The sequence below is a fragment of the Sphingosinicella ginsenosidimutans genome, from assembly GCF_007995055.1.
In the GTDB taxonomy this organism is placed as follows: Bacteria; Pseudomonadota; Alphaproteobacteria; order Sphingomonadales; family Sphingomonadaceae; genus Allosphingosinicella; species Allosphingosinicella ginsenosidimutans.
In genome coordinates this window covers 1595001-2490213 of sequence record NZ_VOQQ01000001.1, presented here as the reverse complement: position 1 = coordinate 2490213, position 895213 = coordinate 1595001, and the positions used below count along the sequence as shown (strand labels likewise).

Annotated in this window: 893 protein-coding genes, 11 tRNA genes, 2 other RNA genes, 5 pseudogenes and 1 riboswitch (2 of these 912 only partly in view); of the genes and pseudogenes, 453 read left to right on the top strand and 458 right to left on the bottom strand. The window is 68.4% G+C overall.

The genetic code is table 11. The features are described from left to right. The 4 genes in view from rapZ to FRZ32_RS12380 are tightly spaced (each overlapping or abutting the next) and all read left to right on the top strand, a layout consistent with a single transcriptional unit that may run on beyond the window. On the top strand, positions 1–295 hold the final stretch of the coding sequence (gene rapZ / locus FRZ32_RS12395; protein WP_147043805.1) for an RNase adapter RapZ. The gene continues 668 nt to the left of window position 1, outside the view; only the last 295 of its 963 coding nucleotides appear in the window; its start codon lies off the left edge, out of view; it ends in the stop codon at positions 293–295. After that, positions 296–703 carry a PTS sugar transporter subunit IIA gene (locus FRZ32_RS12390; protein WP_147043804.1) on the top strand — a complete coding sequence of 136 codons (408 nt, stop codon included), beginning with the start codon at positions 296–298 and terminating at the stop codon, positions 701–703. It begins immediately after the preceding gene. Further along, a complete protein-coding gene (locus FRZ32_RS12385) occupies positions 700–972 on the top strand; it encodes an HPr family phosphocarrier protein (RefSeq protein ID WP_147043803.1) in 273 nt (90 codons plus the stop codon). Before FRZ32_RS12390 ends, FRZ32_RS12385 begins: the two co-directional genes overlap by 4 nt. Further along, positions 973–1770 (top strand): TrmH family RNA methyltransferase, encoded by a 798-nt coding sequence (locus FRZ32_RS12380; protein WP_147043802.1) that lies wholly within the window; start codon positions 973–975, stop codon positions 1768–1770. Here FRZ32_RS12380 and rplS read toward each other — a convergent pair. Then, a complete protein-coding gene (gene rplS, locus FRZ32_RS12375; protein WP_147043801.1) occupies positions 1748–2182 on the bottom strand; it encodes a 50S ribosomal protein L19 in 435 nt (144 codons plus the stop codon). The two genes, FRZ32_RS12380 and rplS, sit on opposite strands and share 23 nt — an antisense overlap. Continuing rightward, positions 2179–2916 carry a tRNA (guanosine(37)-N1)-methyltransferase TrmD gene (gene trmD, locus FRZ32_RS12370; RefSeq protein WP_147043800.1) on the bottom strand — a complete coding sequence of 246 codons (738 nt, stop codon included), beginning with the start codon at positions 2914–2916 and terminating at the stop codon, positions 2179–2181. Before trmD ends, rplS begins: the two co-directional genes overlap by 4 nt. 73 nt (positions 2917–2989) lie before the next feature. On the opposite strand from trmD, the gene FRZ32_RS12365 reads away from it, so the two are divergent. Then, positions 2990–3910 carry an NAD(P)/FAD-dependent oxidoreductase gene (locus FRZ32_RS12365; protein ID WP_147043799.1) on the top strand — a complete coding sequence of 307 codons (921 nt, stop codon included), beginning with the start codon at positions 2990–2992 and terminating at the stop codon, positions 3908–3910. Positions 3911–3919: 9 nt separating this feature from the next. On the opposite strand, the gene FRZ32_RS12360 is transcribed toward FRZ32_RS12365, so the two are convergent. From FRZ32_RS12360 to FRZ32_RS12345, 4 genes are read right to left on the bottom strand one after another with little or no spacing between them, the layout of a single operon-like run. Beyond that, the gene (locus FRZ32_RS12360) at positions 3920–8122 is read right to left on the bottom strand and encodes an LVIVD repeat-containing protein (RefSeq protein ID WP_147043798.1); all 4203 of its coding nucleotides are present in this window, start codon (positions 8120–8122) and stop codon (positions 3920–3922) included. 7 nt (positions 8123–8129) lie between these two features. Beyond that, positions 8130–10463: a hypothetical protein gene (locus FRZ32_RS12355; RefSeq protein WP_147043797.1), complete on the bottom strand. Its 2334-nt coding sequence runs from the start codon at positions 10461–10463 to the stop codon at positions 8130–8132. Next, the gene (locus FRZ32_RS12350; RefSeq protein WP_147043796.1) at positions 10460–12430 is read right to left on the bottom strand and encodes a heme-degrading domain-containing protein; all 1971 of its coding nucleotides are present in this window, start codon (positions 12428–12430) and stop codon (positions 10460–10462) included. Before FRZ32_RS12350 ends, FRZ32_RS12355 begins: the two co-directional genes overlap by 4 nt. Further along, positions 12427–13806, bottom strand: a complete 1380-nt coding sequence (locus FRZ32_RS12345; protein ID WP_147043795.1) for a multiheme c-type cytochrome — start codon at positions 13804–13806, stop codon at positions 12427–12429. Before FRZ32_RS12345 ends, FRZ32_RS12350 begins: the two co-directional genes overlap by 4 nt. 222 nt (positions 13807–14028) lie before the next feature. On the opposite strand from FRZ32_RS12345, the gene FRZ32_RS12340 reads away from it, so the two are divergent. Together FRZ32_RS12340 and FRZ32_RS12335 are read left to right on the top strand one after the other, a co-directional pair. Then, positions 14029–15675 (top strand): acetolactate synthase large subunit, encoded by a 1647-nt coding sequence (locus FRZ32_RS12340; protein WP_147043794.1) that lies wholly within the window; start codon positions 14029–14031, stop codon positions 15673–15675. 114 nt (positions 15676–15789) lie between these two features. Next, positions 15790–17223, top strand: coding sequence for an aldehyde dehydrogenase family protein (locus FRZ32_RS12335; protein WP_147043793.1), 1434 nt, complete (start codon positions 15790–15792; stop codon positions 17221–17223). A gap of 19 nt (positions 17224–17242) precedes the next feature. Here FRZ32_RS12335 and FRZ32_RS12330 read toward each other — a convergent pair whose 3' ends face one another. The 4 genes from FRZ32_RS12330 to FRZ32_RS12315 form a co-directional block, all read right to left on the bottom strand. Continuing rightward, the gene (locus tag FRZ32_RS12330; protein WP_147043792.1) at positions 17243–17923 is read right to left on the bottom strand and encodes a cyclic nucleotide-binding domain-containing protein; all 681 of its coding nucleotides are present in this window, start codon (positions 17921–17923) and stop codon (positions 17243–17245) included. 99 nt (positions 17924–18022) lie between these two features. Beyond that, positions 18023–18706, bottom strand: a complete 684-nt coding sequence (locus FRZ32_RS12325) for a hypothetical protein (RefSeq protein ID WP_147043791.1) — start codon at positions 18704–18706, stop codon at positions 18023–18025. 7 nt (positions 18707–18713) lie between these two features. Further along, positions 18714–20717, bottom strand: a complete 2004-nt coding sequence (locus FRZ32_RS12320) for an adenylate/guanylate cyclase domain-containing protein (protein WP_147043790.1) — start codon at positions 20715–20717, stop codon at positions 18714–18716. A gap of 57 nt (positions 20718–20774) precedes the next feature. Then, positions 20775–21845, bottom strand: a complete 1071-nt coding sequence (locus FRZ32_RS12315; RefSeq protein WP_147043789.1) for a phosphotransferase family protein — start codon at positions 21843–21845, stop codon at positions 20775–20777. 322 nt (positions 21846–22167) lie between these two features. On the opposite strand from FRZ32_RS12315, the gene FRZ32_RS15685 reads away from it, so the two are divergent. The 4 genes from FRZ32_RS15685 to FRZ32_RS12300 all read left to right on the top strand — a co-directional run bounded on the left by FRZ32_RS15685 (position 22168) and on the right by FRZ32_RS12300 (position 25083). After that, complete coding sequence (locus FRZ32_RS15685; RefSeq protein WP_279379230.1) at positions 22168–22299, top strand: hypothetical protein; 132 nt, start codon at positions 22168–22170, stop codon at positions 22297–22299. Positions 22300–22498: 199 nt separating this feature from the next. Beyond that, positions 22499–23392, top strand: a complete 894-nt coding sequence (locus tag FRZ32_RS12310; protein WP_147043788.1) for a HEAT repeat domain-containing protein — start codon at positions 22499–22501, stop codon at positions 23390–23392. Then, complete coding sequence (locus FRZ32_RS12305) at positions 23380–24306, top strand: transposase (protein WP_147043787.1); 927 nt, start codon at positions 23380–23382, stop codon at positions 24304–24306. The genes FRZ32_RS12310 and FRZ32_RS12305 overlap by 13 nt, the downstream gene beginning before the upstream one ends. 150 nt (positions 24307–24456) lie before the next feature. Further along, the gene (locus FRZ32_RS12300; RefSeq protein WP_147043786.1) at positions 24457–25083 is read left to right on the top strand and encodes a superoxide dismutase; all 627 of its coding nucleotides are present in this window, start codon (positions 24457–24459) and stop codon (positions 25081–25083) included. Between the two features lie 51 nt (positions 25084–25134). Here the strand turns inward: FRZ32_RS12300 and FRZ32_RS12295 are convergent, their stop codons facing one another. The 7 genes from FRZ32_RS12295 to FRZ32_RS12265 all read right to left on the bottom strand — a co-directional run bounded on the left by FRZ32_RS12295 (position 25135) and on the right by FRZ32_RS12265 (position 31017). After that, positions 25135–25896, bottom strand: coding sequence for an ABC transporter permease (locus FRZ32_RS12295; protein ID WP_147043785.1), 762 nt, complete (start codon positions 25894–25896; stop codon positions 25135–25137). Continuing rightward, positions 25893–26828 carry an ABC transporter ATP-binding protein gene (locus tag FRZ32_RS12290; protein WP_147043784.1) on the bottom strand — a complete coding sequence of 312 codons (936 nt, stop codon included), beginning with the start codon at positions 26826–26828 and terminating at the stop codon, positions 25893–25895. The genes FRZ32_RS12295 and FRZ32_RS12290 overlap by 4 nt, the downstream gene beginning before the upstream one ends. Positions 26829–26836: 8 nt before the next feature. Beyond that, a complete protein-coding gene (locus FRZ32_RS12285; RefSeq protein WP_147043783.1) occupies positions 26837–27478 on the bottom strand; it encodes an inner membrane-spanning protein YciB in 642 nt (213 codons plus the stop codon). Next, positions 27475–28398, bottom strand: coding sequence for a signal recognition particle-docking protein FtsY (gene ftsY, locus FRZ32_RS12280; protein WP_147043782.1), 924 nt, complete (start codon positions 28396–28398; stop codon positions 27475–27477). Before ftsY ends, FRZ32_RS12285 begins: the two co-directional genes overlap by 4 nt. Then, positions 28395–29624 carry a tRNA (N(6)-L-threonylcarbamoyladenosine(37)-C(2))-methylthiotransferase MtaB gene (mtaB, locus tag FRZ32_RS12275; RefSeq protein ID WP_147043781.1) on the bottom strand — a complete coding sequence of 410 codons (1230 nt, stop codon included), beginning with the start codon at positions 29622–29624 and terminating at the stop codon, positions 28395–28397. The genes ftsY and mtaB overlap by 4 nt, the downstream gene beginning before the upstream one ends. After that, a complete protein-coding gene (gene dapF / locus FRZ32_RS12270) occupies positions 29621–30412 on the bottom strand; it encodes a diaminopimelate epimerase (protein ID WP_147043780.1) in 792 nt (263 codons plus the stop codon). The genes mtaB and dapF overlap by 4 nt, the downstream gene beginning before the upstream one ends. A 152-nt stretch (positions 30413–30564) precedes the next feature. Further along, positions 30565–31017 carry a cupin domain-containing protein gene (locus tag FRZ32_RS12265; RefSeq protein WP_147043778.1) on the bottom strand — a complete coding sequence of 151 codons (453 nt, stop codon included), beginning with the start codon at positions 31015–31017 and terminating at the stop codon, positions 30565–30567. A 33-nt stretch (positions 31018–31050) separates the two neighbouring features. On the opposite strand from FRZ32_RS12265, the gene dapE reads away from it, so the two are divergent. Beyond that, complete coding sequence (dapE, locus tag FRZ32_RS12260) at positions 31051–32187, top strand: succinyl-diaminopimelate desuccinylase (RefSeq protein ID WP_147043775.1); 1137 nt, start codon at positions 31051–31053, stop codon at positions 32185–32187. Here the strand turns inward: dapE and FRZ32_RS12255 are convergent. Genes FRZ32_RS12255 through FRZ32_RS12245 form a run of 3 tightly spaced genes read right to left on the bottom strand, consistent with a single transcriptional unit; the run spans position 32159 to position 34561 of the window. Then, on the bottom strand, positions 32159–32701 hold the full coding sequence (locus FRZ32_RS12255; RefSeq protein WP_147043773.1) for a Smr/MutS family protein: 543 nt from the start codon (positions 32699–32701) through the stop codon (positions 32159–32161). The two genes, dapE and FRZ32_RS12255, sit on opposite strands and share 29 nt — an antisense overlap. Next, positions 32679–33881, bottom strand: coding sequence for a murein transglycosylase A (mltA, locus tag FRZ32_RS12250; RefSeq protein WP_147043771.1), 1203 nt, complete (start codon positions 33879–33881; stop codon positions 32679–32681). Before mltA ends, FRZ32_RS12255 begins: the two co-directional genes overlap by 23 nt. Positions 33882–33937: 56 nt before the next feature. Continuing rightward, positions 33938–34561, bottom strand: coding sequence for a Tim44/TimA family putative adaptor protein (locus tag FRZ32_RS12245; RefSeq protein WP_243445358.1), 624 nt, complete (start codon positions 34559–34561; stop codon positions 33938–33940). Between the two features lie 235 nt (positions 34562–34796). On the opposite strand from FRZ32_RS12245, the gene secB reads away from it, so the two are divergent. The 4 genes from secB to FRZ32_RS12225 all read left to right on the top strand — a co-directional run bounded on the left by secB (position 34797) and on the right by FRZ32_RS12225 (position 38816). Beyond that, positions 34797–35297 carry a protein-export chaperone SecB gene (gene secB / locus FRZ32_RS12240; protein ID WP_147043767.1) on the top strand — a complete coding sequence of 167 codons (501 nt, stop codon included), beginning with the start codon at positions 34797–34799 and terminating at the stop codon, positions 35295–35297. 145 nt (positions 35298–35442) lie between these two features. After that, positions 35443–37047: a murein biosynthesis integral membrane protein MurJ gene (gene murJ, locus FRZ32_RS12235; protein WP_147043765.1), complete on the top strand. Its 1605-nt coding sequence runs from the start codon at positions 35443–35445 to the stop codon at positions 37045–37047. Between the two features lie 2 nt (positions 37048–37049). Next, positions 37050–38057: a tryptophan--tRNA ligase gene (gene trpS / locus FRZ32_RS12230; RefSeq protein WP_147043763.1), complete on the top strand. Its 1008-nt coding sequence runs from the start codon at positions 37050–37052 to the stop codon at positions 38055–38057. 93 nt (positions 38058–38150) lie between these two features. Then, complete coding sequence (locus tag FRZ32_RS12225) at positions 38151–38816, top strand: DUF4136 domain-containing protein (protein WP_147043761.1); 666 nt, start codon at positions 38151–38153, stop codon at positions 38814–38816. An 88-nt stretch (positions 38817–38904) separates the two neighbouring features. Here FRZ32_RS12225 and dnaA read toward each other — a convergent pair whose 3' ends face one another. From dnaA to mutM, 3 genes are all read right to left on the bottom strand, one after another. After that, on the bottom strand, positions 38905–40275 hold the full coding sequence (dnaA, locus tag FRZ32_RS12220; protein WP_147043760.1) for a chromosomal replication initiator protein DnaA: 1371 nt from the start codon (positions 40273–40275) through the stop codon (positions 38905–38907). 440 nt (positions 40276–40715) lie between these two features. Further along, positions 40716–40979 carry a 30S ribosomal protein S20 gene (gene rpsT / locus FRZ32_RS12215; RefSeq protein ID WP_147043759.1) on the bottom strand — a complete coding sequence of 88 codons (264 nt, stop codon included), beginning with the start codon at positions 40977–40979 and terminating at the stop codon, positions 40716–40718. Between the two features lie 98 nt (positions 40980–41077). Beyond that, complete coding sequence (gene mutM / locus FRZ32_RS12210) at positions 41078–41893, bottom strand: bifunctional DNA-formamidopyrimidine glycosylase/DNA-(apurinic or apyrimidinic site) lyase (RefSeq protein ID WP_147043756.1); 816 nt, start codon at positions 41891–41893, stop codon at positions 41078–41080. Positions 41894–41931: 38 nt separating this feature from the next. On the opposite strand from mutM, the gene ubiE reads away from it, so the two are divergent. The 7 genes from ubiE to FRZ32_RS12175 are packed head-to-tail and all read left to right on the top strand — an operon-like array spanning position 41932 to position 47201. After that, positions 41932–42660, top strand: a complete 729-nt coding sequence (ubiE, locus tag FRZ32_RS12205) for a bifunctional demethylmenaquinone methyltransferase/2-methoxy-6-polyprenyl-1,4-benzoquinol methylase UbiE (RefSeq protein WP_147043754.1) — start codon at positions 41932–41934, stop codon at positions 42658–42660. Beyond that, the gene (gene ubiB, locus FRZ32_RS12200) at positions 42657–44189 is read left to right on the top strand and encodes a 2-polyprenylphenol 6-hydroxylase (protein ID WP_147044467.1); all 1533 of its coding nucleotides are present in this window, start codon (positions 42657–42659) and stop codon (positions 44187–44189) included. The genes ubiE and ubiB overlap by 4 nt, the downstream gene beginning before the upstream one ends. A 31-nt stretch (positions 44190–44220) precedes the next feature. After that, positions 44221–44469 carry a type II toxin-antitoxin system CcdA family antitoxin gene (locus FRZ32_RS12195; RefSeq protein WP_147043752.1) on the top strand — a complete coding sequence of 83 codons (249 nt, stop codon included), beginning with the start codon at positions 44221–44223 and terminating at the stop codon, positions 44467–44469. Continuing rightward, positions 44469–44768 (top strand): CcdB family protein, encoded by a 300-nt coding sequence (locus FRZ32_RS12190; protein ID WP_147043750.1) that lies wholly within the window; start codon positions 44469–44471, stop codon positions 44766–44768. The genes FRZ32_RS12195 and FRZ32_RS12190 overlap by 1 nt, the downstream gene beginning before the upstream one ends. A 5-nt stretch (positions 44769–44773) precedes the next feature. Beyond that, positions 44774–46000 (top strand): bifunctional phosphopantothenoylcysteine decarboxylase/phosphopantothenate--cysteine ligase CoaBC, encoded by a 1227-nt coding sequence (gene coaBC, locus FRZ32_RS12185; protein WP_147043749.1) that lies wholly within the window; start codon positions 44774–44776, stop codon positions 45998–46000. Further along, positions 45997–46443, top strand: coding sequence for a dUTP diphosphatase (gene dut, locus FRZ32_RS12180; protein ID WP_147043748.1), 447 nt, complete (start codon positions 45997–45999; stop codon positions 46441–46443). The genes coaBC and dut overlap by 4 nt, the downstream gene beginning before the upstream one ends. Continuing rightward, on the top strand, positions 46440–47201 hold the full coding sequence (locus FRZ32_RS12175; RefSeq protein ID WP_147043747.1) for a HesA/MoeB/ThiF family protein: 762 nt from the start codon (positions 46440–46442) through the stop codon (positions 47199–47201). Before dut ends, FRZ32_RS12175 begins: the two co-directional genes overlap by 4 nt. A 16-nt stretch (positions 47202–47217) precedes the next feature. Here FRZ32_RS12175 and FRZ32_RS12170 read toward each other — a convergent pair whose 3' ends face one another. The 8 genes from FRZ32_RS12170 to plsY all read right to left on the bottom strand — a co-directional run bounded on the left by FRZ32_RS12170 (position 47218) and on the right by plsY (position 53411). Continuing rightward, a complete protein-coding gene (locus tag FRZ32_RS12170) occupies positions 47218–47598 on the bottom strand; it encodes a type II toxin-antitoxin system death-on-curing family toxin (protein WP_147043746.1) in 381 nt (126 codons plus the stop codon). A 2-nt stretch (positions 47599–47600) separates the two neighbouring features. Continuing rightward, positions 47601–47828, bottom strand: a complete 228-nt coding sequence (locus tag FRZ32_RS12165) for an AbrB/MazE/SpoVT family DNA-binding domain-containing protein (RefSeq protein ID WP_147043745.1) — start codon at positions 47826–47828, stop codon at positions 47601–47603. A 59-nt stretch (positions 47829–47887) separates the two neighbouring features. Further along, a complete protein-coding gene (locus tag FRZ32_RS12160; protein WP_147043744.1) occupies positions 47888–48370 on the bottom strand; it encodes an FKBP-type peptidyl-prolyl cis-trans isomerase in 483 nt (160 codons plus the stop codon). Next, positions 48367–50886, bottom strand: a complete 2520-nt coding sequence (gene topA / locus FRZ32_RS12155) for a type I DNA topoisomerase (protein ID WP_147043743.1) — start codon at positions 50884–50886, stop codon at positions 48367–48369. The genes FRZ32_RS12160 and topA overlap by 4 nt, the downstream gene beginning before the upstream one ends. Before the next feature lie 121 nt (positions 50887–51007). Further along, positions 51008–51181 (bottom strand): HP1242/YdcH family protein, encoded by a 174-nt coding sequence (locus FRZ32_RS12150; protein WP_147043742.1) that lies wholly within the window; start codon positions 51179–51181, stop codon positions 51008–51010. Positions 51182–51257: 76 nt separating this feature from the next. Beyond that, positions 51258–51617, bottom strand: a complete 360-nt coding sequence (locus FRZ32_RS12145; protein WP_147043741.1) for a hypothetical protein — start codon at positions 51615–51617, stop codon at positions 51258–51260. A gap of 93 nt (positions 51618–51710) precedes the next feature. After that, on the bottom strand, positions 51711–52799 hold the full coding sequence (gene dprA, locus FRZ32_RS12140; protein ID WP_147043739.1) for a DNA-processing protein DprA: 1089 nt from the start codon (positions 52797–52799) through the stop codon (positions 51711–51713). Next, positions 52800–53411 carry a glycerol-3-phosphate 1-O-acyltransferase PlsY gene (gene plsY / locus FRZ32_RS12135; protein ID WP_243445285.1) on the bottom strand — a complete coding sequence of 204 codons (612 nt, stop codon included), beginning with the start codon at positions 53409–53411 and terminating at the stop codon, positions 52800–52802. It abuts the gene before it with no gap. Between the two features lie 104 nt (positions 53412–53515). Here plsY and murI point away from each other — a divergent pair, with 104 nt between their 5' ends. The 4 genes from murI to FRZ32_RS12115 all read left to right on the top strand — a co-directional run bounded on the left by murI (position 53516) and on the right by FRZ32_RS12115 (position 58309). Beyond that, complete coding sequence (gene murI / locus FRZ32_RS12130; RefSeq protein WP_147043737.1) at positions 53516–54313, top strand: glutamate racemase; 798 nt, start codon at positions 53516–53518, stop codon at positions 54311–54313. A gap of 86 nt (positions 54314–54399) precedes the next feature. Then, the gene (locus tag FRZ32_RS12125; RefSeq protein ID WP_147043735.1) at positions 54400–56253 is read left to right on the top strand and encodes an SH3 domain-containing protein; all 1854 of its coding nucleotides are present in this window, start codon (positions 54400–54402) and stop codon (positions 56251–56253) included. An 86-nt stretch (positions 56254–56339) separates the two neighbouring features. Further along, on the top strand, positions 56340–57554 hold the full coding sequence (hemA, locus tag FRZ32_RS12120; RefSeq protein WP_147043734.1) for a 5-aminolevulinate synthase: 1215 nt from the start codon (positions 56340–56342) through the stop codon (positions 57552–57554). After that, a complete protein-coding gene (locus tag FRZ32_RS12115; RefSeq protein ID WP_147043733.1) occupies positions 57551–58309 on the top strand; it encodes a sulfite exporter TauE/SafE family protein in 759 nt (252 codons plus the stop codon). Before hemA ends, FRZ32_RS12115 begins: the two co-directional genes overlap by 4 nt. Here the strand turns inward: FRZ32_RS12115 and FRZ32_RS12110 are convergent, their stop codons facing one another. After that, the gene (locus FRZ32_RS12110) at positions 58310–58876 is read right to left on the bottom strand and encodes a DUF1579 domain-containing protein (protein ID WP_147043732.1); all 567 of its coding nucleotides are present in this window, start codon (positions 58874–58876) and stop codon (positions 58310–58312) included. Positions 58877–58892: 16 nt separating this feature from the next. On the opposite strand from FRZ32_RS12110, the gene FRZ32_RS12105 reads away from it, so the two are divergent. The 6 genes from FRZ32_RS12105 (at position 58893) to FRZ32_RS12080 (ending at position 63076) form a co-directional block, all read left to right on the top strand. After that, positions 58893–59747, top strand: a complete 855-nt coding sequence (locus FRZ32_RS12105) for a LytTR family DNA-binding domain-containing protein (RefSeq protein WP_158635914.1) — start codon at positions 58893–58895, stop codon at positions 59745–59747. A 61-nt stretch (positions 59748–59808) separates the two neighbouring features. Next, entirely contained in the window at positions 59809–60267 is a 459-nt protein-coding gene (gene rpiB, locus FRZ32_RS12100) for a ribose 5-phosphate isomerase B (RefSeq protein ID WP_147043730.1), read from the top strand. Further along, complete coding sequence (gene glyA / locus FRZ32_RS12095; RefSeq protein WP_147043729.1) at positions 60264–61571, top strand: serine hydroxymethyltransferase; 1308 nt, start codon at positions 60264–60266, stop codon at positions 61569–61571. The genes rpiB and glyA overlap by 4 nt, the downstream gene beginning before the upstream one ends. Beyond that, positions 61572–62033, top strand: coding sequence for a transcriptional regulator NrdR (nrdR, locus tag FRZ32_RS12090; protein WP_147043728.1), 462 nt, complete (start codon positions 61572–61574; stop codon positions 62031–62033). Beyond that, positions 62030–62755 (top strand): RNA methyltransferase, encoded by a 726-nt coding sequence (locus tag FRZ32_RS12085; protein WP_147043727.1) that lies wholly within the window; start codon positions 62030–62032, stop codon positions 62753–62755. The genes nrdR and FRZ32_RS12085 overlap by 4 nt, the downstream gene beginning before the upstream one ends. Positions 62756–62818: 63 nt before the next feature. Continuing rightward, positions 62819–63076: a hypothetical protein gene (locus FRZ32_RS12080; RefSeq protein ID WP_147043726.1), complete on the top strand. Its 258-nt coding sequence runs from the start codon at positions 62819–62821 to the stop codon at positions 63074–63076. Here FRZ32_RS12080 and FRZ32_RS12075 read toward each other — a convergent pair. After that, positions 63019–63249: a hypothetical protein gene (locus FRZ32_RS12075; RefSeq protein WP_147043725.1), complete on the bottom strand. Its 231-nt coding sequence runs from the start codon at positions 63247–63249 to the stop codon at positions 63019–63021. The two genes, FRZ32_RS12080 and FRZ32_RS12075, sit on opposite strands and share 58 nt — an antisense overlap. A gap of 114 nt (positions 63250–63363) precedes the next feature. Here FRZ32_RS12075 and rpsD point away from each other — a divergent pair, with 114 nt between their 5' ends. Next, positions 63364–63978, top strand: coding sequence for a 30S ribosomal protein S4 (rpsD, locus tag FRZ32_RS12070; RefSeq protein ID WP_147043724.1), 615 nt, complete (start codon positions 63364–63366; stop codon positions 63976–63978). Between the two features lie 54 nt (positions 63979–64032). On the opposite strand, the gene FRZ32_RS12065 is transcribed toward rpsD, so the two are convergent. Further along, positions 64033–66036, bottom strand: coding sequence for an alpha/beta hydrolase family protein (locus tag FRZ32_RS12065; protein ID WP_158635913.1), 2004 nt, complete (start codon positions 66034–66036; stop codon positions 64033–64035). Positions 66037–66210: 174 nt separating this feature from the next. Here FRZ32_RS12065 and FRZ32_RS12060 point away from each other — a divergent pair, with 174 nt between their 5' ends. The 3 genes from FRZ32_RS12060 (at position 66211) to aguB (ending at position 69778) form a co-directional block, all read left to right on the top strand. Beyond that, positions 66211–67854, top strand: a complete 1644-nt coding sequence (locus tag FRZ32_RS12060; RefSeq protein WP_147043722.1) for a M28 family metallopeptidase — start codon at positions 66211–66213, stop codon at positions 67852–67854. Positions 67855–67856: 2 nt separating this feature from the next. Continuing rightward, positions 67857–68831 carry an agmatine deiminase family protein gene (locus tag FRZ32_RS12055; RefSeq protein WP_147043721.1) on the top strand — a complete coding sequence of 325 codons (975 nt, stop codon included), beginning with the start codon at positions 67857–67859 and terminating at the stop codon, positions 68829–68831. 98 nt (positions 68832–68929) lie between these two features. Further along, positions 68930–69778, top strand: coding sequence for an N-carbamoylputrescine amidase (gene aguB, locus FRZ32_RS12050; protein ID WP_147043720.1), 849 nt, complete (start codon positions 68930–68932; stop codon positions 69776–69778). On the opposite strand, the gene FRZ32_RS12045 is transcribed toward aguB, so the two are convergent. Beyond that, positions 69762–70421 carry a uracil-DNA glycosylase gene (locus tag FRZ32_RS12045; protein WP_147043719.1) on the bottom strand — a complete coding sequence of 220 codons (660 nt, stop codon included), beginning with the start codon at positions 70419–70421 and terminating at the stop codon, positions 69762–69764. The genes aguB and FRZ32_RS12045 overlap by 17 nt on opposite strands. Positions 70422–70444: 23 nt before the next feature. Here FRZ32_RS12045 and folK point away from each other — a divergent pair, with 23 nt between their 5' ends. Then, complete coding sequence (gene folK, locus FRZ32_RS12040) at positions 70445–70927, top strand: 2-amino-4-hydroxy-6-hydroxymethyldihydropteridine diphosphokinase (protein ID WP_147043718.1); 483 nt, start codon at positions 70445–70447, stop codon at positions 70925–70927. A 13-nt stretch (positions 70928–70940) separates the two neighbouring features. After that, positions 70941–71016: transfer RNA gene (locus FRZ32_RS12035), tRNA-Lys, on the top strand. A 43-nt stretch (positions 71017–71059) separates the two neighbouring features. Here the strand turns inward: FRZ32_RS12035 and FRZ32_RS12030 are convergent. The 9 genes from FRZ32_RS12030 to FRZ32_RS11990 all read right to left on the bottom strand — a co-directional run bounded on the left by FRZ32_RS12030 (position 71060) and on the right by FRZ32_RS11990 (position 82685). Next, positions 71060–71821 (bottom strand): nucleotidyltransferase family protein, encoded by a 762-nt coding sequence (locus tag FRZ32_RS12030; protein ID WP_147043717.1) that lies wholly within the window; start codon positions 71819–71821, stop codon positions 71060–71062. Continuing rightward, entirely contained in the window at positions 71818–72822 is a 1005-nt protein-coding gene (locus FRZ32_RS12025; RefSeq protein WP_243445284.1) for an aminoglycoside phosphotransferase family protein, read from the bottom strand. The genes FRZ32_RS12030 and FRZ32_RS12025 overlap by 4 nt, the downstream gene beginning before the upstream one ends. Next, entirely contained in the window at positions 72807–73244 is a 438-nt protein-coding gene (tsaE, locus tag FRZ32_RS12020; protein WP_147044464.1) for a tRNA (adenosine(37)-N6)-threonylcarbamoyltransferase complex ATPase subunit type 1 TsaE, read from the bottom strand. The genes FRZ32_RS12025 and tsaE overlap by 16 nt, the downstream gene beginning before the upstream one ends. Beyond that, positions 73244–75589 (bottom strand): sensor histidine kinase, encoded by a 2346-nt coding sequence (locus FRZ32_RS12015; RefSeq protein ID WP_147044463.1) that lies wholly within the window; start codon positions 75587–75589, stop codon positions 73244–73246. Before FRZ32_RS12015 ends, tsaE begins: the two co-directional genes overlap by 1 nt. Positions 75590–75804: 215 nt before the next feature. Beyond that, on the bottom strand, positions 75805–78873 hold the full coding sequence (locus tag FRZ32_RS12010; protein ID WP_147043716.1) for a TonB-dependent receptor domain-containing protein: 3069 nt from the start codon (positions 78871–78873) through the stop codon (positions 75805–75807). Between the two features lie 248 nt (positions 78874–79121). Further along, positions 79122–80534 (bottom strand): adenosylhomocysteinase, encoded by a 1413-nt coding sequence (gene ahcY, locus FRZ32_RS12005; protein WP_147043715.1) that lies wholly within the window; start codon positions 80532–80534, stop codon positions 79122–79124. A 111-nt stretch (positions 80535–80645) separates the two neighbouring features. After that, positions 80646–81566, bottom strand: coding sequence for a sigma-70 family RNA polymerase sigma factor (locus FRZ32_RS12000; protein ID WP_205008270.1), 921 nt, complete (start codon positions 81564–81566; stop codon positions 80646–80648). After that, a complete protein-coding gene (locus FRZ32_RS11995; protein ID WP_147043713.1) occupies positions 81563–82045 on the bottom strand; it encodes a carboxymuconolactone decarboxylase family protein in 483 nt (160 codons plus the stop codon). Before FRZ32_RS11995 ends, FRZ32_RS12000 begins: the two co-directional genes overlap by 4 nt. A 79-nt stretch (positions 82046–82124) precedes the next feature. Beyond that, the gene (locus FRZ32_RS11990) at positions 82125–82685 is read right to left on the bottom strand and encodes a YqgE/AlgH family protein (protein ID WP_147043712.1); all 561 of its coding nucleotides are present in this window, start codon (positions 82683–82685) and stop codon (positions 82125–82127) included. Between the two features lie 109 nt (positions 82686–82794). Between FRZ32_RS11990 and FRZ32_RS11985 the strand changes: the two genes are divergently transcribed. Both FRZ32_RS11985 and FRZ32_RS11980 read left to right on the top strand, forming a co-directional pair. Next, on the top strand, positions 82795–83277 hold the full coding sequence (locus FRZ32_RS11985) for a peroxiredoxin (RefSeq protein WP_147043711.1): 483 nt from the start codon (positions 82795–82797) through the stop codon (positions 83275–83277). Positions 83278–83342: 65 nt separating this feature from the next. Next, entirely contained in the window at positions 83343–83534 is a 192-nt protein-coding gene (locus tag FRZ32_RS11980) for a hypothetical protein (protein ID WP_147043710.1), read from the top strand. Here FRZ32_RS11980 and FRZ32_RS11975 read toward each other — a convergent pair. From FRZ32_RS11975 to FRZ32_RS11935, 9 genes are all read right to left on the bottom strand, one after another. Continuing rightward, positions 83531–84088 carry a YbjN domain-containing protein gene (locus FRZ32_RS11975; RefSeq protein ID WP_147043709.1) on the bottom strand — a complete coding sequence of 186 codons (558 nt, stop codon included), beginning with the start codon at positions 84086–84088 and terminating at the stop codon, positions 83531–83533. The two genes, FRZ32_RS11980 and FRZ32_RS11975, sit on opposite strands and share 4 nt — an antisense overlap. A gap of 107 nt (positions 84089–84195) precedes the next feature. Continuing rightward, positions 84196–86055 carry a M2 family metallopeptidase gene (locus tag FRZ32_RS11970; RefSeq protein WP_147043708.1) on the bottom strand — a complete coding sequence of 620 codons (1860 nt, stop codon included), beginning with the start codon at positions 86053–86055 and terminating at the stop codon, positions 84196–84198. Positions 86056–86108: 53 nt separating this feature from the next. After that, positions 86109–86861 carry an alpha/beta fold hydrolase gene (locus FRZ32_RS11965; RefSeq protein WP_147043707.1) on the bottom strand — a complete coding sequence of 251 codons (753 nt, stop codon included), beginning with the start codon at positions 86859–86861 and terminating at the stop codon, positions 86109–86111. Next, on the bottom strand, positions 86858–88105 hold the full coding sequence (locus tag FRZ32_RS11960; protein WP_243445283.1) for an MFS transporter: 1248 nt from the start codon (positions 88103–88105) through the stop codon (positions 86858–86860). The genes FRZ32_RS11965 and FRZ32_RS11960 overlap by 4 nt, the downstream gene beginning before the upstream one ends. Next, entirely contained in the window at positions 88102–88545 is a 444-nt protein-coding gene (locus FRZ32_RS11955) for a GFA family protein (protein ID WP_147043706.1), read from the bottom strand. Before FRZ32_RS11955 ends, FRZ32_RS11960 begins: the two co-directional genes overlap by 4 nt. Continuing rightward, positions 88538–88987, bottom strand: coding sequence for an acyl-CoA thioesterase (locus tag FRZ32_RS11950; protein ID WP_243445282.1), 450 nt, complete (start codon positions 88985–88987; stop codon positions 88538–88540). Before FRZ32_RS11950 ends, FRZ32_RS11955 begins: the two co-directional genes overlap by 8 nt. Continuing rightward, positions 88984–90123 carry an iron-containing alcohol dehydrogenase gene (locus tag FRZ32_RS11945; RefSeq protein ID WP_147043705.1) on the bottom strand — a complete coding sequence of 380 codons (1140 nt, stop codon included), beginning with the start codon at positions 90121–90123 and terminating at the stop codon, positions 88984–88986. The genes FRZ32_RS11950 and FRZ32_RS11945 overlap by 4 nt, the downstream gene beginning before the upstream one ends. Before the next feature lie 48 nt (positions 90124–90171). After that, the gene (locus FRZ32_RS11940) at positions 90172–90633 is read right to left on the bottom strand and encodes a DUF1465 family protein (RefSeq protein WP_147043704.1); all 462 of its coding nucleotides are present in this window, start codon (positions 90631–90633) and stop codon (positions 90172–90174) included. A 106-nt stretch (positions 90634–90739) separates the two neighbouring features. Continuing rightward, positions 90740–90952 (bottom strand): YdcH family protein, encoded by a 213-nt coding sequence (locus tag FRZ32_RS11935; protein ID WP_424141292.1) that lies wholly within the window; start codon positions 90950–90952, stop codon positions 90740–90742. Positions 90953–91112: 160 nt separating this feature from the next. Here FRZ32_RS11935 and FRZ32_RS11930 point away from each other — a divergent pair, with 160 nt between their 5' ends. After that, a complete protein-coding gene (locus tag FRZ32_RS11930; RefSeq protein WP_147043703.1) occupies positions 91113–91271 on the top strand; it encodes a YdcH family protein in 159 nt (52 codons plus the stop codon). Between the two features lie 62 nt (positions 91272–91333). Here FRZ32_RS11930 and dksA read toward each other — a convergent pair whose 3' ends face one another. From dksA to FRZ32_RS15310, 4 genes are all read right to left on the bottom strand, one after another. After that, positions 91334–91771, bottom strand: coding sequence for an RNA polymerase-binding protein DksA (dksA, locus tag FRZ32_RS11925; RefSeq protein WP_147043702.1), 438 nt, complete (start codon positions 91769–91771; stop codon positions 91334–91336). Between the two features lie 282 nt (positions 91772–92053). Beyond that, positions 92054–92371, bottom strand: coding sequence for a hypothetical protein (locus FRZ32_RS15320; RefSeq protein ID WP_158635912.1), 318 nt, complete (start codon positions 92369–92371; stop codon positions 92054–92056). 11 nt (positions 92372–92382) lie between these two features. Continuing rightward, positions 92383–93006 carry a hypothetical protein gene (locus FRZ32_RS15315; RefSeq protein WP_158635911.1) on the bottom strand — a complete coding sequence of 208 codons (624 nt, stop codon included), beginning with the start codon at positions 93004–93006 and terminating at the stop codon, positions 92383–92385. Positions 93007–93012: 6 nt separating this feature from the next. Continuing rightward, entirely contained in the window at positions 93013–93366 is a 354-nt protein-coding gene (locus FRZ32_RS15310; protein WP_158635910.1) for a hypothetical protein, read from the bottom strand. A 161-nt stretch (positions 93367–93527) separates the two neighbouring features. On the opposite strand from FRZ32_RS15310, the gene surE reads away from it, so the two are divergent. Continuing rightward, the gene (surE, locus tag FRZ32_RS11915; protein WP_147043700.1) at positions 93528–94292 is read left to right on the top strand and encodes a 5'/3'-nucleotidase SurE; all 765 of its coding nucleotides are present in this window, start codon (positions 93528–93530) and stop codon (positions 94290–94292) included. Positions 94293–94328: 36 nt separating this feature from the next. On the opposite strand, the gene FRZ32_RS11910 is transcribed toward surE, so the two are convergent. Beyond that, positions 94329–96722, bottom strand: coding sequence for a TonB-dependent receptor plug domain-containing protein (locus tag FRZ32_RS11910; protein ID WP_147043699.1), 2394 nt, complete (start codon positions 96720–96722; stop codon positions 94329–94331). Between the two features lie 228 nt (positions 96723–96950). On the opposite strand from FRZ32_RS11910, the gene rimO reads away from it, so the two are divergent. From rimO to FRZ32_RS11885, 5 genes are all read left to right on the top strand, one after another. Next, complete coding sequence (gene rimO, locus FRZ32_RS11905) at positions 96951–98294, top strand: 30S ribosomal protein S12 methylthiotransferase RimO (protein WP_147043698.1); 1344 nt, start codon at positions 96951–96953, stop codon at positions 98292–98294. 77 nt (positions 98295–98371) lie between these two features. Next, positions 98372–99760 (top strand): leucyl aminopeptidase family protein, encoded by a 1389-nt coding sequence (locus FRZ32_RS11900; protein ID WP_147043697.1) that lies wholly within the window; start codon positions 98372–98374, stop codon positions 99758–99760. Between the two features lie 134 nt (positions 99761–99894). Beyond that, complete coding sequence (locus FRZ32_RS11895; RefSeq protein ID WP_147044459.1) at positions 99895–100236, top strand: MarR family winged helix-turn-helix transcriptional regulator; 342 nt, start codon at positions 99895–99897, stop codon at positions 100234–100236. Further along, on the top strand, positions 100151–101068 hold the full coding sequence (locus FRZ32_RS11890) for a C40 family peptidase (RefSeq protein WP_279379229.1): 918 nt from the start codon (positions 100151–100153) through the stop codon (positions 101066–101068). The genes FRZ32_RS11895 and FRZ32_RS11890 overlap by 86 nt, the downstream gene beginning before the upstream one ends. A 73-nt stretch (positions 101069–101141) precedes the next feature. Beyond that, positions 101142–101546 carry a hypothetical protein gene (locus tag FRZ32_RS11885; protein WP_147043695.1) on the top strand — a complete coding sequence of 135 codons (405 nt, stop codon included), beginning with the start codon at positions 101142–101144 and terminating at the stop codon, positions 101544–101546. 48 nt (positions 101547–101594) lie between these two features. Here the strand turns inward: FRZ32_RS11885 and mltG are convergent, their stop codons facing one another. From mltG to FRZ32_RS11870, 3 genes are all read right to left on the bottom strand, one after another. Continuing rightward, a complete protein-coding gene (gene mltG, locus FRZ32_RS11880; protein WP_147043694.1) occupies positions 101595–102563 on the bottom strand; it encodes an endolytic transglycosylase MltG in 969 nt (322 codons plus the stop codon). 10 nt (positions 102564–102573) lie between these two features. Then, positions 102574–103833 (bottom strand): beta-ketoacyl-ACP synthase II, encoded by a 1260-nt coding sequence (fabF, locus tag FRZ32_RS11875; protein ID WP_147043693.1) that lies wholly within the window; start codon positions 103831–103833, stop codon positions 102574–102576. Between the two features lie 103 nt (positions 103834–103936). Then, entirely contained in the window at positions 103937–104173 is a 237-nt protein-coding gene (locus FRZ32_RS11870) for an acyl carrier protein (protein ID WP_147043692.1), read from the bottom strand. 135 nt (positions 104174–104308) lie between these two features. Here FRZ32_RS11870 and FRZ32_RS11865 point away from each other — a divergent pair, with 135 nt between their 5' ends. Continuing rightward, the gene (locus tag FRZ32_RS11865; protein WP_243445281.1) at positions 104309–105556 is read left to right on the top strand and encodes a glycosyltransferase family 87 protein; all 1248 of its coding nucleotides are present in this window, start codon (positions 104309–104311) and stop codon (positions 105554–105556) included. Here FRZ32_RS11865 and fabG read toward each other — a convergent pair. Both fabG and fabD read right to left on the bottom strand, forming a co-directional pair. Next, positions 105510–106247 carry a 3-oxoacyl-[acyl-carrier-protein] reductase gene (gene fabG, locus FRZ32_RS11860; protein WP_147043690.1) on the bottom strand — a complete coding sequence of 246 codons (738 nt, stop codon included), beginning with the start codon at positions 106245–106247 and terminating at the stop codon, positions 105510–105512. The genes FRZ32_RS11865 and fabG overlap by 47 nt on opposite strands. Positions 106248–106327: 80 nt before the next feature. Further along, positions 106328–107251, bottom strand: coding sequence for an ACP S-malonyltransferase (gene fabD, locus FRZ32_RS11855; RefSeq protein WP_147043689.1), 924 nt, complete (start codon positions 107249–107251; stop codon positions 106328–106330). Positions 107252–107362: 111 nt separating this feature from the next. Here fabD and FRZ32_RS11850 point away from each other — a divergent pair, with 111 nt between their 5' ends. The 6 genes from FRZ32_RS11850 (at position 107363) to yczE (ending at position 111967) form a co-directional block, all read left to right on the top strand. Then, the gene (locus FRZ32_RS11850; protein ID WP_147043688.1) at positions 107363–108373 is read left to right on the top strand and encodes a TPM domain-containing protein; all 1011 of its coding nucleotides are present in this window, start codon (positions 107363–107365) and stop codon (positions 108371–108373) included. A gap of 181 nt (positions 108374–108554) precedes the next feature. Then, the gene (gene rpsF / locus FRZ32_RS11845; protein WP_147044458.1) at positions 108555–108968 is read left to right on the top strand and encodes a 30S ribosomal protein S6; all 414 of its coding nucleotides are present in this window, start codon (positions 108555–108557) and stop codon (positions 108966–108968) included. 16 nt (positions 108969–108984) lie between these two features. Further along, a complete protein-coding gene (gene rpsR, locus FRZ32_RS11840; protein ID WP_147043687.1) occupies positions 108985–109209 on the top strand; it encodes a 30S ribosomal protein S18 in 225 nt (74 codons plus the stop codon). A 13-nt stretch (positions 109210–109222) separates the two neighbouring features. Next, positions 109223–109843: a 50S ribosomal protein L9 gene (gene rplI, locus FRZ32_RS11835; RefSeq protein WP_147043686.1), complete on the top strand. Its 621-nt coding sequence runs from the start codon at positions 109223–109225 to the stop codon at positions 109841–109843. A gap of 112 nt (positions 109844–109955) precedes the next feature. Then, on the top strand, positions 109956–111350 hold the full coding sequence (locus tag FRZ32_RS11830; protein ID WP_147043685.1) for a serine hydrolase domain-containing protein: 1395 nt from the start codon (positions 109956–109958) through the stop codon (positions 111348–111350). A gap of 8 nt (positions 111351–111358) precedes the next feature. Continuing rightward, complete coding sequence (gene yczE, locus FRZ32_RS11825) at positions 111359–111967, top strand: membrane protein YczE (RefSeq protein ID WP_147043684.1); 609 nt, start codon at positions 111359–111361, stop codon at positions 111965–111967. Here the strand turns inward: yczE and FRZ32_RS11820 are convergent. The 5 genes from FRZ32_RS11820 to FRZ32_RS11800 all read right to left on the bottom strand — a co-directional run bounded on the left by FRZ32_RS11820 (position 111964) and on the right by FRZ32_RS11800 (position 116209). Then, a complete protein-coding gene (locus FRZ32_RS11820; RefSeq protein WP_147043683.1) occupies positions 111964–113250 on the bottom strand; it encodes an MFS transporter in 1287 nt (428 codons plus the stop codon). The two genes, yczE and FRZ32_RS11820, sit on opposite strands and share 4 nt — an antisense overlap. 58 nt (positions 113251–113308) lie before the next feature. Continuing rightward, complete coding sequence (folE, locus tag FRZ32_RS11815) at positions 113309–113929, bottom strand: GTP cyclohydrolase I FolE (protein WP_147043682.1); 621 nt, start codon at positions 113927–113929, stop codon at positions 113309–113311. 51 nt (positions 113930–113980) lie between these two features. After that, a complete protein-coding gene (locus FRZ32_RS11810) occupies positions 113981–114307 on the bottom strand; it encodes a hypothetical protein (RefSeq protein ID WP_147043681.1) in 327 nt (108 codons plus the stop codon). 74 nt (positions 114308–114381) lie between these two features. After that, positions 114382–114458, bottom strand: a tRNA-Arg gene (locus FRZ32_RS11805). A gap of 89 nt (positions 114459–114547) precedes the next feature. Then, positions 114548–116209, bottom strand: a complete 1662-nt coding sequence (locus FRZ32_RS11800; protein WP_147043680.1) for a pre-peptidase C-terminal domain-containing protein — start codon at positions 116207–116209, stop codon at positions 114548–114550. 170 nt (positions 116210–116379) lie between these two features. Here FRZ32_RS11800 and FRZ32_RS11795 point away from each other — a divergent pair, with 170 nt between their 5' ends. Next, the gene (locus FRZ32_RS11795) at positions 116380–117675 is read left to right on the top strand and encodes an alpha/beta hydrolase family protein (protein ID WP_205008269.1); all 1296 of its coding nucleotides are present in this window, start codon (positions 116380–116382) and stop codon (positions 117673–117675) included. 19 nt (positions 117676–117694) lie between these two features. On the opposite strand, the gene FRZ32_RS11790 is transcribed toward FRZ32_RS11795, so the two are convergent. Beyond that, a tRNA-Arg gene (locus FRZ32_RS11790) sits at positions 117695–117771 on the bottom strand. 94 nt (positions 117772–117865) lie between these two features. On the opposite strand from FRZ32_RS11790, the gene FRZ32_RS11785 reads away from it, so the two are divergent. After that, positions 117866–118375 (top strand): hypothetical protein, encoded by a 510-nt coding sequence (locus tag FRZ32_RS11785; RefSeq protein ID WP_147043678.1) that lies wholly within the window; start codon positions 117866–117868, stop codon positions 118373–118375. Here the strand turns inward: FRZ32_RS11785 and FRZ32_RS11780 are convergent. The 10 genes from FRZ32_RS11780 to FRZ32_RS11735 all read right to left on the bottom strand — a co-directional run bounded on the left by FRZ32_RS11780 (position 118344) and on the right by FRZ32_RS11735 (position 131787). Continuing rightward, positions 118344–118913 (bottom strand): gamma carbonic anhydrase family protein, encoded by a 570-nt coding sequence (locus tag FRZ32_RS11780; protein WP_147043677.1) that lies wholly within the window; start codon positions 118911–118913, stop codon positions 118344–118346. The genes FRZ32_RS11785 and FRZ32_RS11780 overlap by 32 nt on opposite strands. Further along, the gene (locus FRZ32_RS11775) at positions 118892–119464 is read right to left on the bottom strand and encodes a GNAT family N-acetyltransferase (protein ID WP_243445280.1); all 573 of its coding nucleotides are present in this window, start codon (positions 119462–119464) and stop codon (positions 118892–118894) included. The genes FRZ32_RS11780 and FRZ32_RS11775 overlap by 22 nt, the downstream gene beginning before the upstream one ends. Next, positions 119446–121695 carry a fused MFS/spermidine synthase gene (locus FRZ32_RS11770; RefSeq protein WP_341536584.1) on the bottom strand — a complete coding sequence of 750 codons (2250 nt, stop codon included), beginning with the start codon at positions 121693–121695 and terminating at the stop codon, positions 119446–119448. The genes FRZ32_RS11775 and FRZ32_RS11770 overlap by 19 nt, the downstream gene beginning before the upstream one ends. Then, complete coding sequence (gene hemB, locus FRZ32_RS11765; protein ID WP_147043676.1) at positions 121692–122687, bottom strand: porphobilinogen synthase; 996 nt, start codon at positions 122685–122687, stop codon at positions 121692–121694. Before hemB ends, FRZ32_RS11770 begins: the two co-directional genes overlap by 4 nt. 46 nt (positions 122688–122733) lie before the next feature. Further along, complete coding sequence (locus FRZ32_RS11760) at positions 122734–124209, bottom strand: MATE family efflux transporter (protein ID WP_147043675.1); 1476 nt, start codon at positions 124207–124209, stop codon at positions 122734–122736. Positions 124210–124311: 102 nt separating this feature from the next. Then, positions 124312–126966 (bottom strand): valine--tRNA ligase, encoded by a 2655-nt coding sequence (locus tag FRZ32_RS11755; RefSeq protein ID WP_147043674.1) that lies wholly within the window; start codon positions 126964–126966, stop codon positions 124312–124314. Positions 126967–127018: 52 nt separating this feature from the next. Continuing rightward, positions 127019–129115, bottom strand: coding sequence for an alpha/beta hydrolase family protein (locus tag FRZ32_RS11750; protein ID WP_147043673.1), 2097 nt, complete (start codon positions 129113–129115; stop codon positions 127019–127021). A 40-nt stretch (positions 129116–129155) separates the two neighbouring features. Continuing rightward, positions 129156–129542, bottom strand: a complete 387-nt coding sequence (locus tag FRZ32_RS11745) for a DUF2497 domain-containing protein (RefSeq protein ID WP_243445279.1) — start codon at positions 129540–129542, stop codon at positions 129156–129158. Between the two features lie 44 nt (positions 129543–129586). Next, the gene (locus FRZ32_RS11740; protein WP_243445278.1) at positions 129587–131143 is read right to left on the bottom strand and encodes a TolC family outer membrane protein; all 1557 of its coding nucleotides are present in this window, start codon (positions 131141–131143) and stop codon (positions 129587–129589) included. Continuing rightward, entirely contained in the window at positions 131140–131787 is a 648-nt protein-coding gene (locus FRZ32_RS11735) for a protein-L-isoaspartate O-methyltransferase family protein (protein ID WP_147043671.1), read from the bottom strand. Before FRZ32_RS11735 ends, FRZ32_RS11740 begins: the two co-directional genes overlap by 4 nt. Positions 131788–132058: 271 nt before the next feature. Here FRZ32_RS11735 and FRZ32_RS11730 point away from each other — a divergent pair, with 271 nt between their 5' ends. Then, complete coding sequence (locus FRZ32_RS11730; protein ID WP_147043670.1) at positions 132059–132931, top strand: class I SAM-dependent methyltransferase; 873 nt, start codon at positions 132059–132061, stop codon at positions 132929–132931. On the opposite strand, the gene FRZ32_RS11725 is transcribed toward FRZ32_RS11730, so the two are convergent. Next, on the bottom strand, positions 132903–133292 hold the full coding sequence (locus tag FRZ32_RS11725) for a (deoxy)nucleoside triphosphate pyrophosphohydrolase (RefSeq protein WP_147043669.1): 390 nt from the start codon (positions 133290–133292) through the stop codon (positions 132903–132905). The genes FRZ32_RS11730 and FRZ32_RS11725 overlap by 29 nt on opposite strands. A 104-nt stretch (positions 133293–133396) precedes the next feature. Here FRZ32_RS11725 and FRZ32_RS11720 point away from each other — a divergent pair, with 104 nt between their 5' ends. Beyond that, positions 133397–133567, top strand: coding sequence for a Flp family type IVb pilin (locus FRZ32_RS11720; protein WP_147043668.1), 171 nt, complete (start codon positions 133397–133399; stop codon positions 133565–133567). 125 nt (positions 133568–133692) lie between these two features. Next, positions 133693–133866, top strand: coding sequence for a Flp family type IVb pilin (locus FRZ32_RS11715; RefSeq protein ID WP_147043667.1), 174 nt, complete (start codon positions 133693–133695; stop codon positions 133864–133866). 76 nt (positions 133867–133942) lie between these two features. Here the strand turns inward: FRZ32_RS11715 and FRZ32_RS11710 are convergent, their stop codons facing one another. From FRZ32_RS11710 to FRZ32_RS15305, 4 genes are all read right to left on the bottom strand, one after another. Beyond that, the gene (locus tag FRZ32_RS11710) at positions 133943–134884 is read right to left on the bottom strand and encodes an acetyl-CoA carboxylase carboxyltransferase subunit alpha (RefSeq protein ID WP_147043666.1); all 942 of its coding nucleotides are present in this window, start codon (positions 134882–134884) and stop codon (positions 133943–133945) included. A gap of 37 nt (positions 134885–134921) precedes the next feature. Then, entirely contained in the window at positions 134922–135770 is an 849-nt protein-coding gene (locus FRZ32_RS11705) for a tyrosine-type recombinase/integrase (protein WP_147044454.1), read from the bottom strand. Positions 135771–135835: 65 nt separating this feature from the next. After that, entirely contained in the window at positions 135836–137656 is a 1821-nt protein-coding gene (locus FRZ32_RS11700) for a hypothetical protein (RefSeq protein ID WP_243445277.1), read from the bottom strand. Beyond that, positions 137637–137810, bottom strand: a complete 174-nt coding sequence (locus FRZ32_RS15305) for a hypothetical protein (protein WP_158635909.1) — start codon at positions 137808–137810, stop codon at positions 137637–137639. Before FRZ32_RS15305 ends, FRZ32_RS11700 begins: the two co-directional genes overlap by 20 nt. A 45-nt stretch (positions 137811–137855) precedes the next feature. Here FRZ32_RS15305 and FRZ32_RS11695 point away from each other — a divergent pair, with 45 nt between their 5' ends. Then, positions 137856–138425: a shikimate kinase gene (locus FRZ32_RS11695; RefSeq protein ID WP_147043665.1), complete on the top strand. Its 570-nt coding sequence runs from the start codon at positions 137856–137858 to the stop codon at positions 138423–138425. Here FRZ32_RS11695 and FRZ32_RS11690 read toward each other — a convergent pair. From FRZ32_RS11690 to FRZ32_RS11660, 7 genes and pseudogenes are all read right to left on the bottom strand, one after another. Beyond that, positions 138422–140197, bottom strand: a complete 1776-nt coding sequence (locus FRZ32_RS11690; RefSeq protein ID WP_243445276.1) for a cation:proton antiporter domain-containing protein — start codon at positions 140195–140197, stop codon at positions 138422–138424. The two genes, FRZ32_RS11695 and FRZ32_RS11690, sit on opposite strands and share 4 nt — an antisense overlap. Continuing rightward, positions 140194–140616: an iron-sulfur cluster assembly scaffold protein gene (locus tag FRZ32_RS11685; protein ID WP_147043664.1), complete on the bottom strand. Its 423-nt coding sequence runs from the start codon at positions 140614–140616 to the stop codon at positions 140194–140196. The genes FRZ32_RS11690 and FRZ32_RS11685 overlap by 4 nt, the downstream gene beginning before the upstream one ends. 68 nt (positions 140617–140684) lie before the next feature. Beyond that, positions 140685–142001 carry a cysteine--tRNA ligase gene (cysS, locus tag FRZ32_RS11680; protein WP_147043663.1) on the bottom strand — a complete coding sequence of 439 codons (1317 nt, stop codon included), beginning with the start codon at positions 141999–142001 and terminating at the stop codon, positions 140685–140687. Continuing rightward, positions 141998–142537, bottom strand: a complete 540-nt coding sequence (locus FRZ32_RS11675) for a CvpA family protein (RefSeq protein WP_147043662.1) — start codon at positions 142535–142537, stop codon at positions 141998–142000. Before FRZ32_RS11675 ends, cysS begins: the two co-directional genes overlap by 4 nt. Before the next feature lie 85 nt (positions 142538–142622). Then, a complete protein-coding gene (locus tag FRZ32_RS11670; RefSeq protein ID WP_147043661.1) occupies positions 142623–143354 on the bottom strand; it encodes an alpha/beta hydrolase in 732 nt (243 codons plus the stop codon). Between the two features lie 9 nt (positions 143355–143363). Next, positions 143364–144733, bottom strand: a pseudogene (gene radA / locus FRZ32_RS11665) (DNA repair protein RadA). Then, the gene (locus FRZ32_RS11660; protein ID WP_147043660.1) at positions 144733–145464 is read right to left on the bottom strand and encodes a DUF4019 domain-containing protein; all 732 of its coding nucleotides are present in this window, start codon (positions 145462–145464) and stop codon (positions 144733–144735) included. Before FRZ32_RS11660 ends, radA begins: the two are co-directional and overlap by 1 nt. A 113-nt stretch (positions 145465–145577) precedes the next feature. Between FRZ32_RS11660 and FRZ32_RS11655 the strand changes: the two genes are divergently transcribed. Then, positions 145578–146366 carry an endonuclease/exonuclease/phosphatase family protein gene (locus FRZ32_RS11655; RefSeq protein ID WP_147043659.1) on the top strand — a complete coding sequence of 263 codons (789 nt, stop codon included), beginning with the start codon at positions 145578–145580 and terminating at the stop codon, positions 146364–146366. A gap of 15 nt (positions 146367–146381) precedes the next feature. Here the strand turns inward: FRZ32_RS11655 and FRZ32_RS11650 are convergent, their stop codons facing one another. The 5 genes from FRZ32_RS11650 to FRZ32_RS11630 all read right to left on the bottom strand — a co-directional run bounded on the left by FRZ32_RS11650 (position 146382) and on the right by FRZ32_RS11630 (position 150147). Then, positions 146382–146705 carry a YbaB/EbfC family nucleoid-associated protein gene (locus FRZ32_RS11650; RefSeq protein ID WP_147043658.1) on the bottom strand — a complete coding sequence of 108 codons (324 nt, stop codon included), beginning with the start codon at positions 146703–146705 and terminating at the stop codon, positions 146382–146384. Continuing rightward, positions 146706–148325, bottom strand: a complete 1620-nt coding sequence (locus tag FRZ32_RS11645; protein ID WP_147043657.1) for a DNA polymerase III subunit gamma/tau — start codon at positions 148323–148325, stop codon at positions 146706–146708. It lies immediately after the preceding gene. A gap of 122 nt (positions 148326–148447) precedes the next feature. Continuing rightward, an RNA gene (gene ffs / locus FRZ32_RS11640) (signal recognition particle sRNA small type) lies at positions 148448–148543 on the bottom strand. 177 nt (positions 148544–148720) lie between these two features. Further along, entirely contained in the window at positions 148721–149056 is a 336-nt protein-coding gene (locus FRZ32_RS11635) for a 2Fe-2S iron-sulfur cluster-binding protein (protein ID WP_147043656.1), read from the bottom strand. Continuing rightward, a complete protein-coding gene (locus FRZ32_RS11630; protein WP_147043655.1) occupies positions 149053–150147 on the bottom strand; it encodes a cysteine desulfurase family protein in 1095 nt (364 codons plus the stop codon). Before FRZ32_RS11630 ends, FRZ32_RS11635 begins: the two co-directional genes overlap by 4 nt. A gap of 125 nt (positions 150148–150272) precedes the next feature. On the opposite strand from FRZ32_RS11630, the gene FRZ32_RS11625 reads away from it, so the two are divergent. After that, positions 150273–150929 carry an alpha/beta hydrolase gene (locus tag FRZ32_RS11625; RefSeq protein WP_147043654.1) on the top strand — a complete coding sequence of 219 codons (657 nt, stop codon included), beginning with the start codon at positions 150273–150275 and terminating at the stop codon, positions 150927–150929. A 36-nt stretch (positions 150930–150965) separates the two neighbouring features. Here the strand turns inward: FRZ32_RS11625 and FRZ32_RS11620 are convergent, their stop codons facing one another. Then, positions 150966–151133: an LPXTG cell wall anchor domain-containing protein gene (locus tag FRZ32_RS11620; RefSeq protein WP_147043653.1), complete on the bottom strand. Its 168-nt coding sequence runs from the start codon at positions 151131–151133 to the stop codon at positions 150966–150968. 66 nt (positions 151134–151199) lie between these two features. Between FRZ32_RS11620 and FRZ32_RS11615 the strand changes: the two genes are divergently transcribed. Both FRZ32_RS11615 and FRZ32_RS11610 read left to right on the top strand, forming a co-directional pair. Continuing rightward, positions 151200–151430: a hypothetical protein gene (locus FRZ32_RS11615; RefSeq protein ID WP_147043652.1), complete on the top strand. Its 231-nt coding sequence runs from the start codon at positions 151200–151202 to the stop codon at positions 151428–151430. A 111-nt stretch (positions 151431–151541) separates the two neighbouring features. Then, positions 151542–152546 carry a hypothetical protein gene (locus tag FRZ32_RS11610; protein ID WP_147043651.1) on the top strand — a complete coding sequence of 335 codons (1005 nt, stop codon included), beginning with the start codon at positions 151542–151544 and terminating at the stop codon, positions 152544–152546. Between the two features lie 46 nt (positions 152547–152592). Here the strand turns inward: FRZ32_RS11610 and FRZ32_RS11605 are convergent, their stop codons facing one another. Further along, positions 152593–153549, bottom strand: coding sequence for a threonine ammonia-lyase (locus FRZ32_RS11605; RefSeq protein WP_147043650.1), 957 nt, complete (start codon positions 153547–153549; stop codon positions 152593–152595). 138 nt (positions 153550–153687) lie between these two features. Between FRZ32_RS11605 and FRZ32_RS11600 the strand changes: the two genes are divergently transcribed. From FRZ32_RS11600 to FRZ32_RS11585, 4 genes are all read left to right on the top strand, one after another. Beyond that, the gene (locus FRZ32_RS11600; RefSeq protein ID WP_147043649.1) at positions 153688–154878 is read left to right on the top strand and encodes a type III PLP-dependent enzyme; all 1191 of its coding nucleotides are present in this window, start codon (positions 153688–153690) and stop codon (positions 154876–154878) included. Between the two features lie 116 nt (positions 154879–154994). Beyond that, positions 154995–156047 carry a 1,9-bis(guanidino)-5-aza-nonane synthase gene (locus FRZ32_RS11595; protein WP_147043648.1) on the top strand — a complete coding sequence of 351 codons (1053 nt, stop codon included), beginning with the start codon at positions 154995–154997 and terminating at the stop codon, positions 156045–156047. Between the two features lie 79 nt (positions 156048–156126). Beyond that, on the top strand, positions 156127–156564 hold the full coding sequence (locus FRZ32_RS11590; protein WP_147043647.1) for an MAPEG family protein: 438 nt from the start codon (positions 156127–156129) through the stop codon (positions 156562–156564). A gap of 325 nt (positions 156565–156889) precedes the next feature. Then, positions 156890–157627, top strand: coding sequence for a L,D-transpeptidase family protein (locus FRZ32_RS11585; protein ID WP_341536583.1), 738 nt, complete (start codon positions 156890–156892; stop codon positions 157625–157627). Here FRZ32_RS11585 and FRZ32_RS11580 read toward each other — a convergent pair. From FRZ32_RS11580 to FRZ32_RS11550, 7 genes are all read right to left on the bottom strand, one after another. Beyond that, complete coding sequence (locus FRZ32_RS11580) at positions 157624–158787, bottom strand: class I SAM-dependent RNA methyltransferase (protein WP_147043646.1); 1164 nt, start codon at positions 158785–158787, stop codon at positions 157624–157626. The genes FRZ32_RS11585 and FRZ32_RS11580 overlap by 4 nt on opposite strands. Beyond that, the gene (locus FRZ32_RS11575; RefSeq protein WP_147043645.1) at positions 158778–160160 is read right to left on the bottom strand and encodes an NAD(P)H-hydrate dehydratase; all 1383 of its coding nucleotides are present in this window, start codon (positions 160158–160160) and stop codon (positions 158778–158780) included. The genes FRZ32_RS11580 and FRZ32_RS11575 overlap by 10 nt, the downstream gene beginning before the upstream one ends. Continuing rightward, a complete protein-coding gene (locus tag FRZ32_RS11570; protein WP_147043644.1) occupies positions 160157–160510 on the bottom strand; it encodes a hypothetical protein in 354 nt (117 codons plus the stop codon). The genes FRZ32_RS11575 and FRZ32_RS11570 overlap by 4 nt, the downstream gene beginning before the upstream one ends. Then, positions 160507–161235, bottom strand: coding sequence for an enoyl-CoA hydratase/isomerase family protein (locus FRZ32_RS11565; RefSeq protein ID WP_147043643.1), 729 nt, complete (start codon positions 161233–161235; stop codon positions 160507–160509). Before FRZ32_RS11565 ends, FRZ32_RS11570 begins: the two co-directional genes overlap by 4 nt. Before the next feature lie 251 nt (positions 161236–161486). Next, positions 161487–162293: a 4-(cytidine 5'-diphospho)-2-C-methyl-D-erythritol kinase gene (locus tag FRZ32_RS11560; RefSeq protein ID WP_192901894.1), complete on the bottom strand. Its 807-nt coding sequence runs from the start codon at positions 162291–162293 to the stop codon at positions 161487–161489. After that, positions 162293–163909: a tetratricopeptide repeat protein gene (locus FRZ32_RS11555; protein ID WP_147043641.1), complete on the bottom strand. Its 1617-nt coding sequence runs from the start codon at positions 163907–163909 to the stop codon at positions 162293–162295. Before FRZ32_RS11555 ends, FRZ32_RS11560 begins: the two co-directional genes overlap by 1 nt. Before the next feature lie 31 nt (positions 163910–163940). Beyond that, entirely contained in the window at positions 163941–165587 is a 1647-nt protein-coding gene (locus FRZ32_RS11550; protein WP_147043640.1) for an electron transfer flavoprotein-ubiquinone oxidoreductase, read from the bottom strand. Positions 165588–165719: 132 nt separating this feature from the next. Here FRZ32_RS11550 and FRZ32_RS11545 point away from each other — a divergent pair, with 132 nt between their 5' ends. The 3 genes from FRZ32_RS11545 to FRZ32_RS11535 all read left to right on the top strand — a co-directional run bounded on the left by FRZ32_RS11545 (position 165720) and on the right by FRZ32_RS11535 (position 169346). After that, complete coding sequence (locus FRZ32_RS11545) at positions 165720–166415, top strand: uracil-DNA glycosylase family protein (RefSeq protein ID WP_147043639.1); 696 nt, start codon at positions 165720–165722, stop codon at positions 166413–166415. Continuing rightward, positions 166412–168208: a lytic transglycosylase domain-containing protein gene (locus tag FRZ32_RS11540; protein ID WP_147043638.1), complete on the top strand. Its 1797-nt coding sequence runs from the start codon at positions 166412–166414 to the stop codon at positions 168206–168208. Before FRZ32_RS11545 ends, FRZ32_RS11540 begins: the two co-directional genes overlap by 4 nt. Positions 168209–168272: 64 nt before the next feature. Beyond that, positions 168273–169346 (top strand): PA0069 family radical SAM protein, encoded by a 1074-nt coding sequence (locus FRZ32_RS11535; RefSeq protein WP_147043637.1) that lies wholly within the window; start codon positions 168273–168275, stop codon positions 169344–169346. A 54-nt stretch (positions 169347–169400) separates the two neighbouring features. Here FRZ32_RS11535 and FRZ32_RS11530 read toward each other — a convergent pair whose 3' ends face one another. From FRZ32_RS11530 to FRZ32_RS11510, 5 genes are all read right to left on the bottom strand, one after another. Next, complete coding sequence (locus tag FRZ32_RS11530) at positions 169401–169817, bottom strand: globin family protein (protein ID WP_147043636.1); 417 nt, start codon at positions 169815–169817, stop codon at positions 169401–169403. Between the two features lie 211 nt (positions 169818–170028). Continuing rightward, positions 170029–171693, bottom strand: coding sequence for a glycoside hydrolase family 43 protein (locus tag FRZ32_RS11525; RefSeq protein ID WP_147043635.1), 1665 nt, complete (start codon positions 171691–171693; stop codon positions 170029–170031). Beyond that, complete coding sequence (locus FRZ32_RS11520) at positions 171690–172940, bottom strand: MFS transporter (protein ID WP_147043634.1); 1251 nt, start codon at positions 172938–172940, stop codon at positions 171690–171692. Before FRZ32_RS11520 ends, FRZ32_RS11525 begins: the two co-directional genes overlap by 4 nt. A gap of 63 nt (positions 172941–173003) precedes the next feature. After that, positions 173004–174083, bottom strand: coding sequence for an SGNH/GDSL hydrolase family protein (locus FRZ32_RS11515; protein ID WP_147043633.1), 1080 nt, complete (start codon positions 174081–174083; stop codon positions 173004–173006). 57 nt (positions 174084–174140) lie between these two features. Beyond that, positions 174141–174836, bottom strand: a complete 696-nt coding sequence (locus tag FRZ32_RS11510) for an RNA polymerase sigma factor (protein WP_147043632.1) — start codon at positions 174834–174836, stop codon at positions 174141–174143. Positions 174837–175107: 271 nt separating this feature from the next. On the opposite strand from FRZ32_RS11510, the gene FRZ32_RS11505 reads away from it, so the two are divergent. Both FRZ32_RS11505 and FRZ32_RS11500 read left to right on the top strand, forming a co-directional pair. Next, positions 175108–175623 carry a DUF4142 domain-containing protein gene (locus tag FRZ32_RS11505; protein WP_147043631.1) on the top strand — a complete coding sequence of 172 codons (516 nt, stop codon included), beginning with the start codon at positions 175108–175110 and terminating at the stop codon, positions 175621–175623. Further along, entirely contained in the window at positions 175620–175934 is a 315-nt protein-coding gene (locus tag FRZ32_RS11500) for a cupredoxin domain-containing protein (RefSeq protein WP_147043630.1), read from the top strand. The genes FRZ32_RS11505 and FRZ32_RS11500 overlap by 4 nt, the downstream gene beginning before the upstream one ends. 81 nt (positions 175935–176015) lie before the next feature. Here the strand turns inward: FRZ32_RS11500 and gatB are convergent, their stop codons facing one another. The 5 genes from gatB to FRZ32_RS11475 form a co-directional block, all read right to left on the bottom strand. Beyond that, positions 176016–177479: an Asp-tRNA(Asn)/Glu-tRNA(Gln) amidotransferase subunit GatB gene (gatB, locus tag FRZ32_RS11495; RefSeq protein WP_147043629.1), complete on the bottom strand. Its 1464-nt coding sequence runs from the start codon at positions 177477–177479 to the stop codon at positions 176016–176018. Next, positions 177472–177867 carry a hypothetical protein gene (locus FRZ32_RS11490; RefSeq protein ID WP_147043628.1) on the bottom strand — a complete coding sequence of 132 codons (396 nt, stop codon included), beginning with the start codon at positions 177865–177867 and terminating at the stop codon, positions 177472–177474. The genes gatB and FRZ32_RS11490 overlap by 8 nt, the downstream gene beginning before the upstream one ends. Beyond that, the gene (gene gatA, locus FRZ32_RS11485) at positions 177864–179345 is read right to left on the bottom strand and encodes an Asp-tRNA(Asn)/Glu-tRNA(Gln) amidotransferase subunit GatA (RefSeq protein ID WP_147043627.1); all 1482 of its coding nucleotides are present in this window, start codon (positions 179343–179345) and stop codon (positions 177864–177866) included. Before gatA ends, FRZ32_RS11490 begins: the two co-directional genes overlap by 4 nt. After that, positions 179342–179629 (bottom strand): Asp-tRNA(Asn)/Glu-tRNA(Gln) amidotransferase subunit GatC, encoded by a 288-nt coding sequence (gene gatC, locus FRZ32_RS11480; RefSeq protein WP_147043626.1) that lies wholly within the window; start codon positions 179627–179629, stop codon positions 179342–179344. The genes gatA and gatC overlap by 4 nt, the downstream gene beginning before the upstream one ends. A gap of 84 nt (positions 179630–179713) precedes the next feature. Next, positions 179714–180202, bottom strand: a complete 489-nt coding sequence (locus tag FRZ32_RS11475; RefSeq protein WP_147043625.1) for a hypothetical protein — start codon at positions 180200–180202, stop codon at positions 179714–179716. A 98-nt stretch (positions 180203–180300) separates the two neighbouring features. On the opposite strand from FRZ32_RS11475, the gene FRZ32_RS11470 reads away from it, so the two are divergent. From FRZ32_RS11470 to FRZ32_RS11445, 6 genes are all read left to right on the top strand, one after another. After that, the gene (locus tag FRZ32_RS11470) at positions 180301–180630 is read left to right on the top strand and encodes an ArsR/SmtB family transcription factor (RefSeq protein ID WP_147043624.1); all 330 of its coding nucleotides are present in this window, start codon (positions 180301–180303) and stop codon (positions 180628–180630) included. Then, on the top strand, positions 180627–181091 hold the full coding sequence (locus FRZ32_RS11465) for an SRPBCC family protein (protein WP_205008268.1): 465 nt from the start codon (positions 180627–180629) through the stop codon (positions 181089–181091). The genes FRZ32_RS11470 and FRZ32_RS11465 overlap by 4 nt, the downstream gene beginning before the upstream one ends. Next, positions 181088–181744, top strand: coding sequence for a glutathione S-transferase family protein (locus tag FRZ32_RS11460; protein ID WP_147043623.1), 657 nt, complete (start codon positions 181088–181090; stop codon positions 181742–181744). Before FRZ32_RS11465 ends, FRZ32_RS11460 begins: the two co-directional genes overlap by 4 nt. 108 nt (positions 181745–181852) lie before the next feature. After that, positions 181853–182917, top strand: coding sequence for a DUF3089 domain-containing protein (locus FRZ32_RS11455; protein WP_147044449.1), 1065 nt, complete (start codon positions 181853–181855; stop codon positions 182915–182917). Beyond that, positions 182914–183387, top strand: a complete 474-nt coding sequence (gene ruvX, locus FRZ32_RS11450; RefSeq protein ID WP_147043622.1) for a Holliday junction resolvase RuvX — start codon at positions 182914–182916, stop codon at positions 183385–183387. Before FRZ32_RS11455 ends, ruvX begins: the two co-directional genes overlap by 4 nt. A 12-nt stretch (positions 183388–183399) precedes the next feature. Further along, on the top strand, positions 183400–184332 hold the full coding sequence (locus tag FRZ32_RS11445; RefSeq protein WP_147043621.1) for an aspartate carbamoyltransferase catalytic subunit: 933 nt from the start codon (positions 183400–183402) through the stop codon (positions 184330–184332). 204 nt (positions 184333–184536) lie between these two features. Here FRZ32_RS11445 and FRZ32_RS15680 read toward each other — a convergent pair whose 3' ends face one another. From FRZ32_RS15680 to FRZ32_RS11430, 3 genes are read right to left on the bottom strand one after another with little or no spacing between them, the layout of a single operon-like run. After that, positions 184537–185973, bottom strand: a complete 1437-nt coding sequence (locus tag FRZ32_RS15680; RefSeq protein WP_147043620.1) for an SPOR domain-containing protein — start codon at positions 185971–185973, stop codon at positions 184537–184539. A gap of 23 nt (positions 185974–185996) precedes the next feature. Further along, a complete protein-coding gene (locus FRZ32_RS11435; protein WP_424141291.1) occupies positions 185997–186578 on the bottom strand; it encodes a hypothetical protein in 582 nt (193 codons plus the stop codon). 13 nt (positions 186579–186591) lie between these two features. Further along, positions 186592–187314, bottom strand: coding sequence for a ParA family protein (locus FRZ32_RS11430; RefSeq protein WP_147043619.1), 723 nt, complete (start codon positions 187312–187314; stop codon positions 186592–186594). A 192-nt stretch (positions 187315–187506) separates the two neighbouring features. Between FRZ32_RS11430 and FRZ32_RS11425 the strand changes: the two genes are divergently transcribed. Both FRZ32_RS11425 and FRZ32_RS11420 read left to right on the top strand, forming a co-directional pair. Beyond that, positions 187507–188478 carry an SPOR domain-containing protein gene (locus FRZ32_RS11425; RefSeq protein WP_243445275.1) on the top strand — a complete coding sequence of 324 codons (972 nt, stop codon included), beginning with the start codon at positions 187507–187509 and terminating at the stop codon, positions 188476–188478. Positions 188479–188589: 111 nt separating this feature from the next. Then, positions 188590–188871, top strand: a complete 282-nt coding sequence (locus FRZ32_RS11420) for a hypothetical protein (protein WP_147043618.1) — start codon at positions 188590–188592, stop codon at positions 188869–188871. Here FRZ32_RS11420 and serB read toward each other — a convergent pair. Continuing rightward, the gene (gene serB, locus FRZ32_RS11415; RefSeq protein WP_147043617.1) at positions 188868–189734 is read right to left on the bottom strand and encodes a phosphoserine phosphatase SerB; all 867 of its coding nucleotides are present in this window, start codon (positions 189732–189734) and stop codon (positions 188868–188870) included. The two genes, FRZ32_RS11420 and serB, sit on opposite strands and share 4 nt — an antisense overlap. On the opposite strand from serB, the gene miaA reads away from it, so the two are divergent. The 3 genes from miaA to FRZ32_RS11400 are packed head-to-tail and all read left to right on the top strand — an operon-like array spanning position 189733 to position 192350. Then, positions 189733–190665, top strand: coding sequence for a tRNA (adenosine(37)-N6)-dimethylallyltransferase MiaA (miaA, locus tag FRZ32_RS11410; protein ID WP_424141304.1), 933 nt, complete (start codon positions 189733–189735; stop codon positions 190663–190665). The genes serB and miaA overlap by 2 nt on opposite strands. 9 nt (positions 190666–190674) lie before the next feature. Next, on the top strand, positions 190675–191658 hold the full coding sequence (gene ilvC / locus FRZ32_RS11405) for a ketol-acid reductoisomerase (RefSeq protein WP_147043615.1): 984 nt from the start codon (positions 190675–190677) through the stop codon (positions 191656–191658). Continuing rightward, a complete protein-coding gene (locus tag FRZ32_RS11400; RefSeq protein WP_147043614.1) occupies positions 191655–192350 on the top strand; it encodes a hypothetical protein in 696 nt (231 codons plus the stop codon). The genes ilvC (FRZ32_RS11405) and FRZ32_RS11400 overlap by 4 nt, the downstream gene beginning before the upstream one ends. 95 nt (positions 192351–192445) lie before the next feature. Here the strand turns inward: FRZ32_RS11400 and mutL are convergent, their stop codons facing one another. Next, positions 192446–194266, bottom strand: coding sequence for a DNA mismatch repair endonuclease MutL (mutL, locus tag FRZ32_RS11395; protein ID WP_147043613.1), 1821 nt, complete (start codon positions 194264–194266; stop codon positions 192446–192448). Positions 194267–194407: 141 nt separating this feature from the next. On the opposite strand from mutL, the gene FRZ32_RS11390 reads away from it, so the two are divergent. The 6 genes from FRZ32_RS11390 (at position 194408) to FRZ32_RS11365 (ending at position 200213) form a co-directional block, all read left to right on the top strand. Next, on the top strand, positions 194408–195451 hold the full coding sequence (locus tag FRZ32_RS11390) for a rod shape-determining protein (protein WP_147043612.1): 1044 nt from the start codon (positions 194408–194410) through the stop codon (positions 195449–195451). Positions 195452–195463: 12 nt separating this feature from the next. Beyond that, the gene (mreC, locus tag FRZ32_RS11385; protein WP_147043611.1) at positions 195464–196450 is read left to right on the top strand and encodes a rod shape-determining protein MreC; all 987 of its coding nucleotides are present in this window, start codon (positions 195464–195466) and stop codon (positions 196448–196450) included. Further along, the gene (gene mreD / locus FRZ32_RS11380; protein ID WP_147043610.1) at positions 196447–196965 is read left to right on the top strand and encodes a rod shape-determining protein MreD; all 519 of its coding nucleotides are present in this window, start codon (positions 196447–196449) and stop codon (positions 196963–196965) included. Before mreC ends, mreD begins: the two co-directional genes overlap by 4 nt. Further along, entirely contained in the window at positions 196962–198926 is a 1965-nt protein-coding gene (gene mrdA, locus FRZ32_RS11375; RefSeq protein WP_147043609.1) for a penicillin-binding protein 2, read from the top strand. The genes mreD and mrdA overlap by 4 nt, the downstream gene beginning before the upstream one ends. A 13-nt stretch (positions 198927–198939) precedes the next feature. Beyond that, positions 198940–200049 (top strand): rod shape-determining protein RodA, encoded by a 1110-nt coding sequence (gene rodA / locus FRZ32_RS11370; RefSeq protein ID WP_147043608.1) that lies wholly within the window; start codon positions 198940–198942, stop codon positions 200047–200049. A gap of 88 nt (positions 200050–200137) precedes the next feature. After that, positions 200138–200213 (top strand) — tRNA-Lys (locus FRZ32_RS11365). Between the two features lie 120 nt (positions 200214–200333). Here FRZ32_RS11365 and FRZ32_RS11360 read toward each other — a convergent pair. Next, positions 200334–201134, bottom strand: a complete 801-nt coding sequence (locus FRZ32_RS11360; RefSeq protein ID WP_158635908.1) for a hypothetical protein — start codon at positions 201132–201134, stop codon at positions 200334–200336. A 98-nt stretch (positions 201135–201232) separates the two neighbouring features. Between FRZ32_RS11360 and FRZ32_RS11355 the strand changes: the two genes are divergently transcribed. Continuing rightward, on the top strand, positions 201233–203389 hold the full coding sequence (locus FRZ32_RS11355) for a sugar nucleotide-binding protein (protein ID WP_147043606.1): 2157 nt from the start codon (positions 201233–201235) through the stop codon (positions 203387–203389). Here the strand turns inward: FRZ32_RS11355 and glf are convergent, their stop codons facing one another. Continuing rightward, on the bottom strand, positions 203390–205597 hold the full coding sequence (glf, locus tag FRZ32_RS11350; RefSeq protein ID WP_147044446.1) for a UDP-galactopyranose mutase: 2208 nt from the start codon (positions 205595–205597) through the stop codon (positions 203390–203392). Positions 205598–205870: 273 nt separating this feature from the next. On the opposite strand from glf, the gene FRZ32_RS11345 reads away from it, so the two are divergent. After that, on the top strand, positions 205871–206908 hold the full coding sequence (locus FRZ32_RS11345; RefSeq protein WP_147043605.1) for a glycoside hydrolase family 43 protein: 1038 nt from the start codon (positions 205871–205873) through the stop codon (positions 206906–206908). On the opposite strand, the gene FRZ32_RS11340 is transcribed toward FRZ32_RS11345, so the two are convergent. After that, on the bottom strand, positions 206905–208302 hold the full coding sequence (locus FRZ32_RS11340) for a family 43 glycosylhydrolase (protein WP_147043604.1): 1398 nt from the start codon (positions 208300–208302) through the stop codon (positions 206905–206907). The two genes, FRZ32_RS11345 and FRZ32_RS11340, sit on opposite strands and share 4 nt — an antisense overlap. Positions 208303–208367: 65 nt before the next feature. Here FRZ32_RS11340 and FRZ32_RS11335 point away from each other — a divergent pair, with 65 nt between their 5' ends. The 6 genes from FRZ32_RS11335 to FRZ32_RS11310 all read left to right on the top strand — a co-directional run bounded on the left by FRZ32_RS11335 (position 208368) and on the right by FRZ32_RS11310 (position 213735). Further along, a complete protein-coding gene (locus FRZ32_RS11335; RefSeq protein ID WP_147043603.1) occupies positions 208368–209210 on the top strand; it encodes a phytanoyl-CoA dioxygenase family protein in 843 nt (280 codons plus the stop codon). Positions 209211–209272: 62 nt separating this feature from the next. Beyond that, positions 209273–210367 (top strand): ABC transporter ATP-binding protein, encoded by a 1095-nt coding sequence (locus tag FRZ32_RS11330; RefSeq protein ID WP_147043602.1) that lies wholly within the window; start codon positions 209273–209275, stop codon positions 210365–210367. Then, the gene (locus tag FRZ32_RS11325; protein ID WP_147043601.1) at positions 210364–211239 is read left to right on the top strand and encodes a carbohydrate ABC transporter permease; all 876 of its coding nucleotides are present in this window, start codon (positions 210364–210366) and stop codon (positions 211237–211239) included. The genes FRZ32_RS11330 and FRZ32_RS11325 overlap by 4 nt, the downstream gene beginning before the upstream one ends. Further along, entirely contained in the window at positions 211236–212072 is an 837-nt protein-coding gene (locus FRZ32_RS11320; protein WP_243445273.1) for a carbohydrate ABC transporter permease, read from the top strand. The genes FRZ32_RS11325 and FRZ32_RS11320 overlap by 4 nt, the downstream gene beginning before the upstream one ends. Next, positions 212069–213376 carry an ABC transporter substrate-binding protein gene (locus FRZ32_RS11315; RefSeq protein ID WP_147043600.1) on the top strand — a complete coding sequence of 436 codons (1308 nt, stop codon included), beginning with the start codon at positions 212069–212071 and terminating at the stop codon, positions 213374–213376. The genes FRZ32_RS11320 and FRZ32_RS11315 overlap by 4 nt, the downstream gene beginning before the upstream one ends. A 110-nt stretch (positions 213377–213486) precedes the next feature. Beyond that, positions 213487–213735, top strand: a complete 249-nt coding sequence (locus FRZ32_RS11310) for a hypothetical protein (protein ID WP_147043599.1) — start codon at positions 213487–213489, stop codon at positions 213733–213735. 10 nt (positions 213736–213745) lie between these two features. On the opposite strand, the gene FRZ32_RS11305 is transcribed toward FRZ32_RS11310, so the two are convergent. The 6 genes from FRZ32_RS11305 to FRZ32_RS11280 are packed head-to-tail and all read right to left on the bottom strand — an operon-like array spanning position 213746 to position 219096. Further along, on the bottom strand, positions 213746–215044 hold the full coding sequence (locus FRZ32_RS11305; protein ID WP_147043598.1) for a family 1 glycosylhydrolase: 1299 nt from the start codon (positions 215042–215044) through the stop codon (positions 213746–213748). Positions 215045–215074: 30 nt separating this feature from the next. After that, positions 215075–215923, bottom strand: a complete 849-nt coding sequence (locus tag FRZ32_RS11300; protein ID WP_243445272.1) for an SMP-30/gluconolactonase/LRE family protein — start codon at positions 215921–215923, stop codon at positions 215075–215077. A 2-nt stretch (positions 215924–215925) separates the two neighbouring features. Next, on the bottom strand, positions 215926–216618 hold the full coding sequence (locus FRZ32_RS11295) for a FadR/GntR family transcriptional regulator (protein ID WP_147043596.1): 693 nt from the start codon (positions 216616–216618) through the stop codon (positions 215926–215928). A gap of 44 nt (positions 216619–216662) precedes the next feature. After that, positions 216663–217580 (bottom strand): Gfo/Idh/MocA family protein, encoded by a 918-nt coding sequence (locus FRZ32_RS11290; protein WP_147043595.1) that lies wholly within the window; start codon positions 217578–217580, stop codon positions 216663–216665. Next, on the bottom strand, positions 217577–218215 hold the full coding sequence (locus tag FRZ32_RS11285; RefSeq protein ID WP_147043594.1) for a 2-dehydro-3-deoxy-6-phosphogalactonate aldolase: 639 nt from the start codon (positions 218213–218215) through the stop codon (positions 217577–217579). Before FRZ32_RS11285 ends, FRZ32_RS11290 begins: the two co-directional genes overlap by 4 nt. Next, entirely contained in the window at positions 218215–219096 is an 882-nt protein-coding gene (locus tag FRZ32_RS11280) for a 2-dehydro-3-deoxygalactonokinase (protein ID WP_147043593.1), read from the bottom strand. The genes FRZ32_RS11285 and FRZ32_RS11280 overlap by 1 nt, the downstream gene beginning before the upstream one ends. Positions 219097–219212: 116 nt before the next feature. On the opposite strand from FRZ32_RS11280, the gene dgoD reads away from it, so the two are divergent. Next, entirely contained in the window at positions 219213–220352 is a 1140-nt protein-coding gene (dgoD, locus tag FRZ32_RS11275; RefSeq protein ID WP_147043592.1) for a galactonate dehydratase, read from the top strand. 1 nt (position 220353) lies between these two features. Here the strand turns inward: dgoD and FRZ32_RS11270 are convergent, their stop codons facing one another. Next, a complete protein-coding gene (locus FRZ32_RS11270; protein ID WP_147043591.1) occupies positions 220354–220743 on the bottom strand; it encodes a methylglyoxal synthase in 390 nt (129 codons plus the stop codon). A gap of 186 nt (positions 220744–220929) precedes the next feature. Between FRZ32_RS11270 and FRZ32_RS11265 the strand changes: the two genes are divergently transcribed. Beyond that, on the top strand, positions 220930–223587 hold the full coding sequence (locus FRZ32_RS11265; protein WP_158635907.1) for a TonB-dependent receptor: 2658 nt from the start codon (positions 220930–220932) through the stop codon (positions 223585–223587). A gap of 19 nt (positions 223588–223606) precedes the next feature. Here FRZ32_RS11265 and FRZ32_RS11260 read toward each other — a convergent pair whose 3' ends face one another. After that, complete coding sequence (locus tag FRZ32_RS11260) at positions 223607–224629, bottom strand: glycoside hydrolase family 43 protein (protein ID WP_243445271.1); 1023 nt, start codon at positions 224627–224629, stop codon at positions 223607–223609. Positions 224630–224744: 115 nt separating this feature from the next. On the opposite strand from FRZ32_RS11260, the gene FRZ32_RS11255 reads away from it, so the two are divergent. Further along, positions 224745–225818, top strand: a complete 1074-nt coding sequence (locus FRZ32_RS11255) for an aldose epimerase family protein (RefSeq protein WP_147043588.1) — start codon at positions 224745–224747, stop codon at positions 225816–225818. A 24-nt stretch (positions 225819–225842) separates the two neighbouring features. Here the strand turns inward: FRZ32_RS11255 and FRZ32_RS11250 are convergent, their stop codons facing one another. The 11 genes from FRZ32_RS11250 to FRZ32_RS11205 are packed head-to-tail and all read right to left on the bottom strand — an operon-like array spanning position 225843 to position 235700. Continuing rightward, positions 225843–226469, bottom strand: coding sequence for a cysteine hydrolase family protein (locus tag FRZ32_RS11250; RefSeq protein WP_147043587.1), 627 nt, complete (start codon positions 226467–226469; stop codon positions 225843–225845). 57 nt (positions 226470–226526) lie between these two features. Then, positions 226527–227339 (bottom strand): quinoprotein dehydrogenase-associated putative ABC transporter substrate-binding protein, encoded by an 813-nt coding sequence (locus FRZ32_RS11245; RefSeq protein ID WP_205008267.1) that lies wholly within the window; start codon positions 227337–227339, stop codon positions 226527–226529. Beyond that, complete coding sequence (locus tag FRZ32_RS11240) at positions 227312–228289, bottom strand: PQQ-dependent catabolism-associated beta-propeller protein (RefSeq protein ID WP_158635906.1); 978 nt, start codon at positions 228287–228289, stop codon at positions 227312–227314. The genes FRZ32_RS11245 and FRZ32_RS11240 overlap by 28 nt, the downstream gene beginning before the upstream one ends. Continuing rightward, positions 228286–228840 (bottom strand): c-type cytochrome, encoded by a 555-nt coding sequence (locus FRZ32_RS11235; protein ID WP_147043585.1) that lies wholly within the window; start codon positions 228838–228840, stop codon positions 228286–228288. Before FRZ32_RS11235 ends, FRZ32_RS11240 begins: the two co-directional genes overlap by 4 nt. Beyond that, the gene (locus tag FRZ32_RS11230; protein ID WP_205008266.1) at positions 228818–230734 is read right to left on the bottom strand and encodes a methanol/ethanol family PQQ-dependent dehydrogenase; all 1917 of its coding nucleotides are present in this window, start codon (positions 230732–230734) and stop codon (positions 228818–228820) included. Before FRZ32_RS11230 ends, FRZ32_RS11235 begins: the two co-directional genes overlap by 23 nt. Position 230735: 1 nt before the next feature. Continuing rightward, positions 230736–231071 carry a c-type cytochrome gene (locus FRZ32_RS15300; RefSeq protein ID WP_158635905.1) on the bottom strand — a complete coding sequence of 112 codons (336 nt, stop codon included), beginning with the start codon at positions 231069–231071 and terminating at the stop codon, positions 230736–230738. Beyond that, positions 231059–231475, bottom strand: a complete 417-nt coding sequence (locus FRZ32_RS15295; protein WP_158635904.1) for a hypothetical protein — start codon at positions 231473–231475, stop codon at positions 231059–231061. The genes FRZ32_RS15300 and FRZ32_RS15295 overlap by 13 nt, the downstream gene beginning before the upstream one ends. Then, positions 231472–232083: a cytochrome c oxidase subunit 3 gene (locus FRZ32_RS11220; protein ID WP_147043583.1), complete on the bottom strand. Its 612-nt coding sequence runs from the start codon at positions 232081–232083 to the stop codon at positions 231472–231474. The genes FRZ32_RS15295 and FRZ32_RS11220 overlap by 4 nt, the downstream gene beginning before the upstream one ends. Continuing rightward, positions 232076–234028 carry a cytochrome c oxidase subunit I gene (locus FRZ32_RS11215; RefSeq protein ID WP_147043582.1) on the bottom strand — a complete coding sequence of 651 codons (1953 nt, stop codon included), beginning with the start codon at positions 234026–234028 and terminating at the stop codon, positions 232076–232078. The genes FRZ32_RS11220 and FRZ32_RS11215 overlap by 8 nt, the downstream gene beginning before the upstream one ends. Next, positions 234025–235014 carry a cytochrome c oxidase subunit II gene (coxB, locus tag FRZ32_RS11210; RefSeq protein WP_205008265.1) on the bottom strand — a complete coding sequence of 330 codons (990 nt, stop codon included), beginning with the start codon at positions 235012–235014 and terminating at the stop codon, positions 234025–234027. Before coxB ends, FRZ32_RS11215 begins: the two co-directional genes overlap by 4 nt. Next, a complete protein-coding gene (locus FRZ32_RS11205) occupies positions 234981–235700 on the bottom strand; it encodes a cytochrome c oxidase assembly protein (protein WP_147043581.1) in 720 nt (239 codons plus the stop codon). Before FRZ32_RS11205 ends, coxB begins: the two co-directional genes overlap by 34 nt. 170 nt (positions 235701–235870) lie before the next feature. Between FRZ32_RS11205 and FRZ32_RS11200 the strand changes: the two genes are divergently transcribed. Then, positions 235871–236212 carry a c-type cytochrome gene (locus FRZ32_RS11200; RefSeq protein WP_147043580.1) on the top strand — a complete coding sequence of 114 codons (342 nt, stop codon included), beginning with the start codon at positions 235871–235873 and terminating at the stop codon, positions 236210–236212. Positions 236213–236223: 11 nt separating this feature from the next. After that, positions 236224–236769: a c-type cytochrome gene (locus FRZ32_RS11195; RefSeq protein ID WP_147043579.1), complete on the top strand. Its 546-nt coding sequence runs from the start codon at positions 236224–236226 to the stop codon at positions 236767–236769. Here FRZ32_RS11195 and FRZ32_RS11190 read toward each other — a convergent pair. After that, positions 236759–237613 (bottom strand): SDR family oxidoreductase, encoded by an 855-nt coding sequence (locus FRZ32_RS11190; protein WP_147043578.1) that lies wholly within the window; start codon positions 237611–237613, stop codon positions 236759–236761. The genes FRZ32_RS11195 and FRZ32_RS11190 overlap by 11 nt on opposite strands. A gap of 154 nt (positions 237614–237767) precedes the next feature. Here FRZ32_RS11190 and FRZ32_RS11185 point away from each other — a divergent pair, with 154 nt between their 5' ends. Beyond that, positions 237768–238280: a hemerythrin domain-containing protein gene (locus FRZ32_RS11185; protein ID WP_147043577.1), complete on the top strand. Its 513-nt coding sequence runs from the start codon at positions 237768–237770 to the stop codon at positions 238278–238280. 57 nt (positions 238281–238337) lie between these two features. After that, on the top strand, positions 238338–239357 hold the full coding sequence (locus tag FRZ32_RS11180; RefSeq protein WP_243445270.1) for an ATP-dependent DNA ligase: 1020 nt from the start codon (positions 238338–238340) through the stop codon (positions 239355–239357). Between the two features lie 3 nt (positions 239358–239360). On the opposite strand, the gene FRZ32_RS11175 is transcribed toward FRZ32_RS11180, so the two are convergent. From FRZ32_RS11175 to FRZ32_RS11160, 4 genes are all read right to left on the bottom strand, one after another. Further along, on the bottom strand, positions 239361–240140 hold the full coding sequence (locus tag FRZ32_RS11175) for an SDR family NAD(P)-dependent oxidoreductase (RefSeq protein WP_147043576.1): 780 nt from the start codon (positions 240138–240140) through the stop codon (positions 239361–239363). Next, a complete protein-coding gene (locus FRZ32_RS11170) occupies positions 240127–241323 on the bottom strand; it encodes a zinc-dependent alcohol dehydrogenase (RefSeq protein ID WP_147043575.1) in 1197 nt (398 codons plus the stop codon). Before FRZ32_RS11170 ends, FRZ32_RS11175 begins: the two co-directional genes overlap by 14 nt. A gap of 13 nt (positions 241324–241336) precedes the next feature. Then, positions 241337–241915, bottom strand: a complete 579-nt coding sequence (locus FRZ32_RS11165) for an SRPBCC family protein (RefSeq protein WP_147043574.1) — start codon at positions 241913–241915, stop codon at positions 241337–241339. Positions 241916–242048: 133 nt separating this feature from the next. Next, on the bottom strand, positions 242049–242435 hold the full coding sequence (locus FRZ32_RS11160; protein WP_147043573.1) for a hypothetical protein: 387 nt from the start codon (positions 242433–242435) through the stop codon (positions 242049–242051). 138 nt (positions 242436–242573) lie between these two features. Between FRZ32_RS11160 and FRZ32_RS11155 the strand changes: the two genes are divergently transcribed. Further along, a complete protein-coding gene (locus tag FRZ32_RS11155) occupies positions 242574–245291 on the top strand; it encodes a protein kinase domain-containing protein (RefSeq protein WP_158635903.1) in 2718 nt (905 codons plus the stop codon). 19 nt (positions 245292–245310) lie between these two features. Here FRZ32_RS11155 and FRZ32_RS11150 read toward each other — a convergent pair whose 3' ends face one another. The 21 genes from FRZ32_RS11150 to FRZ32_RS11050 all read right to left on the bottom strand — a co-directional run bounded on the left by FRZ32_RS11150 (position 245311) and on the right by FRZ32_RS11050 (position 270059). Further along, positions 245311–247728, bottom strand: a complete 2418-nt coding sequence (locus tag FRZ32_RS11150; protein ID WP_243445269.1) for a TonB-dependent receptor — start codon at positions 247726–247728, stop codon at positions 245311–245313. Between the two features lie 64 nt (positions 247729–247792). Further along, positions 247793–248524 (bottom strand): sulfite exporter TauE/SafE family protein, encoded by a 732-nt coding sequence (locus FRZ32_RS11145; RefSeq protein ID WP_147044440.1) that lies wholly within the window; start codon positions 248522–248524, stop codon positions 247793–247795. A gap of 95 nt (positions 248525–248619) precedes the next feature. Then, positions 248620–248793: a YezD family protein gene (locus tag FRZ32_RS11140; RefSeq protein ID WP_147043570.1), complete on the bottom strand. Its 174-nt coding sequence runs from the start codon at positions 248791–248793 to the stop codon at positions 248620–248622. A gap of 151 nt (positions 248794–248944) precedes the next feature. After that, complete coding sequence (cysN, locus tag FRZ32_RS11135; RefSeq protein WP_147043569.1) at positions 248945–250588, bottom strand: sulfate adenylyltransferase subunit CysN; 1644 nt, start codon at positions 250586–250588, stop codon at positions 248945–248947. Next, on the bottom strand, positions 250588–251508 hold the full coding sequence (cysD, locus tag FRZ32_RS11130) for a sulfate adenylyltransferase subunit CysD (RefSeq protein WP_192901893.1): 921 nt from the start codon (positions 251506–251508) through the stop codon (positions 250588–250590). The genes cysN and cysD overlap by 1 nt, the downstream gene beginning before the upstream one ends. Beyond that, a complete protein-coding gene (gene cysG / locus FRZ32_RS11125) occupies positions 251508–252926 on the bottom strand; it encodes a siroheme synthase CysG (protein ID WP_147043568.1) in 1419 nt (472 codons plus the stop codon). The genes cysD and cysG overlap by 1 nt, the downstream gene beginning before the upstream one ends. Further along, positions 252923–253645 (bottom strand): phosphoadenylyl-sulfate reductase, encoded by a 723-nt coding sequence (locus FRZ32_RS11120; protein WP_147043567.1) that lies wholly within the window; start codon positions 253643–253645, stop codon positions 252923–252925. Before FRZ32_RS11120 ends, cysG begins: the two co-directional genes overlap by 4 nt. Further along, positions 253642–254109, bottom strand: coding sequence for a DUF934 domain-containing protein (locus FRZ32_RS11115; RefSeq protein WP_147043566.1), 468 nt, complete (start codon positions 254107–254109; stop codon positions 253642–253644). The genes FRZ32_RS11120 and FRZ32_RS11115 overlap by 4 nt, the downstream gene beginning before the upstream one ends. Continuing rightward, positions 254096–255781, bottom strand: coding sequence for a nitrite/sulfite reductase (locus FRZ32_RS11110; protein ID WP_147043565.1), 1686 nt, complete (start codon positions 255779–255781; stop codon positions 254096–254098). The genes FRZ32_RS11115 and FRZ32_RS11110 overlap by 14 nt, the downstream gene beginning before the upstream one ends. Continuing rightward, positions 255768–256103, bottom strand: a complete 336-nt coding sequence (locus FRZ32_RS11105; RefSeq protein WP_147043564.1) for a DUF2849 domain-containing protein — start codon at positions 256101–256103, stop codon at positions 255768–255770. Before FRZ32_RS11105 ends, FRZ32_RS11110 begins: the two co-directional genes overlap by 14 nt. Positions 256104–256298: 195 nt before the next feature. Beyond that, positions 256299–256913 (bottom strand): 3-isopropylmalate dehydratase small subunit, encoded by a 615-nt coding sequence (leuD, locus tag FRZ32_RS11100; protein ID WP_147043563.1) that lies wholly within the window; start codon positions 256911–256913, stop codon positions 256299–256301. Then, the gene (leuC, locus tag FRZ32_RS11095) at positions 256910–258337 is read right to left on the bottom strand and encodes a 3-isopropylmalate dehydratase large subunit (protein ID WP_147043562.1); all 1428 of its coding nucleotides are present in this window, start codon (positions 258335–258337) and stop codon (positions 256910–256912) included. The genes leuD and leuC overlap by 4 nt, the downstream gene beginning before the upstream one ends. Continuing rightward, positions 258337–259434, bottom strand: a complete 1098-nt coding sequence (leuB, locus tag FRZ32_RS11090) for a 3-isopropylmalate dehydrogenase (protein ID WP_147043561.1) — start codon at positions 259432–259434, stop codon at positions 258337–258339. Before leuB ends, leuC begins: the two co-directional genes overlap by 1 nt. 11 nt (positions 259435–259445) lie before the next feature. Next, positions 259446–261026: a 2-isopropylmalate synthase gene (locus tag FRZ32_RS11085; protein ID WP_147043560.1), complete on the bottom strand. Its 1581-nt coding sequence runs from the start codon at positions 261024–261026 to the stop codon at positions 259446–259448. Next, positions 261023–261301 (bottom strand): ACT domain-containing protein, encoded by a 279-nt coding sequence (locus FRZ32_RS11080; protein ID WP_147043559.1) that lies wholly within the window; start codon positions 261299–261301, stop codon positions 261023–261025. The genes FRZ32_RS11085 and FRZ32_RS11080 overlap by 4 nt, the downstream gene beginning before the upstream one ends. Next, positions 261298–263007, bottom strand: a complete 1710-nt coding sequence (ilvG, locus tag FRZ32_RS11075; RefSeq protein ID WP_147043558.1) for an acetolactate synthase 2 catalytic subunit — start codon at positions 263005–263007, stop codon at positions 261298–261300. Before ilvG ends, FRZ32_RS11080 begins: the two co-directional genes overlap by 4 nt. A gap of 3 nt (positions 263008–263010) precedes the next feature. Continuing rightward, positions 263011–264024, bottom strand: a complete 1014-nt coding sequence (gene ilvC, locus FRZ32_RS11070; RefSeq protein WP_147043557.1) for a ketol-acid reductoisomerase — start codon at positions 264022–264024, stop codon at positions 263011–263013. Between the two features lie 347 nt (positions 264025–264371). Continuing rightward, positions 264372–266042 (bottom strand): dihydroxy-acid dehydratase, encoded by a 1671-nt coding sequence (gene ilvD, locus FRZ32_RS11065; RefSeq protein ID WP_147043556.1) that lies wholly within the window; start codon positions 266040–266042, stop codon positions 264372–264374. An 8-nt stretch (positions 266043–266050) separates the two neighbouring features. Further along, complete coding sequence (gene thrC / locus FRZ32_RS11060) at positions 266051–267352, bottom strand: threonine synthase (RefSeq protein WP_147043555.1); 1302 nt, start codon at positions 267350–267352, stop codon at positions 266051–266053. Beyond that, positions 267349–268302, bottom strand: a complete 954-nt coding sequence (locus FRZ32_RS11055) for a homoserine kinase (RefSeq protein ID WP_147043554.1) — start codon at positions 268300–268302, stop codon at positions 267349–267351. The genes thrC and FRZ32_RS11055 overlap by 4 nt, the downstream gene beginning before the upstream one ends. Before the next feature lie 11 nt (positions 268303–268313). Continuing rightward, complete coding sequence (locus tag FRZ32_RS11050; protein WP_147043553.1) at positions 268314–270059, bottom strand: homoserine dehydrogenase; 1746 nt, start codon at positions 270057–270059, stop codon at positions 268314–268316. Between the two features lie 81 nt (positions 270060–270140). Between FRZ32_RS11050 and FRZ32_RS15290 the strand changes: the two genes are divergently transcribed. Beyond that, positions 270141–270350: a hypothetical protein gene (locus FRZ32_RS15290; RefSeq protein ID WP_158635902.1), complete on the top strand. Its 210-nt coding sequence runs from the start codon at positions 270141–270143 to the stop codon at positions 270348–270350. Positions 270351–270602: 252 nt separating this feature from the next. On the opposite strand, the gene FRZ32_RS11045 is transcribed toward FRZ32_RS15290, so the two are convergent. Both FRZ32_RS11045 and proB read right to left on the bottom strand, forming a co-directional pair. Continuing rightward, a complete protein-coding gene (locus tag FRZ32_RS11045) occupies positions 270603–271844 on the bottom strand; it encodes a glutamate-5-semialdehyde dehydrogenase (RefSeq protein WP_147043552.1) in 1242 nt (413 codons plus the stop codon). Beyond that, on the bottom strand, positions 271841–272983 hold the full coding sequence (gene proB / locus FRZ32_RS11040) for a glutamate 5-kinase (protein ID WP_147043551.1): 1143 nt from the start codon (positions 272981–272983) through the stop codon (positions 271841–271843). Before proB ends, FRZ32_RS11045 begins: the two co-directional genes overlap by 4 nt. A gap of 68 nt (positions 272984–273051) precedes the next feature. Here proB and lysA point away from each other — a divergent pair, with 68 nt between their 5' ends. The 9 genes from lysA (at position 273052) to hisIE (ending at position 281228) form a co-directional block, all read left to right on the top strand. After that, positions 273052–274320: a diaminopimelate decarboxylase gene (lysA, locus tag FRZ32_RS11035; protein WP_147044438.1), complete on the top strand. Its 1269-nt coding sequence runs from the start codon at positions 273052–273054 to the stop codon at positions 274318–274320. Positions 274321–274409: 89 nt separating this feature from the next. Then, the gene (locus FRZ32_RS11030; RefSeq protein WP_147043550.1) at positions 274410–274736 is read left to right on the top strand and encodes a YerC/YecD family TrpR-related protein; all 327 of its coding nucleotides are present in this window, start codon (positions 274410–274412) and stop codon (positions 274734–274736) included. After that, positions 274726–275616, top strand: a complete 891-nt coding sequence (hisG, locus tag FRZ32_RS11025) for an ATP phosphoribosyltransferase (protein WP_147043549.1) — start codon at positions 274726–274728, stop codon at positions 275614–275616. The genes FRZ32_RS11030 and hisG overlap by 11 nt, the downstream gene beginning before the upstream one ends. Continuing rightward, on the top strand, positions 275616–276911 hold the full coding sequence (gene hisD / locus FRZ32_RS11020; RefSeq protein WP_147043548.1) for a histidinol dehydrogenase: 1296 nt from the start codon (positions 275616–275618) through the stop codon (positions 276909–276911). The genes hisG and hisD overlap by 1 nt, the downstream gene beginning before the upstream one ends. After that, positions 276908–278566 (top strand): histidinol-phosphate transaminase, encoded by a 1659-nt coding sequence (gene hisC, locus FRZ32_RS11015; protein WP_147043547.1) that lies wholly within the window; start codon positions 276908–276910, stop codon positions 278564–278566. Before hisD ends, hisC begins: the two co-directional genes overlap by 4 nt. After that, complete coding sequence (hisH, locus tag FRZ32_RS11010) at positions 278563–279144, top strand: imidazole glycerol phosphate synthase subunit HisH (protein WP_147043546.1); 582 nt, start codon at positions 278563–278565, stop codon at positions 279142–279144. The genes hisC and hisH overlap by 4 nt, the downstream gene beginning before the upstream one ends. Further along, entirely contained in the window at positions 279141–279869 is a 729-nt protein-coding gene (locus tag FRZ32_RS11005; RefSeq protein WP_147043545.1) for a 1-(5-phosphoribosyl)-5-[(5-phosphoribosylamino)methylideneamino]imidazole-4-carboxamide isomerase, read from the top strand. Before hisH ends, FRZ32_RS11005 begins: the two co-directional genes overlap by 4 nt. Continuing rightward, positions 279856–280620 (top strand): imidazole glycerol phosphate synthase subunit HisF, encoded by a 765-nt coding sequence (gene hisF / locus FRZ32_RS11000; RefSeq protein WP_147043544.1) that lies wholly within the window; start codon positions 279856–279858, stop codon positions 280618–280620. The genes FRZ32_RS11005 and hisF overlap by 14 nt, the downstream gene beginning before the upstream one ends. Continuing rightward, entirely contained in the window at positions 280596–281228 is a 633-nt protein-coding gene (hisIE, locus tag FRZ32_RS10995; protein WP_147043543.1) for a bifunctional phosphoribosyl-AMP cyclohydrolase/phosphoribosyl-ATP diphosphatase HisIE, read from the top strand. The genes hisF and hisIE overlap by 25 nt, the downstream gene beginning before the upstream one ends. On the opposite strand, the gene FRZ32_RS10990 is transcribed toward hisIE, so the two are convergent. Continuing rightward, positions 281225–282019 (bottom strand): inositol monophosphatase family protein, encoded by a 795-nt coding sequence (locus tag FRZ32_RS10990; protein ID WP_205008264.1) that lies wholly within the window; start codon positions 282017–282019, stop codon positions 281225–281227. The genes hisIE and FRZ32_RS10990 overlap by 4 nt on opposite strands. Before the next feature lie 302 nt (positions 282020–282321). On the opposite strand from FRZ32_RS10990, the gene FRZ32_RS10985 reads away from it, so the two are divergent. The 3 genes from FRZ32_RS10985 (at position 282322) to FRZ32_RS10975 (ending at position 284892) form a co-directional block, all read left to right on the top strand. Next, the gene (locus FRZ32_RS10985) at positions 282322–282660 is read left to right on the top strand and encodes a P-II family nitrogen regulator (RefSeq protein WP_147043541.1); all 339 of its coding nucleotides are present in this window, start codon (positions 282322–282324) and stop codon (positions 282658–282660) included. A gap of 13 nt (positions 282661–282673) precedes the next feature. Next, complete coding sequence (locus FRZ32_RS10980) at positions 282674–283990, top strand: ammonium transporter (RefSeq protein WP_147043540.1); 1317 nt, start codon at positions 282674–282676, stop codon at positions 283988–283990. 149 nt (positions 283991–284139) lie between these two features. Beyond that, positions 284140–284892, top strand: a complete 753-nt coding sequence (locus FRZ32_RS10975) for a TorF family putative porin (protein ID WP_147043539.1) — start codon at positions 284140–284142, stop codon at positions 284890–284892. A gap of 3 nt (positions 284893–284895) precedes the next feature. Here the strand turns inward: FRZ32_RS10975 and FRZ32_RS10970 are convergent, their stop codons facing one another. From FRZ32_RS10970 to FRZ32_RS10950, 5 genes are all read right to left on the bottom strand, one after another. After that, positions 284896–286947 (bottom strand): TonB-dependent receptor, encoded by a 2052-nt coding sequence (locus FRZ32_RS10970; RefSeq protein ID WP_147043538.1) that lies wholly within the window; start codon positions 286945–286947, stop codon positions 284896–284898. Positions 286948–286954: 7 nt separating this feature from the next. Next, positions 286955–287899 (bottom strand): aldo/keto reductase family protein, encoded by a 945-nt coding sequence (locus FRZ32_RS10965; RefSeq protein ID WP_147043537.1) that lies wholly within the window; start codon positions 287897–287899, stop codon positions 286955–286957. A gap of 96 nt (positions 287900–287995) precedes the next feature. After that, positions 287996–289234, bottom strand: coding sequence for a glycerate kinase type-2 family protein (locus tag FRZ32_RS10960; RefSeq protein WP_243445268.1), 1239 nt, complete (start codon positions 289232–289234; stop codon positions 287996–287998). Next, positions 289231–290202, bottom strand: coding sequence for a 2-hydroxyacid dehydrogenase (locus tag FRZ32_RS10955; RefSeq protein WP_147043536.1), 972 nt, complete (start codon positions 290200–290202; stop codon positions 289231–289233). The genes FRZ32_RS10960 and FRZ32_RS10955 overlap by 4 nt, the downstream gene beginning before the upstream one ends. Before the next feature lie 54 nt (positions 290203–290256). After that, positions 290257–290793, bottom strand: coding sequence for a MarR family winged helix-turn-helix transcriptional regulator (locus tag FRZ32_RS10950; RefSeq protein ID WP_147043535.1), 537 nt, complete (start codon positions 290791–290793; stop codon positions 290257–290259). Positions 290794–290964: 171 nt separating this feature from the next. Between FRZ32_RS10950 and FRZ32_RS10945 the strand changes: the two genes are divergently transcribed. The 6 genes from FRZ32_RS10945 to FRZ32_RS10920 are packed head-to-tail and all read left to right on the top strand — an operon-like array spanning position 290965 to position 296972. After that, the gene (locus FRZ32_RS10945; RefSeq protein ID WP_147043534.1) at positions 290965–291594 is read left to right on the top strand and encodes a hypothetical protein; all 630 of its coding nucleotides are present in this window, start codon (positions 290965–290967) and stop codon (positions 291592–291594) included. Further along, positions 291591–292805 carry a DUF4350 domain-containing protein gene (locus FRZ32_RS10940; RefSeq protein ID WP_147043533.1) on the top strand — a complete coding sequence of 405 codons (1215 nt, stop codon included), beginning with the start codon at positions 291591–291593 and terminating at the stop codon, positions 292803–292805. The genes FRZ32_RS10945 and FRZ32_RS10940 overlap by 4 nt, the downstream gene beginning before the upstream one ends. Before the next feature lie 2 nt (positions 292806–292807). Beyond that, positions 292808–293764, top strand: a complete 957-nt coding sequence (locus tag FRZ32_RS10935; protein ID WP_147044436.1) for an AAA family ATPase — start codon at positions 292808–292810, stop codon at positions 293762–293764. Further along, a complete protein-coding gene (locus FRZ32_RS10930) occupies positions 293761–295074 on the top strand; it encodes a DUF58 domain-containing protein (protein ID WP_147043532.1) in 1314 nt (437 codons plus the stop codon). The genes FRZ32_RS10935 and FRZ32_RS10930 overlap by 4 nt, the downstream gene beginning before the upstream one ends. Before the next feature lie 16 nt (positions 295075–295090). After that, the gene (locus tag FRZ32_RS10925) at positions 295091–296092 is read left to right on the top strand and encodes a stage II sporulation protein M (RefSeq protein ID WP_205008263.1); all 1002 of its coding nucleotides are present in this window, start codon (positions 295091–295093) and stop codon (positions 296090–296092) included. After that, positions 296085–296972, top strand: coding sequence for an RDD family protein (locus FRZ32_RS10920; RefSeq protein WP_147043530.1), 888 nt, complete (start codon positions 296085–296087; stop codon positions 296970–296972). The genes FRZ32_RS10925 and FRZ32_RS10920 overlap by 8 nt, the downstream gene beginning before the upstream one ends. A 12-nt stretch (positions 296973–296984) precedes the next feature. Here FRZ32_RS10920 and FRZ32_RS10915 read toward each other — a convergent pair whose 3' ends face one another. Next, complete coding sequence (locus tag FRZ32_RS10915; protein WP_243445267.1) at positions 296985–298214, bottom strand: cell wall hydrolase; 1230 nt, start codon at positions 298212–298214, stop codon at positions 296985–296987. A 254-nt stretch (positions 298215–298468) separates the two neighbouring features. Between FRZ32_RS10915 and FRZ32_RS10910 the strand changes: the two genes are divergently transcribed. The 3 genes from FRZ32_RS10910 to FRZ32_RS10900 all read left to right on the top strand — a co-directional run bounded on the left by FRZ32_RS10910 (position 298469) and on the right by FRZ32_RS10900 (position 302715). Continuing rightward, on the top strand, positions 298469–299710 hold the full coding sequence (locus FRZ32_RS10910) for a hypothetical protein (protein WP_147043529.1): 1242 nt from the start codon (positions 298469–298471) through the stop codon (positions 299708–299710). 32 nt (positions 299711–299742) lie between these two features. Continuing rightward, positions 299743–301665, top strand: a complete 1923-nt coding sequence (gene acs, locus FRZ32_RS10905) for an acetate--CoA ligase (RefSeq protein WP_147043528.1) — start codon at positions 299743–299745, stop codon at positions 301663–301665. Between the two features lie 93 nt (positions 301666–301758). Beyond that, positions 301759–302715, top strand: coding sequence for a glucokinase (locus FRZ32_RS10900; RefSeq protein ID WP_147043527.1), 957 nt, complete (start codon positions 301759–301761; stop codon positions 302713–302715). A gap of 12 nt (positions 302716–302727) precedes the next feature. On the opposite strand, the gene FRZ32_RS10895 is transcribed toward FRZ32_RS10900, so the two are convergent. Continuing rightward, positions 302728–303510 (bottom strand): SDR family oxidoreductase, encoded by a 783-nt coding sequence (locus FRZ32_RS10895; RefSeq protein ID WP_147043526.1) that lies wholly within the window; start codon positions 303508–303510, stop codon positions 302728–302730. Between the two features lie 152 nt (positions 303511–303662). Between FRZ32_RS10895 and FRZ32_RS10890 the strand changes: the two genes are divergently transcribed. The 4 genes from FRZ32_RS10890 to FRZ32_RS10875 all read left to right on the top strand — a co-directional run bounded on the left by FRZ32_RS10890 (position 303663) and on the right by FRZ32_RS10875 (position 306608). Beyond that, positions 303663–304088, top strand: coding sequence for a PilZ domain-containing protein (locus FRZ32_RS10890; RefSeq protein ID WP_147043525.1), 426 nt, complete (start codon positions 303663–303665; stop codon positions 304086–304088). Between the two features lie 33 nt (positions 304089–304121). Then, positions 304122–304823 (top strand): NAD-dependent deacylase, encoded by a 702-nt coding sequence (locus tag FRZ32_RS10885; RefSeq protein WP_147043524.1) that lies wholly within the window; start codon positions 304122–304124, stop codon positions 304821–304823. After that, positions 304820–305161, top strand: coding sequence for a GFA family protein (locus FRZ32_RS10880; RefSeq protein ID WP_147043523.1), 342 nt, complete (start codon positions 304820–304822; stop codon positions 305159–305161). Before FRZ32_RS10885 ends, FRZ32_RS10880 begins: the two co-directional genes overlap by 4 nt. A 223-nt stretch (positions 305162–305384) precedes the next feature. Beyond that, complete coding sequence (locus FRZ32_RS10875) at positions 305385–306608, top strand: RtcB family protein (RefSeq protein ID WP_147043522.1); 1224 nt, start codon at positions 305385–305387, stop codon at positions 306606–306608. A 33-nt stretch (positions 306609–306641) separates the two neighbouring features. On the opposite strand, the gene era is transcribed toward FRZ32_RS10875, so the two are convergent. From era to lepB, 3 genes are read right to left on the bottom strand one after another with little or no spacing between them, the layout of a single operon-like run. Continuing rightward, entirely contained in the window at positions 306642–307535 is an 894-nt protein-coding gene (gene era / locus FRZ32_RS10870) for a GTPase Era (RefSeq protein WP_147043521.1), read from the bottom strand. Beyond that, complete coding sequence (gene rnc, locus FRZ32_RS10865; protein WP_147043520.1) at positions 307532–308194, bottom strand: ribonuclease III; 663 nt, start codon at positions 308192–308194, stop codon at positions 307532–307534. The genes era and rnc overlap by 4 nt, the downstream gene beginning before the upstream one ends. Then, positions 308191–309048, bottom strand: coding sequence for a signal peptidase I (gene lepB, locus FRZ32_RS10860; RefSeq protein WP_147043519.1), 858 nt, complete (start codon positions 309046–309048; stop codon positions 308191–308193). Before lepB ends, rnc begins: the two co-directional genes overlap by 4 nt. A 102-nt stretch (positions 309049–309150) precedes the next feature. On the opposite strand from lepB, the gene pgi reads away from it, so the two are divergent. From pgi to gorA, 3 genes are read left to right on the top strand one after another with little or no spacing between them, the layout of a single operon-like run. Next, entirely contained in the window at positions 309151–310656 is a 1506-nt protein-coding gene (gene pgi / locus FRZ32_RS10855; protein WP_147043518.1) for a glucose-6-phosphate isomerase, read from the top strand. Further along, positions 310653–311486, top strand: coding sequence for a pepsin/retropepsin-like aspartic protease family protein (locus FRZ32_RS10850; protein ID WP_147043517.1), 834 nt, complete (start codon positions 310653–310655; stop codon positions 311484–311486). The genes pgi and FRZ32_RS10850 overlap by 4 nt, the downstream gene beginning before the upstream one ends. Beyond that, positions 311483–312835 (top strand): glutathione-disulfide reductase, encoded by a 1353-nt coding sequence (gene gorA / locus FRZ32_RS10845; protein ID WP_147043516.1) that lies wholly within the window; start codon positions 311483–311485, stop codon positions 312833–312835. Before FRZ32_RS10850 ends, gorA begins: the two co-directional genes overlap by 4 nt. A gap of 36 nt (positions 312836–312871) precedes the next feature. Here gorA and FRZ32_RS10840 read toward each other — a convergent pair whose 3' ends face one another. Beyond that, a complete protein-coding gene (locus FRZ32_RS10840) occupies positions 312872–313747 on the bottom strand; it encodes a DUF4253 domain-containing protein (RefSeq protein WP_147043515.1) in 876 nt (291 codons plus the stop codon). A 46-nt stretch (positions 313748–313793) separates the two neighbouring features. On the opposite strand from FRZ32_RS10840, the gene FRZ32_RS10835 reads away from it, so the two are divergent. Together FRZ32_RS10835 and FRZ32_RS10830 are read left to right on the top strand one after the other, a co-directional pair. Continuing rightward, positions 313794–315383: a phytoene desaturase family protein gene (locus FRZ32_RS10835; protein WP_147043514.1), complete on the top strand. Its 1590-nt coding sequence runs from the start codon at positions 313794–313796 to the stop codon at positions 315381–315383. Between the two features lie 88 nt (positions 315384–315471). Continuing rightward, the gene (locus FRZ32_RS10830) at positions 315472–315810 is read left to right on the top strand and encodes a hypothetical protein (RefSeq protein WP_147043513.1); all 339 of its coding nucleotides are present in this window, start codon (positions 315472–315474) and stop codon (positions 315808–315810) included. 10 nt (positions 315811–315820) lie between these two features. Here the strand turns inward: FRZ32_RS10830 and FRZ32_RS10825 are convergent, their stop codons facing one another. After that, complete coding sequence (locus tag FRZ32_RS10825) at positions 315821–316057, bottom strand: DUF6356 family protein (RefSeq protein WP_147043512.1); 237 nt, start codon at positions 316055–316057, stop codon at positions 315821–315823. Positions 316058–316153: 96 nt separating this feature from the next. Between FRZ32_RS10825 and dapB the strand changes: the two genes are divergently transcribed. From dapB to nth, 4 genes are read left to right on the top strand one after another with little or no spacing between them, the layout of a single operon-like run. Then, positions 316154–316912: a 4-hydroxy-tetrahydrodipicolinate reductase gene (dapB, locus tag FRZ32_RS10820; protein WP_147044434.1), complete on the top strand. Its 759-nt coding sequence runs from the start codon at positions 316154–316156 to the stop codon at positions 316910–316912. Continuing rightward, positions 316905–318224: an APC family permease gene (locus FRZ32_RS10815; protein WP_205008262.1), complete on the top strand. Its 1320-nt coding sequence runs from the start codon at positions 316905–316907 to the stop codon at positions 318222–318224. The genes dapB and FRZ32_RS10815 overlap by 8 nt, the downstream gene beginning before the upstream one ends. Then, on the top strand, positions 318221–319297 hold the full coding sequence (locus tag FRZ32_RS10810; protein WP_147043511.1) for a pyridoxal phosphate-dependent aminotransferase: 1077 nt from the start codon (positions 318221–318223) through the stop codon (positions 319295–319297). The genes FRZ32_RS10815 and FRZ32_RS10810 overlap by 4 nt, the downstream gene beginning before the upstream one ends. Beyond that, positions 319294–319941 (top strand): endonuclease III, encoded by a 648-nt coding sequence (gene nth / locus FRZ32_RS10805; protein ID WP_147043510.1) that lies wholly within the window; start codon positions 319294–319296, stop codon positions 319939–319941. The genes FRZ32_RS10810 and nth overlap by 4 nt, the downstream gene beginning before the upstream one ends. A 10-nt stretch (positions 319942–319951) precedes the next feature. Here the strand turns inward: nth and FRZ32_RS10800 are convergent. The 5 genes from FRZ32_RS10800 to glmU form a co-directional block, all read right to left on the bottom strand. Beyond that, a tRNA-Arg gene (locus tag FRZ32_RS10800) sits at positions 319952–320028 on the bottom strand. Between the two features lie 81 nt (positions 320029–320109). Beyond that, positions 320110–320556, bottom strand: a complete 447-nt coding sequence (locus FRZ32_RS10795) for a hypothetical protein (RefSeq protein ID WP_147043509.1) — start codon at positions 320554–320556, stop codon at positions 320110–320112. Positions 320557–320808: 252 nt separating this feature from the next. Then, complete coding sequence (locus tag FRZ32_RS10790; protein WP_147043508.1) at positions 320809–321726, bottom strand: NADP-dependent oxidoreductase; 918 nt, start codon at positions 321724–321726, stop codon at positions 320809–320811. A 26-nt stretch (positions 321727–321752) separates the two neighbouring features. Then, positions 321753–323594, bottom strand: coding sequence for a glutamine--fructose-6-phosphate transaminase (isomerizing) (gene glmS, locus FRZ32_RS10785; protein ID WP_147043507.1), 1842 nt, complete (start codon positions 323592–323594; stop codon positions 321753–321755). A gap of 105 nt (positions 323595–323699) precedes the next feature. After that, the gene (glmU, locus tag FRZ32_RS10780; RefSeq protein WP_147043506.1) at positions 323700–325058 is read right to left on the bottom strand and encodes a bifunctional UDP-N-acetylglucosamine diphosphorylase/glucosamine-1-phosphate N-acetyltransferase GlmU; all 1359 of its coding nucleotides are present in this window, start codon (positions 325056–325058) and stop codon (positions 323700–323702) included. Positions 325059–325118: 60 nt separating this feature from the next. Between glmU and gph the strand changes: the two genes are divergently transcribed. Next, positions 325119–325781: a phosphoglycolate phosphatase gene (gene gph, locus FRZ32_RS10775; protein ID WP_147043505.1), complete on the top strand. Its 663-nt coding sequence runs from the start codon at positions 325119–325121 to the stop codon at positions 325779–325781. 3 nt (positions 325782–325784) lie between these two features. Here gph and FRZ32_RS10770 read toward each other — a convergent pair whose 3' ends face one another. The 5 genes from FRZ32_RS10770 to FRZ32_RS10750 all read right to left on the bottom strand — a co-directional run bounded on the left by FRZ32_RS10770 (position 325785) and on the right by FRZ32_RS10750 (position 329274). Continuing rightward, positions 325785–326618: a hypothetical protein gene (locus FRZ32_RS10770; RefSeq protein ID WP_147043504.1), complete on the bottom strand. Its 834-nt coding sequence runs from the start codon at positions 326616–326618 to the stop codon at positions 325785–325787. Positions 326619–326718: 100 nt separating this feature from the next. Further along, positions 326719–327720 carry a nucleotidyltransferase domain-containing protein gene (locus FRZ32_RS10765; RefSeq protein WP_147043503.1) on the bottom strand — a complete coding sequence of 334 codons (1002 nt, stop codon included), beginning with the start codon at positions 327718–327720 and terminating at the stop codon, positions 326719–326721. Further along, the gene (locus tag FRZ32_RS10760; protein ID WP_147043502.1) at positions 327717–328577 is read right to left on the bottom strand and encodes an HprK-related kinase A; all 861 of its coding nucleotides are present in this window, start codon (positions 328575–328577) and stop codon (positions 327717–327719) included. Before FRZ32_RS10760 ends, FRZ32_RS10765 begins: the two co-directional genes overlap by 4 nt. Beyond that, positions 328574–328852: an HPr-rel-A system PqqD family peptide chaperone gene (locus FRZ32_RS10755; RefSeq protein ID WP_147043501.1), complete on the bottom strand. Its 279-nt coding sequence runs from the start codon at positions 328850–328852 to the stop codon at positions 328574–328576. The genes FRZ32_RS10760 and FRZ32_RS10755 overlap by 4 nt, the downstream gene beginning before the upstream one ends. 17 nt (positions 328853–328869) lie before the next feature. Further along, a complete protein-coding gene (locus tag FRZ32_RS10750; RefSeq protein ID WP_147043500.1) occupies positions 328870–329274 on the bottom strand; it encodes a hypothetical protein in 405 nt (134 codons plus the stop codon). Between the two features lie 109 nt (positions 329275–329383). On the opposite strand from FRZ32_RS10750, the gene FRZ32_RS10745 reads away from it, so the two are divergent. From FRZ32_RS10745 to FRZ32_RS10700, 10 genes are all read left to right on the top strand, one after another. Continuing rightward, positions 329384–330655 carry an ATP-binding protein gene (locus tag FRZ32_RS10745; protein WP_243445266.1) on the top strand — a complete coding sequence of 424 codons (1272 nt, stop codon included), beginning with the start codon at positions 329384–329386 and terminating at the stop codon, positions 330653–330655. A 33-nt stretch (positions 330656–330688) separates the two neighbouring features. Then, positions 330689–331729 (top strand): phosphate ABC transporter substrate-binding protein PstS, encoded by a 1041-nt coding sequence (gene pstS / locus FRZ32_RS10740; RefSeq protein ID WP_147043499.1) that lies wholly within the window; start codon positions 330689–330691, stop codon positions 331727–331729. After that, positions 331726–332697, top strand: coding sequence for a phosphate ABC transporter permease subunit PstC (gene pstC / locus FRZ32_RS10735; protein WP_147043498.1), 972 nt, complete (start codon positions 331726–331728; stop codon positions 332695–332697). The genes pstS and pstC overlap by 4 nt, the downstream gene beginning before the upstream one ends. After that, positions 332697–333536 carry a phosphate ABC transporter permease PstA gene (pstA, locus tag FRZ32_RS10730; protein WP_147043497.1) on the top strand — a complete coding sequence of 280 codons (840 nt, stop codon included), beginning with the start codon at positions 332697–332699 and terminating at the stop codon, positions 333534–333536. Before pstC ends, pstA begins: the two co-directional genes overlap by 1 nt. Positions 333537–333553: 17 nt before the next feature. Further along, positions 333554–334351, top strand: coding sequence for a phosphate ABC transporter ATP-binding protein PstB (pstB, locus tag FRZ32_RS10725; protein WP_424141303.1), 798 nt, complete (start codon positions 333554–333556; stop codon positions 334349–334351). Positions 334352–334361: 10 nt separating this feature from the next. After that, entirely contained in the window at positions 334362–335072 is a 711-nt protein-coding gene (gene phoU / locus FRZ32_RS10720) for a phosphate signaling complex protein PhoU (protein WP_147043495.1), read from the top strand. Continuing rightward, positions 335065–335763, top strand: coding sequence for a phosphate regulon transcriptional regulator PhoB (gene phoB, locus FRZ32_RS10715; RefSeq protein ID WP_147043494.1), 699 nt, complete (start codon positions 335065–335067; stop codon positions 335761–335763). Before phoU ends, phoB begins: the two co-directional genes overlap by 8 nt. 129 nt (positions 335764–335892) lie before the next feature. Then, positions 335893–336204, top strand: a complete 312-nt coding sequence (locus FRZ32_RS10710; protein WP_147043493.1) for a hypothetical protein — start codon at positions 335893–335895, stop codon at positions 336202–336204. Positions 336205–336280: 76 nt separating this feature from the next. Continuing rightward, the gene (locus FRZ32_RS10705) at positions 336281–337174 is read left to right on the top strand and encodes an SDR family NAD(P)-dependent oxidoreductase (RefSeq protein WP_147043492.1); all 894 of its coding nucleotides are present in this window, start codon (positions 336281–336283) and stop codon (positions 337172–337174) included. Between the two features lie 213 nt (positions 337175–337387). Beyond that, positions 337388–338512 (top strand): hypothetical protein, encoded by a 1125-nt coding sequence (locus FRZ32_RS10700; RefSeq protein WP_147043491.1) that lies wholly within the window; start codon positions 337388–337390, stop codon positions 338510–338512. Between the two features lie 58 nt (positions 338513–338570). On the opposite strand, the gene FRZ32_RS10695 is transcribed toward FRZ32_RS10700, so the two are convergent. The 3 genes from FRZ32_RS10695 to FRZ32_RS10685 all read right to left on the bottom strand — a co-directional run bounded on the left by FRZ32_RS10695 (position 338571) and on the right by FRZ32_RS10685 (position 341273). Beyond that, positions 338571–338912, bottom strand: coding sequence for a DUF2794 domain-containing protein (locus tag FRZ32_RS10695; RefSeq protein ID WP_147043490.1), 342 nt, complete (start codon positions 338910–338912; stop codon positions 338571–338573). Next, the gene (gene epsC, locus FRZ32_RS10690; protein WP_147043489.1) at positions 338912–339634 is read right to left on the bottom strand and encodes a serine O-acetyltransferase EpsC; all 723 of its coding nucleotides are present in this window, start codon (positions 339632–339634) and stop codon (positions 338912–338914) included. Before epsC ends, FRZ32_RS10695 begins: the two co-directional genes overlap by 1 nt. 100 nt (positions 339635–339734) lie before the next feature. Next, entirely contained in the window at positions 339735–341273 is a 1539-nt protein-coding gene (locus tag FRZ32_RS10685; protein ID WP_147043488.1) for a S10 family peptidase, read from the bottom strand. Positions 341274–341511: 238 nt separating this feature from the next. Here FRZ32_RS10685 and FRZ32_RS10680 point away from each other — a divergent pair, with 238 nt between their 5' ends. The 6 genes from FRZ32_RS10680 (at position 341512) to FRZ32_RS10665 (ending at position 344923) form a co-directional block, all read left to right on the top strand. Continuing rightward, entirely contained in the window at positions 341512–342024 is a 513-nt protein-coding gene (locus FRZ32_RS10680; protein WP_147043487.1) for an RNA polymerase sigma factor, read from the top strand. Beyond that, positions 342021–342632, top strand: coding sequence for a hypothetical protein (locus FRZ32_RS10675; protein ID WP_147043486.1), 612 nt, complete (start codon positions 342021–342023; stop codon positions 342630–342632). Before FRZ32_RS10680 ends, FRZ32_RS10675 begins: the two co-directional genes overlap by 4 nt. An 82-nt stretch (positions 342633–342714) precedes the next feature. Beyond that, on the top strand, positions 342715–342870 hold the full coding sequence (locus tag FRZ32_RS15285; RefSeq protein WP_158635901.1) for a hypothetical protein: 156 nt from the start codon (positions 342715–342717) through the stop codon (positions 342868–342870). A gap of 135 nt (positions 342871–343005) precedes the next feature. Beyond that, a complete protein-coding gene (locus FRZ32_RS15675) occupies positions 343006–343134 on the top strand; it encodes a hypothetical protein (protein ID WP_279379226.1) in 129 nt (42 codons plus the stop codon). After that, positions 343134–343997 (top strand): HEAT repeat domain-containing protein, encoded by an 864-nt coding sequence (locus FRZ32_RS10670; protein WP_147043485.1) that lies wholly within the window; start codon positions 343134–343136, stop codon positions 343995–343997. Before FRZ32_RS15675 ends, FRZ32_RS10670 begins: the two co-directional genes overlap by 1 nt. Beyond that, positions 343997–344923, top strand: coding sequence for a transposase (locus tag FRZ32_RS10665; protein WP_147043484.1), 927 nt, complete (start codon positions 343997–343999; stop codon positions 344921–344923). The genes FRZ32_RS10670 and FRZ32_RS10665 overlap by 1 nt, the downstream gene beginning before the upstream one ends. On the opposite strand, the gene FRZ32_RS10660 is transcribed toward FRZ32_RS10665, so the two are convergent. Continuing rightward, complete coding sequence (locus FRZ32_RS10660; protein ID WP_147043483.1) at positions 344920–348261, bottom strand: trifunctional glycoside hydrolase family 18/polysaccharide deacetylase/glycosyltransferase family 2 protein; 3342 nt, start codon at positions 348259–348261, stop codon at positions 344920–344922. The genes FRZ32_RS10665 and FRZ32_RS10660 overlap by 4 nt on opposite strands. 246 nt (positions 348262–348507) lie before the next feature. On the opposite strand from FRZ32_RS10660, the gene ffh reads away from it, so the two are divergent. The 4 genes and pseudogenes from ffh (at position 348508) to FRZ32_RS10640 (ending at position 351685) form a co-directional block, all read left to right on the top strand. Next, a complete protein-coding gene (gene ffh / locus FRZ32_RS10655) occupies positions 348508–350025 on the top strand; it encodes a signal recognition particle protein (RefSeq protein WP_147043482.1) in 1518 nt (505 codons plus the stop codon). A 27-nt stretch (positions 350026–350052) separates the two neighbouring features. Then, positions 350053–350538 (top strand): annotated as a pseudogene (gene rpsP / locus FRZ32_RS10650) (30S ribosomal protein S16); the annotation flags it as partial. Positions 350539–350714: 176 nt separating this feature from the next. Next, positions 350715–351197, top strand: a complete 483-nt coding sequence (gene rimM, locus FRZ32_RS10645; RefSeq protein WP_147043481.1) for a ribosome maturation factor RimM — start codon at positions 350715–350717, stop codon at positions 351195–351197. 95 nt (positions 351198–351292) lie between these two features. After that, the gene (locus FRZ32_RS10640; protein ID WP_147043480.1) at positions 351293–351685 is read left to right on the top strand and encodes a glycine zipper 2TM domain-containing protein; all 393 of its coding nucleotides are present in this window, start codon (positions 351293–351295) and stop codon (positions 351683–351685) included. 15 nt (positions 351686–351700) lie between these two features. Here FRZ32_RS10640 and FRZ32_RS10635 read toward each other — a convergent pair whose 3' ends face one another. Genes FRZ32_RS10635 through FRZ32_RS10620 form a run of 4 tightly spaced genes read right to left on the bottom strand, consistent with a single transcriptional unit; the run spans position 351701 to position 357768 of the window. Then, positions 351701–352561 (bottom strand): phosphodiesterase, encoded by an 861-nt coding sequence (locus FRZ32_RS10635; protein ID WP_147043479.1) that lies wholly within the window; start codon positions 352559–352561, stop codon positions 351701–351703. A gap of 4 nt (positions 352562–352565) precedes the next feature. After that, complete coding sequence (locus tag FRZ32_RS10630; protein ID WP_147043478.1) at positions 352566–354428, bottom strand: cytochrome c3 family protein; 1863 nt, start codon at positions 354426–354428, stop codon at positions 352566–352568. A gap of 13 nt (positions 354429–354441) precedes the next feature. Next, entirely contained in the window at positions 354442–355317 is an 876-nt protein-coding gene (locus FRZ32_RS10625; protein ID WP_147043477.1) for a hypothetical protein, read from the bottom strand. A gap of 3 nt (positions 355318–355320) precedes the next feature. After that, on the bottom strand, positions 355321–357768 hold the full coding sequence (locus FRZ32_RS10620; RefSeq protein WP_147043476.1) for a cyclic nucleotide-binding domain-containing protein: 2448 nt from the start codon (positions 357766–357768) through the stop codon (positions 355321–355323). Between the two features lie 151 nt (positions 357769–357919). Between FRZ32_RS10620 and FRZ32_RS10615 the strand changes: the two genes are divergently transcribed. Then, positions 357920–358879 (top strand): tetratricopeptide repeat protein, encoded by a 960-nt coding sequence (locus tag FRZ32_RS10615; protein WP_147043475.1) that lies wholly within the window; start codon positions 357920–357922, stop codon positions 358877–358879. 101 nt (positions 358880–358980) lie between these two features. On the opposite strand, the gene FRZ32_RS10610 is transcribed toward FRZ32_RS10615, so the two are convergent. Beyond that, positions 358981–359646 (bottom strand): OmpA family protein, encoded by a 666-nt coding sequence (locus tag FRZ32_RS10610; protein WP_147043474.1) that lies wholly within the window; start codon positions 359644–359646, stop codon positions 358981–358983. Between the two features lie 233 nt (positions 359647–359879). Here FRZ32_RS10610 and tagH point away from each other — a divergent pair, with 233 nt between their 5' ends. Beyond that, a complete protein-coding gene (gene tagH / locus FRZ32_RS10605) occupies positions 359880–361058 on the top strand; it encodes a type VI secretion system-associated FHA domain protein TagH (RefSeq protein ID WP_147043473.1) in 1179 nt (392 codons plus the stop codon). A gap of 38 nt (positions 361059–361096) precedes the next feature. On the opposite strand, the gene FRZ32_RS10600 is transcribed toward tagH, so the two are convergent. Together FRZ32_RS10600 and FRZ32_RS10595 are read right to left on the bottom strand one after the other, a co-directional pair. Next, positions 361097–363202, bottom strand: coding sequence for a serine/threonine-protein kinase (locus FRZ32_RS10600; protein ID WP_147043472.1), 2106 nt, complete (start codon positions 363200–363202; stop codon positions 361097–361099). Between the two features lie 90 nt (positions 363203–363292). Further along, the gene (locus FRZ32_RS10595) at positions 363293–363964 is read right to left on the bottom strand and encodes a PP2C family protein-serine/threonine phosphatase (RefSeq protein WP_243445265.1); all 672 of its coding nucleotides are present in this window, start codon (positions 363962–363964) and stop codon (positions 363293–363295) included. Between the two features lie 200 nt (positions 363965–364164). On the opposite strand from FRZ32_RS10595, the gene FRZ32_RS10590 reads away from it, so the two are divergent. From FRZ32_RS10590 to FRZ32_RS10550, 10 genes are all read left to right on the top strand, one after another. Beyond that, entirely contained in the window at positions 364165–364467 is a 303-nt protein-coding gene (locus FRZ32_RS10590; protein WP_147043471.1) for a hypothetical protein, read from the top strand. A gap of 119 nt (positions 364468–364586) precedes the next feature. Further along, a tRNA-Glu gene (locus tag FRZ32_RS10585) sits at positions 364587–364662 on the top strand. A gap of 163 nt (positions 364663–364825) precedes the next feature. Then, a complete protein-coding gene (locus tag FRZ32_RS10580; RefSeq protein ID WP_147043470.1) occupies positions 364826–365701 on the top strand; it encodes a tyrosine-type recombinase/integrase in 876 nt (291 codons plus the stop codon). 506 nt (positions 365702–366207) lie between these two features. Next, positions 366208–368985 carry a Ti-type conjugative transfer relaxase TraA gene (traA, locus tag FRZ32_RS10575; RefSeq protein ID WP_279379225.1) on the top strand — a complete coding sequence of 926 codons (2778 nt, stop codon included), beginning with the start codon at positions 366208–366210 and terminating at the stop codon, positions 368983–368985. Positions 368986–369171: 186 nt separating this feature from the next. Further along, complete coding sequence (locus FRZ32_RS10570; RefSeq protein WP_147043468.1) at positions 369172–369384, top strand: hypothetical protein; 213 nt, start codon at positions 369172–369174, stop codon at positions 369382–369384. 75 nt (positions 369385–369459) lie between these two features. Continuing rightward, a complete protein-coding gene (locus FRZ32_RS10565; RefSeq protein ID WP_243445264.1) occupies positions 369460–373632 on the top strand; it encodes an RHS repeat domain-containing protein in 4173 nt (1390 codons plus the stop codon). A gap of 41 nt (positions 373633–373673) precedes the next feature. Next, positions 373674–373988 carry a hypothetical protein gene (locus tag FRZ32_RS15280; protein WP_158635900.1) on the top strand — a complete coding sequence of 105 codons (315 nt, stop codon included), beginning with the start codon at positions 373674–373676 and terminating at the stop codon, positions 373986–373988. Positions 373989–374110: 122 nt separating this feature from the next. After that, positions 374111–375715 (top strand): RHS repeat-associated core domain-containing protein, encoded by a 1605-nt coding sequence (locus FRZ32_RS10560; RefSeq protein WP_147043467.1) that lies wholly within the window; start codon positions 374111–374113, stop codon positions 375713–375715. Between the two features lie 484 nt (positions 375716–376199). After that, entirely contained in the window at positions 376200–376844 is a 645-nt protein-coding gene (locus FRZ32_RS10555; protein WP_205008261.1) for a transposase, read from the top strand. 582 nt (positions 376845–377426) lie between these two features. Continuing rightward, positions 377427–378128 (top strand): lipase family protein, encoded by a 702-nt coding sequence (locus FRZ32_RS10550; RefSeq protein ID WP_147043465.1) that lies wholly within the window; start codon positions 377427–377429, stop codon positions 378126–378128. Here the strand turns inward: FRZ32_RS10550 and FRZ32_RS10545 are convergent. From FRZ32_RS10545 to FRZ32_RS10530, 4 genes are all read right to left on the bottom strand, one after another. Further along, a protein-coding gene (locus FRZ32_RS10545; protein WP_147043464.1) for an IS5 family transposase occupies positions 378087–378853 on the bottom strand; the annotation gives its coding sequence in 2 pieces (ribosomal slippage) (positions 378087–378529 and positions 378529–378853; 768 coding nt in all). The genes FRZ32_RS10550 and FRZ32_RS10545 overlap by 42 nt on opposite strands. A gap of 117 nt (positions 378854–378970) precedes the next feature. Continuing rightward, positions 378971–379354, bottom strand: a complete 384-nt coding sequence (locus FRZ32_RS10540; RefSeq protein ID WP_147043463.1) for a TrbC/VirB2 family protein — start codon at positions 379352–379354, stop codon at positions 378971–378973. Positions 379355–379790: 436 nt separating this feature from the next. After that, positions 379791–380354: an HpcH/HpaI aldolase family protein gene (locus FRZ32_RS10535; RefSeq protein ID WP_158635899.1), complete on the bottom strand. Its 564-nt coding sequence runs from the start codon at positions 380352–380354 to the stop codon at positions 379791–379793. Further along, positions 380351–381031: an amidohydrolase family protein gene (locus FRZ32_RS10530; RefSeq protein ID WP_158635898.1), complete on the bottom strand. Its 681-nt coding sequence runs from the start codon at positions 381029–381031 to the stop codon at positions 380351–380353. The genes FRZ32_RS10535 and FRZ32_RS10530 overlap by 4 nt, the downstream gene beginning before the upstream one ends. Positions 381032–381059: 28 nt before the next feature. On the opposite strand from FRZ32_RS10530, the gene FRZ32_RS15585 reads away from it, so the two are divergent. Continuing rightward, positions 381060–381374 (top strand): GMC oxidoreductase, encoded by a 315-nt coding sequence (locus FRZ32_RS15585; RefSeq protein WP_243445263.1) that lies wholly within the window; start codon positions 381060–381062, stop codon positions 381372–381374. Between the two features lie 12 nt (positions 381375–381386). On the opposite strand, the gene FRZ32_RS10520 is transcribed toward FRZ32_RS15585, so the two are convergent. After that, a complete protein-coding gene (locus tag FRZ32_RS10520) occupies positions 381387–381968 on the bottom strand; it encodes a 3-keto-disaccharide hydrolase (RefSeq protein ID WP_147043460.1) in 582 nt (193 codons plus the stop codon). A 302-nt stretch (positions 381969–382270) separates the two neighbouring features. Here FRZ32_RS10520 and FRZ32_RS10515 point away from each other — a divergent pair, with 302 nt between their 5' ends. Together FRZ32_RS10515 and FRZ32_RS10510 are read left to right on the top strand one after the other, a co-directional pair. After that, on the top strand, positions 382271–382708 hold the full coding sequence (locus tag FRZ32_RS10515) for a carboxymuconolactone decarboxylase family protein (protein ID WP_158635897.1): 438 nt from the start codon (positions 382271–382273) through the stop codon (positions 382706–382708). Further along, entirely contained in the window at positions 382705–383493 is a 789-nt protein-coding gene (locus FRZ32_RS10510; protein ID WP_147043458.1) for an SDR family oxidoreductase, read from the top strand. The genes FRZ32_RS10515 and FRZ32_RS10510 overlap by 4 nt, the downstream gene beginning before the upstream one ends. Here the strand turns inward: FRZ32_RS10510 and FRZ32_RS10505 are convergent. From FRZ32_RS10505 to FRZ32_RS10495, 3 genes are read right to left on the bottom strand one after another with little or no spacing between them, the layout of a single operon-like run. Continuing rightward, the gene (locus FRZ32_RS10505; protein WP_147043457.1) at positions 383490–384302 is read right to left on the bottom strand and encodes an SDR family NAD(P)-dependent oxidoreductase; all 813 of its coding nucleotides are present in this window, start codon (positions 384300–384302) and stop codon (positions 383490–383492) included. The genes FRZ32_RS10510 and FRZ32_RS10505 overlap by 4 nt on opposite strands. Then, positions 384299–385249, bottom strand: a complete 951-nt coding sequence (locus tag FRZ32_RS10500; protein ID WP_243445352.1) for an NAD(P)-dependent oxidoreductase — start codon at positions 385247–385249, stop codon at positions 384299–384301. Before FRZ32_RS10500 ends, FRZ32_RS10505 begins: the two co-directional genes overlap by 4 nt. 16 nt (positions 385250–385265) lie before the next feature. Then, complete coding sequence (locus FRZ32_RS10495; protein ID WP_147044429.1) at positions 385266–386126, bottom strand: enoyl-CoA hydratase; 861 nt, start codon at positions 386124–386126, stop codon at positions 385266–385268. 199 nt (positions 386127–386325) lie between these two features. On the opposite strand from FRZ32_RS10495, the gene FRZ32_RS10490 reads away from it, so the two are divergent. Next, positions 386326–387603 carry an MFS transporter gene (locus FRZ32_RS10490; protein WP_158635895.1) on the top strand — a complete coding sequence of 426 codons (1278 nt, stop codon included), beginning with the start codon at positions 386326–386328 and terminating at the stop codon, positions 387601–387603. Here FRZ32_RS10490 and FRZ32_RS10485 read toward each other — a convergent pair. Next, positions 387589–388416: a ThuA domain-containing protein gene (locus FRZ32_RS10485; protein WP_147043454.1), complete on the bottom strand. Its 828-nt coding sequence runs from the start codon at positions 388414–388416 to the stop codon at positions 387589–387591. The two genes, FRZ32_RS10490 and FRZ32_RS10485, sit on opposite strands and share 15 nt — an antisense overlap. A gap of 110 nt (positions 388417–388526) precedes the next feature. Between FRZ32_RS10485 and FRZ32_RS10480 the strand changes: the two genes are divergently transcribed. Then, positions 388527–388844, top strand: a complete 318-nt coding sequence (locus FRZ32_RS10480; protein WP_147043453.1) for a 2Fe-2S iron-sulfur cluster-binding protein — start codon at positions 388527–388529, stop codon at positions 388842–388844. Between the two features lie 80 nt (positions 388845–388924). Continuing rightward, positions 388925–390580: an FAD-dependent oxidoreductase gene (locus FRZ32_RS10475; protein ID WP_147043452.1), complete on the top strand. Its 1656-nt coding sequence runs from the start codon at positions 388925–388927 to the stop codon at positions 390578–390580. 18 nt (positions 390581–390598) lie between these two features. On the opposite strand, the gene FRZ32_RS10470 is transcribed toward FRZ32_RS10475, so the two are convergent. Further along, positions 390599–391075, bottom strand: coding sequence for a VOC family protein (locus tag FRZ32_RS10470; protein WP_147043451.1), 477 nt, complete (start codon positions 391073–391075; stop codon positions 390599–390601). 83 nt (positions 391076–391158) lie between these two features. Here FRZ32_RS10470 and FRZ32_RS10465 point away from each other — a divergent pair, with 83 nt between their 5' ends. From FRZ32_RS10465 to FRZ32_RS10455, 3 genes are all read left to right on the top strand, one after another. Beyond that, positions 391159–391959, top strand: coding sequence for a sugar phosphate isomerase/epimerase family protein (locus tag FRZ32_RS10465; RefSeq protein WP_147043450.1), 801 nt, complete (start codon positions 391159–391161; stop codon positions 391957–391959). Next, positions 391956–392303, top strand: a complete 348-nt coding sequence (locus FRZ32_RS10460; RefSeq protein WP_147043449.1) for a Rieske (2Fe-2S) protein — start codon at positions 391956–391958, stop codon at positions 392301–392303. The genes FRZ32_RS10465 and FRZ32_RS10460 overlap by 4 nt, the downstream gene beginning before the upstream one ends. A gap of 195 nt (positions 392304–392498) precedes the next feature. Next, positions 392499–393239 carry a TetR/AcrR family transcriptional regulator gene (locus FRZ32_RS10455; protein ID WP_147043448.1) on the top strand — a complete coding sequence of 247 codons (741 nt, stop codon included), beginning with the start codon at positions 392499–392501 and terminating at the stop codon, positions 393237–393239. Between the two features lie 3 nt (positions 393240–393242). Here the strand turns inward: FRZ32_RS10455 and FRZ32_RS10450 are convergent, their stop codons facing one another. Genes FRZ32_RS10450 through FRZ32_RS10435 form a run of 4 tightly spaced genes read right to left on the bottom strand, consistent with a single transcriptional unit; the run spans position 393243 to position 398045 of the window. Further along, the gene (locus FRZ32_RS10450; RefSeq protein ID WP_147043447.1) at positions 393243–394862 is read right to left on the bottom strand and encodes a GMC family oxidoreductase; all 1620 of its coding nucleotides are present in this window, start codon (positions 394860–394862) and stop codon (positions 393243–393245) included. Beyond that, entirely contained in the window at positions 394852–395619 is a 768-nt protein-coding gene (locus FRZ32_RS10445; protein ID WP_147043446.1) for a class II aldolase/adducin family protein, read from the bottom strand. Before FRZ32_RS10445 ends, FRZ32_RS10450 begins: the two co-directional genes overlap by 11 nt. A 15-nt stretch (positions 395620–395634) precedes the next feature. Then, positions 395635–396780, bottom strand: a complete 1146-nt coding sequence (locus FRZ32_RS10440) for an acyl-CoA dehydrogenase family protein (protein ID WP_205008260.1) — start codon at positions 396778–396780, stop codon at positions 395635–395637. Beyond that, positions 396777–398045: an acyl-CoA dehydrogenase family protein gene (locus FRZ32_RS10435; protein WP_147043445.1), complete on the bottom strand. Its 1269-nt coding sequence runs from the start codon at positions 398043–398045 to the stop codon at positions 396777–396779. The genes FRZ32_RS10440 and FRZ32_RS10435 overlap by 4 nt, the downstream gene beginning before the upstream one ends. Here FRZ32_RS10435 and FRZ32_RS10430 point away from each other — a divergent pair. From FRZ32_RS10430 to FRZ32_RS10390, 9 genes are all read left to right on the top strand, one after another. After that, complete coding sequence (locus tag FRZ32_RS10430) at positions 398038–398439, top strand: nuclear transport factor 2 family protein (RefSeq protein ID WP_243445262.1); 402 nt, start codon at positions 398038–398040, stop codon at positions 398437–398439. The two genes, FRZ32_RS10435 and FRZ32_RS10430, sit on opposite strands and share 8 nt — an antisense overlap. Further along, positions 398436–398795, top strand: a complete 360-nt coding sequence (locus FRZ32_RS10425) for a putative quinol monooxygenase (RefSeq protein ID WP_243445261.1) — start codon at positions 398436–398438, stop codon at positions 398793–398795. The genes FRZ32_RS10430 and FRZ32_RS10425 overlap by 4 nt, the downstream gene beginning before the upstream one ends. A gap of 12 nt (positions 398796–398807) precedes the next feature. Next, positions 398808–400016 (top strand): aromatic ring-hydroxylating oxygenase subunit alpha, encoded by a 1209-nt coding sequence (locus FRZ32_RS10420; protein WP_147043443.1) that lies wholly within the window; start codon positions 398808–398810, stop codon positions 400014–400016. Between the two features lie 4 nt (positions 400017–400020). Then, positions 400021–400359, top strand: coding sequence for an NIPSNAP family protein (locus FRZ32_RS10415; protein ID WP_147043442.1), 339 nt, complete (start codon positions 400021–400023; stop codon positions 400357–400359). Beyond that, entirely contained in the window at positions 400350–401111 is a 762-nt protein-coding gene (locus FRZ32_RS10410; protein ID WP_147043441.1) for an SDR family NAD(P)-dependent oxidoreductase, read from the top strand. The genes FRZ32_RS10415 and FRZ32_RS10410 overlap by 10 nt, the downstream gene beginning before the upstream one ends. Positions 401112–401194: 83 nt before the next feature. Then, on the top strand, positions 401195–402166 hold the full coding sequence (locus FRZ32_RS10405) for a thiamine pyrophosphate-dependent dehydrogenase E1 component subunit alpha (protein ID WP_147043440.1): 972 nt from the start codon (positions 401195–401197) through the stop codon (positions 402164–402166). A gap of 11 nt (positions 402167–402177) precedes the next feature. Then, complete coding sequence (locus FRZ32_RS10400; protein WP_147043439.1) at positions 402178–403203, top strand: alpha-ketoacid dehydrogenase subunit beta; 1026 nt, start codon at positions 402178–402180, stop codon at positions 403201–403203. Beyond that, positions 403200–404606, top strand: coding sequence for a dihydrolipoamide acetyltransferase family protein (locus tag FRZ32_RS10395; RefSeq protein ID WP_147043438.1), 1407 nt, complete (start codon positions 403200–403202; stop codon positions 404604–404606). Before FRZ32_RS10400 ends, FRZ32_RS10395 begins: the two co-directional genes overlap by 4 nt. Further along, positions 404603–406150: a fatty acid--CoA ligase gene (locus FRZ32_RS10390; protein ID WP_147043437.1), complete on the top strand. Its 1548-nt coding sequence runs from the start codon at positions 404603–404605 to the stop codon at positions 406148–406150. The genes FRZ32_RS10395 and FRZ32_RS10390 overlap by 4 nt, the downstream gene beginning before the upstream one ends. Here the strand turns inward: FRZ32_RS10390 and FRZ32_RS10385 are convergent. After that, positions 406143–406886 carry a ThuA domain-containing protein gene (locus FRZ32_RS10385; RefSeq protein WP_147043436.1) on the bottom strand — a complete coding sequence of 248 codons (744 nt, stop codon included), beginning with the start codon at positions 406884–406886 and terminating at the stop codon, positions 406143–406145. The two genes, FRZ32_RS10390 and FRZ32_RS10385, sit on opposite strands and share 8 nt — an antisense overlap. An 85-nt stretch (positions 406887–406971) precedes the next feature. Here FRZ32_RS10385 and FRZ32_RS10380 point away from each other — a divergent pair, with 85 nt between their 5' ends. Beyond that, positions 406972–407664 (top strand): TetR/AcrR family transcriptional regulator, encoded by a 693-nt coding sequence (locus FRZ32_RS10380; protein ID WP_158635893.1) that lies wholly within the window; start codon positions 406972–406974, stop codon positions 407662–407664. A 17-nt stretch (positions 407665–407681) separates the two neighbouring features. Here FRZ32_RS10380 and FRZ32_RS10375 read toward each other — a convergent pair whose 3' ends face one another. The 4 genes from FRZ32_RS10375 to FRZ32_RS10360 are packed head-to-tail and all read right to left on the bottom strand — an operon-like array spanning position 407682 to position 411755. Beyond that, positions 407682–409025 (bottom strand): aromatic ring-hydroxylating oxygenase subunit alpha, encoded by a 1344-nt coding sequence (locus tag FRZ32_RS10375; RefSeq protein WP_147043434.1) that lies wholly within the window; start codon positions 409023–409025, stop codon positions 407682–407684. Between the two features lie 23 nt (positions 409026–409048). Next, a complete protein-coding gene (locus tag FRZ32_RS10370) occupies positions 409049–409810 on the bottom strand; it encodes an SDR family NAD(P)-dependent oxidoreductase (protein ID WP_147043433.1) in 762 nt (253 codons plus the stop codon). Continuing rightward, positions 409807–410337, bottom strand: coding sequence for a nuclear transport factor 2 family protein (locus FRZ32_RS10365; protein ID WP_147043432.1), 531 nt, complete (start codon positions 410335–410337; stop codon positions 409807–409809). Before FRZ32_RS10365 ends, FRZ32_RS10370 begins: the two co-directional genes overlap by 4 nt. Before the next feature lie 41 nt (positions 410338–410378). After that, the gene (locus FRZ32_RS10360) at positions 410379–411755 is read right to left on the bottom strand and encodes an aromatic ring-hydroxylating oxygenase subunit alpha (protein WP_147043431.1); all 1377 of its coding nucleotides are present in this window, start codon (positions 411753–411755) and stop codon (positions 410379–410381) included. A 131-nt stretch (positions 411756–411886) separates the two neighbouring features. On the opposite strand from FRZ32_RS10360, the gene FRZ32_RS10355 reads away from it, so the two are divergent. Continuing rightward, positions 411887–412858 carry an NAD(P)H-quinone oxidoreductase gene (locus tag FRZ32_RS10355; RefSeq protein ID WP_147043430.1) on the top strand — a complete coding sequence of 324 codons (972 nt, stop codon included), beginning with the start codon at positions 411887–411889 and terminating at the stop codon, positions 412856–412858. 1 nt (position 412859) lies between these two features. Here the strand turns inward: FRZ32_RS10355 and FRZ32_RS10350 are convergent, their stop codons facing one another. Together FRZ32_RS10350 and FRZ32_RS10345 are read right to left on the bottom strand one after the other, a co-directional pair. Beyond that, complete coding sequence (locus FRZ32_RS10350) at positions 412860–414224, bottom strand: aromatic ring-hydroxylating dioxygenase subunit alpha (RefSeq protein WP_243445260.1); 1365 nt, start codon at positions 414222–414224, stop codon at positions 412860–412862. Then, the gene (locus FRZ32_RS10345) at positions 414211–414738 is read right to left on the bottom strand and encodes a nuclear transport factor 2 family protein (protein ID WP_147043428.1); all 528 of its coding nucleotides are present in this window, start codon (positions 414736–414738) and stop codon (positions 414211–414213) included. Before FRZ32_RS10345 ends, FRZ32_RS10350 begins: the two co-directional genes overlap by 14 nt. Positions 414739–414832: 94 nt before the next feature. Here FRZ32_RS10345 and FRZ32_RS10340 point away from each other — a divergent pair, with 94 nt between their 5' ends. Then, positions 414833–415327 (top strand): nuclear transport factor 2 family protein, encoded by a 495-nt coding sequence (locus FRZ32_RS10340; RefSeq protein WP_147043427.1) that lies wholly within the window; start codon positions 414833–414835, stop codon positions 415325–415327. Here the strand turns inward: FRZ32_RS10340 and FRZ32_RS10335 are convergent. Further along, a complete protein-coding gene (locus FRZ32_RS10335; RefSeq protein ID WP_147043426.1) occupies positions 415324–415971 on the bottom strand; it encodes an EthD domain-containing protein in 648 nt (215 codons plus the stop codon). The two genes, FRZ32_RS10340 and FRZ32_RS10335, sit on opposite strands and share 4 nt — an antisense overlap. Continuing rightward, positions 415971–418676 carry a TonB-dependent receptor domain-containing protein gene (locus FRZ32_RS10330; RefSeq protein ID WP_158635892.1) on the bottom strand — a complete coding sequence of 902 codons (2706 nt, stop codon included), beginning with the start codon at positions 418674–418676 and terminating at the stop codon, positions 415971–415973. Before FRZ32_RS10330 ends, FRZ32_RS10335 begins: the two co-directional genes overlap by 1 nt. A 410-nt stretch (positions 418677–419086) precedes the next feature. On the opposite strand from FRZ32_RS10330, the gene FRZ32_RS10325 reads away from it, so the two are divergent. The 6 genes from FRZ32_RS10325 (at position 419087) to FRZ32_RS10300 (ending at position 425468) form a co-directional block, all read left to right on the top strand. Further along, positions 419087–419881, top strand: coding sequence for an enoyl-CoA hydratase/isomerase family protein (locus FRZ32_RS10325; protein WP_147043424.1), 795 nt, complete (start codon positions 419087–419089; stop codon positions 419879–419881). Then, the gene (locus FRZ32_RS10320) at positions 419878–421047 is read left to right on the top strand and encodes an acetyl-CoA C-acetyltransferase (RefSeq protein WP_147043423.1); all 1170 of its coding nucleotides are present in this window, start codon (positions 419878–419880) and stop codon (positions 421045–421047) included. The genes FRZ32_RS10325 and FRZ32_RS10320 overlap by 4 nt, the downstream gene beginning before the upstream one ends. 94 nt (positions 421048–421141) lie before the next feature. Further along, complete coding sequence (locus tag FRZ32_RS10315; RefSeq protein WP_147044426.1) at positions 421142–422365, top strand: NAD(P)/FAD-dependent oxidoreductase; 1224 nt, start codon at positions 421142–421144, stop codon at positions 422363–422365. Between the two features lie 78 nt (positions 422366–422443). Then, positions 422444–423568: an 8-amino-7-oxononanoate synthase gene (locus tag FRZ32_RS10310; protein ID WP_147043422.1), complete on the top strand. Its 1125-nt coding sequence runs from the start codon at positions 422444–422446 to the stop codon at positions 423566–423568. Next, positions 423565–424194 carry a dethiobiotin synthase gene (bioD, locus tag FRZ32_RS10305; protein ID WP_147043421.1) on the top strand — a complete coding sequence of 210 codons (630 nt, stop codon included), beginning with the start codon at positions 423565–423567 and terminating at the stop codon, positions 424192–424194. The genes FRZ32_RS10310 and bioD overlap by 4 nt, the downstream gene beginning before the upstream one ends. Next, complete coding sequence (locus FRZ32_RS10300) at positions 424191–425468, top strand: adenosylmethionine--8-amino-7-oxononanoate transaminase (RefSeq protein ID WP_147043420.1); 1278 nt, start codon at positions 424191–424193, stop codon at positions 425466–425468. Before bioD ends, FRZ32_RS10300 begins: the two co-directional genes overlap by 4 nt. Positions 425469–425575: 107 nt before the next feature. Here FRZ32_RS10300 and FRZ32_RS10295 read toward each other — a convergent pair whose 3' ends face one another. Next, positions 425576–426652, bottom strand: coding sequence for an AraC family transcriptional regulator (locus tag FRZ32_RS10295; protein WP_147043419.1), 1077 nt, complete (start codon positions 426650–426652; stop codon positions 425576–425578). A gap of 150 nt (positions 426653–426802) precedes the next feature. Here FRZ32_RS10295 and FRZ32_RS10290 point away from each other — a divergent pair, with 150 nt between their 5' ends. The 6 genes from FRZ32_RS10290 to FRZ32_RS10265 all read left to right on the top strand — a co-directional run bounded on the left by FRZ32_RS10290 (position 426803) and on the right by FRZ32_RS10265 (position 436524). Then, the gene (locus FRZ32_RS10290; RefSeq protein ID WP_243445259.1) at positions 426803–429457 is read left to right on the top strand and encodes a TonB-dependent receptor plug domain-containing protein; all 2655 of its coding nucleotides are present in this window, start codon (positions 426803–426805) and stop codon (positions 429455–429457) included. An 83-nt stretch (positions 429458–429540) separates the two neighbouring features. Next, positions 429541–431586 carry an acetoacetate--CoA ligase gene (locus FRZ32_RS10285; RefSeq protein ID WP_147043418.1) on the top strand — a complete coding sequence of 682 codons (2046 nt, stop codon included), beginning with the start codon at positions 429541–429543 and terminating at the stop codon, positions 431584–431586. Further along, positions 431583–432428: a 3-hydroxyacyl-CoA dehydrogenase family protein gene (locus FRZ32_RS10280; RefSeq protein WP_147043417.1), complete on the top strand. Its 846-nt coding sequence runs from the start codon at positions 431583–431585 to the stop codon at positions 432426–432428. Before FRZ32_RS10285 ends, FRZ32_RS10280 begins: the two co-directional genes overlap by 4 nt. 67 nt (positions 432429–432495) lie before the next feature. After that, on the top strand, positions 432496–433791 hold the full coding sequence (locus FRZ32_RS10275; protein ID WP_147043416.1) for a spinster family MFS transporter: 1296 nt from the start codon (positions 432496–432498) through the stop codon (positions 433789–433791). Between the two features lie 41 nt (positions 433792–433832). After that, positions 433833–435464, top strand: coding sequence for a tannase/feruloyl esterase family alpha/beta hydrolase (locus FRZ32_RS10270; RefSeq protein WP_147043415.1), 1632 nt, complete (start codon positions 433833–433835; stop codon positions 435462–435464). 82 nt (positions 435465–435546) lie between these two features. After that, entirely contained in the window at positions 435547–436524 is a 978-nt protein-coding gene (locus FRZ32_RS10265; protein ID WP_147043414.1) for a fumarylacetoacetate hydrolase family protein, read from the top strand. A 9-nt stretch (positions 436525–436533) separates the two neighbouring features. On the opposite strand, the gene FRZ32_RS10260 is transcribed toward FRZ32_RS10265, so the two are convergent. Genes FRZ32_RS10260 through manD form a run of 5 tightly spaced genes read right to left on the bottom strand, consistent with a single transcriptional unit; the run spans position 436534 to position 442913 of the window. Next, positions 436534–437661, bottom strand: coding sequence for an endo-1,4-beta-xylanase (locus FRZ32_RS10260; protein WP_147043413.1), 1128 nt, complete (start codon positions 437659–437661; stop codon positions 436534–436536). After that, the gene (locus FRZ32_RS10255; RefSeq protein WP_147043412.1) at positions 437658–439010 is read right to left on the bottom strand and encodes a mannitol dehydrogenase family protein; all 1353 of its coding nucleotides are present in this window, start codon (positions 439008–439010) and stop codon (positions 437658–437660) included. The genes FRZ32_RS10260 and FRZ32_RS10255 overlap by 4 nt, the downstream gene beginning before the upstream one ends. After that, positions 439007–440425, bottom strand: a complete 1419-nt coding sequence (gene uxaC, locus FRZ32_RS10250) for a glucuronate isomerase (protein ID WP_147043411.1) — start codon at positions 440423–440425, stop codon at positions 439007–439009. The genes FRZ32_RS10255 and uxaC overlap by 4 nt, the downstream gene beginning before the upstream one ends. Beyond that, positions 440422–441714, bottom strand: coding sequence for an MFS transporter (locus tag FRZ32_RS10245; protein ID WP_147043410.1), 1293 nt, complete (start codon positions 441712–441714; stop codon positions 440422–440424). Before FRZ32_RS10245 ends, uxaC begins: the two co-directional genes overlap by 4 nt. Beyond that, positions 441702–442913, bottom strand: coding sequence for a D-mannonate dehydratase ManD (gene manD, locus FRZ32_RS10240; protein ID WP_147043409.1), 1212 nt, complete (start codon positions 442911–442913; stop codon positions 441702–441704). Before manD ends, FRZ32_RS10245 begins: the two co-directional genes overlap by 13 nt. Before the next feature lie 142 nt (positions 442914–443055). Here manD and FRZ32_RS10235 point away from each other — a divergent pair, with 142 nt between their 5' ends. Further along, complete coding sequence (locus FRZ32_RS10235; RefSeq protein WP_147043408.1) at positions 443056–445215, top strand: alpha-glucuronidase family glycosyl hydrolase; 2160 nt, start codon at positions 443056–443058, stop codon at positions 445213–445215. Then, positions 445212–446870 carry a glycoside hydrolase family 43 protein gene (locus FRZ32_RS10230; RefSeq protein WP_147043407.1) on the top strand — a complete coding sequence of 553 codons (1659 nt, stop codon included), beginning with the start codon at positions 445212–445214 and terminating at the stop codon, positions 446868–446870. Before FRZ32_RS10235 ends, FRZ32_RS10230 begins: the two co-directional genes overlap by 4 nt. A 125-nt stretch (positions 446871–446995) precedes the next feature. On the opposite strand, the gene FRZ32_RS10225 is transcribed toward FRZ32_RS10230, so the two are convergent. Beyond that, positions 446996–449407, bottom strand: coding sequence for a glycoside hydrolase family 3 N-terminal domain-containing protein (locus FRZ32_RS10225; RefSeq protein WP_147043406.1), 2412 nt, complete (start codon positions 449405–449407; stop codon positions 446996–446998). A gap of 128 nt (positions 449408–449535) precedes the next feature. Here FRZ32_RS10225 and FRZ32_RS10220 point away from each other — a divergent pair, with 128 nt between their 5' ends. Further along, positions 449536–450618: a LacI family DNA-binding transcriptional regulator gene (locus FRZ32_RS10220; protein ID WP_147043405.1), complete on the top strand. Its 1083-nt coding sequence runs from the start codon at positions 449536–449538 to the stop codon at positions 450616–450618. Between the two features lie 4 nt (positions 450619–450622). Here the strand turns inward: FRZ32_RS10220 and FRZ32_RS10215 are convergent, their stop codons facing one another. Next, the gene (locus FRZ32_RS10215) at positions 450623–451507 is read right to left on the bottom strand and encodes an SMP-30/gluconolactonase/LRE family protein (protein ID WP_147043404.1); all 885 of its coding nucleotides are present in this window, start codon (positions 451505–451507) and stop codon (positions 450623–450625) included. Then, a complete protein-coding gene (locus tag FRZ32_RS10210) occupies positions 451498–452235 on the bottom strand; it encodes an SDR family NAD(P)-dependent oxidoreductase (protein ID WP_243445258.1) in 738 nt (245 codons plus the stop codon). The genes FRZ32_RS10215 and FRZ32_RS10210 overlap by 10 nt, the downstream gene beginning before the upstream one ends. A gap of 236 nt (positions 452236–452471) precedes the next feature. On the opposite strand from FRZ32_RS10210, the gene FRZ32_RS10205 reads away from it, so the two are divergent. Further along, complete coding sequence (locus FRZ32_RS10205) at positions 452472–454697, top strand: glycoside hydrolase family 3 C-terminal domain-containing protein (protein ID WP_147043402.1); 2226 nt, start codon at positions 452472–452474, stop codon at positions 454695–454697. On the opposite strand, the gene FRZ32_RS10200 is transcribed toward FRZ32_RS10205, so the two are convergent. From FRZ32_RS10200 to FRZ32_RS10190, 3 genes are read right to left on the bottom strand one after another with little or no spacing between them, the layout of a single operon-like run. Beyond that, positions 454694–455707, bottom strand: coding sequence for an oxidoreductase (locus tag FRZ32_RS10200; RefSeq protein WP_205008258.1), 1014 nt, complete (start codon positions 455705–455707; stop codon positions 454694–454696). The two genes, FRZ32_RS10205 and FRZ32_RS10200, sit on opposite strands and share 4 nt — an antisense overlap. Then, a complete protein-coding gene (gene gluP, locus FRZ32_RS10195; protein ID WP_147043400.1) occupies positions 455707–456972 on the bottom strand; it encodes a glucose/galactose MFS transporter in 1266 nt (421 codons plus the stop codon). The genes FRZ32_RS10200 and gluP overlap by 1 nt, the downstream gene beginning before the upstream one ends. Before the next feature lie 15 nt (positions 456973–456987). Then, positions 456988–459432 carry a glycoside hydrolase family 3 protein gene (locus tag FRZ32_RS10190; RefSeq protein WP_424141302.1) on the bottom strand — a complete coding sequence of 815 codons (2445 nt, stop codon included), beginning with the start codon at positions 459430–459432 and terminating at the stop codon, positions 456988–456990. A gap of 118 nt (positions 459433–459550) precedes the next feature. On the opposite strand from FRZ32_RS10190, the gene FRZ32_RS10185 reads away from it, so the two are divergent. Next, positions 459551–460678, top strand: a complete 1128-nt coding sequence (locus FRZ32_RS10185; RefSeq protein ID WP_243445257.1) for a glycoside hydrolase family 5 protein — start codon at positions 459551–459553, stop codon at positions 460676–460678. 6 nt (positions 460679–460684) lie between these two features. On the opposite strand, the gene FRZ32_RS10180 is transcribed toward FRZ32_RS10185, so the two are convergent. From FRZ32_RS10180 to FRZ32_RS15275, 5 genes are all read right to left on the bottom strand, one after another. After that, positions 460685–462022 (bottom strand): glycoside hydrolase 5 family protein, encoded by a 1338-nt coding sequence (locus FRZ32_RS10180; protein ID WP_147043399.1) that lies wholly within the window; start codon positions 462020–462022, stop codon positions 460685–460687. Next, a complete protein-coding gene (locus tag FRZ32_RS10175; RefSeq protein WP_147043398.1) occupies positions 462019–463071 on the bottom strand; it encodes an aldose epimerase family protein in 1053 nt (350 codons plus the stop codon). Before FRZ32_RS10175 ends, FRZ32_RS10180 begins: the two co-directional genes overlap by 4 nt. An 85-nt stretch (positions 463072–463156) precedes the next feature. Beyond that, positions 463157–464176, bottom strand: a complete 1020-nt coding sequence (locus FRZ32_RS10170) for a cupin-like domain-containing protein (protein WP_205008257.1) — start codon at positions 464174–464176, stop codon at positions 463157–463159. A 154-nt stretch (positions 464177–464330) separates the two neighbouring features. Continuing rightward, positions 464331–467741, bottom strand: a complete 3411-nt coding sequence (locus FRZ32_RS10165) for a TonB-dependent receptor (RefSeq protein WP_243445256.1) — start codon at positions 467739–467741, stop codon at positions 464331–464333. 120 nt (positions 467742–467861) lie between these two features. Continuing rightward, on the bottom strand, positions 467862–468014 hold the full coding sequence (locus FRZ32_RS15275; RefSeq protein WP_158635891.1) for a hypothetical protein: 153 nt from the start codon (positions 468012–468014) through the stop codon (positions 467862–467864). Here FRZ32_RS15275 and FRZ32_RS10160 point away from each other — a divergent pair. The 9 genes from FRZ32_RS10160 (at position 467944) to FRZ32_RS10120 (ending at position 481458) form a co-directional block, all read left to right on the top strand. Continuing rightward, on the top strand, positions 467944–469794 hold the full coding sequence (locus FRZ32_RS10160) for a glycoside hydrolase family 9 protein (RefSeq protein ID WP_243445351.1): 1851 nt from the start codon (positions 467944–467946) through the stop codon (positions 469792–469794). The two genes, FRZ32_RS15275 and FRZ32_RS10160, sit on opposite strands and share 71 nt — an antisense overlap. Before the next feature lie 7 nt (positions 469795–469801). Then, complete coding sequence (locus tag FRZ32_RS10155; protein ID WP_147043396.1) at positions 469802–471319, top strand: tryptophan halogenase family protein; 1518 nt, start codon at positions 469802–469804, stop codon at positions 471317–471319. Position 471320: 1 nt separating this feature from the next. After that, positions 471321–472796: a tryptophan halogenase family protein gene (locus tag FRZ32_RS10150; RefSeq protein WP_147043395.1), complete on the top strand. Its 1476-nt coding sequence runs from the start codon at positions 471321–471323 to the stop codon at positions 472794–472796. Then, a complete protein-coding gene (locus FRZ32_RS10145; protein WP_147043394.1) occupies positions 472793–474343 on the top strand; it encodes a tryptophan halogenase family protein in 1551 nt (516 codons plus the stop codon). The genes FRZ32_RS10150 and FRZ32_RS10145 overlap by 4 nt, the downstream gene beginning before the upstream one ends. Beyond that, on the top strand, positions 474340–475875 hold the full coding sequence (locus FRZ32_RS10140) for a tryptophan halogenase family protein (RefSeq protein WP_147043393.1): 1536 nt from the start codon (positions 474340–474342) through the stop codon (positions 475873–475875). Before FRZ32_RS10145 ends, FRZ32_RS10140 begins: the two co-directional genes overlap by 4 nt. Positions 475876–475878: 3 nt before the next feature. Further along, complete coding sequence (locus tag FRZ32_RS10135; protein ID WP_147043392.1) at positions 475879–476895, top strand: cupin-like domain-containing protein; 1017 nt, start codon at positions 475879–475881, stop codon at positions 476893–476895. A 33-nt stretch (positions 476896–476928) separates the two neighbouring features. Beyond that, positions 476929–478044 (top strand): LacI family DNA-binding transcriptional regulator, encoded by a 1116-nt coding sequence (locus FRZ32_RS10130; RefSeq protein WP_147043391.1) that lies wholly within the window; start codon positions 476929–476931, stop codon positions 478042–478044. 102 nt (positions 478045–478146) lie between these two features. Further along, positions 478147–479574, top strand: coding sequence for a sugar porter family MFS transporter (locus tag FRZ32_RS10125; RefSeq protein WP_147043390.1), 1428 nt, complete (start codon positions 478147–478149; stop codon positions 479572–479574). A 123-nt stretch (positions 479575–479697) separates the two neighbouring features. Beyond that, the gene (locus FRZ32_RS10120) at positions 479698–481458 is read left to right on the top strand and encodes an IlvD/Edd family dehydratase (protein WP_147043389.1); all 1761 of its coding nucleotides are present in this window, start codon (positions 479698–479700) and stop codon (positions 481456–481458) included. Between the two features lie 18 nt (positions 481459–481476). Here FRZ32_RS10120 and FRZ32_RS10115 read toward each other — a convergent pair whose 3' ends face one another. The 5 genes from FRZ32_RS10115 to FRZ32_RS10095 are packed head-to-tail and all read right to left on the bottom strand — an operon-like array spanning position 481477 to position 487281. Then, complete coding sequence (locus tag FRZ32_RS10115) at positions 481477–481941, bottom strand: MarR family winged helix-turn-helix transcriptional regulator (protein ID WP_147043388.1); 465 nt, start codon at positions 481939–481941, stop codon at positions 481477–481479. 44 nt (positions 481942–481985) lie between these two features. Continuing rightward, on the bottom strand, positions 481986–483917 hold the full coding sequence (locus FRZ32_RS10110) for a sialate O-acetylesterase (protein ID WP_147043387.1): 1932 nt from the start codon (positions 483915–483917) through the stop codon (positions 481986–481988). Beyond that, positions 483908–484690, bottom strand: a complete 783-nt coding sequence (xylB, locus tag FRZ32_RS10105; protein WP_147043386.1) for a D-xylose 1-dehydrogenase — start codon at positions 484688–484690, stop codon at positions 483908–483910. The genes FRZ32_RS10110 and xylB overlap by 10 nt, the downstream gene beginning before the upstream one ends. Positions 484691–484696: 6 nt before the next feature. Beyond that, the gene (locus tag FRZ32_RS10100) at positions 484697–486133 is read right to left on the bottom strand and encodes an aldehyde dehydrogenase family protein (RefSeq protein ID WP_147043385.1); all 1437 of its coding nucleotides are present in this window, start codon (positions 486131–486133) and stop codon (positions 484697–484699) included. After that, entirely contained in the window at positions 486130–487281 is a 1152-nt protein-coding gene (locus tag FRZ32_RS10095; protein ID WP_147043384.1) for a fumarylacetoacetate hydrolase family protein, read from the bottom strand. Before FRZ32_RS10095 ends, FRZ32_RS10100 begins: the two co-directional genes overlap by 4 nt. Positions 487282–487618: 337 nt before the next feature. Here FRZ32_RS10095 and FRZ32_RS10090 point away from each other — a divergent pair, with 337 nt between their 5' ends. Continuing rightward, on the top strand, positions 487619–490759 hold the full coding sequence (locus tag FRZ32_RS10090) for a TonB-dependent receptor (RefSeq protein WP_192901890.1): 3141 nt from the start codon (positions 487619–487621) through the stop codon (positions 490757–490759). A gap of 220 nt (positions 490760–490979) precedes the next feature. Here the strand turns inward: FRZ32_RS10090 and FRZ32_RS10085 are convergent, their stop codons facing one another. Beyond that, positions 490980–491480: a FadR/GntR family transcriptional regulator gene (locus FRZ32_RS10085; protein WP_147043382.1), complete on the bottom strand. Its 501-nt coding sequence runs from the start codon at positions 491478–491480 to the stop codon at positions 490980–490982. A 166-nt stretch (positions 491481–491646) separates the two neighbouring features. Between FRZ32_RS10085 and FRZ32_RS10080 the strand changes: the two genes are divergently transcribed. Further along, the gene (locus FRZ32_RS10080) at positions 491647–492888 is read left to right on the top strand and encodes an NAD(P)/FAD-dependent oxidoreductase (protein WP_147043381.1); all 1242 of its coding nucleotides are present in this window, start codon (positions 491647–491649) and stop codon (positions 492886–492888) included. On the opposite strand, the gene ispH is transcribed toward FRZ32_RS10080, so the two are convergent. The 3 genes from ispH to FRZ32_RS10065 form a co-directional block, all read right to left on the bottom strand. After that, positions 492831–493859, bottom strand: coding sequence for a 4-hydroxy-3-methylbut-2-enyl diphosphate reductase (gene ispH, locus FRZ32_RS10075; protein ID WP_147043380.1), 1029 nt, complete (start codon positions 493857–493859; stop codon positions 492831–492833). The two genes, FRZ32_RS10080 and ispH, sit on opposite strands and share 58 nt — an antisense overlap. Positions 493860–493930: 71 nt before the next feature. Continuing rightward, complete coding sequence (locus FRZ32_RS15440) at positions 493931–494263, bottom strand: DUF2141 domain-containing protein (protein ID WP_243445255.1); 333 nt, start codon at positions 494261–494263, stop codon at positions 493931–493933. Next, the gene (locus tag FRZ32_RS10065; protein WP_147044420.1) at positions 494211–495056 is read right to left on the bottom strand and encodes a sterol desaturase family protein; all 846 of its coding nucleotides are present in this window, start codon (positions 495054–495056) and stop codon (positions 494211–494213) included. Before FRZ32_RS10065 ends, FRZ32_RS15440 begins: the two co-directional genes overlap by 53 nt. A gap of 62 nt (positions 495057–495118) precedes the next feature. Between FRZ32_RS10065 and crtY the strand changes: the two genes are divergently transcribed. The 3 genes from crtY to FRZ32_RS10050 all read left to right on the top strand — a co-directional run bounded on the left by crtY (position 495119) and on the right by FRZ32_RS10050 (position 498726). Beyond that, positions 495119–496210, top strand: coding sequence for a lycopene beta-cyclase CrtY (crtY, locus tag FRZ32_RS10060; RefSeq protein WP_147043378.1), 1092 nt, complete (start codon positions 495119–495121; stop codon positions 496208–496210). After that, entirely contained in the window at positions 496207–497688 is a 1482-nt protein-coding gene (locus FRZ32_RS10055; protein ID WP_147043377.1) for a phytoene desaturase, read from the top strand. The genes crtY and FRZ32_RS10055 overlap by 4 nt, the downstream gene beginning before the upstream one ends. 120 nt (positions 497689–497808) lie before the next feature. Beyond that, the gene (locus FRZ32_RS10050) at positions 497809–498726 is read left to right on the top strand and encodes a phytoene/squalene synthase family protein (protein WP_147043376.1); all 918 of its coding nucleotides are present in this window, start codon (positions 497809–497811) and stop codon (positions 498724–498726) included. Here FRZ32_RS10050 and FRZ32_RS10045 read toward each other — a convergent pair. Then, on the bottom strand, positions 498723–499223 hold the full coding sequence (locus FRZ32_RS10045; RefSeq protein ID WP_147043375.1) for a sterol desaturase family protein: 501 nt from the start codon (positions 499221–499223) through the stop codon (positions 498723–498725). The genes FRZ32_RS10050 and FRZ32_RS10045 overlap by 4 nt on opposite strands. A gap of 243 nt (positions 499224–499466) precedes the next feature. On the opposite strand from FRZ32_RS10045, the gene FRZ32_RS10040 reads away from it, so the two are divergent. The 8 genes from FRZ32_RS10040 to FRZ32_RS10005 all read left to right on the top strand — a co-directional run bounded on the left by FRZ32_RS10040 (position 499467) and on the right by FRZ32_RS10005 (position 509668). Beyond that, on the top strand, positions 499467–501926 hold the full coding sequence (locus FRZ32_RS10040; RefSeq protein WP_147043374.1) for a TonB-dependent receptor: 2460 nt from the start codon (positions 499467–499469) through the stop codon (positions 501924–501926). A gap of 164 nt (positions 501927–502090) precedes the next feature. Beyond that, the gene (locus tag FRZ32_RS10035; RefSeq protein ID WP_147043373.1) at positions 502091–504382 is read left to right on the top strand and encodes a bifunctional salicylyl-CoA 5-hydroxylase/oxidoreductase; all 2292 of its coding nucleotides are present in this window, start codon (positions 502091–502093) and stop codon (positions 504380–504382) included. Beyond that, positions 504379–505197 (top strand): SDR family NAD(P)-dependent oxidoreductase, encoded by an 819-nt coding sequence (locus tag FRZ32_RS10030; RefSeq protein WP_147043372.1) that lies wholly within the window; start codon positions 504379–504381, stop codon positions 505195–505197. Before FRZ32_RS10035 ends, FRZ32_RS10030 begins: the two co-directional genes overlap by 4 nt. Further along, the gene (locus tag FRZ32_RS10025) at positions 505194–505688 is read left to right on the top strand and encodes a MarR family winged helix-turn-helix transcriptional regulator (RefSeq protein ID WP_205008256.1); all 495 of its coding nucleotides are present in this window, start codon (positions 505194–505196) and stop codon (positions 505686–505688) included. The genes FRZ32_RS10030 and FRZ32_RS10025 overlap by 4 nt, the downstream gene beginning before the upstream one ends. Beyond that, positions 505685–506488, top strand: a complete 804-nt coding sequence (locus FRZ32_RS10020) for an enoyl-CoA hydratase family protein (RefSeq protein ID WP_147043371.1) — start codon at positions 505685–505687, stop codon at positions 506486–506488. Before FRZ32_RS10025 ends, FRZ32_RS10020 begins: the two co-directional genes overlap by 4 nt. Beyond that, positions 506488–507645, top strand: coding sequence for an acyl-CoA dehydrogenase family protein (locus FRZ32_RS10015; RefSeq protein WP_147043370.1), 1158 nt, complete (start codon positions 506488–506490; stop codon positions 507643–507645). Before FRZ32_RS10020 ends, FRZ32_RS10015 begins: the two co-directional genes overlap by 1 nt. Continuing rightward, on the top strand, positions 507642–508034 hold the full coding sequence (locus FRZ32_RS10010) for a RidA family protein (protein ID WP_147043369.1): 393 nt from the start codon (positions 507642–507644) through the stop codon (positions 508032–508034). Before FRZ32_RS10015 ends, FRZ32_RS10010 begins: the two co-directional genes overlap by 4 nt. Then, positions 508031–509668, top strand: coding sequence for an AMP-binding protein (locus tag FRZ32_RS10005; RefSeq protein WP_147043368.1), 1638 nt, complete (start codon positions 508031–508033; stop codon positions 509666–509668). Before FRZ32_RS10010 ends, FRZ32_RS10005 begins: the two co-directional genes overlap by 4 nt. Before the next feature lie 84 nt (positions 509669–509752). Here the strand turns inward: FRZ32_RS10005 and FRZ32_RS10000 are convergent, their stop codons facing one another. Both FRZ32_RS10000 and FRZ32_RS09995 read right to left on the bottom strand, forming a co-directional pair. Further along, positions 509753–510370: a glutathione S-transferase family protein gene (locus FRZ32_RS10000; protein WP_147043367.1), complete on the bottom strand. Its 618-nt coding sequence runs from the start codon at positions 510368–510370 to the stop codon at positions 509753–509755. Next, on the bottom strand, positions 510367–511365 hold the full coding sequence (locus FRZ32_RS09995) for an NAD(P)H-quinone oxidoreductase (protein WP_147043366.1): 999 nt from the start codon (positions 511363–511365) through the stop codon (positions 510367–510369). Before FRZ32_RS09995 ends, FRZ32_RS10000 begins: the two co-directional genes overlap by 4 nt. A gap of 72 nt (positions 511366–511437) precedes the next feature. Here FRZ32_RS09995 and FRZ32_RS09990 point away from each other — a divergent pair, with 72 nt between their 5' ends. From FRZ32_RS09990 to FRZ32_RS09980, 3 genes are all read left to right on the top strand, one after another. Further along, positions 511438–511635: a DUF1192 domain-containing protein gene (locus tag FRZ32_RS09990; protein WP_147043365.1), complete on the top strand. Its 198-nt coding sequence runs from the start codon at positions 511438–511440 to the stop codon at positions 511633–511635. Between the two features lie 128 nt (positions 511636–511763). After that, complete coding sequence (gene clpA, locus FRZ32_RS09985; RefSeq protein WP_147043364.1) at positions 511764–514100, top strand: ATP-dependent Clp protease ATP-binding subunit ClpA; 2337 nt, start codon at positions 511764–511766, stop codon at positions 514098–514100. 129 nt (positions 514101–514229) lie between these two features. Next, positions 514230–514874, top strand: coding sequence for a glutathione S-transferase family protein (locus tag FRZ32_RS09980; protein WP_147043363.1), 645 nt, complete (start codon positions 514230–514232; stop codon positions 514872–514874). A gap of 3 nt (positions 514875–514877) precedes the next feature. On the opposite strand, the gene FRZ32_RS09975 is transcribed toward FRZ32_RS09980, so the two are convergent. Further along, positions 514878–516089, bottom strand: coding sequence for a Gfo/Idh/MocA family protein (locus tag FRZ32_RS09975; protein ID WP_147043362.1), 1212 nt, complete (start codon positions 516087–516089; stop codon positions 514878–514880). A gap of 118 nt (positions 516090–516207) precedes the next feature. Here FRZ32_RS09975 and FRZ32_RS09970 point away from each other — a divergent pair, with 118 nt between their 5' ends. Beyond that, positions 516208–517092 (top strand): dienelactone hydrolase family protein, encoded by an 885-nt coding sequence (locus FRZ32_RS09970; RefSeq protein ID WP_147043361.1) that lies wholly within the window; start codon positions 516208–516210, stop codon positions 517090–517092. A gap of 69 nt (positions 517093–517161) precedes the next feature. Here FRZ32_RS09970 and FRZ32_RS09965 read toward each other — a convergent pair whose 3' ends face one another. Next, positions 517162–517908, bottom strand: coding sequence for a Bax inhibitor-1/YccA family protein (locus FRZ32_RS09965; protein WP_147043360.1), 747 nt, complete (start codon positions 517906–517908; stop codon positions 517162–517164). A 148-nt stretch (positions 517909–518056) separates the two neighbouring features. On the opposite strand from FRZ32_RS09965, the gene thpR reads away from it, so the two are divergent. Beyond that, complete coding sequence (thpR, locus tag FRZ32_RS09960) at positions 518057–518608, top strand: RNA 2',3'-cyclic phosphodiesterase (RefSeq protein ID WP_147043359.1); 552 nt, start codon at positions 518057–518059, stop codon at positions 518606–518608. On the opposite strand, the gene FRZ32_RS09955 is transcribed toward thpR, so the two are convergent. Together FRZ32_RS09955 and FRZ32_RS09950 are read right to left on the bottom strand one after the other, a co-directional pair. After that, positions 518598–519137, bottom strand: coding sequence for a superoxide dismutase family protein (locus FRZ32_RS09955; protein ID WP_147043358.1), 540 nt, complete (start codon positions 519135–519137; stop codon positions 518598–518600). The genes thpR and FRZ32_RS09955 overlap by 11 nt on opposite strands. A gap of 53 nt (positions 519138–519190) precedes the next feature. Next, a complete protein-coding gene (locus tag FRZ32_RS09950; RefSeq protein ID WP_147043357.1) occupies positions 519191–520513 on the bottom strand; it encodes a UDP-glucose dehydrogenase family protein in 1323 nt (440 codons plus the stop codon). Between the two features lie 296 nt (positions 520514–520809). Between FRZ32_RS09950 and FRZ32_RS09945 the strand changes: the two genes are divergently transcribed. Continuing rightward, positions 520810–521061, top strand: a complete 252-nt coding sequence (locus FRZ32_RS09945) for a hypothetical protein (RefSeq protein ID WP_147043356.1) — start codon at positions 520810–520812, stop codon at positions 521059–521061. Between the two features lie 203 nt (positions 521062–521264). On the opposite strand, the gene FRZ32_RS09940 is transcribed toward FRZ32_RS09945, so the two are convergent. From FRZ32_RS09940 to FRZ32_RS09925, 4 genes are all read right to left on the bottom strand, one after another. Then, entirely contained in the window at positions 521265–522404 is a 1140-nt protein-coding gene (locus tag FRZ32_RS09940) for an OmpA family protein (protein WP_147043355.1), read from the bottom strand. Positions 522405–522601: 197 nt separating this feature from the next. Next, positions 522602–523099: a DUF2793 domain-containing protein gene (locus tag FRZ32_RS09935; protein ID WP_147043354.1), complete on the bottom strand. Its 498-nt coding sequence runs from the start codon at positions 523097–523099 to the stop codon at positions 522602–522604. A 20-nt stretch (positions 523100–523119) separates the two neighbouring features. Beyond that, entirely contained in the window at positions 523120–524256 is a 1137-nt protein-coding gene (locus FRZ32_RS09930; RefSeq protein ID WP_147043353.1) for a GTA baseplate fiber-binding domain-containing protein, read from the bottom strand. A 51-nt stretch (positions 524257–524307) separates the two neighbouring features. Continuing rightward, positions 524308–524715, bottom strand: a complete 408-nt coding sequence (locus FRZ32_RS09925) for a phage major tail protein, TP901-1 family (RefSeq protein WP_147043352.1) — start codon at positions 524713–524715, stop codon at positions 524308–524310. A gap of 46 nt (positions 524716–524761) precedes the next feature. Here FRZ32_RS09925 and FRZ32_RS09920 point away from each other — a divergent pair, with 46 nt between their 5' ends. Next, entirely contained in the window at positions 524762–525094 is a 333-nt protein-coding gene (locus FRZ32_RS09920) for a hypothetical protein (RefSeq protein ID WP_147043351.1), read from the top strand. A gap of 162 nt (positions 525095–525256) precedes the next feature. On the opposite strand, the pseudogene FRZ32_RS09915 reads toward FRZ32_RS09920, so the two are convergent. The 11 genes and pseudogenes from FRZ32_RS09915 to FRZ32_RS09865 form a co-directional block, all read right to left on the bottom strand. After that, positions 525257–525538, bottom strand: a pseudogene (locus FRZ32_RS09915) (DUF6127 family protein); the annotation flags it as partial. A 112-nt stretch (positions 525539–525650) separates the two neighbouring features. Continuing rightward, positions 525651–526814: a phage portal protein gene (locus FRZ32_RS09910; protein ID WP_147043350.1), complete on the bottom strand. Its 1164-nt coding sequence runs from the start codon at positions 526812–526814 to the stop codon at positions 525651–525653. Beyond that, a complete protein-coding gene (locus FRZ32_RS09905; protein WP_147043349.1) occupies positions 526711–528213 on the bottom strand; it encodes a DNA-packaging protein in 1503 nt (500 codons plus the stop codon). Before FRZ32_RS09905 ends, FRZ32_RS09910 begins: the two co-directional genes overlap by 104 nt. Continuing rightward, complete coding sequence (locus tag FRZ32_RS09900) at positions 528155–528673, bottom strand: hypothetical protein (RefSeq protein ID WP_147043348.1); 519 nt, start codon at positions 528671–528673, stop codon at positions 528155–528157. The genes FRZ32_RS09905 and FRZ32_RS09900 overlap by 59 nt, the downstream gene beginning before the upstream one ends. A 258-nt stretch (positions 528674–528931) precedes the next feature. Next, complete coding sequence (locus tag FRZ32_RS09895; RefSeq protein WP_147043347.1) at positions 528932–531214, bottom strand: TonB-dependent receptor; 2283 nt, start codon at positions 531212–531214, stop codon at positions 528932–528934. Positions 531215–531254: 40 nt separating this feature from the next. After that, a complete protein-coding gene (locus tag FRZ32_RS09890; RefSeq protein WP_147043346.1) occupies positions 531255–531638 on the bottom strand; it encodes a DUF2946 family protein in 384 nt (127 codons plus the stop codon). Positions 531639–531738: 100 nt separating this feature from the next. After that, positions 531739–534732, bottom strand: a complete 2994-nt coding sequence (locus FRZ32_RS09885) for a class I SAM-dependent DNA methyltransferase (RefSeq protein ID WP_243445254.1) — start codon at positions 534730–534732, stop codon at positions 531739–531741. After that, on the bottom strand, positions 534651–535178 hold the full coding sequence (gene ppa, locus FRZ32_RS09880) for an inorganic diphosphatase (RefSeq protein ID WP_147043345.1): 528 nt from the start codon (positions 535176–535178) through the stop codon (positions 534651–534653). The genes FRZ32_RS09885 and ppa overlap by 82 nt, the downstream gene beginning before the upstream one ends. A 96-nt stretch (positions 535179–535274) precedes the next feature. Then, positions 535275–536468, bottom strand: coding sequence for a low temperature requirement protein A (locus tag FRZ32_RS09875; RefSeq protein ID WP_147043344.1), 1194 nt, complete (start codon positions 536466–536468; stop codon positions 535275–535277). 111 nt (positions 536469–536579) lie between these two features. Then, entirely contained in the window at positions 536580–538313 is a 1734-nt protein-coding gene (locus FRZ32_RS09870; protein WP_243445350.1) for a chloride channel protein, read from the bottom strand. Between the two features lie 145 nt (positions 538314–538458). Next, positions 538459–539652: a toll/interleukin-1 receptor domain-containing protein gene (locus FRZ32_RS09865; RefSeq protein ID WP_147043343.1), complete on the bottom strand. Its 1194-nt coding sequence runs from the start codon at positions 539650–539652 to the stop codon at positions 538459–538461. A gap of 129 nt (positions 539653–539781) precedes the next feature. Here FRZ32_RS09865 and FRZ32_RS09860 point away from each other — a divergent pair, with 129 nt between their 5' ends. Continuing rightward, positions 539782–540360 carry a YqaA family protein gene (locus FRZ32_RS09860; RefSeq protein ID WP_147043342.1) on the top strand — a complete coding sequence of 193 codons (579 nt, stop codon included), beginning with the start codon at positions 539782–539784 and terminating at the stop codon, positions 540358–540360. 10 nt (positions 540361–540370) lie between these two features. Here FRZ32_RS09860 and FRZ32_RS09855 read toward each other — a convergent pair whose 3' ends face one another. Together FRZ32_RS09855 and FRZ32_RS09850 are read right to left on the bottom strand one after the other, a co-directional pair. Then, on the bottom strand, positions 540371–541018 hold the full coding sequence (locus FRZ32_RS09855) for a glutathione S-transferase family protein (protein ID WP_147043341.1): 648 nt from the start codon (positions 541016–541018) through the stop codon (positions 540371–540373). 39 nt (positions 541019–541057) lie between these two features. After that, entirely contained in the window at positions 541058–542398 is a 1341-nt protein-coding gene (locus FRZ32_RS09850) for a DUF418 domain-containing protein (protein WP_147043340.1), read from the bottom strand. A 156-nt stretch (positions 542399–542554) separates the two neighbouring features. Here FRZ32_RS09850 and FRZ32_RS09845 point away from each other — a divergent pair, with 156 nt between their 5' ends. Continuing rightward, the gene (locus FRZ32_RS09845) at positions 542555–543301 is read left to right on the top strand and encodes a dienelactone hydrolase family protein (RefSeq protein WP_147043339.1); all 747 of its coding nucleotides are present in this window, start codon (positions 542555–542557) and stop codon (positions 543299–543301) included. 39 nt (positions 543302–543340) lie between these two features. Here the strand turns inward: FRZ32_RS09845 and FRZ32_RS09840 are convergent, their stop codons facing one another. Both FRZ32_RS09840 and FRZ32_RS09835 read right to left on the bottom strand, forming a co-directional pair. Further along, the gene (locus tag FRZ32_RS09840; protein ID WP_147043338.1) at positions 543341–544687 is read right to left on the bottom strand and encodes a sensor histidine kinase; all 1347 of its coding nucleotides are present in this window, start codon (positions 544685–544687) and stop codon (positions 543341–543343) included. A 10-nt stretch (positions 544688–544697) separates the two neighbouring features. Continuing rightward, entirely contained in the window at positions 544698–545387 is a 690-nt protein-coding gene (locus FRZ32_RS09835) for a response regulator transcription factor (RefSeq protein WP_147043337.1), read from the bottom strand. 374 nt (positions 545388–545761) lie between these two features. Between FRZ32_RS09835 and FRZ32_RS09830 the strand changes: the two genes are divergently transcribed. Both FRZ32_RS09830 and FRZ32_RS09825 read left to right on the top strand, forming a co-directional pair. After that, positions 545762–547291, top strand: coding sequence for a TadA family conjugal transfer-associated ATPase (locus tag FRZ32_RS09830; protein ID WP_147043336.1), 1530 nt, complete (start codon positions 545762–545764; stop codon positions 547289–547291). Between the two features lie 61 nt (positions 547292–547352). After that, positions 547353–547772, top strand: a complete 420-nt coding sequence (locus FRZ32_RS09825) for a hypothetical protein (protein WP_147043335.1) — start codon at positions 547353–547355, stop codon at positions 547770–547772. 3 nt (positions 547773–547775) lie between these two features. Here the strand turns inward: FRZ32_RS09825 and FRZ32_RS09820 are convergent, their stop codons facing one another. Continuing rightward, positions 547776–548234: a PA2169 family four-helix-bundle protein gene (locus tag FRZ32_RS09820; protein WP_147043334.1), complete on the bottom strand. Its 459-nt coding sequence runs from the start codon at positions 548232–548234 to the stop codon at positions 547776–547778. A gap of 154 nt (positions 548235–548388) precedes the next feature. On the opposite strand from FRZ32_RS09820, the gene FRZ32_RS09815 reads away from it, so the two are divergent. After that, on the top strand, positions 548389–549231 hold the full coding sequence (locus FRZ32_RS09815) for a class I SAM-dependent methyltransferase (RefSeq protein ID WP_147043333.1): 843 nt from the start codon (positions 548389–548391) through the stop codon (positions 549229–549231). 28 nt (positions 549232–549259) lie between these two features. Here the strand turns inward: FRZ32_RS09815 and phaR are convergent, their stop codons facing one another. Beyond that, positions 549260–549799 carry a polyhydroxyalkanoate synthesis repressor PhaR gene (phaR, locus tag FRZ32_RS09810; protein ID WP_147043332.1) on the bottom strand — a complete coding sequence of 180 codons (540 nt, stop codon included), beginning with the start codon at positions 549797–549799 and terminating at the stop codon, positions 549260–549262. A 127-nt stretch (positions 549800–549926) separates the two neighbouring features. On the opposite strand from phaR, the gene FRZ32_RS09805 reads away from it, so the two are divergent. The 5 genes from FRZ32_RS09805 (at position 549927) to FRZ32_RS09785 (ending at position 557255) form a co-directional block, all read left to right on the top strand. Further along, entirely contained in the window at positions 549927–550895 is a 969-nt protein-coding gene (locus FRZ32_RS09805; RefSeq protein ID WP_243445253.1) for an alpha/beta hydrolase, read from the top strand. A 5-nt stretch (positions 550896–550900) separates the two neighbouring features. Beyond that, positions 550901–551437, top strand: coding sequence for a DUF488 domain-containing protein (locus tag FRZ32_RS09800; RefSeq protein WP_147044416.1), 537 nt, complete (start codon positions 550901–550903; stop codon positions 551435–551437). Between the two features lie 62 nt (positions 551438–551499). After that, complete coding sequence (locus FRZ32_RS09795) at positions 551500–552675, top strand: acetyl-CoA C-acetyltransferase (protein WP_147043330.1); 1176 nt, start codon at positions 551500–551502, stop codon at positions 552673–552675. A 237-nt stretch (positions 552676–552912) separates the two neighbouring features. Beyond that, on the top strand, positions 552913–556182 hold the full coding sequence (locus tag FRZ32_RS09790; protein ID WP_147043329.1) for a TonB-dependent receptor domain-containing protein: 3270 nt from the start codon (positions 552913–552915) through the stop codon (positions 556180–556182). An 83-nt stretch (positions 556183–556265) separates the two neighbouring features. Continuing rightward, complete coding sequence (locus FRZ32_RS09785) at positions 556266–557255, top strand: 2OG-Fe(II) oxygenase (protein WP_147043328.1); 990 nt, start codon at positions 556266–556268, stop codon at positions 557253–557255. A 3-nt stretch (positions 557256–557258) separates the two neighbouring features. Here FRZ32_RS09785 and alr read toward each other — a convergent pair whose 3' ends face one another. Both alr and FRZ32_RS09775 read right to left on the bottom strand, forming a co-directional pair. Further along, a complete protein-coding gene (alr, locus tag FRZ32_RS09780; protein WP_147043327.1) occupies positions 557259–558308 on the bottom strand; it encodes an alanine racemase in 1050 nt (349 codons plus the stop codon). A gap of 27 nt (positions 558309–558335) precedes the next feature. Beyond that, the gene (locus FRZ32_RS09775; protein ID WP_147043326.1) at positions 558336–559970 is read right to left on the bottom strand and encodes an MFS transporter; all 1635 of its coding nucleotides are present in this window, start codon (positions 559968–559970) and stop codon (positions 558336–558338) included. 136 nt (positions 559971–560106) lie between these two features. Between FRZ32_RS09775 and FRZ32_RS09770 the strand changes: the two genes are divergently transcribed. Beyond that, the gene (locus FRZ32_RS09770) at positions 560107–560886 is read left to right on the top strand and encodes a DODA-type extradiol aromatic ring-opening family dioxygenase (protein ID WP_147043325.1); all 780 of its coding nucleotides are present in this window, start codon (positions 560107–560109) and stop codon (positions 560884–560886) included. Positions 560887–560916: 30 nt separating this feature from the next. Here FRZ32_RS09770 and FRZ32_RS09765 read toward each other — a convergent pair whose 3' ends face one another. Beyond that, the gene (locus tag FRZ32_RS09765; protein ID WP_147043324.1) at positions 560917–561285 is read right to left on the bottom strand and encodes a GFA family protein; all 369 of its coding nucleotides are present in this window, start codon (positions 561283–561285) and stop codon (positions 560917–560919) included. Between the two features lie 9 nt (positions 561286–561294). Here FRZ32_RS09765 and FRZ32_RS09760 point away from each other — a divergent pair, with 9 nt between their 5' ends. Further along, positions 561295–561777, top strand: coding sequence for a DNA-deoxyinosine glycosylase (locus FRZ32_RS09760; RefSeq protein WP_192901889.1), 483 nt, complete (start codon positions 561295–561297; stop codon positions 561775–561777). Here FRZ32_RS09760 and FRZ32_RS09755 read toward each other — a convergent pair. Continuing rightward, positions 561756–562493, bottom strand: coding sequence for a 3'(2'),5'-bisphosphate nucleotidase CysQ (locus tag FRZ32_RS09755; RefSeq protein ID WP_243445252.1), 738 nt, complete (start codon positions 562491–562493; stop codon positions 561756–561758). The genes FRZ32_RS09760 and FRZ32_RS09755 overlap by 22 nt on opposite strands. A 255-nt stretch (positions 562494–562748) precedes the next feature. On the opposite strand from FRZ32_RS09755, the gene FRZ32_RS09750 reads away from it, so the two are divergent. Continuing rightward, positions 562749–563303 carry a class I SAM-dependent methyltransferase gene (locus tag FRZ32_RS09750; RefSeq protein WP_147043064.1) on the top strand — a complete coding sequence of 185 codons (555 nt, stop codon included), beginning with the start codon at positions 562749–562751 and terminating at the stop codon, positions 563301–563303. Between the two features lie 235 nt (positions 563304–563538). Here the strand turns inward: FRZ32_RS09750 and FRZ32_RS09745 are convergent, their stop codons facing one another. From FRZ32_RS09745 to FRZ32_RS09730, 4 genes are all read right to left on the bottom strand, one after another. After that, the gene (locus tag FRZ32_RS09745) at positions 563539–563832 is read right to left on the bottom strand and encodes a hypothetical protein (RefSeq protein ID WP_147043321.1); all 294 of its coding nucleotides are present in this window, start codon (positions 563830–563832) and stop codon (positions 563539–563541) included. Beyond that, complete coding sequence (locus tag FRZ32_RS09740) at positions 563829–564128, bottom strand: Gp49 family protein (RefSeq protein ID WP_147043066.1); 300 nt, start codon at positions 564126–564128, stop codon at positions 563829–563831. The genes FRZ32_RS09745 and FRZ32_RS09740 overlap by 4 nt, the downstream gene beginning before the upstream one ends. A gap of 67 nt (positions 564129–564195) precedes the next feature. Continuing rightward, on the bottom strand, positions 564196–564588 hold the full coding sequence (locus FRZ32_RS09735) for a hypothetical protein (RefSeq protein WP_147043320.1): 393 nt from the start codon (positions 564586–564588) through the stop codon (positions 564196–564198). Continuing rightward, on the bottom strand, positions 564588–564872 hold the full coding sequence (locus FRZ32_RS09730) for a hypothetical protein (RefSeq protein ID WP_147043319.1): 285 nt from the start codon (positions 564870–564872) through the stop codon (positions 564588–564590). The genes FRZ32_RS09735 and FRZ32_RS09730 overlap by 1 nt, the downstream gene beginning before the upstream one ends. Positions 564873–564927: 55 nt before the next feature. On the opposite strand from FRZ32_RS09730, the gene FRZ32_RS09725 reads away from it, so the two are divergent. The 7 genes from FRZ32_RS09725 to FRZ32_RS09695 all read left to right on the top strand — a co-directional run bounded on the left by FRZ32_RS09725 (position 564928) and on the right by FRZ32_RS09695 (position 571648). After that, the gene (locus FRZ32_RS09725; protein WP_147043318.1) at positions 564928–565176 is read left to right on the top strand and encodes a hypothetical protein; all 249 of its coding nucleotides are present in this window, start codon (positions 564928–564930) and stop codon (positions 565174–565176) included. Further along, the gene (locus FRZ32_RS09720) at positions 565173–565592 is read left to right on the top strand and encodes a hypothetical protein (protein WP_147043317.1); all 420 of its coding nucleotides are present in this window, start codon (positions 565173–565175) and stop codon (positions 565590–565592) included. The genes FRZ32_RS09725 and FRZ32_RS09720 overlap by 4 nt, the downstream gene beginning before the upstream one ends. Positions 565593–565743: 151 nt before the next feature. Then, positions 565744–566838 (top strand): site-specific integrase, encoded by a 1095-nt coding sequence (locus tag FRZ32_RS09715; RefSeq protein WP_147043316.1) that lies wholly within the window; start codon positions 565744–565746, stop codon positions 566836–566838. Positions 566839–566963: 125 nt separating this feature from the next. Continuing rightward, a complete protein-coding gene (locus FRZ32_RS09710; RefSeq protein ID WP_147043315.1) occupies positions 566964–567314 on the top strand; it encodes a hypothetical protein in 351 nt (116 codons plus the stop codon). A 69-nt stretch (positions 567315–567383) separates the two neighbouring features. Further along, positions 567384–568538 (top strand): non-hydrolyzing UDP-N-acetylglucosamine 2-epimerase, encoded by a 1155-nt coding sequence (gene wecB, locus FRZ32_RS09705; protein WP_147043314.1) that lies wholly within the window; start codon positions 567384–567386, stop codon positions 568536–568538. A 42-nt stretch (positions 568539–568580) separates the two neighbouring features. Beyond that, complete coding sequence (locus FRZ32_RS09700) at positions 568581–569711, top strand: NAD(P)/FAD-dependent oxidoreductase (RefSeq protein WP_147043313.1); 1131 nt, start codon at positions 568581–568583, stop codon at positions 569709–569711. Continuing rightward, positions 569702–571648, top strand: coding sequence for a transglycosylase domain-containing protein (locus FRZ32_RS09695; protein WP_147043312.1), 1947 nt, complete (start codon positions 569702–569704; stop codon positions 571646–571648). Before FRZ32_RS09700 ends, FRZ32_RS09695 begins: the two co-directional genes overlap by 10 nt. Before the next feature lie 28 nt (positions 571649–571676). Here the strand turns inward: FRZ32_RS09695 and FRZ32_RS09690 are convergent, their stop codons facing one another. From FRZ32_RS09690 to FRZ32_RS09675, 4 genes are all read right to left on the bottom strand, one after another. Further along, entirely contained in the window at positions 571677–573998 is a 2322-nt protein-coding gene (locus tag FRZ32_RS09690; RefSeq protein ID WP_147043311.1) for a transketolase, read from the bottom strand. A gap of 61 nt (positions 573999–574059) precedes the next feature. After that, the gene (locus FRZ32_RS09685) at positions 574060–575388 is read right to left on the bottom strand and encodes a dihydrolipoamide acetyltransferase family protein (protein ID WP_147043310.1); all 1329 of its coding nucleotides are present in this window, start codon (positions 575386–575388) and stop codon (positions 574060–574062) included. Positions 575389–575393: 5 nt separating this feature from the next. After that, the gene (locus FRZ32_RS09680; protein ID WP_147044415.1) at positions 575394–576398 is read right to left on the bottom strand and encodes an alpha-ketoacid dehydrogenase subunit beta; all 1005 of its coding nucleotides are present in this window, start codon (positions 576396–576398) and stop codon (positions 575394–575396) included. A 5-nt stretch (positions 576399–576403) separates the two neighbouring features. Continuing rightward, a complete protein-coding gene (locus tag FRZ32_RS09675) occupies positions 576404–577678 on the bottom strand; it encodes a 3-methyl-2-oxobutanoate dehydrogenase (2-methylpropanoyl-transferring) subunit alpha (protein WP_147043309.1) in 1275 nt (424 codons plus the stop codon). Between the two features lie 105 nt (positions 577679–577783). On the opposite strand from FRZ32_RS09675, the gene FRZ32_RS09670 reads away from it, so the two are divergent. Beyond that, on the top strand, positions 577784–578248 hold the full coding sequence (locus FRZ32_RS09670) for a phosphoglycerate mutase family protein (RefSeq protein ID WP_147043308.1): 465 nt from the start codon (positions 577784–577786) through the stop codon (positions 578246–578248). Between the two features lie 37 nt (positions 578249–578285). Here the strand turns inward: FRZ32_RS09670 and FRZ32_RS09665 are convergent, their stop codons facing one another. The 11 genes from FRZ32_RS09665 to FRZ32_RS09620 form a co-directional block, all read right to left on the bottom strand. Beyond that, a complete protein-coding gene (locus FRZ32_RS09665) occupies positions 578286–578525 on the bottom strand; it encodes a hypothetical protein (protein WP_147043307.1) in 240 nt (79 codons plus the stop codon). A gap of 27 nt (positions 578526–578552) precedes the next feature. Next, the gene (locus tag FRZ32_RS09660) at positions 578553–578900 is read right to left on the bottom strand and encodes a PspC domain-containing protein (RefSeq protein ID WP_147043306.1); all 348 of its coding nucleotides are present in this window, start codon (positions 578898–578900) and stop codon (positions 578553–578555) included. Beyond that, on the bottom strand, positions 578897–579220 hold the full coding sequence (locus tag FRZ32_RS09655) for a hypothetical protein (protein WP_147043305.1): 324 nt from the start codon (positions 579218–579220) through the stop codon (positions 578897–578899). The genes FRZ32_RS09660 and FRZ32_RS09655 overlap by 4 nt, the downstream gene beginning before the upstream one ends. Then, the gene (locus tag FRZ32_RS09650) at positions 579217–579879 is read right to left on the bottom strand and encodes a PspA/IM30 family protein (RefSeq protein ID WP_147043304.1); all 663 of its coding nucleotides are present in this window, start codon (positions 579877–579879) and stop codon (positions 579217–579219) included. Before FRZ32_RS09650 ends, FRZ32_RS09655 begins: the two co-directional genes overlap by 4 nt. Positions 579880–579969: 90 nt before the next feature. After that, positions 579970–580104, bottom strand: a complete 135-nt coding sequence (locus FRZ32_RS15670; RefSeq protein WP_279379224.1) for a hypothetical protein — start codon at positions 580102–580104, stop codon at positions 579970–579972. 134 nt (positions 580105–580238) lie between these two features. Beyond that, positions 580239–580511: a hypothetical protein gene (locus FRZ32_RS09645; protein ID WP_147043303.1), complete on the bottom strand. Its 273-nt coding sequence runs from the start codon at positions 580509–580511 to the stop codon at positions 580239–580241. 108 nt (positions 580512–580619) lie between these two features. Then, on the bottom strand, positions 580620–582773 hold the full coding sequence (locus FRZ32_RS09640; RefSeq protein WP_147043302.1) for a TonB-dependent receptor: 2154 nt from the start codon (positions 582771–582773) through the stop codon (positions 580620–580622). 62 nt (positions 582774–582835) lie between these two features. After that, on the bottom strand, positions 582836–583837 hold the full coding sequence (locus tag FRZ32_RS09635; protein WP_147044414.1) for a DUF2891 domain-containing protein: 1002 nt from the start codon (positions 583835–583837) through the stop codon (positions 582836–582838). Positions 583838–583875: 38 nt separating this feature from the next. Next, positions 583876–584826, bottom strand: a complete 951-nt coding sequence (locus tag FRZ32_RS09630; protein WP_147043301.1) for a DUF979 domain-containing protein — start codon at positions 584824–584826, stop codon at positions 583876–583878. Then, positions 584823–585494 carry a DUF969 domain-containing protein gene (locus tag FRZ32_RS09625; RefSeq protein WP_147043300.1) on the bottom strand — a complete coding sequence of 224 codons (672 nt, stop codon included), beginning with the start codon at positions 585492–585494 and terminating at the stop codon, positions 584823–584825. The genes FRZ32_RS09630 and FRZ32_RS09625 overlap by 4 nt, the downstream gene beginning before the upstream one ends. A gap of 141 nt (positions 585495–585635) precedes the next feature. After that, entirely contained in the window at positions 585636–589136 is a 3501-nt protein-coding gene (locus tag FRZ32_RS09620; RefSeq protein WP_147043299.1) for a hydantoinase B/oxoprolinase family protein, read from the bottom strand. A gap of 73 nt (positions 589137–589209) precedes the next feature. On the opposite strand from FRZ32_RS09620, the gene FRZ32_RS09615 reads away from it, so the two are divergent. Beyond that, on the top strand, positions 589210–589734 hold the full coding sequence (locus FRZ32_RS09615; protein ID WP_147043298.1) for a hypothetical protein: 525 nt from the start codon (positions 589210–589212) through the stop codon (positions 589732–589734). Here FRZ32_RS09615 and FRZ32_RS09610 read toward each other — a convergent pair. From FRZ32_RS09610 to FRZ32_RS09565, 10 genes are all read right to left on the bottom strand, one after another. After that, entirely contained in the window at positions 589731–590600 is an 870-nt protein-coding gene (locus tag FRZ32_RS09610) for a hypothetical protein (RefSeq protein WP_147043297.1), read from the bottom strand. The genes FRZ32_RS09615 and FRZ32_RS09610 overlap by 4 nt on opposite strands. Before the next feature lie 120 nt (positions 590601–590720). Beyond that, the gene (gspN, locus tag FRZ32_RS09605; RefSeq protein WP_147043296.1) at positions 590721–591413 is read right to left on the bottom strand and encodes a type II secretion system protein N; all 693 of its coding nucleotides are present in this window, start codon (positions 591411–591413) and stop codon (positions 590721–590723) included. Further along, positions 591410–591880 carry a type II secretion system protein GspM gene (gspM, locus tag FRZ32_RS09600; RefSeq protein WP_147043295.1) on the bottom strand — a complete coding sequence of 157 codons (471 nt, stop codon included), beginning with the start codon at positions 591878–591880 and terminating at the stop codon, positions 591410–591412. Before gspM ends, gspN begins: the two co-directional genes overlap by 4 nt. After that, complete coding sequence (gspL, locus tag FRZ32_RS09595) at positions 591877–592926, bottom strand: type II secretion system protein GspL (RefSeq protein ID WP_147043294.1); 1050 nt, start codon at positions 592924–592926, stop codon at positions 591877–591879. Before gspL ends, gspM begins: the two co-directional genes overlap by 4 nt. Then, complete coding sequence (gene gspG / locus FRZ32_RS09590) at positions 592907–593248, bottom strand: type II secretion system major pseudopilin GspG (protein WP_243445251.1); 342 nt, start codon at positions 593246–593248, stop codon at positions 592907–592909. The genes gspL and gspG overlap by 20 nt, the downstream gene beginning before the upstream one ends. 152 nt (positions 593249–593400) lie before the next feature. Continuing rightward, positions 593401–594627, bottom strand: coding sequence for a type II secretion system inner membrane protein GspF (gene gspF / locus FRZ32_RS09585; protein WP_147043292.1), 1227 nt, complete (start codon positions 594625–594627; stop codon positions 593401–593403). Beyond that, positions 594620–596104 (bottom strand): GspE/PulE family protein, encoded by a 1485-nt coding sequence (locus FRZ32_RS09580; protein ID WP_243445250.1) that lies wholly within the window; start codon positions 596102–596104, stop codon positions 594620–594622. The genes gspF and FRZ32_RS09580 overlap by 8 nt, the downstream gene beginning before the upstream one ends. Further along, on the bottom strand, positions 596101–598305 hold the full coding sequence (gene gspD, locus FRZ32_RS09575; RefSeq protein WP_147043290.1) for a type II secretion system secretin GspD: 2205 nt from the start codon (positions 598303–598305) through the stop codon (positions 596101–596103). Before gspD ends, FRZ32_RS09580 begins: the two co-directional genes overlap by 4 nt. After that, positions 598295–598897 carry a type II secretion system protein N gene (locus FRZ32_RS09570; RefSeq protein WP_243445249.1) on the bottom strand — a complete coding sequence of 201 codons (603 nt, stop codon included), beginning with the start codon at positions 598895–598897 and terminating at the stop codon, positions 598295–598297. The genes gspD and FRZ32_RS09570 overlap by 11 nt, the downstream gene beginning before the upstream one ends. 282 nt (positions 598898–599179) lie before the next feature. After that, positions 599180–599962 carry a prepilin peptidase gene (locus FRZ32_RS09565; protein WP_243445248.1) on the bottom strand — a complete coding sequence of 261 codons (783 nt, stop codon included), beginning with the start codon at positions 599960–599962 and terminating at the stop codon, positions 599180–599182. Between the two features lie 199 nt (positions 599963–600161). Here FRZ32_RS09565 and FRZ32_RS09560 point away from each other — a divergent pair, with 199 nt between their 5' ends. Together FRZ32_RS09560 and FRZ32_RS09555 are read left to right on the top strand one after the other, a co-directional pair. Then, positions 600162–600437 carry a hypothetical protein gene (locus tag FRZ32_RS09560; protein WP_147043288.1) on the top strand — a complete coding sequence of 92 codons (276 nt, stop codon included), beginning with the start codon at positions 600162–600164 and terminating at the stop codon, positions 600435–600437. A gap of 112 nt (positions 600438–600549) precedes the next feature. After that, on the top strand, positions 600550–602145 hold the full coding sequence (locus tag FRZ32_RS09555; protein WP_147043287.1) for a carboxyl transferase domain-containing protein: 1596 nt from the start codon (positions 600550–600552) through the stop codon (positions 602143–602145). 74 nt (positions 602146–602219) lie between these two features. On the opposite strand, the gene FRZ32_RS09550 is transcribed toward FRZ32_RS09555, so the two are convergent. Then, on the bottom strand, positions 602220–602651 hold the full coding sequence (locus FRZ32_RS09550) for an endonuclease domain-containing protein (protein ID WP_147043286.1): 432 nt from the start codon (positions 602649–602651) through the stop codon (positions 602220–602222). Between the two features lie 74 nt (positions 602652–602725). Here FRZ32_RS09550 and FRZ32_RS09545 point away from each other — a divergent pair, with 74 nt between their 5' ends. From FRZ32_RS09545 to FRZ32_RS09530, 4 genes are all read left to right on the top strand, one after another. Then, positions 602726–604645, top strand: coding sequence for an acetyl/propionyl/methylcrotonyl-CoA carboxylase subunit alpha (locus FRZ32_RS09545; protein WP_147043285.1), 1920 nt, complete (start codon positions 602726–602728; stop codon positions 604643–604645). 94 nt (positions 604646–604739) lie between these two features. After that, on the top strand, positions 604740–605213 hold the full coding sequence (locus tag FRZ32_RS09540; protein ID WP_341536581.1) for a MaoC family dehydratase: 474 nt from the start codon (positions 604740–604742) through the stop codon (positions 605211–605213). Then, complete coding sequence (locus tag FRZ32_RS09535) at positions 605210–606052, top strand: HpcH/HpaI aldolase/citrate lyase family protein (protein WP_147043283.1); 843 nt, start codon at positions 605210–605212, stop codon at positions 606050–606052. The genes FRZ32_RS09540 and FRZ32_RS09535 overlap by 4 nt, the downstream gene beginning before the upstream one ends. Before the next feature lie 135 nt (positions 606053–606187). After that, positions 606188–608296, top strand: a complete 2109-nt coding sequence (locus FRZ32_RS09530; RefSeq protein WP_243445246.1) for a M13 family metallopeptidase — start codon at positions 606188–606190, stop codon at positions 608294–608296. 45 nt (positions 608297–608341) lie between these two features. On the opposite strand, the gene FRZ32_RS09525 is transcribed toward FRZ32_RS09530, so the two are convergent. Continuing rightward, complete coding sequence (locus tag FRZ32_RS09525; protein ID WP_147043282.1) at positions 608342–608977, bottom strand: TMEM175 family protein; 636 nt, start codon at positions 608975–608977, stop codon at positions 608342–608344. Positions 608978–608994: 17 nt separating this feature from the next. Next, positions 608995–610149 carry an isovaleryl-CoA dehydrogenase gene (locus FRZ32_RS09520; protein WP_147043281.1) on the bottom strand — a complete coding sequence of 385 codons (1155 nt, stop codon included), beginning with the start codon at positions 610147–610149 and terminating at the stop codon, positions 608995–608997. Positions 610150–610270: 121 nt separating this feature from the next. Between FRZ32_RS09520 and FRZ32_RS09515 the strand changes: the two genes are divergently transcribed. Beyond that, positions 610271–611458, top strand: a complete 1188-nt coding sequence (locus FRZ32_RS09515) for a thiolase family protein (RefSeq protein ID WP_279379223.1) — start codon at positions 610271–610273, stop codon at positions 611456–611458. Between the two features lie 34 nt (positions 611459–611492). On the opposite strand, the gene putA is transcribed toward FRZ32_RS09515, so the two are convergent. Continuing rightward, positions 611493–614531 carry a bifunctional proline dehydrogenase/L-glutamate gamma-semialdehyde dehydrogenase PutA gene (putA, locus tag FRZ32_RS09510; RefSeq protein ID WP_147043279.1) on the bottom strand — a complete coding sequence of 1013 codons (3039 nt, stop codon included), beginning with the start codon at positions 614529–614531 and terminating at the stop codon, positions 611493–611495. 81 nt (positions 614532–614612) lie between these two features. Here putA and FRZ32_RS09505 point away from each other — a divergent pair, with 81 nt between their 5' ends. Genes FRZ32_RS09505 through FRZ32_RS09495 form a run of 3 tightly spaced genes read left to right on the top strand, consistent with a single transcriptional unit; the run spans position 614613 to position 617741 of the window. Then, a complete protein-coding gene (locus FRZ32_RS09505) occupies positions 614613–615068 on the top strand; it encodes a MaoC family dehydratase (RefSeq protein ID WP_147043278.1) in 456 nt (151 codons plus the stop codon). A 58-nt stretch (positions 615069–615126) separates the two neighbouring features. Beyond that, complete coding sequence (locus FRZ32_RS09500; RefSeq protein WP_147043277.1) at positions 615127–616305, top strand: acetyl-CoA C-acyltransferase; 1179 nt, start codon at positions 615127–615129, stop codon at positions 616303–616305. 5 nt (positions 616306–616310) lie between these two features. Beyond that, positions 616311–617741 (top strand): MFS transporter, encoded by a 1431-nt coding sequence (locus tag FRZ32_RS09495; RefSeq protein WP_243445245.1) that lies wholly within the window; start codon positions 616311–616313, stop codon positions 617739–617741. Here the strand turns inward: FRZ32_RS09495 and FRZ32_RS09490 are convergent. Beyond that, positions 617716–618453 carry a queuosine precursor transporter gene (locus tag FRZ32_RS09490; RefSeq protein ID WP_147043276.1) on the bottom strand — a complete coding sequence of 246 codons (738 nt, stop codon included), beginning with the start codon at positions 618451–618453 and terminating at the stop codon, positions 617716–617718. The genes FRZ32_RS09495 and FRZ32_RS09490 overlap by 26 nt on opposite strands. 78 nt (positions 618454–618531) lie before the next feature. Here FRZ32_RS09490 and FRZ32_RS09485 point away from each other — a divergent pair. Next, positions 618532–618608: transfer RNA gene (locus FRZ32_RS09485), tRNA-Arg, on the top strand. An 83-nt stretch (positions 618609–618691) separates the two neighbouring features. Here FRZ32_RS09485 and FRZ32_RS09480 read toward each other — a convergent pair. The 4 genes from FRZ32_RS09480 to FRZ32_RS09470 form a co-directional block, all read right to left on the bottom strand. Beyond that, positions 618692–619186: a JAB domain-containing protein gene (locus FRZ32_RS09480; RefSeq protein ID WP_158635890.1), complete on the bottom strand. Its 495-nt coding sequence runs from the start codon at positions 619184–619186 to the stop codon at positions 618692–618694. Positions 619187–619257: 71 nt separating this feature from the next. Next, a complete protein-coding gene (locus FRZ32_RS15270; RefSeq protein WP_158635889.1) occupies positions 619258–619674 on the bottom strand; it encodes a hypothetical protein in 417 nt (138 codons plus the stop codon). A gap of 45 nt (positions 619675–619719) precedes the next feature. Then, complete coding sequence (locus FRZ32_RS09475; protein ID WP_147043274.1) at positions 619720–620052, bottom strand: hypothetical protein; 333 nt, start codon at positions 620050–620052, stop codon at positions 619720–619722. A gap of 53 nt (positions 620053–620105) precedes the next feature. Further along, positions 620106–620642 carry a sigma factor-like helix-turn-helix DNA-binding protein gene (locus FRZ32_RS09470; RefSeq protein ID WP_147043273.1) on the bottom strand — a complete coding sequence of 179 codons (537 nt, stop codon included), beginning with the start codon at positions 620640–620642 and terminating at the stop codon, positions 620106–620108. A 136-nt stretch (positions 620643–620778) separates the two neighbouring features. Here FRZ32_RS09470 and FRZ32_RS09465 point away from each other — a divergent pair, with 136 nt between their 5' ends. Further along, positions 620779–620979, top strand: coding sequence for a hypothetical protein (locus FRZ32_RS09465; RefSeq protein WP_147043272.1), 201 nt, complete (start codon positions 620779–620781; stop codon positions 620977–620979). A 3-nt stretch (positions 620980–620982) separates the two neighbouring features. On the opposite strand, the gene FRZ32_RS09460 is transcribed toward FRZ32_RS09465, so the two are convergent. Then, positions 620983–621201, bottom strand: coding sequence for a hypothetical protein (locus FRZ32_RS09460; protein ID WP_147043271.1), 219 nt, complete (start codon positions 621199–621201; stop codon positions 620983–620985). Between the two features lie 290 nt (positions 621202–621491). On the opposite strand from FRZ32_RS09460, the gene msrB reads away from it, so the two are divergent. Further along, positions 621492–621941, top strand: coding sequence for a peptide-methionine (R)-S-oxide reductase MsrB (msrB, locus tag FRZ32_RS09455; protein WP_147043270.1), 450 nt, complete (start codon positions 621492–621494; stop codon positions 621939–621941). 21 nt (positions 621942–621962) lie between these two features. On the opposite strand, the gene FRZ32_RS09450 is transcribed toward msrB, so the two are convergent. From FRZ32_RS09450 to FRZ32_RS09425, 6 genes are all read right to left on the bottom strand, one after another. Further along, positions 621963–623168, bottom strand: a complete 1206-nt coding sequence (locus tag FRZ32_RS09450) for an ABC transporter permease (RefSeq protein WP_147043269.1) — start codon at positions 623166–623168, stop codon at positions 621963–621965. Further along, complete coding sequence (locus FRZ32_RS09445; protein ID WP_147043268.1) at positions 623168–623875, bottom strand: ABC transporter ATP-binding protein; 708 nt, start codon at positions 623873–623875, stop codon at positions 623168–623170. Before FRZ32_RS09445 ends, FRZ32_RS09450 begins: the two co-directional genes overlap by 1 nt. Continuing rightward, positions 623865–625340: an efflux RND transporter periplasmic adaptor subunit gene (locus FRZ32_RS09440; protein WP_147043267.1), complete on the bottom strand. Its 1476-nt coding sequence runs from the start codon at positions 625338–625340 to the stop codon at positions 623865–623867. Before FRZ32_RS09440 ends, FRZ32_RS09445 begins: the two co-directional genes overlap by 11 nt. Beyond that, entirely contained in the window at positions 625340–626758 is a 1419-nt protein-coding gene (locus FRZ32_RS09435) for an efflux transporter outer membrane subunit (RefSeq protein WP_147043266.1), read from the bottom strand. The genes FRZ32_RS09440 and FRZ32_RS09435 overlap by 1 nt, the downstream gene beginning before the upstream one ends. A 92-nt stretch (positions 626759–626850) precedes the next feature. Beyond that, entirely contained in the window at positions 626851–627534 is a 684-nt protein-coding gene (locus FRZ32_RS09430) for a TIGR02117 family protein (protein ID WP_147043265.1), read from the bottom strand. Between the two features lie 98 nt (positions 627535–627632). Continuing rightward, positions 627633–628010 carry a hypothetical protein gene (locus tag FRZ32_RS09425; protein ID WP_147043264.1) on the bottom strand — a complete coding sequence of 126 codons (378 nt, stop codon included), beginning with the start codon at positions 628008–628010 and terminating at the stop codon, positions 627633–627635. Between the two features lie 34 nt (positions 628011–628044). Between FRZ32_RS09425 and trmB the strand changes: the two genes are divergently transcribed. Further along, complete coding sequence (trmB, locus tag FRZ32_RS09420) at positions 628045–628725, top strand: tRNA (guanine(46)-N(7))-methyltransferase TrmB (protein ID WP_147043263.1); 681 nt, start codon at positions 628045–628047, stop codon at positions 628723–628725. 34 nt (positions 628726–628759) lie between these two features. Beyond that, complete coding sequence (locus FRZ32_RS09415; protein WP_147043262.1) at positions 628760–629182, top strand: DUF1129 domain-containing protein; 423 nt, start codon at positions 628760–628762, stop codon at positions 629180–629182. 12 nt (positions 629183–629194) lie between these two features. On the opposite strand, the gene FRZ32_RS09410 is transcribed toward FRZ32_RS09415, so the two are convergent. Beyond that, complete coding sequence (locus tag FRZ32_RS09410) at positions 629195–630421, bottom strand: PQQ-dependent sugar dehydrogenase (protein WP_147043261.1); 1227 nt, start codon at positions 630419–630421, stop codon at positions 629195–629197. Between the two features lie 231 nt (positions 630422–630652). On the opposite strand from FRZ32_RS09410, the gene rimP reads away from it, so the two are divergent. The 14 genes from rimP to pnp all read left to right on the top strand — a co-directional run bounded on the left by rimP (position 630653) and on the right by pnp (position 643600). Beyond that, a complete protein-coding gene (rimP, locus tag FRZ32_RS09405) occupies positions 630653–631183 on the top strand; it encodes a ribosome maturation protein RimP (RefSeq protein WP_147043260.1) in 531 nt (176 codons plus the stop codon). Between the two features lie 5 nt (positions 631184–631188). Continuing rightward, positions 631189–632826, top strand: coding sequence for a transcription termination factor NusA (gene nusA, locus FRZ32_RS09400; protein WP_147043259.1), 1638 nt, complete (start codon positions 631189–631191; stop codon positions 632824–632826). Continuing rightward, entirely contained in the window at positions 632789–633520 is a 732-nt protein-coding gene (locus FRZ32_RS09395; protein WP_147043258.1) for a DUF448 domain-containing protein, read from the top strand. The genes nusA and FRZ32_RS09395 overlap by 38 nt, the downstream gene beginning before the upstream one ends. Continuing rightward, complete coding sequence (gene infB / locus FRZ32_RS09390; RefSeq protein WP_147043257.1) at positions 633521–636031, top strand: translation initiation factor IF-2; 2511 nt, start codon at positions 633521–633523, stop codon at positions 636029–636031. A gap of 31 nt (positions 636032–636062) precedes the next feature. Then, positions 636063–636461 carry a 30S ribosome-binding factor RbfA gene (gene rbfA / locus FRZ32_RS09385; RefSeq protein ID WP_147043256.1) on the top strand — a complete coding sequence of 133 codons (399 nt, stop codon included), beginning with the start codon at positions 636063–636065 and terminating at the stop codon, positions 636459–636461. Next, positions 636451–637101 (top strand): hypothetical protein, encoded by a 651-nt coding sequence (locus tag FRZ32_RS09380; protein WP_147043255.1) that lies wholly within the window; start codon positions 636451–636453, stop codon positions 637099–637101. Before rbfA ends, FRZ32_RS09380 begins: the two co-directional genes overlap by 11 nt. Beyond that, the gene (locus FRZ32_RS09375; RefSeq protein ID WP_341536580.1) at positions 637098–637649 is read left to right on the top strand and encodes a GNAT family N-acetyltransferase; all 552 of its coding nucleotides are present in this window, start codon (positions 637098–637100) and stop codon (positions 637647–637649) included. Before FRZ32_RS09380 ends, FRZ32_RS09375 begins: the two co-directional genes overlap by 4 nt. A gap of 42 nt (positions 637650–637691) precedes the next feature. Beyond that, positions 637692–638051, top strand: coding sequence for a hypothetical protein (locus FRZ32_RS09370; RefSeq protein WP_147043254.1), 360 nt, complete (start codon positions 637692–637694; stop codon positions 638049–638051). Positions 638052–638093: 42 nt separating this feature from the next. Then, positions 638094–638729: a thymidine kinase gene (locus FRZ32_RS09365; RefSeq protein ID WP_147043253.1), complete on the top strand. Its 636-nt coding sequence runs from the start codon at positions 638094–638096 to the stop codon at positions 638727–638729. Positions 638730–638731: 2 nt separating this feature from the next. Then, positions 638732–639613, top strand: coding sequence for an alpha/beta hydrolase family protein (locus FRZ32_RS09360; RefSeq protein WP_147043252.1), 882 nt, complete (start codon positions 638732–638734; stop codon positions 639611–639613). A gap of 48 nt (positions 639614–639661) precedes the next feature. Further along, positions 639662–639787: a hypothetical protein gene (locus FRZ32_RS15665; RefSeq protein ID WP_279379222.1), complete on the top strand. Its 126-nt coding sequence runs from the start codon at positions 639662–639664 to the stop codon at positions 639785–639787. Between the two features lie 31 nt (positions 639788–639818). Then, positions 639819–640790, top strand: a complete 972-nt coding sequence (gene truB / locus FRZ32_RS09355; RefSeq protein ID WP_147043251.1) for a tRNA pseudouridine(55) synthase TruB — start codon at positions 639819–639821, stop codon at positions 640788–640790. Positions 640791–640808: 18 nt separating this feature from the next. Then, positions 640809–641078 carry a 30S ribosomal protein S15 gene (rpsO, locus tag FRZ32_RS09350; RefSeq protein ID WP_147043250.1) on the top strand — a complete coding sequence of 90 codons (270 nt, stop codon included), beginning with the start codon at positions 640809–640811 and terminating at the stop codon, positions 641076–641078. 152 nt (positions 641079–641230) lie between these two features. Continuing rightward, entirely contained in the window at positions 641231–643600 is a 2370-nt protein-coding gene (gene pnp, locus FRZ32_RS09345) for a polyribonucleotide nucleotidyltransferase (protein ID WP_147043249.1), read from the top strand. A 99-nt stretch (positions 643601–643699) separates the two neighbouring features. Here the strand turns inward: pnp and FRZ32_RS09340 are convergent, their stop codons facing one another. The 3 genes from FRZ32_RS09340 to mscL form a co-directional block, all read right to left on the bottom strand. Continuing rightward, positions 643700–643999, bottom strand: a complete 300-nt coding sequence (locus tag FRZ32_RS09340; protein ID WP_147043248.1) for a hypothetical protein — start codon at positions 643997–643999, stop codon at positions 643700–643702. A 139-nt stretch (positions 644000–644138) separates the two neighbouring features. Continuing rightward, positions 644139–644510: a transfer-messenger RNA gene (gene ssrA, locus FRZ32_RS09335) on the bottom strand. A gap of 7 nt (positions 644511–644517) precedes the next feature. Beyond that, complete coding sequence (gene mscL, locus FRZ32_RS09330; RefSeq protein ID WP_147043247.1) at positions 644518–644946, bottom strand: large conductance mechanosensitive channel protein MscL; 429 nt, start codon at positions 644944–644946, stop codon at positions 644518–644520. A gap of 75 nt (positions 644947–645021) precedes the next feature. On the opposite strand from mscL, the gene FRZ32_RS09325 reads away from it, so the two are divergent. From FRZ32_RS09325 to FRZ32_RS09310, 4 genes are read left to right on the top strand one after another with little or no spacing between them, the layout of a single operon-like run. Beyond that, complete coding sequence (locus FRZ32_RS09325) at positions 645022–645612, top strand: LemA family protein (RefSeq protein ID WP_147043246.1); 591 nt, start codon at positions 645022–645024, stop codon at positions 645610–645612. Further along, the gene (locus FRZ32_RS09320) at positions 645609–646472 is read left to right on the top strand and encodes a TPM domain-containing protein (RefSeq protein WP_192901888.1); all 864 of its coding nucleotides are present in this window, start codon (positions 645609–645611) and stop codon (positions 646470–646472) included. Before FRZ32_RS09325 ends, FRZ32_RS09320 begins: the two co-directional genes overlap by 4 nt. Next, complete coding sequence (locus FRZ32_RS09315; protein ID WP_147043245.1) at positions 646472–647149, top strand: TPM domain-containing protein; 678 nt, start codon at positions 646472–646474, stop codon at positions 647147–647149. The genes FRZ32_RS09320 and FRZ32_RS09315 overlap by 1 nt, the downstream gene beginning before the upstream one ends. Continuing rightward, the gene (locus FRZ32_RS09310) at positions 647146–647673 is read left to right on the top strand and encodes an NUDIX hydrolase (RefSeq protein WP_147043244.1); all 528 of its coding nucleotides are present in this window, start codon (positions 647146–647148) and stop codon (positions 647671–647673) included. Before FRZ32_RS09315 ends, FRZ32_RS09310 begins: the two co-directional genes overlap by 4 nt. Here FRZ32_RS09310 and FRZ32_RS09305 read toward each other — a convergent pair. Then, a complete protein-coding gene (locus FRZ32_RS09305) occupies positions 647670–648719 on the bottom strand; it encodes a winged helix-turn-helix domain-containing protein (RefSeq protein ID WP_147043243.1) in 1050 nt (349 codons plus the stop codon). The genes FRZ32_RS09310 and FRZ32_RS09305 overlap by 4 nt on opposite strands. 88 nt (positions 648720–648807) lie before the next feature. Here FRZ32_RS09305 and FRZ32_RS09300 point away from each other — a divergent pair, with 88 nt between their 5' ends. After that, a complete protein-coding gene (locus FRZ32_RS09300) occupies positions 648808–649377 on the top strand; it encodes a hypothetical protein (RefSeq protein WP_205008255.1) in 570 nt (189 codons plus the stop codon). On the opposite strand, the gene FRZ32_RS09295 is transcribed toward FRZ32_RS09300, so the two are convergent. Then, positions 649356–649637: an ETC complex I subunit gene (locus FRZ32_RS09295; protein ID WP_147043242.1), complete on the bottom strand. Its 282-nt coding sequence runs from the start codon at positions 649635–649637 to the stop codon at positions 649356–649358. The two genes, FRZ32_RS09300 and FRZ32_RS09295, sit on opposite strands and share 22 nt — an antisense overlap. A 113-nt stretch (positions 649638–649750) precedes the next feature. Between FRZ32_RS09295 and FRZ32_RS09290 the strand changes: the two genes are divergently transcribed. Genes FRZ32_RS09290 through FRZ32_RS09275 form a run of 4 tightly spaced genes read left to right on the top strand, consistent with a single transcriptional unit; the run spans position 649751 to position 653954 of the window. Then, a complete protein-coding gene (locus tag FRZ32_RS09290) occupies positions 649751–651979 on the top strand; it encodes a molybdopterin cofactor-binding domain-containing protein (protein ID WP_147043241.1) in 2229 nt (742 codons plus the stop codon). Then, a complete protein-coding gene (gene hemH, locus FRZ32_RS09285) occupies positions 651976–652983 on the top strand; it encodes a ferrochelatase (protein WP_147043240.1) in 1008 nt (335 codons plus the stop codon). Before FRZ32_RS09290 ends, hemH begins: the two co-directional genes overlap by 4 nt. Before the next feature lie 31 nt (positions 652984–653014). Beyond that, positions 653015–653737 (top strand): acetoacetyl-CoA reductase, encoded by a 723-nt coding sequence (gene phbB / locus FRZ32_RS09280; protein ID WP_147043239.1) that lies wholly within the window; start codon positions 653015–653017, stop codon positions 653735–653737. A 4-nt stretch (positions 653738–653741) separates the two neighbouring features. Continuing rightward, a complete protein-coding gene (locus FRZ32_RS09275) occupies positions 653742–653954 on the top strand; it encodes a ribbon-helix-helix domain-containing protein (protein WP_147043238.1) in 213 nt (70 codons plus the stop codon). Between the two features lie 134 nt (positions 653955–654088). Here FRZ32_RS09275 and FRZ32_RS09270 read toward each other — a convergent pair whose 3' ends face one another. The 3 genes from FRZ32_RS09270 to FRZ32_RS09260 all read right to left on the bottom strand — a co-directional run bounded on the left by FRZ32_RS09270 (position 654089) and on the right by FRZ32_RS09260 (position 660650). Continuing rightward, positions 654089–658747, bottom strand: a complete 4659-nt coding sequence (locus FRZ32_RS09270) for an NAD-glutamate dehydrogenase (protein ID WP_147043237.1) — start codon at positions 658745–658747, stop codon at positions 654089–654091. A gap of 118 nt (positions 658748–658865) precedes the next feature. After that, the gene (locus FRZ32_RS09265) at positions 658866–659258 is read right to left on the bottom strand and encodes a cupredoxin domain-containing protein (protein ID WP_147043236.1); all 393 of its coding nucleotides are present in this window, start codon (positions 659256–659258) and stop codon (positions 658866–658868) included. 75 nt (positions 659259–659333) lie between these two features. Next, the gene (locus FRZ32_RS09260; RefSeq protein WP_147043235.1) at positions 659334–660650 is read right to left on the bottom strand and encodes a PAS domain-containing protein; all 1317 of its coding nucleotides are present in this window, start codon (positions 660648–660650) and stop codon (positions 659334–659336) included. Between the two features lie 142 nt (positions 660651–660792). Between FRZ32_RS09260 and FRZ32_RS09255 the strand changes: the two genes are divergently transcribed. Then, positions 660793–660868 (top strand) — tRNA-Thr (locus FRZ32_RS09255). 63 nt (positions 660869–660931) lie between these two features. Here FRZ32_RS09255 and FRZ32_RS09250 read toward each other — a convergent pair. Genes FRZ32_RS09250 through FRZ32_RS09240 form a run of 3 tightly spaced genes read right to left on the bottom strand, consistent with a single transcriptional unit; the run spans position 660932 to position 661844 of the window. Beyond that, positions 660932–661195, bottom strand: coding sequence for a DUF5985 family protein (locus FRZ32_RS09250; protein WP_147043234.1), 264 nt, complete (start codon positions 661193–661195; stop codon positions 660932–660934). 1 nt (position 661196) lies between these two features. Continuing rightward, positions 661197–661472: a DUF5985 family protein gene (locus tag FRZ32_RS09245; RefSeq protein WP_205008254.1), complete on the bottom strand. Its 276-nt coding sequence runs from the start codon at positions 661470–661472 to the stop codon at positions 661197–661199. Positions 661473–661475: 3 nt separating this feature from the next. Next, positions 661476–661844 carry a hypothetical protein gene (locus tag FRZ32_RS09240; protein WP_147043233.1) on the bottom strand — a complete coding sequence of 123 codons (369 nt, stop codon included), beginning with the start codon at positions 661842–661844 and terminating at the stop codon, positions 661476–661478. Positions 661845–662066: 222 nt separating this feature from the next. Between FRZ32_RS09240 and FRZ32_RS09235 the strand changes: the two genes are divergently transcribed. Together FRZ32_RS09235 and FRZ32_RS09230 are read left to right on the top strand one after the other, a co-directional pair. Beyond that, the gene (locus FRZ32_RS09235; RefSeq protein ID WP_147043232.1) at positions 662067–667442 is read left to right on the top strand and encodes a HAMP domain-containing protein; all 5376 of its coding nucleotides are present in this window, start codon (positions 662067–662069) and stop codon (positions 667440–667442) included. A 4-nt stretch (positions 667443–667446) separates the two neighbouring features. Further along, a complete protein-coding gene (locus FRZ32_RS09230; protein ID WP_158635888.1) occupies positions 667447–669489 on the top strand; it encodes a response regulator in 2043 nt (680 codons plus the stop codon). On the opposite strand, the gene FRZ32_RS15580 is transcribed toward FRZ32_RS09230, so the two are convergent. Together FRZ32_RS15580 and FRZ32_RS09215 are read right to left on the bottom strand one after the other, a co-directional pair. Next, positions 669486–670085, bottom strand: coding sequence for a TehB family protein (locus FRZ32_RS15580; RefSeq protein WP_243445242.1), 600 nt, complete (start codon positions 670083–670085; stop codon positions 669486–669488). The two genes, FRZ32_RS09230 and FRZ32_RS15580, sit on opposite strands and share 4 nt — an antisense overlap. Continuing rightward, positions 670082–670570: a group III truncated hemoglobin gene (locus FRZ32_RS09215; protein ID WP_192901887.1), complete on the bottom strand. Its 489-nt coding sequence runs from the start codon at positions 670568–670570 to the stop codon at positions 670082–670084. Before FRZ32_RS09215 ends, FRZ32_RS15580 begins: the two co-directional genes overlap by 4 nt. Before the next feature lie 66 nt (positions 670571–670636). Here FRZ32_RS09215 and FRZ32_RS09210 point away from each other — a divergent pair, with 66 nt between their 5' ends. Further along, on the top strand, positions 670637–671068 hold the full coding sequence (locus FRZ32_RS09210; RefSeq protein ID WP_147043230.1) for an RrF2 family transcriptional regulator: 432 nt from the start codon (positions 670637–670639) through the stop codon (positions 671066–671068). Between the two features lie 4 nt (positions 671069–671072). Here FRZ32_RS09210 and FRZ32_RS09205 read toward each other — a convergent pair whose 3' ends face one another. The 14 genes from FRZ32_RS09205 to flgB form a co-directional block, all read right to left on the bottom strand. Then, positions 671073–672065 carry a GGDEF domain-containing protein gene (locus FRZ32_RS09205; RefSeq protein WP_147043229.1) on the bottom strand — a complete coding sequence of 331 codons (993 nt, stop codon included), beginning with the start codon at positions 672063–672065 and terminating at the stop codon, positions 671073–671075. A 55-nt stretch (positions 672066–672120) separates the two neighbouring features. Next, positions 672121–673077 (bottom strand): flagellar motor protein MotB, encoded by a 957-nt coding sequence (locus FRZ32_RS09200; protein WP_147043228.1) that lies wholly within the window; start codon positions 673075–673077, stop codon positions 672121–672123. Between the two features lie 12 nt (positions 673078–673089). Beyond that, positions 673090–673953, bottom strand: a complete 864-nt coding sequence (gene motA, locus FRZ32_RS09195) for a flagellar motor stator protein MotA (protein WP_147043227.1) — start codon at positions 673951–673953, stop codon at positions 673090–673092. A gap of 271 nt (positions 673954–674224) precedes the next feature. Continuing rightward, the gene (locus tag FRZ32_RS09190; protein WP_147043226.1) at positions 674225–675067 is read right to left on the bottom strand and encodes a flagellin N-terminal helical domain-containing protein; all 843 of its coding nucleotides are present in this window, start codon (positions 675065–675067) and stop codon (positions 674225–674227) included. 11 nt (positions 675068–675078) lie between these two features. Then, on the bottom strand, positions 675079–676428 hold the full coding sequence (gene flgK / locus FRZ32_RS09185) for a flagellar hook-associated protein FlgK (RefSeq protein WP_158635887.1): 1350 nt from the start codon (positions 676426–676428) through the stop codon (positions 675079–675081). Beyond that, on the bottom strand, positions 676425–676790 hold the full coding sequence (locus FRZ32_RS09180; protein WP_424141290.1) for a rod-binding protein: 366 nt from the start codon (positions 676788–676790) through the stop codon (positions 676425–676427). Before FRZ32_RS09180 ends, flgK begins: the two co-directional genes overlap by 4 nt. Then, positions 676787–677890 carry a flagellar basal body P-ring protein FlgI gene (locus FRZ32_RS09175; RefSeq protein ID WP_147043224.1) on the bottom strand — a complete coding sequence of 368 codons (1104 nt, stop codon included), beginning with the start codon at positions 677888–677890 and terminating at the stop codon, positions 676787–676789. Before FRZ32_RS09175 ends, FRZ32_RS09180 begins: the two co-directional genes overlap by 4 nt. Positions 677891–677901: 11 nt before the next feature. Further along, the gene (locus FRZ32_RS09170) at positions 677902–678555 is read right to left on the bottom strand and encodes a flagellar basal body L-ring protein FlgH (RefSeq protein ID WP_243445241.1); all 654 of its coding nucleotides are present in this window, start codon (positions 678553–678555) and stop codon (positions 677902–677904) included. Position 678556: 1 nt separating this feature from the next. Beyond that, a complete protein-coding gene (gene flgG / locus FRZ32_RS09165; RefSeq protein WP_147043222.1) occupies positions 678557–679345 on the bottom strand; it encodes a flagellar basal-body rod protein FlgG in 789 nt (262 codons plus the stop codon). 17 nt (positions 679346–679362) lie between these two features. Continuing rightward, positions 679363–680106, bottom strand: a complete 744-nt coding sequence (locus FRZ32_RS09160) for a flagellar basal body rod protein FlgF (RefSeq protein WP_147043221.1) — start codon at positions 680104–680106, stop codon at positions 679363–679365. Positions 680107–680129: 23 nt separating this feature from the next. Then, the gene (locus FRZ32_RS09155) at positions 680130–681416 is read right to left on the bottom strand and encodes a flagellar hook protein FlgE (protein ID WP_147043220.1); all 1287 of its coding nucleotides are present in this window, start codon (positions 681414–681416) and stop codon (positions 680130–680132) included. 24 nt (positions 681417–681440) lie between these two features. Next, positions 681441–682121 carry a flagellar hook assembly protein FlgD gene (locus FRZ32_RS09150; RefSeq protein ID WP_147043219.1) on the bottom strand — a complete coding sequence of 227 codons (681 nt, stop codon included), beginning with the start codon at positions 682119–682121 and terminating at the stop codon, positions 681441–681443. Further along, the gene (gene flgC / locus FRZ32_RS09145; RefSeq protein WP_147044403.1) at positions 682118–682510 is read right to left on the bottom strand and encodes a flagellar basal body rod protein FlgC; all 393 of its coding nucleotides are present in this window, start codon (positions 682508–682510) and stop codon (positions 682118–682120) included. Before flgC ends, FRZ32_RS09150 begins: the two co-directional genes overlap by 4 nt. Before the next feature lie 13 nt (positions 682511–682523). Continuing rightward, entirely contained in the window at positions 682524–682877 is a 354-nt protein-coding gene (gene flgB, locus FRZ32_RS09140) for a flagellar basal body rod protein FlgB (protein WP_147043218.1), read from the bottom strand. 190 nt (positions 682878–683067) lie between these two features. On the opposite strand from flgB, the gene FRZ32_RS09135 reads away from it, so the two are divergent. The 10 genes from FRZ32_RS09135 to FRZ32_RS09090 all read left to right on the top strand — a co-directional run bounded on the left by FRZ32_RS09135 (position 683068) and on the right by FRZ32_RS09090 (position 692302). Then, complete coding sequence (locus tag FRZ32_RS09135; protein ID WP_147043217.1) at positions 683068–683745, top strand: MotA/TolQ/ExbB proton channel family protein; 678 nt, start codon at positions 683068–683070, stop codon at positions 683743–683745. Then, a complete protein-coding gene (locus FRZ32_RS09130) occupies positions 683742–684191 on the top strand; it encodes a flagellar motor protein (RefSeq protein ID WP_147043216.1) in 450 nt (149 codons plus the stop codon). Before FRZ32_RS09135 ends, FRZ32_RS09130 begins: the two co-directional genes overlap by 4 nt. 56 nt (positions 684192–684247) lie before the next feature. Then, complete coding sequence (locus tag FRZ32_RS09125) at positions 684248–684772, top strand: flagella basal body P-ring formation protein FlgA (RefSeq protein ID WP_147043215.1); 525 nt, start codon at positions 684248–684250, stop codon at positions 684770–684772. 63 nt (positions 684773–684835) lie between these two features. After that, positions 684836–685114: a flagellar biosynthesis anti-sigma factor FlgM gene (gene flgM / locus FRZ32_RS09120; RefSeq protein ID WP_147043214.1), complete on the top strand. Its 279-nt coding sequence runs from the start codon at positions 684836–684838 to the stop codon at positions 685112–685114. Beyond that, on the top strand, positions 685111–685419 hold the full coding sequence (locus FRZ32_RS09115; RefSeq protein ID WP_147043213.1) for a hypothetical protein: 309 nt from the start codon (positions 685111–685113) through the stop codon (positions 685417–685419). The genes flgM and FRZ32_RS09115 overlap by 4 nt, the downstream gene beginning before the upstream one ends. A 68-nt stretch (positions 685420–685487) precedes the next feature. Further along, positions 685488–686309 carry a transglycosylase SLT domain-containing protein gene (locus tag FRZ32_RS09110; protein WP_147043212.1) on the top strand — a complete coding sequence of 274 codons (822 nt, stop codon included), beginning with the start codon at positions 685488–685490 and terminating at the stop codon, positions 686307–686309. A gap of 3 nt (positions 686310–686312) precedes the next feature. After that, positions 686313–688418, top strand: coding sequence for a flagellar biosynthesis protein FlhA (gene flhA, locus FRZ32_RS09105; protein WP_147043211.1), 2106 nt, complete (start codon positions 686313–686315; stop codon positions 688416–688418). Further along, positions 688415–689221 (top strand): MinD/ParA family protein, encoded by an 807-nt coding sequence (locus tag FRZ32_RS09100; protein ID WP_147043210.1) that lies wholly within the window; start codon positions 688415–688417, stop codon positions 689219–689221. The genes flhA and FRZ32_RS09100 overlap by 4 nt, the downstream gene beginning before the upstream one ends. Then, positions 689208–689939, top strand: a complete 732-nt coding sequence (locus FRZ32_RS09095; protein WP_147043209.1) for a sigma-70 family RNA polymerase sigma factor — start codon at positions 689208–689210, stop codon at positions 689937–689939. The genes FRZ32_RS09100 and FRZ32_RS09095 overlap by 14 nt, the downstream gene beginning before the upstream one ends. Then, on the top strand, positions 689936–692302 hold the full coding sequence (locus tag FRZ32_RS09090; RefSeq protein ID WP_147043208.1) for an HAD family hydrolase: 2367 nt from the start codon (positions 689936–689938) through the stop codon (positions 692300–692302). Before FRZ32_RS09095 ends, FRZ32_RS09090 begins: the two co-directional genes overlap by 4 nt. Before the next feature lie 71 nt (positions 692303–692373). Here FRZ32_RS09090 and FRZ32_RS09085 read toward each other — a convergent pair whose 3' ends face one another. Then, positions 692374–693183, bottom strand: a complete 810-nt coding sequence (locus FRZ32_RS09085) for a flagellin N-terminal helical domain-containing protein (RefSeq protein ID WP_147043207.1) — start codon at positions 693181–693183, stop codon at positions 692374–692376. A gap of 251 nt (positions 693184–693434) precedes the next feature. Between FRZ32_RS09085 and FRZ32_RS09080 the strand changes: the two genes are divergently transcribed. The 19 genes from FRZ32_RS09080 to fliS all read left to right on the top strand — a co-directional run bounded on the left by FRZ32_RS09080 (position 693435) and on the right by fliS (position 709269). Further along, entirely contained in the window at positions 693435–694655 is a 1221-nt protein-coding gene (locus tag FRZ32_RS09080; RefSeq protein WP_147043206.1) for a sigma-54 interaction domain-containing protein, read from the top strand. Between the two features lie 11 nt (positions 694656–694666). Then, the gene (gene fliE / locus FRZ32_RS09075; RefSeq protein WP_147043205.1) at positions 694667–695026 is read left to right on the top strand and encodes a flagellar hook-basal body complex protein FliE; all 360 of its coding nucleotides are present in this window, start codon (positions 694667–694669) and stop codon (positions 695024–695026) included. A gap of 1 nt (position 695027) precedes the next feature. Continuing rightward, entirely contained in the window at positions 695028–696752 is a 1725-nt protein-coding gene (gene fliF, locus FRZ32_RS09070; RefSeq protein WP_147043204.1) for a flagellar basal-body MS-ring/collar protein FliF, read from the top strand. 5 nt (positions 696753–696757) lie between these two features. Next, entirely contained in the window at positions 696758–697798 is a 1041-nt protein-coding gene (fliG, locus tag FRZ32_RS09065) for a flagellar motor switch protein FliG (RefSeq protein ID WP_147043203.1), read from the top strand. After that, complete coding sequence (locus FRZ32_RS09060) at positions 697791–698414, top strand: FliH/SctL family protein (RefSeq protein ID WP_147043202.1); 624 nt, start codon at positions 697791–697793, stop codon at positions 698412–698414. The genes fliG and FRZ32_RS09060 overlap by 8 nt, the downstream gene beginning before the upstream one ends. Further along, the gene (locus FRZ32_RS09055; protein ID WP_147043201.1) at positions 698411–699736 is read left to right on the top strand and encodes a FliI/YscN family ATPase; all 1326 of its coding nucleotides are present in this window, start codon (positions 698411–698413) and stop codon (positions 699734–699736) included. Before FRZ32_RS09060 ends, FRZ32_RS09055 begins: the two co-directional genes overlap by 4 nt. Continuing rightward, on the top strand, positions 699733–700161 hold the full coding sequence (locus FRZ32_RS09050) for a hypothetical protein (RefSeq protein ID WP_147043200.1): 429 nt from the start codon (positions 699733–699735) through the stop codon (positions 700159–700161). The genes FRZ32_RS09055 and FRZ32_RS09050 overlap by 4 nt, the downstream gene beginning before the upstream one ends. Beyond that, positions 700161–701555: a flagellar hook-length control protein FliK gene (locus FRZ32_RS09045; protein WP_147043199.1), complete on the top strand. Its 1395-nt coding sequence runs from the start codon at positions 700161–700163 to the stop codon at positions 701553–701555. Before FRZ32_RS09050 ends, FRZ32_RS09045 begins: the two co-directional genes overlap by 1 nt. Before the next feature lie 11 nt (positions 701556–701566). Further along, positions 701567–702157, top strand: a complete 591-nt coding sequence (locus FRZ32_RS09040; RefSeq protein ID WP_147043198.1) for a flagellar basal body-associated FliL family protein — start codon at positions 701567–701569, stop codon at positions 702155–702157. Then, positions 702154–703122, top strand: coding sequence for a flagellar motor switch protein FliM (locus FRZ32_RS09035; protein WP_147043197.1), 969 nt, complete (start codon positions 702154–702156; stop codon positions 703120–703122). Before FRZ32_RS09040 ends, FRZ32_RS09035 begins: the two co-directional genes overlap by 4 nt. Positions 703123–703136: 14 nt before the next feature. Next, positions 703137–703448: a flagellar motor switch protein FliN gene (fliN, locus tag FRZ32_RS09030; protein WP_243445346.1), complete on the top strand. Its 312-nt coding sequence runs from the start codon at positions 703137–703139 to the stop codon at positions 703446–703448. Continuing rightward, positions 703445–703717: a flagellar biosynthetic protein FliO gene (locus FRZ32_RS09025; protein WP_147043196.1), complete on the top strand. Its 273-nt coding sequence runs from the start codon at positions 703445–703447 to the stop codon at positions 703715–703717. The genes fliN and FRZ32_RS09025 overlap by 4 nt, the downstream gene beginning before the upstream one ends. Continuing rightward, a complete protein-coding gene (fliP, locus tag FRZ32_RS09020; RefSeq protein ID WP_243445240.1) occupies positions 703710–704552 on the top strand; it encodes a flagellar type III secretion system pore protein FliP in 843 nt (280 codons plus the stop codon). The genes FRZ32_RS09025 and fliP overlap by 8 nt, the downstream gene beginning before the upstream one ends. 4 nt (positions 704553–704556) lie before the next feature. Beyond that, a complete protein-coding gene (gene fliQ / locus FRZ32_RS09015; RefSeq protein WP_147043195.1) occupies positions 704557–704829 on the top strand; it encodes a flagellar biosynthesis protein FliQ in 273 nt (90 codons plus the stop codon). Next, on the top strand, positions 704826–705611 hold the full coding sequence (gene fliR, locus FRZ32_RS09010; protein ID WP_147043194.1) for a flagellar biosynthetic protein FliR: 786 nt from the start codon (positions 704826–704828) through the stop codon (positions 705609–705611). The genes fliQ and fliR overlap by 4 nt, the downstream gene beginning before the upstream one ends. After that, on the top strand, positions 705604–706737 hold the full coding sequence (gene flhB / locus FRZ32_RS09005; protein ID WP_147043193.1) for a flagellar type III secretion system protein FlhB: 1134 nt from the start codon (positions 705604–705606) through the stop codon (positions 706735–706737). The genes fliR and flhB overlap by 8 nt, the downstream gene beginning before the upstream one ends. A 74-nt stretch (positions 706738–706811) precedes the next feature. After that, complete coding sequence (locus FRZ32_RS09000) at positions 706812–707102, top strand: hypothetical protein (protein ID WP_147043192.1); 291 nt, start codon at positions 706812–706814, stop codon at positions 707100–707102. 74 nt (positions 707103–707176) lie between these two features. Then, the gene (fliD, locus tag FRZ32_RS08995; RefSeq protein ID WP_147043191.1) at positions 707177–708829 is read left to right on the top strand and encodes a flagellar filament capping protein FliD; all 1653 of its coding nucleotides are present in this window, start codon (positions 707177–707179) and stop codon (positions 708827–708829) included. 38 nt (positions 708830–708867) lie between these two features. After that, positions 708868–709269: a flagellar export chaperone FliS gene (gene fliS / locus FRZ32_RS08990; protein WP_147043190.1), complete on the top strand. Its 402-nt coding sequence runs from the start codon at positions 708868–708870 to the stop codon at positions 709267–709269. 40 nt (positions 709270–709309) lie between these two features. Here fliS and FRZ32_RS08985 read toward each other — a convergent pair whose 3' ends face one another. Further along, positions 709310–710461: a sigma-54 interaction domain-containing protein gene (locus tag FRZ32_RS08985; RefSeq protein ID WP_279379221.1), complete on the bottom strand. Its 1152-nt coding sequence runs from the start codon at positions 710459–710461 to the stop codon at positions 709310–709312. Positions 710462–710558: 97 nt separating this feature from the next. Further along, positions 710559–710924, bottom strand: coding sequence for a PilZ domain-containing protein (locus tag FRZ32_RS08980; protein ID WP_158635886.1), 366 nt, complete (start codon positions 710922–710924; stop codon positions 710559–710561). An 89-nt stretch (positions 710925–711013) separates the two neighbouring features. Between FRZ32_RS08980 and FRZ32_RS08975 the strand changes: the two genes are divergently transcribed. From FRZ32_RS08975 to FRZ32_RS08960, 4 genes are read left to right on the top strand one after another with little or no spacing between them, the layout of a single operon-like run. After that, positions 711014–712486, top strand: a complete 1473-nt coding sequence (locus FRZ32_RS08975) for a L,D-transpeptidase family protein (RefSeq protein WP_243445239.1) — start codon at positions 711014–711016, stop codon at positions 712484–712486. A 40-nt stretch (positions 712487–712526) separates the two neighbouring features. Continuing rightward, positions 712527–713819 (top strand): hypothetical protein, encoded by a 1293-nt coding sequence (locus tag FRZ32_RS08970; RefSeq protein WP_205008253.1) that lies wholly within the window; start codon positions 712527–712529, stop codon positions 713817–713819. 32 nt (positions 713820–713851) lie between these two features. Further along, a complete protein-coding gene (gene maiA / locus FRZ32_RS08965) occupies positions 713852–714499 on the top strand; it encodes a maleylacetoacetate isomerase (protein ID WP_147043187.1) in 648 nt (215 codons plus the stop codon). A gap of 27 nt (positions 714500–714526) precedes the next feature. Next, on the top strand, positions 714527–715345 hold the full coding sequence (locus FRZ32_RS08960) for a class II aldolase/adducin family protein (protein WP_147043186.1): 819 nt from the start codon (positions 714527–714529) through the stop codon (positions 715343–715345). On the opposite strand, the gene FRZ32_RS08955 is transcribed toward FRZ32_RS08960, so the two are convergent. The 3 genes from FRZ32_RS08955 to FRZ32_RS08945 form a co-directional block, all read right to left on the bottom strand. After that, positions 715342–716556, bottom strand: coding sequence for a spinster family MFS transporter (locus tag FRZ32_RS08955; RefSeq protein WP_147044398.1), 1215 nt, complete (start codon positions 716554–716556; stop codon positions 715342–715344). The two genes, FRZ32_RS08960 and FRZ32_RS08955, sit on opposite strands and share 4 nt — an antisense overlap. A 72-nt stretch (positions 716557–716628) precedes the next feature. Continuing rightward, complete coding sequence (locus FRZ32_RS08950; protein ID WP_147043185.1) at positions 716629–718905, bottom strand: TonB-dependent receptor; 2277 nt, start codon at positions 718903–718905, stop codon at positions 716629–716631. An 11-nt stretch (positions 718906–718916) separates the two neighbouring features. Further along, positions 718917–719750 carry an alpha/beta fold hydrolase gene (locus FRZ32_RS08945; protein WP_147043184.1) on the bottom strand — a complete coding sequence of 278 codons (834 nt, stop codon included), beginning with the start codon at positions 719748–719750 and terminating at the stop codon, positions 718917–718919. Between the two features lie 147 nt (positions 719751–719897). Here FRZ32_RS08945 and FRZ32_RS08940 point away from each other — a divergent pair, with 147 nt between their 5' ends. Further along, on the top strand, positions 719898–720515 hold the full coding sequence (locus FRZ32_RS08940) for a TetR/AcrR family transcriptional regulator (protein ID WP_147043183.1): 618 nt from the start codon (positions 719898–719900) through the stop codon (positions 720513–720515). Further along, a complete protein-coding gene (locus tag FRZ32_RS08935) occupies positions 720512–722014 on the top strand; it encodes an AMP-binding protein (protein ID WP_147043182.1) in 1503 nt (500 codons plus the stop codon). Before FRZ32_RS08940 ends, FRZ32_RS08935 begins: the two co-directional genes overlap by 4 nt. A 50-nt stretch (positions 722015–722064) precedes the next feature. On the opposite strand, the gene FRZ32_RS08930 is transcribed toward FRZ32_RS08935, so the two are convergent. From FRZ32_RS08930 to FRZ32_RS08900, 7 genes are all read right to left on the bottom strand, one after another. Beyond that, a tRNA-Pro gene (locus FRZ32_RS08930) sits at positions 722065–722141 on the bottom strand. 86 nt (positions 722142–722227) lie between these two features. Next, the gene (locus FRZ32_RS08925) at positions 722228–723358 is read right to left on the bottom strand and encodes a TIR domain-containing protein (protein ID WP_147043181.1); all 1131 of its coding nucleotides are present in this window, start codon (positions 723356–723358) and stop codon (positions 722228–722230) included. Between the two features lie 69 nt (positions 723359–723427). Further along, positions 723428–724729 (bottom strand): FAD-dependent oxidoreductase, encoded by a 1302-nt coding sequence (locus FRZ32_RS08920; protein ID WP_147043180.1) that lies wholly within the window; start codon positions 724727–724729, stop codon positions 723428–723430. A 62-nt stretch (positions 724730–724791) separates the two neighbouring features. Beyond that, positions 724792–725109 (bottom strand): polyhydroxyalkanoic acid system family protein, encoded by a 318-nt coding sequence (locus tag FRZ32_RS08915; RefSeq protein WP_147043179.1) that lies wholly within the window; start codon positions 725107–725109, stop codon positions 724792–724794. Positions 725110–725168: 59 nt separating this feature from the next. Then, entirely contained in the window at positions 725169–725807 is a 639-nt protein-coding gene (locus tag FRZ32_RS08910; protein ID WP_243445238.1) for a TadE/TadG family type IV pilus assembly protein, read from the bottom strand. Between the two features lie 38 nt (positions 725808–725845). Then, positions 725846–726445 carry a TadE/TadG family type IV pilus assembly protein gene (locus FRZ32_RS08905; RefSeq protein WP_158635885.1) on the bottom strand — a complete coding sequence of 200 codons (600 nt, stop codon included), beginning with the start codon at positions 726443–726445 and terminating at the stop codon, positions 725846–725848. Further along, positions 726442–728283 carry a TadE/TadG family type IV pilus assembly protein gene (locus tag FRZ32_RS08900; protein WP_147043177.1) on the bottom strand — a complete coding sequence of 614 codons (1842 nt, stop codon included), beginning with the start codon at positions 728281–728283 and terminating at the stop codon, positions 726442–726444. Before FRZ32_RS08900 ends, FRZ32_RS08905 begins: the two co-directional genes overlap by 4 nt. Positions 728284–728430: 147 nt before the next feature. On the opposite strand from FRZ32_RS08900, the gene FRZ32_RS08895 reads away from it, so the two are divergent. Next, positions 728431–729105 (top strand): hypothetical protein, encoded by a 675-nt coding sequence (locus FRZ32_RS08895; RefSeq protein ID WP_147043176.1) that lies wholly within the window; start codon positions 728431–728433, stop codon positions 729103–729105. Positions 729106–729115: 10 nt separating this feature from the next. Here FRZ32_RS08895 and FRZ32_RS08890 read toward each other — a convergent pair whose 3' ends face one another. From FRZ32_RS08890 to FRZ32_RS08870, 5 genes are all read right to left on the bottom strand, one after another. After that, positions 729116–729259 (bottom strand): lmo0937 family membrane protein, encoded by a 144-nt coding sequence (locus FRZ32_RS08890; protein ID WP_147043175.1) that lies wholly within the window; start codon positions 729257–729259, stop codon positions 729116–729118. Between the two features lie 92 nt (positions 729260–729351). Then, positions 729352–730488 carry an FMN-dependent L-lactate dehydrogenase LldD gene (lldD, locus tag FRZ32_RS08885; RefSeq protein WP_147043174.1) on the bottom strand — a complete coding sequence of 379 codons (1137 nt, stop codon included), beginning with the start codon at positions 730486–730488 and terminating at the stop codon, positions 729352–729354. Then, positions 730488–730817, bottom strand: a complete 330-nt coding sequence (locus tag FRZ32_RS08880; RefSeq protein ID WP_147043173.1) for a hypothetical protein — start codon at positions 730815–730817, stop codon at positions 730488–730490. The genes lldD and FRZ32_RS08880 overlap by 1 nt, the downstream gene beginning before the upstream one ends. Before the next feature lie 36 nt (positions 730818–730853). Continuing rightward, complete coding sequence (locus FRZ32_RS08875; RefSeq protein ID WP_147043172.1) at positions 730854–731429, bottom strand: DUF2585 domain-containing protein; 576 nt, start codon at positions 731427–731429, stop codon at positions 730854–730856. Continuing rightward, the gene (locus FRZ32_RS08870; protein WP_147043171.1) at positions 731426–731959 is read right to left on the bottom strand and encodes a DUF1697 domain-containing protein; all 534 of its coding nucleotides are present in this window, start codon (positions 731957–731959) and stop codon (positions 731426–731428) included. The genes FRZ32_RS08875 and FRZ32_RS08870 overlap by 4 nt, the downstream gene beginning before the upstream one ends. A gap of 72 nt (positions 731960–732031) precedes the next feature. Between FRZ32_RS08870 and gmk the strand changes: the two genes are divergently transcribed. Further along, positions 732032–732664 carry a guanylate kinase gene (gene gmk, locus FRZ32_RS08865; protein ID WP_147043170.1) on the top strand — a complete coding sequence of 211 codons (633 nt, stop codon included), beginning with the start codon at positions 732032–732034 and terminating at the stop codon, positions 732662–732664. A gap of 86 nt (positions 732665–732750) precedes the next feature. Further along, positions 732751–733338 (top strand): hypothetical protein, encoded by a 588-nt coding sequence (locus FRZ32_RS08860; protein ID WP_147043169.1) that lies wholly within the window; start codon positions 732751–732753, stop codon positions 733336–733338. Here FRZ32_RS08860 and FRZ32_RS08855 read toward each other — a convergent pair. From FRZ32_RS08855 to ygfZ, 4 genes are read right to left on the bottom strand one after another with little or no spacing between them, the layout of a single operon-like run. Next, entirely contained in the window at positions 733325–734005 is a 681-nt protein-coding gene (locus tag FRZ32_RS08855; RefSeq protein WP_147043168.1) for an ATP12 family chaperone protein, read from the bottom strand. The genes FRZ32_RS08860 and FRZ32_RS08855 overlap by 14 nt on opposite strands. Beyond that, positions 734002–734229, bottom strand: coding sequence for a hypothetical protein (locus tag FRZ32_RS08850; RefSeq protein ID WP_147043167.1), 228 nt, complete (start codon positions 734227–734229; stop codon positions 734002–734004). Before FRZ32_RS08850 ends, FRZ32_RS08855 begins: the two co-directional genes overlap by 4 nt. Continuing rightward, a complete protein-coding gene (locus FRZ32_RS08845; RefSeq protein ID WP_147043166.1) occupies positions 734226–734819 on the bottom strand; it encodes an FMN-binding negative transcriptional regulator in 594 nt (197 codons plus the stop codon). The genes FRZ32_RS08850 and FRZ32_RS08845 overlap by 4 nt, the downstream gene beginning before the upstream one ends. After that, entirely contained in the window at positions 734819–735547 is a 729-nt protein-coding gene (ygfZ, locus tag FRZ32_RS08840; protein WP_147043165.1) for a CAF17-like 4Fe-4S cluster assembly/insertion protein YgfZ, read from the bottom strand. The genes FRZ32_RS08845 and ygfZ overlap by 1 nt, the downstream gene beginning before the upstream one ends. Before the next feature lie 22 nt (positions 735548–735569). On the opposite strand from ygfZ, the gene pyrC reads away from it, so the two are divergent. Further along, positions 735570–736613 (top strand): dihydroorotase, encoded by a 1044-nt coding sequence (gene pyrC / locus FRZ32_RS08835; RefSeq protein ID WP_243445237.1) that lies wholly within the window; start codon positions 735570–735572, stop codon positions 736611–736613. 24 nt (positions 736614–736637) lie between these two features. On the opposite strand, the gene FRZ32_RS08830 is transcribed toward pyrC, so the two are convergent. From FRZ32_RS08830 to arr, 4 genes are all read right to left on the bottom strand, one after another. Then, positions 736638–736949 carry a YciI-like protein gene (locus tag FRZ32_RS08830; protein ID WP_147043163.1) on the bottom strand — a complete coding sequence of 104 codons (312 nt, stop codon included), beginning with the start codon at positions 736947–736949 and terminating at the stop codon, positions 736638–736640. A gap of 10 nt (positions 736950–736959) precedes the next feature. Continuing rightward, positions 736960–737352 carry a MerR family DNA-binding protein gene (locus FRZ32_RS08825; RefSeq protein WP_243445236.1) on the bottom strand — a complete coding sequence of 131 codons (393 nt, stop codon included), beginning with the start codon at positions 737350–737352 and terminating at the stop codon, positions 736960–736962. A 214-nt stretch (positions 737353–737566) separates the two neighbouring features. Continuing rightward, positions 737567–738340: an SDR family NAD(P)-dependent oxidoreductase gene (locus FRZ32_RS08820; protein WP_147043161.1), complete on the bottom strand. Its 774-nt coding sequence runs from the start codon at positions 738338–738340 to the stop codon at positions 737567–737569. Positions 738341–738422: 82 nt separating this feature from the next. Beyond that, positions 738423–738833 carry an NAD(+)--rifampin ADP-ribosyltransferase gene (arr, locus tag FRZ32_RS08815; protein ID WP_147043160.1) on the bottom strand — a complete coding sequence of 137 codons (411 nt, stop codon included), beginning with the start codon at positions 738831–738833 and terminating at the stop codon, positions 738423–738425. Positions 738834–738897: 64 nt separating this feature from the next. Here arr and FRZ32_RS08810 point away from each other — a divergent pair, with 64 nt between their 5' ends. Next, positions 738898–739266 carry a DUF2200 domain-containing protein gene (locus FRZ32_RS08810; RefSeq protein ID WP_147043159.1) on the top strand — a complete coding sequence of 123 codons (369 nt, stop codon included), beginning with the start codon at positions 738898–738900 and terminating at the stop codon, positions 739264–739266. Next, positions 739263–739721: a YaiI/YqxD family protein gene (locus FRZ32_RS08805; RefSeq protein WP_147043158.1), complete on the top strand. Its 459-nt coding sequence runs from the start codon at positions 739263–739265 to the stop codon at positions 739719–739721. The genes FRZ32_RS08810 and FRZ32_RS08805 overlap by 4 nt, the downstream gene beginning before the upstream one ends. Positions 739722–739789: 68 nt before the next feature. Here FRZ32_RS08805 and FRZ32_RS08800 read toward each other — a convergent pair whose 3' ends face one another. Beyond that, positions 739790–739975 carry a cupin domain-containing protein gene (locus FRZ32_RS08800; protein WP_147043157.1) on the bottom strand — a complete coding sequence of 62 codons (186 nt, stop codon included), beginning with the start codon at positions 739973–739975 and terminating at the stop codon, positions 739790–739792. Between the two features lie 175 nt (positions 739976–740150). Between FRZ32_RS08800 and FRZ32_RS08795 the strand changes: the two genes are divergently transcribed. Further along, positions 740151–741917, top strand: coding sequence for an AIPR family protein (locus FRZ32_RS08795; protein WP_147043156.1), 1767 nt, complete (start codon positions 740151–740153; stop codon positions 741915–741917). A gap of 34 nt (positions 741918–741951) precedes the next feature. Here FRZ32_RS08795 and thiC read toward each other — a convergent pair whose 3' ends face one another. Both thiC and FRZ32_RS08785 read right to left on the bottom strand, forming a co-directional pair. Next, positions 741952–743814, bottom strand: coding sequence for a phosphomethylpyrimidine synthase ThiC (gene thiC / locus FRZ32_RS08790; protein ID WP_147043155.1), 1863 nt, complete (start codon positions 743812–743814; stop codon positions 741952–741954). A gap of 24 nt (positions 743815–743838) precedes the next feature. Beyond that, a riboswitch (TPP riboswitch) is annotated at positions 743839–743946 on the bottom strand. Positions 743947–744020: 74 nt separating this feature from the next. After that, positions 744021–744575 carry a hypothetical protein gene (locus FRZ32_RS08785; RefSeq protein ID WP_147043154.1) on the bottom strand — a complete coding sequence of 185 codons (555 nt, stop codon included), beginning with the start codon at positions 744573–744575 and terminating at the stop codon, positions 744021–744023. A gap of 116 nt (positions 744576–744691) precedes the next feature. Between FRZ32_RS08785 and FRZ32_RS08780 the strand changes: the two genes are divergently transcribed. Together FRZ32_RS08780 and FRZ32_RS08775 are read left to right on the top strand one after the other, a co-directional pair. Next, entirely contained in the window at positions 744692–744952 is a 261-nt protein-coding gene (locus FRZ32_RS08780) for a hypothetical protein (protein ID WP_147043153.1), read from the top strand. Next, positions 744949–745410: a YbaK/EbsC family protein gene (locus tag FRZ32_RS08775; protein ID WP_147043152.1), complete on the top strand. Its 462-nt coding sequence runs from the start codon at positions 744949–744951 to the stop codon at positions 745408–745410. The genes FRZ32_RS08780 and FRZ32_RS08775 overlap by 4 nt, the downstream gene beginning before the upstream one ends. A gap of 55 nt (positions 745411–745465) precedes the next feature. Here FRZ32_RS08775 and FRZ32_RS08770 read toward each other — a convergent pair whose 3' ends face one another. Continuing rightward, entirely contained in the window at positions 745466–747112 is a 1647-nt protein-coding gene (locus tag FRZ32_RS08770; RefSeq protein ID WP_147043151.1) for an FMN-binding glutamate synthase family protein, read from the bottom strand. 130 nt (positions 747113–747242) lie between these two features. Between FRZ32_RS08770 and FRZ32_RS08765 the strand changes: the two genes are divergently transcribed. The 7 genes from FRZ32_RS08765 (at position 747243) to FRZ32_RS08735 (ending at position 757096) form a co-directional block, all read left to right on the top strand. Continuing rightward, positions 747243–748478 carry a putative DNA modification/repair radical SAM protein gene (locus FRZ32_RS08765; protein ID WP_147043150.1) on the top strand — a complete coding sequence of 412 codons (1236 nt, stop codon included), beginning with the start codon at positions 747243–747245 and terminating at the stop codon, positions 748476–748478. Positions 748479–748485: 7 nt separating this feature from the next. Beyond that, complete coding sequence (locus tag FRZ32_RS08760; protein WP_147043149.1) at positions 748486–749874, top strand: UdgX family uracil-DNA binding protein; 1389 nt, start codon at positions 748486–748488, stop codon at positions 749872–749874. Between the two features lie 25 nt (positions 749875–749899). Beyond that, entirely contained in the window at positions 749900–750685 is a 786-nt protein-coding gene (locus FRZ32_RS08755) for an ImuA family protein (protein WP_192901885.1), read from the top strand. Next, positions 750603–752237, top strand: a complete 1635-nt coding sequence (locus FRZ32_RS08750; protein ID WP_147043148.1) for a DUF6504 family protein — start codon at positions 750603–750605, stop codon at positions 752235–752237. The genes FRZ32_RS08755 and FRZ32_RS08750 overlap by 83 nt, the downstream gene beginning before the upstream one ends. Then, complete coding sequence (locus tag FRZ32_RS08745; RefSeq protein ID WP_147043147.1) at positions 752234–755485, top strand: error-prone DNA polymerase; 3252 nt, start codon at positions 752234–752236, stop codon at positions 755483–755485. Before FRZ32_RS08750 ends, FRZ32_RS08745 begins: the two co-directional genes overlap by 4 nt. 85 nt (positions 755486–755570) lie before the next feature. After that, entirely contained in the window at positions 755571–755966 is a 396-nt protein-coding gene (locus tag FRZ32_RS08740; RefSeq protein ID WP_147043146.1) for a hypothetical protein, read from the top strand. Then, positions 755963–757096: an MBL fold metallo-hydrolase gene (locus tag FRZ32_RS08735; protein WP_158635884.1), complete on the top strand. Its 1134-nt coding sequence runs from the start codon at positions 755963–755965 to the stop codon at positions 757094–757096. The genes FRZ32_RS08740 and FRZ32_RS08735 overlap by 4 nt, the downstream gene beginning before the upstream one ends. Here the strand turns inward: FRZ32_RS08735 and FRZ32_RS08730 are convergent. From FRZ32_RS08730 to FRZ32_RS08720, 3 genes are read right to left on the bottom strand one after another with little or no spacing between them, the layout of a single operon-like run. Then, a complete protein-coding gene (locus FRZ32_RS08730; protein WP_147043144.1) occupies positions 757074–757961 on the bottom strand; it encodes a diacylglycerol/lipid kinase family protein in 888 nt (295 codons plus the stop codon). The two genes, FRZ32_RS08735 and FRZ32_RS08730, sit on opposite strands and share 23 nt — an antisense overlap. Next, positions 757958–758515 carry a DUF3617 domain-containing protein gene (locus FRZ32_RS08725; RefSeq protein WP_147043143.1) on the bottom strand — a complete coding sequence of 186 codons (558 nt, stop codon included), beginning with the start codon at positions 758513–758515 and terminating at the stop codon, positions 757958–757960. The genes FRZ32_RS08730 and FRZ32_RS08725 overlap by 4 nt, the downstream gene beginning before the upstream one ends. After that, positions 758516–759052: a DUF3617 domain-containing protein gene (locus FRZ32_RS08720; RefSeq protein WP_158635883.1), complete on the bottom strand. Its 537-nt coding sequence runs from the start codon at positions 759050–759052 to the stop codon at positions 758516–758518. A gap of 124 nt (positions 759053–759176) precedes the next feature. Here FRZ32_RS08720 and uvrB point away from each other — a divergent pair, with 124 nt between their 5' ends. The 6 genes from uvrB (at position 759177) to FRZ32_RS08690 (ending at position 763941) form a co-directional block, all read left to right on the top strand. Further along, on the top strand, positions 759177–761375 hold the full coding sequence (gene uvrB / locus FRZ32_RS08715) for an excinuclease ABC subunit UvrB (protein ID WP_147043141.1): 2199 nt from the start codon (positions 759177–759179) through the stop codon (positions 761373–761375). 38 nt (positions 761376–761413) lie between these two features. Beyond that, a complete protein-coding gene (locus FRZ32_RS08710; protein WP_147043140.1) occupies positions 761414–761560 on the top strand; it encodes a hypothetical protein in 147 nt (48 codons plus the stop codon). An 8-nt stretch (positions 761561–761568) separates the two neighbouring features. After that, positions 761569–761850, top strand: a complete 282-nt coding sequence (locus FRZ32_RS08705) for a DUF3175 domain-containing protein (RefSeq protein ID WP_147043139.1) — start codon at positions 761569–761571, stop codon at positions 761848–761850. Between the two features lie 77 nt (positions 761851–761927). Next, positions 761928–762545, top strand: a complete 618-nt coding sequence (locus FRZ32_RS08700) for a hypothetical protein (protein ID WP_147043138.1) — start codon at positions 761928–761930, stop codon at positions 762543–762545. Beyond that, positions 762542–763069, top strand: coding sequence for a hypothetical protein (locus tag FRZ32_RS08695; protein WP_147043137.1), 528 nt, complete (start codon positions 762542–762544; stop codon positions 763067–763069). The genes FRZ32_RS08700 and FRZ32_RS08695 overlap by 4 nt, the downstream gene beginning before the upstream one ends. 299 nt (positions 763070–763368) lie before the next feature. Beyond that, on the top strand, positions 763369–763941 hold the full coding sequence (locus tag FRZ32_RS08690; protein ID WP_147043136.1) for a hypothetical protein: 573 nt from the start codon (positions 763369–763371) through the stop codon (positions 763939–763941). A gap of 68 nt (positions 763942–764009) precedes the next feature. On the opposite strand, the gene FRZ32_RS08685 is transcribed toward FRZ32_RS08690, so the two are convergent. After that, a complete protein-coding gene (locus FRZ32_RS08685; protein ID WP_147043135.1) occupies positions 764010–764357 on the bottom strand; it encodes a glycine zipper 2TM domain-containing protein in 348 nt (115 codons plus the stop codon). Positions 764358–764515: 158 nt separating this feature from the next. Here FRZ32_RS08685 and FRZ32_RS08680 point away from each other — a divergent pair, with 158 nt between their 5' ends. Both FRZ32_RS08680 and FRZ32_RS08675 read left to right on the top strand, forming a co-directional pair. Beyond that, positions 764516–765805 (top strand): adenylosuccinate synthase, encoded by a 1290-nt coding sequence (locus tag FRZ32_RS08680; protein ID WP_147043134.1) that lies wholly within the window; start codon positions 764516–764518, stop codon positions 765803–765805. Continuing rightward, positions 765802–766548 (top strand): class I SAM-dependent methyltransferase, encoded by a 747-nt coding sequence (locus tag FRZ32_RS08675; protein ID WP_147043133.1) that lies wholly within the window; start codon positions 765802–765804, stop codon positions 766546–766548. Before FRZ32_RS08680 ends, FRZ32_RS08675 begins: the two co-directional genes overlap by 4 nt. A gap of 1 nt (position 766549) precedes the next feature. On the opposite strand, the gene FRZ32_RS08670 is transcribed toward FRZ32_RS08675, so the two are convergent. From FRZ32_RS08670 to FRZ32_RS08655, 4 genes are read right to left on the bottom strand one after another with little or no spacing between them, the layout of a single operon-like run. Continuing rightward, entirely contained in the window at positions 766550–767182 is a 633-nt protein-coding gene (locus FRZ32_RS08670; protein WP_147043132.1) for a chorismate synthase, read from the bottom strand. Beyond that, positions 767179–767982, bottom strand: coding sequence for an enoyl-ACP reductase FabI (gene fabI, locus FRZ32_RS08665; protein ID WP_147043131.1), 804 nt, complete (start codon positions 767980–767982; stop codon positions 767179–767181). The genes FRZ32_RS08670 and fabI overlap by 4 nt, the downstream gene beginning before the upstream one ends. After that, positions 767979–768956, bottom strand: a complete 978-nt coding sequence (locus tag FRZ32_RS08660; RefSeq protein WP_147043130.1) for a YihY/virulence factor BrkB family protein — start codon at positions 768954–768956, stop codon at positions 767979–767981. Before FRZ32_RS08660 ends, fabI begins: the two co-directional genes overlap by 4 nt. Positions 768957–768962: 6 nt before the next feature. Then, a complete protein-coding gene (locus FRZ32_RS08655) occupies positions 768963–769931 on the bottom strand; it encodes a DnaJ C-terminal domain-containing protein (protein WP_147043129.1) in 969 nt (322 codons plus the stop codon). Positions 769932–770123: 192 nt separating this feature from the next. Here FRZ32_RS08655 and FRZ32_RS08650 point away from each other — a divergent pair, with 192 nt between their 5' ends. Then, positions 770124–770309: a hypothetical protein gene (locus FRZ32_RS08650; protein WP_147043128.1), complete on the top strand. Its 186-nt coding sequence runs from the start codon at positions 770124–770126 to the stop codon at positions 770307–770309. Positions 770310–770343: 34 nt separating this feature from the next. Here the strand turns inward: FRZ32_RS08650 and FRZ32_RS08645 are convergent, their stop codons facing one another. From FRZ32_RS08645 to FRZ32_RS08560, 22 genes are all read right to left on the bottom strand, one after another. Continuing rightward, the gene (locus tag FRZ32_RS08645; RefSeq protein WP_147043127.1) at positions 770344–771177 is read right to left on the bottom strand and encodes a DUF1134 domain-containing protein; all 834 of its coding nucleotides are present in this window, start codon (positions 771175–771177) and stop codon (positions 770344–770346) included. A gap of 132 nt (positions 771178–771309) precedes the next feature. Next, entirely contained in the window at positions 771310–771966 is a 657-nt protein-coding gene (locus FRZ32_RS08640; protein WP_147043126.1) for a PilZ domain-containing protein, read from the bottom strand. Positions 771967–772386: 420 nt separating this feature from the next. Next, a complete protein-coding gene (locus tag FRZ32_RS08635) occupies positions 772387–773343 on the bottom strand; it encodes a tyrosine-type recombinase/integrase (protein ID WP_243445235.1) in 957 nt (318 codons plus the stop codon). Between the two features lie 282 nt (positions 773344–773625). Then, a complete protein-coding gene (locus tag FRZ32_RS08630; RefSeq protein WP_147043124.1) occupies positions 773626–774051 on the bottom strand; it encodes a hypothetical protein in 426 nt (141 codons plus the stop codon). Beyond that, positions 774048–774236: a hypothetical protein gene (locus FRZ32_RS08625; RefSeq protein WP_147043123.1), complete on the bottom strand. Its 189-nt coding sequence runs from the start codon at positions 774234–774236 to the stop codon at positions 774048–774050. Before FRZ32_RS08625 ends, FRZ32_RS08630 begins: the two co-directional genes overlap by 4 nt. Next, a complete protein-coding gene (locus tag FRZ32_RS08620) occupies positions 774236–774514 on the bottom strand; it encodes a hypothetical protein (RefSeq protein WP_147043122.1) in 279 nt (92 codons plus the stop codon). Before FRZ32_RS08620 ends, FRZ32_RS08625 begins: the two co-directional genes overlap by 1 nt. Beyond that, a complete protein-coding gene (locus tag FRZ32_RS08615) occupies positions 774507–774848 on the bottom strand; it encodes a DUF4326 domain-containing protein (RefSeq protein ID WP_147043121.1) in 342 nt (113 codons plus the stop codon). The genes FRZ32_RS08620 and FRZ32_RS08615 overlap by 8 nt, the downstream gene beginning before the upstream one ends. Beyond that, positions 774841–775407, bottom strand: a complete 567-nt coding sequence (locus tag FRZ32_RS08610) for a hypothetical protein (protein WP_147043120.1) — start codon at positions 775405–775407, stop codon at positions 774841–774843. The genes FRZ32_RS08615 and FRZ32_RS08610 overlap by 8 nt, the downstream gene beginning before the upstream one ends. Positions 775408–775495: 88 nt before the next feature. Continuing rightward, the gene (locus FRZ32_RS08605) at positions 775496–775987 is read right to left on the bottom strand and encodes an MmcB family DNA repair protein (RefSeq protein ID WP_147043119.1); all 492 of its coding nucleotides are present in this window, start codon (positions 775985–775987) and stop codon (positions 775496–775498) included. 26 nt (positions 775988–776013) lie between these two features. After that, the gene (locus FRZ32_RS15660) at positions 776014–776136 is read right to left on the bottom strand and encodes a hypothetical protein (RefSeq protein WP_279379220.1); all 123 of its coding nucleotides are present in this window, start codon (positions 776134–776136) and stop codon (positions 776014–776016) included. Next, positions 776133–776327 (bottom strand): DNA cytosine methyltransferase, encoded by a 195-nt coding sequence (locus FRZ32_RS15715; protein ID WP_341536590.1) that lies wholly within the window; start codon positions 776325–776327, stop codon positions 776133–776135. The genes FRZ32_RS15660 and FRZ32_RS15715 overlap by 4 nt, the downstream gene beginning before the upstream one ends. Before the next feature lie 716 nt (positions 776328–777043). Beyond that, complete coding sequence (locus tag FRZ32_RS15710) at positions 777044–777781, bottom strand: DNA cytosine methyltransferase (protein WP_341536579.1); 738 nt, start codon at positions 777779–777781, stop codon at positions 777044–777046. A 250-nt stretch (positions 777782–778031) separates the two neighbouring features. Next, a complete protein-coding gene (locus FRZ32_RS08595; RefSeq protein ID WP_147043118.1) occupies positions 778032–778223 on the bottom strand; it encodes a hypothetical protein in 192 nt (63 codons plus the stop codon). Further along, positions 778223–778570, bottom strand: a complete 348-nt coding sequence (locus FRZ32_RS08590) for a hypothetical protein (protein ID WP_147043117.1) — start codon at positions 778568–778570, stop codon at positions 778223–778225. The genes FRZ32_RS08595 and FRZ32_RS08590 overlap by 1 nt, the downstream gene beginning before the upstream one ends. Continuing rightward, the gene (locus FRZ32_RS08585) at positions 778567–779085 is read right to left on the bottom strand and encodes a Lar family restriction alleviation protein (protein ID WP_147043116.1); all 519 of its coding nucleotides are present in this window, start codon (positions 779083–779085) and stop codon (positions 778567–778569) included. The genes FRZ32_RS08590 and FRZ32_RS08585 overlap by 4 nt, the downstream gene beginning before the upstream one ends. Then, complete coding sequence (locus FRZ32_RS15265; protein WP_158635882.1) at positions 779082–779231, bottom strand: hypothetical protein; 150 nt, start codon at positions 779229–779231, stop codon at positions 779082–779084. The genes FRZ32_RS08585 and FRZ32_RS15265 overlap by 4 nt, the downstream gene beginning before the upstream one ends. A gap of 64 nt (positions 779232–779295) precedes the next feature. After that, positions 779296–780462, bottom strand: coding sequence for a DNA polymerase III subunit beta (gene dnaN / locus FRZ32_RS08580; protein ID WP_158635881.1), 1167 nt, complete (start codon positions 780460–780462; stop codon positions 779296–779298). Positions 780463–780487: 25 nt separating this feature from the next. Further along, on the bottom strand, positions 780488–780685 hold the full coding sequence (locus FRZ32_RS08575; RefSeq protein WP_147043114.1) for a hypothetical protein: 198 nt from the start codon (positions 780683–780685) through the stop codon (positions 780488–780490). Positions 780686–780687: 2 nt separating this feature from the next. Then, positions 780688–780819 (bottom strand): hypothetical protein, encoded by a 132-nt coding sequence (locus tag FRZ32_RS15655; RefSeq protein WP_279379219.1) that lies wholly within the window; start codon positions 780817–780819, stop codon positions 780688–780690. After that, complete coding sequence (locus FRZ32_RS08570; protein ID WP_147043113.1) at positions 780816–781271, bottom strand: hypothetical protein; 456 nt, start codon at positions 781269–781271, stop codon at positions 780816–780818. Before FRZ32_RS08570 ends, FRZ32_RS15655 begins: the two co-directional genes overlap by 4 nt. Positions 781272–781553: 282 nt before the next feature. Continuing rightward, on the bottom strand, positions 781554–782375 hold the full coding sequence (locus FRZ32_RS08565; RefSeq protein WP_147043112.1) for a pentapeptide repeat-containing protein: 822 nt from the start codon (positions 782373–782375) through the stop codon (positions 781554–781556). Between the two features lie 155 nt (positions 782376–782530). Beyond that, complete coding sequence (locus FRZ32_RS08560) at positions 782531–782851, bottom strand: helix-turn-helix domain-containing protein (protein ID WP_147043111.1); 321 nt, start codon at positions 782849–782851, stop codon at positions 782531–782533. 93 nt (positions 782852–782944) lie between these two features. On the opposite strand from FRZ32_RS08560, the gene FRZ32_RS08555 reads away from it, so the two are divergent. From FRZ32_RS08555 to FRZ32_RS15755, 26 genes and pseudogenes are all read left to right on the top strand, one after another. Beyond that, a complete protein-coding gene (locus FRZ32_RS08555) occupies positions 782945–783172 on the top strand; it encodes a hypothetical protein (protein ID WP_147043110.1) in 228 nt (75 codons plus the stop codon). Positions 783173–783345: 173 nt separating this feature from the next. Continuing rightward, a complete protein-coding gene (locus tag FRZ32_RS08550) occupies positions 783346–783540 on the top strand; it encodes a hypothetical protein (RefSeq protein ID WP_147043109.1) in 195 nt (64 codons plus the stop codon). A 3-nt stretch (positions 783541–783543) separates the two neighbouring features. Next, on the top strand, positions 783544–783786 hold the full coding sequence (locus FRZ32_RS08545; protein ID WP_147043108.1) for a hypothetical protein: 243 nt from the start codon (positions 783544–783546) through the stop codon (positions 783784–783786). Next, complete coding sequence (locus FRZ32_RS08540; RefSeq protein WP_147043107.1) at positions 783779–784183, top strand: hypothetical protein; 405 nt, start codon at positions 783779–783781, stop codon at positions 784181–784183. The genes FRZ32_RS08545 and FRZ32_RS08540 overlap by 8 nt, the downstream gene beginning before the upstream one ends. Beyond that, positions 784180–784470 carry a helix-turn-helix domain-containing protein gene (locus FRZ32_RS08535; RefSeq protein WP_147043106.1) on the top strand — a complete coding sequence of 97 codons (291 nt, stop codon included), beginning with the start codon at positions 784180–784182 and terminating at the stop codon, positions 784468–784470. The genes FRZ32_RS08540 and FRZ32_RS08535 overlap by 4 nt, the downstream gene beginning before the upstream one ends. Then, positions 784470–784919 (top strand): VRR-NUC domain-containing protein, encoded by a 450-nt coding sequence (locus FRZ32_RS08530; protein WP_147043105.1) that lies wholly within the window; start codon positions 784470–784472, stop codon positions 784917–784919. The genes FRZ32_RS08535 and FRZ32_RS08530 overlap by 1 nt, the downstream gene beginning before the upstream one ends. 121 nt (positions 784920–785040) lie before the next feature. Further along, positions 785041–785490, top strand: a complete 450-nt coding sequence (locus tag FRZ32_RS08525) for a hypothetical protein (RefSeq protein ID WP_147043104.1) — start codon at positions 785041–785043, stop codon at positions 785488–785490. Next, positions 785490–786287, top strand: coding sequence for an ATP-binding protein (locus FRZ32_RS08520; protein WP_147043103.1), 798 nt, complete (start codon positions 785490–785492; stop codon positions 786285–786287). The genes FRZ32_RS08525 and FRZ32_RS08520 overlap by 1 nt, the downstream gene beginning before the upstream one ends. A gap of 38 nt (positions 786288–786325) precedes the next feature. Continuing rightward, positions 786326–786820: a DUF669 domain-containing protein gene (locus FRZ32_RS08515; protein ID WP_147043102.1), complete on the top strand. Its 495-nt coding sequence runs from the start codon at positions 786326–786328 to the stop codon at positions 786818–786820. Positions 786821–787025: 205 nt separating this feature from the next. Then, on the top strand, positions 787026–787934 hold the full coding sequence (locus tag FRZ32_RS08510; RefSeq protein ID WP_147043101.1) for an oxidoreductase: 909 nt from the start codon (positions 787026–787028) through the stop codon (positions 787932–787934). Beyond that, positions 787924–789513: a DEAD/DEAH box helicase gene (locus FRZ32_RS08505; RefSeq protein ID WP_147043100.1), complete on the top strand. Its 1590-nt coding sequence runs from the start codon at positions 787924–787926 to the stop codon at positions 789511–789513. Before FRZ32_RS08510 ends, FRZ32_RS08505 begins: the two co-directional genes overlap by 11 nt. Then, on the top strand, positions 789513–789887 hold the full coding sequence (locus tag FRZ32_RS08500; protein ID WP_147043099.1) for a DUF6511 domain-containing protein: 375 nt from the start codon (positions 789513–789515) through the stop codon (positions 789885–789887). The genes FRZ32_RS08505 and FRZ32_RS08500 overlap by 1 nt, the downstream gene beginning before the upstream one ends. Next, on the top strand, positions 789887–792223 hold the full coding sequence (locus tag FRZ32_RS08495) for a DUF3987 domain-containing protein (protein ID WP_158635880.1): 2337 nt from the start codon (positions 789887–789889) through the stop codon (positions 792221–792223). The genes FRZ32_RS08500 and FRZ32_RS08495 overlap by 1 nt, the downstream gene beginning before the upstream one ends. Positions 792224–792819: 596 nt before the next feature. Beyond that, a complete protein-coding gene (locus FRZ32_RS08490; protein ID WP_147043097.1) occupies positions 792820–793101 on the top strand; it encodes a hypothetical protein in 282 nt (93 codons plus the stop codon). Further along, positions 793098–793271: a helix-turn-helix domain-containing protein gene (locus FRZ32_RS15260; protein ID WP_158635879.1), complete on the top strand. Its 174-nt coding sequence runs from the start codon at positions 793098–793100 to the stop codon at positions 793269–793271. Before FRZ32_RS08490 ends, FRZ32_RS15260 begins: the two co-directional genes overlap by 4 nt. Further along, entirely contained in the window at positions 793271–793603 is a 333-nt protein-coding gene (locus FRZ32_RS08485; protein WP_147043096.1) for a hypothetical protein, read from the top strand. Before FRZ32_RS15260 ends, FRZ32_RS08485 begins: the two co-directional genes overlap by 1 nt. Before the next feature lie 41 nt (positions 793604–793644). Next, positions 793645–793983 carry a HEAT repeat domain-containing protein gene (locus FRZ32_RS15435; RefSeq protein ID WP_192901884.1) on the top strand — a complete coding sequence of 113 codons (339 nt, stop codon included), beginning with the start codon at positions 793645–793647 and terminating at the stop codon, positions 793981–793983. Continuing rightward, positions 793919–795403, top strand: coding sequence for a phage terminase large subunit (terL, locus tag FRZ32_RS08475; protein ID WP_205008252.1), 1485 nt, complete (start codon positions 793919–793921; stop codon positions 795401–795403). Before FRZ32_RS15435 ends, terL begins: the two co-directional genes overlap by 65 nt. Positions 795404–795450: 47 nt before the next feature. Continuing rightward, positions 795451–797283, top strand: a complete 1833-nt coding sequence (locus FRZ32_RS08470) for a phage portal protein (protein ID WP_147043095.1) — start codon at positions 795451–795453, stop codon at positions 797281–797283. Positions 797284–798108: 825 nt separating this feature from the next. Next, positions 798109–798903: a hypothetical protein gene (locus FRZ32_RS08465; RefSeq protein WP_243445234.1), complete on the top strand. Its 795-nt coding sequence runs from the start codon at positions 798109–798111 to the stop codon at positions 798901–798903. A 109-nt stretch (positions 798904–799012) separates the two neighbouring features. Then, the gene (locus FRZ32_RS08460; RefSeq protein WP_147043094.1) at positions 799013–800176 is read left to right on the top strand and encodes a DUF2213 domain-containing protein; all 1164 of its coding nucleotides are present in this window, start codon (positions 799013–799015) and stop codon (positions 800174–800176) included. 12 nt (positions 800177–800188) lie between these two features. Next, entirely contained in the window at positions 800189–800638 is a 450-nt protein-coding gene (locus FRZ32_RS08455; RefSeq protein WP_147043093.1) for a structural cement protein Gp24, read from the top strand. Positions 800639–800649: 11 nt separating this feature from the next. Beyond that, positions 800650–801663, top strand: a complete 1014-nt coding sequence (locus FRZ32_RS08450) for a major capsid family protein (protein ID WP_147043092.1) — start codon at positions 800650–800652, stop codon at positions 801661–801663. A gap of 46 nt (positions 801664–801709) precedes the next feature. Beyond that, positions 801710–802036, top strand: coding sequence for a hypothetical protein (locus tag FRZ32_RS08445; protein ID WP_147043091.1), 327 nt, complete (start codon positions 801710–801712; stop codon positions 802034–802036). Further along, a complete protein-coding gene (locus FRZ32_RS08440; RefSeq protein WP_147043090.1) occupies positions 802033–802311 on the top strand; it encodes a hypothetical protein in 279 nt (92 codons plus the stop codon). The genes FRZ32_RS08445 and FRZ32_RS08440 overlap by 4 nt, the downstream gene beginning before the upstream one ends. A gap of 89 nt (positions 802312–802400) precedes the next feature. Continuing rightward, positions 802401–802736: pseudogene (locus tag FRZ32_RS15755) on the top strand (NUMOD4 domain-containing protein); the annotation flags it as partial. Positions 802737–802784: 48 nt separating this feature from the next. Here FRZ32_RS15755 and FRZ32_RS15565 read toward each other — a convergent pair. Continuing rightward, positions 802785–802946, bottom strand: coding sequence for a hypothetical protein (locus FRZ32_RS15565; protein ID WP_243445233.1), 162 nt, complete (start codon positions 802944–802946; stop codon positions 802785–802787). A 50-nt stretch (positions 802947–802996) separates the two neighbouring features. Here FRZ32_RS15565 and FRZ32_RS08430 point away from each other — a divergent pair, with 50 nt between their 5' ends. The 10 genes from FRZ32_RS08430 (at position 802997) to FRZ32_RS08385 (ending at position 809020) form a co-directional block, all read left to right on the top strand. Continuing rightward, positions 802997–803938, top strand: a complete 942-nt coding sequence (locus FRZ32_RS08430; RefSeq protein ID WP_147043088.1) for a hypothetical protein — start codon at positions 802997–802999, stop codon at positions 803936–803938. A gap of 33 nt (positions 803939–803971) precedes the next feature. Continuing rightward, positions 803972–804337, top strand: coding sequence for a hypothetical protein (locus FRZ32_RS08425; RefSeq protein ID WP_147043087.1), 366 nt, complete (start codon positions 803972–803974; stop codon positions 804335–804337). A gap of 286 nt (positions 804338–804623) precedes the next feature. Next, the gene (locus tag FRZ32_RS08420; RefSeq protein ID WP_147043086.1) at positions 804624–806273 is read left to right on the top strand and encodes a hypothetical protein; all 1650 of its coding nucleotides are present in this window, start codon (positions 804624–804626) and stop codon (positions 806271–806273) included. 9 nt (positions 806274–806282) lie between these two features. Next, positions 806283–806954: a DUF4054 domain-containing protein gene (locus FRZ32_RS08415; RefSeq protein ID WP_147043085.1), complete on the top strand. Its 672-nt coding sequence runs from the start codon at positions 806283–806285 to the stop codon at positions 806952–806954. After that, positions 806951–807334: a hypothetical protein gene (locus tag FRZ32_RS08410; protein WP_147043084.1), complete on the top strand. Its 384-nt coding sequence runs from the start codon at positions 806951–806953 to the stop codon at positions 807332–807334. Before FRZ32_RS08415 ends, FRZ32_RS08410 begins: the two co-directional genes overlap by 4 nt. Next, positions 807334–807744, top strand: a complete 411-nt coding sequence (locus FRZ32_RS08405) for an HK97-gp10 family putative phage morphogenesis protein (RefSeq protein WP_205008251.1) — start codon at positions 807334–807336, stop codon at positions 807742–807744. The genes FRZ32_RS08410 and FRZ32_RS08405 overlap by 1 nt, the downstream gene beginning before the upstream one ends. Before the next feature lies 1 nt (position 807745). Beyond that, positions 807746–807949, top strand: a complete 204-nt coding sequence (locus FRZ32_RS08400) for a hypothetical protein (protein ID WP_147043083.1) — start codon at positions 807746–807748, stop codon at positions 807947–807949. Beyond that, complete coding sequence (locus tag FRZ32_RS08395; protein WP_147043082.1) at positions 807942–808376, top strand: DUF3168 domain-containing protein; 435 nt, start codon at positions 807942–807944, stop codon at positions 808374–808376. Before FRZ32_RS08400 ends, FRZ32_RS08395 begins: the two co-directional genes overlap by 8 nt. 12 nt (positions 808377–808388) lie before the next feature. Then, complete coding sequence (locus FRZ32_RS08390; RefSeq protein WP_147043081.1) at positions 808389–808646, top strand: nitrile hydratase subunit beta; 258 nt, start codon at positions 808389–808391, stop codon at positions 808644–808646. Then, complete coding sequence (locus FRZ32_RS08385) at positions 808643–809020, top strand: hypothetical protein (RefSeq protein ID WP_147043080.1); 378 nt, start codon at positions 808643–808645, stop codon at positions 809018–809020. Before FRZ32_RS08390 ends, FRZ32_RS08385 begins: the two co-directional genes overlap by 4 nt. Here FRZ32_RS08385 and FRZ32_RS08380 read toward each other — a convergent pair. Then, positions 809017–809328 (bottom strand): hypothetical protein, encoded by a 312-nt coding sequence (locus FRZ32_RS08380; protein WP_147043079.1) that lies wholly within the window; start codon positions 809326–809328, stop codon positions 809017–809019. The genes FRZ32_RS08385 and FRZ32_RS08380 overlap by 4 nt on opposite strands. A gap of 90 nt (positions 809329–809418) precedes the next feature. Here FRZ32_RS08380 and FRZ32_RS08375 point away from each other — a divergent pair, with 90 nt between their 5' ends. The 16 genes from FRZ32_RS08375 to FRZ32_RS08305 all read left to right on the top strand — a co-directional run bounded on the left by FRZ32_RS08375 (position 809419) and on the right by FRZ32_RS08305 (position 821980). After that, positions 809419–809871, top strand: coding sequence for a phage tail tube protein (locus tag FRZ32_RS08375; RefSeq protein ID WP_147043078.1), 453 nt, complete (start codon positions 809419–809421; stop codon positions 809869–809871). Continuing rightward, positions 809871–810335, top strand: a complete 465-nt coding sequence (locus tag FRZ32_RS08370) for a GTA-gp10 family protein (RefSeq protein ID WP_147043077.1) — start codon at positions 809871–809873, stop codon at positions 810333–810335. The genes FRZ32_RS08375 and FRZ32_RS08370 overlap by 1 nt, the downstream gene beginning before the upstream one ends. Further along, entirely contained in the window at positions 810335–810487 is a 153-nt protein-coding gene (locus FRZ32_RS15255) for a hypothetical protein (protein WP_158635878.1), read from the top strand. The genes FRZ32_RS08370 and FRZ32_RS15255 overlap by 1 nt, the downstream gene beginning before the upstream one ends. Before the next feature lie 46 nt (positions 810488–810533). Beyond that, positions 810534–813377: a peptidoglycan DD-metalloendopeptidase family protein gene (locus FRZ32_RS08365; RefSeq protein WP_147043076.1), complete on the top strand. Its 2844-nt coding sequence runs from the start codon at positions 810534–810536 to the stop codon at positions 813375–813377. Between the two features lie 41 nt (positions 813378–813418). Next, positions 813419–814012 carry a hypothetical protein gene (locus FRZ32_RS08360; RefSeq protein WP_147043075.1) on the top strand — a complete coding sequence of 198 codons (594 nt, stop codon included), beginning with the start codon at positions 813419–813421 and terminating at the stop codon, positions 814010–814012. Then, a complete protein-coding gene (locus FRZ32_RS08355) occupies positions 814013–814678 on the top strand; it encodes a hypothetical protein (RefSeq protein ID WP_147043074.1) in 666 nt (221 codons plus the stop codon). Then, positions 814675–815079 carry a DUF6950 family protein gene (locus tag FRZ32_RS08350; protein WP_147043073.1) on the top strand — a complete coding sequence of 135 codons (405 nt, stop codon included), beginning with the start codon at positions 814675–814677 and terminating at the stop codon, positions 815077–815079. The genes FRZ32_RS08355 and FRZ32_RS08350 overlap by 4 nt, the downstream gene beginning before the upstream one ends. Beyond that, positions 815076–818828 (top strand): phage tail protein, encoded by a 3753-nt coding sequence (locus tag FRZ32_RS08345; RefSeq protein ID WP_147043072.1) that lies wholly within the window; start codon positions 815076–815078, stop codon positions 818826–818828. Before FRZ32_RS08350 ends, FRZ32_RS08345 begins: the two co-directional genes overlap by 4 nt. Further along, positions 818825–819226 (top strand): tail fiber assembly protein, encoded by a 402-nt coding sequence (locus tag FRZ32_RS08340; RefSeq protein WP_205008250.1) that lies wholly within the window; start codon positions 818825–818827, stop codon positions 819224–819226. The genes FRZ32_RS08345 and FRZ32_RS08340 overlap by 4 nt, the downstream gene beginning before the upstream one ends. After that, complete coding sequence (locus FRZ32_RS08335; protein WP_147043071.1) at positions 819223–819546, top strand: hypothetical protein; 324 nt, start codon at positions 819223–819225, stop codon at positions 819544–819546. Before FRZ32_RS08340 ends, FRZ32_RS08335 begins: the two co-directional genes overlap by 4 nt. Continuing rightward, the gene (locus FRZ32_RS08330) at positions 819539–819997 is read left to right on the top strand and encodes a hypothetical protein (RefSeq protein ID WP_158635877.1); all 459 of its coding nucleotides are present in this window, start codon (positions 819539–819541) and stop codon (positions 819995–819997) included. Before FRZ32_RS08335 ends, FRZ32_RS08330 begins: the two co-directional genes overlap by 8 nt. Beyond that, on the top strand, positions 819997–820584 hold the full coding sequence (locus FRZ32_RS08325) for a glycoside hydrolase family 19 protein (RefSeq protein ID WP_147043069.1): 588 nt from the start codon (positions 819997–819999) through the stop codon (positions 820582–820584). The genes FRZ32_RS08330 and FRZ32_RS08325 overlap by 1 nt, the downstream gene beginning before the upstream one ends. Further along, positions 820581–820931 carry a hypothetical protein gene (locus FRZ32_RS08320; RefSeq protein ID WP_147043068.1) on the top strand — a complete coding sequence of 117 codons (351 nt, stop codon included), beginning with the start codon at positions 820581–820583 and terminating at the stop codon, positions 820929–820931. Before FRZ32_RS08325 ends, FRZ32_RS08320 begins: the two co-directional genes overlap by 4 nt. Further along, positions 820931–821323, top strand: coding sequence for a hypothetical protein (locus FRZ32_RS08315; RefSeq protein ID WP_147043067.1), 393 nt, complete (start codon positions 820931–820933; stop codon positions 821321–821323). The genes FRZ32_RS08320 and FRZ32_RS08315 overlap by 1 nt, the downstream gene beginning before the upstream one ends. A 67-nt stretch (positions 821324–821390) precedes the next feature. Then, positions 821391–821690, top strand: a complete 300-nt coding sequence (locus FRZ32_RS08310; protein WP_147043066.1) for a Gp49 family protein — start codon at positions 821391–821393, stop codon at positions 821688–821690. Then, positions 821687–821980 (top strand): hypothetical protein, encoded by a 294-nt coding sequence (locus FRZ32_RS08305; protein WP_147043065.1) that lies wholly within the window; start codon positions 821687–821689, stop codon positions 821978–821980. Before FRZ32_RS08310 ends, FRZ32_RS08305 begins: the two co-directional genes overlap by 4 nt. 235 nt (positions 821981–822215) lie before the next feature. Here the strand turns inward: FRZ32_RS08305 and FRZ32_RS08300 are convergent, their stop codons facing one another. Beyond that, the gene (locus tag FRZ32_RS08300) at positions 822216–822770 is read right to left on the bottom strand and encodes a class I SAM-dependent methyltransferase (protein WP_147043064.1); all 555 of its coding nucleotides are present in this window, start codon (positions 822768–822770) and stop codon (positions 822216–822218) included. Between the two features lie 167 nt (positions 822771–822937). Between FRZ32_RS08300 and FRZ32_RS08295 the strand changes: the two genes are divergently transcribed. Further along, positions 822938–823030, top strand: a tRNA-Ser gene (locus tag FRZ32_RS08295). A gap of 44 nt (positions 823031–823074) precedes the next feature. Further along, positions 823075–824334, top strand: coding sequence for a serine--tRNA ligase (gene serS, locus FRZ32_RS08290; protein WP_147043063.1), 1260 nt, complete (start codon positions 823075–823077; stop codon positions 824332–824334). Here the strand turns inward: serS and FRZ32_RS08285 are convergent. Both FRZ32_RS08285 and FRZ32_RS08280 read right to left on the bottom strand, forming a co-directional pair. Next, positions 824325–825794, bottom strand: coding sequence for a M1 family aminopeptidase (locus FRZ32_RS08285; protein ID WP_147043062.1), 1470 nt, complete (start codon positions 825792–825794; stop codon positions 824325–824327). The genes serS and FRZ32_RS08285 overlap by 10 nt on opposite strands. Further along, the gene (locus tag FRZ32_RS08280) at positions 825791–827869 is read right to left on the bottom strand and encodes a S9 family peptidase (protein ID WP_147044391.1); all 2079 of its coding nucleotides are present in this window, start codon (positions 827867–827869) and stop codon (positions 825791–825793) included. Before FRZ32_RS08280 ends, FRZ32_RS08285 begins: the two co-directional genes overlap by 4 nt. Positions 827870–828034: 165 nt before the next feature. On the opposite strand from FRZ32_RS08280, the gene FRZ32_RS08275 reads away from it, so the two are divergent. Continuing rightward, the gene (locus FRZ32_RS08275) at positions 828035–829828 is read left to right on the top strand and encodes an aminopeptidase P family protein (protein WP_147044390.1); all 1794 of its coding nucleotides are present in this window, start codon (positions 828035–828037) and stop codon (positions 829826–829828) included. Position 829829: 1 nt separating this feature from the next. Here the strand turns inward: FRZ32_RS08275 and FRZ32_RS15650 are convergent, their stop codons facing one another. Beyond that, entirely contained in the window at positions 829830–829952 is a 123-nt protein-coding gene (locus FRZ32_RS15650; protein WP_279379218.1) for a hypothetical protein, read from the bottom strand. 75 nt (positions 829953–830027) lie between these two features. On the opposite strand from FRZ32_RS15650, the gene FRZ32_RS08270 reads away from it, so the two are divergent. From FRZ32_RS08270 to FRZ32_RS08260, 3 genes are all read left to right on the top strand, one after another. Next, a tRNA-Thr gene (locus tag FRZ32_RS08270) sits at positions 830028–830102 on the top strand. Between the two features lie 161 nt (positions 830103–830263). Next, complete coding sequence (locus tag FRZ32_RS08265) at positions 830264–830713, top strand: ArsI/CadI family heavy metal resistance metalloenzyme (protein ID WP_147043061.1); 450 nt, start codon at positions 830264–830266, stop codon at positions 830711–830713. Then, a complete protein-coding gene (locus FRZ32_RS08260; protein ID WP_147043060.1) occupies positions 830713–831051 on the top strand; it encodes an ArsR/SmtB family transcription factor in 339 nt (112 codons plus the stop codon). The genes FRZ32_RS08265 and FRZ32_RS08260 overlap by 1 nt, the downstream gene beginning before the upstream one ends. Before the next feature lie 82 nt (positions 831052–831133). On the opposite strand, the gene FRZ32_RS15250 is transcribed toward FRZ32_RS08260, so the two are convergent. The 3 genes from FRZ32_RS15250 to FRZ32_RS08250 form a co-directional block, all read right to left on the bottom strand. Continuing rightward, on the bottom strand, positions 831134–831292 hold the full coding sequence (locus FRZ32_RS15250; protein WP_158635876.1) for a hypothetical protein: 159 nt from the start codon (positions 831290–831292) through the stop codon (positions 831134–831136). 90 nt (positions 831293–831382) lie between these two features. Then, on the bottom strand, positions 831383–831763 hold the full coding sequence (locus tag FRZ32_RS08255; protein WP_147043059.1) for a PilZ domain-containing protein: 381 nt from the start codon (positions 831761–831763) through the stop codon (positions 831383–831385). Beyond that, positions 831760–832209, bottom strand: a complete 450-nt coding sequence (locus tag FRZ32_RS08250; protein WP_158635875.1) for a PilZ domain-containing protein — start codon at positions 832207–832209, stop codon at positions 831760–831762. The genes FRZ32_RS08255 and FRZ32_RS08250 overlap by 4 nt, the downstream gene beginning before the upstream one ends. A gap of 131 nt (positions 832210–832340) precedes the next feature. Between FRZ32_RS08250 and FRZ32_RS08245 the strand changes: the two genes are divergently transcribed. Both FRZ32_RS08245 and FRZ32_RS08240 read left to right on the top strand, forming a co-directional pair. Beyond that, positions 832341–833342 (top strand): threonine aldolase family protein, encoded by a 1002-nt coding sequence (locus FRZ32_RS08245; protein WP_147043057.1) that lies wholly within the window; start codon positions 832341–832343, stop codon positions 833340–833342. Next, the gene (locus tag FRZ32_RS08240; protein ID WP_147043056.1) at positions 833339–834298 is read left to right on the top strand and encodes a DMT family transporter; all 960 of its coding nucleotides are present in this window, start codon (positions 833339–833341) and stop codon (positions 834296–834298) included. The genes FRZ32_RS08245 and FRZ32_RS08240 overlap by 4 nt, the downstream gene beginning before the upstream one ends. Here the strand turns inward: FRZ32_RS08240 and FRZ32_RS08235 are convergent. Next, positions 834246–834656: a DUF6491 family protein gene (locus FRZ32_RS08235; RefSeq protein ID WP_147043055.1), complete on the bottom strand. Its 411-nt coding sequence runs from the start codon at positions 834654–834656 to the stop codon at positions 834246–834248. The genes FRZ32_RS08240 and FRZ32_RS08235 overlap by 53 nt on opposite strands. A 117-nt stretch (positions 834657–834773) precedes the next feature. Here FRZ32_RS08235 and pepN point away from each other — a divergent pair, with 117 nt between their 5' ends. Then, positions 834774–837356, top strand: coding sequence for an aminopeptidase N (pepN, locus tag FRZ32_RS08230; RefSeq protein ID WP_147043054.1), 2583 nt, complete (start codon positions 834774–834776; stop codon positions 837354–837356). Positions 837357–837358: 2 nt separating this feature from the next. On the opposite strand, the gene FRZ32_RS08225 is transcribed toward pepN, so the two are convergent. The 6 genes from FRZ32_RS08225 to ypfJ form a co-directional block, all read right to left on the bottom strand. Further along, the gene (locus FRZ32_RS08225) at positions 837359–837964 is read right to left on the bottom strand and encodes a DUF6445 family protein (RefSeq protein ID WP_147043053.1); all 606 of its coding nucleotides are present in this window, start codon (positions 837962–837964) and stop codon (positions 837359–837361) included. A gap of 46 nt (positions 837965–838010) precedes the next feature. Beyond that, positions 838011–838772, bottom strand: a complete 762-nt coding sequence (locus tag FRZ32_RS08220) for an isocitrate lyase/PEP mutase family protein (RefSeq protein ID WP_147043052.1) — start codon at positions 838770–838772, stop codon at positions 838011–838013. Between the two features lie 52 nt (positions 838773–838824). Continuing rightward, entirely contained in the window at positions 838825–839631 is an 807-nt protein-coding gene (locus FRZ32_RS08215) for a LytR/AlgR family response regulator transcription factor (RefSeq protein WP_147043051.1), read from the bottom strand. After that, positions 839628–840710 carry a sensor histidine kinase gene (locus FRZ32_RS08210; RefSeq protein WP_243445342.1) on the bottom strand — a complete coding sequence of 361 codons (1083 nt, stop codon included), beginning with the start codon at positions 840708–840710 and terminating at the stop codon, positions 839628–839630. The genes FRZ32_RS08215 and FRZ32_RS08210 overlap by 4 nt, the downstream gene beginning before the upstream one ends. A gap of 76 nt (positions 840711–840786) precedes the next feature. Further along, a complete protein-coding gene (locus FRZ32_RS08205; protein WP_147043049.1) occupies positions 840787–843684 on the bottom strand; it encodes a M16 family metallopeptidase in 2898 nt (965 codons plus the stop codon). Positions 843685–843794: 110 nt separating this feature from the next. After that, positions 843795–844706, bottom strand: coding sequence for a KPN_02809 family neutral zinc metallopeptidase (gene ypfJ, locus FRZ32_RS08200; protein ID WP_147043048.1), 912 nt, complete (start codon positions 844704–844706; stop codon positions 843795–843797). Between the two features lie 89 nt (positions 844707–844795). Here ypfJ and FRZ32_RS08195 point away from each other — a divergent pair, with 89 nt between their 5' ends. Continuing rightward, positions 844796–845941, top strand: coding sequence for a patatin-like phospholipase family protein (locus FRZ32_RS08195; RefSeq protein WP_147043047.1), 1146 nt, complete (start codon positions 844796–844798; stop codon positions 845939–845941). Between the two features lie 15 nt (positions 845942–845956). After that, positions 845957–846742, top strand: a complete 786-nt coding sequence (locus FRZ32_RS08190; RefSeq protein ID WP_147043046.1) for a 3-hydroxybutyrate dehydrogenase — start codon at positions 845957–845959, stop codon at positions 846740–846742. A 61-nt stretch (positions 846743–846803) separates the two neighbouring features. On the opposite strand, the gene FRZ32_RS08185 is transcribed toward FRZ32_RS08190, so the two are convergent. Both FRZ32_RS08185 and FRZ32_RS08180 read right to left on the bottom strand, forming a co-directional pair. Beyond that, positions 846804–847274, bottom strand: coding sequence for a peptidase S1 (locus FRZ32_RS08185; RefSeq protein WP_147043045.1), 471 nt, complete (start codon positions 847272–847274; stop codon positions 846804–846806). Between the two features lie 157 nt (positions 847275–847431). Further along, positions 847432–849051, bottom strand: a complete 1620-nt coding sequence (locus FRZ32_RS08180; protein ID WP_147043044.1) for a tetratricopeptide repeat protein — start codon at positions 849049–849051, stop codon at positions 847432–847434. A gap of 79 nt (positions 849052–849130) precedes the next feature. Between FRZ32_RS08180 and FRZ32_RS08175 the strand changes: the two genes are divergently transcribed. From FRZ32_RS08175 to FRZ32_RS08145, 7 genes are all read left to right on the top strand, one after another. Continuing rightward, positions 849131–849787, top strand: a complete 657-nt coding sequence (locus FRZ32_RS08175) for a DUF4893 domain-containing protein (RefSeq protein WP_147043043.1) — start codon at positions 849131–849133, stop codon at positions 849785–849787. A 64-nt stretch (positions 849788–849851) separates the two neighbouring features. Next, positions 849852–851144 carry an amidohydrolase gene (locus FRZ32_RS08170; protein ID WP_243445232.1) on the top strand — a complete coding sequence of 431 codons (1293 nt, stop codon included), beginning with the start codon at positions 849852–849854 and terminating at the stop codon, positions 851142–851144. Positions 851145–851244: 100 nt separating this feature from the next. After that, the gene (locus FRZ32_RS08165; RefSeq protein ID WP_147043041.1) at positions 851245–851460 is read left to right on the top strand and encodes a hypothetical protein; all 216 of its coding nucleotides are present in this window, start codon (positions 851245–851247) and stop codon (positions 851458–851460) included. 51 nt (positions 851461–851511) lie between these two features. Then, positions 851512–852270, top strand: coding sequence for a Stf0 family sulfotransferase (locus FRZ32_RS08160; protein WP_147043040.1), 759 nt, complete (start codon positions 851512–851514; stop codon positions 852268–852270). A gap of 228 nt (positions 852271–852498) precedes the next feature. Continuing rightward, positions 852499–854865: a TonB-dependent receptor gene (locus FRZ32_RS08155; protein WP_243445231.1), complete on the top strand. Its 2367-nt coding sequence runs from the start codon at positions 852499–852501 to the stop codon at positions 854863–854865. Positions 854866–854929: 64 nt separating this feature from the next. Beyond that, on the top strand, positions 854930–855613 hold the full coding sequence (locus FRZ32_RS08150) for a Fe2+-dependent dioxygenase (RefSeq protein WP_147044388.1): 684 nt from the start codon (positions 854930–854932) through the stop codon (positions 855611–855613). A gap of 78 nt (positions 855614–855691) precedes the next feature. Next, complete coding sequence (locus FRZ32_RS08145) at positions 855692–856882, top strand: PepSY-associated TM helix domain-containing protein (RefSeq protein WP_147043039.1); 1191 nt, start codon at positions 855692–855694, stop codon at positions 856880–856882. Positions 856883–856891: 9 nt separating this feature from the next. Here FRZ32_RS08145 and FRZ32_RS08140 read toward each other — a convergent pair whose 3' ends face one another. The 5 genes from FRZ32_RS08140 to FRZ32_RS08120 are packed head-to-tail and all read right to left on the bottom strand — an operon-like array spanning position 856892 to position 863095. Further along, complete coding sequence (locus FRZ32_RS08140) at positions 856892–860329, bottom strand: chromosome segregation SMC family protein (RefSeq protein WP_147043038.1); 3438 nt, start codon at positions 860327–860329, stop codon at positions 856892–856894. A gap of 24 nt (positions 860330–860353) precedes the next feature. Further along, entirely contained in the window at positions 860354–861058 is a 705-nt protein-coding gene (locus tag FRZ32_RS08135; RefSeq protein ID WP_147043037.1) for a thioredoxin domain-containing protein, read from the bottom strand. A 3-nt stretch (positions 861059–861061) separates the two neighbouring features. Continuing rightward, on the bottom strand, positions 861062–861778 hold the full coding sequence (locus tag FRZ32_RS08130) for a thioredoxin domain-containing protein (RefSeq protein WP_158635874.1): 717 nt from the start codon (positions 861776–861778) through the stop codon (positions 861062–861064). 1 nt (position 861779) lies between these two features. Further along, positions 861780–862532, bottom strand: coding sequence for a thioredoxin domain-containing protein (locus FRZ32_RS08125; RefSeq protein ID WP_147043035.1), 753 nt, complete (start codon positions 862530–862532; stop codon positions 861780–861782). Next, entirely contained in the window at positions 862529–863095 is a 567-nt protein-coding gene (locus FRZ32_RS08120; RefSeq protein ID WP_147043034.1) for a DUF721 domain-containing protein, read from the bottom strand. Before FRZ32_RS08120 ends, FRZ32_RS08125 begins: the two co-directional genes overlap by 4 nt. Before the next feature lie 26 nt (positions 863096–863121). Between FRZ32_RS08120 and mutY the strand changes: the two genes are divergently transcribed. From mutY to FRZ32_RS08100, 4 genes are all read left to right on the top strand, one after another. Beyond that, the gene (gene mutY / locus FRZ32_RS08115) at positions 863122–864132 is read left to right on the top strand and encodes an A/G-specific adenine glycosylase (RefSeq protein ID WP_147043033.1); all 1011 of its coding nucleotides are present in this window, start codon (positions 863122–863124) and stop codon (positions 864130–864132) included. A gap of 82 nt (positions 864133–864214) precedes the next feature. Then, positions 864215–865084, top strand: coding sequence for an NAD(+) diphosphatase (gene nudC, locus FRZ32_RS08110; protein WP_147044387.1), 870 nt, complete (start codon positions 864215–864217; stop codon positions 865082–865084). A gap of 2 nt (positions 865085–865086) precedes the next feature. Continuing rightward, on the top strand, positions 865087–865563 hold the full coding sequence (locus FRZ32_RS08105) for a CHRD domain-containing protein (protein WP_158635873.1): 477 nt from the start codon (positions 865087–865089) through the stop codon (positions 865561–865563). Between the two features lie 114 nt (positions 865564–865677). Next, positions 865678–866346, top strand: a complete 669-nt coding sequence (locus tag FRZ32_RS08100) for a c-type cytochrome (RefSeq protein ID WP_147043031.1) — start codon at positions 865678–865680, stop codon at positions 866344–866346. Between the two features lie 9 nt (positions 866347–866355). On the opposite strand, the pseudogene FRZ32_RS08095 reads toward FRZ32_RS08100, so the two are convergent. Together FRZ32_RS08095 and FRZ32_RS08090 are read right to left on the bottom strand one after the other, a co-directional pair. After that, positions 866356–867233: pseudogene (locus FRZ32_RS08095) on the bottom strand (LOG family protein). Positions 867234–867276: 43 nt separating this feature from the next. After that, positions 867277–867921 (bottom strand): extensin-like domain-containing protein, encoded by a 645-nt coding sequence (locus FRZ32_RS08090; RefSeq protein ID WP_147043030.1) that lies wholly within the window; start codon positions 867919–867921, stop codon positions 867277–867279. A gap of 164 nt (positions 867922–868085) precedes the next feature. On the opposite strand from FRZ32_RS08090, the gene FRZ32_RS08085 reads away from it, so the two are divergent. From FRZ32_RS08085 to FRZ32_RS08065, 5 genes are all read left to right on the top strand, one after another. Further along, complete coding sequence (locus FRZ32_RS08085) at positions 868086–869213, top strand: phosphoserine transaminase (RefSeq protein WP_147043029.1); 1128 nt, start codon at positions 868086–868088, stop codon at positions 869211–869213. A 93-nt stretch (positions 869214–869306) separates the two neighbouring features. Further along, positions 869307–870884, top strand: a complete 1578-nt coding sequence (serA, locus tag FRZ32_RS08080) for a phosphoglycerate dehydrogenase (protein WP_147043028.1) — start codon at positions 869307–869309, stop codon at positions 870882–870884. Positions 870885–870940: 56 nt separating this feature from the next. Beyond that, positions 870941–871264, top strand: a complete 324-nt coding sequence (locus tag FRZ32_RS08075) for a hypothetical protein (protein ID WP_147043027.1) — start codon at positions 870941–870943, stop codon at positions 871262–871264. A gap of 868 nt (positions 871265–872132) precedes the next feature. Continuing rightward, a complete protein-coding gene (locus FRZ32_RS15245) occupies positions 872133–872639 on the top strand; it encodes a bactofilin family protein (RefSeq protein WP_158635872.1) in 507 nt (168 codons plus the stop codon). After that, on the top strand, positions 872636–873094 hold the full coding sequence (locus FRZ32_RS08065) for an OsmC family protein (RefSeq protein ID WP_147043025.1): 459 nt from the start codon (positions 872636–872638) through the stop codon (positions 873092–873094). Before FRZ32_RS15245 ends, FRZ32_RS08065 begins: the two co-directional genes overlap by 4 nt. A 9-nt stretch (positions 873095–873103) precedes the next feature. Here FRZ32_RS08065 and FRZ32_RS08060 read toward each other — a convergent pair whose 3' ends face one another. Beyond that, the gene (locus FRZ32_RS08060; protein WP_147043024.1) at positions 873104–873511 is read right to left on the bottom strand and encodes a PRC-barrel domain-containing protein; all 408 of its coding nucleotides are present in this window, start codon (positions 873509–873511) and stop codon (positions 873104–873106) included. Between the two features lie 72 nt (positions 873512–873583). Then, positions 873584–876829, bottom strand: coding sequence for an amidohydrolase family protein (locus tag FRZ32_RS08055; RefSeq protein WP_147044386.1), 3246 nt, complete (start codon positions 876827–876829; stop codon positions 873584–873586). A 150-nt stretch (positions 876830–876979) separates the two neighbouring features. Between FRZ32_RS08055 and FRZ32_RS08050 the strand changes: the two genes are divergently transcribed. Then, on the top strand, positions 876980–877465 hold the full coding sequence (locus tag FRZ32_RS08050; protein ID WP_147043023.1) for a pyridoxamine 5'-phosphate oxidase family protein: 486 nt from the start codon (positions 876980–876982) through the stop codon (positions 877463–877465). 45 nt (positions 877466–877510) lie between these two features. Here the strand turns inward: FRZ32_RS08050 and FRZ32_RS08045 are convergent, their stop codons facing one another. The 5 genes from FRZ32_RS08045 to FRZ32_RS08025 are packed head-to-tail and all read right to left on the bottom strand — an operon-like array spanning position 877511 to position 880375. Further along, positions 877511–878005, bottom strand: a complete 495-nt coding sequence (locus tag FRZ32_RS08045) for a VOC family protein (protein ID WP_147043022.1) — start codon at positions 878003–878005, stop codon at positions 877511–877513. 23 nt (positions 878006–878028) lie between these two features. Then, entirely contained in the window at positions 878029–878814 is a 786-nt protein-coding gene (locus FRZ32_RS08040) for a VOC family protein (protein WP_147043021.1), read from the bottom strand. A 13-nt stretch (positions 878815–878827) separates the two neighbouring features. Then, positions 878828–879184 carry a DUF1428 domain-containing protein gene (locus FRZ32_RS08035; protein ID WP_147043020.1) on the bottom strand — a complete coding sequence of 119 codons (357 nt, stop codon included), beginning with the start codon at positions 879182–879184 and terminating at the stop codon, positions 878828–878830. A gap of 27 nt (positions 879185–879211) precedes the next feature. Beyond that, positions 879212–879643 (bottom strand): VOC family protein, encoded by a 432-nt coding sequence (locus FRZ32_RS08030; RefSeq protein WP_147043019.1) that lies wholly within the window; start codon positions 879641–879643, stop codon positions 879212–879214. 30 nt (positions 879644–879673) lie between these two features. Continuing rightward, on the bottom strand, positions 879674–880375 hold the full coding sequence (locus FRZ32_RS08025; protein ID WP_147043018.1) for a DUF899 family protein: 702 nt from the start codon (positions 880373–880375) through the stop codon (positions 879674–879676). Positions 880376–880458: 83 nt separating this feature from the next. Here FRZ32_RS08025 and FRZ32_RS08020 point away from each other — a divergent pair, with 83 nt between their 5' ends. Further along, positions 880459–881160, top strand: a complete 702-nt coding sequence (locus tag FRZ32_RS08020; protein WP_147043017.1) for a winged helix-turn-helix transcriptional regulator — start codon at positions 880459–880461, stop codon at positions 881158–881160. Here FRZ32_RS08020 and FRZ32_RS08015 read toward each other — a convergent pair. After that, a complete protein-coding gene (locus FRZ32_RS08015) occupies positions 881157–882593 on the bottom strand; it encodes a peptide MFS transporter (RefSeq protein WP_147043016.1) in 1437 nt (478 codons plus the stop codon). The genes FRZ32_RS08020 and FRZ32_RS08015 overlap by 4 nt on opposite strands. A gap of 74 nt (positions 882594–882667) precedes the next feature. Further along, the gene (locus tag FRZ32_RS08010) at positions 882668–883183 is read right to left on the bottom strand and encodes a DUF2306 domain-containing protein (protein ID WP_147043015.1); all 516 of its coding nucleotides are present in this window, start codon (positions 883181–883183) and stop codon (positions 882668–882670) included. Positions 883184–883307: 124 nt separating this feature from the next. Here FRZ32_RS08010 and FRZ32_RS08005 point away from each other — a divergent pair, with 124 nt between their 5' ends. Next, positions 883308–885086, top strand: coding sequence for a DUF885 domain-containing protein (locus tag FRZ32_RS08005; protein ID WP_147043014.1), 1779 nt, complete (start codon positions 883308–883310; stop codon positions 885084–885086). 19 nt (positions 885087–885105) lie between these two features. On the opposite strand, the gene FRZ32_RS08000 is transcribed toward FRZ32_RS08005, so the two are convergent. Genes FRZ32_RS08000 through FRZ32_RS07985 form a run of 5 tightly spaced genes read right to left on the bottom strand, consistent with a single transcriptional unit; the run spans position 885106 to position 888779 of the window. Continuing rightward, positions 885106–885891 (bottom strand): PhzF family phenazine biosynthesis protein, encoded by a 786-nt coding sequence (locus FRZ32_RS08000; RefSeq protein ID WP_147043013.1) that lies wholly within the window; start codon positions 885889–885891, stop codon positions 885106–885108. Further along, positions 885888–886823, bottom strand: coding sequence for a cation diffusion facilitator family transporter (locus tag FRZ32_RS07995; RefSeq protein WP_147043012.1), 936 nt, complete (start codon positions 886821–886823; stop codon positions 885888–885890). The genes FRZ32_RS08000 and FRZ32_RS07995 overlap by 4 nt, the downstream gene beginning before the upstream one ends. After that, a complete protein-coding gene (gene pdxH / locus FRZ32_RS15560; RefSeq protein ID WP_243445341.1) occupies positions 886820–887416 on the bottom strand; it encodes a pyridoxamine 5'-phosphate oxidase in 597 nt (198 codons plus the stop codon). The genes FRZ32_RS07995 and pdxH overlap by 4 nt, the downstream gene beginning before the upstream one ends. Then, positions 887410–887904, bottom strand: a complete 495-nt coding sequence (locus FRZ32_RS15555; RefSeq protein ID WP_243445229.1) for a flavin reductase family protein — start codon at positions 887902–887904, stop codon at positions 887410–887412. The genes pdxH and FRZ32_RS15555 overlap by 7 nt, the downstream gene beginning before the upstream one ends. Then, positions 887901–888779, bottom strand: a complete 879-nt coding sequence (locus FRZ32_RS07985; protein ID WP_147043010.1) for an arginase family protein — start codon at positions 888777–888779, stop codon at positions 887901–887903. The genes FRZ32_RS15555 and FRZ32_RS07985 overlap by 4 nt, the downstream gene beginning before the upstream one ends. A gap of 39 nt (positions 888780–888818) precedes the next feature. Here FRZ32_RS07985 and hutI point away from each other — a divergent pair, with 39 nt between their 5' ends. From hutI to hutH, 3 genes are all read left to right on the top strand, one after another. Next, positions 888819–890030 carry an imidazolonepropionase gene (gene hutI / locus FRZ32_RS07980; RefSeq protein WP_147043009.1) on the top strand — a complete coding sequence of 404 codons (1212 nt, stop codon included), beginning with the start codon at positions 888819–888821 and terminating at the stop codon, positions 890028–890030. Positions 890031–890081: 51 nt separating this feature from the next. Then, positions 890082–891743 carry a urocanate hydratase gene (hutU, locus tag FRZ32_RS07975; RefSeq protein WP_147043008.1) on the top strand — a complete coding sequence of 554 codons (1662 nt, stop codon included), beginning with the start codon at positions 890082–890084 and terminating at the stop codon, positions 891741–891743. 136 nt (positions 891744–891879) lie between these two features. Continuing rightward, positions 891880–893397: a histidine ammonia-lyase gene (hutH, locus tag FRZ32_RS07970; protein WP_147043007.1), complete on the top strand. Its 1518-nt coding sequence runs from the start codon at positions 891880–891882 to the stop codon at positions 893395–893397. Here the strand turns inward: hutH and FRZ32_RS07965 are convergent. Then, positions 893391–894032, bottom strand: a complete 642-nt coding sequence (locus tag FRZ32_RS07965) for a Yip1 family protein (protein WP_158635871.1) — start codon at positions 894030–894032, stop codon at positions 893391–893393. The genes hutH and FRZ32_RS07965 overlap by 7 nt on opposite strands. 218 nt (positions 894033–894250) lie before the next feature. On the opposite strand from FRZ32_RS07965, the gene FRZ32_RS07960 reads away from it, so the two are divergent. Then, positions 894251–894622: a hypothetical protein gene (locus FRZ32_RS07960; protein WP_147043005.1), complete on the top strand. Its 372-nt coding sequence runs from the start codon at positions 894251–894253 to the stop codon at positions 894620–894622. A 92-nt stretch (positions 894623–894714) separates the two neighbouring features. Further along, positions 894715–895213, top strand: partial view of a twin-arginine translocation signal domain-containing protein gene (locus FRZ32_RS07955; RefSeq protein WP_147043004.1) — the 5' portion only. It continues 233 nt past the right edge of the window; only the first 499 of its 732 coding nucleotides appear in the window; the start codon lies at positions 894715–894717; the stop codon falls past the right edge of the window.

Sequence of the window (895213 nt, the reverse complement as noted above, 5' to 3'; positions counted from 1 at the left end):
CGAGGCCTATGAGCCGGCGCTGACGAAGATCGAGGAGCTGCTCCTGACCCTGCTCCCGCGCTATCAGGCGGAGGGGAAATCCTATGTTTCCATCGCCTTCGGCTGTACCGGCGGGAGACATCGATCGGTCCATGTCGCGGACCGCGTCGCCAGACGGTTGCGCGCGGCGGGTTTTTCGCCCACTCTGGATCATCGCGACCTCGCCACGCCGCCGCGCGACGGCATCGAGCGATCCGCAGGCGCACAGGATGCTGGAACGTCAGGACAGGCGGACGACGGTTTTCAAGGTGACTAGATGATCGGTTTGGTGTTGGTGACTCATGGGCGGCTCGCCGCCGAATTCGTCACCGCGATGGAGCATGTTGTCGGGCCGCAGGAACGGATCGAGGCCGTCTGCATCGGGCCCGAGGACGATATGGAGGCACGGCGGGAGGATATCGCCAGGGCGATCGGCCGGGTCGACGACGGCGGCGGCGTCATCATCCTTACGGACCTGTTCGGCGGCACCCCCTCCAATCTCGCCATCTCCCTGATGAAGAGCGAGAAGATCGAGGTCATCGCCGGCGTGAACCTGCCGATGCTGATCCGGCTCGAGGGCGCCCGCAAGACGATGGACGTGCGCGCCGCGGTCGCCGCCGCGCGGGAGGCCGGGCGCAAATATATTTCGGTCGCCTCCGAAGTGCTTGGCGAGGCCGCCGCTTGACGCCGGTCTCACGGACGGTCGCGATCACCAACCGCCGCGGGCTGCACGCCCGCGCCAGCGCCAAGTTCGTCTCGCTCGCGGCGCAGATCGATGCGTCGGTCGAGGTCGAAAAGGACGGCAACAAGGTGTGCGGGACCTCGATCATGGGGCTGATGATGCTCGGCGCCGCGATGGGCGACACGATCACGATCAGCGCCACCGGGCTCGGCGCGGAGACGGCGGTCGCGCAGCTTGCCGAGCTGGTCGAGGCGCGGTTCGGCGAGGATTAGGTGCCGCGCGAGGTCACGTCCTTTTCGAACGCGCTGGTGAAGCAGGCGCGCGGCCTTCGCGACAAGAAGAACCGCAAGCGCGAAGGCCTGTTCCTCGCCGAAGGGCTGCGCATCCTGACGGAGGCGCGCGAGACCGGCGTCCTCCCGCAGACCCTTTTCTTTTCAGATGCTTCTCACCGGCTGCTCAAAGAGCTTATCGACGAGGTCGAGGCTGCGGGCGGCGAGGCGATCGAAACCAGCGCCGACATCCTCCACAAGATCAGCGGCAAGGATAATCCGCAGACGGTGCTGGGCATGTTCCCGGCGTTCGACACCGCCCTCGACGCGATCGACCGGGCTTCGGCGCCGCTGTGGATCGTCGCCCAGTCGCTGCGCGATCCCGGCAATATCGGCACGATCCTGAGGACCGGCGACGCGGTCGGCGCGGGCGGCCTCATCCTCGTGGACGACAGCGCCGATCCCTTTTCGGTCGAGGCCGTGCGCGCCAGCATGGGCGCCCTGTTCACGCAGAAGATCGCGCAGGCGCGCTGGGAAGACTTCGTCGCCTGGCTGCGGTCCGGCCCCGGCCAGCTCGTCGGCACCAGCCTCAAGGCCAGCGCCGACTATCAGGACGCGCGCTACGAAAAGCCCGCCTTCATCCTGGTCGGCAATGAGCAGGCCGGCCTGCCGGCCGCCTATGAGGCCGAATGCGACCTCCTGGTGAAGATGCCGATGCTCGGCCGCGCCGACAGCCTCAACGCGGCCGTCGCGACCGCGGTGATGGCCTATGAAGTGATCAACCAGTGGCGCCGTCGGTGACGGGCTCCGGAGCGGCGGCCTCGACCTCGGCGCCGTTCGCCTGGCCGAGGCGCGGATCGCGGCGTTCGGCGATGCGGGCGGCCTTGCCGGTGCGGCCGCGCAGATAATAGAGCTTGGCGCGGCGGACGTCGCCGCGGCGGACCACCTCGATCGAATCGACGTTCGGCGAATAAAGCGGGAAGACACGCTCGACGCCCTCGCCGAAGCTGATCTTGCGGACGGTGAAGCTGGAGCCGAGGCCCTTGTTCGCGCGCGCGATGCAGACACCCTCGAAATTCTGGATGCGGGTGCGCTCGCCCTCGACCACCTTCACGCCCACCTTCAGCGTGTCGCCGGGACGGAATTCGGGGATGTTCTTCTTGCCCTTCACCTCGGCGATCGCCTCGGCCTCAAGCTGCTGGATGAGGTTCATTGGTCCTGACCTTCTTCTTCGCGCCGCGCGCCAGAGGGCGATGGCCTTCGCGCGCCCCCGTGGCGCTCGATCAGGTCCGGCCGCCTTAGCCGTGTCTCTTCCACTGCCCGGCGCTCGCGCCAGGCGGCGATCTTCGCATGATCCCCCGATCGCAGCACTTCGGGGATCGTGCGCCCTTCCCATATATAAGGTCGGGTATAATGCGGATATTCGAGCAGGCCGCTTTCGAAGCTCTCCTCGTCACCGCTGGAAGCCGCGCCCATTACCCCGGGAAGCAGTCGAACGCAAGCGTCGAGCAGGGTCAGCGCCGCGACCTCGCCGCCGGAGAGGACATAGTCCCCGACGCTGACCGCGCGGACCGGCCGCGCCTCGAACAGGCGCTCGTCAATCCCCTCGAAGCGGCCGCACAGGATGGTGGCGCCGGGGCCGGCGGAGAGCTCGCGCACCAGCGCCTGCGTCAGCGGCTCGCCGCGCGGGCTCATCACCAGCTTCGGGCGATCGTCGGGGACGCTGTCCAGCGCCGCGGCGAGCACGTCGGCGCGCATCACCATTCCTGCCCCGCCGCCGGCCGGCGTGTCATCGACCGAGCGATGCCGATCCGTGGCGAAATCGCGGATCTGGACCGTGGACAGCGACCAGAGCCCGTCCGACAGCGCCCGCCCGGCGAGGCTGAAGCCGAGCGGTCCCGGAAACATTTCGGGATAAAGGGTGAGGATCGTCGCCGCCCAGGTCATGCCTCCCCTTTCGACGCTTCCTCGCCGGGCCGCAAGCGGTGGAACCGGTCGGCGGCCGGGACTTTATGCTGCGATGGACTCGCCCGATTTCGATTGCCTGATCGTCGGCGGTGGCCCGGCGGGGTTGACCGCGGCCATCTATCTCGCGCGATTCCGCCTCAAGGTGCAGGTGGTCGACGCGGGAAAGAGCCGCGCATCCTGGATCCCCTGCACCCGCAACGTTCCGGGCTTTCCCGACGGTATTTCGGGGGAAGAGCTGATCGCGCGGATGACGGCGCAGGCGCAGAAATATGGCGCCGCCTTCGCGCGCGGACGGGTGACCCGGCTCGAGCGGGCCGATGACCTGTTCGACGCGGAATGGGGCGAAGGGCGGGCCACGGCGCGAAGCGTACTGCTCGCGACCGGCGTCGCGAACCGCCGCCCCGACATGGAGGAGGCGCTCCATGACGAGGCGATGGCGCGCGGCCTGATCCGCTATTGCCCGATCTGCGACGGCTATGAGGTGACCGACAAGCGGATCGGCGTGATCGGGAGCGGCCGCCATGGCGTCGCCGAGGCGGTATTCCTGCGCGGTTATACGGCGGACGTGACACTGATCGCGCCGGGCGAGCGCCATGCGCTGGGCAAGGCGGATCGCGCCATCGTCGAGGCGCACGGGATCGAGACGGTGGACGGCCCGTCGCGCGGCGTCGCCCTGCGCGCGGACGGCATCATTGTCGAAACCGCCGAGGGGCGGCATGAATTCGACAGCGTCTATCCGGCGCTCGGTTCGGACATCCATAACGAGCTGGCCGGACAGATCGGCGCGGAGCTTGCGGACGGCGACGGCTGCATCCTGGTGGACAGCCATCAGCGCACCAGCGTTCCAGGCGCCTATGCAGCGGGCGACGTTGTCATCGGGCTGGACCAGATCAGCCATGCGATGGGCGAAGGCGGCGTCGCCGCGACGACGATCCGCAACGACCTCGCCATGGCGCGACCGATCAGGCGCTGACGAGGCGCCTCAGCGGCTCGCGCGCCCGGCCGGCACCCAATCGTCCATCGTGCCGCGGTCGTTCACGCGATAGGGGAAGCCGCGGCTGTTGAGGAACAGCGCCTCCATCTCGCGCCGGTTGAACGGTCGCGAACCGAGCCGGCCGAAGATCGCGATCTGATCCCCGGTCTCGTCGACGCCCCGATCGCGATCGAGACCCTTGGCGACCGCAAGGGCCGGGGTCGGCGTGCGGGCCCAGGCGATCATCTGCGGCTGCGGCCGGGGCGAGAAGCCATAGACCGTGTTCGCGTTGCAGAAGCAGGTCAGCTGCAGCACCTGCATGCCGTTCCGGCCGTTGGCGACATAGGCGTAGAGCGAGGCGTTGGTCGACGCGACCGTGACCGCATAGACATCGTCCAGCGGGTGACCCGGCTCGCCCGTATAGAACATCTGCCCGCCGGCGAGGCCAGGCTGCGGATGTTCCGGATTGGTGACGTTGACGATCGCCAGGCCCTGCGGCCCCGCGCCGACATAGGCATAGGTCCGCGCAATGTAGATGTCGCGCGCGTCCTGCATCGGCACGGTCGCGGAGGGCACCGCCACCGGATTGTCCATGTGGGTGACGTCGAACAGCTTGAGGCCGTCGCGGTCGGTGACCCACAGATAGCGGAACTGGAGCGCCGAGGCGCGGCCGTCATTGAGCGGGCGCACCGTCACCAGCCGCGGGTGCAGCGGATCGTCGAGGTTGACGACGACAAGCCCGGCATCGGCGATGATATAGGCATAATAGCCGGCCAGGATGATGTGCCGCGCGCCGGCCAGGACGTTGTTCTCGTTCCAGGTCACGGCGCGACGCAGGTTGTTGTTCCTGGGATCGCCGTCCGACAGCGTGTCGACATTGACCAGGATCAGGCCTTCGACGGAGTCGGTGATCGCCGCATAGCGGTAGATCTCGTGCATCCGCTGCTCCTGGTTCTCCTCGAGCAGGCTGATCGTGCGGCCGTCGGGCTGCTGGCGCATCGTGTGCGCCATCCTGTCGTTGCGGTCGGGCGCGATCGGCTGGTTGGTCGGCAGCGCGACGCAGGTCGCGTTGGTGCTGGAGACATGCACGTCCTGGCCGAGCGGGGAGACCGGGGCGGTGATGATATGCTCCGACACGGCCTTGTTGCCGACGGAGGCGATGTCATAGGCGACGAAGCCGCCCCGGCCTTCCGCGACATACATATATTCGCCGCGATTCTGAAGGCAGCGGACGGCGCCGCGCGTGCCTTCGGTCACGTTGGTGAACTGCTGCGCGGCGCGGGCTTCGCCGGACAGGCGCCGATCGAAGGCCTGGCCGCGGGTCCAGTCGATCAGCTGGCGGTTGTTGCGCTCGACATGCAGCCGGTAGAAATCCGGATAGGCGTAACGATGCAGGTAGGACCCGATCACCGCCTGCGGCTCATCCCATTCGGTGACGCGGATCGCCTGGAAGCCGCCCTGCTCGCCGATCCAGGCGTGCATGCCGACGAAATTGACGAAATTGGTCCCCTGCAGGAGCAGCTGGGCCATGATCGCATTGTTGTCGTTATTCTCCGACAGGTGGCAATCGGTGCAGGTCTTCGTCTCCGTTCGCCGCACGGTGTGCGGGAAATGCGGGGCGAAGGCCTGGGAGGAATAGCCGGCGGCCGAAATCGGCGGCTGCTGCGTGTAGATATGCTCGCGATTGACGTTGGTCGACGAGAGGATGAGCGCCGATGTCGACCGGATGGGGGCGATGATATTGCCCTTCGTCGTCATGTGCCGGCCGAGCTGGAACATCTCGTCGCGCGCGACCTGCGGATTGTAGGTCGCGAAATTCCTCGTCTCCTCGAACTCATAGTGGTGGAGCGCGGTGCGATTGTTCGCCTCGATCGGCAGGTGGCAGCCGGCGCAGCTCGTCGTCCACGACAGGTGGCAGGTGAAGCAGGCCATCTCGCTGTCCGGATGCGCGAGCTCGCTGTCGGGGACGCCCTCGCCGAACGTGTAGCGGCCGGTCTCGGCGCCCGAGCGCGACATCAACTTGGCGCGGGCGGACAGGAGATTGAAGCACGGCCCCTGCGTCGGCTGGTCGCCGCGCGCCTGGCAGGGCGGCAGGCTCGCATCGACGCTGTCGCGGACCTGGCTCACCTCCCACTCGAGATTGGGATCGGCGATCGAGCGCTGGATGAGGACGCGGCGCCCGTTGCGCTCCACCCATTCGAAGCGGCGCCGGCCGTCCTCGTTGCGGATCAGCTCCAGGTTGGTGCCATTGGGCGGCGCGGCGACGTTCGACGTCCGCAGGTTCGCATAGGCGCGCACCGTGCCGTGGCAATCCTTGCACCCGATCTCGATCGCATTGGCGACTTCGCCATAGATGAAGCCGTTGCCATGGGCGTCACGGCTGAAGTGGCAATCGGCGCACTGGAGCCCGCGTTCGGCATGGATGTCCATGAGATGGACGGCGCGGCCGGGATTGGTGCCAACGGGCACGAACAGCCCCTCCCCTTCGCGGCGGAAGGTGTCGGGATCGTCGGGCGGAATGACATGCCCGTCCGCGTCGAGCAGATTGCCCTCGCGGTCGCGGCGGAAGACGGCGCGGAAGTTCCAGCCGTGGCCGTGATAATCGGCGAACTGGGTCTGCCGGGCGAGCGGGTTCACCCGATCATAGACTTCGCGCAGGAAGCCCTCGTCGGCCCACAGCCCGCGCGCCGCCGCGCCTTCCGGGTTACGCATCAGCACGTTGTGGACCTCTTCCTGGTCCGGATAATGCTGATTGCGGAATTCCTGCTCCTCGTGCGGGTTGCGCGTCGGCAGACGGTTTTCCGGCCCCGGCCACATCAGGTCCGCGTCGGATTCGTAATCCCACATCGTGTAGCCGAGGAACGAATTCAGGAAGATGTTCGGCTGGTGCATGTGGCAGGTCATGCACTGCGAGGTCGGGATCGCGCGGGTGAAGGCGTGGCGGATCGGGTGGCCGCTTTCGCGAACCGCCGCATGATTTGAATCCGCCGGGGCCTCATGCCCCTCACCCGGGCGGATCGCCTCGCCGGAATGGCCCTCGCCGGGCGAGCCGGGCTCGGCGTTTCGGCTATGCTCGTCGAGCCGGTCGGTCAGGCGATTGATCGTCGGATCGACCGTCGCGGTCTGCCCGTCGCGGCCGAACTGGGAATAGCCGACGCTGTGCCGCGGCTCGCGATCATTGGCGTAGATGACATGGCAGCCGGCGCAACCGGACTGGCGATAATCGCCCTGCTGGTCGTTGGTCCCCATGAACCACATGAAGGGATCGTTGAGGCGGGTCTTGGTGATGTTGAGAACCGGGATCGACACGCGAAGCCCAGTGCCCGGGCCGCGGTTCGACTGGCGGATATCGGGCCGGCCCGGCTCCTCCAGCCGCTGGATGCTGCCCGACGGGTTCGGCAGGCCGACCTCCGCGAACTGCGTGCTGATGTTGCGCCCGCCCCGCTCGAACACGCGGAAGATGTCGCCCGGCGGCACGACATGCCAGTCGGGCAAGGGATACATGTTGGCAAGCACGCCGCGGGCGCGCTGCGCCTCGGAAATCTGGCCGTTGACCGGCGACTGGATTAGCGCCGGCTCGCCGTTGCGCGTATAGGCCTCGCCGAGCAGGTAATTCTTGAAGGGCAGGATGCCGTTATTATAGGCGCCGCCACCCCACAGCATCGCGCCGGTGGACATCAGCGAGCGCTCGGCCGCCTCGATGATCTCGATATGGCAGGCGCCGCAGGAATCGCGCACGACACGATAATCCGACGGGTTGACGAAGCGGATATATTCGGGCGCCTCGATATTGAGCAAAGTGTAGCTGCGCCGCGGATTGGCGCTGACCGGCCAATGCCAGGTCTGCGGGAAGCGGGGCAGCACATGGGCGGCGTTGCGCGCCGCGACATAGGCCGGATCGTTCGGCGCCAGCGCGGGATTGCCGGTGATGCGCGGGTTGCCGCCGTGGCAGTCGGTGCAGCCGAGGACGACCGCCGGCGAGGCGTGCATCGTGTGCTGATCGGTGTCGGTGTGGCAGGACTGGCAACCGGAGCTCTTGGCGTCCGCCTCGGACCATTCCTGCGTGCGCGGGGCCGGCGCGGCGCGCACGAGGCTGTAATCGCGCGCGACCGGCTTTTCGCCCTCGTTCGCGCCGAGCTGCGACGTGCCGATCGCGGCGGACAACAGGATCGCCGTGGCGATCAGGATCCTGCGCAGATGGTTCGCCAGCATCACCCCCTCAGTAAGTCAGGATCGCGTTGAACAGGATCGAGTAGTAACGGTGATCCCGCGGCTCGTTGGTGAAGATGTCGCGGAAGCCGTCCCCCGGCTGCAGCAGCGCGCCCGAGAGGCGCAGCACGATATTCTGGGTCACGAACGGGCGATAGATCGCCGACGCGCTCACGTCCCAGCCGATGTCGCGGCGGATGCAGCATTGCTGCCGCAGGCGTTCGAGCACCGTCGTGTTCTGGAACCACAGATGGTTGACGTTGGTCGAGACGCGAAGCTGGGGCAGGATGTCGAAATCCGCGCCGCCGCCGAGCAGGACGGTGCCCGGATTGACAAAGTTGGACTGCCCCTCCTCCTTCGACGAGCGCAGAGAATTCAGGATGCCGTTGCGGCCGTTGAGGCTGACGGCGCGGGCGCCGCCGATGAACGGCACGGTCTGGCGGATCCAGTAGCTGGTGTCCGCGCCGGCGAAGATCGGATTTTCGAAAATCGCGTCGAAGCCGTGCTGGACATTGTCGAACGGATTGCTGTCGCCGCTCGCATAGAGGGCCGAACCGCGGATGCGGATCCAGTTCATGTCGTAGGACGGCTCGAGCGCGCCGAAAAAGGCCGAGATGCGCGCCGGCCGGCCGGTGAACGCATTGTTACGGTCCTGCCCGAACAGGCCGTAGAGCTGGCCGGTGAAGTTCAGCCGGCCATAATGGCCGTCGATCCCGTAGCCGAGGTAGACTGCGTCGTAGCTGCGCGCGCGCAGATTGCCGATCAGCGACGGACGAACCGGGAAGCCGTTGTCATCGACATGGACCTGGCCCTGCTCGCGATTGATGTTCCAGGTCACCGACACTTCGCTGGTCGTGTTGATGAACGGGAATTCCTGCCGATAGAGGTTCGCGGTCAGCACCCAATCGTCGCGCGGCCGCTGGGTGACGTCGTTGAGCCCGGAATTGGTGTCCTTCTCCAGCCGCCAGAAGGCCGCGATGTTGAACTGGACACGATTGTTGTCGCGATTGCCGAACAGGCGGATGCCGAGCTGGGAATCGTTGAACAGGAAGCCGCGGAAATCCTCCTGCCATTCCTGGATGCCGACACGAATCGAATAGAAATCATAGCGATAGGACGTGTTCCCGAGATGGTAATCGAGGAACGCCTCCTGGACGCCGAGGAAATAATCGAAGCGGTTCGATCCCTGCGACGGCCGCACGTCGAGCACCCGCCGTTCCGGCACGTCGACATAATTCGCCTGCGCCGCAAGCGTCAGCCGCCATTCGACATCGGGCGGCCGGTAGGCGGTCGATCCCTTGATCAGGGCCGCCGAGAAGATGAAGGTCTGCACCGCCGCGAGGCTGTTGTCGCGCCCGAACAGGTCGTTCTGGCCCGGCTCCTGCGAGGTCTGGATGCCGACCGGGATCGGGAAGCTGCGCGGTTCCACCACGGTGTCCGAAATGCCGGTCAGGTTGAAGAACCAGTCGTGGCCGTGCAGGCCAAGGAAGCGCGGTGTGGCGCAGCGCGCGATCCCGGCCTGGCGGCGGCGCTCCTGCTCCTCGTCCGTCGGCAGGCAGATCGGCCGATCGCCTTTCAGCGTGTTCTGGTTGTAGGGATCGCGCCAATTCTCGGTGACGACGCCCAGGCTCTGGATCAGGCGCCAGCGATCCGGGATTGGAACATGATCGGCGGGGAAAGCCTGCGGCGGCGGAGACCGGATCGCACCGGGATTTTCCTGGCGAACCTCGTCGGGAAGCTGGCGATGCTCGTCGGGCCGCCGGCGGCCGTCGATCAGCTCCTGCTCGACCGGGGTCGGCGGCGGCGCAGCCCGCTCGTTGACCGGGGGACCGGGCTGAGCCGGCGCGGCGGCTGACGGCGGCGCGTCGGTGGTGGCCGAGGAGCCGGATTGCGCGTCCGGCGCGGAATCGCTCGCCGGCGCCCATTCTCCCTGGACGGCCGGCGTCTCGGCCTGCTGCGGCGCGGCCGGGGCGGGATCGTCGAGGGCCAGCGCAAGCTGGACCGGACCGGCGGAGGCCGGCGCGGCCGCCTGCGGTGCCGGATCGTCGAGCGGGAGCGCCAGCTGGCTGCTCTCGCCCTCCGCTTCGCCGGCCCCTGCCTCCACGGACGGATCGGATGCCGGCCCAGCCGACTGCGATGCGTCGGGGGCCGGATCGACGAGCGCCGAAGTCCCTTCAGCGGCGATCCCGTCCGGCGCGGCCGCGCCCTCCGTCACGCCGGGCGTGAACAACGCGGCGAGCGCGAGCGCCGCCGGGTCCGCCGTCGCAACGCCCGCGCCCGAAACCGTCAGAGCGGCCGAGCCCGTCGAGCTGAGGAGCAAGGAGAAGGCGGCGACGGCGCTCATTTGCCCTGGCACACATTCTGTTCGTTCGTCGTGACGAACGGGTTGAACGGACACAGCACGTAGCGAAGCCGCGTCGTCGTGCTGCCGATCGGAATCTCGATCCGGTCGGAACGGATCGCAGGATCGGCCTCGCCCACCGAGCCGTTGAGGCGGAGGCTGGCATTATAGAGGCCGAGGAAGGCGATCATGTCGCTCTGGTCGTTGCCATCGCCCGACGAGGCGATCGCGCCGACGAGGACACCGTTGCGGTAGATCGGCACGCCACCGGCGAACAGCGTCAGGCCATTGCGGATTCGGTTCTTCCCGGTCGCGGCCACGTTCGGCGAACGCGTGCAGGTCTGCGGGACATCGGTGGGGTTCGCGCCCAGCACGAAGCCGACATGGTCGAGAATGTCCTGGGTGATCAGTTCCGACTGGAGGCCGGTCGAGAAGATGTTGAACCGCTCGATCGGGACCGAGAGCGGCCCCGGCGGCCGGCCGACCTGCCCGTCCGGGAACCAGGGCCGCGAGATGTTGCCGATCGCGCGCAGCGAGAAGGCGGTGTTGCCGGTGAGCGCGCTGGGATCGTTGAGGAAGGTGCGGACCGCCTGGACATAGGGCGGCACGTTCGGATTGGGATTGGCGTTGAGATCGGCGGCGGCGAACCGGCTCGAGAAGAAGGCCGTCGTGCGCGCCTTCTGCGGCACCGCGTCGATCGCGTCGACCAGCGCGTCGGGCCCGCGGACGAGGCCAAGGATCTCGCCGTTCGTATCGGTGACGACGATCGTGTTCTGCGCGCGATTGCCGAGCGGGATCCGAAGCTGGGCGCGCGCGGCCCGCTGGACGAGGAAGGCCTCCTCCAGCATCGTGCGGACCTCGGTCGCGGTCAGCGGCGCCGTTCCCACGGTCGCCGCGTCGGTGCCGGCGCGGATCGGGAACCGATTGTTGCCGGCGCCGTCGCTTGCGATCCAAGCCTCGGGCTCGTTGAACTCGGCCGCCGTCGCCGGACGGACGCCCGATTCCTCGCTGCCATAGATCGTGCCCGGCAGGATTCCGCCCGCCGCATTGTAATAGCCGGGGACCGAGGTCAGCGCCCCCACCGTCCCGTTGATCGAGGCGAAGGACGGCGCGTTGGCCGGGTTGCTCTTGAAGTCGGCCGGTGTCGCGTCCGAATAGCGCAGCAGCGTTCCGTCCACGCTGATCCGGTCCGCGCGGATCGCCGGGTCCGGCGTGAAGCCCTGCGTCGCGGCCAGCGCGATCGTTTCTTCGACGCTGTGGTCGTTGTCGGTATATTCGGTGTCGAACCCGTAGACGCCGTCACCCACCACGGCAACGGAGCCGACCACCGCGCCGTTCTTGTAGAGCGGGAAGGCTCCCGGATCGGCGCCGGCGCCGAGCGGGCCACGATGGGTGCCGAACCGGTTCGGGAAGCGGGTCGAGACGTCCGAGCATGGAAGCTGGCTGAACTGGACCGAGAAGAGCGGCCCGCTTTCAAGGCCGCGGGTCGTGGACGAAGGCGGAAATGTCTCCTGGACGATGTCGTTCGCCGTCCGGCTGGAGAAGGCGGCGCCCATCGACGAGAAGTAGGAGGAGGTCAGCGCCTTCGAGATGCCGCCGGCCAGCGCCGCCGGCGCCGGCAGGTTGAGGTTCTGAAGATTCGTGCTCTGCCCGTTCGGGGCCGCGGGAGTCCGCAGCGACAGATCGGTCCCGTTCATCACGAAGACGGCAAGGACGTTGCCGACCCGGTCGATGACGACGAATCCGGACGGCTGGTTCTGCGCCTGCGCCTCGGCGACGCCCTGCGAGATGATCCGCTCGATGTCCGGAACAGTCAGATTGACCAGCGCCGGCGTCTGGAAAACCGGGTTCGACCCGCTCGGCGGCGGATTCTGGTTGGGTGGTTGTGGAGAGGTCGTGTCCGCCGTTCCTCCGCCACAGGACGCAAGGAGCAGGGAAAGAGCGGCGACAATCGATACGCTTCGCCTCAACGGAGCCTCCGGATGGCGGCCGCAGCCCGGCCCAGGCTCGCCCGGAATTCGCCCGGGCTGTACGAATTGGGATCGCGCACGGCACGATAAGCGGCATTGATGTCGCCGCGGATCGCGTTCGCGCTTTGCGCCGAGACCTGGCCTTCGTTGACCAGCGCCGACAGCAACGTGTCGGTCGCCATCACCGCCTGCACCGAGCCCGCATAATCGGTGAAGCGCGGGCTGATCGCGTCGCTGGTGATCGAATCGATGATCGCAAAGGTCTGCGCCCGCCCGAGCGTCGCGCTGCTGAACGCGTCCGCGAGGGCCCGCGCGCTGGCGCGCAGATTGCCCGCCGCCGCCACCGACGAGGCCCGGTCGCGCCCAAGCGCGAGGTGGAAGGCGCGGCTGTCGCGATCGAAGCGGGCGCCGAGCGCCGGCGCCACCACCCGCGCCGCCGCCGAGAGCATGATCATGTTCTCGTCATTATAGGGCGGCATGCCGGACGGGATGGCCCGGCCCGGATTGGCGACCGCCGACGGCCGGAAGTTCGGATCGTCCGAAATCTGGCGGTGGCAGCTGTGGCAATCGAAGAAGTAGAATTCGGGGAACACGCCCTCCGTCCCGCGCGAGGCGAGCGAATAGAGCGACAGCGAGCGATCGAGCGCCATCGCCTGGCCGACCGCCCACATGCGGATCGATTCGACCGCGCCCTTGCGCTCGCGATAATCCCGATCGGTCTGCCAGTGCGATGTCAGCGTCGAGAAGAGGTCGAGCTCGAAGGAAATTCGCGGATGCCCCGCGGCCATGATGCGATGGGTGACGAACTGCCCCTCGCCCGCGCTTCCGAAATGGCAATCGAGGCAGACCCCGGCGCGCACCTTCGGATTTTCAAGCGGAACAAGGCCATGCGCGACATTGTTCGCATGCGTCCCGCCAACCGCATAATGGCTGGAGAGCCAGCCCGAGGCCGGCCCGTGGCACGCCTCGCAACCGACACCGTCGGTCAGCTGGAAGCGGGGGCCGCGCGGGCCGGGCGGGGTCGCATGACAGCCCAGGCACATCGGGGCGCGGCTCGCCTCGCCGATGCCGAGGCGCTGCGCGATCACCTGGCTGCGCGGTTCGGAAAGGACGGCGGTGGCGCGGCTGTGCGCGCCGGCAGCGGTGGCGGGGTCCTGCCACAGCATGATCTCGTCCTGGCGAACGACCGGTCCGTCCGCCTCGCTGCGTCCGTGGCAGGTCGTCCCGCCACAGCTCGCGACGCCGACATAGGTCGCTCCGCCGCCCGTTCCCTGCGCGACGGCGGGCTCGCCGGGACGCACGAACAAGAGGATGGCGAACGCGGCCAGAAGCCCGAGCGCACCCAGACCAACGGAAAATTTGCGGCTGCCCCCCATCTGCCCTCCACACCGCCCGCGCGAGCGGCCAAAGACGCCAGGGCCAAACTATGGACCGAAACGGCCGCGCCATGCAAGGCGCAAAGCTGGCCGATGGGGCTGGTGACAGCCGAAACAATCCCCGGTAGAGCTGCTGTCGCATGGGGGGCATGTCCGGCATCATCGGCCGGTTACGTCCCGGCAGCATCCGTCACGACCAGAGCAAGATCGGAGCCGGCGAAGATGACCAAAGCCTCGGACCTTTTCATCCAATGCCTCGAGGAGGAGGGTGTCGAATATATTTTCGGCGTCCCCGGCGAAGAGAATCTCGACATGCTGGATTCGCTGTCGCGCTCCAAGTCGATCAAGCTGATCCTCACCCGGCACGAACAGGGCGCCGGCTTCATGGCCGCGACCTATGGCCGCCACACCGGCAAGACCGGCGTTTGCATGGCGACGCTCGGCCCGGGCGCGACCAACCTGGTCACCGCCGCGGCCTATGCCCAGCTCGGCGGCATGCCGATCCTGATGGTCACCGGCCAGAAGCCGATCAAGAAATCGAAGCAGGGCCGGTTCCAGATTCTCGACGTCGTCGACATGATGCGGCCGATCACCAAATATACGCACCAGCTCGCCTCGGCCGACAATATTCCGAGCCGGATCCGCGAAGCCTTCCGCCTCGCCGAGGAGGAGAAGCCCGGCGCGACCCATCTCGAATTCCCCGAGGATGTCGCCGACGAGCAGACCGATTCGGTGCCGATCAAGGCGAGCCTCGCGCGCCGGCCCTCGGCCGAACCCAAAGCGGTCCGCGCCGCGGTCAAGAGCCTGGAGAATGCGAAATCGCCGGTGCTGGTGATCGGCGCCGGCGCGAACCGCAAGATGACCGGACGGATGCTGCTCCAGTTCATCGAAAAGACCGGCATCCCCTTCATCACGACCCAGCTCGGCAAGGGCGTGATCGACGAGACGCATCCCAAGTTCCTCGGCTGCGCCGCGCTCTCTGCGGGCGATTTCTGCCACAAGGCGATCGAGGCGGCGGACGTGATCGTCAATATCGGTCACGACGTGATCGAAAAGCCGCCCTTCTTCATGAAGCCGGGCGGGACCGAGGTGATCCACGTCTCGACGCGCACTGCCGAGGTCGATCCCGTCTATTTCCCGCAGATCGAGGTGGTCGGCGACATCGCCAATGCGATCTGGCAGATGAAGGAGGACATCGTCCCTTCCGGCCGCTGGAACTTCGAGAGGATGATGAAGGCGCGCGCGGCCGAGGTCGAGCACACCGCCTCGATGTGCGACGATTCGCGCTTCCCGATCTTCCCCGCCTGCCTGGTGAAGCAGGTCCGCGCGGCCATGCCGTCCGACGGCATCATCTGCCTCGACAACGGCGTCTACAAGATCTGGTTCGCGCGCAATTATCCGGCGCGCCAGCCCAATACGGTGCTGCTCGACAATGCGCTGGCGACGATGGGCGCCGGCCTCCCCTCCGCCATGGCCTCGGCGATGGTCTATCCTGATCGCAAGGTGATGGCGATCTGCGGCGACGGCGGCTTCATGATGAACAGCCAGGAGATGGAGACGGCGGTCCGCCTCAAGCTCAACATCACCGTGCTGATCCTCAACGATTCGAGCTACGGCATGATCCGCTGGAAACAGGCGAACATGGGCTTCAAGGATTGGGGCCTTGAGTTCGGCAATCCGGATTTCGTCAAATATGCGGAAAGCTATGGCGCATTCGGCCACCGCGTGGAGAGCGCCGAGCACCTGCCCAAGCTGCTGCGGCACACGCTCGACACGCCGGGCGTGCATCTGATCGATTGCCCGGTCGACTATTCCGACAACGACCGCATATTGAACAACGAGATCAAAGAGCTAAGCGCGAAGCTCTAGCACCCAAACCCCTCCCCCTTGAGGGAGGGATCGGGGCAGGACCTGTCGAGCGACGGGCCTGCCCCACGTTCCCCACCCCAGCCCCTCCCCTGAAGGAGAGGGGGGAGATGCAAGATGGTGAAGCTGAAGGACGTCTACCCGCTCTACCTCAACAACAAGGCCGAGCAGCCCAATGCCGACCTTGAGGTGACCGACAAATATACTGGCGAGGTCGCGTTTCGCGTCGCCCAGGCGGATGCCAAGACGATCGACGCCGGCATCCAGGGCGCGGTCGAGGCCGCCGAGCCGATGGCGCGGATGCCGAGCTATGCGCGCCAGGACGTGCTCCAGCATTGCGTGACCCGCTTCAAGGAGCGGTTCGACGAGCTCGCTTTTGCGCTGTGCGTCGAGGCTGGGAAGCCGATCAAGGACTCCGAAGGCGAGGTCACCCGCCTGATCGACACCTTCCGCATCGCCGCCGAGGAAAGCGTGCGGATGACCGGCGAAGTCCAGCCGCTCGACATCTCGCCCCGCGCCAAAGGCTATCAGGGCATCTGGAAGCGGGTGCCGATCGGCCCCTGCTCGCTGATCTCGCCGTTCAACTTCCCGCTCAATCTCGCCGCGCACAAGATCGCGCCGGCGATCGCGGTCGGCTGCCCGTTCGTGATGAAGCCGGCGAGCCGCACGCCACTGGGCGCGATCATCATGGGCGAGGTGCTGGCCGAGACCGACCTGCCGAGGGGCGCCTTTTCGATCCTTCCCGCGCATCGCGAGGGCGCGGACCTGTTCACCGAGGATGACCGGCTGAAGCTTCTCTCCTTCACCGGCTCGCCCGGCGTCGGCTGGGATCTCAAGGCCAAGGCCGGCAAGAAGAAGGTGGTGCTCGAGCTTGGCGGCAATGCGGCCGTCGTGATCGACAAGGACGCCGATCTTGCCGACGCGCTGGAGCGCACGATCTTCGGCGCCTTCTATCAGTCCGGCCAGTCGTGCATCGGCGTGCAGCGCATCCTGATCCACGCCGACGTCTACGACCGCTTCCGCGACATGCTGGTCGCGAAGACGAAGACGCTCGTCGCCGGCGATCCCAAGGACCGCAACACCTTCATCGGCCCGATGATCTCGGAGGGCGAGGCGAAGCGGCTCGACGGCTGGATCCAGGAAGCCGTCGCAAAGGGCGCCACCCTGCTGTGCGGCGGCAAGCGCGAGGGCGCGATGCTCGAGGCGACGCTGCTCGAACATGTCGATCCGGCCACCAAGCTCAATGTCGAGGAGGCGTTCGGTCCGGTTGCTTTCCTCATCAGGTTCAGCAGCTTCGATGAAGCGCTCGAGATCGTGAACGACAGCAAGTTCGGCCTCCAGGCCGGCATCTTCACCCGCGATCTCTTCCAGATGTTCGACGCGTGGGACCGGCTCGACGTCGGCGGCGTCGTCATCAACGACGTGCCCTCCTACCGCGTCGACAACATGCCTTATGGCGGCGTCAAGGATTCGGGCCTCGGCCGCGAGGGCGTCCGCTTCGCGATGGAGGACATGACGGAAATCCGCAACCTGGTGATCCGCCGGACCTGAGCCGGCGGCCCAGCCCGGCTCAGTCGCCGCCGGTCAGGCCGCCGGATTCCGCGATCGTGCGGTTGGTGGCCCTGAGCTTCGCCTTGAGCGCGAGCGCGAAGCTGTGCTCGATCGCGCGGCGGATATCCTCGTTCGCCTCCACATAGGGGCGCAGCACGTCCGCGCCGGCGCACCAGAAGCGCGCCGGGCCGGTCAGGACGACGGTGGCGCTCGCGCGTTCGCCCGACAGGACGGTGAGTTCGCCGATCAGGTCGCCCGCGCGGCAGGTGCCCACCTGGCGGCCGCCGCTCGTCACCTTCGCCTCTCCCTCGGCGAGATAGTAGAGCTGCGCCACCGGCTCGCCCTCGCGGGTCAGGACATCCCCCGCCTTGCCGGTCAGCCAGAGACCCTGATCGATGAGATGGCGCGCCCGCGTCTGCGAGAGGCCTGAGACGAGATGGTCGATGACGGCCTGCTCGTCGGGCGTGAAGCGCTGCGCGCGCCGCTCGTAGAGCCCTCGCCCGAGGAGGAGAAGGCACGCCGCCAGCAACAGGCCCGCGCCGATCGCGCCGGCGCGATCATGGTTCAGGAAGAGCGCCCGGGCGAGGAAGCTTGCCGCCGCGCCGGCGATCAGCAGCCGGATCACGCCGGGCCGGCCGGCCAGCGCCGCCGCGATCAGCAGCGCGAACGCCAAGGCGGTGCTGAATGTGCCGACCGTCATCTTCCCCTCGCGCGATCGCCGTCACCATGCGCGATCGGGCGCGAGAGGGAAAGTGCCGACACCCTCATTTCTCCCCGCGGCTCGCGGGGAGATGCGGGCTTACTCCGTGGGCGCGCTTTCGATCAGGAGATCGAGCTGCTCCTGGCATCCATTGGCGATCAGCGCCTGCGCGACGCCCTGGACATCCGAGGGCTCGGAGGCGAGCGTCTTGAAGCGGATCCGGGTCGGCACCGCGACACCGGACGCGCTCAGCTGATAGTCGGCGCCATTGGCGATCGGCAGCGAGGCCGGCCACGCAACGGTCGCATGGCCCGCCCCCCACGTCACGTTCTGCGATCCGTTCGGACCCTGGATGGAGAGCGTGGTCGCCTCGCTCGCATCCGGCCGCCAGAGCATCACGTTCGACGTGTCGGCGACGCACATATTGCCGCTCTGCGTCACATCGACCTGCCAGATCGTCGTCGGGCTCACCGGCAGGATGCCGGCGCTTCGCACGGCCCCGACCCGGACACGCCGCCCATCCGACGCCTGAGCCGTCTGCGCGCTCGCCTGGACGGCGGCATTGGCGGCGGTGGCGATCGGACCGCGGAATGTGCGCGTGCCGCTCGCGCCGAGCAGCACGAGCGTGTCGCCGGCGCGCAGCTGGATCCGCGCATTGTCAGGCAGCGAACGGCCGGCGGGATAGCTTGCCGCGGACGGCCCCGACGAGCGCACGACAAGGACGTTGGCGGCGGCCGGAACGGCGACGCCGGCAAGAAGAGCGGCCAGAGCGAGGCGGCTCATTGCTTTGCTATTTGGACCCCAAGACAAAGTGACCTCCTGGACCTGCTTCGCGGATTCTATAGACGAATTCGCGCAGTGCTGCATCGGTCTTGTGCGCATCGACGATTGCCTCAAGCTGAACGAGCGCCTCTGTGTCGCCGCCGTCGAACCGTTCCCACAGCGCGACAAGCTGCTGCCGCAGCCCCGGGTCCATATGCGGCACCGGCTCCCATACCTCGACCGGCGTCGCGCGTCCCGAAAGCACGATCCGGCCCATCGGGCGGAAGAGATCGAGCGTGGACTGTGCCTTCGCGTCCCCACTGACCAGCACCGTCGTCTTGAGCTGCTTGTTGGCGGATTCGAGCCGCGCGCCGGTGTTCATGCCGTCGCCAAGCGCGGTATATTGGATGCGCCCCACCCCGCCGAAATTGCCGACCACCGCCTCGCCGCGGTGGAGGCCGACGCGGGTGATGCCGATCGGCGGGAGGCCCTCCCCCGCCTCGCGCGCAAAGGCCTGACCGCCTTCGTACATCTCGATCGCCGCGCGCACCGCGCGATCGGCATCGTCGTCGCGCGCGATCGGGGCTCCCCAGAAGGCGACGACGGCATCGCCGACGAACTTGTCGATCGTGCCGCCATGTTTGAGCACGATGTCGCTCATCCGGTCGAGATAGGTGTTGAGCAGGGCCGAAAGCTGCTCCGGCGTGATCGCGTGGGAAAGCTTGGTGAAACCCTCGAGATCGCTGAACAGGGCGTAGATCTGCTTCTTCTCGCCGTGGAGGGCGAGCCGATCGGGGTCGCGCAGGATCTGCGCTGCGATATCCGCGGGAAGATATTTGCCGAGCGCCGACTGGGCGAAACGCCGCTGCTCCGATCCGACCGCGCGCGCCGCGGTTCCGGCCGCGAGGAAGGCCAGCAGCCAGCCGCCGCCCCAGCCGAAGGCCGGCAGCGCGATCGTGTCGACACCCCATCCCTGGAGCTGGAACGGCAGCCAGGCGATGAGTGCGATTTCGATCGGGATGATCAGGCCCTTCCAGCTCCTGAGCTCGATCAGGCTGGTCAGCGCGCCGGCGGCAACGGCAATGATCGCGGCGAGCCACAGCGCCCAGGCCGGGATCGGCACGCGCATCCGGCCGTCCAGCAGCTGCGCCAGGATCTGCGCGTGGACCTCGAGACCCTTCATCAGCCGGCCGGTCGTGCGCGTCATCGGCGTCTCGTAATCGTCGAGATCCTGGATATCGCCGCCGATCAGGACGTAACGCCCGGCGATCATGTCGCGCACGCCCTCCGGGAACTGGTCGACGAACTGGATCGGCAGGTTGGTGAAGACCGGCACCTCGTCGTTCTGCGCCGTGCCGGGCAGGCGGAAATCAATGCTCCCGGTATAGCCGTCGAACGCATGACGGCCGGGCGCGAGCGCCTGGGCGAGCAGCGGCGGCAGGTGCGGGTTGCCGTCCGGCCACCGCCGGATCACGCCGTCGGCGAGATCGCTTTCGAGGCGGATGCTCGCGGGACGCAACGGCCCGGGCCGGGCGCGACGCAGGAAATCGGTGAGGAACGATTCCTGCCACGGCAGCATCTGGTCCGGATTGTAGCGATGGGAGGCAAAGGCGAGGAAGGTCGGCGTGCGGAGTGAGCGGAAGGCCGCGATGAGTTCGGCATCCTCGGGCTGCGCCTGATCGATCAGGATGTCGATGCCGATGGCGCGCGGGTGCATCGCGTCGATCGCCCGCAAGGTGCGGGCCAGCATCGCGCGATCGAGCGGCGAGCGCTTGCCGAGCTGCGCCAGCGTATCGTCATTATAGGTGACGAGCGTGATCCGACTGTCCTGCGTCAGCATCCGCTGCGCATGGGCGGTGAAGCGCAGATCGTAGAGCGCCCGTTCGGCATCGCTCGCGAGCGGAAGCTGCCAGGCGTAGCGGGCAAGGCCGATGGCGAGGGCGAGCACGACCAGCGTCGCGACGAGGCGCAGCGCACCGATCCGGCGCACGCCGCGCCGCATCCGCTGCCTGAGGTCGCCGCGTCCGTCCATGCCCTCCCCCGCCCGTATTCGCGAGCCTAGGCGCTTGGCCGCGCCGTGCAAGTCCCGTCAGCGCGCGCCGGCCCTCTTCGCCTGCGTCCAGGCGAGTTCGGCGAGCGGCTCGAGCATCGCCACCATGGAGGCGGCATGGGCCGACGAGGCGTTGCCGCGCGCAAGCCTGCCCTTGATGCCGTGGACGATGCCCGCCAGCCGAAACAGGTTGAACGCCAGGTAGAAATCCAGATCGGGGATGCCCTCCCGGCCCGTGCGCCGGCAGTAAGCGGCGACATAGTCCGCCTCGCTCGGGATGTTGAGCGCTTCGAGGTCCGCGCCGGCGAGGCCGGTCGTGATCCCGGGCGGCATCCGGTACATCATCAGGTGATAGGTGAAATCGGCGAGCGGGTGGCCGAGCGTCGAAAGCTCCCAGTCGAGCACCGCGAGCACGCGCGGCTCGCCGGGGTGGAAGATCATGTTGTCGCAGCGATAATCGCCGTGGATCACGCGCGGCTGCGGCTCGTCGGCCGGAACGTGCGCCGGCAGCCAATCGACCAGCCGATCCATCGCGGCGACCGGGCCGGCCGCCACATCCTCGCGATATTGCTTCGACCAGCGGGCGATCTGGCGCGCGAAATAATTTCCCGGCTTGCCATAGTCGGCGAGCCCGGCGGCGGCCGGATCGATCATGTGAAGGCGCGCCAGCGTCTCATTCATCGCGTCGAAATAGGCCGGCCGATCGGCGCGCGGGACGTCAGCGAAGGTCGTGTCCCAGAAAATCCGGCCCTCGACCATCTCCATCACGTAAAAGGGCGTGCCGATCACCGCCTCGTCCACGCAGAGGCCATAGGTGCGCGGCACCGGGAAGCCCTGGGCGCCGAGCGCGGTGATGACCCGATATTCGCGATCGACGGCATGCGCGCCGGCCAGCAGCTGGCCTGGCGGCTTGCGTCTCAGCACATAAAAGCGCGCCGGCGTCGCCAGCCTGTAGGTCGGGTTGGATTGGCCGCCCCTGAACTGCTCGATCGACAGCGGGCCCCGATAGTCTGCGACATTCGCGGCCATCCAGGCGTCGAGCGCCGCCGCGTCGAACCGATGGGCCTCGCGCACCGCGCCGGCGCCGCTGTTCCGCGCATTCCTGTCCATCCTTGTCCTTTTCAACCGGCCGGCATCGACGCGCAAGAGGCGGCCAGGGCCCATCGAATCCCTCGGGCGAGAGGCATGAAAAGCAAGAAAAATGCGGCCATGGTAAATTTTTTGGTAACCATGCGACATGTGCACCGAAGTGCCGGGACTATTGTGGCGAGGAAGGGTTGGAACACCGTTCCGGTCGGGCCGGACCCGCCGCCGCCAAGGATCCCCACGGCGGAGGCAGTCCGGGCAAAACCCGCCGGCGGCTTCTTGGCCGGGCCGAGGTGAGCGCCAGCCCTTCCTCCTGTCGGTACCGACTGTTCAGAGGGAAAATCTAATGAAGAAGATCGATATCGCGGCCCTGCCGGAACTGCGCACCAGCGTGGGAATGCACGGCTCGCTCAAGCAGAAAGAAGTCGGCGGTCCGATCTGCCTCGGCATCGTCGTCGCGGTCATCTACGCGCTCTAATCAAGCGTCGGACGATCGAGGGGCGGGTGCGTCATCCGGCGCCCCCGCCCCGCTTTCGTTCCGGTCGCCGCGCTGATAATCGGACTGCGCCATGATACCCGGACCTGAACTGGCGACGTGGATCGCGGATGCGGGCCTGCAGGCGCGCTCATTCGCCCGCGTCGAAGCCTGCGCCGACAAATGGCGGTCCCATCCCCTGATGAGCGATCTCGACCGCGAGATCAGCGCGATGGGGGCTCGCTCACCCGCCGCCCTCATTGCGGCGACCCGCCGCTTCCTCGATCGCCGCGACGATATCGATCTCCTGCTTCGCGAGATGATCGCGACGAGCCGGATCGACCCGTTCTTCCAGCCCCCGTTCCAGCCGATCACCAACGAGCTGCAGACGGGCCTGCTCATCTACAACCATCCCGATCTGTCGATCGCGCTCAGCGTGATGAGCGTCGACGCGCTGGCCGCCAAGAAGGTCGCCGGTGGCGGCATCGGATCGATCAATTTCACCGGCTACGACCTGATGATGCGCTTCATCGACAGTGGCGACGCGACCTTCTCCTTCTGGGAGGCGCCCGAGATCGACGACACGTTCACGGCAGCCGGCGCAGGCACGTGCCGCCGCCTCGGCGCGCGCCGGATCGCGGACGGCGAGGAGCTCCTGATCGACGGGCGGCGGCAAAGCTTCGTCATCGAGCATGCGGCCCGCGACATCGTCTATTTCCAGGCGGTGATCCGCGCCGGCGCCGCGCCGGTGACGGTGGAATATGACGCGGGCACGCTCGGCTTCCTGGGCGCCAGCAGCACCGATGAGGCGGCGTCGCGCATTCAGATGATGGCGAGCCTGCTGCGCGCGATGGAGCGCGAGGACGCACTGCCGGTGCTCGAGGCGGCGCTCGACGACGCCCAGTTTCACACCCGCTGGCACCTGATGCGCGAAATGCTCGCGCTGGATGCCGCGTTCGCGTTGCCGCTGCTCAAGCGAATGGCGGCGCTCGATCCCAATCCGGACGTCAAGGCCGCCGCGGGCCAGGTGCTCGTCCATTTCTTTCCCGACGATACGAAGCCCGGGAGCGAGGAGGCCGTCCAATGCCCCGCCTGATCGCCGCGGACACCACCGAATCGATCGAGCTTGCCGAGCTGATCGAGACGCTCGAGACCAGCGGCTTCGATCCGCAGGACGAGGACAATTTCGCGTCCTTCGGCGGCGCCCTGAAGAAGCTCGGCAACAACAAGTCCTTCCTCGGCGATCTCATCATCGGCGAGCTGAAGCAGCGCTGCGCGGGGCAGCTGCGCGACAATCAGTACAGCGCGCAGGTGATCCTGCTGCACAGCGGCACCCGCTACATCATCCGGGCCAATTTCTGGCCGGCGATGAAGGACAGCGTGATCCGCCACAGCGGCACCGACCCCTTCTTCTACGGCGTCGCGCACGATCACAATTTCTCGTTCCTGACCGTCGGCTATTTCGGGCCCGGCTATTGGAGCGATTATTACGAATATGATTATGGCGCGGTCGCCGGCTATCCGGGGGAGAAGGTCGCGCTGCGGTTCGTCGAAAAGGCGCGGCTCGAGGAGGGCAAGGTGATGCTCTATCGCGCCCACCAGGACGTCCATCTCCAGCTCGCCGCCGACGAGATGTCGATCTCGCTCAACATCGTCGAGGCGTCGCACAGCTCGTCCTTCCGCGATCAATATCGCTTCGACGCGGTAAACGGCACGCTCGAGGGGATCATGACCCGGATTTCGCTCGAGCCGCTGCTCGCCCTCGCCGCGACGCAGGCTGGAGAGGACGGTCGCGACCTGGTGACCGATTATGCGCGCCGCCATCCGAGCGACCGGATCCGCTGGTGCGCGCTGCGCGCCGTCGTCAGCGCCGAACCATCGATCGACAGCCGGCTTGCCCGATTCGAGGCCGCAACCGCCGATCCCTCGCCGCTGATCGCCGCATTGGCGCGGCGCGAGGCGGAGCGGATCGAGGTGAGCCGCCGCTGGATCGAGGCGCCGGCCGCCTGACGCCCCCGGCCAGGTGGGCACGCCGACGCGCCCCCTTTCAGCGCCACTCCATCGCAAGCCGGGCCGCGAAAATTTGCGCAGGCACTTTCCCCCGCTGCGCCTGTTGCCTAGATGCCGCTTCGCGACCTTTTAGCTGCAAGGAGAAGCCCCATGGCATTCGCGCTGCCCGATCTGCCCTATTCCAAGGACGCGCTCGGTGAGTTCATGTCGGCGGAAACGCTCGATTATCACCACGGCAAGCACCACAAGGCCTATGTCGACAAGGTCAATGGCTGGATCGACGAGAAAGGGCTCGCCGGCGCTTCGCTGACCGAGGTCATCAAGCGTGCGAAGGACGCAGGCGACAAGGGCCTGTTCAACAACGCCGCCCAGGTGTGGAACCACAGCTTCTTCTGGCAATGCCTCGCGCCGCCCCAGGGGCAGAAGCCGACGGGCCGCCTCGCCGAGATGATCGAGTCCGCCTTCGGCGGCACCGATGCGATGCTGCAGAAGCTCCAGGCCGAAGCGGTCGGCCATTTCGCCAGCGGCTGGGCCTGGCTGGTGCTCGACGGCGGCGCGCTCAAGATCACCTCGCTCCACGATGCCGACACGCCGGTCGTCTATGACGGCATGAAGCCTCTGCTCACGCTCGATGTGTGGGAGCATGCTTATTATGTCGATTATCGCAACGCCCGGCCGAAGTTCGCCGAGGCGGTGCTCGGCAACATCGTGAACTGGGATTTCGTCGCGCAGAATCTCGACGGCGAGGGCGTCTCCCGCGCCGACCAGGAACAATAGGCGACGCCAGGTCCTCCCTGTCCCCACGAGAGCGGGGATGGGGAGGATGTTTCAGGTCTTCAGGCGGTAGCCGGTCCGGAACATCCAGGAGACGATCGCAAGGCAGACGAGGAAGAAGCCAAGCGTCGCCGCGAGGCTGATCCCGACCGCGACATCGCTGGTCGAATAGAAGCTCCAGCGAAAGCCCGAGATCAGGTAGACGACCGGGTTGAACAGGGTCACCGTCCGCCACGGCTCGGCGAGCATGTTCACCGAATAGAACGCCCCGCCGAGGAAGGTCAGCGGCGTCACGATCAGCATCGGGATGAACTGGATCTGCTCGAAATTCCGGCCCCAGATGCCGATGATGAAACCGAACAGGCAGAAGGTCGACGCGATCAGCGCGAGGAAGGCGGCCATCCACAAGGGATGCTCGATCCGGATCGGCACGAAGAAGGCGGCCGTTCCCAGGATCACGAGCCCAAGGACGATCGACTTGGTCGCCGCCGCGCCGACATAGCCGATCACCGTTTCCACCGGCGAGATCGGCGCCGACAGCAATTCGTAGATCGTGCCGATGAACTTCGGGAAGAAGATGCCGAAGCTCGCATTGAAGATGCTCTGCGTGAACAGCGAGAGCATGATGAGGCCGGGCACGATGAACGCGCCATAGGGCACCCCGTCCACCTCGGTCATGCGCGATCCGATCGCCGCGCCGAAGACGACGAAATAGAGCGAGGTGGTGATGACCGGGGTCACCAGGCTCTGCCAGAGCGTGCGGATCGCGCGCGCCATTTCGAATCGGTAGATCGCCCAGATGCCATAGAGGTTCATGCCGCGCTCCGCTCCTCGTGGACCAGGCTGACGAAGATGTCCTCCAGCGAGCTCTGGCGCGTCTGGAGATCCTTGAAGGCGATTCCGAGATCGCGCATCCGCGACAGCAGCGACGGGATGCCGGTGCGCTCCGCCTGGCCGTCATAACTGTATGTGAGCTGATGTCCGTCGCCCGCGAGGGTCAGCGCCCAATCGCCGAGCTCGGCCGGCACCGCCGCCAGCGGCTCGGCGAGCTCGAGCGTCAGCTCCTTCTTGCCGAGCTTCTTCATCAGCTCGTTCTTCTCCTCGACCAGGATCAACTCGCCCTTGTTGATGACGCCGACCCGGTCGGCCATCTCCTCCGCCTCCTCGATATAATGGGTGGTGAGGATGATGGTGACGCCGCTTTGGCGAAGCCGTCGGACCAGCTCCCACATGTCGCGGCGAAGCTCGACGTCGACGCCCGCGGTCGGCTCGTCGAGGAAGAGGATTTCGGGCTCGTGGCTCAGGGCCTTGGCGATCATCACCCGGCGCTTCATCCCGCCCGAAAGCTCCATGATCTTCGCCTTGCGCTTGTCCCAGAGCGAGAGGTCGCGAAGCACCTTCTCGATATGGGCGGGGTTGGGCGCATAGCCGAAAAGGCCGCGGCTGAAGCTCACCGTCGCCCAGACCGTCTCGAAGGAATCGGTGTGCAGCTCCTGCGGCACCAGGCCGATGCGCCGGCGGGTCTGGCGATAATCGCGGCCGATGTCGAAGCCGTCGACCGTCACCGTCCCCGCGCTCGGCCGGACGATGCCGCAGATGATCGAGATCATCGTCGTCTTGCCGGCGCCGTTGGGCCCGAGCAGGGCGAAAATCTCGCCGCGCGCGATATCGAGATCGACCGGCTTCAGCGCCTTGAGACCCGAGGCGTAGGTCTTCTCCAGCCCCTTGATCGAGATGACGGCGTCCATGCGCGCTCCTATTCCGTCGGAAGGGTCGGCTGTTCTTCCTCGGCTTCCTCAAGCGTCAGCCCGTGGCGCATCAGCATCGGCACGTTGAGCGCCGCGAAGACAAAGGTCGCCGGAAGGAAGAACCACAGCTTGAAGCTCACCCAGAAATTGGTCGTCTGGGTGCGCCACACCACCTCGTTCAGCACCGCCATGACCCCGAAATAGGCGGCCCAGTTGCGCGTCAGGAGGTGCCAGCCGCGCTCCGACAGCCCCGGATAGGCGCTGCCGAGCACTGCCTTGAGCAGGTTGCGCCCGGTCGCCATGCCGAAGACGAGCAAGGCGGTGACGACGGCATAATAGATGGTCGGCTTGATCTTGATGAAGGTCTCGTCGTGCAGCCACAGCGTCAGCCCGCCGAGAACGACCACCATCAGCGCGGAAAACCAGAGCAGCGGCGAGATGAAACGATAGCGGAGCTGCGAGACCGCCATCGCCGCGAGCATCGCGACCATGAAGGCGCCGGTCGCAACGAAGATGCGCGACACGTCCGGCACCGGCGCAAGGAAATTGACGAGGAAGAAGACGAGCAGCGGCCCGAGATCGAGCAGCAGGCGGCCCGCAGCGCCTGGGCTTTTCGGCGGTGCCTTTTCCGGCGTTGGCGCTTCGCTCATGCCGCGACTCCAGCGATCGCGCGCGCGACTTCGGCCGGATCGAAGGGGCGAAGATCGTCCATCCCCTCCCCCACGCCGATGGCGTGGATCGGCAGCCCATATTTCTCCGCAGCCGCGACCATCACGCCGCCGCGCGCCGTGCCGTCCAGCTTGGTCATGACGAGTCCGGTGACGCCCGCCACCTCGCGGAAGGTCTCGATCTGCGAAAGCGCGTTCTGCCCGGTCGTGGCGTCGAGGACGAGCACGACGTCATGCGGCGCGGCCGGGTTGAGCCGCCCCAGCACCCGGCGAATCTTGGCGAGCTCGTCCATCAGGTCCTTCTTGTTATGGAGCCGGCCCGCCGTGTCGACGATCAGGACGTCGATGCCCTCGGCCGTCGCCTTCTTGACCCCGTCGAAGACGATCGCGCTGCTGTCCGATCCTTCCGGTCCCTTGATGATCGGGACGCCCGCACGATCGGCCCAGATCTGGAGCTGCTCGATCGCCGCCGCGCGGAACGTGTCCCCGGCGGCGAGGAGCACGGAATAATCCTGCTCCATGAACAGGTGGGCGAGCTTGGCGATCGTCGTCGTCTTGCCCGATCCGTTGACCCCGACGACGAGGATGACCTGCGGGCGCGGGAAGGCGTCGATCTCGAGAGCCTCCGCGACCGGCGCGAGGATCTTTTCCAGCTCTTCGGCGACGACCGCGCGGACCGCTTCGTCGGTGAGGCCCCGCTCGAACCGTTCGGAGGCCAGCCGCGCGCGCACCCGGGCGGCGGTGGAGGGGCCGAGATCGGAGGCGATCAGCGCCTCCTCGATCTCGTCCAGCGTCGCCTCGTCGAGCGCCGCTTTCGTGACGAGGCCGGAGAGATTGTCGCCAAGTCGCTCGGACGTCTTGCGAAATCCGGAGCGCATCCGATCGAACCACGAGTCGCTCATGCGCGCGCTCCGATCAGCACGTCGTTTTCCAATCCGGTAATGCTGACCTCCACAATCTGCCCCGCCTCGCCGGCCGTCGGCTGGACCGGGGCGAAATTTTCCGCATGGCCCCGCCCCTGACGCTCGACCAGCACGCGCTGGCGGGTGCCGACCATGGCCTCCAGCCAACGCCTGCGCCGACGGGCGCTCGCCGCACGCAGCGCCCCGGCCCGCCGCTTCACGGTCGAAGGGGGCAGCTGCGGCATTCGCGCCGCCGGCGTGCCGCGCTTCGGTGAATAGGGAAAGACATGCGCCATCACGATATCGCACTCGTCGATCAGGCGCAGCGAATTCTCGTGCATCGCCTCGGTCTCGGTCGGGAAACCGGCGATCAGATCGGCGCCGATGGCGATGCCCGGCCGGGCGGCCTTGAGCCTCGCGACCGTCTCGATCGCCTGGGCGCGGCTGTGGCGACGCTTCATCCGCTTCAGGATCATGTCGTCGCCGGCCTGGAAGCTCATGTGGAGGTGCGGCATGAACCGTGGCTCGTAAGCCGCGATCTCGAACAGCCTCTCATCCAGCTCGATGCAGTCGAGCGATGAGAGGCGCAGGCGCGGCAGGTCGGGGACGTGCTTCAGGATGCGCTCGACGAGCTGGCCGAGCGTCGGCGCGCCCGGCAGATCGGGGCCGTAGCTGGTCACGTCGACGCCGGTGAGGACGATCTCCGCGAACCCTTCGCCGACCAGCGCCCTGATCCGCTCGATCACCAGCCCGGCGGGCACCGACCGGCTGTTCCCGCGGCCATAGGGGATGATGCAGAAAGTGCAGCGATGGTCGCAGCCATTCTGGACCTCGACGAAGGCGCGCGCGCGCTCCGAAAATCCGGTGACCAGATGCGGCGCCGTCTCGCGCACGGCCATGATGTCGGAGACACGCACGCGCTCATCGGACAGGAAGGCGCTTATGTCGAGCTTCTCGCGGTTGCCGAGCACGCCGTTCACTTCGGGCATGGCGGCGAAGGCCTCCGGCTCAACCTGTGCGGCGCAGCCGGTGACGAGGATGCGGGCATCGGGCCGCGCGCGCCGGGCCTTGCGGATCGCCTGTCGCGTCTGCCGCACCGCCTCGTTGGTGACCGCGCAGCTGTTGACGATGACGAGATCGTCCTGCCCCCGCGCGAGCGAGCGCATCGCCGCGCTCTCCGCGGCATTGAGCCGGCAGCCGAGGGTGATCACCTCCGGCCCGCTCACTCGACCAGCTCGCCCGAAAAGACATGGACGGCCGGCCCGCTCATGTGGATCGGGCGATCCGGCGCCCAATCGATGGTGAGCGCGCCGCCGGGGAGGCGGACCTCGACCGGCGATTGCACCAGTCCCTTGCGGATCGCCGCCACCGCGGTCGCGCACGCGCCGGTGCCGCAGGCCTGCGTGAGGCCGGCGCCGCGCTCCCACACGCGCAGGCGGAGCGCGCCGCCCTCCCGGCTCGCGACGTTGACGTTGACCCGCTCGGGAAAGAGCGGATCGGTTTCGATCTGCGGCCCGAGGCGCGCCAGATCGACCGCATCGGCATCCTCGACGAAAAAGACGACATGCGGATTGCCGACATTGACCGCGAAGGGCGCCTGCAAATCCTCCCAGCCGACCGGCATGGCGGCCGTGTCCATCGCATAGGCAAGCGGAATATCCTCCCAGCCGAAGCGGGGATGACCCATGTCGATGCTCGCGCCGTCGCCGTCGAGCCGGCCGGTCAGAACACCGCCCAGCGTTTCGATCGTCAGCCCCCGCCCTTCCAGCAAGACGACGCAGCGCGTCGCATTGCCGCAGGATTCGACCTCGGTCCCGTCCGCGTTCCAGATCCGCATCCTGACATCGGCGACATCGGAAGGTTCGAGCACGATCAGCTGGTCGCAGCCGACGCCGGTCCGGCGATCGGCGATGGCACGGGCGCGGGCGGCCTCCATCGGCGCGCCGCCATGCCTGGCGTCGATGATCACGAAATCGTTGCCGAGGCCATGCATCTTGTGGAAGCGCTGCGCCATAGAGCAGGCGATCTAGGGTGGGGACGTGCGCAAGTCCACCGTCGGGCGGATCGATTTGGCCCGGGCCCGCGAGCGCGACCATTCATCGCCAGGCCGCTCACCGTCGCCCGGCCGGGCTGCATGGTCCGCTCCGTCCCGACGGGAGCTCAGCGCTACCAGGGGGTCCCGTCCTTGTGCGTGAACGCGCCGGTGGCGCTGTCGAGATGGAGATCGATGTCCGGATAATGGCAATCGCCCTCCCCATCGCGATTGTCGATCGCGACGAAGACGCAGGGCTTGTCGCTGCGATTGACGAGGTGATGGCCGTTGGCGACCCCGGCGGGGAAGGCTGCGACGTCGCCGGGGCGCATCACGGTCTCGCCGCCATCCTCGACCAGCACCGCCTCGCCCTCGAGCATGATCACCAGCTCGTCGATCCCCTCGTGCCAGTGGCGCTGGCTCGAAATGCCGCCGGGATCGAGCACGACATGCGAGGCGCCGATCCGGGCGAGGCCGGCGGCCGGCGAAAGGCGGCGGTAATGGCGCCCCGTCATCGCCTCGCGATAGGGCGAGGGATAGCCGGTGCGGGTGACCTGTTCGATGGCGTCGAGATCGAGCTTTGGCATGGCGTTTCTCCGCCTCCGTGCTAGTCGGCGGCCATGAGCGATGCAATCGACCCGGTGACGCTTGCGAAACGGCTGATCGCCTGCCCGAGCGTGACCCCCGCGACCGGCGAAGTGTTCGACATCTTGGAGGCGGCGCTCGTGCCGCTCGGCTTCGAGGTGCATCGCTTCGTTGCCGGCGCGGCGCCGGACGGGCCGGTCGAGAATCTGTTCGCGACGCGCGGCGCCGGGAGCCCGCATCTCGGCTTTGCCGGCCATCTCGACGTGGTGCCGGCCGGCGACGGCTGGGCGAGCGATCCGTTCGTGCCCGAGGAAAGGGGCGGCGTGCTGCACGGGCGCGGCGCGGTCGACATGAAATCGAGCATCGCCGCCTTCGTCGCCGCCTGCGCGGATATCGGGGAGCATCCCGGCACGCTGAGCCTCATCATCACCGGCGACGAGGAAGGACCGGCGACCTTCGGCACGCCGGCGCTGATCGACTGGATGGCGGCGCGCGGCATCCGGCCGGACATGATCCTGATCGGCGAGCCGACCAGCGAAGAGCGGCTCGGCGACGTCGTCAAGATCGGGCGGCGCGGATCGGTCAATCTGTGGGTGACGGTGGGCGGCACGCAGGGCCACGTCGCCTATCCCCACCGCGCCGACAATCCCATCCCCAGGCTCGCCCGGGTGATCGATGCGCTGGAGGCGCTGCACCTCGACGACGGCAACGACGCCTTCCAGCCTTCCAACCTCGAGATCACGGCGGTCGAGACCTCGAGCAACGCCACCAACGTCATCCCTGGCTGGGCGCGCGCGCAGCTCAACATCCGCTTCAACAACCTCCAGCGCGGGGCCGACCTGGTCGAGCTCGTCCGGCGCACGGCCCAGGCGGCGGCGCCGGGCGCGCGCGTCGAGGCGAAGATTTCGGGCGAGGCGTTCCTGACCCCGCCCGGCCCGATCCATGACATCGTGTCGGCGGCGATCGAGGCCGAGACGGGCCTTGCGCCGCGCCTGTCGACCCATGGCGGCACCTCCGACGGGCGCTTCCTCATATCGCTCTGCCCGGTGATCGATTTCGGGCCGCCCAATGCGACGATGCACAAGCTCGACGAGGCGATCGCGATCGAGGATCTCGACGCGCTCCGGCGCATCTATGCGCGGGTCATCCGGCTGGCGCTCGGCGGCGCCTGAGCACGATATAGAGCGCGCCCTGCCCGCCGTGGCGCGGATGGGCGCCGCGCACCGCCGCGATGTCCCCGGCATGGCGCGAGGCGGCGAGCCAGTCGCCGACGGCGGCGCGGATCGCTCCGCGCGCGACGGGGCGGCGATCGTCGCGCGGCGGCTTGCCGGTGACGAGCAGGATCACCCGCGCCTCATGCGCGACCGCCTGGGCGAGCCGCCGATCGAGCAGGTCATAGGCGGTGGCGAGATTGTGGCCGTGGAGATCGACCGTGACATCGGGCGCGACCAGGCCGCGCGACAGCCGGCGATCCCAGCTTGCATCCAGGGTCGTGCCCGGTGCGGCGCGTGGCGGCGTGGTTTTGCGTGATAATGCGGGGGAAATGCGTGGCGGCGGCGGGGAAGACGGCGGCGGTGCGGGGGTCGGCGTGGTTTCGCGTGGCGGCGCGGGGGCGCCGAGTGGACGCACCGTTTCAACCACCTTGCGCCACAGCGCCGCCTCTTCAGCGCTGAGCCGGCGAACCATCGCGGCCAAGCCTTGCCAGACGCCCGCGCGGCAGCAGGATATAGGCGCGGCCGTGCGACTGCATCGACCCGGCCGTCTCCAGCGCCTCCGGCCCGGCGCCCCAGAAGGTATCGAAGCGGTTCGGCCCGCGGATTGCGCCGCCGGTATCCTGCGCGATCCAGATCCCGTCGGCGCGGGGATTGTCCATGTCCTGGAGGAGCACCGGCGCGCCGAGCGGCACGAAGGCGGGATCGGCGGCGACGCTGATCCCGGGGGTGACCGGCCGGCCGAGCGCGCCGAGCGGCCCCGGCCCGGTGAGCTCGCGGAAGAAGACGTAGCTCCTGTTCTCGCGCATCAGCGCATCGCCCTCGGCCGGATGGGCGTGGAGCCAATCGACGATCTGGCGCATCCCGATCGGCCCCTGGATCAGCCCGCGCTCGCGAAGCAGCCGGCCGATCGCCACATAGTCGCGCCCGTTCTGGTCGGCATAGCCGATCCGCATGAGGCTTCCGTCGGGGAGCCGCAGGCGGCCCGAGCCCTGGATCTGGAGGAAGAAGAGTTCGACCGGATCGGCCGCCCAGGCGATCTCCAGCCCGCGCCCGGCGAGCGCGCCATCCTCGATCTCGCCGCGATCGTAATAGAGGACGTAATTGCCATCGGCGTCGATCCGGCCGCGCCCCCGCGCGCCGGTGCGCGGATCGGCGGTCAACAGATCGGGCGGCCGCGCATAGATCGGCACCTCATAGCCGGGCTGGCGAACGCGCGAGGCGCGGATTTCCGGCTCGTAATAGCCGGTCGCGAAGGCGCTGCCGTCACCGACCTCGGCAAGCTCGAACCGCGCGGCGAAGAAACCGGCGGCGGCGCCCGGCGCGAGCGAGGCGGCCTCGCCGCAGAGCGGCCGCCAGTCGTCGCCCGTCGCAAGGCCGCTCGCATCGGCGCGCGAGACGAGCGACGGGCAGCTGACCAGGAACGAGCGCAGCGCCGCGGCGGCGCGCGCGGGATCGAGGGAAGGCAGCGGCGGCCCGGGCCGAACCCCAAGGGCAATGGCCGAGGCCGGCGCGGGCGGCGGTGGCGGCGGCGTCACTTCGGGCGGCCCACGTCGCGGCGCAACGCAGCTCGCCAGCGCGAACATCAGCAGCTGGAGAAGCAGACCCTTCCCGCGAAAGGGGCCGCGCCGGGAGGGAATGGAATCGCCGCGCATCGCCGCGCTTCATAGCGCGCGGGGCGGGACATGGGAAAGCGATCGAGCGCGAAGGCTCAGGCGGCTTCGTCGGTGTCGACCAACTGCCAGTTGGGATCGTCGCCGCGAAGCGTGCGCCGGAAGGTCCAGACATCGTTGGTCGGGACCGCATCGGTCATCGAGCCGGCAATCATCTCGCCCGAGGCATTGCGCGTGACGGCGGAGACATAGGCGTCGAACCGGACGTCGATCTCCGCGACGCGGCCGTTGAGGCGAGCATCGTCGATGGTCGCGCGCTCGATGGCGACGAGCCGGTTGTCGTGCGTATGGCCCTGGGTCTCGCGATCGGCGATCGCCTGTTCGAACGCCGCGCACACATCGGGGCTGGCAAGGCGGGCAAGGGTGGCGCGATCGCCGGACCAGAAGGCCTCGAGGATCATGCGATAGGCGGCCTGCGCGCCCTCGAGGAAGCGGGCGACATCGAAGCCGCCATCGGCGGCGATGATCGCGCGAATGCCGCCGGCCGCGCCCTGTTCGAACGCGAAGCCGGCCGGATCCGTCCCGGCCGCGGCGGGACCGGTCTTCGCCGGCACCGCTTCGGCCGCGGGCGCCGCTTCGGGCCGCGTCACCGGCTGCTGCTCATGCCCCGTGCGCTGGCCCAGAACGGCATAGAGACGCAGCCCCACAAACAGGGCGATCATGGCCAACAGCACGATTCCGACGGTCAACAAACGTCTCCTTGAGCCAATCCTACATAGGCGCGTTCACCCGGGCTTTCAAATGCACATTCCCGATTAACCCCTGTCTAACGTCGGCGCGCCGCAGATGTTGCGCGGTTCGTCGGCCCCTGCTACCCGCCGCCGGCACGCGCGGGCCGGCCCGACACCGGCCGCCAGCAACAGCTTTCCACGATTTCTTCGAAGGATCTTGAGACAAATGGCCGAAGACGAAGGCGCGAACGGCGCCGCCGACCCGATGATCGCAGGCAGCGACACGCCGCCGCAGATCGGCATCATCGCGCAATATGTGAAGGACCTGTCCTTCGAAAATCCGAACGCGCCGGCCGTCTACCAGTGGCAGAGCCAGCCGCAGATGGACGTCCAGTTCAACATCGGCGCGCAGATGGTGGGCGAGGATGTCCACGAGGTGGCGCTGAAGATCGACATCAAGGCGACCGCGACCGAGGGCACCGCCTTTCAGGCCGAACTGCTCTATGCCGGCCTGTTCGCGCTCAAGAACCTGCCCGCGGACCAGCTCCAGCCCTTCCTCCTCGCCGAGGCGCCGCGGCTGCTGTTCCCGTTCGCGCGCCGCGTGATCGCCGACGCTTCGATCGACGCCGGCTTCCCGCCGCTGATGCTCGATCCGATCGATTTCGCAGGCCTCTACATGCAGCAGCAGGGACAGCTGCTGAGCGGCGAGCCGGCCGGCCAGGCCTGAGGCCCCGTCGATACGGGATTTCGACCTTGCCCAATGCCTACTCAGGATGAGCGAAAGGAGTGTATCGTTGCCCTTTCCCCGCTCATCCTGAGGAGCGGCTGAGCATGGCGAAGACGCGTATCGAAGGACGAACCGGGGGGCCGGAATGAACCTCGTCCGCTCATTGGGCTCGGTCGGCGGATTGACCCTGGTCAGCCGCGTCCTCGCGCTGGTTCGCGATACGCTCCAGGCAAGCTATGTCGGCGCGGGCTTCGCCTCCGACGCCTTCTTCGTCGCCTTCCGCCTGCCCAACATGTTCCGCGCGCTGTTCGCCGAAGGGGCGTTCAACGCGGCCTTCATCCCGCTGTTCAACCGCAAGGTGGCCGAAGGCGGCGGCCTCTCGCCTGGCCTGCGCTTCGCGGAGCGGACGCTGGCGGTGCTCTTTCCCGTCCTGCTCGTCTTCACGATCGTCATGATCGTCGCCGCCTGGCCGGTGACCTGGGGCCTTTCGGGCGGGTTCGACAATCCGACGCCGGACCAGTTCGCCTTCGCGGTCAGCCTGTCGCGGATCACCTTCCCCTATCTGATGCTGATCAGCCTCGCCTCGCTGCTCGGCGGCATCCTCAATTCAATGGATCGCTTCTGGGTGAACGCGGCGGCGCCGATCCTGCTCAACGTCGCGATGATCGCGGCCTTGTGGTTCTTCCACGGCAGCGGGCCGGAGGGCGCCTATGTGACGGCGCGCGCGCAGGCGATTTCGGTCACTGTGGGCGGCGCGCTCCAGCTCGGCTGGCTGATGATCGCCTGTCGCCAGGCCGGCGTGAGCCTGAAGCTCAGGCGCCCCCGGCTCGACGACGACGTCCGCCAGCTCATGAAGCTGATCCTTCCGGCCGCGGTCGGCGCCGGCGCGGTGCAGGTCAATCTCGCCATCTCGACGGCGCTCGCCGGCGGCCTGCTCGATGCCGGATCGATCTCGTACATCTATTATGCCGACCGGCTGAACCAGCTCCCGCTCGGCCTCATCGGCATCGGGCTCGGCACCATCCTGCTTCCCACCGTGTCGCGGCTGCTGTCGTCGGGCAAGGAGGCCGAGGCGATGGAGACGCAGAACCGGGGCATCGAACTCGCCCTGTTCCTGACGCTGCCGGCGACCGCGGCCTTCATCTTCGCGTCCGAGCCGATCATCCGCGGCCTTTTCCAGCATGGCCGGTTCACCGCCGAGGACAGCCTGTTGTGCAGCTGGGCCCTCTCGGCCTTCTCGCTCGGCCTGCCCTCCTATGTGCTGGTCAAGGTGCTCACGCCCGGCTTCTACGCCCGCGCCGATACGAAGACGCCGGTGCGGCTCGCCATCTATTCGGTGGGCATCAACCTTGTCGGCAACCTGATCCTGATCCCGACGCTGGGGCGGTTCGGCGTCGGCCATGTCGGCCCGCCGCTCGCCACCGCGATCGCCTCGTGCGTCAACACCTGGATGCTCTACCGGACGCTGCGGGCACGCGGGCATTTCGAGGCGGACCGGCAGCTGAAGCGACGGATCCCCCGGCTCGCCCTCGCCGCGCTCATCATGGGCGGCCTGCTCTTCTTCCTCGCGCCCTATGCCGATCCATGGCTGACCCAATCGCTGATCGTCCGGTTCCTCGCGCTCGCGGTGCTGGTCGGCGGCGGCATCGCGGTCTATGGCCTCGCCTGCTTCGCGACCGGCGCCTTCGCGCTGGACGATTTGAAAACACTCATCCGCCGGCGCGCGCGCACGGCCGAAACGAAGGACTGATCATGCGTGTCGTCTCCGGCATCCAGCCGACCGGCAACCTCCATCTCGGCAATTATCTCGGCGCGATCCGGCGCTGGGCGACGATGCAGGATTCGATCGAGGGCGAGGGCGGCGAGTGCATCTTCTTCCTCGCCGATCTGCACGCGATCACGGTGTTCAACGATCCGGCCGAGCTGCGGGCCAACGTCAACGGCATGGCGGCGGCGCTGATCGCCTGCGGAATCGACCCGGACCGCTCGATCCTGTTCAACCAGGCGCGCGTTCCGGCCCATGCCGAGCTCGCCTGGATCTTGAACTGCACGGCGCGGATGGGCTGGCTGGGGCGAATGACCCAGTGGAAGGACAAGGCCGGCAAGAATCGCGAGGGCGCCAGCGTCGGCCTGTTCGCCTATCCGGTGCTCCAGGCCGCCGACGTGCTGCTCTACCAGGCGACGCACGTCCCGGTCGGCGAGGACCAGAAGCAGCATCTGGAGCTGGCCCGCGACATCGCGACCAAGTTCAACACCGATTATGGGGTCGAGCTCTTCACCCTCCCCGAGCCGCATATCGGCAAGGATGCGGCGCGGATCATGAGCCTTCGCGACGGCAGCGCGAAAATGTCGAAATCCGATCCTTCGGACATGAGCCGGATCAACCTCACCGACGACGACGACGCGATCGTGCAGAAGATCCGCAAGGCGAAGACCGATCCGGCGCCGCTCCCCGACTCGTGGGACGAGCTCGCCGATCGGCCCGAGGCGCGCAATCTCGTCGCCATCTATGCGGCGCTGACCGACCGGACGCCGCAATCGGTGCTCGAAGACCATGCCGGCCAGGGCTTCGGCGCGTTCAAGCCGGCGCTCGCGGAGCTGCTGGTCCAGACGATCGCCCCGATCCGGTCGCGGCTGGCCGCGTTCAGCGCCGATCCGGCGGCGATCGATGCGATCCTTGCGAAGGGATCGGCTCGGGCGGCGGATATCGCCGCGCCGACGCTGGCGGGCGCCTATCAGGCGCTTGGCCTGCCGCGATAGGTCTTTTTTCAGCACCGGTTCAGGCGCCCTATGCGAGCGACGGGCGGAAACTTATATTGCCGACAAGGCGTTTCGTTCAAAAGGCTTGGCATCATGGCTGTACGCAAGACCCTCCTCACCCTCGCCGCGCCGCTCGCGCTGCTCGCCCTCAGCGCCTGCGCGACGGGGCTCCCGACGCAGGTCCAGCGCTTCCAGGCCATGCCGGCGCCGTCCGGCCAGAGCTTCGTCATCGAGCCCGCCGATCGCGACATGCAGGGCGGCCTCGAATTCTCGCGCTACGCCGATCTCGTCCGCCGCAACCTCGTCGCGCAGGGCTATAGCGAGGCGGCCTCGCGCAGCGACGCGACGATGGTCGTGACCCTCGATTACGGCGTCGACAACGGCCGCGAGCGGGTCGAGGCGACGCCCGATCCGTTCGGCCCCCCGGGCTGGGGCTTCGGCTGGGGCCGGCGTCCCTATTTCAGTCGCTTCGGCTATTTCGGCTGGCGCGGCGACCCGTTCTACTGGGGCTGGGATTACGACATCCGCAGCTACACCGTGTATACGAGCTTCCTCGATCTCAACATCCGCCGCGCCGCCGACGGCCAGTCGCTGTTCGAGGGGCACGCCCAGGCCCATTCGCAGACCGATGCGCTGACGACCTTGGTGCCGAACCTGGTCGAGGCGATGTTCACCGGCTTCCCCGGCAATTCGGGCGAAACGCTGCGGATCACGGTGATGCCGGAACAGCAGGGCCGGCAGCAACGCCAACCGCGCTGAACCGCCTCGCCCGAGGGGACAGGACGAAGGACATGAAAAGAGGGGCCGGGAGAACCGGCCCCTTTCTCTTTCACCCCTTGCCGCTCTTCTAGTTTTCCAGTTGCCGCGTCAGCAGGCGGATGTCGGAATCGAGCTCCGGATCCTGGGCGCGCAGTTTTTCGATCTGGCGGACGGCGTGGATCACCGTCGTATGGTCGCGCCCGCCGAAGCGGCGGCCGATCTCCGGCAGCGAGCGCGGCGTCAGCTGCTTCGACAGGTACATGGCGACCTGGCGCGGGCGTGCGACCTCGCGGGCGCGACGCGCGCTCGTCATCTCCGCCTTGCGGATGCGGTAGTGATCGGAGACGCGCGTCTGGATCTCGTCGATCGAGATGCGGCGCTGATTGGCGCGAAGGATGTTGGCGAGCACCTCGCTCACGAAATCGAGATCGATCGCGCGGTTCTGCATCGTCGCATAAGCGGCGATCCGGTTGAGCGCGCCTTCCAGCTCGCGCACGTTCGAGCTGATCCGCTTGGCGAGGAAGTTCACCACATCGTCCGGGACATGGACGTCGGGAAGCGACTCCAGCTTCTTGAGAATGATGTTGAGCCGCAGCTCGAGATCGGCGGCGTTGATGTCGGCGACCAGACCCCAGGAGAGGCGCGAGAGGATGCGCGGCTCGACCCCGTCCAGATCCTGCGGCGCGCGATCGGAGGAGATCACGAAGCGCCGCCCGGCCGAGATGATCTCGTTCATCGTGTGGAAGAATTCTTCCTGCGTCGATTCCTTGCCGGCGATGAACTGGACGTCATCGATCATCAGCAGATCGGCCGAGCGTAGCTGCTGCTTGAACCTGAACGTGTCGTTGGCGCGAAGCGCGGCGAGAAACTCGACCGTGAACTTCTCCGCCGACATGTAGACGATCTTCCCGCGCGGATTGAGGCGGTGGAATTCGTGACCGATGGCGTGCAGCAGGTGCGTCTTGCCGCGGCCCGTGCCACCATGGATGAACAGCGGGTTGAAGGCGACCTTTTCGGCCCCGGCGAGCGTGCGGGCGGCGTTGAAGGCGACCTCGTTCGCCTTGCCGACCACGAAATTGCCGAACACGTAGCGCGGCTCCAGCGCGACCGCGTAGAGCCCGTTGTCCGCGGACGAGGGCGGCGCGGCCACCGGCGCCGGAATCTCGACCTCGGCGGCGGTGCGCGGCGCCGATGCGCCGACCCCGACGACGATCCGGCGAACCGCCGGCAAGGCGGCGCGCCACGCAAGCGCGAGGCGCTCGGCGAAATGGGTCTGCACCCAATCCGCCATGAATTGCGACGGCAGTTCGAGCCGGAGCACGCCGGCGTCCGCATCGAAGCCGCCGAGCGCGATCGGCCGCAGCCAGCCGTCGAAGGTGCGCGCGCCGCAATCGCGCCGAAGCCCGGCGCGAATCGACTCCCACGCAGCTGCGATCGGATCGGCGTTCGTGCTCGTCATCGTCTGTCCCGAATCCAAGGCCGGCGTCACCACGTGACTTGTCCCCCGCTCTCCCTCGCCGCCCCCGGAACGGCCATTTTAACAGGCACAAAGCGACCCTTGCGGCGAAAGCGCCCTGGCGCGCCGCGTCATGGAGATGCTCTGCTGTTTGCGTCCGACCGAGATTCGCCCAGCCGGAAGGGATGTTTTAGGAAGCGGATCGGAGGCGGATCAAGGGTAAAGAAACCGCCACAAAAAAATAAAGTTGTTGACAGTGCAGAAAGCGCGGAATTGCGTCGGTTCTGAAAATACTCACATCAAATCAATGTGTTACGAACGCTCCCGCAATGCAGCAAAGCGCGAATCGCGGGAAATCCGTGGATTTTTGCACCCCGGCTTGCGGCGCGCAAAAAGCCCGCCGACACAGGCCGGCGGGCCAGATTTCAACGCCTCTGAACGGGTTAGGCGAGCGCGGTGAGGCGGCGCGACAGGCGCGACAATTTGCGCGCTGCGGTATTCTTGTGGACGACGCCCTTGGCGACGCCGCGCGCCAGCTCCGGCTGGACCCGCTTCAGCGCCTCGGCCGCCTTCGTCTTGTCGCCGGCGGCGAGCGCCGATTCGACCTGCTTCACGAAGGTCCGGATGCGGCTCACGCGCGCGCCGTTGATCTCGGTCCGGCGCGCATTGCGGCGGATGCGTTTCTTTGCCTGCGGCGTATTCGCCATCTTCTGTCTTGCCTCGTCGCGAGAAATGAAAAAGGCGCGGTTTTCCCCGCACCCGTCAGGGCGCGGCCTCTACGCCGGCGCCGCCGCGAGGTCAAGCCTCAGCGCTGGCATTTCGCGCAATAGAAGGTCGATCGCCCCGAATCGACCCGGCGCTTCACCGGCGCCCCGCAATTCGGGCAGGGCAGTCCCTCGCGCCCGTAGACTCGCCACTGCTTCGAGAAATAGCCGAGCTCGCCGTCGGGCCGGACATAGTCCCGCAGCGACGATCCCCCCGCGGCGATGGCGGCTTCAAGCACCGATCGGATCGCGGAGGCGAGGAGATCGAGCCGGGCGCGGGCGATATGGCCGCCCGCCCGTCCCGGCGCGATCCGGGCGAGATTGAGCGCATCGCAGACATAGATGTTGCCGAGCCCGGCGACGATGCGCTGATCGAGCAGCAGCGCCTTCACCGGCGCCGCCCTGCCCGCGAACGCACTGGCCAGCACCGCCCCGTCGAAGGCGCCGCCGAGCGGCTCGGGGCCCATCGCGGCGAAGGCGGGAAGCGAATCGAGCCGGTCGGTCGGCACCAGATCGATCGAGCCGAAGCGGCGCGGATCGTTGAGCGCGAGGCGATGGCCCGCGTCGGTGTCGATCACGACATGGTCGTGCGGCCCGAGCGCCGCCGGATCGATCCGCCAGTGGCCCGACATGCCGAGATGGAAGACCATCGTGTCGCCGCGGTCGGTGTCGATCAGGCCATATTTGGCGCGCCGCCGCAGCCCGACGACGCGCGCGCCGGTGAGCCGCTGGCGAAGATCGGGCGGGAACGGGCGCCTCAGGTCCCCGCGCCGAAGCTCGATCGCGGCGATCCGCCGCCCCTCCAGCACCGGGGCGAGGCCGCGAACGGTGGTTTCGACCTCGGGAAGCTCAGGCATGTTTCACCATCCCCTCTCCCCTGCTAGAGCCGCGCGCGATGGACAAGGTTTCTTTCGGCCACGAGCAGGTCTCGCCTGAGGAGAAGACGCGGCGCGTGCGCGGCGTCTTTTCCAGCGTCGCCGCCAGCTATGACGTGATGAACGATCTCATGTCCGGCGGGCAGCACCGTTTGTGGAAGGACCGCTTCGTGCGGCTCGTGCGGCCGCGCGCCGGGGAGGCGATCCTCGACATGGCCGGCGGCACCGGCGACATCGCCTTCCGCATGGCGCGGCGCGGCGCGCGGGTGACGGTGTCCGACATCAATCCCGAGATGCTCGCGGTGGGGCGCGAGCGGGCGAAGGCGCGGGCGATCGAGGGGCTCGACTGGTCGGAGCAGAATGCCGAGCGGCTGACCTTCGCCGATCGCAGCTTCGATGCCTATACGATCGCCTTCGGCATCCGCAACGTGACCGACATCCCGGCGGCGCTGAAGGAAGCGCACCGGGTGCTGAAGACCGGCGGGCGCTTCTACTGCCTTGAATTCTCGCAGACGCGCTGGCCGGGATTCGCGACGCTCTACGAGACCTATTCGCGTCGTATCGTGCCCAAGATCGGCAAGGTCGTGGCGAAGGACGAGGACAGCTATCGCTACCTGATCGAGTCGATCGAGCGATTCCCCGACATGGCGGCCTTCGCCCGGATGATCGAGGCCGCGGGCTTCGCCCGGGTGAAGGCCGAGCCGATCCTCGGCGGCCTCGTCGCCATCCACAGCGGGTGGAAGATTTGACCAGCCCGGCGGTGCATGTCTGGCGGCTGCTGCGCTGGGGGCGCGTGCTGGCCCGGCACGGGGCGCTGCGCGGGATCGAGCGCGATCCCAACACGCCGCCGCCGGTGCGCCGCCTCTGCCGCATCGCCCGCTTCGGCGCACGCGTGCCGAAAGTCCCCGCTTATGCCGAGGCCTTCCAGGCGATCGGCCCCGCCGCGATCAAGCTCGGCCAGGCGCTGGCGACCCGGCCGGACCTGGTCGGCGAGGCGGCGGCCGCCGATCTCACACGGCTGCAGGACAGCCTGCCGCCCGCGCCCTTCGCGGTGATCAGGGCGGCGATCGAGGAAGGGCTGGAGCGGCCGATCGAGGAGGTCTTCGCCGAGATCGATCCCGAGCCGGTCGGCGCCGCTTCGATCGCGCAGGTCCACCGCGCCGTCACGACCGACGGCCGCCAGGTCGCGGTCAAGGTGCTGCGGCCGAACATCGAGGAGGATTTCGCAAAGGCGATCGAGACCTATGAATGGGCCGCCGCCCAGGTCGAGCAGATGGGCGGCGAGATCGCGCGCCTGCGCCCCCGCCTCGTCATCGCGACCTTCCGGCAATGGACCAATCGCGAGCTGGACCTCCGGCTCGAGGCCGCCTCGGCCTCCGAGCTGCGCGAGAATCTGGTCGCCGAGCCCGGCTTCTTCGTGCCCCAGATCGATTGGAGCCGGACCAGCCGGCGGGTGATGACTCTGGAGTGGATCGACGGCATCAAGCTCACCGATCGCGCCAGGCTGATCGAAGAGGGCCACGATCTCAAGGCGCTGGCGACGATCCTGGTGCGCGCCTTCCTTCGCCAGGCGGTGGTCGACGGCTTCTTCCACGCCGATCTGCACCAGGGCAATCTGTTCGCGCTGCCCGACGGGCGGCTGGCGGCGATCGATTTCGGGATCATGGGCCGGATCAACCGGCAGGCGCGGATCTGGCTGGCCGAGATTCTCTACGGCCTCATCACCGGCAATTACCGCCGCGTCGCCGAAATCCATTTCGAGGCGGGCTATGTGCCGCCGCACCACAATATCGACGAATTCGCGACCGCGCTTCGCGCCGTGGGCGAGCCGATCCGGGGCCTGCCGGTGAAGGACATCTCGATCGGGCGGATGCTCGACGGGCTGTTCAAGATCACCCGCGATTTCGACATGCAGACCCAGCCGCACCTCCTGCTCCTGCAGAAGACGATGGTGATGGAGGAAGGCGTCGCGACCGCGCTCGACCCCGATATCAACATGTGGGAGGCGGCCGAGCCGTTCCTCACCGAATGGGTGCGAAGCGAGCTCGGCCCCGAGGCGCGGCTCGCCGATTCGATCGTGCGCGGCGCCCGGATGCTCCGCCACCTGCCCGACCTCGTCCGGCGGATCGATTATTATTACCCACCGCCGGGCGCCGCACCCCCTGCCCCGCCGCTCCCCGAGGTGGTGGTGATCCGCCCGTTCGGGCTGCTGCGTTACGTGGCGGTGGGGTTGATCGGGGCGGTGGCTGGGGCTGGCGCGTTGTGGCTCCTCGCTTGATTCGTATCGATAATGCGCATAAATAATGTGCATGACCGTTCGTTCCGTTAGAGTCGCGGCAACCAAACGCCCCACCAACGTGTCCTTGCGATCGGACCTGATCGAAGAGGCCAGGCAGCTCGATATCAACGTATCCGAGGCCTGCGAGCGCGGGCTCTCCGAAGAGGTCGCGCGGGCTCGACGGGAACGATGGCTAGAGGAGAATCGTGCGGCGATCGAGGCTTCGAACGCCTATGTCGAAAAGCACGGCCTGCCGCTTGCCCGTTATCGGATGTTCTGATGGCCCGGCTCGACGTGCACCGCCAGCCGGACGGAGCGCTGGTGCTTGATTGCCAGGCGGACATCCTGAGCGGCCTCAATACGCGGCTGGTAGTGCCCTTGCTGCCGCCGGACGAGGCGCCCGCCGTCGCGGCTGACCGGCTCAATCCAAAGTTCGAGATCGAAGGCGAAACGGTCATTATGTTCACGCAATTTGCCAGCGCAATGCCGATCCGGGAATTGGGAACGCCAATCGTCTCGCTCGCCAAAGAACATTCGGCGATCATGAACGCGCTCGACATGTTGTTGACGGGCTATTGAGCGCGATGACGGGCAAGCGCATCCTTCTCATCATCGGCGGCGGGATCGCGGCCTACAAGGCGTGCGAGCTCATCCGGCTGATCCGCAAGGCGGGGATGCGGGTGCGCTGCGTGCTGACCCGCGGCGGCGAGCATTTCGTGACTCCGATGACGCTCGCCGCGCTCTCCGAGGAACAGGTCCATACCGCGCTGTGGGACCTCAAGGACGAGACCGAGATGGGCCATATCCAGCTCAGCCGCGAGGCGGACCTGGTGGTGGTCGCGCCGGCCACGGCCGATCTGATGGCGAAGATGGCCGCCGGCCTCGCCGACGAGCTCGCCTCCACGCTCCTCCTCGCCACCGACAAGCCGGTGCTCGCCGCGCCGGCGATGAACGTGCGGATGTGGCTTCACCCCGCGACCCGGCGCAACGTCGCCCGGCTTCGCGCCGACGGCGTTACGGTGATGGAGCCGGACGAGGGCGAGATGGCGTGCGGCGAATATGGCCCCGGCCGCCTGCCCGAGCCCGAGGCGATCCTGGCGGCGATCGAGCGGATGCTCGGCGCGCCCGATCCGCTCGAGGGCCAACCCGATTTCGCCGCCGACGCGCCACTGGTCGGCAAGCATGTGATTGTCACCGCCGGCCCGACCCACGAGCCGATCGATCCGGTGCGCGTGATCGCCAACCGATCGTCCGGCAAGCAGGGCTTCGCCATCGCCGGAGCGCTGGCGCGGCTCGGGGCGCGGGTGACGCTGGTGGCCGGGCCGGTCGCGCTCGCGACGCCCGCTGGGGTGACGCGGCGGGACGTGGAGACGGCGAGCGAGATGCAGCGCGCGGTCGACGACGCGCTCCCGGCCGATGCGGCGGTGCTGGTCGCCGCGGTTGCGGACTGGCGGGTCGAGGCGGCCTCGCACAAGCTCAAGAAGGCGGACGGGCCGCCGCGGCTCGACTGGGCAGCCAATCCCGACATTCTCGCCGGGCTCGCCGCCGATCCGCGCCGGCCGAAACTGCTGATCGGCTTCGCGGCGGAAACCGAGAATGTGGAGGCCGAGGCCGAGGCGAAGCGGACCCGCAAGGGCGCGGACTGGATCGTCGCCAACGACGTCTCCGGCGACGTGATGGGCGGGGAGCGCAACGAGGTCCACCTGGTCACCGCCGAAGGGATCGAGCATTGGGAGCGGATGGACAAAAGCGAGGTGGCGCGGCGGCTCGCGCGGAGGATCGCCGATGTCATCGGCGGGGGCGGCCGATGAGGCCCGAGATCGAGATCGCGCTGCTTCGACTGCCGCATGGCGACGGCCTGCCGCTCCCCGCTTATGCGAGCGATCATGCGGCGGGGCTCGACGTGGTCGCGGCGGAAAGCGTGACCCTGGCCCCCGGCGCGCGCCACGCGGTCGCGACCGGCTTCGCCATCGCCATCCCCGAGGGCTATGAGGTGCAGGTGCGCCCGCGTTCCGGCCTTGCGCTGAAGCACGGCATCACCTGCCTCAACACGCCCGGCACGATCGACGCCGATTATCGCGGCGAGGTGAAGATCATCCTCATCAACCTTGGCGACGCGCCGTTCGAGGTGGTGCGCGGCGAGCGGATCGCGCAGCTCGTCCCGGCGCCCGTCCAGCGCGCCCGCTTCGCCGAGGTCGACCTGCTCGACGAGACGGCACGGGGCCTGGGCGGCTTCGGCTCGACCGGGCGGTGATCCTCTCCGACGACCAGCTCGACCGCTATGCCCGCCATATCGTGCTCAAGGAGATTGGCGGCGAGGGGCAGAAGAAGCTGCTCGGCGCGCGCGTCGTCGTCATCGGCGCAGGCGGGATCGGCGCGGCCGCCATCCCCTATCTCGCGGCGGCCGGGATCGGCGCGATGGCGATCATCGACGACGATCGGATCGAGCTCGCCAACCTCCAGCGCCAGCCGATCTTCGGCACCGGGGATATCGGCGCGCTGAAGGCCGAGACGGCGAAGCGGCGCGTGGCCGCGCTCAATCCCGACGTGGCGGTCGAGGCCATCGTCGCGCGGATCGGGGCGGACAACGCCCCTGGCCTGATCGCCGGCGCCGATGCGGTGATCGACGGATCGGACAATTTCGCGACCCGCCTCGCGGTGTCCGACGCCTGCACCGCGGCGCGGGTGCCGCTCGTCTCCGCCGCGATCGGCCAGTTCCAGGCGCAGATCGGCACGTTTCGGGGCTGGACGGCGGAGGCGCCCTGCTATCGCTGCTATGTCGGCGACGCCTTCGACGCCGAGGATTGCGACACCTGTTCGGAATTGGGCGTGCTCGGCGCGATGGCGGGGCTGGCGGGCTGCTTTGCGGCGCTCGAGGCGGTGCGCGCGATCACCGGGTTCGGCGAGGACCAGACGGGCAGGATGCACATTTTCGACGGGCTCAAGCCGGCGATGCGAACGATCCGGATCGTCAAGGATCCCGCCTGCCGCACCTGCGGAACCGCGCGTTAGGGCGCCGCAGGGCGGCTCAGGGCGCGACGATCCGTTCGCGAAGCCAGCCCGCCATCTCCTCCTCCGACACCTCGCCGGCGGCGAGGGCGAGATATTGGACGACGAGTTCCGCATTGCCGACGTCAAGCTGCAAGCCGTTGAGATTGAGAAAGGTTTCGCCGATCACCGCGGCGGTCCGCTTGTTCCCGTCAACGAACGGGTGGTTACGCGCAATTCCGAAGGCATAAGCCGCAGCGAGATCCGCCGCATCCGGCTCACCATAAGCGGCGAGATTGCGGGGCCGCGCCATGGCCGATTCGAACAGCCCGAGATCGCGCACGCCCTCGCCGCCGCCATGCTCGGCGATCTGCTCGCGATGCGCGGCGAGCGCGATCGCGTCGGACACCCAAGTCCACATGGCTATTTCGCAAGTTCGCGAAGCGCGTCGCGGCGGCGGCGCATCACTTCGCGCGCAGCCTCCATCTGCTGCTCGAACTCGGGATCATGCGCGCGCAGCTCCACGCCGCCAGGCGTCTCGACCACGCTGACGGCATCGCCCTGCTCGAGGCGCAGGCGGGCGAGGACGTCCTTGGGGAGGATGACGCCGGTGGAATTGCCGATGGCGATGAGTTTGAGCGGCTTGTTCATACGGATGTTATAACACAGGCGCGGCGGAAACGCCACGCCTGCGTCAGGCCGCCCCGCCGCTACGGATTGATCGCGACCAGATCGATCGTGAACAGCAGGGTCGATCCGCCCCGGATCGGGCCGTTGTCCGCGGGCCCGTAGGCGAGCGCGGCGGGAATCGCGAATTCATAGCGGTCGCCCACGCCCATCAGCGGCACCCCTTCCTGCCAGCCGCGGATCAGCCGGCCGAGCGGCAGATCGACCGGATCGGCGCCGCTATTCTCCAGCTCGCGCCCGTCGGTGAACTTCACCGAATAGCGCAGCCGGACGATATCGGCGACGGTGGGATGGGCGCCGGTGCCGGGGCCGTGGACGCGGCGATAGCGGATCCCGCTCGCCGTCGCCTGCCAGCCCTGCGCCGGGCTCAGCGTGTCGAGGAAGGCCGTCTGGGCGGCGGCATAATCGGTGGGCGCGGCCGGCGCCGGCGGCCCGACCTGGGCGAGCGCCGGCGCGGCGGCGAGAAGCAGGGCGCCGGACAGAGCGGCGCGCAACGTCGAAATCATGCTTTCTTCCCCTTGGCGGTGGTCTTGCGGGCGGGCGCCTTGCGGCCCCTCCCCTTTTTCGCGGGCGGTCCCTTGGCGGCCCGATCGTCGATGAGCTGCGCGGCCTCCTCGAGCGTCAGCGCATCCGGGGCGACCGTCTTGGGCAAGGTCGCGTTGGTCGTGCCGTCGGTGACGTAGGGGCCGAAGCGTCCCTCCATCAGCCGGATCTCCGCCTCGGTGCGCGGGTGCGGGCCGAGCACCTTCAGCGGCTCGCGCGATCCGCTGCGCCGGCCGCCGCCATTGGCCGCCTCGGCGAGCTTCACGACGGCGGCGTTCATGCCGATTTCGAACACCTCCGCGGTCGATCCGAGCTTCGCATATTTGCCGTCATGCTGAAGATAGGGCCCGTAACGGCCGATATTCGCGACGATCTCCTTGCCTGTCTCGGGATGCGTGCCGACGGTGCGCGGAAGCGAGAGGAAACGCAGCGCCGTCTCGAGATCGGCCTCGGCCGCCGGGACATCCTTGGGCAGCGAGGCACGTTTGGCCTCCTTGCCCTCGCCGAGCTGGAAATAGGGGCCGAAGCGGCCGGAGCGCAGCGTGACGTCCTGGCCGGTTTCGGGATCCTGGCCAAGCACCTGCGGCCCGCTGTCGGCGCCCGCCTCGTCGCCCTGTCCGAAGCGGCGGGTGAACTTGCAGTCGGGATAGTTGGAGCAGGCGACGAAGGCGCCGAAGCGGCCGCCGCGAAGCGCCAGCCGGCCGGTGCCGCACAAGGGACACAGGCGCGGATCGCTGCCGTCGCCCTTATCCGGGAACAGCCAGGGCGACAGGAACTCGTCGAGCGCGGCGGTGATGTCCGATGGCTTGCGCTCCATCACCTCGGCGGTCTTGGGCTTGAAATCGCGCCAGAAGGCGTCGAGCACCGCCTGCCACTGGGCGCGGCCGCCCGACACGTCGTCGAGCTCGTCCTCCAGATGGGCGGTGAAATCGTAGGAGACGTAGCGCTCGAAGAAGCGTTCGAGGAAAGCCGTCACGAGCCGCCCGCTCTCCTCCGGGATGAAGCGGTTCTTGTCGAGCCGGACATAGTCACGGTCCTTCAGCGTCTGGAGGATCGAGGCATAGGTGGACGGCCGGCCGATGCCGAGCTCCTCCATCTTCTTGACCAGCGAGGCCTCCGAATAACGCGGCGGCGGCTGGGTGAAATGCTGTTCCGCCTCGACCTTCTTCCTGGCCGGCACGTCACCGTCCTTGAGGCGCGGCAGGCGGCGCGAATCCTCGTCGGCCTCGTCGTCGCGCCCCTCCTCGTAAAGGGCGAGGAAGCCGGGGAAGAGGACGACCTGCCCGGTGGCGCGAAGCGCGTGCTGGCCGGTGCCGTCGGTCAGCTCGGCGGTCGTCCGCTCAAGCCGCGCCGAGGCCATCTGGCTCGCCAGCGCGCGCTTCCAGATGAGATCGTAGAGCCGGGCATGATCGCCCGATCCGGCGCGCTCGCGCGAGAAATCGGTCGGCCGGATGGCCTCGTGCGCCTCCTGCGCGTTCTTCGCCTTGGTCTCGTAATGGCGCGGCTTGTCCGGCACGTAGCCGGCGTCATAGCGGTCGGCGACCGCCTTGCGCGCGGCGCTGATCGCCTCCGGCGCCATCTGGACGCCGTCGGTACGCATATAGGTGATCGCCCCGTCCTCGTAGAGATTCTGGGCGAGCCGCATGGTGACGCTTGCCGACAGGCCGAGCTTGCGCGCCGCCTCCTGCTGCAGCGTCGAGGTGGTGAAGGGCGGCGGCGGATTGCGGGTGAGCGGCCTGGTTTCGACCGAGGTGACGGTGAAGCGCCCCTCCTCCACCGCTTTCTTCGCCGCAAGCGCGGTGCCCTCGTCGCCGATCGTCAGCCGATCGATCTTCTCGCCCCGGTAGCGGACGAGGCGGGCGAGGAATTCGGTGCCGTCTTCCTCAAGCGTCGCGGCGACCGACCAATATTCCTGCGGCCGGAACAGCTCGATCTCGCGCTCGCGGTCGACGACGAGACGCAGCGCGACCGACTGGACGCGGCCGGCGGACTTCGCGCCGGGCAGCTTGCGCCACAGCACGGGCGAGAGCGTGAAGCCGACCAGATAATCGAGCGCGCGGCGGGCGCGATAGGCGTCGATCAGATCCTCGTCCAGCGCGCGCGGATGCGCCATCGCCTCCGTGACGGCGGACTTGGTGATGGCGTTGAAGGTGACCCGCTCGACATGGGCCGGCAGCGCCTTCTTCTTCGCCAAGACCTCCTGCACGTGCCAGGAAATCGCCTCGCCCTCGCGATCCGGGTCGGTGGCGAGGATCAGCGCATCCGCCTTCTTCGCCTCATCGGCGATCGCCTTGAGCTGCTTCGCCTTGTCGGCATAGGCCTCCCACTGCATCGCGAAGCCGTGATCGGGATCGACCGATCCGTCCTTCGGCGGCAGATCGCGGACATGCCCGTAGGAGGCGAGCACGCGATAGCCGCCGCCCAGATACTTCTCGATGGTTTTCGCCTTTGCAGGCGATTCGACGACGACCAGCTTCATGATGCCCCGGATTTCCTCACGCGTACGCGTACAAGGTGGAGACGGTCGAGCGGCGTCGTCAAGGCGGCCTGTGGAAAAGGAAGCGGCCGGCGCGGGCTCGCGCACCGGCCGCCCCGCCGGATCAGCGGCCCTGGCCCCGGCGCATCAGCGCGGTGAGCCGATCCTTGACGGCCAGCTTCATCTTCTTGAGCCGAAGCAGGCGGAAGCTGTCCGGCATACGCCGCCGCATCTCCTTGCGGATCGAATCATCGAGGCTGCGGTGAATGGCCATCAGGCGATAAGTGGAAGACGACATGAAGTTGCTCCAGCATTGGGGCGTGCCGGCCATCGGGCGCGGCCGCCCTGTTTCGTGAATTGGGCGGATCGAAAGCTCAGGCGGCTGGAGGCGCCCGGGCCCTGTAGTGCGTTGCCCGGTCGGGCTGCGCGAGACCGGAGTCGCGCCCCGACCAGCTTGCCGCCGGGCGCAGGGCGGACCGGCGCGTGACGATGGCCGGCGGCGACGGCGGCAGGAAGCCGTGGCTGCACCGGCCGTCCGGCGATTCGCTGTCCTGGCGGGCGCTGCAACAAAGGATCGACGAGGCGCGGATATCGGCGCCGGACCCGATCCGCGCCGTTCCGGGATCGGCGCGAAGCGGTGCGCCGCTGCCCGGCAAGGCGACCAGCAGACCGAACAACAGCGCGAGGACCGCAACCGGCCTTGGCCTGCGCCCCGCTTCGCCGCTGTCGAACAAGTCCGCTCTCCTGTCCGGCTGGTGCCTTCCTTCCAATTGGGGTCGCGACCGGGCCGGGACAAGGGCCGCGGCGGGACGATCGCGATCCCGGCGTCAGGCCAGGCTCACCCGCCCCCCGGCATGGCGTTCGAGCCGGCCTGCAAGCTCCAGCTCCAGGAGCACCGTCTGCACCTCGGCGGGCGCGAGGCCGGACTGGCGGATCAACTCATCCACCGGAACCGGCGTCGGCCCGAGCAGGTCGGCGACCGCGCGGCGGGCCGCTTCGTCGGCATCGGCGGAGGCACCGGGAGAGGCGTAATCCGCGCGGCGCTGGCGTAGCGGGCGGACATGCAGGGGGCGCAGCGCCTCGAGCACGTCCTCCGCATTCTGGACGAGGGTCGCGCCTTCGCGGATCAGCTGGTTGCAGCCCTGCGCGCGCGGATCGAGCGGCGATCCGGGAACCGCCATCACCTCGCGCCCGAACTCCGTCGCCTGGCGGGCGGTGATCAGCGAGCCGGATTTCGGCGCCGCTTCGACCACCACCGTGCCGTGGGCGAGGCCGGCGATGATGCGGTTGCGATAGGGGAAATGGCGCGCGCGCGGCTCCGTTCCCGGCGGCTGTTCGGCGAGCAGCAGGCCCTGTTCGGCGATCGCGCGCTGCCGCGCCTCGTTTTCCGGCGGGTAGAAAATGTCGATTCCGCCGGCGATCACCGCGATCGTGCCGGTCGCGAACGACCCGTCATGGGCGGCGGTATCGATTCCCCGGGCGAGGCCGGACACGACCACCTCGCCCGCCTGGCCGAGATCCTGGGCGAGCACGCGGGCGAAGCGGCAGGCAGCAGCCGAGGCGTTGCGCGCGCCGACGATCGCCACCGCCGGCCGATCGAGCAGCGCGGCATCGCCGGACGCGATCAGCGCCGGCGGCGCGCTTTCCAGCTCGGCGAGCAGCGGCGGATAGGCGCCCTGGCCGAGGAAGAGATAGCGCGCGCCCAATCGCTCCACCGCCTCCATCTCGCGCTCGACCAGCGCGACCGGCGCGAGCCGTGGCGGCCGGCCGCCGCCGCGCGCGGCGAGATCGGGAATCGCGTCCAGCGCGGCCTGGGCCGAGCCGAAGCGGGCGAGCAGCTCGAAATAGGTGATCGGGCCGATATTGTCCGACCGGATCAGCCGCAGGCGGGCGACATGATCGGCCGGGCGCGTCATTCAGCCCTTCGCGGCCCCGACCTTCGGCTCCGTCCCGGCGAAGAGCCGGGCGAGATTGGCGCGGTGGCGCCACAGGACGAGCAGGGCGAAGCCGAGGAAGAGCAAGGCCTCCCCGATGCCGCCGCGCGCCGCCGCGGCGATGGGGGCGCTGAACGCCGCGGCCATGCCGGCAACCGACGAATAGCGGGCGATCAGCAAGGCGGCGATCCAGACCGCCGCGAAGACGAGCGCGACCGGCCAGGCGAGCGCGGCGAGGATGCCGAGCAGGGTCGCGACCCCCTTGCCGCCCCTGAAGCCGAGCCAGACCGGGTAGAGATGGCCGAGAAAGGCAGCGATCGCGGCGAGGCGCGCCAGATCCGTATCGGGCCACAGCCAGCGCGCGATCAGCACCGCGGCGGCGCCCTTGGCGGCATCGAGGACGAGGGTGGCGGCGGCGAGGCCCTTGCGGCCCGTTCTCAGCACGTTGGTCGCGCCGATATTGCCCGATCCGATGGCGCGCACGTCGCCGAGCCCGGCGAGGCGGGTCAGGATGAGGCCGAACGGGATCGCGCCCAGCCCATAGCCGAGCAGCAACGCGAGCAGCGGCGGACCCGCAATGTCCCAGGTAATCACGCTCTCTCCCCTGCCTGCTGGGTTAGGCAAAGCCCGGCGGATGCGCAACCTTGCCGGGACAGCGGGATTTGAAACGCGCGCATCCGGCGCTACATCCGCGGGCGATGACCGCCGCCGGCCCAATCCTCGTCTTCGATTCCGGCGTCGGCGGCCTATCGGTGCTGAAGGCGATCCGGGCCGAGCTCCCGCACGCGCCGATCCTCTATGTCGCGGACAGCGCCGGCTTCCCTTATGGGACGAAGAACCCGGTGGAGATCGCGGCGCGGGTGCCGGCGCTGCTCGGGCGGCTTGCCGAGCGCTACGATCCGGCGATCATCGTCATCGCCTGCAACACCGCCTCCACGATCGCGCTCGATGCGGTGCGCGCGGCGCTCGACCTGCCGATCGTCGGGACGGTGCCGGCGATCAAGCCCGCCGCGGCGCTTTCGAAAACGCGCGCGATCGGCGTGCTCGGCACCGACGCCACCATCGTCCAGCCCTATGTGGACCGGCTGGCCGGCGAGTTCGCGGCGGACTGCGCCGTCATCCGCCACGGATCGGCGGCGCTGGTCGAGCGCGCCGAGGCGCGGCTGCGCGGCGAGACGGCGAATCCGCAAGCCGCCGCGCGCGCGCTGGCCGGCCTGTTCGACCAGCCGGGCGGTGAGCGGATCGACACGATCGTGCTGGCCTGCACCCATTTCCCCCTCGTCGAGGACGAACTGGCCGCCGCCGCGCCGCGACCGATCGCCTTCGTCGACGGCAGCGCGGGGATCGCCCGGCGCACCGCCTGGCTGGCGCGGGAGATCGAATGGCCGGCCGGGCCGCATGAGGACGCCGCTTTGTTCACCGGCGGCGCCGCGCAGGCCGAGGCCTATGTCCCGGGCCTCGCCGCCTTCGGGCTGAAGCGGATCGAGACGCTCTGAGCGTAACGGAACGGGTCGCTTGCCGGACGGCCGCTTGATCGACCCCGTTCGATCGGTCATGCTCCGCGGGAAAAGCGGGGGAAATCATGGCCGAACACGACGCTGCGCTCACCGCGCTTGAAGGATGGCTGCGCGCGCGCGCCGAGGGAAATATCGCGGATCCGAGGCTCGACGACACCGTATCGGCGACGCTGAGGCTGCGCGGCCAGACCGGCTTCACCTTCCGCTGGGAGCAAAAGCGGTCGCGTGCGGAGCGGGCGCTGTCGACGCCGTCGATCGATGCACAGGTCGACGCGGCGCTCGCGGCCCGGCCTCTCGATGCGGCGATGGCCAGGATCGCGGCGGAATCCCCGCGCGCCTGGCTTCGGCCGCTGACCGACAAGCCACTGCCCGGTTATCGCTTCGAGGAGACGAAGCGGGAGACGTGCGACAGCTGCAGGGGCCGGGCGGTGATCGATTGCAGCGGCTGCAGCGCCAGTGGGCGCGTATCATGCGGGCCCTGCCGCGGGACCGGCCGGGAGGACATGAGGTGCACATCGTGCGGCGGCGCCGGCTATTTCCGGCGCAGCCGCAGCGTCCAGGTCATGGTCGGCACCGGTTACCAGTGGACGACCGAATATTATAACGACCCCTGCTGGGGCTGCGGGGCCCGCGGCCGGCGCGACGAGACCTGCCGCACCTGCCGCGGCCAGGGGAACGTGCCGTGCGGGACGTGCAGCGGATCGGGCCATGTCACCTGCGCCGACTGCGCCGGTGCGGGCAAGCGCCACTATCTTTACACGCGAACCGCGCTGGTGAGCGCGCGCAGCGGCCTTGCCTTCGATCAGGTCGAGGACGAGACCTGGCGCGCCATGCTGAACCGCGGCTGGGAGACGCTGCTCGACCGGGGCAGCATCGCGCTTGCCAACGTGCGCCGCAAGGAAGAGGCGGCGAAGGGCGTGTTGAAGATCAATTTCGACGCCTCGGCGATCGGCGCGCGGGCGATGGCGCGGGCCGGCAATACGAGCGCCCTTTTCTGGTCGATCGGGCACAGCAATCCGCTCGTCGAGGGCGAGCCGATCATCGCGCGCATATTCGACCTGCCCGGCGCGGACGAGGAGGCCGATTGGGTCGAGATCGCCAGCCGACTGGCCGGATCGCGACTGCTGCGCGAGGCGATCGACGTCACCGTGGCGGGGCCGAAGATGGGCGGCAAGGCGCAGCAGGCCGCCGCGCAGGAAGGGGTAGTGGCACGGGCGATGCTCGCGACATATGGCGTCGCGATCGGTCCAGCGGGCGCCGCGGCGATCGGCAAGGTCGTGACGCGCGGGGTCGGCGCTCTGCGCGAGCGCGAGGCGGGCGCGACCTGGCGGAGCAATCTCGGCATCGCCGCCCTGGTCGGGCTGGGCGGCGCGCTGATCTGCATCGCATCCCTCACCGGCCGAAATGGCGTGACCGACGACCGGATCAGGACCTTCTTCTACCTGATCCTCGCCACCCTGGCCGCCGGACTGGCCTGGGGCATTGCCGGCCGTGCGCGGGTGCGCCGCCGGCTCAAGGCGCTGGGGCGCAGGCTCGACCTCCAAACGCCGCTCTCGCCGCCGAGCCATGGCTGGACACGCTCCGGCTGGCTGCTCGCCACCCTGATCACCGCGACGACGCTCACGGGCGGTCTCTACGGCGCCTGGCGCCTCGACATCTCGCCGTCTTTACGCCTCGCCGTCACAGCGCCGTTTTTCGACGACGGCCCCTACGGCGCAACGCCCGCCCGGGCGGACCTCCCGGTCCATGCCTCGCCGGATTCAGCATCGCCGGTGGTCGCCACCGTGGAAGCCGGTGAAGATGTCCGAATCCTCGAGGACGATGACGGCGACGGCTGGGTGATGGTGCACGCGGGCCGGCAATATGGCTATGTCGAACTGCGCGCCTTCGCCGGGCCGGCGCGTCCGTCCAAGCGCTGAACAGTCCTTATTGCGAACGGTTCTCACTGGCATTTTGCGCCCGAATTCCGCTATTGGCGGTCAGCGGGCGCATCTGGGGAAGAGACTTGGACTATCAGCGCATTTTCGCGGAGGCGATCGAGCGTCTTCATGCCGAGGGGCGTTATCGCGTCTTCATCGACATCCTTCGCAACAAGGGCGCCTTCCCCAACGCGCGCTGCTTCGCCGGCCATAACGGGCCGAAGCCGATCACCGTATGGTGCTCCAACGACTATCTCGCCATGGGCCAGCATCCCAAGGTGATCGCGGCGATGGAGGAGGCCCTCCACGATGTCGGCGCCGGATCGGGCGGCACGCGCAACATCTCCGGCAACAGCCATTATCATATCGAGCTCGAGAACGAGCTGGCCGACCTGCACGGCAAGGAAGGCGCGCTGCTCTTCACCTCGGGCTACATCTCGAACGAGGCGACGCTCTCGACGCTGGGGAAGATCCTGCCCGGCTGCATCATCTTCTCCGATGCGCTCAACCATGCCTCGATGATCGCCGGCATCCGCAATTCGGGCTGCGAGAAGCAGGTGTTCCGGCACAACGATCTCGCCCATCTCGAAGAGCTGCTGGCGGCCGCGCCGGCCGAGGCGCCGAAGCTGATCGCGTTCGAAAGCGTCTATTCGATGGACGGCGACGTCGCGCCGATCGCCGCCATCTGCGATCTTGCCGACAAATATCAGGCGATCACCTATCTCGACGAGGTCCATGCCGTGGGCATGTACGGACCGCGCGGCGGCGGCATTTCGGATCGCGACGCGGTCGCCAGCCGGGTCACGATCATCGAAGGCACGCTCGCCAAGGCGATCGGCGTGATGGGCGGCTATATCGCGGCCGACCGCAACATCATCGACGTGATCCGCTCCTACGCGCCGGGCTTCATCTTCACGACATCGCTGTCGCCGGTGCTCGTCGCCGGCGCGCTGGCGAGCGTCCGGCACCTCAAGGCCTCGTCGGCCGAGCGCGACGCGCAGCAGAAGCACGCCGCGCTGCTCAAGCAGATCTTCACCGAAGCGAAGCTGCCGGTGATGCCGTCGACCACGCATATCGTGCCGCTGCTCGTCGGCGATCCGGTGAAGGCCAAGCGGATCAGCGACATCCTGCTCGCCGAATATGGAATCTACGTGCAGCCGATCAATTACCCGACCGTGCCGCGCGGCACGGAGCGGCTTCGCTTCACCCCGGGCCCCGCGCATGACGAGAAGATGATGCGCGAGCTCGCCCAGGCGCTGGTCGAAATCTGGGACCGGCTGGAGATGCGCTGGGCGGCGTGATCGCGCCGCTCGATTTCCTGCTCCTCCTCATCGCCGCCTTCGGCGCCGGTTGCGTGAACGCGATTGCGGGCGGCGGATCGATCTTCACCTTCCCGGTGCTGCTGGCCGTCGGCGTGCCGCCGGTATCGGCCAACATCACCAACACCGTCGCGCTCTGCCCCGGCTATGTCGGCGGCGTAGTCGGCCAGTGGCGCGACCTCGCCGGGCAGGGACGGCGGCTGGCGATCCTGCTCCCGGTCGCGGCGCTCGGCGGGGTGATCGGCGCCTGGCTGCTCACCCGGACCAGCGACCGCACCTTCATGACGCTGGTGCCGGCGCTGGTGCTCGCCGCCAGCGCCCTGCTCGCGGTGCAGGAGCCGCTGCGGCGGCGCCTCAGCGGCGGCACGCGCCGGATCGCGCTCGGCTGGGCGATCGCCCCGGTCGCGATCGCCGCCGTCTATGGCGGCTATTTCGGCGCCGGGGTGAGCGTCATCTTCCTCGCCCTGATCGGCATCGCGATCGAGGACAGCCTGACCCGGCTCAATGCGCTCAAGCAGGCGATGTCTCTCGCCGCCAATGTCACCGCCGCCCTCTATTTCGCGACGAGCGGCGGCATCGTCTGGCCGATCGCCGGGGTGATGGCGGTCGGCGCTCTCGCCGGCGGCGCGGCCGGCGGGCGGCTCGCGAGCCTGGTCAGGCCCGGCACGCTGCGCGTCGTCGTGGTCGTCGGCGGCCTTGTCCTCGCCGGCTATTTCGCCTTCGAGGCCGCCGCCTGATCAGGGCGCCGTCGCCGCGCCCGCCTCCGGCCAGTCGCTGTCGCCGATCCGGGTCAGGGTCATCTCGAAGAAACGCTGCGGCGGCTGGCCGGGCACGATCCGATCGCCGACCTCGTGCCAGGTGCCGTTGGCGACCGTGGCGGTGTAGCGGATCGTCATCGGCCCGGCCGGGATTTCCCAGACCATGCCGGTGTCGGTCAGGCGGATCGGGAAGTCTCCGACCCGGCCCTGCGCGTAGGACCGCATCGAATAGGCCTGTTGCCGGACATCGTAGGAGACGATGCCGAAGGCGTGGAACGCGACCCGGCCGTCATCCGCGAAGCCCTTGCCCTCGATCACCCGGATGGTGCCGTCGAGCGCCGGGCCCATCCGCTCCGTCTGGGTCACGCGATGCTCGCCCGAGGGCGTCTGCGTGACGGCGGGCCCCCGCCAGCGGCCCTCCATCCAGGACAGGCGCGCCATCGCGGTCCGCTGCGCCTCGATCGCCGCCGCGTCGGGCGCCTGCGCCGCCGCCATCGGCGCGGCCGCCGCCGCGAGCGCCAATGCCAGGACGAACTTGTACCCCATCTTCGAACCTCCCTCGTTGCACAACGGCGCACCGGATGGCAGCCTTGCACCCATGCCGCCGATGCTCGCCACGACCCGGCCATCGCCGTCCGGCCGCGACAAGCCGAATTTCGCGAAGCGCGTTCGCGCCTTCGCGAAACGCGTTCCGCCGGGCGGCTCGCGCATCTGGCTCGGGTCGATCGCCGCGATCGTCGTCGCCACCATCGCCGGCGCGTTCGGGACCGGGGCGCTTCCGTTCGGCACCCGCCTCGCTTTCTGGACGCTGCTGCTCGGCTGGAACGCCGCGAAATGGCAGGCGTGGATCGCCGCGACGGTGAGCGGACATCAGGACTGGCCGGCCGCCATCGGCTGGGGGGCGATCTTCCTCAATCTGCTGCTCCCGATCGAGGTCCGCGCCGCGCTTTGGGCGGTCGGCCAGGCCGGGCCGGTCTCGCATCTCTCCATCTGGCTGTCGGCAGTGGCGATCAGCGGCGCGCTGGCGCTGCCGATCTTCGCCGCGCCAGGGCGATGGCCGCGGCGACGGCTCCGCGCGGCCGCGCCAACGCGACCGGCCGGGCCGCTGGCGCGCGCGGGCGTCGATCCCGCCGAGATCGTCGCGATGGAGGCGGAGGATCATTATTGCCGGATCCATCGCGCCGGCGGCGGCCAGCTCCTCATCCACGGTCGTTTCCGCGACGGCCTCGCCGAGCTCGACGGGGCGCCGGGGGCGCGTATCCACCGCAGCGCCTGGGTCGCGGAACGCGGCGTCGTCGGGGCACGTCGCGAGGGACGGCAGTGGCGGCTCGTGCTGGTCGACGGCCGCGCGCTGCGGATCAGCCCGCGCCACCTGGCCGACGTGCGATCGCGCGGCTGGCTGCGTCCGCCGGGCTAGCGTTGAAGCGCCGGGGAGACTAGATCGGGTTCGCCCCCCGATTCAGGCCAGAGCAAGCAGCATGACCCAGCGTCTCGCCATCGCGTCCGATCACGCCGGCTTCGACATGAAGACGGTGCTCGCCGAATGGCTGCGCGACGCCGGCCACGACGTGGTCGACCTCGGCCCCCATTCCGCCGACCGGGTCGATTATCCCGATTACGGCTATGCGCTCGCCGAGGCGCTGGCCGAAGGGCGGGCCGACATGGGAATCGCGCTGTGCGGATCGGGCATCGGCATTTCGATCGCCGCCAACCGCCACCCCGCCTGCCGCTGCGCGCTCGTTTCCGAACCTTATTCCGCGAGCCTCGCGCGCGAGCATAACGACGCCAACGCGATCGCGCTCGGCGCGCGCCTGATCGGGCTCGACATGGCCAAGGCCTGCATCGAATCCTTCCTCACCGCCGGCTTCGAGGGCGGCCGCCATGCCGGGCGCGTCGCCAAGCTTACCCACCCCCGCTTCGTCAAGGAACCCGCATGAGCAGCCAGCCGCTCTCCGACGTCCAGCCCGACGGCTTCTTCACCACGCGGCTTCGCGATGCCGACGGCGCCGTCGCCGATGCCATCGCCGCCGAGCTGGACCGCGAACGCCATCAGATCGAGCTGATCGCGTCGGAGAATATCGTCAGCCGCGCCGTGCTCGAGGCACAGGGTTCGGTGCTCACCAACAAATATGCCGAGGGCTATCCGGGGCGCCGCTATTACCAGGGCTGCGCGCCCTCCGACGCGGTGGAGACGCTGGCGATCGAGCGGGCGAAGCAGCTGTTCGGATGCGGCTTCGCCAACGTCCAGCCGCATAGCGGCGCGCAGGCGAACGGGGCGGTGATGCTGGCGCTGACGACGCCGGGCGACACGATCATGGGATTGAGCCTCGACGCGGGCGGGCACCTGACCCACGGCGCCAAGCCAGCGATGTCGGGCAAGTGGTTCAACGCCGTCCAATATGGCGTGCGCGCCGACGATCACCTCATCGATTTCGACCAGGTCGAGCGGCTCGCCAAGGAACACCGGCCGCGGCTGATCATCACCGGCGGATCGGCCTATCCGCGCCATATCGATTTCGCCCGCTTCCGCGCGATCGCCGACGAGGTCGGCGCACTGTTCATGGTCGACATGGCGCATTTCGCGGGGCTGGTGGCGGCGGGCGAGCACCCCTCCCCCTTCGGCCACGCGCATGTCGTCACCACGACGACGCACAAGACGCTGCGCGGCCCGCGCGGGGGCATGGTGCTGACCGATGACGAGGGAATCGCGAAGAAGATCAACTCGGCGGTCTTCCCCGGGCTTCAGGGCGGGCCGCTGATGCATGTCGTCGCCGCCAAGGCAGTGGCGTTCGGCGAGGCGCTGGAGCCGGGGTTCAAGACCTATGCCCGCGCCGTCATCGCCAATGCCAAGGCGCTGGCGGCCCGATTGAAGGAGCGCGGCGCCGATCTGGTCGCCGGCGGCACCGACACGCATCTCGCCCTCGTCGACCTGCGCCCGCTCGGAATCACCGGCAAGGATGCCGACGAGGCGCTGGAGCGCGCGGCCATCACCTGCAACAAGAACGGCGTGCCCTTCGATCCGCTGCCCCCGATCAAGACCAGCGGCATCCGCGTCGGATCGCCCGCCGGCACGACGCGCGGCTTCGGCGTCGCCGAGTTCCGCGACATCGCCGACATGATCGCCGACGTGCTCGACGGCCTCAGGGCGAACGGGCACGAGGGCAATGGCGCGGTCGAGGCGGCGGTGAAGGCCCGGGTCCGCGCGCTTTGCGACCGCTTTCCCATCTACCAGGATCTGTAATTGCGCTGCCCGTTCTGCGCCTTCGACAGCAGCCAGGTGAAGGACAGCCGTCCCACCGAGGACGGCTCGGCGATCCGTCGCCGCCGCCAGTGCGAGGATTGCGGCGCGCGCTTCACCACGTTCGAGCGGATCCAGCTTCGCGAGCTTACGATCCTCAAATCCGACGACCGGCGCGAGCCGTTCGAGCGCGCCAAGCTGGAGCGTTCGATCGCGACCGCCTGCCGCAAGCGCCCGGTGCCGCCGGAACGGATCGAGCGGCTCGCCTCCTCGATCCAGCGCCAGATCGAGACGAGCGGCGAGAGCGAGACCTCCTCCGCCGCGATCGGCGAGATGGTGATGGAGGGACTGAAGGCGCTCGATCCAGTCGCCTATATCCGCTTCGCCAGCGTCTATAAGGACTTCCGCGAAGCCAAGGATTTCGAGGATTTCGCCGGCTCCGTCACCGAAGCGGGCAAGGAGTGAGCGCGGGCCCAGCCATCGTCCTCGTCCGTCCCCAGCTTGGCGAGAATATCGGCAAGGCGGCGCGGGCGATGCTCAATTTCGGGCTGACCGACCTCAGGCTCGTCGCGCCGCGCGACGGCTGGCCCAATCCGGCGGCGGGACCGGCGGCGTCGGGCGCGGACATGGTGCTCGAACAGGCGCGGGTCTTCGATACCGTCGCCGAGGCGGTCGGCGACTGCCCCTTCGTCTATGCGACCACCGTCCGCCGGCGCGGGCTCGTCGTCCCGGTCGTCTCCCCCGAGGAGGCGGCGCGCGAGGTCCGGGGGAATGACGGGCCGTCGGCCATCCTGTTCGGCGCCGAGCGCTCGGGGCTGGAGACCGACGAGGTCGCGATCGCCGGCAAGATCGTCACCGTCCCGATCAACCCGCAATTCGGATCGCTCAACCTTGCCCAGGCGGTGATCCTGATCGCCTATGAATGGTCCAAGGGACGGGCGCTGGCGGTGCCGACGCGGAACGACAATCTGGAGCCGCCGGCCCCGCACGCCCATCTCGAAGGGCTGATCGAGCAGCTCTACGAATCGCTGGCCAGGGTCGATTATTTCCACCCGCCCGATCGGACGCCGGCGACGAAGAACACGATCCGCACGATCCTGACCAAGGCGCGCTGGTCTTCACGCGAGATCCAGGCGCTGCGCGGCATCGTGCGTGCGCTCACCGAGGGCCGGCGCGGGTCGGCTTGACGTTCGTTCGCCCTGATCGGATATTGCGACGGATCGAAGAATCAGGGATTTACGGAGAGTCATATGAAGAAGCTCATCCTGGTCGCGACACTCGCGAGCGTCGCGGGTGCGGCGGCTGCCGGGGCGATGGCCCAGCAACCGGCGCAAAAGGGCTCCGAGGATCCGGATCGCATGATCTGCCGCCGAATCACCCAGACCGGATCGCGCCTGCAGGGCGAACGCGTGTGCATGACGGCGGCGCAATGGGCCGAGCAGCGGCGCATTCAGCGCAGCGACATCGAGCACGCGCAGACGACGATCATCGACCATAGCGGCGGTTGATCGGCGGCCGCGCGGCGCGGGACGACCTCGTTAACCGCCAGATCCGCCAGACCAACCTCGATGGCGAGGGTTCCGGCGGCAATACCGGATTCTTCCGAAACCGTAGCGCGCTGCACGGCTGCTGACGCCCCTGCGGCGTCCGCGCGGTTGACTTTTGCGACCGCCGCGGTCATGTGCGCGCCTTCGCAATTGGCCCCGCACCCCTGGTGAAGCGGCGGCCGCGTCCGGCAGCATGGCGGGACGGTGCGGCTCCAGGGTCCTTTGAACACGCGAATTGGAGAATTTGAATGTCGAAGCGCTCAAGCGCCAAGTACAAGCTCGACCGCCGGATGGGCGAGAACGTCTTCGGACGCCCCAAGAGCCCGGTCAACAAGCGCGAATATGGCCCCGGCCAGCACGGCCAGCGCCGCAAGGGCAAGCTTTCGGATTTCGGCATCCAGCTGCGCGCCAAGCAGAAGCTCAAGGGCTATTATGGCGACGTGACCGAAAAGCAGTTCAAGCGCGCCTATAGCGAGGCCGCGCGGATGAAGGGCGATACCGGCCAGAACCTGATCGGCCTGCTCGAGCGCCGGCTCGACGCCGTCGTCTATCGCGCCAAGTTCGCGCCGACCATCTGGGCCGCGCGCCAGCTCGTCAGCCACGGCCACGTCCGCGTCAACGGCGTGAAGTGCAACATCGCATCGCGCCGCATCGACGTCGGCGACGAGATCACGCTCGGCGCCAAGGCGCAGGAAATGGCGCTGGTGCTGGAAGCGCAGGGTCTCGCCGAGCGCGACATCCCCGATTATGTCGTGCCCGACGGCGCCGCGAAGGTGACCTTCACCCGCGTCCCGACGCTGGACGAAGTGCCCTATCCGGTCCGCATGGAGCCGAACCTGGTCGTCGAGTTCTACTCGCGCTGATCCGGCTTCTCGAATTCCGGCAATGAAGAGGCGGCCCCGCCGGGGCCGCCTTTTTCATTGGCGGTGGAGATTGGCGTCGAGAAACGCGCCGATCCGCCCGAGCATCTGCGCGCGCGCCGTCGAATCGGCGAGATCGTGCTCAAGGCCCGGGAAGACCGTCAGTTCGCTCTGGTGGCCGGCGGCGCGCAGCGCCGCATCCATGCGCTGCGAATGGATGACGCGCACGTTCAGATCGTGATCGCCGTGGAACAGCAATACCGGGGCGACGATCGCATCGGCGTGCCGCAACGGAGAGCCCTCCGCCACATGCGGGCCCGAGCCGATGAATTCGGCGACATTGCGCGCGTCGGTATAATCGGCGACATCGTCCTTCGCCTGCTGGAGATCGGTGACCGGGGCGATCGCGACGATCGCCTTGAACAGGCCGGGCTCGGTCGCGCCGGCCTGCAGCGCGGCATAGCCGCCATAGGACCAGCCAAGGATCGCGAGCCGGTTCGGATCGGCGATGCCCTGCTGCGCCAGCCAGCGCGCGCCGGCGGTGATGTCGCCGATCGACGTGCGCCATCCCTGAAAGCCGTTCTGCCTGAGCCAGTCGTCGCCATAGCCGGCGGAGCCTCGATAATTGGCCTGGAGGACCGCATAGCCCTGGTGCGCGAGATATTGGGCAAGCCAGTCGAAACCCCATTCGTCGCGGGCCGAAGGGCCGCCATGCGGCAGGATCACCGCCGGAAGTCCGCGCGCATCCTCCCGCCCCGGCGGAAGCGTCAGGTAACCCGGAATCTGGCTTCCGTCGGCTGCGGGATAGGAAATCGACCGAACCTGCGAGAGCGCGACGTTCTCAAGCTCTGGCCGGGCGAGCATGATCTCGTTCAGCCGGCGGGTGGCGCGGTCGTAGACATAATAGCGGCCCGGATCGGAATCGGAGCCGGCGTGAACCAGAATCCGGTTTCCGTCCGCGCTGGCGCTGCCGAAATCGATCAACGGAAGGTTCGGGATGGCGTGGCCCAGGTTGCGCGCGAGCGCCGCATAATCCTGATCGAAATAGACGGTCCGGCGCTCCGCTTCCGCGAAGGTGACGCCGATGACCCGCAAACCCCGGCTCGATCGGACGACGTCGTCAACGTCGACATGCTCGTTCGCATAGACGAGCTCGCTCGCCATCGATCCGTCCAGCTTGACCCGATAGAGCGCGAGCCGGCCGTTGAGCTTCTGCAGCACATAGACCGCATCGAGATCGCGATCGACGGCGAGCGGATACAGGCCGGCGCCGGTGCGTGTGTCCCAGCTGCCAAGCGTCTGCCAGCGCTCGCTGCCGTCGGCGCGGTACCTGAAATCGACGGTCGCGCCGAGCTGGCCTGTCGCCCCGCGCATCGCACGCGTGGCCATGACGCGCACGACCCCGCGGCCGTCGCTCATGTAGAAGCTGGCGGTCGGGTTCGGGGCCTCGACCCGCGTCGCGCGCAAGGTCCGCACGTCGATCCGGTCCACCCCGATGCCGTCGCTCGTGCGCGAGATGTGCGAGCCGGTCCGCCCCGCCTCGGGCACGTAGCTGCGGCTCATCAGCACGGTGCCGTCCTCGCCGCCGCTCCAATCGACGATCTCGCCGTCGAACTGGCGGACGCGGGAGTCGTAGAAGGAGCTTTGCTGGCCCAGCAACTTCAGATTCTGGCCCGTCGTATCGATGGAAATCAGGCGCGTGAAGGGAAGCGCGACGATCCCGCTGAAGTCAACGGCGCTCATCTGGCAGATCAATCGATCGTTGGTGACGAAATTGCACCAGCGCAATCGCTCCGGATTGCCGTCCGAGCGGACGACCAGCCGCGATTCCCCGCCTTGGTCGAGATCCGCGAGGAACACGTAGGTCGCGCGGCCGGGCCCGGCCTGAAGATAGACGACATGATGGCCGTCGGGCGAGATATCGATATATTCGACATTTTCGCGCGCCCCGAATTGGACTGCTGCGCTCGCGGTCTGGGCCGTTGCGGCGATTGCCGCCATATGCAGCGGATCGACCGCGCAAAGAATTGCCGCCGCCGCGCCAAGAATGGTCTTTTTCATCGCCCCGTCCCCCATCATCCGCTCAGCTAAGCGACACGCGGGAATTCAGGCAAGAGGTCAAAAGGATTCGCAAGGCGACTACGAAACTTATTTGAAAACCCGCGCGGCGACGCTGCCCCTTGAACTTTTCGGCACGCCTGTCATGTCGGCCCCAGCCAGAGGGAGCCTATGTCCATGACCTTCCGCCTTTTCCTTCCCGCCGCGCTCGCGCTAATCGCCGTCGCGCCCGCATTCGCCCAGACCGCGGCGCCGCAAATTTCCGTCGACACGCTGAAGGAGGTCGATCGCACCCTTTCGTCCGACGAATATGAGGGGCGCGCGCCAACGACGCACGGAGAGGAGCTGACGATCAACTATATCCGCCAGCGCTTCGAGCAGGCGGGGCTGCAGCCGGGCAATCACGGCAACTGGTTCCAGGATGTGCCGCTGGCCGAGAATACGGCCTCGCCGACGCCGCTTGCGATCAGCGGCGGCCGCGAGCCGCTCACCTTCACCTATCGCACCGACTTCGTCGCCAACACCTATCGCCTCGCCACGCACACCGGGGTCGAGAACAGCGATGTCGTCTTCGTCGGCTATGGAATCAACGCGCCCGAACTGGGCTGGAACGATTATGCGGGGATCGACGTCCGCGGAAAGACAGTGGTCGTGCTGGTCAACGATCCCGACTGGCAGTCGCAATCGCTGGACGGCCCGTTCCACGGCCGCGCGATGACCTATTATGGCCGCTGGACCTACAAATATGAGGAAGCGGCGCGGCAGGGCGCGGCAGCCGTCTTCATCGTCCACCAGACCGAGCCGGCGGCCTATGGCTGGAACGTCGTCCAATCCTCCTGGACCGGCGCGCAGTACAATACCGACGATCCGAACAACCATGAAGACCAGAGCCAGGTGATCGGCTGGCTCACCCATGACGCCGCCGAACGTCTGTTCACGGCCGCCGGCCAGTCGCTCGACCAGCTCGAGCGCGCCGCGGGCCAGCGCGGCTTCCGCGCGGTCCCGCTCGGCGTGCGCGCGACGATCGGCCTCGACAATCAGATCCGCCGTTCGACCAGCCACAATGTGGTCGGCATCCTGCCCGGCACGACGCACCCCGACCAATATGTGATCTATTCGGCGCACTGGGACCATCTGGGCCGCTGCGACGCCGATGCGACGGGCGACGACATCTGCAACGGCGCGCTCGACAATGCGAGCGGCACCGCGGGGCTGATCGCGCTTGCGGAGGCCTACACCCGCGCCGGCGCGGCAGGCCGAAGCGTCATCTTCCTGGCCGTCACCGGCGAGGAATCCGGGCTGCTCGGATCGCAATATTATGCCGAGCACCCGATCTATCCGCTCGCCCGCACCGCCGGCGGCGTCAACATGGACGGGCTCAACATCTTCGGCCTGACCCGCGATCTCGTCGTCACCGGGCGCGGCAAATCGCAGCTGGACGAATATCTCCAGCGCGCCGCCGACGCGCGCCACCTCACCGTCCGCGACGAGCCCAATCCGGAGGCCGGCTATTATTACCGGTCCGATCATTTCAGCTTCGCCAAGCTCGGCGTGCCGATGCTCGACGCGGGGAGCGGCCAGGATCTCGTCAATGGCGGCACCGCCGCCGGCCGCGCGGCGGCCGACGATTACCGGCTCCACCGCTATCACCAGCCGAGCGACGAATATGATCCCAACTGGGATTGGTCCGGCGCGATCCGCGATCTCGGCATCTATTACGAGATCGGCCGCGCGATCGCCGATTCGACCGACTGGCCGAACTGGTATGAAGGCGACGAATTCCGCGCGATCCGTGACCGCACGGCGGCGGAGCGGCGGTAAAGGTGGTGCTTCGCCAGCCCCCCGAATGGGCGCCGCACGAGGCGGTGTGGATCGGGTTTCCGAGCCATGCCGACCTGTGGGAGGACGATCTCGGCCCGGCGCGGGACGAGGTCGCGGCCTTCGCGCGCGCGGTCCATGCCGACGGGGCGGGCGAGGAGGTGCGGCTGGTCGCGGCGGACGAGGACGCCGCGGCGGCGGCGCGCAATCTGGCGCCGTTCGCGACAGTGCTGGTCGAGCCGTTCGGCGACATCTGGCTGCGCGATACCGGGCCGATCATCCTCGGCCGCGACGGATCGCGGCGCGCCGCGCGCTTCGGGTTCAACGGCTGGGGCGGCAAATATGAACTGGCGGGCGACGACAGCATCGGCGCGCGGCTGGCCGAGACGATCGGGCTCGCGCCGGACGCGCACGACTGGATCCTGGAGGGCGGCGCGATCGACGTCGACGGAACCGGGCTTGCCGTCACCACCGAGCAATGCCTGCTCAACCCGAACCGCAATCCTGGGCTGGACAAGGCGGCGATCGAGGCGCGCCTTGCGGCCGATCTCGGCATCGATCGGCTGCTGTGGCTCGGCGAGGGGCTGATCAACGACCATACGGACGGCCATGTCGACAATCTCGCCCGCTTCGTTGCGGAAGGCGTGCTGGCGATCCCGGAGCCGGCGGCAGGCGATCCCAACGCCGCCGTCTATGCCGATGCGAAGGCGCGCGCCGAGGCATTCGGGGTGAAGGTCGTCCCCCTCCCCTCGCCCGGCCGGATCGAGCGGGATGGCGAAATCGTCCCGGCCTCCCATATGAACTTCTACATCGGCAATGCGGCGGTGGTCGTGCCGCTCTATGGCGGCGCGAGCGACACGGCGGCGGTCGCGGCAGTGGACGCATTGTTCCCGGGGCGCAAGGCGGTGGGCCTGCGCGCCGATCATGTGCTCACCGGCGGCGGCAGCTTCCACTGCATCAGCCAGCAAGTGCCGAAATAGCCCGTTGCCTGTTCGCTCGTCCCGAGCGAAGTCGAGGGGCGTAATGATGAGTCCGTGCCGGCGCCCCTCGACTGCGCTCGGGACGAACGGAGATGGGAATGTCTAAGCTCACTGTCGCTGCCCTCCAGCTCGGCTTCACCGACGACATGGCGGAGAATATCCGGCGCGTCTCCGAGCTCGTCCGCGAGGCGGCGGGCAAGGGCGCGAAGGTCGTCCTGCCGCCGGAGCTGTTCGAAGGCCCCTATTTCTGCCGGATCGAGGATGAGGGCCTGTTCGCCAATGCGCGGCCGACCGCCGAGCATCCGGCCGTGCTTGCGATGCAAAGCCTTGCCGCCGAGCTCGAAATCACCATCCCGACCAGCTTCTTCGAGGCGGACGGGCCGCATCATTACAACAGCCTCGCGATGATCGGCCCCGACGGGAAGGTCATGGGCGTCTATCGCAAGAGCCACATTCCCGACGGCCCGGGCTATGAGGAGAAATTCTATTTCCGCCCCGGCAATACCGGCTTCAAGACCTGGCCCACGCCGCAAGCGACGCTCGGCGTCGGCGTCTGCTGGGACCAATGGTATCCGGAAACCGCGCGCAGCCTGATGCTGATGGGCGCGGAGGTACTCTTCTATCCGACCGCGATCGGCACCGAGCCGCACGATCCCGATCTCGACACGTCGCGGCTCTGGCGCCGGGCGATGATCGGCCATGCCGTCTCGAACGTCGTCCCGGTCGTCGCCGCCAACCGGATCGGCGACGAGCACGGCCAGGTCTTCTACGGCCACAGCTTCATCTGCGACGAGCGCGGCGACATCATCGCCGAATTCGGCGCGACCGAGACCGGCGTGCTGACCGCCACCCTCGACCTCGCTGCCGCCAAGCGCCACCGCGCCGCCTTCGGCTTCTTCCGCGACCGCCGGCCCGAGCTTTACGGACGGCTTACGCAGGACATCTGAGCTCAATCGCCCGCGCGAACACGGCCTCGAACATCGCCGTGGTGAGGCGGCCGGTATTCTGGTTGTAGCGCGAGCAGTGGTAGCTATCGATGAGCACGCGCCCATCGGGCAGCTTGTGCTCGGCGAGGTGCGCGAAGGGGAAGTCGGCAAGACGGCCGCCGGCGGTGCGGACGGCATTGTCATGCGCGATGCGGCCGAGCGCGATCAGCACGCGAAGGTTCGGCAGGAGCGGCAGCGCGGCCTCGTAATAGCGCCGGCAATGCGCGACCTCGGCCGGCAGCGGCTTGTTCTGCGGCGGCAGGCATTTGACCGAATTGAGGATGATGCAGCCGGTGAGCATCACGCCGTCATCCGGGCGCGCCTCATAGACGCCCTCGGCCAGAGCGAACCTGCCGAGCGTCGCGAAGAGAAGATCGCCGGCATAGTCGCCGGTAAAGGGTCGCCCCGTCCGGTTCGCGCCCCACATTCCGGGCGCGAGGCCGACGAGGCCGAGCCAGGCCTGCCGATCGCCGAAGACCGGCACCGGCGCGTTCCACCAGTCGGGATGGCGATCGCGCAACTCCTCGCGCAGGGCGACGAGGCGCGGGCAGAGCGGGCAATCGCGCGGCGCTTCGGCTTCGGGGACGGGGCTTTCGGGCGGCACCCGGAGCGTCTAGGCCGACGGGGATGGCCAGGACAAGCTATGCGATCGCGATCGGTTCGAACCGCCGCCACGGCCGCCACGGCGCGCCGGCCGGGGTGGTGCGCGCGGCGCTCCGCGAGATCGGCGGTGTCCGGATTGTCTCGCCGACCCTGGCGACGCCCGCGCTCGGGCCGGCGGGCCGCGCCTTCGCCAATGCCGCGGCGATCGTCGAGAGCGACCTCGATCCGGAGCGGATGCTGGCACGCCTAAAGCGGATCGAGCGCGCGTTCGGGCGGCGGCGCGGGCGGCGCTGGGGTCCGCGCGTGCTCGATCTCGACATCATTCTCTGGTCGGAAGGCCCCTGGGGCGGACCGGGGCCCGTCATTCCCCACCCATCCTTCCGGACACGCCGATTCGTGCTCGATCCGCTCACCCGCATCGCACCGGACTGGCGCGATCCGCTGACCGGGCTCACCGTGCGCCAGCTTCACGCCCGGTTGACCCGGCCCCGGCCCGTCCGTAGGTGAGCGGCTCGATTGAGGGCCCATAGCTCAGTCGGTAGAGCAACTGACTTTTAATCAGTAGGTCGCTGGTTCGAACCCAGCTGGGCTCACCATCCTCCCGGGAACGGACGACGCGCGCCGAACCGGGCGGGCGTCTCAGGCTTCCTTCAGGACCTCTTCGGCTTCGCGGATGCTTTCAGGGCGGCCGACATCGAACCACAAGCCCTGATGAACCGCGCCGAAGCAGCGCCCCGCCGCGATCGCGCGGTCCCACAGGATATTGGTCGAAAAGGCCCCGTCGGGCAGGTCGCCGCCGAACAGGCGCTTCGAGACCATCTGGATGCCGGAATAGACAAAGGGCGCCACGCCATGCGGCTTGCGACGGCGAAGCTCGCCTGTCGGCCCCATGTGGAAATCGCCGCGGCCGTGGTGGCAATGGGCGCGCGCCAGCGGGACGAGCAGCAGGAGGGCATCCATCTTCGCCTCGTTCCAGAAGGAGGCGAGCAGCTTCAGCGTGTCGATCGGCCCATCGATCCACAGATTGTCGGAATTGACGACCAGGAACGGATCGGCGTCGATCAGCGGCAGCGCCTTCACCAGCCCGCCGCCGGTTTCCAGCAACCGCCCGCGTTCGTCCGAGATGACGATCTCGATCCCCTTCTCATTGCCGAGATGCGCCTCGATCGCGTCGGCGAGATAGTGGACGTTGACGATCGCCTTGCGGACCCCGGCGGCCTTGAGCCGATCGAGCGCATGATCGATGAGCGGCTTGCCGGCGACCTCGATCATCGGTTTGGGACGCGTCGCGGTGAGCGGGCGCATCCGCTTGCCGAGGCCGGCCGCCATCACCATCGCGGTCGCCGGGACGTCGACGCCCGGGCTCGGCCGCAGCGCGAGCGGCTTGCGGTAGCGGCTCATGCGATCGCTCCCGCCGGCCAGGCCGCGGCGCGTGCCGGCGCGGGCACGCTGGCGTCGAACCAGGCCCTGACCGGGCCAAGCGCCGGGTGCGCGAGATCGCGTTCGAGCAGGCCCCACATGCGCGGTTGGAACGCCTTGTAGCCGGGCTTGGAATCGCGCTTCCACAGCCGCGTGAAGACGCCGAGGATGCGCGTGTTGCGCTGCGCCGCGAGCGTCCAATAGGCGGTCTCGAAACCGGGCCCCTGCCCGCTCGCCTCGCGATAGCGGGCGACCATCGCGGCCTCGATCGCAGGGGTGACGTCCCGCCGGGCGTCTTCGAGCACGGAGGCGAGATCATAGGCCGGATGACCGGCGACCGCGTCCTGGAAATCGAGAAGGCCGAAATGCGCGATGCCGTCGCGGCCCGCCACCAGCATGATATTCTCGGCGTGGAAATCGCGAAGGACGGTGACCGGGCCGAGCCCGTCGGCGGCAACCGGCGCCAGCACCTCGCGCCAGGCGCCGAGATAGGCGTCGACATCGACATCGAGGCCGAGCGCGGCGCAATACCAGTCCGGAAACAGCCGCAGCTCCTCCAGCCACTGTTCGAGCCCGTGCGGCCTCAGGCCCGGCATTGCGGGCCGGCGATGGAGGTGGACGAGAAGATCGACCGCGAGCGCATAAAGCTCCGCCTCGCGATGCGGCGCAGCATCGAGCGTCTCGCGCAAGCGCGCATCGCCAAAATCGTCGAGGAGAAGCAGCCCGCCCTCAAGATCGCTGGCGAGGATCGCGGGCGCCGACAGGCCCGCTCCGCCGAGCCATTCCGCGACCGCGACGAACGGCCGTGGATCCTCGTGCGGCGGCGGCGCATCCATCAGCACCGCCGTCTCGTCGCCGCGATGGACCCTGAAGTAGCGGCGGAAGCTCGCATCGCCCGCCAGCGGCCTGATCTCAGCTCCTTCCCATCCGTGCGCGGCGAGGAAGGCCGGCGCATGCGGCGGTGGAATCATCTCGGCGGCCATCGGCTTCCCCAAGCGGGCGGCAGGTGCGAAGTCAAGGCGCGTCCGGCGCCATGCGGGACGAGGGTCAGCCGCAGCGCGTCGGGCCACAAGGCGGGCAAGCGCTCCGGCCATTCGATCAGCAGGGCGGAATCGAGGCGCGCGTCATCGAGGCCGAGCTCGTCGAGCTCGCCCGCCTCCTCGATCCGATAGAGATCGACATGCCAGACCGGCAGCCGCGTATCCGGCGGCGCATAGGCCTGGACGATCGGGAAGGTCGGGCTGGCGACGTCGCCGGCGTGGCCGAGCCCGCGCAGCATCCCGCGCGCCAGCGTCGTCTTGCCAGCGCCGAGATCGCCGAACAGGGCGACGACATCGCCGGGACGCAGAAGCGCGCCGAGGCGACGGCCAAACGCCTCGGTCGCCTCGGCATCGTCAAGGAGGATCACCGCCGCGAGCCCCGCGCCGGATGCGCCGCCTGCTGATCGGCGGTGCGCGGCAGGGAGATCGTGACCGTCGTCCCCTGCCCCGGTTCGGACTGGAGCTCGATCGTGCCGCCATGCGCCTCCACGAACTGCTTGGCGAGCGGCAGGCCGAGACCGATCGCCGGGGCATTCTCACCGCGAACCTCGGCGGTCCGGTGAAAGCGATCGAACACCCGCTGCTGATCCGCGGCCGAAATGCCGCGACCATTGTCCGAAACGATGATCCGCGCAGCCTTTCGATCCCCCTCGGCGCGCAGCAGGACGCGGCCGCCTTCGTCGACATAGGCGATGGCGTTGGCCAGCACGTTGCCGATCGCCTGCGCGAGGCGGCGCGTGTCGCCGGTGACGATTCCGGCGGAGGCGTCGACCTCGACCGCCAGATCGATCGACTTGCGCGCCGCCGCCTCGCGCTCGGCGGCCGCGACATCGTCGCACAGCCCCGCAAGCTCGATCTCGTCCTCGGCGAGGAGGAGCGCGCCGGTCTCGCTCTGCGTCAGATCGAGCACATTGTCGATCAGCGCGCCGAGCCGCCCGACGCTGTCGAGGATCGCCGCGACATAATCCCGCGCGGTGTCCGAAAGCGGCCCGGCATAGCCGCCGTCGAGCATTTCCGCGAAGCCGCCGATCGAGGTCAGCGGCGTGCGCAGCTCATAGCTCATGTTGGAGACGAAGGCGGTCTTGAGCCGGTCCGCCTCCTCGAGCGCCGCGGTCCGCTCCCGAAGCGCGGCCTCGACCTTCCGGCTGTCGGTGATGTCGAGCATGATGAAGAGCGCGTTGCCGTCCGGCAGCGGCACCGCGGCGAATTCGAACTCGCGCCCGTCGACGAGGCCGACGCGCCCGGTGCGTTGCTTGCGCTCCAGCGTGGCGCTGCGAACCAGCTCGCGCACCAGGCCGGCATGGTTGGCGCGCTTCAGCCGGCCGGCGAGGTGCGGCGTCAGCGCGTCGACGCGCGGATGGGCGGCGAGCTGCTCCTCCTCGAAGCCCCAGAGATCGCGGAAACGGCTGTTCCACAGGCTGAGCCTGCCGTCCGAGGCGAACACCGCCACGGCCTCGAACAGATTGTCGAACGTCGCGCTGCGGACCCGAAGCAGCGTGTCGCGCGCGCTGGCGAGCTGAATCTGCTCGGTGCGATCCTCGAAGATCAGCAGCAGGCCGCCATCGGGAAGCGGCTGGGCGACGACGCGCACATGGCGCGATCCGGCGAGCAGCCAATCCTCCTCGTCCGCGCCGGGCCCGCTGGTGAACCACTGACGGCGCTCCGCCTTCCATTCCGGATAGTCGCGCACCTCCGGCAACTGCCCGGCCTCGCGCATCTGATCGATCAGGCGGTCGAACTCCGGCCGATCGGCGAGGAAATCGGCGGGAAGGCCGAACATGCGGGCGAATGGCTGGTTGAAGAAGATCAACCCGCGGTCCCGGCCGAACTGCGCGACGCCCGCGGACAGCCGATCGAGCATGTCGCGCTGGGCGCGCTCGAAGCGCAGCAGCTCGGCGCGCGCCTGTTCCTGGTCCTCGACATCGATGGCATAGCCCGCGCGGCCGTGATTGCCGAGCGGGACCTCGACCACGCGCATCATCCGCCGCGCGCCTGCGATGGTGGCCGGTACAAAGCGGTCGCTCGGCGCCTGGAACGCGCCATCCAGGTCGCGTGGCGGCTCGTCGACCAGCTCGATCCCTTCGCGCACCACGGCATCGGCATCCTCGGCCTCGACCGCCGCGACATAGGCGCCGTTGACCATGGTCAGCGACAGATCCGGTCCGCGATGCCAGATCGGGAAGGGCGCGGCCTCGATCAGTCGCGACAGCGCCTCCAGCGCCTCGGACCGGCGCTGAAGGCGGTGGCCAAGCGCGGCGGCGCGATCCTCGGCCTCGGTGACGTCCGTGAACCAGAGCAGCACCGCGCGCGAACCGAAGGCCGGAGGCGCGCTCGCCCCGTCGATCCGCCAGACGCGCGGAGCCTGCGCCGCGCGGGCAATGACCGAAAAGGGCGCGCCCGACGCGGCATCGGCGATCTGCCCCCGAATCGCATCGGCATCCTCCGGCGCGAACGGCGCTTCGGCCCCGAACAATTCCGCCACCAGGCCGGGAAGCCGGTCGAGCCCGAGCATTCCGGCGAGGCGATCGGAACCAGCGAGGGTCCCGTCGCCATCGATGAGAAGCGGCACGGCCGGCCCGCTCTCGAGCAAGGCGGCGAACCGGGCGTGCTCCTCGATAATCCGCGCGCCGGCGGCCGCGCGTCGGCGCCCCCGCAAGGTCGCCCATGCCGCCACGGCCAGCCAGGCCCCGGCGAAGAGCGCAAGCGACATGAACAGGGGCGAGGGCGGTCCGGCCACGCGTCACCGATCCGCGCAAAGCTGCGCGCGAAGGTGCGGCAACGGGATCAGGATGAGGCCCATCGATGCAACTTAGCTTCCCTCGCCCCGCACCGAAAGCGCGGGCTGAAGGTTTGGGCGAAACAGCGCCCATAAGGAAAGGGCCCCGGTTTCCCGGAGCCCTTCCATCGATCGATCGCGGATCGCGATCAGAAGTTGAAGTTCACGTTCGCGAAGAACTGCCGCCCGACATAATCATAGCCGGAATAGAGCGGCGCGTTGCCGATCGTGTTGTAGCCGACGGCCGTAATACGCGGCGGAGCGGTGTTGAACAGGTTCCGCACGCCGATCGTGAACTGGTAACGATCGCCGATGTTGAACTGGATCGACGCGCTGTGAAGGAAGTAGTCGTTCACTTCGAGATAGTAATTATCCCGATAGGCTTGGACCAGATCCGGATCGGTAATGCCGGTCAGGTTGTCGAACGCGAAATAATCGTACGTGCGATGATGGTCACCATCGATCCAGTCGATCCCGTAGCGGAACGTCACGTTACGATACGTGTAGCTGGCGTCGAAGTTGCCGACCCAGTTCGGCGTATCCACGGTTCCGTTCGCGTCAGCCAGGAACTCTTCGGGGAAGAGCCGGCTCGACTGCTCCGTGTAATGCGTCACGCGGGCGTTGAAGATGAACCGACCGCCGAAGATGTTGTTCGCATAGCGGGCGTTGAACTCGTAACCCTTCCGGATGTCCTCCGAGAGGTTCACGTAGCTGGTCGTGACCTCAAGACCACCATTGGCGTCGCGATCAACGAAGCGACAGAAGCCGCCCGTGGGATCGAAGCTCGAATCCCCGTAACAACGGCTGAGGATCGTGCTGGCACCGAGTTGCGACACGCCGTTGCTGACCTTCACGTCGAAGTAATCGAGCGACAGCGAGAGCTGACCGATCGCATTCGGAAGCCGCGGCGAGACCACCGCGCCGACGGTCCAGTTGGTCGACGTTTCCGCCTTCAGCCCCGCTTCGGCGCCACCAACCTGGAACACGGTGATGCCATTGGTCTGGTGGAAGTCCGCCGGCAGACCGATCGACGCGCAGTTCGCGGCGACGATCTGCTCGTTCGGGGACTGATCCGCCGGATCCGGAAGATCGGAGCACGGATCGGAGTCGGCGCCGAGGAAGCCGCTGGTGGCCCCCAGGAACTGCTCCGCAAGCGCCGGGGCGCGGTAGGACGTACCGTAGCTACCGCGGAAGGCGAAGCCACGGACCGGCTCCCACTCGCCGGCGATCTTGTAAGTCGTGTCCGAACCGTAGGACGCATAGTCCGTGTAACGGACCGAACCGTCGAGATTGAGTCGATAGAAGAACGGACGATCGGCCAGCAGCGGCAGGAAAAGCTCGCCGAAGACCTCCTTCACGTTGTCCTTGCCGACGGTGGGCGTGCCGGCGGTGAGGCCGAGCAGGTTTCCGTTGACCGCATTCGGATCGGGCTGATCATTGATGCTCTGGCGACGATATTCCACGCCGAGCGACAGCTGCGCGTCACCCCCAGGCAGGCGGAAGAGCGGACCGTCGATGTTGAACGCGAAGGTGGTCTCGCGGAACTGCGTATGACCGATCGTGTTCTGCAGGATGTAGTCGCGCCATGCCTGCGGCAGATCGCCACCGATCACCGCCGCGCTGAGGGCCGGAGCCGCAACGCAGTTCGGGTTCGTGGCGGCGCTGCGACAGCGGAAAGTGCCGTCACCATTGGCGACCACGTCGGTGGACGCCGCAACACGGTCGATCAGGAACGATTCGGTTTCATAGGTGCCGTCGTTCCACGACTTGCCGACATAGGCGTCATAGCGCCAGTGCGGGAAGAAGAAGTCGCCGCGAATGCCGCCCGAAGCCCGGACGTAATCGACCTGCTGGGTCGAATCGGTCAGGCCCCAGCCAATGAAGGCGCGGGCCGCGACCGGCACGCCGCTCGACGTGTTGACCGGGTTCGAGAAGATGCCGTCACGGATGTCGGCCGGAAGCAGCGGGCTGCCCTGGAGATAATCCAGAGCGAGCTGCCGATAAAGCGGCGCCGACGAGTTGCGGCGATTGATGAGCAACTCGCCATAAATCTCCGCGTTGCCGAGCGCGGTGCCGACGTCATAGGTACCGGAAAGGAAAGCGGTATAGGTTTCCTCGCCGTTGACCAGCGGCTCCTGCTCCTGGCGACGGTCGAAGGTGTCACGATCGTAGGTGCCGACGCCGAGATAGCCCGGGAAAGGACCCGTCGTCACTTCGGGAGCGGGAACGAAACGGTTGAAATTGCCGACCGTGCCGCTGGTGCGGCCAATCGCCTGGCGCGTCGGAAGGCCAAGGGTATTGATCGTCACGCCGCCATTGTCGAGCGTGAAGCAATCCCGGGGATCGCTGGGATCGAACGCGTCGCCCGAGCCGAACTCGCTGCCTTCGCCGTTGAGGAAGCCGCCGATCGGGCAGGAGAAGAACGGAACATCGGCGCGCGCCAGCGCCTGGCGCCGGCGATATTCAAGCGAGCCGATCACGCTGAGACGGCCGGCCTGGAAGCCGAATGAGCCCGACACGCGAGTATCGATGCCGTGGCCGACCTGCGGGACGTTGGTCTGCATTTCGAGATGCAGCCCCTGCAGACGCCGGTCTGTGATGATGTTGACGACGCCCGCGATCGCGTCCGAACCGTAGATCGACGACGCGCCGGCCTTCAGGATCTCGATGCGGTCGATAATCGCAGTCGGCAGGACGTTGAGATCGGCCGAGAGAACCGAGCCGCGCGTGCCGCCCGGCGCGAGCCGGTGGCCGTTGAGCAGGATCAGGGTGCGCGCCGGGCCCAGGCCGCGCAGACCGAGCGTGTTGGCGCCAGTGCCGCCGTCGGTCACGAAGCCCCCGAAATAATTATTGATCTGGCCGCCGCCGGCGGTGACCGCCGTGCTCTGGAGCGCGTCCGTCGCGCTGATAAAGCCGGCCTGAGTGATCTCCTCATTGGTGATCACGGTCAGCGGCTCGGCCGCGGTGAAGTTTGAGCGGCGAATGCGCGAACCGGTCACGACGACAGTCTGGCCCTCGGCCTGATCGGGCAGCGCGGTTCCAGCCGGTGCCTGCGCGTGACGGCACTCGTCCTGCTGCGCCGGGGTCGGCAGCGTCGAGCAATCGGTCGCCGCGGAGGGCGTCGAGGCATCCTGGGCATGGGCGGCAGCCGGCAGGCCGACGGCCGCGATGGCGGCAAGCGAAACGGTGCTAAAAATCGCTCTGCGAATCACAGTCATTTAGAGTTCCCCCTGAAGCGGGCTAGTTTGCCCTACGGATCGGATTCCAAGCGGCGCTGTTGGCCCGAAAAGTGTAGGCGTGGCAAGGGGTAACGACGCCCCCGGAATGATTAATCCGGTCGATCTGTTACAAAAATGCCACAACCGCCTGGCCGGGCGCGCGAAATCGTCGCGGCCGATCCCCGCGCCTGCCCGTGCGGCCCGGTTCGCGACGACACGGCGTCCCGGCACCGGGCACGCGAATTGGATCAGTAGCGGTAATGATCCGGCTTGAAGGGGCCTTCGACGGGCACGCCGATATAATCGGCCTGCTTCTGGTTCAGCCGGGTCAGCTTCACGCCGAGCTTGTCGAGGTGGAGCGCGGCCACCTTCTCGTCGAGGTGCTTTGGAAGGACGTAGACCTCGTTCCGATACTGGTCGGACTTGGTCCACAGCTCGATCTGCGCCAGCACCTGGTTGGTGAAGCTCGAGCTCATCACGAAGCTCGGGTGGCCGGTCGCGTTGCCGAGGTTCACCAGCCGGCCCTTGGACAGGACGATGATCTTCTTGCCGTCGGGGAACTCGACCTCGTCGACCTGCGGCTTGATCTCGGTCCACTTCATGTTGTTCAGCGCCGAAATCTGGATCTCGCTGTCGAAATGGCCGATGTTGCAGACGATCGCCATGTTCTTCATCGCCCGCATATGGTCGAGCGTCAGCACGTCCATATTGCCGGTCGCGGTGACGAAGATGTCGGCGCGGGTGGCGGCCTCCTCCATCGTCACGACCTCATAGCCCTCCATCGCCGCCTGCAACGCGCAGATCGGATCGATTTCGGTGACGAGGACGCGCGCGCCGCCGTTGCGGAGCGACTGGGCGCTGCCCTTGCCGACGTCGCCGAAGCCGGCGACGCAGGCGATCTTGCCGGCGAGCATGACGTCGGTCGCGCGGCGGATCGCGTCGACCAGGCTCTCGCGGCAGCCGTAGAGATTGTCGAACTTCGACTTGGTTACGCTGTCATTGACGTTGATCGCCGGGAACGGGAGCTTGCCCTTCTTGGCGAGCTCGTAGAGGCGGTGGACGCCGGTGGTGGTCTCCTCCGACACGCCCTTGATCGCCTGCACCGTCTTCGTGAGATAGCCCGGACGCTCGGCGAGGAAGCGCTTCAGCGTCGCGCAGAAAATCTCCTCTTCCTCGTTGGAAGGCGTGAACAGCGCCTCGCCGGCCTCGACGCGCGCGCCCCACAGCGCGAACATCGTGGCGTCGCCGCCATCGTCGAGGATCATGTTGCAGGTCTGGTCCTCGCCCCAGTCGAAGATGCGGATCACATAGTCCCAATATTCCTCAAGGCTCTCGCCCTTGACCGCGAAGACCGGAACGCCCGAGGCGGCGATCGCCGCGGCGGCATGATCCTGGGTCGAGAAGATGTTGCACGAGGCCCAGCGGACCTCGGCGCCGAGCGCGGTCAGCGTCTCGATCAGCACCGCGGTCTGGATCGTCATGTGGAGCGATCCGGTGATCCGCGCGCCGGTGAGCGGCTTCGACCCGCCGAATTCGGCCCTGAGCGCCATCAGGCCGGGCATCTCGGTTTCGGCGATCTCGATCTCCTTGCGGCCGAAATCGGCGAGGGCGATGTCGCGAATGACATAATCGTCGAACGAGGGCTTGGGCTGGGTGGCCACGACCAGATCTCCTGAAAAGATAGAAGGCCGCCCGTGAGGCGGCCGCATGCGGCCCACCTAGTCGGTCGCGCGCGCCAATGCAAATATAAAGATATCTTTATATGTGCTGGCTCACCGCGTGGCGGGTGAGCCGCTCCCCTCCCCCGCCAGCTCTGCCTCGAGATGGCGAAGCTTGTCCGGATTGCGAACGATATAGACACCGGCGATGCGGTCGCCCTCGATCAGGAGCGCGGTCGTCTGCAGCATTCCGTCGGCTTCGCGGGTGACGAATCCAGGCAGGCCATTGATGCGTCGATAGCCGACCAGCGACCATCCCGCTCCGCGCTGCAGTCGCGCGATGGCGGCGAAGACTGCCAGCGCCTCCTGCGCCCCGGCAAAGACGCGCCCGCCCGCCGGCCGCTTGCCGCCGCCATCCGAATGAACGGTGACATCGTCGGCGAGCATGGTCCGCAGCCGGCCGAGATCGCCGCCGCGCGACGCTTCGAGAAAGGCTGCCGCAAGCGCCATCCCGCGCTCCCTCCCCACCGGAAAGCGCGGCCGGCTGGCGCGGACATGGGCGCGGGCCCTGCTGGCGAGTTGACGACTCGCCTCGGGGGTGCGCTCCAGCGTGGTCGCGACCTCCTCGAACGGAAGGTCGAAAATGTCGTGGAGGAGGAAGGCGGCCCGCTCGAGCGGGGAGAGCCGTTCGAGCGCCATGAGCAAAGGCAGTGTCACCGCGTCGTCGATATCGGCTTCGGCTTCGGACTCCACCACGGGTTCGGGCACCCAGGGGCCGAAATAGAGCTCGCGGCGCCGCCGGGCCGACTTCAACTGATCGAGACACAGCCGCGTCACCATGCGGCGCAGGAAGGCCTCCGGCTCGCGCACGGCGCCGCGATCGGTTCGCAGCCAGCGCACGAAGGCCTCCTGCATCACGTCCTCGGCATCCGCGACGGAGCCGAGCATCCGATAGGCGACGCGCTGGAGGCCCGGCCGCAGCGGAGCGAAGCTCGCCGCGGCCGCTTCGGCCTCGCTGCCGCCGCGATCGCTCACGCCGGGATCGCTTGGCGGGCCGCCGCCGCGGTCTTGAGCGGATCCGGATCGAACAGGCCGAAGCCGATCGCGATCCGGTTCCACCCGTTGATCACGTTGATGACCTGGGTGAGATGGACCTGCTCTTCGGGGCTGAAGTGGGCAGCGAGCGCGGCATAGGTCTCGTCGCTCGGCGGCCCCTTGCTCGCGACGAGGGTCAGCGCGTCGGTCCAGGCGAGCGCCGCACGCTCCCGGTCCGTATAAACCGGCGCCTCGTGCCAGGCGGCAAGGAGGTAGAGCCGCTGCTCGGTCTCGCCGTCGCGGCGCGCTTCCTGGGTGTGCATGTTGACGCAATTGGCGCAGCCGTTGAGGATCGACGCGCGCGCCTTCACGAGATGGGCGAGGCCCTTGTCGAGCGCGGCTTCCGACTTCTGGCTGTAGGCGAACCAGTCGCCCATCGCATGGCGATCGGCGGCGTACGGGTTGATGCGTGCGGTCATGCTCATGTCCTTTCAGCAGGTGTGACGCCGACAAGACGAGACGCGGGGTCGCGATGTGACATGCGCCCCGAAAAAATCTTCAGGCCGTCCCCGAATGGGCGGCCAGCAGGCGCGGATCGACCCCGGCGCCGCGGAAGGCCGCGGCCCAGCGCGTCTCGACATCCTCGTCATAGAGCAGGGCATCGCTGCCGTCGGTCACGAACCAGCCGTGGCGCTGCATTTCGGCGTCCAGCTGACCGGGACCCCAGCCGGCATAGCCGAGCGCCACGACCCAGCGGCTCGGCCCCTTTCCCTCCGCGATCGCGCGCAGCACATCGAGCGTCGCCGAAAGCACCCAACGCCCCGCCACCTCGATACTGTCCTGCCCGCCCCAATCGGGCGTGTGGAGGATGAAGCCGCGCTGCGGCTCGACCGGGCCGCCATGATGGATCGGCGCGTTGGGCGCCTCGCCGGCCGGGATGTCGAGCTGCGCCAGGAGATCGTGGAGCCTGAGGCGCGGCACCAGCTCGCCAAGCCCGATGCCGAGCGCCCCGGCCTCGTCATGGACGCACATCGCGACGACGGCTTTCTCGAACCTCGGATCGCCGATGCCGGGCATCGCGAGCAGGAACTGGCCGACAAGATAACTGGGCGCGTCCATCACCCCCTTATAGGCGCCGGCGGCGGCGCGCGGCAACGCGCGGCGGCCTCTATCGGCGGCGCCCCACCGTTGCTAAGGGCAACCCGTCTTCACACGAACGGAGTCTGACATGACGATCCAGGTCGGCGAGCGAATCCCGGACATGACCCTCATCAAGGCCACGGCCGACGGGCCGCAGCCGATCGAGACCGGCGAATTTTTCGGCGGCCGCAAGGTGGCGCTCTTTTCGGTGCCCGGCGCCTTCACGCCGACCTGCTCGGCCCGCCATCTGCCGGGATTCGTGGACAAGGCCAATGAGCTCAAGGCCAAGGGCGTCGACGAGATCGCCTGCACCGCGGTGAACGACGCCTTCGTGCTGCAGGCCTGGGCGAAGAGCGCCGGCGCCGAGGGCAAGGTGACGATGCTTGCCGACGGCAATGGCGATTTCGCGCGCGCGCTCGGCCTCACCATGGATGGCTCCAAGTTCGGCATGGGCCAGCGCGGCTCGCGCTGGTCGGCGATCGTCGACGACGGCGTCGTCAGCGAGCTCAATGTCGAGGAGCCTGGCGCGTTCAGCGTGTCGAGCGCCGAATTCCTGCTCAATCAGCTGTAATTTAACGCAACCTTCGACGGAGCGGAACATTGGTGATGTCCCCAGTCCCATGATCGGGAAGGGCCATGACCGACGAATCCGATTCCGAAATTGAAGGCCGCCGTCCGTCTCTGGACGCGCGGGAGATTGCGCGGCGCAACCGGGCGGCGTGCGGAGACCGGCTGAGCCCGGTGCTCAAGACCGCCGCCACCGCCTGCGAGCTGGCCGAGGCGCCGCCCGGGCAACGCCGCGCGAGCCGCCGGGACAAGACCGGTTAGCGCCGTGCCGCGGGCGCGGCCGGCGCGGGACGGAGCACCTCGACCGCGAACCGCTCGGCCTGGTCGGCGAAGACGAGCAGGTTCACCGCCAGATTGCCGCGGATGATTCCGTAATCGGCGGTGAGGTAGCGCTGCAGCGCCGGCTTGCCGTCCTGCGTCAGATAGGCGCGCGAAAAGGCGTAGCGCTGGTTGAAGCCCTGGATATTGGCGGCGAGCCGATCGGCGGGGATGTTCGCAGGCCGGACCCAGACCGACTGGATCGAGATCGCCTTGCACGCCGCCCCCTGCCGTTCGCATGATCCGAACAGGATCGCCGCGCGGCGGCCGTTGCGGAAGGTGACCTCAAGCGCCGGGCGATCCGCCGTCCCCCGCCGCTCGAATCGCGCATTGACCGCGGTCAGCACCGATTCGACCGTCTGGTAGTTGAACGTCGGCAGCACCTGGCGGTTTTCGGGCGCGGCCGGGTTCCACGGCACCGGCGGCGCCGGCGATGGCTGCGCCGAAAGGTTTGCGGACCAGAGCAGCACGGATCCAATCAGCGCGGCGACGCGCATCGAACATTCCCTCCAACGACCAGGATTTGAAACGCGCCGCCTGAACTCAGCCGGAACGATCCGCAGCCCGAGATCGACCAGCCGTTGCTATTGCACGGCGAGTGCGGTCATGAGCGCCAGCCGCACTGCCGCCCTCGGTTCTGTTCGCGAAGCCAGCCCATCAACGGCTGGAAATAGTCCATCATCGGCTGGGCCGAGATTTCGCGCGTGCCGGTGAAGGTCTGGATCGCCTCGGGCCAGGGCCGCGACAGGCCGAGCTCCAGCATCTGGTTCAGCCGCCGGCCGACCTCGCGATTGCCGTAGAAGGAGCAGCGGTGGAGCGGACCGTGCCAGCCCGCAATGTCGCACGCCGCCTTGAAGAACTGGAACTGGAGGATCCGCGCGAGGAAATAGCGCGTGTAAGGCACGCTTGCCGGCACGTGATATTTGGCGCCGGCGTCGAAATTCTGCTCGGTGCGCGGGCTCGGCGGGACGATGCCCTGATATTGAAGGCGCATCCTGTCCCACGCCGCCTGATATTGGTTCGCCGGGATCTGGCCCGAGAAGATGCCCCAGCGATAGCGGTCGATCATCAGCCCGAACGGAAGGAAGGCGATCTTGTCGAGCGCCTGGCGCAGGAGGAGATTGCGGTCCTGCTCCGGCGTCGGCATCTGGTTCGCCTGCAACAGCCCGATCTCGTGCAGATATTCCGGCGTCACCGACAGGGCGATCGTGTCGCCGATCGCCTCGTGAATGCCGTCGTTTGCGCTGTCCTCGTAGAGGAAGGGCTGGTTCATATAGGCGCGCTGGTAGAAATTGTGGCCGAGCTCGTGATGCGCGGTCACGAAATCGTCGGCGTTGACACGCGTGCACATCTTGAGCCGGACGTCGGTGCGATTGTCGATGTCCCAGGCCGAGGCGTGGCAGATGACGTTGCGATCGCGCGGCTGGGTGATCTGCGATCGTTCCCAGAAGGTCTGCGGCAAGGGATCGAAGCCGAGGCTGGTGAAGAAGCCCTCGGCGGTCTGCACGATCCGCTGCGGCGTGTAATGCGCGTTCTCGAGCAGCTGGGTGAGGTCATAGGCCGGCGGGCCGCTGTTCGGCGGCGCGACGACATCGTAGATATTGCCCCATTCCTGGGCCCACAGATTGCCGAGCAGGTCGGCACGGATCGGGCCGGTCGCCGGCTGGACCTGATCGCCATAACGACGGTTCAGCCCGGCGCGGACATAGCAGTGCAGCTCCTCGTAGAGCGGCCGAACCTGCTGCCAAAGCCGTTCGGTGAGCTGCTGGAACTCCTCCGGCGACATGTCATATTTGGACCGCCACATCGCGCCGGTATCGGGATAGCCGAGCTCGCGCGCGCCCTGGTTCGCGATTTCCACCAGCCGCTGATATTCGCCGCGCATCGGCGATCCGACATTGTCGTTCCAGCTCGTCCACATCTCGCGCAGCTGGGTGGGATCGCGCACCGTGCCCATGCGGGCCTCGGTCTCGTTGCCGTCGATCGTCTCGCCATTCATCGTCGCATGGCCACGACCATATTGGGAGGCGAGATCGGTCGAGATGCGGTTGAGCTCGGCGGCCGCGCCGGCGGTCGTCGGCGCGGCAAGCACCAGCCCGTTGCGAAGCAGGCCGAGCTTGCGTCTCGTGTCCGCGCTGAGACCGCTCACGTTCGCATAGCGCGCCGCCTCGCCGGCGAGCCGAACGCGCATTTCCGTGTCGATCGTGCCGAAATAGGCGGCGAGCGCATTCGTATCGTCGGTGATGTAGGTCGCGTTCACCCATTGGGCGCGGTTGTTGATGAGCGAGAATTCGGCGAGCTCGCGCTCGGCGCGGGCGACGAAGGCATCGGCATCGGCGGCCGTGAGCGCGGCGGCCTCGTGCGGGGCCTGGGCGACGGCGCTCCCGCTCTGGGCCAATGCGGCGGTGCAGATGGCAAGGCCGGCGGTCCCGGCGAAAGCGAGCATGGCGATGCTGCGACGCATTTTCGATCCCCTCTTGTGGTTTGCCCTGTCCTGCCGCCGCGTGGGGAGCCTGGTCAAGAGGCGAGGAAATCCGCGATGGCGCGCCCGAGCTCGGGCTTCACCACCGCGCTCATATGATTGCCGGGGATCTCGACATAGCGGCCGTCGGCGAGCAGGTCGGAGAGCGCTTCGGCGGAGCCGTTGTCGTCATCATCGGCACCGGAGACGACGAGCGTCGGCGGGCGGATCGACCGCAGCTGTGCCTCGGTCGAGTCGACAAAGCTGTCGAGCAGCGGCAGCAGCGCCTCGGGATCGCCGCCGGTGGTCTTGAGGAACGCCTCCGACCGCCATTCCTCGGAGCCGCGCGGATGGGTGCCGAGGCCGCGCAGCACGTCGCGGAACATTTCCGCGCGTGGCTGGGTGGAGAGCAGACCGGTGAGCCCCATGCCGCCGATCACCAGGCGGCGCGGGCGCGCCCCCGCGATCACCATCCGGGCCGAGGTCCGCCCGCCCAGCGAATAGCCGCCAAGATCGTAGTCGACGAGGCCGAGATGGGCGATCAGCGCCATTCCGTCCGAAGCCAGCACGTCCGGCGGATAGGCGGCCGGATCGTGCGGCCGGGCGCTCGTCCCGTGGGCGCGCAGGTCCGGCATGACCAGCCGGAAGCCCTTGGCCGCGATCGCCGCGGCATGGCCGTAGCGGATCCAGTTGGTCCGGGCGTCCGAGAACAGGCCGTGGAGGAGAACCACCGCCTGCCCCTCGCCCATCTCCCAATAGGCGAGCTCCTGCCCGTCCGGCGCGAGAAAGGTCTCCCGGGTCGCATTCATGCCCTGTCTCCATCGCCGATACGGACGCGCGGCACGACCCGCGTGACGACGATCAGCAGCGCGATCCCGGCAAGGATCGCGGCGAGGATGAAATTGCCGCCCGTCTCGCCATGCTCGGCGCCAAAGGCAAGCGCCTGCGTCGTCGCGATCGGACCGACGATCTCCGCGAGACTGTTGATGCTGGCCATCCCGCCCTGGAGCGCGCCCTGGTGCGACGCATCGGTCATCCGCGACAGCAAGGCATTGAGCGAGGGATAGACGAGCGCCTGGAGCGCGCCGGCAAGGATGATCGCATAGACCTGCCACCCCTGCGTCACGAAGACATAGGCGAGAAAGCTCAGCGCGCCCACGGCCATCCCGATGACGACGGTGCGCGCTTCACCCAGCCGGGCGATCATCGGACCGGTGACGATACTCTGGGCGATCGCCATGACGACGCCGGTCGCCGCGAGCGACCAGCCGATCGCCGTCGCATCCCAGCCGAGCGCGATTTCCGCCCAGAAGGCCCAGGTCGCCGGATAGACGATATGGCCGAGCTGCCACAGCAGGGCCGCGAGCAGGAGCGGCGTCGCGCCGCCGGCGCTGAACAGCGGCCGGAAGGCGCCGAATATGTGGGCGTCGCGCCAGCGGAACGTCCGCCGGTCTTCCGGCGCCATCGTCTCCGGAAGGCGCGCAGCGATCCACAGCGCGTTGAGGCCGGCGAGCACGGCCGCCGCGATGAACGGCGTTCGCGTCCCGAACTGCGCGAGCAATCCGCCGATCGCCGGCCCGAGGATGAAGCCGAGGCCGAAGGCGGCGCCCATCAGACCGAAGGTGGCGCCGCGCTTTTCCGGCTCGGTCACGTCGGCGAGCACCGCGTTGACCGGACCATAGGTCGCGCCGGCAATGCCCGCGATCAGCCGGCCGACGAACAGCCAGGCCAGCGTCGGCGCGGCCGCCATCAACAGGTAATCGAGCGCGAAGGCGATCGTCGAGACGAGCAGCACCGGCCGACGGCCGAACCGGTCGCCGAGATTGCCGAGCACCGGCCCGGCGAAGAATTGCGCGCCGGCATAGGCGACGAGCAGATAGCCGGCGATCCGCGTCGCCTGCGTGAGGTCGACATGGCCGAGCGCGACGATCAGGCTTGGGAGCACCGGCAGGACGATGCCGAAGCCGATCGCATCGATCAGCAGCACGGCGAGCACGACCGGCACCGCCGGATGATGGAAGCGCATCGTGATCCCCCGTTCGTTCAGCCTCAATCGGCGCTGGTCGCGGTCGCCTTCGTCCAGCGATCGACGAGCGGCTGATATTCGTCGCTTCGGGTTTCCGGAAGGCCCGCCGTGTCGATCCACGCGCGGTGGATGCTCTCCGCGCCGAAATGGCTGACCGGGCGGAAACGCGAGGGATCGTCGAACGAGGCGACGGTCAGGTCCATCTTGTCGCTGTCGGGATAGGCGAAGCCGAGCGATGTCCCGCAGTCCCGGCAATAAGGCCGCCGCGCGATCGGCGAACTTTCGTACCAGTCGGGCTCGCCTTCCCATTCGACGTCCGCCCGACGCAGGTTCTTGAACGCGATCGAGACACTCCCCGTGGCGCGCTGGCACATCCGGCAATGGCAGAGATAGGCGTCCCTGTCCGCGACCGCGGCCGTGTAGCGCACGCGGCCGCACGCGCAGCCACCGGTCATCCGTTCAGCCATGCCCGACCTCGATCAGGCGGATCGATTCGAGCGTCGCGCGCCACGCATCGGGCAGCGGCGCGGGCCTGCGATCCGCGCGGTTCACATAGACATGGACGAAATGCCCCTCCGCCGCCGGAGCGGCCGCGCCCCTCGCGAAGACGCCGATCCGGTAACGCACGCTCGATGTGCCGAGATGCTCGACGCCAAGGCCGATCTCGACCGGCTCGGGATAGGAAAGCGATGCGGCATAGCGGCAGCCGGTCTCGACCACCAGGCCGATCGGGTCGCCGCGATCGACATCGAGCAGACCGGCCTCGATCAGCCAGGCGTTCACCGCGGTATCGAACCAGGAATAATGGACGACATTGTTGACGTGGCCGTAGACGTCGTTGTCGCTCCAGCGGGTCGCGATCTCGCGCCACACCGGATAAGCGGCGCGGCCGCGCATCGGCACGCTCACAGGGCCGCCTCGTAAAGCCGGCGCGCATCGCCCTCCCCGATCGGGCAGGGATTGTTGATCAGCAGCCGCTCCTGCTTCATCGCCTCGGCCGCGAGCAGGTCGAGATGCTCCGCGCCGATGCCGAGCGCCGAGAGGCGACGCGGCACGCCCGCGGCGTCGGCAAGCCTGTCGAGATGGGCGATCAGCGCCTGCGCCTGTCCCTGCCGGCCGAGCGTGGCGGCGGACGGATCGAGCAAGGCCCCGAGCTCCGCATAGAGCGGCATCGCCGCGGCCATGTTGTGGCCGAGCACATGGGTCAGCATCAGCGCATTGGAAACGCCGTGCGGCACATGGAAATGCCCGCCGAGCGGATAGGCCAGCGCATGAACCCCCGCGACCGGCGCATTGGCGAAGGCGACCCCGGCGAGATGCGAGGCAAGGAGCATGTTCCCCCGCGCCTCGACATCGTCAGGCGAATTGCAGGCGCGGATGAGATTGGCCGAAATCAGCGTCAGCGCCTGGCGCGCGAGCATGTCCGACATCGGGTTCTTGAGCCGCGCCGAGGTGTAGGCCTCGATCGCATGGACCATCGCGTCGATGCCCGTCGCGGCGGTGACGGCGCGCGGCAGGCTCAAGGTCAGTTCCGGGTCGAGCACCGCGATATCGGGCACCAGCGCGGCGCTGCTCACGCCCCGTTTCTCGGTCGCGCCGACGGTGATGACGGTGACCGGGGTCGCCTCCGATCCGGTGCCCGCGGTGGTCGGCACCAGCGCCAGGGGCAGCCGCGCGCCGGTCGCCTTGCCGACGCCCCACAAGCCATCGAGATCCTCGCCGGTCGCGATCAGATAGGCGGCGAGCTTGGCGACATCCATCGGGCTGCCGCCGCCGAAGCCGATCACCGAGGTGCAGCCCTGCCCCGCCGCGACCGTCGCGGCGACGGTCTCGCGCGACGGATCGGCCTCCACCGCATCGAAGATCACCGGATCGATCCCGGCCGCGGCAAGGCCGGCCAGCGCCGCATCGGCAAGGCCGAGCGCACGCACCGTCGCATCGGTCACGAACAGGCATCGTCCCTGCGGCAGCGCCTCGCCGAGCCGGCGCGACGCGCCCGGCCCGACGACGAGTCGCGGTCCATAATGGAATTCGAAGGGCTGCATCGCCCCTGTCCTATCGGCAATTCGCCGCGGCGTCACGCCAGGCGCGACTCAGAAGGCGCGTTCGAGCCGGCTCAGCAGGCTGCGGGCCGGGCTGGCTACCGGCTCGCGCGCATAGCTGCCTTCGTCGAGCCGGCGGACCCGCTCGTACAATTCCTCGCTGGCGCGGATCAGCTCTGCGCCCTGCTCGGGCAGTTTCGGCATCAGCCGGGAATCGCTCGCCTGCGCCTCGCCGAGCCGCCGCTCCGGCTGCCCGGCCTGCGCGTGGCTGATCTCCCCCGCCGCGAGCGCGCGCTGGGTCAGAAGCCAGGCGATGACGTGCATCAGGCGGGTCGTCACCTTGAGCGATTCGCACGAAAAGGCGACCCGATCGACGGGATCGAGGACCAGCCGGTCGTCGCGCGCCTGCGAATCGAAATAGGAGCGGGCCTCATCGGCCAGCACCATCGCCTCGATATAGAGCGCATCGACCAGACGGGGGGTCAGTGCAGCACGGGCAGCTTCGGTCGCCATGGCGCGATTCACTGCCACAGCATCGCCCCGCGGCGAAGGCGAAAAGGCAAAAGGGCTGTCCCGTATTGGGCAAGGGCCGGCACCGGGCCGGCGCAGCGCCGGGCGATCAGGCGATGATGTCCGGAACGCACAGATCTTCGAGCAGCGCGATCTCGTCCTTGAGGCGCAATTTTCGCTTCTTCAGCCGCGCGAGCTGAAGCTGGTCGGGCGCGGCCATGCTGCGCAACGCATCGATCGCGGTGTCGAGGTCCCGATGCTCGGTCCTCAGCGCCGCGAGTCGCGAGGCCGAATCCATGCCGGCGAACTCGCTCCTCTCCATGAGCCACTCCTCCTGCCCGGTCCGACGGAAGCGCTATCAATAGTCCTTCAACGAACCGCCGTATATACGGGTTGAGCGGTCGGAGAGGGGCAGACAAAGGCCCGCGATCGTGATTAGATGAAGGCTCAAGACAGGGGAGCCTCAGCCAAAGGAGATGGCAATGCAGCAGGCGCATGTTTCGGCACTGGAAGCGCGGCACGCGGGCCTCGAAGCCCGGATCACCGAAGAAGCTCAACGCCCCCTGCCGGACATGGCGACCCTCGCCAGGCTCAAGAAGGAAAAGCTCCGGATCAAGGAAGAGATTGCCGGCCTTCACTAGGGGCCCGATCATCGCCGGAAAAAAGCGCCGCCCGGCTCCGTGCCGGCGCGGCGCTTTTCATTTCAGTCGTCGCGGCTGATCCGCTCGTTCTTCTCGTGGCGCTCCTGCGCCTCCACGGTCATCGTTGCGATCGGGCGCGCCTCCAGCCGGGCGAGGCTGATCGGCTCTCCGGTCACTTCGCAAAAGCCATATTCGCCATTTTCGATGCGGCGCATCGCCGCGTCGATCTTGGCGATCAGCTTGCGCTGACGGTCGCGGGTGCGAAGATGGATGCCCCAATCGGTCTCGCTCGACGCGCGATCGGTGAGATCGGCCTCCTGGATCGGACCGTTGGCGAGCTCCGCCATCGTCTCGCGCGATTCCTTGAGAATTTCGTCTTTCCACATCAGCAGCTTCGACCGGAAATAGGCGAGCTGCTCGGGATTCATGAACTCTTCGTTGGCACTGGGCCGATAGCCGGATTGCGAAAGATCGAATGCGTCACCGGAAAGCGTAGCCATTACCCCTCCACCCAAGTCTCCCGGCCCGGTTCCCCTCTTTGAACGAAGGCCAGTCGGCTGAAAACAAGGCGCGGGTGTGGTGTCGTACGCACTCGTGAATCTCTCCCGCCCCGGGCGCGCCTATACCTGTCGCGGAGGGGCCAGACAAGCCGCTCGGGGAGAGGAGAAGATTTTGCTCCTTTTCGATCCGGGACGCGCCTCGCCGGCCCCCGCCGATTCGGATTCGCCCGATTTCAACCCCGGCTTAACCATGATCGCGCGCGCAGCCGCCGATCCCTTTGTTCACCAGCCTCGGGAAGCTGTGCAGCTTTGGGACGAAAGCCGCTGAAACCGGCGGATTCCGGGCATTTGCGGTGCATCGCGCTTGCGTGAACCGCCGGGCTTTGCATGTGCTGCATGTGATCGATCGGCCGCGATGCCGGCGTCGAAGAACAGGATGGTCTCATGTCGGTTCGAATGGCATTGGCGAAGCTCTGCGCCTGCACCTGCGGCGGCGCGCTCATCGGCGGGGGCGCCGTCCATGTCGCGGAAAATCCGCCGCAGCGCCCCGCGCTCGTCCGGCATGCCGCCGCCTCGGGGCAGCATCGCGTCGTGCGCCATTCCGGCGCCCGCTACCGCGTCGTCCGCCGGACGGTCCGCCGCATCGCCTGCGCGGCTCCCGCCGGCCAGGCCGTGACGACCCGGACGATCATCCCGCCGATGTTCATGCCACCGCCCGCGCCGCCCCCGGTCGCGGTCGGAAGCTCCGGCGGCAGCAGCGGCGTTCCCGTCGTCATCGGCGGATCGGGCGGCTTCGGCTTTGGCGGCGGTTTCTTCTCGGGCGGCTTCTTCGGCGGCGGCAGCTCGAGCGGCGCCAACATCACCATTTCCAGCTCGACCTCCTCCTCGGGCGGCTCGACGTCCACGTCGAGCGGCAGCATTTCGACCTCCACGGGCGGCGTCTCCACGTCCACCGGCGGCGTTTCGACCTCGACGGGTGGCGTCTCCACGTCGACGGGCGGGGTTTCGACCTCGACGTCGACCGGGGGTGTCTCGACCTCCAGCGGCAATGTCTCCACGTCCTCCGGCGTGTCCACCTCCAGCGGCAACGTCTCGACCTCGTCGGGCGTCTCGAGCTCGAGCAGCAGCTCAAGCTCCTCCAGCTCCTCGTCGAGTTCGAGCTCTTCCTCTTCCTCGAGCTCGTCTAGCTCCGGCGGATCGAGCGGCTGCCCGCATTGCGGCCATGGCGGCGGCAAGGGGCATCACGGCTCTTCCTCGGGCGGAAGCTCCTCCTCGGGCGGCAGCTCGGCCTCCTCGGCGAGCAGCTCCGCCTCGTCGAGCAGCAGCTCCTCCTCGTCGAGCTCGACCAGTTCGGGCGCGACCGGCGGATCGAGCAGCTTCGGCTCTTCGGGCAGCACCTCCTCCTCGTCGAGCTCGTCCTCGTCGAGCTCGAGTTCCTCCTCGTCTTCATCGAGTTCCTCGGGCGGCAGCTCGTCAGGCTCGACGGGCGGCACCCCCGTTCCGGCGCCGCCGATGATCCTCCTCTTCGGCGCAGCGGCGGCGACCCTCGTCGCGCGACGCCGGTTGGGGAAACGCGCAACCGCCTGAGCTGGCAAGTAAAGGGCGATTGGAGGCCCCGCCGGATTCCCCTTTCCGGCGGGGCCTTTGCTGCCTGGGTCGCCTCTTCGCCCGGGAGGATGCGCGAGCCCTTGGTCCCGCACCGCGCGCGGCGCGGTTCCGGTTGCGGCGCGGCGCCCTCGCCGCCATAGCGTCGGACATGCGCATCCTTCTGACCAATGACGACGGGGTGAATGCCCCGGGCCTTGAAGTGCTCGAACGGATCGCGTCGCGATTCTCCGCCGACATCTGGGTCGTCGCCCCGAGCGAGGAGCAATCGGGCGCCGGCCATTCGCTGACGCTGACCCAGCCGGTGCGGCTGAGGAAGCTCGGCGAGCGGCGCTTCTGCGTCACCGGCACGCCGACCGATTCGGTGATGATGGGCCTTGCCTGGATCATGAAGGACGAGCGGCCCGATCTCATCCTGTCCGGCGTCAACCGCGGCGCGAATCTCGGCGAGGACGTGACCTATTCGGGCACCGTTTCCGCCGCGATGGAGGGTGCGCTTGCCGGCATCCCGTCAATCGCGCTCAGCCAATGCTATGCCAAGGAGGGGATGGGAGACACCGTGCCCTTTGCCGCCGCCGAGGCCTGGGCCGAGCGGGTGCTGAAGCCGTTGCTCGACACGCCGATCGCCCCGCGCACCCTCGTCAACGTCAACTTCCCGGCGCTGCCGCCCGACGACGTGAAGGGAATCCGCGTCGTCCGCCAGGGCATACGCGATTATGGCCGCACCCGCATCGTCCAGCGCACCGATCCGCGCGGCTACAATTACTACTGGTTCGGCCTCGGGCCGATGATCGAGACGCCCGGTCATTCGACCGACCTGGAGGCGATCGACGACGGTTATGTGTCGGTGACGCCGCTCCACCTCGATCTGACGCACGAGGCGTCGCTGCCGGGGCTCGCCGCGCTTTATCCATAAGCGGGCGGCGCAGATCGCGCCGCCCGCCCCGGGCCTTCAGAATTCGAGGCTGAGCCGGCCGTAGACGAACCGGCCGTTGAACCCGAACGGCGAATAGAACGGGAAGGCCGTGACGCCGGTGGAGTTGAGCGCCGCCGGCACCGCGTCCGGATAGACGTCGAACAGGTTGTTCGCGCCAACCGCCAGCCGCACGCCGTTGAGCACCTGATAGCGCGCCTCGAGATCGACGACGAACTTCTGGCCGGTCCGCAGGTCCGACGCTTCGGTCGAACCGGGCTGGAGCACCGAATCATAATAGGTGCCGCGCAGCGTCGCCCCGGCGCGGCCGAGGTTCCAATCGACCGATCCGACGATCTTGGTTTCGGGCGTGCCCTCCTCGTAGGTGAGGATGCGGCTGCGCGCGAAGAGCAGCGGCGCCGGATCGAGGCCCGCCGCCGTGTTGGTCGGCACGCGCAGGACATCGACGTCGTTCAGATTGGCCGCGAGCGAGAGATCGAACCGGCCGGCGCTGGCGGTCGGAATCCGGTAGTTGGCAACGATATCGAGCCCGCGGGTGCGGGTCTTGATGCCGTTGATGTAGAAACGCGCGGCCTGGACGCCGAACGGCGCCAGGAGGGCCGCGACCTGCGGACTGAACGTCGCCGCGATGTTCTCCGACAGGCCGATCTGATCGCGGATCGTGATCTGATAGGCATCGACGGTCAGGCTGAAATGGCCCGAACGGAAAACGCCGCCGAACGACAGGTTCGTCGACTTTTCAGGCTCGAGCGGAAGTGCGCCGAGCGCCGAGGCGATCGCGCTGGTCGCCGGATAGGTGCCCGTTTCCAGCACGTTGCCGTCCTGGATGACCGACGCCGTCGAGGTGAAATAGGATTGCTGGAGCGACGGCGCCCGGAACCCGGTCGACACCGCGCCGCGAAGCGCGAATTGCTGCGAGAAATCGTAGCGCGCGGAAAGCTTGCCGTTCGCGGTCCAGCCGAAATCCGAATAATGTTCGGCGCGGCCGGCCACGCCGACCGTGAACTGTTCGACCGGCTTGTATTCGAGATCGAGATAGCCGCTGACGTTGGAGCGGTGGACCTCCAGCTCGTTGGCGGGCTGGAATCCGATAAAGCCCTGCGCGCCGCCGGCGAGCGCGGTGTTTCCGCCGAGCGGGCCGCGATTGTAGGACGCCGGCTCGCCGGCGATGATGCGATAGCCCTCGCGACGATATTCGGCGCCCCACGCGACATTGAGCGACCCCGAACCAACCGGGACTTCCCGGGTGACGTCGAGCCCGGTCACCCACTGGTCGTAGATCAGCGCGCCATCATAGAAATCCGTCTGCGACTGCGCGCCATAGGTGGCGTTCAGTGAATCCTGCGTGCGGAAATCGAGCCGGTTGCGGCCATAGGAGATGTTGAGATCGACGTTCCAGTCGGAGACGTCGCCGCGCAGGCCGACCGCACTGTTGAGATCGTGGCTCCGCACGTCGATCTTCGGCAGGAAGCCGTCGGGATAAATGGCCGGCACGTTGTTGACGTTGTTGCTCGGCCGGTTGAACGCGGCGCTGGTGCTGTCGCGATACTGGTAGCCGGTCCAGCCATAGAGCTGCCACCCATCGGCCGCGAGCGGGATGCCGGCATTGACGAAGCCGGTATATTGATCGACCTCGGGATCGCCGAAGCGCGCCCGGACGCGCGGCGGCTGGACGCGCGGATCGATGTCGGAGCGATTGGTCGGGTTGCGATCGAGGAATTCGCCGCTGATCGTCAGGAAGCCCTCGGCGCCGAGCGGAAGGCCGACCCAGCCGTTGAGCGTCGTCGTGTCGCCGTCGCTGACATGGCGATCGTCGCGCGCCGTCTGCACGTGGCTCAGATATTCGCCATAGCTGACGCTGGCGCCGCCGCCCGACCGCGCCTCGCGCAGGCGCAGGTTGATGACGCCGGCGATCGCGTCCGATCCATATTGCGCCGACGCGCCGTCGCGAAGCACCTCGATCTGGCCGATCGCGACGCTCGGGACGGTGTTGAGATCGACCGCCGAGGAGCCGCGGCCCACCGAGCCGTTGACGTTGACCAGCGCCGAGGCATGGGCGCGCACGCCGTTGACCAGCACCAAAGTCTGGTCCGGCGAGAGGCCGCGCAGGGTCGCCGGGCGGATCGAATCGGTGCCGTCGACCACCGCCGAGCGCGGGAAATCGATGGACGGCGCGATATTGGCGAGCGCCTGGGCGATCTCGGTCGTGCCCTGCTGGCTCAGCGCCTGGTTGCTGAGCACGTCGACCGGCGACACCGTGTCGAGCGCGCTGCGCGGCGCGGCGCGCGACCCGGTGACGACGATCGCCTGCTCGTCGGGCTGGCCGGCAGTGGACGAAGCGGTATCCTGGGCAACGGCCGGAACGGCGATCGTGGCGGCCAGCGCGGTGCCGGCCAGAAGCAGAGTCTTCATCATATATCTCCCCGTGCTCAAACCCGCGCCGTCCCCTGCGTCGGGCATTCCTTCCAACAGCGGGGAGATAGGGAGGCCACCCATCCGTTTCGATTGCGTTCTCAGCCCCGGAAGGAGAATATTATACTCATGTTACACAAATGCCACAGTGGCGGCCGAGGCAGCGGCAGGGCCGCTCAGCGATCACCCTAGGAATCGCGCGGCCAAGCGCCTATGTGGCGCGCTTCCATGGAACTCGAACTTCCCGCTCCGCCCAAGGTCGGCATGGTTTCGCTCGGCTGTCCGAAGAACCTTGTCGATTCAGAGCGCATCCTGACCAAGCTCCGCTCGGACGGCTACGCCATGTGCTCGGACTATGCCGGTGCGGACGTCGTGCTGGTCAACACCTGCGGCTTCCTCGATTCCGCAAAGGAAGAAAGCCTCGAGGCGATCGGCGAGGCGATCGCGGAGAATGGACGCGTCATCGTCACCGGCTGCATGGGCAAGGAAGCCGAGGTCATTCGCGAGCGCTTCCCCAACGTCCTCGCGGTCACCGGCGCGCATCAATATGAGGAGGTCGTCGGCGCCGTCCATGTCGCCGCGCCGATGCCGCCCAGCGCCTATCTGAACCTGGTGCCCGACGCGGGGCTGAAGCTGACGCCCCGCCATTACAGCTATCTGAAGATCTCCGAAGGCTGCAATCACCGCTGCGCCTTCTGCATCATCCCGAGCCTGCGCGGCGATCTCGTCAGCCGGCGCCCCGACGCGATCCTCAAGGAGGCGGAGAAGCTGGTCGCGGCGGGGACCAAGGAGCTGCTGGTCATCAGCCAGGACACCTCGGCTTATGGCGTGGACATCCGCAAGGAACCGCGGATGTGGCACGGCCGCGAGATCGTGCCGCACATGACCGATCTCGCCCGCGAGCTGGGGCAGATCGCTCCCTGGGTGCGGCTCCACTATGTCTATCCCTATCCGCATGTCGATCAGGTCATCCCGCTGATGGCCGAAGGGCTCGTCCTCCCCTATCTCGACATCCCCTTCCAGCACGCCTCGCGCAGCGTGCTCAAGGCGATGAAGCGCCCGGCCAACGAGGCCAAGGTGCTGGAGCGCATCAAGGGCTGGCGCGAGATCTGCCCGGAGATCGCGATCCGATCGACCTTCATCGTCGGCTTTCCGGGCGAGACCGACGCGGATTTCGAATATCTGCTGGAGTGGCTGGACGAGGCGCAGCTCGACCGGGTCGGCGCGTTCCGCTTCGAGCCGGTCAAGGGCGCCGCCGCGAACAGCCTGCCCGGCTCGGTGCCGGAAGAGGTCAAGGAAGAGCGCTACGCCCGCTTCATGGCGAAGAGCGCCGCCATCTCCGCCGCCAGGCTCGCCGCCAAGGTCGGCCGCACCCTCGACGTGATCATCGATGCGGTGGACGAGGAGGGCGGCGCGACCGGACGCTCACAGGCCGACGCGCCCGAGATCGACGGCGAGGTGTTCCTGCGCGACGCGGGACATCTGGCTGAGGGCGATATCGTCCCGGTCAGGATCGAAGACGCCGACGAACACGACCTTTACGGCGTGCCCGCTCAGGCCGCGAGCGCGTAACCCGCGGCCGGCCATCGCCGCCGAAAGCCTCTCCACATCGCTGGCAATGCGCGGGCGAAGGCCCTAATTCTGGTGCCATGACCGAACTCGCAGCCCTGCTCCAGCCCGACAAGGGCCAGCCCGCGACCACCCTCGCCCTTGTCGACAAGGCGGGGTTCGAGACCTGGATGAAGGGTCAGCCCGAGCGGATGCGCCGCGCCGCCGAGGCGCAGGGGTTCAAGGGCGAAGGCTTCCAGATCGCCATTCTCCCCGGCGAGCGCGACGAATGGAGCGCCGTCCTCGGCGTCGCCGATGCGGGCAAGCTGTCGCCATGGTGTCTCGCCAAGGCGGCGGAGAGCCTGCCGGAGGGAACTTATCGCCTGGCCGCCGGCGGGCCGGGCCCGGCGATGCTCGGCTGGCTGCTCGGCCAGTATCGCTTCGATCGCTTTCGGGAGAAAAAGGAGCCGAAGGGTCCGCGCATCCTGTTGACCGACGCGCCGGCCCGGATCGCCGACGCGGTGGCGGAGGCGGAGGCGACCATCCTGGTGCGCGATCTCGTCAACATGCCCGCGGGCGATCTCGGCCCCGCCGAATTGCAGGCGGCGGTGGAGGAGGTCGCGGGGCGCTTCAACGCGCGAGTGACGGTGACGCAGGGCGCCGCGCTCGACCAGAATTATCCGATGATCGCGGCGGTCGGCGCGGCGGCCGTGCCGGCTCGCGCGCCAAGGCTGATCGAGCTCGAATGGGGCGACACGCGGCATCCGCGCATCGCGATCGTCGGCAAGGGCGTCTGCTTCGATTCGGGCGGCCTCGATATCAAGCCGTCGTCGGGAATGCGCCTGATGAAGAAGGACATGGGCGGCGCCGCCCATGCCCTTGCGCTCGCCGGGCTGGTGATGGGTGCGAACCTGCCGGTGCGGCTGCACCTGCTGATCCCGGCGGTCGAAAACGCCGTCGCCGGCGCCGCCTTCCGGCCCGGCGACATCCTTCGCAGCCGCAAGGGCGTGTCGGTCGAAATCGGCAACACCGATGCCGAAGGACGGTTGATCCTGGGCGACGCGCTGACTCGCGCAGCGGAGGAAAAGCCCGAGCTGATCCTCGATTATGCGACGCTGACCGGCGCCGCGCGAGTCGCGCTCGGCCCCGATCTGCCGGCGACCTTCGTCAATGACGAGGATCTCGCGGCGGCCCTTCTCGCCGCCGGCGAGGCGGTTGCCGACCCGTTGTGGCGGATGCCGCTGTGGAAGCCCTATGACGAGCTGTTCTCGTCGGACGTCGCCGATTTCGCCAACGCGTCCGACAGCGCCTTCGCCGGCTCGGTCACGGCGGCGCTCTTCCTCCAGAAATTCGTGCCCGAAGGCACGCCCTGGGCGCATTTCGACACCTTCGCCTGGCGCCCCTCGGGCAAGCCCGGCCGGCCCAAAGGGGGCGACGCGCTGGGCCTTCGCGCCGGCTGGGAACTGCTTCGAACGCGCTACCCGCGCTGAGCTTTTCGTCTGGTTTTCCAGCGAAAATCCGCTGGCTTGGAAACCCTAGGCGGCCTCGTTGGTTGTCTTTCCGAAACGTGGTTCCCCTTGCGTCCGGAGTGATCGTCGTGACCGAACAACCGCTCAGGGACTGGATGGAGGCCCTGATCGCCTATGTCAGGTCCGGCCAGCCCGATCTCACCAATCGCCAGATGGCGCTGATGCTGCTGGTCTACCTGACGCCGGGTCCGCACACGGTGCGCGGTCTCGCCGCGACGCTCGACGTGTCCAAGCCGGTCATCACGCGCGCCTTGAACACGCTCGGCGCGCTCGGCTATCTGCGGCGGATTCGCGACGAGGCCGACCGCCGCAACGTCTTCGTCGCCAAGACCAGGACCGGACAGGACTTCCTTGAAAGCTTCGAAGGCAATATCGCGCACAGCCCCGCGGACGGCAGATCGAAAGACGACCGCCGACTCCTCTTCCAGAACGGTTGACCTCATTCGCCTGAGCGGCCCCTCGCGGCCGCTCGATCCGCGCGTCAATGCATTTCGCGACGATCTCGCGGACATCGCGCTCGCGGGCGCCGTTCTCGCGCCGCACTATGCCCGCGCCCTGCCCCGCGCCTGCGGCGCGCAGGCCACGCCGGTCCGCGCCCGCCCCCAGGCCGAGGGCGAGGCGGTGAGCGAGCTGCTTCCCGGCGAAGGGTTCGAGGTGCTGGAATATGCCGGCGGTTGGGCCTGGGGCTATTGCGCCGCCGACCGCGTCGTCGGCTATGTCGAGGCGATCGCGCTCGCAGCCCCGATCGTGGCGACCCACATCGTATGCGAGAAATCCGCGCCGGTCGCGCCCGATTCCAACATCGCCTCGCCGCTGATCGCATCCCTGCCGATGGGCGCCCGCCTGCACGGCACCGAATGCGGCGCCTGCCTCACCACCGAATATGGCTGCGTCTCGCTCAGCCACCTGCGGCCGATCGGCGAGCATGAGGGCGACCCGGTCTCGGCCGCGGAGCGGCTGCTCGGCGCTCCATTCCGCGCCGGAGGACGGAGCGCGGCGGGGATCGACGGCCCGGGCCTCGTCCAGCTCGCCCTGGCGCTTGCCGGCATCGAGGCGCCGCGTTTCGCGGACGCGCAGCGGGAGCTTGGCGAGATCGTGCCGCCCGGCGCGCCGCGCGCGCGCGGCGATCTCGTCCTCCAGGATGACGGCGCGGGACTGATGATCGACGATCTCATGGCGATCCATGTCGGCCGCACGGCGGGCCGAGTCGCCGTCGCCCCGGCGGCTGAACTCGAAGCGCATGGCGCCGTTTTCCGCCGCATCGGCTGATGATTGCATTCTCGTAACGACAGGCGCACCCTCCTTTTGTCCGGCGTCGAGAACCGGACGAGGGGAGGATCAAATGACCGACACCATTTCCGGCGCGCCCGCGCCCATGTGGCTTCGCATCGTCGCCTTTCTCGGCCTCATCTGGAACTGCCTTGGCGTCTATGCCTATCTGAAAACGGTCGGGGTGGTCCCCGGTGCGCCGGCCGACATGGCGGAGATGCCGGCATGGGTGACCGGCTGTTTCGCGATCGGCGTCTTCGCCGGGCTGCTCGGCTGCCTTGGCCTGCTGCTGCTGGCCCGCTGGTCGAAACTGCTTCTGCTGCTGTCGCTGCTTGGAGTGCTGGCCGACGATGCCTGGGCCTTCCTGATCCGCACCGGCCCCGCAGAGAGCCCGGTCCTCCCGTTGCTGGTGACCGCCGTCGCCGTCCTGCTGGTCTGGCTGGCCTATTCGGCCGGAAGGAATGGCTGGCTGAGATAGGCGCGCCGTTCAGGCCCGACAGGGCCGCGGGCGACTGGCTTCGGCGCTCTACATCTCGCCGCGGGCGCGGCGGATGGCGTACCAGCGCGCGACGTTGGCATTATGCTCGGCCAGCGTCTCCGCGAAGGCATGCCCGCCGGTCCCGTCGGCGACCATGTAGAGCGCACCGCTCGGAGCCGGATCGAGCGCGGCGGCGATCGATTCCCGGCCCGGATTGGTGATCGGCCCCTGCGGCAGGCCGGCCCGCGCATAGGTGTTGTAGCCATTGTCCGCGCGCAGTTCGGACTGGAGGATGCGCCGGCCGAGCGGTCGCCCCCGCGTCACCGGATAGATGACGGTTGGGTCGGCATCGAGCCTGATCCCCTGGCGCAGACGGTTCGAATAGACGGCGGCGACCAGCCGGCGCTCGGCTGGCTTGCCGGTCTCCTTCTCGACAATCGAGGCGAGGATCACCGCCTGCTCCGGGGTCGTCACCACGGCTGTCGATCGGCGCGACGCCCATAGCCGGGCCAGCTCGCGTCGCATCGCGGCCTGCATCCGCGCGACCACCGCCGCGCGCGTCTCGCCGCGCTGGTAGGTATAGGTGTCAGGCAGCACCGATCCCTCGGCGGGCAGCGGCGCCGGCCCGTTCAGGAAGGGGATGCGGGCGAGCCTTTCCTGGACCAGGACCGAGGGAAGCCCCTCGGGAATCGTGACGAGTCGCTGGATCGGCCGGCCATGCTGGAGCAGGTCGAGGATGCCGCTCGCGCTCATCCCCGCGGGAATCTGGAACTCGCCGGCCTGGATCGGATCGCGTGCGCCGAGGACGCGCGCGAAGCCGCGGAAGGCCGCCGCGCTCCCGCGGATCGCATGTGCCGCCTGAAGCTGGTCCGCCACCCTCGCCACGCTCGCGCCCTGCGGAACGACGATCGTCGTCGGCGCCCGCGTCGGCCCCGGTCCGGCCCACCAGACCCAGAACAGGCCGGCCGCGACCATCACCGCCAGCACCGGCACGAACAGGAGGAGCCGGCGCATCATCGCGCTTTGCCTAGACCGCCTTCATCACCAGGCTGGCATTGGTGCCGCCAAAGCCGAAGCTGTTGTTCAGCACCGCCTTCACCGGCCGCTGCCTGGCGACATGGGGCACGAGATCGACGCCGGCCGTCCCCTCGCCCGGATTGTCGAGGTTGAGCGTCGGCGGCACGATCTGGTCGCGCAGCGCGAGGATGCAGAAGATCGATTCGACCGCGCCGGCGCCGCCGAGCAGATGGCCGATCGCCGATTTGGTCGAACTCATCGAAAGGCCGCCGATCGCATCGCCGAACAGCCGCTTGACCGCGCCGAGCTCAAGCTCGTCGCCAAGCGGCGTCGAGGTGCCGTGCGCGTTGATATAGTCGATGTCGCCGGGTGCGAGGCCGGACTTCTTCATCGCCATCTGCATCGAACGGAACGCCCCCGACCCTTCCGGGTGCGGCGCGGTGACGTGATAGGCGTCGCCGGAGAGGCCGTAGCCGACGACCTCGGCGTAGATTTTCGCGCCGCGCGCCCTGGCCCGCTCATATTCCTCGAGCACGACCACGCCTGCGCCTTCGCCCATGACAAACCCGTCGCGGGCCTCGTCCCAGGGGCGGCTGGCGCGCCACGGCTCGGTCTTGAAGCCGGTCGACAGGGCACGCGCCTGCGCGAAGCCGGCGATTCCGATCGGGCAGATCGCGCCCTCCGCGCCGCCGGCCAGCATCACGTCGGCATCGTCGCGCGCGATCATCGCGGCGGCGTCGCCGATCGAATGGGCGCCGGTCGAGCAGGCGGTGACGACCGCATGGTTCGGACCCATCAGGCCATATTTGATCGAAACCTGGCCGGAGATCAGGTTGATCAGCCGGCCATGGACGAAGTGCGGCGAGACTCGGCGCGGCCCCTTGTGCTCGAGCACCAGGCTCTCGCTCTCGATGCCGGGCAGGCCGCCGATTCCCGAACCGATCGAGCAGCCGGCGCGGAGGCGCTCCTCCTCGCTCATCTCGGTGAGGCCGGCATCCTCGATCGCCTGTCCGGCCGCGTCGATGCCATAGATGATGAACGGATCGACCTGGCGCTGCACCTTGTGGTCGACGCGCAGATTGGGATCGAAGCCATATTCGTGATCGGCAGGCTTCACCTCGCACGCATAATCACAGGCATAGTCGCTCGCGTCGAAACGGGTGATCGTCCCCGCGCCGCTCTTGCCGGCCAGGATGTTCTTCCAACTGGTTTCGACGTCGCCGCCCAGAGGCGTCACCAGCCCTAGACCCGTCACAACGACACGGCGCATTGCAAACTCCCGAGATAGAGAAACGGCCCCCCACCCGAAGGCGGGGAGCCGTTTTCATGTAAAGCGGCTCGTTCCCGCCGCAAGAGGCGGAAGGCCCGGCCGGTCAGGCCTTGCTCTGGTCGATATAGTCGATCGCGTCCTTGACCGTCGTGATCTTCTCCGCGGCATCGTCCGGGATCTCGACCCCGAACTCTTCCTCGAACGCCATGACCAGCTCGACGATGTCGAGGCTGTCCGCGCCGAGATCGTCGATGAAGCTCGCTTCCTCCGTGACCTTGTCGGTCTCGACGCCCAGATGCTCGACGACGATTCTCTTCACGCGGTCGGCAGTCTCGCTCATAGCTTACCTTTCCCTAGCAGGTATCGTGTTGCTTGCCGCTTGCCCTAGCGCCTCGCACCCGTCGAGCGCAAGGGGCTGGTCGGACGAGGACGCCAACATCGTTAACGCTTTCTTCCCGCCTCGGCGGGCATAGCCATGCCCATGTGGACTGCGCTGGCCGAGGGATCCTGGCTGACGGCGGAGCGGATGCGCGCCGCCGCGATCGCCTCGCTCGCCGTCGGCCTCGCGGCCTTCGCCTGGCTGTTCGCGACCGCGCACGGGACGCTGGACGCATGGGGCCGGCCGCTCGGCACCGATTTCTCGGACGTCTATGCCGCCGGCCGGATGGCGCTCGAAGGGCGGGCCGCGGCGGCGTGGGACTGGCCGAGCCACTATGCCGTGCAGCAGGCGGTGCATCACGATCCGCACGTCCCCTTCTATGGCTGGCACTATCCGCCGCCCTTCCTGATCCTCGCCGCCCTTCTGGCCCTTCTCCCTTACGTCACGGCATTGCTGGCGTGGCAGGCGACGACATTGGCGGCCAGCGCCGCGCTGGTGCGCGCCATCCTGCCCGGCCGCCGGGCGCTGCTCATCGCGCTCGGGGCGCCGGTCGTGTTCATCTGCCTCGGCCACGGGCAGAACGGATTCCTGACCGCCGCGCTGCTCGGCGGCGGCCTGTTCCTGCTCGATCGACGGCCGATCCTGGCGGGCCTCATGCTCGGCGCGCTGGTCTACAAGCCGCAATTCGGGCTGCTGATCCCGCCGCTGCTCCTCGTCGGCGGCCACCGCAGGGCCTTTGCCGGCGCCACCGCCGCCGCGCTCGCGCTGATCGCCGCGAGCCTCGCCTTGTGGGGCGCGCCGGTGTGGGAGGCCTTCGTGCATTCGCTCCCGCTGACCCGTTCGGTCGTGATCGAAAGCGGCGCGACCGGATGGGGCAAGATCCAGAGCCCCTTCGCGATGGTCCGGATGTGGGGCGGCGACGTCCCGCTCGCTTATGCGGTGCAGGGCGCAGCGACTTTGGCGGCGATCGGCGCGGCGCTGTGGTTGACCCGCACCAGCGCTCCGGCGCTCCGCAACGCCGCCGCCTGCGCCGCCGCGATCCTCTCAACCCCCTATGTGCTCGACTATGACTATGTCGTGCTCGGCATCGGCGCGGCCTTCCTGGTCCGCGACGGCCTCGATCGCGGCGTCCTCGGCTGGGAAAAAAGCCTGCTCGCCTTCGTCTGGTGCGCGCCGCTGTTCGCGCGGCAGGTCGCGACCCTGACCCTGATCCCGATCGGCCAGGCGACCGCGGCGATCGTCCTTGCCCTCGCCATCCGCCGCGCGCTCGTCCTCGACGGCGCCGGCCGGGCGCGGATCAGAGCATGGCCATCCCGCCGTTCACATGGAGCGTCGCTCCCGTGACATAGCCCGCCTCGCGGCTGGCGAGGTAGACGGCCGCGGCGCCGATATCCTCGCCCTCGCCAAGGCGCCCAGCGGGGATGCGGCCGAGCAGCGCCTCCTTCTGCGCTTCCGGCAGCACGTCCGTCATCGCCGATCGGATGAAGCCGGGCGCGATCGTGTTGACCGTGATCCCGCGCGAGGCGACCTCGGCCGCCAGCGCCTTCGACATGGCGGTGAGCCCGCCCTTCGATGCGGCATAGTTCGCCTGACCCGGATTGCCGGTCGCGCCGACTACCGACGTGATCGAGATGATCCGCCCGTAGCGCGCGCGCATCATCGGCTTCAGCGCCGCGCGCGCGAGCCGGAACGCGGCCTCCAGATTGACCCGGATCACCGTATCCCACTCCTCGTCCTTCATCCGCATGGCGAGATTGTCACGGGTGACGCCGGCATTGTTGACGAGGATGTCGAGCTGCCCAAGCGTCTCGACGGCGCGCGGGACCAGCGCGTCAACCTGCGACGCGTCGGCAAGGTCGCAGGCCAAGGCGACATGATCGCCGCCAAGCTCGCCTCGAAACGCCTCCAGCTTGTCCGCATTGGAGCCGGACAGGGCCAACCGCGCCCCCTGCGCGGCAAGCGCCCGCGCGATCGCCGACCCGATCCCCCCCGAAGCACCGGTCACGAGGGCTGTCATTCCAGTAAGATCGAACATGTATCAGGCTCCGAAAGAAGGGGCGTTCACGCGGAGGCGCGGAGAAGAAGGAGAAGACGCGGAAGGGTCGATAGTCGTCCCTATAATGCCTTCACCAGGGCTTCGACATCCTCGATCGTCACGACGCTGGTGACCTCGACGTCGGGGGCGATGCGTTTGACCATGGGGGTGAGGACCTTGGCGCCAAGTTCGACGAAATGGGTCACGCCAACCTCCGCCATGTTGGCGACGCTTTCGCGCCAGCGGACCATGCCGGTGACCTGGGCGACGAGGAGATCGCTGATATCCGCGGGCACGGCGACCGGCGCGGCGGTGACGTTGGCGTAGAGCGGCACGACCGGCTCCAGGATCGCCACGTCGGCCAGCGCCGCCGCCATCGCATCGGCGGCCGGCTGCATCAAAGGGCTGTGGAACGGCGCGGAGACAGGGAGCAGGATCGCCCGCTTCGCGCCCATTTCCTTCGCAATTCCGAGCGCTCGCTCGACCGCCGCCTTCGCGCCGGAGATCACGACCTGCGACGGATCATTGTCGTTGGCGACCGCGCAGACCTCCCCCTCGGCGGCCGCATCGGCGATCGCCTGGGCGGTGGCGAGATTGGCGCCGAGCAGCGCGGCCATCGCGCCTTCGCCCACCGGCACCGCCGCCTGCATCGCCTGCCCGCGCAGCTTCAGAAGCCGGGCCGTGGTGGCGAGATCGAAGGTGCCGGCGGCGCACAAGGCGCTATATTCGCCGAGGCTGTGCCCGGCGACGAAATCCGCCTTGTCCGCAAGGTCGATGCCCGATGCGCGCAGCGTCGCGATCGCATTGGCCATGATCGCCGGCTGTGCGTTTTCGGTCAGCGTCAGCTCCTCGATCGGCCCCTCGCCCATCAGCCGGAACAGATGCTGCCCCAGCGCCTCGTCCACCTCGGCGAACACGTCGCGGGCCTCGGAGCTCGCTTCCGCGAGCGCCTTGCCCATGCCGACCGACTGGCTCCCCTGCCCCGGGAAAATGAATGCGCGCATGTGGGTCCTCCTGTGGCGCGGGCTGGTAGGAGCGGGCGGCGCGATGCGCAAGACAGGGACAGCCAACAATGCTAGTCTTGCCGCCGGGATGGTCTGGGGGGAGCTTTTCCGATGCGCCTTTGGCTGATTGCCGCCTTGCTCAGCTTCTGCATCGGTGTCGCGCCGGCCCGCGCCGCGGAGCCCAGCTTTCCCGACCGTGGCCGGGCGGCGGTGGTCGATGCCGCCGGCGTCATCCCGGACGCACAGGAGGCCGAGCTCAACGACCGCATCGTCGGCTGGGTCCATTCCAGCGGCCACCAGCTCGCCGTCGTCACCGTCCCCAGCCTGGAGGGCCAGACGATCGAAGATTATGCCAATGGCCTGCAGCGCCACTGGGGAATTGGCCGTGCCGGGGCCGATGACGGCGTGGTCCTGCTGCTCGCGCCGAACGAGCGCAAGGTCCGCATCGAGGTCGGCTACGGTCTGGAAGGCGTGCTGACCGATGCGCTTTCCCGCCAGATCATCGCCGAGACGATCACGCCCGCGCTTCGTCGGGGCGACATCGCCGGCGCCCTTTCGGACGGCGCCGACCGGATCATGGCCGCGGCGGCGCTCGACCCGGCCGAGGCCCGCGCCCTGACGCTTGCGGCCGCAGAGGCTCAATCCAGCCGCGGTCCTTCATGGGGCACGATCCTCCTGATCGGAATTCCGGCCCTCATCGTCCTGGGGTTGATCGCCATCGTCGTCTACGAAGAGCGAAGCAGCAAAAAGGAAGAGGCGGAGCGGGAGCGCAAAGACATCCTTGAAGAGGAGCGACGCAAGACGCGCCTGAAGCGCCAGTGGGAAAAGCAGAAGGCACAAGGCCGCACCCCCTTCGCGACCTTCGAGGATTATTATGCCGACTTCCTCGCCAGGGAAAAGGCGAAGGAAGAGGAGAGGATGCGAGAATATCGGGCCAGGTGCGCGAAGGAGTCCCGGCCGTCCTCTGGCTATTCCGCTTCCTCCTATGGCTCCTCCTCGGGATGGTCGAGCGGCAGCAGCTCGGATTGGGGCAGCAGCTCGTCTTCGTCCTCGTCATGGGATTCGGGGTACGACAGCGGCGGCGGATCGAGCGGCGGCGGCGGCGCGAGCGGCAGCTACTGAGTCCGGCCCGTTGCGCGCCTCTCCCGCGCGGACTTGATTTCTCCCGCGCTTTCGGCCACATGCGGCCGCTCCGGGGCGAAGGCACCTGCCTTAGCGCCCCGGTTTACGTTTGAGACGACAGCCGGAGGGGCGTCCGCACTGGGCGGCGTCAGCGATCGGCCAAAAGAAGGAATGCGTGAGCATGGCTCTTTACGAGCATGTGTTTCTCGCGCGTCAGGATCTGGCCCAGGCCCAGGTCGACGCGCTGGCGGAAACCGCCACCAAGATCATCGAGGACAATGGCGGCAAGGTCGTCAAGACCGAGACCTGGGGTCTCCGCAACCTCGCCTATCGCATCGCCAAGAACCGCAAGGCCCATTATGTCGCGCTCGATTTCGAAGCGCCGGCGCCGGTCGTCGCGGAGCTCGAGCGCCAGACGCAGATCAACGAGGACGTGATCCGCTACATGACCATCAAGGTCGATGCGCATGAGGCCGGCCCGTCGGTGATGATGCGTCGCGGCGACAAGCGCGACCGTGACGACCGCGGCGATCGCGGTCCGCGCGGGGATCGCGAGGATCGTCCGCGTCGCAACCGCGACGATTTCGAAGCTTAAGAGGAGGCACGACACGATGGCACGCCCATTTTTCCGCCGCCGCAAGTCCTGCCCCTTCTCGGGCAAGGATGCGCCGAAGATCGATTACAAGGATGTCCGCCTGCTCCAGGGCTTCGTGTCCGAGCGGGGCAAGATCGTCCCGAGCCGCATCACCGCGGTTTCCACCAAGAAGCAGCGCGAGCTGGCGAAGGCGATCAAGCGCGCCCGCCATATCGGCCTGCTGCCCTACATCGTGAAGTAAGGAGGGCATCGACATGGACGTCATCCTGCTCGAACGAATCGAGAAGCTCGGCACCATCGGCGACGTGGTGAAGGTGAAGAACGGCTATGCCCGCAACTTCCTCCTTCCCCGCGGCAAGGCCCTTCGCGCCAACGAGAGCAACCGCAAGGTCTTCGAAGCCAATCGCGAGAAGATCGAGGCCCAGAACGCCGAGCGTCGCGCCGGCGCCGAGAAGGAAGCCAAGACGATCGACGGGCTGAAGATCCAGCTCATCCGTCAGGCCTCCAACACCGGCCAGCTCTACGGATCGGTCTCCGCCCGCGATCTGGCCGAAGCGCTCGAGGCCGAGGGCCACAAGGTGCCGAAGAACCAGATCGTGCTCGATCGCCCGATCAAGACGATCGGCCTCAACGACGTGAAGATCGCGCTCCACCCGGAAGTGTCGGTCACGATCCAGGTCAATGTCGCGCGCTCGCCCGAAGAGGCCGAGATGCAGGCGCAGGGCAAGGACGTGCTCGCCGAAATGTTCGAACAGGACGTTTCGGGCTTCACCGAGGAGCGGATCGAGGGTCTCGAACCCGGCGAGATCGCCCCCGAGCCGGCCGAGGCGCCCGCCGCCGAAGCGACCGAGGGCGAGGCCTCGGACGAGGCCTGAGCCACTCAGGGTCAAGCAAATCGAGGAGCCGTCCGCGTCCAGGCGCGGGCGGCTCTTTCCTTTGGGGCCTCCCCTGCCCTATCAGGCGGCATCGCCGATCCGGGGGACCTTCATGATCAAGCTGCGCGCGCTCTTCGCCCTGTTTCTCGCCATCGCGGCGCTGCCGGCCCACGCGCAGCAATTCAGCGCCGACGAGCAGGCGCGGATCGACCGGCTCGTCCACGACGCGCTGACCTCCACCGGCGTCCCCTCCGCCTCGATCGCGGTCGTCCGGGGCGGGCAGATCGTCTTCACCCGCGCCTATGGCACGCAATCGCCGACCATGCCGGTCGCGACCCCGGACGCGCGCTACCAGATCGCCTCCATCTCCAAGCAGTTCACCGCCGCCGCGATCCTGCTGCTGCGCGATCGCCGCCGCCTGTCGCTCGACGACACCGTGTCGCGCTACGTGCCCGGAATCACCGGCGGCGATCGCATCACCATCCGCCAGCTGCTCAGCCACACGTCGGGCCTGCAGGATTATTGGCCGCAGGATTTCAGCCCGGCGGCGATGGCGACCCCGATCACGCCACAGGGGATCGTCGATCGTTGGGGCAAACGCCCGCTCGATTTCGAACCCGGCGCCCAATGGCAATATTCGAACACCGGCTATGTCGTCGCCGGCATGATCGTCGAGCGCGTCGCGCGCCAGCCGCTGCTCGAATTCCTTCAGCAGAACATCTTCCGCCCGCTCGGCATGCATCCGATCGACCAGGATCTGGCCCAGGGTCCCGGCTTCCCGGCGGGCTATCGCCGCGCTGCGCTCGGGCCGGTGCGGGTGGAAACGCCGCCGGCGCGCGGCTGGCTCTTCGCCGCCGGCGAGCTTTCGATGACCGCCGCCGATCTCGCCCGCTGGGACATCGCCCGGATCAACCGCGAGCTGCTTCCGGCGCGCGACTGGCAGGAGCAGGAGACCGCGATCCGGCTCAACAACGGCATGGCGACCAATTACGGGCTCGGCGTCCAGTTCGCGGACATTGCCGGCCATCACGCCGTGCTGCACGGCGGCGAGGCGGTCGGCTTCCTGTCGACCAACATCGTTTTTCCGGAGGATCGCGAAGCGGTCGTCGTTCTGGTCAACGCCTGGTTCGGCGACGCCCATGAACAGATCGCGCGCGGCATCATCGACATCCTTCATCCGCAAGGCAGCGCCGGCGATGCCGCCGCCCTTGCCACCGCGCGGCGGGTCTATGATCAGCTGCGCGCCGGGACGCTCGATCGAAGCCTCCTTCTCGAGGACGCCAACCATTATTTCACCGACGAGGTCCAGCACGACTATCAGTCGAGCCTTGCGCCGCTCGGGGAGCCCGACAGCTTCGTCGCGACCGGCCCGGCGCGGCTTCGCGGCGGCTTCGTCAACCGCAACTACCGGGTGAGTTACGAGGGGCGCCAGCTCACCATCGTCACCTATGCCGAGCAGGGCGGCGCGGGCCGGTTCGAGCAATATCTGGTGATGCCTTCGGGCTGACGCGACGAATGATCCGCCGCCTGGCCCAGCTCTATGCGGGCCTCCTCCTCTATGGCGTTTCGACGGCGCTCATGGTCCGGCCCGATCTCGGGCTCGATCCCTGGGGCGTGTTCCATCAGGGGGCGGCGCGCCATTCCGGGCTGAGCTTCGGCACGGTCGTCATCATCACCGGCGCGGCCGTGCTGCTGCTGTGGATTCCGCTGCGCGAGCGGCCCGGCATCGGCACGATCAGCAACGTCGTCGCCATCGGCCTGGCCGCGGATGCGGCGCTCGCGCTGATCGGGTCGCCCGCGGGCCTGGCGGCACGCTACGCGATGCTCATCGCCGGGATCGTGCTGAACGGCGCGGCGACCGGCGCCTATATCGGCGCCCATCTCGGCCCCGGCCCGCGCGACGGGCTGATGATGGGGCTGGTGCGTCGCTCGGGACTGTCGGTGCGTCTGATCCGCACCGCGATCGAATTGTCCGCGCTGGGCGCCGGCTGGCTGCTCGGCGGCACCATCGGGATCGGGACGCTGCTCTACGCGGTGTCCATCGGCTGGCTGGTCCAGCTCTTCCTGCCCGTCTTCGATCCGCGCCGCCGCGAGCCGGCCCGGACGGCCGCCCGCCCGACCTAGCGGATATCCTCCAGTCGCACGCCCTTCGTCTCGCGCGCAAGCAATGCCGAGAGCCCGCTCACCGCGCAGCAGATCGCGACGTAGATCGCCGCCGGATGCGCCGATCCGAAGCGGTGATAGAGCCAGACCGAGATGAGCGGCGCGAGCGATCCGGCGACAATCGCGGTCAGCTGGTAGGCGATGGACGCGCCCGAATAGCGGATCCGCGTCGGGAAGAGCTCGGCGATCATCGCGGCCTGCGGCCCGTACATCGCGGCGTGGAACACCAGTCCGACGACCAGCGCCAGCGTGATCGCGACCGGCTCACCGCTCGCCAGCAACGGGAAGAAGGCGAAGCTCCACGCCGCCATTCCGAACCCGCCGATCGCATAGACCGGCCGCCGGCCGATCCGGTCGGAAAGCCGCGCGAAAGCGGGCACGGCGAACAGCTGCACCGCGGCGCCGATCAGCAGCGCGTTGAGCGCCAGGCTTTTGCTCTGATGGAAGAAATCGACCAGGAAGGTCAGCGAGACGACGGTCAGCACATAATAGCAGACATTCTCGCCGACCCGCAGCCCGGCGCCGGTCAGCACCGCGCCCGGCCGCTCGCGCAGCACATCGATCGCCGGCAGCTTCGGCGGCCCTTCTTCGGCCAGCGCCTCCTCGAACGCCGCGCTTTCTGTCACCTTGTTGCGGATATACCAGCCGACCGCGACAAGCACCGCCGACAGCACGAACGGCAGGCGCCAGCCCCAGGACAGGAAGTCGGCGTCGCTCTGCACGGCGGCCATGATCGCAAGCATTCCGGCGGCGAGCAGGTTGCCGGCGGGCACGCCGACCTGCGGCCAGCTCGCCCAGAAGCCGCGCCGCGCCGCATCGCCATGCTCGGCCGCCATCAACACCGCCCCGCCCCATTCGCCGCCGACCGCGAATCCCTGGACCAGCCGCAGGAGGACGAGCAGCGCCGGCGCCCAGATGCCGATCTGCGCGTAAGTGGGGAGAAGGCCGATCAGCACGGTCGAGATGCCCATCAGGACGAGGCTGAGCATCAAGAGCCGCTTGCGTCCGATCCGGTCGCCATAATGGCCGAAGACGATTCCGCCGACGGGCCGGGCGACGAAGCCGAGCGCGTAGGTGCCGAAGGAGAGCAATGTCCCGACCGCGGGATCGGCGGTGGGAAAGAAGAGATGGTTGAAGACCAGCGCCGCGGCGGAGCCGTAGAGGAAGAAATCATACCATTCGACGGTCGTGCCGATCAGGCTCGCCATCACCACCCGCCGAAGCGGCGTGCGCTGCGGATCCATTCGCTTCCTCCCTGCCCGTCTCAACCGGCGGTTCAAGCCGCCTTGTCGTTCGTCTTGGTCAGTAACCCATCAGCGCCAGCACCTCGCGGCGGCTGCGCTCGTCGTCGCGGAACACGCCCATCATCCGGCTGGTCGTCATCATCACGCCGGGAGTCTTGACGCCCCGCGCCGTCATGCAGGCATGGCTCGCCTCGATCACCACCGCCACGCCCTGCGGCTGCAGATTGTCCCAGATGCAGTCGGCCACCTGCGCGGTCAGCCGCTCCTGCACCTGGAGCCGCCGGGCGAAGCCGTGAAGCACCCGCGCGAGCTTCGAGATGCCGACCACCTTGTCGCCCGGCAGATAGGCGATCGCCGCCTTGCCGATGATCGGCGCCAGATGATGCTCGCAATGCGACTGGAACGGGATGTCCTTGAGCAGAACGATCTCGTCATAGCCGCCGACCTCCTCGAAGGTGCGGCGGAGATGATGGGCGGGATCCTCGCCATAGCCCCGCGCATATTCCCGCCACGCCCGCGCGACCCGCTTCGGCGTGTCGCGCAGCCCCTCGCGCTCCGGGTCGTCGCCCGCCCATCGGATCAGGGTGCGGATCGCCTCCTGGACGTCGTCGGGCACGTGCACCTTGCCCGGTTCGTCGACGAGGTCGCCGTCGTCCGACGCATCAGCTTGTTCCGCCATTCGGAGCCTCCTTGGCCGAAAGCGGATACACAGATGCGTGGCGAAGGGAAACTAGTGCGGCGTCCGAGGGACGCGCGGCGGCGGGGGCAGCGGCGGCGGCGCCGATCCGCCGCGCGTATCCGGATAGCCTTCGGCGGCGGAGCGATAGTCCCCGCATTCCCGATGAGGGCCGCGCTCCCGTGTCCGCCCGTGGCGGTCGCGCCGCCCGCGACGGAGGCCTTGCGGGCGGTCGCATCCGCGCCCACGATCCCAGTCGACCGGCGTCCCGGCCGGATCGTGCGAGGCGCGATAGAGGCCGCGATCCCTCGCGCAGCCTGCAAGCAACGGTGCGGCGATGAGGCCGGCGATCACGGCCCGGCGGCTCGGCAGCGGATCCATCGGTCTTCCCCTCCCACGCAGCACACCGAGAATGTGACGACACATCAACAGGTTGCGCGGTGAAGATGAACGGATGGTGACCCCGACAGGATTCGAACCTGTGGCCTACTGATTAGGAATCAGTTGCTCTATCCTGCTGAGCTACGGGGCCGTCCTGGATGTGCGCCATTTCCGCGATGCGCCGCCTCGGGTCAAGCGGAACCGGGCCGGGCGCGCCGGCGCGCTCCCGCGCCCATCCGCTCAGCGCTGCTTGGGGGTGCCGGCGCCGGCGGTGGCCTTCACGTCGGTCTCGGGGAGCGGCGCGGCGCGGACCACGGCGCGCTGCGGCGTCGCCTCGGCAAGCTGGGCGCCGCCGGCGAGCCGCACGACGACATCGTCGACGCGAAGACCGCCGCGCTCGACGATCAGATTCTGCGTGCCATGCTCCTCCTCGCGCGTGTCGGCGGGGATCTCGCCCTCCCGCCGGAACCGGCGCCGCACATAATCGGCGAGCTCGCCGGCCGTGACCAGCCGGTCGCCGTCCCTGTCGGCGTCGCCGGTCATCCCTTCGCGCAGGAAATAGGCGAGGAAACCCCCGGCCTTGAACCGGCTCGCGACAAGGCTGGTGAGATCCTCCTCGGAGCTGAACAGGCCCATCACATTCGGCCGGTTGATGAGGTTGCGGAAACCCCCCGAAAAGCAGCTGTCGAGCACCACCATCTCCATGCGCGCATGGACGGTATCGAAGAGCTGCCCGAGCTCGACATCGCGCATCGCCGCGTCGCGAAGCTCGATCGTCTCGCTGCGTCCGTCCAGCTCGGCCGCGCTCACCGGCACGTCGACCTGGTCGCCATGACCGGAGAAGAAGAAGAGGAAGAGGTCGTTCGGCCCGGCCGCCCGCGAAGCACGGGCAAAGGCATCCTGGACCGCCTTGGTCGTCGCCTGCTCATTGGTGAGCAGGATGCTCGCCGGGTGGAGCAGGCCGCTGGCGCGAAGGCTGTTGAAGAGCTCGCGCGCATCGGAATCCGTGTTGGGCAGGTTCGACGTGCGGCCGCCATAGTCGGATACGCCCACCAGGATCGCGATGACCCGCGCGCCGCCCGGCACCGCATTCTGGCGCGCGACGCCGGGGCTTGGCCCAACGGCGAGGCGATATTCGCCGGTCGCGCCGGGGCGATAGGAGGTCACGGTGACAATATATTCGCCGTCCTCCGGGAGGACCCGGTCGATGCGGCTGTCGAGCGATGTCTCGCCGTTTTCATCGCGGCGGTCGTCATTGTCGTCCTGGCTGCCGTCCGGGTGACGCAGGATCAGATAGGTGTCGAACTTCGCCGCGGTGAGATCGATCCGCACGCGCTGGCCGCGCCGCGCGGTGAAGCGATAACGATCGGTGAATTCGCCGCTCGCCATGCGGGCGTCGCCCTGCGCCAGCCGCCCGGTGACGACACTGCCGAACTGGATTGGCTGCGCCGGATCCGCGGTCGTGACCGGCATGTTCGCGGGCGGGAGCGAGGCGCGAAGCTGGTAACGGCCCGTTTCCCCCGGCCGATAGGTGGTGACGGCGATCCGGTAGGCGCCGTCGGCCGGAAGCTGCGCGACGATCCGGCTGTCGAGCGAATCGCCGCCGTTCGGCGCATCGTCATTGGCGAGGCTGAACCCGTCCGGTCCGGTGACGACGAGATAGGAATCGAAATCCTCGGAATGGAGATCGAGCGCGACGCGTTGCCCGCGCCGGCCCTCGAGGACATAGACGGCCTGATACTTTCCCGACGGCAGCTGCACGCTGTTCATCGAAAGCTCGCCCTGCGCGGTCTGGCCGGCCTGGATCGCCGTCGGCGCTGTGCCGCCGCTTTGTCCGATCGCCGCCGGCGCGCCGAGCATGAGCGCCGCCGCGAGCGTCAGAGCCGTCTTCAACCCCCTCATTTCGTCCTCCCGAAAGAACGGTTCGCCGCACCTAATCCGGAAGTGTGACTGAAGGAAGAATGAATATGTCCGTCAGCATTCGGCCAGCTTGCCCGCCCACGCCGCGAACGGTTGAAGGTGTCGTATCTGGATGATACACTCAGGCGATGCTGCTCAAGATTTTGAAACACGTGGCCTTTTTGCTGGCCATCGGGCTGGGCGCGGCCTCGGCGCTTTCGGCCGCCCCTGTCGATTGTCGCGCCGGGACCTATCGACTCGCCGACGGTGCGATCGTCGATGTCGCGCCATCGGAGGGCACGGCGCTGCGCTGGCGGAGGCTCGACGGCACGACCGGCCTTCTGTCTGGGCCCGGGCCCGAATATCGCAGCACGCTCGGCTGGACCGGCCGGCCGGCCGGCATCATTGTTTCCTTCACCCCCTGCGCCGATCGCGGCATCCGTTTCGGCGGGACGCAGGGACGCAGGATCGACTTCGATACGACCGAGACCAGCTTCCGCAGCGGCGAGGTTTCTCTCGCCGGTCGCCTCGTCCTTCCGCGCGGGGCCGGGCCGGTGCCGATCGTCGTCCTGGTCCACGGATCGGAGCATGATTCGGCGCGCGAGCTCTATTCGCTCCAGCGGCTGTTGCCGGCGATGGGGATCGGCGCGTTCGTCTATGACAAGCGCGGCACCGGGGGATCGGGCGGCGCCTATACCCAGAATTATCTCACGCTTGCGCTGGACGCGGTCGCCGCGGCGCGCGAGGCGCGGCGGCTGGCGGGCGGGCGCGCCGGGCCGGTCGGTTATCAGGCGGGGAGCCAGGGCGGCTGGGTGGCGCCGCTCGCCGCGCGGATCGAGCCGGTCGATTTCGTGATCGTGTGCTTCGGCCTCGCCGTCTCGCCGGCCGACGAGGAGCGCGAGGCGATCGCCTATGGCGTCTCCCGCCACGGCTTCGGCCCGGCGGCGGTCGCGCAGGCCAATGATTTCGCGGAGGCCTCGCTGACGATGCTTCGCTCCGGTTTCCAGGACGGCTACGCGCAGATGGAGGAGGCCCGCCGCCGCCACGGCTCCGCGCCCTGGTTCCGCCATGTGCGCGGCGATGTCACCCATGTCCTGATGCAGAAGAGCGAGGAGGAGCTGCGCCGGATCGGCCCGCCGCTCTTCGCCGGGCTCCAGCTCGATTACGATCCGATGCCGGTGCTTCGGAACCTCGATGTGCCGCAGCTCTGGATCCTGGCCGAGGAGGATATCGACGCGCCCAGCGCCGAGACCGCGCGCCGCCTCGACGCCCTCGCCGCCGCCGGCCGGCCGATCCGCGTCGCGATCTTCCCGGGCACCGAGCACGGCATCTACGCGTTCGAGACCACAGCCGACGACGAACGCCTCTCCACCCGCCAGCCGGAAGGCTATCTCAGGATGATGCGCGATTTCATCCTCACCCGACACCTCTCGGGCGACTATGGCGCGCAGCTTTCAGGCGCACGCTGACCGGCTCTTCGGAAGGGATTGGCGCGCCCGGAAGGATTCGAACCTCCGGCCCCCAGATTCGTAGTCTGGTGCTCTATCCAGCTGAGCTACGGGCGCGCGGGAAGGGGCCACATAGGGGGAAGGATCGGCGCGCGCAAGCCCGGACTGCACCGCTGTTGCCCCCGGCCGCCGCGCGGCATAGGGAGCGGATGTGACGATCGCCGCGCGCCGCCTTTCCCCCGCCCTTCTGATCGCCGCCTTCGCGCTCGCCGGCTGTGCGTCCAACGGGCAGTTTCCGTCCCTCGCCATACGACCGGCGGAGCTCGATTCGTCGATCGAGCCGCCCGAGCACGCACCCGTCGAAGTCGCGCCGGACGCCGCGCTCGGCCGCGACGTGTCGCTGCTGATCGGCGAAGCGGAGGCCGGCGGGCGCGACTTCGATGCCGCCTACGCCCCTGCCGAGGCGGCGGTCGCCCGTGCCGGGGCGAGCGGATCGGACAGCTGGGTCGATGCCCAGGTCGCCCTCTCCCGGCTCGAGGCCGCGCGGGGCCGTGCCGCCGGCGCGCTCGGCGAGCTGGAGCAGATCGCGGCGCGCCGTTCGAACCAGGCCACGAACGAGGCCGATTATGCGGCGCTCCAGTCGGCGATCGACCGGCTTTCGCGCCAGGCCGAGGAGCATCTCGACCGGCTCAATCGGCTGAAGGCGCGCCTCGGCGATTGAGCGCGGCCACGTGCCGCTCGGCGAGCTCGGCATAATGGGCGACGCCGGCCCGCATCGATTCGATATCGGCCAGGGTCAGATCGCGCACATATTTGGCGGGGCGGCCGGCCCAGAGCTGGCCCGAAGGCACGCGCCTGCCGCTCGTCAGCATCGCGCCGGCGGCGAGCATTGCATCGCCCTCGATCTCGCAATCGTTCATGACGATCGCGCCGAGGCCGACAAAGGCGCGATCATGCAGGCGACAGCCGTGGATCATCGCGAGATGACCGATCAGCACCTCGTCGCCGATGATCGTCGCGTGGCCGGCCTCTGCGCCGGGATGGGGCGATTCGACATGGATGACGCTGCCGTCCTGGACGTTGCTCCGCGCACCGATGCGGATCCGGTTCACGTCGCCGCGAAGCACGCAATTGTACCAGATGCTGGAGCCGGGGCCGACCGCGACGTCGCCGATCAGCCGCGCGCCCGGCGCGACGAAGGCCGCGGGGTCGACGAGCGGCGCCTTGCCGTCGAAGCTCAGGAGCGTTGCGCCGTCCATGCCGCCTTCTCGATCTCATAGACGATGATCGGACCCTCCGCCCAGGCGGGGCCCTCATAATCGAGATCGGCCCGGCGGGTCATGCCGAGCCGCTCCATCAGCCCCCAGCTCGCACGATTGCCGGTCACGGTGAGCGCGATGACGCGAGGAGCCCCGAGCCGGTCGAACGCGAAATCGAGCGAGGCGATCGCCGCCTCCTTTGCATAGCCCTGCCCCCAGGCGTCCTCGCGCAGCCGCCAGCCGATCTCATAAAGCCCCTCGACCGGCGATCCGGCATCGTCGGCGATCTTGATCCCGCAAAAGCCGAGCAGCGCCTTGTCCGCCTTTCGCTCGACCGCCCAGAAGGTGAAGCCGCGCTCGCCATGCCAGCGCATGATGCGCGCGCGCAGCCGATCGGGAATGTCCGCCTCCGGCAGCGGCCCGCCAAGCCAGCGCATCACCGCCGGCGTGTTGGTATGGGTGATGAACGGGGCGATATCCGCCTCGCTCCAGTCGCGCAGCACGAGCCGCGGCGTTTCGATCACCGCCGCGCTCACCGCCGCCCCGGCCACAGGTTGCGCCAGTTGATGATCGGCAGGATCGAGGCGTGATCGTCGCTCCACCCGCTGAAGCCCGGCGTCGGCGTCAGCGTCTCCCAATTGGCGGCGTCCGCCCCGCTCAGCCGCGTCAGTCGCTCCAGCGTCGTGGGATTGCGCGACAAAGCGATCCAGACCGACACGGTCGCGTTCAGCGTGAGCTCCTCGTCGGTCGGCACATATTCCATGACCTGCATCTGCCAGCCATCCTCGCGCGCGATCTCCGCGACCACCGGCTTGAGGTCGAGATAGCGGTTGGAGATGTGGAAAAGCACGATCCCGTCGAGCTGCACGGCGCGCCCATAAGTGGTGAGCGCCTCGCGCGTCAGCAGGTGCATCGGCACCGCATCGGATGAGAAAGCGTCGATCGCGAGGATGTCGAGCGAATTTCGCGGCGCATGGGCGAGGCTGATTCGGGCGTCGCCGAGGACGATCCGCGCCTGCGGGGCGCAGCGCGACAGGAAGCTGAACCGGTTGCGCGCCACCTCGACCATCGCCGGATCGATCTCGAAGATCGTCCAGCTTTCGCCCGGGCGGAAGTAACAGGAGAGCGTGCCGCTGCCGAGGCCGACGATGCCGACCCGCGGATGCGCGCCATAGAGCGCGAAGGCGTTGGCGAGGGTCAGCCCGACCCCGGATCGGCGCGCATAATAGCTCGTCGGCACCGTCTCCAGCCCGGGCAGGACGTTCTGGATCCCGTGCACGGTCGTCCCATGGGTCAGCACGCGCGCGGTGAGGCTATTCGTCACCGGATCGCGGCGGTCGCTCACCTCATAGACCCCGAAATAGGATCGCGTGCGCGCCTCGCCATGGGTGATGATCGTCCAGCCGCCATAGCTCAGCATCAGTGCGCCGAGCGCGATCACATAGGGCCAGGGACGACCCAGGCAGGCGAGCGCGATCAGCGAGATGATCACCGAAATCAGCATCGCCAGCATCGGCGACGATCCGAACATGCCGGCGCCCGCCTCGAACGACAGGACGAGCGCGAGCAGCGGCGCGACGATGCCGAGCGCGACCCGCCAGCGCGCGGGCCAGGGAACCAGCACATATTGGGGCACGAGCAGCGCGGCGGCGAGGATCAGCAGCGGATGCTCGTAAGCCCAGTTGAAGACGAGCGGAGCGACGATCGCGCAGAACAATCCCCCAAGCATCCCGCCGAACGACATCGCGAGGTAGAATTTCGTGAGGTGGCCGACCGCGGGCCGCAGCCGGAACAGCTGGCTGTGCAGCGCGACGGCGATCGCCAGCATCAGCACCAGGCCGAGGGTCACCGCGAACAGCGGGTTGCTTGCGCCGCGCGCGAAGACCGGCCCGCCGCACACCAGGATGACCAGCGGCGCGAGCAGGGTGATCGAATCGGCGAGTCTGCGCCGCTCGGCGAAGGCGATGACGAAGCTCAGCAGATAGAGGCCGAGCGGGAGCACCCACAGCAGCGGGATCGCGACGATATCGATGGTGAGATGCGTCGTCGTCGAGAGCATCAGGCCCGAGGGGACGGCGGCGAGCGCGATCCAGTGGAGGATGCGCCTGGCGGTCGGCGGCGCCTCGGTCTCCTCGGGTACCGATTCGACCGCCTTTCCCGGAACGGTCAGCGCGCAGGCGGCGACGAGCAGGACCAGCAGCGCGTAAATGCCGGTCCACAGCCAGCTTTGCTGGCGAAGGCCGAGCAGCGGCTCGACGATCAGCGGATAGGAGATGAGGCCGGCGAAGCTGCCGAGGTTGGACGCGGCGTAGAGCGGATAGGGATCGCCGCGGCTGCTTTCCAGCGCATACCAGCGCTGCATCAGCGGCGCCTGGGCGGAGACGATGAAGAAGACCGGCCCGATCGACGAGATCAGGAACCAGGGCACCCAGAATTCGGGCTCGCCCGTCGTCGGCGGCAGCGCGCTGGTCAGCCCGATCGGCAGCCACAGCGCGGCGAGGCCGAGAAGGATGATGTGGATGCCCACCTGCCGGCGCGGCCGCAGCCGCGCGAGCCAGTGGGCGTAACCGTAACCGGCCAGCAGCAGCGCCTGATAGACCAGCATCGCGCTGTTCCACACCGACGGCGCGCCGCCGAGCCGGGGCAGCGCCATGCGCGCCACCATCGGCTGGGTAAGAAACAGCAGAAACGAGCCGGTGACGATCGTTGCGACGAACAGCGACCGCGCATGGCGCTCGCTCATGCGCGCCGGCGCCGGCGTTTCCGCGGTGTCCTCGGTCACGCCCCGAGCAACCGCGCCGCATGGGCGGCATGATAGGTGAGCACGCCCGAGCAGCCGGCCCGCTTGAACGCCATCAGCGTCTCGAGCACCAGGGCGTCGCGCTCCCCTGCCCCGGCCGCGACGGCGGCCTCGATCATCGCATATTCGCCGGACACCTGGTAAGCGAAGACAGGGACTTCGAAGCGGTCCTTCACGCGCCGGATGATGTCGAGATAGGGAAGGCCCGGCTTCACCATCACCGTGTCGGCCCCTTCGGCGAGATCGAGCGCGACCTCGCGAAGCGCCTCCTCGGCATTGGCCGGATTCATCTGGTAGGTCTTCTTGTCGCCCTTCAGCAGCCCGCGCGATCCGACGGCGTCGCGGAACGGCCCGTAGAAGGCCGAGGCATATTTGGCGGCATAGGCCATGATCTGGACGTTGACATGGCCTGCCTGTTCGAGGGCTGAACGGATCGCCCCCACGCGGCCGTCCATCATGTCGGATGGCGCGACGATGTCCGAACCCGCCTCGGCCTGGACCAGCGCCTGGCGCACCAATATCTCGCTCGTCACGTCGTTGAGAACATAGCCGGCCGCATCGACGATCCCGTCATGGCCGTGGCTGGTATAGGGATCGAGCGCGACGTCGGTGAGCACGCCGATCTCGGGCGCCGCCGCCTTGATCGCGCGGATCGCCCGGCACATCAGATTGTCGGGATTGAGCGCCTCGCGCGCATCCTCGCTGCGCAGCTCGCGCGGCGTGTTGGGAAAGAGCGCGACGCATGGAATGCCGAGATCGCGCGCCTCTCTCGCCCGCTCGCCGATCCGGTCCACCGTCCAGCGCGAGACGCCGGGCAGGGTCGCGATCGGCTCCTCGCCCCCGTCGCCTTCGGTGACGAAAAGCGGCCAGATGAGGTCGGCGGGCGTGAGCACATTTTCGGCGACGAGCGCCCGGCTCCACGGCGCGGAGCGGGTGCGGCGGAGGCGCAGCGCGGGAAAGGAGGCAAGGCTCATGGCGGGAGGCGGCTTAGCGCGTGCCGGCGCCTTCGCCTAGAACATCTTAACCAGCCGGGTTGAGCCGTCCGCCCGGCTCGGTCGTCGCCTCCGCTTCCTCGATGGCTTCGGCGACGCTGATCGGTGCGCCCATCCGCGCTTTGCGCCATCCGCCATGAAGATAATAGCCGGTCGCCATCGCGAGATTGGCGAGCGAGCTGACCGGGAAGCTCAGCCACAGGGCGTCGGCGCCGAGCCAGGGATAGGCGCCGAGCGCGAAGCCGAGCCGCACCGGAAAGAGGCCGATGGCGAAGATGATGAGCGGCCCGACGACCGCACCGTTCGCGCGCACCGTGCCGAACAGGATCATCGTGACGCCGAGGAGGAGGAAGCTCCAGGTCGCGAGCAGCTGGATATGTTCGGCGATCGGCAGGGCGGGGCTATGCCCGCCCAGGAAAAGCGCGAGCGCCGGCCGATCCGCGATCGCCAGCAGCACGACGAGAATGCCGGTGATCGCGAAATTGTAGAGAATGCCCGATCGGGCGACGAGGCCCACCCGGTCCCACCGGCCGGCGCCGATATTCTGTGCCGCCATCGCGCTCACGGCGGCGCCCAGCGCCATCGCCGGCATCTGGATATAGGTCCAAAGCTGCATGGCGACGCCAAAGGCCGCGGTCGTGTCGACGCCCTCGCGATTGACGAGGCCGAGCGTGGCGAGCGCCGAGGCGGAGATGACGATCATCTGCAACCCCATCGGGATGCCCTTCAGGATGATCGTCCTGAGCAAGGCGGGATCGGGGATGAGGTAGCGAAGCTCCGCCCCGCGCAGCCGCAGCGGCAGATCGCGCGCGTAGATGTAGATGAGGATCCCGATCAGCGCGACATAGTTGGCGATCACCGTCGCCATCGCCGATCCGGCGATTCCGAGCCGCGGCGCCGGGCCGAGGCCGAGGATGAAGACCGGGTTCAATCCGCTGTCGAGCACGACCGAGACGATCATGAACCAGAGCGGGGTCATCGCGTCGCCCGTCCCGCGAAGGCCCATCATCACCACCACCGCGAGCAGCAGCGGCGGCATCGCGATGAAAATCACCCGCAGATAGGCGACCGCCAGCGGCTGCGAGGCCGGCGGAGTCGCGAGCAGGTGGAGCAGCGCCGGCGCGAATATCCATCCGAGCACCGCGATCGCGAGCGCTACCGGTACGAAGGCGCCGGTCACGGTCCCGAACGCGCGGCGCAGCCCGTCCATGTCGTGCCGCCCGAACGCCTGGCCGATCAGCACCGTCGCCGCCATGCCGAAGCCGAAGACGAACGACATCAAGAGGAACATGGTGAGATTGGCGTTCGATGTCGCCGCCAGCGCATCCTCGCCAAGGAAGCGCCCCACCCAGATCGTGTTGATCGATCCGTTGAGCGACTGGAGGATCGACGAGATCAAGGTCGGCACCGCGAAGGCGATCAGCGTCTTGCCGATCGGCCCCTGCGTCAGATCGCGCATGCCGGGGCGGCCCGAACCTTGCGGCGCCCGTCTCTCGTCCGTCATACCTGCCCCCTGAAAGGCGCGTCCCGGTGCGAGATCGGGCGCCGGCGCGGCGGGTTCATCGCGCGCGCCGCCCGGCCTCGCCCAGGGTGAGCGGACGCTCCTTTAGCCGAGCCGCGCGAGCGCCGCGCGATATTTTTCCGCCTCGGACGATTTTTCGGAATGATCCGCCCGGGCCTTTTCCACCGCCTCGGGCTTGGCCCGTTCGACGAAGCTCGGATTGGCGAGCCGCGCGGCGAGCGAATCGCGCTCCTTCTCGGCGGCTTCCGCGGCCTTGGCGAGCCGCGCCTTTTCCGCCGCGATGTCGATCACGCCTTCGAGCGGGAGGATGAAGGTCGCCTCGTCGACGACGATCTGGGCCGCGCCGCCAGCGGGCGCCGCCCCGCCTTGCGTCTCGACCCGGGCGAGCCGGCCGAGCGCCGCCGCATTGGCCGCGAGCCGCGCCGTCGTCGCCGGATTCGCCCCCTGGACGTGCAGCGCCAGCCGCGCGCCGGGCGGCACGTTGAGCTCGGAGCGCGCCGCGCGGATCGCGCTCACCAGTCGGATCAACCAGTCGATCTCCGGCCCCGCCTCTGGATCGATCGCGCGCGCGTCGGGCATCGGCCATCTGGCGACGATGATCGGATAGGGCCGGTCCCCCATCGCGTTCCACAGCTCTTCCGTCACGAAGGGCATGAAGGGGTGCAGCATGACCAGGATCTGGTCGAGCACCCAGCCGGCGACCGCCCTGGTCTCCTCGTCGATCTGGCCCTTGATCAGCTCCAGGTACCAGTCGCAGAACGTGCCCCAGGTGAACTGGTAGATCGCATTGGCGCTCTCGTCGAAACGGAATTCGGCGATCGCAAGATCGATCGCCTGCACCGTCTTCACCGTCTCGCCGACGATCCATTTGTTGACCGGCTGGGTCGCGGCCGGCGGCTCGATCGCCCTCGATGCGCCGATGCCGTTCGCCTGGCAGAAGCGCGCGGCGTTCCACAGCTTGGTCGCGAAGTTGCGATAGCCCTCGAGTCGCTTCTCATCCATCTTGATGTCGCGGCCCTGGCTCTCCATCGCCGCCATGAAGAAGCGCAGCGCATCCGCGCCATATTTGTCGATCAGCCCGAGCGGATTGACGACATTGCCCTTCGACTTGGACATCTTCTGCCCGTCGGCGGCGCGGACCAGGCCGTGCAGGTAGAGCGTGCGGAACGGCACATCGCCCACGAAATGCATCCCCTGCATCATCATCCGCGCGTCCCAGAAGAACAGGATGTCGAAGCCGGAGATCAGCACGTCGTTGGGGTAGCGGCCGAGCGCCTTCACGTCCGTGTCGGGCCATCCCATCGTCGCGAACGGCCAGAGCGCGGAGGAAAACCAGGTGTCGAGGACGTCGGGATCCTGACGCAGCGCGACGCCCGCGCCGGCCTGCGCCTGCGCTTCCTCTTCGCTCGCCGCGACGAAAATCCGGCCGTCGTCCGCGAACCAGGCGGGAATCCTGTGACCCCACCAGAGCTGGCGGCTGACGCACCAAGGCTGGATGTTCTCCATCCAGTTGAAGAAGGTCTTTTCCCACGTCTTCGGCACGATCCGGATCGCGCCGGAGCGGACCGCCTCGATCGGCCCCTTGGCGAGCGTCGCGGCATCGACATACCATTGGTCGGTCAGCCACGGTTCGATCACCACGCCTGAGCGGTCGCCATAAGGCGTCTGGATCGTGCGCGGCTCGGCGTCATGCTCGGCGCCGTCCTTGTCGACATAAGGGACCAGCGCGCCCTCGTCCTTCAGCCGCGCGACCACCAGCTTTCGCGCCTCGAACCGGTCGAGGCCGATCAGGTCCTCGGGGATCAGTCCGTCGGCCGTCTGGGTGACCTGCGCCCTGGCGTCGAGCATGTTGAGCATTTCGGCCGGCTTGAACCCGGCGCGCCTGCCCACTTCGAAATCGTTGAAGTCATGCCCCGGCGTGATCTTGACCGCGCCGGTGCCCAGCGTCGGATCGGCATGTTCGTCCGGGATCACCGGGACCAGCCGGCCGGTGATCGGCAACCGCACCTGCTTGCCGATCATCGTCCTGTAGCGCTCGTCATCGGGATGGACGGCGACCGCCATGTCGGCGAGCATCGTCTCCGGCCGGGTCGTCTGAACCTCGATGCTGCCCGAACCGTCGGCGAGCGGATAGCGCAGCTTCCAGAAGCTGCCCTGCACCTCGCGCGTTTCGACCTCCAGATCGCTGATCGCGGTGCCGAGGCCCGGATCCCAGTTCACCAGCCGCTTGTCGCGATAGATCAGGCCCTGGTTGTAGAGATCGACGAACACCTTGAGGACGGCCCGCGAAAAGCCCTCGTCCATGGTGAACCGCTCGTTCGCCCAGTCCATCGAGCAGCCGAGCCGGCGCAGCTGCCGCGTGATCTCGCCGCCGCTCTCGGCCTTCCATTCCCAGACCTTGGCGACGAATTCCTCGCGCGTGAAATCGGTGCGCTTCTGCTGGCGCTCGTTCAGCTGCCGCTCGACCACCATCTGCGTCGCGATGCCGGCATGGTCGGTGCCGACCACCCAAAGCGCGTCCTTGCCCTTGAGCCGGGCGTGGCGGACGAGAATGTCCTGCAACGTATTGTCGAGCGCATGGCCGATATGGAGCGATCCGGTCACGTTCGGCGGCGGGTTGACGATCGTCCACGGCTCCGCGCCCGGGCGTTCCGGGTGGAACAGCCCGTTGCGCTCCCAATGATCGTACCAGCGCGCCTCGATCGCGGCGGGGTCGAAAGTCTTCGGCAATTCGCTCATGCCGTGGCGCTTAGCGGAGAGACGCCGCGCCCGGCAATGGCGGCCTTTCGCCTTATCGCGCGGTCAGCGGCGCATCGCCCGGGCCGCGGTGGAGCCAGCGCGCCATCCAGCCCTGGACCTCCGCATACCACTGGATCGAATTGCGCGGCTTCAGCACCCAGTGATTCTCGTCCGGGAAGACGAGCAGGCGCGAGGGGATGTCGCGCCGCTGGAGCGCGGTGAACACGCCGAGGCCCTGGCTGTAGGGGATGCGGAAATCGCGTTCCGAATGGATCACCAGCGTCGGCGTGCGCCAGTTCTGGGTGAACCGCGCCGGATTCCACCGCTCCATCGTCGCCGCCGCCTGCGGGTTGGTATAGGCGCCGCCGAATTCGTGGTCGTTGAACCACAATTCCTCGGTTTCGAACGACATGGCGCGGGTGTCGAAGACGCCGTCATGAGTGACGAGGCAGCGGAAGCCGTCATTCCACTGGCCGGCGATCCAGTTCACCATATAGCCGCCATAGGAGCCGCCGAGCGCGCAGGCATTGTGGATGTCGATGCCGCCGTCCTCGCGACCCGCGGCGGCGAGGCCGAGCCGCAGGTCCTGGAGCGGCTTGCCGCCCCAGTCGCGGTTGATCGCATCGGTAAAGGCCTGGCCGTAGCCGGTGCTGCCGTGGAAATCGACCGTCACCGCCGCATAGCCGGGCGCGGAGAACAGCCACGGATTCCAGCGATAGGACCAGCCGTTGCCGAACGAGCCCTGCGGCCCGCCATGGATCAGCAGCGCGACCGGGAGGCGGCCGGCGGGGTTGGCCGGCTTCACGATCTGCCCCCACACCGTGTCGCCATTGGCACCGCGGAAGTGGAAGCGCTGGACGTGGACGGGATCGAGATCGGCGAGCTTGTCGGCATTGACCCGCGTGAGCTGGGTCACCCGCCCGTCGGGCGCGAGATGATAGAGATCGTCCGGCGCGGTCAGCGAATTGAGCGTGTAGACCACCGATCCGTCGGCGAGCGGGACGACGTTGCCGACCGTGCCGCCCTCGGTCAGCCGCGTCGCGCGGCCGGTGGCGATGTCGATCCTGAAGAGCGGTTCGTCGAGCACTTCGCCGGCGGTGACCAGCAGGCTGCGCGAATCGCTCGCCCAGGCGATCGACGCGACCGAGCGGTCCCAGCCTTGCGTCAGCGCCCGCGTCTCGCCGGTCTGGAGGTTGCGCAGGTGGATGACGACGCGATCCGATTCATAGCCCGGTCGCGCCATCGCGCCCCAGGCGAGCCAATGCCCGTCCGGCGAGACTGCGGGCAGCGTATCGGTCGCCTGGTTGGCGGCGGTGAGGTTGGCCGGCGCGCCGCCGTCCACCGAGGCCGCGAAAATGTCGAGATTGGTCGAGCTCGCCTCGATCCGCCCCGCCTCGCGAAGCGCGAAATAGAGCGTCCGGCCGTCGGGGCTCCACGCCAACTCTTCCGCGCCGCCGAAGGGCTTGGAGGGCGCATCGCCGGTGAGATTGGTCGCGACCGGCGTCCCCGCCCCCTGCGCCCGCCCGTCGCCCAGCGGCACGATGAAGATGCGCGAGCGCACGCCCGGCGTCACCCACGTATCCCAATGGCGGACGAAGAGCTGGTCGTAGGTCCGCCCGCTCCCCTGCCCGGCCGTCGCCGGCGGCGGCACGTTGCCGCATTCGATGTCGGCGCAGCGCAGGTCGCGATCCGCCCAGACGGCGACGCGATCGCCGGTCGGGGCCAGCAGGTAGCCGCCGAGGTCCACCGAAAAGCGGGTCACCTGCTGCGGCTGCCCGTCGGCGCCCTGGCCGCCGATCGCGATCCGCCACAGCTGGTCGCTGCCCGAGGCGTCGGTCATGTAATAGAGCCAGCGCCCGTCCGGCGAGAAATGCGGATCATGCTCATTATGGTCGGCGCTGGACGCGATCTTCACCGCGCGGCCACCCGGCGCGCTCATGTCGAGCAGCCACAGATCGGTCCGGCCGCGATTGGCCTCGAGGTCGGTCTCGCGCAGCTGATAGGCGATCCACCGCCCGTCGGGCGAGGCGGCCGGCGCGCCGATCCGTCGCATCGTGGCGAGATCGGTCGCGGTCATCGGGCGGGCGAAGGCGGCGGGGCCGGCGGCGAAGGCGAGCAGCGCAAGGCTCGCGGCGAGCAGCTTCTTCATGGCGCCAAGGGGTAGCGCAGCCGAAGCCCGCGCGGAAGACTTAAAGGCTGCGCCCGGTGATCCGCGCGATCTCGCGGGTGACGAGCGTCTCGACGATCCCGGGCAGATTTTCGTCGAGCCAGTCCTTCAGCATCGGCCGCAGCATCTCGCGCACCACCGCCTCGAGCGCGCCGGCCTCGGGCGGCGCTTCGGTGCGCTGGCGAAGCGCGGAGAGGCTGGCGAGCCGTTCGCGGCTGGCGGCCGCCGCATCGCTGGACATCAGCCCGGCGGCTTCCGACACCGGATCGTCGAGCTCGAGCACGTCATCCTCGGGCGCCGAGGCCGCAGGCTCCTCGCCGGCGACTTCCCTGCGGGCGCGCGGGCCGGGCTGGGGCGCGCGATGATCCTCCGCGATCACCCGTTTGATCGAGGCGAGTATCTCTTCCATCGACGGATCTTGGCGCGCGTCACCCATAGCGGCGCATCTATTGCCTATTGCGGCAGCTGTGTCACGGGGCTGTTTGCGTTCGTCGGCACGGTCCGCGTAGAGGTGATCCGCGGTTCGGGGCCATCGTCCCAATCCGACCAGTCGTGGCGATGGGCATTGTAGTCGGCGATCGGATCGTAGAGCGGCCCGCCGTCGAGGTTGAGATCCTCCGCCTCGGCCTTGCCCATGACGTTGAGCAGCTGGAAGCCGGCGACATAGGCGTCGTGCCGCGCGGTGACCAGCGCGACCTGGCTGTTGAGCAGCTCCTGCTCGGCATTGAGGACGTCGAGCACGTTGCGCGTGCCGACCGTCTGTTCGGCCCGCGTGCCTTCGAGCGCGAGCTGGTTGGCCGCCACCGCGACCTCGTTCGATGCGATCGCGTCCATCGCCGCGCGATAGGCGGCATAAGCGGCGCGGGTGCTCGCCACGACCTGCCGCTCCACCGCGACCGACTGCTCCAGGAATTGCGAGCGGGTCGCCTGCGCCTGGCGCACGCGTGCGGCGGCGCCGCCGCCCTGGTAGAGCGGCCAGTTGAGCTGGAGCCCGATGCCGTTCACGGTCGTGCTGTTCGGCAACGTCCCGTTCGGCAGGCCAGCCGATTCGTCGGCGGTGCCGAGTGCGTTGACATATTGGGTCTGGTTGACGGCCGAGATGGTCGGCAGCCGGGCGCCACGGGCGACCGCGACGTCAAATCCGGCGGCGCGCGCCTGGGCGACGATCGAGGCGAGATCCGAATTGTTCTCGAGTGCGACGTCGCTCGCCTCGTCGGGCGATCCGGGCAGCGCGGGCAGCGTCGGCGGCGGCTGCAGGTCGCCCGCCGACTCGCCGATCACGCGGCGGTAATTCTCCTCGCTCGATTCGAGCTGGCTTTGTGCCGACAGCAGCTGCGAGCGGGCGAGCGCAAGCCGCGCCTCCGATTGCGCGACGTCGGTGCGGGTGAGATCGCCGACCTCGAACCGGTCGCGCGTCGCCTGGAGATTCGTCTCCAGCACGCGGACGTTGTTCTGGTTGAGCTGGACGATCGATCGATCGCGGATCACGTCCATATAGGCGGTCACCGCGTCGGTGAAGACATCGCCCTCGGTCGCGCGCAGATCGGCGCGGCCGGCATCGACGCGGCTGTTCGCCGCCCGCACCGAATTGCGCACCCGGCCGCCCGAGTAGAGCGGCAGGCTCACTTCGGCGCCGGCGGAGAGCGTCCGCCCGTTCTGGCCGACGATATTGTGGGTGACGAGATCCTGGTTGAGCCCGGCATTCACCGAGACCTGCGGCCGCCCCTGTGCGCGGGCGATGGCGACGCTCTCATCGGTGCCGCGCAGCCGGGCACGCTCGCCAAGCAAGGTCGGATTGGTGTTGTAGGTGCGCACGAGCGCGTCGCGAAGCGTCTGCACGGGGCCGGTCTGGACCGGGGCGGGCACGTCCGATCGGGACATGTCCGCCGGCATCGGCGGGCCCTGGACCGGCGCCGCCGGCTGCTGTGCCGGGGCGGCGGTCGCCGCAAGCGCGGCCCATCCGACCGTGGCTAGAAAGGCTCCCCGCATCAGGCTGTCACTCCGTTTCAAAAGCTGAATCCGCGCGGCTTCGCGAACCCGGGAAGGATCGCGGCGGCCGCATCGGCGATGATCGTGGTGCCGAGCGCATGGCCGGCGACGCGGCCGATGGCAAGGCGGGTGACGCCCCGGTCGATCAGCCCATAGGCGATCTCGCCGCCCTCGACCTGATCGAGGATCGCCTGGGGAATCTCCTCGACGGCGCCGTCGATCAGGACGAAATCATAAGGTGCGCCGGCGGCATGGCCCTGGTTCAGCGGCCCTTCCACCACGGTCACGCCAGATCCGGCCAGCGCGTCGCGCGCCCGCGCGGCGAGATCGGCTGATTCCTCGAGCGCCGTCACCGATTCGACGAGACGGGCAAGGACGGCCGCCGAATAGCCGGTGCCCGCGCCGATCACGAGGGCCCGCTCGCTTCCCTTGAGATGCGCTTCGGTGAGCAGCCGGCCGAGCACCATCGGCGGGTTGAGCGCGCGGCCGCCACCGAGCGGCACCAGGGCGTCGGCATAGGCGATGGCGCGCCGGTCATCGGGCACGAAACGCTCGCGCGCGACCTCGCTCATCGCCGCGATCACCGCGGGATCGTTCACTCCTGTCGTCCGCAGCTGGCTTGCCACCATCGCGCGGCGCATCTGATCGAAATTCTGCTCGGTCATCTGGCGGGTTCTACTCGCATAACTGTTATAGCGATGCAATACACTTGTTCGTTTCGGAGGCTTTTATCGGCTGCCCCCCTCAAGGCCAAGCGGAGATGGCCTCTCTTCGCAAATGCAGCAAGGGCCATGCCAGCTTTTTCGGAACTTGCCGGCCAAGGCGGCCGTCGCCCCGAGCCGGCGCCGCGATCTGGTCCCGGCGTCCGTATCCGGACAGATGATGTCCGCCAGCGGACAGTTGGCGCGGCGGCGCCGCTCCTGTAGCGCGGGCGCGATGGACGGCGTGGACGGACCCTTCGACCGGCAGCTGCGACGGTTGCGGCGCGATCGCGCGGCGCGGCACCCCGATGCCGATTATCTGCACCGCCGCGCCGCCGCGGAGCTCGGCGAGCGGCTGGATCTCGTCACCCGCCGCTTCGATCGCGCGCTCGATCTCGGCTGCGGCGCCGGCGCGATGGGGGCCGAGCTCGCGGCGCGCGGGATCGCCGTCGTTTCCGCCGATGCCGGCCCGGCCTTCGCCGCCGCGGCCGGAGGCGTGCTGTGCGACGAGGATCGCCTGCCCTTCGCCGACGGCGCCTTCGATCTCGTCACGTCGGTCGGCGCGCTCGATTCGGTGAACGACCTTCCGGGCGCGCTGACGCTGATCCGCCGGGCACTGAGGCCCGACGGCCTCTTCCTTGCCGCCTTTGCCGGCGCCGGGAGCCTGCCCGCGCTGCGCGGCGCACTGCAGGCGGCCGAGGAGGCGGAGGACGTCGCGCCGGCGCCGCGCCTCCATCCGCAGATCGACGTGCGCGCGGCCGGCGACCTCCTCACCCGCGCCGGCTTCGCGCTTCCGGTGGTCGACCGCGAGGAGGTGATCGTCCGCTTTTCCTCGCTCGGCCGCCTGGTCGCCGATCTGCGGGGCATGGCGGCGACCAACATCCTGCTGGAACGATCGCGCACGCCGTTCGGGCGGTTCGGCCTCGCCGCCGCGACCGCCCATTTCGCCGCCTCGGCCGACGCCGACGGTCGCACGGCGGAGCGGTTCGAAATCCTCTACCTCAGCGGCTGGGCGCCGGGCCCCGATCAGCCGCGCCCCGCCCGCCGCGGCAGCGCCGTCGCCTCGCTCGCCGACGCGCTCAAAGCAGGGCCGCGAGCATCGGGATAAGGGGCGCATCGGCCGGGGGCATCGCCCCGGCGTCCATCTCCTCGGGGCGGAGCCAGGCGATCGCCTCGGCCTCGATCGGTCGCGGGGTGCCGCGCCACCTGCGGCACAGATAGAGCAGCAGGATCAGGTGCCGCTCGCCCAGCGGCGCGCTGGCGAAGCAGCCCGGAGCGACATCCGCCGGGTCGACCGCGATGTCCAGCTCCTCGGCGAGCTCGCGCGCGAGCGCCGCCTCCGGCGTTTCGCCAGGCTCGACCTTGCCGCCGGGAAATTCCCACAGGCCCGCCATCGCCTTGCCGGCCGGCCGGCGCTGGAGCAGCACCCGGCCTTCCGCATCCGCGAGCGCCGCGGCAACGACGATCATTGTCGGGATTTTTGCCACGCCTCGGACCCCCGGTAAGTTTTTCTTAACTTCTCGAACACTAATTTGCAGCCAAACGTACCAAAAAGATACGTGTGGAGGTCGCGATGTGGGAGCCTCACGGTTTATTCCGTGACGAAAAGGGCGCGACGGCTATCGAATATGGCCTGATTATCGCGATGGTGGTGCTGGCAATGTTCGGCGCCCTCTCCCAGCTCGCCGGCGTCACGACCGGAATGTGGAACAACGTATCTTCGGAAGTCATCGATCATACGTGATCCGATTAAGTATTTGGAAACTTCCTCCTCCTAGAACCCAGGCTAGCTGACCCGGATCTTTTGGAGCGGGGACGGCCCGGAAGTGTGGACTTCCAAAAGTGGGATTGGAACCAAGGAGACCGGAAATGCAGTTCATTCGCAAGATTTTCAAGGACAAGAAGGGCGCCACCGCCATCGAGTACGGCCTGATCGCCGCGCTCATCGCCGTTGCCGCCATCGCCGCCATGCAGGGCCTCGGCACCGCGCTGAACTCGACGTTCAACAACGTCTCGACCGCGATGACGACCCCGGCGAGCTAAGCTTCGACGCGACAGCGACGAAAGAAGAGGGCGGCGGAAGCAATTCCGCCGCCCTTTTCGCCGTGCGTCGCCGCGCTCAGCCGATCCGCAGATATTTCTCGCGCCGCGCCGCACGGACCTCGCCGGCAGACAGCGGCGCAAGGCCATCCAGTTCCTCTTCGATCGCCGCGCCCAGCGCCGCGATCGTCGCCGCCGGCTCGCGATGCGCCCCGCCGACCGGCTCGGCCACGATCCGTTCGATCACGCCGAGGCCGAGCAGATCCTGCGCCGTGACCTTCATCGCTTCGGCCGCGTCGGCGGCCTTCTCGGCCGTGCGCCACAGGATCGATGCGCAGCCCTCCGGGGAAATCACCGAATAGATGCTGTGCTCCAGCATCAGCACCCGGTTCGCCGCTGCGATCGCGATCGCACCGCCTGATCCGCCCTCGCCGACAATCGCGGCGACCATGGGCACGCCCAGCTTCAGGCACTGTTCGGTCGACCGCGCGATCGCCTCGGCCTGGCCGCGCTCTTCGGCCTGGACGCCGGGAAAGGCGCCGGCCGTATCGACCAGCGTCACCACCGGAAGCCCGAAGCGGTCGGCGAGCTGCATCAGGCGGATCGCCTTGCGATAGCCCTCTGGCCGCGCCATGCCGAAATTGTGGCGTAGCCGGCTGGCCGTGTCGTCGCCTTTCTCATGCCCGATCAGCATGACCTTGCGCCCGCCCATGCGCGCGAAGCCGCCGACGATCGCCTGATCCTCGCCGAAGCCGCGATCGCCGGCGAGCGGGACGAAATCCTCCACCAGCGCGGCGACGTAATCCTTGAAATGCGGCCGCTCCGGGTGGCGCGCGACCTGGGTCTTCTGCCAGGGCGTCAGCCGGGCATAGATATCCCTGAGCTGCTTTTCGGCGCGCTCCTGAAGGCGGCCGATCTCGGCAGCGATATTGGGCTCATCCGCCGAGGCGGTGTCCCTGAGCTCGGCGATGCGGGCTTCGAGCTCCGCCACCGGCTTTTCGAAATCGAGGAAGGTGGGCATGGCAGGCGGCGGGGGTTAAGCCCCCTTGCCGCCGCCGTCAACGCGGCGGCGCATCGGCGAGCGGATGGCGGCTGTTCACCAGCTCGACCAGCCGCCGCGAATCGACGTGGGTGTAGATCTGCGTCGTCGCGATATCCGCATGGCCGAGCAGCATCTGAACGGCCCGCAGGTCCGCCCCGCCCTCAAGCAGGTGGGTCGCGAAGGCGTGCCGCAGGACGTGCGGGCTGATCCGCTCAGGCGGGATGCCGGCATCGGCGGCAAGCTCCTGCACGAGCTGGTAGAGCCGTACCCGGCTGAGATGCTTCCGGCCCGAGGGGAAGAGCCAGGCCGAATCGCTTGGCACGTGCGCGGCCCATTCGGCGACTGCCGCCCGCGCCCGGTCCGAAATCGGGACCAACCTCTCGCGCCCGCCCTTGCCGGCGATGATCACGAACGGGCGGTCCGGCGCGATCGCGTTGCGCGGCAGCGACACCAGCTCGGTCGCGCGCAGCCCCGATCCGTAGAGCAGCTCGACCAGCGCCGCCATCCGCAGCGCCAGCGCCCCGCCCGCCGCCTTGCGCCGTTCGATCTCGGCGAACAGCGCGTCGACCGCCCGGTGATCGAGCACCTTCGGGAGCGGCCGCTGCATCCCGGGCCGCGGCAGGGCGGCCGACGGATCGTCAACGCGATAGCCTTCGTCGTGGAGGAAGCCGTAATAGCGACGCAGCGCCGCCGCCTTGCGCGCGACGGTAGCGCGGGCGAGCGGCAGCCAGGCATCGGCGAGTTGCCTCAGCTCGTCCGTCCCCGCCCGCTCGATACCGCCCGGCAGCAGCGCGGATGCGCCTTCGAGGTCGCGGCGATAGGCGAGCAGGGTGTTGCGTGCGGCGCCCGCTTCGGCCGCGAGCATTTCGATGAAGGCCCCGATCGTCCGTTCGTCGCCGGCCTTTGCGGGGTCGCGCTGGGCGCGGCCGGTCACAGCCTCGCCATCGCCTCGGCTGCGATCATCCGCGCCTCGAAATCGAGCCCGACCGCCTTCAGGTCGCGCACGATCCGGAACAGGTAGGCGGGCGGCACGCCGGCCCAGCGCTCCGTCTGGATCGCGGTCGCGGCGAGCAGGGCAACCGTTCCCGGCTGGTTGGCGCGCACCGCCTGGTCGATCGTCGTCGCCCACAGATCGTTCTGGACCGAAAGGCCAGCGGCGTTGCCGAGCCGCGACGCGTCTGCGCCGGAAACCCGCCCGAGCCCGGCGAGCGCGGCGACGAGCATCTGGGCGCGGACATGGCCGGGGCTGGTATCGGCGTCGATATAGGCCTGGACGCGGTCGCGGCCGAGATCGACCTGCGCGCGCGGCGAACCGACCGCCAGCATCGCCCAGGCGCGGCTGTCATTCGCATCCTCGACGACACGGCTCCAGCGCGCCGCCTCCGCATCCATTCCGGCCGACAGCATCGAGGCGATGAGATCGGCAGCCGCGTCCGCATGATCGGCAGAGGGCTCGATCCGCGACGCAGCGCCGGCGGTCAGGATCAGCCGCGCATAACGGCCAGTCGCATCGGACGGCTCGGCCCACAAGGCGCGCATCGCGGCGAGCCGGCCTGCCGCCGTCGGATCGATCCAGGCGGTACGCAGCCGCGCGGCGACGGTGCCGGCCTGCTCGGCCGGATCGGTCTGGTCGAAGACCTGGGCATACGCTTCGACCAGCGAGCGCGAGGAGAATATGCCGAGTGCCGCGGCCGTGCCGGCGGCGTCGAGCCGCTGATCGAGCGGCACCATCGGGGCGCGCGCGAACCAGGCGGCATAGCGCGGGCCAGCGCCGTTCAGCAGCGGCGCCGGGATCGGCGTCCCGGTGGCGCTGGCGAGGCCGAAGCGCCAGGGGTTGATCGCATCGACGCCGTCCCATTGGACATTGGCCGCCCGGCGCGCCTGGGCGCCGGCGCCGATCACCTTTTCGGCGAGCATCAGATCGATGCCGGCGGCGCCGTGCTGGCGCGCCTGGTCCGACAGCGCGGAGGCGCGCGTCGGCTCACCCGCCAGCGCCGCGCACATCGCCTCGGCCATCGTCCACACCGGCGCGCGCGAAGCGGCGCGCGTCGCCCCGGTCAGCGGGCAGAGCGCGGCGGGATCGGCGGTGGCGAGCGCGGTCTGCGCCGCCGTCTCGATCATCCTTGGCGTATAATTGACCGGATCGACCGACTGGACGAGCATCCGCGCCGCATCGGCCTCGCCCATGCGCAGCAGCAGATCGGCGCGCGCCGCGACCCAATCGACCGGATTGACACCGGCCGGCGCGGCCGCGCGTGACAGCAACGCCCGCCGCAGCAGGATCGACGTCCAGCGCGAGGGCAGCGGCGCATCCACCTGCCCCATCAGCGCGGCGAGGAAGGCGCCGTTGTTCGCGCCGAACGCGCCGGCGCCGAGCCCGCCATTGCCGGGATCCAGAACCCCGACCATTTCGACGCTGCGCGCCTTGCCCTCGGGCACGGTGAAGTAATTGGTGGGCTGCGGGGCTTCGAGCGGATTCTGCACCGCGGCCGGCGGCGCTTCGCCGGAAGCGGCGTCCAGGGCGGGCGGCGACACCCCGGGGACGGTTCCGGACGCGACCGGCGGCGGCGGCACATTGGCGGGCGGCGGTGGCGCCGCCTTCTCCTCGGGCGGCGGCAGGGCCTGGTTGTTGCCGAAGCCGGGCGGCAGCAGCGATTCGGGGCCGCCGCGCCCCTGGCTCAGCGCCGGGATCGCGACGATGGCCGCGGCGCAGGCGGCGCCGGCAAGAAACCTAGTGCGCCAGGACTTCATTGGTCACGTCCTGCTCGACCTGATGAACGGGCACCTCGTGCGGGCGCATCCCGAGCCAGACGAGGAAGGCGATCAGGGCGAGGACGAGGACCAGCAACAAGGTCGGCAAGGGCGACCGGCGGCGGCGGACGGGTTCGAAACGGGCCTGTGGCATGGCGACCTTTTGCCCCAGCGGGACGGGCTCTGTATAGCCCCTCGCATGGCCGAAAATGCCGCCTCACCCCGCCCGGCGGGCGAAAACGCGCCGAATCGCTCGCCGGACCGGTCGATCGCGCTGGTCGGGCTGATGGGCGCGGGCAAGTCGACGGTCGGGCAGAAGCTGGCGGCGAAGCTCGCCCTCCCGTTCGTCGATGCGGACACCGAGATCGAGCGCGCCGCGCGGCTCGATATCCCCTCGCTTTTCGAGCGTTATGGCGAGGCGGCCTTCCGCGACTGCGAGCGGCGGGTGATCGCCCGCCTCGCCGGTGGCCCCGTCCAGGTGATCGCGACCGGCGGCGGCGCGTTCGTCGATGAAGCGACCCGGCGCCTGCTCCTCGCGCGCTGCCATGTGCTGTGGCTCGACGCCCCGGTCGAAAGGCTCGCCGCGCGCGTGGGACGGCGCGGCGGACGCCCCCTGCTGGACGGACGCGATACGATCGAAGCCCTCGAGTCGCTCGCCGCCGCGCGCACGCGTTATTATGCCGAGGCGCATATCCGCATCGACGCCAGCGAGGATCGCGACGAAACCGTCGCGAGGATCCTCGCCGCCCTCCCCTCGGGCCTCGACTAGCCGCAGTCCGGCTCGATCCCCCGTTCGGGCGCGGTGATGATCCGGTCGATCCGCGCGCGCAGGTCGCCGGTCTCGATCTGCGCCTTCAGACGTTCGCGATCGCGGGCGCGATAGAGATTCTCCGTGCGGTCGATCTCCTCCTCGGCGACGCCGACGCTCTCCATCGCCATGCGCGCCATCCGCACCGCCGAATCGAGCACCTCGCGCACCGCCCCGGCGATCGGCGCGCCCCTGAGCTTGAGCAAAGCCCGCCGGTCATAGGCGCGCACGAAGATCGCCGCCTTGGGGAAGGCTTCGTGGACCGCCTCGACCAGCTCGGCGCTGATCTGGTCGTCGTCGAGGCAGAAGAGGATCAGCTCTGCGTCGGCGGCGCCGGCCTGGCGCAACAGATCGAGCCGCGTGCCATCGCCGAAATAGACCTTGGCGCCGAACGATCCGGCAACATCGATCATTTCGACGTCGCGGTCGATGAGCGTCACCGGGATTCCCTGCGCGATCAGCATCTGCGCGACCGTCTGGCCGAACCGGCCATAGCCGACGATGATCGCGTTGGCGCCGTCCGCGGTCGGCCCGTCGCGCTCGCCGCGATCCGCTTCAGGCTCGGCGCGAAGGTTGCGGGTCGCCATCATCAGGAACGGCGTGGTCGCCATGGACAAGGTCACGATCGCGCCGAACAGGCTCGCGGCGTCGGGCGTGATGATGAACGCCTGCTGGGCCTGAGCGAACAGGACGAAGCCGAACTCTCCGCCCTGGCTGAGCAGCAGGCCGAGCGCGATCGCCTGGCGCCAGGTCGTCCTGAAGGCGAGCGAGATGAGCGCGATCGCCACCGTCTTGGTCACGATCAGCGCCAGCGCCATGCCGACGACGAAGACCGGCCGATCGGCGATCGCATGGAGATTGAGCTGCATCCCGACGGTGACGAAGAAGAGGCCGAGCAGGATCGATCGGAACGGCTCGACGTCGGCCTCGATCTCGTGGCGATAGGGCGTGTCGGCGAGCATCACGCCGGCGACGAACGCGCCGAGCGCCGCCGAGACGCCGAGCCATTCCATCACCGCGGCGCTCGCGATCACGGTGAACAGGCCGGCGAAGACGAACATCTCGCGTTCGCCGAGATTGCCGATCAGCCGGAACAGCGGGCGCAGCAGGAACCGGCCCGCCAGCGTCAGGCCGACGATGGCGCCGACCGTATAGAGGCCGAGCAGCCATCCGGGCGGCCCATTCATGTCGGCGGGATTGCGCGACAGGGCGGTGACGATGGTGATCATCGGCACGATCGACAGATCCTGGAACAGCAGGATCGCGAAGGCGCGTTCGCCGAACGGGGTCCGCAGCCGTCCCTGCGACTGGAGCAGCGGCAGCACCTGCGCGGTCGACGACAGGGCGAGCGGCATTCCGAGCGCCAGCGCCGCCGCCCAGGAGACGGACGCGCCGAACCAGACCACAAGCGTGATCGCAAGGCCGCACAAAACGACCTGGATCAGGCCGAAGCCGAAAATGTCCTGCTTCATCCGCCACAGCCGAGACGGGCTGAGCTCCAGCCCGACGAGGAACAGCAGCAGCATGATGCCGATCTCGGCGATGCTCATCTTGTCTTCGGCATCGCCGACGAGGTTCAGCAATTGCGGCCCGACGAGCGCGCCGGCGACGAGATAGCCAAGGGTCGCGCCGAGCCCGAGCCGGCGGAACAACAGGACGAAGACCAATGCGAAGCCGAGCATCGGGACCGCCTCGCGAAGCAAGGACGTGCCCGATGCGACCACCTCGCTCATGCGCCGGCCGCCGCCTGCGCCGCCGCCGCAAAGGGCAGCAGGATCGCTCCGTGCCGCGCGGCGAGCCGCCGCGCGTCGGCGAAGATGTCCAGCCCCGGCCAGTCGCCGGGATCGTCGCGCGCGCCGGCGAGATAATCCGCCAGCGCCGTGTGCGCCGCGGCAAGCTCGCCCGCGCGCCGGCCGATGGCATGCGCGCCCATCAGCGCGGCCGATGCCTGCCCGAACGCGCAGGCGCGCACCTCCTGCCCCAGCGCCGCGATCCGGCCCTCATCGTCGAGGATCACGTCGACGATGATGCTGCTCCCGCACAGCGGCGCGCGCTTCTCCGCGCTCCCATCCGCCGCCGCGAGCCGCCCCACATGCGGGATCGACGCGGCGAGCCGGAGAATGTCGCGGGTGTAGAGCGTCGCGGTGGCCATGCCCGGCATATAGGCGGCAGGTCCGAAGCGCGCCACCGTCCGTGATCCTCCCCGGAACGGGGAGGATTTTACGCCCGCCGCCAGGTCGTGCCGCCCGGCCCATCCTCCAGCACGATCCCTTCCGCCGCGAGTTCGTCCCGAATGCGGTCCGCCTCCGCGAAGTCGCGGCGCTGGCGGGCTTCGAGCCGCGCAGCGATTAGCCCGTCGATCCGCGCATCCGCGCCGCCCTGGAACCAGTCCTTCGCCTCGCCGCCCAGCAGCCCGAGCAGCCGCGCCGAGGCGCGGAGCGTTTCCGCATCCTCGATCGCCGCCAGCCGCGACAGGGCGAGCGGCGTGTTGAGATCGTCCGCCAGCGCATCGACGACGCCGGGATCGGGCGGGCCATCGCCGGTGCCGCCGACCTGTCGATAGAGCCGGTCCAGCGTCGCCTTGCTCTGCGCGATCAGGCTCTCCGACCATTCCAGCGGCTGGCGGTAATGCGCGGACAGCAAGGCGAGCCGCAGCGTCTCGCCCTTGTGGCCCTGTGCGAGCAGATCGGCGACGGTGACGACATTGCCGAGGCTCTTCGACATCTTGTCGCCGCCGGCCATCGACAGGAAGCCGTTATGCACCCAGTAGCGCGCGAGCGGCGCGCCGGCGTGGACGCAGCGGCTCTGCGCGATCTCGTTCTCATGATGCGGGAAGATGAGGTCGAGCCCGCCGCCGTGAATGTCGATCGTCTGCCCCAGGTGCGCCTCGATCATCGCCGAGCATTCGATGTGCCACCCCGGCCGGCCGCGCCCCCATGGCGACTCCCAGCCGATCACGCCGTCGGGCGAGGGCTTCCACAGCACGAAATCGGCCGGGTCCTTCTTGTAGGCGGCGACCTCGACCCGCGCGCCCGCGATCATCGCCTCCCGGTCGCGACGGCCGAGCGCGCCGTAATCGGGATCGCTCGGCACGTGGAACAGCACATGCCCGTCCGCCTCATAGGCGTTGCCGCAATCGATCAGCCGCCGGATCATCTCGATCATCGGCGCGATATGCTGCGTCGCATGCGGCGCGATCGTCGGCGGCTGGACGCCGAGCGCACCCATGTCCTGGAGGTAGAAACGCTCGAAACGGTCGGTGATCACCGACGGGTCGACGCCCTCCGCCTCGGCCGCGGCGATGATCTTGTCGTCGACGTCGGTGACGTTGCGGGCATAGACGAGGCTGCCAGCGCCATAGACGTGGCGTAGCAGCCTGGCGAGCACGTCGAACACCACCGCCGGTCGCGCATTGCCGATATGGGCGCGGTTGTAGACGGTCGGGCCGCATACATACATCGTCACCCGGGCGGGGTCGGCCGGGGTGAAGACGCGCTTTTCCCGCGCCATCGTGTCGTGGAGCCGGATTTCGGTCATTGCCGGTTCGCCGCTGCGACTTCGTTGCCCGCGCCGGCATCGCGCCGCGCCTGGACCGCGCCGACGATCGCCTCGGCGCTGGCGTGGAGCAGCGGATAGGTGCGCGAGCTGGCCATCCATTCGGGCCGCTCGGCGCTGCGCCCCCAGATCGTGTCATAGACGAGGTTCGCGCCGAGATAGAGCAGGGTCGCGCCGATCAGGCCCTTGACCGCGCCGAAGCCGGCGCCGAGCACCCGGTCGATCGGCCCGACGATCGAGCTCCTCACCCGCTCCCCAACCCGGCGCGAGGCGAGCTTGCCGCCGAGGAAGACCAGCCCGAAGACGAGGGCGAAGGCAAGCACGGACGCGCCCGAAGCGGTGCCGATCGGATGCTCCAGCGTCTTTTCGACCGGGCCGTAGAAATAGCGCAGCGCGACGATCGCCGCGAACCAGGCGAAGAGCGACAGCAGCTCGGCGACGAAGCCGCGCAGGAAGCCGGTGACCAGCCCGGCGCCGACCAGCAGCAGGACGACGATATCGAGTGCGGTGAACCCCATGCCGGCGTGCCTAATCGAGGATTGTGCGAAGGGGAAGCGGGCCCACAAATCCGCCCCGCGATTTCTCGGGGCACGGACCAGGGCCCTAGCGGGCCCCGCCCAATATCCGGGCGATCGCGCGCAGCACTTCGGGACGGTTCTGGACGCCGACATGATTGGCGCGCACCTCGATGTCCGCGCAGTCGCCGCCGTGGCACAGCTCGCCGGAGACCAGCCCGTCGGTCGCGCTCCAGATGGCGGTCGCCGGCATCGGCAGCGGCGCGGCGATCTCCTCGCGCAGCCTCGCGACCGCCGGATCGTCGACCTTCTCGCCGGTCAGCCATTCGAAGACGCGCCACACGTTGGTCGCGCGCGGATCGCCGGCATAAGGCGCGCTCACCGTGATCACCTGCCGCACCAGATCGGGATGGCGGTGCGCGGCGAGCCGGGCGAGGATGCCGCCAAGGCTGACCCCGATCAGGGTCAGCGGCTGGCCCGCCCGGGCGTAGGAATCGCGGATCAGCGCATCGAGCCTCTCGCTCCCCGGCCCGATCGTCCGCCGGCCGAGGTTGAAGCCGAGCCCCCAGCCGCGCGCATCATAGCCGAGCGCGTTGAGGTAATGGCAGATCACCCGATAACGGCGGTCCGGATTGGCAAGTCCCGGGAAGACGATCACCGGCCGCCCGTCGCCGCGCGGCACCCCATCGGTAAGGCGCCGGCGCGCGAAGCCGAGCGACACGAGCCCCCACAAGGCGCGCGGAAATTCGGCCGCCCACAACCATTTGGGCGGCGGCGCGACGGCGTCGGAGGTCTGCGTGCCGGAAGCCGGGCCGGTCATGCCCTTGAGCTAGTGTCCGAGCAGGTGATCGACAAGCTGGCCGAGCGATTTGAACCCGGCCAGCGCGGGCATCCCCTTGCCGCCGCTCACCGAGGCCGGGACGATCGCGCGTTCGAAGCCGAGCTTGGCCGATTCCTTGAGACGCAGGTTCGCATGGGCGACGGGCCGCAGCTCGCCCGACAGCGCCACTTCGCCGAAGGCCACCGTCTCCGCCGGCACCGGCCGCTCCGACAGGGCCGAGACCAGGGCGGCGGCGACGGCGAGATCGGCCGCCGGATCGGTCACCCGATAACCGCCAGCGACGTTCAGATAGACCTCGGCGGTCGAGAAGCTGAGGCCGCAGCGCGCCTCCAGCACCGCGAGGATCATCGCGAGCCGCCCGGAATCCCAGCCGACCGCCGCGCGCCTTGGCGTGGCCCCGCTTGCGAGCCGCACCGTCAGTGCCTGGATCTCGACCAGCACCGGCCGTGTGCCCTCCAGCGCCGGGAAGACGACCGCGCCCGGCACCGCCTCGCCGCGATGCGTGAGGAACAGGGCCGAGGGGTTCGCCACCTCGGCCAGCCCCCCTCCTCCATCGCGAACACGCCGATCTCGTCGGTGCCGCCGAAGCGGTTCTTCACGGCGCGGAGGATGCGATATTGGTGGCTTCGCTCGCCCTCGAAGGAGAGCACCGTATCGACCATATGTTCGAGCACGCGCGGGCCCGCGATCGCGCCGTCCTTGGTCACGTGGCCGACGAGCACGATCGCCGCCCCGCTTTCCTTGGCGAAGCGGATCAGCTCGTGCGCGCTCGCCCGCACCTGGCTCACCGTTCCCGGCGCGCCCTCGATCAGGTCGGAATACATGGTCTGGATCGAATCGATCACCACCAGAGCCGGCGCGCCGCTCTCGCCAAGGGTGGTCAGGATGTCGCGCACCGAAGTCGCCGCCGCGAGCTTCAGCGGCGCCGCGCCGAGCCCGAGCCGGCGCGCGCGAAGCCGCACCTGATCCGCCGCCTCCTCGCCGGAAATATAAGCGACATGAGCACCTTGCGTCGCGACCTTGGCAGCCGCCTGCAACAGGAGGGTGGACTTGCCGATCCCCGGATCGCCGCCGATCAGCGTCGCCGATCCAGCCACCAGCCCGCCGCCGAGCGCGCGGTCCAGCTCGGCGATTCCGGTCGAAATGCGCGCCGGCAGCACCGCCTCGGCGTCGAGCCCGCTGAGCTCGACCTTGCGCCCACCACTGCGCAGGTCATGCTTGGCGGAGAAGGGCGTGACCACCCCGGCCGCATCCTCGACCAGGCTGTTCCACTCTCCGCAGTCCGCACACTGCCCCGCCCAGCGCGGACTGACCGATCCGCACAGCTGGCAGACATAACGTGTCTTGGGCTTCGCCATTAGTCGCGGCACTGGGCCATTTGCCGCGCCTGCGCGAGGGGCAGCGGCGACGATCCCGGCGTCGGTTGCGGAACCTGGCCGATGTCCTCACGCGCCAGCCGATAATGACCATCCCCTCCGCGATAGAGAACGATATATCCGCAATAGACGAGCATGCGCGAAAAGCTGCGCTCGAAATCGATGGCGACATAGACACCCGGAGCCGGCGCGCCGTCCGGGTTCACGTACCAGGTCGTGTGAACAATCCTGCGCTCGCCCGGTGCTCCTGCATCCCGCCGGAACGCATTCATTTGCGCCTGCCGCTCCTGCAAATCCATTCCGGCGCGATTCAACTCCGTCATCATCGCCAGAACGCCCTGTGCATCGGCCGCGTCGATCAGATCGAAATAGTGCTGAGTTTGCGTCGCTACCTCGTTCTCGTCGGCCGGCGACGGTTGCCAATCAGCCGCGACCGGGGCCCCCTGAGCGGGAGGCGGTGGCGCATCGAGACAAATATATTCCTGATGTATTGCAAAACGAGGCGAAGGATCGACGGAACTTCCGTCCCTATTGAGCACGCGCTCATTCCCGACGAAGGTATAATGCCCCAGTTGCGCATAACGCCCGGAGCAAGCGCGTATCGCGCGCTCGGCGATCAGACGCTGCCCCTCCGGCGTCTCCGGACTGACCGGCAGGGTCAAAGTGAAGGCTCCCGCCTGTGCAGCGAGCATGAGCGGCAGCATCCAGACCATGGTGCGAGTGTGCGCGACTCCCTTGCCGCGCGCAAGCCATTTTTGAACGAATAGAGAACATGGGTTCGGGGAAACTTCTTGGACGAACGAGGATTATCCGCGAGAGTAATACAATGATCCGGGTCGCCTCCTACAACATGCGCAAGGCCATCGGCACCGATCGGCGCCGCGTGCCCGAGCGCACGCTCGAGGTCATCAACGAGATCGGCGCGGACGTGATCGCGCTCCAGGAAGCGGACCGCCGCTTCGGCGCGCGGCTTTCGGCGATCCCGCCTCATCTCATCGGGGAGATGAGCGACTACAAGCCGGTCGCCTTCGAGGCGCGCGACGGCTCGCTCGGCTGGCACGGCAACGCGCTGCTTGTGAAGAAGGACGTGGAGGTCCTTGAAAAACATCTTTTCCACCTTCCCTCCCTGGAACCGCGCGGTGCGGTGCTCGCGGAAATCTCGGTGCGCGGCCAGCGCCTGCGGGTCGTCGGCATGCATCTCGATCTCTCCGGCCTGTGGCGCCGCCAGCAGGCCCACGCGATCCTCACCCACCTCGCCCAGTATGACGAGGCGGTGCCGCATGTGCTGATGGGCGATCTCAACGAATGGAGCGCGCATGGCGGCTGCCTGCGCGATTTCGCCCAGCATCACCGGATCGCCCCGGTCGGCCGCTCCTTCCACGCGCGCCGGCCGATCGCGACGCTGGACCGGATCATGGTCACGCCCGATCTCGCCATCGTCGCTTGCGGGACACACCGGAGCGCGCTCGCGCGGCGGGCGTCGGATCATCTGCCGGTCTGGGCCGATCTCGCGCCGGGCGATGCGGCGCCGGCACGGATCGCGGCGCCGCGGCCGACCTGGCCGTCGCGCGTCCGCACCTCGCTGATGCGCCCCGAATGGCGCCGTCCGGGATGACGGCGGCGTGCGCGCCTAGAAGGGCATCTTGAATCCGGGGGGGAGCTGCAGCCCGCCGGTGACGGACTGCATCGCCGCGCCGGCGGCGACATCCGCCTTGGACCGCGCATCGTTGATCGCGGCAGCGATCAGATCCTCGACCATCTGCTTTTCCGACGGCGCGAGCAGGCTTTCGTCGATGTCGACACCGATGATCCGGCCCTTCGCCGACGCCCTGATCTTCACCATGCCGCCGCCCGAGACGCCCTCGACCTCGATCTTGTCGAGATCCTCCTGGGCCTGCATCAGCTTGGCCTGGGCCTCCTGGGCCATTTTCAGGATTTCATCCATATTGGGCATTCAGGCGCTCCGTCTGTCTTCAAGATCATAGCCGACCAGCTCGGCATCGGGAAAAGCGGCGAAGGCGGCCTTCACGACCGGCGCGGCGAGCACGCTGTCGCGAACGGCGGCCTCGGCGGAGAGTTCCTGCGCGCGAAGCGTCGGCTGCGCCTCCTCTTCGACAAGCCTGACCTGCCAGGCGGCGCCGGTGACGCCCTTCAGCGCGTCGGCGAGATCGCGCGCGAAGCTGGCGGCAAGCGGCTTGGTCGGGCGCACGGCCAGCGCGGGCGGCGCATAGCTGACGAGCCCGACATAATCGTGAAGCTGCTGCGCGAGGTGGGCCCGGCCCTTGTCCTCCAACATCTTCACAAGGGACGGAAAATCCGCCGGCATGGCGGGCGGCGGCGCCGGGCCCGCAGCGGCGCCGGGACTCCCGCCCGCCGAGGGCGCCACCGGCCCCCCCGCGCCTGAGGGGCCGACCGGCTCGCCCCGCGCCAGCTTCGCCGCAAGCTCGCCGGGATCGGGAAGATCGGCAGCATGAATGATCCGCAGCAGCGCCATCTCCGCCGCCTCGAACGGCGCGGGCGCGGACTGGACCTCCGACAGGCCCTTCAGCAGCATCTGCCACAGGCGATGGATGGCGGCATGGCCGAGCCGCGCCGCCCAATCGGCATAGGCCGCCCGCTCCTCTTCGGCATCGGCCGGATCGTCACCGCCGCCGATTTTCGCCCGGGCGATGCCGTGAACCGCGTCCAGCAGGCCGCGCAGCAGGGACGATGGCTCGATGCCAAGATCATATTGGTCCTTGAGCTGGGCGAGCGCGCCGGGGGCATCGCCCGCGAGCAGCAGCCCTAGCAGCACCCGCAACGCGCCGCGATCGGACAGGCCGAGCATTGCGCGTACCTGCTCCGCCGTCACCGCGCCGCCGCCATGCGCGATCGCCTGGTCGAGGATCGACAGGCCGTCGCGCGCCGAGCCTTCCGCGGCGCGCGCGATCAGCGCCAGCGCCTCGCCCTCGATCTCGGCGCCTTCCGCCTTCGCCACCTCACCGAAATGCGCGGCGAGCCGATCGGCGGGGATGCGCCTGAGGTCGAAACGCTGGCAGCGCGAGAGGACCGTGACCGGGACCTTGCTCACCTCGGTGGTGGCGAAGAGAAACTTAACATGCTCAGGCGGTTCCTCGAGCGTCTTCAGGAGCGCGTTGAACGCGCTCTTGCTGAGCATGTGGACTTCGTCGACGATGTAGATCTTGTAGCGTGCCGTCACCGCGGCATAGCGAACCGCCTCGATGATCTCGCGGACGTTCTCCACGCTGGTATGGCTGGCGGCATCCATCTCGACCACGTCGATATGGCGCCCCTCGGCGATGGCGCGGCACGGCTCGCACACGCCGCACGGATCGATCGTCGGCCCGCCCTGGCCGTCGGGGCCGATGCAGTTCAGCGCCTTGGCGATCAGCCGCGCGGTCGACGTCTTGCCGACCCCGCGGACGCCGGTGAGCAGGAAGGCATGGGCGAGCCGGTCACGCGCGATCGCGTTGGCGAGCGTCTTCACCATCGCCTCCTGCCCGATCAGGTCGGCGAAATTCTGCGGCCGGTATTTGCGGGCAAGGACCCGGTAAGGCTGGGGGGATTCGGACATCGTGCGCCTAACCTAGGGGGCGACCCGGCGTCATTCCAGCGAAAGGTGGCAGGTGATGGGGGCGGCGTCGCGGCGGAGCCGCGCCTCGATCCTGTCGCGAAGCTTGAGGCCATGCGCGCTGCGCGGTGGGAGCCGGAACGACCCGGAGCGAAATCGTTACGGCTGCTTCCTTCCGGACCTGACCGGGTTGGCGACGACTCCGTCCGCCCGACTCCCGCGCGGGCATATGGCGGCGAGGGAAGCGGAACGCAAGCTCGGCCGCGATGACGCCCCGGTCCATGCGCGCACGAAGGACCCGAATGATCTCGACCGCATCACTTCATCCTGGCGATGCGTGAAACCCGGCTGCTGTCGAAAATTTGTCAGCCAAACGCCCCCTCGGGCGATCCGTTCTCTCAGCGCCCCTGCATATTGTGGACCCCGCCCGGGATATGCAGGGTCAGGGTCTCGAACGCCTCGCTGGCATAGAGCTGGCACGACAGGCGCGAATGACGGGTGACGTGGCTGGCGAGGTCCAGCATGTCCTCTTCCTCCTCGCTCGCCGGCGGCAGCTTCGCGAAATCCTCGGCCGCGACGATGACATGGCAGGTGGAGCAGGCCATCTGGCCCTCGCACGTGCCCTCGAGCGGCAGGCCGAGCCGCTGGCCAACGTCGAGCAGCCGCTCGCCGGGCGCCGCATCGGCCTCCAGCACCGATGCGCCGTCGGCGGAAATGAAGCGCACCAGCGTCATGCGGCGAGATCCAGCTGGCGCACGGCGGCCTCGTTGAGGAGGCCGAGCGCCTCGTCCAGCTCCTCCTCGCTCGTGTAGCGGCCGAAGCCGAGCCGGATGCTCGCATGGGTCTCCGCCTCGGTGAGCCCCATCGCGCGCAGGACATGGCTGGACTTGCCCGATCCGCTGCCGCAGGCGCTGCCGAGGCTGAAGGCCACCCGCCGCACGTCCGACAGCAGCCGCACGCCGTTCACGCCCTTGCGCCGCACGTTGAGATTGCCCGGATAACGATGGTCGAGCGATCCGTTGACCGTCCAGTCCGAGAGCCGTTCGAGCGCGACCCGCTGGAGGCGCGCGACATGCGCCCTGTCGGCCTCCATCCGTTCGACCGCCAGCTTCGCCGCCATGCCGAATCCGGCGACGAGGGCGGGCGAGACGGTGCCCGATCGCATCCCCCTCTCCTGCCCGCCGCCGAGCAGCAGCGGCGGCAGCCGCAGCCCGTCGCGCACCCACAGCGCGCCGATGCCCTTGGGCCCGTGGATCTTGTGCGCGCTGATCGCGATCAGGTCCGGCCCGTCCGGGATCGCCATCCGCCCATAACCCTGGACGGCGTCGCACAGCAGCAGGCTCCCGCGCGCACGGGCCGCTTCGGCATAATCGGCGACCGGCTGGATCGTCCCGACCTCGTTGTTGACCAGCATCAAGGCGACGAGACCGTTTTCGGGCAGCATCGACGCATCCGGCGGCGGCACCAGCCCGTCAGCGCCAACCGGGACCAGCGTGCCGCCCAGCGCTTCGAGCGGCTGCAACGCCGCATGATGCTCGATCGCGCTTCCGGCGAGGCCGCCCGGCTTCAGCCGCGCGCCGCACACGAGCGCCCAGTTCAGCGCCTCCGTCGCCCCGGACGTGAAATAGACCTGGCCGCCGGGAGGCAGGAGCTTCGCCACATGGTCGCGCGCCATCTCGACCGCGACGGCGGCCGCGCGGCCGGCGCGATACTGGCTCGCCGGATTGGCGAAGCCGTCGCTTCCCGGCCCGCCGAGCCAGGGCAGCATCGCCTCGAGCGCCTCGGGTGCGAGCGGGGTCGTTGCCTGATAGTCGAGATAGAGCATCGATACGGTCGGACTTCGCCTTGTTGCGAACGATTCGCAAAAGTTGCGATTTGCAACGAGCACCTATATAGGGCGCACCGCCCGGCCGCCAGCATCCCGCGCGGCGCCGACCAGGATCCTGTGTCATGCCAGAAGTCATCTTTCCCGGGCCGGAAGGCCGTCTCGAAGGCCGGTTCAGCCCCGGCCCGCGCCCCCGCGCGCCCGTCGCCATGATCCTCCACCCGCATCCGCAGGGCGGCGGCACGATGAACAATGCGATCGTGCTCGCGCTCTACAAGACGTTCGTGAAGCGCGGCTTCGCGACGCTGCGGTTCAATTTCCGCGGCGTCGGCAAGAGCCAGGGCGTGTTCGACAACGGCATCGGCGAACTGTCCGATGCGGCGAGCGCGCTCGATTGGGTGCAGTCGATCCATCCGGAGGCCGAGGTGACTTGGATCGCCGGCTTCAGCTTCGGCGCGTGGATCGGCATGCAGCTGCTGATGCGCCGGCCCGAGGCGCGCGGCTTCATCTCGATCGCGCCGCCGGCGAACATGTATGATTTCAGCTTCCTCGCCCCCTGCCCCGCCTCCGGCATCATCATCCAGGGCGAGGCCGACGAGGTGGTGACGCCGAGCGCGACCCAGAAGCTGGTCGACAAGCTGCGTACCCAGCGCCACATCACGATCGAGCACAAGACGATCCCGGGCGCGAACCATTTCTTCGCCAACGAAATGCCGCAGCTGATGAAGGAAGTGGACGATTATCTCGACTTCCGACTGGCGCCCGGCTGCCCGATCCGCTGAGTCGCGCCCTTCCCCGTCCGGGGAGGGCGGATCGGCTCAGGCCGTCCAGATGAGGACGTTGGCGAGCGCGACGGCGGCGGCGATCAGCATCAGCACGCCCTGTCGCCGCTGCCTTTTCCTGACGAGCAGATAGAGCCCGCCCCCGGCGAGCGCGAAGGCGGCGAGCATCAGGGCGGAGAGCAGGGTTGCGCCGGGTCCGTTCATCGCCGGCCTGATGGCACGACCGCAGCCTTTCACAAAGCCTTAAGCACGCGCTTCTAGGCTCGCGCCATGTCCAGGCCCGATCCGATCGAAGGCGCGCTGGCGACGATCGAGCGCTCGATCCTGCCCGATCTCGCGCGGTTGATCGATTCGCTCGCCGAAAGCGCCCGCGCCGCGCGTCCCGGCACGGATGCCGAAATGCGCGCGGAGGAGCTGCGCGCGCGGGCGGCGGAGCTGGCCGAGCTCACCGGCCTTGTGGCCGCGGTGACAGGCGGAGGTCCGGGCAGGAGCCCTGCCTGACCGAAAGCAGCTTCAGAAATTCGTGAGGAACGCGTCAAGACACTGGCGCCGCGTGGTTTCTATCAGATCCCGTCGAGCCGGCGTCCTGCCGGCTCCCTAGGGAGATTGACGATGCGACACCCCCCGCTTTCTGTCCTGCTGCCGCTCGCGGCGGTGCTCGCCGCCTGCGGTGACGGCGCCGCCGACAATGCCGCCGCGCCGGACGCGACGTCATCCAACGCCCCGAAGCCGGCGGCTGCGGCGGCGGATACCAATGCCGCCGCACCGGCCGACAGCGGTCCGACCGCCAACTGGCACCTGCCGATGCGCGCGGCCCAGCTGAGCGCGGCGGAGCGTGATGCCATCTTCCGCGCCGCCGGCCTCCACAAGCGCGGCGGCCATTGGGATGCGTCGGACGAGCCAGGCAATTCGCCGGCGGATTCGTGCCCTGCGGAAATCGCCGATCCTTCGGTCGACGAAGGGCCGGCGATCCGCGACCTCGACGGCGACGGCCGGCCCGAGGTGATCGTCACCTCGACCGGAATGGCCTGCCACGGCATGTCGGGAGTGGGCTTTGCGATCGTCACACCGACGCAGACCGGCTGGCGCCGCCTGTTCCAAGCCAGCGGAAGCCCGCTCTTCCGGCGCCGCGCCGGATCGGCATGGCCTGACCTGATCGTCGGCGGCCCGGGCACCTGCTTCCCCCGCTTTCGCTGGAACGGCCGCGATTATGGTCCTGCCGGGGGCGACGATGGCGAGGGCCATGCCTGCACGATCCCGGGCATGGAGGACGAGACCCCGGCCGCCGCGCCGCCGCGCCAGGCGGCCCGCCCGATCGGCCCGCTCGGCCTTGCCGCCGGCTATTTCGTGGAGGAAGCGAGCCGCTGCGACCGCCCGTCCGGAATGATCTATTATTATGACGGCCGGCGCTATGCCGTGATCTTTCCGAGCACCCCCGACACCACCCTCTCGCCGGTCGGCCGCCCGCAGCGCGAGCATGGCCGCTGGCAGATGGACGACGGGTCGCAGGTCGAGGTTCTCTCGCCGACGCGGATGCGCTTCACCTATGAGGAGACCGGCCCGCCGATGCGGCTATGCCCGACGGAGGAGATCCCCGCGCGCCTTCGCGTGCGCTGATGGCCCGGTCCAGGCCCCTCTCCCCGGCGCGGGAGAGGGGCGGACCTCAGCCCCCGTCCTTCGCCAGAATATGCGCGAACAGGGCTGGATCGACATTGCCGCCGGACACCAGGACGACGCTGCCCTCGGGCGGGTCGACCTTGCCCGACAGCACCGCCGCCAGCGCGACCGCGCCGCCCGGCTCGGCGACGATCCGGAGGGTTGCGAAGGCGAAGCGCATCGCCTTCGCCACCTCCGTCTCGCTCACCGCGACACCGCGTGCACCCGCCTCGCCGAGCGCGGCGAAGGTCAGCGGCGAGACCAATTTGGTCTGGAGCGCGTCGCACAGGGTCGGGGGCGCCGGCTCGGCGACCGGGACGATATGGCCGAGCGCGAGCGACCGGGCCATATCGTCCCAGCCCTCCGGCTCGGCGACCACGATCTCGCTGCCCGGCAGCGCGAGCGCGATTCCCGCGGCAAGCCCGCCGCCGCCGCAGGGGACGACGACCATCGGCGGCTGGCGGCCGAGCTGCCCTTCGATCTCGGCGCCGGCGCTCCCCTGCCCTTCGATCACGTCGACATCGTCGAAGCTCGGCACCAGCGTCGCGCCACGCTCGGTCGCGAGACGCGCGCCGATCTCCTCGCGGCTCTCGGTGGCGCGGTCGTAGAAGACGATCTCCGCGCCGAAGCGCCGCGTTCCCTCGACCTTCACCCCGGGCGCATCCGACGGCATCACGATCACCGCCGGAATGCCGAGCCGCCGCGCGGCGAGGGCGACGCCCTGCGCGTGATTGCCGGACGAGAAGGCGACGACTCCCGCCGCGCGCCGAGATTCATCCAGTTGCATCAATCGGTTGGTCGCGCCGCGCAATTTGAACGCGCCCCCCTGCTGAAGGCATTCGGCCTTCACCCACAGGCGCCGCCCGTCTCGATCGAGCGGCAGCAGCGGCGTGCGGGTCACCGCACCTTCGATGCGTTTCGCCGCGTCGCGGACACCATTGGTCGTGGGCTTCCGATTCGTCATTCAAACCTCTGGAAATACGGGGGAAAACACGGGTCTTTACATGGGGGGTGGACGCTCATATATCGCGCCTCCGCTGCCCCATGGGGACTTCCAACCGCAAGGCAGCTTTCGTCAACTACCCGTTGGAGGTCCCTTGAGTTGCACACGCACCATAATGCGCTGGGGCTAGCTTCCGCCCTCCGGCCGGTTCAGCCGGTCACGCTCATTCGTCCGCTCGCCGCCCGGCGCGCCGCCCGCTTCTTCGTCGAGAAGTTCCTGGGCCGGTCGCTCTATGCCGTGAAGGCCAATCCCTCGCCCGATCTCCTGAAGGAGCTGTGGGACAGCGGAATCACGCATTATGACGTCGCCTCGATCGCCGAGGTGCGGCTGGTGGCGGAGACGCTGCCGGATGCGGTGCTGTGCTTCATGCACCCGGTCAAGGCCGAGGAGGCGATCGCGGAGGCTTATCTGCGCTACGGCGTTCGGACCTTCTCGCTCGACACGATGGAGGAGCTTGAGAAGATCGTCACCGCCACCGGCGGCGCGACCGATCTCAACCTGCTGGTGCGGATCCGCGTCTCCTCCGATCATTCCAAGCTCAGCCTCGCCGCCAAGTTCGGCGCGGAGCCCGACGAGATGAAGGCGCTGCTGATCGCGGCCCGCCAGGCGGCGGACGCGCTCGGCATCTGCTTCCATGTCGGCAGCCAGGCGATGACCCCGGCGGCCTATGCCGAGGCGATGGAGCGGGTCCGCGCGGCGATCGTCGCGGCGGCGGTCACGGTCGACATCGTCGATGTCGGCGGCGGCTTCCCCTCCTCCTATCCGGGCATGGAGCCGCCGCCGCTCACGCTCTATTTCGAAACGATCCACCGCGCCTTCGAGGATCTGCCGATCTCCTATTCGGCGGAATTGTGGTGCGAGCCGGGCCGGGCGCTGTGCGCGGAATATGCGAGCCTGGTGGTGCGCGTGGAAAAGCGGCGCGGCGACACGCTTTACATCAACGACGGCGCCTATGGCGCGCTGTTCGATGCGGCGCATGTCGGCTGGCGCTTCCCGGTGAAGCTGCTTCGCGAACCCGAATCCGAGGTGCGCGACATGGCGTTCAGCTTCTACGGGCCGACCTGCGACGATCTCGACCATATGGCCGGCCCCTTCCTGCTGCCGGCGGACGTGAAGGCGGGCGATTATCTCGAGATCGGGATGCTCGGCGCCTATGGCTGCGCGATGCGCACGCGCTTCAACGGCTTCGGATCCGATCTCACGGTCGTTGCCGAGGACGAGCCGATGGCCTCGCTCTACCTGGGCGATGCCGAGGAACGCGCGGTTCCCTCGAACGTCGTGACGCTGTAGCGCCCCTCCCGATTGCTGGAGGCGCCGGGGATGGGTGGTGTCCCAGCCCCGCAAACCTTCTATAGGCCCACCCCTAACCCCTCCCGCAAGCGGGAGGGGAATGCGGAGAAATTGAAATGACCGACGCCCCGATCAACGACACCCGCAAGGCGGAGCTTCTGTCGAAGACGGTCGAGCATATCGACATCAAGAGCTTCGACGCGCGGCCGATCGTCGACGCGATGAAGAAGATGAGCTTCACCAGCCGCGATCTCGGCCGGGCGGCGGACATCTACAACCAGATGCTCGCCGACAAGGATTGCTCGGTCATCCTCGTCATCGCCGGTTCGACCAGCGCCGGCGGCTGCATGGACCTTTATGCCGATCTGGTCGCCAACAACATGGTCGACGCGGTCGTCGCGACCGGCGCCACGATCGTCGACATGGATTTCTTCGAAGGGCTTGGCCACAAGCACTATCAGGCGCTCGAAATCCCCGACGACGACACGCTGCGCTCGCTCTACATCGACCGGATCTACGACACCTATATCGACGAGGAGCAGCTCCAGGACTGCGATCACACGATCGCGGCGATCGCGGACTCGCTGCCGGCGCGGCCCTATTCCTCGCGCGCCTTCATCCGCGAGATGGGCAAATATCTGGTCGAGCACGGCAAGAAGCCGAACAGCCTCGTCAAGCTCGCCTACGAACATGACGTGCCGATCTTCTGCCCGGCCTTCGTCGACAGCTCGGCCGGCTTCGGGCTGGTGAAGCATCAGGTCGAGGCGATGAAGGCGGGCAAGCCCTATATGGTGCTCGACGCCATCGCCGATTTCCGCGAGCTCACCGACATCAAGATCAAGGCGGGCACCACCGGCCTGCTGATGATCGGCGGCGGCGTTCCGAAGAACTTCACGCAGGACACGGTCGTTTGCGCCGAAATCCTCGGCCACGACGATGTCGAGGTCCACAAATATGCGGTGCAGATCACCGTCGCCGACGTTCGCGACGGCGCCTGCTCCTCCTCGACGCTCCAGGAGGCGGCGAGCTGGGGCAAGGTAAGCACCGCGCTCGAGCAGATGGTCTATGCGGAGGCGACCAGCGTCCTGCCGCTGCTCGCCAGCGACGCCTATCACCGCGGACATTGGAAGACCCGCGCGAAGCGCGCCTTCGCGAAGATGTTCGACTGATCGTGCGCCCATCCTCCCCTCTTCACGGCGGGGAGGATTCAGGCTTTACGCGCGCCGCCATCCGTCGCAGCCTCCGCTGATGCACGCCGCCATCCTCGCCCCCGTCGTCGCCCTTGTCGCCTGGACGCTGGTGATGATGGCCTGGATGTATCTGGTCCGCTTCCCCGCGATGAAGCGCAAGGGGATCAGCCTCAAGGGCAGGATCGGCTCCACGGGCCGCTCGCTCGACGGTGTCGTCGAGGATTGGGTCCAGTGGAAGGCGCATAACTACAACCATCTGATGGAGCAGCCGACGCTGTTCTACGCGGTCGCGATCAGCCTTGCCCTGCTCGGCGGCGGCGATGTGTGGATCAATCTCTGGCTCGCCTGGGGCTATGTCGGCTTCCGCATCGTCCACAGCCTCATCCAGGCGACAACGAACGTCGTGCGCTGGCGCTTCCTCGCCTTCCTCGGCGGCTCCTTCTGCCTGCTTGGCCTGACCGTCCACGCGGCCGCGCGCGTCCTTCACGGGCTTTGACCCTTCAATCCTCCCTGTGAAGCGAAGGGTCATGGGGAGGGAACCATGCGAAGCATGGCGGAGGGGCATTCCGGCGCCGAAAGCCCCTCGTCCCCGTCCCCGTCGGCGACAGGAAGGATCGAATCGCCCCCGCCGCGCGCGGTGCCGGCTCCCATAAATCTGGCGTTCACTCTTTTCGTCGCGCCCGGAAACCGGTTCGTCGCTGGAATGCAGGTTTGACGATCCGTTCGCGGCCCCCGCCGCAAGGGCCGCGCATGTTCCGGCGCGATCGCTAGCTCTCCGCTCACAGACCTCCGGCGCGTGCCGGGGTTCAGGGAGAGACGAGATGATCCGTTCCTATTCCTGGTCGCTGGGAACCGCCCTGGCCGCGCTGATGCTCGGCCCCGCCGCCAGCACCTCCGCCCCCGCCCAGGTCGCCGAGCCGATGGCGGCCGCCAGCGCCGTCACCGCCCCGGTTGCGACGCAGGCCGCCGAACGCGCCACCGTCGAGGTCGCGCCGCCCGTCGCCGCACCGCCGGCGCCCGCGCCCGCGCCCGCCGTCGACGGCGACATGACCGCACGGATCGAGGCGCTGAACCCCGGCGCCTTCGTCTGGCATCCCGAGCGGGCAACCGCCGGGCCGATCGAGATCGTCGTCTCGATCCCGCGCCAGATCGCCTATGTCTATCGCGGCGGGCAGCTGATCGGCGCGACGACCGTGTCGACCGGGCGCCCCGGCCACCGGACGCCGACCGGCACCTTCCCGATCCTCGAGAAGGACCGCGATCATCGTTCGAACCGCTACAATGACGCGCCGATGCCGTTCATGCAGCGGCTCACCTGGGACGGCATCGCCCTTCACGCCGGCGCGATCCCCGGCCATCCGGCGTCGCACGGCTGCGTCCGGCTCCCGCTCGCCTTTGCGCGCGAGCTCTATTCGGTGACGCGGGTCGGCGCGGTGGTCCACATCACCGACGAAGCCCCGTCGGCCGAGACCGCGCTGGCGACGGCGCGCGGGGTCGGCATGGCGATCGCCACCTCCGCGCCGGTGCCGGCCGCCGCGATGACCGGGGCGATGCGCTAGGCGCGCGAAAAGCGGCCGACCAGCTCGACATGGGTGGACCAGCGGAACTGGCCCACCGGCTGCACCCAGTCGAGCCGGCAGCCGGCGTCGGCGAGCGTCCGTGCATCGCGGGCGAAGGTCGCGGGATTGCACGACACATAGGCGATCCGGGGGACCGGCGAGACGGCCAGCAGCGGCATCTGCTCCTTCGCGCCGGCGCGCGGCGGATCGAGGACGACCGCTTCGAACCGGCCCAGTTCGGCCGCATCGAGCGGCCGGCGGAACAGGTCGCGATGATCGACGAACAGGCCCTCTCGCCGCGCGCTCTTGAGCGCAAGCACCGCATCGCGGGCGCCCTCGGCGGCATAGACGCGCCCGCGGAGCGACAGGGCGAAGGTGCCGAGGCCCGCGAAGAGATCGGCGACGAGCCGCGCCTCGCCAACTGCCTCGCGCACCGCGGCGACCAGCGCTGCCTCGCCGTCCGCCGTCGCCTGGAGAAACGCATTGTGCGGAAGCGGCACCGGCACGCCGCCGAGCGTCGCGGTGACCGGCTCCGGCTCCCACATCGTCTGCGGCCCATAGCCGTCGTCGAGCGAGAGGCGGGCGAGCCGGTGCGTACGGGCGAAACCGGTCAGCGCCTCGGCCTGGGCGAGTCCCTCTGCGGACACGCCTTCGAGGAGCAAGTCGACGCCCTGGTCCGCCAGCGTCATCGCGGCGCCGGCGCGGCCGGTGAGCATGCGGCGCAGCGGCGCGACGAGATCGAACAGTTCGGGCCTCAGCACATGGCATTCGCGCATGTCGACGATGCGGTGGCTTCCCTCCGCGTTGAAACCGATCACCCCGCCCGCGGCCTTGAGCTGCGCGCGGCGGCGGCTGCGCGGCGGCGAGAGATGGGGCGTGCGGATTTCGGGCGGCGCGAGCCCCTGTGCCGCGAGCGCGGAGGCGATGCGATCCTTCAGATAATCGGCATAGGCCGCGTCGTCGACATGCTGGAGCTGGCACCCGCCGCACTCCGGGAAGTGGCGGCAGGGCGGCGCCTGGTGGTGCGCCCCGGGCAGGATCGCGCCATCGGCCGCGATCCGGTCGCCCGGCGCGGCGCCGGCGACGAACCGGCCGTCGCCCGTCACCCCGTCCCCGCGCGCGGCGAGGCGCACGACGATGTCGCCATCGCTCACAGGCATTCGGCGCAGGCGGCGGGAAGGTGCGCGATCAGATCGTCCGCGATCAGGAACGGCCCGGCCAGCGCCGCAGCGCGCCCGTGCAGCCAGATTCCGGCGCAGGCCGCCTCGAATGCCGCCATCCCGGCCGCGCGCATCGCGGCGATCGTCCCGGCGAGCACGTCGCCCGCACCGGCGGTGGCGAGCCAATGGGCGGTGGCCGCATGGATCGCCGCGCGGCCATCCGGCGCGGCAACGACGGTGTCCGGCCCCTTGTAGACGATCACCGCCCCGACCTTCGCCGCGGCGGCGCGGGCGCGCTCCACCTTGCTCCCGCCGTCCTCCCCGAACAGCGCTGCGAACTCGCCCTCATGCGGGGTAAGGATGGCGGTCGGCCCGGCCGCCGGCAGAGCGGCGCCGTCGGCGAGGATGCGAAGCGCCCCGGCATCGAGGACGAGCGGATGGCCCGATCCGGCCGCTGCCTCGAAAAGCGCGCGGCCTTCATCGTCCGGTGCGAGGCCGGGCCCGAGCAGCAGCGCGCCGATCCTTTTGTCGTCGATCCGGTCGAGGGGATCGCCGGGGGTCTGGATGATCGCCGCGGCGACGCCGTGGACCGGCTCGCGCGCCTGGAGCCGCACCGCCCCGGCCCCGGCCCGGAGCGCCGCGCCGGCGGAAAGCGCCCCGGCCCCGGCCATCCCGCCGGCGATCACCGTCACGAGCCCGCGCGTGAATTTGTGCGACTCCGGCCCCGGCGCGGCAAGGCGCGGGCGTGCGATTTCGTGGAGGTCGCTGGCCGCCTCGATACCGATGTCGGCGACGACGATCCGGCCCATGTGCCGCGCCGCGGGCTGGAGCAGATGGGCAGGCTTCAGCGTCTGGAAGGTGACGGTGAGATCGCAGTCGGGCACCGGCGAGAGGATCGCCCCGTCGTCGGTCGAAATGCCGCTCGGCAGGTCGATCGCGGCGGTGATCCGCGCCATTCCGGCGAGCGCCTCGAGCTCTGCCGCGGCATCGCGCAGGAGCCCGCGGGTGAGCCCCGTCCCGAACAGCGAATCGATCAGCAGCGGCGCCGGCTCGACATCGGCGAGGGCATGGACCTCCCGGCCCCAGGCCGCGCGCGCCGCGCTGGCGGCGGCCGTCTTCGGCTCGCCGGTCGCGGCGACGCGAACGTCCTGCCCCGCAGCCGCGAGCGCGCGCGCGACCACATAGCCGTCGCCGCCATTATTGCCGGGGCCGCACAGGACCAGCGCCGGCATCGGGCCGGCAAAGCGGCGAATCGCCGCCGCCGCGGCCTGGCCCGCGCGCTCCATCAGCGTCTCGACGCTCGTCCCGGCGGCGATCGATCGCGCCTCGGCCGCGCGCATCTCCCCGGCCGTCAGGATGACGCGTCCCTTCATCGCGGCGCGATCGTCGCGGGAAGGCGGAAGGCATCGGCGCCGATCGTCACCTCGATCCGCCGGTCGCCGATCACGCTCACGCGCGCCGGCTCCGCGCCGTCGGCCGCGATCACGCCGCGTCCGTCGCGCGTGACGAGCAGGCGTCGGAACCCGCCGTCCGGCTTGCGAAGGGTGAGCACGTGCCCCGCGCCGCTCTCGGCCTCCTCGACCGTGCAGGCGCGAGCGAACGGAGCATCGCCGGTCCGGCACTCGATCCGCCCATCCATCGTCGCGCCGCCCCCGTGGCCCGCGGGTGCATGCCCGCCGCAGGCCGCCAGCGCGACCGTCGCGGCGAGGGCGGCCCGCTTCATTGCCGCCGCAGCGCATCCAGCCGGCGCGCCACCTCCTCGCCGGAGAGCAGGGCGTCGAACCGCCGGTCCTGTTCCGGATCGCTTCGCACGCCCTCGGCGGTGAGACGGATCGAGCGCTTCAGCACGGCCAGGCTGTCGGCGCTGTTGTCCAGCATCGACTGGAGGATCGGCTTGGCGGCCGCCGCCGGCTCGACGATCTCGACCAGGCCGATCCGCCGGGCTTCCATCGCGTCGATCATGCCGGCGGTGAAGAGCAGCCGCGCCGCCTGCCCCGCCCCGACCAGGCGGACCAGCCGGTGCACGTCCTCCTGCGGATAGGCGAGGCCGAGCTTGGCCGGCGTGATCGCGAACTTGGCCTCCGGTGCGGCGATTCGAAGATCGCAGGCGATGGCGAGCGCGACCCCGGCGCCATAGCAGGGCCCTTCGATCATCGCGATCGTCGGGATTTCGAGCGCGCGAAGCCGATCGAGCGCGGCGCGGATACGCTGGCGCAGCCGCGCGCTCGCCTCCGCATCGCCAAGAAAGCGGCCGAAATCGGACAGATCGACGCCCGAACAGAAGGCGCCGCCGGCTCCGGAGACGATCAGGAGCCTGGCGTCGGTTCGCGCGATCTCGGTCAGCCGGTCGGCGATCTGGTCCCAGCCTTCGCCGGGGATTGCATTGCGCGCCTCGGGCCGATCGAGCGTGAGACGGACGACTTTACCTTCACAACCTAAGCGGATCATCGGGCCAAGTTGCCGCGCCCGCGTCCTTTTGTCTCGAAAAAAAAGCCGGGCCGGAGCGAATTGCTCACGACCCGGCACAGGGGGGCGCGGCGCCCGCCCGGTGGAGCGGGGGCCGCGGGCGAATGTCGGCGCGCGCCCGGCGCGCCTCGACCCGTTCCCCGGACAGCACGCAAGGCGCGTGCCACGACGGATTCGTGCGGCTTGCGGTGGTTAACGGGCGCGGCGGGCCGTGCCGGAACGGGACTCGCGGGTCATTTGAGACGGGTGGCAAGCATCCACCAATGCGGATGCCGGGCGGCGATCCCTGCCGCCGTCTCGTCCCGCGCCGCCGCGGAGTCGAACAGGCCGAAGCAGGTCGCGCCGGAGCCCGACATGCGGGCGACGCGCGCCGCCGCGAGTGCGTCGAGGACCTCGTCGATCGCCGGCGCGATCCGCCGGGCCGGCGCTTCGAGATCGTTGCGCCCCTCCTCCCAGTCGCCGAGGGGGCCGCCGTCGCGCCCGTCCCAGGCGCGGAAGACATCGGCGGTCGACACCGGAAGGCGCGGGTTCACGAGGAGCAGCGGCGTGCCCGCGAGCCCCGGGAGGTCCACGGCCCGCAGCCTGTCCCCCCGCCCCTCGCCGCGCATCGTCCGGCTGGCGAGGCAGGCGGGCACGTCGGCGCCGAGCCCGGCGGCGATCGCGCCGATCGCCTCATCGCCGATATCGAGCCGCCAGAACCGGCGCAGCAGCCTGAGCGTCGCCGCCGCGTCGGCCGATCCGCCGCCGATTCCCGAGGCGACGGGCAGCTTCTTGTCGAGCGTCAGCGCGGCATCGCCCACGATCCCGGCGCGATCCGCCAGCGCCCGCGCGGCGCGAAGGACGAGATTGTCGGGCTCGTCGGCAAGGTCCGCCGCGAACGGCCCGGTGACGCTGAGCGTCAGCCCCGCGCCGGGCGCCGCGGTCAGCACATCGCCCGCCTCGGCGAAGGCGAAGATCGTCTCGATCCGGTGATAGCCGTCGGCCTCACGCGCGCGGACGTGGAGGGCGAGGTTGAGCTTGGCGCAGGCGGTTTCGCGCATCAGCGCGCGGCGGCCTGCGCGTCCGGGCCGCCGGCGATCTTGCTATCGAGCCGAGCCGCGTCCTCGCCGTCGGCATAGACCCGCGCCGCGCGCCAGGCGAAGCGCGCATCGAGCCGCCGCCCCATCGCATAATAGGCATCGCCGAGATGCTCGTTGATCTCGACATCGGCGGGCGCCGCCTGCGCGGCGCTTTCCAGCAGGGTGATCGCGCCGGCCTTGTCGCCCTTGAGGAACAGCGCCCAGCCGAGCGAATCGGTGATCGCCGCATTGTCGGGCGCAAGTCGATGCGCCTCCCTCACCATCTGTTCGGCCGCGGCCATGTCCTCGCGGTGCGAAAGCTGGCCATAGCCCAGATAGTTGAGGATCAGGGCGTTGTTCGGCTGGATGCGGTTGGCGCGTTCGAGCAGGGCGCGTGCCGCCGGCCAGTTCCCGGCCTGGTCGAGCGCGCCGGCCTGGGCGAGCAGGATCGCCGCTTCGGGCATGTCGTTGGGGCCGCGAAGCTCGACCGCGCGACCGAAGGCGGCGGCGGCGTCCGCGCTGCGGCCCATCGCCATCAGCACCTGGCCAAGCCGGATCTGGTCACTCGCGCCCGCGCCTGGCGCGCCGGCCGCCGCCTCGGCATCGGCCAGCGCTTCAGCCGCATTCCCGGCCGCGACCAGCAGCCGGGCGCGCGTGTCGCGGACCACGTCGGCGAAGGGATCGGCGGCATCGACATGCGCGAGGAGCGGCACGGCTTCGGCCGGCCGGTCCTCCTTCGCGGTCAGCTCGGCGGCGATGAGCCAGCCCTCGCTGCTCGCCGGATCGAGATAGGTCGCGATCCGCGCGAAGCCGATCGCCGGCGCGGTGAGATCGCGCGAATCGAGATCGAGCGCGAAGCGGAGCAGCAGCTCGGCCATGCCGCTGTTCGCGCCGTCGAACGCGCCGGAGACCGGGCGGCCCGCCTGGACCAGCGAACGCGCGGCGACGATCGGGCCGTCGTCCCCGGCGAGCAGGGCAAGCGCGCCGGCACGATCGCCGCGGCTCGCGATCAACCCGGCGCCGGCGATCCTGAGGCGCATCGATCGGACGCTTTGCGCGCCGGTCGCCGCGTCGAGCGCCGCGCGGCCCTCCGGCCGGTTCATCGCGACGAGCAGCAGCGCATGATGCTCCTCGACATAGCCGCCGGCGCCATCGCCCTGGCCGAGCTGGGCGAGCGGATCGCCGGCGCCCGATCCATAGGCGATCCAGGCGCGCAGGATCGGCGCCATGAAGGCGAAGATCCGCTCGCGCTCGGCGGCCGCGACCTCGCGCCGCGCCGTGGCCCAGTCGCGGCGTCGGAAGGCGTCGGCGACGATCAGCAGGCGTGCGTCGGGCCGAAGCGCCCCGGCCTGCTCCAGCGCCCGCGCGCCGCGCAGCGCCAGCGGCCAGTCACCGGCCGAGATGCCGTGGCTCATCGCCTGGGCGGCGACGATCTGGTTGTCCGGCGCGGCATCGAGCACGGCGGCGAAATCGGCGCTGGCCCGGTCGTCGGCGCCGGACGAGGCGGCGAGGCGGGCCTGGACGTAGCGGGAGAGTGGCGATGCGGTGCCGATGTCGCCCGTCGGCGCCGCTGTCGCGCCGGCCGCGGCCGCCCCCATCGCAACGGCGAGGGAGAGGCGAACGAGCGGCTTACATATTGGGATAATTGGGGCCTCCTCCGCCTTCCGGCACCACCCAGTTGATGTTCTGGGTCGGATCCTTGATGTCGCACGTCTTGCAGTGGACGCAATTCTGCGCGTTGATCTGAAGCCTGGGTGAACCGCCCTCCTCGACGAACTCATAGACGCCCGCGGGGCAGTAACGCTGCTCCGGCCCGTCATAATCGGCGAGGTTCACCCGGACCGGGATCGTCGGGTCCTTCAGCGTCAGATGGACCGGCTGGTCCTCCTCGTGATTGGTGTTGGAGAGGAAGACCGACGACAGGCGATCGAAGCTGATCACGCCGTCGGGCTTCGGATAGGCGATCGGCGCGACGAGATCCTTGCGCCACAGCCCCTCATTGTCGGGGTGATGCTTCATCGTGAACGGAAGGCCGATGCCGATCTGGCGCATCCACATGTCGATCCCGGCGAGGAAGGTGCCGATCGCGCCGCCGAACTTCGCCACCATCGGCTCGACATTGCGGACCATGGCGAGCTCCTTGCCGACCCAGCTCGCGCGCAGGTTCGGCTCGTAATCGGCAAGCACGTCCCCGCCCCGGTCCGCGGCGATGGCGGCGAAGGCGCTTTCGGCGGCGAGCATTGCGGATTTCATCGCCGTGTGGCTGCCCTTGATCCGGGGCACGTTCACGAAGCCCGCCGCGCAGCCGATCAGGGCGCCGCCGGGAAAGGCGAGCTTCGGCACCGCCTGCCAGCCGCCCTCGTTGATCGCGCGCGCGCCATAGGAGACGCGCCGCCCGCCCTCCAGGAACTGGCGGATCGAGGGGTGCTGCTTCCAGCGCTGGAACTCCTCGAAGGGCGAGAGGTGGGGATTGCGATAGTTGAGCGCGACGATGAAGCCGAGCGCAACCTGCCCGCCCGCCTGGTGATAGAGGAAGCCGCCGCCCCACGCATCGTCGAGCGGCCAGCCCTGGGTGTGGATCACTCGGCCCGGCTCATGCTTCGCCGGATCGATGTCCCACAGCTCCTTGAGGCCGATGCCATAAGTCTGCGGCTGGCTGTCGGCGTCGAGCGCGAAGATGCGCTTCAATTCCTTGGTGAGGTGGCCGCGCGCGCCCTCCGCGAAGAAGGTGTAGCGGCCGTGCAGCTCCATGCCGGGCTGGTAATCGCTCTTGTGCGTGCCGTCGCGGGCGACGCCCATGTCGCCGGTCGCCACGCCCTTCACCGATCCGTCGTCGTTGAACAGCACTTCGGCTGCGGCGAAGCCGGGGAAGATCTCGACGCCCAGCGCCTCGGCCTGCCCCGCAAGCCAGCGGCAGAGATTGCCGAGGCTCACCGTATAGGTACCCTTGTTCGACATGAGCGGCGGCATCATCAGGTGCGGGAAGGCGAACTTGCCTTTCTTCGTGAGCACCCAATGCTCGTTCTTCGTCACCGGTACGGTCAGCGGGCTGTCGAGCTCGCGCCAGTTCGGGATCAGCTCGTTGACCGCCTTCGGATCGACCACCGCGCCCGACAGGATGTGCGCGCCGACCTCCGATCCCTTTTCGAGGATGCAGACCGACAGCTCGCGCCCAGCCTCGGCGGCGAGCTGTTTCAGGCGGATCGACGCCGCAAGGCCCGCCGGCCCGGCGCCGACGATCACCACGTCATAGGCCATCGACTCGCGTTCGCTCATTCACTCGCTCCCCTCGAAAGGCTCCTGTCGTCGCATCCCGCCAACGGCTGGCAGATAAACAGGCCCTGTCCGATTGACCAGCCCGTCGGCGGCTGACTCTATGGACCGGGAAATTACGGGGTAGAGCGAGGAATGAGCGGGGACTGGGCGACGAGCGCCCTTGGCTGGTGGCACGATGCCGGGGTCGACACGATCGTCGCGGAAGCGCCGCGCAACTGGCTGAAGCCGGCAAGCGCCGCGCCGACGGCGACCGCTTCCGACCTTCCCGATGCGGCCGTCCAGTCCGGCTTGCCCGACGATCTCGCGGCCTTCCGCCTCTGGCTCGCCGAGAGCCCGGATCTTCCGCTCGCCGCGCCGACGGCCCGCCGCTTCGCGCCGGAAGGCGATCCCACGGCCGATCTCATGATCATGGTCTCGATGCCGGGCCGCGCAGGGCTGGTCGACGGCGACGAGGGCGCGCTGCTCGATCGGATGCTCAAGGCGATCGGATATGCGCGCGACAGCGTCTATCTGGCGCCATTGTCGCCGATCCGCACACCGACCGGGCGGCTCAATGCCGACGACCTCAAGATGCTCGGCCCGATCGCACGCCACCATGTCGCCCTGGTGAAGCCCAAGGCGCTGCTGCTCTTCGGCGATGCGTGCGCGCAGGCGCTGGTCGGTGCGCCGGTCTCGGGCGCGCGCGGGCGCTGGCACGAGGTCGAAACCCCGGCCGGCCCGATCCGCGCGATCGCGACGATCCGCCCCGAGGACATGGATCGGACCCCAGGCCTCAAGAAGCTCGCCTGGGAAGATCTCCAGATGCTGATGGAAGGATTGAAGGCATGATCCGCACTGCCCTCTTCCTCTGCGCCGCAGGGATCGCCCTGTCGCCCATCCCGGCCTTCGCGACCGACGCCGGCGCCGACTCGGGCCCGCGCGCCGCCCGCGAGGCGGATGTGCCAAGGATGCTGAGCGCGTCCGAGCGCGACAATTATCGCGCGGTCTTCGCCGATCTCGACGCGGGCAATTGGGCGAGCGCGGCCGGCCGGCTCGACGGCATGACGCCGGGATTGCTCCACCCGCTCGCCCGCGCCCTGCTCTACACCATGCCCGGATCGCCGCGTGTCGAGGCCGGCCCGCTGATGGACCTGCTGCCGCGTGCGCGTGAGCTTCCCCAGGCGGCGGATCTCGCCCGGCTTGCGACGCTCCGCGGGGCAAGCGAGCTGCCGGACCTCCCGACCCCCCAGCGGCTCGCCAGTCTCGGCGGCCAGCCGCGGCGCGGGCGCGGCCCGCGCATCGTCGGCGATCCGGTCGCCGACCAGCTCGAGCCGCTGATCAACCCGCTCCTCGTCAACGATCGGCCGCAGGAGGCGGAAAGCCTCTTCGCCGCGCGCAGCGCCGATCTCACCGCCGAGGCGCGCACCCAATATCAGCAGCGGATCGCCTGGGTCTATTTCCTGAACGGCCTCGATCGCGACGCGCTGCGCGTGGCCGAAGATGGCGCGCGCGGAACCACCGAATGGGCTGCGCTCAGCGACTGGGTGGCCGGGCTCGCGGCCTGGCGGCTGGCCGATTACGACGCGGCGGCGCGCCATTTCGATGCGGTGGCGGGCCGCTCAAGCGATTACGAGCTCGTCGCCGCCGGCCATTACTGGGCCTCGCGCGCCGATGTCGCGGCCGGACGGCCCGAACGGTCGCAGGGCCGGCTCCTGGCCGCCGCCCGGCTCGGCGAGACGTTCTACGGCCTGCTCGCCCAGAGCGCGCTCGCCATCCACCGTCCGCCGACGGATCAGGATCCCTTTACCGAGCGGGACTGGCGGGCGATCGAGGGCAATTCGAACGTCCGCGTCGCCGTCGCGCTGACGGAGATCGGCGAGACGGGCCGCGCCGGCGATCTGCTTCGCTGGCAGGCCCGGATCGGCGCGCCGCGCGATCACCTTGCCCTGGTCCATCTCGCCGCGAAGCTGAACCTCACAAGTGCCCAGATGTGGCTCGCCCATAACGGCCCGCGCGGCACCAGGGTCGAGACGATCGACCGCTATCCGGAGCCGAGCTGGCGGCCGGCGGGCGGCTGGCGGGTCGATCCGGCGCTCGCCTTCGCCCACGCGCTCCAGGAATCGGGCTTCCGGCCGGAAGCGGTGAGCCCGGCGGGCGCGCGCGGGCTGATGCAGGTCCGGCCCGGCAGCGCCGGCGACATGGCCCGCGCGCGCGGCGCGAGCGTCACCGCGGCGCAGCTCAACGATCCCGTCGTGAACCTCGAATATGGCCAGGCCTATCTCGAATATCTGCGCGATCAGGATTGCACCGGCGGCCTGCTTCCCAAGGTGATCGCCTCCTACAATGCCGGGCCGCTTCCGGTGGCGACGTGGAACAGCCGCTACGACCAGAGCGATCCGCTGCTGTTCATCGAGACGATCCCTTATTGGGAGACGCGCGGCTACGTGCCGATCGTCCTTCGCAATTACTGGATCTACGAGGGCCGCGACGCCGACAGCTCGGTCAGCCGCCGCGCCCTCGCCCAGGGCATGTGGCCGCGCTTCCCGGGCATGAGGGGCGCCGTCGCGGTGCGTATCCCGCCACGCCCGGCGCCGGTGCAGACGGCGATGGCCCCCGCCTCCACCCAGACCGCCGGCGACTGAACGCGCGCCCGCGCGGCGCGGATTGTTCTTGATATGTTCCCGTCCGTCGCTTAATCCCGGGCGGATGCGGCCCGATGTCCGTCCCGGTCGCGGCGCGCCCGAGAATCGCACGCCGACGCGTTTCAACCTGAAGGTCCGCGAGGCCGACGGGGACTGGCTGGACGCGCGCGAGGAGCAGGATGGCGGCGCGCCGCCGCTGCGTACCAGCGTCACCGTCGAGCATCCGAAGACGATCATCAGCCGCAATCAATCGCCCGACGTCGGCTTCGATCGCTCGATCAATCCCTATCGCGGCTGCGAGCATGGCTGCATCTACTGCTTCGCGCGGCCGACCCATGCCTATCACGATCTCTCGCCCGGCCTCGATTTCGAAAGCCGCCTGTTCGCCAAGCCCGATGCGGCGAAGCTGCTTCGCGCCGAGCTGGGCCGGCGCGGCTATCAGGTCCGACCGATCGCGATGGGGACGAACACCGATCCCTATCAGCCGATCGAGGCGAAATGGCGGATCACCCGCTCGATCCTCGAAGTGCTCGCCGAAACGAGGCACCCGGTGACGATCACCACCAAGTCGGACCGGGTCACGCGCGACATCGACATCCTCGCGCAGATGGCGGCGCAAGGCCTTGCCGGCGTCGCGCTTTCGGTGACCTCTCTCACCCCGGCGATCTCGCGGACGCTGGAGCCGCGCGCGCCGGCGCCGCGCAAGCGCCTCGCGGCGGTGAGGCGGCTCGCCGATGCGGGCGTCCCCACCTACGTCTCGATCGCGCCGGTCGTTCCCGGGATCACCGATGACGAGCTGGAGGAGATCGTCGCCGCCGCCGCCGATGCGGGGGCAATCGGCGTCTTCTTCCTCCCCGTCCGCCTGCCGTTCGAGGTCGCGCCCTTGTTCCGCGCCTGGCTCGACGAGCATTTCCCCGATCGGGCCGGCAAGGTCATGCACATCATCCAGTCGCTCCGCGGCGGCCGCGACAACGATCCCGATTTCTTCACCCGGATGCGCGGGAAGGGCCCCTGGGCCGCGCTGCTGCGCACCCGATTCGAGCGCGCGGTGAAGGCGCACGGCCTCAACATCGAGAAGCGGCCCCTGCGCACCGACCTGTTCGAACCGCCGCAGGGCGATCAGCTGAGGCTGCTTTAGGCTCGCGACTCGTTGAGCCGCGAGCCCGGACCACTCGGGGCCGCGCTTGGCCAGTCAGCCGTTGGCCGCGACCTTGACCGGCTTCAGCGCGCGAACCACCATCCAGAATGCGTCGCACCAGGCGGGCGCGACGTCGCGCGGCACGTTCGGGCCGAGCAGGTCGCTCATCACAGGCACCAGCGCATCGCCGAACCGCGAATAGAAACGACCGTCGATGCCGAGCGCGGCGTGACGGCTCGAGACGTCGTCGAGCGGACGAAGCGTGCCCGTCCCGCTGAGGCTGTGCGCCTGATCGATCAGCAATTCGGTGAGCGTGCGTGCGATCGTCTCGACATCGCGGGCGCTGCGCTGGCGGGAAACGCCGCGCAGGGCCCAGGCGAGACGGGCGACGATCGCCTCCTTGTGCTGGCGGACGAGGGGGAGCGTGCGGACCAGCATGTCGCGCTGGTGCAGGCTGATCGGTGTCGACATGATTGAGTTCCTTTCGGCCGCGCCGCGCCTTCGCGACCGGCCTTTCAAACGGTGGAAATCGCGGCGCGGGCGGACCCGCGACACGGCCGGATTTTCGCGTGATGATCGCCCTCGCGGGCCGGGCGTCAGTGGACGCGCCGCCCCGAGGGCCGCGTGCGTGCCATCAGGCTGCTCCCATGCAGCCGGAACCGTTCGAAAGAGGGAAAGCGCCTCATGCCCTCAACATAGGCCCTGCTCCCAGCCGGGACAAGGCGGCAGGCCAGTCGAGCCCGGTCGGGCCGGCTGCGTAATCGCGCTCGCGATAGGCGAACCAGTCGAAATCCGCGGGGCGCGCGGTGCCGGCCATGTCCTGGCAGGCGAGCCCCACGAAGGCGCCGGTGAAATTGGGCAGGCCCGGCGCGCTGGCTTCGTCGGACAGGATCGAGGCATCGAAGATTTCGGGAATCCACGTCCAGCACGCCTGTCCCTCGGCCCGGAAGGCGAAGCGCAGACGTTCGTAATCCACCTCGCAGCGCAGCTCGATCCGCCCCGGCGGAATCGCGACCGGCGCGGTGAAGGCGTCGGCCTGCGGGGCGTCGGGGAGCGCGGACATGACGCGGATGTGCCGGCCCAGCGCCTCGTCATGGCTGACGTGGAGGTAATGGAACTTCGCCGCGTTATAATAGCAGACCAGCCCCGCCGCTTGCTGGTAATGCGCCGGATCGAAGTCCATCGCGCAGGCGGCGGAATAGCAGAAGGCCTGCTGCCGCCGCGCGACCAGCGCCTGGGTGAAGAGGCTGCCGATCGACTCGCGGCCGTATAGGCGCAGATGGCCGGGCCGCGCGGAAAGGCTGAAGATCGCCTCCGGCTCGGGCGTCCGCAGCCACTGGAAATCGATCGCAAGCCCGGGCGCGTCGAAATCCTCCCGCTGGTCGATCGATGGCCCGCGCTCGGCCTCGACCACGGGCAATCCGTCCCCCGCCTCGGTGCGCAGCCACCCGTCCGCGCCCCAGCACATCTTCTGGATCGCCGTCTCGCGCCCCATGACGCAGCGGCCCCGGTTCGACAGCGGGCGGCCGCACAGATAGACCATCCAGGTCTCCCCCGCCGGCGTTTCGACCAGATCGGCATGGCCGGCGCGCTGCAACGGCGCATCGGGCCGGTCGCGCGCCGACAGGATGTGGACGTCGGGATGGAGCTCGTAGGGTCCTTCGATCGATCGCGCGCGCGCCATCGTCACCGCATGGTTCCAGCCGGTGCCGCCCTCGGCGGTGAGCAAATAGTAATGATCCCCGCGCCGGTAGAGATGCGGCGCTTCGGTAAGGCCCAGCGGCGTGCCTTTGAAGATCAGCCGGCGCTCGCCGATCAGGCGGCGGGCCCGCGGGTCATATTCCTGGAGGACGATCCCGCCGAAGCGGTTGCGGCCGGGCCGATGGTCCCACAGCATGTTGACCAGCCATTTGCGCCCGTCCGCGTCGTGGAAGAGCGAGGGATCGAAGCCGCTCGAATTGAGGTGAACCGGGTCCGACCACGGCCCGTCGATCGTCTCGGCCGTCACCAGGTAATTGTGAAAATCGCGCAGGCTCGCGCCCGAAGCGCCGGCCGTCGTGGTGCGGCCGTAGCGCTTCACATCGGTATAGACGAGGTGGAAGCGCTGGCCGTCATGGCTGAGGCACGGCGCCCAGACTCCGCATCCGTCCGGATCGCCGCGCAGGTCGAGCTGGCTGGCGCGATCGAGCGGCCGGGCGACGAGCCGCCAGTTCTCGAGATCGCGGCTATGATGGATCTGGACGCCGGGAAACCATTCGAAGGTCGAGGTCGCGACATAATAATCCTCGCCCACCCGCACGATCGACGGATCGGGATTGAAGCCGGGCAGGATCGGGTTGCGGATCATGCGGCGGCGGGCCTCCTCACCAATGCCCAGAGCACCGCCGCGCCGAGCAGGTCGAGCAAGGCGAGCGCGACGAAGAAGGGCGTATAGCCGATCCGCGCGACCAGCCCGCCGATGGCGAGCGAGAAGAGGAGGACGCCGAGATTCGCGAACAGCCCGGCGGAGCCGGCGACGGTGCCGACCTCGTGCCGGCGGAACAGGTCCGGCGCCATGGCGATGACGGTGATCGACAGCGTCTGGTGCGCGAAGGCGCCGAGGCAGAGCAGGCCGATCGCGGCATAGGCGCTTTCCACCGTGCCGACGAACATCATCCCGGTCATCATCACGGCGCCGAGCGTGAACGCGCCCTTGCGCGCGGTGATGAGGTCGAGCCCCCGACGCTGCAGGAACAGCGCCACCGCCGGTCCGAACAGGCAGCCAAGGTCCGCCGCGACGAACGGGAGCCAGGCGAAGAGCGCGATATGGGCAAGATCGAAGCCGCGCGCCTGGGTGAGGTAGAGCGGCATCCAGAAGGTCAGCGTCCCCCAGGTGGGATCGGCGAGGAAGCGGGGCAGCGCGATGCCCCAGAAATTGCGCTGGCGGGCGATGGCGAGGAACGAGGGACGCGCATCGCCGGCGGCGAGATGCGGCTCCTGCCCCGCCGCGATCGTCGCGCGCTCGTTCTCCCCGAGCGCCGGATGCTCGGCCGGCGGGCGATAAGCGAGCCGCCAGCACAGCGCCCAGACCAGGCCGAGCGCGCCGGCGATGACGAAGGCCGCGCGCCAGTTCCACATCCAGATCGCCCAGACGACGAGCGGCGGCGCCAGCACGCCGCCGAGCGACGCCCCGATATTGTAGAGGCCGGTCGCCAGCCCCCTCTCCTTCGCCGGGAACCATTCGGCGACGACCTTGAGGCCGCCCGGGTGCGCCGCCCCTTCGGCGAGGCCGAGCGCGCCGCGCAGTCCGGCGAGCGCCCGCCAGCCGCCAGCCAGCCCGTGCGCCATGGTGATCGCGCCCCAGGCTGCGGCGAACAGCGCCAGGCCGGCGCGAATCCCGATGATGTCGAGCAACCAGCCGGTGATCGGCTGCGCCATGATGCCGATCTGGAAGGCGGCGGTGATCCACGAATATTGCTCGGCGTCGATGTCGAGATCGGCCATCATCGTCGGCGCGGCGACGCCGAGCGTCGATCGGGTCAGGAAATTGAGCGCCGTCCCCGCCATGACGAGGGCGATGATCCACCAGCGCAGCCCGCGGATATGCCGTCCCATAGGCGCTCGCCCTCCCCTCGCGGGCGATGCGCCGCCGCCCGTCATGTGAGCGCTAACATAGCCTCAGCGCCCCGCCTGTCCAGCCGCCACGGTCCAATGTTCGAGGCCGGCGATCCGGCCGGCCGCGGCGACGATCAGGTCGGCGAGCCGACGGTGATCGGCGAGATCGGGATGGTGGTCGCATCCGGTCAGCCCAAGGCCCTCATAGCTCAGTGTCGCGACCGGCTCGCGCGCCGTCCGGTTGAGCGCGGCGGCGACCTGTTCGAGGTCGGCGAAATAGGGATCGCGGCCGACGAGGAGCAGGCGTGCCTGCGGCTGGCGCGCCATCAGCGCGCGCGCGAAGGCGACATAGCGGGCGCGCCAGTCGGCGCGCAGCGCATCGCGGTTCGCCCATCGTTCGCCGGGGTGGAGATCGGTCGAAAAATCGTTCGCGCCGAGCGCGATCACGATCAGCTGCGGCCGCCACGCATCGCGCGCCGCATCCCACGGCATTGTCTCCCCCGGAATGGCGCGGCCGTAGATCGCCGGCAGGCTGAGGCCGGGCGCGACGCCGTCATAATTGCGGACGACGCCGAAGCCTGAAAAAGCGATGATCCGGTAATCCGCGTCCAGCCGGCGCGCCGCGAGCGGGCCGAACGCCTGGCTGGTGTCGGTCGTGTCGTGGACCTCTGCGCGGGTGCAGGCCGGGCCGTGCGCCGTATCGCCATAGCCGACGGTATAGCTGTCTCCGACAAATTCGATTTCCCGAGTCCGCGCCGGCGGGTCCAGCGGCGTCGCCTCGGGATCGGTGCTGAATCCGATGAAGCGGCTGCTCCCCTCCTGGCTCTCCGTCACCTTGTCGAGCCGGACGACATGGTCGCCAGGATCGAGCCCGCTGATGTCGAGGCGCACCTCGCCCGGCCCGATCAGCTCGGCGCGCACGGCGCCGTCGATGGAAAGCCGCAGCCGGTCGGCGCCCGGAACTGCGTCCACGCTCACGGCCGTGCCCCGGAAACGACTTTCGAAATAGACGCCCGGCCAGCCGAACCGCCAGCTCCCGTCCGCCTCCTGCACCGCCCGGCCCCCGACATGGACCGGCAGCGCCGCCGACGCCGCCGCCGGTATCGCAATGAGGAGCAGCAGTGGAAAGGCGCGCCGCCACATGGGCACGAGCCTAGATCGATTCGTCGCCGGAAGAAAAGCGCCGCTTCGCGCGTGCCGTTATCGCGCCTCGGGCGCCCAAGCCGCAAGGACGCGCGCGGTCAGCGCCTCGCAATCGGCGCCGGCGAAGGGGAAGCTGCCGAAGAGCGCTTCCTTGACGTCCGGGGCAAGCGCCTCGCGGAGGCGGCGACGGGCGCGCAGATGCCTCGTCTTCACCGTCGCCGGATTGAGATCGAGCGCATCCGCCACCTCCTCGACGCTCTGCCCCTCGATCTCGCGAAGCACGAAGACGATTCGAAACGGCGCGGGCAGCGCCGCGATCGCCCGTTCGAGCAACTGCCTGAGCTCGGCCCGCGCATGGGCCAGGTCGGGCGCGGTTCCGGCGATCGAGCCCTGCATGAACGTCTCCCGATAATCGTCGAGCACGGTGACGGCCGCCGCGTCGAGATGGGCGCGGCGGCGCTTCAGCGCGCGCTGCCGGGCCAGCGCCTCGTTGATCGCGATGCGGGTGAGCCAGGTGGACAAGGCCGATCGCCCCTCGAACCGGCCGATCGCCGCGAAGGCCTTGAGATAGGCGCTCTGCACCGCATCCTCCGCCTCCGCCCGGTTGCCGAGAATGGCGAAGACGGCGCGGAAGAGACGCTGGTTGTTGCGCGTCGTCACCAGCCGCACCGCATGGGGATCGCGCGCGGCGACGAGCGCGGCGAGCGACATGTCGTCGAGCGACTCATGGTCGCGCTGGACGAGTGCTGTCATCCCCCCCTCCACTTTCACGTCGCCTCGGTGGGCGCAAGCGAGGCGATCGGCCCGCGCCGCGCCCCGGCATCGTCGTTCCCCGCACAAGCCATGCGACGCATCTCCCACCCGAAACGGCGATTGGATGCCGCCGGGGCGGTCGACGTTCCCGAAAGCCCGTCGGCGCGGGCGATCGCCGGAGAATTTTCCGCCGCCCGGGAACGCGGCGGCGGCGCCGGCATCAAACAGGCCGCGAGCCCGAACCGAGGCCCGCCCAAAAGGGAGATTCACGATGAAGACCATGTTCGCGCTGGGCGCGATCGCCGCGCTCGCCATCGCCGCGCCGGCGGCGGCGCAGGCCCCGACCGATCCGCAGATCGCCCATATCGCCTATACCGCCGGCCAGATCGACGTCGAGGCGGGCCGCCAGGCGCTGCGGATCTCGCACAACCAGGCGGTCCGCGCCTTCGCCGAGACGATGGTTCGCGATCACGAGGCGGTGAACCGCCAGGCGCTCGCCCTGGTGCAGCGGCTCCACGTCACGCCGGAGGCCAATGCGACCAGCACCGCGCTCACCGCTCAGGCCGCCGCGGCGCGCGATCGCCTCTCGCACCTCACCGGCGCCGCCTTCGATCGCGCCTATGTCGCCAACGAGATCGCCTTCCACCGCACCGTCAACGGCGCGCTTCGCGACACGCTGATCCCGAACGCGCACAATGCCGAGCTGAAGTCGCTGCTCGAATCGGGGCTGGCGCTCTTCACCGAGCATCAGACCCATGCCGAACATATGGCGCAGGCGTTGAGATGAGGCGCGCCGCCCTCGCGGTCGCCCTCGTCGCGCTTGCCGCGGCGAGCCCGGCGCTCGCGGCCGATCATGTCGTCGTGCTCTCGAACATGCGGTTCGGCGCGCTCCCGGCGAACCTTCGGGTCGGCGACACGATCACCTGGGAAAACCGGGACATCGTCGCGCACACGGCAAGCGCGCGCGATCGCAGCTTCGATGTCACGCTGCAGCCGCACCAGGCCAGGCGAATCACGCTTCGGCACGCCGGGCCGGTGGCCTTCTATTGCCGCTATCACCCGGCGATGCAGGGGGAGTTGCGCGTCGCGGCGCGCTGAGCCCCGTCGAGCCAGGCGCGGCGGCCCCCATCGGCCGCGCTTCCCCTCCACCGGCCGAAACCGCCGGTGGAGGGGCTTTGCTCAGCCGAGCGCCTTCTTGAGCAGCTCGTTGACGACCTGCGGGTTCGCCTTGCCGGCCATCGCCTTCATCGTCTGGCCGACGAAGAAGCCGAACAGCTTGTCCTTGCCGCCGCGATATTCGGCGACCTTGTCCTGGTTCGCGGCCAGCACCTCGGCGATCACCGCCTCGATCGCGCCGGTGTCGCTGGTCTGCCTGAGGCCGCGTTCCTCGACGATCCTGTCCGGCGCATCGCCGGTTTCGAGCATGATCTCGAACACCTGCTTGGCGAGCGTGCCGGACAATGTGCCGTCGGCGACGAGCCGGAGCAATTGCGCCGCGTCGGAAGGACTTACCGGGCTGTCCTCGATCCCCTTGCCAAGTTTGTTCAGCGCCCCGAACAGGTCGGAGATGACCCAGTTGGACGCGCGCTGCGCCTGATCCTCGCCAAGCTCGGCGAGCAGCGCCTCGAACCAGCGCGCGGTCTCCACCTCGGCGGTGAGCACCGCGGCATTATAGGCCGACAGGCCGAGCTGGCTCTCGTAGCGCGCGCGCTTGGCGTCGGGCAGTTCGGGCAGGCTCGCCCGGCACTCGGCGAGGAAATCCTCGCTGAGCTCCAGCGGCAGCAGGTCCGGATCGGGGAAATAGCGGTAATCGTGCGCGTCCTCCTTGGACCGCAGCGACCGCGTCTCGCCCCGGTCGGGGTCGTAGAGCCGCGTTTCCTGGACGACCGTGCCGCCCTCCTCGATCAGGTCGACCTGGCGGCGCGCCTCATGCTCGACCACCGCCATGATGAAGCGCACCGAATTGACGTTCTTGGTCTCGGTCCGCGTGCCGAACGGCGCGCCGGGGCGGCGCACGCTGACATTGACGTCGGCGCGCATCGATCCCTGCTCCATATTGCCGTCGCACGACCCGACATAGCGAAGGATCGATCTCAGCTTGCGGACATAAGCTCCTGCTTCTTCTGGAGAACGCATGTCCGCCTTGGACACGATCTCCATCAGCGCGACGCCGGAGCGGTTGAGATCGACATAGGAATAATCGGGATGCTGATCGTGCATCAGCTTGCCCGCATCCTGCTCGACATGGATTCGCTCGATGCCGATCGTCTTGGTGGTGCCGTCCTCGAGATCGACGCTGATCTCCCCCTCCCCGACGAGCGGGTGGAAGAGCTGGCTGATCTGGTAGCCCTGCGGCAGATCGGCGTAGAAATAATTCTTCCGGTCGAAGCGCGACCAGGCGTTGATCTTGGCGTCGATCGCCATGCCGGTGCGAACCGCCTGGCGGATGCACTCGACGTTCGGCACGGGCAGCATCCCGGGCATCGCCGCGTCGATCAGGCTCACCTGCGTGTTCGGCTCCGCCCCGAAGGCGGTCGCCGCGCCCGAGAAGAGCTTGGCCTCGGACGTGACCTGCGCGTGGACCTCGAGGCCGATCACGACCTCCCATTCGCCCGTGGCGCCCTGGATGCGGTAATCAGCCATTTAAGCGCCTCATAAAAAGCAGATTTGTGCCCAGACAGAAGAGAAGCACGTAAGACCATGCTTGAAAAATTCTAAATGCCACAAGATAAGATTCTTGAATTTCAGCTGACATGAGCTGAAGCCCAGCAGTGATAATGAGAAATAACGTTACCGACCAAGCGTGAGATTTGTATCCGTCTCTTAATACGTCTATTGCCACCCTGTGGAAGTATATCAGCCAAGAACTAACTGCTGCCGCAAGCAGCATCATTAGAATTACCTTTGAATCCGAAAGTTCTCTTATCGCCAAAATGACGCCGATATAGCCGCCGAACGCCGTTCCGAATGCAAAATTCACGTACTGCAGATCGCGCTCAAAAACCCCGATGGAAGTGACATTATTCGTCACCACCACGCCTCCGGCCGCGCCGTGAACCCCGCCCGCTGCTCGATCGCCAGCCCGGCGTCGAGCACGCCCTGTTCGTCCAAGGCCTTGCCGACGATCTGGAGGCCGAGCGGCAGGCCCTGCCCGTCGAGCCCGGCCGGCACCGACATGGCGGGCAGACCGGCAAGGCTTGCCGGGACCGCGAAGACATCGTTCAGGTACATGGCGAGCGGATCGGCGGTCTTCTCGCCAAGGCCGAAGGCGGCGCTCGGCGCGGTCGGGGTGAGGATCACGTCGCACTGCCCCCACACCGCCTCGAAATCGCGGGCGATCAGCGCGCGCACCTTCTGCGCCTGGTTGAAATAGGCGTCGTAGAAGCCGGCGGAAAGCACATAGGTGCCGATCATGATCCGGCGCTTCACCTCGGCGCCGAAGCCGGCGGCGCGGGTCGCCTCGTACATGTCGTTGAGGCCGCCCTGCTCAGGCGCGACGCGCTTGCCGTAGCGAACGCCGTCATAGCGGGCGAGGTTGGACGAGGCCTCGGCCGGCGCGATGATGTAATAGGTCGGCAGCGCATATTTCGTGTGCGGCAGCGAGACCTCGACGATCTCGGCGCCGGCGTCGCGCAGCCATTCGATGCCCTGGTCCCACACCGCGTCGATCTCGGCGGGGACGCCGTCGATCCGATATTCCCTCGGGATGCCGACCCTTTTGCCCCTGAGATCGGGCGACAGCGTCGCCTCCCAGGCCGGTACGGGCAGGTCGAGCGAGGTCGAATCCTTCGGATCGAAGCCGGCCATCGCCTCGAGCATAATCGCGCAGTCGCGCACGTCGCGCGCCATCGGCCCGGCCTGGTCGAGCGAGCTCGCGAAGGCGACCACGCCCCAGCGCGAGCAGCGGCCATAGGTCGGCTTGATGCCGGTGATGCCGGTGAAGGCGGCGGGCTGGCGGATCGATCCGCCGGTGTCGGTGCCGGTCGCGCCGGGGCAGAGCCGCGCCGAGACTGCGGCCGATGAGCCGCCCGAGCTTCCGCCCGGCGCGAGCGCGGCATTGCCGCCGTCGCTTCGCCGCCAGGGCGAGATCACCGGCCCATAGCCGCTGGTCTCGTTGGACGAGCCCATCGCGAACTCGTCCATGTTCAATTTGCCGAGCATCCCGGCGCCGGCGGCGAACAGATTGCCGCTGACCGTGCTCTCATAGGTCGGCGTGAAGCCTTCGAGGATGCGGCTGCCGGCGGTGGTCTGGACGCCCTTCGTCGCGAACAGGTCCTTGATGCCGAGCGGCACGCCCGACAGCGGCTTCAGGTCGCCCGACGCGCGCGCGGCATCGGCGGCATCGGCGGCGGCGAGCGCATGGTCCGGAGTCTCGGCCACGAAGGCGTTGAGCCCCCGCCCCTTCTCGACCGCGGCGACGAACGCCTCGGCCACGTCGCGGGCGGAAAAGTCGCCGGCCTTCACCCCGTCGCGGATCGCCGCGATGCCGAGATCGGTCAGCGCGCTCATTCGATCACCTTCGGCACCGCGAAGAAGCCGTGTTCGGCGACCGGCGCGTTCTTCAGCACGTCCTCGCGGATGCCGCCATCGGTCACTTCGTCCTCGCGCAGGCGCAGCCTGTTGGGGATGACCGCCGTCATCGGCGCGACCCCGGAGACATCGACCTCCCCGAGTTGCTCGATCCAGCCGAGAATGTTGGAAAGCTCGGGCGCGAGCGATTCGACCTCGGCGTCGGTGACGGCGATGCGGGCGAGCTTCGCGATATGGCGAACGGTTGCGGTATCGACGGACATAGGGGCCTTTTGCTGTCGTGGGCCGGCGCGCGGCCCGCGATGGCGGCTAGCATCCCCGCTGCACTGCGGCAAGAAGCCGCGCCGTCAGCGCGTCTCCGGCATCGTCCGGCAGATGATCGGCAGCGGCTGCGCGGTCGCCCGGGCGATGCTCATCTGGGCCGGGCTCTGGCAGATGATCGTGTCGGCCGCCCGTGCATTGCGGATCTGCGCGTCGGTCAGAAAGGGCGCGACGCTGACGGAAACGCGCGCCTCGCGCACCCAGGAAAGCCGCGCGCGGTTGAGCCCGGCGAGCGGAACCGGGTGCGCCCCGGCCGTCGACGGGATCGTCTGCGGCGGCGACATGCCGAGATCGATCGTCTCCGATATCTCGTCGACGTCGCGGCGGTGGGCCGGCACCGGATCGCCGTCGAAGCTCAGGAAGACCCGCATCGGATAATGGTTGCGCGCAATCGATGCGGCCGCGGCCGGCGTATATTGGACATCGAGCGTGATCGGGCCGGCCGGCCCGGCAGGCTGCGCGGCCAGCGGCAGCGCCGCAAGGGCGGCGATTGCGACAATAACCAGCTCTTTCATGCAGGCACTCCCTCTTCGTTCCGGACTCGCAATTGCCCGACCGCTCGAGGCGGCACAACCCGCTTGACGATTGTGTAAGTCAATACTAACGGTAAGTCATGACGAACGGAACTGCCACGGCCGCGCTCGCCAGCCTCGCCGATCCGACGCGCCGGGCGATTTTCGAGCGCCTTGCCCGGCGTCCGTCCGCGGTCGGCGCGCTCGCCGAGGGGTTGCCGGTGAGCCGCCCGGCAGTGTCGCAGCACCTGCGCGTCCTCAAGGAGGCGGGCCTGGTGACCGACGAAGCCAATGGCACCCGCCGGATCTACCGCATCGATCCCGCCGGGATCGGCGCGATCCGCGCCTGGCTCGATGGTCTCTGGGCCGAGCAGCTCGGCGCCTTCAAGGCCTTTGCCGACCGGATTTCCGAGGAGGAGAAGCAGACGTGACCATTGCCCCCATCGTTCAATCGGCTGTCGTCGACGTGCCTCCGGCCCGCGCCTTTTCGCTCTTCGCCGAGCTGATGGGCGAATGGTGGGCCCGCGGCAAGACCGTGGGCAACAAGCCGCACGAGGCGATCGTGATCGAGCCGATGCCCGGCGGCCGCTGGTTCGAACGCGATGCCGACGGCAACGAGACGATGTGGGGAAATGTCATCGAATGGGCGCCGCCGCATCGGCTGCTGCTCGCCTGGCGGCTCGGCCCCGATTTCACTTATGATCCGAAGCTGGAGACCGAGCTGGAGATCACCTTCGAGCCGGAAGGCGACGGCACCCGCGTCACGCTGGAGCACCGCCATCTCGAACGTCTCGGCGCGCGGGCGCGCGAGATTGCCGAAAAGCTCGGCAATGGCTGGCCAGGCGTTTTCGCCCGCTTCACCGATTTCGCAGCGAAGGCGACGGCGCAATGAGCCGCTTCACCGTTCACGGCGTTCCGGGCAGCCCCTATGTGCGCGCGGTTCTGCTGACGCTCGAGGAGAAAGGCGCCGATTGGCGGCTCCAGGCCATGGGCATGGGCCACAACAAGACCCCCGACTATCTGGCGCTCCAGCCGTTCGGGAAGATCCCCGTCCTCCTCGACGGCGATTTCCGGCTCTACGAGACGCACGCGATCCTTCGCTATCTCGATCGGGTCCTCAGCGCGCCGCCGCTGGTGCCCGACGATCCGAAGCAGGCCGCGCGGATGGATCAGCTCATCAGCATCACCAATGCCCATGTCCGGCCGGAGGTGAGCGGCGCGATCACCTTCGCCCGGATCGTGGCGCCGAAGTTCGGCATTCCGATCGACGAAAGCACGATCCCGCCGGCCATCCCGGCGGCGGAGAAATGCGTCGCCGCGATCGCCGAGCTGATCGGAGGGCAACCCTATATGGCCGGCGAGGCCGTCTCGCTCGCCGATCTGATGCTCGTCCCGCACCTCGATTATTTCGCCCAGTGCGCGGAGGGCGAGGCGATTCTTGCCCCCCATCCCGCGTTGGGCGCCTGGCTGAGCCGGATGCGCGCGCGGCCGAGCATGGCCGCGACCGGCTGGGACAGGCTGCTGGAGGGCGTCGAAGCCGCCTGACCCCTTGCCAGCGGGCCCCGCATCGGCTTGGACGCGCGGGTGGCGAGGAAAAGATCACACCCGGCGGTGCGCTTCCTGTGGATCGTGGCGGGGCTTACCGTCCTGTTCATGGCGGGGGCGCTTGCCTATCGCCTGTTCGAAAAGGACCTGATGCGGCTCGCGCTGGTGCCGCGGGGCGACTTCCACGAGGTCGCGATGCCGGCCGGCGCGAATTATCGCGACGAATCGCTGTGGATCGCGCGGCCGGACATTCCGAACAACCCGTCGCTGTGGACCCCGCACGGCTTCAGCGCGACCGGCACGCCGCGGGTGTCGGTCTTCTTCATCCACCCGACCTCGTTCATGGAGCGATCGGCCTGGAACGCGCCGATCGACGATCGCGAATCGCAGGATCGCGCCCGCCTGTTCGTTCGCGGCGATGCGAGCGCCTTCAACGGCATCGGCGCGGTCTGGGCGCCCAAATATCGCCAGGCGACCTTCGGCGCCTTCCTCACCGATCAGGCCAATGCCCGGCGTGCGCTGGATTTCGCCTATCGCGACGTGCGCGCCGCCTATGAGGAATTCATCCGCGAGGCGCCGGCGGACCGGCCGATCATCCTCGCCGCGCACAGCCAGGGCAGCTACCATCTGATGCGCCTCCTCGCCGATCGAATCCGCGGCGCGCCCGAGGCGAACCGGATCGTCGCGGCCTATGTGATCGGCTGGCCCATTTCGGAGACCGCGGACCTGCCGGCGCTCGGCCTTCCCGCCTGCCAGCGGCCCGATCAGGCGCGCTGCATCCTTTCGTGGCAGAGCTTTGCCGAGCCCGCCGATCCCAGCCAGATCACCGATCGCTACGATGCCTCGCGCGGGCCGGCTGGACCGCGGGCCGGATCGCCGATGCTGTGCGTCAACCCGCTGACCGGCCGGCGCGGCGGCGCGGCCTCGATGAACGCCGATGCCGGGACGCTGGTGCCGAGCGAGGATTTCAGCGACGGCACGATCCGCCCGCACGCCGTCTCGGCCCGCTGCGACCTGCGCGGCTTCCTCCTCGTCGGGACGGTCGCCTCGTTGCCGCCGATGGGCAATTACGTGCTGCCCGGCAACAATTACCACGTCTACGATTACGCGCTCTTCTGGGCGAACATCCGCGCCGATGCCGCGCGCCGGCTGGCGGCCTGGCGCGGCCGATGATCGTTGCCGATCCCGCCGCCTTCGCCGCCGCGCTGCCGCTCAAGGGCCGCCTCCTCGGCCTCGATGTCGGCACGAAGACGATCGGCCTCGCGCTGTGCGATTCGGCCTGGACGATCGCCAGCCCCGCCGAGACGATCCGCCGGACCAAATTCGCCAAGGACATGGAATCGCTTCGCACCCTCGCCGCGCATCAGGCGGTGCGCGGTCTGGTCGTCGGCCTGCCCCTGAGCCTCGACGGCAGCGAAAGCCCGCGCACCCAATCGGTCCGCGCCTTCGCCCGCAATCTCGCCCCGCTCCACCTGCCGATCCTGCTGTGGGACGAACGCTGGTCGACCCAGGCGGTCACCCGCGCGCTGATCGAGGCCGACGCGAGCCGCGCCCGCCGCGCCGAGCTCGTCGACAAGATGGCCGCCGCCTACATCCTCCAGGGCGCGATCGACATGCTTGCGGGACTGGGGGACGCCCCCTAAGGCACGGCTTTGATGTCCGCGCCCGCCTTTCCCCACCCTCACCTGCTCGGGATCGAGGGCCTTTCCGCCACCGATATCAATTCGATCCTCGACGAGGCCGAGCCCTGGATCGATTTCAACCGCGGCAAGCGCAAGGCCGATGGCCGGCTCGCCGGGCTGACCCAGATCAACGCCTTTTTCGAAAATTCCACGCGCACGCTCTTCTCGTTCGAGATCGCGGGCAAAAGGCTCGGCGCGCAGGTGTCGAGCTTCCATCCCGCCGCCTCCAGCGTCCGCAAGGGCGAGAGCCTGATCGATACCGCGCAGACGCTGAACGCGATGCGCCCCGATCTCATCGTCATCCGGCACGAGGCGAACGGCGCCGCGGCCGAGGTCGCCGCCCATGTCGATTGCCCGGTGATCAATGCGGGCGACGGCCAGGGCGAGCATCCGACGCAGGCGCTGCTCGACGCGCTCACCATCCGCCGCCGCTTCGGCCGGATCGAGGGGCTGAAGGTCGCGATCTGCGGCGACATCCGCCACAGCCGCGTCGCCGGCTCCAACATCCGCGCGCTGCCGCTGCTCGGCGCCGAGCTCAGGCTGGTCGGGCCGCGGGCCCTGCTCCCCGCCGCGCTGCCCGAGGGAGTCGCCGCCTTCACCGATTTCGACGAAGGCATTGCCGGCGCCGACGTGGTGATGATGCTGCGTATCCAGCGCGAGCGGCTGGAGGCCGGGCTCGACGACGCGCTCGGCGATTATCACGCCCGCTACGGCCTCACCCGCGCCCGCCTCGCCGGCGCCGCGCCGCACGCCATCGTCATGCACCCCGGCCCGATGAACCGGGGGGTGGAGATCGACGGCGACCTCGCCGACGATCCAGCCCGTTCGGCAGTGCTGGAGCAGGTGGAATATGGCGTCGCCGTCCGAATGGCCTGCCTCGATCTCCTGACGAGAGCGCGGCGCTGACCCGATCCTCCCCGTGAAGCAAAGCTTCATGGGGAGGGGGACCATGCGAAGCATGGTGGAGGGCCATTCGGGCGCCCGAGCCCCCTCCACCAGCCTCCCATCACCGCTTCGCGGCGACAGGGAGGACTCGCAGATGCCAAAAAGGGCGGCCGGCCTTGGCCGCCGGCCGCCCTCCAGAGGGATCGCGATGAAGCGTCCCGAAGCCTAGACGTCGCGCTGCCGCCGCGCGTTCGGCGCGTAGCGGGCGGCCCAGCGGATCGAGGCGTCGCCCGCATTGGTCCGCACGAAACAGGCGCCGCCCTGCGAACGGATCGCGCCGCACAGCCGCGCCGCATCCCCCTGCCCGGCGAAGCCGGCGATCGACACGCGATGCATGGTGCGGCCGTTGACCTGGATCGTCGTGGTCAGCGGCGCGCGGCCGCTCAGCCCATAGCGCCGCGCGACGCCGAGCCAGGCGCGCTCGGCATTGGCCTCGTTCGAAAAGGCGCCGAGCTGGACGACATAGGGGCTGTTGCCGGCGCGGACCGGCGCGGCCGGATTGGCGCGGCGGAAGATCGGCGCGGGCGGAAGCGTGCTCTGGACGGCGCGCACGAGATGCGGAGCGGGGCGATCGAGCGTCGCCGCGGCGGCGGCATAGCGCACCTGCGCCGGGCTTTCGGCCGGGCGCGGCGCCGGCGCCGGCGTATAATAGGTCGGCGCTTCGGCCGGCGCGGCCTCGGCGATCTGGGTCGGCTGGGCCGGCGAAGGCGCCGCGCCCCAATCCGGATCGGCCGGGGCCGGGGCCGGCGCGGCCGATGCCAGCGCGACCGGCGCCGCCGGGGCCTGCGTCACCACCGGAGCCGGCGCCGCCGGCATCGGATCGGCCGCGGCGGTGCGGACCTGCGGGTCGGTGTTGAGGGCGAGCCGCACCGGCTGGCCGGAATCGGCGACCGGGCTCACGCCGAGCAGGCCGGCGACCCTGGTCTGGCCGCTGTCGGGGCGGGCCATCGCGGCCCATTGTTCCATCCGCGCCGGAAGGTCGCGCGGCGAGATGTCCTGCGCGGCGACCGCGCGGGCGCGGCGCCAGTCGCCGGCAAGCGCATAAGCGAGCGCGAGATTCTGGCGGGTCCGTGCGTCGGCGCCGGTCGCTCGCGCGGCTGGCTCCAGCATCCGGATCGCCTTGGCCGTCTCGCCGGCCAGCGCATAAGCGAGGCCGATATCGGCGGCCGAACCGCGATCGGCGAAAATGTCGAGCTGGGTCACGGCGGCGCGCGGATGGCCGAGCGCGATCTGGGTCAGCGCATAGCCGAGGCCGGCGCGAACCCGGTCCGGATCGAGCTCGAGCACGTCCGCATAGGTGGTGCGAGCCGATTCAAAGCGGCCGCTCTTCAGATAGAGGTCGGCGAGCGTCAGCCGGTAGCCGGCGTCGCGCGGCGACAGCGCCACCGCCTGCTCCATCGCCGTCAGCGCGGCCGAAAGCTGGCCCTGCTGAAGCGCGCGCGCACCCTGTTCGGCGAAATCGGCGGCCTGGCGATCGCTCTGGCTGGTCGCCTGGCTCACGTCCATGCCGCGGCGCATCGCTTCCGACGGGCCGGCGCTTCCGGTCATCACCAGCGCGACGATCAGCGTCGAGGTGGCGAGCTTGGTGGCGATCCCATCCATGTTCCTGTCCCTCGGTTTCCGGTTCAGCCGCGGTTGCGGCCCTTGGCGGGCAGCCGCGCCGCCATGGTTTCGATCTCTGGAATGGTCGCGAGCGCCTCGTCGAGCGCGGCGGTCACGATCTGCTGCGCCGACCGGCCGGTCACGGCACAGGCGAGCCGCAGCCGCAGGTGGCGCTCGGCATCGAGCCGCAGCGTGAAGGCGGCCTTCTTGCCCTCGGGAAGCGCCTTCGCCCTGGGCGCGCGCTTGGGCAGCGGCACGATCTCGGCGGGCGCGACGGCGGGCTCCGGCGCCTCGGCCGACGCCGGCTCGTCGTCAGGCTCGATCGCTCCCTCGAAGCTCTCGGCGATCGCGCGCTGCTGCGCGGCGACCGGCGGCTCGTCGCCGCGCGACATCGGCGTCAGCGCCGCGATCGAGCTCGGCACATGTTCGGCGATCGCCGTCTCGGCCTCGGGATCGACCGGCGGGGCGACATGGCCGCCCATGTCGTTCCAGCCGAGATCCTCGAACCCCGAATAGCCTTGGGGGCGCATCGCCGGCCGGGCGGTGCCCTTGCGGGCGAGGAGGCCGGAGGACAAGGACGCGTAGGGGCGGGCTTCGTTGATCATCGCCGCCTCCCCGTCACTGGCCCATCACGCGGCGGCCGAAGCCGGACGCGGGACGCTGCTGCTGGATCGCGTGGGGGACGCTCGCGGTCGGCGCCGCGAAGACGGTGCGGCGGAAATTCTTTTCGAGCCGGTCGGCGATATAGGACCACAATTCCTGGACCTCGGCCGCCGATTTGCAGCCCGGATCGACCTCCATCACGGTGCGCCCGTCGATCATCGAGGCGGCGAAATCGGTGCGGTGGTGGACGGTGACCGGGGCGACCGTGCCGTGCTGCGACAGCGCGACCGCGGCTTCATAGGTGATCTTCGCCTTGGGCGTCGCGGCGTTGACGACGAAGATGAGCGGCTTGCCGGCGCGCTCGCACAGATCGACCGTGGCCCCGACGGCGCGCAGATCGTGCGGGCTCGGGCGGGTCGGGATGACGATCAGCTCGGCGACCTGGATGACGCTCTGGATCGCCATGGTGATCGCCGGCGGCGTATCGATGACGGCGAGGCGGAAGCCCTGCTGGCGGAGCACCTCGAGATCCGCACCGAGCCGCGCGACCGTGGTCTGGGCGAAGGCGGGCGCTTCATCCTCGCGCTCGTTCCACCAATCGGCGAGCGAGCCTTGCGGGTCGATGTCGATGAGGCAGACGGGGCCGTAGCCCGCGCGCTGCGCCTGGACGGCGAGATGCCCGGAAAGGGTCGTCTTGCCCGATCCGCCCTTCTGGGACGACAAAGCCAGAACGCGCATGAATTGATCCTCGGTTCCCCACGATTGGGGAGGGATTTGGCCTTCCGATCCTAAAATCACGTTAACGCTGAAGGCGGACGGGCCGTGGACCGAACTGCCTCCGTTTCGGCGCAAAGCCATGATTTTCCTGCTAAGACGGCGTTAACCACGCCCCGGTAGACCCGGCCCGAAATTTCATTGGAGCCGCTTTCGATGCGTATGACCTCCCGGATGCTCGCCGCCGCCGCGATCGCTTGCGCCGCCCCGCTCGCCGCCCAGACGGTCGAGGCCGGGGTCGAGGCCTGGCAGCATGGCGATTATGACCGCGCCGTCGCAGCGTGGCAGCCGCTGGCGGCGCGCGGCGATGCCGATGCCGCCTTCAATCTCGGCCATGCCTACCGGCTCGGCCGCGGCGTCGCCCAGGACATGGCGACGGCGGAGCGTTATTATCGCCAGGCGGCCGAGGCGGGGCATGTCGAGGCGCAGGCGATGTACGGCCTGCTCCTGTTCCAGGACGGCCCGCGGCAGGAGGCGATGCCCTTCGTCCAGCGCGCCGCCGAACATGGCGATCCGCGCGCGCAATATGTCTTCGGCACGGCGCTGTTCAACGGCGATCTCGCGCCGCGCGATTGGCCGCGTGCTTATGCCTATATGATCCGCGCCGCCGCCGCTGGCCTGCCTTATGCGCAGACCCAGCTCGCCGAGATGGAGCGCAACATTCCGGACGCCGACAAGACGCGCGGCCGCGCGATCGCCGCGACGCTGGCGAGCCCGGCCAACGTGCAGGTGGCGAGCGCCAGCCCGCCGCCGCGTCCCGCGCCGGCGCCGGCGCCGGCGCAGCCGCCGCGGATCGCGACGACCAATGTGCCGCCTTCCCAGCCGGGCCGGGCCCAGCCGCCGCGCGCCGAAGCGCCGTCGCCCCGTCCGTCGACGACCGCGTCGCCCACCCCTGCCCCCGCGCCGGCCCCGTCCGGGCGGTGGCGCGTCCAGCTCGGCGCGTTCAGCTCGGATGCCAATGCGCGCGCCGCCTGGTCCCAGGTCCGCGCCCGCCTTCCCGGTCTCCAGCCCTTCTACGTCCGCGCCGGCGCGGTCGTCCGTCTCCAGGCCGGCCCGCTCGCCAGCCGCGACGCCGCGACCCGCGCCTGCGCCGCCGCGCGCCAGGCCTGTTTCCCGGTCGCGCCCTGACGCTTTCTTAACCATCCGATTTAACCGGGCCTTGGCGGCTGCCGTTTATGGCGGTTGCTGAGCAGGGGAAAAATCGTGGCGGCTGCTGGGGTTATCGAAAATCGGTCGACGATGGCGTCGCGCTGGCGGCGGCGGCGGATGTGCGTGCTGGTCGCCGAGATGCCGATGCCGGCGGCGCTGCGGCGCGTCGATGCCCGCGGCGCGATCGTCGAGACCAATGCGCGGCCGGCGCTTGGCGATCGGGTCAGCCTCAGCCATCCCGAGGCCGGGACGATCGATGCGCGGGTGGATGCCGTCACGCTCGACGCGGTGTCGCTGCGCTTCGCCTGTTCGGAACGCTCGGTCGCCTTCGCCCTCGCCGCGATCGCCGCCGACATGAGCCGCCCGGCCTAATCCTCGACCCATTCCGCGCGGGCATAGCCCTGGGCGTAGAGCAGCGCGGTGAGGTCGTTCACCTCGATCCGCGCATCCGCCGCCGCCGCCGCCCTGGGCTTGGCATGATAGGCGACGCCGAGCCCGGCGGCCTCCAGCATCGGGATGTCGTTGGCCCCGTCGCCGACCGCCAGCGTCTCGGCGATGGCGATGCCGCGCGCCGCCGCGGTCTCCAGCAGAGCCGCCCGCTTCGCCTCGGCCCCGACGATCGGGCGCGCCACCCGGCCGGTGAGCGCGCCGGCCTCGATCTCCAGCTCGTTCGCCCGCGCCGCATCGAATCCGATCGAATCGGCGACCGGCAGCGCGAAGCGGGTGAAGCCGCCGGAGACGAGCAGGGCATAGGCCCCGTTCGCCCGCATCGTTCGCACCAGCGCCCGCGCGCCCTTCGTGAGCCGCACCCGTTCCTCGCGGCACCGGTCGATCGCCGCCGCATCGAGCCCGGCGAGCAGCGCGACCCGCGCATCGAGCGCCGCCTCGAAATCGAGCTCGCCGCGCATCGCCCGCTCGGTGACCTCAGCGACCTCGGCCCTGAAGCCCGCAAAGTCCGCGAGCTCGTCGATGCACTCCTGCCCGATCATCGTCGAATCCATGTCGGCGAGGAGCAGGCGCTTGCGGCGGTTGGCCTGCGGCTGGACGATCACGTCGACATCCTCGATCAGCCCCTCCAGGCCACGCCGCGCCGCGCCGGGATCACCGGAAAACACGAAATCCCCCGCGCGATCCTCGTCGATCCACGCAAAACCACGCGTTCCGAGCACATCCTCCGCCGCGGAAATATCGCCGCGCGCCAGCCGGTCCTTTGCTATCAGGGTCGCGATGAACATGACGTCTTCTGGAAAGCCTCCGGTCGCGCTCATCGCAGGCCCGACCGCGAGCGGCAAGTCGGCGCTCGCCTTGGCGCTTGCCGAGGCCGCGAACGGTACCGTGATCAACGCCGACAGTGCCCAGGTTTACAAGGACTTGCGGGTTGTTTCTGCGCGTCCGTCCCAAGCCGATGAAGCGCGCGCGCCGCACCGGCTCTACGGCACGCGCGACGGCGCCTTCGCCTGCTCGGCCGCCGATTGGGCCGCCGAGGCCAAAGCCGAGATCGCCGCCGCCCACGGTGCCGGCCGCCTGCCGATCCTCGCCGGTGGCACCGGCCTTTATCTGCGGACCCTCATCGAGGGAATCGCGCCGGTCCCCGACATCGATCCGGCGATCCGCGCCGCCGTGCGCGCCCTTCCCGTCGCCGAGGCTCATGCCGCGCTCACCCGGGAGGATCCCGCCGCGGCGGCGCGTCTGCGGCCGAGCGACACCAGCCGGATCGCGCGGGCGCTGGAGGTCGTACGGTCCACCGGCCGGCCGCTCGCCGACTGGCAGAAGGAAAAGGTCGGCGGCATCGGCGGGCGCGTCGCGCTGCGCCCGATCATCCTGCTGCCGCCGCGCGCCTGGCTCTACGCCCGCTGCGATACGCGGTTCGAGGAAATCTTTTCCGATGAAGGGATTGAGGAGGTTCTCTCACTTCTTGCGCGAGGATTGTCGCCCGCCGCTCCGGTGATGCGGGCCATCGGCGTGCCGGAGATCGCGGCCTTCCTCGCCGGCTCGCTCACGCGCCCCGAGGCGCTGGCGGCCGGCCAGGCGGCGACCCGTCAATATGCCAAGCGCCAATATACCTGGCTGCGTCACCAGCCGCCCGCGGACTGGCCGAGGTTCGAAAGCGCGCTGGACTCGCCGTCCATCGAGGCCGAGCTTGTCGCAGCCCTTTCGCGATCCTAGGCCCGGCCCATGCACGTCTATCTCGACAAGGATATCGACCTCGGCCTGATCCGCGCCCGGCGGGTCGCCGTCATCGGCTATGGCAATCAGGGCCGGGCGCAGGCGCTCAACCTGCGCGACAGCGGCGTCGAGGTCACCGTCGCCCTGCGCGCCGGCTCACCCCGGCGGCACGGGGCGCAGAGCGAGGGGTTCGAGGTCGTCACCGCCGCCGAAGCCGCGGCGGAATGCGATGTCGCCATCCTGCTCGCCGCCGACGAGGATCATGGCCGCATCTATGAGGAGGAGCTGGCCCCGCATCTGCGCGCGGGCGCGGCGATCGGCTTCGCGCACGGCCTTTCGATCCGCTTCGGCCTCATCAAGCCGCGCGCCGATCTCGACATCTTCCTCGTCTCGCCCAAGGGCCCCGGAACCGCGCTTCGCCGCGATTTCGAGGCGGGCTCGGGCCTCGTCTCGCTGTTCGCGGTCGATCAGGATGCGAGCGGCGGCGCGGAGGCGCTGGCGCTCTCTTATGCCGGCGCCATCGGCAGCGGCCGGGTCGGCATCCTCCCCACCAGCTTCGCCGAGGAATGCGAGGCGGACCTGTTCAACGAATCGGCCGTGCTGTGGGGCACGATCCCCGAGCTGATCCAGGCCGGCTTCGAAACCCTGGTCGAGGCCGGCTTCGCACCCGAAATCGCCTATTTCGAATGTCTTACAGAGGTGAAGCTCATCGCCGATCTCATCTATGAGCGAGGCATCGCCGGGATGCGCGAGGCGATCAGCAACACCGCCGAATTCGGCGCCCTCGACGGCGGCCCCCGCATCGTCACCGACGCGACCCGCGCCGAAATGCGCCGCATCCTCGCCGAGGTGCGCGACGGCCGCTTCGTCGAAAAGCTCCTCGCCGACGCGAAGGCGGGCTATCCGCGCCTCCGCGCCTCGCGTGAAGCGGCGCGCGCGCATCCGATCGAGGCGGTGCGGCGCGAGATTCTCGATCTGGGAGGGACGACATGACGAAGCCGACGATCCTGGCGGCGCTCTGCCTCGCCGCGGTGGGCGCCCTCCCCGCGTCCGCACAGACGGCGCCCGCGCCGAGCGCCGCACCCGCCAATGCGCTGGTCGGCACCTATCGATTGCAGGGCGGCCCCGACACCGTCTCCGTTCTGGAGCTCGGCGCCAATGGCCGCTTCCGCTTCATGCTCTCGGCCGGCGCGGTCGATTTCCACGCCGAGGGCAATTGGCGAAGCACGCCGCGCGCCGTGATCCTCACCACCCAGCCGCGCCCAGTCCCCGCCGCCTTCACCGCCGGCGCGCCGAGCCACGGCGACGGGCCCTTTCATGTCCTCGTCGCCGATCCGCAGGGCCGAGGCCTCGCCGGGATCGATCTTCGCGTCGGCTTCGCCGATGGCGGGGTGGTCGAGGGCTATACGCAGGACGACGGCTGGACCCTCCCCGATCGTCGAGGCCGCGCGGCACCGGCCTGGATCGAGCTTGCGCTCGCGATGTACAATATTCCGCCGCAGCGTTTTCCGATCGATCCGGCCGCGGGCAACCGCCTCGCATTCACGTTCGTGCCTAACGATTTTCAGGTCTTCGATTTCGACAATCAGGCACTCGACATTTCCGGCACCAGCCTGATCATCCACGGTCCCGGCGGCGACGGAACCTATGTCCGCGAGGCGGCGCGCGCCACTTCGTCGAATTGAAGCCCGCCTTCAGCCCCGGGGGCGGTGGAGCGCTTCGTCGCCCACATAGCTGTGGACGTAAGCAACGGTTTCGAAGCGGTCGGGAGATGACACCGTCATTTCCTCCCGAACAGTTTCTCGATGTCGCCATGCGCGAGCTTCACCCAGGTCGGGCGGCCGTGGTTGCACTGGCCGCTGTGGGGCGTCACCTCCATCTCGCGGAGCAGCGCGTTCATCTCGGCGACCGAGAGGAGGCGGCCGGCGCGGACCGACCCGTGGCAGGCCATGGTCGCGGCGACATGGTCTAGCTTTTCCTTGAGGCCGAGGGCGGAATCGAAGGCGGCGAGATCGTCGGCGAGATCGGTGACGAGCCCCTTGATATCACCCGCGCCGAGCATGGCGGGCGTCGCGCGGACCAGCATCGCGCGCGGGCCGAAGCGCTCCAGCTCCAGCCCCAGCTCGGCCAGCTCGTCGAGCCGTGCCTCCAGCCGGTCGCAGGCGGGCTCGTCCAGCTCGACCACTTCGGGCAGGAGCAGCGCCTGCCGCGCCACCCCGCCATTCGCCATCGCGCGGCGCATCCGCTCGAGCACCAGCCGTTCGTGGGCGGCGTGCTGATCGACGATCACCAGCCCGTCCTCCGCCTCGGCGACGATATAGGTGGCCGCGACCTGGCCGCGCGCGACGCCGAGGGGGAAGGATTGCGCTTGCGGGACCGGTTCGACAGCGGCTTCGGCCCGGGCCTGGGGGGCGAAGTCCTGCGAACGATCCTGCACTCGCGTCACCCCCGCGAAAGCGGGGGTCCAGCTGCCTTGCCCGGCCCCTCCGCCGGGGAAGAAGGAAGCTGGATTCCCGCTTTCGCGGGAATGACGGAGGAGGTCGGGGGAGTAGCGGTGGAGATCGGTTTCACTCTGCCAGTTCCCGAGCGCCGCCGCGCTCGGCCGCTGCGCGGAGCGGTGGCCGGCTTCGTCGAGGGCGTGGCGAAGGCCGCCGACGATCAGGCCGCGAATGCCGGCGGGATCCTTGAAGCGGACCTCGGTCTTGGCCGGATGGACGTTGACGTCGACCTCCTCGGCCGGAACGTCGATGAAGAGGGCGAGGACGGGATGGCGGTCGCGCGCGAGCAGATCCTGATAGGCGCCGCGCACCGCGCCGATCAGCAGCCGATCCTTCACCGGGCGACCGTTGACGAACAGATATTGGTGATCGGCGATGCCGCGGTTGAAGGTCGGCAGGCCGGCGACGCCGCCGAGCCTTGCATTGCCCCGCACATAGTCGACGGCGATGCTGTTCGCGGCGAGATCGCGATCGGTGAGCGCGGCGACCCGGTCCGGCCGGTCCTCGCCCGCCGCGACGCTCAGAACGCGCCGCCCTTCATGGTCGAGGCTGAAGGCGATGTCCGGGCGCGCCATGGCGAGCCGCTTCACGACATCGAGGCAGGCGGCATATTCGCTGCGGACCGAACGGAGGAACTTGCGGCGCGCCGGCACCTTCGCGAACAGATCCGCGACGCTCACCCGCGTGCCCGGCGGCAGTGCGGCTGGCCCCTCCCCCGCCAGCCGGCCATTGTCGATGGTCCGCGACCAGCCATCCTGCCCGCGCGTGCGGCTTTCGATCGTCACATGGGCGACGCTGGCGATCGATGGCAGCGCCTCGCCGCGAAAGCCCAGGGTGCCGACCTGGTCGATCTCGTCGCCCTGCAGCTTGGAGGTGGCGTGGCGCTCCAGCGCGAGCGCAATCTCGTCCGCGGCCATGCCGCATCCGTCGTCGGCGACCTCGATCCGGTCGATCCCGCCGCCGGCAAGGCTCACCGCGATGCGCGTGGCACCGGCATCGATCGCGTTCTCGACCAGCTCCTTCAACGCACTGGCCGGTCTTTCCACCACTTCACCGGCCGCGATTCGATTGACCAGATGCTCGGGCAAACGCCGTATTGACATGATTTTGTCTCTAGACGATGCGCGGCCGACCCGCGAGACGTGTTCGACTCTTTTGTGGACCGGGGGCGCGGGCCCATCCTATAGAAATGTCGCCGGAAGGCCGTGCCGGCCGCCCGCCAGCCGAAAGCGAAACGCAAGCATATGTCGATGTTCAACTTTCTGAGGCTCCCGTCGCACGACATGGCGATCGACCTCGGCACCGCCAACACCGTCGTCTATGTCCGGGGCCGCGGCGTCGTCCTGAACGAGCCGTCGGTCGTGGCGATCGAGACGACCAACGGCGTCAAGCGCGTCAAGGCGGTCGGCGACGACGCCAAGCTGATGATGGGCAAGACGCCCGACCAGATCGAGGCGATCCGCCCGCTCCGCGACGGCGTGATCGCCGACATCGACGTCGCCGAACAGATGATCAAGCATTTCATCCAGAAGGTGCACGGCCGCCGTCGCTTCCCGCGCTGGCCGGAGATCGTGATCTGCGTACCTTCGGGATCGACCAGCGTCGAGCGGCGCGCCATTCGCGATGCCGCCTCCAATGCCGGCGCCCGCCAGGTCTATCTGATCGAGGAGCCGATGGCGGCCGCGATCGGCGCCGACATGCCGGTGACCGAGCCGATCGGATCGATGGTCGTCGACATCGGCGGCGGCACGACCGAGGTCGCGGTGCTGAGCCTTCGCGGCCTTGCCTATACGACCTCCGTGCGCGTCGGCGGCGACAAGATGGACGAGGCGATTTCCTCCTACGTCCGGCGCAACCACAATCTCCTGATCGGCGAGGCGACGGCCGAGCGGATCAAGAAGCAGGTCGGCATCGCCAAGCCGCCGGCCAATGGCGGCGACGGCGAAACCGTACACATCAAGGGCCGCGATCTCGTCAACGGCGTCCCCAAGGAGATCACGATCAACCAGCGCCAGATCGCCGAGGCGCTGTCGGAGCCGGTCGGCACGATCGTCGAGGGCGTCCGGATCGCGCTGGAGAACACCGCGCCGGAGCTCGCTGCCGACATCGTCGACCAGGGCATCGTGCTCACCGGCGGCGGCGCGCTGCTCAAGGGGTTGGACGAGGTGCTTCGCGACGAAACCGGGCTGCCGGTCACGGTCGCCGACGATCCGCTCACCTGCGTCGCGCTCGGCACCGGCCGCGCGATGGAGGAAGAGGTGTTCCGCGGCGTCCTCCAGACCGCATAAGGAAGGGGCACGATGGCGCCGCCCGCCAATCGGCGCCCCGGCTACTCCCGGCGGGCGCAATATGGGCTGTTCCTCGGCTATGTGATCGCCGTGGCCGGGATGCTGGTCGCCGTCCTGCTGCTCGTCATCTCCATCGTCGATCCGCGCGGGTTCGCCGCGATCAAGGGCGCGGCGCTCGATCTCACCGCCCCGGTGAGCGGCGCCGGCCGTGCGGGGGTGCGCGGCGTCACCGGGATCGGCGACTGGATTTCCAACTATATCAATGCAGGATCGCAGAATGCCGGGCTCCAGGCCGAGCTTGCCGCCGAGCGGCGCGAGCTGGTCCGCGCGCGCATCGCGGAGGCGGAGAATGCTCGCCTTCGGCGCCTGCTCGGCCTCGCCCAGCGCGTGGAGGACGAGGTGACGATCGCGCGCATCGTCGGGTCGAGCTTCGATTCCTCGCGCCGGATGGCGATCCTGTCGGCGGGCAGCGCGGCGGGCGTGCGCCCGGGCCAGCCGGTGCGCGCGCCCGACGGCCTGATCGGCCGCGTGCTCGACACGGGCCGCTGGGCCTCGCGCATCCTCCTGGTCAGCGACGGCGCGTCGAGCGTCCCCGTCCGCGCGCTGCGCACCGGCACCCCGGCCCTCGCCGCCGGACGAGGCGACGGGACGGTGGAGCTTCGCACGCTCGAGGTCGGCGAAAATCCGTTCCGCGTCGGCGACATTGTCGTGACCTCCGGTGTCGGCGGCATTTTCCCGCCGGACGTGCCCGTCGCGGTCGTCACCGGACGCAACGGCGACACCGCCATCGCCCGGCCGCTCGCCAATCCGGCCCGCACCGATTTCGCGATCGTACAGCCCGTCTACCAGCCGGCGGCGGTGACCGGATCGGTCGACGCGGCGACCAGCCAGCTTGCCTTGCCACCCGTCGCCGCCCCGCCCCAGCCACCGCAGGGCGCCGCGCCGCGTCCGGCCCCGATCGCGCCCACGGGCAACAGCGCCGGGGCCGCGCCGCGATGAGCACGCGCATCGCCTCGTCCGAAGCCGAGGTCGCCGTCCGCGACCTTCGCCGCCGCTTCACGCCGCTGGCGTCGATCCTCGCGGCGACCCTGCTCGCCCTGCTGCCGGTCGTTGCCGCGACTCCGCTCCTCCCCGATTTCGGGTTCCTGATCTTCCTTGCCTGGCGGCTGCTCCGCCCGGAAATCTGGAGGCCATGGATGCCGCTCGGCCTCGGCCTCGCCAGCGATCTGATTGCCGGCCATCCGATCGGCCAGGCGATGCTGCTGTGGACCATGATCGGCCTTTTGGCCGAGCTCATCGATACCAGACTGGGCTTCCGCGATTACTGGATGGACTGGCTGATCGCGGCCGGCGCAATCCTGCTGCAAAGCCTTGGCGCGTGGTACATAGGCCTGCTCATGGGCAGCGACGTGCGATTCACCATCCTCATTCCCCAACTCGTCCTCGCCGCGCTCGCCTATCCGCTCGCGACGCGGATCGTCCTCGCCCTCGATCGCTGGCGGCTGGCGCGATGATCGGCCGCCGCCGCAACCGCCCGACCTCGCCGGCGGTCACCGAACTGGCGCAGGCGACCAGCTTTTCGCGGCGCGCCATCTTTCTCGGTGTCGCCCAGGCCGGGGTCGCCGGGCTGCTCGCCGGGCGCATGGGCTATATCGCGATCGCCCAGAACCAGCGCTATCGCGAGATGGCAGAGGACAATCGGGTTCAAGAGCGGCTGATCCCCCCGCGGCGCGGCTGGATCGTCGACCGGCACGGCCGGCCGCTCGCCGCCAACCGAAGCGATTTTCGCGTCGATCTCATCCCCGATCGGCTCGAGGACAAGGAGCGCGTGATCGCGGAGCTCGCCCGGATTCTCGATCTCACCCCCGATGCGCTCGCGCAGCTTCGCGAGGATCTCGCCAACGCCGCCGGCTTCCAGCCGGTGCCGGTCGCCGAAAACCTGTCGTTCGAGAAATATGCCGCGATCACGCTGCGCCAGCCGGAGCTTCCCGGCGTCGCGCCGATGCGCGCCTTCGCCCGCTTCTATCCCGAAGGCGCCGCCGTCGGTCACCTGGTCGGCTATGTCGGCACGCCCAATCGAGAGGAATATGAGGCCGAGAACCGCAATCCGCTGCTGATCGCGCCGGGCTTCAAGATCGGCAAGAACGGCATAGAAAAGGTCGAGGAGCAGCGGCTGCGCGGCCGCCCCGGCGCGGCGCGGATCGAGGTGACCGCGCGCGGCCGGCTGGTGCGCGAGCTCACCACCCGCCCCGACGTCAGCGGCGCGCCGCTCAGGACCACGATCGATGCCGAGCTCCAGAGCTTCGTCGCGCGCCGCTGCGGCGAACAATCGGCCGCCGTCGCCGTCATCGACGTGCCCAGCGGCGACATCCTGTGCTTCGTGTCGATGCCGAGCTACGATCCCAACAGCTTTTCCGACGGGATCAGCCACGCCGAATGGAACATGATGGCGCAGGACGAGCGCCATCCGATGATCAACAAGGTCCTCCAGGGCCTGTATCCGCCGGGCTCCACCTCAAAGCCGATGACGGCGGTGGCACTGCTCAAGGCCGGGATCGACCCGGAGCAGCGGATCAACTGCCAACGCGCCTGGCGCCTCGGCAACGCCGTGTTCCACTGCTCCGGCGGGCCGCACGGCCCGATCGCGATGCACCAGGCGATCGCGAAGAGCTGCGATATCTATTTCTACCAGATGGCGCTCCAGGCCGGGGTCCAGAACATCTCCCCGGTCGCCCGGCAGTTCGGCATGGGCGAGCGGTTCGATCTGCCCTTCCCCTCGCAGCGCTACGGGACCTGGCCCGATCCCGAATGGTTGCAGCGGCGCTTCCACCGCGAATGGCAAAGCTACGACACGGTGAACATGTCGATCGGCCAGGGCTATGTGCTGGTCAATCCGCTCCAGCAGGCGGTCATGGTCTCGCGCATCGTGAGCGGCCGCAAGGTGATGCCGCGCATCATCGCCGAGGGGCCGGCGCCCGCGTTCGATCCGCTCGAGGGGATCGACGAGGAGCATCTCGCTTTCGTCCGCGCCGCGATGACCGACGTGGTCAATGGCGGTGGCACCGCCAGCCGTTTCCGGCTGCCCGTCCCGGAAATGATGGCCGGCAAGACCGGGACCGCGCAGGTCCGCCGCATCTCGATGGCCGAGCGCGCCAGCGGCGTTCGCTCCAACGCGAGCCTTGCGTGGCGGATGCGCGACCACAGCTGGTTCGTCTGCTTCGCTCCGGCCCAGGCGCCGCGCTACGCCGCCTGCTTCCTGGTCGAGCATGGCGGCTTCGGCGCCAGCGCCGCGGCGCCGATGGCGAGGGACGTGATGACCTACCTGTTCGACAAGGACCGGGCGATGGCCACGCTCGCCGCCATGGAGCAGCAATGGGGCGGCACGATCGAGCAGCGGATGGAGGCCCGCGCCCGGACCTGGGCCGCAGCGGCGGCCGCCGGCGAAAGTCCGCCGGCGCCGACCGGCCACCTCTAGGCGGCGGCTGCCGATGGCCCTTCCAAGATTTCCGGCGCCGATCGCCAGCCTCCCGTGGCGCATGTTGTGGATCGTGATCGCGCTTTGCGGTTTCGGCCTCGTCATCCTCTACTCGGCCGCCGGCGGGCACATGACCTGGGCGCTGCCCCAGGGCATCCGCTTCGCCGTCTTCCTCGGCATGGCGATCGCGATGGGTTATCTGCCGCCGAGCTTCTACAAGGAATGGGCCTTCCTTGCTTATGGCGGGCTCATGATCATGCTGGTGCTGGTGGAAGCGCTTGGCGCGATCAGTGGCGGCGCGCAGCGCTGGCTCGATCTGGGGCTCGTGCGGCTCCAGCCATCGGAGCTGATGAAGCCGGCCATCGTCCTGGTGGTCGCGCGCTTCTACGACATGCTGCCGGCGCGCGAGATCAGGAGCTGGACCGCGATCTGGCCGGCGCTCGTCCTGATCGGCCTGCCCGCCGGGCTCATCCTGATTCAGCCCGATCTCGGCACCGCGACGATGGTGGCGCTTGGCGGGATCACGGTGATGTTCCTCGCCGGCATCCCGCTGCGCCTTTTCGTGGGCGCGGGGGTGGCGGCGGCGATCATCGTCCCGCTCGCCTATTTCTTCGGGCTCCACGATTATCAGCGGCAGCGGATCGCCATCTTCCTCGATCCCGAAACCGATCCGCTCGGCGCCGGCTATCACATCACCCAGTCGAAGATCGCGATCGGCGCCGGCGGGCTGACCGGCACCGGCTATCTGCAGGGCACGCAGAGCCATTTCGCCTTCCTTCCCGAGCCGCAGACCGATTTCGTCTTCGCCACCATGGCGGAGGAATGGGGGCTTGCCGGGGGCCTGTTCATCATCATCGGCTTCGCGCTTCTGATCCGCTGGGGGATCATCGTTGCGCTCGACACCAAGGGGCGGTTCGAGCGGCTGACCGCGGCCGGGCTCATCACCACCATCTTCTTCTACATGGCGATCAACCTCGCCATGGTGATGGGCCTCGCGCCTGTCGTCGGCATCCCCTTGCCGCTCATCTCCTATGGCGGATCGGCGATCATGACGGTGATGATCTGCCTTGGCGTGATGATGTCGATCGATCGCCGCAACCGCCTCGATCCGCGACGCAGATGAGCGTGCAAACAGCGGTTGCAATCGTCGCGCCCGGCCCCTAAATGCCCCCCTCGCGCCGGAACACCGACGCGCACCGCCCACCGGCGACGGACGCATAGCTCAGTTGGTAGAGCAGCTGACTCTTAATCAGCGGGTCCTAGGTTCGAGCCCTAGTGCGTCCACCATTTTTCTTTATAAAAATCAGCGACTTATGTCGCCGATCCCCAATTGCGGCTCGCTGCTTCTGGCATGCTAGCGCTATATTAGCCGGTGCGGAGTTTCGGCTCAGAACTGGAACTTCGCCGTCACGCTGGGACTGGCGGGAATTCCGTCACCATTGGAGCAACAAATGCGTGGACCCTGTGGTCCTCCGGGCTGTCCATCTGGATCAGCCACAGGTCCTTCGTGCCAGCGAAGTGAACCAAATGGTGATCCAGCAGCGCAGCGATGCGCACAATCCACTCCGCGATCGGGCGCTGGAAGTCGAGCACGCGCTCTGCGTCCTTGAACGGGTTCCAAGTGTGGATGCCACTGCTCGCCGTGTCGTAGAGGAAGACGAATTCGTCCTTCGTCAGGAAGCCGTCCTCCACCGGATCAAAGTGGTGGTGAACACCCAAGTGCCTGCTGACCCCGCGCTTAATAGGAGACGGGTAGAACTCGGGGTGCAGCTTGTCCATGCGCTCAAGGAGGCGCTTCGCTCGCCAGATGCTGCCGAGGTCGTTATGCACGGCCTCGTAGGTCTCGCGGTGAGCGATCAGCGAACTGAACGCAATCTGCTCAAGCACCTTCCGTAGGAGCAAACAGACGACCTCACCGTCTAGCCCTTCCGAGCCAAGAGGAGAGCGCCCCTCGGTGATCTCCTTGATGAGCCTCAGCCGAGCCTTCACGTCTTCCATGCAGTTGCAGTAGGCGACAGCGGCTTCCGTCATCCGTCCATGGTAAACGATGCCTTGCTGAGCCTCAATCGTGGTGACGTTTGTGCCATACCCGACGAACTCGTGCCGGAGTTGCGGGAGAACTGGCGCACTTGGGTCATCGGCAATGCCCTGCGCGAATTGGACCAGTTCCTCAGCCCGCCGCGGCCCCAGGTTGATCCAGGTTAGCACGATTTCGTGCAACCGATCGCGTCGCGCGCGGCTTTGAGGCGCATGACCAATGCGCGCAACGTCCCACGATACCCACGGCCGGGCACGCCGGCCGCAGGATGATCGCAGCCCGCCCTCCGCTCGAACTATGGGCCGGACCCGAATGCACGATCGTCCGGGTCGGCGATCGCTGGCGGGACCAGTTCCTCGAAACCGGACACCGGGACCGCGACGACGATATCGCGCGGATCGCGAGCCTGGGCGTGCGGACGGTGCGCTATCCGCTGCTCTGGGAAAGCATCGCGCCGGAACGATCGGATTGCTGCGACTTCGGCTGGAACGACAAGCGGATCGCGCTGCTGGACGCGCACGGGATCGAGGTGATCGGCGGCCTGCTCCATCACGGTTCGGGCCCCTGCTACACCAATCTGCTCGATCCGGATTTCCCGGCGAAATTCGCGGACTTCGCCGCCCGGGTCGGCGCGCATTATCCGGGAATCAGACGATGGACCCCGATCAACGAGCCGCTCACCACCGCGCGCTTTTCAGCGCTCTACGGCCATTGGTACCCGCATCTTCGCGATTATCCGTCCTTCCTGCGCGCCCTGGTCAATCAGTGTCTCGGCACGCAAGCGGCGATGCAGGCCTTGCGCGCGACCAACCCCGATGCCGAGCTCGTCCAGACCGAGGATCTCGGCAAGACCTTCGCGACGCCGCCGGCGCTGGAGCAGAGCCGGCACGAAAATGAGCGACGCTGGCTGTCCTGGGATCTCCTGTGCGGCCGGGTCGATGCGGATCATCCATTGTTCGACGATCTGGTCCGGGCGGGAATTTCGCCGCGCGAGCTCGAACGGCTGCACGGCGGAGCGGCGGCGCCGGCCATGCTCGGGATCAATCACTATCTGACCAGCGACCGCTTCCTCGATCACCGGATCGATCTTTATCCGGACCTGCCGGCCGGCGGAAACGGGCGGATCGCCTATGTCGACGCGGAGGCCGTCCGGGTGCCCGGCCTCGAAACCGGGCTTCGCCACCGGGCGCGCGAGGCCTGGGATCGCTACCGCCTGCCGATCGCCATCACCGAGGTGCATCATGGCTGCACGCGCGAGGAGGGGCTGCGCTGGCTCGCGGAGGTGATGGACGCCGCCGCTTCGGCGCGGGCCGAAGGAATCGATCTTCGCGCGGTCACGCTCTGGTCCCTGTTCGGCAATGTCGACTGGCGCTCGCTGGTCACCCGCGAGGATGGGCATTACGATCCGGGCGCGTTCGACGCGCGGGCGCCGGCGCCGCGTCCGACAGTGATCGCCAGGGCGGCAAGCGCCTATGCGCGCGGCGAGCGATTCCGTCACCCGGTGCTGGAGACGCCCGGCTGGTGGCGGCGGGACGCGCATTTCTACGCCTGGTGCGCCGGCGAAACTCATGCGCGGCAGCCGGCCGGAACGCCGTTGCTGATCACCGGCGCGACGGGCACGCTGGGCCAGGCCATGGCGCGCATCTGCGCGCACCGCGGGCTCGCCCATCGCCTGTCCGACCGGCGGGCGCTGGAGATATGCGATGCGGGGAGCATCGGCGCGGCGCTGGATCGGACACGGCCCTGGGCGGTCATCAACGCCGCCGGCTATGTGCGCGTCGACGACGCCGAGCGGGAGCCCGAGGCCTGCATGGCCGCCAACGCGCTCGGCCCCGAGCTGCTTGCCCGCGCCTGTGCGGAGCGCGGCATACCCCTCGTCACCTTCTCCTCGGATCTGGTCTTCGACGGAACCGGCGCGCGTGGCGCCTATGTGGAAAGCGACACGCCGAACCCGACCTCAACGTACGGGCGAAGCAAGGCCGAAGCGGAGCGCCGGCTCGCCACGATCGACGCCCAAACCCTCGTCATCCGGACCAGCGCCTTCTTCGGTCCCTGGGACCGCTTCAATTTCGCCTGGGACGTGCTGTCCGCGCTGAGCCAGGGCCGACCCTTCGCGGCCTCGCGCCACGTCGTGTCGCCGACCTTCGTCCCCGACCTGTGCCATGCGGCACTCGATCTGCTGATCGACGGCGAGACCGGCATCTGGCACCTCGCCAGTCAGGGCAGCCTCAGCTGGCATGATTTCGCACTCCGGATCGCCGAGGGCGCCGGGCTGGACCCCAAGCTGATCCTGGCGGATGAAGACGGCCCGGTCCGCTCGACCGCGCTGTCGAGCGAGCGCGGATGGATCATGCGGCCGCTCGACAAGGCCCTTGAATCCTACCTTCAGGACATCGCGCGCGCGCCGGCCGTGCGCGCCGCCTGATCATTCCGCCGCTTCGGTCCACATCTCCGATGCGGGCGTGCGCGCGGCCAGGCGACGATGCGCGGCAAGCGCCTGCCCCACCACCTGGTCCATATTGTAGTAGCGATAGGTCGCGAGCCGCCCGACGAAGGTCACCCCCGGCGTTGCATCGGCAAGCGCTTCGTAACGCTTGAACAGCGCCTGATTTTCCGCCCGAGGGATCGGGTAATAGGGATCCCCCTCGTCCTGCGGATATTCGTAGGTGATGCTGGTGTGGGGATGCGCCTGGCCGGTCAGGTGCTTGTATTCGGTGATCCGGGTGTACGGCACCGAGGGGTCCGGATAATTCACCACCGCGGTCGGCTGGAACGTCGGCACCTCCAGGGTGCGGTGCTCGAAGCGCAGGCTCCGATAGGGGAGCTGGCCGAAGCGGAAGCCGAAATATTCGTCGATCGGGCCGGTATAGATGATGTGCCCCGCCTCGATCTCGTCCGCCACCTCGCTATGGCTGGTGCCGAGCAGCAATTCGATGCCCGGCTGGTCGAGCATCTTTTCGAACATGGCGGTGTAGCCGTCGCGCGGCATCGCCTGGTATTTGTCGCCGAAATAGCGATCGTCGGTGTTGGTCCGCGTCGGAATCCGGGCGGTGACCGATTTGTCGAGGCCGCTCGGGTCGATACCCCACTGCTTGCGCGTATAGCCTCGGAAGAACAGCTCGTAGAGCTCGCGCCCCACGGCGGAGACGACGACGTCCTCCGATGTGCGGATGTCGGCCACCGGCTCGGCCCGGCCGGCCAGATAGGCGGCCGCGTCCGCCTCGCTGGCCAGGTTCAATCCGAACAGACGGTTCAGCGTGTCTCGGTTGATCGGGATCGGCACGAGCTGGCCGCGAACCTGCGCGAGCACGCGATGCTCGTAGGGGCGCCAGGCAGTGAACCTGGAAAGATATCCGAAAATCTCGTCGGAATTGGTGTGGAAGATGTGCGGTCCATATTGGTGGATCAGGATCCCGGCCGCGTCCGCGCGATCATAGGCGTTGCCGCCGACGTGGGGCCGCTTGTCGACCACGGTGACGCTCGCGCCTTGCTGGCTGGCCAGCCTCTCGGCGAGCACGGAGCCGGCGAAGCCGGCGCCAACGACGAGATAGTCGCAGCGCCGCTTCCTGCGCGCGAGGATCGCGGGCGCCTGTGAAGGTCCCTCCATCGCCTCGCGGATCAACCCCGCCATGCGCGCGAAGGTCGTGTCCCAGCTCAGATTGGCAAGCTTGGTGTCGACCTCGGCGAGCCAGTCGCCGTCGGCCCCGAGTTCGATCGCCCGTTCGCATGCCCGGACAAACGCCTCACCGCGTTCAGCGATCAGCACGCCCTCGACATCGCCATAATGGCGGATCACGTCGGTGATCGGCGTCGAGACCACCGGGCGACCTCCGGCGAGATATTCCGGGGTCTTGGTGGGCGAGATGAACCGCGTCGATTCGTTGATCGCAAAGGGCATCAACGCCACGTCCCAGCCGCCAAGATAGGCGGGGAGCTCCTCATAGCTTCGGCCACCGAGATAATGCAGGTTCGGCCGGCGCGGCAGATCGGCCGGGTCCACCTTCACCACCGGGCCGACGATGACGATCGACCATTCGGGGTGGGCATCGGACAGCGTGGCGAGCAGATCGAGGTCCATCCGCTCGTCGACGACGCCGTAAAAGCCGAGGCGCGGCCCGGGAAGGTCCGCCTGGTCGGCCGGCTCGCGCTGCGGCTCGCGCGCCTGCGCGAAATGCGCGCGATCGACGCTCGACGGGAAGGGGTGGATGTTGTGATGCCGGTTCCGCTTGGCCTCATAGAGGCTGTAACCGCCGGTGAACACAACGTCGGCGCGCTGGAGAAGCTGCTGCTCGAGCTGGAGGAGCTCCGCCGGCGCAAAGCGGAAATTTGCAAGCTCGTCCATGCAATCATAGACGGTGCACGACGCGGGCACATGCTGCGCGAAGGGCAGCATCATCGGCGTATAATACCAATGGATGAGCGGCCCGGCCTCACCGGCCAGGAACCCGTCGAGCAGCTCCTTGAGCACCGCGGTCCGCTTTTCTCCCGTCAGCCCCTCGGGAATCGACGGGGTCACCACGACGACGCCGGTTTCCGCGCAGGTCCTGATGCCCAGCGCCGGGTCGCATTCCGGCAGCGCCGGCTCGGGCTCCTCCCAGTAGATGACCCGCCGCTCGCGCGCGAAGCGGCTCATCAGGTGCTGCGGCCTTTGGAACACGAAGTTCCAGCGAAGGTGGGAAAAGCAGATCAGGCCCGGCTGGGCATCGGACGGGCGCACGGCCGGCGCGGCGGCGTCGGTGGGAGGAAGCAACTCGAAATCCCTGTTAAAACGGGTTACGGACATTTCCAGAACGTCGCGCAAACGCGCGCGGTTCCTGCGCCCGCGACGAAATCTCGCTGATCCAGGTTAGGCCGCGGCCCTGATTTGATCCCTGTCCGCCCGGACCTGTGCTGCTATGCTGGGCGAATGGGATGGTCCGCCGCCTTTCTGTGCCTTGCGCTCCTCACCGGAGCCGCGGACGGATCGCGCGGCGCGCCGGCCACCTACGCCAATCCGGTGATCGACCGCGACTTTCCCGATCCCGCCATCCTCCAGGCACCGGACGGCGCCTATTACGCTTATGCGACGCAGAGCGCGCACGACGGCCACATGCTCAATATCCAGGTGGCGCGTTCGGCCGATCTGGTGCGCTGGGAGCAGCTGGGCGATGCCCTCCCGGTCAAGCCAGTCTGGGCGAGCCGGACGCAGGATTTCTGGGCGCCGCACGTCGTCCGGCACGATGGGCGCTATTATCTCTATTATTCCGCCCGCCCCGATCCGACGCCCGCCGACGCGGAGCCAGGCCTTTGCCTCGCGGTCGCGACGGCCGAGCGGCCCGAGGGGCCCTTCACGGATGTCGGCCACCCGCTCCAGTGCGGGTCGGGATTCGTCAACATCGATCCGATGGCCTTCGACGATCCAGCGACCGGGCGGCGGCTGCTCTATTGGGGCTCCGGCTTCGGCCCGATCAAGGTCCAGGAGCTCGCCCCCGACCGCATCTCCTTCGCGCCCGGCAGCCGCCCGGTTGAACTGGTTCAGGTCCATCAAAATGCCGGTCCGGATGATTACCAGCGGCTCGTCGAGGGCGCCTGGGTCGTGCTTCGCGGGGGATGGTATTATCTCTTCTATTCCGGGGACGCCTGCTGCGGCCCGAACGCCCATTATGCGGTGATGGTCGCCCGTTCGCGGCACGCGACAGGCCCCTTCCAGCCCGGCGGCGTCATCCTCGCGAAACGCGGCCTATGGACCGCGCCTGGCCACAACAGCGTCATTGCCGATGCCCGCGGGCAGCTGTGGATCGCCTATCACGCCGTCGACACAAGGTGGCCGCGCGAAAACCCCGCCGACGAGCTGAATACGCGCCGCGTGATGCTGCTCGATCGGCTCGTCTGGCGAAACGGCTGGCCGCGCCTTGCCGACGGCGGGCCCACCGAAACGGTCCAGGGCGCGCCCGCGGCGCCCTAGCCGACCGTCACCCCGTCCGGTCCGAAATGGAGGCGCGCCGTCAGGAGCGCCCGAAACTCGTTATAGCCCCCGGTCCCCGGGAAGAAGGCGTGGAAGAAAAGCTGCGGCTCGCCGTCCAGCCCGGGGGCGACCGACGCATGGCCCGGCGCCCACCAGCTGCGGCTGGACTTCAGCAGCGGCTCGGGCTGCTTCACATAGGGCCCAAGCGGATGATCGGCGACCGCGACACCGATGCCGTAAGCGGGCGTCCCGAAATCGTTTCCGGCATAGAAGAGCCAGTAACGGCCCTGCTGGCGCGTAACCCACGGCCCCTCGATCAGATGGCCTTCCCAGTCGAGATCGTTGGTCAGGACGATCGTGTCGCTGCCGATCAGCTCCCCCTGTCCGGACAGCGGCTGGGCGTGAATGGGGGTGCTCATTGCGTCGAGGATCCAGTCGGCGCGCTCGACGGTCGCGAGCACCTCCTTCACATGGCGCCAATTGTCGAGCACCGCCTCGATCAGCGGCTGCATGAAGAAGAATCGCTCCATCGGCCGCCGGCTGTTGGCCCAGGGGAGGACGGCGGCGGCGAAGGCGGCGGTGCGGCGATCGCTTTCCGACGAGAACAGACGGTCGATCAGCTCCGGCTGCTGGCCCAGCAGCCCGGCGAGCGGACGCGGCCACACGCCATTCGTGTCGCGCTTCCAGAAGAGGTAGCGATCGCCATTGGCGTCGATGAAGATATGGCTGTCGATAACCCCGCCACTCAGCACGGCCTGCGGAGAATCGTCAGGCAAGCCGGTCGTGTTGATCGCGAAGCCGCCGACCAGCGGGTGGCCGAGATCGCGCCACGGACCGGTCGGGTGCGGTGCCTTCGCCAGCCCGATGGCGAGCGCGTTGCTATGCTGGCGCGCCGTGTAGACGAGCCAATATTCATCGCCGACCTTCGCCATTTCGGGCGCCCAGAAATCGCCCACCGTCCGGCCATGGGCCGTCCATTCCGGCGCCGATCCCGAGGGGAAGACGAAGCCTTCGTGCCGCCAGCTCTCGAGGTCCTCGCTGTGCAGGATCGGAAAGGCATCGGGCGCGTCGTTCGACGTCGCGACCAGCCAATAGCCGTCCTGCGTCTTGAGCACGGCGGGATCGCCATAGCCGGCGGTGGTGAGCGGGCTCAGATTTTCCAGGATGAGCGGACGCCAGTCCGGCTCCTCCCCCTCCGCCGCGAGCCCCGGGCCGTCATTGACGTGCGGGACGCGCGTGCCGAAATCGCGGGCGAGCTCGCTGAAGAACAAGGTGTAGTGACGGTGGTTGCCGGTGGGCAGGCGATAGCTGCGCTCCTGCTCGCCGCGGCGGACCGTGATGCGGGTGGCGATGCCCTCGGCGCGGGCCTCTACTTCGAATGGCTGAGTCGACATGCGGCGCCCGATAGACGCATCTCATGCCGCCTTGAAAGCCACTAAATCACATTTATAAGATAATTATGGACTCGACGGTGAGCGCCGGGCCGGCAGGCCCCTGGGAAGCCGCGGACATCATGGCCGGGCTCTATGGCGACGGCATCATCGCGCTCAAGGGCGCGTTCAGCGTCGCCTTCGCCGATCGCCTGCGCGAGGACATCGAAACGCTCTACGAAGAGGCGCGGGCCGTGCCCGGCGGGGCGCTCCCCCGCGGGCCCAATCGTTTCTACGTGGAGGTCCAGCCCGAACGTGTGCGCGGCTTCGTGGAGATCGCCACCCATCCCTGGTTCGTCGCCGTGTGCGAGTCGGTGCTCGGGCCCGATTACCGCATCGTCGAGATCGGCTTCGACATCCCCTTCCCCGGCGCGGCCGACCAGCCGTGGCACCGCGACTTCGCGGCCCCGGAGGCGACGACGGTGGGACGCCGCCTCAATTCGCTCGCCTTCAACCTGACCTCGGTCGACACCAGGCCCGAGCACGGGCCGTTCGAGATTGCGCCGGGGACGCAATGGGACCGGATCGAGGGGTGCCCGAAAGGGATGTTCCCGCCGCGCGAATTGTGGCCCCGCTACGCCGAGCGGATGGTCCGCACGCTTCCGCAGCGCGGCGACATGTCGGCCCGATCGGCGCTGACCATCCATCGCGGCACCGCCGACCGATCGGATGAGGCGCGCCCGGTCCTGGTGGTGGGGGTCGATGCGCCCGACGCGACCAATGCCGCGCACCACGATCTTCAGGTTACCCGCGCCTATCTCGACGCTCTGCCCGCGCGCGTCCGGGATCACCTCACCTGCCGCGTGACGGATCTGCTGGAGCCGGTGGTCCAGCACCACATGATCGACGGTCTGCTGACACCGGCTTATTGAAGCGCATTGACGGCGGAAGGCGCTTCGACAAAAGTGCGATAAATAATATAAAAGAGGACAGGGTGACGAGCCTGGAGCTGCTCAACATTCGCAAATCCTATGGCGGCACGCGCGTTCTCGACGACGTGTCGCTGGAGATGGACGATTGCGAGTTCGTGGCCTTTCTCGGCCCGTCCGGAAGCGGCAAGTCCACGCTTCTCAGGATCATCGCCGGCCTCGAAACGGCCGACGCCGGTGAGGTGCGGCTCGCCGGACGGCGGATCGACCAGCTGCCCCCCGGGGAGCGCAACGTCGCGATGGTGTTCCAGAGCTATGCGCTCTACCCGCACATGACGGTGCGCGAGAACATGGCCTTCGGGCTTCGCAACGCGCGCGTTCCGAAAGACGAGATCGACGCGCGCATTGCCCAGGCCGCCGAGGTGCTCGAGATCAAGGATCAGCTCGACAAGAAGCCCGCGCAGATGTCCGGCGGCCAGCGCCAGCGCGTCGCGATCGGCCGCGCCATCGTCAAGCAGCCCGGCCTGTTCCTGCTGGATGAACCCTTGTCCAACCTCGACGCGGCGCTTCGCACGCGGACCCGGGTCGAGCTTGCGCAGCTCCGCCGGCGGGTCGCCGCCGCCGTGATCATGGTCACGCACGATCAGGCGGAGGCGATGACGCTCGCCGACCGGATCGTCGTGATGAACGAACGGCGGATCCAGCAGGTCGGGACTCCCATGGAAATCTATGCGCATCCCGCCAACGCCTTCGTCGCGCGCTTCGTCGGCTCGCCGGCGATGACGCTGGCGCCGGCGACGCTGGTGGATAGCGACGGCGGCCATGCGCGCGTGAAGCTGAGCGACGGGGCGGAGGTCGGGACCCGCATAGCCCGCAAGGCGCTTCCGCCGGGCGCGCTGCGGCTCGGGCTGCGGCCCGAGGCGGTGTCCGTGGTGGCGCCGGGCGCGGGCACGACCGATGCCGAGGTACAGCTGGTCGAGCGCCTCGGCGATCGCACCCTCGTCTATGCGAAGCTCGCCGACGGACAGGACATCACGGCGTCCGATCAGGGAAACAGCCGCGTCGCGATCGGCCAGAAGGTCGGGCTCTCCATCGACGGCGGCGCCGCCCACCTGTTCGGTCCCGACGATGTCGGCCACCACGCCGAGCCGGCGACATGAACGCGGGCGGCCGGGCGCGCTACGCGGGCTTCGCCTTCGTCGGGCCGTTCCTCCTCCTCTATCTGGTGATCCTGATCTATCCGTTGCTGCTCGGCATCGGGCTCAGCTTCGATCATGCCGACCTGTTCGGGGCGCGTCGCTGGGCCGGGATCGACAATTATGCGCGGCTCCTCGCCGATCCGGTTTTCCTGCGATCCATCGTCAACACGATCAAGCTCGCGCTCCTGATCGTCCCGCCGCTGACCCTGATCGCCCTGCTGCTTGCGCTTGCGCTCAACCGGGCGACGCGCGCCGCCGCGATCTTTCGCGGGATCTTCTTTTCCTCCTCGGTCCTGTCGGTGACGATCGTCACCCTGATCTGGCGCTTCATCCTGACCCCGGATGCGGGCCTGCTCGCTTACGGCGCCACCGCGCTCGGGCTCGCGCCCGCCCCGTTCCTCAGCGATCCGAGCCTCGTCATCCCGGCGGTCGCCATCACGACGATCTGGTGGTCGCTCGGCTTCCCGACGATGCTGTTCCTCGCCGGGCTGCAGCAGATCAACCCCGACATCTACGAGGCCGCGGCGCTCGACCGCGCCGGCAAGTGGACGACCTTCCGGCGGATCACCCTGCCCTCGCTCCGCCGCACGCTGCTGCTCGTCGTGATGCTGCAGACAGCGGCCCAGCTCCAGCTGTTCGGCCAGGTCCAGCTGCTCACCGGCGGCGGCCCCGGCGGCGCGTCGCGCACCATGGTGCTCTTCATCTACGAGGCCGCGTTCGGCCGTTGGGAGCTTGGCTACGCATCGGCCGCCGCGGAGCTGCTCTTCGTCCTCGTCCTGGCGGTCACCCTGCTTCAATACTGGCTGGTCACGCGCCGGGAGCCGGAGCGGTGAGCGGCGGGCCGCAGCGCGACCGGCTGGGGGTTCCCGCGTTGATCGGCGTGACGATCGGCGCGGCGATCATGGTGACGCCGCTCATCTGGACCCTGCTGCTCTCGTTCAAGAGCAATGCGGAGCTGATGCGAAGCAGCGCCGCCGCCTTCTCCGGCCCCTACACGCTCGAAAATTATCACGCGATCCTGGTCGGCTCGCAGATCGGCCGGTGGCTGCTCAACAGCCTGATCGTATCGCTGGGGACCACGGCGGGCGTCCTGATCCTGAGCTCGCTCGCCGGCTACGGCTTCGCCCGCCTCGATTTTCCGTTCCGGCGCACGCTCTTCGTCCTCGTGCTGCTCGGCCTGGCCATTCCGGAGCAGGCGGTGATCCTGCCGCGCCACCAGTTCTTCGCGGTCCTGCACCTGCACAACAGCTATCCCGGGTTGATCCTTCCCGGATTGGTCGCGCCCTTCGCCGTCTTCTTCATGACCCAATATTTCCGGGCGATCCCGGTCGAGCTCGACGAGGCGGCGATGCTCGACGGCGCCTCGCGGCTGACGCTGTTCTGGAAGGTGCTGCTGCCGCTCACCCTGCCGGCCCAGGCGACGCTCGGCGTCTTCACGTTCCTCGGCAGCTGGAACGATTATTGGTGGCCGCTCATCTCGGCCACGACGAGCGACCGCTTCACCCTCACCGTCGGCCTCGCCTCGGCGCAGATGAACTATGCGCAAACGAGCGGGCTCGGCTTCCTGATGGCCCAGGCGGTCTTCGCCTCGATCCCGATCCTCATCGTCTACATCGTCTTCCAGAAGCAGATCGTTCGGGCGATGGCCGGGGCGGCGATGCGATGAGACGTCTGATCCTCGCCATTGCCGGGGCGCTCCTGCTCGGCAGCTGCGCGCCGCGGGACACACGCGTCGAGATCGTCGTCCAGCGCTTCTTCGGCGAATGCGGCGCGGTTTACGGGCACAGCACCGACGTCGCCGCCGCCGATACCGAATGCGGCATCCTGACGACGCTCATCAACCGCTTCCAGGCGGAAAATCCGGACATAAGGGTCAAGGTCAACGTGGTCGCCTGGCCCGGCTATCCGCAGCTTTCCGCGCAGATCGCGGCGGGTGATCCGCCCGATCTGGTGACGATGCACCAATCCACCATCTCCGATTATCAGGGCCGCGGCCTGCTCGAGCCGATGGACGGATTGCTCGCCGAAGCCGGGATCCAGCCCGCCCAGTTCACCGACGCGGCCCGCGCCGGGGTCGTCAAGGCGGGCCGGATCTACGGGATGCCCTGGGACACGATCGGGCGGCTGTGGCACATCAACACCCGGCTGATGGCGCAGGCGGGGCTGATGGACGGCGATCGGCCGATCCTGCCGCATTCGCCCGCCGAGCTTCTGGCGCAGGCGCGGCAGTTCCGCGCCCGCACCGGCAAGCCCTATCTGATCCAGGCGCAGGTGAACGCGCCCGATTATCATGTCGCCAATCTCTACACCTGGTTGATCGCCCAAAACGCGGTCATCTTTCCCGACGCCCGGCATGTCCGGCTGAACACCCCGGAGGCGCGCGAGATCGTCACCCTGTTCCGGACGCTGAACGCCGAGGGCCTGACGACCCGCAACCAGGACTTCCCGGCCGCGACCGCCAGCTTCACCAATGGCGACGGCGGCATCTTCCCGACCGGCACCTGGATGATCGGGCCCTATGACAAGGAAGCGACAACGTCGGGCCATCCGCTGTACCGCGCCTATGTCGTCCGCCCGTTCCCGCGCCTTTGGGGACACGAGGCCGCGTTCGTCGACGGCCACGCCTGGGTCGTCCCCGGCGCCGAGCGCAGCCCGGCGGAACGGCGGGCGATCGCGCGGCTGCTCCATTTCCTCGCCGCGCATGAGTTCGAGTGGACCCGTACCGGGCAGCTCCCCTCGTTCCGCGCCGTGCTGGCGATGCCGCGGTTCCGCGCCTTGCCGCATCGCGCCGACATCGCGCAGATGGCCGCGACCGGCGCGCAGCTGCCCGATTATGTCCAGCGGCAATCGGCGATCCAGGGATTGATCGGCGAGGAGCTGGAGGCGGCCGTGACTGGCGCCAAGCCGGTGGACCGGGCGCTCGCCGATGCCGAACGGCGCGTCGACGAGCTGCTGGCGCAGATCATGTGAACCGGAAGACGTTCGCGTTCAGCGCCTCGTAACCTGCGTAAACATAGATTACATATTGTGCGTCGAATCCGCAGGGGTAGAAAGGCCCCGGGGATGAGCGGGGAAGAGATATGTCGAGATTGATCAAGGATTATGTCGAGGTCGGGGATCACACCTCGCTCGACGAGCTGATCGGCCGGTTGACCGCGATCCGGGACAGCCTGCCCGAGAAGACCGATGCCGAGCTGCTGGTGCGCGGTGACGATATATTCGGCCGGCACCTGTGCATCGGCTTCATGCGCCCGCTGACGGCGGAAGAAGCCGCCTGCGAGGGCCGCTACGGCCAGGCGGGCAGACCGAAGCTCAAGCGCGCCGCCTGAGCGGCCGCCACTAACCTCCGATTTCGGGCGACGACGCCTCGGTGGAGACGTCGTCGAGATGTTCGGCCGCTGCCTCCCTCTGTTCGCGGGCATGGCCGCTTTCGGCGCGGGACGGCGGGACCACCGGCACGACCAGGCACAGGCTTGAGGCGGGCAGCAGTTCGCGCCAGTCGGCGATCAGCTTCTTGTAGGCCCGGCCCACCGGGCGGATGTTGCGGTCGAGATCGTAGAGACCGACCGGATGGACCCTGTTGTTGCGCTCGCGGAGCGCCGTGTCCCAGTCGATCTGGTCGGTCAGCGAATACCAGGTGAAGCCGACCGTCGGGATGCCGACATTGCGGATCCGCAGGACATTCGCCCATTCCTTCCACAGCCACTGCACGGCCTCCTGCCCGGTCGGCCCCTCCCGCATGTTGGTTTCGGTGTGCATGATCGGGAGGCCGTAGCGTTCGTAATATTGCCGCGTGATCTCGGCATAGCCGAAGACCTCGCCGGATGCCTCGCTATGGCCGTCGGCGAAGACGCGATGCTCGTTGGTGAGATAATAATCGTTGCCCAGGATGCAGTGCTGCTTGAGCCGGTGGGTGAGGAACCAGTTATATTCCTCCTTCGTCATCCCGTTCTCCAGAAGATATTCGTACATCTCGCTGTTGACGCGGTTGCCGTAGTTGAGATCGAGCGGAAGGAAGCGCCAGCGGTTGCGAAGCTCCGCCTCGTGGATCGCCGCGGGGCTGTCCGCGTGGAAATATTCCGACGACTCGCTCTGGATGAAAATCGCGTCGGGACGTCGCTTGAGGATTTCGGTCATCGCCATGACGTTCGCCTTGACGATGTGCTTCAAGGCGGTGACGAACGCCCTGTCGCTCTGCAGCTGCTCGTTCCACCATCCGTACATGGCCGAGAAGACGGCGCAGATGAACATCTCGTTCATCGGGGTATAGAGCTGCACCCATGGATAGCGCTCGGCGAAATCGCCGGCATAGCGGGCGAAGAGATGCGGAAGATCGGGATTCTGGAAATCGCCGATCCAGTCAGGGACTCCGAAATGGCACAGATCGACGATCGGGATGATATCCCGACGCTTGAGGTCCGCGAACGTCAGGTCGGCGAATTCCCAGTCGTAGCGGCCGGGCCCGAGATAGGTGCGGTGCAACGGCGGCCCGTAGCGCAGGAATCTGAGACCCAGTTCCTCGACGCAGTCGAAGTCGAGCTTCCAATGTTTGTAATGGCCGCATGACTCCATCTGGTCGACCCGGGTCCGGCCGTTGTCGATGGTGGGGATGCTGTTCTCGATCCCGGTGGCGAACATGAAGCTGGCGATGATCGGTCTCCCGTGGACTCAGCCGGCGAAAAGCGGCTCCGGCATGCCGGAAACGCCCGGCACGGCCATGAAGAGCCCGCCGGCATCAGGCTGCCTTTCGAGGTCCTCCGGCGTCAGGTCGCGCCGCGCCGAGGTGATGAAGAGCCGGTCCAGATCGGGGCCGCCGAAGGCGCAGCTCGTCGGACGCTGGACCGGCACGCGCAGCTCCGCGAGCCGCTCCGCCTTCGCCGACAGGCGGCGCACGCACCAGCCGTCCCAGAAGGCGATCCACACGCAATCCTCGGCGTCCACGGTCATGCCGTCCGGATAGCCGTCCGCTTCGCCGAACTCGGCGAAGACGCGCCGGTTCGCGGCGGTCCCGTCCGGCGCGAGGTCGAACGCGTAGACTCGGCGGCGGGCCGAATCGGTATGGTACATGGTCCGGCCGTCGTTGCTGAAGGCCGGGCCGTTGGTGACGAGATAGCCGCTGTCGACCTGCGTCCACGAAAGATCCGGATCGAGCCGGTAGAGCTTGCCGCTCGGCTCACGTTCGAAACGATCCATCGTCCCCGCCCAGAAGCGCCCTTCGCGATCCACCTTTCCATCGTTGAAGCGATTGTGCGGAAGGTCGGGTTCCGGATCGCCGAGCGGGGTCACCGTCAAGTCCGGTGCGATCGCGAGGAAACCCTCATGCCCGCCGCCGATGAAGCCGCCGCCCGCGCGCGGCGCGAGCGAGCACAGGCCAAGCTCGAAGGTCCGAAGCGCCTCCCCTTGGGACCAGCGGAACAGGCGCCGCTCGACAATGTCGACCCAGTAGAGCGCCTGCTCGCGCGCGACCCAGACCGGACCTTCGCCGAGCGTGGCGCGCACGGCCGCGACGCATTCCACGCTCAGCCGTTCCGTTCCGCGCCGGCGATCAGGTTCATGACATCGGCGATCAGATCTTCCATGCCCGCCTTGGCGCCGACGGCATCGCCCCGTTCGATCGCGCTCATCACCGCATGGTGCTGGGGCAGGCTCGCGGTGCGGCCCTTGAACCGGTTGGTGAACCGGATCGAGGTGCGAAGCGCCGTCGTGACCACGTCGCGGAACTGCTGGTAGAAGGGATTGGCCGAGGCTTCGAGAATGGCGATGTGGAAGGCGATATCGGCTTCGAGCGGGACGTCATTGCCGGCCTCCGCCGCCACCATCCGGGCATAGCCCGCGCCGATCGCCGCCCTGCCCTCCGCATCCGATGCGCGCGCCGCCAGCGCCGCCGCCGCGGGTTCGATGGCGATCCTGAGCTCGCTGAACTGCCGCAGCAGCTCCAGCGAGAATTTGCGCTCAAGGAGCCAGCGCAGCACATCGGGATCGAACAGGTTCCAGCGCGAGGGCGGACGCACCGTCGTGCCTTTTCGCGGTCGCGCGGTGAGCAGGCCCTTGGCGGTGAGCATCTTCACCGCTTCGCGGGTCACCGAGCGGCTGACGTCGTGGCGACGTGCCAGCTCCGCCTCGGTCGGAAACGGCTGGTCGTCATAGCCGCCGGTGACGATCTCCTTTCCCAGCGCGTCGAGCATCGCATAGGTGAGGTTGTTGCCAAGCATGACCCCACGAGCTTTATCGGCCTCCGATCCGTGCGTCCATGCACTCACTCGAACGGCTCCGTCGTCTCGCGGCGTCCGACCAGAAATGCGTCGGCGACGATCCGCAGCGGCTCGCCATCGACCTCGCTGGCCCCGTTCGCGACGAGGTCGGCGAAGCGATCGTAGATGGATGGATATTCCCCCCGCGGCTCGACCGCCTGTTCCGCCCCGTCGATGGTGAAGTGGGCGCCGCCGCTGCGAAGTTCGACCTTTTTGCCCATTTCGGTCATAACTGAGATCGTCCATTGCTCGCCGTCGCGGTGGCGCCAGTCGAAGCGGGCGGCGAGACGATCGCCGAAATCGAGATCCGCCGCGATCGGGGCCTGCCGGCCGGAGGGAACGACCAGCCGGGCCGAGCGGACGAACAGCGGCATCGGCAGGATGCGCGTGGCGATCGACAGCGCGTTGATGCCGGGATCGAAGACCCCGAACCCGCCCGGCTCCCATATCCATTGCTGCCCCGGATGCCATTTGCGGACGTCCTCGAACCAGCGGATATCGAGCGCGGCGATCCGCTCCCCGGCAAGCGCAGCCTTCGCGCCGGCGACCCCCGCGGCATGTTGCGAATGCCAGCCGGCGTACAAGGCGCGGCCGGCGCGCGCGGCCAGGCGCCCGAGATCGTCCATCTCGCCGAGCGTCGACGCCGGCGGCTTTTCGAGCAGCACGTGAAGGCCCGCCTTCAGGGCATCGGCACCGATCGAATGACGAACCGACGGCGGCGTACAGATCGCGACGGCATCGAGCCCGCCCGGCATCGCCGCGAACATCTCGTCCGGCGTCGCGAACCAGGGGACGCCGATCGCCGGATCGCCCTGCCGGGTCGCAACGGCCGCGAGCTCGTAGCGCGGATCGCCGTGGATCGCCGGCACATGCTGATCCGCGGCGATCTTGCCATAGCCGATGATGGCGATCCGGATCGTCATGCCCGCGCCTCCCTGAGCGCGGCGAGGAAGGCCCGTGCCCGCCGCGCCGTCTCGTCCGCGTCGAGGCCCGGCTGATAGAGCGCCCCGCCGAGGCCGAAGCCGTCGGCGCCGGCGGCCAGATAGCCGGCCACCCTGTCGGGCGTCACACCGCCGACGACCGCCAGCGGGACGTGGCGCGGAAGCACCGCGCGCTGCGCCTTCACCACCGCCGGCGGCGCGGCTTCGGCCGGGAACAGCTTCAGCACATGGGCGCCCGCCGCGAGCGCCGCAAAGGCCTCGCTCGGCGTGAAATAGCCCGGCGCCGAGACCAGGCCGCCACGGACCGTCGCGGTGACCACTTCGGCGTTGAAGTTCGGCGAAACGACGATCCGTCCGCCGGCATCGGCGACCCGCGCAACATCCGCCGCCTCCAGCACGGTGCCGCCGCCGACCAGGGCCTCGTCTCCGAAGCGTCGGGCGAGGCGGGCGATGCTGTCGAGCGGATCGGGCGAGTTGAGCGGCACCTCGATGATCCGGATTCCGGCATCGACAAGCGCGCCGCCGATCGCCTCCGCCTCCTCGGGGCGAACGCCGCGGATGATCGCGATCAGCGGACATTGCCCGAAATAGCGCCGGAAGATCTCGACAGGGTCCATCACAACATCTCCGTCAGCACGCGGATTCCCGCCAGGAAGGCGGCCGCGCCATCCACCACGATCGTCTCGCGCCCCGCGACCGCAAGCGCCGCTCCGTAGAGCGCGCAAAGGCCGGGATCGCCGACAAGGGCGATCGGCCCGCCACGGTGCAGGGCAAGGCCGGCCCGCACGTCGCTGCCGATCAGGAGGCCGCTCGCATAGCCGGCCGCATCGTCGCGATCCTCGCCCAGGACGTGCCGCGCGCGAATGCCGAACAGGCGCGAGAGAAGGCTCGCCTCGCCAAGGCCATCGCCGACGCCGCGGCGGAACGAAGCATCGTCCACGACCTCGCCGCGCATCTGTTCGGACAGGATGCTGTGCGTCTTCAAAAGACCGAACATCTCGCCGGTCATCATCGTCCGGAAACGGCCGATCCGCCCCTGATCGACGAGAATCCACTTGGTATGGGTGCCCGGGTGGCACATCAGCGCATCGGCCGGGATCGATCCGGCCGCGACCGCACCGATCACCTGCACCTCTTCACCGCGCATCACATCGGCATCGCCAGGCCCGCGCTGCGCGACGCCGGGAACGATCCCGGTCCGGCCAGGCTCGATCCACAGGATCGACGCGGCAAGCTCGGCCGCGCCGGCGGGCGCGTCCGCATAGGGCGCCTCGCGCCAGCCGCGATTAGAGCCGACCATGCCGGCAAGCAGCATCGGCCGATCGCCGAAGCGCTCCCGCATCGCCGCGGCTTCGCGCGCGAACGCGTCAGGAGGCGTCGACAGCAGACCGCGCCGATCGGACAACCTGTCTTCGACGCGGCCATCCGCGGCGACGAGATAGGCGCGGCGGTTGGTCGTTCCCCAATCGACCGCGATATAGCCGTCCCGCCAGGTCATTCGTCGCATCCCGTCGTCATCGCACCCCGGCGATTCATTGCGTCGCAGCCTATTAGCCTTGCTCGCTCCATTTTATAATATAAATGTGCAGAAACCACTTTTCAGAAGATCCTGGGATGAAGATCGCCCGCATCGAAACGTTCCATGTGCCGCCGCGCTGGCTGTTCGTCCGAATCGAGGCCGAGGACGGCAGCTTCGGCTGGGGCGAGGCGAGCCTGGAGGGCCATTCCGAGGCCGTGGACGGCGCGTTCGAGGCGATCCGCGACCGCTTCATCGGCGCGGACCCGAGGCGAATCGAGGATATCTGGCAGGTCGCCTACCGGGGCGGATTCTATCGCGGCGGCCCGGTGCTGATGTCGGCGCTGGCCGGGCTGGACCAGGCCTTGTGGGACTGGAAGGGCCGGCATTTCGGCCTGCCTGCCTGGGAAATGCTCGGCGGCAAGGTGCGCGACCGTGTCCGGGCCTATGCCTGGATCGGCGGGGATCGACCGCATGACATCGGCGCGGCCGCCAGGGTCCGCCGGGATCAGGGTTTTTCCGCGATCAAGATGAACGCGACGGGCGAGATCGACTATCTGGTCGCGCCGGATCTGGACGACGTGGTCGAACGGGTGAAGGCGGCCCAGGCCGAGGGAATGGACGTCGGGCTCGATTTCCACGGCCGGATCCACCGGCCGATGGCGAAGCAGCTCGCGAAGCTGCTCGAGCCGCTGGGCCTGCTCTTCATCGAGGAGCCCATCCTTTCCGAAAATCCGGAAGCGCTGCTGCAGCTCGCCAACCTTGTCAGCACCCCGATCGCGGTCGGCGAGCGGCTTTATTCGCGCTGGGACTTCAAGCCCTTCCTGGCGAGCGGGGCGATCGACATCATCCAGCCCGATCTCAGCCATGCCGGCGGGCTCAGCGAAAGCCGCAGGATCGCGGCGATGGCGGAAAGCTATGATGTCGCGGTCGCGCCGCACTGCCCGCTCGGGCCGCTCGCCCTCGCCGCCTGCCTCCAGCTTGCGGGCTGCACGCCGAACGTCGTGATCCAGGAAATGTCGCTCGGCATCCATTACAATGCCGGCGGCCACGATCTGCTGAACTTCTGCACCAATCCCGAGGTCCTGACGCCGCGGGACGGCTACCTTGCGATCCCGGATGGCCCCGGCCTTGGCGTGGAGATCGACGAGGCGGCGGTGCGCGCCGCGGCCAAGGACGGGCATCGCTGGCGCAACCCGGTCTGGCGCCACGCCGACGGCAGCTTCGCCGAGTGGTAGGCTAGACGAGCGCGCGCATGACCGCATCGGCGGTTGCGCGGTTGCAGGCGAAGGGGATGTCGGCAAGCGTCGCGACGCGGATCAGTGCCTTGACGTCGACATCGTGCGGATGGGGCGACAGCGGATCGACGAAGAAGATGAGCGCGTCGATCCGCCCCTCCGCGATCATCGCGCCCAATTGCTGATCCCCGCCGAGCGGGCCGCTCAGCAACCGGGTCACTTCGAGGCCGGGCAGCGCCTCGGCCACGCGCGCGCCGGTGGTGCCGGTCGCGAAGAGCGCGAGGCCCTCCAGCCGCTCCGCCCAGCCGCGCGCCCAATCGACGAGATCGTCCTTCATTCGATCGTGGGCAACGAGGCCGAGCACCCGTGGCCGCGCGGAAGATGGGGTCATCTGCGCCTCCGGAGACTGACGGTCCGCGACTCGCACGAGCGGCGGACTCCGTCCATATTTTCACACATCAGATAAATCTTATAAATTGCTTGTCACCTCTGGTCCGTAACGATATTCCGGCCAGTCAGAGAGCCGCTCGACGGCCGGTCATCCTGTGGGGAGGAAGATATGCGCTTGGGCATCTTGATGCGTTGCACGGTTTCGGCCGGAGTCCTCGCCTTGGCGGCGACACCCGCCTTCGCCCAGGGAGGCGCGCAGGCAAATGCGAGCGACCCGGCCCAGGCCGGCGCGACGAGCGACTCGCAGGACGACGCGATTGTCGTCACCGGCATCCGCCGCAGCCTCCAGTCGTCTGAGAATATCCGGCGCAATTCGGACCAGATCGTCGATGCGGTGGTGGCCGAGGATATCGGCAAGCTGCCTGACCTCAACACCGCCGAAACCGCCGCGCGCATCCCGGGCGTCCAGGTCTATCGCCAGGGCGGCGAGGCCCAGAACGTGCTGGTGCGAGGCCTCCCGTTCTTCACGACCACCTATAATGGTCGCGAGATCTTCACGGCGGAAACCCGTCTCGTCGCGCTGCAGGATTTCCCGTCGGCCAACATCGCCGCCCTCGAAGTGTTCAAGACATCGACGGCCGATCTCGTGGAGCCGGGTCTCGCCGGGCTCGTCAACGTGCGCTCGCGTCGCCCGTTCGATTTCGCCGGCGGCCAGGTCGCCGGCTCGATCTGGGAATTGCGTACCGTCCAGGGCCATTCGTGGCGGCCGAGCTTCAACGTGCTCGCGACCGATCGCTGGGAGACGGGGATCGGCGAGATCGGCATCCTCATCAACGGGTCCTACGACCAGATGGAATATCTCGATGCCGAGATTTCCAATACCGACTTCATCGCCGATCCGGTCGTGCCGCCCAGCGGCCAGCGGGTGCGGCTGCCCGATATCCAGCGGCTCTTCTATCGCTCCGGGCGTCGCGAGCGGCCGTCGATCAACGCGGCGGTGCAATGGCGGCCGAGCGACAATCTGGAATTCTATGGCGAATTCCTGTGGCAGGGATTCCGCAACCAGATCGACGACCGGCTGCTCGAAGAGCCGCTTTATGGCGGCCAGGCCTATAACAACCTCACCTTCCGCGACGGCACCAATCTCGTCAGCAGCGGGACGGTGGTCAATCCGGCCGGGAACCTCTTCTCGTTCCAGGGCGGCACCTACAACCGCACCAACACGTTCCAATATGCCGGCGGGCTCCGCTACAATCAGGATCGCCTGCACATCAACGTCGATATCGCGCGCACGATCTCCACGTTCCGCGGCTCGACCGAGTCGCTCGACCGGATCTGGCCCGGCGCGCGCACCGTCGATTTCGATCTCGAGCGGCCGTCCTTCTCGGTCAGCGGGATCGATTTCGGCGATCCCGCGGCGCAGACCTTCCAGGGCCTGTTCGAAGAGAACCAGAAATCGGCCGGGCAGGACTGGCAGGTGCGCGGCGACCTTACCTACGATGTCGACAATCCCGTGCTGCGCAACATCCAGGTCGGCGTGCGCTATACCAACCGGGACGCGCAGCGATTGTACAGCAACCGCTACGCCAACATCCTCGGCCTCGGCCTCAACGCCACGACGCTGCCCGTCGATTTCGACATTTTCCGCGGGGTGGACCAGGCCAACCCCACTTACCAGTGGGCCGCGCCGACCTATCAGAGCATCCGCGACAATCTCGTCCAGCTGCGGCAGTTCATCATCGATAACTGCCCGACCTGCGGCTACACGACCGCGCCGGTCGTCCCCGCCCTGCTGTTCGACGCGCACGAGAACACGCTGGCCGGCTATGGGCAGCTCGGCCTCGGCGACAACGACCTTTCCGGAATCATCGGCCTGCGCGTCAACCGGATCGATTCGGAGGTGAGCGGCCCGAGCGGAATCACGCCGCCCGAAGCGGCGCGGGAGCGCACCGAGGTGCTTCCCAATGCGAGCCTGCGCTGGCGCTTCGACCGCAGCTTCCAGCTGCGCCTCGCGATTTCGAAGACGATCACGCGGCCCGATTTCGGCCAGCTCTCCTCGGCCGTCGTGCTCGGCGCGCCGCCGCCGGGCGGGGTCGGCACCGACAGCAGCCCCTATGGCGCGTCGAGCGGAAACCCCGCGCTCAGGCCCTATTCGTCATGGAATTACGACGCGAGCCTCGAATATTATTTCGCGCGCTCCGGCTTCGCCGCGCTGACCGCGTTCCACCGCACCGTCAACGGCTTCATCCAGAACGAGACGTTCCGGGTCACCGATCCGGTGCTCGGCGTGGTCGAGATCAGTCATCCGGTGAACACCGGCAAGGGCCGGATTTCCGGCGTCGAGTTCCAGGCCCAGGCCTTCGCCGATTTCAGCTGGCTTCCGGACTGGGCGCGCGGCTTCGGCGCCCAGGCGAACATCACCTATCTCGACGCGAAGACGCAGCAGCCGGACGGCGCGGGCGGGCTTGTCTTCCTGCCGATCACCGACCAGCTGAACGGCGTTTCGCGCTGGAACTACAATCTGGTCGGCATCTACGAGCGCTACGGCTTCTCCGCGCGGCTGAGCTACAGCGGACGTTCGCATTTCGCGGCGACGCGCCAGTATCGCGGCGACGACATCTACACCGAAACCGCGCGCCCGGCCGACCGGCTGGACCTTTCGGTCAACTACGCCGTGCTGCCCAATCTCACGATCTTCGGCGATTGGACCAACATCACCCGCGCGCACTTCCACCAGGATTTCAGCTCGGCCCGCGCCGGGGCGCCGCGCGCGGACTATCTGCGCTACATCCGGTTCGACGAGACGACGGTGTCGCTGGGCATCCGCTTCAACTTCGGCGGATAGGGCGGGGCGGGCCGGCCGCCTAGTTCGAGGCGCCGGGCCTGAGGCTCATGCCGATCACCGGCGCCGGCCCGGAAAGATCGAGCGGCGCGACATAGAGATAGCGCCGCGCGTCGGCAGGCCGGCACTCCGATGTCGCCGCCCAGGCGTGGAAGCCGAGGAACCAGCGTCCCCGCGCCTCGAACACGCTTTGATGGCCCGGGCCGCTGAGGCACCCCGCATCGCGCGTGTCGAAGCTGTGCAGGATCGGATTGGCGGCGGCCGGCGTGCAGGGCCCGAGCGGCCCATCGCAGCTCGCATATCCCATGGCGTAGGGCGAGAAGCGCTCGGTCGCGGGCCAGCCGAAGAAGCCCGCCGAGAAGAACAGAAAATAACGCGCGCCAGCCTTCACCATGGTCGGCGCCTCGACGAGGCCGTTCTCCCAATCGGAATCGACGCCAAGAACGGCGGTCGGCGTGCCCACCACGCTCAGGCCGTCTTCGGCCATCGGCTGGGCATAGAGGTGGACCGGCCGCCGCACCGCATTCCCGTCATTCTTGTAATAGAGAAAAAGCCGCCCGTCCGAGTCACGGAACGGGCTGGCATCGATCGATCCGCCAAGGTCGCGCTGGCAGACCAGCGGCTCGGCGGCATCGCTGGTGAACGGGCCGAGCGGATCGCTCGCCCGGGCGACGCCGATGCACTGGCGGCCGCTGCTGCGCTCCCGCGCGGTGAAATAGAGGAGATAGCTTGCGCCGACATGCGCGACCTCGGGCGCCCAGGTCCAGCCCTCGCGCGCCCAGGCCGGCAGGACAGGCATGGCGTCATGCGCCCGTCCCCCGTCGCGAACCCTTTCCCAGTGGACGAGGTCCGATGACCGGGCCACCTGGACGTTCGTGCCGGCACTGTTCGTCGCGTAGGCGAGGAAATGATCGTCGACCGGGAGGATGAAGGGATCAGGAAAGTCGGTCCTCAGCACCGGGACGAACGAAGGCTCGGCCGCCTGGCCGGGCGCGAACGGCGCGCCGATGAGCGCGGCGACCAGAAGCAAGAAGGATTTGCGCACGCTCACTCCCGCGGGCTGCACGAACAAGTGCGGATTGCAACGGCCGGTCGGATAGTGACTCCACCCGCCCCTGTCTATTATCATATCAATCATACGAAATTGAAAGGATGGATGGATGGGGCTTGAACGCGCCGCTTTCGGAGTTCTGCCGGACGGCATGAGCGTCGAGGCGATCACGCTCACGAACGAGCGCGGGATGGACGTGCGCCTCATCACCTATGGCGCCGGGATCCAGGCGCTGCGCGTTCCGGATCGCGAGGGCCGCCTCGGCGATGTCGCCTTGGGCCATGCCAGCCTCGCGGCCTATCTCGATCATCCGCAATATCTCGGCTCGACGGTCGGGCGTTTCGCCAACCGGATCGCTGCCGGGCGCTTCCGCCTCGATGGCGACGATTATCAGGTGCCGATCAATGATGGGGACAATGCGCTGCATGGCGGCCCCGGCGGGTTCGACAAGGCGAACTGGGAAATCGCGCGGATGGACGACGGGCCGACGCCGGGCGTCACGCTGCGCCATGTGAGCCCGGATGGAGATCAGGGGTTTCCGGGCACGCTGACGGTGACCGCCGCCTACCGGCTCCATGCCGACAACAGCCTCAGCGTCGACTATCGCGCCGTCACCGATCGACCGACGATCGTCGGCCTTTCCAATCATGCTTACTGGAACCTGTCCGGCGAAGGCAGCGCCGAAAGCGCGATGGATCACCTCCTGACCATCCATGGCGACACCTTCCTTCCGACCGATGCGGGCGCCATTCCCACCGGCGAGTTCCGGCCGGTCGCCGGCACGCCTTTCGATTTCAGGGCGCCTGCGCGGATCGGCGGGCGGGTCCGCGATGCGCGCGACGATCAGATCCGCCTCGGCCGGGGCTACGACCATAATTGGGTGATCGGACGGGAGCTCGCCGACGGCGCCCGGCCGGTGGCGCGGCTCGCAGATCCGGCATCGGGCCGCGTGATGGACCTGCTTTCGAACCAGCCGGGCCTGCAATTCTATTCCGGCAACTTCCTTGACGGGACGACGATCGGCAAATCGAACGGCTGCTACCGGATGGGCGACGGCGTGGCGCTGGAGCCGCAGCTTTTCCCCGACACGCCGAACCGGCCGGCCTTCGGTTCGGCGCGCCTGGCGCCGGGCGACATCTATCGCAACGTCATTGTCTGGCGCTTTTCGACCGACCGGTCGTAGCCGCAATCGCCCGGCGGACGGCGCTCAGCTTTCTTCGGCCCCGTCGCGCCCAAGCGCGTCGAGCCAGGACGCGGGCGTGAGCCGATCGGTGGGCGCGGTCTCGGCGCCCATCGCCTCGCTCATATTTTCCAGCGCCGCGCGGTGCCGTTCGTCCGACAGGGCCGCCACCGCGTCTTCCGGAACCCACAGGGCATAATCGCGCAGGTGCGCGTCGGCGGCCGTGAAGAGGATGCAGATATCGGTCGCGAGCCCGGCGAGGATCAGCCGGCTCACCCCCAGTTTCGGCAGCAGGACCGGCAGGTTCGTCGCATAGAAGCCGGAAAATTGCGGCTTGATGATGAAATAGTCTTCGTCGCGCGGCACCAGGCGCACGACCGGGTCGCGGCCGGCATCGAGCGCGCGCTCCACGATCCGACGCCGCTCCGAATGCCATTCGCCGAAATTGTCGTTGACGTAGATGACATAGCCCCCCGCCGCCTCGACCGCGTCGCGCAGCCGCAGGATCGGGGACGCGATCGCGCAGGCCTTGGCGCGCAACCGTGCGCCCGCCTCGAAATCGAAATCGTTCATCATGTCGACGATCAGCAACGCGATGCCGCCACGGCCTGCATCGCGATAGGGAGCCGTCGGCGGTTCGCTGTTGTCGTCCATGCTCAATGCCGGCGAACGAAGGCGGCCGGATCGGGTTCCCGTGGCCTCGGGCGCGCCTCACTGCTCGACGCGCGGGATGTGGTAGCGATCGAGGAGCGCCCCGATCTCGGCGGCGCGACTTTCAAGCACATGCTCCACCTCGCGCTGCAGCGGCAGATCGGTCTTCTGGACGCCGACCGAAATGTCGTAGACCATCGGCCATTGTGAATCGTCCAGCCACGGCGTGACCCGCTCAACGGCAAGCGGGACGGGCGAGCGCGCCGCGAAATAGCCGCCGAGCGGGCCCCAGGCGATCCCGACATCGACATCGCCGCGCGCCACCGCTTCAACGATTGCGGCCGGCGGATTGGGCCGGCGATAATCGCCATAGAGCATGTAGCCGCGCACGTTGGCGACGATGCCGCGCCGGGCGAGCGCATGGGCCGGCGGGGTGTTGACCCCATCGTCGCCGACGAGCTGGACTCCGATCCTGAGATGGCGAAGGCGCGGATCGTCGAGCGTCAGGCGGTCGAGCCGGTCGCTCGCCCTGGTGACGAAGACGTAGGTCGAGCGGTAATAGGGCCGCGTCGTCGCCAGCATCTCGACCGTGCTCGCGACCCCCGGCCACAGATCGCATTTGCGCTCGTTGAGCGTGTTGCGGACATAGCCGCGCCGCTGCGCCCACCAGACATAGGCGAGGTTCGCGTGGAGATCGCGCGCGATCAGCTCGGCGAGCTTGTTCTCGAACCCCTCGCCGGCGCGATTGGAGAAAGGGAGGTTGTTGGGATCGGCGCAGACGGTGAGCGTGCGCTGGCGCGCGCAGCTGCCGAGCAGCAGCGCGGCGGTCAGCGCGATCGCCGCCTTCATCGCGCCACCGCCAGCGCGGTCCACGGGCGCCCGCCGAGATTGACCGTTCGCGCGACCCGGTTGCGCGCGAGGTCGACAATGGTGAGCGTCCCCGAAAGCCCGCTCGCCGCGTAGAGCCTGGTCTCGTCGGGCGACAGGCCGATGCCCCAGGTCCGCTCGCCGGTCGGGAAGGCGCGGACGACCTGCATCGTCGCCGGATCGATCTCGGCCACGCGGTTGGATCGGCCCATCGCGACGAACACGCGGCGGCCGTCGCGGGTCGCCTTCATCTCGACCGACTGGACCTGATCGACGTCGGGGAAAGCAGGGACGAGATCGATGACGTGGACGATGCGAAGCGTCGCCGCGTCGAACACGCTGATCGTGCCGCGCTGCTCGGACGAAACCCAGATGCGCCGGCCATCGTCGAGGAAGAGCACGTCGCGGGGGCGATTGCCGACCATCACGGTGGCGCGGACCGCGCCGGTCGCGGCGTCGATGAAATGCGCGGTGCTGGAGGCCTCCGATGTCGCGACCACCAGGCGGCCGTCCGGGCTGACCCCCATGCCCTCCGGCTCGGGGCCGACCCGGACCGCGCGGATCGGGCGGTTGGAGGCGATGTCGAGGAACGAGACCGCGCTGTCATTTTCATTGGCGATGTAGAGGCTGCGACCGTCCGGGCTGACCACGAAGCGCTCCGGGTCAGGCCCGGAATTCAGGAGGCGCGTGCGCCGGCGCGTGGCGATGTCCCACGCCTCGATCCGGTTCGCGTTGCCGGCGGCGACGTAGAGCGTGCGGCGATCCGGCGAAAGCTGCATCCCGCGCGGTCGCCCGCCGGTCGCGAGGACGCCTTCGATCCGGCCGGTCGCGCCGTCGACGATGTGGACGACGTTCGCCTGTTCATCCGACACGAAGACGATGTCGTTCGATCGGGCCGCGGGCGTGCAGCCAGCCAGCAGGACGGCGATCAGCGCCGCCAGCCAGGCCCGGATCAATTGGCCGGCCCGATCGTGCCCGGCGGCAGTTGCCAGCCGCCGTGCATGTCGGCCTCGCGCGGCACCGGCGCGGGATGCTGCGACGGCGTGTCGCCGGTATTGGCGGCGAGCGTCGCCGGCAGCGACATCGAACGGACATAGGCCGCGATCTGCCAGATCTGCTGATCCGGGATGCGGCCGCGCCAGGCGGGCATCCCGTTCGGGCGACCCTGGTAGATCGTGTTGTAGATCTGGTCGAGCCGGCCGCCATAGATCCACACATCGTCCATCAGCGCCGGGCCGATCCCGCCGCCGCCGTTGAAGTGACAGCCGGCGCAGTTCATCTGCTTGTACATCCGCATGCCCTGAACGACGGCATCGGCATTGTCGTAATAAGGCAGGGCGCGCGGATCGATGCCGGCGGGCGGGCCCGCGCCACCCGGAATCAGGCCGGAGACGGGAGCGCCGGTCACCGCGGCGCCCGCGGGCGGGCCGGGCGGTGGCTTGCGGTGACAGCCGGCGGCGAGCAGGCCGAGCGCCAGCGCAAGCTCAATGCGGCAGCGCGAAGACATGGAGCGTCCCTCCTGGCGTGGTGCGGTGGGGAAGATCGCGCATCGTGCCGACGAAGCCCAATGCCGCGGCGCCGTCGCGCGGATCGAGCGCGCCGGAGACGATCGCGCCGGACCAGCCGCCGACCCCGGTCAGGATCGCGACATATTGGTGGCCGTCCGGCCCGCGATAGGAGACCGGCTGGCCGATGATCCCGCTGTCGAGCCGCACCTGCCAGAGCAGGTGGCCGTCGCGCGCGTCGACCGCCTTGAACAGGCCGTCCATCGTTCCGTAGAAAACGACGTCGCCGCCGGTCGCGACCGTGCCGGACCAGATGGGGAGATCCTCTCGGATCGTCCAGCGCGGGCGCCGCATCACCGGGTCCCACGCCGTCAGCTCGCCGCGATGGCCGCCGGGGCCCGGCTTCATGTGAACCTCGGCGCCGACATAGGGCGTGCCGGAGATGTAGTTGGCCTCGAGATTCTCCCAGTCCATGCACAGATTTTCGTGCGGGATGTAGATGAGGCCGGTGCGCGGGCTGAACGAGCTCGGGTTCCAGTCCTTGGCCCCCGAGGCGGTCGGGCAGATGTCGCGGACCATCTGGCCGAGATGCGTCTCCTTGGCCGGATTGACGATCAGCCGCCCGGTCCGCAGATCGACGCCGCGCGAGCTGTTGACCGGACCGAACGGATCGGCGGAGAGCACCTGCCCGCTGTTGCGATCGATCACATAGACATAGCCGTTGCGCTCCATCCGCACGAGCACCTGGCGCATCCGGCCGCCGAACGGCATGTCGAGCAGGATCTGCTCGTTGATCGCGTCATAATCATGCTCGTCATGCGGGCTGAACTGGTAGAACCAGCGCGCGGCCCCGGTCCGGGCGTCGCGGGCGAAGATGCCGGCCGTCCACTTGTTGTCGCCGGGCCGTTCCTCGGAATTCCACGGGCCCGGATTGGCCGTGCCGTAGAAGATGAGCTGCGTCGTCGGATCATAGGCGATCCAGGCCCACATCGTCCCGCCGCCGATCCGCCAGTGATCGGCCGGCCAGGTCCGAACGCCGAGATCGGTGCCGCGATCGGCGGCATAGAAGGGATGGAAATCGTTGCCGATCAGCACGTCGCGATCCGGCCCCGTATGATAAGCGCGCCACGCAATGCTGCCGTCCGCGAGATTGAGGGCGGTCAGCCAGCCGCGCACGCCGAATTCGCCGCCGCTGTCGCCGACCAGGACATGATTGCCGACGATGAGCGGCGCCATCGTGATCGTCTCGCCGCGGTTGATGTCGCCGAGCTGGGCCCGCCACACCTGATGGCCGCTCTCGGCATCGACCGCGATCGTCTGGCCGTCTAGCGTGTTGAAGACGATCTTGCCGTCCGCATAAGCCGCGCCGCGATTGACGACGTCGCAGCAGGCGACGCCCTGCGAGGCCGGGACCGGATCGGGGGCGAACCGCCATTTCAGCGGCGCCTCGGGATGGGTGAGATCGAGCGCGTAGAGATAATTGGGATAGGCGGTCACCACATACATCATGTGGCCGACGACCAGCGGCGCCGCCTCCTGCCCCTTGTTGACGCCGAGCGAGAAGCTGAACACCTCGCGCAGGTTGCGGGCATTGGACGGATTGATCTCGTTCATCGCCGAATAGCGGGTCGCGGCATAATTCTTGGCCGGCATCAGCCATTGGCCGTCATCCCGCGGCGCGGCGGCGGCGGGGGCGACGGTGCGCCCCGCCCCCGGCGTCGGCGGCGCGAGCGCGTGGCCGATCTGCTCGCGCGTGAAGACCTCGTCGGCGGGCACCGCATCGGGCACCGGCGGCTGCGCGGTCTGGCGAAGGGGAAAGTCCATCACCGCGCCCGCCGCGAGCGGCATCGCGCCGACGACGGCGATGGAGGCCAGCAGGATCAGCGTCGTCTTCATGTCATCGATCCATCGCGTAGAGATAATCGGCGATCCGGTTCGCCTGTTCGGGGGTGAGGCCGGTATCGGGCATTGCGTTGCCGGGCAGCATTTCCTGCGGACGGCTGATCCAGCGGATCATGTTGGCGCGGCTGTTGGCGAAATGGCCGGCGAGGATCTGCTGCTGGCCGATTCCGGCGAGCGACGGCCCGACCCGTCCGACCGCGCCGTTCACGCCGGGGACGCGGTGGCAGGCGCCGCATTTGGCGGCGATCAGCTGCCTGACGTCGCCATAGGTGCCGCCGCCATGGCAGGCGGCGAGCAGCGTCGGGGCGGCAAGAAGGATCAAAGCCCGCACGGGGTCACTACGATCATGGCGATGCCGTTGACGAGGATCACCGCGGCGAATCCGAAGCCGAGCAGCATCCCCCAAAAGGCGACGAACCGGGTCCGGCCGTGGCCATGTTCGATCAGGCTCCCCTCGGTCTCGCCGCGGGTGCGCCGGAACAGCATCGCCGAGAGGATTGCGGCCGCCAGCGCAACGAGCAGGCAGGCGACATAGACGACCACCGCCAGCATCCAGCTGCCGGCCATCGGTCCCGCGTCGCGCTCCGGCCCGACATAGCAGGCGAGCGAGAAGATGGCGTAGCCGGCGCCGAGCTGGACGATCCATGCGAGCGGTCCGCCGGCCACGGCGAACGCCAGCCTGCCACGACGCGCCTCGCTGCGTTGGGGCGCCGGATGGTGGCTGAGCCCGCTCATCGCGCGAACCCCAGATAGGGCGTGACATAATAGGTCGTGAAAACGAACAGCCAGACCGCGTCGACGAAATGCCAGTAATAGGTGCCGTTGGTGACCGCGATCCGGCGGACGGGGCTGAAATAGCCGATCGCGGTCCACAGGAAGAGCAAGGCGAGGATGACGAGCCCGACGAGGACGTGCGCCATGTGGAAGCCGGTGGTGACGAAATAGAGCGAGGCATAGCTCGACGCGCCGGGGCCATAGGTCTTCGCCTTCCATTCGAGGAGCTGCACCGCCGCGAACAGCGCGCCGAGGACGAAGGCGAGGCCGGTGCCGACGAGCGCGTCGCCGCGCCGGTTCAGCTTCACGCCGCGCTCGCCCCACCACATGGCGACGCTGGAGAGCAGCAGGACGATCGTGTTCGGGCCCGCGAGCTTGAGCGAGGGATGCGGCTCGAGCAGCCAGCCCGACGGCGCGGAGGCGCCGAGATAATAATAAGCGAAAAGCAGGTAGGCGAAGAGCGCGGCCTCGGTCGCGACCAGCGCGGCAAGGCCGTTCCAGCCGGCGCCCTTCGCGCCGGTCGGGCCGACGGCGAGCTCCGCCGGGCGGGCGGTGGCGAGCTCAGCCACGGGCCGGCTCCCGCTGGCTCAGGTGCAGGCTGGGCCACAGCCACGCGACGAGGCAGGCCGCCGCGCCGAGCCCGCCAAGCGCGACCACCGGCCATGGCTTCAGCAGCAGGCCGACGAACAGGATCGTGGTCGCAATCGCGAGGAACAGCGGGACGAGCGTGTCTTCCGGCATTTCGAGGATCCGGTCCGGCTCGGCATCGAGCGGCGTCGTCGCAAGCGTCTCCTTGCCCTCGTCGAGGATCAGGCCTTCATCGAGGTTCGACCGCTCGGGGGCCTCGCCGAGCCGGTCTTCCCACAGCGGATAGCGGGATACGATCGTCGGGATGACCGCGAAATTGTATGGCGGCGGCGGCGAGGAGACCAGCCATTCAAGCCCGTAGGCGTCCCAGGGATTGGCGGGGGCCGCCGCGCCGCTCCTGAGGCTCTTCAGCGCGTTGACGATGAACAGCAGCACGCCGATCGCGAACAGGAACGATCCGATCGTGGTGACGAGGTTGACCGCGCCAAGCCCCATTTCGGCCGGATAGGTATAGACGCGGCGCGGCATCCCCCACAGGCCCGACAGGTGCATCGGCAGGAAGCCGAGATTGAAGCCGACGAACATCGTCCAGAAGTTCCAGCGGCCGAGCCGTTCGTCCATCATCCGGCCGGTGAACTTCGGGAACCACATGTAGGTCGCGCCGACGACCGGGAAGACGTTGATCCCGATCAGCACGTAATGGATGTGCGCGACGACGAAATAGGTGTCGGTGAGCTGCCAATCGACCGGCACGCTGGCGGTCATGAAGCCGGAGACGCCGCCGATCACGAACAGCAGGATCATCGAGGCGAAGAAGAGGAAGGCGGTGGTGAAGACCGGCCGCCCGAACCAGATCGTCGCCAGCCAGGCGAAGACCGCGAGCGCGCTCGGCACCGCGATCAGGATCGAGGCGCCGGAGAAGAAGGCGAGGCCGAGCCCCGGCAGGCCGGTCGCGAACATGTGGTGAACCCACACGCCGAAACCGAGCACCATCGTCGCCACCGTGCCGAGCGCGACCGGCGTGTAGCCGACCAGGGGGCGCCGGCAGAAGACCGGCAGCCCGTCCGAGACCATGCCCATCGCCGGCAGCACGATCGCGTAGACCCAGGGATGGCCGAACATCCAGAACAGGTGCTGCCACAGCAATGGCTGGCCGCCGCCGCCGGTATCGAAGAAGTGCGTGCCATATTGCCGATCGAGCCAGAGCAGGAAGAAGGCGAGGCTCACGGCCGGGACGACGACGAGATTGGCGACGCTCGCGGTCATCGTGCCCCAGGCGAGGATCGGCAGCCGGTTGATCGACATGCCCGGCGCCCGGTTGCGAAGCAGGGTCACGACGAAATTGGCGGCGCCGACGGTGGTCGAGATGCCGAGCAGGATCATGCCGAGCGCATAGAAATCCTGGTTCATCCCCGGATTGAAGTCGCGCTCCGCATAGGGGACGTAGTTGAACCAGCCGTCGTTTGGCCCGGCGCCGACCAGGAATCCGGCATACATGAAGAGCGCCGCGCCGAGGTAGATCCAGTAGCTGAGCGCGTTGAGCCGCGGGAAGGCCATGTCGCGGCTGCCGAGGATCAGGGGCCACAGATAATTGGAAAATCCCGACAGGATCGGCGACGCATAGAGGAAGATCATCGTCATCCCGTGCGTCGAGAAGAGCTGGTTATATTGCTCGGGCGTCAGCAGGTGGAGATCGGGCCCGGCGAGCTGGAGCCGGATCACCAGCGCCTCGATGCCGCCGATCGCCAGCAGGATGAAGGCGGTGACGATGTAGCGAAGGCCGATCGATTTATGGTCGACGCTTGCGAACCAGCCGTAAAGGCCGGGCTTCGTCTCCCAGATCGCCTCCAGCCGCTCGCGAAGGGCCGGGGTGACGGCGCCGATCCGTGGCGTGCGAACCGCCGCCTTGACGCGCGCGCCGCTCATCGCAGCGTCTCCAGATAGGCGCGAAGGCTGTTGAGATCGGCGGCGGAGAGGCCCTGATCGGGCATCAGCGCGCCAGGCTTGATCGCCTGCGGATTTTCGATCCAGCCGGTGAGGCTTTGCGGATTGTTGGGAAGGGTGCCGGCAGCGAGGGTGCGGCGGGACATGAGGTGGGTGAGATCGGGGGCGGCCGAGGCGCGTGCGCTGGTGCCGCGGATCGAATGGCACATGCCGCACCGGGAGGCGAACAACGCGAAGCCGGCGGCCTGGGCCTCGCTCGCCGGCGGCGGCGCGGTCTGGAGCTGGCGCGCGCGCCATCGATCGAACGCGGCGCGCGGCTCGGCGACGACCTCGAACGCCATATGGGCGTGCTGGGCGCCGCAATATTCGGCGCACTGGCCGCGATAGATGCCGGGCCGATCGGCCTCGATCCACGCCTGGTTGGTCTGGCCGGGGATGAGATCGGTCTTGCCCGACAGGCGCGGCACCCAGAAGCTGTGGATCACGTCGCCGCCGTGGAGGCGGACCAGCACCGGCTCGGCCACCGGGACGTGGATCTCGTTGGCGGTGTGGAAGATCTGGTCCGGCTGGGGCCCGTCATAGCGCACGTCCCACCACCACTGGTTCGCGGTGACGTCGAGCGTGACGCGCGGGTTGCGCGGCAGCGGGCCGACCTGCGCCAGCACCGCGACCGTCCACACGAGGGTGGCGAACAGCGGCACCAGCGAGATGCCGACGCCGATCCAGATCCAGCGCGCGCCGTCGACGCCGCGCTCGAGCGGCGGCAGCGCCTCTCCCTCGGCCGGGGCCGGCGCGCGCCGGCGCCACAGCCCGCCGGCGAGCAGCAGGGCGATGATCGCCGTCACCGCAACCGAGATCGCGATCGTCGCCCAGAGCAGCGGTTCCACCGTCGCCGCCTGCGCCCCCGCGACGTCGAGATATGAGAGAGGGTGGCTCATCGGGTCGCCGGGCGCGCGGGGCGATGCCACAGCGCGCTCATCGACCGCATCGCGGCGAGCAGGAAGAGCACGCCGCCCGGCACCCACATGATGACGCCGCCAAGCTGCTGATCGGCGAGCGGCGTGAAGCCCCAGTCGGCGGTATAGGGCAGGTGCCACAGGAACAGCGGCCGGTTGCACAAGGCCAGCACGGCGCCGAGCAGCGCCATCGCGACCGAGGCGGCGGTGCCGGCGGCGAGGACGTGAAAGGTGCGTTCGGGCGAATGGTGGATGAGATCGCGCCACAGCCAGATCGCGCCGCCGAACAAGGTCGCGTGCATCGCCCAATAAGTGAGGTCCGACCGGAAGGTCGCATCATAGGGCGCGGGCATGTGCCAGAACCACAAGGCGGCCGAGAAGGCGAGTGCGCTGGCCCAGATCGTGCGCCCCCGCCCGCCCGGAAGCCCGGCCGCGATCAGCGGCGCCGCGATGAGCGCCAGGATCATGTGCTGCAGCACGCGGGCCGAAAAGAGCGACACCGACAGCGCACACAAGGGCGAGAGGAACGCGAACGCCGCGACGATCCAGCCGGCGGCGGCGAGCCGGCGTTCGGCGGCCGGCGCGCGCGCAAGGTGGAACGCCGCGATGCCGACCAGGGCGGCGATGAGGATCGGATCGCCGTTCCAGCGCTCCAGCAGTGATCCCGGGACCGGCGGCGCGCCACAATAAGGGATCATCGCGATGTGCCTCCCGACTCCATCCGATCGTTCTTGAAACGCGAACCCGCGCGCCGAGGCGCGTCGATCGGGAAAGAAGCGAGAGCGGTGCCCGGTTCCGTCGGGGCCGAAAAAAAGCCGCGCGCCGGCGGGCTGGCGGAACCGCGCGCGCCGCGCCCGGTTTTCCGGTCATGCGTCCCCTCGCCCTCGGGCTTGCGCTGGCGTTGAGCGCCTGCGGATCGGCCCGGCCCACGCATGGCGCGGCGCATGGGCGCGTCCTCATCGCGCGCATGGCCTGCGGCTCTTGCCACGTCATCCCCGGCATCGCCGGGGCGGACGGGCGCGTCGGGCCGTCGCTCGCCGGCTTCTCGCGCCAGCGCATGATCGCAGGCGCGCTTTCCAACGATGCCGCCAATCTCGCCCGTTACCTCAAGGCGCCGGCGGCGGTGGTGCCGGGCAATGCAATGCCGGACCAGCGGTTGACCGACGCCCAGGCGCGCGACATCGCGGCCTACCTGGCGACGCGGGACTAGCCGCCGTGCGAATGAAGCGCCCGCGCGGTTTTCTTGCCGGCTGGATCGTCGGGCTGGTGACGGCTGGCCTGCTCGCCGCCGCCGCCGCTTTCGCGATCCTTGGGTTCGGCCTGTTCGACACCAGCGCGAGCCGGCAGCACGGCGCGGTCATGGCCTGGGCCGTCCACAGGACGATGGTGAATTCGGTCCGGCGCAGCGCGACGCCTGCCGACGGCGATTTCGCGATCGACGGCGCGATGGTCCTCGAAGGCGCGCGCCTCTACGAACGCAATTGCATCTCGTGCCATGGCGGTCCGGGCACGGCGCGGGCGCGCTGGGCGAGCGCGATGGTCCCGACGCCGCCCTTCCTGATCGACGCGCCGCGGCGCTGGTCGCGCGGGGAGCTCCACCTCATCATTCGCGACGGAATCAAGATGACGGCGATGCCCGCCTGGGGCGAAATCCTCCCCGACCGCGACGTCAGGAGCCTCGTCGCCTTCGTCCAGGCGACGCCGAAGCTCACGCCCGACCAGTTCGCCGCGCTGCGCGCTTATGCGAAGGCCCGCCCTATCCGTTGACGATGGTGCCGCCATTGGGGTGCAGCACCTGGCCGGACATGTAGCTCGAATCCTCGCAGGCCAGGAACAGGAAGGAGGGCGCGACCTCGTTCGGCTGCCCCGGCCGGCCCATCGGCGTGCTTTCGCCGAAATGGGCGAGCTTTTCCGGGCTCGCGCCGCCGCACGGATTGAGCGGGGTCCAGATCGGTCCCGGCGCGACCGCATTCACCCGGATCCCCTTTTCGACCAGGTTTTCGGACAGCGAGCGGGTGAAGGCCGTGATCGCGCCCTTGGTCGCCGAATAATCGAGCAGCTCGCTCGATCCTTCATACATGGTGACGCTGGTCGTGTTGATGATCGCGGCGCCTTCGCCCAGGTGCGGGAGCGCCGCCTGGACCATGTAGAACATGCCGAAGATATTGGTCTGGAAGGTGCGCTGCAGCTGCTGTTCGGTGATGTCTCCGATATCCTTGTCGGGATGCTGTTCGCCGGCATTGTTGACGAGGATGTCGAGCCGGCCGAACGCGCCAACCACGTCGGCGACGATCCGCTCCGCCATCTTGCGCGATCCGACATCGGCCGGAATGGCGAGCGCACGCCGGCCCTCGGCCTCGATGATCCGCTTCGTCTCGGCGGCGTCGTCGCCCTCCGTCAGATAGACGATCGCGACATCCGCGCCCTCGCGCGCGAACAGCGCCGCGACGGCGCGGCCGATGCCGCTGTCGCCGCCGGTGACGATCGCGACCTTGCCTTCCAGCCGGCCCGATCCGGGGTAGCGTGGCTGCCATTCCGGTTTTGGCTCAAGCTCGCTCTCATGGCCCGGAAGCCCGTCTTCGTGGACCATTTCGACGATATTCGTGCTCATCTGGGTCTCTCCTGCGCGCCCCCGGCGTCGAGCGGTCAACGCCCCGTGTCCGCACCGGTTGCGGCCGGATCGACCTGTCATGGATACGCGAGGCGGTTTCGACGTTGACCGTCCACGACCGCCCGGCCCCCGGCGGTGAAAGAGGGAGATTCCAATGGCCGAGACCGAATATACGGACGCCATCGCCTTGCTGAAGGCCGATCATCGCAAGGTCGAGGATCTGTTCGAAGCGTTCGAGAAGTCGTCCGACAGACGCCGCAAGCGAGCGATCGCCGACGAAATCTGCAACGAGCTCAAGATCCACACGATGATCGAGGAAGAGATTTTCTATCCGGCGTTCCGCGGCAAGATCGAGGACGACGATCTGGACGAGGCCTATGTCGAGCATGACGGCGCCAAGGTGCTGATCAACGACATCGCCGGCGGCGACGAAGAAGACGAATTCTACGAAGCCAAGGTCAAGGTGCTGTGCGAGGAGATCGAGCATCACGTGAAGGAGGAGGAACGGCCGTCGGAGGGCATCTTCGCCCAGTGCCGCGACACCGACGTGGACCTGGTTGCGCTGCGCGACCAGTTGCTCGCGCGCAAGCAGGAGCTGATGACGCAGGCGCAGGCGGGCGGCCTTCCCCCCGCAAAGCCCACCGCGGTCGACGTCGAGCCGGTCTGACCGGGCGCCGCGGCGGAGAGCCATGGGCTGTCCGCCCGAAATGCTGCGCAGCATGTCGTGACCGAGATCCGACCGGAGCTGCCCGCCGCGCCGATGGAGGCGAAGCTCGCGCAGGAGCTTCCCGACGGGGACGGCTGGCAGTTCGAGCCCAAATGGGACGGCTTTCGCGCCCTCGTCCGCCGCGACGGCGGAGAGGTCGCCATCGTCTCGAAATCGGGCCGCCCGCTCGATCGCTACTTCCCTGAGGTCGCGGCGAACCTGCGGGCGCTGCGCGAAAACAGGTTCGTGCTCGACGGCGAGCTGCTCCTTCCGATGGACGGCCGGCTCGCCTTCGATGCCCTCCAGGCCCGGCTCCATCCGGCCGAAAGCCGCATTCGCCGGCTCGCGCGCGAAACGCCGGCGCTGCTGATGCTGTTCGATCTGCTGTTCTGGAAGGATCGCGATCTGACCGCCTGCCCGCTCGCCGAGCGACGCCGCTGCCTCGAAGCCTTTTTCGCGGGCGTTCGCGATCCCGGGATCAGGCTATCGCCCTGCACCGACCAACGCGCGCAGGCGATCGCCTGGCTGGAACAGGCCGGCGGCGCGCTCGACGGCGTGATCGCGAAGCGCACCGACGAGCGCTATCAGCCCGGCAAGCGGGCGATGGTGAAGGTGAAGGTGCGCCGCTCCGCCGATTGCGTGGTCGGCGGGATGCGACGGGGCGAAGGAGGCAGGATCGCCTCGCTCCTCCTCGGCCTCTACGACGATGACGACCGGCTCAATCTCGTCGGCTTCCTCGCCAGCCTGACGGCGGCGCGCAGCGCGGAGATCGAGCGTCTGATCGCGCCGCTGATCGGCGGCGAGGGGTTCACCGGAAAGGCGCCCGGGGGGCCGAGCCGATGGAGCGCCGGCAAGGACACGAGCTGGATCCCGCTCAAGCCCGAGCTGGTCGTCGAGGTGCTCTACGACCAGGTCACCGGCGCGCGCTTCCGCCACGGCACCCGCTTCCTGCGCTGGCGGCCGGACAAGCGGCCGGACCAGTGCCGCATGGAGCAGCTCGATCGCCCGCTCGCGCTCGCGCGGCTGGGCGCGATCTGATCCCTATTTGCGCGCGCTGCCAGGCTCGGCCATGCCGCGATGCTGCTCGGCGAGCATGTCGGCGGGCATGACGTGCGACGCGGCGGCGCGCATCTTGTTCGCGAAGCCGCTGACGACATGGCCCTCGCCGGCCTTCATCGCTTCCCAGCCATCCTGGGCGACATCGGCCGGATCGGCCTTGGCCGAGGTGCCGACCTTGGTGTCCATCATGTCGGCACGCCTGAAGAATTCGGTGTCGGTGGCGCCGGGCATAAGGGTGGTGACGACGACGCCCGTGTCCTTGAGCTCGTTGCGGAGCGCATCGGCGAAGCTGTCGATGAACGCCTTGGTCCCGTTATAGACCGCCTGGAACGCGCCGGGCATCAGGCCGGCGATCGAGCCGGTGAACAGGATGTTGCCGCGCCCGCGCTCGACCATCCGCCGACCGACCTGCTGCACGAGGTACAGCGTGCCGGTGATGTTCGTGTCGATGACGCCGCGCCAATCGGCTGGGTCCTGGCCGAGGAAGTCGCGACCGAGCCCGTGGCCGGCATTGGCGCACAGCACGTCAACGTCGCGCTCCCCGATGGTGTCGACGAGCCGCTGGACGCCATCGAAGGTCGACAGGTCCGCCTCGATCGACTGGACCTCGGCGCCGAGATCCCGGAACGCGGCCGCGGCGTCGACGAGCGGCGTATCGGCGGCGACCAGCAGGTCGTAGCCCTCCTTCGCCGCGAGCCGGCCGAGCTCGTAGCCGATCCCGGTCGACGCGCCGGTGACGATCGCGAACTTACGCTGTGGCATGGTTGCTCTCCATTCCCGGCTTCAGGATGATCTTCGTGTATTCGTTCTGGTCGTCGTGCCAGTGCTTGTAGAGGGCGGGCCCCTCCTCCAGCGGCGCGCGGTGGGAGATGAGGAAGGTCGTGTCGATCTTCCCGTCCGCGATGAGGCCGAGCAGCATCTCGCTATATTTCTGGACATGGGTCTGGCCGGATCTGACCGAGAGTCCCTTTTCCATCAGCGCGCCGATCGGGAACTTGTCGGCCATGCCGCCATAGACGCCGGGGATGGAAAGCCGACCGCCCTTGCGGCAGGCGAGCACGGCCTGGCGAAGCGCCGCCGGTCGATCCGTGCCGAGCCGCACCGCCGCCTTCACCGTGTCGGCGATATTGTCGATGCCGAGCCCGTGCGCCTCCATGCCGACGCAATCGATGCAGGCGTCGGGGCCGATCCCGCCGGTCATCTCCCAGAGCGCCTCGCGGACGTCGGTTTCCTTGTAGTTGAGCGTCTTGGCGCCGAGCCGCGCGGCGAGCTCCAGCCGCCGCGGGAAGTGATCGATCGCGATCACCTGATAGGCGCCCATCAGCAGCGCAGACTGGATGGCGAACAGGCCGACCGGGCCGCAGCCCCAGACCGCGACCGTGTCGCCCTCCTCGATCTCGGCATTTTCCGCCGCCATCCATCCGGTCGGAAGGATATCGGACAGGAACAGCACCTGATCGTCGTCGAGCCCTTCCGGAATGACGATCGGGCCGACGTCGGAATAAGGGACGCGGACATATTCCGCCTGGCCGCCGGCATAGCCGCCGGTGAGGTGCGCGTAGCCGAACGCGCCGCCCATCGGATAGCCGTAGAGCGTCTCCGACATGTCGGACGTGGTCGCTGGGTTGGCATTGTCGCAGGCCGAATATTGCTGCTTCTTGCAGAAGAAGCAGTCGCCGCACGACACGGTGAACGGGACGACGACGCGATCGCCCTTGCGAAGCGTGCTTCGCGGCCCGGTTTCGACGACCTCGCCCATGAATTCGTGGCCGAGAATGTCGCCGGCCCGCATCGTCGGGATATAGCCGTCGTAGAGATGGAGATCGGAGCCGCAGATCGCGGTCGAGGTCACGCGGATGATCGCATCGCGCGGATTGACGATCTCGGGATCGGGGACATTGTCGACCTGGACCTTGTGCCGGCCCTGCCAGGTGATGGCGCGCATGATGGTCTCCTTGTTACAGGGCTTGTTCGGTCGGGGATTCGGAGGCGCGGCCCGACGGGCTCGCCGAGCTCGTCACCTCGCCGGTCTCCAGGAACTGCTTGAGCCGGCGAAGATCGCGGCGGGATTGCTCCTCCGGCTCGCGCTGGAGGATCTTGGCGATCCATTCGCCGATCACCCCGCCCGGCGGATCATAAGCGAAGGCGGCGCGGACCATCGTCCCGCGCCCCGGCGCCGCGTCCATGAACTCGATCCGCCCGGAGCTGGAGACGTCCGCGCCTTCCACCGATCGCCAGCCGATCAGCCGCCCGGGCTCGTCCTCGGTAACCACCGAGTCCCATTCGACGGTCTTGCCGCCGGGGCCCTTGACCACCCAGTGCGAGCGGCGGTCGTCGACGACGTCGATCCGCTCGATATTGTCCATGATCCGCGGAAGGTTCGAAAAATCGCGCCAGAAGGCGTAGATGTCGTCGCGCGGCCGATCGATCGTCACCGTCCGGCCGATGACGGCATCTTCATCTTCACGCCCTGCGGCGGTCCGCCGGACGTCGGCGTCGCGGGCCGCGGTCGGCGGTGCATCGGTCTCAAAAGCCATCGTCGTCTCCCGAGCCCCCCGCCCGTCAAGCGGTCGCGAGGGGGTCCGGGTTCCGACGAAATCGTATCGATCGAGATCAATCGGGCCGCGTCAACGACGCGCCGTTCGCTCCGGCGCCTCGGTCAGCCGCTGCTCAGGATCGCGGGCAGTTGCGGCGGATCTGTTGGCCGAGATCGCGCATCTTCTCGGCATAGGCCGCGGCGGGCGATCCCTGCTCCTCAACGCCCATGAACCCGCTCTGGCGCAGCGACTCGTTGGCCTGTTCCCGGGCAGCCGGCGACTGGCGCGGATCGGCCGCGATCGCCGCCGCGAGCATGATCGCCTTCTCGTCCGACGTCAGGGCGGAATCGAGCGCGTTCACCGCGCAGGTGCAGTCGCGCCCGCCGAACCCGGCATTCCCGGAGCGCGACTCGGTGCATATCGCCATCATCTGGCGCGAGAAGGCGGACGGCCCGCACCCCGCGACGGCGAGCGCGCCCGCGGCGATGAATGTGGCACAGGCGATCTGCTTGATGGTCATTGCTCGGCTCCCTTCATGGCGTTCGCAGGCGCGGTCCGCACCGACGAGTTCGATCCGGAAGCGAGATAGAAATCCCGGCCGCTCAAAGTCTTGATGCAATTCTCAAGAATTTCTAACGTGATCGGCAGGGGGTTCCGGATGGACATTGGTGGTACGTCCCGGCGTCGGCGCCGCTTGTGGCGCTTCGTCGACGCCGAGTTCGACGAAGCGGGCTGGACGCTGCGCGTGGACGGGCGCGCCGTGCCGCTGGAGGGCAAGCCGCTCGAGGTTCTCCATGAACTGCTGCTCCATGCCGGCGAGGTCGTCTCCAAGGACGAGCTGCTCGATGCGGTGTGGCCCGGCGTCACCGTCGTTGAAAACTCCCTCGCGAATGCGGTGTCGAAGCTGCGCAAGGGACTTGGCGAGGCAGGCGACACGATCGTCGAGACCGTGCCCCGCATCGGCTACCGGCTCGCCGTGCCGGTCGCGATCGAGACGCTGGACGCGCCCCTCGCGCCGCGCTTCGCCTTCCAGGCCGGCGATCCCGTTCCCGGCCGGCCGCAATGGCGGCTCGTCGGCCCGCTCGGCCAGACCGGCGCGGACGATGTCTGGCGGGCACGCCACGACAAGACCGGCGAGACGCGCGTCTTCAAGTTCGCCGACGCTTCCGACCGGCTGCGCGCGCTGAAGCGCGAGGCGACGCTGGCGCGGCTGCTGATGGCCGCACTCGGCAAGGGCGCCCCGTTCGTGCCGCTGCTCGAATGGAATTTCGAACATTCGCCCTATTTCCTGGAAAGCGCCGACGGCGGCGACGATCTGGGCGGCTGGGCGCACATGCAGGGCGGGATCGCGGCCGTTCCGCTGACGACCCGGCTCGCGATCGCCGGCGCGATCGCCCGCGCGCTCGGCGCCGCGCACAGCATCGGCGTTCTCCACAAGGACCTGAAGCCGGCCAACATCCTGATCGAGACGCGCGCGGAAGGCCCGTTCGTCCGTCTCGCCGATTTCGGCAGCGCACGGCTGCTCGACACGGACGTGCTCGGCGCCAATCTGATCACCGATTTCGGAGGGCTCGACCAGGATGAGGCAAGCCGGTCGGGCACGCCCGCCTATCGCGCGCCGGAATTGGCCGGCGACGGCGTGCCCACCGTGCAGAGCGACGTCTATGCGGCCGGGTTGATCCTCTTCCAGCTCGTCGTCGGCGATTTCGGACGCTTTCTCGCGCCAGGCTGGGAAGATCTGGTCGACGATCCGCTGCTGCGCGAGGATATCGCTCTCGCCGCCGCCGCCGATCCGCTCCGTCGCCCTTCGGCGGACGAGCTCGCCGATCGCCTCGCCAGGATCGACGCGCGTCGCGCCGAGGCCGAAGCGGCGGCGCTGGAGGCGGCGCGCGCCGAGGCGCTGGCCAGGGCGGAGGAGCGGCGGCGTCACCGCCGGCCCTGGATGCGGGCCGCGGCCGCGGCGGCCTTCATCGCCCTCGCCGGCACGTCGACCATGACCGTGCTCGCGTCGCGCCAGCGCGATCAGGCGCGCGCGGCCCAGGCCCAGGCGGAGGCCAGCTATGCCTTCCTTGCCGACGACATCCTCGCCAGCCCGGACCCAGCCAAGGCGGACGGAGCGGACGAAAAGCTGGTGGATGCGGTGCGCCGGGCAAGCGCCGGGATCGACCGTCGCTTCGCCGGCCAGCCGCTGATCGCGGCGCGGCTCTATGCGACCCTCGCCCGCGCCTTCGACCAGCGCTCCGAATATGCCGCGGCGCGCGATTATTATGCGCGGGCGTGGCGCTGGTTCGGCCGCGCCGGCGCGACGGGCGATGTCGAGGCCAACGTGATGCGGCTCCAGCTCGCCTCGGCGGAAGCGCTGTCGACCCAGCCCGGATCGCTCGATCGCGCGCGTCGTCTCGTCGCCGCCACCCGGGCCAGCCTTGGCGAAAAGGCAAGCGCCGGCGAGCCCGCCGTGTGGCTGGAATCGGCCGAAGGAATGATCGCACTGGTGGACAACCAGGTCCCGTCCGCCCGCGATCATTTCGCGCGGGCGAGCGCCCTCGCGGATTCGATCCCCGAGGCGTTCGAGGCGCGCCAGCGCCTGAACTTTCACCAGCGCCACGCCTTCGCGCTGCTGCGGCTCGGCGATCATGAAGGGGGGGAGCGAGAGCTCGCTCCGCTCGTCGCGGCGATGGGCCGCCTTCAGGGGCCGGAGCATCCCGACACGCTGCTGCTGCGCCTCAATCTCGCCCAGTCGCGCGCGCTGAGCGGCCATTATGAGGCGGCGCTCACCGATCTCAACTGGCTCGTCCCGCGCCTCGAAGCGCGGCTCGGGCCGGATCATCGCACGACCCTGTTGGCGCTGAGCGTGCGTCAGCTCGCGCTTGGCTCGCTTGGCCGCTACGGGCCGGCGGCGGCGGATGCGGAGCGGGTGTGGCGCGCCGCGGCGGCGAAGGACGGGCCGGGCTCATTCACCGCGGTGGCGATGCGGGCGGACCTCGGCACCACCCAGTGCCGCGCCGGCGCGCTTGTCCAGGGCGAGGCGAATCTCCGCGCCGCCTATCAGGCGTCGCGTGCCGGGCCGGGCCCCGAATCGCCCATCGCGCAGGCCCTCAGGGCCGCGATCGCCGACTGCCTGATCGCCGGGGGCAAGGCGGAGGCAGCGGCGCCGCTGCTGCGCAACATCGATCGCGAGCGCGTCAACCAGCTTGTCGGCGACGCCCACTGGGACGCCGGTCTCGACGTGTCGCTTGCGGAGGTGGCGCTGGCGAAGGGCGATCGGACGGAGGCGGCCGCACGGCTTCGCGCCGCCGCCTCCGCCTATTCGAGCCCGCCGAGCGATCGCTATCTCGCCGACCGGCTGGCCCGGCTCCACGCGGCCCTCGGCATCTGAATCGCCGCTCCCCCGGCCGTCAGAGCTGCCATCTGACGGTCAGGCCATAGGTGCGCGGGTCGCCGGGTTGGCCGACGACAAGCCCCGTGCTGCCCGATTGCGTCGCGAGCAGCTCGAAATAATGCGTGTCGAACGCATTGCGGACCCAGGCCATGATATCCCAGCCCCGATTGCGATAGCCGAGGCGCAGGTTGGTCAGCGCATAACCGTCGACATCGGTCGAGATCGAGCGCGACGGGTTTGACGAGAATTTCGTCCGGACGCTGCCATCGATGCCAAGGTAGATTTCCCGGCCGCCACCGCCGCCCGGCAGCGGGATCGAATATTCCCCGCCATAGGAAGCCGACCAGCGCGAGATGCCGGGAAGCCACTGGCCGGAAATGTCGCAATTGGCCGGGCTGATGCCGCCGGGCGTGCCGGCCGGGCTCGGCGTCTGGCCAGCCGCGGCCGTGGTGCCGCCGCTGAGCTCCGGCGGGCACGGCGCGTCGGTGAAGCGCACGTAGCGACCGTCGGTGAAGGCGCCGCGCAGGTAAAGGTTCAGCCGCCGGCTCGGCCGCCCCGACAATTCCAGCTCGACACCCTGGACCCGCACCAGATCGGCATTGGCAAGATAGCCGCGCAGCACGCCAAGCTGCCCGTTCGTCACCGTCGCCTGATAATCGTGGACCTCGGTGCGATAGGCGGCGAGGTTGAGCGTCAGGCGCCGATCGAACCACTGCGTCTTCAGGCCGAGCTCGTAATGATTGAGCCGCTCGGGCGCGACCGCCGCCGCCTCCAGGATCGGATTGCTGTTCGCGTCGAGCGGCAGGCCGGACAGGTTGATGCCCCCCGATTTGAAGCTGCGCGCATAGGTCGCATAGGCCATGATCCGCGGCGCGAGATCGTAGGAGACCGTGAGATCGCCCGACACGTTCCAGTCGCTGAACCGCGGCTCATAGCTTTGCGGCGCGAGCACGCCGCGCTGGTCGCCGGTCAGCACCGTGCTGCCGGCGCCGTTCGTCACCACCGCGACATAGGATCCGCGCTTGCGGTCGTAATTGAGCCGGACGCCCGGCTGGATCCGCAGCCGATCGGTGACGCGCCAGCCGACCTGTCCGAACAAGGCGAGGCTCACATTGTCCAGCCCGATCGTGTTGGTCGACGTGAGACCGTCGAGCACCGCCGGGTTGCAGGCGTTCGTCGTCGGCGTGGCGCAGCCGCTGCTGCCGGGCGCGACGTTGCCGGGATTGAGCAGCCAACGGCTCGCCGCCGGTCCCTGCACCTGCGATCCCTGCGTATCGAGCGACTGATCGAAACCGAAGGCGCCGACCACGAAATCGAGACGGCCGACCGTCCCCGCATAGCGGATTTCCTGCGTCCATTGCTCCTGCTGCGACGGGTTCTGCGAGATGGTGGTGATCGGAAGGCCGGTGAAATCCCGGTCGTTGGAGGGCCGCCAGTCCCAGAACCGCCAGGCCGTGATCGACGTCAGCGTTCCGGGGCCGATCGCCCATTCCGCCCGCAGCGAGACGCCGCCCAGCTTCTGGCGGGCGCTCAGTTCGCTGTCGAGATCGGTCAGGCGATCGAACGGGTCGAGGCTCGGCGGCGCATAGCCGAAGGCGGCGGCGAGCGCGTCGAACTGGCGATTGAGAGGCCGCTGGGTCGGGCCCGTGCGGACATAGATCTGCGCGCAGCATTCCGGATTCTGGTAGCTGAAGTCGCCAGACAAAGTGAGGTTGAGATTGGGGGCGGCGCGCCAGAGCAGCTGCCCGCGCACCCCGGAATTTTCGAGTTCGTTGACGTGCCGCCCGGTGGCGACGTTGTAGATCGTGCCCTGCCGGCGGGTCAGCGATCCGGCGACGCGGATCGCGAGCCGATCGGCGACCAGCGGCCCGGAAATCGATCCGCGCGCCTGCACATAATCGAGATTGCCGAGGGAAAGCTCCGCCCGCGCGTCGAGGTCGAAGCTCGGCGGGCGCGAGATCAGGTTGATCGCGCCGGCGGTGGTGTTCTTGCCATAGAGCGTCCCCTGCGGCCCGCGCAGCACCTCGACCCGCTCGACATCGAGAAAGTCGAAGGTCGTCGATGCGATGCGGCTGTAATAGACCTGGTCGACATAGACGCCGACGCCCTGCTCGATACCGTCATTGGTGAGGCCGAACGGGGCGCCGAGCCCGCGGATGTTGGCGGCGGAATTGCGCGGGTTGGACGAATAGAATTGAAGGCCCGGCTCAAGCTGCCCGAGCCGGGCGACGTTGAACGTGCCGGTGCCCTGCAACTGGGCGTCGCCGACGACCGACACGGCGACGGGAACGTCCTGGAGATTCTCGTTCCGTCGTCGGGCCGTGACGACGATATCCTGGTCCGCCGCGGCGGTCGGAGGCCCGCTGCCCTCTGGCGTATCAGGCGTGGAAATCGCCGGCGCGGCGCCGGCGAGCAACAGGAGGTACGCGATCATCGAAGTTTCCCCTCTTGATCGCGACGCCTCCGGCGGTCCGGTCGGCATCGCTGGTGATGAATGTTCAGGTCGCCATGAAGCGGTAGATCCCGAACAGGCTGGTGGTTGAAAGCACGGTACCGACCAGCGCGAGCAGCAGTCGCGGCTTCGCAGTCCTGGCGATGAAGGCGCCGACCGGCGCGGCGATGACGCCGCCGATCAGCAGGCCGACGGTCGCGACGGTGAAGGCCGCCAGGCCCATCGATGCGATGAAGGTCGCGGAAACGGCGGCGGTGACGAAGAATTCGGCGGTGTTGACCGTGCCGATCGTGCGGCGCGGATCAAGACCCTGGACGAGGAGGTTGCCGGTGACCACGGGCCCCCAGCCGCCGCCGCCCGCGGCATCGAGAAAGCCGCCGACCAGCCCCAGCGGCTCGACCACTTTCGCCGGCTTCGGCTCGACCGGGCGGGCGAGGCCGCGCCAGACCAGGAACAGCCCGATCGCGGCGAGATAGGCGAGCACGAAGGGACGCGCGGCGGCCGCATCCACCTTGGTCAGCACATAGGCGCCCATCACCCCGCCGACGGTGCCGGGGATGGCGATCCGCAGGAACAGGCGCCAATCGACATTGCGGTGGAAACTGTGGCTGATCGCCGAGACGCCGGTGGTGAAGGTTTCGACCGTATGGACTCCGGCCGAGGCCGCGGCCGGCGGCAGGCCGAGGCTGAGAAGCAGGGTCGTCGAGATGACCCCGAAGGCCATGCCGAGCGCGCCATCGACAAGCTGTGCGGCGAAGCCCACCGCGACGAACGGCATCAGGCTCAGCAGCAGGAATGGCAGATCGTGCGGCACGGGGACTCCTTCCTGTGGGGGGGCGCCTCCGGGGGACCGGTAGGCGCCCCGGCGCGCGGCTACCTCGCAAACAGCCGGCGCTTTTCGGTCACGTCGAGCTGGACGACCTGGCCATCATGGATGGTGAGCGCGATCGAACCGAAGTGAATCCTGGCGAGTTGCTCCCGGATCGCCGCGAGCACCTCTTCCGATCGTGCAATCCGCGGCAGCCGGAGCGGGCGTGGGTCGGTCATGTCGAACGTCTCCTTGGCGAAACGGGCGCATCGCCCTGTGGCCCGCCGAAGAGATACTCTACCAATCGAGTTGACAATATGCGTGAGCCGAAACGAAGCCTCCGCGCGGCCGGTCGCGAGGCCCGGAATTTCCTTGCGGCATGCATCATTTTCAGATGATCCAGTCCCAATCCGCGCCGGGATCGGAGAGGTTTATTTCGGGCCCCGGCGCGCTCTCCGCCGGCAGATCGAGCGACAGCAGCACGGTCACCCCGGCGCGGCTGAGGAGGCGAGCCGATTCGGCGGCGCGGCGGGCGAAGGCCGCATCGTCCTCGCGGAGTGGCTCCTCCGACAGATCGGCCAGCGCCGCGCGATCAAGCACGAAGCTGGGCCGACCCCGCGCCAGCAGCCGGCGCCGCGCCTTGCGGGCGAACTCGTCGCGCTCGGCGGCATTGGCGCCGGTCAGCCGGATGATCCGGCCGCTGCCCTGATGGCTTTCCTCCATCGCGCCGGCATCGAGCGCATCGATCATCCCCGCGGCGAGCGTCGCGTGGGTCGCGCGGTCGATCAGGATGAAGCCGCCGAGCCGCCGGGAGCGCGCATAAGGCAGGGCCGGGACCGGGCGATCGAGCAGCAGCTCGCAGCGCGCGATCTCGTTGAGCGAAAGGCCGCGCCCGTCGCCGCGCGCCGCCCCTTCGATCTCGACCGTCTCGACGATCCGCGCGACGCTTGCGGCGACGGTCAGCGGACCGATCTTGAGCCAATAGGATCGCCCCGGGACCAGCGGCTCGCTGGCCATCCAGATCAACGTCGCCGCGATCCGGTCGACGGTCTCCACCTCGGCCCCGTCGCCGACGATCATGTCGCCGCGCGAGCAATCGACCTCGTCGGCAAGGACCAGGGTCACCGCCTGCCCCGCGCGCGCTTCGGCGCGCTCGCCACCGAACGTGACGATCCGCGCCACCCGCGTGCGCCGGCCGGAGGGAAGGATACGAACCGGATCGCCGGCGCGCACCGCGCCCTCGGCCACGGTGCCGGCATAGCCCCGGAAATCCTGATTGGGCCGGTTCACCCACTGGACCGGGAAATGAAAGCCCGCCGCCTCACCGCTCCCCGCGTCGAGCTCGACCCGCTCCAGGTGGCGAAGCAGCGGCGGGCCGGCATACCAGGGCATGTTCATGCTGGACCGGATCACATTGTCGCCGGCGAGGCCCGAAAGCGGAATGGCCGTGAAATCGCCGATCCCCGCCGCGCTGGCGAAGTCGCGATAGTCCGCGACGATCGCGTCGAAAGCCGCCTCGTCATAGTCGACGAGGTCCATCTTGTTCACCGCCAGCACGAGGTGGCGGATGCCGAGCAGGTGCGCGATGCGGCTGTGGCGGCGCGTCTGGGGAAGCACGCCCTTGCGCGCGTCGATCAGGATGATCGCGAGATCGGCGGTCGATGCGCCGGTCGCCATGTTTCGCGTATATTGCTCGTGCCCGGGAGTGTCGGCGACGATGAACTTGCGCGTGTCGGTCGCGAAGAAGCGATAGGCGACGTCGATCGTGATGCCCTGCTCGCGCTCGGCCGCGAGCCCGTCGACCAGGGACGCGAAATCGAGCTCCGCGCCGGCCGCCCCCGGTCGCGCGCTGTCGCGCTCGAGCGAGGCGAGCTGATCGTCGAGCAGCAGCTTGCTGTCATAGAGGAGCCGCCCGATCAGGGTGGACTTGCCGTCATCGACGCTGCCGCAAGTGATGAAGCGAAGCAGGGTCTTGTCGGCGCCGTCGGGAAGGATGTCCGCCGCCGGGGCGGCGACGCGCAGCGCGGTGGCCATCAGAAATAGCCCTCCTGCTTCTTTTTCTCCATGCTGGCCGCGCCGGCCTCGCGGTCGATCGCGCGGCCCTGCCGTTCGGAGCTGGTGGCCGCCATCGTCTCGCGGATCACCTCGTCGAGCGTGTCGGCCCGGCTCTCGACCGCGCCGGTGAGCGGGTAGCAGCCGAGCGTCCGGAATCGCACCCAGCGCTCGATCGGCGCCTCGCCCGGATGCAGGCGGAAGCGATCGTCGTCGACCATCAGGATGAGACCGTCTCGGCTCACCGTCGGGCGCGGCGCGGCGAGATAGAGCGGGACGATCGCGATGTCCTCGGCCGCGATATATTGCCACACGTCGAGCTCGGTCCAGTTGGACAGCGGGAAGACGCGGATGCTCTCTCCCCTGCCCTTGCGGACATTGTAGAGATCCCACAATTCCGGCCGCTGGTTCTTCGGATCCCAGCGATGGCTCGCCGAGCGGAAGCTCAGCACGCGCTCCTTCGCCCGGCTCTTCTCCTCGTCGCGCCGCGCGCCGCCGAAGGCCGCGTCGAAGCCGTGCAGGTCGAGCGCCTGTTTCAGCCCCTGGGTCTTCCACATGTCGGTGTGCAAGGCGCCGTGATCGAACGGGTTGATGCCGAGCGCCAGCGCCTCCGGATTGGTGTGGACGATGAGCTCCATCCCGCTCTCGCGCGCCATCCGGTCGCGCAGCGCGTACATGTCGCGGAACTTCCAGGTCGTATCGACATGGAGCAGCGGGAATGGCGGCGGGGCGGGATGGAAGGCCTTGCGCGCAAGGTGCAGCAGGACCGCCGAATCCTTGCCGATCGAATAGAGCAGCACGGGCCGCTCCGCCTCGGCGACGACCTCGCGGAAGATGTGGATGCTCTCGGCCTCGAGCGCCTCGAGGTGGCTCATCGGCGCACGCGCCGCCGCGGTCGCCATCACGCCGCCTTCCGCGCCTCGGCCGCCGCGACATCGCGGAGGACGTGGCCGATCATCACCGTCACCGGAAGCGCCGGATCGAGCGTCCGGAGCAGGCCCGGCAGGCCGGCGATGGGGCCGCAGACCTCCGCCTGGTCCGGCCGGGTCGCGGCCGCGACGGCGGCGGCGGGGGTCGCCGGGTCGAGCCCGGCGGCGATCGCGCGCTCGACGAACGCCGCCAGGGTCCTTCGCGGCATGTAGACGACGGTGGTCGCGCCGGGATCGGCGATTGCACGCCAGTCCACGTCCCCGGGCAGCCGTCCGTCGGCGCCATGGCCGGTGACGAACTGGACACGCCGGGCCGTTTCCCGCTCCGTCAGCGACACGCCGAGCGCCGCCGCCGCGCCCTGCGCCGCGGAGATGCCGGGCACGATCTCGACCGCGATCCCGGCGGCGCGGCAGGCGTCGATCTCCTCGGCGGCGCGGCCGAAGATCATCGGATCGCCGCCCTTCAGCCGCACGACATGCTCGCCGGCGCGGGCGAACGCCACGAGCCGCGCGCTGATCTCCGATTGCGGGCAGGAAAGCCGGTGGCCGCGCTTGCCGACCGCGATCCTCCGCGCCTCGCGCCGCGCGAGATCGAGGATGCCGGGTCCGACCAGGTCGTCGTAAAGAATGACCGTCGCCTCGCGAAGCGCGCGGGCCGCCTTCAGCGTCAGGAGATCGGGATCGCCCGGGCCGGCGCCCACAAGGACGACCCTGCCCCGCGCCCCGGCCTCGACGCCGGCCAGCAGGGCGCGGCGATCCGCCTCGGTCGGCGCGCGATCCGCATCGGCCCAGGCGCGGCGGACGAAGCGGGCCCAGAAGGCGCGCCGGTCCGCGAACTCGGGCAGCACCGCCTTCAGCTCCGGACGCCAGCGGCGCGCGGCCTCGGCCCAGCGCGACAGGCCGCGGGGCAACAGGCTTTCAATCCCCGACCGGATCGCCTGGCCGAGCATCGGCGCGGCGCCGTCGGTCGAAATGCCGATGACGATCGGTGCGCGGTTGACGATCGTGCCGACGGTGAAATCGCTGAGCCCGGCCTGGTCGATCAGGTTGACCGGCGCGCCCGCGGCCCGCGCCGCCGCGGCGAAGCGCCTCGCCTCCTCGTCGGGCAGGTCGGCGATGGCGACGGCCGCGCCCGTGAGATCGGGCTCGCGCCAGCCGCGCGCAAGCACGGTGGCGCCGATCCCGTCGAACAGCCTCGCGCCGGCTTCGTGCCCGGCGAGCACCAGCACCTCGGCCCCCGCCGCGGCCAGCAGCTCGGCCTTCCACACGGCGCCCTGCGTGCCGCCGGCGACCACCGCCCTGCGGCCCGCGAGCCGAAGGAAGACGGGGAGGCTCGGCAAGGGCGCGATCCGCGCCGGCCGCTGCTCCTCGGGGGCGCGCGCCCGCGTCATGCCGCCTGCCTCCGCACCAGCCGGCCATCGTCACCGACATGAAGGCCGCATTCCTTCGCGCCCTGCTCCCACCACCAGCGGCCGGCGCGCTCATCCTCGCCCGGCGCGACCGCGCGGGTGCAGGGCGCGCAGCCGATCGACGGATAACCTTTCGCGTGAAGCGCGCTCACCGGCACGGCTTCGCGCGCGGCAAAGCCGGCGACTTCCGCGCCGGTCCAGTCAAACAACGGTGCGACCTTGAGGAGACCGCGCGCCTCATCCCATGCGGCGAGCCGGACGGCTTCGCGCGCCGCGGACTGGCCGGCGCGAAGGCCGGTCACCCAGACCGCGGCACCCGCGAGCGCGCGGCCGAGCGGCTCGACCTTGCGGACCGCGCAGCAGCTCTCGCGCACCGCGCGCGATTCATAGAAGCCGTCGATGCCGTGCGCGCCGACCCAGGCTTCGAGCGCCGCACGATCCGGATAGAAAGCCCGCACGCGAAGGCCGTAGCGCGCCTCCGTCCGCGCCCAGGTTTCGTAGGTTTCGGGAAAGAGGCGTCCGGTATCGAGCGTCGCGATCTCGATGTCGTGCCCTGCCGTCGCGATCAGGTGCGTCAACACCTGGTCTTCCAGCCCGAAGCTGGTGGTGAAGACGATCCGCCCCTCCGTCGCCGCCCGCAGCGAGGCGAGCCGCTCCGCCGGCGTCGCGCCGGCGATCCGGGCGGGATCGAGGCGGCTCATGCCGCCCGCCGGCGCAATTCGAAGATGGACGGGCGCGCAGCCGAGTCCTGATAGGCAAGATCGATCGCGGCCAGCGCCGCCAGCCACTGCTCGACCGGCTGACGCCCGGCGCGCGTCTCGTCGATCTCGACCTCGTCGAAGCCGCAGGCCAGCGCGAAGCCGAACTGGTCCGGGATCAGCGCGCCGGTCGCGCGCAGCCGCCCGGCGAAGCCGCGCTCGCGCAGCTGGCGGGCCAGGCTGAACCCGCGGCCGTCGCGATGCTGCGGAAACAGGATCGCGATCAGATCGACCCGGCCGAGCCAGGGATCGAGCGCGCCCGCATCGGTCGTGTTGGCGATCTCGATGCCGATCGGGTCGCCCTGCGCGATCGCGCTTTCGGCCTGTGCGAACGGAACGAGCGTCGGGCGGTCCCCGTCGCGGACGAACGGGTCGGCGATCCAGCCGGTGCGATCAAGCAGCCTCACGGACGCCCTCCTGCGGGGCCGGCGCGGCGAGCGCCGGCCGGAACGGATCGAGCCCGATCCGGCGCACCGTATCGGCGAACGTCTCGCCCTCCTCGCGCGTTTCCAGATAGACCGCGACGATCCGCTCGATCACCTCCGGCACCGCCTCCGCGTCGACTCCCGGCCCCAGCCGCTCGCCGAGCGCCGCATGTTCGCTGGCGTCGCCGCCAAGCGTGATCTGGTAATTCTCGACGCCCTGCCGCTCGAGGCCGAGAATGCCGATCTGGCCGACATGGTGATGGCCGCAGGCGTTGATGCATCCGGAAATCTTGATGCCGATCGGCCCGATCTCGCGCGCCCGCGCCGGATCGGCGAAGCGCCGCGAAATCGCCTGCGCGATCGGGATCGAGCGGGCGGTGGCGAGCTTGCAATAATCCATGCCGGGGCAGGCGATGATGTCGCCGATCAGACCGGCATTGGCGGTGGCGAGCCCTGCCTCCACGAGCCGCGCCCACACCGCCGGCACGTCGTCCAGCCGGACATGCGGAAGCACCGCATTCTGCATATGGCTGATGCGAAGCTCGTCGAACGAATAGGTTTCGGCAAGATCGGCGAGCACGCGCAGCTGATCGGCGGTGACGTCGCCCGGGACGCCGCCGACCGGCTTGGCCGAAATGGTGAGCGCGGTGTAGCCGGCCCGCTTGTGCGCGGTCAGGTTCGTTCGCGCGAACAGGTCCAGCGCCGGATCGCGGCGCCGCGCCGCCTCCAGCACCTCCGAACGCTCGGGCAGGTCGGCGAAGGGCGGCGGTGCGAAATAGGCCGCGATGCGATCCCGCTCGGCCTGGTCGACCTCGATCCGGTCGCGGTCCAGGCCGGCGAAGATCGCCTCCACCCGCGCCTTGAACGCGGGGAGGCCGAGCTCGTGGACGAGGATCTTGATCCGCGCCTTGTGCTTGTTGTCGCGCCGCCCCTCCAGATTATAGGCGCGCAGGACCGCCTCCAGATAAGAGAGCAATTGCTCCTTCGGGAGGAAATCGCGGATCACCTTGCCGATCATCGGCGTGCGCCCCATCCCGCCGCCGACGCTGATCCGGTAGCCGAAGCCGCCGCGATCCTCGTCGTAGAGGATCTGGATGCCGATGTCGTGGATCGCCAGCGCCGCGCGATCATGGGTGGCGCCGGTGACGGCGATCTTGAACTTGCGCGGCAGGTAGCTGAACTCGGGATGGAGGGTCGACCATTGCCGGATCAGCTCGGCCGTCGGGCGCGGATCCTCGATCTCGTCGGCGGCGGCGCCGGCCAGATGATCGGCGGTCACGTTGCGGATGCAGTTTCCCGAGGTCTGGATGCAGTGCATCTCGACATCGGCGAGGTCGTCGAGAATGTCCGGCACGTCGACGAGGCGCGGCCAGTTGAACTGGATGTTCTGGCGCGTCGTGAGGTGGCCGTAGCCGCGGTCGTAGCGCTCCGCGATCATCGCGAGCTGGCGCGTCTGGCGCGAATTGAGCGTGCCATAGGGAATGGCGACGCGCAGCATGTAGGCGTGGAGCTGAAGGTAGAGCCCGTTCATCTGACGGATCTGGACGAACTCCTCCTCGCTCAGCGAGCCGTCGAGCCGCCGCGCCACCTGGTCCCGGAACTGGGCGACCCGCTCGCGCACGATCCGCGCGTCGAATTCGTCATAGCGATACATGTCGGTGCTCCCCCACCGCCTGCGGGCCGAGATCGCCGCGCACGGTCGGCCCCAGCGCCCGGATCCGGTCGCGATAATGATCGGGAACGATCCGGCCCGCCGCATCGAGCGCGACCGGAACGAGGACTGGATCGATCACGCCATCGGCCGCCTCGGCCGCGCGCAGCGCCGCTTCGAGCCGGGCGAGACCGTCGGCATCGCGCGCGACCTCCGCCTCGCCGAGCCGCTCGGTCCATCCCTCGCGCGTTGCATAGAGGACGACGCCGTCGATCAGCGCGTTCGCGGTGAGGATCGCGGGCAGCGAGGGCGCTTTCACGGCCATGCTACGCCCTCGCCGCAAGTGCAGCAAAATTGGAAGATTTTTCCCGTTTCATGGCGTCCTGCGAGTCTTCGCCCCTTGGCCGAGGTTGTCCTCTTAGGTCGCAGATAAAATTATGCTTTTCGGCGCACAACCGGGCCGGGAAGAAAACATCTTCTTATAGGTTGCACCGCACAATCTTAGGCAAAACTTGCCGCCTCAGGCGTCGGCGGGAAAAGCTGTCGTCTCCTCGGGCGCCGCTGGGCTGAACGCGAAGGGCGCGCGCGCCTCATAATCCGCGATCGCCGCCTCGCTTTCCAGCGTGAGCCCGATTTCGTCGAGGCCCTTCATCAGGCAGTCGCGCCGGAATGGGTCCATCGCGAAGACGAACCGGTCCTGAAGCGGGCTCGTCACGCTCATCGTCTCGAGATCGACGGACAGCGGATGGTCGCGCGCGATCTCCATCAGCCGGTCGATCGCCGCCTGCGGAAGCACGACCGCGACGATGCCGTTCTTGAAGGCGTTGCCGGAAAAGATGTCCGAAAAGCTCGGCGCGATGACGGCCCTCACGCCCATGTCGGCCAGCGCCCAGGCGGCATGTTCGCGGCTCGATCCGCAGCCGAAATTGTCGCCCGCGATCAGGATCGGCGCGCCGGCATGGGCCGGATCGTCGAACACGTTTCCCGGCTCCGCGCGAACCGTCTCGAACGCATGCCTGCCAAGGCCCGTCCGAGTCACCGTCTTCAGATGATGCGCGGGGATGATGACGTCGGTGTCGACATTGCTTCGCCCGAAGGGATAGGCGCGCCCCTCGATCCGCGTGACGCCGCTCATGCCGGCACCAGGTCGCGAACGTCGACGAGCCGGCCGGTCACCGCCGCCGCCGCCGCCATCGCCGGCGACATGAGGTGGGTGCGCGCGCCGGGCCCCTGGCGACCGACGAAATTGCGGTTGGAGGTGGAGGCGCATCGCTCCCCCGGCGGCACCTTGTCCGGGTTCATCGCGAGGCACATGGAGCAGCCCGGCTCACGCCATTCGAAGCCGGCCTCGATGAAGATGCGGTCCAGCCCCTCCGCCTCGGCCTGGCGCTTGACGAGGCCCGAGCCGGGGACGACCAGCGCCTGGCGCACGCCCGAGGCGACGCGGCGGCGGCCGACGACGGCGGCGGCCGCGCGCAGATCCTCGATCCGGCTGTTGGTGCACGATCCGATGAAGATGTTCTCCACCGCGACATCGCGCATCGCGGTGCCGGGCGCGAGGCCCATATAGTCGAGCGACTTGCGCGCCGCCGCCCGCTTGGCGGGATCGGCGAAGCTGTCGGGATCGGGCACGGCGCCGGTGATCGGCACGACATCCTCCGGGCTCGTCCCCCAGGTGACGTTGGGGGCGATCTCGCCGGCGTCGATGACGACGCTTCGATCGAAGCGCGCGCCCGGATCGGTGACCAGCTCCCGCCATTTCCGGGCGAGCCGCTCCCAGTCCGCCCCCGCCGGCGCCATCGGCCGGCCTTTCAGGTAGGCGAAAGTCGTCTCGTCCGGCGCGATCAGGCCGGAGCGGGCGCCCGCCTCGATCGACATGTTGGCGACGGTCAGTCGCCCCTCGATGCTCATCCGCTCGAACGCCTCGCCGCGATACTCGATGACATGGCCGGTCCCGCCGGCGGCGCCGATCCGGCCGACGATGGCGAGGATGAGGTCCTTCGGGCTGACGCCGAAGCCGAGCGCGCCATCGACCCTCACCTCCATCGTCTTCGAGGGCCGCAGCAGCAGGGTCTGGGTCGCAAGCACATGCTCGACCTCGCTCGTGCCGATGCCGAAGGCGAGCGCGCCCAGTGCGCCGTGGGCCGCCGTGTGGCTGTCCCCGCAGACGAGGGTCGCGCCCGGCAGCGTGAAGCCGAGCTCCGGCCCGACGACGTGGACGATGCCCTGCCGCGCATCGGTCGCGCCGAGATAGGGCACGCCGAATTCGGCGACGTTGCGCTCCAGCGCGGCGAGCTGGCCGGCGCTCGCCGGATCGGTGATCGGCAGCCGCCGTCCGTCCGGCCCCACGCGCGCCGTCGTCGGCAGGTTGTGATCGGGCACGGCGAGCGTCAGGTCCGGCCGCCGCACCTTGCGCCCCGCCGCGCGCAGCCCTTCGAACGCCTGCGGGCTGGTCACCTCGTGGACGAGGTGCCGATCGATATAGAGAAGGCAGGTCCCGTCGGGCCGGCGATCGACGACATGCGACTCCCAGATCTTCTCGTACAGCGTTCGTGGCATCACGCGGTCATGCCCCTGTTCACGCCGACCAGGCTGCGGACCGCATCGACCCTGCAAAGCCGCGCATCGATCCGGGTCCGCACTGCCTCGCCGAATTCGGAGCAGCTCGCGCCGCCGCCCAGGTCCGCCGTCAGCGTTCCGGAGCTCAGCACATCGTCGAGCGCGCCGCGCAGCAGGAATGCCATTTCGGACTGGCCGACATGGTCGAGCAGCATCGCCGCGCTGGCGATCGCGCCGGCCGGATTGGCGACGTCCATCCCAGCGATCTCGGGCGCCGAACCGTGGATCGGCTCGAACAGGGCGGCGCGCTCCGTCCCCGTGCTCGCGGAGGCGAGCAGGCCGATGGAGCCGGGAATCACCGCCAGCTCGTCGGACAGGATGTCGCCGAACATGTTTTCGGTCAGGATCACGTCGAACCGGCGCGGGTTGGTGATCAGCGCCATCGCGGCGGCATCGACATAGACATATTCGACCGCGACCTCGGGATAGCCGAGCGCGATCTCGCCGACGACCTGCCGCCACAGCCGCGACGTGGCGAGCACGTTCGCCTTGTCGACCAGGGTGAGCCTGTTGGCGCGGCGGCGGGCGGCGGCGAAGGCGACATGGGCGACGCGCTCGATCTCCTCGCGGGTGTAGGCGAACTCGTCCGACGCGCGCTCGGCGTCGATCGTCTTCGTGCCGAAATAGGCGCCTCCGGTGAGCTCGCGAACGATCAATATGTCGGCGCCGCGGACCAGATCGCCACGGATCGGGGACAGATGCTCCAGCCCGGCGATGACCCGCGCCGGGCGCAGGTTCGCGAACAGGCCCAGCGCGGCGCGAAGGCCGAGCAGGCCCGCTTCCGGCCGCGCCGGGGCGTCGTCCCAGTCGGGACCACCCACCGCGCCGAGCAGGATGCCGTCGGCCGCGCGGCACGCGGCGAGCGTCGCTTCGGGCAGCGGCTCGCCGTGCCGGTCGATCGCGGCACCGCCGAAATCGTGGGTCTCGAAGCTGAGGTTCAGCTCGCGCCGTTCGGACAGATAGGCGAGGCACAGCCGCGCCTGCTCGGTCACTTCCGGGCCGATGCCGTCGCCGGGCAGCAGGACGATGCGGGTCATTGGGGTCTCCTTCAGGCCGCGCGCTGCGCGGGGGTCGAATGGGCCCGCGCGCGGCGGACCGCGGCGGCATTGCTGGCGGCGTCGACATAGGCGGCGACGCAACAGGGCAGGATGTCGCGATCGCGCGCGCGACCGGAGAAGACCTCTCCTTCGGCGTCGATGCGGATCTCGACCAGCACGCTCGCCCCCTGCCCGTCGCTCGCCCGGTCTTCGGGATCGGCGGCGACATATTGCATGTCGAGCCCGTCGACCCGGGCCGGCACGCCCATGATCTGGCTGACCGCGAGGAAGGCGGCGTCGAGCGCGCCAGGCGCGGAGGCAAGGTCGGTCAGCCGGCCGCGATTGCCATGCTCCAGCTCGACGCGCGCCACCGGATGCGCCTGCGGCGTCGCCGGCGCGCGGATCTCGACCCGCGACAGCGTCCACAATTTGTCGTCGCCGCGCCCGTCCTGGGCGGCAAGCAAGGCGGCGAGCCGGGCATCGTCGACCAGCCCGACCTCGTCGGCCACCTCCTTGAATGCGGCGAAGGCGCGGTCGAGCGCCGCCCCTTCGAGCGCGAAGCCGAGCGCGTTCGCCCGTTTGGCGAGCGCGTGGCGCCCGCTATGCTTGCCAAGGACGATCCCGTCCGTCGCAAGCCCGATATCCTCTGGTTTCATGATCTCGTAGGTTTCCCGGTTCTGCAGCACGCCATGCTGGTGGATGCCGGCCTCGTGCGCGAAGGCATTGGCCCCGACGATCGCCTTGTTCCTCGGCGGCGACACGTTGGTGACCTGGGCGAGCATCCGGCTGGCGGCCATGATCTTGGTGGTGTCGACGTCGGTGGTGACGCCGAAAGCATCGGAGCGGGTCTTGAGCGCCATCACGACATCCTCGAGCGCGCAATTGCCCGCCCGTTCACCAATGCCGTTGATGGCGCATTCTACCTGCCGCGCCCCGCCGCGTACCGCCGCCAGGCTGTTGGCGACCGCCATGCCGAGATCGTCATGGCAATGGGCGGAGAAGATCACCTCCGGCCCGCGCTCGACCTGGTCCCCCAGATGGCGGAACAGGTCGTAAATCTCGTCCGGCGTGGTGTAGCCCACCGTGTCGGGGACGTTGAGCGTCGTCGCCCCCGCCGCCGCGGCGACCGACAGCGCCTCGACCAGGAAGTCGCGCTCGGTGCGGATGGCGTCCTCGGCCGAGAATTCCACATCGTCGGTGAAGCCGCGCGCGAAGGCGACGGAGTCGCGGATCGCGTCGATCACCTGCCCCTTGTCCAACTTCAGCTTGAACTCGCGGTGCAGCGGGCTCGTGCCAAGGAAGATATGGATGCGCTTGCGCGTCGCGGGTGCCAGCGCCTGGGCCGCCGCCTCGATGTCGCCGCGCGTCGATCGGGCGAGCGAGCAGATGATCGGCCCCTCGATCTCGCCGGCGATGGCATGGATCGCGCGCGCGTCGCCCGGCGAGGCGGCGGCGAAGCCGGCCTCGATCACGTCGACGTTGAGCGCGGCGAGCGTGCGCGCCATCTTGCGCTTGCCCTCTTCGGTCATCGAAAAGCCCGGCGCCTGCTCGCCGTCGCGCAGGGTCGTGTCGAAAATGCGTACGCGGTTCATGCGGCTTGCTCCCGGATCAATGCGGTTTCGTGGTCGACGCGGCCGACGCCGTGGAGGCGGCCGAGCTGAAGTGCGAGGCGATCGATCGAGCGGCTCTCGTCGCGCGGCTCGACCGTAAGCGCGAGCGTCGCGCGACGGCCGCAGGGCTGCTCCGCCATGGCGGCGCGGTGGACGATGAACCCGCGCCGCTCGACCAGGCCGAGCATCCGCACCATCGCGCCTTCCGCGGCCGCGAATTCGATGAACATCCGCGCGTGATCGGGGGCGTTCCTCATCGGGATTTCTCCATCATCTCGGTGTTGGATTTGTTGGGTGGCACCAGCGGCCAGACATTCTCGCGCGGGTCGATCCGCGCATGGCAGAAGATCGCGCCCGGCGTTTCGAGCAGGCGGCGGATCGCGCCCGGCACCTCGTCGCGCCGGTCGATCGTGAAGGCCTCGATGCCGAAGGCGCGCGCGATCTCGGCGAAATCGGGATTGTCGGACAGGTCGACCTCCGAGAAATTCTCCTCGAAGAACAGTTCCTGCCATTGCCGGACCATGCCGAGCTGGCTGTTGTCGAGCAGCAGGATCTTGAGCGGCAGGCGGTAGCGCCGGATCGTCGCCAGCTCGTGGATGTTCATCATGATCGAGCCGTCGCCGGTGACGGTCAGCACCGTGGCCTCGGGGTCGGCGAGCAGCGCGCCGATCCCGGCCGGGATCCCATAGCCCATCGTGCCGAGCCCGGCGCTGGTCAGGTGCGCGTTCGGGCGGGTGAAGCGGCAATGCTGCGCCACCCACATCTGGTGCTGGCCGACGTCGCAGGTGACGATCAGATTGTCGGGCGCCGCCTCGCTCAAGGCCTTCAGCATCGCGGGCGCGTAGATGCCGCTCCCCGGCGCATCGTAGGTCGGCGCCCAGCGGGCCGCATTGGCCGCGCACTCGCCGCGCCAGTCGGCGGCGTCCGGCACGGCGACCAGCCCGTCGAGACTTTGCGCGAGATCGCCCGCGATGCCGACCTCCGGCCGCCGCAGCTTGCCGATCTCGGCCGGATCGCCGTCGATGTGGATCACCTTCGCGCGCGGCGCGAACGTGTCGAGCTTGCCGGTCGCGCGATCGTCGAAGCGGGCGCCGACGCAGATCAGGAGATCGCAGGCGTCCACCGCATTGTTGGCGGCGCGGGTGCCGTGCATCCCGATCATGCCGAGGAAGCCCGGCGCGTCGGTGGGCAGCGCGCCAAGGCCCTTCAGCGTGGCGACCGATGGGATCCCGGTGCGCGCCGCAAAGCTCCTCAGCGCCGCCTCCGCGCGGGCGATGCAGACGCCGCCGCCGAAATAGAGGATCGGCCGCTTCGCCGCCGCGATCAGCGCGTTGGCGCGGGCGATCGCGTCCGGATCGGGCGCCAGCCGGAGCGGCGCCGCGGCCGGCGCGGCGGGCGACGGCGCGCCGGATTTCTGCCCCATGTCCTTGGGCAGATCGATCAGCACCGGGCCGGGCCGCCCCGAACGCGCCAGCATGAACGCCTCGGCGAAGACGGCCGGTATCTCCTCGACCGATCGGATCACATAGCTGTGCTTCACGATCGGCAGGGTGATCCCGAAAATGTCGACTTCCTGGAACGCGTCGGTCCCCATCAGCGGGCTCGCGACCTGGCCCGTGATCGCCACCATCGGGACGCTGTCCATGAAGGCATTGGCAATGCCCGTGACGAGGTTCGTCGCGCCCGGGCCGGATGTGGCGATGCACACGCCCGGCCGGCCGGTGACGCGGCCGTAAGCGTCGGCGGCGAGCGCCGCGGCCTGCTCGTGGCGGACAAGGATGTGGTTCAGGCCTGATCCCGGCAGCGCGTCATACACCGGCATGATCGCGCCGCCGGGATAGCCGAAGACATGGCGCACGCCCTCCCGCTCCAGCGCCTCCACGACCAGCCGGGCGCCGGAGACTGGCTCCGCCGCCGGGCTGGCCGGTGCTTCGGGGGACTTCGGGACGCTGGCGGGAAACATGGGCTACGCTGCCTTCGAAGCGGGTTGGGACTGGAGCCAGGCCATGTGCGCGCGCAGGCGCGCGCCGACCTGCTCGATCGGCTGGGCGAGATCGGCGTCGAGCATGTCGCGATAGCGCGGCTTGCCGGCGCGGTTCTCCTCGATCCAGTCGCGGGCGAAGGCGCCGGACTGGATGTCGCCCAGGATCTCGCGCATCCGCGCCCGCGTCTCGTCATTCACGACGCGCGGACCGGAAACGAGGTCGCCATATTTGGCGGTCTCCGAGATGAACTCGTGCATCTTCGCGATCCCGCCCTCATAGAGCAGGTCGACGATCAGCTTCAGCTCGTGCAGGCATTCGAAATAGGCGACGGCGGGCTGGTAGCCGGCATCGACCAGCGTCTCGTAGCCCGCCGTGACCAGCTCGGTCGCGCCGCCGCACAGGACGGCCTGCTCGCCGAACAGGTCGGTCTCGGTCTCCTCCGCGAAGCTGGTTTCGATCGCGCCGGCGGTGGTCCCGCCAATGCCCTGGGTATAGGCCAGGGCCCGCGCCCGCGCCGCGCCGCTCGCATCCTGATGGACCGCGAACAGGCACGGGACTCCGCGCCCGATCTCATATTCCCGGCGAACGAGATCGCCCGGCCCCTTGGGCGCGACGAGCACGATGTCGATATCGTCGCGCGGCGCGATCTCCTTGTACTGGATCGAAAAGCCGTGGGCGACGAGCAAGGTGGCGCGCGACGCCAGATTGGGCGCGATCGCCTCTTCATAGACGGCGCGATGGCTCATGTCCGGGGTCAGCAGCGCGACGAGCTTCGCCGCGCGCGCCGCCTCGGCGGGGGCGAAGACACGAAAGCCGTCGGCCGCCGCGCGCTTCGCCGCCTTGCCGTCCGGCCGCGCGCCGACGATCACGTCGAAGCCGCTGTCGCGAAGGTTGCGGGCGTGGGCGCGCCCCTGGCTGCCATAGCCGACGATCGCGATCGTGCCGTCCTTGAGGGCGGCCGGGCTGGCATCGTCGTTGGTGTAGATTCGTTCCATCTTGGGGTTCTCCTTCGCGCAAAAGAAAACCCCCGCTCCGGTGGGGAGCGGGGGCCTCGTATCCTTGGGTCCTGTCTCGTTCAGGACCGTCAGCCGGGCACCGCTCCCACAAGGAAGCTGATAAGTACGATAAGGGTAATAAGGAGCGCGGCGGCCGGAAGGGCCACCTTGTGGGTCTCGAAGCTGATCGCGGTCAGCGTCACACAGGCTCCATCGAAATTCGTTGCATTGCAAAATACGGGCGCGAGTCGCGAAGGCAAGCGCAAAAAGCCACGCGCAAAAATTTCACCCCACGGGGCGCCTGCACGACAGATCCCTTTCTCTCACCGGATGGTTAACAACAGGTTTCATGCGCCGCTCGTCACCGCGCCCTGCGAAGCCGAACCGACGAGGCGCGCATATTTCGCGTAAGCGCCAGTCACTTCGCCGCGATCGACCGGCGCCGCCGGCGCGCGAGAATCGAGATCGGCGTCGGTGCCGATCGTGCGCGCCTCGACGTCGATGACGATGCGATCGCCGGTGCGCAGCCGCGCGATCGGGCCGCCGCGCGCCGCTTCCGGTGCGACATGGCCTACCATGAAGCCGTGGGTCGCGCCCGAAAAACGCCCGTCCGTCACCAGCGCGACGCTGTCGCCGAGCCCCCTGCCCTGGATCGCCGCCGTCACGCCGAGCATCTCCCGCATCCCCGGCCCGCCGACCGGGCCTTCGCCGCGGATCACGACGATGTCGCCATCCTCGATCTCGCCGGCGCTCACTGCGGCGAAGCAGGCCTCCTCGCCGTCATAGACCTTGGCCGGCCCTTCGAAGCGCAGCCGCGACTGGCCGGCGAGCTTCACCACGCAGCCTTCGGGCGCGAGATTGCCGTAGAGCACGCCATAGCCGCCGCGCGGCTTGAGCGGCTTGTCGACCGTCAGGATCACCTCCTGCCCCGGCGTTTCGGCAGCATCGGCGAAGGTCTCGAACAGGCTCCGTCCGGTGACGGTCGGCGCGTCCGCGATCAGCCCCGCCTCGGCGAGCCGGCGGCCGAGCAGCGCCGATCCGCCCGCCTCGCTCATGTCAGGCGCCATGAAACGGCCGGCGGGTTTGAGGTCGGCGATCACCGGGGTCGCTCGGCTGACCTCGTCGAACAGGTCGATGTTGAAATCCGCCTCGGCGATCCCCGCCTCGCGCGCGATGGCGAGGAGATGGAGCACGAGGTTGGTCGAACCCGCCGTCGCCGTCCCCGCGATGGCCGCGTTACGCAGGCTGGTCGGGGTGATGAACTGCCGCGCGTTGCGCCCGGCCTTCAGCGCCTCGACAAGGACGCGCCCCGCCTCCTCCGCCGCCTTCGGTTTGTCCGGATGGGTCGCGGGAATGTCGTTGAGCCCGGCCGGCGACAGGCCGAGAAAGGTCATCGCCAGCGCCATCGTGTTGGCGGTGAACTGCCCGCCGCAGGCGCCGGCGCCGGGGCAGGCCGCGGCCTCCACCTCGCGCAGGCCCGCATCGTCGATCCGGCCGGCGCCATGCGCGCCGATCGCCTCGAACACGTCCTGGATGGTGAGTTTCCTCTCGCCCAGCCGCCCCTGCATGATCGAGCCGCCGTAGAGGATGACGCTCGGCACATCGAGCCGCGCCGCCGCCATCGCCGCGGCCGGGATCGTCTTGTCGCAGCCGACGATGAACAAGGCCGCGTCCAGCGAATGGCCACGCACCGCGAGCTCCGCGGAATCGGCGATCGTCTCGCGGCTCATCAGGGAGGCGCGCATTCCGCCGGTCCCCATCGCGATTCCATCGGTGACGACGATCGTGTTGAAATCGACCGGCGTCGCGCCGGCCGCGAGAATGCCCCGCCGCGCATGTTCGGCAAGGCCCTTCAGGTGGATGTTGCAGGGCGTGACGTTCGACCAGGTGTTGACGATCGCCACCATCGGCCGCGCCATCGCCGCATCGTCGAGGCCGGTGGCGCGCAGCATTGCCCGCGCGGCGGCCCGCGCCGGGCCATCCTTCATCTCACTCGAAGGCAGGGTCTTGTCAGTCATTGAAATCCTCAGGCGTGTGCGGGTTCGGGGGCTGGCCGGAGCGCGGCCACGAGCGCGTCGAGCCGCGCCGGGATCGCGCGTCTCGCCAGCGGCCGATCGGCGATCGCGGCCAGCGCCGGCGACGGCGCGATCGCCGCGCCGATCAGCGGCTCGACGATCTCAGCGAACTTGAACGGGTGCGCGGTCGCCGCCGCGATCCACGTCACCTCGTCGCGGACCCGATCGGAGAGGCGCGCATAGGCCTCGACGGCGGTTGCCGAATGCGGGCACCAGACATAGCCGCTCGATCCATGTTCGATGCGGATCCGCTCGCGGATCTGGGCGTCGGTCACCAGCTCGACCCCGAGCCTGCGCTGCTCCGGCGGCAGCGCCGCGAGCCGCTCGAAATTGCTCGGCGCGCCGACGTCCATGGCATTGGCGATCGTCGCCACCGACGCGCGCGGCGAATAGACGCCGGTCGCCTTCCAGTCGGCCAGCGTCCGGTTGGCGTTGGTCGCGAGCACGATCGGCCGGATCGGAAAGCCCATCGCCCGCGCATAGAGAGCGGCGAAACCGTGGCCGAGATTGCCGCTCGGGATGATGAAGCCGACTTCGCCGCCGGTCTCGCGCGCCGCTCGGACCGAGGCATAGGCGAGATAGGCGACCTGCGGCAGCAGCCGGCCGATGTTGATCGAGTTGGCGGAGGTGAGATTGTGCGCGCCGGCGAGCACGCGATCGGCGAAGGCGGCCTTCACCAGCCGCTGGCAATCGTCGAAATCGCCATCGACCTCCAGCGCCTGCACCGGCGCGCCCCAGCAGCTGAGCTGCGCCGCCTGGAACGGCGAGACGCGGCCGGCGGGATAGAGGATCGTCGCGCGCACCGCATCGCGCCCTTCGGCGGCGCAGCCGACCGCCCCGCCGGTGTCGCCGGATGTCGCCACCAGCACCGACAATGGCCGGCACGGATCGCCGAGCCGGTCGAAACAGGCCATCAGGAAGCGTGCGCCGAAATCCTTGAAGGCGCCGGTCGGCCCGTGGAACAGCTCCAGCGCGCGGAGCCCCGGCCGCGCCGGATCGGGCGTGACGATCGGCACTGGAAAGTCGAACGCCTCGGCGCAGATCGCCGGCAGCTCGTCCGCCAGCGGATCGCCGGCGAAAAAGGGCGCGAGCATGGCCGCCGCGAACTCGGCCAGCGAAGCCTCGGCGAGCTCCGCCGCACCGGCGGCGGGCACGTCTTCGGGCACGTAGAGCCCGCCGTCGGGCGCGGCGCCGGCGCGGATCGCCTGGCCGAGGCCGACGCCGGCCGCTCCCCTGGTGCTCACATATCTCACGCGGCCTCCCGTGCGGCTTCGCCGTCCTCCAGCCGCGCGCCGGCGCTTTCGACCGGCGCACGATAGGCTGTCGCTTCGAGGCCCGCCGCGCGGAACGCGGCGGCCATTGCGCGCTCGACCCGGCCCGCCTCGTGCGCCAGCGCCCAGGCGAAGACCGATGGTCCGGCGCCCGAGAAGGAGCAGCCGAGCGCGCCGGCGGCGAGCGCCGCCTGCTTCACCGCCGGGAGCGCCGGCAGCAGCGGCGTACGCTGCGGCTCGACGAGCAGATCGTCGAGCCCGGCGCGCAGCAGATCGACATTGCCGGTCGCGCAGCCGGCGACGAAGGCCGCGATACGCCGCGAATGTTCCACCGCGATCCGCATCGGCACCTGCGGCTTCAGCAGCCGCCGGGCGGTGCTGGTCCTGGTTTCGACCGGCGGGTGCAGCAGCACCGCGACCACGCTCTTCGGCGTCGGCAGGCGGTGGACGCCGCCGGGCCGCTCCCGCGCGACGAGCGCGAGGCCGCCGAACAGGCTGGCGACGACATTGTCCCAGGGCGGCGGATCGGACGAGACGCGCTCGCCTTCAAGCGCGAACGGAAGCAGGTCGGCCAGCGGCAACGGCGTCTCCAGCAGGGCATTGACCGCGACCACCGCGGCAACCGCGGAGGCCGCCGATCCGCCCATCCCGGCCGACAGCGGCACGCCCTTCGTGATCGACAGGCGCACGCCAAAGGGCGCGTCGACCGCATCGAGCAGCGCCTTCGCCGCCGCCAGAGCGGTATTCCGGGCGGGCACCTCGGGGAGCTGCGTCACGAGGCCGCCCACCTCGCCGAGCCGCGCCCCCTTCTTCGCCTCGCGCACCGCCGTGACGCTGTCGCGCGCGGCATCGAAGGCCTGGCCGAGCACGTCGAAGCCGACCGCGACATTGCCGATGCTCGCCGGCGCGCTCGCCGTGGCCCGATCGGTCATCATTGCGCTCCTCATGCACTGAGCTTCAGCGGCGCGGCCTGCGCTTCGGCGGCGAGCCGGCGCTGCAGGTCCATCACGTCGCCGAACAGGGCCGCCGCGGTGGGCCACCGCCCGGCGCCCTTACCATAGACGGCGTGGACCCTGCCATCGCGCTGGCGGACGAGGAAGCGATTCTCCTCGTCGCGCGCGCCGGCGAGCGGGTGATCGACGGGCAGCGCCTCGATCTCGACCGAGGCCGCGACCAGCCCGTCCGCGCCGCGCGCGCAGCGACCGATCTGCTTCAGGACCTTGCCCTCGGCGAGAGCGGCCTTCACGGATCGCGCGCTCACGGTCCGCAGCGAGGCCTTGCGGATCCGCGCCGCCGACAGCGGCACGCCGAATGCGCGGCGCGCGAGCAGCGAGAGCTTGTCGGCGGCATCGTGCCCGTCGACGTCGGTCGAGGGGTCGGCCTCGGCGAAACCGAGCGCCTGCGCCTCGGCCACCGCTTCCTCGAACGATCCGCCCTCGGCAAGGCGGCTCAGCAGGAAGTTGCACGTGCCGTTCATCACGCCTTCGATCGCGACGACCCCGCCGTCGCCGCGCAGCCGCGCGACCGTCTCGAGGATCGGCGTACCGCCGCCGACGGCGGAGGAATAGGAAAGGCTCACCCCGCCCGCCTCGGCACAGGCATGGAGCGCATCGTAATGCGCGGCGAGCGCGGCCTTGTTGGCGGTGACGACATGGGTCCCGCGCTTCAGCGCCGCGCACATGATCTCCGCCGGATAGTCGGCCCCGCCGATCGCCTCGACCAGGAGGTCAGGCTCGATGGCGAGCGTGTCGGCGAGCGTATCGGTATAGGTCTCGTCGCCCATCGGCTCATGCGCGCCCGGCCGTCGCACCAGCACCGGGCCGACCTCGAACAGGTCCGGCCGCTGCTGGAGGTAGGAGAGGACGCCGGCGCCGACCGCGCCGCAGCCGAGGAGCGCGACCCGCAGCTTCGGAAAGGCGAGCGGCACCTCGCGCCGCGCCGGCAAGGCGGCGATCACCGTCGCCTCGTGATGGCCGATGGCGGCGATCTCGATCGCGACGCCCGCCGCCTTCGCCGCGTCGATCGCCTTGGGCTGGATCAGCCCGGCGCTCGCCTCATGGGCGCGCTCGTAGGACAGCGTCCCGTAGCGCTCGGCATTGGGATGGACCGCCGGATCCTGCGCGTAGACGCCGTCGACATCCTTCAGCAGCCGCACCCGCTTCGCGCCGAGCCGCGCGGCGAAGAACACGGCCGAAAGATCGGTTCCGCCGCGGCCGAGCGTCACCACCCCATGTTCGGCATGGCCGGCGGTGAAGCCCGGCACCACCACCACGTCATGGTCCGCGAGCTTCGCATCGACCGCACCGGCATCGAGCGAGACCAGATCGGCGTCGAGCGGCGCGCCGGTCGCGACCAGCCCCATCTCGTCCGGATCGAGCACCCAGGTCCGGACCCCCATCCGGCCGAGCGCGAGGCCCATCAGCGCCGCCGACCGAAGCTCCCCGACCCGGGCCAGCCGGGCGACGAAGCCGGGCGCCGGATCGCCGCCGACCCGGGCCGCCTGCGCGAGCAGCGCGTCGGTCTCGCCGGCGAGCGCGGAGACGACCGCGACGACCTTCTCGCCGTCGCGGATGTGACGATAGATTTCCTGCGCGCAGGTCCGGTAATCGTCCTCGCATTCGAGCACCGAGCTGCCGAACTTGAGCACGACGAGCCGCCGCGCGCCGTCCTGTCGATCCAGATTGTCCATCGTCTTGTCGCCTTCGTCCTGGTGGTGGGCGGCGAGTTCGGGCGTTAAAAAACCCGCTCGCCGGTTTCGGGGAGCGGGTCGGTGGAAGCCTTGCTTTCCGGGCCTTGTGATCAGCCGCTACCGTCCCGCTTTCGCGTGGTGGTAATCGTCGTAATCATGGCAAAAAGCGTGCAGGCGGCCGTGTCCATGCCGATGCCGGCACGGTCGAAAGAGCGGAACTGGGCGACGGTCGACATCGCGCGCAACTTCTCCACGGCCGCGGCCCGGCACCATGCCGGATCGCTCGTCTAAGCATGAAGCGGAGAACGGTTATCCGTCAACCGGGTTAATTTTGGGTGCCGTCAGTCGCGAAGATTTCACCCGCTCCAGGCCGCTCCGTCATTCCGTCGAAAGCGGGAATCCATCTTCCATTAAACGACTGAAAAACAAGAAAAGATACGGCAAACGGCGTTCGCGGAGCTGACATCGTGAAACGCGCCGGCGAAGCAAAAGATCGCCGATCGGGCCGTCACTTTGGCAAAAGATTCCGCACCTGCGAAGGATTCAGGGACGCGTCTGGCCGGCGCCGCGGACGACATATTTGTAGCTGGTGAGCTGTTCCGGCCCGACCGGCCCGCGCGGCGCGAGCCGCCCCGTCGCGATGCCGATCTCCGCCCCGAATCCGAACTCGCCGCCGTCGGCGAACTGGGTCGATGCGTTGCGGACCACGATCGCGCTGTCGACCTCGGCAAGGAAGCGCTCGGCGGCCGCGTCGTCATCGGCGACGATGGCGTCGGTATGGCCCGATCCGTGCGCCGCGATGAAGCCGATCGCGGCGTCCAGCCCGTCGACGATCTTCACGGCGAGCACCGGCGCGAGATATTCGCGGCCCCAATCCGAGTCGTCGGCCGCCGCGATCCCGTCGGCGAGCGCGCGGCTCTCCGGATCGCCCCGCAACGCGCAGCCGCCCTCGCGAAGCGCCGCGGCGATCGGCGGCAGCAGCACGGGCGCCGCCGCGCGATCGATCAGCAGGCATTCGGTCGCGCCGCAGACCGAGGTGCGCCGCAGCTTCGCATTGACGACGATCGCGCGCGCCATCGCCGGATCGGCCGATTGGTGCAGGTAGGTGTGGCAAATGCCTTCGAGATGGCCGAGCACGGCGACCCGCGCTTCGCGCGCGACTCGTTCGACCAGCGCCTTGCCGCCGCGCGGGATGATGAGATCGATCGCGCCGTCGAGCCCGCCGAGCATGTGGCCCACCGCCGCACGGTCCGGCGTCGGCACGATCTGCACGCACGCCGCGTCGAGCCCGGCCTCGGCAAGCCCCGCCGCGATCGCCTCGTGCAGCGCAAGGCAGGTGGCGAGCGCATCCGATCCGCTGCGCAGGATGACGGCGTTGCCCGATCGGATGCAGATCGCGGCGGCATCGGTGGCGACGTTGGGCCGGCTTTCGAAGATCATGCCGATGACCCCGATCGGCGTCGCGACGCGGGCGATGTCGAGCCCGTTCGGCCGCTGCCAGCGCGCCGTCTCCCGGCCGAGCGGATCGGGCAGCGCCGCCACCTGGTCGAGCGCGTCCGCGAGCGCCTCGACCCGCCCGGGATCGAGCCGCAGCCGATCGATCATTCCGCTCGCGCCCGCGACATCCGCGGCATTGGCGCCGAGGATCGCCGGAACACGAGCCCGCACCTGCCGCGCCATCGCCGCGATCGCCGCGCTTCGCGTCGCGGCGTTCGTCTGCCGCAATGTCGCGGCGGCGGCGCGGGCGCGGCGGCCCATGTCCTTCATGTCGTCGGCAAGGCTCATCGCGCGATCATCGCCAGATCGTCGCGGTGGATCAACTCGCTCGCCCGCGCATAGCCGAGCCGCGCGGCAATCCCGCCCCTGGGACAGCCGATCAGCAGCCGTGCTTCCTCGGCGTCATAGGCGCTGATGCCGCGCGCGATTTCGCGCCCGTCCGGCGCGAGCACGGCGATGCACTCGCCGCGCTCGAACCCGCCGGAGACCGCGGCGACGCCGGCGGGCAGCAGGCTCCGCCCCGCCGCCAGGGCGGCCTCCGCGCCGGCATCGATGCTGACGCTTCCGGCGGGCACGAGCGTGCCGGCGATCCACTGCTTGTAGGCGCTTTTGGGCGTGCCGTCGGCGAGGACCAGGGTCGCCGGCGCGCCTGCCCTGAGCCGCGCCACCGGCCTCTCCTCCCGGCCGGAGGCGATCAGCGTCGCGCAGCCGGCGGCGCGCGCGATGCGGGCGGCGGCGAGCTTGGTCCGCATTCCGCCCGATCCATGGGTCGATGCGCCCCCGGCACAGGCCTCGATCTCCTCGGTCAGCTCCTCGACGACGGCGATCCGCCGCGCCTCGGGATCGCGCGCGGGATCGGCGGTGTAGAGGCCGTCCACATCGGACAGCAGCATGAGCAGATCCGCGCCCACCATCTGCGCGACCCGCGCCGACAGCCGGTCATTGTCGCCATAGCGAAGCTCGTCGGTCGCCACGCTGTCATTCTCGTTGATGACCGGCAGCGCGCGCCGCGCGAGCAGCACCGACAGCGTCGCGCGCACGTTCAGCCAGCGCCTGCGCTGTTCGGTGTCGCCGAAGGTCAGCAGCAGCTGCGCGGTCGGGACATCGTGCGGCGCGAAGGCGCGGTCCCAGGCCTGCATCAGCACCGCCTGCCCCGCCGCCGCCGCAGCCTGCTTGTCCTCCAGCCGGCCGGAACGCGCGAGGCCGAGGCGCGGCCGGCCCAGCGCCACGGCTCCGGAGGTCACGAGCAACACCTGCTTTCCCGCCGCGATCAGCGCCGCGAGATCCTCGGCAAGCCCGGCCATCCACGCTTCGCGGGCGCCGCCCTCGCCGATCACCAGCGAGGAGCCGACCTTCACCACGATGCGCCGCGCCGCGCCGATTCGCCGCGCCGCCTCGCTCGCTTCGCCCTGTCCGCTCGCCGTCATGGCGGGTTCCTTGACAGGCAAGCGCCGGCTTGTCACCCGTCCCTGCTGCATCGCAGCACGGGATGGACATGGATCATTTCACGATCAGGGACGGCGCCCTTCACTGCGAGGACGTGCCGCTGCCGACCATCGCCGAGGCCGTCGGCACGCCGGTCTATGTCTATTCGACCGCGACGATGCGGCGGCACGCCCGCGTGTTCCAGACGGCCGTCGCGCCGGCCGGCGATTCGCTGACGGCCTTCGCGGTCAAGGCCAATCCCAATGCCGCCGTGCTCGCCACGCTCGCCACCGAAGGGCTTGGCGCGGACATCGTCTCGATCGGCGAATATCGCCGTGCGGTCGCGGCGGGGATCGCGCCGGCGAAGATCGTCTTTTCCGGCGTCGGCAAGACCGAGGCGGAAATGGAGGAGGCGCTCGCCGGCGGCCTTTCCCTATTCAACCTCGAATCGGTCGAGGAGGCGGAGATGCTGTCGGCCGTCGCCGTCCGTCTCGGCCGCGACGCACCGGTGGCCTTCCGCGTGAACCCGGACGTCGACGCGCGCTCCCACGCAAAGATCTCGACCGGCGCGGCGCACAACAAGTTCGGCGTGCCGATCGATCGCGCGCGCGCCGCTTATGATCGCGCCCGCGCGCTTCCCGGGCTCGCGGTCACCGGCGTCGCCGTCCATATCGGCAGCCAGCTCACCGATCTCGCCCCGCTGGAGGCCGCCTTCACCCGGATCGGCGAACTGATCCGGCAATTGCGCGAGGATGGGCACCACATCCGCCGCGCCGACCTGGGCGGCGGGCTCGGCGTTCCCTACGATCCCGATCGGCCGCCGCCGCCGGAGCCGGAAGCCTATGGCGCGATGGTCGCCCGCGTGACGCGCGGCTGGGACGTGACCCTGGTCTTCGAGCCGGGGCGGCTGATCGTCGCCAATGCGGGCGTGCTGCTGAGCCGGGTCATCCGCGTGAAGCCGGGCGCCGGCACCCCGTTCGTGATCGTGGATGCCGCGATGAACGATCTGATGCGCCCCGCGCTCTACGACGCCTTTCACGCGATCGATCCGGTGATCCCGCGCGACGGCACGATGACCGCCGACATCGTCGGCCCGGTCTGCGAGACCGGCGACACCTTTGCCACCGGCCGCACGATCGGGCGGGTCGAGGCCGGCGACCTCGTCGTCTTCCGCACCGCCGGCGCCTATGCCGCGACGATGGCCAGCACCTATAACAGCCGCCCGCTCACCGCCGAGGTGATCGTCAACGGGTCGGACTGGGCGATCGCCCGCGCGCGGCAGACGCTCGACGCCCTCATCGGCGCCGACCGCGTCCCGGCGTGGCTGAAGGACCGCTGACGGGCTGATCCGATTCCCGCTTGCGCTCGATCCCGGCCTCGATTAGTGGGCTCGTTCTGTTACATCGTGCTAACACAATGGATCGACCGATGGCCACCGCCACTGCCCTGCAACCGAGCCGCGACCCCGACGTCCTGACCGGCGATCTGTGCCGCGCATTGCTGCAGCCCGGGGATGCGGCGGCGATGGCGCGCCTGCTCGCGGACCTGTGCACCCCGGCCGAAATCCGGACCCTGGCGGAGCGCTGGCACGTCGCCCGGCTGCTCGATTCGACCGATCTCACCTATCGCGAGATTCACGACGCGACCGGCGTCAGCACCACCACGATCGTGCGCGTCGCGCGCTTCCTGAAGCAGGAGCGCAACCACGGCTATCGTGCCGCGCTCGATGCGCTGGAGACGCGCGATGCTGGTTGATTCGGGGCGGCTCCACATCGCGGTCCAGAAATCGGGCCGGCTCGCGGACTATAGCCGCGGGCTGCTTCGCGATGCCGGGCTCAAGATCCAGAACGGCAAGAATGCGCTCACCGCGCGCGTCGACAATTTTCCGATCGACCTCATGTTCGTGCGCGACGACGACATCCCGACCTTCGTCGCCGACGGCGTGTGCGAGTTCGGCATGGTGGGGCGCAACGTGCTGGAGGAGTTCGCGCTCGACCAGCCCGAGGCGCGCTTCGAGGTGATCGCACCGCTCGGCTTCGGCCGCTGCGCGCTGAAGATCGCGGCGCCCGAGGCGACGCCCTATCGCGGCCCCGAAAGCCTCGCCGGCGCGCGCGTCGCGACCTCCTATCCGCGCCTCACCCGGCGCTTTCTCGACGAGCGCGGGATCGACGCGACGGTCGTCAGGATGAACGGCGCGGTGGAGCTCGCGCCCCGGCTCGGCATCGCCGGTTTCATCTGCGATCTCGTGTCGACCGGCGCGACGCTGGAGGCGAACGGCCTCGTCCCGGTCGAAACGGTGATGGAGAGCGAGGCGGTGCTGGTCCGCACCCTGAAGCCGCTGTCGGCGGCGAAGCAGGGGCTGAGCGACAATCTGTGGCGGCGGATCGAGGGCGTGCTCGCCACGCAGGAATCCAAATATATCATGCTCAACGCGCCCGAGGAGGCGCTGGACGCCATCGCCGCGATCCTGCCCGGCGCCGAATCCCCGACGATCATCCCGCTCGCCGGCCGCGCCGGTCATTTCGCGGTCCATGCGGTGTGCCAGGAATCGGTCTTCTGGGAGACGCTGGAGAAGCTCAAGGCGGCGGGCGCCTCGGCGATCCTGGTCATGCCCATCGAAAAGATGATGATGTGATGCGCCGGCTGGTCTGGAGCGAACTGGATGAGGCCGGCCGCGTCGCCGCGCTCGCGCGCCCGGCCTCGCGGCGCGATCCGGCGCTGGTCGATGGCGTTCGCGCGATCGTCGACAAGGTGCGAGGCGGCGGCTGGACCGCGCTCGCCGACGAGGCGATGCGGATCGACGGCGCGATGCCGCAGCGCGTCGCCGTCGCCGACATTGCCGCGCGGGCGCGCCGCGATCTCCCGCCGGCCGATCTTGCGGCGATCGAGCTGGCCGCCGCCAATATCGATCGCTTCCACCGCGCCGGCCTGCCGAACGAGGTGGCGGTCGAGACCATGCCGGGCCTCGTCGTTCGCAAGGTCTGGCGGCCGATCGAGCGGGTCGGCCTCTACGTGCCGGGCGGCCGGACGCCCCTCTTCTCGACCCTGCTGATGCTCGCGCTTCCCGCCCGCGCGGCCGGCGTCGGCGAGATTGTCGCGGTCACCCCGCCGCGCCCCGATGGCGGGCTCGATCCGCTCGTCGCGCTCGCCGCCGATCTGGCCGGGATCGAGGCGGTGTGGACCGTCGGCGGCGCCCAGGCGATCGCCGCGCTCGCCTTCGGCGCCGGGCCGATCCCGCGCGTCGACAGGATCTGCGGGCCGGGCAATGCCTGGGTCGCGGAGGCCAAGACGCTCGTCGCCGGCCTTCCCGGCGGCCCCGCGATCGACATGCCGGCGGGCCCCAGCGAGCTGATGGTGATCGCCGATGCCGGCGCCGATCCGCGCCTCGTCGCCGCCGATCTGCTCAGCCAGGCCGAGCATGACGCCGCCGCGCAGGTCATGCTGGTGACGCACGCGCCGGCCCTCGCGGATGCGGTCGAGGCCGAGGTCGCGCGCCAGCTCGCCCCCCTGCCGCGCCGCGACATCGCCGCCGCATCGCTCGCCGCCGCGCGCGTCCTGCTGGTCGGCGGCGATGACGAGGCGGCCGCGATCGCCAACGCCTATGCGCCCGAGCATCTCTCGCTCGCCGTCGCGGAGCCGCGGGCGCTGCTGGCGCGCCTCGCCAATGCCGGCGCGATCTTCGCCGGCCGCGCCGCCGCCGAGACGTTCGGCGACTATCTCGCCGGCTCCAGCCATGTCCTGCCGACCGATGGCGCCGCCCGCGCCTGGAGCGGGATTTCGGCGATGAGCTTCATGAAGTCGATCACCGTGCAGGAGGTGACGGCCGAAGCGGCCCGCGCCGCCGCCGGTCCCGCCGCGGCGCTCGCGCGGCTGGAGGGCCTCGAAGCCCATGCCCGCGCGGCGGACCTGCGCGCGGAGGCGGCGGCATGAGCCTCCTCGCCCGCCTCGCGCGCCCCGAAATCCTCGCTCTCCCGCCGGTCGACATCGCGGCCCAGGCCAATGAGTCGTTCGGGCCGGACGCGATCAAGCTCGACGCCAATGAAAACCCCTATGCGCCGCTGGTCGAGGGTTCGCTCGCGGACGGGGTGAACCGCTATCCCGAGCCGCAGCCCATGGCGTTGCGGCGCGCGCTGGCGGCCCTCTACGGAGTCGCGCCGGACAATGTCGTCGCGACGCGCGGCGCCGACGATGCGATCGACATCCTGATCCGCACCTTCTGCCGCCTCGGCATCGACGCGGTTTCGATCTGCCAGCCGACCTTTTCCGCTTATGCCCAGTTCGCCCGGCTCCAGGGCGCGCGCGTGATCGAGACGCGGCTGACCGACAGCTTCGATTTCGACGCCGATGCCTTCCTCGCCGCCGTCGCTGGGGAGGCGGAGCTCAAGCTCGCCTTCCTCTGCGCGCCCAACAACCCGACCGGCAACCCGGTCGCGGCGTCCGACGTGCTTCGCGTCGCCGACGCCCGTCCTGATACGATCGTCGTCCTCGACGAAGCCTATATCGAGTTTTCGGAGCAGCCGAGCCTCGCCGCCGAGGCCGCCCGCCGCGACAATCTCGTCGTCCTTCGCACCCTCTCCAAGGCCTATGGCCTCGCCGGCGCACGCATCGGATGCGCGATCGGAACGGGCGAGCTCGCGGCGCTGATCGGCCGCGCCCTGCCGCCCTATCCGCTGCCGTCGCTGTCGATCCGCGCCGCCCTGGCGAGCCTCGCGCCGTCGCGCCGCCCGATTCACGAGGATCGGATCGCGCGGATCAAGGCGGATCGCGAGCGCATCGCCGGGCTGCTCGCCGGATCGCCGCTGGTCAGGTCCGTGCGAAGCGGCGGCGGCAATTTCCTGTTCCTCGATGTGGACGATCCGGCGGCGCTGGCGGCGAAGCTCACCGCGCGCGGCATCCGCGTCCGCTTCCGGCCCAATGCCGTGCCCGGCGGCCTGCGCCTGACCATCGGCACCGATGCCGAGAACCAGGCGGCGCTCGCCGCACTGGGCGTCGCGGCCGGCGGCCGGCCTTCCCGCCGCGCCACGGCCGCGCGCGATACGAAGGAGACGCGGATCGCGGTCGCGGTCGATCTCGACGCCGCCGCGCCGCGCAATATAGCCACCGGAGTCCCCTTCTACGATCACATGCTCGATCAGGTCGCGGCGCATGGCGGCTTCGCGCTCACCCTCGCCTGCGAAGGCGATCTCGAGATCGACGCGCATCACAGCATCGAGGATTGCGCCATCGCCTTCGGCCAGGCGCTGAGGGCGGCGCTCGGCGACCGCCGCGGCATCGGCCGCTTCGGCTTCGCGCTGCCGATGGACGAGGCGGAGGCGCAGGTGCTGATCGATCTGTCGGGCCGCCCCTTCAGCCGCTTCGAAGGCGATTTCGCGGCCAGCCATATCGGCGCCTATCCGACCGAAATGACGGCCCATGTCTTCCGCAGCCTCGCCGACACGCTCGGCGCGGCGATCCACGTCAAGGTTTCGGGCGAGAACGATCACCACAAGACCGAGGCCTGCTTCAAGGCGCTCGGCCGCGCGTTGCGGCAGGCGATCGCGCGCGAAGGCGGCGACGCGCTGCCGAGCACGAAGGGCGTGCTGTGACGCTCGCCATCGTCGATCTCGGCTACGGCAATATCGGATCGATCCGCATCGCGTTCGAGCGGCTCGGCGTGACGCCGATACTCACCGCCGACCCGGGGGAAATCGCCCGCGCGGACCGTGTCGTCCTGCCCGGCGTCGGCGCGGCGGCCTTCGCGATGGCGCGCATCGAGGAACGCGGCCTCGGCGATGTGCTGCGCGCCTTTCCGCGGCCGCTGCTCGGCATCTGCCTCGGGATGCAGCTGCTCTTCGATCGGTCCGAGGAAGAGGATGCGGCCTGCCTTGCCCTGATCGAGGGCGTCGTCCGACGGCTCGAACCGGCTGCCGGCCTCAGCGTGCCCCACATGGGCTGGAGCCGGCTGGCCGTCGCCGATCCCGGCTGCGGCCTCGCCGATGGCGACTATGTCTATTTCGCGCACAGCTACGCCTGCGACGACGGGCCGGCGACGATCGCGCGCGCCGATCACGGGCGCCCGATCCCGGCCGCGATCCGGCAGGGCAACGTGCTCGGCGCGCAATTTCATCCCGAGCGCTCCGGCGCGGCCGGCGCGCGCTTCCTCAGGGCCTTTCTCGACTCATGATCGTCTATCCCGCCATGGACCTTATGGGCGGCCGCTGCGTGCGGCTCGCGCAGGGCCGCTTTGACGAGGCCACCGTCTATGCCGGCGACCCGGCCGAGGCGCTCGCTGGCTTTGCGGCCGCCGGGGCCGAATGGGCGCATGTGGTCGATCTCGACGGCGCCAGGGCCGGCCGGCCGGTGCAGCACGATCTGGTCGCCTCGCTCGCCGGGCGGGCCCCGCTCAAGCTCCAGGTCGCGGGCGGCTTTCGCGACGCGGTGTCGGTCGCCGCCGCGCTCGCCGCCGGCGCGTCGCGGGTGGTGATCGGCAGCCTCGCGGTGCGCGATCCGGCGGCGGTGCGCGCGATCCTCGCGGCCAATGGCGCCGATCGGATCGCGCTCGCGCTCGACGTCAACGTCGTCGATGGCGCGCCGCTCGTCGCGACGGCGGGCTGGACGCAAAGCTCGGATCGCACGCTCTACGACGTTGCCGCCGACATTCCGCAGGCGCGGCACATGCTCGTCACCGATATTTCGCGCGACGGGATGATGCGGGGCCCCAATCTCTCCCTGATGCGCGAGATCGCATCGCGCCTGCCCCATGTCCGGCTCCAGGCGTCGGGCGGAGTCGCCGGCATCGCCGATCTCGCCGCGCTCGCCGGAACCGGCGCGGATGGCGCGATCGTCGGCCGGGCATTGTGGGAAGGACGCGTCGATCTTGCGGAGGCCCTGTCGCTTGCCCGCGCGTAGGATCATCCCCTGCCTCGACGTGAGGGACGGCCGCGTCGTCAAGGGCGTGCGGTTCCGCGATCATCGCGACGTCGGCGACGTCGTCGAGCACGCCTTGCGCTATCGCGACGAGGGCGCCGACGAGCTGGTCTTCTACGACATCACCGCGAGCGCGGAAGGGCGCGCGCTCGACACCGCCTGGATCGATCGGATCGCGCGGGTGATCGACATTCCCTTCGCGGTCGCCGGCGGAATCCGCGGCCTCGATCAGGCCGCCGCCTGCCTCGATGCCGGCGCCGACAAGGTTTCGATCAACTCGCCCGCACTGGAACGGCCGGCGCTGATCGCCGAGATCGCGCGCGCGTTCGGCAGCCAGTGCGTCGTCCTCGGGGTCGACAGCCTGGAGGCGGACGGGGATTATCGGGTGAAGCAATATACGGGCAGCGTCGCCGCGACCCGGGATTCCGGCCGCCGCACGCTCGATTGGGTCAGGGAGGCCACCGATCGCGGCGCCGGCGAGATCGTCCTCAACTGCATGAACCGGGACGGCGTGCGCGGCGGCTACGACATCGCGCATCTCGGCGCCGTGATCGATGCGGTCACCGTCCCGGTCATCGCCTCGGGCGGCGCCGGCGCGCGCGACCATTTCCGCGACGCCTTCGCGGCCGGCGCGAGCGGCGCGCTCGCAGCCACCGTTTTCCACGACCGGATCATCGCGATCCCGGACCTCAAGGAGTATCTGGCGACATGCGGGATCGAAATGCGCCGCTGAGCGCCGACGACATCGACAGGCTCGGCTGGGACAAAATGGACGGTCTCCTCCCCGCCATCGTCCAGGACGCCCAGACGGCGCAGGTGCTGATGCTCGGCTACATGAACCGGGAGGCGCTGGCGGCCACGCTCTCCTCGGGGTTCGTCACCTTCTTCAGCCGCTCGAAAGGGCGGCTGTGGCAGAAGGGCGAAACCAGCGGCAACAGGCTCGCTTTGGCCGCCATCCTGCCCGATTGCGATGGCGACGCGCTGCTCGTCACGGCGACGCCGGCCGGGCCGACCTGCCACCTCGGCACGCCGAGCTGCTTCGGCGGGGATGGCGCGCAGGGCATCGGCTTCCTCGCCCGCCTCGCCCGGATCGTCCGCGATCGCGCCGCCGCGGTGCCGGACCAGAGCTACACCGCCCGCTTGCTCGCCGAAGGCACGCCCCGCATCGCCCAGAAGATCGGCGAGGAGGGCGTCGAGCTCGCTCTGGCCGCCGTGTCGCGCGATCGCGACGGGTGCATCGAGGAGGCTTCGGACCTTCTCTATCACCTGACCGTGTTGATGGAGGCGCGGGGCTTCGGCTGGGCGGACGTGACCGCCAGGCTCGCCGAACGGCACCGCTAGAGCGCGAGCGTCCTCACCGCCGCCTCGAACAGCGCCGGCGTCGCCGCCGCGAGGACCTGCCCCTGGGCGAAATCCGCCTCGCCGCGCCAGTTGCCGACGACGCCGCCGGCCGCGCGGATCAGCGGCACGAGCGCCGCCCAGTCGTGCGGCTTCAGCCCCGATTCCGCCACGATATCGATGCTGCCCGCTGCGAGGCGCGCATAGGCATAGGCGTCGAAGCCGTAGCGGGTGAGCCGCGCCGCGCCGCGCAGCCGCGCAAAGGCTTCGGCCTCCACGCCCGCGAACAGATAGGGGTCGGTGGTCGCGAGCCGCGCGGTGGCGAGCGCCCGGCAATCGCTGACCGCGATCGGCGTCGCGCCGCCGCCGCGCTCCAGACGAGCCGTGCCGCCGAAGCCGACATAACGCTCGTCGAGCCGCGGCGCATCGACCAGGCCGAGCACCGGCCTGCCCTCGTCGAGCAGCGCGACCAGCGTCGTCCAACCCGGCAGCCCGCAAATGAACGCACGCGTCCCGTCAATCGGGTCGAGGCTCCACACAAACCTCGCATCGCCACGCAGAACCTCGAATTCCTCACCCGAAACCCCGTGATCGGGATAGTTCGCTTCGATGAGCGCGCGCATCGCAAGCTCCGCCTCGCGATCGGCGACGGTGACCGGATCGAAGGCGCCGCCTTCATTCTTGTCCTCTGCCGCCGACACGCCCGACTCGGCCGCCGGCAAGGTCACCGCGCGGGCCGCATCGGCGATCCGGCCGGCAAAGGCCGCGAATGTCTCGATCCTGCTTTCGTCCACTGGCGCGCTCCGGCCGTTTCCCGCGTGATAAACGCCCGCATTCCCGGCGCGCCAATCTTTTTTCGCATCCCGGCGATTCGCCATTTTGCTGCAGGGCAGCGGACGGGGAGTGCGCGTCCGTAGAATAATATTCCCATTCGATTTAGGCCACTTAGTCAGACCAGGCGTGAATTGTTCGCGCTCGCGTTGACGCACCGCAGCAATATCTCCTCCATTGTCCACGGAGCTTCGTCGCGGCGCCCTTGCCGCATCGGAGCGCCGGTTCATGGCCGGCATCCTGCCGGCCCGGGAAAGGGGGCGGAATGAAGCTGATCATAGCGATCATCAAGCCGTACAAGCTGGAGGAGGTGCGCGACGCGCTCGCCGCCATCGGCGTGGCCGGCATGACCGTGACCGAGGTGCGCGGCTTCGGCCGGCAGCGCGGCCAGCCGGAAATCTATCGCGGCGCCGAATATACGACGACCTTCGTGCCGAAGATCCGGCTCGACATCGCGGTCGCGGCCAATCTGGTGCCCGGCGTCCTGGAGGCGATCCAGGAAACCGCGAAGACCGGATCGATCGGCGACGGCAAGCTCTTCGTCCTCGATCTCGAACAGGCCGTCCGGATCCGCACCGGCGAGCAGAATGAAGACGCCATCTGACATGGGGGCACCAATGAATCGAACCAACTGGACTCGCGCCTCCGTGGCGGCGCTCGGCATCGCGGCGCTCGCCCTGCTGCCGGCGGCCGCCTCCGCGGCCGCGCCGGCGCCCGCCGTCGACAAGGGCGACGCCGCCTGGATGATGACCTCGACGATCCTCGTCCTCGCGATGATCGTGCCTGGCCTCGCGCTCTTCTATGGCGGCCTCGCGCGCGCCAAGAACATGCTTTCGGTGATGACCCAGGTCGGCGCCGTCGCCGCGCTCGCCATGCTGGTGTGGGTCGGCTGGGGCTATACCGAGGCGTTCGGTGACGGCGGCAATGCCTTCATCGCCGGCTTCGACAAGGCATTCATGCGCGGCGTCACCCCGGACAGCGTGTCGGGGACGATCCCCGAATATGTCTTCGCCTGCTTCCAGATGACCTTCGCCGCGATCACCATCGCGCTGGTCCTCGGCGCGGTCGTCGAGCGGATGAAGTTCTCGGCGGCGATGGTCTTCGCCCTCGTCTGGCTGACGATCGTCTATTTCCCGATCGCGCACATGGTGTGGGCATCGAACGGCCTCTTCTTCACGATGAGCCCGGCGGCGCTCGATTTCGCCGGCGGCACCGTCGTCCACATCAATTCGGGCGTGTCCGCGCTCGTCGCCTGCCTGATCCTGGGCAAGCGCATCGGTTATCCAAGGGAGCCGATGCCGCCGCACTCGCTGACGCTCACCGGGGTCGGCACCGGCCTGCTGTGGGTCGGCTGGTTCGGCTTCAACGCCGGATCGGCGCTTCAGGCGAACGGATCGGCAAGCCTGGCGATGATCAACACCTTCGTCGCCACCGCCTCGGCCGGGCTAGCCTGGATGCTGGTCGAGAAGATCACGGGTCACAAGCCGTCCGCGCTCGGCTTCTGCTCGGGCATCGTCACCGGCCTGGTCGCGGTGACTCCGGCAGCCGGCAACAGCGGCCCGATCGGCGCGATCGCGCTCGGCGCCGTCGCCTCGGCGATCTGCTACTTCGCGGTGACGAAGCTGAAGCCGAAGCTCGGCTATGACGACGCGCTCGACACGTTCGGGATCCACGGCGTCGGGGGCACGGTCGGCGCGATCGGCACCGGCATCGTCTACTCCTCCGCTCTTGGCGGGCCGAGCGGCGAAGGCTGGTCGATGGGCGCGCAGCTCCTCGTCCAGGTCGAGGCGGTCTTCACCACCTATGTCTGGGCCGCCATCGGCACGGTCATCGCCATCTATGCCGCCAAGCTCCTGACCGGCCTCAGGGTCACCGAGGAGGTGGAGCGCGAGGGTCTCGACCTCGGCGAGCATGGGGAGCGCGCCTACAACTGATCCGCCCGCCGGATCGCGACCGAAGACGCGTCGCCGGCGGCGGGATCCGCCGGCGACAACGGGGAGAACGACGCCCCGCGAGACCGCCTCGGGCACCCGGACGGGCGCCTGTGAGGACCATGCCAGACCCATAGAGGGGGAGATTATCGATGCGCCTTCACAACGTCCTTCACCTGTCCCTGCTCGCCGCCGCGGCGGGGACCGCCCTTGCCGCGACACCGGCCGCCGCGGCCGACATCGGCGGCGGCATTTCGGTCGGCGGAACGGCCACGCTCGTCAGCGACTACCGCTTCCGCGGCATTTCGCAGAGCGACCGGCGGTTCGCGCTCCAGGGCGGCTTCACGCTCACCCATGATTCCGGCGTCTATGCCGGGATCTGGGGTTCCTCGATCGACGATTATGTCGCCAATGGCAGCGACCAGGAGGTCGATTTCATCGCCGGCTATCATCACACATGGGGCGGCACGACGCTCGATTTCGGCTTCGTCTATTATTACTATCCGGGCAGCCACGGCGCGAACACCGACTTCATCGAGCCTTATGTCTCCGTCGCCCATACGCTCGGCCCGGTGACGGCGAAGGTCTCCGCCAATTATGCGCCCAGCCAGGGGGCACTGACGATCGGCAATGGCGACGAGGACAACTTCTACCTTGCCGGCGATCTTTCCGGCTCGTTCGGCGACAGCGGGTTCGCGGCCTCGGCCCATATCGGCCACAGCTTCGGGCCGAGCATCCTCACCATCGGCGACGAATATACCGACTGGAACGTCGGGCTCACCTATACGCGCGGCCCGCTGACGCTCGGCATCCAATATGTCGATACCGACGCCACCGCGATCACGCCGAACGGCCGCAATGCGAGCGGCTCGGGCGTGGTCGGCTCGATCGGCGTCTCCTTCTAGCGATCAGCCGCGCCAGTTGAGGCCGATCCAGAAGGTGCGCGGATTGGCCCGTTCGACAAGGTCGTCGCCGGAAATGCCGGCGACGACCCGCGCGCCGGCCAGGTTCTCGCCGCGAAGCTCGATCGAAAGGCGCCGCGTAACCGGAACGGCGACGACGGTGTCGACCGTCAGCGCATCGGGGATAAGCTGGCTGTTGCGATCGTCTTCATACTGCCCGCCGACATAGCGCGCCGTGACCGACGCATAGGCGCCGCGCGGATCGGACCATGACAGCGTCGCGACGGCGCTGGGGCGGGGCGTCTGCGCGGGCCGAAGCCCGTCAAGCCGCAGCGCCGGCCCGCTCCCCCTCACCGTCGCATCGGCGAAGGCATAGCCCGCCGAAAGATGCCAGCGGCCGACATCGATGCGGGCATCGAGCTCGACACCGCGGCTGACGATCGCGTCGAGATTGCCGCGCTGGCTGAACGTGCCGCCGGCGGCGACGAAGCCGACCTGCGGAAAGGTCCCCGGCCCTTCGCCGAGGCTGATGTTGGCGATCGCATCCTTCAGCCGGTTGGCGAAGACGGTCGCGCCGAACCGGACATGGGGCAGCGGCCGCAGGTCGATCCCCGCCTCGATCCCGTCGAGCCGCTCGGGCGAAAGGCCGGCATTGGCGGCCGTCGCGTCGGGCCCGGCGCGGAATGGGCGATAGAGCTCGTTCAGCGTCGGCAGCCGCCAGCCACGATAAGCCGCCGCGCGCAGGGTCAGCGCATCCGACGCATGCCATGCGGCGCCTGCCCTCCCGGTCGGCTCCCAGCCGCGGCGCGATGGAAAGACGGTGCTGGCCAATGGCGCGCCGGTGCCGAGCATCCGTTCATCGAGAAAGCCCGGCGCGATCGCCCAGCGATCGATCCGCCCGCCCGCCGTCAGCGTGAAACCGCCGGTGCGCGCGGTCAGCTCGGCGAAGGCGCCGTAGGTGTCCGTTTGCCCGCCGGCGATGCGCCCCTTCGTGCCGGCGCCGCCGACGAAGGCGAAGCGCTCCTCGGTCCGCCCGCGCGTCTCGCGCCAGTCGGCGCCGAGCCGCAGCTCGACGGGCCCGGTCAGCGGCCGGATCTCGCCGCGCGCGCCGATGCCGGTCGAGGGAACGGCATATTGTTCGGACACCCGGGTCGCGGCGCTGCGCTCGGCGTTGACCGAGGCGAAGCTGTTGTAGAATTGCCGCGTCTGGACATAAGCGAGCAGCGAGAACGGCACCGCGCCCTTGCCGACGAGACGGAGCGACGCATCGGTGCCCTGCGTCTCGATGTCGCTGAATGCGGTGCCGCGCTCGCGCCGGTCGTCGAAAGCGTCGAGATTCGCCTGCAGTTCAAGATCCGGCCCGACCGCCGCGATCCCGCGCAGATCGATGCTGGCCTGTTCGTAGGGCGCAGGGCGATCGGCCGGACCCCGCTGAGCCGCGACGATCGGCGCGAAGCCGTCGCCGCGCGCATAGGCGCCGGACAGGCTGACGAAGCCGGCCCCCGCATGGACGCCCAACCCGGCATAGGCATCGATGCTGTCGCGGCTGCCATAGGCGATCCCGGCACGCAGCCCATCGATCTCGTCCGGCGCCGCGCTTTCCAGCTCGATCGTCCCCGAAAGCGCGCCCGGCCCCGACACGCCCGATCCGCCGCCGCGGATCACGCGCACCCGGCCCAGCCGGCGGGGATCGAAGGCCGGCCAGGTGATCCAGCCGCCGAACGGATCGCTCTGCGGCACCCCATCGAGCAGCAGCAGCGCCCGGCTCGACGCATTGCCGCCGAGCGCGCGGAGCGTCGCGCCCTGGCTGGTCGGATTGGCGGAGGAGGAATCGGAGCGGCGGAAGAGCTGGAAACCAGGCACGTCGCCGAGCACGTCCTCCATCCGGTTCGACGGCGCGTTGACGAGCCGATCGCGATCGATCGTGACGACGTCATAGACGGCGTCGCCGGGGCTTTCGGCAAGACCGTGGCCGGTGACGACGATCGTCGGACCGATGTCAGCGGGTGCCGGCCCCCCTGCACTGGCCAGGCAAAGGAGGACGAAATCGAGGCTCATTCCATCGTCAGTCGAGCGCCTCGGCCATGATCCGCTCGGCCTGTGCGAACAGGGCCGGATCGACCGTGGCGTCGGACGCCGCTGCATTCTCGACCACCTGAGATGGCCGCGAGGCGCCGATGATCGCCGAGGCGACATTCGGCTCGCGCAGCACCCAGGCGAGCGCGAACTGGGCGAGGCTGAGCCCCGCATCCGCGGCGACCGGCTTCAGCTTCTGCACCGCCGCGAGGATCGGCCGGTCCATGAAGCGATCCATCCAGCCGCCCATCTCCGGATCGTTGGCGCGGCTGTCGGCGGGCGGCGGCGAATCCGGATCATATTTGCCGGTCAGCACGCCCTGTCCCAATGGCGACCAGACGATCTGCGAGATGCCGTTGGCTGCGCAGAGCGGGATCACCTCCGCCTCGGGCTCCCGCCACAGCAGGGAATATTGCGGCTGGCTCGAGACGAAGCGGGCCACGCCTGCCATCTCGATCGCCGCGCGGATCTTGTCGGCGGGCCATTCGGAAAAGCCGATATAGCGGGTCTTCCCGCTCTCCACCGCGCGGGTCAGCGCCTGCATCGTCTCCTCGAGCGGCGTCTCCTCGTCGTAGCGATGGCATTGATAGAGATCGACATGGTCGGTCCGCAGCCGCTGCAACGACGCGTCCAGCTGCTTTTCCACCTGCGCCGCCGAAAGACCGCGATCGGTCTCCGTCATCGGGAAATAGAGCTTCGTCGCGAGCACGTAGGAGTCGCGCGGCCGGCCGGCGAGCGCCTCACCCAGAAAGCGTTCCGCCGCGCCGCGGCCATAGATATTCGCGGTGTCGATGAAGTTGATCCCGACATCGAACGCCTTGTCGATACAGGCACGCGCCGCATCGGCCTCGACCCCGACGCCGAACGTGAGCCACGAGCCGAGCGAGATTTCGGAGACCTTCAGGTCGCTCTGGCCAAGCCTGCGATATTTCATCCGTCCTGCTCCTCCCGGTGAATGTCGCGAACACCCCCGCGCGACCAACATTCGCCGCAGCGAATCGCTCCATCGCATCTAGGCCGCGGCGCCGCGCTAGGCGACGAGGATCGCCCGGAAATCGTTCACGTTGGTGAAGGTCGGACCGGTGACGATCCCATCGCCCAGCGCGGCGAAGAAGGCGTGGGCATCATTGTCGGCGAGCGCGGCGGCGGGATCGATGCCGAGCGCGCGGGCGCGGGCGAGACTGTCGGGGCCGATGATCGCGCCGGCCACCTCCCCGACGCCGTCGATCCCGTCCGTGTCGGCCGCGAGCGCGTGGATGCCCGGCGCGCCGTCGAGGGCGATGGCGAGGGCAAGCAGGAATTCGGCATTCCGCCCGCCTCGCCCACGCCCCCGCACCGTCACCGTCGTCTCGCCGCCGGACAGGAGCACGCAAGGCCGCGCCGTGGCCAGCGTCCTCGCCGCCATCGCGCGGGCGACCTCACGCGCCTCCCCTTCGATGGCATCGCCGAGCATCGTGACCGGCAGGCCCGCCGCCCGGGCGACCCCGGCCGCCGCCTCCAGCGCCAGTCGCGGCGCGGCGATGATCCTCGCCCCCGCGCGCGCGAGCCGGGGATCGCCCGGCTTCACCGATTCCGCCGCGCCGGTGACAAGCAGATGGCGCGCCGCCGCCGGCACCTGAAGTCCGTGCCGGTCGATCAGCGCCAGCGCTTCGGCGCAGGTCGTTGGATCGCCGACGGTGGGGCCGGAGGCGATGTCGATCGGATCGTCGCCGGGCACGTCGGAAATGAGCAGGCTGAGCACCCGCGCCGGATGGCAGGCGGCGGCGAGGCGGCCGCCCTTGATCGCGGAGAGGTGCCGCCGCACCAGGTTCATGCCGCCGATCGGGACGCCGGAGCGAAGCAGCATCTCGCTCAACGCGCGCTCGTCGTCGAGGGTGAGCGGCGGCACGGGCATCGCCAGCAGCGCCGATCCGCCGCCCGACATCAGGCACAAAGCGAGATCGTCCGGGCCGAGGCCGGCCGCGATCGCCATCATCCGTCGCGATGCATCGAGGCCCGCTTCGTCCGGGATCGGATGGCCCGCCTCGACAATCTCGATCCGGCGGCAGGGGACGGCGTGGCCGTAGCGGGTGACGACCAGCCCGGAAAGCGCGCCCGGCCAATGATCCTCCACCGCCCGCGCCATCGCCGCGGACGCCTTGCCCGCGCCAAGCACGACGAGGCGGCCCGGCGGCGGTTCGGGGAGATGTCCCGGAATGACGTTCGCCGGCTGCGCGGAGGCGACGGCCATATCGAACATCATGCGAAGGAACCGGCGGGGATCGGTCACTGCCCCGCAATCACCTCGCGCACCCCGTCGGCGTCGCCGCGATCGATGGCGTCGAGCGAATCGAGCAGGCTCGCCGCCATGTCGATCCGCGCGGTCATCGTCGAGCTGCCGATATGCGGCATCAGGAAGGCGTTGGGCAGATCGAGATAGCGTCGATCGAGATTGGGCTCGTTGTTGAACACGTCGAGCCCGGCCCCAGCGATCCGCCGATCGCGCAGAGCGGAGATCAACGCGTCATCGTCGACCACCGCGCCGCGCGCGATGTTCACCACGATCGCATCCTTCGGCAGCAGCGCGATCCGCGCCGCATCGAGCAGGCCCGTCGTCTCGGGCGTGACCGGACAGGCGAGCATCAGCACGTCGCAGGCGGCGAAGAAACTTTCCTCCGCCTCGTGGTAGATTGCGCCCTGCTCCACCTCGGGCGCCAGCGGGCGGCGGGTGCGGTAATGGATCTCCATGTCGAAGCCGCGCGCGCGCCGCGCGATCCGCTGTCCGATCCGGCCCATGCCATAGATGCCCATGCGCCGTCCGGTCACCTGAAGCCCGACCAGCTCGGTCGGGTTCCAGCCCGCCCAGGCGCCCGACCGAAGCAGTTCGATGCTCTCGGTCGCGCGGCGCGCGGCGCCGAGCATCAGCAGCATCGCGGTCTCGGCAACCGCATCGGTGAGGACGTCGGGCGTGTGGAGCACGCGCAGCCCGCGCGCCTGTGCCGCGGCGAGATCGATATGCTCATGGCCGACCGAATAAGTGCCGAGGATCTCCACCGATGGCGCCAACGCAGCGATCGCAGCCTCGTCCATCCGGTTGGCGGGCGAGACGATGAGAGTGCGCGCACCGGCGCTCGCCCCGGCGATCTCGGCGATGCCCATGGTCCGGCCCGAGAGGTTGAAGGCGGCATCGCGGCGCGAGGCCACCAGCGCCCGCACCTCGGGCAGCAGCGGCACCGCGACGAACAGCTCGGCTGACATGGCCTGCTGCTAGAAGCCGCGGCGGCGCGAGGCAATGCCGACGCGGCGCCTTTGTCAGTCGAGCCGCATCCGATCTTCCACCGCGTTCAGCATTTTCTCGCAAAGCTGCGCGAGCTTCTGCCGTTCCCGCGGGCTGAGCGGCGAGGGCTCTCCGACGATCGGAAAGGCCTGAGCGAGCTTCGTCAGCGATTCGTCCGCCATATCGCGTCCACGATCGGTCAACCGGATCAGGAAACCGCCGGCATGTGAAGGATCGGGCCCGCGCTCGACCAGGCCGGCCGCGGCGAGCCGATCGACCTGCTTGGTGATCGCCCCCGACGTGACGAGCAGCCGCCGGAACAATTCGGTCGGCCGGAGCGCATAAGGCTCCCCGGCCCGGCGAAGTGCGCGAAGCACCCGCGCGTCGGAGCTGCTTATCCCGAACCGCTCGAGGCTATATTGATTGTCGATCCGGTCCAAAAGTCTTCCAAGTCGCCGGATATAAATGATGTGGAGATAGTCGGCCGGGTCGAGATCGGGCCGCTCCCGCGCAAGCGACGAGGCGATTTCCTGAGCGCTGTTCGACTGGGGCGGATTCTTCCTCCTGCCCATATTCTTGATCCTTCCCCACAATCAGGAGGATTTATTTAATTAGTGTCGCAGAAACTTCAAAGCCCGGCGAACGCATGACAATAATGTTCATGTGTGTGGCAGTTGCGCGTTGGCTGCGGCCCTGCCTAGACTGGCGCCGGGCGGCGCGGGGCCGTCGAGGGGGAATCGCAGATGCAGGCCAAGCCGATCGACGGAGGCCCGCCGCCGATCGATGCCGGCGCGTTCGCGGAGGCGCACCGGCGCCTTCTGGCGGACCGCGCCACCCAGTTCGATCTTCCCCGCTATGAGCCGCCGCATACGCCCGCGTGGCTCCACGATCTATGGACCTGGCTGAAAGCCGGGGCGCCGGTCGTCTTCTGGATCGGAGTCGCGGCCCTCGCCCTCTTTCTCCTCCTTGTCCTCTTCCGCTGGGCGACGGGACGCGACTGGCGCTGGCGGCGGCGTCGCAAGGATGAGACGGCCGAGGACTGGCGGCCGGACGAAGCGCCCGCGCGCCAGCTGCTCGCCGAGGCGGACCAGCTTGCCGCGCAGGGGATGTTCTCGGAGGCGGCGCATCTCCTGCTCTTCCGGTCGATCGCCGATATCGACGCGCGCCGGCCCGACCTCATCGGTCCCGCGCTCACCAGCCGGGACATCGCCGCCCTCACCGCCATTCCCGATCGCCCGCGCGGCGCCTTCGCGCTGATCGCCGCGCTCGTCGAGCGCAGCCTGTTCGCGCTGCAGCCGCTGGGCGAGGGCGACTGGCGCAGGGCGCGATCGGCCTATGAGGATTTCGCCTTCGTCGAGGGATGGCGCGGGTGAGCGCGCGCGGCCAGCCCTTCGATCCGACGGTGGTCGTCGGCATCATCGTCGCCGGCCTGATCGCCTTCGGGGCCCTCATCCTGCTGCTGGCCTTCGGGAGCGATCTCAACCGGCCGGGCACTGGCTCTCCCGGCCGCGGCCATGCCCTGTCGCGCTCCGCCATCGGGTTCAGCGGCCTCGTCGCGCTCGCCGGGGAATTCCGCGAGGTCCGACTCGTGCGCGATCCAGCCGATCTCGACGATGAGAACCTGGTCGTCGTCACCCTCGAACCACTGGGCAGCCCAGGCGATTTCGAGCGGCTGCTCGATCGTCGCGGCAGCCGGCCGACGCTCGTCATCCTCCCGAAATGGGCGACGGTTGCCGACCCCCGCCATCGCGGTTGGGTCCGCTCGATCGGCCCCGGCGCCGGGGCGATCGGCGCCCGGCTGCTCGGCAAGGATGTCGGCATCGATATCGCGCGCAACACGGACCGGGCACGCGTGGAAGGACGATCCTTCCTCCGGGGCCTGTCGATCGCGGCGCCCGAATCGCCCCAGATCATCACCGCCGACAACCTCGAACCGCTGCTGACCTTGCCTGATGGCGCGACCCTGCTGGCGCGGCTTCCGAACCGGGCAATCTACGTCGCCGCCGATCCCGACCTGTTCGACAATCTGGGGCTGAAGAACCCGGAGACGGCGCGCGCCGCGCTCAGGATCCTCGACGAGCTGAACGAAACCGGCGCGCGGCGGATCGACTTCGATCTTACGATGAATGGCGAGGGAGGCGTCGAGGAGCGTCATCCCAACATGCTGCGCACCGCGTTCGGGCCGCCCTTCCTCGCGATGACGCTCGCGATGCTGGTCGCCGCGCTGCTCGCCGGCCTGCATGGCGCCGTCCGCTTCGGCCCCGCCCGGCGCGCGGCGCGCGCGCTGCCCTTCGGCAAATCCGCGCTGGTGGAAAACAGCGCCGGGCTCATCCGCCTCGCGCGGCGCGAGCCGAGCCTCGGCGGTGCCTATGCCGCGGTGCTGCGCCATGAAGCCGCCCGCGCGGCCGCGGCGCCGCAATGGCTGAGCGACGAGCAGCTCGACGCCTATCTCGACCGGCTGACCCGGCCCGGCGCCGAACCTTTCAGCACGCTGGCCGCGCGGCTCGGCGAGGCCCAAGACCGCGCCGGCCTGATCGAGGCCGCGCGGGCCCTGTTTCAATGGAAGAAGGACGCGATCCGGTGAGCATGAACGTCACTGAGGTGAAGGATCTGGCGGAAGAGATTCGCCAGGAGATACGGCGCGCCATCGTCGGCCAGGACGAGGCGGTCGAGCTGATGCTGATCGCGCTTTTCTCCTCCGGCCATATCCTGCTCGAAGGCCCGCCGGGGACGGCCAAGACCTTCCTCGCCCAATGTTTCGCGCGTGTGCTCGGCCTCGATTTCGGTCGCATCCAGTTCACGCCGGACCTGATGCCCGGCGACATCCTCGGCTCCAACCTGTTCAACTTCCAGACCAGCCAGTTCACGCTCACTCGCGGGCCGATCTTCTGCGAACTGCTCCTGGCCGACGAGATCAACCGCACCCCGCCGAAAACGCAGGCCGCGCTCCTCGAGGCGATGCAGGAGCGGGCCGTCACCATCGACGGAGAGACGCACCGCCTGCCCGATCACTTCATGGTGATCGCGACCCAGAACCCGATCGAGCAGCAGGGCGTCTATCCGCTGCCGGAGGCGCAGCTCGATCGTTTCCTGTTCAAGCATGTGATGGCCTATCCCTCCGCCGAGGAGGAGAAGCGCATCGTGGCCGCGCATGGCGCCCGCTTCGGCGCGCCCCGGGCCGAGGATTGGGGGATCGAGGCCAAGGTCGATCGCGCGCGCCTTGCCGACCTCAGCAGCGCCGTCGCAGCCGTGCCGATGGTCGATGCGGTGACCGACTATATCGTCGCGCTGACGCGGGCGACGCGCGAGGCGCCGGACCTCGAAACCGGCGCATCGCCGCGCGCCGCCGCGATGCTCGCCGGCGCGGCCCGGGCGCGCGCCGCGCTCGAGGGGCGCGATTATGTGCTCCCCGACGACGTCAAGGCGCTCGCGCCCGCGGTGCTGCGCCACCGCGTCATCCTTTCGGCCGCGGCCGAGATCGAGGGCCGCCCGGTCGAAAGCGTGATCACCCGCCTGATCGACGAGGTTGGAGCGCCCCGTTGATCTATCCGACGCGCCGGATGATCCTCGTCGCCGCCGCGATCGCGCCGGCCGCGCTGGTGCTCGGCCTCGTCCTGCCCGCCTGGTGGACCGCGGGGCTCGCGCTGCTGGTGTTCCTCATCCTGCTCGCCGGGGTCGATATGCTTGCCGGCGTTCCGACGCGCAGCATCGCTGTGACCTGCGAAGGGCCGGGATCGGTCGGCGTCGGCGAATCTTTCTCCATCCTCGCCCGGCTGCGGTTCGAAAGGCAAGCGCCCGGCTTCGCCGAGGCGGCGCTCGGCATGGATGGGCCGATCGCCGCGCCGCAGGGCTGGCGCGCCAACGTCGATCTCGTCGGCGATGGGGGCAGCGCCGCCTTCGCGCTCATCGCCGAGCGGCGCGGCACCATCCGGCTGGAGGCGATCTGGACGCGCTGGACCGGACCGCTCGGCCTCATCTGGAAACAGCGCCGCCTCGTCCTCGACCAGGCAATTCTGGTTCTCCCCAATATCCGCCCGGTGCGCGAGGATGCCGCGCGCATCGTCAATCGCGATGCAATGCACGGCCTCATCGCCCAGATGCAGCTTGGCGAGGGCGCGGAATTCGAGGCGCTCGCCGAATTCCGCCAGGGCATGGACCGGCGCGCGATCGACTGGAAGCAATCGGCCCGCCACACCGCCCTTCTCGCCAAGGAGTATCGCACCGAGCGCAACAACAATGTCGTGATGGCGCTCGATGCCGGCCGGGCGATGTGCGAGCCGATCGGCGGCGTGCCGCGTATCGATCGCGCCGCTTCGGCCGCGCTGCTCACCGCCTATGTGGCCTTGAAGGAGGGCGACCGCGTCGGCTTCTTCGCCTTCGATTCACGACCGCGCGCGTCGAGCGCGCCGATCGCCGGCCCGCGCGCTTTCCCGATGCTTCAGCGGGTCGCCGCCGGGATCGACTATTCGGACAACGAGACCAATTACACGCTCGCGCTCGCGACGCTTGCCGGGTCGCTGTCGCGACGCTCGCTCGTCATCGTCTTCACCGAATTCGCCGATACGATCAGCGCCGAGCTGATGCTCTCGGCGCTCGGCCCCCTGCTCAAGCGCCATGTCGTCCTGTTCGTCGTGCTGAAGGACGAGGAGCTTGAAGCCTTCACCGCCGCCGAGCCGGCCGAAGCCGACGATGTCAGCCGCGCGGTGATGGCCGCCGCGCTGCTGCGCGAGCGGGCGCTGGTGCTGACCCGCCTGCGCCATCTCGGCGTCGAAGTGGTCGAGGCGGCGGCCAGCCAGGCGGGGCCGGCTCTGGTCCAGGCCTATCTCGACATCAAGCGGCGGAGCCTGATCTGATGGCGGGGAGCCGATCGTGAGCGGTTCAACCGACAGGAGCGGCCTTCGCGCCGCCCGCGAAGCGGATTGGGCGCGGCTGGAGGACATCCTGCGCCGCGCCGAACGTGGCTCGATAAAAGCGCTTCCCGACGAGGAGCTGCTCGCGCTCCCCGTCCTGTATCGCGGCGCGCTCTCCTCGCTCTCCGTGGCTCGCGAAACCTCGCTCGATCACGCGCTCGTTACCTATCTCGAAGGCCTTTGCGCGCGCGCCTATTTCTTCGTCTATGGCGTGCGTACCTCCCCAGGTCAGCGGCTCGCGGCCTTCTTCGTCCACGATTGGCCGGCGGCTGTGCGCGCCCTGTGGCGCGAAACCTTGATCTCCTTGGCGCTCACGGTGATCGGCACGCTATCGGGCTACCTGCTCGTGAGCGCGGACCCCGCCTGGTATGCGAGCTTCGTCCCGCCCGAGCTGGCCGGCGGCCGCGATTTTTCCGCCGATACGAATTTCCTGCGGGAAACGCTCTACCATCCGAGCGGTGCGAGCGGCCTCGGCTTCTTCTCGACCTTCCTGTTCACCCATAACAGCCAGGTCACGATCATGTGCTTCGCCCTCGGCTTCGCCTTCGCGGTGCCGACGGCGATGCTGCTGATCTACAATGGCGCGATGCTCGGCGCCATCCTGGCGCTCTACATCTCGCACGGCCTCGGAACGGGGATTGGCGGCTGGCTCATCATCCATGGCTCGACCGAGATGTTCGCGATCATCCTTGGCGGCGCGGCCGGAATCCGGATCGGCTGGGCGATCGTCTTTCCCGGCGACGCGACGCGGATCGACGCGGCGGCCAGCGCCGGCCGCACCGCTGCAACCGCCATGGCGGGCGTCGTCGTCATGCTGATGTGCGCGGGTCTCCTCGAAGGCTATGGCCGGCAGCTCGTCACCAGCGACGTGGCCCGTTATGCGATCGGCCTCGCCATGCTCGCCTGGTGGCTCGGCTATTATTATCTCCCGCGCCGCCGCCGGATCGCCGAAAATGGCTGAGTTCGCCGCCGTCAGCCGACGCACCCTCGCCGGGCGCCGCCGCAGCCTGGTGACGCCCGAAGGGGTCGATCTTCACCTCAGCCTGGCCGAGGGCAATCAGCGGATCGGCGCGTTTCTCCTCGATCTCGTCATCATGATCGGCGCGCTCATCGCGCTGTTTCTGATCTGCCTGTTCACCTTCGCGGCGATCGGCTCGGCCGTCGGGGCCGAGATTGCCGGTGTGATCTTCCTGCTCGGCTTTCTCGTGCTGCGGTGCTTCTACTTCATCCTGATGGAAATGGGGCCGCGCGCCGCGACCTTCGGCAAGCGCGCGCTGGGCATCCGCGTCGTCGCCCGGAACGGCGAGCGATTGACCGCGGATCGCGTGATCGCCCGCAACCTGATGCGCGAGATCGAATTCTACCTGCCGCTCACTTTCCTCCTCTACAATAACGCGCAGGGCGTCGGCGATGCGCTGACGGGCCTGGCGGGGCTCATCTGGGCCGGGCTGTTCCTGCTCTTCCCCCTTTTCAACAAGGACAGGCTTCGCGTCGGCGACCTGTTGGCGGGGACCTGGGTCGTGAACACGCCGCCGCGCCAGCTCGGCCATGAGATCGGCGCCCCGCCCGGCGTGCCGCCGCAGCAGCAGTTCACCGAAGAGCAGCTCGACGCCTATGGCATTTTCGAGCTTCAGACACTCGAGCGCGTGCTTCGCGACGACCAGCCGGACGCGATCGCCACCGTCGCGGCGACGATCCGCGGAAAGATCGGCGCGCCGGATCACGGCTATGATCGCGATTTCCTGGTCGCCTATTACGACGCGGCCCGCGCCCGCATGGAGCGCGGCCTCCTCTTCGGCCGGCGCCGGGAGGACAAATATGACCGGCCGGGTCCGCTCTAGCGCCGCTGCGAGCTAGCGGCGGGTGGTCGTTGCGGCCGGCGCGGCCGGCGGCGGCGCATTGACCGGAACCGCCGGCGCGCCGGCGACATGCGCCGGGCCCGCAGCCGGCGCCGGCGCGGGCTGAGCGTTCGGCGGAGAGGATTCCTCCGGCGTCGTCGCCCAGCGACCGAGCGGGCGCTGCGGCGGGCTGGCGCTCTGGCCGGTCAGCGCCCAGCGCGCGCTGTCGCTCATCTGCGGATCCTCGGCGGCACGCGCGGCGATCAGCGCGTTGGCGTTCGCGCTGGTGATCGGCACGTCGTAGCGGCGCAGCACCGCATTGGCGAAGCTGTCGACGCTGCCGCGGCGCGCCTCGGCCGCTGCGGCGGCTGCGATGGCGTCGCGATCCCCGGCGGCGGCCGCCGCGGCGAGGCGCTCCGCCGCCGTCGGCTGGCCGAAACCGCCGCGCCAGTGGATCAATGGCTCGGCCCCCGCATAGCGGTTCACGAAGGCCGGCGGGCGGCCCCATCCGCCGGTCCAGCGATAGAAGATATGGGCGCCGACCACCGCCGTCTTCACCAGCGTCGACGACCAGTAGGGCACGACATAATTGGCGTGATAATGGGTCGCCCAGCCGACCGGCGCATAGACATAGCCGTTGAGCGCCGCGACCGCGATGTCGTGCGCGCGATCCCAATAGCCCTGCATCGGCGCGCGCCGCAGCGATCCGTCGCAGGTGAAGCTGAACTGGCAGCCGGTGTAACGCTGCGCCCCTTCGAAGACGACGCCGCACACCGTGTCCGGATAGGCCGGATGACGCACCCGGTTCAGCACCACCTGCGCCACCGCGCGCTGGCCATCCGCGGGCTCGCGCGCCGCCTCGTAATAGATGGCGGCGGTAAGGCAGTCGATCGATCGCGCGCGGCTTTCCTCGTTGCTGGTCCACACGAAGGGGCGCGCGGCAGGATTGGAGGCGTTCGACAGCGGGATGGAGGCGTTGATCGCGAGCGCATCCTGCGGCGCGACGGCGCGGAGCTCGGTCGCGGAGGTCGCGTCCGCCGCCGCCTGGAGACGCTGGATTTCGCCCTGGGGAAGCGGACGCGGCGCCGGCGAGTTGAAGCCGAAGCCGCTGCCGTGGAGCGCCATGCTGACCGCCGCCGCCAAGGCGAGCGCGAGGATCGCCGCGACCAGCACCGCCGCGCCGCCATATTGGCGCAGCACGGCGAGCGAACGGCGCTCGTCAGGCTCGAGGGCGAGGTCGGTCATGCAATTCCAAGTGTATTATTAGAATAGGACGCTATAGCGAAAATCGCGCGGCCTCGCAACATGAGCACGTGGCGGGGCGGTTTCAATGCGGGCCGAAGGGCGCCGATTCTTCGACGAACGACCTGCCGACATGCTTGTCGCGCCGACCGGAGCCTTCGTCGCGCGGCGAAAGCATCCGCCCGGCGCGGCCTCTACTGGGCGGCCGTTCACGAGCGCCTGGCGCTCGACCGAAAGCTTGAAGAGGGACTTTCGCGATGAAGAAGGCATTGATCGTCGCTGCCGCGACGAGCGCCGCGGTAGCAGCCAGCGGTTCGGCGCAAAATCGCGGCAGCGGCACCGTTTCCTACTGGATGTCGGCGGAAACGGTGAGCGGGCTGGGCGCGATGGCCGCCGGCCAGCAGGGGGGGCGAAGCGCCATGGTCGCCGCGATGATGAGCGGACGGGGGCCGCGCGCGGACGCTTATGCCCACAACCTGCGGCTCGAGCTCGGCAGCCCGCGCCGCCCCTCGGGCGCGCCAACAGCGGATCACTTCATTCCCGCCGGGCTCAATGCCGGCCCGTCCCTGCCGCTGGTGACACCGGAGGCGGCGCCGCCGACGCCGGTTCGCCCTTATGAAAATCCCGGGCTCGCCGATGGCCCGTCCAACGGCCGGATCCTCATCTACTGGGGCTGCGGGGACCATGCCCGCCAGGGCCAGCCCTATGAATTCGATCTCGCGAGCCTTCGCGCCGGACGAGTGCCGCCCGCCATGGCGTCGCTCGCGATCCACGCGATGAACCCGCCGAGCCGGGCGAGCAGCACGACCTTCGGCGAATGGCCCAACGAGCGGTCGCGCACGCCGATCCCGGCCAATGGCTCGCTGGTCGGCGCCCACCGGATCAGCGGCAACTACTCGCCGGACATCAATTTCACGCTCGCCCAGGGGCAGGATTTCCTGCCGCCGATCACGCTGACCGCCAACACGCCGGCCGCCGGCGGCGCCGTGCCGGTCGCGTGGCAGCCGGTGACGAACGCGCGCGCCTATTTCCTGATGGCGTCGGGCGCTGGACCGGACAACACGATCGTGATCTGGACGTCGAGCGAGGTGCAGTTCTCGCAGGCGGGCGCGTTCGATTATCTCGCGCCCGAGGAGATCAGCCGCCTGCTCGCCCAGCGCGTGCTGCTCCAGCCGACGGTGACGCAGTGCACGGTGCCGGCCGAGGTCGCGACCCGCGTCCAGGCGGCGAGCCTGATGATGACGGCGTTCGGGCCGGAGGCGAACTTCTCATACCCGGCCCGGCCCGCCAACGCGCCGCGCGGCTGGGCGCCCGACTGGACGGTGAAGCTGCGCACCCGATCGGCCTATACGGGCCTGCTCGGCCGCGACATGGCGGCGATGATGCGCGGTGAAGGCGCCAGCGACGAGCGCCGCGGCACGCAGCGGCAACAGCAGCAGGAGCAGCGCCGGCGTCGAAACCCTCTCGGCGGCCTGCTCGGGCGGGTCGTCGGACAGTAGCGCCCTCGGCCATCGCGCGTTAGGATCGCGCCATGGCCGAGCGCATCCCCGTCCCCGCCGCCCGCGAGGGCACGCACTGCACCGCCGCGCAATATGAGGAGCTGTACCGGCGATCGATCGACGATCCCGACGGCTTCTGGGCCGAGGAGGCGCGGCGGCTGGACTGGTTCACGGCGCCGACCAGGATCGCCGACTGGTCCTACGACCCCGTGGCGATCAGATGGTTCGAGGACGGGGTCCTGAACCTGTGCCACAATTGCGTCGACCGCCACCTCCCCGAGCGCGCCGACGATGTCGCGATCCTGTGGGAAGGCGACGAGCCGGGCAATGTGCGAACGCTGACCTTCCGTGAGCTTCATGCCGAGGTCGTCCGCATGGCGAACGCGCTGAAGCAGCTCGGCGCGTCGAAGGGCGATCGGATCACCCTCTATTTCCCGATGATCCCGGAAGCGGCGATCGCGATGCTCGCCTGCGCGCGGATCGGCGCGATCCACAGCGTCGTCTTCGGCGGCTTTTCCCCCGAAGCGCTGCACGGCCGCATCGTCGATTGCGCCAGCCGTTTCGTCATCACCTGCGACGGCGGGATGCGCGGCGGCAAGCTGGTGCCATTGAAGGCGAATGTCGACGCCGCGCTCGCCGAAGGCACGCCGGTCGAGGCGGTGATCGTCGTCTGCCATCTCGGCAACGAGATCGCCTTCAACCCCGCGACCGACCATTGGTATCACGAAATGGCGGACCTTGACGGCGATTGCCCCTGCGCGTCGATGAATGCCGAGGATCCGCTGTTCATCCTCTACACGTCGGGATCGACCGGCAAGCCCAAGGGGGTGCTGCACACGACCGGCGGCTATGCGGTTTGGGCCGCGACCACCTTCCACTATGTCTTCGATTACCGGCCGGGCGAACTCTTCTGGTGCACCGCCGACGTCGGCTGGGTGACCGGGCACACTTATGTCGTCTATGGCCCGCTCGCCAACGGCGCGACCACGCTCATGTTCGAAGGCGTGCCCAATTATCCCGACAGCAGCCGCTTCTGGGACATGGTGGAACGGCACAAGGTCGACATCTTCTACACCGCGCCCACGGCGATCCGCGCGCTGATGCGCGAAGGCGACGGGCCGGTGAAGAAGCATGATCGCTCGTCGATCCGCCTGCTCGGCACCGTCGGCGAGCCGATCAACCCCGAGGCATGGCTGTGGTACTGGCGCGTCGTCGGCGACGAGCGCTGCCCGATCGTCGACACCTGGTGGCAGACCGAGACGGCTGGGATCATGATCACGACCCTCCCCGGCGCGCACGACATGAAGCCGGGATCGGCGGGCCTTCCCTTCTTCGGCGTGGTGCCGGAGCTGGTCGATGCCGACGGCCAGGTGCTTGAGGGCGCGGCCTCCGGCAATCTCTGTCTCGCCCGCTCCTGGCCGGGGCAGATGCGGACGGTCTATGGCGATCACGAGCGCTTCGCCCAGACCTATTTCAGCGCCTACCGCGGCAAATATTTCACCGGCGACGGCTGCCGCCGCGACGAGGACGGCTATTACTGGATCACGGGCCGGGTGGACGATGTGCTCAACGTCGCCGGCCACCGGCTCGGCACGGCCGAGGTGGAAAGCGCGCTGGTCAGCCATCCCAAGGTCGCCGAGGCGGCGGTGGTCGGCTATCCGCACGACATCAAGGGCCAGGGCATTTACGCCTATGTGACGCTGGTCGTCGACGCCGAGCCGGACGCGGCGCTCGAACAGGAGTTGCGCCAGCATGTCCGAACCGAGATCAGCCCGATCGCGACTCCCGACATCATCCATTTCACGCCCGCGCTTCCGAAGACCCGATCGGGCAAGATCATGCGCCGCATCCTCAGGAAGATCGCCGAGAACGAGTTCGGATCATTGGGCGACACCTCGACCCTCGCCGACCCGAGCCTGGTCGACGCGCTGATCGAGGGGCGGCGGAATCGCTGAGCGCGGCGCCCTTCACGGCGCAGTAGCGCGCGGCGATCTTGCCGGTTAAAGGGCCGGCATGCCCTGCCGCCCTAACCTTCGGAACGCGCGCTGATGCGGATCGTCGTCGGCGATATCGGCGGCACGCATGCGCGGTTCGCCATCGCCGAACTCGAGGGAGGCCACCGCCCGCGCATCGGGCCGATGAAGCGTTACCGCACCCGCGACTATCCAGGCCTCGCCGCCGCCTGGGCGCGGTTCGAGGAGGAGAGCGGGGCGCCGCTTCCCAAAAATGCCGCGCTCGCGGTCGCCGCCCCGATCGAGGGCGAGATCCTTCGCTTCATGAACAGCGACTGGCGGATCGAGCGGCGAACGCTCCGCGCCGATCTCGGGCTCGATCAGCTGTTGCTCCTCAACGATTTCGGCGCGGTCGCGCACGCCGTTTCGGTGCTGGAGCCGGATGATTTCATCCACCTTCACGGGCCCGAAGCGCTCCCGGAGGATGGCGCGATCACCGTGCTCGGTCCCGGCACCGGCCTTGGCGTCGCGATCCTGCTGCGGCGCGGCGGCCAGGTCTCCGTGGTCGAGACGGAGGCCGCGCATATCGGGTTCGCCCCGCTCGACCCGGAAGAGGAGACCCTCGCCGACGCGATCGTCGAGCAGCATGGCCGCGCCTCGGTCGAGCGGGTCGTCTCGGGGCCCGGCCTTATCGACATCTACCGCAATCTGGGCGGCGAGGCCGATGTCGATCCCAACCGCGCCGGCGACCTGTGGAGCGCGGCCATCGACGGCACCGATGCGGTCGCGGTCCACGCGCTCGACATCCTCGTTCGCTGCCTCGCCGCGGCCGCCGGCGACTTCAGTCTGGCGCACGGCGCGATGGGCGTCGTCATCACCGGCGGCCTCGCCAACCGCATCCCGAACCTGCTCCAGACGCCGATGTTCGCCTCGCGCTTCACCGCCAAGGGCCGCTACCGCGAGCGGATGCAGCGGGTGCCGGTGATGCTCGCCACCCACGCCGAGCCTGGTCTGCTCGGCGCGGCGGTGGCGTTCCAGCGGACGTTCGGCTGAACCTCCCCCGCCTCAGCGCGGCGCCATCCGGATCGCGCCGTCCAGCCGGACATATTCGCCGTTGAGATAGACATTCTCGGCCATGAAGACGGCCAGCCGCGCATATTCCTCCGCCGTGCCGAGCCGCTTCGGGAACGGCACCTGGGCGGCGAGCGCGTCCTGGACGTTCTGCGGCATCATCGCGACCATCGGCGTCTTGAAGACGCCGGGCAGGATCGTGTTGACGCGGATGCCCTCGCCCATCAGGTCGCGCGCGATCGGCAGCGCCATGCCGAGCACCCCGGCCTTCGACGCCGAATAGGCGGCCTGGCCGATCTGCCCGTCCTGCGCGGCGACCGATGCGGTGTTGATGATGCAGCCCTTCTCCCCATCCTCCATCGGATCGAGGCTCGCCATGCCGGCAGCCGATGCGGCGAGCACGCGGAAGGTGCCGATGAGGTTGATCTGGATGGCGAGCTCGAACTGATGGATCGGGTAGCGCTTGATCGCCCCCGTTTCCTTGTCGCGCCCGACCGTCTTCACTGCATTCGCGACGCCGGCGCAGTTGACGCACAGCCGCTCCTGTCCGTGCGCCTCGCGCGCCTTGGCGAAGGCCGCATCGACCTTCTCGTCCGACGTCACGTCGACCTCGCAGAAGATGCCGCCGATCTCCGCGGCGACCTTTTCGCCCCTGGCGACATCGCGGTCGAAGACGGCGACCTTGACGCCCTTCGCGGCAAGCGCCCTGGCGGTGGCCTCGCCGAGGCCGGAGGCGGCGCCGGTAACGACGGCGGCGATGGACGAGTCGAGCTTCATTTCGGATCTCCTTCGCCCCGCTCCCTAGTGGCCCGGCCGGGTGCTTCGCAAGGCTCGCGCGCGCGAACGTCGTTTCGCCGACGTACTTAACTGCGCCTTAGGGTTTATGGCGCATAAACCGCCGCACCGGGGAATTACGGGGATTCGACGAAATGGCCAGCAAGGCGCTACTCAATCTGGTGACCCAAGGCGGACACGACATGCGCCGGCGCTGGTCGCGCCAGCCGATGATCCTGTCCGCCCGGCTGATCACCATCGCCCAGGAATATCGGGTGCGCATCCGCGACCTTTCCGCCGGCGGCGCGCGGATCCAGGCCGACGACCTGCCGGAGGTCGGCACCGATGCGCTCCTGAAGCGCGGCGAGTTCGAGACGTTCGGCCATATCGCCTGGGTCCATGACGGCCAGGCCGGAATCGAGTTCGACGATCCGCTGAGCGATGCGGAGGTGGCCGCGCTCCAGGCCGCGCCGATCCACACGCCGACCCCGACCGCCGAGGATTATCGTCGCCCCGGCTTTGGCCGAAAGACCAGCAGCCATCCGCGCTGGTCCGACGGGACGGGCTGGATCGACGGCTAGCCCCGCACGCGCCGCCTGCGCTAAGCGCGGGCGATGCGCGAGATCAGCAACATCGTCATCCTCACCGGCGCCGGCATTTCGGCGGAAAGCGGGCTCGCCACCTTTCGCGGGCCCGAGGGGCTGTGGGAGGGCCACCGCGTCGAAGATGTCGCGACTCCAGAGGCCTTCGCGCGCGATCCGGTGCTGGTGCATCGCTTCTACGATGCGCGCCGGGCCAATCTGAAGACGGTCGCGCCGAACGCGGCGCATCTGGCGCTCGCGCGGCTCGATGCCGAGTGGCCGGGCGAACTACTGATCGTCACCCAGAATGTCGACGACTTGCACGAGCGCGCCGGCGCCAAGCGCATCCTCCACATGCACGGCGAGCTCCGCTCCGCCTGGTGCCTCGCGTGCGACGCGCGCAGCCGGTGGGAGGAGGATCTTGGCGATCATCCGCCCTGCCCGTCCTGTGGCGCGGCGGGCCGGCTTCGTCCCGACATCGTGTGGTTCGGCGAAATGCCCTACGCGATGGAAGCGATCGACGCCGCGCTGATGAATGCCGACCTGTTCGTCTCGATCGGCACGTCCGGCGCGGTCTATCCCGCCGCGGGCTTTGTCCAGACGGCCCGTTATCGCGGGGCGGAGACCCTGGAGATGAATCTGGAGCCGAGCCTCGGCAGCTTTCATTTCCACGAAAGCCGGACTGGACGGGCGGGCGAGCTTGTGCCCCAATGGGTGGAGGAGATGCTGCGATGATCGAGGGAAGCTGCCATTGCGGGGCCGTGCACCTGAGCGTGCCCGACGCGCCCGCCGACCTCTCGAGCTGCAACTGCTCGATCTGCCGGCGGATCGGCGGACTGTGGGGCTATTATCGGCCCGACCAGGTCAGCGTCAGCGATCCTGACGGCCGCCTCGTCGGCTATGTCCATGGCGACGAGACGCTGACCACCTGGCATTGCGGCAAGTGCGGCTGCACCACCCACTGGTCCCCGCGCGATCCGGCCTATGAGCGAATGGGCGTCAACATCCGCATGTTCGATCCCGCCGTCTGGGCGGAATTGCCCCACCGGCTTGTCGACGGCGCGAGCTGGTAAGCGCGGGACCTTGCGTGAGCCCGGTGATTCGCGTAACCACCCGCCCGCTATGAACCCGCGTCTAGATATATCCACGAAAGTCCACACCGTCGGTCGGTGACGGGCGGGTCGCTGCACCCGCTCAGGGTGTAGCTCATGGACGCGAGCGTCCGCACAAGCGGAAATCCGGTCAAGCCGGGCACTCCCTGAAAAACGCGCAGCCGTGCACAAGGGAGTAAGGCCAATGGCTCAGTACAGCATCCACGGGACGCACAACGTTCCACTCAAGCTCTGGGACAGCGCCGGTCCGTTCGAGGCCGGGGCAATGCAGCAGCTGCGCAACGTCGCGAGCCTGCCCTTCATCCACCGGCATGTCGCCGGGATGCCGGACGTGCACTGGGGCAAGGGCGCGACCGTCGGATCGGTGATCGCCACCAAGGCCGCGATCGTGCCGGCTGCGGTGGGCGTCGATATCGGCTGCGGCATGATGGCGGTTCGCACCAGCCTCGGCGCCGATCAGCTGCCGGACAGCCTGTCGGCGATCCGGGCCGAGATCGAGCGCGCCGTGCCCAAGGGCTTCGAAAGCACCCAGGGGACCAACTTCCTCAAGGGCGGGTGGCGGGAGACGCCCAACGCGATCTCACGGATGTGGAACGAGCGGTTCGACCGGCGCTATGCCGCGATCCTCGCCAAGCATCCGAAGATCGACGGACCGACCGCCGCTCAGCTCGGATCGATGGGCGGCGGCAACCACTTCATCGAGCTCTGCCTCGATGAGGGGGATCGGCTGTGGGTGATGCTTCACTCGGGGTCGCGCGGGACGGGGAACCGAATCGGGACCTATTTCATCGACGCCGCGAGGGAGGCGATCGCGAAGGAGACGCTCGATTTCCACCTGCCGGACCGCGACCTCGCGTTCCTGAGCGAAGGTTCGCAGCTCTTCGATGATTATATCGAGGCCATGCACTTCGCCCAGGATTATGCGAAGGTGAACCGCGAGCTGATGATGCTGCGCGTGCTCGAGGCGCTGCGCAAGCATCTTCCCGCCTTCACGACCGACAAGACGGCGATCAACTGCCACCACAATTATGCGGTGCGGGAGACGCATTTCGGGGAGCGCGTCTGGGTGACCCGGAAGGGCGCGGTGCGCGCCGGCGCGGGCGAGCTCGGGATCATTCCCGGTTCGATGGGAACGGGGAGCTTCATCGTCGAAGGGCTCGGCAATGAAGAAAGCTTCTGCTCCTGCTCGCACGGCGCCGGCCGGGCGATGTCGCGCGGCGAGGCGAAGCGGCGGATCACGCTGGAGGAGCACCGCGCGGCGATGCAGGGCATCGAGGCGCGGCTCGACGAGGGCGTGCTCGACGAAAGCCCGGCCGCCTACAAGGACATCGGCGCCGTCATGAAGGCGCAGGAAGATCTTGTGCAGATTCGCCACCGGCTCCGGCAGGTGGTGAACGTCAAGGGCTGACCGAAGGGGTGAGGCCCGTGCGGTGCGCGGGCCTCACTCCACCCAATCCAGACCGATCTCGCGATAGAGGCCGCGATCTTCCTCCCATTTCGGGTTGACCTTGACGTGGAGGAAGAGGTGGACCTTGCGGCCGAGGAGGGTCGAAAGCTCCTTGCGCGCCGCCTCGCCGATCGCGCGGATGCGGGCGCCGCCTTTGCCAAGCACGATCGCCTTCTGGCTGTCGCGGGCGACGAGGATCTGCTGGTGGATCGCAGCCGAGCCGTCGGCGCGCTCCTCGAACCGCTCGGTCTCGATCGCGCTGTCATAGGGCAGTTCGGCATGGAGCTGGAGATAGAGCTGCTCACGCGTCACCTCGGCGGCGAGCATCCGATCGGTCGCGTCCGACACCTGGTCCTCGGGGAAATGCCACGGCCCCTCGGGCATCCGCGCCGCGAGCGTCGCCTTCAAATCGGCGACGCCGTCGCCAGTCGCCGCCGAGACCATGAAAATCTCCTCGAACGAGGCTCGCCCGTCGAACTGGGCGACGAGGGCGAGGAGGTCCGGCTTCTTCACCAGATCGACCTTGTTGAGGATGAGCAGCTTCGGCTCCGGCCGCTCGCGGAGGCGATCGACCAGCTCGACCACGCCGCGCGTGAGCCCGGTCGTCGCATCGACGACGAGCGCGACGAGATCGGCATCCTGCGTTCCGCCCCAGGCGGCGGCGACCATCGCCCGATCGAGCCGGCGGCGCGGCGCGAAGATGCCCGGCGTGTCGATCAGCAGGATCTGCGCCTCGCCAGCGATCGCGATGCCCATCAGGCGCACGCGGGTCGTCTGCGCCTTCGGGCTGACGATCGCGACCTTCTGCCCGACCAGGGCGTTGACGAGCGTCGACTTGCCCGCATTGGGCGCGCCGACGACCGCGACGAAGCCGCAGCTCTGGCTCATCGCATTTTCTCCAGCAGCGCCGTTGCGGCGGCAGTCTCGGCCTCCTGCTTCGAATGCCCCTCGCCCCGCGCCTCGCCGATCCCGCGCACGCTGACTTCGATCGTGAAGCGGCGGGCATGATCCGGTCCGCTGGTTTCGACCACCCGATATTCGGGCGCACGGCGGCGCTGTGCGGCGGTCCATTCCTGAAGCGCGGCCTTGGGATGCTTGGGCGGCTGGGCGAGCCGGTCGACCCGGTCCCCCCAGGCGCTGCGGACGAAGGCATTGGCGGCGTCGAAGCCGGCGTCGAGGTAGAGCGCGCCGATCAGCGCCTCGATCACATCGCCGAGGACATTGTCGCTGCGAAACACGCCATCGTCGAGCGCCTGCTTGCCGAGCCTCAGGCGCGGTTGCACATCCAGCGCGCGCGCGATTTCGGCACAGACCTCGCCGGTCACCAGCGCGTTGAGCCGATGCGAGAGCTTGCCTTCGGGCTCATCCGGATAGGTTTCGAACAGCCAGCGCGCGACGATCAGGCCGAGCACCCGATCGCCCAGAAATTCGAGCCGCTCGTAATTGGCCTCGCCGAAGCTCGAATGGGTGAGCGCCCGCTCGTAGAGCGCCAGATCACCGGGGGCGCGGCCGAGCGTCTTCGCAAGCCAATCGGAAAGGTCGCTCATTCGTAAAGATGCCCGATCCGGCGCCAGCGGGCTGCGGTGAACCAGGTCCAGGGCTTGATCCAGGACGAAGAGCCGTCGGTCGACCAGTAGGCGATCTCGGCCGGGCCGAGCACATTTTCCACCGGCAGCATCCCGACGCCGTTTTCGAAGACCGGCACGCGGCTGTCGGCGCTGTCATCGCGATTGTCACCCATCACGAACAGATTCCCCTCGGGAACGGTGACCGGCGGATAATTGTCCGTCGGGCCATAGCCTTGATCGAGCACCTCATAGCTGCGCCCGCCGGGCAGGCTCTCGACATAACGCGGATAGTGGCAGACCGGTCCGTCCGGGCCCGCTACGCGCCGGGCCGCGGGATCATCGCCGACGAAGCGGCACGGGCTGTTCGGCGTCTCCGGCATCTCGAAATCCGCGATTCGCCGACGCGGGAGCGCGCGGCCGTTCAGGAACACGACGCCGCCCCGAACCTCGATCGTGTCGCCCGGCAGGCCGATCACCCGCTTCACCAGATCCTCGTCACGATTGCCGGGATAACGGAACACGACGATGTCCCCGCGCTCCGGCAACCGCTCGAACAGCCGGCCCGAAAAGCGCGCCATCCCGAAGGGCAGCGAGTAGCGCGAGATGCCATAGGGCCATTTCGCGACGAACAGATGATCGCCGATCATCAGGTTCGGCAGCATCGATCCGGACGGGATGTTGAACGGCGCGAAGACGAAGCTGCGGAGCATCAGCGCGCCGACGAACAGGAAAAGGAAGAAGCGCAGCGTCTCCCACCAGCTTTCCTTCTTTTCGGGCGCCGGCGCGTCCGCCGAGGGCGCGGCGGCGGGATCGGTTGCGGCTTCGCTGTCCATCGGCTCCGCTTTCGCTTGGGCGCGGGGGGCGGTCAAGTTCGCACGCGCTAGGAATGTGCGGGCGGCGTCTCTAGATAGGCCGCTCCACGAGAAGGAAATGCGATGGCCGATGCCTGGAAGATGCTGGAGGAGATGGCGCCGACGAGTCTGCGCGACCTCTTCGCCAGCGAGCCTGACCGGCTGGCGCGCCTCAGCCTCGACGAAGCCGGCCTGCATTTCGATTTTTCCAAGACGCATCTCAGCCGTGCCGCCATCGACGCCTTCCTCGATCTCGCCGAATCCACCGGCCTCGCCGCGCGGCGCGATGCGATGTTCGCCGGCGGGATCGTCAACCCGAGCGAGGGCCGAGCGGCCGAACATGGCGCCGAGCGCGGCGAGGGCGCGCCGGAAAGCGTCGCCCGATCGGGCGCCTTCCACGCGCGGATGCGCACCCTGATCGACGCGATCGAGGCCGAGGCGTTCGGCCCGGTGCGCCACATCCTCCATGTCGGCATCGGCGGCTCGGCGCTCGGCCCCAAGCTGCTCGTCGACGCGCTCGGGCGCGATGCCGGACGCTACGACACGGCCATCGTGTCGAACGTCGACGGCGCAGCGCTCGAGGAAGCGGTCAGGGACTTCGATCCGCACACCACCCTGCTCGCCATCGCCTCCAAGACCTTCACCACCAGCGAGACGATGCTGAACGCGCGATCGGCGATCACCTGGATGGCCGAAAACGGAGTCGACGATCCTTATGGACGCGTCGTCGCGCTCACCGCATCGCCCGAAAAGGCGATCGAATTCGGCGTCGACGAAACCCGCATCCTGCCCTTTTCCGAAACCGTCGGCGGCCGCTATTCGCTCTGGTCGTCGATCGGATTTCCAGCGGCGCTCGCGCTCGGCTGGGACGCATTCGAAAGCCTGCTCGAAGGCGCGGCGGCAATGGACCGGCATTTCCGCCTCGCCCCGTTCGATCGCAACGCGCCGGTGCTCGCCGCCTTCGTCGATCGCTATTATGCCAATATCCGCAAGGCCGGGACGCGCGCCGTCTTCGCCTATGACGAGCGGCTGCGGCTCCTGCCCGACTATCTCCAGCAGCTGGAGATGGAATCGAACGGAAAGTCCGTCCGGCTCGATGGCTCGCCGAGCCCGCGCGCGACGGCCGCGATCACCTGGGGCGGCGTCGGCACCGACGCGCAGCACGCGGTGTTCCAGCTCCTCCACCAGGGCACCCATCTCGTCCCGGTCGAGTTCGTCGCGGTGGCGGAGCCCGGCGACACGCTCGATCCCGCGCATCATCGCCAACTTCTCGTCAACTGCTTCGCCCAGGGCGCCGCGTTGATGGCGGGGCGGCCCGCGGACGATCCCAACCGCGCCTATCCGGGGGATCGTCCGTCGACGACGATCCTCGCCGAGCGGCTCGATCCGCGCACGCTCGGCGCGCTGATCGCCTTTTACGAGCATCGCGTGTTCGCCAACGCGGCACTGCTCGGGATCAATCCCTTCGATCAGTTCGGGGTGGAGCTGGGCAAGGAAATGGCCAAGGCGCTCGACGGCGGCGACGATCTCGCCTTCGATCCTTCGACCGAGGCACTGATCGCGCGGGCGTTCGGGGAGGACATGGGATGAGAATCACCGCCGCGCTCCTTGCCGCCTTGGTCGGCGCAGCTCCGGCCGCCGCCGCGCCGCTCGAACAGTTCAACCAACGCCTGTTCCTGCCCGTCACCGTCAACGGGCAGCCGACCGTCGCATTGCTCGATTCCGCCGCGGAGATGACGGTGCTCGACGACGATTTCGCGACCGGCCAGCTTGGCCTGCGGCTCGATGGCAGCGCCACCGCCCATGGCAGCGGCGCAGAGGAGATGGAGGCCCGCTTCGCCGATCATGTCAGCGTCGCCGTGCTCGGGACGCAGCTGGACCTGCGGGCCGTCGTGATCGATCTGGACGAGGTCTCTCAGCGCTTGCTGGGCCGTCCGGTGCGGATGCTGCTGGGGCGCGAGCTGTTCGATCGGGAGCGGCTTCGGATCGACATTGCCGGCGGCACGATCGACCGCACGAGCGGAGCGGCGCGCGGCACCCGCCTCGCGGTCGCGGACTATCGCGGCAATCCCGTCATCGCCGCGACGATCGAAGGCCATGAAACCTCCCAGGCCGTGTTCGATCTCGGCAATGGCAGCGGCATCCTGATCGGCCGCGCCTTCGCCCGACGCAACGGCCTGGACGCGCCCGACCGGATCGTCGGACAAGCGGACGGCGGCGGGCTCGGCGGCACGATCCGTCGCGACCGGATCGTGCTTCGCGACCTGACGGTCGGCAGCCGGACCTTCCACAATGTCCCGGCTGAGATCGACGACACCGAAACCGCCGCCGACGTGAATCTCGGCACGGCGGTGCTCGGGAATTTCATCATCACCACCGATTTCGCGCAGCATGCGCTTTGGCTGGAGCCCCGAGAGTGACCAAGACCTACGATTACGACCTTTTCGTCATCGGCGCCGGATCGGGCGGGATGCGCGCATCGCGGGTCGCGGCCGCGCATGGCGCGAGGGTCGCGGTGGCGGAAGAATATCGGGTCGGCGGAACCTGCGTCATCCGCGGCTGCGTGCCCAAGAAGCTGCTCGTCTACGGCGCGCATTTCGCCGAGGATCTGCAGGACGCGCGGCGCTTCGGCTGGGAGGTGCCCGACTGCCGGTTCGACTGGCCGACGCTGCGCGACAACGTGCTGGCCGAGGTCGAGCGGCTCGAAGGCATTTACGGCGACATTCTCGACCGCCACGATGTCGAGCTCTTCACCCAGCGCGCGACGCTGACCGGGCCGAACGAGATCGCGCTCGCCGACGGCACGAAGGTGACCGCCGCGACCATCCTTGTCGCCACCGGCTCGACGCCGATGGTCCCAGACATTCCCGGCGCCGAGCACGGCATCACCTCGAACGAGGTGTTCAACCTGCCCGCGATCCCGCGCCGGATCGCGATCGCCGGCGGCGGTTATATTGCCAACGAATTCGCCGGCATCTTCCACGAATTTTCCTGCCGCGTGACACTGATCAATCGCGGCGACCGGATCCTTCGCGGCTATGACGAGCAGATCCGCGACCGATTGCTCCAGATCGGTCTCACCAAGGGACTCAACTTCCGCTTCAACGCGCCGATCGAAAGGGTCGAGAAGCAGGAAGACGGCAGCCTCCTCATCCATATGGGCGGCCAGGAGCCGATCGAGACCGACATGCTGCTGTGGGCCGTCGGGCGCCAGCCGAACACCGGCGGGCTCGGGCTCGGCGCCGCGGGCGTGAAGCTCGGCCGGAACGGCGCGATCCTGGTCGACGAGGACAATCAGTCGAGCGTGCCGAGCATCTATGCGGTGGGCGACGTCACCGATCGAGTCCAACTCACCCCGGTCGCGATCCGCGAGGCGCAGGCCTTCGCCGACACCGTCTTCGGCGGAACGCCCTCACGGGTCGATTATGCCAACATCCCCTCGGCTGTATTCAGCCACCCGCCGATCGCCGCGGTCGGCATGACCGAGAGCCAGGCGCGCGACAAGCTCGGCGGCGAATATCAGACCTACACGTCCGATTTCCGGCCGATGAAGAACGTGCTGGCCGGCCGCAACGAGCGCTCGCTCTACAAGATCATCGTCGATCGCGAGACGCAGAAGGTGATCGGCCTCCACATGATCGGCCCCGACGCCCCCGAAATCCTCCAGGCCGCCGCGATCGCGGTGAAGGCCGGCCTTACCAAGGCGCAGTTCGACGAGACGATCGCGCTGCACCCGACGATGGCGGAGGAACTGGTGCTGATGAGATAAAGACATCTTGCACAGCGCGGTGGGCCGCATCGCCGCTCAATCCCACCAGAAATACCACCAATCGCTGGACATCAGCTGCGCCGCGAGGGCGGAGATGGTGCCGCTCCCCTGATCGACAATGTCCGGGCAATAGCGATATTGCTCCCGCGCAAGCGCAAGCGCCTCATCCCTGCCCGCGGGCCGGCGAGCGGCGCGCAGGTTCATTGTATCGCCGTTTATGCCCACGACCACCGTGCCATACCGCTCGTGCCAGGACCGCAGCGCCGCGACATGATATTCCGGCGGAGGACAGGCGTTCCAGTCGCCCCAGCGGAGATAGGCGGGAGCCTCCCAACCGTTCCGAGTCGGAATCAGCAGGATGTGGACGCGCTCGAAGGCCTGGTCAGTCAGCACGTTGCGCGCAACCGTGAGGCCGTCTTGCTCGGCGGCGTCATCCATCCCGCCTTCAGGCCACTCGCCGACCGGCGACCGCAGGTCCCCCTCGCCATAGGCGCCAGGCCAACGCGCAAGGTCAGCCGGGAATCGCAGACGCGCGGCCGCCGCAATGATCTCGGCGGGCACGCGCGGCGCAGGGAGGATCGAAGAGCCGGACACCTGCGGATCAGCCATGCTGAACTGGTCGGCGATCCGCTCAAGCGCATCGTCGTCACCAACGACGATCGGCCAGCCACGCCCGGCAGACCTCAAGCGCTCCCATTCGGCGAGGGCATCAGCGCCAGCCACCGTGACTCGCTCGTAGGAGAGCGCCGCCATCATCCGCATGTGCATCGCCTCGGCGCGAGCGCGCTGCTCGGGCGCCAGGTGACTGAAATCTTGTGCCATCATCGCTCCCCGAGACGTGGGCAAGAACGAAAAGAAGCCCATGCCGGCCACGCCCGCGAGCATCGTGCGGCGGTCAATGAAAGCTGCCATATCCCGACGACTCGCGGCCCCCTTTTGTCTCCTCTATAGGCCGAGCATGGCATCAAATCACGACAGCGACATCCTCATCATCGGCGCCGGGCATAACGGCCTCGCCTGCGCCTTCTATCTCGCGCGGCGGGGACTGAAGGTCACCGTGCTGGAGGCGCGGTCCGTGGTCGGCGGGGCGGCGGTGACGGAGGCGTTTCACCCGGGCTTCCGCAACTCGACGGCGAGCTACACGGTAAGCCTGCTCAATCCGACCGTGATCCGCGACATGCGGCTCGCCGAGCATGGGCTGAAGGTGGTGCTCAGGAAGATCGACAATTTCCTGCCGACCGAAGGCCCGGAATATCTTCTCGCCGGACGCGGCGGGCTGACGAAGCGGGAGATTGCGCGGCTCTCCCCCGCCGATGCCGAGAATTACGATGCCTATTCGGCGGCGCTCGATTCGGTGGTCGGCATTCTGAAGCAGTGGCTGCTTCGTGCGCCGCCCAATGCCGGCGGCGGGCTCGGCGACCTTCTTGCCCTGCTCAAGCTCGGCAACGGCGTGCGCGGGCTTGTCGCGGAGGAGCAACGGCACCTCGTCGACTTCTTCACCAAATCGGCGGCGGACATATTGGGCCGCTATTTCAGCCATGATCTGGTCCAGGCCCTGTTCGGCTTCGACGCGGTCGTCGGCCATTATGCGAGCCCCTATGCGCCGGGCACGGCCTATGTCCTGCTCCATCACGTCTTCGGCGAGGCGGACGGGGTGCCGGGCGCCTGGGGCCATGCGATCGGCGGCATGGGCGCGATCACCCAGGCGATGGCCAAGGCGGCGCGGGCCGAAGGGGTCGAGATCCTGCTCGACACGCCGGTGGACGAGATCATCATCGAGCGCGGCCGCGCGGCCGGCGCGGTGGCCGGGGGCAGGACGTACCGGGCCAAGGCGGTCGCCGCCGGCGTGAACCCGAAGCTGCTCTTCACGAAGCTCCTCCCCGCCGGCGCGGTCGAGCCGGAAATCGAGCGCCGCATGGCCCACTGGCAGAGCGAGTCGGCGACTTTCCGGATGAACGTGGCGCTGTCCGAGCTGCCGCGCTTCACGTCTCTGCCCGAGCCCGGGGATCAGCTCACCGCCGGCATCATCATCGCGCCGTCCCTCGGCTATATGGATCGGGCCTATCTTTCCGCGCGCACCGAGGGCTTTTCGGCCGAGCCGATCGTCGAGATGCTGATCCCCTCGACCCTCGACGACAGCCTGGCCCCGGCGGGGCAGCATGTCGCGAGCCTCTTCTGCCAGCATTTCCCCTATGATGCGCCCGGCGGCTGGGACGCTCGCCGCGAGGAGGCGGCGGACCGGATCATCGCGACCGTCGATCGCTACGCGCCCGGCTTCGCGGCGAGCGTGATCGCCCGGCTCGCCCTCTCGCCCCTCGACCTCGAACGCCGCTTCGGCCTGGTCGGCGGCGATATCTTCCACGGCAAGATGGGATTGGACCAGCTCTTCTCGAACCGGCCGATGCTTGGCCATGCCGATTACCGGATGCCGCTTCCCGGCCTTTACCTGTGCGGATCGGGCGCGCATCCCGGCGGCGGCGTCACCGGCGCGCCCGGGCACAATGCCGCCGCGGCGATCCTCAAGGACCGGCGCAAGCTTCGGCTTTGAGACGTCGCGACCGGGCGTTTCCACGCCGCAACGACTGGAACCCGCGGCTCCGTCGGGCGCTTCTGGCGCGATTGACGGAAGGATCGCCGTGCCCGGATCGTTCGCCAGCTTCTCCTTCTTTGCCGCGAGCCTGCTCGCGATCGCGACGGGCGCCGCGGCACAACGGCCACCCCGGCCTCTCCCCCTCCTGCGGATCGCACCGCCCAGCCCACCGCCGCGCTTCGTCCTGCCGCGCGATCAGGTCCGGGATCTCGGCAGGAGCCCGCGCAACGGGCTGATCGCCGCCTATCCGCTGCGATCGAATCTGGAGCTTGGCATCGGCCGCTATCGGGTGGGTGGCCAGCATCGCCCCCCGACCAACACGGCCGGCGATTCGCCCCAGCGCCGCCGCGGAGTCGCCGCCATCGGGCTCAGCCTCAGCTTCTGAGCCGCCGCGCTCAGATGATCGGGTGGCGTTCCCAGTTCACCTTGTCCGCCCGCCCGGTGAGGCGGCGGTTCAGCTTGCGCGTCGTGTCGCTGCCCGTCGTGACGCACAGGAACGGAAAGACGGCATGGACCAGGCAGGCCAGACCGCCGCCGATCATCCGCAGCCCGAATCCGGCGGCGGCCATAAAATGCTCGCCATAGCTCTCGCCGACTTCCCGCGGATGCCGAGTGAAGGGATTTTTTGCCATTCGAGTCCTCGTTTGAGCAACTTCTAACCCCTTTCGTTTCGGTCCGCCAGACGCACCCGCTTGCGATGTACGCAAGCCTCCCCCATGAAGCGGGGCATGACGCGGATCGGCATATTCGGGGTGACCGGACGGATGGGCCGGGCGATCGGCGAGGCGGCGTCGGCGCAGGGCGCGACCGTGGCCGGCGGCCTTGATCGCGAGGGCCGGGCGCACGGCGGCCCGGCGACGGCCGCGGCGCTGGCCGAGGCGAGCGACGTGCTCGTCGATTTCACCGCGCCGGATGCGCTCGCCGGCCATCTCGATCTTGCGCTGGCGGCCGGCAAACCGATCCTGATCGGCACGACCGGCCTCACCCCCGCGCATCACCAGCGCATTCGCGAGGCCGCGCGGCGGATCGCCGTGCTCCAGACCGCGAACACATCGATCGGGATCAACGTGCTTCGCTATCTGGTGCGCGAGGCGGCGCGGCGGCTGGGGCCGGACTGGGACGCCGAGATCGTCGAGATGCACCATCGTCACAAGCTCGATACGCCCTCGGGCACCGCCCTGCTGCTCGGCGCCGCGGTCAACCAGGGGCGCGGCGCGACGAGCGACGATGCGCTGAACCGCTTCGATCGGATGCAGGACGGGCCGCACGAGCGCGAGGAAGGCGGCGTCTACTACGCGTCGCTTCGCGGCGGATCGGTGGCCGGCGACCATGAGGTGATCTTCGCCGGCGAAGGCGAGCGGATCGAGCTTGGCCACCGGGCCGAGACCCGCGCCGTTTTCGCGACCGGCGCGGTCAGGGCCGCGCTCTGGCTCGCGGGCAGGCCCGCCGGTGTTTACACCATGCAGGACATGCTCGGGCTTGACTGACGCGTCGAAGATCGATGCCGCCACCGGGCTCGCGAGAAAGCTCGGCCTGTTCGATGCGACGATGATCGTGATGGGCGGGATCATCGGCTCCGGCATTTTCGTGAACCCGGCCGAGGTCGCCCGCCATGTCGCGACGCCGTCGCTGATCGTCGGCGCCTGGCTGATCGGCGGCGCGGTCGCCATCATCGGCGCGCTCGTCTATGCCGAGCTTGCCGCGCGGCGGCCGCAGGTGGGCGGCCAATATGCCTATATCCGCGACGCCTGGGGACCGGTGCCGGCCTTCCTCTACGGCTGGGGCCTGCTGCTCGTCATCCAGTCCGGCGGGATGGCGGCGGTCGCGATCACCTTCGCGCGCTATGCGACCGAACTGACCGGGACGGCGCTTCCCGAAGCCGGCCTCGCGGTCGCAGCGCTGGCGGCGCTCACCGCGATCAACTGCATGGGTGTCCGTTCGGGGAGCAATGTCCAAAGCTTCCTGATGCTGCTCAAGATCGCCGCGATCGCAATGCTGGTCGGCGCCGGCTTCCTCTTCGCCCCTGCCGCGCCGATGCCGCGCGCCGCGCCGGCCGAGCCGCTCGGCCTGCTCGCCGCGCTGACGCCGGTGATGTTCGCTTATGGCGGCTGGCAGACGGCAAGCTTCGTGGCGGGCGAGATGCGCGATCCGCGCCGTGATCTTGCGCGCGGCCTGCTGCTCGGCGTCTCCGGGGTGATCCTGCTCTATGCCGCGGTCGCCTTCGTCTGCGTCCACGCGCTCGGGCCGGAGGGGCTGGCTAGCTCGGCGACCCCGGCCTCGGACGTGATGCGCGTCGCGCTCGGCCCGCGAGGCGCCCAGCTGATCGCGCTCGGCATCGCCATCTCGGCCCTGGGCTTCCTCAGCCAGTCGATGCTGACCGCCCCGCGCGTCTATTTCGCGATGGCCGAGGACCGGCTCTTCTTCGAGCGAGTCGCGACCGTGAGCCCGCGCACCCGCGTGCCCACCGTCGCGATCCTCCTCCAGGGCGCGGTCGCCATCGTGATCGCGCTGTCCGGCGCCTATGGGCAGATATTGAGCTATGTGGTGTCGGTCGATTTCATCTTCTTCGGCCTCACCGGCGCGGCGCTGATCGTCTTCCGCCGCCGCCAGCCGGAGAGCGAGGGCTTTCGCGTCCCGCTCCACCCCTGGTCGACCCTGCTCTTCGTCGCCGCCTGCTGGATCATCGTCGCGGCGACCGTCGCGAGCCATCCGGTCAACAGCCTGATCGGCTTCGGCATCCTGGCGCTCGGCATTCCCGCCTGCCTCTACTGGCGGCGCAAGCAGAAGGCCGGCGCATGAGCGGACGGGTGCTGCAATCGGACTATATGCACTGGGCGAAAACGAGAGCGCCCGTGACCTACAACCTCGCCTCCAGCGAGGTGCCGCATTTCCGGCTCGACCGCTTCGCCATCGAGATTGCCGATCTCGAGCTCGATGGCGCGAGCCGCCACCGCGATCCGCCGCTGCGTGCCGCGATCGCGCGCAAGGCCGGTGTCGATGCGGCGCAGGTCGTCATGGCCGACGGCACGTCGATGGCGAACATGCTCGCAATGGCTGCCTTGGTCGGCCCGGGCGACGAGGTGCTCGCCGAGACGCCGGCCTATGAGCCGATGATCGCCACCGCCCGCTTCCTCGGCGCGGGCATAAGCAGCGTCGCCCGGCGCGCGCCCGATTTCCGGATCGATCCGGAAGCGATCGCCGCCGCGATGACGCCGCGAACGAAGCTGATCCTCCTCACCAATCTCCACAATCCCACAGGGGTCCTCGCGAGCGAGGCGGAGCTTCGCGCGATCGGCGAAATCGCGGCGAAGGCGGGCGCTTATGTGCTGGTCGACGAGGTCTATCTCGACGCCGCCGCGACGCCGCAGCGCAGCTGCGTCCATCTGGGCTCCCAATTCATCGCGACGGCGAGCCTCACCAAGGTCTATGGCCTGTCGGGCCTGCGCTGCGGCTGGATCCTCGCCGCGCCGGAGCTGGCCGAGAAGATCTGGCGGCTCAACGAACTGTTCGGCGTCTCGCAGGCCCATGCCGACGAGCGGCTTTCGACGATCGCGCTCGACCGGCTTGGCGAGGTCGCCGCCGACACGCCTGCCCTGCTCGCGCATAACCGCGCGCTCGTGAACGACTTTCTCGCCGGTCGCGACGATCTGGAGGCACCGCCGGTCGTCGGCGGCGTCACCTGCTTCCCGCGGCTGGTGCGCGGCAATGTCGACGCGCTCGATGGGCTGCTTCGCGCGCGCTACGACGCCGCGATCGTGCCCGGGCGCTTCTTCGGGCTCGCCGATCATTTCCGGCTCGGCTTCGGTCAGCCGACCGGGATCGTCGCCGGCGGGCTGGAGCGGCTCGGCGCGGCGCTGGATTCGCTGAGGTGAAGAAGGCCGACGTCGCGGAATTCTACCGCCGCCTCGCCGAGCGCAATCCGAACCCGGTGACCGAGCTTGAATCGGTCAATCCCTATACCCTGCTCGTCGCCGTGGTCCTCTCCGCCCAGGCGACCGACGCCGGCGTCAACCGCGCCACCCGCGATCTCTTCAAGGCCGTGACGACGCCCGAGCAGATGGTCGCGCTCGGCGAGGAGGGGTTGAAGCAGCACATCCGGACGATCGGCCTGTTCAACACCAAGGCGAAGAATGTGATCGCGCTGTCGAAGGCGCTGATCGCCGATCATGGCAGCCAGGTGCCGGCCGATCGCGATGCGCTGCAGAAACTGCCCGGCGTCGGCCGGAAGACCGCCAACGTGGTGATGAACGTGGCTTTCGGGGCGGAGACCTTCGCCGTCGACACCCATGTCTTCCGCGTCGCCAACCGCACCGGCCTCGCGCCCGGCAAGACGGTCGAGAAGGTCGAGGCCGCGCTCGACAAGGTCACGCCCGCGCCCTGGCGGGTCACCGCGCACCACCTCTTGATCCTGCACGGCCGCTATGTCTGCAAGGCCCGCCGCCCCGAATGCTGGCGCTGCGTGGTCGCGGACCTGTGCGCCTACAAACCCAAGACCCCGCCGCCGGCCGACGCCTGAGGAAGGCGGGTGGCGCACCCAAGAGGATTCGAACCTCTGGCCTCTGCCTTCGGAGGGCAGCGCTCTATCCAGCTGAGCTATGGGTGCATTCGCGCCGGAGCGGGGCGCTTAGCAAAGCGGCGCCAAAGGGGCCAGCCCCTTGTTCACGATGTTGGCGACCAGATCGGATCACCGGTTCGGGGGGAAGTTGCGGCGCCTGCTTCCGTTTCGGCTCCCAATCAGACGCGTCAACTGGCGCACTTCGTTCGCACGATGCCTGAGAACGCCAGAATTGCCGCAATTGCTTGAGACCAGAACGGCGTGGCCAAGATCGTCATGTCCATTGAAAACGAAAATCAGATAGTCTTCTCCCACGGCCATAGGTGTCCGAGCGGTGCTATTCTCGCTGAAGATCGTCAGGAGCCGGGTCGGCTGGCCCTTGAAAACACGATTCACTCGAACGCGATAGTTCGCGCCCAGATAAGGGTCGAAGCCGCCGGGCATCGAGCCAAAGGTCAGGTGACCATGAAGCCGGGTCGGCCTCCCCGTTTCATCCAGCCAAGTCTCGCTCAACACACGTGCCGCAACAACATAGCGAGCCTGCGCGAGTTCGCCACGAAGCGAGTAATCTACCATTTCAGGTATACAGGTTGCGGAGGTTGGCGTTGTCGCGGCGCTGCACCCGACTAGGGCCAAGGCAATGTAAATCACAGTTCGCATGGCCAACGGTATAGCGGATATGCTTGCGAGAATAAGAAAAATCCGAAGCGGCCTGCGTGCCGAATCGAAAGACCATTATTCCACCGTCACGCTTTTCGTCAGGTGCCTCGGCTGATAGACGTCGATGCCCTTCGCCCCACTCTTGGCGAGGCATGCCGCGACCGCCTCTCAGGCACGCGGCTGGATGATCGTCTTTCCCTTGCGCCGTCCGGTCGGATTGAAGGCGGCGACGGCGTCGTCGAGAGAGGCGACGGTGCCGATATTGGTCCGGAGCCGTCCGTCGCGCACCCGCGCCGCGATCTCCGCGAGCTGGGCGCGATCCGATTCGACCACGAAGTCGATCGCCCGGACGCCGGCGGGCAGGTCTTCGGGCGCGCCGACGATCGACACCAGAAGCCCGCCGGGGCGCAAAAGCCGTGCCGAGCGCGCCCCGATCTCGCCGCCGATCAGGTCGAAGACGAGATCGACCGTGCCGACCTCCTCCAGCGCCTGATGATCGAGATCGACGAACTCGTTCGCGCCAAACCCCATCGCCGTATCGCGATCGGCGGCGCGTCCGGTCCCGATTACATGGGCGCCGAATTCGTGCGCGAGTTGCGTCACCATCGATCCGACCGCGCCGGCCGCGCCGTGCGCGATCACCCGCTGCCCCGCCTTCAGCTGGCCGTGGACGATCAGCCCCTGCCAGGCGGTGAGGCCCGAAATCGGGAGGCTCGCGCCGGTCGTGAAATCGACATCGTCGGGCAGCGGCGCGAGATTGCGCGCCTCCACCGCCACCGTCTCCGCAAGCGTGCCGTCGCGATACCAGTCGGTGAGGCCGAACACCCTCTGCCCGACCGCCAGCCCGGTCGTGCCATAGCCGAGCGCGGTGACGACGCCGGCGAGCTCGTGCCCCGGAATCGTCGGCGTCCGATCGCGACCGAGGCGATCGGCCCAGGTCGACGGCCAGGCCAGCTCCGTGTTGACGAAGCCCGACGCGTGGACCTCCACGAGGACATCGTTGATCGCCGGCATCGGCGCGGGCCGCTCCACGAGCTTCATCCCTGCCGTCCCCGCCTTCGGGTCGGTCACCACGACGGCCTTCATCAACTTCTCCTCGTATCCCCGGCCGCTCACTCCACCGTCACCGATTTGGCGAGGTTGCGCGGCTGATCGACGTCGGTGCCCTTGGCGACCGCGACATGATAGGCGAGCAGCTGCACCGGCACCGCATAGACGAGCGGTGCGATCAGCGGGTGGACCTTCGGCATCTCGATCGTCGCGATCGGGCCGTCGCCGGCGGCGGCAAGCCCCTCGGCATCGGAGATCAGCACCACCTGCGCGCCGCGCGCCATCGCCTCCTGCATGTTGGAGACGGTCTTGTCGAACAGCGGACCCGACGGCGCGAGCACGATCAGCGGGACGGAATCGTCGATCAGCGCGATCGGCCCGTGCTTCATCTCGCCCGAGGCATAGCCTTCGGCGTGGATGTAGCTGATTTCCTTGAGCTTCAGCGCCCCTTCGAGTGCCAGCGGATAATCCGGCCCGCGGCCGAGATAGAGGACATCGCGGGCGGCGGCGATCGTGTGCGCCATCGCCTGGATCTCCTCATCATGCTCGATCGCAGCGTTGAGCGCGGCGGGGGCCTCGACGAGATGGCGGACGATCTCGCGCTCCTCGTCGCGCGTCAGCCGCCCCTTGGCGCGGGCCAGGTTCACCGCGAGTGCGGCCATCACGGCAAGCTGGCAGGTGAAGGCCTTGGTCGAGGCGACGCCGATTTCCGGCCCGGCATGGGTGGGAAGCAGCAGATCGACCTCGCGCGCCATCGAGCTGGTCGGGACGTTGATGATCCCGGCCGTGGTGACTGCGTTCGCCCTCATGTGGCGCAGCGCCGCGAGCGTGTCGGCGGTCTCGCCGGACTGGGAGACGACGACCCCCAATGTGTTCGACAGCAGCACCGGATCGCGGTACCGGAACTCGCTCGCGACATCGACCTCGACGGGCACGCGCGCGAACCGCTCGATCCAATATTTGCCGATCATCCCGACATAGGAAGCGGTGCCGCAGGCGACGATAGCGACCCGCTCGATCGACTTCAGATCGAAATCCATGTCGGGGAGCGCCACCTGCTCCTCCAGCGGGCGCAGATAGGAACCGAGCGTCTGGGCGACGACGACTGGCTGCTCGTAAATCTCCTTCTGCATGAAGTGGCGGTGATTGCCCTTGTCGATGAGCTGGCCAGAGGCGCCGCTGTTCACGATCTCGCGCGTCACCGGGTTGTTGTCGCGATCGAAAATCTCGACCGACTCGCGGGTGACGCAGGCCCAGTCGCCCTCCTCCAGATAGGCGATGCGCTGGGTCAGCGAGGCGAGCCCGATCGCGTCCGATCCGATATAATTCTCGCCCCTCCCATTTTCGTCTTTGGCGCCATAGCCGACGGTGAGCGGCGCGCCGAGCCGGGCGGCGATCAGCAGATCGGGATCGGTGCGGAACAGGAACGCGATGGCGAACGCGCCATGAAGGCGCGGCAGCACCGCGGCGACCGCCTCGCGCGGCGCCCTTCCCCGCTCCACCTCGCGCGCGACGAGATGGGCGACAACCTCGGTATCGGTCTGGCTTGCGAAGGTCCGGCCTTCGGCGACCAGCTCGTCGCGGAGCGGCTTGAAATTCTCGATGATGCCGTTGTGGACGATCGAGACGTCGCCGACGATGTGCGGATGGGCATTGTCCTCGGTCGGCGCCCCATGCGTCGCCCAGCGCGTATGGGCGATGCCGATGGCGCCCGGAAGGGGGCTTTCGGCGAGCCGCCGGGCGAGATTGCCGAGCTTGCCCTCGGCCCGCCGCCGATCGATCCGCCCGTCATGAAGCGTCGCGATGCCGGCGCTGTCATAACCGCGATATTCGAGCCGCCTCAGCCCGTCGAGCAGCCGCGCCGCGACGTCTTCCTTGCCGACGATTCCGATGATCCCGCACATAATCCTGCTCCGTCATTCCCGCGCACGCGGGAACCCAGCGTCCCTTCGCCAATCGCTTTCAGGGAGAAAGCGGCTCCCCCGCTTTCGCGGATGCGGCGAATGGGCTCAATTGGGTTTGCTCTTCTTTCTCGCCGCCATGATCTCGCGGAATTTGAGCGCGAAGCCGGGCTTTTCAACCTGTTTCCCGCGCGCGATGGCAAGCGCGTCCTCGGTGACGTCGGCCGTGACGACCGAGCCGGCGGCGACGATCGCGCCGGGCCCGATCCTGACCGGCGCGACCAGCGCCGAGTTGGAGCCGATGAAGGCGCCCGCGCCGATCTCGGTGCGGTACTTGAAGAAGCCGTCATAATTGCAGGTGATCGTGCCGGCGCCGATATTCGCGCCCGCCCCGACATCGGCATCGCCGATATAGGAAAGATGGTTGGCCTTCGCGCCGGCGCCGAGCACCGCTTTCTTGATCTCGACGAAATTCCCGACCTTCGCCGCCGCGCCGATACTGGCGCCGGGGCGCAGCCGCGCATAGGGGCCGATCTCCGCCCCCGCCCCGATCGTCGCGCCCTCGATATGGGAGAATGCGCGGATCCGCACCTGATCGCCGACGCTCACACCGGGGCCGAAGAAAACATTCGGTTCGACAAGCACATCTCGGCCGAGCTTCGTATCGAAACTGAACCAGACTGTCTCAGGGGCAATCAGGCTGACGCCGTCGGCCATCGCGTCGGCACGCCGCCGCGCCTGCCAGGCGGCCTCGGCCGCGGCAAGCTCGGCGCGGCTGTTGATGCCGGTCACTTCGGCGGCGTCGGCCTCGATCGCCGCGGAAGCCCGGCCGTCGGCGGCGGCGATCATCACGATGTCGGGCAGGTAATATTCGCCCGCCGCATTGTCGTTGCCGACGCGCGCAAGCAGCGGCCAGAGGTCCGCCGCGCGCACCGCCATCAGGCCCGAATTGCACAGGCCGATCGCGCGCTCGGCGTCGCTCGCGTCCTTATATTCGACCATCTTCGCGATCGTGCCGTCCTCGGCCGCGACGATGCGCCCATACTGGGCCGGATCGTCCGGCCGAAAGGCGAGGACGACCGCCGCGGGCCGGTCCCCGGCCTCCAGCCGATCGAGCATCCGCCGCATGGTCTGCGCGCCGACGAACGGCACGTCGCCGTAGAGGATGAGGACATTGCCCGCGAAGTTAGCCAACGCGTGTTGCGCCTGCTGCACAGCATGGGCGGTGCCGTGCTGCGGATCCTGGATCGCGACCACGCCGCCGAACGCCGCGACCAGTGGCTGGACCTGCTCCGCCTTGTCGCCGACCACGACCACCGTCTTCGCCGGCTCGAGTTCCGCCACGCTGGCGAGAAGGTGGCCAAGCATCGGCCGGCCGGCAATCGGATGCATCACCTTGTGCAGATCCGATTTCATCCGCGTGCCCTTGCCGGCGGCGAGGATGATGGCGGCGACGGGCGTGGTCATGGAGCGCGCACTGCCACGGAACGCTTGCCATTTCCATAGCCGCCGGGAAGAGCGGGGCGAATGGCGCGCATCCCTTTCGACATCGTCCTCTTCGATCTCGACGGCACCCTGGTCGACAGTTCCGGCGATCTGGCCGCTTCGCTCAACCATGTGCTCAAGGCGATGGGGCGGCCGGTCGTCGATCTGGAGACGGTGAAACGCCTCGTCGGGCGCGGCGGCCGCGTGCTGATCCGCGAGGGACTGGCGCTGAGCGGCGAATCGAGCGAGGCGCTGGTCGACGAGGGCTATCCGATCTTCCTCGAACATTATGCCGCGCACATCTGCGACCACACCCGGCCTTATCCGGGGGTCGAGGCCGCGTTGGACGCGCTCGTGGCGGCTGGCGCATCGCTCGCGATCTGCACCAACAAGCCCGAGCGGCTGACCCACCTGCTGATCGACGCGCTCGGCTGGCGCGGGCGTTTCGGCGCAATCGTCGGCGCCGACACGCTCGCCGTGCGCAAGCCCGATCCGGCGCCGGCACGCGAAGCCATTGCCCGCGCCGGCGGCGGGCGCGCGGTGTTCATCGGAGATTCGATCACCGACGCCGAAACGGCGCGCGCCGCCGGGCTGCCCTTCGTCGCTGTGAGCTTCGGCTTTGCCGACCGCCCCGCCGAAGCGCTCGGCGCCGACGCGGTGATCGATCGCTACGCGGCGCTCGCCGAGACGCTCGCCGCGCTTTGAGCCTCAGTGGCCCCGGCTGCCGAGGCGATTGCCGTTCTGGTCGTCGTCATCCGAGCCCGCCCGGCGACGATCATTCGAGCGGCGATCGTTCTGGGTGCGGTCGGTCCCGGCGCCGGGGCGGCGACCGTCGTTCCCGCCGGCGTTCGGGCGGTGATCGGCGTTGTTGCCGGCGTTGGGACGGTGATCGCCGTCGGGACGCGCATGATCGCCGTCGTGCCGATTGCCGTCATTCGCGTCGGGGCGACCCGGCCGGTTGCGGTCTGGCGTCGGGCGCGAAGGCGCGCGCTGCGCCTCCTCGCGTTCGCGGCGCGACTGCTGCGCCAGCCGCTCAGCCTCCGCGCGGCGCGCGGCATCGACCTGCGCGGCATGGCCGGATCGGTCATAGGCGCGCCGCGGCTGGCCACCCGAATAAGCGAAGCCGCGATCGCCCTGCTGGACGTAGAAGGGCGCGCTCTCGCCGGGGCGGAAATAGGAGACCCGCGTGCCATCGCGCGAGGCGGTGCGGATGATCTGGCCGTTGCGGCGCCATGCCCACCCGTCCTGATAGGGCACGCGCTCGACACTGCTGTCCTGGGCAATCTCGGCCGCGACCTGCGTCGCCTGGACGAGCGGCGCGGCATCGTCGGCGCTGAGATCGTTGGGCGGCGCAGGCAGCGGCGCGACCTCGGCGCTGGCATCGCCCTCGTCGATATTCTCCGCCGCCATTTCGTCGTTCGCGATGGTGTCGTTGGCGGTGAGATCGGCGTTGGCGGCAACATTGTCGCTCGACGCCGCGCCATTGCAGGCAGACATCGCAAGGAGGATGGCGAGAGGCGGCAAAAGGCGGACAGGCTTCATCATTCGCTCCTGGGTTGATCGGCGGCAAACGTACGAAGGGCCGATCGGGTCCGTCGCGAGTGAATGAGACCGACGTCGCGCTGACGCGACGAAGCGCGCGTCAGCGCCTCGCCTTGACCCACAAATGCCGCGCCAGCATCGCCGGTGGCATCCGCAGCCAGTGCGAGCGCACGTAAAAGGCGAAGCGGAGCAGCGGCCGGCGCGGCTGGCCCCAGCCGTTGCGGGCGAGCAGGCGCGCTTCGAACAGGCGGTCGGCGATGCGATCGCGGCCCGCCAGGCCTCGGTCGATCGGACTGCCGTAGAGGCGCGCGGCGAGCCGGAGGGCGCGCGCGGTGGACCGCCGGAGCTGGTGGAGATCCGCGCGGGCAGCGAGCTGCGCGCGGAAGGCCGCCGAATCGAACTGGCGAAGCAGCCGATCGATATCCCAGAGATTGCGAAGCCCGCCGGCGAGATCGCCGTCCGCGAACAGGTGCGCGGCGGCGTGGATCACCATGTCGGCGGGGGCAAGGATGCGAAGGCCGGATTCGAGCGCGACGCTGTCGGCGATCAGCGCCCTTGCGTCCGGCGTCGGCCGCGCCGTGGGGGGCAGGATCGTGTGGTGGACGTCGATCATCCGATCGCGGTCGCGGTGGATCAGCGGCGGCAGCTCGTGCATCCAGCGGCGGTAATAGAGATCGTCATAGCCGTCCGCCTCCTTCATCCGCTCCCAGCCGGCGGCGAGCAGGGCCGCTTCGACCTGCGCCATCCTCTCGCGCGGGACAAGGATATCGAGATCGCCGACGCTGCGGCCGGCGGCCGCGGCGAGGTTCGCGGCGTGGAAGGCCGTCCCCTTGAGCAGCACGACCGGCACCCCGAGCGGGGCGAGCGCCCGGCGGGCCATTTCGGCCTCCCACAGCGCCCGCGTCCGCTGATGCGCGCTCTCGCGGCGGGCGGCGGCGAGGATTTGCGTGGTTTTGCGGGGAAGCGCGTGGTTCCGGAGCCGTTCGGCGAGGCTTCCGAGCAGTTGTTCGGCGCGCGCGGCGGCAATCAGTGCCGACCAGTCGGGATCGGCGAGCGAGCCCGGATCGCGGAGCGCCGAAACGAGGAGCCGCCCGGCGCTCATGCCGCTTCGGCCCACAAGGTTTCGACCAGATCGACCGCGCTCGCCGTGTCGGGATAGTCGATCGCCGCCGCCGGCGTCGCGACGAGCCGGGTCAGCGCATCGAAGCCGGCCTGGCCGAGCGCGACATAATTGGTCGAGGCCTGGGTGAGGCGCATGAAGATTTCCGCCGGACCGACCGCGCGCGCCGCCGCCGCCTCGCCGAAGCGAGGGAAGAGGATCAGCGCGGGTGACGCCGGCACGTCCATCCGCGCCAGCGCCTGCGCGTTGGGCCGGAGGTGCCGGATCGCGCCCTTGGGGGTGCCTTCGAGACGGGGGCCGAAGCGGGCGGAGTCGACCTCCCCTTCCATCACCCGGATCGCGCCATTCTTCAGGCTGACGGCGCGCGGGAACGGATGGAGGGCGCCGCTTTCGGGATCGAGCAAAGCGAATTCGTCACCCATCAGCCGCCAGCCGCGCTCGCCGAGCAGGGCGGCGAGCGTCGACTTGCCAGCGCCCGATTCACCGGTGAGGATCAGCGCCCGCCCATCCTTCTCGACGCTCGCCGCGTGGAGCAGCAGCCAGCTTTTCTGGCCGAGCGCCATCTGGAGGTTCATTCCCATTTCGGCGGCGAGCAGGCCGTGGGCGAGCGCCATCGGCGCGGCATCGGGGAGGACATAATCGCCCTGGATCGCGACCGAGGGGCGCAGCCAGCGCCGCCACGGCTTTTCGGGCTCCAGCCGGACGGTGAAATCGCAAATGCCGTCCTCGGGGGCCGGATAGCCTTTATAGAGCGCGGCGAGGGCGTCGATCGGGCCGCGCCACGCGGAGCCGATGCGGAAGCCCACCGGGCCGATGCGAAGCGTGAGGCTGTGCTTCATGCCCGCCGCACCAGCCCCGCCGCCTCGAGCTCGCCAAGCCGGGCGCCGATCGCGGCGGCGGCATCGTCGCCCTCGACATCGAAATGCGCGGCGAGCCGGGCGAGCAATTCGGCGACGTCCGCCGGCCCCTCGCGAAGCGCGGCGAGGATTTCAGGGGCGGGCGACGCGACGATGTGGGTGGTGCCGGAAGGCACATGATAGAGGACCGACAGGCCGTCGAGCGCGACGGCGCGCACATCTTCCGGCGGATCGGCGAGGTAGCGGAGCGGGGCCACAAACGGCCTCGCGGGTTTCAGCGCGGCATCTGCAGCGAGGCGTAGCAGGTGAAACCGCTCATCCCCGCCTGCAGACGGCGAATATAGTTCGCATAAGCCTGGGCGGCGGCGGGATCGACGCCCGGCGGGGTCGAGCCGCGCAGCAGCACCTTCGCTTCCTCGCCGGTCAGCGGGCGGGCGAGCGGCGGCGCGGCGCCAGGGGTGCCGGGCGCGACCGGGCGCCCGTCCTGTCCGATATAGCTGCCCGCCGCCTGCGGCCCGGGCACCGGGATCTGGCAGGCCATGATCGATCCGGCCGTCTGGGCGAGCGCGGGGCGCACGGTGACAACCGTCGAGGCCGCGATCGCGCCGAGCGCGAGCACGGCGCGCCGGCTGGCGACGAACCCGTCGCCCTCCCCTTTCGTCTCGTCAGGACCGCTCATGGAAAATCCGATACACGCGCGCCGTTTAATAAGCGTAAAGCCGGGCCGAATCGAGCGAGGCGGGCCGGCTTGTCCCGCATCGGGACGGGTGGACGATGGGGCGCGAGGCGTGATCCGGACGATCGGTGCGGCGATGCTTGCGGTGGCCGGCGGCGTGATCGCGGTCGCGCTCGGCGCCCCCGTCCTCGCGGCGCTCGCCGCGCTGATCGCGGGGGCGCTCGCGATCGCTCTCCTCCCCCGCTTCCCCACGTCGCCAACACCGGCCCCGGCCGAGCCGGAGACGCCAGCCCGGGACACGGCGCCGGGGCTCGCCGAGCTCCTGCGCGCGATGGTCGAACCGATGCTGCTGGTCCGCGACCGGCGCGTGACCGCGGCCAACGACGCGGCGCGCGCGCTGCTCGGCGCCCATATCGAAGGGGAGGACGTCCGGCTTGCGATCCGTCATCCGGCCGCCGCCGAGCAGCTGTCGGGCCCGCGCGCCGAAGGGGAAGGCGGGACGAGCCGAACGGAGCTGATCGGCCTCGGCGAGGATCCGGGCCGGGCCTGGGCGATGATCGTGAGCCGGCTGAGCGACGGCAGCCGGCTGGTCCGGCTGACCGATCTCAGCCAGCTGCGCGCCGCCGAGCAGATGCGGGCCGATTTCGTCGCCAATGCAAGCCACGAACTGCGTACGCCGCTCGCCACGATCCTCGGCTTCATCGAGACCTTGCAGGACCCCGACACCGGCGGAGACGCCGAGACTCGCGACCGCTTCCTTCGCATCATGCTGGACGAGGCGACGCGGATGCGCGACCTCGTCGACGATCTCATGTCGCTGTCGCGGATCGAGGCGGACCGGTTCGCCGCGCCGCGCGATCCGATCGACGTCGTGCCGGTGATCGAGGATGCGCGCGCCAGCCTTTCCCAGCCGATCGCGGTGCGCGGCGCAACGCTGGCGGTGGAGCGCGAGACCGAATCGACCCATGTGCTCGGCGATCGCGCGCAGCTCGTCCAATTGTTCAGCAACCTGATCGCGAACGCGCTCAAATATGGCCGCGCGGATGCGCCCGTACGGGTGCGGATCGAGGACGGCGGCGGCGATCTCCTGCGCATTTCGGTGATCGACGAGGGCGAGGGGATCGCGCCCGAGCATCTGCCCCGCCTCACCGAGCGTTTCTACCGGGTCGATGCCGGCCGCAGCCGCGCCGCCGGCGGAACCGGCCTCGGCCTCGCCATCGTCAAGCATATCGTGCTGAGGCACCGGGGGCGGCTCGACATCCGATCGACCCTAGGCGTCGGCACCGAAGTGCGGGTCGATCTGCCGCGCGCCGGGCCATTGTCATCAAAGAGTCACGGCAAGGTCACACAAGCCCCCCGCAAGCGACCGAGTCGCTCGCGTTGACGGCGTCTCCCGACGGGAGCGCATGGAGGGCAAGTGGGATTGAGGCGTCTGATCGTTGCGGTGGCGCTCGCGCTCGCCGGGTGCGGCGGCGGCGGCGCTTCCGGCAATGGCGCCGGGGCTGGATCGGCGAACGACCTTACCGGCGCCGGATCGACATTCGTCTACCCGCTGATCGCCGCCTGGTCCGCGGACTATCACGACGCCTTCGGACGGCGGATCAACTACCAGTCGATCGGATCGGGCGGCGGGATCGCGCAGATCAAGGCGGGGACGGTCGATTTCGGCGCCAGCGACAAGCCGCTGCCACCCGACGAGCTGGCGCAGGCGGGCCTCGCCCAATTCCCGGTCGCGATCGGCGGCGTCGTTCCGGTCACCAATATCGAGGGGATCGGGCCGGGCCGGCTGCGCCTCTCCGGGCCGCTGCTCGCCGACATCTATCTCGGCCGGATCGCGCGCTGGAACGACCCGGCGATCGCGAGCCTCAACCCGGGCGTGGAGCTGCCCGACGCGGCGATCATCGTCATCCACCGATCGGACGGGTCCGGCACCAGCTTCAACTGGACCCATTATCTGTCGCAGGTGAGCCCGCAATGGCAGCGGGCCGTCGGCGAGGGAACGTCCGTGCCGTGGCCGACCGGGATCGGCGGCAAGGGCAATGAGGGCGTCGCCGCCTATGTCCGCCAGATCCCCAATTCGATCGGCTATATCGAATATGCCTTCGTCATCCAGAACCATATGAACTGGGCGGCCTTGCGCAACGCGGCGGGGCGGTTCGTCGCGCCGGGCACGGCGAGCTTCCAGCAGGCGGCCGCGAGCGCGGACTGGGCGAACGCGCCCGATTTCCACCTGGTGATGACCAACGCGCCGGGCGCCGATGCCTGGCCGATCACCGCGGCGACCTTTGTCCTGATGCACCGGCGGCCACGCGATCGCGGCCGCGGCCAGGCGTCGATCGACTTCTTCCGCTGGGCGATCGATCATGGCGAGGGGCGCGCGCGCGCGCTCGATTATGTGCCGCTGCCCGGTCCGCTGGCGCGACAGGTGGAAACCTATATCGAAAGCCGCATCCAGTGAGCGACGCCGCCCTTCCGATCCCGATCCGCGCAGCCGCGCGCGGCCGGGCCGGCGACCTTGCCTTCCGAATCGCGACGGCGGGCGCCGCCTGGCTCGTGCTCCTGCTCCTCGCCGGGGTCGCGGTGGCGATGGCCTGGGGCGGGCGCGAGGCCTTCGCGACCTTCGGCCCGCGCTTCCTCGCCAGCACGGAATGGAATGTCGTCGACGGCAGGTTCGGCGCGCTCGTGCCGATCTACGGGACGATCGCGACCTCGGCGATCGCGCTCGTCATCGCGGTTCCGGTCAGCATCGGCATCGCCTTGTTCCTGACCGACATCGCGCCGCGATGGAGCCGCGGGCCGATCGGGATCGCGATCGAGCTGCTCGCGGCGATCCCGAGCATCATCTACGGCATGTGGGGCCTGTTCGTGTTCGCGCCGTTCATGGCCATCCACGTCGAACCCTGGCTGATCGACCATCTCGGCCATGCGCCGCTGATCGGGCCGCTCTTTTCCGGGCCGCCGATCGGCATCGGCCTGCTCTCCGCCGGGATCGTGCTCGGCATCATGATCACCCCGTTCATCGCCGCGGTCGCGCGCGACGTGTTCAACGCGGTGCCGCAAGCGCTTCGCGAAGCGGCGGTGTCGCTCGGCGCGACGCGATGGGAGATATTGCGCCGGGTCACCCTGCCCTACACCCGATCGGCGATCGTCGGCGCGATCTTCCTCGGGCTCGGCCGCGCGCTCGGCGAGACGATGGCGGTGACCTTCGTGCTCGGCAACGCGCACGAGCTCAGCGCCTCGCTGCTGCTGCCGAGCAATTCGATCGCCGCCGCGATCGCCAACGAATTCACCGAGGCAGACACCGATCTCTACCGATCGTCGCTGATCGCCCTCGCCTTCCTGCTCTTCCTCGTCACCTTCATCGTCCTGGCGCTCGCCAAGCTGATGCTGCGCCGGATCGACCGCGAGCAGGGGCGGACGAACTGATGAACCGGATCGTCCTTCGCCGGAAGATGTTCGACTGGGCGGCGATCGCCTTCGCCGGCTTCGCGACCCTGTTCGGGCTGTTCTGGCTCGCCTGGATATTGTGGACGACGGTGAGCCAGGGCCTCGCCGCGCTGTCCCCTGCGATCCTGACCGAAATGACGCCGCCGCCGGGCCATGACGGCGGCCTCGCCAACGCATTCTACGGAAGCGCGGCGATGGTGCTGCTCGGCACGCTGATCGGCGCGCCGGTGGGGATCGCGGCCGGCACCTATCTTGCCGAACATGGCCGCCACACCCGGCTCGCGGCGAGCGTGCGGTTCATCAACGACATCCTCCTTTCCGCGCCGTCGATCGTCATCGGCCTTTTCGTCTACGAGCTGGTGGTGCGAACGAGCGGCCACTTTTCGGGCTATGCCGGAGCGCTGGCGCTGGCGATCATCCTGATCCCGATCGTGACCCGGACCAGCGACGAGGCGCTGCGGCTCGTCCCCAACCAGATGCGCGAGGCCGCCTTCGCGCTCGGCCTGCCGCGCTGGAAGGTGACGGCGCGAATCATCTACAAGGCCGCGGCGAGCGGGATCATGACCGGCGTGCTGCTCGCGCTCGCCAGGATCAGCGGCGAGACCGCGCCGCTCCTCTTCACCGCGCTCAACAACCAGTTCTGGAGCGCGGACCCCTCCGGGCCGATGGCCAACGTGCCGGTCGTGATCTTCCAATATGCGATGAGCCCCTATGACAATTGGCGCGCGCTCGCCTGGGCGGGGGCGCTCGTCCTCACCGCCTTCGTGCTCGCGCTCAACCTGCTGGTGCGGCTCGCCGCGCGAAAGGGACGCAAGTGATGAACGACATCGCCCCCATGATCGGCGCCGAGCCGACGGCCGGCGCGGCGGACGAGGCCCACCCTGCCAAGATCGCGATCCGCGGCCTCGATTTCCATTACGGGCGCCACCGCGCGCTGTGCGACGTCACCCTGTCGATCCCGGCCGGATCGGTGACCGCGATCATCGGCCCGTCCGGGTGCGGCAAATCGACGCTGCTCCGGACGATCAACCGCATCTACGAACTCTATCCGGACCAGCGCGCCACCGGCGAGATCCTGATCGACGGGAAGAATGTGCTCGACCGCGGCTACAGCCTTTCGGAGCTGCGCCAGCGCGTCGGCATGGTCTTCCAGAAGCCGACTCCGTTCGCGAGCTCGATCCGCGCCAATGTCGGCTTCGCGCTCGGCCATTACGAACGGCTGAGCCGATCGGAGACCGATGACAGGATCGAGGATGCGCTGCGCCAGGCGGCGCTGTGGGACGAGGTGAAGGACAAGCTCGGCGCGAGCGCGCTCTCGCTCTCGGGCGGCCAGCAGCAACGGCTGTGCATCGCCCGGACGATCGCGGTCCGGCCGGAGATTGTCCTGCTCGACGAGCCGACTTCGGCGCTCGACCCGATTTCGACCGCGAAGATCGAGGAGCTGATCCACGAGCTGCGCCAGCGCTTCACCATCGTCATCGTCACGCACAATATGCAGCAGGCGGCGCGGGTCAGCCAGCGCACCGCCTTCTTCCACCTCGGCAGCCTCGTCGAATATGGCGACACGACCGACATCTTCACCAATCCGAAGGCGGGCCGCACCAAGGATTACATCACCGGCCGCTACGGCTGAGGAGACCGACATGGCCAGCGGACATACAGTGAAGGCATTCGACGACGAGCTCGACGAGCTTCGCGCGACGATCGCGGAAATGGGCGGCCTCGCCGAGGCGGCGATCCGCGAGTCGATGGACGCGCTGGTCGCCCGCGACGACGCGGCCGCCGCCGCCATCGTCGAGCGGGACGCGCGGATCGACGCGCTGGAGACCGAGGTCGAGCGCATGGCCGTGCAGATCATCGCGCTGCGCGCGCCGATGGCGGACGACCTCCGCGACGTGATCGCCGCGCTCAAGATCGCAGGCGTGGTGGAGCGGATCGGCGATTATGCCAAGAACATCGCCAAGCGCGTCCCGAGCCTGGAGGATTCGAGGATCCGGCCGATCTCGCTGCTCCCCGAAATGGCGCGGATCGCCGGCGAGATGGTCCACAACGTGCTCGACGCCTTCGCGGCGCGCGATGCGGACAAGGCCGCCGCGGTGGTCGACCGGGATGCGGCGGTCGACGATTTCTACAATTCGATCTTCCGCGCGCTCCTGACCCACATGATGGAAAATCCCCACAATATCACACCGGCGACGCACCTCCTGTTCGTCGCCCGGAACCTGGAGCGGATCGGCGACCATGCGACCAATGTCGCCGAGATGGTCTATTTCGCGCGCACCGGCATCCATCTTGCCGAGCGCGTGCGCGGGGCCGACGCGGCCCGAATCGCGCCGGGGGACCTCGGTGCCTAAGGCACGGATCCTGCTGGTCGAGGACGACCGCGCGCTCGTCGAGCTGCTGACCTTCCATCTCGAGCGCGCCGATTTCGAGGTCGGGTCCACCGCCGACGGCGAGGACGCGCTCGTCATGGCGCGCGAGATGCCGCCCGATCTCGTCATCCTCGACTGGATGATCGAGGGGATCGCCGGGATCGAGGTGTGCCGGCGGCTGCGCCGGATCGACGAGACCGCGAACGTGCCGATCATCATGCTGACCGCGCGCGGCGAGGAGGCGGACCGCATCCGCGGGCTCGAGACCGGCGCCGACGATTATGTGACCAAGCCCTTTTCCCCGCGCGAGCTGGTGGCACGGGTCGGCGCGGTGCTCCGGCGCGTGCGGCCGGCCCTCGCCGGCGCAAGGCTGAGCTATGCCGATCTCGAAATGGACCTGGTCGGCCACAAGGTGAAGCGGGCCGGCGGCGCGGTGTCGCTTGGGCCGACCGAGTTCCGCCTGCTTCGCCATTTCCTCGAACATCCCGGGCGTGTCTTCTCGCGCGAGCGGCTGCTCGACGCGGTCTGGGGCCATGACAGCGACATCGAGCTGCGGACCGTCGACGTCCACATCCGGCGGCTTCGCAAGGCGATCAACGCCGGCGGGCAGGCCGACATCATCCGCACCGTGCGCAGCGCCGGTTATGCGCTCGACGCCGAAGGCCGGGCGTGACGCAGGAAAATCCGTTACGGACGGAGAAAAATCGGACGTTCGTCGTTTAGCCACTTGCCGTCCCTGCCATCCGCGGCAGGGAATGATCCGCAGCGCCCGGGCCCGGGCGCCGAAGCAAGGAGAACAGCGATGAAAGCTCTTCTGTTCGCCGCCGCATTGACGTTTGGCGGCGCCGCGATCGCGCAGGACACCCAGGCGCCCGACAACGGCTCGCCCGAGCGAGACGCCCGCGGGATTCCGGTGGTCTCCGCCCCCGCCTCCGCGCCCGCGGGCGCGAACCAGCCCGCGCCCTCGGGTGGCGGCCCGGTCGTGGTCGCCCCGAACCAGGCGCAGGTGTTCACGCCGCAGCCGGCCCAGGGCGAAGCGCCGCCCTGCACGCGCGAGGTGACCGATCATTGCACCCAGACCTATGAGGGCGGGCGCCATCGTCGCCCGCATTGATCACAAGGGCTTTTCGCCCGCCGGTTGATCTTTTACCCCGCTGGCCGGTTCATCCGGTTCAGCGGGGTTTTCAGTCATGACCATCTCTTTCGAAGGCCGCGTCGCGATCGTCACCGGCGCCGGCGGCGGCCTGGGGCGCGCTTATGCGCTCGAACTTGCAAGGCGCGGCGCGAAGGTCGTCGTCAACGATCTCGGCGGATCGCGCGACGGCACCGGCCATAGCGACGCGGCGCTGAAGGTCGTCGCCGAGATCGAAGCGGCGGGCGGCGAGGCCATGTCCGACGGCGGCTCCGTCACCGATTACGACCACATGGTCCGCATGGTCGAAAAGGCGAAGGAGCGCTGGGGCGGCGTCCATATTCTCATCAACAATGCCGGCGTGCTTCGCGACAAGAGCTTCGCGAAGATGGAGATGGAGGATTTCCGCTTCGTCGTCGATGTCCACCTCAACGGATCGGCCAATTGCACCAAGGCGGTGTGGGAGACGATGCGCGAACAGGCCTATGGCCGCATCCTGATGACGGCGAGCTCGACCGGGCTCTACGGCAATTTCGGGCAGGCCAATTATGGCGCGGCGAAGCTGGGCCTTGCCGGCTTTGCCAAGACGCTCGCGCTCGAAGGGCAGAAATACAATATCCACGTCAACACGATCGCGCCGACCGCGGCGACGCGGATGACCGAGGACATCTTTCCGCCGGCCCTGCTGGAGAAGTTCAGGCCGGAGCTGGTGGCGCCGGCCGCGCTCTACCTCGTCTCGCAGGACGCGCCGACCAACGCGATCCTGGGCGCCGGCGCCGGCGTGTTCCAGGCCGCCTATGTGACGCTGACCCGCGGCGTCGCGCTGGATGAGGCGACGCCCGAGGCGGTCGCCGCCCACTGGGCCGAGATCACGAGCCGCGACGGCGAGATCGTCCCGCAATCCGGGGCGGAACAGGCGATGACGATCATGCAGAGGCTGCAGGGCCAATAGGCCCTGAAAAGGCGGTGGAGCTCGGGCGCCGAAAGCCCCTCCACCAGCCGGTGGCTGGTCCCCCTCCCCATCGCCTTCGGCGACAGGGAGGATTGGGCGCCGACCCAATCCTGCCTGCGAAGCAGAGCTGCTCCACCGCCCTGTCGTCGGTTGGTGTATTGCTCGCATCACACACCTGTGCTATGCCTCCGCTCAAACAGAGGGAGGAGAGCCATGTATAGCGAGAGCGATCTCGAGGCCGCGGTGGCGGCGGGGGCGTTGACCGCCGAGCAGGCGGCGCGGCTTCGCGATTTCGTCGCCGGGACGCGCCAGACACCGGCGGTGGACGAGGAGAATTTCCGGCTGCTGACCGGGTTCAACGACATTTTCGTGGCAATCGCGGCGGTCATCCTGCTGGTCGCGGTCGGCTGGATCGGCCATTCGGTGCCGCCCCATGTCGATTATGACGGACCGACGCCGTTCATGGGCCTGTTCGTGGCCGCGACCGCCTGGGGCCTGGCGGAGTTCTTCACCCGCCAGCGGCGGATGGCACTGCCGAGCATCATCCTGCTGCTCGCCTTCGTCGGCGGCGTCGTCGCGACCGTCGGCTTCGGCCTGATCGCCGGGATCGGCGAGGATGCCTTCAACAACAATCCGACCGGCGGCACGCTGGTGATGGCCGCCAGCGCCGCCGCCGGCGCGATCGGCGCCTGGCTGCACTGGCGGCGCTTCCGCGTGCCGATCACCATCGCCGCCGCGACCGCGACCGTGGCCGGGCTCATCGTCGCGCTGATCGCCGCGGCGATCGCCGGCGGAACCGAGATGATCTCGGCCGCCGAACAGGAGCGGATGACCAACGTCCTGCTGGTCACCACCTTGGTGCTCGGCATCGCGACCTTCCTGTTCGCCATGTGGTGGGACGGATCGGACCGCACGCGCGAGACCCGGCGTTCCGACGTCGCCTTCTGGCTGCACCTGCTCGCGGCGCCAATGATCGCCCATCCCATCTTCGCGCTGCTCGGCCTGACCGAAGGCCATGTGTCGGGCGGCGGGGCAGTCATCGTGGTCGCGCTCTACATCCTGTTCGGGCTGGTCGCGCTGGCGGTGGACCGGCGGGCGCTGCTCGTCTCCGCGCTCGCTTACGTGCTCTACGCGCTCGACAGCCTGTTCCGCGATTATGGCGCGGTCGAACTCAGCGTCGCCTTCACCGCGCTCATCATCGGCTCGGCGCTGCTGCTGCTTTCGGCCTTCTGGCACAATGCCCGGCGCGCGGTCGTCCGGCCGCTGCCGGACGGGCTCAAGGGCCGGCTGCCGGTGCTGGATCGCGCCCCGGCGGCGATGGCGGCCGCAGCCGCCTGATCAAGCGCCAACCGAACCTCGCACCCCCTCCCGGCCCGACCGGGAGGGGCTTTTTTTTTCAGCCGTTGACGATCTTCAGCAGCCGCCGCTCCAGGGGGGCGAGCACCGGGCCGAGCTCATGGCCGCGCTTCAGCACTTGCCCGGCCTCGCCGATCAGCGCCCATTGTCCCTGTCGCGCGCGCAGCGCCGGGCGCTTTTCGATCCGATATTCGGGCCGCTCGGCGGCGCGGCGGAAGGCCCAGAAGCTCGCCGCATCGGGCCGGAACTCGATCGCATAATCCTTCCACAGGCCGGCGGCGACCATCCGGCCGTAGAGATCGACGATGCGATTGAGCTCGAACCTGTCGAAGCCGACCTGCCCTTCGCCTGTCGCGGCTGGAAAGGGCAGGACCGTGCCCATCAGGCGCGGCCCGACGTCTTGCCCGCGCCGCGGCCCCGGGCGGGCTTCTCCTCGCCCGCGTCGCGTTCGGCGAGCAGCTCCGCGATGCGCTTCCTCATCTGCTCGACCTCGCACTGGAGCAGCTCGAGCTTCTGCGTCGCCGGATCGTAGATTTCGGAGCAGGGCGTCCCGTAGGGCAGGAAGCGCGCGCCGCTGCTTTCGCCGGCATCGACGAGCGTGGAGCGCGCGGGGATGCCGACCATCGTGGCGCCGGGCGGCACATCCTTGGTGACGACGCTGTTGGCGCCGACCCGCGCCCGCTCACCGACGGTGATCGGTCCGAGCACTTGCGCGCCCGAACCGATGATCGCGCCGTCGGCGATCGTCGGGTGGCGCTTGCCGGCGACACCGTTGGTGGGATTGGTCCCACCGAGCGTCACCTGCTGGTAGATGGTGACATCGTCGCCGATCTCGGCGGTCTCGCCGATCACGACGAAGCCATGATCGATGAAGAAATTGCGGCCGATCTTCGCGCCGGGATGAATGTCGATCGCGGTCAGCATCCGCGCGACATGGTTGACCAGCCGCGCGAGGAAGAAGAGCTCCCCGCGAAACAGCCAGTGCGCGACGCGATGGAAGGCGAGCGCCCAGACGCCTGGATAAAGCAGGATCTCCCAACGCGAGCGCGGCGCGGGATCGCGCGCCTTGATCGAATCGAGATAGGCCAGAAGGCCGTCAAGCATCGGGTCCACCCTTTGTCCGTTCAACAGATAGACCGCGCCGCGCGCGATTTCCAGACGCCCCGCCGCACCGATGCGCGGCGGCCGCGTCCGCGATCTCCCGTCAGCCCTGGAAAAAGGCGCGGGCGTCGCGCTTGAACGCGGCGCCGCTGTCCGGCCGGCTGTAGAACATGTGCCCGCCCGGATAGACCGAAAGGCGCACGCGGTTCTCCTGTCCGAAGGAGGGCATCTGATCGACGATCAGCCGGGATCCGAAATAGGGGCAGGACAGATCGTTATAGCCGTGCGCGATCATCACCCCCATGCGCGGATCGTTGGCGATCGCCTGGCGCAGGTCGCTAACCGGCGAATCGTCCGGCGTGCCGCGCTGCCACGCTTCGTTCACCGCATAGGACAGGGTGTTGTAGCGCTGGTCGGTATCCCAGCCGACGACGCGGGTGACGAAATCGACCATCGCGCTGGTCGTCGGCGCGATCAGCGCGTTGAGGATCGGATCGCCGCTGCGCCGGCGGGCCGAGCCGGGAAATGGATCGAAGGCGGTGACATTGCTGTCATAGACGCTTCCGATCTGCCGCTGATCGCGATGGATTTCGCGAAGGAACGTGTTTTCGTCCACCCGCCCGTCGAGGCGATCGACGAGATCATGGGGCAGGCCGGTCAGTTCGGTCACGCGATCGACGATGCGCTGGCGCGAGCCGGGATCCGAGCGGCCGGCGAGGAGATCGGTGACGAACTGGGTGCGCGTATAGTGCTCGATCGGCGCCATCGTCTCCGCCGACAGCCGCCCTTCCCGCTCGAGCCGGGCCGCGGCCATCGACGGAAGATTGATCATCCACGGCAAGGGCGAGAGGGCGGTGCCGTCGCCGACCGCGGCCGGATCGAGATAGGGCGAGACCATGAAGATGCCGTTCACTCCGACGCCGAGCTGGGTCTGGAGCTCAAGCGCGATGCGCGGCGCGCGATAGCCGCCATAGCTTTCGCCGATCACATATTTGCGCGAGCGCATGCGGTGATTGCGCTCCAGCCAGTCATAGACGATGCGCGAGAGGTAGCGAACGTCGGGCTCCGGCGAGAAGAAATCGCGCTTGGTGGCGTTCTCGTCCTCAAGGCTGCGCGAGAAGCCGGTACCGACCGGATCGATGAACACGAGGTCGGTCATGTCGAGCCAGCTGTCCGGGTTGTCGACCGTCACCGCCGCATCGGACGGGGCGTCGCCGTTCGTGCCGAACTGGATCCGCTTCGGCCCGATCGCGCCGAAGTTGAGGAAGACCGACGCGGCGCCGGGGCCGCCGTTGAAGGCGAAGGTCACCGGGCGATCCGGCGCGCCGCCGGGAACGACATAGGAGGTGAAGACCACCTCGGCGATCTTCTTGCCGCGGGCGTCGAGGACCGGGATGGTGCCGACCGTCACGTCATAATTGACGACCTGGCCGCCGATCCGCGCGCTCTGGCGGACAGTGCGATCGGCGGGAAGCGGCGGAAGATCGATGTCGGACGCCTTGTTGCGATCCTCCGCGCGCGAGCTGCCGCTCCCGCTCCCGCCCGCGCCCCCGCCCCCGCCATCCTGCGCGAGCGCGGCGACCGAGGAGGCGCCGGAAACGACGAGCGCGGCGAGAATCGGGGCAAGCAGGCCTGGACGCATGGGTGATCCTTCGTGAAGGCGTAAGGTGGCGCCGATTGCTAGTCCCCCGATCTCTTCCTCGCCAGAGAAAAATCATGCGGCAACCGGCCGGGCAGTAACGATTTTTCAATCCGGCGGCGTTTCTTCGCACTGTCCTGTTCAGGAACAGCGTGGGGGGCGCGCGACAACTTGGTCTCTGCTATGTTGCGCCGAAATAATGCAGCAATAAGGGACGCTGCTTGACCTCGCGCGAACGACAATGACGCAGCACGAAGGCGGCGCGCTGCCGCCGTTCGAGCAGATCGTCGCCGATCACGGCGCGCTGATCTCGCGCATCGCGATGTCGTACGAGGCCGATCCGGCGCTTCGCGAAGACCTGACCCAGCAGATCTTCCTCGCCATCTGGCAGGCGCTGCCTTCCTTCCGTGCCGATTCGTCGCTGCGCACCTTCATCGCCCGGATCGCGCAGAACCGGTCGATCTCCTTCGTCGCACGGCAGGTGAGGCTGCCCCCGGTGGCCGAGCTGAACGAGGGGCTGGAGGCCGACGAGCCCGATCCGGAGCAGAAAGCGATGGAGGCGAGCGACAGACGCGTGCTGCTCGATGCGACTAGGAAGCTGCCGCTCCCGCAGCGGCAGGTCATCGTCCTCGTTCTCGAAGGCTTCGATTATGGCGAGATCGCCCAGATGCTCGACATCGCGCCCAACGCGCTGGCGCTTCGCCTGTCGCGCGCCAAGGCGGCGCTGAAGGCGATCATGGAGCAGGCCCGATGACTGATTTCGATCTCGATCGGCTCGGCGAGCTGTGGCGCCAGGATCCCGATCCGGAGGAAATCGAGCGGATGCGCCAAACCGCCTCCGCGCTCAGCCGCCGCGCGCGCCGGGCGCAGATCGCGGACACGTTGGGCGCGGTCGTTGCGTGCGCCGCCATGGTCGCGCTCGTCATCATCAATCACAATCCGAAGACGCTCCTGGTCGCGATCGGGGTGCTGCTGTTCCTGCTCTATGTCTTTGTTCGCAACCGCAAGCTTCGCGAGACGGAAATCGGGATGCTGACCGGCACGACCGAGGAGATGCTCGACCAGTCGATCGAGCGCGCCGAGGCAACGCGCAAGCGCGCGCGATTCAACCTGATCGCCGGGCCGACGATGGTCCCGATCCTTGCGCTGCTCGTGACGATCCGCGGCCCGGCCCGCGGCATCCTCGCCGCGAAATTCCATCTTCCGCCCTGGAGCAGCTGGATTGTGATCGGCGTGTGCGGCGTCGTCCTGACGATCATGATGGTGGATTATGCGCGCAGCCACGCGCGCAGCGGCGACGAACTGAGACGACTCCTGCGTCTCCGCGAGGCTTATCGAAGCGAGCGAGACGAGGCCGAATAGACGACGTTCCCCGGCCCGTTAGCAAAGTATCAATTTTTCGATGCGAAGAGCCGTACCCATAAGAAAAGATGGGGAAGGCAACATGAAGAAAGACAATGGGAACGTGCGCATCGACTTCGAAAATCTGCCGGAGATCGCGACGAGCGTAGCGCTGTCGACGAGCCACAAGCGGCAGGAAGTCGGTGGCGTCGTGTGTCTCGGCGTTGCCGCCACGGTCGCCGTTTACATGATGGCCTGAAGCGCCACCGGACAGGGTCGGGGAAACGGCATGACTTCTGAAGCGGGAGGCGGTTGGAATGGCGACGGCCCCCGCAACGAGCCAAAGCCGACCATGACCGCGAGCATCGGCCGACCGCCCAGGCGTCGTCGGCCGTTGCGAAACAGAGTTCGCGGGTTCGTCCAGCGCTACTACTTCTCGTCCATTCTCATCGTATCCCTCCTGACCGCCGCCGTGCTGTACCTGTGGCGCACCCTCGCCGCCGCCTATCTTAGGACCGGGTGATGGACAAAGGCCGCATTGCAGCGCTGGCGGACATCGGCGATCCCGATGCCCGCGCCCAGGCCACGCGCGAGCTGCTGGCCGATGACAGCTGGATCGGGCCGTTGATCGCGGACGCGGCGAAGACGCTTCGCCGCGACCCGCTGTTCATGGTGCCGATGCGGCCGGCGCGCAACGATCTGCGCGCGGGCCTTGTCGTGGTCGACCGGCCTTACCTGCGCCTCACGATCGATGTCGTTCACGCCGCGGCGCTCGCCGCGAAGAAGAACCGGCCACGGTCCGGCTCGATCGGCTTTTCCGGCGAGATCAACGTCATCCGCTTCGTCAAGGCGGGGGGCGCCGTCCTGTCCTTATGGGAAGCGCCGCCGATCGGCCTCGACTTTCGCGCCGCCGATGCAGGAACCTGCCGCGAGACGGGACGCCGGCCCGTCGCGGACGGCGAAAGTCTCGTCATCGACGGCCGCCGCGAAAGCTTCGTCATCGAAGCCGCGCGATCGAACCTGCTGCTCGTCAACGCGACGATCCGGACCGAAGCACCGGTGAGCGTCGAATATGATGCCGCGACGGGCGCCTATCTGGGCTGCAGCGCCGTCGAGGAGGGCGATTCGCGCCTGCAGATGGTGGCGACGCTCGCGCGACTGCTGGAGGCGGAAGCGGCCTTCCCGGCCATCGCCGCCCTGCTCGACCATCGAAGCTTCTTCGTGCGCTGGCACGCGATGCGCGAGCTCATCGCGATCGATGCCGAGGCGGCCCTTCCCTATCTCCGGCTCTTGTCGAGCAACGATCCGCATATGGACGTGCGCGAAGCGGCGCGCGCGACGCTGGACCTTTTGAGCGGGCCGGCCGCGGTGCGGGAGGCGGCCTGATGCCGCGCGTGATCGACCTTGAGGAGGCGGCGCCGATCGATTTCGGCGATTTCATCGCCGCGCTCGACGACTCACGCTTCGATCCGCGCGACGAGGAAAGCTTCGTCGCGGTGGCGCCGCTGCTGAAGCGCCTCGCCGCCAATCGCAGCTTCCTCGCCGATCTCGCCGTCGCGGAGCTCAAGGACCGCTGCGCGCGCCAGGACGAGGCCAATGGCTACACGCCGCAGGTGCTGATGCTGCACCGGGCGAGCGAGGCCTATTTCATCCGCGCCAATTTCTGGCCCGGACCGCGCGATCCGATCTTCAAGGCGAGCGGACCCGGCCCCTTCTTCTACCACGTCCCGCACGATCACAATTTCTCGTTCCTGACCGTCGGCTATTTCGGGCCGGGCTATTGGAGCGACTATTACGAATATGACCGGTCCGACGTGGTCGGCTATCCGGGCGAGAAGGTGGACCTGCGCTTCGTCGAGCGCGCGCGGCTCGAACAGGGCAAGGTGATGCTCTATCGCGCGCATCGCGATGTCCACCTGCAGCTGCCGGCGGACGAGATGTCGATTTCGATCAACATCATGGAGAGCGATCCGGCCCTCAATTTTGCGGACCAGTTCCGCTTCGACGTTGCGAAATGCGAGATTGCGGGGATGCTCAACGTGACCTCGACCGAGGCGCTGCTGGCGCTGGCCGCGAACTTTCCGGACGGAAATGCGCGCGACCTGGTCGAGGATTTCGCGGCCGGCCATCCGTGCGCCCGCATCCGCTTCACCGCGCTGCGCGAGCTTGCCGCCGCCGAGCCCGATATCGATGACGGGCTCGAAATCCTGGCGCGCGGCGAGCGATCGCCCGAACCTCTCATTGCCCGGCTCAGCGCCGCCGAGGCCGAGCGGCTTCGGGCGAACCGCGGCTGGCTGGAGCGCGCGCTCTAGGCGCGGATCGCGCCCGCGGTCATCCGGCCGGTGCGTTCGAGCTTGCCCCACCCGACCCAGCGTCCGCGAAGCGCCGCGCCGACCGCCTTCAGCACCACCCAGTACATGATCTGCCGATAGACGAAGCGCTGCGCGATCAGCAGCAAGGCGGGGAAGCGCCGCTCGCGCTCGTCCAGCCGGAACGCGGCCCAGCCGCAGGCAAGATCGACGAGGACGAACAGGGTCCAGAAGAAGGCGATCCAGCCGAGATCGGTCTGCGTCTGCGCCCAGCCGTGCTGCTCGATCCGGCCCCAGGTCATGAAGAGGCTGAACACCAAGGCGAGGTCGATCACCGGGGAGACGAGCGAGAAAGCGATCTGGAACAGCCAGGCCTGCGGCAGGCCGATGAGCGCGAGCCCGCGCGGCCGGCCCTCGCGAAGGATCGCGCGATGCTTCCACAGGCACTGGAGCGTTCCGAACGCCCAGCGGAAGCGTTGCCTGGCGAGGCCGCCGAGCGTCGCCGGGGATTCGGTCCAGGCGATCGCATCGACATCGTTGGCGATCCGCCAGCCCGCCCGCTGGACGGCGATGGTGAGATCCTGATCCTCCGCCAGCGTCTCCATCGGGAAGCCGCCGACCTGGTCGAGCGCGGCGCGGCGCCAGGCGCCGACCGCGCCGGGCACCACCATGATCGCGCCCAATCGCGCCAGCGCGCGCCGCTCCAGATTCTGCGCGGTCACATATTCGATCGCCTGCCAGCGGGTGACGAGGTTGACCCTGTTGCCCACCTTGGCGTTGCCGGCGACCGCGCCGATGCCCGGATCGGCGAACCAGCGCGCGAGCCGTGCGATCGTCTCCGGCTCGAACTGGGTGTCGGCATCGAGCGCGACGACGATCGCGCCGGTCGCGAGCGCGAGGCCGCGATTGAGCGCATTGGCCTTGCCGCCATTCGCCAGCGTCAGCAGGCGCACCCGCGGATCGCCGGCAAAGGCGCGCGCGACGATCGCGCTCGTCTCGTCCTTCGATCCGTCGTCGATAACGATCACCTCGATATCGGCGCCGGTGCTTGCCAGCACGCGGCGGACCGACGCCTCGATCACGCGCGCCTCGTTATAGGCCGGGATCAGGACCGAGATCCGCTGGTCGACGGGCGCCGCCGGCGGCGACTCCTTCGGCGCGCGCACGGCGAGCAGTGCGAGTGCGACCGCCCGCATGAGGCCGAGGCCGATGGCAAGCGTGAACAGGAAGCTGAGGAAGGCGGCGAGCCCGGCCAGCGCCATGAAGATGGCGACGTCCGCGCGCACTTCGAGCAGGTCCCTGCCCTGCACCACCGGCATCACTTCGTCGGCGGTCAGCCCGGCGAGCGCCGAGACCGGCACGAAGCGATAGCCGCGCGCGCGCAGCGCATCGATGATCCTCGGCAGCGCCTGGATCGTCTGCGAGCGATCGCCGCCGCCGTCGTGGAGGAGGATGATCTGGCCGGACCGCGCGGCATTGCCGGCCTCGACCTCGCGGATCGCCCGATCGACGATCGCGTCGACGCCCGGCCGCTTCCAGTCGTCCGGATCGACGTGCAGGCCGACATTGATATAGCCGCGCCGCTGCGCCTCCAGCGCCGGGCCGAGCTCGTCCGCGGTCGTCGGCTCGGCGTCGCCGAAATAGGGCGCGCGGAACAGGCGCATGCCGCGCCCGGTATATGCTTCGACCAGCCGCTCGGTCGTGTTGAGCTCGATCCCCGCCATGCCCTGGGACAGCGTCGCGAAATTCGGGTGGGTGTAGCTGTGGCTGCCGATCTCGTCCCCCTGGGCGACGATCCGGTTCAGGATGCGCGGATGAGCGAGCGCGTTCTCGCCAACGACGAAGAAGGTCGCCGGGACATGCCGGGACTGAAGGATGTCGAGGATGCGCGGCGTCCAGTCTGGGTCCGGGCCGTCGTCGAAGGTCAGCGCGACCTCGCCCGGCCGGTAGCCGGTGCGCCGCACGACATAGGGAGTCGGCAGCGACCGGTAGCGTTCATCGCGGATCAGCCCGAGCCGATCGGGCGCGACGATCCGGTTGCCGACGGTGGGCGTCGCGTCGATCCGCAGAATCTCGCCATTGCCCTCGACATCGACATCGCCGGGCATGGTGATCCGCGAGAGATCGGGGACGGCGGCCCGGGTGAAGCCGCGAAGCGCGTTCCAGATGCTCGGATCCTCGCTCCCCAACCGCCACAGCGCGACGCCCGACACCCCTTCGAGATGGGCGGCGCGAAGCTGGTTCCAGCCGCTCGCCGCGTCGAGCAGCCAGACATGGTGGGCGACGCCGTTTTCCTCATAATCGAAATGGGCATTGCCGCTCGCCCTGTCGAAGCGGATCGGCGCGTCGCTGTCATGCGCGGCGAGCCACGCCTCCTCGACCGTCATCGCCTCGGCGGCCTGGCCGGGCGTCCAGTCATAGCCGTAATTGGCGACGGTCGCGATCGCCTTGTCCGCCCCCACGGCGCGCACCGATTGCTGGAGATGGGTGACGAACCAGGCCTGCGAGGCGATCGGGCCGGCATCGCCGCTCGCCCAATGTTCGTCATAGAGCATCAGGAACAGCTTGTCGGCGACCTGGGCGTAGGCGCGCAAATTCCAGTCGGCATCGCCGACCGGCGCCGCCATGGCGACGGTGAGATGCTGCGGCGCGAAGCGGGCATGGGCCTCGGCGATGAAGCGCAGATAGTCGCGCTGCGCGCTCACCGGCAGCTCCTCGAAATCGAAGACGACGCCCGCCCCGTGCCTGGCCGCGACCATCGCCTGGACGCCGTCGAGCAGGCGGGCGCGGGCGGCGGGATCGCGCAGCAGGGCGGCGAACCCCGCGCCGTCCCATTGCCCGTTGCGGGCATTCTGGACCATCGGCAGCACCGCGGGGCGCTGCGCCACATTGGCGATGACCGAATCGAAGCGCGGATCGGCGACGACGCGAAGCTGGTGCGCCGGGCCGGTGACGAAGCCGAAGGCCGGCACGACCCAGTCCATGTCCGAGACATGGGCGGCGAGCGAGGCGCGGCTGGCATCGTCCCAGGGGACGTAGAAGCCGGTGACGATCTGCCGCCCGTGCGCGCCATGCGCGGGCGCGGCCGGCACCCAGGTCGCGCCGAGCGCGCGCGCCGCGCGGCGGCCGAGATGGCGGCCCGCCCGACCCATGGAATCGGCCAGCGCATGAAGCTGCGCCTGCTCCATCCGGAGCGGCAGCGGCCCGGGAATGGGCACGTCGGCGATGGTGAAGGCGAACAGCGCCCCCGCGCCGAGCACGATCAGCACCAGCGCCGCGAGCGACGACCATGTCCACCGCCCACGGCGGCCGGTGGGATCCAGGAAAACCGGCTTGGTCAATTCGAACGTCCCCTCGATGGTGCGCTGTTTACCAAGCCGAGGGTGACGCCACGGTGGGCGGCGGGTGAATTTTCGGTAATGATGGCGCGGCGGCGCGATCTTGCCTTCTTCGCCGTCCGCCGCTATGTGCCCGCCATCCCGCAAGGGTGAGAGCTGAAGCGTCACGGACGCACGCTGGCCGGCGAGGTTTCGCCCGCCGGCGTTTTTCCGTTTGGCGCCAGGCCAGGGTCAAGGAGCGACGCCGATATGTTCGAAAGCCTGGGAGATCGCCTGTCCGGCGTGTTCGACCGGCTGCGCGGCCGCGGCGCGCTGACCGAGGCCGATGTCCGCGCTGCGATGCGCGAAGTGCGGATCGCCCTGCTCGAAGCCGATGTCGCCCTCCCCGTCGTGCGGACTTTCGTCGACAAGGCGACCGAAGAGGCGGTCGGCCAGCAGGTGCTGCGCTCGGTCACACCCGGACAGCAGGTCGTCAAGATCGTCCATGACGCGCTGGTCGAGATGCTCGGCAGCGAGGAAGAAGGGCTGAACCTCGCCGTCACGCCGCCGGCCGTGGTGATGATGGTCGGCCTCCAGGGCTCGGGCAAGACGACCAGCACCGCCAAGCTCGCCAAGCGGCTCACCGAAAAGGACCGCAAGAAGGTCCTGATGGCGTCGCTCGACGTCGCCCGTCCGGCCGCGCAGGAGCAGCTCGCCGTGCTCGGCCGCCAGGCGGATATCGCGACGCTGCCGATCGTTCCCGGCCAGCCGCCGGTCGAGATCGCCCGGCGCGCGCTCAACGCCGCGAAGCTGCAGGGCTTCGACGTGCTGATGCTCGACACGGCCGGCCGCCTCCACGTCGACCAGGCGTTGATGGACGAGATGAAGGCCGTGGCGCAAGCCACTGAGCCGCAAGAGGTTCTCCTGGTTGCCGATGCGATGACCGGGCAGGACGCGGTCAATGTCGCAAAGAGCTTCGCCGACCAGATCGATCTCAGCGGTGTCATCCTGACCAGGATGGATGGCGACGCCCGCGGCGGCGCGGCGCTGTCGATGCGCGCCGTCACCGGACGGCCGATCAAATATGCCGGCGTCGGCGAGGGGATCGACAAGCTCGAGGCCTTCCATCCCGAGCGGGTCGCGGGCCGGATCCTCGGCATGGGCGACGTCGTCAGCCTGGTCGAGCGCGCGCAGGAGACGATCAAGGCCGAGGAGGCCGAGGCGCTCGCCGCCAAGATGGCCAAGGGCCAGTTCGATCTGAACGACCTGCGCGCCCAGCTCCAGCAGATGCAGCGCATGGGCGGGCTTGGCGCGCTCGCCGGGATGCTTCCCGGCATGGGCAAGATCAAGAACCAGATCAACGAGAGCGGCGTGCTGGAGGGCAATGTGCTCGGCCGGCTCGACGCGATCATCACCTCGATGACGCCGAAGGAGCGGGCCAAGCCCGACATCCTCAACGCCAAGCGCAAGATCCGCGTCGCCAAGGGATCGGGAACGACGGTGCAGGAGGTCAATCGCCTGCTGAAGATGCACCAGGAAATGTCGACCGCGATGAAGCGGCTGCGGAAGATGGGCGGGCTCGGCAAGCTCGCCGCAATGTTCGGCGGCGGCGGCGGCGGCGGCATGGGTGGCCTCGGCGGCCTCGGCGGTCCTGGCGGCATGGGTGGCCCCGGCGGAATGGGCGGGCCTGGCGGCCTTGGCGGACCGGGACTTCCGCCGGGCGGCCTGCCTGGTCTTCCGGGCCGTGGCGGCGCACCGTTCAACTTACCGAACAAGTTCAAGAAATAGACGTATCACTCAGAAAGGAATGAACAAATGGCAGTAGCAATCCGGCTGGCTCGCGGCGGCGCGAAGAAGCGGCCTTATTACAAGATCGTCGTCGCCGACGCCCGCAACGCGCGCGACGGCAAGTTCATCGAGCGCGTCGGCAGCTACAATCCGCTGCTCGCCAAGGACAATCCGGAGCGCGTGAAGCTGGACGCGGATCGCATCCGCCACTGGCTCTCGGTCGGCGCGCAGCCGAGCGACCGCGTGCTCCGCTTCCTCGACGCCGCCGGCATCAAGGAGCGCGCCGCGCGCAGCAACCCCAAGAAGGGCGAGCCGGGCGAGAAGGCGAAGGAGCGCGCCGAGGAGCGGGCGAACAAGGCGGCCGAAGCCGCCGAGGCCGCAGCCGCGCCGCAGACCGAGGAGCAGCAGGAGGCGGAGACCGTCGCGGTCGTCGCCGAGCTGATCGACGAGGCATCGTCGGAGAGCGCGGAATCGCCGGTCGCCGAAGCGCTGGCCGAAGAGCGCCCGGACGCGCCGGCGGCTGAGGAAGCCCCGGCCGAAGCGGCGCCTGCCGCCGAGGAAGCCCCGGCCGTCGACGGCGAGGCAACGCCCGCCGATGCGGCGAGCGACGAAGGCGTTTCCGCCGAGGATCCGGCCGAGGGCGCCGCTGACGCCGCCCCGGCGGAAGATGCCGAGAAGGCCGAGTAAGCTTGGCTGACGAGGTCACCCTCGCCGCCGTCGCCGGTGCGCACGGCGTCGGCGGCGAGGTGCGCCTCAAGCTCTTCGGCGAAGGGCCGGAGAGCCTCAAGGTTCACAAGCAGCTTTTCGCCGACGGGCGGCCGCTGACGTTGAAGGCGGTCCGTCCCGGCAGCGCCGGCGCGATCGCGCGCTTCGCCGAGATCGCCGATCGCGGCGCCGCGGAAGCGCTGCGCGGCACCCTCCTCACCGTGCCCCGCGCCGCCTTGCCCCCGCTTCCGGAGGGCGAATATTATCATGCGGACCTGATCGGGCTCCCCTGCTTCGACGCGGCCGGCGCGCCGCTCGGCACGGTGACGGGAGTCGAGAATTTCGGCGCCGGCGACCTGCTCGAGATCGAGCGCCCCGAGGGCAAGCGCGCGCTCATTCCCTTCCGCCCCGGCATCGCCGACTGGATCGATGGCCGGATCGTCGCCGATCCCGGCTTTCTCGCCTGAGGCGCGCCGCAGCCGCCACCGTTCCTCCGTTGCGGCGCTGCAACCATTCCACGCCCCGCGCATTGACCGCCCACAACCACATGAAGGAGAGGGAGATGCGTGCAATTCACCTGGGCCTGCTGGCGGCGACGTGCCTCGCTGCGGGTTGCACGACCGACGGGATGGGCAGCCAATATGGCCGCTACGACTGGAACCGGCCCGATCCCGCTTATGGCGGCTATTATGCGGACCGCTATTATCGTGACGACGCCCGTTATCGCGAGCGGCGCCTGAGCCGGCGGGACCGCATCTATCGCGGCAGCGACGGACGCTATTATTGCCGGCGTTCGGACGGGACGACGGGCCTGATCGTCGGCGGCATCGCCGGCGGCGTGCTCGGCAACATCATCACCTCTGGCCATTCGGAGGTGCTCGGCACGATCGCCGGGGCCGCCGCGGGCGCCGCGATCGGATCGGCGATCGACCGGGGCGAGGTGCGCTGCCGTTAGTCCGGGGCGGCGGCGCTAATCGGCGCCGCCGTTGCGCTCCGCCTGGAGCAGCTGCACCAGCGGCTGCAATTCCGGCGTGTAGCGCGCCAGCACTTCATGATCGGCCGCGGCGTCGAAATGGCTGACGAGGTTGCGGCCGTCCCACAGATGCAGGGCGAAGCAGGGATCGTCGGCGACGATCAGCGCGCGCTCATCCGGTTGCGCGGGATCGACCGCCGCCAGATCGAGCGCCACCTGGGGCGCGGTCGACGGGCACACGATCAGCATCGCCCCTGCCCATGAGGTCACGATCGGCCGGTGGAGATGGCCGGCGATCAGCCCGACGACATTGTCGCGGCCGTCGACGACGTCGCGCAGCCGCTCCATCCATTCGGCGTCGGGATTCTCGTCGAGCCAGCTCAGCCCCGTCGCCACGGGCGGGTGATGGAGCGCGATCAGGGTCGGCCGCTCCGGCTGCTCGTCGAGCCGCGCGCGGAGCCAGGCCGCCCGCCGCTCGCAATAGCCGCCGCCGTGCCGCCCCTCGGCCAGCGTGTCGAGCACGAGGATGCGAAGCGAGTGATCCTCGATCGCATATTGGATGAATCCGTCCGGCGCCGGCGTGTCGGGAAAGGCATCCCGATAGGCGGCCCGATCGTCATGGTTGCCCATCGCGCCGTAGACCGGGAACGGCACCTCGGCGATCGCCTCGCGAAAGCGGCGGTAGGACTGGCGATCGTCGCCCTGATCGGCGATGTCGCCGGTCACGAGCAGGAGATCCGGGCGCGGCGTCATCGCGACGAGCACCGCCAGCGCCGCATCGAGGCGCTGGCGGTTGAACTCGTCCGGGGTCGTCGGATCGAACCCCAGATGGACGTCCGTGATCTGCGCGATGAGCATAAGCTCAGCGTGACGGCGCTGCTGCCGGCTGGACGCGGATCACGGTGGTTTCCCAACGGTGGCCGCGCACCTGCTGCCGCAGCAGCATGGCCGGCGTGCCTTCGTTGATGTGATAATCGTGGCACATCGCGCAGCCTGACGGCACCGGCGCATTGCTCCGCTCGCCGCCGTGGCAGGCGCGGCAGCTCTCCATGTTCGGGATCATGAGATCGCTCGAATCCGAGGACTGGTCCGCCCGGTGGCAGGAGAGGCACGCCTGGGTGCCCGTCAGCCGCGGCCCGCCCGGCCGCTGCACGACAAGGTGCGCCTTATGATCGAACCAGCCGTGCAGCATGTAGCGCTGCGTGAACATGACCGGGCGGATCGAATAATCGAGCGTGCCCGGCGCCGGCTGGACGACCTGGTGGCAATCGAAGCAGGCGCCGCCCTGGCTGAACACGCCGCGGATCGCCTGGTCGGACCGGGCGCCGAGACCCGCCTGGGCGCGGGCGAACTGGACCGCGGCGCGGATCTGCGTCACGTCGCCCGGGACGGCGCGGGGGCCGGCGTCGAGCTCGGCCGGCCGCTGCGGGCCGCCGGCGCGATACCAGGCGCGGATGTCCGCGATCACCTGCCGCGGGTCGCCATGGCGAAGCGTGCGGATCGTGCCGCCGATGCGATCGAAGGCAAGGCTGTGGCAGGCCGCGCAATCGCTCTGCATGTCGATCGGCTGGAACCGCACGCCGTCCGGCGTCGGCGTGTGGCAGTCCGAACATTCGAGCTGCTGGCCATAGCCGTTCGCGGCATGGAGCGTGCGCGCCATCTGGGCGACGCCGCCGGTCGGCTGGAGGTGCAGCGCGTGCGGGAATTTGAGGTTGCTCTGCTCGCGTGGGTTAGAGTCGAGCGAGGCGCGCTGGACCTGCGGCTGATCGCCGTTCCAGTTGACGAGGACCGCCGGCTGGAACTGCGGATGGGTCTGCCCGAAATCGGTGACGTTGCCGAGCCTTGTGTCCGGCAGCCGCGAGCGCAGGTCGGCATGGCAATCGGCGCAGAATTGCTGCGGCGTCGGCGCCATTTCCTGGGCGCCGAGATGCTCCATATGGCAATCGACGCAGCGCCCCGGATCCTGGCCGAACGTTTCGGCGACGGCGAGGCGAAGGCGCGCGAACCCGCTCACCTCCGGCCGCGCGCGGAGCATCCGCGCCTGATCGGCATGGTCGTGAACATTGGTGTGGCAGGCGCGGCAGGAGCTGTCGCGCACCGACACGAAGGCCTGTTCGTGGCAGGCGGTGCAATTATGCTCGAGCGCCTGGTGCCCACGCGAAAGAGCGCCAGGGCTCCACGTCTGATCGGCGTGGAAGCTGTTGCTGTAGGCGGTCTGGGCGCCGCGCGGCTGCGTGGTGAAGGACCAGATCGGCCAGACGAGGAAGAGGCCCAGCACCGCAAGCACCGAGACCCAGGCGATCGGCCGCTTGCCCGGCATGACCGAGGCGAGCGCGAAGCGGCGGGGATCGAACCGGTCCTCTTCCTCCTCCGTGTCCGCGCGCTCGACGTCGATCGCGATATCGTCGGACCCCATTTCGAGCGGCGAGACGCGCAGCCGGAACGGGCCGATGCGGATCGTGCCGCCGGCGGCGAGATCGATCTGGCCGCCCTGCGTCGGGGAGCCGTCGATGTCGATCGTCGTCCCGGATTCCGCGGAGACGCCGAGGGTCTGCGCCGACACCTGCTCGAGCGTCGCATGGTGGAGCGCGACGGCAAGGTCGTTCAACCGGATGTCGCTGTCCGGATCGCGTCCGATCTTCAACAGATCGTCGCGGATTCGCGACGAGCGGACGATCTGCCGACCGTCAGCGGAATAGCTGATGTTCCTGAGGACGAACGCCATCCCTGGTACCCCCCTACCAGTAGAAGAAGACGCTGATGATATGCGCGATCAGGGCAGCGATGCACGCGAATGTCATCGGCACGTGAACGTAAAGCCAGATTTCGAGAAGCGCGCGGCGCTGCACATAGCCGCGGACCCGCTGGAGCGCGGCCGCCTTGCGCTCGAGCAGCTGGACGATCTGCTCGATCGCCGCGGCTTCCTTGCCCGAACTTTCGGCGAGCCGGCCGCGCATCACGCGCAGCGCCTCGCGATTGCCGCAGCGCGGATAACGCCCGGACAAGCGCCGCATCAGGCCGCCGCCGAACGGATCCTCGCCGAGCGAGCCGAGCACCACTTCGCTGTCGGCATCGGACAATGGCTGGGCGGCGATCTGGATCTGCTTGTCGAGCTGTCCGATCGCATCGATCATCTGCGGCCCGGTCATCTCCGCGCGGCTGTCCGACAGGCCCTGCGGCAGCATCCCGTAGACGAAGATGCCGTAGACGCCGGAGAAGATGACCAGCATCATCAGCACATAAGCGAGCGTGTGGACGTTCCACCCGAACTGGAATCCGGTGTGCAACGTCGCGATCACGATCAGCGACAGGCCGAGATAGACATGGGCCGAGGTCCACGCCTTCAGCGACCAGCGGCCCCGGGTCATCGCCCGCTTGCGGATGCCGAGCATCGCCAGCCAGACGATCAGCAGCGCCGCGATCGTGCCGAGGATATACCCTTCCCAGCTGCCGCCGTTCGGGCGCGGCGTGATCTCCACCAACGCATAGACGACGATGAAGAAGAGGCACATGAGTGCCGCGATCTTGAACCAGCGGAAGCGCTTGTACTGGAGGAAGCTCTCATGCGCTGCCCCCTCGCCGAAATCGGTGCGGTCGACCCCCCTGCTCGCCACGTTCTAGCCCCCCTGTCCCATCCTCGCCACGGAGAGAAACTCTTCCGGCGACACGCGGATCGCGGCCCCTGTGGGGCAAGCCCGAACGCAGGCCGGCCCGCCCTCGATGCCGGAACACATGTCGCACTTGATCGCCTTCTTGGGCGCTTCGGCGCCCGATTTCGACTTGTTTTTCTTCGCCCACTTCTCGTCGGCCTCGCCCGGCCCCGGTCCCGAGCCGAAGAACAGCCATTTGAGCAGGCCCGGCTTCTTCGGCGGAACCTTGGCCAGCCGGATCACGCCATAGGGGCAGTTGCGCTGGCAATTGCCGCAGCCGATGCAGGTGTCGTTGATATAGACTTCGCCGTCCGGCCCGCGATTGAGCGCGTTGGGCGGGCAATCGGCCATGCAGTGCGGATGCTCGCAATGGCGGCATGAGGTCGGCACGTGAAGATGGGCATAGGTCCGCCCCGCCTCGCGATCGAGCCGGGACAGGCCCTCGTGGCTGTCGGCGCAGGCGCGCTCGCAATTGTCGCAGCCGATGCACAGTTTCTCGTCGATCAGCAGCACGTCGGTCGCCTCGCCGATGCCGTTCTCGACGAGGAAGCCGGCGACCTGCGAATACATGTCGACGACGCCGCCGAACCCGTCCTTGCGCGCCTCGATGAAGCTGGTCAGCTCCTGGCGCGAGGACATGTCCTGCTTGAACCGCGCGAGCAGCTCCGGCTTGCGATCGAGCAGGCGGCGGAAGGCGTCGCCATCGAGCCTGATGACCTCGGACTTGATCGCCGCGCGCACCGTCGCGGTGCGCCGGCCGCGATCGACCAGGGCCATTTCCCCGACATAGGAGCCGGCGGGCAGATAGGAGAGGAAGACCGGCTTCCCGCCGATCGATTTCTCCACGACCATCGAGCCGAGGCGGATGACGAAGATGTCATAGCCTTCCTCGCCCTCGTTGATGATCGTCTCGCCGGCGCGCACGTTTCTGATCTCGGCGGTGTCGAGCACCTCCTTGAGATCGTCGGGCGAGACCGATCCGAACATCTGCAGCAGCTGGCGTTCGGTCGCGATGCGGGTGATCTCGCGCTTGGCGGCATCGTTGGTCGCGATCAGCTTCAGCGCGGCGCTGCGCGGAATCTCGATGACGATGGCGCCCTCGCCGGTCCGCACCGTGGCGCCGCGCTTGCGGCCCGAAATGAGGCCGACCTCGCCGACGATCGAGCCGCGCTCGATCGACACCGTCCTGTCGGGATTGGCGGGATCGATTTCGACCAGCAGCGAGCCGTCGGCGATCGCGAACAAGGAGGCGCCCGGCTCGTTGCGGCGGAAGACGACCTCGCCGGCCCGATAGGCGCGCGGCTCGGAATCGAGCATGAACTCGCGCATCTGGAGCATCGACAGGTCGTTGAGGATGCTGACGCGGCGGCGCAGGAAGGCGAGCCATTCGGTGACGCTTCGCGCGCCCGGCAGCCCTTCGAACTTCTTTTCGAGCAACGGCTCGTCGGCCGGCTTGAGGTCGGTATTGCCGTTGATGAACTCGACGGCATCATAGCCCTGGTTCATGCAATGCTTGATCAGCGGATAGCCGGCGAGCGCGCCGATCACGTAGATGCCGGGGACGCTGCTCTCGAACTGCGGCGACAGGGCCGGGAAAGCGTCGGCGCTGTCGCTGGTGAACTGGATGCCGCATTCCTCGACGAACTTGCGCGGCGGCGCCGTGCCCATGCGCGCGATGATGCGATCGCACTTGATCTTCTGCTCGCCGTCGCGCGTGTCGAGATAGAGATAGCCGGGAACGACGCGCGCCGGCGTCGTCTCGCACATCACGTTGACCCGGCCGGTGCGCCCCGCCTCGGTGATGAGATCGATATTGCCCTGCTTCGCGCGCGCGAATTCCGGTGATCGATTGAGGATGGTGACGACATTGCCCTGCTCGGGATCGGCGGCGAGGCCGATCGCATTCTCGATGCCGGCGTCGCCCGATCCGATCACGGTGATATGCTCGTCCACATATTCGCCGGGATCGTCGAGCGTATACTGGATGTGCGGCAGATCGCCGCCCTCGCACCTGAGCTTGTTCGGATTGCCCTGCGTGCCGATGCCGAGGATCACATATTCGGCCTTGATCTCCTCGCCGTTGGTGAGGGTGAGCGTGAAATCGCCCTTGCTGCCGGTGATCTTCTTCACCTCCGCATTCATGCGGACGTTGACCTGCCGTTCGGCCACCTGGCGATCCCACACCTCGAGGATGGCCTCGCGCTTGCCCGCCTCGAAATCCATGTCGGAGCGAAGCACGAGCTGGCTCGGCGTCGCCATGACGTGCTTGCCCTTCTGATATTTGTAGATCGTATCGGAAAGGTGGTCGGTCTTTTCGAGCAGGATGTGGCTGAGCCCGAGCTGCGCGGCGCGGCCGGCCGCCGACATGCCCGCCGGACCCGATCCAACCACCGCGATCTTGAACGCCGACGCCACTTTAGGTCCCACTCCCCCACAGAGCGGCAAGGCCCATCCCGTCCCAGCAGCGGGACAAGCGGCAGGCACACGCCATAGGCGTTCAGTCTAGCAGCTTCTTTGGGCGACGCCAGACTTGACGTCCGCTTTTTTGCCGTAATGATCCGCGGTCATGGCCGATCCAAAGCCCGCTTCCGCGCCGCGTTTCGCGCCGGCAACCCTGGTCCTGATCGCGGCGGCCCTGATCGCGGCAGTGGCGGTGATCGTCTCGATCGCGCACGCCAACGGCGCGGACAGGACGCCGACGACCAACGCCATGGCGGCGGACGCCGGTCAGGCCGATGCTCCGGGCGACGACGTTCACAATTTCGTCGGCCAGCTTCGCGAGCGGGTGCGCCGCAATCCCGAGGACGATGACGGCTGGTACCAGCTCGGCCTCGCCTATCGCCAGATCGGGCAATATGAGGAGGCGGAGCAGGCCTTCCGCCGCGCGATGCAGCTTCGCCCGAACAATGCCGACTATGTCGCCTTTCTAGGCGAGACCGTGCTGCTGCGCGGTGGCGCGACGCCGCCGCCGGAGGCCGAGCAGCTGTTCCGCCGGGCGCTCCAGGCGCAGCCGGGCCACCCGCAGGCGCGCTATTATCTCGCCACGCTGCGCGATTTCCGCGGCGACCATCGCGGCGCGCTCGACGACCTCATCGCCCTCCTGCGCGACGCGCCCGACGGGGCCGCCTGGTACAGCCAGGTGCGCGACGCGGCGACGAGCATCGCCGAGCGCAACCATATCGACATCGCCGATCGCCTGCCCCCGCCGCGCGAGAGCCCCGGTTCGGTCGCGACCGCCGCCATTCCGGGGCCGACCCAGGAGCAGATGCAGCAGGCGACCTCGATCCCGCCGAGCCAGCAGGATCAGATGGTGCGCGGCATGGTCGATCGGCTCGCCGAGCGCCTCCGGCAGAATCCGCGCGACGCGGACGGGTGGATCCGCCTGATGCGCTCGCGAATGGTGCTGAACGATGCGCCGGCGGCGCGGCAGGCCTTCACCTCCGGCATGACCGCCTTCAACGGCGATGCCGCCACCCAGCAACGCCTGCGCGACGCCGCCCGGCAGCTTGGCGTTCCGACCAACTGATCCCGACCCTGCCGGTCGGAAGGGCAAGGCCGCGGGACCAAAAAAAGGCCGCTTCGCCAAGGGCGAAAGCGGCCTTTTTCCTATGCAAAGAGAAAAGCGCGTTACGAGATCCGCACCGCCTCGACCCGGCGGTTCGACGGATCGGACGCGCGATGACCGGGAAGCGGACGATCGAAGCCGAACCCGCGCACGTCGAGCCGGCTCGCCGGCACGCCCTGGCTGGTCAGGAAATCGGCCACCGCTTCGGCGCGGGCCCGGGACAGCGCCATGTTGCTCGCGCGGCTGCCGATCGAATCGGTATGCCCCTCGATCCGGAAGCGCATGCCCGAAAGCTGCGGCCGACGAAGCGCCTCGGCGAAGGCGCGCATCCGATCCTGCTGCGCCGGAGAGAGGACCGCCGAGCCGAGCGCGAACTCGACGCGAAGATCGACGCGGCCGCCGGGGCGCGCCGCCTGCGGGCGATGGGCCACCTGGCGCTGATTGGCGCGCTGGCCGGACGCCTGGACCTGCGGACGCGATCCACCGCTCGGCGTCACCGCCATCGCATTGGGACGGGCGAGCGAGAAGCCGCGGGTCGCCGAAATGCGCGGGCGGCCGGACGGCGTCTGATCGGACTGATCCTCCGCCTGCGCCTGGTTCGCGCAATCGCCCGAAAACTGGCAGACATAATCGTCGGCGCTCTGCGGCGCCTGCGCCTGCTGCGCCAGCAGCGCGCCCGGAGCGGCAACGAGCCCCCCCGCGAGCAGCGCGAAAGCAAGTTTACGCATGGAAAGCCTCCTCTGAATCGAGTTCGTGTCGTTGGGCGCTTTTTCCGTGAAGCGAGATTACTACGCGATGAATTGAGTGCGGACAAGAAAAAGCCGGCCCGATCGACGGCCGCGCGCGCCGTTGTCGGGCCGAAGCGAGGCTGCTAGGATCGTTTCACGGCCGGCGCTCGCCGCGCCGTTCCGGGCCCGGCGGGCCTGCCCATGCCAACATTCGCGAGGGGGTTGATCGGCGCATGTCTCTGGTCCTGACGATCCGTAATGCCGAGGCGATGGAGCCGGGCATGATGCCGAGCTTCACGCTGGAGCAGGGCACGGCGCTGATCGGACGCTCGAAGAATTGCGACTGGAACCTGCCTGACCCGAAGAACGCAATCTCCTCGCGCCATGCCGAAATCCGTCGCGAGGGCGATGGCTATGTCTTCAAGGACATGAGCACCAACGGCACCTTCCTCAACGGCGCGACCGAGCGGATGGCGGACGAGCGCAGGATCGAGGATGGCGATGTCTTTTCGATCGGCCATTTCGAGATCGCCGCCAAGGTCGTCGCGGACGCGCCCCCCGCGCCGCCGCCGCCGCCTCCTCCGCCGCCTCCGCCACCACCGCCGCCTCCCCCGCCGGCAGCGGCGGAACCGGCGCCGGCCGCGACGGCCGAGCCGGCGGCCGAAAGCGAGGCGGACGCCGAGGACAAGATTCCGGAAAACGTGACCATGATGTGGTCCGAGCTGGCCGACATCAACAAGGTCGATTGGGCGCGCGGCGGGATCGGCGAGACGGAACCGGCGGCCGCGCGGCCTTCGGTCGACGGCGAGCCGGCGGATGTCGACCAGCTCGTCGACATCTTCCTCGAATCGGCGGCGCTCGCCGAGGACAAGACGGTGACCCGGTCACCGGAGCTGGTCCGCCGCGCCGGCCTGCTGCTTCGCCGGCTCGTCTCCGGCATGGTCGTGATGGTCGAGGCCCGCGCCCGCGCCAAGGCGCAGATGGGCGCCGAGGCGACCGCGCTCCAGCTCGAAGGCAACAACCCGATCAAGTTCGCGCGATCGCCCGAACAGGCGCTGGCGCGGCTGTTGAGCCCGCCCGAGCCAGGCTTCATGGACGCCGATCGCGCCGTCCAGGACGCCTATCTCGACCTTCAGTCGCACCAGGTGGCGACGCTTCAGGCGATCCCCGGCGCGCTGCGTGCGACGCTCGAGCGCTTCTCGCCCGGATCGATCCGCCGCCGCGCGACCAAGGCCGGCGTGCTCGCGCGGATCATGCCCTCGCTCCAGGACGCCGCGCTGTGGCGCAACTATGAGCGCGAATATACCAAGGTGAAGAACGAGTCCGACGAAGCCTTCATGGAGGTCTTCGCCAAGCAGTTCCGCAAATCCTACGAGAAGCAGCTGCGCGAGGGCTTCAGCAAGGACGATTGATCCCGGCCCGGCCGGGCCGCGCCATATCGGCCCTCGCCTTACTTCCCGCCACTCCCCTCCTGATCCGCCGGCGGCGTCGAGGACGGCCCGGACTCGCCGGCCGGCGGGGCGGCGGCGCCCCCGTTTCCGCCGTTGACCGACTGGAACCACACCATTTCCGCGTGCCATTGCTGGTTCGAAGCGGTGCTGACGAAGGATTGTGTCCAGTTCGGCCCGCGCGCGCCGAGCTGCGGCGCGACGAGCGCGGGATCGAACGGCCCCTGCCCGGTCAGCAGCAGGATGCCGGACCAGCCCTGATGGTTGAGATCGATGTTGAGCCGATAGCGGCCATTGCCCTCGCTCGCGATCGGCCGGCCGTTTTCGGACTGTGCGAGCGCCGCCTCGAAGGCCGCCCGGCTCGGGATCAGCGTGGTGATCGCACCCGACGGCTCGAGCCCGACGATCGTGAAATCGGTGTTCGAATCGCCGAAGTTGAACTCGACCGAGGCATTGGCGGCGAGCTGGCCCGCATAGCTGGTGCCCTCGGGCTGCATCACCATCTGGAAGCGCGGCTGGGCGACCGACATGTGGGTCGATTCCGTCGCGCGCACCTGGCGATAGGTATCGAGCGCCGAGCAGCCGGCGGGCGTGATCGGCGCGACATCGGAGAAATCGAGCCGGGCATTTTCAACATGGGCGGCGGCGAGCGCGCGGCCGAGCTCCTGCTGCGCCGCCTGGGCGTCGCCGGCGACACCACGCATCGCGATGTCGACCCCGCCATTCTCACCCGCGCTCGCGCTGCCGATCTCGAGCCAGGTGCAGTTGACCGACGGGATCACCGAGTTGATCGCGCCGCGGGCGGCCTGGACCGGATCGCTGCTGGCCACGTTGCCGGCGCCGGGCGCGGCGCCGGTCTGCTGAGCGGAGCGGCCCATGAACCACCAGGCGCCGAGCGCCGCGAGCAGCGCGAGGATCAGCACGCCGACGACGATCAGCGCCTTGGATCCGCCGCCTCCCCCGGTCGGCGCCTGCACCGGCGCGACCGGCGCGGGCGGCGGCGGGGCCGGCGGCGCGGCGCCGCCGCCGAGCATCGCGACGACATCCTCCATCGAGCGCAGCCGATCCTTCGGGTCGGGGCGAAGCATCGCCTCGATCGTCGGCTTGAGGCTGTCCGGGATCGCCGAGATGTCCGGCCCCTTGCGGCGCTTGTCGATCGCATCGACGAGCGAGCCGGACATGTTGACGTTCTTGCCCTGCGCGACCGCCAGGATGACGAGCGCGAGGCTGTAGACATCGGTCCACGGCCCGATCTCGCGCCCGTAATCGCCAAGCTGTTCGGGGGCGACATAGTTCAACTTGCCGGCGAAGCCGTCGCCGACGATCGTCGCCGAGGAGGAATCGAGATCCTTGGCGATTCCGAAATCGATGATCTTCGCCTGGTGAACGTCGCCGGCCGGCAGCAGCACGTTGTCCGGCGACATGTCGCGGTGGATCGCGCCCAGCTTGTGCGCGGCGCCCAGGCCCGAGGCGAGCCGGCGAAGCAGGCCCTTGAGCTCGTCCGGCGTGCGCTCGACCTTGCCGAGCACGTCGGCCAGCTCGACCCCTTCGATGAATTCGGTGACGATGTAGAGCACGCCGAGATTGGGCTCCTGCGCGAGCACGCGATAGGAGACGAGCGCCTCGTGCTGGAGCTTCGTGAGGGTGCGCGCCTCCTTGCGGAACATCGCGACGACCTTCTCGTCCGCCGCCATCGCCGGCAGCATGACCTTGATCGCGACCCGTTCGTCGGTGTTGACGTTGCAGCCTTCGAACACCTCGCCCATGCCGCCGCGCGCGAGGAATCGCTTCACCTCGAAAATATGGTTGAGCACGTCGCCGACCTTGATCGCGCGCGCACTTTCGGTGGGGGTGAAGGCGGCCTGGGTTCCGGCCGTGGTCGGCTGCGACACCTCAGCCGGGGCCGGAGTCTCGGATGCGGGCGCCGCCGGCTCCGCGGCCGGCGGTTCGGAAGCGCCCGGCTGCCCTGCGGTCGGCTCGGGCGCGGCCGTCTCCGGCTCCGAGGCCGCGGGCTCGGCCGCGGGGGCGCCGGGCTCGGTTCCGGACGGCATGAAGACGGTGCGCTCCTCGCCTCCCTCGGGCGGAGTCTTGTCCTTGTCGTCGCTCATAATCCTACCGATCCGGAAGTGAGAGAAGGGTCGGGTCGCTGGCCCAGACCGCGATCACGGTGACATTGTCGGGAGCGCCGTTGGCGAGCGTCATCTCGACCAGCTCCTCGGTGACATGTTCGGGGGGCTGCGGGTCAGCGTCCGCACGATGTCCGCCTCGGCGACATAGCCGTGCAGGCCGTCGCTGCAGATCAGGAAGATGTCGCCCGGCCAGACCTCGCCAGTCACCTTGTCGACCTCGATCTCGTCGCGCACGCCGACGGCGCGCGAGAGGATATGCCCCATCGGATGGCCGATCGCGTCCTCCGGCGACATGATGCCGCGCGCCACCATCTCCTGCACCTGGGTGTGATCGTGGCTCAATTGCTTGAGCGCGCCGTCGCGAAGCAGATAGGCGCGGCTGTCCCCGACCCAGAGCACCGCATAGCGCTCGTCGCGAACGAACAGGGCGACGACGGTCGATCCCATCTGCTTGGCGCGCCGCCGCGCCTCGACGATGATCGCGCGATTGGCCTTGCGGATCGCCTCCGCGATGGCATCGCAGGCGGCGTCGAAATCTTCGGGCAGTTCCATCTCGTCGAGCTTCTCGACGATCTTGGCGGACGCCCATTCGCCCCCCTCGTGCCCGCCCATGCCGTCGGCGACGGCCCAAAGGCCCTGCCCTTCCTTGGCGACGAACGAATCCTCATTATGGTCGCGCACGCGGCCTTCGTGAGTCTTCGCCCCGCTTTCGATCCGGAAGGGCTGGTAGCTCACGGCCACGTCGGGCTTCCCGGCCTTGTCGGCGACGGCCCCGGACCGCGGCCCGGGGCCACGAAAGGGTGGAAAGGAAACCGCATAAACGCCCCCCGAGTGCTGCGCGATGCCTTATCTAAGCATAGCGTGCGCCCGCGATAAAGCGACTCTTCCGTAACGGTGCCGACCTGGTTAGACAGGCGGACCTCCCACAATATCCGGGGCCGATGATGAAAATCCTGACCCTTGCCGCGGCGAGCGCCGCGCTCCTCTCCCTCGCCGCGTGCACCCAGTCCGGCGCCGCCAACAACAGTGCGGACAATGGCGCCGATGCGAACGCGGCCGCCACTGATACCAATGGCAGCGCCGATGCCGGGGCCAATGCGGGCGCCGACGCGGTGAAGCCGGGCGCGGAAGCTGCATCCGGCTCGAGCGCGACCGGCGCCGCCGACAAGCCGGCCGCTCCCGCCGACGATGCCGAAAGCACCCCGCCGGCGGACACCTCGACCGGGACCGGCGGCGGCAAATAGGCCAGCGGCCGCGCGCACCGCACAAGAGCGGCGCCCCTGGCCGGCGCCGCCGCTTTTCGCGCGCCCTTCCTTGACAGAGCGCCCCCCAAGCCCATATGCGCCCCGCTTCCGCTTCAGCCGGCCCCTTCGTCTAGCGGTCTAGGACGTCGCCCTCTCACGGCGAAAACACGGGTTCGAGTCCCGTAGGGGTCACCAAAAATCCCTCGCAGGGGGTTTCATTGGGTGTCAAAAATGGCTGTTTTCCGCCGTTTTTTCGTGGTATAAGCATCCCAGTCGGATCGGCTCGATACCACCGGATACCAACAGATTGATGGTAGATGCGATGGTAGTGCGCCGGCCCTGATCGGGAGATACCATCATGGCCTTGAGTGCCCTCGCCATCAGAAACGCCAAGGGCCGCGCGAAGCCCTACAAGCTCGCGGACAGCGACGGCCTCTATCTCCTGGTGACACCTTCGGGCGGGCGGTGCTGGCGGATGAACTATCGCTATCTCGGCAAGCAGAAGACGCTGGCCTTCGGCACTTTCCCCGATACCGGCCTCGCCGACGCCCGCGAGCGGCGGGACATGGCCCGCAAGGTTCTGGCGCGGGGCGACGATCCCGGCGAGCAGATCAAGCTGGAGCGGGTCGCCGCCACGGTCGCCGTGTCCAACAGCTTCAAGGCGGTCGCCGACGAATGGCTGACCAAGGTCGAGAAGGAAGGCCGCTCCGCCGTCACGATGAAGAAGCTGCGCTGGTTGCTCGCCTTCATCAACGCGTCGATCGGCAAGCGGCCGATCGCCTCCATCTCCGCGCACGAGCTGCTGGTCATGCTCCGCAAGATGGAGAGCAAGGGAAAGTATGAGACGGCGAAGCGGTTGCGCAGCACTTGCAGCCAGATCTTCCGCTACGCCATCGCCACAGCCCGCGCGGAGCGCGACGTTGCCGCCGATCTTCGCGGCGCGCTGATCGCGCCCAAGCCGGTGCATCGTGCGGCAATCACCGATCCCAAGGAGGCCGGAGGCTTGCTCCGCGCCATCGAGGCGTTCGAGGGCTTTCCCGAGACGCGGGCGGCGTTGCGGCTGTTGCCGCATGTGTTCGTCCGGCCGGGCGAGCTGCGCCATGCCGAGTGGGACGATTTCGACTTCGAGAAGGCGGTCTGGACCATCCCGCCGCACAAGACCAAGATGCGCCGGGCGCACACCGTTCCCCTGTCCCGGCAGGCTTTGGATATGCGTCAGCTTCAAGCTGGGTGATTTCGCTCCGCGCCGCTTTCAGAAAGGCCGTCTTAGTGCCGAAATGATCCCCTTCACTCTTCCCGTCTCCATCCCTGCGATTGGCGTGCAATGCACAATCGCATAAGGCTTTTGCGCTTTCCTGGACCGCATCCGAGGAGAGCAAGGAAATTTCCGCAAGCATGGCGAATAGCGGCATCACATTGTCGATCGATTTAGCTCCGCCCGCCACGATCAACAGCATGTTGCGGTCGGCTTCGGCCATGAATCTAGCATAGAGCTGACGGCGTTCGAGCAACCTTTCCCGAATAAGCGCCAATCGCCATTCGTGCGAGCGCGTTCCGCGCCCGACGAGATAGCTCGCATAGCCGGCGACAACAGCGCCGCCGAGCGATACACAGACGGGAACGATGATTTCAGCGAGTGTCGCGGCCATACAGAAAGAGATGAACTACCAGTGGCAGGACCACAACGTCCGTCGAACGGCATGACCATCCTTATCGTTCAATCAAGCCTCCGGAATTTCCTTGCTCGGCCTCGAACGCGCGTCTGCCGCGCCGTTTCCACAGGACGAGCGCGCGGTCGCGATACTCGCCTTCACCAACAAGGCCGGCGTCATCCACTCCGAAGTGCTGCTGCCGAACGGCGCGCCGGAGCAGTTCGGGGACCGCGAGCAGCTGTGGAACGCGGCCGAGGCGGCGGAGGTAAGGAAGGACGCGCAGCTCGCCCGCGAGGCCGAGTTCGCATTGCCCCGCGAGCTGGACCAGGCCGAGGGCATCAGGCTCGCGCGCGAGTTCGTGCAACGCGAGTTCGTCTCGCGCGGCATGATCGCCGACCTCAATGTCCATTGGGACGTCGGCGCCGATGGCGAGGCCAAGCCTCACGCCCATGTGATGCTGACCATGCGCGAGGTGGATGGAGACGGGTTCGGCGCGAAGGTCCGCGACTGGAACCGCACCGAGCTCTTGCAGCACTGGCGCGAAGCCTGGGGCGAGCATGTCAACGCCCGCCTCGCCGCGCTGGATATCGATACGCGCATCGATCATCGCAGCCTCGAAGCGCAGGGCATTGCGCTGGAGCCGCAGCACAAGATCGGCGCGGCGGCGGGACGCCGGGTGGGGCATGGACTGGAGGCCGAACGGCTCGAAGAGCATCGCGATATCGCGCGCCGGAATGGCGCGCGCATCCTCGCCGACCCGGCGGTGGCGCTGGACGCGATCACGCACCAGCAAGCCACGTTCACGACCCGCGACCTTGCCCGGTTCGTGCATCGGCATAGCGACGGGAAAGAGCAGTTCGATCGTGTGCTGGCGGCGGTGCGCGCTTCGCCCGAGCTGGTGGCCCTGGGGAAGGACGGACGCGGCGAGGAGCGGTTCACCTCGCGCGCCATGCTCGCGACCGAGCAGCGGCTGGAGCGGGCGACCGAACGGCTGGCCAGTCGCGGCGATCATCCTCTCGGCGACATCCACCAGCGTCATGCGCTCGCCGATGCCGAACGGCGCGGGCTCATCCTGTCGGCCGAGCAGCGCGGCGCGTTCGAACATGTGACGCAAGGGCGGGATCTTGCCGTGGTGGTGGGCTATGCCGGCACCGGCAAGAGCGCGATGCTTGGCGTCGCGCGCGACGCCTGGGAAGCGGCCGGCTACAATGTGCGCGGCGCGGCTTTGTCCGGCATCGCCGCCGAGAACCTTGAGTCCGGCTCCGCTATCCAATCACGCACGATCGCCAGCCTGGAGCATCAATGGCGCCAGGGCCGCGAGCTGCTTGGCGCCAACGATGTGCTCGTGATCGACGAGGCCGGGATGATCGGCACCCGCCAGATGGAACGGGTGATCGCCGAGGCGGAGAAGCACAAGGCCAAGGTGGTGCTGGTCGGCGATCCCGAACAGTTGCAGGCGATCGAGGCCGGAGCGGCGTTCCGGTCGATCGCGGAGCGCCATGGCAGCGTCGAGATCACCGATATCCGTCGCCAGCAGGAGGACTGGCAGCGCGAGGCCACGCGCCAGCTTGCGACCGGGCGGACGGGCGAGGCGCTGGATGCTTATCGCGAGCACCACATGGTGCATGAGGCACCGAGCCGGGAGGAAGCGCGCGGCGCGCTGATCGAGCGCTGGGATGCGGAGCGGCGGGAGCGGCCCGATGCCAGCCGGGTCATCCTCGCCCACACCAATGACGACGTGCGCACGCTCAACGAGCTGGCGCGTGAGCATAAGCGGGGCGAGCTTGGCGAGGAGGTGAGGATCGCCACCTCAAAGGGACAACGCATGTTCGCGCGCGGCGACCGGGTCATGTTCCTGAGGAACGAGCGGAGCCTTGGGGTGAAGAACGGATCATTGGGCACGATCGAGAGCGTCTCTCCCGTCCGCATGTCGGTGATGCTGGACGATGGGCGCAGCGCCGCGTTCGACCTTAGGGACTATGCCGATATCGACCATGGCTATGCCGCCACCATCCACAAGGCGCAGGGCATGACCGTGGACCGTGCCCATGTGCTGGCGACGCCGGGGCTCGATCGGCACGCCGCCTATGTCGCGCTGTCGCGGCATCGCGACAGCGTCGATCTCCATTACGGGCGGGATGACTTTGCGGACCGGGAGAGGCTTGCTCGCACGCTCAGCCGCGAGCGCGGCAAGGACATGGCCAGCGACTATGCGCGCGATGTCGATCGGCCTGCGCCGATCGTCCGGCCTGCGCCGATCGTCCGGCCCGCGCAGATCGATATGTTCGAGACATTGGGCGCGACATCGCCCGAAGCCTCACGCCGCAGATTGGAGCAGGCGATCGTGCGGTTCGCTCAGGCGACCAGGGAGATCGTCGCCACACGCCGCAACGGCCTTGAGGAAAGCCCGCACCAGCGCGCGGCGTTCGAGCAGGCCCGCCATGCGCTCGATGCGGTCCGACCGCAGGGCGCGCGCGACCTTCGCGCCGCGTTCGTGCGGGACATGGGCCTGGTCGACGAGGTCGCCGGCGGCAATGCCAGGACCGGCATCGGGGTCATGGACTGGGAGCAGCGCTATCGCACCGAGCCGGCGCTGCGCGCCGACATGTTCGTCAAGGAGTGGCGACGGCTTGATCGCCAGGTCCGGGCCGCGGATCGCGAATGGGATTACGACAAGGCCGACAGGATGAGGAACGCACTCACCGACATGGCCAAATCGCTGCACCGCGACCCGCAGCTCGAATCGCTGCTGCGCAACCGGAAGAAGGAACTCGGGCTCGACATCTTGCGGCGTGGTCAGGGATCAATCGGACACCAGCTCGCCGACTGGGTGCAAGTTGGGAGGGGGCGAGGTCTGGGGCGTTGAGCGACCATTTCCTCCTGAAGGCGAGGGTAAATCCAACAACTGTAGAAATTTATAATCACTGCGTTTCAGCCGCTTACCCATCGATATCCTACAAAGTAAAAAATAGGATTTGCAATGTAGGATTTCGTTTGTTGTTCTTTGGTCATCCAGGCAATCGAGTCGAACCTGAGGTTGGGGGAGATGATCATGAGACGTATCGAGAAAGTCATTCTCGTGATTGCGGGGCTTGTCGTTGCGGCCGCGGCGGTCGCCTCCGAGACGATCAGCTACAGCTACGACGCGCGTGGCCGGCTGGTAAGGGTCGACCACAGCGGCACCGTCAACAACAACGTCGCGACCAACTATGTCTACGACAAGGCCGACAATCGCACCAACAAGACGACGACCGGCGCACCGTAACCGCGCGTTCGCGCCCTTTGCCGCGCGATATCTGAATTGAAGCGGGCCTGAATCCGCAAACCGGAGAGCTTTGAGATGACCAACATCCTGCTTCGCGCGGGGGCGCTGTCGTGCGCCCTGCTCGCCACGACCGCCCTCACTGCCCCGGCCGACGCGCAACCGGCGTTCCGCAACCTCGATGCGAACGGCGTCGATCTGGTGCAGGGCGACCATGTCCTGGCCTTGACCGAAGGCTCGATCGGATCCGGCCGGGCGGAACTCTCGCTGATCCGGCAGCGGCCCGGCAACACCGGGAGCCAATGGGACGGCTACACGTTCCTGCGCACCACCAGCGGCACGCATGCGACGATCCGGATCGGCCTGCCGAACCGCACGCGGGATACTTTCACCGGCATCGTCGGCGGCCCCCTTTACATCGCGGACAAGGCCAATGGCGCGATCCTGACCAAATCGGGGTTCGATTACATCTATACCGCCCCGGACGGAACCCGGATCACGTTTACCGATCCCACGGGCAGCGGCGAGGCGGGGCTCGCCCCCAACATGTTCTGCTCGGTAAACTCGCAGACCAGTTGCACCATGCTGCCCTACAGCATCGTGGGCCCGGACGGGCGGACGGTCTTCATGACCTGGAGCATCTATTCGATAAACTGGATTCCCTACGCCCAGCGCCTGTCGGGGGTCGCCAACAGCTTCGGTTATTCCATCGGCTTCACCTATGCCAGCAACAGCTCTTCGCCGAGCGCGCCCCCCTCGCCCGACTGGTTCGTTCGCACCGGCGCGCACTTCAATGGCGGCGGTTCCACTCAGGCCTCGGCGAGCTACGCATATCCCTCCACCGGCGTGACCGAGATCACCGACATGGGCGGCCTCACCTGGCGGCTGACCGACAGCAGCGGCACGCTCACCGCGATCCGCCGGCCGGGCGCGGCGAGCGACACGACAACGATCAGCCATTCGGGATCGATGGTCTCGTCGGTCACCAACGAGGGGGTCACCACCGGCTATGGCTGGAGCACGTCGGGGACGATCCGGACGCTGACCGTGACCGACGCGGCGAGCCATACGAGCACAATCGTCTCGAACACCGGCACCAGCCGGATCAATTCGATCACCGACCAGCTCGGCCACACGACCAGCTTCACCTATGACGGCAGCAGCCGGCTGACGCGGGTGACGCAGCCCGAGGGCAATTACGTCAACTACACGCTCGATGCCCGCGGCAATGTGACCGAGACGCGCCACGTCGCAAAGTCGGGCTCGGGCCTGTCCGACATCGTCGAGACGGCGGGTTATCCCTCGACCTGCGCCAACCCGGTCACGTGCAACGAGCCGACCTCGACCACCGACGCGCGCGGCTACACGACCGACTATACCTATGACTCCACCCACGGCGGCGTGCTGACCATCACCGCCCCGGCGCCGTCGGGCACGGGCGACCGCCCGCAGACGCGCTATTCCTACACCAACACGACCGGCGAATATTTCCTGACCGGTATATCGTCCTGCGCGAGCGGCGCCTCGCCGGCCTGCGTCGGCACGGCGGCGGAGAGCCGGGTGGTGATCGGCTATGACGCGAGCGGCAACATGACCTCGGTTCAGCGGCGCGACGGGACAGGGGCGCTCAGCGCGACGACGACCATGACCTACGACGGCGTCGGCAACATGATCATGGCCGATGGGCCGCTGTCGGGGACGGCGGACACGACCCGTTATCGCTACGATGCCGGGCGCCGGCTGGTCGGCGTGGTGGGACCCGATCCCGACGACACAGGGACCCTCAAGCACCGCGCGGTCCGCACCACCTGGACGAACGGCCTTGCGACGCGGGTGGAGCGGGGCACGGTGAACAGCCAGTCGGATGCCGACTGGGCGGCGTTCTCGAGCCTCGAGCAGGTGGACACCGCCTATGACGCCAATGCCCGCCCGGTGACGCAGGCGCTGTCTTCGGGCGGCACGACCTATGCGCTGACCCAGACGAGCTACGACAGCCTCGGCCGCGTCAGTTGCACGGCGCAGCGGATGAACCCCGCGATCTACGGAGCGCTGCCGTCGAGCGCCTGCACGCTCGGCACGGCGGGCACATTCGGGCCTGACCGCATCACGCGCACCACTTACGACAATGCCGGGCAGGTGGCGTTGGTCCAGACCGGCTATGGCGTCACCGGGGTGCAGGCGGACGAGATCGCCTCGACCTGGACGAACAACGGCCGGCAAGCGACGGTGACCGACGCGAACGGCAACCGCACCACCTATGTCTATGACGGGTTCGACCGGCTGAGCCGCACGCGCATGCCCTCGCCGACGACGCCCGGGACGAGCTCGACGACGGACTATGAGGAGCTGGGCTACGACGCGGCGAGCAACGTCACCAGCCGGCGGCTGAGGGACGGCACGAGCATCGCGTTCACCTACGATCACCTGAACCGCCCGACGCTCAAGAACCTGCCGGGCAGCGAGCTGGACGTCAGCTACACCTACGACCTCACCGGCCATCTGCTGACCGCGAGCACCTCGGCGCAGACGCTGACGTTCACCTGGGATGCGGTGGGGCGCAATCTGACGCAGGTGGGCCCGCTCGGCGCGGCGACCTCGGCGTACGATCCGGCCGGGCGGCGTACGCAGCTTACCTATCCGGGCACCGGGCTCTATGTGAACTACGATTACGACTCCGTCGGCGATCTCACCAAGGTCCGCGAGAACGGGGCGAGCACCGGCGTCGGCGTGCTGGCGACCTGGGCCTATGACGATCTCGGTCGCAGGACGACGCTGACCAGGGGCAACGGCACCACCACCAGCTACGGCTACGACGCTGTATCGCGGCTCTCCAGCCTGACGCAGGACCTGGCGAGCACCGGCAACGATCTGACGCTGGGGTTCAGCTACAACCCCGCCTCGCATATCACGAACACGACCCGCTCAAACGATGCTTATGCCTATGGCGACCTCGCCAACGGCGCCACCGCGAGCAGCGTCAACGGGCTCAATCAGCTGACCGCGATCGGCGGGCAGTCGGTGACGCACGACAGCCGGGGCAATGTGTCGGCGATCGGATCGAGCGGCTACGGCTACTCCTCCGAGAATCTGCTGACCTCGGCGCCGGGCAGCGCGACGCTGGCCTACGATCCGGCGCTGCGGCTCTATCAGACGGTCGGCGGCGGCGTGACCACAAGGTTCGCCTATGATGGCGATAACATGATCGCCGAGTATAACGGCTCCAGCGCCTTGCAGCGCCGCTATGTGTTCGATCCGGCGAGCGGCGATCCTCTGGTCTGGTATGAAGGTACGGGCACGAGCACCCGGCGCTGGTTCCACGCCGACGAGCGCGGCAGCGTGGTCGCGGTCAGCGACACCAGCGGCAACCTGGTCGGCAGCCGCAACGCCTATGACGAATATGGCAATCCGCAGGGCGGAAGCATCATCGGCCGGTTCGGCTATACCGGACAGGCGTGGATACCCGAGGCGAACCTGTGGTACTATCGTGCAAGGATGTACAACCCCAGCCTCGGCAGGTTCATGCAAACCGATCCCATCGGGTTCGGTGGGGGGATGAATATCTACGCCTATGTGTTCAATGACCCAGCCAATCTTACCGACCCGAGCGGGCTTGGCAACTGCCTCTACAATTACTCCATCGAATATGAGGACAAGAACAACAATCATCGACGCGATCCGGGAGAGCCATCATTCCCCGATAGCCTGATGGAAACAGGCCGCGTCTGCCTGAGCCATCAACCGTCCCTTTTCTGGGGCGGAGGCGGCGCGGGAGGCGGCGGAGCGGTTAGCTCGTCTCAAAATGGCAATACTGGAGAAAATTGCGAAGCACGACTTACATCACTCATAGGATCTGCTCGCGCCGTTCTTGAAACGACGCAAGACGGAGTGGATGTTGCAACGATCGTAAATGCCGCAATTGGCGACGAGCCAGGCGCGCTCGGATTAACGGTCCTAAATGACTTTTTAGAGACTCAGCTCGGTTTGGTTAATCTTTCGGATGGCCTAAATAGTGGAGACTGGGGCCCGCTTGTGGTTCAAGGGCTGGCTCTGCCGATCAGGTTGTTACCTGCTGGACGATCTCTCCAAAATGTCTTGGTGAGATTTAGGTTAGATGGGGGCGTATTAAGAGACATTCGGGGTCGGTTTAGATCTACTCGATTACGTAATGCCGCGGTAAGAGAGGCAGGACAGCAAGCCGCAGAACATGGAGGACAATCTATTCTAAGTGCTGTAATTTGCGGAGGACATTAATGCTATATGTCTATATTATAATAGCCCTGTCTATTCCTCCGATGCTGATCTATAAGCACAATCAGCAGCTGGAATATATGATAGACACATTTGCTAGAAATAATGAACTGAACCCCGCTCTTGCAATTTCGAAGCTAAGAAAAGATGCATCATTAAGACTAAGTAATATTATGATAATAATATCAGCTGAGCTAACTATATTTATTCTTTTTTTATCGCAGATTTATCGCGTAAATCACTTGGTTATGATAATAATACTTGGGCTATCCGGTATTATCTTTGTATCTGGAATAACATTTAAGTTCTACTTTTTAAGTAGATTTTATCAAAATCTACGTATCGCCCAAGTGCGATGACAGATAAATAAATCGATTGTGTTTGAGTTTGGGTTACGGTGGCACTTTACTTAGCCACCAATTAGGATCACGGCGCCAGTTTACTAGGGTCCGGACCCTAATTTTGATGAGGCCGGCGGCCTATGCCGTCGGCTTTCTCGCATCGACAGAAGCCTGTGCGGTCCCTACGACTACGATACCGCTGGCGATCTGCTGACGGTGCGCGAGAACGGCGCGTCGTTTGGCGTCGGCGTTGGGCCTATGACGATCTCGGCCGGCGCACGTCGCTGACCTCCATCGACGGGACGAGCGCGAGCTACGGCTATGACGCGGTCTCGCGGCTTTCGAGCCTCAGCCACGATGTCGCCGGCACGGCCAACGATGTGACGTTCGGCTACAGCTACAACCCGGCCGGGCAGATCGTCGCGACGACGCGCTCGAACGATGCCTATGCCTGGGGCGGCCATGCCGACCAGGCCGTGGCCGAAACGGTGAACGGGCTGAACCAGGTCACCGCGACGGGGGCCACCAGCCTGAGCCACGACGCGCGCGGCAACACGAGCGCGATCGGGAGCGCGGGCTACGGCTATTCGTCCGAGAACCGGCTGACGAGCGGCCCCGGCGCGACCGCCCTGACCTATGATCCGCTGGGGCGTCTCTATCAGGTGTCCGGCGCCTCGGGCACGCGGCGGTTCGTCTATGACGGGGATCGGCTGATCGCCGAATATGACGGCGCGAACGCGACGCAGATGACCTACGTGCTCGGGCCGTCCGGGGAGCCGCTGGCCTGGTTCAACGTCGCCGGCGGCGGCTATGGCGGCTTCCACGCCGACGAGCGCGGCAGCGTGATCGCGCGCAGCGACGCCGTCGGCGGGACCACGATCAACAGCTACGACGAATATGGCGTGCCCGCGCCGGGCAATGCGGGGAGGTTCGGCTATACCGGCCAGGCCTATGTCCCCGAGCTCGGCCTGTGGTACTATCGTGCAAGGATGTACGATCCCGGCCTCGGCAGGTTCATGCAGACCGATCCCATCGGTTACGGATCGGGCATGAATCTCTATGCCTATGTCGGCAACGATCCCGTCAATCTGATCGATCCGACGGGGCTGCTCGGTGAATGCATCGATACTTATTCTTTCGCATATGTCGATCTGAACAATGACAGGCAATTCAATCCCGGAGAACCGATTGAGCCCAAGAGCGGCAGGAGAGATTCTCATGTTTGCGATTATCAGCCAACGAATCCATGGATGGGCGGTGATGGATTTAAGGGGGGAGGCGGCGGAGGCGGAGGAAGCGGGTCGACCGGGCACTCGGCACCGCAAAATAGGTGCCCCGCTGTTCCGGCTGGCCGTAATCCTCCACGAGGCAACCGATGGCTCGCGCAGGCCCTGGCTGGACTCGCCGATCCGCTGGGTCTGCCCGTCGCCGAAGAAGCGGCGGATCAAGCCTACGCTAGGTCTGCCGAAGCATATCCGCACCTTTTAGGAATAAACGATACTAGAGACGCATACCGGCATTTCTATTGGGTCGCGGCTATGACTCGGATGCTCGGTGCGAGCAGGGCTCTTGCCTATGCAGCTTCTCATGAGGTTGGCTCAGCGGATATACCCGGCAGTCAAATGGATGATTACAATAACCACGTAGCCGCAGTGATGATGTCAGATCCAGCTAACGCGAATATTCCCACCGCAGATCTTGCCGAGAGAGCCGTCAGTGCGGGATGCTTGGAGATACTAAGATGAAATTCCCAAAATCGATTCTTACTCTGGCACTCTTGCTGACTTCGTGTGACTATTATTATAGTAGGTTTCGTGTAGTAAATCAGACTCGCGCTGACGTGCAGATCATTCTACTTGACAATGGTCGGCCGGTGATGACGGAGACCTTGAACCCAGGGAGAGAAATCATCATAAGCCGACATTTCACTGGAGAATCTGGTCCTAATAGTGCAAAATTATACTGGCGGACTGGTCGAAAGACATTTTCAACTGACTTATGCTATTATACGGATTTTCATCCGCCGCGTGGATCAATTTACTTACGGGCTTCGAGCGCCGCGCTCGATTGCGATCCGTAGCCCATAGACGGAGTTCGATTCCCGTTTTCGTCACGGGGGGTTACGGTGACAGGTGCGAAAACCCCTAAATTGACGTTGCCCCCAATCCGCCCGAGTGTGGCGGCATGGCGCGTCTTCCCCGCATGGTTCTGCCTGGCATCCCGCATCATGTGACGCAGCGCGGCAACCGGCGTGAGCGGACGTTTTTCGAGGATGGCGACTATGCGCTCTACCTCGATCTGCTCGCCGATGCGAGCGTGCGCCATGGGGTCGAGGTTTGGGCCTATTGCCTGATGCCCAACCATGTCCATATCGTTGCCGTTCCGCGCGACGCCGACGCGCTTGGCCGGACCTTCCGCCACGTGCATCGTCACTACACGGGCTATGTCAACGCGCGGATGCGGGTGACGGGGCATCTGTGGCAGGGACGGTTCAGCTCGGTGGCGATGGATGAGGCGCACTTGCTGGCGGCATTTCGCTATGTGGCGCTCAACCCCGTGCGCGCGCGACTGGTGGCGCGGGCCGCGGATTGGCGTTGGTCGAGCACTCGCGCCCACCTCGCCGCGCGCGATGATCATGTGGTGCGCGTTGCCCCGGCGATCGAGCGGACCGGCGATTTCGGCGCCTTTCTCGCGGAAGAGTTCGACGAGGCCTTCACCTATGCGGCGTTGCGCAAGGCAGAAACACTCGGCCGTCCCGTCGGCAGCCGCGAATGGCTCGAGGGCATGCAGGCAAAATCGGGACAACAACTCCTTCCCGGGAAGCGCGGACCGAAACCCAAGATTGTTTCGGGGCTTTCGCACCTGTCACCGTAATTCCCGGTGGGAAGAAATGGGCAGGGACGTGTCATAGCCGTCGGATCAACCGCTCGACTTGAAGGGCTGCCGGAAGCAGCTGCGCGGCTCCATCATTTAATAGTCCAGAAGGGGAACGAGACATAGGAATGATCCCTTCACACCTTTCTCCATGACTCCTGCAGCGACGAATTTTGGAGTTAACGTGAATGCTATCGCGCAAAACATTGCTAATCATCGCGCTGCTGTCAGCCCCCATTCTATACAAAACGGCCATAAACTGGAACTTTGAGCGCCTATGTCGCAATCATATCAAAGTTGCTATCGACAACAGAGAGGAATTTTCTAGATTCATTAATTTCATTTTCAGAACTCAAAGAAATCGTACGCAAAAGATGTGGGTAGATGAACTTTCTCTCGGTGGTTACTCAGTGGAGGATAGCGCTCGCAGATACGGCTGGGGGGCTGGGAATACAGAATATTACATATTAGTTCGGCACAATGGAAGGATTATAGCTCACATTTATAACTTAGTTGTAAATTTGCCCAATTATTCGACAATAATCGGAGCCGACGGCCCACAAATAGATAGAAATTGTGCCTATGGCCATATGGAATATTATCCGCCGTTTTGGCAAGTTCTTCACGGAAGATAACCAGATGTCGAACCCACCCGTCTTCGCACGCGACTACGTTTTTAGCGCCCAACTGACGAATCTCGCATATTCCTCGTCTCACCTTGAAACCGGCATGACGGGAGATCGATTGGCTGCCGCGATTCGTGAGAACGGCAATCCTTTTGCAAGCGAGGCGGAGCTAACCGCGTTCGCGCGAGATTATGAAGTTGTACTCTCTAGCAGTTCGATCGCAGGAGACACGAGCGGCGCTAACTTCGTTGCTTTTCATAAGCTCGGCACCGGCGTTATTTCATTTGCCATAGCTGGAATCGGCAGTGAAGCGGAAGCAGAGAGTACATTTTCGCGAACCATGATGTCTGGATTTAATGATTTACAATATGCAAGTGTCAGAAATGCTATAGAAATATTGTGGGAAACATTTCCAAATGCTCAGTTCGATTTATCCGGCCATTCCCTTGGCGGACAACTGATTCAAGTGTTGACGGCAGATTTTTTTCTACATGGACGGGAGGATCAACTTCTTTCTGCCGTTACATTTGGTACATATGGAGTAAATTTGAGTGCGGCGGGGAATTTTGTTTTTGGTAGCAGTCTCGTCCCGGACTTTCGTCAGCTTTTGAATGAATTAGGTCGTAGACTCATAAGCACGCATCCACAGCCGCATTGAGGCGAGCTGGACCATGGCGAGGAAGTTCTCGGCGAGCTTGTCGTAGCGGGTGGCGATGCGGCGGAAGTGTTTGAGCTTGCTGAAGAAGCGCTCGATCATGTTGCGCTCGCGGTAGAGGCGCCTGGAGAAGCACGGCTCCCACTTACGGTTGGATTTGGCCGGGATGTTGGGCGTGGCGCCCTGCTCCTCGATCAGCGCGCGGATGCGGTCGGCGTCATAGGCCTTGTCGGCGAGCACGATGGTGCGCGGGCCGAGACGGTCGAGGAGCTTGTCGGCAATCTGTCCGTCATGCGTCTGACCGGCGGTCAGGCCGAGCCGGATCGGGAGCCCCTGCGCATCGACGACGACGTGGATCTTGGTCGTGAGCCCGCCGCGCGAGCGACCGAGACAGTGATCTCGACCCCCCTTTTTGCTGTCGCAGCCTGCTGGTGCGCCCGGACGGAAGTGCTGTCGATCATCTGGATGTCGCCGTCGTGCGCGGCGGTGATGGCGTCCATCAGCCGGGCCCAGACCCCGGCTTTGCGCCACCTCGTGAAGCGATTGTAGCAAGTCGTCCTTGGACCATAACGCTCCGGCAGATCGCGCCAGGGCGCGCCCGACCGCAGCACCCAGAAGATGCCATTCAGCACGCGCCGATCATCGACACGCGGCACGCCTCTCGGCTTGTTGGGCAACAGCGGTTCGACCATCCGCCACTCGAAATCGGTCAGATCATATCGGCTCATCCGACCCCTGAATCAGAACTCCGTCGCCAAGGGAATCCCGTTTATGCGTTCACGGCCTAGCTCGGTGAACGCGAAAATCCGCAAGTCCGGGGGCACATGCGTGATTGCGCCGGCTTTCTAACGGGCCGGCACCGAGGCCCCAGCATAGGGATCGGCGTTGGCAGGTGGCGCCGGCGGAGAAGGTGGGGGCGTCACGGGAGGCAGGTCCGGCGAAATGCCGGCGATCTCCCGTCCGTCCACCAGTAGGGATTGGAGCCCACTCGCGATCGCGGAGGCTCCGAACAGGATGAAGCAGCCCGCGATCACCGCCAGCCCGCGGCGGACATCGATCCGCCCGCCCAGCATCAGCAATCCAACCGACGCCACCGCCACAACCGCAACGGCGATGGCGATAGACCCAAGCAGCGCCCCTTGCAGCCAAAGGACAGCTAATCCGATCGGACTCGAACCCGGTGGGTCGGCAAGCGACATCATTATCGTGACTTGGCCGTCAGCAAGCATGGGGACTCCGCACCGACTCGGTCAGATAGGCCGCATGGGCCTACACCCGTTTTGTATCACAGGTGGCATTGAAGCGATGCTCGCTTGCATTTCGCGATGGAGGGAGGCGATGATAAGGCTTGGCCATGCGCATCAAGGAAGCCCAAGAAATCCGCGCGGTCCGATGGCGTTTCCAATGGTATTTGCTGGCCCCGTGCTAGATTTTCACATATATTCCAACATCATAGAATAGAAACGCGAGTCCCGTAGGGGTCACCAGCGATTTCAATGGCTTAGCGGATCGCGAACCTGACGACGGGAGTAGGCGGTCGGTGGAACCTTTACGCCGCCGAGCCTATCACCCAAGGTTCTCAGGTCACCCAGCGTGGGCAACTCCTATCGTGATGCGAACGAAATTGTTCGGGGGCGACGCTTCCGCGGCGTCAGGCCTGCATTGTCACCGGCCGGTGCATTGGCTCTGACCATCCCCCTTCAACGCAATTGAAAGCTGCCGAGCGCCGGCCAACAGCATGGACTGGTCCGAACCGGAAACGATGACTGAAACGCGCCTCTCGAGCGCCTCGGGGATATGATCGGCAGAAGGCACGAACATCCCCATCGCTCGGCCGTGCCGCCGGCCGGAACCGAGGATTTTGGCGATCGCCTGGTCGAGGATATCAGGGTCAGGCCCGTCAGGACATAGCGACCAGCCGAGATCCGCAGGGCCAATGAAGAGGCAGTCGATCGCGTCATGGGCGGCGATCTCGTCAATGCACTCCAGCGCGTCCGCATCCTCGATCTGGCACCAGATGGAGCTGCGCTCATCCGCGCGGGTCCGGTAGGCTGCGGCCTGCATCGTGCCGTAAGCGCCAGCCCGCGACGAGGGCGAGAAGCCCCGCCGCCCTCGGCCATATTTCACGGTATCGGCGATCGCCTCGGCATCGGCCGCGGATCGGACATGGGGCACCAGGATGCCGTCTGCGCCCAGATCCAGGCAAGCATTGATCCCTGCCTGACTCACGAGCGCGCGGCCGGATGGGACAATCTGAGGAGGCCATCGGCATTTTCGTGCGCGATCTTCTTCTTCTCGTGGTCGGCGAGAGGAAGGCTGCGCAGGAAGTCCGTCCCCCTCCTGTTCGAACTGAAGGGGTAGTCCACCGAGAAGAGCAGGCGATCGACGCCGAAGGCCGCGAGGGCCGCCTGAAATGGAATGGCGGAGAAAAAGCCGCTCGTGGTGACCCAGACGCGCGACCGGATCGTCTCGCCGATGCCTGCCGTAAGATTATGCGCGGCAAAGCCGCCAAACACTTCGTCGAAGCGGTCGATCATGGTTGCGAGGCCTTCGCCCATATGGCCGACGATGATCTTGAGGCCGGGGTGGCGCTCGAACACGCCGGCAACCACGAGCCGAAGTACGTGGAGCGCGGTCTCCGCATGCCAGCCGAAGCCTGGCCCCGCCAGGAGGAAGGATGTCGCCCCAGGCAGATCGTCATAATAAGCGTCGAGAACGGATCGGGGCGGCAGACTCGGGTGAACATAGATCGGAACGTCAAGCGCTTCGGCCCGCGCCAGGACCGGCCCGAAGCTCGGATGATCGAGGAACCGGCCATTCGACGTTCCGTTGACGAGGGCGCCCCGCAGCCGCAGCTCGCCAACCGACCGCTCAAGCTCATCAGCGGCGGCCTCCGGTGTGCCCATCCGCGGGCTCAAGCTCTGCCGCCGGATCATGCGCGCGCCGGCCCTGAGCGCCTTGATCGAGCGCGAAATACTTCCATCAGCCGATGAATATGTTGGGGATTCCGATCTCGAGCATCACGCGCGAACATTCGCCAAAACGGTCTACCATCCTTCCTGCACCTGCAAGATGGGAACGGACGCGATGGCTGTTGTCGATCCGCGATTGCGCGTTCACGGCGTCCCCCGCCTTCGCGTCGCGGATGTCTCGGTGATGCCCGAACTCGTGAGCGGCAACACGAACGCGCCCACGATCATGATCGCCGAGCGATGCGCCGACTTCCTGCTCGATCGACACGCGCACTGACCGACCCGCGCGTCAAAGCGGGCGCACATCGACCCTGCGGAAGCGGACAATCCCGGCGCCATATTGGAGGGCGAGCTGTCCCTCGCGGTAGCGTCCGTCGCGCGCGCCCGCGACGGTCACATGCCCGTTCAGGGCGACGCCGAGCATGTCGCCGAGCGCGCGGATCGTCATGATGTTCCAGCGTCCGCCGGCCCTCGGCATCGGCGAGACCGGGGCCACATCCACGATTGCGCCGGTGCCATAGGCCGGATCGGGCCGCCTGTCGAAGATATTGACCTCGTAGGCGTTGCGCGCGGCAATTTCCGCCGGGTCCTGACAGCGCAGGAATATCCCGGAGTTGGCGTCATCGCTTGCCCAGAATTCGGCCCGCAGCTCGAAATCGGAATAGCGGTCGGTCGAGACCAGGAAGCCAGGCGATCCTGCGTCGGCGACGATATCGCCCTCTTCCACCCGCCAGTTCGCGCCGCCAATTCGCGTCCACCCCTCGAGGCTTCGTCCATCGAACAGTCGACGCCATCCCGATCGCCGCGCGAAAGCTGGCGACGCGGCGACGACGGCGCCGAGCCCCAGCACGAAATCCCGTCGACTGGTCATGATTTTTCCTGCCCGGCCCTGGTGACGGATCTTAAGGCTTCGGGCGGCAAGCCGCAACGGCACCGCATGTGAGCCCGCCTCCGCTTCCCAACGGCGAAATCCGGCCCCGACGTCGACCCCGCTGCAATGGCCGCGCTCGTTGCGCCGCGCATCCCGCCCTTCACAAAAAAGGTAGTATTGCTTAAAACCGTCAAATCTGCCTTTAATTGAGATCAAACTCGAGAGGATGGATGATGGCGCGGATCGATTTGCCAGAGGGGCCCGGTGAAGAGCGCGAGCGGATGTGGCGCTTTCGGCCTGAAATGGGTGCCGCCGCCGATGCTTTCAGCGCGGCGGTGCAGGAATGCTCGACGCTGACGGTGCGGGAGCAGGAGGCGGCCCGGACCCGCATCGCGCACATCAACCGCTGCATCCCCTGCACGGACGCCCGCATCGACGACATGGCCGCCTGGGGCCTTGACGAGGCCTTCTACGCAAATGTCGATGCGCCCGATCCCGATCGATATTCGCTGCGCGAGCGGCTGGCGATCGGGTTCGCCGAGCGCTTTGCCGCCGGCGCCGAGACGTTCGACGACGCCTTCTGGGACGATATGCGAAATGCCTTCGACGACGGGGAGATCGTCGATCTTGCCGCCGGCTGCGCCAAGTGGCTTGGCCTGGGGCGGATCAACGCGGTGTTCGACCTTCAGCGGTCGTGCCCGATCAGGCTGAAACCGTCGACCCAGGCAAAGGCCGCATGAGCGGTCGCCTCGCCGGAAAGGTCGCCATCATCACCGGCGCGGCCAAGGGCCTCGGCGCCGCCGACGCGCGCATGTTTGCCGCCGAAGGCGCGACCGTCGTGCTGACCGACGTTGATCCGGAAGGCCAGAAGGTGGCCGACGAGATCGGCCCGACGGCCTGCTTCTTTCACCATGACGTTCGGAGCGAAGCGGCATGGGCGGCGCTGGTCGGCGACGTCGAGCGTCGGTTCGGACGGCTCGACATCCTGGTCAACAATGCGGGCGTGGTCGAGGTCGGAACGCCAGAGAGCGTGACCGAGGCCGACTATCGCTTCATCATGTCGGTCAGCGTCGACGGGGTCGTCTGGGGCTGCAAGCATGCCATTCCGGCGATGCGGCGGGCGGGCGGCGGCTCGATCGTCAACATGTCGTCGATCGCGGCCGCCCAGGGCGAGCCCAATGTGGCAGCCTATGTCGCGGCGAAGGGCGCGGTCGACGCTTATACCCGCGCCGTCGCCGTCTATTGTGGCCAGCTGCGGCTGCCGATCCGGTGCAACGCGATCCTGCCCAACGGCATCATCACGCCGATGGTGCAATCCATCCCGGCCAAGCGGGCCGCGGCGTCGGGGGCCGGGCTGATCAGCGACCTGCCCGGCGACAGAAATGATCGCGGCGCGCCCGAGGACGTCGCGGCGCTTGTCCTGTTTCTTGCATCTGACGAATCCCGATGGATCAACGGCCAGTCGATCCTGGTCGACAACGCCGCATCGGTCACGAAGGGCGCGATCCCCTCGCTCCAGGCCTAGGGCGCGGGACGCGGCGCGCCCGTCAGCGCGATCACCGCCGCGTCGATTTCGGCCCGTGACGGGTTGCCGCGCAGCGTCAGCCCGCCGTTAACCTGCAGGTTCTGGCCGGTCATGAAGCAATCGTCCCCGGCCAGCCACAGCACCGCGGCGGCAATGTCGTCGGCGGTGCCGAGGCGACCGAGCGGATATTTGGAGCGGTAGGTCTCGAAGACGCCGGGGATCGTCTTGGCCGCGGCAGCCATCGGGCTGTCGGTGAGCCCCGGCGAGATCGAGTTCACGCGTACGCCGCGCGGGCCGGCGACGAGTGCGATGCAGCGCATGACATGATCGAAGCCGGCCTTGGTGCCCATATAGGCGGCATGGTCGTCGAGCATGATCGTCGCGGTCGCCGAGCTGATCTGGATGAGCGAACCACCGTCGCGCACCACCGGCAAGAGCGCCTGGAAGAACAGGAATGGGCCGATGAACTGTAAATCGACAATCTCCCGCAGCTGCGCTTCGGTGAGCGATTCGAACGGCCCGCGCAGGCCGTGACCTGTTGCGTTGACGACGATGTCGACCCCACCCGTGCGCGCCCTGATGCCGTCCGCGAGCGATTGGGCGTCGGCCTGGGAGGTGATGTCGCAGACCGCCGCCCAGCCGCCGATTTCTTCGGCGAATGCCTCGAGCGGGGCGAGGGTGCGGCCGGCGACCACGACTTGCGCGCCTTCAGCGGCAAGCGCGCGGGCGATCACCTGCCCGATATTGTCCTTGCCCCCGGCCCCGATCACCAGCGCGACCTTGCCATTCACGCGGCCGTTCCAGCTCATGCGAAATTCTCCGGATTGAGTTCGTGAAGAAGCGGGCCGCCGGAAAGGTAGCGGCCGAGATTTTCGATCAGCAGGGCGTCGGTGCGGCCAATCAGGCCCGAGCCGATCCCGGACGTGTGCGCGGTCAGCGTGACCTGTGGATGCGTCCACTGCCATTCGCCCCGAGGCAATGGCTCGACCCGGGTGACGTCGAGCACGCAATGGCCGACCCGGCCGCTGTCGAGCGCGGCCCGGAGCGCGGGCTCGTCGAGCAGCTGGCCGCGTCCGACATTGACGAAGAGCGCGCCCGCGCGAAAGCCGGCGAAGAAATCGCGGCCGTAGCTGCCATCGTTATCCGGCGTGAGCGGCACCGAAAGAACCACGACATCGGCCGCGGCCAGGGCGTCACCCATCCGGTCGGGGGTGACGACCAGGTCGGCGCAATCGCTGTCGCCCCCGGAGCGGCGCACGCCGGTGACATGGGCGCCGAGAGCCCGCGCCCGGCGCCCGACCTCCCGGCCGATCTCACCGAAGCCGACGCAAAGCCAGCGGCTGCCGGCGATCTCCTTGAACGGGAGGGGCCGCCATTCCTGCGCTTGCTGCGCGAGGCGACGCTCGGGGCCGCGCTGGAACCGGTCGAATACCGAGGCGATCACATATTCGGCGATGGCCGGCGCCGGTGCCGTGCTGCGCGACAGCCGGACGCCGCGTCGGGCGAGCTGCGCGAAGGCCGGATGGTCGAAGCCGGAGCGACCGCTCTGCATCCAGCGCACCGTCGGGCAGCCGAGCACGGCGGCGAGAAAGGCCTCGTCCTGTTTCAGCGCGAACAATTCGGGGCTGAACCAGGCCGCCTGGAAATCGCCGTCCGCAAGTGAACCGTCGGGTTCGAGCAGGAGCGGCTGCACCGCGAGTCCGGCCTCCTGGATTCGCCCCCGCACCCGCTCCCACGCGTCGCGGCCGAACAGCATTCTCAACGGCGCGCGTTCAGGCATTGTCGTCGGTGGCGAGATCGCGGGCGGTGGCCCCGCCAATGCCGTCGCCGGTCAGCAGCAGGTTATGGGCGTGGGCAAGATGGTGCATGTGAAACACCGACTCCATCGTCCCCCGCTTGCCGGCGAGATCCTCCTGCGCGTTGAAGGCCTGTTTGGCGAGCGCGACCCCGAAACGCGGCAATTCAGCGATGCGACGTGCGATCGCGAAGGCTTCGTTCGCCAGGCGATCCGCGGGCACGACCCGGTTCACCATGCCGAGCTGATGGGCTCGCCTGGCCTCCATCCGCTCGCCGAGGAACAGGAACTCGCGGGCCACGCGCGGAGGAAGCTCGAAGGGATGGGCGAAATATTCCACGCCCGGGATGCCCATGCGAAGCACCGGATCGGAGAAATAGGCGTCCTCCGCAGCGACGATGATATCGCACACCCAAGCCAGCATGAGCCCGCCGGCAATGCAGGCGCCGTGCACCGCGGCGACGGCGGGCTTCGGACAGGCCCGCCACCGCCGGCAGAGGCCGAGATAGAGCTCCTGCTCACGCAAATAAGCCTTCTCGGCCCCCGGCTTGCCGGCATGGTCGGGCCAGAGGAGACGCCGGTCTTCACGGCTGCATTCGGCGTCACGGCCCGGCGTGCCGATATCATGCCCGCCGGAAAAATGCCGCCCGGCGCCCGAAAGCAGGATTGCGCCGACGGCGTCGTCCGCTGTCGCGCGTGTCCAGGCCGCATCCAGCGCGTAAAGCATCTGGCCGTTCTGGGCATTGCCGTAGCGCGGCCGGTTCAACGTTATTCGCGCGACCCCGTCCTCGGCGGCATACAGGACCGGCTCGTCGGTCTCGTAAATCGGCTCGGCCATTTCACCCCTCGGCTTAAAAAGCGCAACACGTTTTCCCATTGCTTTTGAGCGTGAATGGGCTAGCACGCAACAAAAATGATAACATGTGCTCATTTATGGAGGACCCATGGCCGGAACCCAGTCGATACCGTTTCCGGGGTCCGGAGCCTCGTCCGCCGAGCCCGCCGCGGAGCCGGTTCGTGAGGGAGCGTGGCGCGCCGTGGCCGTGCTTACCCTGCTCTACTGGTTCGGCACGCTGGATCGTCAGGTCGCCGCGCTGCTCATCCCGATGATCAAGGCCGACCTCAGTCTCACGGATCTCCAGATCTCGATGATCCAGGGGCTCGCGTTCGGGCTGTTCTTCATGATCATGAGCCCGCTGATGGGCTGGCTGGTCGATCGCTACAGCCGGCGGGTCATTCTGTTCTGCGGCGTGGTCGGCTGGAGCATCTCCGCGACCGCCTCCGGGCTCGTGAAATCGTTCGGCGGCCTGTTCGCAGCGCGTGCGGGCGTCGGCGGCTGCGAAGCGTCGATCAACCCGACGGCCTATGCGATGCTGAGCGAGCTTTTCCCGCCGAAAAAGCTGTCGCTGCCGATGTCGCTCTTCGTCATGGGCGGCAATCTCGGCAGCGGCATGTCGTTCCTGCTTGGCGGTGGCGTCATCGCCTGGGTGTCGACATCACCCCAGATGTCGCTGCCATGGATCGGCCCGCTCGCCGGCTGGCAGCTGGCATTCGTGGTGACCGGCCTGCCCGGCCTCCTGCTGGCGCCACTCCTCTTCACCATTCCGGAATCCCGCAGGCCTCGCACCGCCGGAGTGACCGCGGCACCGTCCGGATTCGGGGATTTGTGGCGCCATTACCGACGTTTTCCGGTCTTCTACCTTACCCACGGCCTCGGCTTCGCGCTGATCATGGCATTCGTCGTCGGCCTGCAGTCGTGGAACGCCACCTTCCTCATGCGCGCCCATGGCTGGGCGCTTTCCGACATCGGCTATCTGCTCGGCATATTTCAGGTGGGCTCGGCACTGATCGGCCTGGCCTTTCATGGCTGGGCAGTCGACCGTCTGTTCGGGCGCGGGCGCAAGGACGCCCATCTCGCCTACTTCGCCTTGATGTGCGCGCTCGCTTTCCCCTGCGCGACCGCGGCCTACCTCATCGACAGCGGCATGGCGACCTTGCTGCTCTACAGCCTCGCCTATTTCTTCATCATGGCCTTCGCCAGCATCGGCCCGGCCGCGCTCCAGATCACGACTCCCGCCAATCTGCGCGGGAAGGCCTCCGCGGTCTACATGGTCGGCGTGTCGATCATCGGCACGATCCTGGGGCCGATCGTCGTCGCCAGCTTCACGGATCTCCTGTTTCAGGACGAGAAGGCGCTCGGTTGGTCGATGGCGCTGTTCGCCGCCCTGACCACGGGGCTGGCCGGCGCGCTGTTCTTCGTCGGTCGTCCGGCGATGCGTCGTGCGATCGATGCGCGGATGTCAGCCGGCGCCTGAGCGCGCCCAGGCAAGCGCGGCGGGCGAGGTGACCCAGCGGATCGCATTTTCAACCAGCCGCCGGACATGCGGATCGTCATAGGCGGTGGGACCGTCGCCTGGCTGCAGATAAACGAGCGGGCTCGCGAGCGCGCGTTTGACCCAGCCGACGAGGCCCGATCCATCCGGATGCGACCAGCCGGAATTGTCGAACATCCGACCGTCCATTGCCGCAGCCGAAGACCAGAAATTCGCCGCGGTGAAGGCGTAATCGGATCGCAGCAACGGGATCAGCGTGTCATCGAAAATCTCGGCCAGGTAGAGTTCGTCGCGCAGGCGGAAGCGGGGCGGCAACCCGGCCACGACGGGATGATCCGCCAGCACCGTCACCTCGTGGCCGATGTCGTGGCGATAGCCGGAATCGGCGACCGGGCGCCCACGCACGACCCCGGGCCGGTAAAGGAAACGACCGCCGAGCCACTCCCCATATTCGGGCCAGGCCGGCCAGCCGGCGAGCGCGTGGTGCAGCGCGACCACCCCCTTCCCTGCCTTCAGCAGACTGGCCAGCCTGTCGCGAAGCCAGGGCGGCGGCTCGACCGCGCTCGGCTTGCCGGGCCCGCCAAAATCGATGCCCGGCATATCGTAGAGGACCAGCGCCTTGTAATCGGCCATCGCCTCCGGGTTCATCAGCTGCGCCGAGGCGGGCTGATCGACCATCGTCGCCTCGATTCCGTCCATGTCCGAAAAGAGTCGATCGAATGCCGTGCGATCGAACCCATGCCCCCGCACCGAGACCAGCACGCGCAGCGGGGTCGAGTAGTCGATTCTGGGCATTGGCACCGTTCCGCAAAAAGTATAGCGTGTATTCGTTTCTTGGATCGGGCTCAATCCGATCCTCAAATCCGGGCGATCAAGGCCGGGACCGATCCTCTTGAGGAGCAATGATGCCGAGACTGCAAGTGACGACGCCAGCGGGCGATTCGCGTGAGATCGAAGCGAAGACCGGCTGGTCGGTGATGGAGAACATCCGCGACGCCGGCTTCGAGGATCTGCTCGCCTTGTGCGGTGGCTGCTGCTCGTGCGCCACCTGCCATGTCTATGTCGATGATGAGTTCGCCGGGACGCTGCCGGCCATCTCGGCCGAGGAAGATGCGCTGCTGGACAGTTCCGAGCACCGCCGGCCCAATTCGCGCCTTTCCTGCCAAATCCCGTTTTCCGCGGCGCTTGACGGACTCGCGGTGGAGATCGCGCCGGAGGATTGAGCAAATCAGCAGTCCATATTGACTTTTTCAGGCTTTTCATCCTGTTTTCTCCGGCAGTGCGTCCGAATGGGAGAGCGACCGTGGCTAGTGAATTCGATGTCGTGGTGATCGGAACCGGCGCCGCCGGCATGACCGCAGCGATCGCCGCTCACGAAAACGGCGCTTCGGTCGCGATCTTCGAAAAGCACGAGAAGGTTGGCGGCACCAGCGCCTGGTCGGGCGGCCAGGTCTGGATCCCCAACAACCCTCACATGGCCGATCTCGGTCTGACCGACTCGAGCGAGCGTGCGACCGGCTACATCATGTCTTTGTCCCACGATCTCATTTCGCGCGATCTCGTCGAGGCCTATGTCGAAGCGGGACCCGAGATGGTGCGATTGCTCGAAGAGCGGACGCCGGTCGAATTCTATGCCGTCGAGGGCATGCCGGACTATCATCCCGAATTCCCCGGCGGAAATCCGGGGGGCGGCCGAACGATCGAGTGCCCGATCTATTCCTTCGCCGAGCTCGGCGATTGGGCCGACCGGGTGACTCCGTCGCCTTACTATCCCAATCCCCACATCACGATGAGCGAGACGCCGCTCGGTCGGGCCGTCCCGCAGCCGCCGAGCGTCGAGGAGGTCGAGCATCGTCGCGACACCAATGCGCGGGGCTGCGGCCAGGCGTTGATCGGCCGGTTGCTGCGCGGCCTGCTCGACCGGGGCATCGAGCCCGTGACCTCCGCCGCAGCCACGGAACTGACGCTGGAGGGGGGCCGCGTTGTCGGGGTGAAGTTCGAGATCGACGGACGAGAGGAAATCGTCCGCGCGCGACGCGGCGTCATCCTCGCCTGCGGCGGCTTCGAATGGGATCGCTCGCTGGTGCGCGCTTTCTTGCGGGGGCCGATGACCCACCCGGTCTCGATCCCCACCAATCAGGGCGACGGCCTGCGCATGGCAATGAAGGCGGGCGCGATGCTCGGCAACATGCGCGAGGCCTGGTGGGTGCCGGTCGCCGACGTCCCGGCGAGCGAGAATCCGATGGAGCGGATGATGATCGCCGGCCAGCGCACCCTGCCGCGTTCGATCATGGTCAATCAGAAGGGCCGGCGCTTTACCAACGAGGCGGCCAATTACAATGCGTTCGGAGCCGCGTTCCACGAGCAGGACGTGGCCCATTTCCGCTATGCCAACCTGCCCTGCTGGCTCGTGTTCGATCAGGGCTATGTCGACCGGTTCGGCTTCGGCCGCTGGGCGCCGCCGGGCGTGGTGCCCGACTGGGTGATGCGCGCGCCGACGCTGGCAGGCCTCGCCGACAAGCTCGCCATTCCGGCAGGTGCGCTCGAAGCGACGGTCGCCCGCTGGAATGACCTGGTCGCCGCAGGCGCCGACACGGATTTCGGCCGCGGCGAGAGCGCGTTCGATCGCTGGTGGGGCGATCCGAATGCCAAGGGAAAGAAGGAGGCGACCTTGGGCCCGCTCGAAACCGGACCCTTCTATGCGCTGCCGGTGAACAGCGGTGTGCTTGGAACCAAGGGCGGGCCTCAGGTCGACGTCAACGGCCAAGTGGTCGACATCGACGGCGACACGATTCCCGGCCTCTACGCGGCCGGCAACGTCATGGCCTCGCCCTTCGGCATGACCTATGGCGGACCGGGAGGCACGCTTGGCCCGGCGATGGTGTTCGGATTCCTGTCCGGGCGCCACGCGGCGATGCACGGCCACAATCAAGCGATGCAGGCGGCGGCGGCGGCCTGAAAGAATCGCCCAACGTGTCTAGGCGAAGCTTGCCCCGAGCCGGGCGAACGCGAAATTGTGATCACCGTCGAACTGGATGAGCTCGAAGACATTGCCCTCCGGATCGCGTCCGTAGGTGGCGCGCATCACGCCCGGCGGGCCGGGCGGCGCATGGAAACGGGTCCCGGCCGCACAGAGCCGCTCGTAATCGGCGTCGATGTCGTCGGTGACGAGGCAGATATGAGTGAGGCCGGCGTCGCAGACCGGCCGGTCGGGGTCGCCGGGACGGCCCACGGGAGAGCTGTACTGGAACATCTCGAGATAGAGATTGCCCCCATGCAGCATGACATAGCGGGCCGACGATCCTTCCAGCCCGACCAGGGCGTCGAGCCGGGCATTGCCGACCTCCCAGCTGCCTTCGTGGATCAACCGGAAGCCGATCAAATCCCGATAGAAACCGAGCATCTTGTCGAGGTCGCTGACCGCGATGCTGGTGTGATGGATTCCATGGATCATCTGCCCTCTCCCCTCTTCCCCGCTTTATAAATCAGGATCGCCTGATTATAAGAGGACATATAGATGGTTTTTTGGGGGATGTGATGCCCAATCCGATCGCACTGGCATCCGGCGTTCTGCCGGAGTTCGACGTGGAAGTGACGATCGATTCGGCGGCGCGCGCGGGCTTCGGCTCGGTCGGACTGTGGATCGAGCCCGACAAATGGACGCCCCGGAAGGTGACGGCGGTTCGTTCCGCGCTCCGCGCGCACGGCCTCAGCGCGATCGATGCGGAGGTCGTCCGTCTCGTCGCCGGCCCGCTCCCCCCGGCGCAAAGGCGCATGGTCGAGATCGCGGCCGAGGTCGGCGCCGCCAACGTGCTGGTCGTCGGCCAGGATCCCGATCTTCCCGGCGTGGCCGATGCCTTCGCACAGATGTGCGCGCTCGGCGAAACCTGCGGGGTTCGGATCGCACTCGAATTCATGCTGTTTTCCTCGGTGCGAACCTTGGACGATGCGATCGCGATCGTCCGCGGAGCGGGTTCTCCCGCCGCGGCCCTGCTGATCGATCCGCTTCATCTTGACCGTGCGGGCTATGCGCCGGGCGATGTCGCCGCCTTGCCGGGCGAGTGGCTTCCTTACGCCCAGTTCTGCGATGCGCCCGCGGCGCGCCTGGATCGTGACGACCATGTCGGCCTCCTTGCCGAGGCGCGCGACGACCGGGCCTTGCCGGGCGAGGGCGTGCTGCCCCTCCGCGCGCTGCTCGGCGCGCTTCCGCCGGACATCCCGCTGAGCATCGAATTGCGCTCCAAGGAGCTGCGCGACGCCTTCCCCGACCCGGTCGAACGCGCCGCTGCGGTCGAGCGCGCGACGTCCCGCTTTCTCGGCGCGGGAGCGATGGCTTGAGGCGGGCCGAACTGTTCGCCGCCGATCACCTGCAGCCGGGCGAGATGGAGGCGGTCGACGCGCATGGCTGGCCGGTGCTCGTCGCCCGATTGCCGGACGGCTATCGCGCCGTGCTCAACCGATGCAGCCATGTCGCGGCCGCCCTGGACGGCGGCCGGATCCGGCGAGGCGCTATCCAGTGCCCGAAGCATGGCGCGATGTTCAACCTGGACAACGGCCACTGTATCGGCGGCGCCTATCAGCCGCTGCGAATCTTCCCGGCCGGCGTTGCGGACGGCGCGGTCTTCGTGGACGTGCCGGATGAAGCGCCGACAATAAACGATCTGCCGGTGGTGGGGATTTGAGAGCCACCGATGACGAGCGAGCTTTCGGGGGGTCGATACATCAGTCCGTGAACAGCAAACGGGCAAAAAGTGCTGCGAAGGATACTTTTTGACTTTATGCAGGTTGCCGATGCGGAGACGGTCCGCCATGGTTATTTGCTGAGGGAGCGTCGCAACCGCGCCGTGCGCGCCGTTTGGGCCCGTTGAGGAGGGTTTGTGCTGGACAATAGCGACGGGGCGCTGAGCCCGAATCCGGAACGCGAGCCGGTCTATTCGAGCACCTCGATCCAGGAGCGGCGCAAGCGCATCCTCAGCGAGGCGCGGCACATGATCGCCAAGAAGGGCATCGACGGCTTCAGCATTCGCACCTTGTGCAAGAATGCCGATGTTGCCCAACGCACGCTCTACAACGCCTTCCACAGCAAGGACCGGCTGATCGCGCTCGCCATCCGCGAAGCCTATGAGGACGTGAACCGCCACCTCATGTACCGCACCTCTCCCGAAACGCTGGAGGGGATCGTCGATCGTCTGATTGCGGTGAACACCCGCAACTTCAAGGCGCGGAACTACACCAAGGCGGTGGTCTCGCTCTATTTTTCGCCGAACATCAGCACCGACATCTGGGATGCGCTGCGGGGGATGGTCTTCCTCAATCTGCGGCAATGGCTCAATCGCCTGCAGCGCGACGGCGGCCTGCAGGACTGGGTCGATGTCGAGGAGGCCGCGGGCGATTTCGCCAATCTCGAATATGCCACGATCAACGACTGGGCGGTCGGCCGGTTGTCGGACGAGGATTATGTGCGGCGGCTGGTGATGGTGGTGCTGTCCCACACCATCGGCATTACCGCCGGCCCGGCGCGCGAAGAAGCGCTGGCGATGGCCCGCACCATTCGCGAATCCGGCGAGCTGCCGTCCTTTCCCAAGCCCGTGTTCAAGCCGGACGCGGCCGGGGACTGAGGTCTAGGCCGCCGTCATCAGATTGGCGGCTTGCCAGGCAAAGGCGATCGCGGGGCCGTTCGTGTTGCCGGAAACGAGCCCGGGCATGGACGAACAGTCCACCACCCGCACGCCATCGACCCCGCGCACCCGGCAGGCCGGATCGAGCGCGGCCTCCGCGCCGCCCATGGCGCAGCTGCCAACCGCATGCGTGCCGGCGCGCGACAGCCGCCTCACCTCGTCGAGGATCTGCGTATCGGTCTGGACATGCGCGCCCGGCAACAGCTCTTCGCCGAGTTCGCAGGCGAGCGCGGGTTGGCTCGCAAGCCGGCGGATCGTGCGCACCATCGCAACCGCCGCCGCCTGGTCGCCGTCGGTCGACAGCCAATTGGGCAGGATGGCGAGCGGGTCGTCGAGGCCGGGGCCGGTGACATGGACCGTCCCTTCGGATTCGGGCTGGAGCAACTGACCATAGATGGTCAGCCCCGGCGCCTTCTCGACCTTGCTCAGCTGCACCGGGAAATTGGGATCCTGGTTACGCGCGAACGAGAAAGCGCCGACATAGATCTGGAGATCCGGCCGGGCGGATTGCGGGCGCGATCGGACGAAGGCGCCGATCTCATACGGGCCCGTCGCCAGCGGTCCCGTGCGGAACAGGCCGTAGCGCAAGAGATTGCGCATGAGCCCGAGCTTGCGAAACTCACGATTGTTCCCCGGCTGTCGGCGCAGCCGGTAGGGGATGGAAAGGCCAAGGTGGTCGCGCATCCCCGTCCCGATCGCGGCCCGGTCCGCGAGCACCTCGATCCCGGCCGCGCCGAGCGCCGCCCCCGGCCCGACGCCCGACCGCTGCAGGATCGCCGGGCTGGCGATCGCGCCCGCCGACAGCACCACCTCGCCATCGACCTGGAAGGTTTCGATTCGGCCGTGCACCCGCGCCTCCACCCCGACGGCGCGCCTGGCTTCGAAGACGATCCGCGCGACCTCCGCCCCGGTCACGACCTTGAGATTGGGCCGCCGCATCGCCGGGCGCAGGAACGCCACCGCCGCGCTCTGTCGCCGGCCGTTCCGGATATTGTGCGGATAGTAGCCAATCCCTTCCTGCGACTCTTCGTTGAGATCCTCCTTGCGCGACAGGCCCATCTGCTCGCCGGCGCGGATCGCCGCCTCGGCCAGCGGATAGCGAAAGGTGCCGAGGCTGACATGCACGGGTCCGCCGACGCCTCGCGCCGGCCCTTCTCCCAGTTCGTGATCCTCGATCGCGATGAACGCGTCGCGCATGATCGGCCAATCCCAGCCGGTCGCACCGGCTGCCGCCCAGGCGTCATAATCCTCCGGCTGGCCATGCATCCAGATCATGCCGTTGATCGACGAGGAGCCGCCCAGGCCGCGCCCACGCACCCAGACCTCGGTCGCGGGCGTTCCGTGGCGACGCGGCTGCTGCACCGGATATTGCCAGGCATGGCGGGGATCGAGCACCAGCTTGCCGATGCCCTTGGGCATATGGATGAGCGGGCTGCGATCCTTGCCGCCGGCTTCGAGCAACAGGACACGCTTGCGCGGATCGCGGGACAGGCGGTCGGCCATCACGCAGCCGGCCGATCCAGCGCCGACGACGATATAATCCCAGATCCCGTCAGTCGGCATAATCGGGCGCGATGCGTTTCACCTCGCGGGTCAGCGCGATCCAGTCGAGCGCGCCGCCGGGGCGCCCGCCGGCGCCTTCCACGACCTGGCTGTCGACGAGATCCTGGATCTCCCGAGACAGCCGCCGCACCGGCACGCCGCCGGCAAGCGCCGCGATCTGGATCTCGCAGGCGCGCTGCGTCATCATCATCAGCCAGAAGGCCTCGCCGATCGTGCGCCCGGCGGTGAGGAGACCGTGGTTGCGGAGGATCAGCACCGACTTGTCGCCGAGATCGCGGGCAAGCGAGACCCGCTCGCTCTCCACCAGCGCGACACCCTCATAATCATGATAGGCGACGCGCTTGCCGATCACGAGCGCCTGCTGGCTGATCGGCAGCAGCCCCTCCTCCTGCGCGGAGACGGCGACGCCTGCGGCCGTGTGGGTGTGCATGACGCAGAGGACATCCGGCCGCGCGGCATGAATGGTCGAATGGATGAGATATCCGGCCGGGTTGATCTCGCCACCGGGGGTCAGCACCTCGCCGTCGAGCGTCACCTCGACGAGATTGCTCGCCTTCACCTCGTTGAACAGCGCGCCGAACGGATTGATCAGGATGCGATGGCCCGGCCCCGGCAGCCGCGCCGAGATGTGCGTCGCGATCAGATCGGTCATCCGATAGTGATGGGCGAGCCGGTAACAGGCGGCGAGTTCCTTGCGAACCTCGTAATCCTCATCGGAAAAGCTGTGCTGCGACGGGCTTAGGACCGAAACACCCATGATCGTTCTCCTGCGCTAGAGACCCCCGAGGGTTTTGGCGATGATGCCGAGCTGGACTTCGCTCGTGCCGCCGAAGATCGTCGCGGCGCGGCTGTTGAGATAATCGCCGACCAGGATGTCGGCTGCGCTGCCCGCCTCGCGGCGGAGCGCCTCCGGGCCGAGCAAGTCCATTCCGAGCCGCGCGACCGCCTGTTTCAGCCGGCTTGCCCTGAGCTTCAGAACTGAAGACGCCGGGCCGGGCGGCGCGCCGTTGGGCAGCACGCCGATCGTCATCAATTCCAGCATCTCGAAACTGTCCAGGTCGATCGCGACCTCCGCGATCCGCGCGCGCTGGACGGCGTCCGGCGGGGCCGGCAGGGCCGCCTCGACCCGTTTCAGCGCGGAACGAAGCCGACTGCTGGCGAGGCCGGTGCCGCGCTCGAACTCCAGAAGATACTTGGCATAGGACCAGCCCTTGTTCTCCTCGCCGATCCGGTTGCCGCGGGGCACCCGCACATCGTCGAAGAAGACCTGGTTGACCTCATGATCGCCGCCAATCGAGACGATCGGGCGGATCTCGATGCCCTTTCGGTCGAGTTCGATGGCGAGGAAGCTGATGCCGTCCTGGCGGCGCGGCGTGTCCGCGGTGCGGACCAGCGCGAACATCCAGTTCGCATGATGGGCGTGGGTCGTCCATATTTTCGACCCGCTCACGACATAATCGTCGCCGTCCGAAACCGCGCGCGTGGTCAGCGAGCCCAGATCGGATCCGGCGCCGGGCTCGGAGAAGCCCTGGCACCAGTAATCGTCGCCCGAAAGGATGCGCGGCAGCCACCTGTTCTGCTGCGCCTCGCTGCCGAACGCCATGATAACCGGCGCGACGAGCCGCAGGCCGATCGGGTAGACGACCGGCGCGCCGGCAAGGGCGCATTCGCTTTCGAAGATGAAACGCTCGAGCGCGGTCCATCCGGTGCCTCCGAACCTGGCGGGCCAGGCCGGCGCCGCCCAGCCGCGCTCGGCGAGCCGGCGCTGCCAGGCAAGCGACACGTCCGGCTCGGGATAGACGCCGATGGTGCGCGCCTGCCCGGCGCGCAGCTCCTCCGTCAGCGCATCGGCGAGAAAGCGCCGCACCTCGTCGCGGAAGCGCTGCTGGTCGGCATCGAGGAGCAGATCCACGCTCATGCCTCCAGCAGGACGGCGCTGCGATGATGCGCGCCGCAGGACACGACCGATTCCGCATAGGCCGCGACGCCGCCGTCACAGGCGCGGAATGCCTGCAGGTGGCGGAAATGCGCGGAGATATCGAGTTCGTCGGATACGCCCATGCCGCCGTGCAGCTGGACCGCGCCGTCGGCAACCACCGACGCACTCGCGGCGATCCGGTGCGTCGCGACCGTCAGGACCCGCGACGCTTCGGGGCCGATGCCCTTGCCGTCCAGGACGAGCGCCGCCAGCAGCGCCGCGACCTCGGCCTCCTTGGCCGCGACAACCATCTCGGCGATGCGGTGCTGGACCGCCTGGAACGCGGCGAGCGGCCTTCCGAATTGCCGACGCTCGCGGACGTGGGCCGTGGTCGCCTCCAGCGCCGCCTCGATCGAGCCGAGCGCTTCCCAGCATCGCGCCAGCTCGGCGCGCGCCGCAGCCAGCGCCTGCATGTCCTCCCAGTCGTTGCCGACGTCGAGGCGAACGGCCGGAGGATCGTCGAACCGGATGTCCGCCGCCATCGCGTCGCTCAACAATCTTACGCGTGATACTTTTAAGGCATCACTGTCGACCACCAGAAGCGCGTCCTTCGTCGGAACGAGGATTTTCTGCGCCGCCGCGCCTCCCTCGACGGTCCGCTCGGTCCGGCGAAGAGCAGCATCGTCATTGTCGGCCCGGGGGACCGGCGCGAAACGCACCGCACCCGTGACCAGATCTGCCAGATAGGCCTGCGCGTCGCGTGCGCCCGCCAGCAGCGTGCCCGAGACGACCGCCGCTCGCACCGGCTCGAGCGCGAGGCGGCGGCCGAGTTCCCGCATCATCAGTCCGATCTGGACGGCATTCCCGCCGAATCCGCCAAGCTCCTCGGGCACGGCGATCCCGAAGCAGCCCATCTCGCCCAATTGCGCCCAGATCGCCGGATCTCCCCAGGCCCCGGCCGCAACCAGCGCGCGCCGATGCTCGAATCCGTACTCGGCCGCAAGGAAGCGGCGGAGGGCATCGGCGAAAATCCGCTGCTCGTCCGAAAATTCGAGATCCACACAACCTCCGGCCCCGGCTCCGACGCCGGGATTCCGATCAAGGATACAGGTCTGCGACCGCGAAGCAAGCCGGATGGACTGTTTTTGTAGCACGCGCGCGAATTTTATGCGGTTCACAAAACCGTCAGCCTTGTCTAATACCGCCAGAAAGGACGGCGCGAGGCGGACTCGCCCGGCCGGCGAGGAGAGATGCGGCGTGTTCACAGGGCCTGAATCCGATCGATTGGCGCTTCGCGAACTGCTCGATCGCTATTCCGACGCGGTGATTCGCCGCGACGAGGCCGCCTGGGGCGCGACCTGGGCCGAAGATGGCGTCTGGCGTCTGCGCGGCGAGCCCGTGATCGGGCGGGAGGCAATCGTCGCGCTCTGGAGCAAGGCGATGACCGGTTACGAGGCCGTCTGGTTTTCGGCTTTCCCCGGCGAGATCGCGGTGACCGGCGACACTGCGCGCCTGCGCACGCATACGTTCGAATATCTCGTCCCTTCCGGCGGCACCGGCCGGCTGCAGTCCGGCATCTACGAGGATCGCGCCGTCCGCACCGCGGAAGGCTGGCGCTTCGCCGAACGCTCATTCAGCCCCAAGGAGATGTCGTTGTGATCCTGATAAGCGCCGTCATGGATATCGATCCCGCCCACGCGGAACGGATCATTCTCGAGGCCAGGCCGCTGATCGAGGCCTCGCAGGCGGAGCCCGGTTGCCTCGCTTATTCCTGGGCGCTCGATCCCCTCGTCCCGGGCCGGGTCCACGTCTTCGAAAAGTGGACGGACGAGGCGGCGCTCGCGGCGCATTTCGAGCTGCCCAATTATACCGAGATGCGGACCCAGCTCCGCTCCGCCGGGCCGATCACCTCGAGCAGCCGCAAGTATCGGGTCGACCATGACGAGCCGGTCTATGACGAGACCGGCACGCCGCGCGCCGATTTCTTCACGCTGGACACCGCCTCGGCTGCCTGACTGGAGGGCTCCATGGCCACGCTCGTCGACCCGTCCCGGACCGATCCCCGCCTCGAAGAGGAGCGCCGGCGCTCCCATTATGCGTTGCGCCGGCGGACGCTGGAGCGGATGCGCTCGAAATCGACCGATCTCGACGCGGAGCCGATGCGGATCGATCCGGCGATCTACACCGATCCGGCCTATGCGGAGCGCGAACGGCGCGCCCTCTTCCACGATCTGCCGATCGTCGCCGGCCTCAGCCGCGACATCCCGGCACCCGGCGACATGATGCTGTTCGATGTGCTCGGCCCGCCCATCCTGCTGGTCCGGGCGAAGAGCGGCGAGGTGAACGCCTTTCTCAACATCTGTCCGCATCGCGGCGCCAAGGTCGTCACCGAATGTTCGCGGCGCACGCGGCTCACCTGCCGCTTCCATGCCTGGACGTTCGATCTTGAGGGAAAGCTGATCGGCCAGCCGGGCAGCGAAGGGTTCCAGGGGATCGACAGGGCGGACCTCGGCTTGATGCCGGTGCCGGTGGCGGAGCGCTACGGCCTCATCTTCGTTTGCGCGACGCCGGGCGGGCAGATCGACATCGACGCCCATCTCGGCGACTTCGCGACCGAACTCGCGCATCTGGAGCTCGACAAGGCCGAGCCGATCCGGCGCTCCGAAATCAGCTGTGACGCCAACTGGAAATATGCGCTCGACACCTATGGCGAGAGCTATCACTTCGCCTCGCTGCACCCGACGACGATCGGCCAGCTCGCCTATTCCAACATCATGGTCTACGACAATTACGGGCTGCACGCCCGCCTCGCCTTCCCGCGCGCAGAGTTCATGGACTATAGCGACCGGCCGGAAGCCGAGTGGCCGCACACCGATTATGGCGGCCTCTACATGCTGTTCCCGAACATGGTGATCAACGTGAACTCGATCCCCGGGGTCGGCCAGTTCTACGGCGTTTCGCGGATTTTCCCGGGCGACACGCCGGACACGTCGCGCACCCTGCTGTCGACCTACCAGCCGGCCCATTCGGGGACCGAGGTGGACGTCGGCAAGTGGGCGGACATGCACGATTTCATCCAGAAGGTGATCACGGAAGAGGATTATTCGGTCTCCCGCGACGGGCAGGCCAATCTGCGCTGGGCGCCGCCGGGCTTCCGCACCGTTTTGGGCCGGAACGAGATCGCGCTGCAGCACTGGCATCGCAACCTCAATCGCCTGATGGCCGGGCGCAACTGAGCCGATGATCTTCCTCAAGGCCGAGATCGCGATCAACCCGGGCCATCTCGAGGCGATGCTGGAGTTGCTCGAAACGCGCATCTTCCCGATCATGGAGACAAAAGGGCGCTGGCGCCTCGTCGGCTGCTTCGTCCAGCGTACGGGACGGCTCAACACGATCGTCGATCTGTGGGAAATGGACGATTATGCCGATTTCGCCGCGACCTATGCGGCGTTCCGGGAACAGCCCGACTATCCCGAGATCCGCGTCCTGCTCGATACCTATGTCGAGACCGAGACACTCACCTTCATGGAAGCCAGAGGCGGCCTGATCGCCCGACGGGAGAATGATCTGTGGACCTGAAACTGACCGGCAAGAAGGCGATCCTCGCGGGCGCCAGCAAGGGCATCGGCCGCCACACCGCCGAGCAATTCGCCGCCGAAGGCGTCGACATCGCCTTCTGCGCGCGCGACCAGGCGTCGATCGACGAGACGATCACCTCGCTCCGGCGCCACGGCCACGCGGTGCACGGCGCCAGCGTCGACCTTGCCGATCCCACGGCTTACCGTGACTGGGTGAACGAGGCGGCGGCCGCGCTGGGCGGCTGCGACATCTTCATCTCCTTCGCCTCCGCTGGCGGCCCGCCGGCGTCGGAGGAAAGCTGGAGGAACGCCTTCGAACTGGACGTGATGGGCACCTGGCGCGGCATCGACGCCGCCCTGCCCCATCTCGAAAAGTCGGACGCCGCCGCGATCGTCGTCGTCGCGACCAATGTCGCGATCGAGCCCAGCTTCGGGCCCCAGCCTTATGCCGCGATGAAGGCGGCGATCACCCATCATGCCGGCGCGCTGGCTCAGAAGCTCGCGCCGCAGGGCATCAGGGTGAACACCGTGTCGCCCGGTCCGATATTCATCGAAGGCGGCGCGTGGGACAAGATCAGGCAGGGGCGTCGCGAATTTTACGACGCGACGGTCGCCAAGGTGCCGGCCGGCCGCCTCGGCAACCCCCAGGAAGTGGCCGCGGCGATCGCGTTCCTGGCGAGCCCGGTCGCCGGCTTCGTCAGCGGGACGAACCTCGTGATCGATGGGGCGATGACCCGCCGCGTCCAGTTTTAGTGCGCGTTATACTTTTATATTGTCCCCCTTCCGGCCATGCGATAGCGTGACCGGGTTCAGGTTTCCGCCAGCGGAGAAGTCCGATGCAGCTCAGCCGTGAGCAGATGCTCAACGCCTATCGGCAGATGAAGGTGATCCGCGAGTTCGAGGAGCGCCTGCACGTCGAGATCCAGAAGGGCGAGATCGCCGGCTTCACCCATCTCTATTCCGGCCAGGAAGCGGTCGCGGTTGGCGTCTGCGAACATCTGACGGACGGCGACTTCATCATCTCGACCCATCGCGGCCACGGCCATTGCATCGCGAAGGGCTGCGACGTGAAGGGGATGATGCGCGAGATTTACGGCAGCGCCGAGGGGCTGTGCAAAGGCAAGGGCGGCTCGATGCACATCGCCGATGTCGAGAAGGGAATGCTCGGCGCCAACGGCATCGTCGGCGCCGGTGCGCCGATCGCGGTCGGCGCGGCCATCTCCGCGAAGCTCGACGGCCAGGGCCGGGTGTCGATCGCCTTCTCCGGCGACGGCGCCTGCAACCAGGGAACGACGTTCGAGGCGATGAACCTCGCCTGCGTCCTCAAGGTGCCGTGCATCTTCCTGTTCGAGAACAACCATTATTCCGAGCATACCGGCGTCGACTATGCGGTCGGCACGTCAGGCGACATCGCCAGCCGCGCGGAAGCGTTCGGGATGAAGGTGTGGCGCGGCAATGGCTGCGACTTCTTCGACGTGTACGAAGTGATGCGCGAGGTGATGGACTATGTTCGCGCCGGCCACGGCCCGGCCGCGGTCGAGCTCGATACCGAACGCTTCTTCGGCCATTTCGAGGGCGACCCGCAACGCTATCGCGGGCCGGGCGAGCTCGATCGGCTCCGCGCCGAGCGCGACTGCCTGAAGGCGTTTCGGGACCGGGTGACCGGGGCCAAGCTGATCGAAGCCGCTGATATCGATGCGGTCGATTCCGAAGTGCTGCAGCTCATCGACACGGCCGTGGAAGAGGCGCGCGCCGCGCCACGCCCGACGGCCGCCGACGTCCTCGAAGACGTCTACATCAGCTATTAGAGGACGCGACAATGGCGGTCATGCAGTTGCGCGAGGCGATCAACCTCACGCTGCATCAGGAAATGGAGCGCGACCCGAACGTCATCGTGCTCGGCGAGGATCTCGTCGGCGGCATGGGGACGGCCGGCGGCCCGGAGGCGATCGGCGGCATCTGGAAGACCTCGGTCGGGCTCTACGACAAGTTCGGTGCCGGGCGCGTCATCGACACGCCGATCTCGGAATCCGCGATCATCGGCGCGGCCGCGGGCGCCGCGCTCGCCGGCAAGCGGCCGGTCGCGGAGCTGATGTTCGCCGACTTCATCGGCGTCTGCCTCGACCAGATCTGGAACCAGATGGCGAAGTTCCGCTACATGTTCGGCGGCAAGACCAAATGCCCGGCGGTCATTCGCATCGCCTACGGCGCCGGCCGCAATGCCGGGCCGCAGCACAGCCAGGCGGCCTATGCGATGATGACCGCCATCCCCGGCCTCAAGATCGTCATCCCGTCGAGCCCGGCCGAAGCCAGGGGCCTGCTCACCACTGCGATCCGCGACGATGATCCGGTGCTCTTCTTCGAGCCCAAGGCGCTCTACGCCGCGCGCGAGGAGGTGAGCGAGGAGGAATATCTGATCCCGTTCGGTCATGCCCGGACCGTGCGCGAGGGATCCGACGTGACGATCGTGACGTGCGGTCAGCTCGTCGCGGTGGCGGCCGAGGCCGCCGACCGGCTCGCGCAGCAGGGCATCGGCTGCGACGTGCTCGATCTTCGCACCACCAGCCCGATCGACGAGGAGGCGATCCTCGATTCGGTAGAGCTGACCGGACGCCTGGTCGTCCTCGACGAGAATCCGCCGCGCTGCGGGCTCGCCGCGGACGTGGTCGGGCTGGTTGCCGGACAGGCTTTCGCCGCGCTGCGCGCCCCGCCCCGGATGGTGACGCCGCCCCACACGCCGGTGCCTTTCGCAGTCGAGCTCGAGCGCGCTTATCTTCCCAACGCCGACAGCGTCGAGACGGCGGTCATGGAAGTGCTCGCCTATCGCGGGAATGCGCCGCGATGACGGGCCTGCGCGCCTTCACCATGCCCAAATGGGGCATCGAGATGGAGCAAGGGACCATCGCCGAATGGCTGGTGGCCGAAGGGGCCGATTTCGCAAAAGGCGAGCTCGTGACCTTGATCGAGACCGACAAGATCACCAACGAATATGAGGCCGAGTTTCCGGCCCGGCTGGCGCGGATCGTGGTGCCGGCCGGCGAGACGCGCCCGGTTGGCGCCCTGCTGGCCGTCTTCGCCGATCCAGGCGCGCAGGCCGATCCGGCCGCGCTCGACGCCTTCGTCGCCGGCTATCGCCCCGGTGGCGCGGCTGCGGGGAGCGCCGCCCCCGCGCCTGCGGCCGCAACAAGCACGGCGCAGCCGGCAACGGCTCCCGCCGCCATTCCCGAAAACCTTCCGATCAGTCCCGCGGCGCGTCAATTCGCCGAAAGCGAGGGGATCGACGTCGCGGCCCTGGCCGGCTCCGGCCGGAACGGGCGCATCACCTATCAGGATGTTGTCCAGGCCGGGCGCCCCGCCGCGCGGATGCCGCCCGCCGCGCCCGTCTCGATCGCGCCGACCACCGCCGGCCTCGATTCCATCTATGCGTCGCCGCTCGCCAAGCGGCTGGCGGTTCAGCATGGCGTTGACCTCGCCGGCGTGACCGGCACCGGCAAGCGCGGCAGGATCTGCAAAGCGGACGTCATCGCGCGCATTTCCGCGACATCGGCCCCGGCTCCCGCTGCGGCCGGCGGTGTCGAGGTCGTCAGGATGTCGGCGATGCGAAAGGCGATCGCCCGCCAGCTCGGCCTTTCCAAGAGCACCGTCCCGCATTTCTACCTGCGCGGCACCGCACGGGTCGATGCGCTTCTGGCGCTGCGCGAGCGCGCGCGTCAGGCCACCGGTTCGGCGCCGTCCGTCAACGACTACCTGATCCGCGCCGTCGCGCTCGCTTTGCGCGATCATCCGGACGTCAATATCCAGGTCCATGAGGACGAAATCCATCGTTTTGGCCAAGCCGACATCGCCGTCGCCGTGGCGACCGGCAAAGGGCTGATCACGCCGATCGTGCGCGCGGCGGACGGCAAGTCCGTTGCCGCCATCTCGGCGGAGATGAAGGATCTGGCCGCCCGCGCCCGCGCCAGCAAACTCGGCGCCGACGAATTCCAGGGCGGGAGCTTTTCGATCTCCAACCTCGGCATGTTCGGCATCGAGCAATTCGATGCGATCATCAATCCGCCGCAGGGCGCGATCCTGGCGGTCGGGACGGCGAAGCGCCAGCCGGTCGAGATCGACCATGCCCTCGCCTTCGCGACCTGTCTTCACCTTTCCCTCTCGTGCGATCACCGCGCGATCGACGGGGCAACCGGCGCGCGTTTCCTCGCAGGACTGATCGAGCTGATCGAAGCGCCCGAGCGGCTGACGGCATGAGCAACGAGCCGACGCTCGGCGCGCTGATTCGCGCGCAGGCGAGCCTGTATGCGGACAAGACGGCGCTGCGCTTCAACGGCGTCGATCTGAGCTATGGCGAGCTTGACAGCCGCGCGAGCCGCATCGCCAACGGGCTGATCGCGCGCGGCTACGCGCCGGGCGACCGGATCGGCTATCTCGGCAAGAACGATCCGCTCTATTACGAACTGCTCTTCGGCGCGGCCAAGGCCGGGATCGTCATGGTGCCGCTGAACTGGCGCCTCGCCGACGCCGAAATCGACTGGATCGTTCGCGACGCCGCGATCCGCTGGCTGGTGGCGGGCGACGGATTCGCCGAGCGATATGGCGCCTCGCGCGCCGACGCGACCCCGTTGCTCGTCAAGGCGGGTGACGTTCCTGCGTGGCGGGACAGCCAGTCCGGGAGCGATCCGTCGACCAGCGTCGCCGATTCCGACGTCGCGGTGCAGCTTTATACTTCGGGTACGACCGGGCGGCCCAAGGGCGCGATGCTGACGCACCGCAATCTCCTTGTCTATCGCGCGCTGCCAAGCGAGGAACAGCCGGCCTGGAACCGCTTCACCGACGACGATGTGAGCCTGATCGTGATGCCGGTCTTCCACATCGGCGGCACGGGCTTCGGCATCCAGACACTGGCCGCCGGCGCGACGGGGCTGGTCGACAGCGAATTCGACGCCGGCCGGATCCTCGACTTCGTCGAGCATGAGCGGCTGAGCAAGATTTTCGTGGTGCCGTCGGCGCTGCAGATGCTGGTGCGCCATCCGCGCGCCCGCAAGGTGGACTATAGCCGCATCCGGACCATCCTCTACGGCGCGTCCCCGATCCCGCTGGCCTTGCTGCGCGAGGCGATGGACGTGTTCCGCTGCGGCTTCGTCCAGATGTATGGCATGACGGAAACCTCCGGCACGATCTGCGCGCTGACTCCGGACGATCACGATCCGGACGGCAATCCGCGAATGACCTCGGCCGGACGGCCGATGATGCCGGGGATCGAGATTCGCATTCAGGGCCAGGACGGCGCCATACTTCCCGCCGGCGAGACGGGCGAGGTCGCCGTGCGCGCGCCGCTCGTCATGGCCGGCTACTGGCGGCAGCCGGAGGCCACCGCCGATGTTCTGTCGCCCGACGGCTGGTTCCGGACCGGCGACGCCGGCTATCTCGACGCGGACGGCTATCTCTTCATCCAGGACCGGGTGAAGGACATGATCGTGTCCGGCGGCGAAAACGTCTATCCGGCCGAAGTCGAGGCGGTCCTTTTCGAGCATCCCGATGTCGCCGAGGTGGCGGTGATCGGCGTCCCTTCCGACACCTGGGGCGAGGAGGTGAAGGCGATCGTGGCGCCGAAGCCGGGCCGCGCCCCCGACACCGCCGAGATGATCGCCTGGGCCCGCAAGCGCATCGCAGGCTACAAATTGCCCAAGAGCATCGATCTGATCGAGAAGCTGCCGCGCGGCCCGACCGGCAAGGTCCTGCGCCGCGAGTTGCGCGCGCCCTTCTGGGAAGGACGCGAACGCAAGGTCAACTGAGCAGAGGGTCTTTCACCCAGGCGAGGCCCCGCCGCAGCAGCTCATAATATTCCTGCGTCCGCCAGGCGCCGCGCTGGACGGTCGGAAACCGGTCGAGCTTGGGCTGCATGTCGAGGTGGCCGCGGCAGTGGCCGAGCGCGTTGTAGAGCACGGCGCCCTCGCCGATCCGGCGCAGATACATGAGCGGATGACGTCCCTGCTCCCACCGATCCTCGACGAAGGCCGGCGCGTCGCCGGCGAAATCGACGTGCAGCAGCGTTTCAATCTCGGCGGTCTGCCGAGAGAGGTAGAGCTCGTCATCCTCCAGATCGAACGGAGCGATGCCCGCGACGAGAGGATGGTCCGGCGCCGTCACCTCGACCCGGAACGGCCCGACCGGCGGATGGGCGACGAAGGCGGTGCCGAGCGTCTCCATGAAGTGCGGCGCCCAGTCCGGCGCATCGACCTTGCCGTTGTCCAGGAAGCGCAGCACCGAGTTGCAGCCGTGCAGCGCAAGCCAGCGCCGACCGCGTCCGACCCAGGCGCGCAGCCGCTCCTGGACATCGAGCGAGGGGGTCACGTCGCACGTGTAGCTGACCAGCATCCCCGCCGCCTCGATCGCGTCGATCGACTCGTAATCCTCGAAGACGCGGACGCGGACGCGATCGTCCTCGGCGAGCAGTTTCAGCAGCTCGAGACGCGCGAAATCGATGTCATGCCATTTGCCGCCGGCGACCAGGACGCAATCAATGCGCAAGATGGCCCACCTCCCCGCCGGCCGCACCGTACGGTTTCAAGCAAGACAGCTTGCTATTAGCCGCGGTGACGATACGACTGTCACAATGACGCCGCACACTGGATCGAAACTGGCCGAGCTGGAGCCGGCCGGCATGGCGCCGCCGGAAGCGGGGCTGCAGCAGCGCAAGAGCGCGGAAACGCGGATCACCATTCTGGACGCCGCGGTCGACTGCCTCGCGAGCCACGGCTATGCGCGCACGACGACGCAACTGATCGCCAAGGTCGCGAAGGTGTCGCGGGGCGCGATGCTGCATCACTATGCCACCAAGCAGGAACTGATCGAATCGGTCACCGATTACGCCTTCTATCGGCATATGGAGGAGTTCGTCCGCGCGGTGCGCGAACTGTCGGAAGTCGAGCGCACGCGGCGCAATGTCGGCATCCTGATCGACTGGAGACTCTATCTTTCGCGCGAATATAGCGCCTATCTGGAGCTGACCGTCGCGGCGCGCACCGACGCCGAACTGAAGGCGACCTTCATTCCCAAGGCGCGCCGTCACGACCGGGTCTGGCGCGACGAACTGGCGCGCGTCTTCCCGGAATGGGCGAGCGACCCGGAGCTGTTGTCGCGCTCGCGCCGGCTCGTCCAGTCGGTGATGAGCGGCATGGTGCTGAACCGCGACATCTGGGAAGACCCGGCGATGGAAAAGTCCCTGCTCGCCTTCCTCTCCCATGCGCTCGTCCAGGTCCGCGATGGCGCGCTGGACTGGCCTGACGGCACCGATCTCGACATCTAGGTCCGCGCGCACGAGCGTCACCCGCGCGCCATCCATCGATCCAGATTGTCGTGGAAGTAGCGCACCCTCGATTCCTGCCCGGCCAGCACTTCGCGCTTGTAGCCGCGCGAATGCAGCGCCTTCTGCTGCGCGCTCCACAAGGCGAGGTCCTGATCGATGGTGGGGCCCATCGTATATTCGCCCGCCTTGCCGGTCTGGTGCGGCGCCGGAGTCTCCATGCTGACCCAATCCCGCATCGTCGGGGAGTAATAAGTCGTCTGCCCCTCCGGGAAGAGGTTGAGATACCACATGTCGAAGAAACACTTTTCCGGATCGGTCGGATGCGGCCGCGCGCGCAGCCAGATGTTGCCGTCGGGCTTCATGCTGAACGACAGGTTCGGGAACAAGGTGTAGTGCCAGTTGTCGGTCAGCATGACGTCGTCATAGCTGGAGAAGTCATAGCCCTTCTCGGCGCCAAGCTTGCGCTTCTGCCGCTGCAGAGCCTCGCGAAGATCGTGCATCCGGCCCGCGAAGTCGTCCGGATCGAGGCCCCAGAAGCGGATATGCTCCCCCATCTGGCGGATGATTTCCGGCTCGCCGCCACGCACCGTGCGGCTCGGCGCTCCGCCAGCCATCAGCATCCGGGCGTGGCCGCTCGGATAGAGATCGAACTGGGAGTAGAGATAGGAGAATTCCGCGACATATTTGAGCTGCGGATGGGCATGGAAGACGTGATAGGATTCGTTGAAATTGTCCTGCACCAGCTTCCAGTTGAAATCGCCCTCGATCGTGACCCAGGTGGTGCGGACCATTTTCTCCATCGGATAAGCGTCGAGATGGTCGGCCACCGGCGCGAGGAACTCGCGCAGCGGCATGGCCTCGTCGTCCATGTTGAACCAGACGAAGCCGCCCCAGCATTCGGTGCGGATCGGGACGAGATTCTTGGTGCGGCAGGCGAGTTCCGGCGCGAAGTCCGGCTCGTCCGGGATCGTCTTGATATTGCCGCGCAGGTCGTAGGACCAGGCATGGTAGGGGCAGGTGAGCCGCCGCATGTTTCCGGTCTCGGCGGTCACCAGCATCATGCCGCGATGCTGGCACACATTGTAGAAGCAGCGGATTTCCGAATCGTCACCCATCACGGCAAGGATCACTTCGGTGCCGAATTCGAGCGTCACGAAGTCCCCGGGCTTGTTGAACTGGTTGACCATCGCCGCGACCTGCCAGGTGCGCGTCCAGACCGTCTCCCACTCACGCTTCCAGAAGTCGCGGTCCCAATAACGCTCCGGCGTGATCGCCTTGTTGCTGAGCTCCGGCTCCGGCGCCTTGGTAAGGTCGATGCCGATCGGCCGCCCGGATTGTGGTTTCTGTTCGATCTTGCCCATTGGCCTCTCCAAAGTGCGTTCGTTCAGCCCGCGATATCGCGGGGTGTCGGCAAGCGCCGCAAGTGCATGCCGCCGCTGACCCGGATGAGATCGCCGGTCGCATTGCACTCGTCGCTGGCCAGCCAGACCGCCGCCGCCGCCACGTCCTCGACCGTGCCGAGACGCCCCGTCGGCGTCTCCCGCTCGAACGCCTCGCGCACCGGCGGATTGTTGAAATAGGCCTCGGTCATCGCGGTGCGGGTCAGGCCCGGCGCCAGCGAGTTCACCCGGATGCCGCGATCGCCATATTCGACCGCCGCGACGCGCACGACCTTGTCCGCCGCGGCCTTGCTGCCGGCATAGGCGGCAAAGCGCGGGCCGGTCAGCTCGACGGTGAGCGACGAGATGGTGATGATCGAACCGCCCGATGTCATCGCGGCGGCGCAATCGCGAATGAACAAGGTGGTGCCGATGAAATGGAGCTTGGCCTGCTTCATCAGCCCTTCATAGGTCTCGTCGGCGATCAGGGCGGCGCCGGTGGCGCCGGCCAGGTTGATCGCGATGTCGAGCCCGCCCAGATGCTCGACCGCCGCCGCGACGCCGGCCTTCAGCGACGCTTCGTCGGTCACGTCGAGCGCGACGACGGGAACATCGAGTTCCGCCGCCACTGCCTGCGCTTTGGCCGGATCCCGACCGGCGAGCACAACCTTGGCGCCCTCGGCGAGGAAGCGCCGCGCCACCGCCGCGCCCATTCCGTCGGGAGAAGATGCGCCGAGGACCAGCGCGCGCTTGCCTTCGAGCCTCATGCCGTCACCTTCTGCGTGCGCGCCATTTCGGCATAGAGCGGATCGTCGCGATCACGCCGACCGAAGATCCGGGGCCCGGGCGCCTCGCGGTCCCACATATCGCTGCGCGCATCGGACGCGCTCCAGTCGGAGACGAACTTTCGGTGCGAGATTCGCCATTCGCCGCCGCGACGCTCGAAGCGGTCGAGATAGCGGCCGGCCACCGTGGTGCGCAGCGATCCGCCATACGCGTTCACGAGATCGTGATAAGCGACGAAATAGCTTTCCGCCCAGGCACGATCGCCATCGACTTCGACGAGCACATTGCCGATCACGTGCTGGGTCCGTTCCATCGTTGCGAGCACCGGAAACACCCAGGCGACGAATTCGTCGACGGTTCCCTTGAACTGGCCGTGGTCGTCGGTGCCGTCGGCATGGAAAACCGAGCGCACAATGGCCTCGTCGCAGCGGTCAAGACCGCGCGCGAAGCGGTAAACCAGCTCCACGCAGGCCTGCTTGTCGAGCAATATCTGCAACGCGTCGTCCATCCTCGTTCCTCTCCTGCCCGCCGGGTCGCCGGCTGTCGGCCTTAACGTGCCAGGTAGCTGTCGAGCGTCCGGTGAAAGTGACGGACTCGACTCTCCTGATAGTGGGCAAGCTGCAGCTTGCGGGTCTTCGAAGCCTCCATGCCGGTCTGGACATGGGGCAGATTGTGCATGTCCTGCTCGAGGATCGCGCCGAGCTGGCCAAGATGGTCGGCAAAGCTCTCATGCGGTTCGAGAAAGGTCATGGCCGGCACCGGCGCCGTCTCGCCGGGCTTGAGCCGGCCGAGCAGGCGCACCTCCATCAACGTGTGGCGATGATCGTGCCACGGGCGCCAGCGGTAGACCACGGTCGGCTGGAAGCCGCCCCAGGGCGAGAAATTCGGGAAGACATTGTAGGTGAAGGCGTCCTGCACCTCGGCGTCGCTCGCATGATCGAGGTCGCGGCCGAACAGTTCGCCGAAGCGGCGGCGGTTGAAATCGCCCATCGTCGCCCGCGCGGTCTTGCCCTCCGGCACGTCGATCGTCGTTCCCGGCGTCACCACCCGGCCGTTATATTTGAGGAAATTGTCGATGATCTCCTGCTCGTCGGCGCTGTCCCCGAGCGTTGGCGAGAGCACGCCGAAGGGCGTGATCGCAAGGTTCACATTGTCGCCGTAGAGATTGTATTTGGAGTTCACATCGCCGGTGAAGGCCATGATCTGCGGATGGGTCGTGGAGACGTGATAGGCCTCCATGAACGCCTCCGCGCAGGCTTTCCAGTTGGCGGGAACGACCTTCGCGACCCAGCTGGTCGTATAGGCATCCTCGTGCCGCCATCGCGCGAAATGTTCCGGAAGGGGGGAGAGAAACTCCTCCAGCGTCGGCCCGCCCTCGGCCTCCTTGATGAAGATATAGCCGCCCCACTGGCCGACCTGGGCCTCGGGCAACGACAGATCCTGTCCGTCGAGATGGCTGAAATCCCACTGGCAGGGAATCCGCTTCAGCGATCCGTCCGTTTCCCAGGTGAAGCCGTGATAGGGGCATTGGAAATTGCTGGCCCAGCCCGATTCGGTCCGCAGCTTGCGGCCGCGGTGGAGGCAGACATTGTGGAAGGCGCGGACCGACCCGTCCGCCTGGCGGGTGACGAGATAGGAGCGGCCGGCATTTTCATAGAGAACGTAATCGCCCGGCTCCGGCATCTCCTCCTGACGGGCGGCGAACTGCCAAACGTTCGGCCACATCTTCTCGCATTCCGCCCGAAAGAAGCCGGGATCGGTGTAACGCTCGACGTCCAGCGGCGCGTCGTCCATCTCGACCCGCGCATTTTCCAGCAGGAAATCGGGAACTGGCCGACTATCCAGCGATGCGAGGCTGTCCCAGGTCACCGTCGGCGCCTTGCCTGATGATTCAGGCACGTCCGGCACCCTCGGATCGTCGGTCATCAAGGTCTCCTAAACAGCTCAGGACGGAAATGCCTTCGCGAGCCGCATCATGGCACCGGCCCAAAATAAAGACAATCCTGATTGTTTTTTGAAACGAGCCCCGCCAAAGCACCGTTGAGAGGAGATTGACGATGCGTGCAGTCCAGATTCGTGGCGGAAAAGGGACGGCGGATGACCTGTTCGTCGCCGAGGTCGACCGACCGTCCCCGAAGGCGCACGAAATCCTGATCCGGGTCGTCTCGGCGGGCGTCAACCGGCCCGACATCGCCCAGCGCGAGGGGAATTATCCTCCTCCCCCGGGCGCGTCCGAGGTGATGGGTCTGGAGGTTGCCGGCACTGTCGCCGCGGTCGGCGCGGACGTGGATCGGTGGCGGGAGGGCGATCGCGTCGCGGCGTTGCTGCCCGGCGGCGGATATGCCGAATATGCGGTGGTCGATGCGCGCCACGCGCTGCCGGTGCCGGATCGGATGAGCCTGGAAGAAGCGGGCGGCCTGCCCGAGACGGTCTTCACCGTCTTCACCAACCTTTTCGAACGGGGCCGGCTGACGGCCGGCGAGACGGCCCTCATCCACGGCGGCAACAGCGGCATCGGCACGACCGCGATCCTGATGGCGAAGGCCGCCGGCGCCCGGGTGATCGCGACCGCGCGCGGCGCGCAAAAGGCCGAAAAGGCGCTGAGCCTCGGCGCCGACATCGCCATCGACGTCGCCAGCGAGGATTTCTCCGCCGCGACGCGGGCAGCGGGCGGCGCCGACGTCGTGCTGGACATCATCGGCGGCGACTATTTCCGCCGCAACATCGACGCGCTCAATCCGGACGGGCGGCTCGTTCAGATCGCGACGCTCGGCGGCAACCTTGTCGAGACCGATCTGCTGCAGCTCATGTTCAAGCGGCTGACGTTGACCGCATCGACCCTGCGCGGGCGGCCGGCCGACGAGAAGGCGCGGCTGACGGCGGCCATCGCCGCGCAGGCCTGGCCCTGGTTCACCGAAGGCCGAATTCGCCTGCCCGTGGACAAGAGCTTCCCGCTCGAACAGGCCGGCGCCGCGCACGCCTGGCTCGAGACGGGGAGCCAGTTCGGAAAGGTCGTGCTGCGGCCCTGAGCTAGCGCGCGAGATAGGCGTCCAGCACCTGATGGAAGTGCCGGATGCGCGATTCCTGATAGTTGCCGAGCGTCTCGCCGCGCTTCTTCGAGGATTGAAAGCCGCGATACTGGCGGACGAGATTGTCGGTGTCCTGATCGAATGTCGCGCCGAGCCAGCCCTCCAGCCCCGGCGCGTCGCAATAGCTCTGCTCCGCCCCGATACGCACCGGCGCAACCGGATCGGGATGCTCCTCGCCATCCTTCAGCGGGCGCAGGAAGAGAATGTCGAAAAGGGTCCGGCCCGGGTCCATCCCGATCGGACGGAAGCGATAGACCATCGACAGCGAGATACCCGGGAAGATGCACATGTTCGGGAACAGGTGATATTCGATCGAATCGAGCATCTCACTGTCCGAATAGGCCGAGAGATCGAGGCCCCATTTCGCGCCCAGATTGGTCCGCCGCCATTCGGCCGCCACCGAGCGCGCGGTGCGGCCCTCCGGCACGACGGTGCCGGCCGGCAGGTGCATCTTGTCCGCGATCTCCTGCTCCGTCTGGGCATGCGGATAATGAGGGCTCGGGACGCCGTGGGTGTGCACGAAGCGCGTCACATGATCGTCGAAGACGTCATACTGGGCGTTGGCGTCCCCGGCGAAGGGCAGGTTCTGCGAATGGGTCTCGTAGACGTGATAGGCTTCCAGGAACGCTTCCTGGGCGGCCTTCCAGTTGGTGTCGAGCTCTTTCTGGACGTGCAGGTAGACCGCGCGCTTCTGCATGTCCCAACCGTCGCGCATGTGATCGGGAATGACTCCGAGAAAATCCTCCAGCGGGGGCGCGTTCTCGTCCATGTTGACGAAGACGAAGCCGCCCCAGGTGCCGACCTTCGCTTCGGGCAGGCGGAAGGCCGCGTCCTCGACATGCGGAAAATCCCAGCGGCAGGGGATCGATTTCAGCGCGCCCTCGGTCGTCCAGGTCCAGCCGTGGAAGGGACAGCGCAGGTCCGGCGTCCAGCCGCTGTCGCCGGGCCGCCGCAGCTGGGTGCCGCGGTGGAGACAGGCATTGTAGAAGGCGCGGATCCGATTGTCTTCGCCGCGCATGACGATCAGTGAATGGGGGCCGACCTCATAGGTCACATAGTCGCCCGGCTCGCGTAGTTCCTCCTCGCGGCAAGCCCATTGCCAGACCTTCGGCCACAGCTTCTTCATCTCGAGATCGAAGATCTCGCGGCTATAGTATCGCTCGTAAGAGACGTCGTCGGAGCCCAGATATTTGGGCGCCTCCGTGACCAGTGCCTCCGGCACGTCCTGCCCGTCGGCGAGAATGATGTCGCGCGTGCTGGGCCCCGGACAGCGGTGCGCGCCGGGATCGAGTTCAAATTGGTCCATGGGACTCTCCGATGATATCGCTTGGATCATTGCCCTTGCGGCCGCCGCGCAGCGCCGCGGGGGTCCGATCGAACCAGTCGTCGGCGGCCGGATCGCTGCGTGTCCAGTCGACCACCTCGCGCCGATGTACGATGGCCCAGCGCCCGTCGCGGCGCTCGTAGACGTCGAGATAGCGGCCGGCGATCTGCAGGTCCTGCGGTCCCTCGTCGCCGTCCCGACGGTGCCAGGCATGAAAATAGATCTCGCCGGTCGCTCGGTCGCCGTCGATTTCGATCAACATCTGGCCGGTCATGTGCCAGGTCGCGTGGTACCGGGCGAGCAGGGTCTGGGCGAAGTCGACGAACTCGGCCGCGGAACCGACGAAAAAGCCGTAATCGACCTTGGCGTCAGGATGAAAGGCGCCCTTCTGGAGCGCCGCATCGAGCCGGTCCTGCCCGCGCATATAGCGCGCGACGCAATCCTGGATCGCGATCCGATCCGCAAGCGCGGCGAAGACCGGGTCGATCGATGTCATAAGCGCCTCTCCGGTCTGCGTCGCCATTGCGATCGGCTCAATCCAGGATATAACCGTCAGGATATCCTGTCTTTTATTGACGCAGGGGAATGCCATGTCAACGCTCGAACAGCTCTCGGACCGTCACGAGATTGCCGATCTGCTGGTCCGTTATGCGCGGGCCGTGGACCGCTGCGATCTGGACCTGCTGATCGGTGTCTGGGCGCCCGGCGCGATCGTGGACTATGGCTCCGGCGAGGTGGACGCGGCCGAATGGAGTCGTGGGCTGCTGGATCGCCTGCTGGACATGGACCGCACCCAACATGCGCTTTCAAACAGCCTGGTGGCGCTCGACGGCGACCGCGCCACCGCCGAGACCGTCTGCACGGCATACCACCGCTTTCGGGCCGAGGCCGGCTGGACTCGCATGGTCGTGGGCGGCCGATATCTCGATCGGCTGATCCGGACCGAAGCGGGCTGGCGCATCGAACATCGCCGCTATGTCATGGACTGGAACGAGACCGAGACCTCGACGATGGAGACCGAAGGCCGTTTCGCGCGGTTCACCCGGGTCGGGCTCCGCGCGCCCGACGACGCATCCTATTTCTAGGCGCGGATTTGCGGGATCGGCCGCCAATCGGCCGGCGGTGCCGGATCGCCCGGCCAGAAGACGACCCGCTCCTCGGCGATCAGGCCGTCCACCGCACGCTCGTGCGCGCTCCATGCGCGGCGGAAGCTGTCCAGGTCGGCCCACCAGCTCGTCTCGACCGCGGCATAATCCGCCAGCCGGATCGGGAGGTCGAGCCGGCGGGCCTCCTGTCGCGCATGGCGGACCGCGCCGTCGAGCGGCATCCCGCCTTCCCCGTCGCGCAGGAACAGGATCGCCTTGAGCAATCCGACGCAATCCCGGCGGCTGGCGCCCGTTCCGGTTTCATCGTCGAGCAGCTGCGAGCGGTAATCGGCAATGTCCATGAAGGCCGGCTCGTCCTGATAAGCCCCCTCGCGCAGCGCCGGGCTCCCACGCATCCCGGCGAACGCGTCGGCATCGGCGAACCAGAGCTCCGGCACGCCGTCGGCGACGATGCGGAGCCCCGGCGCCGCTATGTCGAGACGATGGTTCTGGACATATCCGCGCATGTATCCAGCTTCGGCCAGACGCAGCGCCAGGCCGCGGTGGATCGTGCGCCAATGCAGGCGGAACTCATCCAGCGGCAAATCGGGCCGCCGCCGGATGAGTCCCATGACCTTCAACATCAGAACTGGAAGCGCACGCCCGCCCGGAACATCCGGCCCACGCCGTCATAGATCAACAGGTTGGTTCCGGAGGCCTGCGCGATCTGGGTGTCCTGCGACACGTCGACCGGCGGCGCGGTGTTGAGGATATTGTCAACCGCAACGAAGAGTTCCGTCCGTCCGCCGAACAGCCCCAGATTATAGGATGCGAACCCGTCGAGGTAGAAGATCGCCGGCACATGGTTGATATTGATATCGGCGCTGGTGAAATCCTTCTCGATCGCCGCCGAGCCGATGAAGCGACCCTTGAGCTGCAGCGTCACCGGATCCGAATTCCAGGTCCCGGTGACGAGCGCGCGCACCCGCGGCACGCCTTGCGAGACGCCGAGATTGTTGCCGACCTCTCCGGCCCGGCTGACCACGTTGGTCGGATTCACGATCTCGAGGCGGTCGACATAGTTGACGAGGCCGCGAATATCGAACGAGCCGCCGGCAAGGCGTGTCCGGTAGCTGAGCTCGAAGTCGATACCGCGCGCATTTTCCGATCGCGCATTGAACGGCACCACCTGCACCGCGGTGATCACATTGTTGGCGTCGCGCGTGACCGCCGAGCAGAAGAGCTGATTGCCGGCCGAACAGAGATTGACGATCACCTGCGAGGAATTGGTCGCGATCGCATCGGAAATCTTGATATCGTAATAGTCGATCGACGCGGAGAAGCCCGGCAGGAAGCGCGGCCGCAGCACGGCGCCGAGCGTCAACGAATTGGCCCGTTCCGGCTGCAGGTTCGGATTGCCCGAGGTCGTCTGCAGCACCGCGCTGCTTGCATTTCCGCGCAGCGGATCGGTGAGGAACTGGACCAGCGTCGTTCCCTGCGAGAACAGTTCGCTGAGATTCGGCGCGCGGATGTCCCGCGAGCGCGTCACTCGGAATTCGACATCCCTGACCGGCGCCCACGAACCACCGATTTTCCAGGTCGCGACGCTGCCGCTGGTCGAATAATCGGTGTAGCGCACCGCGCCGTTCAGGTTGAGGGAACCGATCGCGCTGTCGCGAAGCACCGGCACGGCGAGCTCGCCGAAGCCTTCCTTGACGTTGATCGCGCCGCGAAATGGGATGACGTTCGCGACATACCAGAGGCCGGCCGTCCCGATCGGATCGGAGGAGATCACGCCGCCGCTGTCGCGCCGGTAATCGGCGCCGACCGCGAGCGTCACCGGGCCAGCGGGGAGCTGGATGAGATCGCCCTGGAGGCTCGCTTCGACGACATGCTGATCGAGTCGGATGCGCGCGTCCGACGTGCCCGCGAAATAGGCACGCTGCGCATCGGTCAACGGCCGGTTGCCGAACGGATTGTAGGGGATGCAGCCGTCGGTCGGGTTGGTCAGCGTCGAGCGGCAGACGATCGATCCGTCGGGAGCCTCCACCGAATCGATGGCGTTCAGAATCCGGCTCGGGATGAGGTTGTTCTCGCCCCGGTTACGGACTCGCGACTGACCATATTGGTAGTAGATGTTCCACCGCCAATTGCCGAACGAGCCGTTCAGGCCGACGGCACCGCGGATCAGCGAGCGATCGTTGACGCCTTCCGGCCAGCCAAGCGCCGGATTGATGTGGGAGAGATTGAAGCTCGTGATCCCGGCGTCGATCATCCGATCGCGCACTTCCTGGGGCAGGAAGGCATTGTCGATCTGGATTTGCTCGTTATTGACCCGCCAGAAATAGCCCGAATTGGTCCGCGTGTGCGAATCCCCGTAGGAGCCCTCGACGAAAAAGCTCACATCGTCGGTGATGTCGTAATTGGCGTGGGCGAAGATCGAACCCTGGGTGATTGGCGTCAACGTCTGCAGGACGTCGAGCGTCATGTCGTAATTCGCCGTGCCGCCCGACTGGACGAAGCCGCTTTCCACGTTACCGAAGGGGAAGTTGTCGGTGGCCACATTGCCAGCCGCGTCGAAGGCGATGCCGCGCAGCGGGCCGGAGATGATCACGCCTTCGCGCGTCGCGTTCACGGTCGAATTGGGCAGGATCAGCTGGCGCGGCTGCCCGTTGCCCGGTGCGTAGGCGGGATTCAGGAAGAATTTGTACTGCCCGTTCCTGTACCAGCCCCGCTCGCGCACATAGGCGTCGCCGGAGCTGGAGAAGTTGCCGCTGACCACGATATGGCCGCGACCACCGCCGAAGGAGCGCCCCCAGCTGAGATCGGCGGTGATCGACTCGGCATCGCCATAGGTCGAGATACCCGCCTGCACCTGGCCGCGCAGGCCGGTGAAATTCGTATCGAGGATGAAGTTGACGACACCGCTGACGGCATCCGAGCCCCAGGTCGCCGCGGCGCCGCCGGTCACGACGTCGACGCGCTGCACCAGGGCCTGCGGAATCGTGTTCACATCGACCGCGCCGGTGATCGTCGACGGCGTGACGCGGCGGCCGTTGAGCAAGACAAGCGTGCGGTTCGGCCCGAGATTGCGTAGATTGAGCAGGTTTGCGCCGGCGAGGCCGCCGCCGATGGTCGAGGCCGAGGAACGGGGCGTTTGCGACCCGCCGAGAGCCGGAAGTTGATTTACATAGTCGGCGATCGTGGTCGGCGCCGCCTGCTGGATTTCGTCCTGGGTGACGACGCTGACCGGAGTCGGCGCATCATAGCCGTTGCGCACGATGCGGCTGCCGGTGACGACGATATCCGCCCCGGACGATTGCTCGGCAACCGGCGCAGGCGAAGGCAATGTCGCGGTCGACGTGGAAGCGGCCTGGCTTCCCGAATCCTCGTCCGGTGCCGCGGGCGTAACAGGCTGCGGTGCCGCTGCTTGGCCCAAGGCCGCCGAAGCCGCGCACATCGCCGTGGTCGCGCACATCACCGCACGGAAAATACGTCCACTCACCTTGGGTCCTCCCCTGCCAGGAATAGTTCGCGCTCGGGCCCTTTGGCTCTCCGCGCGGTGAAAAGTGATACACGGATCACATAGGGCTTGCAACGAAAAGCGTACGCGTTGCTTTTTTTAGTACATGACTGACGGAATCGGCTTTCCCTGGAGCGCGATAACGGCGATGATCGTCGCCCGCCCCGATAAAAAGGATATCGCATGTCAAATTACGAAATGAGCGATTTTCCCGCGCGGACCGGGAGACGCATCGGATGAGCGACTCCGTTCGGCTCGAACGGGATGGGCCGATCGCGCGGCTCACGTTGAACCGCCCGGAGGCCGGCAACGCGATCGATCTCGAGCTGGCGCACGAGCTTGCCGAGAAAGCGGCGGCCTGCGCGGACGACGCGGCGATCCGCTGCGTCGTCCTGACCGGCACGGGTCGCTTTTTCTGCGTCGGCGGTGACGTCAAGCTCTTCGCCACCGCCACCGGCGACGAGCTCGCCGATTTGCTGCGCGAATTGGCGGGCACGGTGGCGCTGGCGGTTTCCCGCTTCTCCAGGATGGACAAGCCGCTGCTCGTGGCGGTGAACGGGCCGGCGGCGGGCGCGGGTTTCAGCCTGGCGATGGCCGGCGATATCGTCCTTGCCAGCGAGACCGCCCAGTTCACCGCTGGTTATTCCGCCATCGGGCTGGCACCGGACGCCGGCCTTACCTGGCAGCTGCCGAGATTGGTCGGCCTGCGACGATCGCAGGAAATACTGCTCACCAATCGTCGCGTCGGCGCTGTCGAGGCGGAACGGATCGGTCTGGTGACGCGCATCACCGGCGACGGTGAACTCGACTCGGAGACGAATGCAATGGCCCGGTCGCTGGCGCACGGCCCGACGGCCGCTTTCGCCGCGACACGCGCCTTATTGTTGCACAATTCGCTCCGATCTTATGAAGAGCAGATGGCGGACGAGACGAAGGCGATCGGCGCGGCGGGCGCCCGTCCCGAAGGCCAGGAGGGCATCGCCGCCTTCGTCGCCAAACGTACCCCCAGGTTCGAAGGAAAACAACGATGACCCAAGCCTATATCGTCGACGCAGTGCGAACCGCCGGCGGGCGGCGGGGCGGCGCTCTGTCCGGATGGCATCCTGTGGACATGGCCGCGGCGGTGCTCGACGCGCTCGTCGATCGCACCGGCGTCGACCCGGCGGGGATCGACGATGTCATCATGGGCTGCGTGAGCCAGGGCGGCGAACAGGGCTTTCAGGTCGGGCGAAACGCCGTTCTTGCCTCGAAGCTGCCGGAAAGCGTCCCGGCGGTGACGATCGATCGCCAGTGCGGCAGCTCGCAGCAGGCGATCCAGTTCGCCGCCCAGGCGGTGATGTCCGGAACGCAGGACGTGGTGATCGCCGCCGGCGTGGAATCGATGACGCGGGTCCCCATGTTCACGCCAGTGGCCCTGTTCGAGAAGGCCGGCCTCGGCACCCCCAAGTCGCCACGCCAGGAGGCCCGCTACCCGGGCGTGCAGTTCAGTCAGTTCACCGGCGCCGAGATGGTGGCCCGCAAGCATGGATTCACGCGCGACGTGCTCGACATGTTTGCGCTCGAGAGCCATCGGCGCGCCGCCGCGGCGACCGAACGGGGCGACTTCGCCGACGAGATCGTGCCGCTCGAGATCGAGACCGAGGACGGCAAGAGGCTGCATACGCGCGACGAAGGCATAAGGTATGACGCGACGATCGAGGGGATCGGCTCCGTCAAGCTGCTGCAAGAGGGCGGGATGATCTCAGCCGCCAATGCGAGCCAGATCTGCGACGGCGCCTCGGCCGCTTTGATCGTCTCCGAAGCGGCCCTCAAGCGATATGGCCTGACGGCCAGGGCTCGCATCGTCAACATGACCGTGACCGCGGGCGACCCTGTGGTCATGCTGGAGGAACCGCTCTTCGCCACCGAAAAGGCGTTGCGGCGCGCGGGGCTGTCCATCGGAGACATCGATCTCTATGAGGTGAACGAGGCCTTCGCGCCGATCCCGCTCGCCTGGCTCAGGCATCTCGATGCGGACCCAGCGAAGCTCAACGTCAATGGAGGGGCGATCGCCCTTGGCCACCCGCTCGGCGCCTCCGGCACCAAGCTGATGGCGACCCTGATCCACGCACTCGCGAAGAGCGGCGGCCGCTACGGTCTGCAGACGATGTGCGAGGGCGGCGGCATCGCGAACGTCACGCTTATCGAGCGCGCCTGAATGTCCGCATTCCAGGCGAGGCATTCGAACGCGTTCTACTTTTGATGAGGCGGGATGCTTTGGAGTTCAGCAGCATCCACCGATGGGGATTGGAATGCCGGAGCGTTACGACGTACTGATCATCGGCGGGGGTCATGCCGGCGCGGCTGCGGCGATCGCGCTTCGCCAGAACGGGTTCGAAGGCAGCATCGCCATTGTCGGCGAGGAACCGGAGCTGCCTTACGAGCGTCCGCCGCTTTCGAAGGAATATCTTGCTGGAGAAAAGCCGTTCGAACGGATCCTGATCCGGCCGCACGGCTTCTGGGCCGAGCGGAACATCGACCTGCGGCTCGGGCAGCGAGCGGCGGCGGTTGCCGCCGATGCCCATGTCGTGACTCTCGAAGACGGCCGTCGGCTCAACTATGGCAAGCTGATCTGGGCCGCCGGCGGGGCGCCGAGGCGGATGGCCTGCGCGGGCCACGATTTGGCCGGAGTCCACAGCGTGCGCAATCGCGCCGATGTCGATTTGATGATGGCCGAACTGCCGAGCGCGCGCCGCGCCGTGGTGATCGGCGGCGGCTATATCGGGCTCGAGGCGGCCGCGGTGCTCGCCAAGCTCGGCAAGCAGGTCGTCTTGCTCGAGGCCCTGGATCGGGTGCTTGCGCGCGTCGCGGGCGAAGACATCTCCCGCTTCTATGAAGCCGAACACCGCCGCCACGGCGTCGACGTACGCACCGGCGCGAAGGTCGACTCCATCAGCGGAGACGCCCGGGCGACGGGAGTCAGGCTCGCCGATGGAACCGAGATCCCGGCTGACATGGTCATCGTGGGCATTGGCATCACGCCATCGGTCGCCCCACTGGCCGAGGCCGGTGCCAGGATCGGCAACGGTGTCGAAGTCGACGAATATTGTCGAACGAGCCTGCCTGACATCTATGCCGTCGGCGACTGCGCCGCCCATGAAAACCGGTTCGCCTCCGGTGCGCGCATCCGGCTCGAATCGGTCCAGAACGCCAGCGATCAGGCGACGGTCGCGGCCAAGCACATTGCCGGTGTGGCGGCGCCTTATGCGGCGGTCCCCTGGTTCTGGTCGAATCAATATGATCTCAGGCTGCAGACGGTTGGCATCGCGGCTGGCCATGATGAGGCGGTGGTTCGAGGGGACCCCGGGGATCGCAGCTTCTCCGTCGTCTACCTTCGCGGTGGCAAGGTCGTCGCACTCGACTGCGTCAACGCGGCAAAGGATTATGTGCAGGGCCGCAAGCTGGTGATCGAGGGTGCCGCCGCCCCCAGTCGGGCCCTCGCCGATCCCGCGGTCCCGCTGAAGGAGCTGGCCTGAGCGGGACGACCCGGACGATGGCGCGCAGAGGGGACGAGCTATCTCGCGAGACGGTGGTGAACCGTGTAGGGCGCCGCCATGCGCCGCTTCGCTGCTCAATTCGACGATCTTGCCCGGCTCGACGATTGCGGGCGACTGCGCCGCCTGATCCCGCGGGCGGGGCGGGATTTTGCGTCGAACGACTATCTCGGCCTTGCCGGCGCTCCGGAGCTGACGACGGCGCTTGCCGACGCGATCGCGCGCGGCGTTCCGCTGGGCTCGGGCGGCTCGCGACTCCTGCGCGGCAATCACGACGAGCATGAGGCGCTGGAGGCGGAGGCGGCCCGCTTCTTCGGTGCCGAAAGCGCGCTTTATTTCAGCAGCGGTTATGCGGCGAATGCCACGTTGCTTTCGACCCTGCCGCAACGCGGCGACCTTGTCGTCCACGACGCCCTGATCCACGCCAGCGCCCATGATGGCCTGCGGCTGGGCCGCGCGGAGGTGCGCTCGGCCGCGCATAACGACCCCGATTCATTTGCGGATGCGATCCGTCAGTGGCGGGCGGAGGGCGGCACTGGCCGGGCGTGGATCGCGGTCGAGAGCCTGTACAGCATGGACGGCGACCGGGCGCCCCTGGACGAGCTCGTCGCGCTCGCGGATCGGCAAGAGGCCTTCCTGCTGGTCGACGAGGCCCACGCGACGGGCGTCTTCGGGGAGAGCGGGCGCGGCCTCACCGCCGGCCTTGCCGGTCGCGAGAACATCATCACGTTGCACACCTGCGGCAAGGCGCTCGGCTGCGAAGGGGCATTGCTGTGCGGGCCGCAAATCATGCGCGACTTCCTGGTCAACCGGGGCCGGGGCTTCATCTTCTCGACCGCGCCATCGCCGCTGATGGCCGCGGCCGTGCGCGCCGCGCTGCGCGTCCTTGCCGACCAGCCCGGACGCCGGCAACGGCTGCGCGACCTGTCGCAGCTTGCCGCGGACCGGCTCGAACCATATGGCGCGCTGAGGACCGGCACGCAGATCCTGCCCCTCATCCTCGGTGACGATGTCCGCACGATGCGCCTCGCCGCGTCGCTCCAGGCCGCCGGCTTCGATGTGCGCGGGATCCGGCCGCCGACCGTGCCCGCCGGCACGTCGCGGCTTCGGATATCGATCACGCTCAACGTCGAGGCGGCCGACGTGGAGGCTCTGGCCGCCGAGCTCGAAAGCCTCGCCGAATGAGCCGGACGATCGTCGTCACCGGCACCGACACGGACGTCGGCAAGACCGTGTTCGCCGCCGCCTTGGCCGTGGCGCGCGGCGCCCATTACTGGAAGCCGATCCAGGCGGGGCTCGACGGTGGCGGCGATCGCGAGCGCGTGGCGATGTTGTCCGGGCTTCCATCCGCCCGGATCCTGCCCGAGGCCTATCGGCTCGCGACGCCATGCTCCCCGCACCGCGCGGCGCAGATCGACGGGATCGCCATCGATCCCGCGCGGCTGGCTCTGCCCGACTGTCCCGGCCCGCTCGTCGTCGAAGGCGCGGGCGGCGTGATGGTGCCGATTACCCGGGACCTGTTGTTCGCCGATCTGTTCGCGCGCTGGATGATGCCCGTCGTCCTCGTCGCGCGAACGACGCTGGGGACGATCAATCACAGCCTCCTTTCGATCGAGGCATTGCGCCGGCGCGACGTGCCGCTTCTGGGCATCGCGTTCATCGGACCGGGCAACGAGGACAGCGAGGCGGTGATCGCCGCGATCGGCCGCGTGAAGCGGCTGGGCCGCCTCCCCCTCCTCGATCCGCTCACCCCTGAAAGCCTCGCCGCCGCCTTCTCGGCGCACTTCGATCCACGGGATTTCACCCCATGACCTCGCCGGTCTGGCATCCGTTCACCCAGCACGGCCTTCGCGAGCCGATCCCGCCCGTCGAACGGGCGGAGGGTGCGGCGCTCTACACGAAGGACGGCGCACGGATCATCGACGCGATCTCGTCCTGGTGGGTCACGACCCACGGCCATTGCCATCCGCGGATCATGGCGGCGATCGCCGCGCAGGCCGGGCGACTGGACCAGATCATCTTCGCGGGATGGACCCACGAACCGGCCGAGACATTGGCGCAGGGGCTGGTCGCACTGGCGCCGTCGGGGCTGACCCGGGTCTTCTTTTCCGACAGCGGCTCGACGAGCGTCGAGGTGGCGCTGAAGATGGCGCTCGGCTTCTGGGCGCACGGAAAGACCCCGAGACACCGGATCGTCGTCATGCAGCACAGCTATCATGGCGACACGATCGGTGCGATGTCGGTCGGCGCGCGCGGCGTCTTCAACCGCGCCTACGCCCCGCTCCTCTTCGACGTCGCGACGGTGCCCTTCCCGTCCGTTGGCGCGACGCAGGCAACGCTGGATGCTCTCGAGGCAGAGTGTCGTGCCGGAGCCGCCGCCTTCATCGTCGAGCCGCTGATCCTCGGCGCCGGCGGCATGTTGATCTATCCTCCGACGATCCTCGCCGAAATGTGCGCCATCTGCCGACGTTACGGCGTCCTCTTCATCGCCGACGAGGTGATGACGGGATGGGGCCGGACAGGAACCCTGCTCGCCTGCCAACAGGCAGCGGTCGTGCCGGACATATTGTGCCTGTCGAAAGGCCTCACCGGCGGCGCCGTCCCGCTTGCGGTGACGCTGGCGAGCGAGGCGATTTTCGAGGCGCATCTCTCGCAGGATCGGGCCCGGATGTTCTTCCATTCCTCAAGCTATACCGCCAATCCGATCGCCTGCGCGGCGGCCAACGCCAATCTTGCCGTGTGGCGCGAAGAGCCCGTTCTGGCGCGGATCGCTGAACTCGAAGAGCGCCAGCAGCAGGCGCTCGACCGGCTCGCGGCCGCGCTGCCCATCGCCGGTCCGCGACGGCTCGGCACGATCGCCGCGTTCGAGGTCGGCGCGGCCGACTCCGATTATCTGGCGGACATCGCGCCGCGCGCCATGGCCTTCTGCCGGGAGCGCGGCGTGCTGCTCCGGCCGCTCGGCAACACCTTCTATGTGATGCCCCCTTATTGCATCGACGATGCGGACCTGTCCCGGATCTACGGCGCGATCTCGGAATTCATCGAGCGGCTGGACCGCGAGGGGCGATCCGGGCTGCGCTGTTGAACGCAGGTGGTCCGAAGCGAAGTGCCGCTCCCCGCGCGGTGACCGGATCGATGGCGTCGCCGGACGCGGTCGGGCCCGCGCTCTTCGGCTCGCCGGGTCCCGACGCCCTATTTGCTCGCGCGCAGCTCGGTGATCGTCTTGCCGGTCCACCTGCGGATGGCGCGGCGCAGGTTCGCGGCGTCGCTGAGGCCGACCTTCCACGCCACGTCGTCGACGCTCATGCGGGTCGTCTGGAGATATTCGATCGCCAGCTTGCGGCGGACATCGTCGACGATCGCGGCATAGCTTGAATTCTCGGCGGCGAGGCGGCGCCGGAGCGTCCGCTCCTGCAGGCCGAGCTGCGCCGCGACGGCGGCCATCGGCGGGAACTCGCTCGGGGCGTTCAGCAGCAGCTGATAGACCTCGCCCGACCAGCCCGACGACAGGCGGGACTGGCCGATCAGCCGCTCGCATGTCTCCTCCAGCATCGTCCGGGTGAGCCGGTTGCCCAGTTCCGGAGTCTGATCGAGGATGCCGATGGGGTAATGGAGTTCGTTGGCCGCCTGGTCGTAAAGGCAGGGGCAGGACAGCGCCCGCACATCATCCTCCGCGTGCGAATCCTGCGGTATGGCGAACAGCGCGCGGACCGGCAGGTTGTCGGCGCCGGCGGTGTCGCGGATATGGGTGAAGGTCATCTTCATCTGCTGGCGCACCAGGAACGTGCGCACGTCGCTGCTCATCACGTCTCGGTAGATTTCGCGGAACTGCCAGATCGCGAGATCGCCCTCCGCCCGCCATTCCAGCCGCACCGTCGGCGTCGCGAGCGGCTGATAGCGAACCGCGAAATCGAAGAAATCCCGCATGGTCGGCGAGCACATCAGCGCATAGCCGTACATGCCGTAGGCCGACAGGTGCAGGCGCGAGCCGATCGCGAACGCATCGGCGAATCCGGCGCCGGCGGCGACGATGTTCTCGCACGCCGTCAGATACTGGCCGATCGAGGTCAGCGTGTGCGGATCGCGCACCTCCGCCAGCGTGAGGCCGGTCCGGTCCAGCACCGTTTCCGCCGTGATGCCGCGGGCGGCGACCGTGTCGATCACCGTGGCGATCTTGAACGGCGCGAAGGTCCGCTGGTTGAGCGAGGGAAAGCCGGCGCGTGCGTTGCGGATCGCCGCCTCGCCCGCCTCGTTCACGCCCGTCGCCATGGTCTCGAACTTCCGCCAAGCCTGTCCGCCAGGGACACAGCGCTGTCCGTCAATGCACTTACAACGCCTTGTGACAGACCATAAGCAAGGCATCAAGCCGGCAAAGCCCGGCAGCGGAAACGCCGCGACCAGATGAGGTCAGGGAGGGGAATGAAGACCATGACGACCGGAACGATTCGCGCGAAACGTCGCGCGGCCCTGTGCAGCTGCGCGCTTGCGATGGCGATGCTCGCCCTGCCGGCCGCCGCCAATGCCCAGAGCGCTGCCACGCCCGCCCAGACGGACGAAAGCGCCGATGATCCGGATACCGAGATCGTCGTCACCGGCACCAGCATCCGCGGCATCCCGCCGACCGGATCGGGGCTGATCAGCGTGACGCGCGAGGACGCGCGGCTGATCGGCGCGGCGAGCACGCCGCAGCTGCTCGCCACGGTGCCGCAGCTCAACAGCTTCAACACCGCCCCGCGGGTCAGCAATGGCGGCCTCGGCTCCTTCGCGCCCGGCCTTCGCGGCCTGCCGTCGGCCGCCACTCTGCCGCTGATGAACGGGCACCGCCTGGTCTCCGGCAGCACGCAGCAGACCAATCCGGACTTCCCGTTCATCCCCGAACTGGCGATCGAGCGGGTCGAGATCGTCGCCGACGGCGCTTCGGCGATCTACGGATCGGACGCCGTCGCCGGCGTGGTCAACTTCATCACCCGCCGGCACGTATCGGGGCTTGAGGCGAATGTTCGCTACGGCTTCGCGGACGATTATCAGGCGTTCAGCGCGGGCGCGATCTTCGGCCATGACTGGGGCAGCGGCTCGTTCGTCCTCGCCTATCAATATCAGGAAAACAGCAACATCACCGGGGCGGATCGCCGCTATCGCTCGCAGGATTTCCGGTCGGTGGGCGGTCTCGACACGCGCTCGACCGTGTGCCCCGATGCAAACGTCAACCTGTTCGCCGGCACGATCTACGCCGCCCCCAGCCTGGAGCCCGGGGTGAACACCTGCGACGCGGGGGCGCCGATCGATCTCCTGCCGCAGAACCGGACGCACAGCGTTTTCGCCTCGGGGCGGCAGACCTTGTCGAGCGCGGTCACGCTGTGGGCGGACGTCCTCTATTCGGATCGCCGCGATGTCGTGCAGGCCGCCCTGCCGGGCCAGACCTTCGTCCTGATCACCGCGGCCAATCCGTTCTTCCGCGCGCCGCCGGGGACGGGATCGCTGTTCGGCTATTTCGACTTCCGCCCCGACCGGCTGGTCGGCGACGACCATTTCGACCAGACGTTCCGGGTGCGCACCGGCGATTCGACCGCCGGCGTCGACATCAATCTGCCGCGGGATTTCCGGGCAAGCGTCTACGGCACCTTCAACTGGTCGCGCAACGACACCTTCCAGCCGGGCATCAACACGACGGCGCTGACCGCCGCCGCGGCCGGCACGACCCTGGACACCGCGCTGGACCCGTTCGGCACCGGGACCAACCCGGCGGTCGTCGCCCAGATCCTCGACAATCCCACGGATTTCACCAATCGCCAGCGCATCTATATCGGCGCGGTCAAGGTCGACGGGCCGCTGGCCGCGCTTCCCGGCGGCGACCTCAAGATCGCGTTGGGCGCCGAATATCGCCGCGAAACCTACATGCAGCGGGGTCAGAGCGGCGGCGTGGGCTTCCCCGAAGATCTCGATCGTAACGTCGAGTCGATCTACGGCGAATTGTTCGTGCCGATCTTCGGCGCGGGCAATGCCGGGCCGATGGCGCGCAGCCTTACCCTGTCGCTGTCCGGCCGATACGATCATTACAGCGACTTCGGCTCGACGACGAATCCCAAGATCGGCGTCACCTGGGAACCCGTGGAGGGGGTCAGCTTCCGCGGCAGCTACGGGCGCTCGTTCCGCGCCCCGGGCCTTCGCGATCTCGGCTCGACGGTCGGCTCCTATTATGCCGCGGCGGCGCTGGTCGACGCGTTCGGCGCCCGCGATCCGGCGCGGGGCGTGAACCAGGTCAACACCATCCTGCTGTTCGGCGGCAATCGGGACCTCAAGCCCGAAACGGCGCGCACCTGGTCGGCCGGCGTCGATCTGCGGCCGAGCTTCGCCCCGGATCTCACCGCCAGCCTGACCTTCTACGACATCAAATATGACGACGTGATCGGAACGCCGTCCGGGCTTGGCGCGCTCCTCTTCAGCGATCCGACCTTCGCCTCGCGCGTCATCCGCGATCCGACGGCGGCCCAGCTCAGCGACGCGATCGCCAATACGGTGCCGTTCTTCTACACTTTCTCGGCGATCCCGACGATCGGCAACATCCTCGATCTGCGGCAGGGCAATTTCGGCGTCCGCAGGACCAACGGGATCGACTTCGACCTGCGCTACCGGCGGACCGTCGGGTTCGGCGCGATCTTCGGCGGGATCGCCGGCAATTATATCCTGCACTATCGCAATCAGCTGTCGCCGACCTCGGCGGTCAGCAACTCGCTCGAGGCCGGCATCCCGCGCGCCACCTTGCGCACGACGTTGGGCTTCACGGCGGGGCCGGTGACGTTCGTCAACTTCGTGAACCATCGCGCGGGGGTCACCGCGCCCTATGCGACGCCGACCGGCACCGCCCTCTACAAATCCGGCGGCTATACCACGGTGGACCTGCGTCTGTCGGTCCGCATGCCCGACCTCGGGTTCATGCGAAATCCGGAGCTCGGGGTGCAGGTCAACGATCTGTTCAATGCGAGGCCGCCATTCTTCCCCGGCACCGATGGTATCGGCGGCGCCTACAATCCGATCGGCCGCTATGCGGCGATGAGCCTGCGAACGGCCTTTTAGGGACAAGGCGGGCGGCATCCCGGATGGGGATCGCCGCCCGCTTGTATCACGCGTCGACCACGACCGAGGTTTGCCATTCGATGATGCCCGTCAGTACCAGCGTGGAAGCCCCTGCCCCGGTCCCCCAGATCCGTCTTTATTCGAACTGGCTCAAGGACACGCACGGCCGCGACTTCGCGACCTATGAGGCGCTGCGGCGCTGGTCGGTCGAGGATCTGGAGGGCTTCTGGCGCAGCATCTGGGACTATGACGGCATCGAATCCCCGACGCCCTTCACCGCGGCCCTCGCCGAAGACCGGATGCCGGGCGCGCGCTGGTTCGAGGGCGCGCAGGTCAACTATGCGCGCCACGTCTTCCGCCATGCGGCGGCGGCGGATGCGGCGGGCCAGCCGGCGATCGTCGCCGCGAACGAAGGCGGCGAGCTGGTCACGATCGGCTGGGGGGAAATGCGGCGTCAGGCGACTTCGCTCGCGCTCGCGCTTCGCGAGCGCGGGATCGGGCCGGGAGACCGCGTCGCCGCCTATCTTCCCAACATCCCGGCGGCGGTGATCGGCCTGCTCGCCTGCGCCAGCCTTGGCGCGATCTGGACGCTCTGCTCGCCCGATATGGGAATCAACGCCATCCTGGACCGCTGGCGGCAGACGGCCCCCAAGGCGCTGATCGCGGTGGACGGCCTCTGTTATGCCGGCAAGGCGATCGACCGAAGCAACGCCGTCGCCGACATTTGTCGCCAGCTCCCAAGCATCGAATCCCTCTTCCTGGTCGCCAGCGGCTGCGGCCAGGGCGTGGCCGGCGCCGACGACTTCGCGACCGCGATCGCGCGCGACGATGCGGCGACCCAGGCGTTCGAGCCCGTCTGGCTGCCCTTCGATCACCCGCTGTGGATCCTCTATTCCAGCGGCACCACGGGCCTTCCCAAGGCGATCGTCCACGGTCATGGCGGCGTGATCCTCGCGACCGCGGCGGGGCGGTTCCATTTCGATCTCGGGCCGAGCTACGCCCCCAACAACCGGGGCGACCGCTTCCACTGGTACAGCGCCAGCGGCTGGGTGATGTGGAACATCCAGGTCGGCGGCCTGCTCAGCGGCACGACCATCTGCCTGTTCGACGGCTCGCCGAGCGGCCCCAGGGCGAATCCCGACTGGACGCGGCTGTGGGACTTCGCCGCGCGCACCGGCGTCACCTGGTTCGGGGCAGGCGCGGCCTTCTACGCGAGCTGCCGCAGGGCCGGGATCGAGCTTTCCCGCATCACCGGGGTGGAGCGCATTCGTGCGCTGGGGACGACCGGCTCGCCGATCGCGCCCGACGTGCAGCGCTGGGGCACCGCGCAGTTCGCGGCGGTCGGCCGGCCCGATATCTGGTGGTGCAACGTCAGCGGCGGGACCGAAATCGCCGCCGCCTTCATGGCCGGCAACCCCGAACTTCCCGACTCGCCGGGGCGGCTGCAATGCCGCCACGTCGGCGCCGCGATCGAGTCATGGGACGAACGGGGCCAGCCGGTCATCGGCGAAGTGGGCGAACTGGTCTGCACCCGCCCGTTCCCGAGCATGCCGCTCTATTTCTGGGGCGACGAGGACGGCAGCCGTTACCGCGACTCCTATTTCGGCGAATGGCCGGGCATCTGGCGGCATGGCGACTGGCTGACCATCGCGAGCGACGGCAGCTGCACGATCTCGGGCCGCAGCGACGCGACGATCAACCGGCACGGCGTGCGCATGGGCACAGCGGAAATCTACGCCGCGATCGAACGGCTCCCCCAGATCGCCGACACGATGATCGTCGATGTCGAGGGTCAGGAAGGTGACAGTCGCCTCCTCCTGTTCGTCGTCCCCGCCGAGGGACGGCATGTCGACGCAGAGCTGGAGGCGGCGATCGCGGCGGCGATCCGGACCAGCCTCTCGCCGCGCTTCGTGCCCGATCGGGTGATTGCGGCGCCGGGCGTTCCCCGCACGCTTTCGGGCAAGAAGCAGGAACTGCCGATCAAGCGGCTTTTCGCCGGCTGGCCGGTCGCCAAGGTGGTCAGCGTCGACGCGACCGCAACGCCCGAACTGCTGCCCTGGTACATCGAACAGGCCCGGCGCTGGCAGGAAGAGGCTGGCGCCAGTCGCGACACGGGAGCGACGGCATGAAGGCCGGCGTCGTCGGCGCGGGCCTGATGGGGTCGGAGATCGCTCTGGTCTTCGCGCTCGCGGGGCACGAGGTCCTGCTCCACGATCGCAGCGACGCAGCGCTGGCGGGCGCGATCGAGCGGCTGCGCTCCATCCTGGACAAAGGCTTGTCGCGGCAATTCTACACGGCGCAAGCGGCAAGCGGCGCCCTGGCGCGGATCGCGCCGGTGAGCAGCCTTGGCGAGATGGCCGACTGCGCGATCGTCACCGAAGCCGTCTACGAATCCCTCGAGACCAAGGCCGGCGTGCTGCGTGCGCTCGACGAGGCATGCCAGCCGGGCTGCATCCTTGCCTCCAACACGTCCACGCTTCCCATCTCGACGCTGGCGACCTTCGTCTCCGCCGAACGGCGTGCGCGTTTCCTCGGCACCCATTATTTCTCGCCGGTCTCGCGCATGAAGCTGGTCGAGGTGATCCCCGCCTTCTTCACCGATGCGGGCGTGACCGAAGAGGTGACGGCGCTGCTGGCCGGCCTCGGCAAGGAGCCGGTGCGGGTGAAGGACGTGGCGGGCTTCGCGGTGAACCGGATGCTTCACGCCATGCTGATCGAGGCGGTGAAGCTCGTCGAGGAGGGCGTGGCGACGCCGGGCGACCTGGATGCCGCGTGCCGGCTCGGGCTCGGCCATCCGATCGGCCCCTTCGCGATGATGGACATCGTCACATCGGACCTATGCCTTCAGGTGCAGGAAATCCTTCACGATGCCTATGGCGAGCGTTTCCGCCCGCCTGCCCTCCTCAAGCAGCGCGTCGCCGCCGGCCTCGGCGGCGGGCGAGGAAGGCCGGGCTGGACAGGCGACAAATGACAAGAGACCGGACGGAGAGGAACGAGACGATGGCCGGGGCCCAGGGACCGCGCGAACGGTGTCGCCCATGAGCGCCGCCGCACCGCACAGCGGCCGCGCACCCGCGGCGGGCGCCCGGATCACGCTTGCCATGTTGTGCTTCGTCTATGTGCTGAACTTCCTCGATCGCCAGCTCATCTCGATCCTCGCCAAGCCCATCCAGGATGGGCTGGACATCAGCGACGGCCAGCTCGGCCTCCTGACCGGTTTCTATTTCGCGCTCTTCTACTGCTTCATCGCGATTCCGATCGGCTGGCTGGCGGATCGCACCAGCCGGGTGAAGGTCCTTTCGGCCGCCTGCGCGATCTGGAGCGGCGCGACGGCCGCCTGCGGGATGGCGGGCAGCTACGGCCAGCTGGCCGCCGCGCGCATGATGGTGGGCGTCGGAGAGGCGGGCGGCGTTCCGCCCTCCTATGCGATCATCGCGGACAGCTTCCCGCGCGAGCGGCGAACGACCGCAATGGCGATCTTCAACCTCGGCCCACCGCTCGGATCGGCGCTGGGCGTGGCCTTCGGCGCCTCGCTGGCGGCTGCGTTCGACTGGCGCCTGCCCTTCTACGTGATCGGCGCGATCGGCGTCGTAACGGCGCTCGCGGTGTACCTGATCGTGCGCGAGCCGAAACGCGGCGAGACCGACGATCGCCCAGCGACCGCCGCGCCCGAGGCGGCGAGGGAAGGCTTTTTCGGCGCCATCGCGCGCTTCTTCAGCGATCCGATCCTGCTGATGGCGTCGCTGGCGAGCGGCGCGGGCAATTTCATCACTTACGGCGTGCTCAACTTCACCGTCCTGTTCCTGATGCGCGAGAAGGGGATGAGGCTGGAGGAAGTCGCAATCTGGTATGCGTTGGTCATCGCGATCGGGATGGGCGGCGGCATCTATGCCTCGGGCCGCATCGTCGATCGGTTCGCCCGGCGCAGCAAGACGGCCTACGCGACCGTGCCCGCGGCCTCGCTGATCCTTGCATTGCCCTTCTTCCTCGGCTTCACCTGGGCGCCGACCTGGCCGGTCGCGCTCGCCTTCCTCGCCGTGCCGCTGTTCCTCAACTCCTTCTTCCTGTCGGCCACGGTCACCCTGGTCCAGAGCGAGGTGGCGCCCGGGCGCCGCGTCATCTCCGGCGCGCTGCTGCTGCTCGTGATGAACTTCGTCGGCCTTGGCTTCGGGCCCACCTATGTCGGCATGGCAAGCGACTTCTTCCGCCCGATCTACGGGGACCACGCGCTGCAGGCCGCCTATTACGCGCTCGCGCCGGTCTATCTTGTCGCGGCCCTTCTCTACCTGTGGCTCGCACGCCTGATCCGGCGGACGTCGCCGGCCATTCCATGACCAGGGTTGCACACACAGTGACCAGAACGTTGGAGAGGACCATGAAACGCAAGCTCCGTCTCGCCATTCTCGCCGCCGCCGTGACGGGCTGGACGGTTCCGGCCCTGGCGCAGGCGCAGCAGCCGGCACCGGATGCCGCCGCCCGATGCGCCGCGCTCGCCCGGCTGGCGCTCCCCGACACGACCATCGCCAGCGCCGCCCTGGTGCCGGCGCGCGCCACCCGGTCCACGGTCGCAGGTGAGGTCCCGGGCTATCCGAGCTTCTGTCGCGTCGTCGCCCATGTGCGGTCCGAGCCCGGTTCGGACGTCGGCGTCGAACTGTGGCTGCCCGTCGAGCGGTGGAGCGGCGTCTTCCACGGCAATGGCAGCGGCGGTTTCGCCGGCACCTTCGCGCTCGGCTATTCCGGGATGGTCGAAGGGCTGCGGCGTGGCTTCGCGACCGCGACGACGGACGGCGGGACGGTGCCGGCCTCGCCTCTCGACGGCGACGCCCTGGTCGATCGCCCCCGCCAGTGGCTCGACTGGGGCCGCCTGTCGACCCATGTGATGACCGTCACCGGCAAGGCGATCACCCGCGCCTTTTACGGCGAGGACGCCAGCCGCTCCTTCTACACCGGCTGCTCGACCGGCGGCCAGATGGGGCTGATCGAGGCGCTCTACTATCCGCAGGATTATGACGGCATCCTCGTCGGTGCACCGGTGATCGACCGGACCTGGGGCCATGCGGCCGTCCTCTGGGACTTCGCGGCGGCGAACCGCGAGACCGGCCGGCTCCTGTCCCCCGCGAAGCTGGAGCTGCTCAATCGGGCCGCGATTGCGACCTGCCTGCGGCAGGGCCATGGGCTCGCGGGCGACCGCTTCATCTCCGATCCGATGAGCTGCAGCTTCGATCCGCAGGTCATCGAGTGCCGCGACGGCGCCACCGACGGCTGCCTGACCGAAAGCGAGGTCGCGACCGCCCGCGCCTTCTATTCCGGACCGACCGACCGTCAGGGCCGGCGGCGCTTCTTCGGCTGGCTGCCGGGAAGCGAGATGCCCGACACGTTCGGATGGTCCTTCCTCGAGACGCCGATCAACGGCCAGCCGGCCTTCGGCGGCCTGTTCAAATGGGTGTTCGGCGCCGACTGGAACTGGAGGAATTTCGACTTCGATCGCGACATGCCGACGGTCGATGCGCGGCTGGGCCCCGTCGTGAACGACGCGACGCGCGGCAGCCTCGCGGCCTTCGCTGCGCGCGGCGGCAAGCTGATCGTCTTTCACGGTCTCGCCGACACGCTCGTCCCGCCGGGCCAGAGCGTCGCCTTCTTCGATCGGCAGGCCGCGCAGATGGGCGGCATGAGCCGCCTGTCCGAAAGCGCGCGCCTGTTCCTCGCGCCCGGCATGATGCACTGCGGCGGCGGCACCGGGCCGGATGCGTTCAACACCACGCTCGGCATTCCGCCCCGGCCCCCGTCAGACGACGCGCAGCATGATCTCTTCACCGCGCTGATCGCCTGGTCGGAGCGGGGCGAGGCGCCGGACCGAATCGTCGCGACCAGATTCTCGACCGAGGAGGCGGGCCGGATCGCCATGCAGCGTCCGCTCTGCCCCCACCCGCAGCGCGCCGTCTATCGCGGTACCGGATCGACCCAGGCGGCGAGCAGCTTCCAGTGCGAGGCGCCCCCGACCCACTGAGGCCGGCCCCGTCCGCGCGGCGGCTTGCGCGAAACGATCGGCGACGGCATGGCGGCCGCGCGGACGCAGGAGGCCGCGAGGCATGAAACTGGCGTCGTTCGTCGCCCAGGGACGCGAAAGCTGGGGCATCGTCGAGGAGGATTCGGTCCGCGATCTCGGCGCGCGCTTTGCGGACCTCAAGGCCGCGCTCGCCCATGGCGCACCCGGCGAGATCGCGGACATGGCCGCCGATGCGCCGCGAATTCCGCTCGCCCGGATCGCCTGGCTTCCGGTCATCCCACGCCCCGACAAGATCCTGTGCATCGGGATCAACTATGCGATGCACCGCGCGGAAATGGGCCGGGCCGAAGTGCCCTATCCCACCGTCTTCACGCGCTTTTTCAACACGCAGGTCGGCCACGGCCAGCCGATCGTCCGCCCGCGCGCCTCGCGGCAGCTCGACTATGAAGGCGAGCTTGCGGTGGTGATCGGGCGGGCCGGCCGAGCGATCGCGGCGCGCGACGCATTGTCCCATGTCGCCGGCGTCTCCGTCTATAATGACGGCAGCGTGCGCGACTGGCAGTCGCACACGTGCCAGTTCACCCCAGGCAAGAATTTTCCGTCGACCGGCGCGTTCGGTCCCTGGCTGGTCAGCCTGGACGAGGTGGGGGACCTGTCGTCGCTGAGGCTCCGCACGCGCGTCAATGGCGAGACGGTGCAGGATGCGAGCACCGCCGACATGATCTTCAAGGTCCCGGAGCTGATCGCCTATTGCTCGACCTTCACCGAGCTTGTGCCGGGCGACGTGATCATCACGGGAACGCCCGGCGGAGTCGGATCGAAACGCGTGCCGCCGCTCTGGCTGAAGGACGGCGATCTCGTCGAGGTCGGGATTTCGAACATCGGCACCCTCGCCAATCCCGTTCGCGACGAAGGCCGAGGGGCCGGGGATCGTCGCGATCCTCGCGGTTCTCGCCTTCGTTCGCGATCCCCGACGGCCCCGAAGGAAAGGCGGCGGCGAAGGTCCGGCTATGCCGCGGTCGTCCGCGATACCTGGAAGCTGCCCGCCGCGGCCGGCTAGGTATCGCGCCTATGCGTGGCGCGTCGGCGCCTCGTGAAACGCATCGGCGATCGCCGCGCGCAGCGGCTTGGGCCTGAACTCTGCGTCATAGGGGCAGCCGCGCTTGGGCAGGCCGTCCTCGCGCGCGATCCGCCCCTGGAGCCAGGAATAGCGGTCGCTCATCCCCCAGGCGAGGACGTCGCCGAGCTGCGGGTAGGACAGCATCAGATCGAGATAGGTCCGCGCGAAATCGGCGACGATGCGGTCGCGCGAGGCGATGTCCGAGGGGAGCCCGCGATCGTGGACGTCGAATTCGGTGATCAGCAGCTGATAGCCCATGCCCGTCACCTCATCGAGGAACGCGCGCCAGGCGGCCTCGTCGCGGGTGGAAAAATCGGGCCGGTCGCCGGGATTGTTGCCGCTGCCGATATGCGATTGGACGCCCAGCGCGTCGACCGGGACGCCGCGCCGTTTGAAGCCTTCGAGCAGCCGCAATACGCCGGCGCGGTGCGCCGCGCTGTCGGGCGCCCAGGACATATAATCGTTATAGACGAGCTGGGCGTGCGGCGCCGCCTCGCGCGCGCTGTGGAAGGCGAGATCGAGCACCGGCTCCGCCCCGCCCATCGCGCGCGAGAAGGCGGTCTCGCGAAGCGTCCCGGTCCCGGCGTCCACCGCCTCGTTGACGACGTCATAACCGTGGATTCGAGTGCCGTAGCGGCGGCAGATCGTGGTGACATGCTCGCCGATCATGCGCGCGGCCTCGCCCGCCGGGCTGGCGCCGAAATCGTAGCTCGCCACCCAATCGGGAAACCAGCCCGGATGGTGCCACAGGAGCGTATGGCCGCGCACCGCGAGATGATGCGCCTCGCCGAATGCGACGATCCGGTCCGCGCCCCGGAAATCGAAGCTGGTCGGCGTGGGCCGGGTCCATTGCCATTTGAGCTCGTTCTCCGGCACGATCAGGCCGCATTCGTGGGCGATCACCTCGGTGTCGCGCGGATCGCCGAACGATCCGTTGCGGATGCCGATCGCCGATCCGAAGCGCCGCCCGCCGGCGCGCGCGAGTGAATTGAGCGTCGCCTCCGCCTCCGCCGCGAAGGCGGGGACGGCGGTCATCGCGAGAGCGGCGGCGATGGCTTCGCGGCGATTGAGCTTCATGGGGCGAACTCCTCGATCGTGGCGCGCGCGCCATGGCTGGCGAGCTGCGCGAGCTTGCCGGCGACAGCATCGGTGAAGCGGGGATCGGCGGCAAGCGCCGGCGGGAAGATCGCGTCGAATTTGACGAGAGCCTCGGCCTGGCTGCGCGGATCGTCGAGCCCCGCGATCCGCGCGGCGATCGGGCCTGCCAGCGGATCGTCGACGGCGAAGCGCTCTCCCGTATCGGTCCGTCCGCTCTGCCAGCGCATCCAGCCGGCGACGGCGAGCGCCAGCGCCCCGATCCCCTGCCCGCGCGCCAGCCGATCGGCGATCGGCGCGAGCAGGCGCTGCGGCAGTTTCTGCGATCCGTCCATCGCGATCTGCCGGGTGCGATGGGCGAGGCCCGGATTGGCGAAGCGGGCGATGAGCGCACGGCGATAGGCGGCGATGTCGAGCCCGGGCGGCGGCACCAGCGTCGCTGCCGATTCGTCCCACAGCGCCTCGATGAAGCGGGCATAAGCGGGCGTGGCGATCACCTCATGGACGAAATCGAAACCGGCCAGGCCGCCGAGATAGGCGATCGCGCTATGCGCCCCGTTCAGCAGGCGAAGCTTCGCCGTCTCCCAGGGCGCGATATCGGCCGCGATCCGGACGCCGACGGAGGCGAAATCGGGCCGCGCGCCGGCGAAGCGATCCTCGATCACCCACTGCCAGAAGGTCTCGGCCTTCACCATCGCGCGATCGACCAGGCCGATGCGCGCGGCCAGCGCGTCGATGTCCGCCTCCTCGGTCGCGGGCACGATCCGATCCACCATCGTCTGCGGAAAGGCGCCCCTGGCCGCGATCCAGTCGGCGGTTTCGGGATCGCTGGCGGCGAGCACGGCGTCGCGCAGGCGTCCGCCGTTGCCCGGCAGGTTGTCGCACGAGATCGCGGTGAAGGGGGCCAGCCCCCTTTCCCTGCGAAGCCGCAGCGCGGCGGCGACGAGATCGGCGGCGCCCCGGCGCCCCGGATCGGGGAGATAGCCCTTTTCGGTGACGGTCAGCGTGACGATGTCGGTCGCCGGCGCGGCGAGCGCCTCGATGAGGCCCTCGGCGCGCACGACATCGCGGACGGCGCCGATCACCCGCACGCTCTCGCCGATGACGAGGCTGTAGAGGAAATCCTGCGGCGCCATCGCCTCGCGCACCGTGGTGGAGCGGAGCGAGGCGCCGATGACGCCCCAGTCCATATCCTCGAACAGGGGAGCCAGCTGCGCGCGATGGAAGGCGCCGATGCCGATATGGACGGCGCGCGGCGCCGCCCGCGGGCGCGGCCGCACCACCCAGGCCGGCAATCGGCCCAGCGTCGCTTCGCTCAGCCGCGCGGTCACAATCGGTAGGCCGCCTTGGCGAGATCATAAGCGAGCGCGCGGGCGATCTCGTGCGCCTCGTCCATCTCCATCCGATGCTCGGAGACCAGCCGGGCGAGCCAGGCGCAGTCGATCCGCCGCGCGACATCGTGCCGCGCCGGGATCGACAGGAAGGCGCGCGTGTCGTCGTTGAAGCCGACCGTGTTGTAGAACCCGGCCGTCTCGGTCACGCGCTCGCGGAAACGCCGCATCCCTTCCGGGCTGTCATGGAACCACCAGGGCGGCCCGAGGCGGAGCGCCGGATAATGGCCGGCGAGCGGCGCCAGCTCGCGCGAATAGCTGTCTTCGTCGAGCGTGAACAGGATCAGCGTCAGCCTCGACTCGTTGCCGAAGCGGTCCAGCAGCGGCTTCAGCGCGTGGACGAACTCGCCGGCGATCGGCATGTCCGCGCCCTTGTCCCGCCCGAACCGCGCGAGGACCGCGGGGTTGTGGTTGCGCGCCACGCCGGGATGGATCTGCATCACCATCCCGTCGTCGATCGACATGCGCGCCATTTCGGTCAGCATCTGGCCGCGGAACAGCTCGGCCTCCTGCGGCGATACGCGGCCGGCCCGGACCTTGGCGTAGAGCGCCTCGGCGTCGGCGCGCGGCAGATCGGCGGTGAAGACGCTGGGATGGCCGTGATCGGTCGAAGTCGCCCCGCCGACCTCGCGAAAGAACGCGCGGCGCCTCTCATGCGCACGCAGATACCCCGCATAGGTCGACACATCCTCACCCGAAACCTCGCCAAACCTCGCCAGATTCGCCGCAAAGCCGGGATGGTCGGGATCGACGACCGCGTCCGGGCGATAGGCGGTGAGGACCCGGCCGTGCCAGCCGCTCGCGCGGATCGCGCGATGATGGTCGAGCGGATCGAGCGGGGTCTCGGTGGTCGCGATCGCCTCGATGTTGAATCGATCGTAGAGCGCGCGGGGGCGGAATTCCGGCCGCTTCAGCGCGGCGTCGATCGTCTCGTAGTAAAGATCGGCGGTGTCGGCTTCGAGCCGCACGTCGATCCCGAACACCTCGGCGAACACCCAGTCGAGCCACAGCCGCGAGGGCGTGCCCCGGAACAGGTGATAATGCGCGGCGAAGCTGCGCCAGATCCTGCGCGGATCCCCTTCGACCGGCGAGCCGTCCTCGGTCGGGACGCCGAGCGCCTCCAGCGGGACGCCCTGGCTGTAGAGCATCCGGAAGACATAATGATCGGGCACGATCAGCAGGCTCGATGGATCGGCGAACGGCGCGTCGGTCGCGAACCAGGCCGGATCGGTATGACCGTGCGGGCTGAGGATCGGCAGGCCGCGGATCGGCTCGTAAAGGTCGCGCGCGATGGCGCGGGTCGCGGGATCGGCCGGGAACAGGCGATCCGGATGGAGGGCGAGCGGGCGGCTCATTCCGCCGCCTCCTCGAGCGCGAACTTGGAGACGGGCGCATAGCCCGGGTTGATCAGGTGGACGACCAGCAGCGCGAGCAGATAGGCGCCGCCGCAGATCACGAAGATCGGCGTGTAGCTGCCGACCGTCTGCAGCACCCAGCCGGCATATTTGCTCATCAGCATCCCGCCCAGCGCCCCGGCGAAGCCGCCGAGGCCGACGATCGAACCCTGCGCCCAGCGCGGATAGAGATCGGCCGGCATCGAGAAGAGGTTCGCCGAAAAGCCCTGGTGGCCGGCGCAGGCGAGGCCGATCAGCAGCACCGCGACGAGAGCGGACGAGGCGTGGGCCGCGAAGGCGACGGGCATGACGACGATCGCGCAGCCGAGCATCGCGAGCTTTCTCGCGCGATTGGCGGTGGCGCCGCGCGCGAGCATCCGCGAGGAGGCCCAGCCGCCGAGGATCGAGCCGATATCGGCGATGATGTAGACCGCGACGAGCGGCGGCCCATAGCCCTTGAGATCGATGCCATATTGCCGATGCAGGAAATCCGGCAGCCAGAACAGGAACATCCACCAGACCGGATCGATCAGGAACCGCCCGGCCATATAGGCCCAGGCCTGCCGCGTCGCGAGCAGGCGCCGCCACGGCACCTCGCGCTGCACGATCGGCGGATCGGATTCGATATGGGCGATCTCCTCCGTCGTGACGCGGGGGTGCTCGCGCGGACGGCGATAGTAGATCACCCAGAGCGCGATCCACACGACGTTGAACAGGCCGGTGACGATGAAGGCGCTCTGCCAGCTCAGCGCCAGCGCGAGCACCGGGACGATCAGCGGAGTCACCACCGCGCCGACATTGGCGCCGGCGTTGAAGATGCCGATGGCGAGCGCCCGCTCCTTCTTCGGAAACCATTCGGAGGCCGCGGCGAGCGCCGCCGGATAGGTGCCGGATTCGCCGAGCGCCATCGGGATACGCATCAGCGTGAAGCCGAGCGTGCTGGTGACAAGCGCATGGGCCATGTGCGCCGCCGTCCACACGCCCATCGCGAGCAGGTAGCCGATCTTCGCGCCCACCTTGTCGATCAGCCGGCCGAAGAAGAGGAAGCCGACCCCATAGGCCGCCTGGAACCAGAAGACGACGTCGCCATAGCCAGTCTCGCTCCAGCCATATTCGGCCTGGAGCGTGGGCTTGAGAACGCTGAGGACGAGCCGGTCGATATAGCTCAGCACGACCGCGGCGAAGAGCAGGATGCAGATGATCCAGCGCACGCGGCCGACACGGGTGGAAGGACGGCTCACCAGTTCCATAGCGTACCGTCCTCGAGCCGGTTCACCGGAAGATAGGCCCGCTTGTAGGGATGTTTCGCGGCCAGCGCCTCATCGATCTCGATGCCGAGCCCCGGCGCGTCGCCGGGGTGCATCAGGCCGCCGGCAAAACTGTAGGCGTGGGGGAAGACGGCGTCGGTCTCCGCCGTGTGGCGCATATATTCCTGGACGCCGAAATTGGGGATCGAAAGGCCGAAGTGGAGCGCGGCGGCCATCGTCACCGGGGAGAGATCCGTCGCGCCGTGGCAGCCGGTGCGGACCTGATAGAGATCGGCAAGCGCGGCGATCCGCCTCAGATGCGTGAGTCCGCCGGCATGGACCACGGTGGCGCGGATATAGTCGATCAGCTGGTTCTGGATGAGATCCTTCGCGTCCCAGATCGAATTGAAGATTTCGCCGACCGCGATCGGAGTCGTCGTATGCTGACGGATCAGCCGGAACGCCTCCTGGTTCTCCGCTGGAGTCGGATCCTCCATCCAGAAGGGCCGGAACGGCTCCAGGTCCCGGCCGAGCCGGCCTGCCTCGATCGGGGTCAGGCGATGATGGACGTCGTGCAGCAGATGCACGTCCCAGCCGAGCGCGTCGCGGGCCTTCTCGAAGAGCGGCGCCACGGATCGCAGATATTTCTCGGTCGACCAGACAGCCTCTGTCGGCAGGTCTGCGTCGGCGGGCTCGTAGAAATAACGGTCCTTGGAGACGCCATAGGTCGTCGCGAGGCCGGGCACCCCGGCCTGGAGCCGGATCGCCCGGTAGCCCTGCTCCTTGTAATGCAGCGCGTTGTCGATCGTCTCCTCGATCGTCGCGCCATTGGCATGGCCATAGACCATGCAGCCCTCGCGGCTCGCGCCGCCGAGCAGCTGGTAAAGCGGCAGGCCAGCCGCCTTCCCCTTGATGTCCCACAGCGCCATGTCGACCGCCGCGATCGCGGTCATCGTCACCGGCCCGCGCCGCCAATAGGCACCGCGATAGAGATATTGCCAGAGATCCTCGATACGATGCGCGTCGCGCCCGATCAGGCAGGGGATGACATGGTCGGAAAGATAGGAGGCGACGGCGAGCTCGCGCCCATTGAGGGTCGCATCGCCGAGCCCCGTGAGCCCGTCGTCGGTCTCGATCTTCAGCGTCACGAAATTGCGGCCCGGAGAGGTGACGATGACGCGCGCCGACGCGATCCGACTCATTGCCTTCTCCTCCCCGCGACCATCGCCAGACCGGCCATTTTTCCTGTTGTGACATCGCCGCAGCGATTTATGGTAGCGCTCACATTTGAAAGAGCGCGGGCCGCCTTGTCAATGGCGAGCCGCCGAAATGGGGAGAATCAGCATGCGCCCGTCCGCCGCACTCGGCCTGCTCCTCGCCGCCTTCGCATTGCTCCTTCCCCAGGGCGCGCGGGCCGAGGACGGCTATGAATTGTGGCTTCGCTACCATGCGGCGGAGCCGGCCGCGGCGGCCGGCTACCGCCCCGCAGCGACCGCGATTCTCCAGCAGGGAGACTCTCCGACGCTCGACGTGGCGCGCGCCGAGCTGGAACGCGGGATCGGCGGATTGCTCGGCCGGACGCCGCCGCGTGCGACCGCTCCCATCAACGGCGCGATCGTCATCGGCACCCCGGCCTCGTCGCCGCTGATCGCGCGACTCAACCTGCCGCTCCAGCCGCTCGGCCGCGAAGGCTATCTTGTGCGCAGCATGGCGCTGGACGGGCGCCGCGTGACAGTGATCGCCGGCAACAGCGATGTCGGCGTGCTCTACGGCGCCTTCCGCTTGCTTCGCCTGATCCAGACCGGCCAACCGATCGAGCGGCTCAACCTCGCCGATTCGCCGCACGTCGAGCTTCGGATGCTCGATCATTGGGACAATCTCGATCGCCACGTCGTGCGCGGCTATGCGGGGCTGTCGCTGTGGGACTGGCAGACGCTGCCGCGCTTCGCCGACCCGCGCTACACCGATTATGCGCGGGCCAATGCCTCGATCGGGATCAACGGCGTCGTCCTCAACAACGTCAATTCAAATGCCGACATCCTGACCCCGCATTTCCTCGAAAAGGTGCGGGCGCTCGCGGATATCTTCCGGCCCTATGGAATCCGCGTCTATCTGTCGGCGCGGTTCAATGCGCCGATGGAGCTGGCCCACCTTCCGACCGCCGATCCGCTCGATCCGCGGGTGCGGCAATGGTGGCGGGAGAAGGCCGATGAGATTTACCGCTACGTTCCCGATTTCGGCGGCTTCCTGGTCAAGGCCAATTCGGAAGGGACGCCGGGGCCGCAGGACTTCCATCGCACCCATGCCGACGGCGCCAACATGATGGCCCAGGCGCTGGCGCCGCATGGCGGCGTCGTGATCTGGCGCGCGTTCGTCTATTCCGACACGGGCGAGGATCGCTTCGCCCAGGCCTATAGCGAGTTCCACCCGCTCGACGGACGGTTCCGCGACAACGTGATCGTGCAGGTCAAGAACGGCCCGATCGATTTCCAGCCCCGCGAACCGTTCAGCCCGCTGTTCGGCGCGATGCCGCGGACCGCGATCGGCATGGAATTCCAGGTCACCAAGGAATATCTCGGGTTCAACACCCACCTCGTCTATCTCGGCACGATGTGGGAGGAGGCGATGCGCGCCGACACCCGCGTGCGCGGCGAAGGCTCGACCGTCGCCCGGGTGGTGGACGGCAGCCTCTTCCGTCCCCGCCACACCCTCGTCGCCGGCGTCGCCAATACCGGCAATGACCGAAACTGGTCCGGATCGCAGTTCGATCAGGCCAATTGGTACGCGCTCGGCCGCTTCGCCTGGAATCCCGATGTGTCGGCCCGCGACGTGGCCGAGGAGTGGACGCGGATGACCTGGGGCAACGATCCCGCGATCGTCACGCCGATCGTGGCCATGATGATGGGATCGCATCAGGCCGTGGTGGATTACATGACCCCGCTCGGCCTCCATCATCTGATGGCGACCGGGCACCATTACGGGCCGGGGCCCTGGGTGAACGATCTCGAACGGCGCGACTGGAACCCAACCTATTTCCACAATGGCGACCGCCAGGGGATCGGATTCGATCGCACCGCGCGCGGCAGCAACGCGCTCGCGCAATATGCGCCGGAGGTCGCCGCGCGCTTCGGCAATCTTTCAACGGTCGGCGACGATTACCTGCTGTGGTTCCACCATGTCCCATGGACCTATCGGCTCGACACCGGCCGGACCGTCTGGGACGAACTGGTCCTGCGCTACACCCGCGGCGTCGATGAGGTGCGGGCGATGCGCCGCACCTGGGCCGGGCTTTCCGGCCGGATCGATCCGCAGCGCCATGCCCAGGTCGCCGCCTTCCTCGCGATCCAGGAGGACGAGGCGCAGTGGTGGCGCGACGCCTGCATCGCCTATTTCCAGAGCCTGTCCGGGTTGCCGCTTCCCGCGGGCGTCGCGCCCCCCGCGCACGACCTTGCTTATTACGAGGCGATCCGGAATCCCTATGCGCCGGGGAGGGACCAGCCATGAAGACGTTGATCGCAGCGGCGCTGATCGCGCTGGCCGCGCCCGCGGCGGCGCAGGAGGCGCATTTCGCCTGGTTCGATTATTCGGGATCGAATCCGGCCGACGCCGCGCATCCGGCCGGGCCGAACGATTATCGCAACCCGATCCTGTCGGGCTTCTACCCCGATCCCTCGATCGTCCGCGTCGGCGAGGATTACTACCTGGTCAATTCGACCTTCACATGGTTCCCAGGCCTGCCGATCTTCCACAGCCGCGATCTCGTCCACTGGACGCAGATCGGCAATGCGATCGATCGGCCGGGCCAGCTCGATTTCGGTCGGCTGGGCCTCTCGCGCGGCGTGTTCGCGCCGGCCATTTCCTGGCATGACGGCCTCTTCTACCTCACCAACACCTGCGTCGATTGCGGCGGCAATTATGTCATCACCGCGCGCGATCCCGCGGGGCCCTGGTCCGATCCGGTCTGGCTGCGGGACATCGGTGGCATCGATCCGTCGCTCTTCTTCGACGATGACGGGCGCGCCTGGCTTCTGAACAATGACGATCCGCCGGAGACGCCGCGCTATTCCGGCCACCGCGCGATCTGGATCCAGGAGTTCGACACGCGGACGCTCCAGCCATTCGGGCCGCGCCGCGTGCTGCTCGACGGCGGGGTCGATCCGTCGACCAACCCGATCTGGATCGAGGGGCCGCATATCCTGAAGGTCGACGGCTGGTATTACCTGATCTGCGCGGAGGGCGGCACGGCGGTGAACCACAGCCAGGTCGCGCTGCGCAGCCGCAACGTCACCGGGCCATATGTGCCCGGGCCGAACAACCCGATCCTCACGCAGCGCGATCTGCCGCCGGACCGGCCCTTCCCGATCACCTCCGCCGGCCATGCCCAGCTCGTCCAGACGCAGAATGGCGACTGGTGGGCGACCTTCCTCGCCGTGCGGCCCTATGCCGACGATTTCTACAATACCGGCCGCGAGACCTTCCTGATGCCGGTCGAATGGCGGGACGGCTGGCCGCACATCACCGAGCCGGGCGAAGCCGTACCCTATGTCCATGCGCGGCCCGACCTGCCGAGCGGCTCCGCGCCGCCCGTGCCGACGGCGGGCCCGTTCCATGTCCGCGACCAATTCGACGGCCGCGCGCTGCCCCCTTACTGGATGATGATGCGCAATCCGCGCGGCGACTGGTATCGGCTTGCCGGCGGCGATCTCGTGCTGCAGCCGCGCGCCGTCGGCCTCGGCGACAATGGCAATCCCTCCTTCCTGGCGCGGCGGCAGCAGCATCTCGACGCGACGGCCGAGACGGAGGTGACCTTCCAGCCGTCGCGCGATGGGCAGGAGGCCGGGCTCGCCGCGCTTCAGAATGACGATTACTGGTATGCGGTCGCGGTCGGGCTGGAGAATGGCCGCCGCGTGCTTCGCCTGCGCAGCCGCACCGGCCCGGACACGCCGCCAGACGGCGCGATCCTCGCCACCGCCCCGGCGCCCGACGGCCCGGTGCGGCTGCGCGTTTCAAGCGAGGGCGCGACCTACCGCTTCGCCTTCGCCGGTCGCGACGGCCAGTGGCACCCGATCGGAGGCGATCTCGACGGCTCGATGCTCAGCACCCACGTCGCCGGCGGCTTCGTCGGCGCCGTGTTCGGGATCTATGCGGTGACGCGTTAGGGCGACGAGCGCCCCTGCCAATCGTCATGCTGAACCGGCTTCAGCATCCATCTTCGAGGGCGCCGCGCAGGGAGACATGGACCCTGAAACGAGTTCAGGGTGACGGAAGCAGGTCGGACGTGCCCCTACCGCACCGTCAGCGTCGTGCTCCTCAGCGTCGCTGAATCGGGACCGGCGGAGATGGTGAAGGTGCCGGGCTCGACGACGCGGCGCATCTGGAGGTTCCACAAGGACAGCGCGAGCGGATCGAGTTCGAAATGGACGGTGCGCCGCTCGCCCGGGCGAAGCGTCACGCGCTGGAAGCGCTTGAGCTCCAGCACCGGCCGGGTGACCGATGCGGCATCGTCGCGGACGTAGAGCTGGACGACCTCGTCGCCGGTGCGGCTGCCCGTATTGGTGACGTCCACATCCACCCCGACGCTCTCGTTCGTGCCGATCGTCGACCGGGCGAGGCGCGGCGCGGAAATGTCGAACGTCGTGTAGCTGAGGCCGAAGCCGAACGGATAGAGCGGCGCCGCGGAATCGAAGAGATAGCCGCGCCGCGCGGTCGGCTTGTGATTGTAGAAATCGGGCACCTGGCCCGCATTGCGCGCGATCGTGACCGGCAGGTGGCCGCCCGGATTGACCCGGCCGAAGACGACGTCGGCGACGCCGTGCCCCGTCTCCTGGCCGAGATACCAGCCTTCGAGCAAGGCCGGCGCGTTCTGCGAGAGATAATTGACCGAGAGCGGCCGTCCGTTGAGCAGGATCACGACCGTCGGCTTGTTGAGCGCGAAGATGGCGCGCGCGAGCTCGTCCTGCGGCCCGACCATATCGAGCGAGTCGCGATCGCCGAGATGATTGTCGGCCCAGGCCTCGCGGCTCGTCTGCTCGTTGCCGCCGAGCACCAGGACGATCGTGTCGGCGTTGCGCGCGGTCTCGATCGCCTCGGCCCGAAGCCGATCGTTGACCGCGGCCGGGGTCGGCGTGACCTCGTCCTGCGCCCACACATGGCCTTCGGTGAGCCGCACGCCCTCCGCATAATCGACCTGGAAATGGCCGCGGCCTTCCTCCTGCATCGCCTCGAGGACCGAGACGACATGGCGCGGCACGTCGCTATAGCCGCCGATGGGGGTGTCGCGAGCATGGGTGCCGATCACCGCCATGCGGCGGATACGGCCGGCGTCGAGCGGCAGCAGGTTGTTCTGGTTGCGGAGCAGCACCATCGTGCGGCCCGCCGCCTCGCGAGCGAGCGCGATCGCGTCCGGAGTCGCCGTCAGGGCCTCGGCCCGGGCGGCATCGACATAGGGATGTTCGAAGAGCCCTGCCTCGAACTTCATGCGAAGCACGCGGCGCACGGCATCGTCGATCTGCGCCATCGTCACCCGCCCTTCGCGAAGCAGCTGCGGCAGGAAGGCATAGGCCTCGCCATCCGGCATTTCCTGATCGACGCCGGCGTTCATCGCCATCGCCCCGGCGTCGGCAAGGTCGGTCGCCATGTGATGACGCGCGACCAGCTCGCGGATCGCGAAATAATCGCTGACCACCGCGCCCTGGAATCCCCATTCACCGCGAAGCACGTCGTGCAGCATCCAGCGATTGGCGTGGCTCGGCACGCCGTCCACCTCATTATAGGACGGCATCACCGCGCGGATCGGCAGCGTATGCACGGCCCGTTCGAACGGCGGGAAGAAGACCTCACGCAAGGTGCGCTCGCCGAACGGCGCGGGCCCGGTATTGGTGCCGCTCTCGGGCTGGCCGTGGCCGGTCATGTGCTTGAGCGTGGCGAACACCCGCTCGGGCCCGAGCGGAAGCGTCGTCCCCTGGAAACCGCGGATCGCGGCGAGCGACATCTCGCTCACCAGATAGGGGTCCTCGCCATAGGTTTCCTCGATCCGACCCCAGCGCGGATCGCGCGCGACATCGACGACCGGGGCGAGCGCGAGATGGACGCCGCGCGCCCGCATCTCGCGCGAGGCGACGTTGAACACGCGCTCGACCAGGGCGGGATCCCAGGTCGAGGCAAGACCGATCGCCTGCGGAAAACTGGTGGCGTCCCGCGCGACATAGCCGTGCAGCGCCTCTTCGTGGAACAGGATCGGGATGCCGAGCCGGGTGCGCTCCACCGCCCAATGCTGCGCGGCATTGATATAGTCCGCGGTCTCGCGCGGGCCTCGATTGGGCTGGTTCGCGGTCGCGCCGGCGGCGCCGGTTGCGGCCGGCGCGGCGACTCCGCGACGATCCGACGGGCGCGTGATCTGACCGACGCCGTTCGGAAAGGCCGCGATCGCGCGCTCGGTGGAAAAATGCCCGTCGGGCGTCTGGATCCGATCCTTGTGCTCCCAGACGGCGACGAGCTGCGCCACCTTCTCGTCGAGGGTCATGCGCGAGAGCAGGTCCTCGATCCGGCGCTCGATCGGCTGGGACGCGTCCTTGTAGAGGGGGGGCGGGCTTTCCGGCGCCGCGGCGGCGAGGGCAAACCACCCGCCGAATGCCAGGGCGCATGCCGCCAGAATGCCGCCGATCCGTCCCGGCTTGCGGGCCAGTTCCATCCCCATCCGATCCTCCCTCGCGCGTATCGATTGCTTATGGTAGCGCTACCACTGAATAGACAGAGCCGTCCCGCGCGGTCAACCGTCGCGGGGAGCGATTTACAGCCCGGCGTCGCCGCCATAGGAGCCGCCCGATGACCCGACCGAAGCGCCGCAGACATGGCACGGTGACGATCCAGCACGTCGCGCGCGAGGCAGGCGTTTCGGCGATGACGGTCTCGCGTGTCATCAACGGCGAGTCGAACGTGCGCGACACCACGCGCTCGGCCGTCCTCGCCGCGATCGAGAAACTCAATTATTCGCCCAACACCGCCGCCCGCAGCCTCGCGGCCGGGGAGGCGCTCCACATCGGCCTGCTCTACGCCAACCCGTCGGCCGCCTATCTCAGCCAATTCCTGGTCGGGACGCTCGAAGGGGCGCGCCGCGCGGGATGTCATGTCGTGCTCGAGCCGTGCGAATCCGAGCGCGCGGACGAGCAGGCGGAAGCGACGCGGCGGTTCGCGACCTCCGGCGTCGACGGGGTCATCCTTCCGCCGCCGCTGTCCGAGTCGCTTCCCGTCCATGCCGAGCTTGCCGCGATCGGCACGCCGGTCGTCACCGTCGCCATGGGCGGCACCCATGCCGACGGCCTGGACGTCCGCATCGACGATCGCGCTGCCGCTGAGGAGATGACCCGCCACCTGCTCGACCTCGGTCATCGGCGGGTCGGGTTCATCGTCGGCCATCCCAACAATCGCTCCAGCGGCGAGCGCCTGCAGGGCTTTCGCGACGCGCTGATCGGCGCGGGGCTCGATCCCGATCAGATGCCGGTCGAACAGGGCTATTTCACCTACCGCTCCGGCCTCGTCGCGGCGCAGCGCCTGCTGGCGCGCGAACCGCGACCGACCGCGATCTTCGCCTCCAACGACGACATGGCGGCAGCGGCAATCAGCGTCGCCCACCGCGCCGGGCTCGACGTTCCGGGCGATGTCAGCATCGTCGGCTTCGACGATACCGCGCCGGCCACCACCGTCTGGCCCGAACTTACCACCGTACGCCAACCGATTGCCGCAATGGCCGAACAGGCGGTGGACATGCTGCTCGCGGAGCTGCGCGCCCGCCGATCGGGCCGTCCCGCGGGACAAGGCGACCGGGTGTTGAAGCACAGCCTTGTCGTCCGCGAATCGTCCGCTGCGCCGCCAGCCAACCAAGCCGGGAAGAAGGCCGCGCGCGACTGACCGGTCAGGCCGCTTCCGTTCGTGCAGGCGTCACCGGAACGCCCGGAACATCGACCCGGAAGCTGAACAGATTTCCCGCCAGCGGCTGGCGCTCGCGTTCGTCGGCGCTGAGCCCCTTGGCGGCGGTCGTGGCGTAGACGGTTTTCAGATCGTCGCCGCCGAAGGCAAGCTTGGTGACATTGGCGACCGGAAAATGCACCGTCTCGACGAGCGCCCCGTCGGGCGCATAGCGGCGCGCGGCCCAGCCGGCGAACAGGCCGATCCAGACATGGCCCTCGCTGTCCACCGTCGGCCCATCGGGATAGCCTTCGCGGTCCCCGATCTCGGCGAAGAGGCGCGGCGCGCCGAGGCGGCCGTCCTGCGCGAGCGCACAGGCCCATACCCGACGGCCGAGCGTGTCCACATGGTAGAGCGTACGGCCGTCGGGCGAGATTGCCGGGCCGTTGGTGATGCACACGGGCGGGAGCCCGGGATCGACGAGGCGGCCGTTCTCGAAGCGGTAGATGCGGCCTGTGTCCGCCTCCTCGGCATCGTCCATCGATCCAAGCCAGATGCGCCCCTGCCCATCGGTGCAGGCATCGTTGAGCCGGTTGCCGGGACGATCGGCCTCGACCGGCGCGATCGCTGTGAAGGCGCCGGTGGCCGGATCGAAGCGGTGAATGCCGCCCTGCAGCCCGACGACGAAGCCGCCATCTTCCGCGGGAAGCACCCAGCCCGGCTGCGCGGGCGCGTCCCAGCTATCGAGCGCGCCCGCGGCGGGATCGAAGCGGTGGATGCGATAGCCCTTGATGTCGACGAACCAGAGCGCGGATTCACGCGGGTTCCACACCGGCCCCTCGCCGAGCAGGGCGCCGACCGCGACGACGCTTGCCGGCTCGCCTATCGCCATCCTGCGTCGACGAAATAGTTATGGCCGGTGACGAGTCGTGCGTCGTCGCTGGCGAGGAAGAGGATCATGGCGGCGATGTCTTCGGGCAGCAGGCGGCCGTCGAGCGCCTGGGCGGCGACGATCTCGGCCTCGCCCTCGGGGGTATACCATCTGAGCTGGCGCGGTGTCCGCACATTGCCCGGCACCACGCAGTTGACCCGGATATTGTCGCCGCCAAGCTCGCGCGCCAGCGCCCGCGTCAGCCCCTCGATCCCCGCCTTCGCCACCTGGTAGAGCGCCAGATCCTCGATCCCGAGATGCCAGGAGATCGAGCCGAGATTGACGATCGCACCACGCCCCTTCGCGCGCATCGGCCCGATCACCGATTGCGCGCAGAAGAACATGTGGCGAAGGTTCGTCTCCATCCGCTCGTTCCAATAGGCCTCGGTCACCTCCTCGAGCTTGTGGCGATCGTCATTGGCGGCATTGTTCACCAGCACGTCGAACCCGCCGTCGCGCGCGATCAGCGCCGCAATCTCCGCCTGCAGCGCGCCGATGTCGCGAAGATCGACCGGCCGGAAAAGCGGGCCGCGCCCCTCCCCCTTCGACAGCGACTCGACCAGCGCAAGCGACGGCTCCTCCTGGATGTCGAAAAAGGTCACGTCCGAACCCTGCCGGACGAACTCCCCCACAATCCCGGCCCCAATCCCCGAGCCACCGCCCGTCACCAGAACGCGACGGCCACGCAAGCTCGGATAAACCGCGCGCTGCGCCGCGGGATAAGGATAAGCGGGGGATCCCGCCCCTGCAGGCGCCTGCGCCCGCGGTTCCGCGACGTCCAACCCTTGGCTCCTCTCGTTTTTTCCGTTAGCGCTAACAAGCAGCACGCGCACGCCAAGTCAAGCGTGCGGAAAAGCGCTCCGCGCGATTCCTTGGCGGAGGCACGAAAGAGCGGCCGGAGGCCGCCGGACGGGGAGAGGAAAAGATGAAGAGCCGCTGCATCGCGATCGTCCTTGGCGCCCTGCTCGCCGGCGCCGCGCCGCCGGCCGCGGCCGACACGAGCGGCGTCCCCGCGCGCCCGTGGATGAACGCGGCGCTTTCGCCCGACGTTCGCGCCGATCTGGTGCTCCGCGAGATGACCGAGGAGGAGAAGCTCAGCCTCGTCTTCGGCTGGTTCGCGACGGATTTCGCGCCGAAAAACTATCGCGCGCCGGCCGAGGCGCGGGCCGGGTCGGCCGGCTATGTGCCGGGCGTCCAGCGCCTCGGCATCCCGCCGCAATGGCAGACCGATGCCGGCATCGGCGTCGCCACCCAGGGCGCGGCCGAGCACAAGCGCGAGCGCACCGCCCTCCCCTCCGGAATGGCGCTCGCCGCCTCATGGGATCCCGCCATCGCGCGGCGCGGCGGCGCGATGATCGGATCGGAGGCGCGCTCGTCCGGATTCAACGTCATGCTCGCCGGCGGCGTCGATCTGGTGCGCGAGCCGCGCAACGGCCGCAATTTCGAATATGGCGGCGAGGACCCGCTGCTCGCCGGCACCATCGTCGGCAATGCGATCGCCGGCATCCAATCCAACCACGTCATCGCGACGATCAAGCATTACGCCCTTAACGATCAGGAGACCGGGCGCGACTGGCACGATGTCGCGATCGACCATGATGCTGCACGCATGTCCGATCTGCTCGCCTTCCAGATCGGCATCGAGCAGGGCGATCCGGGATCCGTGATGTGCGCCTACAACCAGGTGGATGGACGTCATGCCTGCGAGAATTCGTGGCTGCTCACCGATGTCCTGCGGCGCGACTGGGGCTTTCGCGGCTATGTGATGTCGGATTGGGGCGCGACGCACAGCACGGCGGCGGCGGCCAATGCGGGGCTCGACCAGGATTCGGGCTTCCCCTTCGATGCCGAGCCCTATTTCGGCGCGCCGCTGCGCGAGGCGGTCGCCAGCGGCGCCGTCTCGCGGGCGCGCCTCGACGAGATGGCGCGGCGCATCCTTCGCTCGATGTTCGCGAACGGCCTGGTCGATCATCCTGTCGTCGAAGGGCCGATCGACATGGCCGCGCACGCCACGGTGACCCGCGAGGCAGCCGAGGCGGGCGCGGTGCTGCTTCGCAACGAGGGCGCGATCCTGCCCTTGTCGCCGACGACGCGGCGGATCGCCGTGATCGGGGGACACGCCGATGCCGGGGTGCTTTCCGGCGGCGGATCGAGCCAGGTCTATCCGGTCGGCGGCAATGCGGTGCCCGGGATCGCGCCGACCAGCTGGCCGGGACCGGTCGTCTATTTCCCATCCTCGCCACTCGCCGCCATCCGCGCCCAGGCGCCGAACGCCCAGGTCCGCTATGCAAGCGGCACCGACCCGGCCGAGGCTGCGCGGATCGCCCGCGACAGCGACGTGGTGGTGATCTTCGCAAACCAGTGGACCGGGGAATCGATCGACACTTCGCTGACGCTGCCGGACGATCAGGATGCGCTCATCGCGGCGGTCGCCGCCGCCAATCCGCGCACCGTCGTGGTGCTCCAGACCGGCGGACCGGTGCTGATGCCCTGGCTCGATCATGTGCAGGCGGTGCTCGAGGCCTGGTATCCGGGCAGTGCCGGCGGCGAGGCGATCGCCAACATCCTGTTCGGCCGGGTCAATCCTTCGGGGCACCTCCCGGTCACCTTCCCGCGCGGCGAAGACCAACTGCCCCGGCCGGTGCTGGAGGGCGTGGGCCACACGCCTCAGCAGCCCTTCACCGTGACCTATTCGGAAGGCGCGGCGGTCGGCTATCGCTGGTTCGACGCGCGCGGGCTGGAGCCGTTGTTCCCGTTCGGACATGGGCTCAGCTACACCAGCTTCGGCTATGACGGGCTGACGGCGCGCGCCGAGGGCGGGACGATCCGCGTCAGCTTCACCGTCCGCAACACCGGCCGCGTCGCCGGCAGCGCGGTGCCACAAATCTATGTCGGCCCGGCCTCAGGCGGATGGGAAGCGCCGCGCCGGCTCGGCGCCTTCGCCAAGGTCAGCCTCGCACCCGGCGAGTCGCGAGAGGTGAGCCTGACGGTCGACCCGCGGCTGCTGGCGACCTTCTCCGACGGGCAATGGCGCGTCGCGGCGGGAGCCTATCGCGTCTCGCTCGGCCAATCGTCGCGCGATCTGGTCGGCAATGTCGCCGTGAACCTGCCGGGGCGGACCCTGCCCGCGGGATGGCATCCGCCGCGCTAGCAGGCGAGGGTTCGCCCTTCGGCGGCGCTGCGGCGCGCCAGTTCGATGAGGCGCAGGCCTTCGCGCGAGTCCGCCGGATCCACCGGCGGCGGCGCGCGCCCGGCGATCGCTTCCACGACGCCCGCGTAGAAGGCGAGGTAGCGGCCCGGGATGGTTTCGATGGTCTCGACCGATCCCTCCGGCGCGGTGAAGGTGCCGTGCCAGCGCGCCTCCTCGACGCCGAAGCCGGCCCCATCCGGCGTCGCGCCGCCGTTCAGCGCCGCCTCCTGCGGATCGAGGCCATGTTTCACGAAACTGCCCCGCGCGCCGTGGAGCGCGAAACGCGGTCGCGGCGCGGCAACGAGGGTCGAGCAGCCAAGGACGACGCGGCGCGCGCCATAATGCAGAGTCAGGCTGAAATAATCGTCGGCGATGGCTTGCGGGCGCTGGACGGCGAGATCGGCGGCAATGGCCTCGGGCGGGCCGAACAGCAGCATCGCCTGATCGATCAGGTGAGAACCGAGGTCGAAGAGGAGCCCTGTCCCCTCGCCGCCCGCATCCTTCCAACTGTCGCGCAGGTCGAGGCGGAAGCGGTCCCAAGACATCTCGCACAGCATGATGTCGCCGAGCCGGCCGGATTCGACCAGCTCGCGGACAGTGAGGAAATCGCCGTCCCAGCGGCGGTTCTGGAAGACGGTGAGCATCCGCCCGCGCGCCTTCGCCAGGGCGACAAGGCCGTCCGCTTCATCGGTGGTCACGGCGAACGGCTTGTCGATCACCACATGCTTGCCGGCCTCCAGCGCTGCCCTGGCCAGGGGGAAATGCGTTTCGTTGGGGGTCGAGATCACGAGGAGGTCGATGTCCGGATCAGCGGCGAGCGCCATCGGATCGGCGATCGTGCGTGCGTCCGGCACCGGTTTCATCGTCGCGATCGCGACCAGATCGAGCCCGGGCGTCGCGCGGATCAGCGGCGCATGGAAGGCGCGCCCGCCGAGCCCGTAGCCGGCCAGCCCGACCCGGATCGCCGCCATCAATGCGCGGCCAGCGGCGCGCCGACCTCGCCTTCGGTCACGCGGGCGCGATGGGCGGCGAGCGCGAAGACCAGGATCACCAGATAAGCGAGCGCCGGCACGACATAAGCGACGCTGCGGCCGGCGACGTCGGCGATATGGCCATAAAGCTGCGGCAGCGCCGCCCCGCCGACGATCGCGACGCAAAGCAGGCCCGAGGTGGAGGCGTGGCTGGCGCTCGACCGCTCCAGCGTCAGCGTGAAGATGGTCGGGAACATGATCGAGTTGAACAGGCCGACGGCGATCGCGGCATAGCCGGCGATTGGCCCGACGGTCGCGAGGGCGACGCCGCACAGCAACGCCGCGACCAGCGCCGCCACCGCGAGCAGCCCAGCGGCGGGCAAGCGCGTGAGCAGCGCGCTGCCGACGAAGCGGCCGATCATCGCGCCGCCCCAGTAGAGCGAGACAAGTTCGGCCGCCTGCTGCAACGGGATCGCGAAGATGCGTTCCTCGCTGAGGAAGAGGGCGAGCAGGCTGCCGATCGAAACCTCTGCGCCCACATAAAGGAAGATGGCGAGCGCCCCGAACAGGGCCCAGCCCGAGCCGAGCGCGCCGAGCGGCGAGGCGGCGACGGGCGCCGGCGCGGCGACGCCGATCCGCTGGCGCGAGGCCCAGATGAACGCGATCAGCAGCGCCATCAGCGCCGCGACGACGAGGAAGGCGGTGTGGATATGGCCGAGCGCCGCGGTGCGCGCGGCGGCATCGACCGGCCCGCCTTGATGCGCCGCGCCCTGCAGCATGATCCGGGCGCCGACATAGGGACCGATCACCGTGCCGAGCGAGTTGAACGCCTGCGAGAAGACGAGCCGGAAATGGCTGCGCCCGGGATCGCCGAGCGCTGCGGAAAGCGGATTGGCGGCGACCTGGAGGGCGGTGATGCCGCTGCCGAGCACGAAGAGGCCGAACAGCACCAGCGCATAAGTCTCGGCGAAGGTCGCGAGCAGGATGATGAGGCAGGCCGCCAGCATCGCGGCCAGCGAGATCAGGATGGTGCGGACGTGTCCGGCGCGGGTGAGGAGGGCCGCGGCCGGGAGCGAGATCACGCCATAGGAGATGAAGAAGGCGAACTGGGTCAGCAACGCCTCGCGGTCGCCGAGGCTGTAGATCCCCTTCACCGCCACGATCAGCGGATCGATCATCGAGGTGATGAAGCCCCAGGCGAAAAAGAGGCTCGTCACCACCGCGAAGGCGCCGATGGCCGACGGCCCGCTCCGCACGTCACCCATTCGTTCGCCCTCCCCTTACGGCCGGCCGCAATGATCCTGGTCGACGGCCGCGCTTGCGATCCTGACGTCGGAAAGCGCCATTGTCATCGCCCCATCGCTCTCGATCGCAAAAGGGGGGGATACCGCGTCGGTCGTCGCACCGGCGCGGGCGAAGCAACGCAGCGGCATGATGAGCGTCCGCCATTGACCGACAGGGGCGCCGCGCAGATCGCCGGCGATCGGCAGCGCGGCGCTGCCCAGGCGGAGCGACACCGGCCCCGCCGGCGCGGCATCGATCCGATATTCGAAGACGAGGCTCAACTCGCCGGTCGCCTCCCGCGAGAGATCGACAGGCTGACCGGGGAGGATGGCGATCCGGCCCGCGCCACGCCACGTCGCGAGGCGCGAATCCTCCTGGGCCCGACGATCGATGTTGCGCAGCGAGACCTCGCCCTCGCTCGCCAGCCGCCAGCCCGGCGGCAGCGCGCCCCGACCGAACAGCACGCCTTCCGGAAGCCCGCCGCCCGCCGGCCGATCCTCCGACAGCGGCGCAAGATCGCCATTGTCGGCGTAACGGAGGCCATAGCCATACGGGAAAAGCGGATCGTAATTCGAATCGCCGACATTGAGCGGCATCTGATCCGGCCGGCGCGGCCAGGAGAAGGACAGGCGCCCGCGGAAATCGTTGCGGACGCTGCCGTCGGGATTGGCGAACAGCACGTCGGCGACGCCGCCGCCCTCGCTTCCCGGCAGGAAGGCGGCAACGAAGGCGTCCGAGGCGTTGATCTCGGGATTCACCCAGAGCGGTCGGCCGGAGAGGAAGACGGAGACAACGGGGATCCCCTGCGCCCTCAGCCGGCGCAGCAGCTGGAGATCGGAATCGTCGGCGGGGCTATATTCGATGCTGCGCCGATCGCCGACGAACTCGGCATAGGGATTTTCGCCGAAGACGACGATCGCGACATCGGGCCGATCGGTAAAGCTGCCGTCCGCGCTCAGCGTCGCATGGCCGCCCGCGGCCTCCACCGTCTCGCGGATGCCGCCCCAGATCGATTGCGCGTTGGGAAAATCGGCGTTGGTGGTCCCGGTCCCCTGCCAGGTGATCGTCCAGCCGCCGGCCTGTTTCGGGATATTGTCGGCGCCGTCGCCGGCGACCAGCACCCGCGCGCCGGGGCGGAGCGGCAGCAGGTGGTTCTGGTTCTTGAGCAGGACCAAAGATTCGCGAACCGCCTGGCGCGCCACCGCGCGATGATCCGGCGCGCCGAGCAGATCGAACCGGCCGGCGAATGGCCGCTGCGACGGGCGCACCTCGTCGAACAGGCGCGCGCGAAGCTTCACCCGAAGGATCCGCCGCACCGCCTCGTCCAGCCGCGCCATCGAAATCTCGCCGGAGCGGACCTGCGCGAGCGTGTTGTCGTAGAGTCCCTCCCAGCTGTCCGGCGCCATGAACATGTCGAGGCCGGCATTGAAGCTTTGCGGGCAGGAGGTGTTGCTGCAGCCATCGACCTGGCCGTGCGCGTTCCAATCGCCGACGACGAGGCCGTCGAAGCCGATTTGATCGCGGAGCACGCCGGTCAGGAGGTCGCGATCGCCGTGCACCTTCTCGCCGCGCACCCGCGAGAAACTCGCCATCACGGCCTGGACGCCGGCCTCGATCGCCGGCGGATAGCCGGCGCCGTGGATGTCGCGCAGTTCGGCGTCGCTCGACAGATTGTCGCCCTGGTCGTGGCCGCCATCGGTGCCGCCGTCGCCGACGAAATGCTTGGCGGTCGCGATGACATGGGCCGGGCCGAGGAAATCGGGCGTTGCCGGCCGGCCCTGAAGCCCCTCGATCATCGCGCCGGCATAGGCGCGGACGACCTCGGGATTTTCCGAAAAGCTTTCATAGCTCCGCCCCCAGCGATCGTCGCGCGCGACCGCCAGCGTCGGCGAGAAATCCCAGTCGATCCCCGTCACCCGCATTTCGAGCGCGGTGACCTCGCCGATCCGGCGGATGAGATCGGGATCGCGCATCGCGCCGAGGCCGATATTCTGGGGGAAGATGGTCGCGCCGACGATATTGGCGTGGCCATGGACCGCATCGATCCCCCACATGACCGGGATCCGAAGGCCCGGCCCGTGCATCGAGGCGTCCCAGAAACGATCGGCGAGGGCGAGCCATTCGGCCGCCGGCGCGGTCGGGACGCCGCCCGGATCGCTGTTGCCGCCGGCCAGGATCGATCCGAAATTGTAGCGTGCATATTGTTCGGGCGTGATGCTCGCGATGTCGGGCTGGATGACCTGCGCGACCTTCTGCTCCAGGCTCATGCGGGCAAGCAGGCCGTCGATCCGCGCCTCGATGGCCGGATCACGCGCGACGCGGCTGTGGACCGCCGGCCAGCGCCCGCCATCGGCTGACGCTTCCTCGGTCCCTGCCGTCTGGGCCGGCGCCGCAGCCGCGAGCGCGCAAAGCGCGGCCCCAAGGAACAGCCGTCGCATCATCTTCCTCTCCTCCGGCCGATTCTTCTTGACGAAAATCGCGTCCAAGGCGAGCCTATTGATAGCGCTAACAGATCACAAGTGGCTTCGAAATAGAGGCCGGGCGCGAGGGAGGATGAGGATGCGAAAGAGTGCGACCGCGCTTGCGATTGTGCTTGCCGCCCTGGCCGCATGCGGCGGCGGATCGGCGGGCGGAACCACGATCGGCGGGGCAACCGGTGGAACACCGCCTTCACCGCCGCCCCCGTCTCCGCCGCCGCCCTCGCCACCGCCGCCGACGCCGGCGACCTATACGCCGGGCCCAGCCGCCCGCGGCACGACGGGGCCGACAGTGCCGCTCGGCAAATGCGTGAACCTCTCCAACATGCTCGAGCCGCCGAACGAGGGCGATTGGGGCCGCGCGTTCCGTGACGACGACGCGACCAACATCCATGCCGCAGGGTTCGCGACGGTGCGCCTGCCCGTCCGCTTCGCGGCCCATGCGGCAACGAGCCCGCCTTATACGATCGACCCCGCCTTCATGGCGCGCGTCCGCCATGTGCTGGAGACGAATGTCGCGGCCGGGCTCAACGTCATCCTCGACATGCACAATTATGACGAGCTGATGGCCGATCCCGCCGGCCAGCGGGCGCGGTTCGCGGCGCTGTGGCAGCAGGTCGCGGCCGAATTCCGCGACCAGCCCGACAATGTCTGGTTCGAGCTGATGAACGAGCCCAACGGCAATCTCAACGATTCCACGCTGGCGGCAACTTTCGCGCCGGCGCTTGCCGCGGTGCGCGCGAGCAATCCGGACCGGATCGTGATCGTCGGCGGGCAGAACTGGTCGGGGATCGATTCGCTGGCGACCTCGCCGATTCCGGACGATCCGCACATCGTCGTCACCTTCCATTATTACGACCCGTTCGATTTCACGCACCAGGGCGCGACATGGATCAACCCGGTGCTGCCGACCGGGCGGCAATTCGGCACCGCGGCCGACAACGCACAGCTCGATGGCGCGCTGGTAAAGGTCACCAATTTCATCAACCGCACAGGGCGCGTGCCGTTCGTCGGCGAATATGGCGCATTCGAGGAAATACCGGAGGCGCAGCGCGCCGCTTATTACCGCACGGTCAGCTCGGCCTTCGCGTCGATCGGGGTGCAGAGCTGCGCCTGGGGCTATACCAATACGTTCAACCTGTGGCGCGACGGAACTGGATGGATCCACCCGATCCTCGATGGAATCGCGACCACGACGACCATGCCCTGACCGACGTTAGCCGAGCGCCGCCACCGCGGCGCCATGGGCGCGGACGATCTCGCAGCCGCTCGCGTCGCTGTCGAACAGGCCGTACCAGCCCTGCGGCTCGTGCGGCGGATCGCCGAGCCAGGCGGTATCGCCGCGGCGGAAATGGTGGTCGGGATGCGCCGGGCGCCCCTCCCCGCTCCACGCCCAGAAATTGGTGCCGGCGCTCGGCCCGCCGCTGCGCATGTCGGCGAGGACGGATTCGTAGATCAGGCGATAATAGCGATCGCGCCAGGCGGTGGTCGTGCCGGCATCATAGGCGACATTGTCGCGCGGGAAGCCGAATTCCTCGATCACCAGCGGCTTTCCCGCACGCTGGGCGAGCGCGACATGCTGCGCGACATAATCGCGCACCAGCGCCTCGCAGCGCGGCCAGCTTCCCGCCATGTCGGCCGGGTCGATCCACGACCAGTTCTGCGGCCAGACGTGGATCGTCATATAGTCGATCCCGGGAATGGCATTGAGCGCGGCGACGATGTCGGGGCTTTCGAGACACCCCTTCAGCCCTTCGTTCCCGGTCGAGACGAGATGGTTGGGATCGATCGCCTTGATGAGGGCAGCGGTCTCTTCGACCCACCGATAGAAGGCCGAAAGGTTGCGCCGGCCGGCGGACTCGCTGCCGCCCGGGCGAGGCTCATTGGCAAGCTGCCAGGCCATGATCGCCGGATCGTCGCGATAGGGTCGCCCGGTGACCGTGCTGACCCGCCCGACCAGTGCGCGGACATAGGCGCGAAACAGGGCGACGGCCGGAGCGCTGGCATAGAATCCTGAAGCGAAATCGGGGAATTCCGGCCAGGGGTGGGCGGGATCGTTCATGTCGATATAGCGGCCGCCATTGGTCCAGTAGAGATAGGTCGCCATGCCCCCGGACCATTCCCAGAAATTCGCGAGATAGAGCACCGCCCGCATGTCGCGCCGGCCGAGCTCGGCGAGGAAGAAATCGAGCCCCTGGAGCAGCGTCTCGTTGTAGCTCGCACTCGAATCGCGGAAGGCGGGGCGCACGGAATTGCGCAGCGGCGACAGCTCGGCCGAGGCATTGGCGCGGACATTGGTGACGCCCAGCGCGGCGAGCCGGTCGAGCTCGCGCCGCAGCCGATCGCGATCGCCGAAGGGCGCATCGGCGCCGAGCCAGGCGGCGTACCACATGTTGGTGCCCGCATAGCGATGCCGCCGGCCATTGAGGGTGAGCGCCACGCCGTCACGCGCGACGAATCCGGGCGTCGGCGCCTGCGCGCCGATCCGCGGGGCGGCGAGCGCCGCCGCGCCTCCGGCGAGGGCGGCCCGACGGGTGAAGCGAAGCGCAGTCATGGCATGACCCCGAAGCGGAAGACGGTCGTCGAACGGAAGACCTCGCCCGGGCGAAGCGCGGTCGACGGGAATCCGGGCCGATTGGGACTGTCCGGCAGATGCTGCGTCTCGAGCGCGATGCTGCAATGCCGCACAAGCGGTGCGCCCGACGCGTCCTTGTCCGATCCATCGAAATGGTTGGCGGTATAAATATGGATGCTCGGCTCGGTGGTGAGCACCTCCAGCGTCCGGCCGGACCCGCGATGTTCGAGGCGCGCGGCCGGACGAAGCGCGCGCCCATCGGCGCCGTCGACCATCCAGCTGTGATTGTAGCCCGGAAAGCCGGTGACATGCGGCGCGACGATGTCGATCCGCTCGCCGATCGCGCGCGCCTCGCGGAAATCGAAGGCCGTGCCGGCGACATCGGGGAAGCGGCCGGTCGGCAGACCGTCCCCACCCGCTTCGGCGATGCGCGTCGCGAAGATCCGGAGCCGGTGATCGCGAACCGAGGGCGCGCCGGCGCCGGCCAGGTTGAAATAGCTGTGATTGGTGAGGTTGAGCGCAGTCGGCGTGTCGGCCCGCGCCTCGAAATCGATCCGCAGCGCATTGTCGGGCAACAGGCGATAGGTCGCGGCGACGTCAAGCCGCCCCGGAAAGCCCTGGTCCCCATCCTCGCTCACCAGCCGCAGCGACGCGGCATCGTCATCCTGTGGCTCGACCGCCCAGATGCGCGCGTCGAAGCCCGCGCCCGCGCCGCCATGAAGCGCATTCGGCCCCTCGTTCGCGGCAAGCCTGATCTCGCGGCCGTCGACGGCGAAGCGGGCGCCGGCGATCCGGCCGGCATAGCGGCCCATGAGCGCGCCGAAGCGGTAATGTTCGTTGCGCGCCTCATAAGCGGCGAGATCGGGAAGACCGAGGGCGACGTTGGCGATCCGCCCGTTGCGATCCGGCACCTCGATCGCCGTCACGATTCCGCCGAGGCTGAGGAAACGGACGACCATGCCGGCCGGGGTGCGCAGCGAATGCCGCTCCACCGTCCGGCCGTCTTGGGTCACGCCATAGACTTCCACCTTGCCCCCTCCGCCCGCCGACGCCCGTTAGCGCTACCAGCTTGTGGCGCGAAAGCGGCCCGGCAACAAGGGCCGGCAACAAGGATCAGAGGCGCGAGAGGCTGCGGATCAGGAACTGGCGGATGCGGGCGCGCAGCGGCGGGCTTGAGGGCGCCAGAATGCCGCGATGTTCGGGCGCCAGGTGGGCGGCCGGATCGCCCTCTTCACGAAAGACATAATGATCGAACATCCGCCGCCAGATCCGGCGACGCTCCGGCGGCAGATCAGCGATCGCGAAGATGCCGTGGATCATCGCCTCGAACGGCGAGCCGGCATCGGGCGGGGCATCGTCCCACCAATAATTGACGAGGGCGTTGAACGGCGCGAGCGCTTCGACCTGATGCCACCACATCGCCGGGATGTAGAGCGCATCGCCCGGCTCGAGCTCGGCGGCGCTGGCGGCGGCGAGCGCCTCGCGAAAGCGCGGGTAGCGATCGAAATCGGGCGCGGCGAGATCGACCATGCTCGCCGGCTGCCCGGCCATCGTGTGATCGAGCGGCCCGACATAAAGATTGGCGAGCTGGTCCGGCGGGAACAAAGTGAAGCGCCGCCGCCCGGCGACGACGCAGGCGATATTGTCGGACAGGTCGAAATGGGGGCTGACCACGCTCTCGTTGCCGAACCAGAGACGCGGGATCGCCGGCTTTCCCGCGAGCAGCGCGAGCCGGTTCGCGGCGGCAAAATCCGGCATCTGCTCCGGAATCGGGGCCGATCCAACATAGACCGAGGGCGCGCCATCCCGGCCTTCGATCGTCCCGAGGAAGCGGAGTATCTCGGCGATGGTCCCTTTGCGCCGCTCGAAATTGAAGCCGCGCATGTCGTCGGCGTAGAAATAGCGGCCATGCGCCTGCGCCGGCGCGATGAAGGCCTCGACCGGGCCGCCGCGATCGAGGCCGGCAAGATAGGCGCGCGCCGCATCGCCCGAGCCGCGCGATTCCGCCACCGCCGGCCAGTCGCGGACCAGCCCGCGCAACACTGCAGGCGCGCCGCGCGGCACGATCTCCCCGGCGAACGAGCCGGGCGTGACGTCGTGCCATTCGGCGATCGGCGGCAGTTGCGCGGTCATGCGGTCCTCGATTTGCGGCCTCCTCGACCCGGAACGCATCGATCCTAGCAGCCCGACGGGGGCGCCGCCATGCGACCGCCCATCGCGCGCACCAACAAAATGGCCTCCTCCGCGCGGGAGGAGGCCAGGAGAGTTCCGAATCGACGTGAGCGCGTCAGAAGCTGCCGCGAATGATGATGGCGAAGCGCCGGTCGTTCATGAAATAGGACCTCGGCCCTCTCAGCCCGGATTGGGTGAACATCTGGCTGGTCCTGGTCACCTCGTTGAGCAGGTTGACCCCCTGGATGCCGAGCTTCACGTGCGGCGTGATCGAATAGAAGACCGACGCGTCGAGCTGGCCGGTGGCTTCGTTGAAGATCGGGTAATAAGGGAAGATCACGTCCGCCGCGGTGAGCAGGAAGCGCGACCGCCAGTTGTAGGCGGCGCGGATCGAGATCGGCCCCATCTCGTAGAAGCCGGCGACGTTCACATTGTGACGCGACAGCTGTTCGAGCGGCAGGCGCCCGGACGCGATCGGCGAATTGCGGACCGGGTTGGACGGATCGGTCTGCGTGAACGAGTTCGGCAGGCCGTTGCTCTCGATATAGGTGTAGTTCGCGCTCATCCCCAGGCCGTTGAGCGGCCTCGGCAGGAAATCGAACGTCTGCTGGTAACCGACCTCGAAGCCGCGCACGGTGCCGCTGCCGTCGAAATTGTCGGGCGAGCGGACCAGCAGGGTTTCGGTGACCCCGTTATTGGTGAACTCGCGCTCCACGACGCTCGGGAAGAAGAAGTTGTGGATGCGCTTGTAGAAGGCATCGAAGGTGAGCGAGCCGACCCGCGCGAAATACCATTCGAGCGTCAGATCGAACTGGTCCGAGATCGCCGGCCGCAGGTTCGGATTGCCCTGGCTGAACGTCACCGCGGCGCTGTTCGGGTCGAAATTGGCGGTGAAATAGGGCCGCACGTCCGCGATATTGGGTCTCGCCAGCGCCCGCGACGCGGCGAAGCGCAGGATGAGATCACGCGTCAGGCCGAACTTCAGGTTCAGGCTTGGCAGTGCATAGGTGTAGCTGTTGCCTTCGGTGATCGGGATGACCGTTCCGTCGCCGGCAAAAGCCTGAAGCCGCGCATAACCGTCCGGGCCCAGGTTGCAGATGCCGCCTGGCCGGCTGTCGGGCGTCCCCGGAGGCGCGCTTGGCGGCGGCGGCTGGATCGCGCAGCGGACGTCGTAATCCTGGTCGACGCCGAGCTGGGTCGCGGTCGGGATCGAGAAGGCGCCACCGGTGCGCAGGTGCGTGTTGACGAGCCGGACGCCGATATTCCCTTCAAGCCGGACATTGCCGAAGACCGGCTCGTCCTGCCCGAAGCTGAGCATCGCATAGGCTTCCTCGTTGCGCTCGCTGACGTCCTGGATCTCGGTCGGCAGGAAATCCGTGCCCGGGATCACGCCTGGCCGTTCGGAGAGCGGCACCCAGCGGTTGGACGCCGTGGCTCCGTTCACGTCATGCCAGATGTCGTTGAGGCTCTGGAAGAATGTCGCGGCATCGCGATAACCGCTGATGAGGTCGCGGTTGTAATAATAGCCGCCGACCGGTCCGGGCGTCTGGCCGCGGAAGAAGTTGCTGAAATCGAAGAAGGACGAGCGATCGACGCCGGCCTGCGCGAACGTGACGGCCGAGCCGGACCAGATCTCGCTGATCGCGCCCCAATTGTAGGTGGTGTAGCGGATCGTCTGGTCGCGATCGGCATAGCGGGCGCCGAATTTCAGGCGGCGAAGGAACGGCACGTCACCGTTGAAATTGTAGCCGACGTCCGCCTTGAAGGCCCATTCCTCGCCTTCGCTATGTTCGATATGATCCATCGCGGCGCGCCAGAACTGGAACTCGCGATTGCTGAAATATTGCTCGTCGGTCGCCGCAGCCATGGTCGGGTTCGGCGCCGCCCAGGTCGCCGACAAGGTCAGCGGCTTGTGGGGAACGACCACCGGGATGTTGCCGGTTAGATCAAGCTCGTAATCGGCGAAATTCGACCCGAAGACGCTGACGTCGAGCGTGTCATGCTGCGCGCGCACATGCTGCGCATCGAGCTCGATGTCCCAACGATCGTTCGGCGCGAAGCGGAAATTGAGACCGTAATCGTCGACCACGTTGCGGTCGTCCACCTGGCGGCGGGACAGGGAGTCCTGAACGCCGCCCGTCGGCACCAGCGTATCGGGGCTGCCGCTGGTCGAGGTGCGCCAGCCGGTGCCGGGGAGCGTGATGAACCCGCTCTCGAACACATTGTCGCTGTTATACTGATAGTTGCTGAAGCTGCCGGCGGGGCATTGCGCGATCGTCTGGAACGCGCCGCCGCCGCCGCCGAGATCGTTGGCGGTGCCGGCCTGGTTCTGCTGACAGCCGGCCGGATAGGTATTGTATTCGGAAAGGTCCGGCGCGGCTTCGAACGTATGCTCGCCCCAGGCCGAACGGGAGTCGGTGCGCAGGAACTGGCCCGTCAGGTGCGCGCGATGATCGAGGCTTTCCCACTGCGCTGCGAGCGCAAGGCCGTAGCGCTGACGATCATAATCCTGGGTCCGGAACTGGCCGCCCAGCGGCGCATAATGCGCGTCGGCAAACGGGTCGGCGAAGCCGTCAGGCCCGCCCGATCCGGTCGCGCCGCACGGCACCGGCGCCGGCGGCAAGGTCGTCGCATCGGTGTTGCTCGGCAGGGCGTTGCGGCAGACCTGGGCGCTTTGCTGGTTCGCGGTGATGGCGAATTGCCCGTCACGGGTCTGGAAGTTGGTGACCTGGATGCCATCGGCGCGGCTCAGCAGGCGGGAATAGGACACGTCGGCGAGCACGCCGATGCGGCCGATGCCGGTATTCCAGGTGTTGCTGATGAGGAACGAGCCGACCGGCGCCCAGCGCTTCGAAAGATCGCCATAATTGGCCTCGGCGTCGAAGGCGACATGGAAGCCGGGATTGTCGAACGGCAGCCGGGTCCGAAGATCGACGGTGCCGGAAAGGCCGCCTTCGATCAGCTCGGCGGTCGAATTCTTGTAGACCGCGACCGAGCCGAGCAGCTCGGCGGGAACGTCGGAGAAGTTGATCGCCTGGCCATAGACGCCCGTCGAGAAGGTGTCGCGGCCATTGAACTCCGAACGGACGAAGCTGAGGCCGCGGATGACGACGCCCGAACCCTCGACCGAAAAGTGATCCGGATCGTTCGAGCCCGCGAAGCGGTTGATCGACACGCCGGGAACGCGCTGCAACGCCTCGGTGACCGACCGGTCAGGAAGCGCGCCGATGTCCTGCGCGGTGATCGCGTCGAGAACCGTGTCGGCGTCGCGCTTGATCCGCTGCGCGTTGGCGAGGCTGGCGCGGATGCCGGTGACGATGATCGCACTGGAATCGTCCGTCGCCTGAGCCTCGGCGCCGCCGCCCTGCGCGGCCGGAAGCGCGGCCGCCGCGGGATCCGCCGCCCCGTCCTGCGCGAAAGCCGGTGCGCCCGCGAATACCGATGAAAAGGCCAGCGCCGATGTGCCGGCCCGCAGGATGAAGCCCAATTTGCGCGAACCCGCCGGACGCATCTTGGCCGTGGACATGCCAGTCATAGACCCCCTACTCCCAAACCGTTAGCGCTAACAATTGACGTCGCGCCAATCTTTGTTGCAGGGAACCTACCTAAGCTTTTTGGATGGATCAAGGCCTGTGAGCGCTCACATTCAAATTGCCGAAAATTGTTGCAAAACTGCAATAAACTGCGGTTTCGCGGGCAATTTCCGACGCATTTGCTGCACCTTGGCGATCGCGCTGGTTGCGGCAACGACGCCCGCAAATGCCGATTCTCCCGACGCGGAGCCGATGCCGATTCGCATGAGCCAAATCGGCTTTCTGCCCGGCGGACCCAAGCGCGCGATCCTCCCCGATCCGGCGCCCGCGCCTATCCCCTGGCGACTCCTCGACCGGGCCGGTGCGCCCGTCGCAAGCGGCATGAGCGGGCCCGCCATCGATGATGCGGCGTCGGGCGAGACCGTTCATGTCATCGATTTCAGCACGGCCAGCGCAACCGGCGACGGATTCGTGCTGGAAGCCGGCGGCGCACGCAGCCGCCCCTTCGCGATCGCCCCGAACCTCTTTGGCCGGCTGCCTTTCGACGCGCTCAACATCTTCTACCAGAGCCGCGCCTCGACGCCGATCGAGGCGCGCTATGCCGGCGGCGACGCCTGGGCGCGCCCCGCCGGCCACGCCCCGGACCGCGCGGCCTGCATCTCCGGCCGCGATGCTGACGGGAACGTCTGGGGCGGTTGCCCCTACACGCTCGACGCCAGCCGCGGCTGGTACGATGCCGGCGACCACGGCAAATATCTGGTCAATGGCGGCATTGCCGTCTGGACGCTGCTGAACCTGTGGGAACGCGCCCATTCGCTCGGCCGGCCGGCGCCCTTCCCCGATGGCAGCGCGCGCCTGCCCGAAGCCGGCAACGGCGTCGACGACCTGCTCGACGAGGCCCGCTGGGAGGTCGAGTTCATGCTCGCGATGCAGGTTCCCGCCGGCACCCACCTGCGACTCCCCGTCGGCGAGACCCGCAGCCGGCCCGGTCTCCGCTTCACTGAGATCGACGCATCGGGGATGGCCCATCACAAGATCGCCGATGCGCGCTGGACCGCCCTGCCGACGCCGCCGCAGGACGATCGCGAGACCCGCCTCCTCTATCCGCCGAGCACCGGCGCGACGCTCAATCTCGCCGCCGTGGCCGCGCAATGCGCGCGGATCTGGCGGACGATCGACGCCGCTTTCTCCGCCCGCTGCCTCGATGCCGCGCGGCGCGCCTACGCCGCGGCGAAGCGCAATCCGGAAATCCACTCGATCGCCGCCTTCACCGGCAGCGGCGGCTATGGCGACGACGATTTCTCGGACGAATTCTTCTGGGCCGCCGCCGAGCTCTACGCGACGACCGGCGAGCCGTCCTATGGCGAGGATCTGCGCGCCTCGCGCTGGTTCGCGGCGCCGATCGCCGAGCCCGAATGGCGGCACACGGCAACGCTCGGCGCGATGACGCTCGCCCTCGCGCCGGACCGGCTGCCGCCGCCCGATCGCGCCGCCCTGCGCGGCCGCATCGTCGCCGCTGCAGACCGCTTCCTCGGGGAGGAGCAACAGAGCGGCTACCGCATCCCATTCGCCGGCACCGATTATGTCTGGGGCTCGAATGCGGTGCTGCTCAACCGGGCGATGCTGATGGCGCTTGCCGACGATTTCACCGGCGAGGCGCGCTATCGTGCCGGTGTCTTCGACGTCATGGATTATCTGCTCGGCCGCAACCCGCTCGATCGCTCATTCATCTCGGGATACGGCGCGCGGCCGATGGCCAATCCGCACCATCGCTTCTGGGCCCACAGCCTCGATCCGCGCCTTCCGCCGCCGCCGCCGGGGCTGGTGTCCGGTGGCCCCAATTCGGTGTCGCTGCGCGCCGATGCGGTTGGCGCCGCGCTTGCCGGCCATTGCGCGCCGCAGATGTGCTGGCGCGACGACATCCGCGCCTTTTCGATGAACGAGGTCGCGATCAACTGGAATGCACCGCTCGTGTGGGTGTCGACCTGGCTCGCCGAGCCGCCGCCGACGCCCTTGGCAAGCCGGGCCCGGCAGCGGATAAGATAGCGATAACATGACCGCGGGAGGGGAGCAGGTGAACATCGTGGTGGTCGGCGGGGGAACCGCCGGCTGGATGACCGCGGCCGCCCTCGTCAAGCTGCTGCCGCGCCGCTGCACCGTCCATCTCGTCGAATCGGAGGCGATCGGGATCGTCGGCGTCGGCGAGGCGACCCTCCCCCATATCCGCGCCTTCAACGAGAAGCTCGGCATCGCGGAGGCGGAGTTCATGGCGCGCACCCGCGCGACCTTCAAGCTCGGCATCGAGTTCCAGGGCTGGGGGAAGCCGGGCGATTCCTATATCCACCCGTTCGGCACGTTCGGCACCGGGCAAAGCGAGGTGGATTTCCACCAATATTGGCTCCGCTGCATCCATCAGGGCATCCCGGTGCCGCCGATCCAGGAGCTTTCCGCGGCCTGCATGATCGCGCGGATGAACCGGTTCGATCTGCCCTCGACCGATCCGAACCGGCTCGAATCCACCTTCGGCTATGCCTATCAGTTCGATGCCAATCTCTACGCGCCCTATATGCGCGCCTTCGCCGAGGCGATGGGGGCGAAGCGGACCGAAGGGCGGATCGTCGACGTCCACCGCAATGGCGAGACCGGCGACATCGAATCGGTCCAGCTCGAAAGCGGCGAGCGGATCGCCGGCGACCTGTTCGTCGATTGCTCGGGCTTCGTCTCGCTGCTGCTCGGCAAGGCGCTCGGCGAGCCGTTCCAGGATTGGTCGAAATGGCTGCCCTGCGATCGCGCCGTGGCGATGCCGTGCCGCACCGAGACCGCGCTCACACCCTATACCGGCGTGATCGCGATGCCCGGCGGCTGGCGCTGGCGGATTCCGCTCCAGCACCGGACCGGCAACGGCTATGTGTATTCAAGCGCCTTCATGGGCGATGACGAGGCGCGCGCCGGCCTGGTCGCCGCGGTGGAAGGCGAGCCGATCGCCGAGCCGAGGGTGCTGCGGTTCCGCGCCGGGCGACGGGAACGCAGCTGGGTCCACAATTGCGTCGGCATCGGCCTTGCGTCCGGCTTTCTCGAGCCGCTCGAATCGACGAGCATCTACCTGACCCAGCAGGCGATCACGGCGCTGCTCGAACTGTTCCCCGAACGTGAGGTCTCGCCGATCGACCGCGCCGAGTTCAACCGGCTGGTCGACATGGAATATGATCGCGTCCGCGACTTCCTGATCCTCCACTATCACGCGACGACACGGGCCGGCATGCCGTTCTGGGACTATGTCCGCACGATGGAGATTCCGGACAGCCTCGCCGAGAAGCTGGAGCTGTTCCGGCGGCGCGGGCGGATCGTCAAATATCGCGAGGGCGCGTTCCTCGATGCGAGCTGGATCGCGGTCTATCTCGGCCAGGGCGTGATGCCCGAAGGCCACGATCCGCGCGCCGATATTCCCTCCGCGGAATCGCTCGCGCGCGGCATGGCGGCGCTGCACGAGGAAATCCGCGCGGCGGCGACGCGCCTTCCCGATCACCGACAGCACATCGAAAGCTACTGCCCGATGGCGGACGCGGCCTGAGATGGGCGAGGCCATCCGCTCCGTCCTCGTCGCCGGTGGCGGCATCACCGGCTGGTCGGCTGCGGCGGCGCTCGCGCGCAAGCTGCCCGGCCTTTCCATCACCGTGCTGCCGATCGCGCCGGCGCCCGACGCGCTCGCCGACCGGATCGGCGGCACTCTCCCCTCGATCCTCGAATTCCACCACGATCTCGGCCTCACCGACGCGGATACGATCCTGCGCGCGGGCAGCGGCCTCAGGCTCGGGACCCGCTTCGAGGGCTGGAGCCAGGGCCGGCCGGACTATGTCCACGCTTATGGCGACTATGGCCGGCCATTCGGCACCGCTTCGTTCCACCACCATTGGCTGCGCGCCGAAAAGGCAGGCGAGGCGGCGCCCTTCGATCGCCACAACGCCGCCGCGGAAATCGGCCGCGCGGGCCGCTTCGCCCCGCCGAACGACGATCCGGCAAGTCCGCTCCCCGGATTCCTCCACGCGCTCCACATCAATCCGCCGCGTTATCGCGAGCTGATGCGGGCATTCGCGCGGCATCTCGGGGCGATCGAGCGGCCGGGCGAGATCGCCGAGGTGCGGCGCGGCGCGGACGGCGGCATTTCGGGCCTTGGCCTGGTCGACGGCAGCGAGGCGACGGCCGATCTCTATATCGATTGCACCGGCCCGCGCGCCTTGTTGCGCGGTACGCTCGGTGGCGATTTCGAGGATTGGAGCCAATGGCTCCCCTGCGACCGGATGCTGATGGCCGAAGGCCCTCCCCCGGCCGACCCGCCGACGCTGGACGACGCGACCGCGATCGAGGCCGGCTGGCGCTGGCAGGCCGCATCGCCGGCGCGCAGCTCGCGCGGTCTCGTCTATTCATCGGCTTATATGAGCGACGCGGAAGCGGCGGCCGCGCTTGCGGACGGCGCGGCGCCGATCGCGCTTCGCCAGGGCCGTCTCGCGGAGCCGTGGCGACGCAACTGCGTCGCGATCGGCGACGCGGCGGTCGCGGTCGAGCCGCTGGAATGGACCAACCTCCACCTCGCCCACAGCGCGACCGATCGGGTCATCGCGATGATGCCGGATCGCGATTTCGCCGCGGTCGAGCTTGCCGACTATAACCGCCAGGCCGGCGCCGAGGCGGACCGGGTGCGCGATTTCGTCGCCCTTCACTATCTCGTCGCCGATCGCCCCGAGCCGTTCTGGCAATCCGCCGCCGCCGCCGAGCCGCCGCCGTCGCTGGCCCACACATTGGGCCTGTTTCGCGAGCGCGGGCGGCTGCCGTTCCACGAGGAGGAAACCTTCTCCCGCGACAGCTGGGCGGCGGTGCTGATCGGCCAGGGCGCCCTTCCCCGGCGCGTCGATCCGCTGATCGATCCCGTCGGCCCTCAAATCTCCAACCGAGCGATGACGGAGCTTCGCGCCGCGATCGCCGGGATCGTCCCCAACCTTCCGACCCAGGCCGATTATCTCCGGCGACTTGCAAGGCAGACCGCACAATGAACGAACATTCGATCCGCGAGGTCGTCATCGTCGGCGGCGGTACCGCCGGCTGGATGGCCGCCGCCGCCTTCGCGCGCTTCCTGAACAACGGCTACACGCGGATCACACTGATCGAATCCGCCGAGATCGGGACGATCGGCGTCGGCGAGGCGACGATCCCGCCGCTCATCACCTTCAACCGGATGCTCGGGATCAACGAGAACGAATTCCTCCGCGCGACCAAGGGCACCTTCAAGCTCGGCATCGAGTTCGTCGGCTGGGGCGGCGAGGGCGAGCGCTATTTCCACCCGTTCGGCTATCACGGCCACGATCTGGAGGGCGTGCATTTCCACCAGCTCTACCTGCGCGAGCGCAAGCGGCGCGTGATGCAGGACATTTCCGCCTGGTCGATGAGCGCCGTCGCCGCGCAGCTCGGCAAGTTCGCGCGGCCCCCGGCCGACGCGCGGCCGCCCTTCGGCCAGCTGCTCTACGCCTTCCATTTCGATGCGAGCCTCTATGGCCAGTTCCTGCGGGCTTATGCCGAAGGGCGCGGCGTGCGGCGCATCGAGGGCAAGGTCGTCGATGTCGCGCAGGATGGCGAAAGCGGCCATGTCCGCTCCGTCACCCTGGCCGACGGCCAGGTGATCGAGGGCGACCTTTTCATCGACTGCTCAGGCTTTCGCGGCCTGCTGATCGAGCAGACGCTGAAAACGGGCTACGAGGATTGGTCGAATTGGCTGCCCTGCGACCGCGCGATCGCCGTGCCGAGCGAACATGCCGTCGCGCCCGATCCCTATACCCGCGTCACCACTCGCCGCGCGGGCTGGCAGTGGCGCATCCCGCTCCAGCACCGGATGGGCAATGGCTATGTCTATTCGAGCGCGCATATCTCCGACGACGATGCCGAGCGCGAGTTGCTCGCCAATCTCGAAGGCCCGCCGCTCGATCAGCCGCGCCGCCTGTCCTTCGTGACGGGGCGGCGGACGCTTGCGTGGAATGCCAATGTCGTGTCGCTCGGCCTCGCCAGCGGTTTCATCGAGCCGCTCGAATCGACCAGCATCCACTTCATCCAGGCCGGCATCGCCCGCCTGATCTCGCTGTTTCCGGACAAGCGCTTCAACCCGGTCGAGCGCGATGAATATAACCGCCAGATGCAAAACCTGTTCGAGGACGTGCGCGATTTCATCGTGCTCCACTACAAGGCGACGCGCGGCACGACCGATTTCTGGAAGCGCTGCCAGGCGCTGGAGATCCCCTCGACGCTCCAGACCAAGATCGACCTGTTCCGCGCCAAGGGGCGTGTGTTCCGCGAAGGGTTCGAGCTGTTCGCGACGACGAGCTGGGTCGCGGTCTTCCTTGGCCAGCACATCGTCCCCGAAGATTACGAGCCGGCGGTCGACGCGCTCGATGAGGACAAGATCGCCCAGGCGCTGGAGCAGATGCGGATCGGCTATCTCGAAACCGCCCAGGCGATGCCGACCCATGCCGAGTTCGTCGCCCGCTGCTGCGCCCCGCCGCAGCCCCAGGCCGAGGCGCCGTTCGCCTTCGCAAGCGGGTTCGGTGCATGAGGGACGATCTGATCCGCAAGGTCGTGATCGTCGGCGGCGGGACCGCCGGCTGGATGGCGGCGGCGGCGATGTCCCGGATCATCGGCGGGATGCCCGGCCTCTCGATCGAGCTGGTGGAGTCCGAACAGATCGGCACGGTCGGCGTCGGCGAAGCGACGATCCCCCAACTCGTCCTGTTCAACCAGTTGCTCGGCATTGACGAGGACGAGTTCATCAAGGCGACGCACGGCACCTACAAGCTCGGCATCGAATTTCGGGATTGGGTGCGGATCGGCCATCGCTACATCCATCCCTTCGGCTTCTACGGGCCGGACATGAAGGGGATCGAATTCTATCATTACTGGCTGAAGGGCCGCGGACTTGGCGATGCGACCCCGCTCGACGCCTATTCCATCTCGGCCATGGCGGCGCTTTCGACGAAGATGATGCGGCCGCGGCCGGATCTTCCCAATTCGCCCGTGTCGAAGATCGCTTATGCCTTCCAGTTCGACGCGAGCCTTTATGCGCGCTTTCTTCGCACGCGCGCCGAGGCGTGGGGTGTCGTGCGGACCGAGGGCCGCATCGTCGAGGTCGCGCAGGACGCCGAGAGCGGCTTCATAGAGGCGGTCCTGCTCGAAGACGGCCGACGCATCGAGGGCGACCTTTTCATCGACTGCTCGGGCTTTCGCGGCCTGCTCATCGAGCAGACGCTGCGTTCGGGGTTCGAGGACTGGTCGAAATGGCTGCCCAACGATCGCGCCATCGCGATCCCGACCGAAAGCAGCGGCGACGAGACCCCGCTGACGCGCGCCACCGCCCGCCCGGCGGGCTGGCAGTGGCGCATTCCGCTCCAGCACCGCGTCGGCAACGGCCATGTCTATTCGAGCGCGCATATGTCGGACGAGGATGCGCTCGATCTGCTGCTCGCCAATCTCGACGGCGCGCCGCTCGCCGATCCGAACCGGCTGCGCTTCAAGGCCGGCTATCGCAGGCAGGCCTGGGTGAAGAACGTGGTCGCGCTCGGCCTCGCGGGCGGCTTCCTGGAGCCGCTCGAATCGACCAGCATCCATCTCGTCCAGTCGGGCATCGCCCGGCTGATGACCCTCTTCCCGAGCCGGCGCTGGAACGACGCCGAGATCCGGCGATACAACGAGCGGACGATCCGCGAATATGAGGATATCCGCGACTTCCTCGTCCTCCATTATCTGGCGACCCAGCGCGACGACACGCCTTACTGGGATTATTGCCGCAACATCGATCCGCCGCCCGGGCTCGCCGAGAAGCTGGAGATGTTCCGGTCCAACGGCCGCGTGTTCCGCGAGCATGAGGAGCTGTTCACCGAAACGAGCTGGCAGGCGGTGCTGATCGGCCAGGAGATCGAGGCCGGCGGCTATCATCCGGTCGCCGACCTGTTGAGCGACGAGGAGACGCTGACACGGCTCAGGCATATCCGCGAAGTGATCGCCGATACGGTGCGCCAGCTGCCGACGCAGCGCGAATTCCTGCGCATGAACAACAGCGCCAGCGATGTCGTGATGAAGCGCGCGTCGTAGCTCATGCTGCCGGCGCCGCGCCCGATCGAAGAAATCGAAGGCATCGACCAGGCCCGTTTCCGCGAGGAGATCCGGCCGGCGGGCCGCCCCGTCGTGCTGCGCGGACTTGCGAGCGGCTGGCCGGCGGTCCGCGCGGCGCGCGAGTCGGACGAGGCGCTGGTCGCTTACATGAACGGCTTCGCGACCGGCCGGCCGGTCGCCGCGATCGTCGGCCCGCCGGAGATTGGCGGACGCTTCTATTACAGCGAGGACATGCGCGGCCTGAACTTCCAGCGCGGCACCTCGACGCTTGGCGCGCTGCTCGACGGACTGCTCAAGAACCGCGGGACGGAGCGTCCCCATGCCGTTGCCATCCAGTCCGAGATCATCCCACAGCTCATGCCGGGATTCGAGCGCGCCAATGCGATCGACCTCGTCGGGGCCGAGGTCGCCCCGCGCGCCTGGATCGGAAACCGCATCCGCGTCGCGCCGCATTACGATCTCATGGAGAATATCGGGATCGTGGTCGCCGGCCGGCGGCGCTTCACCGTCTTTCCGCCCGATCAGCTTCCCAATCTCTACCCCGGCCCCTTCGAGCTGACGCCGGCGGGAACGCCGATCAGCCTCGTCGATCTCGAAGCGCCCGATCTCGAACGCTTTCCGCGCTTCGCCGAGGCGGCGGCCCATGCACAGACGGCGACGCTCGAGCCTGGCGATGCCGTCTATCTCCCCTTCCACTGGTGGCACGCGGTGGATTCGCTGGCGCCATTCAACCTGTTCGTGAACTATTGGTGGAACGAGGCGATGCCGGGGCTCGGCGGCGGTTACGATGCGCTGCTCCACGCCATCTATTCGCTGCGCCACCTGCCGCCGGAGCAGCGCGACGTCTGGAAGATGGTGTTCGATCATTACGTCTTCGTCGGCAAGGAGGATCCGGCCGCCCATCTGCCGCCGCATGCGCGCGGCATCCTCGGGCCGCCGACTCCGGGCCTGTTCGCCCGGATGCGCGCCGTGCTGAAGGAGATTGCGGGCAAGGCTTAGGCGGGACTATCTGCTGCTGATGGAAGGGATCCGATGAGCAGGGCGAGCCGGCGCAGCCGCGGCAGCGTGACGATCGAGGACGTCGCCAAGGCGGCCGGCGTTTCGGCGATGACCGTCTCGCGCGTCATCAATGGCGAAAAGCATGTCCGCGACACGACCAAGGCGCGCGTGCGCGAGGCGATCGAGCAGCTCAATTTCTCGCCCAACAGCGCCGCCCGGAGCCTCGCTGCCGGCGAGGCGACCCATATCGGCCTGCTCTACGCAAACCCGTCGGCGGCCTATCTGAGCCAGTTCCTGGTCGGCACGCTGGAGGCCGCGCGGCGCGCCGGTTGCCATCTGATGATCGAGGGATGCGAATCCGAAAGCGCGGAGGAGCAGGCGGAGGCCGCGCGGCACTTCGCGGCGACCGCGGTCGAAGGCGTGATCCTGCCGCCTCCGCTCTCCGAATCCCAGGCGATCCTCGCCGAGCTCGCGACCGCCGACATCCCCGTCGTGACCGTGGCGATGGGCCGGCCGCGACCCAATGCGCTCAACGTGCGTATCGACGATGCCGCGGCGGCGCAGGAAATGACTCAGTATCTGATCGATCTCGGCCACCGCCGCATCGGATTCATCGTCGGCCACCCCACCCATATCGCGAGCATCGAACGCCTGCGCGGGTTCCGGGCGGCGCTCGACAAGAACGGGATCGCGCCGGACGAAGGGCTCATCGAACAGGGCTATTTCACCTATCGCTCGGGCCTCGTTGCGGCACAGCGGCTGCTGGCGCGCGCGCCCCGGCCGACCGCGATCTTCGCTTCGAACGACGACATGGCGGCGGCAGCGATTTCGGTCGCGCATCGCGCCGGGCTGGACGTGCCGAAGGACGTGTCGATCGTCGGCTTTGACGACACCGCCCCCGCCACCACGGTCTGGCCGGAACTGACCACGGTCAAGCAACCGATCGCCGCCATGGCCGACGAGGCGGTCGAGCTGCTGCTCGCCGAGCTTCGCGCCCGCCGCGCCGGCCGCGCTGCCGGACAGGCCGAAAGCGTGCTCGATCACAGCCTTGTCGTGCGCGAATCTTCCGCCACGCCCAACGCGGAGGCGAAGCCGGCCGCACGCCCCGGCGAGCGGCGTCGCGACCGCCGCGCGTCGGCGGGCGCCTGACCAGCCGCCGACGCGCAAAATATTCGCTTCCTTTTTGCGCTGTTAGCGCTACCAAACAGGAAAAGGCCGGCATCGAATCGGCCTAGGACCGGGAGGGGAAAGATGAGTGAAGCGCAGGCGTCCCGCGCCAATATGGGCCTGATCGGCGGCATCGTCGCGGTCGCGACGATCGGCGGTTTCCTGTTCGGTTACGACAGCGGCGCGGTGAACGGGACCCAGCCGGGACTGAGGGCCGCTTTCGCCCTCGACGATGCGGGGCTCGGCTTCACCGTCGGCTCGCTCCTGATCGGCTGCTTCATCGGCGCCTTCTTCGCCGGCACGCTCGCCGATGCGATGGGACGACGCAACGTGATGCGGCTGGCGGCGGTGCTCTTCCTCTTCGGCGCGCTCGCGCAGGGCCTCGCCCACGACCATACCATCTTCCTGATCGCCCGCCTTTGCGGCGGCATGGCGGTGGGCGCGGCGAGCGTGCTTTCCCCCGCTTACATCTCCGAAGTGGCGCCGGCGCACATCCGCGGCCGGATGACGACGGTGCAGCAGGTGATGATCATCACCGGCCTCACCGCCGCCTTCCTGGTGAATTACTATCTCACCGCCGCGGCGGGCGTTTCGACGAACGCCTTCTGGGCCGGGATCGAGGCGTGGCGCTGGATGTACCTCATGCAGGCGGTTCCGGCCGCGATCTTCCTCGTCGCGCTCTTTCTCATCCCTGAAAGCCCGCGCTACCTGGTCGGCAAGGGCCGTCACGACCATGCCCATTCGGTGCTCACCAGCCTCTTCGGCCAGGAGGACGGCACCGCCAAGCTGGGCGAGATCCAGGCGAGCTTCGCCGCCGATCACCGCCCCCACCTCAAGGACGTGCTGACGCCGGCCGGCGGCAAGGGCTTTCTCGGCATCCGTGCGATCGTGTGGGTCGGCATCATGCTGGCGGTGTTCCAGCAGCTCGTCGGCATCAACGTCATCTTCTATTACGGATCGACCCTGTGGCAGCTCGCCGGCTTCACCGAGCAGGATTCGCTGATGATCAACATCGTCTCGGGCGCGGTCTCGATCGCCGCCTGCTTCGTGACGATCGCAGTGATCGACAGGATCGGGCGCAAGCCGCTGCTGCTCATCGGATCGGCGGGCATGGCGATCACCCTGTTCGTGATGGTCTATGCGTTCAGCCACGCGACCATCGACCCGACCGATGCCAGCAAGATCGTTCTGTCGAGCAGCCTCGGCACGCTCGCGGTGATCGCCGCCAACCTCTACGTGATCTTCTTCAACATCAGCTGGGGCCCGGTGATGTGGGTGATGCTCGGCGAGATGTTCCCGAACCAGATCCGCGGCTCGGCGCTCGCCGTCGCCGGCTTCTTCCAGTGGTTCGCCAATTATCTCATCGCCCAGAGCTTCCCGGTGATGGCCGCGGGCCTCGGCCTGGCCTGGAGCTATACGTTCTACGGCGTGTGCGCGGTCATCAGCTTCTTCCTGGTCCAGCGCTTCGTCAGCGAGACCAAGGGCAAGGAACTGGAGGCGATGGAGGGGTAGATTTTAGCGAAACTCGACCTTGAGTTCCCTCTCCCCGTCGGGGAGAGGGAATGAAACGAAAAAGTCGATAAACCAGTCCTCTCCCTCCCTCCCAGGGAGGAGAGGTGGTAACTGGAGCTTGAGATGACCCGCACCCCCGCCCGACCCTTCCGCTCGCGCGACTGGTTCGCGGCGCCGGGGCGCAGCGACATGGCGGCGCTCTATCTCGAGCGCTTCATGAATTACGGGACCACGCCGGAGGAGCTGCGCTCGGGCCGGCCGATCATCGGCATCGCCCAGTCTGGATCGGACCTTTCGCCCTGCAACCGCATCCATCTCGATCTCGCGCGGCGCGTGCGCGACGGCATCCGCGACGCCGGCGGCGTGCCGATCGAATTCCCGACCCATCCGATCTTCGAGAATTGCCGGCGGCCGACGGCGGCGCTCGATCGCAACCTCGCTTATCTCGGCCTGGTCGAGATCCTGAACGGCTATCCGATCGACGCAGTGGTGCTGACCACCGGCTGCGACAAGACGACGCCCTCGGCGATCATGGCCGCCTCGACCGTCGACATCCCCGCCATCGTCCTGTCCGGCGGGCCGATGCTCGACGGCTGGCATGAAGGCGAGCTGGTCGGATCGGGCACGGTCATCTGGCGCTCGCGCCGCAAGCTCGCGGCCGGCGAGATCACCGAGGAAGAATTCCTTCAGCGCGCCTGCGACAGCGCCCCTTCGGCCGGCCATTGCAACACGATGGGCACCGCATCGACGATGAACTCGGTCGCCGAGGCGCTCGGCCTGTCGCTGCCCGGCTGCGCGATGATCCCCGCCCCTTATCGCGAGCGCGGCCAGATGGCCTATGCGACCGGGCGGCGGATCGTCGAGATGGCCTATGAGGACCTGCGACCTTCGCGAATCCTGACCCGCGAAAGCTTCCTCAACGCGATCCGCGCGGTCAGCGCCCTCGGCGGATCGAGCAATGCCCAGCCGCATATCGTCGCGATGGCGCGCCATGCCGGGGTCGAGCTTCACGAAAGCGACTGGATGGCATTCGGCTACGACATCCCGTTGCTCGTCGACGTGCAGCCGGCCGGCCGCTTCCTCGGCGAGCGGTTCCACCGCGCCGGCGGCGTGCCCGCGGTGCTTTGGGAGCTGCTCCAGGCCGGCAAGCTCGACGCCGATTGCCTCACCGTGACCGGCAAGCCGCTCGGCGACGGGCTTCGCGAAGCCAGCGACCGCGAGGTGATCCGGCCCTATGCCGATCCGCTGAAGGAGCGCGCGGGCTTCCTCGTCCTCAAGGGCAATCTCTTCGATTTCGCGATCATGAAGACCAGCGTCATTTCCGACGCATTCCAGCAGCGCTTCATCAGGGATGGCGTGATGGAGGCGCGCGCGATCGTGTTCGACGGATCGGACGATTATCATCATCGCATCAACGATCCGGCGCTCGACATCGACGAGAATTGCATCCTCGTCATCCGTGGATCGGGGGTGATCGGCTGGCCGGGCTCCGCCGAGGTAGTCAACATGCAGCCGCCCGACGCGCTCATCCAGCGCGGCATCCAGTGGCTGCCGACGCTCGGCGACGGTCGCCAGTCCGGCACGTCCGACAGCCCCTCGATCCTCAACGCCTCACCCGAAAGCGCGGCTGGCGGCGGCCTCGCCTGGCTCAGGACCGGGGATATGATCCGCATCGATTTCAACGCCGGAACCTGCAACGCGCTGGTCGATGCCGATGAGATCGCCCGGCGCACCGCCGAAGCGCCACCGCCGATCCCGGCCGATAACACGCCCTGGGAGGAGCTGTTCCGTGAGAAGACGGGGCAGCTCGGCGCGGGCGGCGTGCTCGATTTCGCGATCAAATATCGCGGCACGTCGAAGAAAACGCCCCGCCACAATCACTAGCGGCGTCGGTGAGCGGCCTCAGCCGGCGGCGGCCTCCGCGTCGCGGCGAATGTCGATGAGCGCGGAGAGCGCCTGGCGCGCATGCAATTCCTTTTCCGCGCCGATCCGGGCGACGAGCTCGGCATCGATCGCCGCGCGCGCCGCCGCCTGCGTCTCGGCGGCCGCCTTGCCACGCTCGGTCAGCGTGATCGTGAGCCGGCGACGATCCTGGGGATCGGTCCGTCTGTCCAGATAGCCGCGCAGCACCAGCGCATCGACGAGCTGGCCCGCGACCTGTTTCGACACGCGAAGCTCGGCGATGATCTGGCTGAGCGGCGCCTCGCCGATTGCGAGCGCCCCGATCACATAGAGGCCGTTGCCGGGAATATCGTCATAGCCCGCCTCGATGAGCGCGCGGCGCATGGCGGCGGAATAAGTGGTGCGGGCGTGGCGGAGCAGGGCCGGGAAAGCGACCTGCAGCAGGGGGTGGGGCTCGGTATCCATTCACCCGCTTTACAGTCATCAATATTGATTGTCAATTATTTTTACTAATTGATCGGCAGCTCGAACGGACCGGGCGGCAGCGGCGCCTCGTCGTAGAGGTTGGTGACGGGGCTGTCGGCCCAGGCATAGCGCACGCGCGTGGCCGGCCGGCCGTCGGCGCGCAGGCGCACGGTCGATCCATCCGGGACGGCGTCGGCATAGCGGCAGCTGTCCTGGCTCGCGCCGCACAGTTCGAAGGCGATGGCGCGCGTGCTGCTCCAGCTCTGGAGCGCGCCGGTGACGCCGGTGAAGCGGACGACCACATCGTCCCCGTCGCGGCGCGCATCCACCGCCTCGGGCCCGGCCGGTGCGCTCGCCCCGTAAGCGAGATGCAACGCGGCGCGGGCGAGGCGCCGGCCGAGCTCCGGCTTGTTCGCGGGGTGGATGTCGAGCCGCTCGCCAAGGTCCATCGCGATCACCAGCGCCGCATGGGGATCGCGCGCGACGCCGATCCGCTGCTGCTCGCGAAGCTCGGCCCAGCCGCTCGCGACCGGATGGGTGGCGGACGGGCCGAAATTGGCGAGGCTCACGATCAGGAACGGAAGGTCCGGCCGGTCGAACTGCCGCCGCCACCCCGCCATCATCGCGGCGAGCCGATCGGCATAGCTGCCCGGCTGCCCGACATCGCTTTCGCCCTGATACCAGGCGACGCCGGCGAGGCCGAAATCGCGCAGTGGCGAAATCATGCCGTTGTGGATGAGGGTGAGGCCCATCGGCGCGTCCCAGGCCGGGCGCGGCGGCATGCCCGGATTGGGCGTCACGACACTGTATTGCCAACCCTCGCCGATCGCCTTCACCGTGCCGTCGGCAAGGGTGATGTTCAGCCGCTCGGCCGGCCCGGCGAGGCCGCCGGAGCCCGATCCGTCGAAGACGTTGACCAGGATCTCGTTCTCGCCCGCATGGAGCAGGCCCGCGGGGATTGGATATACGCGCGGCGTCTCCCAGGAATAGAGCCCGCCGACCGCGACCCCGTTGACGAAGGCCTCGTCCACCTCGTCGATCACGCCGAGCGAGAGCGTCGCGGCCTGCGCGGCTTCGGCGACGGTGAGCGTGAAGCGCTTTCGCATCCACACCATGCCATCGAAGCCGGCGAAGCGCGGATCGCCCCATTGCTCCCAATAGCGCATTGCGGGCACGGGCGACCAGGCAAGGCGGTCGCTCGCGTGCCAGGGCTCCGCGCCGGTGGCGTCGCCCCGCGCGTGCCGCCACCATGAAGCCCATTGCTCGCCAAAGGCAGCGTTCGCCGCTGCGGGGTCATGGCGATAGGACAGGAGCGCGCGATAGTCCGCACCGAGCGCCGCGCGCGCGCCCTCATCGTCCAGCCAGGCGCGGATCGGCGATCCGCCCCAGCTCGCATTGATCGCGCCGATCGCGACATCGGGATGCGCGGCCCGAAGCTCGCGCGCCATATAATAGCAGGCGGCCGAGAAATCGCCGACGCTGTCGGGCGTCGTGACGGCCCAGTTCACCGGCTGCGAGAAGGCCGCGGCCGGGGTGGGCGCGGTGACATGCGGAACGTTGAGGAGGCGCAGACCGGAATCGTTCGCCGCCTGCGTCTCGTTAAAGCTGTTGAGCGCGCGGCTGACCTGCAATTCCATGTTCGACTGGCCCGAGCAGAGCCAGACATCGCCGATCATCACGTCGCGCGCCTCGGCCGTGCCGGACGGCGCGGTGACGGTCAGCGTATAGGGGCCGCCCGCGGTCATGGCGGGCAAGGTGGCGCGCCAGCGGCCGTCGCGCCCGGCCGTGGCGGTCGCGCGCGCCTCGCCGAGCGCCACCGCGACGCGCTCGCCCGGCGCCGCTTCGCCCCACAGGGCGATCGGCCGTCCCCGCTGGAGCACCGCGTGATCGGAAAAGAGCTGGCCGAGATGCGGCTGCGCCGGCGCCGCCGACGCCAAAGCGAGGAGGACGAACGCGCCGAGCGCCTTCACAGCCATCCTGCGTCGACGAAATAGTTATGGCCGGTGACGAGTCGTGCGTCGTCGCTGGCGAGGAAGAGGATCATGGCGGCGATGTCTTCGGGCAGCAGGCGGCCGTCGAGCGCCTGGGCGGCGACGATCTCGGCCTCGCCCTCGGGCGTGTACCATCTGAGCTGGCGCGGCGTTCGCACATTGCCCGGCACCACGCAGTTGACCCGGATATTGTCGCCGCCAAGCTCGCGCGCCAGCGCCCGCGTCAGCCCCTCGATCCCCGCCTTCGCCACCTGGTAGAGCGCCAGATCCTCGATCCCGAGATGCCAGGAGATCGAGCCGAGATTGACGATCGCCCCACGCCCCTTCGCGCGCATCGGCCCGATCACCGATTGCGCGCAGAAGAACATGTGGCGAAGGTTCGTCTCCATCCGCTCGTTCCAATAGGCCTCGGTCACCTCCTCGAGCTTGTGGCGATCGTCATTGGCGGCATTGTTCACCAGCACGTCGAACCCGCCGTCGCGCGCGATCAGCGCCGCAATCTCCGCCTGCAGCGCGCCGATGTCGCGAAGATCGACCGGCCGGAAAAGCGGGCCGCGCCCCTCCCCCTTCGACAGCGACTCGACCAGCGCAAGCGACGGCTCCTCCTGGATGTCGAAAAAGGTCACGTCCGAACCCTGCCGGACGAACTCCCCCACAATCCCGGCCCCAATCCCCGAGCCACCGCCCGTCACCAGAACGCGACGGCCACGCAAGCTCGGATAAACCGCGCGCTGCGCCGCGGGGACGGGATCGGCCACTTTCGCTCAGCCCCCGATGTAGACGGTCTTGGTCTGCGTGTAGAATTCGATCGCCGCAAACCCCTGCTCGCGCGTGCCGTAGCTCGACTTGCGCGTGCCGCCGAAGGGCACGTGATAGTCGACCCCGGCGGTCGGCAGGTTCACCATCACCATGCCGGCGCGAACGTTTCGGCGGAAATGGCGGGCATGCTTCAGGCTGGTGGTGACGATGCCGGCGGAGAGGCCGAAATCGCCGCGATTGGCGACCGCAAGCGCCTCCTCATAATCCTTGACGCGGATCGTGCTGACGACCGGGCCGAACACTTCCTCGTTGTTGATCCGCATGTCGGGATTGGTGTCGGCGATCACCGCCGGGGACATGAAATAGCCGGGGTTGGCGAGGCTCAGGCGCTCGCCGCCGGTGACGAGGCGCCCGCCCTCCCCGGTCGCGACCTCGACATATTTGAGGTCCTGTTCGAGCTGGCTCTCGCTCACCACCGGGCCGATCTGGCTGGCGGGATCGAGCGCGTCGCCGACCTTGAGCGTGCGCGCCCGTTCCGCAAGCGCCTCGACGAAGCGATCGTGGATGCCCTCGGTCACGATGACGCGCGAGGAAGCGGTGCAGCGCTGGCCGGTGGAGAAGAAGCCGCCGTCGATCGCGATCGCGACGGCGCGGTCGAGCTCGGCATCGTCGAGCACGACGAGCGGGTTCTTGCCGCCCATTTCGAGCTGCACGCGCGCCTGGCGCTTCACCGCCGCTTCGGCCACCTTGCCGCCGACGAACTGCGAGCCGGTGAAGGACACCGCGTCGACGCCTTCATGGCCGACGATCGCGCCGCCGACGCCGCCCTCGCCGATCAGGAAGTTGAGCACGCCGGGAGGCGCGCCGCATTCGTGGATGATGTCGACGAGCGCCCAGGCCATGGCCGGCGTCGGGCTGGCCGGCTTCAGCACCACCGTATTGCCGAAGGCGAGCGCCGGGGCGGCCTTCCACGCGGGGATCGCGATCGGGAAGTTCCACGGCGTGATGAGACCGATCACGCCGAGCGGCTCGCGGTGCGTCTCGACGTCGATGCCGGGGCGGACCGAATCCAGCGTCTGGCCGTGGCGGCGGATCGCCTCGCCGGCGAAATAGCGGAAGATGCGCGCGGCGCGCATCACCTCGCCCTTGCCCTCGGGGAGCGTCTTGCCCTCCTCGCGCGAGAGCAGTTCGCCAAGCTCCGCCGCCCGCGCCATGATGGTCGAGGCGACCTTGTCGAGCAGATCGGCGCGCACCTCCGGCGTCGCCCCCGCCCAGGCCGGGAAGGCGGCGCGGGCGGCGTCGACCGCGGCATCGACCTCGGCCTGGCCGGCCGATGGATAGCGCGCGACGATCTCGCCGGTGTTGGAGGGATTGAGGCTTTCGCCCGCCGCCTGTGCGGTCACGCGCTCGCCATTGATGAAGTGGGTCAGTGTCTGGGTCATGCCTGGGCCTCCTGGCCCCCATTTGCGCCGATCAGTCCGCGCTTGGCCAGATTGTCGACGAGGGCACGGATCCCCGTCGTCCAGGGGGGCGCGTCCTTCGACGTCGTCACCCGGTTCTCAAGAACGCCGAGCCTGGGCGTCGAGATGCGAACGACATCACCGACCTTGTGGGTGAAGCCGCGCCCCGGCGTGTCGCGATCCTGGACCGGCGCGAACAGCGTGCCGAGGAACAGGACGAAGCCGTCGGGATAATCATGCTCGCTCATCGCCTGGCGGACCAGCTCGGCCGGCGGGCGGCTGATCTGGCTCATCGAGCTTGCCCCTTCGAGCCGGTAGCCCTCCGGCCCGTCGATCTCCAGCGCGATCTCGGCCTGCTCGACGTCCGCCATGGTGAAGCCGGCGTCGAACAGGCGGATCATCGGCCCCAGGGCGCAGGAGGCATTATTGTCCTTCGCCTTGCCGAGGAGCAATGCGCTGCGCCCCTCGAAGTCGCGCAGATTGACGTCGTTGCCGAGCGTCGCGCCGCGCGGGCGGCCGGCGCTGTCGGCGACGATCACCACCTCGGGCTCGGGATTGTTCCAGTGCGAATCCGAACGAACGCCAACCTCGGCGCCCCAGCCGACGGTGGAGAGGACCGGCGCCTTGGTGAAGATCTCGGCATCCGGCCCGATCGCAACCTCCAGATATTGCGACCACAGATCGCCGTCGATCAGCGCCGCCTTGAGCCGCGCCGCCGCCTCCGATCCAGGCACGACGGCGCGGATTTCCCCGCCGATCCGCGATTCGATGCGTTCGCGGATCTCGGCGGCAGCGGCGGCATCGCCGCGCGCGCGCTCCTCGATCACCCGCTCAAGCGCCGAAAGGGCGAAGGTGACGCCGGACGCCTTCACGACCTGCAGGTCGATCGGCGAAAGCAGGAACGGCCGCGCGCGATCCTGGCGCGCCGCGCGCGCGGCGAGCTCGGCGACGTCGAACAGGACCGGGCCGTCGAGACTCGCGGGGTCCGGATGCTCGATCAGGTGGCACATGGTCGGCGCGGCGCGCGAAACGTCGCGGACCTGTCCGCCGGCGACGATCACCGGGGTCGGCCCCTCGCCAAGATCGATCCGACCCGCCAGCAGCGCGGCGGACGCATCGACGGGCAGCATGTCTGGGATCTCGGATGCGCTCAACGCCCTTTGCCCTCTCAATATTTTATGCGCGATTGTTAGCGCTCACATGCAGCGGGCGGGGCCTTTCTGTCAAGGCGGGCGACTCGGCCGCGCGACGGCGCCGCGCCGCCCGATCCTGCACGCCTCACGAGCCTGCCTCCGATCATTCGTCCGGTCCGAAACCCCCGTCATCCTGTTTCAGATTGACAGGACAGCAGGTCCGAGTCACACCTTATGTGAGCGCTACCATTTTTGCGTCAACGAACGCAAAAGGAAGGGCCTGCCGGTTTCGATCGGTCAACAGTGCAAAATGCACGGGACAAGGGGAGGAATGATGACCAACGCGACCTCGCGCGTCACGCGCGTCCAGCTTCTGTTGCGCACTGCCACGATTCTGGCCAGCGGCATGATCGCCACCGCGGCCTTCGCGCAGAGTAGTGGGAGCGATCCCAATGCTGCGCAGCAAAATGGCCAGACGGGGGCGTCGGCCGCACCCGCCGACGATGCCATCATCGTGACCGGAATCCGCGCCAGCCTCAGCAACGCAGCGAACGCCAAGGAGAACAATGTCGGCTTCACCGAGTCGGTCTTCGCCGACGATATCGGCGACTTTCCCGACACCAACCTTGCCGAATCGTTCAACCGCGTGCCCGGCATCCAGATCAGCCGCGAGATCACCGGCGAGGGCCTCAACATCGCGATCCGCGGCCTCGGCACCAATTTCACCCGCGTGCTGCTCAACGGCGCGCCGGTCGCGATCGCATCGACCGGGCGAACCGACGCGCAGAGCACCAATCGCGAGGTCGATCTCGATCTCTTCCCGAGCGAGCTCTTCACCCAGCTGACGGTGAACAAGAGCGCGCTTGCCGACATGGTGGAGGGCGGCGCGGCCGGCACGGTGAACATGCGCACGGCGCGGCCGTTCGACAATCCCGGCCTCCACCTCAATTATTCGGCCGAGGCGACCAACAACAGCAACACGAGCCGCTGGGGCGGTCGCGGTTCGCTGGTCGCAAGCGGCACGTTCGGCAATTTCGGAATCCTCGCCGGCGTCGCCGCGGTCCGCAACGAAGTGCGCGTGCGCGGCTTCGAGACGATCGGCTGGACCAACCCGAACCTCACCGGCACGCAATGCCCCGTGGGCACGACCTGCAATACCACCGGCGGCGGCAACTGGACGATCCCCGCCACGGTCCCGGCCAGTGCCGGCAACGGGCTGACACCGGGCACGCCGATCGATGCGGCCTTCCTGCTCGCGAACAATCCGGGCGCGACGATCCAGCAGATCGACAACGGCATCATCCCGCGCCTCGGCCGTCCGTCCGACGAGTTCGGGAACAAGGACCGGATCAGCGGCGTGCTCAGCATGGAATGGCGGCCGAGCGACGATCTGCATTTCTATGTCGATTCGATGTTCGGGCGGCGCCACAACGATCTGCAGCGCATCGACATGAACTGGGTCGGCCGCAACGGCGCCGTCATCCCGCTCAACACCACCTATGATCGCACCGACTGCAGCCAGGGCTGCGTCGTCACCAGCGGCACCTACGCCAATTCCCAGTTCTTCCTGGAATATCGCCCGTTCATCGAGGACGTGCACTTCTGGGGCATCAATCCCGGAATGGAATGGCGGATCGGCGACCGGCTCCATTTCGACCTGCAGGGCAACTGGACCGAAAGCCGGTTCCACCGCGAATCGCCGAGCGTCGTCGTCATCACCCCGGCGAGCTCCGGAGTCACCGTCGACTATACCAACAATGGCGGCGTGCCGGATATCCAGACCAATGTCGATCTCAACGATCCGGCGAGCTTCGGCTGGCCGGGCGGCCGCGTGAACATCCAGGACGAGCGGCGAAGGACCCGCACGCGCGGCATCCGCGGCAACCTGCAATGGGGCGACAGCGACTTCAACATCCGAGTCGGCGCCGCCTATGACGACATCCAGCGTCGCATCCGCGCCTTCGACAACAGCCAAGCGTGGCAGAATGCGGTGTGCGGCGACAATCCGAGCGTGTTCCTGCCCAGCCCGAACACCCAGCCGCCCTGCCAGGGGCTGGACGTGGCCGGCGCGGCGCCGCCGGGCTATCCGACCTATCCAGGCTATACGGGCGGCCCGGTCACTTATGGCGGCTCGCTGATCCCGCAATCGGCACTCGCCTCGTTCCTGCGGCCGGGGCCGGACGGCTTCGTCACCGTCGACTGGGATCGTTTCCGCCAGGCCGCCAATTACGATCAGTTCCATGACAACGCGCCCGAATCCGGTGCCTCCAACACCGGCGCGAGCGGCGGCTTCGTTCGCGAGAAAACGCTCGGCGCCTATGGCGAGATCAACGGCGACACGACGCTTGGCGGCAATCGCCTGCGCTACAATGTCGGCGTTCGCTGGGTCCGGACCGACCAGACGATCGGCGGGCTCGTTTCCGTTCCCGATCCGCGCAATGCCGCCGATCCAGACGGCGCCGGCCCGCTTCCCGCGGGCTGCCCGGGCGCCGGTAACGTGCGCGACGGCGGCTGCTTCCCGAACGTAACCAATTTCGTCCTGACCGAGAACAGGTACGACAACTGGCTGCCGGCCGGGAACATCGCCTACAATCTCTCGGAGCGGGCGATCGTCCGGGTCGCCGCCTCGCGGACGATGACGCGGCCCGATCCGAACGCGATGCTGCCCGGTCTCAACTTCAGCTCGCCCTCGGCCGACGTCGGCACGCGCGGCAATCCGGCGCTTGAGCCCTACATCTCCGACAATCTCGACCTCGGCGTCGAATATTATATGGGGCATGGCGACTATGTCGCCGTGGCCGCCTTCCGAAAGACGATCACCGGCTTCACCAGCACCGGCACGACGACGGTCCCTTTCTCCGACCTCGCCGTCTATGGCGTGACTTTCGACACGCTGACGCCGACGCAGCAGGCGGCGATCACGTCGCGCGGTGGTCCCACCCAGGCGACCGTCGTGTTGCAGCAGCAGGTGAACGCCAGCGGCCAGCTCACCGTGAACGGCCTTGAGGGCACCTGGGTGCAGTCGCTGGACTTCCTGCTCGGCCGCTATCTCGGCGTTCGCGGCTTCGGCTTCAGCGTCAACGGCACGATCATCGACCAGAAGGGCACGGGCGCCGCACCGGCGGTCGCGCTCGGGGTCGCGCGCTATTCCTACAACGCGACGCTCTATTACGAGAATCACGGCATCAGCGCCCGGCTCTCGACGGTCTGGAACCAGGGGTCACGGCAATCGAACCTGAACCAGAACGGCATTCCGGCCGCGGCGATCTTCTCCGACGATTATCAGCAGTGGGATTTCTCCTCGCGCTTCGATCTCAACACGATCCTCGGCGCGCGCCACCTCCCGCAGCTGACCTTCGATGTCGTCAATATCTTCAAGGCGACCCAGCGTTCCTATTTCCAGTTCGAGAACGCGACCTTCACCTCCTACAATCCCGGCCGGACCATCATGGTCGGCATTCGCGGCCGGTTCTGAGCCCCCCTCCCGAACCCGGGAGAAGACTGGCGGCGCCTCCTTCGCGGGGGCGCCGCTTTTTCATTCCCTCGCCGCGATGTGAAAAGGACCACGGGGGATTCGCCACGAAGACCGCCATGATCCGGTCCCTCGCCGCCGTCCCCCCTGGTCGCCGCACCGCCGTCCCACGCCCGCTCGGCGACTTCGTGGCCCGGAGCGCGCCGGCGCCACGCAACGATCGCTAGAAGGAGACCGCGCTCCCCTTGAGCCGCGCCGCGCGGAGCATGTCGCCGATCGCCGAATCGAAATGCGCGCTCATCGCCATCGTCGCGGCGATCGGATCGCGGCGATGGATCGCATTGGCAACCGCCATGTGGCGCTCGACCATGATTCGGCGCTGCCCCTCGGTGGTCCGGGTGCGCCACGCGCTCGGCACCGCCACCTCCATCAAGGGATCGAACGACTGCACGATCTCGAGAAACAGGCGGTTGTGGCTCGCCCGTGCGACCGCCTCGTGAAAGGCGATATCGCTGCCGGTGACGGTGTCGACGTCTCCCGCCTCGCGGCCGATCGCTTCAGCGAGGGCAAGGATTTCGGCGGCTTCCTCGTCGGTCCGGGTCACCGCCGCGAGTTCCGCGGTGCGCAACTCGATCGTGCGCCGCACGTCCCAGATTTCAGGAACCGAAATCCTGGGATCGGATCGCGGGGGCTCGACGCCTTCGATCGTTGCCGTCCGGCTCATCTTACATCCCCGCTTGGAGGAGCGATCACAACATTACGCTCGGATGGAAACATGTTCAACGTTGCCAAGAGGTAAACCGACGCACGCTGGACTTCCGGATGTCGCGGAAGTCCGATAGGCCGGCCGCCGGGACAGGTGGAACGAGAGGAGCGGGCGCCCGGTGCCGATGGCGGGGTCACGAACGACGGGCTTCGACGTCTTGATCGTCGGCGGCGGCCATGCCGGCGCGCAGGCGGCGATCGCGCTTCGCCAGCACGGCTTTGAAGGGCGCATCGCCATCGTCGGCGCCGAGCCGCATCTGCCTTACGAGCGGCCGCCTCTATCGAAGGACTATCTGGCCGGGGAGAAGGGCTTCGAACGGCTGCTGATCCGGCCCGCGGGCTTCTGGGCGGAGCGGGAGGTGGAGATGCTGCTCGGCACGCCGGTCACGGCCGTCGATCCGGCCAGGCGGACGGCGACGCTCGCCGATGGGCGGACCCTGGGCTATCGCATCCTCGTCTGGGCCGCTGGGGGCGCGCCGCGGCGGCTGCGTTGTCCCGGCGCCGCGCTTGGCGGTGTCCACTATGTCCGTCATCGCGACGAGGTCGATCGGCTGCTCCACGAACTGGCCGACGCGCGCCGGATCGCGGTGATCGGCGGCGGCTATATCGGCCTCGAGACGGCGGCGGTGCTGCGGACGCTGGGGCGCGAGGTCGTCCTGGTCGAAGCGATGGATCGCCTGCTCGCCCGCGTCGCAGGCTTGCCCGTCTCCCGCTTCTACGAGGCCGAGCATCGCGCCCGCGGCGTGGACGTGCGTGTAGGCGCGATGGTGGAGGCGCTGACCGGAACAGGTGGTCGCATCGGCGGCGTCATGCTCACCGGCGGGGAGACCCTGCAGGCCGATCTCGCGATCGTCGGCATCGGCATCGATCCGGCGGTCGCCCCGCTGATCGCCGCCGGCGCAGAGGGGCGCGACGGCGTGGATGTCGACGCGAACGGCCGCACCAGCCTGCCTCATGTCTATGCGATCGGCGACTGCGCCGCCCATGCCAACCGCTTCGCCGGCGGCGCCCGCATCCGGCTGGAATCGGTCCAGAATGCCAATGACATGGCCAATGTGGTCGCGCGCACCATCCTTGGGCACGATGCGGCTTACGATGCGCTACCCTGGTTCTGGTCGAACCAATATGATCTGAAGCTCCAGACGATCGGCCTCTCCGCCGGCCATGACGAGGCCATCGTTCGCGGCGATCCGGCGGCGCGCAGCTTCTCGGTGATCTATCGGAAGAGCGGCCGCACGATCGCGCTCGACTGCGTCAATTCGGTCAGGGATTATGTCCAGGGGCGCAAGCTGATCCTGGAGGGCGGACTCTACGAGAGGGCGCGGCTGGCCGATGCCGCGGTCCCGCTCAAGGAGATTGCCGGATAATCGATCCGCACCGGCTTGAACGCCGCCGCCTCGGCCACCTGGCCGACTTCCTCGATCGTGAGGCGATAACGCGTCGCGAGCCGGGCGAGGATCGCATCGACCGTCTCCTCCGGCGTCGATGCGGCCGCCGTCACGGCGACCGTTCCGGCCTGCCGCAGCGCGTCGAGATCGAGCGCCCCGGCGCTCGCCACGAGCTGGACCGATGCACAGCCCGCGGCGCGCGCGACTTCGGCGAGGCGGCAGGCGTTGGACGAGAAATGCTCGCCGGCGACGATCACCGCGTCCGCCAGCGGGGCGAGCGCGCGGATCGCGGCCTGGCGGTTGGTCGTCGCATAGCAGATGTCGCTGCGCGGTGGCGCGGCGACGTCGGCATAGCGGGCGGTGAGCGCGGCGATCACCTCGGCCGCCTCGTCGACCGAATAGGTCGTCTGCACCGCATAGGCGATCGGGGCGTCGCCGGGGATGGACAGTGCCGCGACATCCTGCGCGCTCGCGACCACGCTCGCCGCACCGGCCGGAAGCTGGCCGATCGTCCCGACGATCTCGGGATGGCCGCGATGGCCGATGAGGATCACATGGCGACCCGAACGATGATGGCGCACCACCTCGCGGTGGACCTTGGCGACGAGCGGGCAGATCGCATCGAACCAGGTCAAGCCGCGCCGATCGGCCTCGGCGGCGACCACGGCGGGAATGCCGTGGGCGGACATGATGACGACGGCGCCTTGCGGCACCTCATCCAGCTCCTCGACGAAGATCGCCCCCTTCGCCTCGAGCGCGCGCACCACGGTGAGATTGTGGACGATCGCCCGGCGGACATAGACCGGCGCGCCATGGCGGGACAGCGCGGTTTCCACCGCCTCGATGGCCCGGCGAACCCCGGCGCAGAAGCCGCGCGGCGCCGCGAGCAGCACGCGAAGTGCCGGCAGGCTGCCGCCGGTTCCCGACGGAAGAGCGGCTGTCCAACCCATCGCATCCCCCCTCTCCGCCACTATGAAGTGAAAGCCGGTCAAGGGGAAGACGTTGCGTGTCCGTCCTTCTTCTAGAGAAGATATTTGATCTGGATGACCTCGCGCATCGCGGCGCCGGTGACGGCGATGCGGCATTCCTCGAAGCGCGGCGGCCCCATGCGGATGCGCGGGTTGCGCGAAAAACCGAAGCCTTCGCGCGGGATACCGACGAAGGTGTTGAGCCGGCCATCGTCATTCTCGTCGTGGATGACCGAAACGGCGTAATCGCCGGGCGGGAGGCCGCGGAACAGCACGGAGCCCGCGTCGGCCGCACGGACGGTTCGGCTCACCATTCCCGGCGATCCCGTGCAATCAGGAAAGTGCGCCGGGCTGCGCGTGAGGCACAGTTCGATCGACCCCCTCATGTTCCTCAGCCCGTGGATCTGGACCTCCAGATCGGTCGCCCGCGCTGTCCCCGCAGCGAGCAGCAGCGCCGCGGCGCCGATCGAACGCGCCGAGGCCGCGATCCGTGCCGCACAGGCGATCCCAGAAACGGAAATAGAGGCCATAATTGCATCCATATTGCTGATGGTGGCGCTGATGGTGGGAGGCGGTGATGAGCCAGGCGCCGGCGCGCCCTTCGACCAATGGGCGCGGGAACATTTCCCAACCCATATGGTTCGTGACGCCCATCAGCGTCATGATCGCGAGCACGATGCCGAGCGCCGCGATGTGGATCGGGATGGCAAGGACGAGCGCTGGGATGACGACGGCGCCGGTCAGCGCCTCCCACGGATGGAAGCTCATCGCGGCCCAGGCCGTGGGCGGTCGGCTGGCGTGGTGGACGGCATGGGCGATGCGGAACAGCTTCGGCCGGTGCATCCAGCGGTGCGTCCAGTAGAACCAGGCGTCGTGCAGCGCGAGGTAGACCAGGATCGAAACCGGAAGCCACCAGATCGGATAATCGTTCACATCGGAATAGACCCGCGTCCAGCCGCGATTCTGCCATCCCCAGGCAAGCAGCCCGGCCGGGGCGCCATAGAGGAAGGCGCTGGCCAGCGACCAGGCGATCTCGCGCCGGATCTGGGTATCGAGCCCGCCGTAGAGGCCCGGAAACCGCGCGCGGGTGAGCAGCGCGAAACCGCCGCTGACCGCCAGATAGCGCAGCGCGACGATGATCGTCATCGCGGCGACCGACAGTGAGATGGCGAGCATCAGGTCCACACGGCTTCCCTACACGCGCGGTGGCGTTCCGCGAAGGCCTTGCGTAGGAGGGCGAGGTGACGCGGGACGGGCCATTGACGATCGCCGGCGGCGGCCTTGCCGGCTGCCTTGTCGCGCTGGCGCTCGCCAAGCTCAGGCCCGATGCCGACTTCGTGCTGGTCGAGCAGGGCGAGCGCTTCGGCGGCAATCATGTCTGGTCCTTCTTCGATGCTGACGTCGCGCCGGGCGATCGCTGGCTGGTCGAGCCGATGATCGCGGCAAGCTGGGACGGTTATGACGTCCGTTTTCCGGACCGGGCACGCACGCTCCCCACCCGCTACAACAGCACCCGGTCCGATCGTCTCGACGCGCTGGTGCGCGAGCGGCTCCGCCCCGACCAGTACCGGCTTGGCGAGGGCGTCGACGAAGCGCGGATCGATATCGACGCGCGCGGCGCCGCGAACCTCGACGCGCTCGATCTCGGCTGGCAGAAGTTCGTCGGCCGCGATCTCCGGCTCGCCGCGCCGCACGGCCTTGCCCGCCCGATCGTGATGGACGCTTGCGTCGATCAGACGGACGGCTATCGCTTCATCTACTGCCTGCCCTTCGCCGAGGACCGACTCCTGATCGAGGACACCTATTACAGCACCGATCCGACGCTGGACCGGGCGGCGCTCGCCGCGCGGATCGAGGCCTATGCCGACGCGCGCGGCTGGCGCATCGCCGCGGTGGAGGGCGAGGAAGCCGGCGTGCTCCCGGTCGCGATGGGCGGGGATTTCGACGCCTTCTGGCCCGAGACCGAAGGAGCGGCGCGGATCGGGCTGCGCGGCGGCTTCTTCCATCCGACCACCGGCTATTCGCTCCCGGATGCGGTGCGGATCGCGCTGCTGATCGCCCGCCAGCGCGATTTCGCCAGGCTGCCCCAGCTGCTCCGCGCCGAGGCGAAGCGGCTGTGGAAGGCGCGCGGATTCTACCGGCTGCTCGATCGGATGCTGTTCCGCGCCGCGCCGCCGGCCGATCGCTACAGGGTGCTCCAGCATTTCTACCGGCTCGATCCGCGCCTGATCGAGCGCTTCTACGCCGCCGGCTCAACCTTCGCGGACAAGGCGCGGATCCTTTCGGGCAAGCCGCCCGTGCCGCTGCTGCGCGCGCTGAAGGCCCTCGCATGACCAGGACCGCCGCCATCATCGGCGCCGGCTTCGGCGGCCTCGCGCTGGGCATCCGGCTCCAGTCCGCCGGGATCGACACGACCATCGTCGAGGCGCGCGACAAGCCGGGCGGCCGTGCCTATCACTGGGTGAAGGACGGCTATGTCTTCGATGCCGGCCCGACCGTCATCACCGATCCCGATTGCCTGAGAGAGCTGTGGGGCCTGACCGGCGCCGACATGCGCCGCGATGTCGAGCTGATGCCGGTCGCGCCCTTCTACCGGCTCTCATGGCCGGACGGGACGGTGTTCGACTATAGCAATGACGACGCCCGCCTCACCGAGCAGATCGCCGCGCTGAACCCCGACGATGTCGATGGCTATGCGAAGTTCCTTCGCTATTCGGCCGGCGTCTATCGCGAAGGCTATGAGAAGCTCGGCGCGGTCCCCTTCCTCGATTTCGCCGCGATGCTGAAGGCGGGGCCCAGCCTGATGCGCTATCAGGCCTGGCGATCGGTCTATTCGATCGTGTCGGGCTTCGTGAAGGACGAGCATCTGCGCGAGGCGCTGTCGTTCCACACCCTCCTCGTCGGCGGCAATCCGATGACGACGAGCTCGATCTACGCCCTGATCCACAAGCTGGAGCGCGATGGCGGGGTCTGGTTCGCGCGCGGCGGCACAAATGCGCTGGTGAAGGGCATGGTCGCGCATTTCGAGCGGATCGGCGGCACCTTGCGCCTCGCCGATCCGGTCGAGGAGATCTTCACCGGCGACGGCCGCGCAACGGGCCTGCTCACCAGAAGCGGCTGGCATGCCCAGTTCGACGCGATCGCCTCCAACGGCGATGTCGTCCATTCCTACGATCTCATTCGCGGGCACAGGCGGGGGGCGTCGGCGGCGGCGAAGCTGCGGCGCAAGCGCTTCTCCCCATCGCTCTTCGTCGTCCACTTCGGCGCGAAGGGCGACTATCCCGACATCAAGCACCACACGATCCTGTTCGGCCCGCGCTACAGGGGCCTGCTCGACGACATCTATGCGAAGGGGCGGCTCGCCGACGATCCGTCGCTCTATCTCCACCACCCCAGCATCACCGATCCGTCGATGGCGCCGATCGGCGATTCGACCTTCTACGCGCTCGCCCCGGTGCCGCATCTCGGCAAGCTCGATGTGGACTGGAGCATCGAGGGGCCGCGCTATCGCGACCGCATCCTCGAAATCGTGGAGCAGCGCGTCGCCCCGGGGCTGCGGCGCAACATCACCACCTGCTTCCACTATACGCCGGCGGACTTCGCCGGCGATCTCGGCGCGCATCTGGGGTCCGCCTTCAGCCTGGAACCGCTGCTGACCCAGAGCGCCTGGTTCCGCGTCCACAACCGTGACGATGTGATCCCGAACCTCTATTTCGTCGGCGCCGGCACCCATCCGGGCGCGGGCATCCCCGGGGTCGTCGGCAGCGCCAAGGCGACTGCAGGATTGATGATCGATGATCTCGGCCGCTGACACGCATTCCCCCGGCACCTTCGTCATTGGGACCCCGGCGCAAGCCGGGGGAAGCAATCCAGTGCGGCGGCCGGCGCGGGTAGATTGCTTCGTCGCTTCGCTCCCCGCAATGACGGTCCGATGATAGCCGATCGCGCTCCGGAAGCCGAAAGGGGATCGCTCGTCGCGGAGGCCGAGCGGATCATCCGCAACGGCTCCAAATCCTTCCGCTTCGCGAGCAATTTGTTCGATCAGCAGACGCGCGAGCGCGCCTGGCTGCTCTACAGCTGGTGCCGCGCCTGCGACGATCTGGCCGACGGGCAGACGCTCGGCCACGGCGCCGCCGCCCCCGCCGATCCGCAGCGGCGCATCGCCTTCATCCGCGAGACCACGAACCGCGCCCTCGCCGGCGAAGCGGTGGGGGTCGCCCCGTTCGATGCGCTCCGCGTGGTCGCGGCCGAATGCGCGATTCCCCGCCGTTTCATCGACGACCACCTCGCCGGCTTCGCGCTCGACGCCGATGGCTGGCGGCCGCAAGGCGAGGACGACCTCTTGCGCTATTGCTACCACGTCGCCGGCGCGGTCGGCTGCATGATGGCGGTGCTGATGGGGGTCACGCCGGACGACGAGGACACGCTCGACCGCGCCTCCGATCTCGGCCTCGCCTTCCAGCTCGCCAACATCGCCCGCGACATCGTCGAGGATCATGGCGTCGGCCGGGTCTATATCCCCGCCGAATGGGGCGCGGTGGATCCGGCGGATCGCGACCATCTCGCCCGCGTTGCCGAGCGGCTCGGCGCGCTGGTCGAGCGCTATGAAGCCTCGGCCCGTGTCGGGGCGGCACGCCTCCCCTTCCGCGCGCGCTGGGCGGTGCTGTCGGCGGCGAACATCTATGGCGGCATCGCCCGCAAGGTCGTCGCCCGCGGCCCGCATGCCTGGGACAGCCGCACCGTCGTCCACAAGCCGGAAAAGATCGTGCTGGTCGCCAACGCCCTGATGGAATGCGGCGATCGGCCGGCGCCGGTCGACCGCACCGGGCTTTGGACCCGGCCGCGCTAACGCCCCGCCGGCGCCCGAACTCCTGCCCGCTCCCGCCGCTTGAGCTCCGCCTTCAACTCCTCCGCGGGGGGCGCCCAGAGGAAGCCGAAGCTGACCGTCCCCGCCTTGGTCTCGACAGCGTGGTGGAGCCGGTGGGCCTGGACGATGCGCTTCATATAAGCCGATCGCGGCACGTAGCGGTGGGCCAGCCGCTTGTGGACGATGACGTCGTGAAAGCCGAAATAGATCGCGCCATAAGCGGCAATCCCGGCGCCAACCCAGATCGCCCATTCGCCCCAGCCGAGATCGACCCCGCCGAGGATCAGCAGGATCGACGGGATCGCGAAGATCACCGCGTAGAGATCGTTCGCCTCGAAGCGCCCCGTGCGCGCCCGATGATGGCTTTCGTGCAGGAACCAGCCCGGCCCGTGCATCACCCAGCGGTGCGCGACATAGGCGACGCCCTCCATGCCGATCACGGTGGCGAGGAACAGGGCGAGGCCGGTCAACCAGTGCATCGCGGCCCTATAGCGCGCCGCGCTGCGGATCGCTCGAATTTTCATGCCGCGACCGATCTTCAGGCCCGTCACGAAGCTGTCGCAAAAGCGAAACCGAACTGACCCGGCCCGTGGCTACGGCGCCCCTGAGCGGGCGAACCGTGGGGCGATGATCGTGACTGGCAGCCTGCGCCGCGGGGCCGGCGCGGCCAGTCACACCCTCCAGCATCGGCCGCGGGACGATCATCGAGGGAGTTCGACACCATGCGCTACCACCACCTGCTTCGCCGCCAGTTGCTTCTCGGCGGGGCGCTGCTCGCCTTCGCGCCAGCCGGCGTCCATGCGCAGGCCGCCGCCGACATGCCGGCCGTCACCGCCGAGCCGACCGAAGGCACCGGCGCTCCCGCCTCCGCCGCGCCGGCGGACGATTCGTCCGCCCAGAGCCTCGGCGAGGTGATCGTCACCGCGACCCGGCGCGAGACCAATTTGCAGGACACGCCGGTCGCGGTGAGCGTGCTCGATCCCCAGAGCGTCGCCGATCGCCACGTCCAGGCGCTCTATGATCTCGCCGACGGCGCCGTCCCGTCGCTTCGGGTCGCGACCTTCGAGGCGCGGCAGTCCGCGCTCACCATCGGCATCCGCGGCATCGTCCCCTTCGATCAGAACCAGACGGCGCGGGATTCGGGCGTGGGCGTCTATCTCGACGGCGTCTATCTCGGCCGTTCGCAGGGCCTCAACGCCGCCTTGTTCGACGTGGAGCGGATCGAGGTGCTGCGCGGGCCGCAGGGCACCTTGTTCGGCCGCAACACCGAGGGCGGCGCCTTGAGCATCGTCACCCGCCAGCCGACCGGCGAATTCGGCCTTCGCGCAAACGCCGGCATCGGCAATTACGGCAGCTATTCCGGGCAGGTCCACGTCGATCTTCCCGCCGTCGCCAATGTCGCGGTCAAGCTCGACGCCGTCGTCCAGCATCAGGATCCGACGGTGCTCAATCCGCTGGCCGGCCAGACCGGCTGGAATTTCTATCACCGCGTCGGCGGGCGCGTGCAGGCGCGCTGGACGCCCTTCCAGGGCTTCACCGCCGACTTCTCCTACGATCAGTCGAAGGACGAGAACACGCCCAATTACAGCCAGCTGGTCAATTACAATCCGCAGGGCCGCGTCGTCGGCGTCTATGATCCCACCACCAACCGTCTCGTTGCCCCGGGCAGCCCCGCCGGCGCCCCGGCCTGCACGGCCTGCATCGCGCCCTTGTCCCCGCTGGTCGTCGTCAGCGGCGATCATCGGATGCGCGTCGCCGATATCGGCGTGCCGCAGCAGCCGAGCGTCGATCGCACGCACGGCACCTCGGCCAACCTGCGCTACCAGATCTCCCCGGCGATCGAGCTGCGGTCGATCACCGCCTGGCGCGGCGTCACCACCGATCAGTGGGACAATTCCGGCGGCGCCCACCGAACGATCTTCGCGCCCAATGCGAATTTCAGCCGCTACAGCCTCTCGCACCTCGATCAGTCGCAGTTCAGCCAGGAATTCCAGGCGGTCGGCAGCTTCTCGCACATCGATTATGTGCTCGGCCTCTATTATTTCAACGAACATGCGCGCGAGCGCGCGGCGACGCCGTCGAGCAACCGATGGAATGCCGACGGCACCGGCTATACGATCAACAGCGAAACCGTTCCGGGCACGATCACCTCGGCCAACCAGGGCTGGGACCCGGCCGACTGGTTCGTTCAGCGCGACAGCAATGCGCGGGCGCGCAGCTATGCCGCTTATGGCCAGGCGACATGGACCCCGCCGGGGCTCGATCTCCTCCACCTCACCGTCGGCGGCCGCTATACCGACGACCGGCGCGACGGCACGCTGACCTTCGTCAACGGCCAGCCCGCGGCCTTCGAGTTCCATTTCCGCGGCAACCGCTTCGATCCGATGGCGACGATCGCGGCCGATGTCGCGCCGGGCGTCAATCTCTATGCCCGCTACGCCACCGGCTACCGCGCCGGCGGCGCGAACGATCGCTCGCAGACCTTCACCGCCTTCGGCCCCGAAGTGGTCAAATCCTATGAAATCGGCGCGAAGCTCGATCTGCTCGATCGCAGGGTCCGGCTCAATCTCGCCGGTTACATGATGGACCGCACCGGCACCCAGACCGATTTCGACAATGTCGACACCGATCCCAACAGCCCGACCTTCAACCTGCACACGGAAGAGACGCGCAACGCCCCCGGCACCTCGCGAATTCGCGGCCTCGAGGCGGATTTCACCGCGCGGATCACGCAGAACCTCACCATCGGCGCGTCCTACGCCTATACCTACACCCACGTGCCGGCGACGCCGAACCCGTTCCTCGGCAACATCCCCTTCCAGGTGTTCGTCGTCTATACGCCGAGGAATGCCGCGACCGGCTCGATCGACTGGAGTTCGCCGCTCGGCTTCGCGGACGCGTCGCTTCGCATCCACCTCGACGCCAATTACGCCGATCCGCAATACAGCTTCCAGAACGAGGCGGTGAAGACGGACTCGAGCTTCGTGGTGAACGGGCGGATCGCTCTTGCCGATGTGGCGATGGGGAACGGCGCGCGGATGACCTTTTCGCTGTGGAGCCGCAACCTGCTCAACGAAACGCACATCTACCGCCGCTCGGCCGCCAATGCCGCGATCCTCGGCGACTATGCCAATTTCAATCCGCCGCGGACGTACGGCATCGAGGCCAGCGTCGCCTTCTGACGATCCGCGATCAACCAGACGATCGATCGCCGGGCCGCGCCACGCGTTGCCCGGCGATCGTGCATCCGCCATTCGAGACAGGCCCTCAACCTTGCTGTCCAAGTGCCTCTTGACGCGGCGAAACGGCGAGATAGTTTAAGACTAAAGAACCGGGGGAAGGCGGAATGCGCATCGCTTGCCTCGGCGGGGGGCCCGCCGGGCTCTATTTCGCGATCTCGATGAAGCTGCGTGATGCGGCGCACGACGTGCACGTCTTCGAACGCAACCGGCCCGACGACACGTTCGGCTGGGGCGTCGTCTTCTCCGACCAGACGGTCGAGAACCTGATGGCGAACGATCCGGTCTCCGGCGCGGCGATCGCCTCCGAATTCGCGCATTGGGACGATATCGAGGTCCATATCCATGGCGAGACGATCCGCTCGTCCGGCCACGGCTTCATCGGCATCGGTCGCAAGCGCCTGCTCAACCTGCTCCAGGCGCGGGCGCGCGATCTCGGCGTGGCGCTGCATTTCGAACATGAAGCGAGCGCCGACCTCGACGACTGGGCCGGCTACGACCTCGTCATCGCCGCCGACGGGGCCAACAGCCGGATCCGCGACCGCTACGCCGAGCATTTCGACGTCGACGTCCAGGTTCGGCGCAACAAGTTCTTCTGGTTCGGGACGACGAAGGCGTTCGAGGCCTTCACCTTCGCCTTCGAGGAGACCGAAGCCGGCTGGGTCTGGGCGCACGCTTATCGCTTCGATGAGGGGATGAGCACTTTCATCGTCGAGATGGACCCGGACACCTGGACCGGGCTCGGGCTCGACCGGATGGACCAGCCCGAGGCGATCGCGCTCTGCGAACGCATCTTCGCCAAATATCTCGACGGTCACGCATTGATGTCAAACGCGACCCACCTGCCGGGGCCGCAGGCCTGGCTCAATTTCCGGCGGATCGTCTGCGACACCTGGCACTATCGCAATCTCATCCTGCTCGGCGATGCCGCGCACACCGCGCATTTCTCGATCGGATCGGGCACCAAGCTCGCGCTCGAGGATGCGATCAAGCTCGCCGAGGTGCTGAGCCGCCCGGGCCTCACCCGCGATGCCGCGCTCGCCGAATATCAGGCCGAGCGCAATCTCGAGGTGCTGAAGCTCCAGAACAGCGCGCGCAACTCCACCGAATGGTTTGAGACGCTCGACCGCTATCTGCATTTCGCGCCGATCCAGTTCGCATATTCGCTGCTCACCCGCTCCCAGCGGGTCAGCCACGAAAATCTGCGGCTGCGGGACAAGGCCTGGCTGGAGGGGGTCGAGCGCTGGTTCCAGTCCCAGGCGGCCGGCCATCCGGTGAACGAGCCGGCGCCGCCGATGTTCGCGCCGTTCCGGCTGCGCGCCATGGCGCTGGCGAACCGCGTCGTCGTCTCGCCGATGGCGACCTATTCGGCGACCGACGGCCTGCCGAACGATTTCCACCTCGTCCATTATGGCGCGCGGGCCGAAGGCGGCGCCGGCCTCCTTTACACCGAAATGACCTGCGTCTCGCCGGAAGGGCGGATCACGCCGGGCTGCGCCGGCATCTATGCGCCTGAGCATGTCGCCGCCTGGAAGCGGATCGTCGATTTCGTCCACGCGCGCAGCCGGGCAAAGTTCTGCCTCCAGCTTGGCCATTCGGGACCGAAGGGGTCCACCAAGGTCGGCTGGGAGGGCTATGACGTGCCGCTGGACAGCGGCAACTGGCCGGTCATGGCGGCCTCCGACGTGCCGTGGGGCCCGGACAACCAGATCCCCCGTCCGATGACTCGCGCCGACATGGACCGGGCGATCGCGCAGTTCGTCGCCTCGGTCCGCATGGGGCTCGAAGCCGGGTTCGACATGATCGAATTGCACGCCGCCCACGGCTATCTGCTCTCCAGCTTCATCACGCCGCTCACCAACAGGCGCACCGATGAATATGGCGGCAGCCTCGACAATCGCCTGCGCTTCCCGCTCCAGGTCTTCCGGGCGATGCGCGACGCCTGGCCGGAAGACCGGCCGATGTCCGTCCGCATCTCCGCCAATGACTGGATGGGCGATCGCGGCGTCACGCCGGACGAGGCGGTGGCGATCGGCCGCGCCTTTGCGGAGGCGGGCGCGGACCTCATCGACGTGTCCGCCGGCCAGACCTGGGCGGATTGCCAGCCGGTCTACGGCCGCATGTTCCAGACCCCCTTCGCCGATCAGATCCGCAATGAAGGGCGGCTCACGACGATGGCGGTGGGCAATATCTACGAGGCCGATCACGTGAATTCGATCCTCGCCGCCGGCCGCGCCGATCTGGTCGCGCTCGCCCGGCCGCACCTCATCGATCCGATGTGGACCCTGCGCGCCGCCGCGCAGCAGGATTATCGCCGCGTCGCCGTCCCGCCGCCCTATCTCGCCGGCATGGCTCAGCTCGCCCGCAACCTCGCGCGCGAGGCGGAGCTCAAGGCATGAGGCTCGCCGGCGCCCATGCGGTGGTGACCGGCGGCGGCACCGGCATCGGTGCCGCCATTGCCCGCACGCTCGCCGCCGAGGGCGCGAAGTTGACGCTGATCGGGCGGCGGCGGGAGAAGCTTGCGGAGGTCGCCCAGAGCATCCGCTTGTCCCAAGCCCAGAGCGACGCGGCGGGCGGCGTGGAAGGGCCCGGGGCGGACGAGGGGGTGGAGGTTTGCGCGGCCGACGTCACCGACCGCGCAGAGGCCGAGCGCGCCTTCGCGGCCGCGCGCGCAGCGAACGGGCCGATCACGATCCTCATCAACAATGCCGGCGCGGTCGAAAACGCCCCCTTCGCCCGCGTGACGGAGGACTCGTGGCGCGCGATGATGGCGGTCAATCTCGACGCGCTCTTCCATTGCTGCCAGGCGGCCTTTGACGACATCGTCGCCGCGCCGGCGGGGCGCATCGTCACCATCGCCTCGACCGCGGGGCTCCGGGGCTACAAATATAGCGCGGCCTATGTCGCGGCGAAGCATGGCGCCGTCGGCCTGATGCGCGCGCTCGCGCTCGAGCTTGCCGAGACCAACGCCACCGCCAATGCCGTCTGCCCCGGCTTCACCGACACCGATATCATCGCCGACGCCGTCGCCGCGATCGGCGCGAAGACCGGACGAGATGAGGAGACCGTCCGCGCCCGCTTCGCGAGCTTCAATCCGCAGGGCCGCCTCGTCACGCCGCAGCAAGTGGCGGATGCGGCGCTCTTCCTCTGCCTTCCCGGCAGCCAATCGATCACCGGACAGGCGCTTGCCGTTGCCGGGGGAGAAGTCATGTGAAGCATGTGGTGCCCATCCCGGAGAAGCACGAGGGCAAGCTTGGCGACAAATCGAGCGTTCGGGTCTGGCTGCGGCTTCTCTCCGTCACCCAGGCGATCGAGAAGGAATTGCAGCGCCGTTTCGCCGAGCGCGGCATGACCCTGCCCCGCTTCGATGTGCTCGCGGCGCTCGATCGCAATCCCGAGGGCATGACGATGGGCGCGCTCGCCGGGGCGCTGCTGGTCTCGAACGGCAACGTCACCCATCTGGCGAAGACCCTCGTTCGCGACGGGCTGATCGAGATGCGCCACCCGCCCGGCGATCGCCGCTCCTCCATCGTGACGCTGACCGAGGCGGGGCGCGAGCAGTTCCGCAAGCTCGCCCGCGCGCATAGCGAGTGGATCGATCAGATGCTGTCGGGGCTGGACTTCACCCAGCGCGAGCGGCTCTATGTCGCCTTGGGGACGATGAAGATGACGATCGCGCGCGCCTCGCAGCGGAGGGCGAAATGAACCCGGCCGGTTTCCGGCCGGCCCATTTCGGCTGGCGCTTCGAGGCCGGCGTCGCGACGGTGACGCTGAACCGGCCCGAACGGAAGAACCCGCTCACCTTCGATTCCTATGCCGAGCTTCGCGATGCGTTCCGCGCGCTGGTCTATGCGAAGGAGGTGAAGGCGGTGGTCGTCGCGGGCGCCGGCGGCAATTTCAGCTCCGGCGGCGACGTCCACGAGATCATCGGCCCGCTGACGGAGCGGGAAATGCCCGGCCTGCTCGAATTCACGCGGATGACCGGCGATCTGGTGAAGGCGATGCGCGCCTGCCCGCAGCCGATCGTCGCCGCGCTTCAGGGCGTCTGCGTCGGCGCGGGCGCGATCCTTGCCATGGCCTCGGACATCAGGATCGCCGCGCCGGATACGAAGACCGCCTTCCTCTTCACCCGCGTCGGCCTTGCCGGATGCGACATGGGCGCCTGTGCGATCCTTCCCCGCATCATCGGCCAGGGCCGCGCGTCCGAGCTGCTGTTCACCGGCCGTGTGATGACCGCCGAGGAGGGCGAGCGCTGGGGCTTCCACAACAGGCTCGCCGACGATCCCCTCGCCGAGGCCCGCGCGCTGGCCCGCACCCTCGCCGACGGCCCGACCTTCGCCCACGGCATTACCAAGGCGCAGCTGGGCACCGAATGGGCGGTAAGCCTCGAAACCGCGATCGAGATGGAGGCGCAGGCCCAGGCGATCTGCATGGCCACCAACGACTTCCGCCGCGCCTTCGAGGCCTTCGCTGCGAAACGGACGCCGGAGTTCGAGGGCGATTGATGGCGGACCGTTCCTTCCTCGAATGGCCCTTCTTCGACGATCACCATCGCCGTCTCGCCGAAGAGCTCGACGCCTGGTGCGCCGCGAACCTGACCGGCGAGCATGGCGCGGACGTGGACGACGCCTGTCGTGCGCTGGTGCGCCAACTCGGCGAGGCCGGGTGGCTTCGCTATTGCGTGCCGGCGGCTTATGGCGGCATCCACGAGCGGCTCGACGTGCGCTCGCTGGCGATCGTCCGCGAGACGCTGGCGCGGCATGACGGGCTCGCCGATTTCGTCTTCGCCATGCAGGGCCTCGGATCGGGGACGATCAGCCTGTTCGGCAACGAGGAGCAGAAGAGCTTCTACCTCCCCTCGGTCGCCGCGGGGCGCGAGATCGCCGCCTTCGCGCTCAGCGAACCCGATGCCGGATCGGACGTCGCCGCGCTCGAAACCACCTTCTGGCCGGACCGCGAGGGCCTGAACGTCAGGGGGACCAAGACCTTCATCTCGAACGGCGGGATCGCGGATTTCTATGTGGTTTTCGCGCGCGAGGAGGGGACGAGCGGCTCCGGAGGCATATCCGCCGTCGTCGTGCCGGGCGCGCGCATCGACGCCAGCGAACGGATCGAGGTCATCGCGCCGCACCCGCTGGCAACGCTGAGGATCGACACCTTCACCAGTCACGCGTCGCTGATCGGCGAGCGCGGGCGCGGATTCGCGCAGGCGATGGCGACGCTCGATTTCTTCCGCACCACCGTCGGCGCCGCCGCGCTCGGCTTCGCCCGCCGCGCGCTCGACGAGGCCACCGCGCGGGTCCGGGATCGAAGGCTTCGCGGCGCCGCGCTTGCCGACAATGCGGTGGTCCAGTCGATGCTCGCCGAAATGGCGCTCGACGTGGATGCCGCCGCGCTCCTCGTCTATCGCGCCGCCTGGATCCGCGATGTCCAGGATCGGCGCAACACGCGCGAGGCGGCGATGGCGAAACTCTTCGCGACCGACAGCGCCCAGCAGGTGATCGACAAGGCGGTCCAGCTGTTCGGCGGCCTCGGCGTGACCAAAGGCTGCATCGTCGAGCGCCTCTATCGCGAGATCCGGGCGCTTCGGATCTACGAGGGCGCATCGGAAGTGCAGAAGGTGGTGATCGCGCGCCATCATCTGGCGGAGGCGGCCCGGTGAAGGCCCTGCTTCCCCCCGGCTGGCCGCGCCCGAAAGGCTATGCCAACGGCATTTCGGCGCGCGGCCGCCTGATCGTCACGGCCGGCGTCGTCGGCTGGGACGAGCGCGAGCGGTTCGTCGCGACCGATCTTGCCGGACAGTTCCGGCAAGTGATCGTCAACACGCTCGCGATCCTTGGCGAGGACGGAGCCGGCCCCGAACATATCGTGCGGATGACGTGCTACGTGACCGATCTCGACGCCTATCGCGCCGGCCTGGCGGAGATCGGGGCCGCGTGGCGCGAATTGATCGGCCGCCACTTCCCGGCGATGGCGGTGGTCGGCGTCGCCGGGCTGGTCGAGCCGGCGGCATTGGTCGAGGTCGAAACGATGGCGGTGGTGCCCGAATGACTGGGTCGGCGCATGTCGATACCTTCGTGCGCGATCGCCTGCCGCCGCCGGACCAGCAGCCGGAATTCCTCTTCACCCTGCCGGAGCTTCGCTATCCGGAGCGCCTCAACGCGGCGGTCGAGCTGATTGACCGGCAGCCCACCCATGCGCTCGCGGTCCTCAACGATGCCGGCCGCTGGACCTATGGCGAGATGGCGGACCTTTCGGATCGCATCGCGCGCCTTCTGGTCGAGGAGGAAGGGCTGGTGCCCGGCAACCGCGTCTTCCTGCGCGGGCCCAACAATATGATGCTGTTCGCCTGCTGGCTCGGCGTGCTCAAGGCGGGCGGCGTGGTCGTGGCGACCATGCCCCTGCTCCGCCCCGGCGAGATCGCGACGATCCTCGAGCGCGCGCTGATCGATCATGCGATCGTCGATTCGCGCTTCCTGGAGGATTTCGAGGCCGCCGGCCGCAGCGGTTCGCTCCTGACCTATGACGGCGATGCCGGCACCGGCGCGCTGGAGCAGCGGCTGAAAGGGATCGCGCCGGGCTTCACCGCTTGTGCCACCCATCGCGACGATCCCGCCCTCATCGCCTTCACCTCGGGCACGACCGGCAACCCCAAGGGCTGCATCCACTATCACCGTGACATCCTCGCCAGCGCCGACAGCTTCGCGCGCCACATCCTGAAGCCCAATCCCGGCGATCGCTGGCTCTCGACCGCGCCGATCGCCTTCACTTTCGGCCTCGGGATGCAGCTCGTCTTCCCCTGGCGCTTCGGCGGGACGGCCGTGACGACCGAGACGCCGGGTCCAGGCCCGCTGCTCGACACGATCGCGCGGCATCGGGTGACGATGCTCGCCACCGCCCCGACCGCCTACAGGGCGATGCTCCCGCTGCTCGCGGATGCGGATATTTCGAGCCTTCGCACCTGCGTCTCGGCCGGCGAGCATCTGCCCGCCGCCACCTGGGAGGCGTGGCGCGATGCGACGGACCTTCGCGTCGTCGACGGCATCGGCGGTACCGAGATGATGCACATCTTCATCTCCGCCTCCGGCGACGACATCCGCCCCGGCGCGACCGGCAAGGCGGTACCCGGCTATGTCGCGCGCGTGCTCGACGCGGCGAACCGGCCGCTCCAGACCGGCACCGGGCGGCTCGCGATCAAGGGGCCGACCGGCTGCCGCTACCTCGATGATCCGCGCCAGTCGAACTATGTCGTCGATGGCTGGAACGTCACCGGCGACACCTATCGCGCCGACGAGGAGGGCTATTTCTGGTATCTCGCCCGCTCGGACGACATGATCGTCTCCTCGGGCTACAATATCGCCGCGCCGGAGGTGGAAAACGCCCTCCTGTCGCATCCGGCGGTGCAGGAATGCGCGGTGATCGGCGCGCCCTGCCCGGAGCGCGGACAGAAGGTGAAGGCCTTCATCGTCCTCGCCCCCGCCTACGCGCCCGGACCGGACCTTGTCCGCCTCCTGCAGGACCACGCCAAGGCGACCATCGCCCCTTACAAATATCCGCGCGAGATCGTCTTTCTCGACGCCCTCCCCAAGACCGCGACCGGCAAGCTCCAGAGGTTCGCGCTGCGGGACGCGGGCGACGCCCTCTCCCGTCATTCCCGCGAAAGCGGGAATCCAGCTTCTTTCTGACGCTTTCGCGGGAATGACGACAAGGGCCGGGGAAACCGCTCCTTCGCATACCGGACTTTATCCGGGGTCATCCAGTTGCCTCCTCTACGCCCCTATCCCCACATAGCCCGGCGTCGCCGCCACGCGATCCAGCCAGGCGCGGATATTGGCATAAGGGGCGAGGGTGAGATCGCCCTCTTCGGCCACATGGGTGTAGGCGTAGAGCGCGATGTCGGCGAGCGTCAGCCGGTCGGCCACGAAGAACCGGCGGCCCGCCAGATGACCGTCCATCACCTTCAGCGCCGCTTCCGCCTGCGCGCGGCGCATCGGGATTTGCGCCTTCTGCTCCTCGCTCAGCCGATCGGCGATGAACGCGACCCAGAATCGCATCGTCGCGACATAGGGTTCGTGGCTGTACTGCTCGAAGCACATCCAGCGCAGCATGTCCGCGCGGTCGAACCGGTCGTCGGGGATCAGGGCTGAACCTTCGGCGAGATAGAAGCAGGCGGCGTTGCTTTCGGGGAGGAAGCGATCGCCGATCTGGAGCGTCGGGATACGCCCGTTCGCATTGACGTTGGCGAGAAATTCCGGCGTCCGCGTCTCGCCCTTCAGGATGTCATATTCGCGCCGCTCGATCTTCAGCCCGAGCAGGGCCGCGGTCAGGCGGATCTTGTAGCAATTTCCCGACGCGGCATATTCGTGGAGGACAAGCCGTTCCATCATCTCACCTCCAGCACGATCTTGCCGACATGGTCGCCCGCATCCATGCGGCGATGCGCCTCGGCGGCGTCGGCGAGGGGGAAAACGGAATCGATCACCGGCTTCAATTCCCCCGCCTCGACGAACGGCCACACGACGCGGCGCAATTCCTCCGCCACCAGCGATTTGAAGGTGACGGAGCGCGGGCGCAGCGTCGATCCGGTGAGGACCAGCCGGCGCTGCATCAGCCTGGCGATATTGATTTCGGCCTTCGTGCCGCCCTGCACCGCGATCGAGACGTGGCGGCCATCCTCGACCAGGCAGTCCATATTGCGCGGCAGATAATCGCCGCCGACCATGTCGAGCACGATGTCGACTCCGTGCCCGTCCGTCAGCCGCTTCGTCTCCGCGACGAAATCCGCCGTCCTGTAGTTGATCGCGTGCGCCGCCCCCAACGCCTCGGCGCGCGCGCATTTCTCGTCGGTGCCGCAGGTGACGATGATCTTCACGTCGAACAATCGGCCGAGCGCGATCGCCATCGTCCCGATCCCGCTGGTGCCGCCATGGACGAGCGCCGTCTCGCCGTCGCGGGCATAGGCCCGTTCGAACAGGTTCGACCACACCGTGAAGAGGGTTTCCGGGATCGCCGCCGCCTCGACCATCGTCAGCGCATCCGGCACCGGCAGGCACTGGCCCGCGGGCGCGATCGCATATTCGGCATAGCCGCCGCCCGCGACGAGGGCGCAGACCCGATCGCCGGGGCCGAACGCCGCGCCCTCGCCCGCCGCGACGACCGTCCCCGCCACTTCCAGCCCAGGGACGGACGGCGCGCCTGGCGGCGGAGGATAGGCGCCCTTGCGCTGGAGCACGTCCGGCCGGTTCACCCCCGCCGCGGCGACCGCGATCAGCACCTCACCAGGCCCGGGACGCGGCACCGCGCGGCGCACCGGCGCCAGCACCTCGGGCCCGCCCGCCACGGCCGGATCGATCGCAGTCATCTCCTCCGGCACAGCGGTCATGTTTTCCCTGATTCGTGATGAATTTGCGGGCGGTTTATTGACAGCGCGGCGACTTGGGTCAACGCTCTGCGGATGGACCTCGACGAGCTCTTCCCAGACCGGCCGGACGATCCGCTCGTCCTGCTCGGCAAGCAGGACCTCGATCCCCTCTCGGTGCACGAGCTTGAGGCGCGGATCGCATTGCTCGAGGCGGAGATCGCCCGGGTGAAGGCGAAGCTCGCGAACGCGGTTAACTTCCGCGCAAGCGCCGACGAGCTATTCAGGAAATGAGCGAAGGCCCGGCCGCGAACCGGGTTTTCCCCAGATGTTTCGGGGCGGCGGCTTGATGAACGCCGTGCGAGGCCCGACATTGGGGACAAGCGGCCCGCGAACGGATCGCGCGGCCACAGGAGTTGAAGATGCCATCTTTCGCCCGTGAGCTCGAACAGACGCTCCACAACGCCCTCGCCGAGGCGAGCGGCCGTCACCACGAATATGCGACGCTCGAACATTTGCTGCTCGCGCTGACCGAGGACGTCCATGCCGGGCGCGTCATGGAAGCGTGCGGCGTCAATCTTGGCGAGCTGAAGGACCAGGTCCGCCACTATCTCGACAATGATCTGGAGGCGCTGAAGGTCGGCAGCGACACCGATCCCTCGCCGACCAGCGGCTTCCAGCGCGTCGTCCAGCGCGCGATCCTCCACGTCCAGTCGTCGGGCCGCGACGAGGTCACCGGCGCCAATGTGCTGGTCGCGCTCTTTTCGGAGCGCGAGAGCTATGCCGTCTATTTCCTGCAGCAGCAGGATATGAGCCGGCTCGATGCCGTCACCTATATCAGCCACGGCGTCGGCAAGGGCGACACAGCCTCCCAGCCGGTCGAGACCAAGGGCGCGGAGGAGACGAAGGCGGACGACGGCAAGAAGAAGCCCGAATCCGCGCTCAAGCAGTTCACCGTCAATCTCAACGAAAAGGCCAAGGAAGGCCGTGTCGATCCGCTGATCGGGCGCGGGCCGGAGGTCGACCGCACCGTCCAGATCCTCTGCCGCCGTTCGAAGAACAATCCGCTCTATGTGGGCGATCCGGGCGTGGGCAAGACCGCGATCGCGGAAGGGCTGGCGCGCAAGATCGTCGAGGGCGACGTGCCCGACGTGCTGAAGCCCGCCGTCATCTATTCGCTCGACATGGGCGCGCTGCTCGCCGGCACCCGCTATCGCGGCGATTTCGAGGAGCGGCTGAAGGCGGTCGTCAGCGAGCTTGAGAAGCTGCCCCACGCCATCCTGTTCATCGACGAGATCCACACCGTGATCGGCGCCGGCGCGACCTCCGGCGGCGCGATGGATGCGTCGAACCTCCTGAAGCCGGCGCTTTCGGGCGGCACGATCCGCTGCATCGGATCGACGACCTACAAGGAGTTCCGCAACCATTTCGAGAAGGACCGGGCGCTGCTCCGGCGCTTCCAGAAGATCGACGTGAACGAGCCGACGATCGAGGATACGGTGAAGATCCTCGCCGGGCTCCGCTCCGCCTTCGAAGAGCATCACGGCGTCAAATATACGCCCGATGCGATCAAGGCGGCGGTGGACCTGTCCGCGCGCTACATCAACGACCGCAAGCTGCCCGACAAGGCGATCGACGTGATCGACGAGGTCGGCGCGATGCAGATGCTGGTCGTGCCGTCCAAGCGCAAGAAGACGATCACCACCAAGGAGATCGAGGCCGTCATCTCGACCATGGCCCGCATCCCGGCGAAGAGCGTCTCGTCGGACGACAAGAAGGCGCTGGAGCATCTGGACCGCGATCTGAAGCGCGTCGTCTTCGGCCAGGATCGGGCGATCGAGGTGCTTTCGTCGGCGATCAAGCTGTCGCGCGCCGGGCTTCGCGATCCCGACAAGCCGATCGGCAACTATCTCTTCTCCGGCCCCACCGGCGTCGGCAAGACCGAGGTCGCGCGCCAGCTCGCCTCGATCATGGGCATCCCGCTCCAGCGTTTCGACATGTCGGAATATATGGAGCGCCATTCGGTGAGCCGCCTCATCGGCGCGCCGCCGGGCTATGTCGGCTATGATCAGGGCGGTCTCTTGACCGACGCGGTCGATCAGCATCCGCACAGCGTTCTGCTGCTCGACGAGATCGAGAAGGCTCATCCGGACCTGTTCAACATCCTCCTGCAGGTGATGGACAACGGCAAGCTCACCGATCACCACGGCAAGACGGTCGATTTCAGGAACATCATCCTGATCATGACCACCAATGCCGGCGCGTCCGACATGGCGAGCGAGGGCATCGGCTTCGGCAATGTTTCGAAGGAAGATGCCAGCGAGGAAGCGGTGAAGCGGATGTTCTCGCCGGAATTCCGCAACCGGTTGGATGCGATCGTGCCCTTCGGCTACCTGCCGACCGAGGTCGTCGCCCGGGTGGTCGACAAGTTCATCCTGCAGCTGGAGCTCCAGCTCGCCGATCGCAACGTCCATATCGAGCTGGACGACGAGGCGCGCGAATGGCTCACGGCGCGCGGCTATGACAAGCTCTATGGCGCGCGGCCGATGGGCCGGCTCGTCCAGGAGAAGATCAAGCAGCCGCTGGCCGAGGAGCTCCTGTTCGGCAAGCTCGTCCATGGCGGCGAGGTGAAGGTGCGGATCAAGGATGGCGCCCCCGCCTTCGAGATCACGGCCGCCCCGCCCAAGGCCTCCAAGGGCCGCAAGAAGGCGGCCGCGAAGAAGCCGAAGGAACAGGACCAGAGCGAACCGCAGGCCTGACGAACCAGGGCCCTCCCCGACCGGGAGGGCCCTTTTTTTGCCGCGCCGGCCTTCGACGGGAAGCGAGTCGACTGGCCGATGCCTCCTCGCCGCGATAGGCTCTCCGGAACCAAGCCCGGGAGACTCGCCATGGCCGCCGATCTCACCTTCTACACCAACCCGCAGTCGCGCGGGCGCATCGTGCGCTGGATGCTCGAGGAGGTGGGCGAGCCTTACGAGACCGTCGTGCTCGATTATGCGAGCACGATGAAGGCGCCCGATTATCTCGCGATCAACCCGATGGGGAAGGTGCCGGCGATCCGGCATGGCGACGCGGTGGTCACCGAGGCCGCGGCGATCTGCGCCTATCTTGCCGATGCCTTTCCGGAAAAGGGGCTCGCGCCGCCGCTCGGCGACAAGGCGCGCGCGCCCTATTTCCGCTGGCTGTTCTTCGCCGCCGGGCCGGTCGAGGCGGCGGTGACCAACAAGGCGCTGGAGGTGAGCTTCCCGCCGGAGAAGAAGGCCTTTGTCGGCTATGGCAGCTTCGACGAGACGATGGATGCGCTGGAGCGGGCGATCGCGCCGGGGCCATATGTCTGCGGCGAGGCGTTCACCGCGGCCGATGTCTATGTCGGCTCGCAGATCGGCTTCGGCATGATGTTCGGATCGATCCCGAAGCGGCCGGGCTTCGAGGCCTATTTCGGCCGCCTGATGAGCCGCCCGGCGGCCCTGCGCGCCCGGGAGATCGACGACGCGCTCGCACCCATGCCCCAGGCGAAGCCGGCGCAGGCCTGAGCGTCAGGCGACGCCCAGCCGGTCTGGCACGCTCGTCGCCGGATCGGCGGCGCGGCGATAGCCCCAGTCGGTCGAAACCGCCCGCCCGGTCCGCCCGGCCTCGAGGATGGCCAGCATCAGCCGCACGTCCTGCATCCCTTCCGCGCCGTCGGCGACGATCGGCACGCCGTCGGTGATCGCCATGCAGAAATGATCCATCTCGCGCGCGAACTGGTCGATCGGCGACATCTGGATGGTGCGGTCGCGGATCTGGAGGCGCTGGGCGTGATATTCCATGCTCGGATCGAGCACGAGGACGCCATTGTCGCAGGTCGCCTGGATCCGGTTGGTGAAGCTGTAGGAATAGCTGGTCGATCCGTGGAACTGCGCGCCGCCGGGAAAGCGCATCGTCCACACGACGACGTCCTCGACCTCGCGGAATCGCGGGTCGTCCGGCCGTGCGTAAAGCTGGGCGCGGACCTCCACCGGCTCCTCGCCGACCAGGAATCGCGCCGCGTTGAGGCCGTATATGCCGATGTCGAAGAGTGATCCGGAGCCGGCGAGCGCGCGGTTGAGCCGCCACTGGTCCGCCGGGTCGCGCGGGTCGGTGCCCCGCCCGACATCGGCGGTGATGACCCGCACCGCGCCAAGCTCGCCGCCGCGGATCGCGCGCATGGCCATCAGGTTGTGCGGCTCGAACTGGCAGCGATAGGCGATCATCAGCTTGCGCCCCGCCGCCTCGCTCGCCGCGATCATCGCCGCGCAATCGGCGACATTGGTCGCCATCGGCTTTTCGCACAGCACATGCTTGCCGGCCCGGAAGGCGCGCTCGGCAAAGGCGCGGTGAAGGGCGTTGGGAAGGACGATATAGACGACATCGACCGCCGGATTGTCGGCGATCCGGTCGAAATCGTCGTAACTGTAGAGGCCGCTCTCCGGCACGCCGTAGCGCGCCGCGACGCGCAGCGCCTTGTCGCGATTGCCGCTGACCAGCGCCGTCACCTTCGCCCGCCGCGCGGTCGCGAAGGCGTCCATGATCTCGCCGAGCGCGAGCTTGCCGAGGCCGACGACCGCGAAGCCGAGCTGCCGATCCTCCGGCAGCGGCTCGGGCGTGTCGAGCTGCGGATCGGGGCGTCCGACGAGCCGGTCAGGCGGCGGCTCGGCCTGCCCCGCGCCCGCCGCGAGCAACGCACCGCCGGCGACGAAGGCGCGTCGGCTGATCGAAGACCAGGTCATGGCGATCCTCCCCTTTTTCGCCACCATAAGCGTGCTCACCGCTGACCGGTAGCGCTAACATGCGTTATGCAGGCGGCGCGGCCGCCGCGCGCGGGGTCGAAGGGCAAGGGAGGATGAGATGACCGACAACGTCCAGCGCGCCGCCATCGCGCTTTACGATCGCTTCACCCACGAAGGCGGGATGGACCGGCGCGAATTGATCGCCGGCATGACGCGAATCGCCGGCAGCGCCGCGGCCGGCGCGATGCTGCTCTCGAGCATCGCCTGCTCTGCGGCCGAGCCCGAGGTCGCCCCGGACGATCCCCGTATCCGCACCGGCACGAGCCGGTGGGAGGCCGCGCCAGGCCGCGTCTACGATCTCTACGATGCTGCGCCCGTGAACGCCGCGCCGGCGACCCCGCTCGTCATCGTCATCCACGAAAATCGCGGCCTCAACGATTATATCCGCGATGTCGCGCGGCGCGTTGCGGTCGCCGGGTTCGTCGCCATCGCGCCGGACCTGCTCAGCCCCGCGGGTGGCACGCCCGCCGACGAGGATCGCGCGCGCGAGATGATCGGCGCGCTCGACATGGCCGCGGTCACCGCCGATGGCGCCGCGATGATCCGCGCGCTCGGCGCCAATGGCGGCCACCGCCGCCGCGTCGGCATCCTCGGCTTCTGCTGGGGCGGCGGCATGGTGGATCGGCTCGCGGTCGCGGCGGGGTCGGATCTCGCCGCCGGCGTCGCATTCTATGGGCCCGCGCCCGATCCGGCCGATGCGGGGCGGGTGCAGGCGCCGCTGCTGCTCCACTTCGCCGGCCTCGACAGCCGCGTGAACGAGCGCGGCGCCGCCTGGGTCGCGGCGCTGCGGGCCGCGCACAAGGATGTCACGCAGATCACCTATCCGGGCGTCGATCACGCCTTCCACAACGACACGTCGGCAGCGCGCTACAATGCCGAGGCCGCGACGCGCGCCTGGACGGCGACCATCGCCTTCTTCCGCCGGCATCTCGGCCACGGCTGAGCCTCGGCCCCAACGAAAAAGGCCCGGCGTCGCCGCCGGGCCTTTCGGTTTCGGCTCTCGCCGCTGCCCTTAGTTCCGGTTGCCCAGGAAGCGCAGCAGGAAGAGGAACATGTTGATGAAGTCGAGATAGAGGTTCAGCGCCCCCATGATCGCCGCCTTGCCGATGAAATCGGTGCCGGCGACCTGGAAGTAGATGCTCTTGATCTTCTGCGTGTCATAGGCGGTGAGGCCCGCGAAGATGAACACGCCGAGCGCCGCGATCACCAGGCTGAACGTGTCGTTGAGCCAGAACAGGTTGATGATCGACGCGACGATGAGGCCGACCAGGCCCATGAGCAGGAAGGTGCCCATGCCGGACAGGTCGCGCTTCGTCGTATAGCCGTAGAGGCTGAGGCTCGCGAAGGCGGCGGCGGTCGCGAAGAAGGTCAGCGCGATCGAGCCCTCGGTATAGACGAGGAAGATCGTCGACAGCGACACGCCGAGCAGCGCCGCATAGACCCAGTAAAGAGCCTGCGCCGCGCCGGTCGACAGCCGGTTGATGCCGAAGCTCATCACGAAGACGAGCACCAGCGGCGCGAAGATGGCGACATAGCCGAGCAGCGAGGCGCCGCCGGTCTGCGGGTTGAACAGCGCCAGCGCCCAGCCGGACGCGGCGACCGCATAAGCGACGATGCCGGTCAGCAGCACCGCCGAGGCCATGTAATTGTACACGGACAGCATGTAGCCGCGCAGGCCCGCGTCGAACGCGACGTCGCGGCCGATCGTCGTCGCGGGCTGCGCGCCCGGGCCGATTTGCGGGTCGGACCAATTGGCCATTTCAAAGTCTCCTATCCCGGCGATCATCGCCGGACAGGAGCAATATCGTGGGAATACGACCTGCTTTCAAGCGAAACTGGCGCACAGCGCCGCCCCTGCGAAGCCCACCGCCCGTTTCCCCCGCTGGGAAAGGCCCTATAATCGGAGCATGCGCCGCCTGTTCGTCGCGATCCGCCCGCCGGAGGACATCCGCGCGCTCCTGCTCGGCCGGATGGGCGGGATCGCCGGCGCGCGCTGGCAGCGCGACGATCAGCTCCACCTCACCGTGCGCTTCATCGGCGAGGTCGATCGCCATACCGCGCAGGACATCGATGCGGCGCTCGCCGCGGTCCATCACCCGGCGTTCGAGATCGCGCTCGACGGGGTCGACCTGTTCGATCGGCGCGGCCGGCCCGAGGCGCTCTGGGCGGGGGTCAGCCCGCGCGCGCCGCTCGAACGGCTGAACAACAAGGTGGAGCAGGCGCTGCTGCGCGTCGGCCTCGCGCCGGAGAAGCGCGCCTATCTGCCGCACATCACGCTGGCCAGGCTCGGCGCGTCGTCCGGGCCGGTTGGCGATTTCGTCACCGCCCAGGGCGGCCTCGCCAGCCAGCCTTTCCCAGCCGCCGGCTTCGGCCTGTTCGAAAGCACGCTCGCGCCCGATGGCGCCGTCTATACCGAGATCGCACGCTACGCGCTGGACGGCCCTGCCCTCAGCCGATGACCCCGCAGGCGACGCGTCCGCCGCTGTTGCCGGCGGGATCGCTGCGATAATCGTCCGGCCCGGCATGGATCACCACCGCCGCGCCGTCGGCGTCGAGCAGCGGGTTGGCGCCGCCCTGAAGCATTCCGCCGGCGATCACCGTGTCGAGCGTTCCGCGGCCGTGCCGATCGATGGTGAGGTTCGGCAGGTCGCCCATGTGCGGCCCCTGCGGGTTGAGCGTGCCATGCTGGTGCGCGGTCGGGTTCCAATGCCCGCCTGCGCTCGTGAAGCCGGGCGCCTCGCATTGTCCGGTCATGTGGATGTGGATGCCGTGCACGCCCTCGGGCAGCCCGCCCGTCGCCGTCACGCGCAGGCGGACCCCGTCCGTCTCCTGGGTCAGCCGGGCATGGGCGACCACATGGCGGGCCGCGTCCTTGATGTCGGCGCGCGCCTCGTGAGCCTCGTGCGCGGGCTGCATCGCGGCGGCGAGCGTCGCGCCGGCGCCGAGCATTGCCGCCGCCAGACCAAGTCGGATCGTCCTTGCCTTCATTGCCTGTCTCCCTTGCTTGCCCACCGAACGAAAAGCGCCGCTTTCGGTTGCGCTCAGGCGGTCCTCAACCGTCCGCCGCGGCCGACGCCGGACCATTTGAGGCCCGCCGCCGCGACTTCCTCGGGCGGGTAGACGTTCCTGAGGTCAACGAGCACGTCGCCCGCCATCGTCGCGGCCAGCCGTCGCAGATCGAGCGCGCGCAGCGCATCCCATTCGGTCACCAGCGCCACCGCGTCGGCGCCGGCGGCGGCTTCATAGGGGCTGGCGCACAATTCGACATTGGGCATCAGGCCGCGCGCCTGTTCCATCCCTTCCGGATCATAGCCGCGCACCTTGATGCCGGCATCCTCGAGCGACTGGACGATGCTGATCGACGGCGCGTCGCGCATGTCGTCGGTGTTCGGCTTGAACGTGAGGCCAAGCAACGCGACCGTCTTGCCGCGCGCGTCGTCGCCGAGCGCCTTGATGATCTTGCGGCCCATCGCGCGCTTGCGGGCATCGTTCACCTTGACAACGGCCTCGACGATCCGAAGCGGCGCGGCGGCGTCCTCGGCGGTCTTGAGCAAGGCGAGCGTGTCCTTGGGGAAGCACGATCCGCCATAGCCGGGGCCGGCATGGAGGAATTTCGCCCCGATCCGGCCGTCGAGCCCGATCCCGCGCGACACGTCCTGCACGTCGGCGCCGACTTCTTCGCACAGGTCCGCAATCTCGTTGATGAAGGTGATCTTGGTCGCGAGGAAGGCGTTGGCGGCATATTTGATGAGCTCGGCCGTCCGCCGCGAGGTCACCAGCAGCGGCGCCTTGTTGAGATAGAGCGGGCGGTAGATTTCGCGCATCATCTCCGCCGCGCGGGGATCCTCGGCGCCGACGACGATGCGGTCCGGGCGCTTGAAATCCTCGATCGCCGCGCCCTCGCGAAGGAATTCGGGATTGGAGACGACCCAGGCCTCCGCTTCCGGCGCGGTCTCGCGGATGATCCGCTCGACCTCGTCGCCGGTGCCGACCGGGACGGTGGATTTGGTGACGACCACAGTGGCCCGGTCGATCGCGCCGGCAATCTCGGCGGCGGCGGCGAAGACATAGCTCAGGTCCGCATGGCCGTCGCCGCGACGCGACGGCGTGCCGACCGCGATGAAGACCGCATCGGCGCCCTTCACCCCTTCGGCAAGGTCGGTGGTGAAGGCGAGCCGGCCGGCGCGGACGTTGCGCGCGACGAGCTCGTCGAGCCCCGGCTCGAAGATCGGCATGATGCCGCGATGGAGCGCGTCGATCTTGCTCGCGTCCTTGTCGACGCACACGACGTCATGGCCGAAATCGGAAAAGCAGGCGCCGGATACCAGGCCGACATAGCCGGTTCCGATCATCGCGATACGCATCGGGGAGCCTCTGAACAGCGATAGTCGCCGCCCGCTTAGAGCGATTTCGACGCGGGTGGAAGGACCTCGCATCCCCGCAAGGGCCCAGCCGACGCAAAGCCGCCACGGCTTCTCGCCGGGACGAGGCGCGCCCCGGGCCCGCCCAGCGACCGCCGCGCCGCGCGATCGCCCTCCCATCAGCCAGTCAACGTGCCGGCGAACCGCGCTCACGCCGACCGCCGCCGGTCGGAACCCCCGCTATGGGTGGAAAGCGGACCCTCGCCCATCTATCGTTCTGCGCCAGAGAGGATGCGGCAGTGGACGATGAGAACCGCGATTTCATCGAGTTGGTGAAGCGGACACGGGAAAAGTTCAACGTCTCCGTCGAGGAGGCTCACAACCTCATTTTCGCTGACGAGGAGATGCGCCGCCTTGTTGCTTGGCGCGTGAACCATGATGGGGCGTGCCGGAAGCAGGCGCTGTGGGACATGCGCCACAAGGGCGACCGCTCCCGCTTCATCCGTGACGGCGAAAGCATCCGATTTCGTAGGAGCGACGGGCAGCCGTAGCGTCCGCAATGGGTCGCTTGCAGGCGTTCCGCTCGGGTTTTTTCGGATTCTCCGGCGCGGGCTCGTGCCCGGCACCTTTCCGCAACCGCCATCCCGGAGGCGCGGGCTCGCGATAATATCATCGCCCAAAAGAAAGGAGCCGACCCGAAGGCCGGCTCCGATCTTTTGTCGATCCTTCGCCGCGGGTGGCGGCGAAGTCCTTCTTACCAGCCGGAGCCGGGGCCGAAGGTGATCTCCACGCGCCGGTTCTGCGGCTCGCGGACGCCATCGGCGGTCTCGACCAGCGGCCGGCTTTCGCCATAGGCCTCGGTCGACATCGCGCTGTCCGGAACGCCACGGCCGGCGAGATACGCCTTGACCGAGTCGGCGCGCCGCTGGGACAGGCCGACATTGTACTGGTCGGAACCCGAACGGTCCGCGTGACCGGCGAGAACGACGCTCGCCTGACCGGTCTGCTGATAGGCAGCCGCCGCGTTGTCCAGGATCTGGGCCGCCTGCGGCGTGATATCCGCCTTGTCCCAGTCGAAGAACACGATGAACGGCCCCACAGCCTGCGGAGGCGGCGGCGGAGGCGGAGGAGGCGGCGGGGGAGGCGGCGGCGGCGGAGGCGGCGGCGGCGGGGGCGGCGGGGGCGGCGGCGGAGCGCCGAAGTTGAAGGTGATGCCACCCAACAGGCTGTGCGACCGGAACCGCGACTCGGATTCGAACCCGCGATAATCAACCGTGCGGATGTTGTCCGCGTTGAAGAAGCGATACTTCAGGGTGAGATCGATGTTCGAACTGATCGCCTGGCGGACGCCGGCGATGACCTGCCACGCGAAGCGCGTGTCCGAATCGTCGAGGAACGGCGAAACGTTCGAGAACGCGCGCTGGTTGTTGTAGTCGATGCGGGCGATACCGACACCGCCACCGACGAACCCGCTGGTGCCGTCTTCGTCGCCGAAGTCGAGCAGGCCGTTGACCATGAAGCTCAGCGAGGTCGTGCGACCGCCGCCAGCCGGAAGGACGTCGCCGCCGGCGCCGACCGTGGGATCGCCCGGGATCGGAACCGAGGTTTCGATGTCGTCAAGCCGGGCCCGCTTGTAGCTGACCTCGGCCTCGAGCCGGAACGCACCCAGATCGTAGCCCGCATAAAGCGCGCCATCGATCCCGTAATCATGGTTGAGGTTGTACTGCGCGCCCGCAGCGCTCGGAACCGTCGGCGTCAGACCGAAATCGAAGTGGACATCCTCCACGATCATCGCGCCGAAATCGCCACCGACATACCAGGCGCCATTGCGCGCAAATGCCGGAGTCGCGAGCATGGTGGACGACAGCGCCACAACAATGGCGAGCTTCCGCATAATCTTCCCCTTTCTTCTGCGTCCCAAACGGGAACGACGATGAACTCCTTACGGTAAGCGGAGATTGCACGCAAGCGCGCTTCGCCCCTCACCTGTTGCGGAAATGCCGCAGTTCGTCACGAAGGCGAACCGCGAATGACCGTCACCGGTGCGAAACTAAACAGCCGCGTTCCGGTTGCATCGCCACGACGATTTTCTCATTCGATGAGCCCGTGTGACATTAATGTCGCAATCAGGGCATCGATCGCGCTTCGTGCCTCGGCGTCGATTGTCGTTCCGCCTGAGGGACTTGCGATGGCGGGCTGGCGCGGTCCGACGACCTGGTCGCCGTCGATGACCAGCGCCGCCGCCGGCAGGCGCCCGTCGGACCAGTTCGCGCCGTCCCAGTGGAGCCACAGGCCCGCCGCCCGGTTCCAGGCAAGCAGGCCCGGCAGCGGCGCCGTGAACCGCCACCCGCCCGCGCTCCAGGTCGCGATCGCATCTTCCTGGCCTGCCCAGGCGCCGGTCGCCCCGCCGGCGACGATCCAGGTCTCGCCCTCGGCCGGCGCCGATGGCGGCGCTGCGGACGGTCCGTCCTCGACGACAGGGTGGACGATGCTGTCGAGGGTAAGCAGCGCCTCGTTGTGGAACATCTCCTTCTGCGCCTGGCCGGGCAGCAGGAAGGGCAGCGAAAAACGTGGGCTGGCATCGCTCATTTCCGGGTGTCTCCGTTCAATCAATCGACCATGATCTCGGCCGGGCGCGAGGCGGCATAGGTGCCGATCTGGATGACCGAGAAGACGATCGGGCCGGCCGCGCCGTCGCCGGCCTGGTCGGCCGCGCTGTAGAGGAAGGACGGCGCCGTCAGGATCTCCTGCCGCCGGAATCCGTCGCCCGAAATATCGAGCCGATAGGCTTCGGACTGCTCGCCGATCGGCGTGTCGGCGCCGCTCTGCCAGCTCCACCCTTCACGGCTGCGACGCACCCAGCGCACCAATATGTCGCCGTTGGCCTGCCGCTCGGCCACCAGATGCACCGGCGCGGGCGGGCGCAGCGCGGCGCCATCGATCGCGGCCTCGACGACCACATCCTCCGGATCGCCGATGCCGCGCGCGCTGACCCGCGCCGTCCCGCCGATCGATCCTTCGGGCGCGGCGATCGCCACCGGCCCGTCCACCGCGACCAGGGCGAAGGCCTCGCCCGCCCCGTGGCCCGCCGCCGCCCATTCGGTCCCCCGGCGCCCGCGCAGCAGCCGCGACAGGCGGAACCGCCGGGGGCCGATCCACTCGGCCCGGCCGAACTGCAGCAGCTCATCGCCGACCAGCGCGAGATTGGCGCCGCCGGCGAGCGCGGCATCGCTCGCGCCCTCAAGCCACATCGTCTCGCTGAGCAGCTCGACCTCCAATGCCGACTCCGTATCGAACAGGGTGGAGGGCCGCGCCGCCAGCGCGGTCAGCGCCGTGCCCATCGTCGCCGGCCCGGCCCGCCCCACCGGCAGCCAGCTCGCCCCGTCGTCGAAGGTCGCGATCAGGTCGGCGCGGCGCCAGCCGGCATCGTCCCCGGCGGCGAAGGCGAAGAGCATCGGCGTTCCGCTGGCCGGATTGCCGAGCGGGAGATCGCGAAGCCGCAGCGTCGTGGGGCCCTGGATCAGGTCGTCCGCGCTCGCCGGCCGTCCCGCATCGGCATCCGCGGCGACCGGCGATCCGCCCGGCACGCCGGTCAGCTCGATCGACATTCGCATCGCGCCGAGCGTCCAGCGCGAGACCTTCCAGGCTCCGCCAAGCCCCTCGATCCGCGCCAGCGCCCCGGGGCGAAGGTCCGCGCGCCGCCAGTCATAGGCCGCCTTGACGCTCGCCCGCCCGGCGCGGAGCATCGCCAGCCGATATTCGGCCAGGCCTTTCCCCCCGCACGGGGTTCGCCGCGCTCACGCCGCCGCCACCGCGCCGGAGCTCTCCAGCGCCAGCGCATAGGTGCGCTCGCCATTATAATCGCCGGCATAATCGAGCCGCGTCACCAGGAACCGGCCGCGCAGCCGCTCGCCGCTTTCGAAGCTGAGCTCGTAATCGTCGAGCGTCCCGGCGAGCGCGTTGGTCTTGATCCGCGTCTCCGCCGCCGATCCGGTGAAGATGCCGCTCGCTGCGACCGACACCGATCGCGTGCCCGCGCCCGACAGCAATTCGCGCCACGCGCCGCTGTCCTTGCTGGTGACGTTCACCGCCTCGCCGTTCACCGACATCTGCGTCGTCCGCATCCCGGCCACGGTCGCATAGGTCGGCGGCGCGCCGCCGTCGCCGATCTTCAGCAAAAAGGCGCTTCCCTTTTCGGCACTCATGCAGCAGTCTCCTGTGATTAACCCCCGATGAATTGGGAGAGGCGAGATGATCTCAACCGTCTTGGCTTTCGCACTGGCGGGCGCGGGGATGCAGAGCGACACCACCCGGGCGGCCCGTGACGCGTTCAACGCGTGCCTGCGCACCTACATGCAGCACAGCATCGACACCCATGCGACGATGGATGCGTTCACCGCGGCTTTTCCGCAGCAATGCACGACCGAAGAGGCCGCCTACCGCACCGCGATCATCCAGCGCGAGAGCGCGATGCGCGCGACCCGCGCCGCGGCCGAGCAGACCGCGACCGAGGAGATCCAGGATTCGCGGACGAACTTCCACGATCGCTTCGAAATGGCGATCACGCCTGCATCGCCGCACTAGGTCGTGAACTCATAAAGGGGTGGCTTTTGGGGGCCTAGCTGGGGCTTCTCATCAAGCGCTTGCTGGTCGCGAGGCATACAAGGGCGGCGACAAGGCCGGAAACTGCGTTGGGCAAACCGCTGACGAGAAGACCGAACACCCCCAGATACAGATGATCGACAGCACCTCCATTCCCGCCACCAGCAGCGCGAGCCCGATCCGCACGATCCACGCCACCGCGGCCGACAGCGCCGATTTCTTCGCGTCGCGCCAGGCGCGCAGCAGCTCGCGCAATTCGTCCATGTCGCGCCGCGCATTCTCGTCCCTGAGGCCGAGCGCGGCGAGCGCCCGCTCCGCCCCCGTCCCGCTCGATTCCTCGATCAGCGCGCGCAGCGTGACGAGGTCCGCCCCCTGCCCCTCCGCCTGCGCCACGAGCAGCGCCAGCATCGATGTCTGGTTGGTCATCTCAAGTTCCTTCGCTCAAATCCTCCCTGTCGCCGGAGGCGATGGGGAGGGGGACCACCCGGAGGGTGGTGGAGGGGCCTTCCCAGCTGGCTTGGGGACCGAGGCCGCGCCCTCACCCTCTCGCCGGCGCGAACCCGAGCATCTCGCGCTTCTCCTCCACGGTCAGGAAATCCGCCGCCGTCACCGCGCGCCACAGCGCCTCGCGATCCTCGTGCAGCGCCGTCACCTGGTCCATGTCCACCGCGAGGTTCAGCCCCGGCCACCAGGCCGAAAGCCCGCCGGCGATCCCGCTCAATATCCGCCCCGCCATCGGCAGCACGGTCAGCCGCCACAGGGCGCGGTTCGCCTCCTTGTAATTGGCATAGGTATTGTCGCCCGGCAGGCCGAGCAGCATCGGCGGCACGCCGAAGGCGAGCGCGATCTCGCGCGCCGCCGCGGCCTTCAGCCCGACGAAGTCCATGTCCGCCGGCGTCAGGCTCATCGCCTGCCACTTGAGGCCGCCCTCGAGCAGCAGCGGCCGCCCGGCATTGGCGCTGCCCTGGAAAAGCGACTCCATCTCGGCCTTCAGCCGCGCATATTGCTCGGCCGAAAGCGCGGCGCCGTCGCCGGGCTCGTAGACCAGCGCCCCGCTCGGCCGCGCCGCATTGTCGAGCAAGGCCTTGTGCCAGCGCGCCGATGCGTTGTGCACCGCCACCGCCGGCGCCGCCGCGCCGAGGCAGCCGAGCCCGTAATGGTCGTCCAGGGGATGCGGCGCCCGGAGGTGGATCACCCCCGGCCGCCCGAGCCCGTCGCGCGCCGCGATCCGGGTCCGCGCCTCGCCGACGCGATAGACATAGGCCGCCGGCCATCCCCGCGCGTCCGCCTCGATCGTCACCCGCTCGGGCCGCAGCGCGAACAGCTCGGCGGGCATCCCCTCCCCGTCCTCGATCACCCGCACGAACGCATTGCCGTTGAGCAGCAGGTGCATCGCCACGTTTTCAAGAAGCTGCGGCGTCAGGAACGCGCCGATCCTCCCGGTCGCCGCAGGCGATGGGGAGGGGGGCTGCGCGGAGGATGGCGGAGTGGCCTGCGGCGTCTCCGCAACCACCACCACCCCCGCGACGCTCTCGCTCACCAGCCGCAGCGCGCGCTGCGCCACCGCGTTGGACAGCACCGCCTCGCGCACCTGCGCCTCATAGCTCCGCGGCCACGGCTCCCCCGCCAACCGCCCCGCCATGCCCGCAAACAAAAAAGGCCGCCCGGCATCCCGGACGGCCTTCCGGCCGAACCATTTCATGTCGCTCTCCAGAATGTCCCTTGCTCGACGTCCAATCCCCTCTCCCCTTTAGGAGAGAGGGTGGGGGGAGGGATCTCCGCGGCGCCCCGCTCGTCCCGGGCATCAGCTCGGTCATCGCCCACACCATCGCGTCGGCGCGGTCGGGGCTTCGGCCCGGGCCGTCATAGCCGCCGCCGCGCAGCAGGCCGCAAAGCTCGTCCTCCAGCTCCGGAAACGCCCCGGCGAACCCCGCCTTGCCGGCCTCGAACAGCGCCGCCACCGGCTCCGCCCGCTGCGCCTTGCCGTAGCGCGCCTTGACCGACCGCACCGGCAGCGCGGCATCGACGCCGCGCAACATGGCCGCGACCATCTCGCCGCCCTGGTTGGTCTCGGCGATCACGCGCTCCGCGCCCCAATCCTGCGCCGCCGCGACCACCGCGCGCGCCCAGCCGTCGGGGCCGAGCCCGCAAGCCGATCGGTCGTCGAGCACCAGCAGCATCCCGTCCGCCGCCGCGCCGCACACCACGATCCCGCACGCATCGCCGCCCGCGCTCGCCGGCGGATCGACCCCGACGACCACCCGCCGCAATGCCTCCCCTCCCGCTTGCGGGAGGGGATTGAGGGGTGGGCCTGCCCGGCACCGCTCGATCAGCGCCCGCGTCCACAGCGCCCCTTCCACCTCCTCGATCAGCTCGCCGTCAAGCTCCTGCCGGCCGAGCCGCGTGCCGCCATAGCGCGCGGTCATCGCCGCGACGAAGTCGGGCGGCAGGTGGCGATTGTCCGCCGTCCGCCCGCGCGTCGTCTTCGCCTCGGCGATCAGGCGCCGCACCAGCGCCACCGGCCGCGGCGTCGTCGTTGCGAGCACCATCGGCCTTGGCCCGAGCCTCAGGCCCAGCATCAGATTGTCCCACGTCTCGTCCGCCCGCGCCCATTTGGCGATCTCGTCGCACCAGGCGACATGATGTTCCGGGCCGCGCAGCCCCTCCGGGTTCGCGCCCGAATAAGCGAAGGCCTGCGCGCCCGATGCGAAGGTCAGCACCCCCGCCGACGGCCGCCAGATCACATCCTCGTCCGCCGCCGCCACGGCGATCAGCCCGCTTTGCCCGCGCACCATCACCCGGGCGACCTCCTCGATCGTCGCGCCGACCAGCGCGATCCGCAGCGTCGGGTTCATCCGCGCCAGCGCGCTCACCCATTCCGCGCCGGCCCGCGTCTTGCCGAAGCCGCGCCCCGCCATCATCAGCCAGATGCGCCAGTCGTCGCCCTCGGGCGGCAGCTGCTCTTCATGCGCGTTCATCACCCAGGCCGGGCCGAACGCGTCGAGCATCTCCTGGCCGAGCCGGCGCACCCTGCGCTGGAGCTCAGCCTGCGGGCAGGCCTCGATCTCGTCGCGCCATTCCCGCCAGCGGGGCACCTTCATCCTCGTCATCCTTCGGTCTGGGCGCCCGCCCCGGGAACGCCGTCAGCTTGCCCATGATCGATGCGATCGCCTGCTCGCGGTTCGGGGACGGCCGCGCGACCGTGCGGCGCGGCGCCGCCGGATCGCCGGTCTTGCGGCCGCCGCGCTGGCGAAGCAGCTCGCGCGCCAGCGCGACATCGGCCTCGTCCGCCCTGGCCCCGTCGCCAAGCCCGGCCCCGGCGCGGCGGAGCAGCATCGCCTCGATCCGGTCGTAGCCCGAGGCGATCACCGCCTCCCATCGCGCCGCGAACTCGGCATCGTCGCCGCGCAGCCGGCACATGGTCGGCCAGTCGAGCCCCGCCGCCGCGCACGCCGCGTCCATGTCGTAGGTCTCGGCGAGCCGTTCGAGAAATCGCTGCTTGCGCCGTTTCGTCCACCTGAGGTCGATCCGCCGCCGCGGCGCCGCTCCCGCTTCGTCCATCGCTGTCCGCTTTCAAAAAGAAAGCCGGCCGGGAAACCCCGCGCCGGCGCCGATCGCGCTCGCCCCGCCGATCCCCCGCACGAAGCGGAGGATCGCCGGTCCCGATCGATTGAAAAACCCCCGAAAGCCCGCCGATCCGAATCAGCTACACTTTCCGAGCATGGGAGGTATGTGCCATATCAGCGCGACGCTGTCAATATGTTTTTACCTATCTGGTTATTTTTCCTGGCACGATGACATGCCGGGACGGCCTTGCCCTCACCACCGCCACGCCGCTTCCGCCATGAAGGATCGCTGCGGGAAGGGGTGGAACAGGAAATAGCGGTCGTTGGTCCCGTTCTCGACGCCCGCCGCCAGCTCCAGATGCGCGTTCGCCCGCCAGGTCAGGCGCGCGTCGATCACGCGATAGGCCTCGAAACCCTGCCAGGCGTGGCCGATCCGGTCGCTATTGTCGATCGTCGCGAAGGACCGGCTCGAATAGCGCCCGGCGACCGTCAGCGCGGTCCGCGCATCGACATGCCAGGTCGCGACCAGGGTCGCCCGCCGGCGCGGCACCTGCGGCGCATCCTTGCCCTCGGCCGCCGGAACGGCCGGATCGCTGGCGATGACTGGATCGACCCAGGTCGCGCTCCCCGAAAGGTCCAGCCCCGGCAGCGCGTCATGCCATTCCCCGGCGAGCTCGATTCCCCGCGTCCGCACCCGCCCCACATTCTGGACGAAGCTGAAAAGCTGGGTCGATCCGGGCAGGAGCGGCGCGCTCTGCGCGATCAGCGCGTCGGTCACCGTCTCGCTGAACAGCGACAGCCGCACATGGCCGCCGCGCCATCGCCGTTCGATCGCCAGCTCGGCCGATCGCGCGCGCTCGGGCCGCAGCGTCGGATCGGGCACGGTGATCGTCGGCCCGGTCGCGATCGCCTGGTAGAGCTCCGACACGGTCGGGAATCGCCATGCCTGCCCCGCCGAGAGCGTCGCCCGCCAGCCGCCGTCCGGCGCTGTCCAGCGCAGCGACGCGTTTGGCGAAAAGCCCGCGCGCCTCAGCTCCGGCTGGATCACGCCGAGCGCCGGCTGGGCCGAAAAGTTGAACCCGTCAAAGGCGCGCCACCATTCGGCGCGCCCGCCAAGGGTGAGCAGCAGGCCGCCGCCGATCCGCCAGCGATCCTCGGCCCACAAAGCCAGCGTCCGCGTCCGCCCGCGCGCCGCCTGCGCGAGCGCGCCTGCGCCCCCCCGACGCCAGTCGGTCGTCGCGAAGCGCTCGTTCGCCAGGGTGAACCGGTCGGCATGGAGCCCGAAGGCGAGATCCCCGCCCGGCCGGCGCGCCGAAAGGTCCAGCGTCGCCCAGCCCGTCCCGTCCATCCGCACGATCGTCCCCGGCCCGCCGGCATTCGCGTCGGGCAGCGCACCGCTCGGGATACGCTGCACGTCATGGCCGAAATCATAGGCCGATGCGATCGCCCGCCAGTCGAGGCCGATTGCCCGCCCCTCGATCGTCACCGCGTTCATCAGGTGGCGCTCGTCCAGCCTGTAGACCCCGTTCGAAAAGGCGCTGGCCGGCACGGTCACGCTTCGCCCCTCGATCGCCAGCGTGCCAGCATAGACCGGCCGCCCCGCCGCGTCGCGAAGCAGGCTCTGGGCGTGCGCGTCGGTGTCGTTGAGGAACAGCGCCCCGCGCCAGCTCAGCCGCCAGTCCGGCCCCAGGTCGATCGCGACATGCGCCGCCAGATTGTCCTGGTCCTGGTCCTCCAGGCCCGCGGCGCCGAGCACGTAGATGGGCGCGCCCGTCCGGTTCAGGGCGGGGATGGCGCCGGTCACCGCGGTCCCGCCACCGCCGCCCGCGCCAGTCGGCCGCGCCACCGTCGCGAAGGAGAGCGGCTGGCTCCGGCTGGTCACATGGTTGGCGGAGAGGAACCAGGCGATCGCGCCCTGCCGCCCGCCCCAGCTCGCCGCGATCCGTGCCGCGGGATAGCCGCCTTTTGTTCCGTAGAGGCCGAAATCCTGCACCTCGGCCTGCGCCACCAGCGATCCGGTCGGCCCGTCCGGCAGCCGCGTCTGGAAGTTGACGACCGCGCCGATCGAATTGCCCGGATAGGCGGCATCATAGGGCCCGTAGAGCACGTCCGCGCGCGCGATCTCCTCGGGGCTGACGATCCCCCAGCGCGGCGAGGCGAAACTGTTGTTGTTGCCGATCAGCGCGGAGATCAGCACCCCGTCGACATAGATCAGGCTGCGCGCGCTCGCCCCGACGCCGGAGGTCCGCGTCGCGAGCGGCGCCTGCGTGTCGCCGATATGGCGCTTCCTGACGAGCAGGCTCGGCAGGTAGCGAAGGCTGTCCTCGACATTGACGACATTGGTCGTCGTCCTCAGCGTTTCGGCATCCACGCCGGCCTCGCTCGCCGGCCCGCTGTCGTCCCTGGTGGCGGTGACGACGATCGGCGGCGCGCCCTCGTCGCCGGGTCCGTCGGCGGCGCGCGCCTGGGCGGGCAGCGCCGCCGACGCGAGCAGCGCCAGGCGCGCAAGGCCGCGCGCCTTTCGTGAAGCGAACATGTCTCTATTCCCCTGAAAAGGCCTGAAGGTCCGTTGCGGTTCAGGCGGCGGCAGGGGGTCCCGTGGCTGGCGGCGGCGGCGCGGCCGCCTGCGGCTTGAGGAAGGTCGGCAGGAACGCGGCGGTGAAGGCCGGCGCGATCAGGATCGGCAGGCTCGCGATGATCGGCGGCGCCGACGGCATGGCTGGCGCCGCGAGCACCCCGAACGGGCAGGGCATCTCGCGCGGCTGCCCGTCATGGTCGCCGCCCGGATGGCCGGGCATCGGCATCACCATCGTGCGGCCGGAGCAGAGCTGGACGGTGATCGACCCCGATTGATCGGTGCCGATCATATAGCCCTCGGCGATCCCCCCGCGCAGCAGCAGCGCGATCAGCACCGCCAGCAAGGCGGGCCAGCGCTCCGGCAAGGCGATCCAGCGAGTCACGCCCGATCTCTTAAGCCGCCAAGGCCGTGAAGGAAAGCACCCGCCCATACCCCCTTCGATGCCGGCCGGGAGCGGAGGTTCCCGCAGGGGTCGAGGCGGCTCAGGCTGCGTGGTCCGCCTTGTCCCTTTTGCGGGCCATCCGCCGATTTTTCGCCGCGCCCAGCCGCTCCAGCGGGTTCACCAGCGCTTCGTATCGGCCGAAGAGATGTTCGACGCGGTCGCGATCGGAGGCGAAGGGCGCGGCGCGATAGAGCTTGTCGACGGCCAGATCGAGCGCATGATGCGCGCGGCGCAGGTCGGCCGGCATCGTATCGGGATCATAGAGATCGGCGAGGCTGGCGGTCGGATGCGCGGCCCGCGCGTCCAGCACAGCCTGCGCCAGCGCCTCGATCCGTGCGCGCTGCGCCGGTGTGGCGTCGGGCCAGGGGAAGGTGTTGTAGACGAGGCCAATCGAGTAGCGGAAATCGCTCTTTAGTCGACCGCCAATGTGCGCGAGCCAAGCCATATGGGCGCGACTTGTCAGAATAGCAAAATCGCTCAAACTCGCTGTTGGCTGCACGAAAAGCAGATCGCTAGCGATGGTTGGCGGTTCAAGCCAACCCAATGGCACATACTCCCGACGCTCTGAACTTACCTTCGGGATAACGAGATACGGCTGCTCGGGGACCACCGTGACGTGATAACTTGCCGGCGTATGCGCAAGCATTCTCGTTCCAGCACTGGGGCTCTTTTCTCGAATTGCGCGGACGTTGGCGATTCGCTGCCGAACGTTGGGCAACTCACGTAATTCGGATGGCTCAGCCGCAGCGAGATACAGGATCCAGCGCAGGCCGCCGTTGATGAATTCCTGGCTACCTAGATACGGGTGCAAAAACTTGGCGGCTCCGGGTTCCTCGCTCAAGAATCGGCTACGCTCCGAAGCGTCAAAAATATACTGACCGCCGTCGATCGGCTTCGAACCGATTAGCAGTTTTCCCGCGCCGTTGATCGGTCGAGCCTCCTCCTTCACGACCAAGTGCCGGTTCGTCACGCCGCGCGCATCGAACAGATACGCCGTCAGCGCCTCATGCCGGCTCTCGATCGGCTCCCTGCGAATATCGGGATAGCTGAACAGCCGCTTTTCCGCCGGTTGATGATCGCGATGCACAAGCCCGATCACGACGACATGGACATGCGCCTTGCCGCGCGCCTCGCTGCCCCAAGAAAAGGTTCGGTGCGCGAAGGCGATCTCAAGGTGGAAGCGATCGAACAGAATCGGCCAGAGCTGCGCGACCTGTTCGCCCTGGCTGATCGAATTGGTGGCGACGAAGGCGATGCGGATGCGGTGATTGGCGGCGACGAACTGCCCCGCCTTGATGAACCACGCCGCGACGAAATCGAGCGTCCCGCCGCTGCCGCCCAGCCCGGCGATGGCGCGGACCTGCGCGCGTTGCTCGGGCGTCTGGAACTTGGCGCCGACGAACGGCGGATTGCCCATGATGTAGTTCAGCTTCTCCGGCGCGATCAGGCTCGACCAGTCGGTCTCCAACGCGTCGGCATGGAGGATATGCGCCGAGTCCCGGAGCGGGATGCGCGCATAGTTGGTCGAAAAGGCGTCGCCCAGAGCATTGTTGGCGAGGTGATCGGCCATCCACATCGCCACTTCGGCGATGCGGGCGGGGAATTCCTCGACTTCGATGCCGTAGAACTGGCTGACCTGAACGCGGCTGAGCAATCCGGGATCGATGATCCCCTGTCGCCGTACCTCGCCCGTACTGGTCATCGTCTTGGGCCAGCGCGCCTCCAGCGCGGCGAGCTCCAGCCGGCGCAGCTCGCGATAGGCGATGACCAGGAAGTTGCCGCAACCGCAGGCCGGATCGAGGAACGTCAGGCGGGAGAGCTTCGCGACGAACTCGTCGAGCAGGGCATCGCGCCCAGTCTTGCGCGCGATGATCCGCTCCAGCTCAGCCGTCAGATCATCGAGGAAAAGCGGGCCGATCACCTTCAGGATATTGGCTTCGGACGTGTAGTGCGCGCCCTTTGCGCGGCGTTCCTTCGCGTCCATCACGGATTGGAAGAGCGAGCCGAAAATGGCCGGGCTGACGCCGCTCCAGTTGTGGCGGCAGGCGTCGATCAGCAACTGGCGCATTTTCGCATCGAAGACGGGAGTGCGCAGGCGCCCTGCGAACAAATCGCCATTGATATAGGGAAACTGGTTGAGTTCGCCCGCGAGCGTCGATTGCCGCTCGTTCTCCGTGCCGTTCTGCCCGTCGGGCGTGTCGAGCACGTCGAACAATTCCATGAGCACGCGGCCCGTATCGCGGCCGTCGTCGGCGGTGTCATTCTCCAGCAATTGCAGGAAAATCTGCGCGGGCTGGAAAATGCCGGTATCGTCGGCGAACAGGCAGAAGAGCAGCCGGACCAGAAGGCGCTCGAGATCGTGGCCAACATAGCCGGATTCCTCGAGCGCGTCGTGGAGCTTGCCCATCAGCTCCGCCGCCTTGATCGTGACCGTGGCCTGCGTCTGGAACGTGCGCTGGCGTCCGAGGACGAAGGCGAACGCCTCGATATGCTTGTGAAGCTCGGCCAGCGTGAATCGCCAGTCCTGATTCGTGTCGAGATCGATCAGATGCCAGCGCTGGAAATCGCAGGTGAGGATATAACGCGGCTTTTGATTGTCGGGCAGCCAGTCGAAATATTCGAGCGCCTGGCCTTGCGCCTTCAGCAGATCGCGGCCGCCCGATTTCTGTTCGATGATCAGGGTGCCGGGCCAGAACAGATCGATGAAGCCCCGGCGATTGGCGTCGATGCTCTCGACCCGCCGCTCGTAACTGGCCACGGTGCGACGGCGGACTCCGAAGATTTCAAAGAAGTCGTTGTAGAAGCTTTGCGTCTCGCCCTTTTCGTAATGGGCGTCCTTCCATTCCTGGCTGAAGGCGCGGGCGCGCCGCTTTATTTCATCCCACCCCAGCCGCATGAACCGATTATTCCTGCCGCCGCCGCCCTTGGCAAGTTGTTCGCGGCGCCATGCCGCTACCCCTTCGCCCGCTCGATCGCTTCCTCGACGATCCTTCGCGCTTCGGCGGCGTCGCCCCAGCGGCCGACGCGGACCCATTTGTCTTCTTCCAGGTCCTTGTAATGCTTGAAGAAGTGCTCGATCTGCTGGAGCACGATCGAGGGCAGGTCCTGGCGCTGCGCGACGTCCGCATAATAAGGGAAGGTGGTGTCCACCGGCACGCAGATCAGCTTCTCGTCGCCGCCATGCTCGTCCTCGAGATTGAGCACGCCGATCGGCCGGGCGCGAACGACGCAGCCGGGCACGAACGGGGAGCGCGCGATCACCAGCGCGTCGAGCGGATCGCCGTCGGGCGAGAGGGTGTGCGGCACGAAGCCGTAATTGGCCGGATAGCGCATCGGCGTGTGCAGGATGCGGTCGACGAAGAGCGCGCCCGATTTCTTGTCGAATTCGTACTTCACCGGCTCGCCGCCGACCGGCACCTCGATGATGACGTTGAGGCTTTCGGGCGGATTGTCGCCGACGGGGATGAGATCGATGTTCATGGGCCGGGCTCTCTATCGCCCCGCGCGCCCGGGCGAAACAGCAAAACGGCCGCCGGCGCATAAGTCCGGCGGCCGCCCTCTGATCGGCCTTCGGGTCTAGGGCCGATCCATTGCCGAACGATTAAGACGCGGCGCGAGCGACAGGGTTTCCCAGATCGCGACCGCCGCCAGCACCGCCGCCACCGCCACCGCGAGCTGGAACGGCTGGAGCGCGCGCCCGGCCAGCGCCAGCGCCGCGATCGCCGCGAGCCCGGCAAGGTGGGAGAGCGGCCACCAGCGCGCGCCGGTCACCCGCTTGAACGCGGCGGTGCCGGCAAGGAACAGGGCCGGCCCGGCCAGCGTCATCGCGAAGGCCGGCGGCGCGATCGGCCCCGCTGGCGCGGCGATGACGAGCTGGATCGCCGCGGCGGCGACGACGATCCCGCCGACGATCGCGATGTGCAGATAGGTGTAGGCGAGCCGCGCCACCTGCCCTCTCCCGCGCCGGTCGCGGTGCGAGAAGGTCGCGCTCGCCCGCTCCGCGCCGATGTCGAAATAGGTCCACCACAAGGCGACCGTGCCAACGAAGGAGGCGAGGAAGGCGATCGCCGCCGGCCGCGTCCATTCGATCTCGGCGAAGCTGTCGCCGGTCGCCAGGATCGATTCGCCGAACGCGATGATGATGAACAGGCCGCATCGCTCGGCGAAATGATGCGCCTCGACGTTCCAGTCCTCCGGGCTCGATCGGCCGAGGCCGGGGACGAAGAAGAAGGCGGCCGGGCCGGCGGTCCACAAGGCCATCGCCCCGGCCCATAGCCACAGGCGCGCTTCGGCATCGAAGGCGCCGGCGATCCACAGCGCGCCGGACAGCGCCTGCCACACCAGGATCCTGATGAAATTGAGATAATTGCCATGATCGTGCCGGCGCAGCGCGAGCGCGGTGAACGCGCTCCGGCCGAGCTCCACCGCGACATAGGCGATGGCGAACGGCACCGCCTTTTCGGCGAAGGCGTCGGGGATCGACATCGACACGACGAGCCCGCCGGCCATCAGCGCGAACAGCATGAAGCGCACCCGCCGCCGGTTCGGATCGAGCCAGTTGGTCACCCAGGCGGTGTTCACCCAGCTGCTCCAGATCGCGACGAACAGGATGCCGGTCTCGATCGCCCCATGGATCGTCGGGTGGTGGACCAGCCGGTGCGACAGCTGGGTGATCGCGAACACGAAGACGAGATCGTAGAACAGCTCGACCGTCTCGACCCGCGCCTCGCCGCTTTGCGAGCGCTCGCGCAGCAATCCTGTCGCCGTCATGGGCGCCCCCCCGTCCGGGCCTTGTGTGCCCGGCCATCGTTGCCGAAAATCGCCGCGCGCGAAAGCCCACAATGCGCGGCCTGCGGGGAGGGGCGGGCCGGCGCTGGCGGCCTAACCCGCCGGCCGCTCCTCGCGCACCTTGCTCGCCCGCGCCTGGAGCAGGTTGCGGCGGGCGATGATGCCGATCAGGCGGCCGTCCGCCGGCGCGACGACGCAGACTCGGCCGATATCCTCGGCGATCATCAGGTTCGCGACCTCGATCGCCGGCGTGTCGGGATGGACGATCGGCATCGACCCGTCCGACAGCTGCTCGCCCAGCGTCACGCCCGCGGCGATGTCCGCCTGGCGCCAGCGCAGCGCGTCGGACCGCGAGGCGAGCCCCACCGGCCGCCCGGCGCCGTCGATCACCGGATAGGATCGATGCTCCGCCCCGGCCTGGAAGAATGCGATCGCATCGGCGACGGTCATCCCCTCGCCCAGCGTCTTGGGATCGGGGGTCATGATCTCGGCGGCCCGCGACAGCGCCAGCGGATCGACCGTATATTCCTGCAGGACGTGCCGCCCGCGCCGCGAAATCTTCTCGGTCAGGATCGAGCGCTTGAGCACCAGCACCGCGACCGCATAGGCCGCGACGGCGGCGGCGACGGCGCTCGGGAGCACCTCGATCCGGCCGGTGAGCTCGACCGCGAACATGGCGGCGGTGAGCGGCGCGCGCATCGCCGCGCTCACCACCCCGGCCATGCCGAGCAATGCCCAGAAGCCGCTCCCGCCCGGCAGCCAGTGGCCGGCGATCGCGCCGAGCGCGCCGCCGAGGATCAGCAGCGGCGCGAGCACGCCGCCCGACGTCCCCGATCCGAGCGCGGTCAGCCACACCGTGCCCTTGACGAGGAGGAGCAGAACGATCGCGCCGAGCACCAGCCGCCCGTCGAGCAGGTCCTGGATGTTGTTGTAGCCGGCGCCGAGCACGCGCGGCTCGATCAGGCCGCCGATGCCGACCGCGACCGCGCCGATCGCCGGCCACCACATCCAGTGGACCGGAAGCCGGTGAAACAGATCCTCGATCCGGTAGAGCGTGACCGAGAGGAAGGCCGCGAACAGCCCGGCGACCAGGCCGAGCGCGACGGCGAGCGGGAGGACGGCCGGCCCCGCCCCCGGCGCGGCGGCCATCGGAAAGACCGCGCCGCTGCCGATCGCCAGCGGCCGCAGCGCGAGCGCCGTCAGCACGGCGAGCACCACCGGCACGAAGCTGCGCGGCTTCCATTCGAACAGCATCACCTCGACCGCGAGCAGAACGGCGGCGACCGGCGTTCCGAAAATCCCGGTCATGCCCGCCGCGGCGCCGGCGACGAGCAGCGTCTTGCGCTCGGCCGCGCTGAGGTGGAAGCGCTGCGCAAACAGCGATCCGATCGCACCTCCGGTCATGATGATCGGCCCTTCCGCGCCGAACGGCCCGCCGCTGCCGATCGAGATCGCCGAGGAGATCGGCTTCAGCAACGCGACCTTCAGCGACAGGCGGCTTTCGCCGTAAAGGATCGTCTCGATCGCCTCGGGGATGCCATGGCCGCGGATCTTGTCGGATCCGAAGCGCGCCATCAGGCCGACGATCAGGCTGCCGACGACCGGGATCGCGATCGTCTTCCAGCCGCCGGCGCCATCGCTCATCACCGCATTTTCCCAGGAAAAGCGGCCGAACCAGGCGAGATTGGTGACCAGGGCGATCAGGTGGACGAGGACGAATGCGGAGGCGACGCCGCCGATCCCGACGACCAGCGCCATCGCGGCGAGCAGCACCATCCGCCGGTCGGCGCTGTGATCGGCCAGCCGCGGCCGATGGGCGACGTGCATGTCCGGCGGGCTGATCGTCGCCACCTTCGGGTCCTCGCGATTTCGCTTTGGGTGCCGCCAGTTACGGGCGCGCACGCGCGATGGCAAGGTGCCCGCTCGTCCTCCCCGTCGCAGCGGGCGATGGGGATGCGTTTCGCCCTGCCCGCTACCGTCGGCGCGTGTTCGCCCGGAAGGTGCGGCATTGCGGCGTGCCCTTGCCCGCGCCGTTGCAGAACTGACGCATCACCTCCGAATTGATGTAGCGAACGCGGGGGCCGCGCGGGCGCTCGGTGCGCGGGCGCGACGGGCGCTGGGCAGTCTGCGCCGGGGCCGGTGTCCCCTGGCCTGCCTGGGCCGGCATCGGCGGCGCGGCTTCGCCCGGCGGGGGTGCGCCCGGCTTGCCCGCCCCGACCGGCGGCGGCACCGCGGCCTGGAGCGCATTGTCGGCCTTGGCATCGGACGGCGGCTGGCCGCCGGCGCCCGATCCCTGATCGACCATCGGCGGCAATTGCTGCGGGCCGGCGGGCGTCGGCGCCGGCGCGGCGAGATTGGTCGTCGTCGATTCGTTCGTCGCCGCGCCGCCGCCCATGCCCAGGCGGGCCCGCAGCTGATCGCCATAATTGATCCAGCCCCAGCCGGCGGCGGCGATCAGCGCGACGAGGATCACGAGCAGCGCGATCAGCCCGCCTTTGCCCTTGCGCGGCGCAACCGCCGCCGGCGGAGGCGGTGGTGACGGAGGCGCGGGCGGAGGCGGCGCTGGCGGAGGCGGCGCGACCACCGCTTCGGGCGCCGGCGCGACGGGCGGCACCGTCTCCGGCGCTGGCGGCGGCGGCGGAGGCGGCGGCGGCGGTGGTGGCGGCGGCGGAGGAGGAGGCGGCGGAGGCGGAGGCGGAGGCGGCGGCGGCGCGACCGGCTCGGCCGGCGGCGCTGGGGGCAGCGGGCCGGCCATGATCACCGTCTTCTCGTCCCCGGCCGGCGCACCGGCGAGCGCGACCAGCTCCGCGCGGATCCGGGCCCAGCCGGGATGGGCCGTGTCGCCGAGCCAGGTGGAGATCGACGCGACCTCGCCCGCCTCGAACGGCACCGGCGGCGTCGCATCGTCGGCGCTCGCCTGGACGAGCCGGCGCAGGCCGCGGGCGACATTGGCGTCGGCCCGCACCCATTCGGAGGCGACGGCGCTGGCCGACCAGACGACCACTGCCGCCTTGGCATTGAGGATCTGCTCGGTGACCCCGCCCGCGCTCCCGGCGGCCGGGCTTTCGTCATACCACACCGTCCAGCCTTCGGCGCGGATCGCATCGGCGAGCTGGCGGACGGTGGCCTGATTGTCTGGCGCGTAGCAGATGACGACGTCGGCCATGTGGCGACTCCCCCCTGTGAGCGGTGGAGATTAGCACGGCTGCGCGTGGGCACAATCGCGGGAGATTCACGGGGTCGCGCGAACGCGCCGGGCACGCTAGACGGGGCGCACGTTCGTCGCCGGGGGCCCATGTTTCGCAGGATTTACGATTGGATGCTGCGGATGGCGGGGCATCGCCATGCGCTGTGGATCATGGCGGCGGTCTCGTTCGCCGAATCCTCCTTCTTCCCGATCCCGCCCGACGTGATGGTGGTGCCGATGATCGTCGCGCGCCGCGACCGCGCCTTCCTGATCGCGACGGTCTGCACGATCGCCTCGGTGCTCGGCGGCGCGCTCGGCTATGCGATCGGCTATTATCTCTACGACAGCCTCGGCCAGTGGCTGGTCCACCTCTACGGCATGGAAGGCGGGGTGGAGACGTTCCGCCAGAAATTCGCCGAATACGGCATGTGGATCGTGCTGCTGAAGGGGCTGACGCCGATCCCGTTCAAGCTGGTGACGATCGCCAGCGGGTTCGCCGCGTTCAATTTCCCGCTCTTCATGCTGTGCGCCCTGATCACCCGCGGCGCCCGCTTCTTCCTGATCGCCGCGCTGCTCAAGCGCTATGGCGCGCCGATCCAGGATTTCATCGAAAAGCGGCTGAATCTCGTCGCCTGGGCCTTCCTCGCCATCCTCGTCGCCGGTTTCGCGGCGGTCATGTATCTGTGATCGCCCGCGCTCAGGCCGCGACGCGGGCCAGCAGCGCCGTTTCCTTGTCGACCCATTTCGAGAAGCTCGGCCGCGCCAGGATGGCGGTGACATAATCGACGAGCCTGGGATGCCGCGCGGCATCGAGCGCGACATCGACATGGCGCAGGTTCACGAACGGGCTCGCCACCGCGATGTCGGCCAGCGTCAGCCGATCCTCGACCAAGAAGCCGCTCGCCGGGATCACGCCCTCCAGATAGTCGAGCAGAGGCGGCAGCTCCTCGCACTCGGCCAGGTTCGCCTCCTCCTCATTGCCGGCCTTGCCGAGGAAGAAAGGCGCCACCACCCGGTTGAAGAACATCTTGCGGCCGCAGCCGAACAGGATCGTATCCGCGAATTCGTCATACCAGATCGCCCGCGCCCGCCCGCGCGGATCGGTCGGGATCAGGTTTGGCTCGGGCTTGATCGCATCGAGATAGGCGACGATCGCGCTGGAATCCGAAATCTCGAAATCGCCGTCGCGAAAGCCCGGCATCTTGCCGAAGGGGCTGGTCGCGAGGAATTCCGGATCCTGGTCGCCAAGCCGGTTGGGCCGCACCTCGAGCTCGATCTCCTTTTCGGCGGCGAAGGCGAGCACCTTGCGGACGAAAGGCGAGAAGGACGAACCGTAGAGGATCATGGCGGGCTCCCCGATTTGGTTTTGAATTGAAACGCAGCCTTACGCCTCGACGGCGGCGGGCGCAACCGTGGCGGCGCGGCGGATCGGCGGCCGTTTCAGATAGGTGAGCCAGCGCCACAGCCATTCGACCGGGCCGAAGCGGAAGACGCGCAGCCAGAGCAGGCTGAAGACCAGCTCGCCGGCGCAGATCGCCGCGAAGACGTAATAGAGCTGATGCCGCTCGAGCTGGCCGAACAGGCCGAAGCCGACGAAGATCGCCAGCCCGGCGAGCGATTGCAGCAGATAGTTGGTCACCGCCATTCGCCCGACCGCGGCGATCGCGCGCCGCACCGGGCCGAGCAACCCCGATTTCACGAACAGCATCAGCGCGCCGAGATGGCCGAGCGTCGTCGCCAGCCGGCCGAGATCGTAGGTCACATGCGCCTGGGCGAAGGCGACCGCGCTGAAGCCGTGGTCCATCACCCAGCGTGTCTCGGCGGCGTTGACGGCAAGGCCGATCGCATAGCCGAGGCCCATCATCGCCAGATAGACGCGGGTGCGGACCTTCAGCGTCAGCGCGCCGAGCCTGAACAGGCCCATGCCGATCAGCATCATGCCGAAGACGTCGCAGAAATAGCGGTAGGTGCCCCAGGATTCGGCATAGGCGACCTGCGGCGCATTGGCGGCGAAGAGCGTCGGATAGGGCCGGACCGCCGCGGCGATCGCGGCCTCGGCGTCCTGCGGCGTCACCACGAACTCGGCCGCCGCCGCCGGCCATTCGGCGATCGCCTGCTGCTGCGCGGGGCTGAGCTCCGCGCCGGAGGCCTGCGCCGCGCTCGCCGCTTCATAGGCGCCGTGCTTGCCGATGAGGTTCCACGTCTCGTGCGCGTTCCAGGCGCAGGCGATCAGCAGCGACGCCGCGCCGAACGCGAACAGCTTCCCCGGCGGGAGCGTTCGGAAGGCGTAGAGGAACAGCGCGGCGACGCCGTAGAGGAACAATATGTCCCCCTGCCACAGCAGCACATAGGCATCGAACATGCCGAAGGCGATCAGCCAAAGGGCGCGGCGGAAATAGATGTCGGCGCTGTCGGCGCGCCTCGCCGCCTCCAGCCGCGAGGTCAGCAGGATCGTGCTCGCCCCGAACAGGATCGAGAAGAGGCCACGCTGCGTCCCTTCGACGAAAATCTCGCCAAAGGCCCACACCCACAGGTTCGCGCCGGTCGCGCCGCCGGCATTGGCTGGATTGCTGTAGGCATAGGGCAGGCCGAACAGCAGGATGTTCATGTAGAGGATGCCGAACAGCGCGACGCCGCGAACGAAATCCAGCGCCTCGATCCGATCCGAGACGGGCGCGGCCGCGCCGCCGGAATCGACCAGGACCGTCCGCTCCTCGCCTCGCACGCCGTCCCTCCCCAGCCGGTCGCCCGCCCGCCTTGTCGCGTGAAACGAAAAGGGTGGCAAGCAGCATCGGAACGCCCCCGCAACGGCGTGTTTCGAGGGGGCGACAAAGGCGCGCTCACCACCTATCGAGCGCCCGAGGAATCGAGGAGCAAGCCCATGAGTCGAGAGGACATTTCCATCCGCACCAGCGACGGCGTCTGCCGCGCCTTCGCCTTCACCCCGTCGCAGGGCGAGGGCCCGTGGCCGGCGGTCATCTTCTACATGGACGGGCTCGCCATCCGCCCCGCCCTGCTCGACATGGCCCAGCGGATGGCCGATGGCGGCTTCCTCGTCCTGCTGCCCGATCTCTTCTACCGGATCGGGGATTATCCGCCCTTCGATCCCAAGGCGGTCTTCGCCAGCGGCAACGTGCGCGAGGTGCTGAAAGATTTCTTCGCATCGACCGACAATCGCCGCGCCGGCGGGCCGGACACCGATGCCTTCCTCGCCTGGATCGACGGGCGCAACGATGTCGCCGGGACGAAGATCGGCGTCGTCGGCTATTGCATGGGCGGCGGCATGGCGCTGACCGCCGCCGCGCTCCATCCGGACCGGGTCGCCGCGGCGGCAAGCTTCCACGGCGGCAATCTCGCCAGCGATTCGGAGATGAGCCCGCACCTGCTCGCGTCCCGGATCAGGGCGCGCGTCTATATCGGCGTCGCCGACAACGATCACAGCTATCCGCCCGAAATGGCCGCCCGCTTCGAAGCCGCGCTCGACGCGGCCGGCGTCGATTACCGTTCCGAGCTCTACGACGGCGCCGCCCACGGATGGACCCAGACGGATTTCCCGATCTACGACGCCGCCGCCGACCAGAGGCACTGGGCCGCGCTGTTCGATCTGTTCAGGGGGACGCTCGGCTGAGGCCGAAAATCCTCCCGCTTGCGGGGGGGATCGCGGGCTTTAGTCCCGCGCTCGGATCGGCAGGACCAGCGCTGCGATCAGGCCCGGCTTGTTGTCCTCGAGCTCGAGCTGGCCGTGGTGCAGATGCGCGACCGCCTCGACCAGCGCGAGGCCAAGTCCCGCGCCGCCCGGCGCGCGCGCGACGTTGAGGCGCCCGAACTGGCGGCGCGCCTCGGCCCGGTCCTCCGGCGCGATGCCGGGGCCGCGATCGGCGACGCCGAGCCGGAGCACCTCCTCCTCGCAATGGGCGAACAGCCGCAGCTCGCCGCCCGGCGCGTAATTGAGCGCATTGTCGAGCAGGTTGGTGATCGCCTGGGCGAGCAGCTGGCGATGGCCGAACAGCGGCAGCAGCGCCGGCCCCTTGTCGAGCACCAGCGCGACGCCCGCCTCCTCGACGATCGGCTCGTACATCTCCGTCAGTTCGGTCACGAGCTCGCCCGGGTCGAGCCAGGCGAACTGGCCGCGCGGCGCCATCGCCTCGGCGCGGCCGATCTCCAGCACCGTCGTCAGGATCCGCATCAGCGAGTCGGCCTCGTGGACGACGCCGGCGAACAGCGCCTCGCGCCGGACCTCGTCGTCGGCGGCCATCGCCGCGTCGATCCGCGCGCGCAGGCGCCCGATCGGCGATCGCAGGTCATGCGCCAGGCAATCGGTGAGGAGGCGCAGCTCCTCCATCAGCGCGCCGATCCGGTCGAGCATCCGGTTGACCTGGCCGGCGAGCCCGTCGAAGGCGTCGCCGGTGCCGGACAGGGGTACGCGATGCGTCATGTCGCCGTCGCCGATCCGGTCCGCCACCGTCGCGATGTCGCGCACCCGCCGATCGACATAGCGGGCGAGGACATAGCCGGCGCCGAGCCCGAGCAGCACCGACACGGCGAGCGCGAGCAGGAGCGATCGCTCCAGCGTGCTTTCGAAGGCGACGCGCTGCGCGAAGCTGCGGCCGCTCAGCAGCAGATCGCCGCCGGCCAGCGGGCGAAGCGTATAGGCCGCCTCCACCGGCGGCGCGCCGCGACGACCCAGCCGGCCGCTGTGATAGCCGGCGCCGATCGGGCCATCGATCGCGGTCACGTTGCCCGCCTTGGGCCGGCCGTTCGGGCCCAGGATCGCGGCGAAATATTGCGGATCGCGCGCCGCCAGGATGTCGGTGATCGCGCGCTCCAGCGCCGCCTCGTCCCCGGTCGCATAGACATCGTCGAGGACGGAGCCTTCCTCGATCACCTGGCGGTGGATCAGCCCGGCCGATTCATCGTGCGTGCGCCAGCGGATGAAGCCGACCACGGCGAGGTTCGCGGCCAGCGTCAGCATCGCCGCCAGCAGCGCCACGCGAAGGCCGGTCGGCAGCCTCATTTAGGGTCGCCTAGCCCGGATTGCCGAGCCGGTAGCCGGCGCCGCGGACCGTGTGGAGGATCGGGTTGTCGAACCCGTCCTCCAGCTTGCGGCGAAGCCGGCTCACATGGACGTCGATCACGTTGGTGCCGGGATCGAAATGATAATCCCACACCTGTTCGAGCAGCATCGTGCGGGTCACCACCCGCCCCTTGTTCCGTGCGAAATATTCGAGCAGCCGATATTCGCGCGGCTTGAGATCGATCGCCCGTCCGGACCGCTTCACGGTGCGCGCGAGCGGATCGATTTCGAGATCGCCGACGATCAGCCGATGATCGGCGGCGACGGCGCGCTGCTCGCTGCGGCGAAGGAGCGCGTTCACCCGGGCGAGCAGCTCGGCGAAGGCGAAGGGCTTGGTGAGATAATCGTCCGATCCGCTTTCCAGCCCCTCGATCCGGTCGCTCACCGAGGCGAGCGCGGAGAGCACCAGCACCGGCGTCTCGACCCCGGCCGCGCGCAGCGCCTTCAGCACCGAAAGCCCGTCGAGCGCCGGCACCATGCGATCGAGGATGATGAGATCGAAGGTCTGTCCGGTGGCGCGGAACAGCCCTTCGCGCCCGTCGCCGACATGCTCGACGCTGTGCCCTTCCTGCGTGAGGCCGCGCACGAGATAGTCGGCGGTCTCGCGATCGTCCTCGACGAGCAGGATCTTGCGGCCCATTGCCTCACCTTTCGCCGACGATGATAGGCTGGACGCGCTGGACGGCAAGGCCTGGCTCCCTTCCTTCCAGATAAGAGCCGCCCGGCGCGAGGGGGGGAGCGCCGGGCGGCAAGGGGTCGCGAGGGACCCCATTCCTGGCTCCGGAAAAATGACGTCGGCGGCCTGGGGACGAGCCGCCTGACGAGGACGGTCTAGCCCCCCGCATCTCTCGTCAGCGTGGCCGCCGCATTACTTTTTTGTCATGTGCGACAGAGCGTTGCTTCGCGCCGCGCACGGCTCCCCGCCCGGTTAGGCAATTGTCAAAGTTTAGCACTTATTCACCACCCGGCCCGGTGATCGGCACAGCGTAAACAGCGAAGGGTTCGCGAACGACCATGAGTGCTTTCGGACGACGCAACGGCATGAGCGCCGGCAACGGCGCGCGGCCGACCTTCGGCACCGCCAAGCCCATGAAGGGCCCTGTCGCCGCGCCCCCGCCTTCCGCATCCCCGGACGGCGGCGAGCAGTTCCCGCCGATCGACGCCATCCCGCTTCCCGGCGACGAGGAGGCCGGCCCGCTCGACCGCGGCTCGGAGGCGATGGCGCGGCTCGCGGACCGCCAGGCGCAATCGGGCGAGCAGGGCAGCTCGCGCAACGAGGGTTTCGAGGCCGCGATCCACCGGATCAAGGAACAGGTGCTGCCGCGCCTGCTCGAACGCGTCGATCCCGAGGCCGCGGCGACGCTGAGCAAGGACGAGCTGGCCGAGGAATTCCGGCCGATCATCGGCGAGGTGCTCGCCGAGCTGAAGATCAACCTCAACCGGCGCGAGCAGTTCGCGCTCGAAAAGGTGCTGGTCGACGAGCTCTTGGGGCTCGGGCCGCTCGAGGAGCTGCTGAGCGACCCCGAGGTCAGCGACATCATGGTCAACGGGCCGCAGCAGACCTACATCGAAAAGAAGGGCAAGCTGCAGCTCGCCCAGATCCAGTTCCGCGACGAGGAGCATCTGCTCCAGATCGCCCAGCGGATCGTCAACAAGGTCGGCCGCCGCGTCGACCAGACGACCCCGCTCGCCGACGCCCGTCTCCAGGACGGCAGCCGCGTCAACGTCATCATCCCGCCGCTCAGCCTTCGCGGCACCGCCATCTCGATCCGCAAATTCTCCGAAAAGCCGATCACCATCGACATGATGAAGGGCTGGGGCTCGCTGTCCGACAAGATGGCGACCGTGCTGAAGGTCGCCGGCGCGAGCCGGATGAACGTCATCATCTCGGGCGGCACCGGATCGGGCAAGACGACGATGCTCAATGCGCTGTCGAAGCTGATCGACCCGGGCGAGCGCGTCATCACGATCGAGGACGCGGCGGAGCTGAGGCTTCAGCAGCCGCACTGGCTGCCGCTGGAAACCCGGCCGCCGAACCTGGAAGGGCAAGGCGCGATCACGATCCGCGATCTCGTCATCAACGCGCTTCGTATGCGCCCGGACCGGATCATCCTGGGCGAAATCCGCGGCAGCGAGTGTTTCGACCTGCTCGCCGCGATGAACACGGGCCACGACGGATCGATGGCCACGCTCCACTCCAACTCCCCGCGCGAATGCCTCGCGCGTATGGAGAACATGGTGATGATGAGCGACATCAAGGTGCCGAAGGAGGCGATCAGCCGCCAGATCGCGGACTCGGTCGATCTCATCGTCCAGGTGAAGCGCCTGCGCGACGGCTCCCGCCGCTGCACCAACATCACCGAGGTGATCGGGATGGAAGGCGACGTGATCGTCACCCAGGAGCTGTTCAAGTTCGAATATCTGGACGAGACGCCGGACGGGAAGATCATCGGCGAATATCGGTCGATGGGTCTTCGCCCCTACACGCTCGAAAAGGCCAAGATGTTCGGCTTCGACCAGCCCTATCTCGAGGCCTGCCTGTAACGGTGGAAGCCGCAGGGCCGATTAGGAAATTGGTAGCGCGCCGCTGCTACGCAATTCAGCCATGAGCGCCAGATTCACTATCGACGTCGATCCCGCCCGCGATCTGGTGCGGATCACCATGTCGGGCTTCTATTCCGCCGCCGACATCGACGCCTTCCTTGCGAAGCGCGCGGCGGCGCACCGGCTGCTGACCTGCGGGGCGAACGAGCATCTGACGCTCAATGACGTGCGCGGCATGAAGATCCAGTCGCAGGATTCGGTGCAGGCGTTCCGGCAGATGCTGTCCGATCCGGCCTATCGCTCGCGCCGGCTCGCCTTCGTCGTCGATCAGACGCTGGCGCTGTTCCAGCTCGAGCGTGCGCTCGCCAATCGCGATGCGCGCTGCTTCGCGACCGTTCAGCAGGCCGAGGCCTGGCTGTTCGAGCGCCGCGCCGGCGAGCCTGCGCCCGCCGCCGCGCGCTTCGGACGCGATGCCGCCTGACGATCAGGCGGCGCTTCCCTCCATCGAATGTTTGAGATCGCGCACCCGGTCATGGCCGGCGCGCACCGAGCGATAGGCGGCGTCGACGGCCTCGAGCGCGGTCGGTGACAATTCGCTGTCGCCGAGCGCCTCTTCATATTTGCCCTTGATATAGTCCTCGCCGCGCTCGACCTCGTCGATGATCGCCTTGTCGCCGCCGCCGGACAGCGCATTCTTGAGATCGAGCCAGCGGCGATGGATGTTCGCCATCAGCGACCCGTCGTCGACCGGCGTCCCGCCGAGCGAGCGGACCGTCTGCTGCAGATCGCTGACCGCCGCGCGGCGCTCGCGCGCACATTCGCGGAACATCTCGCGGAACCGGCCGGCGCTGGCATCCTCGGCCGCGCGCTCATAGCCGTCGCAGCTGTCGATGGTCGTCGTGGTGAGGGAATTGAGCGTCGCGATGTCATGGTCGACGGGCATTTTGGTCTCTCCTGGAAAATTGTGTGGCAGGCCGCCAACGACCCGGGCCGGGCGCGGGTTCAAATCGTGCGTCGCCTTGAAGGCACGCCCCGTCTTGCCTCCGGCCGCCGGCTCGGGAAAAAGAGACGATCCATCCCTTTCGAAAGAGACAGCGATGATCCGCCATGCCTTCGCCGCCGCCCTCCTCCTCGCGGCCGCCGCCACCTCGGCCGGGGCGATCCAGACCGCGAAGGCCGCCGATGCCGGCGCGACGGCGCCCGATCCGGCGCTCGCCGCGGCCGTCGCCGCGCCGACGCGCACCCCCGCCAATGTCGCGCGCGACCGCTATCGCCATCCGGCCGAAACGCTTGCCTTCTTCGGCGTGCGGCCGACCGACACGGTGGTGGAAATCTGGCCGAGCGGCGGTTGGTATACCGAGATTCTCGCGCCCTATCTGGCCGATCACGGCACCTATTACGCGACGGCGATGGGCGATCGCGGGCACAATCGGCTGCGCGCCCTCGCCGCCGCCCATCCCGATCTCTACGGCCGCATCCGCTATGCCACCTTCCCGGTCTTCGACGGCGCCGGCGGCGGGGTCCCGGACGGCACCGCGGACGTCGTGCTCACCTTCCGCAACGTCCACAATTGGCGGATGGGCGAAGGCCGCGACGACCGCGATTACAGCCTGGAGGCCTTTCGCCAGATGTATGCGATGCTGAAGCCGGGCGGCACGCTCGGCGTCGTCGATCATCGCCTGCCCGAAAGCGCCAGCGGGGAGCGCGAGCGCAGCAGCGGCTATATGAAGGTCTCGACCATCCGCCGGCTCGCCGAGCAGGCCGGCTTCCGCTTCGTCGCCGCCTCCGAGGTCAACGCCAATCCGCGCGACACCGCGGATTATCCGCAGGGCGTGTGGACCCTGCCGCCGACCCTGACCCTGCGCGATCAGGACCGCGACCGCTATCTCGCGATCGGCGAGAGCGACCGGATGACGCTTCGTTTCGTGAAGCCGGAATGATCCGTCGGCCCGGGCCGGAGCGGCCCGCTTATTCGCCGAGCTTGTCCAGCTTTCGCTGAAGCTCGGCGAGCTGGGCCTTGAGATCGGCGAGCTCGCTCTTCGTATCGCCGCCGCCCGCCCCCGCCGGCGCGGCCGGCCGGCCCGCGGCGGCGGCGGTGAACAGCTCCATGTTGCGCCGCGCGATCTCGGCGAAGGGGTTGGCGGCGAAGGCGCCCGCCATGGCATCGCGGATCTGGCTCTGGTTGCGCTGCAGCTGCTCCAACGAGGCTTCGAGATATTGCGGCACCACCGCCTGCATCTGATCGCCGTACATGCCGATCAGCTGGCGCAGGAAATTGACCGGAAGCATCTCCGATCCGCGCGCTTCCTCGTCCATGATGATCTGGGTGAGGACCGAGCGGGTGATGTCCTCGCCGGTCTTGGCGTCGACCACCTTGAACTCGCGTTTCTGCCGAACCATTTGCGCGAGCCGCTCAAGCGTGATGTAGGTCGAGCTTTCGGTGTCATAGAGACGCCGGTTCGCATATTTCTTGATGATGACCGGATCGCCTTCGGACCGCGCTGCCATGAACAATTCCCCGCCAGATGGACGCAGCGCTTTTGCACCCAATTTTGCGGCACTGCAACACAGGCCCCGGCCGCTGCCCCTCTTCCTCTCTTTGCTGCAGCGGGAAACCGCAGCAAATCCGGCCGCCATGCAGCGCGCGCTCGCCGGACTCAGAAAGTATCAGGAGGCCGCGCGGCCGCCGCCGCCGGCGCCAATGCCGGCGATCGCCGAGGCGCGCGGCGCGATGCTTCGCGGTTATGGCGGCGACGGGCCGACGGTGCTGTTCGTTCCATCGCTCATCAATCCGCCGAGCGTGCTCGATCTGCCCGGCCGCTCGCTGCTGCGCTGGCTGGCGGGGCAAGGGCGGCGCGTCCAGCTGCTCGACTGGGGCTGGCCCGATGCGGCGCGCAGCGGCCTGTCGGTCGCCGGCCATGTCGAGGAGATCCTGCTGCCGCTGATCCGCGGCCTGGACGCGCCGCCCGATCTGGTCGGCTATTGCCTGGGCGGGACGATGGCGATCGCGGCCGCCGCGCTCGCCCCGGTCCGCAGCCTCGCGACGATCGCCGCGCCCTGGCATTTCGCCGGCTTTCCCGAGGAGGCGCGGACCGCGCTCGCCCAGCTCTGGGCGCAATCGCGCCTCACGGCCGAGACGCTGGGGGTGCTGCCGATGGAGGCCTTGCAGAGCGCCTTCTGGGGCCTCGATCCGGCGCGCACGATCGCCAAGTTCGCGGATTTCGCGACCCTGGAGGGCGAGGCGGCAAGCAGCTTCGTGACGCTCGAGGACTGGGCCAATGACGGCCCGCCACTCGCCGTCGCCGCGGCGCGCGAGATGTTCGAGGATCTCTTCGCCGACGACCGGACCGGCCGTGGCGCGTGGCGCGTGGCCGGGATGCGGATCGATCCAGCCGCGATCGCCGCGCCGATGCTCACCATCGTTTCCGCCGGCGACCGGATCGTGCCGCAGGCGAGCGCGCCCCGTGTCGGCGAGCGGATCGAGGTCGCGCAGGGCCATGTCGGCATGGTCGTCGGCTCGCGGGGCAAGGCGGTGCTGTGGGCGCCGCTCGCCGCCTGGCTCGATCGCCACGACGCGGAACCGCCGACGCGCCGGCGCGGTTGACCGGCGTGGCGCGGCCCTTCTTCACCATCGGCCATTCGACGCTGACGATCCCGGCCTTCGCCGAGGCGCTCGGCCGTGCGGAGGTGGGCCTGGTCGCCGACATCCGCACCGTGCCGCGATCGCGCACCAATCCCCAGTTCAATGCCGACACGCTGCCCGAAAGCCTCGCGCCCTGGCAGATCGGCTATGCCATGCTCCCCGCGCTCGGCGGCCTGCGCCCCCGATCGAAGGAGGTGCCTCCCGAGACCGACGGCCTGTGGCGCAATGCGAGCTTCCACAATTATGCCGATTATGCGCTCGGCGCCGCCTTTCGCGCCGGCCTCGACGAGCTCGTCGCGCTCGGCCGCGCGCGACGCACCGCGATGATGTGCGCCGAGGCGGTGTGGTGGCGCTGCCACCGCCGGATCGTCGCCGATCACCTGATCGCGCGCGGCGAGCAGGTGTTCCATATCATGGGCGATCGGATCGAGCCGGCGCGGCTCACGCCCGGCGCGCGGATCGAGGGCGCGCGCGTCACCTATCCGGCATCCGCCACCGCTTGAACCTACCAATTCGCGGCGCCGCGGCCTAAGTGGGCCCGGCAGGTTTTCGGGAGACTCGCTCAATGACCGACGTCGTCATCACCGCCGCCAAGCGCACCCCGGTCGGCGCATTCCTCGGCAGCTTCGCCGCGACCCCGGCGCACGAACTGGGCCGCACCGCGATCGAGGCCGCGCTCGCCCAGGCCGGCGTCGCGCCGGACGAGGTGTCCGAAGTCATCCTCGGCCAGGTGCTGACCGCCGGCCAGGGGCAGAATCCGGCACGCCAGGCCTCGATGGCCGCGGGGATCGCCAAGGAGGTGCCCGCCTGGGGCGTCAACCAGGTCTGCGGATCGGGGCTGCGCGCCGTCGCGCTGGCGACCCAGGCGATCCTGACCGGCGATGCGGACATCGTCGTCGCCGGCGGCCAGGAGAGCATGAGCCTCTCCAACCACGCGCAGAACCTGCGCGGCGGCACGAAGATGGGCGATCTTTCCCTGATCGACACGATGATCAAGGACGGGCTGACCGACGTCTTCAACGGCTATCACATGGGAATCACGGCGGAAAATCTGGCCGAACAATATCAGATCAGCCGCGAGGAGCAGGACGTCTTCGCCGTCGCCAGCCAGAACAAGGCGGAGGCCGCCCGCGCCGCCGGCCGCTTCCGCGACGAGATCGCGCCGGTGACCGTCAAGTCGCGCAAGGGCGAGACCGTGGTCGCGGACGACGAATATATCCGCGCCGGCGCGACGCTCGACGGCGTGACGCCGCTGCGCCCGGCCTTCAAGAAGGACGGCACCGTCACCGCCGCCAACGCCTCCGGAATCAATGACGGCGCCGCCGCGCTCGTGCTGATGCGGCGCGAGGAGGCTGAGCGGCGCGGCGCGCCGATCCTGGCGCGGGTCGCGAGCTGGGCCTCGGCCGGCGTCGATCCGTCGATCATGGGCATCGGCCCCGTCCCTTCCAGCCGCCGCGCGCTGGAGAAGGCGGGCTGGAGCATCGCCGATCTCGACCTCATCGAGGCGAACGAGGCCTTTGCCGCGCAGGCGCTCGCCGTGGGGCGCGAGCTCGGCTGGGACGGGGACCGGGTCAACGTCAACGGCGGCGCCATCGCGATCGGCCACCCGATCGGCGCCTCGGGCGCGCGCGTGCTCACCACCCTCCTCTACGAAATGGGTCGGCGCGACGCGAAGAAGGGCCTCGCGACGCTCTGCATCGGCGGCGGCATGGGCATCGCGATGTGCGTCGAGCGGGGCTGAGCGGCGCCCCCTGGTCGCCGACAAGTCGCATTTTTTCAGTAGTTTGGACCTTATCGGACCAGCCCCCTCGGCGGCCTGGGCGGGCTTTGGTCGATGTTGCCTTCGTGCAACAACGATCGACTGTCGACATCGGCAGCAAGCCCGCTCGGCATTTAGTTCTTGTCGAACCATAACTCTTTCTGTTTGATCCACTGGTGGCGTGCCATCGACGCATGCCGGATTCAGGGGGATCAGCACATGAAGCTCACCACTCGCCAAACTCTGCTTGCGTCTGCGCTGTTTATCGGCGCGGCGGGGGCTCCCACCGCCGCGTTCGCGCAGAACACCCAGCCCGATTGCACGCCGGAGCAGGCGAGCGCCGGCGATTGCGTCCCGCGCGCCGCTGGCGCGTCGACGGAGCAGACGGTGACCGTCACCGGCACCCGCATCCGGACGCCCAACCTCCAGTCGCCGGTGCCGATCACCTCGATCAGCGGCGAGTCCTTCTTCCAGTCCTCCGACACCAATGTCGGCCAGCAGCTCAACGATCTGCCCCAGCTGCGCAGCACCTTCGCGCAGCAGAATCCGGGCCTCGGCATCGGTATTGCCGGCCTCAACCTCCTCGATCTTCGCGGCCTCGGCACGCAGCGCACGCTCGTGCTGGTCAACGGCCGCCGCCACGTTCCGGCCGACATTCTCAACAATGCCGTTTCGCCGGACGTGAACTCGATCCCGAACGACCTGATCGAGCGCGTCGACATCGTGACCGGCGGCGAGGCCGCGATCTACGGTTCGGACGCCATCGCCGGCGTCGTCAACTTCATCCTTCGCCGCGACTTCGACGGCCTCCAGATCCGCGGGCAGGCCGGCATCGCCGAACAGGGCTATGGCGGCAACCAGTACACCTCGATCATGTTCGGCCACAATTTCGCCGAGGGCCGGGGCAACATCACCCTGCACGGCGAATATGCCCATCAGGACCGCATCTTCGCCTCCGACATTCCGTGGCTGCGGATCCAGAGCGGCTTCTTCACCGTCGACGCCGATTCGGCCGGCCTGCCCAACGGGTCCGACGGCTTCCCGGACGCGATCTTCCTGCGCGACGTGCGCAGCGCCACGATCAACCCGAACGGCCTGGTCCCGATCCAGCAACAGCTGGCCGTCGCGGCCTGCGGACGCGGAACCCTTGCCAATGATGGCGCGCCGAACAGCCTGGGTGCCGCCTATAACTGCAACTATATCTTCAACGGGGCCGGCCGCCTGGTCGCGCAGACCGGCGCACGCTTCGGCTCCGGCCCGACCGGCAGCTTCCTGGGGGGCAACGGCCAGACGGGCCGCGAGGGCAGGACGCTTTCCGTGCTGCCCTACCTGGAACGCTACAATTTCAACCTGCTCGGCCATTACACCTTCAGCGACGCCGCCGAAGTGTTCGTCGAGGCGAAGTGGAACCGGGTCAACGCCCTGGGCAACAATGCCGGCCCGTCCTTCATCCAGACCGGCAGCGGCAACAGCGGCAATATCGGCGACGCCCGCGAGCGGCCGCGGCTGGACAACCCGTTCCTCAATCCGGCCGATCGCACGACCCTGGCCAACCTCATTCTGGCGTCGGGCTGCAACACCAGCCTGACGGCCAGCTGCCCGGCCGGGGGCAACCTGACCGCAGCCGATATCGCCGCGATCGGCGACGGCAGCTATCGCTTCCAGCTGGCCCGCAACCTCCTCGACGTCGGTCTTCGCGACGAGCGTTTCCAGCGCGACACCTATCGTGTCGTCGCCGGCCTTCGCGGGACCTTCAACGAGGACTGGGGCTACGAACTGTCGGTCAATTACGGCAAGTTCCAGGAGGACGTGACCACCGACGGCTTCATCGACCGGCAGCGCTTCTCGCTGGCGATGGACGCGGGACGCAACCCGGTCACGGGGCAGATCCAGTGCCGCTCGCAATTCGATCCGGCCGCGGCGATTCCGATCCAGCGTCCGGGCTCCGGCGATCCGGCGACCAACGCGGCGCGCCTCGCCGCCGACATCGCGGCCTGCGTGCCCTACAATCCGTTCGGCGCCCCGGACAACAGGGCGTCGGTCGCCTATTTCGCCCGCGAGTTCACCGCGCACGACTCGCTCGATCAGCTCGTCCTGTCCGGCTTCGTCAACGGCGATCTCAGCCAGCTTTTCGAGCTTCCGGGCGGCCCGGTCGGCTTCGCGCTCGGTGTCGAATATCGGCGTGAGAACGCATCTTACGAGCAGGATCCGTTCGTCACCAACGGCTTCACCAACGGCGTTTCCATCCCGAGCTTCGAGCCTGACACGTTCGAGGTGAAGGAAGCCTATGGCGAGCTCAGGATCCCGATCCTTCGGGACGTGCCCTTCTTCTACGAACTCACCGCCAACGGCGCGGCGCGCGTCGCCCATTACCAGGGCGGCACGGGCACGGTCTGGGCCTATAATGCCGGGGCCGAATGGGCGCCGATCCGCGACATCCGTTTCCGCGGCAATTACAGCCGCGCGGTGCGCGCTCCGAACGTTTCGGAAACCGCGTTCCCGCTGGTCCCGAACTTCGCGCCGGGCTTCCAGGATCCGTGCAACCCGAACAACATCTCCGCCAACGCCAATCGTACCCGTAATTGCCAGTCGGACCTTGGCGGCAATCTCGGCAACCTGCCGGTGATCACCTATTCGCTGCCGATCGTCAGCGGCAGCAACCCGAACCTCCAGGCGGAAACCTCCGATTCCTGGACGGTCGGCGCCGTGATCCAGCCGCGCTTCATCCCCGGCCTCGCCATCACCGCCGATTATTACGACATCACGGTGAACGGGATCATCACGTCCGTCGGCGCTCAGGGCATCGTCAACAGCTGTTACGATCTGCCGGATCTCAACAACATCTTCTGCCAGCAGTTCGTCCGGTTCGCGGGTCCCGGCACCGGCCCGAACGGCGAGCTGCCCGGCCAGATCCTCGGCAATTCGCTGATCGTGGCGCCGCTCAACTTCGCCCGCCGGGTGCGGCGCGGCATCGATGTCAACGTGTCCTACCGCACCAATCTGGCGACGGACCTGCGGCTCGATACCAGCCTGATCTACGTGCATAATTTCCAGATCAGCAATTATGAGAGCGCAACCAATCCGGACTTCGAGAACCGGATCCTGGGCGAGATCGGCGATCCGAAGGACGAGTTCCGGATCGATGCCGACCTCACCTACAAGGCGTTCACCTTCGGCTATCGGTTCCATTATATCGGGCCGATGTTCTCCGGCGCGGCGGAGAATGTGACGAACGTCAACGATCTGGGGCCGCAGAATCTGGATGCCTTCTCGCCGGCGCGCTATCCGGCGATCACCTATTCGGACATCCGGCTCGAATGGAACATCCGCAACGGCGCGGGCTTCGGACGCGACCTCAAATTCTATGTGGGCGTCGACAATGTGTTCGATCGGCACGCGCCGCTCGGCACGACCGCGACCGGAGCCGGAACCGCGATCTACGACTTCCAGGGCCGGTCCTTCTACGGCGGGTTCCGCGCCCGCTTCTAGGCCGCGGATTGATCGACCTCGGGGCCGGGAGGTTTTCCTCCCGGCTCTTTTTTTTGGTGGACGCGACGCATAAGGACTTGGAGATGCCGTCACCCGCCGTCACCCGCGCCCATGCGCTCGCCGCCGAAGGCCGCCATCGCGATGCATTCGCGGCGCTTGCCGAAGCATCCGGCGCGGGGGATTCCGACGCGCTGAGGCAGCTTGCCGACTGGCGCATCCAGGGCGGGATCGTGCGGCGCGATCTTGGCGAGGCGCGCGCGCTGCTCCAGCGCGCGGCGGCGGCGGGCAATGACGATGCCGCCCTGCTCCACGCCTTCTTCGCCGCCAACGGGGTCGGCGGCCCATCGGACTGGCCGGGGGCGCTGGAGTCGCTTCGGGAACTGGCGCCGCGCATCGCGCAGGCACGCGCGCAGCTCGACGCCCTCGCCGACTTCGCGCTGGACGAGGCGGGCGGGCCGATGACGACGCCGCAGCTCGAGCGATTGAGCGAGTCGCCATCCGTCGCGGTGGCGCGCGGCCTGCTCGGTGCGGCCGAATGCGCCTATCTGGTCAGCCGCGCGACGCCGATGATGGCGCCCTCGCTGGTCGTCGATCCGGCGACCGGCCGGATGGGGCCCCACCCGATCCGGACCTGCGACTTCGCGAGCTTCGGCGTCTATTACGAGGATTTCGTCGTCGGCGCGATCAACCGCCGGATCGCGGCGCTCAGCGGCACCGATCACGCCCATGGCGAGCCGCTCCAGGTCCTGCGCTATTTCCCCGGCGGCGAATATCGGCCGCACATGGATGCGCTGCCGGCGACGGACAATCAGCGAATCGTCACCGTGCTGGTCTATCTCGACGAGGATTATGAGGGGGGCGAAACCGATTTTCCGGAGCTCGGCCTTCGCTTTCGCGGCCGCCCGGGCGATGCGCTGATGTTCGCCAATGTCGACGCGGAGGGCCGCGCCGATCCGCGGGCGCGCCATGCCGGCCTTCCCGTGCGGAGCGGCACCAAGCTGGTCGCCTCGCGCTGGATCCGGCGCACGCGCTTCGCCTATCCGCCGCCGACCCCGATCCTTGCCGACAGCTGAGGCTCAGCGCCAGACGCGGCGGTAGCGGCGGCCGAGCGTCGTCAGCAGCTCATACTGGCTGAGCTCGCCGGCAAGCTCGGGCAGGCGGAAATCGATCTGGAGCCAGTCCCCCTCGGCCGCATCCGCGCCGGAGGGCAGCGCCACCGCCATCAGGTCCATCGAGATGCGGCCGAGGATCGGGCAGCGCACGTCGCCCGCCAGCGCATGGCCCCTGCCGGCGAGCGGCCGCAGATAGCCGTCCGCATAGCCGATGTTGAGGATCGCCGCGCGCATGTCCTGCCCGGCGACGAAGGTCGCGCCATAGCCGAGCGATTGGCCGGCCGGCACCTCGCGGACCTGGAGCACCCGCGCCTCGATCCGCGCCACCGGCTTCAGCCCCGCCTCCTGCTCGGCATCGCCCGGCACCGGGATGCCGCCATAGAGCGCAAGGCCCGGCCGGGTCAGCCCGAACGCATATCGGCCGCCAAGGCAGATGCCGGCGGAATTGGCGAGGCTGTAGCGCGCCGCCGAAACTTCGCGCCGGAGCGAGCGGAAAATGCCGAGCTGCCGCTCGTTCATCTCGTGCCCCGGCTCGTCGGCACAGGCGAGATGGCTCATCAGCGTCTGCAGCGCGAGCCCGTCGAGCAGGCCGGAGCGCGCCTCCCGCACCGTGAGGCCGAGCCGGTTCATGCCGGTATCGACCATGACGTCGCACGGCCGCGCCGGCGCCGCCTGCTTCCAGCGTTCCACCTGCGCCCGGCTGTTCAGCACCGGCCGGGCGGGCGAGGCGAGCGCGGCGGCCATATCCTCCTCGCCGACGCCGTGGAGCACCGAGAGGTTGAGGTCCGCCGGCCAGGGCATCAGCGCCTCCGCCTCGGCCCAGGTCGCGACGAAGAAGTCGCGGCATCCCGCCGCGGCGAGCCGCTTCACCGCCTCGCGCGCGCCAAGGCCATAGGCGTCGGCCTTCACCGCCGCGCCACAGGCCGCGCCGCCGCCCGATTTGTGGGCGAGCCAGTGCCAGTTGGAAACGAGGGCGTCGCCGTCGAGGATCAGCCGGAGCGCGGAGGGAATCATCGCCTGGCGGTAGCCGAGCTTGCCGGGCTAGTCCAACCGCCGTCCGGCGGTTTCGGGCAGCCACAGCAAGGTGATGACAAGCGCGGCCGCGACCACGCCGACCGTGTACCACAAGCCGGCGAACGGATCGCCGGTCCGCGCGACGATATACTGGCTGATGAACGGCAGGAATCCGCCGAAATAGCCGGTCCCGACATGATAGGGGATGGACAGCGACGTATAGCGCACCCGCGCCGGGAACAGCTCGACCAGCAAGGCCGCGACCGGCCCGTAGGTCATGCCCGAGAGCAGGCTGACGAGCAGCAGGGCGATCACCAGCGGGACTATGCGGCCCGCCGGCGGCGTCGTCTTTTCGAGCCGGTAGCCGGCCGCGCCGAGCGCGCGATCGAGCGCCGCTTCATCGGCCGCGTCGACCGGCTCGGCGCCGATCCGCACCTGATAGGCATCGCCATCGCCGGTCCAGCCCGGCGCGGGCACGATTTCATAGGAAATGCCGCGCCGGGTGAGCGCGTCGAGCGCGCGGCCGCACGGATTGGCCTGGCGGCTTGCGAACGGATTGAACTCGCAATGCGTGCCCTGCACCGTCACCGGGCTTCTGAGGCGCGCCGCCGACAGCTCCGGATTGGCCGCCGCCGCCATCCAGTGGAACAGCGGGAAGAGCAGGATGATCGTCAGCGCATAGCCGGCGATGATCGGCGGCTTGCGCCCGATCCTGTCCGAAAGCCAGCCGAACAGGATGAACCAGAAGGTGCCGATCACGGTCGCGAGGCCGATGATGAGCCGCGCCGCCGTATCGTCGATCCGCAGCGAATTCTGCAGGAAATAGAGCGCCTGGAAGGTCGCGGTGTACCACACCACCGTCAGCCCCGCGGCGATGCCGAACAGCGAGACGAAGATCATCCGGATCTGCCGCCAGCCGCGGAAGCTTTCGCGCAGCGGATTGCGCGCCAGCTCGCCCGCTTCCTTGATCGCCTGGAAGACCGGGCTTTCCTTGAGCTTCAGCCGCACCCACAGCGACACGGCGAGCAGCAGCAGCGAGATGAGGAAGGGCACGCGCCATCCCCAGCTTTCCTCCGCTTCGGCGCTCAGCAGCGCATTGGTGCCGAGCACGACGGCGAGGCTCAGCATGAAGCCGCCGATCACCCCGGCCTGGATGAAGCTGGTGTAAAGGCCGCGCCGGTTCGCGGGCGCATGTTCGGCGACATAGATGGCCGCGCCGCCATATTCGCCGCCGAGCGCGAGCCCCTGCATGATCCGCAGGATGACGAGCAGGATCGGCGCCGCCGCCCCGATCTGGGCATAGGTCGGCATCAGCCCGACGCCGGCGGTCGCGACGCCCATCAGGGTGATGGTGATGAGGAAGGTATATTTGCGCCCCAGCCGGTCGCCGAGATAGCCGAACAGGATCGCGCCGAGCGGCCGCATCCCGAAGCCGACCCCGAAGCTCGCCAGCACGAGCAGGAAGCTCGTCATCGGATTGGAGGCGGGGAAGAACAGCCGGGCGAGCGTCGCGGCGAGCGTGCCGTAGACGAAGAAATCATACCATTCGAAGACGGTGCCGAGCGAGGAGGCGAAGATCACCAGCCGATCGCGCTTGAGATCGGACGGCTCGCTCGCCGGCCCGCCCCCCGCAGGTCCGATGTCCGCCGCCACCGTCGCCATCGCATCCCCCCTTCCGGGCGGAGATTAAGGCGCGATGGGGGTGGCGGCAAGCGGCGCGCAGGTGTTGCATTGCGCGCAACACCTGCTTTCACACGCAGCTATTTCCGCAACGACTCGTCGCGCTTATATGGAGACTATGACACAGCCCAGCCTCTTCATCTCCCATGGCGCGCCGGATCTGGCGCTGAGCGATTCCCCCGCGCGCCATTTCCTCGAAAAACTGGGCAAAGGGCTCGCGCGGCCCGACGCGATCGTGATCGCATCGGCGCATCACGAGGCGCGCGGCGTCGCCGTGCGCGCGCCGGCGCGGTTTCGCACCTGGCACGATTTCGGCAATTTCGATCCGCGCCTCTTCGAGATGCGCTACGAGCCGCCCGGCGCGACGGCGCTCGCCGACGAAATTGTCGCGATGCTCGCCGCCGTCGGGCTCAATCCGCGGCGCGAGGCAAGCGACCTCATCGACCATGGGGCCTGGGTGCCGCTGTCGCTGATGTTCCCGGCTGCCGACGTGCCGGTCGTCATGGTTTCGATCGATCCCTCGCGAGACTCGCATTGGCATGCGCGGATCGGCGCAGCGCTCGCGCCGCTGCGCGAACGCAACGTGCTCCTGATCGGCTCGGGCAGCATCTCGCACAACCTGCGTGCCATCTTCTCGGCCCGACCCGGCGCCGATCGCGCCTGGATCGAAGACTTCACCGACTGGCTTGAAGATACGATCCGCGCCGGCGACGGCCCTGCCCTGCTCGATGCGATGGCCGAGGCGCCCGAGGCGCAGCGCAATCACCCGACCGACGAGCACCTGCTGCCGCTCTTCTTCGCCTTCGGCGCCGGCAGCCGCGCGCCCGGCCGACGCCTGCATCACAGCTACACCCACGACCTGCTGGCGATGGACGCCTATGCGTTCGGCAGGCTGTGAGAAAGCGCCGGAGAGCGATGAATCTCGCGATTACCGCAACTCCTCCGCCGCCTTCTCCCAGTTGCGCCCGTCGAAGGGCCTCGCCGTCACCGCCAACCCCGTCACATCGTCGAGCGCGTTCAGATTCACGCTCCACGCGTCGGGGTGGGAGCGGGGTTGGTAGAAGCTCTTGATGCCGCAGGTGGCGCAGAAGAGGTGGTTCGCCTGGCCGGTGCCGAAGCGGTAGGAGGTGAGCGCTGCGGGATCGGTGAGGAGCCGGAAATCGCCGTGCGGCACGATGAGGTGCCGGAAGCCCGTCGCCGAGCAGATCGAACAATTGCAGTCGAGGATCTCGACCGCTTCGGGCACTTCGGCTTCGAAGCGCACCTTCCCGCAATGGCAGCCGCCTTCTATCTTCATGCCCGTCCTATGCATCGCAACTTTCCCCCTGTCATCCGCGCGGACACGAAGCTGCTGCTGCTCGGCAGCCTGCCCGGCGCGGTCAGCCTCGCGCAGCGGCGCTATTATGCCCATCCGCAAAACCAGTTCTGGCGGCTGGTCGGCGCGGTGATCGGGCGCGATCTCGCCGCGATGGATTATGAGGCGCGGCTGGCGGCGCTGCTCGATGCCGGGATCGGCCTGTGGGACACGGTCGCCGCCGCGACACGCGAGGGGAGCCTCGATGCCGCGATCCGGCTCCACGAGGCGAGCGATCTCGCCGGGCTCGCCGCGACGCTGCCGGGGCTGAGCGCGATCGGCTTCAACGGCGGCACCTCCGCCCGCATCGGCCGCCGCCAGCTCGCGGGCTTCGCGGGCCCGGCGCTGATCGACCTGCCGTCGAGCAGCCCGGCCTATACGCTCTCCTTCGACCGCAAGCTCGCGGCCTGGCGTCAGATCGCCGACTGGCTCTGAAGGAACGCGATCGCGCGGGCGGCGAGATCGGGCCGGCCGATGATCAGGTCCGGAACCATGGTGTCCGGCCCGTTGTAGAGGAGCGGCGTCCCGTCGATCCGGCTGGCGTGGAGCCCGGCGCCGATCGCGACCGCGGCGGGGGCGCAATTGTCCCACTCATGCTGGCCGCCGGCATGGACATAGAGGTCCGCATCGCCGGCGACGACGGCCATCGCCTTTGCCCCGGCCGATCCCATCGGCGCCACATCCGCACCGATCGCCGCCGCGATCGCCTCCGCCCCGGCCGGCGCGCGGGTGCGGCTGACCAGCATCAGCGGGCGCGGGCGCGACCCGATCCTCGCCTCGACCCGGTCGGACCGGTACAGCCGGTCGAGCGCCGGCACCGCGACCGCGCCCGCAGCGGGCTTGCCCTGAACCGCGAGCGCGACATGGACCGCCCAGTCGCTGCGCCCCTCGACATATTCGCGCGTGCCATCGAGCGGATCGATGATCCACAGGCGCAGGTGGGAAAGCCGCTCGGGATCGTCGGGGCTTTCCTCTGAAAGGATGCAATCGTCCGGCCGCCATTGGCGAAGCGCGGTCAGGATGAAGGCATTGGCGACCTGATCGGCCACCGCGCCGAGCGCGCGGCCTTCGAGGCACGATGTCTCGCGCAGCGCCAGCAGCAGCCGCCCCGCGCCCTGCGCCAGCCTTGCCGCCAGATCCTCGTCGCCCACGCGCGCGCCCCTATTCATCTCCGAAGCCAAGCTGGAATCCCACTTCCACCGGCAAGGCAAGGATATTCGCGCATCCGCGATCTTGCGGACGGCAAACATGGTTAACGCCTTCTTCTGGCGAAGCTGTTGAATCCAAAGGCGGTTGCCAGTTCGTTCCGGGAAAACCTCGCCCAACAATATCAATGGCATGGCCGAAGCCTTGCAAACTTTCGAGGACCGCATGACCGCGCCTGTCATCATCGGGCGGGCGCGGCTGTGAGCAAGCGCGCGCCGCAATTCGAGCGACGTGAGCGGGACTTCTACCCGACCCCGCGCGATGCTGTTTTCCCGCTCCTTCCCCATCTCGCGCCGGCGACGAGATTTGCCGAGCCGTGTGCCGGGGACGGACGCCTGCTGGATCATCTGACGGCCGCCGGTCATGTCTGCGTCGACGCGTGGGACATTGAGCCGCGCCGGGCCGATATTGCCCGCGACGATGCCACAATGGCGCTTTGCCACAACACCGACTGCTACATCACCAACCCGCCGTGGGATCGGCGCGTGCTGCACCCGATCATCCTCAACCTGTCGCGGCACAAGCCGACATGGCTGCTGTTCGATGCGGACTGGATGCACACGCGCCAGAGCGCCGAGTTCATGCCGCTGTGCCGCAAGATCGTGAGCGTCGGCCGGGTCAAGTGGATTGAGGACTCGCCCTTCACCAGCAAGGACAACGCGGCCTGGTATCTGTTCGACGCCAATGCGGAGGGGCCGGCCTGCTTTATCGGCCGTGAGCGCCAAGGCAACCTGTTCGAGGAGCGGGCGGCGTGAGCGGGACGCGAGGGAACGCTCCACCGTTGAAACTCCGCCTCGAATTCGCCCTCATCGTCGCCGTGATCTGCGCCATGCTCGCGGTGAATCTGATCCGGGGCGGGATGGGGATGGGGTGGAATTGGTGATCGGTTTGCCGGCGCCGGCAAGGCGATACGGGCGCTCGACCGGAGGCCCCAGTCCTTATCCCGCTTTGTGAAGCGTTGATCAATTTGCCGGCGCCGGCAAGATGATCCTAAGGCCCGCTGCATCCGCGAAGCAAAGCATCCGCCCGCATCGCATAGCCGAACAGCTCGATCACCTTGGCGGCGAGGATGCGGCCCTGCTCGTTCGGATCGGCGGGCATGGTGGGATGCTCCTCCGCCACCCTGCGCGGCACCTGCGGCACGTCGGCCGGATCTGGGCACGGCGCGCGCACCGGCACGTTGACCGTTTGCGTGACGATGCGCGGCTCTGGGGCGGGCGGGGTGGCGCAGCCGGCGAGGGCAGCAAACGCCGCCCCCGCCATCATGATGTGAGCCGCGCTCATGCGGCCTTTGCCAGCTTCTCGCGGAGAGCGTATCCCTCCAGCTTCCAAAGCTGGCGAATTGCGTTCTCGCGGGCGAACTTCTTGCCGAGATCGGCATTGAAGTTTTCGGGCGAGGCCGGCGCGCTCTCGCCAGTCACATAGAATCCGTTTTTCATCTTGATCGTGCAGAGCGTCAGCACGCCGTCGATAACAGTGTAGCTCTCGCTCGCGATCTTGGACTCCATGCTCTCCAGCGTGACACGGGGAGCGACGGCAATGGCGGCACTTTCCGCCTCGGTGACTTCAAGACTATTCATGTTCCAAATCCTTTGTTTCGACCTGCCGCTGGATGCGCGCGGCCCGCTTCCGGCAATCGCCGAAACCCTAAAGCTGCCCCCATTCATCCGCTGTAAGCCCCGTGGAGCGTCCCGGCGCTTCCAAGGCCCTCCGGGTCGTCTCCCGAGCGGAGGTTTCGCGGCTGGCGGCCTCCGCAGCGGCTTGGCGGGCCTGTTCCGCCCTCGCCTCGCCTTCACTATGCAGCCGGTCCACCGCCGCGTTCTGCTGATCCACCGCCGCCTGTAGCGTGGCGATGTTGGCGCGGGCCTGAGCGAGCGCCTCGTTCAGTCGGTCGATCGCGGGCTGCATCGATGCCTGTCCGGCGTGATAGCGGTGGTTACCGTGCGCCACGAAGGCCGCGACAAGCAGGACGAGCGCGATCCCGGCGCCGATCAGCTTGGCGGTGAGCCCGTTGAGCCAGGGGAGGGAGAGGCCGAACATCACTTCACCTCCGTGGTCGTCGTCACCGTGGCGCTTGGAGCGTCATCATGATCCTCAAGCTCGAAAGTCGCGCCGTCCCGCCCCGCCCCCGCCTTGAATCGCCCTACCGGCCCGCCAACCGCAAGCGCGAGGATCACGGCGATCATGCCGAGCGGAAAGCCCGCTCCCATCAGGCTGATCGAGGCGATGCGCTGATGCTCGCTCGCCGCGCTCCACCCGCCGAGCCACAGCAGCAGGATCACGCCGGCAAAGCCCATGCCGCAGAACACGCCGGCAGCCGACATGAGCCAGAGCGAGACGGCGCGCTGCCCTTGTCGATCGGGAGAGCGGGAGGAAGTGATGAAATTTAAGACCTATTTGCTTTCCTACAACTATCAGGGCGCGCAGTGGAGCGCGGAGATCAAGGCCGCCAGCTTTGACGATGCGCGCAGCCGTCTTCGCTCGCTTGGCCTAAACGGACAAGTGGACGGCGAGCTTATCGCCCGCATCCCGGCAAACACAATCACGCATTTCCCGGTGAGCATCTTACTGCCCGTCATCGTCGCGACCCGCAATTTCCTTCACCGCCTGTTCCGGACCCGCCCATGACCACCGCCCAGCAATGGCTCGACCTGGCCGAGAGGATAGAGGCGGCGACGGGGGCCAACTACCAGCTCGACTGCGACATATGGGATGCCCTGTATCCCGGTGAACGGGACGCGCGCTTTGTCAAGGTCAACGCCTCCTATGGAGGTCGCCTTGGGCCAGCGGATCGGGACGGATATGTTCAGCCTCTTCGTGCGGTCACCGCCTCTCTCGACGCCGCGCTGACGCTGGTGCCTGAGGGGTGGGACGGCGTGCTGTATCTGGCCACCGAATACACCAGGCCATGTGCCCAACTCGAAACGCCCGCCATGCGTGCGCGGTTCTCGATGGACTATGAGAGTGCGACGGGCGAAGCTGTGACGTTGCCCCTCGCCCTCTGCGCCGCCGCTTGCCGCGCACGCGCCGGGATGGAGGGGTAGGTGACGAGAGACTATCCCTATCCGCCGCGCGCCATGACCCGCCAGCGAGCGGCCGCCTATTGCGATCTCGCCGTGTCCGAGTTCGAGCGGGAGGTCACGTCCGGCCGCCTGCCGCAGCCCTTCCGCCTCGGAAATCGGGATCACTGGAGCCGTGCTGCACTCGACGAAGCGCTTGCGGCAATGGCCGGCGAGGGCGAGAATACTGACTGGAGGAAGGGTCAGCCCCTATATGCGGCATAAATCGCTTCTCTACGTCAAGGTCACGCGGGCGAAGGGCCGGCGGTACTGCTACTTCCGCACCGGGCGGATCGGCGAGAATGGACGCGAGATACTGGCGCGCCTGCCCGATCTGGATGACGCGGGGTTCGGCGCCGCCTATGCCTCGTTCCTGGCCGGACGGACACGGCGGGACGCGCTGATCGCCGAGCTGACCGTCCCCGCGCTGATCGACCTGTACGAGCGCAGCCCCAAATATCTGAGCCTGAGCATGTCCACGAAGCGCGCCTACGGGTTCGCCATCGCCTATATCCGCAAGATGCTCCCGACCGCGCCGGCCGGGCGGATCGAGCAATCCGATGTAGCGCGCCTGATCGACGCCAGAGGCGACACGCCGGGCGCCGCGAACATGGTGCTGGCGGTCATCCGGACGATCTGGAAATGGGGGCGTGCGCGAGGCCATGTCGCCAACGATCCGGCCGCCAACGTGGCCCCGCTCGACATACAGGGCGAGCACGATCCGTGGCCCGTATATGTCCTGGACGCGGCACTGAAAGCGGACGAGCCGATTACGCGTCTCGCCGTCCACCTGCTCTATTACACAGGCCAGAGGATCGGCGACGTGACCACGATCCGGTGGCAGGACATTCGCGACAACGTGCTCCACATCCGCCAGCAAAAGACGGGTAAGCGTCTCGAAATCCGCCTCCATGCCGCGCTGTCGGCCGAACTGGCGCGTCATAAGCGAGGCGCGGGCTTCATCATCCCGGGAAGTCGGGCCGGTCAGCCCATCGGCACGCTCGCGCTGAGGCAACGGCTTCAGCGCTTTGCCGGCAAGCTCGGGGCCAGAATCGTGCCGCATGGCCTCCGCAAGAACGCGGTGAACGCGCTGCTTGAGGCCGGCTGCACGACGGCGGAAACGGCGGCGATCACGGGCCAGACGATGCAGCTTGTCGAGCACTACGCCAAGGCCCGCGCGCAGTCATCTCTCGCGAGCGCGGCGGTGCTGAAATGGGAGCGGAACGTATGAGGTACTGGCAAACCTTTGGAAAACCGCCCGCGAGAATGGCAGAAAAGCTGGCGGTATGGTTAACGCCTTCTTTACCGATTACCGTATAACTACGAGGCCATCGGGAACCTTTACCGGGGGCATATATGGTCATTCTTCTCGCCGCCATGCTGGCCGCCAAGCCGGCGCTGCCGCAAATCGATCGCCGCACGCTCGAGCTTCAGGCCCGCGCCGAGCAGTTGCAGCCGCATCGCGCCGCGCCGGCCCGGGCCGCGCGGTCGCCGCAAACCCAGGTCCGCCGCGCCAGCGCCGGATCGCTCGATTTCGCGCAGGTGACGACGATCTGCCGCGCCGCCGGCAACCAGCGCGATCCGGCCTCGTTCATCGCCGGCCTCGCCAGCGCCTATGCGCTGTCGGCGGGCGAAAGCGCCTCGCTGCGCGCGAGCTGCGCCGCCTATATCGCGGGCCGCGACGACGCCCGCCGCACGGCGCGCTGAGCGCGGGCGCCGGCTTTGCAGGATCACCGGGCTGTGCTTAACTCTCCGCGGGGCTGGGGGGTGCGCGCAATGCGGATGCTGGCGATCGCCGGGACGCGGCCGGAGGCGGTGAAGCTCGCCCCCGTGGTCGCGGCGCTCGCCCGCGAACCGCAGGTGAAGCCATTGCTCTGCCTGACCGGCCAGCACCGCGACTTGATCGCCGGGCCGCTGTCCTTCTTTGGCCTGGCGCCGGATTTCGATCTCGACCTGATGGAGCCGGGCCAGCCGATCGGGCGCCTGCTCGGCCGCGCGATCGCGGCGATCGACGAGGTGCTGGTCAAGGCCCGGCCGGATCGGGTGATCGTCCAGGGCGACACCACCACCGCGCTCGCCGCCGCGACCGCTGCCTTCCACCGATCGATCCCCGTCGCCCATGTCGAGGCGGGGCTTCGCACCTATGCGGCGCGCGCGCCCTTTCCGGAGGAGATGAACCGCCGCGCCATCGCGCTGATGGCCGATCTCCACTTCGCGCCGACTCCGCTCGCGAAGGCGCAGCTCGCCGCCGAGCGGCTGAACGGCCGCGTCTTCGTGACCGGCAATAGCGGCATCGACGCGCTCTTCATGGTTCGCGACCGGCTGGCCGCCGATCCCGCGCTCCGCGCCGAGGCCGAAGCCGCCCTGGCGATCCCGCCGGGCCGCCGGCTGGTGCTGGTGACCGCGCATCGCCGCGAGAGCCTCGGCGCGCCGTTCCTCGCGATCTGCGAGGCGGTGGCGGCGCTGGCGAAGCGCGACGATGTCGAGATCGTCTGGCCGCTCCATCCCAATCCGGCGCTGACAGCCGCGGCCGGGGAAGCGCTGCGCCGCGCGCCCAACGTCCGCCTGGTCGCGCCGCTCGATCTGGCCGCCTTCGTCCACGCCATGACGCGCGCGGACCTCATCCTCACCGATTCGGGCGGGGTGCAGGAGGAAGCGGCGGCGCTCGGCCGCCCGGTCCTCGTGCTTCGCGACACGACCGAACGACCGGAGGGCATCGCCGCCGGCCTCGCCACCCTGGTCGGCACCGATCCGGAACGCATCGCGACGGCGGCGACGCAGCTGCTCGACGCCCCGGCTGCGCCGCGCCCCGCCGACATCTATGGCGACGGCGGGGCGGCCCGGCGGATCGTCGACGGGCTGATGGGACGCGACGTCGCCGCTTTCGCGCCGGCACCGGCGGGGCGCGAGCCTTTGCGGACCATCGGCTGATCCCTTTCCCCGCAGGCCGATGATCGGCTAGACACGCTCGCCATGAGCGACGCGGATTTCCTGATCATCGGCGGCGGGATCGCCGGTCTGTCGGCGGCGGCGCGCCTCGCGGCGCACGGCCGGGTGCTGGTCCTGGAGGCGGAGGACGCCACCGGATATCACAGTTCGGGGCGAAGCGTCGCGTTCAGCCATTACGGAATCGGGGGCGAGGCGGTGCGCGCGATGACGGCGTGGAGCCGCGCCTTTTTCCAGGACGATCCGGCGCTCGCCAGGACCGCGTCCTCGCTCTATTTCGCGGACGAGGAGTCGCGGCCGCGGCTCGATGCGCTCGGCGCCGCGATGTCCGAGTTCAGCGATTCGATCGAGCCGGTGGATGCCGCCGCGATCGCGCGACTGTGCCCGGCGCTGCGGACGGGCGCGGGCGGCGCCATCGCCGGCCTCCACGATCCGACCGGCCTCAAGCTCGACGCCGATGCCCTGCTCCAGCGCGTCGCGCGGGACATGCGCGCGAAGGGCGGCAGCGTCCTCCCCGGCCGGCGCGTCGCCTCGATCGAGGCGACGGGAGGCGGCTGGCGGGTGCGCGACGAAACCGGGGAGACGCATGAGGCGCCGGTCCTGGTCAACGCCGCCGGCGCCTGGGCGGACCGGATCGCGGCGATGGCCGGCGTCGATCCGATCGGCCTCGCGCCGCGCCGCCGGACGATCATCGTCGTCGATCCGCCCGCCGGGGCCGAGATCGCGGGCTGGCCCTTCGTCCACAGCGTCGCCGGCGATTTCTACATGTTGCCGGAGGCGGGGCGGCTGCTCGTCTCGCCGGTCGACGAGGTGGAAGACGATCCGTGCGACGCCGCGCCGGAGGATTATGACATCGCGCTCGCGGCCGACCGGCTCGAACATTATACGACCGTCGCCGTCACCCGGATCGCGCATCGCTGGGCCGGCCTTCGCACCTTCACCGGCGACCGCGTGCCGACCGCCGGCTTCGCCGCCGACGCGCCGGGCTTCTTCTGGCTGGCGGGACAGGGCGGCTATGGGCTTCAGACCGCCCCGGCCATGGCGGCGGCGGTCGAATCGCTGATCGCCGGCACTCCGTGGCCGGACGGGCTCGCCCAGCTTGGCGTCACCGCCGCGACGATCGGGCCCGAGCGGCTGCGCGCCCCCGCATGCTGCTGAGGCGCAACGCCTCCGCGCCGCCAGCGGCGGCCCTGCCGCCACCGCCCACGCCCTGGCGCGCGCGCGTCGTGAAGCGCGCCCTGAAGCTCGGCGCGCTGATCCTCGTGCTGCTCATCGCGTGGCTCGCCTTCACCACGCCGCTGTCGCGCTCGCTCCAGCCGATCGCGGCGCCGAGCATCACGCTGCTTTCGGCCGAGGGCGAGCCGATCGCGCGGCGCGGCGCGATCATCGAGGCGCCGGTCCACGTCGCCGATCTGCCGCCTTATGTCGGCCAGGCCTTCATCTCGATCGAGGACCGCCGCTTCTTCCACCATATCGGCATCGATCCCTGGGGCATCGCCCGGGCGATGCTCCGCAACCTGCGGCTCGGCCGGGTCCGCGAGGGCGGATCGACGCTGACCCAGCAGCTCGCGCGCACCAGCTTCCTCAGCCCCGACCGGACGTTCGGCCGCAAGGCGCAGGAGGCGCTGATCACCCTGTGGCTCGAGGCCTGGCTGACGAAGGAGGAGATTCTCGATCGCTATCTCTCCAACGCCTATTTCGGCGACAACGTCTATGGCCTGCGCGCCGCCGCCCATCATTATTTCAACACCGATCCAGAGCGCCTGACGCTCGCCCAGGCGGCGATGCTCGCCGGGGTCGTCAACGCGCCGTCGCGGCTCGCCCCGACCGGCAATCTGGAGGGGGCGCAGCAGCGCTCCCGCCGGGTTCTGCGGATGATGGCCGAGGTCGGCTATATCAGCGAGGCAAAGGCGCGGAACACCACCCTCGCCCGCGTCCGCCGCGCGCCCGACGGCGATGTGCCGACCGGCACCTATTTCGCCGATTGGGTGCTGCCGCAGACCGGCGCGCTGGAGGACGAGGCCTATGGCGAGCGCCAGATCCACACGACGCTGGAAGGCGACATGCAGCGTTATGCGGTGCGCGCGATCCGCCGCGCCAATCTGGGCGGCGCGCAGGCGGCCCTGGTCGCGATGCGGCTCGACGGGCGGGTGGTCGCGATGGTCGGCGGCCGCGATTATTCGCAAAGCGCCTTCAACCGCGCCACCCAGGCGCGCCGCCAGCCGGGATCGGCCTTCAAGCCGTTCGTCTATCTCGCCGCCTTCCGCGCCGGGATGACGCCCAACACGCCGGTGAACGACGTGCCGATCCGGCTCGGCAACTGGGAGCCGGCCAATTACGGCAACAGCTATCGCGGGCGGGAGCTGCTTCGCGACGCCTTCGCCGAATCGAGCAATTCGGTCGCGGTGCAGACCCAGGAGCGGGTCGGACGGCGAAACGTCATCCGCGCCGCGCGCGATCTCGGCATCACCAGCCCGCTGCGCGCCGATCCGAGCCTTGCGCTCGGCACGAACGGGGTCAGCCTGATCGAGCTTACCGCCGCTTATGCCGGCATCGCATCGGGCCGTTACCCGATCCGCGCCCATGGCCTCACCGAGCCGTCGCCCGGCTGGCTCGGCTGGGGCGCCGAGCCGCTGCATCGCGGCCATTATTTCCCGATGCTTCGCGACGTGATGTACGCGGTGACGCAGCGGGGCACGGGTCGCGCCGCCCGCCTTTCCATCCCGACCTTCGGCAAGACCGGCACGACATCCGATTATCGCGACGCCTGGTTCGTCGGCTTCGCCGGCGATCTCGTCGTCGGCATATGGGTCGGCAATGACGACAACACGCCGCTGCCGGGCACGACCGGCGGCGGGCTGCCGGCGCGGATCTGGCGGGCCTTCATGGTCGATGCGCTCGGCATCCGCCCCGCCCGCGCGCCGGCGGTGCCGCTGTCGCAGACCGACCGGACGAGCAGCGCGCCGGCCAACGTCCAGGCCCCGCCGCCCGAGCCGCAGGCGCCGGCCCCGCAGGTGCCCGACAATGCCGCGCCGATCCCGGTCGGCCCCGCGCCGCAGCCGGGCGGCGCGACCCAGAGGCCGCCGACCAACTGATCCTCCCCACAGTCGGGGAGGACCGGGCTCAATCGAGGAACAGCTCCGCCGCCGCCTCGACCAGCGCGTCGACGTCGAGCCGGTAGGCGCGGTAGAGATCGGGCAGGCTTCCGGTCTGGCCGAAGCGATCGACGCCGAGCGGGCTGACCCTGTGGCCCCGAACCCCGCCGAGCCAGGAGAGCGCCGCCGGCGACCCGTCGATCAGGGTGACGAGCCCCGCCTCGCGCGACAGCGGCGCGAGCAGGGTCTCGACATGGCTCGGCGTCGCCTCCCGGCCGGCCCAGCGCCCCGAGCGGCGCTCGCTCCAGCCGCGATGGAGCAGCGTCGGCGAGGTCACCGCGAGGAGGCCGAGGCCCGGTATGTCGTCCCTGAGCGCCTCCCATGCCGCCAGCGCCTCGGGGGCCAGCGCGCCGCTATAAACCAGCGCCGCCTCGGCGCCCGGCGCCGGCTCGCGCAGCCAGTAGCCGCCGGCCAGCGCGCCGGCCTTCCAGCCATCGTCCGCGCGCGTGATCTGCCGGATGCTGCGCGTCGTGAGGCGCAGGTACACGCTCTCGCCCGCCGGGTCCTGGATCAGCCGGAACGCCTCCTCCATGAACAGCGCCAGCTCGTCCGCATAAGCCGGCTCGTAATGCCTGAGCCCGGGCTGGCCCATCGCGATGAGCGGCGGATTGATCGACTGGTGGGCGCCCCCCTCCGGCCCGAGCGTCACGCCCGACGGCGTCGCGACGAGGAGGAAGCGCGCGTCCTGGTAACAGGCATAATTCAGCGCATCGAGGCCGCGGGCGATGAACGGATCATAGACCGTGCCGATCGGGAAGAGCCGCGCGCCGAAGAGGTCGCCCGCGAGGCCGAGCGCCGCCAGCATGAGGAACAGATTGTTCTCCGCGATGCCGAGCTCGATATGCTGCCCGGCGGTGCCGCCGCTCCATTTCTGGGCCGAGGGTATCTTCGCGGCGGCAAACAGATCGGCGAGTTCCTGTCTGCGAAACAAACCTCTCTGGTTCACGAACGCGCCGAGATTGGTCGATACGGTGACGTCGGGCGAGGTCGTCACGATCCGGTCGGCGAGCGCGCCGCCGGCCTTGGCGAGATCGAGCAGGATGCGGCCGAACGCGGCCTGGGTCGATTGCTCGTCACCGCTCGGCACCGCGATCGCCGGCACCTCGGCGACATGCCAGGCCCGCGCCGCTTTCTCGCGGGCGATCCGCGCCCGATCGGCGAGCGCCCGCGCCGCCTCCGCGCTGTTGCCGCCGAGCCCCGCCCAGGGCGCCCATTCCTCGCCCTCGGCAATCCCCATGGCATCGCGAAGCGCGGCGATCTGGCCGGGGTTCATCAGCCCGGCATGATTGTCCTTGTGGCCGGCGAAGGGGAGGCCGAAGCCCTTGATCGTATAGGCGATGAACAAAGTCGGCACGTCGTCCTGCGCCGCATCGAACGCGTCGGTCAGCGTTTCCAGGCAATGGCCGCCGAGATTGGTCATCAGCGCGGCGAGCGCATCGTCGTCGCGCGCGTCGAGGATCGGCCTCACCACCTTGCCGAGATCCTTTTCGAGCCGCGCCCGCCAGGCCGGCCCGCCGAGATAGGTCAGTACCGCATAATCGGCGTTGCTCGTCTCGTCGATCCAGCGCTTCAGCGCCGCGCCGCCCTTCTCGCGGAAGGCGGCCTCCTGCGCCTTGCCATATTTCAGCGTCACGACCCGCCAGCCGCAGCTCGCGAAAATCTCGTCGAAGCGGCTGAACATCCGGTCGGCCGTCGTCGCGTCGAGGCTCTGGCGGTTATAGTCGACGATCCACCAGCAATTGCGGATATCGTGCTTGGCCGCCTCGATCAGGCATTCGTAGATATTGCCCTCGTCAAGCTCGGCATCGCCCATCAGCGCGACCATCCGCCCGGTATCGGCCGGCTGCATCAGGCCGTGGGCGACGCAATAATCCTGGACGAGGCTTGCGAAGGCGGTGATCGCGACGCCGAGCCCGACCGAGCCGGTCGAGAAATCGACGGGGATCCGATCCTTCGTCCGGCTCGGATAGCTCTGCATCCCGCCGAAGCCGCGAAACGCCTCCATCGCCTCGCGGGTCTGCGACCCGAGCAGATAGTGGATGGCGTGGAGCACCGGCCCGGCATGGGGCTTCACCGCGACCTTGTCGTTCGGCCCGAGCGCGTGGAAATAGAGCGCCGCCATGATCGCGGTCATCGACGCGCAGGAGGCCTGGTGCCCGCCGACCTTCAGCCCGTCGACATTCTCGCGGACATGATTGGCGTTGTGGATGGTCCACGCCGACAGCCAGCGCAGGCGATCGTCGATCAGCTTCAGCGCCGCGATATCGGCGCCCTCGGTCTTCTTCAGCATGGCCTTGCCTTAGCCCCGTTCGGCGCGCCGGCATAGGGGACGGCGGGCGCGCCCGGCCCGCTCAGCGCATCGACAGCAGGCGCAGCGGATTTTCGATCAGGCCCTTCAGCGCCTGCATGAACAAGGCCGCATCCCAGCCGTCGACGACCCGGTGATCGCAGGAGATGGAGAGGTTCATCATCTTGCGGACCTCGAGCGCGCCATCGACGACGACCGGCGTCTCGCGGACCTTGTTGACCGCAAGGATCGCGACCTCCGGCCGGTTGATGACAGGGGTGGAGGCGATGCCGCCCCACGGGCCGAGGCTGGAGATGGTGATCGTCGATCCCTGCAGCTCGTCGCGCGTCGCCTTGCCGGTGCGGGTCGCCTCGGCGAGGCGCAGGATTTCACCGGCGAGGCTCCAGACGTCGCGGCCCTCGGCGTTGCGGATCACCGCCACCGACAGGCCGTTATCGGTCTGCGTCGCCATGCCCATGTGGACGGCGCCGGAGCGGTGGATGACGTTCGCCTCGTCATCGTAGCGCGCGTTGATCTGCGGGAAATCGGGCAGCGCGCGACACAGGGCGGTGATGAGGAAGGGCAGCATGGTGAGCTTGGGATTGTCGCCGCGATCGCGGTTCATCATCGCGCGCGTTTCCTCGAGCGCGGTGACGTCATATTCCTCGACCAGGGTGAAATGCGGGATGCGGCGCTTCGCCTCCTGCATATTCTCGGCGATCTTGCGCCGGAGGCCGACGACCTTCACGTCCTCGTCCGCCCGCTTCGCCGCCGGCCCGTGCGCGACGCCGCCGCCATTGTAGAGCAGATAGGCGTCGAGATCGGCATGGCGGATGCGATCGCCGGCATATCTGACCCGCGCGAGATCGATGCCGAGATCGCGGGCGCGCTGCCGCACCGCGGGGGAGGCCTGGACATCGGACTTGTGAACCTTGTCCCCCCCATCGCTCGTGCCGAGCGAAGTCGAGGCGCGCTGCACGGAGTCCGAGGGGCGCCCCTCGACTTCGCTCGGGACGAACGAGCCTGTTTTCGGCGCGGGCGGAACGGCGGTTGCCGCTTCGGGCACTTCCGGTTCCGGCACGAGCCCGTCGGCGACCGGCTCCTGGGTCTCGGTCGCCTTGAGCTCCGGCACCTCCGTCGCGGCCGCCTCCCCTTCCGTTTCAAGCACGACGAGGACCGATCCGATCGGCACCATGTCGCCCACCTGCCCGGCGATCTCGACGACCTTGCCGGCGACCGGGCTTTCCATCTCGACCGTCGCCTTGTCGGTCATCATGTCGGCGAGCTGCTGATCCTCGGCCACCGTATCGCCGACCGCGACGTGCCAGGCGACGATCTCGGCCTCGGCGATGCCTTCACCGATGTCGGGGAGCTTGAATTCGTAGCGGGCCATGCCGGTCAGTCCTTCAATACGGCCTTGAGCGCGGGGCCGAGCCGCGCCGGCCCCGGAAAATAATCCCATTCCATCGAATGGGGATAGGGCGTGTCGTAGCCGGTGACCCGGACCACGGGCGCCTCGAGATGATAGAAGCAGCGTTCCTGGACGAGCGCGCTCAGTTCCGCGCCGAAGCCGGCGGTCCGCGTCGCCTCGTGAAGCACGACGCAGCGGCCGGTCTTCTTCACCGATTGCTCGATCGTCCCGATGTCGAGCGGCACGATGGTGCGAAGATCGATCACCTCGGCGTCGATCCCCTCGACCGCCGCGGTGGCGAGCGCGACATGGACCATCGTGCCGTAGGCGAGCACGGTCACCGCCTCGCCCTCGCGGACCACCGCCGCCTTGCCGATCGGAACGGTATAATGCCCCTCCGGCACCTCGGCGCGCGGGTCCCTCGCCCAGGGCGTGACCGGCCGATCGTAATAGCCGTCGAACGGGCCGTTATAGATGCGCTTGGGCTCGAAGAAGAGGACCGGATCGGGATCCTCGATCGCCGCGATCAGCAGGCCCTTGGCATCATAGGGATTGGACGGGATCACCGTCTTGATCCCCGGCATGTGCGCGAAGAAGGCCTCGGGCGATTGCGAGTGCGTCTGCCCGCCGAAGATGCCGCCGCCATAGGGGCTGCGGATCACCATCGGCACCGACCATTCGCCCGCGGTGCGATAGCGGATGCGCCCCGCTTCGGAGAAAATCTGGTCGAAGCCGGGGAAGATATAATCGGCGAACTGGATCTCCGCGACCGGCTTCAGGCCATAGAGCGCCATGCCGATCGCGGTGCCGACAATGCCGCCCTCGGCGATCGGCGCATCGAACACGCGGGTCTTGCCATATTTCTTCTGGAGGCCGGCGGTGACGCGGAAGACGCCGCCGAAATAGCCGGCATCCTCGCCGAACGCGACGACGGCCTCGTCGCGGCCAAGCATCACGTCATGGGCGCTGTTCAGCGCCTCGATCATGTTCATCACGCTCATTTGCCGCGGGCCTTGCGCTCGGCGCGAGCCTGCTCGCGCTGTTCGGCGAGATGCCAGGGCACGTCGGCGAAGACATCCTCGAACAGGGTGTCGATATCGTCATAATGGCCGTTGCCGAGCGTGCCCTTCGCCTCGGCTTCCTTCTGCGCCTGGCGGACGGCGGCCTGCGCCTCTTCCTCCAGCGCCTTGTGCCGCTCATCGTCCCATTCGCCCAGGCCGACCAGATGCTCCTTCAGCCGCGTGATCGGATCGCCGAGCGGCCAGGCGGCGCCGGCATCCTTCGGCCGATAGCCGCTCGGATCGTCGGAGGTCGAATGGCCCTCGGCGCGATAGGTGAACAGCTCGATCAGCGTCGGCCCGAGATTCGAACGCGCCCGTTCGGCCGCCCAGCGAGTCGCCGCATAGACGGCGAGCGCGTCATTGCCGTCGACCCGGAGGCCCGCAATGCCATAGCCGATCGCGCGCGCCGCGAAGGTGGTGAGCTCGGCCCCGGCGATCCCCGAAAAGGAGGAGATCGCCCATTGATTGTTGACGATGTTGAGGATCACCGGCGCGCAATAGACGCCGGCAAAGGTGACGGCATTGTGGAAATCGCCCTCCGCCGTCGCGCCGTCGCCGATCCAGCCCGCCGCAATGCGGCTGTCGCCCCGGATCGCCGAGGCCATCGCCCAGCCGACCGCCTGCGGATATTGGGTCGCGAGATTGCCGGAGATGGAGAAGAAGCCCCTCGCCCGATCCGAATACATGATCGGCAGCTGGCGGCCCTTCAGCGGATCGCCCTGGTTCGAATAGATCTGGTTCATCATCGCCACGAGCGGATAGCCGCGCGCGACGAGGAGCCCCTGCTGGCGATAGGTGGGGAAGCACATGTCCTCGGCCTCGAGCGCATGGGCCGCGGCGACCGCCACCGCCTCCTCGCCGAGCGATTTCATGTAGAAGCTGGTCTTGCCCTGCCGCTGCGCGCGGAACATCCGTTCGTCGAAGACGCGGACCGTGACCATTTCCTTCAACATCCGCCGGAGAAGCTCCGGATCGAGCTTCGGATCCCAGGGGCCGACCGCCCGCCCGTCCTGGTCGAGGACGCGCACCAGCGTGTAGCACAGTGGGTGCGTGTCGGCCGCGGCGGCATCCACGGGCGGGCGCGGCGCGCTGCCGGCGGCGGGAATCGGAATTGCGCTGAAATCGGGCGACTCGCCGGGCCGCGCATCGGGCTCGGGAACGTGGAGAGAGAGCGCCGGTCGATTGCTGCGGCGCTCGGGTCGGCTGGTCATCCTGTGCCCTGCTGTCCTTGGCTCAAGGCCGACGCCCTAGTCCATCTGGACGCCAATTGCCAACCGGGGCGTGATCGGCTTTGCTGCGCAGCGAAAGGAAACGGCATGTCCCTCGTCACCCTGCTGCTCGCCGCGCTCGCCGCGACCGCAACCCCGAGCGCCGACGTCTACGTGATGCGCCATCTCAACACGCCGCCGGGGCAGCGCGACCCGGACCTGCTGCCCGAAGGCCGGCGCACCGCAGAGGCGCTCGCCCGCCAATTCCAAGGCTCGCCGCCGGTCGCGATCTTCGTCACCGATTATCGGCGCACCCGCCAGACCGTTGCGCCGCTTGCCGCCCGGCTTGGGCTGACCCCGATGGTCTACGATCCGCGCGATGTCGCCGGGCTGGTGGAGCGCGTCCGCGCCGTCGGCGGCCCGGTCCTGATCGTTGGCCACAGCAACACGGTGGGCGGCCTCATCGCCGCGCTCGGCGGCGCCTCTCCGGGCGAGCTTGGCGAAAGCGAATTCGGCGATATCTGGCACATCGCAGCCGACGGGACGACGACGCGGCTGCGGATCGGGGATTGAGCCGCAGCCTCCCGCGGAAGGGAGGCGCGGCGTCCCGTTACAGATCGATGCAGGCGGCGATCGATTCGAGCTTGCGGATCCGTTCCTTCAAGTCCGCGATCTCGATCCGCTCCATCGCCGCGCTGCGCGGCTCACCCGCGCCGGCGCCGGCACTCCCCAGCTCCATCCGCTTCACCTCGAGCCAGCCCTGCCAGCCCTTGAGGGCGGCGGCGAGCGCGATCGTGAGGCCGACAAGGGCGAAGCTGGCGACGGTGACGGTGGTCATGGCTTCGGTCATCTTTTCCTCCCATGTCCTTCGAATGAACTAGCGAAGCGCGTCGATCTCGCGGGCGAGCGCGCTGTTGCTGCTCGCCGCGTGGCTCTCGATCGCCTGGATCCTGAGATCGAGCGCGCGCAGCCGCTCCCGCGATTCCTCGGCCCGGCCGGTGCGATCGATCCCGACGCGAGCCCCGGTGCGCGCCTTGCGATGGCCGATCAGGGCGAGCGCGACATAAGCGAGCGGCACCCACGGAAAGCCGTGGAGAAAGACCGTCGCCAGCACGAAACCGACCCGGACGATCGTCGCGTCGACGCCTGTGGCCTTGGCAAGGCCCGCGCACACGCCGAGCAGCTTGCCCTCTTCGCGGTCGACTTCGAACCTTGGCTTGCTCATTCCTTCCTCCCGTTGTCGCGGCGCTCGGCCGTCGATTCCAAACTGCGCTGCGCGGACCGGCCGCTCTCGTCGCCGATCGCCCGTTCGAGGACCGCGAGCCGCGCCTCCATGCGATCGACCAGCGCCCACAATTCCTCACCCTCGTCCGGCGACAGCTCGCGCGGCGGCGGGGCGTCGCGGCGGCGGCGGCGGATGTGGCGCGGCGGCCGAACCATCAGGTAGACGAGCAGCCCGACCAGCAGCATCGCGAAGATGCTGACCCCCCAGCTCACGAACTCGATGAGCTCGCCGATATTGGTGCCGTTGATGTCGATGTTCATGCCGCTTCCTTCCGCGCCTTCATCGCGGCGAGCTCGGCCTCGACGCGATCCGCGACCTTCAGTTCCGCGATCTCCTCTTCGAGGCTCTTCGGCGCGGCGAGCGCGAGCGCCTCGGCCTGGCCTTCGGCATAATCGGCCTCGCGCTCGAGCAGCGCGAAGTTGGAGAAGGCCTGTTCCGCCTTCGACCCGGCATAGGCCTCGCGCATCCTGACGCGGTTCTGCGCGCTTTCGATGCGGGTGAAGACCGCGTTCTGGCGCACCCGCGCCTCGCGCAGCTTCGCCTGGAGCTTGGCGATGTCGGCCTCCGAGGCGCGCAGCGCGGCCTCGATGTCGGCGACCTCCGCCTCGATCTCCTCGGCAAGGTCGATCAGCTTCTCCTTCTCCATGAGGGCGGCACGGGCGAGATCCTCGCGGCCACGCGACAGCGCCAGTTCGGCGCGCTCGGTCCAGCTGTCCTGGAGCTCGGCGAGCCGGGCGAGCTGGCGGCGCTTCTCCTTGCTGTCCGCGATGTAGCGGGCGGCGGTGGCGCGCACCTCGACCAGCGTCTCCTCCATTTCGAGGATGACCACGCGGATCGTCTTCGCCGGATCGTCCGACCGCTCGACGAGGTCGATCACGTTGGCGGCGATGATGTCGCGGGTGCGGGAAAAGATGCTCATTCGACTGTCACTCCAAAGACGAAGCGGGTTTGGGGGGCGGCCGGGGCGCTCGATGGGGGGCGCATGCGTCCCCGGCCGCCTCTCCCTGGGTCAGGCCTCGACCTGAACCGAAGACTGGGCCTGCACCGTGGCGGGGCCGACGGCGGTGCCGATGAAGGCGATCGACAGCAGCATCGCACCGGCGGCGGCGATGGCGTTGCGGGCGAAATTGGAAATGTTGGTCATTGTCTTGCTCCCTGTGGGTCTGTTCGAAACTCGTGCCCACAAGGATAACAAGAGGCGTGCCAAACGGATTTTTCCGCAGTTTTCCGCCAGTTTTTGAAGAAATCGAGTGCCGGAGCCGATCCGCTCAGGCGCCTCTAGTTGGCGGAATTCGCCAAATCTTGGGAAGGCGTGAAATCGGTGCGGCGGCGCCGTTCGCCATTGTCCTTGCGCGTCAGCTCCATCAGCTTCGCGCCGGCCAGGAAAACCGCGCCGGTGCAGGCCGCGGAGAGCAGCCAGCCGCCGATGCCGGGATAGGTCTCGCGATAATGGGCGCCGCGCTCGATCGCGCCCAGGGCCAGCGCATAGATGACGACCATCGCCTCCAGGCGGGTCTTGATCACGAACAGGCGTCCGATCCGGCGAAGCATGTCCGAACGACAGCAAGGACCGGGCCAATGGCGGAAATCCGCGCTTTCCGGTCCCCGGCTCTTAACGATCTGTAAACCATGCCGACGCCCCTGGGGGCGAAGCGCCCCTCAGCCGCCCGGTCCGGGTATCGGCGGCGGACCGCCCTGCGGCGCCGGCGGCTGCCCGAGCGGGCCGAGACTGTAGGTCAGCGCCAGCTTGACACCCGGGCCGCCGGACCGGCTCGTATCGCGAGAGACGACGTTGGCCGAGGTCGAGACCGAGCGGAAGGCCGTGGGACCGAGGATATCGTTGACCGAAAGCACCGCCGACACCCGATCGGTCCATGCGTGCGACCAGGAGAGGTTGAACAGGGAATAATCGGAATAGCGGGTAAGGCCGTAATCGGTCGGGCCCGAATGGCTGGCGGTCAGCGTCACATGGTCCGCGCCGCGCCGGCCGTCGGTGCCGTCGCGATAATCGACCTGGAGCGTCGCGTCGTAGGCGGCGCTCGGGCCGATCGGCGCCTCGAGGCCCTGCCTGGTCCTGCGATCGGCGAGGTTGGCGTTGAGCGAATAGCTGAGCCCGCTCGCGATCGGACCCTGCACAGCGAGGCTGACGCCGCGATCCAGCCGCGTGCCCAGATTGATCCTGCGGGTCACCAGCACGCCATTGTCGTCGAGGCTGTTGAAGGCGGAGAAGAGGTCGCCGGTACGGCGGGAAAAGGCGGTGAGCGAGATTGTCTGGCGCGCGACCCGGGCCTGCGCCTTGGCTTCGTAGGAGTCGGTCATTTCCGGCCGCAGCGCCGGATTGCCGACCTGCGCCGTCGTCGCATCGGAAAAGCGCAGCGCGGGGCTGAGATCCGAGATTCCGGGCCAGCGGATGCGGCGCGAATAGCTGAGATCGGCGGTCAGCCAGGGGGCGACCGGGCGCTCCAGGTGGACGCTCGGAAAGGCGTGCGCGTCGCTCGGCCCCTCGCCCAGGCTGGCGTCGGCGAAATCGTAGTTTCGCCCCTCGATTCTGACCCCGGCGAGGATGGTGCCGCCGAGCAGCGGGAATTGATAATTGGCATAGGCCGCCGTCTCGACCACCGATCCGTCGATCCTCGACATCGGCGGGAACGGATTGCCGCCAAGCGGAAGATCGCCGCTCTGGGAGAGCAGGTTCACGACCCGCGTGTCGCTGGCGAGGCCGCCGATCAGCAGCCGCTGACGCCCGTGCAGCGGCCGGACATAATCGACCTTGAAGCCGCGGCTCAGATAGGAATTGCCGGAATCGAACCGGAACAGGCCGCTGTCGGCGCCGAAATCGGTCGCGATCTCGCTTCGTGAATCGGAGGTGTAGCGGACCTGCTGGAGCGAGGTGGTGAGCAATTCGCCCTGGCGCCGTCCTTCCTCGCGATATTCGAGCGAGCCACTGTAGCCGTGATAGCTGAAATCGCCGACGCTGCGCTGATCGAGCGGCGCGTCCGGATCGGCCAGACGAACGATCTCGGAGCGGCCCGACGAGTGCCCGTTGCCGCCGAACGGGCTGCCCTGAAGCGTGATCGTCCGCTTCGGATCCGGATGATAGCCGATCTGGCCATAGCCATAGCGGCTGTCGAATCGGGAGCGCCTATGCTCGTCCTCATCGGTGTCGAGCAGCGCGCTCGCCGGATCGAGCCCGCGCCGTGCGTGCGTCTGATCGCCGACCGATTCGGAGCGATACCAGCCGAGCCCGCCCGACAGCGACCAATCGCCCCGGGTCCACGTCGGCGAGAGGCCGATCTCGAAGCCGCCATAGCGGGTGACGGCGGCGTTCACCGATCCGCGCAGCCCGCCGCGATAGGTGCGGCGGGTGACGATGTTGATGACGCCGCCGGTGCCCGAAGCCGAGAATTGGGCGCCGGGATTGGTGACCACTTCGATCTTCTCGATCTGCGCGCCCCTGAGGTCGCGAAGGACGTTGACGCCGTCGGGCGGCGGGCGTCCGTCGATCAGCACGGTGACCCCGGTTGTCCCGAGCAGCCGTATGTCGCCGTCGGGCTGAACCGTCACGGCCGGGATCCTCGACAGGATCTCGATCGCGTTCGACGTGCGCGCCTCGGCGGTGTCGCGCACCATATAGGTGTCGCGGTCGATCGAGGTGCGCTGGGCGGGATCGGCGACGACGACGATTTCCTGGTCGTTCCGGTCGGCGACCGCGGCCGCCGGCGGGGCCTGGTCCTGCGCCAGCGCTGGAAGGGCCGGCGCACAAGTCGCGCCGGCGAAAAGCATGAACCGGGGAAAGTCCAGATCCCAACGCATCGCCGACCGTTATGCATCAAAGCCGGTGGATTGAAAGTCATATCGCCGAGGCGAGAGTAACGTCAGCCTTCGCTCGCCTCCAGCGCAAGCAAAGCGAAGGTCGCGAGCCAGTGTTCGCCCATATAGTCGCCGGCGACATGGGGGAGGCTGGCGTCGAGATGCAGGCCGGCAGTGTCGCGGGCGAGCTTGGCCAGATCGGGATCGAGCGCGTCGGCAAGTCCGCGCCAGCACCAGGCGCGGCTGAGGTTCACGCCATCGAGATGCGCGATCTTCCCGTCCGACCGATCCGACACGAAGGCGGGGGTGAACAGGGCGCGCGGGCTGCCGGCCGCGAGATCGGGCAGGAATGCGTCGAACCACGCCCGGAACGCGCCGGGCGCCATCACACGGCGCATCAGCAGCGCCTCGGTCAGCGCGGGCGAGATGAACTCGTCCCCGCCCGGCTCCCAACCGGGGCAAGCGCGGTCCTCGCCATAATAGTCGGCCGCCCGCTCGGCGATCAGGGCGAGCAGCGCCGGATCGTTCGCCGCCGCCCATTCGCGGGCCAGGACCAGGGCGAAGGCGGTGTTGTAATGCGCGCCGACGCGGATCGGATAGGTGAGCTTCGGCAGATAGGCGAGGAAGCGATCGGCGAAGGCGCGGGCGAGCGGCGACAGCGCATCGGCCCAGGGCTGCCCCTCGTGCCGCCGCGCCTCTTCATGGAGCATCAGCAGCCAGGCCCAGCCATAGGGCCGCTCGAACCCGCCGGTATAGGCGCGATCGAGATAGGCGAGTTCGCCCGCGACCTTCTCCTCGGTCAGCATCTCGTCGAGCAGCGCCGTGACCCGCGCGGCCGAGGGCATGTCCGGATAGAGCCGCAGCGTGCGCATCAGGAGCCAATAGCCGTGGACGCAGCTGTGCCAATCGAAGCTGCCGTAGAAGATCGGATGGAGCGCGCGGGGGCCGAGCACGTCCTCCGGCCCCTCCATCACATGATCGAGCTTGTGCGGATATTCGCGGCGGACATGGCCGAGCGCGATGTCGGCAAAGCGATTGGCGGTTTCGGCGGTGAGGCGGTGGTTCATTCGGCCCATCTACCCAATCCTCCCCGCGACGGGGAGAATCAAAAACCGACCCAGTAGATGAGCGCGATGTTGACGATCAGCAGCGGGATCGCCGTCCCGACCTGCGCCTTGATGACGCCGTTGCGATCCCTGAGCTCAAGCAGGGCGGCGGGCACGATGTTGAAGTTCGCCGCCATCGGCGTCATCAACGTCCCGCAGAAGCCGGCGAGCATCCCGACCGCGCCGACCACCGCCGGATCGCCGCCATAGACCCGGATCAGCAACGGCACGCCGATCGCGGTCGACATGACCGGGAAGGCGGCAAAGGCGTTGCCCATGATCATCGTGAAGGCGACCATGCCGAGCGCGAAGACGAGAACGGTGAGGAACAGGCTGCCTTCGGGGATCGCCGCGCGCGCGCCTTCGCCGACGATGTCGCCGACATGGGCGGCGGCGAAGACGGTGCCGAGCGCCGCGAGCATCTGCGGCAGCACCGCGGCCCAGCCGATCGCGTCGATCAGGCGCCGGCCCTCCTGAAGCGGCGCGAGCGGCGGCGGCTTCAGCCAAAGCCAGATCACGCCGACGGCGATCAGCGCGCCGAGGCACAGGAAGATGTAGGTCTCCCGCTTCGCCTCGATGAGGCCCGAAGCGCCGAGCGGCGTCAGCGCCCAGGCGAGCGTTCCGGCCAGCGCCACCGCCGGGATGATCAGCGCCGGCAGGAACAGCTTGCTGCCGAGCTGGTGCGACAAGGTCAGCCGCTCGCCCTGTTTCGTCGTCGGCGGGCTGCTGCGGCCGAGCGCGCCGAAGCCGGCGAGCCCGCCAAGCCCGAGCACCAGCACGCCATTGGCGAAATCGCCCAGCCAGCCGCCCGCGATCAGGCTCAGCGCCATCAGCCCCCAGAAGGCGGCATTGCCGAAGCGCTTGCCATTCGACCGGTCGAGCGCGCTCAGCACCGCGAAGGCGGCGAACATCAGCCCGGCGAGGCTGTAGGCCCATTGCAGCGTGATCATTTGCGCCGCTGCCGCAAGCTGCGGTCCAGCCGCGAGAGCCGCACGGCGTGGATCAGGAAGGCCGCGATCGCGCTCGGGATCGCCCAGATGGCGAGATCGAGCGGGCGCAGATCATAGCCCTCGCTCGCCAGCGTCGCCTGGATCAGCACGATCGAGCCGACCGCGATGAAGATATCCTCGCCGAAGAAAAGGCCGATATTGTCGGTCGCCGCCGACCAGGCCTTCACCTTCTCCCGGCTGTCGTCGTCGATCTCATGCTCCTTCTCCGCCGCCGCCAGCGCCATCGGCGCGACCAGCGGGCGGACGGTCTGCGGATGGCCCGCGATCGACGTGAGGCCGAGCGCGGCCGTAGCCTGGCGGAACAGCATGTAGAGGATGAGGAGGCGCCCGGCCGTCGCCGCCCTGATCCCGCGGATCAGCGTCGCCGCCCGCTCCTGCAGCCCGAACCGTTCGAGCAGGCCGATGGCGGGCAGCACGACCCATACGATCGCGATCAGCCGGTTATCGTTGAACGCGCGCCCGAGCAGCGCGATCACCGCGACGATGTTCATGCCGGCAAGCAGCCCCGTCGCAAGCGCCGCCACCGTCACCACCAGCATCGGGTTCCACCGCTTCGCGAAGCCGACGACGACGATCAGGATGCCGAGAAGGGGAAGATAGTGCGTCATCCCCAAATCCTCCCCGTGAAGCCAAGCTTCATGGGGAGGCGGACCATGCGACGCATGGCGGAGGGGCCTTCCGGAATCGGCAGGCCCCTCCACCGCTCTTCGCGCAGCCCCCCTCGCCATCCGCTTCGCGGACAGGGAGGATCATTCACTCGCGCCATAGCCTCCTCCCCCCGGCGTCAGGATCACGAACATGTCGCCCACGGCCATCTCCGCCGACGCCGTTGCCGAGAGCGTCTCCTCGCGCCCGTCGGAGCGCACCACCTTGTTCACCCCGGCGGCGCCGTCGCCGCCGCCGGCGATCCCGCGCGGCGCGACCCGCCGGCGGTTGGAAAGGATCGCGGCGTGCATCGGCGCGCGGAAGCGGACATGCCGTTCGACCCCGTCGCCGCCGCGATGCGCGCCCTCCCCGGCCGATCCGCGGCGGATCGCGAAACGTTCGAGCAGCACCGGAAAGCGAGTCTCCAGGATCTCAGGATCAGTGAGCCGCGAATTGGTCATGTGGGTCTGGACCGCGCTCGCGCCATCGAAGCCCGGGCCGGCGCCGGCGCCGCCGGCGATCGTCTCGTAATATTGGCGGCGCTCGTCGCCGAAGGTGAAATTGTTCATCGTCCCCTGGCTCGGCGCGAGCGCGCCGCAGGCGGCGAGCAGCGCATCGGTGACGACCTGGCTGGTCTCGACATTGCCGGCGACGACCGCGGCCGGATAATGCGGCTTCAGCATCGATCCGTCCGGGATGCGCAGCGTGATCGGGCGCAGGCAGCCGTCGTTCAGCGGGATCGGCTCGTCCACCAGGGTCCGCAGCACATAGAGCACGGCCGCGCGGCAGATCGACGCGGGCGCGTTGAAATTGGTCGGCAGCTGCGCGCTCGTGCCCGCGAAATCCACCGTCGCGGTCCGCGCCGCCGGGTCCACGTGGATCGCCACCGAAACCACCGCCCCATTATCCATTTCATAGTTGAAATATCCGGGCGAAAGCCTTTCGATCAGGCGCCTTACCGCCTCTTCCGCATAGTCCATCACATGCGCCATATAGGCGTCGATCGCGGCGCGACCGCGCTCTGCGGCGACCCGCTTCAGCTCCGCCGCCCCGCGCGCGCAGGCGGCGACCTGCGCCTTCAGATCGGCGATGTTGCGATCGGGATCGCGCGCCGGCCAGCGGCCCGATCCGAGCAGCGCGCGCATCTCGGCCTCGCGGAAATGCCCGGCCTCGACCAGGGTCACATTGTCGATCAGCACGCCTTCCTCGTCGACGGTGCGGCTGTCCGGCGGCATCGATCCCGGCGCGACGCCGCCGATATCGGCATGGTGGCCACGCGCCGCGACGAACCAGGCCGGATCGGCGTCGCCCGGCGCGGCGAAGACCGGCATGATGACGGTCACGTCGGGCAGATGGGTGCCGCCGCGATAGGGCGCGTTCAGCGCATAGGCGTCGCCCGGCTTCATCGTCCCGGCGCGCGCTTCGATCACCGTCCGGATCGAATCGCCCATCGATCCGAGATGCACCGGAATGTGCGGCGCATTGGCGATGAGATTCCCCGCCGCATCGAACAGGGCGCAGGAAAAATCGAGCCGCTCCTTGATGTTGACGCTGCTCGCCGTGTTCTGAAGCGCGACGCCCATCTCTTCGGCGATCGCCATGAAGAGATTGCCCATCACCTCCAGCATCACCGGATCGACATCGGTCCCCATTTTCGGCGCGGCTTCGCGCGGGACGGCGCGGGTGAGGATGAGATTGCCGAGCCGGTCCACCTCGGCCCGCCAGCCCGGCTCGACGACGGTGGTGGCGGTGGCATCGACGATCAGCGCGGGTCCGGGGACGAGGGTGCCGGGGGGGAGTTGGCTTCTGAGCAGGACTCCAGACTCGCTCGTCCCGGGCGAAAAGGCCGGTGGCTCGCCCGAACTGTGGACCTCGCTTTTCGCCACCGCCTCGACGATCGCGGTCTCGACCACCACCGGCGCGTCCGAGACGAAGCCGAAGCGCGCCCGGTGCGCGGTTTCGAACGAGGCCGTCATCTCGTCCGACACGGCGACCTCGATCACCGTGTCGCTCCCTTCGTAGCGGAGCGCGGCGCGGCGGCGCACCTGCGTCGGCTCGACGCCCTGCGCGGCGAGCGCCGCCACCGCCTCCGCCTCCAGCGCCGCCAGCGTTTCCGAAAGGTCCGCGCCGCCGAGCGTGCGCTGGCGCAGCTCCACCATGTCGGCAAGGCCCATGCCATAGGCGCTGAGCACCCCGGCGAGCGGGTGGATCATCACCGTTTCGATGCCGAGCGCGTCGGCGACGAGACAGGCATGTTGCCCCCCCGCCCCGCCGAAACATTGCAGCGTGTAGCGGGTCACGTCATGGCCGCGCGCGATCGAGATCTGCTTGATCGCGCTCGCCATATTGTCGACGGCGATGCGGATGAAGCCCTCGGCCACCCCCTGGGGAGTCATCCCCGCCGCCTCGGCGATCTCGGCCGCGCGGGCCAGCGAGGCCTCCGCATCGATCGGCAGGTCGCCGCCGGGGCCGAAGACGTGCGGGAAATGTTCGGGCCTGATCTTGCCGAGCACGACGTTGCAGTCGGTCACCGTCAGCGGCCCGCCGCGCCGGTAGCAGGCCGGCCCCGGCACCGCGCCGGCGCTGTCCGGCCCGACGCGGAACCGCCGCCCGTCGAAGGAGCAGATCGATCCGCCGCCGGCGGCGACGGTGTGGATCTCCATCATCGGCGCGCGCACCCTGACGCCCGCGACCGTCCGCTCGCTGGTGCGCTCATAGACGCCGGCGAAATGCGACACGTCGGTCGATGTGCCGCCCATGTCGAAGCCGATGATCCGGCCGAACCCGGCCTCCGCCGCCGTGCGCGCCATGCCGACGATCCCGCCCGCCGGGCCGGAGAGGATGGCATCCTTGCCCCGGAAGGTCGCGGCATCGGTCAGCCCGCCGTTCGACTGCATGAAGAAGAGGCGGCCCGCGGGCGTTTGCGCCAGCCCCGCCACCACGCGGTCGACATAGCGGCGCAGCACCGGCGACAGATAGGCATCGACCACCGCGGTGTCGCCGCGCCCGACCAGCTTGATCAGCGGCTCGACCTCATGGCTTGCCGAAACCTGCGTGAAGCCGATCTCGCGCGCCATGGCGACCAGCGCCGCTTCGTGCGCGCTCCAGCGCCAGCCATGCATCAGCACGATGGCGAGCGCGCGAAAGCCCTCGTCATAGGCCGCCTGGAGCGCCGCGCGCGCGGCGGCCGTGTCGAGCGGCCGCAGCACCTCGCCTTCCGCCGTCACCCGCTCGTCCACCTCGACGACGCGGCTGTAGAGCGGCTCGGGCAGCCGGATGTCGAGCGCGAAAATCTCCGGCCGCGCCTGATGGCCGATGCGAAGCGCGTCGCCCAGCCCGGCGGTGATCGCGAGCGCCACCGGCTCGCCCTTGCGCTCCAGCAGGGCATTGGTCGCGACGGTGGTGCCCATCTTCACCGCGGCAATCTCGCCGCCGCCCGCCTCGGCGAGGATCGCGGCGATGCCGGCGACCGCGGCATCGTCATAACGTTCGGGATTTTCGGACAGCAGCTTGCGGACCACGCGCTCGCCGGCCGGGCCGTGCGCGACGATATCGGTGAAGGTGCCGCCGCGATCGATCGAGAAGGTCCAGCCCCCTGAGTTCATCCGCCCGGCCTAGCATCGCCGCGACGGCCCCGCCAAGCTTGACCGCCGCGACGGCTTGCCGCAGCGAAGCGGCATGGCCGACGATTCGCCCGAAAAGCCCGCGCCGGAAGACGCGCCCGCCGACTTCGAGGTCGACGGGGACGATTATTCCGAGGAGCCGTTCACCGCGGCCGATTTCCACAATGTCGCGCAAAAGCAGATCGCCCATGCGGCGATGGAGATGCTGGCGCAGAGCAAGCTGCCCTGGGCGCTGGTCGCCCCGCTGCTCGAGGCCGCGCGCGACGTGATGGCCGACGATCTGCGCGAGGCTGGGCGGGTGCGGCTCCACACCTTGACGGCCGAGGGCGACAGCTGGGTCGATGCGGAAGAGGCCTTCCTGGGCATCGAGATCGAGGATCGGGACACCGGCCAGCCCTGGCTGTCCGAGACATGGTGGCTGTCCGATATCGCGACCGCCGACGGCGATCCGGAGGACGTGCGCGCCGTGATCCGCGCGCTCGGCCGCACGATCGCCAAGCTCGAAGCCTGGCTCGCGGCGCGGGAAGGCCCCGGCGGCGAAGGGGACACACCGCCGGGACCGGGGGACAAGACCGGTTAGTTTCCTTCGCCGGTCACGCCGCGTTCGTAGAGCTGGATGCAGCGATCGGTGACGGTGCGCGAGCAGGCCGGATAGCCGGTCTGCATCATCGCCGACGCCGCCTCGTCGCCCATCAGCGCCTCGTCCGGACCGCCGACGCCCTGGTAGGGCGAGTTCGAATCGAAGGCGGGATCGTTCGCCGCCATGTCCGTGCCGGCGTCGGGAACACCGGCGGCGAGCACCTCGTCGCCGGACGTCGTCGCGGCCATTTCGGTGCCTGGCGCCGGCATCACGCCCTCATCGGTGTCCGCGCTCGCGATTTCGGTCGCGTCGTCGGCCGGCGAGCTGTTCGCGGCCATCGCCTGGGCCTGCTCGCCGGCGAAGCCGCCGGTCGGCCGGTCCCAGCTGGCGAGCGCCGTTCGAACGCCGCGTTCGTAGAGCTGGATGCAATTGTCGTCGCCCGGGCCCGGGTGGCAGGCCGGATAATTGGCCGTCGCCGGGCGCGGCGTCGTGTCCGCCGATGCGACCAGCATGGTGGGCGCCGGCGCCTCGGCCACGGTCGGCTCCGCGCCCCATTGCGGCTCGACCGCCGGGGGCGTCGAATCCTGCATCGCCGGATCGTCCTGCCACGCCTCGTAACTGGCCGACTTCACCTTCGGCGCCCATGAATCGTCGAACGCATAGGCCTGTTCGGCATAGACCGGCTGCCAGGCCGGTTTCGCATCGGCGACGACGTCCATGTCCGCCTTCTTGAGCTGGGCGTCCGCCATCTTCACGTCGCTCTTCTCCGCTGCGAGCGGCTTGCCCTCGACCGTCTTGTCGGGCGCCCAGGCGAGCGCCGACGTGCCGAGCAGCAGTGCCGCGGCCGCGATCGCATATCTTTTCATCCTGGCCTCCATATCGGCCGGCGGTCCTGCCGCCGGCGGGAAGCCCCCTCGCTGCACGAATGCCCTGTGCGCCCCCTCCAACGAGCGAGGCGGGCATTTTCTCCGCTGTCCGGCGCAGCCCTAGAACGCTCCCGCGCGGTGGATCGCATAGCCGCCGGGGGCGGGCCGGAAGCCGCCGGCCTGAAGCGCGGCGGCGACCGCCTCGTTGACCGCGGCGACCTGCATGTCGATCCGGTAGCGGCCATCCACGGCGATCCGCAGGTCGATCCGCCCGCCGCCGCCGGCCAGCGGGATCAGCACCCACTCATTCTCGCACGAGACCTGCCCGGACAGCGCCGGCAGCGCCGCGGCGAGCGGCCCGGCAAGCGTCGCGCCCGCCTGCCCGGATGCGGCGACGCAGCGGCCGTTGACGAACGCGGCGCTGACCTCGGTCAGGTCGATCGACGCGACCGGCGCCGGGGCGAGCAGCCGGCCCGCCGCGAAGCGCCCGGTGGCGCGCCGGATCGCGAAGCCGCGATACGAGACGTCGACCGTCGCGGTGACGGGATCGGGATCGGTCCGGCTCATCGCGACGCGGGCATGGCCGACAAACAAGGGCATGACGGCAAGGCCCGCCTTCACATCGCCGATCGGCACAGGCCCCAAGGCGGCCTCCTCGATCCGGCCGCTCCACACCGTTCCCGTCGCGTCGCGCGCGCTGAGCCCCGTTCGGTCGAGCCCGAACCAGTCGAGCGCGACGCGCATCGGCATCGACAGGACGAGGGCGGCGACGAAGAAGGCCGCGAAGGCCAGCCAGCGGGTGCGCGCGCTCATCGGCTGCCTCTCGCCCGGAGGCTGGCCGCGACCGCGACCGTATGATCGGCCCCGGCGGTCGCGCGCAGCGTCTCGACCGCGACGCCATGCGTCTCGAGGTCGGCGATCCAGCCGAACAGGGCCTGCGGCCGGGCCGCCTCGATCGACAGGGTGGCGCGCGCCGGCCCGCTCGCGGTGACGCGCGCATTGGGATAGCCGGCGTCGGCGGCGCTGCGCGCGACATAGGCGGCGAGCGGGAGCGGCGCCGTCTCGCCAAGGCCGGTGCGCCGCACGTCGGCGCGCGCCCGGGCCGCGCCGAGCGCCTCGGCCGCCGCCGCCTCGCGCGCGCGCGCCGCATCGAGCGCCGCCGACAGCGGCCGCGCGATCAGCAGCCATATGAGCACGCCGGCGAGCAGCGCGCCCATGACGCCAAGCAACAGCTGCTCGCGCCGGCTGCGGCCCTGCCACCAGAGGGCGAGGCCGCTCATGCGGGGCGCACCAGAAGATCGGCGGCGGCGCGGCCGTTGCGATTGCCGACCGGCCCGCGCTCGACCGAAAGGCCGGCCGCCTCGATCCGCGTCGCGAGCATGTCGAGCGTCGCCGGCGAATCGATGAGGACGGTCGCGGCGAGGCTGCCGTCGGCGCGATAATCCACCTGGCCGAGCTCGGCGTTCGGGGTCGCGCGCACCGCATCGAACAGGGCCGGCGCGACGAGCGCGAATCCTGGCGCGGAATCGGCGCCCGTTGCGGGCCGCTGGGCCAGCGCCGCCGCCTCGGCCTCCATCCGCGCCGCCGCGCGATCGGTGAGGATGAGCTTCGCCACCGGCACCGCCAGCGTCAGCAGCACGAGCATCGCGGCGAGGAGGACGAGACGCCGGCCAGCCCCGCTCTCCAGCCGCCAGTGGCGCCGGCGTGCGAAGGCCCCCTGGCGCAGATCGATCACCGGATCGGCGGCGAGCGCCGGCAGGCCGGCTTCATAGTCCGCCTCCGCGAGCAGCGCGACCGGCGCCTCGCCGAGGATCGCCGCCGCCAGCTCGGGCTCGATCGCGAAGGCCGTCGCCGGCCCGCGATGATCGATGCCATGTCGAACGATGCCGGCCACGGGCGGCGCGATCAGCATCGGCGCGGGCACGATCGCATCGGCGTCGATGCCGACCGACGCGGCCGCATCGATCCATGCCAGCATGGTCCGCGCCGGCACCAGCGCCGCCGGCACCTTCCCGGCCTCGCGACGGCCGACGGCGACATGCATGTCCGCCAGCGGCTCCGCGCTCGAATCGGCGAGCATCAGCCGGGCCGCCGCCGTCGCCTGCGCGAGGGTCAGGTCATCGGCAAGGTCGAGCCAGTGGATCGCGACCTCGGTGCCGGGCACGGCGAGCACCGCCCGCGCCGCATCGTCGGGCAGCAGATCGCCGCCGCCGCGCGCGATCACGGCATCGCCCTCGATCAGCCGCCACGCGCCGATGGCGCCGCCATCGTCGATGAAGGCGAGCAGGGTCGCGCCGGCGCCGGGATCAGTTGGAGATGTCGGCATTTTCCCCCGTGCCGCCTTCCTGCCCGTCGGCGCCGAGGCTCATGACCTGATAGGGATGGCCGCCCGCGCCCGGCACCTTGTAGGCATAAGGATGGTTCCAGGGATCGTTCGGCAGCCGGCGGATATAATTGCCGGCGACGAGCGACTGGAGCCCTTCGGCCTGGGTCGGGTAGCGCAGGTGATCGAGCCGGTACATCTCGATCGCCTGCTCCAGCGTCGAAATGTCGGCATGGGCCTTGGTCGAGGCCGCCCGGTCCACCGCCGGCATGACGTTGATGATGACGATGGTGGCGAGCAGCCCGATGATGACGAGGACCACCATCAGCTCGACCAGGGTGAAGCCTTCTTCGTCATTCGCTTTTTCGTCGCTCCCGCGAAGGCGGGAGCCCAGCTTCCCTTTCGGCCGCCGAGCCAGGAAGGCAGCTGGATTCCCGCGTCCGCGAGAATGACGGGACAGGAAACCACGGGCCAACATCACAGTCCTCCGGCAAGCGTATCGAGTTGCAGGATCGGGAGCAGGATCGACAGCACGATCACCGCCACCACGCCGCCCATGACGATGATGATCGCCGGTTCCAGCAGCGAGAGCGCGCTCGAGGTGAAGCTGTCGAACTCGCGCTCCAGATAATCGGCGGCGCGCTCCAGCATGAGGTCCAGCCGGCCCGACGCCTCCCCGCTCGCGGCGAGATAGACGAGCAGCGGCGGGAACACCCCGGTCTTGCGGAGCGCGCCGGAGAGGCTGCCGCCGGTCCGCACCGTCTCGGCAATCTCGGCGCTGGCGTTGCGGAGCACGCGGTTGTGCACCGTCCCGGTCGTCAGGCGCAGCCCCTCCAGCAAGGGCAGCCGCGCCGCGACCATCGTCGAGAGCGTCCGCGCCATCCGGGCCGCGTGGAGATCGCGGATCAGCCGCCCGATCAGCGGCAGCTTCAGCAGCGCCGCATCGAATTTCAGCCGCGGCCCCTCCTCCTTCAGCGCCCGCCCGGCGAGCAGCACGAGCACGGCCGCCGCGATCAGCAGCGCCCACCACCAATGAGCGAGAAAATGCGAGATGCCGATCACGATCCGGGTCAGCAGCGGCAGGCGCTGGCCGATATCCTGGAACTGCTCGACGACGCGCGGCACGACGAAGATCATCAGCGCAAGCACGACGAAGGCGGCGACGATCGCGAGGATCACCGGATAAGCGAGCGTCGAGAGCACCTTGCCGCGCACCGCGGCCTGCCGCTCCAGCCAGGCCGCGAGCCGCTCGAGGATCGCCGGCAGCATCCCCGAGCCCTCGCCCGCCGAGACCATCGCGCGGTAGAGCGGCGGGAAGCTCTTCGGCTCGCGCGCCATCGCCTCGGACAGGCGGCGGCCCTCGACGACGCCGGCATGGACATGGCCGAGGATCGCGCGGACATCGTCGCGCTCCGACTGGCGCGAGAGCGTCCGCAGCGCCTCCTCCAGCGGCGCGACCTGGATCAGCGTCGCGAGCTGGCGGGTGAAGAGCGCGAGCTGCCGCGCCGACAGGCGCTTGCGCTGGAACAGATCGCGCGAGAGCAAGGGCGGCGCGGGCACGCTTTCGGCCGCCTCCTCGATCCGAACGACATAGAGCCGCCGCGCATTGAGCTGCGCCCGGGCCGCCTCGCTGGTTTCGGCGCGCACCGCGCCGCGCCGCTCGCGTCCGGCGGTGTCGAGCCCGACCCAGGCATAATCAGGCATCGGCCGCCTCGTGCCGCACCACGCGCAGCGCCTCTTCCGGGCTCGTGACTCCGTCGACGACGAGCTGCCGCGCCGCCTGGGTCAGCGTCGGCGCGCGGGCAAAGGCATGGGCGGCGATCGCCGCCTCGTCGCCGCCCGCATTGATCAGCCGCCGGATCGTGTCGTCCACCTTCACCGCCTCGAACAGGCCGATCCGCCCCTTATAGCCCGAATTTCCACAGATCGGGCAGCCGCGCGGCTCCCGCACGCTCGTCCCCGGCGCCAGGCCAAGCGCCTCGGCGAGCGATCCGGACGCCTCCGCCGGCACCGAACATTCGCCGCACAGCCGCCGCACCAGCCGCTGGGCGAGCACCGCGCGGACCGTCGATGCGATCAGGAACGGCTCCACCTTCATGTCGCGCAGCCGGGTGATCGCGCCGACCGCATCGTTGGTGTGGACGGTCGAAAGGACGAGATGGCCGGTGAGCGCCGCCTGGACCGCGATGTCGGCGGTCTCGCGGTCGCGGATCTCGCCGACCATCACGACGTCCGGATCCTGCCGCAGGATCGCGCGCAGCCCGGTCGCGAAGCTGAGCCCGACCTGCGGGTTGATCTGGGTCTGGCCGACGCCGTCGACGGCATATTCGACCGGGTCCTCCACGGTGAGGATGTTGCGCGTGCCGTCGTTGAGCAACTTGAGCCCGGCATAGAGCGTCGTCGTCTTGCCCGATCCGGTCGGCCCGGTCACGAGGACGATCCCGTTCGGCTCGGCCAGCGCGTCGCGGAACAGGGCGTTGACCGCGCTGGTCATGCCGAGCCCGTCCAGATCGATCCCCGCATTGTCCTTGTCGAGGATGCGCAGCACCACCCGCTCGCCCGCCCGGCTCGGCAGGGTCGAGACGCGAACGTCGATCAGCTTGCCGCCGAGCGTCAGCCCGATCCGCCCGTCCTGCGGCAGTCGCCGCTCGGCGATGTCGAGCCGCGCCATCACCTTGATCCGGCTGACCACGACCGGCGCCACGTGCGGCGGCATCCGAAGCGTCTCGCGGAGCACGCCGTCCATCCGCATCCGAACGACCAGCCCGCTCTCATAGGGCTCGATATGGATGTCCGAGACGCCCTGCCGCGCGGCATCGGCGATGATCGAGTTGATGAGCCGGATCGCCGGCGCGTCGTCCGACGTGTCGAGCAGGTCCTCCGCGCTCGGCAGGGCGAAATCCTCGCCGAACCCCAGCGCGCCGGCGGCGTCGGCATTGGCCTCCGCGCTCGCGGCATAGCGGTCGGAAAGCAGCCGATCGAATTCGGCCGCCGGCACCTCGCGCACCAGGAAGGGCCGCGCGAGGAACCGCCGGAGCTCGATCAGCGCCTTCGGGTCCGCGCCGGCGCGCATCGCGATCTCCGGCCGCCCGCCTTCCTCGCCGGTCGCGACGAAGCCGTGGCGGCGGGCGAAGGCATAGGGCACCCGCACGACCTCCGTGGAGGCGGGCGCCTCGCTCACCAGGGCGTCCCGTCCGGATGGGCCGGCGGCGACTCCGTCGCCGGGGCGGCGGGCAGGGCCGGCGCGGGCGCCGGCGCGACGGTGACGTCGCCGGCGGTCGGGTGCGCGCCCGGCGGCACGGTGCCCATATAATCGCGGACGAGCTCGTCCAGGCTCGGCTCCTGGTTCGGATTGAAGAGCAGCTGGCGGCCGCGCATGTAATCGTAACGACGCGCGCTCACGTCCTGCATGTCCTGTGCGCTGCGCAGGATGGTCGGCCGGATGAAGATCATCAGATTGGTCCGCACGCGCGATCGGCTGCGCGCGCGGAACAGGTTGCCGAGGACCGGGATGTCGCCGAGCAGCGGGATCCGCTCGAGCGTGCGGCGCTCATTGTCGTCGAGCAGGCCGCCGAGCGCGGCGATCTGGCCGTCGTCGACGGTGATCGTATTCTCGATCTCGCGCTTGTTGAGGATGAGATCGGGCGAGCCTTGCGTCACCGGCCCGGCGATCGAGCTGATCTCCACGCGAAGATCGAGCTTCACCTCGCCGCCGGCGTTGATCTGCGGCCGGACCTCCAGCGTGATGCCGACATTCTGGCGCTGGACGGTGCGGAAGGTGTTGTCGAAATTGGGCGACAGCGCCTCGCCGGTCGTGACCGGAATCTCCTGCCCGGCCAGCAGATAGGCTTCCTGATTGTCGAGCGTCGCGATGTGCGGGGTCGACAGGATGTTGGAGTTGCTGTCGTTGCGCACGGCGCTGATGATCGACCCGAAGATCGCATCGCCGCTGCGGATCGCGAGGCCGCCGACGCCGCCGGAAATGCCCGAAAGCTGGGCCGCGGCGGCGTTGATGAGATCGGTGGTGCCGTTGCTGGTCGTCGTCGTCGTCGATCCGTCGCCGGTCTGGATCGTCGTCGTCGTGCCGTTGAGCTCACGCGCCGCGAGCGCGCCGGCGATCGTGCCGACATTGGGCGCGATGTTGGAATAATTGGTGAGCGCGAACGGGATCGTGCCGTTGAGCCCAGCGAGGAAGAGCTGGACGCCGAGCTGCCGCGCCGCGGTGTCGGAAATCTCGACGATGATCGCCTCGACCAGAACCTGCTGGCGGCGCACGTCGAGCTGGCGGATGACCTCGCCCAGCTCGCGCTGGATGTCGGCGGTGGCGGAGATGACGATCGCGTTCGCGCCCTCGAACCGGGTGACGATGGCGTTGCGCGCGCCGACGGTGAGCTGGGCGTTGGGATTGGCCGGCTCCGCGGTCGCGGCGGCCGCGGCCGGCTGCGGGGGCGGCGGCGCGTTGCGGCCCATCGTCGCGCCGGAGGGACCGCTGGAGGCGTTGCTGTCGTTGGGGCGGCGCAGCCGGTTCGCGGCCTGGTTTTGCGCCGGCGCCTCGTTCGGCGCCTGGCCGAGCAGGCGCTGGAGCACCGGCAGGAGCTGCTCGGCATCGGCATGTTCGAGGTAGACGACCCGAATCTCGCTGCCGCGCGCCGCACGCCGGTCGAGGTCCTGGGCGACGCGGGCGAGTTCGGCGACGCTCGACGCGTCGCCCCGGATCACGATCGAATTGGCGCTGTCCACCGGCACCACCGTCACGCCATCGCCGACCAGGTTCGCGAGCGCCGAGGCGATTTCGCGCGCGCCGGCATTTTCGAGGCCGATGACCCGGCTGACGCCCGAACTGACGTCGATCTGGGCAAGGATCGCGCGCACCCGCCGGACATTGTCGGCGAAGTCGGAGACGACGATCGAGCTGCGGCTCGCGGTGATCGAACCGTCGCGGCTGACGCTTGGCCGCAGCGTCTCGATCGCCTGGGCCGGATCGATGTGGCGGACACGGAAGATTTCGGTGACGAAGCCGCTCGGGCTCGCCCGCCGCGATCCGCCGAGCTGCGCCGAGGACGAGGCCCCCGCGACGGGCTGGATGCGAAGCGCGCCGCCAGCGGCCGGCACCGCGACAAATCCGTTGGTCCGCAGCGTCGACAGGAACAGTTCGAAATATTCGCTTCGCGACAACGGCCGCTCGGTCACCACCGACACCCGCCCCTGGACGGCCGGATCGAGGATGAACGTCCGCCCGGTCACCCGCGCCGCATCCTGGACGAAGGCGCGGATATCGGCCTCGCGAAGGTTCAGCACATATTGCGCGCTTGCCGGCGTGAGCGGCGCGATCGCGATGGCAAGGGCGATCAGGACACGTTTCACCGGGACCTCAATTCGCATTGGCGCGGATGTCGCGCAGCTGGTTGGCGGTCGGCGTCGCCGCCGCAGCCGGGGCGGCCGGCGCGTTCGGCGCGGGCGTTACGGCGGGCGCAAGCGGCTGGGCCGGCGTCGCGGCGGCGGGCGCGGCGGCGGCGGGCGTGGATTGATCGAGGAACAGCTGCTCCGCCACGCCGCCGCGGCGGATCGTCACATTGTCGAACGCGACCTCGGCCAGGGTGACGCCCGGCATGATCTCCTCGCCGACCGCGAAGCTGCGCTGGGTGCCGTCGGGCAGGCCGACGATCGCCGAGCCGCGGCCGGTCGCCCGGTCCTGGCTGATTCCATAGAGCTTGAGGTTGAGCGCGGTCACGACGGCCGGCCCGCCGCCGCCCTGAAGCCGGAAGAAGGGATCGAAGCTGGCGAGGACCTCGGGCCCGGCCACTGGAACGAGCGCGCGCGACGGCCGCCAGTCGCCGATCGGCCCGTGCGGAGTCGCGAGCGTCCAGACCAGCCGCGCCCCCTGCACCGCGACCAGCGCCAGAAGCAGCAGCTCGGCGCCGAGGAGCAGCGCGGAACGCGGCAACCGGCCGGAGGGATCGATCCCCAATCGCACGATGAACGCCTGCCTCCCCTGTGCGGGCTCCCCGAAGCCCAGGGCGGCCCAGCTTTGCCGGCGCCCGCGCGATCAGCACAGGCGCGAACGAACGGCGCGGCTCATCGCGATGAATTGGCGGCCCGACGCCTCCCCTTCCCCGAAGAGTCGCTTGCGCGGACGTTTCCAGCTTTTGGGGCGGGGCGCAAGGGCCGCGACGGGCCGGCGCCCCGGAATCGGTCGGGCGGCGCCTCTAGGGAAAAGCGCCGCCCTCAAGCCACCCCTGTAGCAGCGCGATTCTGGCTAGAGGCTGAATGCCGGCCCGGCGGCGATCGCGATCCACAAGGGCCAGGCGACGAGCGCCATCAGCGCGCCGAGCGGGAGGCGCGTCGCCGCGTCCACCCGCTCGCCCCGCGCCCGCATCGCCAGCAGCGCGACCAGCCCGGCGAGGCCGGCGCCGGCAAGCACCAGCGGCAGCATCGCCCAGCCGAGCCAGGCGCCGATCGCGCCGAGGAGCTTGGGATCGCCGCCGCCAAGCCCGTCGCGGCCACGCGCGGCCCGGTAGAGCGCGCCGATCGCGGCCAGCACCGCCCATCCCGCCGCCGCGCCGATCAGCCGGTCCGCGAGCGGCGGGCCGAAGCCGGCCCAGGCGGCGGCGAGGCCGAACGGGATCAGCGGCAGCGTCAACCGGTCGGGCAGCCACTGATGCTCGACATCGAGCGCGGCGACGAGCAGCAGCCACCAGCCGAGAAGCGCCGTCACCAGCGCGAGCGGCAGCGGATGGGCCAGCGCCGCCACCACGCCCATCGCCGCGGCGGCAAGCTCGATCGCGAGATGCCGCCCGTCGATCGCCGCCCCGCAGCGACGGCAACGGCCACGCGCGACGAGGAAGGACAGAACCGGGACGAGATCGCGCGGCGCGAGCGCCGCGGCGCAGGAATCGCAGCGCGACCGGCCGGCAAGCGCGCTTGCCCCGCGCGGCCAGCGCATGATGATGGTCGCAACGAAGCTCCCCGCGATCAGGCCGAGGCCGGCGCCGACCAGGCCGAGCAAGGGCGCATTGGCAAGGACCTCCCCGAACCGCACCCCGCGCTTCTAGGGCCCGCCCTCCCCGCCCGGCAAGGCGCGAGGAGTCGCGGCCCGCCGGCCTTTTGTCCCGGCTGCGCGAGTCGGCGAGGATATTTGCGTCCCGGCGGGATGGAGTCCCGCAGCCTTGCGCTTCGCGATGGCACGGTTGCCCGCGCCCGCCGCCAAGGCTAGGCGACGCAGAAGAAGAGAGGATGCGATGAGCGAAACCCTGCTCAACTGCCTGCAATATTATGGCGCGGCCGCAGGGGCGATCGCGGCGCTGATCGTGTCGCTGGATCTGGGACGCAGGCCGACCGGCTGGGCGTTCGTGATCTTCGTGACCTCGTCCGTCGCCCTGATCGGCTGGGGGTTCCTCAATGACGAGGGCAAGGGGATCGGCGCGCAGAACCTGATCCTGCTCGCGATCAACCTGATCGGCGTCTATCGCTACCTGATCCGCAAGAAGCCGGTGCACGCGGAGGCGGGGGCGTGACTGTTCAAGCCGTCATTGCGAGGCGCGTCGCGACGCGGCAATCCGGAGCCGTCGCGGCTGGTGCGCTGGATTGCTTCGCTCCGCTCGCAATGACGAACGGGGGGATGCGCTCGTGACCGTTCTCACTTCCAGGATCGACGAGAATTCGGACGAGGCGCGGCGCTACGCGGCGCACAATCGCGCCCTTGCCGAGGAGCTGCGCGCGCGCGTTGCCGAGGCGGCGAAGGGCGGCAGCGAGAAATCGCGCGAGCGGCATGTGTCGCGCGGCAAATTGCTACCGAGGGAGCGCGTCGAGCGGCTGCTCGATCCAGGCTCGCCTTTTCTCGAGATCGGCCAGCTCGCCGCTTGCGACCTTTATGAGGGCGAGGTGCCGGCGGCCGGGCTGATCGCCGGGATCGGCCGCGTTTCCGGGCGCGAGACGATGATCGTCGCCAACGATGCGACGGTGAAGGGCGGCACCTATTATCCGATGACGGTGAAGAAGCATCTGCGCGCGCAGGAGATCGCGCTGCAGAACCGGCTTGCGAGCATCTATCTGGTCGACAGCGGCGGGGCGAACCTGCCGCACCAGGCCGAGGTCTTCCCCGATCGCGACCATTTCGGCCGCATCTTCTACAACCAGGCGCAGATGAGCAGCCTCGGCCTCGCCCAGATCGCCTGCGTGATGGGAAGCTGCACCGCCGGCGGCGCCTATGTCCCCGCGATGAGCGACGAGAGCGTCATCGTGAAGAACCAGGGCACGATCTTCCTCGGCGGCCCCCCGCTGGTGAAAGCGGCAACCGGGGAGGTGATCTCGGCCGAGGATCTTGGGGGCGGCGATCTCCATGCGCGGAAAAGCGGCGTCGTCGATCATCTCGCCGAGAATGACGAACATGCGCTGTCGATCGTCCGCGACATCGTCGCGCAGCTCAACACCGTGAAGCGGCCCGACATCGATCTTGCCGAGCCGGTGCCGCCGATGCTCGATCCCGAGGGGCTGTACGGCGTCATCCCGGACGACGTGCGCACTCCCTATGACGTCCACGAGGTGATCGCGAGGATCGTCGACGGCTCCGAGTTTCACGAGTTCAAGGCGCTGTACGGCAGCACTTTGGTCTGCGGCTTCGCGCGCATCTGGGGCATTCCTGTCGCGATCCTCGCCAATAACGGCATCCTGTTCAGCGAGAGCGCCCTGAAAGGCGCGCATTTCATCGAGCTCGCCTGCCAGCGCCGCACGCCATTGCTGTTCCTCCAGAACATTTCCGGCTTCATGGTCGGCGGCAAATATGAGGCCGAGGGGATCGCCAAGAACGGCGCCAAGCTGGTGACCGCGGTCGCCACCGCGCAGGTGCCGAAGATCACCGTCCTGATCGGTGGCAGCTTCGGCGCCGGCAATTACGGCATGTGCGGCCGGGCTTACTCGCCGCGCTTCCTCTTCACCTGGCCCAATTCGCGGATTTCCGTGATGGGCGGCGAGCAGGCGGCTTCGGTGCTGGCGACCGTCCACCGCGACGCGGAGAAATGGACGCCGGAGCAAGCGGAAGCCTTCAAGCAGCCGATCCGCGACGATTACGAGGCCCAGGGCAATCCCTACCACGCCACCGCGCGCCTCTGGGACGACGGCATCATCGATCCCGCACAGACGCGCGACGTGCTGGGGCTGGCTTTCGCGGCGACGCTGAACGCGCCGATCCCGGAGCGGGCGCGGTTCGGGTTGTTCAGGATGTGATGATGGGCAGGACCCACCGTTCGTCAGTGATTCGCGCTGCCACCCCGCCGGGGCCGGCCGGGAGGAGCTTTGCTTCAGTCCTCCCCCAGCTTGTCTGGGGGAGGGGGACCGCCCGGCGCAGCCGGGTGGTGGAGGGGCAGGCGGGCCATGGCTTGCGCGAATATGTATCTCGTGATGGCCTCAGGATCGTTGAGGACCTCGCTCGCCGGGATCCGCAGCGTCTCGATCGCGCTCGTCCGCAACCAGGCATCGCGCCGCTCATCGCGCTCGGGCCGGTCGCCGCGCGAATGGGCCTCGCCGTCGATCTCGATCGCAAGGCGTGCGTCGCTGCAGAAGAAGTCGAGAATGAAGGGGCCGGTGGGATGCTGACGGCGGAATTTGAGATTGCCGGGCCGGGCTCGAAGCGCCCGCCACAGCAGCAGTTCGGGAAGGGTCATGTCGCGTCGGAGGCGGCGTGCCCTTCGCACCGTTCTCGCCGATCCCGTGGGCGCGATGTTCTTCAGCATGGCGCGGGCCCCTCCACCATGCTTCGCATGGTCCCCCTCCCCGAGACAAGCTCGGGGAGGAACCGGAGCGTCGGATGCTGAGCTCCCTCCTCATCGCCAACCGGGGCGAGATCGCCTGCCGGATCATCCGCACCGCGCGGAAGCTCGGGATCAGGACCGTGGCCGTTTATTCCGACGCGGACGCGAAGGCGCTGCATGTGCGGCAGGCGGACGAGGCGGTACATATCGGGCCGAGCCCGGCGCGGGAGAGCTATCTCGTCGGCGAGAAGATCATCGCGGCGGCGAAGGCGACGGGCGCGGAGGCGATCCATCCGGGCTATGGGTTCCTCTCCGAAAATGCCGATTTCGCGCAAGATGTGATCGATGCGGGGCTGGTCTGGGTCGGGCCGAGGCCGGAGTCGATCCGGGCGATGGGCCTCAAGGACGCGGCCAAGGCGCGGATGATCGCGGCCGGCGTGCCGGTGACGCCGGGCTATCTCGGGGAGGACCAGTCGCTGGAGCGGCTTCGGGCCGAGGCGGAGGCGATCGGCTGGCCGGTGCTGATCAAGGCGGTCGCCGGCGGCGGCGGCAAGGGGATGCGGCAGGTGAATGCCGCCGCGGATTTCGCCGATGCCCTGCTGTCGTGCCAGCGCGAGGCGGCCTCCTCCTTCGGCGACGATCGGGTGCTGATCGAGAAATATGTCCAGCGCCCGCGCCACATCGAGGTGCAGGTGTTCGGCGACACGCACGGCAATGTCGTCCACCTGTTCGAGCGCGACTGCTCGCTCCAGCGCCGCCACCAGAAGGTGATCGAGGAGGCGCCGGCGCCGGGCATGGACGAGGCGACGCGCGCGGCGGTGTGCGGCGCGGCGGTGCGGGCGGCGCAGGCGGTGGACTATGTCGGCGCGGGGACGATCGAGTTCATCGCCGATGCCTCCGAGGGGCTTCGGGCGGATCGCATCTGGTTCATGGAGATGAACACCCGCCTCCAGGTCGAGCATCCGGTGACCGAGGAGATTACCGGGCAGGATTTGGTCGAATGGCAATTGCGGGTGGCGAGCGGGGAGCCGCTCCCCCTGACGCAGGCGGAACTGGGCATAAACGGCTGGGCGATGGAGGCGCGGCTTTATGCCGAGGACCCCGCCAAGGGCTTCCTCCCCGTCACCGGGCCGATCCGCGAAATGGGAGTCAGGGGCACGTCCTGGGTCCGCATCGACACCGGTGTTGCGGCCGGCGACGAGGTGTCGCCCTTTTACGATCCGATGATCGCCAAGATCATCGCGCGCGGCGACGATCGCGAGGATGCGCGCGGGGCGCTGCTCGCCGAACTCGACCAGGTGACGACCTGGCCGCTACGCAACAATGCGGGCTTCCTTTACCGGCTCGCCAGCCAGCCGGAATTTGCGCGCGGTGACGTCCACACCGGGTTCATTCCCGACCGGATCGAGGCGCTGATCGCGCCCGAGGCGCCGACGCAGGACCTGCTCGACGCGGCGGCGCAGGCGCTCGCGGGAATGAGCGGCGATCGGATTCCGAACATGCTCCATGCCGGGCGCATCGACGCGGGACCGTGGTCGTGGATCGCCGGCTTCCGCGCCAATGCCGAATCCAATCTGGCGGTGCGGATGACCGATGGCGAGCACGTCCATATCGGCCAGGCCGGGACCGATCATCCGGCCGTTCGGCACTGGACGCGCGGCGAGGGCGTGCTGACGGTGGAGCACGGGATCACCCGCTATTTCACGCTTGATCGTCCCGGCGAATCGGGCGCCGGCGGCGGCGCCGGCGACGGCGCGATCATCTCTCCGATGCCGGGCAAGATCATTGCGCTGGAGGTGAAGGCGGGCGAGGCCGTCGCAAAGGGGCAGAAATTGTTGACGCTGGAGGCGATGAAGATGGAGCATAGCCTCGTCGCACCGTTCGACGGGATGGTGGCGGAGCTGAACGCCGCGGCCGGCGCGCAGGTGAGCGAAGGGACGCTGCTCGCGCGGATCGAGAAGGGGGACGAGGAATGACAAAAGCTTCCGCTCGTCCCGAGCGTAGTCGAGGGGCGCTGGCACGGAGTCATCACACACGCCCCTCGACTTCGCTCGGGACGAGCGAGGTTGGTTGCAAAGGGGGGATGTGCTGATGCCCGGCCGTTATTATGAGCAATGGACGCTTGGCGACACGCTTCGTCACCAGCCGCATCGCACGGTGACGGAGACCGACAATCTCCTCATCTCCACGCTCACGCACAATCCGCAGCCGCTCCATCTCGACGAGACCTATGCGGAAGGGACCGAGTTCGGGCGGATCGTCGTCAACGGCACGTTCACCTTCGCCCTGCTGGTCGGGCTTTCGGTCAGCGACACCACATTGGGCACGCTCGTCGCGAACCTCGGCTACGACAAGGTCAGGATGCCAAAGCCGGTCTTCATCGGCGACACGCTTCGCGCCGAAACGGAGGTGGTCGCGCTCAAGGATTCGAAGTCGCGGCCCGATGCCGGGATCGTCACCTTCGAACATCGCATGTTCAACCAGAAGGACGAGCTCGTCTGCGTGATGGAGCGCACGGCCCTGATGCAGAGGCGGCCGGGGTGAACCTGCGCTCCTTCCTCTTCGTCCCCGGCGACCGACCGGAGCGGATGGAAAAGGCGCTCGGCCTCGGCGCGGACGCGCTGATCCTCGATCTTGAGGATTCGGTCGCGCCGGCGGCGAAGGCCGAGGCGCGGCGGCACGTCGCCGCCTTTCTCGCCGCGCATCCGGAGGCGAAGCTGTGGGTCCGCGTCAACCCGCTCGACGGCGAGGAGAATGAAAAGGATCTGGACGCGATCCTCGCCGGGCGGCCGGACGGGATCGTCCTGCCCAAGGCGGAGGGCGGGGCGAGCGTCGATGCGCTGGTGCGGCGGCTGACCGAGCGCGGCAATGCGACCGCCCAGGTCATGGCGATCGCGACGGAAACCCCCGCGGCGATCTTCGGCCTCGGCTCCTATGCCGGCGCGAAGCGGCTCGCGGCGCTGACCTGGGGCGCGGAGGACCTGCCCGCCGCGATCGGCGCGGCGACCAGCCGCGAGGCGGACGGCCGCTTCACCCCGCCTTACGAGATCGCGCGGTCGCTCACCCTGTTCGGGGCGGCCGCCGCCGGCGTGGCGCCGATCGAGACGGTCTATCCCGATTTCAGGGACCTGGACGGGCTCGCCGCCTATGCGGCGCGCGCCCGGCGTGACGGCTTCACCGGAATGATGGCGATCCATCCGGCGCAGGTGCCCGTCATCAACGCCGCCTTCACGCCAGGCGAGGCCGAAATCGCCCATGCCGAGGCGGTGGTCGCCGCGTTCGAGGCGAATCCCGGCGCGGGCGCGCTGTCGCTCGACGGCAAGATGATCGATCGCCCGCACCTGATCCAGGCACGGCGCATCCTGGCGGCGCGGGGCAATTGAGATCGGCTCCATCCGAGCTGGCTCTGCCCTCTCGAATCCTCCTGGACCCCATCGGAAGCGTCGCCGGTCGACGGAACGGGCCGCCTGTCGAACAGTCTAGGCGCGGCGCGGCGAAGGGCTTAAGGACCGTCCTACATGACCATGACAGTTAAGAGGATGCCCATGCGTCGGCTCGCCTTGCTCGCCACCACCGCCGTCATTCTGGCCACCACCGCCTGCACCGTGTCCGGCGGCGGGAACAACATGGCCGCTGCATCGGCGGGAACGCACGACCAGATCGGCGTCGACGTCGCCGGAATGAACCGGTCGGTCCAGCCCGGCGACAATTTCGACGAGTTCGCCAATGGCGGCTGGCGCGCGCATACCGAGATCCCGGCCGACCGGACCAGCATCGGATCGTTCCAGGGCGTCCAGGAAGAGGTCGATCGGCGCAATAACGAGATCATCGGCGGCGCCGGCCAGGGCAATCCCGCCGCCGGAACCGACCAGCGCCGGATCGCCGATTATTACGCCGCCTATCGCGACACCGCCGCGATCGACCGGCGCGGGCTCGCCCCGCTCCAGCCGATCCTGCAACGCATCGCGGCGATCAGCAACGTCCACGATCTGTCGGCGGCGATCGGCGGCAACATGCGCGCCGACGTCGATCCCCTGAACGCGACCAATTTCTGGACCGAGAACCTGTTCGGCCTGTTCGTGACCCAGGGGCTGGAGACGCCCGACACGACCGTGCCGTATCTGCTCCAGGGCGGGCTCGGCATGCCGGAGCGCGAATATTATCTGTCGAACGATCCCGACATGGTGCGCATCCGCACCGCCTATCGCGCCTATGTCGCCGCGATGATGCGCCAGCTCGGGATGAGCGATCCCGACATGCGCGCCGAGCGGATCTTCCAGCTGGAAATGAAGATCGCGCAGGGCCAGGCCCCGGTGAGCGAGGCGCAGGATCCGGCCCGCGTGCAAAACTGGAGCCGGGCGGATTTCGCGCGGCGCGCCCCCGGCATCGATTGGGACGCCTTCTTCGGCGCCGCCCGGCTTGGCAACCAGCAGAATTTCGTCGCCTGGCATCCGCAGCCGATCACGCGCCTGTCCGCGCTGGTCGCGAGCCAGCCGATCGACGCGTGGAAGGACTGGCTCGCCTTCCATACCGCGAGCCGCATGGCCGCCGTCCTGCCGTCGGCGATCGATAATCTGCGCTTCGGCTTCTACGGCCAGACCCTTTCGGGCCAGCAGCAGCAGCGGCCGCGCGATCGCCGCGCCCTGCTCGCGACCAGCGCCGCATTGGGCGATGCCGTCGGCCAGATCTACACCCAGCGTTATTTCCCCGCTTCGGCCAAGAGCGACATCCAGTCGATGGTCCAGGGCATCGTCCACGCCTTCGACCAGCGCCTGCTCGCGGTGGACTGGCTCGCGCCGGCAACCCGCGCCGAGGCGCGCCGCAAGCTCCAGACGCTGATCGTCGGCGTCGGCTATCCGGAAACGTGGCGCGATTATTCGGGCCTCGAAATCCGTGCCGGCGATGCGTTCGGCAACGCCTGGCGCGCGCAGGACTATGAATATCGCCACCAGCTCGCGAAGCTCGGCCGGCCGGTCGATCGCCACGAATGGTGGATGACGCCGCAGACGGTGAACGCGGTGAACCTGCCCTTGCAGAACGCGCTCAATTTCCCGGCGGCGATCCTCAACCCGCCTTTCTACGATCCCAATGCCGATCCGGCGTTCAACTATGGCGCGATCGGCGCGGTGATCGGTCACGAGATCAGCCACAGCTTCGACAATCTCGGGGCGACATTCGATGCCGACGGGCGCTACCGCAACTGGTGGACGCCGGCCGATCTCGCCCATTTCACCGCCGCCGGGCAGGCGCTGGCGCGGCAATATGACGCTTATGAGCCGTTCCCCGGCGTGCACCTCAACGGCGAGCATACGCTCGGCGAGAATATCGCCGATCTCGCCGGGCTCGCCGCCGCGCTCGATGCCTATCATGCCTCGCTGAACGGCCGGCCGGCGCCGGTGATCGGCGGGCTCACCGGCGATCAGCGCTTCTTCCTCGCTTATGCCCAGGCCCACCGCGCCAAGCAGCGCGAAGCCGCGATGCGCGCCCAGATCGCCACCAACGAGCACGCCCCCGACGCCTATCGGGCGCTGACGGTGCGCAATCTCGACGCCTGGTACCCGGCGTTCAACGTCCGGCAGGGCCAGACGCTCTATCTCGCGCCGACGGAGCGGGTCAGGGTCTGGTAGGCTGGAGCCGCCGGGCGAAGCGGCGCCCGCGCGAACGGGCGGAGATCACGCCTCGGCCGGCGCAGCCCGCCGGCCGAGCCGATCGAACAAGCGCTGCCACAGCGGGATCGTCGCCAGGCCGATCTGGCTGATGGCGGGGATCAGGAAGGCGAGCGGCACGGCGATCAGCGCGCCCATGGCGACGCTCTGCGGCCGGGTGCGCAGCGCATAGAGCTCGGCCGGATCGAGCGCGCCGAGATCGGCATGGGCGAGCGCGCGCCGCACGACCCACAGGTTGAGCAGCGCCGTCGCCAGCATCGTCAGGTTGTAGACCAGGGCCGGCACCAGCCCGCCGAGATTGGCGCCGAGGAAGGCGGTCGCGAAGGGCATGAAGGCGATCGCGAACAGGAAAATGAGGTTCGGCCAGAGCAGCTTTGGATCGTAGCGCCGGACATGGGCGAAGGCGTTGTGATGGCCGATCCAGAACCGGCCGATCACGAAGAAACTGAGCGCGAAGGCGGCGAAGCTCGGCAGCAACTCGGCGAGCGCCTCGCCATATTGGGCGCTGCTCGCGCCGCGCGGCAGGTGCGGCACATGGATTTCGATGACGAGCAAGGTGATCGCGATCGCGAACACCGCATCGGAAAAGAAGATCATCCGCTCCAGCGGATGGTCCACCTCGTCGCGCCGCCCCTTCGCCATGTATCCCCCTCTTCGCCTTACCCGGCCCCGATCAGCTCCCGACCGATCAGCATCCGCCGGATCTCGTTGGTCCCGGCGCCGATGTCGAGCAGCTTCGCGTCGCGGAGGTAGCGTTCCACCGGCCAGTCCTTGGTATAGCCGGCGCCGCCGAGCGCCTGCACCGCCTCGCCGGCGACGCGGAAGGCGTTTTCGCTCGCGTAGAGGATCGCGCCCGCCGCGTCGAAGCGCGTCGTGCGCCCCGCATCGCAGGCGCGCGCCACCTGATAGACATAGGCCCGCGCCGAATTGAGCGCGACATACATGTCGGCCACTTTCGCCTGGATCAGCTGGAACGATCCGATCGGCTGGCCGAACTGCCTGCGCTCGCGCACATAGGGCAGGACGACGTCGAGGCAGGCCTGCATGATGCCGAGCTGGATGCCGGCGAGCACGGTGCGCTCATAATCAAGGCCGCTCATCAGCACGCCGACGCCGCCGTTCAGCGGCCCCATCACATTCTCCTCCGGCACCTCGCAATCGTCGAAGATCAGCTCGGCGGTCGGCGATCCGCGCATCCCCATCTTGTCGAGCTTCTGGCCGATCGCGAAGCCCTTCATTCCCTTTTCGATCAGGAAGGTCGTGATGCCGCGGCTCCCCTCCCCGGTCTTCGCATAGACGACGAGCGTGTCCGCATAGGCCGCGTTGGTGATCCAGAACTTGGTGCCGTTGAGGACATAGCGGTCGCCCTTCTTCTCGGCCTTCAGCTTCATCGAGACCACGTCCGATCCAGCCCCGGCCTCGGACATGGCGAGGCTGCCGACATGCTCGCCGGAAATGAGCTTGGGCAGGTAGCGCGCCTTCTGCTCCGCATTCGCCCAGCGGCGGATCTGGTTCACGCAAAGGTTCGAATGGGCGCCGTAGGAGAGGCCGATCGAGGCCGAGGCGCGGGCCACCTCCTCCTGCGCGACGACATGCTCCAGATAGCCGAGCCCAAGCCCGCCATCTTCCTCGGCGACCGTGATCCCGTGCAGGCCGAGCGCGCCCATTTCCGGCCACAGATCGACCGGGAACCAATCCTCCGCGTCGATCCGCGCGGCGAGCGGCGCGATCCGCTCGCTCGCAAAGCGCCGCGTCGAATCGCGGATCGTATCGGCCATCTCGCCAAGGTCGAAATCGAGGCCAAGCTCGGACATGCATGCGTCTCCCTGCGGCCAGCGACTAGCAGAGCGGGGAGGATTTGAACAAGCGGATGCCCCGCCTTATTTGCGGGCCACAAACCTCATCGCTCGGGACGAGCGGAACAGGAGCATCCCGGTGAGCAATTCCGATCCCGTCGTCATCCTCTCTTATGCCCGCACGCCGATGGGCAGCTTCCAGGGCAGTCTCGCCGGCGCCAGCGCCACCGATCTGGGCGCGGCCGCGGTCAAGGCGGCGGTCGATCGGGCGGGTGTCGCCGGCGAGGCGATCGAGCGCATCTACATGGGCTGCGTCCTCCCCGCCGGCCTCGGCCAGGCGCCGGCGCGGCAGGCGGCGATCAAGGCCGGCCTGCCGACCTCGGTCGAGGCGACGACCGTCAACAAGATGTGCGGCAGCGGCATGCAGACGGTCATCATGGCCGCCGAGGCGCTGGCCGCGGGCAGCGTCGATTATATCGTCGCCGGCGGCATGGAGAGCATGACCAACGCCCCCTATCTGCTGCAGAAGCATCGGGCCGGCGCGCGCATGGGCCATGACCGGGTGATGGACCACATGTTCCTCGACGGGCTCGAGGACGCCTATGAGCCCGGCCGCGCGATGGGCACCTTCGCCGAGAATACCGCCCAGGAATATCAGTTCACGAGGGCGGCGCAGGACGATTACGCCATCGCCTCGCTGACCCGCGCGCAGGCCGCGCAGGCCTCCGGCGCCTTCGATCGCGAGATCGTCCCGGTCGAGGTCGCGACCCGGAAAGGCAGCGAGACGGTCGCGCTGGACGAACAGCCGCCGAAGGGCAATCCGGAGAAGATCCCGACGCTGAAGCCCGCCTTCGCGAAGGACGGCACGATCACCGCGGCCAATGCGAGCTCGATCAGCGACGGCGCGGCCGCGCTTGTCCTCACCCGGCGGAGCATCGCCGAGGCGAAGGGACAGACGCCCGTCGCCCGCATCGTCGCCACCGCCGCGCACGCGCACCAGCCGGCGAAGTTCACCACCGCCCCGGTCAACGCGATCCGCAAGGTGCTCGACAAGGCCGGCTGGAGCGTCGCCGACGTCGACCTGTTCGAGGTGAACGAGGCCTTCGCCGCCGTCGCGATGATCGCGATGCGCGATCTCGATATCCCGCACGAGAAGATCAACGTGAACGGCGGCGCCACCGCGCTTGGCCACCCGATCGGCGCCTCGGGCGCGCGCATTCTCGCCACCCTCATCGCCGCGCTTCAGAATCGCGGCGGCCGGAAAGGCGTGGCGAGCCTGTGCATCGGCGGCGGCGAGGCGACGGCGGTGGCGGTGGAGCTGGTCTGAGCCGCCCGCCGGGCCGCGCCGCGGCCCGGCCGCGCTAGAAGCCGACGTCCTCCAGACTGAGCAGGGTGGCGTTGCCGCCGGCGCTCGTCGTGTCGGTGCTCGTCACCCGCTCGGCGCAGAAGCGCGGGAGATAATGCGGGCCGCCCGCCTTCGGGCCGGTGCCGGAAAGCCCCTCGCCGCCGAACGGCTGCGAGCCGACGATCGCGCCGATCATCGATCGGTTGACGTAGAGATTGCCCGCCTCCGCCGTCTCCTCGACGGTCTCGGCGGCGCGGGCGATGCGGCTGTGCAGTCCCATGGTCAGGCCGAAGCCGGACGCGTTCACCCGCCGCACCGTCTCGGCCAGCTTTCCAGCCGGCCAGGTGGTGACGTGGAGCAATGGGCCGAACCATTCGCGCGTCACATCCTCGATCCGGTCGACGCCGATCAGCGTGGGCGGGACGTAAAGGCCCTCGGCCGGCGCATCGATCGTCTTCAGCCAGCGATCCTGCTTGGCGGCGCGATGGCCCATCAGCCGGTCATAAGCCGCCTGATCGATCACCGGGCCGACATCGGTGCGCGGATCGGCGGGATCGCCGACGATCAGCGTGTCCATCGCGCCCTTCAGCATCTCCAGCGTCCGCTCCGCAACGTCCTCCTGGAGCAGGAGCAGGCGCAGGGCCGAGCAGCGCTGGCCGGCGGAGCGGAAGGAGGAGGTGACGACATCCTGCACCACCTGTTCGGGAAGCGCGGTCGAATCGACGATCATCGCGTTGATGCCGCCGGTCTCGGCGATCAGCGGGATGATCGGGCGCCCGGGTCCTTCTTCATCGTCGTCGGCGAGGAGGGTGCGGGCGATCCTTTTGGCGGTGGCGGTCGATCCGGTGAAGGCGACGCCGGCGATCCGAACATCCTCCATCAGCGCCTGGCCCATTTCCGGCCCGCCGGGCGCGAAGACGAGCGCATCCTCCGGAATGCCGGCCGCATGGGCGAGGCCGACCGCATAAGCGGCGATGTCCGGCGTCTGCGGCGCGGGCTTGGCGACGACCGTGTTGCCGGCGACCAGCGCCGCCGTCACCTGGCCGAGGAAGATGGCGAGCGGGAAATTCCACGGCGCGATGCACACGAAGACTCCGCGGCCTTCCATCCGGAGCACGTTGCGCTCGCCGGTCGGTCCCGGCAGCTCGACCGGCATGAGGCCGGCGCGCGCCTGATTGGCATAATAACGGCAGAAATCCGCGGCCTCGCGCACCTCGGCGAGCGCGTCGGGGATCGTCTTCTTCGCCTCCTGCACGCAGATCCGCATCAGCATGTCGCGATCGCGCTCGAGCGCGTCGGCGAGCCGATCGAGGCACGCGGCGCGATCCTCGACGGACCGGCCGGACCAGGCGCGAAAGCCCGCCAAGGCCCGGGACACGGCTTGCCCGGCCCCCTCGGCCTCGTTCGTCCCCAGCGTCGTCGAGCGGCGCTCGGAGCGAGCGGATTCGGCGGGCGCGAAGTTCAGGGGCTGCGCCACGACCGCCGCGACCCGCTCGAGCTCCGGCTTGTCGTTGAGGTCGATGCCGGCGCTGTTGCCGCGCACCGCGCCGAACAGGTCGCGCGGCAGCGGGATCGAGGGGTGGCGCGTGCCGCCGACCGCTTCGATCTTCGCCACCGGATCGGCGAGCAGCTGTTCGTCGGTCAGGTTTTCGTCGGCGAGCTGGTGGACGAAGGACGAGTTCGCGCCATTTTCGAGGAGGCGGCGGACGAGATAGGCGAGCAGATCGCGATGGCCGCCGACCGGCGCGTAGATGCGGCAGCGATAACCCTGCTCGCGCACCAGATCCTCATAGAGGCCGTCGCCCATGCCGTGCAGCCGCTGGAATTCGAAATCGCGGCTGTCGCCCGCCCATTCGAGCAGGGTCGCGACGGTCAGCGCATTGTGGGTCGCGAAGGCGGGATAGATGTTCTTCGCCGCCAGCATGTCCTTCGCGCAGGCGAGATAGGAGACATCGGTCGCCGCCTTGCGGGTGAAGAGGGGGTAATCGGTGAGGCCCTGTTCCTGGGTGCGCTTGATCTCCGTGTCCCAATAGGCGCCCTTGACGAGCCGGGCGGCGATCCGCCGGCCGGTCCTGGCGCCGACCGCATCGGCCCAGGCGACGGTCGGCCGGGCGCGCTTGCCATAGGCCTGGATCGCCATGCCGAGCCCGTCCCAGCCCTTCAGCGCCGGCAGCCCGGCCACCGCCTCGATGATGTCGAGGCTCATTTCGAGCCGCTCGGTCTCCTCCGCATCGATGGTGACGGGAATATCGAAGCCAGCGGCGAGCACCGCCAGCGCCTCGACCTTCTCGATCAGCGCGGGAACGCAGCGATCATATTGCGCGACCTCGTAGCGCGGATGGAGGGCGGAGAGCTTGACCGAGATGCTGTGCCCCTCCGACGCGGCGGCGCCGACCGCCCGGATCGCCGCTTCATAGGCATCGAAATAGCGATCCGCGTCGGGGAAGGTGCGCGCCGCCTCGCCCAGCATGTCGAAGCTGGCGGTGAAGCCCTTGTTCTCGCGCTTTCGCATCCGATCGATCGCCTCGTCGATGGTCCGGCCCATGACGAAAATTTCGCCCATCATCCGCATCGCCGCGCCGACGCCCTGACGCACGAACGGCTCGCCGGTGCGCGCGATCAGGCGCTTGAGCACGCTCGCCTGCTCGCTGTCGCTGGTCAGCGCGCGGCCGATGACGAGGCCCCAGGTCGCCGAATTGACGAGCGCGGAATTGGACCGGCCCTTGTGCGCCCGCCAGTCGCCGCCGCCGAGCTTGTCGGCGATCAGGCTGTCGGCGGTCTCCGGATCGGGAACCCGAAGGAACGCCTCGGCGAGCGACAGCAGGGCGACGCCCTCCGAAGTGTTCAGCCGATATTCCTGGAGGAACTGGTTGACCCACCCCTTCGACTGGGCGGCGCGAAGCTCGGCCAGCATGGCGAGCGCGCGCCCCTCCACGCGGCGGCGCGAATCGGCGTCGAGCGCGGCGGCCGCCAGCAGCGGCTTCAGCACCTCCGGCTCGCTCGCGCGGTGCAGCCGTCTCAACTCGTTTCGCGCGGTTGCCGTAGCGTCCGCCATGCCCGCTCTCCCAAAGGCTTGTTTCATGCCGCCGCGCGGCCCTATGCGGGGCGCGGATAGGCGCAAATATGGGGAGGCTCAATGCCGGTCGCCAGCTTCGAGGACATCCGCGCGCGGATCGGCGACGACATCGGCGTGTCCGACTGGATCGTGGTCGATCAGGCGCGCATCACCGCCTTCGCCGACGCGACCGAGGACCATCAGTTCATCCATGTGAACCCCGAAATGGCGGCGAAGACCCCGTTCGGCGGCACGATCGCCCACGGATTCCTGACGCTTTCGCTGCTGAGCCGGATGGCGGCCGGCGTGATGCTCGCGCCCCCGACGATGAAGATGGCGGTCAATTACGGGTTCGAGAAGGTCCGCTTCCTCGCCCCCGTGCGGGCCGGCAAGCGCGTGCGCGGCCATTTCAAGCTGCTCGGCTTCGACGAAAAGCGCCCCGGCCAGTGGCAGTTCGCCCATGAGGTCACCGTCGAGATCGAAGGCGAGGACAAGCCCGCGTTGATCGCCGAATGGATCGGCATGATATTCACCTGATCAATCCTCCCCGATCCGGCGGACGCCGGGATGGGAGGACCCAAGGAAAGGACAGATTATGAGCCGCGACGCCGTTATCGTTTCCACCGCACGCACCGCGATCGGCAAGGCCTATCGCGGCGCCTTCAACGCGACCCTGCCGCCGACGCTCGCCTCGCACGCGATCAAGGCGGCGGTCGAGCGCGCGAAGATCGATCCGGCGGAGGTCGAGGACTGCATCATCGGCGCGGCGCTGCCGCAGGGCGGGCAGCACACGATCGGGCGGACCGCGGCGCTGCGCGCGGGCCTTCCGGTCACCACCGCCGGAATGACGATCGATCGGCAATGCTCGTCCGGCCTGATGGCGATCGCGACGGCGGCCAAGCAGGTGATCGTCGACCGGATGGACATCATCGTCGCCGGCGGCGTCGAATCGATCAGCCTCGTCCAGACGCCGGAGCTTCGGCTCGGCGGCGATCCCGAGCTCGTCGCGATGCACAAGGACGTCTACATGCCGATGATCGGCACCGCCGAGGTCGTCTCGCGCCGCTACCATGTCAGCCGCGAGGCGCAGGACGCCTATGCGCTCCAGTCGCAGCAGCGCACGGCCGCCGCCCAGGCCGCCGGCAAGTTCGATGACGAGATCATCCCCGTCACGACGACGATGAGCGTCAAGGACAAGGCGACCGGCGAGGTTTCGACCCGCGAGGTCACGATCGCGAAGGACGAAGGCAACCGGCCCGACACGACGATCGAGGGCCTTGCCTCGCTCCAGCCCGTGATGGGCCCCGGCAATTTCATCACCGCCGGCAATGCGAGCCAGCTGTCGGACGGATCCTCGGCGGTGGTGGTGATGGAGGCCGGCATCGCCGCCGCCAAGGGGCTCGCCCCGCTCGGCCGCTATGTCGGCATGGCGGTCGCCGGCACCGAACCCGACGAAATGGGGATCGGCCCGGTCTTCGCGGTGCCCAAGCTGCTCGACCGGTTCGGGCTCAAGATGAGCGATATCGGCCTGTGGGAGCTGAACGAGGCCTTCGCGGTCCAGGTCATCTACTGCCGCGACAAGCTCGGCATCCCGGACGAGCTGCTCAACGTCAACGGCGGCTCGATCTCGATCGGCCATCCTTATGGCATGTCGGGCGCCCGGATGACCGGCCATGCCCTGATCGAGGGCAAGCGTCGCGGCGCCAAATATGTGGTCGTCACGATGTGCATCGGCGGCGGGATGGGAGCGGCGGGGCTGTTCGAGGTGTTGTAGGGGGCGTGAGCCAGGCTCTGCCCCACCCGCTCGGTCCGCCCGCCGCCGTCGCCGGATCGAGCGGCGAGGCCCGTTACCCGCGCCTCGTCCTCGCGGCCTGCATCCTCGCCTCCAGCCTGTCCTTCATCGATGGATCGGTGCTGAACGTCGCGCTCCCGGCGATCGCCGGGAGCTTCGGCGCGCATGCGGCGGAAGTTCAGTGGGTGATGAACGCCTTCACCCTGCCGCTCTCCGCCCTGCTCCTGATCGGCGGGGCGGCGGGCGATCTCTATGGCCGCAAGCGGGTGATGCTGTGGGGGATCGCCCTCTTCACCGCCGCGTCGGCTCTTTGCGCCGTGGCGCCGGGCCTTGGCTTCCTGCTCGCCGGGCGCGCGCTCCAGGGGCTGGGAGCGGCGATGCTGCTGCCCAACAGCCTGGCGACGCTGAGCGCCGCCTTTGCAGGCGAGGCGCGCGGTCGCGCCGTCGGCATCTGGGCGGCGGCCGGCGCGGTCGCTGGGGCGATCGCGCCGCTGATCGGCGGCTGGCTGGTCGACCGGGCCGGCTGGCCGTTCATCTTCGTCATCAACCTGCCGGTCGGGGCGGCGGCGATCGCGCTCGGCTGGTTCTTCGTTCCCGAAAGCCGGAACGACAGCCGCGCCCCGCCGGACTGGCCCGGCGCCGCGCTCGCCACGATCGGGCTCGGCGCACTGACCTGGGGCCTCACCGCCTGGTCGGCGACCAAGCGTTTCGATGCCGAGGCCTGGGCGACGGCGACGGGCGGGATCGCCCTGCTGGTCCTGTTCATCTTCGTCGAGCGGCGAAAGCGCGGCAAGGCGATGATCCCGCTCGACATGTTCGGATCGAAGGCCTTTGTCGGCCTCACCCTCCTCACCTTCCTGCTCTATGGCGCGCTCGGCGGGCTGATGCTCCTCCTGCCCTACACGCTGATCGAGGCCGCGCATTATACGGCGACCGAGGCCGGGCTCGCCGTCATTCCCTTCCCGGTCCTGGTCGCCGCCGGATCGCCGTTGATGGGCCGGATCGCCGCGCGGATCGGGCCGCGATGGCCGCTCACCATCGGCCCGGCGATCGTCGCCGCGGGCTATGCGCTCGGCGTCCGGATCGACGCCGAGGGAAGCTATTGGACGACCGTCCTCCCGCCGATTGTCGTCGTCTCGCTCGGCATGGCGCTCGCCGTCGCGCCGCTCACCACGGCGGTGCTCTCCGCCGTCGACGAGCAGCATGTCGGCACCGCCTCGGGCCTCAACAGCGCCGTCTCGCGCGCCGGCGGCCTCATCGTCGTCGCGCTGCTCGGCGCGGTGATCTCGCTCCAGGGCGGGGCGCTGATCGAGGGCCTGCACGACGCCGCCCTCGTCGGCGCCGTCCTCGCCTTCGCCTCCGCGCTCATCGCCTTCGCGACACTCGGACGGGTCAGACCTTCGCGCGGAACGGCGTGAAATCGGTCCCCTCGTCATAGACGTCGACGCCTTCGCGGCGCTTGAGGAAGCCGACCACGGCATAGGTGACGGGCGTCAGCACGACTTCCCAGCCGACCTTCAGCAGGAACTGGCTCGCCATCACCGCGAGCAGCGCTTGGAGCGGCCAGTCGGCAAGGCCGTAAAAGGCGAGCGGGTAGAAGATCAGGCTGTCCGCGCCCTCGCCGATGATCGTGCTGCCGATCGTGCGGGTCCACAGCCACCGCCCCTGGGTCCAGATCTTCATCTTGGCGAGGACGACGGAATTCAGGAGATCGCCGGCCCAGAAGGCGCAGAGCGAGGCCAGGATGATCCGCCAGCCGACGCCGAAGACCCGCTCATAGGCCTCCTGCCCGGTCCATCCTGCCGCCACCGGCAGATGCACGACCGTCCATTCCATCACCCCCATGAAGAGGAGCGCGGCGAAGCCGACCCAGATCACCCGCCGCGCGCGGGCATAGCCGTAGACCTCCGTCAGGATGTCGTCGATCACGTAGGAGATCGGGAAGAACAGGATGCCCGCCCCGAACGGCACCGCGCCAAGCCAGGGCAGATCGATCACCGATCGCTTTTCCGCGCCGACCACGTTGGAGAGGAGCAGGATGACGACGAACGCCGTCATCACGATGTCGTAATAGCGGAAATGCCGCCCGGCGATCTCCCCCGCCTTGACCGCCCGCAACCCTTCGCCCATGCGCGCCACCCTCGTGAAGCCCGGGCCGACGTAGCGCGGTTCCGATCTTCATGAAACCGCGCTAGAGGCCTTCCCCACGCGCCCGTAGCTCAGTTGGATAGAGCACGAGCCTTCTAAGCTTGGGGTCGCAGGTTCGAATCCTGCCGGGCGCGCCAGTTTTGGTGGGTTTCTAGATACCCGGATCGAGCGCGGTAACGGGAAACGAGGGCAAGTGAACTTTCGGAATGGATAGGCATCGCTAGAGGAGCCCCAGGTCGCGGAAGCTTGACCAGGAACCACGCGCGACGACGATGTGGTCATGGACGATGATCGAAAGTTCCTTGCAGGCTTTTGCCAGCCGACGCGTCGCGGCCACGTCGGCGGCGCTTGGTTCGGCGCAGCCGCTTGGATGATTGTGGACGACGATGAGGCCGGTCGCCGCAAGGTCGAGCGCCCGGTGGATGATCGGACGCGCCTCGAGGACGGATGAGTCGACGGAGCCGGCGAACAACGTCTCATCGGCAAGCAGTTCGTTCTTCGCCGACAGGAAGAGCGCGCGCACTTCCTCGCGGGGCAAATGGCCCATCGTCGCGGCAAGATAGCGGGCAAGTCCCGCGGTCCCCGTTATGCGCTCGCCCTCGAATGCGGCATCGCGCAAGCTCAAGCGAAACGCCTCGCCAATGCTGGCCAGGTGGCGGGTCACCGCTCGATCGCCGCACGCGCGCAGCAGCCGATGTGGAGGCGCGGCGAGCACGCCCCCCAGGCTGCCGCATTCACAAAGCAGCGCGTCCGCCAGTGCCTCGGCGTCGCTGTGTCCGAGCTGGCCTAGAATGCTGGTGAGGGCGCGCGCGTGCGTCGCCAGGCGGCCGCGGCGATGACGATGAGCTGCGGATAGCTCCACATCGCCATGACGACCCCATAACCGTTGCGCAGCATCCCTGGATCGGCAAGTCGCGCGGCATGTGCGAGCACGACCAGAAGCTGCATCGCCGTTGTCCATAGAGGCCAGAACCGATCCGTACGCAACGCAAGGGCGAGGAAGACCAGAAGCACCGCGAGATCGACGATGAAGATCCGGATCTCGACCGATGCGTATCGGGTGGACATTGGCGAGTTGACGAGGACCGTCAGCACCGATCCGATCGCCATATTCGCCGAGCCGATCCGCTCAGGCCCTCCGCCTCGCCAGAACGAGATGATGAGGCAGCCGACGAGCAGCGCAGCGTAGATCAGGATGCGCATCAACGCGCATGATCCTCCGCCGGCGCCGCTCGTCAAGCCGCTTGGTCAGGCTGCGTTGGCGACGAGGCCGACCGGGGCCACCCAGCCTTCCGGACATTGCGAAAGGTCACCCGTGGCGAGTTCGCGAATGTTGAGCTGGGCCAACTCCTGATGGGCATCGATCAGGAGGTCGCGCGCCTTGGCCGAATGGGAAATCGCCTCGACCGCCTTGCCGAACGCACCGCGCGCGACGGCTGCGGGCAGCCCGGCAGCAAGGCGGGCATCGATCATGGTGGCGACGAGCCGCGCATTGTTGGCGATCGCGGTGTCGAAATCGTTCTCCGTGGCTTGCAGTTCGCCGGCGATCCGCCGGGCAGATGCGATGATTTGATGGCGCATAGGTTCCTCCTTCGCGCAGCGAGCGCGTTTCGCAGGATGTGGATTTTCGAGGTTCAGAGCGTGCCGACGAGGGAGCTGAAGATTTCGAGCAGCCCTCCGGCAATCGAGACCAGCGCGCCGATGGCAAGCACTATGCCGAACGCAAGTGCGCCGATCCATTTGAGGCGTGTGGTTGCGCTTAGGTCATTTGGCTCCCCCCTGTAGCGAGGAAGGGGAAGCCTTAAGCTGTGGAGGGGATCGTGCCGGTAAAGGACACGCTCTTCCCGAAGCCAGGTTTCGCCTTCCGCCCTCGGCGCTTGTTCGTCGAGGTGCGGGGTCATTTCATCCGGGTGACCTGCCCGCTCGGCAAGCAGCGCCGGATCGCATACAATCCGATTGTAGGTCGCCGCGCTTTCACATCGCGCCAGACGCTCGGCAGCTTCAGCGCTCGAAGCAGCCCTCAGGGCGCGCCGAGCGCTGCGCAGGCGTTCATTGACCGCCCAATGGGTTATGTTGAGCTCGCGCCCGATTTCCTTGGCACTCTTGCGGACATGGAAGAGACGAAGGACCTCCTTTTGGGCCTCGGTCAGGTGCGGGCGATTGTCTTCCACGACAACAACATGCTTAACGGTGACGGCAACTCAAGCACCTATGTTGGTGAGGGCGACTTCTCGACAACACAAAACTCGCTCCGAATCGGATTGAAGTGGCCTTGGCATCCAGGGGCGCGTGGGCAAATTTCTTTTCATGGACGACACGACGCAGCTCATCGTTGGCGCAACTGAAGCAGCGGCAAACGAGATCCGAGCGCAGATGACTGACGCGCTCAACCGGCTCGACATGATAAATTTCGGGCTCGCCGGCGCGAAGCTGTCGATGGCGATCGATGCTCTGGACGAGCAACTCTCAGCCCTATCGAAGGCTGCGCGCGTGACCGAGCTGGCCTGAGCGCTATTGCAGCGTCGCCGCGCCGCGCTGGAGCTCGTTGATCTTCTTCACGATCATCCGAAACGTCCGCGCACCCTCCATATCGCCTTCGTCGAATAGTGCGCCGGCGCGCATCGCGGCGTGGATTGCGGTGTCGAAGAGATCGGCGAACGGCGCGGCCCGCTCAAAATCGCTGGGTCCCGTCGCTGCGCAAGCTGCGGATCGGCGCGCGCTGTTTTTCAACCGTTAGGCGGACCGGCGATCCGAGCACGTTCGCGCGCATTGGACTCCATCGGCTGATATAGCTCGGCGGCGGCCTGCCACTGGCCTGGGACGGCGCGAAAAGCTCGATGCTGCGGACAGGCCTGGGCCGGGAAGGCGAGTATACGTCGATCACCTTGCCGACCAAATCGAGGCCGAGTGCCTATCGGAATATCGGCCATCGGTCCTGTTCGTCGGGCCTGGGGCCTCTTGGACAAGGCCGCTCGGATCGCCATCTTGGCTGCAACGAGCAAGGAACGGAGGAATCCGCAATGACAGAGTATCGCAAGGACGAGGCCGCCATCTCGAAGCTGACCCCCGAACAATATCGCGTGACCCAGCAGGCGGGCACGGAGCGGCCGGGCACCGGCGAGTATCTCCACAACAAGGCCGCCGGCATCTATGTCGACATCGTGTCGGGCGAGCCGCTTTTCGCCTCGTCCGACAAATATGAATCGGGCTGCGGCTGGCCGAGCTTCACCAAGCCGATCGAGCCCGCCAATGTCGCCGAGCTCAATGACCTTTCGCACGGCATGGTCCGCACCGAGGTGCGCTCGAAGCACGGCGACAGTCATCTCGGCCATGTGTTCGAGGACGGGCCGGCCGACCGCGGCGGCCTCCGCTACTGCATCAACTCCGCCTCGCTGCGCTTCGTGCCGAAGGAGGAGATGGAGGCGCAGGGTTACGGCGCCTATCTCGACCAGGTCGAAGACGTCGCCTGATCGCCGAACCGGCGCGCCGCGTCATTCGTGGCGCAGCGCGTCGATCGGGTTGAGCGCCGCCGCCCGCCGGGCGGGGAAATAGCCGAAGACGATCCCGATCAGCGCCGAAACGCTGAACGCCAGCAGGTTGACCTGCGGATCGAACAGGAACGGCACCTGGATGATCGGCGCCAGGATGAAGGTCGCGATCAGCGCCAGCAGGATGCCGATCAGACCGCCCAGGCAGGCAAGCACCGTCGCTTCGACCAGGAACTGCATCAGCACCTCGTTGGCGACCGCGCCGATGGCCAGGCGGATGCCGATCTCGCGCGTCCGTTCCGTCACCGACACCAGCATGATGTTCATGATGCCGATGCCGCCGACGATCAGGCTGACCGCGGCGACCGCGCCCATCACGGTGGTCAGGATCTTCGTCGTGCCCTGCAGCGTCTCGGATATCTGCTTGGTGTCGAAGATGTTGAAATTGTCGTCCGCTCCGGGCGCGATATGCCGGCGCTCGCGAAGCAGGCTGCTCAGCGAATCCTGGACCGACTGGCTGTCATAGCTGTCGTCGACGGCGACCATGATGAAGCGGATGTTGCGATTGCCGGTGAAGCGGCGCTGGACCGCCTTGATCGGCATCAGGACGACATCGTCCTGGTCCTGGAAACCGCCCTGCCCGCGCGAGGCGAGGACGCCGATCACCTCGCACGACACGTTGGACACGCGCAGGCGCTGGCCCACCGGATCCTCGCCCTGGAACAGGTTCTGCTGCACGGTCGTGCCGATCACGCAGACGGCCTTGCCGGCCTGCTCCTCGGCCGCGTTCCAGACGCGCCCCTCGGTCACGTTCCATTGCTGCGCGACGAAGAATTGCGCGGTCGTGCCGTTGATCGTGGTCGACCAGTTCTGCGCGTTGTGGACGGCGACGCCCGAGCTTTGCGCCTGCGGAGCGACGGCGCGCACGCCCGCCACCTGCTCCTGGATCGCGGTCACGTCGTCCATGTCGAAATCGGGCGCCTGCGGCCCGCCGCCGCCGCGGCCGAATCCCTGGCCGGGCCGGATCTGGAGGATGTTGGCGCCGAGGCTGGAAATCTGTTCGGCGACAGCGGCGGTCGCGCCGTTGCCGAGCGTCACCATCGTCACCACCGCGGCGACGCCGATGACGATGCCGAGGACGGTGAGAAAGGACCGGAGCAGGTGGCGCCGGATCTCGCGCACGGCGAGGATGATCGTGGTGAAGAACATCAGCGGGCCCTGTGCGGATTGGTCTCGATCCGCTCGACCAGGCCGTCGCGGAAATGGACAAGGGTGTGGGCGAAATCCGCCATGTCCGGCTCGTGCGTGACCATGATGACGGTGATGTTGCTGTCGCGGTTGAGGCTGGAGAGCAGCTCCATGATCTCCACCGAACGCTGGCTGTCGAGATTGCCGGTCGGCTCGTCGGCGAGCAGCACGTCGGGATTGGTGACGATCGCGCGGGCGATGGCGACGCGTTGCTGCTGGCCGCCGGACAGTTCGGCGGGCGTGTGATCCCACCAGTCGGCGAGGCCGACCTTGTCGAGCGCGGCCATGCCCGCCTCGCGCCGCGCCGCCTTGTCCTCGCCGCGATAGAGGAGCGGCAGCTCGACATTTTCGAGCGCGCTGGTGCGGGCGAGCAGGTTGAAGCCCTGGAAGACGAAGCCGAGATAGCGCCGCCGCAGCAGCGCGCGCTGGTCGCGGTCGAGGCTTTCGACCGGGATGCCCTTGAACAGGAAGGTGCCGGACGACGGCACGTCGAGACAGCCGAGGATGTTCATCGTCGTCGACTTGCCCGATCCCGACGCGCCCATCACCGCGACGAAATCGCCGCGCGCGACATCGAGGTCGATCCCCTTCAGGGCCTGGAAGGCGGTCTGCCCGCTGCCATAGGTCTTCGTGACCTTGCGCAGCGAGATGATCGGATCATCCGCCATTGGGCCCGCCGCCGCCGCCGCGCCGCTGCCCGCCGCCGCCCGCCGGGGTCGCGGCCTGGTCGCCACCCTGGCCGTTGCCCCGTCGGCGATTGCCGCCGCCCTTGCGCGAGCTCTGGCCGGCGGCGAGGCGCGAGGTGATGACCTCCATGCCCTCGCGAAGATCCCCGCCGGTGATCTCGGTCTCGGCCCCGTTGGTCTCCCCGACGACGACGCTGACCGGGCTCGGCGTGCCGTCCGCGCCGAGGACATAGACGGTCTGGCGGCTGCCCCGGCCGATCGTCGCCTCGCGCGCCGGGCGGTTGCCCATGCCGCGCCGTCCGCCGCGCGGGATCAGAACGCTGGTCACGCCGCTGCGCCCGCCGCCGGCGGCCGCATCCCGCCCGGGCGAGAAGCGGAGCGCGGCATTGGGGACCAGCAGGACGTTCTGGCGCTCGGTGGTGACGATGTCCGCGGTCGCGGTCATGCCCGGGCGCAGGATCAGCTCCGGATTCTGCACCGCGAGCACCGCCGTATAGGCGACCACGCCAGCCGCGCCGGAGGCGGCGCTGGTGCCGGTGCTGGTCGTCGCATTGGTGGCGTTGGCGCCGACGTCGATCCGCGTCACCGTCGCCGGGAAGGTCCGCCCCGGATAGGCATCGACGGTGAACGTCGCGCGCTGGCCGGCCCGGACCTGGCCGACATCGGCCTCGTCCACCTTCACCTCCAGCTTCATCTGGGAAAGATCCTCGGCGATGGTGAACAGCACCGGCGCCTGGAACGAGGCGGCGACCGTCTGGCCCGGATCGATCTGGCGCGAAAGGACGACGCCGGTGACCGGCGAGTAGATGGTCGCCTTGGACAGATTGGTCTGCGCGGAAGCGAGCTGGGCGCGCGCGGTCTGCACGTTCGCCGAGGCCGAGCGGACCGCGGCCTGCTGCCGCCGGTTTTCCGCGCGCGCCGCATCGAGCTCCGTCTCGGAGGGGACGCGGTGGTTGGAGACGCGCCACACCTCTTCCTGCCGCGCGAGATCGGCGCGCGCCTGGGCGGCGGACGCCTCGGCGGTGGCGACGCCCGCCTGCGCCGCGGCCAGCCCGGCCTGCGCCTGCGTCACCGCATCCTGGAGCCGCGATGTATCGAGCCGGGCGAGCGGCTGCCCGCGCGTCACCCGATCATTATTGTCGACGAAGACCTGGGTGATGATGCCCGATTGCTCCGATCCGACCTCGACCTGGTTGGTCGGCGCGAGATTGCCGGTCGCGGAGACCGACACGGTGAGATTGCCGCGGGTCGCCTTTTCGGTCGCATAGCCCGCTTCGCCTTCGCCGGCGAAGCAGCGCGAAAGGAGCAGCAGCACGGCGACGAGGATCACCGCGCCGACGATCGTGGTCGGCCGGCGCCACCAGGGGCGCCGCGGCGGCGCGCCGAGAAACTCGTCGAGCGTTTCGTTGTCGGGCTTTTGTCCGCCAGTCGCGGTCGTATCGGTCATCAGCGGCTTTCCGTCTGGGGTTCGGCGTCGCGGGCCGTGGGAGGAGAATCGATCGGCGTCCAGCCGCCGCCGAGCGCCTGATAGAGCTGGACGAGCGCGCTCGATTCGGCGGCGCGGCTGTTGGCGAGGCCGTCGCGCGCGGAGAGCAGCGCATTTTCGGTCTGGAGCAGCGACTGGAAGTCGATCAGGCCGGAGCGATATTGGGTCCGGGCCAGGATGGCGCTGTTGTTCGCGGCATCGAGCGCGATCGTGAACTGGGCCTCCCGCTGTTTGGCGGCATTGAGCGCGGCGAGCGCATTCTCGACGTCCTCGAGCGCGGTCAGCACCGACTGACGGTAGGTGGCGAGCGCCGCATCGGCCGCGGCGCGCTGCGAACGGACCTGCGAGCGCAGCGACCCGCCGTCGAACAGCGTCTGGCTCAACGAGCCGAGCAGCCCGCCGGTGATCGCATCGAACAGGCCGCCGAGCGAGAAGGCGCTGGTCCCGATATTCCCGCTGAGGCGAAGCTGTGGATAGAGCTGCGCCTCCGCCACCCCGATCCGCGCCGTTGCGGAGGCGAGACCGCGTTCGGCGGCGCGTACGTCGGGCCGCTGGCGCAGCGTATCGGCCGGGATGCCGGCCGCGACACCGTCCGGGCCGCGCGGCACCGGCCTGGTGGCCGCCATCTCGCCGATCAGCGCCTGGGGCGCGCGGCCGGTGAGGACACCGAGCCGGTAGACCGAGGCGGAATAGGATTGTTCGAGGTTCGGGATCGAAGCGGCGGTCTGCGCGCGGGAGGCGCGCGCCTGTTCGGAATCGAGCGACGAGGCCAGCCCGGCCTGCACGCGCCACTGGCTGATCTGCAGATTGTCGTCCGCGATCCGCAGCGTATCGCGGGCGATCGCAAGGCGCTCCTGAGTCAGCCGCGCGTCAATATAATTGGCGGCGACCTCCGCGGCGATCGCGACGCGCGTCGCCTCGCGATTGTAGAAGGCGCCCTGGGCATCCGCGCCGGCCGCCTCGACGCCCCGCCTGATGCCGCCGAACAGGTCGGCCTGCCACGACGCATCGGCGCCGAGGCTGAAGCTGGTTCGATCGTTGCCGGCGCCGACGTCGCGGCCGACGCTTGCGCTCGCGCCGGCGTTCGGGAGCTGGTTCGCCCGCGCCTGCACCAGCGCCTCGCGAGCCTGGACGAGCCGGGCCTGGGCGACCGCGATGTCGAGATTGCCGGCGCTCGCCTCGTCGATCAGGCGGGTCATCAGCGGATCGTCGAACCGCTCCCACCAGCGCGACAGATCGGCCGGCTCCGTCGTCGCGCCCGTCGGCCCGGCATAGGCCTCCGGCACCTGCAGCGACGCCGCCGCGGGAGGCCGATAGTCGGGACCGACGGTGCAGCCCGCGAGGGCGAGCACGCAAAACGGGGCAGCGAGCTTCATCATCCTGCCCCTAGTCCTTCGTGCCTGTCGCGCAAGTTTGTCCCCCGTATGATGGCTTTGTAACGAATTGTCGCGAAATCCGATCCGCCGCCGTATCAATCGAGACGCCACGTCAGGCTTTGGGCAAGCGGAGTCCACAGGCCGGTCCGCACCCCCGCCGCCCGCAGCGCGCGCCCCGTCCACTCGTTGCAGGTGAGGATGAAGGAATAGCCGCCGACGGCTTCGTAGAATGCGTCGTCATCGCCATAGCCGCGCCCCGCGACCGGGATGGTGCGCCCGGCGGCATCGCGCCGGAAGCGCGGGCGGATGAAGGCGACGAGGCGGCGATATTCCGCCGGCCTCAGCTTGATCGGCCGCTGCCATTCATCGGGCTCGGGATTGTGGACATGCTCGACATGGAGCAGGCTCGGCCCCCGGCCGAACAGCGCCAGCGCCGCGGTGCGGGGAGACAGGTCGCCCCAGGTCGGCGTGTTCAGGTAGAAATCGCGATTGCCATAGCCGATCGCGACATAATTGGCGTTGCCCCAGCGCGGATCGCGAAGATCCTCCGCCGGCGCATAGGGGCGCCAATCCATATAGGCGTTGGTCCGCGGCATCATGATCCAGGTGTGGACGCCGTTGCTCCGCACGTAGATGGTGATGCCCTGCGCCGGCGGGTTCCAGGCGACATTGGCCGGCACCAGCCCGAGAAGGAGCGCGGCGCCCAGATAGGCGGCAGGGACCGCGACGATCCCGAGCAGGACCCGCAGCAGCAACCGACCAATGGCTCGCCCCGTCATCGCACGAGGCTAGGGCATCCGGTCATGATCGGGCAACGGGCGTGACGAAGTGGATTTCGTCATTGTCGGGAACAGCCGCCGATCATTGAGCGCGGGCCCTAGCCCACCTCCTGACAGCGCACCCGCCAGCTGCGTCCGGCATAGTCGAGCAGCCCCACATAATCGTCGCCGGCGCGCCGTCTGGCGTCGAGCCGGGCGAGGCGCGCCCCGGACCCGGCGGCGACGATATCGAGCGACAGCCGGTTGGCGTCGATCCAGGATTGCGCGATCGTCGGGGCGCCGGCGCCGACACCGGTGATGAAGGCCGGACCGCCCTGGACCAGCCGGGCCTGGAAGATGCCGTCATCGCCGATCGAGAGCGCGAGCGCCGGCCCGTCGGTCGGGTTGATCGTCGATCGGCACAGGATCGTCCCGGTCGCGATGGCGGGAGAGGCGGCGGCGAACAGGATCGCGGCGATGCAGCTTGCGAGTTTCATGGGAAAGAGGATAGCAGCGCGCCACGAATTTGCGATGAACGATCCGACCACCATCCGCCGGCTCTACGGCCGCTCCAAGGGCCGCCCGCTGCGGGCCGGCCAGTCCGAGCTCGTCGATCGGCTGCTGCCGCAGCTCGCGGTGCCGGACGAGGGCCCGATCGACAGCCGGAGCCTGTTCGGCGACGATCGCCCGCTTCATTTCGAAATCGGCTTCGGCGCCGGCGAGCATCTGGCCTATCGCGCGGACCTGCTTCCCGATCACGGCTTCATCGGCGCCGAGCCGTTCCTCAACGGCGTCGCCGCGGCGCTCGGCCATGTCCGCGATCGCGGGCTCGGCAATGTCCGGCTGCACATGGGCGACGCGCTGGGCGTCATGGAGCGATTGCCCGAGGCCAGCCTCACCTTCGTCTACCTGCTCCATCCCGATCCCTGGCCGAAGGCGCGGCACGCCAAGCGGCGGATGGTCAATCCTGGCCCGCTCGACCTGATCGCAAGGAAGCTCAGGCCCGGCGGGGAGCTTCGCATCGGCACCGACGATCCGACCTATTGCCGCTGGACGATGATGGTGATGGATGGCCGCCGCGATTTCGAATGGCTGGCGGAAAGCGCGCGGGACTTCCTCACCCGCCCCGGCGGCTGGCCCGAGACGCGCTACGAGGCGAAGGCACGACGCGAGGGGCGCGAGGTCTGGTATTTCCGATATCGCCGGAATTGAGGTAGAACGTCGCCTGACCTGACCGGGGGCGATCATGGCGACACTCAGCGTCTGCGACAATCCGGCCTGCGCCGTCACCGTCGAGGAGAAGCGGGACATCTGCCCCAAATGTGGCGGGCCGATGCGTCGGGTGGGCGATTCGCCGGCGCGCGGGATCGTGCTGCTGATCACCGGCCTGTTCCTGCTGGGCGCGGGCGGGGCGCTCTCGCTCTTTCTCGGGCCGATGATGCTCAATCCCGATCCGGCGCGATTCACCGGCTCGCCGGCGCAGGGACGGCTTTTCTTCTCGCTGTTCGTGCTGGTCGCGCTGATGGGCCTCGCCGGGCTCGGCAACGGCATCCATCTGATGAGGACCGGGCAGCAGAGCGGCCTGCTCAAGATCGTGACGCTGGCCCTCGGCGCGATTCTGGTGCTGATGGCGGTCTACATCATCGTCGCGATGCCCAAGTCCGCCTGAGCGAGCCTTCAGTCAGCGCGGCGTCAGGCGGAAAAGCCGCCCACCGCCGCTGCGCCCGCCATCCTCGACCAGGAAGACCGATCCATCCGGCGCCTGCGCGACATCGCGCACCCGCATGCCGAGATTCCACTGGTCCGCCTTGCGCGCGCCGGCGCCACGCACCTCCACGCGCACCAGCGCCTCACCCGACAGCGCGCCGAGCAGGGCCGAGCCGCGCCAGGCCGGGAACATGCGCCCGCTGTAGAAGATGAGGCCGGACGGCGAGATCGACGGCACCCAGGAGAGGACCGGCGCGGTGAGATCGGGCCGGGTCGAATGATCGGGGATCGCGACGCCGTCATAATTCTCGCCCTCGGAGACGAGCGGCCACCCGTAATTGCGGCCGGGCTCGATCAGGTTGAACTCGTCGCCGCCGCGCGGGCCCATCTCATGCTCCCACAGCCGGCCGTCCGGCGCGAAGGCGAGGCCGTAGGGGTTGCGGTGGCCCATCGACCAGGTTTCGGCGGGCGTAAGGTTCGGCCCAGGCAGGGAGAGGGTCCGCGCCGGTGCCGTCCGTGCCGCGACCGTGTCGCGCGGCGGATCGGTGACCTGGACCATGGTCGCGCCGGTGCGCCCGGCCCCCGGATTGCCCGGCGGGGGCGCGCCGTCGAGCGTCAGACGCAGGATCTTGCCGACCGCCTGGTTCGGATCCTGCGCGGGCGTGAAGCGCTGGCGCTCGCCGGAGCTCAGGAACAGGAAGCGGCCGTCGGGCGAAAAGGCGATGATCCCGCCGAACTGGCCGCCCCGCCCGCGCGGCAGCTGCCGCCAGAGCACGCGGAAATCCTCAAGCCGCGCGGCGCCATCCGCCTCGACCAGCCGGCCGCGGCCCAGCGCAAGCCCGCTGCCGCCCCCCTCGTTCTCGGCGCCCGGCTCCGAATAGCTCAGATAGACGTTGCGGCTGCGCGCGAAATCGGGGGCGAGCGCGACATCGAGCATCCCGCCCTGCCCGCCGAAGGCGACCGCGGGCACGCCGGCGACGTCCACCGTCTCCCCGCCCGAGCGCCAGATCTTGAGACCGCCGCTCTTCTCGGTCACGAGCGCCCGCCCATCGGCCATGAAGGCGATTGCCCAGGGCTGCTCGAACCGGCCGACCTCGGCCATCCGGAACGGCCGCTCATCCCCTTGCGCCGCGACGGGCCCACCACCGCCGCACGCGGCGAGGAGGAGGATCGACAAGAGGAACGGCTTCAGTCGGGTCATAGCGCAGATCCTGTAATGTGGGTTGAAAGCGACGGCGCCTTGAAGGTTCATATCATTTGCCAGAGACGGGATGTCCCATGCACGATGCACAAGGGGGGAAGCAATCGACGCTTGCCCGGCCGGCGCGCCTTCCTTATATGTCCGTCACCTTCCTCGACATCGTCACACATGTTGAGGCCGGTCCCGGGGTCGGGGCCGGCGCGAGGAGGATATGTTTTCTGGAGAGCGTGGTTGGCCGATATTGCCGCCCTGACGAGGATCATCGAGCCCGAGGTGAAGGCCGAGGGCTTCGATCTCGTGCGCGTGATGATGATCGGCGGGAAGGACGATCCGACGCTCCAGGTGATGGCCGAGCGGCCCGACACGCGCCAGCTCGACCTCGCCGATTGCGAGCGGCTTTCGCGGCGGCTTTCGGACGTGCTCGACAGCGCCGATCCGATCGAGGAGGCCTATCGCCTCGAGGTGAGCTCGCCGGGGATAGACCGGCCGCTGACCCGTTTGAAGGATTTCGAGGACTGGAAGGGCCATGAGGCCCGGCTCAGCCTGGTCGAGAAACAGGCGGACGGCCGCCGCGACTATCGCGGCGCGCTGATCGGCGCTGAGGGCGACGAGGTCGTCATCGACGCCGCCGGCCTCGGCCCGACCCGCATTCCCTTTGCCGCGCTCCGTTCGGCCAAGCTTGTCTTGACGGACCGGCTGATCGCCGCCACCGCGCCGCTCGACACCGAGGGCGCCGACGAAATATTGGAAGGACAGGACTGACTGCCATGGCCACCACCGCTCCCAACCCGGCCGCGCCCGGCGCGATCTCCGCCAACAAGGCCGAGCTCATCGCCATCGCCGACGCCGTTGCGCGCGAGAAGCTCATTGACCGGATGATCGTGATCGAGGCGATGGAGGACGCGATCCAGCGCTCCGCCCGCGCCCGTTACGGCGCCGAGAACGATATCCGCGCCAAGCTCGATCCGACCACCGGCGATCTTCGCCTGTGGCGCGTCGTCGAGGTCGTCGAGGCGGTCGAGGATTATTTCAAGCAGGTCAGCCTCGAGGATGCCGAGAAGCTCCAGCCCGGCGCCAAGCTCGGCGACTTCATCGTCGATCCGCTGCCGCCCATCGAGTTCGGCCGCATCGCCGCCCAGGCCGCCAAGCAGGTCATCTTCCAGAAGGTCCGCGATGCCGAGCGCGAGCGGCAATATGAGGAATTCAAGGACCGCGCGAACGAGATCATCACCGGCGTCGTCAAGCGCGTCGAATTCGGCCATGTCGTCGTCGATCTCGGCCGCGCCGAGGGCGTGATCCGCCGCGACCAGCAGATCCCGCGCGAACTGCTTCGCGTCGGCGATCGGGTGCGCTCGATCATCCTCAACGTGCGCCGCGAGAACCGGGGGCCGCAGATCTTCCTGAGCCGCGCGCATCCCGAGTTCATGAAGAAGCTGTTCGCGCAGGAAGTGCCGGAAATCTATGACGGCATCATCGAGATCAAGGCCGCCGCCCGCGATCCTGGCAGCCGCGCCAAGATCGGCGTGCTCAGCCATGACAGCTCGATCGATCCGGTCGGCGCCTGCGTCGGCATGAAGGGCAGCCGCGTCCAGGCCGTCGTCCAGGAGCTCCAGGGCGAGAAGATCGACATCATCCCCTGGAGCCAGGATCTCGCCACCTTCGTCGTCAACGCGCTGCAGCCGGCGACCGTCAGCCGCGTCGTCATCGACGAGGAGGAGGACCGGATCGAGGTCGTCGTTCCCGACGACCAGCTGTCGCTCGCCATCGGCCGGCGGGGCCAGAATGTCCGGCTCGCCAGCCAGCTCACCGCCAAGGGCATCGACATCATGACCGAGGCGGATTCGAGCGAGAAGCGCCAGCGCGAGTTCATGGAGCGCTCGCAGATGTTCCAGGACGAGCTGGACGTCGACGAGACGCTCGCCCAGCTGCTCGTTGCCGAGGGCTTCGGCGCGCTGGAAGAGGTCGCCTATGTCGAGGCCGAGGAGCTTTCGACGATCGAGGGCTTCGACGAGGAGCTCGCCGCCGAGCTGCAGAACCGCGCCGCCGAGGCGCTGGAGCGGCGCGAGGCGGCCGCGCGCGAGGAGCGCCGCGGACTCGGCGTCGACGATGCTCTGGCCGAAATGCCCTATCTCACCGAGCAGATGCTCGTGACGCTCGGCAAGGCGGGGATCAAGACGCTCGACGATCTCGCCGATCTCGCCACCGACGAGCTGATCGCCAAGAAGCGTCCGGAGCCGCGGCGCCGGGCCGACAGCCCGCCCCACCCGCGCAGCGAGGAAAATCGCGGCGGCGTGCTCGGCGAATATGGCCTGACCGAGGAGCAGGGCAACGAGATCATCATGGCCGCCCGCGCTCACTGGTTCGAGGATGAAGGGGAGGACGCGGTTGCGGAAACTCCCCAATGAGACGCTAACCGGCGATCGCCATACGCCCGAGCGCAAGTGCATCCTGAGCGGCGAACATGCCGCCCGGGATGATCTTGTGCGCCTCGCGCTCTCGCCGGACGGCGAGATCGCGCCCGATGTCCGCGCCCGGGCGCCGGGCCGCGGCGCGTGGATCGGCGTCGACCGACCGACGCTCGAGGCGGCGCAGGCCAAGGGCAGGCTGAGGGGCGCGCTCGCCCGCGCGTTCAAGACGAACGACGTCGCCGTTCCCGCCGATCTCGGCGCGCGGATCGAGGCGGCGCTTCGGCAGGCCGCGCTCGATCGGCTGGGGCTCGAGGCGCGGGCCGGCCATCTGGTGCTGGGCAGCGAGAAGATCGAGGTCGCGGCGCGACGCGGCGACGTCGTCCTGCTCCTCCATGCCGCCGATGCCAGCGCGGAGGGGCGGCGCAAGCTCGATCAGGCCTTCCGGGTCGGCGCGGGCGAGGAAGGCAGCGGCCGGCAGGGACTGGTTTTGCCGGTGCCGCGCACCATATTGTCATTGGCGCTGGGACGCGAAAATGTGGTACACATCGCCATCGTGGATCGCGCCGCGGCCGCGCGCGTGACGCACGCGCTTCGGCGGTGGCGCGCTTTTATCGGACGGGATGCTGCGCTAGAGGCCGCTTCGGCGGAAGCGGCCGGTGCGCCCGAAATGAATTTGAACGAAGGAATTTAAGTGAGCGATTCGACGGACAAGCCGAAACTCGGGACGCGGGCGCCTTTGGGCCTCAAGCGCACGGTCGAGACGGGCAAGGTGAAGCAGAGCTTCAGCCACGGCCGGTCGAACACCGTCGTCGTCGAGGTGAAGAAGCGCCGCATCCTTGGCCGTCCCGAAGCCGAGGCGCCCGCGCCGCCGCCGCCGGCTCCCGAGCCGGCCCCGGTCGCGCGCGCGCCGCAGCCTGCGCCGAAGCCGTCGGCGCGGCCGATCGACGATGCCGCCGCCCGCCGCGAGCGCCAGGCCCAGCTGCTTCGCGAGGCCGAGGAAGCCCGGCTCGCCGCCGCCGAGGAGGCGCGCCGGCGCGAGGAGCAGCAGGCGCGCGCCGCGACCGAGGAGGAAAAGCGTCGCGCCGAGGAAAATCGCCGCGCCGAGGAGGAGGCCCGGGCCCAGGCCGAGGCGGAGGCCCGGCGCGCCGCCGAGGAGCCGACCCAGCCGCAGCCCGAGGCGGCGCCCGCCGCGCCCGAAGCCGCCGGCGAGGAAACCGCGCGGAGCGCCCATGCGCGCCCGCCGCGCCAGGTCTTCACGCCGATCAAGCGGCCCGAGCCGCCGCGTCCGGCGCGTGGCCGCGAGGATCATCGCCGCGAGCGCGGCAAGCTCACCGTCACCCGCGCGCTCGACGACAGCGGCGATGCCCGCGCCCGATCGCTCGCCGCGCTGAAGCGTGCGCGCGAGAAGGAAAAGCGCGCCCACATGCAGTCCGGCCCGTCCGCCAAGCAGGTGCGCGACGTGGTGGTTCCGGAAACGATCACCGTGGGCGAGCTCGCCATCCGCATGGCGGAGCGCGGCGCGGACCTGGTGAAGGCGCTGTTCAAGATGGGCATGCCCGTCACCGTCAACCAGTCGATCGACCAGGACACGGCCGAACTGCTGGTCACCGAGTTCGGCCACAACATCAAGCGCGTCAGCGAGAGCGACGTCGATATCCAGACCGACCATGACGTCGACGCTCCGGAGACGCTGAAGCCGCGTCCGCCGGTGGTCACGATCATGGGCCATGTCGATCACGGCAAGACGAGCCTGCTCGACGCGATCCGCGGCGCGAATGTCGTCTCCGGCGAAGCCGGCGGCATCACGCAGCATATCGGCGCCTATCAGGTCACGCTGCCGTCGAAGGACAAGATCACCTTCCTCGACACGCCCGGGCACGAGGCGTTCACGGAAATGCGTGCGCGCGGCGCGAACGTCACCGACATCGTCATCCTGGTGGTGGCGGCCGACGACGGCCTTCGCCCGCAGACGATCGAGGCGATCAACCATACCAAGGCGGCCGGCGTGCCGATGATCGTCGCGATCAACAAGATCGACAAGTCGGGCGCCAATCCGCAGAAGGTGCGCGAGGAGCTGCTCCAGCACGAGATCGTCGTCGAGGAGATGGGCGGCGAGGTCCAGGACGTCGAGGTTTCGGCGCTCAAGAAGACCAATCTCGACAAGCTGCTCGAGGCGATCAGCCTCCAGGCGGAAATCCTCGAGCTCAAGGCCAATCCGGATCGTGCCGCGGAAGGCGCGGTGGTCGAGGCGAAGCTCGACAAGGGCCGCGGCCCGCTCGCCACCGTGCTCGTGCAGCGCGGCACGCTGAAGGTGGGCGACATCTTCGTCGCCGGCCCGATCTCCGGCAAGGTCCGCGCGATGATCGACGATCATGGCCGCCAGGTGAAGGAGGCGGGCCCAAGCTTCCCGGTCGAGGTGCTCGGCCTCTCCGGCGTGCCTTCGGCCGGTGACACGCTGACGGTGGTCGAGAACGAGGCGCGCGCCCGCGAGGTCGCCGCCTATCGCCAGGGCGTCATCGACCGCAAGCGCACGACCAGCGCGCCGGCGAGCTTCGACACGATGTTCTCCGCGCTGAAGGAGAAGCAGGCGGTCGAATTCCCGCTCGTCATCAAGGGCGACGTGCAGGGCTCGGTCGAGGCGATCGTCAACGCGGTCAACAAGATCTCGAACGAGGATATCCGCGCGCGGGTGCTCCACGCCGGCGTCGGCGGCATCACCGAAAGCGACGTCATCCTGGCGGGGGCTTCGGGCGCGCCGATCATCGGCTTCAACGTCCGCGCCAACGCAAAGGCGCGCGAGATCGCCGAGCGGCAGGGCGTCGCGATGCAATATTACGACGTAATCTACGATCTCACCGACGCGGTGAAATCGGCGATGGCCGGCAAGATCGGCCCGCTGATCGTCGAAAATGTCGTCGGCCGCGCCGAAGTCCGCGAGGTCTTCTCGGCGGGCAAGCACGGCAAGGCGGCCGGCCTGCTCGTCACCGAAGGCTATATCCGCAAGGCGCTGAAGGCGCGCATCATGCGCGACGACGTGATCATCTACAACGGATCGATCGCCTCGCTCCGGCGCTTCAAGGACGACGTGGCCGAAGTCCGCGCCGGCCTGGAATGCGGCGTCACCTTCGAGAACACGACCGACATCAAGGCCGGCGATTTCGTCGAGACCTACGAGGTCGAGGAGCGCGAGCGGACGTTGTAGCGCCGGGATCGACCGGCTAGGCTGGCTCTGGATGGCACGCCACAACGAAACCCCGGAAGGCCGCTCGGTGCGCCTGCTTCGCGTCGGCGAGCAGGTGCGCCATGCGCTTTCGGACATCCTGATGCGCGGCGAGGTTCACGATCCCACCCTCGCCGGCCACAGCGTCTCGATCACCGAAGTCCGCATGTCGCCCGACCTGCGCCACGCGACCGCCTTCGTCATGCCGCTGCTCGGCGGCGACGCCGATGCGGTGCTCAAGGCGCTTCGCACCAACACCGCCTTCCTGCAGAGCGAGGTCGCGCGGCGCGTGAACACCAAATATGCGGCCCGGCTCAAATTCCTGCTCGACGAGAGCTTCGACGAAGGCAGCCATATCGATGCGCTTCTCCGATCGCCCAAGGTGGCGCAGGATCTGGGCGATGCGGACTAGAGCCGCCCTTTGCGCCCTCTTGCTCCTCGCCGCGCCGGCCGGGGCGCAGCAGGGGACCGACGATCCCCACGCGGTGATCGCGGCGGTGCTCGCCCAGGAGGTTGCGGCCCGGGGCCAGGAGAATGCCGCCGAAACCTGCGTGTCCGAAGGCCTTGCCGGGGTCCCGCTCGCGCCGGACGGAGACGATCCGATGGCGCCCGGCGGCGCGGTTCGGATCCGGCCCCAATGGCATGTCCTGCCGGCGCCGGCCAGCGCGCGGCCGGCCTATACGCCCCCGGCTCCCGGTGAGCGGCGGCGCCGGCGGCCGCGGCCCGAACCGGTGCCGCCGCCGACGCCGCTCGCGGCCGATCTGGCGGCGCGCCTCGATACGCTCTGGCGGGAGGCGACCGACCCGGGCCGGCCGATGCCCCCCGCCCGCGGGATCGCGGCGAGCGACGTGCCTTCGCCGCTCCACCTCCAGCGGCCCAGCGACGATTGCGCGCTGCTCACCCTGTCCGCGCCCGTCTTTGCGGGCGATGCGGCCTTCATCGAGATCGCCTATCAATGCGGGTCGGTCTGCGGCAACGGGAACCTCTACGCGCTCGAACGGCGCGCGGGCCGGTGGGAGATCGTCGGCATCGCCGACACCTGGATTCGTTGAGCGCGCTCGGCGATGCGATGGCGGACGGCGCTGTCCGCCTCTGCCCGATGACCGAGGCGCATCGTGCCGCGCTCAAGGCCGCCTGCGCCGAGGATCCGGCGATCTGGCCGATCTATTCGGTCTCCTACGATCCCGGTCATTTCGACGCGGCCTTCGATGCGCTGATGGCCCGCGCCGATGCCCGGCGGTTCGCGGTCTTCGCCGGCGACCGGCTGGTCGGGATGACCTGCTATCTCGGCATCGACGAGGGGCGCGGCGCGCTGGAGATCGGCAACACCTATTACACGCCCGATCTGCGCGGGACCGGGCTCAACCGCGGCGTGAAGCACCTGATGCTCGCCCGCGCGTTCGATTGCGGTTTTCGGCGGGTCGAGTTCCGGGTCGATGCCCGCAACAGCCGTTCGCAGGCCGCGCTCGCCAGGCTCGGCGCCGTCCGCGAGGGCGTGATCCGGGCCGACCGGATCACCTGGACCGGCCATGTGCGCGACACCGTCCTGTTTTCGATCCTCGCCGCCGAATGGCCGCGCTCAGCCACGGTTCAGGGATGAATCGCTAGCCGCGCGCACACGCTCAACATTGGAGGACCCGCCATGATTCGTCCGGCCCTGATCGCTCTTGCCGTCACCGCTGCGGCGCCGGCCCTCGCGACGCCGCCGGATCGGCACGAGGTCACCATCCCGCGCATGTCGCACTATCTCGAATGGCAGGCGGAAAGCCCAACTTCCCTGTTCATCCGCGCCGATACCGGCCGCTGGTATCGGGTGCAGACCGAAGCACCCTGCCCGCGGCTGATGCAGCGGCCGCAGATCCGGTTCATCGCCTCGCCGGGCGATCGTTTCGATCATGCCAGCGCGATCCGCGTCGACAGCTGGCGCTGCCAGGTCGCGAGCATCACCGAATCGGGAACGCCGCCGCACGCGCCGCACCAGCGCCCGCTGCACCGCCGCTGACGCGCCCTTCCCAAGCGCGGCCGCGGCGCTAGAACCAACGCCGTGGCCAAGCTCTATTTCTACTACGCCTCCATGAATGCGGGGAAATCGACCACCCTGCTGCAGGCGGATTTCAACTATCGCGAACGCGGCATGGAGACCATGTTGTGGACGGCGGCGCTCGACGATCGTGCCGGGATCGGCGCGATCGCCTCTCGCATCGGCCTCAGGACCGGCGCGCGGCTCTACGATGCCCGCACCGACATCCGCCACGAGGTCGAGGAGGAGCTGAAGAAGCGGCCGCTCCACTGCATCCTGGTCGACGAGGCGCAGTTTCTGAGCCGGGCCCATGTCGTCCAGCTCTGCTCGATCTGCGACGAGCTCGACATCCCGGTCCTCGCCTATGGCCTCAGGACCGATTTCCAGGCCAATCTGTTCGAGGGCAGCGCGAACCTGCTCGCGCTCGCCGATTCGCTGGTGGAGCTCAAGGGTATCTGCCATTGCGGGCGCAAGGCGACGATGAACCTGCGCGTCGATGCGGAGGGCAATGCGGTCGCCGAGGGGGCGTCGGTCGAGGTGGGCGGCAACGAAAGATATGTGTCGCTCTGTCGCCGGCATTTCATGGACAAGCTGGCCGAGGGCAGCGGCGAGCAATTGCGGCTGGCGCTGACGCGAGCTGCTGCGGGGGAAATCGAGTGAACATGCGTGGCTTTTCGTGGTTCGCCGTGCCGTTTGCGCTGTGGTCGGTGGCGGCTGGAGCCCAATCGGTGCCGCGCGCGGTCATCCAGGATCCCCCCCGCGACGCGGCGGCGCCGGCGGACATGGCGTCCTTCGTCATTCCGAGCGGCGACGGCGCGATGAACGCCGTTTTCTACCTCGCATCCGGGACGCAGCCGCACCCGACGCTGCTCCTGCTCCACGGCTTTCCGGGCAACGAACAGAATCTCGATCTCGCGCAGGCGGCGCGGCGCGCCGGGTGGAACGTGCTGACGCTTCACTATCGCGGCTCATGGGGCAGTTCCGGCGCCTTTTCCTTCGCAAATGCGGTCGAGGACAGCCGCGCCGCCCTCGCCTTCCTGCGCCGGCCCGAGACGATCGCGCACTACCGGATCGATCCGCGCCGGATCGCGCTTGCCGGGCACAGCATGGGCGGGTTCATGGCCGCGCAGGCCGCCGATGCGGATGTGATCGGCACCGCGCTGATCGATGCGTGGAATATCGGCGGGGAGCGCGCGGCGATCGCCGATCCGGCCTATCGCCAGCGGCTCATCGACGAGGAGCTGGCCGGGGACATACCGCCGCTCGCCGGCACCAGCGTCGAGGCGATTCTCGCGGAAATCTCCGCGTCCGGCCCGGAGCTCGATCTCACGGCGAGGCTGCCGGCGCTGGCACGACGGCCGCTGCTGATCATCGGAGCGCGCACCGGCAATGGCGCGGAGTCGGCCGATTATGCACGGCGCGCACGCGACGCGGGGGGCCGGGCGGTGGCCAGCGAGATCATGGACACCGACCACAGCTTTTCCGATCATCGGATCGCGCTCGCCGCGGCCCTTATCAACTGGCTGGAGTCGCTGCCGCATTGAACCGGCGGCAGGAACGCCTATCTGACGGGAAACCGGGGGACGCAATCGATGGTCAACGCGCTTTTCACCGCCTTCGCGCTCATCGCCACGGGGCAGGTCAGGCTGCCGCCCGTGCCGACCGATCTTGCCCCGCCGCCGCCGATCCGCCGTCCGGACGATCGCCGCCAAGGCTGACAGCGCCGCGCGCCGCCGCTAAGCGCGCCGGATGAACGGCTGGCTCATCCTCGACAAGCCCGTGGGACTCGGCTCGACCCAGGCGGTCGGCGCGGTGAAGCGCGCGCTGCGCGAGGGCGGCTACCCGAAGGTGAAGGTCGGCCATGGCGGGACGCTCGATCCGCTGGCGAGCGGGGTGCTGCCCGTGGCGCTCGGCGAGGCGACCAAGCTTTCGGGCCGGATGCTCGACAGCGACAAGGCTTATGACTTCACGATCGCCTTCGGGACCGAAACCGATACGCTGGACGCGGAAGGGACCGTCGTCGCGACGTCGGACAACCGCCCGACCCGGACCGGGATCGAGGCGGTCCTCCCCCGCTTCACCGGACCGATCGAGCAGGTGCCGCCGGCCTATTCGGCGCTGAAGGTGGGTGGCGAGCGGGCCTATGATCTGGCGCGCGCAGGCAAGGCGGTCGAACTGGCGAGCCGCCACGTGACGGTGCGCCAGCTCGCAATCCTCGCCGGTGGGGCGAGGGAGGAGGGCGGCCACCGGGGCGGGGCGGGTCTCCAGGCCCCCTCCACCAGCTGCGCCGGTCCCCCTCCCCGTTGCGGGGAGGAACTGGCGGCGGTCACGCTCGCGGCCCATGTCTCCAAGGGCACCTATATCCGCTCCCTCGCCCGCGACATCGCCCATGCCCTTGATACGGTCGGCCACGTCACCATGTTGAGACGGACCAGGGCCGGCCCGTTCGGGCTCGATTCCGCGATTTCGCTGGACAAATTGAGCGAAGCCGCTAAGGCGCGCAGCCTTGAAGACTATCTCCTGCCGCTGACGGCGGGGCTGGACGACATCCCGGCTCTACCCGTCACCCCGGATCAGGCAGGGGCGCTCCGCCAGGGGCGAATATTGACCGGGATCGCCGCACAGCCGGGGCTCCATCTTGCGACCGACAACGACGTTCCGGTCGCGCTGGTGGAGTTGAGCGGAGACGGGCTCCGCGTGGTGCGTGGCTTCAACCTGTAACGACAAAGGAATGAAACGATGTCGGTGACCGCCGAACGCAAGCAGGACATCATCAAGGACAACGCCCAGACCAAGGGCGATACGGGCAGCCCCGAGGTGCAGGTCGCGATCCTCACCGAGCGCATCGCCAACCTGACCGAGCATTTCAAGACGCACGCCAAGGACAATCATTCGCGCCGCGGCCTGCTTATGCTCGTCAACAAGCGCCGTTCGCTGCTCGACTATCTGAAGCGCAAGGACGAAGCGCGCTACACCGCACTCATCGCGAAGCTCGGCCTTCGCAAGTAAGCATGGAGCGGCCCCGACGGGGCCGCTTCGTTTATCCGGCGCCCGCAATCCGGCGGGGCCGGAGACGGACCGTTGGGGTCCGAACCGGCGGGCGATCCGGCCCGCATCAGAGGCCCCCACGGCATAGGGTCGCGGGAGTTTAAGGAAAAACCATGTTCGATACGAAGAAAGTTGAAATCGAGTGGGGCGGAAAGACCCTCTCCCTCGAAACGGGCCGCGTTGCCCGCCAGGCCGACGGGGCGGTGCTCGCCACCCTCGGCGAAACCGTGGTGCTTTGCGCCGTCACGGCCGCGAAGTCGGTCAAGGAAGGGCAGGACTTCTTCCCGCTGACCGTCCACTACCAGGAAAAATTCTCGTCGGCCGGGCGCATCCCGGGCGGCTTCTTCAAGCGGGAGCGCGGCGCGACCGAAAAGGAAACGCTGACCAGCCGCCTCATCGACCGGCCGGTGCGGCCGCTCTTCCCGGAGGGCTTCTACAACGAGATCAACGTGATCTGTCAGGTCTTCTCCTATGACGGGGAGAACGAGCCGGACATCCTCGCGATGATCGCGGCCTCGGCGGCGCTCACCATTTCGGGCGTTCCCTTCATGGGTCCAATCGGCGCGGCGCGCGTCGGCTACAAGGACGGCGAATATCTGCTGAACCCGACGCTCGACCAGCTCAAGGAGGGCGAGCTCGATCTCGTCGTCGCCGCCACCCAGAACGCGGTGATGATGGTCGAATCAGAAGCCAAGGAGCTTTCGGAGGAAACGATGCTCGGCGCGGTCATGTTCGCGCATGACGCGAGCCGCAAGGTGATCGACGCGATCATCAGCCTCGCCGAAAAGGCCGCGAAGGATCCGTGGGAGCTCGACCAGGGCGACGACAACAGCGCGATCAAGGCCCGCCTCAAGGACCTGATCGGCAAGGACATCGCCGCCGCCTACAAGCTGACCAACAAGTCGGCCCGCGCGGACGCGCTCAACGCCGCCCGCGCCAAGGCGAAGGAGGCCTTCGCCGGCGAGGACCCGCAGACCCAGATGGTCGCGATCAAGCAGGTCAAGAAGCTCGAGGCCGAAATCGTCCGCACCGCCATCCTGAAGGACGGCGCGCGCATCGACGGGCGCACCACCACCCAGATCCGCCCGATCGAGGCGATGGTCGGCTTCCTGCCGCGCACCCATGGTTCGGCGCTGTTCACCCGGGGCGAGACCCAGGCGATCTGCACGACCACGCTCGGCACCAAGGAATCCGAGCAGATGATCGACGGGCTCGTCGGCCTCTCCTACGAGCGCTTCATGCTCCACTACAATTTCCCGCCTTATTCGGTGGGCGAGGTCGGCCGCTTCGGCGCGCCGGGCCGTCGTGAAGTGGGCCATGGCAAGCTCGCCTGGCGGGCGCTGCACCCGGTGCTGCCCAGCCATGACGAGTTCCCCTACACGATCCGCGTCCTGTCCGACATCACCGAGTCCAACGGCTCCTCGTCGATGGCGACGGTGTGCGGCGGCTGCCTCAGCATGATGGATGCGGGCGTGCCGATCGCGCGGCCGGTGTCCGGCATCGCGATGGGCCTGATCCTGGAAGGCAAGGAGTTCGCGATCCTTTCCGACATCCTCGGCGACGAGGATCATCTCGGCGACATGGACTTCAAGGTCGCCGGCACGGAGAAGGGCATCACCTCGCTCCAGATGGACATCAAGGTCGCCGGCATCACCGAGGAGATCATGAAGGCCGCGCTCGCCCAGGCGAAGGACGGCCGCGCCCATATCCTCGGCGAAATGTCGAAGGCGCTCGGCGAGAGCCGGCACGAGCTGTCGGCCCACGCGCCGCGGATCGAGACGATGCAGATCGCCAAGGAGAAGATCCGCGACGTCATCGGCACCGGCGGCAAGGTGATCCGCGAGATCGTCGCCACCACCGGCGCCAAGGTCGATATCGACGACGAGGGCGTGATCAAGATTAGCTCGTCGGACCTGTCGCAGATCGAGGCGGCCCGCAAGTGGATCCAGGGCATCGTTGAGGAGCCCGAGGTCGGCAAGATCTACAGCGGCAAGGTCGTCAACATCGTCGATTTCGGCGCGTTCGTGAACTTCATGGGCGGCAAAGACGGTCTCGTCCACGTCTCGGAGATCAAGAACGAGCGGGTCGAGAATGTCCGCGACGCCCTGTCCGAAGGCCAGGAAGTGAAGGTCAAGGTCCTCGAGATCGATCCGCGCGGCAAGGTCCGCCTGTCGATGCGCGTCGTCGATCAGGAGACCGGCGAGGAGCTGGAGGACACCCGTCCCCCGCGCGAGGAGCGCCCGAGGGGCGAGCGCGGCGATCGTGGCCCGCGTCGTGACGGCGAAGGCCGTGGCGACCGCGGCGGACGCGGCGATCGTGGCCGGGGCGGCCGTGACCGCGGACCGCGCCGCGACGGCGAGCGTTCGGACCGCGGCGAAGGCCGCGGCGATCGCGGCCCGCGCCGCGAGCGTGAGGGCGGCGGCGACGACAACGGGCCCGAGCCCGAATTCGCGCCGGCCTTCCTGACCCGCGACGACGACTGATCGTCACCGGCCCCGGTGAACGCCGGGTCCGGACGAAACGAGAAGCCCCGCCAGCGATGGCGGGGCTTTTTCGTTTGCGGCGATGGCCGAGGCCGGGGCCTAGCGGCCGTCGCTTCGGTTCCCGGTATCGTCCGCGCGGTCGCCGCGAAGCGCATTGCCGGCGGCATCGAGCCGGTTGCCGGTTTCATCGAGCGTGTTGCCGAAGGCGGCGGTCTGGTTGTCGAGCGCCTGCTGCGCCGCGGCGGCGGCGTTGGCGGTATCGGCGCTCAGCGCATTGGCGCTCTCCGAGATCGAGTTCTCGGTGCGCGCCATGTCGTTGGTCATCGAATCGGCCGTCTGCTGGCTGCATCCCGCGAGCGCGGCAAGGCCGGCGGTGGCGATCACGAGCAGTCTGGTCATGGCGGGTCCTTTCGGTCGCGTGTCAAGGCACAATGGCCGGGGCGAGCGGCTGTTCCACGCACGCCCCGAATGGCGCGCGGCACGAGGCCGGGAAAGCAGGAAAGTGGGGGTTTCTGTTGCCCGGCACCCCCAAGCCGCTGGAATCCGCTTCTGTTGCCCGGTGCGGCCCGACCGCGCTTTTGTCCTTAGTAACCTAGGCCGTGAGGCTTTGGTTACGCGGCAATCGCGAGCGCCTCGTTATCGTTGGCACTTGTGTGATGAGCCGTCACGGTGGCCCCTTCCGAGCGAAAGTCGGTGCTTTTCAACACACGTCGATCCTGGTTCGGCCCCATCAGCTGAGCCGCCCGGCCGGCCCGCGTCATGCGGGCTGGTCGCGCGGCTCGGCCCAGATGGTGGAGCCGCCGGGTACTGCCCCCGGGTCCGCTGTGCCTATTGCACACCGTCGTTTATCGCCATAGCCGGCCGAAACCGGCACACCCTATATAGGGAAATGGCGATTAATGTGAAGTGAGCGGCGCTCAGCCCCGCTTCTTCAATTCGTCCCGGATCTCGCGCAGCAGGACGATTTCGGCCGGATCGGCGGCCGGCGCCTCCTCCTTGCGGGCGATGATCTTGTTGGCCGCGCGCACCATCAGGAAGATGATGAAGGCGAGGATCAGGAAGTTGATCACCACCGTGATGAACTCGCCATAGCCGAAGACCGGCGCGCCGGCGGCCTTGAGCGCGCTGTAGCTGGTGAGCGAGCCGTGATAGCTTTCGGGGACATTGCCCAGGAGGATGAAATGGCTGGAGAAATCCAGCCCGCCGAAGATCGCGCCGACGACCGGCATGATGATGTCTTCGGTCAGCGACGTGGTGATCTTGCCGAAGGCGGCGCCGATGATGACGGCGACCGCGAGGTCAAGCACGTTGCCGCGCGCGATGAATTCCCGGAATTCCCTGAACATTCGTGCCTCCCGTTGCGGAGCGAGAAGCGAATGCTTACGTCCTTCCTGCTTGCCTTGCCAAGGGAGGGGTTCACCATGCGCCGCGGTCTCTACGCCGTTCTTGCCGCCCTCGTCGTCACCCTGTCGGCCTGCGGGATCAATTCGATCCCGACCGCCGAGGAAAATGCCAAGGCCAAGTGGGCCGAGGTCCAGAATCAGTATCAGCGCCGGGCCGATCTCGTCCCCAACCTCGTCGCGACCGTGCGCGCCGCGGCGACCCAGGAGCGCACCGTGCTTCGCGAGGTGACCGAGGCGCGCGCGAGCGCGAGCCGGATCACCGTCACGCCCGACCAGCTCACCGATCCGGCGGCGATGCAGCGTTATGCCGCCGCGCAGACCCAGCTGACGCTGACGCTCCAGCGGCTCCAGGAGGCCTATCCGGAGCTCCACACCAACGAGAATTTCCTCACCCTCCAATCGCAGCTGGAGGGAACGGAGAACCGGATCGCGGTCGCGCGCCGCGATTATAACGCCGCCGTCCAGGCCTATAATACCGAGATCCGCACCTTCCCCGCGGTGATCGGGGCCAAGGTCATCTACGGATCGCAGCCGATGCAGCCCTATCAGGCCGATGAGGCCGCCCAGCGCGCCCCAAGCGTCGCGGACGCCTTCGGCAACAATCAGTGACCGGCGCCGCCCGGGCGCTGCTCGCCGTCCTGCTGGCGCTGCTCCTCGCCGTGCCGGCGGCGGCGCAGGATTTTCCGCAGCTCACCGGCCGGGTCGTCGATCAGGCGAACCTGCTCAGCCCCGAGCAGGAAGCGGCACTGACGCAGAAGCTGGAGGCCCTGCAGCAGGCGACCTCGCGCCAGCTCGTCATCGTCACGGTGCCGACGATCGGCGACATGACGATCGAGGATTATGGCTACCAGATCGGCCGCCACTGGCAGATCGGGCAGAGCGAGGCGAATAACGGCGTCCTGCTGATCATCGCCTTGAATGAGCGCAAGGTCCGCATCGAGGTCGGCTACGGGCTCGGGGGCATCCTCACCGACGCGCTGTCGAGCCAGATCATCCGCGACGACATCGTCCCGCATTTCCACGACAACGACTATGCCGGCGGCATCGAGGCCGGGACCGACGCGATCATCGCCCAGCTCCAGGCGCCGCCGGAGCAGGCCGAGCAACGCGCGCTCGCCGCCCAGCAGGCGCAGCAACAGCAACGCGAGCGCGGCGGATCGATCGCCCCGATCCTGTTCTGGGTCGGCGTGATCCTGGTCATCCTGTTCATCTCCGCGGCCTCGCGGGGCGGCGGCCAGCGCTACCGGCGCGACGTTTCGGTCTGGGGCCCCGGCACGCCCTATCGCCACGACAATGCGGGCAGCGACATTGGCTGGTTCCTGCTCGGAATGGCGCTCAACAGCCTCGGCAATTCGGGCCGCCACGGCGGCGGTGGATCGTCCTGGGGCGGCGGCGGTGGTGGCGGCGGCGGCGGCTTTTCCGGCGGCGGCGGATCGTTCGGCGGCGGCGGCGCGTCGGGGGGATGGTGATGCGGCAGAGGCTGAGCGAGGCGGATCACGACCGCGTGACCGCGGCGGTTCAGGCCGCGGAGGCGAAGAGCGACGGCGAGATCGTCACCATCGTCGCGCCGCGATCCGACGCCTATCACGACGTCGCGCTTCATTATGCCGTGCTCCTGATGCTGCTCGTGCCGGCGGGCATCGCCCTGGTCCCGCAGGGCTGGATCGACTGGTGGACGACGCTGCTGCTCGGCTGGAACGCGCAGCCGACGCGGGGCGAGGTGATGCTTTTCGTGTTCGCGAAGCTCGCCGGCGCCTTCCTGATCGGCCGGCTCCTCTTCGCCTGGATGCCGCTCAGAATGGCCCTGACGCCGGGCGCGACCAAGACGCGGCGGGTGCGCCGCCGCGCGATCGACATGTTCCGTGTCACCTGCGAGCGGCGGACGCGCGGGCGCACCGGCGTGCTCCTCTATCTCTCGCTGCTCGAGCATCGCGCCGAGATCGTCGCCGACAAGGCGATCGCCGAAAAGACCGCGCCCGAGGATTGGGGCGAGGCGATGGCGGTGCTGATCGCCGAGGTGAAGGCGGGCCGGGCGGGCGAGGGCATGGCGCTTGCGGTCGAGAAGATCGGCGCCGTGCTGGCGCGCGTCATCCCTCCCGAGGCCGACAACCCCAACGAGCTGCCGGACAGCGTGGTCGAACTGTGAGCGCCGACCGCGACGCGCCCGAAGTGACCGTCTGGCAGGGCCGCTTCCTCGCGGCGAAGACGCGCGGCAAATGGGAATATGTCTCGCGAACGCGGGGAATCACCGCCGCGGTGATCCTGGCGATCGACGAAGGACATGTCCTCCTGGTCGAGCAATATCGCGTGCCGCTCGGGCGCAACTGCCTGGAACTCCCCGCCGGCCTGATCGGCGACGAGACCGAGGGCGAGGCGGCCGAGACCGCGGCGATCCGCGAGCTCGAGGAGGAAACCGGCTATCGCGCCGCGCGGATGATCGATCTCGGCCAGTTCCATTCCTCGCCCGGCCTGGCCTCGGAAGGCTTCACCTTGCTGCGCGCCGAAGGCTTGGAGAAGGTCGGCGCGGGCGGCGGCGTCGAGGGCGAGAACATCATCGTCCACCGCGTCGCGCTCACCGACGTCTCCGCCTTCGTCGCGCGGAAGCGCGCGGAAGGCTGCGCGATCGATGTGAAGCTGCTGCTGTTGCTGGCGGGCGACCTGCTGGCCTAGGGACGGTCCAGGCGCCGCCCTGCCAGGATCAGCGCGCCGACGATACTGGCGGCGAACAGCGCACCCTCAAGCGCGCCGGTGACGCACTGGGCGATGGGGCCGAAGCCGGCTTCGCCGAACAATGCGCCGAGCGAATCGAGCCGCAGACGCGCGCCGGGCATGCGATGAGCGAGGAGATCGAGGCTGCCGCCGAAGAGCCGGCCACCCATGAGCGGGATGAGCGCGCCCGCCGCTGCGCCGGTCAGGGCGGCGATCGCGAGGCGGCGGCGCAGCGATCCGCCAAAGCGCGCCGCAAGCCAGCCCGCGAGGCCGACCGCGCCGCCGAGCGCCGCGCCCTCGGCGCCACCGGTCACGTTGGCGGGCGACTGGCCGAGCAGCAGATTGAACGCGTCGAGCCCGAGCAGCTTGACGCCGCCGCCGATGACGAGCCCGCCAATTGCGCCGCCAGCGACGCTCCAGCGCCAGCCGCGCCCGGTCGCGACCGCCGCGCCGGCGATCCCGAACGCGACGCCGGCGCCGCCGACGAGCGCGACGAGGATCGTCACCCACAGCACCACCAGCAGCGCCGATAGCCCGCCCGCGCCCGCCTGCCCGCTCGCCGCCGCGAAGCCGTAGAGCAGGCCGCCGATCGCCCCGGCCACGCCTCCGCCGAGCGTTCCCGCACCGCCGAGGAGAAGCAGGCGCCGGAGGCCGGAGCCGGCGACGGGAGCCGGCGCGGACGCTTCGCCCTGCGCGCGCACCGGGGCGATGAACCGATAGCCGTGCTTGGGCACCGTTTCGATGAAACGCGGCCGCGCGGCATCGTCGCCGAGCTGGCGGCGGAGCGCGCGGACGCATTGGGTCAGCGCCTCGTCGGTCACCGGCACGCCGCGCCAGACCTCGGCCATGAAGCGATCCTTCGAGATCAGGATGCCGGGCTCTCGCGCCAGCAGGGCGAGCGCGTCGAAATAGCGGCTGTTGAGCTCGACCGGCTCCCCGGAGCGCCACAGCCGGCGCTGGGCCGGATCAAGGACGAAATCGCCGAAGGCGAGGCTGACCGGCATCATGTTTCAGCAAAACCTCAGACTCTGCTCATGCCTTTCACCGCCGGCCAGCGCAGCACGACGCCCTCTTTCATGCACAAGGGACATCGATATGGCAAAGGAAGCGGAGCCGGGCGCGGGCGGCTGGATCAATCCGTGGCGCGTGGTCGGGTGGGGTTTGGCGGGGGCGCTGCTGCTCCTGCCGGCGGTTGCGATGCGGTTCACGAGCGAGGTGCGCTGGACCGCGAGCGATTTCGTGGTCGCGGGCGCGATCATCGGCGGCATCGGCGTCGCCTTCGAATTCCTCGCGCGGCGGGCGCGGGACAATGCGTACCGGATGGGCGCGGCGGCGGCGCTTGGCGCGGCTTTCCTGCTGATCTGGATCAACCTCGCGGTCGGCATCATCGGCAGCGAGGACAATCCGCTGAACCTGGTCTATGCGGGCGTCCTGCTGCTCGCGCTCGGCGGGGCGATCGGCGCCGGGTTCGAGGCCGGCGGGATGGCGCGGGCGATGACGGCCGCGGCGGCGGCGCAGGCGCTCGTCACCGTCCCTGCCGCCATCGCGGGACGCGACGAGCCGCCGGGGACGATCGGCCTCATCGTGCTGAACGGATTCTTCGTCGGCCTGTTCGCGCTCGCGGCCTGGCTGTTCCGCCGGGCTCAGCGGAAATTGTCGGCGTAGGCCTGGATCTTGAGCTTCGGCTGCGCGGGGGGGACGACATGAACCTCGATCCCCTCGCGCTCGGCATAGGCCCTCGCCGCCTCGAGAGTCGGGAAGGTCAGCCGGACCTGCTGCACCGTATCGGCGCCGCCGGCCCAGCCGGTCAGCGGATCGGGGCGCTGCGGCGCGGACGATTCGAACTCGAGCACCCACTGGCCGGCCGTGGCCTTGCCCGACTGCATCGCATTCTTCTGGCGCTGATAGATCCGTGCGGCGGCCATGCTGGACTCCTCGCCGCCGCCACTGCCTCATTCTCACAGCGCTTTCAAGGGAGGCCATGGCCGGCGCGCGCGAGCACTAGCCGCTTTCGGCTCCCCCCTCTATCAGGCGGCGGATGGCGCGCGATGGGGACACAGGCGGGATCAGCCGGCGCACGTTGCTGATCGGCGGCGGCGCGGGAATCGGGCTTGCGCTGGCCTGGGCGGCGTGGCCGCGCAGCTATCGCCCCAATCTCCAGGCCGGCCCGGGCGAGCAGCTGTTCAACGCCTTCCTGAAGATCGGCCGGGACGGGCGGATCATCGTCGCGGTGCCGCAGGCGGAAGCGGGCCAGGGCGTCTATACCAGCCTGCCGCAAATCCTTGCCGACGAGCTCGGCGCGGACTGGCGAACCGTCGCGGTCGAGCCGGCGCCGATCAACCCGCTCTATGCCAATCTCGTTCTGGCCGAGGAGGCGGCGGCGGCGAGCGCCCTTCCCTCCACCTTCGGGATCGATCGCTGGACGGCGCGCGAATATGCGACGCGCGGCGCGCTGATGGCGACCGGCGGATCGACGTCGGTCCGGATGTTCGAGGCGCCGCTTCGCGAAGCCGGGGCGGCGGCGCGCGCGCTCTTGTGCATGGCGGCGGCCGAGCGATGGGGCGGCGACTGGCGCGCGCTCGACGCCCATGGCGGCTTCGTGTGGCGCGGCGGCGAGCGCATCGCCTTCGCCGAGCTTGCCGAAGCGGCCGCGGGCGGGACCGTTCCCGACGACCTGCCGATGCGCGGCGATGTCGAGAACCGGCTTGCCGGGCAGCCGCTGCCGAGGCTCGACACCCCGTCGAAGATCGACGGCAGCGCGATGTTCGCGGGCGACGTGCGCCTCCCCGGCATGGTCTATGCGAGCGTCCGCATGGCGCCGCGCGGCGGCCGGCTGATCGGGCTCGACCGCGATGCGGGCCGCGCGGTGTTCGGCGCGCTCGAACTGTTCGAGAATCCCGGCTGGGTCGGCGTCGCGGCGGTCAACGGCTGGGCCGCCGGCAAGGCGATCGATGCGATGAACCCGCGCTTCGAAGGCCCGGCCGATGCGCCGTCGAGCGCCGACATCGCCGGAATGCTCGATCGCGCGCTCGATTCCGGTTCGGCCTCCCGCGCATTCCGACAGGGCGCGATCGACGAGGACCAGGCCGGATCGAGCCCGGTTTCGCAGGCCTATCGGATCGCGCCGATGCCGAGCGCCGCCGTCGAGCCGCTGACCGCGACCGCGCGGCTGACCGGCGACCGGCTCGAAATCTGGGCGCCCGTCATGGCGCCGGAACTGGCCCGCGCCGCCGCCGCGCGCGCGGCCGGGCTGCGCGAGGGGCAGATCACGCTCTATCCCACCCTCGTCGGCGGCGGTTACGGCCGCAAGCTGGAGACCGCGGCGGTCGAGCAGGCCGCGATCATGGCGATGCGGCTCGGCAGGCCCGTCCAGCTCTCCTGGCCCCGGATCAGCGAGATCCAGCGCGACACGTTCGGCCCGCCGGCCGCCGCCGTGATGACCGCCTTCATGGTCCAGGGCCGGATCGCCGGCTGGCGCGCGCAGATCGCGATGCCGGACGCAGGGGCGCAGACAGCGACGCGGCTTGGGACGAGCCCGACCTTCTTCTCGCCGGGCGGGGCGCCGGCGGCCGGCGCAGTCCCGCCTTATGGCATCGCCAATATCGAGGTGGACCATGTGGCCGCGGATGTCGGCCTCGATCTCGGCATCCAGCGCGGCGGCACGCACGTCCACGGCTGCTATTTCACCGAATGTTTCCTCGACGAGATCGCCCGCGCCGCCGGCGTCGAGCCGTTCAGTTTCCGGATGCAGATGCTCGGCGACAATCCCAGGCTCGCCCGGGTGCTGTCCACCGCAACCGCGATCGGCGGGTGGGACGGCGGCGCGGCCGGCGGCGGCATGGGCATCGCCTGCCACGCGGCCTATGGATCCTATGTGGCGACACTGGTCGAAATCGAGCTGACCCGCGAGCAGCGCATCCGCGTGCTCCGCGCCGTCTGCGCCGTCGATTGCGGCCGGATCGTGAACCCGGAGATCGTGAAGCAGCAGATCGAAGGCGGCCTGATCCACGGCATCGCCTGCGCGACGGGACGTCCGCTCGGCTTCGCGCACGGCATCCCCGCGATCCGCGCGTTCGGCGATTATGATCTGCCGCGGCTCGCCGATGCGCCCGACATCGCGGTCGAACTGATCGAGAGCGAAGATGATCCCGGCGGCGTCACCGAGCTTGCCGTGCCGACCGCCGCGCCGGCCATCGCCAATGCCTATCACGCGCTCAGCGGCCGGCGGATCCGGAGCCTGCCGATCGAGATCGGGGCGGCATCGTGACCCGGCCCGTCGATCATCCCGCCGTCCCGGCCCCGAAGATCGGGGTGCTCCTCATCAATCTCGGCACGCCCAATGCGCCGGAGCCGGGCGCGGTGCGGCTCTATCTGCGCGAATTCCTCTCCGATCCGCGCGTCGTCGAGATCCCGCAGCTGGTGTGGAAGCCGATCCTGCACGGCATCATCCTGCGCACGCGGCCGGCGAAATCGGCCCATGCCTATCGGCAGGTGTGGATGGAGGAGGGCTCGCCGCTCGCCGTCCACACGGCGCGGATCGCCGCAGCGCTTGCCGACAGCTTCGGGCCGGAGGCGATCGTCGATCATGCGATGCGCTATGGCCAGCCGGCCATCGCCGAGCGGATCGACGCGCTGTTCGCGATGGGCTGCACCCGGCTGCTGATCGCGCCGCTCTACCCGCAATATTGCGGGGCGACGACGGCGACCGCGCTCGACGAGGCGTTCCGGCACCTCAGGCACATGCGCTGGCTGCCGGCGGTGCGGACGCTGGACCCCTATCATGACGATCCGGCCTATATCGGCGCGCTCGCGCAATCGGTGCGCGCCTCGATCGCCGCGCTGCCCTTCGCGCCGGACGCGATCGTCGCGAGCTTCCACGGAATGCCGCAGCGCACGCTGGAGCTGGGCGATCCCTATCACTGCCATTGCCGCAAGACCGCGCGGCTTCTCTCCGAGGCCCTGGGCCGCGAGCTGATCGTCGCCTTCCAGTCGCGATTCGGCCGGGCGAAATGGCTGGCGCCGGCGACGGACGAGGTGCTCGCGGGTCTCCCGGCCAAGGGCGTGGGCAAGGTCGCGATCCTCGCCCCGGGCTTCGCCGCCGATTGCGTCGAGACGCTGGAGGAGCTCGACATACGCGGCCGCAAGACCTTCCTCGACGCCGGCGGGAGTGATTTCGCCTATCTGCCCTGCCTCAACGATTCCCGGCCCGGCGTGGAGATGCTTCGCACCCTCGTCGGCCGCGCGCTTGAAGGATGGCGCCCGGATCAATAAGCCTGAGCCATAAACAGAGCAGGAGTGGATGATGGCACGGGTCGCAATCGTTACCGGAGGATCGCGCGGCATCGGCGAGGCGATCAGCATCGCGCTCAGGGACGCGGGCGTCACCGTCGCCGCCAATTATGCCGGCAATGACGAAAAGGCCCACGCCTTCACCAGCCGCACCGGCATCAAGACCTACAAATGGGATGTCGCCGATTTCGACGCCTGCGTCGCGAAGGTCGCCGAGATCGAGGCCGATCTCGGCCCCGTCGACATCCTCGTCAACAATGCCGGCATCACCCGGGACGGCACGATGAAGCGGATGACCCATGAGGCCTGGGCCCATGTGATCGACGTCAATCTCGGCGGCTGCTTCAACATGGCCAAGGCGGTGTGGGACGGGATGAACGCCCGCAAATATGGCCGCATCGTCAACATCGGATCGATCAACGGCCAGGCCGGCCAATATGGCCAGGTCAATTATGCGGCGGCCAAGTCCGGCATTCACGGCTTCACCAAGGCGCTCGCCCAGGAAGGCGCGCGGGCCGGCATCACCGTCAACGCGATCGCGCCCGGCTATATCGACACCGACATGGTCGCCGCCGTGCCGGCCGACGTGCTGGAGAAGATCGTCGCGAAAATCCCGGTGGGCCGGCTCGGCCGCGCCGAGGAAATCGCCCGCGGCGTGCTGTTCCTCACCGGCGAGGATGCGGGCTTCGTCACCGGATCGACCCTGTCGATCAACGGCGGCCAGCACATGTATTGAGGCGATGGGGCCGGTCAAACGCTCGGTGATGATCGCAGGCCACGCGACGTCGATCAGCCTGGAGCCGGTCTTCTGGGAAGCGCTTCGCGACGCGGCGGCGGCCGAGGGGCTGCCGCTCAATGCGCTGGTGGCGCGGATCGACGCCGAGCGGGTGGCGGCCGAAAGCCCGGCCAATCTCGCCAGCGCGATCCGCGTCTGGCTGTTCGAGAGAAAGTAGATCCTCCCCGTCCGCCTAGCGGATGGGGGGCCGCGCGGAGAGCGGTGGCGGGGCCTGCTGACTCCGAAAGCCCCTCCACCGGCTTTCAGCCGGCCCCCCTCCCCATCGCCTGCGGCGACAGTGAGGATTGAGCCTTATCTCGCCAGCAGCGCCCGCGCCTGGGTCGCGATCTGGGCCAGCATCGGGACCGTGATCGCCGGCGCGGTGCGGGCGCGGGAGACAGTGTGGCGGAACTGCTCGATGCGCGGCGCCTGATCGGCGATCCACGCCTCGACCGACGCGGCGGGATCGCCGCCGCCGCGCTGGTCGATGAAATCGAGCCGCAGCTGCTCGAAATCGCGCGAGAGCCCAGCCGTCAGCAGGCGCTCCCACTGGTCGGTGGGCTGGAAATGCTTGGCCGCATTATGCGCCCAATCCAGCCCCAGGACCTCGCCGAGCCGTGAATAGGCCTTGGTGAGCATGATCTCGTCGAGCTTGCGGCGGCGCGCCAGCAGGGCGAGGCCGACCGCACCGTCGAGCTCGAACAGGCGCGCGATTCGATCGGCGATCCCCCGCGGCGCGCCGGCGGCATCGAGCCGGGCGCGCAGGCCCGCGGCATCCGCCCGCGGCTCCGGCCGCAGCAGCTCGTCGAGCGCGCCCTGGAGCCGGGCGAGGCCGGGGGCGAGCTCGGCGACGATCGCGCCGGGCTTGGCGCCGGCCGGAATGGAGCGCAGGAGATCGGCGACGTGGAGCTGAAGGCCGGTCGCGGCCTCGCCGAACAGGGTGAGCCGGACCTGTTCGTCGACATTGGCCTTTTCGATGTCGGCCCACAACGCGCTCATGTCGAACAGGCGCTCGGCGGCGACGAAGGCGGCGGCGGCCTGGCCGAAGGATGCCCCTTCCTCCTCGGTCAACGCGAAGGGCGCGATGATTCCGAGCCGGTTGACGAGGCGATTGGCGATCTTGGTCGCGATGATCTCGCTCTTCAGCCGATGCTGAAGGATCGCCTCGCGATGCCCCTCCTGCATCGCCTTCGGGAAGGCGGCGAGCAGCTCGGGCTCCAGCGTCGGATCGTCGGTGAAGCCCGATTGCTCGATCGCCGCCTGCAGCCGCATCTTCGTCGTCGAGAGCAGGACGGCGAGCTCCGGCCGGGTGAGACCGCGATTCTGCTGGGCGCGGCGGAGCAGGTCCTCGTTGCTCTCCAGCCCCTCGACGGCGCGGTTGAGCCGGCCGCTTTCCTCGAGCAGCTCGATGACGCGCACCATCTGCGGCAGCGCGGCCGCGCCGCCACGCTCGGCGATCGACAAGGCCAATGTCTGGAGCCGGTTATCCTCCAGCACCAGATCGGCGACCTCGTCGGTCATCGCCGCGAGCAGCAGGTTGCGCGCCTCGAAATCGAGCCGCCCTTCGAGCATCTCGCGGTTGAGCGGGATCTTGATGTTGACCTCGTTGTCCGAACAATCGACGCCGGCCGAATTGTCGATGAAGTCGGTATTGTTGCGCCCGCCCATTTCGGCGAATTCGATGCGGCCGGCCTGGGTGATGGCGAGGTTCGCGCCCTCCCCGATCGCCCTGGCGCCGACATCCGCGGCGTCGACGCGGATGGCGTCGTTGCCGGGATCGCCGACATCCGCATGGCTCTCGCTCGACGCCTTGATGTAGGTGCCGATGCCGCCGAACCAGAGCAGATCGACCCGCGCCTTGAGGATCGCCTGGATCACCCGCGCGGGCTCCGCCTCCGCCGCGTCGATGCCGAGCAGCGCGCGGACCTCTCTTGAAAGCGGAATCGATTTCTGGCTGCGCGGGAAGACGCCGCCGCCTTTCGAGATCAGCTTCGGATCGTAATCCGCCCAGCTGGAGCGCGGCAGATTGAACATCCGCTTGCGCTCCTTCCAGCTCGTCGCCGGATCGGGATCGGGATCAAGGAAGATGTGGCGATGATCGAAGGCGGCGACCAGCTTGATCGCCTTCGACAGCAGCATGCCGTTGCCGAACACGTCGCCGGACATGTCGCCGACGCCGGCGACGCGGATCGTGTCCTTCTGGACATCGATCCCGAGCTCCCTGAAATGGCGCTGGACGGAGACCCACGCGCCCTTGGCCGTGATGCCCATGGCCTTGTGGTCATAGCCATAGCTGCCGCCGCTCGCGAAGGCATCGCCGAGCCAGAACTTGCGATCGGTCGCGATCTGGTTGGCGACGTCGGAGAAGGTCGCCGTGCCCTTGTCGGCGGCGACGACGAAATAGGGATCGTCCCCGTCGCGGATCACGACCTTGGGCGGATGGACGACCTTGTTGGCGACGATATTGTCGGTGACGGAAAGGAGCGCGCGGATGAAGATGCGGTAGCTTTCCGTGCCTTCGGCCAGCCAGGCGTCGCGATCCGACGCCGGCGGCAGCTGCTTGGGATAGAAGCCGCCCTTGGCGCCGGTCGGGACGATGACGGCGTTCTTGACGAGCTGCGCCTTCATCAGGCCGAGGATTTCGGTGCGGAAATCGTCGCGCCGGTCGGACCAGCGAAGACCGCCGCGAGCGATCGGTCCGCCGCGCAGGTGGATGCCCTCGATGCGCGGCGAATAGACCCAGATCTCGCGCCACGGCCGCGGCGCGGGAAGGTTCGGGACGGCGGCGGAATCGAGCTTGAAGGCGAGCGCTTCCTCGGCGGCCGGCGAAAAGGCGTTGGTCCGCAAGGTCGCCGCGACGACGCCGCGAAGGAGACGCAGGATCCGGTCCTCGTCGATCGCGGCGACGCTCGTCAGCCCCTTGTCGATGCGCTTCTCGGCGGCCTGGACGGCCTCGTCGCGCGGCGCCGCGAGCGCCGGATCGTGCATCGCGGCGAAGAGGGAGATGAGGCCGCGCGCGACATCCGGCGCCTTGCGAAGCGCCTCGACCACGGTCGCGAGGCCATAGGACTGGCCGGTCTGGCGCAGATAACGGAACCAGGCGCGCAGCAGCACGACCCCTTCCGGATCGAGCGCGACCGAGACGATGAGCTGGTTGAACGCGTCATTTTCGGCGCGCATTTCGAGCACGGCCGCGATCGCCGCCTCGATCACCGAGGCGCGGGCCATCACCGCGCCGGCATCCGATCCGTCGGCGGTGGCGACGTGGAATTCGTGGATGTTGCTCTCGCCCCCCTCGCCTTCGAGCTTGGTCGGCGTTTCCTTGAGCACGCGGAAGCCGAAATTCTCCAGCACCGGAACGACATCGGACAGGGGAATGAGGCCGCCATGGCGGTAGATCTTCATCCGGATCTGGCTCTCCGGATCGATCGGCAGGCGATAGAGGCGGACCGAGCGCGCCCGTTCGTTGGGGAGGAGATCGAGCCGGACGATATCGTCCGCCGCGTCCTCCGCCGGGTAGCGCGAGCGATAGGGCGGCGGAAAGCTGTTCGCGTGCTGAAGCGTGAGGCGCGCCGCGCGATTGGCGCCGACCAGATGGTTGAGCCGCGCTTCCACCGCAGGCGCCCAGCCGCGCACCATCGCATCGAGCTGGGCATCGAGCGCCGCCCGGTCCGGCGTCGGCTGCTTGGCCGAGACCGCATAGGTGTAGCGAAGCAAGGCGAGGTCGCCGTCGCCGAGATCGACCGACCAGGCGGTCTGGCGGCCCTTCGCCGCCGTGCCGATCATCTCCCCGATCTCGACCCGCCGGCGGGTGGTGAGCTCGTCGCGCGGGAGCCAGACGAAAGCGAAGAGATGCCCCTTGAGGATCGAGCGGACGAGCACCAGCGTCGGGCGCGGCCGATCGGCCAGCGACATGGCGGTGACGACGAGCGTGCGCACCGAATCGGTGTCGAGATTGATGAGCAGATCGTGCGGCAGCGAAGTCATCGCGTGCCGCAGCGCCTTGCCGCTATGCCCGGCCGGATCGAAACCGAAGCCGGCCTCCAGCTCGGCGAGGCGGCGGCGCAGCAACGGCACGTCCTCGACCGGCGCGTTGAGCGCCTGGCTGGTCCACAGGCCGACATGGACGCCGACGCCGGTGATGCGGCCATTCTCGCGCACGGGCACGCAGACCAGATCGAGCGGGACATGGCGATGGACCGGCGACTTGCGATCGGCCTTGGCCATCAGCGGAATCTCGCCGCCCTTTTCGAAATAGCGGATCGCGCCTTCGCTTCCGCCCTCGTCGGTCGGATCGCCGGGCAGGCTGAAAATGCCGAGCGTCTCGCTCGCCGGCTGATCCGGCCGTTCGACCTCGAAACCGAGCAGGGTCATCGCGCCGCCGGCGAACCATTCGAGCAGCGCGCGGCCTTCGTCATCGTCGAGCGCCGCCGCATCGGCGCGCATCCGCGCCTGCATCGCCGGCCAGTCCCGCACCGCGGCGCGGACCGAATCGAGCACGGTCCGCAATTCGGCCGCAAGCTCGGTGCGTACCTTGGCATCGGCGCGGTCGACCTCGATATACATGATCGATTCGCGGACCGATCCCTCGCCATCGCCGACATCGACGAGCGCGCCCTTCGCGTCGCGCCGGATCGGCAGGACGGGGTGGAGCAGCCGGTGGATGACGAGCCCGCGCGCCGAGATGGCCGCGGCGACCGAATCGACCAGGAACGGCATGTTGTCGTTGGCGACGCACAGGCGCATCCCGCGCTCGCCGAGGCGGGTGCCGGTCGTTTCGATCTTCACCACCGGCGTGCCGTTCGGCCGTCGCTCGCAGGCGGTCGCGACGAAGGCCGCCGCCGCGCGCCGGTCGTCGTCCGTGAAACCGTCCAGCTCGCCCGGCAGGGCGCCGTGGCAGAGGGCGACGACGAGCTTCTCCACCAGGCGCTGACGAGCAGCGTCCCCCGCGACCTTGTTCTGCGAATTCATTCAATGGCCTCCCGGCGCTCTCTCCACCGGCGGAAACGGGGTCCGTCGTGGTCGCGGCTATAGCGCCGCCCTTTGCGCCGGAGCAAGGCCGGTGGACGGGCCGGGCAAGCCGCTTGGATCAGTCGACTTCGACCGCGCCGCGCATCCCGAAGGCGGCATGAAGCGGGTGGGTGCAGCGCAGGTCGTAATGGCCGGCGGCCGGGGCGACGAGGTGGATGTCCACGGTCCCGTGGCCCGGCACCTCGACCGCGCCGCGGCGGATCCGCGCCGCATCGGCCGGCGCGACCGTCGCCGCGGCGAAGAATTGCGGCGCGGAGAAATTGTGCCCGCCATTGCCGGTGTTGACGAGCCTGAGATCGACCGACCGGCCATGCGGCACGCGCACCGCCGACGGATCGAAGCTGAAGCTCGACAGGTGGACCTCGACCGTCAGGGCATCGCCGGCATCGGGCTGTGCCGCCGCCGGCGCGGCGAGAACGAGGATGAGCGGAAGGAAGGATTTGAGGCGCATGTCGGTCTCCTGTCACCGCCCACGGGCTGGCGCCGGATATAGGGCCGCGACATGGCCGCGCAAAGGGCAGGCCGCTTACGCCGTCTTGCGGATCGCCTGTTCGACGAGGCGGCGATCCGCCACCGGGGCGACGAGCGCGAGGCCCGCGCCGGTGCGCCGCGCGACCATCAGGACGAACTCCTCCTCGCCCGGAAGCTGGACCGGAACCTCGGCGATCGGCGGCGCGGCGCGCAGCCGGGCGCGGCTCTCGGCGAGCGGATCGGCCTTGGCCGCCGGGCGGCGATGGGCGCGTTCCGCAGCGACGATGCCCTTGAGGCCGCCGGGAAAGGATTCGAGGTGATCGGCGAGGCTGCCCACGACGATCCCTTCGCGCTCTGCCCAGGAAAGGGCGGCGGCGAATTCGGTGAGGCGCGTCTTGTCATAGTCCGCGCCGAAGACGAGCTTCACGACCGGGGTCATCGGCGCGCGGGCCTGCGCCTTGATCCCGGCATCTTCGAGCAGCTCGGCATAATCGTCCGGCGCGGCGGCGGCCGCGCGGGCGAAGGCATAGGCATCGTCGAGGGCCCGATACAGGGCGGCGCGGCTGCGGCGATCGGCGCCGAGCGCGAGCGACGCGCTTTCGCGGGCATGCCCGAGCCGGTCGGCCAGCCCGGCATCGGCATCGAGCGCGGCCGGCACGGCATCGCCCTCGACCTCCTCGGGCCAGAGGCTGAGCGTCAGCCCGGCTTCCTCCGAAAGCGCCGGCAAGGCCGGCTCGTCCTCGAGATGCGCCGTCGGGCCGTCGGCCCAGACCGGGCTTTCGCTCGGCGCCGGGGCGGCGGCGACCGACTGGCCGACCTCGATCGCGAGCGCATCGGTCGTCTCGTTGTCGGCGATGACCTTCCAGTTGATCACGCCATAGACGAAATCGATCTCCTCGCCGTTCGACGAGAGCGGCATCAGGATGCCGCGATAGAGCGTCGGACGGCCGTGAAGGCCGATGAACTCGGCCTCGAAGCCGATCGGCGCGCGATTGGCGATGATCTGGAGGTAATGATCGGTGAGCCGCGACAGGAGCGAGCGCCCGGGCACCTCGCTGATCCGCTCGATCGACCGGTCGAGCTCGCATTCGCTGCGCAGCGCATGGCCGAGAAAGGCGACCGCGGGATCCTCCGGATCGGCGGAGAAATCGAGCAGGACGCTGTTCGGCCCGAAATCCTCCAGGCTCTGCGGATCGACATCCTGGATGGACGGGAACGGGCGATCGCCGAGCAGGGAGACCCAGTAATTGTAGGCGCGAACATGCATGCGCCGCTCGTCCACGCCGATTTCGGGCGGCCGCTCGGGCGCGGGCTCGTCGTCACCTTGCCAGGCGGCTGGCGCGTCCTCTTCAAAACCCCGCAAGCTGTCCATCGATGGGCGTTCCCCGGCACGCGCGTTTGAGTGGGCGCCAAGGTGCACCCGAGCGGTTGAGATATGGTTAAGGACGCGCGAACCGGCGGCACGCTTGTCTTTCGCCGGACCCGCTGATAATGGCGCGCTTCCCGAACGCCGGGCCGCTTTAGCTCAGCCGGTAGAGCACATCATTCGTAATGATGGGGTCGTCAGTTCGAGTCTGACAAGCGGCACCACCTTCGATACCTTCCTCCCCGCGCATTTGGGATGCGCCCGCTTCCGGCGCGCCGCGCGCCGTCTCAGGCGCGGCGGTTCTTGAGCGCGACCGAGACGAGGATCAGCAGGAAGGCGGCGAGGCGCAGGAGGAAGAGGCCGCTCCGTTCCTCGACCGGGATGTCGGTCAGCGTCATCACCGCCTGCGATGCGCCGAGCAGCCAGAAGGCGCAGGCGAAGGCGAGAAACAGGCCTTCGCGGGTCCGCGACCAGAAGCGCAGGAAGAACAGTCCGGCGGCGACATATCCCATCGCGACCGCGCCGGAGAGGAAGGCGTAGATGGTCGCCATGTCAGTCCTCCGAACCATCCCAGATGAAGCCGAACAGAAGCACGCCGACGGCGCCCAGCGAGGTGAGCGTGCGCCACACGCGGAAATCGGTGTCCGGGAAGATAAGCAGATCGAGAATGACGATGAAATTGTTGCACGACAGGAAGAAGAAGCAGAGCGCGCTCCACATCAGCATCCGCATCCGCGTGCGCAGATAGTTGCGCGCGAGCAGGACCGCGCAGGCCGCGCTGGTCAGGAAGCACAGCAGATAGACGATCGTCGGAAAGACCTCTCCCACGCCTCAGTCCTTCCTCAGCCTGAATGCGTCGGCAAAGGCCGACACGCTCGGATTGGCGGCGGTGACGATCAGGCGCCGCACCGCATCGGGGCTCCTGGCGTAGCGCGCCTCGGCGTCAGCGGCGAGGCGGTCGAGATCGTCGGACACGGGGGCGTAGCGGATCGACCCGTCGGATTCCGAGAGGACAAGGCCGGCCGCCGTCAGTGATTCGACGCTTTGCGAAACCACCAGATCGCTCCCCCGCAACCGCGCGACCATCTCCTCATGGGTGAGGCCGCGGCCGCGATTCTGCCTCAGCAGGCAGAGCAGTTCCAGCGCCCAGACGGAACGGAAGGTCGAGCGGATGAACGTAGAAAGAGCGTCGGAAGACATGAAAGCGCGGTGAAAATCCCTTCTCCGGCCCCGGATTTCGCATGGATCGAACTTGCCCCGCCCCTTTTGTAGCCAGCGGGCGCCGCGCGATGCAACCCATGGCCCCCGATTAGCCCCCGCGCATTTTTGGTGACTCGTTTACCGATGTTGTTGATATGGTGGCTCGGATAGGACCGAGATCTGCATCGGATTCGGGCGGGGGGCCGCACGAAGGAGCGATGTGTGAACGACTTGGCCGCGCGTACTTTCCTCGATCGTCGAGAGCTTCTTGCCGCGCTCCGCAACCTGCGACGCGGCGATTTTTCGGTGCGCCTCCCCGAAGACCTGCCCGGCCAGGACGGTGAGATCGCCAGGCTCTTCAACGAGGTCGTCACCCTCGAACAGCAGATGACCGACGAGTTCGAGCGGCTGTCGGTCGTGGTCGGCAAGGAAGGCAAGATCAGCCAGCGCGGACGGGTGCGCGGCGCGACCGGGGGCTGGGAAGCCAAGCTGCGATCGATGAACGAGCTGATCGAGGACATGGCGCAGCCGACCGCGGAGGTCGCGCGCGTGATCGGCGCGGTCGCCAAGGGCGATCTTTCGCAGGCGATGACGGTCGAGATCGACGGGCGCCCGCTGCGCGGCGAATTCCTGCGGATCGGCAAGATCGTCAACACGATGGTGGAGCAGCTCGCCTCCTTCGCCTCGGAGGTCACGCGCGTCGCGCGCGAGGTCGGCACGGAAGGAAAGCTGGGCGGGCAGGCGAATGTGAAGGGCGTCGCCGGCACCTGGAAGGACCTCACCGACAACGTCAACCTGATGGCGGCGAACCTGACCGGGCAGGTCCGCAACATCGCCGAAGTGACGACCGCCGTCGCCTCGGGCGATCTATCGAAGAAGATCACCGTCGAGGTGAAGGGCGAGATCCTGGAGCTCAAGAACACCATCAACACGATGGTGGACCAGCTCAATTCGTTCGCATCGGAAGTCACCCGCGTCGCGCGCGAAGTGGGCACCGAGGGCAAGCTCGGCGGCCAGGCGCAGGTCCCCGGCGTCGCCGGCACCTGGGCCGACCTCACCGACAATGTGAACCTGATGGCGGCGAACCTGACCGGCCAGGTCCGCAACATCGCGGACGTCACCACGGCGGTCGCGCGGGGCGACCTTTCGAAGAAGATCACCGTCGACGTGAAGGGCGAGATCCTGGAGCTCAAGAACACCATCAACACGATGGTGGACCAGCTCAATTCGTTCGCATCGGAAGTCACGCGCGTCGCCCGCGAAGTCGGCACCGAGGGCAAGCTGGGCGGCCAGGCGCAGGTTCCTGGCGTCGCCGGCACCTGGGCCGACCTCACCGACAATGTGAACCTGATGGCGGCGAACCTGACCGGCCAGGTCCGCAACATCGCCGAGGTGACCACAGCGGTGGCGCGCGGCGATCTTTCCAAGAAGATCACCGTCGACGTGAAGGGCGAGATCCTGGAGCTCAAGGACACCATCAACGTGATGGTGGACCAGCTCAACTCGTTCGCCAGCGAGGTGACGCGCGTCGCCCGCGAAGTGGGCACCGAAGGAAAGCTGGGCGGGCAGGCGCAGGTGCCCGGCGTCGCCGGCACCTGGGCCGATCTTACCGACAATGTGAACCTGATGGCCGCGAACCTGACGGGCCAGGTCCGCAACATCGCCGACGTGACGACGGCGGTCGCGCGCGGCGATCTTTCGAAGAAGATCACTGTCGACGTGAAGGGCGAGATCCTGGAGCTCAAGGACACCATCAACGTCATGGTGGACCAGCTGAACGCCTTTGCATCGGAGGTGACCCGCGTCGCCCGCGAGGTCGGATCGGAGGGCAAGCTCGGCGGGCAGGCGCAGGTCGAGGGCGTCGGCGGCACGTGGAAGGACCTGACCGACAACGTCAACCTGATGGCCGGCAATCTGACGGGCCAGGTCCGCAACATCGCCGAGGTGACGACCGCCGTCGCAAGGGGCGACCTTTCGAAGAAGATCACCGTCGATGTGAAGGGCGAGATCCTCGAGCTCAAGAACACCATCAACGTCATGGTGGATCAGCTCAACAGCTTCGCCTCCGAAGTCACCCGCGTGGCGCGCGAGGTGGGTTCGGAAGGAAAGCTCGGCGGGCAGGCGCAGGTGGAGGGCGTCGGCGGCACCTGGAAGGACCTGACCGACAATGTGAACGCGATGGCGGCGAACCTCACCGGCCAGGTCCGCAATATCGCCGAGGTCACGACCGCGGTGGCGCTTGGCGACCTTTCGAAGAAGATCACCGTCGACGTGAAGGGCGAGATCCTGGAGCTCAAGAACACCATCAACACGATGGTGGACCAGCTCAACTCGTTCGCGTCCGAGGTGACTCGCGTCGCCCGCGAGGTCGGCACCGAAGGAAAGCTCGGCGGCCAGGCGCAGGTGCGCGGCGTCGCGGGAACCTGGGCCGACCTCACCGACAACGTCAACCTGATGGCCGACAATCTGACCGGCCAGGTCCGCAACATCGCGGAGGTGACGACCGCGGTGGCGCGCGGCGATCTTTCCAAGAAGATCACCGTCGACGTGAAGGGCGAAATCCTCGAGCTCAAGAACACCATCAACGTGATGGTGGACCAGCTCAATTCATTCGCGAGCGAGGTGACGCGCGTCGCCCGCGAGGTCGGCACCGAAGGAAAGCTCGGCGGCCAGGCGCAGGTGCCCGGCGTCGGCGGGACCTGGAAGGACCTGACCGACAACGTCAACCTGATGGCGACCAACCTGACCAACCAGGTGCGCGGCATCGCCGACGTCGTGACCGCGGTCGCGCAGGGCAATCTGAAGCGCAAGCTGACCGTGGACGCGAAGGGCGAGATCGCGGCGCTGGCCGAGACGATCAACTTCATGATCGATACGCTGTCGGCATTCGGCGACCAGGTCACCAACATGGCCCGCGAGGTCGGCATCGAGGGCAAATTGGGCGGCCAGGCCCGCGTGCCCGGCGCCGCGGGCCTGTGGCGCGATCTCACCGATAACGTGAACGAGCTTGCGGCGAATCTCACCAATCAGGTGCGCTCGATCGCCGAAGTGGCGACCGCGGTGACCAAGGGCGATCTCACGAGATCGATCGCCGTCGAGGCGTCGGGCGAGATGGCGGCGCTCAAGGACAATATCAACGAGATGATCCGCAACCTCAAGGATCAGACGCTGAAGAATGCCGAGCAGGACTGGCTCAAGACCAACCTCGCGCGTTTCTCCCGGATGCTTCAGGGCGAGCGCGACCTCGCGACCGTGTCCAACCTCATCATGTCGGAGCTCGCGCCGCTGGTGAACGCCCAATATGGCGTCTTCTACGTCACCAAGCGCGAGGAAGAGGAAACCCGCCTGGAGCTCGTCGCCAGCTATGGCGCGGAAAGCCACGAGGCGCTGAAGCGTGAATTCGCACTGCGCGAGGGCCTGGTCGGCCAGGCCGCCGCCGACAAGCGGCCGATCCTGCTGAAGAACGTGCCGGGAGACTTCATCCGCATCGGATCCGGCCTCGGCGACGCCGCGCCGGCGAACATCGCCATCCTGCCGGCCCTGTTCGAGGACGACGTCAAGGCCGTGATCGAGCTGGCCTCGTTCGGCGCGTTCAACGAGACGCACCACAGCTTCCTCGACCAGCTGATGGAATCGATCGGCATCGTGCTCAACACGATCGCCGCGACGATGCGCACCGAAGGCCTGCTTGCCCAGTCGCAGCTCCTGACCCAGGAGCTGCAGGCGCGGCAGACCGAGCTCACCACCAAGCAGGAAGAGCTGCACGCCACCAACGAGGAGCTGCAGGAAAAGGCCCAGCTGCTCGAGAACGAGAAGCGCCAGGTCGAGGCGAAGAATCTCGAGATCGACATGGCGCGGCGGGCGATCGAGGAGAAGGCGGAGCAGCTCGCGCTCACCTCCAAGTACAAGTCGGAATTCCTTGCCAACATGAGCCACGAGCTTCGCACGCCGCTCAACTCGCTGCTGATCCTCTCGAAGCTGCTGGCCGACAACCCGCAGGGCAATCTCAACGAGAAGCAGACCGAATTCGCCCGCACAATCCACTCGGCCGGATCGGACCTGCTGAGCCTCATCAACGACATCCTCGATCTGTCGAAGATCGAATCGGGGACGATCTCGATCGAGACCGGCGACATGCCGCTGATCGCGCTGAAGCAGCATATGGAGCGGACCTTCCGTCAGCTCGCCGCCGACAAGGGCCTCAACTTCGAGGTCCAGTTCGACGCCAACCTGCCGGAGACGATCCGCACCGACGAAAAGCGGCTCCAGCAGGTCGTGCTCAACCTCCTGTCCAACGCATTCAAGTTCACCGCGAACGGCAGCGTCACGCTCGCGGCGCGGATCGCCAAGGGCGGGTGGAGCACCAACCATCCGGTGCTCAAGACCGCCGAGCATGTGATCGAGATCGCGGTCACCGATACCGGAATCGGCATCCCCGAGGACAAGCAGAAGCTGATCTTCGAAGCCTTCCAGCAGGCCGATGCGACGACCAGCCGGAAGTTCGGAGGAACCGGGCTCGGCCTGTCGATCAGCCGGGAGATCGCCCGCCTGCTCGGCGGCGAACTGAACGTGCGCTCAAAGCTGGGCGAGGGATCGACCTTTACCCTGTTCGTCCCGATCGAGGCGGCCGCGATCGCCGCACCGGCGGGCGCCACGACCGCGCGCTACGAAAATGGCGGGGCGGCGGTGCCCTCGGCGCTTCCGGCCACGCTTGAGGTGAGCGACGACCGGGACAATCTCGGCAACGACCCGTTCGTGCTGATCGTTGAGGACGACGTGGCCTTCGCCTCCGTCCTGCTCGACATCGCGCGCGCCGCCGGCCTCAAGGGCGTGGTCTCGACCGCCGGCGCCGGCACGCTCGCCATGGCGCGCAAGCTCAGGCCCGATGCGATCACCCTCGATCTCGGCCTCGACGACATCAACGGCTTCGTCCTGCTCGACCTGCTGAAGCACGATGCCGAGGCCGGGCAGATCCCGGTCGTGGTCGTGTCCGGCGCCGACAAGGTCGACACCGCCGCGAGCCTCGGCGCGACCGAGATCATCTCCAAGCCGGTCGCCGCCGAAACGCTGACGGCGATCTTCGAGCGGATCCTGCGCGCCGCCACGACGCCGCGGCGGCGGGCCAAGCCGCCTGTCGAGGACTCCGCGACACCGCGCGCGCCCCAGGTGCCGGAGCTCGAAGGCACGAAGATCCTCATCGTCGACGACGACATCCGCAACATCTACTCGCTGACCAGCGTGCTCGAAAATTACGGCGTCGAGGTGCTTCACGCCGAGCGCGGCAAGGACGGCATCCTGATCCTCGACCAGACGCCGGGGATCGATGCGGCGCTGATCGACATCATGATGCCGGAAATGGACGGCTACGAGACGATGCGGCAGATCCGCGAGCGCGCCGCGCTGTCCGACGTGCCGCTGATCGCCGTCACCGCCAAGGCGATGAAGGGCGATCGCCAGAAATGCCTCGATGCCGGCGCGTCCGATTATATCGCCAAGCCGGTCGACATCGAGCTGCTCCTCGCCCTGCTGCGCGTGTGGATCGCGCGGTCCCGCGGCGAGGCGGCGAGCATTGCCCAGCCGCTGCTGGCGCTGGACTGAGGAGATGGCGACGACACGCCCCGCCGAGGCCGGCGCCACCGACGCCGGGGACGAGGAGCGACCGCGCGTCCTCGTCGTCGATGATGACGAGCATAATCTGCTCGCGATCCGCACCGTGCTCGAAGACCTCGCCGATATCGAGGTCGCCTCGTCGGGCGACGCGGCGCTGAGACACCTGCTGAGGGGCGAGTTCGCAGTCATCCTGCTCGACGTCTTCATGCCGGGCATGGACGGATATGAGACCGCCCAGATCATCCGCGGCCGCGAACAGACGCGCCGAATTCCGATCGTCTTCCTCTCCGCGGTCAACAAGGAGAAAGAGCATCTGCTGCGCGGCTATTCGATGGGCGCGGTGGATTATGTGTTCAAGCCGGTGGAGCCGGTGGTGCTCCGATCGAAAGTCGCGGTGTTCGTCGATCTGTTCCGGATGCATCGCGAGGTCCAGCGCAAGGCCGAACACGAACAGGCGCTGCTGGACGCCAATCTTCGCGCCAATGCCGAGCGGTTGCGCGCCGAAAAGAAGCTGCGCGTCACCGAGCAGCGGCAGGCGGCGATCATCGAGTCGCTGCCGATCCTCCTCTATCTCGAAGCGGCCGAATCCGATCCGCGCCTGCCGCAGTTCGTCGGCGGCAATTTCGAGGCGGTGACCGGCTTTTCGTTCGACTCGCTGGCCGACGCCCCCAACTTGTGGGCGGAGCGGTTGCATCCGGAAGATCGCGAGCGCGTGCTGCGGGCGCTGAGCGAGCGTATTCAGTCCGGCGGAATGTCGATCGAATATCGCTGGCGCTGCGGCGACGGCAGATATCGCCACTTTCTCGACCAGGCCGTGCTGCTTCGCGGCGAGAATGGCGCGCCGGCGCAGTTCGCCGGATCGCTGCTCGACGTCACCGATCGCAAGGAGCTGGAGACCCAGTTGCTCCAGGCGCACAAGATGGATGCGATCGGCAAGCTTACCGGCGGCATCGCCCACGATTTCAACAACCTGCTGGCCGCGGTGCTTGGCGGGCTGGGCCTGATCGAGCGGCGCCTGCCGCTGGAGGAGGAGCATCGCAAGATCCTCGGCATGACGCGCCACGCCGCCGAACAGGGTTCGGAGCTGGTCAGCCGCCTGCTCGCCTTCTCGCGCCGCCAGCAGCTGCGGCCCGCCGAGATCGATATCACCGGCCTCGCCAACGCGCTCACCGACATTCTCGCCCATACGCTCGGCGGCCTGGTCGAGCTCGAATGGCGCATCGCCGGGCAGCCCTGGCCGGCCTATGCGGACGCCACCCAGCTCGAGCTGGCGCTGATGAACCTCGTCATCAACGCGCGGGACGCGATGCCGCAGGGCGGCCGCATCATCCTCGGCGCCGCCAACCGCCGCGCGCGCAGCGGCAATCCGCACAACCTGCGCCCGGGCAATTATGTCGTGCTGAGCGTCGAGGATCACGGCACCGGCATCCCGCCGGAAATCCTGGAGCAGGTGACCGAGCCCTTTTTCACCACCAAGGAAGTGGGCAAGGGGACCGGGCTCGGCCTGTCGATGGTCTACGGGTTCGCGCGCCAGTCCGGCGGGGCGCTCGAGATCCGGAGCGAGGTCGGCAAGGGCACGCGCATCTCGCTGTGGCTGCCGCGCGCGCCGCGGACGGAGGCACGGACGCCGGCGCCGCCAGCGCCCCAGGCGGCGCCTTCGGGCACGCCGGCGCTGCGAATCATGCTGGTCGACGATCACGACGCGGTTCGCGAGACCACCGCCGGCATGCTTCGCGATCTCGGCCACAAGGTCGATGCCGAAGGCGACGGCCGCGCCGCGCTCCGGCGGCTGGAACGCGACGGCGCGGATTACGACCTCATCGTCACCGATTATGCGATGCCGGTGATTTCAGGGGACGAGGTGCTCCGGCAGGCCCGGCGGCTGCGCCCCGATCTGCCGGGAATCATCATCAGCGGCTATGCCGAGGGATCGTCGATGCCGCCGGACCTCGACCAGGCGATCGTCCTCACCAAGCCGTTCTCGATCGAGCAGATGGACCGAGCGATCCGCCAGGGCCGCGGATCGACCGGCTAGGACGCCCGCCAGAACTCGATGTGGAACCGCACCGGGCCGACCGGCTCGACATTGTGACGGATCGTCGGTTCGATCAGCCCCGGCGCGGTATCGGGAGACAGGATCGTCTCGAACGCGGCGCGCCTCGGATCGGTGATCCGGTAGCGAAGCGCGCCGGCCTCGACATGGATGAGGCCCCAGCTGCCCTCCTTGCTGTCGTGATCGCGCAGGAGCGCGGCCGGCACCGTCGCCTCGGTGAAGGTCGCGGACCGGCGATAGGGGGCGAGACCGGGCGGCAGATCGACCGGATTGGGCATGCGCGCGCGGGCCGATCGGGTCGCATTGTCCACCCGCTCGTCGTGGCCGCTCTTGTCGCTGAAGAACGCGGCGGCGAACAGCCCGGAGCCGATCAGGACCGAGAAGAACACGCCGAGGATGGTGGCGACCACCATGTGGAGATGGAGCGGCCCGAACAGCGACAGATAGCCGAGCGCGAGGGCCACCATGATCACCCCGGCGAGCGCGATCCACGCCATCATCCGAAGGAATTCGGAGAAAGCGCGGTCGCCCGAAGCCGCCAGGGCCGTCCTGAGCCAGACCGGCAGCCAGCGCGTCATGTCAGGCGGCCATGCGAAAGGCGCTGGACGCCATGATCGACGAAGGGCGCCGGCGTCCCGGCCGGATCGATTCGGAAGAACAGGGCGAGCTGGAGGCTCTCGGCGATCCGCTCGGCCCTGGCCTTGAGCGCGGCCGCGGCCGCCGGCGGCATCACCTCGTCCGCGGTCTTCGCCCACAGGGCCAGCCAGCGGCCGAACAGCGCCGGCGTGATGCGCGCCTTGTGCTTCAGGTGCATCATCATCGGATTGCCCTTGTAGCGTCCGCTGGTGAGCATCACCGATGACCAGAAGGCGACCATCTTCCCCAGATGGTGCGGCCAATCCGCCTCGGCGATGGCGGCATCGAACACCGGCGCCAGGGCCTCATCCTCGCGGACCCGGCTGTAGAAGAGATGGACGAGGCGGGTGAGGCCGGCCTCGTCGATCCCGGCCACGGTTTCGATCCCCTGCACGACTCGCTCCGAAATCATGTATCTGCGGCGCATGTATCACCGAATTTGAAACATGCAACCGCAATACATATTATGCGCGGCCAACCGTTCGAGGAGCCGATGCGCCTGACGCGCTACACCGATTATGCGATGCGCGTGCTGCTCTACCTGGGCGCGCGGCCCGATCGCTTGTGCGCGATCGGCGAGATCGCCCGGGCCTACGGCATCTCGCAAAACCATCTGATGAAGGTGGTGAACGACCTCGTCCGCGCGGGCCATGTCGCCAGCGTGCGCGGGCGCAACGGCGGCATCCGCCTTGGCCGCGATCCATCCGAGATCAATGTCGGCGCGATCGTGCGCCATACCGAGGAGGGCTTCGGCCTGCTCGAATGCGGCGGCTGCATCATCGCGCCAGCCTGCGGCTTGACCGTCGCCATGCAGGAGGCGCTGGCCGCCTTCATGGCGGTGCTCGATCGCTACACGCTCGCGGACCTTCTGTCGCAGCGCCGCGGCCTTGCGGCATTGCTCGGCATGACGCCCGCCGCCGTCTGACGGCTCAGGCGGGCTCGACGCAGACCCGGTTCCGGCCCTCGTTCTTGGCGATGTAGAGCAGTTCGTCGGCGCGCTGGAGCGCGGGGGTGCCGAGCGGATGGCTGCCGCGCGCGACGCCGGCGGAGAAGGTCACCTGGCCGATCGGCGCGTCATTCTCGCGCAGGCGGAACTTCTTTTCGGCCAGCGTCTCGCGCGCTTCGTCGAGGATCGCGGCGGCCTGGCCTGGCTCCATCCGCTCGAACAGGACGACGAACTCCTCGCCGCCGAGGCGCGCCACCATATGGCCGTCGCAGCATTCGCGCAGCAGCCCGGCGACTGAGCGAAGCACCCGATCGCCGACGCCATGGCCATAGGTGTCGTTGATGCGCTTGAACTTGTCGACGTCGCAAATGGCGAGGCTGACCTCGATCCTCTCCTGCTGAAGCAGGGCATAGCGTTCCTCGAACGCGCGGCGGTTGGGGAGATGGGTGAGCGGATCGGACCGCGCCTCCTCCGAGACCTCGGCAAGCCTGGTGCGGAGATTTTCAGCCTCGCTGCGCGCCGCATCGAGCTGCTGCTCGGCCTGCTGGGTGCGTTCGACCATCGCGCGCGTGATGCCGATCAGCGTCGCGACCTGATCGGCGTCGCCCGATTCCTCGAGCTGGCGGGCGCCGGCGGCGAGATCCTCGCCATAGCTCTTCGCCTGAGCCTGCGAGGCTTCGACGATCGCGGTGAATTCCTCCACCTGGCGCCGGGTCGCCGAGATCAGCGCGGCGCTGGCCGCGTCCTGCCGCGGCGGCGCCGCGGCGGTCGCGACGCCGTGCGTGTCCATGATCTGGTCCGCCTCGCGCTGGGTGAGGCGCACGCCGTCGCTCGTCGCCGCCTTGACCGCCTGCGCGGCGGGCGACTGGCCGTCGACGAGGACCTGGTAGACGAGGGCGTAGTTCTGCGGGGTCGGCCACAGCCCATGCTGTGCGAAAAAACGTCCGATGTCCCGATAGAGCGCCTGGCTGTCCATTCCCTCGCCTCGTGCCGCGCGGTTGCCTATGCCTGGTGACGCTAGCGAAGATTGGTTAATGCGCCCTCACCACGGGGTTCCCGGTCGCCGGGCCCGCGGGACCGGCCGCCGTGGGCCCATTCGTCGCGGGCCGGGCCACCGCTCCGGCCGATCGCCAGGCCAGCGTGATCGAGATGCGGCGGTTGCGCGGATCGTAGCGGTCGTTCGGGACGAACGGTTCGCGATCGGCGACGCCCTCGATGCGGCTGATCCGCGTGACCGGGACGCCGGAGGACTGGAGCGCCGCCCGGGTGCTTTCCGCCCGCGCGGTCGAGAGCATCCAGTTGTTCATCGTCTGGCCCGACGAATAAGGCAGCGAATCGGTGTGGCCGCGCACCACGACCTGATTGGGCACGCCCTGGATGACGCTCGCCACCTGCGCGACCAGTGCGCGCGCCTGGGGCAGCAGCACGTCGGTGCCCACCCGGAACATCGAAAAATCCGCTTCGTCCATCAGGTCGATCCGAAGGCCCTCGTCATCCTCGGTGAAGCTGACATGGTTGCGAAGCTGGCGCAGGTTCGGATCGGACTGGATGCGGCGCAGAATCTCCTCGCGCAGCTGCATGAAGCGCTGATGATCCTCGGTGCGCGGCGCTTCGCCTTCGCGGACGCCGCCGGTTACGTCGCGCGGGACCACGATCGCGCGCGATCCCGTCTGGGTCGCCCGGTGCGGATAATTGTCCGCCGAGATGATTGAATCGCCGCCAAGGATGCCATCCGATCCGGCGCTGTCCTGCTTATATTCGATCAGGGTCGGCGTGAAGTAATCGGCAAGGCCGCGCTTCTTGTTCTCGTCGGTCGCGCCGATGATCCACAGGAGCAGGAAGAAGGCCATCATCGCGGTCACGAAATCGGCATAGGCGATCTTCCACGCGCCGCCGTGATGGGCGTCGTGCGCGGCTTCGACCACCTTCTTGACGATGATCGGCTGCGGCGCGGGCTCGTTGCGTCCGGGTTTGGCGCGGGTCGCCATGAGTTTGGTCCCTTACCGGCCGCGCATGCCATCGAACACGTCGGCAAAGGCCGGCTGGTTCGAATGCTGGATGCCGGAGCGGGCCGCCTCGATCACCAGCGGAAGCGGGTGGCCGTGGAGCGAGGCGATGACGATCTGCTTGACGACCTGGTAGATCGCGCCGTCGGCTTCGATCACCTGCTTGGCCCGGTTCGCGAACGGACCGACGAAGCCATAGGCGAGCAGGACGCCGAGGAAAGTTCCGACCAGCGCCGATCCGATCATCTCGCCGAGGATCGCCGGCGGCTGATCGATCGAGGCCATCGTCTTCACGACGCCGAGCACTGCCGCGACGATGCCGAGCGCGGGAAGCGCGTCCGCCAGCGTCTGCAACGTCGCCGCCGGCCGGATCGCGTCGTGGTGATGGGTCTTGATCGCATTGTCCATCACCTCCTCGACCGCATGGGGATCGAGGGTGCCGGACGAGACGACCACCAGGCGCAGCGTGTCGCAGATCAGGTGGACGAGCGTGTCGTCCTTGAGGAGCTTTGGATAGTCGGCGAAGATCGCGCTCGACTTCGGATCCTCGATATGCGGCTCGACCGCGACCGGGCCGTCGGTCCGCAGCATCTTCATCAGCTTGGAGACGAGGAAGATGACGTCGAGGAAATCGCGCTTCTGGTAGGTCGGGCCCTTGAAGACGCGGATCAGGCCGCCGCCCAGCGCCTTCAGTTCCTTCAGCGAATTGCCGGTAACGGTCGAGCCGACGGCGGCCCCGCCGATGACGAGGAATTCGAGCGGCAGCGCGTGCGCGATGACGCCGATGCTGCCGCCACCGAGAATGAAGCCGCCGAACACCATGACAATGACGACAATGATGCCAACCGCTGCGAACATGGAATCCCCGCGTAGAAGCTTGCGTGAGGGCGCGAAGCCCCCGGCCTATTGGGATTTAACGGTGGCGGGCGGCCGGACTTTACGGTTAACGGCCGATAAACCCCGATTTTTCCGGCGGATTTCGGGGAATTTCGGGCGGATTTGCGTGCCTCCGCACGCCCGGCGGCCGAACGCAGCCAATCCGCCGAACACGAGCCTGTCCCATCGAAGTTCGAAAATTCCCCCTCCCCTGCCAGCAGGGCGGGGAGGCTCGCGTTGCGCGCGGACGGCTCTAGCCGAGCAGGTCGAACAGGGTGTGCTGGTTGACCCTGGCGAAGACCGCCTGTGCCGCCTGAAGCGTCAGCTCCTGCGACTGGAGCTTGGCGACCACCGCGGTCACGTCGGTGTCCTCGAGGCCGGAGCGCTCCTCCTTGAGCTGGAGGCCGCTGTCGGCGAGGCCGTCGATGAACTGGTCGATGCGGTTGCCGCGCGCGCCCTGCTTGCCATGCTCGGTCGCGGCATGCTGCACGGCGGCGCCGATATCGTCGAGCGACTGGCCGATCGCCGCCGGATCGTTGGCATCGAGCGCATCGGCGGCGGCGCCGATGATCGCGGCCATGTCCTGCGGGCCCGAAGAGGTATCGACCTGGAAAATGTCCGCCTTGGTCCCCACCGCCGCGATGGTCAGGCCGTCGCCGACCGGGATCTGGGTCGGCGCGCTCGACGGGAAGAGATCGTTGCCGCGCGAATCCTTGGTTACCTGGAGCGCCGACAGCTCGTCGGCGATCGAGCGCAGTTCGAGCGCGATCGTCGAGCGGTCCGCCGCCGAAAGCGTGCCGTTCGCGGCCGAGATCATCAGCTCGTTGGCGCGGCCCAGCGCATTTTCCACGGCACCGAGCGCGGTATCGGCGCGCGACGCGGCGGCCGCGGCATTGGCGAGATTGGTGTTCCAGGCGCTTTCATTGACCTGGGTGATGCCGATCTGCGCGATCCGCGCGGCGGCGACCGGGTCGTCCGACGGCGCCTGGAGGCGTTTCGTGGTGGAGATCTGCGCCTGGCCATAAGCGATCTGCTGGGCCAGCGAGAGCTGCCGGTTGATCTCCAGGGTCAGGTTGTAACGGGTGCCGCTGATCATGGTATCACGTCCTAACGCAGCGCATCGAACAGGGACTGGACGGTTTCGCGCGCGACCTGGATGATCCGGGCCGAGGCGCTGTAGGCCTGCTGATAGCGAAGCAGATCGGCGGCCTCGCGATCGAGATCGACGCCGCTGACCCCGTCGAGCGCGGCCTTGCTGAAATCACGCCAGCTGTCGGCGGCCGCGGCTTCGGACTTGGCCGAGGCAAGCACCTGCGCGTTCTGCGAGACGATGCCGCCCCAGCGGTCCTCGAGCCCCGCCGAGGCGCGCACGCCGTCGAGCGCGATCAGATTGCCGTTGGCGGTGCCGTCGGTGCCGGCGGCGGCGATCAGAGCCGGATCGGCAACGGCGATCTGCATGGTGGTCGCGCCGCCGGCCTGGCTGAGCAGGTCCGCCCCCGGATTGCCGTTGGCGTCGATGCCGCCCGCCTGCCAATCGTTGATCGTCGCGACGAAATCGGCGCCGAGCGCGTCGAGCTGCGCCCGGCGATCCGCGGTCTGCGACGCGGTATCGGCATAGCCGGACAGCGTGCCGCTGCCGACCGGAAGCGGCGTCGTCGAACCGCCGATCGAAAGGGTGAAGGCGAGTCGCCCGTCGGTCGCCCGATTCATGGTGACGAAGCCCGGGCCTGTGCCCTGGAGGAGGGACACCCCCGACGCGCTGGCCGAATTGAGGCTGACCGTGCCGTCGCCGTTGATCGTCGCGGTGATGTCGAGCTTCTGCGACAGCTGGTCGATCAGCTGGTCGCGCTGGTCCTCGAGCGAGGCGCGCGCGGAACTGCCGGGCGATGCGGTGCGGATCGTCCCGTTGAGATTGTAGAGCGCGGCGAGCGAGGCGTTGACCGAATCGACGTCGAGCTTCGCGGCGCTCGCAATGCCGTCCGACACGCGCGAGAGCGAATCGGCGGTCGAGCGGAAGGCGCGCGTCGTATCTTCGAGCGCGGTCAACATCTGCGAGCGCTTGAGCGGATCGCCGGGATCGCCGGCGAGCGTCGTCGCCGAGGCGAAGAAGCGCGTCAGCGTGGAGCCGACCCCGGTCGGCCCGTCGTCGAGCGCGGATTCGACCGCGCCGAGCCATTGCTGGCGCGTGTCCGCCCGTCCAGCCGCCGAATCGGCCTGGCGCGCTTCCGCCGCCTTGAACTCGTCCCAGGCGCGCTGGACACCCACCGTCTCGACGCCGCCGAAGACGACCTGGTCCTTGTAGAAGGGCATGCTGCCGGTGGCGTCCACCGCCTGCATCCTGACGGTGCGCCGCGAATAGCCGGGCGTGTCGGCATTGGCGACATTCTCGCCGACCGCCGACAGGGCGTTGCGATAGGCCGAGAGGCCGGACGAGCCGATGGCGAGAAGATCGCTCACGAACGTGCTCCATTGCTGTCGGCGCCGGGCCGCGTGTCGCCGCCGGACGATTGGGGCTGGCCGCCGCCGAGCTGATGTTCGAACTGCGAGATCAGCATCTGGGCGATGCCGAACGCCCCCTGCTGCGACATGCTGTCGGCGAGCCGGGCGTCGGCCATTTCCTGGAACTGATCGGTGGCGCTGCTGTCGAGCCAGTTGTCGGCCAGCTTGGCCTGGCGCATCGATCCGATCATCTGGCGCAGGAACACGGCCTCGAACTGCTGCGCGGCCGTGCGCAGCCGATCGCGCGGGTCCTGCTGCGCGCCGATCGGGCCGTTGGCCCCCGGTGCGAGCGAATAGGCCGGGCCGATCTGCGCGCTCACAGGATCACCAGATCGGCGCGCAGCGCGCCCGCCTGTTTCAGCGCTTCGAGGATCGCGACCAGATCGGACGGCGCCGCGCCGATCGCGTTCACCGCGCGGACGATGTCGGCAAGGCTCGCGCCCTGCGGCAGCTCGAACATCGGCGAGCGATGCTCGGTGACCTCGATATTGCTCTGCTGCTGGACGGCGGTGCGGCCGTTGCTGAGCGGCGCCGGCTGGACCACGGTGGGATTTTCCTGGACCGCGACGGTGAGCCGGCCGTGGCTGACCGCCGCCGGGCTGATCCGAACCGCGCCGTTGATCACGACCGTGCCGGTGCGCGCGTTGACGATGACCCGCGCCGGCGCGTCGGCCGGCTGGACCGGAAGATTCTCGATCCGGCTGATCAGCGAGGTGCGGACCTCCGCCCCCAGGGGCGCCTCGATCGCGATCGACACGCCGTCGATCGCACGCGCGATCGGCTGGCCGAGGCCGGAATTGATCGCATTGGCGACCCGTTCCGCGGTGGTGAAATCGGATTCGCTGAGATTGAAGACGAGGCCCGGCGCCGTCGCGAAGCCGGTGTCGACCGCGCGCTCCACCGTGGCGCCGCCCGGGATGCGGCCGGCCGAGGGCACGTTGACCGAAACCTGGCTGCCGTCCTGCGCGGTGACGCCGAGGCCGCCGACGGCGAGATTGCCCTGCGCCATCGCGTAGATCTGGTTGTCCGCACCGCGCAGCGGGGTGAGGATCAGCGTGCCGCCGCGAAGCGAACGCGCCCGGCCGAGCGCCGAGACGGTGATGTCGAGCACCTGGCCCGGCCGCGCGAAGGGCGGCAGGTCCGCCGTCACCATCACCGCCGCCGCATTCTTGAGCGCCGGATTGACGCCGGGCGGCAGCGTGAGGCCGAAGCGCGAGGCGACGCCGTTCATCCCCTGCGTCGCATATTCGAGATTGTCGTCGCCGGTGCCGGCGAGCCCGACCACGATGCCGTAGCCGACGAGCTGGTTCGGGCGCACGCCCTGGAACGAGCCGAGGTCCTTGATGCGCGTCATCTGCGCCGCCGCCGGCGAGGCCGCGGCAAGGCAGAGGACAAGGGCGAGAAGCAGGCGACGGATCATGGCGGGGTTCCTCAGAACGGGCTGAGCATGGTGAAGAAGCGCTGCAGCCAGCCCTGGCGGCTGGCGCGGCTGATCTCGCCGCGGCCGACATAATCGATCCGCGCGTTGGCGATACGCGTCGATGGCACGCGATTGTCCGGGCCGATGTCCGACGGGCGGACGATACCCGACAGGCGGATCGATTCGTTGCCGCGATTGATCCGAAGCTGCTTTTCGCCGCGAACGACCAGCGATCCGTTCGGGAGCACCTCCGCCACGGTGACGCTGATCTCGCCGACAAGGCTGTTCGCCTGGGCGGTCTGACCGCTCCCCTGGAAGGTCGAATTGCCGCCGGCCGACGCGTCGGTCGGGGAGAAGAGCGACAGGGGGCCGGTGCTCGGCGGGGTGAGGCCGATGCTGCCCGTGTGGGCGGTCTGCGACGTCGTCGTGCTCTGCCCCTGGGTGCGCTCGACGAGGGTGATCGTCAGCACGTCGCCGACGGCGCCGGCGCGGGCGCCGCTCGTCAGCGGGGTGAAGCCCTGCGAGGCCTGGAAGATCGATCCGTTCGCGGGCGGCGGCGGCGGCGCGACCGGGAGCACCGGATGATAATCCGGTTCCGGCACGCGCGGCCGATGCGCGGCGGTGAGCAGCACGGCGGCGCAGGCGAGAAGAGCGGCGCGGCGCATCTTAGATCTGCTGGTTCGCATTGCGCAGCATCTCGTCGGTCGACTGGATCATCTTCGAATTGACCTCATAGGCGCGCTGCGTCTCGATCATGTCGACCAGCTCCTGGACGACGTTGACGTTGGACGCCTCGAGCGTGGACTGGCGGATCGCGCCGCGGCCTTCCTCGGTCGCGCCGCCGGTCTGGGCGGTGCCGCTGGCCGCGGTCTCCATGTAGAGATTGTTGCCGATCGCCTGCAGGCCCGCCGGATTGGCGAAGCGCGAGATGTCGATCTTGCCGACCTGGCTCGGATCCGCCTGTCCGGGCAGCGTCACCGAAACCGTGCCGTCGGCGCCGATCGTGATCGACTGGGCATTGTCCGGGATCTGGATTTCCGGCTGGAGCGGCATGCCGTCGGAGGTGACGATCTTGCCTTCCGGCGAGAGATGGAAATTGCCGGCGCGGGTATAGGCAAGGGTGCCGTCCGGGCGCGTCACCTGGAAATAGCCCTCGCCCTCGATCGCCATGTCGAGCGGGTTGCCGGTATTGTTCATCGTGCCCTGCGTCACCTCGCGCGAGGTGCCGGTCATCCGCACGCCGGTGCCGAGGTTGAGGCCGACCGCATAGCGATTGTCGCCGGCCGAATTGGCGCCGGCCGCGGTCATCAGCTGATAGGCCAGCGTCTGGAATTCGGCGCGGTCGCGCTTGAACCCGGTCGTGTTCACGTTCGCCAGATTGTTGGCGATGACGCGCATGCGCTGGTCCTGTGCGTCGAGCCCGGTGCGGGCGACGTCGAGGGCGGCGGTGCTCATAGTCCTTCTCCTTGAACCTATCCGGGCAGCCGCATGAGATCCGTGGCCGCGGTATCCATGTCGCGGGCCGTGGAAATCAGCTTGAGCTGCGTATCCCAGGCGCGGCTCGCCTGGATCATGTCGATCAGCGCCTGGCTGGTCTGGACGTTCGATCCTTCGAGGCTGCCGGCGGTGAGCCGCGCCCCGGGATCGGACGGAAGCGCGCCGCCATTAGGCACGCGGAACAGATTGTCGACGCCCTTCACGATCTGCGAGCCGGCGGGCGAGACCAGCTTCAGCCGGTCCACCTGCTGGGGCTGGCCCGGATCGCCGCCGGGCGGGACGATCCAGATCGTGCCGTCCTCGGCGATCCGCATCGAATCGGCGGGCGGCAAGGTGATCGGCCCGGAATCGCCGAGCACGGGATGGCCGTCGCCGGTGGTGAGCAGCCCGGAATCGTTGAGCTGCAGATCGCCGCGGCGGGAATAGGCCTCCTCGCCATTCGCCGCCTGGACGGTGAGCATCGCATCGCCCTGCATGGCGACGTCGAGGCCGCGCCCAGTGGAATGGATCTCGCCCGCATTCATGTCGGCGGCGACGACCTCTTCCGAAGCCGGCGCGCGCGCCTCCAGGCCCGCGCCCCGGATCCACAGGGCACGCGCCGACGCCATGTCCGCGCGGAAGCCCGGCGTGTTGGCGTTGGCGAGGTTGTGCGCCGTCGCCGTCTGGGCAGCCATCGCGGCGCGAAGCGCCGAGAGCGAGGTATGGACGATCCGGTCCATCGGTCAGCGGTCCCTTTTCATCCTCAGCGCAGGTTGATGATCGAATCGGTCATCGTGTTCGCGGTCTCGAGCGCCTTGGCATTCGCCTGGAAATTGCGCTGCGCCGCGATCAGCGAGACGAGCTCTTCGGTCACGTCGACGTTCGACTGTTCGAGCGCGCCGGTCTGGATGCGGCCGAAGCCGTCATTGCCGGCCTGGCCGATGATCGCAGCGCCGCTGTCCCCGGTGATGGTCCAGCGGCCGTCGCCCTGCTGGCGAAGACCCGCCGGGTTGGAGAAATTGGCGATGATGAGCTTGCCGAGCGCCTGCGTGCTGCCATCGGAGAAGACCGCGGTGATGAGCCCATCCTCGCCGATCGAAACGTCGCTGAACTTGGCCGAGGCGACGCCGTCCTGGTTCACCGAATCGACCGAGAAGGTGCCCGGGCCCTGGTGGGTCGCGGTGCCGAGATCGACCGTCAGCGCGATCGGCGCCGAGGCGCCCGACGGCAGGACGGAGCTGAATGTCGTCGAGGTCGTCGGCGAGGTGAGGTTGCCGCTGGCATCGAAGGTGAGCTGGAGCGGGACGACCGGGGTCGAGCCGCTCGCCGAGGCTTCCTCGTTGCCGACGAACAGGTGGACATCCCACGTGTCGGCGGCGTCGCCGGCGGTGGTCGATCCCGTTCGCACGAAATAGAGCGTCGCCGCCTGGGCGTTGCCCTCGCTGTCATAGACCGTGGTCTGCTGCGAGAAATTGTAGCTGTTCGCGTCGAGCCGGTCGAACGTGTAGGGGTGACCCGGATTGTAGACGGCGCGCGTATCGGGCTTGTCCGCGGTCTGCGGCAGGCTGACGCCGAGGCTGAGCAGCGAGGTCGCGCGCGGCGTGCCCGAGGTCAGCGGAAGCTGGATGTTGCGGGCGGCGCCAAGGCCGGTCGCCGTGATGTTGCCCTCGGTATCGACCGGCAGCACCTGGATGTAGCCGCCGTTCGAATCGACCAGGTAGCGCTGGCCGTCCACCTTCAGCGAACCGTTGCGCGAGAAATAGGTCGAGCCGGCGGTCAGCGCGTCGCGCGTGACGAAGAAGCCGGTGCCCGAAATGGCGAGATCGAGCTCGCGCTCAGAGGTTTCGAAGCCGCCCTGCGTGAACTGCTGCTCGATCGACTTGAGCCGCGTGCCCTGGCCCGCGGTCGTCGTCGACGGCGGCATGATGTCGCCGAATTCGGCGCGGCTGCGCTTGAAGCCGATCGAGCCGACATTCGCGATGTTGTTCGAAATGACCGAAAGATCGGTCTGCGCGCCGCGAAGGCCGGAGAGCGAGGTGTAGAAGGACATGTCGGATGCTCCTTTGGTAATCGGTCAGGCGAGACGGATCGCGTCTTCGGGTGAAAGGATGCCGAGCCCGGTGACGAGCTGGGTGGCGCCGCCATTGGCGGGCGACTGGATGCCGGCGATCGATGTCCAGGTGGCGGTGGCCGGCGAGGTGTTCTGTCCGTTCACCCGAGCGACGACCTGGATCGAGAGCGGGCCGGTCGCGACGACATTGCCGTCATCGTCCTTGCCGTCCCATGCGAAGGGCATGGTGCCGGCGACCTGATCGGTCGCGCTCTGGCTGTGGACGACCTGGCCGTTGGCGTCGACGAAGTTGATCGTGACGCTGTCGGCGCCGTTGGGAAGGCTGACCGCGCCGGAATAGCTGCCGTCCCTGAGCGGCGTCGCGATGTCGGACTGGACGAGCATCGACCGGCCGATCCAGCTCGCCGCATCGGAAATGCGATTGCCGCCCATGGAGGTCACGAGCTGCTGCAGGCTCTGGTTCATCTGCGCGATGCCGGCGACCTGCGAGAATTGCGCCATCTGGGCGACCATCTGCGTGTTGTCGACCGGATTGAACGGATCCTGGGTGGTGAGCTGGGTCGTCATCAGCCGCAGGAAATCGTTCTGGTTGAGCTGCGACATCGCCGACGAATTGACCGTCGTCGAGGCGCTGGTCGGATCGGTGAGCGACCCGAGCGAATTGCTGGTGTCCGTGCTGGTCATTGTCCGAGCTTCAATGTGTCGAGGGTGAGGGTCTTGGCGGTCTGGAGGACCTGGACGTTGTTCTGGTACTGGCGAGCGGCCTCGACCATATCGATGAGCTCGGCCGACTGATCGACGCCGGCGTCCCATACGTCGCCATTGGCATCCGCGAGCGGATGATTGGGATCGTGGCGGCGGGTCGGCTCGATATTGGCCTGGACGACGCGGTCGACCTGGACGGTGGCGACGCCGGGGCTGTCCTCGACGGTGCGGAAGACGGGCCGAAGCGCGCGAAAGGCGGTCTCGCGGCTGCCCGAGACCGAGCCGGCATTGGCCAGGTTCGATGCGGTCGCGTTCAATCGCATCAGCTGCGCCGACATGGCGCGCCCGGCGATATCGAAGACGTTCATCGGACTGCTCATCCTAGTCCCCCTTGAGCGCGCGCCGGATCGTGGAGATGCGGCCTTCGAGGAAGGCCAGCGTCGTGCGGTACTGGACCGCATTCTCCGCGAAGAGCGTCTGTTCGGTGGAAAGCTCGACCGTGTTGCCGTCCATCGAGGCCTCGGTCGGAATCCGGTACTGGACGGACTGGGACGCCGCCCGATCGGCGCCATAGCCGCGCTGGGCCATGTCGAGCGCCGAATTGAAATCGATGTCGCGCGCCTGGTAACCGGGCGTCGCGGCGTTGGCGATGTTCGATGCGAGCAGCGACAGGCGCTGCGAACGCAGCGCCAGCGCGGTGCCGTGGATGCCGAACAGGCTGTCGCCCTGGGCCATCGAAACCTCCTAAAGCTTCGCCCGCACCCGTCGTTATTCTGACAGGCAGGGGCGTCCGGCCCGACACACGCAATGATCGTGCCAACTCGTTGCGCGCTGGCCGTGCGCCCCTGCCGAAGCGTGTTTCGTGTGAGGACCGGCAAGTTTTTGCCGGGGCCGGCACTTTCTTGCCGGTGCGGGGAGGATCGGGATGTCGGGCCTGTTCGAGCGTTTCTTCGATCCCGTCGCCTTCCTCCTCGTCTTCGGCGGCACCGGCCTCGCCGTCATCGTCCAGGCGACCGCCGCGGACGCCCGGCGCGCGATCGCCGCCTTGCGCCCGCTGCTTCGCGCCCGGCCCGAAGAGGACGGCCGCACCGCCGAGCGCGCCGTGCGCCAGATCCAGCGCATTTCCGAATATAAAGGCATCGTCTGCGCCGACCGCGTGAAGACGCCGGTCGATTTCGTGCGCCGCGCCGCCTGCCGCCTCGCCGAGGCCGACGGCAGCGAGACGTTCGCCGCCTGGGCGCGCGATGATCTGGACGATCGCCGGGCCCGGCACGAGGGCGCGATCCGGTTGTGGCGATCGGCGAGCGAGATCGGCCCGGCGATGGGCATGATCGGCACGGTCTTCGGGCTCGTCGCGATGTTCGCGCGGATGCACGACGTCGCGGCGATGGGGCCGGCGATGGCGACGGCGATGCTGACGACGCTCTACGGCCTGTTCATCGCCTTCGTGATCGCCGGCCCCATCGCGGCGCGGCTCGAGCGTTTGTCGCGTGCGGAGCTGCATTGGCAGGAGCGCGTCATCGGCCGGCTCGAAATCCTCGCGCGCCAGGAGGATGACGCGATCCGGCAGTGGCGCAGCCGGCGCTTCGCGCAAAGCGCATGAAGGACGCCGTCTCCGCGCGCTGGGCGATCAGCTTCGCCGATCTGCTGCTGCTCCTGCTCGGCTGCTTCGTCTTCCTGCACGCCGTCGAGGCCGCGCGGCCGACCGGGAGCGCCGGCGCGGCGCCCGGGGCCGCGGCCGGCCCCGTCCCGACGGCCGAACTCGACGCCGCCAGCCTGTTCGAGCCGGGCGAGGCGCGGCTGACCGAGGCCGGCCGCGCCCGGATCGCCGCCCTTGTCCCGCAACTTCGCGGCGGCAACGTCCGTGTCTCGAGCCGGGGCCTTGGCGAGGGCGGCGGCCGGCTCGACCGGTTCGAGCTCGCCGCCGCGCGCAGCGTCGCGGTCTCCCGCGCCTTGCGCGCCGCCGGGCTGGACGAGCGCGCCATCGCCGTGTCCTTCGATGAAGCGGCCGGGCCGGGCGACCAGCGGATCGTGGTTTCCCGGCGCTAGGCGCGGCTTGGCACGGCCATTGCTTGGACTCCGCCGAAATGGCTGGAGTGCATGCAATGACGCCAATTTTCCGACGCCTCGCCCTGCTGGCGGCCGCGATTCCCGCGGCGGCCGGGGCACAGGGCTTCGAGAATCTGGACAATCTCGACGTGCAGGTCGCTGCCTCCCTCGGCGCCGCGATCGGCCAGCCTGGCGGCGCCCGGCAGCCGATCGACCGCCGGCTGCGGCTCGCGCCCTGCCCCGAGCCCGTCACCGTCGACGCCCCCGCAATGGGCGCGGTCGCGGTGCGCTGCGCCTCGCGTGGCTGGCGGATCCGGGTGCCGCTGGTCGCCGACGCATCGACGCAGGCGCCGCACGCGACGCCCGCCTCGGCACCGGTTCGCGCCGCGCCGATCATCCGCCGCGGCGACCAGGTCACCGTCGTCGCCCGCAGCGCGAGCTTCACCGTCAGCGCGATCGGCACCGCCGACCAGGACGGCGCCGCCGGCGATCGAATCCGCGTCCGGATGGAACAGCGCGCGGCCCCGCTTATCGGCGAAGTCCTGCCCGACGGGCGGATCGCCCTTCCCGGATTTAATTAAATGCTAACGCGGCCGTTATCAGGTTCCGGAGAGGGTATTTCGGCCCTCGCGAAAGGGAACGAGATGATCGAGGGAGTGGGCAAGACCGGACCCGGCCGGATCGGCGCCGCGCGTGGCAGCGTCGAGGCGACGAGCGCCACCACCTCCACCGGCGGCGCGACCACCCGCGGCGGCGGCGCCGTCCAGAGCTCCATCATGAGCCTGGTCGCCGAAGGCCCGCCGATCGACGAGGCCAAGGTGGCGGAGATCCGCGCCGCCATCGCCGACGGCCGCTATCCGGTCGATGCCGACAAGATCGCCGAGCGAATGATCGCGCTCGATCTGCCGCGCCGAGAGGCATGAGCCAGACTGGCTTCGATCGACTCGCCGCCTGCCAGGACGCGATGATCCGCGCCCTCGACGGCGGCACCGCGGCGGCCGTCGAAGCGGCCGCCGAAGCCTTGCGCGCGGCCGTCGAGGCGCTGCGCGCCGAGGCCCCCGCGCCCCATGCCGACCACCGGCCCCGGCTCGCCGCGCTCGCGGCCCAGGCCAGCGCCGCCCAGGCCCGCGTCAATTTCCTGACGGACGGAATCGCCCGGCGGATCGATCGCATCGCCGAGGCGCGCGGCCACGCCCGTCCAGGCACCTACCGCGCCGGCGCGCGCTGACGAAAGCGCCGCGCGGCGGCCAACTGGCACGCCATTTGCTGAGATGCCCCTGAATGGAAAGGGGCGTCATGATTCCGACGACGAACAGCGCTGTTGCCGAAGGCTCCCTGCGGGGCCGGATCAACAGCGCGATCCAGCTCGCCGCGTCGCGCACCGGCGTCGATTTCTCCTACCTGCTCAATCAGGCGCGGATGGAGAGCGGCTTCAATCCGAATGCGCGCGCCCGCACGTCGAGCGCGACCGGATTGTTCCAGTTCATCGAGCAGACCTGGCTCGGCACGGTGAAGCGCCACGGCGCCGAGCACGGCCTCGGCTGGGCGGCCGACGCGATCCGCCAGGGCCATAACGGCCATTTCTACGTTTCCGACCCGCAGCTGCGCCAGGCGATCCTCGATCTCAGGCGCGAGCCCGAGGCCGCTTCCGCCATGGCCGGCGAATATGCGTCGGACAACAAGGATTATATCGAGCAGCGGCTCGGCCGCGCCGCCGAGCCGGTCGATCTCTACCTCGCCCATTTCCTCGGCGCCGCCGGGGCGACCCGCTTCCTGCGCGCGCACGATTCCAACCCGGACGCGGCCGCCGCCGCGCTCCTTCCCGCCGCCGCCCGCGCCAATCGCGCGGTCTTCTACAATCGCGACGGCAGCGCCCGCAGCTTCGCCGAGATCCGCCAGCATTTCGCCGAGCGGATCGGCGGCGGCAGCAGCACGATGCCGCAGGTGCGCTATGCCCAGGCCGCCGCGCCGCAATCGGCGGCGATGCGGATGGCGGCGCTGGGGATCGACCCCAATGATCCGACCGGGCTCGGCACCGATCCGACGCGGCCCTTCGGCGGCCCTTCGCCCGAATATGCGCGGCTCGCCTATCTCATGCTCGCCGGGATCGGGGGTTAAGCGATGAGCCAGATGGCCCTGAACAGGCGCGTGTGGCTGAACGCCGGCAAGGGCGCGATCCTGCCGGTCGCGATCCTGCTGCTCGTCATGCTGATGGTCGTGCCGGTGCCGGCGGCGCTGCTCGACGTCGGCTTCATCACCAACATCATGGTCAGCCTTGCGGTGCTGATGGTGGCGCTGAACGTCGCCCGCCCGCTCGATTTCTCGTCCTTTCCGACGGTGCTGCTGTTCACGACGCTGCTTCGCCTCGCGCTCAACGTCGCATCGGCCCGCGTCGTCCTGGTCAACGGCCATACCGGCACGAACGCGGCCGGCCATGTGATCGAGGCGTTCGGCAATTTCCTGATCGGCGGCGATTATGCCGTCGGCATCTTCGTCTTCATGATCCTGATGATCATCAACCTGGTGGTCATCACCAAGGGCGCCGGCCGCGTGTCGGAAGTCTCGGCGCGCTTCACCCTCGATGCCATGCCGGGCAAGCAGATGGCGATCGACGCCGATCTCAATGCCGGCCTGCTGACCCCCGAAGAAGCCAAGTTCCGCCGCCAGGAAGTCGCCACCGAGGCCGATTTCTACGGATCGATGGACGGCGCCTCCAAGTTCGTGAAGGGCGACGCGATCGCCGGCGTGCTGATCCTGATGGTCAACATCATCGGCGGGCTGATCCTCGGCACGGTGAGCCATTCGCTGTCGCTGAAGGATGCGGCCTCGACCTATGTCCTGCTCGCGATCGGCGACGCGCTGGTCGCGCAGGTGCCGGCGCTGCTGCTCTCGATCGCGGCGGCGGCGATCGTCACCCGCGTTTCCTCGCCATTCGATCTTTCGGGCCAGATCACCAGCCAGTTCGGATCGGCCAAGGCCTGGACCCCGGTGGCGGCGATCCTCGCCATTCTCGGCGTCCTGCCCGGCATGCCGCATTTCGTGATCCTGCCGGCGGCGGCCGTCGCCGGGACGATCGCGTGGAAGCTCAAGAAGGCGGCCGACGCCAGGGCGATGGTGGTCGAAGCCCCGCCCGCGCCGCCGGCGCCGCACCTCATCGGCTGGGACGAGGTCAGCGACGATGCCGCGCTCTGCCTCGAACTCGGCTTCGGCCTGATCGGCCTGGTCGACGAGCGCAAGGGCGCCCCGCTCATGGCGCGGATCACGGGCATCCGCCGCCAGCTTTCGCGCGAGCTCGGCTTCGTCGTGCCGATCGTCCGGGTGCGCGACGAGCTCAGCCTCGGCCCCAACACCTATCGCATCTCGGTCGCGGGCGTCGTGGTCGGCGAGGACGAGATCTGGCCGGAAGACCTGCTCGCGCTCGACAGCGGCGACCTGCTCGACAAGATCCAGGGCCGACAGGTCAAGGATCCGACCTTCGGGCTCGACGCGGTGTGGATCCCGCCATCGCAGCGCGCGGAGGCGGTGGTCGCCGGCTATACGGTGGTCGATCCGGCAACCGTCGCGGCGACCCATCTCAACCAGATCATCCAGACCGCCGCCGCCGACCTGTTCGGCATGGACGAGGCGCAGAAGCTGCTCGACGCGCTGAAGGACAGCGCGCCCCAGCTCGTCGCCAACCTGACGCCGCAGCCGCTGCCGCTCGCCGCCATCGCCGGCCTGTGCCGCGCACTGCTGAGCGAGGGCGTGCCGCTCAAGGATTTCCGCCGCATCGCCGAGGCGATGGTCGAGGCGGCGCGCGAGGAGACCGATCCGGTCCAGCTCGTCGAGGCCGTCCGCCAGCGGATCGGCGCGCTCATCGTCCAGACGATCGTGCCGGTGAAGATGCCGCTGCCGGTGGTCACGCTCGACGGCAGTCTCGAAGGCCTGCTCAACCAGGCCGTCCGCACGGGCCGCGACGCGGTCCATCCGATCGAGCCCGGCCTTGCCCAGAAGATCGTCCAGGCGGTCGGCGGCGTCGCCGGCCCGCTGCTCCGCGAAGGGCGGCGCTTCGCCGTCGTCACCTCGCCGATCGTCCGGCGGGCGCTGGCGCGGCTGCTGAGCCCGCACCTGCCGGACGTGCCGGTCCTGTCCTTCCTTGAAATCCCCGACGGCAAGCCCGTCGAGGTCGTCGCCGTCGTCGGTGGCGAGAACCAGCATCCAATGCTTGAAACGGAGGTTCCCGCGTGAGCGAGACGATGAACGGCAAGGCCCGCATGTTCGCGGTGACGAGCGGCAAGGGCGGTGTCGGCAAGACCAATGTCGCCGTCAACCTCGCGGTGGCGCTCGCCAAGTCCGGCGCGCGGACCCTTCTCGTCGATTGCGACATGGGGGTCGCCAATGCCGGCATCCTGCTCGGCCTCAACCCGAGCATGACCCTTGCCGATCTGCTCGCCCGCCATTGCGAGCTGGCCGACATCATCGTGCCCGGGCCGTGCGGCATCGGGCTCGCGGCCGGCCATAGCGGCATCGGCATCGGATCGACGCTGTCACAGGCCGAGCGCGTTCGCCTGCTGAAAGCGCTCGAGACCGAGGCGGGCGATTACGACCATGTCATCGTCGATACCGGCGCCGGCATCGGCGCGGAAAGCATGGCGCTGGTCGCCGCGGCGGATCGCGCGCTGATCGTGCTCGCGCCCGAGCCGACGGCGTTCATGGATGCCTATGCGCTGGTCAAGGCGCTCGCCGTCGGCCAGGGCGTCTCCGACTTCACGGTCGTCACCAACCTCGTCGAAAGCGATCAGGCCGGCCGCGCCCTCTTCGACCATTTCGAGAGCGTGATCACGCGCTTCCTGGACGTCCGGCTCGATCATGCCGGGTCGATCCCCGAGGATCCCTATGTGCGCGAGGCCGTGCGCCGCAAGCGCTGCTGCATGGAGCTGTTCCCCAGCGCGCGCGCCAGCAAGGCGATGACCCGCGTCGCGGCGCGGATCGCGCCCGCCGCGCCGGTCGCCGTGCGGGCGACGATGGAGGCGATGCATGGCGCTTGCTAACGCCATCGACCCCGGGCCGCTCTACGGCCGCCGGCCGGCGCAGTCGCCGGATGCGCTGGTCCGCGCCCACATGGCGCTGGTCCGCAAGATCGCCTGGCACGTGCACGGCCGAGTCGCCTCCGCGATCGAGATCGAGGATCTCGTCCAGATCGGCATGGTCGCGCTGGTCGAGGCCGCCAAGGGATTCGAGGATCGCGGCCACGCCTTCGCGACCTATGCGACGCTGCGGATCCGCGGCGCGATGATCGATCATCTGCGCCGCCATGCGCTCATCTGTCGATCGGCGATGGCGCGGCGGCGCGAGCTTGCCGACGTTCGCCACCGGCTGGAGGGCCGGTTCGGCCGCGCGCCGACCGAGGACGAGATGGCTGCCGAAATGGGGCTCGACGCCGCCGATTATCGCGCGCTCGTCGACGACAGCCAGGCCGTCCACCAGGAATCGATCGACGAGGTCTATTCCGATCATTCCATGTGGTTCGCCGATGTCGAGGAGCGGGCCGACGACCGCATCGACCGAGAGCGGCTGAAGCAGGCGATCGCCAACGGCATCCGCCAGCTTCCCGAGCGCGACGCGATGGTGCTGCAGCTCTATTTCGTCGAGGAGATGAACCTCGACGAGATCGGCCAGACGCTCGGCGTCGGCGCGGCGCGGATCTGCCAGATCAAGAAAGCCGCGCTCGACAAGCTGCGCGGCGCCCTTTCCGGATGGGACGAATGATGCAGGTGAAGGTCACCGCCGCCGAGCTGCCGAATCTGCTGGATCGCGCGCCCGATGGGATCCGGGTGCTGTCGCTCGACTGTTTCGACACGCTGATCTGGCGCAACGTCGAGGCGCCGCACGACATCTTCGCCGATCTGCCGATCGCCGGCGGTGGCGGCTGGGTCCGCACCCGCGCCGAAAGCAAGGCGCGCAAGACCGCCTGGCTCGCCGAGGAGCGGGCTGAGGTCACGATCGACCATATCTACCGAACGCTGATGCCATCGGCCTGCGATGCCGAGCGCGCGGCGGCGATCGCGGCCGAGCTGGCCGCCGAGGCGCGCCACGCCTTCGCCTTCGCACCCGTCGTCGCGCTGATCCGCGCGGCGAAGGCGCGGGGACTCGAGGTGATCGTCGTCAGCGACACCTATCTGGCCGAAGACCAGCTTCGCGCGCTCATCACATCGGCGGCCGGCGACGAGGTGGCGAACCTCATCGACCGGATCTTCTGCTCCTCCGCCTTCGGCAAAACCAAGGCGACGGGCCTTTTCGAGCCGGTGCTCGCCGCGCTCGGCGTTCCCGCCGGGGCCGTGCTCCACGTCGGCGACAATGCCGAGGCCGACCAGAAGGCCCCCGCCGGGCTGGGGGTGGCGACCGCGCATTTCCGCCAGTTCGACCATTTCGCGCAACAGCGGCTGCGGCTCGAGGCGGCGGCGGCCGCGATGATCGACGGGCGCATCCGCGCCGATGTCCCCGCCTATCAGCCGCACCGCCCGGCGATCGCGCTTCGCGAGGAGACGGACGCCGCCTGGACGCTCGGCCACGACGTGCTCGGCCCGGTCTTCCAGACCTTCGCCGCCTGGGTTCAGGGCGAAGCCGCCGAGATCGCGGCGCGCACCGGGCGGCCGGTGAAGCCCGTCTTCCTGCTTCGCGACGGCCACCTTCCCGCCCGCGTCTTCGAGGCGATGACCGGCACGAAGGCCGCCACCGCAGAGATCAGCCGGTTCACCGCGCGCCGCGCGACCTTCACCGGCGAAGCGGCGGTCGGCGCCTATCTCGCCACCCAGGCGAAGCATGGCCGAGTCGACGTGCTCGCCCGCCAGCTCGGCCTCACCGACAGCGAGGCGCGCGCGCTCGGCACGTCGCAGGAGGCGTTCAGCCGCGCCGCGCTCCAGCCCGCCGCGCTCGAAAAGATCGTCGCGCGATCGACCGCCTTCGCCGACCGCCTGTTCGCCCATCTCCGGGCGGCGGGCGTGGAGCGCGGCGATGCCGTGCTGTTCGTCGACCTCGGCTATAACGGGACCGCGCAGAACCAGCTCGCGCCCGTGCTCGCCGAGCGCTTCGACCTTCATGTCGCCGGCCGCTACCTGCTGCTTCGCGAAGAGATATTGAGCGGCCTCGACAAGAAGGGCTTCCTCGACGCGCGCCATTATGACCTGCGCGCGCTCCACGCGCTGTCGGGTCCGATCGCGGTCATCGAGCAGCTCAGCACCTGCCCGCGCGGCTCGGTCGTCGATTACGGGCCGAAAGGCGATCCGATCCGCAAGGGCGGCGGCACCAAAAGCGCGCAGAACGCGATCCGCGATCGCATCCAGGAGGCCTGCATCGCCTTCGCCCGCCAGCCACGCGCGGGCATGGCACGTCCGCCGGCGTCCGACGATGCGGATTGCCGCCGGCACATGGCGGCGGGCGTGCTCGGCCGGCTGCTGTTCATGCCGAGCGCCGAGGAAGTCGCCCTGCTCGAAGCGTTCGAGCATGACATCAACCTTGGCACGAAGGACAGCGTGCGCCTGCTCGACGTCGAGCGCGCCGCGGAAGGGATGCGCCGGCGCGGGCTTTTCTATCTCCACCAGGGCGAGCGCATGTATCTGTCCGGCGAGATCCAGCCTTATGGCCTGCCGACCGCGCTCGCGCTGCTCGGCGCCAACCGCTTCGATCTCGACCTTCGCAACGCGGACTTCCGCGGCCCGGCGCTGACGCTGCCGGTGATGCTCGCCGATGCGCGCGGCCAGGCGATGATCGAGGTCGAGGCCCATGCCACGCATGACGGCTATTATCTCGCGACCGTCCCGGTCGGCGCCGGCCGGTTCGCGGTCGGGATCAATTTCGGCGCGGTCTGCGACTGGGTCCAGATCGACGAATGCGCTTTCCATCCGGTCGCGGCCTTCGGGCCACGTTCACGCGAGATCGCGGTCGCGCCGATCCCGGCCCAGCCGGTGCGCGAAGGGATGAACGAGGAAGGGCCCGGTCTCTTCCGCTGCGGTCCCGAGGCGCTGCTGCTCGCGCCGCCGCCGCAGAATGTGGGGGCGACGCCCTATCTCCTCGCCATCGCCTTCCGGCCGCTCGTCCTCAAGGATCGCGCCGCGCTCAAGAAGGCCGCGTGATGCCCCACCAAAAAAGAAGCCCCGGTGCGGATATCCGCACCGGGGCCTCGCTTCGCTGGCTTTGCTTATTCTTAGCGAAGCAGGTTGAGCACGCCCGACTGGCTCTGATTGGCCTGGGCCAGCATCGCGGTCGACGCCTGGCTCAGGATCTGCGCCTTGGCGAGGTTGGTCGATTCGGCCGAGAAATCGGCATCCTCGATCCGCGACCGCGCATCGGACAGGTTGGCGACATTGTTGTTGAGGTTGTTGACGATCGACTCGAGGCGGCTCTGGCCGGCGCCGAGCGAGGCGCGGGTCGTGGCGACCGCCTTCAGGGCGTCATCGACGTCGTCCATCGCCGTGCTGGCGCCCGAAGCGGTGCCGACGTCCGAAGCCGTCGCGTCCGAAACGTCGAAACCGGTGACGGTCAGCGCGGTCTGGTCCGAAGAACCCGAGCCCGTCTGAATGTTGACGGTCACGTCGCTCGAACCGAACACGGCGACGCCGTTGAACTTGGTGTTCGCGACGATGTCGTCGATCTGGGCGCCGAGCTGCTCGACTTCGGCCTGCAGGTTGGCGCGGTCGTCGTCGGAGTAGGTGCCGCTGGCGCTCTGCACCGCAAGCTCGCGGATACGCTGGAGCATGTTGGTGACTTCGTTGAGCGCGCCGTCGGCGGTCTGGGCGAACGAGATGCCGTCATTGGCATTGCGGATCGCCTGGTTCATGCCGCGGATCTGCGAGGTCATCGAGCTCGCAATGGCGAGGCCGGCCGCATCGTCCTTCGCGGAGTTGATGCGCTTGCCCGTGGACAGACGCTCCATCGCCTGCGACAGGGCCATGTTCGCGACCCGGCCGGCATTCTGCGCGCGAAGCGCAGACGTGTTGGTGTTGATCACAGTCATCTTGGGTTCCTTTCCCACTCTCATCATGGGCGGCCGGGTCGATCCCTGACTGCCACGTGAAGCATTAACGGCCGGTCCCGACGGGGCTTTAATCGGCTTTTTTGGCGCGTCGGTTTTCCGACGCCGCGACCGGCGGCGATCCGACGCCCGAACCCCCCTGCCCCCAGCCTCGCGAGAGCGGCAAAAGTCTGCCGCCGATCTGGCACGCCCCTTGCTTGTTTTCAGGCGACCGAATTCGGGGGTTTGCACGAATGATCGCTTTGAGCAGGGCAGCCGCACAGGACAATCCGGCGCTCGCCACCTGGCTGAGCGGGGCCGGCCTCGCGCCGACCTTGTTCGACGCGGGCGAAGCGCCCGCGCCGTCCCCCGCCATCTATGCCGCGCGCGAAGCCGGAATGGCCGCGCCCCGCGATCTCCTGGTCGACTTCGCCGAGGCCGATCCGACGCTGATCCTCGCCGAGGACGCGCCGACGCTGATCCGCTTCGGCTATGACGACATGGCGTTCGGCAATGCGCTGGTCGCCGAGCTGGTCCGGACCTCCGGCCTTCCGGCCTGCGGCGAGCCCGAAAGCGCGCGGCTGATGGAGTTCGTCCGCCGGATCGCCGCAAGCGACGCCTCCGTCCTGATCCTCGGCGAGACCGGCACCGGCAAGGAAGGGATCGCGCGCGCGATCCACGCCTGTTCGCCGCGCGCCGCCGGCCCGTTCGTCGCGGTCAACTGCGCCGCGCTTCCCGAAACGATGCTCGAGGCGATCCTCTTCGGTCATCGCAAGGGCAGCTTCACCGGCGCCGGCCAGGACGGCGAGGGCCTGTTCCGCGCCGCCAATGGCGGCACCCTGCTGCTCGACGAAATCGCCGATCTGCCGCTTGCCCTCCAGGCCAAGCTGCTGCGCGCGCTTCAGGAGCGCGAGGTGCTTCCGGTCGGCGCGATCAAGGCCGAGAGCGTCGACGTCCGGGTCGTCGCCTGCGCCAATCGCGATCTTGCCGGCGAAGTCGCCGGGGGCCGCTTCCGCGCCGATCTCTACTGGCGGCTGAACGTCGTCCCCGTCGCGCTCGCGCCGCTGCGCCAGCGCCGGCTCGACGTGCGCGCGATCGCGGCGGCGCTGCTGCTGCGCCATTACCGCCCGACCGCCCCGTTCAGGTTCCCGACCGTCGAGGCGCTCGATCTTCTGATGCGCCACAGCTGGCCCGGCAATGCGCGCGAGCTCGACAATGTGATCCAGCGCGCGCTGCTGCTCGGCACCGGGGATCGCATCGAGGCCGAAGCGCTCGCCATCGATCCGGTGCGCTGCGCCCCGGCCGAAGCCGGCGTGCGCCCGCTCGCCGAGGTCGCCCGGTCCGCCGAGGCCGAAATGATCCGCGAGGCGCTCGCCGAAACCGGCGGCCATCGCAGCCGCGCCGCCGAACGGCTCGGCATCAGTGAACGAACGCTTCGCTACCGGCTCGCCGAAATGCGCGCCGCGGCCGCCTAGGAGAAAGAAAGATGCAGGGCATCGACGCAAGCCGGCTCATGGCCATGCGGGCGCAGATCCTGGAGCGCAACAGCGCCCTCCAGCGCGCCGCGGGATCGGACGCCGTCAATCCGGCGCCGGGAGCGCCCGGCGGCGCTGGCGCCGTCCAGCCCGGCGACTTCGCCTCGGCGCTGCGCGGCGCGCTCGCCCGGGTGAACGAGGCCGATGCGCGCGCGAACGCGATGAGCGAATCCTACGAGCGCGGCGAGACCACGGACATCGCCGCGGTGATGCTCGCCCGCCAGCGCGCGTCGCTCGGGTTCGAAGCGACGCTGCAGGTCAGGAACCATCTCCTGACCGCCTACAAAGACATCATGAACATGCCGGTGTGATATGAGCGACCTTGCAACCACCCCCGATCTTTCGATGCCCGCCGCGCGGCCCGCGCCGGCGGCGGCGCCCGCCGGCAATGGCTTCAGCGCCAACGGCATCATCCAGAACGCGCGCAACTTCATCGCGCAGCCGGCGGTGGCCAAGAGCCTGCCGGCCGTCGGCTTCGTCGCCCTTCTCGCGATCGGCTTCCTGATCTGGAGCATGTTGAGCGCGGCGCCCAGCCGCCCGCTCTTCCCCGGCCTTGCCGACGAGGAAAAGGCGCCGGTGGTCGAGGCGCTTCGCACCGCCAACATCCCCTATACGATCGACCGCACAACCGGCGCGATCGACGTTCCGGAGGATCAATATTACCAGGCGCGGATGCTGCTCGCCGGCCAGGGCCTGCCGCGCAGCGGGCCGAGCGGCGAGGATACGCTGAACAACATGCCGATGGGCGCCAGCCGCGCCGTCGAGGGCGAGCGCATCCGTTCCTCGCGCGAGCTCGATCTCGCCCGCACGATCGAGGCGATCGACGCCGTCCAGTCGGCCCGGGTCCATCTCGCGGTGGAAGCGCCGAGCGTGTTCGTTCGCGACGCCGCCCAGCCTTCCGCCTCCGTCATGCTGACGCTGAAGGGCGGCCGTTCGCTGTCCGACGCGCAGGTGCAGGCGATCGTCCATCTCGTCGCCTCTTCGGTGCCGGGGCTTTCGCCCGACAACGTGTCCGTGGTCGACCAGAACGGCCAGCTCCTCTCGCGCACCGGCGGCACCGGCGCCACCCAGGCGAGCGAGCAGCAGCTTTCCGTCCAGGCGCAGGTGGAGGATCGTTATCGCCAGACGATCGCAAACCTGCTGACGCCGATGCTCGGCGCCGGCAATTTCACCGCCGAGGTCCATGCGGAGATGGACTTCTCCGAGGTGCAGTCGACCCGCGAGGGCTTCCCGGCCAATGCGAGCGCGGTCACCAGCGAGCAGACCCAGCGGACCAGCGACACCTCCGGCGCAAGCGCGGTCGGCGGCATCCCCGGCGCGCTCTCCAACACCCCGCCGCCCGCCTCGCAGGTCGCGGCGGCGCCCGGCGGCGCGGTGACCCCGACCCCGGCCGGCGCGCCCGCCCCGGCGGCCGGCGGCGGCCGCACGACCGAGAACGTCAACCGCGACTTCGCGGTCGGCCGCGAGGTTTCCGTGACCCGCCAGCAGACCGGCGTGCTGAAGCGCCTCACCGTCGCGATCGCGCTTCGCAATCCCGACACCGGCCGGCCGCGCAGCGCGCAGGAGATGCAGGCGCTGGAGCAGCTGGTGAAGGGCGCGGTCGGCTTCGATCAGACGCGCGGCGACGTGGTGGCGCTGAACGCCCGCCCCTTCGCGACCAGCGAAACCCCGACGACGAGCTGGTACGAGGCGCCCTGGGTCTGGCCCGCGGTCCGCAACGCGACCGCCATCCTGGTCGCCCTGCTCGTCGTGTTCGGGATCGGCCGGCCGATGCTCAAGAAGGCGAGCAACGCGCTCGCCAAGCGCGCCGAGGAGAGCAAGTCGGCGCGCGGCGAGATGGGCGGCCAGATCGCCGGCGCGCTGGCCGAGCGCACGCGCACCGAAAACGACATGAAGGTCACGCTCGAGATGATCGAGGCGACCCGCGACTATGAAGCGCGCGCCGCGCTGATCCGCGGTTTCGTCCGCCAGGATCCGGCCCGCGCCGCGCTCGTGGTCCGCGACCTCATCCGCAACGACACCAAGCAGGGAGCGTAAGGAACATGGAAGCCGTCGATACCGCCGCGCTGGGCGCCAATTCCGCGCCGATCGATCCCAACGGGAGCGAGGCGGCGGCCATCCTGCTGATGCTGCTCGGCGACAACGAGGCCGCCGAGATCCTGAGCCACCTCGAACCTTATGAGGTGCAGCATCTGGGATCGGCCATGTTCGGCGTCGCCGACGTGACCGAGGACCAGGTCGAATCGGTGTTCCACACCTTCCTCGAAAAGACCCGCGCGCGCACCACGATCGGCTTCGGCGCCGCCCCGCGCATCCGCGCCGTCATGGAACATGCGCTCGGGGCCGAGCGCGCCGGCAACGTCCTTGCCCGCATCACCCCGCCGACCCGCAGCCGCGCGCTCGAGGCGCTGCGCTGGATGGACGCGAAGACGATCGCGGCGCTGATCGAGCAGGAGCATCCGCAGATCGCGGCGCTGGTGGTCGCCCATCTCGAGCCGCCGATCGCGGCCGACGTGCTCCAGCTGCTGCCGAGCGAGATGCAGCCCGACGTGATCTATCGCGTCGCGCGGCTCGAATCGGTGACGCCGGAAGCGCTCGAGGAGCTCGAGCGGATCCTGGTCCGCGAGGTGGGCCGCGTCTCCTTCTCCTCCTCCGCGCCGACGCGCGGCGGCGCGAGCGAGGCGGCCAAGATCATGAACAACATGCGCTCCGGCCAGGAGCAGCGGATCATCCGCACGCTCGGCAAGATCGACAAGAACCTTGCCCAGCGGATCGAGGACGAGATGTTCATCTTCGAGGACCTCATGGACCTCGACGAGAAGAATCTCGGCATCCTGCTGCGGAATGTCGACAACGAGGTGCTGATCGTTGCGCTCAAGGGCGCCGACGAGCGGCTCAAGGACAAGATGTTCGGCTGCATGTCGAGCCGCGCCGCCGATTCGATCAAGGACGAGATGGAGGCGCGCGGCCCGATGCGCCTCGCCGAGGTCCAGGACGCGCAGAAGGAAGTGCTCGCGATGGCGCGCCGCCTCGCCGACGCCGGGACGATCATGCTCGCCGGACGCGGGGAAGATTATGTCTAGGGTCCTGCGCGGCGGAACCACCAGTGCCGCGGCGAGCGTCGGCGGCTTCGTCCTCAGCCGGAGCGAAAGCGCGTTCCGGCCGCGCGACGCCGCGCCCGGGCCGACCAACGATTTCGAGCCGGGCGGCTTTGCCGCCGAGCCCGAGCCGGTCCACACCCCGGCCGATCCCTATGAGCTCGGTATCGCCGAGGGCCGCCGGGTCGCCGGGCTCGAATATGCGGCCGAGCGCGACGCGATGGCGCGGCTTGCCGAATCGCTCGAGGTGCTTCGGCCCGAGCCGACCAATGCGCTCGCTTTGTTGCTCGCCGAGACGGTGGACCGGCTGGTGCGCGAGGTGATCGGCCAGGTCGAGATCGATCCGATGACCCTGCTGGCGCGGGCGAGGGAAGCCGCCGCGCTGATCGGCGAGAATGTCGAGCCATCGAAGCTGCGCGTCCATCCCGACGACGCCGAGCTGCTCGCGCCGGCCGCGCTCGACATCGAGATCGCCCCGGACGCGACGCTCCAGCGCGGCACGGTCGTGCTCGAAACCGGCCATGGCTGGATCGAGGACGGCCCGGCCGTGCGCCTGGAGCGGCTGCGCGCGGAGCTGGACAAGATGGCGGCGCCGAAATGAGCCGGCTCGCCGCCCTGGCCCGCGATCTTCTGGAGCCGGTCCATGCCGGCGCCGACGGCCCGCGCCGGGTCGGCCGGCTCGCCGCCTATGACGGCCTGATGCTGGAGGCGACCGGCCTGTCCCGACCGATCGGATCGGGCGCGCGGGTCGCCACCGCCGACGGCCATGTCGCGCGCGCCGAAGTGGTCGGCTTCCGCGGCGAGCGCACGCTCCTGATGGCGCTCGACGGCGAGGCCGCCTACGCCAATGGCGCGCGGGTCGAGCCCGATGCCAGCGGCAGCCTGTGCGAAGTCGGCCCGGCCCTGCTCGGCCGCGTCGTCGACGGGCTCGGGCAGCCGCTCGACGGCCTGGGGCCGATCGGCGCCGCCGACAAATGGCCGCTCGCCGGCCGCCGCGGCAATCCGCTGGATCGCGCGCGAGTGCTGACCCCGTTCGATATCGGCGTGCGGGCAGTCAATGCCCTGCTGACCGCCGGCGTCGGCCAGCGCATCGCCATCGTCGCCGGATCCGGCGTCGGCAAATCGGTGCTGATGGGCCAGATGATCGCCGGCGCGGAAGCCGACGTGATCGTCGTCGGCCTGATCGGCGAGCGCAGCCGCGAAGTCTCCGATTTCCTCGCCACCAAATTGCCGCCGGACGTCCGATCGAAGTCGGTCGTCGTCGCCGTGCCGGCCGATCATGCCCCCTTGCTGCGCCTTCGCGCGGCGATGCGCGCGACCGCCATCGCCGAGGATTTCCGCGCACGCGGGCTCAAGGTCCTGCTGCTGATCGACAGCCTCACCCGCGTCGCGCACGCGCAGCGCGAGATCGGCCTGTCGCTCGGCGAGCCGCCGACGGTGAAGGGCTATCCGCCCTCCGCGCTCGGCCTCATCCCGCGCCTGGTGGAGCGCGCCGGCGCCGATGCGCGGACCGGCGGATCGATCACCGCGCTCTACACCGTGCTGGCCGACGGCGACGATACGGACGACCCAATCGTCGATGCGGCGCGCGCGATCGTCGATGGCCACATCATCCTGTCGCGCAGCCTGGCCGAGCAATCGGTCTATCCGGCGATCGACGTCGGCCGTTCGCTGAGCCGCGTCATGGCGGACATCGTGACCCCGGCCCATGCCGCCGCGGCGGCGGGCTTTCGTCGGCTGTGGTCGGTGTTCGAGGAGAATCGCGATCTCATCCTGATGGGCGCCTATGCCGCCGGCGGCGATCCGATGATCGACGAGGCGATCGTGCGCCGGCCCGAGCTGCTCGATTTCCTGAAGCAGACCCCGAAGGAGCGGATCGGCTTCGATGAATCGGTCGCCGCCCTCCAGGAGCTGATGAAATGAAGAACGCAATCCAGCAGCGCGCGCGCATCGCGCGGGTCCGGCGCATCCAGCACGGGCTTGCCGCATCGGCCGCGGCCAAGGCGGCGGGCCAGGTGCAGTTGCTTGAAAGCAATCAGGAAAAGCTCGCCCGGATGCGCGGCGAGCTGAGGCCGAGCGCGGGGCCGAGCACCGGCGCCACCCTCGCCCAGCTCGGCGAGCTCGCGATGCGGCTCGATTCCGCGCGGATCGGCCTCGGCCGATCGATCGACAGCGCGCGCAGCGTCGCGATCGCCCGCGAGAGCGAGCGGATTTCGGCGCGGCGCGAGCAGGAGAGCGCCGAGAAACTTCAAAAGGCAGCGATCGACGCCGCGGTGGCGCTCGCCGAGCGCCGGCCGCTGCGAAGCGGCCGCCCGCGCACCCGCCTCAGCGATGGAGAGACGATGTGATGGCTTCGGTTCCGAACATGCGGCCCACGGCGGGCATCCCTGCCGGCGAGGGCAAGGCACCGGCCGACGGCGAGGCGGGCACCGCCAACTCGCCCTTCGCGACCCTGCTCGCGATCGGCGCGCCCAAGGCCGCCGACGCGCCGGCGCAGGCGCCGGCACCCGGCGCCGCGGCCACGCTCCTCGCGGCGCTCCGCGAGGCGCTGGCCGGCGGCCGCACGCCGACCGCAACCGCGGGCGAGGCGGATGCATCGCCGGCGCCGACCGACGATTCCGACGAGAAGGCTGGATCCGGGGCCGACGACAGCGTCGCGCCGGACGATCTCGTGCCGCTGATCGAGGCGCAGAACGCGGCCCCGGTCATCGTCACGCCCGTCCAGGTGACGCCGGCCGCGCCGCCGCCGCCGAGCGATATCCCCGCCGAGCCGGACGCCAAGGCTTCCCCGCGCGTGGACGGCCGCCCCATGAGGGCGAGCGGCCATCCGGGCCGGGTGGAAATTGCGGCCGCGCCCCAGGCGCCCATCCTTGCCGCGCCGCTGCCGGCGACCGTCACCGCACCAGAGCCCGCCGCGTCCGCCGAGACGCAGGCGCCGATCGAGGCGGCCGTGTCCGGCGACGCGCCGCCCGCCAAAACGGCCGAAAAGATCGCGCCGAGGGCGAATGCGGAGGCCGGGAAGATCAAGGACGCCGATCCCAAACCGGCCGGGCCACCGCCGCTGCCATCCGCGCCGGTCCTCCACGCGCGCGACACAGCGCCGAAGGTCGAATCGGCCCCGGCCGCGCCGGCACTCGCCGAGGCCGAGAAGCCCGCGCAGGCCGCGCAGGCCGCGCCGCAACCGACGGCGCCCAATCCGTTCACCGCGCTTCAGGCCGCCCTCGGCACGCTCGCCGAGCGTGGGCCCGATCCGGCGCGGCCGGCCGGCGGGCCCGACAACCGCGCGGAGGCGCCGATCGCCGAGCGGGTGATGGGCCACCAGCTCGATCTCGCCCGCGACAGCCTGTGGCTCGATCGGCTGGCCCGCGACATCGCGAGCAGCGCCGACGCGGACGGCCCGATGCGATTCAAGCTCCATCCCGAGACGCTCGGCCAGATGCGCGTCGAGCTGTCCCAGGGCGAGCGCGGCACATCGGTGCGCCTGACCGTCGAGACGGAGGCGGCGCGTGCCGTGATCGCCGACGCGCAGCCGAAGCTTGTCGCCGAAGCGCGCGCCCAGGGCGTCCGCATCGCCGAAACCCATGTCGATCTCGCCGGCGGTTCCGGCGGGCAAGCGTCCAGCGACCCGCGCCGCCACGAGGCGGCCCGGGAGCCTGTCTTCGTGAGAACCGCGCCCGATGCGGCCGACCGCGTCGAGCCAGAGGGCCAATCCCGCCGCGGTCGCGGCGAACGCTACGCATAAAGGAAATCGAGATGAGCGACAGCAACGAGGCCAATGCCCCGGCCAAGAAGAAGGCCGGCAAGACGAAGAAAATCCTGGTCCTGCTCCTGGGCCTGATCGTGGTCGGCGGCGGCGGCTTTGCCGGCGGGCTCTACGCGATGGGCCTTGGCCCGTTTCACCGCGGCGGCGAGGCGGCGGAGGAGGATCCCAACATGCCGCACCTCGTCGTGCGCGACGGCGTCAGCGAGGCGACCGCGGCGGTCGCGCGCGAACGGGCGCGCCACGGCCGCGTCGATCCGCGCGTGTTCAAGGCGACCTATGTTCCGCTGGAGGGGAATTTCACCTCCAACCTGCGCGGCGGCGACGCCTTCCTGCAGGTCGGGATCGGCGTGTCGACCTATTATGACGAGCATGTCGTCGAAAATCTCCACACCCACGACATGGCCGTGCGATCGGCGATCCTGCTGGTGCTTTCGCAGCAGGATCCGGTGGCCGTCACCACGCTGCAGGGCAAGGAGGCGCTGCGCGAGGAATTAAAGAACGCGATAAACAACGCGTTAACCATTCGGGAAGGGTTCGGCGGTATCGACGACGTGTACTTCACGAGCTTCGTTACCCAATGACCGACAAGACGACCCTCTCCGGTGAAGAAATCTCGGCCCTGATGAGCGAGGCGCCGGGCGCGTCGGCCGGCGGCACCGCCGCCGGCGGCGCGCGCGCCTTCGCCTTCGGCGGAGACGGCGGTCGGCCGATGTCGGCCCTGCCCGCGCTCGACCGGATCGGGGAGCGGATGGTGAAGAAGCTTCGCGCCGTGATCGAGCCGTTCGCGCGCGCGAAGCCGAAAATCGTCGCCGATCCCGCCTACATCCGCAATTATGGCGACTGGCAGGCCGAACAGGCCGAGTTCGTCAGCCTCAGCCTCTATGCGTTCAAGCCGCTCAAGGGCGCGATCCTGCTGGCGATCGAGCCGGCGCTGATCTCGCGCCTCGTCGACGCCCGCTACGGCGGCACGGGCGACATCCCGGCGAACCGCGCGCGCGAATTCACCGCGACCGAGGAAAGCCTCCTCGCGCGGCTCACCGAGCAATTGATCGAGGCGCTGTCGTCGGTCTGGTCCGAGATCGTGCCGGTCAAGGCCAGCCTTCGCGCACGCGAGACCAATGTCGCCTTCGCCGCCCTCGTCCGACCGGACGAGCCGGTGGCGGTGACGCGCTTCACCATCACCCCCTGGCCCGGCAAGGAAGCCCAGGTCGAAATCGTCTATCCGGTCTCGGCGCTCCGCTCGGTCGAGCAGGAGCTCCTGCGCTCGCACGACGACACGCCGCCGCCCGCGGGCGAATGGCACGACCGGCTCGCCGCCGCCGTCGGCGAGATCAGGTTCCCGGCGCGCACCGTGCTCGCGCGGCCGGAGCTCACCTTTTCGGAGCTGATGCAGCTCCAGGTCGGGGACGTGATCCCCGTCACCCTGCCCTCGCTGGTCCCGCTCCTCGTCGAGGGGCGCAAGATCGCGGTGGGCACCATCGGCGAACATGACGGGCGCGCCGCGCTCCGGGTCGAACGAATTGAAACGAGGAGGTCAGCATCGTGAAGGAGGGTCAGGAAATCGCCGAGGGCAAGGCCGTGGACGCGGCGGTTCTGGGCAGGCGAAATTTCGGCATGCTCGCCGATATTCCGGTCCGGCTCTCGGTCGAGGTCGGCAGCACGGCGCTGAAGCTGTCGGAGCTGATGGAGCTGTCGGAAGGCAGCGTCGTCGAGCTCGATCGGCAGAGCCACGAGCTGCTCGACATCATGGCCAACGGCACCCTGATCGCCAAGGGCGAGGTTGTGACCGTGAACGGCCGCTTCGGCATCCGCGTGGTCGAGGTCGTGGCCGCCGAGGCGTCCGCGGCCGGCGGAGTCGAGCGCCGCCAATGATGACGGCCTATATCCTGAAGCTGATCGTCCTCGTGCCGCTGGTCGCGGGGCTCGCCTTCGGCGCGCTCTGGCTGTGGCGCAAGGCGCAGGGCGGCATGAGCTTCGGCCAGCGCGAGCGGGCGGTGAAGCTCGTCGACGCGCTGCCGCTCGGCGCGACCGGGCGGCTGGCGGTGGTCGAATTCGGCGGCAAGCATCTGCTCGTCGCCGTCTCCCGCGCCGGCGTCCAGCTCGTCTCCGAAAGCCCGGCGGAGGCCGGCGCCAATGGTTGAGGCCGCCGCCCCGGCGAAGCGCATGCGGATCGCGCTGATCCTGCTCGCGATCGCCGCCATCCTCCTCGTCGCACTGCCCGGCATCGCCAATGCCCAGGCCGCCGCCCCGGCCGCAGCCGCGCCGGCCGCAGCCGCCGCGCCTGCCGCCGCCGGACAGCCCGGCGCGCTCGACCGGGCGATGAGCACCATTGCCGGCAATGGCCGTCCGCTCTCGCTCTCGCTGCAGATCCTGCTGCTGATGAGCCTGCTGACGGTGCTGCCGTCGATCCTTCTGATGATGACCAGCTTCACGCGGATCATCATCGTGCTGTCGATCCTTCGCCAGGCGATCGGGCTCCAGCAGACCCCGCCCAACCAGGTCCTCGTCGGCCTTGCCCTGTTCCTCTCGCTGTTCGTGATGCGGCCGGTGGTGGAGCAGATCAACGCGACGGCCTACACCCCCTATGGCAACGGCCAGATCAGCATCGAGGAAGCGGTGTCGCGATCGGGGACCGCGCTCCACGGCTTCATGATCCGCCAGACCCGCGAGACCGATCTGAGGCTGTTCGCGAACATGGCCGGCGTGCAGCGCTTCGCCTCGCGCGAGGCGGTGCCCTTCTCGATCCTGCTGCCGGCCTATGTGACCAGCGAGCTGAAGACGGCGTTCGAGATCGGCTTCCTCATTTTCCTGCCCTTCCTCATCATCGACATCGTCGTCTCCTCGACCCTGATGGCGCTGGGCATGATGATGCTGTCGCCGACGATCGTGTCGATGCCCTTCAAGCTGCTCCTCTTCGTCCTTGTCGACGGCTGGGCGCTGACGATGGGCTCGCTCGCCGCATCGTTCGGGACCTGAGGCGATGGACACGCCCGATTATTTCATCGGCGTGGCGCAGCAGACGCTGTGGATCCTCGCTTTGGCCTGCGCGCCGATCCTGATCCCGGCGCTGATCGTCGGCCTCGTCGTCGGCATGATCCAGGCGGCGACCTCGATCAACGAGCAGACGCTGACCTTCGTGCCCAAGCTGATCGTGATCGCCATCTGCCTCGCCCTGTTCGGCGGATCGATCATGATGCTGGTCGCCGATTTCACCCAGGACGTCTTCGCCCGGATCCCAGAGATCACGCGATGATGCCGGCGGGGTTCACCGGGGTCGAGGCGACGCTGTGGCTGTGGATGGTCGCGATGATCCGCCCGGGCGCCGCCTTTCTCGCCGCGCCGATCTTCAGCGCCCCGTTCGTCCCGGTCCAGCTGCGGCTGGTGATCGCGCTTGCGATCGGCATTCCCGGCCTCGGCGCGGCCCAGTTCCACCTGCCGGCCGACGGCCTCGCCTCGATCGACGGGGTGATGCTCGTCGCCGGCGAGGTGATGGCGGGCCTGGCGATCGGCTTCGCCGTCCAGATCGGCTTTTCCGCGGCGCTCGTCGGCGGCGAGCTGATCGGCAATACCATGGGCCTCGGCTATGCCGCGATGGTCGATCCGACCAACGGCCAGTCCAACCCGGTCCTGTCGCAATTCCTCTCGATCTTCGGCACCCTGCTCTTCCTCTCGGTGGGTGGGCATCTCGCGCTCGCGACCTCGATCGTCGAAAGCTATCGCGCGCTGCCGCCGGGTGACGCCTGGCTTTCGGCCGAGGCGATCCGCGGCCTCGTCTATTTCGGGTCGACGCTGTTCGCGGCCGGGCTTTCGATCGCGCTGCCGGTCGGCTTTTCGATCGTCCTCGTCCAGATCGTGATGGGCATGCTCTCGCGCTCCGCCCCGCAGCTCAACCTGTTCGCGGTCGGTTTCCCGGCCGCGCTCCTCGCCGGCGTCGTCCTGATGGCGATCGCCGCCCCGCTGATCGGCGACAGCGTGCTCGGTGCGATCCGCGCCGGGCTCGACGAATCGCGGCAACTGGCGCTCGGCCATGGCTGATACCGACCAGGAAAGGACAGAGGCACCAACTCCGAAACGGAAGAAGGATGCCGCCGAAAAGGGCGACGTCCTTCAATCGCGCGAGCTCGGCACCGCGCTTGTCGTCCTTGGCGGCGCGCTGTGGATCGCCTTCCTTGGCCCGATGACCGTGACGGCGCTGCAGAACATGCTGACCGACGGCCTGTCGTTCAACGCCGCGGACCTGCGCGATTTCGATCCCGGCGCGGTGATCTGGCGCCTCGCCGGCGCGGTCGTCCTGCCGCTGTTCGCCCTGTTCGCGATCACCATCGCCGCGGCGATCGGCGCGCCGGCGATGCTCGGCTCGCTCGGTTTCCGCCCGGCGGCGCTCGGCTTCAAGGGATCGAAGCTCAATCCGCTGTCCGGGCTCAAGCGCATCTTCGGCACGCAGGGCCTGGTCGAGCTCGGCAAGTCGGTCGCCAAGGTGCTCGTGCTCGGATCGATCGGCATCTGGCTGCTGATGAGCCAGTCGCGCTCGCTGATCGGCCTGTCGGCGAGCGAGATCCGCCCAGCGCTCGCCAATGTCGGCTTCACCTTCATGATCGCGGTGCTGGTGATGGCGCTCGCGCTGGCCGGAATCGCGATGATCGACGTGCCGGCCCAGTTCCTCCAGCGCATCAAGCGCCTGCGGATGACCCGCGACGAGATCAAGGAGGAGCACAAGCAGACCGAGGGCTCGCCCGAAGCCAAGGCCGCCGTCCGCCGCCGCCAGCGCGAAGTGGCGCGCGCCTCCGCCCGCGGCGCGATCGCCGAGGCGACGGTGGTGCTCACCAACCCGACCCATTTCGCGGTCGCGCTGCGCTACCGGCCGAACGAGGACGCGGCGCCAATCGTCGTCGCGCGCGGCCGCGGCGCCACCGCCGAGGCGATCCGCGAACTGGCCGGCGAGCACAATGTGCCGCTGCTGTCCTATCCCCAGCTTACCCGCGCGCTTTATTACACCAGCCGCACCGGACAGGTGATCCGCGAGGACCTGTATCTCGCGGTCGCCACCATCCTCGCCTTCGTCTTCAACCTGGAGACCGCGCTCGCCACCGGCACGCCGCAGCCGGCGGTCGAAGTCCCGGTCGGGGCGCGGTTCGACGCCGGCGGCCGGCCCGAAGCCTAGGGCCACGTTTAAGCTTTCTTCATCGCTGCCGTTACCTTTCGTTAAAGCGCGCATTTCGCGTGCGGGAGGAACTGGTGGACGAAGATCCCGACCGGCTGCGCCGCACGCTCCGGGAGATCGAGGAGCTGATCGCCGAAGCGGATCGCAACGGCGGCCCGGTGGACCGCTGGCTGCAGGAACTCGCCGACGAGCTTCGCAGCGCCATCCCGGACGGCGCGCCGGCGCCTCCACCAGCGCCGCCGCCACCGCCGCCGCCCAAGGTGGACGGGGCCGTCATCGCCCGACGAATGCGATCGCAGCCGGCGCTTGCCGCCGGTGCGCTGTCGCGGCTCGACGCAAAGGCTCTCCGGCTGCTGAAAGACTGATCTTTTCGGCCATTTTCCGCTAAATTCCGTGCGCGCCCGGTCGTTCTTCGAAAGGACGAAAGGGACGCTTCGCAATGACGACCACCTCCCCCACCGGATCGACGAGCTCGGCCAGCAGCTCGACCTCGAGCGCGATCCTCTCGGCGCTCGGCACCGGCTCCGGAATCGACGTCAACAACCTCGTCGACCAGCTCTCGGCCGCGCAGAAGGCGCCGCAGCAGGACCTGATCGACCAGCGCCAGGCCGCGAACACCGCCAAGGTCTCCGCCCTCGGCAACATGTCCAGCGCGATCGACAGCTTCGCCTCGGCGCTCGGCACGCTGATTTCCGGCGGCTCGCTGTTCAGCCAGCCCGACGTGTCCGACAGCAGCGTGCTGACCGCGACCGCGCTGGCGGGAAGCCGTATCGGCAACCTTTCCGCCGCGATCACCGTGAGCCAGATCGCCGCGGCGCAGACGCTCGCCTCAGCCTCGCTCGCCAGCCGCGCCGAGCCTGTCGGCGAAGGGACGCTGACCATCGCCACCGCCGCTGGCAGCTTCAACGTCGTCATCGATTCGAGCAACAACAGCCTCGACGGCCTTGCCCAGGCGATCAACAAGGCCGGCGCCGGCGTCACCGCGAGCGTCGTCACCGACACGAGCGGCGCGCGGCTCGTCATCAAGGGCCAGACCGGCGCGGCCAACGCCTTCACGCTGAGCTTTGCCGACGGCACCGATTCGGGCCTGGAGCGCTTCGCTTACGATCCCGACACGGCCGGCGGCATGGACCTCAAGGTCTCGGCGCAGGACGCGATCGTGAGCCTGGACGGGGTGGAGGTTCACCGCGCGACCAACAGCTTCACCGATCTCATCCCCGGCGTCCAGATCACGCTCAAGAAGGCCGCGCCCGATACGCCGGTCACGATGGGCGCGACTCGCCCGACCGCGGCGATCCAGCAGGCGGTCGGCGATTTCGTCGAAGCGTACAACCAGCTGCAGCAGATGATCAACGAGGCGATCAAGCCGGCCGCCGACGGCACGGCCGGCCCGCTTCGCGGCGACATCGGCGTCCAGCAGATGCAGCGTCAGCTGGCGCAACTCACCACCGCGGTGCTGTCGAGCGCCGGCGATGGCCCGCACACCCTCGCGGAAATCGGCGTGCGGACCAATCGCGACGGCACGCTCAGCGTCGACCAGACCGTGCTCGCCAACGCGCTGGCCAACAATCCGGACGGCGTCGAGGCGCTGTTCAACCCGTCGCAGTCGAGCTCCAGCCCCTTCCTGACGATCAAGAGCAGCGTCACCGGCGTGAAGCCGGGCACCTATACCGTCACCGACATCCTTCCCGGACCGCCGGCATCGGGCAAGATCGACGGCGTCGCCTTCAAGGCGTCCGGATCGAACCTGATCGCGCCGTCGGGAAGCAAAGCGGTCGGCCTGATCCTGGGCGTTTCGGGCGCGGTTTCTAGCGCGACGATCACGATCGATCCGGGCCTCGGTGGCGCGCTGCAGGCGATCCGCGATTCGCTGCGCGCCCGCGGCGGCGCGTTCGATACGACCTCGCAGCGGCTGAAGGCGGAGGCGGACCGGATCGCGGATGACCAGACCAAGCTCGATGCCCGTTCCGAGCAATATTACAACCAGCTGCTCGCCAGCTTCACAAAGATGAACCAGCAGGTCTCCTCGTTCAAGGCGACCCAGGCCTATCTCGACCAGCAGGTGAAGATGTGGACGAGCAGCAACAACTGATCGTCGTCCGGTAGCGTTTTGTAAGAAGGATCCAAGGCATGTACGTTCAAAGGGGGCAGTTCGGGGCGCGCGCGCGCTATCAGAGCGTCGATCTGGCGAGCCGGATCGAGGGCGCCACGCCGCATCGCCTGGTCCAGATCATGTTCGACGAGCTCATCAAGGCGATCGACGCGCTGACCGTCGCGGTGCGCCGGCGCGATCTTTCGCAGCGCGCCCAGCGCCAGTCGCGCGCGCTCGCCATCCTGAACGGGCTCGAGACCAGCCTGGATTTCGAGAAAGGCGGCGAGATCGCCACCGGCCTCGCCGGCATCTATCGCCAGGCGCGCCGGACGCTGGTCCAGGCCTGCCGCGACGACGATGCCGAGGCGATCGCCAAGGCGGGCCAGCAGCTCGGCGAGATCGCCAGCGCCTGGTCGGCGATCGGCGAGCGGGGGCGCTGAGAAAGTCGCCCCGGCGCGGGCCGGGACAAACCGGGCCGGATCAGGCCGCGCTCACCTCATATTTCCGCATTTTCTCGATGAGGGTCGTGCGCTGGAGCGACAGCATCCGCGCCGCATCGGCGACGACCCCGCCGGACAGGGCCAGCGCCTCCTGGATATAGCGCTGCTCGATCTCCGCCAGCATCTCGCGAAGCGCGACCGGCTGGCCGGCGGCGAGGCGGGTCATGTCGATCCCCTCGCGGATCGGGACGACGACCGGATCGCCGCTTGCTTCGCTGGGCGCTTCGAGCGCCGGCGCTTCGACGGGCGCCTGCGCCGACGCCGGCTCGGGCGCCATGGCGTCGGTCGCCTCCCACAGGGCCCGGCGTTCGGCGGCGCCGACCCGGCCGCGGCGCAGCAGCAGGCTTTCGACCTGCTCGGCCCCGATCGTCTGCCCGGTGAAGAGGATGCCGGCGCGCTCGATCAGATTCTTGAGTTCGCGCACATTGCCCGGCCAATCGTGGCGGGCGAGACGATCGAGCGCCGCCGGCGTGAAGCGGACGCGATCGGCCGGCCTGGCGCGATCCGCGAAATGCCGCGCGAGGAGCGGAATGTCCTCGGCCCGCTCGGCGAGCGGCGGAATTTCGATCGGGAAGACGGCGAGCCGATAGAAAAGATCCTCGCGGAAACGGCCTTCGTCGATTGCGCGTTCGATGTCGCGATGGGTGGCCGCGACGATGCGGACGTCGACCGGGATCTGGCCACGCCCGCCGACCCGCTGCACGACGCGCTCTTCGAGCACGCGCAGCAGCTTGACCTGCATGTCGGCCGGCATGTCGCCGATCTCGTCGAGGAACAAGGTGCCGCCGTCGGCCTCCTCGAAGCGGCCGCGATGCTGGGCATGGGCGCCGGTGAAGCTGCCCTTTTCGTGGCCGAACAATTCGGATTCGAGCAATTCGCGGGGAATCGCGCCGCAATTGACCGCGACGCGGGGCGCGCCGGCGCGGCCGCTGGCGAGGTGGATGGCGCGGGCGACGAGTTCCTTGCCGCTGCCCGACGGGCCGGTGACGAGGACGGAGGCGTTGCTTGGCCCGACCTGGCGGATCAGCCGGCGGACCTGCTTCATCGCCGCGCTCTCGCCGATGAGGAACGACGCGATGTCCGCATCCTCCTGAGCGGCCGCAGCCGCCTGATCCCGCGCGATGGTGGGCACCCTGTTCCCCCCTGAAGCCTCTTTACGGGACCTTGAATGACCGGAAATGGTTAACGCGAAACTAACGTAGTTTTACGATATCGGGGGCTGGCAAAAGTTAACCCCGCCCCGGGCCGCCAAAGATGCGCTTCTGCGGCCCGGTGCGCCGGCGGCCGGCGGCCACGAGCATTTCGACCGTGGCCGGATGCAGGGGGGTGGCGAATTCGAATCCGATCTGATCGCCTTCGATCCAGACGACGCGTGCGGGCTCGGGGGAAAAGCCGGGAATCTTGAGCCAGATCGTGTCGCCCACCTCGAGCCGGGCGTCGCCGCGGGCCATGAACCCGCTGGTCGACAGATTGTGGAGCTCGACGTCGATCAGCCGGGCCCCGGGCTCGCGCAGGCGCGCCGCCAGGTTGACGACGCGGCGCTCGGCCTTGCGTCCGTCGGAGGGCGGCAGGATAGCGAGCTGGGCGCGGGTCACGATCTGTCCTTTCCTGCCGGTCATCGCCTGCAAAGCCTAATCAAGCCTTAAGCACGGTTGCGGAAAGTGACGGATCGGGCGGCGGACACGTGCGTTGGCCCGGCATGTATCTGCGTCAAAGCGGGCGGGCGAGCGCCGCCATTTCGATCCTGGCGGCCGGCGTCGCGCTGCTGGGGGGCTGTTCCGGACCGACTTCGCCAGCGACCGGGAACGGCGAAGCGGCCGCGCCGGCGCACTGGTCCGAGGCCTCGGCCCGCGATCTCATCGCGGCCTTGCGGCAGGCCGGGCGGCATGGCCTCGATCCCGACGAATATCTGCGCGGAATTTCCCGAGCGACGACGCCGGACGCGCGCGACACGGCGCTGAACCGGGCGGCGCTGGCCTATGCCGGGGCGCTGGCCCACGGCCGGACCGATCCGACGCGGCTCTACCGGATTTACGAGATCGACCGCCCGGACCCCGGCCTTGCCGCAGGGCTTGCCCAGGCCCGCGCCGCGAACAGGATCGGCGCGTGGCTGGAAAGCCTGGCGCCGCAGGACGCCGAATATCGCGCGCTTTCCGACGCCTATGTCGCGGCGACGGCGGCGGCGCATGGCGAGCGGCCGGCGCCGATCGCGGACGGGCGGGCGATCCGCCCCGGCGCCGCCGATCCGCGCCTCCCGGCCATTGCGGCTGCACTCGCCGCCAACGGTTATGTCCAGGCTCCGGCCACCGCGCCGCGGCGCTACACGGCCGATCTGGTCGCCGCAGTGCGCCAGCTTCAGCAGGATTTCGGCCTTTCGACCACGGGCGTGATCGGCGCATCCACCCTCGCCGCGCTCAACGAAGGACCGTTCGAGCGCGCCCGGACGCTGGCGGTGGCGCTGGAGCGGCTGCGCTGGCTGCCGCGCAACCCGCCGGCGACCCGGATCGACGTCAATACCGCCGCGACCATGCTCACCTATTGGCGCGATGGCCGCGCGGCCGATGTCCGCCGCGTCGTCGCCGGCGAGCCGGGCCGGGAGACGCCGCAGCTCGCCTCGCCGCTCTTCCGCCTCGTCGCCAACCCGACCTGGACGATCCCGCGATCGATCCAGGACGAGGCGACGCGGCACGGCGAGGATTATCTCCGTCGCAATCACATGAGCTGGAAGGACGGCTGGCTGGTCCAGGATTCGGGGCCGCAAAATTCACTCGGCCTGGTCAAGTTCGATCTTCAGAACGACCACGCCATCTATCTGCACGACACCCCGGCGAAGCAGCTCTTCGCGGAGGATGATCGCCACGCCAGCCACGGCTGCGTCCGCGTCTTCGACGCGCTCGGTTTTGCGGCGATGATCGCCCGCGACGAGGGCGTGCTCGACGAATGGAACCGCGCCCGCGCCACCGGAGACGAGACCTTCGTGCGGCTCCCGCATCGGATCCCGGTGCGGCTCTACTACCACACCGCCTTTTTCGATGGCGGACGCGTGCGTTACCGGCTCGACAGCTATGGCTGGGACGAGGATGTCGCCGAAGCGCTCGGCCTGCCCCGCCGCCCGCGACCGCAGCATATCCCGCGCCAGGGCGACCTCGGGCCTTAGCGGCGTTGCGCGGGATCGGACGCCTTCCTAGAACATGCCGGTGCGCCCGCTTTTTCCGCTCCTCGCCCTGATCGCCTCCCCCGCTCTGGCGCAGGAACAACGGGGTCCGCATGCCGGCCACGATATGGCGGGAATGGCGATGCCGGCCGAAATGCCGATGGCGCACCCCATGGCGATGCCGGCCGCGCTCGGCCCTTACGACGCCACGCGCGAAGCTTCCGGCACGGCGTGGCAGCCCGACGCGTCGCGCCACGACGGCCTCCACCTGATGGCGGGCGAGTGGACGATCATGGCCCATGCCGATCTCAACCTTGTCCATGACTGGCAAAGCGGGCCGCGTGGCGACGAGCGCGCGTTCGCCTCCGGCATGGTGATGGGAATGGCCCGGCGCGGCTTCGCGGACGGCAGCGTCGTCCAGGTCCGGGCGATGCTGAGCCCCGATCCGCTGATGGGCGCGCGCGGCTATCCGCTGCTCCTCGCCAGCGGCGAGACGGCGGACGGATTGACGCCGCTGGTCGATCGCCAGCACCCGCACGATCTCTTCATGGAATTGTCGGCCAGCTATTCGCGGCGTCTTTCGGACCAGGCGAGCCTGTTCGTCTATGGGGGACTGCCCGGCGAGCCCGCCTTCGGCCCGCCCGCCTTCATGCACCGCCAGTCGATCATGGATTCGCCGGAAGCGCCGATCACCCATCACTGGCTCGATTCCACGCATATCAGCTTCGGCGTGCTGACCGCCGGCGCGGTGTTCGGCAACGTCAAGGTCGAAGCCTCCCGCTTCAATGCGCGCGAGCCGGACCAGCATCGCTGGGACATCGAGACCGGCCCGCTCGATTCGACGGCCGCGCGGCTGTCGTGGAACCCCTCCCGCACGCTTTCGCTGCAGGTGAGCTGGGGCCGCTTCGTCTCGCCCGAGCAGCTCGAGCCGGGCGAGAACCAGACGCGCTGGTCGGCGAGCGCGATCTACACGCGCCCGATCGGCCGGGACGGCTGGTGGTCGTCGACCCTCGCCTGGGGCCGGCGGTCCTCGGACGGTGCGAACCTCGATGCATTGGCGTTCGAAAGCGGCGTCGGCCTTGGCCTGTGGACGCTCTTCGGCCGCGCCGAATGGACTCAGAACAACGAGCTGGTCCCGGCGGCCGGCCACCACGGGCCGGCCTATGATGTCGGCAAGGTCTCCATCGGCGCGATCCGCGATTTCCGGGTCGCGCGCCACCTCCGCCTGGGCCTTGGCGGGCTGTGGGCGCGCAATTTCGTGCCGGGCGCGCTCGCTGCCCTTTACGCCGGGGATCGGGACGGCGCGATGGCGTTCGTCCGGCTGCGGATCGATTGATCCACGGCCGCCGCCCCGGCTATCGAGCATCCATGACCCAGCCGATCCTCTACGATTACTGGCGCTCTTCCGCCTGCTACCGGGTGCGCATCGCGCTCAACCTCAAGGGCGTGGCCTATGAGGCGGCGCCGGTGAACCTGCTCGCGGACGAGCAGATGGCGGACGCCTACAAGGACGCGAATCCGCAGGGGCTGGTGCCGGCGCTGGCGATCGGCGGGCGCGTGCTCACCCAGAGCCTCGCCATCGTGGAATGGCTCGACGCGACCCATGCCGAGCCGAAGCTGATCCCCGCCGATCCGGACGACCGCGCGCATGTGATGGCGATGGCGCTCGCCATTGCCTGCGACATCCACCCTCTGAACAACCTGCGCGTGCTCAAACATCTCGCCCGGCTCGGCATCGACCAGGGCGCGCGCGACGATTGGTATCGGCACTGGATCGCCGAGGGCTTCGCCGGGCTCGAGGCGCTGGCGGCGCCGCGCGCTGGGCGGTTCCTGTTCGGCGACGCGCCCAGCCTCGCCGACATCTGCCTGGTGCCGCAGATGTACAATGCGCGCCGGCTGGAGACGCCGCTCGACGCTTATCCGACCCTCTTGCGCGCCGATGCGGCCGCGACGGCGCTCGACGCCTTCGCCGCGGCCCATCCGGACAGGGTCGCGCCGGCGGCCGCGAAGGGCTAGAAGGGGCCGCAGACAGGAGAGACGAAGATGGGACGTGTCGAAGCGATCGCGGAGAGCCTGGCGGAGGCCCATGCCCTGTCCACGGTCGAGATTCCTTCGCTCAAGGGCAAGGTGAGCGAGGAGGAGTGGAAAATCCGCGTCGATCTCGCCGCGGCCTACCGGCTGGTCGCGCATTTCGGCTGGGACGACCTCATCTTCACCCATTTGTCGGCGCGGGTGCCGGGGCCGGACCACCATTTCCTGCTCAACCCCTACAACCTCATGTTCGAGGAGGTGACGGCCTCTTCGCTGGTGAAGGTCGACACGAGCGGGCGGGCGGTCGATCCGACGCCGTTCATCACCAATGCGGCCGGCTTCACCATCCATTCGGCGCTGCACATGGCGCGCGAGGATGCGCAGGCCGTGATCCACCTGCACACGCCCAACGGCCTCGCCGTCTCGGCGCATCGCGAGGGCCTGCTGCCGCTGACGCAGACGGCGATGCTGATCCGCGACGAGATCGCCTATCACGATTATGAGGGGCTCGCGGTCGATCTGGACGAGCGCGACCGCATCGTCGCGGACCTTGGCGACAAGAGCGCGATGATCCTGCGCAATCACGGCACGCTCGCGTTCGGCGAGACGATCGGCGAGGCGTTCCTCAAGATCTATTTCCTGGAGCGCGCCTGCGAGGCGCAGGTGAAGGCGCTTTCGGCGGGCGAGGCCGACCTCAACCGTCCGCCGCAGGGCGCGCCCGAGGTGACGGCGCAACAGGGCAAGGCGAGCCTCAAGGCCGGCGCGAACATGCTGGCCTGGCCGGCCCTGCTGAGGAAGGCCTACCGGCTCGATCCGAGCTTCGCGACCTAGCCGGCCGGCGCCTCGGCGACCCAGTCGCGCCGGAGCGCGCGCACGCTGAGCAGCGCGAGCAGCGCGGCGAGAATATAAAATCCGAGGCAGGAGACGGCGGCGTAGCGCAGCGATTCCGTCCCGTACCCCGTCTTCAGCCAATCCGAGATCGCGCCCATCAGCAGCGGCCCGACGCCGAGGCCGATCAGATTGTTGATGAACAGGAAGCTCCCCGAGGCGGTTGCGCGCATGTGGGTGGGGACGAGATGCTGGACGGCGGTCGTCACCGGGCCGAGCCACAGGATGTTGAGCGCATTCGGGATGAGCAGCAGCGGCCAGGCGATCCAGGGCGATGGCGTCAGCAACCCGATCGCGAAGGTCGGGCAGGTGATCAGCCAGGCATAGGCCGGAAGCTTCGCATACCAGCCGCGATCGCCCTGGCCGAGCCGGTCCGCGAACCAGCCCCCCGCGAACACGCCCGCGGTGCCGCCGATCAGGAGCAATGAGGCCATGAACTGGCCCGTCGTGATCAGATCGAAGCCGAAGCTTCGCATGATGACCGAGGGCGTCCAGAGCGCGAGGCCGTAGCCGCACAGCGAGCTGAACGAGGCGGCGAAGGACATCAGCCAGAAGCTCGGCTTGCGCGCGAGCAAGGGGAAGACGGCGGCAACGGGCGCCCGCGATGCCGGCGGCGCGGCCCGGTGGAGATCCCTGACGCTCCGGACGAAGATCGGCGCGAAGGCCAGGCCCGCAACGCCCATCGCGATGAAGGCCGTGCGCCAATTCACCCAGGCGGCGATATAGGCGCCGAGCAATGTGCCGCCCGCAAGCCCGATCGGGATGCCGAGCGAATAGATGGCGAGCGCCCGCGCGCGTCGATCGGGCGGGAAATAATCCGCGATCAGCGCATAGGAGGGCGCGACTCCCCCCGCCTCGCCGACCCCGACGCCGAGCCTGAACAGGAAAAGCTGCCAATAACCGGTCGCGATCCCGCACAGGCCGGTAAAGGCGCTCCACACGGCGAGGCTGCCCGCGATCACCGCGCTTCGGCTGGTCTTGTCGGCGAGAAAGGCGAGCGGCAGGCCGAGCAGCGAATAGAGCAATGCGAAGGCGAGCCCGCCGATCGCGCCGAATTCGGTATCGCTGAGCTGGAGATCGAGCTTGATCGGCGTCGCCAGGATGCCGAGGATCTGCCGGTCGAGGAAGTTGAAGATATAGACGACGAGCAGCATCGCCAGCACGAGCCCGGGCGAACGGGGCCGTGCCGGCGATGCCAATCGTGCGTCCGTCACGCGGCGGCCGCCCTAGAAGCGGATCGTGCCCCGGACGAACCAGGTGCGCGGCGCGCCGTAATAAGCGGTGCGAATGTTGCCGACCGACGAGAATTCCTGGCCATCGGTCTTGTACACCTCATCGCTGAGATTCTGGCCATAGAGGCCGAGGCTGAACCGTCGGCTCGGGCTCTGCCATTCGACGCGCGCGTCGAACAACCAGTAACCGCCCTGGAACAGCCCGTCTATCCGCGTCGTCGTGCCGACCCCGCCGACGATCAGCGTGTTGTCGATCGCCAGCGCCTGGGTCGAGCGGTAGCGCGCCTGGCCGCCGAAGATGAGGTGCCCGCTGCCGCCGAGATCGGCCTCGTACTGGCCGCCGAAGCGCATCGTCCAGTGCGGCGCGAAGGCCGGCGTCTGGAAGGCGCGGCTGCCGTTCGGGAAGCGATCGTCGGCGAACACTTTGTAATTCGCATCGAGATAGCCGATCTGGCTGTCGATCAGCAGGCCGCGGACCGGCGTCCAGGACGCCTCCAGCTCGACGCCGCTGATGTGCAGCACACCGGCGTTGATGACGCCCAGCGTCGGCAGCGGAAGCCCGTTGGAATCGGTGTCGGTGCCGGCGACACGTGCCTGGAAGTTCTTGTAATCATTGTAGAAGCCGGTCAGGTTCAGGCGAAGCTGCCCGGCGATGGTGGAGCGGATGCCGGCTTCGTAGGAGGTCACCGTCTCCGGATCATATTCGGTCGCCTCGGGGAGGCTGTTGCCGCGACCGTTGAAGCCGCCGGACTTGAAGCCGCGCGCGACGCGGGCGTAGATCATCGCATTGCGGCCGATCTGGTAATCGATCGACGCCATCGGCGAGAAATTGTCCCAATTGTCCTCCGGCGCGAAGACGAAGGGCGCGACGCTGGTCAATAGCGGGCTCGACGAGAAGGTCGAGGTGGTGCGGAAATAATCCTTGTTCTCGTGCGTGTAGCGCGCGCCGAGCGACAGCCGCAGCGACGGCACGATCTCGTAGCTCGCATTGATGTAGGCCGCGTAGCTGTCGGTGACGAGATTATCGTCGATCGTGCGCAGGAAGGTCGCGTTGCCGAGCAGCGGACCGATCAGATCGTCCGCGAACGCCTCCTGGTGCGAGACGATATGCTCGCGCAGATAATAGAGGCCGGCGACGGCCTGGAGCGGGCCGCTGTTGTAGTTGAGCTGGAATTCCTGGCTGAACTGGTTCTGGTCAACGCCCACGAAGACGTCGCCGACCTCGAGCTGGGTCGCGTCGATGTCGATATAGTCGTCGGTCTTGAGCTCGCGATAGGCGGTGATCGAACGCAAGGTCAGCGCATCGGTCAGATCGTAGACCATGTTTGCCGACAGGCCCCAGTGCCGGAGCTTCGTGGAATTGGGCAGCGTCGGGGTCGTGCGGCCGGTGAAGTCGTAATCCTGCGGATTGGTCGGCAGCGTGAGCAGCGGCAGCCCGAAGAGGTCGGTGAGCGGATTGAGCGGCTGCCCGACATTGAGGTGCGCGTCGTCGCGCGTGTAATCGCCGATGATGTCGAGCCGGAAGCGGCTGGACGGCGTGAAGGCGAGGCGCGCGCGATAGGCCTCGGTATTCTTGTTGTTGTAGCCGCGGTCGAGCACCTGGTCGTCGACATAATTGCCGTGCTCGGCGTGCAGCGCGGCAAGGCCGATCGAGACCGTGTCGCTGATCGGGCCGGAGACCGAGCCGCGCAGATCGAACTCGCCATAATTGCCGACCGTGGCGGTCAGGCTGCCATGCCATTCATTGCCCGGCCGCTGGGTGACGACGCTGATCGCGCCGCCGATCGTGTTCTTGCCGTAGAGCGTCCCTTGTGGGCCGCGCAGCACCTCGACCCGCTCGAGATCGAGCAGATCGAGCTGCGTGCCGCGGATGCGGCTGTAATAGACGCCGTCGACGTAGAAGCCGACCGCCGGATCGAAGGTCTGCAGCGCATCGGGCTGGCCGATGCCGCGGATGTAGATGTTGGTCGCATCGGACGAGCCGCGGCCCTGGACGATGTTGAGGTTCGGCACCGCGCCCTGGAGCCCGGTCGTGTCGGTCGCCTGGATTCGATCGAGCGCCTGCGCGTTGAACGCCGACACCGAGCCGGGGACGCGCTGGAGATTTTCCGAGGTGCGCCGGGCGGTGACGATGATGTCCTGCGCGCCGCTGTCCTGATCGGGCGCGGCGGCATCGGTGACCGGCGCCGGCTGATCCTGCGCGACGGCGGGGGTGGCGGCGGCGACGGCGGCGAGCGCGGTGCCGTAAAGCCAGGCGTGACGGGTCTTCATGGCATTTCTCCTCATGGATTCCGGGACGAGGCGGCGCGCGTCAGGCGCCCCGCAAAGTCCTCGAGCGTGCGGTTGAACAGATCGGGTTCCTCGAGATGGGGCGCATGGCCCGATCCCTCGAAGCGGACGGCGTGCGCCTGCGGGAGCGCGGCGACGAGATGGTCGGCGGTGTCGGCGCCGTAGAGCTGGCTCTTCGCGCCGTGGACGATGAGCGTCGGGTGGCGGATCCCGGCCAGAAGCGCGCGCACGTCCTGGCGCACCAGGCTTTCCCACACCGCGCCGATCGCCGCCGCATCGTTGGCGGCGAACTCGCCCGCAGCCCAATCGGCAAGCGCCCGATGCTCCGCCGTCACGGGCTGCGCGAAGATCGCCTCGCCGGCAGCGCGAGCGAAGCTGTCGAAATCATCGCGGATCGCGGCGCTGCGCGCTTCGCACGCCTCGATCGAAAGGCCGAGATCCCATTCCGCGTCGTTCAGCACGCGCGCGGTCATGTCGATCACGACCGCGCCGGCGAAGCGCGCGCCGGCCGGGCCGTCGAGCACGTGCCACAGAACGGTGGCGCCGAGCGACCAGCCGACCCCGACCGCGCTTTCGAGATCGAGCGCCTCGGCGAGCTCGGCGACATCGGCGGCGATCCGCTCGACGGTCGGCCGGCCTCCCGCCATGCGCGAGCCTCCGTGGCCGCGCAGGTCGATCGAGATCAGGCGGAAGCGATCGGCGAGCGGCGCCTGCTTTTCGAAGAAGCCGCCATGCGCCATCAGGCCGTGCAGCAGCACGATCGGCGTGCCCTGCCCGACGTCGCGATAGGCGATATGCGCCCCGTCTGAAGCGGTGAACCCTGCCAAAACCCCTCCCGAATCCGCGTCGGCCCCTGTCCGGGACTCTTTCGGCGGCGCCGGCCATGACTCTAAATGAAACTTGAGTCAATATTCATATTGGGCGCGCTTGCGAAAAATTGAAACCTGGTTCAGGTTCACGGCCGGGAGAGGGCGATGAACGACATGGGCCAGGCCGCCGTTTCGGCCGACAAGGCGCCCCGCACCGAGCGCGGCCGGCGGACGGTGCGAAAGCTGCTCGAGGCGGCGGCGCAGGAATTCGGCGCACGCGGCTTCCACGAAGCGGCGATCACGGGGATCACCGGCCGTGCCGGCGTCGCGCTCGGCACCTTCTACACTTATTTCGAGAGCAAGGAGGAGCTGTTCCGGGCGCTCGTGCGCGACATGAGCCATGCGGTGCGCCAGCATGTCGCCGAGGCGGTTCGCGGCGCCGGCGACCGCATCGCCGCCGAACGGATCGGGCTTGCCGCCTTCATCGCCTTCACGCGCCAGCATCCCGAGCTCTACCGGATCATCGAGGAGGCGCAGTTCGTCGCCGAGGACGTCTATCGCGAGCATTACCGGACCTTCGCCGCCGGCTATGCGCGCAACCTTGCCGCGGCGCGCGCGCGCGGCGAGATTTCGGAAGGCCCGGACGAGCTGCGCGCCTGGGCGCTGATCGGGATGAGCGTGTTCCTGGGGATGCGCTATGGGATCTGGGACGAGGATATGAGCCCGGCCGAGGTCGCGGACCGGGCGATCGACCTCGTGTCCGAGGGCCTTCGCGCGCGATGATCGCGGAAATTCCCGATCTGCTCGCCAAGCGGGCGGCGCTGAAGCCGGCGGCGATCGCGCTCGAAGACGGCGTGACCGGCCGGTCGCTGACCTATGCCGCGCTCGATGCGCGCGCCGGCGCCGCGGCGGCGATGCTCGCGGCGCGCGGGATCGGCGAGGGAGACAGGGTCGCGATCCTGTGCCGCAACCGGATCGAGCTTTTCGAGCTGCTTTTCGCCTGTGCCCGCATCGGCGCGATCCTGGTGCCGCTGAGCTGGCGGATGCCTGCCGCCGAGCTCGATCTGCTGATCGCCGATTGCGCCCCAACGTTGCTGATCGTCGGCGGCGAGGACCTGGCGACGGCCCGCGCGCTCGCCGATGCCCCGGCGATCCTGTCGCTCGACGAGGATTATGAAGCCGCCCTCGCCGCCGCGCCCCGCCGCGCCGCGCGGCCCCACTGGCCCGCGCCCGACACCTGGTATCTGATCTACACGTCCGGCACGACCGGCCGGCCCAAGGGCGTGATCTGCACCTACCGGATGGCGCTCGCCAATTACGTCAACATCACCTCGGCCGCGGGGATCGGCGCGGCGGACAGCACCGTCTCCTTCCTGCCCCATTTCCACACCGCCGGAATCAATCTCCACGCCTTGCCGACCCTGATCTCGGGCGGACGCGTGATCGTGCTTCCCGGCTTCGACACGGACGCGCTGGTCGCGCTGCTCGCGGCGCGGCGGATCGACACCTTCTTCGCGGTGCCGACCGTCTATCGGGCCCTGCTCGCTCATCCCGGATTCGCGACGCTGCCGCTCGATCATGTCCGCCACTGGGGATGCGGCGGCGCGCCGCTTCCCGACGCGATCGCCCTCGCCTGCCGCGATCTCGGCATCCGGCTGTGCAACGGCATGGGGATGACCGAGACCGGGCCGACCGCCTTTCTCATGGACCCGGCCGACGCCTGGGACCGGATCGGATCGGTCGGCAAGCCCCAGCTTCTGTGCAGCGCGCGGATCGTCGACGAGGCGGGACGGGACGTTTCCGACGGAGCGGTCGGCGAGCTGCTGTTCGGCGGGCCTGGCGTGACCCCCGGCTATTGGCGCAATCCCGAGGCGACCCGCGCCGCCTTCACCAGCGACGGATGGCTGCGGTCGGGCGATCTCGCCCGGCGCGACGCCGACGGCTTCTATCACGTCGTCGGCCGGCGCAAGGAGATGTTCATTTCCGGCGGCGCCAACGTCTACCCGGCCGAGGTCGAGAATGTGCTCGCCGCGCATCCGGCGGTGGCCGACGTGGCGGTGATCGGCGAAAGCGACCCGCAATGGGGCGAGGCCGGCCACGCCTTCGTGCAGCTTGCCAGCGGCGCGCAGGCGGACGCCACCGCACTCGCCGCCTACTGCCGCGCCCGCCTCGCCGCCTACAAGGTCCCCGCGCGATTCGAATTCGTCGACGATTTCCCGCGCACGTCGGCAGGCAAGATCCGCAAGAACCTGCTTGTCGCCCAATGCAAGACCTGTCGGTGAGCCGCGCCGACCTTTGACGAAAAGAACGCCGGCGCCCTTTCAGGCGAAACTGGTCGGGGAGAGAGGATTCGAACCTCCGGCCCCTGCCTCCCGAAGACAGTGCTCTACCAGGCTGAGCTACTCCCCGACCGAAACGCGCGGTCCCTGATCGAACGTCCAGGGGCCGGCGGGGCCGGGCGTCTATAGGGAGCGGTTCGCGGATGATCAAGCCGCTCAATAAGCGGGCTGCGTTTCCTCTTCGGCGGGATCGGGGGGCGGCTTCCCGCCGGCGGCGCCATCGTCGCCCGCCGGCACCGTCGGGTTGGCCTGATCCTGCAACAGCTGCTGTTGCTCACGGACCGCCCGTTCGACCGCGAAGGGCAAGGTCGCCAGCAGGGAGAGGAACAGAACCGCGACGATCGAGACGATCAGGCCGAGGGGCGAAATCCCGCCACTGGCGGCGAGCTGGGCCCGGGCGCGATCGCGCTCCATGCCCGCCGTCGCTGCGACGAGGCGCTCGACATGGGTGCGATACCAGCGGTTGGCGAAGGCGCCGGTGACGAAGGACGGCGCGATCAGCACGACCAGTCCAAGCTTCAGCATCGCCTTGTTCGCGGGATCCGCCATCATCACGCTGGCAACGAGCCAGAGGATGCCCAGCGCGACGGCGGGCCACCACATCTTGCGGAAGGCGAACCAGAAGACGTTGAACAGGCAGGCCGGCCAGTTCCAGTCATAGGATTTGTTCCGCGCCTCCATCCGCCGCCAATGTTCCAGATAATAAGACTGGTTGGCGCCGATCGCGGCCTCGATCAGGCTGGTATCGGCAGGCAGCGGCTGACGCGTCGGCGGGACGATCGCCCCGGGGCCGAGCGGCGCGGCGGGCGGCTGCGCGGGCGCTGGAGGCGGCGGTGGAGGCGGCGGAGGGACCGGCGACGCGGGCGGCGGGGCGGGATCGAACCGGGTGCCCGCGAACGCCTCCAGCTCGCGCATCAGCCGGGCGATATTGGCCTCGCGCTCCGGGCCGAAGGCGTCCGTCCAGTGCTTCAGCTTGAGGAAGAAGGCGAGGCCCGCGGCCGGCTGCACGTCGCTCATCCGCACCGGATAGATCGGCTTGGAGGTGGAAAAGGCCATTTCGGTCTCGGCGCGGACGAAGGGCGATTTGTTCGCCTTGTCCGACACCAGGACGACGAAGGCGGCGCAGCTTTCGATCGCGGCCTGGAGCTGCTCCGAATAATCCTGGCCGGGGCGCACGTCGCGCGGCGCGATCCAGGCGACGACGCCCTTCGATTCGATCAGCGCGGCAAGCGCGTTCGCTTCCTGGCTGTCGTCCGATCCGTGGCTGACGAAGACGTGCCCGGTCATATTTCCCCCTCGTTCGGACCGCCGGAGGCTACAGGGGCGCGGCCACGCTTGGCAACAGCGCCGGCGCACTCATTTGCCGCGCGCTCCGAGCATTTCGGCGATGGCGACGAACTTCTCGCGCGGGCTGCCGTCGCGGGCGCGCGCGGCTTCGGCGGCCTCGATCCGCTGCCAGTCGCGGAACGTGACCATGTCGACACCGCGTTCCTCGAGCAGCCGATCCAGCCCGGCGCGCCCGGCCTTGCCGCTGGCGCCGGTGCGGAGCTCGGCGGCGATCTTCTCCGCGACCTCATAGCCGTCCGGCCGGTTGGTGCCGATCGTTCCGGTCGGGCCGCGCCGCGCCCAGCCGACGCAGTAGAGCCCGCCGCCGATCACCCCGTCGGCATTGGCGAAGCGGCCCTGATCCGTTTCGTAGGGCACGCCTTCGATCGGCGGAGTCTGGTAGCCGATGCAGGTGACGATCATCCCGCACGGGATCGCATAGGTCTCGCCGGTGCCGACCGCCGCCTTGCGCTCGTCGAGCATCGTCTTTTCGACGATCAGCCGCTCGACCTTGCCCTCGCCCTCGATGGCGAGCGGCTTGGCGAAGAAATCGAAGAGGATGCGCTTGCGCTTGCCGCCCGGCAGCCCCGCAAACTCGCGCAGGTGGCTCACCGACTTGCGGAGCCCCGGCTCGAGCAGCGAATCGTCCATCGCGGGCGGGAAATCGTCCGGATCGACCTCGGGAACGGCATCGGCGAGATGGCCGAGCTCGCCAAGCTCCTTCGGCGTCATCGCGATCTGATGCGGCCCGCGCCGGCCGAGCACATGGACGGTGCGGATCGACGAGGCCTCCAGCGCGTCCAGCGCATGGCCGACAATATCCGATCCGGCGAATTCGTCCCGCGTCTTCGAAAGGATGCGCGCGACATCGAGCGCGACATTGCCGTTACCGATCACCGCCGCCGACGCGACGTCGAGCGGCGGATCGAGATCGGCGAATTCCGGATGGCCGTTATACCAACCGACAAAGGCGGCCGATCCGATCACGCCGGGCAGATCCGCGCCGGGAATGTCGAGCTTGCGATCGTGCGGCGCCCCGGTCGCCAGGATGACGGCATCGTAGAGGCCGAGCAGCTCGGCGATCGAAACGTCGCGCCCGACGAGGACATTGCCGACGAAGCGGACATTGTCGCTGAGCGCGACCTTCTCGTAGCGCTTCGATACCGCCTTGATCGACTGGTGATCGGGCGCGACGCCGAAGCGGATGAGGCCGTAGGGCACGGGCATGCGATCGATCATGTCGATCCGCACATCGTCGCCGAACTGCTTCTGGAGCGCCTCCGCGCTGTAATAGCCGGCCGGACCCGACCCGATCACCGCGACATGCCGCATCCGCCTCTCCCAGGCCGCTTTTGGAAAGATGCTAGCGCCCGCGCCCCGCGAGGCAAGAGGCGTCAGCCGCGCTTGTCCTCAAGCATCGCCGTGCCGCCGCGCCGGACGCCCGCCTCGATCAGCGGCCGCAGGAAGCCGAGCGCGGGCGGCAGCAGCATCTCGACCCGCACGAAGGCCTCATGCACCTCGATCCCGGCATTGACCTCCTGCCCCATCGCCAGCACCTGCATCGCCAGCCGCTCGCCGGTCCAGGCGGAGCGGACCTGCGCGCCGGCGGGAAGGTGGGCGACGAGGCTGTCGGAACCGGCGGCGATCCGCCGCTTCGCCTCCGCGGCGCCAAGCGAATGCGGCAGGTCGACCGTCAGAGGTGTAGTGTTCATACAATACGCTTAGCCTGTCGGCCGTCCCGGCGCCAGCCCCCTCGGCGAGGAGCCGCGCGCTACGCGTCGTAGTTACTGCACAGGCGCTTCTGGGCGTTGCTGAGGCTGGAGGCGTTGGCGATCGCCTGATTGGTGCGCTGGCGGACGTTGAACGCACTCTCGTAATGGATCGTGCGGCCGGACAGGATGCTGTTCGGGATCAGCGGCTGATAATCGTAGAAGACCTCGACCAGCATCACCGCGGTGCCCGGCGCGGCGTCGATCGTGTTGGGCGAGCCGACATGGGGCAGCGTCGCGTCGTTCTGGCCCTTGCCTTCGGTGCCCCAGACCGAGCTGGCATGTTTCGCCCCGTCGCAGCGCTGCCAGCGGATCCACTGGCCGGTGCTCGCGCCGCCGGCGCCGGCCGTGTTCGCCTCGATGCTGGACAGGATGATCCGGCCATGCCGACCGAAATCGATCTCGCCGCCGGTCATCTTCGCGCCGGTCATCAGCTCGACCACGTCGGTCTCGTCGATCGTGTCGCGGACGCGCGCGGCATTGTCGGCGGTCATCACCGCGATGTTGCTCACGCGAAGGTTCGCCATCGCGAAATGCGACACCTCGATGCCCACCAGGCTCAGCGTCAGCAGCACCGGCAGGGCAAAGGCGAATTCGAGCATCGCAAGCCCGCTCGTCGAGGCGGCGAGCGCGCGCGCCACCGCCGCTGCAGACCGGCGCGGGCCCCGGGGCAGAAGGCTCAGGGAATGCATACGATCGGCCATGACGTGTTGCGTCCCGCATAGGGCTGGTTGCGAAGCATGGTTTCGGCGGACAGGACGACGTTGTTGTTCCACCCGGGAAGGAAATTGCCGATCGGAACGATGTGCGGGAAGGTGAGCGTCGCCCGATAGCGCACGACATCCTCCGCCGCGCCGAGCCCGGCGCGACCCTGCTCGTCCCAGCTGCCGTCATTGTTGATGTCTGTGAAGCAGTCGCCGGAGACATCGGGACGGTTGGGATCGCCGCCATGGTCCGCGACGATCGGCTCCATCTTGCCGATATCGGTGAAATCGAAATAGCTCGACGTGCTGATCGTCACGGTGCCGCGGTTGGTGAAGGCGCCAAGCCGCGCGCGGACCCGATCGTTGATCTGGCTCATCGGAATGCCGCCGACGGTCGACATGCGCGCGGCCTCCTGGAGCGCGCCCTGGAGCACCGCCGCGGCATAGGCGCGATAGCCGAGATCGAGCACGCCGAGCAGCAAGGTGCACAGCACCGGCAGCACCATCGCGAATTCGACGATGGTCGCGCCGCCCTGGTCGCGGCCGATCCGGCGGAGGCGAAGGCGGCGGATCATTGCGTCAGCCTCAGGGCGCCGATCTGGCTGCCGATCTGGCGGAACCGGGCGATCAGCGCGTCGCGATCGGCGACGGTCGAGGCCTGGCTGGCGTTGCTGGCGCATTCCTTGAGCTCGTCGCTGAGCGAGACGCCGAAGCCGATCACCCAGATCGAGGCGTTGAGCGTCTTGGCGGCATTGCAGATCATTCGGAAACGCTGCGTATGCCGCGCGGTCTGCTGCGAGGTCGTGCCGCCGGTGATGCGCTTGTCGAGCGATTCGACACCATAAGCGGAATAGACGGAGGTGCTCGGCTCCATGATGCCGTCGGTCATGAAGATGATGTGCCGGCTGACCGGCATGCCGTTGTAGCTGTCGGTGCTGTCGGCGAAGATCCCACCATTGGAGATCAGCCGCGCGCCCCAGATCATGCCGATGTCGTGATAGGTGTTGCCGCCAGGCTGGAGGCTGTTGACATAGCTCTGCATGGCGGTGCGGGTCCACGCCTGCAGCCGCTTCGCTTCAACCGGGCATGCGGTGCTCGGTTGCGATGTCGTCGTCCGATATTCGATGTCGGGCCACATCGGCCGCCAGCGTGTCGCGTCGCTGTTCGGAATGAAGTTGACGTTGAGATCATAGGCGTCGGTCGGGATGTTGAACCCGGACGAGGACGTGATCGTGCTGACGGTGCTGCGTTCCTCGATGCAGCCGTTCCACGATGAATTGGTGGTGCTGACGCCCGACACCGACGCGAGCTGCTGGAGGTTGAAGCTTTGCGAGGTCGGAACGTGACCGTTGGTGTTCGTCGCGATCCGGACCGTATTGCCGAGCTTGTACTGACTCGTGTCGTAGGTGGACGCCTGCTGCGTGTAATTCTGGAAGCCGTAATTCTCGAGCGTGTAGGTCGTGGTGTGCCGCTTATGGTGACGCACGCAGGTCCCGTTGCTCGAATTGTAGCTCGCATAGGTGTAGGTGTCGGTCGTCGTCGTCGCCGGCGGCGTTCCGGTGGTCACGGTATCGTTCGCCCAGCTCGTGCAGCGACTGCTCCTGCTCTGGTTCGAACTTTCGTCGGCCAGCGTCTGCTCGGGGCTGTCCGTCTGGCTGTAATTGGGGTTCGTGTAGTTCGCGACCCGCGTCTGATAGGAGACGCTGCTCGCCAGGTAGGACGAGTCCACCGATCGGATCAGGCTGCCCACGTTCACCGTGCTCGAATAAGGCACGATGCCGTAGCGCAGGCGGAGATGGTTGGCCTCGAGCTGGTCCTGGATCGGCTTCAGCTCGTCATAGAGTGCGAGCACCGCGTCGCGCAGCGCGCTGATCTTCTGGTTGGCGGCGACGCTGGTCGAGTGGCCGTTGACGTCCTGCGCCATCGATCCGGTCACGTCGAGCACCAGCATGATGTCGGTGTTCACGAAGTTGAGCGAGGCATCGCAGGAAACATTGAGCGGCAGGCTCGAGAAGCCGAACATGCGCATGATCGTGGTCGGCATGCGGGTGCGCACGTCGATATGCACCGTGCCGGATTCGGGCTTGGTGATGTTCGGCGAAAAGGCGGTCGTCTGGTAAAGGTTCTGCGGGAAGTTGAAGTTGAGGAACCGCGTCGCCGTGTCGGTGACGTTCGAATCGACGGTGTCGTCCTGCATGACGCGGCGGCCGGCGAGCGCCGCGGCATCGCACGCGCTCTGGAGCCGGGTCTTGGCCATGTAGGCGCGGCTCATGTCGATGCCGGAGCCGATCATCGCGGTGAGCGGGATCATCGCCGCCGCGACGATGGCAAGCGTGTTGCCGCGCGCGTCGCGTGCGAGCCGCGCCAGCAGGCCCTTGCGTTCGGCCGGGCGACGTATCTTGCCGAAGATCATCCCAAGTCCCTCCGGGCGCCGGACGGACGCCCTCCATTCGACCCCCTTGGCGGATCGAGGCTAATCTTCGTTCAAGCGACATGGTTAACGCGCGCTAAGGCCTGATTTGGGACGCGCGCGGCGTGGCGGAGCTGTTATAGCGGTGGCATGAAGATGCGTCGCCTCCTCGCCGCCACCGTCCTGCTCCTTTCAACGCCGCTTCCCGCGCAGGAATTGCCCGAAGGCCAGAGCGAGGCGGATTATGAGGCCTGGCTCGACGCCGCCCCGGGCCGGCGCGGCCAGGTGCTCTCGTTCGAGGCGTGGCAGGCCGCCGCCGGCGTCGCCCATGCAGTGCCGACCTATCAGGTGCTGAGGACCGCGAGCATGTGGCGCGAATGCAACGGCCAGCCGTTCGAGGTCGCGCCGCCGAACCTTTGGCCCGGCATGGCGAACACGATCCGCTACATCCGCGACCATGTGGAACGGTCGGTCGGGACCGTCGAGGTCGTCTCGGGCTATCGCGACCCGGCGCTCAATGCCTGCGCCCACGGCGCGCCGGGAAGCGCGCACCAGGGCTATTTCGCGCTGGACATGATCCCGGTCCAGCCGCTCGACCGGCACGATCTGATGCGTCGGCTATGCGCGATGCACGCGCGCTCCGGCCGCGCGGCGCGGGTCGGCCTGGGCTTCTACGCCTTCCAGCGCTTCCACATCGACACCAACGGCTTTCGCCGCTGGGGATCGTCGGGGCCCAACCACAATGAGAGTCCCTGCGCCGTGATCGAGCGGGGCGAGGATCCCGAGCCGCCCGGCACCGAGGCGGTGCCGCGAGCGGCCCGATAATCGTGCCCTCTCAGGCCCTGCGGCCGGCGAAAAGCTGGAACAGGCCGACGATCAGGGCGACGACGAGCAGAAGGTGGATGAGCCCGCCGGCGACATGGAAGGCGAAACCTGCCAGCCACAGGAGGATGAGGATGGCGACGATGGTCCAGAGCATGACGTTGGTTCTCCGCTGAAGGGATATTTCCCACCAACGTCGCGGCGGCGCGTCCGTTCCGGAGCCGGATCGGCCCCGTCCCGGCGGCGGCCTCAGCCCCGGTCCAGGATGTGCGGGCCGATGCGCGCGATCCCGGTGGCTCCGGTCAGCATCATCGCCACCCGCATCTCCGCCTCGAAAATGTCGATGAGCCGGGCGACTCCCGCCTCGCCCCGCGCGGCCAGCGCATAGGCCCAGGCGCGCCCCAGCAGCACCCCTTTCGCGCCGAGCGCCAGCATCCGCACCACATCCAGCCCCGAACGAACGCCGCCGTCGGCGAGCACGGTGAGCCGATCGCCGACCGCCGCTGCGATAGAGGGGAGTGCGTGCGCGGTGGAGGCGACGCCGTCGAGCTGGCGCCCGCCATGGTTGGACACGACGATCCCGTCCGCCCCGGCATCGGCGGCAAGGCGGGCATCGTCGGCGTCGAGCACGCCCTTGATGACGAGCGGGCCGTCCCAATGCGTGCGGACCCAATCGATATCGGCCCAGGTGCAGGTCGGATCGAAATTGCGGCCGATCCAGCCGACATAGTCGCCGAGCCCGGCCTTGCCTTCGACGACCGGAAGGAAATTGCCGAGGCTGTGCGGCCGGCCGCGCAGCCCGACGTCCCAGGCCCAGCGCGGATGGGTGATCGTCTGCCAAAGCCGCTTGGGGCCTGACCGGGGACCGGCGAGGCCGGAGCGGACATCGCGATAGCGGGCGCCAGGCACCGGCAGGTCGACGGTGAAGAAGAGCGCGCTCGCGCCCGCCGCCTTCGCCCGGGCCAGCAGATCGGCCATGTAGCCGCGATCGCGGATGACATAGAGCTGGAACCAGACGGGCGCCGCGCTCGCCGCAGCGAATTCCTCGATCCCGCAGACCGAGACGCTGGAGAGGCAGGCCGGGATCCCCTTCGCACACGCCGCGCGCGCGGCCTGGGCCTCGCCGCGCCGCGCATACATGCCGGCAAGGCCGATCGGCCCGAGGGCGAAGGGCATCGCCATGTCCGTGCCCAACAGGCGCGTCGTCAGATCGATCCGGTCGACATCGACGAGGACGCGCTGGCGAAGCGCGATCGCGGCCAGATCGGCGACATTGCGATGCAGCGTCTGCTCCGCATAGGAGCCGCCGTCGATATAATCGAACAGGAAGCGCGGCAGGCGGCGGCGCGCTTCCTCCCGGAAATCCGCGGCGGACGCGATCGTCATCAATAGACGCAGACCGAAAAGCCGCGGCCCGATTCCCAGCAGGCCGGGTCGCGGCGCGAGCGATGCAATATACCCGCATCCTCGTGGCGGCCCGAGGTCATCATATATTCCGCACGGCCGACGCCGGGGCGGATGATGTCGAGGCTGAATCCTTCCATCCCGTCCATGTCGCGGCCCTCGACGGGCGTGAGCGCGAAGCTGCCGTCGCGATCGGCGGAAAAGACGCACGGCCCGCGCCAGGGGCGATCGGGGCCGCCCGACGTGAACACGCAGCGCGCGACCCGCTCCGCCGCGTCCGCCGCGTCCGCCGGCGCGGAAAGCCAAAGCATGAATGCCGCCGCCAGAGCGATGCGCAAGACCGCCTCCTATCCGCCCGCCTGCCAGTGCCGGATCGCGTCGTTCGGAGCGACCAGCATCAGGACGTTGAGCGTCAGATTGTCACGGATCACGTAGAGCGTCAGCAATTCGAAACCGACGCAGATCGCGATGCTAGCGGCGAGCGGGAGCCGCCGCGCGAGGCCGAAGCCGAGCATCATGAAGCCGATGTCGCACATCGAGTTGAGGACGCTGTCGCCGGTATAGCCGAGCGCGATCGTCGCGGCGCGGTAGCGATCGATGATGATCGGGCTGTTCTCGAGCACCTCCCAGGCGGCCTCGATTGCGGTGGCCAGGATCAGCCGCTCGCCCGGCGGGCGCCAGCGAAGCACGATCCAGCCGACCAGGTAGAAAAGGAAGCCGTGGATGAGGTGGCTCGGGCTGTACCAGTCGGCGAGATGCTGGCTGTTGTCCGGCCCGTTCACCGTGGACACGAAGAGCTTCACCGTGCCGCAGGCGCAGATCGGATGGCGGCCCATGGCAAGCTCGGCCGCCGCCGCGAGCGCGACGATCACCAGCGCGACCATCCAGTATTTGCGGGGGATGAGGGCGACCGTCCTGATCATCCGAGCATCCCGAGGAGGGTCTGGACGGTGCGCCAGTTGCGCGCCGTGCCGGGCGATCCGACCGCCCGGTCGATCAGCGAAGGCGTCAGTTTCGAGGTGCCGGCACCGTGCGGATAATGGAACCACAAGGCGCCGCCGGACGCGCGCACCCGCTCGCCGGCCGTCGCCCGCGCCTCGATCGTCTCGGCCGCGCCGTCGGCGGGCGGATCCTTGGAGACGAGGAGCATCAGCCGGTTCGGCTCGGCCTCGCCGACGTCGGGAAAGGGATTGCTCGCGGGCAGCGCGGCCCATTGCGGGGCCGTCCGGACGACCGCCGGCGCGTCGTAACCCCAGGTTTTCGCGACGACCGCTTCAAGCGCCGTTTCGGCCTCCTGCGGCGACGCATCGGCCGAAAAGACGACATTCCCGCTTTGGATATAGGTCGCGACATCGGTCCAGCCGAGCTCGGCGCAAAGCGCGCGCAGCTCGGCCATCGGCAGCTTGCGCCCCCCGACATTCACCGCCCGCAGCAACGCGACCATCCGCCCCATCCGCGCACATTAGCACGGAAAAGCGCGGCGTCTCCACTTGACGGACGGCGCGCGGCCAAGGCAGGTGCGCGCATGGAAATCGCAAGCGCGTTCAAGCGGCGGGGCCTCCTCTACGTCCTTTCGAGCCCGTCGGGCGCCGGCAAGTCAACGATCGCGCGCAAGCTGCTCGACAGCGACGACGGCATCGCGCTGTCGGTGAGCGCGACGACGCGGCCGATCCGGCCAGGCGAGGTGGACGGCCGCGATTATCATTTCGTCAGCGACGATCGTTTCCAGGCGATGGTCGACGAAGGCGCCTTCCTGGAATGGGCGCATGTCTTCGGTCATCGCTACGGCACGCTGAAGGGCGAGGTGCTGAAGACGATCGAGCGAGGCCGCGACGTGCTGCTCGACATCGACTGGCAGGGCACGCAGCAGCTGAAGCAGGTCGATCCCGATATCGTGCGGGTGTTCATCCTGCCGCCCTCGATGGAGGAGCTGGAGCGGCGGCTCCGCACGCGCGGGACGGACAGCGACGAGGTGATCGCGCGGCGCATGGAGCGGGCCGCGGCCGAGATCAGCCACTGGGCCGAATATGATTATGTCCTGATCAACAACAATGCGGACAAATGCTGCGAGCTCGCGCTCAACATCCTGAAGGCCGAGCGGCTGAAGGCCGGCCGCCGCGTCTTCCTCCACGATTTCGTCCGCCAGCTGATCGGCTGAGCGCCGCGCCTGCGTCGCCCACAATGGTGCTTCCGCGACGCGTGCACCGGGTCTAGTCTGCCTGTCGAAAAGCAGGGAGGATGGCGATGGTACGCACTTTGATGGGCGGCCTTGCCGCCGGGCTGGCGATGTTCGTGATCGGCTTCGTCTTCTGGGGGACGCCGCTTTCGGGGCTCGCCATTTCCAAGGCGAACGATGCGCAGAGCGCCGCGCTCCAGCTCGCCATGGCGCAGAATCTGACGCCGGGGGGCACGGGCACCTATCTGATCCCGACGCCCGATACCGCGCAGGGCACGGTCGCTTACGGCCAGGGGCCGATCGCGACGATCCATTTCAACGTCCATGGCTTTGCCGCAGAAGACCTTTCGATGCTGCCGACCGGGCTCGCCATCGCGCTCGCCGCCGGCGTGCTGATGGCGTTCGGGCTCGCCGCCGTCGGCGGGGCCAGCTTCGCCGCACGGGCGCGGCTCGTGATCCTCTTCTCGCTGGGCATCACCGTCTGGACGCTGCTCGCCGAGCCGGTCTTCAACAATTATGGCTGGGCCTATTGGGTCTATTGGTTCGTCACGCAGACGATCGGACTCGTCGTCGCGGGGCTGATTATCGCGCGCTGGTTCCTGCCGGCGGCGGCGGCCGCGGCCGTCGTGGAGGGTCCGGCCGCTAGAGCAGACTGAGGAAGCGGGCGCCGGCGGCGAAATCGGCGCGGCGGCCGGCGAGCGCCTTGGCCGCCTCCGCATCCTCGCCCCATTGCTCGGCCTGCCACGCATCGTCGAGGCTGACCGCCGCCCAGGCGGCATCGACGGCCAGCGCGCCTTCGGCCAAGGCGAGCGCGGCGATCAGCGAGCCGCCCACCGTCACCAGCGGGTGAAGGCCGGCCAGCGCGAAAGCATCGCGTGCCGCCGTCGCCGCGGCGAGCCGGGCGACCGTTTCGGCCGGCTGCGGGCGATGGATCACGCCAGCGGTCACGACGAAATCGACATCGTAGCGGCTCCGCGCCCAGGCGAGCAGCGGATCCCAGCTTTCCGCCTGCCGTGCGGCGAGCTTCGCCGGCCGCTCGGCGCGATAATAAAGCAGGTCGCTCTCGCCATAAGCGGCGAGCCCGCGCGCGAACCCCGCCGGATCGGGCCCGATCCGGTCGATCGCGGCATTGGCGAGGCCGGTGAGCGGCATCGACCGCGGATCGATCGTCTCGCCCTGAGCACCCCATTCATCGGCGATCGCCTCGGCCAGCTCGGCGGTGGGGAGGACGAGCGGCGTGCGGCCGGGCGTCTGGATCGGGCGACCGTCGAGCAGGACGCGCCGGTCGGCGTCGGCCTCGGCGGCCGTGTAGAAGCGCTTCATCGCGGCGGCGTCTTCCACCGCCGGGCCAGCCAGCGCGGGCCGAGGAAGCTGATGAACAGGCCGACAAAGGCGAGCGGAAGGCCGAGGATCGAGCCGCCGGCCACGATCCGGTCCGTCTGCCACAAGAGCAGCGAGAACAGCACCACGATCGTCCCGCCGATCCCGACCAGGTTCATCATGATGAACCGGTTTCGCGCCCTGGCTTCCGCCTCGTCCCGGGTCATCGCCGCATCGCCTCCGCCATTCTGAGATCGCCAAGCGCGGCCAGCGCATCGGCGGCGCCAGCCCGCGCCGCCGCGGGCTTGTCCTGCCCCAGCTTGGCCGTGCCGCGCCAGTCGCGGATCGTCATTTCAAAGCCGGTGATCGCGTTCAGCATCTTTTCGAAAACCCCATCGGTCATCTTGGCGCGGGTCCAGGGCCGCTTCGGCGCGAGCCGCCCCTCGCCCGCGGCGGACAGGCCGTCGAGCAGGGCGACAAGCCCCTCGCGATCGAGCGGCCGGACCGGCCCGTTGAGCTCGACCGCCACATAATTGGTGGTCGGCACCTTGTCGGCGAGGCCATACCAATCGGGGCTGATATAGGCGCTCGGCCCGGTCGCGACGAACAGCGCCTCGACGCCGCCGACGAGCGCGGCATGGAGGTGATTGGACCTCGAGACATGGAAACGAAGGCGATCCCCGTCGATCAGCACCGGCACATGGGCGGCACGAAGGCCGTCCGGCGTCGGCGCGACGAGCGTGCCGAAGCCGAGATCGCGAACCATCGCCGCCATCGCTGCCGGCTCGCCGATATGGAAGAGGCGGTTGGGGTGCATCAATCCACCGCTTCGGTCGCGGCAAGCGCGGTCGCCAGCCAGTCCGGCAGGATCGCGCCCTCAAGATCGTCGATCCGCCGATGCTCGACCGCAAGGCCCAGCGCCGGATAATGGATGCGCGTGCGCGGCCCCGGCGCATCGGTCCGCACCACGACGAGCCGGCGATTGACCTTGTTGCGCCAGTTCATCCGCGCCGTATTCTCCTGGCCCACATAGCAGCCCTTGGCGAAGCTCACCCCGTTCAATTCGGCGGCATTGCATTCGAGCCAGAGCGTCTTGTCCTGCCCCAGCTCCGCCGCGCCTTCGGTGACTGCGAGGGAAAGCCGATGGGCGAGCCAGCCTTCCGCCGCCAAGCCGGCGGGCGCGAGCCAGCGGCGGCCGAGATCGGCAAGGCGGGGATCGCGGATGCCGCCCTCCTCGCGCGACCAGTGGACGGCCAGCGATTCGTCGCGGACGATCTCGATCCTGCGTCGCAGCCGATAGAGCGCCAGCCGCTTCGCCAGCGCATCGGCCTCGGCCGCCTCGCAATCGATCAGCACGTCCTCCCCATCGGCCCAGAGCAGGAAATCGAACAGCGCCTTGCCCTGCGCGGTCAGCAGGCCGGCCCAGAGCGGCCGATCCGGCGCGAGGTTCGCCACATCATTGGTCACGAGCCCCTGCAGGAACCCGCGCACATCCTCGCCCGAAAGGCGAAGGACGGCGCGATCAACGAGGGTGGTGGCGGCCATGGTCTCCAGTTAGGGAGGAATGGTGACCGATCCAAGCCGCATCACGATCCGCCGCCCTGACGACTGGCATGTGCACCTGCGCGACGGCGAGATGCTGCGCGCGGTCGCGCCCTATACCGCGCGCCAGTTCGCCCGCGCGATCGTGATGCCGAACCTGGTGCCGCCGGTGACGCGCATCGACGCCGCCAGCGCCTATCGCGATCGCATCCTTGCCGCGCTGCCCGACGGCCATGGCTTCACGCCGCTGATGACCTGCTATCTCACGGACGATGCCGATGCCGAGGAAATCGCGCGCGGCTTCGCCGAGGGCGTTTGGGTGGCGGCCAAGCTCTATCCGGCCAACGCCACCACCAACTCCGCCCACGGCGTGACCGACATCGCCAGGCTGCGCCCGGCACTGGAGGCGATGCAGCGGATCGGGATGCCGCTCCTCGTCCACGGCGAGGTGACCGATCCCGCCGTCGACATTTTCGACCGCGAGGCCGTCTTTATCGAGCGGACGCTCGCTCCCCTCGCCCGCGATTTCCCGGCGCTGAAGATCGTCTTCGAACATATCACGACGGCTGAGGCGGTCGCCTTCGTCGAGGGCGCCGGCCCGACGATCGCCGCCACCGTCACGCCGCACCACATGATGCTCAATCGCAATGCGATCTTCGAGGGCGGCATCCGCCCGCACGCTTATTGCCTGCCCGTCGCCAAGCGCGAGCGCCACCGCGTCGCCGTGCGCCGCGCGGCCATGTCGGGATCGCCCAAATTCTTCCTCGGCACCGACAGCGCGCCCCATGCGGTGGAGCGCAAGGAAGCGGCCTGCGGCTGCGCGGGAATCTTCAACGCGCCCTTCGCGATCGAATCCTATCTCGAAATGTTCGAGGAGGACGGGGCGATCGACCGGTTCGAAGCTTTCGCATCGGAGAACGGGCCCAATTTCTATGGCCTTCCGCTGAACGACGGAACGATCACGCTGGAGCGCCGCGCATCCGAGGTCCCGACGAGCCTCCCCGCCGCCGGCACCGCCATCATCCCCTTCCAGGCGGGCGGGACGCTGCGCTGGCGAATCGCCGGCTGAGCCCGCGCGGGGCGGCGAGACGCCTCAATGGGTCGATTCGGGCCGCGGGTGGACCGGGGTCGCGGCGTCGCGGCCGACGACGGTGATCCACGGCTGGACTCGCCAGCCGCGGACGAGGCCCTGGGTCACGTAAGGATCGGCCTCTGCAAAGGCGGTCGCGGCCTCGTGGCTCGTGAAGAGCAGCAGCGCGGATTCGACCGGATCGCCGACGGCGCCGCCGAGCAGCAGATCGCCCCGCTCCGCCGCCGCCCAGGCGAGCGCCAGATGGGAATCGCGAAATCCGCCGCGGCGGGCGAGATAATCGGGGGCGAGTTCGTAGGACAAGAGGACGTGCATGGTGTCTCCTTCATTCGGGATCGAAGGCGGCGATGATCGGGCATGGGCCCTTGCCGCCGGCGGCGCAGACGCCCTTCAGCCGCTCCAGCGCGCCGCGCGCCGCCTCGAGCTCGGCGATCTTCGCGTCCAGCGCGGCGAGGCGGGCGGTGGCGAGCGCGCGGACGCGGGCGCGATCGCTGGTCCGATCGAGCCGCAGCAGCTCGCCGATTTCCTCAAGCGTGAAGCCGGCCGCCTGGGCGCGGCGGATGAACTTCAGCCGGCGCACGTCCTCGGCGCCGTAACGGCGCACCGATCCGGCGCTTGGCGGCACCGCAAGCAGGCCGCGCCGCTGATAATAGCGGATGGTTTCGACCCCGACGCCGGCCGCCGCGCCGAGGCGGGCGATCGTCATTGCGGCCGCCATCGCCGATCCCCTTGACTCCGTACCATGGTCCGGAGGCTAGAGAGCGATTCGCCACATGGCAAGCAAGGGAGAAAATGATGACCAAGACCGAAAATGCGAAGCCCGCCTGCACCTGCAAGACCGAGGGCGGATGCCGCTGCAATCCGTGCACCTGCCGGAATTGCGGCTGCTGAACAGGCGCGCGGGCCGTGTCCCATGCGGCGCGGCCCGCCGCTCAGCCGACCGGCGTCGTATCGCCGCCCTGGATCGGCAGCGCGGCGCCGCTGACGAAGCTCGCGGCATCGGAGAGGAGCCAGGCGACCGCCTCGGCCACCTCGTCCGCCTCGCCAAGCCGGTCCATCGCGCTGTGCCGGCGGATCACCTCGGCATAGAATTCGGGCTTCGCATCGACCTGGGGATCGACCATCTCCGAATGGCAATAGCCGGGGCAGACCGCGTTCACCCGGATGTTGCGGCGGCCATATTCGTTCGCCGCCGTCTTCGTGAGGCCGATCACGCCATGCTTCGCGGCGGCATAAGCGGCGTGGCGCACATCGCTGCCGATCAGCCCGAACATCGACGACATGTTGACGATCGCACCGCCGCCGCCGGCGAGCAGGGCGGGGATTTCCGCCTTCATGCTGCGCCACACCGAATTGAGATTGGTGGCGACGATCAGGTTCCAGACCTCATCGTCGATGTCCGCCGTCTCGGTCCCCGCGCGCCCGGCGATCCCGGCATTGTTGAAGGCGCCGTCGAGTCGGCCGAACCGATCCAGCGTGCGCGCGACCATCGCATCGCAATCGGCCGCAACGGTGACGTCGGCGCGGATGAACAGCGCCTCGCCGCCCGCCTCCGCAATCTCGCCCGCGATCGCCTCGCCCTGCGCCGCGCGCCGCCCCGTCAGCGCGACCCGGGCCCCGCGCGCCGCCAGCAGCCGCGCCGTCGCCGCGCCGAGCCCCGACGTGCCGCCGGTGACGAGAATGACCTTGCCGTCGAAGCCCTGCATCCCTGCTCTCCCCTTCGCGTTCACCGGCGCCGGTCGCCGCTGTCGCAGCGGGTGCGGGCCTTGTCGAGATCGAACCGCTGCCTCAATCGATGATCCGCATGTCGCCTTCGGCCGCCAATCGATCGAGGAAGGCCTTCATCTCGGCCACCCGCTCCGGCGGATGGGGCTCCCAGCTTTCGACCTCGCCGACGATCCGCAGCGGCGCGCGGGAGCGGTAGGAGGCGGTCGGGTTGCCGGGGAACTTCTTGTCGGTGAGGTTGGGATCGTCCTCGAACGCGCCGGTCGGCTCGACGATGTAGATGCGCTCGCGCCCCTCGCCTTTGGCCAGCTCGGCGCCCCACGTGGCGGCGTCGAGCGTACCCGCGAAATAGATCCAGGACAGCGCCTGCGCCTGGAAATTGGAGGCGAAGCCGGGGCTGAGAAAACCCCCTACCGCAAGATCGGCGCGGGTGCCGTGATAGAAGGGGCCGGCGGCGTCGCGGGCATAGGTCATTCTTGTCGCTCGTCCTTCGTTTCGCTTAGGCTCGGCCGGCCGCGAACGATGGAGCACCGCCGCGATGAAGCCCCACCGCATCTACACGATGAGTTTCGCAAGCGTGTACCCGCATTATGTCGCCAAGGCCGAGAAGAAGGGCCGGACGAAGGCGGAGGTGGACGAGATCATCCACTGGCTGACCGGCTATGACGGGGACGGGCTGGCCCGGATGCTGGCGGCGAAGACGAATTTCGAGGATTTCTTCGCCCGGGCGCCCGCGCTCAACCCGGCGCGCACGGGCGTCACCGGCCTCGTCTGCGGCGTGCGGGTGGAGGCGGTGGAAGACCCGCTGATGCGCGAGGCGCGCATCCTCGACAAGCTGATCGACGAACTGGCGCGGGGGCGGAAGATGGACAAGATCCTGCGCACGCCGCCCCCGAACGGCGCATGATCGCGGCCCCGCGCATCCTGGTCGATGCCGACGCCTGCCCGGTGAAGGACGAAATCTACCGCGTCGCCTGGCGGCACGAGGTGCCGGTCGCGGTGGTGAGCAACATGCGCCTGCGCGTGCCCGATCATCCGCTGATCGAGCGGGTCACCGTCTCCGACGCGTTCGACGCCGCCGACGACTGGATCGCCGGCGCCGCGGGGGAGCGCACCATCGTCGTCACCGCCGACATCCTGCTCGCCGACCGCTGCCTCAAGGCCGGCGCCACCGTCCTCGCCCCGACCGGCAAGCCGTTCACAATGAGCTCGATCGGCAGCGCCATCGCGACCCGCGCGATCATGGCCGATCTGAGGGCGGGGATGGGCGACGGCGGCGGCGGCCCCCCGCCCTTCGCGAAGGCGGATCGGTCAAGGTTCCTGCAGGCGCTGGATGCAGCGGTGGTGAAGGTGAAGAAATAAGGTGCGCCCCGCCTACTGGCCGGCCGGCGTCGCCCGAGCGGACTGCGCCGCCGCCTGGCTGTGCACGCCTAACGGCACAACGCACCAGCCCCGAGATGGAAATACGGCGGCACCGCCGCCCCGGCCTCGAGCTTCAGGAGCTGTGTCCACTGCCCGGTCTTCTCGCAACTGCGCAGCCGCTTGATCCAGCCCCCGGGAAGGGTCGGCTGCCACTCCAGCTCGTCGCACCGGATGAGGATGTCGTTCTCGTTCATTGGCTGCCTCCGTGGATTGGGTTTCGCGTGGCGCCCGTTGCGAGGGTGTTCCACACGATTGGGCTGGTCGCCAGAGGAAGGTGGTATGGGGCAATGAGAAGCTCTCCATGCGTACGGCAGATTGACAATCCCAACGAGGATCGGGCGTAGTGAGTATGCAAGTGAGGGAAACGCAATGTACGTGACACCGGACCAAAGTTGGCAAGCCGCTTACGCGACGACGAAGGCGAATTTCGGCCTCAACGATGACGCCATCGGCGTTTTTGCAATCCAGCTTCGATTTAACCTTGATGATATCAAGACGATCGCCGCCGAGGCGATCACCGGAGGTGGCAACGATCGCAAGTGCGATGTCTTGCATATCGACAAGGAAATGGGCGTCGCCGTTATCGCCCAGTGCTACGTAGCAAGGACAAGAAAACCAGCCGCGAAGGCCAATAAGGCGGCCGATCTAAACACAGCGGTGAGTTGGCTCCTCAGCGCGGATTTGGCCACTCTCGACGCCGCACTTCGCGGCCGTGCCCAAGAACTTCGTGATGCCATTAAGAGCGGCGACATTAGACAGATTCACTGCTGGTACGTTCACAATCTGCCAACGTCCGAAAACGTCCGCAAGGAACTGGAAACCGTTGAAACAACGGTGAGAATTGCGCTGTCGTCCTACAGTGGTGGCTCCCAAATCAATGTCTTTGCGAAAGAAGTTGGCGCGGATGAAATCGAGTCCCTCTACACTAAGGCCGAGCGCACAATTATCGTAACCGATACCTTCGTTGTTCAGGTTCCCGACGTCATTGAACATAAAGAAGCAGGCTGGTCCTCAATAAGCACTTTTGTCCCCGGTATCTGGTTGGCGAAATTATACGGCCAATATGAAACTGACCTGTTTTCGGCGAATCTTAGGGGCTATCTCGGCTCACGTTCGAGCGACAAGAACATCAACAACGGAATTAAAAATACCGCAAACAATGAGCCGGAGAACTTCTTAGTTTATAATAATGGCATAACATCTCTCGTACTCGACTATGAGTACGGAAAGAAGACCTCGAAGGGCAGAAAACTCACCATAACCGGTGTTTCTATTGTTAACGGTGCACAGACCACAGGCTCGATCGCGAGCGCCGAGGGAGTTGTCAGTGACGATCTGCTGGTCGGCGTTCGCTTCGTGAAGGCGGCGAGCGACGATCTCATCGAAAAGATCGTCAAGTTCAACAATTCACAGAACAAGCTCGAGGCAGCGGATTTCCGCAGCAATGACTCCATACAAGAGCGGTTAAGGTCAGAGTTTTCCGCCATTCCCGACGCAGAGTACGAAGGCGGTCGACGGGGCGGCGCAAGTGACGCTATCAAGCGCAGCAAATACACATTGCCATCTTACACCGTCGGGCAATCGTTGACTGCGTTCCATGGCGACCCAGTGCTCGCGTATGACAAGAAATCCGAAATTTGGATTGATGACAATAACTATGGTCGCATTTTTACAGATCGCACAAATGCTCGTCACATTGTTTTCTGTTTCTCGATATTAGAAGCGATTAATAGTCGACGCCTGAAGTTGCTCGAAAAGCAGAAAACCGACTCGTCGTCACTGACAAAACTCGAAGTGACGACTCTAGAGTTTCTCAACAGAAAGGGTTCTCAGTTTCTGCTGATTTATGTGGTAGCTCAGTGTCTTGAAACTATACTAAGTAAGCCGATTCCAAATAAGTTCGACGTCAGGTTTAAGGAAAATAGATCACCGTTCAAATTAGCGGCCGAGTGGGAACCGATTTTGGATATTCTTCTCCCCTTGAGTGGCCAGTTGGATGATGCGTTTACAAAGGGACGCGTTACCACCGAAGGCGTCAAGAAAACCGTGCCAAACTTTACCGGGGTTTTCGCGTCGATCGCGAATCTTCAAGAGGCGACTTTCAAAGCCTTCGCGGCCAAGGTTGAGATCGCTTAGTAGGTAGGGGCAATCGCTCCTTCTCCGCGCGGGCTCAATCGTGCTCGCGCCCACCCGCGCCCACATAAAGCTCCGACCCAACCTCCCTAAACCGCTCACTCATCTCCGCCATCCCGGCCTCCGCCTCCTCGGCCGCGACGAAGCTCCCCACCTCGGCATTCTGCCGCGCCGCGAAATCGCGCACCTCCTGCGTGATCTTCATCGAGCAGAACTTGGGCCCGCACATGCTGCAGAAGTGCGCGGTCTTGGCGCCCTCCGCCGGGAGGGTCTGGTCGTGATATTGCTCGGCGGTGTCGGGGTCGAGGCTGAGGTTGAACTGGTCGCGCCAGCGGAATTCGAAGCGCGCCTTTGACAGCGCGTCGTCGCGGAGCTTGGCGGCCGGGTGGCCCTTGGCGAGGTCGGCGGCGTGGGCGGCGAGCTTGTAGGTGACGACGCCGACCTTCACGTCGTCGCGGTCGGGCAGACCGAGATGCTCCTTGGGCGTGACGTAGCAGAGCATCGCCGTGCCGTACCAGCCGATCATCGCCGCGCCGATGCCGCTGGTGATATGGTCGTATCCCGGCGCGATATCGGTCACGAGCGGCCCCAATGTATAGAAGGGCGCCTCGCCGCAGGCGGTGAGCTGCTTGTCCATGTTCTCCTTGATCTTGTGCATCGGCACGTGGCCGGGGCCTTCGATCATCACCTGCACGTCCTGCGCCCAGGCGCGCTTCGTGAGCTCGCCCAGCGTGTAGAGCTCGGCGAACTGGGCCTCGTCGTTGGCGTCGGCGATGCTGCCGGGGCGAAGGCCGTCGCCCAGCGAATAGGCGATGTCATAGGCCTTCATGATCTCGCTGATCTCGTCGAACCGTTCGTAGAGGAACGATTCCTTGTGATGGGCGAGGCACCATTTCGCCATGATGCTGCCGCCGCGGCTGACGATGCCGGTGACGCGCCTGGCGGTCATCGGGATATAGGGCAGGCGCACACCGGCGTGGATGGTGAAATAATCGACGCCCTGCTCGGCCTGCTCGATCAGCGTGTCGCGGAAGATTTCCCAGGTGAGGTCCTCGGCAATGCCGCCGACTTTCTCCAGCGCCTGGTAGATCGGCACGGTGCCGATCGGCACGGGGCTGTTGCGGATGATCCATTCGCGGGTGTCGTGGATGTTGCGGCCGGTCGACAGGTCCATCACCGTGTCGGCGCCCCAGCGGATCGCCCAGACCATCTTGTCCACCTCGGACGCGACGTCGCTGGCGACGGCGGAGTTGCCGATATTGGCGTTGATCTTGACGAGGAAGTTGCGGCCGATCGCCATCGGCTCGCTTTCGGGGTGGTTGATGTTCGACGGGATGATCGCGCGGCCGCGCGCCACCTCGTCACGGACGAATTCGGGCGTCACATGATCGGGGATGGCGGCGCCCCAATCCCGCCCGTCGCGCGCGGCGGCCTCGCGCAGCATCTCGCGGCCGAGATTCTCGCGCGTCGCGACATAGTCCATCTCGGGCGTGATGATGCCGCGGCGGGCATAGTGCATCTGGCTGACATTCGCGCCGGCCTTCGCGCGCAGCACCTTGCGGCGGACGTTGGGAAAGGGCTGGACGCCGCCGGAGCGGTCCGGGCCGAGCTGGCCGTTATCCTCCGGCCGCACCTCGCGCTGGACCACCTCCTCGACATCGCCGCGGGCGCGGATCCATTCGCGGCGAAGCTCGGGAAGCCCAGCCATGATGTCGATGGTCGCGGCGGGATCGGTATAGGGCCCGGAGCAGTCGTAGACTCGCAGCGGCGGCTCGCCGGAGGACGGCTCGAGGTCGATCTCGCGCATCGCCACCTTGAGCGGGCCGACATGGATCTTGCGCGAGCCGCGGATCGGTCCGGTGGTGACCTTAAGCTCGGTACGGGCGGGAATATCGGCCATCTTCGCTCTCCAAAATCGGAGGGAGAGCGTGCGCGCCTCCCTCCCTACGCCGGTGTCAGCCGGATCAGGTTCGGCGGGTCTCGGCGTGCTCGCCGACTCTCAACCGCAGCAGCGGTCCCCCGGGGAATGGGCCGTGCTTACGCGCTTCACGCGGGCAAGGAAAGGGCGGCCCCGAAGGACCGCCCTCCCTGCGTCTGAAAAGGGGATCAGACGACTCGGGGCGCCGGGCGCGGCGTTTCCGGCGCGGCCGATGGCGCGGCCCGCGGCGCCGGAGCCGCGCTTGCCGAGCAATCGCCGAAGCTGCGCTCGACGCGGCGGGCTGGCTCGCCGGCGCGCTGCGTCACCTGGACGCTGTGGCCGCACGTCCCGTTTCCGGTCGTGGTGGTCGAGACGAAGGTGAAATTGCCGCCCTGCGGTGCGCCGTTGGTCACCGAGACGAACATCGGTCCCGCGCCGGGATCGGCTTGCGCCTGCGCGGCCATCGCGGCGGCCTGGCGCATCATCATCGCATGCTGGCGCGCCATCGCGGCGAAGATCGCGTCCATGCGCGCAAACGGATCGGCAAAGGCGACCGGCACCGCTGCGACATTGCGCGCGGGAAGGATCTTCACCTGCGGCGCGACATCGCCTTCATAGGCGATCTGGGCGACGCCGCCATCGGGCAGATCGACGTTCATGACATGGCGGCTCGCGGCATAGGCCCCGCCCGCCAAGGCGAGCGAACCCACACCGGCGAGCACGACGGCTGGAATCAAACGCATCGGATTATTTCCTCCGTTCGGTTGAACATTGGCGCTCCAAAACTGCCACAGGAAGCTGAACCGCCGATGACCGGCGCCGCTTTCGCGAGCATTAAAAAGAGTTTAGGAGGCGGGCCATGCGCCCCGATCTTGCCGATCCAGCCCAGCGCGCCGCCTATCGCGCGGAGCTTCGCCGCGTCGCGATCGGCTGGCGGCTGCTCGGCTTCGTCCTCGTCGCGGCGAGCGCCGGCTGGCTGCTCGCAAGCGATCCCGCGAGTCCCCAGCGGCGCTATGCCTGGATCGGGATGGCGGCCGGCTGGGCGGTGCTGATCGGGGTCGTCATCTACCGCGCCCGCTATCACAAGGCGCGGATGGCGGAGGCGTCGCCCCCCGCATGAGCCTCGAATCGGTTCGCGCCTGGCTCGCGGCGCATGCCCCCGATCTGCCGATCATCGATCAGGGCCTCAGCACCGCGACGGTCGCGGAGGCGGCGGTGGCGCTCGGCGTCGAGCCGGGCCGGATCGCCAAGACCCTGTGCATCCGCGCCGGCGGCGGCGATCCGTTCCTGCTCGTCGCGCGCGGCGATGCCCGGCTGGACAACCAGAAGGCGAAGGCGGCGTTCGGCGGGCGGCCGCGGATGCTCGGGCCGGAAGAGACGCTGGCGCTGACCGGCCATGCGGTCGGCGGCGTCTGCCCGTTCGGCCTGGCGACCCCGATGGCGGTGCGCTGCGATATCTCGCTCAGGGATTTCGATATCGTCTATCCCGCCGCCGGATCGCTGACCAGTTCCGTCGCGGTGGCGCCGGAGCGGCTGGCGGCCCTTGTCGGCGCCGAATGGGTCGACGCCTGCACCTGAGCGCGATCGGTGCCGACCGGCCTGCGGCAAACATCGCTCGCGCCCGGCCGCGCGCCTAGCCGCTGTTGGCGCGGAAACTGTCGGCGTTCGCCTCGCGCCACCAGCGGCCGCAGACGCTGGTCGGGTCGATCTCGCCGAGCAGCGCGCCCTCCTCGATGAACTGGTAGATATGGTCCATCTGCCGCATCTCGGCGACGTTGATCCGCTGCCGCAGATGCCAGGGACGGAAATCGTCTGGCGAGGTCAGGCCGGCCGACACGACCATTTCGTGCAGCGCACGCAACGTCGCCCTGTGGAAATTGGCGACCCGCTGCGCCTTTTCCTGGACGACCAGGCCACGCTGGCGCGCCGGCGACTGGGTCGCGACCCCGGTCGGGCAGGTATCGGTGTGGCACCGCATCGATTGGACGCAGCCCAGCGAGAACATGAAGGCGCGCGCCGCATTGCACCAATCGGCGCCGAGCGCGGCGTTCATCGCGATCGCGGCGCCGCTCGCCACCTTGCCCGACGCGGCGAGCTTCACCTTCCCCTTGAGGCCCGTGCCGACCAGCGCGTTGCGCGCCACGATCAGCCCTTCGCGAAGCGGCATCCCGACCCGGTCCGAAAGCTCGGTCGGCGCGGCGCCGGTGCCGCCTTCCGCGCCGTCGATCACGACGAAGTCGACGAGGATGCCGCTCGCCAGCATCGCTTTCACCACCGCGAAGAATTCGTGCGGGTAACCAACGCACAATTTGATCCCGACCGGCTTGCCGCCGGCAAGATCGCGCAGCTTCGCGGCGAACTCGACCAGCTCGCGCGGCGTCGAAAAGGCGCTGTGCGCGGCCGGGGACTGGCAATCGACGCCCTCCGGCACGCCGCGCGTCTCGGCGATCTCCTTCGAAACCTTCGCCCCCGGAAGGAGGCCGCCATGGCCGGGCTTGGCGCCCTGCGACAGCTTGATTTCGACCATCTTCACCGCATCGCTGGCGGCGCGGTCGCGGAAGCGCTCGGGATCGAATCCGCCTTTGGAGTCGCAGGCGCCGAAATAGCCCGAGCCAAGCTCCCACACGATGTCGCCGCCATGTTTCAGGTGGTAGGGCGAAAGCCCGCCCTCGCCGGTGTCGTGGTAGAAGCCGCCGATCTTTGCGCCGAGATTGAGCGCCTCGATCGCATTGGCCGACAGCGCGCCGAAGCTCATCGCCGAGATGTTGAGCCGCGAGGCCTGATAGGGCTTGCCGCATTGATCGGTGCCGACGGTGACCCGGCTGTCGGCGGGCGCGGCCGGATTGGGCGCGATCGAATGGGCAAGCCATTCATATTCACCCGAATAGACATCGAGCTCGGTCCCGAACGGATGCGCGTCCTCGGCGGCGTGGGCGCGCGCATAGACCAGAGCGCGCTCGTCATGGCTGAACGGCCGCCCCTCGAGATCGCTCTCGACGATATAGGCCCGAAGGAACGGGCGCAGCCATTCGAAGAACCAGCGCACCCGGGCCGTGATCGGATAAGTGCGGCGGAGCGAATGGTGGGTCTGGACGAGATCGTAGAGCCCGATCAGCGCGAGCGGCCCGACGAGGACCAGGCCCCAGAGCCAGTAAAGATGGCCTTCATAGCCGATGACGATGAGGGCGATGCAGAGGGCGAGGACGATCAGCAGAACGGCGTTTCGTTCCAATGCCTTGTCCGTGAACAAGGCCGCCCCGAGATTCGCCCGCGCCATCATTTTCTCTCCCACGCCGAAGCGGCCTATCCCTTCCACATTCGCGTGACATGCGACAGGGCTTTTCGTGGCTGGATCATGCCGCCCGACGTCGTGACTCGACTCCGGCAAGGCGAGAACGTAATGGGAACAAATGTCCCAGCTCGATGTCCGGCAGAAACTCGCCATCCTTGCCGATGCCGCGAAATATGATGCCTCCTGCGCCTCGTCGGGAACGAAGGCGCGGGACAGCCGGGGCGGCACGGGCATGGGCTCGACCGCGCCGGGCATGGGCATCTGCCATGCTTATGCGCCGGATGGACGCTGCATCAGCCTGCTGAAGATCCTGCTGACCAACAGCTGCATCTTCGATTGCCATTATTGCATCAACCGCAAGAGCTCGAACGTGCGCCGCGCCCGCTTCACGGCGCGCGAGGTGGTCGATCTGACGCTGGCTTTCTACCGGCGCAATTATATCGAGGGGCTGTTCCTCTCGTCGGGCATCATCCGGTCCTCCAACTATACGATGGAGCAGATCGTCGAGGTCGCGCGGTCGCTGCGCGAGGACCATGATTTTCGCGGCTATATCCACCTGAAGACGATCCCCGACGCCGATCCGGAGCTCGTCCACCAGGCGGGGGTTCACGCCGATCGCGTGTCGATCAATGTCGAGCTGCCGACCCGCGCCGGCCTCAGCCGGCTCGCGCCCGAGAAGAGCGCCGAGCGGATCGAGGGGGCGATGAAGGGGATGAAGGCCGCGATCCTGGACGGCGCGGATGCGAAGGCGCGCTACAAATGTGCGCCCGAATTCGCGCCGGCGGGGCAATCGACGCAGATGATCGTCGGCGCGGATGCCGCGACCGACAGCGCGATCGTGCAGCGCGCCGCCGGGCTCTACGATCGCTTCGGCCTGCGCCGCGTCTATTATTCGGCCTTCTCGCCGATCCCCGATGCAAGCGCGGTGCTGCCGCTGGTGCGGCCGCCACTGATGCGCGAGCACCGGCTGTACCAGGCCGACTGGATGATTCGCTTCTACGGCTTTTCGAGCGCCGAGGTGGCCGAATCCGCGGACGGTTCGGGCAATCTGCCGCTCGATATCGATCCCAAGCTCGCCTGGGCGCTGAAGCATCGCGAGACCTTCCCGGTCGACGTCAACCGCGCCCCGCGCGAGCTGCTGCTGCGAATCCCGGGCCTTGGCGTGCGGGCAGTCGATCGCATCCTCGCGGCGCGCGTGCATCGCCGGCTGCGGCTCGCCGATCTCGCCCGGCTGACGCGCTCGCTCGCCAGGCTGCGGCCGTTCCTGATCGCGGCGGACTGGCGCCCCACCCTGCTCGCCGACCGGCTCGACCCGCGGCCGAAGACGGAACAGCTGGAGCTGTTCGCCGCTTGAAACCGCCATGCGCGTCGTGACCCTGGCTGGCGAGGATGATTTCGAAGGCTGGCGCACCGCCGCCCGGGCGCTTGCTGCGGCGGGAGTCCCCCCGGGCGACATCGCCTGGCAGTCCGGGGCCGCGCCGGACCTGTTCGGCGACGAAGCCGTGCTCCCGACGGCGGCGCCGGCCTTTCCAGTGCCGCGCGCCTTCATCACGCTGGCCGAGACGGTGATCTGCCACAAGGATCCCGAGCGTTTCGCCTTGCTCTACGCATTGCTGCTGCGCCTGCGCGCGCGGCCGCGGGCGATGGAGGACAGCGCCGATCCACTGCTCCTCCGGCTCGAGGCGATGGCGAAGGCGGTGCGGCGCGACATCCACAAGATGCACGCCTTCCTGCGGTTCCGCGAGGTGGAGACCGGGGAAGGACCGCGCTTCATCGCCTGGTTCGAGCCCGATCATCATGTCGTGCGCGCCGCCGCGCCCTTCTTCGTCAGGCGCTTCGCCAACATGCGCTGGTCGATCCTGACGCCGGCGCTGTCGCTGCATTGGGACATGGCGGTGCTTCGCGAAGGCCCGGGCGCGTCGCGGGCGGACGCCCCGTCCGGCGATCCGATCGAGGCGATGTGGAAGACCTATTATGCCTCCATCTTCAATCCGGCCCGCGTGAAGATCGGCGCGATGCTGAAGGAGATGCCGAAGAAATATTGGAAAAACATGCCCGAAACCGCGTTGGTGGGCGAACTGATCAAGGGGGCGCAGGCGCGGGAGAGCGCGATGGTGGCGAAGGCGGCGGCGGTCGTCGGCGACAATGCCGGCAAGACCTGGGACGCGATCCGCGCCGAGGCGATGCACTGCACCCGCTGCGACCTCTACAAGCACGCCACCCGGACGGTGTTCGGCGAAGGCCCGCTCGACGCCGAAATCCTCTTCGTCGGCGAGCAGCCGGGGGACCAGGAGGATCTGGCCGGCCATCCCTTCGTCGGGCCGGCCGGGCAGGTTTTCGATTCCGCGCTCGCCGATGCCGGGATCGATCGGCGGCGCACCTACGTCACCAACGCGGTCAAGCATTTCAAGTTCGTGCCGCGCGGCAAAAGGCGCATCCACGACAAGCCCGACGGCGGCGAGATCGCCGCCTGCCGCTGGTGGCTTCAGCAGGAGCTGACGCTGGTGAAGCCGGCGGTGACGGTGGCGCTCGGCGCGACGGCGGCGCGATCGCTGTTCGGCAAGGTCGTGACCATCGGCGCCCTGCGCGGATCGGGCCACCGGCTGCCCGATGGCGGCGAGGCCTGGGTCACCGTCCACCCGAGCTTCCTCCTTCGCGTGCGCGACGATCGCGAGGCCGAATATGAAAGGTTCGTCGCCGATCTGAAGGCGATCGCCGCGCGGGCGGAGGCCGTGGGCGCAGCGGCTTGACTCTGTTGGAACATATCAAGAACATATGAGTCCGAGTCGCATGATGACCTTTTCGCCTTCCTCCCTTGCCGAGCTGCGCGCGGCGGTGCGCACGATCGAGCAGAATGGCCGCGCCGATGGGCGCGGCGCAGTGCCGTTCGGGCTCGACGCGGTGGATGGGCGGCTTGCCGGCGGCGGCCTGGCGATGGCGGCGTTGCATGAGGCGGCAGCGGCGAGCGAGGCGCCGGGGGACATGGCGGCGGCGACCCTGTTCGTGGCCGCGATCGCCGCGCGCTTCTCGCGCAACGAGGGAGACGGCCAGGTGCTCTGGGCGCTGACCGGCCCCGGCCTGTTCGCCCCCGGCCTGGCGGGCGCCGGCCTGACGGGCGACCGCGTCTTCTTCGCCGCCTGCCGCGACGATGCGGAGGCGCTGGCGGCGATGGAAGACGCCCTGCGCCATGGCGGCCTCGCCGCGGTGGTGGGCGAGATTTCGAGGATCGACCAGGCGAGCCTGCGCCGGCTCCAGCTCGCCGCCGAGGACGGGGGGAGCGCGGCCTTGCTGCTGCGGCGCTGGCACAGGCGGGGAGGCGATCCGCTCGCCGCGCCGTCGAGCGCGGTCACCCGCTGGCGGATCGGCTGCGCGCCCTCGGCCGTCCTGCCTTATCCGGGCATCGGCCGGGCACGCTGGCATGTCGATCTGGTCCGCCAGCGCGGCGGCCCGCCTTTCCACTGGCTCTTGGAGGCGCCCGATGGCGAGGCTCGCCTCGCTCTGCCTGCCGGACCTCGCGATCGCGCGGATCCGGCGGGCCGAGCGGATCGCCTCGCCGCCTGAATCGCGGCGCGGCGATGTCGATCCGATCCTGATCGCAGCGCGCGGCGGCGGCTGGCGGCCCGGAGCCCGCTGGGCGCGGGAAACCGCGCCGCCGCGCCTGATCGCCCGTCCGGACGGCGGCGCGGCGCTGGTCACCGCGCTCAAGGACGGCAACCGCATCGTGCTTGCCGCGGCCTGCGCGCGGGCACAGGCGCTCGGCCTTGCCCCCGGCATGCCGCTTGCCCAGGCGCGGATTCTCGTCCCCGGCCTTGTCGTTCGCGATGCCGATCCTGCGGGCGACGCCGCCTGGCTCGATCGCCTCGCCTGCTTTGCCGCGCGTCGCTGGACGCCGCGCGCCGCGCCGTCGGGCCCCGACGGATTGTGGCTCGATCTGACCGGCGTCGCGCATCTGTTCGGCGGCGAGGCGCGGATGTGCGAACGAATCCTCGCATTCTGCCGCCGCCTCGGCTTTGCCGCGCGGATCGCCGTCGCCGGCTCCCTGGGCGCCGCCCATGCGCTCGCCCGGCATGGCGCCGCGCCGCTGATCCTCTGCCCCGAAGGCGGCGAGGCGGAGGCGATCGCCCCCTTCCCCCTGGCCGCGCTGCGGCTCGGCGCCGAGGTGCTGGACGCCGCCGCGCGGCTGGGGGTCGGGACGATCGGCGCGCTCGCCGCGATGCCCCGCGCCCCGCTCCAGCGTCGCTTCGGCGGTCTCCTGCTGAAGCGGCTCGATCAGGCGCTTGGCCGCGTCGGCGAGCCGTTCGATCCGGTCGTGCCGGAAGAGCCGCCCGCCGTGCTGCTTCGTTTCCTCGAGCCGATCGCGACGCCGGAGGCGATCGAGGAAGCACTCGGCGAGGCGATGCGCCGGCTGGTGCCGCGGCTGGAATCCGCCGGCCTTGGCGTGCGCCGCCTCCTCCTCGCCTGCGACCGGATCGACGGCGACGTGCAACAGGCCGCGATCGGCACCGCCCGGGCGACCCGCGACGGCGCCCATCTGCTGCGGCTGATGGCGGCGCGGATCGAGCGGCTGGAGCCCGGCTTCGGCCTTGAAAACCTGCGCCTTGTCGCCACCCGCGTCGAGCCGCTCGGCGCGCAGCCGATCGAGGGCGGCCTCGCCGGACGGGAGACGCCGGATCTCGCCGCGCTGGTCGATCGGCTTGCCGTCCGGCTCGGGCGGCGGCGCGTCTTCCGGCTGTCGGCGATCGAAAGCGACCTGCCCGAACGAAGCGTCGCGCGCGCCGATCCGCTCGGCGCCGCCGCGCCCTGGCCGCGCTGGCCCCGCCCCGCCTGCCTGCTCGCGCCGCCGGAGCCGGTGGATTTCGTCATGGCCGAACATCCGGACGGCGTGCCGCTGCGCTTCACCTGGCGCGGCCGCGCCTACAAGGTCGTCGCCGGCGACGGCCCCGAGCGCATCCACGGCGAATGGTGGCGCCGCGCCGACGAGGCCGACGCCATCCGCGACTATTTCCAGGTCGAATCCGAGGAAGGCCAGCGCTTCTGGCTGTTCCGCCGGGGCGATCCGGACCTGCCCGGCACCGGCGATCTCACCTGGCACATGCACGGCATTTTCGCATGACTTGCGCTTCCTATGTCGAGCTCCAGGCGGCGACGCATTTCAGTTTCCTGCGCGGGGTGGCGAGCGCGGAGGAGATGTTCGCGGCGGCGGCGCTGCTCGGCTATCCAGCCATCGGGATCGCGGATCGCAATACGGTGGGCGGTCTCGTCAAGGCGCTCAGGGCCAGCGACGAGACGGGCGTGCGGCTCGTCGCCGGCTGCCGGCTCGATCTCATGGACGGCACCGGCCTGCTCGTCTGGCCCGAAGATCGCGCCGCATGGTCGCGGCTCACCCGGCTGCTCACCACCGGCAAGATGCGCGCCGACCGCGATCGTGGGGAAAAGGGGCAGTGCTTCCTCCATTGGGAGGATGTCGCGGCGTGGAGCGACGGCCTCGTCGCCGCTCTGGTGCCGGACGAGGCCGATCGCGTCGCCGACATCGCGCTCGCGCAGGTGGCGGACATTTTCGGCGCGCGCGGCCATGTCGCACTCACCCATCGCCGCCGGCCGGGCGAGGCGGCGCGGCTCCATGCGCTGGACGCGATGGCGCGCCGCCACGGCCTGCGCGGCCTCGCCACCGGCGACGTGCTCTATGACAGCCCCGAAAAAAGGATGCTCCAGGATGTCGTCACCGCGATCCGCGAGAAGTGCACGATCGACGAGCTCGGCTTCCGCCGCGAACGCTTCGCCGACCGCTACCTGAAGAGCCCGCAGGAAATGGCGCGGCGGTTCGCGCGCTTCCCCGATGCGGTGCGGGCGAGCGCCGACATCGCCGATCGCTGCCAATTTTCCCTGCGCGAGCTTGGCCAGCAATATCCCGACGAGATCGTGATGAGCGGCCGCCCGCCGCAGGAGGCGCTGGAAGCGCTTGCGCGCGCCGCGCTCGCCGCCCTGCCCAACCGGACGCAGGCCCATGCCGACCAGCTCGAGCGCGAGCTCAGCCAGGTGAAGAGCTGGAACTACGCCCCCTATTTCCTCACCGTGAACTCGATCGTCCAGTTCGCGCGCAGCCAGGGCATCCTTTGCCAGGGCCGCGGCTCGGCCGCCAATTCGATGATCTGCTACGTGCTCGGCATCACCTCGATCGATCCGGTCGCGCACAAGCTGTTGTTCGAACGCTTCCTGTCCGACGACCGCAACGAGCCGCCCGACATCGACGTCGATTTCGAGCATGAGCGGCGCGAGGAAGTGATCCAGTGGATCTACGACACATACGGCCATCGCCACGCCGCGCTCGCCGCCGTTGTCGTTCGCTACCGAACGCGCCGCGCGGTGCGCGAAGTCGGCAAGGCGCTCGGCCTGCCCGACGACGTGACCGGCGCGCTTTCGGGCCAGGTCTGGGGCTGGTCGAACGACGGCGTCGCCGAACGCCATGTCGCCCAGCTCGGGCTCGACCGGGACGATCCGAGGCTCGCGCTCACGCTGGCGCTGACCCGCCAGCTCGTCGGCACGCCGCGCCACCTTTCGCAACATCCCGGCGGCTTCGTCCTCACCCGCGATCGGCTCGACGATCTCGTGCCGATCGAACCGGCGACGATGGCGGACCGGCGCGTCGTCGAATGGGAGAAGGACGATCTTGAGGAACTGAAGATCATGAAGGTCGACATTCTCGGCCTCGGGATGCTCGGCTGCATGCGGCGGGCCTTCGATCTTCTGGCCGCGCACAAGGGGTGCCGCCTCACCCTCGCCTCGCCGGAGATGCAGACCGACGATCCGAAAGTCTTCGACATGATCGGCAGGGCCGACACGATCGGCGTCTTCCAGATCGAAAGCCGCGCGCAGATGTCGATGCTGCCGCGGCTCAAACCCCGCCAGTTCTACGATATCGTCATCCAGGTCGCGATCGTCCGCCCGGGGCCGATCCAGGGCAATATGGTCCACCCCTATCTGCGCCGGCGCGAGGGGAAGGAGCTGCCCGAATATCCGAGGGAGGAGTTGAAGGACGTTCTTGAAAAGACGCTCGGCGTGCCGCTGTTCCAGGAACAGGCGATGAAGGTGGCGATCGTCGGCGCCGGCTTTCCCGCGGCCAAGGCCGATGCGCTGCGCCGATCGATGGCGACCTTCAAATCGACCGGCGGGGTCAGCGCATTTTTCGACGACATGGTCGAAGGCATGGTGAAGCGCGGCTATTCGCGCGATTTCGCCGAGCGCACCTTCCGCCAGATCGAGGGATTCGGCAGCTACGGCTTTCCCGAAAGCCATGCCGCCAGCTTCGCCAGGATCGCCTATGCCTCCTCGTGGATGAAGTGCCACCATCCGGACGTCTTCTGCGCCGCGATCCTCAACGCCCAGCCGATGGGCTTCTACGGCGTCGCCCAGCTTGTCCGCGACGCGCGCGAACATGGCGTGGAGGTGCGGCCGGTGTGCATCAATGCGAGCCGCTGGGATTGCACGCTGGAGGCACAAGACCCTCCCCGGGACATGTCGGGGAAGGCTTTATGGCCGGTCCGGCTCGGCCTTCGCATGGTGCGCGGGCTTTCCAACGATCATGGCGCGCGGATCGCGGCGGCGGCGATGGCGGCGCCCTTCACCTCGGTGGAGGATGTGCTCGATCGCGCCGGCGTCCCGGTCGCGGCGCTGGAGAAGCTCGCCGATGCGGACGCCTTCCAGTGCCTGGGGCTCGACCGGCGCCAGGCCCTGTGGCGGATCCGCGGCCTCGGCGGGCCGCCGCTGCCATTGTTCGCCGCGGCCGAGGCGCGCATGAACGAGCCCGAAGTGGCATTGCCGGCGCTGACCGAAGGCCGCGAGGTGGTCGAGGATTATCGCGCGGTCCAGCTGTCGCTGCGCGGCCATCCGGCCGCCTTCCTGCGGCCCGAGCTTACGCGTCTTGGCGTGACGCCGTCAGGGCGGCTGGCGGCGATGAAGGACGGCGCCAAGGTGGTCGTCGCCGGCATCGTCCTGATCCGCCAGCGGCCGGGCAAGGGCAATGTGACCTTCCTCACGCTGGAGGACGAAACCGGCATCGCCAACGCGATCGCGTGGCAGCGCATCTTCGAGGCGAACCGGCGCGTCATCATGTCGGCGGCGATGATCGCGATCCACGGCACGCTCCAGCGCGAAGGCCAGGTGACCCACGTCATCACCGATCGGATCGAGGATCTGACGCCCCTCCTCGCGCGAGTCGGCGAGATGGATTTCCCGCGCCTGCCGAGCCCCGCCGACGGTGCCCGCGGCGGCGGCCCAGACCCGCGCGAGCGCAAGCTGGCCAGGCCTCCGCTGCCGCCACGGCGCGACGGCGGCCTGCGCCTCCGGTCGCGCGATTTTCATTAGCCCCGCGCAACGGCCCGGCGCATCGCGGCTTGTGCCGGCCGGGGCCCGGTCCCTAAATGGCGGCCAACCCGTCCGGAGTCCCCCCATGTTCATCGCCCTTCTGATCGCCGCCGCCCTGCCCCACGCGCCGCAGGCGACCACGCCCGAACAGATGCTGGGCCAGGTCAATCGCGACAGCCCGGAGGACGAGGAACTGGCGGCGATCCGCGCGGCCGAGCAGCATCCGCTCGGCACCCTCGCCAACCCGATCCGTGTCGGCGGCCCGGAAGGCGAGCATGCCTATCTCGGCCGGCTGCGCTGCCCCGACGGAAGCACGCCCCAGATCGGGCCGCACAGCGATGGCGGCACCGGCGGCTATGGCACGGTCACCCGGGTCTACCCCGTCCGATGCGCCGGCAGCGAGGCCAGGCTCGTCTTCGACATGTATCACGAAGAACATTCCGAAGACCGGGCGCCCGCGGGATTCTCGCTGTCGCGATGAAGCGGGCGCTCCGCTGGCTCGGGACAGGCCTGCTCTTCGTCCTTGTCGCGCTCTGCTTCGCGCCGACGCTCGTCCCGCCATTTCTCGATCGCATCTATTATCGCGGGCCGATCAGCGATCATTTTGACGGCCAGCGTTTCTTCAATCCCGATGCCGACGCCATGATCTCGCGACCGTCCGGCGCGATCACGCGCTGGCTCGCCGGACGCGACCGCGCGCCCTGGCCGGCCCAGGTTCCCGTCCATCCCGTCGTCCCGGCCCGGCGCGTGACCGGCAACGACATGCGCGTCACCTGGATCGGCCATTCGACCGTGCTGGTGCAGACGGCGGGGCTCAACATCCTCACCGATCCGGTCTGGTCGGAGCGCGCCTCCCCATTCTCCTTCATCGGGCCGAAGCGCGTGCGCGAACCGGGCGTCCGTTTCGACGACCTGCCCAAGATCGACCTCGTCGTCATCAGCCACGACCATTATGACCATATGGACATCGCGACGCTGAAGCGGCTGTGGGAGCGCGATCGGCCGCGGATCGTCACCAGCCTCGGCAACGACACCATCCTGCGGCGCAACGGCATCCCGGCGCTCGCCTTCGATTGGGGCGGCCGCTTCATCCAGCGAAGGGACGGCGGCATGGTCGCGGGCCACCCGACCTGCGAGGGCGGGGCGTGGCAATGTGGCGAAGCCTATGCGGTGACGGTGGAACGGGTCCACCACTGGAGCTCGCGCTGGCTCGCCGATCGCAGCCGCGCGCTCTGGTCCGGGTTCACGATCGAGACGCCGGCGGGCAAGATCTTCTTCGCCGGGGACACCGCCTGGGGCGACGGCGCCTGGGTGCGGCAGGCCGCCGCGCACGGCCCCTTCCGGCTCGCGATCATCCCGATCGGTGCCTGGCAGCCCGAGGCCGTCATGCACACCAACCATGTCAATCCGCAGGAGGCCTTCCGCATTTTCCGGACGCTGAACCCGACGCGCGCGATCGGCGTCCACTGGGGCACGTTCCAGCTGAGCTTCGAGCCGATCGACGCGCCGCGCCAGGCGATCGCCGCGCTTGCCCGTGAGCAGGCAATCCCCGCCGATCGCTTCATCGCCCCCGAGGCGGGCCAGACATTCAGCGTTCCGCCGGCACCATGATCGTCAGCGCCCCCGGCCTGACGCGATAGACGAGCGGCGTTTCCATCCATTGCTGCTCGCCGTCCGTCGCGACGCCGAGCCGGGCGCGATCGGACGCGATTTCCGCTTCGGTCACATAAGCGGTGACGAAATCGCGCTGCTGGTCGAGCCGGCCGAAAATCCCGCGCAGGCCGGCCCACAGGAGCCGGCCGCGATTATGGGCGCGCACGGCGTAAAGGCACAATTCCCCCTGGTCGATCGCCTCACGCTGGCCGAGGCCGAACAGGTTCACCTGATAGCGATTGTTGCCGACGAACAGCAAAGGCGTCTCGATCGGCGCCTCAAGCCCCGGCGCGCGGATTCTGAGGCGATGCTTGCGGAACGATCGCAGGGTGGCGAGGCTCGCCGAGAGCATTGCGAGCCGCTTCGATCGCCCGCCCGCCTGCTGCGCCTCGCGCAGCCGGACCATGTGCGGATAGAGGCCGACCGAGCTGTTGTTGACGAAGACCTTGCCGTTGACCTCGGCGATGTCGACCCGGCGCGGCACGCCGTTCGCGATCGCATCGACCGCGCCCTCGAGATCGGTGGGGATTCCGGCGTCGCGCGCGAAATGATTGAGCGTCCCCAGCGGAAGAATGCCGAGTGGCCGGCCGGTGCCGGCAAGCGCCGCGGCGGCGGTGCCGAGCGTGCCATCGCCGCCCGCCACCGCGACCAGGTCCAGGCCGGTCGCCTTGGCCGCCTCGGCGCACAGATCGGCCAGTTCGTCCGGCGCGACGACAGCGATATCGGCGGTGACGCTCGCCGCCGCGAAGAGCGCCCGCAGCCGATCGGCCGCCTCCTCGCCGGCCGAGCCGCCGCCACGGTTCACGATCACCCGGATATTCACCCCGGCCGCACCTCCATCGCGGCTTCAGCGGCCGGCGCCGGCCTTTGTTCCGGGCAGGCGCCGATCCGCCGCCCCCGGCTCGCAATCGTCAGCGTCAGGACGGCCCCGTCCGGCATCGCCCGATCGATCTCCATCCGCGAATCGAATCCGTCGGGACGGTAGCGGCCGGCCATCCGCGTCGTGACGCCCGGGCAGACGGTCGTCCCGCGCAGCCGCTCTCCCGCCAGCGCGAAGCCGCGCCAGGCACAGCCGGGTCGGGCCGGCTGGCCGAGGAAGCGCGCGGCCGGGCGCGCCGCCTCCGCCGGCGTGATGCAATGGCGCAGCGTCGGGCGCGGCCCGATCATCCCCCGCCGAGCCTCCACCGGAAGATTCGCCCCGGCCGCATCCACGACGGCGCTGCGCACCTCCCAAAGCCCGGGCGCGACGCGCAGGCCGGCGAGCACGGCCGCCACCTCAGTCCGGCTCATCTCGCGCGGCGGCGCCTCTCCCCGGCAGCCCGCGATCGCCAGCGCGAGCGCGGCCAGGCCAGGGAAAAGCGCCGCCCGCCCGGTCACTCAGCCCGCATGGTCGCCGGCGGCAGCGCTGGCATTGCCACCGGCGTCGGTGTCGGCGGTGCAGGCCCCCGAGCGACGCCCGGTGACGTGGACGGTCATCATCACGTCGCCATCGGTCACGAGATTGGTCCGCACGTCGCGGTCATATTCGATCTGACCGTCGGTGAACGTCCCGTTCGCTCCGATCAGGACATTGCCCGACAGGCCGTGGCGGGTGCAGGTCATCTGCACGCTGAGCCGCCCGTTGCGCGCATAGATGCTGTCGCCGTGACAGTCATTGCCCTCGCCGCCGAACAGCGCGGGCGGCGGCGTTCCGCCGGCGCCGACGCAGACCGTCTCCGTCGCACGGGTGCCGACCGGCGTGTCGATCCGCGGCGTTCCGTTGTCGGTCTTGGCGAATTGTGTGACCTCGGTCTCGAGAGTCCACTGGCCGGCGGCGATCGTCGCCGCCTCGGCCGGCGCCTCGTTCTGGACCGCCGCGCCATTATCGCCGCAGCCGGCCAGCGCCAGCAGCGACAGGAATGCAAGTCCACGCATGTTCATCCCTCCCCCTTTATGAGTGCGCGGGAGGCTAGACCCGCCGGCGGGCGAACGCCAGTGGGGCGATTGCCGCGCAGCCTCGGCCGTTGCGCCGGAGCCGTGGCGTGACCATATCGGGAACGTGGCCATTCAGATTCGCACCAGCCTCGACGAACCGGAGACCGGCGCGGCCTTCGTCCCCCATCGGCCGCAGCGCCCCGACAAGGTCGAAGGGGGCAAGGCGTTCCGCGTCGTATCCGATTACCAGCCCTCCGGCGACCAGCCCGCGGCGATCGCCGAGCTGGTCGATCAGGTGCGGGCCGACGAGCGGACCCAGGTGCTGCTCGGCGTCACCGGATCGGGCAAGACCTTCACGATGGCGAAGGTGATCGAGGAGCTGCAGCGCCCGGCGCTGATCCTCGCCCCCAACAAGATCCTCGCCGCCCAGCTCTACGGGGAGTTCAAGAGCTTCTTCCCCGACAATGCGGTCGAATATTTCGTCAGCTATTACGATTATTACCAGCCCGAGGCCTATGTGCCCCGGTCGGACACCTACATCGAGAAGGAAAGCTCGGTGAACGAGGCGATCGACCGGATGCGCCATTCGGCGACCCGCGCCCTGCTGGAGCGCGACGACGTCATCATCGTCGCCTCGGTCTCCTGCCTCTACGGCATCGGATCGGTCGAAACCTATTCGGCGATGATCTTCGACCTCAAGAAGGGCCAGAGCGTCGATCAGCGCGAGATCGTCCGCAAGCTCGTCGCGCTCCAGTACAAGCGCAACGACCAGGGCTTTGCGCGCGGCAATTTCCGGGTGAAGGGCGACAATCTCGAGATTTTTCCTTCTCACTATGAGGACAGCGCCTGGCGCGTCTCCTTCTTCGGCGACGAGATCGAGGAGATCGTCGAATTCGATCCGCTGACCGGCAAGAAGTCGGCCAGCCTGGATTACATCCGCGTCTATGCGAACTCGCACTATGTGACGCCGGGCCCGACGCTGAAGCAGGCGATGGAGGCGATCCGCTTCGAGCTTCAGGAGCGCCTGAAGGAGCTGACGGCGGAGGGCCGGCTGCTGGAGGCGCAGCGGCTTGAGCAGCGCACCAATTTCGACCTCGAGATGATCGCCGCCACCGGATCGTGCGCCGGCATCGAGAATTACTCGCGCTTCCTCACCGGGCGCCTGCCCGGCGAGCCGCCGCCGACCCTGTTCGAATATCTCCCCGACAACGCCCTGTTGTTCGTCGACGAGAGCCATCAGACCGTGCCGCAGATCGGCGCGATGGCGCGCGGCGACCATCGCCGCAAGATCACGCTCGCCGAATATGGCTTCCGGCTGCCGAGCTGCATCGACAACCGGCCGCTCCGCTTCAACGAATGGGACGTGATGCGCCCGCAGACGGTCGCGGTTTCGGCGACGCCGGGCCCGTGGGAGATGGAGCAGGCCTCGGGCGTCTTCGTCGAGCAGGTGATCCGCCCCACCGGGCTCATCGATCCACCGGTCGAGATCAGGCCTGTCGAGGACCAGGTCGACGATCTCATCGCCGAGGCGAAGGCGACCGCCGCCAAGGGCTATCGGACGCTCGTCACCACGCTCACCAAGCGGATGGCGGAGGATCTGACCGAGTTCCTCCATGAGGCGGGGCTTCGCGTGCGCTACATGCACAGCGACGTCGAGACGCTGGAGCGGATCGAGCTGATCCGCGACCTGAGGCTCGGCGTCTATGACGTGCTCGTCGGCATCAACCTGCTGCGCGAGGGCCTCGACATCCCCGAATGCGGACTGGTCGCGATCCTCGATGCCGACAAGGAGGGATTCCTTCGCTCGGAAACCAGCCTCATCCAGACGATCGGCCGCGCCGCCCGCAATGTCGAGGGCAAGGTGATCCTCTACGCGGACACGATCACCGGCTCGATCGAGCGCGCGCTCAACGAGACCAACCGCCGCCGCGAGAAGCAGGAGGCGTATAACGCCGAGCACGGCATCACCCCGACGACGATCAAGCGCAACATCGCCGACATCCTCGCCGACGTTTCCAACCGCGACAGCGTGACGATCGACACTGGCGACGAGGACGCACCGCACCTCGTCGGCCACAATCTGCGCGCCTATATCCAGGAGCTCGAAGGCCGGATGCGCAAGGCCGCCGGCGATCTCGAATTCGAGGAAGCGGCCCGCCTTCGCGACGAAATCCGCCGGCTCGAAGCGGGCGAACTCGGCCTCGCCACCGAACAGAGCCGCGCGCCGGTCGTCGGTCATTCCAACGAGGGCAAGCCCGGCACCCGCAAGACTCGCTACGGCAAGACCCGCCAGATGCGGATGGGCGGGAGGCGGCCGCGATGAGCTGAGGAACGGGGCGGCGAACCGACCGTTCCTTCCCCATGATCCGCAAGCTCAAATCCGGCTGGCGACTCTATTCGCGCAAGAAGGACCCGAAGACCGGCAAGCGCCGCAACCTCGGCACGTTCGAGACGCGCGCGGCGGCCGAGAAGCATGAGCGCGAGGTCCAGTATTTCAAGCGCCACTGAGGATCGTGATGCCGACCGATGCGAAGAGATGGTCGCAGGACGTGACCGAACATTCCAATGCGCTCGACCTCGAGGAGGACGTGTTCACGCGCGACGATCCCAAGTCGATCGCGCAGTCGCTGAAGAGGTCGGCGGAGCAGAGCAAGCGGCGCAAGAGCAGCCCCTACCAGTCAGCCATGTCGATGCTGACCTTCTACATCAACCGTGCCGGCGACGGCCTCTCCGCCCATCGGCGCAAGGTCCTGGAGGCGGCCAAGGGCGAGCTTCGCGCCGCCTTCGGTCGCGATTGACCGGGTTCTTCCGCTCTTGAAAGGCCGCGCCCACTCCGCCACGGTGGCCCCGATCGCCAGTATCCCGGGAGCCACGCATGGCCGCCAGACGCGCCGCCCTTTTCGCCTTTCTCCTCCTCGCCGCCTGCGCGCGATCGGAAGATGCGAACGTGCTTGCCGAGGACAATGACGAGGCCCGCACCGTCGAGCATGTCCGCACCCCGGAGGAAGATGACGGCGGGGTGGCGCTCGGCGAATGGCGCGCATCCGTCCAGGACGATGCCAATGTCCTTGAATTCGGGCCGGCCGGAGCGACGCCGGTGTTCAGCCTCCGCTGCGATGGGCGGCGCGGCCTCTTCCTCCAGCGGCACGGCGCCGCCCCGACGGGGGACCTGCCGATGATGATGCTGACGATGGGGAGCGAGACGCGCCGTCTGGCGGTCGTTTCGGTGGGCGGCGCGACACCGCTGCTTCGCGCCGCGATCATGCCGCAGGATCCGCTGGTCGGCCAGCTCGCCCGCAACACCGGGCCACTGGTCGTGCGGGTCGGGGATTCGCCGCCGCTTGTCCTGCCGGCCTCGCCGTCGATCACGACCTACGTGAATGGCTGCGCCAATGTGCGCGCGGATGACGAGGACGGGGCGGACATTTCCGTCAATGTCGCCGCGCCGGCGCCGGTGAACCAGACGGCTCCGGCCGCGCAGAACGCCCAGTGACGCGGCGCATCGGTCTCCTCGCCGCCGGCGTCGCGGCGCTGCTTTCGGCCTGCGTGCCGCGCCCGCCCGCGCCGGCCCCGGCGCCGCCAACCCCGCCGCCCGCTCCCGCCCCGCAACCGGAGGCACCGGCCGCGCCGCCGCCGAGCGTCGACTGGCGCGACGCGGCGATCAGCCCCGGCGAGTGGCGTTACGACAATGACGGCCGGTCGCTCGCCTATTTCGGCCCGGCGGGCGCGCCGAGCCTCGCGCTACGCTGCGACGGTGGCGGCGTCGCGCTGACCCGCAGCGGCTCCGCGGGCGGCCAGCCGCTCACGATCACCACGACGTTCGGCGAGCGCACCCTGCGCGCGGAGACGCAGGGCTCGAGCGCGGTCGCGACCTTGTCTGCCGGCGACCCCCTGCTCGACCAGATGGCGTTCAGCCGCGGCCGATTCATGGTGCGTGGCGGCGGCGCCGCGCCGCTCTACGTGCCCGCCTGGCCGGAACTGGCGCGCGTCGTCGAGGATTGCCGCGGCGGCGCATGAAAAGCCGCCCGGAGGGGCGGCGCGAAGCATGGAATCCTAGCCGCGAAAAAAAAGAGATCAAGACTTGATCGCCGATTCGCCACGACTCATATTCGAATTGAGTTCAACATAGCGAAAGGAGGTGATCCGATGTCTCATGGTTCAGCAGAGAGGTCGGTCAAGTCCGTTCGGGAGATGAAGGCGTAAGCTTTTCAAGGTCTTCCGGGCTGGAGGCTTCCGGCCGCTGACCATGTCGAGAGGCCGTCGGGCACCCGCCCGGCGGCCTTTCGCCTGTCTGGGCGGTGGCGACGGCGTGCCGGATGGAACTGTTCGCGCCCTCGCGTGTCTGTTACGCAAAGGGTACGAAATCCAAGGAGGAAGTCATGGCCAAGAATTCGTCCGGAAAAGAGGAAACGACACGTTCGGCGGCCGATGCCATTCCCGACGCCCTGCGCGAAGCCGGGCGCAAGGCCGCCGAGCTGGCCCAGAATCCGGTCGCGCGGAGCCTGCTCGCCGCTGGCCTCGTGACCGCAGCGGCGGCGCTCGCGGCGAACAAGACGGTCCGCGAATCCGCACGGCGCAGCGCCCGCCAGGCCCAGGACGCCGCCGAGGCCGCGGCCGACGCGGCGGCCGAGAGCGCGAGCAAGATCGGCGCCGCGATGATCAATGCGGCGACCGACGCGGTCCGCCGGATGATGGGCGAGACCGGCGGCACGACGGCTGCCGATGGCGGTACGGCCGCGCCGGCCCGCGCGAAATCGGCGCCGGCCCGCGCGGCATCGGCTCCGGCCAAGGGGACCACGCGGAAAGCCGCCAAACCGGCGGCGTCGCGCAGCAAGGCCGGCGCCGCGAAAAAGCCGGCCACGCCGCGCACGCGCAAGCCCAGGAACTAGGACCCGGACAGATCGCCAAAAAAAGGGGCGCCGATCGGCGCCCCTTCTTATTGCCTGCGGGAACCCGCTTAGCGGCAGCGGCGGCGGCTCCCGCTGCGATCCACTTCGCGGCCGAGCAGCGCGCCCGCCGCGGCGCCGATCACGGTGCCGGCGGTCCGATCGCGGCCGCCATCGACCGAGCGGCCGATCAGCGCGCCGGCGGCACCGCCGATCAGAAGGCCGGTCGTGCCGTTGGAACGGCGGCAATAATAGCGGCCGTCGCGGCCACGCCAGGCCGGGCCGTTATAATAGCCGTGGCGGTCGTAATAGCGGGCATAGCGGCTGTGATGACGCTGGGCGTCGGCCGGTGCCGTCGTGAGCACCGTGGCCGGCACGACCGCCGCGGCGGCCGAAAGAGCGAGAACGATCTTACGCATGATTTTCCCTCCTCGAACAAGGTCCTGGCGTTGAACGAGCGCGGCTTAGACTTTGTTTCATTAACCCAAAACAACGATCCGGTCACCCGAGCGCAAGACTGGACCCGGGGGGCGAGGGCAATTAGAGCCGGCCCGCACTTTCGAGGAGTTGAAGCGCCTTGGCGAACGTAACGGTCATCGGGGGCCAATGGGGCGACGAGGGCAAGGGCAAGATCGTCGACTGGCTCGCCAGCCGCGCCGATCTCGTCGTCCGGTTCCAGGGCGGGCACAATGCCGGGCACACGCTCGTCGTCGACGGCAAGACGTATAAATTGTCCCTGCTCCCCTCCGGGATCGTCCGCGGCACGCTTTCGGTCATCGGCAACGGGGTGGTGCTCGATCCCTGGGCGCTGAAGGCAGAGGTCGAGACGCTCGCCGGCCAAGGCGTGTCCGTGGGCCCCGAAACGCTGCGGATCGCCGACACCTGCCCGCTGATCCTCCCCATTCACCGCGATCTCGACGCGCTGCGCGAGGATGCGAGCGGCAAGGGCAAGATCGGGACGACCCGCCGGGGCATCGGCCCGGCCTATGAGGACAAGGTGGGGCGCCGCGCGATCCGCGTGTGTGACCTCGCGCATCTGGGCGAGCTCGGCCCGCAACTCGACCGGCTGTGCGCCCATCACGATGCGCTGCGCGCCGGCTTCGGCGAACCGCCGATCGACCGCGAGGCGCTGGAGCGCGAGCTCGGCGGGATCGCCGATTTCGTCCTCCAGTTCGCCGGGCCGGTCTGGAAGACGCTGAACGAGGCGCGGCAGCGCGGCCGCCGGATCCTGTTCGAAGGGGCGCAAGGCGTCCTCCTCGATGTCGATCACGGCACCTATCCGTTCGTCACATCGTCCAACACGGTCGCCGGCACGGCCGCGGCGGGCACCGGGCTCGGCCCCGGCGCGGCCGGCTTCGTGCTGGGTATCGTCAAGGCCTATACGACGCGGGTCGGCTCCGGCCCCTTCCCGACCGAGCTCGACGATGCGATCGGCCAGCGGCTCGGCGAGCGCGGCCGCGAATTCGGCACGGTGACGGGGCGCAAGCGCCGTTGCGGCTGGTTCGACGCGGCGCTCGTCCGGCAATCCTGCGCGGTCGCCGGCGTCACCGGCATCGCGCTCACCAAGCTCGACGTGCTCGACGGGCTGGAGGAGATTCGCATCTGCACCGGCTATGACGTGAACGGGGCCCGCTTCGATCATCTCCCCGCGCATTCCGCCGACCAGGCGGCGGCGACGCCGATCTACGAAACGATGCCGGGCTGGCAGGATTCGACCGCCGGCGCGCGCAGCTGGGCCCAGCTTCCCGCCCAGGCGATTAAATATATCAGGCGAGTGGAGGAACTGATCGCCTGCCCCGTCGCTCTCGTCTCGACCAGCCCGGAACGCGAGGACACGATCCTGGTGAGAGACCCGTTCGCCTTATGACGACCCGCGAGGCCACCGGCATACTTGCCCGTGCCGACGCGATCATCACCGGCGACTATGTGCGCGGATTGTCCGATCGGCTCGCGGTCGCGGCGTTCGGCGCGATCCAGTGGCCGTGGCTGGCCAAGAGCCTTCGCGGCGGCCGGCGCGCCGACAAGCGCGACCTGCTGGCGCGGCTCGATCTGCCACAGGACGCACTTCCCCATCTCGGCAGCTGGAAGGCCGATGTCGGCCTCCTCACCTTGCTGGTCGATCATGTTCTGGAACGCCGACCGAAGGTTGTCGTCGAATTCGGGATGGGCGCCTCGACGCTCGTCCTCGCCCGCGCGCTCGATCTTGCCGGCGGCGGCATGCTGACGAGCTTCGACCAGCATGCCGATTTCGTCGACGCGACGGGGCGCTGGCTCGCCGATCACGCTCTCGCGGCCGATCTGCGCGCCGTGCCGCTGGCGCCGTCGCCGCATGGGTGGCCGGGCCTGTGGTACGATCACGGGCCGCTTCCCTGCGGGATCGATCTGCTCGTCGTCGACGGGCCGCCATGGACAATTCACCCGTTCACCCGCGGCGCCGCCGAAACGCTGCTGGGGCGGATCGCGCCGGGCGGGGCGGTGATGCTGGACGATGGGGCCCGGCCCGGGGAACGAATGATCGCCCGGCGCTGGCGCCAGCTCCACCCGGAGTTTGATTTCACTCTGGACACGCGCGGCACCAAGGGCACGCTGATCGGTCTGAAACGCGCCTAGTTCAGCCGCATTGGGCGCGGTGCAGCAGTTTCTGATCGGCGAGGACCAGCGCGACCGACGCCGCGACGAGCGCCGCCGAATGCTCGCCCGGCGCGTCGAAGCCGACGCGAACGAGCAGCGGTTGGCCGCTGGAAATCCCGCCGAGAATGCCGCCGGCATGGTTGGCGCGGAATTCCGGCCCGGCGCGCATCGCATCGGCATTCGCGGCCCCGGTCAACCGCGCCGCCGCGAAGCCGTCGCCGATCTCGATCCGGCGCACCCCGTCGAGCTCGCCGATCGCGCGGGCAAGTTCGGCGTCGAGACGGGCATAGACCGGCGCGCCCCAGCCGACCGGAACGCCTTCGCCGACACAGCGCACGTCGTCGCCGTCGATCACGGTGCTGATCGCGACGCCGTCGATCACCTTTCCCGCCACCGCGCCGGCGGCCAGCAACGCGCGATCGCGATCGCCGGCCACCAGCGCGATCGGAGTCCCGGTGGTGCGCCCCTCGAACAGGCCCGACAGGAGCCGCGCGCCGACCGCCTCCTCGTCAAGCCCGATGCCCGGCGGACAGCCGTCGATCAGCGCGCCGCCCCCCTCCTCGCCGGCCCAGAGCGACCAGCGCAGGACATGGCCGTGCGGACCCGCGCTCACGCGACCGTGATGTCGGGTGCGTCCTCGGCCTTCATGCCGATCACGTTATAACCGGCATCGACATGGTGGATCTCGCCGGTGACGCCCGCCGAAAGGTCCGAGAGCAGATAGAGGCCCGCGCCGCCGACATCCTCGATCGTGACGTTGCGGCGCAGCGGCGAATTATATTCGTTCCACTTCATGATGTAGCGGAAATCGCCGATCCCGCTCGCGGCAAGCGTCTTGATCGGCCCGGCCGAGATCGCGTTGACGCGGATCTTCCCCGGCCCAAGGTCCATCGCGAGATATTTGACGCTGGTTTCGAGCGCCGCCTTGGCGACGCCCATCACGTTATAATGCGGGATCACCTTCTCGGCGCCGTAATAGGTGAGGGTGAGCAGGCTCCCGCCCTCCGGCATCATCGCCCGCGCCCGCTGCGCCACCGCGACGAAGCTGTAGGCGGAGATGTTCATCGTCAGCAGGAAATTATCGAGGCTGGTATCGACATAGAGGCCACGAAGCTCGTTCTTGTCGGAAAAGCCGATCGCATGGACGACGAAATCGATGGTCGGCCAGCGCGCCTTCAGCGTTTCGAACGCCGCATCGAGCGCCGCCATGTCCGAAACGTCGCAGTCGATCAGGAAATCCGAACCAAGGTCCGCGGCGAGCGGCGCGACGCGCTTCTGCAGCGCCTCCCCCTGGTAGCTGAACGCCAGCTCCGCGCCCTGCTCGTGCAGCTGCTTCGCAATCCCCCAGGCGAGCGAGCGGTCATTGGCGAGCCCCATGATGAGTCCCCGCTTTCCCGTCATCAGGCCGGTCATTGATCCTCCTGTATTGTCGGCGGCCTCGCGTCCGTCTCCCCGGCCGCGCCGTTTCCCTCTTGGCCCGATGAAGGCGACTCGGCAAGCGCCGCATTCAGCTCGGCCCCGATCACGAGCCCCAGGCCGATGAGGAAGAAAAAGAAGAGCGAGACGATCACGCCGGCGAGGCTGCCATAGGTCAGGCCATAATTGGTGAGGTGGCCGAGCACGACCGGCAGCAGCGCGGTGGTCGCGATCCACCAGAAGGCGACGAAGAGCGCGCCCGGCCATTTCGGACATTTCGACACGCGATACGTGGCCGGCGTCAGCGCATAGAAGAGGATGTAGAGCGACCCGAACAGGATCAGCGCCGGCGCGACGCGAAGCCACGTCAGCGCCGATATGACATCCTCCGCGCCCGGGATTCGCGCCACCACCAGCTGCTGCGCGCTCGACAGGGCGACCGACAGCGCGAAGGCGGTCATCGACACGATCACCGCGGCGATGATGATCCCGGCGGAGCCCAGCCGATATTCCCAGAAGGCGCGGCTGAAGCTGACGCCGTAGGCGCGGCGCAAGATGTCGCGGATCGTTTCGATGAAGCTCACCGTCGTCCACAGGCCGACCAGGGCTCCCAGCCACAACAGGCTTCCCGATCGCGCCTCGATGATGTCGTGCATCGGCTGCTCGAGCACGCGCCGCACGCTCCACGGCATCGTCTGGAGCAGCGCCGCCACCGCGTTCATCCCCTCCTCGCTCTGCCCGAAGAGATGCGCGATCGCGGCCGCGACAATGACGAACGGGAAGATCGACAGCAAGGCGAGATAGGCGAGGTTGCCGGCATGGATGAAGCCGTCCGAATAGACGCCGACCGCGACCCGCTTCACCACCTCGCGGAAGCGTGATCCCTTGCCGACCCGCGCCCGCAGGGTCGTCATCGCGCTCGATCGGCGGACGCGGCGGGCTTCCGGCGATTCCGGGGAAATGTCACGCATGCGAGGCTAGACGCCCAGCGCGGCCCGCGGGTTGCCCTTCCCCTTGCCGCCCCAGCTTTCGAGGAAGGCCGCAAGCTCGGCATCGTCGGCCGGCACGTCCACCATCAACGTCACCAGCTGATCGCCGCGCGCGCCGCTCTTCCCGGTGAACCCCCGGCCCTTGAGCCGAAGCACCTTGCCCGAGCTCGAACCCTTGGGAATGGACAGCATGACCGGCCCGTCGACGGTCGGCACGCGTACCTTGGCGCCCAGCACCGCCTCGTCGAGCGCGATCGGCAGATCGAGCCGGATATTGTCGCCGTCGCGGCTGAAAAAGCGGTGCCGGCCGATGGCGATGGTGACGATCGCGTCGCCATTGCCTCCGGGCCCGGGCTGGCCCTGGCCGGCGAGGCGGATCTTGGTGCCGTCCTCAACGCCGCGCGGCAGCTTGATGTCCAGCGTGCGGCCGCCCGCGAGCGTAACCCGCTGACCCTTGAGCAGGGCCGCATCCTCGAACGGCACTTCGAGCCGATAGGCGGCATCGGCGCCCTTCTGCGGCGGCGCGCTGCGCCGGCCGAAGCCGCCGAACGGGCCGCCACCGCCGCCGCTGCGCCGCCCGAGCCCGCCAAACAGTCCCTCGAACAGATCGGAAAGGTCGCCCGCCTCGGCGCCTTGGAAATGCGCTTCGCCATTGGCATCGCCGAACGGGTTGCCACGAAAGGGGCCGCCCGATCCGGCCGCGCCGCCCGCGCCGAAGCCGAAGGGCGCGCGCGGATTGCCTTCGTCGTCGATCTCGCCCCGGTCATATTGGGCGCGCTTGTCCTTGTCGGTCAGGATGTCATAGGCCTGCGTGACCTTTGAAAAGCGCGCGGACGCGTCCGGCTTGTCCTTGTTGCGGTCCGGATGCAGCTCCTTGGCGAGCTTGCGATACGCTTTCTTGATGTCCGCCTCGCTCGCGCCGCGCGCAACGCCGAGGGTCGCATAGAGATCGGCCATGCCGGTTCCTTCTCCAGCCGTCGCCAAAAGTCCACTGTTGCCCCATTGCAACAGCGGTCAAACTGGGAAGCGAACGCCCTTCGTGCAAGTTGCCGATGCGTGTTCCGGGCGCCGCGCCGGCACCCTTGCCGGGCCGTGGAACCGGCACGGCGGCCGCCGCGTTGCCCCGCCTCCGGAACGCAGGAGGCCGGCATGTTCAGGATCACCGTCACAACCAAGGTCGGGCCAAAGAGCCAGATCGCCTCCGGCCCCCGCCGCGCGCTCGCGCGACTGCGCGAGATGCGCGATACTTATGGCATCGAGCCCGAAGTGACGGACGGCACCCGCAGCTATGTCGAGGCGGACCTCGCGCGCATGGCGCAGGACAGAGGAGAATAGCCCGCGCGCGAACGCGGCGGCATGCCCGCCGGGATCAGAAGGGCAGCCAGCGATTGCGTTCCGAAAAGCGCATATATCCCGCGTTGATGCCGAGCCGAAGGCCGACGCCGAGCCGGATGGGGATCAGAACGATATCGCCGTGGCGCATATATTGCGCGCTGAAGCCGCCGACGAAATAGGCATGGCCCTCGCCGGCCGGGAAGCGCTTGAACAGGTCCTGGCTGTCGTGGAGGTTGTAGACCAGCACGAAGACCTTGTTCGCATCGGCCCCGGCATCGAAGCCGAGCGAGGGGCCGGTCCAGTAGACCGTCCGGTCGCCCTCGATCTGATGGTGCATGATGCCCGAGCCGTAGCGCAGGCCGAAGACGAACGCGCCGCCGGCTTCCGATCCCGCGATATAGGCGGTCGGCTCGCCCTGCTCCCGCAGAATGCGCTCGAGCAGGGTGCCGAGGCCCTGGGCGCCGCGGCCGAACACGCCCTCGGCGGCGTTGAACACGTCGCGGCGCGGGACGGTCGATTCACGCTCCATCGTCCGGCGCGCGACCTGATCGCCGGCGCGCCCGCGGCCGGAGTCATAGCCAGTGCCATAGTCGCTGTCCGGCTGGCCGTCATTTCGCGAGCGATAGGGGTCGGTGCCCTGCGACCAATCGTCCTGAGCCGGCGCCTGGCCGGAATCGACCGGCACCCATTCGGAACCCGTTGCGGGCGGAGACTGGGTTTGCGCCGCATAGGGATCGGGCCAGTCAGACGTCGTCTGTTGCTGGGTGCGGGCCGCGTGCGCCTGATAGGGATCGACCGCCTGGGCCGGCGCGACGGCAGGCGCGACCGCCAGCGCGGCGGCGGCGATGATCCGGATCGACTTCAGCATTTCCATTTCCCCACCCACACTCCTTCGGGAGGAAAGGTTAATGCTGTCAGGGCTTTCCCCGCAATGAACGGGCGGTGAAGCGAGTCCATCCCGCGCCCAAGCGAGTCGGCGGCACGGACAGGGCGCGAAAGCCTAGAGCGACTTGCGAAGCAGCCGCGCGCGCAATTCCTCCATCCCGATCGCCCGGATGGCGGCCTCGCGGTCCTCGGCCTTGATCACCGCGGCGATGTGCCCGAGAATCTGGTCGGCGAGGTCGAAGCCCTGGAGCGCGCGGCCGTGACGGGCGACGATGCCCGCGTCGCGCACCAGCTCGGCGCTCACCGCCTCGAGCATGCGCTGGACATAGGCCAGCTCCTGCGCCAGCCGTTCATCGAGGCCCGCGCGAACGAAGGATGGAGACGGGGGCGGCTCGGGCGGATCGACGCACGCCCCTTCGGAGCGCACGATGCCCTGGAGCCGGTCGACCTCGGCCTGCCCGAATCCCGATTGGCCGCTCGCCTTGCCAGCCACCCAGTCCGGCACCGAAATCTGGCCGTCGAAGGCGACGCCGCAGCGGGAGCCCGCGATCCACCTCACCACCGCCTCGATCTTCATGTCCTGACGCCGCAGCACCAGGCGGCTGCCGATCGGCGGGAAGGCCGGGCCCTCCAACCGCGCACCGGCAAAGGACAGGTCTCGGATGCGGATGGGGCTTTCCGTCCCGCCGAACTCGATCACGGCCGCGAGGAAAAGGTTGGACCGGTGTCCCCGCCTCTGCTCGCTTCCCTCTTCGGTCGGCATATCGGTCATCAGGCTCACGCCAGGCCGAACTCGGCGACGCGCATCATCGATCCCCTTATTCCCCGGGCGCCTCGACAGGCGACCCGCCTCGGGGGTTCTTCTTGGCCGTGCCCCCTGACAATGCTGGTCGTCAATTCCTGTCGATAAGTCAACGGCATAGTCCAGCACGATTTTAGCGCTGGGCGCGATCGGCGAACCGCCAGCGGCCCGGATGCAGCAACGCCATCGGTCTTCGCCCCTTCGCAGGCCACGCGTTGCGGGGGCGGGAATTTCCCCGGACTATCCCGGTTGAACCCGGCAATTCCCCCCTATATAGCCGCGTTCGCGATCGGCCTCCCGGAGACGTGGGTGAGTGGCTGAAACCAGCGGTTTGCTAAGTCTCCGCGCCCGTCTCTTGCGACAGTCGATTATTGGCAGATTTCCGCCATTTTATCCAGCTTTTCCTTCTTCAAACCGCTCGTCCTGTGCCGCATTTTGTGACACCCCGTGCGTCGCCCAATGTTTTTCCTCCGGCGTCAGGTGATCCAGATAGCGCTCCGTCGTCGTGACCGAGCTGTGCCCGAGCACCATCTGAAGATCGTAGATCGTGCCGCGACGATTCCTGAGGTAGAGCACCGCGAACAGGTGGCGCAGATCGTGGAAACGGAAACGGCGAAACGACGCGCCGGATCGTGACGCCTTTTGTGCCACCCGCTTGATCGTGGCGTAGAACTGGGCATCGACATTCTGGAAACGCTCACCGTCGCCGCGCCAGAACACATAAGGAGACCGAAGGAACTGCGGCTGGCGGTCGATAATTGTGACGGCGCGCGCGGTGAGGGGGACTTCGCGGACGCCGCTCTTGGTGTGCTCCAGGCTGATCGACATGCGCTTACGGTCCACCCGATCGTGCTCCAGGCTGGCGACCTCTTCCTGCCGCATCCCGGTTTCGAGCGAGAGTTCCGCCATGTCCATGAAGCGCGACCGTTCCGCGAAGGCCCGCGCGATACTGTCAGGCCGGGGCAGGATGATTTTGACCAGCTTTTCCTTGAACCGGCTCCGGTCCATCATGTGAGCCGGGTTCTCTTCGATCCATCCTTCGTCGCAGCAATGGCCAAGCACGGACGAGATAGCGGTCAGGTCGCGCCGTACCGTCGCGTTGCTGACCAGCTTGCGTCGAGCCGCCACGATGGATTTGAGCAAGCCCGCGTCGATTTCATGAACCGATTTCGGATCAAGCCACGGCCGCAATTGGGCGATGCTGGTCAGATAGCGGTTGCCGGTCGCGCCCTTGATGCCGAGCGAGGTCCACGCCTTCGCCCATGAGACCACGGCCTTCTTCCATGTCACGGGATCGACGCCGCCGAAATAGGCAGTCTCTTCCACTCGCTCTTTGAGGGCCTTCAAGCGGCGCTCCGCGAGCGTGAGAGAACGAGTTCGTAGGCTTTCTCGATACTCGTGCCCCCTGAGCTTGAAACGCGCCCAGTATATCCCATTCCTTTTATAGAGACCGCGCATTTGCGTCCTTTCGAGCGGAGCCGGCGAAGCGCCGCGATGTCGAAGGTCCACCGACCAAAAGGCTTTTCCGCGCCGGGTATTTCGCCACGCGCGGCCTTCTCTTGCAAGGTCCGAATGTCGAGGCCCGTGATAAGGCTCGCCTCGCGTATCTTGCACCGCTCCGCTCCCACCCTACCCCTCCATCCCGGCGCGTGCGCGGCAAGCGGCGGCGCAGAGGGCTAGCGCGGGGGTGGTGGCGTCAGATCGCGCCTCGACACCGTCCCGCTGCGCCACGACCGCAGAGCAAACGGAATCGTCCCAATCATCAGGGGCCCCATTGCGGATGGTGGCCACAGCGAAGGCCAGCCCTTCCGGCACAAGCTTCATCGCGGCGTCGAGAGAGGCGGTCGGATCGTGCTTCTCCCGCACGAAATTGTCGTCTTGGAAGTAGGTCGCCTTGTCCGGAGAGGTCCAGCCATAGAGCGGGCCGAGGAAGTGCCCGACTTGCGTTTTTGTCCATCCGCAAGCAAGCAGCAGTTCACGGCCCAACTCCCGATCCGCTCCCGTCGCCGCCTCTATCCTCGCGGCCAGGTCAAGCCATTGCTGGGCGGTGGTCATGCTGCTCTCCGCTGCTTGATGCCAACGGGCTGGCGAATATCGGAAGGGCCTCCGACGACGCAGCGATAGGTCCAGCGATAGCCGGACGGCGTTAGGAGCCGGTCAACCTGCACGAGCAGCTTTCGCCCCTCTGCGATGGCTTCCGCGACAAGCGCCGGTTCGATCTCGAATTGCAAACCCGCCATCACTCCCTCCCGCTCTCGCGAATGGCGGCGGCGATGAAAGCGCGCTGGCGAGCAAGGCTGAGTTGGGTTCCGCTTTCGTCATCCGAGCAGGAAAGCCGTTCTCGCGGCAGTTTGGCGATGAGCGCTATCTCCGCACACTCCTCCCGCACCTCGGCGGCGTGGCGGGCGAAGGCGGCGGCGAGATCGGCTATGGCATCGCCTTCGTATTCGCCGCTCTGGTCAAGAATGAAGCGCCACCCTTCCGCCGCCTCACGGTCGCGCTGCGTTGGGTTAGACATTGGCCAGCTCCAGATAGACGTCGCCGTGACAGCATCGGTCGAGGCCGCAGAAGCACGCGATGTTCTTGCCGCGAAGCGATGGGATCAGCGCGATGATTTCGGCTCGGCGCCGGTCAGCCTCCGGGCCTTGCCACCATGAGCCGTCCCGCAGCCATTCGCGAAAGCACATGACCGCGAACTCGGGCCACGTCTCTTCGGTTGCATAGCCGCTCTCGATCGCGAGCGCCTTGGTGAATGGGTTGCCGAGCCGGCCCGGCCGCGCGACGCTGACCGTGTTCGACGGCATCCGCCAGCCCTTGGTGCGGCGAAGCTGAACGCGGATCGGCCTATCCATCGCCCTGCTCCTTCGTGGCGGGCGGGGAGGGGAGGTTAAAGTCGCTCACCGGCATCCATCCCAGGAACTCGCCGAGATGGCCGTGCCAGGTCCAACCGCCGCCATTGTGCTCGATCCAGTGCGCGATGACCGGGCCTTCCCAACACGCCTTGTCGTCGGCTGGGGCGAACTTCCAAGTCGGATGACGCACCCACGCGATGATCTGCGTCCCGTCCCTCGGCGCCTCCTCGATCGGCCGCCACCCCGCCCCCATCCCGGCTTCGGCGAGGGGGAGGAGGGAGCGCAAGGCGATGACCATGCGCCACACGGTTGAGCGATGTAGCGGCACCATCGGCGTGCCGTTCATGACAGCGTCCGGATGCAAATAGGTTCCCAGTTCCGCCGCGAGCTCGGCTGGATCAGGCTGCTCGAGCATGTCGAGCAACCTTTGTTTGGCGGGGCTACATGCGCAGTGCCCCCAGCCATCCTCAACCGGCTCGGCAACGCCGCACATGCAGATGGGACAAAGCCAGCGAGGGACGTCGGGCAGCCCCCGCAGCTCGGCGAGATCGGGTTTCATGCGTCCTCCAATAGATGAGCGTGCGCCCGATGGACGCGGGTGATGTGCCGCAAGGCGCGCAGCCGTGCGTCCGGCGCGGGGGTCGCGGTCAGCCATAGATGCCGACCTCCCAAGGCTGAATGCCCTTGTCTGGCAGCTTCGTCTTCGCGTCTTCAATCTGACGCTTAAGGGACCGGATCAGCTGCTCCTGCTGGCCGACATCGCGCCGGATTTCGCCGTTATATCGGATCAGGCTGACGACCAGCTCCCACGATGGGAAAGCCTTGTCGAGCATCACAGCCGGCACGACCTTCCGAAGCGCCGAGCCGTCCCATTCGATGAGGCCAGCCCAATCGGGGATTTCCTGCTCGCCGAGAAGGCCGGGCGGCGTTACGTAATAGAACTGATCGGAGAACGTCCGGGCGAAGCGCTGCTTTCGATGGCTGTCCCGCCTGAAGTCCGATCGGCTGATCTTGATTTCGTAAGCGGTGGCGCGGAAGCCCTTCGACGGCTGCGGCTCGAGCGTCCAGAAATCGCACCGGCGAGCGCCACCAGCGAACTGAAGCTCCTTCACCCAAATGAGGCCGTCCGCCTTCGCCACCAGCGCCTGCAGGATTTCGTCTGCGGTCATTGCCCCACCTCCGGCGCCGGCAGCGCGTGCAGCTCGGCGGGATCGGGATAGCGCAGCCGCTGGCGCGTCCAGGCCAGCAGCTCGGCGCGCGTGGTGAAGGTGGGGTCCGGTTCGGTCATGCGGCCTCCACGGCTTCGTCGGCCGGGCCGGCGACGGCGCGGATCTCGGCCTCGGCCATCGGCGGGCTGACGCTGTTGCCGATCATGCGGACCTGGGCGGTCTTGGTGAGCGGGCGACCATTAACGAGGGGATCGAGGACGTAGCCGGCGGGGAAGCCCTGCGCGGCGGCGAGCTCGCGCGGCGTCAGCATCCGCATCCCGATGTCCACGATCGCATATTCGACGCCGCCGATCGTGACGATGACCAGGCCGAAGCGGTCCTTGGTGGTAACGGTGCCGAGCGGCTCGTTGAGGCGCGGGTCCTGGTCGGTGCCGTAATATTTGATGAGGAAGGCGCGGACCTCGGCGACGTGATAGCCGCCCGCCGTGATCGCCGGCGCCGGCGCGTCGGCGGGCTGGTCGCGCCGATCCGAGCCCTTGAGGCTCATCAGGTGCGCCGCGACGACGCCCTGGTGCGGCCCCTTGGCCGCGATCGTCGACAGCGGATCGCGCAGGTCGTGGCCCGGATGAGGCCCGCGCTGGTCGTTGTTATATTGGGCGAGGAAGGCTGCCACGAGCGCGCCCTGCGAGCCCTGGGCGGTGATCGTCGCCATCGGCTCGGCGATGTCGCGCACGCGCGGCGCCTGCCCCTCCCGCTCCCCGTTGCGGGTGTTGATGAGCGTCGCCGCCACGATGCAATTCTGGTCCTTCGGCGAGGCCGTCACGGTGTGGAGCGGATTGCGCGGGTCGCGGTTGCCGCCGCCCTGTTGGGCGTAGGACACGAACGGGGCAAGCGGCGCGGCGGCTGCCGGCACGATGAACGGCTCGGCCGCCTCGATCACATAGCGCATCACGCCGCGCGCGATCCGGCGCAGCGTCGCCTCGGCGAGCGGCCGCTTGACGCCGATCGCGCGGCCTTCCTCCCTCGTCAGGAAGATCGATGGGCAGGGCAGCGACCAATCGATGCATTCGGCCGCGGTGCGCCAGGGCCTCGCCCGGCCGGGGCCGTGCGTCGGCGCCGCCCATTCGATCGGCTTGCCGTCGCAGCGCGCCTTGAGCACCAGCCGCTTGCGGATCGTCGGCGCGCCGTGATCGCAGGCGCGAACGACCCGCCATTCGACCTTGTAGCCGTGGCGGCGGAAGGCGCCGATGAACGCACGGAATTCCTCGCCGGCGCGCTCGGCGATCCGCTGCCCCCCCCGTCGAGCGGCCCCCAGGTCAGGAACTCCTCGACATTCTCCAGGCAGATGATCGCCGGCTTCAGCGCCGGGCCGAGCCGCTCGATCCAGTGGATCACCACCCAGGCGAGATCGCGGATGTTCTTCTCCCTCGGCTTGCCCCCGCGCGCCTTGCTGTGGTGCGTGCAGTCCGGCGAGAACCAGGCGAGGAAGACGGGGCGCGGCCGCCCGTCGATCGTCACCGCGTCCAGCGGGTCGATGCTCCAGATCGATTGGCAATGATGGCGGGTGCGCGGATGATTGGCGATGTGCATCGCGATCGCTTCGGGATCGTGATTGACCGCCACGTCCACGTCCCGTCCGAGCGCCGCCTCGATCCCGGTCGACGCGCCGCCGCCGCCGGCGAAATTGTCGACGACGATGCCGGCGGTCCAGTCGCGGCCGGCCGGCGCGACGTGCGGGATCGCCTCGAGGAGATCGCGGGGCATCACCCCTCCCCGCGAAGATGGGCGCGGACGGCGAGGCCGGGCGGGGTGAGGCGGGGTCCGCCGTCTGCAAGGGAGGCGATCAAACCCTTTCGTTCAAGGGCGCGCCGGCTGCTGTCGTTCCGCCAGATCGGACAATAGCTAAATTGTTCGCCGCTGCGATGGTAATCGGGATAGGCCCACGCAAAGGCAATGGTCTCCCTCTGCGCCTCGCTCAACCCGGCGGCGATCTCGGCGGGGGTGGGGCTCGCGCTCACTGTGCAGCCCAATCGTTCAATGCTTGGCGAAGCATTTCAGCTTCTTTCGGCGTCACAAGATTCGTCGCCGAAGATTCCGGCCCCTCCATCACGATCAGGATGACACGCCCGATGTCATCTTGCTCCATCTCGCTCACATCGATCAAGATTTCGCGACCCAGTTCATTTTCGAAATATCGTGTGCCCATCACCGCTTCCCCAGGGCTGCGCGGGCGCGGTCGATGTCAGCGGCAGGAATGAGGGGCAACGCGTGGCACCCGTCCATCCGACGGGGACCGGCGTGATCGACGAAAGGCCGCAGCGCCTCCTCCAGCACCTTCACCCGCGCCTCAAGGGCGGCGATGCGGGCGGCGGCTTCGTCGAGGAGATCGGCATGAAGCGGGCCAGCTACCATCCGCCGAGCAGGATCGGTTTTGCTGGTCGCGACGGCGGCAAACGAGCCAGCATCATCGGGAACGTGATCCCTGATCGCCTTCGCGCTGCTTTCCAGCCGCTCCACCAGGTCGTCGGCGGCGGGAGGTTGGGGGGCGGTCATTCCTCGCCCCCTTCCGGCGCGGGATCGGCAGCGGCAAGGGCGGCGCGGGCGCGGTCTATATCGGCGGCAGGAAAGCGAGGAAGGTCATGATGACCATCGGGCAAGCGTGGGCCAGCGTGTGCCACAAACGGCCGCAGCGCACTCTCCATCTCCTCGATCCGCCGCGCGTCCGCCTGGATGCGGGAGGCGGCTTCGCGAAGGAGGGCGAGCGACCAATCGGGCAACATGCCCCGCTCGACACGATCCCGAGATGCCTGCCACGGGTTCAGCAGCCGCTCCACCACCTCTCCGGGCGATGGCGAGGGCGTGAGTGCGCGGGCGTTCCAGGCAGGGATGACGCTTTCGTCGGCGGAATCAGTGTCAAAAACTGTCAGTCCGCACTCGACCGGATCGCGATGGATTACGGCATCTGTGCATCCATCGGCGGGCCAAAGGGCTTTCCGAAATATCATCTCCCCGCCGCAAAACGGGCAGGGCAGCAGCTCTCTCGCCTTGTCGCTGATCGTGTCGCTCATGCTGCCAAATCCTCCATCATCATCTTGACCCGCAGCACCATCGCCTCGTGCTCGCGGTTGCGGTGCCACTCGATCCGGTGGCCGAAGCGGTGGAACGTCCGCTCGTCGCGGCGATCCGGGAAACAGCCGACGCGCGCCACATCCACGCGCGAGGGCCGGGTTGAGCCGGGAAGGGGCGATGTGCCCGGCGGAGAGGAAAGAGTTGCCACGTCAGACCCGCATCGGCATCTGGACCTGAGTCAGCTCAGGCCGGGACGGATCGGAGACAAGGGTGGGCGAAGTGCCATGGTCGAAGGCGAGTGAGACCTTCTCGCCGATGCAGCCAGAGAGAATGTCGGCGAGATAGTCCTTGTTGAACCAGATCTCGACCGCTCCGCCCTCGACCCGGCCGGCGACGCGCTCGCTCGCTTTGCCATTCTCCGGCGAATTGACGGACAGGGTGACGCCGGCCTTGTCGCAGGCCAGCTTCACGGCCCTCAACTTTTGGGTTGCGATGGCAGCGACACGCTTGACCGCGCCGCGCAGATCGGACGGATCGACCGTGACCCGATACGCCTGATCCGGGGAGGGAATGATGCGCGAATAATCGGGATAGGTGCCGTCGATCAGCTTGGACGTGATCTCGAAACCGTCGAAGCTGGCGCGCACCCACCTTTGAGAGAAGGCCAGTCGGACGGGCTCGCTCGCGCGCTCGGCGAGGCGACGCAACAGATCGACCATCTTTGTCGGCACGATAGAGGGCAGCAACGTCTCCGCGCCGGCGGGACAGGGCGTCACGATGCGGGCCAGGCGATGACCGTCCGTCGCGACGAAGGTGAGCTCACCGGCGACGATATGCATGTAGATGCCGTTCAGATAGTAGCGCGTCTCTACGGTCGAAATCGCATGGCGAACCGCGTTCAGCAGCACCGCCAGATCGGCGCCGGCCATCTCGAAGGCCACCGCATCGGCGGGCATTTCGGGGCAGTCCGGGAAGTCTTCAGCGGGCAGGGTGGCCACGGCGTAGCGCGTCGCGCCGGTCGAGATCGCAAGCCTGCCATCCTCGCCCAGATGCATCGCCAGATCGCCGCCCGGAACCTCGCGACAGATCGAGGCGAGCAGGCTGGCGGGGATGCTCGTCGCGAGCCTCGCCGGGGCCGAAAGCGGAACCCGCGCAGTGGCGTAAACATCCAGATCGGTGAAGCTGAGCGCGAGGCTGTCGCCATCCGCGATGAGCCGCGCGTTCAACAGGATCGGGATCGTGTTGCGCCGCCCGATGACCGAGCCGATCGCCTTCACCGCATCGCGCACCGCGGCAACGGAGACAATGGCCTCGTCGCCGATTTCCGGGGCGGCCACAGAGGGACGCGCTTTCCTCTGAACGCCTAAATCTGCCATGTCGGTTCTCCTTGAAATTGGGCCATTACGCCGCCGTCTCCCCATCCGGCTCGTCGGCCAGATGGCTGCGCGGCGTGGGGTCGTTGGCGGCCTCCTCATTGAGCCGGCGCGCAACGGGGCCGGCCCGCAGGAGCCACGCGGTGCGCTCGTCCTGCCACGCCATGAGCTGGTCGATGGCCTGGATCAGCGGGGCGGTCATTTCGATGTGGATCGCATCAGCCATATTCACTCTCCCAGCCCCCAAACCAGGGCGCAGCAAGCAAGGATGAAGGCGGCACCGGCCCAGGACGAAGCAAAGGCGGCGCGCTCGAAACGACGCAGGGCGCGGACCAGCGAGCGGCGGGCGGTGAAGGTCATGCACACCCCCGCCCGACCTTGCCGGAGTCGCGATCGTCGACGAACTCGCGCCAGTGGCGCCACCCGTTCGGGCAATGGAATCCCCATTCGCGGATCGCCGGCCCGGTCATGAACAGGCTGACGGCGCGGCCGCCCTCGGGAACGACAAGGCGGTGCGCGTCGGTCGCGGCTCGATGAACGATGCTTCCCGCTTCACGAAGGAACTCGCCTTCCGGCGTGACCTCGATATAAGAGCCGCCGAGGAGGTAGGACGTATTGTCCCACGGATGATCGTGCAGCGCCCGGTCGTCGTCGCTACGCAGGATTTCGTGCAGATAGACGTTGCATCCGGTATTGCGCGGCACAACCCACCAGCGGCGGAGATAATCGTCGCCGATCACGAAATCCGGCGGAGAGCTCTGCATCTTGGCGCGCGCCCAGACGCGAAGCTCTTCGAGGTCGCTATATTTCATGCCGCCCTCCGCGCCGGCCGGACGCACCCGCACGGCCCGTCGGAAAGCGGGGCGTCGCAGCCCCCGCAAAGCGGCTCGCCGATGACGACACTGCCGCCGCGGTGAAGCACCGCCTTGACCCGCCCGGTGCAGGCATCCAGCACGTAGCCGAGGCACTCGATCTCATCGATCGTGTAGGACTCGCGGCCCCAGGGATCGGTGGCCTCTCCGCCAGAATGGGGGGCGGCGGAGAGGCCGTCCGCGCAGGGAGCGGGCGCGGAGTCGGGGTTGGGGCGGGCCATGTCAGGCGGCTTTCGCTTCGACGGGATCGGGATCGACGGCGTGGCAGGCGCACCAATCCAGAACCCACTCCAGCGCCTTCTGCGCCGCATAGCCGCCGCCGGTTGGCTTGCCGTCGACATCGACCGCGCCGGGCTTGTCTCCGGGCCGGATCATCATGAACCAGCGCTCGGCGGGGCGGTCGCCATTGCGGTCAAGCTTATCGACTTCCCTGGCACCTACCTGGGCGATCGTGCCGACGAGACAGGCGCATTCGTTCGTGTCGCCGTGCCCGTAGGTCGAGCCATTGACCTCGCCGGCCCGCAGCTTCGCGATGAGATGCCGCGCTTCGATCGGGCCGGCGTGGAGGCTGTCGAGCGTCAGGAACAGGTCGGCCTTGAACGGGCGCAGATATTCATCGTTAAGGTTCTTGGCGCCCGCGAGGTTGGCGGACGCGAGGTTGGCGCCCGCGAGGTAGGCGCCCGCGAGGTAGGCGCCCGCGAGGTTGGCGCCCGCGAGGTTGGCGCCCGCGAGGTTGGCGCCCGCGAGGTAGGCGCGCGCGAGGTAGGCGTCCGCGAGGTTGGCGCCCGCGAGGTTGGCGCGCGCGAGGTTGGCGCCCGTGAGGTTGGCGCGCGCGAGGTTGGCGCCCGTGAGGTTGGCGCGCGCCGCGACCGCCGCCTTGACCGCAAGGCCGAGCTTGACGCTATCGCTGTCGCCGGGCCGGCAGGAGATCGTCGCGGTGAAGATGACCGCGTTGGTCCAGCGGTTCCTGATCTCGACCGTCTCCGTCTTCTTCGCGGCGCGGGAGCGCTTTGGCTTCTCGCTATTGGTCTGCGTGACAGGCATTCGATCCTCCAAGCCGTGGTGGCGTTGGAGATGGGTTTAGACTGCCTAAACAGAATGTGCAAGCAAAAAGTTTTGCCCGGCTAAACTTTTTCCGGCCGGACACGCGGCGACGCCCGAATCACTTCAGGTCCAATGAACCCATCGTGGTGAAAAAATCAGCCCTCGGTTCCGGTCAGAGTCAGGGCCTCGTCATCGGTCGCGATGCCGAAGAAGGGTATCTGTACCATGTCTGCAGCGGCTCGACGCAGCCGGCGGTAAGCCATCGCATCCTCGGGGTGCATCAACAGCTCGAATGGCTGGATATTGAGATAGGCCGACAGCTCGTTCACCTCATCGCGAGTGTATTTCTGCTGGCCGTTCACCATGAGGCTGGCCTTGGCCTTGTTCCAGTCGAGATCGGCAACAAGGTCTTTCTGGCGCTTGCCGAGCGTCCGCAGCCATTCGGCCAGGTGCCAGTCGTGAGCCGGTTTCGCCATGCCAAAAGTATAGGCGATCGGCGCGCGGAAGGCGTTTCGCCAACCTAAACTTACCGGTTGACGGGAGCGGTTTAGATGGTCTAAACCAACGGGATGAACATTCGCGATTATTTGAAGCGCCCCGGCGCGATGAGCCTGACGGACCTCGCGACGGCTGCGGGGATCAGCAAGGGCCGACTTTCGCAGCTTGGCGGTTCCGACGGCGAGCAGCCGGACGTTCCGCCGGCGCTGGCGTTGCGGCTCGAACGCGAGACTGGCGGGCTGATCGACGCATCCATGATTTCGACAGTCATCGCCGAAGCTCGGAAAGCCGCCGCATGACCGCGCCGGGGGGAGAGCGGGGGAGGGGCTTCCCATGCGCGCCGCGAAAGGGCGCGACGCCGCTCGAACAGGCCGAGATTGCCCAACGGCGCCTGCTGGAAATCGTCGACGCACACGAGTCGTCGCCCAGCGCGCGCGTCCTGGGCGAGGCATTGGCGAGGAGCATCCGCTAGATGCGCGCCGCTCGCCCCCTCATCCTCGCCGTGCTGGCCGCCTACGTGGTGACCTACCTCGCTGCGGCCTTCATCCTTCTCGACCTCGATGTGACGCGCTGGACGCAGGATACCAGGACCGCCGTGGTCGTCATCGGGGCCTTCATTGCCGCATTCGTTTTCCTGCCGATCGTCGTCCGCAGAGAGTGGGGCTGACCCATGCTCCCGCTCATCCTCGCCTATCTCGCGCTCAGCGCCATCGCCAGCCTCTTCATCTGGTGCGCCTGCGTCCTCGCAGCCCGTGCCGACGAGGCGCTCGAGGATTGGCCGGATCAGGTCGCCGATTGCGACGACCCGCGCGTGTCTGCCCTCGCGGCCGAACTCAACGCGCGCCGCGAGGGCAGCGATTTCTCCTTTCATGAGGCCCCGATAGAGCAGGGAAGGGAACGCGATCATGCGTGACGAAAACGCCATCATGCGCGACTCGCTGTTGGAGATACGGCAGCAACTGGACCGCCGCGGCATCCCGCTCAAGGTCTGCGCTTCGAAAGCCTCGGTCAGCTATTCGACATTCCTGTCCTGGTTTCCGGCCGCCGGCACACCGCAGATTCCTTCGCTCGCAAGCCTGCCCGCATTGGCGCGCGCGCTGCCCGGCGATCTGCTCTCGCTGCTGCTCCCCGATGGCTATCACATCGTGCCGGGTCCCGACGGCATCGACTATGACGAGTTCTCCGCCGGGTGCCGCGCCTTCATCGATGCGAAGGATCGGGCGCATCATCCGGAGAGCGAGGCCGGACGCGATCTGGGCCCCAACGAGCGCGCCGATCTCGACGGCAAGGTCGTGAGGCTGCGAGCATGACGCCGCAAACCCAAATCGTCGCGCCACTCGTGCGCCGGGCGGCCAGCCTCACCGGCTACACGCCAGAACAGATTTGCGGTCCATCCCGCTGGCGGGATCTGTGCCGGACTCGCTTCGCTGTCATGTATGCGGCGCACCGGGCTGGCAAATCGACGCCGCAGATCGGCCGCGTCCTCGGCAATCGGGATCATTCGACCATCCTTAGCGGGCTGAAGCGCGCCGTCGCACTGGCTCAACAGGACCGCGATTTCGCGGTGCTGGTCCGCAAATTGGGGGAGGTGGCATAGTGGCGACCGCTCCCGTCCTCGCCGCACCTGTCGTTGTCGACACCTTCCACATCGACCCGCCATCGGTCGCACCGGCCGGAATGAGTGAGCGCGCGATCCAGCGACACATGCTGGTCATGGTCCGCCGCCTGTTCCCGGATTGCATGATCGCGCATGTCCCGAACGGGGGCCGACGCGGCAAACTGGAGGCCGCGCACCTCAAGGCTGACGGCGTACTGCCCGGCTTTCCCGATCTCATCATCACATGGCCGGGAGGCGCAGCCTTCCCAGAGGTGAAGGACCGGGACGGCGCCGTTTCCGCCAGCCAGAAAGAGGTGTTGGCCACCCTCCATTCCCAGGGCCACGCCTGTGGGGTGTTCCGGCACGACCGGACTCTGCACGACTTTCTCCGCGCTCACGGCGCGCCGTTCAAGCCAAAGTGGCCGCATCAGTTTTTGCCGCCGGGCTAATCCCCATTCGAGGAGAGGGCGTCACCCGTGAGGGCCGCACGGAATTCGCAAGTCGCCGGTCAGCCTCTCCTCAACCTCTCTTCCAACCTGACGAACCTGCGAACTGACGAAAGGAACTGCGATGAACATTTTCGAACTGGAGGGACAGCCTCCGACCGTGCTCGACGCGCTGCCCGCCGACATCCTGATGAACCTGCAACGCGAGGCCGAAGCGCATGCGGCGGCCGGCGCCAAGATGCTGGCGATCCTGCACGGCGTCCTGTCCCGCCGCTACGCGCGCGGCATTAACCAGACCGGCACGACGCATGTCCGCGATGGCGATGTCGAGGTCACGGTCACGATCCCGAAGCGGGTCAAATATGACCAGGCCGCGCTCAGCAAGGCGGTCGAGACGATCAAGGGCTGGGGCGAAGACCCGGCCGAATATGTCCAGACCGAGATCAAGGTGAGCGAGAACGCCTACAAGGCGTGGCCGTCCGCGATCCGCGACCTGTTCAAACCGGCGCGCACCGTCGAGGCGGGCAAGCCGAAGATCGAGCTGGCCCCGGCCGAGCAGAAGGAGGCGGCATGATGGCCATCTCCCTCGCATCGCTCAATCGCCGGGCCGCACCCAAACCGCCGCGGATCGTCATCTATGGCGTCCACGGTGTCGGCAAGACGACCTTCGGCGCCTGCGCGCCCAATCCGGTCGTGATCCAGACCGAGGACGGACTCGGCACGCTCGACGTCGAGCACTTCCCGCTCGCCAAATCCTTCGGAGACGTGATGGAGGCGTTCCAGGCGCTCTACACCGAAGACCACGATTTCGAGACGGCAGTGGTCGACAGCCTCGATTGGCTCGAACCGCTGGTCTGGGCCGAAACCTGCGCCCGCAACGGCTGGGAAAATATCGAGCAGCCCGGCTACGGTAAGGGCTACCTCGCCACGCTCTCGGTCTGGCGGGAGTATTTCGATGCGATCAACGCGCTGCGCGATGACAAGGGCATGGCGGTCATCCAGACCGCACACGCCGACATCAGGCGCTTCGACAGCCCCGAGACCGAGCCATACGATCGCTACGTCATCAAGCTGCACGCCCGCGCTTCCGCGCTGGTGCAGGAACATGCCGACGCGATCCTGTTCGCCAACTGGAAGGTCGCCACGACCAAGGCCGATGTCGGCTTCAACCAGAAGGTGACGCGGGCGATCGGGCGCGGCGAGCGCACGATCTACACCGAGGAGCGGCCGGCCTTCATCGCGAAGAACCGTTACCGACTACCGCCCGAAATCCCGATGTCCTGGGATGCCTTCGCCGAGGCGATGGCGCCGGCGGCTCCCGAACAATCCGAGAAAGCGGAACAGGCCCCCGCTCGCAAGAAAGCGGCCTGACAGGGCTCATGCCCACCTACTGACGAAAGGAAAATCCAATGGCAAATCTTGGTGGTACTTTTGACGCAACCCAGGTTGAACCGAACGCTCCGTTCGAGGTGATCCCGCCCGGCGATTACGAGGTGCAGATCACGGCTTCGTCGATGGAGTCGAACAAGGCAGGCACCGGCTCCTATCTCAAGCTGGAGCTGGAGATCGTGGACGGTCCGCAGGCGGGTCGCAAGCTGTTCGACCGGCTCAACCTCGACAATCCGAACGCCCAGGCGGTCGAGATCGCCCAGCGCACGCTTTCCGCCATCTGCCACGCGGTCGGCGTGCTGTCGGTGGCGGACAGCGAGGAACTGCACCTCCGCCCGATGATCGCCAAGATCAAGGTGGTTCCGCGCAACGACCGGCCCGGCGAGCATTCGAACGAAATCGGTGGCTACAAGCCGATCGGCGGTTCGGCGGTGGTGCCTGCCCAGCAGACCAAGACGGCTCCGAAGCCTGCGGCCAGCACCGGCTCCGCACCGTGGAAGCGCAACGCCGCCTAGAGGTTGCTGCCCAATTAGGCGCGGCGGGCGGGCTCCAGGGCCTGACGAAAGGAAACACCCGAGCCCGCCCGCCACTTCCACAACCAGACTTGCGAAAGGACGTGGCGTGGTTGCATTGCCACAAATAGGCGACCCGACTCTAGCGCTTGCTGACAAGGCGCTGGAACAGGCCGAAAATTCAACGCCGCACCGGCCCTATCTTGGCATGAGCGCGATCGGCGGTCCATGCGACCGCGCGCTCTGGTACGGCTTCCGTTGGGCATCGCCGAAGCGCTTCGACGCGGCAACGCTCAAGCGCTTTGCCGATGGACATCAGACCGAGGCTGTGGCCATTGCCCGGCTCAAGGCTTGCGACCAGCTGGAGGTGTACGACCTCAGTCCGGACACGGGCCGCCAGTTTGGGTTTGAGGATCATCACGGTCATTTCCGGGGTCACATGGACGGGGTCATCCTCGGCCTGTTGCAGGCGCCGAAGACGTGGCACGTCCTCGAAATCAAGGCGGTGTCGGACGCCAAGTTCCGAGAGCTTGAAAAGGCGGTCGAGAAGGTCGGCGAGAAGCTGGCCCTGCGCGAATGGAGCGAGACCTATTACGCACAGGCCGTCCTCTACATGGACTATGCCGATCTAGACCGGCATTACTGCGTCGTCTGCACGCCGGGGTGTCGCCGATGGATGGCAGTGCGCACCGAGCGTGACAAGCCGGAGGCGGGGCGGCTCCGGGGCAGGGCGCAAACGATAATTGCATCCGACAGCCCGCCGCCGCGCATCTCGGAAGCGCCGGACTATTACCAGTGCCGTTGGTGCGATCATGCGCCGGTTTGCCATCAGGGCGAGCAGGCTCTGAGCCACTGCCGGACGTGCTTGCACAGCACCCCGGTCGAGGGCGGCGAATGGCATTGCGCGCGCTGGGCGCGAAAAATCTCCGTCGAGGAGCAGCGTGAGGGGTGTCCCGCGCATCTCTACATTCCGGGCCTGGTGCCGGGCGAGCAGGTCGATGCCGGGCCGGATTGGGTCGAGTACAGGCTCCCGGACGGGTCGGTTTGGCGGGATGGGGGAGCGGCCTACACCATTGGCGATACGATCGAGGCGGAGGCGTATCGCCATGCCGCTTGAGCTCCGCCCCTACCAAGACCAGTGCATCCAGGACCTCTACGGCTATTTCCAGAAGCATGACGGCAACCCGGTCGCGGTGATCCCGACCGGAGGCGGCAAGAGCCTGATCATGGCCGAATGGTGCAAACTGGTCTTCCGCGAGGATTTCCGGGCGCGCATCCTCGTGGTGACGCACGTCCGCGAGCTGGTCGCCCAGAATCATGCCGAGCTGCTGTCGATGTGGCCCGATGCCCCCGCCGGCATCTATTCCGCCGGCTTGAACAAGCGCCAGCTGCACGCGCGCCTGCTCTTCGCCTCGATCCAGAGCATCTACAAGCGCGCCTATCAGATTCAGCAATGTGACATGGTGCTGGTCGACGAGGCGCACCTGATCCCGTCCCGATCCGACGGCATGTACCGGCAGTTTCTCGACGACCTCAAGCAGATCAACCCCCATCTCAAGATCATCGGCTTCACTGCCACGCCGTTCCGGCTGGACTCGGGGATGCTTCATCGAGGCGACAACGCCCTGTTCGATGCCATCGCGCATGAAACCAATGTCCGCGACCTGATCGACCAGGGGTATCTTTCCCGGCCCGTCTCCTATTTCGAAAGCTGGCAGATCGACACCGCTGGCGTCGGTACGCGGGCAGGGGATTTCATCGCCTCCCAGCTGGAGGTGCCTGCGCTCGCGCCGCACGCGATCGACAATATCGTGAGCCGGACCATCGCGTCCGGGCATGACCGGAAGGGCTGGCTGGTCTTCGGCTGCACTGTGGCCCACTGCCACGCGCTGGCCGCAGAGTTCCGGGCGCGAGGCGTATCCGTAGCGGCCGTGTTTGGCGACACGCCAGGCCCGGAGCGCCAGCGGATCATCGAGGACTACAAGGCCAGGCGCATCCGCTGCCTCGTTTCCATGGGCGTCCTCACCACCGGCTTCAATGCCAAGCATGTCGACCTGATCGTGCTGGCACGGCCCACAAAATCGACCGGGCTCTATATCCAGATGGTCGGGCGCGGCACGCGGCTCTTTCCGGGCAAGGAGAATTGCCTCGTCCTCGACTTCGGCGGCAACATCAGCCGGCACGGGCCATTCGACGATCCCTGTCTGCCGGACGACCGGAAGAAGGCCGCCAGCCCCGGCGATCCGCTCGTCAAATACTGCCCGGAATGCGAGGCGGCGGTGGCGATTTCAACCGTCGTCTGCCCGGAATGCGGGTTCGAGTTTCCGCCGGTCGAGCGCAAGGTCTTTACCGCGCCGGAAGCGGCTCCGATCATGTCCGCTCCGCCGGAATGGCTCGACGTTGATAGCGTCTCGTTCGCCCTGCACGAGAAGCCGGGCAAGCCGATCAGCCTCAAGGTGAGCTATCGCACCGGCATGGTCACCCATAATGAATGGGTGTGCCTCGCCCACGAGGGTTACGCCCGCACCAAGGCGGAGACGTGGTGGCTGCGCCACGCCGGCGCGCCGGTGCCGAAAAGCGCGGTCGAGGCGATGATGCGCCAGTCGCAGATCAGACCGCCCGACCAGATCAGGGTCAAGAAATCGGGCAAGTTCACCGAGGTGATCGGGCATCGGCATTTGAGGCAGGCGGCGTGATGGCGAGTGTCGCATCCACCGGCCTCGGCCAAATCCCGATCGAGCAATGCCCGGTGTGCCTGCGCCAGAGCCGCGGCTTCGGCTTTCGCGATCCGACCCTCCCGGGCGCGCCCTATTTCGAGGCGTGCTGCCTCGCCCATCTCGACACAGCAATCCATCATTGGAGGACCGGCCAGGTGCTTGAGCCGATGAAATATGAGCGCGTCGCGCTCGACCTCGCATCCGACAAGGCGGGCGAATATCTCGAAAGCCTCGGTAAGACCGATTTGGCCACCCTTACCCAAGAGGAATGGCGCGGCCTTCTCGCGCTGATCTACGCCACAACCAGCGAAGCCGTCGGTCGTCTCGTTGCCGAAAATGCGGTGCCGTTCTGATGGCTCCCAGTTTCCGCTCCGCCGACGCCGAAGCCTTCCTCTCCACGCTCGACCAGATTCACTTGGTGGCCATTGGTCCTAATGAACGTGTCTCCGGCTATGATTTCGGCAATGACCTCAGCGCGGCGCTCAATTGGGCGGAGCGCGAAAATGCGGAAGCCAATATCTACTGGACCGTCAATTCGGTTCGACCACGCCTGAACGGCAAGCCGCGTAAGGGCGATATCCGGGCGGCCCGCTTCGTTCATGTCGACATCGACCCACCCAAGACCGGCGGAGCGTTCGACAAGGATGCGATCATCGCGGCCATGGAAGACCTTAGGACTCCGCCCAGCTTCGTGATCGACAGCGGCGGCGGTCTCCAGGCTTTCTGGCGGCTCGATGGGCCTGCGCTCAATCTCGCCAGCATCGAGACAATCAATCTCCAGGTTCGCGACTTCTTCGAAGCGGATGCGTGCCAGAACATCGATCGGTTGATGCGTGTGCCGGGTTCCGTGAACTGGCCGGATGCGCGCAAGAAGGCGAGGGGCCGCGTCCCTAGCCTCGCCAAACTGGCCCGCGACGACGACGGCACTGTCTATTCCCCCGAGGAGCTTGCGGCCGCTTTCCCTCCGCCCAAGGAGCGGCCCGCGCAATCCTCCGCCAAGGGGCCGGTCAGCCTGCCCCCGTTGGTGTCCTACAAGACACCTGACGATCTCGGTCTATCCGGCCTCGATCCGATCCGGCTCGCGATCGAGGAGCCGCCGGGCAACGACAGGTCCGGTGATGGGCTCGCTGTGGCGCGCCTGATGGCCAATGCCGGACATGACGACGCGACCATCATGGGCGTGCTTCTCAACCCTGCCAACCGGGTGAGCGGGCATTTCCTCGACCAACGTGACCCGAAGCGCGCCGCTGCGCGGGCCATTGCCACAGTGCGCGCCGACGGGCCTCAGGAAGGCGAGACATTGGGTCCGCCTCCGGGACATCAATATTTCCAGATCGAGCAGCTGATCGCGAACATCAATCGCCGGAATGGCACCTCCGTCCCCCAGCCCGCCGCCACGGTCATCTCCGCACCGTCCCGCGACCCGTCGTGGCTGCACGACCTCGGCGGCGGGCTTCGCATGTTCGTCGACCATGTGACCAGCACCGCGCCCAGCCCGCAGCCATGGCTCACCCTGGGCGCCGCGCTCGCCATGTACGGCGCTGTCGCCGGCCGCCGTTATGCCGGGCCGACCAACCTTCGCACCAATGTCTATTCCATTGGCATCGCCGACTCCGGCGGGGGCAAGGACCATCCCTTGCGCTCTACCGCCAAGCTGATGATCGCCGCCGGCCTTGCCGCGCATGTCGGCGGGTCCAAGATCGCATCAGGCTCGGGCCTGATCTCGGCCGTGACAGCACAGCCGTCCATCCTCTTCCCGATCGACGAAATCGGCTTCCTGATCTCCGCCGCGGCTGACCGGCGCCGCAGCCCCAAGCATGTGACCGAGATCCTCGACAACCTCACCGAATTCTATTCGATGGCGGACAGCACCTTCCTCGGCACCGAATATGCCAACAAGACCGAGAAGCCGCGCGAGGTGATCGAGCAACCGTGCCTGTGCCTGTTCGGCGTCACCACGCCAGCCGCATTCTGGTCCTCGCTCTCGTCCTCGAATGTCATGGACGGAAGCCTCGCGCGGATGCTGATCTTCCGCAGCGACAACGACTATCCCAATCCCAGGCACGAAATCGATGCCGTGGATTTTCCGGCCGATCTGGTCGCCCATGTCCAGGCCGTGTCGCAGGGCGCCGATGGGCATACTGCCTTTCCGCTTGGCGAGGGCGCGGTGCAGCGCCCCAAGCCCTATCAGGTTCCCTACCGCGATCAGGCCGCAGCCCTCAGGGCAAGGGCCATGCGCGAGGAGCAAACCGCCATGCTCCGCAAGCACCAGGGAACCGCGATCACCTCGATCATCGCCAGGCTCGCGGAGAATGCGAGCAAGGTCGCCCTGATCAAGGCGATCTGCGACAATCCGGCATCGCCTTCAATCTCGACTGCCGATCTCGATTGGGGATATCTCGTGGCCTCGCAGTCGGTCGAGACGCTGATGCGCGCGGTGCGCGAGCATGTCTCCGACAGCGATGCCGAGGCAAAGCTCAAGCGGCTGCACAGGATCATAGCCGATGCCGGCAGCGCCGGGATCGAGCATGAGCTGCTATGCAAGCAGGCGCGCTTCTACGGGAGCAGACGGCAGCTCCAGGAGGGCCTGGATTTCCTGTGCGAGGGCGGATCCATCCGCGTCGACACGATCAAGCGCAGCGACATCACGGGCGGGCGCGCCAAGCGCATCTACTACGACATCGACTAGAGGCGCGGAGATTTGACAAACCTACGCACCAAACCTCCGCGCCTAAGCCATTGAAAATAGCCTAATCTCTCAAGCCTCCCAAACCTCCGCGCCCATATAAATATATATGGGGGTAGGGGGAAGGCTGGGGGACTAGGTAGGTTGACACCATGAATGGTGTAGGTTTGGGAGGTTTGATAATAATCATCTATAATAGTACATATATTTCATATACTTAATGCCACTTTCCAAACCTCCATTTTGTGTTGAAAATTTGGTTCAGTTCGGTTAATTTTGCGAGTTATGAAAATTAAGATTGAAAAGGGCATCCCCGCGCCCCCGAAGCGCAACAAGAAATATCCACTCCTCGAAATGGAGGTCGGGGACAGCTTTCTTATCCCATCGGAAAAGGCCGGAAGCGTATGGGCGCGAACGAATAAGCTGAGGCGTGATGGTCTTGGTGATTGGAGGCTTGCGCAGGTTCCGGACCAAAAGCCGTTTCAACATCGGGTCTGGCGCATCAAGTAACCAAAATTTTCCTGTGGATATCCCGCCATCACGGCGCTCAATCTGCTATCCCGGAGTCCTGACCAGCGGCATGCGGCGAGGTATTGCCCATGCTCAACGCCATTCCGGGCCGCACAGGTTGCCCGGCCATCTCCGACCACGCCGTCCTGCGCTTCCTCGAACGCGCCTATGGGCTCGGGCCGCTCATCGCGGCGGCTCGATCCGAGATGGCCGCCGGCGCATCGCCAGCGATCGACTTCGGCGCGCCCATCGCGATCGTCCACGGAGTCCGGCTCGTGATCCGCGGGGGCCAGGTCGTGACCGCGCTGCCGAAGCCGAGAGGCGCGGGGGACAGGGGCAGGGCGCATCGGCGGATGGCGGACGAGTCATGACCAGGAAGAAGGGCCGCACGATCGCGTTCGACGTGGCTGAATATCTGCTTTCCGAAGAGGACCGCAGGGACTGGCTCGCTCTCCACATCGAGGACGGCGATCCCGGCGGCATCGATCGAGCAATGGATGATTGCGACCGCGCCGAGCGCCTCAAGATGATGAGGGACTGATGGGCGCGCGCTACGGGCACAAACGACCGCGCTCCTACAAGACCGCAGCGAAGGTCAGGGACGGCCTTGCCGGGCTCAACCTGCCCGACGGCACCACACGTCCCTATCGTCCTGTCCCGGCGGATTTCAGAGATGCCTACATTCGCATGGGCTGGGACGGGATCGACGAATATTTCGGCACCAACTGGCGCGTGATCCGGCGCTGGATCGAGCTTGTCGGCCGGGATGAACTGATCGCCGCCCGCGCCGCCTACGTCGAGGAACAGCGCGCGATCCGCCGCGAGCGCCGGAACCGGCTGACGGCGGTTAAGATGGCGCGGGCGGAAGGGTAGGAGAGGGGACACTATGAACATTGCTGTCAATGTTGAGTGCCATGCCGTTTAAGAAGGGGCAGAGCGGAAATCCGGGCGGGCGGGCGAAGGTCAGGCTTGCCGACGGCCGCACGCTGACCGATCTGGCGCGCGAGCATACTGAAGAGGCGGTTCAGACCCTCGCCGACATCATGCGCGACGAGAAGGCGCCGCCCGCCGCCCGGGTCGCCGCCGCCGACAAGATACTGAACCGGGGATGGGGCCAGGCGCCGCAGACGATCACCCTCGCGGAGGTTCCGACCCCGCCCGACCTGTCCAGCCTGACGGAAGAACAGCTTGAAGCACTCGAAACACTTCGATCACTTGCTCCTCTCGCCGCTGGAGTTGAGGGCAGCTGCTGACGAAGCCGAGCGGGAGCTTTGCCGGCGCTCGCTGTCAGCCTTCGCCAAGCGCGCATGGCCCATCCTTGAGCCGGCGACCCCGCTGAAGTGGGGGTGGGCCGTCGAGGCGATTTGTGAGCATCTGGAGGCCGTGAGTCGCGGGAGTATTCGCCGCCTGCTCGTGAATGTGCCGCCTGGTTCGATGAAATCTCTTCTGTCCGGCGTGATCTGGACGGCCTGGGAGTGGGGTCCGTTCGGGCGGCCAGACCTTCGCTATCTCGGCACGGCGCATAAGCAGGACCTGGCCGTTCGCGACAGCACGAAGTGCCGGCGGCTGATCCAATCGGCATGGTATCAGCGGCTCTGGCCGGTTGAGATCGTCAGCGACCAGAACGCCAAGACGAAGTTCGAGAATGCCCGCACCGGATTTCGCGAGGCAATGGCTTTCACCAGCCTCACTGGCTCGCGCGGCGATCGGGTGATACTCGATGATCCGCACAGTGTGGACGATGCGAACAGCGTGGTGAAGCTGGAGGCGGATATCACCACGTTCCGGGAAGCGTTGCCATCGCGCGTGAACAACGAGGAATCCGCCATCGTGATCGTGATGCAGAGGCTCCACGAGCGCGACGTGTCGGCCGTCGCGTTGGACCTTGGTTATGACCACCTGTGCCTGCCAATGCGCTACGAGGAGGGGCGATCGCGCTGGATTGTCGGGCGGGGCGATCCGCGCCGCAAGGAAGGGGAGCTCATGTTCCCGGAGCGCTTCCCGGAATCACAGGTCGAGGAATTGGAGCGCTCGCTCGGCGCCTATGCGACAGCGGGGCAACTCCAGCAACGGCCGGCGCCCCGCGAAGGCGGCTTGTTTCAACATTCGTGGTTTCAGCCGATCGGCGCGCTCCCCGTTGGGGTCACGCGCACCGTGCGTGCATGGGATTTGGCCGCGACGAAGAAGGCGACGAGCAACGATCCAGATTGGACGGCGGGCGTTCGCATGAGCAGGACGGCAGGTGGCCTGTTCATCGTCGAGCACAGCCGGCGGTTCAGGGGATCGCCAATGGAGGTAGAGGCATCGCTTCTCGCCACGGCAAAAACGGACGGGGTGGGGGTGACGGTGCGCCTCGCCCAGGACCCAGGGCAGGCTGGCAAGGCCCAGGCGGAACATCTCGTTCGCAAGCTGGCGGGCTACCCGGTGAAGGTGGAGCGCCCCACCGGCGACAAGGCAACGCGCGCCGCTCCACTGGCCGCGCAAGCGGAGGCCGGCAATGTCCGCATCCTTGTGACCGGCGACCCAGTGTCGGATGCCTGGATTCAGCCCTTCCTCGACGAGCTGTGTCTGTTCCCGGCCGCCGCGCATGACGACCAGGTGGACGCCGCTGCGGACGCGTTCAACGAACTCGCCCTGGGCGCCTCGAACTACAACATCGACGCGCTCATCTGACGTTGACGGCGGTAAGCGCGGCCCGCGCCCGCGCCTACACCGCGCGAATGGCGTGGATCACCGACAGCCTCAGGAACGCCCTCGCCGCGCTCAATCCGTTCGCGAGAGGCGGTGTCGATCCCTGCCTGCCGGGCGTGTTCAGCCACCAGCTCGCCCTCGCCGCCTACATGTCCAGTGGGATGCTGCGGAAGGTCATCTCCATCCCGGCCGACGACCGGGTCCGCGAGTGGCGCGACTGGCAGGCCGAGAAGGAACAGATCGAGGCGCTCGAGCAGGAAGAGCGGCGGCTTGGTCTTGCCTCCAAGGTCCGCTTCGCAGAGCTGCTTCGCGGCATCGGGGGCGGCGCGCTCATCCTCATTGCGGAGGGCGACCATAGCCAGCCGCTGCTGCCGGAACGGATCGCCAAGGGCGGGCTGGTCGCGATCAACGTCGTCTCGCGCTGGCAGATCCAGGGCGAGGACTGGGTGCAGGACCTGGCCGATCCCGATTACGGCAAGCCGCGCATGTGGCGCATCTCTTCCGGCGGGACTGCCCAGCAGCGCATCCATCCGAGCCGCGTCGTTTGCTTCCGGGGCGATCCGATCCCGGATGGCGCAATGGTGGCGCAGGAGGAAGCATTCTGGGGCGATTCCCGGCTGCTGCGCGTGTTCCGCGAGGTGCAGCGCAGCGACGATACGCAGGCGTGGTTCGCCGCCCTGGTCAAGAAGGCCAAGCTGCTGCGGTTCGGCATTCCCGGGCTAAGCGGCATGGACCAGGACAAGATCGCGGCGCGCGTCGCGATGATCGCGCAGGGCGAAAGCGTTCTCAACGCCACGGTCTACGAGACCGCGACCAGCACGGACGGGGCCGGCGAGAAGATCGACGACTATCAGGTCAGCTGGGCCGGGATTCCCGCCGTGATGGACGCGTTCGACCAGCGCATCGCCGCCGTGTCGGATATCCCGTTCACCAGGCTCACGGGTCGCTCACCGGCGGGCATGAACGCGACCGGCGAGCATGACATGGACAATTGGAACAAGGTCGTCGTCGCGGGCCAGAAGCTGGAGACGCGGCCCTGCCTGGAGCAGATCGACCCGTTCCTGATCCGCAGCGCCGGCATCGATCCGGCCGCCGTGACATGGGCCTTTGCTCCGCTCGACGTGCCGAGCGAGAAGGAGACGGCGGAGACGTTCAAGACCACGGTCGACGCGCTGGTCGCGCTCAACAACACCGGCGCCATCCCGGAAGAGGCGTTCGCGAAGGGCGTCCAGAACCTGATCGTGGAGCGGGAATATATGCCCGGTCTCGACCAGGCCCTTGCCGATATCCCCGAGGACGAGCGTTACGGCATCGAGCCCGAGCCGCAGGCGGACCCCGAGGCGGTCGCGAACATGCTCGCGAGCGGGGCGATCACCCAGGAACAGGCCGATGGGCTGGTCATGGATGCGGCGCCGAGGTCGCTTTACGTGTCGCGGCCCGTGGTCAACGCCGCCGAGATCAGGGCATGGGCCAAGGCGCAGGGCCTGCCCGAGCTCCAGCCGGACCTGCACGTCACCATCGTCTATTCCCGCACGCCGATGGACTGGATGCGGATCGACGGCGAGGACTGGAATCAGGACCGCGACGGCACGATCGAGATTCCGCCGGGCGGTGTCCGGCTGGTCGAGCCGCTTGGCGATCGAACCGCCGTGCTGCTGTTCACCTCGTCGCGGCTGAGCTGGCGGCATGAGCAGATCGTGCGCGCTGGCGCCGAGCATGGCTTCGACACCTACCAGCCGCATATAAGTCTGCTCGGAACGCCGGTGAATCTTGAAGGCGTCGAGCCTTATCGCGGGCGGATCATTCTAGGCCCTGAAAAATTTGAAGAAATCAGGGTTTCGGAATTGTCCGAGGCGGCCTGAAATGCTAGACAATAGACGGCTCGACGGGTGCTACCAACACACCGCCGAGCCTGACCACAGCCGCTTTTAGGAGAAGCGACATGGCTAACCCTGCTTTTCTCCCGATCCCGAAATTCGTCAAGGACCATACCGGCGCCAGATTTGGCCGATTGGTTGTCCTAGGTTTTATTGGAACGCGCAGAGTCCGTAGCGGCATTCGCGATAAGAATGTGTCGCTCTTCTTGTGCCAATGCGAGTGCGGAAAACAAATCGAAGCCTTGGGCCGCAACCTGGTTCACGGCGTGGTGAAGTCATGCGGGTGCCTCCGGTTGGAAACGCAACAGGAGAACGGTCGTGCAACCCGAACACATGGAATGACCAAGACTTGTGAATTCCGGATATGGCTTGGGATGATCGCCCGGTGCTGTAAGCCGAAAAATGGAAACTATCACCGATATGGCGCTCGCGGCATCCGGGTCTGCGACCGTTGGCGCGATAGTTTCGAGGCCTTTTACGAGGATATGGGGCCGAGGCCATCGCTCTCACATTCCCTCGACCGCATCGACTCGGATGGAAACTACGAGCCAGGGAATGTGCGCTGGGCAGATAAGGTGGCTCAGGCCACGAACAGGCGAACAACCAATTTCATAGACTATGAAGGTAGGCGGATAAGCCTTTCGGAGGCGTCTCGGCTTTGTGGGGTTCCGATCTCAACTCTTCATGGGAGAATTAAGGCCGGTTGTCCGAAAGAAAAGCTATTCTTGCCAGCAAGCGAGTATCGCCATGCCGTTTGATTTGGCAGCGATGGCAAAGAGAGTGAGGCCCCAAAGGCGTAAGCGCTCCGTTGTGCTGCGCGATATCGTGCCGCCGGCCACGCTCGCGACAGACCTGTATCGCTCGGCCTACGCGCCCGTGGTGCAGGGCTGGAGCGACGCGGCGGATCGGATCATCGCCGAATATGCGCGGACGCTGGCCCAGATCACGCACGACGCGCCAGCAGATGTGCAGGGCCAGATCGACCAGGCCGCATCGCTGCTGCAGCGCCTCATCCTCAGCATCACCCCGTCGCTGCGGCACTGGGCGCTTCGGGTCGAGGGCTGGTTCAGGGGGAAGTGGCGCGGCGCGGTCCTTAGCGCGACGGGCGTCGATCTCCAGACCGTGATCGGCCCCGAAGACGTGCGCGACACGCTGGAGGCGACGATTGCCCGCAACGTGGCGCTGGTCCGCAACGTCAGCGATCAGGCACAGGCCCGGATTTCCGAGGCCGTGTTTCGCGGGCTGACCCAGCGATTGCCCGCGAACGACGTGGCGAAGGAGATCAGGGGCGCGGTCGACATGGCGCGAACGAGGGCGCGCAACATCGCGGCGGATCAATTGAGCAAGCTGTCGGGCTCGCTCGCGGACGAGCGACGGCGTGAGGCGGGGCTAGACACATTCGAGTTCAAGCATAGCGGCAAGCTCCATCCGCGCTCTTGGCACAAGGAGCGTGACGGCAAACTGTTCTCCGAAAATCCCGATCGCGTTGGGACGAAAGTAGATGGCAAGATCATTCACGCAGCGAGTGAAATCCCGCCCGGAGATGGAGCGAGCCAGCCTCCTTTCTGCGGATGCAGGAACCTCAGCTACATGATATTCGACTAGCGAGATCATGTGATTTCTGGCATGAAAAGCGGGCCGGGAAGAGGCGGCTAGGCGGCCCATTTTCTGACGGCGGTAAGCACCCCGCCCGCCCGGCGCTATCCGCCGGGACATGCAGTTCTGCGACCGCCTCACGATCGACCGCTCCCACCGGAGCCGCGACGGTTATCTCCGGGTCACGGCCAAGGCAGCGCGCACCGGGGTCCAGGACTATCTCGGCCGCGAGGTCGATCCCGAGGGCAAGCATTTCGCGGCGGATCAGGTCGTCAAGGTCTATCGCCCGCCCGAAGAGGTGTTCGCCGCCGATTCCGTCGCGAGCTTCATCGGCCGCCCCATCACCGACGACCATCCCGCCGTTCCTGTCACCGCCAAGAACTGGCGCGACCTGGCCCGTGGCGTGATCGGCGGGGCTGTTCGCGACGGCGAATGGCTCCGGTTCGACCTGGCCCTGATGGACGCCGACACGGTGGCGAAGGTGGACGGCGGCAAGCGCGAATTGTCCAACGGCTACAGCGCGGACCTGTCGATCGAGGACGGAACGGCGCCCGACGGAACGGCTTACCAGGCCGTCCAGCGCCGGATCCGGGGCAACCACATCGCCCTCGTCGATCGCGCCCGAGCCGGCCCCGAGGCCCGCATCGCTGACGGCGGTAACAAGATTTTCGCGGACTGCGATTTTGCGCCCGTCATTCTGATCGCAGACGCGGCAACGGAGACGAACACGATGCCCAAGTTTCTCACCCTCGACGGCCTCAAGGTCGATCTCGCCGACGCCGAGGCGGTCGAAGCCGCCATCGCCAAGCTTCAGCGCCAGGCGAACGATGCAGCGACCAAGCTGACGGCCGCGGAGGCCAAGAATGTCGCCGATGCCGCGACGATCGTCGCCAAGGACGCCGAGATCGCCGATCTCAAGGCCAAGCTCGCCGACGCGGCCATCACGCCCGCCAAGCTCGCCGACGCCGCGAAGGAATATGCCGACGTGCAGGCGAAGGCGAAGGCGCTGGGCGTTTCCTTTGCCGAGGATGCCGACACCGCCGCGATCAAGAAGGCGGTGGTCGACGCCAAGATGGGCGACAAGGCCAAGGACTACACGGCGGATCACATCGACATCGCGTTCGCCGCCCTGACCAAGGATGCCACGCCCGACGCGCCGGCACCCACGGTCCAGCCGCTCGGCCGGCCCGTCAGCGTGGCCGACGGCGCCGCCGCCGTCTCGGCCGCGCGCGCGGCCCGGCTCGACCGCCTCGAAACCTCGTATCGGCCTCAGGCCGCCTAAGGAGACCGATCAATGGCCGTTCTTCAGAGCACTTTCGGCGAGGACATCGCGGCCGGCTACCCCGGCATGGACGCCAGCGGCGAGCTGTCGAACATCATCACCGGCACGCTGGAGGGCAGCACCGCCTGCGCGTTCGGCCGCCCGGTTTACCAGGGCACGGGCAACAAGGGCCTGACCCTCACGGTCTCCTCGGCGCTCAAGGGCTTCGCGCTGGCCCGCACCGGGCTTCCGGTCACCTCGGCCCGCGCCGCCGACACCTATGCGCCCGGCGATAACGTCACGGTCAAGGAGCGCGGCGTGATCTGGGTCACCAGCTCGACCGACGCGACCAAGGGCGCGCAGGTCTACGTGACCAGCGCCGGGGCCATCACCAAGACCTCAAGCGGCAACACCGCCGCGACGGGCTGGTTCTTCGACGACACCATTTCTGGTGCGGGCCTGGTCCGCATCGCGCGCCGCTAGGGAGCAACGCAATGAAAAAGCCCGTGTTTTTCGACTCGGTCCGCGCGGCGGTTGCGCACCTGGAGCGCCAGGAAGGCGCCGCCCCGGCTTTCGCCGATGCTCTCCGCGCCGTCGACCTGAACGACGCTCAGCAGACGATGGCGTTCCTCGCGCCGCAGCTGCTGCGGGTCGAGCAGGGCGTCTACATGACCAAATATCCGGTCGCCGACTTCGCCGACTTCATGCCGGTCGACACGACCGGGACCGTCTGGACCGCCGGTTCGCTCTATTATTCGGGCGACATCGCGGGCAAGCCGGAATGGTACGACGTGGCGGCGGACGACATGCCCTATGCCGACGTGAACCGGGCGCAGTTCCTCCAGGAAAATCACATCGCCGGCATCGGTTACAAGTTCAACCGGGGCGATCTGGAGCGCGGCCAGCAGCTCGGGATCAACGTGATCGCCGACAAGGCCGAGGCCGCCGCGACCACGGCGGAGCGGTTCATTCACAAGACCGCGATGACCGGCGACGGCACCAAGTTCACGACCGGCTTCGTCAACGATCCGCTCATGACCACGACCGCGATGCTCGCGCCGATCACCGCCGGCTCGGACCCGGACAGCGACGTTGCGACGCTCAATGCGGCGCTGACCTCGGTCGAGACCAACACGGGCGAGACCTATCGGGCCGACACGCTCGCGCTGCCGACCTCGATCTGGAACATCCTGGCGACCAAGCGGATGAGCGATACCGGCATGTCGGTCCTCAACTATCTGCGGGACAATTCGGTCGTCGGCGCCATCACGATGAAGCGCACCCGCCATCTCGAAACGGCCGGCACCGGCGGCGTGGCGCGCATCATCGCCTATGCCAACTCGCCGGAGGTTCACCGCTTCCACCTTCCGGGCGGCGGCCACCAGCTTTTCCCGGCATGGCAGAAGGGGCCCTTCTCCTGGGAGGTTCCTGGCATCATGGCGATCGGCGGTTATGAAGATCGCATCCCGAAGGCCAAGACGGCGGTGGACGCGATCGTCTCGTCCTAGCGCCATGAAGCTTAGGAACGACAGCGAGGGGGCGAGAGCGGTCCTGATGAAGGACCGCTCTTTCCTTGTGCTCGATCCGGGCGAGGAACGCGAGGCCGACGCCGGCGAAATCGCCATCATCCCCGGCGGCGTCTCGATCGACGGGCGGGCCAACCCGAACGGGGCAAGGCTGGCCGATGCGAGGCCGATCCCCAATTTCAGCAAGAAGGACCGGCCCGCGATCCGGATCACGCTCCCGCAGCCGCCGGCCTCGCTCATCGCCAAGGTCCGCGATCCGCTCGACCATGACGGCGACGGGCATCGGGGCGGTTCGCTCAAGGGCGCCCGGTCGACCCGCGCCAGGGGAGCGGCCCGCCGGAAGGCTGGGAAGTGAGCGGGGAAGAGGGGCTGACCAACCTTGGCCCGGTGCCTGAGGGGATGTCCTTTCTGGAGGCGACGCGGGCCGTTGCGGGCCAGCGGAAATATCAACTCAACCCGCGCCACGAATCCCGCCGGCTCACGATCTGCGAGACGCTGCGCGAGATATGGCGCGAGACCGAAAAGCCCGCCCCAGACCTCGACGCGATCCGCGAGCTCGTGATGGCGGCCGGTGATTATGCAAAGCGGATGGATGCCAGGATCAAGGAATTGAAGGGCGAGCCGTGCTGAATTTCATTGAAAATTCGGCGGAATTCGGCCACTTTGAGCGGGCTGACGCGGTGCTACCAACACGCGCGCCAGCCCTGACCGACAACGCAATGAGGTGCGATGTGGCTGACCAATCTGATAGCGCGAATCCGTCGACTGTGAATAGCGAGCGCTGGCTGCCTGTTCCCGGATTTGAAGGGCTTTACGAAGTTTCGGACCAAGGCCGAGTGCGGAGTCTCGACCGCGTAATCGAGACGGCATCTCGATGGGGCGGAATAAAAACGAACAGACTGCGCGGTCGGATACTCAAACCAACGCCATCTGGATCAAGGCGCCAGCATCTCATTGTAAGCCTTGGCAGGGGCAATCTAGTTTTCGTTCACCGTCTCGTTCTTCTCGCGTTTGTAGGGCCGCGTCCAGATGGCATGGAATGTAGACACCTCGACGGCAACGGCTCTAACAACAATCTCAGCAATCTCATTTGGGGAACGCGCCTAGAAAACATGGGTGACCGTACTCGCCTCGGGGAACATAATGCCCCGCGCGGGGAAAGGAACCGGCGCGCCGTTCTCACCACGGAACAAGCAGTCGAAATAAAGCGGCTTCTCCGTGTCGGTCAGCGCCAATCCGATATCGCTCGCCGGTTCGGAGTCCATCGCAACGTCGTATGCAAGATTGCCTCTGGTCATACATGGGCTTGGTTGAGATGAGCAACCTACAGATAATTTCTTGGTATTGGCGCCAGCCCGGCGGGCGCACCGACTATCAACACTGCCACGTCAACATCTGGGCCGCGATGGTGCGGCGGCACCTCACCCTCCCGCACGAGCTGGCCTGCGTCACCGATACGCCGGAGGGGATCGACCCCTCGATCCGCATCATCCCTCCGCCGCCCTTCGATGACGTGTACCTCCCGACGTGGGATGGGCTTGATCGAGGCCTCCCCAAATGCCTGCGCCGGATCACCATGTTCCGCCCCGATGCGGCCCGGATTTTCGGCGAGCGCTTCGTGTGCATGGATCTGGACTGCGTCATAGGGGGCAGCCTCGATCCGCTGTTCGACGTTGCAGATGATTTCCGCATGTACCGCGGCACCAATCCCGCGCGGCCCTATAACGGCTCGATGATGCTGCTGACCGCAGGCGCGAGGCCGCAGGTCTGGACCGAGTTCACGCCGGAGCGCGCGATCGAGGCGGGGCGGCGCTATCTCGGATCGGATCAGGCCTGGATCAGCCATTGTCTCGGCCCCGGTGAAGCGACCTGGGGGCCGGAGCATGGCGTCAACTGGTGGGGCAGCCGGTTCAACGGGCCGGTGGACGAGCGGCGCATCATGTTCTTTCCGGGCGATCCGAAGCCGTGGGATCAGCGCGCGATGCGGGATTCGTGGATCGCCGAGCACTATCGGATGGAGCCGGGGCGGCGCGGCTTGATCCTTGGCCCGTTCGCCTCCGTTTGGGACGATGCGGAGGCCGCGCTCGAGGCGGGCGATTTCGACGGCGTGATCGCTTTCCCTGAGCCGGCGAGGCATTGGCCCGGCCCGATCGATGCGGTCGCGATAAGCGAGAGGCACGCGCGGCGGTTGGCCCAGATGCTCGGCTTTTCCGAGGTGGCATGGTGCGGTCTGACGGCGGTAAGCGTGGCGGCCTGAGGGGGATAGGCGGAGAGCAAAGGAGCCCTTGCGATGGCCTTTCTTGACGACGCCGTACTCGACAGCGGTCTTTCCGCGCTCACCGGGATCAGCTCGCCGGTGCTGCACATTTGCAGCGCCGAGCCGACGAGCCGCAGCGAGGCGCTCTCGCTCTCGCTCGGGAATAAGACGGGGATCACCATCGGCTCGCCAGGCGACCGGACGGGAGGCGGCCGCAAGGTGACGATCTCGGCGATTACCGACGGAGAGGTCACAGCCACGGACGAAGCGACGTCATGGGCCATTATCGACGACTCCAAGCTCTGGGCCGCGAATGACCTCTCCGCGCCGCAGAACGTGACGGATGGCAATACCTTCACGCTGCCAGCCTTCGATATCGGCATTCCCGACCCGGCTTGATTGATCGGCCCGGCGGGACAGCGCGATGGCCGTCACAACTGAAATCCTCCTCGCCGGCACAACGAGCTGGACTCCGCCGGCGGGTGTGACGTCCGTTGATGTGGTTGCGTGTCAAGGACCGGGAGGCGACGGGCGCAGGATCACAGGGACCGCCGCGAAGGGCGGCGGTGGGTCCGGAGGCTTTTCGACCAAGCTTGGCATTTCCGTTACTCCGGGCTCTCCAGTACCCTGCCAGGTCAGCGCCGGCGGCTCGGGCGGAACTACATGGTTTTCTAGCACGGTAACCGTGCTGGCCAATGCCGGAGGCAACTCCACGGGAGCCAGCGCAGCGGCGGGGGGAAGCGCCGGAGTCGGGGATTCCGCGACGGCCGGCAGCGCTGGCGGGACGGGCACGGCGAGCGCGGGCTGTGGCGCGGGTGCTGGCGCTCCGGGGCCGAACGGATCTGGTGGCGTCGGCGGCGACAGCGGTGCCAGCACGAACACCGCCGGCGGAGGCGGAGGCGGCGCGAATGGCGGCGGGGCAGGATCGGGCGGTTCCGGCAACACCGGCGGCAATGGCGGAGACAATAGGCTCGGCGCTGGACATGGCACGGGCGGAACGACGACTGGCGCGGCGGGAACGTCAAGCAATGGCGGCGGCGGCGGCGGCGGCGCCAATTCGGGCACGTCGGCGTTCGGATCGGGCGGGAATGGATCGTTTGAATCGCTATGGACCGACGACAGCGGGGGGGCGAATAACGGGCTGAGCATCGGGCCCGGATCGGGGGGCGGCGGCGCGGGACCGGCCACGACATCGCTTGGGGGCAATGGTTCATATGGCGCTGGCGGCGGCGGCCAGCGCAATGCGGGCACAACCACCGCCAAGGGCGGCGACGGCTATATCGTTCTGCAATATGAAGCTGGCGCCGGCTCCGGCACGGATGATCTCGACACAGACGATTTCACAGGTTCAGCCCCCACCCTCGGCGCACCGGCCATCGCGCAGGTTCATGGCCTGACGATCTCGGCGCTGGTTACGGACGCACCTTCGCTCGACAGCCCGTTGCCGGGACAGATTCACGATCTCACGGCAAGTTCCACGAATGCGGGGACGCCCGAACTCGATAGTCCGGGCCTGTCTCAGGTCACATCTCTTGTCGCAGAGGATATATCGGCGGGCGCCCCGGGACTCGGCGCGCCATCGATCGGCATAGTCCATAACCTTGAGGCGAGCGATCTCGTCGCGACAGGCCACTCGCTCGACGGTCCCGCGCTCGGGCAGGTGCATGAGATTGATGTCGGCGAGCTTGTTTCGAGCGCGCCGGTGCTGGATGCGCCCGAACTCGGGTCGGGTTTCGCGCTTGTCGCCGCTAAGATAGAGACCGGTTCGCCAGCGCTCGATCAGCCCGCCCTGGGCCAAGTCCATGGGCTGGCGGCGGACGATCTTGAGGCGTCTCAACCGACGCTAGGGGCGCCGGACCTCAACGGCAATACCAGCGATCTTGTCGCAACAGAAATCGCCACGGCCGCCCCGGCGCTCGCTCGGCCGGCTCTATCTCAAGCGCACGGCCTCGCCGCCAACGATCTCGACGGCGCCGCCGCCATACTCGCGCAGCCGGCGATCGGGCAGCGGCACGTCCTTGAGCCTGTCACCGTCGAGCCGGGTCCGCCTGGTCTCGGCGCCCCTTCTGTGGGTCAGCGCCACGCGCTTGATGCGGCGGCGTTGCTCGCCGGTGTGCCCGTGCTTGCGCTGGCGATGCTGAGGCAGGCTCACGGCACCGCGGCCAACGATGTTGATACTCGACCGCCGATCCTGGGCGCTCCGCCACTGGATTTCGTGGAGCCGCCGGTTCCGCCATCGAGACAAATCGGCGGCACCGTCACGCCCCGCTCCATCGCGGGCACGCCCACCAATCGCACCGTGACGGCGGTAACGACGCCCCGCATCGCGGCATAGCCCGGAACCATGCCCGTCGAGACGAAATCCTGGCCGGCGCGCGATCCCGACGCGAGGCTGGATTACGTCTACACGATCCCGCTCGATGAAGGCGATAGCGTTGCGAGCTACAGCGCCGAGGAGCTCACCGGCGGCGGCACGCTCGAAAGCGACAGCATCGAAGGCGCGAGCGTCAAGCTCTGGCTCAAAGGCGGCGAGGACGGGCAGACAAACGTCTACCGGATCGCCTGGACGACCGACGCGGGCCGCGAGGATGAGGCCGTCATCACGCAGCTCGTCGTTTCCAACGAGACAGCGGCGCTTGAGGGCTATGACAAGCCTGGGGCGGGGCATTTCCTCCAACGCTATCCCGCCTTCGCATCCGTGCCGTCGGCGACGATCGAATATTGGCTCGCCGATGCATCTCGCTTCGTCGACGATAGTTGGTCGCAGCCCGATTACGCGCCCGGCATCATGGCCTATGCCGCGTGGCAGATGGCGCGGGCCGGGATCGGCGGCTCAGGCTCCAGTCTCCCCGCAGGCGTGACGCGGTTCCGCTCCGGCGCGATGGACGTGGCTATTTCCGACAGCGTTGCCTCAGCCTCGCTCAAGGGCGGCGTCGCGGCCTCGCTCTACGAGGAAGAGTTCTGCCAGCTCCGGCGCCGCAATCTGGGCGGGCCGCGCCTCGTGGGGTGCGGATGAGCTTCGATTTCCCCCAGGCCTTCGCGGACATCGCCACGGCGTTCAGCGCGGCGGGGCTGGGCGCGTTCCACGACGCCGAGGCGCGCTGGCCCGGAACGCCGGTAATGGATGACGGCGGATCGATCGTGACGCCCGGCACCCCGGTGGTGAAGACGTGCCAGGTCCAGGTGGATCAGGCGACCGAGGCGATGCGGGCGAGCGAGGGATTCGCGGATGGCGACATGCGGATGCTGGTGCTTGCCGCGACGCTGGACGGCGCGCTCGACACCGCCGCGACGATCGAGGTACTGGCCGGGCCACATCAAGGCACGTGGATGGTGGCGGCTGTCTCGCGCGATCCTTGCGGCGTCTATTTCGAGTGCCGGGGGAGGCGGAGGTAGTGGCCCGCATCCGTGGCGCCAAGGAGCATAGCCTGCGTCTGGCGCGGATGATGGGGAGCGGCCGGGACCGCCTCGTTGGTCAGGCCCTCTTCGCTGGCGGCGAGCGGATTCAGGTCGAGGCGCAAGTCTCTATCACGCGCGGCGCCGTCTCCGGCAAGAATCACGTCCCATCGAGGCCGGGCGAGCCTCCGAATGCAGACACGCATCGCCTCTCGGACAATATCGAGACACTTCAGCCCGCGCCGCTCAGGGTCGAGGTCTCCTCCAATGCGCCCTACGCGGTAGCGCTGGAATATGGCACGTCGAAAATGGCGGAGCGCCCCTACATGCGGCCAGCCACCCAAAAGAAGCGCGGCGAGGTGGTCGATCTTGTTCGCCGCGCAGTGAATGCGGTCATTCGAGGAGGCTGATATGGCGCGCAAGCCCCGCAATCCGGTCGTGGCGGCGGCTCGACGGTCGCAGCGGACCAATCCGCCGATCCGGTTCATTGCGGATTGGGATTACGTCACGGCGACGCAGACGATCTCCTACAAGGCCGGCATGGTCCTCAGCCCCGATCCGGCGATCCGCGCCGCGGCGCTCGCGGCGAAGACGGCGGTGATTTTCCGTGCTTGAGCAGACGATCCCGGCACGGCGCGCCGTGCTGGCGCACCTCAAGGGCGACACAGGTCTGGCCGCGCTGGTCCCGCCGGCGCGCATCTATCCGCAATCGACTCCGCCCGGCCCGACGTGGCCGTTCACGCGCTTCGGCACGCCAAGGGCAACGCCGCTGCGCGCTTCCTGCGTCGCCGGAAACGAGATTCCGTTCGACATCCACAGCTTCGCCAAGCCTCGAATGAGCGGTGGGCAGGTCGTCGAAACAGCCGAGGATCACGCCGGCAGGATCGGGGCGGCGGTGGTCGCCGCGCTCGACGGGCAGGCGCTCGATCTACCCGCCGGCCGGCTCAAGGTCCGATGGGTCGGATCGCAGCTTATGCAGGATCCCGAAGAGGCGGACGCCTATCACCATGTCGCCAGCTTTACGGGCCGCGTTCTTGCGTAGTATGACGCGCGGGTGGATGAGCCCGAGCCGACGATCGGCGAGATCATAGCGACAGCATTGGCGAAGGCCTTGGTCCGAAAGGGCGTGCTCGACCGCGACGACATCGCCGCCGCGACCGACGAGCTTTCCGCAAGCGCCGAGCCCGACGATCAGACCGCCGCGCACGTCCTGCGCTGCGCGGCGATCGAGGCAGAGGCGCCCACGGCAAGCGAGTGGGGCGCGGAGCGGGCTAGGGCGAGGTTCAGGGTGATCGAGGGAGGGGAGGAATGAGGCTGGCGATCCTTATGGCCGGGCTGATCCTCGCCGGTTGCGGCTCGCAGGCCAATCTCGAGCGGCAATTCGATATCGCCATGAACACCGGCACCTATTCTGACGTGTGCACCGCCGCTGGGCGAGTCGCCGACGAAGCCCTGCAAAGCGGCGATCAGTCCACATTTGAACGATGGCGCCTGACGCGCGATATCTACTGTTCCAGCGCTGCACGTGATCCGATGGGGCGTCCATCCATGCGAGACGAAGAGAATGCCCAAGCGATCAATGCCGCGAGAGAGACGTATCGCGAATTACAGCACAGCGACGTGCCTGGTGTCGCGAATACCGCGCGAGAGCTGGAGCAACAGTTGAACGAGGCGGAGCGAGATTAGACGCAGGCCCTAGCGACACGCTCAAAGCGCACCAAGCCGTGAAGGCGCCAGACGCGCACCTGTCCCGGCGAGATCGAGAAGACCAAAGTGGCAGCACCCTTATCGACGAACGTCAGCGTCGTTTCCGTCTGATCCGCGATGACATTCGGCTGGCCGAATGAACGGATGCGATCGGTGAGACACCGCACAATTTCCGTCGCGGGCCGCGCGGTGGGGTAGGTCGCTGACGGCGCGCGCTCGCGCAGGTCTGCGGCGGTGGTGGCGCACCCGGCGAGAAGAATGGCGGCGATCAGGGCGGTGGGCTTCATGTCGCCCGCATAGCACGTTCCTGACGGCGGTAACTAGCCCGCCCCCAACGCCATACCGTCGCGCTCGAACACAGCTTCGGAGCGCACCGAATGTCCACGCCTACCGAAATCGATTTCGCCATCATCAAGATGGGCGACGGCGCCAGCCCGGAGGTCTTCTCGATCCTCTGCGGCATCCAGGACGTGACGATCAACGAGACGGCCAACACGCAGGACCGCTTCGTGCGCGACTGCGCGAAGCCCGGCGAGGTGCCGTATCGCAAGTCCAAGCTCACCGGCCGCCAGCTCGACGTGTCCGGCACCGGCCTGACCGACACGGTTTCGCTGCCCACCGTTCGCGCCGCGCTCGGCAATCTCGGCAATTTCAAGATCGAGGTCTATCGCGACGACGGCACCGACGCCGGCGTGCTGCTCGGCACCTATACGGGCGAGTTCCGCATGACGGCGGCCAATATCAACGCGCCGCGCGACAACACCTCTTCGTTCCAGGTCAACCTCATCTCCAATGGCTCCTGGTCCTACGCCGACGCCCCCGGCAGCTGATGCTTTGCACAGGTCTTGAACTGCATTTCGCCGATGGCGAATATCTGTTCGATCTGAAGCTGCCGCAGCTTGCTGAGCTTCAGGACAAGCGCGGCCCGATCTTCGAGCTCTACGGGCGCGTCCTCAAAGGGCGTTACCTGTATGAAGGCGTGCCGATCGCCGACACGTCGGCCGGCCTCGCGCATACCGATGACCTGTTCGAGACGATCCGGCTCGGCCTCATCGGGGGCGGTCGCGGCATTGTCGCCGGCAAGGAGGTTGCCGTCTCCGCCCTGCTCGCGAAGCAGTTGGTCGAGCGATATTGCCATTGCGCTCCGCTCAAGGAGAGTTGGGCTGTTGCAGCCGCGGTTCTCGCCGCCAGGATCGAGGGCTACGAGCCAAAAAAAGACGAGCCGGCCGAGGCGCCGGCGGCAAAGCCCAAAGCGAAATCGACTTCGAAGCGGTCATCGCGAACTGCCTCATAATGGGCCTCGATTGGCGCGAGGCGACGTGGTGGGAATATCAGGCCGCCCTGTCGGGGTGGAACGAGGCTCACCACACGGACAAGCCGCAGGACGGCGAACCTGACACGGCGCGGCTGGCAAGGGCGCTGAGGGCGCACGCATCTCTCCAGTAGGTTGACGGCGGTAAGCGGGCGGTTCGCGCGCGCGTAGGCCAGCGTGATGGCCGAATATGCTGATCGCGTCGTAACCGAACTGGTCGCCGACACGTCCGATTATGACGTGAAGATCGCGACCTCGGAGCGCACGTTCCAGAGGGCGATGCAATCGACGGAGCGGGCCGCGAGTCAGACCGAGCAATCGGCCTCGCGCGCGCTCACGACCATTGCGAGCAACGCGGCTCGAACCGCGACGGAAGTCGACCGCTCCAGCGGACGGATGAGGGCCGGCTTCCAACAGCTCTCGTTTCAAATCGGCGACGTGTCGCAGCAACTTGCGCTCGGCGTCCCGTTCGGCACCATCTTCGCGCAACAGTCCGGGCAGGTCGTCCAGGCCATCCAGGTCATGGGCGGAGAGGCAAACGCCTTCACGCGGTTCATGAGCGGCCCGTGGGGCATCGCCCTCGCGTCGGCAGCGGTTGTCATTGGCCCCCTCATCGCCAAGCTGTTCGACACGCGATCCGAGCTTGACAAGGCCACGGATCAGCTTGTGGAGAATGCGCGCAAGACCGATCTCGCGCGGGCCGCACAGGAAGCTTTCGCGCATACCCTTCCCGGCGTCGAGCAGGCGATCCGCTCCGAAACAGAGGCGCTGGAGCAGCAGAACCGATCACTCGCCCAGAATCAGGAACTGGCGCTTCAGAGGGCGCGCAGCCATGCGGCGGACCTGGACAATCTGCTGACGAAAAATTTGCGCGACCAGGCGCAGGCCTATCAAGACCTTCAGGACGCGCAGGCGGCCTATAACCGGGCGCGCACGTCCCCGGTCGAAGGCGAGGCGGCCGGAGCGGCTGACGCGCTACGCAGGGCCGAGCAGCGGGTCCGCGACTTGCAGGCGGAGAATGCGCGCATCCACGCCGACGCGACGGCAGCGCAGGCCCAGATTCGTGCCGCGCAGGTGCCGATCGCGGTTCGTCAGGCCGAGGCACTGGCGGACCCGCTCGCGGCGATCAATCAGCGCTATGACGACATGAAGGATCGCGCCATCGCTGCGGCGCGGGCCAACGACCAACTGAACGCCAGCCTCGCGCAAACCCTGGCGCAGATCGAGCGGCGCAGGCAAGCCGACCTTGCGGCCGAGCGGGATCGCCAGAGCGCGGCCCGCCGGGGCACGGACGCCGACACATCGACTTTCCAGCTTCCGGTTCAGGGACGGCGCACTGGCGGCTTCGGCGAAGGGCGCAGCGCGCGCGCGGGTGTCGGGGCTCACAATCATGCCGGCGTCGACATCGCGGTCCCTGTCGGCACGAACGTCCAGGCGGCGGCGGCGGGGACGATCATCGAGGCGGGCAATCTGCCCGGCTATGGCAACGTGGTCATCATCGACCACGGTCGCGGGACGACGACCCGCTATGCCCATCTCTCGCAAATCCTCGGGCAGCGCGGGCAGCAGGTCGACCAGGGCACCGTCATCGGCCTCTCTGGCGGCGCGCGTGGAGCGCCGGGCAGCGGCGACAGCACCGGCCCGCACGTCCATTACGAGGTCCGTCGCAATGGGCGCCCGGTCAACCCGCTCACGGGCCAATATCCGACCGATACGGCGTCCGCTCGGGGCAGCGGCGGAAATAGCGAAGCCCAACTCGCCGATCTCCGCGCCCGCGCCGAAGAGCGGTTCCAATCCGAATTGGCTGGCCTCAACACCGAACTGCTCAACGCACGGCGCCGCGCGGTCCAGACCGAAGAGGAATCGGCGCAGTCGGACATCGATGCGATCAACGCGCAGCGGGACCAGCGCAATCAGCAGTTCCGCAACGAGGCGGAGGATCGGGCGCGCCGCGATCCGGTCAATCGCGCGATCTATGAAGCAGAGCGCGACCAGCTCATCGCGCAGAACAACCTTGTCGCATCGACGCGCGTGGAGCAGCGGCAGGCGCTCCAGCGTCAGCGGCTCGACGCGCAGCGCATCGACATCGCGCTGGACGAACTGCGGGGCGCGGAGAGCATCGAACAGGCGCGGGGGCAACTGGCGCGCACCACGGCGGAACGGCGCGAAAGCGAACTGCGGCTGCTCGACCTCCAGCACCAGGAAGAATTGCTCCAGATCCAGAAACTGCGGTTGCAGCAGGGGCTGAACGACGCGCAACGCGCCGCGCTGGACCGGCAGGAGCGCGAGGCCAATGAGCGCTACGGCCTCCAGCGTCTGGCCGTGGAACAGCGCAACGCCGGCCCGATGGCGTCCTACCTGAGCGGCATCCCGCGCACCGCCGAGGAAATCAGCGAGGCGCTGGAGCGGATCAACGCCAACGCCCTGTCGGATTTCAACGACGGGCTCGGCGAAGCGGCGGCGCGGTTCCTCCATCTCGGCGGCGTCGCGGGGCAGGTGCTCAATCGCATGATCTCCGATTTCGTCCGGCTCATCGCGCAGCAGGCCGAGCTCGCCGCGTTCGGCGGCGGTGGCGGCGGCCTCTTCGGGAGCATCTTTGGTGCGCTCGGCGGAGCGGCGAAGGGTGGAGCGGGCGGATCGTGGGTCGGCGATTCCGGCGCGCTGCTGGCCGGCTTCGCGACGGGCGGCTCCATGATGATCGGCGGGAACGGCGGGACGGACCAGAACACGCTCAGCCTCAACGGCCGGCCCGTGGCCCGTGTCAGCCGGGGCGAGCGCCTCGATATCGTGCCGCAGGGCAGAGCGCTGACCGGCGTGGCCGGCGTGGCGGCGGCCGGGAGCGCGGGAGCGCCACAGCAAGTCAAAATCCTGGTGCAGTCCACCGGCGATTTCGAGGCGCGCGTGACCGAGATCAGCGGCAATGTCGCGGTCGAGGTTCAACGTGCCGCCGCGCCTACGCTCATCTCCGCCGCCAAGACCGAGACGATCCGCACCCTGTCGAGGCCCGGCCTCAATCAGGGCTGACGGCGGTAAGCGAGCGATAGCGCGCGGCGTAACCCTGCGCCGTGGCGATCATCGACCTCCCATCCGGCGCGCAATTCGACCGCATCGACTGGCGGCCCGTCACCAATGTGCAGGCCAACGAGAGCCAATGGAACAACTCGATCCGCACCCTCGACCTCGACAACGGCTATTTCGCCGCGAGCGTCGAGATTCAGGTCGAGACCGAGAACGAGGATCGGGCCTGGCGCGTCTTCTGGGCCAAGCTGCGCGGTGCGGCCAATACGTTCCGGCTTCCCGTCTCCGCCGACGGCTGCGTGCAGACTGTCATCACCGGAACCGGCATCCAGGTCGCGGCGGACGCGGCGGCCGGCGTCACCGCGCTTTCGACCAAGAATTGGGCGAACGCGTCCGTGCTGCCGAAGGCGGGACAATATCTCACGATCAACGATCAGCTCGTCATGCTGACGCAGGACGTGCCCAACACCGGCACGAACCGCACCATCCATTTCGAGCCGCCCCTGCGCGCCGCGGCGGCGACGAACACGGCGGTAGAGGCGGCCAGCCCCACCGGCCTCGTGATGATCCCTCAGTCCGACGGCCCGCAGACCAAGGACGGGATCATGGTCTGGGCCTTCGATTGCAGGGAGGCCTTCTAGGTGGCCGTCCTCGACGAAGACCAGATCGATCATCTCGACAGCGGCGAACCGACGAAGCCGATCTTCCTCATCATGCTCGACATCGACGGCGACGTGATCCGGGCCACGACGACGAACTACCCGATCACGCTGCCCACGCTCGACGACCCGGACCTGTCGGAACAGACGTTCTACCCGACCTATCAGGTCCTCCGGGTCGGCGACATCGTGAACCGGGAGGATGGATCGGACACGCTCGACATCGAGCTTTCCGGCCAAATCCTGCCCGACGCGGATCTACTCGCCGCGATCGGTGATCGAGCCAAATGGCAGGGCAGGCCGGTCAAGTGCTGGGTCATCATCCGCGACCAGGACAGGACGCAGATCGGCGGGATCGCCGAATATCACGCCGGCTACATGAGCGCGGTGGGCATCTCGCCCGGCGCGGACAGGCAGGTCATCAAGCTCGACGCGGAGGGCTATCGCGCGCTGCTGAATCAGGCGTCGAACCGCTCCTATCTCGATCAGAAACGCTACGACTCGTCGGACACGTCGGCCGCCGCCACGATCGGCGCAGCGAACGGGGCACGAACCGGACCGGGCGCGGCGTTGGGATATGGCGGCGCTGGGACCGCGCCGTCACGGCAGGTGTCGCCTGGGCTCGCGCATCTGGTCAACAAGTCATGACGCGCTTGTCCGATTGGGAGCCGAGACTGGCGGCCTATCTCGCCTCGGCGCGGACCAGGCCGCATGCCTATGGCGAGAACGATTGCCTGCTGCATGTGGGCCGCGCCGTCGAAGCCGTGACCGGCGTCGATCTCTATTCGGAGCATGTCGGCCGATATCACGATGCCAAGACGGCGGCGAAGTATCTGCGCTCGCTCGGATCGCGCACGCCGGCCACCTACCTCGCCAAGCTGTTCCCGGAAAAGCCGGTCGCGCGGGCGATGCGCGGGGACATTCTGATCGACGATGAAGGCATCCCCGGCATCTGCATCGGCGGCGATGCGATGCTTGTCGGCATGGGCGAGAAGGATGGGCTGGTCCGCGTGCCTCGACGCAAGTGCGTGAGGTGCTTCGCGGTATGAGCAAGAAAATCCTGCGTCCGCTGCTCTCGATCGCAGCTATCGGCCTTCAATTCGTGCCCGGCCTTGGCACGATCGCCGCGCTTGGCCTCAAGATCGGCGTCGGCGCACTGGCCGGCATCGCGCTTGGCGTCGGTTCGGCACTGCTGCTGCGCCCAAAGGTCCCGCGCGTCTCCCCCAACGCCACCGACCGCCTCACCGTCACGCTGGACCCTGGCGCGCGGCGCAAGATCGCGTTCGGCCATACCGCGCTCGCAACCGACAATCGCTATCAGGGCTACACCGGAACCGATCAGGAATATGTCGAATGGATCGTCGCGGTCGCCAGTCACACGTGCGAGGCGATAGAGGAAATCTGGTTCGACAGCACCAAGGCATGGTCGGCGAGCGGCGGCGTCACGTCCACCTATTCCGGCTACCTCACGGTCGAGACGCGCAACCCCGGCACGTCCGGCAACGGCATCTCGATCGATAGCGTCTGGACCTCCACATGCACGCTCACCGGCTGCGCCTATGTCCACCTCAGGTTCAAGGTCACGGGCAACAGCAAGAAGGCCGAAAGCCCCTTCTCGTCCGCTATTCCGACGCGGGTCACGATCCGGGGCAAGGGGGCGCTGCTTCCAGATCTACGCGAGGATGGCGTCGATCCCGACGATCAGACGACGTGGGACTGGTTCAGCGACGATTCCGGGCGCAACCCGGCATGGCAGCTTCTGTTCTACCTGCTCGGCTGGCGGATCAACGGCAAGCTCGCGGTGGGGCGCGGCATCCGTTCGGATCGCATCGACCTCGACAGCTTCATCACGGCGGCGAACCTGTGCGACGAGCCGGTGACGAAGGCCGGCGGCGGGACGGAGCCGCGCTATCGGAGCGACGCGCTGTTCAGCGAGGATGACGATCCCAGCCTCGTCATCGGTTGCCTGTGCGATGCGATGAACGCGGTCATTCGCGACAGCGGCGGCAAGATCGGCGTCTATGTCCGGCACAACGACCTCGCCACCCCGGTCTGCGCGTTCACCGAGGCGGACATCATCGGCGATGACGAATGGCAGCAGACGCCGCCCATCGACCAGACCGTCAACATCACGCGCGGCCGCTTTGTCGATGCGAGCGACGCCGGCCTTTACCAGCTCGTCGACTATCCCGAAGTCTCGATCGACAGCGTGGACGGGATCGATCGGATCGACCCGTTCGACCTGCCCTGCGTCCAGTCGGCATCGCAGGCCCAGCGGCTCGCCAAGCAACGGCTCCAGCGCAGCCAATATCGCGGCGTGTTCCAAGCCAAGTTCAATTACCGGGCATGGCAGGTCAATCTCGGCGATGTGGTGACGCTCTCGCACTCCGCGCTGGGATGGGAAGACAAGCTGTTCCGCGTGGCCGGAACGAGCATCGGACTCAATGGCGTGGTCGACCTCATCCTCAAGGAAGAGAATGAGGCGATCTATGCCTGGGATGCGGAGGAGGCCGCGCCGGTCACCCCGGCCGCTCCAACCGCCTATGACCCGACCAAGAGCGCGTTCAATCAGGCCCTCGACGATATCGAGCTGACGCCGGGGCCGCAGGGCGATCCGGGGCCTCCGGGGGCGGATGCGAACGGGCTGATCGTGACGGGCGATCGCTCGCAGATCACCTATGACGGCTCCGGTTCGCTATCGCCTTCGACGCAGACGACGACGCTGACCGCCCAGGGATCGAACCTGCCGGCGTTCGGGACCGGGGCGAGCGCGATCGTGTGGACGGTGAGGCGGGCGGACGGGACGCCGATCAACCCCTCGCACCTGGCCGACGCCAGCGAGATCGGCGCGGGCTATTCGCATTATGGCGCGTGGTCGCATCGGCTCGACAACTGGACCGATTCAGTCGGCACGCTCACCGTCGTCGCGGCGGCGACCCAGCCGAGCGTGCCGCTGCCCTTTTGGGACGTGTCCGACACCGATACCGCCACCGCTTCCTTCCGCCGGATCACGCGCACCGGCATTCTCACCGCGAACAGCGCGACCTATGCGGTCACCTGCTATGTCGCGAAGACGACCGGGAAGACGACGCGGTGCCGCCTGTTCTTCAATTTCACGGGCGGGACTGCGCTGGCTTATTCGGTGCTGTTCAATTCGACGACGGGCGTGCTCGTCGACGGCGCGACGCAGGGCACGGCCACCGGGATCGACGTGCAGGATTGCGGAGATTGCTGGCGGATCGGCTTCCTCGCATCGAACAATGGCACGAACACCGGATATGACATGCGGTTCTACCCGGCGGCCTCGGGCCTGACCGGCGGCACCGACGTGACGAAGACCGGGACCGAGACGGTCACCGGCTTCCAGGTCCACGACAGCTCGGCTCTCTTCGTCGGCTATGCCGAGACCGGCAACATCACGGGCGCGCCGTGGTCGGTCATGCGATCGCCCGTCGTCTCGATCTCGGCCGCGAATTTCGACAGCGATCGCGGAACGACCAACGGCCTCACGATCACCGCGGCGGCGAGCGTGGCGCCGAACGGATCGACGCCGGGGCGGCTGGTCTATGGATCATGGCCGCTCACGAAGTCGCAGGATGGGGCGGACGGCCTTTCGGTGGCGGAGCTGACGATCTACCAGCGATCCGGTTCGACCCCTTCGACGCCGACTGGCGGCAGCTATGATTTCGCCACGAAGACGCTGACGCCTCCCTCCGGCTGGTCCACGTCGCGAACCACCGGATCGAACCCGCTTTACGAATCGCGCGGCACGGCGGCGATCGCCGGCACCAGCGGGACGGCGGAGCCGACATGGGCGGGCGTGGCCGCATCGGCGCAGGACGGGCAGGCGACCAACGTCGTCTACACGCGCTCGGAAACGCAGCCGTCCACGCCGAGCCCCTCGTCGGGCGTGCCGACGGGCTGTTATGACGATCCGGGCAGCGTGCCGGACGGGCCGGGCCTGATCTGGGCTTTCTTCGGCACGCGGCCGACGCCGAGCGCCAACTGGACCTGGCAGACCGCGAAGCGGGTCGAGGGGCAGGACGGAATCTCGCCCGTGCTGGTCGATCTCGATCCGGGCACGTCGATCGTCATCGCCTGCAATGCCGATGGCTCGGTCAAGAGCGGGCAGCTTCCGGTCGATTTTGCGGTGACGGCGCGGCAGGGCATCGCGATCGACATCGACGACATCACCATCGATTCATCGGCGGGCTGCACGACCAGCGTCTCCGGTGATGTGATCTCGATCACCGCCATCAGCGCCGATACGGGCGGGTTCAATGCGACGATCAGCGCGGGCGACCAGGAGGTGCCTGTTGCGGCCTCGTTCACCACGGCGCGCGATGGCGGGGCGGGCGGCGGGACGAGCGCGAGCGACACGTCCGGGACGAACGTCACCAGCGGCACCTATGCCGCGATCGGCAACGAGATCACGATCAATGCGTCCGCCACGGGCAAGCTCAAGCTCAACCTGACCGGCAGCTACAAGGTCGCGAACGTGACCGGCAAGACGATCACGCTCCAGACCAAAATCCAGATCAAGCCGGCGGCCGGCAGCTATTCGGACGTCTCGGGCACCGAGAAGACGGGCACCGAGAGCGCCGTCGTCGTGATCAACGAGACGACCGGGCAGACCAAGGCGACGAATGGTGGCGTCAACGGCTCCGGCCCCTATACGGTGACCGGGCTCTCGGCCGGAGCCAGTTATGTCATCCGGCGCATGGCCCGCAAATCCAGCGGCACGGCGGACGCCACCGACAGCTGCTTCCTGACGCTGACGGCGGAGCAGGTCTCGTGAGGCTGATCCGCGACAAGACGAGTGGCGAACTTCAGGCCGTGGCGAGCCTCGACGGCTATGATCTCGACCTGTTCGACGACCTCGGCGAGGTACCCGCGGGCGTGGACCCGATGCTCGCGCGGGTGGACGACGAAGGCGCGATCGTGGAGGACCTGGCCCTGCTCTGGACCGCGCTGCGGGCGCGGCGGGACGGCCTGCTCTATGTGACGGACGGGACGCAGGCGATGGACCGGCCCGAGGAGTATCGCGCGGCCTGGGCGTCGTACCGGCAGGCGCTGCGCGACCTTCCCGACGAGGGCGGCGATCCGCGCGCGATCGACTGGCCCGTGCCGCCCGATGTCGACGAGCTGGCGCGGATGCAGGCGGGATTCTCGAGTGCCGCGGGAGGGGTGGCATGAGGCTGATCGCCATTCTCGCGACCCTCATGCTCGCCGCGTGCCAGCAGCAGGGCGCGGACGGCTATGCGTTCGAGCGCAGCGAATTCGACCGGCGCGAGATCGTGGTGACGGTGGTGGAGCATCCGAGCCTCGCCGATCTGCGCGCCGACGCGGCCCGGCGCGGCGTGAGCGACGGGAATCGCGAGATCATGGCGTTCGGGCTGGTCGCAGCGGATCGGCCGGCCTGCGAAATTCACATCGTCGATCCGGCCAGGGACTATCGCCCGGAATGGATCGGACACGAGCTAACGCATTGCATTCGGGGGCGGTGGCATGGGTGACGGCGGTAAGCGCCGCCGCCTGAAAATCCTACAGCCTCAACATGATCGAGAAGGCCGACCCATGAGCCCGCCCGCCCGCGCCGCTTCAATCGCCCCCGAGCCGGAGTTCATCATGCCAGTTTCCGAACAGGGAGCAGCGCTCCAGTTCTTTGTCGAAGCGATGAAGGCCAACACGAAGACGCTGGAAGGCGTGCTGGCCACTACGACCGCGATGCAGCGCGACATGCAGGACGTTCGGGAGCGCGTGATCCGGATCGAGGCGAACCGGATCGACCGCCGGGTGGAGGGGCTGGAGGGCCGCGTCGATGTGCTCGAACGCGCGTCGGACAAGCGGGAGGGCGCGACCGGTGCGGCGCAGTGGCTCCTCAAGAACCTGCCGAACATCGCCACGATCATCGTCTCGATCGTGCTGGTCTCTTTCCTCATCCTCAAGGCGGGCGGGAGGCCCTGATGGACCAGGGCCAGATCAAGCGGCTCCAGTCCGCGATCCGCGTCACGGCGGACGGAATCATGGGCCGGGGCAGCTATACAGCCCTGTTCCTGCGTCTCGGCGCGGGACCGGAGCGCGCGGCCGAGCTTGCGCTTGGCGCGGCGGTTCACGTCCCGGCGGCTGGAATCGATGCGACCCCGCTTCGGTTCGCCCACTTCTTCGCCCAGCTCGGCCACGAAAGCGACGGGTTCAGGGCGATGGAGGAATATGCGTCCGGCGCGGCCTATGAGGGACGCGCGGACCTTGGCAACACGCAGCCCGGCGACGGCAAGCGCTACAAGGGGCGCGGCCCGATACAGATCACCGGCCGGGCGAATTATCGCGACTTCGGCCGGCGGATCGGGATCGACTTGGAAAGCCACCCCGAGATCGCGGCGGTGCCATCGATCGGGATGCTGACGGCCTGCACCTACTGGACCGTGCGCGGGCTCAACGCGCTGGCGGATGCGGACGACGTCGAGGGCATCACGCGGCGAATCAATGGCGGCCTGAACGGGCTCGACGACCGCAAGGCGCGGCTCGCGGTGATGAAGGGCCTGCTGCAATGACCCGCTGGACACCGGCCCCGACAACGTTTGCGGAAGGGCAGCGCGCCGTCTCGCTCTGGCTCATGTCGGCTGCCGGCATCTTCTGCGGCATGGGCTTTGCCGGCGTGATCCTGTTGCTGTGGCTCGGCGGCTGGAGCGCGGCGAGCGAGCATCAGCGCATCGCCTCGATCAGCCTGATGGGAGCGGGCTTTCCGCTCGGCATGATCGCCGTGATCCTCGCGCTCGCGGTTGGCGGGCCGGTAGGGCGATTCAAGGCGGGGGCGGGGCGGGACGGCGCGACTTTCGAGCTTGAGGACCATGATGACGCTCCAAGCGCCACGGTGACCACGACCACGGAGGTGAAGTGATGTTCGGCCTCTCCCTCCCCTGGCTCAACGGCCTCACCGCCAAGCTGCTCGGCGCCGGGATGGCGCTCGTCCTGCTTGTCGCGGCCTTCGTGGCGCACGGCAATCATCGCTATCACGCCGGACAGGCTTCGATGCAGCCCGCGATCGATCGACTGAACGCGGCGCTGGCGACGGCCCATGCGAGCATTGCCACGCTCCGGGCGGCGGTGGATCAGCAGAATGCGGCGATCCAACAGGCACACGATCATGGCGAACAGCGCCTCGGACAGGCCCGCCAGGACTCGCATGATGCGGGCGCGCGCGAGGACGCCGCCCATGCCGCGACCCGGAGGGCCTTGGAGGCCCCGGGGCGCTCTACGGGCCTTACAGCGGATGAATGGAGGCAGCTTTAGGGTTTCGGCGATTGCCGGAAGCGGGCCGCGCGCATCCAGCGGCAGGTCGAAACAAAGGATTTGGAACATGAATAGTCTTGAAGTCACCGAGGCGGAAAGTGCCGCCATTGCCGTCGCTCCCCGCGTCACGCTGGAGAGCATGGAGTCCAAGATCGCGAGCGAGAGCTACACTGTTATCGACGGCGTGCTGACGCTCTGCACGATCAAGATGAAAAACGGATTCTATGTGACTGGCGAGAGCGCGCCGGCCTCGCCCGAAAACTTCAATGCCGATCTCGGCAAGAAGTTCGCCCGCGAGAACGCAATTCGCCAGCTTTGGAAGCTGGAGGGATACGCTCTCCGCGAGAAGCTGGCAAAGGCCGCATGAGCGCGGCTCACATCATGATGGCGGGGGCGGCGTTTGCTGCCCTCGCCGGCTGCGCCACCCCGCCCGCCCCAGAGCCGCGCATCGTCACGCAAACGGTCAACGTGCCGGTGCGCGCGCCGTGCCCAGATCCGGCCGACGTGCCGCAGGTGCCGCGCCGCGTCGCGGAGGAACACCCCCAAATGCCCGCCGATCCGAACGAGCAGGGCCGCATCCTCGCCGCCAAGGTGATCGAGTTGTTCGGCTATGCGGTGCGGGCGGATGCGTTGCTTCGCGGATGCAGCGGGCCTTAGGATCATCTTGCCGGCGCCGGCAAATTGATCAACGCTTCACAAAGCGGGATAAGGACTGGGGCCTCCGGTCGAGCGCCCGTATCACCTTGCCGGCGCCGGCAAACCGATCACCAATTCCACCCCATCCCCATCCCGCCCCGGATCAGATTCACCGCGAGCATGGCGCAGATCACGGCGACGATGAGGGCGAATTCGAGGCGGAGTTTCAACGGTGGAGCGTTCCCTCGCGTCCCGCTCACGCCGCCCGCTCCTCGAACAGGTTGCCTTGGCGCTCACGGCCGATAAAGCAGGCCGGCCCCTCCGCATTGGCGTCGAACAGATACCAGGCCGCGTTGTCCTTGCTGGTGAAGGGCGAGTCCTCAATCCACTTGACCCGGCCGACGCTCACGATCTTGCGGCACAGCGGCATGAACTCGGCGCTCTGGCGCGTGTGCATCCAGTCCGCATCGAACAGCAGCCATGTCGGCTTGTGCCGCGACAGGTTGAGGATGATCGGGTGCAGCACGCGCCGATCCCACGGCGGGTTGGTGATGTAGCAGTCGGTGTTGTGGCAAAGCGCCATTGTGGCATCGTCGCGGGCAATATCGGCCCGGCGCGGCTCAATGTCCCACGCGTCGACGCAGACATGACCGGCGGCCGTCAGATGATCCAGCAGGCGTCCGTCCCCGGCACACGGCTCGGCAAATCTCGTCGCCGGCGCGAGATGGGGAAGGAGCGGGAAAACAGCATCGCGCGGGGTCGGGTAGAAGTCCCGCTCACGTCGCTCGAATTGCGGCGCGCGCTTGCTCACAGCCGCGCCCGCCCGATGATGACAGGCGCGGTCATGCGGGCCTCGAAAAGGAACCGAACGCGAACATATTGTGCCGCCCGTTGTGCCACGGCGAACCGATGTGAATTTCGCTTTTCGCGCGTTTCGCGTTGACCATAACTGACAGTTTCCCTAGGAAAACCGCCGCCGGAGACGTGGGTGAGTGGCTGAAACCAGCGGTTTGCTAAACCGCCGTAGGGGGATTACTCCTACCGAGGGTTCGAATCCCTCCGTCTCCGCCATCGCGTCAGCTTGCTTTTTGCCGCGTCCCCGCTAGGCCGCGCTGATGCTCAGCCTTCAGTTCATTCGCGAGAATCCCGGGGCCGTCCGCAAGGCGATCGGCGAGAAGAACGTCTCGCTCGATCTTGACGCGCTGTTGGCGCTCGACGCTGAGGTGCGCGCGCTCAAGACGCGGATCGACGGCCTTCGCGCCGAGCGAAACGCGATCTCCGACAGCTTCAAGAGCGCCGCGCCCGAAGAGCGGCCGGCGCTCGGCGCCAAGGCCAAGGCGATCGGCGCGGAGATTTCCGGGATCGAGAGCGATCTCGGCGAGAAGCAGGCGGCGCTCGACGCGCTGCTGCTGCGCGTGCCGAACATCCCGTGGGAGGGCGCGCCGGTCGGGCCGGACGAGAGCTTCAATACGGTGGTGCGGACCGAGGGCACGATTCCGGATTTCGATTTCACGCCGCTCGATCATGTCGCTCTGATCGAGAAGAACGACTGGGCCGATCTTGCCCGGATCACGCAGGTCGCCGGATCGCGCACCTATTGCCTCAAGGGGCGGCTCGCGATGCTGGAACAGGCGCTGATGCTGTGGGCGCAGCAGCGGCTTGCGGCCGACGGCTTCACGTTGATGACCGTCCCGGCGCTCGCCCGCCCCTCGGCCTTCGTCGCCACCGGCCATTTCCCGGGGCACGAGGAAGAGGCCTATTTCATGCCGGCCGACGATCTCTATCTCGCCGGCACGGGGGAGATCGCGCTGACCTCGCTCCATTCGGGCGAGATCATCGAGGCGGACAGGCTGCCGATCCTCTATGCCGGCTATTCCCCCTGCTTCCGCCGCGAGGCGGGGAGCGCCGGGCGCGACGTGCGCGGGCTGCTTCGCGTCCACCAATTCTACAAGCTCGAACAATATGTGATCTGCCGCGACGACGAGGAGGAGAGCGCGCGCTGGCACGCCCGCCTGCTCGCCAATGCGGAAGCGATGCTGCAGGCGCTGGAAATCCCCTATCAGGTGATCGAGGCCTCGACCGGCGACATGGGCAACGGCAAGTTCCGGATGAACGACATCGAGTCCTGGGTGCCCTCGCTCGGCAAGTATCGCGAGACGCACAGCTGCTCGACGCTGCACGACTGGCAGGCCCGCCGCGCCAACCTCAGATGGCGCGACGAGGAGCGCAAGGTGCGCTTCGTCCACACGCTCAATAATACAGCGCTCGCCAGTCCGCGAATCCTCGTGCCGCTGCTGGAGAATCACCAGACGGCGGACGGAAGGGTGAAGCTGCCCGCGCCGCTGCGCGAGCTGATGGGCGGCGATTATCTCTGAGCCGGCTCGGCCGCGGCCGGCGTCATCCGTGGCACCCCGTCCGGTCCGAGCGTGAATGAGACGCCGGCGCGCGTGAACAGCGACGCGATCGCCGCCTTGGGATCCGCGCTCCCCTGATCGAGCAGCGCCGCGATGTCGCGGCTGAGCGTGGGATCGTTCGACACGCGATCGAGCGCGGAGAGCCAGTCGGCGCGCGAGACGGTCGCGTCGGCGCGATTGTCGTCTACCAGCGTCTTCACGAAGTGGATGAACGGCCGGCGCGACGCGGCCTCCGCAACCAGCGCGAAGACCGCACCGCAGGCGTAATAGGCGCGCTGCTCGTTGCGCTCCTCGGCGCTGGCGATGCCCCGGTTCGCGCTGAGGGCGACGCAGTCGGCGATCGAATGATCGATCGCGCCGCGCCAGTCATAGCCGGGATCGACCGCCGCGACGGTCCGGAAAGCGAGCAGGTCGGCCCCGCCCTCCGTGATCCAGGCATCGCGCGAGAATTCGTAATGGACCAGATTGCCGAGCCAGAAATGCGCGGATTCGTGCGCGATGAACCACAGGCCATAGCCGCGCGAGGTCGCGTTTTCGGTCAGCACGCCGTCGCCTTCGTAGACCAGGGTAATGAGGCCCGGCAGGACGCTGCCCCCCATGCTCGTCTGGCGCGGCGTGGGCCCGCCCCAGCTGACCATGACGGTGGGCTTCGGCCCGGGCGGCGGGCCGAGCACGGCGGCGTAGCGGGCAAAGATGTTCGGTACTTCGCGATTGAGCGTGGCGCGGATCCAGTCCGGCAGCTGCGGATCGACGATTTGCGCCATCGCATCGGTGACGATCGGGCGCAGCTGGCCGAAGAGAAGATAGGTGCCGTCGTCCACACCGCCATCGCGCAGGACCGACGACCGGCGTTCGCCCGCCGACAGGATCACGCCGTCGGCGTCGCGATAGGTGACCCGGGTGAGGGTTGCGTCGAGTCCGGCGACGTTGCCGTCGCGCGGCAGGCGGTCGATCGCCTGGGCGCCCGTATAAGGGATGATCGTGAACTGATCGGTGTAGAGGGCGACCGAGCCGTCGGTGAAGCGCAGCGCGGGATCGTAATCCGACTGGAGGTCGACGACAGCGGGCGTGAACACGATCCGTACTTGCGAGGGAACCGCTCCGCCGCCGGCGGCGACCAGAACGTCGAAATTCCCGCGCCGCTCGATCCGCACACCCGGCGTTTCCACCCGCCAGCTCCCCGGCCGCCAGGGCTCCAGGCTCTGGCGGACGAGCCCGCTGCGCGGAAAGAGCCAGGCCCGTGCGCGCCGCAGCAGGCGGTAATCGATCGACCAGCTGTCGCCGTTCCGAGCGACGGTCGCTGTGGCGGAGAGCGGCGGGGGCGCCTCCTCCGCCACGGCGGCGGCCGGAGCCGGATCGGCCGAGACGCCGGCCGGGACGACAAGCAGCGCCGCCGAAGCGGCGATCACAGCGCGCCTCATCGCGCGGCGCCCCTCCCGTCCGCCCCCATCTGGGTCAGCATGAACGCATAGTCCTCGGCGATTTCCTCAAGCCGGGTCCAGCGCCCGGTCCGCCCGCCATGGCCGGCGCCCATGTTGATCTTGAGAAGCTGCAGGTTCCGGTCGGTCCGCATCGCCCGCAGCCGCGCGCTCCACTTGGCGGGCTCCCAATAAGTGACGCGCGGATCGTTGAGGCCGCCGGTGATGAGCATCGGCGGATAGGCCTGGCGCGTCACATTGTCATAGGGGCTGTAGCTCAGCATGTAGCGGAACGCCGCCTCGTCGGTGATCGGATTGCCCCATTCGTTCCATTCGCCAGGGGTGAGCGGCAGGCTGTCGTCGAGCATCGTGTTGACGACATCGACGAACGGCACGTCCGCCACCACCGCGCCCCACAGGTCGGGCGCCTGGTTGACGACCGCGCCCATCAGCTCGCCGCCGGCGGACCCGCCCTGGATCGCGATATTGCCGGCACGGGTATAGCCGCCCGCGATCAGGCCGCGCGCCACATCGACGAAATCGTTGAAGGTGTTGGTGCGGTGGGTGTTGGTGCCGTTCAGATACCAGCCATAGCCCATCTCGTCGCCGCCGCGGATATGGGCGATGGCGAAGGCATAGCCACGATCGATCAGGCTGAAGCGATTGGTGTTGAATCCGGGCGCCGTCGCATAGCCATAGGCGCCATAGGCGTAGAGATAGAGCCGGCCTTGGCCGTTCTTTTCGAAGCCGCGGCGGTAGACGATCGAAACCGGGATCTGCTGTCCGTCGCGCGCCGGCACGAAGATGCGCTCGCTCACATATTGCGTGGGATCATAGCCGGACGGGATGGCCTGGACCTTCATCGTCTCGAGCCGATTTTCCGCCGGGTGAAAGTCGTAGACCGTCGGCGGCGTGACCAGCGAGCTGTAGGCGAGGCGGTAGGCCGCGGGCGCATATTCGGGATTGCCGGCGAGGCCGACCGTATAGGCCGGCTCGGTGAAGGGGATGTGCCGCTCCCCGCCGTCATAGGACCTCAGGCGAATCTGATCGAGCCCGTTCACCCGCTCGGTGATCGCGAGATGATCGCGAAAGGCGGTGATGCCGCGCAGATAGACCTCGTCCGAGCCGGGGATGACCGTGCGCCAGTCCCCGGGATGCGCCGGATCGGCTTCGGCGAGGCGGAAATTGATGTGGTCGTCATTGGTGAGAATCCACAATTTCCCGTGGCTGGCATCGACCGAATATTGGATGTTCGGCCGCCGCCGGGCGATCAGCACCGGCGCGGCGAGCGGATCCGCGGCGGGGACGAAGCGGATTTCGTTCGAGCTGTTCTCGCCGGTCGAGATCAGGATCAGGCTGCGGTCCTGCGTGCGCGCGACGCTGACCGCGAACGCGATATTCTCGGTCTCCTCATAGAGCGTGCGGTCCTCGGCCGCCGGCGTTCCGAGCCGGTGGAAGCGGGCGCGATAGCTGCGCCAATTGTCGTTCACCTCGGTGAAGACGAGGCCGCGGCTGTCCGCCGACCAGACCGGCTGGCCGATCCCGACCGCGCTGATCGTCTCGATGTCGCGGCCGGTGGCGAGGTCGCGGACCTTGAGCTCGAAGCGCTCCGATCCGTTGCTGTCGGTGAGCGTCGCCGCATAGCGCCCGTCCGGGCTCACCTCCATCGCGCCGAGACGGAAATATTGCTTCCCCTCGGCCTCCGCCGCCTCGTCGTAGATCACCTGCTCGGCACCGCCGGCGACCGGCCGGCGATACCAGGTGCGATATTGCGCGCCCGGCGCGAACGCCCACCAGTAAAGCCAGTCGCCGTCGCGGACCGGGACCGAACTGTCATCCTCCTGGATACGCCCGCGCATCTCGTTGAACAGCGTCTCGATCAGCGGCCGGTGCGGCGCCATCGCCGCCTCGAAATAGGCGTTCTCGGCATTGAGATAGGCAAGGACGTCGGGATCATCGACCGTCGGATAGGAATCGTCCCGCAGCCAGTGCCAGGGATCCTCGATCGTCACGCCGTGGCGGGTGTAGGAATAGGGCCGCTGCTCGGCCACCGGCGGGGCAGGAAGATTGGCGGTCATCGGTCCTCTCGGGCTGGATGGTTGCGCGGCGAGCGGCGTCGCGAAGGCGAGGCAAAGCAGGGCGAAGATGCGCATGTCGGTTCCCTCCCCTTCGCGCGCAAGGCTGGCGCGCCGTCCCCTTCGGGACTATCTCGGCCTGCGTAACCCCAGCCAGTGGAAAAGACCATGTCCACCTATGAAGACCGCCTGAAGGCGCTGCGCGAACAGTTGAAGGCCGACCGGCTCGACGGCTTCGTCGTCCCGCTGACCGACGAGCATATGAGCGAATATGTCGGCTCCTATGCCCAGCGCCTCGCCTGGCTCACCGGCTTCAAGGGATCGGCCGGGAGCGCCGTGGTGCTTCCCGAGGAGGCGGCGATCTTCGTCGATGGCCGCTACACCCTGCAGGTGCGCGCGCAGGTGGACGGCGCGAACTGGTCCTATCAGTCCGTGCCCGAAACCAGCGTCGCCGAATGGCTGAAGGCGCACGCGCCCGATGGCGGGCGGATCGGCTACGATCCCTGGCTCCACACCAAGACCTGGGTGAAGCAGGCGCGCGAGGCGCTCGCCGAACGGGGCGCCGAGCTGGTCGCCGTCGGGCACAATCCGATCGACAAGATCTGGGCCGACAAGCCGGCGCCGTCGCGCGCGCGCCTCGTCGTCCAGGGCGATGACCTGGCGGGCCGATCCTCGGCCTCGAAGCGCCAGGAACTGGCCGACTGGCTGAAGGAGCAGCGGGCGGACGCAGCGGTGCTCGCCGCGCTCGATTCGATCGCCTGGACCTTCAACGTGCGCGGCAAGGACGTCGAGCACACGCCGGTCGCGCTCGCCTTCGCGCTCGTCGATGCCGACGGCACGGCGGACCTTTTCGTCGCCGGCGAGAAGATCGGCGACGATGTGCGCCAGCATCTCGGCAATGGCGTGCGCCTGCACGAGCGGGACGCCTTCGAGCCGTTCCTGAAGTCGCTGTCCGGCAAGACCATCGTCGTCGATCCCGAACGCTCGGTCGCCGCGATCTTCGAGGCGCTGGAGGGGGCGGGCGCGAAGGTGATCGCCAAGCGCGATCCGACTGTTCTCCCCAAGGCGATCAAGAATCCGGTCGAGATCGCCGGGCAGAAAAGCGCCCAGGCCCGCGACGGCGCCGCTTTGGTGCGCTTCCTCCACTGGGTTTCCGTCGAGGCGCCCAAGGGCAATGTCGACGAGCTTTCAGCCGAGGCCAAGCTGGAGGAATTCCGCCAGGCGACCGGCCAGCTCAAGGACCTCTCCTTCACGACGATTTCGGGCGCCGGGCCCAATGGCGCGATCGTCCATTATCGCTCGACCCCGGAAACCAATCGCAAGCTCGAGCTGAACTCGATCTACCTGGTCGATTCGGGCGGCCAATATGCCGACGGCACCACCGACGTGACCCGCACGGTCGCGATCGGAACGCCAAGCGCCGAACATCGCGATCGCTTCACCCGCGTGCTCAAGGGGCATATCGCGGTCGCGCGGGCGGTCTTCCCCGAAGGCACGCGCGGTTGCCAGCTCGACAGCTTCGCGCGGCAATATCTGTGGGCCGCGGGCCTCGATTACGCCCACGGCACCGGCCACGGCGTCGGCAGCTTCCTCTCGGTCCACGAGGGGCCCCAGCGCATCTCCCCCGCCGGAAGCTCCCAGGCCGGCGGCGACGAGCCGCTGAAGGCGGGGATGATCCTTTCCAACGAGCCCGGCTATTACAAGACCGGGGCCTACGGCATCCGGATCGAGAATCTCGTCCTCGTCGTCCCGCGCGAGGCCGAGGGGGCGGAAAAGAGACTGCTCGGATTCGAGACGCTCACCTTCGCGCCGATCGACCGCAACCTCATCGAGACGGCGATGCTGACCGCCGAGGAGCGTGCCTGGGTCGACGATTATCATGCGCGCGTGATGGAGATCGTCGCGCCGCAGCTCGACGGTGAGGTGCTCGAATGGCTGGCAGCCCAGTGCGCCCCGCTCTGAGCTAGGCGTCGGGCTTCTTCTCGGGCGCCTTTGCCGCCTCGCGCGCCTGCGCCTTGCGGCGTTTCAGATTCTCGCGCAGCGCGGCAGCCAGCCGTTTCGCTTTCTCTTCATCCACCCCGGTCATGACGCGCGCCTTGACAGATAGGGCCCCGGATGGCCATAGCGCCGCCTCCCCATCGGGACGCCGTTCTGGCGAGATGCTGCCGTAGCTCAGTGGTAGAGCGCATCCTTGGTAAGGCTGAGGTCGTGAGTTCAATCCTCACCGGCAGCACCATTTTCTCTCGGAAATGAAGCGACGAGGCCGCCCGGCCGGGTGCAGCCCCTTTGGGCGCGCGGTGTGGCGTGAGAGGGAGCGGTCATCCGGCATCGCGGGCTTTCGCCCTTGACTCGGCCTGATGTTTCGATATTTCTCGAAATATCGACAGGGAGACGCCAATGAAGCGCTTGCACCTTCACGTCAGCGTTCCGGACATCGAGCAGGCCGTCGCCTTTTACAGCACCTTGTTCGATGCCGATCCGTGCGTGCTGAAGCACGATTATGCCAAGTGGATGCTGGATGATCCGCGGGTCAATCTGGCCGTTTCATCGCGGGCGCGTGCACTCGGCGTCGACCATGTGGGCGTCCAGGTGGAAAGCCCGGCCGAGCTCGGCGCGATGGCGGCGCGGCTCAAGGCGGCCGGCGCCGAAACGCTGGACCAGGAGGCAACGACCTGCTGCTACGCCAAATCCGACAAATCCTGGGTGACCGACCCCTCCGGGGTCCGCTGGGAGACGTTTTTCACCCATGGCGAGGCCACCGTTTATGGCGAGGACAGGATTCCGGACAATGCTGGCGCGAGCGCCTGCCGCGCACCGAGCGATGTGACCGGCCCGGCCTGCTGCTGATGCTGCTGCCTTCGGCGGTGGAGGCGCTGTCCGCGCTCGCTCAGGCGCACCGGCTTGCGGTCTTCCGCCTGTTGGTGCGCGCCGGACCGGAGGGGTTGAGCGCCGGGGAGATCGCGCGCGAGGTGGGCGTTCGACCCAACACGCTCTCAACGCATCTGGCCATTCTCGAACGGGCCGGGCTGGCGGAGTCCCGTCGCGACGGACGTTCGATCATCTACACCGCGGGATACGGCCGGATGCGCGACCTGCTGGGCTTTCTTGTCGACGACTGCTGCGCGGGCGATCCCGAAATCTGCACGCCCGTCGCGGCGATGGCGCGCAGCTGCATCCCCGGATGATCCGCGCATTGCCGTGAGGTCGACCGGCAGCGCGCCCCGCTCGCGTTATTCCGGAAGGGCGCTTGCCTGTCCCCGAACCGCTTCAGCCCCGCGCATATTCTCCGACGCGTTGTTCGGCCTTGGTCGCGAACAGGTTGGCGAGTTCGCGATGGCGCTCCCGGGCGGCCTGGGTCACGGCCCGCATCGCCCGGCGCTGCTCCTCCGCCGCGCGGCGGCTATAGTAACGGAAATCCGATTCCATCGTCGTCGCCTTCCCCCTCCGACTCGGCGCGCATAGCACAGCCGGCACAGTTCATCGAATCGTCAGCCCCTTAGGACGCGCTCTTCAGGTTCAACGTCGCGCCCGCTCGACGATCATCTCAAGCACGGCGGGGTGGAGCGGCCGATCGAAGACGCAGCCGATCCGCGATCCGTCGCTCCACACCACGCGCGCGGCATAGGCTTCCAGCCCCGGAAGCCGCAGCCAGACATCGTCGTCCTTTGAAAATGGGAGGGATGTCTGGACGCAGAAGCCCTCGACCGACAGATCCTGGACCTGGACGCTCACGCTCGCGGCGCCCCGCGGGCGCAGCCCCGCGCCGAGATCGACCTCGATCCGGCGCGAGCGGCGGCCGATCGCATTGCGCGCCGGCGGCGCACGGGTGGAAAGCTCGCCGCGAATCAGCATCGGCCCATGCTCGAAACCCGAGCTCCAGGCGTCGAGATGGCTCACGGCCGCCGCCTGCGCGGCTGGACCGCCTCGGGCACGCTGAGCCCGACCGTGACGCCCCAGGCCTTGGCAAGACGCAGCTGGGCGGGGCCGATGCCGTGCTGAGACGGCGCCGGCGCCCGGTAGCGATCGTCCCCCTTCGGCCCCTTGCGAAGCTGGACGAGCATTTCCTGCGCGTCGATCAGATGATCGAATTCCAGGCCGATCCGCCCGGCGGCAGCCCAGGCGACACGCGCCTGGATTTCGGTGCCGCCGCGGATGAAGACGACCTCGGTTCCGGGCCGCGGCGTGGCGGTGCATTCGATCAGCGCACCCTTTGGCGAAAGATCACGCAGACGCGCGGCGACCTCGCCGCCGGGCATGCGCAGCTTCGCGGCCAGCAGCACGCGCGCGCGCCGCGTCGCCCGCTGCCCGGTATCCATCTTCGCCCCGAAGGTCTCGACGCCCATTGCCGCTCCCTGCTCCTTGGGGGCGAAGGCTAAGCCCATGGGAACCAACATTTGGTAAACGACCGGCATCGCCGCTCCACGCTGGCAGATCGCCGTTGACGCGCCGGCCTGCGCGATTATGCCGCTGCGCCATGCGCTTCTTTTCGGACAATGCCGCGGCCGCCTGTCCCGAGGTCATCGCCGCCCTTTCCGCCGCCAACCGGCTCGACACCGCCTATGACGGCGATGAATGGAGCAAGCGGCTCGACGGCGCGCTGTCCGACCTGTTCGAACGGGAGGTCGAGGTGTTGTGGATCGCGACCGGCACGGCGGCGAACAGCCTCGCGCTGGCCGCGTTGTGCCCCTCGCACGGCGCCGTCCTCTGCCATCGCGACGCCCATATCCAGAACGACGAATGCGGCGCGCCGGAATTCTTCACGGGTGGCGCCAAGCTGCTCCTCGCCGAAGGCGACGGCGCGAAGGTGACCCCGGAATCGGTCGAAACGCTGATCGGCGGCATCCGCCGCGACGTGCATCAGGTCCAGCCGCACGCTTTGTCGATCACCAACGCGACCGAATATGGCCTGGTCTACACGCCGGCGGAAACGGCGGCGCTTGGCGAGCTCGCGAAACGGCACCGCATCGGCTTTCACGTCGATGGCGCCCGCTTCGCAAATGCGGTCGCGCGGCTCGGCTGCGCCCCGGCCGATCTCACCTGGCGCGCGGGCGTCGACGCGCTTTCCTTCGGTTTCGTCAAGAATGGCGGCCTTTCCGCCGAATGCCTCGTCTTTTTCACGCCCGGCCTCGCCGACGCCACACGCTATCGCCGCAAACGCGCCGGCCACCTCGCCTCGAAGGGCCGCTTCCTCGCCGCCCAGATCCTCGCCATGCTCGACGGCGATGTCTGGCTGCGCAACGCGCGCGCGGCCAATGCCGCCGCCGCGACGATCGCGGAGGCGGCGGGCGATCGCCTGATCCTCGCGGCCGAGGCCAACGAGGTGTTCATCAAGGTGAGCGCAGATGAGGCCGCATCACTCCGGGCGCAAGGGTTCGACTTCTACGACTGGGGCCCCGGCGAGGCACGGCTGGTGACGAGCTGGGACAGCGATCCCGCCCATGTCGCGGCGCTCGCGTCGGCGATCCGGGCGCTATGAGCGATGCGGGCGCGGGCCTGCGCGACCCCAAGCTCCTCCTCCCCTTCATCCTGGTCACGCTGATCTGGAGCTCCACCTGGATCGTCATCAAGGGGCAGCTCGGGGTCGTTCCCGCGGTCTGGTCGGTCAGCTACCGGTTCCTGATCGCCGGCGCGGTGATGGCGATCGTCGCGCGCGCGGCCGGGATCTCGCTCCGCCTCGATGCGGGCGGGCACAGGCTCGCGATGCTCCTCGGCCTGCTCCAGTTCGTGATCAACTACAATTTCGTCTATGCGGCCGAACGCCACATCAATTCCGGCCTCACCGCGGTCGTCTTCGCGCTCCTGGTCGTGCCCAACGCCGTGATGGCGCGGCTGTTCTTCAAGGTGCCGGTCAGCGGTCGTTTCGTCGCCGGCTCGGCGGTCGCGATGGCCGGCGTCGCGCTTCTCTTCATCGATCAGCTGCGATCGGCCCCCGCCGGCGGCCGCGAGGCGCTGATCGGGCTTGGCCTCACGCTGGTCGCGGTGCTCGGGGCCTCGGGCGCCAATGTGATGCAGATCGCACCGGCCATGCGCGGCCGTGCGATCGCCGGAATCCTCGCCTGGGCCATGCTTTACGGCGGCTTCGGCGACGGGCTCTTCGCCTTGCTCACCAGCGGCGCGCCGGTCTTCGATCCGCGCCCCTCCTACTGGATCGGCCTGTTCTATCTTGGCGTGATCGCCTCCTCGCTCGCCTTCTGGCTCTATTACCGGATCATCCGCGTCATCGGCGCGGCCGAGGCCGCCTATTCGAGCGTCCTGATCCCGATCGTCGCCATGGCGATTTCGACCGCGTGGGAGGATTATCGCTGGACCCCGCTCGCCATCGCCGGCGGGTTTACGGCGATCGCCGGGCTCGTCACCGCGCTCGGCGCGCGCCGGCCGGTCAGCGTCGATGCCGCGGGGGATGCCGGATCGCAGCAACCTCTTCGGCGCTGAGCTGGCGCATCCCGACGACCGGGCAGCGATCCGGCTGGCCGAAGGGGCCCCGCGCGATCACTTCGGCGTCCGTGTCATGGCAGATCCAGCTCGATCCCGAACGCGAGCGCAGGCCCAGGCGGAAGTTGAGATCGATGTCCGGGCAGGTCCCCAGAATATCGAGCCGGTAGTAGCGGTTGCCGCCGACACGCACGTTGATCGCATCGCGCCCCGCCGAACTGTAGTCGACGACCGAGCGGACATTGAAACATTCGTCCCCGTGCGGCGCGGGCGCGGCGCTGCGAGCGAGGCCGGAGCTTGTCGACCCGGTGGCGGCGAGGAGGACGAGGGCGGGAAGAAGCGTGCGGAGAGGCATCATGGCAACCTCCTGATCTGGGCGGCGGGCATAACGCGCAAAGCGGCGATTTGGTTGAACCGCCCGACTCGTCGGGCCGCCGCGATTGCGTGCGCCGGCCGGCGAGCCTAGGTTCCGGACATGCTGGACGTCAACAAGACCACGGGCGCGCCGCCCGTCATCCGCCGCGAGGATTATTCTCCGCCCGACTGGCTCGTCCCCGACATCAGCCTGGATTTCCGGCTCGGGGCGGAGCGGACGATCGTCCGCGCGACGTTGCAGGTCCGCCGCAACGGCAGCCACCGACGGCCGCTGCTGCTCAATTCGGAGGTGGAGGCGATCCACCGCGTCACGCTGAACGGCGAGCCGGTCAATTACTGGTACGAAGATCAGGTGCTGCGCGTCCCGATCGAGGGCGAATCCGCGACCGTCGAGACCGAGGTCCGGATCGCGCCGCGCGCCAACACCCAGCTCATGGGCCTTTATGAATCGAACGCGATGCTGTGCACGCAGTGCGAGGCGCAGGGTTTTCGCCGCATCACCCCCTTCCCCGACCGGCCCGACGTGCTGTCGCGCTACAAGCTGCGGATGAGCGGCGACAAGGCGCTCTATCCGGTCCTGCTCGCCAATGGCGACCTGGTTGCGTCGGGCGAAGGCGAAGGGGGCACCCATTGGGCCGAGTGGCACGATCCGTTCCCCAAGCCCTGCTACCTCTTCGCGATGGTGGCCGGCGACCTGGTCGCGAACCGCGATACGTTCACCACCATGTCGGGCCGCAAGGTCGATCTCGGCATCTGGGTGCGCGCGGGCGATCTTCCCAAGACCGCGCACGCCATGGCGAGCCTCAAGGCGGCGATGAAGTGGGACGAGGAGGTCTATGGGCGCGAGTATGACCTCGACATCTTCAACATCGTCGCGGTGGACGACTTCAACTTCGGCGCGATGGAGAATAAGGGCCTCAACATCTTCAACTCGCGTTACGTCCTGGCCGACCCGGATACCGCGACCGACGCGGATTATGACGCCATCGCCGGCGTGGTGGCGCATGAATATTTCCACAACTGGTCGGGCGACCGCGTCACCTGCCGTGACTGGTTCCAGCTGAGCCTCAAGGAGGGCTTCACCGTCTTCCGCGACCAGAGCTTCTCGGCCGACATGGGCAGCCATGCGGTGAAGCGGATCGAGGACGTGAAGATGCTTCGCGCCGCCCAGTTTCCGGAGGATGCAGGGCCGCTCGCCCATCCGGTGCGGCCCGATTCCTATATCGAGATTTCGAACTTCTACACCGCGACCGTCTACAACAAGGGCGCCGAGGTCATCAGGATGATGCACACCATCCTCGGCCCGGAGCGGTTCCGCGCGGGTACCGACCTCTATTTCTCGCGCCACGACGGCCAGGCGGTGACGTGCGAGGATTTCGTCAAGGCGATGGAGGATGCGAGCGGCGTCGATCTGTCGCACTTCCGCTTGTGGTACAGCCAGGCCGGCACGCCGCGGATCAAGGCGCGGCTGGTGAACCGGACCGAAGGCGTCCATGTCGCGCTGGAGCAGGAGGTGCCGCCGACGCCGGGTCAGCCGGTCAAGCAGCCGATGCCGATCCCGCTGAGGATCGCACTGCTCGACGAGGCGACCGGACGGCCGACCGACGAGCGGCTGATCGTGCTCGACAAGGCCAGCGACGAGATCGCTCTCGATGGCGCGCCGGCGCGCCCCGTCCTGTCGATCAATCGCGACTTTTCGGCGCCCGTCATTGTCGAGACCGATCGGAGTGCGGTCGACCTCGCCTTCCTGTCCGCGCACGACGACGATCCGTTCGCCCGCTACGAGGCGATGCAGCAGCTCATGCTGGACACGCTGACCGCGGCGGTCTCGACGGGCGGGGCCGATCACGCCCCGGTGATCGAGGCGGTGCGCCAGACGCTCACCGACGCGAATCTCGATCCCGCCTTCATCGCGGAAGCGGTGCTGCTGCCCAGCGAATCCTTCATCGGCGATCGCATGGCGGTGGTCGATCCGGAGGCGATCCGGGCGCGGCGCGAGGCGCTGCGAGCGGATCTCGGCAGGACGCTCGAGCCGCTGTGGCGCGATGCCTACCGGGCCCATGTCGCCAATCGCTACGCCTATAATCCGGCGGCCAAGGGCGCCCGCCGGCTGAAGACGATCGCGCTCGGCTATATCGCGGCGACCGGCGCGCCGGACGCGGCGGCGCTGGCCAAGCGGCAATATGACGAATCCGACAACATGACCGATCGCCAGGGCGCGCTCGGCGTGCTCGTCAACGGCTATTCCGCCGAGCGCGATGCGGCGCTCCAGGCCTTTTACGAACGCTACCGGACCAATGGCCTTGTGCTCGACAAATGGTTCACGACCCAGGCGTTGTCGACCCGCGACGATGTGCTCGATCAGGTCGAGGCGCTGGCCGGGCATCCCGATTTCACGCTGGCCAATCCGAACCGGCTGCGCTCGCTCGTTGCCGCTTTCTCGGTCAACCAGCGCGCGTTTCACGATGCGTCCGGCCGGGGCTACCGATTCCTTGCCGACATGATCCTGGCCGAGGACAAGCTCAATCCGCAGACCGCGGCCAAGCTGGTGCCGCCGCTCGGCCGCTGGCGCCGCTTCGACGAGGGCCGCGCCGCGCTGATGAGGGCCGAGCTGGAGCGGATGGTCGCGACGCCCGGCCTCAGCAAGGATGTGTTCGAACAGGCCTCGAAGAGCCTCGCCTGAGCTCAGGCGGCCGCGAAGAACATCAGGTGGACCAGCCGGCCATTGTCCGGCCGGTCGCCGAAGCCGGCGCCGGAATTGTGGAACATCCACGGGCTGAACAGAAGCAGCCGGTTGAAGCGCATCGGCGCGGTGAAGCTGCGCTCCCATCGCGACGGCTTCAGCGTATCCTGGTTGACCACCTCCTCGACGAGCCGGTTGGGATCGTCATAGCCCGCGCGGACCATGTCCAGCCGGTCCTCCGGCACGCGATCGAGACCGGTTCGCCGATGCCGGTAGAAATCGGTGCCGCCGCGGCAATGTTCGGGAAGCGTGAGGAAGAGGATCCCCGAATAGAAGCACGGATCGATATGGACCCCGGACCGGCCCTTCTCCCGCGCGAGCGTCAGCCGGCAATGGCCGTGGCTGGTGCCCGGTTGCGGCCGGACGGGGCGCCCGATCAGCCCGGCCACCGCATCGTCGAGCCCGCCGATCGCGAGCGGCCGGGTCGACAGCAGGCCCGGATAATTGCCCTTCTTGAAGCCGGGATCGTAATCGAGCGCGAGCGCGGCCTGGCGCGCGGCCATCGGGTCGGCCAGGAAATTGTCGACGATCAGGACGGACGGCAGCATCGCGCGAAGCTATAAGCTTCGGCGCGCACGGCAAGGGCCAAACGCGTCAGTCGCGGTACACCTGCTCCGCCGCCGCTTTCAGCGCCTCCATCGCGATCCGATAGGGGCCGGGGCCGTGGCTGATCCGGGCGACGCCAGCCTGCGCGACCGCGTTCGCCTCCGGGGCGCCGGGAAAGGCCATGAAGTTGACCGGCAATGGCGAGGCGGAGCAGACCCGTTCGAGCAATCTCAGATCGACGAGGCCGGGCACGAAGAAGCCGCTCGCACCCGCTTCGGCATAAGCGCCGGCGCGCTCGATCGCGGCATCGACCTTCGCATCGTCGTGCGTGTCGGCACTCGCCTGAAGGAAGATGTCGGTGCGCGCGTTGATGAAGAAATCCGGACCCACGGCCGCGCGCGCGGCGCGGATGCGCGCCGCCTGATCGGCGGGCGCATGGAGGCCCTCGCCGCCAACGATCTGATCCTCGAAATTGCAGCCGACGGCGCCCGTCTTGGCAAGCCAGGCGAAATGCTCGCCCAGCCCCGACGGATCGGTCGCATAGCCGCCCTCGAAGTCGATCGTCACCGGCAGATCGACGGCGGCGACGATCCGCGCCGCATTGTCGATGGCGAGGTTGATCGGCAACGCCTCGGCATCGTCGAAGCCGTTGGCCGCCGCGACCGACCAGCTTCCGGTCGCGATCGCCTTCGCCCCGGCCAGCGCCACGGCGCGCGCGCTGCCCGGATCCCAGGCGTTGAACAGGATCAGCGGATCGCCTGGCACATGGAGCGCGGCAAAGGCGCGGGCTTTGGCGGCCATATCGGTCATCACATCCTCCCCCGATGCCGCGGCGAGATATCCACCCTGGCGGGCGCCGCCCTCAATGCACGAAGCGCGCGACGACGTCGCGGTAGGAGCGGCTCACCTTCACCTGGCTGCCGCTGTCGAGCACCAGGAAGCATTCGCCATTGGTGTGCGGCTTCACCTGGCGGACCTGATCGAGATTGACGATGGTCGAACGGTGGACGCGCTGGAACCGGCGCGGATCGAGCCGCTTTTCCAGGTCCTTCATCGTCTCGCGAAGGATCAGCGTGTTATCGCCCGTCTTGATGCACATATAGTCGCCGGCGGCCTCGACGCTCTCGATCGTATCGACATCGACGCGGAAAATCTGGCCGCGGTCCTTGATGTTGATCATCCGCTCGTAGCGGCTGGCGGCGTGGGCGTCGTCGCCGGTCGCGGCCTCGACATTCTCCATCGCCTCGGGCGCGACCTCGGCCAGCACCTCCTTGAGCGCAGCCACCTCCTCGGCGCCGCGCTTCTCGGCAAGGCGCTGGCGCACGCGGTCCATCGTGTCGGCCAGCCGGGCTTCCTCGACCGGCTTCATCAGATAGTCCACCGCATCCGCCTCGAACGCGCGCAACGCATGGTCGACATAGGCGGTGACGAAGACGAAGAGCGGCGGCTCGACCTCCATCAGGCCCTGGATCACGGAAAAGCCGTCGAAGCCCGGCATCTGGATGTCGAGGAAGACGAGATCGGGCTTGTGCGTCTTGATCGACCGGATCGCCTCGCGTCCGTTCGAGCAGGTATCGATGATCTCGACATCCTCATGCGCCTGGAGGCGCAGTTGCAGGCCCTGAATGGCCAGCGTCTCGTCGTCCACCAGGATGGTGCGGATGGTCATTTCGGCTCCTCGGCTGTTTCGATCTGATAGGGAATTTCGATGAAAACGCGGAAGCCCCCCGTAATGTCCGACTGTGTCTCGAAACGATGGTTGTCGCCATAGGCCTGCGCCAGGCGGTCGCGAATGTTCGCCAGCCCGACGCCGGTCGATTGCTCGGCGCGGGTCTGATAGGCGGCGTCGGCGCCGGGACCGGTGTCGACGACGGTGATGGCGACCCGGTCGCCCTGGCGGCGCGCCTGGATCGCGATGTCGGCCCCCTCCTCCTGCGGCGTGACCGCATATTTGATCGCATTTTCGATGAGCGGCTGAAGCAGCAGCGAGGGAAGCAGGGCGCCTTCCGCATCGGGATCGACCTGGAAATGCGGACGCAGCCGCTCCTCGAAGCGCATCTTCTCGATCTCTAGGTAGAGCTTCAACGTCTCGATCTCCTGCGCCACCGTGACGCGCGCGATCGATTCGTTGACCAATGTGTAGCGCAGGAAGGACGACAGCCGCGACAGCATGGCGTTGGCGCGATCGGTCTGCTTCAGGAGCACGAGGGTCGAGATGGAATTCAACGTATTGAAAAGGAAGTGCGGATTGAGCTGGTAGCGAAGCATCGCGAGTTGGGCGTTGGACGCGGTGCTTTCAAGCCGCAGCAGCCGATCGGTCTGTTCCTCGAGCAGCAGGTAGAAATTGATGCTGTAATAAAGGGCCGACCAGGCGATGAGCAGGGTCACGGTCAGGATGATCGCGCCGAGAAACCGGACTCCCTCCGGGCGGCTGCCGGGCTGGATGAAGGTCGCGTAGCTCCACGTCTCGATCGCGGAGAAGGCGGCGGCGGCGACGACCACGATCAGGATCGATCCCGCCCAGGTGAAGATTTCCCGCATCCGGATCAGCCGGCGGAACGCCGCCGCCATGAGCAGCGTGATCGAATAACCGGTCGCGGTCAGCAGCAGCGTGTGGAGCATGTAGCTCCACTCCATCGCATTGGCGAGGCCGGTGAGCGTGCGGAGCACGAAATAGCCGCTCCAGCCGACGGTCTGGAGCGTCCAGAAGGCCCGGTTCTTGTCCTCGAAAAAGGGGCGGCCGCGCAGCCGGAACGGATTGGGCTGCTGCGGAGCCTCGCCGGTCAGCGGCGCCGCGGGCGCGGCGGCGGCGATGGGGGCGGCGCTATTGCTGGCCACTTGGGGCGGAACCCTCTCCTGCCGACGTCGTCGCCCTTCTATCGGGGAGAACGACCATCGACCAGTCTCCCTGATCCGTGACCCAGGTCGCGACGGCCCGGCGGACATCTTCCGCGGTCAGCCCGCGATAATCGGACAGATAGTCGCGGACCCGCGCGATCTGGCGTGGATCGCTGTCCCACCCTTCGAGCGCCGCGACCCAATAGGCGTTGGTCGCCAGCCGGCGCTCGATTCCGCTGATCACCGGATTCTGCGCGCGGGCGAATTCGTCGGCCTCGACCGGATGGGCGGCAAGATCGGCGACGATGGCGCGCGCGATGCGGAAAAAGGTCGCCACATTGTCCGGCTTCACCTCTGCCGCGGCGAAGAAGACGCCCCAGTTGGGGAAGGTCTCGGACGCGTTGTGGGTGGCGTTGGGCGAATAGGTCGCCCCCTCGCGCTCGCGCAGCTGTTCGAACAGGCGCGCCTGGAAGATGTTGGCGGCGAGCGCGAGCGCGCGCTGGTCGCGGACATTGTCGAGGCCGCCGAAGGTGGTCCAGCCGATCGCCGCGAAGGCCTGGTCGGGATCGCCGCGATGCGTGAAGGTGACCGGCGTCGGATTCGGCGCGGGCGGACGGATCGCGGCCGGATCGGGCGCGACGGCGGGCTCGGGCCGCGTCGGCAGCGCGGCGACGGTGGGCAGCATCGCCGCAACCGCATCGTCCAGGCTGACGTCGCCGACGATGATCGCATGGACCGGCCCCTCGGCGAGCAGCGGCGCATAGAAGGCGCGGAACTGGTCGGGCGTCGCCGCGGCGATCACGTCGCGCTCGACCGGGGCGACGCGTTTGTCGTTGGGCCTCAGGAAGCCGCGCAGCTCGCGCCCGGCGCGCGCCGATGCGGAGGCATATTGGAGATCGTAGCTCGACAGCGTCTCGTTCTGCGAGCGCGTGAAGAGCCGCGGATCCCAGCCCGGATCGGCCAGCTTGGTGGCGAGCAGCCTGAGCTCGTCGGGAAGGTCGGGCGCGCTCGTCTGGCTGCCGAGGACGAAGGCGTCGTCGTCGATCGTGAAGCCCATGCCGATCCGCCGCCCGGTCAGCATCCGCTGGAGGCCCTCAAGGTCGATGTCGGCAACGCCCGAGGCCGCGACCAGGGTCTGCGCCCAGGCAAGGCCGGGCCGGTCCGGCGACAGGCCGGAAATGCCCCGGCCGAAGCGCAGCCGTACCTCGACCACGCCATGATCGAACTCGGTATGCTTGAACGTCAGCGTCGATCCGTTGGCGAAGGTGACGATGGTGACGCCCATGTCGGCGATCTCGCGCCGCGAGACCTCCCGTCCCGGCGGGCCGAGCCGTGGAAGATCGTCGAAGGAGACGGCGCGGACGGCGGTGCGCTGGGCCGGCGCGGCGGCGCGGGCGGCGGCGAGCGCCTGCGCGAGCGCAGTCTCGCCCCCGGCCACCGGCGCCGCGGTCGCGACCAGCAGCCGCGGCCCCGATCCCTCGAACAGCCGGTGCAACGCGGCCTGGACCACCGCCGGCGTCATCGCCGGCACGTTGCGGATGAAATTGTCGCGCACGGTGGCCGCGCTCGCGACCAGCGACCCGTTGTCGATCGCCCCGACCATGCGGTCTGCGAAGGTCTGCGACATGGCGGTCGGCTCGGTCTGGACGGCGGCGTCCACGGCGGTCCGCAGATTGGCGATCTCGCGCTCGATCTCGTCCGCCCCCGGCGGCGTCTGGAGCGCATCGGAGAGGATCGCATAGGCCTCGTTCAGCGCCGACTGCCAATCCTCGCGCGCGCGCACCTGAAGCATCGTCGTGTCCGCCACGTCGCGTTCGCGCGACGCGCCGATCGAGGCGCTGATATAGGCCGATGTGCCGCGCGCATGCGCCTCGAGCCGGCGGTTGACGATCGCCGCGGCCAGCGTCTCGGCGGTGAAGTCGCGCTCCCGCGCCTGGGTCAGCGGCTGATCGTCATGCGGCCGCACCCAGCCGACGATCGCGGTCGCCGGCGTGCCCGGATAGGCCATGTTGGCGACGGTGCGCGACGGATCGGTCGGGCGTCCGAAATCGGGGTCCGACGGCGCCGGGCCAACGCCCTGCCAATCGCCGAAGCGGGCGCGCAACAGCTCTTCCATCATCGCCGGATCGGCATCGCCGACCATCACCACCGTCGCCCGCTCGGGCCGGTACCAGCGGTGATAGAAGGCGCGCAGCCCTTCGGCGGTCGCGGCGTTCAGCGTCTCGTCGGTCCCGATCGGATCGCGCGCCGCATAGCGCAGCCCGCTGTACATGAGCGGCTGGAGCATCTCCTGGAAGCGCACCGCGATCTCCGGCCGCCGGCGCTTTTCGGCAAGCACCACCGGACGTTCCGCCGCGACCGCCTCGGGATCGATCCGCGCGCGCTCCATCATGTCGGCGAGGACCTGGAGGCTGGTGTCCAGGCTGGCCCGATCGGCGTGCGGCAGATCGAGCTGATAGACGGTGTCGGTCGCGTCGGTCTGCGCGTTGGTGTCGCTGCCGAAGCTGGCGCCGAGACGCTCCCAGGTCAGACGCGCCTGATCGCCCGGAAAATGCTCGGTGCCGCGAAACGCCATATGCTCCATGAAATGGGCCCAGCCGCGCTCATTGTCGGCTTCCTCCAGCGAGCCGGCGTCGATGCGGATGCGGATCGACACCTGTCCGACGGGCCGCGCATTCCGCCGGATCGCGTAGCGCAGCCCGTTGGGGAGCGTCCCGAACCGCCAGCTCGGATCGCGCGCGATATCGCTGCCGCGATAGAGCCAGTCGGCATCTCCCCGTGCCTGCGCCTGGACGGGCGCGCTCGCCCCGCCCTGGGCGAAAGCAGGAATGGGGGCGGCGAGACAGGTGGCGAGTGCGAGGATCAGCGCGCGAATGGGTATCATTGCGGGTCTTTCTGAGGCGGACCGCGGCGAAAGTCGAGCCTCGGCCGTCGCCCGCGTCCTTCGCCGGCTCACCTTGACCCTTGATGAACGGACCGCCGCGCGGCGCCGGCTCAGACGCCCTGCATGAAGCTGTCGCAGCTCGCCGGATCGCCGCTCTGGAAACCCTGTGTCAGCGCCTGCTGGCGCTGCGCGGACGTGCCGTGGGTGAAGCTTTCGGGGACGACCACGCCCTGCGCCGCGCGCTGCAGCGTGTCGTCGCCGATCGCGGCGGCGGCGCGCAGCCCCTCTTCGAGATCGCCTTCGTCGAGCGAGGCGCGCTCGCTCGCCGCCCAGACACCGGCATAGCAATCCGCCTGCAATTCCATGCGGACCTGGAGCGCATTGCCCTGCGCCTCGCTGGCATTCTGCTGGGCGGCGCGGATGCGGTCCGCGGTGCCAAGCAGGGTCTGGACATGATGGCCGACCTCATGCGCGATCACATAGGCCTCGGGGAAATCGCCGGGCGCGTGGAAACGCTGCGTGAGCTCCTGGAAGAATTCGAGGTCCAGATACACCCGGTGATCGGCGGGGCAGTAGAACGGCCCCATCGCGCTCTGCGCCGCACCGCAGCCGGAGCGGGTGCCGCGCTGGTAGATCACCATCTTCGGCACCTCGTAACGCCGGCCGATGCGCTGGAACAGCTCGGTCCAGCGATCCTCGGTCGATGCCAGCACCTGGCAGGCGAAATGCGCCTCCGGAGTCGATTGGCAGCCCTGGGCGGCGCTCTGCGTCGGAGCGGGAGCGCCGGCCGGCCCCACCGCCTGCTGGCCGCCGCCGCCAAGGCTGCCGAGCCCGCCGAAGATGAACAGGCCGATCAGCAGCACGACGACGCCGCCGATGCCGAAACGGCTGAAGACGAAGCTGAACAACAGCCCCGCCATGCCGCCGCCCATCCCGCCGCCACCGAGACGCAAGCCTCCGCCCGACCCGTCGTCACCGCGGAATTCCACATTGTCGCTTGATCGCCGGTCGTCGAAACGCATCTCACCCTCCGGTCGCGGACATGCTGCACCGCGGAAAATTACAGCCTTGCAACTTGCATAACATCCCCGGGAGCGCGAGGGGAGCCGCAATGGCCAACTCGTCCGCCCCCCGCCGCCGCCGCGCCCGGACGCCGGAGCGGTTGCCGCTGCCCGATCAGGTCGTCCTCGTCCTGCAGGGCGGCGGCGCGCTCGGTGCCTATCAGGGCGGCGTCGTCCAGGGACTCGCCGACAAGGGGATCGACGTCGACTGGATCGCCGGCATCTCGATCGGCGCGATCAATGCCGCGATCGTCGCCGGCAATCCGCCCGCGCACCGCGTCGGGCAGCTTCGCGCCTTTTGGGAGGAGGTCACCGCCGCCCTGCCCTCGCTGCCCTTCGTCGGCGGTGGGGAGTGGCGCGAGTGGGTCCACCTTGCCTCGGCCGGCTTCGTCGCAATGCAGGGCGTGCCGGGCTTCTTCACGCCGCGCCTGCTCAACCCGCTCATGGCGCCGTCGGGGACGGCGGGCGCGCTCAGCTTCTACGATTCGGCGCCGCTCGCGAAGACGCTCGACAAATATGTCGACTGGGATCGGCTCAACAGCGGCGCGCCGCGCCTGTCGATCGGCGCCGTGGACGTCGAATCGGGCAATTTCCGCTATTTCGACACCGCCACCGACCGGATCGATGCGCGCCACGTCATGGCGTCGGGCGCCTTGCCGCCAGGGCTGCCGCCGGTCGAGATCGACGGCGCCTTCTACTGGGACGGCGGCCTCGTCTCCAATACGCCGCTGTCCTACGTTCTCGACAATCAGCGCGAGGAGATGCTGGTGTTCCAGGTCGACCTCTTCTCGGCGCGCGGCGCGATGCCCGCGACGATCATGGACGTCTATGCGCGCGAAAAGGACATCCGCTATTCCAGCCGCACCCGCGCGATCACCGATCAGCTGCTCGCGCTGCGAAAGGCGCGCGAGGCGGTGCAGCGCCTGCTCGACAAGCTGCCGCCCGAATTCGCCGAGGATCCCGATTACCAGCGCGTCGCCCGCCTCGCCGCCGAGCGGCCGGTGAACATCGTGCACCTCATCTATCGCAAGCACGGCTGGGAAGGCGGCGCGCGCGACTTCGAATTCTCCCGCGACACGATGGAGCATCACTGGCGCGAAGGCCTCGCCGCGCTCGCCGAGACGATGCGCCACGACGCCCTGCTCGCCCGAAACATCGTCGACGGCCGCACCGCCGCCTTCGATCTCGCCAACTAGAAAGGACGGATTTCCATGTTCCTCAAAGGCAAGACAGCCCTCGTCACCGGCTCCACCTCGGGGATCGGCCTCGCTTATGCCAAGGCGCTCGCCGGGGCCGGCGCGAACGTCGTCATCAACGGCTTCGGCGATCCTGCCGACATCGAGAAGGAGCGCGCCGGGCTGGAGCGCGACCATGGTGTCCGTGCGCTCTACAGTGGCGCCGATCTCACCAGGCCGGACGAGATCGAGGCGATGATGAAGGCCGCCGCCGACGCCTTCGGCGCGGTCGACATCCTGATCAACAATGCCGGGACGCAGCATGTCGCGCCGGTGGATCAGTTCCCGGTCGAAAAATGGGACCTCATCATCGCGCTCAACCTCACCGCCGCCTTCCACGCGACGCGGCTGGCCGTGCCCGGGATGCGCGCGAAGAAGTGGGGCCGGATCATCTCCACCGCCTCGGCGCACAGCCTGGTCGCGAGTCCGAACAAGTCCGCTTATGTCGCCGCCAAGCACGGCATTGCCGGCTTTACCAAGACGGTGGCGCTGGAGACCGCGACCGACGGGATCACGGTGAACTGCATCAGCCCCGGCTATGTCTGGACGCCGCTGGTCGAAAACCAGATTCCGGACACGATGAAAACCCGCGGCCTCACCCGCGAGCAGGTGATGAACGACGTGCTGCTCGCGGCCCAGCCGACCAAGCAGTTCGTCCAGCCCGAACAGGTCGCGGCGCTGGCCTTGTTCCTCTGCAAGGACGAGGCGGCGGCGATCACCGGCGCCAACCTGTCGATCGACGGCGGCTGGACGGCGGCCTGAAAACGGGAAAAGCGGTCGCGCCGGGCGGGGCCGGGGCGCGACCGCTTTCGTTGCCTGTGCGCTACTGGCTCGAAATCTCCGAGATCGCGAGCGTCGCCGGCTCCAGGCGGGCATTGCCATAGGTGCCGACCCAGATGTCGTACTGGCCGGACTGCGGATTGTTGAACCGCACCATCGGATTGAGCCCGCGCTCACCGCTGTCGTCGTCGCAATACCAGCGGCCATCGGGCGCGTTGACGACGAGCGTCGTGTCGGCGTTCGAATCGACCGAGATGATCAGCGGATAGCGACCCCGCGTGTAGCGGACGCGCACGTCGGGCGCATTGGCGATGAAGCCGCGGCACGAGCTGCTGATCGACGAGGCGTCGATGTCGCCGCCCGACTGGAGATCGATGGTCTGCGGATCGGGCGCGAACCCCGAATCGAGCGTCAGGGTCGTATAGGTCGGATCCAGGCGATAGTCCTGCGCCCCCGCCGGGACCGCGGCGACGGCCGCGGTGGCGAGAACGGCGAAAAATGTCTTCATCGACATGCCACTTTCTCCCTCAAATCGAAGCGTGCAGCCGACGCCCCCGCCCTCTGGGTGCAATAGCCGGCCCGCTCGATCAAGCGCCTTGTCGCTGGAATTGCCCGCCTGGGCGCGCGCCGCGACGAAAACCGCGATTTGCGCGACGAAGACGGAGGGGCCCCTAGAAGTCGCTCCAATAGGTGCGCGACAGCGGAAGGCTGAGGACGCGCCCGACCCGCGCGAGCGCCGCCTGCACCTCCGGGCGATCGCGCAGCGCCGCCAGCCGATCGTAGATCGGTCCGGTCTGGGCGCTGCCGCGGGCGAGCTGATAATCCTGCAGCGCGAGGATCATCGCCTGCGGATCATTGCCCTGAAGCTGGCTGACCAGCAGCGCAGCCGCATCGTCGTCGCGGCCGAGGCAGAGATAGGTGCGCATCAGCGCCGTCGGGTTGAGATCCGGCCGCGCCGCGAGCTGCTCCACCTGCGGCGCCGCCTCCGCCGGCCGTCCGAGCCCGGCGAGCGCACAGGCGATCGAGGAGGCGATCCAGGTCTGGCCGAAGGCGCTCGCCCGACGTTCCGAATCGCGATCGAGCCTTGAGGCCTGGTCGAGCGCATCGCCGTAGCGGCCGGCCTCCCACAGCATCAGCGAATAGTTGATCGCCGGGCCGAGCAGCGCCGCATTGTCGTCCAGCGAAAGGCCCGCCAGCCGTCGCATCAAGGCCAGCGCGTCGCCCTGCCGGCCCAGCGCGACCATCGCATAGGCCGCCTCGTTGATCAGCCACATGCCCTCCTCGCTCCCCGCGACGGTCGCGCGCACGTCGCGGATGAAGGGCTGGAGCAGCGCCAGCGCATCGGCATCGCGGCCGAGCCCACGCAGATAGCGCACGCGATCGAGGATACGGCGGGGATCGGCGGGCGCGGATGCGAGGGCGCCGGCGGTCTCGCGGTCCTGCAGCTCGAGCGCGCGCTGCAACATCGCCATCCGGTCGGTGCCGGGCGCGAGCAGATCGTCGTAGCGCTTGCCGACGATCAGCGACAGGGTCGCGGCCGGCGTCACGATCGAGGCGGCATAGTCCGCCGCCGCCGGGCGGTCGTCATTGGCGAGCCGGTCGTCCAGCAGGATCGTCCGCAGCGTATCGGTCATGTCGGCATCGCCGTCGCCCGGCCAGCCGATGCGGAACAGCGCCGCCGCGAGCCGCGCCCGGAGCGCCTCCTCATGGTCGGACTTCAACTGGCCCAGCAGGCCCGCCATCGCCCCGCGATCGATCATCCCGCGCAGCGTTCCCCAGCCGGTGCCGGAGACGTTCCGGCTCGCCGCCTCGATCGTGCGGACGATCAGCGCCTTGTCCTCCATCGCGGCCGCGGCGACCAGCGGCGCGCCGTAGAGCTGCGGGTCTCGCGGGCGGGAGTCGAGCAGCTGATCCGCCATCTCCCGCGCCTCGTCCCGGCGCTGCGCCCCGGTGAGGGCGAGCAGGCGCAGCGTCCGCACCGCCGCCACCGCGTCCGCGTCGGTCGGCAGGCTCGGCCCGGCGAGGTCGAGATCGCCCAGGATCGCGCGGGCATAATCGGCATCGCGCACCAGCCGCTGCGTATCGGCGGTCGCGATCGCGCGGCGGGCGGCATCGAGCGCGGCCGGGTCGGGCGCGGCCGGGGCCGCCGGAGCGGCGGCGCCGGGTGGCGGCGCGTCCACGGTGGGCACGGTCTGGTCCGGCGTCGGCGCCGGCGCCGCGGGCTGGTCCTGGCCCATCACAGGGCTTGCAAGCGCAAGCATCAGGCCTGCGATCGGGAGCGGAAGTCTCATCCCTGATTTTCCTAACGCCCACCACCGCGAGCGCAACCCGCCTCGCCCAATCGTCTTGCCCTCGGCGCCGGGCTGACGCATGTCTGGCACGATGAGCGCCGCCTTTCTCGCCGCCTTGCTGCTGTGCGCCGGCCAGCCGCCCGAGGCGGCATCGTCGGCTCCGCAGCTGACGCCCGACGTGCCGTGCCAGCCGCCCAGCGCGAACTGGCACCGCGCGATCACCGAAGACGATGCCGCCCGGCTTCGCCAGATCCGCAGCGCCTGGGTCGAGGCGCTGGCGCAGGCTCGCGGCGACCATGCGGCGGAGGTCGCGGCCGGCGGCGCGTTGCTCGATCCCGATTCGGCGCTGCTCGGACCGGCGCCCCCGCCGGGCGAATATGACTGCCGCACGATCAAGCTCGGCACGCAGGCGACCGGCGGCCTCACCTATGTCGATTATCCCCGGTTCCGCTGCCGGATCGCGGCGCGTTCGGGCGGCTCGCTGAGCTTCGTTCGGCTGAACGGGTCGCAGCGCCCGATCGGCCGGCTCTTTCCCGACACGACCCGGCGGATGGTCTTCCTCGGCACCGTCCAGCTGGGGGACGAGCAGCGCGCCTATCGCTATGGCGCCGATACCGACCGCGATGAGGTCGCCGTGCTGGAGAGAATCGGCGAGAGCCGGTGGCGGCTCGTCTTTCCGCGCCCGCACTTCGAATCACGGCTCGACATCATCGAGCTGGTCCCACGCGTGAATTAGCACCATCGAAGGGGGCCGAACGATGCGACACGCCTTTCTTGCCGCCATCCTATGGGGATCCGCCATGACGAGCCCGCTCGCCGCCCAGCCGCCCGCGAACGCAGGGCTTGCCGAGGCCATAAGGGGCGACATGCCCGATCTGATGGCGCTTTACCGCGATCTCCATCAGCATCCCGAATTGTCGATGCAGGAGACGCGTTCGGCCGGCCTGCTCGCCGCCGAGGCGCGGCGGCTCGGCTTCGCGGTCACCGAGCATGTCGGCGGGACGGGCGTCGTCGCGGTGATGGAGAACGGGCCGGGGCCGGTGGTGCTGCTGCGCGCCGACATGGACGCGCTTCCCGTCGCCGAACAGACCGGCCTTCCCTTCGCCAGCGCGGCGCGCGGCACGACGCGCGAAGGCCTCGCCACCGCGATCATGCACGCCTGCGGCCATGACACCCACATGGCGACCTGGGTCGGAACGGCGCGGCGGCTGGCGGCGATGAAATCGCAATGGTCGGGGACGCTCGTGATGATCGCGCAGCCGGGCGAGGAGACCAGCCAGGGCGCCGCCGCGATGATCGCCGACGGCCTCTTCACCCGCTTCCCGCGCCCCAATGTCGCGATCGCCTTCCACGACGCCGCGACGCTGCCGGCGGGAATCATCGGCTATGCGCCCGGGCCGGCGATGGCGAATGTCGACAGTGTCGATCTCACGGTCCGCGGCGTCGGCGGCCATGGCGCCGCGCCGAACACGACCCGCGACCCGATCGTCCTCGCCGCGCGGATCGTGACCTCGCTCCAGACGCTGGTCAGCCGCGAGCTGGACCCGCTCGATTCGGCGGTCGTCACCGTCGGTAGCTTCCAGGCCGGCACCAAGCACAACATCATCCCGGACGAGGCGCGGCTGCTCATCACCGTGCGCAGCTACACGCCGGAAATCCGGCGGCAGCTGCTCGACGGCATCGCCCGGATCGCCCGCGGGGAGGCGATCGCCGCCGGCCTTCCCGAGGATCGGATGCCCGAAATGACGGTGCGCGAGGCCGAGGCGACGCCGGCCACCGTCAACACCGACGCCATCACGCAGAGCACGACGGCCCTCTTCCGCTCGCATTTCGGCGAGGATCGCGTGCGCGCCACCCGACCGGTGATGGCCGGCGAGGATTTCGGCCGCTACCGGCTCGCGGTGCCGGGCATGGAAAGCCTGCTCTTCTGGGTCGGCGGGGTCCCGCAGGATCGGTGGGACGCCGTGCGCGGGGACCCGGCCCAATTGCCTTCGCTGCACAGCCCGTTCTGGGCGCCGGACGCCGAAAAGGTGATCTCCACGGCCACCGAGGCGATGACGGTGGCCGCGCTTGGCGCGCTCGGCCGCCGCTGAACGCGCGGAACCACCGGCCCGGCCCGCGCGCTGTAGGGCGCATGACCAGTCCGCAACGAGCGCCGGAATCCGCCACGTGAAACCCCACGAGCTTCGCCGAATGCGGATTCTCGCCGGCGTGATGTTGATGGTTGCGCTGGTCGGGATCGCCTTGGTCGGTCGCGGATCGGGGCCGAGGGTGGATCCGCCGGTCTCGCCGACGGTGCTCAACCATATCGCCCAGAAGAACGAGAATGCCGCCCGCGCCGCCGCGGCCGAAACCCGCGCCCGGGCCGGCCTGCCGCCGAGCCCCAGGCTCGCCGCCAACGCGCAATAGCCCGCTAGGCAGGGCGGACTGCGCGCTTTAGCGTCGGTGCCGGGAGGCGTAATGCTGACAGGGCTGGATACGGGATACGAGGGCAAGTTCGATTTCCCGCGCTGGCGCGGTCCGCCGACGACGCCCTGGATGCTTGCCACCGTGCCGCGGACCGGCAGCACCTGGCTGAGCCACGGGCTCTGGGCCACTGGCTGTCTCGGCGCGCCGCTCGAATATCTGAACTTCGAGGCGGGCGGCCCTTATACATTCGCCAATGGCGCGCCTTCGCTCCAGCAGGAGCTGTGGCGATCTCTCCTCGCGCGCCGGACCTCGCCCAACGGCGTGTTCGGGGTCAAATGCTTCCCGGCGCAGCTCGAGGCGCTGGTGGCGGCAAACCCGCCGCTGCTCGATGACGTGCTCGCATTGCTCCTGCCGCGCGGCGGGCCGAAGCGAATCGTCTATCTCGTCCGCCGGGACCGCGACGCCCACGCCGCCTCCTATGCCCGCGCAACTTTGTCCGGCGTGTGGCGCAAGGAGCAGGAAAGGGACGGCGCCGCCCCCGCTTATTCAGCCGATGCGGTGGACACCGCGATGCGCTGGATCGACGCGCAGGCCGCGGCCTGGGAGGCGATGTTCCGCGATCTCGCGGTGACCCCGCTCCGCCTCTGCTATGAGGATGCCCTCGCCGATCCGGAGGGCACGGTGGCCGAGGTGGCCCACTATCTCGGCATCGCCATCGATCCCGCCGCGGCGATCCCGGTCCCGTCGATCGAGAAGCAGACTCGCGATCCGGCATGGAGCCCGCGGACCGGGCGGGCCAGCGCCGGTTGATGGCAGGCATGTCCTGAGAAGGGAGGCGCCGGCGTGGCGGCTGCTGCCACGCCGGCGCGATGGACGAGCATTGGGGGAGAATCGTCCATCTGGAGACGGCCCGCGCTGGCGTTTCGCGAACCGCTCGCAACTGACTTGACACTATTGAGAATGAATTGCAATAGCGGGGCCCTATCAGGTACGGGCGCCAGCGGGTGCCCCGATACAGAACATAGGCAAGGGGCTTTCGTGGACGTTTCGAATCCGGCTTCCCGCGCGGCGATCGGCGCACCTCTCTTTCTCGCCCTCGGCGCCGTCGGCTTCCTCACCTCGCCGGCCTGCGCCGCCGAGGGCGACGTCGCGCAAAGCAATGTCGTCGACCAGCCGATTCTGGTCACCGGGACGCGCGAGGCGCAGCGACTGGAATCGCCGAAGCAGACCGCGGACCTGCTCGCCACGCCGCAGACGATCACCGTCCTCAACGCCGAGACGATCCGCCAGCAGAACCTGCTCAGCCTTCGCGATGCGCTGTCGACGCTGCCGGGCATCACCTTCGGCGCCGGTGAAGGCGGCGGCGGCTTCGGCGACAAGATCAACCTGCGCGGCTACACCGCCGACAATGACGTGACCGTCGACGGGGTGCGCGATTCGGCGCAGTACAGCCGCTCCGATCCGTTCAACCTGCAACAGATCGAGGTGTATAACGGCGCCAATTCCGTGTTCGGCGGCGGCGGCAGCGTCGGCGGCACGATCAACCTCGTTTCGAAAGTGCCGCAGCCGCGCAGCGAAACCCTCCTCACCGCCGGCGTCGGCACCGACGATTACTGGCGCGCGACGATCGACACGAACGTCCGGCTGAACGATCTGATCGCGGTGCGGCTCAACGCCATGGTTCACCGCAACGACATTCCGGGCCGCGACGTCGAGCGCAATCGCCGCTGGGGTTTCGCGCCGGCGATCACGATCGGCATCGATTCGCCGACCAGCCTGACCCTCGCTTACGTCCATCAGCGCGACAACAATATCCCGGTCTATGGCGTGCCTTATTATGCCTCGGTCGGCGGGCCGCTGCCCGGGATCGACGATTCGAGCTATTTCGGGATCGAGAATCTCGATCGCCAGCGGATCGCGCTCGACCGGCTGACCGCGACGTTCGACCATCGCTTCAGCGACCGGGTGACGATCCGCAACCTCACCCGCTGGCAGCGCGTGGCCCAGCCGACCCGCACGTCGGCGCCGCAAAGCGCGGTCAACGGAACCGGCTGGTGCCTCCCCGGCGGCGGCGACGCGCTCGGCAATCCGTGCGCCACGCCCGGCTTCTACACGCCGAGCGGCCCGCGCGGGCTGGAGCGCGACCAGCTGAACCAGCTCTTCTACAACCAGACCGATCTTCATCTTGAAGCCGGCACGGCGGGCGGCATCCACAACACGCTGGTGATCGGCGGATCGTTCACGCAGGAGGATTACCGGATCGAGATCGCGCAGCTCCTTCGCGATGCCGCCGGCAACGTGATCGCGCAGCCGCCGATCGCGATCGGCGATCCCACCGACACGACCTGGACCGGCCCGGTGAACCGCATTCTCACCGGCATCTCATACGGCCATTCGCGCGATGTCGCCGGCTATGTCTTCGACACGCTCGAGATCGGGCCGATGTTCGAGATCAACGGCGCGCTTCGCTACGAGAACGTCCGCAACGTCTTTCGCGCCGACACCTATTCGACGCCGGCGACCGGATCGGTCTATGCGCGCGGCGCCGACCAGCGCTCAAACGACAACCTCTTCTCCTGGCGCGCCGGCCTCGTCTTCCATCCGATCGCCAACGCCAGCCTCTATGTCGCGCTCGCCAATTCGCGCACGCCGAGTTCGAACAGCGTTCGGACCGGTTGCGACGCGAGCTGCGAGGTCGCCCCGGAGACGGCGCGCAGCTACGAGATCGGCGGCAAGATCGACCTGGTCCATCGCCGGCTCCAGCTGACCGCCGCCCTGTTCCGCAACGAGCGCACCAATTTCCGCATCGCCTCCAACGATCCGGTCCAGCCGACCATCCAGGTCCTCGACGGACGCGCGCGGGTCGACGGGATCGCGCTCGGCATCACCGGCAACATCACCCGCAACTGGTCGATCTTCGCCAATTATACCTATCTCGACAGCGAGGTCCTGCAGAGCGTTTCGGACCTGTGCCTGTCGCAGCCCGGAGTCACCAACGCGGCCGGGACCTGCGCCGGGGTCAACAGCCCGGCCTTGCCCGATCCCGCGCGCGGCGACCAGCTCGTCCAGACGCCGCGCCATTCGGGGAGCCTGTTCACCACCTATCGGCTGCCGTTCGGGCTCCAGGTCGGCTACGGCTTCACCTACCAGGGCAGCTTCGCGCTGAACCAGAGCCTGCTTGCCACCCCGGTCCAGTTCCGGTCGCATGATTACTGGGTGCATCGCCTGTTCTTCGCTTGGGAAATCCGGCACGGACTCAGCGCGCAGGTCAACATCCAGAATCTCTTCAACGCCCGCTATTTCACCGCCATCCGCAGCAATGTGAGCGCGACGGGAATCAGCGGCGGATGGGCGGCGCCGGGAGAATCGCGATCGGCGGTGTTCAGCCTCAACTACTCGTTCTGATGACATTGGCTCGCCATACGTGCAGGTTCGAGGCCATGCCGACGGCCGCGATCGAATCTGCACGATGATGCTCGCCATTCCCGACCTGCTCGACGCGGACGCGGTGGCGCGCGTGCGGGCCGTTGTCGACGCCGGCGACTGGGTGGACGGCAATGCGACCTCCGGTCATCAGTCCGCGCTTGCCAAGAAGAACATGCAGCTTCCCGAAGATTCGCCGGCGGCGCGCGAGGCGGGGCGGATCGTGCTGGATGCGCTGGGCCGATCGCCCTTGTTCATCGCGGCGGCGCTGCCGCTGAAAATCTTCCCGCCCCTCTTCAATCGCTATGCGGGCGGCGACCGGTTCGGGACCCATGTCGACAATGCCGTGCGGATCCACCGCGCCAGCGAGTTCCGGGTGCGATCCGACCTCTCGGCAACGCTCTTCCTCGAGGACCCGGCGGCCTATGACGGCGGCGAGCTGGTGGTCGAAGACATTTTGGGCGTCCACAAGGTCAAGCTGCCCGCCGGCCACCTGATCCTCTATCCCGCCTCCAGCCTCCATCGGGTCGAACCGGTGACGCGCGGCGCGCGGGTTGCCAGCTTCTTCTGGATCCAGTCGATGGTCCGCGACGATGCCGCGCGCACCATCCTCTTCGATCTCGACCGGTCGATCCAGGCAATCGCGGCGGAGCGCGGCCAGGATGATGCGGAGATCATCCGGCTGACCGGCGTCTATCACAATCTCCTGCGGCGCTGGGCGGACAGCTGAGACAGGTCGATACAAGTCTCTTGTTGCAATCCATTCTCATTAGCTTTTAGGTGCGCCCCGATTCGAGTGGGGAAAGACGTGCGACAATCGACGACATTGCGCCTTCGCGGCTGGTGGCTTCAGGTCCACAAGTGGATCGGGCTGATCCTTGCCATTCTCATCATCCCGCTTTGCGTCAGCGGCGCGGCCCTCGTCTGGGACGGGGCGCTGGACAAGGTCATCAACCCGGGCCGCTATGCGGTGACGGGCGCGCCAGGCCTGCCGCCGTCGGCCTATGAAGCGGCGGCGCGCGCCGCGATCGGCGCCGACGAGCGGCTGGTGTCGATCCGCTACCCCGGGGAAGAGGGCGGCCCGATCGTCGCGAGCGCCGCCAAGGCAGGCCCGCGGGATCGGCCGGGCGCCCGCCGCGGCGGTGGTGGTGACGGCGCCGCACCCGCCGGCCCGCCGCGGCGCACCAATGTGTGGATCGATCCCGGCAGCGGCCGCGTGCTCGACGTCGCGGACAGCAATTCCGGCCTGATCCGGGTGCTCCACCGAATCCACGGCAGCTTCATGGTGCCCGGCTGGGGCCGCACGATCGTCGGCGTCGTCGGTGTCGCGATGCTCCTCTCCTGCCTCACGGGGCTTTGGCTGTGGTGGCCGGTCGCGGGCAGCGTTCGGCGGGGCTTTCGCTGGCGGCGCCAGAATTCGACCAGCGCGAACCTGCATCACCTGATCGGCTTCTGGATCCTGCTGCCGCTCGCGATGCTGTCCTTCACCGGGGCGTGGATTTCATTCCCGCAATTCTTCGGCCGGTTCGAGGCCGCGGCGCCGCGCGGCGGCGATGGGCCGCCGGACCGGGCGCGCGCCGCCCGCGCGCGGCCCCTGGAATCGCCCCGCCTGACCGTCGATGCGGCGCTGGCGGCGGCGCACCCCGACGGGGCGCTCGCCACGATCGCCTGGCCGACCGACCAGAGCCCGAGGTGGAGGATCGCCTTCGCCCGCGACGATGCCCCGCCCGCCGAATATGGCGTCGACGATGCGACCGGCGAGGTCACGCCGCCGCGCCCGCCAAGGCCCGAGACCAATGCGCGGCTGATGCGCCGCTGGCACGACGGCACGGGCATGGGCCCGGTCTGGCAGACGCTGATCTTTCTCGGCGGGGTCATCCCGGCTGCGCTCGCGGTGACCGGGATCATCATGTGGCTGAGGAACCGCGGCTGGCGCGCGAAGCTGAAATCGCGGCGGCGGACGGCGAAGGTTCGGCCTGCGGTCCAGCCGGCGGAATGAGCGCGACGGCTATTCCGCCGCCAGCAGCCTTTCCGCCCCGCCAAGATCGACGCTGACCAGCCGGCTGACTCCCTTTTCGACCATCGTCACCCCGAACAGGCGGTGCATCCGGCTCATCGTCACCGCATTGTGGGTGACGATCAGGTAGCGCGTGTCGGTTTCGCCGGTCATCCGGTCCAGAAGGTCGCAGAAGCGCTCGATATTCGCATCGTCGAGCGGCGCATCGACCTCGTCGAGGACGCAGATCGGCGCCGGATTGGTCAGGAACAAGGCGAAGATCAGCGCGACCGCGGTGAGCGCCTGCTCACCGCCGGAGAGCAAGGTCAGGGTCGCGAGCCGCTTGCCCGGCGGCTGGGCGAGGATTTCCAGCCCCGCCTCCAGCGGATCATCGGATTCGACCAGCTCCAGATGCGCCTGACCGCCTTCGAACAGGGTGGTGAAAAGGCTCCGGAAATGGCGATCCACTTCCTCGAATGCGGCGAGGAGGCGGGCGCGGCCCTCGCGGTTGAGGCTGCCGATCGATCCGCGCAGGCGGTGGATCGCCTGGCCGAGCTCCTCGCGTTCGGCCTGGCTCGAAATCCGGCTGTCCTCGAGCTCGGTCAGCTCCGCTTCGGCGACCAGATTGACCGGGCCGATCCGTTCGCGATCCTGGACCAGTCGATCGAGCCGGCCGGATTCGACCGCGACCTCGGCCACGCCCGCCTCGTCGAACCCGAGCTTTTCGCCGAGCAGCGGCGGCGGACATTCGAACTTCTCGCCCGAAATCCGTGCCATCTCGATCCGGCGCGATTCCTGCGCCTCGGCACGGGCGGCGGCGCCGGCGCGCGCCTCGCGGCAGGCGGCGAGCGTCTCGCCGGCCTCCGCCAGCTTCGCCTCCGCGGCCCGCAGCAGCGCCTCGCTTTCGCGCTCCGCCTCCGCCGCGGCGCGGGCGGCGCCGGCGGCCTCGTCGGCCTCGGCGGCGAGCGTGGCGATCTTGAGGTCGAGCGATGCCGGCGCTTCGGCAAGCCGCGCCGCCTCGGCCTCCGCTTCGGCGGTGCGGCGGGCGAATTCGGAGTCGCGCCTTTCGGCCTCGGCCGCGCGAGCGCGCCAATCGGCCTGCTCCTTCGCCGCGGCTTCGGCGCGCTGCCGATCGGCGGCGACGTCGCGCGCATGGGTGGCCGCCTCGGCCCGGACCTCGGCCAGCGCGGCGGCGGCGGCTTCCGCCGCGGCGCGAAGCTCCGCGACGACTGCCTCGGTCGCGGCGGTGTCGGGAAGCGTCGCCCAATGCGCCTCCGCCTCGTCGCGCGCCGCGGTGGCGGCCCGGAGATCGGCCTCGGCCGCCTCGGCCCGCTCGGTGAGCCCGGTGCGGCGCAGTTCCAGCCGCTCGATCTCGTTGCGCGCATTGTCTTCCGCCCGGCCGGCCTCGCGGATCCGCGCCGAAGCCTCGGCTTCGGTCCGGCGGGCGGCATCGGCGGCGGCGCGCGCCTGCTCCATTGCCGTGCGCGCGTCCGCCGCGGCGGTCTCCGCGGCCTCGACCGCCCTGGTCGCACCGGGCAGCGCCTGTTCGATCGCGGACAGGCGGTTGACCCGGATCAGCCGTTCGGCCGCGGCGGCGCCGAGCCCGCTCGCCACATAGCCGTCCCAGCGGCGCAGCCGGCCGTCGATCGTCACGAGCCGCTGGCCGACGGCGAGCGGCTGGCCCTCGTCGGCCTCGGCCACCGCGATCTGGAGGAGGCGGCGACGAAGCGCAGCGGGCGCATCGACATGCTCCGCGAGCGCGGTCGCGCCGGCGGGAAGCGCGGGATCGTCGGCGCCAGGATCGGTGCCCGTCCAGCGTCGCGGCGAATCGCCGCTCAACGCGGCGTCCAGATCCTCGCCGAGCGCGGCGGCGAGCGCGCGCTCATAGCCGGGCGCGGCGCGGACATGGGCGATCGCCCGATCCGATCCGGCGCTGTCCTCGACCGCCCTCAGGAGGGCCTTCGCCTCCGATTCGAGCGCGGCGCGCGCGGCCCTGGCGGCGGCGGCCTCGCTCTCGGCGGCGTCGCGGGCGGCTGCGGCGGCCTGGCGCTGCGCCTCCGCGGCCGCGATCGCCGCGCCGGCTTCGGCGAGCTCAGCCTCGGCGGCCTCGCGGCCCGCCCGCGCCTCTTCGAGCGCGGCAAGCAATGGCTGCATTTCGCCGAGCGCGGCGACCTGCGCCCCGATCCGCTGCGCTTCCGCCTCGGCGCGGGCCAGCTTCTGCCGGGCGGCCTCGAGCGCGGCGCGCGCGACCCGGGCCTCGGCCTGCTCGGCGGCCTGCTGCGCCTGCGCCTTGCCGAGCGCGCTTTCGGCGGCGCGGGCCTTGTCCTCCTGCTCGACAGTGCGGATGTCGATCGTCGCCCGCCGCTGATCGGCGTCGGCGAGGCGCGCGGCGATCGCGGCGCGTTCCTCCTCCAGCCGCGCCAAAGCGGCGGCGGCATCGTCGCGAAGCGCCGCCTCGCGCGCATGATCGGTGACAAGCGTGCGGCGTCGCACCGCGAGTTCGTCGATGCGCCGGCGCACATTGTCCCGCTCGGCATTCAGGCCGGCAAGCTTGTGGCCGAGTTCGGAGGCCCGCTCGCGCGCCTGCTCGGCAGCCCGGCGATGATCAGCCAAGGCGGTCGCAGCCGCAGTCTGATGGGCGGCCGCGGCGCGCTGGGCCTCGGCGGCGGCATGCACGGCGGCATCGGCGCGCTCGGCCTCCAGCGTCGCGGCGGCGGCGGCTTCGGCGGCCTCGCGCCAGCGGGCGAAAACGAGCCGCCCCTCGGCAAGGCGGATATCGTCGGAAAGCTTGCGGTAGCGTTCCGCCGCCCGTGCCTGGCGCTTCAGCGCGGCGGCGCGCTGCTCCATGTCGCCGAGCACCTCGTCGAGACGCACCAGATTGGCCTCGGCCGCGCGCAGCTTCTGCTCGGCATCCTTGCGGCGGACGTGGAGCCCGGAAATCCCCGCCGCCTCCTCCAGCATCGCGCGCCGCTCGGTGGGCTTGGCAGCGATGACCGCGCTGATCCGGCCCTGGCTGACGAGCGCCGGCGAATGGGCGCCGGTGGCGGCATCCGCGAAGAGCAGGGCGACGTCCTTGGCCCGCACGTCGCGGCCGTTGACGCGATAGGCGGAACCGGCGCCGCGCTCGATCCGGCGGGTGACCTCGATCTCGCCGGCCGGAAGGGCGCCTTCCCCCTGCGCGTCGCCGGCGTCGCGCTCCACAAGCAGCGAGACCTCGGCGAAATCGCGGGCGGGACGGAGCGCGGTGCCGGCGAAGATCACATCGTCCATGCCGGCGCCGCGCATCGATTTGGGGCTCGATTCGCCCATCACCCAGCGGATCGCCTCGAGCACATTGGATTTGCCGCAGCCGTTCGGTCCGACGACGCCGGTCAGGCCCGGCTCGACCGACAGCTCGGCTGGCTCGACGAAGCTCTTGAAACCCGAAAGCTTGAGCCGCCTGACCTTCACCTGAGCCCTACCCCCGCGCCGAACCTAGGGTGCCGGAAGGTGCGGCTGGAGCGCCGCCCAGTCATAGACATTGTCCAGCTTGGTGCCGTTCAGGAAGAAGGTCGGCGTTCCCTGGACCTGCAGCTCGGTGCTCGCGACCCGCGACCAGTTCAGCAATCGGTCCAGCTGCCCCTGATCCGACAGGCAGGCGGAAATGCGCGCCGCGCTCATCCCGCGCTGCGCGAAGAAACGGTCGACCCCGGTCATCTGCGTCAGCCGGACGATGCGCTGCTGCGCGGTCAGCCCCTGGAGCTCCTGACGCTGCGCCTCCGTCATCGACCGAAGCGGCGCCTGCCAGGTCGCCTGCGTCGCATAGAGCCGGTCGATCGAAGGGAAGAAGCCTGCCGCGCCCTGGCAACGCAGCAGAAGGAAGATGCCGGGATCGGTCGGGAACAGGAGATAGGGGCGATATTCCCAGCTGAGCCGGCCCGATCGGACGAGCCGGCCCTGCACGGTCGGCACGCCTTCGGCGGCGAAGGCCGCGCAATGCGGGCAGGAGATCGAGCCATATTCGACCAGCTTCACCGGCGCATTGGGATTGCCCATGCGATAGCCGCCCTCCGGCGTCGCGACGACGACGCGGGTCCAGTCGCGCTGTGCAGCCGGCGCCGGTCGCCGATGCTGCGCCGACGCGGCGGCGGGCATCGCGAGCGCGGCGGCCAGAGAGAGGACGAGGAGGCGCAGCTTCATCGATCAGTCTCCAAGCGCGGCGCGGATGCTGGGCTCGATCTCCGCCCAGCGAGTCCCCGTCTGGCGTTCGCCGTTGACGAAGAAGGCGGGCGGGGCACCCACATTCTGCTGCTGCGCCGCCTGCTGGAGCGCGGTCAGCCGATCGAAGGCCGCCTGGTCGGCGAGGCAGGCCTGCTGCGCGTTGCGATCGAGCCCGAAGCGCTGCGCGATCCGATCGAGGCCGATCATCGGCACGAGCCGCTGCACCGCCTGGAACATCGGCAAGGCGCGCAATTCGTTGCGCTGCGCCTCGCTGAGGCCGTTCGCCCGGCCCATCCAGTCGGCCTGGTGGGCGAGCAGATAGTGGGTCATGTCGAAATAGCCGGCCGGCCGCGCGCAACGGGCAAGGAAGGTCGCGGCGAGATCGAACGCGTTCAGCGTGACGTTGCGATATTCGACGCTCACCTGGCCGCGGCGGACATAGCCTCGGAACAGCGCATCGTCGCTGTCGGCGGCGAAGCGCACGCAATCCGCGCAGGCCGGCGACAGATATTCGACCAGCTTCACGCGCGCATCGGGATCGCCGATCCGGAAGCCCTCCGGCGTCCGCATCGCGGTCTGCGTCCAGTCCCGCCGCCCGGGGCCGTCCGAACGGATGCCTTGCGAGCGGCCGCGCTGGGCCTCTGCGGCGGGCATCGCGACGAGGGCAGCCAGCGCCAGAACAAGGCCTGCAAGGCGCATCTCAGCTCCCCATCGCCGCCCGAAGCCGCGGCTCCAGCGCGTCCCAGGTGCCGACATCCTGCTTCTCGCCGTTGACGATGAAGGTCGGCGTGCCGTTCACATTGTCGTGGCTGGTGCCATATTGCGTGATCTCGGTCAGCCGCTGCAGCCCGCGCGGATCGGAAAGGCAGGCGTCGAGCCGCGCCTGCGGCATGCCGCGCTGGCGGAAGAACTGATCGAGCCCCGTCGCCTGGAGCAGCGCCGCCGTCCGCGCGCTCGGCGACATGTTCTGGATCGCCTGCTGCTGTTGCTCGGTCAGCAGCTGGAGCCGGCCAGCCCAGTCACGCTGCGTCGCATAGAGCTGCTCGATCGTGCTGAAGAAGGGCTGCGGCCCGTTGCAGCGCAGCGCCATGAAAATGCCTGGATCGGTCGGGAACAGCATGAACGGGCGATATTCCCAGCTCACCTGGCCCGAACGGACATATTGGTCGCGCAGCGGCGTCGATGCCGTTTCGGCGAATTCGCCGCAATGCGGGCAGGTGATCGACGCATATTCGACCAGCTTCACCGGCGCATCGGGATTGCCCATGCGATAGCCGCCCTCACTGGTCTCGCTCACCACCTCGCGCCAGTCGCCATTGTTCGGCGCCGCGATCTGCGGGATCGGCGCATTGCTGTTCGCCGCGGCGGCCGCGAGGTTGCTGTCATGTCCGCCGCCGCAGCCGGCGAGGAGCAAGGCGAGCGCGAGCGCGCTGGTGGCGAGGGCGATCTTCATTTCTTCGCGTCTCCGATTCTGCCGACGACATTGATGGTCGTCACGATAGGCGCTCCTTCGCCGGAGCCAAGCCCGCGCGCAAGCGATTCGAGGCAGGCGCGAAGCTCCGGATCGGCGATCTCGCGCAGGGAATCGCCAAGCGCGGCCGGGACGGGCCTCAGCGATGGCGGCGCCGGTCGTGCCTGCGCCTTGCGGGCCCGGACGATCCCTTGCCGGAACACGATCCGCACCACCGCATCATGGCCGAAGAAGCGGTTGACCCGCTCGACGATCGTCGGCGCGACATGCTGCATCATCGGCGCATGCGCGCTTTCGACGACGAGGGTGAGTACGCCGTCGGCCTTGCGCCCCGGCGGAAAGCGGATCGAATCGGGGCTCGACACCGCGGCATAGCGCTCGCCGACAATCTCCGCCCAGCGGCTGACGATGGCGGACTGGACGAAGCCGAAACGGCGGAACGCGGCGCCGCCGGCGTCGGGCAGGAGATCGCCGACCGCGCGGACGCGCCGGGCGCGCGGTGCCTCCTCGGTCCCTCCCCTCCTGCGGCCGGTAGTTTTCGCCATTGCCGGAATGATGGCATAGGCGGCCCATGTCCGTCGATGCCCGCCAGTCCCTTTTATGTTGGTATGCTGTGGATAAGCGCCGCCTCCCCTGGCGGGCCGAGGCCGGGGAGAGGGCGGACCCCTATCGCGTCTGGCTGTCCGAGATCATGCTCCAGCAGACGACGGTCGCCGCGGTGAAGCCCTATTTCGAGCGGTTCACGACGAAATGGCCCGATGTCGGCGCGCTTGCCGCGGCGGACGAGGCCGATGTGATGCGTGAATGGGCCGGGCTCGGTTATTATGCCCGGGCGCGCAATCTCGTCGCCTGCGCGCGGGTGGTAGCCGGCGATCATGGCGGGCGCTTTCCGGACAGCGAGGCGGCGCTGCTGAAGCTGCCGGGGATCGGCCGCTATACCGCCGCCGCGATCGCCGCGATCGCCTTCGGCCGCCGGGCGGTGGTGATCGACGGCAATGTCGAGCGGGTGGTCTCACGGCTTTACGCGATCGCCACCCCTCTCCCGGCAGCGCGCGCCGAGATCAGGGCCCGCACCGATGCGCTGACGCCCGACGAGGGCGCCGGCGATTTCGCCCAGGCGATGATGGACCTCGGCGCGACGATCTGCACGCCGCGCCGCCCCGCCTGCGCGATCTGCCCGCTGCGCCCGCATTGCGCCGCGTTCCACGAGGGCGATCCCGAGCGCTACCCCGTCAAACCTCCCAAAGCCGCGCGGCCGCGACGGACGGGCACCGCCTTCTGGCTGGAGCATGACGGCCATGTCCTGCTCGTCCGCCGCCCGGCGAGCGGCCTGCTCGGCGGGATGCTGGCGCTGCCGACCGAGTCGCCGGCGCAGGCGAAATGGACCGATGCGGGCGCCGTCGACCATGTCTTCACCCATTTCGCGCTGACGATGACGCTGAGCTGCGCGCGGGTGGACGCGCGGCCCGAGGGGCTGTGGTGGCCGATCGAGCGGATCGGCGAGGCCGGCCTCCCCACCCTGTTCGCACGGCTCGCCGAGCGCGGCCTTGCCTGGCGCGAGGCCGCGGCGCAGGCGGCCTGACCGTCGCGGCCGCGCGGGCTTTGCGGATCGCGCTTTTCGGGTCCATAGGGCAGCGACATTTGCGAGTCCTTTTGGAGGCATTCTGCTCCCGCCCGGCTTCACTGGCGCCGCCATCGACCGCGCCGATCATCTCAGGCTCGACCAGACCCGGATCGCCGAGCTGGTCGTTCATGCCGAGGCGCGGCTGCTGCGCCTCGAGGGCATCGATCCCGCGATCGACGAATCCGGTCGCCTGGTCTGGGAGCCGGTGACTGGCGACGGGCATCTCTTCCTCGGCCTCGACGAGGGGCGGCCGTTGTTCGCGCCGATCGTCGAGGCCGGATCGGGCGCCGCCCGCGCGTTCGCCCTCTTCGATCTGCTCAACCGGATGGACGCGCGCGACGCGGCGATCTGGGGCGTGGCGCGAAGCCTCAACACATGGCACCATCGCCATGTCTTCTGCGGCGTCTGCGGCACACGGACCGTCAGCTTCCGCGCCGGCTGGGGCCGCAAATGCCCCGATTGCGGCGCCGAGCATTTCCCGCGCGTCGATCCGGTGGTGATCATGCTCGCCGAGCATGAGGGCCGCGTCCTGCTCGCCCGCCAGCCGCATTATCCGCCCCGCCGCTATTCGGCCCTGGCGGGCTTCGTCGAGCCCGGCGAATCGATCGAGGAGGCGGTCGCGCGCGAGATCGAGGAGGAAGCGGGGATCGAGGTATCGCGCGTGCGCTATGTCGCGAGCCAGCCCTGGCCATTTCCGGGCCAGCTGATGATCGCCTGCATCGCCGACGCGGCGAGCGATGCGATCAGGCTCGACACGAACGAGCTCGAAGATGCATTCTGGGCGTCGCGCGACGAGGTCCGCGCGGCGCTGGCCGGCGCGCCCGACTCGCGATTCGGGGCACCGCCGCCTTTCGCCATTGCCAATACGCTGCTGACGCGCTGGAGTGAGCAGGAATGCGAGGAGGATTGACGATGCGGGCCTTGACGATCGGCGCGGCGGGCGCCCTCTTTCTGATCGGCGGCTGCGCGACGCCGGGTCAGTTGCCGCAACGGTTGCAGCTCGCCGTCACGATGACGGGCGTCCAGGCCGTCCCGGGACCGGGCGATCCGGCGATGACCGGCCGCGGGCAGGTACGGGTCAACACGCGCACCGGCGAGCTGTGCTGGGACATCTATGCGCGCGGCGGCACCGCGGCGAGCGCCGCGCAGATCCGGCGCGGCGCAGCCGGGAGCACCGGGCCGGTCGCGGTCCAGCTGAGCCCCCCCGACGCGGCGGGGCACAGCCAGGGCTGCGCGACGCTCGACGCGGGGACGGTGCGCGCGATGGCAGTCCAGCCCTATAATTTCTACGTCAACGTCGATTCCGCGGCCTTCCCGAACGGCGCGGCACGCGGTCAGCTGCGCGGCGACGGGGTGTTCCGCGAAGACCGGCAACGGCAAGGCGGCTAGGCCCGGATAGGGCGGCTTGCGGCGCGCGCCCGGCTTCAATAAAGGGAGCGCCATTCCAGTTTCTTCGGCGGCCCGCTTCGTTGGCCGCGCTCCTTGGGGAGGGATCAAGTCGGCATGGACAACCGGTTCAACACGATCGCGGGATGGGCGCTGGCGGGCGGCATCGTCCTGCTCGGAACGTCCCTGGTTGCCGGCGAATATTACAAGGCCGAACGGCCCGAACATATGGGCTATCCGATCGCGGGCGTGGTGGAGGAAGGCAATGATGCCGGCCCCGCCGCCGATCCGCCGATCGCGGTCCGCCTCGCTTCGGCCAACATCCAGGCTGGACAGGCCTCGTTCGCCAAGTGCCAGTCGTGCCACACGATCAACCAGGGCGGCCCCAACCAGATGGGCCCGAATCTGTGGGGAACGGTCGGCGAGCCGATCGGCCAGGGCAAGGGCGGCTTCGCCTTCTCGAGTGCGCTTTCGGGCCATGGCGGCAACTGGACCTTCGAGAATCTCGACCAATGGCTGAAGTCGCCGCAGAGCTTCGCCAGCGGCACCCGGATGAGCTTCGCCGGCCTGTCCGATCCGCAGGAACGGGCGAACGTCATCGCCTATCTCAACAGCAACGGCAGCAACCTGCCCTTCCCGCCGGTCCCCGCGGCCCCGGCTGAAGGCGCGACCGCCAATGGCGCCGCGCCCGACAGCAATGCCAATGTCAGCGCGCCGGCGACCAACGCGCCCGGCACGCCGGGCGTCGGCGGCCCGGCCGAGAACCAGGCGGCGCCCTCGCACTAGGTTTCGATGTCAGCAGCCGGGGCTGGAATCGGTCCCGGCATAATAACGGCAGACATAGGCCCAGGCCTCATCCGCGGTCTCGCAGAAGGTGAAGAGATCGAGATCGGCCGGGGCGATCACGCCTTCGTCGACCAGCGCCTCGAAATTCACCACGCGGTTCCAATAGTCGCGGCCGAAGAACAGGATCGGCATGGGCTTCACCTTGCCGGTCTGAATGAGCGTCAAGAGCTCGAACGCCTCGTCGAACGTGCCGAACCCGCCGGGGAAGACCGCCACCGCCCGCGCGCGCAGCAGGAAGTGCATCTTGCGTAGCGCGAAATAGTGGAAGCGGAACGACAGCGCCGGCGTCACATATTCGTTCGGAAGCTGTTCGTGCGGCAGGACGATGTTGAGGCCGATCGATTCCTTGCCGACGTCCTGGGCGCCGCGATTGGCCGCCTCCATGATCGAGGGGCCGCCCCCGAGCAGACCACGAAATGCCGCCGCCCCTCCGCGTCGGGCGCGACCTGGCTCACCATCCGCGCGAGCTTGCGGGACTCGTCGTAATATTTCGATTTCGCGCGCAGATTCTCGGCGATCCGGCGCTGGTGGTCGGTGCCGGCCGCTTCGATGAGCGCATCGGCCTTGGCGGGCTCCGGGATACGCGCCGAGCCGTAGAAGACGAAGGTGGAGGCAATCTTCGCCTCGTCGAGCAGCAACTCCGGCTTGAGCAGTTCGAGCTGGAATCGAACCGGACGCAGATCCTCGCGCAGCAGGAAATCGAGATCCTGGAAAGCCAGCCGATAGGTCGGCGTGGTCGTCTGCGGGCTTTCGGTGGCTTGGGCGGCGAGTTCGGCCTCTTCACGGGCCGGATGGAAGACGCGCTTCGGCGGAACTGGATCGGTCATCCGGGGGCTTTAGTGGGGCCGCGCCGGCACCGCAACAATCCGATCAGCGGCAATAGGGCCCGCGCCCCATGTCGAAATGCATGTGGTTGTAATGATAGGCGTTGGCGTCCGGGCCGAGCCCGATGTTGAAGCGCCGGCAGCCGGCGCTGTGGATGGCGCGCAGGAACTCGCGGACGCGGCGGTCGTCGCCGTTCCAGCCATATTGGACGGTGATGCGCCGCCCGTCGTCGAGCACGAAGGCCGACACGTCGACCGCGTTCGAAAAGGCGTGCTCGGACAGTCGCGCCCCCGCGACTCCGTTGACGCCGCGGCAGGAATAGGTGCCGAACGTCTCGATCCGCGCCAGGCCCGCGCCGAAATAATAGCGCGCACTGGAGCGCACATCCTCGCGCACCCAGGCGGCGAATCGGCCTGCGAGCGGGCAGGTCATCGCACCGAGATTGGTGACCGGAACACCGATGTCGGTGAGCTGGACCGTGTTGACCGTGGTGCAGCCGCCCGCCTGCCGGCCGTCGAGCAGCCGGTAGCGTATGTCGGCGCGGGCCAGGCCGCTGAGGCACTGGCGCAGCGAGACCGCCGACCCCTGCCCTTGCGCGGGCGGGCGCGATCCGTGGCGCGGCGGGGGCAGGTTGCGGCTGCCATGCGGGATGCAGCCCGCAAGCAGCAGCGCCAGAGCCCCCAAGATCATCCCCCGCGTCACGCCGCGAATCGTGGCGGTCCGGCCGCGGCCGGGTCAACCGCAGGCGAGTCGAAGCGAAAGCGGCTTGCGACGAGCGGCGCGTGCCTCTAGGGCCGTCGACGGGCCACGCCGCCCCAACGCGGTGCGGGCTCTCTGGAAGGAGAGTCGTTGAAATGACTGCAATGAAGCCTGAGGTGCGCCCGGCGCGCCCTTATTTCTCTTCCGGTCCCTGCGCGAAGCCGCCGGGCTGGTCTCCCGAACATCTCGCCACCGGCTCGCTCGGCCGCTCGCACCGATCGAAGATCGGCAAGGCGCGACTCCAATATTGCATCGATCTGATGCGCGACGTGCTGCGGCTTCCCGCGACGCACCGAATCGGCATTGTTCCGGGCAGCGATACCGGCGCCTTCGAAATGGCGATGTGGACGATGCTCGGCGCGCGCCCGGTGACGGCGCTCGCCTGGGAAAGTTTCGGCGAAGGCTGGGTGACCGATGCGGTCAAGCAGCTGAAGATCGATCCGACCGTGATCCGCGCCGATTACGGCCGGCTCCCCGATCTCGGCCAGGTCGACTGGTCGAACGATGTCCTCTTCACCTGGAACGGCACCACCTCCGGCGTGCGCGTCCCCGATGGCGACTGGATCGCCGGGGATCGCGAGGGCCTCAGCTTCGCCGACGCGACCAGCGCGGTCTTCGCCTATGATCTGCCGTGGGACAGGATCGATGTCGCCACCTTCTCGTGGCAGAAGGTGCTCGGTGGCGAGGGCGCGCACGGCGTGCTGATCCTCGGCCCGCGCGCGGTCGAGCGGCTGGAAAGCCACACGCCGGCCTGGCCGCTGCCGAAGGTCTTCCGGCTGATGTCGAAAGGGGCGCTCGCCGAGGGCGTGTTCAAGGGCGAGACGATCAACACGCCCTCGATGCTTGCCGTCGAGGACGCGATCTGGGCGCTTGAGTGGGCGAAGGACATTGGCGGCCTTCCCGCGCTGATCGCGCGCTGCGAGGCCAATGCCGCCGCGCTCGACGCGATCGTCGAATCGCGCGCGTGGCTGGGCCATCTCGCGGCCGATCCGGCGATCCGGTCGAAGACGAGCGTCTGCCTGACGGTCGCCGGCGCCGACGAGCCGTTCATCAAGAAGATGGCGGCAAGCCTGGAGGCGGAGGACGCGGCGTACGACATCGCCGGATATCGCGATGCGCCGCCGGGGCTTCGCATCTGGTGCGGCGCGACGGTGGATGCCGCCGATATCGAGGCGCTCGGGCCGTGGCTCGACTGGGCCTACGCCCAGGCCAAAGCCTCCTAGCTCCCCGTGCTCCTGCGACAGCGGGAGCCCAGCTCTCCGCCGCATTCCGTGCTCCTGCTTTCGCAGGAGCACACCTGACCCAAGGAAAACCCAATGCCCAAAGTCCTCATCTCCGACAAAATGGATCCCAAGGCCGCCGAGATCTTCCGCGCCAACGGGGTCGAGGTCGACGAGAAGCCCGGCCTCACGAAGGATGAGTTGAAGGCGATCCTGCCCGATTATGACGGGCTCGCGATCCGATCGGCGACCAAGGTCACCGCGGACGTGCTCGCCGCCGCGCCGAACCTCAAGGTGATCGGCCGCGCCGGCATCGGCGTCGACAATGTCGACATCCCCGCCGCCACCGCGCGTGGCGTCGTGGTGATGAACACACCGTTCGGCAATTCGATCACGACCGCCGAGCACGCGATCGCGCTGATGTTCGCGCTCGCCCGCGAGCTGCCCCAGGCCGACTCCTCAACCCAGGCCGGCAAGTGGGAGAAGAACCGGTTCATGGGCGTCGAGCTGACCAGCAAGACGCTCGGCCTGATCGGCTGCGGCAATATCGGCTCGATCGTCGCGGATCGGGCGCTTGGCCTTCGGATGAAGGTGATCGCCTACGATCCCTTCCTGACGCCGGAGCGCGCGCTCGAGCTAGGCGTCGAGAAGGTCGAGCTCGATCAGCTCCTCGCCCGCGCCGATTTCATCACCCTGCACACGCCGCTGACCGATCAGACGCGCAACATCCTGTCGGCCGCCAACCTTGCGAAGACGAAGAAGGGCGTCCGCATCATCAACTGCGCCCGCGGCGGCCTGATCGACGAGGCGGCGTTGAAGCTCGGGCTGGAGGCCGGCCATATCGCCGGCGCGGCGCTCGACGTCTTCGTCGAGGAGCCGGCGCAGGATAACCCGCTGTTCGGGACGCCGGGCCTCGTGGCGACGCCGCATCTCGGCGCCTCGACCACCGAGGCGCAGGTCAATGTCGCGATCCAGGTCGCCGAGCAGATGGCCGATTTCCTGGTCCGCGGCGGCGTCTCCAACGCACTCAACATGCCGTCCCTGTCGGCCGAGGAAGCGCCGAAGCTGAAGCCCTATATGGCGCTCGCCGAGCAACTCGGCAGCCTCGTCGGCCAGCTCGAAGGCGAGGCGATCCGCAGCGTTTCCATCGAGGTCGAGGGCGCGGCCGCCGAGCTCAACCAGAAGCCGATCACCGGCGCTGTGCTCGCCGGCCTGATGAAGGTCTATTCGGACACGGTGAACATGGTGAACGCCCCGTTCCTGGCGAAGGAGCGCGGGCTCGACGTGCGCGAGGTCCGCCACGCCGGGGAGGGCGATTATCACACGCTCGTGCGGGTAACGGTCGAAACCGATGCCGGCGCGCGCTCGGTCGCCGGCACCCTGTTCGGCAACGCGGCGCCGCGCCTCGTCGACATGTTCGGGATCGCGATCGAGGCGGAGCTTGCCGGCGACATGATCTACATCGTCAACGAGGACGCGCCGGGCTTCATCGGTCGGCTCGGCAGCCTGCTCGGCGAGGCCGCGATCAACATCGCGACCTTCCACCTCGGCCGGCGCGCCGCGGGTGGCGAGGCGGTCGCGCTGGTCTCGGTCGACGGACGGATCGAGCCGGCGCTCGCCCGGTCGCTGGCGGCGATTCCGGGCGTGAAGCGGGTGACGCCGCTTCGCTTCTGAGGGCGGGCTTGCATCTCCTCGGTGTCTTACCATATTAAGACACGAGGAGACAGGCCATGGCCAAGGTGAAGATTCCGAAGAAGATCGCCGGGGTGAAGATCCCGAAAAAGGCGCGCAAGAAGGCGAAGAAGGCGATCGAGGCCGCGGACAATCCTTTCGTTCGCGGCCTTGCCGCCGCGGCGCTGACCGGGGCGACGCGCGCGGCGAGGCCGGAGCCGCGACCGGAGTTCAGCGCCCGGCTCGACATCGATGGCGAGGCGATCGTCGGCGCCGTGCGGGATGCCGCGCGAGAGGGGCTTCGCGCCTTCCTCGAAGGGCTGGAACAGGGCCTGCGCGAAGGGCGCGCGGACGAATCCGGGGACGCGCCGACCGCGCATTGACGCATTTTGCGGGCCGCGCACTTATGCCCGTTATCCTCGTTTTCCACAGGCACAATGCGCTTGGTGCGACTCATTTTTCGTGACAGCTTCGGTTCGTGGCAGAGACGATCGGCCGGAAACGGACGAAAGCCTTCCCAGCCACGGCCCGAGCGAAACAGGCTTCCTGCCCACCAGGCGACGAAGCGATGACGCGAAGGCGGGGCGGCTGACGAAGCCGCCGCGATGCGGACGCGACGGCCTTGCCAAAGCGGATGCGGACGGCAGGCTTCGTAAGCGCCCACGATGTCCCGAAAGGCTTCGGCCGGACGGGAGATCGGGCAGGACGAAAGGGACCCCCGGTCCCGGACGGACTGCCGGACGCGGAGTGGACTTCGGTCCCGAGGCGTCATGGCGGGATGCGGGATTTCGGTCCCTCTACCGCCAGGCGGATCGGCGGCTTCGGCCAAAGGATTTCGCCGGCTGCGGAACCAACGCTTCGGCGGCGGTGAAGCGAAGGCGAAGGAATGGTCTTCGGACCGTTCACCCGCCAGCGGCGAACCGCCAGGGCCCCGGCCCTGACGGGGAGCCAGCGGGCAACCGGAACGGGCGCAAGCCCGGGATGGACCCGGAATGTCGAGGATGGCGGAACCCCCGGTTCCTGCATCCGACGATGTTCGAAACCGCCCAGCGCGGCCGTCTCGCCTCTCCAGGCTTGACGATCCTCCGCGCGGGGACAGTGGGGGCCGGCAGCGATGCCGGCCCCCATTTCGGTTCGGGGCCTGCCCTGCCCGCCCCCTCCCGAAAATTCGCCAGCCGCATTGCCGTCTCTCCGCTTGATCCCGCCACGCGCTCCGGCAATAGTCGCGTTCAGCGAGGAAGGGGGCCGGCGATGTTCTCACGCACCCAGGACAGGATGGCGCGACCACGCGCCGGAACGGGCGGCCTGTCCTTCATCGGCCCTGAAATGACGATCGGTGGCGACGTTTCCACCACCGGCCCGCTCCATGTCGACGGTCGGATCGAGGGCAATGTCCGCTGCGAGACGCTGATCGAGGGCGCGACCGGCACGATCGCCGGCGACATCGTTGCCGAGGAAGCCCGGATCGCGGGCCGGGTCGAGGGTCGGGTGGAGGCGCGCATCGTCGTCGTCGAATCGACCGGCCGGATCGCCGGCGACGTCGCCTATGAGACGATCAGCATTGCCGCCGGCGCCGGGATCGAGGGCCGGCTCGCCCGCCGCGAAGCGCTGGCCCGACCGGCCGACGAGGCGATCCTGATCGCGACGCCGGCGCCCGACAAGGGCAAGGCGGCGCGCAACACGAATCGCGCCGCTTCGACAACCGATGCGGTCGAGGACATGTTTCCCGCCGCCGATCGCAAGCGCGCCAGCGCATGAGCCACAAACATTACGCGAAGATCCAATGGTCGAACGACGGCGCGGCGAACGGCCGCTACAGCCGTCGGCACAGCTGGACGTTCGACGGCGGCGCGATCGTCCCGGGCTCGTCCTCGCCCGATGTCGTGCCGGTGCCGATGTCCGATCCGGCCGCGGTCGATCCCGAGGAAGCGCTCGTCGCGGCGGCCTCGTCCTGCCACATGCTCTCCTTCCTGTGGGTCGCGCACAAGGCTGGGTTCGAGGTCGGGTCCTATGTCGACGAGGCGGAGGGCGAGATGGGCCGGATCTCGCCGGGCCGCATGGCGGTCGTCCGGATCGTCCTGCGGCCGCGCATCGCCTTCGCCGGCGCCGCGCCGGACGCGGCGACGCTCGATCGGCTCCACCATGAAGCGCACGAGGCGTGCTTCATCGCCAATTCGCTCAGCAGCGAGATCGTGATCGAGCCGGCCGCCTGAGCCGCCGCGCTACAGGCCCCACCAGCGCATTTCCTCGTAATAGCCCTTGATGTCGGCATAATCGCCGCTCTGCGGTCGATCCGCATGATCGAGCCTGAGGCTCGGCGCCGCGGCGAGCTGCTCGCGGCTAAGGTCGATCACATAGGCGTCGAGGTCGACGCTGTAGGTGAGCACCGGCCACGGCACAGGCGTCACGCGCTCGCCGATGCCGAGGAACCCGCCGAACGAGAGCACCGCATAAGCGACCGCGCCGCTGCGCTTGTCGATCATCACCGAATGGATCGTGCCGAGCTTCTTTTCGGCGCGGTTGTAGACCGGCGTGCCCTCGACCCTGCGGGACGAGATCAACTCGTGGCGGGTATCGATCGCCGTGTCGGGCGTCGGCATGGCCGCCGGCTCGTGGACCTGCTGCGACATGGTTGGCCTCCTTCCAGACCCCCCTGCCGCTTCGCCTTATAGCATGATCCGCCGCCGTCCGGCAGTGCCCGCTCAGTCCTCTCCATCCGCCGACGCCGGCGCCGGGCCGGTGCCGCTGCCGTTCGGCCCTTCCCAGAAATAGGACTGGCGCCGGCGATTGCCGGTGACCACTTCGTTCAGGGTCGCCGCTTCGTAGAGCCGCCCGTTCAGCATCACCTTGTCGATATGGTCGCTGTTGCGAATATTCTCGAGCGGATTGTCGTTGAGGATCACGAGATCGGCGAGCTTGCCGGGTTCGAGGCTGCCGATATCCGAAAAGCCGTAGATCCGCGCTGGATCGATCGTGGCGTGGCGGAGCGCCTCCAGCGGCGAGGTGCCGCCGCGGACATGGCTCCAGAGGTCCCAATGATCCGACATGCCCGGCTGCTGCCCATGGCCGCCGATCGCGATCAGCACGCCGCGCTGATAGAGCTCATGGCTCATCCGCGCGCTATAGGGATCGGCATATTGGTCGTCGGGCGCGGTCACGCCGCGCACCCGGCCGGCGAGCACCTGCGGCGGCGTGTGGCGGCTGAGCAAGGGATGGTTCCACATCGGCGATGCGGCGGTCCAATAGGGATCGCCGGCAAGGCCGCCATAGCTGACGACCAGCGTCGGATTGTTGGCGACGCGGGTCTGCGACCACAGGCTCAGCAGGTCTTCATAATAGACGCGCTGCGGGAAATTGTGCTCCAGCGTCGAATTGCCGTCCTGGATATGGGTGACGTCGAGCTGGAACAGCGATCCGCCCTCCGGCACGACGAGGATGTTGAGGGCGCGCGCCGCGGAGGTGATCTGCTGCCGCTGGTCGCGGCGCGGCTGGTTGTAATTCTTCACCGAATGCGCGCCCTCGGCCTGGAGCCGGCGGATGTGGCTGAGCGCATCTTCATAGCTGTCGATCCGCGCATAGCGATCGGGCGCCCGCGCACCGTAGATGATCTCGGCCGAGGAGAAGGTGCGCGGCGCGAGGATCAGCCCGGCGCGCTGCATCTCGGCGGCGGGGAAAATCTCGCTCGCCGTGCTTGAGGGATCGTGGACGGTGGTGATCCCCATGGCGAGGTGCGACATCGCCGACCAGTTCTGCTGGGGCACGAGATCGTCCTCGCCCTGCGGCCCGTGGGCGTGTCCGTCGATCATGCCGGGGATGATCGTCTTGCCGGTCACGTCGATCCGCTGCGCGCCGGCAGGGATCGCGACCGATCCGGCCGGGCCGACGGCGCGGATGCGGTTGCCCTCGATCACGATCGTGCCGTTCTCGATGACTCCGCCATCGTCGCTCGCCATGGTGACGATGCGCGCGCCGGTGAGCGCCACCGTGCCGGTCGGGCGATCGGCGGTGACCGAGATTGCGAGCGAGGTGCCGGTGCGCGGCGCGGCGTAGGAGCCGCCCGGCGCGAGCATCGCGGCGACGTCGCCGGTGAACAGCGTCGGCCCCTCGCTCCAGGCGAGCGAGCGACCGCCGGCATACCAGGCCGGATACATGCCGCCGTCTCCGGTCGCGCGCGCGACCGGGAGCTGGCCGGTATTCTCGCCAAGCTCCACCGTCGCCGCGCCATCGAAGAAGGGGGTGACGAAGACGTTGTAATTCTGGCGATAGGCGAGCGTGCGCCCGTCGGGCGACACTTCGAACTCGGTGACCATTTCGCCCTGCGCGTGGGTGCGCCGGTTGCCGCCGAGCAGGTCGACGCTGATCAGCTTGTCCTTGCCGCCCTCGCGGGTCTCGAGGAAGATGCGGTCGGAGGCCGCGCCGAATTGCGGGTTCGAGCCGTCGCCGGTGATCTTCGTCGCCGCGCCGCCGGTCGCCGGCATTCGGAAGATTCCGGTGTCCTCCGACCAGCGGTTGGAGGTCAGCCCCTGGCCTCCCGTGAGCTCATAGACGATGGTCGCGCCGTCGGGCGAGAAGCGCGGATGGCGATAGTGGCCCGGATGCTGCGAGAGCGTCCTCATGTCGCCGCCATCGGCCGCGATCGAACGGATTTCGCCGAGCCGCTCATCATTCCAGGAGACGAAGACGATCCGGCTGCCGTCGCGCGACCAGCTCGGCCACAGCTGGAAATCCGAATCGCGGGGCGTCAGCAGCCGCGGCGCCCCGTTGCCGGCGAGGTCGCGGATGTAGAGCCGGCCGAGCGTTTCGAACACCACCCGGCTGCCGTCAGGAGAGACGCTGGCGAAGCGCGGCATCCGCGTCTGGAACGTGTCGGGCGCAACCTCGATCGACGGGCGCGGCGGATCGATGACGACGCGCGTGTCGGCGACATGGAACGGGATTTCGGCAACGCCCGATCCATCGATGTTCACCCGGCGGATGCGGCCCCCGGCCCAGAAGACGATGGTGCGGCTGTCGGGAGTCCAGCCCATGTCGGGATAGACGCCGTGGACCGCCCAGGTTTCCTGGAGATCCTGATCGAGATCGGCATAGACCTGCCGCTCCTCGCCGCTCTGCAGGTTCTTCACGTAAAGGTGGCTATGTCCGCCGGTGCGATGGACATAAGCGAGCCATTGCCCGTCGGGCGACGGCTGCGGGCGGACCGCGCCGCCGGGCCCGCCGGCGACCTGGGTCCGCTCGCCGGTCGCCATGTCGTAGCGCTCGATCGCGAACACTTCCTGGTTCGAATCCTGCGCATATTCGAAAATGTCGCCGGGCGTCGTGTTGCGGCTGAAATAGATGAAGCGGCCGTCATGGCTGAACGTCGGCTCGCCGAGCTCCTTCTGGTAGCGCTGGTTGGGCCGCTCCACGAGTGCGATGCCGTCGCCGCGCCCGCTGGCGTCGTAGAGCCAGATCTCGCCGGTGCCGAGCGAGCGGCCGGTCGTGAAATGCTTGCGCGCGGCGATGAATCGGCCGTCCGGGCTCCAGGTCGGCGCGTTGAGCAGGCGGAAGCTTTCATGGGTGATCTGGTGCGCGCCGCTGCCGTCGACGTTCATCACCCAGATATTGTCGCCGCCGCCGCGATCGGAGGTGTAGGCGATCTGGCGCCCGTCCGGCGAGAAGCGCGGCTGCATGTCGAACGCAAGGCCGGAGGTCAGCCGCCGCGGCGTGCCGCCGTCGATCGGCATGATGTAGAGATCGCCGAGCAGATCGAAGGCGATGGAGCGGCCGTCGGGGCTCACATCGACATTCATCCAGGTGCCCTCGCGGACATCGAGCCGGACCTCGCGCAGGCGCTGCCCCGGCGGCGCGTTGACATCCCAGGTGGGTGCGTTTGCGCCCGGCCTGGCCGGCGCGGCGAGCGCACTGGTGGAGGCGAGCAGGATCGAAAGCGCGGCGAGACCCTTGAGCATGATCGGAAAGTTCCCCCATTCGGTGAGGCGGACGCTGCCCCACTTGGCTCCGGCAGGCAAGCGCGTGTCGACCAGCGACATTCGTCGCACCGCAACCAAGGGAACCGCGCGCGCCCTCGTCCGCTTGGCCTTTCGAAAGGAGATGCGGACATGGCCGAGGATGCGGAAATCACGCGGAAATTCTGGAGCGAACTGAAGAGCGAGCGGACGTTGATGCTGGGGCTCGGCGGCAACGGCGAGGGCGCGTTGCGGCCGATGACCGCGCTTATGGAAGGCGAGGAAGGCGGGCCGCTGTGGGTGTTCACGGCGCGCGACACCGATCTCGTCCAGGCGCTGGAGGCGCCGCGCGAGGCGATCGCCACCTTCACCGGCCGCGGTCACGACCTGTTCGCGAGCATCGCGGGCCGGCTTGCCGGCGACACCGATCGCGCGGTCGTCGACCGGCTGTGGAACCCCTATGTCGCCGCCTGGTTCGACGGCGGCAAGGACGATCCCAGGCTGGCGCTGCTCCGCTTCGATCCGGAAAGCGCGAAAATCTGGCTCAACGCGACGCCGCTGGGCGCCGCGATCCAGTGGCTGACCGGCGCCGACCCCAAGCAGACCTACAAGGAAAAGGTCGCCGAGGTGACCCTCTGAGCCCGCAAGCCCCTCTCCCGCGCCGGGAGAGGGGCGTTTGCGGCTTCAGGCCGCCGCTTCCCGATCGAAGGCGGCGCGCTCGACCGCGGCAATGTCGATCTTCCCCATCGTCATCATCGCCGCCATCGCCCGGCTGGCGACGCCGGGATCGTCATTCATGGTGAGCTCGAGCAGGCGGCGCGGCGTGATCTGCCACGACAGGCCCCATTTGTCCTTGCACCAGCCGCATACGCTCGCTTCGCCGCCATTGCCGGTGATCGCGTTCCACAGCCGGTCCGTCTCCTCCTGATCCTCGGTGTGGATCATGAACGAAACCGCCTCGCTATGCTTGAACATCGGCCCCCCGTTGAGCGCCACATAGGGCCGGCCCGCCAGCGTGAATTCGACCACCATCGGATAGCCCTTCGGCCCCGAAGGCGTGTCGACGGGCGCGCGGACGATCCGGGTGACGCGGCTGTCGGGCAGCAGGCTCACGTAGAAATTGGCGGCTTCCTCGCCGTCATGGTTGAACCACAGGCACGGCGTGATCTTGTCGGACATCATCCTTCTCCTTCGAAATCGGCTCAGCGGCCCGGCGCGGTGAGCGAGAAATGTGCGCCCTGCGGATCGACGCATTGGACGATCCAGCTGCCGCCCGGCACCTCGATCGGCCCGTTCACGATCTGGCCGCCATTGGCCTTGACCCGATCGACCGCGGCGTCGATCGCCTCGACATTCGTGTAGAAGCCCCACGCGGACATCGGCACCTGATCCGGCTTCTTCATGATCCCGCCCATCTGCACGCCGTCCGCGCCGAAGATGCGATAGGTGCCCATTTCGCCCATCGGCATTTCGTGCATCGTCTCCCAGCCGAACTGGCCGGCGTAGAAATCGAAGGCCGCCTTGTCGCCGAGGCTGGAATAAAGCTCGTGCCAGCTGAACTTGCCGGGCGTGGTCGGCGCGAGCGCTTCCGGCGGCGCCTCGCCCTCGGGCGGCTGGGGCGCCATGATGTAGAAATAGGCGCCGCCCGGATCGGTCGCGAGGGCGAAGCGGCCGACATTGGGGATATCCATCGGCGGCACATGGATGGTGCCGCCCGCCTCCGCGATCGCCTTCGCGCGGGCATCGACGTCGGCGCAATGGATGTAGCCGAGCCAGGTCGGCCGCGCGCCGCCCGCCGTCATGTCGTCGGTGAGCTGCATGGCGCCGGCAACCCCCTGCCCCTCGGCGGACAGGATTGCGTAGCGAACGCCCACGAGCGCGCTGTTGGGATGATCTTCGACCGTCCAGCCGACGACGCGGGTGTAGAAATCGATCGCGGCGTCCAGATCGGACGTCATCAGCTCATACCAGAAGAAAGTGTCGGCCATCTTATCCTCCTCTTCAGGCGCGCTCGTCGAGCATCGGCGCGAATCCGCCATAGATCATTCGCTTGCCGTCGAACGGCGGCGCCTCGCCTTGCTGCATGCGCGGGTCCGCCATCAATGTCTTCCAGCCGGCGTCGCGCGCCTCCTTCGAAGGCCATTCGATCCAGGAAAAGAGGACGACTTCCCCATCTTCGGCCTGAACGGCGCGGCGAAAATCGGTGCGCTTGCCGTCGGGCACGTCATCGCCCCAGGTCTCGACGACGCGAAGCGCGCCGCATTCGAAGAAGATGCCGGACATCCTGGCGGCATGCGCCCGATAATCGTCCTTCCTGTCGGCCCGCACCGCCGCGACGAATCCGTCCACATAGATCATGATCGGCCCTTCCGCTGAAATGCACCGTCAGGCGATGGCTGGCTCGCCCTGCATCGCCGCCTGCGCGGCCTGGAGGTCCATCCACATCGGTTCCCAGACATGCCCATCGGGATCCTCGAAGCTGCGGCCGTACATGAAGCCGTAATCCTGCTTCTCGCGCGGTTCGCGGCCGCCGGCGGCGATCGCCTTGTCCGTGATCGCATCCACCTCCTCGCGGCTGCCGGCGGAGATGCAGATCAGCACCTCGCTCGTCTCATGCGCGTCGGCGATCCGCTTCGGCGTGAACTGGGCGAACTTGTCGTGCGTCAGCAGCATGACATGGATCACGTCGGAGAGCACCATGCAGGCGGCGGTCTCGTCGGTGAAGGTCGGGTTGTTGGTGAAACCGATCGCCTCGTAGAAGGCGCGCGCGGCGGGAAGATCCGCCACCGGAAGGTTCACGAAAATCAGGCGTGACATGGCAATGGCTCCTTCGTGCATGGATTGGGTTCAAGCGGGATAGTCGAGCGAGGGATACCAATCGGGCGCGCGGCCGGCCGGCGTCAGATCGAGGATGTTCCACAGCGGCACCGGATCGGGCGCGAGGCTTGGATCGGTCCCCGGATCGGCGGTCTCCGCGCCGCCTTCGGCCGCCCAGAACAGGCGAACCTCGTCGCCGTCGCGCCGCCAGACGATCACCGCCGCGCCTTCGTCTCCATCCTCGTCGAGCGCGCCGAAATCGCGGGCGAAATCGTCGCCGATCGTCTCGTAGAAGCGCAGGTTGCGCCACCCCCGCTCGCGGGCAAAGGCGATCTGGCGCGCCACCGGCGATCGGCTGAGGACGGCGATCGAAAGCCGCTGCTCGATGTCGCGCGCCGGTATGTCGATCGAGCCGAGAAAGGCGGTGCACATCGGGCAGGGCCGGGCGCGATCGGGCCCGAACATCCAGAAATAGGTGAAGAGCGTGTCGTGCCGGCCGAACAGGTCGGCAAGGCCGATCTCGCGGCCGTCCTGATCGCGCAGGCGATAATCCCTGGCGATCGGGCCCGGCGGCAGCGCGCGGCGCTGCGCCGCGACGCGGGCGATCTGCCGGCGCAGCTCGATCTCCTCGGCGAGGAGCTCGGTTCGAGCGCGCCGGTAATCCGCGCTCTCGTCCGGCATGCGGCTCGTGCTCGCGGCCGCCATCGCGCGGGCAGGCTTCAGGTCGGGCATCGGCTCTCTCCGTCTCGTCCTTTCGAATCGCCTCGCGACTCGGAACTTGCCTTTCATGCCCGGGATCGTTATATTATACAACTATGAAGTTAGAAAATATAACTGACGTAAGGCACGGCCCGTCGCGGCGGCTCTACAACGACGCCTGCGGCACGGCCCACGCACTTGACCTCATCGGCGAGCGCTGGGCGCTGCTCGTCATCCGCGAGCTGATGCTGGGGCCCAAGCGCTTCGGCGATCTTCGCGCCGACCTGCCCGGGATCAGCGCGAATGTGCTCACCCAGCGGCTCGCCGGACTGGAGGCGCAGGGGATCGTGGCGCGCCGCCGGCTCCCCCCGCCGGCGTCGACGCAGGTCTATGAGCTCACCGAATGGGGCTATGAGGCCGAGCCGATCATCCAGACGCTCGGCCGCTGGGCGACGCGATCGCCCTCGCACGATCCGACGCTTCCGCTGTCGGCGACCTCGCTGATGCTCTCGTTCCGGACGATGAACGATCCCGCGCGTCTTGCCGGGATCGAGGCCGAGATCGGCTTTCGCATCGGCGCCGAGCGTTTCCGGATGCGGATCGCCGGCGGGGGCCTCAGCGTGGCGCGCGGCGAACCGGACGGTGCCGATCTGGTCCTCTCCGGCCCCGCCACGGCGATCGCGGGCCTCATCTATGGCGGCGTCCCCGCCGAGGCGCTCGAAGCCGATGGCGCGCTCGTGGTGGAGGGCGATCGGGCCCTGCTCGCCCGCCTCGTCACCCTCTTCCCGCTGCCCGAGAAGTTCGCGCCCCCGGCCTAGGCGGCCGCCGGCGCCGCGTCATCGGACTTGCTCGGCGCAAGGATCCGGCCGGCGAAGGAGCGGGCGGCGAGCAGGCCGACCCCGCCGGCCCCGACCAGCGCCGCGTGCATCAGCCAGAACCGGCCCGGCTCCATGCTGGACAGATAGCCGCCGAGCTTGCCGACCAGCATGTTGCAGGCGAACAGGTGGACATAATAGACGCCGATCATCAACCCGGCCACGGCGCGCGGGCTGGCGCGCGAATAGAGCGCGATGCCGACCGGAAAGACGTTGGCGAAGCCGATATCGTTGAGAATGTGGAAGGCCAGCGCCCAGCCAAGGCCGATCTTCGCGCCGGTCGCCGCCTGCTGCCACGCGGCGAGCGCAAGCGCGAGCGGGGCGAGCGCGGAAATGAGCGTGCCGATCGTGACCTTGGTGATCTCGTCCGGCTCCTGCCAGCGCGTGCCATACCAGCGCCAGAAGACGAGCGAGAGGAAGATCATGCCCGTCGAGATGAAGGCATCGAGCGAGATCAGGAAGCTGACCGGGAAATGGTGGCCGAAGAAGGAGAGATCGAAATTGGCGTCGCCCCAGACCAGATAGGCGTTGAAAATCTCCTGGTTGCCGACCGCGGCCAGCATCAGAAGCGGCAGCAGAAGGACAAGGACGAGGATCCTGAGGCCGTCGCCCTTGACGAGCGGCGGGTGGGCGGGCCGCGCCTCCCCCTTGCGCGCGCGGCCCGCCTGTGCCGGAAGCCAGCGCAGCCCGGACAGATAGACGCCGAGCCCGATGAGCATGCCGACGCCGGCCGCCCCGAAGCCCCAGTGCCAGGCGACCTCCTGCCCGAGATAGCCGCAGACCAGCGGCGCGATGATGACGGCGATGTTCACCGACAGCAGGAAGATCTGGAAGGCATCGGCGCGGCGCAGGTCGTCCGGCCCGTAAAGCTCGCCGACCTGGGTTGCGATATTGCCCTTGAAGCAGCCGACGCCGACGAGCAGGCAGAGCAGCGCGAGCAGGAAGCTCACCTCGAACGCCATCAGGAAATGGCCGAGCGCCATCAGCAGGGCGCCGATGGTGATGGTGCGCGTGCGGCCGATCAGCCGATCGGCGATCAGCCCGCCGGCGAGCGGCGTCAGATAGACCAGGCCGGCATAGAGCCCGAACGTCGCCGAGGCGAGCGGCTGCGGATCGAGATGGCCGCGATAGAGCCATTCGATGAAGGACCGAAAGGCCGGAAATCCGGCGATATTCTCGACATGGCCGGGGGTGAACAATTGCTGCGTCATGTAGAGGACGAGCAGCGTCTGCATGCCGTAATAGGAGAAGCGCTCCCACCCCTCGGCGAATGCGAGATAGCCGAGCCCCTTGGGATGGCCAAGGAAGGCGCGGTCCGCGGGATCGGGGTTTTGCGAGGGATAAGTGGGGTTTTCGGCGGTTGCGTGCGTGGTCATGCGTGGTTCCGGGCGGCGAAAGCGCGAAAGCTAGCGGCAAATGGCGGGGGCGCCAGCCTTTTCGCGCGCGTCGCTCAGCCCAGCAGCCAGTGGCCGAGCAGCCGGCTCGGCACCAGGGTGAAGAAGCCGGCGACCATCAGGCCGCCGATCAGCAGCCCGCGCACCGTGCGGCGATGACGCGCGACCTTGTGCCGCCGCGCGGTCACCAGGATGAGGGGCACGCTGACCAGCGTCATGACCGAAAAGAGGTGGATGAGGCTGAAATGGCCGGGGCGGATGGTCCGCACGCCAAGGCTGATGAGGGCGGTGGCGAACATCGCGGCCGCCCAGACCCAGCCGAGCCGCCGGTGGAGCCGATCGCCCCGCCGCCGCAGCATCATCGCCGGCGTGATCGCCAGCGCGACCGCGATCGTGCCGAGATGGAGCCAGACGAGCGCCGGCACATCGCGCCACTGCGAATGGCCGCGCGCCACCGCCGCGAGAAGCAGCGCGAGCATCAGCGCGGCGCCGGCGGCGATCACGCGCTCGATCAGGTCCGGCGCAAGCGATTGCACGGGACCGCGTTCGGACGTTCCGGCAAGCGTCGCCATGGCCGTTCTCCCCTCGGCGCGATCCAAGCACGGCCGGCTCGACCAATGCAAGGCACCGCCGCACGCCTTGATCGCTCGTCGCGCGCGGCTAGGGTGGGGAGAAAAGGGGAAGACCGATATGCGAATGACCTTTCTCGCAGCGGCGCTGCTCGCCTCGGCCGCGCCCGCTTATGCGACGCCGGCCGACGATTTCCACCGCATCATGGACGCGCACTACCAGTGGCTGCTGCGCGAAAATCCGACGCAGGCGACCGCGCTCGGCGTGCGCGACTATGATGACCGGATCGACGACCTGTCGCCCGAGGCGCGCGCGGCCCATGTCCGCCAGGCGCGCACGTTCCGCGACCAGATCCAGGCGATCCCGGCCGATGCGCTGAGCCCGACGGACCGGGTCAACCGAGCGATCCTGCTGCGGATGCTCGGCGAGACGATCGAGGAGAGCGGCTTCGGCCAGCGCGACATGCTCTTCACCACTTATTACGGCTGGCACCAGGGCTTTGCCGGCCTCGCCACCGGCCTGCCCTTCCGCGACCGCCACGATTATGAGAGCTACCTCACCCGCATCGCCCAATATCCCCGCCTCAACGATCAGGCGCTGGCGATCACGGCCAATGCGGTGCGGGGCGGCTTCGTGCTGCCCTGTTCGGTGCTCGGCGGCTATGAGCGCACGATTTCCGGCGTGATCGAGAGCGACCCGACGAAGTCGCATTTCTACGAGCCGTTCACCCGGCCGAAGCCGTCGACGATCGGCGATGCCGACTGGGCGGCGCTGCAGGCGCGGGCGCGGCAGATCATCACGGAGGTGATCAACCCCGCCTATCGGAAGCATCTCGATTTCTACACGCGCGATTATCTGCCGCATTGCGCGCGGGTGGACAGCGTGTCGGCCCAGCCCAATGGCGCGGCCTGGTACGCGCTGCAGGTGCGCGAGCACACCACGACCGACCTGACCCCGCAGCAGATCCACCAGATCGGGCTCGACGAGGTCGCGCGCATCCGGAGCGAGATGGACCGGGTCGCGCGCGAGGCCGGCTATCCGAGCCGCGAGGCCTTCATCGAGCATCTCAGGACCGACCCGAGCTACTATCCGACCAGCGCCGAGCAGTTGATGGCCGCATCGGCCCTGTTCAACAAGCAGGTCGACGCCTGGCTGCCGCGCCTGTTCGGCCGGCTGCCGCGCCTCACCTTCACGATCCGCGAGATTCCGGCCGAGACGGCGGAGGGGACGACCACGGCCTATTACGGCTCGGGTTCCCCGGAGGCCGGGATTTCCGGGACCTATTATGTGAACACCTCGCATCTCGACCAGCGGCCGCTCTGGGAGATTCCGGCGCTGTCGCTCCATGAATCGGTGCCCGGCCACCATCTCCAGATCGCGCTCCAGCAGGAAATGGACATCGCCCCGTTCCGCCGGAACTTCACCGGGTTCACCGCCTTCACCGAAGGCTGGGCGCTCTATGCCGAGAGCCTCGGCGAGGAGATGGGGGTCTACAACACGCCCGAACGACGGATGGGCGAGCTTTCCTACCAGATGTGGCGCGCGTGCCGGCTCGTCGTCGACACCGGCATCCATGCCTATGGCTGGGACAAGGCGCGCGCGATCCAGTACATGCGCGACAACACCGCGCTCACCGACCGCAACATCGAATCCGAGGTGAACCGCTATATCAGCTGGCCGGGCCAGGCCCTTGGCTACATGATCGGCCGCCTCAAGATCATCGAGCTTCGCCACCGCGCCGAACAGGCGCTTGGGCCGCGGTTCGACGAGCGGCGCTTCCACGACGCGGTGCTGGCGAACGGATCGGTGCCGCTCGACGTGCTCGAAGCGCAGATCAACGAATGGATCGCCGCCGAGCAGGCGCGGCCGGCGGACGCCGCGCCGTCTCAGCCACCCCGGACCTGATCCGGCATGACGCCTGGGTTCAGATCGTCATCGTACCTTCGATCACGGTCACGCACCGGCCGCCGAGGATGACGCGGTCGCCTTCGAGGCGGCCGGTGAGGTGGCCGCCGCGGCGGCTGGCCTGGAAGTAGGTGAAGCTGGTGCGGCCGGTGCGCGCGGCCCAATAAGGCGTGAGGACGGCATGGGCCGAGCCCGTCACCGGATCCTCGTCGATGCCGGCGCCGCAGGCGAAGACGCGGCTGACGACATCGGCCTCGCTCCCGGGCGCCGTCACGATGGTGAGGACGTCGCCTTCGGCCGCAAGCGCCTTGAAATCGGGGGCGAGCGCGTGGATTTCCGCCTCGCTCGCCACCGCGACGACGCCGTAGCGGTGCGGATGCCAGAGCGTTTCGACCGGCGTGACGCCAAGCGCGGCGACGATGGCGGGAAGCGGCCTCGGCTCCGGCTTCCAGGCCGGGAGCGACATGGCATAGCCGTCGCCATCCCTCGCGACCTCCAGCATCCCGGCCTTGCGGGTGCGGAAGCGGATGCGATCGCTGTCGCCGATCAGGACATGGCCGCTGGCGAGCGTCGCATGGCCGCACAGCACGACCTCGGTCGCCGGGGTGAACCAGCGCAGCTCATAATCCGCCTCGCCGTCCGCCGCCGGGATGGTGAAGGCGGTCTCCGAAAGGTTGTTCTCCATCGCGATCGCCTGGAGCGTCGCATCGTCGAGCCAGGAATCGAGCGGCATCACCGCGGCCGGATTGCCGGTGAAGGGCCTGTCGGCGAAGGCATCGACCTGAACGAGGCGAAGCGTGGTCATTCGGGGATCGGCTCCCTGGTTTCGTCGGTTTCGAGAAGCGGATTGCCGGGATTGTCGACCTGCCCTTCCGGATCGACATGGATGATGACCTCGACGCCCGGAAATTCGCGGGCGAGATCGGCCTCGATCGCATCGACGATGTCGTGCGCCTCGCGAACCGTCATCGTCGGATCGATCCAGATGTGAAACTGCGCGAAATCATGCGCGCCGCTCGATCGCGTGCGGAGATCGTGGATGCCCTTCGCCTCCGGCCGGGCCGAGGCGACGGCGAGGAAGCGCATCCTCTTGTCGTCCGGCCATTCCTTGTCCATCAGCTGATCGACCGCGTGGAGCGAGGCGCGCCACGCCCCCCAGAGCAGCCAGAGCGCGATGCCGACTCCGAAGACCGGATCGGCGCCGGTGAGGCCGACATATTGATCGAGCACAAGCGCGGCGATCACCGACAGGTTGAGCAGCACGTCGCTCTGGTAATGGACGTTGTCGGTGCGGATCGCGACCGATCCGGTGCGACGGATCACCATGCGCTGATAGGCGATGAGGAAGCCGGTCGCGACGAGCGCGATGACCGACACGATGATCCCGTCTTCGGCATTGGCGGTTTCCGCGCCGGCGATCAGCCGCTGGATCGCGCGCCAGGCGATGCCCAGCGCCGAGACCGAGATGATGCCGACCTGGACGAGCGCCGCGAGCGCCTCCGCCTTGCCGTGGCCGAAGCGATGCTCGCGGTCCGCCGGCTGCGCCGCGACGCGGACTCCGAATAATGTGACGAGCGAGGCGATGACGTCGAGCGCGGTATCGGCGAGCGAGCCGAGCATCGCCACCGATCCGGTCGCCAGCGCCGCCCAGACCTTGAGGCCGAGCAGCAGCAGCGCGACCGCGACGCTGGCGAGCGCCGCGCGGGTCGTGAGACGGGCGCGATCGGCCGCGCTCATGGATAGAGCAGGCTTTCGCGCCAGCCCTCGCCGCCGCCTTCGCCATCGCGGACGAACAGGCGGCGCTCGTGCAGGCGGTGCGGTCGATCGGTCCAGAACTCGAACCGTTCGGGCCGGACGCGATAGCCCTTCCAGTGCGGCGGGCGCGGCACGTCGCGGCCCTCATGGTCGAGCACGGTCATCTCGTAGCGCGCCTCGAACAAGGTCCGGCTGGCGAGCGGGCGCGACTGATCGGACGCCCAGGCGCCGAGCTGCGATTCGCGCGAGCGCGAGGCGAAATAAGCGTCGGCCTCCTCGTCGGACACCGGCGCGACCGGGCCTTCGATCCGGACCTGGCGGCGCAGCGATTTCCAGTGGAAGAGCAAGGCCGCGCGCGGATTGGCGGCGAGCTCGTCGCCCTTGCGGCTGAGGCTGTTGGTGTAGAAGACGAAGCCGCGCTTGTCGTGCCCCTTCATCAGCACCATCCGCACCGACGGCGCGCCATCCGCCGTCGCGGTCGCGAGCGACATGGCGTCGGGATCGTTGGGCTCGGCCGCGCGCGCCTCGGCGAACCAGCTGTCGAACAGGGCGTCGGGATCGGTCGCGGTCACGATGCGAAGCTCCGGAAGGCGCCGTCGAGATAGACGAGCGGATCGATGTCGCCGCGCACCCGCACCTCCTCGACGACGCCGATGAAGATCGAATGGGTGCCGAAGCTGTGGCTGTCGATCCGGCGGCACAGGATCGTCGCCTGCGCGTCGTGAAGGCGCGGCGGGCCGTCGCCATCCTCCTCCCAGCCGCCGGAGGCGAAGCGAAGCGCATGGCGGGCGCGATCGGCGAAGAGGCGGGCGACCTCCTCCTGCGATCCGTGGAGGACGTTGACGCAGAAATGGCTCATGTCGCCCATCGGCGCGTGGAGCGAGGCGGCCTGGTTGATGCACACGAGCAGGCTCGGCGGGTCCATCGACACCGACGAGACGGCGGTGGCGGTGATGCCCATCGGCTTGCCGTCGACGCAGATCGAGATGACGTTCACCGTCGCGGCGACGCGGCGCATCGCCTGGCGGAAGGCATCGCCCAGGGCCGGATCGGCGCCGCTCATCCGCGCCTCGCATGGCCGGCGAGGATCTCCGCCACCCAGCGCGCGGCGGTGAGCGCCGAAAGATCGGTCGCATCGAGGCCCGGATCGAATTCGGTGAGATCGACGATGCGGACGCGCGGCTCTTCGGCAAGGCGGCGGGCGGCGCGGAAGAAATCGTGGACCGGAAGGCCGCCGGGCCGGGCGCCGGGCGCGCCGGGAAGCTGGGCGCGGTCGATCACGTCGATGTCGAAATCGACATAGAGCGCCTCGACATGGCTCAATCGCTCGAGCGCGTCGTCGATCGCCGCCTCGATCCCCTCGGCAAGGACGAAATCGATGTCGAAGACGCCGATGCCGGCGGCGAGCGCGTCCTCGTGCATCCCGCGCGTGTTGGCGAAGGGAGCAAGGCCGATCTGGCAGATGTTCGCGCCGGGCAGGCCGTCTTCCAGGAGGCAGCGCACCGGATTGCCGTTCATCGGGCCACGATCGGTGTCGCGCATGTCGAAATGGGCGTCGAGCGTGATCAGCCCGACCTCGGCGAGCGGCCGGCCGAGGCCGTGGACGCCGGGCCGGGTGACCGCATTGTTGCCGCCGACGAGCAAGGTGAGATCGTGGCGCGCGGCGCAGGCGGCGACGGCGTCGCGGATCGGGGCGAAGCCCTCGCTCGGCATCTTCGTCTGGACCGCGATGTCGCCGGCGTCGTGGACAGGCGTGGCCAGCTCCAGCGCCTCGACCAGATCATAGGTCGAGATTCGCTTCATCGCCGCGCGCAGCCGCTCCGGGGCAAGGTCGCAGCGGCCCGGCGTCACCGATCCGGCCTCCAGCGGTGCGCCGATCAGGGCGATCGGCGCGCTTTCGTCACGGACCATGAGATCGGCGATGGACGTCCAGCTCATGCTTTGCCCCTATACGCGGGCCAGAGTAGAAAGCGAGACATGTGGGACCGTCTTCTTGTCGATTGCCATATCGCGACGATGGATCCCGCCGTCGACGCGCCCTTCGGCGCGATCGAGAACGGCGCGATCGGGATTCAGGACGGACGGATCGTCCGCATCGGCAAGCGCACCGAGCTTGCCGGCTATCAGGCGAAGAAGGTCGAGCCGCTCGGCGGCGCCTGGGTGACGCCGGGGCTGATCGATTGCCACACCCACCTCGTCTTCGGCGGCAACCGCGCCGGCGAGTTCGAACAGCGGCTCGAGGGCGCGAGCTATGAGGAGATCGCGGCGGCCGGCGGCGGGATCGTCTCGACCGTCGCGGCGACCCGCGCCGCATCGCGCGACGAGCTGGTCGAAGCGGCGCGCCCGCGGCTGCGCGCGCTGATGCGCGGCGGCTGCACGACCGTCGAGATCAAGTCGGGCTATGGGCTCGACGCCGCGACCGAGATCAAGATGCTGGAGGCGGCGAAGCGGCTCGGCGAGACCGAGACGGTGCGGATCGACCGCACATTGCTCGCCCTCCACGCGCTGCCGACGGACTATCGCGAGGAGCGCGCGGCCTTCGTCCGGATGGCGATCGAGGAAATCCTCCCGGCCGTGGCGGAACGGCGGCTGGTGACAGCCGTCGATGCCTTTTGCGAGGGGATCGGCTTCACCCGCAACGAGGTGCGCGCGCTGTTCGAGGCGGCGCGGCGCCACGGCTTCTGGCTGAAGCTCCATGCCGAGCAGCTCAGCAATCTGCGCGGCGCCGAGCTGGCGGCCGATTTCCGCGCGCTTTCCGCCGATCACCTGGAACATGCCGACGAGGAGGGCGTGGCGGCGATGGCGCGGGCCCATATGGCGGCGGTGCTGCTGCCCGGCGCCTTCTATGCGCTCAAGGAGACGAAGAAGCCGCCGGTCGATCTGCTTCGCCGCTATGGCGTGCCGATGGCGATCGCGACCGATTGCAACCCCGGCACCTCGCCAGTCCTTTCGCCGACCCTGATGATGAGCATGGCCTGCACCCTGTTCGGCCTCACCCCGGAAGAGGCGGTGGCCGGCATGACGCGATGCGCGGCGAAGGCGCTGGGGCGCGAGGCGGAGATCGGCACGATCACGGTCGGCAAGGTCGCGGACCTGTGCGTGTGGGCGGTCGATCGGCCGGCGGAGCTCGCCTACTGGATCGGGCTGCCGGGGCCGGTGCGGCGCATCGTCGCCGGGGAGGATGCCTGAGAGGCAGCACGCCCCTCGACTTCGCTCGGGACGAGCGGGTAGGGAGGCGTCATGCACCATCGACGCGACAATAGCCGGCATATCGAGGCGCCGACCGGCACGGCGCTCAGCTGCAAGAGCTGGACCACCGAAGCCGCGATGCGGATGCTGATGAACAATCTCGACCGCCAAGTCGCCGAAGCGCCCGAAGAGCTGGTCGTCTATGGCGGGATCGGCCGCGCCGCGCGCGACTGGGAAAGCTATGACGCGATCGTCGAGACGCTGAGGCGGCTGGAGGAGGACCAGACGCTGCTGATCCAGTCGGGCAAGCCCGTCGGAGTCTTCCCGACCCACAAGGATGCGCCGCGCGTCCTCATCGCCAATTCGAACCTGGTGCCGCACTGGGCGACCTGGGATCATTTCAACCTTTTGGATCGCAAGGGGCTCATGATGTACGGCCAGATGACGGCCGGATCGTGGATCTACATCGGCACCCAGGGCATCGTTCAGGGCACCTACGAAACCTTCGTCGAAATGGGCCGCCAGCACCATGGCGGCGACCTTCGCGGCAAGTGGATCCTGACCGCCGGGCTTGGCGGCATGGGCGGCGCGCAGCCGCTCGCCGCGGTGATGGCCGGCGCGCACTGCATCGCGATCGAATGCCAGGAAAGCCGGATCGCGAAGCGGCTCGAGACCCGCTATCTCGACCGGCGCGCGACCAGCATCGACGAGGCGCTGGAGATCATCCGCGCGGCGGACGAGCCGACCTCCGTCGGCCTGCTCGGCAATGCCGCCGAGCTGCTGCCCGAAATGGTCGCGCGGGGGATCAGGCCCGACGCGCTCACCGATCAGACATCGGCGCACGATCCGGTGAACGGCTATCTGCCGATCGGCTGGAGCGTCGAGCAGTGGATCGAGCTTCGCGAGCGCGACCCCAAGCGGGTGGAGCGCGAGGCCCGCGCGTCCATGGCCCGCCATGTCGAGGCGATGCTCGCCTACAAGGCGATGGGCGTGCCGACCTTCGATTACGGCAACAATATCCGCCAGGTCGCCAGCGACGAGGGCGTGACCCACGCCTTCGATTTTCCCGGTTTCGTCCCGGCCTATGTCCGCCCCCTCTTCTGCCGCGGCATCGGCCCGTTCCGCTGGGCCGCGCTTTCCGGCGATCCCGAGGACATCTACCGCACCGACGCGAAGGTGAAGGAGCTGATCCCCGACGATCCGCACCTGCATCGCTGGCTCGACATGGCGCGGGAGAGGATCGCCTTCCAGGGGCTGCCGGCGCGCATCTGCTGGGTCGGGCTCGGCCAGCGCCACCGGCTCGGCCTCGCCTTCAACGAGATGGTCGCGCGCGGGGAATTGAAGGCGCCGGTGGTGATCGGCCGCGATCATCTCGACAGCGGCTCCGTCGCCAGCCCCAACCGCGAGACCGAGGCGATGCGCGACGGATCGGACGCGGTCTCCGACTGGCCGCTGCTCAATGCCCTGCTCAACACCGCCTCGGGCGCGACCTGGGTTTCGCTCCATCACGGCGGCGGCGTCGGCATGGGCTATTCGCAACATGCCGGCATGGTGATCGTCGCCGACGGGAGCGAGGATGCCGCGCGCCGGCTGAAACGGGTCTTGTGGAACGATCCCGGCACCGGCGTGATGCGCCACGCCGACGCGGGCTACGAGATCGCGGTGGACTGCGCGAAAGAGCAGGGCCTCGACCTGCCGATGGTGGGAAGATGAGGGAGCGGATGGGGAAGAGGACCGGCCGCGGCCCAGGGCGAAGGCCGGAGGGGCTTTCGGCGCCGAAGGCCCCTCCACCATGCTTCGCATGGTCCCCCTCCCCATCGCCTGCGGCGACAGGGAGGATTGCAGCCGCATGACCATCACCCTCGACCCCGGTTCCGTCACCCTCGCCGAGCTTCGCGCGATCTGGGACGGCGCGCCCGTGGAGCTCGCCGCCGGCGCCTGGGCCGCGATCGATGCCTCGGCCGCCGCCGTGGATGCCATCGTCGCCGGCGGGGCGACCGTCTACGGAATCAACACCGGCTTCGGGCTGCTCGCCAGCACGCGCATCCCGCACGACCGGCTGGCGGAGCTGCAGCGCAACCTGATCCTGTCGCACAGCGCCGGGCTCGGCGATCCGATGTCCCGCCGCATCGTCCGGCTGATGATGGTCCTCAAGGCGATCGGGCTCGCGCGCGGTTGTTCGGGCGTGCGCCGCGCGATCGTCGAGCGGCTGCTGACTTTGGTCGAGGCCGATGCGCTGCCGGTCGTCCCGCGCCAGGGATCGGTCGGCGCGTCGGGCGATCTCGCGCCGCTCGCCCATATGAGCGCGGCGCTGATCGGCGAGGGCGAGATGACGGTCGGCGGCGAGCGGATGCGCGCCGCCCAGGCGCTCGAACGGCTCGGCCTCGCGCCGCTCGTGCTCGGGCCCAAGGAAGGGCTCGCGCTGATCAACGGCACCCAGGCCTCGACCGCGATCGCGCTCGACCTCCTGTTCACCGCCGAACGGGTCTTCGCCTCGGCCCTCGTCGCCGGCGCGCTTTCGACCGATGCGCTGAAGGGAACCGACGCGCCGTTCGATCCGCGCATCCATGCGGCGCGCGGCCAGCCCGGCCAGATCGAGGTCGCGGCGATGCTGCGCCGCCTCATGGAGGGAAGCGCAATCCGCCAGTCGCACCGCGAGCATGACGATCGGGTGCAGGACCCCTACAGCTTCCGCTGCCAGCCGCAGGTGATGGGGGCGGCGCTCGATCTCATCCGCGGCGCCGCGCGCACGCTGGAGATCGAGGCCAATGCGGTCAGCGACAATCCGCTGATCTTCGGCGAGGACGCGCTGTCCGGCGGCAATTTCCACGCCCAGCCGGTCGCCTTCGCCGCCGACATCCTCGCGCTCGCCATGTGCGAGACCGGATCGATCTCGGAGCGGCGCCTGGCGGTGCTGATCGACCCGAAGATGAGCGGGCTGCCGGCGTTCCTGATCGAGGATTCAGGGGTCAATTCCGGCTTCATGATCGCGCAGGTCACGGCGGCCGCGCTGGTTTCGGAAAACAAGAGCCTCGCCTTCCCGGCGAGCGTCGACACGATCCCGACCTCGGCTGGCCAGGAGGATCATGTGTCGATGGCGACGCACGGGGCGCTGAAGGCGCGGCGGATCGCGCGCAATGCCGCCGGCGTGATCGGCATCGAGCTGCTGGCGGCGGCGCAGGGGATCGATTTCCATGCGCCGCTCGCGACATCGCCGGCGCTGCGGCCGGCGATCGAGGTGATCCGGAATTCGGTGCCGCACCATGCGGCCGACCGCTATCTCGCGGACGATCTCGCCTGGGCGAAGGCGGCGGTGCTGGACGGCGCCGTTTCCGAAGCCGTCCAGTCCGCCCTGTTCGATCAATAAGGTGGCGTCGCCAACGAGCTGGCGGCGGTGAGCGCCGTCAGGCCGATCATCGAAAGGACGATGCCGGCGAGGACGGCGGTGAGCACGGCCATCAGCACGATGTAGATGACGACGATCACGAGCGTGTAGACGATCGTCTTGTCTTCCGGCGCCTTCATGACCGGGCCGAGGCCGAGGTAGATCTGGAAGATCACCCACAGATAGCCGAGGTAGACGATCGGGCTCAGCGGCGGGAAGATCGAGAGAATGCCCAGGACCCACACCGGCGTCGTGGCGTAGACCGCGACCTTCGTTCCCTGGACATTGTCCTTCGTGCCGCCGAAGGTCGGCGCGAGCGCGCTGATGATCATGCCCATGACGTAGACCACGATCATCGAGATGACATAGCCGATCACCGCGGATGCGATGATGAAGCTCAGCGACAGCCGCATGAAGGCCGGCATGAACACCAGCATTCCGACGATGCCCGCGATGAGCGGGATCAGCGCGAGGATCAGCGCATAACCCGTGAACAAGCCGCCGATCGTGGCAGGCTCCGCGGCGATGCGCGCCCATTCGGACTTGGGTGAAATGAGTAAGTTCTTTACCCGGTCGATCAGCGATGCGGTCGCCGGGTTGGTCGGTCCGTCAGTCATGGAAAAGCCCCTCCCTGTCAGGAACTGTCGCGAATGAAGCACGTTGGGCCGCAAATCACAAGCGCACGCTGACGCACGGCGCCCGACGCGGCTGGCGCCTCCCCGCGCCGCTGGGCGACGAGACGGGTGGACAGGGACGCCCTTTCGATTATGTTCCGCGGAAAAGGATCGGGGATTTTCGGCGGACGCCAGTCCGTCCATTCGTGGGGGGGGCGCGATTGAGCCTGACGGTGCACAGACGGATGTTCGTGGGCGGGCTTTGGCTTGCGCTCGCGACCGTCTTCGCCTTCGCGCTCGATCCCTATAGCGGCTCCGCGGTGCACGAGACGCCGGGATCGGCGTTCAGTTTCTTCACCAGCGACGTCTCGCTCGGGCCGAACCGCGCGCCGGCGCCGGAGAAGTTCGTTCGCGCCAGCATCGCCCCCGATCCGGCGATCGACGCCCATCACCAGGCGGCGCTGCCGGCGCGCGCCGCCACCATGCCGGCCCCGGCGACGCGCGCACGGGAAGCGGCGATCCTGCCCGGCGCCAGCCCGCCGACATGGTTTATCGGCGGCCTCGTAAACGCCCGCGCGCCGCCGCGCGCCTGATCAGGCGCGCCAGCCGCGCCATTCCTTTTGCATGAGGCCGGCTGCCCGCCCCGCGGGGGCCTCCAGTCCAGTATCCAGATGGGGAAAATCAGATGAAAGTCACACGCAAGCTTTCGCGGCGTTCGTTCCTCGGCCAGGTGGCCGGCGGTGCGGTGGCCGGCGGCGCAGCGCTGACCGTTCTCGGCTCCTCGGCCGAGGCGCTCCAGGTCAGCGACAGCGATTATGGCAGGAATGCCGATCCGGCCGGCCGGGGCTATACCGGCGTGACCGACAGCGACGGCGGGCCCAATGCCGATCGCGCCGGCCATGGGCGCGGCCGCGGCCGTTCCGGAATTACCGATAGCGATCGCGGCCCAAATGCGGACCCGGCGGGCAACGGTCGCGGGCGCGGGCGCTCTGGCATCACCGACAACGACACCGGCAGCTATGCCGACCCGGTCGGCAACGGCCGCGGGGGCGGACGCTCGGGCATCACCGACAACGATACCGGCAGCTACGCCGATCCGGTCGGCAATGGCCGCGGCGGGCGTCGCTCCGGCGTCACCGACAGCGATACCGGGCGCTACGCCGATCCGGTCGGCAACGGCCGCG

What these genes read in the sequence shown, in the direction of transcription:
- FRZ32_RS08570 (WP_147043113.1), bottom strand. Translation starts at nt 781,271, where the DNA reads ATGAAATATAGCGACCTCGAAGAGCTTCGCGTCTGGGCGCGCGCCAAG.
- FRZ32_RS09040 (WP_147043198.1), top strand. Translation starts at nt 701,567, where the DNA reads ATGAGCGACAGCAACGAGGCCAATGCCCCGGCCAAGAAGAAGGCCGGC.
- FRZ32_RS10885 (WP_147043524.1), top strand. Translation starts at nt 304,122, where the DNA reads ATGCGCGAGATCAGCAACATCGTCATCCTCACCGGCGCCGGCATTTCG.
- FRZ32_RS08655 (WP_147043129.1), bottom strand. Translation starts at nt 769,931, where the DNA reads ATGGCCGATCTCTATGCGACCCTCGGCGTTGCGCGCGGCGCGAGCGAG.
- FRZ32_RS08315 (WP_147043067.1), top strand. Translation starts at nt 820,931, where the DNA reads ATGTTCGGCCTCTCCCTCCCCTGGCTCAACGGCCTCACCGCCAAGCTG.
- FRZ32_RS09325 (WP_147043246.1), top strand. Translation starts at nt 645,022, where the DNA reads ATGCGCCGCGGTCTCTACGCCGTTCTTGCCGCCCTCGTCGTCACCCTG.
- FRZ32_RS09980 (WP_147043363.1), top strand. Translation starts at nt 514,230, where the DNA reads ATGGCCGCCGATCTCACCTTCTACACCAACCCGCAGTCGCGCGGGCGC.
- FRZ32_RS15655 (WP_279379219.1), bottom strand. Translation starts at nt 780,819, where the DNA reads ATGACCTTCACCGCCCGCCGCTCGCTGGTCCGCGCCCTGCGTCGTTTC.
- FRZ32_RS10245 (WP_147043410.1), bottom strand. Translation starts at nt 441,714, where the DNA reads ATGGAACTGGTGAGCCGTCCTTCCACCCGTGTCGGCCGCGTGCGCTGG.
- FRZ32_RS11340 (WP_147043604.1), bottom strand. Translation starts at nt 208,302, where the DNA reads ATGTCGACTCAGCCATTCGAAGTAGAGGCCCGCGCCGAGGGCATCGCC.
- gspM (WP_147043295.1), bottom strand. Translation starts at nt 591,880, where the DNA reads ATGAGCGGCCTCGCCCTCTGGTGGCAGGGCCGCAGCCGGCGCGAGCAG.
- FRZ32_RS08810 (WP_147043159.1), top strand. Translation starts at nt 738,898, where the DNA reads ATGAAGCCCCACCGCATCTACACGATGAGTTTCGCAAGCGTGTACCCG.
- FRZ32_RS08005 (WP_147043014.1), top strand. Translation starts at nt 883,308, where the DNA reads ATGACCTTTCTCGCAGCGGCGCTGCTCGCCTCGGCCGCGCCCGCTTAT.
- FRZ32_RS11820 (WP_147043683.1), bottom strand. Translation starts at nt 113,250, where the DNA reads ATGGATCCGCAGCGCACGCCGCTTCGGCGGGTGGTGATGGCGAGCCTG.
- ypfJ (WP_147043048.1), bottom strand. Translation starts at nt 844,706, where the DNA reads ATGCGTTTCGACGACCGGCGATCAAGCGACAATGTGGAATTCCGCGGT.
- rpsT (WP_147043759.1), bottom strand. Translation starts at nt 40,979, where the DNA reads ATGGCGAATACGCCGCAGGCAAAGAAACGCATCCGCCGCAATGCGCGC.
- FRZ32_RS10445 (WP_147043446.1), bottom strand. Translation starts at nt 395,619, where the DNA reads ATGGGTGTTTCGGTCCTAAGCCCGTCGCAGCACAGCTTTTCCGATGAG.
- FRZ32_RS10225 (WP_147043406.1), bottom strand. Translation starts at nt 449,407, where the DNA reads ATGGGGATGGAACTGGCCCGCAAGCCGGGACGGATCGGCGGCATTCTG.
- FRZ32_RS11630 (WP_147043655.1), bottom strand. Translation starts at nt 150,147, where the DNA reads ATGCTCTATCTCGACTATCAGGCAACGACCCCGCTCGCACCCGAGGCG.
- FRZ32_RS11235 (WP_147043585.1), bottom strand. Translation starts at nt 228,840, where the DNA reads ATGTCTTCGCGCTGCCGCATTGAGCTTGCGCTGGCGCTCGGCCTGCTC.
- FRZ32_RS09655 (WP_147043305.1), bottom strand. Translation starts at nt 579,220, where the DNA reads ATGAACATCGACATCAACGGCACCAATATCGGCGAGCTCATCGAGTTC.
- FRZ32_RS09645 (WP_147043303.1), bottom strand. Translation starts at nt 580,511, where the DNA reads ATGCTTCGCCGGATCGGACGCCTGTTCGTGATCAAGACCCGCCTGGAG.
- FRZ32_RS08410 (WP_147043084.1), top strand. Translation starts at nt 806,951, where the DNA reads ATGAGCTTCGATTTCCCCCAGGCCTTCGCGGACATCGCCACGGCGTTC.
- FRZ32_RS10280 (WP_147043417.1), top strand. Translation starts at nt 431,583, where the DNA reads ATGAAGGCCGGCGTCGTCGGCGCGGGCCTGATGGGGTCGGAGATCGCT.
- surE (WP_147043700.1), top strand. Translation starts at nt 93,528, where the DNA reads ATGCGCATCCTTCTGACCAATGACGACGGGGTGAATGCCCCGGGCCTT.
- FRZ32_RS11590 (WP_147043647.1), top strand. Translation starts at nt 156,127, where the DNA reads ATGCACGCCGCCATCCTCGCCCCCGTCGTCGCCCTTGTCGCCTGGACG.
- gluP (WP_147043400.1), bottom strand. Translation starts at nt 456,972, where the DNA reads ATGGGTGACGTGCGGAGCGGGCCGTCGGCCATCGGCGCCTTCGCGGTG.
- FRZ32_RS11185 (WP_147043577.1), top strand. Translation starts at nt 237,768, where the DNA reads ATGGCCGAGACCGAATATACGGACGCCATCGCCTTGCTGAAGGCCGAT.
- FRZ32_RS10235 (WP_147043408.1), top strand. Translation starts at nt 443,056, where the DNA reads ATGCGCCCGTCCGCCGCACTCGGCCTGCTCCTCGCCGCCTTCGCATTG.
- FRZ32_RS09290 (WP_147043241.1), top strand. Translation starts at nt 649,751, where the DNA reads ATGGCGCGCGATGGGGACACAGGCGGGATCAGCCGGCGCACGTTGCTG.
- FRZ32_RS11550 (WP_147043640.1), bottom strand. Translation starts at nt 165,587, where the DNA reads ATGAGCGAACGCGAGTCGATGGCCTATGACGTGGTGATCGTCGGCGCC.
- FRZ32_RS11310 (WP_147043599.1), top strand. Translation starts at nt 213,487, where the DNA reads ATGTCGAGATTGATCAAGGATTATGTCGAGGTCGGGGATCACACCTCG.
- FRZ32_RS12015 (WP_147044463.1), bottom strand. Translation starts at nt 75,589, where the DNA reads ATGTCGCTTGCGCTCTTCGCCGGGGCCTGGCTGGCCGTGGCGGCATGG.
- FRZ32_RS12165 (WP_147043745.1), bottom strand. Translation starts at nt 47,828, where the DNA reads ATGAACAAGCCGCTCAAACTCATCGCCATCGGCAATTCCACCGGCGTC.
- dgoD (WP_147043592.1), top strand. Translation starts at nt 219,213, where the DNA reads ATGAAGATCGCCCGCATCGAAACGTTCCATGTGCCGCCGCGCTGGCTG.
- FRZ32_RS11720 (WP_147043668.1), top strand. Translation starts at nt 133,397, where the DNA reads ATGTGGGAGCCTCACGGTTTATTCCGTGACGAAAAGGGCGCGACGGCT.
- FRZ32_RS08450 (WP_147043092.1), top strand. Translation starts at nt 800,650, where the DNA reads ATGAAAAAGCCCGTGTTTTTCGACTCGGTCCGCGCGGCGGTTGCGCAC.
- FRZ32_RS08195 (WP_147043047.1), top strand. Translation starts at nt 844,796, where the DNA reads ATGGCCAACTCGTCCGCCCCCCGCCGCCGCCGCGCCCGGACGCCGGAG.
- FRZ32_RS10080 (WP_147043381.1), top strand. Translation starts at nt 491,647, where the DNA reads ATGGCGGGGTCACGAACGACGGGCTTCGACGTCTTGATCGTCGGCGGC.
- gspN (WP_147043296.1), bottom strand. Translation starts at nt 591,413, where the DNA reads ATGAGCGCGCGCACCCGCTGGCTGGCCTTCGCGGCCTTCTTCGTCGCC.
- FRZ32_RS12190 (WP_147043750.1), top strand. Translation starts at nt 44,469, where the DNA reads ATGGCCCGGCTCGACGTGCACCGCCAGCCGGACGGAGCGCTGGTGCTT.
- FRZ32_RS08550 (WP_147043109.1), top strand. Translation starts at nt 783,346, where the DNA reads ATGCGCGCCGCTCGCCCCCTCATCCTCGCCGTGCTGGCCGCCTACGTG.
- FRZ32_RS11430 (WP_147043619.1), bottom strand. Translation starts at nt 187,314, where the DNA reads ATGCGCGTTCTGGCTTTGTCGTCCCAGAAGGGCGGATCGGGCAAGACG.
- FRZ32_RS10400 (WP_147043439.1), top strand. Translation starts at nt 402,178, where the DNA reads ATGGCGGTCATGCAGTTGCGCGAGGCGATCAACCTCACGCTGCATCAG.
- FRZ32_RS10265 (WP_147043414.1), top strand. Translation starts at nt 435,547, where the DNA reads ATGAAACTGGCGTCGTTCGTCGCCCAGGGACGCGAAAGCTGGGGCATC.
- FRZ32_RS09560 (WP_147043288.1), top strand. Translation starts at nt 600,162, where the DNA reads ATGAGCGAAACCCTGCTCAACTGCCTGCAATATTATGGCGCGGCCGCA.
- FRZ32_RS09610 (WP_147043297.1), bottom strand. Translation starts at nt 590,600, where the DNA reads ATGAAAAGATATGCGATCGCGGCCGCGGCACTGCTGCTCGGCACGTCG.
- uxaC (WP_147043411.1), bottom strand. Translation starts at nt 440,425, where the DNA reads ATGAGCCGCCCGCTCGCCCTCCATCCGGATCGCCTGTTCCCGGCCGAT.
- FRZ32_RS10335 (WP_147043426.1), bottom strand. Translation starts at nt 415,971, where the DNA reads ATGTTGAAGGTCATGGGACTCATCCGGCGGCGGCCCGATTTGCCGCTG.
- FRZ32_RS11195 (WP_147043579.1), top strand. Translation starts at nt 236,224, where the DNA reads ATGAAGCGCCCGCGCGGTTTTCTTGCCGGCTGGATCGTCGGGCTGGTG.
- FRZ32_RS09395 (WP_147043258.1), top strand. Translation starts at nt 632,789, where the DNA reads ATGAAGGGGAGGACGCGGTTGCGGAAACTCCCCAATGAGACGCTAACC.
- hutH (WP_147043007.1), top strand. Translation starts at nt 891,880, where the DNA reads ATGACCATCACCCTCGACCCCGGTTCCGTCACCCTCGCCGAGCTTCGC.
- FRZ32_RS09815 (WP_147043333.1), top strand. Translation starts at nt 548,389, where the DNA reads ATGATCCGCCATGCCTTCGCCGCCGCCCTCCTCCTCGCGGCCGCCGCC.
- FRZ32_RS09360 (WP_147043252.1), top strand. Translation starts at nt 638,732, where the DNA reads ATGCGTGGCTTTTCGTGGTTCGCCGTGCCGTTTGCGCTGTGGTCGGTG.
- FRZ32_RS08950 (WP_147043185.1), bottom strand. Translation starts at nt 718,905, where the DNA reads ATGAAGACCCGTCACGCCTGGCTTTACGGCACCGCGCTCGCCGCCGTC.
- FRZ32_RS11970 (WP_147043708.1), bottom strand. Translation starts at nt 86,055, where the DNA reads ATGCGTCGCAGCATCGCCATGCTCGCTTTCGCCGGGACCGCCGGCCTT.
- glf (WP_147044446.1), bottom strand. Translation starts at nt 205,597, where the DNA reads ATGAGCCGCTTCGCGCGCGAGCGGCGGGTCATCTACTGGGAGGAGCCC.
- FRZ32_RS12245 (WP_243445358.1), bottom strand. Translation starts at nt 34,561, where the DNA reads ATGATCGCCCTGTTTGTGGGGCTGCGTCTCTATGCCGTTCTGGGCCAG.
- FRZ32_RS10890 (WP_147043525.1), top strand. Translation starts at nt 303,663, where the DNA reads ATGGCCAGCAAGGCGCTACTCAATCTGGTGACCCAAGGCGGACACGAC.
- arr (WP_147043160.1), bottom strand. Translation starts at nt 738,833, where the DNA reads ATGACCTATGCCCGCGACGCCGCCGGCCCCTTCTATCACGGCACCCGC.
- ftsY (WP_147043782.1), bottom strand. Translation starts at nt 28,398, where the DNA reads ATGAGCGACTCGTGGTTCGATCGGATGCGCTCCGGATTTCGCAAGACG.
- FRZ32_RS11120 (WP_147043567.1), bottom strand. Translation starts at nt 253,645, where the DNA reads ATGAGCCGCCTCGATCCCGCCCGGATCGCCGGCGCGACGCCGGCGGAG.
- FRZ32_RS10485 (WP_147043454.1), bottom strand. Translation starts at nt 388,416, where the DNA reads ATGCCCAGAATCGACTACTCGACCCCGCTGCGCGTGCTGGTCTCGGTG.
- FRZ32_RS09855 (WP_147043341.1), bottom strand. Translation starts at nt 541,018, where the DNA reads ATGATCCTCTACGGTTCGTCCTTCTCGCCTTTCGTCCGCAAGGTGCTC.
- FRZ32_RS11205 (WP_147043581.1), bottom strand. Translation starts at nt 235,700, where the DNA reads ATGATCCCTTATTGTGGCGCGCCGCCGGTCCCGGGATCACTGCTGGAG.
- FRZ32_RS08100 (WP_147043031.1), top strand. Translation starts at nt 865,678, where the DNA reads ATGGACAACCGGTTCAACACGATCGCGGGATGGGCGCTGGCGGGCGGC.
- FRZ32_RS10050 (WP_147043376.1), top strand. Translation starts at nt 497,809, where the DNA reads ATGATAGCCGATCGCGCTCCGGAAGCCGAAAGGGGATCGCTCGTCGCG.
- FRZ32_RS11900 (WP_147043697.1), top strand. Translation starts at nt 98,372, where the DNA reads ATGACCGAACTCGCAGCCCTGCTCCAGCCCGACAAGGGCCAGCCCGCG.
- FRZ32_RS09215 (WP_192901887.1), bottom strand. Translation starts at nt 670,570, where the DNA reads ATGCGCCGCAGATACATGATTTCGGAGCGAGTCGTGCAGGGGATCGAA.
- FRZ32_RS09865 (WP_147043343.1), bottom strand. Translation starts at nt 539,652, where the DNA reads ATGGCCGACGTCGTCATCTGCTACGCGCCAGACAATCAGGCCACCGTC.
- FRZ32_RS08900 (WP_147043177.1), bottom strand. Translation starts at nt 728,283, where the DNA reads ATGATCTTCGGCAAGATACGTCGCCCGGCCGAACGCAAGGGCCTGCTG.
- pnp (WP_147043249.1), top strand. Translation starts at nt 641,231, where the DNA reads ATGTTCGATACGAAGAAAGTTGAAATCGAGTGGGGCGGAAAGACCCTC.
- mutL (WP_147043613.1), bottom strand. Translation starts at nt 194,266, where the DNA reads ATGTCAATACGGCGTTTGCCCGAGCATCTGGTCAATCGAATCGCGGCC.
- FRZ32_RS11935 (WP_424141292.1), bottom strand. Translation starts at nt 90,952, where the DNA reads ATGGAGAGGAGCGAGTTCGCCGGCATGGATTCGGCCTCGCGACTCGCG.
- FRZ32_RS10565 (WP_243445264.1), top strand. Translation starts at nt 369,460, where the DNA reads ATGACCAACATCCTGCTTCGCGCGGGGGCGCTGTCGTGCGCCCTGCTC.
- FRZ32_RS10260 (WP_147043413.1), bottom strand. Translation starts at nt 437,661, where the DNA reads ATGAAGCTCAATCGCCGCGAAGCCATCGCCGCCGCTCTCGCGATGACC.
- FRZ32_RS09700 (WP_147043313.1), top strand. Translation starts at nt 568,581, where the DNA reads ATGAGCGACGCGGATTTCCTGATCATCGGCGGCGGGATCGCCGGTCTG.
- FRZ32_RS10710 (WP_147043493.1), top strand. Translation starts at nt 335,893, where the DNA reads ATGAAAGCTCTTCTGTTCGCCGCCGCATTGACGTTTGGCGGCGCCGCG.
- FRZ32_RS12315 (WP_147043789.1), bottom strand. Translation starts at nt 21,845, where the DNA reads ATGGACAGGAATGCGCGGAACAGCGGCGCCGGCGCGGTGCGCGAGGCC.
- cysG (WP_147043568.1), bottom strand. Translation starts at nt 252,926, where the DNA reads ATGACGCGGGCGCGCGCCCCCGAGGAGCAGCGGCCGGCGCGGATCGCG.
- lepB (WP_147043519.1), bottom strand. Translation starts at nt 309,048, where the DNA reads ATGGACAGCGAAGCCGCAACCGATCCCGCCGCCGCGCCCTCGGCGGAC.
- FRZ32_RS12290 (WP_147043784.1), bottom strand. Translation starts at nt 26,828, where the DNA reads ATGGACGCCGTCATCTCGATCAAGGGGCTGGAGAAGACCTACGCCTCG.
- FRZ32_RS15670 (WP_279379224.1), bottom strand. Translation starts at nt 580,104, where the DNA reads ATGACCAACATTTCCAATTTCGCCCGCAACGCCATCGCCGCCGCCGGT.
- FRZ32_RS09210 (WP_147043230.1), top strand. Translation starts at nt 670,637, where the DNA reads ATGCGCCTGACGCGCTACACCGATTATGCGATGCGCGTGCTGCTCTAC.
- FRZ32_RS15440 (WP_243445255.1), bottom strand. Translation starts at nt 494,263, where the DNA reads ATGAGGGGGTCGATCGAACTGTGCCTCACGCGCAGCCCGGCGCACTTT.
- phbB (WP_147043239.1), top strand. Translation starts at nt 653,015, where the DNA reads ATGGCACGGGTCGCAATCGTTACCGGAGGATCGCGCGGCATCGGCGAG.
- FRZ32_RS10390 (WP_147043437.1), top strand. Translation starts at nt 404,603, where the DNA reads ATGAGCAACGAGCCGACGCTCGGCGCGCTGATTCGCGCGCAGGCGAGC.
- fliP (WP_243445240.1), top strand. Translation starts at nt 703,710, where the DNA reads ATGGTTGAGGCCGCCGCCCCGGCGAAGCGCATGCGGATCGCGCTGATC.
- FRZ32_RS08855 (WP_147043168.1), bottom strand. Translation starts at nt 734,005, where the DNA reads ATGAAGCGCTTCTACACGGCCGCCGAGGCCGACGCCGACCGGCGCGTC.
- fabI (WP_147043131.1), bottom strand. Translation starts at nt 767,982, where the DNA reads ATGACCGGCCTGATGACGGGAAAGCGGGGACTCATCATGGGGCTCGCC.
- FRZ32_RS09935 (WP_147043354.1), bottom strand. Translation starts at nt 523,099, where the DNA reads ATGAGCGATGCCAGCCCACGTTTTTCGCTGCCCTTCCTGCTGCCCGGC.
- FRZ32_RS10450 (WP_147043447.1), bottom strand. Translation starts at nt 394,862, where the DNA reads ATGCCGACTGACGGGATCTGGGATTATATCGTCGTCGGCGCTGGATCG.
- FRZ32_RS08055 (WP_147044386.1), bottom strand. Translation starts at nt 876,829, where the DNA reads ATGCTCAAGGGTCTCGCCGCGCTTTCGATCCTGCTCGCCTCCACCAGT.
- FRZ32_RS11870 (WP_147043692.1), bottom strand. Translation starts at nt 104,173, where the DNA reads ATGAGCGAGACTGCCGACCGCGTGAAGAGAATCGTCGTCGAGCATCTG.
- FRZ32_RS12025 (WP_243445284.1), bottom strand. Translation starts at nt 72,822, where the DNA reads ATGGCCGCCGAGATGATTCCACCGCCGCATGCGCCGGCCTTCCTCGCC.
- FRZ32_RS11250 (WP_147043587.1), bottom strand. Translation starts at nt 226,469, where the DNA reads ATGGACGACAACAGCGAACCGCCGACGGCTCCCTATCGCGATGCAGGC.
- miaA (WP_424141304.1), top strand. Translation starts at nt 189,733, where the DNA reads ATGACGTCTTCTGGAAAGCCTCCGGTCGCGCTCATCGCAGGCCCGACC.
- ilvC (WP_147043557.1), bottom strand. Translation starts at nt 264,024, where the DNA reads ATGGAACGAATCTACACCAACGACGATGCCAGCCCGGCCGCCCTCAAG.
- FRZ32_RS08705 (WP_147043139.1), top strand. Translation starts at nt 761,569, where the DNA reads ATGCCGACCGATGCGAAGAGATGGTCGCAGGACGTGACCGAACATTCC.
- FRZ32_RS15715 (WP_341536590.1), bottom strand. Translation starts at nt 776,327, where the DNA reads ATGCTGACGCCGCGCGAGCTCGCCGCCGCGCAGGGCTTCCCCGCCGGC.
- FRZ32_RS10880 (WP_147043523.1), top strand. Translation starts at nt 304,820, where the DNA reads ATGATCGAGGGAAGCTGCCATTGCGGGGCCGTGCACCTGAGCGTGCCC.
- flgB (WP_147043218.1), bottom strand. Translation starts at nt 682,877, where the DNA reads ATGGCCCAGGGCGACAGCCTGTTCGGCATCCACGGCACCGCGCTGGCG.
- FRZ32_RS12360 (WP_147043798.1), bottom strand. Translation starts at nt 8,122, where the DNA reads ATGCTGGCGAACCATCTGCGCAGGATCCTGATCGCCACGGCGATCCTG.
- fabD (WP_147043689.1), bottom strand. Translation starts at nt 107,251, where the DNA reads ATGCGCGCATTCATTTTCCCGGGGCAGGGGAGCCAGTCGGTCGGCATG.
- phoU (WP_147043495.1), top strand. Translation starts at nt 334,362, where the DNA reads ATGGCCAGCGGACATACAGTGAAGGCATTCGACGACGAGCTCGACGAG.
- FRZ32_RS12255 (WP_147043773.1), bottom strand. Translation starts at nt 32,701, where the DNA reads ATGGTTCGCCGGCTCAGCGCTGAAGAGGCGGCGCTGTGGCGCAAGGTG.
- FRZ32_RS10220 (WP_147043405.1), top strand. Translation starts at nt 449,536, where the DNA reads ATGACCCGACCGAAGCGCCGCAGACATGGCACGGTGACGATCCAGCAC.
- FRZ32_RS11520 (WP_147043634.1), bottom strand. Translation starts at nt 172,940, where the DNA reads ATGGGACGGCATATCCGCGGGCTGCGCTGGTGGATCATCGCCCTCGTC.
- FRZ32_RS09435 (WP_147043266.1), bottom strand. Translation starts at nt 626,758, where the DNA reads ATGATGAAGCTCGCTGCCCCGTTTTGCGTGCTCGCCCTCGCGGGCTGC.
- mscL (WP_147043247.1), bottom strand. Translation starts at nt 644,946, where the DNA reads ATGTTCAGGGAATTCCGGGAATTCATCGCGCGCGGCAACGTGCTTGAC.
- FRZ32_RS08915 (WP_147043179.1), bottom strand. Translation starts at nt 725,109, where the DNA reads ATGAACACTACACCTCTGACGGTCGACCTGCCGCATTCGCTTGGCGCC.
- FRZ32_RS10285 (WP_147043418.1), top strand. Translation starts at nt 429,541, where the DNA reads ATGCCCGTCAGTACCAGCGTGGAAGCCCCTGCCCCGGTCCCCCAGATC.
- FRZ32_RS10675 (WP_147043486.1), top strand. Translation starts at nt 342,021, where the DNA reads ATGACTGATTTCGATCTCGATCGGCTCGGCGAGCTGTGGCGCCAGGAT.
- FRZ32_RS10130 (WP_147043391.1), top strand. Translation starts at nt 476,929, where the DNA reads ATGAGCAGGGCGAGCCGGCGCAGCCGCGGCAGCGTGACGATCGAGGAC.
- FRZ32_RS11610 (WP_147043651.1), top strand. Translation starts at nt 151,542, where the DNA reads ATGCGACACCCCCCGCTTTCTGTCCTGCTGCCGCTCGCGGCGGTGCTC.
- serB (WP_147043617.1), bottom strand. Translation starts at nt 189,734, where the DNA reads ATGTTCATCGCGACCCTGATAGCAAAGGACCGGCTGGCGCGCGGCGAT.
- FRZ32_RS09490 (WP_147043276.1), bottom strand. Translation starts at nt 618,453, where the DNA reads ATGGGCGAAGGGTTGCGGGCGGTCAAGGCGGGGGAGATCGCCGGGCGG.
- FRZ32_RS10970 (WP_147043538.1), bottom strand. Translation starts at nt 286,947, where the DNA reads ATGAGCCTCGATTTCGTCCTCCTTTGCCTGGCCAGTGCAGGGGGGCCG.
- FRZ32_RS08615 (WP_147043121.1), bottom strand. Translation starts at nt 774,848, where the DNA reads ATGGATAGGCCGATCCGCGTTCAGCTTCGCCGCACCAAGGGCTGGCGG.
- ispH (WP_147043380.1), bottom strand. Translation starts at nt 493,859, where the DNA reads ATGGGTTGGACAGCCGCTCTTCCGTCGGGAACCGGCGGCAGCCTGCCG.
- FRZ32_RS08795 (WP_147043156.1), top strand. Translation starts at nt 740,151, where the DNA reads ATGTACGTGACACCGGACCAAAGTTGGCAAGCCGCTTACGCGACGACG.
- FRZ32_RS08225 (WP_147043053.1), bottom strand. Translation starts at nt 837,964, where the DNA reads ATGCTGCCGTCCGTCCTGATCGTCGACAATTTCCTGGCCGACCCGATG.
- FRZ32_RS09430 (WP_147043265.1), bottom strand. Translation starts at nt 627,534, where the DNA reads ATGACGGGGCGAGCCATTGGTCGGTTGCTGCTGCGGGTCCTGCTCGGG.
- FRZ32_RS11635 (WP_147043656.1), bottom strand. Translation starts at nt 149,056, where the DNA reads ATGACGCTGGTGCGCTTCATTTCCGCCGACGGCGCATCGGTGCTGGAG.
- FRZ32_RS11715 (WP_147043667.1), top strand. Translation starts at nt 133,693, where the DNA reads ATGCAGTTCATTCGCAAGATTTTCAAGGACAAGAAGGGCGCCACCGCC.
- FRZ32_RS11525 (WP_147043635.1), bottom strand. Translation starts at nt 171,693, where the DNA reads ATGATCCGCAACCCGATCCTGCCCGGCTTCAATCCCGATCCGTCGATC.
- FRZ32_RS07995 (WP_147043012.1), bottom strand. Translation starts at nt 886,823, where the DNA reads ATGAGCGCGGCCGATCGCGCCCGTCTCACGACCCGCGCGGCGCTCGCC.
- FRZ32_RS10380 (WP_158635893.1), top strand. Translation starts at nt 406,972, where the DNA reads ATGACGCCGCACACTGGATCGAAACTGGCCGAGCTGGAGCCGGCCGGC.
- FRZ32_RS09860 (WP_147043342.1), top strand. Translation starts at nt 539,782, where the DNA reads ATGTTTCGCAGGATTTACGATTGGATGCTGCGGATGGCGGGGCATCGC.
- FRZ32_RS09720 (WP_147043317.1), top strand. Translation starts at nt 565,173, where the DNA reads ATGACCACCGCCCAGCAATGGCTCGACCTGGCCGAGAGGATAGAGGCG.
- FRZ32_RS11155 (WP_158635903.1), top strand. Translation starts at nt 242,574, where the DNA reads ATGGACATTGGTGGTACGTCCCGGCGTCGGCGCCGCTTGTGGCGCTTC.
- FRZ32_RS11170 (WP_147043575.1), bottom strand. Translation starts at nt 241,323, where the DNA reads ATGCGCGCCATCACCTGGCAGGGCCGGCACAAGGTCCAGGTCGACAAT.
- FRZ32_RS11055 (WP_147043554.1), bottom strand. Translation starts at nt 268,302, where the DNA reads ATGACCGATCGGGCCACGGCGAGCGCGCCGGCGAGCATCGGCAATGTC.
- FRZ32_RS09025 (WP_147043196.1), top strand. Translation starts at nt 703,445, where the DNA reads ATGATGACGGCCTATATCCTGAAGCTGATCGTCCTCGTGCCGCTGGTC.
- FRZ32_RS10640 (WP_147043480.1), top strand. Translation starts at nt 351,293, where the DNA reads ATGCGTGCAATTCACCTGGGCCTGCTGGCGGCGACGTGCCTCGCTGCG.
- FRZ32_RS10470 (WP_147043451.1), bottom strand. Translation starts at nt 391,075, where the DNA reads ATGATCCATGGAATCCATCACACCAGCATCGCGGTCAGCGACCTCGAC.
- rnc (WP_147043520.1), bottom strand. Translation starts at nt 308,194, where the DNA reads ATGAGCGACCTTTCCGATTGGCTTGCGAAGACGCTCGGCCGCGCCCCC.
- FRZ32_RS10945 (WP_147043534.1), top strand. Translation starts at nt 290,965, where the DNA reads ATGCAGGCCAAGCCGATCGACGGAGGCCCGCCGCCGATCGATGCCGGC.
- FRZ32_RS11445 (WP_147043621.1), top strand. Translation starts at nt 183,400, where the DNA reads ATGTCCGCGCCCGCCTTTCCCCACCCTCACCTGCTCGGGATCGAGGGC.
- FRZ32_RS08470 (WP_147043095.1), top strand. Translation starts at nt 795,451, where the DNA reads ATGGCGTGGATCACCGACAGCCTCAGGAACGCCCTCGCCGCGCTCAAT.
- FRZ32_RS12295 (WP_147043785.1), bottom strand. Translation starts at nt 25,896, where the DNA reads ATGAACCTCTATGGCATCTGGGCGATCTACCGATTCGAAATGGCGCGC.
- gph (WP_147043505.1), top strand. Translation starts at nt 325,119, where the DNA reads ATGGCGCGCATCCCTTTCGACATCGTCCTCTTCGATCTCGACGGCACC.
- FRZ32_RS09155 (WP_147043220.1), bottom strand. Translation starts at nt 681,416, where the DNA reads ATGTCCTTCTACACCTCGCTCTCCGGCCTTCGCGGCGCGCAGACCGAT.
- flhB (WP_147043193.1), top strand. Translation starts at nt 705,604, where the DNA reads ATGGCTGATACCGACCAGGAAAGGACAGAGGCACCAACTCCGAAACGG.
- FRZ32_RS11515 (WP_147043633.1), bottom strand. Translation starts at nt 174,083, where the DNA reads ATGTGGCGGCGCGCCTTTCCACTGCTGCTCCTCATTGCGATACCGGCG.
- thiC (WP_147043155.1), bottom strand. Translation starts at nt 743,814, where the DNA reads ATGGCCGATATTCCCGCCCGTACCGAGCTTAAGGTCACCACCGGACCG.
- msrB (WP_147043270.1), top strand. Translation starts at nt 621,492, where the DNA reads ATGACAGAGTATCGCAAGGACGAGGCCGCCATCTCGAAGCTGACCCCC.
- FRZ32_RS11585 (WP_341536583.1), top strand. Translation starts at nt 156,890, where the DNA reads ATGATCCGTTCCTATTCCTGGTCGCTGGGAACCGCCCTGGCCGCGCTG.
- FRZ32_RS12150 (WP_147043742.1), bottom strand. Translation starts at nt 51,181, where the DNA reads ATGTCGTCTTCCACTTATCGCCTGATGGCCATTCACCGCAGCCTCGAT.
- mreD (WP_147043610.1), top strand. Translation starts at nt 196,447, where the DNA reads ATGAGCACGCGCATCGCCTCGTCCGAAGCCGAGGTCGCCGTCCGCGAC.
- FRZ32_RS11895 (WP_147044459.1), top strand. Translation starts at nt 99,895, where the DNA reads ATGGAGGCCCTGATCGCCTATGTCAGGTCCGGCCAGCCCGATCTCACC.
- ygfZ (WP_147043165.1), bottom strand. Translation starts at nt 735,547, where the DNA reads ATGGCCGCCACCACCCTCGTTGATCGCGCCGTCCTTCGCCTTTCGGGC.
- FRZ32_RS11565 (WP_147043643.1), bottom strand. Translation starts at nt 161,235, where the DNA reads ATGATCCGCTTAGGTTGTGAAGGTAAAGTCGTCCGTCTCACGCTCGAT.
- FRZ32_RS08685 (WP_147043135.1), bottom strand. Translation starts at nt 764,357, where the DNA reads ATGCGTAAGATCGTTCTCGCTCTTTCGGCCGCCGCGGCGGTCGTGCCG.
- FRZ32_RS08330 (WP_158635877.1), top strand. Translation starts at nt 819,539, where the DNA reads ATGGGTGACGGCGGTAAGCGCCGCCGCCTGAAAATCCTACAGCCTCAA.
- FRZ32_RS08575 (WP_147043114.1), bottom strand. Translation starts at nt 780,685, where the DNA reads ATGGCTGATGCGATCCACATCGAAATGACCGCCCCGCTGATCCAGGCC.
- FRZ32_RS09930 (WP_147043353.1), bottom strand. Translation starts at nt 524,256, where the DNA reads ATGCTCCGCGCCGGGCGGGCGAGCGTCAAGGCGGCCTATGACTGGCGG.
- FRZ32_RS15665 (WP_279379222.1), top strand. Translation starts at nt 639,662, where the DNA reads ATGGTCAACGCGCTTTTCACCGCCTTCGCGCTCATCGCCACGGGGCAG.
- yczE (WP_147043684.1), top strand. Translation starts at nt 111,359, where the DNA reads ATGATCCGCCGCCTGGCCCAGCTCTATGCGGGCCTCCTCCTCTATGGC.
- FRZ32_RS08265 (WP_147043061.1), top strand. Translation starts at nt 830,264, where the DNA reads ATGAAGCGCTTGCACCTTCACGTCAGCGTTCCGGACATCGAGCAGGCC.
- FRZ32_RS11005 (WP_147043545.1), top strand. Translation starts at nt 279,141, where the DNA reads ATGATCGTCTATCCCGCCATGGACCTTATGGGCGGCCGCTGCGTGCGG.
- FRZ32_RS11605 (WP_147043650.1), bottom strand. Translation starts at nt 153,549, where the DNA reads ATGACGAATCGGAAGCCCACGACCAATGGTGTCCGCGACGCGGCGAAA.
- acs (WP_147043528.1), top strand. Translation starts at nt 299,743, where the DNA reads ATGGCCGAGCGCATCCCCGTCCCCGCCGCCCGCGAGGGCACGCACTGC.
- FRZ32_RS11910 (WP_147043699.1), bottom strand. Translation starts at nt 96,722, where the DNA reads ATGAAGACTCTGCTTCTGGCCGGCACCGCGCTGGCCGCCACGATCGCC.
- FRZ32_RS10165 (WP_243445256.1), bottom strand. Translation starts at nt 467,741, where the DNA reads ATGTCCACGGCCAAGATGCGTCCGGCGGGTTCGCGCAAATTGGGCTTC.
- FRZ32_RS08010 (WP_147043015.1), bottom strand. Translation starts at nt 883,183, where the DNA reads ATGGCGACGCTTGCCGGAACGTCCGAACGCGGTCCCGTGCAATCGCTT.
- serS (WP_147043063.1), top strand. Translation starts at nt 823,075, where the DNA reads ATGCTCAGCCTTCAGTTCATTCGCGAGAATCCCGGGGCCGTCCGCAAG.
- dapE (WP_147043775.1), top strand. Translation starts at nt 31,051, where the DNA reads ATGAGCGATGCAATCGACCCGGTGACGCTTGCGAAACGGCTGATCGCC.
- FRZ32_RS08905 (WP_158635885.1), bottom strand. Translation starts at nt 726,445, where the DNA reads ATGATCCGCCGCCTTCGCCTCCGCCGGATCGGCCGCGACCAGGGCGGC.
- FRZ32_RS09300 (WP_205008255.1), top strand. Translation starts at nt 648,808, where the DNA reads ATGGCAAAGGAAGCGGAGCCGGGCGCGGGCGGCTGGATCAATCCGTGG.
- FRZ32_RS11620 (WP_147043653.1), bottom strand. Translation starts at nt 151,133, where the DNA reads ATGAACGGACCCGGCGCAACCCTGCTCTCCGCCCTGATGCTCGCCGCC.
- FRZ32_RS10420 (WP_147043443.1), top strand. Translation starts at nt 398,808, where the DNA reads ATGGCCACGCTCGTCGACCCGTCCCGGACCGATCCCCGCCTCGAAGAG.
- FRZ32_RS08735 (WP_158635884.1), top strand. Translation starts at nt 755,963, where the DNA reads ATGAAGCGGGCGCTCCGCTGGCTCGGGACAGGCCTGCTCTTCGTCCTT.
- gatC (WP_147043626.1), bottom strand. Translation starts at nt 179,629, where the DNA reads ATGTCCGTCGATACCGCAACCGTTCGCCATATCGCGAAGCTCGCCCGC.
- FRZ32_RS08105 (WP_158635873.1), top strand. Translation starts at nt 865,087, where the DNA reads ATGCGGGCCTTGACGATCGGCGCGGCGGGCGCCCTCTTTCTGATCGGC.
- FRZ32_RS11780 (WP_147043677.1), bottom strand. Translation starts at nt 118,913, where the DNA reads ATGGACGGCGCAACGCTCCTGAGCTTCGACGGCAAGGCGCCGCTCGTC.
- trpS (WP_147043763.1), top strand. Translation starts at nt 37,050, where the DNA reads ATGCGTGTCGTCTCCGGCATCCAGCCGACCGGCAACCTCCATCTCGGC.
- FRZ32_RS11420 (WP_147043618.1), top strand. Translation starts at nt 188,590, where the DNA reads ATGGCGTCGCGCTGGCGGCGGCGGCGGATGTGCGTGCTGGTCGCCGAG.
- aguB (WP_147043720.1), top strand. Translation starts at nt 68,930, where the DNA reads ATGTCTAAGCTCACTGTCGCTGCCCTCCAGCTCGGCTTCACCGACGAC.
- FRZ32_RS08085 (WP_147043029.1), top strand. Translation starts at nt 868,086, where the DNA reads ATGACTGCAATGAAGCCTGAGGTGCGCCCGGCGCGCCCTTATTTCTCT.
- mreC (WP_147043611.1), top strand. Translation starts at nt 195,464, where the DNA reads ATGGCGCCGCCCGCCAATCGGCGCCCCGGCTACTCCCGGCGGGCGCAA.
- cysN (WP_147043569.1), bottom strand. Translation starts at nt 250,588, where the DNA reads ATGGCCACCGCGCTGCGCGTCGCCGCCCCGGCGGCGGACATCCTTCCC.
- FRZ32_RS10560 (WP_147043467.1), top strand. Translation starts at nt 374,111, where the DNA reads ATGCCGTCGGCTTTCTCGCATCGACAGAAGCCTGTGCGGTCCCTACGA.
- dut (WP_147043748.1), top strand. Translation starts at nt 45,997, where the DNA reads ATGAGGCCCGAGATCGAGATCGCGCTGCTTCGACTGCCGCATGGCGAC.
- FRZ32_RS09775 (WP_147043326.1), bottom strand. Translation starts at nt 559,970, where the DNA reads ATGGCGACGGTGGCGGCGGACATCGGACCTGCGGGGGGCGGGCCGGCG.
- FRZ32_RS12335 (WP_147043793.1), top strand. Translation starts at nt 15,790, where the DNA reads ATGGTGAAGCTGAAGGACGTCTACCCGCTCTACCTCAACAACAAGGCC.
- FRZ32_RS09080 (WP_147043206.1), top strand. Translation starts at nt 693,435, where the DNA reads ATGATCGCTTTGAGCAGGGCAGCCGCACAGGACAATCCGGCGCTCGCC.
- secB (WP_147043767.1), top strand. Translation starts at nt 34,797, where the DNA reads ATGGCCGAAGACGAAGGCGCGAACGGCGCCGCCGACCCGATGATCGCA.
- FRZ32_RS09135 (WP_147043217.1), top strand. Translation starts at nt 683,068, where the DNA reads ATGTCGGGCCTGTTCGAGCGTTTCTTCGATCCCGTCGCCTTCCTCCTC.
- FRZ32_RS09230 (WP_158635888.1), top strand. Translation starts at nt 667,447, where the DNA reads ATGGCGACGACACGCCCCGCCGAGGCCGGCGCCACCGACGCCGGGGAC.
- FRZ32_RS08675 (WP_147043133.1), top strand. Translation starts at nt 765,802, where the DNA reads ATGACGACCCGCGAGGCCACCGGCATACTTGCCCGTGCCGACGCGATC.
- FRZ32_RS08490 (WP_147043097.1), top strand. Translation starts at nt 792,820, where the DNA reads ATGCTCAACGCCATTCCGGGCCGCACAGGTTGCCCGGCCATCTCCGAC.
- FRZ32_RS11625 (WP_147043654.1), top strand. Translation starts at nt 150,273, where the DNA reads ATGCCAGAAGTCATCTTTCCCGGGCCGGAAGGCCGTCTCGAAGGCCGG.
- FRZ32_RS09900 (WP_147043348.1), bottom strand. Translation starts at nt 528,673, where the DNA reads ATGGACGAAGCGGGAGCGGCGCCGCGGCGGCGGATCGACCTCAGGTGG.
- FRZ32_RS08585 (WP_147043116.1), bottom strand. Translation starts at nt 779,085, where the DNA reads ATGAGCGACACGATCAGCGACAAGGCGAGAGAGCTGCTGCCCTGCCCG.
- lysA (WP_147044438.1), top strand. Translation starts at nt 273,052, where the DNA reads ATGGATCATTTCACGATCAGGGACGGCGCCCTTCACTGCGAGGACGTG.
- FRZ32_RS10100 (WP_147043385.1), bottom strand. Translation starts at nt 486,133, where the DNA reads ATGACCCAGACACTGACCCACTTCATCAATGGCGAGCGCGTGACCGCA.
- FRZ32_RS08825 (WP_243445236.1), bottom strand. Translation starts at nt 737,352, where the DNA reads ATGGCGGCCGCAATGACGATCGCCCGCCTCGGCGCGGCGGCCGGCGTC.
- FRZ32_RS09060 (WP_147043202.1), top strand. Translation starts at nt 697,791, where the DNA reads ATGTCTAGGGTCCTGCGCGGCGGAACCACCAGTGCCGCGGCGAGCGTC.
- rplS (WP_147043801.1), bottom strand. Translation starts at nt 2,182, where the DNA reads ATGAACCTCATCCAGCAGCTTGAGGCCGAGGCGATCGCCGAGGTGAAG.
- FRZ32_RS10415 (WP_147043442.1), top strand. Translation starts at nt 400,021, where the DNA reads ATGATCTTCCTCAAGGCCGAGATCGCGATCAACCCGGGCCATCTCGAG.
- FRZ32_RS11595 (WP_147043648.1), top strand. Translation starts at nt 154,995, where the DNA reads ATGACCGACGCCCCGATCAACGACACCCGCAAGGCGGAGCTTCTGTCG.
- FRZ32_RS11425 (WP_243445275.1), top strand. Translation starts at nt 187,507, where the DNA reads ATGCGTATGACCTCCCGGATGCTCGCCGCCGCCGCGATCGCTTGCGCC.
- fabG (WP_147043690.1), bottom strand. Translation starts at nt 106,247, where the DNA reads ATGTTCGATCTTACTGGAATGACAGCCCTCGTGACCGGTGCTTCGGGG.
- FRZ32_RS12160 (WP_147043744.1), bottom strand. Translation starts at nt 48,370, where the DNA reads ATGATTTCGACGTTGCGCGCCGCTCTGTCCGGCGCCCTGCTTCTCGCC.
- FRZ32_RS11755 (WP_147043674.1), bottom strand. Translation starts at nt 126,966, where the DNA reads ATGAGCGAATTGCCGAAGACTTTCGACCCCGCCGCGATCGAGGCGCGC.
- FRZ32_RS08505 (WP_147043100.1), top strand. Translation starts at nt 787,924, where the DNA reads ATGCCGCTTGAGCTCCGCCCCTACCAAGACCAGTGCATCCAGGACCTC.
- FRZ32_RS11725 (WP_147043669.1), bottom strand. Translation starts at nt 133,292, where the DNA reads ATGATCGTCGTTGCCGCGGCGCTCGCGGATGCGGAAGGCCGGGTGCTG.
- FRZ32_RS11505 (WP_147043631.1), top strand. Translation starts at nt 175,108, where the DNA reads ATGAAGACCATGTTCGCGCTGGGCGCGATCGCCGCGCTCGCCATCGCC.
- FRZ32_RS08305 (WP_147043065.1), top strand. Translation starts at nt 821,687, where the DNA reads ATGAGCGCGGCTCACATCATGATGGCGGGGGCGGCGTTTGCTGCCCTC.
- FRZ32_RS09825 (WP_147043335.1), top strand. Translation starts at nt 547,353, where the DNA reads ATGAGCGCCAGATTCACTATCGACGTCGATCCCGCCCGCGATCTGGTG.
- FRZ32_RS08765 (WP_147043150.1), top strand. Translation starts at nt 747,243, where the DNA reads ATGTCCCAGCTCGATGTCCGGCAGAAACTCGCCATCCTTGCCGATGCC.
- FRZ32_RS11255 (WP_147043588.1), top strand. Translation starts at nt 224,745, where the DNA reads ATGGGGCTTGAACGCGCCGCTTTCGGAGTTCTGCCGGACGGCATGAGC.
- FRZ32_RS10915 (WP_243445267.1), bottom strand. Translation starts at nt 298,214, where the DNA reads ATGACCGACCTCGCCCTCGAGCCTGACGAGCGCCGTTCGCTCGCCGTG.
- FRZ32_RS09465 (WP_147043272.1), top strand. Translation starts at nt 620,779, where the DNA reads ATGGACGACACGACGCAGCTCATCGTTGGCGCAACTGAAGCAGCGGCA.
- FRZ32_RS09970 (WP_147043361.1), top strand. Translation starts at nt 516,208, where the DNA reads ATGACCGACAACGTCCAGCGCGCCGCCATCGCGCTTTACGATCGCTTC.
- FRZ32_RS09130 (WP_147043216.1), top strand. Translation starts at nt 683,742, where the DNA reads ATGAAGGACGCCGTCTCCGCGCGCTGGGCGATCAGCTTCGCCGATCTG.
- FRZ32_RS10500 (WP_243445352.1), bottom strand. Translation starts at nt 385,249, where the DNA reads ATGCTGTTCGGCCGCGACGCGTGGGAGCGGGTGCGGGGGCGAATCCAG.
- FRZ32_RS12320 (WP_147043790.1), bottom strand. Translation starts at nt 20,717, where the DNA reads ATGGACGGACGCGGCGACCTCAGGCAGCGGATGCGGCGCGGCGTGCGC.
- FRZ32_RS09380 (WP_147043255.1), top strand. Translation starts at nt 636,451, where the DNA reads ATGCGGACTAGAGCCGCCCTTTGCGCCCTCTTGCTCCTCGCCGCGCCG.
- FRZ32_RS10700 (WP_147043491.1), top strand. Translation starts at nt 337,388, where the DNA reads ATGTATAGCGAGAGCGATCTCGAGGCCGCGGTGGCGGCGGGGGCGTTG.
- FRZ32_RS10110 (WP_147043387.1), bottom strand. Translation starts at nt 483,917, where the DNA reads ATGGCTGTGAAGGCGCTCGGCGCGTTCGTCCTCCTCGCTTTGGCGTCG.
- FRZ32_RS09205 (WP_147043229.1), bottom strand. Translation starts at nt 672,065, where the DNA reads ATGGACAGCCAGGCGCTCTATCGGGACATCGGACGTTTTTTCGCACAG.
- phaR (WP_147043332.1), bottom strand. Translation starts at nt 549,799, where the DNA reads ATGGCAGCGCGGTCCGAAGGCGATCCGGTCATCATCAAGAAATATGCG.
- FRZ32_RS11575 (WP_147043645.1), bottom strand. Translation starts at nt 160,160, where the DNA reads ATGAAGGGACGCGTCATCCTGACGGCCGGGGAGATGCGCGCGGCCGAG.
- FRZ32_RS09160 (WP_147043221.1), bottom strand. Translation starts at nt 680,106, where the DNA reads ATGGACCGGATCGTCCATACCTCGCTCTCGGCGCTTCGCGCCGCGATG.
- FRZ32_RS10015 (WP_147043370.1), top strand. Translation starts at nt 506,488, where the DNA reads ATGGCGGACCGTTCCTTCCTCGAATGGCCCTTCTTCGACGATCACCAT.
- FRZ32_RS09050 (WP_147043200.1), top strand. Translation starts at nt 699,733, where the DNA reads ATGAAGAACGCAATCCAGCAGCGCGCGCGCATCGCGCGGGTCCGGCGC.
- FRZ32_RS08050 (WP_147043023.1), top strand. Translation starts at nt 876,980, where the DNA reads ATGGCCGAGGATGCGGAAATCACGCGGAAATTCTGGAGCGAACTGAAG.
- FRZ32_RS08280 (WP_147044391.1), bottom strand. Translation starts at nt 827,869, where the DNA reads ATGACCGCCAATCTTCCTGCCCCGCCGGTGGCCGAGCAGCGGCCCTAT.
- FRZ32_RS09875 (WP_147043344.1), bottom strand. Translation starts at nt 536,468, where the DNA reads ATGACGGCGACAGGATTGCTGCGCGAGCGCTCGCAAAGCGGCGAGGCG.
- FRZ32_RS08650 (WP_147043128.1), top strand. Translation starts at nt 770,124, where the DNA reads ATGTTCAGGATCACCGTCACAACCAAGGTCGGGCCAAAGAGCCAGATC.
- FRZ32_RS11295 (WP_147043596.1), bottom strand. Translation starts at nt 216,618, where the DNA reads ATGCTTGGCAACAACCTCACCTATGCGATGCTCGACGCGCTGGGAAAG.
- FRZ32_RS08660 (WP_147043130.1), bottom strand. Translation starts at nt 768,956, where the DNA reads ATGCGTGACATTTCCCCGGAATCGCCGGAAGCCCGCCGCGTCCGCCGA.
- FRZ32_RS09035 (WP_147043197.1), top strand. Translation starts at nt 702,154, where the DNA reads ATGACCGACAAGACGACCCTCTCCGGTGAAGAAATCTCGGCCCTGATG.
- FRZ32_RS08120 (WP_147043034.1), bottom strand. Translation starts at nt 863,095, where the DNA reads ATGGCGAAAACTACCGGCCGCAGGAGGGGAGGGACCGAGGAGGCACCG.
- FRZ32_RS09690 (WP_147043311.1), bottom strand. Translation starts at nt 573,998, where the DNA reads ATGCTGAAGAAGACCGAGGGCGCCGATATCGCGGCGCTGAAGCTGATC.
- FRZ32_RS11975 (WP_147043709.1), bottom strand. Translation starts at nt 84,088, where the DNA reads ATGCGCGTCGCCGCGCTGATTGGATCCGTGCTGCTCTGGTCCGCAAAC.
- flgC (WP_147044403.1), bottom strand. Translation starts at nt 682,510, where the DNA reads ATGAACGTCTTCGATATCGCCGGGCGCGCCATGTCGGCGCAGCTGATG.
- FRZ32_RS08165 (WP_147043041.1), top strand. Translation starts at nt 851,245, where the DNA reads ATGCGGATTCTCGCCGGCGTGATGTTGATGGTTGCGCTGGTCGGGATC.
- FRZ32_RS08455 (WP_147043093.1), top strand. Translation starts at nt 800,189, where the DNA reads ATGGCCGTTCTTCAGAGCACTTTCGGCGAGGACATCGCGGCCGGCTAC.
- FRZ32_RS09530 (WP_243445246.1), top strand. Translation starts at nt 606,188, where the DNA reads ATGACCATGACAGTTAAGAGGATGCCCATGCGTCGGCTCGCCTTGCTC.
- FRZ32_RS12355 (WP_147043797.1), bottom strand. Translation starts at nt 10,463, where the DNA reads ATGAGCGCCGTCGCCGCCTTCTCCTTGCTCCTCAGCTCGACGGGCTCG.
- FRZ32_RS08875 (WP_147043172.1), bottom strand. Translation starts at nt 731,429, where the DNA reads ATGATCAGGACGGTCGCCCTCATCCCCCGCAAATACTGGATGGTCGCG.
- FRZ32_RS10685 (WP_147043488.1), bottom strand. Translation starts at nt 341,273, where the DNA reads ATGCGTCCAGGCCTGCTTGCCCCGATTCTCGCCGCGCTCGTCGTTTCC.
- FRZ32_RS10570 (WP_147043468.1), top strand. Translation starts at nt 369,172, where the DNA reads ATGAGACGTATCGAGAAAGTCATTCTCGTGATTGCGGGGCTTGTCGTT.
- cysD (WP_192901893.1), bottom strand. Translation starts at nt 251,508, where the DNA reads ATGGCGACCGCGGCGGCGCGTGCGCCGATGAGCCACCTCGAGGCGCTC.
- FRZ32_RS10510 (WP_147043458.1), top strand. Translation starts at nt 382,705, where the DNA reads ATGAGCGGTCGCCTCGCCGGAAAGGTCGCCATCATCACCGGCGCGGCC.
- FRZ32_RS09190 (WP_147043226.1), bottom strand. Translation starts at nt 675,067, where the DNA reads ATGATCAGCGGCACCCGTTACAACCTGACCCTGGAGATCAACCGGCAG.
- FRZ32_RS11865 (WP_243445281.1), top strand. Translation starts at nt 104,309, where the DNA reads ATGCCCATGTGGACTGCGCTGGCCGAGGGATCCTGGCTGACGGCGGAG.
- FRZ32_RS15275 (WP_158635891.1), bottom strand. Translation starts at nt 468,014, where the DNA reads ATGCGAATCGGCATCGGCTCCGCGTCGGGAGAATCGGCATTTGCGGGC.
- FRZ32_RS09725 (WP_147043318.1), top strand. Translation starts at nt 564,928, where the DNA reads ATGAAATTTAAGACCTATTTGCTTTCCTACAACTATCAGGGCGCGCAG.
- FRZ32_RS11615 (WP_147043652.1), top strand. Translation starts at nt 151,200, where the DNA reads ATGTCCAGGCCCGATCCGATCGAAGGCGCGCTGGCGACGATCGAGCGC.
- FRZ32_RS12300 (WP_147043786.1), top strand. Translation starts at nt 24,457, where the DNA reads ATGGCATTCGCGCTGCCCGATCTGCCCTATTCCAAGGACGCGCTCGGT.
- FRZ32_RS08845 (WP_147043166.1), bottom strand. Translation starts at nt 734,819, where the DNA reads ATGCACCCCAACCGCCTCTTCCATATCGGCGAGCCGGCAGCGATGGCG.
- FRZ32_RS08485 (WP_147043096.1), top strand. Translation starts at nt 793,271, where the DNA reads ATGGGCGCGCGCTACGGGCACAAACGACCGCGCTCCTACAAGACCGCA.
- alr (WP_147043327.1), bottom strand. Translation starts at nt 558,308, where the DNA reads ATGATTCCCTCCGCGCTCCGGCTGATCCTCGACGGCGACGCCCTCGTT.
- FRZ32_RS08090 (WP_147043030.1), bottom strand. Translation starts at nt 867,921, where the DNA reads ATGATCTTGGGGGCTCTGGCGCTGCTGCTTGCGGGCTGCATCCCGCAT.
- FRZ32_RS08220 (WP_147043052.1), bottom strand. Translation starts at nt 838,772, where the DNA reads ATGACCGATATGGCCGCCAAAGCCCGCGCCTTTGCCGCGCTCCATGTG.
- FRZ32_RS11885 (WP_147043695.1), top strand. Translation starts at nt 101,142, where the DNA reads ATGACCGACACCATTTCCGGCGCGCCCGCGCCCATGTGGCTTCGCATC.
- FRZ32_RS11650 (WP_147043658.1), bottom strand. Translation starts at nt 146,705, where the DNA reads ATGCCCAATATGGATGAAATCCTGAAAATGGCCCAGGAGGCCCAGGCC.
- FRZ32_RS11810 (WP_147043681.1), bottom strand. Translation starts at nt 114,307, where the DNA reads ATGGATCCGCTGCCGAGCCGCCGGGCCGTGATCGCCGGCCTCATCGCC.
- FRZ32_RS09925 (WP_147043352.1), bottom strand. Translation starts at nt 524,715, where the DNA reads ATGAGTGCCGAAAAGGGAAGCGCCTTTTTGCTGAAGATCGGCGACGGC.
- FRZ32_RS12060 (WP_147043722.1), top strand. Translation starts at nt 66,211, where the DNA reads ATGACCTTCCGCCTTTTCCTTCCCGCCGCGCTCGCGCTAATCGCCGTC.
- FRZ32_RS11270 (WP_147043591.1), bottom strand. Translation starts at nt 220,743, where the DNA reads ATGACCCCATCTTCCGCGCGGCCACGGGTGCTCGGCCTCGTTGCCCAC.
- FRZ32_RS11530 (WP_147043636.1), bottom strand. Translation starts at nt 169,817, where the DNA reads ATGTCGACACCGATCAGCCTGCACCAGCGCGACATGCTGGTCCGCACG.
- dapF (WP_147043780.1), bottom strand. Translation starts at nt 30,412, where the DNA reads ATGGCGCAGCGCTTCCACAAGATGCATGGCCTCGGCAACGATTTCGTG.
- FRZ32_RS08500 (WP_147043099.1), top strand. Translation starts at nt 789,513, where the DNA reads ATGGCGAGTGTCGCATCCACCGGCCTCGGCCAAATCCCGATCGAGCAA.
- FRZ32_RS10920 (WP_147043530.1), top strand. Translation starts at nt 296,085, where the DNA reads ATGGCTGAGTTCGCCGCCGTCAGCCGACGCACCCTCGCCGGGCGCCGC.
- FRZ32_RS15680 (WP_147043620.1), bottom strand. Translation starts at nt 185,973, where the DNA reads ATGGATGGGATCGCCACCAAGCTCGCCACCTCGACGCTGATCGTCGCG.
- FRZ32_RS15435 (WP_192901884.1), top strand. Translation starts at nt 793,645, where the DNA reads ATGCCGTTTAAGAAGGGGCAGAGCGGAAATCCGGGCGGGCGGGCGAAG.
- clpA (WP_147043364.1), top strand. Translation starts at nt 511,764, where the DNA reads ATGCCATCTTTCGCCCGTGAGCTCGAACAGACGCTCCACAACGCCCTC.
- FRZ32_RS11735 (WP_147043671.1), bottom strand. Translation starts at nt 131,787, where the DNA reads ATGACCGAGCAGAATTTCGATCAGATGCGCCGCGCGATGGTGGCAAGC.
- FRZ32_RS12345 (WP_147043795.1), bottom strand. Translation starts at nt 13,806, where the DNA reads ATGGGGGGCAGCCGCAAATTTTCCGTTGGTCTGGGTGCGCTCGGGCTT.
- FRZ32_RS10900 (WP_147043527.1), top strand. Translation starts at nt 301,759, where the DNA reads ATGCGGATCGTCGTCGGCGATATCGGCGGCACGCATGCGCGGTTCGCC.
- coaBC (WP_147043749.1), top strand. Translation starts at nt 44,774, where the DNA reads ATGACGGGCAAGCGCATCCTTCTCATCATCGGCGGCGGGATCGCGGCC.
- FRZ32_RS08035 (WP_147043020.1), bottom strand. Translation starts at nt 879,184, where the DNA reads ATGATCTATGTGGACGGATTCGTCGCGGCGGTGCGGGCCGACAGGAAG.
- FRZ32_RS15585 (WP_243445263.1), top strand. Translation starts at nt 381,060, where the DNA reads ATGCGCGCGCCGGCCCTGAGCGCCTTGATCGAGCGCGAAATACTTCCA.
- FRZ32_RS12390 (WP_147043804.1), top strand. Translation starts at nt 296, where the DNA reads ATGATCGGTTTGGTGTTGGTGACTCATGGGCGGCTCGCCGCCGAATTC.
- FRZ32_RS09440 (WP_147043267.1), bottom strand. Translation starts at nt 625,340, where the DNA reads ATGACCGATACGACCGCGACTGGCGGACAAAAGCCCGACAACGAAACG.
- FRZ32_RS08620 (WP_147043122.1), bottom strand. Translation starts at nt 774,514, where the DNA reads ATGTCTAACCCAACGCAGCGCGACCGTGAGGCGGCGGAAGGGTGGCGC.
- bioD (WP_147043421.1), top strand. Translation starts at nt 423,565, where the DNA reads ATGAGCCGGACGATCGTCGTCACCGGCACCGACACGGACGTCGGCAAG.
- FRZ32_RS10770 (WP_147043504.1), bottom strand. Translation starts at nt 326,618, where the DNA reads ATGAAGCCTGTCCGCCTTTTGCCGCCTCTCGCCATCCTCCTTGCGATG.
- FRZ32_RS09940 (WP_147043355.1), bottom strand. Translation starts at nt 522,404, where the DNA reads ATGCGGAAGCTCGCCATTGTTGTGGCGCTGTCGTCCACCATGCTCGCG.
- FRZ32_RS11315 (WP_147043600.1), top strand. Translation starts at nt 212,069, where the DNA reads ATGAGACGTCTGATCCTCGCCATTGCCGGGGCGCTCCTGCTCGGCAGC.
- FRZ32_RS10695 (WP_147043490.1), bottom strand. Translation starts at nt 338,912, where the DNA reads ATGGGCACGGTCCTGCCCTTTCCAGCCGCGACAGGCGAAGGGCAGGTC.
- FRZ32_RS09625 (WP_147043300.1), bottom strand. Translation starts at nt 585,494, where the DNA reads ATGACGCACTATCTTCCCCTTCTCGGCATCCTGATCGTCGTCGTCGGC.
- FRZ32_RS08495 (WP_158635880.1), top strand. Translation starts at nt 789,887, where the DNA reads ATGGCTCCCAGTTTCCGCTCCGCCGACGCCGAAGCCTTCCTCTCCACG.
- FRZ32_RS11705 (WP_147044454.1), bottom strand. Translation starts at nt 135,770, where the DNA reads ATGCTCGCGGCCGAAGCGGGCGCCGCACGCAACACCCTGCTCGCCTAT.
- FRZ32_RS09740 (WP_147043066.1), bottom strand. Translation starts at nt 564,128, where the DNA reads ATGAATAGTCTTGAAGTCACCGAGGCGGAAAGTGCCGCCATTGCCGTC.
- murJ (WP_147043765.1), top strand. Translation starts at nt 35,443, where the DNA reads ATGAACCTCGTCCGCTCATTGGGCTCGGTCGGCGGATTGACCCTGGTC.
- hutU (WP_147043008.1), top strand. Translation starts at nt 890,082, where the DNA reads ATGCACCATCGACGCGACAATAGCCGGCATATCGAGGCGCCGACCGGC.
- FRZ32_RS09475 (WP_147043274.1), bottom strand. Translation starts at nt 620,052, where the DNA reads ATGCGCCATCAAATCATCGCATCTGCCCGGCGGATCGCCGGCGAACTG.
- FRZ32_RS09305 (WP_147043243.1), bottom strand. Translation starts at nt 648,719, where the DNA reads ATGATGCCGGTCAGCCTCGCCTTCGGCGATTTCGTCCTTGATCCGGCC.
- FRZ32_RS10200 (WP_205008258.1), bottom strand. Translation starts at nt 455,707, where the DNA reads ATGGCGGCGATCCGGGTCGGGCTGGCCGGCTACGGGCTCGGCGGGCGC.
- gspG (WP_243445251.1), bottom strand. Translation starts at nt 593,248, where the DNA reads ATGGTGGTCCTCGTCATCATCGGGCTGCTCGCCACCATCGTCATCATC.
- FRZ32_RS10750 (WP_147043500.1), bottom strand. Translation starts at nt 329,274, where the DNA reads ATGAGCGGTCCTGACGAGACGAAAGGGGAGGGCGACGGGTTCGTCGCC.
- FRZ32_RS09340 (WP_147043248.1), bottom strand. Translation starts at nt 643,999, where the DNA reads ATGACCAGACTGCTCGTGATCGCCACCGCCGGCCTTGCCGCGCTCGCG.
- FRZ32_RS09445 (WP_147043268.1), bottom strand. Translation starts at nt 623,875, where the DNA reads ATGGCGGATGATCCGATCATCTCGCTGCGCAAGGTCACGAAGACCTAT.
- FRZ32_RS10295 (WP_147043419.1), bottom strand. Translation starts at nt 426,652, where the DNA reads ATGGCGACGGGCGTGAACGAGGCGGGCGAGGCGGCGATCCGCAACGCA.
- FRZ32_RS15245 (WP_158635872.1), top strand. Translation starts at nt 872,133, where the DNA reads ATGTTCTCACGCACCCAGGACAGGATGGCGCGACCACGCGCCGGAACG.
- FRZ32_RS10180 (WP_147043399.1), bottom strand. Translation starts at nt 462,022, where the DNA reads ATGACTGCGCTTCGCTTCACCCGTCGGGCCGCCCTCGCCGGAGGCGCG.
- FRZ32_RS10170 (WP_205008257.1), bottom strand. Translation starts at nt 464,176, where the DNA reads ATGACCGCGCAACTGCCGCCGATCGCCGAATGGCACGACGTCACGCCC.
- FRZ32_RS11345 (WP_147043605.1), top strand. Translation starts at nt 205,871, where the DNA reads ATGGGATGGTCCGCCGCCTTTCTGTGCCTTGCGCTCCTCACCGGAGCC.
- FRZ32_RS10300 (WP_147043420.1), top strand. Translation starts at nt 424,191, where the DNA reads ATGACCTCGCCGGTCTGGCATCCGTTCACCCAGCACGGCCTTCGCGAG.
- FRZ32_RS12030 (WP_147043717.1), bottom strand. Translation starts at nt 71,821, where the DNA reads ATGAGCCGCTACCGCAAGCCGCTCGCGCTGCGGCCGAGCCCGGGCGTC.
- FRZ32_RS09650 (WP_147043304.1), bottom strand. Translation starts at nt 579,879, where the DNA reads ATGAGCATCTTTTCCCGCACCCGCGACATCATCGCCGCCAACGTGATC.
- fliR (WP_147043194.1), top strand. Translation starts at nt 704,826, where the DNA reads ATGATGCCGGCGGGGTTCACCGGGGTCGAGGCGACGCTGTGGCTGTGG.
- FRZ32_RS09450 (WP_147043269.1), bottom strand. Translation starts at nt 623,168, where the DNA reads ATGTTCTTCACCACGATCATCCTCGCCGTGCGCGAGATCCGGCGCCAC.
- FRZ32_RS10365 (WP_147043432.1), bottom strand. Translation starts at nt 410,337, where the DNA reads ATGGACGACGCGTTGCAGATATTGCTCGACAAGCAGGCCTGCGTGGAG.
- FRZ32_RS08250 (WP_158635875.1), bottom strand. Translation starts at nt 832,209, where the DNA reads ATGGGCGTCGAGACCTTCGGGGCGAAGATGGATACCGGGCAGCGGGCG.
- murI (WP_147043737.1), top strand. Translation starts at nt 53,516, where the DNA reads ATGACCGCCGCCGGCCCAATCCTCGTCTTCGATTCCGGCGTCGGCGGC.
- dapB (WP_147044434.1), top strand. Translation starts at nt 316,154, where the DNA reads ATGACGCGGATCGGCATATTCGGGGTGACCGGACGGATGGGCCGGGCG.
- FRZ32_RS10395 (WP_147043438.1), top strand. Translation starts at nt 403,200, where the DNA reads ATGACGGGCCTGCGCGCCTTCACCATGCCCAAATGGGGCATCGAGATG.
- FRZ32_RS09110 (WP_147043212.1), top strand. Translation starts at nt 685,488, where the DNA reads ATGATTCCGACGACGAACAGCGCTGTTGCCGAAGGCTCCCTGCGGGGC.
- FRZ32_RS08370 (WP_147043077.1), top strand. Translation starts at nt 809,871, where the DNA reads ATGCTTTGCACAGGTCTTGAACTGCATTTCGCCGATGGCGAATATCTG.
- FRZ32_RS11660 (WP_147043660.1), bottom strand. Translation starts at nt 145,464, where the DNA reads ATGGTCTGGATGCTGCCGCTCATGCTCGCTGCACAGGCGGGAGCCTTC.
- ruvX (WP_147043622.1), top strand. Translation starts at nt 182,914, where the DNA reads ATGATCGTTGCCGATCCCGCCGCCTTCGCCGCCGCGCTGCCGCTCAAG.
- FRZ32_RS11140 (WP_147043570.1), bottom strand. Translation starts at nt 248,793, where the DNA reads ATGACCGACCCACGCCCGCTCCGGCTGCCGCGGATTGCACGATCGGAA.
- FRZ32_RS09250 (WP_147043234.1), bottom strand. Translation starts at nt 661,195, where the DNA reads ATGGCGACCATCTACGCCTTCCTCTCCGGCGCGGTCGCGATGGGATAT.
- FRZ32_RS10115 (WP_147043388.1), bottom strand. Translation starts at nt 481,941, where the DNA reads ATGGATACCGAGCCCCACCCCCTGCTGCAGGTCGCTTTCCCGGCCCTG.
- FRZ32_RS11390 (WP_147043612.1), top strand. Translation starts at nt 194,408, where the DNA reads ATGTCGATGTTCAACTTTCTGAGGCTCCCGTCGCACGACATGGCGATC.
- FRZ32_RS08020 (WP_147043017.1), top strand. Translation starts at nt 880,459, where the DNA reads ATGAAGTTAGAAAATATAACTGACGTAAGGCACGGCCCGTCGCGGCGG.
- FRZ32_RS10360 (WP_147043431.1), bottom strand. Translation starts at nt 411,755, where the DNA reads ATGACCGACGATCCGAGGGTGCCGGACGTGCCTGAATCATCAGGCAAG.
- FRZ32_RS08785 (WP_147043154.1), bottom strand. Translation starts at nt 744,575, where the DNA reads ATGCGTTTGATTCCAGCCGTCGTGCTCGCCGGTGTGGGTTCGCTCGCC.
- trmB (WP_147043263.1), top strand. Translation starts at nt 628,045, where the DNA reads ATGAACGATCCGACCACCATCCGCCGGCTCTACGGCCGCTCCAAGGGC.
- hisC (WP_147043547.1), top strand. Translation starts at nt 276,908, where the DNA reads ATGAGCCTCCTCGCCCGCCTCGCGCGCCCCGAAATCCTCGCTCTCCCG.
- FRZ32_RS10290 (WP_243445259.1), top strand. Translation starts at nt 426,803, where the DNA reads ATGAAGACCATGACGACCGGAACGATTCGCGCGAAACGTCGCGCGGCC.
- FRZ32_RS08555 (WP_147043110.1), top strand. Translation starts at nt 782,945, where the DNA reads ATGAACATTCGCGATTATTTGAAGCGCCCCGGCGCGATGAGCCTGACG.
- FRZ32_RS09260 (WP_147043235.1), bottom strand. Translation starts at nt 660,650, where the DNA reads ATGGACAGCTTGCGGGGTTTTGAAGAGGACGCGCCAGCCGCCTGGCAA.
- FRZ32_RS08365 (WP_147043076.1), top strand. Translation starts at nt 810,534, where the DNA reads ATGGCCGAATATGCTGATCGCGTCGTAACCGAACTGGTCGCCGACACG.
- FRZ32_RS11105 (WP_147043564.1), bottom strand. Translation starts at nt 256,103, where the DNA reads ATGGCCGTGAAAGCGCCCTCGCTGCCCGCGATCCTCACCGCGAACGCG.
- FRZ32_RS10340 (WP_147043427.1), top strand. Translation starts at nt 414,833, where the DNA reads ATGTCAACGCTCGAACAGCTCTCGGACCGTCACGAGATTGCCGATCTG.
- FRZ32_RS08760 (WP_147043149.1), top strand. Translation starts at nt 748,486, where the DNA reads ATGCGCGTCGTGACCCTGGCTGGCGAGGATGATTTCGAAGGCTGGCGC.
- FRZ32_RS08800 (WP_147043157.1), bottom strand. Translation starts at nt 739,975, where the DNA reads ATGAACGAGAACGACATCCTCATCCGGTGCGACGAGCTGGAGTGGCAG.
- glmS (WP_147043507.1), bottom strand. Translation starts at nt 323,594, where the DNA reads ATGTGCGGGATCATCGGAATCGTCGGCAAGGAAGACGTCGCGGCGCGG.
- dnaA (WP_147043760.1), bottom strand. Translation starts at nt 40,275, where the DNA reads ATGACGAGCACGAACGCCGATCCGATCGCAGCTGCGTGGGAGTCGATT.
- FRZ32_RS09840 (WP_147043338.1), bottom strand. Translation starts at nt 544,687, where the DNA reads ATGAGGCTGCCGACCGGCCTTCGCGTGGCGCTGCTGGCGGCGATGCTG.
- FRZ32_RS08805 (WP_147043158.1), top strand. Translation starts at nt 739,263, where the DNA reads ATGATCGCGGCCCCGCGCATCCTGGTCGATGCCGACGCCTGCCCGGTG.
- FRZ32_RS09630 (WP_147043301.1), bottom strand. Translation starts at nt 584,826, where the DNA reads ATGATCACGCTGCAATGGGCCTACAGCCTCGCCGGGCTGATGTTCGCC.
- FRZ32_RS08775 (WP_147043152.1), top strand. Translation starts at nt 744,949, where the DNA reads ATGAGCCTCGAATCGGTTCGCGCCTGGCTCGCGGCGCATGCCCCCGAT.
- FRZ32_RS10910 (WP_147043529.1), top strand. Translation starts at nt 298,469, where the DNA reads ATGAAGAAGGCATTGATCGTCGCTGCCGCGACGAGCGCCGCGGTAGCA.
- FRZ32_RS08595 (WP_147043118.1), bottom strand. Translation starts at nt 778,223, where the DNA reads ATGGGCACACGATATTTCGAAAATGAACTGGGTCGCGAAATCTTGATC.
- FRZ32_RS10635 (WP_147043479.1), bottom strand. Translation starts at nt 352,561, where the DNA reads ATGCTCATCGCGCAGATCACGGACGTCCATCTGGGGTTCGATCCGACG.
- FRZ32_RS11085 (WP_147043560.1), bottom strand. Translation starts at nt 261,026, where the DNA reads ATGAACCGCGTACGCATTTTCGACACGACCCTGCGCGACGGCGAGCAG.
- FRZ32_RS11745 (WP_243445279.1), bottom strand. Translation starts at nt 129,542, where the DNA reads ATGGAAGAGATACTCGCCTCGATCAAACGGGTGATCGCGGAGGATCAT.
- FRZ32_RS11730 (WP_147043670.1), top strand. Translation starts at nt 132,059, where the DNA reads ATGGACGGCGTGGACGGACCCTTCGACCGGCAGCTGCGACGGTTGCGG.
- FRZ32_RS08175 (WP_147043043.1), top strand. Translation starts at nt 849,131, where the DNA reads ATGTCTGGCACGATGAGCGCCGCCTTTCTCGCCGCCTTGCTGCTGTGC.
- FRZ32_RS12170 (WP_147043746.1), bottom strand. Translation starts at nt 47,598, where the DNA reads ATGTGGACTTGGGTGTCCGACGCGATCGCGCTCGCCGCGCATCGCGAG.
- FRZ32_RS12305 (WP_147043787.1), top strand. Translation starts at nt 23,380, where the DNA reads ATGCCCCGCCTGATCGCCGCGGACACCACCGAATCGATCGAGCTTGCC.
- FRZ32_RS11830 (WP_147043685.1), top strand. Translation starts at nt 109,956, where the DNA reads ATGATCAAGCTGCGCGCGCTCTTCGCCCTGTTTCTCGCCATCGCGGCG.
- FRZ32_RS09910 (WP_147043350.1), bottom strand. Translation starts at nt 526,814, where the DNA reads ATGAAATGGTTCGGCCGGAAGGCCGTCCGGGATGCCGGGCGGCCTTTT.
- FRZ32_RS09170 (WP_243445241.1), bottom strand. Translation starts at nt 678,555, where the DNA reads ATGCGCCGCGCCGCTCTTCTCGCCTGCGCCGCCGTGCTGCTCACCGCC.
- hisIE (WP_147043543.1), top strand. Translation starts at nt 280,596, where the DNA reads ATGCGGGATCGAAATGCGCCGCTGAGCGCCGACGACATCGACAGGCTC.
- FRZ32_RS10665 (WP_147043484.1), top strand. Translation starts at nt 343,997, where the DNA reads ATGCCGCGCGTGATCGACCTTGAGGAGGCGGCGCCGATCGATTTCGGC.
- FRZ32_RS15650 (WP_279379218.1), bottom strand. Translation starts at nt 829,952, where the DNA reads ATGACCGGGGTGGATGAAGAGAAAGCGAAACGGCTGGCTGCCGCGCTG.
- hisG (WP_147043549.1), top strand. Translation starts at nt 274,726, where the DNA reads ATGCTGGTTGATTCGGGGCGGCTCCACATCGCGGTCCAGAAATCGGGC.
- fliF (WP_147043204.1), top strand. Translation starts at nt 695,028, where the DNA reads ATGAGCGACCTTGCAACCACCCCCGATCTTTCGATGCCCGCCGCGCGG.
- mutM (WP_147043756.1), bottom strand. Translation starts at nt 41,893, where the DNA reads ATGCCTGAGCTTCCCGAGGTCGAAACCACCGTTCGCGGCCTCGCCCCG.
- FRZ32_RS11965 (WP_147043707.1), bottom strand. Translation starts at nt 86,861, where the DNA reads ATGAATGCGACCCGGGAGACCTTTCTCGCGCCGGACGGGCAGGAGCTC.
- FRZ32_RS10600 (WP_147043472.1), bottom strand. Translation starts at nt 363,202, where the DNA reads ATGAGCGACGACAAGGACAAGACTCCGCCCGAGGGAGGCGAGGAGCGC.
- FRZ32_RS11580 (WP_147043646.1), bottom strand. Translation starts at nt 158,787, where the DNA reads ATGCCTGTGAGCGATGGCGACATCGTCGTGCGCCTCGCCGCGCGCGGG.
- FRZ32_RS11540 (WP_147043638.1), top strand. Translation starts at nt 166,412, where the DNA reads ATGATCCGCACTGCCCTCTTCCTCTGCGCCGCAGGGATCGCCCTGTCG.
- FRZ32_RS12340 (WP_147043794.1), top strand. Translation starts at nt 14,029, where the DNA reads ATGACCAAAGCCTCGGACCTTTTCATCCAATGCCTCGAGGAGGAGGGT.
- FRZ32_RS08630 (WP_147043124.1), bottom strand. Translation starts at nt 774,051, where the DNA reads ATGACCACCGCCCAGCAATGGCTTGACCTGGCCGCGAGGATAGAGGCG.
- rpsO (WP_147043250.1), top strand. Translation starts at nt 640,809, where the DNA reads ATGTCGGTGACCGCCGAACGCAAGCAGGACATCATCAAGGACAACGCC.
- FRZ32_RS12075 (WP_147043725.1), bottom strand. Translation starts at nt 63,249, where the DNA reads ATGACCGCGGCGGTCGCAAAAGTCAACCGCGCGGACGCCGCAGGGGCG.
- FRZ32_RS09620 (WP_147043299.1), bottom strand. Translation starts at nt 589,136, where the DNA reads ATGAACTCAGGGGGCTGGACCTTCTCGATCGATCGCGGCGGCACCTTC.
- FRZ32_RS12365 (WP_147043799.1), top strand. Translation starts at nt 2,990, where the DNA reads ATGGACTCGCCCGATTTCGATTGCCTGATCGTCGGCGGTGGCCCGGCG.
- FRZ32_RS08565 (WP_147043112.1), bottom strand. Translation starts at nt 782,375, where the DNA reads ATGCCTGTCACGCAGACCAATAGCGAGAAGCCAAAGCGCTCCCGCGCC.
- FRZ32_RS10125 (WP_147043390.1), top strand. Translation starts at nt 478,147, where the DNA reads ATGAGTGAAGCGCAGGCGTCCCGCGCCAATATGGGCCTGATCGGCGGC.
- FRZ32_RS12065 (WP_158635913.1), bottom strand. Translation starts at nt 66,036, where the DNA reads ATGAAAAAGACCATTCTTGGCGCGGCGGCGGCAATTCTTTGCGCGGTC.
- FRZ32_RS10965 (WP_147043537.1), bottom strand. Translation starts at nt 287,899, where the DNA reads ATGAAATATCGCAGGCTTGGCCAGAGCGACCTGAAGGTCTCCGAAATC.
- FRZ32_RS10530 (WP_158635898.1), bottom strand. Translation starts at nt 381,031, where the DNA reads ATGGGCACACCGGAGGCCGCCGCTGATGAGCTTGAGCGGTCGGTTGGC.
- FRZ32_RS09085 (WP_147043207.1), bottom strand. Translation starts at nt 693,183, where the DNA reads ATGACTGTGATCAACACCAACACGTCTGCGCTTCGCGCGCAGAATGCC.
- dprA (WP_147043739.1), bottom strand. Translation starts at nt 52,799, where the DNA reads ATGACGCGCCCGGCCGATCATGTCGCCCGCCTGCGGCTGATCCGGTCG.
- FRZ32_RS10610 (WP_147043474.1), bottom strand. Translation starts at nt 359,646, where the DNA reads ATGCGTAAACTTGCTTTCGCGCTGCTCGCGGGGGGGCTCGTTGCCGCT.
- FRZ32_RS09660 (WP_147043306.1), bottom strand. Translation starts at nt 578,900, where the DNA reads ATGAGCAAGCCAAGGTTCGAAGTCGACCGCGAAGAGGGCAAGCTGCTC.
- FRZ32_RS11985 (WP_147043711.1), top strand. Translation starts at nt 82,795, where the DNA reads ATGACGATCCAGGTCGGCGAGCGAATCCCGGACATGACCCTCATCAAG.
- FRZ32_RS11700 (WP_243445277.1), bottom strand. Translation starts at nt 137,656, where the DNA reads ATGAAGTCCTGGCGCACTAGGTTTCTTGCCGGCGCCGCCTGCGCCGCG.
- FRZ32_RS08275 (WP_147044390.1), top strand. Translation starts at nt 828,035, where the DNA reads ATGTCCACCTATGAAGACCGCCTGAAGGCGCTGCGCGAACAGTTGAAG.
- FRZ32_RS10205 (WP_147043402.1), top strand. Translation starts at nt 452,472, where the DNA reads ATGAAGAGCCGCTGCATCGCGATCGTCCTTGGCGCCCTGCTCGCCGGC.
- pstB (WP_424141303.1), top strand. Translation starts at nt 333,554, where the DNA reads ATGATCGGCGCCGAGCCGACGGCCGGCGCGGCGGACGAGGCCCACCCT.
- ilvD (WP_147043556.1), bottom strand. Translation starts at nt 266,042, where the DNA reads ATGACTGACAAGACCCTGCCTTCGAGTGAGATGAAGGATGGCCCGGCG.
- FRZ32_RS10790 (WP_147043508.1), bottom strand. Translation starts at nt 321,726, where the DNA reads ATGAAGGCCGTCGTGGTGACCGACCCGAAGGCGGGGACGGCAGGGATG.
- FRZ32_RS10670 (WP_147043485.1), top strand. Translation starts at nt 343,134, where the DNA reads ATGGACAAAGGCCGCATTGCAGCGCTGGCGGACATCGGCGATCCCGAT.
- nusA (WP_147043259.1), top strand. Translation starts at nt 631,189, where the DNA reads ATGGCCACCACCGCTCCCAACCCGGCCGCGCCCGGCGCGATCTCCGCC.
- FRZ32_RS08755 (WP_192901885.1), top strand. Translation starts at nt 749,900, where the DNA reads ATGAGTCCGAGTCGCATGATGACCTTTTCGCCTTCCTCCCTTGCCGAG.
- FRZ32_RS11850 (WP_147043688.1), top strand. Translation starts at nt 107,363, where the DNA reads ATGCGCCTTTGGCTGATTGCCGCCTTGCTCAGCTTCTGCATCGGTGTC.
- FRZ32_RS10480 (WP_147043453.1), top strand. Translation starts at nt 388,527, where the DNA reads ATGCCGAGACTGCAAGTGACGACGCCAGCGGGCGATTCGCGTGAGATC.
- FRZ32_RS10185 (WP_243445257.1), top strand. Translation starts at nt 459,551, where the DNA reads ATGCGAAAGAGTGCGACCGCGCTTGCGATTGTGCTTGCCGCCCTGGCC.
- serA (WP_147043028.1), top strand. Translation starts at nt 869,307, where the DNA reads ATGCCCAAAGTCCTCATCTCCGACAAAATGGATCCCAAGGCCGCCGAG.
- folE (WP_147043682.1), bottom strand. Translation starts at nt 113,929, where the DNA reads ATGGCGGAACAAGCTGATGCGTCGGACGACGGCGACCTCGTCGACGAA.
- FRZ32_RS08065 (WP_147043025.1), top strand. Translation starts at nt 872,636, where the DNA reads ATGAGCCACAAACATTACGCGAAGATCCAATGGTCGAACGACGGCGCG.
- FRZ32_RS10040 (WP_147043374.1), top strand. Translation starts at nt 499,467, where the DNA reads ATGCGCTACCACCACCTGCTTCGCCGCCAGTTGCTTCTCGGCGGGGCG.
- FRZ32_RS10935 (WP_147044436.1), top strand. Translation starts at nt 292,808, where the DNA reads ATGAACGTCACTGAGGTGAAGGATCTGGCGGAAGAGATTCGCCAGGAG.
- FRZ32_RS08350 (WP_147043073.1), top strand. Translation starts at nt 814,675, where the DNA reads ATGACGCGCTTGTCCGATTGGGAGCCGAGACTGGCGGCCTATCTCGCC.
- FRZ32_RS10150 (WP_147043395.1), top strand. Translation starts at nt 471,321, where the DNA reads ATGGGCGAGGCCATCCGCTCCGTCCTCGTCGCCGGTGGCGGCATCACC.
- FRZ32_RS08610 (WP_147043120.1), bottom strand. Translation starts at nt 775,407, where the DNA reads ATGAAACCCGATCTCGCCGAGCTGCGGGGGCTGCCCGACGTCCCTCGC.
- FRZ32_RS09240 (WP_147043233.1), bottom strand. Translation starts at nt 661,844, where the DNA reads ATGTCTTCCGACGCTCTTTCTACGTTCATCCGCTCGACCTTCCGTTCC.
- hutI (WP_147043009.1), top strand. Translation starts at nt 888,819, where the DNA reads ATGTGGGACCGTCTTCTTGTCGATTGCCATATCGCGACGATGGATCCC.
- FRZ32_RS11980 (WP_147043710.1), top strand. Translation starts at nt 83,343, where the DNA reads ATGACCGACGAATCCGATTCCGAAATTGAAGGCCGCCGTCCGTCTCTG.
- FRZ32_RS08335 (WP_147043071.1), top strand. Translation starts at nt 819,223, where the DNA reads ATGAGGCTGATCGCCATTCTCGCGACCCTCATGCTCGCCGCGTGCCAG.
- FRZ32_RS11355 (WP_147043606.1), top strand. Translation starts at nt 201,233, where the DNA reads ATGATCGCAGCCCGCCCTCCGCTCGAACTATGGGCCGGACCCGAATGC.
- putA (WP_147043279.1), bottom strand. Translation starts at nt 614,531, where the DNA reads ATGGCGGACGCTACGGCAACCGCGCGAAACGAGTTGAGACGGCTGCAC.
- FRZ32_RS10035 (WP_147043373.1), top strand. Translation starts at nt 502,091, where the DNA reads ATGCGCATCGCTTGCCTCGGCGGGGGGCCCGCCGGGCTCTATTTCGCG.
- rbfA (WP_147043256.1), top strand. Translation starts at nt 636,063, where the DNA reads ATGGCACGCCACAACGAAACCCCGGAAGGCCGCTCGGTGCGCCTGCTT.
- FRZ32_RS10030 (WP_147043372.1), top strand. Translation starts at nt 504,379, where the DNA reads ATGAGGCTCGCCGGCGCCCATGCGGTGGTGACCGGCGGCGGCACCGGC.
- pepN (WP_147043054.1), top strand. Translation starts at nt 834,774, where the DNA reads ATGCTGGACGTCAACAAGACCACGGGCGCGCCGCCCGTCATCCGCCGC.
- FRZ32_RS10615 (WP_147043475.1), top strand. Translation starts at nt 357,920, where the DNA reads ATGGCCGATCCAAAGCCCGCTTCCGCGCCGCGTTTCGCGCCGGCAACC.
- FRZ32_RS09640 (WP_147043302.1), bottom strand. Translation starts at nt 582,773, where the DNA reads ATGCGTTGGGATCTGGACTTTCCCCGGTTCATGCTTTTCGCCGGCGCG.
- FRZ32_RS08160 (WP_147043040.1), top strand. Translation starts at nt 851,512, where the DNA reads ATGCTGACAGGGCTGGATACGGGATACGAGGGCAAGTTCGATTTCCCG.
- glmU (WP_147043506.1), bottom strand. Translation starts at nt 325,058, where the DNA reads ATGACCACGCCCGTCGCCGCCATCATCCTCGCCGCCGGCAAGGGCACG.
- FRZ32_RS08385 (WP_147043080.1), top strand. Translation starts at nt 808,643, where the DNA reads ATGAGGCTGGCGATCCTTATGGCCGGGCTGATCCTCGCCGGTTGCGGC.
- FRZ32_RS08445 (WP_147043091.1), top strand. Translation starts at nt 801,710, where the DNA reads ATGAAGGACCGCTCTTTCCTTGTGCTCGATCCGGGCGAGGAACGCGAG.
- FRZ32_RS09125 (WP_147043215.1), top strand. Translation starts at nt 684,248, where the DNA reads ATGACGCCAATTTTCCGACGCCTCGCCCTGCTGGCGGCCGCGATTCCC.
- rodA (WP_147043608.1), top strand. Translation starts at nt 198,940, where the DNA reads ATGGCCCTTCCAAGATTTCCGGCGCCGATCGCCAGCCTCCCGTGGCGC.
- FRZ32_RS15260 (WP_158635879.1), top strand. Translation starts at nt 793,098, where the DNA reads ATGACCAGGAAGAAGGGCCGCACGATCGCGTTCGACGTGGCTGAATAT.
- FRZ32_RS10825 (WP_147043512.1), bottom strand. Translation starts at nt 316,057, where the DNA reads ATGGCAAAAAATCCCTTCACTCGGCATCCGCGGGAAGTCGGCGAGAGC.
- ilvC (WP_147043615.1), top strand. Translation starts at nt 190,675, where the DNA reads ATGCACGTCTATCTCGACAAGGATATCGACCTCGGCCTGATCCGCGCC.
- leuD (WP_147043563.1), bottom strand. Translation starts at nt 256,913, where the DNA reads ATGAGCGGCGTCACGCGGATCGAGGGGCGCGCCTATCCCTTCGGGCGA.
- FRZ32_RS10705 (WP_147043492.1), top strand. Translation starts at nt 336,281, where the DNA reads ATGACCATCTCTTTCGAAGGCCGCGTCGCGATCGTCACCGGCGCCGGC.
- FRZ32_RS08130 (WP_158635874.1), bottom strand. Translation starts at nt 861,778, where the DNA reads ATGCGCCTTGCAGGCCTTGTTCTGGCGCTGGCTGCCCTCGTCGCGATG.
- FRZ32_RS10325 (WP_147043424.1), top strand. Translation starts at nt 419,087, where the DNA reads ATGAGCGACTCCGTTCGGCTCGAACGGGATGGGCCGATCGCGCGGCTC.
- FRZ32_RS08045 (WP_147043022.1), bottom strand. Translation starts at nt 878,005, where the DNA reads ATGTCCGACAAGATCACGCCGTGCCTGTGGTTCAACCATGACGGCGAG.
- proB (WP_147043551.1), bottom strand. Translation starts at nt 272,983, where the DNA reads ATGACGGCGAGCGGACAGGGCGAAGCGAGCGAGGCGGCGCGGCGAATC.
- FRZ32_RS08185 (WP_147043045.1), bottom strand. Translation starts at nt 847,274, where the DNA reads ATGTCGATGAAGACATTTTTCGCCGTTCTCGCCACCGCGGCCGTCGCC.
- lldD (WP_147043174.1), bottom strand. Translation starts at nt 730,488, where the DNA reads ATGACGATCGCGTCCGCCGCGGATTTCCGGGAGGAAGCGCGCCGCCGC.
- FRZ32_RS11460 (WP_147043623.1), top strand. Translation starts at nt 181,088, where the DNA reads ATGAGCCGCTTCACCGTTCACGGCGTTCCGGGCAGCCCCTATGTGCGC.
- FRZ32_RS12325 (WP_147043791.1), bottom strand. Translation starts at nt 18,706, where the DNA reads ATGAGCCGCCTCGCTCTGGCCGCTCTTCTTGCCGGCGTCGCCGTTCCG.
- FRZ32_RS08460 (WP_147043094.1), top strand. Translation starts at nt 799,013, where the DNA reads ATGCAGTTCTGCGACCGCCTCACGATCGACCGCTCCCACCGGAGCCGC.
- FRZ32_RS10005 (WP_147043368.1), top strand. Translation starts at nt 508,031, where the DNA reads ATGACTGGGTCGGCGCATGTCGATACCTTCGTGCGCGATCGCCTGCCG.
- FRZ32_RS11110 (WP_147043565.1), bottom strand. Translation starts at nt 255,781, where the DNA reads ATGTATCGCTATGACGAATTCGACGCGCGGATCGTGCGCGAGCGGGTC.
- FRZ32_RS08740 (WP_147043146.1), top strand. Translation starts at nt 755,571, where the DNA reads ATGTTCATCGCCCTTCTGATCGCCGCCGCCCTGCCCCACGCGCCGCAG.
- FRZ32_RS09820 (WP_147043334.1), bottom strand. Translation starts at nt 548,234, where the DNA reads ATGCCCGTCGACCATGACATCGCGACGCTCAATTCCCTCACCACGACG.
- FRZ32_RS09885 (WP_243445254.1), bottom strand. Translation starts at nt 534,732, where the DNA reads ATGGGTCCGCGTCGGCCGCTGGGGCGACGCCGCCGAAGCGCGAAGGAT.
- gspF (WP_147043292.1), bottom strand. Translation starts at nt 594,627, where the DNA reads ATGCCTGATTATGCCTGGGTCGGGCTCGACACCGCCGGACGCGAGCGG.
- FRZ32_RS10875 (WP_147043522.1), top strand. Translation starts at nt 305,385, where the DNA reads ATGGCTCAGTACAGCATCCACGGGACGCACAACGTTCCACTCAAGCTC.
- FRZ32_RS10405 (WP_147043440.1), top strand. Translation starts at nt 401,195, where the DNA reads ATGCAGCTCAGCCGTGAGCAGATGCTCAACGCCTATCGGCAGATGAAG.
- fliQ (WP_147043195.1), top strand. Translation starts at nt 704,557, where the DNA reads ATGGACACGCCCGATTATTTCATCGGCGTGGCGCAGCAGACGCTGTGG.
- FRZ32_RS11325 (WP_147043601.1), top strand. Translation starts at nt 210,364, where the DNA reads ATGAACGCGGGCGGCCGGGCGCGCTACGCGGGCTTCGCCTTCGTCGGG.
- rpiB (WP_147043730.1), top strand. Translation starts at nt 59,809, where the DNA reads ATGACCCAGCGTCTCGCCATCGCGTCCGATCACGCCGGCTTCGACATG.
- mrdA (WP_147043609.1), top strand. Translation starts at nt 196,962, where the DNA reads ATGATCGGCCGCCGCCGCAACCGCCCGACCTCGCCGGCGGTCACCGAA.
- FRZ32_RS11160 (WP_147043573.1), bottom strand. Translation starts at nt 242,435, where the DNA reads ATGACCATCAAGCAGATCGCCTGTGCCACATTCATCGCCGCGGGCGCG.
- FRZ32_RS11050 (WP_147043553.1), bottom strand. Translation starts at nt 270,059, where the DNA reads ATGGACAATCTGGATCGACAGGACGGCGCGCGGCGGCTCGTCGTGCTC.
- FRZ32_RS10345 (WP_147043428.1), bottom strand. Translation starts at nt 414,738, where the DNA reads ATGACATCGATCGACCCGGTCTTCGCCGCGCTTGCGGATCGGATCGCG.
- FRZ32_RS08780 (WP_147043153.1), top strand. Translation starts at nt 744,692, where the DNA reads ATGCGCCCCGATCTTGCCGATCCAGCCCAGCGCGCCGCCTATCGCGCG.
- FRZ32_RS11940 (WP_147043704.1), bottom strand. Translation starts at nt 90,633, where the DNA reads ATGGCGACCGAAGCTGCCCGTGCTGCACTGACCCCCCGTCTGGTCGAT.
- FRZ32_RS09845 (WP_147043339.1), top strand. Translation starts at nt 542,555, where the DNA reads ATGAGTCGAGAGGACATTTCCATCCGCACCAGCGACGGCGTCTGCCGC.
- FRZ32_RS10370 (WP_147043433.1), bottom strand. Translation starts at nt 409,810, where the DNA reads ATGAGGCTCGAAGGCAAGCGCGCGCTGGTCCTCGGCGCATCTTCTCCC.
- FRZ32_RS08430 (WP_147043088.1), top strand. Translation starts at nt 802,997, where the DNA reads ATGAGCAACCTACAGATAATTTCTTGGTATTGGCGCCAGCCCGGCGGG.
- FRZ32_RS09710 (WP_147043315.1), top strand. Translation starts at nt 566,964, where the DNA reads ATGGTCATTCTTCTCGCCGCCATGCTGGCCGCCAAGCCGGCGCTGCCG.
- FRZ32_RS11945 (WP_147043705.1), bottom strand. Translation starts at nt 90,123, where the DNA reads ATGCAGCCCTTCGAATTCCATTATGGACCGCGACTCGTCGTCGGGCCG.
- FRZ32_RS10140 (WP_147043393.1), top strand. Translation starts at nt 474,340, where the DNA reads ATGAGGGACGATCTGATCCGCAAGGTCGTGATCGTCGGCGGCGGGACC.
- FRZ32_RS08025 (WP_147043018.1), bottom strand. Translation starts at nt 880,375, where the DNA reads ATGCCCGACCTGAAGCCTGCCCGCGCGATGGCGGCCGCGAGCACGAGC.
- FRZ32_RS10515 (WP_158635897.1), top strand. Translation starts at nt 382,271, where the DNA reads ATGGGTGCCGCCGCCGATGCTTTCAGCGCGGCGGTGCAGGAATGCTCG.
- FRZ32_RS10145 (WP_147043394.1), top strand. Translation starts at nt 472,793, where the DNA reads ATGAACGAACATTCGATCCGCGAGGTCGTCATCGTCGGCGGCGGTACC.
- FRZ32_RS12125 (WP_147043735.1), top strand. Translation starts at nt 54,400, where the DNA reads ATGGCCGAACACGACGCTGCGCTCACCGCGCTTGAAGGATGGCTGCGC.
- FRZ32_RS10085 (WP_147043382.1), bottom strand. Translation starts at nt 491,480, where the DNA reads ATGAGCCGGACGGCAACGATCGAAGGCGTCGAGCCCCCGCGATCCGAT.
- FRZ32_RS09795 (WP_147043330.1), top strand. Translation starts at nt 551,500, where the DNA reads ATGACCGACGTCGTCATCACCGCCGCCAAGCGCACCCCGGTCGGCGCA.
- FRZ32_RS11655 (WP_147043659.1), top strand. Translation starts at nt 145,578, where the DNA reads ATGATCCGGGTCGCCTCCTACAACATGCGCAAGGCCATCGGCACCGAT.
- FRZ32_RS10055 (WP_147043377.1), top strand. Translation starts at nt 496,207, where the DNA reads ATGACCAGGACCGCCGCCATCATCGGCGCCGGCTTCGGCGGCCTCGCG.
- rpsR (WP_147043687.1), top strand. Translation starts at nt 108,985, where the DNA reads ATGGCACGCCCATTTTTCCGCCGCCGCAAGTCCTGCCCCTTCTCGGGC.
- FRZ32_RS11555 (WP_147043641.1), bottom strand. Translation starts at nt 163,909, where the DNA reads ATGGGGGCGGCCGCGGCCGGCGCGACAGCGGCGCCGACGGGCGACATC.
- mutY (WP_147043033.1), top strand. Translation starts at nt 863,122, where the DNA reads ATGTCCGTCGATGCCCGCCAGTCCCTTTTATGTTGGTATGCTGTGGAT.
- FRZ32_RS09200 (WP_147043228.1), bottom strand. Translation starts at nt 673,077, where the DNA reads ATGGCGACCCGCGCCAAACCCGGACGCAACGAGCCCGCGCCGCAGCCG.
- flhA (WP_147043211.1), top strand. Translation starts at nt 686,313, where the DNA reads ATGAGCCAGATGGCCCTGAACAGGCGCGTGTGGCTGAACGCCGGCAAG.
- FRZ32_RS08415 (WP_147043085.1), top strand. Translation starts at nt 806,283, where the DNA reads ATGCCCGTCGAGACGAAATCCTGGCCGGCGCGCGATCCCGACGCGAGG.
- FRZ32_RS08030 (WP_147043019.1), bottom strand. Translation starts at nt 879,643, where the DNA reads ATGTCACGCCTGATTTTCGTGAACCTTCCGGTGGCGGATCTTCCCGCC.
- ilvG (WP_147043558.1), bottom strand. Translation starts at nt 263,007, where the DNA reads ATGTTTCCCGCCAGCGTCCCGAAGTCCCCCGAAGCACCGGCCAGCCCG.
- FRZ32_RS08560 (WP_147043111.1), bottom strand. Translation starts at nt 782,851, where the DNA reads ATGGCGAAACCGGCTCACGACTGGCACCTGGCCGAATGGCTGCGGACG.
- FRZ32_RS09275 (WP_147043238.1), top strand. Translation starts at nt 653,742, where the DNA reads ATGGGGCCGGTCAAACGCTCGGTGATGATCGCAGGCCACGCGACGTCG.
- FRZ32_RS10315 (WP_147044426.1), top strand. Translation starts at nt 421,142, where the DNA reads ATGCCGGAGCGTTACGACGTACTGATCATCGGCGGGGGTCATGCCGGC.
- FRZ32_RS10090 (WP_192901890.1), top strand. Translation starts at nt 487,619, where the DNA reads ATGACCAACGCGACCTCGCGCGTCACGCGCGTCCAGCTTCTGTTGCGC.
- dnaN (WP_158635881.1), bottom strand. Translation starts at nt 780,462, where the DNA reads ATGGCAGATTTAGGCGTTCAGAGGAAAGCGCGTCCCTCTGTGGCCGCC.
- rimO (WP_147043698.1), top strand. Translation starts at nt 96,951, where the DNA reads ATGGAACTCGAACTTCCCGCTCCGCCCAAGGTCGGCATGGTTTCGCTC.
- FRZ32_RS11285 (WP_147043594.1), bottom strand. Translation starts at nt 218,215, where the DNA reads ATGGACCCTGTCGAGATCTTCCGGCGCTATTTCGGGCAATGTCCGCTG.
- FRZ32_RS08345 (WP_147043072.1), top strand. Translation starts at nt 815,076, where the DNA reads ATGAGCAAGAAAATCCTGCGTCCGCTGCTCTCGATCGCAGCTATCGGC.
- FRZ32_RS10355 (WP_147043430.1), top strand. Translation starts at nt 411,887, where the DNA reads ATGCGTGCAGTCCAGATTCGTGGCGGAAAAGGGACGGCGGATGACCTG.
- FRZ32_RS10230 (WP_147043407.1), top strand. Translation starts at nt 445,212, where the DNA reads ATGAAGACGTTGATCGCAGCGGCGCTGATCGCGCTGGCCGCGCCCGCG.
- FRZ32_RS09150 (WP_147043219.1), bottom strand. Translation starts at nt 682,121, where the DNA reads ATGACCAGCACGGACACCAGCAATTCGCTCGGGTCGCTCACCGATCCG.
- hisD (WP_147043548.1), top strand. Translation starts at nt 275,616, where the DNA reads ATGCGCCGGCTGGTCTGGAGCGAACTGGATGAGGCCGGCCGCGTCGCC.
- FRZ32_RS11800 (WP_147043680.1), bottom strand. Translation starts at nt 116,209, where the DNA reads ATGAGGGGGTTGAAGACGGCTCTGACGCTCGCGGCGGCGCTCATGCTC.
- FRZ32_RS11500 (WP_147043630.1), top strand. Translation starts at nt 175,620, where the DNA reads ATGAGGCGCGCCGCCCTCGCGGTCGCCCTCGTCGCGCTTGCCGCGGCG.
- FRZ32_RS10840 (WP_147043515.1), bottom strand. Translation starts at nt 313,747, where the DNA reads ATGGCAGCTTTCATTGACCGCCGCACGATGCTCGCGGGCGTGGCCGGC.
- FRZ32_RS11145 (WP_147044440.1), bottom strand. Translation starts at nt 248,524, where the DNA reads ATGCCGTTCGTCGCGGTGGGCTTCGCCGCACAGCTTGTCGATGGCGCG.
- FRZ32_RS12310 (WP_147043788.1), top strand. Translation starts at nt 22,499, where the DNA reads ATGAGCGATCTCGACCGCGAGATCAGCGCGATGGGGGCTCGCTCACCC.
- FRZ32_RS10580 (WP_147043470.1), top strand. Translation starts at nt 364,826, where the DNA reads ATGGCCTTGAGTGCCCTCGCCATCAGAAACGCCAAGGGCCGCGCGAAG.
- FRZ32_RS11670 (WP_147043661.1), bottom strand. Translation starts at nt 143,354, where the DNA reads ATGACCGGCCCGGCTTCCGGCACGCAGACCTCCGACGCCGTCGCGCCG.
- FRZ32_RS09895 (WP_147043347.1), bottom strand. Translation starts at nt 531,214, where the DNA reads ATGTTCGCTTCACGAAAGGCGCGCGGCCTTGCGCGCCTGGCGCTGCTC.
- FRZ32_RS10465 (WP_147043450.1), top strand. Translation starts at nt 391,159, where the DNA reads ATGCCCAATCCGATCGCACTGGCATCCGGCGTTCTGCCGGAGTTCGAC.
- FRZ32_RS09115 (WP_147043213.1), top strand. Translation starts at nt 685,111, where the DNA reads ATGAGCCAGACTGGCTTCGATCGACTCGCCGCCTGCCAGGACGCGATG.
- FRZ32_RS09505 (WP_147043278.1), top strand. Translation starts at nt 614,613, where the DNA reads ATGCCGGTCGCCAGCTTCGAGGACATCCGCGCGCGGATCGGCGACGAC.
- FRZ32_RS10320 (WP_147043423.1), top strand. Translation starts at nt 419,878, where the DNA reads ATGACCCAAGCCTATATCGTCGACGCAGTGCGAACCGCCGGCGGGCGG.
- FRZ32_RS08880 (WP_147043173.1), bottom strand. Translation starts at nt 730,817, where the DNA reads ATGCTTTGGCTTTCCGCGCCGGCGGACGCGGCGGACGCGGCGGAGCGG.
- FRZ32_RS08525 (WP_147043104.1), top strand. Translation starts at nt 785,041, where the DNA reads ATGAACATTTTCGAACTGGAGGGACAGCCTCCGACCGTGCTCGACGCG.
- FRZ32_RS09685 (WP_147043310.1), bottom strand. Translation starts at nt 575,388, where the DNA reads ATGGCCCGCTACGAATTCAAGCTCCCCGACATCGGTGAAGGCATCGCC.
- FRZ32_RS11685 (WP_147043664.1), bottom strand. Translation starts at nt 140,616, where the DNA reads ATGGCCACCGCGACGCTCTACACCCGCGACATTCTCCGGCTCGCCGCG.
- FRZ32_RS09695 (WP_147043312.1), top strand. Translation starts at nt 569,702, where the DNA reads ATGCTGCTGAGGCGCAACGCCTCCGCGCCGCCAGCGGCGGCCCTGCCG.
- FRZ32_RS10795 (WP_147043509.1), bottom strand. Translation starts at nt 320,556, where the DNA reads ATGGTAGATTACTCGCTTCGTGGCGAACTCGCGCAGGCTCGCTATGTT.
- FRZ32_RS10045 (WP_147043375.1), bottom strand. Translation starts at nt 499,223, where the DNA reads ATGCACTGGTTGACCGGCCTCGCCCTGTTCCTCGCCACCGTGATCGGC.
- FRZ32_RS08135 (WP_147043037.1), bottom strand. Translation starts at nt 861,058, where the DNA reads ATGAAGCTGCGCCTCCTCGTCCTCTCTCTGGCCGCCGCGCTCGCGATG.
- FRZ32_RS10270 (WP_147043415.1), top strand. Translation starts at nt 433,833, where the DNA reads ATGAAACGCAAGCTCCGTCTCGCCATTCTCGCCGCCGCCGTGACGGGC.
- FRZ32_RS08535 (WP_147043106.1), top strand. Translation starts at nt 784,180, where the DNA reads ATGACGCCGCAAACCCAAATCGTCGCGCCACTCGTGCGCCGGGCGGCC.
- FRZ32_RS09090 (WP_147043208.1), top strand. Translation starts at nt 689,936, where the DNA reads ATGATGCAGGTGAAGGTCACCGCCGCCGAGCTGCCGAATCTGCTGGAT.
- flgG (WP_147043222.1), bottom strand. Translation starts at nt 679,345, where the DNA reads ATGAGCACCGCCGCCCTCGACGTCGCCCGCACCGGGCTCGACGCACAG.
- FRZ32_RS09425 (WP_147043264.1), bottom strand. Translation starts at nt 628,010, where the DNA reads ATGAAACTCGCAAGCTGCATCGCCGCGATCCTGTTCGCCGCCGCCTCT.
- FRZ32_RS12285 (WP_147043783.1), bottom strand. Translation starts at nt 27,478, where the DNA reads ATGAGCGAAGCGCCAACGCCGGAAAAGGCACCGCCGAAAAGCCCAGGC.
- FRZ32_RS10190 (WP_424141302.1), bottom strand. Translation starts at nt 459,432, where the DNA reads ATGATGCGACGGCTGTTCCTTGGGGCCGCGCTTTGCGCGCTCGCGGCT.
- fliE (WP_147043205.1), top strand. Translation starts at nt 694,667, where the DNA reads ATGCAGGGCATCGACGCAAGCCGGCTCATGGCCATGCGGGCGCAGATC.
- FRZ32_RS07965 (WP_158635871.1), bottom strand. Translation starts at nt 894,032, where the DNA reads ATGACTGACGGACCGACCAACCCGGCGACCGCATCGCTGATCGACCGG.
- FRZ32_RS08870 (WP_147043171.1), bottom strand. Translation starts at nt 731,959, where the DNA reads ATGGGGCGGATGGTCGCGTTGCTGCGGGCGGTGAATGTCGGGGGGCGC.
- FRZ32_RS09785 (WP_147043328.1), top strand. Translation starts at nt 556,266, where the DNA reads ATGCCGTCACCCGCCGTCACCCGCGCCCATGCGCTCGCCGCCGAAGGC.
- FRZ32_RS10975 (WP_147043539.1), top strand. Translation starts at nt 284,140, where the DNA reads ATGCGCCTTCACAACGTCCTTCACCTGTCCCTGCTCGCCGCCGCGGCG.
- FRZ32_RS09665 (WP_147043307.1), bottom strand. Translation starts at nt 578,525, where the DNA reads ATGACCGAAGCCATGACCACCGTCACCGTCGCCAGCTTCGCCCTTGTC.
- FRZ32_RS09410 (WP_147043261.1), bottom strand. Translation starts at nt 630,421, where the DNA reads ATGACCCGACTGAAGCCGTTCCTCTTGTCGATCCTCCTCCTCGCCGCG.
- FRZ32_RS08285 (WP_147043062.1), bottom strand. Translation starts at nt 825,794, where the DNA reads ATGAGGCGCGCTGTGATCGCCGCTTCGGCGGCGCTGCTTGTCGTCCCG.
- FRZ32_RS11990 (WP_147043712.1), bottom strand. Translation starts at nt 82,685, where the DNA reads ATGGACGCGCCCAGTTATCTTGTCGGCCAGTTCCTGCTCGCGATGCCC.
- FRZ32_RS08625 (WP_147043123.1), bottom strand. Translation starts at nt 774,236, where the DNA reads ATGGCGGGTTTGCAATTCGAGATCGAACCGGCGCTTGTCGCGGAAGCC.
- FRZ32_RS09735 (WP_147043320.1), bottom strand. Translation starts at nt 564,588, where the DNA reads ATGTTCGGCCTCTCCCTCCCCTGGCTCAACGGGCTCACCGCCAAGCTG.
- FRZ32_RS10980 (WP_147043540.1), top strand. Translation starts at nt 282,674, where the DNA reads ATGAATCGAACCAACTGGACTCGCGCCTCCGTGGCGGCGCTCGGCATC.
- FRZ32_RS08380 (WP_147043079.1), bottom strand. Translation starts at nt 809,328, where the DNA reads ATGAAGCCCACCGCCCTGATCGCCGCCATTCTTCTCGCCGGGTGCGCC.
- FRZ32_RS08205 (WP_147043049.1), bottom strand. Translation starts at nt 843,684, where the DNA reads ATGATACCCATTCGCGCGCTGATCCTCGCACTCGCCACCTGTCTCGCC.
- mltG (WP_147043694.1), bottom strand. Translation starts at nt 102,563, where the DNA reads ATGATGCGCCGGCTCCTCCTGTTCGTGCCGGTGCTGGCGGTGATGGTC.
- FRZ32_RS09770 (WP_147043325.1), top strand. Translation starts at nt 560,107, where the DNA reads ATGACACAGCCCAGCCTCTTCATCTCCCATGGCGCGCCGGATCTGGCG.
- FRZ32_RS08240 (WP_147043056.1), top strand. Translation starts at nt 833,339, where the DNA reads ATGAGCGATGCGGGCGCGGGCCTGCGCGACCCCAAGCTCCTCCTCCCC.
- FRZ32_RS15660 (WP_279379220.1), bottom strand. Translation starts at nt 776,136, where the DNA reads ATGACCGAACCGGACCCCACCTTCACCACGCGCGCCGAGCTGCTGGCC.
- FRZ32_RS11030 (WP_147043550.1), top strand. Translation starts at nt 274,410, where the DNA reads ATGGCCACCGCCACTGCCCTGCAACCGAGCCGCGACCCCGACGTCCTG.
- FRZ32_RS08510 (WP_147043101.1), top strand. Translation starts at nt 787,026, where the DNA reads ATGAGCGCGATCGGCGGTCCATGCGACCGCGCGCTCTGGTACGGCTTC.
- FRZ32_RS08425 (WP_147043087.1), top strand. Translation starts at nt 803,972, where the DNA reads ATGGCCTTTCTTGACGACGCCGTACTCGACAGCGGTCTTTCCGCGCTC.
- FRZ32_RS11760 (WP_147043675.1), bottom strand. Translation starts at nt 124,209, where the DNA reads ATGACGGACGAGAGACGGGCGCCGCAAGGTTCGGGCCGCCCCGGCATG.
- FRZ32_RS09045 (WP_147043199.1), top strand. Translation starts at nt 700,161, where the DNA reads ATGGCTTCGGTTCCGAACATGCGGCCCACGGCGGGCATCCCTGCCGGC.
- FRZ32_RS09675 (WP_147043309.1), bottom strand. Translation starts at nt 577,678, where the DNA reads ATGACCAGCCGACCCGAGCGCCGCAGCAATCGACCGGCGCTCTCTCTC.
- FRZ32_RS09550 (WP_147043286.1), bottom strand. Translation starts at nt 602,651, where the DNA reads ATGCTGAAGAACATCGCGCCCACGGGATCGGCGAGAACGGTGCGAAGG.
- FRZ32_RS09095 (WP_147043209.1), top strand. Translation starts at nt 689,208, where the DNA reads ATGGCGCTTGCTAACGCCATCGACCCCGGGCCGCTCTACGGCCGCCGG.
- tagH (WP_147043473.1), top strand. Translation starts at nt 359,880, where the DNA reads ATGTCTCTGGTCCTGACGATCCGTAATGCCGAGGCGATGGAGCCGGGC.
- FRZ32_RS09870 (WP_243445350.1), bottom strand. Translation starts at nt 538,313, where the DNA reads ATGCACGTCGCCCATCGGCCGCGGCTGGCCGATCACAGCGCCGACCGG.
- FRZ32_RS12195 (WP_147043752.1), top strand. Translation starts at nt 44,221, where the DNA reads ATGACCGTTCGTTCCGTTAGAGTCGCGGCAACCAAACGCCCCACCAAC.
- FRZ32_RS11190 (WP_147043578.1), bottom strand. Translation starts at nt 237,613, where the DNA reads ATGAGCACGAATATCGTCGAAATGGTCCACGAAGACGGGCTTCCGGGC.
- FRZ32_RS11455 (WP_147044449.1), top strand. Translation starts at nt 181,853, where the DNA reads ATGGCGGGGGCGCTTGCCTATCGCCTGTTCGAAAAGGACCTGATGCGG.
- FRZ32_RS11045 (WP_147043552.1), bottom strand. Translation starts at nt 271,844, where the DNA reads ATGAGCCTTGCCGACGACATGAAGGACATGGGCCGCCGCGCCCGCGCC.
- rpsD (WP_147043724.1), top strand. Translation starts at nt 63,364, where the DNA reads ATGTCGAAGCGCTCAAGCGCCAAGTACAAGCTCGACCGCCGGATGGGC.
- FRZ32_RS07985 (WP_147043010.1), bottom strand. Translation starts at nt 888,779, where the DNA reads ATGAGCTGGACGTCCATCGCCGATCTCATGGTCCGTGACGAAAGCGCG.
- FRZ32_RS09995 (WP_147043366.1), bottom strand. Translation starts at nt 511,365, where the DNA reads ATGACCGCTGTGCCGGAGGAGATGACTGCGATCGATCCGGCCGTGGCG.
- FRZ32_RS08720 (WP_158635883.1), bottom strand. Translation starts at nt 759,052, where the DNA reads ATGCGTGGACTTGCATTCCTGTCGCTGCTGGCGCTGGCCGGCTGCGGC.
- flgM (WP_147043214.1), top strand. Translation starts at nt 684,836, where the DNA reads ATGATCGAGGGAGTGGGCAAGACCGGACCCGGCCGGATCGGCGCCGCG.
- FRZ32_RS09905 (WP_147043349.1), bottom strand. Translation starts at nt 528,213, where the DNA reads ATGAAGGTGCCCCGCTGGCGGGAATGGCGCGACGAGATCGAGGCCTGC.
- FRZ32_RS11545 (WP_147043639.1), top strand. Translation starts at nt 165,720, where the DNA reads ATGAGCGGGGACTGGGCGACGAGCGCCCTTGGCTGGTGGCACGATGCC.
- FRZ32_RS10310 (WP_147043422.1), top strand. Translation starts at nt 422,444, where the DNA reads ATGCGCCGCTTCGCTGCTCAATTCGACGATCTTGCCCGGCTCGACGAT.
- FRZ32_RS08515 (WP_147043102.1), top strand. Translation starts at nt 786,326, where the DNA reads ATGGCAAATCTTGGTGGTACTTTTGACGCAACCCAGGTTGAACCGAAC.
- FRZ32_RS09545 (WP_147043285.1), top strand. Translation starts at nt 602,726, where the DNA reads ATGCTGAGCTCCCTCCTCATCGCCAACCGGGGCGAGATCGCCTGCCGG.
- FRZ32_RS08895 (WP_147043176.1), top strand. Translation starts at nt 728,431, where the DNA reads ATGAAGATGCGTCGCCTCCTCGCCGCCACCGTCCTGCTCCTTTCAACG.
- FRZ32_RS08000 (WP_147043013.1), bottom strand. Translation starts at nt 885,891, where the DNA reads ATGACCACGCTTCGCCTCGTTCAGGTCGATGCCTTCGCCGACAGGCCC.
- era (WP_147043521.1), bottom strand. Translation starts at nt 307,535, where the DNA reads ATGAGCCAGAGCTGCGGCTTCGTCGCGGTCGTCGGCGCGCCCAATGCG.
- FRZ32_RS09415 (WP_147043262.1), top strand. Translation starts at nt 628,760, where the DNA reads ATGGCGACACTCAGCGTCTGCGACAATCCGGCCTGCGCCGTCACCGTC.
- ubiE (WP_147043754.1), top strand. Translation starts at nt 41,932, where the DNA reads ATGGACAAGGTTTCTTTCGGCCACGAGCAGGTCTCGCCTGAGGAGAAG.
- leuB (WP_147043561.1), bottom strand. Translation starts at nt 259,434, where the DNA reads ATGACCCGCATCGTCCTGCTGCCCGGCGACGGCATCGGCCCGGAAGTG.
- FRZ32_RS10505 (WP_147043457.1), bottom strand. Translation starts at nt 384,302, where the DNA reads ATGAGCTGGAACGGCCGCGTGAATGGCAAGGTCGCGCTGGTGATCGGG.
- manD (WP_147043409.1), bottom strand. Translation starts at nt 442,913, where the DNA reads ATGAGTCGGATCGCGTCGGCGCGCGTCATCGTCACCTCTCCGGGCCGC.
- FRZ32_RS10985 (WP_147043541.1), top strand. Translation starts at nt 282,322, where the DNA reads ATGAAGCTGATCATAGCGATCATCAAGCCGTACAAGCTGGAGGAGGTG.
- FRZ32_RS08215 (WP_147043051.1), bottom strand. Translation starts at nt 839,631, where the DNA reads ATGACCATCCGCACCATCCTGGTGGACGACGAGACGCTGGCCATTCAG.
- gatB (WP_147043629.1), bottom strand. Translation starts at nt 177,479, where the DNA reads ATGGCTGATTACCGCATCCAGGGCGCCACGGGCGAATGGGAGGTCGTG.
- FRZ32_RS12265 (WP_147043778.1), bottom strand. Translation starts at nt 31,017, where the DNA reads ATGCCAAAGCTCGATCTCGACGCCATCGAACAGGTCACCCGCACCGGC.
- FRZ32_RS10850 (WP_147043517.1), top strand. Translation starts at nt 310,653, where the DNA reads ATGAGAATCACCGCCGCGCTCCTTGCCGCCTTGGTCGGCGCAGCTCCG.
- fliG (WP_147043203.1), top strand. Translation starts at nt 696,758, where the DNA reads ATGGAAGCCGTCGATACCGCCGCGCTGGGCGCCAATTCCGCGCCGATC.
- FRZ32_RS09615 (WP_147043298.1), top strand. Translation starts at nt 589,210, where the DNA reads ATGGCCGACGATTCGCCCGAAAAGCCCGCGCCGGAAGACGCGCCCGCC.
- FRZ32_RS11475 (WP_147043625.1), bottom strand. Translation starts at nt 180,202, where the DNA reads ATGAAAGAGCTGGTTATTGTCGCAATCGCCGCCCTTGCGGCGCTGCCG.
- FRZ32_RS11510 (WP_147043632.1), bottom strand. Translation starts at nt 174,836, where the DNA reads ATGACAGCACTCGTCCAGCGCGACCATGAGTCGCTCGACGACATGTCG.
- FRZ32_RS10630 (WP_147043478.1), bottom strand. Translation starts at nt 354,428, where the DNA reads ATGGCGTTCGTCCTCAGGAACATCAGCTATTCCGCTGACGGTCGGCAG.
- FRZ32_RS10095 (WP_147043384.1), bottom strand. Translation starts at nt 487,281, where the DNA reads ATGCTGCCCGTCGATGCGTCCGCCGCGCTGCTGGCGGGTCGGATCGAT.
- FRZ32_RS11995 (WP_147043713.1), bottom strand. Translation starts at nt 82,045, where the DNA reads ATGACCGCACGCATCAACCCGTACGCCGCCGATCGCCATGCGATGGGC.
- FRZ32_RS15555 (WP_243445229.1), bottom strand. Translation starts at nt 887,904, where the DNA reads ATGAGCGGCGCCGATCCGGCCCTGGGCGATGCCTTCCGCCAGGCGATG.
- FRZ32_RS11280 (WP_147043593.1), bottom strand. Translation starts at nt 219,096, where the DNA reads ATGACCTGGCGGGACGGCTATATCGCGGTCGATTGGGGAACGACCAAC.
- mltA (WP_147043771.1), bottom strand. Translation starts at nt 33,881, where the DNA reads ATGCGCGGCGATTCCATTCCCTCCCGGCGCGGCCCCTTTCGCGGGAAG.
- FRZ32_RS09295 (WP_147043242.1), bottom strand. Translation starts at nt 649,637, where the DNA reads ATGGCCGCCGCACGGATCTATCAGCGCCAGAAGAATGCGATGCAGTCG.
- FRZ32_RS09790 (WP_147043329.1), top strand. Translation starts at nt 552,913, where the DNA reads ATGAAGCTCACCACTCGCCAAACTCTGCTTGCGTCTGCGCTGTTTATC.
- FRZ32_RS10895 (WP_147043526.1), bottom strand. Translation starts at nt 303,510, where the DNA reads ATGAAGCTCGACTCGTCCATCGCCGCCGTCGTTACCGGCGCCGCCTCC.
- FRZ32_RS11955 (WP_147043706.1), bottom strand. Translation starts at nt 88,545, where the DNA reads ATGGCTGAACGGATGACCGGTGGCTGCGCGTGCGGCCGCGTGCGCTAC.
- FRZ32_RS11560 (WP_192901894.1), bottom strand. Translation starts at nt 162,293, where the DNA reads ATGCGCGAAACCGCCTGCGCCAAGCTCAACCTCGCCCTCCACGTCCGC.
- FRZ32_RS12080 (WP_147043726.1), top strand. Translation starts at nt 62,819, where the DNA reads ATGAAGAAGCTCATCCTGGTCGCGACACTCGCGAGCGTCGCGGGTGCG.
- FRZ32_RS09270 (WP_147043237.1), bottom strand. Translation starts at nt 658,747, where the DNA reads ATGAATTCGCAGAACAAGGTCGCGGGGGACGCTGCTCGTCAGCGCCTG.
- FRZ32_RS11470 (WP_147043624.1), top strand. Translation starts at nt 180,301, where the DNA reads ATGACGAACGGAACTGCCACGGCCGCGCTCGCCAGCCTCGCCGATCCG.
- FRZ32_RS11400 (WP_147043614.1), top strand. Translation starts at nt 191,655, where the DNA reads ATGACGAAGCCGACGATCCTGGCGGCGCTCTGCCTCGCCGCGGTGGGC.
- rplI (WP_147043686.1), top strand. Translation starts at nt 109,223, where the DNA reads ATGGACGTCATCCTGCTCGAACGAATCGAGAAGCTCGGCACCATCGGC.
- FRZ32_RS09525 (WP_147043282.1), bottom strand. Translation starts at nt 608,977, where the DNA reads ATGGCGAAGGGGCGGCGCGACGAGGTGGACCATCCGCTGGAGCGGATG.
- FRZ32_RS11750 (WP_147043673.1), bottom strand. Translation starts at nt 129,115, where the DNA reads ATGAAGAAGCTGCTCGCCGCGAGCCTTGCGCTGCTCGCCTTCGCCGCC.
- FRZ32_RS08170 (WP_243445232.1), top strand. Translation starts at nt 849,852, where the DNA reads ATGACGAGCCCGCTCGCCGCCCAGCCGCCCGCGAACGCAGGGCTTGCC.
- FRZ32_RS11175 (WP_147043576.1), bottom strand. Translation starts at nt 240,140, where the DNA reads ATGCCACAGCGTAAGTTCGCGATCGTCACCGGCGCGTCGACCGGGATC.
- FRZ32_RS15255 (WP_158635878.1), top strand. Translation starts at nt 810,335, where the DNA reads ATGGGCCTCGATTGGCGCGAGGCGACGTGGTGGGAATATCAGGCCGCC.
- FRZ32_RS08920 (WP_147043180.1), bottom strand. Translation starts at nt 724,729, where the DNA reads ATGCGGCATGTCGCGGTGATCGGGTCGGGTCCGGCCGGCTATTACAGC.
- FRZ32_RS08235 (WP_147043055.1), bottom strand. Translation starts at nt 834,656, where the DNA reads ATGATGCCTCTCCGCACGCTTCTTCCCGCCCTCGTCCTCCTCGCCGCC.
- FRZ32_RS10495 (WP_147044429.1), bottom strand. Translation starts at nt 386,126, where the DNA reads ATGGCCGAGCCGATTTACGAGACCGACGAGCCGGTCCTGTATGCCGCC.
- rpsF (WP_147044458.1), top strand. Translation starts at nt 108,555, where the DNA reads ATGGCTCTTTACGAGCATGTGTTTCTCGCGCGTCAGGATCTGGCCCAG.
- FRZ32_RS09370 (WP_147043254.1), top strand. Translation starts at nt 637,692, where the DNA reads ATGATTCGTCCGGCCCTGATCGCTCTTGCCGTCACCGCTGCGGCGCCG.
- FRZ32_RS10350 (WP_243445260.1), bottom strand. Translation starts at nt 414,224, where the DNA reads ATGGACCAATTTGAACTCGATCCCGGCGCGCACCGCTGTCCGGGGCCC.
- FRZ32_RS09730 (WP_147043319.1), bottom strand. Translation starts at nt 564,872, where the DNA reads ATGTCGGCTGCCGGCGTGTTCTGCGGCATGGGCTTTGCCGGCGTGATC.
- gmk (WP_147043170.1), top strand. Translation starts at nt 732,032, where the DNA reads ATGGAAATCGCAAGCGCGTTCAAGCGGCGGGGCCTCCTCTACGTCCTT.
- hemB (WP_147043676.1), bottom strand. Translation starts at nt 122,687, where the DNA reads ATGAGCCTTGCCTCCTTTCCCGCGCTGCGCCTCCGCCGCACCCGCTCC.
- FRZ32_RS15270 (WP_158635889.1), bottom strand. Translation starts at nt 619,674, where the DNA reads ATGCGCATCCTGATCTACGCTGCGCTGCTCGTCGGCTGCCTCATCATC.
- FRZ32_RS08955 (WP_147044398.1), bottom strand. Translation starts at nt 716,556, where the DNA reads ATGCTGCTCGTCGTCTATATCTTCAACTTCCTCGACCGGCAGATCCTC.
- FRZ32_RS11710 (WP_147043666.1), bottom strand. Translation starts at nt 134,884, where the DNA reads ATGCCCACCTTCCTCGATTTCGAAAAGCCGGTGGCGGAGCTCGAAGCC.
- FRZ32_RS12225 (WP_147043761.1), top strand. Translation starts at nt 38,151, where the DNA reads ATGGCTGTACGCAAGACCCTCCTCACCCTCGCCGCGCCGCTCGCGCTG.
- FRZ32_RS08320 (WP_147043068.1), top strand. Translation starts at nt 820,581, where the DNA reads ATGACCCGCTGGACACCGGCCCCGACAACGTTTGCGGAAGGGCAGCGC.
- FRZ32_RS10550 (WP_147043465.1), top strand. Translation starts at nt 377,427, where the DNA reads ATGGCCATATGGAATATTATCCGCCGTTTTGGCAAGTTCTTCACGGAA.
- FRZ32_RS11335 (WP_147043603.1), top strand. Translation starts at nt 208,368, where the DNA reads ATGGACTCGACGGTGAGCGCCGGGCCGGCAGGCCCCTGGGAAGCCGCG.
- FRZ32_RS11080 (WP_147043559.1), bottom strand. Translation starts at nt 261,301, where the DNA reads ATGAGGAACGCCCCCGATCACGCGCGGATGTTCATCGAATTCGCGGCC.
- FRZ32_RS11305 (WP_147043598.1), bottom strand. Translation starts at nt 215,044, where the DNA reads ATGTTCGCCACCGGGATCGAGAACAGCATCCCCACCATCGACAACGGC.
- FRZ32_RS15285 (WP_158635901.1), top strand. Translation starts at nt 342,715, where the DNA reads ATGAAGAAAGACAATGGGAACGTGCGCATCGACTTCGAAAATCTGCCG.
- FRZ32_RS15250 (WP_158635876.1), bottom strand. Translation starts at nt 831,292, where the DNA reads ATGGAATCGGATTTCCGTTACTATAGCCGCCGCGCGGCGGAGGAGCAG.
- FRZ32_RS08690 (WP_147043136.1), top strand. Translation starts at nt 763,369, where the DNA reads ATGGAACTGTTCGCGCCCTCGCGTGTCTGTTACGCAAAGGGTACGAAA.
- FRZ32_RS09520 (WP_147043281.1), bottom strand. Translation starts at nt 610,149, where the DNA reads ATGTCCGAGCTTGGCCTCGATTTCGACCTTGGCGAGATGGCCGATACG.
- FRZ32_RS08520 (WP_147043103.1), top strand. Translation starts at nt 785,490, where the DNA reads ATGGCCATCTCCCTCGCATCGCTCAATCGCCGGGCCGCACCCAAACCG.
- topA (WP_147043743.1), bottom strand. Translation starts at nt 50,886, where the DNA reads ATGAAGCTGGTCGTCGTCGAATCGCCTGCAAAGGCGAAAACCATCGAG.
- fliD (WP_147043191.1), top strand. Translation starts at nt 707,177, where the DNA reads ATGACGACCACCTCCCCCACCGGATCGACGAGCTCGGCCAGCAGCTCG.
- FRZ32_RS15580 (WP_243445242.1), bottom strand. Translation starts at nt 670,085, where the DNA reads ATGACGCGCTGGCTGCCGGTCTGGCTCAGGACGGCCCTGGCGGCTTCG.
- truB (WP_147043251.1), top strand. Translation starts at nt 639,819, where the DNA reads ATGAACGGCTGGCTCATCCTCGACAAGCCCGTGGGACTCGGCTCGACC.
- FRZ32_RS08860 (WP_147043169.1), top strand. Translation starts at nt 732,751, where the DNA reads ATGGTACGCACTTTGATGGGCGGCCTTGCCGCCGGGCTGGCGATGTTC.
- FRZ32_RS09965 (WP_147043360.1), bottom strand. Translation starts at nt 517,908, where the DNA reads ATGGCCAATTGGTCCGACCCGCAAATCGGCCCGGGCGCGCAGCCCGCG.
- FRZ32_RS08700 (WP_147043138.1), top strand. Translation starts at nt 761,928, where the DNA reads ATGGCCGCCAGACGCGCCGCCCTTTTCGCCTTTCTCCTCCTCGCCGCC.
- FRZ32_RS08545 (WP_147043108.1), top strand. Translation starts at nt 783,544, where the DNA reads ATGCTCCCGCTCATCCTCGCCTATCTCGCGCTCAGCGCCATCGCCAGC.
- FRZ32_RS08150 (WP_147044388.1), top strand. Translation starts at nt 854,930, where the DNA reads ATGATGCTCGCCATTCCCGACCTGCTCGACGCGGACGCGGTGGCGCGC.
- FRZ32_RS15280 (WP_158635900.1), top strand. Translation starts at nt 373,674, where the DNA reads ATGCTGATCTATAAGCACAATCAGCAGCTGGAATATATGATAGACACA.
- FRZ32_RS08590 (WP_147043117.1), bottom strand. Translation starts at nt 778,570, where the DNA reads ATGACCGCCCCCCAACCTCCCGCCGCCGACGACCTGGTGGAGCGGCTG.
- FRZ32_RS10000 (WP_147043367.1), bottom strand. Translation starts at nt 510,370, where the DNA reads ATGATGGAACGGCTTGTCCTCCACGAATATGCCGCGTCGGGAAATTGC.
- dksA (WP_147043702.1), bottom strand. Translation starts at nt 91,771, where the DNA reads ATGGCTACGCTTTCCGGTGACGCATTCGATCTTTCGCAATCCGGCTAT.
- FRZ32_RS10440 (WP_205008260.1), bottom strand. Translation starts at nt 396,780, where the DNA reads ATGAGCGTGGATCTGCTCCTCGATGCCGACCAGCAGCGCTTCCGCGAC.
- FRZ32_RS10680 (WP_147043487.1), top strand. Translation starts at nt 341,512, where the DNA reads ATGACGCAGCACGAAGGCGGCGCGCTGCCGCCGTTCGAGCAGATCGTC.
- FRZ32_RS10950 (WP_147043535.1), bottom strand. Translation starts at nt 290,793, where the DNA reads ATGGGCAGGAGGAAGAATCCGCCCCAGTCGAACAGCGCTCAGGAAATC.
- FRZ32_RS08325 (WP_147043069.1), top strand. Translation starts at nt 819,997, where the DNA reads ATGGACCAGGGCCAGATCAAGCGGCTCCAGTCCGCGATCCGCGTCACG.
- FRZ32_RS09745 (WP_147043321.1), bottom strand. Translation starts at nt 563,832, where the DNA reads ATGAGCGCGGCTCACATCATGATGGCGGGGGCGGCGTTTGCTGCCCTC.
- FRZ32_RS10760 (WP_147043502.1), bottom strand. Translation starts at nt 328,577, where the DNA reads ATGAAGCACAGCCTCACGCTTCGCATCGGCCCGGTGGGCTTCCGCATC.
- maiA (WP_147043187.1), top strand. Translation starts at nt 713,852, where the DNA reads ATGACCCAGCCGATCCTCTACGATTACTGGCGCTCTTCCGCCTGCTAC.
- FRZ32_RS15320 (WP_158635912.1), bottom strand. Translation starts at nt 92,371, where the DNA reads ATGGCGCACGACGCGATGCTGCCCCGAGGCGGCGGCATGCCGGACGAG.
- FRZ32_RS15295 (WP_158635904.1), bottom strand. Translation starts at nt 231,475, where the DNA reads ATGAGCGGGCTCAGCCACCATCCGGCGCCCCAACGCAGCGAGGCGCGT.
- FRZ32_RS09990 (WP_147043365.1), top strand. Translation starts at nt 511,438, where the DNA reads ATGGACCTCGACGAGCTCTTCCCAGACCGGCCGGACGATCCGCTCGTC.
- FRZ32_RS15685 (WP_279379230.1), top strand. Translation starts at nt 22,168, where the DNA reads ATGAAGAAGATCGATATCGCGGCCCTGCCGGAACTGCGCACCAGCGTG.
- glyA (WP_147043729.1), top strand. Translation starts at nt 60,264, where the DNA reads ATGAGCAGCCAGCCGCTCTCCGACGTCCAGCCCGACGGCTTCTTCACC.
- FRZ32_RS10215 (WP_147043404.1), bottom strand. Translation starts at nt 451,507, where the DNA reads ATGGCGATAGGCGAGCCGGCAAGCGTCGTCGCGGTCGGCGCCCTGCTC.
- FRZ32_RS09760 (WP_192901889.1), top strand. Translation starts at nt 561,295, where the DNA reads ATGCATCGCAACTTTCCCCCTGTCATCCGCGCGGACACGAAGCTGCTG.
- epsC (WP_147043489.1), bottom strand. Translation starts at nt 339,634, where the DNA reads ATGCTTGACGGCCTTCTGGCCTATCTCGATTCGATCAAGGCGCGCGAT.
- FRZ32_RS08940 (WP_147043183.1), top strand. Translation starts at nt 719,898, where the DNA reads ATGAACGACATGGGCCAGGCCGCCGTTTCGGCCGACAAGGCGCCCCGC.
- FRZ32_RS10020 (WP_147043371.1), top strand. Translation starts at nt 505,685, where the DNA reads ATGAACCCGGCCGGTTTCCGGCCGGCCCATTTCGGCTGGCGCTTCGAG.
- FRZ32_RS10590 (WP_147043471.1), top strand. Translation starts at nt 364,165, where the DNA reads ATGATGAAAATCCTGACCCTTGCCGCGGCGAGCGCCGCGCTCCTCTCC.
- FRZ32_RS08540 (WP_147043107.1), top strand. Translation starts at nt 783,779, where the DNA reads ATGCGTGACGAAAACGCCATCATGCGCGACTCGCTGTTGGAGATACGG.
- FRZ32_RS11675 (WP_147043662.1), bottom strand. Translation starts at nt 142,537, where the DNA reads ATGGGGTTCACCGCACTCGATATCGTCGTCCTGCTGCTGGTCGGCGCC.
- FRZ32_RS12330 (WP_147043792.1), bottom strand. Translation starts at nt 17,923, where the DNA reads ATGACGGTCGGCACATTCAGCACCGCCTTGGCGTTCGCGCTGCTGATC.
- FRZ32_RS11165 (WP_147043574.1), bottom strand. Translation starts at nt 241,915, where the DNA reads ATGGCTTTTGAGACCGATGCACCGCCGACCGCGGCCCGCGACGCCGAC.
- FRZ32_RS08245 (WP_147043057.1), top strand. Translation starts at nt 832,341, where the DNA reads ATGCGCTTCTTTTCGGACAATGCCGCGGCCGCCTGTCCCGAGGTCATC.
- FRZ32_RS12110 (WP_147043732.1), bottom strand. Translation starts at nt 58,876, where the DNA reads ATGGGGTACAAGTTCGTCCTGGCATTGGCGCTCGCGGCGGCGGCCGCG.
- FRZ32_RS08645 (WP_147043127.1), bottom strand. Translation starts at nt 771,177, where the DNA reads ATGCTGAAGTCGATCCGGATCATCGCCGCCGCCGCGCTGGCGGTCGCG.
- thpR (WP_147043359.1), top strand. Translation starts at nt 518,057, where the DNA reads ATGCGCCGCCTGTTCGTCGCGATCCGCCCGCCGGAGGACATCCGCGCG.
- FRZ32_RS08960 (WP_147043186.1), top strand. Translation starts at nt 714,527, where the DNA reads ATGGGACGTGTCGAAGCGATCGCGGAGAGCCTGGCGGAGGCCCATGCC.
- gspL (WP_147043294.1), bottom strand. Translation starts at nt 592,926, where the DNA reads ATGCCGACATCTCCAACTGATCCCGGCGCCGGCGCGACCCTGCTCGCC.
- FRZ32_RS09805 (WP_243445253.1), top strand. Translation starts at nt 549,927, where the DNA reads ATGCAGCGCGCGCTCGCCGGACTCAGAAAGTATCAGGAGGCCGCGCGG.
- folK (WP_147043718.1), top strand. Translation starts at nt 70,445, where the DNA reads ATGGCCAGGACAAGCTATGCGATCGCGATCGGTTCGAACCGCCGCCAC.
- FRZ32_RS08820 (WP_147043161.1), bottom strand. Translation starts at nt 738,340, where the DNA reads ATGCAGGGCTTCGACGGCAAGGTCATTCTCGTCACCGGCGGCACGTCG.
- FRZ32_RS12010 (WP_147043716.1), bottom strand. Translation starts at nt 78,873, where the DNA reads ATGACTGTGATTCGCAGAGCGATTTTTAGCACCGTTTCGCTTGCCGCC.
- FRZ32_RS11200 (WP_147043580.1), top strand. Translation starts at nt 235,871, where the DNA reads ATGCGTCCCCTCGCCCTCGGGCTTGCGCTGGCGTTGAGCGCCTGCGGA.
- FRZ32_RS10275 (WP_147043416.1), top strand. Translation starts at nt 432,496, where the DNA reads ATGAGCGCCGCCGCACCGCACAGCGGCCGCGCACCCGCGGCGGGCGCC.
- FRZ32_RS10135 (WP_147043392.1), top strand. Translation starts at nt 475,879, where the DNA reads ATGCTGCCGGCGCCGCGCCCGATCGAAGAAATCGAAGGCATCGACCAG.
- FRZ32_RS08125 (WP_147043035.1), bottom strand. Translation starts at nt 862,532, where the DNA reads ATGAAGATCGCCCTCGCCACCAGCGCGCTCGCGCTCGCCTTGCTCCTC.
- FRZ32_RS11150 (WP_243445269.1), bottom strand. Translation starts at nt 247,728, where the DNA reads ATGATCGCGTACCTCCTGTTGCTCGCCGGCGCCGCGCCGGCGATTTCC.
- FRZ32_RS11290 (WP_147043595.1), bottom strand. Translation starts at nt 217,580, where the DNA reads ATGACGATCCGGATCGCCATCATCGGCTATGGCAAGATCGCCGCGGAT.
- FRZ32_RS08375 (WP_147043078.1), top strand. Translation starts at nt 809,419, where the DNA reads ATGTCCACGCCTACCGAAATCGATTTCGCCATCATCAAGATGGGCGAC.
- pgi (WP_147043518.1), top strand. Translation starts at nt 309,151, where the DNA reads ATGGCCGATGCCTGGAAGATGCTGGAGGAGATGGCGCCGACGAGTCTG.
- FRZ32_RS08040 (WP_147043021.1), bottom strand. Translation starts at nt 878,814, where the DNA reads ATGGCCGACACTTTCTTCTGGTATGAGCTGATGACGTCCGATCTGGAC.
- gspD (WP_147043290.1), bottom strand. Translation starts at nt 598,305, where the DNA reads ATGCGAATTGAGGTCCCGGTGAAACGTGTCCTGATCGCCCTTGCCATC.
- FRZ32_RS10765 (WP_147043503.1), bottom strand. Translation starts at nt 327,720, where the DNA reads ATGAGCGCCGGGCGGCTCCTCGTTTCGGCGCTCCGCGATCCGGGCTCG.
- FRZ32_RS09175 (WP_147043224.1), bottom strand. Translation starts at nt 677,890, where the DNA reads ATGATCCGTCGCCTGCTTCTCGCCCTTGTCCTCTGCCTTGCCGCGGCC.
- FRZ32_RS08310 (WP_147043066.1), top strand. Translation starts at nt 821,391, where the DNA reads ATGAATAGTCTTGAAGTCACCGAGGCGGAAAGTGCCGCCATTGCCGTC.
- FRZ32_RS09955 (WP_147043358.1), bottom strand. Translation starts at nt 519,137, where the DNA reads ATGAAGGCAAGGACGATCCGACTTGGTCTGGCGGCGGCAATGCTCGGC.
- FRZ32_RS08745 (WP_147043147.1), top strand. Translation starts at nt 752,234, where the DNA reads ATGACTTGCGCTTCCTATGTCGAGCTCCAGGCGGCGACGCATTTCAGT.
- cysS (WP_147043663.1), bottom strand. Translation starts at nt 142,001, where the DNA reads ATGACCGAAATCCGGCTCCACGACACGATGGCGCGGGAAAAGCGCGTC.
- FRZ32_RS09500 (WP_147043277.1), top strand. Translation starts at nt 615,127, where the DNA reads ATGAGCCGCGACGCCGTTATCGTTTCCACCGCACGCACCGCGATCGGC.
- leuC (WP_147043562.1), bottom strand. Translation starts at nt 258,337, where the DNA reads ATGCCACGAACGCTGTACGAGAAGATCTGGGAGTCGCATGTCGTCGAT.
- FRZ32_RS10810 (WP_147043511.1), top strand. Translation starts at nt 318,221, where the DNA reads ATGAGCGGACGGGTGCTGCAATCGGACTATATGCACTGGGCGAAAACG.
- FRZ32_RS08015 (WP_147043016.1), bottom strand. Translation starts at nt 882,593, where the DNA reads ATGACCACGCACGCAACCGCCGAAAACCCCACTTATCCCTCGCAAAAC.
- FRZ32_RS08750 (WP_147043148.1), top strand. Translation starts at nt 750,603, where the DNA reads ATGGCGAGGCTCGCCTCGCTCTGCCTGCCGGACCTCGCGATCGCGCGG.
- FRZ32_RS10540 (WP_147043463.1), bottom strand. Translation starts at nt 379,354, where the DNA reads ATGCTTGCTGACGGCCAAGTCACGATAATGATGTCGCTTGCCGACCCA.
- FRZ32_RS09765 (WP_147043324.1), bottom strand. Translation starts at nt 561,285, where the DNA reads ATGAAGATAGAAGGCGGCTGCCATTGCGGGAAGGTGCGCTTCGAAGCC.
- FRZ32_RS10520 (WP_147043460.1), bottom strand. Translation starts at nt 381,968, where the DNA reads ATGACCAGTCGACGGGATTTCGTGCTGGGGCTCGGCGCCGTCGTCGCC.
- gatA (WP_147043627.1), bottom strand. Translation starts at nt 179,345, where the DNA reads ATGAGCGCGCTGACCGATCTCGGCATCGCGGCGATCCGCGACGGGGTG.
- FRZ32_RS08710 (WP_147043140.1), top strand. Translation starts at nt 761,414, where the DNA reads ATGATCCGCAAGCTCAAATCCGGCTGGCGACTCTATTCGCGCAAGAAG.
- FRZ32_RS08640 (WP_147043126.1), bottom strand. Translation starts at nt 771,966, where the DNA reads ATGACCGATATGCCGACCGAAGAGGGAAGCGAGCAGAGGCGGGGACAC.
- FRZ32_RS10835 (WP_147043514.1), top strand. Translation starts at nt 313,794, where the DNA reads ATGGCATCAAATCACGACAGCGACATCCTCATCATCGGCGCCGGGCAT.
- FRZ32_RS15305 (WP_158635909.1), bottom strand. Translation starts at nt 137,810, where the DNA reads ATGCCACAGGCCCGTTTCGAACCCGTCCGCCGCCGCCGGTCGCCCTTG.
- FRZ32_RS08060 (WP_147043024.1), bottom strand. Translation starts at nt 873,511, where the DNA reads ATGTCGCAGCAGGTCCACGAGCCGGCGGCCATGCCGACGCCCGACACG.
- FRZ32_RS11535 (WP_147043637.1), top strand. Translation starts at nt 168,273, where the DNA reads ATGCGGCCCGATGTCCGTCCCGGTCGCGGCGCGCCCGAGAATCGCACG.
- FRZ32_RS08830 (WP_147043163.1), bottom strand. Translation starts at nt 736,949, where the DNA reads ATGCACGTCCTCTTGTCCTACGAACTCGCCCCCGATTATCTCGCCCGC.
- FRZ32_RS11695 (WP_147043665.1), top strand. Translation starts at nt 137,856, where the DNA reads ATGGCCGAAAATGCCGCCTCACCCCGCCCGGCGGGCGAAAACGCGCCG.
- FRZ32_RS11690 (WP_243445276.1), bottom strand. Translation starts at nt 140,197, where the DNA reads ATGAGCGAGGTGGTCGCATCGGGCACGTCCTTGCTTCGCGAGGCGGTC.
- FRZ32_RS09950 (WP_147043357.1), bottom strand. Translation starts at nt 520,513, where the DNA reads ATGCGTATCGCGATGATCGGAACCGGCTATGTCGGCCTGGTATCCGGC.
- FRZ32_RS08770 (WP_147043151.1), bottom strand. Translation starts at nt 747,112, where the DNA reads ATGATGGCGCGGGCGAATCTCGGGGCGGCCTTGTTCACGGACAAGGCA.
- FRZ32_RS08180 (WP_147043044.1), bottom strand. Translation starts at nt 849,051, where the DNA reads ATGAGACTTCCGCTCCCGATCGCAGGCCTGATGCTTGCGCTTGCAAGC.
- FRZ32_RS11930 (WP_147043703.1), top strand. Translation starts at nt 91,113, where the DNA reads ATGCAGCAGGCGCATGTTTCGGCACTGGAAGCGCGGCACGCGGGCCTC.
- FRZ32_RS09635 (WP_147044414.1), bottom strand. Translation starts at nt 583,837, where the DNA reads ATGAACCACCGCCTCACCGCCGAAACCGCCAATCGCTTTGCCGACATC.
- FRZ32_RS15565 (WP_243445233.1), bottom strand. Translation starts at nt 802,946, where the DNA reads ATGGACTCCGAACCGGCGAGCGATATCGGATTGGCGCTGACCGACACG.
- FRZ32_RS11265 (WP_158635907.1), top strand. Translation starts at nt 220,930, where the DNA reads ATGCGTTGCACGGTTTCGGCCGGAGTCCTCGCCTTGGCGGCGACACCC.
- FRZ32_RS09680 (WP_147044415.1), bottom strand. Translation starts at nt 576,398, where the DNA reads ATGAACATGATCGAGGCGCTGAACAGCGCCCATGACGTGATGCTTGGC.
- FRZ32_RS09830 (WP_147043336.1), top strand. Translation starts at nt 545,762, where the DNA reads ATGAGTGCTTTCGGACGACGCAACGGCATGAGCGCCGGCAACGGCGCG.
- FRZ32_RS08075 (WP_147043027.1), top strand. Translation starts at nt 870,941, where the DNA reads ATGGCCAAGGTGAAGATTCCGAAGAAGATCGCCGGGGTGAAGATCCCG.
- FRZ32_RS10120 (WP_147043389.1), top strand. Translation starts at nt 479,698, where the DNA reads ATGACCCGCACCCCCGCCCGACCCTTCCGCTCGCGCGACTGGTTCGCG.
- FRZ32_RS08935 (WP_147043182.1), top strand. Translation starts at nt 720,512, where the DNA reads ATGATCGCGGAAATTCCCGATCTGCTCGCCAAGCGGGCGGCGCTGAAG.
- FRZ32_RS08925 (WP_147043181.1), bottom strand. Translation starts at nt 723,358, where the DNA reads ATGACCGGGCACGTCTTCGTCAGCCACGGATCGGACGACAGCCAGGAA.
- FRZ32_RS09265 (WP_147043236.1), bottom strand. Translation starts at nt 659,258, where the DNA reads ATGCGCCTCAAATCCTTCCTTCCGCTCATCCTCGTTCTCGCCGCGCCG.
- FRZ32_RS08400 (WP_147043083.1), top strand. Translation starts at nt 807,746, where the DNA reads ATGGCGCGCAAGCCCCGCAATCCGGTCGTGGCGGCGGCTCGACGGTCG.
- FRZ32_RS09055 (WP_147043201.1), top strand. Translation starts at nt 698,411, where the DNA reads ATGAGCCGGCTCGCCGCCCTGGCCCGCGATCTTCTGGAGCCGGTCCAT.
- FRZ32_RS08850 (WP_147043167.1), bottom strand. Translation starts at nt 734,229, where the DNA reads ATGACCCGGGACGAGGCGGAAGCCAGGGCGCGAAACCGGTTCATCATG.
- FRZ32_RS15710 (WP_341536579.1), bottom strand. Translation starts at nt 777,781, where the DNA reads ATGCCCCGCGATCTCCTCGAGGCGATCCCGCACGTCGCGCCGGCCGGC.
- FRZ32_RS11645 (WP_147043657.1), bottom strand. Translation starts at nt 148,325, where the DNA reads ATGTCCGAATCCCCCCAGCCTTACCGGGTCCTTGCCCGCAAATACCGG.
- FRZ32_RS11570 (WP_147043644.1), bottom strand. Translation starts at nt 160,510, where the DNA reads ATGAAGCGGGCCGCCCTCGCCGCGACGGTCGCGCTGGCGGCCTGCGGC.
- FRZ32_RS10955 (WP_147043536.1), bottom strand. Translation starts at nt 290,202, where the DNA reads ATGTCAGCCGAGCTGTTCGTCGCGGTGCCGCTGCTGCCCGAGGTGCGG.
- FRZ32_RS10155 (WP_147043396.1), top strand. Translation starts at nt 469,802, where the DNA reads ATGACCGCGGGAGGGGAGCAGGTGAACATCGTGGTGGTCGGCGGGGGA.
- motA (WP_147043227.1), bottom strand. Translation starts at nt 673,953, where the DNA reads ATGTTCGCAGCGGTTGGCATCATTGTCGTCATTGTCATGGTGTTCGGC.
- FRZ32_RS11230 (WP_205008266.1), bottom strand. Translation starts at nt 230,734, where the DNA reads ATGAAGACGACGCTGATCCTGCTGGCCTCCATCGCCGTCGTCGGCGCG.
- FRZ32_RS09835 (WP_147043337.1), bottom strand. Translation starts at nt 545,387, where the DNA reads ATGGGCCGCAAGATCCTGCTCGTCGAGGACGATCGCGAGACCGCCGAC.
- FRZ32_RS11215 (WP_147043582.1), bottom strand. Translation starts at nt 234,028, where the DNA reads ATGAGCGGCGCGCGCGTCAAGGCGGCGGTTCGCACGCCACGGATCGGC.
- wecB (WP_147043314.1), top strand. Translation starts at nt 567,384, where the DNA reads ATGCGGATGCTGGCGATCGCCGGGACGCGGCCGGAGGCGGTGAAGCTC.
- FRZ32_RS08190 (WP_147043046.1), top strand. Translation starts at nt 845,957, where the DNA reads ATGTTCCTCAAAGGCAAGACAGCCCTCGTCACCGGCTCCACCTCGGGG.
- FRZ32_RS09670 (WP_147043308.1), top strand. Translation starts at nt 577,784, where the DNA reads ATGTCCCTCGTCACCCTGCTGCTCGCCGCGCTCGCCGCGACCGCAACC.
- FRZ32_RS09975 (WP_147043362.1), bottom strand. Translation starts at nt 516,089, where the DNA reads ATGACCTGGTCTTCGATCAGCCGACGCGCCTTCGTCGCCGGCGGTGCG.
- pstA (WP_147043497.1), top strand. Translation starts at nt 332,697, where the DNA reads ATGAACCGGATCGTCCTTCGCCGGAAGATGTTCGACTGGGCGGCGATC.
- fabF (WP_147043693.1), bottom strand. Translation starts at nt 103,833, where the DNA reads ATGCGCCGTGTCGTTGTGACGGGTCTAGGGCTGGTGACGCCTCTGGGC.
- FRZ32_RS11435 (WP_424141291.1), bottom strand. Translation starts at nt 186,578, where the DNA reads ATGATCAACGAAGCCCGCCCCTACGCGTCCTTGTCCTCCGGCCTCCTC.
- FRZ32_RS09920 (WP_147043351.1), top strand. Translation starts at nt 524,762, where the DNA reads ATGATCTCAACCGTCTTGGCTTTCGCACTGGCGGGCGCGGGGATGCAG.
- trmD (WP_147043800.1), bottom strand. Translation starts at nt 2,916, where the DNA reads ATGACCTGGGCGGCGACGATCCTCACCCTTTATCCCGAAATGTTTCCG.
- fliS (WP_147043190.1), top strand. Translation starts at nt 708,868, where the DNA reads ATGTACGTTCAAAGGGGGCAGTTCGGGGCGCGCGCGCGCTATCAGAGC.
- FRZ32_RS08890 (WP_147043175.1), bottom strand. Translation starts at nt 729,259, where the DNA reads ATGCTCTGGACCATCGTCGCCATCCTCATCCTCCTGTGGCTGGCAGGT.
- FRZ32_RS10375 (WP_147043434.1), bottom strand. Translation starts at nt 409,025, where the DNA reads ATGGGCAAGATCGAACAGAAACCACAATCCGGGCGGCCGATCGGCATC.
- ppa (WP_147043345.1), bottom strand. Translation starts at nt 535,178, where the DNA reads ATGAACATCGATCTCATCCCCGTCGGCGACAATCCGCCCGAAAGCCTC.
- FRZ32_RS09315 (WP_147043245.1), top strand. Translation starts at nt 646,472, where the DNA reads ATGCGGCAGAGGCTGAGCGAGGCGGATCACGACCGCGTGACCGCGGCG.
- ffh (WP_147043482.1), top strand. Translation starts at nt 348,508, where the DNA reads ATGTTCGAAAGCCTGGGAGATCGCCTGTCCGGCGTGTTCGACCGGCTG.
- FRZ32_RS08260 (WP_147043060.1), top strand. Translation starts at nt 830,713, where the DNA reads ATGCTGCTGCCTTCGGCGGTGGAGGCGCTGTCCGCGCTCGCTCAGGCG.